General features: G+C 42.7%; 884 protein-coding genes, 1 tRNA gene, 2 other RNA genes, 13 pseudogenes, 9 riboswitches and 1 other annotated feature (1 of these 910 only partly in view). Of the genes and pseudogenes, 395 read left to right on the top strand and 505 right to left on the bottom strand.

The features are described 5' to 3' along the window. Nucleotides 1-50: 50 nt before the first annotated feature. Nucleotides 51-1,694, top strand: coding sequence for a M20/M25/M40 family metallo-hydrolase (locus tag MHB62_RS11730; protein ID WP_004398867.1), 1,644 nt, complete (start codon nucleotides 51-53; stop codon nucleotides 1,692-1,694). A gap of 40 nt (nucleotides 1,695-1,734) precedes the next feature. On the opposite strand, the gene proC (MHB62_RS11725) is transcribed toward MHB62_RS11730, so the two are convergent. Then, complete coding sequence (proC, locus tag MHB62_RS11725; protein WP_004398788.1) at nucleotides 1,735-2,571, bottom strand: pyrroline-5-carboxylate reductase; 837 nt, start codon at nucleotides 2,569-2,571, stop codon at nucleotides 1,735-1,737. Between the two features lie 404 nt (nucleotides 2,572-2,975). Between proC (MHB62_RS11725) and MHB62_RS11720 the strand changes: the two genes are divergently transcribed. The 5 genes from MHB62_RS11720 (at nucleotide 2,976) to MHB62_RS11700 (ending at nucleotide 7,564) form a co-directional block, all read left to right on the top strand. Continuing rightward, nucleotides 2,976-3,935 (top strand): MBL fold metallo-hydrolase, encoded by a 960-nt coding sequence (locus tag MHB62_RS11720; RefSeq protein WP_032722075.1) that lies wholly within the window; start codon nucleotides 2,976-2,978, stop codon nucleotides 3,933-3,935. Nucleotides 3,936-3,940: 5 nt separating this feature from the next. Next, entirely contained in the window at nucleotides 3,941-4,720 is a 780-nt protein-coding gene (locus tag MHB62_RS11715; protein WP_032722073.1) for an SDR family oxidoreductase, read from the top strand. Nucleotides 4,721-4,795: 75 nt separating this feature from the next. Next, nucleotides 4,796-6,142, top strand: a complete 1,347-nt coding sequence (gene dsdA / locus MHB62_RS11710; RefSeq protein ID WP_032722071.1) for a D-serine ammonia-lyase — start codon at nucleotides 4,796-4,798, stop codon at nucleotides 6,140-6,142. Between the two features lie 71 nt (nucleotides 6,143-6,213). Further along, a complete protein-coding gene (coaA, locus tag MHB62_RS11705; RefSeq protein WP_014480189.1) occupies nucleotides 6,214-7,173 on the top strand; it encodes a type I pantothenate kinase in 960 nt (319 codons plus the stop codon). Nucleotides 7,174-7,177: 4 nt separating this feature from the next. Further along, nucleotides 7,178-7,564: a VOC family protein gene (locus tag MHB62_RS11700; RefSeq protein ID WP_080287617.1), complete on the top strand. Its 387-nt coding sequence runs from the start codon at nucleotides 7,178-7,180 to the stop codon at nucleotides 7,562-7,564. Here the strand turns inward: MHB62_RS11700 and MHB62_RS11695 are convergent. From MHB62_RS11695 to MHB62_RS11685, 3 genes are all read right to left on the bottom strand, one after another. Next, nucleotides 7,561-7,719 (bottom strand): hypothetical protein, encoded by a 159-nt coding sequence (locus MHB62_RS11695; RefSeq protein WP_014477259.1) that lies wholly within the window; start codon nucleotides 7,717-7,719, stop codon nucleotides 7,561-7,563. The two genes, MHB62_RS11700 and MHB62_RS11695, sit on opposite strands and share 4 nt — an antisense overlap. A gap of 29 nt (nucleotides 7,720-7,748) precedes the next feature. Continuing rightward, on the bottom strand, nucleotides 7,749-9,002 hold the full coding sequence (locus MHB62_RS11690; protein ID WP_032722067.1) for an MFS transporter: 1,254 nt from the start codon (nucleotides 9,000-9,002) through the stop codon (nucleotides 7,749-7,751). A gap of 562 nt (nucleotides 9,003-9,564) precedes the next feature. Then, entirely contained in the window at nucleotides 9,565-9,771 is a 207-nt protein-coding gene (locus MHB62_RS11685) for a YqzH family protein (protein ID WP_004398642.1), read from the bottom strand. A gap of 165 nt (nucleotides 9,772-9,936) precedes the next feature. Between MHB62_RS11685 and MHB62_RS11680 the strand changes: the two genes are divergently transcribed. From MHB62_RS11680 to MHB62_RS11650, 7 genes are all read left to right on the top strand, one after another. Then, nucleotides 9,937-11,175, top strand: coding sequence for a DNA polymerase IV (locus MHB62_RS11680; protein ID WP_010886562.1), 1,239 nt, complete (start codon nucleotides 9,937-9,939; stop codon nucleotides 11,173-11,175). Beyond that, on the top strand, nucleotides 11,172-11,510 hold the full coding sequence (locus MHB62_RS11675) for a YolD-like family protein (RefSeq protein WP_017695939.1): 339 nt from the start codon (nucleotides 11,172-11,174) through the stop codon (nucleotides 11,508-11,510). The genes MHB62_RS11680 and MHB62_RS11675 overlap by 4 nt, the downstream gene beginning before the upstream one ends. Nucleotides 11,511-11,695: 185 nt before the next feature. Continuing rightward, nucleotides 11,696-12,166, top strand: a complete 471-nt coding sequence (locus tag MHB62_RS11670) for a GNAT family N-acetyltransferase (RefSeq protein ID WP_015251768.1) — start codon at nucleotides 11,696-11,698, stop codon at nucleotides 12,164-12,166. A 9-nt stretch (nucleotides 12,167-12,175) separates the two neighbouring features. Further along, nucleotides 12,176-12,520, top strand: a complete 345-nt coding sequence (locus MHB62_RS11665; protein WP_220562389.1) for an antibiotic biosynthesis monooxygenase — start codon at nucleotides 12,176-12,178, stop codon at nucleotides 12,518-12,520. Continuing rightward, complete coding sequence (locus MHB62_RS11660; protein WP_220562247.1) at nucleotides 12,513-13,544, top strand: bifunctional GNAT family N-acetyltransferase/GrpB family protein; 1,032 nt, start codon at nucleotides 12,513-12,515, stop codon at nucleotides 13,542-13,544. Before MHB62_RS11665 ends, MHB62_RS11660 begins: the two co-directional genes overlap by 8 nt. Next, nucleotides 13,541-13,864: an iron-sulfur cluster biosynthesis family protein gene (locus MHB62_RS11655; RefSeq protein ID WP_003226552.1), complete on the top strand. Its 324-nt coding sequence runs from the start codon at nucleotides 13,541-13,543 to the stop codon at nucleotides 13,862-13,864. The genes MHB62_RS11660 and MHB62_RS11655 overlap by 4 nt, the downstream gene beginning before the upstream one ends. A gap of 12 nt (nucleotides 13,865-13,876) precedes the next feature. Continuing rightward, entirely contained in the window at nucleotides 13,877-14,116 is a 240-nt protein-coding gene (locus tag MHB62_RS11650; protein WP_003230411.1) for a YqkC family protein, read from the top strand. A gap of 39 nt (nucleotides 14,117-14,155) precedes the next feature. On the opposite strand, the gene MHB62_RS11645 is transcribed toward MHB62_RS11650, so the two are convergent. Continuing rightward, nucleotides 14,156-15,073, bottom strand: a complete 918-nt coding sequence (locus MHB62_RS11645) for an alpha/beta hydrolase (protein WP_003230413.1) — start codon at nucleotides 15,071-15,073, stop codon at nucleotides 14,156-14,158. Nucleotides 15,074-15,232: 159 nt separating this feature from the next. Between MHB62_RS11645 and MHB62_RS11640 the strand changes: the two genes are divergently transcribed. Beyond that, nucleotides 15,233-15,457 carry a YqkE family protein gene (locus MHB62_RS11640; RefSeq protein ID WP_003230416.1) on the top strand — a complete coding sequence of 75 codons (225 nt, stop codon included), beginning with the start codon at nucleotides 15,233-15,235 and terminating at the stop codon, nucleotides 15,455-15,457. 31 nt (nucleotides 15,458-15,488) lie between these two features. Here the strand turns inward: MHB62_RS11640 and MHB62_RS11635 are convergent, their stop codons facing one another. Next, complete coding sequence (locus MHB62_RS11635) at nucleotides 15,489-16,409, bottom strand: aldo/keto reductase (protein ID WP_032722062.1); 921 nt, start codon at nucleotides 16,407-16,409, stop codon at nucleotides 15,489-15,491. 62 nt (nucleotides 16,410-16,471) lie between these two features. Then, the gene (gene mciZ, locus MHB62_RS11630) at nucleotides 16,472-16,594 is read right to left on the bottom strand and encodes a Z-ring formation inhibitor MciZ (RefSeq protein WP_015714212.1); all 123 of its coding nucleotides are present in this window, start codon (nucleotides 16,592-16,594) and stop codon (nucleotides 16,472-16,474) included. Nucleotides 16,595-16,668: 74 nt separating this feature from the next. Here mciZ and nudF point away from each other — a divergent pair, with 74 nt between their 5' ends. Then, nucleotides 16,669-17,226: an ADP-ribose pyrophosphatase gene (gene nudF / locus MHB62_RS11625; RefSeq protein ID WP_004398600.1), complete on the top strand. Its 558-nt coding sequence runs from the start codon at nucleotides 16,669-16,671 to the stop codon at nucleotides 17,224-17,226. Continuing rightward, nucleotides 17,223-18,386 (top strand): TIGR00375 family protein, encoded by a 1,164-nt coding sequence (locus tag MHB62_RS11620; protein ID WP_015714211.1) that lies wholly within the window; start codon nucleotides 17,223-17,225, stop codon nucleotides 18,384-18,386. The genes nudF and MHB62_RS11620 overlap by 4 nt, the downstream gene beginning before the upstream one ends. Before the next feature lie 8 nt (nucleotides 18,387-18,394). On the opposite strand, the gene ansR is transcribed toward MHB62_RS11620, so the two are convergent. Continuing rightward, nucleotides 18,395-18,745, bottom strand: coding sequence for an HTH-type transcriptional regulator AnsR (gene ansR / locus MHB62_RS11615; protein ID WP_004399024.1), 351 nt, complete (start codon nucleotides 18,743-18,745; stop codon nucleotides 18,395-18,397). A 181-nt stretch (nucleotides 18,746-18,926) separates the two neighbouring features. Between ansR and ansA the strand changes: the two genes are divergently transcribed. The 23 genes from ansA to lysA all read left to right on the top strand — a co-directional run bounded on the left by ansA (nucleotide 18,927) and on the right by lysA (nucleotide 38,789). Continuing rightward, a complete protein-coding gene (gene ansA, locus MHB62_RS11610) occupies nucleotides 18,927-19,916 on the top strand; it encodes an asparaginase (RefSeq protein ID WP_015714210.1) in 990 nt (329 codons plus the stop codon). A 44-nt stretch (nucleotides 19,917-19,960) separates the two neighbouring features. Beyond that, nucleotides 19,961-21,388: an aspartate ammonia-lyase gene (gene aspA / locus MHB62_RS11605; protein ID WP_014477246.1), complete on the top strand. Its 1,428-nt coding sequence runs from the start codon at nucleotides 19,961-19,963 to the stop codon at nucleotides 21,386-21,388. A 140-nt stretch (nucleotides 21,389-21,528) separates the two neighbouring features. Next, nucleotides 21,529-22,935, top strand: a complete 1,407-nt coding sequence (gene mleN, locus MHB62_RS11600; RefSeq protein WP_003230432.1) for a malate-H+/Na+-lactate antiporter MleN — start codon at nucleotides 21,529-21,531, stop codon at nucleotides 22,933-22,935. 17 nt (nucleotides 22,936-22,952) lie between these two features. After that, nucleotides 22,953-24,272 (top strand): NAD-dependent malic enzyme, encoded by a 1,320-nt coding sequence (locus MHB62_RS11595; RefSeq protein ID WP_004398731.1) that lies wholly within the window; start codon nucleotides 22,953-22,955, stop codon nucleotides 24,270-24,272. A 99-nt stretch (nucleotides 24,273-24,371) separates the two neighbouring features. Then, nucleotides 24,372-24,587, top strand: a complete 216-nt coding sequence (locus MHB62_RS11590) for a hypothetical protein (RefSeq protein ID WP_015714209.1) — start codon at nucleotides 24,372-24,374, stop codon at nucleotides 24,585-24,587. Nucleotides 24,588-24,687: 100 nt separating this feature from the next. Further along, nucleotides 24,688-25,332, top strand: a complete 645-nt coding sequence (gene spoIIM, locus MHB62_RS11585) for a stage II sporulation protein M (protein ID WP_004398593.1) — start codon at nucleotides 24,688-24,690, stop codon at nucleotides 25,330-25,332. 112 nt (nucleotides 25,333-25,444) lie between these two features. Continuing rightward, complete coding sequence (gene fur, locus MHB62_RS11580) at nucleotides 25,445-25,894, top strand: ferric iron uptake transcriptional regulator (RefSeq protein ID WP_003223972.1); 450 nt, start codon at nucleotides 25,445-25,447, stop codon at nucleotides 25,892-25,894. Between the two features lie 124 nt (nucleotides 25,895-26,018). Next, nucleotides 26,019-26,246, top strand: a complete 228-nt coding sequence (locus MHB62_RS11575) for a YqzK family protein (RefSeq protein ID WP_014477240.1) — start codon at nucleotides 26,019-26,021, stop codon at nucleotides 26,244-26,246. A gap of 7 nt (nucleotides 26,247-26,253) precedes the next feature. Next, nucleotides 26,254-27,144, top strand: a complete 891-nt coding sequence (xerD, locus tag MHB62_RS11570; protein WP_032722060.1) for a site-specific tyrosine recombinase XerD — start codon at nucleotides 26,254-26,256, stop codon at nucleotides 27,142-27,144. A gap of 160 nt (nucleotides 27,145-27,304) precedes the next feature. After that, nucleotides 27,305-28,489, top strand: a complete 1,185-nt coding sequence (gene deoB, locus MHB62_RS11565) for a phosphopentomutase (protein WP_032722059.1) — start codon at nucleotides 27,305-27,307, stop codon at nucleotides 28,487-28,489. Nucleotides 28,490-28,501: 12 nt separating this feature from the next. Further along, nucleotides 28,502-29,317, top strand: coding sequence for a purine nucleoside phosphorylase I, inosine and guanosine-specific (locus MHB62_RS11560; protein WP_003230447.1), 816 nt, complete (start codon nucleotides 28,502-28,504; stop codon nucleotides 29,315-29,317). A gap of 153 nt (nucleotides 29,318-29,470) precedes the next feature. Continuing rightward, nucleotides 29,471-30,640 (top strand): D-alanyl-D-alanine carboxypeptidase DacF, encoded by a 1,170-nt coding sequence (gene dacF / locus MHB62_RS11555; protein WP_004398637.1) that lies wholly within the window; start codon nucleotides 29,471-29,473, stop codon nucleotides 30,638-30,640. Nucleotides 30,641-30,735: 95 nt separating this feature from the next. Further along, nucleotides 30,736-31,089: an anti-sigma F factor antagonist gene (gene spoIIAA / locus MHB62_RS11550; RefSeq protein WP_004398633.1), complete on the top strand. Its 354-nt coding sequence runs from the start codon at nucleotides 30,736-30,738 to the stop codon at nucleotides 31,087-31,089. Continuing rightward, on the top strand, nucleotides 31,086-31,526 hold the full coding sequence (spoIIAB, locus tag MHB62_RS11545; protein ID WP_032722056.1) for an anti-sigma F factor: 441 nt from the start codon (nucleotides 31,086-31,088) through the stop codon (nucleotides 31,524-31,526). Before spoIIAA ends, spoIIAB begins: the two co-directional genes overlap by 4 nt. Nucleotides 31,527-31,537: 11 nt before the next feature. Further along, the gene (sigF, locus tag MHB62_RS11540) at nucleotides 31,538-32,305 is read left to right on the top strand and encodes an RNA polymerase sporulation sigma factor SigF (RefSeq protein WP_003230458.1); all 768 of its coding nucleotides are present in this window, start codon (nucleotides 31,538-31,540) and stop codon (nucleotides 32,303-32,305) included. 126 nt (nucleotides 32,306-32,431) lie between these two features. Then, complete coding sequence (gene spoVAA, locus MHB62_RS11535) at nucleotides 32,432-33,052, top strand: stage V sporulation protein SpoVAA (RefSeq protein ID WP_015714205.1); 621 nt, start codon at nucleotides 32,432-32,434, stop codon at nucleotides 33,050-33,052. Next, nucleotides 33,042-33,467, top strand: coding sequence for a stage V sporulation protein SpoVAB (gene spoVAB, locus MHB62_RS11530; protein ID WP_003230463.1), 426 nt, complete (start codon nucleotides 33,042-33,044; stop codon nucleotides 33,465-33,467). Before spoVAA ends, spoVAB begins: the two co-directional genes overlap by 11 nt. A gap of 12 nt (nucleotides 33,468-33,479) precedes the next feature. Next, on the top strand, nucleotides 33,480-33,932 hold the full coding sequence (gene spoVAC, locus MHB62_RS11525) for a stage V sporulation protein AC (protein ID WP_003223947.1): 453 nt from the start codon (nucleotides 33,480-33,482) through the stop codon (nucleotides 33,930-33,932). Between the two features lie 12 nt (nucleotides 33,933-33,944). After that, nucleotides 33,945-34,961 (top strand): stage V sporulation protein AD, encoded by a 1,017-nt coding sequence (spoVAD, locus tag MHB62_RS11520; RefSeq protein ID WP_003230465.1) that lies wholly within the window; start codon nucleotides 33,945-33,947, stop codon nucleotides 34,959-34,961. A 1-nt stretch (nucleotide 34,962) separates the two neighbouring features. Beyond that, entirely contained in the window at nucleotides 34,963-35,313 is a 351-nt protein-coding gene (gene spoVAE, locus MHB62_RS11515) for a stage V sporulation protein AE (protein WP_003230467.1), read from the top strand. A 7-nt stretch (nucleotides 35,314-35,320) separates the two neighbouring features. Then, nucleotides 35,321-35,932, top strand: coding sequence for a stage V sporulation protein SpoVABEA (spoVAEA, locus tag MHB62_RS11510; RefSeq protein WP_003230469.1), 612 nt, complete (start codon nucleotides 35,321-35,323; stop codon nucleotides 35,930-35,932). Further along, nucleotides 35,883-37,364, top strand: coding sequence for a spore germination protein SpoVAF (gene spoVAF, locus MHB62_RS11505; protein ID WP_003230471.1), 1,482 nt, complete (start codon nucleotides 35,883-35,885; stop codon nucleotides 37,362-37,364). The genes spoVAEA and spoVAF overlap by 50 nt, the downstream gene beginning before the upstream one ends. Before the next feature lie 105 nt (nucleotides 37,365-37,469). Next, nucleotides 37,470-38,789 (top strand): diaminopimelate decarboxylase, encoded by a 1,320-nt coding sequence (lysA, locus tag MHB62_RS11500; RefSeq protein ID WP_004398851.1) that lies wholly within the window; start codon nucleotides 37,470-37,472, stop codon nucleotides 38,787-38,789. 29 nt (nucleotides 38,790-38,818) lie between these two features. On the opposite strand, the gene MHB62_RS11495 is transcribed toward lysA, so the two are convergent. Next, nucleotides 38,819-39,691, bottom strand: coding sequence for a DUF1002 domain-containing protein (locus MHB62_RS11495; RefSeq protein ID WP_009967658.1), 873 nt, complete (start codon nucleotides 39,689-39,691; stop codon nucleotides 38,819-38,821). Between the two features lie 253 nt (nucleotides 39,692-39,944). On the opposite strand from MHB62_RS11495, the gene MHB62_RS11490 reads away from it, so the two are divergent. Beyond that, the gene (locus MHB62_RS11490) at nucleotides 39,945-40,376 is read left to right on the top strand and encodes a peptidylprolyl isomerase (RefSeq protein ID WP_003223931.1); all 432 of its coding nucleotides are present in this window, start codon (nucleotides 39,945-39,947) and stop codon (nucleotides 40,374-40,376) included. Between the two features lie 135 nt (nucleotides 40,377-40,511). On the opposite strand, the gene MHB62_RS11485 is transcribed toward MHB62_RS11490, so the two are convergent. Beyond that, nucleotides 40,512-40,724: a spore germination protein gene (locus tag MHB62_RS11485; protein WP_003230479.1), complete on the bottom strand. Its 213-nt coding sequence runs from the start codon at nucleotides 40,722-40,724 to the stop codon at nucleotides 40,512-40,514. Between the two features lie 665 nt (nucleotides 40,725-41,389). Between MHB62_RS11485 and MHB62_RS11480 the strand changes: the two genes are divergently transcribed. Together MHB62_RS11480 and MHB62_RS11475 are read left to right on the top strand one after the other, a co-directional pair. Beyond that, complete coding sequence (locus MHB62_RS11480) at nucleotides 41,390-41,593, top strand: hypothetical protein (RefSeq protein ID WP_004398590.1); 204 nt, start codon at nucleotides 41,390-41,392, stop codon at nucleotides 41,591-41,593. 620 nt (nucleotides 41,594-42,213) lie between these two features. Beyond that, entirely contained in the window at nucleotides 42,214-42,420 is a 207-nt protein-coding gene (locus MHB62_RS11475) for a zinc ribbon domain-containing protein (RefSeq protein WP_003223929.1), read from the top strand. Here MHB62_RS11475 and MHB62_RS11470 read toward each other — a convergent pair. Continuing rightward, a complete protein-coding gene (locus MHB62_RS11470; protein ID WP_010886560.1) occupies nucleotides 42,363-42,599 on the bottom strand; it encodes a hypothetical protein in 237 nt (78 codons plus the stop codon). The two genes, MHB62_RS11475 and MHB62_RS11470, sit on opposite strands and share 58 nt — an antisense overlap. A gap of 266 nt (nucleotides 42,600-42,865) precedes the next feature. On the opposite strand from MHB62_RS11470, the gene sipS reads away from it, so the two are divergent. The 7 genes from sipS to ribT all read left to right on the top strand — a co-directional run bounded on the left by sipS (nucleotide 42,866) and on the right by ribT (nucleotide 48,329). Beyond that, complete coding sequence (gene sipS / locus MHB62_RS11465) at nucleotides 42,866-43,420, top strand: signal peptidase I sipS (RefSeq protein ID WP_003246166.1); 555 nt, start codon at nucleotides 42,866-42,868, stop codon at nucleotides 43,418-43,420. Between the two features lie 232 nt (nucleotides 43,421-43,652). After that, on the top strand, nucleotides 43,653-43,997 hold the full coding sequence (locus tag MHB62_RS11460) for a hypothetical protein (RefSeq protein WP_032722053.1): 345 nt from the start codon (nucleotides 43,653-43,655) through the stop codon (nucleotides 43,995-43,997). A gap of 119 nt (nucleotides 43,998-44,116) precedes the next feature. After that, nucleotides 44,117-44,261: riboswitch (FMN riboswitch) on the top strand. A 129-nt stretch (nucleotides 44,262-44,390) separates the two neighbouring features. Beyond that, nucleotides 44,391-45,476, top strand: coding sequence for a bifunctional diaminohydroxyphosphoribosylaminopyrimidine deaminase/5-amino-6-(5-phosphoribosylamino)uracil reductase RibD (gene ribD / locus MHB62_RS11455; RefSeq protein WP_032722052.1), 1,086 nt, complete (start codon nucleotides 44,391-44,393; stop codon nucleotides 45,474-45,476). Between the two features lie 10 nt (nucleotides 45,477-45,486). After that, nucleotides 45,487-46,134 carry a riboflavin synthase subunit alpha gene (gene ribE, locus MHB62_RS11450; protein ID WP_004398505.1) on the top strand — a complete coding sequence of 216 codons (648 nt, stop codon included), beginning with the start codon at nucleotides 45,487-45,489 and terminating at the stop codon, nucleotides 46,132-46,134. Between the two features lie 14 nt (nucleotides 46,135-46,148). Next, on the top strand, nucleotides 46,149-47,345 hold the full coding sequence (locus tag MHB62_RS11445; protein WP_003230496.1) for a bifunctional 3,4-dihydroxy-2-butanone-4-phosphate synthase/GTP cyclohydrolase II: 1,197 nt from the start codon (nucleotides 46,149-46,151) through the stop codon (nucleotides 47,343-47,345). Between the two features lie 32 nt (nucleotides 47,346-47,377). After that, on the top strand, nucleotides 47,378-47,842 hold the full coding sequence (gene ribH, locus MHB62_RS11440) for a 6,7-dimethyl-8-ribityllumazine synthase (RefSeq protein WP_003223915.1): 465 nt from the start codon (nucleotides 47,378-47,380) through the stop codon (nucleotides 47,840-47,842). 112 nt (nucleotides 47,843-47,954) lie between these two features. Next, the gene (ribT, locus tag MHB62_RS11435) at nucleotides 47,955-48,329 is read left to right on the top strand and encodes a GNAT family N-acetyltransferase RibT (protein ID WP_003223910.1); all 375 of its coding nucleotides are present in this window, start codon (nucleotides 47,955-47,957) and stop codon (nucleotides 48,327-48,329) included. Nucleotides 48,330-48,342: 13 nt separating this feature from the next. On the opposite strand, the gene MHB62_RS11430 is transcribed toward ribT, so the two are convergent. Next, nucleotides 48,343-48,867 (bottom strand): DUF309 domain-containing protein, encoded by a 525-nt coding sequence (locus tag MHB62_RS11430; protein ID WP_032722049.1) that lies wholly within the window; start codon nucleotides 48,865-48,867, stop codon nucleotides 48,343-48,345. Between the two features lie 280 nt (nucleotides 48,868-49,147). Here MHB62_RS11430 and scpA point away from each other — a divergent pair, with 280 nt between their 5' ends. From scpA to aroD, 15 genes are all read left to right on the top strand, one after another. Next, complete coding sequence (scpA, locus tag MHB62_RS11425; protein WP_003246108.1) at nucleotides 49,148-49,903, top strand: segregation/condensation protein A; 756 nt, start codon at nucleotides 49,148-49,150, stop codon at nucleotides 49,901-49,903. After that, nucleotides 49,893-50,486, top strand: coding sequence for an SMC-Scp complex subunit ScpB (scpB, locus tag MHB62_RS11420; RefSeq protein WP_003223904.1), 594 nt, complete (start codon nucleotides 49,893-49,895; stop codon nucleotides 50,484-50,486). Before scpA ends, scpB begins: the two co-directional genes overlap by 11 nt. Nucleotides 50,487-50,540: 54 nt before the next feature. Then, entirely contained in the window at nucleotides 50,541-51,080 is a 540-nt protein-coding gene (locus MHB62_RS11415; protein WP_004399065.1) for a YpuI family protein, read from the top strand. A gap of 122 nt (nucleotides 51,081-51,202) precedes the next feature. Then, nucleotides 51,203-52,351: a D-alanyl-D-alanine carboxypeptidase DacB gene (gene dacB / locus MHB62_RS11410; protein WP_003230505.1), complete on the top strand. Its 1,149-nt coding sequence runs from the start codon at nucleotides 51,203-51,205 to the stop codon at nucleotides 52,349-52,351. Beyond that, nucleotides 52,339-52,929 carry a spore maturation protein SpmA gene (spmA, locus tag MHB62_RS11405; RefSeq protein ID WP_004398980.1) on the top strand — a complete coding sequence of 197 codons (591 nt, stop codon included), beginning with the start codon at nucleotides 52,339-52,341 and terminating at the stop codon, nucleotides 52,927-52,929. The genes dacB (MHB62_RS11410) and spmA overlap by 13 nt, the downstream gene beginning before the upstream one ends. Before the next feature lie 4 nt (nucleotides 52,930-52,933). Further along, nucleotides 52,934-53,470: a spore maturation protein SpmB gene (spmB, locus tag MHB62_RS11400; RefSeq protein WP_003230509.1), complete on the top strand. Its 537-nt coding sequence runs from the start codon at nucleotides 52,934-52,936 to the stop codon at nucleotides 53,468-53,470. A 91-nt stretch (nucleotides 53,471-53,561) separates the two neighbouring features. Continuing rightward, the gene (gene rluB / locus MHB62_RS11395) at nucleotides 53,562-54,296 is read left to right on the top strand and encodes a 23S rRNA pseudouridine(2605) synthase RluB (protein ID WP_004398815.1); all 735 of its coding nucleotides are present in this window, start codon (nucleotides 53,562-53,564) and stop codon (nucleotides 54,294-54,296) included. 94 nt (nucleotides 54,297-54,390) lie between these two features. Then, nucleotides 54,391-54,930, top strand: coding sequence for a thiol-disulfide oxidoreductase ResA (resA, locus tag MHB62_RS11390; protein ID WP_003230513.1), 540 nt, complete (start codon nucleotides 54,391-54,393; stop codon nucleotides 54,928-54,930). Next, the gene (gene resB, locus MHB62_RS11385; RefSeq protein WP_003230515.1) at nucleotides 54,927-56,555 is read left to right on the top strand and encodes a cytochrome c biogenesis protein ResB; all 1,629 of its coding nucleotides are present in this window, start codon (nucleotides 54,927-54,929) and stop codon (nucleotides 56,553-56,555) included. Before resA ends, resB begins: the two co-directional genes overlap by 4 nt. A gap of 19 nt (nucleotides 56,556-56,574) precedes the next feature. Then, nucleotides 56,575-57,750, top strand: coding sequence for a cytochrome c biogenesis protein ResC (resC, locus tag MHB62_RS11380; protein ID WP_004398799.1), 1,176 nt, complete (start codon nucleotides 56,575-56,577; stop codon nucleotides 57,748-57,750). Between the two features lie 80 nt (nucleotides 57,751-57,830). Beyond that, a complete protein-coding gene (resD, locus tag MHB62_RS11375; protein ID WP_003246107.1) occupies nucleotides 57,831-58,553 on the top strand; it encodes a DNA-binding response regulator ResD in 723 nt (240 codons plus the stop codon). Then, entirely contained in the window at nucleotides 58,550-60,319 is a 1,770-nt protein-coding gene (gene resE / locus MHB62_RS11370) for a sensor histidine kinase ResE (RefSeq protein ID WP_003230520.1), read from the top strand. The genes resD and resE overlap by 4 nt, the downstream gene beginning before the upstream one ends. Before the next feature lie 203 nt (nucleotides 60,320-60,522). After that, complete coding sequence (gene sigX / locus MHB62_RS11365) at nucleotides 60,523-61,107, top strand: RNA polymerase sigma factor SigX (RefSeq protein ID WP_003230521.1); 585 nt, start codon at nucleotides 60,523-60,525, stop codon at nucleotides 61,105-61,107. Then, nucleotides 61,043-62,149 carry an anti-sigma-X factor RsiX gene (gene rsiX / locus MHB62_RS11360; RefSeq protein ID WP_009967642.1) on the top strand — a complete coding sequence of 369 codons (1,107 nt, stop codon included), beginning with the start codon at nucleotides 61,043-61,045 and terminating at the stop codon, nucleotides 62,147-62,149. Before sigX ends, rsiX begins: the two co-directional genes overlap by 65 nt. A gap of 111 nt (nucleotides 62,150-62,260) precedes the next feature. Beyond that, complete coding sequence (gene aroD, locus MHB62_RS11355) at nucleotides 62,261-63,028, top strand: type I 3-dehydroquinate dehydratase (RefSeq protein WP_003230523.1); 768 nt, start codon at nucleotides 62,261-62,263, stop codon at nucleotides 63,026-63,028. A gap of 42 nt (nucleotides 63,029-63,070) precedes the next feature. Here aroD and serA read toward each other — a convergent pair whose 3' ends face one another. Then, nucleotides 63,071-64,648 (bottom strand): phosphoglycerate dehydrogenase, encoded by a 1,578-nt coding sequence (gene serA, locus MHB62_RS11350; protein WP_004398713.1) that lies wholly within the window; start codon nucleotides 64,646-64,648, stop codon nucleotides 63,071-63,073. A 208-nt stretch (nucleotides 64,649-64,856) separates the two neighbouring features. After that, nucleotides 64,857-64,991: riboswitch (FMN riboswitch) on the top strand. 153 nt (nucleotides 64,992-65,144) lie between these two features. Between serA and fmnP the strand changes: the two genes are divergently transcribed. Continuing rightward, nucleotides 65,145-65,717 (top strand): riboflavin transporter FmnP, encoded by a 573-nt coding sequence (gene fmnP, locus MHB62_RS11345; RefSeq protein ID WP_004399159.1) that lies wholly within the window; start codon nucleotides 65,145-65,147, stop codon nucleotides 65,715-65,717. Nucleotides 65,718-65,756: 39 nt separating this feature from the next. Here the strand turns inward: fmnP and MHB62_RS11340 are convergent, their stop codons facing one another. Further along, nucleotides 65,757-66,005, bottom strand: a complete 249-nt coding sequence (locus MHB62_RS11340; RefSeq protein ID WP_003225461.1) for a ferredoxin — start codon at nucleotides 66,003-66,005, stop codon at nucleotides 65,757-65,759. A 265-nt stretch (nucleotides 66,006-66,270) separates the two neighbouring features. Here MHB62_RS11340 and MHB62_RS11335 point away from each other — a divergent pair, with 265 nt between their 5' ends. From MHB62_RS11335 to fni, 17 genes are all read left to right on the top strand, one after another. After that, nucleotides 66,271-67,329 carry a helix-turn-helix domain-containing protein gene (locus MHB62_RS11335; protein ID WP_004398594.1) on the top strand — a complete coding sequence of 353 codons (1,059 nt, stop codon included), beginning with the start codon at nucleotides 66,271-66,273 and terminating at the stop codon, nucleotides 67,327-67,329. Then, entirely contained in the window at nucleotides 67,322-68,812 is a 1,491-nt protein-coding gene (locus MHB62_RS11330; protein ID WP_003230528.1) for an ATP-dependent DNA helicase RecQ, read from the top strand. The genes MHB62_RS11335 and MHB62_RS11330 overlap by 8 nt, the downstream gene beginning before the upstream one ends. A gap of 26 nt (nucleotides 68,813-68,838) precedes the next feature. Further along, nucleotides 68,839-69,441 (top strand): CPBP family intramembrane glutamic endopeptidase, encoded by a 603-nt coding sequence (locus MHB62_RS11325; RefSeq protein WP_003230529.1) that lies wholly within the window; start codon nucleotides 68,839-68,841, stop codon nucleotides 69,439-69,441. Beyond that, complete coding sequence (locus MHB62_RS11320) at nucleotides 69,392-70,114, top strand: LysM peptidoglycan-binding domain-containing protein (RefSeq protein WP_004398603.1); 723 nt, start codon at nucleotides 69,392-69,394, stop codon at nucleotides 70,112-70,114. Before MHB62_RS11325 ends, MHB62_RS11320 begins: the two co-directional genes overlap by 50 nt. Nucleotides 70,115-70,176: 62 nt before the next feature. Continuing rightward, a complete protein-coding gene (locus MHB62_RS11315) occupies nucleotides 70,177-70,620 on the top strand; it encodes a YpbF family protein (RefSeq protein ID WP_003230531.1) in 444 nt (147 codons plus the stop codon). A gap of 86 nt (nucleotides 70,621-70,706) precedes the next feature. Next, nucleotides 70,707-71,486 carry a metallophosphoesterase gene (locus MHB62_RS11310; RefSeq protein ID WP_003230532.1) on the top strand — a complete coding sequence of 260 codons (780 nt, stop codon included), beginning with the start codon at nucleotides 70,707-70,709 and terminating at the stop codon, nucleotides 71,484-71,486. A 158-nt stretch (nucleotides 71,487-71,644) separates the two neighbouring features. Then, the gene (locus MHB62_RS11305; protein ID WP_003230533.1) at nucleotides 71,645-72,229 is read left to right on the top strand and encodes a genetic competence negative regulator; all 585 of its coding nucleotides are present in this window, start codon (nucleotides 71,645-71,647) and stop codon (nucleotides 72,227-72,229) included. A gap of 155 nt (nucleotides 72,230-72,384) precedes the next feature. Beyond that, nucleotides 72,385-73,659, top strand: coding sequence for an NAD-specific glutamate dehydrogenase (gene gudB / locus MHB62_RS11300; RefSeq protein WP_003230536.1), 1,275 nt, complete (start codon nucleotides 72,385-72,387; stop codon nucleotides 73,657-73,659). 108 nt (nucleotides 73,660-73,767) lie between these two features. Next, nucleotides 73,768-74,742 carry a YpdA family putative bacillithiol disulfide reductase gene (locus MHB62_RS11295; RefSeq protein WP_015714182.1) on the top strand — a complete coding sequence of 325 codons (975 nt, stop codon included), beginning with the start codon at nucleotides 73,768-73,770 and terminating at the stop codon, nucleotides 74,740-74,742. Nucleotides 74,743-74,861: 119 nt separating this feature from the next. Next, nucleotides 74,862-75,518, top strand: a complete 657-nt coding sequence (gene prsW / locus MHB62_RS11290) for a glutamic-type intramembrane protease PrsW (protein WP_032722047.1) — start codon at nucleotides 74,862-74,864, stop codon at nucleotides 75,516-75,518. 138 nt (nucleotides 75,519-75,656) lie between these two features. Next, nucleotides 75,657-76,574: a spore cortex-lytic enzyme gene (gene sleB, locus MHB62_RS11285; protein ID WP_004398523.1), complete on the top strand. Its 918-nt coding sequence runs from the start codon at nucleotides 75,657-75,659 to the stop codon at nucleotides 76,572-76,574. Between the two features lie 34 nt (nucleotides 76,575-76,608). Continuing rightward, entirely contained in the window at nucleotides 76,609-77,961 is a 1,353-nt protein-coding gene (gene ypeB / locus MHB62_RS11280) for a germination protein YpeB (RefSeq protein ID WP_003230547.1), read from the top strand. A 92-nt stretch (nucleotides 77,962-78,053) separates the two neighbouring features. Beyond that, complete coding sequence (gene dgrA / locus MHB62_RS11275) at nucleotides 78,054-78,707, top strand: cyclic di-GMP receptor DgrA (RefSeq protein WP_032722045.1); 654 nt, start codon at nucleotides 78,054-78,056, stop codon at nucleotides 78,705-78,707. 44 nt (nucleotides 78,708-78,751) lie between these two features. Then, nucleotides 78,752-78,928 (top strand): YpfB family protein, encoded by a 177-nt coding sequence (locus tag MHB62_RS11270; RefSeq protein WP_003230553.1) that lies wholly within the window; start codon nucleotides 78,752-78,754, stop codon nucleotides 78,926-78,928. A gap of 78 nt (nucleotides 78,929-79,006) precedes the next feature. Next, the gene (cmk, locus tag MHB62_RS11265) at nucleotides 79,007-79,681 is read left to right on the top strand and encodes a (d)CMP kinase (protein ID WP_003230555.1); all 675 of its coding nucleotides are present in this window, start codon (nucleotides 79,007-79,009) and stop codon (nucleotides 79,679-79,681) included. A 232-nt stretch (nucleotides 79,682-79,913) separates the two neighbouring features. Beyond that, complete coding sequence (rpsA, locus tag MHB62_RS11260) at nucleotides 79,914-81,062, top strand: 30S ribosomal protein S1 (protein ID WP_003230556.1); 1,149 nt, start codon at nucleotides 79,914-79,916, stop codon at nucleotides 81,060-81,062. A gap of 12 nt (nucleotides 81,063-81,074) precedes the next feature. Beyond that, complete coding sequence (fni, locus tag MHB62_RS11255; protein ID WP_032722383.1) at nucleotides 81,075-82,124, top strand: type 2 isopentenyl-diphosphate Delta-isomerase; 1,050 nt, start codon at nucleotides 81,075-81,077, stop codon at nucleotides 82,122-82,124. Between the two features lie 42 nt (nucleotides 82,125-82,166). Here fni and MHB62_RS11250 read toward each other — a convergent pair whose 3' ends face one another. Beyond that, the gene (locus MHB62_RS11250) at nucleotides 82,167-82,298 is read right to left on the bottom strand and encodes a YpzI family protein (RefSeq protein WP_003225499.1); all 132 of its coding nucleotides are present in this window, start codon (nucleotides 82,296-82,298) and stop codon (nucleotides 82,167-82,169) included. 77 nt (nucleotides 82,299-82,375) lie between these two features. Between MHB62_RS11250 and MHB62_RS11245 the strand changes: the two genes are divergently transcribed. The 36 genes from MHB62_RS11245 (at nucleotide 82,376) to ypjB (ending at nucleotide 114,186) form a co-directional block, all read left to right on the top strand. After that, on the top strand, nucleotides 82,376-82,975 hold the full coding sequence (locus tag MHB62_RS11245; RefSeq protein ID WP_003230560.1) for a hypothetical protein: 600 nt from the start codon (nucleotides 82,376-82,378) through the stop codon (nucleotides 82,973-82,975). Then, nucleotides 82,972-83,865, top strand: a complete 894-nt coding sequence (locus tag MHB62_RS11240; RefSeq protein ID WP_003230562.1) for a YIEGIA family protein — start codon at nucleotides 82,972-82,974, stop codon at nucleotides 83,863-83,865. The genes MHB62_RS11245 and MHB62_RS11240 overlap by 4 nt, the downstream gene beginning before the upstream one ends. Next, nucleotides 83,862-84,056, top strand: a complete 195-nt coding sequence (locus MHB62_RS11235; protein WP_003230563.1) for a capping complex subunit for YIEGIA — start codon at nucleotides 83,862-83,864, stop codon at nucleotides 84,054-84,056. The genes MHB62_RS11240 and MHB62_RS11235 overlap by 4 nt, the downstream gene beginning before the upstream one ends. A gap of 153 nt (nucleotides 84,057-84,209) precedes the next feature. After that, on the top strand, nucleotides 84,210-85,520 hold the full coding sequence (gene engA / locus MHB62_RS11230; protein WP_003230565.1) for a ribosome-associated GTPase EngA: 1,311 nt from the start codon (nucleotides 84,210-84,212) through the stop codon (nucleotides 85,518-85,520). Nucleotides 85,521-85,537: 17 nt separating this feature from the next. Further along, nucleotides 85,538-86,575, top strand: coding sequence for an NAD(P)H-dependent glycerol-3-phosphate dehydrogenase (locus tag MHB62_RS11225; RefSeq protein WP_003230566.1), 1,038 nt, complete (start codon nucleotides 85,538-85,540; stop codon nucleotides 86,573-86,575). 337 nt (nucleotides 86,576-86,912) lie between these two features. Further along, entirely contained in the window at nucleotides 86,913-87,116 is a 204-nt protein-coding gene (locus tag MHB62_RS11220) for a DUF2768 domain-containing protein (protein WP_004399143.1), read from the top strand. 21 nt (nucleotides 87,117-87,137) lie between these two features. Next, on the top strand, nucleotides 87,138-87,872 hold the full coding sequence (locus MHB62_RS11215) for a hypothetical protein (protein ID WP_032722044.1): 735 nt from the start codon (nucleotides 87,138-87,140) through the stop codon (nucleotides 87,870-87,872). Between the two features lie 180 nt (nucleotides 87,873-88,052). Next, entirely contained in the window at nucleotides 88,053-89,531 is a 1,479-nt protein-coding gene (gene spoIVA, locus MHB62_RS11210; protein WP_003230572.1) for a stage IV sporulation protein A, read from the top strand. Between the two features lie 373 nt (nucleotides 89,532-89,904). After that, complete coding sequence (gene hbs / locus MHB62_RS11205; RefSeq protein WP_003153447.1) at nucleotides 89,905-90,183, top strand: non-specific DNA-binding protein Hbs; 279 nt, start codon at nucleotides 89,905-89,907, stop codon at nucleotides 90,181-90,183. A 187-nt stretch (nucleotides 90,184-90,370) separates the two neighbouring features. Next, nucleotides 90,371-90,943, top strand: a complete 573-nt coding sequence (folE, locus tag MHB62_RS11200; RefSeq protein ID WP_003225516.1) for a GTP cyclohydrolase I FolE — start codon at nucleotides 90,371-90,373, stop codon at nucleotides 90,941-90,943. 21 nt (nucleotides 90,944-90,964) lie between these two features. Beyond that, complete coding sequence (gene mtrB, locus MHB62_RS11195) at nucleotides 90,965-91,192, top strand: trp RNA-binding attenuation protein MtrB (RefSeq protein ID WP_003230576.1); 228 nt, start codon at nucleotides 90,965-90,967, stop codon at nucleotides 91,190-91,192. Between the two features lie 163 nt (nucleotides 91,193-91,355). Beyond that, complete coding sequence (gene hepS / locus MHB62_RS11190) at nucleotides 91,356-92,111, top strand: heptaprenyl diphosphate synthase component 1 (RefSeq protein WP_004398550.1); 756 nt, start codon at nucleotides 91,356-91,358, stop codon at nucleotides 92,109-92,111. A gap of 6 nt (nucleotides 92,112-92,117) precedes the next feature. Next, on the top strand, nucleotides 92,118-92,819 hold the full coding sequence (menG, locus tag MHB62_RS11185; protein ID WP_014480129.1) for a demethylmenaquinone methyltransferase: 702 nt from the start codon (nucleotides 92,118-92,120) through the stop codon (nucleotides 92,817-92,819). A 25-nt stretch (nucleotides 92,820-92,844) separates the two neighbouring features. After that, entirely contained in the window at nucleotides 92,845-93,807 is a 963-nt protein-coding gene (hepT, locus tag MHB62_RS11180; RefSeq protein ID WP_003246013.1) for a heptaprenyl diphosphate synthase component II, read from the top strand. 117 nt (nucleotides 93,808-93,924) lie between these two features. Next, nucleotides 93,925-94,374: a nucleoside-diphosphate kinase gene (gene ndk / locus MHB62_RS11175; RefSeq protein WP_010886554.1), complete on the top strand. Its 450-nt coding sequence runs from the start codon at nucleotides 93,925-93,927 to the stop codon at nucleotides 94,372-94,374. Nucleotides 94,375-94,610: 236 nt separating this feature from the next. Further along, on the top strand, nucleotides 94,611-95,381 hold the full coding sequence (gene cheR / locus MHB62_RS11170; protein WP_003230589.1) for a protein-glutamate O-methyltransferase CheR: 771 nt from the start codon (nucleotides 94,611-94,613) through the stop codon (nucleotides 95,379-95,381). Nucleotides 95,382-95,455: 74 nt separating this feature from the next. After that, nucleotides 95,456-96,628, top strand: coding sequence for a chorismate synthase (gene aroC, locus MHB62_RS11165; protein ID WP_004398727.1), 1,173 nt, complete (start codon nucleotides 95,456-95,458; stop codon nucleotides 96,626-96,628). Continuing rightward, a complete protein-coding gene (aroB, locus tag MHB62_RS11160; protein WP_014480126.1) occupies nucleotides 96,628-97,716 on the top strand; it encodes a 3-dehydroquinate synthase in 1,089 nt (362 codons plus the stop codon). The genes aroC and aroB overlap by 1 nt, the downstream gene beginning before the upstream one ends. Continuing rightward, a complete protein-coding gene (aroH, locus tag MHB62_RS11155) occupies nucleotides 97,713-98,096 on the top strand; it encodes a chorismate mutase (protein WP_032722042.1) in 384 nt (127 codons plus the stop codon). The genes aroB and aroH overlap by 4 nt, the downstream gene beginning before the upstream one ends. Nucleotides 98,097-98,311: 215 nt before the next feature. Then, nucleotides 98,312-99,859, top strand: coding sequence for an anthranilate synthase component I (trpE, locus tag MHB62_RS11150; protein WP_032722040.1), 1,548 nt, complete (start codon nucleotides 98,312-98,314; stop codon nucleotides 99,857-99,859). Further along, nucleotides 99,831-100,847: an anthranilate phosphoribosyltransferase gene (gene trpD, locus MHB62_RS11145; protein WP_003245959.1), complete on the top strand. Its 1,017-nt coding sequence runs from the start codon at nucleotides 99,831-99,833 to the stop codon at nucleotides 100,845-100,847. The genes trpE and trpD overlap by 29 nt, the downstream gene beginning before the upstream one ends. Next, complete coding sequence (trpC, locus tag MHB62_RS11140; protein ID WP_032722039.1) at nucleotides 100,840-101,592, top strand: indole-3-glycerol phosphate synthase TrpC; 753 nt, start codon at nucleotides 100,840-100,842, stop codon at nucleotides 101,590-101,592. The genes trpD and trpC overlap by 8 nt, the downstream gene beginning before the upstream one ends. 4 nt (nucleotides 101,593-101,596) lie before the next feature. Then, nucleotides 101,597-102,244 (top strand): phosphoribosylanthranilate isomerase, encoded by a 648-nt coding sequence (locus tag MHB62_RS11135; RefSeq protein ID WP_015714169.1) that lies wholly within the window; start codon nucleotides 101,597-101,599, stop codon nucleotides 102,242-102,244. Then, on the top strand, nucleotides 102,225-103,427 hold the full coding sequence (gene trpB / locus MHB62_RS11130; RefSeq protein WP_032722038.1) for a tryptophan synthase subunit beta: 1,203 nt from the start codon (nucleotides 102,225-102,227) through the stop codon (nucleotides 103,425-103,427). The genes MHB62_RS11135 and trpB overlap by 20 nt, the downstream gene beginning before the upstream one ends. Then, nucleotides 103,420-104,223: a tryptophan synthase subunit alpha gene (gene trpA, locus MHB62_RS11125; RefSeq protein ID WP_003230608.1), complete on the top strand. Its 804-nt coding sequence runs from the start codon at nucleotides 103,420-103,422 to the stop codon at nucleotides 104,221-104,223. The genes trpB and trpA overlap by 8 nt, the downstream gene beginning before the upstream one ends. A gap of 10 nt (nucleotides 104,224-104,233) precedes the next feature. Then, entirely contained in the window at nucleotides 104,234-105,316 is a 1,083-nt protein-coding gene (gene hisC, locus MHB62_RS11120; protein WP_004399129.1) for a histidinol-phosphate transaminase, read from the top strand. A gap of 48 nt (nucleotides 105,317-105,364) precedes the next feature. Then, the gene (locus MHB62_RS11115) at nucleotides 105,365-106,480 is read left to right on the top strand and encodes a prephenate dehydrogenase (RefSeq protein WP_014480118.1); all 1,116 of its coding nucleotides are present in this window, start codon (nucleotides 105,365-105,367) and stop codon (nucleotides 106,478-106,480) included. A 10-nt stretch (nucleotides 106,481-106,490) separates the two neighbouring features. Next, entirely contained in the window at nucleotides 106,491-107,777 is a 1,287-nt protein-coding gene (gene aroA, locus MHB62_RS11110; RefSeq protein ID WP_032722382.1) for a 3-phosphoshikimate 1-carboxyvinyltransferase, read from the top strand. A 334-nt stretch (nucleotides 107,778-108,111) separates the two neighbouring features. Further along, on the top strand, nucleotides 108,112-109,383 hold the full coding sequence (locus tag MHB62_RS11105; RefSeq protein WP_003230620.1) for a tetratricopeptide repeat protein: 1,272 nt from the start codon (nucleotides 108,112-108,114) through the stop codon (nucleotides 109,381-109,383). Nucleotides 109,384-109,454: 71 nt separating this feature from the next. After that, a complete protein-coding gene (locus MHB62_RS11100) occupies nucleotides 109,455-109,994 on the top strand; it encodes a ReoY family proteolytic degradation factor (RefSeq protein ID WP_004399171.1) in 540 nt (179 codons plus the stop codon). 54 nt (nucleotides 109,995-110,048) lie between these two features. Then, on the top strand, nucleotides 110,049-110,495 hold the full coding sequence (locus tag MHB62_RS11095) for a YpiF family protein (protein WP_003246201.1): 447 nt from the start codon (nucleotides 110,049-110,051) through the stop codon (nucleotides 110,493-110,495). 142 nt (nucleotides 110,496-110,637) lie between these two features. Beyond that, on the top strand, nucleotides 110,638-111,141 hold the full coding sequence (locus MHB62_RS11090) for a ubiquinol-cytochrome c reductase iron-sulfur subunit (protein ID WP_003230627.1): 504 nt from the start codon (nucleotides 110,638-110,640) through the stop codon (nucleotides 111,139-111,141). 1 nt (nucleotide 111,142) lies between these two features. Then, nucleotides 111,143-111,817 carry a menaquinol-cytochrome c reductase cytochrome b subunit gene (qcrB, locus tag MHB62_RS11085; RefSeq protein ID WP_003225560.1) on the top strand — a complete coding sequence of 225 codons (675 nt, stop codon included), beginning with the start codon at nucleotides 111,143-111,145 and terminating at the stop codon, nucleotides 111,815-111,817. A gap of 34 nt (nucleotides 111,818-111,851) precedes the next feature. Beyond that, nucleotides 111,852-112,619, top strand: coding sequence for a menaquinol-cytochrome c reductase cytochrome b/c subunit (locus tag MHB62_RS11080; RefSeq protein ID WP_003225562.1), 768 nt, complete (start codon nucleotides 111,852-111,854; stop codon nucleotides 112,617-112,619). 110 nt (nucleotides 112,620-112,729) lie between these two features. After that, nucleotides 112,730-113,323 carry a DUF1405 domain-containing protein gene (locus tag MHB62_RS11075; RefSeq protein ID WP_003230630.1) on the top strand — a complete coding sequence of 198 codons (594 nt, stop codon included), beginning with the start codon at nucleotides 112,730-112,732 and terminating at the stop codon, nucleotides 113,321-113,323. Between the two features lie 68 nt (nucleotides 113,324-113,391). After that, the gene (ypjB, locus tag MHB62_RS11070) at nucleotides 113,392-114,186 is read left to right on the top strand and encodes a sporulation protein YpjB (protein WP_003230633.1); all 795 of its coding nucleotides are present in this window, start codon (nucleotides 113,392-113,394) and stop codon (nucleotides 114,184-114,186) included. 41 nt (nucleotides 114,187-114,227) lie between these two features. Here ypjB and MHB62_RS11065 read toward each other — a convergent pair whose 3' ends face one another. Further along, complete coding sequence (locus MHB62_RS11065) at nucleotides 114,228-115,100, bottom strand: YitT family protein (RefSeq protein ID WP_003230635.1); 873 nt, start codon at nucleotides 115,098-115,100, stop codon at nucleotides 114,228-114,230. Between the two features lie 139 nt (nucleotides 115,101-115,239). Here MHB62_RS11065 and MHB62_RS11060 point away from each other — a divergent pair, with 139 nt between their 5' ends. From MHB62_RS11060 to MHB62_RS10975, 18 genes are all read left to right on the top strand, one after another. Further along, on the top strand, nucleotides 115,240-115,575 hold the full coding sequence (locus MHB62_RS11060) for a nucleotide pyrophosphohydrolase (protein WP_004398044.1): 336 nt from the start codon (nucleotides 115,240-115,242) through the stop codon (nucleotides 115,573-115,575). 11 nt (nucleotides 115,576-115,586) lie between these two features. Next, nucleotides 115,587-116,390: a 4-hydroxy-tetrahydrodipicolinate reductase gene (dapB, locus tag MHB62_RS11055; protein WP_003230638.1), complete on the top strand. Its 804-nt coding sequence runs from the start codon at nucleotides 115,587-115,589 to the stop codon at nucleotides 116,388-116,390. Nucleotides 116,391-116,405: 15 nt separating this feature from the next. Then, nucleotides 116,406-116,819 (top strand): methylglyoxal synthase, encoded by a 414-nt coding sequence (gene mgsA, locus MHB62_RS11050; protein WP_003230640.1) that lies wholly within the window; start codon nucleotides 116,406-116,408, stop codon nucleotides 116,817-116,819. Further along, a complete protein-coding gene (bshB1, locus tag MHB62_RS11045) occupies nucleotides 116,812-117,522 on the top strand; it encodes a bacillithiol biosynthesis deacetylase BshB1 (protein ID WP_003230642.1) in 711 nt (236 codons plus the stop codon). Before mgsA ends, bshB1 begins: the two co-directional genes overlap by 8 nt. Further along, nucleotides 117,519-118,652, top strand: coding sequence for an N-acetyl-alpha-D-glucosaminyl L-malate synthase BshA (gene bshA, locus MHB62_RS11040; protein WP_032722035.1), 1,134 nt, complete (start codon nucleotides 117,519-117,521; stop codon nucleotides 118,650-118,652). The genes bshB1 and bshA overlap by 4 nt, the downstream gene beginning before the upstream one ends. Nucleotides 118,653-118,656: 4 nt before the next feature. Then, a complete protein-coding gene (locus tag MHB62_RS11035; protein WP_003230647.1) occupies nucleotides 118,657-119,850 on the top strand; it encodes a CCA tRNA nucleotidyltransferase in 1,194 nt (397 codons plus the stop codon). Beyond that, nucleotides 119,835-120,812 carry a bifunctional biotin--[acetyl-CoA-carboxylase] synthetase/biotin operon repressor gene (locus MHB62_RS11030; protein WP_003230650.1) on the top strand — a complete coding sequence of 326 codons (978 nt, stop codon included), beginning with the start codon at nucleotides 119,835-119,837 and terminating at the stop codon, nucleotides 120,810-120,812. The genes MHB62_RS11035 and MHB62_RS11030 overlap by 16 nt, the downstream gene beginning before the upstream one ends. 245 nt (nucleotides 120,813-121,057) lie before the next feature. After that, nucleotides 121,058-121,891: a 3-methyl-2-oxobutanoate hydroxymethyltransferase gene (gene panB / locus MHB62_RS11025; protein WP_003230652.1), complete on the top strand. Its 834-nt coding sequence runs from the start codon at nucleotides 121,058-121,060 to the stop codon at nucleotides 121,889-121,891. A 1-nt stretch (nucleotide 121,892) separates the two neighbouring features. Then, entirely contained in the window at nucleotides 121,893-122,753 is an 861-nt protein-coding gene (gene panC, locus MHB62_RS11020) for a pantoate--beta-alanine ligase (protein WP_003230656.1), read from the top strand. Between the two features lies 1 nt (nucleotide 122,754). Next, nucleotides 122,755-123,138, top strand: coding sequence for an aspartate 1-decarboxylase (panD, locus tag MHB62_RS11015; protein ID WP_003225586.1), 384 nt, complete (start codon nucleotides 122,755-122,757; stop codon nucleotides 123,136-123,138). Nucleotides 123,139-123,263: 125 nt separating this feature from the next. Continuing rightward, nucleotides 123,264-126,059, top strand: coding sequence for an ATP-dependent DNA helicase DinG (gene dinG / locus MHB62_RS11010; RefSeq protein ID WP_004398920.1), 2,796 nt, complete (start codon nucleotides 123,264-123,266; stop codon nucleotides 126,057-126,059). Between the two features lie 142 nt (nucleotides 126,060-126,201). Further along, the gene (locus MHB62_RS11005) at nucleotides 126,202-126,372 is read left to right on the top strand and encodes a YpmA family protein (protein ID WP_003225588.1); all 171 of its coding nucleotides are present in this window, start codon (nucleotides 126,202-126,204) and stop codon (nucleotides 126,370-126,372) included. Between the two features lie 8 nt (nucleotides 126,373-126,380). Beyond that, a complete protein-coding gene (gene tseB / locus MHB62_RS11000; RefSeq protein ID WP_003230665.1) occupies nucleotides 126,381-126,866 on the top strand; it encodes a cell wall elongation/penicillin-binding protein regulator TseB in 486 nt (161 codons plus the stop codon). Between the two features lie 22 nt (nucleotides 126,867-126,888). Beyond that, complete coding sequence (aspB, locus tag MHB62_RS10995) at nucleotides 126,889-128,070, top strand: aspartate transaminase AspB (RefSeq protein WP_004398489.1); 1,182 nt, start codon at nucleotides 126,889-126,891, stop codon at nucleotides 128,068-128,070. Between the two features lie 143 nt (nucleotides 128,071-128,213). Then, the gene (asnS, locus tag MHB62_RS10990) at nucleotides 128,214-129,506 is read left to right on the top strand and encodes an asparagine--tRNA ligase (protein ID WP_004398777.1); all 1,293 of its coding nucleotides are present in this window, start codon (nucleotides 128,214-128,216) and stop codon (nucleotides 129,504-129,506) included. 92 nt (nucleotides 129,507-129,598) lie between these two features. Continuing rightward, complete coding sequence (gene dnaD, locus MHB62_RS10985; RefSeq protein WP_004398499.1) at nucleotides 129,599-130,297, top strand: DNA replication protein DnaD; 699 nt, start codon at nucleotides 129,599-129,601, stop codon at nucleotides 130,295-130,297. An 18-nt stretch (nucleotides 130,298-130,315) separates the two neighbouring features. Then, nucleotides 130,316-130,975 (top strand): endonuclease III, encoded by a 660-nt coding sequence (gene nth, locus MHB62_RS10980; protein ID WP_009967580.1) that lies wholly within the window; start codon nucleotides 130,316-130,318, stop codon nucleotides 130,973-130,975. Beyond that, on the top strand, nucleotides 130,972-131,466 hold the full coding sequence (locus tag MHB62_RS10975; protein WP_009967579.1) for a YpoC family protein: 495 nt from the start codon (nucleotides 130,972-130,974) through the stop codon (nucleotides 131,464-131,466). The genes nth and MHB62_RS10975 overlap by 4 nt, the downstream gene beginning before the upstream one ends. A 75-nt stretch (nucleotides 131,467-131,541) precedes the next feature. Here MHB62_RS10975 and MHB62_RS10970 read toward each other — a convergent pair whose 3' ends face one another. Both MHB62_RS10970 and recU read right to left on the bottom strand, forming a co-directional pair. Next, entirely contained in the window at nucleotides 131,542-134,286 is a 2,745-nt protein-coding gene (locus MHB62_RS10970) for a transglycosylase domain-containing protein (protein WP_004398589.1), read from the bottom strand. Nucleotides 134,287-134,307: 21 nt separating this feature from the next. Further along, entirely contained in the window at nucleotides 134,308-134,928 is a 621-nt protein-coding gene (gene recU, locus MHB62_RS10965) for a Holliday junction resolvase RecU (protein ID WP_004399067.1), read from the bottom strand. Between the two features lie 40 nt (nucleotides 134,929-134,968). On the opposite strand from recU, the gene MHB62_RS10960 reads away from it, so the two are divergent. Further along, nucleotides 134,969-135,931, top strand: coding sequence for a DUF2515 domain-containing protein (locus MHB62_RS10960; RefSeq protein ID WP_004398707.1), 963 nt, complete (start codon nucleotides 134,969-134,971; stop codon nucleotides 135,929-135,931). A 24-nt stretch (nucleotides 135,932-135,955) separates the two neighbouring features. Here MHB62_RS10960 and sspM read toward each other — a convergent pair whose 3' ends face one another. Further along, the gene (sspM, locus tag MHB62_RS10955) at nucleotides 135,956-136,060 is read right to left on the bottom strand and encodes an acid-soluble spore protein SspM (protein ID WP_003225606.1); all 105 of its coding nucleotides are present in this window, start codon (nucleotides 136,058-136,060) and stop codon (nucleotides 135,956-135,958) included. 198 nt (nucleotides 136,061-136,258) lie between these two features. Between sspM and MHB62_RS10950 the strand changes: the two genes are divergently transcribed. Both MHB62_RS10950 and MHB62_RS10945 read left to right on the top strand, forming a co-directional pair. Then, complete coding sequence (locus MHB62_RS10950; protein WP_032722030.1) at nucleotides 136,259-136,504, top strand: YppD family protein; 246 nt, start codon at nucleotides 136,259-136,261, stop codon at nucleotides 136,502-136,504. Nucleotides 136,505-136,549: 45 nt separating this feature from the next. Continuing rightward, complete coding sequence (locus MHB62_RS10945) at nucleotides 136,550-136,921, top strand: YppE family protein (protein WP_003246080.1); 372 nt, start codon at nucleotides 136,550-136,552, stop codon at nucleotides 136,919-136,921. Nucleotides 136,922-136,959: 38 nt separating this feature from the next. On the opposite strand, the gene MHB62_RS10940 is transcribed toward MHB62_RS10945, so the two are convergent. Then, nucleotides 136,960-137,148 (bottom strand): YppF family protein, encoded by a 189-nt coding sequence (locus MHB62_RS10940; protein ID WP_003230690.1) that lies wholly within the window; start codon nucleotides 137,146-137,148, stop codon nucleotides 136,960-136,962. A 187-nt stretch (nucleotides 137,149-137,335) separates the two neighbouring features. Between MHB62_RS10940 and MHB62_RS10935 the strand changes: the two genes are divergently transcribed. Continuing rightward, nucleotides 137,336-137,713, top strand: a complete 378-nt coding sequence (locus MHB62_RS10935) for a YppG family protein (RefSeq protein WP_004398696.1) — start codon at nucleotides 137,336-137,338, stop codon at nucleotides 137,711-137,713. A gap of 20 nt (nucleotides 137,714-137,733) precedes the next feature. Here the strand turns inward: MHB62_RS10935 and MHB62_RS10930 are convergent, their stop codons facing one another. Further along, a complete protein-coding gene (locus tag MHB62_RS10930; RefSeq protein WP_004398640.1) occupies nucleotides 137,734-138,153 on the bottom strand; it encodes an Hsp20/alpha crystallin family protein in 420 nt (139 codons plus the stop codon). A gap of 137 nt (nucleotides 138,154-138,290) precedes the next feature. Between MHB62_RS10930 and MHB62_RS10925 the strand changes: the two genes are divergently transcribed. The 9 genes from MHB62_RS10925 (at nucleotide 138,291) to MHB62_RS10885 (ending at nucleotide 145,656) form a co-directional block, all read left to right on the top strand. Next, a complete protein-coding gene (locus MHB62_RS10925; RefSeq protein ID WP_026009842.1) occupies nucleotides 138,291-138,797 on the top strand; it encodes a PTS glucose transporter subunit IIA in 507 nt (168 codons plus the stop codon). Nucleotides 138,798-138,899: 102 nt separating this feature from the next. Further along, on the top strand, nucleotides 138,900-141,149 hold the full coding sequence (mrfA, locus tag MHB62_RS10920) for an ATP-dependent helicase MrfA (RefSeq protein ID WP_029726789.1): 2,250 nt from the start codon (nucleotides 138,900-138,902) through the stop codon (nucleotides 141,147-141,149). A gap of 15 nt (nucleotides 141,150-141,164) precedes the next feature. Continuing rightward, nucleotides 141,165-142,406, top strand: a complete 1,242-nt coding sequence (mrfB, locus tag MHB62_RS10915) for a metal-dependent exonucleaseMrfB (protein WP_029726790.1) — start codon at nucleotides 141,165-141,167, stop codon at nucleotides 142,404-142,406. 99 nt (nucleotides 142,407-142,505) lie between these two features. Next, nucleotides 142,506-142,634, top strand: coding sequence for a hypothetical protein (locus MHB62_RS10910; protein WP_003230707.1), 129 nt, complete (start codon nucleotides 142,506-142,508; stop codon nucleotides 142,632-142,634). 83 nt (nucleotides 142,635-142,717) lie between these two features. Beyond that, on the top strand, nucleotides 142,718-142,945 hold the full coding sequence (cotD, locus tag MHB62_RS10905) for a spore coat protein CotD (protein ID WP_010886551.1): 228 nt from the start codon (nucleotides 142,718-142,720) through the stop codon (nucleotides 142,943-142,945). Nucleotides 142,946-143,033: 88 nt separating this feature from the next. Continuing rightward, nucleotides 143,034-143,579, top strand: a complete 546-nt coding sequence (locus MHB62_RS10900; RefSeq protein ID WP_032722380.1) for a DUF1273 domain-containing protein — start codon at nucleotides 143,034-143,036, stop codon at nucleotides 143,577-143,579. A gap of 75 nt (nucleotides 143,580-143,654) precedes the next feature. Beyond that, nucleotides 143,655-143,951: a cell division regulator GpsB gene (gene gpsB, locus MHB62_RS10895; protein WP_003225629.1), complete on the top strand. Its 297-nt coding sequence runs from the start codon at nucleotides 143,655-143,657 to the stop codon at nucleotides 143,949-143,951. 65 nt (nucleotides 143,952-144,016) lie between these two features. After that, nucleotides 144,017-144,398: RNase P RNA component class B (rnpB, locus tag MHB62_RS10890), an RNA gene on the top strand. Between the two features lie 100 nt (nucleotides 144,399-144,498). Further along, entirely contained in the window at nucleotides 144,499-145,656 is a 1,158-nt protein-coding gene (locus MHB62_RS10885; protein WP_009967571.1) for a class I SAM-dependent RNA methyltransferase, read from the top strand. A 52-nt stretch (nucleotides 145,657-145,708) separates the two neighbouring features. Here the strand turns inward: MHB62_RS10885 and MHB62_RS10880 are convergent, their stop codons facing one another. After that, entirely contained in the window at nucleotides 145,709-145,861 is a 153-nt protein-coding gene (locus MHB62_RS10880; RefSeq protein ID WP_010327933.1) for a YpzG family protein, read from the bottom strand. 163 nt (nucleotides 145,862-146,024) lie between these two features. Here MHB62_RS10880 and MHB62_RS10875 point away from each other — a divergent pair, with 163 nt between their 5' ends. After that, on the top strand, nucleotides 146,025-146,216 hold the full coding sequence (locus MHB62_RS10875) for a hypothetical protein (protein ID WP_003246090.1): 192 nt from the start codon (nucleotides 146,025-146,027) through the stop codon (nucleotides 146,214-146,216). Between the two features lie 102 nt (nucleotides 146,217-146,318). After that, nucleotides 146,319-148,244 carry an ATP-dependent DNA helicase gene (locus MHB62_RS10870; RefSeq protein WP_032722026.1) on the top strand — a complete coding sequence of 642 codons (1,926 nt, stop codon included), beginning with the start codon at nucleotides 146,319-146,321 and terminating at the stop codon, nucleotides 148,242-148,244. Between the two features lie 40 nt (nucleotides 148,245-148,284). Here the strand turns inward: MHB62_RS10870 and kduD are convergent, their stop codons facing one another. Then, a complete protein-coding gene (kduD, locus tag MHB62_RS10865; RefSeq protein ID WP_029726792.1) occupies nucleotides 148,285-149,049 on the bottom strand; it encodes a 2-dehydro-3-deoxy-D-gluconate 5-dehydrogenase KduD in 765 nt (254 codons plus the stop codon). Nucleotide 149,050: 1 nt separating this feature from the next. Next, a complete protein-coding gene (gene kduI / locus MHB62_RS10860; protein WP_029726793.1) occupies nucleotides 149,051-149,878 on the bottom strand; it encodes a 5-dehydro-4-deoxy-D-glucuronate isomerase in 828 nt (275 codons plus the stop codon). Between the two features lie 220 nt (nucleotides 149,879-150,098). Here kduI and kdgR point away from each other — a divergent pair, with 220 nt between their 5' ends. The 14 genes from kdgR (at nucleotide 150,099) to exnP (ending at nucleotide 164,733) form a co-directional block, all read left to right on the top strand. After that, nucleotides 150,099-151,115 carry a pectin utilization transcriptional regulator KdgR gene (gene kdgR / locus MHB62_RS10855; protein WP_029726794.1) on the top strand — a complete coding sequence of 339 codons (1,017 nt, stop codon included), beginning with the start codon at nucleotides 150,099-150,101 and terminating at the stop codon, nucleotides 151,113-151,115. Nucleotides 151,116-151,152: 37 nt separating this feature from the next. Further along, nucleotides 151,153-152,127, top strand: a complete 975-nt coding sequence (gene kdgK / locus MHB62_RS10850; protein WP_015251846.1) for a 2-dehydro-3-deoxygluconokinase — start codon at nucleotides 151,153-151,155, stop codon at nucleotides 152,125-152,127. Nucleotide 152,128: 1 nt separating this feature from the next. Then, nucleotides 152,129-152,719 (top strand): bifunctional 4-hydroxy-2-oxoglutarate aldolase/2-dehydro-3-deoxy-phosphogluconate aldolase, encoded by a 591-nt coding sequence (gene eda, locus MHB62_RS10845; RefSeq protein ID WP_029726795.1) that lies wholly within the window; start codon nucleotides 152,129-152,131, stop codon nucleotides 152,717-152,719. 44 nt (nucleotides 152,720-152,763) lie between these two features. Then, nucleotides 152,764-153,756 carry a 2-keto-3-deoxygluconate transporter gene (gene kdgT / locus MHB62_RS10840; RefSeq protein ID WP_015714144.1) on the top strand — a complete coding sequence of 331 codons (993 nt, stop codon included), beginning with the start codon at nucleotides 152,764-152,766 and terminating at the stop codon, nucleotides 153,754-153,756. 111 nt (nucleotides 153,757-153,867) lie between these two features. Further along, nucleotides 153,868-155,373, top strand: a complete 1,506-nt coding sequence (gene ypwA, locus MHB62_RS10835; RefSeq protein WP_029726796.1) for a carboxypeptidase — start codon at nucleotides 153,868-153,870, stop codon at nucleotides 155,371-155,373. A 141-nt stretch (nucleotides 155,374-155,514) separates the two neighbouring features. Continuing rightward, nucleotides 155,515-155,614: riboswitch (purine riboswitch) on the top strand. Nucleotides 155,615-155,704: 90 nt separating this feature from the next. After that, nucleotides 155,705-156,289, top strand: a complete 585-nt coding sequence (gene xpt, locus MHB62_RS10830; protein WP_015714142.1) for a xanthine phosphoribosyltransferase — start codon at nucleotides 155,705-155,707, stop codon at nucleotides 156,287-156,289. Next, nucleotides 156,286-157,602 carry a xanthine permease PbuX gene (pbuX, locus tag MHB62_RS10825; RefSeq protein ID WP_015714141.1) on the top strand — a complete coding sequence of 439 codons (1,317 nt, stop codon included), beginning with the start codon at nucleotides 156,286-156,288 and terminating at the stop codon, nucleotides 157,600-157,602. The genes xpt and pbuX overlap by 4 nt, the downstream gene beginning before the upstream one ends. 72 nt (nucleotides 157,603-157,674) lie before the next feature. After that, on the top strand, nucleotides 157,675-158,772 hold the full coding sequence (gene bpsA, locus MHB62_RS10820; protein WP_029726798.1) for a type III polyketide synthase BpsA: 1,098 nt from the start codon (nucleotides 157,675-157,677) through the stop codon (nucleotides 158,770-158,772). Between the two features lie 3 nt (nucleotides 158,773-158,775). Then, nucleotides 158,776-159,282: an alkylpyrone methyltransferase gene (bpsB, locus tag MHB62_RS10815; protein WP_004398552.1), complete on the top strand. Its 507-nt coding sequence runs from the start codon at nucleotides 158,776-158,778 to the stop codon at nucleotides 159,280-159,282. A gap of 70 nt (nucleotides 159,283-159,352) precedes the next feature. Continuing rightward, nucleotides 159,353-159,442, top strand: a complete 90-nt coding sequence (fbpC, locus tag MHB62_RS10810; RefSeq protein WP_100069434.1) for a Fur-regulated basic protein FbpC — start codon at nucleotides 159,353-159,355, stop codon at nucleotides 159,440-159,442. Nucleotides 159,443-159,617: 175 nt separating this feature from the next. Further along, complete coding sequence (dynA, locus tag MHB62_RS10805; RefSeq protein WP_032722024.1) at nucleotides 159,618-163,199, top strand: dynamin GTPase; 3,582 nt, start codon at nucleotides 159,618-159,620, stop codon at nucleotides 163,197-163,199. 64 nt (nucleotides 163,200-163,263) lie between these two features. Beyond that, nucleotides 163,264-163,521: a YpbS family protein gene (locus MHB62_RS10800; RefSeq protein WP_003230757.1), complete on the top strand. Its 258-nt coding sequence runs from the start codon at nucleotides 163,264-163,266 to the stop codon at nucleotides 163,519-163,521. Between the two features lie 74 nt (nucleotides 163,522-163,595). Further along, nucleotides 163,596-163,742, top strand: a complete 147-nt coding sequence (locus MHB62_RS10795; protein ID WP_003230761.1) for a hypothetical protein — start codon at nucleotides 163,596-163,598, stop codon at nucleotides 163,740-163,742. Between the two features lie 100 nt (nucleotides 163,743-163,842). After that, entirely contained in the window at nucleotides 163,843-164,733 is an 891-nt protein-coding gene (gene exnP, locus MHB62_RS10790) for a 5'-3' exonuclease ExnP (protein WP_003230763.1), read from the top strand. Between the two features lie 7 nt (nucleotides 164,734-164,740). Here the strand turns inward: exnP and sspL are convergent, their stop codons facing one another. From sspL to MHB62_RS10775, 3 genes are read right to left on the bottom strand one after another with little or no spacing between them, the layout of a single operon-like run. Further along, entirely contained in the window at nucleotides 164,741-164,869 is a 129-nt protein-coding gene (sspL, locus tag MHB62_RS10785) for a small, acid-soluble spore protein L (protein ID WP_003218255.1), read from the bottom strand. A gap of 41 nt (nucleotides 164,870-164,910) precedes the next feature. Next, complete coding sequence (locus MHB62_RS10780; RefSeq protein WP_003230765.1) at nucleotides 164,911-165,309, bottom strand: reverse transcriptase-like protein; 399 nt, start codon at nucleotides 165,307-165,309, stop codon at nucleotides 164,911-164,913. Further along, nucleotides 165,309-165,998, bottom strand: coding sequence for a queuosine precursor transporter (locus tag MHB62_RS10775; protein ID WP_003230767.1), 690 nt, complete (start codon nucleotides 165,996-165,998; stop codon nucleotides 165,309-165,311). The genes MHB62_RS10780 and MHB62_RS10775 overlap by 1 nt, the downstream gene beginning before the upstream one ends. A gap of 82 nt (nucleotides 165,999-166,080) precedes the next feature. Between MHB62_RS10775 and MHB62_RS10770 the strand changes: the two genes are divergently transcribed. Then, nucleotides 166,081-166,761, top strand: a complete 681-nt coding sequence (locus tag MHB62_RS10770) for a ribonuclease H family protein (protein WP_003230769.1) — start codon at nucleotides 166,081-166,083, stop codon at nucleotides 166,759-166,761. After that, a complete protein-coding gene (locus tag MHB62_RS10765; RefSeq protein ID WP_004399003.1) occupies nucleotides 166,754-166,936 on the top strand; it encodes a zinc-finger domain-containing protein in 183 nt (60 codons plus the stop codon). The genes MHB62_RS10770 and MHB62_RS10765 overlap by 8 nt, the downstream gene beginning before the upstream one ends. Before the next feature lie 27 nt (nucleotides 166,937-166,963). Here the strand turns inward: MHB62_RS10765 and MHB62_RS10760 are convergent, their stop codons facing one another. After that, nucleotides 166,964-167,233 carry a DUF2564 family protein gene (locus MHB62_RS10760; protein ID WP_004398863.1) on the bottom strand — a complete coding sequence of 90 codons (270 nt, stop codon included), beginning with the start codon at nucleotides 167,231-167,233 and terminating at the stop codon, nucleotides 166,964-166,966. A 155-nt stretch (nucleotides 167,234-167,388) separates the two neighbouring features. Between MHB62_RS10760 and degR the strand changes: the two genes are divergently transcribed. After that, a complete protein-coding gene (gene degR, locus MHB62_RS10755) occupies nucleotides 167,389-167,571 on the top strand; it encodes a transcriptional regulator DegR (RefSeq protein WP_003230774.1) in 183 nt (60 codons plus the stop codon). 51 nt (nucleotides 167,572-167,622) lie between these two features. Here the strand turns inward: degR and cspD are convergent, their stop codons facing one another. The 4 genes from cspD to metA form a co-directional block, all read right to left on the bottom strand. Then, a complete protein-coding gene (gene cspD / locus MHB62_RS10750; RefSeq protein WP_003230776.1) occupies nucleotides 167,623-167,823 on the bottom strand; it encodes a cold-shock protein CspD in 201 nt (66 codons plus the stop codon). A gap of 30 nt (nucleotides 167,824-167,853) precedes the next feature. Then, nucleotides 167,854-167,985 carry a hypothetical protein gene (locus tag MHB62_RS10745; RefSeq protein ID WP_120363447.1) on the bottom strand — a complete coding sequence of 44 codons (132 nt, stop codon included), beginning with the start codon at nucleotides 167,983-167,985 and terminating at the stop codon, nucleotides 167,854-167,856. An 80-nt stretch (nucleotides 167,986-168,065) separates the two neighbouring features. Then, the gene (locus MHB62_RS10740) at nucleotides 168,066-169,214 is read right to left on the bottom strand and encodes a diglucosyl diacylglycerol synthase (protein ID WP_003246153.1); all 1,149 of its coding nucleotides are present in this window, start codon (nucleotides 169,212-169,214) and stop codon (nucleotides 168,066-168,068) included. Between the two features lie 230 nt (nucleotides 169,215-169,444). After that, nucleotides 169,445-170,350 (bottom strand): homoserine O-succinyltransferase, encoded by a 906-nt coding sequence (metA, locus tag MHB62_RS10735; RefSeq protein WP_015714134.1) that lies wholly within the window; start codon nucleotides 170,348-170,350, stop codon nucleotides 169,445-169,447. A 342-nt stretch (nucleotides 170,351-170,692) separates the two neighbouring features. Here metA and MHB62_RS10730 point away from each other — a divergent pair, with 342 nt between their 5' ends. From MHB62_RS10730 to MHB62_RS10680, 11 genes are all read left to right on the top strand, one after another. Continuing rightward, nucleotides 170,693-171,175, top strand: a complete 483-nt coding sequence (locus MHB62_RS10730; RefSeq protein WP_032722023.1) for a glutathione peroxidase — start codon at nucleotides 170,693-170,695, stop codon at nucleotides 171,173-171,175. 15 nt (nucleotides 171,176-171,190) lie between these two features. Next, nucleotides 171,191-171,808, top strand: a complete 618-nt coding sequence (hdhQ, locus tag MHB62_RS10725; protein ID WP_032722022.1) for an Mn(2+)-dependent (deoxy)ribonucleoside pyrophosphohydrolase — start codon at nucleotides 171,191-171,193, stop codon at nucleotides 171,806-171,808. A gap of 59 nt (nucleotides 171,809-171,867) precedes the next feature. Beyond that, complete coding sequence (locus MHB62_RS10720) at nucleotides 171,868-173,001, top strand: conserved virulence factor C family protein (RefSeq protein WP_032722021.1); 1,134 nt, start codon at nucleotides 171,868-171,870, stop codon at nucleotides 172,999-173,001. A 290-nt stretch (nucleotides 173,002-173,291) separates the two neighbouring features. Then, nucleotides 173,292-174,968: a dihydroxy-acid dehydratase gene (ilvD, locus tag MHB62_RS10715; RefSeq protein WP_009967560.1), complete on the top strand. Its 1,677-nt coding sequence runs from the start codon at nucleotides 173,292-173,294 to the stop codon at nucleotides 174,966-174,968. A gap of 108 nt (nucleotides 174,969-175,076) precedes the next feature. Beyond that, the gene (gene brxA / locus MHB62_RS10710; protein ID WP_003230794.1) at nucleotides 175,077-175,511 is read left to right on the top strand and encodes a bacilliredoxin BrxA; all 435 of its coding nucleotides are present in this window, start codon (nucleotides 175,077-175,079) and stop codon (nucleotides 175,509-175,511) included. 41 nt (nucleotides 175,512-175,552) lie between these two features. Further along, the gene (locus MHB62_RS10705) at nucleotides 175,553-176,326 is read left to right on the top strand and encodes a class I SAM-dependent methyltransferase (protein WP_029318014.1); all 774 of its coding nucleotides are present in this window, start codon (nucleotides 175,553-175,555) and stop codon (nucleotides 176,324-176,326) included. A 259-nt stretch (nucleotides 176,327-176,585) separates the two neighbouring features. Beyond that, nucleotides 176,586-177,197, top strand: coding sequence for a YpjP family protein (locus MHB62_RS10700; protein ID WP_015714130.1), 612 nt, complete (start codon nucleotides 176,586-176,588; stop codon nucleotides 177,195-177,197). 17 nt (nucleotides 177,198-177,214) lie between these two features. Continuing rightward, complete coding sequence (locus MHB62_RS10695; protein ID WP_003230797.1) at nucleotides 177,215-177,748, top strand: phosphatidylglycerophosphatase A; 534 nt, start codon at nucleotides 177,215-177,217, stop codon at nucleotides 177,746-177,748. Between the two features lie 83 nt (nucleotides 177,749-177,831). Next, nucleotides 177,832-178,626 carry a thymidylate synthase gene (locus MHB62_RS10690; protein ID WP_029318015.1) on the top strand — a complete coding sequence of 265 codons (795 nt, stop codon included), beginning with the start codon at nucleotides 177,832-177,834 and terminating at the stop codon, nucleotides 178,624-178,626. Then, entirely contained in the window at nucleotides 178,623-179,129 is a 507-nt protein-coding gene (gene dfrA, locus MHB62_RS10685; protein WP_015251863.1) for a dihydrofolate reductase DfrA, read from the top strand. Before MHB62_RS10690 ends, dfrA begins: the two co-directional genes overlap by 4 nt. Beyond that, complete coding sequence (locus MHB62_RS10680; protein WP_015251864.1) at nucleotides 179,130-179,750, top strand: hypothetical protein; 621 nt, start codon at nucleotides 179,130-179,132, stop codon at nucleotides 179,748-179,750. It abuts the gene before it with no gap. Nucleotides 179,751-179,789: 39 nt separating this feature from the next. Here MHB62_RS10680 and MHB62_RS10675 read toward each other — a convergent pair whose 3' ends face one another. Then, the gene (locus tag MHB62_RS10675) at nucleotides 179,790-180,431 is read right to left on the bottom strand and encodes a hemolysin III family protein (protein ID WP_004398522.1); all 642 of its coding nucleotides are present in this window, start codon (nucleotides 180,429-180,431) and stop codon (nucleotides 179,790-179,792) included. A 20-nt stretch (nucleotides 180,432-180,451) separates the two neighbouring features. Further along, complete coding sequence (locus MHB62_RS10670) at nucleotides 180,452-181,447, bottom strand: sigma 54-interacting transcriptional regulator (protein WP_004399025.1); 996 nt, start codon at nucleotides 181,445-181,447, stop codon at nucleotides 180,452-180,454. A gap of 248 nt (nucleotides 181,448-181,695) precedes the next feature. Here MHB62_RS10670 and ilvA point away from each other — a divergent pair, with 248 nt between their 5' ends. From ilvA to MHB62_RS10635, 7 genes are all read left to right on the top strand, one after another. Beyond that, a complete protein-coding gene (gene ilvA, locus MHB62_RS10665; RefSeq protein ID WP_019712861.1) occupies nucleotides 181,696-182,964 on the top strand; it encodes a threonine ammonia-lyase IlvA in 1,269 nt (422 codons plus the stop codon). An 85-nt stretch (nucleotides 182,965-183,049) separates the two neighbouring features. Continuing rightward, complete coding sequence (locus MHB62_RS10660) at nucleotides 183,050-183,301, top strand: YpmP family protein (protein WP_004399020.1); 252 nt, start codon at nucleotides 183,050-183,052, stop codon at nucleotides 183,299-183,301. 147 nt (nucleotides 183,302-183,448) lie between these two features. Continuing rightward, a complete protein-coding gene (scuA, locus tag MHB62_RS10655) occupies nucleotides 183,449-184,030 on the top strand; it encodes a cytochrome c oxidase assembly accessory protein ScuA (RefSeq protein WP_014477121.1) in 582 nt (193 codons plus the stop codon). Between the two features lie 77 nt (nucleotides 184,031-184,107). Beyond that, on the top strand, nucleotides 184,108-184,875 hold the full coding sequence (locus MHB62_RS10650; protein ID WP_019712862.1) for an SGNH/GDSL hydrolase family protein: 768 nt from the start codon (nucleotides 184,108-184,110) through the stop codon (nucleotides 184,873-184,875). Between the two features lie 9 nt (nucleotides 184,876-184,884). Then, a complete protein-coding gene (locus MHB62_RS10645) occupies nucleotides 184,885-185,448 on the top strand; it encodes a YpmS family protein (protein WP_003230807.1) in 564 nt (187 codons plus the stop codon). Between the two features lie 12 nt (nucleotides 185,449-185,460). Beyond that, a complete protein-coding gene (gene ypmT, locus MHB62_RS10640) occupies nucleotides 185,461-185,655 on the top strand; it encodes a protein YpmT (RefSeq protein ID WP_003230808.1) in 195 nt (64 codons plus the stop codon). Between the two features lie 71 nt (nucleotides 185,656-185,726). Further along, nucleotides 185,727-187,064, top strand: a complete 1,338-nt coding sequence (locus MHB62_RS10635; protein WP_019712863.1) for an MATE family efflux transporter — start codon at nucleotides 185,727-185,729, stop codon at nucleotides 187,062-187,064. Nucleotides 187,065-187,113: 49 nt separating this feature from the next. Here the strand turns inward: MHB62_RS10635 and MHB62_RS10630 are convergent, their stop codons facing one another. Next, on the bottom strand, nucleotides 187,114-187,539 hold the full coding sequence (locus tag MHB62_RS10630; protein ID WP_004398634.1) for a MarR family transcriptional regulator: 426 nt from the start codon (nucleotides 187,537-187,539) through the stop codon (nucleotides 187,114-187,116). A 131-nt stretch (nucleotides 187,540-187,670) separates the two neighbouring features. On the opposite strand from MHB62_RS10630, the gene msrA reads away from it, so the two are divergent. Beyond that, complete coding sequence (gene msrA / locus MHB62_RS10625) at nucleotides 187,671-188,204, top strand: peptide-methionine (S)-S-oxide reductase MsrA (RefSeq protein ID WP_003230812.1); 534 nt, start codon at nucleotides 187,671-187,673, stop codon at nucleotides 188,202-188,204. Continuing rightward, complete coding sequence (gene msrB / locus MHB62_RS10620; RefSeq protein ID WP_014480061.1) at nucleotides 188,205-188,639, top strand: peptide-methionine (R)-S-oxide reductase MsrB; 435 nt, start codon at nucleotides 188,205-188,207, stop codon at nucleotides 188,637-188,639. A gap of 43 nt (nucleotides 188,640-188,682) precedes the next feature. On the opposite strand, the gene MHB62_RS10615 is transcribed toward msrB, so the two are convergent. Beyond that, the gene (locus MHB62_RS10615) at nucleotides 188,683-189,708 is read right to left on the bottom strand and encodes an SDR family NAD(P)-dependent oxidoreductase (protein ID WP_032722019.1); all 1,026 of its coding nucleotides are present in this window, start codon (nucleotides 189,706-189,708) and stop codon (nucleotides 188,683-188,685) included. A gap of 369 nt (nucleotides 189,709-190,077) precedes the next feature. On the opposite strand from MHB62_RS10615, the gene MHB62_RS10610 reads away from it, so the two are divergent. Continuing rightward, nucleotides 190,078-191,226 (top strand): phytase, encoded by a 1,149-nt coding sequence (locus tag MHB62_RS10610; RefSeq protein WP_003230820.1) that lies wholly within the window; start codon nucleotides 190,078-190,080, stop codon nucleotides 191,224-191,226. 70 nt (nucleotides 191,227-191,296) lie between these two features. Here the strand turns inward: MHB62_RS10610 and cgeB are convergent, their stop codons facing one another. Together cgeB and cgeA are read right to left on the bottom strand one after the other, a co-directional pair. Continuing rightward, a complete protein-coding gene (cgeB, locus tag MHB62_RS10605) occupies nucleotides 191,297-192,250 on the bottom strand; it encodes a spore maturation protein CgeB (protein WP_032722018.1) in 954 nt (317 codons plus the stop codon). Between the two features lie 6 nt (nucleotides 192,251-192,256). Beyond that, nucleotides 192,257-192,658 (bottom strand): spore crust protein CgeA, encoded by a 402-nt coding sequence (gene cgeA / locus MHB62_RS10600; protein ID WP_015251873.1) that lies wholly within the window; start codon nucleotides 192,656-192,658, stop codon nucleotides 192,257-192,259. Between the two features lie 204 nt (nucleotides 192,659-192,862). Here cgeA and cgeC point away from each other — a divergent pair, with 204 nt between their 5' ends. The 14 genes from cgeC (at nucleotide 192,863) to MHB62_RS10530 (ending at nucleotide 203,294) form a co-directional block, all read left to right on the top strand. Continuing rightward, entirely contained in the window at nucleotides 192,863-193,168 is a 306-nt protein-coding gene (cgeC, locus tag MHB62_RS10595; protein ID WP_003230826.1) for a spore maturation protein CgeC, read from the top strand. 64 nt (nucleotides 193,169-193,232) lie between these two features. Then, nucleotides 193,233-194,513, top strand: coding sequence for a spore maturation glycosyltransferase CgeD (cgeD, locus tag MHB62_RS10590; RefSeq protein ID WP_032722017.1), 1,281 nt, complete (start codon nucleotides 193,233-193,235; stop codon nucleotides 194,511-194,513). 28 nt (nucleotides 194,514-194,541) lie between these two features. Continuing rightward, on the top strand, nucleotides 194,542-195,321 hold the full coding sequence (cgeE, locus tag MHB62_RS10585; RefSeq protein ID WP_015383898.1) for a spore maturation N-acetyltransferase CgeE: 780 nt from the start codon (nucleotides 194,542-194,544) through the stop codon (nucleotides 195,319-195,321). 43 nt (nucleotides 195,322-195,364) lie between these two features. Beyond that, a complete protein-coding gene (locus MHB62_RS10580) occupies nucleotides 195,365-195,514 on the top strand; it encodes a YjcZ family sporulation protein (RefSeq protein ID WP_015251877.1) in 150 nt (49 codons plus the stop codon). Next, complete coding sequence (locus tag MHB62_RS10575) at nucleotides 195,508-195,663, top strand: hypothetical protein (RefSeq protein ID WP_015714119.1); 156 nt, start codon at nucleotides 195,508-195,510, stop codon at nucleotides 195,661-195,663. The genes MHB62_RS10580 and MHB62_RS10575 overlap by 7 nt, the downstream gene beginning before the upstream one ends. Next, nucleotides 195,644-196,978, top strand: coding sequence for an aspartate aminotransferase family protein (locus MHB62_RS10570; protein WP_032722016.1), 1,335 nt, complete (start codon nucleotides 195,644-195,646; stop codon nucleotides 196,976-196,978). The genes MHB62_RS10575 and MHB62_RS10570 overlap by 20 nt, the downstream gene beginning before the upstream one ends. Nucleotides 196,979-196,984: 6 nt before the next feature. Continuing rightward, nucleotides 196,985-197,674, top strand: a complete 690-nt coding sequence (locus MHB62_RS10565) for a CoA transferase subunit A (RefSeq protein WP_032722015.1) — start codon at nucleotides 196,985-196,987, stop codon at nucleotides 197,672-197,674. Beyond that, nucleotides 197,659-198,312 carry a 3-oxoacid CoA-transferase subunit B gene (locus MHB62_RS10560; protein WP_015383895.1) on the top strand — a complete coding sequence of 218 codons (654 nt, stop codon included), beginning with the start codon at nucleotides 197,659-197,661 and terminating at the stop codon, nucleotides 198,310-198,312. The genes MHB62_RS10565 and MHB62_RS10560 overlap by 16 nt, the downstream gene beginning before the upstream one ends. Before the next feature lie 8 nt (nucleotides 198,313-198,320). Beyond that, a complete protein-coding gene (locus tag MHB62_RS10555) occupies nucleotides 198,321-199,631 on the top strand; it encodes a peptidase (protein WP_072692686.1) in 1,311 nt (436 codons plus the stop codon). Continuing rightward, the gene (ablB, locus tag MHB62_RS10550) at nucleotides 199,609-200,436 is read left to right on the top strand and encodes a putative beta-lysine N-acetyltransferase (protein ID WP_032722013.1); all 828 of its coding nucleotides are present in this window, start codon (nucleotides 199,609-199,611) and stop codon (nucleotides 200,434-200,436) included. Before MHB62_RS10555 ends, ablB begins: the two co-directional genes overlap by 23 nt. 28 nt (nucleotides 200,437-200,464) lie before the next feature. Beyond that, nucleotides 200,465-201,880, top strand: a complete 1,416-nt coding sequence (gene ablA / locus MHB62_RS10545; protein ID WP_015714115.1) for a lysine 2,3-aminomutase — start codon at nucleotides 200,465-200,467, stop codon at nucleotides 201,878-201,880. Continuing rightward, on the top strand, nucleotides 201,877-202,155 hold the full coding sequence (locus tag MHB62_RS10540) for a YokU family protein (protein WP_032722011.1): 279 nt from the start codon (nucleotides 201,877-201,879) through the stop codon (nucleotides 202,153-202,155). Before ablA ends, MHB62_RS10540 begins: the two co-directional genes overlap by 4 nt. Before the next feature lie 86 nt (nucleotides 202,156-202,241). Then, nucleotides 202,242-202,466: a YozE family protein gene (locus MHB62_RS10535; RefSeq protein WP_003231160.1), complete on the top strand. Its 225-nt coding sequence runs from the start codon at nucleotides 202,242-202,244 to the stop codon at nucleotides 202,464-202,466. Nucleotides 202,467-202,613: 147 nt separating this feature from the next. Then, complete coding sequence (locus tag MHB62_RS10530) at nucleotides 202,614-203,294, top strand: hypothetical protein (RefSeq protein WP_014480050.1); 681 nt, start codon at nucleotides 202,614-202,616, stop codon at nucleotides 203,292-203,294. On the opposite strand, the gene MHB62_RS10525 is transcribed toward MHB62_RS10530, so the two are convergent. Further along, complete coding sequence (locus tag MHB62_RS10525) at nucleotides 203,291-203,434, bottom strand: hypothetical protein (protein WP_003231164.1); 144 nt, start codon at nucleotides 203,432-203,434, stop codon at nucleotides 203,291-203,293. The genes MHB62_RS10530 and MHB62_RS10525 overlap by 4 nt on opposite strands. Before the next feature lie 118 nt (nucleotides 203,435-203,552). On the opposite strand from MHB62_RS10525, the gene MHB62_RS10520 reads away from it, so the two are divergent. From MHB62_RS10520 to yodL, 3 genes are all read left to right on the top strand, one after another. Continuing rightward, on the top strand, nucleotides 203,553-203,729 hold the full coding sequence (locus tag MHB62_RS10520) for a YozD family protein (protein WP_003231166.1): 177 nt from the start codon (nucleotides 203,553-203,555) through the stop codon (nucleotides 203,727-203,729). Between the two features lie 76 nt (nucleotides 203,730-203,805). Beyond that, nucleotides 203,806-204,417: a phosphatidylglycerophosphatase PgpB gene (gene pgpB, locus MHB62_RS10515; RefSeq protein WP_015251881.1), complete on the top strand. Its 612-nt coding sequence runs from the start codon at nucleotides 203,806-203,808 to the stop codon at nucleotides 204,415-204,417. Between the two features lie 60 nt (nucleotides 204,418-204,477). Continuing rightward, nucleotides 204,478-204,792, top strand: a complete 315-nt coding sequence (gene yodL / locus MHB62_RS10510; RefSeq protein WP_004399431.1) for a shape determination protein YodL — start codon at nucleotides 204,478-204,480, stop codon at nucleotides 204,790-204,792. Nucleotides 204,793-204,831: 39 nt separating this feature from the next. On the opposite strand, the gene MHB62_RS10505 is transcribed toward yodL, so the two are convergent. Next, a complete protein-coding gene (locus MHB62_RS10505; protein WP_003231174.1) occupies nucleotides 204,832-204,957 on the bottom strand; it encodes a hypothetical protein in 126 nt (41 codons plus the stop codon). A gap of 201 nt (nucleotides 204,958-205,158) precedes the next feature. Between MHB62_RS10505 and deoD the strand changes: the two genes are divergently transcribed. Together deoD and ldcB are read left to right on the top strand one after the other, a co-directional pair. Further along, nucleotides 205,159-205,860, top strand: coding sequence for a purine-nucleoside phosphorylase (deoD, locus tag MHB62_RS10500; RefSeq protein ID WP_003241589.1), 702 nt, complete (start codon nucleotides 205,159-205,161; stop codon nucleotides 205,858-205,860). Nucleotides 205,861-205,942: 82 nt separating this feature from the next. Continuing rightward, entirely contained in the window at nucleotides 205,943-206,764 is an 822-nt protein-coding gene (gene ldcB, locus MHB62_RS10495) for an LD-carboxypeptidase LdcB (RefSeq protein WP_014480046.1), read from the top strand. Between the two features lie 70 nt (nucleotides 206,765-206,834). On the opposite strand, the gene MHB62_RS10490 is transcribed toward ldcB, so the two are convergent. Both MHB62_RS10490 and MHB62_RS10485 read right to left on the bottom strand, forming a co-directional pair. After that, the gene (locus MHB62_RS10490; protein WP_003231182.1) at nucleotides 206,835-207,086 is read right to left on the bottom strand and encodes a hypothetical protein; all 252 of its coding nucleotides are present in this window, start codon (nucleotides 207,084-207,086) and stop codon (nucleotides 206,835-206,837) included. Between the two features lie 87 nt (nucleotides 207,087-207,173). Continuing rightward, a complete protein-coding gene (locus MHB62_RS10485) occupies nucleotides 207,174-207,875 on the bottom strand; it encodes a class I SAM-dependent methyltransferase (protein WP_015251882.1) in 702 nt (233 codons plus the stop codon). A gap of 152 nt (nucleotides 207,876-208,027) precedes the next feature. On the opposite strand from MHB62_RS10485, the gene ctpA reads away from it, so the two are divergent. Beyond that, nucleotides 208,028-209,428: a carboxy-terminal processing protease CtpA gene (ctpA, locus tag MHB62_RS10480; RefSeq protein ID WP_003231186.1), complete on the top strand. Its 1,401-nt coding sequence runs from the start codon at nucleotides 208,028-208,030 to the stop codon at nucleotides 209,426-209,428. A gap of 34 nt (nucleotides 209,429-209,462) precedes the next feature. Here ctpA and MHB62_RS10475 read toward each other — a convergent pair whose 3' ends face one another. Both MHB62_RS10475 and MHB62_RS10470 read right to left on the bottom strand, forming a co-directional pair. Next, nucleotides 209,463-210,953 carry a sodium:solute symporter gene (locus MHB62_RS10475; RefSeq protein WP_004399269.1) on the bottom strand — a complete coding sequence of 497 codons (1,491 nt, stop codon included), beginning with the start codon at nucleotides 210,951-210,953 and terminating at the stop codon, nucleotides 209,463-209,465. After that, nucleotides 210,953-211,153, bottom strand: coding sequence for a DUF3311 domain-containing protein (locus MHB62_RS10470; protein WP_003231189.1), 201 nt, complete (start codon nucleotides 211,151-211,153; stop codon nucleotides 210,953-210,955). The genes MHB62_RS10475 and MHB62_RS10470 overlap by 1 nt, the downstream gene beginning before the upstream one ends. Nucleotides 211,154-211,336: 183 nt before the next feature. On the opposite strand from MHB62_RS10470, the gene MHB62_RS10465 reads away from it, so the two are divergent. Beyond that, nucleotides 211,337-212,248, top strand: coding sequence for a ring-cleaving dioxygenase (locus tag MHB62_RS10465; protein ID WP_003231191.1), 912 nt, complete (start codon nucleotides 211,337-211,339; stop codon nucleotides 212,246-212,248). A 15-nt stretch (nucleotides 212,249-212,263) separates the two neighbouring features. Beyond that, nucleotides 212,264-212,866, top strand: coding sequence for an alpha/beta hydrolase (locus tag MHB62_RS10460; RefSeq protein WP_003231194.1), 603 nt, complete (start codon nucleotides 212,264-212,266; stop codon nucleotides 212,864-212,866). Nucleotides 212,867-212,908: 42 nt separating this feature from the next. Here the strand turns inward: MHB62_RS10460 and MHB62_RS10455 are convergent, their stop codons facing one another. Beyond that, on the bottom strand, nucleotides 212,909-213,517 hold the full coding sequence (locus MHB62_RS10455; RefSeq protein WP_003231196.1) for a nitroreductase family protein: 609 nt from the start codon (nucleotides 213,515-213,517) through the stop codon (nucleotides 212,909-212,911). 129 nt (nucleotides 213,518-213,646) lie between these two features. Here MHB62_RS10455 and yodB point away from each other — a divergent pair, with 129 nt between their 5' ends. Next, the gene (yodB, locus tag MHB62_RS10450) at nucleotides 213,647-213,985 is read left to right on the top strand and encodes a transcriptional regulator YodB (RefSeq protein ID WP_004399427.1); all 339 of its coding nucleotides are present in this window, start codon (nucleotides 213,647-213,649) and stop codon (nucleotides 213,983-213,985) included. Nucleotides 213,986-214,391: 406 nt separating this feature from the next. On the opposite strand, the gene MHB62_RS10445 is transcribed toward yodB, so the two are convergent. Continuing rightward, nucleotides 214,392-214,781 carry a tautomerase family protein gene (locus MHB62_RS10445; RefSeq protein WP_003231200.1) on the bottom strand — a complete coding sequence of 130 codons (390 nt, stop codon included), beginning with the start codon at nucleotides 214,779-214,781 and terminating at the stop codon, nucleotides 214,392-214,394. A gap of 364 nt (nucleotides 214,782-215,145) precedes the next feature. On the opposite strand from MHB62_RS10445, the gene MHB62_RS10440 reads away from it, so the two are divergent. Both MHB62_RS10440 and MHB62_RS10435 read left to right on the top strand, forming a co-directional pair. Then, complete coding sequence (locus tag MHB62_RS10440) at nucleotides 215,146-216,480, top strand: gluconate:H+ symporter (protein ID WP_003231203.1); 1,335 nt, start codon at nucleotides 215,146-215,148, stop codon at nucleotides 216,478-216,480. Nucleotides 216,481-216,564: 84 nt separating this feature from the next. Further along, the gene (locus MHB62_RS10435) at nucleotides 216,565-216,801 is read left to right on the top strand and encodes a hypothetical protein (protein WP_004399366.1); all 237 of its coding nucleotides are present in this window, start codon (nucleotides 216,565-216,567) and stop codon (nucleotides 216,799-216,801) included. A 34-nt stretch (nucleotides 216,802-216,835) separates the two neighbouring features. Here MHB62_RS10435 and gerT read toward each other — a convergent pair whose 3' ends face one another. Beyond that, the gene (gene gerT / locus MHB62_RS10430; RefSeq protein ID WP_003231207.1) at nucleotides 216,836-217,309 is read right to left on the bottom strand and encodes a spore germination protein GerT; all 474 of its coding nucleotides are present in this window, start codon (nucleotides 217,307-217,309) and stop codon (nucleotides 216,836-216,838) included. Between the two features lie 98 nt (nucleotides 217,310-217,407). On the opposite strand from gerT, the gene rarD reads away from it, so the two are divergent. The 4 genes from rarD to bshB2 all read left to right on the top strand — a co-directional run bounded on the left by rarD (nucleotide 217,408) and on the right by bshB2 (nucleotide 219,689). Next, on the top strand, nucleotides 217,408-218,304 hold the full coding sequence (rarD, locus tag MHB62_RS10425) for an EamA family transporter RarD (RefSeq protein ID WP_015383877.1): 897 nt from the start codon (nucleotides 217,408-217,410) through the stop codon (nucleotides 218,302-218,304). Between the two features lie 75 nt (nucleotides 218,305-218,379). Continuing rightward, nucleotides 218,380-218,658, top strand: a complete 279-nt coding sequence (locus MHB62_RS10420; protein ID WP_003231211.1) for a hypothetical protein — start codon at nucleotides 218,380-218,382, stop codon at nucleotides 218,656-218,658. Beyond that, nucleotides 218,655-219,005, top strand: a complete 351-nt coding sequence (locus MHB62_RS10415) for a YojF family protein (protein ID WP_003231213.1) — start codon at nucleotides 218,655-218,657, stop codon at nucleotides 219,003-219,005. The genes MHB62_RS10420 and MHB62_RS10415 overlap by 4 nt, the downstream gene beginning before the upstream one ends. An 18-nt stretch (nucleotides 219,006-219,023) precedes the next feature. Continuing rightward, nucleotides 219,024-219,689: a bacillithiol biosynthesis deacetylase BshB2 gene (bshB2, locus tag MHB62_RS10410; RefSeq protein WP_003231215.1), complete on the top strand. Its 666-nt coding sequence runs from the start codon at nucleotides 219,024-219,026 to the stop codon at nucleotides 219,687-219,689. Between the two features lie 25 nt (nucleotides 219,690-219,714). On the opposite strand, the gene rsbRC is transcribed toward bshB2, so the two are convergent. Both rsbRC and MHB62_RS10400 read right to left on the bottom strand, forming a co-directional pair. Beyond that, nucleotides 219,715-220,563 (bottom strand): RsbT co-antagonist RsbRC, encoded by an 849-nt coding sequence (gene rsbRC, locus MHB62_RS10405; protein WP_003231216.1) that lies wholly within the window; start codon nucleotides 220,561-220,563, stop codon nucleotides 219,715-219,717. A 15-nt stretch (nucleotides 220,564-220,578) separates the two neighbouring features. Continuing rightward, complete coding sequence (locus tag MHB62_RS10400) at nucleotides 220,579-221,937, bottom strand: MATE family efflux transporter (protein WP_003231218.1); 1,359 nt, start codon at nucleotides 221,935-221,937, stop codon at nucleotides 220,579-220,581. A 265-nt stretch (nucleotides 221,938-222,202) separates the two neighbouring features. Between MHB62_RS10400 and cdaS the strand changes: the two genes are divergently transcribed. The 8 genes from cdaS (at nucleotide 222,203) to odhB (ending at nucleotide 233,811) form a co-directional block, all read left to right on the top strand. Continuing rightward, nucleotides 222,203-222,826, top strand: coding sequence for a cyclic di-AMP synthase CdaS (gene cdaS, locus MHB62_RS10395; RefSeq protein WP_010886531.1), 624 nt, complete (start codon nucleotides 222,203-222,205; stop codon nucleotides 222,824-222,826). A 235-nt stretch (nucleotides 222,827-223,061) separates the two neighbouring features. Further along, nucleotides 223,062-224,279 carry a macrolide family glycosyltransferase gene (locus MHB62_RS10390; protein ID WP_003231222.1) on the top strand — a complete coding sequence of 406 codons (1,218 nt, stop codon included), beginning with the start codon at nucleotides 223,062-223,064 and terminating at the stop codon, nucleotides 224,277-224,279. Nucleotides 224,280-224,647: 368 nt separating this feature from the next. Further along, the gene (cwlS, locus tag MHB62_RS10385; protein WP_029318035.1) at nucleotides 224,648-225,892 is read left to right on the top strand and encodes a D-gamma-glutamyl-meso-diaminopimelic acid endopeptidase CwlS; all 1,245 of its coding nucleotides are present in this window, start codon (nucleotides 224,648-224,650) and stop codon (nucleotides 225,890-225,892) included. A gap of 92 nt (nucleotides 225,893-225,984) precedes the next feature. Then, nucleotides 225,985-226,575: a superoxide dismutase family protein gene (locus MHB62_RS10380; RefSeq protein ID WP_015251895.1), complete on the top strand. Its 591-nt coding sequence runs from the start codon at nucleotides 225,985-225,987 to the stop codon at nucleotides 226,573-226,575. 62 nt (nucleotides 226,576-226,637) lie between these two features. Next, nucleotides 226,638-227,552 carry a MoxR family ATPase gene (locus MHB62_RS10375; RefSeq protein WP_010886530.1) on the top strand — a complete coding sequence of 305 codons (915 nt, stop codon included), beginning with the start codon at nucleotides 226,638-226,640 and terminating at the stop codon, nucleotides 227,550-227,552. 10 nt (nucleotides 227,553-227,562) lie between these two features. Continuing rightward, a complete protein-coding gene (locus tag MHB62_RS10370) occupies nucleotides 227,563-229,479 on the top strand; it encodes a nitric oxide reductase activation protein NorD (RefSeq protein WP_032722004.1) in 1,917 nt (638 codons plus the stop codon). Between the two features lie 228 nt (nucleotides 229,480-229,707). Then, complete coding sequence (sucA, locus tag MHB62_RS10365) at nucleotides 229,708-232,542, top strand: 2-oxoglutarate dehydrogenase E1 component (protein WP_015483337.1); 2,835 nt, start codon at nucleotides 229,708-229,710, stop codon at nucleotides 232,540-232,542. A 15-nt stretch (nucleotides 232,543-232,557) separates the two neighbouring features. Then, nucleotides 232,558-233,811: a 2-oxoglutarate dehydrogenase complex dihydrolipoyllysine-residue succinyltransferase gene (odhB, locus tag MHB62_RS10360; protein WP_003231234.1), complete on the top strand. Its 1,254-nt coding sequence runs from the start codon at nucleotides 232,558-232,560 to the stop codon at nucleotides 233,809-233,811. A gap of 49 nt (nucleotides 233,812-233,860) precedes the next feature. On the opposite strand, the gene MHB62_RS10355 is transcribed toward odhB, so the two are convergent. After that, a complete protein-coding gene (locus MHB62_RS10355; RefSeq protein WP_019712212.1) occupies nucleotides 233,861-234,826 on the bottom strand; it encodes a bile acid:sodium symporter family protein in 966 nt (321 codons plus the stop codon). A 218-nt stretch (nucleotides 234,827-235,044) separates the two neighbouring features. Between MHB62_RS10355 and MHB62_RS10350 the strand changes: the two genes are divergently transcribed. Further along, on the top strand, nucleotides 235,045-236,382 hold the full coding sequence (locus MHB62_RS10350; RefSeq protein ID WP_019712211.1) for a sodium-dependent transporter: 1,338 nt from the start codon (nucleotides 235,045-235,047) through the stop codon (nucleotides 236,380-236,382). A gap of 32 nt (nucleotides 236,383-236,414) precedes the next feature. On the opposite strand, the gene MHB62_RS10345 is transcribed toward MHB62_RS10350, so the two are convergent. From MHB62_RS10345 to dhaS, 3 genes are all read right to left on the bottom strand, one after another. Further along, nucleotides 236,415-237,260 carry a superoxide dismutase gene (locus MHB62_RS10345; protein ID WP_019712210.1) on the bottom strand — a complete coding sequence of 282 codons (846 nt, stop codon included), beginning with the start codon at nucleotides 237,258-237,260 and terminating at the stop codon, nucleotides 236,415-236,417. Beyond that, on the bottom strand, nucleotides 237,250-239,148 hold the full coding sequence (gene sqhC / locus MHB62_RS10340; RefSeq protein ID WP_019712209.1) for a sporulenol synthase: 1,899 nt from the start codon (nucleotides 239,146-239,148) through the stop codon (nucleotides 237,250-237,252). Before sqhC ends, MHB62_RS10345 begins: the two co-directional genes overlap by 11 nt. Before the next feature lie 100 nt (nucleotides 239,149-239,248). Then, on the bottom strand, nucleotides 239,249-240,736 hold the full coding sequence (gene dhaS, locus MHB62_RS10335) for an aldehyde dehydrogenase DhaS (RefSeq protein ID WP_004399332.1): 1,488 nt from the start codon (nucleotides 240,734-240,736) through the stop codon (nucleotides 239,249-239,251). Between the two features lie 229 nt (nucleotides 240,737-240,965). Here dhaS and MHB62_RS10330 point away from each other — a divergent pair, with 229 nt between their 5' ends. After that, on the top strand, nucleotides 240,966-241,169 hold the full coding sequence (locus tag MHB62_RS10330; RefSeq protein ID WP_003231245.1) for a DUF6501 family protein: 204 nt from the start codon (nucleotides 240,966-240,968) through the stop codon (nucleotides 241,167-241,169). 356 nt (nucleotides 241,170-241,525) lie between these two features. Beyond that, a complete protein-coding gene (locus MHB62_RS10325) occupies nucleotides 241,526-241,870 on the top strand; it encodes a PH domain-containing protein (RefSeq protein WP_003220141.1) in 345 nt (114 codons plus the stop codon). Between the two features lie 85 nt (nucleotides 241,871-241,955). Here the strand turns inward: MHB62_RS10325 and MHB62_RS10320 are convergent, their stop codons facing one another. Next, nucleotides 241,956-242,189 carry a hypothetical protein gene (locus tag MHB62_RS10320; protein ID WP_003231251.1) on the bottom strand — a complete coding sequence of 78 codons (234 nt, stop codon included), beginning with the start codon at nucleotides 242,187-242,189 and terminating at the stop codon, nucleotides 241,956-241,958. Between the two features lie 4 nt (nucleotides 242,190-242,193). Further along, a complete protein-coding gene (locus MHB62_RS10315; protein WP_004399338.1) occupies nucleotides 242,194-242,457 on the bottom strand; it encodes a hypothetical protein in 264 nt (87 codons plus the stop codon). Nucleotides 242,458-242,523: 66 nt separating this feature from the next. Between MHB62_RS10315 and yocM the strand changes: the two genes are divergently transcribed. Continuing rightward, nucleotides 242,524-243,000, top strand: coding sequence for a salt stress-responsive protein YocM (yocM, locus tag MHB62_RS10310; protein ID WP_003231255.1), 477 nt, complete (start codon nucleotides 242,524-242,526; stop codon nucleotides 242,998-243,000). On the opposite strand, the gene MHB62_RS10305 is transcribed toward yocM, so the two are convergent. Then, complete coding sequence (locus MHB62_RS10305; RefSeq protein WP_004399329.1) at nucleotides 242,987-243,214, bottom strand: hypothetical protein; 228 nt, start codon at nucleotides 243,212-243,214, stop codon at nucleotides 242,987-242,989. The two genes, yocM and MHB62_RS10305, sit on opposite strands and share 14 nt — an antisense overlap. A 77-nt stretch (nucleotides 243,215-243,291) precedes the next feature. Here MHB62_RS10305 and MHB62_RS10300 point away from each other — a divergent pair, with 77 nt between their 5' ends. The 6 genes from MHB62_RS10300 to MHB62_RS10275 all read left to right on the top strand — a co-directional run bounded on the left by MHB62_RS10300 (nucleotide 243,292) and on the right by MHB62_RS10275 (nucleotide 248,417). Further along, nucleotides 243,292-243,624 carry a hypothetical protein gene (locus MHB62_RS10300; protein WP_003231257.1) on the top strand — a complete coding sequence of 111 codons (333 nt, stop codon included), beginning with the start codon at nucleotides 243,292-243,294 and terminating at the stop codon, nucleotides 243,622-243,624. 74 nt (nucleotides 243,625-243,698) lie between these two features. Continuing rightward, entirely contained in the window at nucleotides 243,699-244,190 is a 492-nt protein-coding gene (locus MHB62_RS10295; RefSeq protein WP_003231259.1) for a TraR/DksA family transcriptional regulator, read from the top strand. 150 nt (nucleotides 244,191-244,340) lie between these two features. After that, a complete protein-coding gene (azoJ, locus tag MHB62_RS10290; protein WP_003231260.1) occupies nucleotides 244,341-244,967 on the top strand; it encodes an FMN-dependent NADH-azoreductase AzoJ in 627 nt (208 codons plus the stop codon). Nucleotides 244,968-245,202: 235 nt separating this feature from the next. After that, nucleotides 245,203-245,389, top strand: a non-coding RNA gene (gene ssrS / locus MHB62_RS10285) — 6S RNA. A 141-nt stretch (nucleotides 245,390-245,530) separates the two neighbouring features. After that, nucleotides 245,531-247,306: a DNA helicase RecQ gene (gene recQ / locus MHB62_RS10280; RefSeq protein WP_032722003.1), complete on the top strand. Its 1,776-nt coding sequence runs from the start codon at nucleotides 245,531-245,533 to the stop codon at nucleotides 247,304-247,306. A gap of 247 nt (nucleotides 247,307-247,553) precedes the next feature. Next, nucleotides 247,554-248,417 carry a LysM peptidoglycan-binding and 3D domain-containing protein gene (locus MHB62_RS10275; protein ID WP_003231267.1) on the top strand — a complete coding sequence of 288 codons (864 nt, stop codon included), beginning with the start codon at nucleotides 247,554-247,556 and terminating at the stop codon, nucleotides 248,415-248,417. Nucleotides 248,418-249,011: 594 nt separating this feature from the next. Here MHB62_RS10275 and desR read toward each other — a convergent pair. From desR to MHB62_RS10250, 5 genes are all read right to left on the bottom strand, one after another. Continuing rightward, a complete protein-coding gene (desR, locus tag MHB62_RS10270) occupies nucleotides 249,012-249,611 on the bottom strand; it encodes a two-component system response regulator DesR (protein WP_004399356.1) in 600 nt (199 codons plus the stop codon). An 18-nt stretch (nucleotides 249,612-249,629) separates the two neighbouring features. After that, nucleotides 249,630-250,742 (bottom strand): two-component sensor histidine kinase DesK, encoded by a 1,113-nt coding sequence (gene desK / locus MHB62_RS10265; RefSeq protein ID WP_003231271.1) that lies wholly within the window; start codon nucleotides 250,740-250,742, stop codon nucleotides 249,630-249,632. 119 nt (nucleotides 250,743-250,861) lie between these two features. Continuing rightward, nucleotides 250,862-251,920 carry a fatty acid desaturase DesE gene (desE, locus tag MHB62_RS10260; RefSeq protein WP_004399588.1) on the bottom strand — a complete coding sequence of 353 codons (1,059 nt, stop codon included), beginning with the start codon at nucleotides 251,918-251,920 and terminating at the stop codon, nucleotides 250,862-250,864. A 161-nt stretch (nucleotides 251,921-252,081) separates the two neighbouring features. Next, the gene (locus tag MHB62_RS10255; protein WP_004399250.1) at nucleotides 252,082-253,059 is read right to left on the bottom strand and encodes a S66 peptidase family protein; all 978 of its coding nucleotides are present in this window, start codon (nucleotides 253,057-253,059) and stop codon (nucleotides 252,082-252,084) included. Nucleotides 253,060-253,122: 63 nt separating this feature from the next. Next, complete coding sequence (locus tag MHB62_RS10250) at nucleotides 253,123-253,620, bottom strand: GNAT family N-acetyltransferase (protein ID WP_004399390.1); 498 nt, start codon at nucleotides 253,618-253,620, stop codon at nucleotides 253,123-253,125. Between the two features lie 170 nt (nucleotides 253,621-253,790). On the opposite strand from MHB62_RS10250, the gene MHB62_RS10245 reads away from it, so the two are divergent. Both MHB62_RS10245 and MHB62_RS10240 read left to right on the top strand, forming a co-directional pair. Continuing rightward, on the top strand, nucleotides 253,791-254,573 hold the full coding sequence (locus MHB62_RS10245; RefSeq protein ID WP_004399450.1) for a VLRF1 family aeRF1-type release factor: 783 nt from the start codon (nucleotides 253,791-253,793) through the stop codon (nucleotides 254,571-254,573). A gap of 136 nt (nucleotides 254,574-254,709) precedes the next feature. Beyond that, entirely contained in the window at nucleotides 254,710-255,246 is a 537-nt protein-coding gene (locus tag MHB62_RS10240; RefSeq protein ID WP_003231280.1) for a DUF420 domain-containing protein, read from the top strand. Nucleotides 255,247-255,335: 89 nt separating this feature from the next. Here the strand turns inward: MHB62_RS10240 and MHB62_RS10235 are convergent, their stop codons facing one another. Beyond that, nucleotides 255,336-256,013 (bottom strand): lysozyme family protein, encoded by a 678-nt coding sequence (locus MHB62_RS10235; protein WP_003231283.1) that lies wholly within the window; start codon nucleotides 256,011-256,013, stop codon nucleotides 255,336-255,338. A gap of 193 nt (nucleotides 256,014-256,206) precedes the next feature. Between MHB62_RS10235 and czrA the strand changes: the two genes are divergently transcribed. Then, nucleotides 256,207-256,530: a Zn(II)-responsive metalloregulatory transcriptional repressor CzrA gene (gene czrA, locus MHB62_RS10230; protein ID WP_003231284.1), complete on the top strand. Its 324-nt coding sequence runs from the start codon at nucleotides 256,207-256,209 to the stop codon at nucleotides 256,528-256,530. A 26-nt stretch (nucleotides 256,531-256,556) separates the two neighbouring features. Here the strand turns inward: czrA and csk22 are convergent, their stop codons facing one another. After that, a complete protein-coding gene (gene csk22 / locus MHB62_RS10225; RefSeq protein WP_004399253.1) occupies nucleotides 256,557-257,102 on the bottom strand; it encodes a mother cell-specific sporulation protein Csk22 in 546 nt (181 codons plus the stop codon). Between the two features lie 205 nt (nucleotides 257,103-257,307). On the opposite strand from csk22, the gene MHB62_RS10220 reads away from it, so the two are divergent. The 7 genes from MHB62_RS10220 to csaA all read left to right on the top strand — a co-directional run bounded on the left by MHB62_RS10220 (nucleotide 257,308) and on the right by csaA (nucleotide 262,102). Continuing rightward, entirely contained in the window at nucleotides 257,308-258,249 is a 942-nt protein-coding gene (locus MHB62_RS10220) for a YafY family protein (RefSeq protein ID WP_003231290.1), read from the top strand. A 53-nt stretch (nucleotides 258,250-258,302) separates the two neighbouring features. Further along, nucleotides 258,303-258,785 (top strand): GyrI-like domain-containing protein, encoded by a 483-nt coding sequence (locus MHB62_RS10215; protein ID WP_003231292.1) that lies wholly within the window; start codon nucleotides 258,303-258,305, stop codon nucleotides 258,783-258,785. Nucleotides 258,786-258,861: 76 nt separating this feature from the next. Beyond that, nucleotides 258,862-259,563 (top strand): MBL fold metallo-hydrolase, encoded by a 702-nt coding sequence (locus MHB62_RS10210; RefSeq protein ID WP_003231294.1) that lies wholly within the window; start codon nucleotides 258,862-258,864, stop codon nucleotides 259,561-259,563. Between the two features lie 5 nt (nucleotides 259,564-259,568). Further along, complete coding sequence (locus tag MHB62_RS10205; RefSeq protein WP_004399277.1) at nucleotides 259,569-260,144, top strand: TetR/AcrR family transcriptional regulator; 576 nt, start codon at nucleotides 259,569-259,571, stop codon at nucleotides 260,142-260,144. Between the two features lie 77 nt (nucleotides 260,145-260,221). Further along, on the top strand, nucleotides 260,222-260,965 hold the full coding sequence (locus MHB62_RS10200; RefSeq protein ID WP_003231298.1) for an N-acetyltransferase: 744 nt from the start codon (nucleotides 260,222-260,224) through the stop codon (nucleotides 260,963-260,965). Nucleotides 260,966-260,979: 14 nt separating this feature from the next. Continuing rightward, entirely contained in the window at nucleotides 260,980-261,705 is a 726-nt protein-coding gene (locus MHB62_RS10195; protein ID WP_010886529.1) for a helix-turn-helix domain-containing protein, read from the top strand. A gap of 64 nt (nucleotides 261,706-261,769) precedes the next feature. Further along, nucleotides 261,770-262,102 carry a chaperone CsaA gene (gene csaA, locus MHB62_RS10190; protein ID WP_004399582.1) on the top strand — a complete coding sequence of 111 codons (333 nt, stop codon included), beginning with the start codon at nucleotides 261,770-261,772 and terminating at the stop codon, nucleotides 262,100-262,102. Nucleotides 262,103-262,689: 587 nt separating this feature from the next. Here the strand turns inward: csaA and MHB62_RS10185 are convergent. Continuing rightward, the gene (locus tag MHB62_RS10185) at nucleotides 262,690-265,110 is read right to left on the bottom strand and encodes a peptidase G2 autoproteolytic cleavage domain-containing protein (protein ID WP_004399426.1); all 2,421 of its coding nucleotides are present in this window, start codon (nucleotides 265,108-265,110) and stop codon (nucleotides 262,690-262,692) included. A gap of 426 nt (nucleotides 265,111-265,536) precedes the next feature. Further along, a complete protein-coding gene (locus tag MHB62_RS10180) occupies nucleotides 265,537-266,973 on the bottom strand; it encodes a flavin monoamine oxidase family protein (RefSeq protein WP_152550851.1) in 1,437 nt (478 codons plus the stop codon). Nucleotides 266,974-267,100: 127 nt separating this feature from the next. Between MHB62_RS10180 and MHB62_RS10175 the strand changes: the two genes are divergently transcribed. The 4 genes from MHB62_RS10175 (at nucleotide 267,101) to MHB62_RS10160 (ending at nucleotide 271,072) form a co-directional block, all read left to right on the top strand. Continuing rightward, the gene (locus tag MHB62_RS10175) at nucleotides 267,101-267,658 is read left to right on the top strand and encodes an SMI1/KNR4 family protein (RefSeq protein WP_004399321.1); all 558 of its coding nucleotides are present in this window, start codon (nucleotides 267,101-267,103) and stop codon (nucleotides 267,656-267,658) included. Between the two features lie 101 nt (nucleotides 267,659-267,759). Beyond that, nucleotides 267,760-269,562, top strand: a complete 1,803-nt coding sequence (gene yobL / locus MHB62_RS10170; RefSeq protein WP_004399481.1) for an LXG family T7SS effector ribonuclease toxin YobL — start codon at nucleotides 267,760-267,762, stop codon at nucleotides 269,560-269,562. A gap of 9 nt (nucleotides 269,563-269,571) precedes the next feature. After that, nucleotides 269,572-270,030: a type VII secretion system immunity protein YobK gene (yobK, locus tag MHB62_RS10165; protein ID WP_003231326.1), complete on the top strand. Its 459-nt coding sequence runs from the start codon at nucleotides 269,572-269,574 to the stop codon at nucleotides 270,028-270,030. 199 nt (nucleotides 270,031-270,229) lie between these two features. Then, nucleotides 270,230-271,072 (top strand): hypothetical protein, encoded by an 843-nt coding sequence (locus MHB62_RS10160; RefSeq protein ID WP_003231327.1) that lies wholly within the window; start codon nucleotides 270,230-270,232, stop codon nucleotides 271,070-271,072. A 268-nt stretch (nucleotides 271,073-271,340) separates the two neighbouring features. Here the strand turns inward: MHB62_RS10160 and bsrE are convergent, their stop codons facing one another. Beyond that, entirely contained in the window at nucleotides 271,341-271,433 is a 93-nt protein-coding gene (gene bsrE, locus MHB62_RS10155; RefSeq protein WP_109789044.1) for a type I toxin-antitoxin system toxin BsrE, read from the bottom strand. 288 nt (nucleotides 271,434-271,721) lie between these two features. Here bsrE and MHB62_RS10150 point away from each other — a divergent pair, with 288 nt between their 5' ends. Continuing rightward, nucleotides 271,722-272,054 carry a hypothetical protein gene (locus MHB62_RS10150; RefSeq protein WP_026009814.1) on the top strand — a complete coding sequence of 111 codons (333 nt, stop codon included), beginning with the start codon at nucleotides 271,722-271,724 and terminating at the stop codon, nucleotides 272,052-272,054. A 232-nt stretch (nucleotides 272,055-272,286) separates the two neighbouring features. Next, the gene (locus MHB62_RS10145) at nucleotides 272,287-275,892 is read left to right on the top strand and encodes a P-loop NTPase fold protein (protein WP_032721999.1); all 3,606 of its coding nucleotides are present in this window, start codon (nucleotides 272,287-272,289) and stop codon (nucleotides 275,890-275,892) included. Nucleotides 275,893-275,938: 46 nt separating this feature from the next. Here the strand turns inward: MHB62_RS10145 and MHB62_RS10140 are convergent, their stop codons facing one another. Continuing rightward, nucleotides 275,939-276,274, bottom strand: coding sequence for a hypothetical protein (locus tag MHB62_RS10140; protein WP_009967409.1), 336 nt, complete (start codon nucleotides 276,272-276,274; stop codon nucleotides 275,939-275,941). Between the two features lie 208 nt (nucleotides 276,275-276,482). On the opposite strand from MHB62_RS10140, the gene MHB62_RS10135 reads away from it, so the two are divergent. Together MHB62_RS10135 and MHB62_RS10130 are read left to right on the top strand one after the other, a co-directional pair. After that, nucleotides 276,483-276,776, top strand: a complete 294-nt coding sequence (locus tag MHB62_RS10135) for a YolD-like family protein (protein ID WP_003231333.1) — start codon at nucleotides 276,483-276,485, stop codon at nucleotides 276,774-276,776. After that, nucleotides 276,769-277,877, top strand: a pseudogene (locus MHB62_RS10130) (Y-family DNA polymerase). Before MHB62_RS10135 ends, MHB62_RS10130 begins: the two are co-directional and overlap by 8 nt. Nucleotides 277,878-277,931: 54 nt before the next feature. On the opposite strand, the gene phrK reads toward MHB62_RS10130, so the two are convergent. The 4 genes from phrK to MHB62_RS10110 all read right to left on the bottom strand — a co-directional run bounded on the left by phrK (nucleotide 277,932) and on the right by MHB62_RS10110 (nucleotide 280,499). Then, on the bottom strand, nucleotides 277,932-278,054 hold the full coding sequence (gene phrK, locus MHB62_RS10125) for a phosphatase RapK inhibitor PhrK (RefSeq protein ID WP_004399440.1): 123 nt from the start codon (nucleotides 278,052-278,054) through the stop codon (nucleotides 277,932-277,934). After that, a complete protein-coding gene (gene rapK / locus MHB62_RS10120) occupies nucleotides 278,051-279,166 on the bottom strand; it encodes a response regulator aspartate phosphatase RapK (protein ID WP_003231340.1) in 1,116 nt (371 codons plus the stop codon). Before rapK ends, phrK begins: the two co-directional genes overlap by 4 nt. Nucleotides 279,167-279,320: 154 nt before the next feature. Beyond that, a complete protein-coding gene (locus tag MHB62_RS10115; RefSeq protein WP_003231343.1) occupies nucleotides 279,321-279,461 on the bottom strand; it encodes a phage holin in 141 nt (46 codons plus the stop codon). A gap of 777 nt (nucleotides 279,462-280,238) precedes the next feature. After that, on the bottom strand, nucleotides 280,239-280,499 hold the full coding sequence (locus MHB62_RS10110; protein WP_010886526.1) for a hypothetical protein: 261 nt from the start codon (nucleotides 280,497-280,499) through the stop codon (nucleotides 280,239-280,241). Nucleotides 280,500-280,623: 124 nt separating this feature from the next. Here MHB62_RS10110 and MHB62_RS10105 point away from each other — a divergent pair, with 124 nt between their 5' ends. Beyond that, the gene (locus MHB62_RS10105; protein ID WP_003231345.1) at nucleotides 280,624-281,079 is read left to right on the top strand and encodes a hypothetical protein; all 456 of its coding nucleotides are present in this window, start codon (nucleotides 280,624-280,626) and stop codon (nucleotides 281,077-281,079) included. A 3-nt stretch (nucleotides 281,080-281,082) separates the two neighbouring features. Here MHB62_RS10105 and MHB62_RS10100 read toward each other — a convergent pair whose 3' ends face one another. Then, nucleotides 281,083-281,307, bottom strand: coding sequence for a hypothetical protein (locus tag MHB62_RS10100; protein WP_009967407.1), 225 nt, complete (start codon nucleotides 281,305-281,307; stop codon nucleotides 281,083-281,085). Nucleotides 281,308-281,451: 144 nt separating this feature from the next. Between MHB62_RS10100 and MHB62_RS10095 the strand changes: the two genes are divergently transcribed. Next, nucleotides 281,452-281,625, top strand: a complete 174-nt coding sequence (locus MHB62_RS10095) for a hypothetical protein (RefSeq protein WP_003231348.1) — start codon at nucleotides 281,452-281,454, stop codon at nucleotides 281,623-281,625. A gap of 52 nt (nucleotides 281,626-281,677) precedes the next feature. Next, nucleotides 281,678-282,601 (top strand): hypothetical protein, encoded by a 924-nt coding sequence (locus MHB62_RS10090; protein ID WP_003231350.1) that lies wholly within the window; start codon nucleotides 281,678-281,680, stop codon nucleotides 282,599-282,601. A 92-nt stretch (nucleotides 282,602-282,693) separates the two neighbouring features. Here MHB62_RS10090 and MHB62_RS10085 read toward each other — a convergent pair. From MHB62_RS10085 to MHB62_RS10070, 4 genes and pseudogenes are all read right to left on the bottom strand, one after another. Then, nucleotides 282,694-282,786: pseudogene (locus MHB62_RS10085) on the bottom strand (ATP-dependent DNA ligase); the annotation flags it as partial. A 69-nt stretch (nucleotides 282,787-282,855) separates the two neighbouring features. Next, complete coding sequence (locus MHB62_RS10080) at nucleotides 282,856-283,515, bottom strand: SOS response-associated peptidase (RefSeq protein ID WP_004399318.1); 660 nt, start codon at nucleotides 283,513-283,515, stop codon at nucleotides 282,856-282,858. Between the two features lie 221 nt (nucleotides 283,516-283,736). Next, the gene (locus tag MHB62_RS10075; protein WP_003231354.1) at nucleotides 283,737-284,102 is read right to left on the bottom strand and encodes a hypothetical protein; all 366 of its coding nucleotides are present in this window, start codon (nucleotides 284,100-284,102) and stop codon (nucleotides 283,737-283,739) included. Between the two features lie 29 nt (nucleotides 284,103-284,131). Next, nucleotides 284,132-284,251: pseudogene (locus MHB62_RS10070) on the bottom strand (SAR2788 family putative toxin); the annotation flags it as partial. Nucleotides 284,252-284,297: 46 nt separating this feature from the next. Between MHB62_RS10070 and MHB62_RS10065 the strand changes: the two are divergent. Further along, on the top strand, nucleotides 284,298-284,654 hold the full coding sequence (locus MHB62_RS10065) for a hypothetical protein (protein WP_004399488.1): 357 nt from the start codon (nucleotides 284,298-284,300) through the stop codon (nucleotides 284,652-284,654). A 33-nt stretch (nucleotides 284,655-284,687) separates the two neighbouring features. On the opposite strand, the gene MHB62_RS10060 is transcribed toward MHB62_RS10065, so the two are convergent. After that, entirely contained in the window at nucleotides 284,688-285,026 is a 339-nt protein-coding gene (locus tag MHB62_RS10060; RefSeq protein WP_009967401.1) for a helix-turn-helix domain-containing protein, read from the bottom strand. 170 nt (nucleotides 285,027-285,196) lie between these two features. Between MHB62_RS10060 and MHB62_RS10055 the strand changes: the two genes are divergently transcribed. From MHB62_RS10055 to ppsA (MHB62_RS10045), 3 genes are all read left to right on the top strand, one after another. Next, entirely contained in the window at nucleotides 285,197-285,436 is a 240-nt protein-coding gene (locus tag MHB62_RS10055) for a TM2 domain-containing protein (protein WP_003231362.1), read from the top strand. A 627-nt stretch (nucleotides 285,437-286,063) separates the two neighbouring features. Then, nucleotides 286,064-286,705: an endo-1,4-beta-xylanase XynA gene (gene xynA / locus MHB62_RS10050; RefSeq protein WP_003231377.1), complete on the top strand. Its 642-nt coding sequence runs from the start codon at nucleotides 286,064-286,066 to the stop codon at nucleotides 286,703-286,705. A gap of 669 nt (nucleotides 286,706-287,374) precedes the next feature. Beyond that, nucleotides 287,375-289,975, top strand: a complete 2,601-nt coding sequence (ppsA, locus tag MHB62_RS10045; protein WP_003231379.1) for a phosphoenolpyruvate synthase — start codon at nucleotides 287,375-287,377, stop codon at nucleotides 289,973-289,975. 376 nt (nucleotides 289,976-290,351) lie between these two features. Here the strand turns inward: ppsA (MHB62_RS10045) and MHB62_RS10040 are convergent, their stop codons facing one another. After that, nucleotides 290,352-290,615, bottom strand: coding sequence for a hypothetical protein (locus MHB62_RS10040; protein WP_009967400.1), 264 nt, complete (start codon nucleotides 290,613-290,615; stop codon nucleotides 290,352-290,354). A gap of 376 nt (nucleotides 290,616-290,991) precedes the next feature. Between MHB62_RS10040 and MHB62_RS10035 the strand changes: the two genes are divergently transcribed. Both MHB62_RS10035 and MHB62_RS10030 read left to right on the top strand, forming a co-directional pair. Then, nucleotides 290,992-291,354, top strand: coding sequence for a DUF3221 domain-containing protein (locus tag MHB62_RS10035; protein WP_032721996.1), 363 nt, complete (start codon nucleotides 290,992-290,994; stop codon nucleotides 291,352-291,354). 107 nt (nucleotides 291,355-291,461) lie between these two features. Continuing rightward, a pseudogene (locus tag MHB62_RS10030) lies at nucleotides 291,462-291,551 on the top strand (SMI1/KNR4 family protein); the annotation flags it as partial. 262 nt (nucleotides 291,552-291,813) lie between these two features. On the opposite strand, the gene bla reads toward MHB62_RS10030, so the two are convergent. Next, nucleotides 291,814-292,734, bottom strand: coding sequence for a class A beta-lactamase (gene bla, locus MHB62_RS10025; protein ID WP_032721994.1), 921 nt, complete (start codon nucleotides 292,732-292,734; stop codon nucleotides 291,814-291,816). A 225-nt stretch (nucleotides 292,735-292,959) separates the two neighbouring features. Here bla and MHB62_RS10020 point away from each other — a divergent pair, with 225 nt between their 5' ends. Both MHB62_RS10020 and MHB62_RS10015 read left to right on the top strand, forming a co-directional pair. After that, nucleotides 292,960-293,592 carry a type 1 glutamine amidotransferase family protein gene (locus tag MHB62_RS10020; protein WP_003231388.1) on the top strand — a complete coding sequence of 211 codons (633 nt, stop codon included), beginning with the start codon at nucleotides 292,960-292,962 and terminating at the stop codon, nucleotides 293,590-293,592. 263 nt (nucleotides 293,593-293,855) lie between these two features. Further along, entirely contained in the window at nucleotides 293,856-294,287 is a 432-nt protein-coding gene (locus tag MHB62_RS10015; protein ID WP_004399438.1) for a hypothetical protein, read from the top strand. A gap of 172 nt (nucleotides 294,288-294,459) precedes the next feature. On the opposite strand, the gene MHB62_RS10010 is transcribed toward MHB62_RS10015, so the two are convergent. Next, on the bottom strand, nucleotides 294,460-295,338 hold the full coding sequence (locus MHB62_RS10010; protein ID WP_004399570.1) for a DMT family transporter: 879 nt from the start codon (nucleotides 295,336-295,338) through the stop codon (nucleotides 294,460-294,462). A gap of 100 nt (nucleotides 295,339-295,438) precedes the next feature. Here MHB62_RS10010 and MHB62_RS10005 point away from each other — a divergent pair, with 100 nt between their 5' ends. Beyond that, entirely contained in the window at nucleotides 295,439-296,311 is an 873-nt protein-coding gene (locus MHB62_RS10005; protein WP_004399248.1) for a LysR family transcriptional regulator, read from the top strand. Nucleotides 296,312-296,434: 123 nt separating this feature from the next. On the opposite strand, the gene MHB62_RS10000 is transcribed toward MHB62_RS10005, so the two are convergent. The 3 genes and pseudogenes from MHB62_RS10000 to MHB62_RS09990 all read right to left on the bottom strand — a co-directional run bounded on the left by MHB62_RS10000 (nucleotide 296,435) and on the right by MHB62_RS09990 (nucleotide 298,079). Beyond that, the gene (locus MHB62_RS10000) at nucleotides 296,435-297,229 is read right to left on the bottom strand and encodes a DUF817 domain-containing protein (RefSeq protein ID WP_032721992.1); all 795 of its coding nucleotides are present in this window, start codon (nucleotides 297,227-297,229) and stop codon (nucleotides 296,435-296,437) included. Nucleotides 297,230-297,334: 105 nt separating this feature from the next. Beyond that, nucleotides 297,335-297,587 (bottom strand): annotated as a pseudogene (locus MHB62_RS09995) (helix-turn-helix domain-containing protein). Between the two features lie 9 nt (nucleotides 297,588-297,596). Beyond that, nucleotides 297,597-298,079 (bottom strand): DUF2975 domain-containing protein, encoded by a 483-nt coding sequence (locus MHB62_RS09990; protein WP_015251949.1) that lies wholly within the window; start codon nucleotides 298,077-298,079, stop codon nucleotides 297,597-297,599. Between the two features lie 346 nt (nucleotides 298,080-298,425). On the opposite strand from MHB62_RS09990, the gene MHB62_RS09985 reads away from it, so the two are divergent. The 8 genes and pseudogenes from MHB62_RS09985 (at nucleotide 298,426) to MHB62_RS09950 (ending at nucleotide 302,934) form a co-directional block, all read left to right on the top strand. Continuing rightward, a complete protein-coding gene (locus tag MHB62_RS09985; protein WP_015714063.1) occupies nucleotides 298,426-299,337 on the top strand; it encodes a VanW family protein in 912 nt (303 codons plus the stop codon). Between the two features lie 101 nt (nucleotides 299,338-299,438). After that, nucleotides 299,439-299,936: a hypothetical protein gene (locus tag MHB62_RS09980; RefSeq protein ID WP_015714062.1), complete on the top strand. Its 498-nt coding sequence runs from the start codon at nucleotides 299,439-299,441 to the stop codon at nucleotides 299,934-299,936. A gap of 104 nt (nucleotides 299,937-300,040) precedes the next feature. Continuing rightward, nucleotides 300,041-300,276, top strand: a pseudogene (locus MHB62_RS09975) (hypothetical protein); the annotation flags it as partial. Next, nucleotides 300,271-300,423, top strand: a pseudogene (locus MHB62_RS09970) (YoaP domain-containing protein); the annotation flags it as partial. The pseudogenes MHB62_RS09975 and MHB62_RS09970, both read left to right, overlap by 6 nt. 58 nt (nucleotides 300,424-300,481) lie before the next feature. Beyond that, nucleotides 300,482-300,605: pseudogene (locus MHB62_RS09965) on the top strand (hypothetical protein). Nucleotides 300,606-300,629: 24 nt separating this feature from the next. After that, nucleotides 300,630-301,112, top strand: coding sequence for a DUF4944 domain-containing protein (locus MHB62_RS09960; protein WP_015714060.1), 483 nt, complete (start codon nucleotides 300,630-300,632; stop codon nucleotides 301,110-301,112). 122 nt (nucleotides 301,113-301,234) lie between these two features. Continuing rightward, a complete protein-coding gene (gene oxdD / locus MHB62_RS09955) occupies nucleotides 301,235-302,413 on the top strand; it encodes an oxalate decarboxylase (protein ID WP_032721987.1) in 1,179 nt (392 codons plus the stop codon). Between the two features lie 215 nt (nucleotides 302,414-302,628). Beyond that, nucleotides 302,629-302,934 (top strand): membrane protein, encoded by a 306-nt coding sequence (locus MHB62_RS09950; RefSeq protein ID WP_004399414.1) that lies wholly within the window; start codon nucleotides 302,629-302,631, stop codon nucleotides 302,932-302,934. Nucleotides 302,935-303,269: 335 nt separating this feature from the next. On the opposite strand, the gene MHB62_RS09945 is transcribed toward MHB62_RS09950, so the two are convergent. Together MHB62_RS09945 and MHB62_RS09940 are read right to left on the bottom strand one after the other, a co-directional pair. Next, entirely contained in the window at nucleotides 303,270-303,953 is a 684-nt protein-coding gene (locus MHB62_RS09945) for an SOS response-associated peptidase (RefSeq protein WP_015714057.1), read from the bottom strand. A 256-nt stretch (nucleotides 303,954-304,209) separates the two neighbouring features. Further along, nucleotides 304,210-305,247, bottom strand: coding sequence for a polysaccharide lyase family 1 protein (locus tag MHB62_RS09940; protein WP_015714056.1), 1,038 nt, complete (start codon nucleotides 305,245-305,247; stop codon nucleotides 304,210-304,212). 172 nt (nucleotides 305,248-305,419) lie between these two features. On the opposite strand from MHB62_RS09940, the gene MHB62_RS09935 reads away from it, so the two are divergent. Beyond that, entirely contained in the window at nucleotides 305,420-306,097 is a 678-nt protein-coding gene (locus MHB62_RS09935; protein WP_004399503.1) for a YoaK family protein, read from the top strand. 269 nt (nucleotides 306,098-306,366) lie between these two features. Beyond that, nucleotides 306,367-307,065 (top strand): expansin ExlX, encoded by a 699-nt coding sequence (gene exlX / locus MHB62_RS09930; protein ID WP_003231419.1) that lies wholly within the window; start codon nucleotides 306,367-306,369, stop codon nucleotides 307,063-307,065. Nucleotides 307,066-307,101: 36 nt separating this feature from the next. On the opposite strand, the gene hpaB is transcribed toward exlX, so the two are convergent. Then, nucleotides 307,102-308,553 (bottom strand): 4-hydroxyphenylacetate 3-monooxygenase, oxygenase component, encoded by a 1,452-nt coding sequence (hpaB, locus tag MHB62_RS09925; RefSeq protein ID WP_003231423.1) that lies wholly within the window; start codon nucleotides 308,551-308,553, stop codon nucleotides 307,102-307,104. A 324-nt stretch (nucleotides 308,554-308,877) separates the two neighbouring features. Between hpaB and MHB62_RS09920 the strand changes: the two genes are divergently transcribed. Next, on the top strand, nucleotides 308,878-310,563 hold the full coding sequence (locus tag MHB62_RS09920) for a methyl-accepting chemotaxis protein (RefSeq protein WP_032721985.1): 1,686 nt from the start codon (nucleotides 308,878-308,880) through the stop codon (nucleotides 310,561-310,563). 115 nt (nucleotides 310,564-310,678) lie between these two features. On the opposite strand, the gene MHB62_RS09915 is transcribed toward MHB62_RS09920, so the two are convergent. Further along, nucleotides 310,679-310,972, bottom strand: coding sequence for a YozQ family protein (locus MHB62_RS09915; protein WP_003231427.1), 294 nt, complete (start codon nucleotides 310,970-310,972; stop codon nucleotides 310,679-310,681). A gap of 43 nt (nucleotides 310,973-311,015) precedes the next feature. Beyond that, nucleotides 311,016-311,138, bottom strand: a complete 123-nt coding sequence (locus tag MHB62_RS09910) for a hypothetical protein (protein WP_003241887.1) — start codon at nucleotides 311,136-311,138, stop codon at nucleotides 311,016-311,018. Nucleotides 311,139-311,207: 69 nt separating this feature from the next. On the opposite strand from MHB62_RS09910, the gene MHB62_RS09905 reads away from it, so the two are divergent. Both MHB62_RS09905 and MHB62_RS09900 read left to right on the top strand, forming a co-directional pair. Further along, nucleotides 311,208-311,327 carry a hypothetical protein gene (locus tag MHB62_RS09905; protein WP_119123062.1) on the top strand — a complete coding sequence of 40 codons (120 nt, stop codon included), beginning with the start codon at nucleotides 311,208-311,210 and terminating at the stop codon, nucleotides 311,325-311,327. An 85-nt stretch (nucleotides 311,328-311,412) separates the two neighbouring features. Next, entirely contained in the window at nucleotides 311,413-311,817 is a 405-nt protein-coding gene (locus MHB62_RS09900; protein ID WP_004399396.1) for a UPF0715 family protein, read from the top strand. Between the two features lie 377 nt (nucleotides 311,818-312,194). Here MHB62_RS09900 and MHB62_RS09895 read toward each other — a convergent pair whose 3' ends face one another. Then, nucleotides 312,195-312,488, bottom strand: a complete 294-nt coding sequence (locus MHB62_RS09895) for a hypothetical protein (protein ID WP_003231432.1) — start codon at nucleotides 312,486-312,488, stop codon at nucleotides 312,195-312,197. A gap of 66 nt (nucleotides 312,489-312,554) precedes the next feature. Next, nucleotides 312,555-314,597, bottom strand: coding sequence for a molybdopterin oxidoreductase family protein (locus tag MHB62_RS09890; RefSeq protein WP_032721982.1), 2,043 nt, complete (start codon nucleotides 314,595-314,597; stop codon nucleotides 312,555-312,557). Nucleotides 314,598-314,745: 148 nt separating this feature from the next. Beyond that, a riboswitch (SAM riboswitch) is annotated at nucleotides 314,746-314,837 on the top strand. A gap of 83 nt (nucleotides 314,838-314,920) precedes the next feature. Between MHB62_RS09890 and MHB62_RS09885 the strand changes: the two genes are divergently transcribed. The 3 genes from MHB62_RS09885 to MHB62_RS09875 all read left to right on the top strand — a co-directional run bounded on the left by MHB62_RS09885 (nucleotide 314,921) and on the right by MHB62_RS09875 (nucleotide 318,774). After that, nucleotides 314,921-315,955: a 2-hydroxyacid dehydrogenase gene (locus MHB62_RS09885; protein WP_032721981.1), complete on the top strand. Its 1,035-nt coding sequence runs from the start codon at nucleotides 314,921-314,923 to the stop codon at nucleotides 315,953-315,955. Nucleotides 315,956-315,972: 17 nt separating this feature from the next. Then, nucleotides 315,973-317,436 (top strand): FGGY-family carbohydrate kinase, encoded by a 1,464-nt coding sequence (locus MHB62_RS09880; RefSeq protein WP_032721980.1) that lies wholly within the window; start codon nucleotides 315,973-315,975, stop codon nucleotides 317,434-317,436. Between the two features lie 93 nt (nucleotides 317,437-317,529). Further along, complete coding sequence (locus MHB62_RS09875) at nucleotides 317,530-318,774, top strand: MFS transporter (RefSeq protein WP_003231439.1); 1,245 nt, start codon at nucleotides 317,530-317,532, stop codon at nucleotides 318,772-318,774. 78 nt (nucleotides 318,775-318,852) lie between these two features. Here MHB62_RS09875 and MHB62_RS09870 read toward each other — a convergent pair whose 3' ends face one another. The 3 genes and pseudogenes from MHB62_RS09870 to MHB62_RS09860 form a co-directional block, all read right to left on the bottom strand. Further along, on the bottom strand, nucleotides 318,853-319,386 hold the full coding sequence (locus tag MHB62_RS09870) for a GNAT family N-acetyltransferase (RefSeq protein WP_032721977.1): 534 nt from the start codon (nucleotides 319,384-319,386) through the stop codon (nucleotides 318,853-318,855). 41 nt (nucleotides 319,387-319,427) lie between these two features. After that, nucleotides 319,428-320,200 (bottom strand): annotated as a pseudogene (locus MHB62_RS09865) (hypothetical protein). A gap of 70 nt (nucleotides 320,201-320,270) precedes the next feature. Continuing rightward, nucleotides 320,271-320,576, bottom strand: a complete 306-nt coding sequence (locus MHB62_RS09860; protein ID WP_032721975.1) for a DUF948 domain-containing protein — start codon at nucleotides 320,574-320,576, stop codon at nucleotides 320,271-320,273. 152 nt (nucleotides 320,577-320,728) lie between these two features. On the opposite strand from MHB62_RS09860, the gene MHB62_RS09855 reads away from it, so the two are divergent. The 4 genes from MHB62_RS09855 to proB all read left to right on the top strand — a co-directional run bounded on the left by MHB62_RS09855 (nucleotide 320,729) and on the right by proB (nucleotide 324,274). Continuing rightward, nucleotides 320,729-321,445: a 3-ketoacyl-ACP reductase gene (locus tag MHB62_RS09855; protein ID WP_032721974.1), complete on the top strand. Its 717-nt coding sequence runs from the start codon at nucleotides 320,729-320,731 to the stop codon at nucleotides 321,443-321,445. Nucleotides 321,446-321,752: 307 nt separating this feature from the next. Next, the gene (gene rtp / locus MHB62_RS09850; protein WP_003220337.1) at nucleotides 321,753-322,121 is read left to right on the top strand and encodes a replication termination protein; all 369 of its coding nucleotides are present in this window, start codon (nucleotides 321,753-321,755) and stop codon (nucleotides 322,119-322,121) included. A 147-nt stretch (nucleotides 322,122-322,268) separates the two neighbouring features. Beyond that, nucleotides 322,269-323,162, top strand: coding sequence for a pyrroline-5-carboxylate reductase (proC, locus tag MHB62_RS09845; RefSeq protein WP_080287616.1), 894 nt, complete (start codon nucleotides 322,269-322,271; stop codon nucleotides 323,160-323,162). Further along, on the top strand, nucleotides 323,159-324,274 hold the full coding sequence (proB, locus tag MHB62_RS09840; RefSeq protein ID WP_015714042.1) for a glutamate 5-kinase: 1,116 nt from the start codon (nucleotides 323,159-323,161) through the stop codon (nucleotides 324,272-324,274). Before proC (MHB62_RS09845) ends, proB begins: the two co-directional genes overlap by 4 nt. A 51-nt stretch (nucleotides 324,275-324,325) precedes the next feature. Here proB and gltC read toward each other — a convergent pair whose 3' ends face one another. Then, nucleotides 324,326-325,228, bottom strand: a complete 903-nt coding sequence (gene gltC / locus MHB62_RS09835) for a glutamate biosynthesis transcriptional regulator GltC (protein ID WP_004399246.1) — start codon at nucleotides 325,226-325,228, stop codon at nucleotides 324,326-324,328. Between the two features lie 146 nt (nucleotides 325,229-325,374). On the opposite strand from gltC, the gene gltB reads away from it, so the two are divergent. Further along, a complete protein-coding gene (gene gltB / locus MHB62_RS09830) occupies nucleotides 325,375-329,937 on the top strand; it encodes a glutamate synthase large subunit (RefSeq protein WP_032721972.1) in 4,563 nt (1,520 codons plus the stop codon). A gap of 16 nt (nucleotides 329,938-329,953) precedes the next feature. Next, on the top strand, nucleotides 329,954-331,435 hold the full coding sequence (gltD, locus tag MHB62_RS09825) for a glutamate synthase small subunit (protein ID WP_032721970.1): 1,482 nt from the start codon (nucleotides 329,954-329,956) through the stop codon (nucleotides 331,433-331,435). 56 nt (nucleotides 331,436-331,491) lie between these two features. Here gltD and MHB62_RS09820 read toward each other — a convergent pair whose 3' ends face one another. Beyond that, nucleotides 331,492-332,481, bottom strand: coding sequence for a zinc-binding dehydrogenase (locus MHB62_RS09820; protein WP_032721969.1), 990 nt, complete (start codon nucleotides 332,479-332,481; stop codon nucleotides 331,492-331,494). A 128-nt stretch (nucleotides 332,482-332,609) separates the two neighbouring features. On the opposite strand from MHB62_RS09820, the gene yofA reads away from it, so the two are divergent. Further along, complete coding sequence (gene yofA, locus MHB62_RS09815) at nucleotides 332,610-333,467, top strand: LysR family transcriptional regulator YofA (RefSeq protein ID WP_032721968.1); 858 nt, start codon at nucleotides 332,610-332,612, stop codon at nucleotides 333,465-333,467. A gap of 162 nt (nucleotides 333,468-333,629) precedes the next feature. On the opposite strand, the gene ggt is transcribed toward yofA, so the two are convergent. Next, the gene (gene ggt, locus MHB62_RS09810) at nucleotides 333,630-335,393 is read right to left on the bottom strand and encodes a gamma-glutamyltransferase (RefSeq protein WP_032721967.1); all 1,764 of its coding nucleotides are present in this window, start codon (nucleotides 335,391-335,393) and stop codon (nucleotides 333,630-333,632) included. 184 nt (nucleotides 335,394-335,577) lie between these two features. Here ggt and MHB62_RS09805 point away from each other — a divergent pair, with 184 nt between their 5' ends. The 3 genes from MHB62_RS09805 (at nucleotide 335,578) to MHB62_RS09795 (ending at nucleotide 336,794) form a co-directional block, all read left to right on the top strand. Then, a complete protein-coding gene (locus MHB62_RS09805) occupies nucleotides 335,578-335,808 on the top strand; it encodes an excisionase family DNA-binding protein (RefSeq protein WP_032721965.1) in 231 nt (76 codons plus the stop codon). A gap of 315 nt (nucleotides 335,809-336,123) precedes the next feature. Further along, nucleotides 336,124-336,669, top strand: a complete 546-nt coding sequence (locus MHB62_RS09800; protein WP_003231473.1) for a site-specific integrase — start codon at nucleotides 336,124-336,126, stop codon at nucleotides 336,667-336,669. 52 nt (nucleotides 336,670-336,721) lie between these two features. Beyond that, nucleotides 336,722-336,794 (top strand) — tRNA-Arg (locus tag MHB62_RS09795). 92 nt (nucleotides 336,795-336,886) lie between these two features. On the opposite strand, the gene iseA is transcribed toward MHB62_RS09795, so the two are convergent. Beyond that, nucleotides 336,887-337,432 carry a DL-endopeptidase inhibitor IseA gene (gene iseA, locus MHB62_RS09790; RefSeq protein WP_029727238.1) on the bottom strand — a complete coding sequence of 182 codons (546 nt, stop codon included), beginning with the start codon at nucleotides 337,430-337,432 and terminating at the stop codon, nucleotides 336,887-336,889. A 285-nt stretch (nucleotides 337,433-337,717) separates the two neighbouring features. Here iseA and MHB62_RS09785 point away from each other — a divergent pair, with 285 nt between their 5' ends. From MHB62_RS09785 to nrnB, 20 genes are all read left to right on the top strand, one after another. Beyond that, the gene (locus MHB62_RS09785) at nucleotides 337,718-339,109 is read left to right on the top strand and encodes an MATE family efflux transporter (RefSeq protein ID WP_029727239.1); all 1,392 of its coding nucleotides are present in this window, start codon (nucleotides 337,718-337,720) and stop codon (nucleotides 339,107-339,109) included. A 133-nt stretch (nucleotides 339,110-339,242) separates the two neighbouring features. Further along, nucleotides 339,243-340,220 carry an aldose 1-epimerase gene (gene galM, locus MHB62_RS09780; protein ID WP_029727240.1) on the top strand — a complete coding sequence of 326 codons (978 nt, stop codon included), beginning with the start codon at nucleotides 339,243-339,245 and terminating at the stop codon, nucleotides 340,218-340,220. A gap of 33 nt (nucleotides 340,221-340,253) precedes the next feature. Continuing rightward, nucleotides 340,254-341,729 (top strand): D-alanyl-D-alanine carboxypeptidase/D-alanyl-D-alanine-endopeptidase, encoded by a 1,476-nt coding sequence (dacB, locus tag MHB62_RS09775; RefSeq protein WP_032721961.1) that lies wholly within the window; start codon nucleotides 340,254-340,256, stop codon nucleotides 341,727-341,729. A gap of 371 nt (nucleotides 341,730-342,100) precedes the next feature. Further along, complete coding sequence (gene ppsA, locus MHB62_RS09770) at nucleotides 342,101-349,786, top strand: plipastatin non-ribosomal peptide synthetase PpsA (RefSeq protein WP_160214989.1); 7,686 nt, start codon at nucleotides 342,101-342,103, stop codon at nucleotides 349,784-349,786. A gap of 24 nt (nucleotides 349,787-349,810) precedes the next feature. Beyond that, nucleotides 349,811-357,493, top strand: a complete 7,683-nt coding sequence (ppsB, locus tag MHB62_RS09765; protein WP_032723105.1) for a plipastatin non-ribosomal peptide synthetase PpsB — start codon at nucleotides 349,811-349,813, stop codon at nucleotides 357,491-357,493. Between the two features lie 16 nt (nucleotides 357,494-357,509). Further along, the gene (gene ppsC / locus MHB62_RS09760) at nucleotides 357,510-365,177 is read left to right on the top strand and encodes a plipastatin non-ribosomal peptide synthetase PpsC (protein ID WP_089172562.1); all 7,668 of its coding nucleotides are present in this window, start codon (nucleotides 357,510-357,512) and stop codon (nucleotides 365,175-365,177) included. Between the two features lie 24 nt (nucleotides 365,178-365,201). Next, nucleotides 365,202-376,016 (top strand): plipastatin non-ribosomal peptide synthetase PpsD, encoded by a 10,815-nt coding sequence (gene ppsD, locus MHB62_RS09755; protein ID WP_404978349.1) that lies wholly within the window; start codon nucleotides 365,202-365,204, stop codon nucleotides 376,014-376,016. A 7-nt stretch (nucleotides 376,017-376,023) separates the two neighbouring features. Beyond that, a complete protein-coding gene (gene ppsE, locus MHB62_RS09750) occupies nucleotides 376,024-379,863 on the top strand; it encodes a plipastatin non-ribosomal peptide synthetase PpsE (RefSeq protein ID WP_080015512.1) in 3,840 nt (1,279 codons plus the stop codon). A gap of 110 nt (nucleotides 379,864-379,973) precedes the next feature. Next, a complete protein-coding gene (locus MHB62_RS09745; RefSeq protein WP_003231518.1) occupies nucleotides 379,974-380,366 on the top strand; it encodes a DUF1360 domain-containing protein in 393 nt (130 codons plus the stop codon). A gap of 135 nt (nucleotides 380,367-380,501) precedes the next feature. After that, nucleotides 380,502-382,034, top strand: a complete 1,533-nt coding sequence (locus MHB62_RS09740) for a glycoside hydrolase family 10 protein (protein WP_003231519.1) — start codon at nucleotides 380,502-380,504, stop codon at nucleotides 382,032-382,034. Between the two features lie 107 nt (nucleotides 382,035-382,141). Continuing rightward, nucleotides 382,142-382,315: a hypothetical protein gene (locus MHB62_RS09735; protein WP_009967352.1), complete on the top strand. Its 174-nt coding sequence runs from the start codon at nucleotides 382,142-382,144 to the stop codon at nucleotides 382,313-382,315. Then, nucleotides 382,305-382,610 (top strand): DUF5367 family protein, encoded by a 306-nt coding sequence (locus MHB62_RS09730; RefSeq protein ID WP_003245257.1) that lies wholly within the window; start codon nucleotides 382,305-382,307, stop codon nucleotides 382,608-382,610. The genes MHB62_RS09735 and MHB62_RS09730 overlap by 11 nt, the downstream gene beginning before the upstream one ends. 90 nt (nucleotides 382,611-382,700) lie before the next feature. Next, the gene (locus tag MHB62_RS09725) at nucleotides 382,701-383,843 is read left to right on the top strand and encodes an acyl-CoA dehydrogenase (RefSeq protein ID WP_003245114.1); all 1,143 of its coding nucleotides are present in this window, start codon (nucleotides 382,701-382,703) and stop codon (nucleotides 383,841-383,843) included. 43 nt (nucleotides 383,844-383,886) lie between these two features. Then, nucleotides 383,887-385,536, top strand: coding sequence for an AMP-binding protein (locus tag MHB62_RS09720; protein ID WP_003244755.1), 1,650 nt, complete (start codon nucleotides 383,887-383,889; stop codon nucleotides 385,534-385,536). Between the two features lie 9 nt (nucleotides 385,537-385,545). Continuing rightward, complete coding sequence (locus MHB62_RS09715; RefSeq protein WP_003231523.1) at nucleotides 385,546-386,880, top strand: acetyl-CoA carboxylase biotin carboxylase subunit; 1,335 nt, start codon at nucleotides 385,546-385,548, stop codon at nucleotides 386,878-386,880. A 14-nt stretch (nucleotides 386,881-386,894) separates the two neighbouring features. Beyond that, nucleotides 386,895-387,116 (top strand): acetyl-CoA carboxylase biotin carboxyl carrier protein subunit, encoded by a 222-nt coding sequence (locus MHB62_RS09710; protein WP_003245519.1) that lies wholly within the window; start codon nucleotides 386,895-386,897, stop codon nucleotides 387,114-387,116. 14 nt (nucleotides 387,117-387,130) lie between these two features. Then, on the top strand, nucleotides 387,131-388,030 hold the full coding sequence (gene ldeG / locus MHB62_RS09705) for a hydroxymethylglutaryl-CoA lyase (RefSeq protein ID WP_003231525.1): 900 nt from the start codon (nucleotides 387,131-387,133) through the stop codon (nucleotides 388,028-388,030). A 20-nt stretch (nucleotides 388,031-388,050) separates the two neighbouring features. After that, nucleotides 388,051-388,833, top strand: a complete 783-nt coding sequence (locus tag MHB62_RS09700; RefSeq protein ID WP_003231526.1) for an enoyl-CoA hydratase — start codon at nucleotides 388,051-388,053, stop codon at nucleotides 388,831-388,833. A gap of 10 nt (nucleotides 388,834-388,843) precedes the next feature. After that, nucleotides 388,844-390,379, top strand: a complete 1,536-nt coding sequence (locus tag MHB62_RS09695) for an acyl-CoA carboxylase subunit beta (protein ID WP_003231527.1) — start codon at nucleotides 388,844-388,846, stop codon at nucleotides 390,377-390,379. 169 nt (nucleotides 390,380-390,548) lie between these two features. Further along, a complete protein-coding gene (gene nrnB, locus MHB62_RS09690; RefSeq protein ID WP_003245472.1) occupies nucleotides 390,549-391,748 on the top strand; it encodes an oligoribonuclease NrnB in 1,200 nt (399 codons plus the stop codon). Between the two features lie 48 nt (nucleotides 391,749-391,796). Here the strand turns inward: nrnB and MHB62_RS09685 are convergent, their stop codons facing one another. The 3 genes from MHB62_RS09685 to MHB62_RS09675 all read right to left on the bottom strand — a co-directional run bounded on the left by MHB62_RS09685 (nucleotide 391,797) and on the right by MHB62_RS09675 (nucleotide 393,812). Continuing rightward, nucleotides 391,797-392,393, bottom strand: a complete 597-nt coding sequence (locus MHB62_RS09685) for a DedA family protein (RefSeq protein ID WP_003231529.1) — start codon at nucleotides 392,391-392,393, stop codon at nucleotides 391,797-391,799. Between the two features lie 72 nt (nucleotides 392,394-392,465). Continuing rightward, nucleotides 392,466-393,359 (bottom strand): UTP--glucose-1-phosphate uridylyltransferase GalU, encoded by an 894-nt coding sequence (gene galU, locus MHB62_RS09680; RefSeq protein ID WP_003245127.1) that lies wholly within the window; start codon nucleotides 393,357-393,359, stop codon nucleotides 392,466-392,468. A 6-nt stretch (nucleotides 393,360-393,365) separates the two neighbouring features. Then, complete coding sequence (locus tag MHB62_RS09675) at nucleotides 393,366-393,812, bottom strand: GtrA family protein (protein ID WP_003231531.1); 447 nt, start codon at nucleotides 393,810-393,812, stop codon at nucleotides 393,366-393,368. A 594-nt stretch (nucleotides 393,813-394,406) separates the two neighbouring features. On the opposite strand from MHB62_RS09675, the gene xynD reads away from it, so the two are divergent. Continuing rightward, a complete protein-coding gene (xynD, locus tag MHB62_RS09670; RefSeq protein ID WP_003245027.1) occupies nucleotides 394,407-395,948 on the top strand; it encodes an alpha-L-arabinofuranosidase in 1,542 nt (513 codons plus the stop codon). Between the two features lie 130 nt (nucleotides 395,949-396,078). Next, nucleotides 396,079-397,347 carry a glucuronoarabinoxylan endo-1,4-beta-xylanase XynC gene (gene xynC / locus MHB62_RS09665; RefSeq protein ID WP_003231534.1) on the top strand — a complete coding sequence of 423 codons (1,269 nt, stop codon included), beginning with the start codon at nucleotides 396,079-396,081 and terminating at the stop codon, nucleotides 397,345-397,347. Between the two features lie 258 nt (nucleotides 397,348-397,605). Here xynC and MHB62_RS09660 read toward each other — a convergent pair whose 3' ends face one another. The 3 genes from MHB62_RS09660 to MHB62_RS09650 all read right to left on the bottom strand — a co-directional run bounded on the left by MHB62_RS09660 (nucleotide 397,606) and on the right by MHB62_RS09650 (nucleotide 401,136). Next, on the bottom strand, nucleotides 397,606-397,869 hold the full coding sequence (locus MHB62_RS09660) for a YnfE family protein (RefSeq protein WP_003231535.1): 264 nt from the start codon (nucleotides 397,867-397,869) through the stop codon (nucleotides 397,606-397,608). 67 nt (nucleotides 397,870-397,936) lie between these two features. After that, on the bottom strand, nucleotides 397,937-399,436 hold the full coding sequence (gene eglS, locus MHB62_RS09655; RefSeq protein ID WP_003231540.1) for an endo-1,4-beta-glucanase EglS: 1,500 nt from the start codon (nucleotides 399,434-399,436) through the stop codon (nucleotides 397,937-397,939). 302 nt (nucleotides 399,437-399,738) lie between these two features. Then, nucleotides 399,739-401,136, bottom strand: coding sequence for a sodium:alanine symporter family protein (locus MHB62_RS09650; protein ID WP_003231542.1), 1,398 nt, complete (start codon nucleotides 401,134-401,136; stop codon nucleotides 399,739-399,741). Between the two features lie 505 nt (nucleotides 401,137-401,641). Here MHB62_RS09650 and MHB62_RS09645 point away from each other — a divergent pair. Then, the gene (locus tag MHB62_RS09645; protein ID WP_003245190.1) at nucleotides 401,642-401,995 is read left to right on the top strand and encodes a hypothetical protein; all 354 of its coding nucleotides are present in this window, start codon (nucleotides 401,642-401,644) and stop codon (nucleotides 401,993-401,995) included. A gap of 25 nt (nucleotides 401,996-402,020) precedes the next feature. Then, nucleotides 402,021-402,146: a hypothetical protein gene (locus MHB62_RS09640; protein ID WP_003231548.1), complete on the top strand. Its 126-nt coding sequence runs from the start codon at nucleotides 402,021-402,023 to the stop codon at nucleotides 402,144-402,146. A 46-nt stretch (nucleotides 402,147-402,192) separates the two neighbouring features. Here the strand turns inward: MHB62_RS09640 and parC are convergent, their stop codons facing one another. The 3 genes from parC to MHB62_RS09625 all read right to left on the bottom strand — a co-directional run bounded on the left by parC (nucleotide 402,193) and on the right by MHB62_RS09625 (nucleotide 407,390). Further along, nucleotides 402,193-404,613 (bottom strand): DNA topoisomerase IV subunit A, encoded by a 2,421-nt coding sequence (gene parC, locus MHB62_RS09635; RefSeq protein WP_003231550.1) that lies wholly within the window; start codon nucleotides 404,611-404,613, stop codon nucleotides 402,193-402,195. Between the two features lie 3 nt (nucleotides 404,614-404,616). Then, entirely contained in the window at nucleotides 404,617-406,584 is a 1,968-nt protein-coding gene (gene parE, locus MHB62_RS09630) for a DNA topoisomerase IV subunit B (protein WP_003231552.1), read from the bottom strand. A gap of 398 nt (nucleotides 406,585-406,982) precedes the next feature. Then, on the bottom strand, nucleotides 406,983-407,390 hold the full coding sequence (locus MHB62_RS09625) for a CoA-binding protein (protein ID WP_003245606.1): 408 nt from the start codon (nucleotides 407,388-407,390) through the stop codon (nucleotides 406,983-406,985). Nucleotides 407,391-407,559: 169 nt separating this feature from the next. Between MHB62_RS09625 and plsY the strand changes: the two genes are divergently transcribed. Continuing rightward, a complete protein-coding gene (gene plsY / locus MHB62_RS09620; protein ID WP_003231560.1) occupies nucleotides 407,560-408,141 on the top strand; it encodes a glycerol-3-phosphate 1-O-acyltransferase PlsY in 582 nt (193 codons plus the stop codon). Nucleotides 408,142-408,228: 87 nt separating this feature from the next. Next, complete coding sequence (locus MHB62_RS09615; RefSeq protein WP_003231562.1) at nucleotides 408,229-408,516, top strand: HesB/YadR/YfhF family protein; 288 nt, start codon at nucleotides 408,229-408,231, stop codon at nucleotides 408,514-408,516. A 30-nt stretch (nucleotides 408,517-408,546) separates the two neighbouring features. Here MHB62_RS09615 and MHB62_RS09610 read toward each other — a convergent pair whose 3' ends face one another. From MHB62_RS09610 to acnA, 7 genes are all read right to left on the bottom strand, one after another. Then, nucleotides 408,547-408,846, bottom strand: a complete 300-nt coding sequence (locus MHB62_RS09610; RefSeq protein ID WP_003231564.1) for a hypothetical protein — start codon at nucleotides 408,844-408,846, stop codon at nucleotides 408,547-408,549. Nucleotides 408,847-408,861: 15 nt separating this feature from the next. After that, on the bottom strand, nucleotides 408,862-409,278 hold the full coding sequence (locus tag MHB62_RS09605) for a YbgC/FadM family acyl-CoA thioesterase (RefSeq protein WP_003231566.1): 417 nt from the start codon (nucleotides 409,276-409,278) through the stop codon (nucleotides 408,862-408,864). 84 nt (nucleotides 409,279-409,362) lie between these two features. Further along, nucleotides 409,363-409,614 (bottom strand): small acid-soluble spore protein Tlp, encoded by a 252-nt coding sequence (tlp, locus tag MHB62_RS09600; RefSeq protein WP_003231568.1) that lies wholly within the window; start codon nucleotides 409,612-409,614, stop codon nucleotides 409,363-409,365. A 36-nt stretch (nucleotides 409,615-409,650) separates the two neighbouring features. After that, on the bottom strand, nucleotides 409,651-409,797 hold the full coding sequence (gene sspN / locus MHB62_RS09595; protein WP_003231569.1) for an acid-soluble spore protein SspN: 147 nt from the start codon (nucleotides 409,795-409,797) through the stop codon (nucleotides 409,651-409,653). Between the two features lie 64 nt (nucleotides 409,798-409,861). Beyond that, nucleotides 409,862-409,987 (bottom strand): FbpB family small basic protein, encoded by a 126-nt coding sequence (locus MHB62_RS09590; protein ID WP_003244964.1) that lies wholly within the window; start codon nucleotides 409,985-409,987, stop codon nucleotides 409,862-409,864. Between the two features lie 80 nt (nucleotides 409,988-410,067). After that, the gene (locus tag MHB62_RS09585) at nucleotides 410,068-410,580 is read right to left on the bottom strand and encodes a redoxin domain-containing protein (RefSeq protein WP_003244797.1); all 513 of its coding nucleotides are present in this window, start codon (nucleotides 410,578-410,580) and stop codon (nucleotides 410,068-410,070) included. Between the two features lie 71 nt (nucleotides 410,581-410,651). Further along, the gene (gene acnA / locus MHB62_RS09580; RefSeq protein WP_003245728.1) at nucleotides 410,652-413,381 is read right to left on the bottom strand and encodes an aconitate hydratase AcnA; all 2,730 of its coding nucleotides are present in this window, start codon (nucleotides 413,379-413,381) and stop codon (nucleotides 410,652-410,654) included. A 227-nt stretch (nucleotides 413,382-413,608) separates the two neighbouring features. Here acnA and sspO point away from each other — a divergent pair, with 227 nt between their 5' ends. From sspO to yneK, 4 genes are all read left to right on the top strand, one after another. Further along, nucleotides 413,609-413,755 (top strand): acid-soluble spore protein SspO, encoded by a 147-nt coding sequence (sspO, locus tag MHB62_RS09575; protein ID WP_003244839.1) that lies wholly within the window; start codon nucleotides 413,609-413,611, stop codon nucleotides 413,753-413,755. 31 nt (nucleotides 413,756-413,786) lie between these two features. Continuing rightward, a complete protein-coding gene (locus MHB62_RS09570) occupies nucleotides 413,787-413,933 on the top strand; it encodes a small acid-soluble spore protein P (RefSeq protein ID WP_003221237.1) in 147 nt (48 codons plus the stop codon). Nucleotides 413,934-414,013: 80 nt separating this feature from the next. Next, the gene (cotM, locus tag MHB62_RS09565) at nucleotides 414,014-414,406 is read left to right on the top strand and encodes an outer spore coat protein CotM (RefSeq protein ID WP_010886520.1); all 393 of its coding nucleotides are present in this window, start codon (nucleotides 414,014-414,016) and stop codon (nucleotides 414,404-414,406) included. Nucleotides 414,407-414,639: 233 nt separating this feature from the next. Further along, complete coding sequence (gene yneK, locus MHB62_RS09560) at nucleotides 414,640-415,068, top strand: DynA interaction protein YneK (RefSeq protein ID WP_003231580.1); 429 nt, start codon at nucleotides 414,640-414,642, stop codon at nucleotides 415,066-415,068. Between the two features lie 30 nt (nucleotides 415,069-415,098). Here yneK and MHB62_RS09555 read toward each other — a convergent pair whose 3' ends face one another. The 3 genes from MHB62_RS09555 to ccdA form a co-directional block, all read right to left on the bottom strand. After that, nucleotides 415,099-415,590, bottom strand: a complete 492-nt coding sequence (locus MHB62_RS09555) for a CcdC family protein (protein ID WP_010886519.1) — start codon at nucleotides 415,588-415,590, stop codon at nucleotides 415,099-415,101. A 78-nt stretch (nucleotides 415,591-415,668) separates the two neighbouring features. Beyond that, nucleotides 415,669-416,031: a response regulator gene (locus MHB62_RS09550; protein ID WP_003245707.1), complete on the bottom strand. Its 363-nt coding sequence runs from the start codon at nucleotides 416,029-416,031 to the stop codon at nucleotides 415,669-415,671. Nucleotides 416,032-416,119: 88 nt separating this feature from the next. Then, nucleotides 416,120-416,827 carry a cytochrome c-type biogenesis protein CcdA gene (gene ccdA, locus MHB62_RS09545; RefSeq protein WP_003231585.1) on the bottom strand — a complete coding sequence of 236 codons (708 nt, stop codon included), beginning with the start codon at nucleotides 416,825-416,827 and terminating at the stop codon, nucleotides 416,120-416,122. Between the two features lie 219 nt (nucleotides 416,828-417,046). Between ccdA and ynzD the strand changes: the two genes are divergently transcribed. Beyond that, complete coding sequence (ynzD, locus tag MHB62_RS09540; RefSeq protein ID WP_010886518.1) at nucleotides 417,047-417,220, top strand: aspartyl-phosphate phosphatase YnzD; 174 nt, start codon at nucleotides 417,047-417,049, stop codon at nucleotides 417,218-417,220. A 73-nt stretch (nucleotides 417,221-417,293) separates the two neighbouring features. On the opposite strand, the gene MHB62_RS09535 is transcribed toward ynzD, so the two are convergent. The 6 genes from MHB62_RS09535 to yneA all read right to left on the bottom strand — a co-directional run bounded on the left by MHB62_RS09535 (nucleotide 417,294) and on the right by yneA (nucleotide 421,655). Next, entirely contained in the window at nucleotides 417,294-417,512 is a 219-nt protein-coding gene (locus MHB62_RS09535; RefSeq protein WP_003221221.1) for a YneF family protein, read from the bottom strand. An 85-nt stretch (nucleotides 417,513-417,597) separates the two neighbouring features. Continuing rightward, on the bottom strand, nucleotides 417,598-418,044 hold the full coding sequence (sirA, locus tag MHB62_RS09530) for a sporulation inhibitor of replication protein SirA (RefSeq protein ID WP_003231591.1): 447 nt from the start codon (nucleotides 418,042-418,044) through the stop codon (nucleotides 417,598-417,600). A gap of 152 nt (nucleotides 418,045-418,196) precedes the next feature. Further along, nucleotides 418,197-420,200, bottom strand: coding sequence for a transketolase (gene tkt / locus MHB62_RS09525; RefSeq protein ID WP_003231593.1), 2,004 nt, complete (start codon nucleotides 420,198-420,200; stop codon nucleotides 418,197-418,199). A 168-nt stretch (nucleotides 420,201-420,368) separates the two neighbouring features. Further along, nucleotides 420,369-420,602 (bottom strand): DUF896 domain-containing protein, encoded by a 234-nt coding sequence (locus tag MHB62_RS09520; protein ID WP_003231595.1) that lies wholly within the window; start codon nucleotides 420,600-420,602, stop codon nucleotides 420,369-420,371. A gap of 63 nt (nucleotides 420,603-420,665) precedes the next feature. After that, nucleotides 420,666-421,319: a recombinase family protein gene (locus tag MHB62_RS09515; RefSeq protein WP_003231596.1), complete on the bottom strand. Its 654-nt coding sequence runs from the start codon at nucleotides 421,317-421,319 to the stop codon at nucleotides 420,666-420,668. A gap of 18 nt (nucleotides 421,320-421,337) precedes the next feature. Continuing rightward, on the bottom strand, nucleotides 421,338-421,655 hold the full coding sequence (gene yneA / locus MHB62_RS09510) for a cell division suppressor protein YneA (RefSeq protein ID WP_003231598.1): 318 nt from the start codon (nucleotides 421,653-421,655) through the stop codon (nucleotides 421,338-421,340). A 149-nt stretch (nucleotides 421,656-421,804) separates the two neighbouring features. On the opposite strand from yneA, the gene lexA reads away from it, so the two are divergent. Next, a complete protein-coding gene (gene lexA, locus MHB62_RS09505; protein ID WP_003238209.1) occupies nucleotides 421,805-422,422 on the top strand; it encodes a transcriptional repressor LexA in 618 nt (205 codons plus the stop codon). A 336-nt stretch (nucleotides 422,423-422,758) separates the two neighbouring features. On the opposite strand, the gene MHB62_RS09500 is transcribed toward lexA, so the two are convergent. Further along, nucleotides 422,759-423,055, bottom strand: a complete 297-nt coding sequence (locus MHB62_RS09500) for a hypothetical protein (protein ID WP_223257629.1) — start codon at nucleotides 423,053-423,055, stop codon at nucleotides 422,759-422,761. Continuing rightward, a complete protein-coding gene (gene fosM, locus MHB62_RS09495; RefSeq protein WP_003231604.1) occupies nucleotides 422,964-423,398 on the bottom strand; it encodes a FosM family fosfomycin resistance protein in 435 nt (144 codons plus the stop codon). The genes MHB62_RS09500 and fosM overlap by 92 nt, the downstream gene beginning before the upstream one ends. Nucleotides 423,399-423,605: 207 nt before the next feature. Between fosM and MHB62_RS09490 the strand changes: the two genes are divergently transcribed. After that, complete coding sequence (locus MHB62_RS09490; RefSeq protein WP_003245454.1) at nucleotides 423,606-424,055, top strand: YndM family protein; 450 nt, start codon at nucleotides 423,606-423,608, stop codon at nucleotides 424,053-424,055. A 26-nt stretch (nucleotides 424,056-424,081) separates the two neighbouring features. On the opposite strand, the gene pghL is transcribed toward MHB62_RS09490, so the two are convergent. The 9 genes from pghL to MHB62_RS09445 form a co-directional block, all read right to left on the bottom strand. Beyond that, the gene (pghL, locus tag MHB62_RS09485; protein ID WP_003245793.1) at nucleotides 424,082-424,840 is read right to left on the bottom strand and encodes a gamma-polyglutamate hydrolase PghL; all 759 of its coding nucleotides are present in this window, start codon (nucleotides 424,838-424,840) and stop codon (nucleotides 424,082-424,084) included. Between the two features lie 225 nt (nucleotides 424,841-425,065). Next, nucleotides 425,066-425,380, bottom strand: a complete 315-nt coding sequence (locus MHB62_RS09480) for a hypothetical protein (protein ID WP_003245621.1) — start codon at nucleotides 425,378-425,380, stop codon at nucleotides 425,066-425,068. Nucleotides 425,381-425,467: 87 nt separating this feature from the next. After that, on the bottom strand, nucleotides 425,468-427,108 hold the full coding sequence (locus MHB62_RS09475; RefSeq protein ID WP_003231612.1) for a YndJ family protein: 1,641 nt from the start codon (nucleotides 427,106-427,108) through the stop codon (nucleotides 425,468-425,470). After that, complete coding sequence (locus tag MHB62_RS09470) at nucleotides 427,105-427,722, bottom strand: DUF4166 domain-containing protein (RefSeq protein ID WP_003244960.1); 618 nt, start codon at nucleotides 427,720-427,722, stop codon at nucleotides 427,105-427,107. The genes MHB62_RS09475 and MHB62_RS09470 overlap by 4 nt, the downstream gene beginning before the upstream one ends. A 4-nt stretch (nucleotides 427,723-427,726) precedes the next feature. After that, on the bottom strand, nucleotides 427,727-428,533 hold the full coding sequence (locus MHB62_RS09465) for a hypothetical protein (protein WP_003231618.1): 807 nt from the start codon (nucleotides 428,531-428,533) through the stop codon (nucleotides 427,727-427,729). 146 nt (nucleotides 428,534-428,679) lie between these two features. Continuing rightward, nucleotides 428,680-429,894: a Ger(x)C family spore germination protein gene (locus MHB62_RS09460; RefSeq protein ID WP_003245832.1), complete on the bottom strand. Its 1,215-nt coding sequence runs from the start codon at nucleotides 429,892-429,894 to the stop codon at nucleotides 428,680-428,682. Next, nucleotides 429,884-430,975, bottom strand: coding sequence for a spore germination protein (locus MHB62_RS09455; RefSeq protein WP_003231622.1), 1,092 nt, complete (start codon nucleotides 430,973-430,975; stop codon nucleotides 429,884-429,886). Before MHB62_RS09455 ends, MHB62_RS09460 begins: the two co-directional genes overlap by 11 nt. Nucleotides 430,976-431,004: 29 nt before the next feature. Beyond that, entirely contained in the window at nucleotides 431,005-432,567 is a 1,563-nt protein-coding gene (locus MHB62_RS09450) for a spore germination protein (protein WP_003231624.1), read from the bottom strand. Between the two features lie 292 nt (nucleotides 432,568-432,859). Continuing rightward, entirely contained in the window at nucleotides 432,860-433,048 is a 189-nt protein-coding gene (locus tag MHB62_RS09445) for a hypothetical protein (RefSeq protein ID WP_003231626.1), read from the bottom strand. 306 nt (nucleotides 433,049-433,354) lie between these two features. Between MHB62_RS09445 and MHB62_RS09440 the strand changes: the two genes are divergently transcribed. After that, nucleotides 433,355-433,789 carry an SRPBCC domain-containing protein gene (locus MHB62_RS09440; RefSeq protein WP_003231627.1) on the top strand — a complete coding sequence of 145 codons (435 nt, stop codon included), beginning with the start codon at nucleotides 433,355-433,357 and terminating at the stop codon, nucleotides 433,787-433,789. A 64-nt stretch (nucleotides 433,790-433,853) separates the two neighbouring features. Here the strand turns inward: MHB62_RS09440 and MHB62_RS09435 are convergent, their stop codons facing one another. Further along, the gene (locus MHB62_RS09435) at nucleotides 433,854-434,252 is read right to left on the bottom strand and encodes a hypothetical protein (protein ID WP_009967329.1); all 399 of its coding nucleotides are present in this window, start codon (nucleotides 434,250-434,252) and stop codon (nucleotides 433,854-433,856) included. Nucleotides 434,253-434,286: 34 nt separating this feature from the next. Then, the gene (locus MHB62_RS09430; RefSeq protein WP_003231629.1) at nucleotides 434,287-434,424 is read right to left on the bottom strand and encodes a hypothetical protein; all 138 of its coding nucleotides are present in this window, start codon (nucleotides 434,422-434,424) and stop codon (nucleotides 434,287-434,289) included. A gap of 78 nt (nucleotides 434,425-434,502) precedes the next feature. Here MHB62_RS09430 and tatAC point away from each other — a divergent pair, with 78 nt between their 5' ends. From tatAC to MHB62_RS09405, 5 genes are all read left to right on the top strand, one after another. Beyond that, nucleotides 434,503-434,691 carry a twin-arginine translocase TatAC gene (tatAC, locus tag MHB62_RS09425; RefSeq protein WP_003231634.1) on the top strand — a complete coding sequence of 63 codons (189 nt, stop codon included), beginning with the start codon at nucleotides 434,503-434,505 and terminating at the stop codon, nucleotides 434,689-434,691. Nucleotides 434,692-434,865: 174 nt separating this feature from the next. After that, nucleotides 434,866-435,066, top strand: a complete 201-nt coding sequence (locus tag MHB62_RS09420; RefSeq protein ID WP_003231636.1) for a spore coat protein CotC — start codon at nucleotides 434,866-434,868, stop codon at nucleotides 435,064-435,066. Nucleotides 435,067-435,311: 245 nt separating this feature from the next. Then, on the top strand, nucleotides 435,312-435,668 hold the full coding sequence (locus tag MHB62_RS09415) for a YoqO family protein (RefSeq protein WP_003245181.1): 357 nt from the start codon (nucleotides 435,312-435,314) through the stop codon (nucleotides 435,666-435,668). Between the two features lie 159 nt (nucleotides 435,669-435,827). Next, nucleotides 435,828-436,550 (top strand): YrpD family protein, encoded by a 723-nt coding sequence (locus MHB62_RS09410; protein ID WP_023592782.1) that lies wholly within the window; start codon nucleotides 435,828-435,830, stop codon nucleotides 436,548-436,550. A gap of 42 nt (nucleotides 436,551-436,592) precedes the next feature. Then, on the top strand, nucleotides 436,593-436,880 hold the full coding sequence (locus tag MHB62_RS09405) for a hypothetical protein (protein ID WP_119123060.1): 288 nt from the start codon (nucleotides 436,593-436,595) through the stop codon (nucleotides 436,878-436,880). Nucleotides 436,881-437,002: 122 nt separating this feature from the next. Here the strand turns inward: MHB62_RS09405 and MHB62_RS09400 are convergent, their stop codons facing one another. After that, nucleotides 437,003-437,842 carry a thymidylate synthase gene (locus tag MHB62_RS09400; RefSeq protein WP_003231641.1) on the bottom strand — a complete coding sequence of 280 codons (840 nt, stop codon included), beginning with the start codon at nucleotides 437,840-437,842 and terminating at the stop codon, nucleotides 437,003-437,005. A 274-nt stretch (nucleotides 437,843-438,116) separates the two neighbouring features. Further along, the gene (locus tag MHB62_RS09395) at nucleotides 438,117-438,281 is read right to left on the bottom strand and encodes a hypothetical protein (protein ID WP_003231643.1); all 165 of its coding nucleotides are present in this window, start codon (nucleotides 438,279-438,281) and stop codon (nucleotides 438,117-438,119) included. Nucleotides 438,282-438,682: 401 nt separating this feature from the next. Here MHB62_RS09395 and cotU point away from each other — a divergent pair, with 401 nt between their 5' ends. Then, nucleotides 438,683-438,943, top strand: coding sequence for a spore coat protein CotU (gene cotU, locus MHB62_RS09390; RefSeq protein ID WP_003231648.1), 261 nt, complete (start codon nucleotides 438,683-438,685; stop codon nucleotides 438,941-438,943). A gap of 601 nt (nucleotides 438,944-439,544) precedes the next feature. Here cotU and dutA read toward each other — a convergent pair. Beyond that, the gene (dutA, locus tag MHB62_RS09385) at nucleotides 439,545-439,973 is read right to left on the bottom strand and encodes a dUTP diphosphatase DutA (protein WP_003231650.1); all 429 of its coding nucleotides are present in this window, start codon (nucleotides 439,971-439,973) and stop codon (nucleotides 439,545-439,547) included. Between the two features lie 35 nt (nucleotides 439,974-440,008). After that, nucleotides 440,009-440,470: a DUF2691 family protein gene (locus tag MHB62_RS09380; protein ID WP_003231652.1), complete on the bottom strand. Its 462-nt coding sequence runs from the start codon at nucleotides 440,468-440,470 to the stop codon at nucleotides 440,009-440,011. Between the two features lie 462 nt (nucleotides 440,471-440,932). Between MHB62_RS09380 and alr the strand changes: the two genes are divergently transcribed. Then, complete coding sequence (gene alr, locus MHB62_RS09375) at nucleotides 440,933-442,117, top strand: alanine racemase (RefSeq protein ID WP_003231653.1); 1,185 nt, start codon at nucleotides 440,933-440,935, stop codon at nucleotides 442,115-442,117. Between the two features lie 101 nt (nucleotides 442,118-442,218). On the opposite strand, the gene MHB62_RS09370 is transcribed toward alr, so the two are convergent. Further along, complete coding sequence (locus tag MHB62_RS09370) at nucleotides 442,219-443,634, bottom strand: sugar porter family MFS transporter (RefSeq protein ID WP_003231656.1); 1,416 nt, start codon at nucleotides 443,632-443,634, stop codon at nucleotides 442,219-442,221. Between the two features lie 412 nt (nucleotides 443,635-444,046). Here MHB62_RS09370 and yncB point away from each other — a divergent pair, with 412 nt between their 5' ends. Beyond that, nucleotides 444,047-444,682, top strand: coding sequence for an endonuclease YncB (gene yncB, locus MHB62_RS09365; RefSeq protein WP_003231658.1), 636 nt, complete (start codon nucleotides 444,047-444,049; stop codon nucleotides 444,680-444,682). 213 nt (nucleotides 444,683-444,895) lie between these two features. Here the strand turns inward: yncB and MHB62_RS09360 are convergent. The 3 genes and pseudogenes from MHB62_RS09360 to xylA form a co-directional block, all read right to left on the bottom strand. Further along, nucleotides 444,896-445,061: pseudogene (locus tag MHB62_RS09360) on the bottom strand (glycoside hydrolase family 11 protein); the annotation flags it as partial. Nucleotides 445,062-445,165: 104 nt separating this feature from the next. Next, nucleotides 445,166-446,665, bottom strand: coding sequence for a xylulokinase (gene xylB, locus MHB62_RS09355; protein WP_032721900.1), 1,500 nt, complete (start codon nucleotides 446,663-446,665; stop codon nucleotides 445,166-445,168). 150 nt (nucleotides 446,666-446,815) lie between these two features. Further along, nucleotides 446,816-448,153: a xylose isomerase gene (xylA, locus tag MHB62_RS09350; protein WP_015383743.1), complete on the bottom strand. Its 1,338-nt coding sequence runs from the start codon at nucleotides 448,151-448,153 to the stop codon at nucleotides 446,816-446,818. A 248-nt stretch (nucleotides 448,154-448,401) separates the two neighbouring features. Here xylA and MHB62_RS09345 point away from each other — a divergent pair, with 248 nt between their 5' ends. After that, nucleotides 448,402-449,556, top strand: coding sequence for a xylose repressor (locus MHB62_RS09345; RefSeq protein ID WP_032721896.1), 1,155 nt, complete (start codon nucleotides 448,402-448,404; stop codon nucleotides 449,554-449,556). A 136-nt stretch (nucleotides 449,557-449,692) separates the two neighbouring features. Here the strand turns inward: MHB62_RS09345 and xynB are convergent, their stop codons facing one another. The 7 genes from xynB to MHB62_RS09310 form a co-directional block, all read right to left on the bottom strand. Further along, on the bottom strand, nucleotides 449,693-451,294 hold the full coding sequence (gene xynB / locus MHB62_RS09340; RefSeq protein ID WP_032721894.1) for a xylan 1,4-beta-xylosidase: 1,602 nt from the start codon (nucleotides 451,292-451,294) through the stop codon (nucleotides 449,693-449,695). A gap of 30 nt (nucleotides 451,295-451,324) precedes the next feature. After that, nucleotides 451,325-452,716 (bottom strand): MFS transporter, encoded by a 1,392-nt coding sequence (locus MHB62_RS09335; RefSeq protein ID WP_032721891.1) that lies wholly within the window; start codon nucleotides 452,714-452,716, stop codon nucleotides 451,325-451,327. 824 nt (nucleotides 452,717-453,540) lie between these two features. Further along, nucleotides 453,541-454,011: a hypothetical protein gene (locus MHB62_RS09330; RefSeq protein ID WP_003245403.1), complete on the bottom strand. Its 471-nt coding sequence runs from the start codon at nucleotides 454,009-454,011 to the stop codon at nucleotides 453,541-453,543. A 139-nt stretch (nucleotides 454,012-454,150) separates the two neighbouring features. Further along, entirely contained in the window at nucleotides 454,151-454,315 is a 165-nt protein-coding gene (locus MHB62_RS09325) for a hypothetical protein (RefSeq protein WP_003245467.1), read from the bottom strand. 112 nt (nucleotides 454,316-454,427) lie between these two features. Continuing rightward, nucleotides 454,428-454,703: a hypothetical protein gene (locus MHB62_RS09320; RefSeq protein ID WP_003245005.1), complete on the bottom strand. Its 276-nt coding sequence runs from the start codon at nucleotides 454,701-454,703 to the stop codon at nucleotides 454,428-454,430. A gap of 43 nt (nucleotides 454,704-454,746) precedes the next feature. Further along, complete coding sequence (locus MHB62_RS09315) at nucleotides 454,747-455,100, bottom strand: hypothetical protein (RefSeq protein WP_003245740.1); 354 nt, start codon at nucleotides 455,098-455,100, stop codon at nucleotides 454,747-454,749. Between the two features lie 88 nt (nucleotides 455,101-455,188). Then, on the bottom strand, nucleotides 455,189-455,830 hold the full coding sequence (locus MHB62_RS09310) for a DUF3885 domain-containing protein (protein ID WP_003245299.1): 642 nt from the start codon (nucleotides 455,828-455,830) through the stop codon (nucleotides 455,189-455,191). Nucleotides 455,831-455,983: 153 nt separating this feature from the next. Here MHB62_RS09310 and MHB62_RS09305 point away from each other — a divergent pair. Beyond that, nucleotides 455,984-456,214: pseudogene (locus MHB62_RS09305) on the top strand (SOS response-associated peptidase family protein); the annotation flags it as partial. A gap of 175 nt (nucleotides 456,215-456,389) precedes the next feature. Here the strand turns inward: MHB62_RS09305 and MHB62_RS09300 are convergent. From MHB62_RS09300 to spoVK, 11 genes are all read right to left on the bottom strand, one after another. Then, nucleotides 456,390-456,902, bottom strand: coding sequence for a GNAT family N-acetyltransferase (locus tag MHB62_RS09300; protein ID WP_003245754.1), 513 nt, complete (start codon nucleotides 456,900-456,902; stop codon nucleotides 456,390-456,392). Nucleotides 456,903-457,236: 334 nt separating this feature from the next. Next, the gene (locus MHB62_RS09295) at nucleotides 457,237-458,028 is read right to left on the bottom strand and encodes a DUF6998 domain-containing protein (RefSeq protein ID WP_003245212.1); all 792 of its coding nucleotides are present in this window, start codon (nucleotides 458,026-458,028) and stop codon (nucleotides 457,237-457,239) included. Between the two features lie 69 nt (nucleotides 458,029-458,097). Further along, nucleotides 458,098-458,532: an SMI1/KNR4 family protein gene (locus MHB62_RS09290; RefSeq protein WP_003245860.1), complete on the bottom strand. Its 435-nt coding sequence runs from the start codon at nucleotides 458,530-458,532 to the stop codon at nucleotides 458,098-458,100. Nucleotides 458,533-458,718: 186 nt separating this feature from the next. After that, nucleotides 458,719-458,970 (bottom strand): hypothetical protein, encoded by a 252-nt coding sequence (locus MHB62_RS09285; protein ID WP_003245594.1) that lies wholly within the window; start codon nucleotides 458,968-458,970, stop codon nucleotides 458,719-458,721. Nucleotides 458,971-459,100: 130 nt separating this feature from the next. After that, nucleotides 459,101-459,445, bottom strand: coding sequence for a hypothetical protein (locus MHB62_RS09280; protein ID WP_003244759.1), 345 nt, complete (start codon nucleotides 459,443-459,445; stop codon nucleotides 459,101-459,103). Between the two features lie 245 nt (nucleotides 459,446-459,690). Continuing rightward, on the bottom strand, nucleotides 459,691-459,981 hold the full coding sequence (locus MHB62_RS09275) for a membrane protein (protein WP_009967315.1): 291 nt from the start codon (nucleotides 459,979-459,981) through the stop codon (nucleotides 459,691-459,693). 327 nt (nucleotides 459,982-460,308) lie between these two features. Next, nucleotides 460,309-461,643 carry a type I glutamate--ammonia ligase gene (glnA, locus tag MHB62_RS09270; RefSeq protein WP_003231737.1) on the bottom strand — a complete coding sequence of 445 codons (1,335 nt, stop codon included), beginning with the start codon at nucleotides 461,641-461,643 and terminating at the stop codon, nucleotides 460,309-460,311. 58 nt (nucleotides 461,644-461,701) lie between these two features. Continuing rightward, nucleotides 461,702-462,109 carry a transcriptional repressor GlnR gene (gene glnR, locus MHB62_RS09265; RefSeq protein ID WP_003238341.1) on the bottom strand — a complete coding sequence of 136 codons (408 nt, stop codon included), beginning with the start codon at nucleotides 462,107-462,109 and terminating at the stop codon, nucleotides 461,702-461,704. A 109-nt stretch (nucleotides 462,110-462,218) separates the two neighbouring features. Next, nucleotides 462,219-463,484: an aminotransferase class I/II-fold pyridoxal phosphate-dependent enzyme gene (locus MHB62_RS09260; RefSeq protein WP_003245218.1), complete on the bottom strand. Its 1,266-nt coding sequence runs from the start codon at nucleotides 463,482-463,484 to the stop codon at nucleotides 462,219-462,221. A gap of 17 nt (nucleotides 463,485-463,501) precedes the next feature. Further along, on the bottom strand, nucleotides 463,502-464,764 hold the full coding sequence (gene hflX / locus MHB62_RS09255; protein WP_003245432.1) for a GTPase HflX: 1,263 nt from the start codon (nucleotides 464,762-464,764) through the stop codon (nucleotides 463,502-463,504). A gap of 132 nt (nucleotides 464,765-464,896) precedes the next feature. Beyond that, nucleotides 464,897-465,865 (bottom strand): stage V sporulation protein K, encoded by a 969-nt coding sequence (gene spoVK, locus MHB62_RS09250; protein ID WP_003231746.1) that lies wholly within the window; start codon nucleotides 465,863-465,865, stop codon nucleotides 464,897-464,899. Between the two features lie 623 nt (nucleotides 465,866-466,488). Here spoVK and cwlC point away from each other — a divergent pair. Next, complete coding sequence (cwlC, locus tag MHB62_RS09245; RefSeq protein ID WP_003244862.1) at nucleotides 466,489-467,256, top strand: sporulation-specific N-acetylmuramoyl-L-alanine amidase; 768 nt, start codon at nucleotides 466,489-466,491, stop codon at nucleotides 467,254-467,256. Nucleotides 467,257-467,319: 63 nt separating this feature from the next. Here the strand turns inward: cwlC and MHB62_RS09240 are convergent, their stop codons facing one another. The 9 genes from MHB62_RS09240 to MHB62_RS09200 form a co-directional block, all read right to left on the bottom strand. Beyond that, the gene (locus MHB62_RS09240) at nucleotides 467,320-467,940 is read right to left on the bottom strand and encodes a hypothetical protein (protein ID WP_003245105.1); all 621 of its coding nucleotides are present in this window, start codon (nucleotides 467,938-467,940) and stop codon (nucleotides 467,320-467,322) included. 49 nt (nucleotides 467,941-467,989) lie between these two features. Beyond that, nucleotides 467,990-468,979 (bottom strand): class 1b ribonucleoside-diphosphate reductase subunit beta, encoded by a 990-nt coding sequence (gene nrdF / locus MHB62_RS09235; protein ID WP_003231754.1) that lies wholly within the window; start codon nucleotides 468,977-468,979, stop codon nucleotides 467,990-467,992. A gap of 17 nt (nucleotides 468,980-468,996) precedes the next feature. Beyond that, nucleotides 468,997-471,099: a class 1b ribonucleoside-diphosphate reductase subunit alpha gene (nrdE, locus tag MHB62_RS09230; RefSeq protein WP_014479842.1), complete on the bottom strand. Its 2,103-nt coding sequence runs from the start codon at nucleotides 471,097-471,099 to the stop codon at nucleotides 468,997-468,999. After that, entirely contained in the window at nucleotides 471,059-471,451 is a 393-nt protein-coding gene (gene nrdI, locus MHB62_RS09225; protein WP_003231758.1) for a class Ib ribonucleoside-diphosphate reductase assembly flavoprotein NrdI, read from the bottom strand. The genes nrdE and nrdI overlap by 41 nt, the downstream gene beginning before the upstream one ends. Nucleotides 471,452-471,694: 243 nt before the next feature. Continuing rightward, a complete protein-coding gene (locus tag MHB62_RS09220; protein WP_003245262.1) occupies nucleotides 471,695-471,925 on the bottom strand; it encodes a hypothetical protein in 231 nt (76 codons plus the stop codon). 81 nt (nucleotides 471,926-472,006) lie between these two features. Further along, entirely contained in the window at nucleotides 472,007-472,279 is a 273-nt protein-coding gene (locus MHB62_RS09215) for a YmzC family protein (RefSeq protein ID WP_014479841.1), read from the bottom strand. A 196-nt stretch (nucleotides 472,280-472,475) separates the two neighbouring features. Next, nucleotides 472,476-472,697 carry an RNA chaperone Hfq gene (gene hfq, locus MHB62_RS09210; protein WP_003221097.1) on the bottom strand — a complete coding sequence of 74 codons (222 nt, stop codon included), beginning with the start codon at nucleotides 472,695-472,697 and terminating at the stop codon, nucleotides 472,476-472,478. 39 nt (nucleotides 472,698-472,736) lie between these two features. Beyond that, nucleotides 472,737-473,681, bottom strand: coding sequence for a tRNA (adenosine(37)-N6)-dimethylallyltransferase MiaA (miaA, locus tag MHB62_RS09205; protein WP_003245569.1), 945 nt, complete (start codon nucleotides 473,679-473,681; stop codon nucleotides 472,737-472,739). A 99-nt stretch (nucleotides 473,682-473,780) separates the two neighbouring features. Continuing rightward, on the bottom strand, nucleotides 473,781-474,194 hold the full coding sequence (locus MHB62_RS09200) for a YmaF family protein (RefSeq protein ID WP_003231769.1): 414 nt from the start codon (nucleotides 474,192-474,194) through the stop codon (nucleotides 473,781-473,783). 88 nt (nucleotides 474,195-474,282) lie between these two features. On the opposite strand from MHB62_RS09200, the gene MHB62_RS09195 reads away from it, so the two are divergent. The 3 genes from MHB62_RS09195 to ebrB all read left to right on the top strand — a co-directional run bounded on the left by MHB62_RS09195 (nucleotide 474,283) and on the right by ebrB (nucleotide 475,383). Next, nucleotides 474,283-474,564, top strand: a complete 282-nt coding sequence (locus MHB62_RS09195; protein ID WP_015715926.1) for a hypothetical protein — start codon at nucleotides 474,283-474,285, stop codon at nucleotides 474,562-474,564. Between the two features lie 134 nt (nucleotides 474,565-474,698). Then, nucleotides 474,699-475,016 carry a multidrug efflux SMR transporter subunit EbrA gene (gene ebrA / locus MHB62_RS09190; protein WP_015715925.1) on the top strand — a complete coding sequence of 106 codons (318 nt, stop codon included), beginning with the start codon at nucleotides 474,699-474,701 and terminating at the stop codon, nucleotides 475,014-475,016. Nucleotides 475,017-475,029: 13 nt separating this feature from the next. After that, the gene (ebrB, locus tag MHB62_RS09185; protein WP_014476870.1) at nucleotides 475,030-475,383 is read left to right on the top strand and encodes a multidrug efflux SMR transporter subunit EbrB; all 354 of its coding nucleotides are present in this window, start codon (nucleotides 475,030-475,032) and stop codon (nucleotides 475,381-475,383) included. 13 nt (nucleotides 475,384-475,396) lie between these two features. Here the strand turns inward: ebrB and MHB62_RS09180 are convergent, their stop codons facing one another. The 3 genes from MHB62_RS09180 to MHB62_RS09170 all read right to left on the bottom strand — a co-directional run bounded on the left by MHB62_RS09180 (nucleotide 475,397) and on the right by MHB62_RS09170 (nucleotide 477,139). After that, nucleotides 475,397-475,849 (bottom strand): OsmC family protein, encoded by a 453-nt coding sequence (locus MHB62_RS09180; protein WP_003231775.1) that lies wholly within the window; start codon nucleotides 475,847-475,849, stop codon nucleotides 475,397-475,399. A gap of 69 nt (nucleotides 475,850-475,918) precedes the next feature. Then, nucleotides 475,919-476,626, bottom strand: a complete 708-nt coding sequence (locus MHB62_RS09175; protein ID WP_003245758.1) for a poly-gamma-glutamate hydrolase family protein — start codon at nucleotides 476,624-476,626, stop codon at nucleotides 475,919-475,921. Between the two features lie 279 nt (nucleotides 476,627-476,905). Beyond that, entirely contained in the window at nucleotides 476,906-477,139 is a 234-nt protein-coding gene (locus MHB62_RS09170; RefSeq protein WP_014476869.1) for a hypothetical protein, read from the bottom strand. A 224-nt stretch (nucleotides 477,140-477,363) separates the two neighbouring features. Here MHB62_RS09170 and aprX point away from each other — a divergent pair, with 224 nt between their 5' ends. The 4 genes from aprX (at nucleotide 477,364) to MHB62_RS09150 (ending at nucleotide 481,509) form a co-directional block, all read left to right on the top strand. Next, nucleotides 477,364-478,692 (top strand): serine protease AprX, encoded by a 1,329-nt coding sequence (gene aprX / locus MHB62_RS09165; protein ID WP_032721588.1) that lies wholly within the window; start codon nucleotides 477,364-477,366, stop codon nucleotides 478,690-478,692. Between the two features lie 109 nt (nucleotides 478,693-478,801). Next, a complete protein-coding gene (locus MHB62_RS09160; RefSeq protein ID WP_080287606.1) occupies nucleotides 478,802-479,626 on the top strand; it encodes an MBL fold metallo-hydrolase in 825 nt (274 codons plus the stop codon). Nucleotides 479,627-479,704: 78 nt separating this feature from the next. Continuing rightward, a complete protein-coding gene (locus tag MHB62_RS09155; RefSeq protein ID WP_003231786.1) occupies nucleotides 479,705-480,061 on the top strand; it encodes a hypothetical protein in 357 nt (118 codons plus the stop codon). Nucleotides 480,062-480,291: 230 nt separating this feature from the next. After that, nucleotides 480,292-481,509, top strand: coding sequence for a cytochrome P450 (locus MHB62_RS09150; RefSeq protein WP_032721582.1), 1,218 nt, complete (start codon nucleotides 480,292-480,294; stop codon nucleotides 481,507-481,509). A 44-nt stretch (nucleotides 481,510-481,553) separates the two neighbouring features. Here the strand turns inward: MHB62_RS09150 and MHB62_RS09145 are convergent, their stop codons facing one another. The 16 genes from MHB62_RS09145 to MHB62_RS09070 form a co-directional block, all read right to left on the bottom strand. Continuing rightward, on the bottom strand, nucleotides 481,554-489,185 hold the full coding sequence (locus MHB62_RS09145; RefSeq protein ID WP_032721580.1) for a beta-ketoacyl synthase N-terminal-like domain-containing protein: 7,632 nt from the start codon (nucleotides 489,183-489,185) through the stop codon (nucleotides 481,554-481,556). 14 nt (nucleotides 489,186-489,199) lie between these two features. Next, nucleotides 489,200-505,666, bottom strand: a complete 16,467-nt coding sequence (locus MHB62_RS09140; RefSeq protein WP_080287613.1) for a non-ribosomal peptide synthetase — start codon at nucleotides 505,664-505,666, stop codon at nucleotides 489,200-489,202. Between the two features lie 67 nt (nucleotides 505,667-505,733). Continuing rightward, complete coding sequence (pksM, locus tag MHB62_RS09135; protein ID WP_032721577.1) at nucleotides 505,734-518,522, bottom strand: polyketide synthase PksM; 12,789 nt, start codon at nucleotides 518,520-518,522, stop codon at nucleotides 505,734-505,736. 15 nt (nucleotides 518,523-518,537) lie between these two features. Beyond that, nucleotides 518,538-532,154, bottom strand: a complete 13,617-nt coding sequence (pksL, locus tag MHB62_RS09130) for a polyketide synthase PksL (RefSeq protein ID WP_080287605.1) — start codon at nucleotides 532,152-532,154, stop codon at nucleotides 518,538-518,540. Further along, nucleotides 532,138-547,269 (bottom strand): polyketide synthase PksJ, encoded by a 15,132-nt coding sequence (pksJ, locus tag MHB62_RS09125; protein ID WP_032677315.1) that lies wholly within the window; start codon nucleotides 547,267-547,269, stop codon nucleotides 532,138-532,140. The genes pksL and pksJ overlap by 17 nt, the downstream gene beginning before the upstream one ends. Nucleotides 547,270-547,313: 44 nt before the next feature. After that, complete coding sequence (locus tag MHB62_RS09120) at nucleotides 547,314-548,063, bottom strand: polyketide synthase (RefSeq protein WP_003231800.1); 750 nt, start codon at nucleotides 548,061-548,063, stop codon at nucleotides 547,314-547,316. 39 nt (nucleotides 548,064-548,102) lie between these two features. Next, on the bottom strand, nucleotides 548,103-548,882 hold the full coding sequence (locus tag MHB62_RS09115; RefSeq protein WP_010886512.1) for an enoyl-CoA hydratase/isomerase: 780 nt from the start codon (nucleotides 548,880-548,882) through the stop codon (nucleotides 548,103-548,105). Further along, nucleotides 548,870-550,132, bottom strand: a complete 1,263-nt coding sequence (pksG, locus tag MHB62_RS09110; RefSeq protein ID WP_003231805.1) for a polyketide biosynthesis 3-hydroxy-3-methylglutaryl-ACP synthase PksG — start codon at nucleotides 550,130-550,132, stop codon at nucleotides 548,870-548,872. Before pksG ends, MHB62_RS09115 begins: the two co-directional genes overlap by 13 nt. After that, nucleotides 550,133-551,380, bottom strand: coding sequence for a polyketide biosynthesis malonyl-ACP decarboxylase PksF (gene pksF, locus MHB62_RS09105; RefSeq protein ID WP_003245287.1), 1,248 nt, complete (start codon nucleotides 551,378-551,380; stop codon nucleotides 550,133-550,135). Next, on the bottom strand, nucleotides 551,358-551,606 hold the full coding sequence (locus MHB62_RS09100; protein WP_003231809.1) for an acyl carrier protein: 249 nt from the start codon (nucleotides 551,604-551,606) through the stop codon (nucleotides 551,358-551,360). The genes pksF and MHB62_RS09100 overlap by 23 nt, the downstream gene beginning before the upstream one ends. 61 nt (nucleotides 551,607-551,667) lie before the next feature. Then, the gene (fabD, locus tag MHB62_RS09095) at nucleotides 551,668-553,971 is read right to left on the bottom strand and encodes an ACP S-malonyltransferase (RefSeq protein ID WP_003231811.1); all 2,304 of its coding nucleotides are present in this window, start codon (nucleotides 553,969-553,971) and stop codon (nucleotides 551,668-551,670) included. Further along, nucleotides 553,968-554,942 carry an acyltransferase domain-containing protein gene (locus MHB62_RS09090; protein ID WP_003231814.1) on the bottom strand — a complete coding sequence of 325 codons (975 nt, stop codon included), beginning with the start codon at nucleotides 554,940-554,942 and terminating at the stop codon, nucleotides 553,968-553,970. The genes fabD (MHB62_RS09095) and MHB62_RS09090 overlap by 4 nt, the downstream gene beginning before the upstream one ends. A 503-nt stretch (nucleotides 554,943-555,445) precedes the next feature. Then, nucleotides 555,446-556,312, bottom strand: a complete 867-nt coding sequence (gene fabD, locus MHB62_RS09085) for an ACP S-malonyltransferase (protein ID WP_003231821.1) — start codon at nucleotides 556,310-556,312, stop codon at nucleotides 555,446-555,448. Next, a complete protein-coding gene (locus MHB62_RS09080) occupies nucleotides 556,309-556,575 on the bottom strand; it encodes a hypothetical protein (RefSeq protein ID WP_019712693.1) in 267 nt (88 codons plus the stop codon). The genes fabD (MHB62_RS09085) and MHB62_RS09080 overlap by 4 nt, the downstream gene beginning before the upstream one ends. Before the next feature lie 109 nt (nucleotides 556,576-556,684). Next, the gene (locus tag MHB62_RS09075; protein WP_003231824.1) at nucleotides 556,685-557,362 is read right to left on the bottom strand and encodes an MBL fold metallo-hydrolase; all 678 of its coding nucleotides are present in this window, start codon (nucleotides 557,360-557,362) and stop codon (nucleotides 556,685-556,687) included. 189 nt (nucleotides 557,363-557,551) lie between these two features. Continuing rightward, nucleotides 557,552-558,169 (bottom strand): TetR/AcrR family transcriptional regulator, encoded by a 618-nt coding sequence (locus MHB62_RS09070; protein WP_003231827.1) that lies wholly within the window; start codon nucleotides 558,167-558,169, stop codon nucleotides 557,552-557,554. A gap of 120 nt (nucleotides 558,170-558,289) precedes the next feature. Between MHB62_RS09070 and MHB62_RS09065 the strand changes: the two genes are divergently transcribed. Further along, complete coding sequence (locus MHB62_RS09065; RefSeq protein ID WP_003245720.1) at nucleotides 558,290-558,847, top strand: hypothetical protein; 558 nt, start codon at nucleotides 558,290-558,292, stop codon at nucleotides 558,845-558,847. A gap of 154 nt (nucleotides 558,848-559,001) precedes the next feature. Next, entirely contained in the window at nucleotides 559,002-559,457 is a 456-nt protein-coding gene (locus MHB62_RS09060) for a regulatory YrvL family protein (protein ID WP_003231830.1), read from the top strand. A gap of 397 nt (nucleotides 559,458-559,854) precedes the next feature. On the opposite strand, the gene mutL is transcribed toward MHB62_RS09060, so the two are convergent. The 108 genes from mutL to MHB62_RS08520 form a co-directional block, all read right to left on the bottom strand. Then, nucleotides 559,855-561,738, bottom strand: a complete 1,884-nt coding sequence (gene mutL / locus MHB62_RS09055; protein WP_003245099.1) for a DNA mismatch repair endonuclease MutL — start codon at nucleotides 561,736-561,738, stop codon at nucleotides 559,855-559,857. Between the two features lie 15 nt (nucleotides 561,739-561,753). Continuing rightward, the gene (gene mutS, locus MHB62_RS09050; protein WP_003244841.1) at nucleotides 561,754-564,330 is read right to left on the bottom strand and encodes a DNA mismatch repair protein MutS; all 2,577 of its coding nucleotides are present in this window, start codon (nucleotides 564,328-564,330) and stop codon (nucleotides 561,754-561,756) included. 132 nt (nucleotides 564,331-564,462) lie between these two features. Next, complete coding sequence (gene cotE / locus MHB62_RS09045; protein ID WP_003231833.1) at nucleotides 564,463-565,008, bottom strand: outer spore coat protein CotE; 546 nt, start codon at nucleotides 565,006-565,008, stop codon at nucleotides 564,463-564,465. A 261-nt stretch (nucleotides 565,009-565,269) separates the two neighbouring features. Beyond that, entirely contained in the window at nucleotides 565,270-565,701 is a 432-nt protein-coding gene (gene ricA / locus MHB62_RS09040) for a regulatory iron-sulfur-containing complex subunit RicA (protein WP_003231834.1), read from the bottom strand. A gap of 1 nt (nucleotide 565,702) precedes the next feature. Next, nucleotides 565,703-567,232, bottom strand: a complete 1,530-nt coding sequence (gene miaB, locus MHB62_RS09035; RefSeq protein WP_003244831.1) for a tRNA (N6-isopentenyl adenosine(37)-C2)-methylthiotransferase MiaB — start codon at nucleotides 567,230-567,232, stop codon at nucleotides 565,703-565,705. 147 nt (nucleotides 567,233-567,379) lie between these two features. Next, entirely contained in the window at nucleotides 567,380-568,558 is a 1,179-nt protein-coding gene (locus MHB62_RS09030) for a glycine C-acetyltransferase (protein ID WP_003231837.1), read from the bottom strand. Between the two features lie 12 nt (nucleotides 568,559-568,570). Then, entirely contained in the window at nucleotides 568,571-569,614 is a 1,044-nt protein-coding gene (gene tdh, locus MHB62_RS09025; RefSeq protein WP_003244880.1) for an L-threonine 3-dehydrogenase, read from the bottom strand. Between the two features lie 265 nt (nucleotides 569,615-569,879). Continuing rightward, nucleotides 569,880-570,140 carry a stage V sporulation protein SpoVS gene (gene spoVS / locus MHB62_RS09020; protein ID WP_003154135.1) on the bottom strand — a complete coding sequence of 87 codons (261 nt, stop codon included), beginning with the start codon at nucleotides 570,138-570,140 and terminating at the stop codon, nucleotides 569,880-569,882. A gap of 199 nt (nucleotides 570,141-570,339) precedes the next feature. Continuing rightward, the gene (gene ymdB / locus MHB62_RS09015; RefSeq protein WP_003245138.1) at nucleotides 570,340-571,134 is read right to left on the bottom strand and encodes a 2',3'-cyclic-nucleotide 2'-phosphodiesterase; all 795 of its coding nucleotides are present in this window, start codon (nucleotides 571,132-571,134) and stop codon (nucleotides 570,340-570,342) included. A 68-nt stretch (nucleotides 571,135-571,202) separates the two neighbouring features. Next, nucleotides 571,203-572,765 carry a ribonuclease Y gene (rny, locus tag MHB62_RS09010; RefSeq protein WP_003221010.1) on the bottom strand — a complete coding sequence of 521 codons (1,563 nt, stop codon included), beginning with the start codon at nucleotides 572,763-572,765 and terminating at the stop codon, nucleotides 571,203-571,205. 275 nt (nucleotides 572,766-573,040) lie between these two features. Beyond that, entirely contained in the window at nucleotides 573,041-574,216 is a 1,176-nt protein-coding gene (locus MHB62_RS09005; RefSeq protein ID WP_032721572.1) for a serine hydrolase, read from the bottom strand. 167 nt (nucleotides 574,217-574,383) lie between these two features. Then, nucleotides 574,384-575,430, bottom strand: a complete 1,047-nt coding sequence (gene recA, locus MHB62_RS09000; protein ID WP_003245789.1) for a recombinase RecA — start codon at nucleotides 575,428-575,430, stop codon at nucleotides 574,384-574,386. Between the two features lie 172 nt (nucleotides 575,431-575,602). After that, on the bottom strand, nucleotides 575,603-576,853 hold the full coding sequence (locus MHB62_RS08995) for a competence/damage-inducible protein A (protein WP_003231847.1): 1,251 nt from the start codon (nucleotides 576,851-576,853) through the stop codon (nucleotides 575,603-575,605). A gap of 17 nt (nucleotides 576,854-576,870) precedes the next feature. After that, complete coding sequence (pgsA, locus tag MHB62_RS08990; protein ID WP_003244753.1) at nucleotides 576,871-577,452, bottom strand: CDP-diacylglycerol--glycerol-3-phosphate 3-phosphatidyltransferase; 582 nt, start codon at nucleotides 577,450-577,452, stop codon at nucleotides 576,871-576,873. Between the two features lie 49 nt (nucleotides 577,453-577,501). After that, entirely contained in the window at nucleotides 577,502-578,368 is an 867-nt protein-coding gene (rodZ, locus tag MHB62_RS08985; RefSeq protein WP_010886511.1) for a cell shape determination protein RodZ, read from the bottom strand. Nucleotides 578,369-578,434: 66 nt separating this feature from the next. Then, nucleotides 578,435-579,226: a YmfK family protein gene (locus tag MHB62_RS08980; protein ID WP_003220998.1), complete on the bottom strand. Its 792-nt coding sequence runs from the start codon at nucleotides 579,224-579,226 to the stop codon at nucleotides 578,435-578,437. A 129-nt stretch (nucleotides 579,227-579,355) separates the two neighbouring features. Further along, on the bottom strand, nucleotides 579,356-579,613 hold the full coding sequence (locus MHB62_RS08975) for a DUF3243 domain-containing protein (RefSeq protein WP_003245199.1): 258 nt from the start codon (nucleotides 579,611-579,613) through the stop codon (nucleotides 579,356-579,358). A gap of 80 nt (nucleotides 579,614-579,693) precedes the next feature. Beyond that, nucleotides 579,694-580,422 carry an elongation factor P 5-aminopentanone reductase gene (ymfI, locus tag MHB62_RS08970; RefSeq protein ID WP_003244676.1) on the bottom strand — a complete coding sequence of 243 codons (729 nt, stop codon included), beginning with the start codon at nucleotides 580,420-580,422 and terminating at the stop codon, nucleotides 579,694-579,696. Between the two features lie 54 nt (nucleotides 580,423-580,476). Further along, nucleotides 580,477-581,763 carry an EF-P 5-aminopentanol modification-associated protein YfmH gene (yfmH, locus tag MHB62_RS08965; protein WP_003244823.1) on the bottom strand — a complete coding sequence of 429 codons (1,287 nt, stop codon included), beginning with the start codon at nucleotides 581,761-581,763 and terminating at the stop codon, nucleotides 580,477-580,479. Further along, complete coding sequence (gene yfmF, locus MHB62_RS08960) at nucleotides 581,760-583,040, bottom strand: EF-P 5-aminopentanol modification-associated protein YfmF (protein WP_003245064.1); 1,281 nt, start codon at nucleotides 583,038-583,040, stop codon at nucleotides 581,760-581,762. The genes yfmH and yfmF overlap by 4 nt, the downstream gene beginning before the upstream one ends. Nucleotides 583,041-583,219: 179 nt before the next feature. Further along, nucleotides 583,220-584,428, bottom strand: a complete 1,209-nt coding sequence (bcbE, locus tag MHB62_RS08955; RefSeq protein WP_010886509.1) for a bacillibactin exporter BcbE — start codon at nucleotides 584,426-584,428, stop codon at nucleotides 583,220-583,222. 138 nt (nucleotides 584,429-584,566) lie between these two features. Beyond that, on the bottom strand, nucleotides 584,567-585,292 hold the full coding sequence (locus tag MHB62_RS08950; RefSeq protein ID WP_003245732.1) for a GntR family transcriptional regulator: 726 nt from the start codon (nucleotides 585,290-585,292) through the stop codon (nucleotides 584,567-584,569). A gap of 143 nt (nucleotides 585,293-585,435) precedes the next feature. Continuing rightward, on the bottom strand, nucleotides 585,436-587,799 hold the full coding sequence (gene spoIIIE, locus MHB62_RS08945; protein WP_015252077.1) for a DNA translocase SpoIIIE: 2,364 nt from the start codon (nucleotides 587,797-587,799) through the stop codon (nucleotides 585,436-585,438). Between the two features lie 130 nt (nucleotides 587,800-587,929). Beyond that, nucleotides 587,930-588,142: a TepA modulator TepJ gene (tepJ, locus tag MHB62_RS08940; protein WP_032721570.1), complete on the bottom strand. Its 213-nt coding sequence runs from the start codon at nucleotides 588,140-588,142 to the stop codon at nucleotides 587,930-587,932. Continuing rightward, the gene (tepA, locus tag MHB62_RS08935) at nucleotides 588,139-588,876 is read right to left on the bottom strand and encodes a translocation-enhancing protein TepA (protein WP_003245712.1); all 738 of its coding nucleotides are present in this window, start codon (nucleotides 588,874-588,876) and stop codon (nucleotides 588,139-588,141) included. The genes tepJ and tepA overlap by 4 nt, the downstream gene beginning before the upstream one ends. A 115-nt stretch (nucleotides 588,877-588,991) precedes the next feature. After that, nucleotides 588,992-590,659: a ribonuclease J2 gene (gene rnjB, locus MHB62_RS08930; RefSeq protein WP_003231875.1), complete on the bottom strand. Its 1,668-nt coding sequence runs from the start codon at nucleotides 590,657-590,659 to the stop codon at nucleotides 588,992-588,994. A gap of 177 nt (nucleotides 590,660-590,836) precedes the next feature. Next, nucleotides 590,837-591,709 carry a 4-hydroxy-tetrahydrodipicolinate synthase gene (dapA, locus tag MHB62_RS08925; protein ID WP_003245816.1) on the bottom strand — a complete coding sequence of 291 codons (873 nt, stop codon included), beginning with the start codon at nucleotides 591,707-591,709 and terminating at the stop codon, nucleotides 590,837-590,839. A 30-nt stretch (nucleotides 591,710-591,739) separates the two neighbouring features. Beyond that, complete coding sequence (gene dapG / locus MHB62_RS08920) at nucleotides 591,740-592,954, bottom strand: aspartate kinase (protein WP_015483233.1); 1,215 nt, start codon at nucleotides 592,952-592,954, stop codon at nucleotides 591,740-591,742. Between the two features lie 91 nt (nucleotides 592,955-593,045). Further along, nucleotides 593,046-594,086 (bottom strand): aspartate-semialdehyde dehydrogenase, encoded by a 1,041-nt coding sequence (asd, locus tag MHB62_RS08915; RefSeq protein ID WP_032721567.1) that lies wholly within the window; start codon nucleotides 594,084-594,086, stop codon nucleotides 593,046-593,048. Between the two features lie 125 nt (nucleotides 594,087-594,211). Continuing rightward, nucleotides 594,212-594,814: a dipicolinate synthase subunit B gene (gene dpaB, locus MHB62_RS08910; RefSeq protein ID WP_003231884.1), complete on the bottom strand. Its 603-nt coding sequence runs from the start codon at nucleotides 594,812-594,814 to the stop codon at nucleotides 594,212-594,214. A 2-nt stretch (nucleotides 594,815-594,816) separates the two neighbouring features. Next, on the bottom strand, nucleotides 594,817-595,710 hold the full coding sequence (gene dpaA, locus MHB62_RS08905) for a dipicolinic acid synthetase subunit A (RefSeq protein WP_003231888.1): 894 nt from the start codon (nucleotides 595,708-595,710) through the stop codon (nucleotides 594,817-594,819). A gap of 185 nt (nucleotides 595,711-595,895) precedes the next feature. Continuing rightward, nucleotides 595,896-596,153 (bottom strand): YlmC/YmxH family sporulation protein, encoded by a 258-nt coding sequence (locus tag MHB62_RS08900; RefSeq protein ID WP_003231890.1) that lies wholly within the window; start codon nucleotides 596,151-596,153, stop codon nucleotides 595,896-595,898. Between the two features lie 77 nt (nucleotides 596,154-596,230). Continuing rightward, complete coding sequence (locus MHB62_RS08895; protein WP_003245717.1) at nucleotides 596,231-597,460, bottom strand: pitrilysin family protein; 1,230 nt, start codon at nucleotides 597,458-597,460, stop codon at nucleotides 596,231-596,233. Between the two features lie 39 nt (nucleotides 597,461-597,499). Continuing rightward, on the bottom strand, nucleotides 597,500-598,459 hold the full coding sequence (locus MHB62_RS08890) for a polysaccharide deacetylase family protein (RefSeq protein WP_032721565.1): 960 nt from the start codon (nucleotides 598,457-598,459) through the stop codon (nucleotides 597,500-597,502). A 116-nt stretch (nucleotides 598,460-598,575) separates the two neighbouring features. Continuing rightward, on the bottom strand, nucleotides 598,576-600,693 hold the full coding sequence (gene pnp, locus MHB62_RS08885; RefSeq protein WP_003231897.1) for a polyribonucleotide nucleotidyltransferase: 2,118 nt from the start codon (nucleotides 600,691-600,693) through the stop codon (nucleotides 598,576-598,578). Nucleotides 600,694-600,865: 172 nt separating this feature from the next. Further along, nucleotides 600,866-601,135 (bottom strand): 30S ribosomal protein S15, encoded by a 270-nt coding sequence (gene rpsO / locus MHB62_RS08880; RefSeq protein ID WP_003220957.1) that lies wholly within the window; start codon nucleotides 601,133-601,135, stop codon nucleotides 600,866-600,868. 156 nt (nucleotides 601,136-601,291) lie between these two features. Continuing rightward, nucleotides 601,292-602,242, bottom strand: a complete 951-nt coding sequence (ribF, locus tag MHB62_RS08875; RefSeq protein ID WP_003245551.1) for a bifunctional riboflavin kinase/FAD synthetase — start codon at nucleotides 602,240-602,242, stop codon at nucleotides 601,292-601,294. 18 nt (nucleotides 602,243-602,260) lie between these two features. Beyond that, nucleotides 602,261-603,190, bottom strand: coding sequence for a tRNA pseudouridine(55) synthase TruB (gene truB, locus MHB62_RS08870; RefSeq protein WP_003244678.1), 930 nt, complete (start codon nucleotides 603,188-603,190; stop codon nucleotides 602,261-602,263). 81 nt (nucleotides 603,191-603,271) lie between these two features. After that, complete coding sequence (gene rbfA / locus MHB62_RS08865; protein WP_009967251.1) at nucleotides 603,272-603,625, bottom strand: 30S ribosome-binding factor RbfA; 354 nt, start codon at nucleotides 603,623-603,625, stop codon at nucleotides 603,272-603,274. Nucleotides 603,626-603,641: 16 nt separating this feature from the next. Further along, on the bottom strand, nucleotides 603,642-603,920 hold the full coding sequence (locus tag MHB62_RS08860; RefSeq protein ID WP_003220950.1) for a DUF503 domain-containing protein: 279 nt from the start codon (nucleotides 603,918-603,920) through the stop codon (nucleotides 603,642-603,644). Further along, entirely contained in the window at nucleotides 603,917-606,067 is a 2,151-nt protein-coding gene (gene infB / locus MHB62_RS08855) for a translation initiation factor IF-2 (protein ID WP_003231906.1), read from the bottom strand. Before infB ends, MHB62_RS08860 begins: the two co-directional genes overlap by 4 nt. Nucleotides 606,068-606,086: 19 nt before the next feature. Then, nucleotides 606,087-606,389, bottom strand: a complete 303-nt coding sequence (locus MHB62_RS08850; protein WP_003220946.1) for a YlxQ family RNA-binding protein — start codon at nucleotides 606,387-606,389, stop codon at nucleotides 606,087-606,089. 1 nt (nucleotide 606,390) lies between these two features. After that, nucleotides 606,391-606,666: a glucose-induced regulator RulR gene (rulR, locus tag MHB62_RS08845; RefSeq protein ID WP_009967250.1), complete on the bottom strand. Its 276-nt coding sequence runs from the start codon at nucleotides 606,664-606,666 to the stop codon at nucleotides 606,391-606,393. Nucleotides 606,667-606,679: 13 nt separating this feature from the next. Next, complete coding sequence (gene nusA / locus MHB62_RS08840) at nucleotides 606,680-607,795, bottom strand: transcription termination factor NusA (protein WP_003231912.1); 1,116 nt, start codon at nucleotides 607,793-607,795, stop codon at nucleotides 606,680-606,682. Nucleotides 607,796-607,829: 34 nt separating this feature from the next. After that, entirely contained in the window at nucleotides 607,830-608,300 is a 471-nt protein-coding gene (gene rimP, locus MHB62_RS08835) for a ribosome maturation factor RimP (protein WP_003231915.1), read from the bottom strand. A gap of 329 nt (nucleotides 608,301-608,629) precedes the next feature. Further along, nucleotides 608,630-612,943, bottom strand: a complete 4,314-nt coding sequence (locus tag MHB62_RS08830) for a PolC-type DNA polymerase III (protein WP_003245843.1) — start codon at nucleotides 612,941-612,943, stop codon at nucleotides 608,630-608,632. 108 nt (nucleotides 612,944-613,051) lie between these two features. Beyond that, nucleotides 613,052-614,746: a proline--tRNA ligase gene (proS, locus tag MHB62_RS08825; protein WP_003231918.1), complete on the bottom strand. Its 1,695-nt coding sequence runs from the start codon at nucleotides 614,744-614,746 to the stop codon at nucleotides 613,052-613,054. Between the two features lie 32 nt (nucleotides 614,747-614,778). Further along, complete coding sequence (gene rseP, locus MHB62_RS08820) at nucleotides 614,779-616,047, bottom strand: RIP metalloprotease RseP (RefSeq protein ID WP_010886508.1); 1,269 nt, start codon at nucleotides 616,045-616,047, stop codon at nucleotides 614,779-614,781. 6 nt (nucleotides 616,048-616,053) lie between these two features. Beyond that, nucleotides 616,054-617,205, bottom strand: a complete 1,152-nt coding sequence (gene dxr, locus MHB62_RS08815; protein WP_003245155.1) for a 1-deoxy-D-xylulose-5-phosphate reductoisomerase — start codon at nucleotides 617,203-617,205, stop codon at nucleotides 616,054-616,056. A gap of 61 nt (nucleotides 617,206-617,266) precedes the next feature. Continuing rightward, a complete protein-coding gene (gene cdsA / locus MHB62_RS08810) occupies nucleotides 617,267-618,076 on the bottom strand; it encodes a phosphatidate cytidylyltransferase (protein WP_003231924.1) in 810 nt (269 codons plus the stop codon). Between the two features lie 3 nt (nucleotides 618,077-618,079). Then, entirely contained in the window at nucleotides 618,080-618,862 is a 783-nt protein-coding gene (locus MHB62_RS08805; RefSeq protein WP_003231925.1) for an isoprenyl transferase, read from the bottom strand. 130 nt (nucleotides 618,863-618,992) lie between these two features. Beyond that, a complete protein-coding gene (gene frr, locus MHB62_RS08800) occupies nucleotides 618,993-619,550 on the bottom strand; it encodes a ribosome recycling factor (protein WP_003231927.1) in 558 nt (185 codons plus the stop codon). A gap of 1 nt (nucleotide 619,551) precedes the next feature. Beyond that, nucleotides 619,552-620,274: a UMP kinase gene (gene pyrH, locus MHB62_RS08795; protein WP_003220923.1), complete on the bottom strand. Its 723-nt coding sequence runs from the start codon at nucleotides 620,272-620,274 to the stop codon at nucleotides 619,552-619,554. A 145-nt stretch (nucleotides 620,275-620,419) separates the two neighbouring features. Beyond that, nucleotides 620,420-621,301: a translation elongation factor Ts gene (tsf, locus tag MHB62_RS08790; RefSeq protein WP_003231929.1), complete on the bottom strand. Its 882-nt coding sequence runs from the start codon at nucleotides 621,299-621,301 to the stop codon at nucleotides 620,420-620,422. 101 nt (nucleotides 621,302-621,402) lie between these two features. Next, nucleotides 621,403-622,143: a 30S ribosomal protein S2 gene (rpsB, locus tag MHB62_RS08785; RefSeq protein WP_003220918.1), complete on the bottom strand. Its 741-nt coding sequence runs from the start codon at nucleotides 622,141-622,143 to the stop codon at nucleotides 621,403-621,405. Nucleotides 622,144-622,286: 143 nt separating this feature from the next. Continuing rightward, complete coding sequence (swrB, locus tag MHB62_RS08780) at nucleotides 622,287-622,790, bottom strand: swarming motility protein SwrB (RefSeq protein WP_009967248.1); 504 nt, start codon at nucleotides 622,788-622,790, stop codon at nucleotides 622,287-622,289. Between the two features lie 28 nt (nucleotides 622,791-622,818). Further along, on the bottom strand, nucleotides 622,819-623,583 hold the full coding sequence (sigD, locus tag MHB62_RS08775) for an RNA polymerase sigma-28 factor SigD (RefSeq protein WP_003220911.1): 765 nt from the start codon (nucleotides 623,581-623,583) through the stop codon (nucleotides 622,819-622,821). 22 nt (nucleotides 623,584-623,605) lie between these two features. Beyond that, nucleotides 623,606-624,106 (bottom strand): chemoreceptor glutamine deamidase CheD, encoded by a 501-nt coding sequence (gene cheD, locus MHB62_RS08770; protein ID WP_003244852.1) that lies wholly within the window; start codon nucleotides 624,104-624,106, stop codon nucleotides 623,606-623,608. Continuing rightward, nucleotides 624,103-624,732 (bottom strand): CheY-P phosphatase CheC, encoded by a 630-nt coding sequence (cheC, locus tag MHB62_RS08765; protein WP_003231935.1) that lies wholly within the window; start codon nucleotides 624,730-624,732, stop codon nucleotides 624,103-624,105. Before cheC ends, cheD begins: the two co-directional genes overlap by 4 nt. Before the next feature lie 18 nt (nucleotides 624,733-624,750). Then, complete coding sequence (gene cheW, locus MHB62_RS08760) at nucleotides 624,751-625,221, bottom strand: chemotaxis protein CheW (RefSeq protein ID WP_003231938.1); 471 nt, start codon at nucleotides 625,219-625,221, stop codon at nucleotides 624,751-624,753. Between the two features lie 21 nt (nucleotides 625,222-625,242). Beyond that, complete coding sequence (gene cheA / locus MHB62_RS08755) at nucleotides 625,243-627,261, bottom strand: chemotaxis protein CheA (protein WP_014476817.1); 2,019 nt, start codon at nucleotides 627,259-627,261, stop codon at nucleotides 625,243-625,245. Nucleotides 627,262-627,266: 5 nt separating this feature from the next. Beyond that, nucleotides 627,267-628,340: a protein-glutamate O-methylesterase CheB gene (gene cheB / locus MHB62_RS08750; RefSeq protein ID WP_032721561.1), complete on the bottom strand. Its 1,074-nt coding sequence runs from the start codon at nucleotides 628,338-628,340 to the stop codon at nucleotides 627,267-627,269. A gap of 1 nt (nucleotide 628,341) precedes the next feature. Further along, nucleotides 628,342-629,238, bottom strand: coding sequence for a flagellum location/number ATPase FlhG (gene flhG / locus MHB62_RS08745; protein ID WP_010886507.1), 897 nt, complete (start codon nucleotides 629,236-629,238; stop codon nucleotides 628,342-628,344). Further along, nucleotides 629,229-630,329, bottom strand: coding sequence for a flagellar biosynthesis protein FlhF (gene flhF / locus MHB62_RS08740; protein WP_029317798.1), 1,101 nt, complete (start codon nucleotides 630,327-630,329; stop codon nucleotides 629,229-629,231). The genes flhG and flhF overlap by 10 nt, the downstream gene beginning before the upstream one ends. Continuing rightward, a complete protein-coding gene (flhA, locus tag MHB62_RS08735; protein WP_003231947.1) occupies nucleotides 630,329-632,362 on the bottom strand; it encodes a flagellar biosynthesis protein FlhA in 2,034 nt (677 codons plus the stop codon). Before flhA ends, flhF begins: the two co-directional genes overlap by 1 nt. Before the next feature lie 32 nt (nucleotides 632,363-632,394). Then, complete coding sequence (gene flhB, locus MHB62_RS08730; protein ID WP_014479790.1) at nucleotides 632,395-633,477, bottom strand: flagellar biosynthesis protein FlhB; 1,083 nt, start codon at nucleotides 633,475-633,477, stop codon at nucleotides 632,395-632,397. Then, nucleotides 633,477-634,256: a flagellar biosynthetic protein FliR gene (gene fliR / locus MHB62_RS08725; protein WP_003245510.1), complete on the bottom strand. Its 780-nt coding sequence runs from the start codon at nucleotides 634,254-634,256 to the stop codon at nucleotides 633,477-633,479. Before fliR ends, flhB begins: the two co-directional genes overlap by 1 nt. A 7-nt stretch (nucleotides 634,257-634,263) precedes the next feature. Continuing rightward, nucleotides 634,264-634,533 (bottom strand): flagellar biosynthesis protein FliQ, encoded by a 270-nt coding sequence (fliQ, locus tag MHB62_RS08720; RefSeq protein ID WP_003220888.1) that lies wholly within the window; start codon nucleotides 634,531-634,533, stop codon nucleotides 634,264-634,266. A 14-nt stretch (nucleotides 634,534-634,547) separates the two neighbouring features. Further along, nucleotides 634,548-635,213, bottom strand: a complete 666-nt coding sequence (gene fliP / locus MHB62_RS08715; RefSeq protein ID WP_003245692.1) for a flagellar type III secretion system pore protein FliP — start codon at nucleotides 635,211-635,213, stop codon at nucleotides 634,548-634,550. Continuing rightward, nucleotides 635,206-635,865, bottom strand: coding sequence for a flagella biosynthesis regulatory protein FliZ (fliZ, locus tag MHB62_RS08710; protein ID WP_014479789.1), 660 nt, complete (start codon nucleotides 635,863-635,865; stop codon nucleotides 635,206-635,208). The genes fliP and fliZ overlap by 8 nt, the downstream gene beginning before the upstream one ends. A 14-nt stretch (nucleotides 635,866-635,879) precedes the next feature. Beyond that, on the bottom strand, nucleotides 635,880-636,242 hold the full coding sequence (gene cheY, locus MHB62_RS08705; protein WP_014476812.1) for a chemotaxis protein CheY: 363 nt from the start codon (nucleotides 636,240-636,242) through the stop codon (nucleotides 635,880-635,882). Nucleotides 636,243-636,267: 25 nt separating this feature from the next. Further along, complete coding sequence (gene fliY / locus MHB62_RS08700; RefSeq protein WP_032721557.1) at nucleotides 636,268-637,401, bottom strand: flagellar motor switch phosphatase FliY; 1,134 nt, start codon at nucleotides 637,399-637,401, stop codon at nucleotides 636,268-636,270. Further along, nucleotides 637,391-638,389 (bottom strand): flagellar motor switch protein FliM, encoded by a 999-nt coding sequence (fliM, locus tag MHB62_RS08695; protein WP_003220879.1) that lies wholly within the window; start codon nucleotides 638,387-638,389, stop codon nucleotides 637,391-637,393. Before fliM ends, fliY begins: the two co-directional genes overlap by 11 nt. Nucleotides 638,390-638,422: 33 nt before the next feature. Further along, nucleotides 638,423-638,845, bottom strand: coding sequence for a flagellar basal body-associated protein FliL (fliL, locus tag MHB62_RS08690; protein WP_003231964.1), 423 nt, complete (start codon nucleotides 638,843-638,845; stop codon nucleotides 638,423-638,425). Then, nucleotides 638,842-639,057: a swarming motility protein SwrD gene (gene swrD, locus MHB62_RS08685; RefSeq protein ID WP_003231966.1), complete on the bottom strand. Its 216-nt coding sequence runs from the start codon at nucleotides 639,055-639,057 to the stop codon at nucleotides 638,842-638,844. The genes fliL and swrD overlap by 4 nt, the downstream gene beginning before the upstream one ends. A 39-nt stretch (nucleotides 639,058-639,096) precedes the next feature. Further along, nucleotides 639,097-639,891, bottom strand: coding sequence for a flagellar basal body rod protein FlgG (gene flgG, locus MHB62_RS08680; protein ID WP_003231968.1), 795 nt, complete (start codon nucleotides 639,889-639,891; stop codon nucleotides 639,097-639,099). A gap of 21 nt (nucleotides 639,892-639,912) precedes the next feature. Further along, on the bottom strand, nucleotides 639,913-640,335 hold the full coding sequence (gene flgD / locus MHB62_RS08675; protein ID WP_003231970.1) for a flagellar hook assembly protein FlgD: 423 nt from the start codon (nucleotides 640,333-640,335) through the stop codon (nucleotides 639,913-639,915). Beyond that, nucleotides 640,332-641,795, bottom strand: coding sequence for a flagellar hook-length control protein FliK (locus MHB62_RS08670; RefSeq protein ID WP_089172545.1), 1,464 nt, complete (start codon nucleotides 641,793-641,795; stop codon nucleotides 640,332-640,334). The genes flgD and MHB62_RS08670 overlap by 4 nt, the downstream gene beginning before the upstream one ends. Before the next feature lie 12 nt (nucleotides 641,796-641,807). After that, a complete protein-coding gene (locus MHB62_RS08665; protein WP_003231975.1) occupies nucleotides 641,808-642,422 on the bottom strand; it encodes a MotE family protein in 615 nt (204 codons plus the stop codon). Between the two features lie 11 nt (nucleotides 642,423-642,433). Beyond that, entirely contained in the window at nucleotides 642,434-642,877 is a 444-nt protein-coding gene (gene fliJ / locus MHB62_RS08660) for a flagellar export protein FliJ (RefSeq protein WP_003231977.1), read from the bottom strand. A gap of 2 nt (nucleotides 642,878-642,879) precedes the next feature. Further along, a complete protein-coding gene (fliI, locus tag MHB62_RS08655) occupies nucleotides 642,880-644,196 on the bottom strand; it encodes a flagellar protein export ATPase FliI (RefSeq protein ID WP_032721554.1) in 1,317 nt (438 codons plus the stop codon). Next, on the bottom strand, nucleotides 644,193-644,945 hold the full coding sequence (gene fliH / locus MHB62_RS08650) for a flagellar assembly protein FliH (RefSeq protein WP_003244804.1): 753 nt from the start codon (nucleotides 644,943-644,945) through the stop codon (nucleotides 644,193-644,195). Before fliH ends, fliI begins: the two co-directional genes overlap by 4 nt. After that, nucleotides 644,938-645,954, bottom strand: a complete 1,017-nt coding sequence (fliG, locus tag MHB62_RS08645) for a flagellar motor switch protein FliG (protein ID WP_003231981.1) — start codon at nucleotides 645,952-645,954, stop codon at nucleotides 644,938-644,940. The genes fliH and fliG overlap by 8 nt, the downstream gene beginning before the upstream one ends. A 12-nt stretch (nucleotides 645,955-645,966) precedes the next feature. After that, nucleotides 645,967-647,577, bottom strand: coding sequence for a flagellar basal-body MS-ring/collar protein FliF (gene fliF / locus MHB62_RS08640; protein WP_051388163.1), 1,611 nt, complete (start codon nucleotides 647,575-647,577; stop codon nucleotides 645,967-645,969). A gap of 45 nt (nucleotides 647,578-647,622) precedes the next feature. Further along, nucleotides 647,623-647,943 (bottom strand): flagellar hook-basal body complex protein FliE, encoded by a 321-nt coding sequence (fliE, locus tag MHB62_RS08635; protein WP_003238544.1) that lies wholly within the window; start codon nucleotides 647,941-647,943, stop codon nucleotides 647,623-647,625. A 10-nt stretch (nucleotides 647,944-647,953) separates the two neighbouring features. Continuing rightward, complete coding sequence (gene flgC, locus MHB62_RS08630; protein WP_003245521.1) at nucleotides 647,954-648,406, bottom strand: flagellar basal body rod protein FlgC; 453 nt, start codon at nucleotides 648,404-648,406, stop codon at nucleotides 647,954-647,956. Continuing rightward, on the bottom strand, nucleotides 648,406-648,795 hold the full coding sequence (gene flgB, locus MHB62_RS08625; protein WP_003245656.1) for a flagellar basal body rod protein FlgB: 390 nt from the start codon (nucleotides 648,793-648,795) through the stop codon (nucleotides 648,406-648,408). The genes flgC and flgB overlap by 1 nt, the downstream gene beginning before the upstream one ends. A 379-nt stretch (nucleotides 648,796-649,174) precedes the next feature. Continuing rightward, nucleotides 649,175-649,954, bottom strand: coding sequence for a GTP-sensing pleiotropic transcriptional regulator CodY (gene codY, locus MHB62_RS08620; RefSeq protein WP_003220850.1), 780 nt, complete (start codon nucleotides 649,952-649,954; stop codon nucleotides 649,175-649,177). 39 nt (nucleotides 649,955-649,993) lie between these two features. Continuing rightward, nucleotides 649,994-651,397, bottom strand: a complete 1,404-nt coding sequence (hslU, locus tag MHB62_RS08615) for an HslU--HslV peptidase ATPase subunit (RefSeq protein ID WP_003245556.1) — start codon at nucleotides 651,395-651,397, stop codon at nucleotides 649,994-649,996. Nucleotides 651,398-651,413: 16 nt separating this feature from the next. Further along, on the bottom strand, nucleotides 651,414-651,959 hold the full coding sequence (clpQ, locus tag MHB62_RS08610) for an ATP-dependent protease subunit ClpQ (RefSeq protein ID WP_003238555.1): 546 nt from the start codon (nucleotides 651,957-651,959) through the stop codon (nucleotides 651,414-651,416). A gap of 12 nt (nucleotides 651,960-651,971) precedes the next feature. Next, on the bottom strand, nucleotides 651,972-652,886 hold the full coding sequence (gene xerC / locus MHB62_RS08605) for a tyrosine recombinase XerC (RefSeq protein ID WP_003231988.1): 915 nt from the start codon (nucleotides 652,884-652,886) through the stop codon (nucleotides 651,972-651,974). Nucleotides 652,887-652,953: 67 nt separating this feature from the next. Continuing rightward, a complete protein-coding gene (trmFO, locus tag MHB62_RS08600) occupies nucleotides 652,954-654,261 on the bottom strand; it encodes an FADH(2)-oxidizing methylenetetrahydrofolate--tRNA-(uracil(54)-C(5))-methyltransferase TrmFO (protein WP_003244725.1) in 1,308 nt (435 codons plus the stop codon). Between the two features lie 75 nt (nucleotides 654,262-654,336). After that, on the bottom strand, nucleotides 654,337-656,412 hold the full coding sequence (topA, locus tag MHB62_RS08595) for a type I DNA topoisomerase (protein WP_003245599.1): 2,076 nt from the start codon (nucleotides 656,410-656,412) through the stop codon (nucleotides 654,337-654,339). Nucleotides 656,413-656,599: 187 nt separating this feature from the next. Beyond that, entirely contained in the window at nucleotides 656,600-657,493 is an 894-nt protein-coding gene (gene dprA / locus MHB62_RS08590; RefSeq protein ID WP_003245871.1) for a DNA-processing protein DprA, read from the bottom strand. Nucleotides 657,494-657,553: 60 nt separating this feature from the next. Beyond that, nucleotides 657,554-658,456: a succinate--CoA ligase subunit alpha gene (gene sucD / locus MHB62_RS08585; protein WP_003238566.1), complete on the bottom strand. Its 903-nt coding sequence runs from the start codon at nucleotides 658,454-658,456 to the stop codon at nucleotides 657,554-657,556. Between the two features lie 28 nt (nucleotides 658,457-658,484). Further along, nucleotides 658,485-659,642: an ADP-forming succinate--CoA ligase subunit beta gene (gene sucC, locus MHB62_RS08580; RefSeq protein WP_003244732.1), complete on the bottom strand. Its 1,158-nt coding sequence runs from the start codon at nucleotides 659,640-659,642 to the stop codon at nucleotides 658,485-658,487. Between the two features lie 172 nt (nucleotides 659,643-659,814). After that, a complete protein-coding gene (locus MHB62_RS08575) occupies nucleotides 659,815-660,096 on the bottom strand; it encodes a FlhB-like flagellar biosynthesis protein (protein WP_003232001.1) in 282 nt (93 codons plus the stop codon). Next, the gene (locus MHB62_RS08570; RefSeq protein ID WP_032721552.1) at nucleotides 660,093-661,823 is read right to left on the bottom strand and encodes a hypothetical protein; all 1,731 of its coding nucleotides are present in this window, start codon (nucleotides 661,821-661,823) and stop codon (nucleotides 660,093-660,095) included. The genes MHB62_RS08575 and MHB62_RS08570 overlap by 4 nt, the downstream gene beginning before the upstream one ends. Nucleotides 661,824-661,854: 31 nt before the next feature. Next, nucleotides 661,855-662,622 (bottom strand): ribonuclease HII, encoded by a 768-nt coding sequence (rnhB, locus tag MHB62_RS08565; protein WP_029317794.1) that lies wholly within the window; start codon nucleotides 662,620-662,622, stop codon nucleotides 661,855-661,857. Between the two features lie 70 nt (nucleotides 662,623-662,692). Next, nucleotides 662,693-663,541 (bottom strand): ribosome biogenesis GTPase YlqF, encoded by an 849-nt coding sequence (gene ylqF / locus MHB62_RS08560; protein WP_032721550.1) that lies wholly within the window; start codon nucleotides 663,539-663,541, stop codon nucleotides 662,693-662,695. Nucleotides 663,542-663,683: 142 nt separating this feature from the next. Further along, nucleotides 663,684-664,031 (bottom strand): 50S ribosomal protein L19, encoded by a 348-nt coding sequence (gene rplS, locus MHB62_RS08555; RefSeq protein ID WP_003220825.1) that lies wholly within the window; start codon nucleotides 664,029-664,031, stop codon nucleotides 663,684-663,686. Between the two features lie 139 nt (nucleotides 664,032-664,170). After that, nucleotides 664,171-664,902 carry a tRNA (guanosine(37)-N1)-methyltransferase TrmD gene (trmD, locus tag MHB62_RS08550; RefSeq protein ID WP_003232011.1) on the bottom strand — a complete coding sequence of 244 codons (732 nt, stop codon included), beginning with the start codon at nucleotides 664,900-664,902 and terminating at the stop codon, nucleotides 664,171-664,173. Beyond that, nucleotides 664,899-665,423: a ribosome maturation factor RimM gene (gene rimM / locus MHB62_RS08545; RefSeq protein ID WP_024572420.1), complete on the bottom strand. Its 525-nt coding sequence runs from the start codon at nucleotides 665,421-665,423 to the stop codon at nucleotides 664,899-664,901. Before rimM ends, trmD begins: the two co-directional genes overlap by 4 nt. A gap of 4 nt (nucleotides 665,424-665,427) precedes the next feature. Next, a complete protein-coding gene (locus MHB62_RS08540; RefSeq protein WP_032721548.1) occupies nucleotides 665,428-665,814 on the bottom strand; it encodes a YlqD family protein in 387 nt (128 codons plus the stop codon). A 121-nt stretch (nucleotides 665,815-665,935) separates the two neighbouring features. After that, nucleotides 665,936-666,181 (bottom strand): KH domain-containing protein, encoded by a 246-nt coding sequence (locus MHB62_RS08535; RefSeq protein WP_014476792.1) that lies wholly within the window; start codon nucleotides 666,179-666,181, stop codon nucleotides 665,936-665,938. Beyond that, nucleotides 666,181-666,453, bottom strand: a complete 273-nt coding sequence (gene rpsP, locus MHB62_RS08530; protein ID WP_003220815.1) for a 30S ribosomal protein S16 — start codon at nucleotides 666,451-666,453, stop codon at nucleotides 666,181-666,183. Before rpsP ends, MHB62_RS08535 begins: the two co-directional genes overlap by 1 nt. Nucleotides 666,454-666,558: 105 nt before the next feature. After that, nucleotides 666,559-667,899, bottom strand: a complete 1,341-nt coding sequence (gene ffh / locus MHB62_RS08525) for a signal recognition particle protein (protein ID WP_014113771.1) — start codon at nucleotides 667,897-667,899, stop codon at nucleotides 666,559-666,561. Nucleotides 667,900-667,912: 13 nt separating this feature from the next. Continuing rightward, entirely contained in the window at nucleotides 667,913-668,245 is a 333-nt protein-coding gene (locus MHB62_RS08520; protein ID WP_003238590.1) for a putative DNA-binding protein, read from the bottom strand. A 176-nt stretch (nucleotides 668,246-668,421) separates the two neighbouring features. On the opposite strand from MHB62_RS08520, the gene MHB62_RS08515 reads away from it, so the two are divergent. Further along, on the top strand, nucleotides 668,422-668,907 hold the full coding sequence (locus MHB62_RS08515) for an Ig-like domain-containing protein (RefSeq protein WP_003245834.1): 486 nt from the start codon (nucleotides 668,422-668,424) through the stop codon (nucleotides 668,905-668,907). Nucleotides 668,908-668,943: 36 nt separating this feature from the next. On the opposite strand, the gene ftsY is transcribed toward MHB62_RS08515, so the two are convergent. The 13 genes from ftsY to MHB62_RS08450 all read right to left on the bottom strand — a co-directional run bounded on the left by ftsY (nucleotide 668,944) and on the right by MHB62_RS08450 (nucleotide 684,009). Next, a complete protein-coding gene (gene ftsY / locus MHB62_RS08510; protein WP_003232026.1) occupies nucleotides 668,944-669,933 on the bottom strand; it encodes a signal recognition particle-docking protein FtsY in 990 nt (329 codons plus the stop codon). Between the two features lie 19 nt (nucleotides 669,934-669,952). After that, nucleotides 669,953-673,513 (bottom strand): chromosome segregation protein SMC, encoded by a 3,561-nt coding sequence (gene smc / locus MHB62_RS08505; RefSeq protein WP_032721538.1) that lies wholly within the window; start codon nucleotides 673,511-673,513, stop codon nucleotides 669,953-669,955. 100 nt (nucleotides 673,514-673,613) lie between these two features. Next, entirely contained in the window at nucleotides 673,614-674,363 is a 750-nt protein-coding gene (rncS, locus tag MHB62_RS08500) for a ribonuclease III (protein ID WP_003232030.1), read from the bottom strand. A 139-nt stretch (nucleotides 674,364-674,502) separates the two neighbouring features. Further along, a complete protein-coding gene (gene acpP, locus MHB62_RS08495) occupies nucleotides 674,503-674,736 on the bottom strand; it encodes an acyl carrier protein (RefSeq protein WP_003154310.1) in 234 nt (77 codons plus the stop codon). An 83-nt stretch (nucleotides 674,737-674,819) separates the two neighbouring features. Continuing rightward, on the bottom strand, nucleotides 674,820-675,560 hold the full coding sequence (gene fabG, locus MHB62_RS08490; RefSeq protein WP_003232035.1) for a 3-oxoacyl-[acyl-carrier-protein] reductase: 741 nt from the start codon (nucleotides 675,558-675,560) through the stop codon (nucleotides 674,820-674,822). Then, nucleotides 675,553-676,506, bottom strand: a complete 954-nt coding sequence (fabD, locus tag MHB62_RS08485; RefSeq protein ID WP_032721536.1) for an ACP S-malonyltransferase — start codon at nucleotides 676,504-676,506, stop codon at nucleotides 675,553-675,555. The genes fabG and fabD (MHB62_RS08485) overlap by 8 nt, the downstream gene beginning before the upstream one ends. 18 nt (nucleotides 676,507-676,524) lie before the next feature. Then, nucleotides 676,525-677,526 (bottom strand): phosphate acyltransferase PlsX, encoded by a 1,002-nt coding sequence (gene plsX / locus MHB62_RS08480; protein ID WP_003232041.1) that lies wholly within the window; start codon nucleotides 677,524-677,526, stop codon nucleotides 676,525-676,527. Nucleotides 677,527-677,539: 13 nt separating this feature from the next. Continuing rightward, nucleotides 677,540-678,106 (bottom strand): transcription factor FapR, encoded by a 567-nt coding sequence (fapR, locus tag MHB62_RS08475; protein WP_003232044.1) that lies wholly within the window; start codon nucleotides 678,104-678,106, stop codon nucleotides 677,540-677,542. 108 nt (nucleotides 678,107-678,214) lie between these two features. After that, nucleotides 678,215-680,263: an ATP-dependent DNA helicase RecG gene (gene recG, locus MHB62_RS08470; RefSeq protein ID WP_032721534.1), complete on the bottom strand. Its 2,049-nt coding sequence runs from the start codon at nucleotides 680,261-680,263 to the stop codon at nucleotides 678,215-678,217. Next, nucleotides 680,241-681,143 (bottom strand): L-serine ammonia-lyase, iron-sulfur-dependent, subunit alpha, encoded by a 903-nt coding sequence (gene sdaAA, locus MHB62_RS08465; protein ID WP_003232049.1) that lies wholly within the window; start codon nucleotides 681,141-681,143, stop codon nucleotides 680,241-680,243. The genes recG and sdaAA overlap by 23 nt, the downstream gene beginning before the upstream one ends. 25 nt (nucleotides 681,144-681,168) lie before the next feature. Next, on the bottom strand, nucleotides 681,169-681,831 hold the full coding sequence (gene sdaAB, locus MHB62_RS08460; protein ID WP_019712516.1) for an L-serine ammonia-lyase, iron-sulfur-dependent subunit beta: 663 nt from the start codon (nucleotides 681,829-681,831) through the stop codon (nucleotides 681,169-681,171). 138 nt (nucleotides 681,832-681,969) lie between these two features. Continuing rightward, the gene (locus tag MHB62_RS08455) at nucleotides 681,970-683,631 is read right to left on the bottom strand and encodes a DAK2 domain-containing protein (protein ID WP_003232052.1); all 1,662 of its coding nucleotides are present in this window, start codon (nucleotides 683,629-683,631) and stop codon (nucleotides 681,970-681,972) included. A gap of 15 nt (nucleotides 683,632-683,646) precedes the next feature. Then, complete coding sequence (locus MHB62_RS08450) at nucleotides 683,647-684,009, bottom strand: Asp23/Gls24 family envelope stress response protein (RefSeq protein ID WP_003232054.1); 363 nt, start codon at nucleotides 684,007-684,009, stop codon at nucleotides 683,647-683,649. 276 nt (nucleotides 684,010-684,285) lie between these two features. Between MHB62_RS08450 and rpmB the strand changes: the two genes are divergently transcribed. Further along, nucleotides 684,286-684,474 (top strand): 50S ribosomal protein L28, encoded by a 189-nt coding sequence (rpmB, locus tag MHB62_RS08445; protein WP_003221548.1) that lies wholly within the window; start codon nucleotides 684,286-684,288, stop codon nucleotides 684,472-684,474. A gap of 72 nt (nucleotides 684,475-684,546) precedes the next feature. On the opposite strand, the gene spoVM is transcribed toward rpmB, so the two are convergent. The 17 genes from spoVM to MHB62_RS08360 form a co-directional block, all read right to left on the bottom strand. Further along, a complete protein-coding gene (gene spoVM, locus MHB62_RS08440) occupies nucleotides 684,547-684,627 on the bottom strand; it encodes a stage V sporulation protein SpoVM (protein WP_003221545.1) in 81 nt (26 codons plus the stop codon). 71 nt (nucleotides 684,628-684,698) lie between these two features. Then, the gene (locus MHB62_RS08435; RefSeq protein ID WP_003245470.1) at nucleotides 684,699-685,343 is read right to left on the bottom strand and encodes a thiamine diphosphokinase; all 645 of its coding nucleotides are present in this window, start codon (nucleotides 685,341-685,343) and stop codon (nucleotides 684,699-684,701) included. A 72-nt stretch (nucleotides 685,344-685,415) separates the two neighbouring features. Continuing rightward, nucleotides 685,416-686,069, bottom strand: coding sequence for a ribulose-phosphate 3-epimerase (rpe, locus tag MHB62_RS08430; RefSeq protein ID WP_003232058.1), 654 nt, complete (start codon nucleotides 686,067-686,069; stop codon nucleotides 685,416-685,418). Nucleotides 686,070-686,073: 4 nt separating this feature from the next. Continuing rightward, nucleotides 686,074-686,970, bottom strand: coding sequence for a ribosome small subunit-dependent GTPase A (gene rsgA, locus MHB62_RS08425; protein WP_003232060.1), 897 nt, complete (start codon nucleotides 686,968-686,970; stop codon nucleotides 686,074-686,076). Between the two features lie 14 nt (nucleotides 686,971-686,984). After that, nucleotides 686,985-688,931, bottom strand: coding sequence for a serine/threonine protein kinase PrkC (gene prkC / locus MHB62_RS08420; protein ID WP_003232062.1), 1,947 nt, complete (start codon nucleotides 688,929-688,931; stop codon nucleotides 686,985-686,987). Then, nucleotides 688,925-689,689: a protein-serine/threonine phosphatase PrpC gene (prpC, locus tag MHB62_RS08415; RefSeq protein ID WP_003232064.1), complete on the bottom strand. Its 765-nt coding sequence runs from the start codon at nucleotides 689,687-689,689 to the stop codon at nucleotides 688,925-688,927. The genes prkC and prpC overlap by 7 nt, the downstream gene beginning before the upstream one ends. A gap of 6 nt (nucleotides 689,690-689,695) precedes the next feature. Next, entirely contained in the window at nucleotides 689,696-690,787 is a 1,092-nt protein-coding gene (gene rlmN, locus MHB62_RS08410) for a 23S rRNA (adenine(2503)-C(2))-methyltransferase RlmN (RefSeq protein WP_003232066.1), read from the bottom strand. 3 nt (nucleotides 690,788-690,790) lie between these two features. Continuing rightward, on the bottom strand, nucleotides 690,791-692,134 hold the full coding sequence (rsmB, locus tag MHB62_RS08405) for a 16S rRNA (cytosine(967)-C(5))-methyltransferase RsmB (RefSeq protein WP_003232068.1): 1,344 nt from the start codon (nucleotides 692,132-692,134) through the stop codon (nucleotides 690,791-690,793). Continuing rightward, nucleotides 692,121-693,074 (bottom strand): methionyl-tRNA formyltransferase, encoded by a 954-nt coding sequence (gene fmt, locus MHB62_RS08400; protein ID WP_003232070.1) that lies wholly within the window; start codon nucleotides 693,072-693,074, stop codon nucleotides 692,121-692,123. The genes rsmB and fmt overlap by 14 nt, the downstream gene beginning before the upstream one ends. 4 nt (nucleotides 693,075-693,078) lie before the next feature. Next, on the bottom strand, nucleotides 693,079-693,561 hold the full coding sequence (gene def, locus MHB62_RS08395) for a peptide deformylase (RefSeq protein WP_003232077.1): 483 nt from the start codon (nucleotides 693,559-693,561) through the stop codon (nucleotides 693,079-693,081). A 26-nt stretch (nucleotides 693,562-693,587) separates the two neighbouring features. Continuing rightward, a complete protein-coding gene (gene priA / locus MHB62_RS08390) occupies nucleotides 693,588-696,005 on the bottom strand; it encodes a primosomal protein N' (protein WP_003232079.1) in 2,418 nt (805 codons plus the stop codon). Beyond that, nucleotides 696,002-697,222: a bifunctional phosphopantothenoylcysteine decarboxylase/phosphopantothenate--cysteine ligase CoaBC gene (gene coaBC, locus MHB62_RS08385; protein ID WP_032721529.1), complete on the bottom strand. Its 1,221-nt coding sequence runs from the start codon at nucleotides 697,220-697,222 to the stop codon at nucleotides 696,002-696,004. The genes priA and coaBC overlap by 4 nt, the downstream gene beginning before the upstream one ends. Nucleotides 697,223-697,302: 80 nt before the next feature. Continuing rightward, nucleotides 697,303-697,506: a DNA-directed RNA polymerase subunit omega gene (gene rpoZ / locus MHB62_RS08380; protein WP_003221520.1), complete on the bottom strand. Its 204-nt coding sequence runs from the start codon at nucleotides 697,504-697,506 to the stop codon at nucleotides 697,303-697,305. 3 nt (nucleotides 697,507-697,509) lie between these two features. Further along, the gene (gene gmk, locus MHB62_RS08375; protein ID WP_003232083.1) at nucleotides 697,510-698,124 is read right to left on the bottom strand and encodes a guanylate kinase; all 615 of its coding nucleotides are present in this window, start codon (nucleotides 698,122-698,124) and stop codon (nucleotides 697,510-697,512) included. 7 nt (nucleotides 698,125-698,131) lie between these two features. Beyond that, nucleotides 698,132-698,401 (bottom strand): extracellular matrix/biofilm regulator RemA, encoded by a 270-nt coding sequence (remA, locus tag MHB62_RS08370; RefSeq protein ID WP_003154355.1) that lies wholly within the window; start codon nucleotides 698,399-698,401, stop codon nucleotides 698,132-698,134. A gap of 76 nt (nucleotides 698,402-698,477) precedes the next feature. Beyond that, nucleotides 698,478-699,353 carry a YicC/YloC family endoribonuclease gene (locus tag MHB62_RS08365; RefSeq protein ID WP_009967215.1) on the bottom strand — a complete coding sequence of 292 codons (876 nt, stop codon included), beginning with the start codon at nucleotides 699,351-699,353 and terminating at the stop codon, nucleotides 698,478-698,480. Nucleotides 699,354-699,435: 82 nt separating this feature from the next. Then, entirely contained in the window at nucleotides 699,436-702,108 is a 2,673-nt protein-coding gene (locus MHB62_RS08360; protein WP_003232087.1) for a calcium-translocating P-type ATPase, SERCA-type, read from the bottom strand. Nucleotides 702,109-702,229: 121 nt separating this feature from the next. Here MHB62_RS08360 and rqcH point away from each other — a divergent pair, with 121 nt between their 5' ends. Beyond that, nucleotides 702,230-703,942: a tRNA modification protein RqcH gene (rqcH, locus tag MHB62_RS08355; RefSeq protein ID WP_003232089.1), complete on the top strand. Its 1,713-nt coding sequence runs from the start codon at nucleotides 702,230-702,232 to the stop codon at nucleotides 703,940-703,942. A 39-nt stretch (nucleotides 703,943-703,981) separates the two neighbouring features. Here rqcH and sirC read toward each other — a convergent pair whose 3' ends face one another. The 53 genes from sirC to MHB62_RS08090 form a co-directional block, all read right to left on the bottom strand. Continuing rightward, the gene (gene sirC / locus MHB62_RS08350) at nucleotides 703,982-704,470 is read right to left on the bottom strand and encodes a precorrin-2 dehydrogenase (protein ID WP_003232091.1); all 489 of its coding nucleotides are present in this window, start codon (nucleotides 704,468-704,470) and stop codon (nucleotides 703,982-703,984) included. Continuing rightward, nucleotides 704,451-705,236, bottom strand: a complete 786-nt coding sequence (sirB, locus tag MHB62_RS08345) for a sirohydrochlorin chelatase (RefSeq protein ID WP_003232093.1) — start codon at nucleotides 705,234-705,236, stop codon at nucleotides 704,451-704,453. The genes sirC and sirB overlap by 20 nt, the downstream gene beginning before the upstream one ends. Before the next feature lie 2 nt (nucleotides 705,237-705,238). Continuing rightward, on the bottom strand, nucleotides 705,239-706,012 hold the full coding sequence (cobA, locus tag MHB62_RS08340) for a uroporphyrinogen-III C-methyltransferase (RefSeq protein ID WP_003232095.1): 774 nt from the start codon (nucleotides 706,010-706,012) through the stop codon (nucleotides 705,239-705,241). Nucleotides 706,013-706,110: 98 nt separating this feature from the next. Next, nucleotides 706,111-706,704, bottom strand: coding sequence for an adenylyl-sulfate kinase (cysC, locus tag MHB62_RS08335; protein ID WP_003232097.1), 594 nt, complete (start codon nucleotides 706,702-706,704; stop codon nucleotides 706,111-706,113). Nucleotides 706,705-706,716: 12 nt separating this feature from the next. Continuing rightward, entirely contained in the window at nucleotides 706,717-707,865 is a 1,149-nt protein-coding gene (gene sat, locus MHB62_RS08330; RefSeq protein WP_003245745.1) for a sulfate adenylyltransferase, read from the bottom strand. Between the two features lie 48 nt (nucleotides 707,866-707,913). Next, on the bottom strand, nucleotides 707,914-708,978 hold the full coding sequence (gene cysP / locus MHB62_RS08325) for a sulfate permease (RefSeq protein WP_003232101.1): 1,065 nt from the start codon (nucleotides 708,976-708,978) through the stop codon (nucleotides 707,914-707,916). Nucleotides 708,979-708,989: 11 nt separating this feature from the next. Continuing rightward, a complete protein-coding gene (locus MHB62_RS08320) occupies nucleotides 708,990-709,691 on the bottom strand; it encodes a phosphoadenylyl-sulfate reductase (protein ID WP_003232103.1) in 702 nt (233 codons plus the stop codon). Nucleotides 709,692-709,852: 161 nt separating this feature from the next. Continuing rightward, nucleotides 709,853-709,958: riboswitch (SAM riboswitch) on the bottom strand. A gap of 144 nt (nucleotides 709,959-710,102) precedes the next feature. Then, nucleotides 710,103-710,735, bottom strand: a complete 633-nt coding sequence (pyrE, locus tag MHB62_RS08315; protein WP_003245090.1) for an orotate phosphoribosyltransferase — start codon at nucleotides 710,733-710,735, stop codon at nucleotides 710,103-710,105. Further along, nucleotides 710,732-711,451: an orotidine-5'-phosphate decarboxylase gene (pyrF, locus tag MHB62_RS08310; RefSeq protein ID WP_003232107.1), complete on the bottom strand. Its 720-nt coding sequence runs from the start codon at nucleotides 711,449-711,451 to the stop codon at nucleotides 710,732-710,734. Before pyrF ends, pyrE begins: the two co-directional genes overlap by 4 nt. Beyond that, the gene (locus MHB62_RS08305; protein WP_003245610.1) at nucleotides 711,420-712,355 is read right to left on the bottom strand and encodes a dihydroorotate dehydrogenase; all 936 of its coding nucleotides are present in this window, start codon (nucleotides 712,353-712,355) and stop codon (nucleotides 711,420-711,422) included. The genes pyrF and MHB62_RS08305 overlap by 32 nt, the downstream gene beginning before the upstream one ends. Continuing rightward, nucleotides 712,355-713,125 (bottom strand): dihydroorotate oxidase B electron transfer subunit, encoded by a 771-nt coding sequence (gene pyrK / locus MHB62_RS08300; protein WP_003232111.1) that lies wholly within the window; start codon nucleotides 713,123-713,125, stop codon nucleotides 712,355-712,357. The genes MHB62_RS08305 and pyrK overlap by 1 nt, the downstream gene beginning before the upstream one ends. Then, nucleotides 713,122-716,337, bottom strand: coding sequence for a carbamoyl-phosphate synthase (glutamine-hydrolyzing) large subunit (carB, locus tag MHB62_RS08295; protein ID WP_003232113.1), 3,216 nt, complete (start codon nucleotides 716,335-716,337; stop codon nucleotides 713,122-713,124). The genes pyrK and carB overlap by 4 nt, the downstream gene beginning before the upstream one ends. Beyond that, nucleotides 716,322-717,416 carry a carbamoyl phosphate synthase small subunit gene (locus tag MHB62_RS08290; protein ID WP_003232115.1) on the bottom strand — a complete coding sequence of 365 codons (1,095 nt, stop codon included), beginning with the start codon at nucleotides 717,414-717,416 and terminating at the stop codon, nucleotides 716,322-716,324. The genes carB and MHB62_RS08290 overlap by 16 nt, the downstream gene beginning before the upstream one ends. Continuing rightward, the gene (locus MHB62_RS08285; protein ID WP_015252125.1) at nucleotides 717,413-718,699 is read right to left on the bottom strand and encodes a dihydroorotase; all 1,287 of its coding nucleotides are present in this window, start codon (nucleotides 718,697-718,699) and stop codon (nucleotides 717,413-717,415) included. The genes MHB62_RS08290 and MHB62_RS08285 overlap by 4 nt, the downstream gene beginning before the upstream one ends. Then, entirely contained in the window at nucleotides 718,683-719,597 is a 915-nt protein-coding gene (locus MHB62_RS08280) for an aspartate carbamoyltransferase catalytic subunit (RefSeq protein WP_015252126.1), read from the bottom strand. Before MHB62_RS08280 ends, MHB62_RS08285 begins: the two co-directional genes overlap by 17 nt. A gap of 144 nt (nucleotides 719,598-719,741) precedes the next feature. Beyond that, nucleotides 719,742-721,049 (bottom strand): uracil permease PyrP, encoded by a 1,308-nt coding sequence (pyrP, locus tag MHB62_RS08275; RefSeq protein ID WP_032721520.1) that lies wholly within the window; start codon nucleotides 721,047-721,049, stop codon nucleotides 719,742-719,744. 173 nt (nucleotides 721,050-721,222) lie between these two features. Next, complete coding sequence (gene pyrR, locus MHB62_RS08270) at nucleotides 721,223-721,768, bottom strand: bifunctional pyrimidine operon transcriptional regulator/uracil phosphoribosyltransferase (RefSeq protein ID WP_003232127.1); 546 nt, start codon at nucleotides 721,766-721,768, stop codon at nucleotides 721,223-721,225. A gap of 182 nt (nucleotides 721,769-721,950) precedes the next feature. Next, on the bottom strand, nucleotides 721,951-722,862 hold the full coding sequence (locus tag MHB62_RS08265; protein ID WP_024572186.1) for an RluA family pseudouridine synthase: 912 nt from the start codon (nucleotides 722,860-722,862) through the stop codon (nucleotides 721,951-721,953). Nucleotide 722,863: 1 nt separating this feature from the next. Next, nucleotides 722,864-723,328, bottom strand: a complete 465-nt coding sequence (gene lspA / locus MHB62_RS08260; RefSeq protein ID WP_003245047.1) for a signal peptidase II — start codon at nucleotides 723,326-723,328, stop codon at nucleotides 722,864-722,866. 102 nt (nucleotides 723,329-723,430) lie between these two features. Then, on the bottom strand, nucleotides 723,431-723,805 hold the full coding sequence (gene ylyA, locus MHB62_RS08255; RefSeq protein WP_003245479.1) for a sporulation-related RNA polymerase-binding protein YlyA: 375 nt from the start codon (nucleotides 723,803-723,805) through the stop codon (nucleotides 723,431-723,433). 144 nt (nucleotides 723,806-723,949) lie between these two features. Then, entirely contained in the window at nucleotides 723,950-726,715 is a 2,766-nt protein-coding gene (gene ileS / locus MHB62_RS08250; protein WP_032721517.1) for an isoleucine--tRNA ligase, read from the bottom strand. Between the two features lie 52 nt (nucleotides 726,716-726,767). Further along, nucleotides 726,768-726,994: a binding site (T-box leader), on the bottom strand. 62 nt (nucleotides 726,995-727,056) lie between these two features. Next, on the bottom strand, nucleotides 727,057-727,551 hold the full coding sequence (divIVA, locus tag MHB62_RS08245; RefSeq protein ID WP_003221468.1) for a septum site-determining protein DivIVA: 495 nt from the start codon (nucleotides 727,549-727,551) through the stop codon (nucleotides 727,057-727,059). Nucleotides 727,552-727,644: 93 nt separating this feature from the next. Then, nucleotides 727,645-728,418 (bottom strand): RNA-binding protein, encoded by a 774-nt coding sequence (locus tag MHB62_RS08240; RefSeq protein WP_032721515.1) that lies wholly within the window; start codon nucleotides 728,416-728,418, stop codon nucleotides 727,645-727,647. A gap of 60 nt (nucleotides 728,419-728,478) precedes the next feature. Beyond that, complete coding sequence (locus MHB62_RS08235) at nucleotides 728,479-728,751, bottom strand: YggT family protein (RefSeq protein WP_003221463.1); 273 nt, start codon at nucleotides 728,749-728,751, stop codon at nucleotides 728,479-728,481. Nucleotides 728,752-728,757: 6 nt separating this feature from the next. After that, nucleotides 728,758-729,213, bottom strand: a complete 456-nt coding sequence (sepF, locus tag MHB62_RS08230; protein WP_003244791.1) for a cell division protein SepF — start codon at nucleotides 729,211-729,213, stop codon at nucleotides 728,758-728,760. After that, complete coding sequence (locus tag MHB62_RS08225) at nucleotides 729,210-729,902, bottom strand: YggS family pyridoxal phosphate-dependent enzyme (RefSeq protein WP_003245324.1); 693 nt, start codon at nucleotides 729,900-729,902, stop codon at nucleotides 729,210-729,212. The genes sepF and MHB62_RS08225 overlap by 4 nt, the downstream gene beginning before the upstream one ends. Nucleotides 729,903-729,908: 6 nt before the next feature. Continuing rightward, nucleotides 729,909-730,745: a peptidoglycan editing factor PgeF gene (gene pgeF / locus MHB62_RS08220; protein ID WP_015252131.1), complete on the bottom strand. Its 837-nt coding sequence runs from the start codon at nucleotides 730,743-730,745 to the stop codon at nucleotides 729,909-729,911. A gap of 162 nt (nucleotides 730,746-730,907) precedes the next feature. After that, entirely contained in the window at nucleotides 730,908-731,153 is a 246-nt protein-coding gene (locus MHB62_RS08215; RefSeq protein WP_003232153.1) for a YlmC/YmxH family sporulation protein, read from the bottom strand. An 82-nt stretch (nucleotides 731,154-731,235) separates the two neighbouring features. After that, on the bottom strand, nucleotides 731,236-732,516 hold the full coding sequence (gene ylmB, locus MHB62_RS08210; RefSeq protein WP_032721934.1) for an N-formyl-4-amino-5-aminomethyl-2-methylpyrimidine deformylase: 1,281 nt from the start codon (nucleotides 732,514-732,516) through the stop codon (nucleotides 731,236-731,238). An 87-nt stretch (nucleotides 732,517-732,603) separates the two neighbouring features. Continuing rightward, a riboswitch (TPP riboswitch) is annotated at nucleotides 732,604-732,705 on the bottom strand. A gap of 12 nt (nucleotides 732,706-732,717) precedes the next feature. Then, nucleotides 732,718-733,512, bottom strand: coding sequence for an ABC transporter ATP-binding protein (locus tag MHB62_RS08205; RefSeq protein ID WP_003232156.1), 795 nt, complete (start codon nucleotides 733,510-733,512; stop codon nucleotides 732,718-732,720). 147 nt (nucleotides 733,513-733,659) lie between these two features. After that, on the bottom strand, nucleotides 733,660-734,442 hold the full coding sequence (gene sigG, locus MHB62_RS08200) for an RNA polymerase sporulation sigma factor SigG (protein WP_009967190.1): 783 nt from the start codon (nucleotides 734,440-734,442) through the stop codon (nucleotides 733,660-733,662). A gap of 139 nt (nucleotides 734,443-734,581) precedes the next feature. After that, nucleotides 734,582-735,301, bottom strand: a complete 720-nt coding sequence (gene sigE / locus MHB62_RS08195) for an RNA polymerase sporulation sigma factor SigE (RefSeq protein ID WP_003221446.1) — start codon at nucleotides 735,299-735,301, stop codon at nucleotides 734,582-734,584. 62 nt (nucleotides 735,302-735,363) lie between these two features. Then, complete coding sequence (gene spoIIGA / locus MHB62_RS08190; RefSeq protein ID WP_003232163.1) at nucleotides 735,364-736,293, bottom strand: sigma-E processing peptidase SpoIIGA; 930 nt, start codon at nucleotides 736,291-736,293, stop codon at nucleotides 735,364-735,366. A gap of 194 nt (nucleotides 736,294-736,487) precedes the next feature. After that, a complete protein-coding gene (locus MHB62_RS08185) occupies nucleotides 736,488-740,789 on the bottom strand; it encodes a bacillopeptidase F (RefSeq protein ID WP_019712167.1) in 4,302 nt (1,433 codons plus the stop codon). Nucleotides 740,790-741,091: 302 nt separating this feature from the next. Continuing rightward, entirely contained in the window at nucleotides 741,092-742,240 is a 1,149-nt protein-coding gene (gene ftsZ / locus MHB62_RS08180; RefSeq protein ID WP_003232167.1) for a cell division protein FtsZ, read from the bottom strand. Between the two features lie 35 nt (nucleotides 742,241-742,275). Beyond that, on the bottom strand, nucleotides 742,276-743,598 hold the full coding sequence (gene ftsA, locus MHB62_RS08175) for a cell division protein FtsA (RefSeq protein ID WP_003232169.1): 1,323 nt from the start codon (nucleotides 743,596-743,598) through the stop codon (nucleotides 742,276-742,278). Nucleotides 743,599-743,771: 173 nt separating this feature from the next. Continuing rightward, nucleotides 743,772-744,137, bottom strand: coding sequence for a small basic family protein (locus MHB62_RS08170; protein ID WP_003238683.1), 366 nt, complete (start codon nucleotides 744,135-744,137; stop codon nucleotides 743,772-743,774). 17 nt (nucleotides 744,138-744,154) lie between these two features. Then, nucleotides 744,155-744,862: a DUF881 domain-containing protein gene (locus tag MHB62_RS08165; RefSeq protein ID WP_032721511.1), complete on the bottom strand. Its 708-nt coding sequence runs from the start codon at nucleotides 744,860-744,862 to the stop codon at nucleotides 744,155-744,157. A 22-nt stretch (nucleotides 744,863-744,884) separates the two neighbouring features. Further along, nucleotides 744,885-745,580 carry a DUF881 domain-containing protein gene (locus MHB62_RS08160; RefSeq protein WP_014476745.1) on the bottom strand — a complete coding sequence of 232 codons (696 nt, stop codon included), beginning with the start codon at nucleotides 745,578-745,580 and terminating at the stop codon, nucleotides 744,885-744,887. Next, nucleotides 745,577-746,368 carry a cell division protein DivIB gene (gene divIB, locus MHB62_RS08155; protein ID WP_003232178.1) on the bottom strand — a complete coding sequence of 264 codons (792 nt, stop codon included), beginning with the start codon at nucleotides 746,366-746,368 and terminating at the stop codon, nucleotides 745,577-745,579. The genes MHB62_RS08160 and divIB overlap by 4 nt, the downstream gene beginning before the upstream one ends. A 129-nt stretch (nucleotides 746,369-746,497) precedes the next feature. Continuing rightward, on the bottom strand, nucleotides 746,498-747,409 hold the full coding sequence (gene murB, locus MHB62_RS08150) for a UDP-N-acetylmuramate dehydrogenase (RefSeq protein WP_003232182.1): 912 nt from the start codon (nucleotides 747,407-747,409) through the stop codon (nucleotides 746,498-746,500). A gap of 31 nt (nucleotides 747,410-747,440) precedes the next feature. Further along, a complete protein-coding gene (murG, locus tag MHB62_RS08145) occupies nucleotides 747,441-748,532 on the bottom strand; it encodes an undecaprenyldiphospho-muramoylpentapeptide beta-N-acetylglucosaminyltransferase (protein ID WP_029726510.1) in 1,092 nt (363 codons plus the stop codon). A 122-nt stretch (nucleotides 748,533-748,654) separates the two neighbouring features. Further along, nucleotides 748,655-749,755, bottom strand: coding sequence for a stage V sporulation protein E (spoVE, locus tag MHB62_RS08140; RefSeq protein ID WP_003244810.1), 1,101 nt, complete (start codon nucleotides 749,753-749,755; stop codon nucleotides 748,655-748,657). A gap of 60 nt (nucleotides 749,756-749,815) precedes the next feature. Next, entirely contained in the window at nucleotides 749,816-751,171 is a 1,356-nt protein-coding gene (gene murD / locus MHB62_RS08135) for a UDP-N-acetylmuramoyl-L-alanine--D-glutamate ligase (RefSeq protein ID WP_003232189.1), read from the bottom strand. Continuing rightward, nucleotides 751,172-752,146, bottom strand: coding sequence for a phospho-N-acetylmuramoyl-pentapeptide-transferase (mraY, locus tag MHB62_RS08130; RefSeq protein WP_003232192.1), 975 nt, complete (start codon nucleotides 752,144-752,146; stop codon nucleotides 751,172-751,174). Nucleotides 752,147-752,257: 111 nt separating this feature from the next. Continuing rightward, nucleotides 752,258-753,742, bottom strand: a complete 1,485-nt coding sequence (locus tag MHB62_RS08125) for a UDP-N-acetylmuramoyl-L-alanyl-D-glutamate--2,6-diaminopimelate ligase (protein ID WP_003245326.1) — start codon at nucleotides 753,740-753,742, stop codon at nucleotides 752,258-752,260. Between the two features lie 175 nt (nucleotides 753,743-753,917). Then, nucleotides 753,918-755,858: a stage V sporulation protein D gene (locus MHB62_RS08120; RefSeq protein WP_003245048.1), complete on the bottom strand. Its 1,941-nt coding sequence runs from the start codon at nucleotides 755,856-755,858 to the stop codon at nucleotides 753,918-753,920. A 116-nt stretch (nucleotides 755,859-755,974) separates the two neighbouring features. Then, nucleotides 755,975-758,125, bottom strand: a complete 2,151-nt coding sequence (pbpB, locus tag MHB62_RS08115; protein WP_009968930.1) for a penicillin-binding protein 2B — start codon at nucleotides 758,123-758,125, stop codon at nucleotides 755,975-755,977. Next, nucleotides 758,122-758,475 (bottom strand): cell division protein FtsL, encoded by a 354-nt coding sequence (gene ftsL / locus MHB62_RS08110; RefSeq protein ID WP_003232200.1) that lies wholly within the window; start codon nucleotides 758,473-758,475, stop codon nucleotides 758,122-758,124. Before ftsL ends, pbpB begins: the two co-directional genes overlap by 4 nt. Before the next feature lie 39 nt (nucleotides 758,476-758,514). Continuing rightward, nucleotides 758,515-759,450 carry a 16S rRNA (cytosine(1402)-N(4))-methyltransferase RsmH gene (gene rsmH / locus MHB62_RS08105; RefSeq protein WP_003245724.1) on the bottom strand — a complete coding sequence of 312 codons (936 nt, stop codon included), beginning with the start codon at nucleotides 759,448-759,450 and terminating at the stop codon, nucleotides 758,515-758,517. Nucleotides 759,451-759,519: 69 nt separating this feature from the next. Further along, nucleotides 759,520-759,951: a division/cell wall cluster transcriptional repressor MraZ gene (gene mraZ, locus MHB62_RS08100; RefSeq protein WP_003221402.1), complete on the bottom strand. Its 432-nt coding sequence runs from the start codon at nucleotides 759,949-759,951 to the stop codon at nucleotides 759,520-759,522. A gap of 125 nt (nucleotides 759,952-760,076) precedes the next feature. Beyond that, complete coding sequence (bshC, locus tag MHB62_RS08095) at nucleotides 760,077-761,696, bottom strand: bacillithiol biosynthesis cysteine-adding enzyme BshC (RefSeq protein ID WP_003245571.1); 1,620 nt, start codon at nucleotides 761,694-761,696, stop codon at nucleotides 760,077-760,079. A 70-nt stretch (nucleotides 761,697-761,766) separates the two neighbouring features. Continuing rightward, nucleotides 761,767-762,663 carry a 2-dehydropantoate 2-reductase gene (locus tag MHB62_RS08090; protein WP_003232206.1) on the bottom strand — a complete coding sequence of 299 codons (897 nt, stop codon included), beginning with the start codon at nucleotides 762,661-762,663 and terminating at the stop codon, nucleotides 761,767-761,769. 159 nt (nucleotides 762,664-762,822) lie between these two features. Between MHB62_RS08090 and MHB62_RS08085 the strand changes: the two genes are divergently transcribed. After that, nucleotides 762,823-763,305 (top strand): N-acetyltransferase, encoded by a 483-nt coding sequence (locus MHB62_RS08085; protein WP_003244940.1) that lies wholly within the window; start codon nucleotides 762,823-762,825, stop codon nucleotides 763,303-763,305. 56 nt (nucleotides 763,306-763,361) lie between these two features. Here MHB62_RS08085 and gerR read toward each other — a convergent pair whose 3' ends face one another. The 3 genes from gerR to MHB62_RS08070 all read right to left on the bottom strand — a co-directional run bounded on the left by gerR (nucleotide 763,362) and on the right by MHB62_RS08070 (nucleotide 764,808). After that, entirely contained in the window at nucleotides 763,362-763,943 is a 582-nt protein-coding gene (gene gerR, locus MHB62_RS08080; protein ID WP_003232210.1) for a sporulation specific transcriptional regulator GerR, read from the bottom strand. Nucleotides 763,944-764,088: 145 nt separating this feature from the next. After that, complete coding sequence (gene rpmF, locus MHB62_RS08075) at nucleotides 764,089-764,268, bottom strand: 50S ribosomal protein L32 (protein WP_003154457.1); 180 nt, start codon at nucleotides 764,266-764,268, stop codon at nucleotides 764,089-764,091. Nucleotides 764,269-764,289: 21 nt separating this feature from the next. After that, nucleotides 764,290-764,808: a DUF177 domain-containing protein gene (locus MHB62_RS08070; RefSeq protein ID WP_003232214.1), complete on the bottom strand. Its 519-nt coding sequence runs from the start codon at nucleotides 764,806-764,808 to the stop codon at nucleotides 764,290-764,292. Between the two features lie 27 nt (nucleotides 764,809-764,835). Here MHB62_RS08070 and MHB62_RS08065 point away from each other — a divergent pair, with 27 nt between their 5' ends. Beyond that, nucleotides 764,836-765,021 (top strand): hypothetical protein, encoded by a 186-nt coding sequence (locus tag MHB62_RS08065; RefSeq protein WP_003232215.1) that lies wholly within the window; start codon nucleotides 764,836-764,838, stop codon nucleotides 765,019-765,021. Next, nucleotides 765,018-766,265, top strand: coding sequence for a nucleotidyltransferase (locus MHB62_RS08060; RefSeq protein WP_003244707.1), 1,248 nt, complete (start codon nucleotides 765,018-765,020; stop codon nucleotides 766,263-766,265). The genes MHB62_RS08065 and MHB62_RS08060 overlap by 4 nt, the downstream gene beginning before the upstream one ends. 16 nt (nucleotides 766,266-766,281) lie before the next feature. Here the strand turns inward: MHB62_RS08060 and ddcP are convergent, their stop codons facing one another. Together ddcP and MHB62_RS08050 are read right to left on the bottom strand one after the other, a co-directional pair. Beyond that, entirely contained in the window at nucleotides 766,282-767,307 is a 1,026-nt protein-coding gene (gene ddcP, locus MHB62_RS08055) for a protease DdcP (protein ID WP_003245451.1), read from the bottom strand. A 1-nt stretch (nucleotide 767,308) separates the two neighbouring features. Next, nucleotides 767,309-768,091, bottom strand: coding sequence for a patatin family protein (locus tag MHB62_RS08050; RefSeq protein ID WP_003232221.1), 783 nt, complete (start codon nucleotides 768,089-768,091; stop codon nucleotides 767,309-767,311). Nucleotides 768,092-768,271: 180 nt separating this feature from the next. On the opposite strand from MHB62_RS08050, the gene spoVV reads away from it, so the two are divergent. Then, nucleotides 768,272-769,498, top strand: a complete 1,227-nt coding sequence (spoVV, locus tag MHB62_RS08045; RefSeq protein WP_003245492.1) for a dipicolinic acid transporter SpoVV — start codon at nucleotides 768,272-768,274, stop codon at nucleotides 769,496-769,498. Nucleotides 769,499-769,508: 10 nt separating this feature from the next. Here the strand turns inward: spoVV and coaD are convergent, their stop codons facing one another. The 8 genes from coaD to MHB62_RS08005 all read right to left on the bottom strand — a co-directional run bounded on the left by coaD (nucleotide 769,509) and on the right by MHB62_RS08005 (nucleotide 774,221). Next, on the bottom strand, nucleotides 769,509-769,994 hold the full coding sequence (gene coaD / locus MHB62_RS08040) for a pantetheine-phosphate adenylyltransferase (protein ID WP_003245283.1): 486 nt from the start codon (nucleotides 769,992-769,994) through the stop codon (nucleotides 769,509-769,511). 4 nt (nucleotides 769,995-769,998) lie between these two features. After that, complete coding sequence (rsmD, locus tag MHB62_RS08035) at nucleotides 769,999-770,553, bottom strand: 16S rRNA (guanine(966)-N(2))-methyltransferase RsmD (protein ID WP_003232227.1); 555 nt, start codon at nucleotides 770,551-770,553, stop codon at nucleotides 769,999-770,001. A 322-nt stretch (nucleotides 770,554-770,875) separates the two neighbouring features. Continuing rightward, the gene (locus MHB62_RS08030; RefSeq protein ID WP_009967171.1) at nucleotides 770,876-771,148 is read right to left on the bottom strand and encodes a YlbG family protein; all 273 of its coding nucleotides are present in this window, start codon (nucleotides 771,146-771,148) and stop codon (nucleotides 770,876-770,878) included. Between the two features lie 54 nt (nucleotides 771,149-771,202). Continuing rightward, nucleotides 771,203-771,652 (bottom strand): regulatory iron-sulfur-containing complex subunit RicF, encoded by a 450-nt coding sequence (gene ricF, locus MHB62_RS08025; RefSeq protein ID WP_003221370.1) that lies wholly within the window; start codon nucleotides 771,650-771,652, stop codon nucleotides 771,203-771,205. Between the two features lie 115 nt (nucleotides 771,653-771,767). Further along, complete coding sequence (locus MHB62_RS08020; RefSeq protein WP_003232231.1) at nucleotides 771,768-772,007, bottom strand: YlbE-like family protein; 240 nt, start codon at nucleotides 772,005-772,007, stop codon at nucleotides 771,768-771,770. Between the two features lie 15 nt (nucleotides 772,008-772,022). Further along, nucleotides 772,023-772,421: a YlbD family protein gene (locus tag MHB62_RS08015; RefSeq protein ID WP_003232233.1), complete on the bottom strand. Its 399-nt coding sequence runs from the start codon at nucleotides 772,419-772,421 to the stop codon at nucleotides 772,023-772,025. 229 nt (nucleotides 772,422-772,650) lie between these two features. Then, nucleotides 772,651-773,691: a CAP domain-containing protein gene (locus tag MHB62_RS08010; protein ID WP_032721504.1), complete on the bottom strand. Its 1,041-nt coding sequence runs from the start codon at nucleotides 773,689-773,691 to the stop codon at nucleotides 772,651-772,653. A gap of 83 nt (nucleotides 773,692-773,774) precedes the next feature. Next, a complete protein-coding gene (locus MHB62_RS08005) occupies nucleotides 773,775-774,221 on the bottom strand; it encodes a CBS domain-containing protein (protein ID WP_003221362.1) in 447 nt (148 codons plus the stop codon). Nucleotides 774,222-774,360: 139 nt separating this feature from the next. On the opposite strand from MHB62_RS08005, the gene MHB62_RS08000 reads away from it, so the two are divergent. Further along, the gene (locus tag MHB62_RS08000; protein ID WP_003232238.1) at nucleotides 774,361-774,723 is read left to right on the top strand and encodes a YugN family protein; all 363 of its coding nucleotides are present in this window, start codon (nucleotides 774,361-774,363) and stop codon (nucleotides 774,721-774,723) included. 31 nt (nucleotides 774,724-774,754) lie between these two features. On the opposite strand, the gene ctaG is transcribed toward MHB62_RS08000, so the two are convergent. The 6 genes from ctaG to cyoE all read right to left on the bottom strand — a co-directional run bounded on the left by ctaG (nucleotide 774,755) and on the right by cyoE (nucleotide 780,761). Then, nucleotides 774,755-775,648 (bottom strand): cytochrome c oxidase assembly factor CtaG, encoded by an 894-nt coding sequence (gene ctaG / locus MHB62_RS07995; protein WP_003244967.1) that lies wholly within the window; start codon nucleotides 775,646-775,648, stop codon nucleotides 774,755-774,757. 26 nt (nucleotides 775,649-775,674) lie between these two features. Further along, nucleotides 775,675-776,007 carry a cytochrome c oxidase subunit IVB gene (gene ctaF / locus MHB62_RS07990; protein ID WP_003232242.1) on the bottom strand — a complete coding sequence of 111 codons (333 nt, stop codon included), beginning with the start codon at nucleotides 776,005-776,007 and terminating at the stop codon, nucleotides 775,675-775,677. A gap of 2 nt (nucleotides 776,008-776,009) precedes the next feature. Continuing rightward, a complete protein-coding gene (ctaE, locus tag MHB62_RS07985) occupies nucleotides 776,010-776,633 on the bottom strand; it encodes a cytochrome c oxidase subunit III (protein ID WP_003232244.1) in 624 nt (207 codons plus the stop codon). Then, nucleotides 776,633-778,501, bottom strand: a complete 1,869-nt coding sequence (gene ctaD / locus MHB62_RS07980) for a cytochrome c oxidase subunit I (protein ID WP_003232245.1) — start codon at nucleotides 778,499-778,501, stop codon at nucleotides 776,633-776,635. The genes ctaE and ctaD overlap by 1 nt, the downstream gene beginning before the upstream one ends. A gap of 32 nt (nucleotides 778,502-778,533) precedes the next feature. Continuing rightward, a complete protein-coding gene (gene coxB / locus MHB62_RS07975; RefSeq protein ID WP_003232248.1) occupies nucleotides 778,534-779,604 on the bottom strand; it encodes a cytochrome c oxidase subunit II in 1,071 nt (356 codons plus the stop codon). 239 nt (nucleotides 779,605-779,843) lie between these two features. After that, entirely contained in the window at nucleotides 779,844-780,761 is a 918-nt protein-coding gene (gene cyoE, locus MHB62_RS07970) for a heme o synthase (RefSeq protein ID WP_003232250.1), read from the bottom strand. Between the two features lie 354 nt (nucleotides 780,762-781,115). On the opposite strand from cyoE, the gene ctaA reads away from it, so the two are divergent. Further along, complete coding sequence (gene ctaA, locus MHB62_RS07965) at nucleotides 781,116-782,036, top strand: heme A synthase CtaA (protein WP_003232254.1); 921 nt, start codon at nucleotides 781,116-781,118, stop codon at nucleotides 782,034-782,036. Nucleotides 782,037-782,438: 402 nt separating this feature from the next. Here ctaA and pyc read toward each other — a convergent pair whose 3' ends face one another. The 4 genes from pyc to glsA form a co-directional block, all read right to left on the bottom strand. After that, on the bottom strand, nucleotides 782,439-785,885 hold the full coding sequence (pyc, locus tag MHB62_RS07960) for a pyruvate carboxylase (RefSeq protein WP_019712514.1): 3,447 nt from the start codon (nucleotides 785,883-785,885) through the stop codon (nucleotides 782,439-782,441). Between the two features lie 74 nt (nucleotides 785,886-785,959). After that, entirely contained in the window at nucleotides 785,960-787,171 is a 1,212-nt protein-coding gene (gene ftsW, locus MHB62_RS07955; RefSeq protein ID WP_009967159.1) for a cell division protein FtsW, read from the bottom strand. 205 nt (nucleotides 787,172-787,376) lie between these two features. Beyond that, nucleotides 787,377-787,658: a YlaN family protein gene (locus MHB62_RS07950; RefSeq protein WP_003245286.1), complete on the bottom strand. Its 282-nt coding sequence runs from the start codon at nucleotides 787,656-787,658 to the stop codon at nucleotides 787,377-787,379. Between the two features lie 97 nt (nucleotides 787,659-787,755). Continuing rightward, on the bottom strand, nucleotides 787,756-788,685 hold the full coding sequence (gene glsA, locus MHB62_RS07945; RefSeq protein ID WP_003245206.1) for a glutaminase A: 930 nt from the start codon (nucleotides 788,683-788,685) through the stop codon (nucleotides 787,756-787,758). Nucleotides 788,686-788,787: 102 nt separating this feature from the next. Here glsA and MHB62_RS07940 point away from each other — a divergent pair, with 102 nt between their 5' ends. Then, nucleotides 788,788-789,273 carry a hypothetical protein gene (locus MHB62_RS07940; protein WP_003245279.1) on the top strand — a complete coding sequence of 162 codons (486 nt, stop codon included), beginning with the start codon at nucleotides 788,788-788,790 and terminating at the stop codon, nucleotides 789,271-789,273. Between the two features lie 3 nt (nucleotides 789,274-789,276). On the opposite strand, the gene MHB62_RS07935 is transcribed toward MHB62_RS07940, so the two are convergent. Further along, nucleotides 789,277-790,605, bottom strand: coding sequence for a PhoH family protein (locus tag MHB62_RS07935; RefSeq protein WP_003245272.1), 1,329 nt, complete (start codon nucleotides 790,603-790,605; stop codon nucleotides 789,277-789,279). Between the two features lie 154 nt (nucleotides 790,606-790,759). Here MHB62_RS07935 and MHB62_RS07930 point away from each other — a divergent pair, with 154 nt between their 5' ends. Together MHB62_RS07930 and MHB62_RS07925 are read left to right on the top strand one after the other, a co-directional pair. After that, a complete protein-coding gene (locus MHB62_RS07930; protein WP_032721501.1) occupies nucleotides 790,760-791,389 on the top strand; it encodes a YhcN/YlaJ family sporulation lipoprotein in 630 nt (209 codons plus the stop codon). A gap of 82 nt (nucleotides 791,390-791,471) precedes the next feature. After that, nucleotides 791,472-791,681 carry a YlaI family protein gene (locus MHB62_RS07925; RefSeq protein ID WP_003232271.1) on the top strand — a complete coding sequence of 70 codons (210 nt, stop codon included), beginning with the start codon at nucleotides 791,472-791,474 and terminating at the stop codon, nucleotides 791,679-791,681. Nucleotides 791,682-791,736: 55 nt separating this feature from the next. Here MHB62_RS07925 and MHB62_RS07920 read toward each other — a convergent pair whose 3' ends face one another. Then, on the bottom strand, nucleotides 791,737-792,054 hold the full coding sequence (locus tag MHB62_RS07920; RefSeq protein ID WP_003232274.1) for a YlaH-like family protein: 318 nt from the start codon (nucleotides 792,052-792,054) through the stop codon (nucleotides 791,737-791,739). 56 nt (nucleotides 792,055-792,110) lie between these two features. Then, complete coding sequence (typA, locus tag MHB62_RS07915) at nucleotides 792,111-793,949, bottom strand: translational GTPase TypA (RefSeq protein ID WP_003232278.1); 1,839 nt, start codon at nucleotides 793,947-793,949, stop codon at nucleotides 792,111-792,113. A gap of 112 nt (nucleotides 793,950-794,061) precedes the next feature. On the opposite strand from typA, the gene MHB62_RS07910 reads away from it, so the two are divergent. Both MHB62_RS07910 and MHB62_RS07905 read left to right on the top strand, forming a co-directional pair. After that, nucleotides 794,062-794,250: a YlaF family protein gene (locus MHB62_RS07910; RefSeq protein WP_003245500.1), complete on the top strand. Its 189-nt coding sequence runs from the start codon at nucleotides 794,062-794,064 to the stop codon at nucleotides 794,248-794,250. Between the two features lie 271 nt (nucleotides 794,251-794,521). Next, the gene (locus MHB62_RS07905) at nucleotides 794,522-795,133 is read left to right on the top strand and encodes a hypothetical protein (RefSeq protein WP_003232282.1); all 612 of its coding nucleotides are present in this window, start codon (nucleotides 794,522-794,524) and stop codon (nucleotides 795,131-795,133) included. Nucleotides 795,134-795,172: 39 nt separating this feature from the next. Here MHB62_RS07905 and sigQ read toward each other — a convergent pair whose 3' ends face one another. The 4 genes and pseudogenes from sigQ to MHB62_RS07885 form a co-directional block, all read right to left on the bottom strand. Further along, nucleotides 795,173-795,466: an anti-SigP sigma factor SigQ gene (gene sigQ / locus MHB62_RS07900; protein ID WP_032721500.1), complete on the bottom strand. Its 294-nt coding sequence runs from the start codon at nucleotides 795,464-795,466 to the stop codon at nucleotides 795,173-795,175. Beyond that, nucleotides 795,463-795,983, bottom strand: a pseudogene (gene ylaC / locus MHB62_RS07895) (RNA polymerase sigma factor YlaC). The gene sigQ and the pseudogene ylaC overlap by 4 nt, the downstream one beginning before the upstream one ends. Next, nucleotides 795,983-796,252: a hypothetical protein gene (locus MHB62_RS07890; RefSeq protein ID WP_003232287.1), complete on the bottom strand. Its 270-nt coding sequence runs from the start codon at nucleotides 796,250-796,252 to the stop codon at nucleotides 795,983-795,985. Before MHB62_RS07890 ends, ylaC begins: the two are co-directional and overlap by 1 nt. Continuing rightward, on the bottom strand, nucleotides 796,242-798,182 hold the full coding sequence (locus MHB62_RS07885) for a hypothetical protein (RefSeq protein WP_080276610.1): 1,941 nt from the start codon (nucleotides 798,180-798,182) through the stop codon (nucleotides 796,242-796,244). The genes MHB62_RS07890 and MHB62_RS07885 overlap by 11 nt, the downstream gene beginning before the upstream one ends. Nucleotides 798,183-798,466: 284 nt before the next feature. Between MHB62_RS07885 and nprE the strand changes: the two genes are divergently transcribed. Both nprE and MHB62_RS07875 read left to right on the top strand, forming a co-directional pair. Next, entirely contained in the window at nucleotides 798,467-800,032 is a 1,566-nt protein-coding gene (gene nprE / locus MHB62_RS07880; RefSeq protein ID WP_003245026.1) for a neutral metalloprotease NprE, read from the top strand. 351 nt (nucleotides 800,033-800,383) lie between these two features. After that, nucleotides 800,384-801,298 (top strand): class I SAM-dependent methyltransferase, encoded by a 915-nt coding sequence (locus MHB62_RS07875; protein ID WP_003245561.1) that lies wholly within the window; start codon nucleotides 800,384-800,386, stop codon nucleotides 801,296-801,298. Nucleotides 801,299-801,375: 77 nt separating this feature from the next. On the opposite strand, the gene MHB62_RS07870 is transcribed toward MHB62_RS07875, so the two are convergent. The 3 genes from MHB62_RS07870 to MHB62_RS07860 form a co-directional block, all read right to left on the bottom strand. Then, nucleotides 801,376-801,804, bottom strand: coding sequence for a GNAT family N-acetyltransferase (locus tag MHB62_RS07870; RefSeq protein ID WP_003232296.1), 429 nt, complete (start codon nucleotides 801,802-801,804; stop codon nucleotides 801,376-801,378). Nucleotides 801,805-801,829: 25 nt separating this feature from the next. Then, nucleotides 801,830-802,627 carry an inositol-1-monophosphatase gene (gene suhB, locus MHB62_RS07865; protein ID WP_003232297.1) on the bottom strand — a complete coding sequence of 266 codons (798 nt, stop codon included), beginning with the start codon at nucleotides 802,625-802,627 and terminating at the stop codon, nucleotides 801,830-801,832. A gap of 139 nt (nucleotides 802,628-802,766) precedes the next feature. After that, on the bottom strand, nucleotides 802,767-802,955 hold the full coding sequence (locus tag MHB62_RS07860) for a hypothetical protein (protein ID WP_009967148.1): 189 nt from the start codon (nucleotides 802,953-802,955) through the stop codon (nucleotides 802,767-802,769). Between the two features lie 239 nt (nucleotides 802,956-803,194). Here MHB62_RS07860 and MHB62_RS07855 point away from each other — a divergent pair, with 239 nt between their 5' ends. Further along, complete coding sequence (locus MHB62_RS07855; protein ID WP_003232300.1) at nucleotides 803,195-803,833, top strand: YktB family protein; 639 nt, start codon at nucleotides 803,195-803,197, stop codon at nucleotides 803,831-803,833. A gap of 32 nt (nucleotides 803,834-803,865) precedes the next feature. Here MHB62_RS07855 and MHB62_RS07850 read toward each other — a convergent pair whose 3' ends face one another. After that, nucleotides 803,866-804,132 carry a UPF0223 family protein gene (locus MHB62_RS07850; protein ID WP_003245382.1) on the bottom strand — a complete coding sequence of 89 codons (267 nt, stop codon included), beginning with the start codon at nucleotides 804,130-804,132 and terminating at the stop codon, nucleotides 803,866-803,868. Between the two features lie 184 nt (nucleotides 804,133-804,316). On the opposite strand from MHB62_RS07850, the gene speA reads away from it, so the two are divergent. Next, a complete protein-coding gene (gene speA, locus MHB62_RS07845; protein ID WP_003244780.1) occupies nucleotides 804,317-805,789 on the top strand; it encodes an arginine decarboxylase in 1,473 nt (490 codons plus the stop codon). 39 nt (nucleotides 805,790-805,828) lie between these two features. On the opposite strand, the gene MHB62_RS07840 is transcribed toward speA, so the two are convergent. Then, the gene (locus MHB62_RS07840; RefSeq protein ID WP_003232305.1) at nucleotides 805,829-805,948 is read right to left on the bottom strand and encodes a GapA-binding peptide SR1P; all 120 of its coding nucleotides are present in this window, start codon (nucleotides 805,946-805,948) and stop codon (nucleotides 805,829-805,831) included. 418 nt (nucleotides 805,949-806,366) lie between these two features. On the opposite strand from MHB62_RS07840, the gene slp reads away from it, so the two are divergent. Continuing rightward, entirely contained in the window at nucleotides 806,367-806,741 is a 375-nt protein-coding gene (gene slp, locus MHB62_RS07835) for a peptidoglycan-associated lipoprotein Slp (RefSeq protein ID WP_003245672.1), read from the top strand. Between the two features lie 44 nt (nucleotides 806,742-806,785). On the opposite strand, the gene lpdA is transcribed toward slp, so the two are convergent. The 5 genes from lpdA to MHB62_RS07810 all read right to left on the bottom strand — a co-directional run bounded on the left by lpdA (nucleotide 806,786) and on the right by MHB62_RS07810 (nucleotide 812,837). After that, nucleotides 806,786-808,198 carry a dihydrolipoyl dehydrogenase gene (gene lpdA / locus MHB62_RS07830; RefSeq protein WP_003232309.1) on the bottom strand — a complete coding sequence of 471 codons (1,413 nt, stop codon included), beginning with the start codon at nucleotides 808,196-808,198 and terminating at the stop codon, nucleotides 806,786-806,788. Nucleotides 808,199-808,202: 4 nt separating this feature from the next. Next, nucleotides 808,203-809,531, bottom strand: coding sequence for a pyruvate dehydrogenase complex dihydrolipoyllysine-residue acetyltransferase (gene pdhC / locus MHB62_RS07825; protein WP_003232311.1), 1,329 nt, complete (start codon nucleotides 809,529-809,531; stop codon nucleotides 808,203-808,205). Between the two features lie 114 nt (nucleotides 809,532-809,645). Then, nucleotides 809,646-810,623, bottom strand: a complete 978-nt coding sequence (gene pdhB / locus MHB62_RS07820; RefSeq protein WP_003232313.1) for a pyruvate dehydrogenase complex E1 component subunit beta — start codon at nucleotides 810,621-810,623, stop codon at nucleotides 809,646-809,648. A 3-nt stretch (nucleotides 810,624-810,626) separates the two neighbouring features. After that, the gene (gene pdhA, locus MHB62_RS07815) at nucleotides 810,627-811,742 is read right to left on the bottom strand and encodes a pyruvate dehydrogenase (acetyl-transferring) E1 component subunit alpha (RefSeq protein ID WP_003222294.1); all 1,116 of its coding nucleotides are present in this window, start codon (nucleotides 811,740-811,742) and stop codon (nucleotides 810,627-810,629) included. Nucleotides 811,743-812,165: 423 nt separating this feature from the next. Continuing rightward, on the bottom strand, nucleotides 812,166-812,837 hold the full coding sequence (locus MHB62_RS07810) for a YkyA family protein (RefSeq protein WP_009967146.1): 672 nt from the start codon (nucleotides 812,835-812,837) through the stop codon (nucleotides 812,166-812,168). 213 nt (nucleotides 812,838-813,050) lie between these two features. On the opposite strand from MHB62_RS07810, the gene MHB62_RS07805 reads away from it, so the two are divergent. Continuing rightward, nucleotides 813,051-813,209 carry a YjcZ family sporulation protein gene (locus tag MHB62_RS07805; RefSeq protein WP_003232317.1) on the top strand — a complete coding sequence of 53 codons (159 nt, stop codon included), beginning with the start codon at nucleotides 813,051-813,053 and terminating at the stop codon, nucleotides 813,207-813,209. Between the two features lie 109 nt (nucleotides 813,210-813,318). After that, nucleotides 813,319-813,873, top strand: a complete 555-nt coding sequence (gene def, locus MHB62_RS07800) for a peptide deformylase (RefSeq protein WP_029726528.1) — start codon at nucleotides 813,319-813,321, stop codon at nucleotides 813,871-813,873. 35 nt (nucleotides 813,874-813,908) lie between these two features. On the opposite strand, the gene MHB62_RS07795 is transcribed toward def (MHB62_RS07800), so the two are convergent. After that, nucleotides 813,909-814,682, bottom strand: coding sequence for a Cof-type HAD-IIB family hydrolase (locus MHB62_RS07795; RefSeq protein ID WP_015715823.1), 774 nt, complete (start codon nucleotides 814,680-814,682; stop codon nucleotides 813,909-813,911). A gap of 385 nt (nucleotides 814,683-815,067) precedes the next feature. On the opposite strand from MHB62_RS07795, the gene rnpZA reads away from it, so the two are divergent. Together rnpZA and rnjA are read left to right on the top strand one after the other, a co-directional pair. Continuing rightward, nucleotides 815,068-815,277, top strand: a complete 210-nt coding sequence (gene rnpZA, locus MHB62_RS07790; protein ID WP_003222303.1) for an RNA polymerase subunit omega 1 — start codon at nucleotides 815,068-815,070, stop codon at nucleotides 815,275-815,277. A 5-nt stretch (nucleotides 815,278-815,282) separates the two neighbouring features. Then, a complete protein-coding gene (gene rnjA / locus MHB62_RS07785; protein ID WP_003245660.1) occupies nucleotides 815,283-816,950 on the top strand; it encodes a ribonuclease J1 in 1,668 nt (555 codons plus the stop codon). A 33-nt stretch (nucleotides 816,951-816,983) separates the two neighbouring features. On the opposite strand, the gene ade is transcribed toward rnjA, so the two are convergent. The 5 genes from ade to abhA all read right to left on the bottom strand — a co-directional run bounded on the left by ade (nucleotide 816,984) and on the right by abhA (nucleotide 822,198). Next, nucleotides 816,984-818,717, bottom strand: a complete 1,734-nt coding sequence (gene ade, locus MHB62_RS07780; RefSeq protein ID WP_032721495.1) for an adenine deaminase — start codon at nucleotides 818,715-818,717, stop codon at nucleotides 816,984-816,986. 155 nt (nucleotides 818,718-818,872) lie between these two features. Continuing rightward, a complete protein-coding gene (ktrC, locus tag MHB62_RS07775) occupies nucleotides 818,873-819,538 on the bottom strand; it encodes a Ktr system potassium transporter KtrC (RefSeq protein ID WP_003222311.1) in 666 nt (221 codons plus the stop codon). Between the two features lie 62 nt (nucleotides 819,539-819,600). Then, complete coding sequence (locus MHB62_RS07770) at nucleotides 819,601-820,428, bottom strand: gamma-glutamylcyclotransferase (RefSeq protein WP_003232330.1); 828 nt, start codon at nucleotides 820,426-820,428, stop codon at nucleotides 819,601-819,603. 15 nt (nucleotides 820,429-820,443) lie between these two features. Beyond that, a complete protein-coding gene (gene kinC, locus MHB62_RS07765; protein ID WP_003232333.1) occupies nucleotides 820,444-821,730 on the bottom strand; it encodes a two-component sensor histidine kinase KinC in 1,287 nt (428 codons plus the stop codon). Nucleotides 821,731-821,919: 189 nt separating this feature from the next. Beyond that, on the bottom strand, nucleotides 821,920-822,198 hold the full coding sequence (abhA, locus tag MHB62_RS07760) for a transcriptional regulator AbhA (RefSeq protein WP_003244728.1): 279 nt from the start codon (nucleotides 822,196-822,198) through the stop codon (nucleotides 821,920-821,922). Nucleotides 822,199-822,481: 283 nt separating this feature from the next. On the opposite strand from abhA, the gene mreBH reads away from it, so the two are divergent. From mreBH to MHB62_RS07745, 3 genes are all read left to right on the top strand, one after another. Continuing rightward, nucleotides 822,482-823,489 carry a cell shape-determining protein MreBH gene (mreBH, locus tag MHB62_RS07755; protein WP_003245743.1) on the top strand — a complete coding sequence of 336 codons (1,008 nt, stop codon included), beginning with the start codon at nucleotides 822,482-822,484 and terminating at the stop codon, nucleotides 823,487-823,489. Nucleotides 823,490-823,589: 100 nt separating this feature from the next. After that, nucleotides 823,590-823,724, top strand: coding sequence for a protein YkpC (locus tag MHB62_RS07750; RefSeq protein WP_003238865.1), 135 nt, complete (start codon nucleotides 823,590-823,592; stop codon nucleotides 823,722-823,724). Between the two features lie 109 nt (nucleotides 823,725-823,833). Continuing rightward, nucleotides 823,834-825,066 carry an aminopeptidase gene (locus MHB62_RS07745; RefSeq protein WP_003232341.1) on the top strand — a complete coding sequence of 411 codons (1,233 nt, stop codon included), beginning with the start codon at nucleotides 823,834-823,836 and terminating at the stop codon, nucleotides 825,064-825,066. Nucleotides 825,067-825,099: 33 nt separating this feature from the next. Here MHB62_RS07745 and MHB62_RS07740 read toward each other — a convergent pair whose 3' ends face one another. Then, a complete protein-coding gene (locus tag MHB62_RS07740; protein ID WP_032721491.1) occupies nucleotides 825,100-826,011 on the bottom strand; it encodes a ketopantoate reductase family protein in 912 nt (303 codons plus the stop codon). Nucleotides 826,012-826,067: 56 nt separating this feature from the next. Next, entirely contained in the window at nucleotides 826,068-827,690 is a 1,623-nt protein-coding gene (locus MHB62_RS07735) for an ABC-F family ATP-binding cassette domain-containing protein (RefSeq protein WP_003232344.1), read from the bottom strand. Nucleotides 827,691-827,871: 181 nt separating this feature from the next. Here MHB62_RS07735 and MHB62_RS07730 point away from each other — a divergent pair, with 181 nt between their 5' ends. After that, complete coding sequence (locus MHB62_RS07730) at nucleotides 827,872-828,141, top strand: hypothetical protein (protein ID WP_003232345.1); 270 nt, start codon at nucleotides 827,872-827,874, stop codon at nucleotides 828,139-828,141. A gap of 33 nt (nucleotides 828,142-828,174) precedes the next feature. Here MHB62_RS07730 and sipT read toward each other — a convergent pair whose 3' ends face one another. The 16 genes from sipT to MHB62_RS07650 form a co-directional block, all read right to left on the bottom strand. Further along, complete coding sequence (sipT, locus tag MHB62_RS07725; RefSeq protein WP_003232348.1) at nucleotides 828,175-828,756, bottom strand: signal peptidase I sipT; 582 nt, start codon at nucleotides 828,754-828,756, stop codon at nucleotides 828,175-828,177. A gap of 145 nt (nucleotides 828,757-828,901) precedes the next feature. Continuing rightward, nucleotides 828,902-830,806: a PTS fructose transporter subunit IIABC gene (locus tag MHB62_RS07720; RefSeq protein WP_029317743.1), complete on the bottom strand. Its 1,905-nt coding sequence runs from the start codon at nucleotides 830,804-830,806 to the stop codon at nucleotides 828,902-828,904. A 14-nt stretch (nucleotides 830,807-830,820) separates the two neighbouring features. Continuing rightward, entirely contained in the window at nucleotides 830,821-831,732 is a 912-nt protein-coding gene (pfkB, locus tag MHB62_RS07715; protein WP_032721490.1) for a 1-phosphofructokinase, read from the bottom strand. Then, nucleotides 831,729-832,484 (bottom strand): DeoR/GlpR family DNA-binding transcription regulator, encoded by a 756-nt coding sequence (locus MHB62_RS07710; protein ID WP_014476685.1) that lies wholly within the window; start codon nucleotides 832,482-832,484, stop codon nucleotides 831,729-831,731. Before MHB62_RS07710 ends, pfkB begins: the two co-directional genes overlap by 4 nt. A gap of 279 nt (nucleotides 832,485-832,763) precedes the next feature. Continuing rightward, a complete protein-coding gene (gene skiZ / locus MHB62_RS07705) occupies nucleotides 832,764-833,957 on the bottom strand; it encodes a sporulation-delaying-protein transporter subunit SkiZ (RefSeq protein WP_029317741.1) in 1,194 nt (397 codons plus the stop codon). After that, entirely contained in the window at nucleotides 833,954-834,646 is a 693-nt protein-coding gene (gene yknY, locus MHB62_RS07700; RefSeq protein ID WP_015715816.1) for an ABC transporter ATP-binding protein YknY, read from the bottom strand. The genes skiZ and yknY overlap by 4 nt, the downstream gene beginning before the upstream one ends. After that, the gene (locus MHB62_RS07695) at nucleotides 834,647-835,780 is read right to left on the bottom strand and encodes an efflux RND transporter periplasmic adaptor subunit (protein ID WP_032721488.1); all 1,134 of its coding nucleotides are present in this window, start codon (nucleotides 835,778-835,780) and stop codon (nucleotides 834,647-834,649) included. Nucleotides 835,781-835,784: 4 nt separating this feature from the next. Next, on the bottom strand, nucleotides 835,785-836,480 hold the full coding sequence (gene yknW / locus MHB62_RS07690; RefSeq protein ID WP_014479677.1) for a toxin SDP protection protein YknW: 696 nt from the start codon (nucleotides 836,478-836,480) through the stop codon (nucleotides 835,785-835,787). A 109-nt stretch (nucleotides 836,481-836,589) separates the two neighbouring features. Further along, nucleotides 836,590-838,404 (bottom strand): ABC transporter ATP-binding protein, encoded by a 1,815-nt coding sequence (locus MHB62_RS07685; protein ID WP_032721487.1) that lies wholly within the window; start codon nucleotides 838,402-838,404, stop codon nucleotides 836,590-836,592. Nucleotides 838,405-838,415: 11 nt separating this feature from the next. After that, on the bottom strand, nucleotides 838,416-840,173 hold the full coding sequence (locus tag MHB62_RS07680) for an ABC transporter ATP-binding protein (protein ID WP_032721485.1): 1,758 nt from the start codon (nucleotides 840,171-840,173) through the stop codon (nucleotides 838,416-838,418). 222 nt (nucleotides 840,174-840,395) lie between these two features. Continuing rightward, on the bottom strand, nucleotides 840,396-840,629 hold the full coding sequence (moaD, locus tag MHB62_RS07675) for a molybdopterin converting factor subunit 1 (protein ID WP_014476678.1): 234 nt from the start codon (nucleotides 840,627-840,629) through the stop codon (nucleotides 840,396-840,398). Next, complete coding sequence (locus MHB62_RS07670; RefSeq protein ID WP_032721483.1) at nucleotides 840,622-841,095, bottom strand: molybdenum cofactor biosynthesis protein MoaE; 474 nt, start codon at nucleotides 841,093-841,095, stop codon at nucleotides 840,622-840,624. Before MHB62_RS07670 ends, moaD begins: the two co-directional genes overlap by 8 nt. Next, the gene (gene mobB / locus MHB62_RS07665) at nucleotides 841,095-841,616 is read right to left on the bottom strand and encodes a molybdopterin-guanine dinucleotide biosynthesis protein B (protein ID WP_003232370.1); all 522 of its coding nucleotides are present in this window, start codon (nucleotides 841,614-841,616) and stop codon (nucleotides 841,095-841,097) included. The genes MHB62_RS07670 and mobB overlap by 1 nt, the downstream gene beginning before the upstream one ends. Then, nucleotides 841,577-842,869 carry a gephyrin-like molybdotransferase Glp gene (glp, locus tag MHB62_RS07660; protein ID WP_029317736.1) on the bottom strand — a complete coding sequence of 431 codons (1,293 nt, stop codon included), beginning with the start codon at nucleotides 842,867-842,869 and terminating at the stop codon, nucleotides 841,577-841,579. Before glp ends, mobB begins: the two co-directional genes overlap by 40 nt. Nucleotides 842,870-842,886: 17 nt before the next feature. Then, nucleotides 842,887-843,906 (bottom strand): molybdopterin-synthase adenylyltransferase MoeB, encoded by a 1,020-nt coding sequence (locus MHB62_RS07655; protein ID WP_032721477.1) that lies wholly within the window; start codon nucleotides 843,904-843,906, stop codon nucleotides 842,887-842,889. 50 nt (nucleotides 843,907-843,956) lie between these two features. After that, entirely contained in the window at nucleotides 843,957-844,556 is a 600-nt protein-coding gene (locus MHB62_RS07650) for a molybdenum cofactor guanylyltransferase (RefSeq protein ID WP_014479670.1), read from the bottom strand. Nucleotides 844,557-844,692: 136 nt separating this feature from the next. On the opposite strand from MHB62_RS07650, the gene cse15 reads away from it, so the two are divergent. Next, nucleotides 844,693-845,658: a spore protein Cse15 gene (gene cse15 / locus MHB62_RS07645; RefSeq protein WP_032721476.1), complete on the top strand. Its 966-nt coding sequence runs from the start codon at nucleotides 844,693-844,695 to the stop codon at nucleotides 845,656-845,658. Nucleotides 845,659-845,698: 40 nt separating this feature from the next. Here cse15 and rok read toward each other — a convergent pair whose 3' ends face one another. From rok to ahpA, 3 genes are all read right to left on the bottom strand, one after another. Continuing rightward, nucleotides 845,699-846,274, bottom strand: coding sequence for a transcriptional regulator Rok (gene rok, locus MHB62_RS07640; protein ID WP_003232378.1), 576 nt, complete (start codon nucleotides 846,272-846,274; stop codon nucleotides 845,699-845,701). 465 nt (nucleotides 846,275-846,739) lie between these two features. Next, nucleotides 846,740-847,186 carry a thiol-disulfide oxidoreductase YkuV gene (gene ykuV / locus MHB62_RS07635; protein WP_015252187.1) on the bottom strand — a complete coding sequence of 149 codons (447 nt, stop codon included), beginning with the start codon at nucleotides 847,184-847,186 and terminating at the stop codon, nucleotides 846,740-846,742. Nucleotides 847,187-847,257: 71 nt separating this feature from the next. Further along, complete coding sequence (gene ahpA, locus MHB62_RS07630; RefSeq protein WP_003245371.1) at nucleotides 847,258-847,800, bottom strand: biofilm-specific peroxidase AhpA; 543 nt, start codon at nucleotides 847,798-847,800, stop codon at nucleotides 847,258-847,260. A 236-nt stretch (nucleotides 847,801-848,036) separates the two neighbouring features. Here ahpA and mscT point away from each other — a divergent pair, with 236 nt between their 5' ends. Then, nucleotides 848,037-848,840 carry a small-conductance mechanosensitive channel protein MscT gene (gene mscT / locus MHB62_RS07625; protein WP_003244994.1) on the top strand — a complete coding sequence of 268 codons (804 nt, stop codon included), beginning with the start codon at nucleotides 848,037-848,039 and terminating at the stop codon, nucleotides 848,838-848,840. Between the two features lie 36 nt (nucleotides 848,841-848,876). Here mscT and MHB62_RS07620 read toward each other — a convergent pair whose 3' ends face one another. From MHB62_RS07620 to fadH, 16 genes and pseudogenes are all read right to left on the bottom strand, one after another. Then, nucleotides 848,877-849,122, bottom strand: coding sequence for a YkuS family protein (locus tag MHB62_RS07620; RefSeq protein WP_003232382.1), 246 nt, complete (start codon nucleotides 849,120-849,122; stop codon nucleotides 848,877-848,879). A gap of 61 nt (nucleotides 849,123-849,183) precedes the next feature. Next, complete coding sequence (locus MHB62_RS07615) at nucleotides 849,184-850,308, bottom strand: N-acetyldiaminopimelate deacetylase (RefSeq protein WP_032721474.1); 1,125 nt, start codon at nucleotides 850,306-850,308, stop codon at nucleotides 849,184-849,186. A gap of 69 nt (nucleotides 850,309-850,377) precedes the next feature. After that, the gene (gene dapD / locus MHB62_RS07610; RefSeq protein ID WP_003218680.1) at nucleotides 850,378-851,088 is read right to left on the bottom strand and encodes a 2,3,4,5-tetrahydropyridine-2,6-dicarboxylate N-acetyltransferase; all 711 of its coding nucleotides are present in this window, start codon (nucleotides 851,086-851,088) and stop codon (nucleotides 850,378-850,380) included. Nucleotides 851,089-851,192: 104 nt separating this feature from the next. Then, a complete protein-coding gene (locus MHB62_RS07605) occupies nucleotides 851,193-851,648 on the bottom strand; it encodes a flavodoxin (RefSeq protein ID WP_032721472.1) in 456 nt (151 codons plus the stop codon). Nucleotides 851,649-851,663: 15 nt separating this feature from the next. Continuing rightward, the gene (locus tag MHB62_RS07600; protein ID WP_032721471.1) at nucleotides 851,664-852,557 is read right to left on the bottom strand and encodes a hypothetical protein; all 894 of its coding nucleotides are present in this window, start codon (nucleotides 852,555-852,557) and stop codon (nucleotides 851,664-851,666) included. Then, the gene (locus MHB62_RS07595) at nucleotides 852,547-853,023 is read right to left on the bottom strand and encodes a flavodoxin (protein WP_032721469.1); all 477 of its coding nucleotides are present in this window, start codon (nucleotides 853,021-853,023) and stop codon (nucleotides 852,547-852,549) included. Before MHB62_RS07595 ends, MHB62_RS07600 begins: the two co-directional genes overlap by 11 nt. Before the next feature lie 110 nt (nucleotides 853,024-853,133). Next, complete coding sequence (ccpC, locus tag MHB62_RS07590) at nucleotides 853,134-854,015, bottom strand: transcriptional regulator CcpC (protein WP_003232387.1); 882 nt, start codon at nucleotides 854,013-854,015, stop codon at nucleotides 853,134-853,136. A 146-nt stretch (nucleotides 854,016-854,161) separates the two neighbouring features. After that, nucleotides 854,162-854,605, bottom strand: a complete 444-nt coding sequence (cbpB, locus tag MHB62_RS07585; protein WP_003218674.1) for a cyclic-di-AMP-binding protein CbpB — start codon at nucleotides 854,603-854,605, stop codon at nucleotides 854,162-854,164. Nucleotides 854,606-854,742: 137 nt separating this feature from the next. Next, complete coding sequence (abbA, locus tag MHB62_RS07580; protein ID WP_010886502.1) at nucleotides 854,743-854,940, bottom strand: AbrB antirepressor AbbA; 198 nt, start codon at nucleotides 854,938-854,940, stop codon at nucleotides 854,743-854,745. A 133-nt stretch (nucleotides 854,941-855,073) separates the two neighbouring features. Next, nucleotides 855,074-855,592: a ribonuclease H-like YkuK family protein gene (locus MHB62_RS07575; protein WP_003232389.1), complete on the bottom strand. Its 519-nt coding sequence runs from the start codon at nucleotides 855,590-855,592 to the stop codon at nucleotides 855,074-855,076. 110 nt (nucleotides 855,593-855,702) lie between these two features. Continuing rightward, nucleotides 855,703-855,942: a YkuJ family protein gene (locus MHB62_RS07570; protein WP_003218671.1), complete on the bottom strand. Its 240-nt coding sequence runs from the start codon at nucleotides 855,940-855,942 to the stop codon at nucleotides 855,703-855,705. A gap of 648 nt (nucleotides 855,943-856,590) precedes the next feature. Next, nucleotides 856,591-857,814 (bottom strand): EAL-associated domain-containing protein, encoded by a 1,224-nt coding sequence (locus MHB62_RS07565; RefSeq protein WP_003232391.1) that lies wholly within the window; start codon nucleotides 857,812-857,814, stop codon nucleotides 856,591-856,593. 152 nt (nucleotides 857,815-857,966) lie between these two features. Next, on the bottom strand, nucleotides 857,967-858,515 hold the full coding sequence (locus MHB62_RS07560) for a hypothetical protein (RefSeq protein ID WP_032721465.1): 549 nt from the start codon (nucleotides 858,513-858,515) through the stop codon (nucleotides 857,967-857,969). Between the two features lie 95 nt (nucleotides 858,516-858,610). Beyond that, nucleotides 858,611-859,129, bottom strand: coding sequence for a hypothetical protein (locus MHB62_RS07555; RefSeq protein ID WP_250540596.1), 519 nt, complete (start codon nucleotides 859,127-859,129; stop codon nucleotides 858,611-858,613). 72 nt (nucleotides 859,130-859,201) lie between these two features. After that, nucleotides 859,202-860,926, bottom strand: a pseudogene (locus MHB62_RS07550) (glycoside hydrolase domain-containing protein); the annotation flags it as partial. 300 nt (nucleotides 860,927-861,226) lie between these two features. Continuing rightward, a complete protein-coding gene (gene fadH / locus MHB62_RS07545) occupies nucleotides 861,227-861,991 on the bottom strand; it encodes a 2,4-dienoyl-CoA reductase (RefSeq protein WP_003232398.1) in 765 nt (254 codons plus the stop codon). 142 nt (nucleotides 861,992-862,133) lie between these two features. On the opposite strand from fadH, the gene MHB62_RS07540 reads away from it, so the two are divergent. The 4 genes from MHB62_RS07540 to MHB62_RS07525 all read left to right on the top strand — a co-directional run bounded on the left by MHB62_RS07540 (nucleotide 862,134) and on the right by MHB62_RS07525 (nucleotide 865,503). Then, the gene (locus tag MHB62_RS07540) at nucleotides 862,134-862,994 is read left to right on the top strand and encodes a metallophosphoesterase (RefSeq protein WP_032721462.1); all 861 of its coding nucleotides are present in this window, start codon (nucleotides 862,134-862,136) and stop codon (nucleotides 862,992-862,994) included. Between the two features lie 56 nt (nucleotides 862,995-863,050). Then, the gene (locus tag MHB62_RS07535; protein WP_072557193.1) at nucleotides 863,051-863,545 is read left to right on the top strand and encodes a L,D-transpeptidase family protein; all 495 of its coding nucleotides are present in this window, start codon (nucleotides 863,051-863,053) and stop codon (nucleotides 863,543-863,545) included. Nucleotides 863,546-863,620: 75 nt separating this feature from the next. Continuing rightward, the gene (locus MHB62_RS07530; protein WP_017697269.1) at nucleotides 863,621-864,913 is read left to right on the top strand and encodes an MFS transporter; all 1,293 of its coding nucleotides are present in this window, start codon (nucleotides 863,621-863,623) and stop codon (nucleotides 864,911-864,913) included. A 125-nt stretch (nucleotides 864,914-865,038) separates the two neighbouring features. After that, a complete protein-coding gene (locus tag MHB62_RS07525; RefSeq protein WP_003232406.1) occupies nucleotides 865,039-865,503 on the top strand; it encodes a YkyB family protein in 465 nt (154 codons plus the stop codon). Nucleotides 865,504-865,546: 43 nt separating this feature from the next. Here MHB62_RS07525 and cheV read toward each other — a convergent pair whose 3' ends face one another. Next, the gene (gene cheV, locus MHB62_RS07520; RefSeq protein WP_014476655.1) at nucleotides 865,547-866,458 is read right to left on the bottom strand and encodes a chemotaxis protein CheV; all 912 of its coding nucleotides are present in this window, start codon (nucleotides 866,456-866,458) and stop codon (nucleotides 865,547-865,549) included. A 203-nt stretch (nucleotides 866,459-866,661) separates the two neighbouring features. On the opposite strand from cheV, the gene MHB62_RS07515 reads away from it, so the two are divergent. Both MHB62_RS07515 and MHB62_RS07510 read left to right on the top strand, forming a co-directional pair. Beyond that, nucleotides 866,662-866,823: a hypothetical protein gene (locus tag MHB62_RS07515; RefSeq protein ID WP_003245246.1), complete on the top strand. Its 162-nt coding sequence runs from the start codon at nucleotides 866,662-866,664 to the stop codon at nucleotides 866,821-866,823. A 201-nt stretch (nucleotides 866,824-867,024) separates the two neighbouring features. Beyond that, entirely contained in the window at nucleotides 867,025-868,206 is a 1,182-nt protein-coding gene (locus tag MHB62_RS07510; protein ID WP_015252196.1) for an aminotransferase A, read from the top strand. A gap of 9 nt (nucleotides 868,207-868,215) precedes the next feature. Here the strand turns inward: MHB62_RS07510 and kinA are convergent, their stop codons facing one another. Together kinA and MHB62_RS07500 are read right to left on the bottom strand one after the other, a co-directional pair. After that, nucleotides 868,216-870,036 (bottom strand): sporulation histidine kinase KinA, encoded by a 1,821-nt coding sequence (kinA, locus tag MHB62_RS07505; protein ID WP_015252197.1) that lies wholly within the window; start codon nucleotides 870,034-870,036, stop codon nucleotides 868,216-868,218. Between the two features lie 163 nt (nucleotides 870,037-870,199). Continuing rightward, entirely contained in the window at nucleotides 870,200-872,314 is a 2,115-nt protein-coding gene (locus MHB62_RS07500) for a penicillin-binding protein 2 (RefSeq protein ID WP_032721457.1), read from the bottom strand. Nucleotides 872,315-872,650: 336 nt separating this feature from the next. Between MHB62_RS07500 and MHB62_RS07495 the strand changes: the two genes are divergently transcribed. Further along, nucleotides 872,651-873,424, top strand: coding sequence for a CAP domain-containing protein (locus MHB62_RS07495; protein ID WP_003244693.1), 774 nt, complete (start codon nucleotides 872,651-872,653; stop codon nucleotides 873,422-873,424). A 39-nt stretch (nucleotides 873,425-873,463) separates the two neighbouring features. Here MHB62_RS07495 and MHB62_RS07490 read toward each other — a convergent pair whose 3' ends face one another. After that, nucleotides 873,464-874,330 (bottom strand): NAD(P)-dependent oxidoreductase, encoded by an 867-nt coding sequence (locus MHB62_RS07490; RefSeq protein ID WP_003245029.1) that lies wholly within the window; start codon nucleotides 874,328-874,330, stop codon nucleotides 873,464-873,466. Between the two features lie 137 nt (nucleotides 874,331-874,467). Further along, the gene (mcpC, locus tag MHB62_RS07485; RefSeq protein ID WP_032721455.1) at nucleotides 874,468-876,435 is read right to left on the bottom strand and encodes a methyl-accepting chemotaxis protein McpC; all 1,968 of its coding nucleotides are present in this window, start codon (nucleotides 876,433-876,435) and stop codon (nucleotides 874,468-874,470) included. Nucleotides 876,436-876,569: 134 nt separating this feature from the next. On the opposite strand from mcpC, the gene MHB62_RS07480 reads away from it, so the two are divergent. Next, nucleotides 876,570-877,271 (top strand): GNAT family N-acetyltransferase, encoded by a 702-nt coding sequence (locus MHB62_RS07480; RefSeq protein ID WP_032721454.1) that lies wholly within the window; start codon nucleotides 876,570-876,572, stop codon nucleotides 877,269-877,271. Here the strand turns inward: MHB62_RS07480 and splB are convergent. The 8 genes from splB to papB all read right to left on the bottom strand — a co-directional run bounded on the left by splB (nucleotide 877,264) and on the right by papB (nucleotide 886,374). After that, nucleotides 877,264-878,292 (bottom strand): spore photoproduct lyase, encoded by a 1,029-nt coding sequence (gene splB / locus MHB62_RS07475; RefSeq protein WP_021479398.1) that lies wholly within the window; start codon nucleotides 878,290-878,292, stop codon nucleotides 877,264-877,266. The genes MHB62_RS07480 and splB overlap by 8 nt on opposite strands. Before the next feature lie 77 nt (nucleotides 878,293-878,369). Continuing rightward, nucleotides 878,370-878,609 (bottom strand): splAB operon transcriptional regulator SplA, encoded by a 240-nt coding sequence (gene splA, locus MHB62_RS07470; protein WP_003218644.1) that lies wholly within the window; start codon nucleotides 878,607-878,609, stop codon nucleotides 878,370-878,372. 90 nt (nucleotides 878,610-878,699) lie between these two features. Next, complete coding sequence (gene ptsP / locus MHB62_RS07465) at nucleotides 878,700-880,412, bottom strand: phosphoenolpyruvate--protein phosphotransferase (protein WP_015715799.1); 1,713 nt, start codon at nucleotides 880,410-880,412, stop codon at nucleotides 878,700-878,702. After that, nucleotides 880,412-880,678, bottom strand: a complete 267-nt coding sequence (locus MHB62_RS07460; protein ID WP_003154654.1) for a phosphocarrier protein HPr — start codon at nucleotides 880,676-880,678, stop codon at nucleotides 880,412-880,414. Before MHB62_RS07460 ends, ptsP begins: the two co-directional genes overlap by 1 nt. 97 nt (nucleotides 880,679-880,775) lie before the next feature. Continuing rightward, nucleotides 880,776-882,875 (bottom strand): PTS glucose transporter subunit IIABC, encoded by a 2,100-nt coding sequence (gene ptsG / locus MHB62_RS07455; protein ID WP_003244661.1) that lies wholly within the window; start codon nucleotides 882,873-882,875, stop codon nucleotides 880,776-880,778. Nucleotides 882,876-883,103: 228 nt separating this feature from the next. Next, complete coding sequence (glcT, locus tag MHB62_RS07450) at nucleotides 883,104-883,970, bottom strand: glucose PTS transporter transcription antiterminator GlcT (RefSeq protein WP_024571340.1); 867 nt, start codon at nucleotides 883,968-883,970, stop codon at nucleotides 883,104-883,106. A 62-nt stretch (nucleotides 883,971-884,032) separates the two neighbouring features. Continuing rightward, nucleotides 884,033-884,998 carry a LacI family DNA-binding transcriptional regulator gene (locus MHB62_RS07445; protein ID WP_032721451.1) on the bottom strand — a complete coding sequence of 322 codons (966 nt, stop codon included), beginning with the start codon at nucleotides 884,996-884,998 and terminating at the stop codon, nucleotides 884,033-884,035. Between the two features lie 281 nt (nucleotides 884,999-885,279). Next, complete coding sequence (gene papB, locus MHB62_RS07440; protein ID WP_032721447.1) at nucleotides 885,280-886,374, bottom strand: di/tri-peptidase; 1,095 nt, start codon at nucleotides 886,372-886,374, stop codon at nucleotides 885,280-885,282. Nucleotides 886,375-886,540: 166 nt separating this feature from the next. On the opposite strand from papB, the gene MHB62_RS07435 reads away from it, so the two are divergent. Beyond that, on the top strand, nucleotides 886,541-886,744 hold the full coding sequence (locus MHB62_RS07435; protein ID WP_032721445.1) for a hypothetical protein: 204 nt from the start codon (nucleotides 886,541-886,543) through the stop codon (nucleotides 886,742-886,744). A 38-nt stretch (nucleotides 886,745-886,782) separates the two neighbouring features. On the opposite strand, the gene pfeT is transcribed toward MHB62_RS07435, so the two are convergent. The 5 genes from pfeT to MHB62_RS07410 form a co-directional block, all read right to left on the bottom strand. Further along, the gene (gene pfeT, locus MHB62_RS07430; protein WP_032721444.1) at nucleotides 886,783-888,696 is read right to left on the bottom strand and encodes a metal-transporting ATPase PfeT; all 1,914 of its coding nucleotides are present in this window, start codon (nucleotides 888,694-888,696) and stop codon (nucleotides 886,783-886,785) included. Between the two features lie 235 nt (nucleotides 888,697-888,931). Further along, the gene (stoA, locus tag MHB62_RS07425) at nucleotides 888,932-889,429 is read right to left on the bottom strand and encodes a sporulation thiol-disulfide oxidoreductase StoA (RefSeq protein ID WP_029726997.1); all 498 of its coding nucleotides are present in this window, start codon (nucleotides 889,427-889,429) and stop codon (nucleotides 888,932-888,934) included. 50 nt (nucleotides 889,430-889,479) lie between these two features. Further along, nucleotides 889,480-890,817, bottom strand: a complete 1,338-nt coding sequence (ykvU, locus tag MHB62_RS07420) for a sporulation protein YkvU (RefSeq protein ID WP_014476640.1) — start codon at nucleotides 890,815-890,817, stop codon at nucleotides 889,480-889,482. Nucleotides 890,818-890,934: 117 nt separating this feature from the next. Then, nucleotides 890,935-891,561 carry a cell wall hydrolase gene (locus MHB62_RS07415; RefSeq protein ID WP_032721442.1) on the bottom strand — a complete coding sequence of 209 codons (627 nt, stop codon included), beginning with the start codon at nucleotides 891,559-891,561 and terminating at the stop codon, nucleotides 890,935-890,937. A gap of 298 nt (nucleotides 891,562-891,859) precedes the next feature. Next, the gene (locus MHB62_RS07410) at nucleotides 891,860-892,054 is read right to left on the bottom strand and encodes a hypothetical protein (protein WP_003218622.1); all 195 of its coding nucleotides are present in this window, start codon (nucleotides 892,052-892,054) and stop codon (nucleotides 891,860-891,862) included. A gap of 164 nt (nucleotides 892,055-892,218) precedes the next feature. Here MHB62_RS07410 and MHB62_RS07405 point away from each other — a divergent pair, with 164 nt between their 5' ends. Beyond that, entirely contained in the window at nucleotides 892,219-892,404 is a 186-nt protein-coding gene (locus MHB62_RS07405) for a YkvS family protein (RefSeq protein ID WP_003232446.1), read from the top strand. Between the two features lie 120 nt (nucleotides 892,405-892,524). Here MHB62_RS07405 and MHB62_RS07400 read toward each other — a convergent pair whose 3' ends face one another. The 5 genes from MHB62_RS07400 to MHB62_RS07380 all read right to left on the bottom strand — a co-directional run bounded on the left by MHB62_RS07400 (nucleotide 892,525) and on the right by MHB62_RS07380 (nucleotide 897,251). After that, nucleotides 892,525-892,815 carry a YkvR family protein gene (locus MHB62_RS07400; protein WP_032721440.1) on the bottom strand — a complete coding sequence of 97 codons (291 nt, stop codon included), beginning with the start codon at nucleotides 892,813-892,815 and terminating at the stop codon, nucleotides 892,525-892,527. Between the two features lie 734 nt (nucleotides 892,816-893,549). Further along, the gene (locus MHB62_RS07395) at nucleotides 893,550-894,485 is read right to left on the bottom strand and encodes a glycosyl hydrolase family 18 protein (RefSeq protein ID WP_032721439.1); all 936 of its coding nucleotides are present in this window, start codon (nucleotides 894,483-894,485) and stop codon (nucleotides 893,550-893,552) included. Nucleotides 894,486-894,581: 96 nt separating this feature from the next. Next, nucleotides 894,582-894,809 carry a LysM peptidoglycan-binding domain-containing protein gene (locus tag MHB62_RS07390; protein ID WP_017695061.1) on the bottom strand — a complete coding sequence of 76 codons (228 nt, stop codon included), beginning with the start codon at nucleotides 894,807-894,809 and terminating at the stop codon, nucleotides 894,582-894,584. Nucleotides 894,810-894,824: 15 nt separating this feature from the next. Then, a complete protein-coding gene (ykvP, locus tag MHB62_RS07385) occupies nucleotides 894,825-896,024 on the bottom strand; it encodes a spore protein YkvP (protein WP_032721438.1) in 1,200 nt (399 codons plus the stop codon). Between the two features lie 480 nt (nucleotides 896,025-896,504). Continuing rightward, on the bottom strand, nucleotides 896,505-897,251 hold the full coding sequence (locus tag MHB62_RS07380; protein ID WP_032721437.1) for an SDR family NAD(P)-dependent oxidoreductase: 747 nt from the start codon (nucleotides 897,249-897,251) through the stop codon (nucleotides 896,505-896,507). A 168-nt stretch (nucleotides 897,252-897,419) separates the two neighbouring features. Here MHB62_RS07380 and MHB62_RS07375 point away from each other — a divergent pair, with 168 nt between their 5' ends. Then, complete coding sequence (locus MHB62_RS07375) at nucleotides 897,420-897,776, top strand: winged helix-turn-helix transcriptional regulator (RefSeq protein WP_014417586.1); 357 nt, start codon at nucleotides 897,420-897,422, stop codon at nucleotides 897,774-897,776. Nucleotides 897,777-898,357: 581 nt separating this feature from the next. On the opposite strand, the gene queF is transcribed toward MHB62_RS07375, so the two are convergent. From queF to MHB62_RS07350, 5 genes are all read right to left on the bottom strand, one after another. Continuing rightward, nucleotides 898,358-898,855: a preQ(1) synthase gene (queF, locus tag MHB62_RS07370; protein WP_003218613.1), complete on the bottom strand. Its 498-nt coding sequence runs from the start codon at nucleotides 898,853-898,855 to the stop codon at nucleotides 898,358-898,360. 17 nt (nucleotides 898,856-898,872) lie between these two features. Then, nucleotides 898,873-899,604: a 7-carboxy-7-deazaguanine synthase QueE gene (queE, locus tag MHB62_RS07365; RefSeq protein ID WP_032721432.1), complete on the bottom strand. Its 732-nt coding sequence runs from the start codon at nucleotides 899,602-899,604 to the stop codon at nucleotides 898,873-898,875. Beyond that, a complete protein-coding gene (gene queD, locus MHB62_RS07360; protein WP_003232462.1) occupies nucleotides 899,597-900,046 on the bottom strand; it encodes a 6-carboxytetrahydropterin synthase QueD in 450 nt (149 codons plus the stop codon). The genes queE and queD overlap by 8 nt, the downstream gene beginning before the upstream one ends. Further along, nucleotides 900,039-900,698: a 7-cyano-7-deazaguanine synthase QueC gene (gene queC / locus MHB62_RS07355; RefSeq protein WP_003245417.1), complete on the bottom strand. Its 660-nt coding sequence runs from the start codon at nucleotides 900,696-900,698 to the stop codon at nucleotides 900,039-900,041. Before queC ends, queD begins: the two co-directional genes overlap by 8 nt. Before the next feature lie 129 nt (nucleotides 900,699-900,827). After that, nucleotides 900,828-900,872, bottom strand: a riboswitch (PreQ1 riboswitch). 138 nt (nucleotides 900,873-901,010) lie between these two features. After that, complete coding sequence (locus MHB62_RS07350; protein ID WP_032721430.1) at nucleotides 901,011-902,054, bottom strand: membrane protein; 1,044 nt, start codon at nucleotides 902,052-902,054, stop codon at nucleotides 901,011-901,013. A 365-nt stretch (nucleotides 902,055-902,419) separates the two neighbouring features. Here MHB62_RS07350 and clpE point away from each other — a divergent pair, with 365 nt between their 5' ends. The 3 genes from clpE to motB all read left to right on the top strand — a co-directional run bounded on the left by clpE (nucleotide 902,420) and on the right by motB (nucleotide 906,472). Next, nucleotides 902,420-904,519 carry an ATP-dependent protease ATP-binding subunit ClpE gene (gene clpE / locus MHB62_RS07345; RefSeq protein WP_029317717.1) on the top strand — a complete coding sequence of 700 codons (2,100 nt, stop codon included), beginning with the start codon at nucleotides 902,420-902,422 and terminating at the stop codon, nucleotides 904,517-904,519. Between the two features lie 383 nt (nucleotides 904,520-904,902). Next, on the top strand, nucleotides 904,903-905,715 hold the full coding sequence (gene motA, locus MHB62_RS07340; RefSeq protein WP_003238984.1) for a flagellar motor stator protein MotA: 813 nt from the start codon (nucleotides 904,903-904,905) through the stop codon (nucleotides 905,713-905,715). Continuing rightward, the gene (gene motB / locus MHB62_RS07335) at nucleotides 905,687-906,472 is read left to right on the top strand and encodes a flagellar motor protein MotB (RefSeq protein ID WP_003232473.1); all 786 of its coding nucleotides are present in this window, start codon (nucleotides 905,687-905,689) and stop codon (nucleotides 906,470-906,472) included. The genes motA and motB overlap by 29 nt, the downstream gene beginning before the upstream one ends. A 39-nt stretch (nucleotides 906,473-906,511) precedes the next feature. Here motB and mhqR read toward each other — a convergent pair whose 3' ends face one another. Continuing rightward, nucleotides 906,512-906,949 (bottom strand): MarR family transcriptional regulator MhqR, encoded by a 438-nt coding sequence (gene mhqR / locus MHB62_RS07330; protein ID WP_003232475.1) that lies wholly within the window; start codon nucleotides 906,947-906,949, stop codon nucleotides 906,512-906,514. A gap of 192 nt (nucleotides 906,950-907,141) precedes the next feature. On the opposite strand from mhqR, the gene kinD reads away from it, so the two are divergent. Further along, on the top strand, nucleotides 907,142-908,662 hold the full coding sequence (kinD, locus tag MHB62_RS07325; RefSeq protein ID WP_080287604.1) for a sporulation kinase KinD: 1,521 nt from the start codon (nucleotides 907,142-907,144) through the stop codon (nucleotides 908,660-908,662). 27 nt (nucleotides 908,663-908,689) lie between these two features. Here the strand turns inward: kinD and MHB62_RS07320 are convergent, their stop codons facing one another. Next, nucleotides 908,690-909,121 (bottom strand): hypothetical protein, encoded by a 432-nt coding sequence (locus MHB62_RS07320; protein ID WP_003245685.1) that lies wholly within the window; start codon nucleotides 909,119-909,121, stop codon nucleotides 908,690-908,692. 85 nt (nucleotides 909,122-909,206) lie between these two features. Then, nucleotides 909,207-909,464, bottom strand: coding sequence for an aspartyl-phosphate phosphatase Spo0E (gene spo0E / locus MHB62_RS07315; protein WP_003218598.1), 258 nt, complete (start codon nucleotides 909,462-909,464; stop codon nucleotides 909,207-909,209). A gap of 202 nt (nucleotides 909,465-909,666) precedes the next feature. Here spo0E and MHB62_RS07310 point away from each other — a divergent pair, with 202 nt between their 5' ends. Beyond that, complete coding sequence (locus MHB62_RS07310) at nucleotides 909,667-909,987, top strand: YkvA family protein (protein WP_032721424.1); 321 nt, start codon at nucleotides 909,667-909,669, stop codon at nucleotides 909,985-909,987. A 40-nt stretch (nucleotides 909,988-910,027) separates the two neighbouring features. Here MHB62_RS07310 and mtnD read toward each other — a convergent pair whose 3' ends face one another. The 5 genes from mtnD to mtnE form a co-directional block, all read right to left on the bottom strand. Continuing rightward, the gene (gene mtnD / locus MHB62_RS07305) at nucleotides 910,028-910,564 is read right to left on the bottom strand and encodes an acireductone dioxygenase (protein ID WP_003232483.1); all 537 of its coding nucleotides are present in this window, start codon (nucleotides 910,562-910,564) and stop codon (nucleotides 910,028-910,030) included. Nucleotides 910,565-910,578: 14 nt separating this feature from the next. Then, a complete protein-coding gene (locus MHB62_RS07300) occupies nucleotides 910,579-911,208 on the bottom strand; it encodes a methylthioribulose 1-phosphate dehydratase (protein ID WP_003232485.1) in 630 nt (209 codons plus the stop codon). Next, the gene (gene mtnX / locus MHB62_RS07295) at nucleotides 911,166-911,873 is read right to left on the bottom strand and encodes a 2-hydroxy-3-keto-5-methylthiopentenyl-1-phosphate phosphatase (RefSeq protein WP_017695070.1); all 708 of its coding nucleotides are present in this window, start codon (nucleotides 911,871-911,873) and stop codon (nucleotides 911,166-911,168) included. The genes MHB62_RS07300 and mtnX overlap by 43 nt, the downstream gene beginning before the upstream one ends. Further along, complete coding sequence (mtnW, locus tag MHB62_RS07290) at nucleotides 911,870-913,087, bottom strand: 2,3-diketo-5-methylthiopentyl-1-phosphate enolase (RefSeq protein WP_032721931.1); 1,218 nt, start codon at nucleotides 913,085-913,087, stop codon at nucleotides 911,870-911,872. Before mtnW ends, mtnX begins: the two co-directional genes overlap by 4 nt. An 84-nt stretch (nucleotides 913,088-913,171) precedes the next feature. Beyond that, nucleotides 913,172-913,272: riboswitch (SAM riboswitch) on the bottom strand. 38 nt (nucleotides 913,273-913,310) lie between these two features. Next, nucleotides 913,311-914,507 (bottom strand): methionine-glutamine aminotransferase, encoded by a 1,197-nt coding sequence (gene mtnE / locus MHB62_RS07285; protein WP_032721421.1) that lies wholly within the window; start codon nucleotides 914,505-914,507, stop codon nucleotides 913,311-913,313. 94 nt (nucleotides 914,508-914,601) lie between these two features. Between mtnE and MHB62_RS07280 the strand changes: the two genes are divergently transcribed. The 3 genes from MHB62_RS07280 to mtnA all read left to right on the top strand — a co-directional run bounded on the left by MHB62_RS07280 (nucleotide 914,602) and on the right by mtnA (nucleotide 917,976). Next, complete coding sequence (locus tag MHB62_RS07280; RefSeq protein WP_032721418.1) at nucleotides 914,602-915,381, top strand: carbon-nitrogen family hydrolase; 780 nt, start codon at nucleotides 914,602-914,604, stop codon at nucleotides 915,379-915,381. An 83-nt stretch (nucleotides 915,382-915,464) separates the two neighbouring features. Further along, nucleotides 915,465-915,621: riboswitch (SAM riboswitch) on the top strand. A 92-nt stretch (nucleotides 915,622-915,713) separates the two neighbouring features. Next, nucleotides 915,714-916,907 (top strand): S-methyl-5-thioribose kinase, encoded by a 1,194-nt coding sequence (gene mtnK, locus MHB62_RS07275; RefSeq protein WP_032721417.1) that lies wholly within the window; start codon nucleotides 915,714-915,716, stop codon nucleotides 916,905-916,907. 7 nt (nucleotides 916,908-916,914) lie between these two features. Next, nucleotides 916,915-917,976, top strand: a complete 1,062-nt coding sequence (gene mtnA / locus MHB62_RS07270; protein WP_032721416.1) for an S-methyl-5-thioribose-1-phosphate isomerase — start codon at nucleotides 916,915-916,917, stop codon at nucleotides 917,974-917,976. 33 nt (nucleotides 917,977-918,009) lie between these two features. Here mtnA and MHB62_RS07265 read toward each other — a convergent pair whose 3' ends face one another. The 3 genes from MHB62_RS07265 to kinE form a co-directional block, all read right to left on the bottom strand. Next, nucleotides 918,010-918,135: a hypothetical protein gene (locus MHB62_RS07265; protein WP_003232500.1), complete on the bottom strand. Its 126-nt coding sequence runs from the start codon at nucleotides 918,133-918,135 to the stop codon at nucleotides 918,010-918,012. Nucleotides 918,136-918,224: 89 nt separating this feature from the next. Next, on the bottom strand, nucleotides 918,225-918,722 hold the full coding sequence (gene ogt, locus MHB62_RS07260) for a methylated-DNA--protein-cysteine methyltransferase (protein ID WP_032721415.1): 498 nt from the start codon (nucleotides 918,720-918,722) through the stop codon (nucleotides 918,225-918,227). Next, nucleotides 918,719-920,935: a sporulation two-component system sensor histidine kinase KinE gene (gene kinE / locus MHB62_RS07255; RefSeq protein WP_003232504.1), complete on the bottom strand. Its 2,217-nt coding sequence runs from the start codon at nucleotides 920,933-920,935 to the stop codon at nucleotides 918,719-918,721. Before kinE ends, ogt begins: the two co-directional genes overlap by 4 nt. Nucleotides 920,936-921,187: 252 nt before the next feature. Here kinE and MHB62_RS07250 point away from each other — a divergent pair, with 252 nt between their 5' ends. Beyond that, nucleotides 921,188-922,210 carry an acyltransferase family protein gene (locus tag MHB62_RS07250; protein WP_003245573.1) on the top strand — a complete coding sequence of 341 codons (1,023 nt, stop codon included), beginning with the start codon at nucleotides 921,188-921,190 and terminating at the stop codon, nucleotides 922,208-922,210. Between the two features lie 41 nt (nucleotides 922,211-922,251). Here MHB62_RS07250 and MHB62_RS07245 read toward each other — a convergent pair whose 3' ends face one another. From MHB62_RS07245 to ktrD, 3 genes are all read right to left on the bottom strand, one after another. Next, nucleotides 922,252-922,434, bottom strand: a complete 183-nt coding sequence (locus MHB62_RS07245) for a hypothetical protein (protein WP_015715779.1) — start codon at nucleotides 922,432-922,434, stop codon at nucleotides 922,252-922,254. A 2-nt stretch (nucleotides 922,435-922,436) separates the two neighbouring features. Further along, nucleotides 922,437-922,592 (bottom strand): hypothetical protein, encoded by a 156-nt coding sequence (locus tag MHB62_RS07240; protein WP_003232510.1) that lies wholly within the window; start codon nucleotides 922,590-922,592, stop codon nucleotides 922,437-922,439. A gap of 144 nt (nucleotides 922,593-922,736) precedes the next feature. Continuing rightward, on the bottom strand, nucleotides 922,737-922,746 hold the end of the coding sequence (gene ktrD / locus MHB62_RS07235) for a Ktr system potassium transporter KtrD (RefSeq protein ID WP_003244672.1). Its footprint extends 1,340 nt past the window's final position; only the last 10 of its 1,350 coding nucleotides appear in the window; its start codon lies beyond the right edge, outside the window; its stop codon occupies nucleotides 922,737-922,739.

Genomic DNA, 922,746 nt, shown 5'->3' with positions numbered 1-922,746 from the left:
GTTTATTTTTCAGTATAGAAGCATTTTTATTCATAGGAGGGGCGGAATCAATGAATTGGCAGACGAAGGACGAATTGCTGGCACTTTTAACTTCTCTTGTGCAATACGAAAGCATCACCGGTTCAAAGGGCGAGGTAGCGCTTGCAGAGTATCTTTATTTTATTTTGAAGGACAAGCCCTATTTTCAAAAGCACCCTGATGATGTAACACTTCATCCGATGGACGATGGCAGATCTTTTCTTACGGCTCTAGTCAAAAAGAAGAATGTCAAAAAGACAGTGCTTCTGCTGAGTCATTTTGATGTCGTTGACATAGAAGATTACGGCGAATTTAAACATATGGCTTGCAAGCCTGCTGAGCTTTTGAGCTCCTTTTTAGAGAAAAAAGAGCTGCTCCCGGAACGTGTGAGAAGAGATGCCGAAAGCGGAGACTGGCTGTTCGGAAGAGGGACGATGGATATGAAAGCGGGGCTTTGTATTCAACTGTCGATGCTGGAGAGGGCAATGAACGGGCATTTTGAGGGCAATCTGCTGTTGATAACGGTTCCGGACGAGGAAGTGAATTCAAGAGGCATGATTGAAGCGGTTCCTGCATTGAAGGAGATGGAGAAAAAGCATGATATCACATTAACCGCTTGCCTGAATGCCGAACCGATGTTTGAAAAATTTCCCGGCGATCAGCAGCAATATTTTTATACAGGAAGCATTGGCAAGGTGCTTGCGGGTTTTTTCTGCAAGGGGATTGAGACACATGTTGGAGAGCCGTTTTCAGGTCTAAACGCAAATTTAATGGTATCTGAGATTAACCGTTTGCTTGAACTGAATGCTGATTATTGCGAAAAGGTTGATGGCGAGGTCACTCCGCCGCCGGTAAACTTAATGCAAAAGGACTTGAAAGAGGCATATTCAGTCCAGACACCGCATACAGCCGTCACATTATTTAATGTGCTGTCAATGAAACGCTCAGCTAGTGAGCTGCATCAGATGCTGCTTAAAACAGCAGAACAGGCGGCGGAGGAAATCATGTCGAACGTTCGGAAGAAAACACAGGATTTTCAACAATTTGAGCCATTTCAGCCGATTGAGCGGGACGTCACTGTTTTGACATTTGATGAGCTGGTCTCGCGTGCAAAAAAGCGTGCGGGGATCTCGGAAACAGAGCGGGCTCTAAATTATGCCTTTGCTAACAGGGGGGAGCTTGGAGACAGGGATTTTTCGACGAAAATTGTTTCTGAGCTTGCTTCGCTTTGTAAGGAGGATGCGCCGCTCATCGTTCTGTTTTATAGTCCGCCGCTTTATCCAGCTGTTTCTTCAAAGGATGATCAATTGATCAGAAATACAGCAGATCAGATAAAGCATTATGCGGCTGAGCGATACGGCATTGCATTACGGGAGGTTCAGTACTTCCCCGGACTTTCGGACTTGAGTTATCTTCAGCTGGAAAAACAGGAGGTTGATGCATACACAAGCAATATGCCGCTCTTTAACAGAGGGTATTCATTGCCAAGCGGTAAAAATCAGGCTTTATATGTCCCAGTTTTAAATGTCGGTCCGGCTGGTAAAGACCCGCATAAATGGACGGAAAGATTGTATATGCCTTATTCCTTTGAAGTGCTTCCCGATTTGCTTTCATTTACGATCTCCGCGCTATTAAAGCAATCAGAATCTGCCGGCCAGCTGCTGCGGGAAAAATAAAAAACAGAAGGCACTGTGCCTTCTGTTTTTGTCCTTACATCTAAGAATGTCTCTCTAAGGCGGCACCGGCAAACTGTTCTTTGATTTCTGCGCTCCGTTTAGCTGTTTCTTCAATACAGTGAATAATTGCTTCTTCAAAGCGGGAGTCCTGTAAAGCGCGAAGACCTGCCTCTGTAGTGCCCCCAGGACTGGTGATTTCTTTACGCAGCTTTTCCGGCTGTTTGCCGCTTTGGAGGAGCATATCTGTTGCCCCTGCCATTGTCTGCAAAATGAGTGCTTTTGCCGTTTCTTTATCTAATCCTACTTTTTGTGCTGCTTTTTCCATCGCCTCAATATAACGATACACATAGGCCGGGCCGCTGCCTGCGATTGCAGTGACAGCGTCAAGATGCCGCTCCTCAACCAGTGTTGCATCACCGATTGTTTCCAATAGAGCTTTTGCGGCAATAATATCATTCTTGCTTGCTTCCGTGCTTACGGAAAATCCGGTTGCTGATTTTCTGATTGCCGCTGATGTATTAGGCATGACGCGAATGACCGCGAGCTTTCTGCCAAAATAATGCTGAATGGTTTCGATGGTAAGGCCTGCAAGTACTGAAATGACAAGCTGGTCCTTGATATACGGCCGGATGCTGTCGATGCTTTCCGCCGCGTCTTTCGGTTTGAAAGCGAGGATAATGATATCGGTGTGAGTGAAAAACTCATTTTTATCTCTGCATGGACGCACGCTGTACGTTTCCTTTAATTCAATCAGACGCTCGTCATTTGAGCGATTTGTAATATAGATATGTTCTGGTTTTGTGATGCCGCTTTGCAAAATGCCGTTGATCATTGCTTCTGCCATTGACCCGGCGCCGACAAATCCTATCTTTTTCATTGATATCCTCCTTCTATTAGAACAACAAAAAACCTTTTCATCACGTAAAGGACGAAAAGGTTCGCGGTACCACCCTCATTAGCACAAATTGTGCTCAGCTCAAATCCCCGTAACGCGGGAAACGTTTAGGTTTTCCTAACCGCGACTTGAGGGCAGGTTCTACAAACAAGCGGGCCGCAACACCTTTCAGCCGGGGGTATCGCTCTCTTAGGCCATTGCCTTGTATACTATTCCTCGTCATAGCGTTCCAATGGTTCTCGTTTTAGTTTGTTGTTCATTATGCAATGGCGGACAAGCTAATGTCAATAGCTTTTTCAAAAAGGTTTGTTCTCATTCTGCAATAATGACACAAGACCGAGAAAAAGCTAAAATATGAATAATGAATGAAGACAAGGAGCGAAAGGATGACAACTGAAGATGTAATTGCGATCCGCGTCCCGACACCGTTTGCTGTCGGCGATGTTATCGTTTACCTCGTAAAAGGTGATGCGCTGACACTTATCGATGCCGGGCCGAATACAAAAGAGGCTGCCAGAGCCTTACAAGAGCAGCTTGCCGCTGTAAATGTGAAATTGTCAGATATCGAGCAGGTTGTACTGACTCACCATCATGCTGATCATGCAGGCTTGCTTGATGTCTTTTCAGATGAAATCGAAGTGATTGGGCATACATTCAACGAACCTTATATCAGCCAAAATCAAGCCTTTATGGATTGGCAAAAACGTTTTTTTCAAAAGCTGCTGCCTGAATTAGGCGTTCCATTTGATACGGGGAAGGCGGAAAAGCTGATTCGATCAGCGTACGCATTTTCCTGTACGAGATCTCTGACAAAATCAATCAGAGAAGGTATGGGCATAGATGGGCTTGAGGGCTGGTCTGTGTTGGAGATGCCTGGACATGCTGAATCGCATATCGTTCTGTTCCATGAAAAAAGCGGAAGGATGCTTGGCGGCGATCTACTGCTGGCAAACAGCTCGTCTAATCCGATTTTGGAAGCGCCGAAAGCGGGAGACGTTAGGTCAAAGCCTTTAGTGGATTATCAGCGGTCATTGCGAAGGCTGTCTCAACTTGATCCAACAATCGTATTTCCTGGTCACGGCGAGCCTATCACCAGTGTACAAGCGCTGATTGAGAAGCGTTTTGACAAGCAGAGGAACAGGACGGAGGATGTGCGTCGCATGCTGGATGAAAAGCCGATGACCGCTTTTCAGGTCTGTCAGCAGCTTTTTCCTGCTGTATATGAAAAGGAATTGTTTTTAACGATGTCAGAAACGGCAGGTCACCTTGATGTGTTGGAGGCTGAAGAAGCCATCACGTCATATTGGGAAGGAAATACCGCATACTTTAAAACAATGAAGAGGTGAAATGGGTGAAACATATAGCGGGAAAAAGGATTTGGATAACCGGCGCTTCAGGAGGGCTTGGAGAAAGAATCGCATACTTATGCGCGGCTGAAGGAGCCCATGTCCTGCTGTCTGCTAGACGCGAGGATCGTTTGATAGAAATCAAAAGGAAAATAACCGAGGAATGGAGCGGACAGTGTGAGATTTTTCCTCTGGATGTCGGCCGCCTAGAGGATATCGCCCGGGTCCGCGATCAGATCGGCTCGATTGATGTACTGATTAACAATGCAGGCTTCGGTATATTTGAAACGGTTTTAGACTCTACATTGGATGACATGAAAGCGATGTTTGATGTGAATGTCTTCGGCCTGATCGCCTGTACAAAAGCGGTGCTTCCGCAAATGCTTGAGCAAAAAAAGGGCCATATCATCAATATCGCCTCTCAAGCGGGGAAAATCGCAACACCGAAGTCGAGCCTGTATTCCGCGACCAAGCATGCCGTGTTAGGTTACTCAAACGCTTTGCGGATGGAGCTTTCGGGAACCGGCATTTATGTGACAACAGTCAACCCGGGACCGATTCAGACGGACTTTTTTTCCATTGCTGATAAAGGCGGGGACTACGCCAAAAATGTCGGCCGCTGGATGCTTGATCCTGATGACGTAGCAGCTCAAATTACAGCTGCAATTTTTACGAACAAGCGGGAGATCAATCTTCCGCGTTTAATGAATGCCGGCACTAAGCTGTATCAGCTGTTTCCAGCTCTTGTAGAAAAGCTGGCAGGACGCGCGCTCATGAAAAAATAATGATGGAACTGCCTGTAGTGGAGTGGCTTGTTTCTCACGGGGCAGTTTTTGATAGTGGAAGGGAGAGATTGTTGAATGTCAGTTCATTCAGAAGTCCTTCATGCTCTGCTTAAAGATCCGTTTATTCAGAAACTGATTGATGCAGAGCCTGTATTCTGGGCAAATTCAGGCAAGAAAGAGGGGCCATTACCCCGTGCAGATGAGTGGACAACCGAGATAGCGGAAGCGGAAAAAAGAATGCGGCGGTTTGCACCTTACATTGCCGAGGTGTTTCCTGAGACGAAAGGCGCTAAAGGAATCATCGAGTCTCCGCTTTTTGAGGTTCAGCATATGAAGGAAAAGCTGGAAGCGGCATATCAGCAGCCATTTCCGGGAAGATGGCTTTTAAAGTGCGACCATGAGCTTCCGATTTCAGGATCGATTAAAGCGAGGGGCGGGATTTATGAAGTGTTAAAGCATGCTGAAAATCTCGCGCTTCAAGAAGGAATGCTTCGGGAAACCGATGATTACCGCATCTTACAGGAAGAGCGGTTTACCGGGTTTTTCTCCCGCTATTCGATTGCTGTCGGTTCGACAGGAAATCTGGGTTTAAGCATCGGCATCATCGGCGCGGCACTCGGGTTTCGCGTGACAGTGCATATGTCCGCCGATGCTAAGCAGTGGAAAAAGGATCTCCTCCGCCAAAAGGGAGTCACTGTTATGGAGTACGAAACAGATTACAGCGAAGCGGTCAACGAAGGGAGACGGCAGGCGGAACAAGATCCATTCTGTTATTTTATTGATGATGAACATTCTCGTCAGCTGTTCTTAGGATATGCTGTTGCTGCAAGCCGATTAAAAACACAACTTGACTGTATGAATATAAAGCCAAGTCTTGAGAAGCCTTTGTTTGTGTATCTGCCGTGCGGAGTCGGCGGAGGACCGGGCGGTGTAGCATTTGGGCTGAAGCTTTTATACGGAGATGATGTTCATGTGTTTTTCGCAGAACCAACTCATTCACCTTGTATGCTGTTAGGGCTTTATTCAGGACTTCACCAGAAGATCTCCGTCCAGGATATCGGCCTGGATAATCAGACTGCTGCTGACGGACTTGCCGTAGGGAGGCCGTCAGGATTTGTCGGCAAGCTGATTGAACCGCTTCTGAGCGGCTGTTATACGGTAGAGGACAATACGCTTTATACTTTGCTTCATATGCTGGCTGTATCTGAAGATAAATATTTAGAGCCCTCTGCTCTTGCGGGCATGTTCGGGCCGGTTCAGCTTTTTTCGACAGAAGAGGGAAGGCGCTATGGTCAGAAATATAAGATGGAACATGCCGTACATGTCGTCTGGGGAACGGGAGGAAGCATGGTTCCAAAAGATGAAATGGCTGCGTATAACCGAATTGGTGCTGATTTGCTAAAAAAACGAAATGAAAAATAAGCAGACAGTGAAAAGGTTTTCCGTTACAATCTTTGTAAGGGTTTTAACCTACAGAGAGTCAGGTGTAAACAGTGAAAAATAAAGAACTTAACCTACATACTTTATATACACAGCACAATCGGGCGTCTTGGTCTGGTTTTGGGGGGCATTTGTCGATTGCTGTATCTGAAGAAGAGGCAAAAGCTGTGGAAGGATTGAATGATTATTTATCTGTTGAAGAAGTGGAAACAATCTATATTCCGCTTGTTCGCTTGCTTCATTTGCATGTCAAGTCTGCGGCTGAACGCAATAAGCATGTCAATGTTTTTTTGAAGCACCCACATTCAGCCAAAATTCCGTTTATTATCGGCATTGCCGGCAGTGTCGCAGTCGGAAAAAGCACGACGGCGCGGATCTTGCAGAAGCTGCTTTCGCGTTTGCCTGACCGTCCAAAAGTGAGCCTTATCACGACAGATGGTTTTTTATTTCCTACTGCCGAGCTGAAAAAGAAAAATATGATGTCTAGAAAAGGGTTTCCTGAAAGCTATGATGTAAAGGCGCTGCTCGAATTTTTGAATGACTTAAAATCAGGAAAGGACAGCGTAAAGGCCCCGGTGTATTCCCATCTAACCTATGACCGCGAGGAAGGTGTGTTCGAGGTTGTAGAACAGGCGGATATTGTGATTATTGAAGGCATTAATGTTCTTCAGTCGCCCACCTTGGAGGATGACCGGGAAAACCCGCGTATTTTTGTTTCCGATTTCTTTGATTTTTCGATTTATGTGGATGCGGAGGAAAGCCGGATTTTCACTTGGTATTTAGAGCGTTTTCGCCTGCTTCGGGAAACAGCTTTTCAAAATCCTGATTCATATTTTCATAAATTCAAAGACTTGTCTGATCAGGAGGCTGACGAGATGGCAGCCTCGATTTGGGAGAGTGTCAACCGGCCGAATTTATATGAAAATATTTTGCCGACTAAATTCAGGTCAGATCTCATTTTGCGTAAGGGAGACGGGCATAAGGTCGAGGAAGTGCTGGTAAGGAGGGTATGAAATTGTGCATCATATTGAACTGTATGTCTCTGATTTGGAGGCGTCTAGGCGGTTTTGGGGCTGGTTCTTAAAAGAACTTGGCTATAAAGAGTATCAAAAATGGAGCTCAGGCATCAGCTGGAAGAAAGATCGTTTTTACCTAGTGATTGTGCAGGCGAAAGAGCCATTTCTAGAGCCGGAATACCATAGATGCCGAGTCGGTCTGAACCATCTCGCATTTCATGCTGAATCCAAGCTTCAAGTCGATCAGATGACTGAAAAATTGACGGCAAAAGGTTATCGTGTGTTGTACCGAGACAGGCATCCTTTTGCCGGAGGAGACGGGCATTATGCAGTCTATTGTGAGGATCCGGACCGGATTAAGGTAGAGCTCGTTGCCCCAAGCTGTTAATCGTGATCTTCGGACAGGCTGTTCAGCTTTTTCTCAATGCGATCCAGCTGCGCTTTTCGGTTTTTCGCATACTTGAAGCCTGTAACAGCCGCAAAGATGACAGCGGCAAATATAATAAATACAAACAGCTGAAACATCACATCACCTATATTCATGTTCTTCACCTCATGTTTGCGGGAGAGTTTCATTCTCTTCCGTTTTTTATGTAAAGCGGCTTTTCCAGACGGGAACGGTGTTTTGTGGTCTCTGTTTTCATTTGCCGATAGGCGAACCCTAAAAATGGCAGGCCGAGCAGGGTAATGCCGCTCAGGACAGAAAAAATATAAATCGGCCGGCCAGCGCCAAACAAGTCTATACATATCCCCCCGACCCAAGGGCCGATGACGTTTCCGAGCTGTGAAAAACCGATTGCCCCGAAATAAGTGCCTTTTAATCCTGGTTTTGCAATCTGGTCTACATACAAATCCATCATAGAGAATAAAAGAACTTCGCCGATTGTAAATGTGATGACAATCATCACAATTGATGGAACACCGTGCGATACGGTGAAAATGGCCATGCTGATACTAACCATCACATTACCGAGCATCAGAGAACAAAGCGGCGAAAACCGTTTTGCAAAATGGACAATGGGAAATTGCGTCGCCAACACAACGATTGCGTTTAATGTCAGCATCAGCCCATACAGCTTCGTTCCATTGCCGATCAAGGGGCTCTGCGCCATATACTGAGGGAATGTGGAACTCAATTGTGAGTAGCCGAAGGTGCATAGCGTAATGCCGACCAAAGCAATGGTAAAAAGATAATCCTTTTGCGTGACCATAAACGCTTCCCGCACGCTCATATTTCGGGATTGGGCTGGTGCTGATAAGGATGGATGTTTTTTAAATTGGAGGGCAAGCACAATTCCGTATAGTCCGTAAATGACTGCAGGCACCAAAAAGGACGTAGTCGATTGCGATGAGCCGAAATATAGGCCAAGCACAGGTCCGAAGACAACGCCGATATTAATAGCTGCATAGCGTAAATTAAAAACTAGCAGTCTCGTTTTTTCTTCTGTCATATCAGACAGCAAGGCCTTTGAAGCGGGCTCAAACAGTGATTTGCAAAGACCGTTTAATGCGTTAACTACAAAAAACACCCAGAGATGAGATGCCGCCGCAAAGCCTGCAAATACCAGCATCCATCCGAAAATCGATACAAGCATCATGTTTTTTCTGCCGAATTTATCTGAGATATATCCGCCGTAAAAGCTTGCGAGGATGCCGACTGATGAGCTCGCGGCAATGACCAGCCCTGCATAGGAAGCTGATGCGCCTTGGACGGCTGTCAAATAAATCGCTAAAAAAGGAATGCTCATCGATGTTGCCATTCTGCCGAAAATGGTTCCGATTATAATTGTCCAGCTGATCGGGTGGATATCTTTCCATTTCTTCATGAATTATATTCTCTCCTGTATGTAAGATCTTCCTCTATCATATATGAAAAAATTTCCTTCTCCAATAGATCATTCAAAATATTTCGTTTTTGACATGTAGTATGCCTGATTGTATGGATGGCAATATACTATGCGTTGAGGATGCGTGTGGCTGACGGAGTTTACATTTTGAAATTGAAGGTGATGACAGAAGGAAAATGACGGGATGTCCGATGAAAAGCAAAGCGATTGGTCAGTGAGGGTGTGTTAGTTTAAGCCGCCAGAACGTGGATCATATCGGCAGTGAAACCGGCTATGAGATCAAGATGTACGCTGAAAACCGGCATGGGCCGCATGACAGAACAAGAGAGCACATCTCTTCGAAAAAGTGTATACGCGTGATCATGGACAGCTTATTCCGTTTTGCGCGAGCACTGAGGGGAATTTTATGCCAGGCCATATGAATCTATGGAGCGTGAGAAAATCCTGCTTTTTTCTGTGAGCCTGAAACTGTTTATTTGTTTCGGGCGGTGTTTTCAAAGGGAAGCCGCATCAGCGGCTGAACGAACTGACAGTCATGCGTTTAAGAGAACAGGCCTTGGTTTGTGACATAGTCATAAATGATATCTTCTATATGCGCATGCAGATCCTCATCCGGTTCTTCATTCCGTCTCTCTTGTAGAGCCGCTTTCAGGCTTTGTTTTTCATACGGGCTTAACGGATCTATAGCAACGTTTCTGCCGTATTGACGCAATGCCTGTCCCAGCATTTTTTCGACAAATTTCTCCATCATGACTCTCCTATCCTTATGCTTCGCTTTTATTCTACTAAATGTTTTTCTTCTCTCAAACCCTTGGATCATATTTTCTGTCAGACAAGAATCATTTACCAGTATAAAACGAACATACTTTCGCATATAATGAAAAACGAACATAAGTTCTTTTTAGAGGTGTGTATGATGAAAGAAAAAGTGATTTTTCTCGTTGACATGCAATCGTTTTATGCATCTGTAGAGAAAGCGGAAAATCCACATTTGAAAAATAGGCCCGTCATTGTTTCGGGTGACCCTGAAAAAAGGGGCGGAGTCGTATTGGCTGCCTGCCCGCTGGCGAAACAAAAGGGTGTGGTGAATGCTTCACGGCTGTGGGAGGCGCAGGAAAAGTGTCCTGAGGCTGTTGTGCTCCGGCCGCGTATGCAGCGGTATATTGATGTATCACTGCAAATTACGGCCATTCTAGAGGAGTATACAGACCTTGTGGAGCCGTATTCTATCGATGAACAGTTCATGGACATTACAGGCAGCCAGAAGCTGTTTGGGACGCCGATGGAGATCGCGAAAAGCATTCAGGGCAGAATCATGCGGGAGATCGGCGTTTATGCACGGGTCGGAATCGGCCCTAACAAAGCGCTGGCCAAAATTGCGTGTGACAATTTTGCCAAAAAGAATAAGAACGGTATTTTTACCTTAACGAAAGAAAATATGAAAACCGAAATGTGGCCGCTCCCGGTGGGCAGCATGTTTGGCGTCGGGAGCCGCATGAAGCATCATTTAAATCGGATGGGCATCAGCACGATCGGCGGGCTCGCGGCTTTTCCGCTCGATCTTTTAAAAAAGAAATGGGGCATTAACGGCCACGTGCTGTGGATGACGGCAAACGGAATCGACTATTCCCCTGTGTCAACTTCGTCTCTGGACGGGCAAAAGGCGATAGGCCATGGAATGACTCTCCCGAGAGACTACGAACACTTTGACAAAGAAATCAAGGTCGTATTGCTTGAGCTGAGTGAAGAAGTGTGCAGGCGAAGCCGAAACGCCGGGGTCATGGGGCAGACGGTGTCAGTGAGCTGCCGGGGTGCTGATTTTGATTGGCCGACGGGCTTCAACCGGCAAGTGAAGCTGGCAGAGCCGACTAATTCTACTCAGGATGTATATGAGGCTGTACGCCGGCTGTTTCTTACATTTTGGGACGGGAAACCTGTCCGCCGCCTCGGTGTCAATCTGTCTCAGCTCTCATCTGATGACATATGGCAGCTCAATTTATTTCAGGATTATGCAAAGAAAATGAGCCTAGGCTATGTGATGGACGGCATTAAAAATCGATTCGGCGACACAGCAATCATCAGGGCGGCGTCACTGACAGCGGCAGGCCAGGCATTTGAACGCGCGGCTAAAATAGGGGGGCACTATAAATGAACGACCATTTAAAAAGGGGCAACCTGCTGTGGGAAGGGAGCAGGATGTTTCTGCCGGAACATAAGCAAAGCCTGCTGGAGAGAAAGCGCCTTAAACAGAAGCTGCAAAAGCCGATCCTTGACCCCGATAAGCTGGAAGAGATGAATCAAACGCTTTGCGCCGCGATGGAGTTCGCTCAGGATATCACTGTCAGCTGCTTTCAGGACGGTGAGATTGTCTGCTGCACCGGGAAGATCTGCCGGTATGAAGAGTTTGAAAAAGCAGTATGGATAAAAGGAGACGAGGATCATCTTTATAAGCTGAAACTTGATCAAGTGCTTGATATTGTGCTGTAAAGTCTTTCCTCCTGCTTGGGGGAGAAATAGGCGTAAAATGATCAAACATTGTTCCCTCGGCAGTCTGGAAACGTATGATAAAGGAAAGAAGGCATTTACAATTCCAGCCAGGCAAAATATAATTTTTATATTGTGAGAAAAAGAGCTGACATTCGTTTTGCCAGACGGAGGGAGATCAAATCGTAATGGATATTCGAACAATCATGTCTTCAGATTATGAAATGGTAACGTCTGTACTGAATGAATGGTGGGGCGGCAGACAGCTGAAAGAAAAATTGCCGAGACTATTTTTTGAGCATTTTCAGGACACAAGCTTTATTACATCCGAACATAACAGCATGACCGGATTTTTAATCGGATTTCAATCGCAATCGGATCCTGAAACGGCGTACATTCATTTTTCCGGTGTGCATCCAGATTTCAGAAAAATGCAAATTGGGAAACAATTGTATGATGTATTTATCGAAACAGTAAAACAAAGAGGCTGCACCCGGGTGAAGTGCGTCACTTCACCTGTGAATAAGGTATCAATCGCATATCACACAAAATTGGGGTTTGATATTGAAAAGGGCACCAAGACGGTAAATGGCATCTCAGTGTTTGCAAACTATGATGGCCCGGGCCAAGACAGGGTACTGTTTGTCAAAAACATATGAGGGGGAAATATAATGGATTTTTTATCAAAAACACCTGAGCCTCCTTACTATGCAGTCATTTTTTCTTCTGTCAAAAGCGAAAATGACACAGGATATGGAGAAACAGCGGAGCGGATGGTATCGCTTGCGGCGGAACAGCCTGGATTTTTAGGCGTGGAAAGCGTACGTGAAGCGGATGGAAGGGGCATCACAGTTTCCTATTGGGACAGTATGGACGCAATTAACCATTGGAAGCATCACACTGAACATCAAGCAGCAAAAGAAAAAGGAAAAAGCGTTTGGTACGAGTCGTATGCAGTCCGCGTCGCAAAAATCGAAAGACAGCGGCTGTTTCAGGAGAACACGAATGATTGAATTTCTCCAGCATAAGGAAGACACTATAGCGCGTGAGATTTTAGCCGTACAGATCCCCGCCTACATAAAGGAAACAGAGATTATCGGTTTTGACGGTATTCCCGCTTTACAAGAGAAGGTGAAGGATATTCAAGCATCCCATGAGCGGTTTGCGGGATATCGGAAAAACGGCAAGCTGATCGGTGTCATTTCATATGAGAAAAACATGCATCATCTCACCATTTGCAGGCTTGTTGTGCATCCTGACGGTTTCAGAAAAGGAATTGGACGAGCGCTTCTGCAATTTGTCATTGATCATAATGAAGACGCTGAGAAAATCGAAGTAGTCACAGCCGAGAACAATACCCCGGCCGTGTCACTCTATACACAGGCTGGATTCCAAAAGGCAGAAACCGTCAAAGCAGCGCAGGGTCTATTGCTGTCGGTCTTTCATTTGTATCCGAAAAGAAAAGTTGAGGTCATTCTCTACAACGAAAAATGGGCAGAATGTTTCGATGAAGAAAAAGAACGGCTGAAACTTGTGTTCGGGCCGGAGATTATCGCTGTTCATCACATCGGAAGCACATCGATACCGAACATGGCAGCGAAGCCAATCATTGATATGTTAATTGAAGTCAGAAGCATTGAAGCCGTGAGCCAATTTGATGAACAAATGAAGGCTAACGGCTATATACCAAAAGGTGAGAACGGCATAGCGGGCAGGCGTTATTTCCAAAAGGGCGGAAATAAACGCACTCATCATGTCCATATGTACGAACAGGGAAACCCTGCTATTGAAAGGCATCTGTTATTCAGAGATTATCTCAGAGCTCATCCAAACATAGCGAAAGAATACGCCGTTCTCAAAAAACAGCTGGCGGCCCAGCACCCTGACAGCATCAATCAGTACATACAAGGGAAAGATGAGTGGATCAAGACTGCAGAAGAAAATGCGAAGCGGTGGAAAAAAGGCAGAAACAATGCGAATGGCAGTGTTGTATGCTACAAAAGCGAAAATGATGAAAACGGGGGTTTCACCTTATGAACATACATGTGACAGATGCAGCAAAACAGGCACTGCAGCAGGCGTTTGACGCCAACCCGGGGAAAAAAGCCCAGCTTCGTTACGATGCAGAAGGATGCGGCTGCGCGGTAAGCGGTGTCCCGACAATCTGGCTGGCAGAAGAATTAACGGGACAGTGCGAGCAGCTGGAAACGAACGGCATTCCGCTGTATATCCAATCGTCACAAAAAGTGTTTTTTGACGATCAAATGACGATCGATTACAATGAAAAAGCCAAAACATTGGCGCTGAAAAGCCCGGCTGAAATGCTCAGCCCCAGAATGAGCATATTAGTAAAGTAGGAGACGCGAAACGTGGAACAAAAGCTGAAGGCAATGAAGAACACAGCACAAAATAAAACGTGGGTATCCTTCCTGAATCAAAACCATCCCTATACCTTGCTTCACTGGTCAATTGGAGGAGCAGAGTCCATCAAGAAAGATGTCTGGCTATTGCAGGATGAAATGACCTTCGAGACGCAGGAGTTTACAACGATAGATCTTGCGATTGAATGGATCAGAGAAAATATGGATGGCATTACCGACGTTCTGTAACATAAAAAAGCGAAAGAGCCGAAGAGGCCTTTCGCTTTTTTATTCTGTTGAATCATTCATGTTGTCTAAAAACTCCTGCACTGTTTTTCGGTACGTATCCCGATTTTTGGTATATGACATGGCGTGTTCACCGTTCTCGGCAATGTACAGCGCTTTCGGCCCGCGTTTCTTTTCATAAAGCCGCTCGGTTGAAGAAACAGGAATGTAGTCATCATCCTTACTGTGAATAAAGAGGACCGGCTTTTCGATTTTATCAATGACAGCAAGCGGAGATACTTCACGTGCGCGATAGCCGCCTCTCAGCTTCAAAAAGAAGTCGGCGATAGGAAGCAGGGGCCAAGACGGGAGCCTGTATTCCGCTCTCAGCCGGTAGGCAAGCTGTTCATCAAAACATGCGAACGGACAATCGGCAATATAAAAATCAGCGCCATCGCTGCAGTGTGCACCAGCGTAAAGCAGGGCGGTCACAGCTCCCATCGACTCACCGTGAATTCCGATCAATCCGCGATGATTTGTTTTGTTTTTGAGCCAGCTGACAACCTTATTGAGATCATCCTTTTCGTAAAACCCGTAGCTGGTCGTCTTTCCGCCGCTTTGGCCATGTCGGCGGTGGTCATAAATGAGCACATTCCAGCCGAGATCAAGAAATAAATGCATATACTTAAGAGAATTCAGCACATTCATGGTTACCCCGTGGCAGATGATGATGGTATTTGGTGTGTCATGCGGTGCGACATGGTATCCTTTTATGTCGTACCCGTAAGCGGAGGGTATCACAAAAGCGGTTTTCTCCATTTGCTCAAATGATTCAAACACATCATGTCCGTTGTCTGTCTCTCTTTTGATAATGTCTTCATCCGTTTTTTTCTTGATGAATAGAATCATATTTGAAAAAACAATTCCGATTGCGATGACAGCTGTTACGAGAGCGCCAATGGCCAAAAGGATTTTCTTCAAAAGTCACAGCACCTTTCAACTAAATATAGGTAATTCGTGTTTAAAATCATTATACCTAAACACTGCTCCGCTGAGAAAGTGATCAGAAGAGAGTCTGCTTGTTCAGTGTATATGCTCCGTGATAAACTGTCTTCAAAACAAAACATGGGGGAAGTCTGAATGAAAAAACAAAAATCCGCTGACAAACACCAGCTAAAAGACGGCCTTCAATCCGATATCAAAGCAAAGCTTATGGAGATGAAGAGCCAATTGAAGGAAGAGGATGAAAAGAGGCAGGAAAGAGAAAAAGCAGAACAGATTAGAAAGAAAAAAGAGATCGAAAAAAATAAGAGCTTTGAAGAACTCCTAAATGAAAGCCAAATGGATTGGCATCAATATAAATAAACCAGCACCCGTACAGGTGCTGGTTTTTCTGCTATGAGCGATGAGCTTTGTAAATGTCTTGTTTCGTATGAGATTGGAGCGCTTTGATTTCCTCTTCGGTTAAACGCCGTGCATTTGCTGCCTGAATATTTTCCCGTAACTGCTCAATCTTACTGGCGCCTGTAATCACTGAAGCGACAGCCGGCTGTGCTAGCAGATACTGCAGCGACTTTTCTGTCATGGAAAGATCGGGAGCCACTTCCTCCATTGCCTTGCGTGCATTTGTCAGTTCCTCGAATGAATAGGACAAGTACCCGTTTTGTTTCATACTGTCTGAAGCTTGATCAAGCGGTTTTTCAGTTAAGAGCCCTTTGGCAACAGGACCTCTGGCGACTACGCTGATTTGATGTTCCTCTAAAAGCGGGAGCCATTCCTCAGGGCGTCTGTCAAACAGGCTGAATTGCATCATAATGCTGACGATGTTTGATTTTTTTACATATTCTTTAATCACATTCGGGCGGATGGAAGAAATGCCGTAGTAGCGGATGACACCTTCTTGTTTTAATTCCTCAAACGCTTCAATCGTTTCATCAATGTTGTCCTCTATCGTGCCGCCGTGAAGCTGATAAAGGTCGATATAATCTGTTTTCAGCCGTTTAAGGCTCTTTTTTACCGCCTCTTTTATGTAAGCTTTTGAAGGGTCCCAATACCAGCCCTCGCTTCCGTCATCCCAACGGTTTCCCGCTTTTGTTGCCAGAATAATATCCTGGCGTCTGTTTTGGATCGCATCACCGACAATTTCTTCATTGCGTCCTCGGTCATACAAATCCGCTGTGTCCAAATAGTTGATGCCAAGCTCGATCGCTTCATCCAGAATGGACAATGCTTTGTTTTTTTCAGTTCCAAGAGACATACAGCCGAGTCCGACTTCGCTAATGTCTAAATCAGATGTACCCAATTTGCGCTTTCTCATGTGCACACTCCTTTTTTAGGCTTTGTATTGACCGTAATATAAAGGAGCTAAAGTTTCAACTTTTATGGCTTTGAGATCCAATCTTTCACATATTGAAATGTGCGTCCATACTCTTTTAACTTCGCCCGAATTTTCCATGCTTTTCCGACTAAGACAACACCTTTTGGCATGCGATGCACTTTCACGAAGAAGCCCCCTTTTGCTCTAGTATGATAAAATGTATGGGGCATCATATAGAGACAGAACGGGAGATGAAGAAATGAAATCATTAGAAGAAAAAACAATTGCCAAAGAACAGATCTTTTCGGGTAAAGTCATTGATCTTTATGTCGAGGATGTAGAGCTGCCAAACGGCAAAGCCAGTAAACGTGAAATTGTGAAACACCCTGGAGCTGTAGCGGTACTAGCCGTCACAGATGAAGGGAAAATCATCATGGTCAAACAATTCCGTAAGCCGCTTGAGCGGACGATCGTTGAAATTCCGGCCGGTAAGCTTGAAAAAGGTGAGGAGCCGGAGTATACGGCACTTCGGGAACTTGAAGAGGAAACCGGTTATACAGCAAAAAAACTGACAAAAATAACTGCGTTTTATACATCACCCGGATTTGCAGATGAGATCGTTCACGTTTTTCTTGCTGAGGAGCTTTCTGTGCTTGAAGAAAAACGGGAGCTTGATGAGGACGAGTTTGTTGAAGTGATGGAGGTGACGCTTGAAGATGCGCTAAAGCTGGTTGAATCGCGTGAAGTATATGATGCTAAAACAGCCTACGCGATTCAGTATCTTCAACTGAAAGAAGCGCTCCAAGCACAAAAATGAAAAAGATTTACGCGGATTTGCACATTCATATCGGCCGGACCTTTACAGGAAGGGCTGTCAAAATAACAGGCGCCAAAACATTAACGCTGGACAGAATTTTGGTTGAAGCCAGTGAACATAAAGGAATTGAACTCCTCGGCATTATCGACTGTCATTCTCCGGAAGTCATTCTAGAGCTTGAGGAAGGCATTTCATCTGGAAAATATCGCGAGCTTGACGGGGGAGGAATCCGTTATCGCAGCACGACTCTTTTATTGGGGAGCGAGCTGGAGATTTATGATGAAGCCTGCAGCGGACCGATCCATGTGCTCGTATTTATGCCGACGCTGGCTGATATGAAACAGTTTTCAAACTGGCTGTCAGCCCGGCTGAAAAATATTCATTTAAGCTCGCAGCGGATTTATGAAACGGGCTTAAACCTGCAAAAAAAAGTGCAGGATATGGGCGGCCTGTTTATCCCCGCCCATATCTTTACGCCGCATAAAAGCTTATATGGAAAAGGGGTTAAATCAAGCTTAACTGAGGTTTTTGATCCATCTATGATAGACGCGGTGGAGCTTGGATTAAGCTGTGATACAGACATGGCATCACACGTATCGCAATTGAATCCGTATCCTTTTTTAACAAATTCTGATGCGCATTCGTTGGGGAAAATCGGCAGAGAATATAATGAACTATATGTGCAGTCAGCTGATTTTACTGAATTTGCTCTTGCATTAAAGGGACAAGATGACAGGAAAATTATCGCAAATTACGGCTTGGACCCGTTATTGGGGAAATATTATCAGACGGCTTGCGAAGCGTGCGGAGAGCCTGCTGTAAGCGGGGAAACAGCGTGCGCGAATTGCGGAAATTCCAGATTTACCAAGGGAGTCAGCGAAAGATTGCATGAATTGAGTAATCAGCTTGAAGTTCGCGTCCCGCGTCCGCGATATGTACATCAGATCCCGCTGCAATTTGTTCCGGGTGTAGGCCCGAAAACGCTGGACAAACTAAAAAAAGCCTTCGGAACAGAAATGGCTGTTCTTCACGAGGCTGCAGAAGAAGATTTGGCTCGCGTTGTCCCGCCGAAAACCGCGGCGCTTATCGTAAAAGCGAGATCCGGAAAACTGGAATTGAAAGCCGGAGGAGGAGGAACCTACGGTAAAATTAAACCGTGAGCTAAAGATTAACTCAGTTCCTCCTGTACTTTTCTTTTTGTGCGTATAAAGGTAATCAGCTGGATGATTTCATCTTCACTCAGCGGCTGGCCATCAACAGAAATGGTAAAGTCAAGGCTGCTCCACGTGGCCAATTCTATGGCCTGAGGAGCAGTCTGCTTTTGTTTCTCGCGGCCTAAAAGTTCATCGCAGGTTGTGTCAAAGAGGTCAGCCAGCATGGCAAGCGCTTCAAGTGAAGGCCGTCGGTAGCCTGACTCGTAGCCGGCATATGTGCTTTTTGCGATACCGAGAAGGTCAGCTGTATATTGAAGCGACCAATTTTTCTTTTTTCTCAATTCTGTTAAACGATCTAGATTCATGAACTTCCGCTCCTTTTTCACCTTGAGCTGATTATATCATATAGGTATTAGGAAGTGTACGCGAATTGAATAATAATGTCTTGCGTATTTTATTTTCCGTGTCTATAATTGCATTAAAAGTATGCGAAAAGCGAATACCTTCTCGCAACCCATCTTTAGATACAGTGAAGAGGTGCATGGTATGAAAAAATTATTGATGTTGACAACTGGGGGAACGATTGCTTCAGTTGAAGGGGAAAATGGGCTGGCTCCCGGAGTCAAGGCTGATGAATTATTAAGTTACGTATCAACACTTGATAACGATTACACAATGGAAACTCAGTCGCTTATGAATATAGACAGCACCAATATGCAGCCTGAATACTGGGTGGAAATAGCGGAAGCCGTTAAGGAAAATTATGATGCCTATGACGGGTTTGTTATTACTCACGGTACAGATACAATGGCCTATACATCTGCCGCACTATCGTATATGCTGCAGCATGCCAAAAAGCCGATTGTCATCACCGGCTCGCAGATTCCGATCACGTTCCAAAAAACCGATGCCAAAAAAAATATTACAGATGCCATTCGATTTGCCTGTGAAGGCGTGGGCGGCGTTTATGTTGTGTTTGACGGCAGAGTCATTCAGGGAACGCGTGCGATCAAATTAAGAACGAAAAGCTACGACGCATTTGAAAGCATCAATTACCCATATATCGCTTTTATCAATGAAGACGGGATCGAATACAACAAACAAGTAACGGAACCTGAGAACGACACCTTCACAGTTGACACTTCACTATGTACAGATGTATGTCTGCTGAAGCTGCATCCAGGCTTAAAGCCCGAAATGTTTGATGCCCTGAAAAGCATGTACAAAGGAATTGTCATTGAGAGTTATGGCAGCGGAGGGGTGCCGTTTGAAGGCAGAGACATTTTGTCAAAAGTGAATGAGCTGATCGAAAGCGGCATTGTCGTGGTCATTACGACTCAATGTCTTGAAGAAGGCGAAGACATGAGCATTTACGAAGTTGGCCGCAGAGTCAACCAAGACTTAATTATCCGATCAAGAAATATGAACACAGAAGCAATTGTGCCAAAATTGATGTGGGCACTAGGTCAGTCTTCGGATCTTCCTGTCGTCAAGAGAATTATGGAAACGCCGATAGCTGATGACGTTGTCCTGTAAAATGTAAAAACGATAACCAGCAAAGAGAAAGAAGGTTAAAGATTATGTTAAACGGCCAAAAAGAATATCGCGTGGAAAAAGACTTCCTTGGGGAAAAACAAATTGAAGCAGATGTTTATTACGGAATTCAGACGCTCCGTGCTTCTGAAAATTTCCCGATCACAGGATACAAAATCCATGAGGAAATGATTAACGCACTGGCGATTGTGAAAAAAGCTGCGGCTCTTGCCAACATGGACGTGAAACGGCTGTATGAAGGAATTGGCCAAGCTATCGTACAAGCCGCTGACGAGATTCTCGAAGGCAAGTGGCACGATCAGTTTATCGTCGATCCGATTCAGGGCGGTGCCGGAACTTCTATGAACATGAACGCGAATGAGGTTATCGGAAACCGGGCGCTTGAAATCATGGGACATAAAAAGGGAGATTACATTCATTTAAGTCCAAACACACATGTGAACATGTCACAGTCTACGAACGATGTGTTTCCGACTGCTATTCATATTTCCACATTGAAGCTCTTAGAAAAACTGCTGAAAACAATGGAAGATATGCATAGCGTTTTTAAGCAAAAAGCACAGGAGTTTGACTCTGTTATTAAAATGGGCCGGACACACCTTCAAGATGCGGTTCCGATCCGTCTTGGCCAGGAATTCGAAGCTTATAGCCGTGTTCTCGAGCGTGATATCAAACGAATCAAGCAATCGCGCCAGCACCTATATGAAGTCAACATGGGCGCAACTGCTGTTGGTACAGGGCTGAACGCTGATCCTGAATATATCAAACAGGTAGTAAAGCACCTTGCTGATATTAGCGGGCTTCCTCTTGTCGGCGCTGACCATCTTGTTGATGCGACACAAAATACAGATGCCTATACAGAGGTATCAGCTTCATTAAAAGTCTGCATGATGAACATGTCGAAGATCGCAAACGACCTGCGCTTAATGGCGTCGGGACCGCGCGCCGGACTTGCGGAAATTTCTCTGCCTGCACGTCAGCCGGGTTCATCTATTATGCCGGGGAAAGTCAATCCGGTTATGGCGGAGCTGATCAACCAAATTGCGTTCCAGGTTATCGGAAACGACAATACAATCTGCCTTGCTTCAGAAGCCGGCCAGCTTGAGTTGAACGTCATGGAGCCCGTGCTTGTCTTTAATTTGCTTCAATCCATCAGCATCATGAACAACGGCTTCCGTTCGTTCACTGACAACTGCTTAAAGGGCATTGAAGCCAACGAAAAGCGGTTGAAGCAATACGTAGAAAAAAGCGCAGGCGTGATCACAGCTGTCAATCCGCATCTTGGATATGAAGCGGCTGCCAGAATTGCCAGGGAAGCGATTATGACAGGCCAATCAGTCCGTGACCTTTGCCTGCAGCATGATGTGCTGACAGAAGAAGAATTGGATATTATTTTAAACCCATATGAGATGACCAAACCAGGTATCGCAGGGAAAGAACTATTAGAAAAATAAAATTTGTATAAAATACAGCTTATTCATCTCCGAATAGTCGGATGAATAAGCTGTTTACAACATAGGGATGAGGAAGTATAGTATACGTGTTGCACTATATATTGAAAGCGTTTTAGCTTTTACATGAAGGGGGACTTCTTTTGAAGGATGTAAGATTGCCAACACTATTTGAAATTATTATTGTACTAGGAGTATTTTTAGCACTTGTTCTATCGTTTACAGTCTTTCTCGACTTGCCGATACAGCTGGCGCTTTTTGTTTCATGGTTTATTGCAATGCTTTTAGGTATAAGACTCGGTTATTCTTATAAAGATTTACAAAATGCGATTGTACATGGGATATCAAATGGCCTTGAAGCCGTACTGATTCTCGTTTCAGTTGGGGCGCTCATCGGAACATGGATTGCCGGAGGCGTTGTGCCGACTTTGATTTATTACGGACTGGAATTTATTCACCCAAGTATCTTTTTACTGGCAACGTTAATTATTTGTTCCATTATGTCTGTGGCAACAGGAACGTCATGGGGAACAGTCGGAACTGCCGGCATTGCCATGATCGCAATTGGAGAGGGTTTAGGCATTCCGCTTCCTCTAGTAGCGGGAGCTATTCTTTCAGGTGCTTATTTTGGGGACAAGCTGTCTCCGCTGTCTGACAGTACAGTTCTAGCTTCTTCACTATCAAAAGTCGATGTATTGGCTCACGTGAGAGCAATGCTTTATTTATCAATACCTGCTTATGTCATTACAGCTATACTCTTTACAGTTGTTGGATTTATGTACGGCGGGAAAAATATTGATCTTGATAAAGTTGAATTCTTAAAATCATCTTTGCAAAACACGTTTGACATTCATATTTGGATGCTGATCCCGGCAGTTCTCGTCATAGTCTTATTGGCGATGAAAAAGCCATCTATGCCGGTTATCGTAATTGGCGCTTTACTCGGTGCAATCTGGGCTGTTGTTTTCCAAGGAATGGATATTGCCCATGCGATTGCAACTGCGTACAACGGCTTTTCTATTAAAACGGATGTTGAATTTTTGAACGGCTTGTTAAACCGCGGTGGAATTGTCGGTATGCTTGATTCTCTCGTCGTCATCATCTTTGGCCTTGGTTTTGGCGGTCTGCTTGAGAAACTCGGCGTGTTAAAAGTCATTGTTTCAACGTTTGAAAAGAAATTAACTTCAGCCGGCAATGTCACATTGTCTACACTGATCGTAGCGTTTTTAGCAAACATCTTCGGCTGTGCGATGTATGTATCTCTTATTTTGACTCCGAAAATTATGGAAGACAGCTATGATCGCTTACATCTGGACAGAAGAGTGTTATCACGTAACTCAGAGGTCGGGGGAACATTGACTTCGGGGATGGTTCCTTGGTCTGATAATGGGATTTACATGGCTGGTATTTTAGGTGTTTCTACCTTCTCTTATCTGCCGTTTATGTGGCTCAGTTTTGTAGCAATAGGTCTTGCAATTATCTATGGTTATACAGGAAAATTTATATGGTATACGAAAAACAATACAGTTAAAGCCGAAAAACTAGGCTAATAGGGGAGGATCACTGAATGATAGCGAAACACATGATTCGGACACTGATGATCGAAACGCCTTCGGTTCCCGGAAATCTTGGAAGGGTGGCTACGGCCATCGGCCTTCTGGGCGGGGATATTGGTGAAGTGGAGACGGTAAAAGTCGGACCCAATTACACAATGCGGAATATTACCGTTCAAGTGGAGAATGAAGAACAGCTTCAGGAAGTGATCGCGGCTGTACAGGCCCTCGGAGAAGGGATCAGGCTTCACACCGTATCTGATGAAGTCCTGTCCGCACATGAAGGCGGAAAAATCCAAATGAAAAGCAAAATGCCGATCCGTTCACTGGCAGAGCTGGGACGTGTCTACACACCAGGTGTTGCGGACGTGTGCCGACTGATCGAAAAAGAACCTGAAAAAGCTTCTATTTATACAACGATCAGCAATTCTGTTGCAATTGTAACGGATGGAACCGCAATTTTAGGCCTTGGGAATATCGGCTCTGTGGCTGGCATGCCTGTCATGGAAGGAAAGGCTGCTTTGTTTGATCAGCTGGCGGGTATTAGCGGCATTCCGATACTGCTTGATACGAGTGATCCTGAAGAAATCATCAAAACAGTAAAACATATTTCTCCGGGCTTTAGCGGCATCCTTCTTGAGGATATCGGTTCGCCGCATTGTTTTGAAATCGAGGATCGCCTAAAAGAGGAGCTGAACATCCCTGTTATGCACGATGACCAGCATGGTACAGCTGTAGTGACGCTGGCAGCTGCCATTTCGGCATGCAGGAGTGCGGGGGTTGACCTGAAGGAAGCGAAAGTGGGGCAAATCGGCCTTGGCGCAGCAGGCGTGGCCATCTGCCGGATGTTCATGGCTTATGGTGTGAATGCTGTATACGGAACAGACAAATCAGAGTCAGCAATGAACCGTCTCGAACAATACGGCGGACAGGCAGTTTCCAGTATTGAGGAGCTTATGGAAACATGTGATATTGTCATTGCTACAACGGGCGTTCCGGGTTTAATAAAACCGGCATTTGTACGTTCTGGTCAAGTGATTCTGGCTTTATCGAATCCGAAGCCGGAAATTGAGCCGGAGGCCGCACTGCAGGCTGGCGCCGCATATGCAGCTGACGGGCGTTCTGTTAATAATGTACTCGGTTTTCCGGGGATTTTTAGAGGAGCGCTTAACGCAAAAAGCACGGAGATTAATCATGATATGCTTGTCGCAGCAGCAGAGGCCATCGCAGCCTGCACTAAACAAGGTGATGTTGTCCCTCAGCCGCTTGATTCAAAAGTCCATCATGCGGTAGCAGCAGCTGTCGAGCATGCAGCTCTTACAGCAGTGAAATAAATGTAGCTAAACAGCACCTGTCGTAGCAGGTGCTGTTTTTTTCTTATCATTGTTCAATTTTGTTATCATTACTATGAAAATAAAAAAGGGAGTGATCACATGGCAAAAAGCCAAGCGAAAAAGAAGCGGGGGCATCGATTGAGAAACGGCGGACGTGACGTCTTATTATCAAGAGGCAGCACACCATCTTTCAGCACACATGAAAGAATGACAAAAAGCAAAAAAGAGATTTTGAATAAACGGAAGCATAAGAATCCTTATGATCATACAGCAGTTGATGATAAGGATTTTTTTGTGCCCCAAAAAGCCGCCTAGCATTCATCTCTATCGTTTCTTTTTGAAAAAGGGCATGTTTTTCCGTTTCTTTCATACAATCTATTAAATCAAATCACTAGAACGGGCGGGAGGAAACGGTATGCGAAAAATCTCTTATAAGGACATGTTTCTCAGGCATGTCAAAGATCATCTCTCTCTTTATATATTTGTGTCAGTGCTGTTTTTCATGGGTGTCATCTTTGGCGCGATTATTGTCAACAGTATGACCATCAGCCAGAAAGAAGATTTATACTACTACTTAAGTCAATTTTTTGGACAGCTTTCGGATGGAAAACAGGCAAGTTCAGCTGATATGTTTGGGCAAAGTATCTTTCATAATGCAAAGTATTTAGGCCTGATGTGGATACTGGGAATTTCCGTCATTGGGATGCCGATTATTTTCATTATGATCTTTCTGAAAGGGATCGTCGTCGGCTTTACTGTCGGGTTCCTAGTCAATCAGATGGGAGTAAGCGGGTTTTTCCTATCATTTGTTTCCGTTTTGCCGCAAAATGTGCTGCTGATTCCGGCTTATCTCATTATGGGCACATGTGCAATTGCGTTTTCTTTAAAGTTAATCAGACAGCTGTTCGTGAAACGAAGCCTGCATGACGCGCCGATTCAATGGTTCGGGCGGTATGCCTTTGTGCTGCTGGTCATTCTGTTTTTAGCGCTGATTTCATCTCTCTTTGAAGCATACTTATCTCCTGTTTTAATGGAAAAGCTTACATCTAGACTTTTTTAAAATCATTATTAAAAGAAAACCGTTTTATTTATCAGTTTATAATAATTATAGTTGGAACTCTGCGCGTATTTTGTTATAATGAGTCATGGAATGCGGCGTAGGAGGGAAAGACATGGAAAACCGTATTGATCGTATTAAGAAACAACTGCACTCATCCAGCTATAAACTTACGCCACAGCGTGAAGCGACAGTAAGAGTGCTGCTTGAAAACGAAGAAGACCATTTAAGCGCAGAAGATGTATACCTCCTCGTAAAAGAGAAATCTCCTGAGATCGGTCTCGCTACAGTATACCGTACGCTTGAATTATTAACTGAATTAAAAGTCGTAGATAAAATTAACTTTGGAGACGGTGTGTCCCGTTACGACCTTCGGAAAGAGGGCGCAGCTCACTTTCATCACCACTTGGTGTGCATGGAGTGCGGAGCCGTTGATGAAATTGAAGAAGATTTGCTTGAAGACGTGGAAGAAATCATTGAACGTGATTGGAAATTTAAGATTAAAGATCATAGATTGACGTTTCACGGCATTTGCCACCGCTGTAACGGAAAAGAAACTGAATAGACGGTGCCGAGCGCGAACCTTTTCTCATGGGGAAAGGGTTTTTTGCTGTTTCTATGTATAAAACCTTTCTGATTTGGCATATGGTTTATATAACTGGAACCATAGGGAAAGGATCGATTAGGACATGGGAAGATTCCTGAAAACAGCTGTCGATGCATTGAAAGTTTTCATCCTGTTTACCGGTTTTACCGCTTTGTTCTATTATGCTATGATATGGGTGAATCAAGAGTATGAAAACTATCATCGGTATGATAAACCGGAAGGCTCCGCTGTAAAAGTTGTTGAAATGGATCAGGATGAAAAAGGCGGATGGCTCGACCGGTTGATCTTTTTTTACCAAAACGGGGAGTAGATCAAGAGTGAAAGATCAAATAAGGGATTTCATCCACTACGTCATGGTAGAGAGAGGGCTCTCTCAAAATACGATCGTATCCTATGAACGTGACTTGAAAAGCTATTCTCTCTACTTAACAGAAACCCTTCATGTGACGGATTGGAATCACGTTACCCGCATACATATTATCCAATACTTAAAGCATTTGAAGGACTCGGGGAAATCCGGCAAGACATCGGCGCGGCATTTGGCATCCATTCGCTCTTTTCATCAATTTCTGCTCAGGGAAAAAGTAACGGATAAGGACCCTTCCGTTCATATCGAAACACAAAAGACGGAACGGGCGCTTCCGAAGGTGCTCGCGCTCAATGAGGTCGAGCGGTTATTGGACACGCCTAAGCTGACGAGCCCATTCGGATACCGGGATAAAGCGATGCTGGAGCTGCTTTATGCGACAGGCATACGAGTCAGTGAAATGATTGAATTGAAAACGGCTGATGTTCATTTATCTATGGGGTTTATCCGATGCTTCGGCAAAGGAAGAAAAGAACGGATTGTGCCAATCGGTGAAGCCGCTGCTTCCGCCATTGAGGAATATATGACAAAAGCCAGGGGAAAACTGTTAAAAAATAATGTATCTGACGCCCTCTTTTTAAATCATCACGGCAAACAGATCAGCCGCCAGGGATTTTGGAAGAACCTGAAAAAAATCGCGTTGGAAGCCGGCATTAAGAAAGAGCTGACTCCGCATACACTCAGGCATTCCTTTGCGACGCATCTGCTTGAGAACGGGGCAGATTTAAGAGCGGTGCAGGAAATGCTCGGTCATGCGGATATATCCACGACGCAAATTTATACGCATGTGACGAAAACAAGGCTGAAGGATGTGTACAAGCAGTTTCATCCGCGAGCATAGCCGCAGGTGGCTGCGGCTTTTTTGTTTAGAGCGACAGAAAATATTGAAGTTTCTCATTATTTCCAAATACATTGTCAACGGGAATGAAAACGGTTTATACTTGAGTTGTCAGACCTCTTAGCGATACAATAGACGTATAGAAAAAAAGGAGGCTTTCAAGATGCCTGCATACAAATATAATCGTGTGTTTTTAATTGTGATGGACTCAGTCGGAATCGGCGAAGCGCCGGATGCCGCTGACTTTAATGACGAAGGCGCTCATACGCTCGGTCATATTGCCGAGCATATGAACGGATTACATATGCCGAATATGGAAAAGCTCGGCCTTGGTCTTATCGAAGATATCAAAGGTGTAGAAAAAACAGAACATCCGCTTGCCTATTATGGAAAAATGCAAGAAGCGTCAAACGGAAAAGATACGATGACCGGCCATTGGGAGATTATGGGTTTATACATTGATAAACCATTTAAAGTGTTCCCGGAAGGCTTTCCTGATGAATTGCTTCAAGAGCTGGAAAAGAGATCTGGCCGCAAAATTATTGGAAACAAGCCGGCTTCCGGCACAGCGATTTTGGATGAGCTTGGTCAGGAGCACATGGAGACAGGGGCTTTAATTGTTTACACGTCTGCTGACTCTGTTCTGCAAATTGCCGCTCACGAAGAGGTTGTGCCGCTTGAGGAGCTGTATCGCATTTGCGAAACGGCGAGAGAGCTGACGCTTGATCCGAAATATATGGTTGGCCGCATTATTGCACGGCCGTTCGTCGGAGAGCCGGGTCAATTCAAACGGACGCCAAACCGCCATGACTATGCCCTTAAACCGTTTGATCGCACTGTCATGAATGAATTGAAAGACAGCGGCTTAGATGTGATTTCAATCGGTAAAATCTCTGATATTTACGACGGAGAAGGCATTACTTCTTCACGCAGAACGGTTTCCAATATGGACGGAATGGACAAGGTGATCGATACGCTGGGAGAAGACTTTACGGGTCTGAGCTTTGCGAACCTTGTTGATTTTGACGCGTTATTCGGACACCGCCGTGACCCTGAAGGCTACGGACGCGCGCTTGAAGAATTTGATGCGCGGCTTCCGGAAGTGTTTGAAAAAATGAGAGAAGACGATCTGTTAATTATTACAGCCGACCATGGCAATGATCCGATTCATCATGGGACTGACCATACACGCGAGTATGTGCCGATTCTCGCTTACAGCAAAAAACATAAGAAAGCGCAAATGCTGCCGCTTGCAGATACATTTGCTGATATCGGCGCAACGATCGCTGATAATTTCCAAACGAATAAACCGAAATACGGGAAAAGCTTTTTATCTTTATTACAATAGGGGGACTGTTTCTTGAAGGACAGAATTGAACGCGCAGCCGCTTTTATTAAACAAAACCTGCCGGAATCTCCGAAGATCGGCCTTATTTTAGGCTCAGGTCTTGGCATTTTGGCGGACGAAATTGAAAATCCGGTCAAGCTGAAATATGAAGATATACCTGAATTCCCGGTATCTACTGTTGAAGGGCATGCCGGACAGCTTGTGCTTGGCACTCTTGAAGGAGTTTCCGTCATTGCAATGCAGGGCCGCTTTCATTTTTATGAAGGCTACTCAATGGAGAAAGTCACATTCCCTGTACGCGTGATGAAAGCGCTCGGTGTGGAAGCGTTGATCGTGACAAATGCCGCAGGCGGTGTCAACACTGAATTCCGTGCGGGAGACTTAATGATTATTACCGATCATATCAACTTTATGGGAACAAACCCGTTAATCGGGCCAAACGAAGCAGATTTCGGCGCCAGATTTCCAGATATGTCTTCAGCCTATGACAAAGATCTGTCCAGCCTGGCTGAAAAGATTGCGAAAGACCTTAATATCCCAATTCAAAAAGGCGTGTACACTGCTGTGACAGGACCTTCTTACGAAACACCGGCAGAAGTCCGTTTCTTAAGAACGATGGGCTCTGATGCAGTCGGCATGTCTACTGTTCCGGAAGTCATTGTAGCGAATCATGCGGGAATGCGGGTTCTTGGCATTTCCTGCATCTCTAACGCGGCAGCCGGAATTCTGGATCAGCCTTTAAGTCACGATGAAGTGATGGAAGTGACCGAAAAAGTAAAAGCTGGATTCTTAAAGCTTGTTAAAGCGATCGTCGCTCAGTACGAATAAAAATGAATCAATGCAGGACCAAAAGACAGCTGTGTCTGATATCACACAGCTGTCTTTTTTATGCCCAAAATTCGAAACATTTTCCATCAGTGGCGTATAAAACCATCCCGCTTGGAAAAAATAAAAAGGATTATGAAATGGAGGGCTTTTGAGATGAAACGTCTTTTATCCACTTTGTTGATTGGTATAATGCTGCTTACATTTGCACCGTCTGCATTTGCAAAACAAGACGGAAAACGTACATCGGAGCTTGCTCATGAAGCGAAGTCTGCGGTGCTGATAGAACGTGACACGGGAAAAGTGCTTTACAACAAGAACAGCAATGAGAGACTGGCGCCTGCAAGCATGACGAAAATTATGACGATGCTTTTGATTATGGAAGCTTTAGATAAAGGCAAAATCAAAATGAGTGATAAAGTCCGTACAAGCGAGCATGCGGCGTCAATGGGCGGCTCACAGATCTTCCTTGAGCCCGGCGAAGAAATGACTGTCAAAGAAATGCTGAAAGGCATCGCAATCGCTTCGGGAAATGACGCTTCCGTCGCCATGGCTGAATTTATTTCCGGCTCTGAAGAAGAATTTGTGAAGAAAATGAATAAAAAAGCAAAAGAGCTGGGATTGAAAAATACATCCTTTAAAAACCCAACAGGACTGACCGAGGAAGGACACTACAGCTCTGCTTATGACATGGCAATCATGGCTAAGGAATTATTGAAATACGAATCAATTACGAAGTTTACCGGCACGTATGAAGATTATCTGCGTGAAAATACAGATAAAAAGTTTTGGCTTGTAAATACAAATCGCCTTATCAAATTTTATCCTGGTGTAGACGGCGTAAAAACAGGCTATACAGGCGAAGCGAAATATTGTCTGACTGCTTCGGCTAAAAAAGGAAACATGCGGGCCATAGCGGTTGTATTCGGAGCGAGCACGCCTAAAGAAAGAAACGCGCAAGTGACAAAAATGCTTGACTTCGCCTTTAGCCAATATGAAACGCATCCTTTATATAAACGAAATCAAACAGTAGCAAAAGTAAAGGTCAAAAAAGGGAAACAAAAATTTATCGAACTCACTACATCTGAGCCGATTTCAATATTGACGAAAAAAGGCGAGGATATGAACGATGTGAAAAAAGAAATCAAGATGAAGGACAATATTAGTGCTCCGATTCAAAAAGGCCAAGAGCTTGGCACTCTTGTTCTGAAAAAGGATGGAGAAGTACTCGCTGAAAGTCCTGTTGCTGCAAAAGAAGATATGAAGAAAGCCGGGTTTATCACATTCTTAAAGCGGACGATGGGAGACTGGACAAAATTTAAGTAATTATGCCGAATGACCACTAGTTTTGTCACGGTGAAGGAATTCATTCCGTCGAAATCGAAACACTCATTATCCGATCATATCAAGGAGGAATGAGCATGAGCCTTGGAATTGACATGAATGTCAAAGAATCTGTGCTTTGTATTCGATTAACAGGCGAACTCGATCACCATACGGCTGAAACCCTGAAGCAAAAAGTGACTCAATCATTGGAGAAGGATGATATTCGCCATATCGTGCTGAACTTGGAGGACCTCTCCTTTATGGACAGCTCGGGGCTTGGCGTTATTTTAGGAAGATACAAGCAAATTAAGCAAATTGGCGGGGAAATGGTCGTTTGCGCTATCTCTCCTGCGGTGAAGCGATTGTTTGATATGTCGGGTCTGTTTAAAATTATCCGATTTGAACAATCTGAACAGCAGGCGCTCCTGACACTGGGGGTGGCATCATGAAAAATGAAATGCACATTGAGTTTTCTGCCCTCAGTCAGAATGAATCGTTCGCCCGTGTGACAGTTGCATCATTTATAGCTCAGCTGGACCCGACAATGGATGAACTGACTGAAATCAAAACAGTCGTGTCAGAGGCTGTCACGAATGCGATTATCCATGGATATGAAGAGAACTGTGAAGGAAAAGTTTACATTTCAGTGACGCTGGAAGATCATGTCGTATATATTACTATTCGTGATGAAGGCTTAGGCATTACAGATCTTGAAGAAGCCCGTCAGCCTCTATTTACGACTAAGCCTGAGCTTGAGCGCTCTGGAATGGGCTTTACCATTATGGAAAATTTCATGGATGATGTCAGTATCGATTCATCGCCTGAAATGGGAACAACGATTCGCTTAACAAAGCACTTATCAAAAAGCAAAGCGCTTTGTAATTAAGGAGATTTGTTATGGATGTGGAGGTTAAGAAAAACGGCAAAAACGCTCAGCTGAAGGATCATGAAGTAAAGGAATTAATCAAACAAAGCCAAAATGGCGACCAGCAGGCAAGAGACCTCCTCATAGAAAAAAACATGCGTCTTGTTTGGTCTGTCGTACAGCGGTTTTTAAACAGAGGATATGAGCCTGACGATCTCTTCCAGATCGGCTGCATCGGGCTGTTAAAATCTGTTGACAAATTTGATTTAACCTATGATGTGCGTTTTTCAACGTATGCAGTGCCGATGATTATCGGAGAAATCCAACGATTTATCCGTGATGACGGAACCGTAAAGGTATCAAGGTCATTAAAAGAGCTTGGAAACAAAATCCGGCGCGCAAAGGATGAGCTTTCGAAAACACTGGGCAGAGTGCCGACGGTGCAGGAGATCGCTGACCATTTGGAGATTGAAGCTGAGGATGTTGTACTGGCCCAAGAGGCGGTAAGGGCTCCATCTTCGATTCACGAAACCGTTTATGAAAATGACGGAGATCCGATTACCCTGCTTGATCAAATCGCTGACAACTCAGAAGAAAAATGGTTTGACAAAATTGCGCTGAAAGAAGCAATCAGCGATTTGGAGGAAAGGGAAAAACTAATCGTCTATCTCAGATATTATAAAGACCAGACACAGTCCGAGGTGGCTGAGCGGCTCGGGATCTCTCAGGTGCAGGTTTCCAGGCTTGAAAAGAAAATATTAAAACAGATCAAGGTTCAAATGGATCATACGGATGGCTAGTCTGCAGTGCAGGCTAGCTTTTTTGTGTGCAAAAGCGTGGTAATTTATGGTCTTTTCGAGCGGATGAATGAGAACAAAATCGAACCACATACTACATATATAACCACCGAAAGATGGTGATCAATGATGGAACGACGAATATTTATCCGGCTTCGCCACCGGGTGCTGGCACATCCAGGGGATATTATTACCGTTGGAGATGCCGCGCAAATAGAAGGGCAGCTTCAGCTGAAAAAGAAACTTTCGGCTATGCCGCTTTATCAGGTGAGCGAAAAAGATAAAAATATCGTAATTCTGGATATCATACAAGTCCTCAGAGCCATTCATTTACAAGATCCGACACTTGATGTTCAAACCGTAGGCGGAGCAGAAACCATTGTTGAAATTCAATATCGAAAGCGAAATTTATCAACGGTTCTATTTATCGGTGTCTGGCTGCTTCTGTTTATTGGATCGTGTCTTGCCATCATGAACTTTCATGAGGATGTAAGCATGAGAGATGTTCATATCGCACTATATGAAATCATAACCGGAGAGAGGAATGACTATCCATATTTGCTTCAAATCCCATACAGCATCGGTTTGGGACTGGGGATGATCGTGTTTTTTAACCACATATTTAAAAAGCGCCTAAATGAAGAGCCCAGCCCGCTGGAGGTTGAGATGTTTAACTATCAGCTTGATCTCGATCAATATGTGGCCATGCATGAGAATCAAGAAACCATAAAGGATCTGCATGATCGTTAGTGTATTGTTCATTATTTTTGTCGGGCTCGGCGGAGGCATAACGGTGGGGGCGGGTTTCGTTGCTTTTTTAACCGTAATGGGAATCATTCCGCGGCTGATGCAGCTCACCAAAACAATGAGATTTGTTCAGGCTTATGAAGCGGCTGTTATTCTTGGCGCGGTTTGCGGGGGATGGGAGACGCTTCATATGAATCATCTTTATCTAACAAAATGGATAGCTGTGCCGGTCGGGCTTCTGGCAGGTTTGTTCGTCGGGATGCTAGCTGCTGCTCTTACAGAGGTTTTAAATGTCCTGCCGATTTTGGCAAAACGAATCGGGCTCAGAAGTAAAATCATTATTTTATTAATGGCCATCGTGATTGGGAAAATCGCGGGATCTTTATTTCACTGGCTGTACTTTATTGACCATTCATAAGGAGGTTTCAAGATGACAAACATAAAAGAAAATTACAAATCAAAAGTGAAAACATATCAGCCTAAGCCCCCTTACGTCTGGAACTGTGTAAAAGCCTTTTTAGTGGGCGGACTGATTTGTGCAATCGGGCAAGGTCTGCAAAATTTTTATATCCATTTTTTTGATTTCAATGAAAAAACTGCGGGGAATCCAACAGCTGCAACGCTGATATTAATTTCTGCCCTGCTTACAGGGTTTGGAATCTATGACAGAATCGGACAATTCGCAGGCGCAGGTTCAGCCGTACCTGTCACAGGTTTTGCCAACAGTATGGCAAGCGCGGCTCTTGAATATAAAAGCGAAGGATTAGTGCTTGGAGTAGCGACAAATATGTTTAAACTGGCAGGAAATGTTATTGTTTTCGGAGTTGTAGCTGCATACATCGTTGGAATGATTCGGTTTGCTTTTGAGAAACTGATGTCATAGGAGGAGAAGAAAATGAAATTAACAGGAAAGCAAACCTGGGTATTTGAACATCCCATATTTGTCAACTCAGCGGGAACGGCAGCAGGACCAAAGGAAAAAGACGGACCGCTCGGCTCTTTATTTGATAAAACCTATGACGAAATGCATTGTAATCAAAAAAGCTGGGAAATGGCGGAACGGCAGCTGATGGAAGACGCTGTTAATGTTGCGCTTCAAAAAAACAATCTGACAAAAGATGATATTGACCTATTGCTGGCAGGCGACTTGCTGAACCAAAACGTGACGGCTAACTATGTCGCAAGACACTTGAAAATCCCATTTCTTTGTATGTTTGGCGCCTGTTCAACATCAATGGAAACAGTGGCTGTCGCATCAGCCTTAGTTGATGGCGGGTTTGCCAAAAGGGCACTCGCTGCCACCAGCAGTCACAATGCAACTGCGGAAAGACAGTTTCGCTATCCGACAGAATACGGAGGCCAAAAACCGGACACTGCTACCTCCACTGTAACCGGAAGCGGTGCAGTTGTCATCAGTCAGACACCGGGTGATATCCAAATCACAAGTGCGACTGTCGGGAAGGTTTCTGATTTAGGAATTACAGATCCTTTTGATATGGGATCGGCTATGGCTCCGGCTGCAGCTGATACGATTAAGCAGCACTTTAAAGATCTCAACCGGACAGCGGATGACTATGATCTAATCCTGACAGGTGACCTGTCAGGCGTCGGTTCTCCAATCGTAAAAGACATTTTAAAAGAAGATGGATATCCAGTCGGCACAAAGCATGATGATTGCGGGCTTCTGATTTACACTCCGGATCAGCAGGTCTTTGCCGGGGGGAGCGGCTGTGCTTGTTCAGCGGTTGTCACCTACTCTCATATTTTTAAGCAGCTGAGAGAAGGAAAACTAAACCGTGTATTTGTCGTGGCGACCGGGGCGCTATTAAGCCCGACGATGATCCAGCAAAAAGAAACCATCCCGACTATCGCCCACGGGGTTGTATTTGAGCGTGCAGGAGGTGCATCTTAACATGGACTACCTTTTGGCTTTTGTCTGCGGCGGGGCCATTTGTATCGTCGGCCAGCTGCTCTTGGATATTTTTAAATTGACGCCAGCTCATGTCATGACATCATTTGTTGTAATCGGTGCAATATTAGATGGTTTCGGCATTTACGATAAATTTATTGAATTTGCCGGAGGAGGCGCCACCGTTCCGATCGTCAGCTTCGGTCACAGTCTTCTGCACGGCGCCATGCATCAGGCGCATATACACGGATTTATCGGAATCGGCATGGGGATTTTTGAGCTGACCTCGGCCGGTATCTCAGCCGCTATTCTTTTCGCCTTTATCGTAGCTGTTATTTTCAAACCGAAAGGATAATGCCGACATGACGACAAAACGCAAGGTCATACTGGTAACAGACGGGGATGTTTATGCCGCTAAAACAATTGAATACGCCGCAAGCAAAGTGGGAGGCCGATGCATTTCACAATCAAAAGGGAATCCTTCCACCCGCAGCGGCGCCGAGCTTGTCAAGCTGATCGCCTCAGCACCGTATGATCCTGTATTTGTCATGTTTGACGACTCCGGCCTTCAAGGAGAGGGTCCAGGAGAAGCCGCTCTAACCTATGTCGCAACCCATCCGTCTATTGAAGTGCTCGGTGTGATTGCGGTCGCGTCAAAAACACATCAGGCTGAATGGACCAGGGTCGATGTAAGCATTGACCGCAATGGAGAAATAACTGAATACGGCGTCGATAAAGTCGGGGAAAGGGAATTTGATGACCACAGAATGAGTGGAGATACAGTCTATTGCCTTGATAAACTTGATCTCCCGCTTATTGTCGGTATCGGGGATATCGGCAAAATGGGCAGAAAAGACGATATCTCAAAAGGGTCGCCAATCACCATGAAAGCGGTCGAGTTTATTTTAGAAAGGAGCGGGTATCATGCCGGACCACAAGGAAGAGAAAATTCGGGTTTATCGGAATCCAGCTAAAAATGAAGAGTATTTCAAAAACCGTGTTGGGATGGGGACGAGCTATGATGTAGGTGTTCGCAAGCTCACGATTTTAGATAAAGAGATCCAGCTTTACTATCTAAATGGATTATGCGATACAGCCTATATTATTCATTTAATGAGAGAGCTTGTTGCCATTAACAATCGGAAAGAAGACCCTGATGAGCTGGTCGACATCGTCGAAAACAGGCTGCTTAACGCCCAGGTCGAAAAAGTAAAAACCTTGGATGAAACCACCGACCAAGTGCTGTCCGGGCTCGTCGCTGTCATTGTTGAAGGTGCAGGCTTCGCATTTATAATTGACGTCAGAAGCTATCCGGGCAGAAACCCGGAAGAACCTGATACGGAAAAGGTAGTCAGGGGAGCCAGAGACGGATTTGTTGAAAATATCGTCGTCAATACGGCCCTTCTCAGAAGGCGGATCAGAGACGAACGCCTTCGAGTCAAGATGACTAAAGTTGGTGAGCGGTCAAAGACGGATTTAAGCATTTGTTATATAGAAGATATAGCTGATCCGGATCTGGTTGAGATCGTAGAAAAAGAAATTGCATCCATTGATGTCGATGGATTAACAATGGCAGACAAAACTGTCGAGGAATTCATTGTTAATCAAAGCTATAATCCTTTTCCGCTCGTGCGCTATACAGAAAGACCGGATGTGGCCGCAAATCATGTTCTAGAAGGCCATGTTATCATTATAGTGGACACATCGCCGAGTGTGATCATTACCCCGACGACTTTATTTCACCATGTGCAGCATGCTGAAGAATATAGGCAGGCGCCTTCAGTCGGGACCTTTTTAAGATGGGTAAGATTTTTCGGTATTCTTGCTTCTACTTTATTTCTTCCGATCTGGTTTCTCTTTGTGCTTCAGCCTGATCTGCTCCCGGACAACATGAAATTTATCGGTTTAAATAAAGATACGCATATCCCGATCATCCTGCAGATATTTTTAGCTGACTTAGGAATCGAGTTTCTCAGAATGGCTGCCATTCACACACCGACGGCTTTATCGACAGCAATGGGTTTAATTGCCGCTGTTCTGATCGGGCAGATTGCGATTGAGGTCGGCCTTTTTTCTCCTGAGGTGATTCTGTACGTCTCACTTGCGGCGATTGGAACCTTTACGACGCCTAGTTATGAATTAAGCTTGGCAAACAAAATGAGCCGTCTTGTCCTCATGATACTCGTTGCTTTATTTCATATAAAAGGGCTCGTCATCGGATTTACAGTGCTAATTATTGCCATGGCAAGCATCAAATCCCTTCAGACACCGTACTTATGGCCGCTGATTCCCTTTAACGGAAAGGCGCTGTGGCAGGTTCTTGTCCGCACAGCGAAACCTGGCGCAAAAGTAAGACCCAGCATCGTTCACCCCAAAAATCGCTTAAGGCAGCCTACCAATTCATAATCGCATTGAAACTGACTGAAGAGTATGATAATGTATGTCTTAATTATGAAGGGACAGTCCATAAAACTGTCCTTTCATCCATAAGCGGAGAAAGAGGGAATGACATTGTTCTTACACGGCACAAGCAGACAAAATCAACATGGTCATTTAGAAATCGGAGGTGTGGATGCTCTCTATTTAGCGGAGAAATATGGTACACCTCTTTACGTATATGATGTGGCTTTAATACGTGAGCGTGCTAAAAGCTTTAAGCAGGCGTTTATTTCTGCAGGGCTGAAAGCACAGGTGGCATATGCGAGCAAAGCATTCTCATCAGTCGCAATGATTCAGCTCGCTGAGGAAGAGGGACTTTCTTTAGATGTCGTATCCGGAGGAGAGCTTTATACGGCTGTTGCGGCAGGCTTTCCGGCAGAACGCATCCACTTTCATGGAAACAATAAGAGCAGGGAAGAACTGCGCATGGCGCTTGAGCACCGCATCGGCTGCATTGTGGTGGATAATTTCTATGAAATTGCGCTTCTTGAAGACCTATGTAAAGAAACGGGTCACTCCATCGATGTTCTTCTTCGGATCACGCCCGGAGTAGAAGCGCATACGCATGACTACATTACAACGGGCCAGGAAGATTCAAAGTTTGGTTTCGATCTTCATAACGGACAAACTGAACGGGCCATTGAACAAGTATTACAATCGGAACACATTCAGCTGCTGGGTGTCCATTGCCATATCGGCTCGCAAATCTTTGATACGGCCGGTTTTGTGTTGGCAGCGGAAAAAATCTTCAAAAAACTAGACGAATGGAGAGATTCATATTCATTTGTATCCAAGGTGCTGAATCTTGGAGGAGGTTTCGGCATTCGTTATACGGAAGATGATGAACCGCTTCATGCCACTGAATACGTTGAAAAAATTATCGAAGCTGTGAAAGAAAATGCTTCCCGTTACGGTTTTGACATTCCGGAAATTTGGATCGAACCGGGCCGTTCTCTCGTGGGAGACGCAGGCACAACTCTTTATACGGTTGGCTCTCAAAAAGAAGTGCCGGGTGTCCGCCAATATGTGGCTGTAGACGGAGGCATGAACGACAATATTCGTCCTGCGCTTTACCAAGCTAAATATGAAGCTGCGGCAGCCAACAGGATCGGAGAAGCGCATGACAAAACGGTATCAATTGCCGGAAAGTGCTGTGAAAGCGGAGATATGCTGATTTGGGATATTGACCTGCCGGAAGTAAAAGAAGGCGATCTTCTTGCCGTTTTTTGTACAGGCGCTTATGGATACAGCATGGCCAACAATTATAACCGTATTCCGAGACCCGCCGTTGTATTTGTCGAAAACGGTGAGGCTCATTTAGTCGTGAAGCGAGAAACATACGAAGATATTGTAAAACTTGATCTGCCATTTAAAACGGGTGTAAAGCAATAAAAGAAAGCGCCGATTTTTCGGCGCTTTTCCTATTTGAATATAGATACAATCGCATTCCAGATAGATACGAAGAAATCAATGACTTTCTGGATGAAGTTTTTGCCTTCATCTGATTCTATGAATTTCGTAATCTTATCTTTCGCTTTATCTAGCTGGTCACTGACCTGTCCCCAGTCAATGTCAGCGTTTTTCATCTTATTGAATAGGGAGACAAGCTGATTCTTTTGGCTGTCTGTAAGTGTGACGTTTAAATCAGAAGCTGCGTCATCCACTTGTTTTTCGATGTCAGCTTTATTATCAGGCACCCCGTTTTTAGCAAACTCTTCTTTGATTTTTGCAATCAGGGCTGCCGCATTTTCGTTACCGATTTTGTCTCCAAGCTCTGATGTCGTGACAAGCTCTTGGTTGGCGACTTGCTTAACATCCTCCGAGATCGCTTCGTCAGAAGAAACTTCATACGCCTTAATCAATCCAGTTAAAGCGGCAGTCCCGGATACTTCAAACGGTGCTGTAACATACACCTTCGCATCTTTAACACCGGCTGTCATCAGTGCATTCAGGTACATTTCATCTGTGATGCCGCTGATATTATGGGTCTCAACATTCAATCCGGAGCCTTTTTTGGCAATGGTGATTGACGATGAAGAAATCGCTCTCGATCCGATTTGCGCGTTCGATATATATTTTCCTAAATATTCATGTTCTTCCTTATTGGTCACGGTTACCGTTGTGGCATTATCAGGGACATTCATTTCATCAAGCACTTTTTGTTTGTCAGATTCTGACAAATCAGCACCCAGTGTTACAATGACATCTCCAACTGCGGCATCCGCGAGACTGACCTTCGGAACCATCAGCAGCAAAACGGCCGCTGCCAGCATTCCAATCCAAATTTTCTTCAAAGCAGTTTGACCTCCTTCAATTTCACAAGCAGCTGGATAGTGCTGCTTTGTGAGGACCTGAATCATGAAAAATACAGTTCCGTTAGGTTAGACGGAGATAAAGAGATTCAGGTTTCATTTTTATTTTTTAGTAAAGCTCGGGAGATTCGTTTTCCCCCGAAAGGTGTGGTATAATAGCCGCGACAAGGAGAGACAGGCTATAACCTATACATAATCTCCTTTGAAAATTAAAATAAAGAAAGTAGGCATACAATTGAAAACAGGTTACTTTTTATTAGAAGACGGGAACAAAATTGAATTTGAACTTTATCCTGAAGCTGCACCTGGAACTGTTGCAAACTTTGAAAAGCTTGCGAACGAAGGCTTTTATGACGGGCTTACATTCCACCGAGTGATCCCTGGCTTCGTCAGCCAAGGCGGATGCCCGCACGGAACTGGTACAGGCGGTCCGGGATACACAATCAAATGTGAAACAGAAGGCAACCCGCATACACATGAGGCGGGCGCACTTTCTATGGCACATGCCGGAAAAGACACTGGCGGCAGCCAATTTTTCATCGTTCATGAGCCACAGCCTCATTTGAACGGTGTTCACACTGTATTTGGTAAAGTAACAAGCGGATTAGAATTCGCGAAAAACATGTCTAATGGCGATGTCATGAAAGAAGTTCGTGTAGAAGGCTAATCGGCAGGCAAAAGGCTTCCTCTTAGAGAGGAAGCTTTTTTTATTGGCCAAAAATGTTCAATAAAAAACCGCCGAATGCTGATGGCGGTTGGCAAAACCAGGTGTTTAGTTAGTGACCCCCGTGTATTGAATACATTAAAAAGTTTTGGTGACGTTTTGATCAGTAAATTGATGATTAATCATTTTAGCTTTGCTTACAAAGTTATTTTCAAAGACAATTCCTGTGTTTAAACCTCCGGAGCCAAACACAGATTTGGACAAAGTTAAAGGCCTGATCATAAAAGCGCCGCCTACGTTAATTACACTGTTCCCGGAAACGTTGTTTATATTAATAGGATAATCAATCATACTATCAAGTCTCCTTTCATATCATTCTATTTTTTATATGTATTAGTGCTAGAGTTGATTAGCGTAAACTTATCGGCAAAAATATTTAGGAGATGCCTGTTTTTATTGATTTATAAAAATGCTCGAAAAAAGAGCCTCCTTTAAAGCTTCCGGAAGCCCAGATATCTGTCTATTCTTTTAACTACTCTGAATGCGGCAGCTGCTTTTCTGGCGAATGTAATAGGATCATCCTGTGCTGACTCAAAGTGCATATACATTGCTCACGGCTCACTAAATAACCAGTGGTTATGCAATGTAGAAATCGCCATACGCCGCTATCCTAGTTCGGTGAGCAAAGAATTTACCTCTTCATGTAAGAAACTAAGTGAAATACTTTACCATTTCGAACCTCAAACGGGAAAAATGGGGAATTGACAAGGGATGAGGTGGGCAAACAAACACCTGACTCGGTGGCAGAACGAACTGCCCAAAATTTTGGCAAACTCCCTGCGTATCTTTTGTTTCCTCCCATTTCATGCTATTGCTCCTCCTATGTCAAAAAAGAATGTATGAGAGAAGATCCCGCCATAGACAATGTTGTTGGACGACTGAAGATAAAATTGTGCTGATTATACAAAAAGTGGATTGGGAATGATAAAAGAACAAAAAAGTTTAAGGAGAATCACATGCAAGTTTTGACGGGGTTGCTCGAACAGTACGGATATGCCGTCTTGTTTATTGTCTTGATGTTAGAGCTTCTAGCTTTACTTGGACCGGGAGAGTTTGCCGGTGTTCTCGTGTTTCAAGAAAAGTTAAACTGGGTGCTAAGCATGTTAGCGGCCGGATTGGGGAGCTGTGGGAGTGAGCATGTCGTATTGGATCGGGTATAGACTGGGCCCAGCTGCAATTCAGAAAGCTTTTGCGTCGAGAGGTGTTCTGTTAGCCGTTATTGTTCTAACTTTTTTTTGGACAGTATTCAGAGGGCAAGATCGGAAAATCGAACTCTCTTTCTTATTTTTCCTAGTCATTGGTGGGGAGCTTTATGAAGAGGGAATCAGACGGCTCTTTCATTCCCTTCATCCTGTTCACGCTCCTTTGGAAAGTCATGTATTATATCCATTCCCGAGCGAACAGACTTTAACGGCATTTGTCATTTTTGGTTTTTGTGCTTATCTTTTTGTTCGTCATTCTCACAAGACGCGTCTGCAAACTGTTGCATTTTTTTGTTTATTATCGTTTTATTCCTCATCGGGCTGAGCCGTGTGTACTTTATGAGCAGTATCCGAGTGATGTTGCTGCGGGTTACGCCTTCGGCGGTGTTTGGCTGAGTTTGAATGTTTTGGTCATGGAGCTTTTCCGTTTCTCCAGAAGATTTACCAAGCTGAGAAACGAACCCAATTAGTATGTAATCAAAATTAAGTAAACTTTAAAGTAGTACGGGTCATTGGGATTGATATTTTGTAGTAAAATAAATCAAACAAACGTGATGTAATGAAAAGGAGATCGCGATATGAACAACAAAGGCTGTATAAAATGCGGTAGTACTGAAGCCGGACAAAAAGAAATAGCTACAACCGGCACGGGATTATCAAAGCTGTTTGACGTGCAGCATAACCGATTTCTAGTGGTTTACTGTAAGAACTGCGGATATTCAGAGTTTTATAATAAAGAGTCTTCAACTGCCGGGAATATATTGGATTTATTTTTTGGAGGCTGATCCATGTTTTCGAGCTTGAATGATTTTAAACATATTATGAAAGCAAAAAACGGGGTGCGGTTATCACCTGTGAAATAGGTTGCCGCAAACATTCCAGTAACCTTCATGACGTTAATTGTTTTGTCAAGTGCCATGGGTATCATGGACTGGGAGATCAATGGAATGCAGTAAATGAACAAACTGCCCGTAACCTCATGCTTTATATACGATCTAAAGATTTTGCATATGAGAACTCTCTTTCTTCTGAGTCCATCGCTTCTGAATTATGCGATTCATTTCTTTCAATATTTTCAGGCCTAGTTATGATCGACAAGAAAAAATAGGCATGATGTGGGTAGAAGATGAAGATTAACAGTTTGTAAAATCACTTCAATGGTCCTAATGGGATTTTTTTTCGATTCGTGATAACATAAATTGAAGACCGTTGTTTATTGGAGGAAATCAGTTGAAATCAGAAAATGTTTCGAAGAAAAAGTCAATATTAGAATGGGCAAAAGCAATTGTGATTGCTGTCGTTCTTGCTTTGCTCATCCGCAACTTTATTTTTGCGCCGTATGTCGTTGATGGTGACTCTATGTATCCTACACTTCACAACCGTGAAAGGGTTTTTGTTAATATGACAGTCAAATACATCGGCGAGTTTGATAGAGGAGACATCGTCGTGTTAAACGGAGATGATGTTCACTATGTCAAACGTATTATCGGCCTTCCCGGCGATACGGTTGAGATGAAAAATGACCAGCTCTATATCAACGGGAAAAAGGTGGACGAACCTTATTTGGCGGCTAATAAAAAGAGAGCGAAACAGGACGGTTTTGACCATTTGACCGATGATTTCGGCCCGGTTAAAGTGCCTGATAACAAGTATTTTGTGATGGGTGACAATCGTCGCAATTCCATGGACAGCCGTAACGGCCTTGGCCTCTTCACGAAAAAACAAATTGCGGGTACGTCAAAGTTTGTTTTCTACCCGTTTAACGAAATGCGCAAAACAAATTAGGATCAAGCAGCTTCCCGAGAGGCTGCTTTTTTATATCTTTTTTGCGGTCATCCCCTTAAAACAGAACATAAATTCGTATATCTATAGAAAAGAAATTTTTGCAGAAATGTGAAACATATTCCCGTTATGCATCGTTATATTAATAATTTACGAGAATTTACGGTTTTTTATTCATGAAAAAAAGGAATAACTCATATGAATGAATAGATTCATATTGGCTGGAGGTTTAGAAATGGGAAGAATAAAAACCAAGATTACCATTCTGTTAGTGCTTTTGCTTTTACTTGCAGGCGGTTATATGTACATAAATGATGTTGAGCTGAAGGATGTTCCGACAGCAATTGGACAAACCTTGTCCTCGGAAGAAGAGGAATACACCATCCAGGAATATAAAGTGACGAGAATTGAGGGCTCAGAGTATCATGGAGTAGCAGAAAACGGAACGAAAATCATCTTCAACGGAAAAAAATTAAATCAGGATTTATCTGATATAAAAGAAGGTGACAAGATTAAGGCATACTTCAGCAAATCAAAGCGGATCGACGGATTAATCAAGGTTGCAAAAGTGAATGATTAAAAAACATCACCTTTCGGATCGAAGGGTGATGTTTTGTTTTTCTCAAATTGTAAGTTTATTTCATTGCGTACTTTAAAAAGGATCGCTATAATAGCCAATAAGGACAAATGAATAAAGATTGTATCCTTCGGGGCAGGGTGGAAATCCCGACCGGCGGTAGTAAAGCACATTTGCTTTAGAGCCCGTGACCCGTGTGCATAAGCACGCGGTGGATTCAGTTTAAGCTGAAGCCGACAGTGAAAGTCTGGATGGGAGAAGGATGATGAACCGCTATGCAAATGGTTCAAAAATGCATAGTGTTATTTCCTATTGCGTAAAATACCTAAAGCCCCGAATTTTTTATAAATTCGGGGCTTTTTTGACGGTAAATAACAAAAGAGGGGAGGGAAACAAATGGAAGAGTATTATATGAAGCTGGCCTTAGATCTTGCGAAGCAGGGCGAAGGACAGACCGAATCCAATCCGCTCGTCGGCGCTGTTGTCGTAAAGGACGGACAAATTGTCGGAATGGGCGCCCATTTAAAATATGGTGAAGCTCATGCAGAAGTTCATGCCATCCATATGGCTGGAGCACATGCAGAGGGTGCCGACATTTACGTTACACTCGAACCGTGCAGCCATTACGGAAAAACACCGCCATGTGCAGAATTGATTATCAACTCTGGCATCAAAAGAGTGTTCGTGGCGATGAGAGATCCTAATCCGCTTGTGGCTGGAAGAGGGATCAGCATGATGAAAGAAGCCGGCATTGAGGTAAGGGAAGGCATCCTGGCAGACCAGGCGGAGAGGCTGAATGAAAAATTTCTGCACTTTATGAGGACAGGCCTTCCGTACGTCACGCTAAAAGCGGCTGCCAGCCTTGACGGCAAGATAGCTACCAGCACGGGTGACAGCAAATGGATCACGTCAGAGGCTGCAAGACAGGATGCTCAGCAATACAGGAAAACACACCAAAGCATTTTAGTCGGAGTTGGCACAGTGAAAGCCGACAATCCGAGCTTAACCTGCAGACTGCCGAATGTAACAAAACAGCCGGTTCGGGTCATACTTGATACCGTGCTCTCGATTCCTGAGGACGCTAAAGTGATTTGCGATCAAATAGCGCCGACATGGATTTTTACGACGGCACGCGCAGAAGAGGAAAAGAAAAAACGGCTTTCAGCTTTCGGAGTGAACATATTTACACTTGAAACCGAGCGCATTCAAATTCCCGATGTTTTGAAGATCCTAGCGGAAGAAGGCATCATGTCGGTGTATGTGGAAGGCGGTTCAGCTGTTCACGGAAGCTTTGTCAAAGAAGGCTGTTTTCAAGAAATCATCTTCTATTTTGCCCCTAAACTAATCGGAGGAACGCATGCTCCCAGCTTAATCTCCGGTGAAGGTTTTCAATCAATGAAAGATGTCCCCTTATTACAATTCACTGATATAACCCAAATCGGCCGTGATATCAAACTGACGGCAAAACCGACAAAGGAATAGGATGGTGACCATGTTTACAGGAATTATCGAAGAAACAGGCACAATCGAATCCATGAAAAAAGCAGGGCATGCAATGGCCTTAACTATTAAATGCTCAAAGATTTTAGAGGATGTTCATCTTGGCGACAGCATTGCAGTGAACGGCATTTGTCTGACTGTCACTGATTTTACAAAAAATCAATTCACAGTGGATGTTATGCCTGAAACAGTCAAAGCTACGTCACTGAATGATTTAACAAAAGGAAGCAAAGTAAATCTGGAAAGAGCGATGGCGGCAAACGGCCGTTTCGGAGGCCATTTCGTCTCAGGCCATGTCGACGGAACTGCGGAAATCACACGAATTGAAGAGAAAAGCAACGCAGTTTACTATGATTTAAAAATGGACCCGTCATTAACAAAAACATTGGTTTTAAAGGGATCAATTACTGTGGATGGCGTGAGCTTAACCATATTCGGCCTGACAGAAGACACAGTGACGATCTCCTTAATACCGCATACGATCAGCGAAACGATCTTTTCAGAAAAAACGATCGGCTCTAAAGTGAATATCGAATGCGATATGATCGGAAAATATATGTATCGATTTTTGCATAAAGCCAATGAAAATAAGACCCAACAAACCATTACAAAAGCCTTCTTAAGCGAAAACGGCTTTTAGAGAGGAAGATTTGCATGTTTCATCCGATAGAAGAAGCACTGGACGCTTTAAAAAAAGGCGAAGTCATCATCGTTGTAGATGATGAAGACAGAGAAAATGAAGGAGACTTTGTGGCTCTTGCCGAGCATGCAACGCCGGAAGTCATTAACTTTATGGCGACACATGGGAGAGGACTGATCTGCACGCCGCTCAGTGAGGAAATCGCAGACAGGCTTGATCTTCACCCTATGGTTGAGCATAATACAGACTCTCACCACACTGCATTTACCGTAAGCATAGACCATCGTGAAACGAAGACAGGTATCAGCGCTCAAGAAAGATCTTTTACCGTTCAAGCATTGCTGGACAGCAAATCCGTGCCATCTGATTTTCAGCGTCCGGGGCACATTTTTCCACTGATTGCGAAAAAAGGAGGTGTCCTGAAAAGAGCGGGCCATACAGAAGCTGCTGTTGATCTTGCTGAAGCTTGCGGATCTCCAGGAGCCGGCGTCATTTGTGAAATTATGAATGAAGACGGAACGATGGCGAGAGTGCCTGAGCTCATTGAAATTGCGAAAAAGCATCAATTAAAAATGATCACCATTAAGGATTTGATTCAATACCGTTACAATCTGACAACACTTGTCGAGCGTGAAGTTGACATTACGCTGCCTACTGATTTTGGGACATTTAAGGTTTATGGATACACAAATGAGGTAGATGGAAAAGAGCATGTCGCATTTGTGATGGGAGAGGTGCCGTTCGGAGAAGAACCGGTATTGGTCCGGGTGCATTCAGAATGTCTCACAGGTGACGTGTTTGGGTCTCATCGCTGTGACTGTGGACCGCAGCTGCACGCCGCGCTGAACCAAATTGCCGCAGAAGGCCGTGGAGTGCTTCTGTACTTGCGCCAAGAAGGACGAGGCATCGGTTTAATCAATAAATTAAAAGCTTATAAGCTTCAGGAACAAGGTTATGACACCGTAGAAGCCAATGAGGCGCTTGGATTCTTGCCGGATCTTCGCAACTATGGCATCGGAGCACAAATTTTACGCGACCTCGGTGTCCGGAATATGAAGCTTTTGACGAATAATCCGCGAAAAATCGCAGGCCTTGAAGGCTACGGACTCAGTATTTCAGAAAGAGTGCCGCTTCAAATGGAGGCGAAAGAACACAATAAAAAATATTTGCAAACCAAAATGAACAAGCTAGGTCATTTACTTCATTTCTAATCACAAATATCACAAAAAAGGATGGGAATCATATGAATATCATACAAGGAAATTTAGTTGGTACAGGTCTTAAAATCGGAATCGTAGTAGGAAGATTTAATGATTTTATTACGAGCAAGCTGCTGAGCGGAGCAGAAGATGCGCTGCTCAGACATGGCGTAGACACAAATGACATTGATGTGGCTTGGGTTCCAGGCGCATTTGAAATACCGTTTGCTGCGAAAAAAATGGCGGAAACAAAAAAATATGATGCTATTATCACATTGGGCACTGTCATCAGAGGCGCGACGACACATTACGATTATGTCTGCAATGAAGCTGCAAAAGGCATCGCGCAAGCAGCAAACACTACTGGTGTACCTGTCATCTTTGGAATTGTAACAACTGAAAACATCGAACAGGCTATCGAGCGTGCCGGCACAAAAGCGGGCAACAAAGGTGTAGATTGTGCTGTTTCTGCCATTGAAATGGCAAATTTAAACCGCTCATTTGAATAATTTGCTGAAAACAGTTTAAAAATATGGCGAAAATGATATAATGTGAGAAAACGGATCACCTATTCGTATCCGTTAATAGCAGACTGGACATTTTGGATATAGAGGGGTTTTTATGTTAATTCGTTATAAAAAATCGTTTGAAAAGATTGCGATGGGGCTTCTTTCGTTTATGCCGAATGAAAAAGACCTTAAGCAGCTTCAGCAGACAATTAAGGACTACGAAACGGATACAGACCGCCAGCTCTTTCTTTGGAAAGAGGACGAGGATATCGTCGGAGCAATCGGAGTCGAAAAAAAGGATTCTGAGGTTGAGATCCGGCATATCAGTGTGAATCCTTCTCATCGCCATCAAGGAATCGGAAAACAGATGATGGATGCTTTAAAGCATTTATTCAAAACGCAAGTACTGGTTCCAAATGAATTAACGCAGAGCTTTTTCGAACGTTGTCAAGGTCAGCAGGATCAAGACATTTCATACAATAATTAAGCAGAGGCTGTCATCAGCCTCTGCTTTTTTTTCTGCGTTCTATTTCTCTTTCACGTTCACGGATGACGTCAGTCCGATCCCGCAAACGGTGTTTGTCGATCAGAAATATGTTCCTGAGTGCACTGGGCTGCCCCCATGTATACTTTTTTTTCCTGCATTCGATCCTGCATGCTTCCTCCAGTTTCTCATCTTTGATTGGCAGCATAATGCTTTTATAGGCAGAGCCGGTTTCGATTTGTTCGTAAACCGATTGCATAAGTTCGAGCAAACGGCCATGATCGAGCCCTAAGTCTTCGACTGCCCGGTGTTCTGCTTGAAGAATCCGGATGCTGTTCGCCATCAGTCTTTTTGCCCCGGCTGTATTCTGCCTTCTGTGATGATATAAAGCAACTGCAAGCTGAATAAAGCCGACCCAATAGCGTTTTCGTTTCTTTGGCGGATCTTCCTTCCAATATTCTTCTAATATTTCATGGCATTCAAAATAATCCCGTGTCGCATGAAACTCAACGAGATAATCTATATAAGCTTTCGGATACAAGGTGCTTCCTCCTTTAATGTGCTTTTAGTGTACCATAGAAGGGATAAAAGGAAAAAAGAACGCCCGGCCTCTAGTGCTTCTTAGAAAGGAAAACCAGAAGCAAAGGCTTTTTCTCCCGCTTCTGCGCTCCGAGCAAACACCTCTTGTGTTTTGAATATTCTGTACAAACTCCTTCAAAACAGGATATGAAATAGTATTGGACGAGAGCTTTTTGGTGGCTTATACTATAGGGTAGCCAGTTTTTCCGGCAATGAGAGTGATACTTGAAAATGGTGAGATGATGGAAGAATATCAAGTGAAAATTGATACGTTTGAGGGCCCATTGGACCTGCTGCTTCATTTAATCAATCGTCTTGAAATTGACATATATGATATACCTGTGGCGAAGATCACTGAACAATATTTATTATATGTACATACGATGCGCGTGCTTGAGCTCGACATTGCCAGCGAGTATTTGGTTATGGCTGCCACGCTGCTCAGCATTAAAAGCAGAATGCTGCTCCCGAAGCAAGAGGAGGAGCTTTTTGAAGATGAATTACTTGAAGAAGAAGATCCGCGGGAGGAACTGATTGAAAAGCTGATTGAGTACCGAAAATATAAAGATGCGGCGAAGGATTTAAAAGAACGGGAAGAAGAAAGACAAAAATCGTTCACGAAACCGCCGAGTGATTTGAGTGAATATGCAAAAGAAGTAAAACAGTCTGAGCAAAAGCTCTCTGTCACGGTCTATGATATGATCGGAGCTTTTCAAAAAGTGCTGAAACGCAAAAAAATAAACAGGCCGATGGAAACAACAATTACAAGACAGGACATACCAATCGAAGCCAGAATGAACGAAATCGTGCACAGCTTGAAATCTAGAGGAACGAGAATTAACTTTATGGATCTGTTTCCATATGAGCAAAAAGAACATTTAGTAGTGACCTTTCTAGCTGTTCTTGAGCTGATGAAAAATCAGCTGGTCCTCATTGAACAGGAGCACAATTTTTCAGATATTTACATTACGGGGAGTGAATCCATTCATGGGGCTTGATATCGTGAATTGGAAAGCTATTGTGGAAGCCCTTCTTTATGCGGCAGGCGATGAAGGGCTTACAAAAAAGCAGCTGTTAACAGTGCTTGAAATCGAAGAGCCTGAACTGAACACGATCATGGCGGATGTGGCGGACGAATACCGCGGAGATACACGAGGGATTGAACTTATTGAGTATGCAGATACGTACATGCTCTCTACCAAAAAAGACTTTGCGCCTTACTTGAAAAAACTGATTGAAGTGCCGTCAAAGGGCCTTTCTCAAGCATCTTTAGAAGTACTGGCCATTGTTTCATACAAACAGCCAATTACGAGAGCAGAAATTGAAGAAATCAGAGGAGTAAAATCAGAGCGGATTTTACACAGTCTTGTCGCGAAGGCGCTATTGTGTGAAGTAGGGCGTGCCGATGGTCCGGGGCGGGCCATTTTATACGGTACTACGCCGACTTTTCTTGAACAATTCGGTCTGAAAACGCTGGACGAGCTTCCGCCGCTGCCTGAAAATGCGGAAGAAGACGTTCTTCAAGAAGAAGCAGATTTATTTTTTGAAAACTTTAACCAAACCTTCGAAGATATAAAATAGAAGTTTAATGAATCGCGCTTTTTCATCATCATAAGATATAAGGAAGAAGCTATCATGAAAGAAGCAAAATGTGAGAGACAAATACATGAGGGGAAGATACCAAACGAAATGGGACATTCGATTGTGCGAGCGCAGACTCAAAAAACAGGCGAATTCTTATCAATGGTTGTCAATACCGTGAACGATTACCTAAATCAAACGACGCTTGAGTCCTTACAGGCTGAATTGCCTATTGAAAAAGGATACTGCTGTGATGTGCTTAGCACTCTGAGAAGAATGGCAGTATTTTGTGAAGGAGGCGCAGAAGCGTGCCGTCGTCTCCTGATGCAGGAGCCTTTTCAGGAAGCCAGAGCGGAAAAAACACTTTATAATGTGTATCACCAATGCATTGAAGAGTTCTTTATGCCGAAAAAAGACACGTGGTGTGAAAATAGCCGGGCGTCTTATACCGGGGTCAGCGCAATTGAGTTTTATCATGCTGTTCCTGCGTCGCTTGAGCAATTATTATTGCCGTTGAGCGCGGCCTTTCTGAAGATGAGGGAAGAGCTGGCTCATTACGAAGCGTCCGGATCAAGCATGGCGCCAATCAGATAACGTTTACTCTCCCTTTTTCAGGGAGAGTTTTTTTATGTTTGCTTCCAGAAATATAATTGTTATTCATAACTGATGGACATGCGCATAAACTTGTACAAACCACCACAAGGACGTGAGCAAACATGCGCATTTTCAAAAAAGCAGTATTCGTGATCATGATTTCTTTTCTTATTGCAACCGTAAATGTGAATACAGCACATGCTGCTATAGATGTCAGTGCAAAAAGCGCGATCATTATTGACGGTGCGTCAGGCAGAGTGTTATATGCCAAGGATGAGCATCAAAAAAGGCGGATCGCGAGCATCACAAAAATTATGACCGCCGTCCTCGCCATCGAATCCGGCAAAATGGATCAAACAGTGACGGTTTCGGCAAATGCTGTCAGAACAGAAGGCTCCGCCATTTATTTAACAGAAGGTCAAAAAGTGAAGCTGAAAGATCTTGTGTATGGCCTGATGCTAAGATCAGGAAACGATGCCGCTGTCGCGATTGCTGAGCATGTCGGTGGGAGCCTCGATGGGTTTGTTTATATGATGAATCAAAAAGCCGAGCAGCTTGGTATGAAAAACACCCGTTTTCAAAACCCGCACGGATTGGACGACCATGAAAATCATTATTCAACAGCCTATGACATGGCCATTTTAACTAAGTATGCTATGAAGCTGAAAGACTATCAAAAGATTTCAGGCACAAAAATATACAAAGCGGAAACGATGGAAAGCGTATGGAAAAACAAAAACAAACTGCTGACCATGCTTTATCCGTACAGCACAGGAGGAAAAACAGGCTATACAAAACTTGCAAAACGGACACTGGTCTCTACGGCTTCAAAGGACGGCATTGACCTGATAGCCGTCACCATTAATGACCCTAATGATTGGGATGACCATATGAAGATGTTTAACTATGTGTTTGAGCATTATCAAACCTATTTAATTGCAAAAAAAGGGGATATTCCAAAGCTGAAAGGCACATTTTATGAATCGAAGGCTTTTATCAAACGTGATATCACCTATTTGCTGACCGAAGAGGAAAAAGAAAATGTAAAAATTAATACCACACTGCTCAAGCCGAAAAAAGCATGGGAAAAAGATGCCTCGAAAATCCCTGACATCGTAGGGCACATGGAGATCATGTTCAACGATGCAACCATCGCAAAAGTGCCGATCTATTATGAAAATGAGCGGCATCAAAAACCGAAGAAACAATTTTTTGAAACGTTTAAATCAATCTTTCTGAATGCGGCAGGCGGAGCAAAATGGTCAATATAATTTGGGTCAGTTTAACCGTGATCGGACTCGTTTTTGCGATGTGCAACGGAACTCTGCAAGATGTAAATGAAGCCGTGTTTAAGGGTGCGAAAGAAGCGATTACGATCTCATTTGGATTGATGAGCGTGCTTGTTTTCTGGCTTGGCTTAATGAAAATCGCCGAGCAGTCAGGGCTTTTGGATATTTTCAGCCGGATGTGCAGACCTTTTATATCTAAACTGTTCCCTGATATACCGCCGGATCACCCGGCGATGGGCTATATTTTATCTAATCTTATGGCGAATTTCTTCGGCCTCGGAAATGCAGCAACTCCGCTTGGCATTAAAGCAATGGAACAAATGAAAAAGCTGAACGGAAACCGATCGGAAGCAAGCCGGTCGATGATTACTTTTTTAGCTGTTAATACGTCCTGCATCACACTCATCCCGACAACGGTGATCGCTGTCCGAATGGCTTATTCCTCCAAAACGCCGACAGATATCGTCGGGCCAAGCATTTTGGCAACGCTTATTTCCGGAATCGGTGCCATTATCATTGATCGGTATTTTTATTACCGCCGCAAAAAGAAGGGAAGGTGAGCGGATGGAAATCATCAACTGGCTGTCTTTAGCCATGATTCCAATCATTATTGCCGGAATTCTTCTTTATGGAACGATCAAAAAGGTTCCGACATATGAATCGTTTGTCGAAGGCGGGAAAGAGGGGATAGAAATTGCCTTTTCCATTATCCCCTATTTAGTCGGAATGCTTGTCGCTATAACTGTTTTCAGATCATCAGGCGCGCTTGATTTTATAATGGATCTTTTAAAACCGGCTTTCTCCGCTATCGGCATCCCTGCTGAAGTAGTGCCGCTTGCTCTGATCCGCCCGATCTCCGGTACGGCCGCACTTGGAATGACGACCGATTTAATTGCAGTATACGGGCCCGATTCCTTTATCGGCAGGCTGGCTTCCGTCATGCAGGGATCTACAGATACAACGCTTTACGTACTGACTGTGTATTTCGGAGCAGTCGGCATTAAAAAAATGGGTGATGCATTAAAGGTGGGACTTCTTGCAGATTTAATCGGCGTAGTTGCATCTATCATCATCGTTACGTTATTATTTGGGAGCGCCTGAAAACGGCGTTTTTTTTAGATTTGGCATAGGAATTTGAAAAAGCTTGTTTGTTAAGGTTGAAAAAAGTAAGATAATACTTGAGGTGAAAGACATGGAAAGACTGCAAAAAGTGATTGCTCATGCCGGAGTTGCGTCGCGCAGAAAGGCAGAAGAGCTGATTAAAGAAGGAAAAGTAAAGGTGAATGGCAAAGTAGTAACAGAGCTAGGTGTTAAGGTCACCGGTTCTGATCAGATTGAGGTAAACGGGTTAAAGGTTGAACGCGAAGAGCCGGTTTACTTTCTCTTATATAAACCAAGAGGCGTTATTTCCGCAGCGCAAGATGATAAAGGACGCAAAGTGGTGACGGACTTTTTTAAAAATATTCCGCAGCGCATTTATCCGATTGGGCGTCTGGACTATGATACGAGCGGTCTTTTGCTTTTAACCAATGACGGCGAATTCGCCAATAAGCTAATGCATCCTAAGTATGAAATAGACAAAACATACGTGGCGAAGGTGAAAGGAATCCCGCCTAAAGAGCTGCTCAGAAAGCTGGAGCGCGGAATTAGGCTGGAGGAAGGCAAAACAGCGCCTGCTAAAGCGAAGCTGCTGTCTTTGGATAAGAAAAAGCAGACAAGCATTATTCAGCTGACGATCCATGAGGGACGCAACAGACAGGTGCGCCGCATGTTTGAAGCGATCGGACATGAGGTAATCAAGCTGAAGCGTGAGGAATACGCGTTTTTAAACCTGCGAGGCCTGCACACGGGCGATGCCAGAGAGCTTACGCCTCACGAAGTAAAAAGGCTCAGAGCACTGGCGGATCACGGTAAAAACGCTTTCTAAATTTCACATAACCTTCAAAAAGTAAGAAATGTGAAATGAACGTGCAATGATATAATTGAATGGATCTGCAATAGGGGGAAGGGGGCAGTGGACAATGAAGAAAAAAAGGCGTTTATTCATTCGGACCGGCATCCTTCTCGTTTTAATCTGCGCACTCGGCTATACCATTTACAACGCTGTATTTGCCGGCAAAGAGAGTATATCCGAAGGGTCCGACGCACCGAATTTTGTCCTAGAGGATACGAATGGGAAACGTATCGAGCTCAGTGACTTAAAAGGGAAAGGTGTTTTTTTGAATTTCTGGGGTACATGGTGTGAACCGTGCAAAAAAGAGTTTCCTTATATGGCAAACCAATATAAGCATTTTAAAAGCCAAGGTGTTGAAATTGTCGCTGTAAATGTTGGGGAGTCAAAGATAGCAGTACATAATTTTATGAAATCCTACGGAGTCAATTTCCCGGTTGTTCTGGATACAGATCGCCAAGTGCTTGATGCCTATGACGTATCTCCGCTTCCGACAACCTTTTTGATCAATCCGGAAGGAAAAGTTGTCAAGGTGGTGACCGGCACTATGACAGAAAGCATGATACACGATTATATGAATCTCATAAAACCCGGAGAGACTTCGGGATGAAGCAAGTCAAATGTGAATGCGGACATATAAACCCGGTCGGAACCGTTTTATGCGAATCGTGCGGAAGAGCTCTTCAGGAAACTCAACCTCCGCTCGCTGATATGAGATATGACGGAAGCGCAAGACGTTCGCAAACCTATAACAAAACGATCATCGACAAAATTTGGAATTTCTTTTCCTCGGTTAAGGTGGGAATATGGCTTATCGTCATAACCCTTGCCGCATCAGCGTTCGGCACCATTTTTCCCCAGGAAGCCTATCTGCCTCCGGGCGCACAGGCTGATACTTATTACAAGGAGCAGTACGGCACGTTTGGCCAGCTTTATTATTTGCTCGGGTTTCATCATTTATATGGTTCTTGGTGGTATTTGCTGCTCATTGCCTCGATCGGCATTTCACTCGTGATTTGCAGCCTTGATCGGGTCATTCCGTTGTATAGAGCGTTAAAAAACCAAGGTGTCAGAAGGAGCCCGGCCTTTTTAAGAAGGCAGCGCTTGTTCAGTGAAACAGTTACTGTACTGAACGGGGAATCGAAAGAAAAGATAGTTACTCTATTAAAGAAAAAACATTATAGAATCAGAGAAAAAGAGGGCAGCATTCTTGCTGAAAAAGGACGCTTTTCCCGCTGGGGCCCGTATGTCAACCACATTGGATTGATCATCTTTCTGATTGGTGCGATGCTGAGATTTGTGCCTGGCATGTACGTCGATGAGACGCTTTGGGTCAGAGAAGGCGAAACCGCAGCAATTCCGGGTACAGACGGAAAATATTATTTGAAAAACAATCAATTCAGCGTAGAGACCTATAACAGCAAAACGGAAAAAAAGGTATTTGCAGATGCCATTGACAGAGTCGGGGACGGTAGAGTGGCAAAGAACTTTCAAACTGATGCCGTACTCTACAAGAGAGAAGGAAAAATTGTTTATGGCGAGAAGCCGAAGCTGGAAAAAGTAACAGAAGAAGACATCCGTGTCAATCAGCCGCTGCGTTTTGATTCTTTTTCCGTTTACCAGGTGGATTACAAAGAGAATCAGCTTGACCAAATGGTGTTCCAGCTGATTGATAAAAAAACAAAAAAATCCTTTGGGAGCCTGAAGATCAACCTTCTGGATCCAGATTCAGTCTATGATCTTGGTAACGGTTACAAGGTGGAAATCGCCAGCTACCTGCCTGACTTCTATTTTAATCAGGACGGAGAGCCGAGCACAAAAACAAAGATCCCTAACAATCCGGCTTTTGTCTTTAATATCATAACGCCGGACAAACCGAAAGGCGAAAAGAGCTTTGTCGCCATCCAAGAAACCATCGAAGGATCAGGCAATAATAAATACAAGCTGAAATTTGACCATGTCGAAACGAAAAACATTACTGGACTTACAGTCAGAAAGGATCTGACACTCTGGGTGCTTGCTGTCGGCGGAGCCATTTTTATGATCGGTGTCATTCAAGGTATGTACTGGCAGCATCGAAGAATTTGGCTGCACTCACAGGACGGTGCAGTTATGGTAGCAGGGCATACCAATAAAAACTGGTTTGGCCTGAAGAAGGATTTAGCATTTATATTGGCTGATTCCGGACTGACTGAACCGGTGGACCAAAAAGAATTAATCAAAACACAGAAATAGGCGAAAAGGGAGTGATGTCATGGCAGAGCTGAGCGGAAATTTTCTTTATGCGGCCTTTCTTGTGTATTTAATCGCTGTCCCAATCTTCGGCGGGGCCATACGCGGGAATAAAGATAAAAAGGGCAGGCCAAACCGATGGGCCAACATTGGAATCACCCTTTCTATTGTCGGTTTTTTCTGCCACCTAGGATATTTCATCACAAGGTGGGCTGCAAGCGGCCATGCGCCTGTCAGCAATATGTTTGAATTCACCACCGCTTTTGGCATGATGCTTGTTTTGGCGTTTATCATTCTTTATTTTCTCTATAGATTGCCTTCATTAGGCCTGTTTACGCTGTCAATTGCTTTATTGCTGATTGCCTACGCCAGCATGTTTCCGACAGATATCTCGCCTTTAATTCCTTCGCTCCAAAGTAACTGGCTGTATATTCACGTAACAACGGCCGCGCTTGGGCAAGCTATACTTGCCATCAGCTTTGTCGCTGGTGTCATCTTTCTTTTGAAGCATGTAGACCAGACAAAGCCAAGCAAAAAGACCTTCTGGCTTGAAGCGATTATGTTTATCCTGGTCACAACCGTCGCCTTTATTGCAATCACATCGGCATTTCGTCTTGCAGGCTATGAAGCGGAGTTTAACTGGGTGGACAAAAGTAAAGAAAAAAGCGTGATGGTGTACGAAATGCCCGCGCTTGTCGGTCCGCATCAGGGAGAGCTTTTGACCGAAGGAAGAATGGAACCGCTTGTTGATCTTCCCGCGCTTTTCTCAGGCAGAAAAGTGAACACTGTCATTTGGTCATTTGGAGCAGGTCTTGTGTTGTATGGGGCTCTCCGTCTGATCATCAGAAAAAGAATCAGCGCTCTATTACATCCGCTGGTGAAAAACGTCAATCTTGATCTGGTGGATGAGGTTGGGTACAGGGCCGTATCAATCGGATTTCCGATCTTTACACTCGGCGCGCTGATCTTTGCAATGATTTGGGCTCAGCTCGCGTGGACCAGATTTTGGGGCTGGGACCCTAAGGAAGTATGGGCGCTGATCACATTTTTGTTCTATGCCGCTTACTTGCATTTAAGACTGTCAAGAGGCTGGCACGGTGAGAAGTCAGCATGGCTGGCCGTAATCGGTTTTGCTATTATTATGTTTAATTTAATATTCGTAAATCTTGTGCTTGCCGGACTTCATTCTTATGCATAGTCCTTTGAAAGCGACACAGTTCTCAAACTTTCTCACGATTTGATAAAATGAAAGTAACAGAAGGAAAGCAGGGGGAAAACATGGACCAAACGAACGAAACAAAAATATTAGTAGTTGATGACGAAGCCAGAATTCGCCGCCTTTTAAGAATGTATCTTGAACGTGAAAATTATGCTATAGATGAAGCTGAAAATGGTGATGAAGCCATTGCCAAAGGGCTTGAAGCCAATTATGACTTAATTTTGCTTGATCTGATGATGCCGGGGACTGATGGAATTGAAGTGTGCCGGCAAATTCGTGAAAAAAAAGCGACACCCATTATTATGCTGACCGCAAAAGGAGAAGAAGCAAACCGGGTGCAGGGGTTTGAAGCGGGAACAGATGATTATATTGTTAAGCCGTTCAGCCCGAGAGAAGTCGTGCTGCGTGTAAAGGCCCTTTTGAGAAGAGCATCCCAAACCTCTTATTTCAATGCCAATACACCGACGAAAAATGTGCTCGTGTTTTCACATCTGTCAATAGACCATGATGCTCACCGCGTAACAGCTGATGGAACAGAAGTGAGCCTGACGCCAAAAGAGTATGAGCTTCTATATTTCTTAGCGAAAACGCCTGACAAGGTGTATGATCGGGAAAAGCTTCTGAAAGAAGTGTGGCAATATGAGTTTTTTGGTGATTTACGGACAGTGGACACTCACGTCAAACGCTTGAGAGAGAAGCTGAACAAGGTATCTCCGGAAGCTGCGAAAAAAATTGTCACCGTATGGGGTGTAGGTTATAAATTTGAGGTCGGCGCTGAATGAAATTTTGGAAAAGCGTAGTAGGCAAGCTGTGGTTTACGATCCTTTCACTCGTCTTGATCGTATTGTTCATTTTAACGGTTCTTTTGCTGGAGTTTATTGAAAACTACCATGTGGAAGAAGCTGAGAATGATTTAACACAGCTTGCGAATAAAGTTGCTGTCATCCTAGAAAATCACGAGGACCAGGCACTGGCAAGGTCAATCACTTGGGAACTCGCTGATAACTTAACAAGCATTGCCATCATCCAGGATGAGAAGAACCACTGGTATTCTCCGAATGATAAAAATCGCCTGTCGTCTATTACGGTTGAGCAAATACAGCATGACAAAGACTTAAATAAAGCTCTCAAAGACCATAAAAAAGTAAGCAAACGGACGGGACTGAGCGATACAGACACGGATAATGAACGCCTGATTGTAGGTGTCCCGTATGAAAAAGACGGAAAGAAAGGCATGGTCTTTTTATCCCAGTCTTTGCTTGCCGTTAAAGATACAACAAAACATACGACCCGCTATATTTTTCTTGCCGCTGGAATTGCGATTGTGCTGACCACATTTTTCGCATTCTTTTTATCAAGCAGGGTCACGTACCCTCTCCGAAAAATGAGAGAAGGCGCGCAGGATTTGGCGAAGGGCAAGTTCGATACAAAAATCCCGATTTTAACTCAGGATGAAATCGGTGAACTGGCGACCGCTTTTAATCAAATGGGCCGGCAGCTTAACTTTCATATCAATGCGCTCAATCAAGAAAAAGAGCAGCTTTCTAACATTTTGAGCAGTATGGCTGACGGGGTTATTACCATTAATATTGACGGTACGATTCTTGTGACCAACCCGCCGGCTGAACGTTTTCTTCAGGCTTGGTATTATGAACAGAACATGAATATCAAAGAAGGCGACAATCTTCCGCCTGAAGCAAAAGAGCTGTTTCAAAACGCTGTCAGCACTGAAAAAGAACAAATGATTGAGATGACGCTTCAAGGCAGATCATGGGTGCTTTTGATGTCGCCGCTTTATGCGGAATCGCACGTCAGAGGAGCGGTTGCCGTACTGCGTGACATGACAGAAGAACGCCGCCTTGATAAGCTGCGGGAGGACTTTATCGCAAATGTCAGTCATGAGCTGAGAACACCGATCTCCATGCTTCAGGGATACAGTGAAGCAATTGTCGATGACATTGCAAGCTCTGAAGAAGACCGGAAAGAAATTGCCCAAATCATTTATGACGAATCGCTCCGAATGGGCCGTTTAGTTAATGATTTGCTTGATTTAGCCCGAATGGAATCAGGCCATACAGGCTTACATTATGAAAAAATCAATGTGAATGAGTTTTTAGAAAAGATCATTCGGAAGTTTTCCGGTGTTGCGAAAGAAAAAAATATTGCTTTAGATCATGACATTTCTCTCACAGAAGAGGAATTTATGTTTGATGAAGACAAGATGGAGCAGGTATTTACCAATTTGATTGATAACGCGCTGCGGCATACTTCAGCCGGCGGCAGTGTCTCCATTTCAGTCCATTCTGTGAAGGATGGATTGAAAATTGATATCAAAGACTCCGGGTCTGGCATACCGGAAGAAGATCTGCCATTTATCTTTGAGCGGTTTTATAAGGCAGATAAAGCGCGGACAAGGGGCAGAGCAGGAACCGGGTTAGGGCTGGCTATCGTTAAAAATATCGTGGAAGCCCACAACGGATCAATTACTGTGCACAGCCGAATAGATAAAGGAACAACATTTTCTTTTTATATTCCGACAAAACGGTAAAATCGAGTCTGAATTTGCCGAAGAATCTTGTTCCATAAGAAACACCCGCTGACTGAGCGGGTGTTTTTTTAATAGCCAACATTAATAAAATTTAAGGATATGTTAATATAAATTCCCTTCCAAATTCCAGTTACTCGTAATATAGTTGTAATGTAACTTTTCAAGCTATTCATACGACAAAAAAGTGAACGGAGGGGTTTCAAATGGAAGAAACCTTTCAATTATTATATGATACATATCATCAAGATTTGTACCAATTTTTATTTTATATGGTAAAGGATAAAAACCAGACAGAAGACCTTCTTCAAGAGGTTTATATCCGGGTATTAAATTCTTATCATACGTTTGAAGGAAGAAGCAGTGAAAAAACATGGCTTTTGTCTATCGCACGCCATGTTGCGATAGACTGGTTCCGTAAACAGCAAACAATCAGACAGCGTATACTCGGTACATTTGACTGGGATACACAGGATGTCAGGGATCAGCAATTGCTGCCGGACGAACTTGCGGTTCAACATGAAAATGTCCGGGAAATTTATGCTGCGCTTGATCAATGTACAATCGATCAAAGAGCTGTGATTATCTTGCGGTTTATTCAGGGATATTCAATACAGGAAACAGCCAAGGCTCTGCGCTTCTCGGAAAGCAAAGTAAAAACGACCCAACACAGAGGGCTCAAAGTACTTCGGAAACATATGGAGCTTTTGAGGGAGGAGCTAATGGATGATGAAGTCAGAATGGAACGAAGAACAGATAAAGGAGTTGTTAAGTCAACTTCCGGCAGTTAAAGACCATCGTTCGCCTCAGGATATTTACAAGCGGCTGACGATGGCAAAGCGTAAAAATAAGCCCGCTGTCAGGTGGATTGGCCCCGCGTGTGCCGCTGCAATTGCGGTTTATATCGCCTTCATTATTTCTCCTCATTTCTTTGATCAGGCACAGCCTCAACAAAAAGAAGCGTCCCAAGAGAACGCAGTAACGAAAACTGAGACAGAAGACAGCCCAAAAGCTGCATCGTCCTTGGATCAGACATCGTTTGTCGTTCCTGAAAAGGAACAAGACAATTACATCACTGTAGCGGTTGCTGATGCCGATACATCTGCAATCATACCCGTCAGCATTCAAAAAACAAATGCAGACCAAACGATCCAGGATATGCTGTTTGAAAGTAGTGAATTGGGCATCCTTGATCATGCCATTACAATTCCAACCTTCATAGATGAAGTAGAAATAAAGGAAAAACCAAAGCAGAAGGAATTAAGTATACGAGTCCATCAGCCAGCTACGGCATTTTCTATAAAAGATGATACACTGTTAAAAAAATTGCTTAAAGAATCCTTAAAATGGAGTCCTTATGAAAAAGTCAAATTTTTATCGGATCAAAATGAGACTGGGGTTCGGATTGGCTCATATGGCACTTTTACGGAAATTTCGATTCCCAAACAGTCAAAACGATCCTACTACTTGTACCAAAATAAACAAGGACAAGACTTTCTCGTTCCGTCAAATCATTCTTTTGATACAGTAAAAGAAGCGATTAAGGAAATGGAATCGAGCAGCCAAGAAGATACGACACCTCTTATTCAAGCGGGTGCTGTCCAATCTGTAACGAAGAAACAGAAACACTTATATATCCGCTTTTCAAAGGAGTCAGAAGTTGATGATTCTATTGCCGGTATTTTAATGATTGAGGGACTACTTTTGACTGCAAAAGAGTTTGGCTTCACAGAAGTGACCTTTACGGAAACCAGAACGAAAAAAATCGGCAAATATGACATATCAGATGCAATTCCGGTGCCAGCTGCTCCAAATCCGATTTCCTTAAACTAAAAAGAGCCCTTTAAGGCTCTTTTTTAGTTGCTATTCATATAATAGAAATTTTCAAAAAAAAGTTGTACGTGTATAATAAAACAAGGTAAAGATTGAAAGGATTTGAGACGAGTGAACGTGTTAACGATTAAAGGAGTTTCCATCGGGGAAGGAATGCCGAAAATCATCATTCCGCTGATGGGAAAGACGGAAAAACAAATTCTGAATGAAGCAGAGGCAGTAAAATTACTGAATCCGGACATTGTTGAATGGAGAGTCGACGTATTTGAAAAAGCGAATGACAGAGAAGCGGTCACAAAGCTCATTTCTAAGCTTCGTAAATCTTTAGAAGACAAGCTATTTCTATTTACATTCAGAACCCACAAAGAGGGCGGGAGCATGGAGATGGACGAAAGCTCCTATCTTGCTTTGCTGGAATCGGCAATCCAAACAAAAGACATCGATCTGATAGACATCGAATTATTTTCAGGAGATGCAAATGTAAAAGCGTTAGTATCGCTGGCGGAAGAAAACAACGTCTATGTGGTGATGTCAAATCACGACTTTGAAAAAACACCTGTAAAAGATGAAATTATTTCCAGACTTCGAAAAATGCAGGACTTAGGCGCGCATATTCCAAAAATGGCTGTCATGCCGAATGATACTGGAGATCTCCTAACACTGCTTGATGCGACGTATACAATGAAAACAATATATGCAGACCGCCCCATTATTACAATGTCAATGGCTGCAACAGGGCTCATCAGCAGGCTGAGCGGTGAGGTTTTTGGATCGGCTTGTACTTTTGGAGCTGGAGAAGAGGCGTCCGCACCAGGCCAAATTCCTGTTTCTGAGCTAAGGAGTGTCTTAGATATTTTGCATAAAAACACACGGGGATAGAACAATAAAAAAACTCAAGCTATATAGCTTGAGTTTTTTTAATTATGGCAGATCAATGAGCTTCACAGACACAATATCAGGGACATTTGTTAGTTCTTTCACAATTTTATCTTCCAGATGTCTGTCAAAGGAAAGCATCATGATGGCTTCTCCGCCTTTTTCCTTACGGCCAACCTGCATAGTTGCAATGTTAATATCATTATCTCCGAGAATACGTCCTACTCGGCCGATGACACCTGTTGTATCTTGATGCTGGATATACACCAAGTGACCAGTCGGATAAAAATCAATATTAAATCCATTGATCTCGACAATTCGTTCTCCGAAATGAGGAATATACGTAGCCGTTACAGTAAAGGTGCTGCGGTCTCCTGTCACTTTTACGCTGATGCAGTTATCGTATCCAGATTCAGAAGAGGAAATTTTTTCACTGAAGCTAATGCCGCGTTCTTTTGCGACACCCCCGGCATTGACCTCATTAACAGTAGAGTCTACGCGCGGTTTTAAAAAGCCTGACAGAAGGGCTTTTGTAATGAACGATGTTTCAAGTTTAGCAATTGTGCCTTCATATTGAATGGCAACATCCTGTACTGGTTCTTTCATGCACTGTGATACAAGGCTGCCAATTTTTCCTGCAATTTGATGGTAAGGCTTAATTTTAGCAAATTCATCTTTTGTCATGGCAGGCAGGTTGATAGCTGACATGACAGGCAGGCCTTTTGCGAACTGCAGAACTTCTTCTGACACTTGGGCGGCGACATTGAGCTGTGCTTCTTTCGTTGATGCTCCCAAGTGAGGAGTGGCAATGACTAATGGATGATCAACAAGTTTGTTGTCAACTGGCGGTTCGACTTCGAAAACGTCAAGCGCTGCTCCCGCAACATGCCCGTTTTCCAAAGCTTCGAGAAGTGCTGCTTCATCGATAATTCCGCCTCGCGCACAGTTAATTAAGCGAACGCCTTTTTTCGTTTTTGCAATCGTTTCTTTATTCAATAAGCCTTTTGTTTCTTTTGTTAAAGGCGTGTGAACGGTAATGATATCCGCACTTTCAAGCACTTCTTCAAATGTACGGCTGTTTACGCCGATTTTTTTCGCTCTTTCTTCCGTTAAGAAAGGATCAAAAACGTGCACAGTCATACCGAACGCTCTCGCACGCTGTGCAATTTCACTTCCGATTCGGCCTAATCCTACAATACCAAGCGTTTTTCCATAAAGCTCTGAACCGACATAAGCTGTGCGGTTCCACTCTCTGGATTTCACTGAGATATTAGCCTGCGGAATGTGTCTCATTAAAGAAGAGATCATTGCAAATGTATGCTCAGCTGTCGAAATGGTGTTGCCGTTCGGAGCATTGATCACGATTACCCCGTGTTTCGTAGCCTCATCAATATCGATATTATCGACACCGACACCGGCTCTTCCGACAATTTTTAAAGAAGTCATTTTGTTGAAAAGGTCTTCTGTTACTTTTGTCGCGCTTCGCACCAAAAGAGCATCAAAAGTATGTAATTCATCTTCTGCATCTGCTACGTTTTTTTGAACGATTTCAATAAAGTCTGATTCAATAAGTGGCTGTAAACCGTCGTTGCTCATTTTGTCTGAGACCAATACTCGAAACATCGTTAGATTTCCTCCTAAATTGACAAACTAAATATCTGATAATTTAACATATTCTCAAAAGAGTGTCAACGTGTATTGACGCAGTAAAGGATAAAAGTAAAGCCTAATAAATCAATGATCTGACAGCTTGCAGGTAATATATTTAATTTGAAGCAATTCTCTATACAGCCAACCAGTTATCGTTTATAATGTAATTAAATTTCATATGATCAATCTTCGGGGCAGGGTGAAATTCCCTACCGGCGGTGATGAGCCAATGGCTCTAAGCCCGCGAGCTGTCTTTACAGCAGGATTCGGTGAGATTCCGGAGCCGACAGTACAGTCTGGATGGGAGAAGATGGAGGTTCATAAGCGTTTTGAAATTGAATTTTTCAAACGTTTCTTTGCCTAGCCTAATTTTCGAAACCCCGCTTTTATATATGAAGCGGTTTTTTTATTGGCTGGAAAAGAACCTTTCCGTTTTCGAGTAAGATGTGATCGAAAAGGAGAGAATGAAGTGAAAGTAAAAAAATTAGTTGTGGTCAGCATGCTGAGCAGCATTGCATTTGTTTTGATGCTGTTAAATTTCCCGTTTCCGGGTCTTCCGGATTATTTAAAAATCGATTTTAGCGACGTTCCCGCAATTATTGCCATTCTGATTTACGGACCTTTGGCGGGTATTGCCGTAGAAGCGATAAAAAATGTTCTTCAGTATATCATTCAGGGAAGCATGGCCGGAGTTCCTGTAGGGCAAGTTGCGAATTTTATTGCAGGAACACTCTTTATATTACCGACTGCTTTCTTATTTAAAAAACTCAACTCAGCAAAGGGCTTGGCTGTCAGCCTGCTTTTGGGAACTGCAGCGATGACCATTTTAATGAGTATTTTAAATTATGTTCTGATTCTTCCGGCATACACGTGGTTTTTACATTCACCGGCATTATCCGACAGCGCGCTAAAAACAGCAGTCGTCGCAGGTATCCTGCCGTTTAACATGATAAAAGGTATTGTAATTACGGTTGTATTCTCACTAATTTTTATCAAGCTTAAGCCATGGATTGAGCAGCAGCGAAGTGCACATATCCATTAAATAAAAAAGCTCCCGTTCGGGAGCTTTTTTTAGTTACTTCTATTCAAATTTAAGCGGGTCGCCTTCAAATGGCTCATCCGCCACTTTGATGGAATCAGTAGGGCATCCTTCAAATGCGTCAATCATATCTTCTTCCAGTACCTCAGGAACTTCGACAACACCTTTGTTTTCATCAAGCGTTACGAACGCGATGCCTTCATCATCGTAATCGTAAATGTCTGGTGCAGCAGCTCCGCAAGCGCCGCATGCAATACATGTATCTTTGTCTACGATTGTGTACTTTGCCATGAATAAAACCTCCCAGATTGTTCTTGGTGGAACAAATGGATCAATCTTTATATTTAATCAATTTAACACCTATTCCTCTTACTTATTGTAATGATGTTGCTGCCACATTTCAACAGAAAAATGATTGAGAATGCTTATCACATAAGGGGTTATCTACATAACATCCCCCTTAATGATGACTTTAAACGTCGATTTCTGTTTGAAATCTGTTAAAATAAAAAGAGCAAATCAACGATTTTTGTCAGGAAGAATGTAGGTGGATAGGTTGTCATTAAATTACTTCGATATTATGGTTCTCGATTGTCTTTGCAAAATAAACGGGGAACGGTCGGGAAGCGCTGTTTTTCACCTATTCAAAGGCAAGAGATCGTCACAGACCATTCAAGATGCCGGCTTATTTCAGACTGCAAAATACTTTGGAATGGCGGCAAAATGTTCGAGAAGCGATATTTCTGCGTCGCTTGACAAGCTTGAAAAGCATTCATATCTCGCGCCAATGTCTGAATCAGATACATACAAAGTGACAGCCAGCGGCGCAGCAGTTTTGAGACATGCCCTTAGCGAGCGGCCTTGGCCCGTTCATTGTCACGGCGCTCATTATCAGCAGGCTGCCGGCGTGCTTTGGAAAAGGCTTTCGCTGCTTGTGCAGGTCCTATCCCATAAACAGCAAGGGAGCAGGCAGTATATCCCTGTCACAAAGGATCATAAGACACTTCACTGGGTAAAGAAATACCTGTCCCGGCATACGGATCATATAGAGATGGCAAAAAGCCTTTTTGCCATGCTTGAGGCGCATTTGAAAAAGATTGAAAACAAAGCAGCGCAAATTTTTGTCTACTCCTTAACCTCGCACCATCGGATCGGTTATACGAGCAGGCAGCTTGCTGATACGCTGAAAGAAGACGAATGGTATGTCTATATCATGTTTTGGGCTTCGGTACATTATTTTATTCATTCTCTTCCGGAGTGTGAAGATGCTTTGTTAAAGGATCTCCTTTCTGATGTGCACTTAGATAATGCCCTGACAGAGTCGACGAGGAAAACATGGCAGATGGTCAAACAAGGGTTTCCGATACAGCGAATTGCTGAAATCAGAAAGCTGAAAACAGCGACGATTGAAGACCACATTGTCGAGATTTCTCTCCATGAGCCTGCGTTTATGATTAATGACTATGTATCAGCAGAAGACCAGCTTCAAATCGCAGAGTTTGCCAAACGGATGCGGACGAATAAAATCAAACAAATTCGCGACGGGCTGGAACAGCGGTTCAGCTACTTTCAAATCAGACTGGCATTGACAAAGCAGGTGCAGCAATATGACTAAATTACAGCAAACGTTATATCAGTTTTTTGGTTTTACTTCCTTTAAAAAAGGGCAGCAGGACATTATTGAAAGCATACTCAGCGGGAAGGATACCATTGCAATGCTCCCGACTGGGGGAGGGAAATCGCTTTGCTACCAGCTGCCTGGTTATATGCTTGATGGCATGGTATTAATCGTTTCTCCACTGCTTTCTTTAATGGAGGATCAGGTGCAGCAGCTCAAAGCCCGGGGGGAAAAGCGTGCTGCAGCTTTGAACAGCATGCTTAACAGGCAGGAAAGACAATTTGTTTTAGAACATATTCATCGATATAAATTTTTGTACTTGTCTCCTGAAGCTTTACAGTCTCCATATGTATTGGAAAAATTGAAAAGCGTTCCGATTAGCCTATTTGTTATTGACGAAGCGCATTGTATTTCTGAATGGGGACACGACTTCAGGCCTGATTATTCAAAGCTCGGACAGCTGAGAAAAAAACTTGGACACCCACCCGTTCTGGCATTGACCGCCACGGCTACAAAGGAAACGCTGCAAGATGTCATGAACCTGCTGGAGCTGCAGCATGCTGTACGCCATCTCAACTCAGTCAACCGCCCAAACATCGCACTGAGGGTTGAAAATGCGGCGGATACTGCCGAAAAAATAGATAGGGTCATTCAGCTGGTTGAAAACCTGCAAGGTCCGGGAATTGTTTATTGTCCAACACGGAAATGGGCTAAGGAATTAGCGGGTGAAATTAAAAGCAAAACGAGCAGCAGAGCCGACTTTTACCATGGCGGTTTGGAGTCAGGGGACAGGATTTTAATTCAGCAGCAGTTTATTCATAACCAGCTTGATGTGATATGTTGTACGAATGCGTTTGGAATGGGTGTCGATAAACCTGATATCAGATATGTGATTCATTTTCATCTCCCGCAGACGGCAGAAGCTTTTATGCAGGAAATCGGCAGAGCGGGACGCGACGGAAAGCCGAGTGTCAGCATTTTGCTGCGGGCGCCAGGGGATTTTGAATTGCAGGAACAAATTATCCAGATGGAGAGTGTCACAGCTGAAGAAATCGCCGACGTAATCCGTGTGCTAGAGAAGACGGAGGAGCGGGATGAGAGAAGGCTGCGTGACGTATTACTTCAGTATGGCGTCGGAGAGACACAGGCCCGTATGATGATTCATCTCTTTATGCAGGGAAAAACATCAGTTGAACTGATGAAGAAAGAAATTTCATATCGCATGGAGCTGAAGCTGGAAAAAATGCACCGTGTATCATTTTTGCTTCAGCGTGACGGCTGTTTAAGGCAGGCACTGTTAACCTACTTTGATGAATCATACGAGCCTGATGACGGAAACCTCCCGTGCTGTTCACATTGCGGTTTTGATTTATCCTTGTATGAACAAAAAGGGGAACGGAGTAAAATGGCGCCATTAGACAGCTGGAGTTCGGAATTGCACCGGATATTCAGCTTGCAGACTGTAGGTGAGCTGAACTGAAACAGCAAAAAGATTATATTCAGCATATGACTGACCATGATATGCTGAAGCAGTTATATTTGACGCAGCTACTCATCATCTTTGCCGCTGCTGCAGCAGGACTGTTCTTTTTTGAGGATGTACGGGACGTATTAAAGCTCTGGGACATTCGCGATATGCGAATCATCTGGTATGGTGTTTCTATAGCTGTTATTGTTATTTTAGCCGATATGGCAGTAATGAAATGGTTTCCGTCTCATTTATATGATGACGGCGGAATCAATAAAAAAATATTCAGTAAGAGGTCAATCCCTCATATTATATTTTTAACGCTTCTGATTGCTTTCGCGGAAGAAATGTTATTCAGAGGAGTGCTGCAGACTCATATCGGTTTATGGACGGCCAGCCTTATATTTGCCGCTCTGCACTTTCGGTATTTGTCAAAATGGCTGTTATTTATTATGGTGACAGCAATCAGCTTTTTGCTCGGTCTGATGTATGAATGGACCGGCAACTTATTTGTTCCGATGACGGCGCATTTTATCATTGATGCCGTGTTTGCCTGTCAGATTCGTTTTGAACATGTGAGGAGGGATAAACATGACGAACATGTCGAGAGTAGAGAGAAGAAAAGCCCAGAATCTTTATGAAGATCAAAACGCCGCATTGGCGGACGATTATGTCGATGATGGAGAAAGCCTTCCGACAAGACAATCTGTAAAAAATCAAAGAGAACAGAAAAAAAAGCAAGGCAAAACAAAAACGCCATTATTCACAGTACTCGCAGTAATATTTGTATTTGTGCCGGTTATCGTTTTAGTCACCTTATTTTATCTAAAGAGCCACCCGGATAATCATGACGATTATGAAGATGTTTTTATTGACAGCAGCCAAAGCAAATATGAGGTTGTCCCGAAATCAGAGGACAAAAACGATACCGCAGACACTAAAGAAACCGCACTGCAGAAGGAGTCAAAAAAAGAGCCAGAAGATTCCAAGCCAAAAGAGCAAACAGCTGCTGATAAGAAACAGACTGCTGTAGCGGAAAAAGAAGACTCGCCAAATAAGGAGGAAGCAACCGCCGCGGCTGCTTCCTCTTCCCAATCAACAGTACAACAGCAAGAACAGCCAGCTGAGCCAGTTCAAAATGTGCCGAATCGCGTTGTCAAGCACACCGTCCAAAAGAAAGAAACGCTATACCGCATTTCCATGAAGTATTATAAAAGCCGGACAGGAGAAGAAAAAATTCGAGCATATAATCATCTGAATGGAAATGATGTTTACACCGGACAAGTTTTGGACATCCCTTTAATGGATGAATAGGGTATTATTTTTATTTTACGTTCATATATTGTAGCAATGAAAATGGACAAGGTGTGAAGCGTATGGAATCCTTATGGAATCAGCTGGATCAGTTTACAGACGCGCCGACCAAACAGATGCTCCAAGCGCTGGTAAAACGAAAACAAAAATTCGAAAATTATGCAGCACAATGCCGCAGATGGCGATGGGCTTCACTTATCTGCCTAGGCTTATTATGTGTTATGATCATGATCAAAAGCCCGGAGCCTCAGCTTATACTTCAAGAAATACTTAGCCATACCTTTTATTTATTTTGGATGCTGGCAACCGCTTTTGCCTACTGCACTTCATATTATTTCAAGAAAAAGGAAGAAAAATCCGAGACTGATTTCCATAAACTGAGATGTGAAATTATTCAGAAAAGCACTGATCTCTGGCCGCAGCCCGATAAATGGAAGGCGAGAGAGTCTGTTTTTCATATGATGAAGCACAAATATGACATTAATCTATATTTTGAAAGTAAATAAAATGGGGCGTTTTCTCAAACGATAGAAACGTCTTTTTTTTATTGTCCGTCTTATTGATAAGTTCTAAAAAGAATGGAGAGTTTTTTATGAAGCTATCAGTGAAAATTGCCGGTGTACTAACTGTTGCGGCAGCGGCAATGACGGCAAAAATGTATGCAACAGCAAAAGGCAATCATTTGAAGACACATACGTTTCCTTTATCAAAGATGAAGGGCAAGCCGCCTCTGACAATCTTTTTTATTTCAGACATTCACAAACGTCTCATCGATCAAGACCTTTTAGAAAAAGCGCGAAGCCATGCCCCCCACTTGGTTATAATCGGCGGTGATTTAGCTGAGGGCGGGGTGCCCAGTGCGAGAATCGAGGAAAACATCAAAAGGCTCGTACATTTCGGGGTCCCTATCGTGTTTGTGTGGGGGAATAATGATTATGAAGTCAGGCAGCATAAGCTGTATTCCATATTTAAAGCGCACGGCGTCATCACTCTGAGAAATGAGTCAGTCCCGTTTTCATACAATGGGCATACGATTGCGATTGCGGGGGTTGATGATATCAGGATGGAGATGGATCATTATGAGGAAGCCATCAAAGAACTTGATGAAAGCCAGCTGAATATTCTGGTTTGCCATAATCCGGAGATTCATGAACAAATCAATGAAGATGACGGTATTGATGTGATACTCAGCGGGCATACCCATGGAGGCCAGATCAGGTTTGGAAAATTCGGCCCTTATGAACTGGGGAAAACAGGTATTGTTAAAAACGCGGCATATCTGATCAGCAACGGCTACGGCACGACAAAAGTGCCTCTTCGTTTAGGTGCTGAGCCTGAAACTCACATTGTGACTCTTTGCGGGCCAGAATAACTTCTAAAAAGCAAAAATCCGTATGGCAATAAAAACTGCATTGTGCTTGTCTTACTAGTGAACTCAGTGTAAACTGATAACAATTAAGAACCTATGACTCATCATCTCATATAATGTGTTATATGATTTGTGTGCAAGTAGAGGCAGGAGGGAACGTTATGCGGCTTGAGCGTCTGAATTATAATAAGATCAAAATCTTTTTAACCCTCGATGATTTGACAGACCGGGGATTGACAAAAGAAGACCTCTGGAAGGACTCATTTAAAGTCCACCAGTTATTTAAAGATATGATGAATGAAGCAAATACAGAGCTCGGCTTTGAAGCGAATGGACCGATTGCAGTGGAAGTGTATTCTCTCCAAGCACAAGGGATGGTCGTGATTGTAACAAAGAACCAAGACGCCGATTCAGAAGACGATGAGTATGATGATGATTACATCGAAATGCAAGTCAAGCTTGATGAAAGCGCGGACATCATATATCAATTCCATTCCTTTGAAGATATCATTCAGCTTTCAGAAAGCTTACAGCGAATCGGTATCACAGGGGGAACTGTCTACCACTATGACGGGCAGTACTTTTTAAGCCTTGAAGATCTAGGGTCACATACGGCTGAAGGGGTTGTGGCGGTTCTGGCTGAATACGGCAATCCGACAACTTTAACGATTTATCGCCTGCAAGAGTATGGTAAGCTCATTATGGACGGTAATGCCGTAGAAACGATACAAACTCATTTTTCATAAGAATGCAACGGAAAACTGCTGATTTCAGCAGTTTTTTTTCGTTAAAAAACATGGAAAAACATAACGTTTATTCTATGCACAGATCATATGAAGGTGTATACTATTCTCTGAAAGGGAGCATGTGAGAAACAGAAGATTCTAGGAGGTTAACTCAAATGGCAGCCGATCGAAACACCGGTCATACAGAAGAGGACAAACTTGATGTATTAAAATCAACCCAAACCGTAATACATAAGGCTCTGGAAAAATTGGGATATCCCGAAGAGGTATACGAATTGTTAAAAGAGCCGATGAGATTATTAACGGTAAAAATACCTGTTCGTATGGACGACGGTTCAGTAAAGATTTTCACAGGATATCGTGCGCAGCACAATGACTCTGTCGGTCCAACGAAAGGCGGGATACGTTTTCACCCGAACGTAACAGAAAAAGAGGTGAAGGCGCTTTCAATTTGGATGAGTTTAAAATGCGGCATAATTGATCTTCCATATGGCGGTGGTAAAGGCGGAATTGTTTGTGATCCAAGGGATATGTCGTTTAGAGAGCTGGAGCGTCTGAGCAGAGGGTATGTCAGAGCGATCAGCCAAATTGTCGGCCCGACAAAAGACGTGCCGGCACCGGATGTATTTACAAACTCACAAATCATGGCTTGGATGATGGATGAGTATTCAAGAATTGATGAATTTAATTCGCCTGGATTTATTACAGGCAAACCGCTTGTGCTTGGCGGATCTCACGGGAGAGAATCTGCGACAGCAAAAGGTGTTACCATCTGTATTAAAGAAGCGGCTAAGAAGAGAGGCATCGATATTAAAGGTGCGCGTGTCGTTGTCCAAGGCTTCGGAAACGCGGGAAGCTATTTGGCAAAATTTATGCATGATGCGGGGGCAAAAGTTGTCGGCATCTCAGATGCGTATGGCGGACTTTATGATCCGGAAGGCCTTGATATCGATTATTTACTCGACCGACGCGACAGCTTCGGTACCGTAACAAAGCTTTTCAACGATACCATTACCAACCAAGAGCTGCTGGAGCTGGATTGTGATATTCTCGTTCCTGCTGCGATTGAAAATCAAATTACAGAAGAAAATGCCCATAATATCCGGGCTAAAATTGTCGTTGAAGCAGCGAACGGACCAACAACGCTTGAAGGAACAAAAATTCTTTCAGACCGGGACATTCTGCTTGTACCAGACGTGCTGGCAAGTGCCGGTGGCGTAACAGTTTCTTATTTTGAATGGGTTCAGAATAACCAAGGCTTCTACTGGAGTGAAGAAGAGGTAGAAGAAAAATTAGAAAAAATGATGGTCAAATCATTTAACAATATTTACGAAATGGCTAACAACCGAAGAATTGACATGAGGCTCGCTGCATATATGGTCGGCGTTCGCAAAATGGCTGAAGCTTCGCGTTTTAGAGGCTGGATATAAGTTGATGATTTGCATAAAAATAAAAAATCTCCTATGATAAAATAGGAGATTTTTTTATTCGGAAATAGAAAATATGAAGTGAAATGCCAATCGCAGGAGTTGACAGAAATGATTCAAGAAAAAGCAATTATTATAGGCGGAGGACCTTGTGGACTATCTGCTGCCATTCACCTAAAACAAATTGGCATTGATGCCCTCGTCATCGAAAAAGGCAATGTCGTTAACAGTATTTACAATTATCCGACGCATCAAACCTTTTTCAGCTCAAGTGAAAAGCTCGAAATCGGAGATGTGGCATTTATTACAGAGAACAGGAAGCCTGTCAGAATTCAGGCTTTATCGTATTACCGTGAAGTCGTCAAACGGAAAAACATCCGTGTTAATGCGTTTGAAATGGTGCGTAAAGTGACGAAAACGCAAAATAACACATTCGTTATTGAGACGTCAAAAGAGACCTACACGACGCCATATTGTATCATCGCCACAGGCTATTATGATCATCCAAACTATATGGGCGTACCCGGTGAGGATTTGCCGAAAGTATTTCATTATTTTAAAGAAGGCCACCCGTATTTTGATAAAGATGTTGTTGTCATCGGCGGGAAAAATTCAAGCGTGGACGCCGCCCTTGAACTCGTGAAATCTGGGGCGCGTGTCACAGTTTTATATAGGGGCAATGAGTATTCTCCAAGCATTAAGCCGTGGATTCTGCCAGAATTTGAAGCCCTCGTCAGAAACGGTACAATCCGTATGGAATTTGGCGCTTGTGTCGAAAAAATCACCGAGGATGAAGTTGTGTTTCGCTCCGGAGAGAAAGAACTCATTACCATTAAAAATGATTTTGTATTTGCCATGACAGGCTATCATCCCGATCATCAATTTCTTGAAAAAATTGGTGTTGAAATTGATAAAGAAACAGGGCGTCCATATTTCAACGAAGAAACGATGGAAACGAACGTTGAAGGTGTCTTTATTGCCGGGGTTATTGCTGCGGGAAATAATGCAAATGAAATATTTATTGAAAACGGCAGGTTTCACGGGGGGCATATCGCAGCGGAAATCGCCAAAAGAGAAAACCATTAAAGATGAGGAGCATATGATGCATTCGTATGCTCTTTTTGTTTTTTTAAGTGCAGACAGATGTAAAATTTTAAACAACATGGTAGGATAGACGTAGGAATATAAAGGAAAGAGGTTGCCTGATGTTTGCAATCATCTCTGCAGGAATTGCCCCCGGCATCGCGTTATTAAGTTATTTTTATTTAAAAGATCAGTATGATAATGAACCTGTACATATGGTGCTACGGTCGTTTTTTCTCGGGGTTGTTCTTGTATTTCCCATCATGTTTATCCAGTATGTACTTGAAAAAGAGAATGTAGGAGACGGAAGCTTTTTCGTTTCTTTTTTATCTTCGGGGTTTTTGGAGGAATCATTAAAATGGTTTATACTGATGATCAGTGTCTACCCGCACGCCCACTTTGATGAGCATTATGACGGGATTGTGTACGGTACAAGTGTATCACTCGGTTTTGCAACCCTCGAAAATATTCTTTATTTAATTGGCCACGGCGTGGAGCATGCGTTTGTCAGGGCGCTGCTGCCTGTTTCATGCCATGCCTTGATTGGCGTTATAATGGGATTTTACCTTGGAAAAGCCCGTTTTTCCGCTGATAAGGCGCGTGTAAAGTGGCTTACTCTTTCTTTAGTTGTCCCATCCCTTTTGCATGGATCATATGATTTTATCCTAACAGCGCTTAGCAATTGGATTTATTATATGCTTCCATTTATGGTATTTTTATGGTGGTTTGGTTTGCGTAAAGCGAAAAAAGCCCGTTCCGTTAATATGATGCAAGTATAGAAGCCGCACAGCAACCGTGCGGCTTTTTTGTGTGCAGTTTTTATGTTCTGAGGGATAACAAGGAAAGAGTGTATAAAAATAACCTCGTTACAGAAAATACGATTACACTTAAAAATTTGCAGTAGGAGGCTTGAAAAGATGAAGTCCAAAGGATCGATTATGGCATGTCTCATCCTTTTTTCCTTTACAATAACGACGTTTATTAATACTGAAACGATCTCTGCCTTTTCGAATCAGGTCATTCAAAGAGGGGCAACAGGGGATGATGTGGTCGAGCTTCAGGCGCGTCTTCAATACAACGGATATTATAACGGAAAAATTGACGGGGTTTATGGATGGGGGACGTACTGGGCAGTTCGAAATTTTCAGGATCAATTCGGGTTAAAAGAGGTTGACGGCCTTGTAGGAGCTAAAACAAAGCAAACCTTAATATGTAAATCAAAATACTATCGTGAATATGTCATGGAACAGCTCAATAAAGGGAATACATTCACGCATTACGGAAAAATTCCGCTAAAGTATCAGACGAAACCATCAAAAGCAGCAACACAAAAGGCAAGACAACAAGCAGAAGCACGGCAGAAACAGCCTGCGGAAAAAACAACGCAGAAGCCTAAAGCGAATGCGAATAAACAGCAAAACAATACACCAGCAAAAGCAAGAAAACAGGATGCGGTAGCAGCGAACATGCCTGGTGGATTTTCCAACAACGATATCAGGCTGCTTGCTCAAGCGGTTTATGGCGAAGCCCGGGGCGAGCCGTACGAGGGGCAGGTTGCTATTGCAGCAGTCATTTTAAACCGTTTGAACAGCCCGTTATTTCCAAATTCAGTAGCGGGGGTTATTTTTGAGCCGCTTGCCTTCACAGCAGTAGCCGACGGACAAATTTACATGCAGCCGAATGAAACGGCACGAGAAGCAGTGCTGGATGCCATCAATGGCTGGGACCCATCAGAGGAAGCACTTTACTACTTTAATCCGGATACGGCTACAAGTCCGTGGATTTGGGGGCGTCCGCAGATTAAAAGAATCGGTAAACACATTTTCTGTGAGTAGCAGATATGAGAAAGCATAAAAAGAGGTGTGATAAATGATCAGAGGAATTTTAATCGCCGTGCTTGGTATTGCAATAGTCGGTACAGGCTACTGGGGATACAAAGAACACCAGGAAAAAGACGCAGTTCTTCTTCATGCTGAAAATAACTATCAGCGGGCGTTTCATGAGCTTACCTATCAGGTGGATCAGCTTCATGATAAAATCGGAACAACACTTGCCATGAACAGCCAAAAATCACTGTCGCCTGCATTGATCGATGTGTGGAGGATTACATCAGAAGCTCATAACAGCGTCAGTCAGCTGCCGCTTACATTAATGCCGTTTAATAAAACTGAAGAGCTATTATCAAAGATCGGCGATTTCAGCTATAAAACGTCAGTCAGAGATTTGGACCAAAAGCCGCTTGATAAAAACGAGTATACATCACTAAATAAGCTATATCAGCAGTCCGAAGATATACAAAATGAATTGCGTCATGTTCAGCACCTTGTCATGAGCAAAAACCTTCGCTGGATGGACGTAGAAATGGCTCTGGCTTCTGACGAAAAACAAAGTGATAATACGATTATCAACAGCTTTAAAACAGTCGAAAAAAATGTTGGTGCATTCTCCACTGGCACTGATCTTGGCCCGAGTTTCACCAGTACGAAAAAAGAAGAGAAAGGCTTCAGCCATCTGAAGGGAAAACAAATTTCCGAACAGGAAGCAAAACAAATTGCTGAGCGCTTTGCCCCAGATGACAATTATTCAATTAAAGTGGTAAAGAGCGGAAAAAAAACAAATCGCGATGTATATAGCATCAGCATGAAAGACCCAGACCATAAAGCAGTGATTTATATGGATATTACGAAGAAGGGCGGGCATCCGGTATACTTGATCCAAAACAGAGAAGTGAAAGATCAGAAAATCAGTTTAAATGACGGATCGAACCGAGCGCTTGCATTTTTAAAGAAAAACGGATTTGAAACAGATGATTTGGAAATTGATGAAAGTGCCCAATATGATAAAATCGGTGTATTTTCATATGTTCCTGTTGAAAATAAAGTCCGGATGTACCCCGAGGCAATTCGTATGAAAGTGGCCTTGGATGACGGTGAGGTTGTCGGCTTTTCAGCAAGAGACTTCCTCACATCTCACAGAAAAAGAACCATACCTAAGCCTGCAATTACTGAAGCAGAGGCAAAGTCTAAATTAAATAAAAATGTACAAGTGAGAGAAACAAGGCTCGCTTTGATTACAAATGAACTAGGTCAAGAAGTGTTATGCTACGAAATGCTTGGGACAATTGAAAATGACACATTCAGAATGTATATCAATGCCAAAGACGGATCGGAAGAAAAGGTTGAAAAACTAAAAAATGCAGAACCTATATATAAAGACCTATAAAAACAGGAGGAAAGGACTAAATGTCTTTTCCTTTTTTTCATTACGTGCTTTAATAAAAACGTGAGTATATTGAATGCGAAAGAGTGAAGTCAATGATAGAGATTGGAGAAAATGTACTTTTAGAATATATAGAAGAAAATGAATTGAAAAAGGCAAAAAGCAAGGCGGTCAGCATCGAAAACAATGAACTTTTGATCGCGTATCCTGTTGATGTAGTTACAGGGCGAACTGTGATTTTACATAACGATATGGAAGTAACGGTAGAGTTTGTGGGAAAAGACGAAGTTCCTTATCGCTTTATAAGCCGTATAAAAGGTAAAGTGAAGGACAAACTTCAAATGATCTGTCTTGAAATGCCTCCCCGTGAAAAAATGAAAAGAATCCAGCGCCGCCAATATGTAAGAACTGATGCGGTATTAGATGTGCAAATTCAGCCGGGAAATGAAGAAGAGATCCGCACACTATCCTATAACATCAGTGCAGGCGGCATCGCCGTGGTTTTAGCTGATGGCCTTTCTTTTCAATCGGGGGAATCATTGCGCCTGATCATCCTTCTTCCTGAAGAGGAGCACACACGTCAAATAGAAACAGAAGCAGTTGTCAGACGAATCTTTAATGACCCCAAGTCAGAAAAACGAAAAATGACTTTAGAGTATTCAGAAATTGCAGCAGGTGACCAGCAGGCTTTGCTTCAATACTGCATCAGGCGCCAGTTAAATAAGAGAAGAAAGGCCCGAATGGAATAAACATCGGCAAACACTTCCATACTATTTGTAATGGAGGTGCTCCAATGAAAACATTTGAACGGCTGCTGATCAAATTATTGTTCATTCAGGCCATCATTTTACTTGGTGTCCAATTTCTTTTTCACTATCAGCATATTGAACCATACGTATCAAAAGTGATTCAATATGAAGGGGTGGATAAAATGGAGGAAAACAATAGGATTGAAACCTTCAAACATTAATTATTCATCAATTTTTCACCCTTTTTCATAAAGTTCGTGATACAATCCTTAGAGGAGAAAAGAGCAAGGAGAGGAATTATGGAAAAGAAATTATCGATTGCAATCGACGGCCCGGCAGCTGCGGGGAAAAGCACCGTTGCCAAAATTGTGGCTGAGAAAAAATCGTACATATATATTGATACAGGAGCGATGTATCGGGCGATTACGTACGCGGCTTTACAGGAAAACGTTGATCTGACAGATGAAGAAAAACTGGCTGAGCTGCTAAAGCGGACAGACATTGAGCTGATTACAACAAAAGATGGACAAAAAGTGTTTGTAAACGGCACCGATGTAACTGAGGCGATCAGAACAGATGAAATCAGCAACCAAGTTTCAATTGCGGCCAAGCACAGAAGTGTCAGAGAAGAAATGGTGAAACGCCAGCAGCAGCTTGGGGAAAAAGGCGGCGTCGTCATGGATGGTCGTGACATCGGGACGCATGTGCTGCCAAATGCAGAAGTAAAAATCTTTCTTTTGGCATCTGTGGAAGAGAGAGCGAAACGCCGTTATGAAGAAAATGTGAAAAAAGGCTTTGATGTCAACTACGAAACATTAATTGAGGAAATTGCAAGAAGAGACAAGCTTGATTCAGAGCGCGAAGTATCTCCGCTGCGTAAAGCAGAAGACGCTCTTGAAATCGACACGACATCGCTTTCCATTCAAGAGGTAGCTGATAAAATCCTCGAGGCTGTGGAGCAAAAGTCCCGCTGAGGATGGCAAATGCCACTTTTTTTGAATTTTTCAACGAAGATAGAATGTTATTGCTTGACAAACCTGTCCTTTTATTAGAAGTTAATACTAATAAAACTTTTTATTGATCATTCAAAAAACTTTTTTGGATGATTCTTTAATACATATTCGGCTAAAAGCGGGCATGTTATATGTTCAGCTTTCAAACCGTTTTAATTAAGCTGTGTAGGTTTGGACCAAGGAGGTTATTCAAATGACAGAGGAAATGAATCAAATTGATGTTCAAGTGCCAGAGGTTGGAGATGTAGTTAAAGGGATTGTGACAAAGGTAGAAGACAAACATGTAGATGTAGAAATTATCAATGTCAAACAATCCGGTATTATTCCAATCAGTGAATTATCAAGTCTTCATGTAGAGAAAGCATCGGATGTTGTTAAAGTAGACGACGAGCTTGACCTGAAAGTAACAAAAGTGGAAGACGATGCTTTGATTTTATCTAAACGTGCTGTTGATGCAGACCGCGCTTGGGAAGACCTTGAGAAAAAATTTGAAACAAAAGAAGTGTTTGAAGCTGAAGTGAAAGATGTCGTGAAAGGCGGCCTTGTCGTTGATATCGGCGTTCGCGGTTTTATTCCGGCATCACTTGTTGAAGCACATTTCGTTGAAGACTTCACTGACTATAAAGGAAAAACACTGTCACTGCTCGTTGTAGAGCTTGACCGTGATAAAAACCGCGTGATCCTTTCACACCGTGCTGTTGTTGAAAGTGAACAAGCGAATAAAAAACAAGAACTTCTTCAGTCTCTTGAAGTTGGAAGTGTACTTGATGGCAAAGTACAGCGCCTGACTGACTTTGGCGCGTTTGTTGATATTGGCGGCATCGACGGACTTGTACACATTTCACAGCTTTCCCACTCTCATGTAGAGAAGCCGTCTGACGTTGTTGAAGAGGGACAAGAAGTAAAAGTGAAAGTGTTATCGGTTGACCGTGATAATGAACGTATTTCTTTATCGATCAAAGATACACTGCCTGGACCTTGGAACCAAATCGGCGAAAAAGTGAAGCCTGGCGATGTGCTTGAAGGAACTGTACAGCGTCTTGTAAGCTTCGGTGCCTTTGTTGAAATCCTTCCAGGTGTTGAAGGTCTCGTTCATATTTCTCAAATTTCCAATAAACACATCGGCACGCCGCATGAAGTCCTTGAAGAAGGACAGACTGTAAAAGTGAAGGTTCTTGATGTGAATGAAAATGAGGAGCGCATTTCATTAAGCATGCGTGAACTTGAAGAAACGCCTAAAGCTGACCAGGAAGATTACCGTCAATATCAAGCGAAGGAAGAAACAAGCACTGGCTTCCAGCTTGGAGATCTGATCGGAGATAAGCTGAATAAACTAAAATAATTGGTGATAAACGTGACTCGAGCAGAACGAAAAAGACAACACATCAATCATGCCTTGTCCACCGGCCAGAAGCGGGAAACAGGTCTTGATGATATTACGTTTGTTCACGTCAGTCTGCCCGATCTTGCATTAGAACAAGTAGATATTTCCACAAAAATCGGCGAACTTTCAAGCAGTTCGCCGATTTTTATCAATGCAATGACTGGCGGCGGCGGAAAACTTACATATGAGATTAATAAATCGCTTGCGCGAGCGGCTTCTCAGGCTGGAATTCCCCTTGCTGTGGGATCGCAAATGTCAGCATTAAAAGATCCATCAGAGCGTCTTTCCTATGAAATTGTTCGAAAGGAAAACCCAAACGGGCTGATTTTTGCCAACCTGGGAAGCGAGGCAACGGCTGCTCAGGCAAAGGAAGCCGTTGAGATGATTGGAGCAAACGCACTGCAGATCCACCTCAATGTGATTCAGGAAATTGTGATGCCTGAAGGGGACAGAAGCTTTAGCGGCGCATTGAAACGCATTGAACAAATTTGCAGCCGGGTCAGTGTACCGGTCATTGTGAAAGAAGTCGGCTTCGGTATGAGCAAAGCATCAGCAGGAAAGCTGTATGAAGCTGGTGCTGCAGCTGTTGACATTGGCGGTTACGGGGGAACAAATTTCTCGAAAATCGAAAATCTCCGAAGACAGCGGCAAATCTCCTTTTTTAATTCGTGGGGCATTTCGACAGCTGCAAGTTTGGCGGAAATCCGCTCTGAGTTTCCTGCAAGCACCATGATCGCCTCTGGCGGTCTGCAAGATGCGCTTGACGTGGCAAAGGCAATTGCGCTGGGGGCCTCTTGCACCGGAATGGCAGGGCATTTTTTAAAAGCGCTGACTGACAGCGGTGAGGAAGGACTGCTTGAGGAGATTCAGCTGATCCTTGAGGAATTAAAGTTGATTATGACCGTGCTGGGTGCCAGAACAATTGCCGATTTACAAAAGGCGCCCCTTGTGATCAAAGGTGAAACCCATCATTGGCTCACAGAGAGAGGGGTCAATACATCAAGCTATAGTGTGCGATAAATGATAAAAGCCCAAAACCATATGTGGTTTGGGCTTTTTGTATTATGATTTTCGCTTTTTGAATCTTCCGTTTTGTTCAAGGCTTGTCGCTCCGTCATAGTGAATGGACTGGTCGCGATCTGATTCGACTCTGCCTGAAGCTTTGAGTTTTTTCTCTTGTCTGTCTTTTCCCATGATCATACTCCTTAATGTGAGATCGATTGTTTAAAAAATGTGCTTGAACTCCATACTGGGAATATGGAGGAAGTAAAATGGAACAATTTTATTACTATTGGTCAATGTGGTTTCTGTGGGTTCTGACAACATTTATTTTTGAAAAGACGAAAAGACGAATTGCCGTCTCTGTCTTTATTTTAACTAATATTATTCTAAGCATACATGACATCGCTTTATATTTTTCCCTGAATGCTGCATATTTGATGTTTTTCGTTTGCGGATGTGTCTATGCCGGGTATTTGGGAATGTATCGTTTTCGTTACATCATGGTCTATCTGACGCTTGTTGCCGCGTATGCGTTTGTTTATCTTTTTGCATTATATGACCCGGTTTGGTTCATCATAAAACCTGAGTGGGCTGCTGTTATATTAATAGTGCTTTTAACAGCTTCTGTTGAAAGGAATTTTGAGAAGCAGCTTGTCTTATTTGTCCTAGGGATGTGCCAAGGCGAACTGGTGTATTCATTTGTGATCCAGAAGTTGGCCGGGGCTATGGCTGTCGGCGGCTTTCAATGGCTGAATGCGTGTTCTGCGGGGATGATATTGCTGTTTGGCATATCTAAATACGAACACCTCGCAAGCCAGATTGGTCAGAAAAGCAAAAGATCAAACAAAGGAGCTACCAAAATGTCATGAGTGATTACATCTATCCGATTATTGCTGGGGTCATTGCCGGAATTGCGACAAGGCTTTATATGCTGAAAACGGATTACCGCCAGTATCCGACCTATGTTCATGGGAAAGTGATTCACATCGCACTGGGGTTGATAGCGGCTGGTTTAGGTGCAATTATTATGCCGGCGCTTTTGCAGGAGGAATTTACGGCCATCACATTTTTAACATTGGCAGCGACGCAATTTAGAGATGTCCGAAACATGGAGCGGAACACATTGACGCAAATGGATTCGTATGAACTTGTCTCAAGGGGAAGCACATATATTGAGGGGATTGCCATTGCGTTTGAAAGCAGAAATTATATTGTGATCTTTACAGCGCTTTTGACAACCTCTGCGTATGTGTTTTTATCCATCTGGGCTGCAGTCATAGCGGCTGTCGTTTGTTTTTTACTGGCCATGAAGTTTATGTCGGGCAGTGTGTTGAAGGATATTGTAGATATCGAGTACATAAAGCCGCGCTTTGACGGTCCGGGACTGTTTGTTGATAATATTTATATGATGAATATCGGGCTTCCAGAGAAACAGGAACTGATTTTAAAGCATGGCATGGGCTTTATTTTGACGCCGAAAAACTTTAATTCAGCAGCGACGATAGCAAATTTAGGGCAGCGTCAGGCCATTTTATTTGATGTTTCCAATGTGCTCGGGGTTTATCGGGATTCAGGAGAGCCATCTTTGACACCAATTGCAAAACGGGATTTAAATGATGGGAGAGTGGCAGTATTTGTTCTCCCGCAAATTCACCATCCCGAAACGGCTGTTCAAATTATTAGCAATGTTCCAACCCTGGAAAATGCGATTAGAATGCCGACTGAATTTATCAAGAATCAGGATAAGGTGATAGGATGAGTGAATCTCTTACGAAAGTGATTTTGTCTGTAATCACGACAAATCGAAATCGGGTTGCAGGGGGAGCACCTGTCTTTTTTTGCAATGACCAAAAGGAGATGGAGCTTTTCGCTAAAAATCTTGAGGCGATCCTTGATGGAATAGCTCACAGAATCGGAGATGACGTGTATTTGATCGTGAAACATTTTTAAGAATAGTTGTGATCCCAGTAAAAACTGATATAATAAATGAGTTAAGCCCTTCCTCTGAAGGGTTTCTTTTCATAAAAGTGAATGAAATGATTTTAATAACCGGTTGAAAATTTATGTAAAAATGAAAGCGGCTGGATTGAAAGGAAGGGTACTATGGGTAAACCTGTCGTAGCCATTGTCGGGAGACCAAATGTAGGAAAATCCACAATCTTTAACCGGATTGCGGGAGAAAGAATTTCAATAGTAGAAGATACCCCTGGCGTGACAAGGGATCGGATATACAGCTCGGCTGAATGGCTGAATTATGATTTTAATTTGATTGATACGGGCGGTATTGATATCGGTGATGAGCCGTTTTTAGCGCAGATTCGCCAGCAAGCTGAAATCGCCATGGATGAAGCGGACGTGATTATTTTTATGGTGAACGGCCGTGAAGGCGTGACAGCTGCTGATGAAGAAGTGGCGAAAATTTTGTACCGCACAAAAAAGCCTGTTGTTTTAGCGGTTAATAAACTGGATAACACAGAAATGAGAGCGAATATTTATGATTTTTATTCGCTAGGCTTTGGCGAGCCGTATCCAATTTCGGGAACACACGGACTCGGACTGGGTGATTTACTGGATGCCGTTGCAGAGCATTTTAAAAACATTCCTGAAACGAAATACAATGAAGAAGTTATTCAATTCTGTCTGATCGGACGTCCAAATGTCGGAAAGTCTTCACTTGTGAATGCGATGCTCGGCGAAGAACGCGTTATTGTCAGCAACGTGGCTGGAACGACAAGAGATGCTGTTGATACGTCATTTACTTACAACCAGCAGGAGTTTGTCATTGTCGATACTGCAGGTATGCGAAAAAAAGGGAAAGTCTATGAAACGACTGAGAAGTATAGTGTACTGCGGGCGCTAAAAGCGATTGACCGCTCAGAAGTCGTGGCGGTTGTGCTGGATGGCGAAGAAGGCATTATTGAACAGGACAAGCGTATCGCCGGTTATGCACACGAAGCGGGCAAGGCCGTCGTCATCGTCGTAAACAAATGGGATGCTGTTGACAAAGATGAGAGCACGATGAAAGAATTTGAAGAAAATATTCGCGATCATTTTCAATTTCTGGATTATGCGCCAATCCTATTTATGTCTGCCTTAACGAAAAAACGGATCCATACTCTGATGCCTGCGATTATCAAAGCTAGTGAAAATCATTCACTTCGAGTTCAAACAAACGTCTTAAATGATGTCATCATGGACGCTGTGGCAATGAATCCGACACCGACTCATAACGGTTCTCGTTTGAAAATTTACTATGCGACTCAAGTGTCGGTAAAGCCGCCAAGCTTCGTTGTGTTTGTAAACGATCCGGAATTGATGCATTTTTCATACGAACGGTTTTTAGAAAACCGAATCAGAGACGCGTTCGGTTTTGAGGGGACACCAATCAAAATATTTGCAAGAGCTAGAAAATAAAAAGGTGTGAATCAAACATGAAAAAAGTCACAATGCTTGGAGCGGGGAGTTGGGGAACAGCACTGGCTTTAGTTCTAACTGATAATGGAAATGAAGTGTGTGTGTGGGCTCACCGTGCAGATTTAATTCATCAAATTAATGAGTTGCATGAAAACAAAGATTATTTGCCGAATGTTAAGCTGTCTACATCCATTAAAGGAACAACAGATATGAAAGAGGCTGTTTCAGACGCAGATGTCATTATCGTTGCGGTCCCGACAAAAGCAATTCGGGAAGTGCTGAGACAGGCTGTCCCTTTTATAACGAAAAAGGCAGTCTTTGTTCATGTCAGCAAGGGTATTGAGCCAGATTCACTTCTGCGCATTTCTGAAATTATGGAAATTGAGCTCCCGAGTGATGTCAGAAAAGATATCGTTGTCCTTTCCGGCCCGAGTCATGCGGAAGAAGTAGGGCTGCGGCACCCCACAACTGTTACTGCATCTTCAAAGAGCATGAGGGCAGCAGAAGAGGTGCAGGATCTATTTATTAATCACAATTTTCGGGTGTACACAAATCCTGACATTATCGGAGTTGAAATCGGAGGGGCTTTAAAAAATATTATTGCCCTTGCTGCAGGAATTACAGATGGTTTAGGGTACGGTGACAATGCCAAAGCTGCTTTGATTACACGCGGACTTGCCGAAATCGCGAGACTCGGAACGAAAATGGGCGGAAATCCCTTGACGTTCTCTGGATTGACAGGAGTAGGCGATCTGATTGTGACGTGCACAAGTGTTCATTCCAGAAACTGGCGTGCGGGCAATTTGCTCGGAAAAGGGTACAAGCTTGAAGATGTTCTTGAAGAGATGGGAATGGTAGTCGAAGGCGTCCGCACGACGAAAGCGGCTTATCAGCTTTCGAAGAAATATGATGTTAAAATGCCGATTACAGAAGCTCTCCATCAGGTCCTATTCAACGGACAAAAAGTGGAAACCGCTGTTGAATCTTTAATGGCGAGAGGGAAAACCCACGAGATGGAGGATTTGGTAAATACGTTTGAAAATCAAGTGAAGTAAAAGTGTCAATCAAATGGTGAATCGCATATCTTAATTGAACGAAAGCCCGAAAAACAGAAGAACACCCAAGTCTTGGGATCTCCTGAAACATTTTGCCGATTTAGGCAATAGAGGATGCATCTGTATGCCAAGTCGCATACTATAGCATCGAAGTCCAAGAGAGTGTTTCTTAAACGTGCAGGTGAATATAGTCAAGTTGACTGAAGCGAAGGTCCCCCTCTTTGCTTCAGTTTTTTTGTTCTATCAATGGATGGAAAATCTGGTTGATCTTTTCCGGCGCTGTATATTAAAATATAATATAACTCTTACATCTTACATATCGGGGAGGCGCACGTCATTGAATCTGGCATTGATGAAAATGTGGTTTGCTCTAGGGTCCATGGGTCTGATGTTTCTGGCTGTAGCTTCCATCTATTTAAGCCGCTTTAAGTGCCAAAACCGTTTTTTGAAGATTGCGATTTCATCATTCGCATACATGTGTATGCTCATATCTGGAATTATTGTGTTTGTCGTGGTTTTTAGCGGCCCTGTCAATGAATAAAGCTGTAAAAGGAAGTGCTGTATGGGTAAACTGAAGTGCGCAATCATTTTTGCGGCAGTCGTGTTTTTATCCGGATGTTTATATCCAAATGAACGGAAAAGCAGTGTGCATGCCATTCCTTATCAAGACCAGCTAAAGCAGGTTCAATCTGCTGTTGATGAATTTCAAAAGGCAAATGGAGGGCTGCTTCCTATTCAAACCAAAGATATGTCGACACCGCTATATCAAAAATATCCGATAGACTTTAACCGGTTAGCGCCAAGATACATAGCTGAACCTCCAAGTACGGCATTTGAAAGCGGGGGAGACTATCAATACGTGCTTGTTGACGTAGAGAACGATCCGACTGTTAAATTAATTGATCTAAAGATGGCAGAAAAAATTCGCGATGTGAAATTGCGCATCCAAATGTATCGTCAGGAGCATCAATATCCGCCTTACAAGGATGTGCTATCTCGTGATTTATTTACACTCGATGAGAAGAAGCTTGGGGATGGCAGCTCTCTTACAGTGACAAGCCCAATCTCAGGGAATTCCTTGCCGCTTATGATTGACGGAGACGGAGAAATATATGCCGATTACCGGACTGAGCTGGCTTCTTGCCTCAAAAAAAGCAAAAAAACGTTTAAACCCGGGACTGAAATCCAGGATATGATTTGGCATGAAACCCCCTTTGTCCCCGTGTTTTCTGTAAAATATACGGTAAATGACAAACAGGAACCTGTTTTTTTAGAAAATGATATGAAAAAGGAATGAACCTTTCTCCCTTGCATACAAATAGGGAGAAAGGTTTTTTTATATTAATAGATTGAGGATGAGAAATTTTCTAAAGATGTCATATTCAAATAGGACAACGTCATACACATATAGTGTCCTGTGTTTGATTGAAAGAGCTTAATAAAATTGAAAAGGATAGGAAGTCCGGGAGGGGATCACTTGGAAAAGGTCGATATTTTCAAGGATATCGCTGAACGAACAGGAGGCGATATATACTTAGGAGTCGTAGGTGCTGTCCGTACAGGAAAATCCACGTTCATTAAAAAATTTATGGAGCTTGTGGTGCTCCCGAATATCAGTAACGAAGCAGACCGGGCCCGAGCGCAGGATGAACTGCCGCAGAGCGCAGCCGGCAAAACCATTATGACTACAGAGCCTAAATTTGTTCCGAATCAGGCGATGTCTGTTCATGTGTCAGACGGACTCGATGTGAATATAAGATTAGTAGATTGTGTAGGTTACACAGTGCCCGGCGCTAAAGGATACGAAGATGAAAACGGGCCGCGGATGATCAATACGCCTTGGTACGAAGAACCGATCCCATTTCATGAGGCTGCTGAAATCGGCACTCGAAAAGTCATTCAAGAACACTCGACCATCGGAGTTGTCATTACGACAGACGGCACCATTGGAGATATCGCCAGAAGTGACTATATAGAGGCTGAAGAAAGAGTCATTGAAGAGCTGAAAGAGGTTGGCAAACCTTTTATTATGGTCATCAACTCAGTCAGGCCGTATCACCCGGAAACGGAAGCCATGCGCCAGGATTTAAGCGAAAAATATGATATCCCGGTATTGGCAATGAGTGTAGAGAGCATGCGGGAATCAGATGTGCTGAGTGTGCTCAGAGAGGCCCTCTACGAGTTTCCGGTGCTAGAAGTGAATGTCAATCTCCCAAGCTGGGTAATGGTGCTGAAAGAAAACCATTGGCTGCGTGAAAGCTATCAGGAGTCCGTGAAGGAAACGGTTAAGGATATTAAACGGCTCCGGGACGTAGACAGGGTTGTCGGCCAATTCAGCGAGTTTGAATTCATTGAAAGTGCCGGATTAGCCGGAATTGAGCTGGGCCAAGGGGTGGCAGAAATTGATTTGTACGCGCCTGATCATCTATATGATCAAATCCTAAAAGAAGTTGTGGGCGTCGAAATCAGAGGAAGAGACCATCTGCTTGAGCTCATGCAAGACTTCGCCCATGCGAAAACAGAATATGATCAAGTGTCTGATGCCTTAAAAATGGTCAAACAGACGGGATACGGCATTGCAGCGCCTGCTTTAGCTGATATGAGTCTCGATGAGCCGGAAATTATAAGGCAGGGCTCGCGATTCGGTGTGAGGCTGAAAGCTGTCGCTCCGTCGATCCATATGATCAAAGTAGATGTCGAAAGCGAATTCGCCCCGATTATCGGAACGGAAAAACAAAGTGAAGAGCTTGTACGCTATTTAATGCAGGACTTTGAGGATGATCCGCTCTCCATCTGGAATTCCGATATCTTCGGAAGGTCGCTGAGCTCAATTGTGAGAGAAGGGATTCAGGCAAAGCTGTCATTGATGCCTGAAAACGCACGGTATAAATTAAAAGAAACATTAGAAAGAATCATAAACGAAGGCTCTGGCGGCTTAATCGCCATCATCCTGTAATACCGGTAGACCTCTTTATAGAATGGGAGGTCTTTTTTCTTTGCTCTTAATAATGGAAAAGGATCAAGGAATAGGATGAAAAAAGGAAAAAAAGGAATATTCGTTCGGTAAATCACCTTAAATCCTTGACGAGCAAGGGATTGACGCTTTAAAATGCTTGATATGGCTTTTTATATGTGTTACTCTACATACAGAAATTCTTCACTTTGTTGGACAAACATTCCTCAGAGTGCAGTTTTTCTTAAAAAGCCGTTTAATTGTCTTTCTCTTACTTGCTCTCATTTTTTTCTGAGACAGGTTTAGAATCAGACTGAACTGTGAAGAAATGATAATAAACGAACTGAATGTATCCTTTTGGGAGGAGGTGAAAGGCATGAACAAAACAGAACTTATCAATGCGGTTGCAGAAGCAAGCGAATTGTCTAAAAAAGACGCTACAAAAGCAGTTGACTCTGTTTTTGATACGATCTTAGATGCACTTAAAAACGGTGATAAAATCCAACTGATCGGTTTTGGTAACTTCGAGGTGCGTGAACGTTCTGCACGTAAAGGGCGCAACCCTCAAACAGGTGAAGAAATCGAAATTCCAGCAAGCAAAGTACCTGCTTTCAAACCAGGTAAAGCGCTTAAAGACGCAGTTGCCGGAAAATAATTGTGAATATAGATCGTGTATGCATCTAGCTTACATACACTTTATTTCTTCACAGAAAAGCCCCTTTCTAAGGGGCTTTTCATATTTCAAGAGCATGGGCTTCCTGACAGGGCATTCACTTTGCTTTTAGCGGGGCATATGTGCTAGAATCGAAATTAAATGTATTCATTGGTGGAGGACATAGAACATGAAAGAAGTTAATAAAGAGCAAATCGAACAAGCTGTTCGTCAAATTTTAGAAGCGATCGGAGAAGACCCGAATAGAGAAGGGCTTCTTGATACTCCGAAAAGAGTCGCAAAGATGTATGCCGAAGTATTCTCCGGCTTGAATGAAGATCCAAAAGAACATTTCCAGACTATCTTCGGTGAAAACCATGAGGAGCTTGTTCTTGTAAAAGATATCGCATTTCATTCTATGTGTGAGCATCACCTTGTTCCCTTTTATGGAAAAGCACATGTTGCATATATCCCGCGAGGCGGAAAGGTCACAGGGCTCAGCAAACTGGCACGTGCCGTTGAAGCCGTTGCAAAGCGCCCGCAGCTTCAGGAACGCATCACTTCTACAATTGCAGAAAGCATCGTAGAAACGCTTGATCCGCATGGCGTAATGGTAGTGGTTGAAGCGGAACACATGTGCATGACGATGCGCGGTGTAAGAAAACCGGGTGCGAAAACTGTGACTTCAGCAGTCAGAGGTGTTTTTAAAGATGATGCCGCTGCCCGTGCAGAAGTATTGGAACATATTAAACGCCAGGACTAATAAAGATAGAGGGTGCTATAAATGAACCAAAAGCATTCAAGTGATTTTGTCGTCATTAAAGCCGTTGAGGACGGAGTGAATGTGATCGGCCTGACAAGAGGAACAGACACAAAGTTTCACCATTCCGAAAAACTCGACAAGGGAGAAGTGATCATCGCTCAGTTTACAGAGCATACTTCTGCCATTAAAGTCAGAGGAGAGGCACTGATTCAAACCGCGTACGGAGAAATGAAAAGCGAAAAAAAATAAGCTGGCTGTCCCCGCTGTTAAAAGCAAATGCTCGCAAACAGCGGGAGGATACAGCCAATTTCTTTTTTTTATGCTATAATGATACCTGCGTAAGCGAATGAAAAGATAAAACTCATACATAGATTAAGAAATAAATGTGAATTTGGGGACAAGGGTGATATTTTTGCAAGACATCTACGGAACTTTAGCCAATCTGAACACGAAATTAAAACAAAAGCTGTCTCATCCTTATTTAGCGAAGCATATTTCTGCGCCGAAAATTGATGAGGATAAGCTTCTTCTTTTTCATGCTTTATTTGAAGAAGCCGACATAAAAAACAACGACAGAGAAAATTATATTGTAACAGCGATGCTTGTACAAAGCGCCCTTGATACCCATGATGAAGTGACGACAGCTAGAGTCATAAAACGAGACGAAAACAAAAACCGCCAATTGACTGTTCTCGCGGGCGATTATTTCAGCGGGCTGTACTACTCTTTACTATCTGAAATGAAGGATATCTACATGATTCGGACGCTTGCTACAGCCATTAAAGAAATCAACGAACATAAAATTCGTCTGTATGACCGTTCTTTCAAGGACGAAAACGATTTTTTCGAAAGTGTCGGCATCGTTGAATCAGCTTTATTCCATCGTGTGGCGGAACACTTCAACCTTCCGCGCTGGAAAAAGCTGTCGAGTGATTTTTTTGTATTTAAGCGGCTTATGAACGGAAATGATGCATTTCTGGATGTGATCGGCAGTTTTATACAGCTGGGAAAAACAAAAGAAGAGATATTAGAAGATTGTTTTAAAAAAGCGAAAAACAGCATTGAGTCACTTCTGCCTCTAAATTCACCTATTCAGAACATTTTAATAAACCGTCTGAAGACAATCAGCCAAGATCAAACCTATCATCAGAAAGTGGAAGAAGGGTAAACCATTATGCAGGACTCAAAAGAACAGCGCGTACACGGAGTATTTGAAAAAATATATAAAAACTATGACCAAATGAACTCTGTCATCAGTTTTCAGCAGCATAAAAAATGGCGCGACAAAACGATGCGCATCATGAATGTAAAAGAAGGCGCAAAAGCACTTGATGTCTGCTGCGGAACGGCTGACTGGACGATCGCTCTTGCAAAAGCGGCCGGCAAAAGCGGCGAGATCAAGGGCTTGGATTTCAGTGAAAATATGCTGAGTGTCGGCGAGCAGAAAGTAAAAGACGGCGGATTCAGCCAAATTGAACTGCTGCACGGAAATGCGATGGAGCTTCCTTTTGATGATGATACATTTGATTATGTCACCATTGGCTTCGGACTCCGCAATGTCCCTGATTACTTGACTGTACTGAAAGAGATGAGACGTGTAGTGAAGCCGGGCGGGCAGGTGGTATGTCTGGAAACGTCCCAGCCGGAAATGATCGGATTCAGACAGGCTTACTTTATGTACTTTAAGTATATTATGCCGTTTTTCGGGAAACTGTTTGCGAAGAGCTATAAAGAATATTCTTGGCTTCAAGAATCAGCCAGAGATTTCCCTGGAATGAAGGAACTGGCAGGCCTGTTTGAAGAGGCGGGCCTGAAAAATGTTAAATATCATTCGTTTACTGGCGGAGTCGCTGCCACGCATATCGGATGGAAATGAAAACACAGATGTTTGGGTGAATGATATGAAATTTAAAATGGCCTACTCTTTTTTAAATGACGATATTGATGTAATCGAAAGAGAACTTGAACAAACCGTACGTTCCGATTACCCGCTTTTAAGCGAGGCAGGTCTTCACCTGCTGCAGGCCGGAGGGAAACGTATTCGGCCTGTTTTCGTGCTGCTTTCTGGCATGTTTGGCGATTACGATATTAATAAGATTAAATATGTCGCCGTCACTCTGGAAATGATTCACATGGCATCTTTGGTTCATGATGATGTCATTGATGATGCGGAGCTTCGCCGAGGAAAACCGACAATCAAAGCAAAGTGGGACAATCGTATTGCGATGTACACAGGCGATTATATGCTTGCGGGATCTCTTGAAATGATGACGAGAATTAACGAACCGAAAGCCCATAGGATTTTGTCACAGACGATCGTTGAAGTTTGTCTAGGGGAAATTGAGCAGATCAAAGACAAATACAACATGGAACAAAATCTCAGAACGTATCTCCGCCGTATCAAAAGAAAAACGGCTCTCTTGATCGCGGTCAGCTGCCAGCTTGGTGCTATTGCGTCTGGAGCTGATGAGAAGATTCATAAGGCATTGTACTGGTTTGGGTATTACGTCGGCATGTCTTATCAGATTATTGATGATATTCTTGATTTTACTTCAACTGAAGAAGAGCTGGGTAAACCCGTTGGAGGAGATTTGCTTCAAGGAAACGTCACATTGCCAGTGCTGTATGCCCTGAAAAATCCTGCATTAAAAAACCAGCTTAAATTGATTAACAGTGAGACAACGCAGGAACAGCTTGAACCAATCATTGAAGAAATCAAAAAAACAGATGCAATTGAAGCATCTATGGCAGTAAGCGAAATGTATCTGCAGAAAGCTTTTCAGAAATTAAACACGCTTCCTCGAGGGCGCGCACGCTCATCTCTTGCAGCCATCGCAAAATATATCGGTAAAAGAAAATTTTAATTTTTTTGTAGATATTAAGAAATTTCTCCGCCCCGGATTGATTAATTATCAGAAAGATGTTACGATTTCGGTGTGCAGTGTGAAAGCCTATACATACATAATGATGGGGTGGAGAATATGATGGAAAAGACTTTTATCATGGTGAAACCAGACGGTGTCCAACGTCAGCTCATTGGGGACATTTTATCTAGATTCGAACGTAAGGGCTTACAATTAGCTGGCGCCAAGTTAATGAGAGTGACTGAACAAATGGCTGAGAAACACTACGCCGAACATCAAGGAAAGCCTTTCTTCGGAGAGCTCGTTGAGTTTATTACTTCAGGACCTGTATTCGCAATGGTGTGGGAAGGCGAAAATGTCATTGAAGTGACGAGACAGCTGATCGGAAAAACAAACCCTAAAGAAGCTTTACCTGGTACGATTCGTGGGGATTATGGCATGTTTGTCGGAAAAAACATCATCCACGGCTCTGATTCTCTCGAAAGTGCAGAACGCGAGATTAACATTTTCTTTAAGAATGAAGAATTAGTATCATATCAGCAGCTTATGGCAGGCTGGATCTATTAATCATTGTGAAAATAAGCAACAGAGCCGGCATCATATAACGCCGCCGGTTTTTGATCTGTTTTGTAAAGGTTTACATTAAAGTGAATAAAGTGTTGATTGGCAGTGTGCATCAGACCTCTGCCTTTCCCAACGATCTAAAATCAGCTGAAAAGCTGATTTTTTTATTGAAACAATACAATTTCCTGATAAAACAAGCTATACTAGGACAAAAAGACAGCGAGACTGGGAGAGTAGAGATGGATACATACAGCGTATTTACAACGAAATGGAAACAATTAACCGGAGTCGATTTGACACTATATAAAGAAGCACAAATGAAGAGAAGGCTAACGTCACTTTATGAGAAAAAGGGGTTCCAAAGCTTTAAGGACTTTGCTGCGGCATTGGAAAAGGATCAAGCTCTCTTAAATGAAACATTGGACAGAATGACGATCAATGTTTCAGAATTTTATCGTAATTATAAAAGATGGGAAGTTCTTGAGACTGCAATTCTGCCGTTAATCAAGACCTCTAGGCCTTTAAAAATTTGGAGTGCCGCCTGCTCAACGGGGGAGGAGCCATACACGCTTGCCATGCTTTTGGACCAGCAAAAAGGTCTTCCGGGCTATCAGATTTTAGCGACGGATATTGATGAAAAAGCATTGGAAAAAGCGAAAAAAGGCGTTTATCAGGAGCGGTCTTTACAGGAAGTGCCGCTATCTGTGAAAGATCGTTATTTTACGCAAAACGCAAATAGAAGTTATGAAGTGAAAACGGAAATCAAAAAGAATATTACATTCAAAAAGCACAATTTGCTGGCGGATCGTTATGAACAAGACTTTGACTTAATCGTGTGCCGCAATGTATTTATTTATTTTACAGAAAGCGCGAAGGAAGAGCTGTATTTAAAAATGGCACATAGCTTGAAGAAGAATGGAGTTCTTTTTGTCGGCAGCACCGAGCAAATCTTCAATCCCGAGAAGTTTGGCCTAGTCCCAGCCGATACATTCTTTTATCAAAAAAGATAGACTGACTTTTTGCTGAAAAATATGTTATAGTAGTCTTACTTAAAAGCGTTAATGCGATGAAGGGAGAAGAAGTCATGAGATATTTAACAGCCGGAGAATCACACGGCCCCCAACTGACAACCATTATTGAGGGTGTACCTGCCGGGCTTTACATAACGGAGGAAGATATCAATTTTGAGCTTGCCAGACGCCAAAAAGGACACGGCCGCGGCCGCCGCATGCAGATCGAAAAAGACCAGGCCAAAATTATGAGCGGGGTGCGCCATGCACGTACACTCGGTTCACCAATTGCTCTCGTAGTTGAAAATAACGATTGGAAGCATTGGACAAAAATCATGGGCGCCGCCCCGATTACAGAAGATGAAGAAAAGGAAATGAAGCGCCAGATTTCCAGACCTAGACCTGGGCACGCTGACTTAAACGGTGCAATTAAATATAATCATCGTGATATGAGAAATGTGCTTGAGCGTTCTTCAGCAAGGGAAACAACTGTCAGAGTGGCGGCAGGGGCTGTAGCTAAAAAGATTCTTTCTGAGCTTGGCATTAAGGTGGCGGGCCACGTGTTGCAAATTGGCGCTGTTAAAGCTGAAAAAACAGAATATACGTCAATTGAAGACCTGCAGCGCGTAACGGAAGAGTCTCCTGTCAGATGCTACGATGAAGAGGCAGGCAAAAAAATGATGGCTGCCATTGATGAAGCAAAGGCAAACGGAGATTCCATCGGCGGAATAGTAGAAGTCATTGTCGAGGGAATGCCGGTAGGCGTGGGCAGCTATGTCCATTATGACCGCAAACTGGATAGCAAGCTTGCTGCCGCTGTACTGTCAATTAATGCATTTAAAGGTGTGGAATTCGGGATCGGATTTGAGGCGGCAGGCCGAAATGGAAGCGAAGTCCATGACGAGATCATTTGGGACGAGGAAAAAGGATACACCCGTGCTACTAACAGACTTGGCGGACTGGAAGGCGGCATGACGACAGGGATGCCAATCGTTGTCCGCGGAGTCATGAAGCCGATTCCGACTTTGTATAAACCGCTGAAAAGTGTCGATATTGAAACGAAAGAACCGTTTTCCGCCAGCATTGAACGTTCAGACAGCTGTGCTGTTCCTGCGGCAAGTGTAGTCGCTGAAGCGGCTGTCGCTTGGGAAATTGCGAACGCAGTCGTTGAACAATTCGGATTAGATCAAATTGACCGCATTAGAGAAAATGTGGAGAATATGAGAAAACTGTCGAGGGAATTTTAATGAAGACACTGCATGTTCAAACTGCTTCCTCGTCATATCCTGTTTTTATCGGACAAGGTATCAGAAAAAAGGCTTGCGAACTATTAACCTCTTTAAACAGGCCTTTAACAAGGATTATGCTTGTCACGGATGAAGAAGTGGACCGCCTGTATGGTGATGAAATGCTCCATTTGCTGCAAGATAAATGGCCTGTGAAAAAAGTGACGGTACCGAGTGGAGAGCAGGCAAAATCCATGGACATGTACACAAAATTGCAGAGTGAAGCGATTCGTTTTCATTTGGATCGCTCCTCATGCATCATCGCATTCGGTGGCGGTGTTGTAGGGGATCTTGCCGGTTTTGTGGCTGCCACTTTTATGCGCGGCATTGATTTCATCCAAATGCCTACGACGCTCTTGGCGCATGACAGCGCAGTCGGAGGAAAAGTAGCCGTGAACCATCCGCTTGGAAAAAATCTAATCGGTGCGTTTTATCAGCCGAAAGCCGTGCTCTATGATACAGATTTCCTGCGTTCTCTGCCTGAAAAAGAGCTTAGGTCCGGAATGGCAGAAGTGATTAAACACGCTTTTATCTATGACAGAGCGTTTCTGGAGGAGCTGCTGAATATCCACTCACTGCGTGATATCACTAATGATCAGCTGAATGACATGATTTTTAAAGGCATTTCAATTAAAGCGTCTGTCGTTCAGCAGGATGAAAAAGAAGAGGGGATAAGAGCTTACTTAAACTTCGGGCATACGCTCGGTCATGCCGTTGAGGCGGAATATGGATACGGGCAGATCACTCACGGTGATGCCGTAGCCCTCGGAATGCAGTTTGCTTTATATATAAGCGAAAAGACTGTAGGCTGTGAAATGGACAGAAAACGTTTGGTCAGCTGGCTAAAAAGCCTGGGTTATCCAAGTCAAATCAGAAAAGAGACGGAAACTTCGGTTCTCTTGGACCGTATGATGAATGATAAGAAAACCCGTGGCGGGAAGATTCAGTTTATTGTGCTCAATGAATTAGGGAAAGTTGCTGATCATACATTTTCCAGAAATGAACTTGAGAGCTGGCTGAACAAATGGCGATTGGAGGAGACATCATGATAATTCGCGGAATTCGCGGAGCAACTACAGTTGAACGGGATACTGAAGAAGAAATTTTACAAAAAACAAAACAGCTGTTAGAGAAAATCATAGAAGAAAATCATACAAAACCGGAAGATGTTGTTCAAATGCTTCTGTCGGCTACACCTGATTTGCACGCTGTTTTCCCGGCAAAAGCTGTTCGCGAGCTTTCAGGATGGCAGTATGTACCGGTAACATGTATGCAGGAAATGGACGTAACAGGCGGTCTGAAAAAGTGCATAAGAGTCATGATGACGGTCCAGACAGATGTCCCTCAGGATCAGATCAGACATGTATATTTAGAAAAAGCCGTCGTATTGAGGCCCGATTTATCATTGACAAAAAATACTGAATTGTAATACGATAAGAACAGCTTAGAAATACACAAGAGTGTGTATAAAGCAATTAGAATGAGTTGAGTTAGAGAATAGGGTAGCAGAGAATGAGTTTAGTTGAGCTGAGACATTATGTTTATTCTACCCAAAAGAAGTCTTTCTTTTGGGTTTATTTGTTATATAGTATTTTATCCTCTCATGCCATCTTCTCATTCTCCTTGCCATAAGGAGTGAGAGCAATGAATTTCCAATCAAACATTTCCGCATTTTTAGAGGACAGCTTGTCCCACCACACGATACCGATTGTGGAGACCTTCACAGTCGATACACTGACACCCATTCAAATGATAGAGAAGCTTGACAGGGAGATTACGTATCTTCTTGAAAGCAAGGACGATACATCCACTTGGTCCAGATATTCATTTATCGGCCTGAATCCATTTCTCACAATTAAAGAAGAGCAGGGCCGTTTTTCGGCCGCTGATCAGGACAGCAAATCTCTTTACACAGGAAATGAACTAAAAGAAGTGCTGAACTGGATGAATACCACATACAAAATCAAAACACCTCAGCTTGGCATTCCTTTTGTCGGCGGAGCTGTCGGGTACTTAAGCTATGATATGATCCCGCTGATTGAGCCTTCTGTTCCTTCGCATACAAAAGAAACAGACATGGAAAAGTGCATGCTGTTTGTTTGCCGGACATTAATTGCGTATGATCATGAAACCAAAAACGTCCACTTTATCCAATATGCAAGGCTCACTGGAGAGGAAACAGAAAACGAAAAAATGGATGTATTCCATCAAAATCATCTGGAGCTCCAAAATCTCATCGAAAAAATGATGGACCAAAAAAACATAAAAGAGCTGTTTCTCTCTGCTGATTCATACAAGACACCCAGCTTTGAGACGGTATCTTCTAATTATGAAAAATCGGCTTTTATGGCTGATGTAGAAAAAATCAAAAGCTATATAAAAGCAGGAGATATCTTCCAGGGTGTTTTATCACAAAAATTTGAGGTGCCGATAAAAGCAGATGCTTTTGAGTTATACCGAGTGCTTAGGATCGTCAATCCTTCGCCGTATATGTATTATATGAAACTGCTAGACAGAGAAATAGTCGGCAGCTCTCCGGAACGGTTAATACACGTTCAAGACGGGCACTTAGAAATCCATCCGATTGCCGGTACGAGAAAACGCGGCGCAGACAAAGCTGAAGATGAGAGACTGAAGGTTGAGCTGATGAAGGATGAAAAAGAAAAGGCGGAGCATTACATGCTCGTTGATCTTGCCCGAAACGATATCGGCAGAGTAGCAGAGTATGGTTCTGTTTCTGTGCCGGAGTTCACAAAAATTGTTTCCTTTTCACATGTCATGCACATTATCTCGGTGGTTACAGGCCGATTGAAAAAAGGGGTTCATCCTGTCGATGCACTGATGTCTGCTTTCCCGGCGGGGACTTTAACAGGCGCACCCAAAATCCGTGCCATGCAGCTTTTGCAAGAACTCGAGCCAACACCGAGAGAGACATACGGCGGGTGTATTGCCTACATTGGGTTTGACGGGAATATCGACTCTTGTATTACGATTCGCACGATGAGTGTAAAGAACGGTGTTGCATCGATACAGGCAGGTGCTGGCATTGTTGCTGATTCTGTTCCGGAAGCCGAATACGAAGAAAGCTGTAATAAAGCCGGTGCGCTGCTGAAAACGATTCATATTGCAGAAGACATGTTTCATAGCAAGGAGGATAAAGCTGATGAACAGATTTCTACAATTGTGCGTTGATGGAAAAACCCTTACTGCCGGTGAGGCTGAAACGCTGATGAATATGATGATGGCAGCGGAAATGACTCCTTCTGAAATGGGTGGTATATTGTCTATTCTTGCTCATCGGGGGGAGACGCCAGAAGAGCTTGCGGGTTTTGTGAAGGCAATGCGGGCACACGCTCTTACAGTCGATGGACTTCCTGATATTGTTGATACATGCGGAACAGGGGGAGACGGTATTTCCACTTTTAATATCTCAACGGCCTCGGCAATTGTTGCCTCGGCAGCTGGCGCGAAAATCGCTAAGCATGGCAATCGCTCTGTCTCTTCTAAAAGCGGAAGCGCTGATGTTTTAGAGGAGCTAGAGGTTTCTATTCAAACCACTCCCGAAAAGGTCAAAAGCAGCATTGAAACAAACAACATGGGATTTCTTTTTGCGCCGCTTTACCATTCGTCTATGAAACATGTAGCAGGTACTAGAAAAGAGCTAGGTTTCAGAACGGTATTTAATCTGCTTGGGCCGCTCAGCAATCCTTTACAGGCGAAGCGTCAGGTGATTGGGGTCTATTCTGTTGAAAAAGCTGGACTGATGGCAAGCGCACTGGAGACGTTTCAGCCGAAGCACGTCATGTTTGTATCAAGCCGTGACGGTTTAGATGAGCTTTCAATTACAGCACCGACCGACGTGATTGAATTAAAGGACGGAGAGCGCCGGGAATATACCGTTTCACCCGAAGATTTCGGTTTCACAAATGGCAGACTTGAAGATTTACAGGTGCAGTCACCGAAAGAGAGCGCCTATCTCATTCAGAATATTTTTGAAAATAAAAGCAGCAGTTCCGCTTTATCTATTACGGCTTTTAATGCGGGAGCTGCGATTTACACGGCGGGAATTACCGCCTCACTGAAGGAAGGAACGGAGCTGGCGTTAGAGACGATTACAAGCGGAGGCGCTGCCGCGCAGCTTGAACGACTAAAGCAGAAAGAGGAAGAGATCTATGCTTGAAAAAATCATCAAACAAAAGAAAGAAGAAGTGAAAACACTGGTTCTGCCGGTAGAGCAGCCTTTCAAGAAACGTTCATTTAAGGAGGCGCTGGCAAGCCCGAATCGGTTTATCGGGTTGATTGCCGAAGTGAAGAAAGCATCGCCGTCAAAAGGGCTTATTAAAGAGAATTTTGTGCCTGTGCAGATTGCAAAAGACTATGAGGCTGCGAAGGCAGATGCGATTTCCGTTTTAACAGACACCCCGTTTTTTCAAGGGGAAAACAGCTATTTATCAGACGTAAAGCGTGCTGTTTCGATTCCTGTACTTAGAAAAGATTTTATTATTGATTCTCTTCAAGTAGAGGAATCAAGAAGAATCGGAGCGGATGCCATATTGTTAATCGGCGAGGTGCTTGATCCCTTACACCTTCATGAATTATATCTTGAAGCAGGTGAAAAGGGGATGGACGTGTTAGTGGAGGTTCATGATGCATCAACGCTAGAACAAATATTGAAAGTGTTCACACCCGACATTCTCGGCGTAAATAATCGAAACCTAAAAACGTTTGAAACATCTGTAAAGCAGACAGAACAAATCGCATCTCTCGTTCCGAAAGAATCCTTGCTTGTCAGCGAAAGCGGAATCGGTTCTTTAGAACATTTAACATTTGTCAATGAACATGGGGCGCGATCTGTACTTATCGGTGAATCATTGATGAGACAAACTTCTCAGCGTAAAGCAATCCATGCTTTGTTTAGGGAGTGAGGTTGTGAAGAAACCGGCATTAAAATATTGCGGTATTCGGTCACTAAAGGATTTGCAGCTTGCGGCGGAATCACAGGCTGATTACCTAGGATTTATTTTTGCTGAAAGCAAACGAAAAGTATCTCCGCAAGATGTGAAAAAATGGCTGAACCAAGCTCGTGTCGAAAAACAGGTTGCAGGTGTTTTTGTTAATGAATCAATAGAGACGATGTCACGTATTGCCAAGAGCTTGAAGCTCGACGTCATTCAGCTTCACGGTGATGAAAAACCGGCGGATGCTGCTGCTCTTCGCAAGCTGACAGGCTGTGAAATATGGAAGGCGCTTCACCATCAAGGTAACACAACTCAAGAAATAGCCCGCTTTAAAGATAATGTTGACGGCTTTGTGATTGATTCATCTGTAAAAGGGTCTAGAGGCGGAACTGGTGTTGCATTTTCTTGGGAATGTGTGCCGGAATATCAGCAGGCGGCTATTGGTAAACGCTGCTTTATCGCTGGCGGCGTGAATCCGGATAGCATCACCAGCCTATTGAAATGGCAGCCAGAAGGAATTGACCTTGCCAGCGGAATTGAAAAAAACGGACAAAAAGATCAGAATCTGATGAGTCTTTTAGAAGAAAGGATGAACCGATATGTATCCATATCCGAATGAAATAGGCAGATACGGTGATTTTGGCGGAAAGTTTGTTCCGGAAACACTCATGCAGCCGTTAGATGAAATAGAAACAGCATTTAAACAAATCAAGGATGATCCCGCTTTTCGTGAAGAGTATTATAAGCTGTTAAAGGACTATTCCGGACGGCCGACTGCATTAACATACGCTGATCGAGTCACTGAATACTTAGACGGCGCGAAAATCTATTTGAAACGAGAAGATTTAAACCATACAGGTTCTCATAAAATCAATAATGCGCTAGGTCAAGCGCTGCTTGCTAAAAAAATGGGCAAAACGAAAATCATTGCTGAAACCGGTGCCGGCCAGCATGGCGTTGCCGCTGCAACAGTTGCAGCCAAATTCGGCTTTTCCTGTACTGTGTTTATGGGTGAAGAGGATGTTGCCCGCCAGTCTCTGAACGTTTTCCGCATGAAGCTTCTTGGAGCGGAGGTAGTGCCTGTAACAAGCGGAAACGGAACATTGAAGGATGCCACAAATGAGGCGATCCGGTACTGGGTTCAGCATTGTGAGGATCACTTTTATATGATTGGATCAGTTGTCGGCCCGCATCCTTATCCGCAAGTGGTCCGTGAATTTCAAAAAATGATCGGAGAGGAAGCGAAGGATCAGTTGAAACGTATTGAAGGCACTCTGCCTGATAAAGTAGTGGCATGTGTAGGCGGAGGAAGCAATGCGATGGGTATGTTTCAGGCATTTTTAAATGAAGATGTTGAACTGATCGGCGCTGAAGCAGCAGGAAAAGGAATTGATACACCTCTTCATGCCGCCACTATTTCGAAAGGAACCGTAGGGGTTATTCACGGTTCATTGACTTATCTCATTCAGGATGAGTTCGGGCAAATTATTGAGCCCTACTCTATTTCAGCCGGTCTCGACTATCCTGGAATCGGTCCGGAGCATGCATATTTGCATAAAAGCGGCCGTGTCACTTATGACAGTATCACTGATGAAGAAGCGGTGGATGCATTAAAGCTTTTGTCAGAAAAAGAGGGGATTTTGCCGGCAATCGAATCTGCCCATGCGTTAGCGAAAGCATTCAAACTCGCCAAAGGAATGGATCGCGGTCAACTCATTCTCGTCTGTTTATCAGGCCGGGGAGACAAGGATGTCAACACATTAATGAATGTATTGGAAGAAGAGGTGAAAGCCCATGTTTAAATTGGATCTTCAACCATCAGAAAAATTGTTTATCCCGTTTATTACGGCGGGCGATCCAGTTCCTGAGGTTTCGATTGAACTGGCGAAGTCACTCCAAAAAGCAGGCGCCACAGCATTGGAGCTTGGTGTTGCATACTCTGACCCGCTTGCAGACGGTCCGGTGATCCAGCGGGCTTCAAAGCGGGCGCTTGATCAAGGAATGAATATCGTAAAGGCAATCGAATTAGGCGGAGAAATGAAAAAAAACGGAGTGAATATTCCGATTATCCTCTTTACGTATTATAATCCTGTGTTACAATTGAACAAAGAATACTTTTTCGCTTTACTGCGGGAAAATCATATTGACGGTCTGCTTGTTCCGGATCTGCCATTAGAAGAAAGCAACAGCCTTCAAGAGGAATGTAAAAGCCATGAGGTGACGTATATTTCTTTGGTTGCGCCGACAAGCGAAAGCCGTTTGAAAACCATTATTGAACAAGCCGAGGGGTTCGTCTACTGTGTATCTTCTCTGGGTGTGACCGGTGTCCGCAATGAGTTCAATTCATCCGTGTACCCGTTCATTCGTACTGTGAAGAATCTCAGCACTGTTCCGGTTGCTGTAGGGTTCGGTATATCAAACCGTGAACAGGTCATAAAGATGAATGAAATTAGTGACGGTGTCGTAGTGGGAAGTGCGCTCGTCAGAAAAATAGAAGAATTAAAGGACCGGCTCATCAGCGCTGAAACGAGAAATCAGGCGCTGCAGGAGTTTGAGGATTATGCAATGGCGTTTAGCGGCTTGTACAGTTTAAAATGAGGTGACTGATTTGCGTATCAAAGAACATTTAAAACAGCTGAAGCCTTATCAGCCTGGAAAGCCGATTGAAGCAGTGAAATCAGAATATGGCTTGGATAAAGTTGTGAAGCTTGCTTCAAACGAGAATCCTTACGGCTGTTCAGAGGCTGCAAAAGAGGCGCTTCATCATGAGATTCAACAGCTAGCCCTTTACCCGGACGGGTATAGCGCCGCTTTGCGGACAAGGCTCAGTAAGCACCTCAATGTCAGCGAAACATCACTTATTTTCGGCAACGGTTCTGATGAAATCATACAGATCATCTGCCGGGCATTTTTAAACGATAAAACAAACACGGTTACTGCTGCCCCCACTTTTCCGCAATATAAACATAATGCGGTTATTGAAGGTGCTGAAGTACGTGAAATTGCACTTCGTCCCGACGGCTCACATGATTTAGACGCCATGTTAGAAGCCATCGACGAACAGACACAAGTCGTTTGGATATGCAGCCCGAATAATCCGACTGGCACTTATACATCTGAAGGAGAATTACTCGCATTTCTGGAGCGCGTTCCTTCTCGTGTCCTTGTCGTTCTTGACGAAGCATATTATGAATATGTAACAGCAGAGGATTACCCGGAAACCGTGCCGCTCTTAAGCAAGTATTCCAATTTGATGATTTTGCGCACATTTTCAAAGGCATACGGTCTGGCAGCGCTCAGAGTCGGATACGGAATTGCTGACGAGAACCTGATTCGCCAGATTGAGCCGGCGAGAGAGCCGTTTAATACCAGCCGTCTGGGCCAGGCTGCGGCGATTGCAGCACTTGATGATCAAGCGTTTATTGCTTCCTGTGTCGAGCAAAATAATGCAGGCCTTCAGCAGTATTATGATTTTGCGAAAACTCATGGTTTAAAGTGCTACCCTTCACAGACAAATTTTGTGTTAATTGACTTTAAACGTCCTGCTGATGAACTGTTTCAGGCTCTGCTGGAAAAAGGCTATATCGTCCGGTCAGGAAACGCATTAGGTTTCCCGACATCACTCCGGATTACGATCGGAACAAAAGAGCAAAATGAAGAAATACTTGCCATTTTAGCTGAAATTTTATAAGAGGTGATCAAATATCACCTCTTTAGTCTATAAACCAGGTGATGACGTATGAATCAAATGAAAGATACAATATTGCTCGCCGGTCTCGGATTGATAGGCGGTTCGATTGCCCTAGCCATCAAAAAAAATCATCCCGGCAAACGGATTATCGGAATCGACATCTCTGATGAACAGGCGGTAGCGGCATTAAAATTAGGCGTGATAGACGATCGTGCTGATTCGTTTATTAGCGGTGCGAAAGAGGCAGCTACAGTAATCATTGCGACACCTGTCGAACAAACACTGGTTATGCTTGAAGAGCTGGCTCATTCAGGAATTGAACATGAGCTTTTGATTACGGATGTAGGAAGCACAAAGCAAAAAGTGGTTGATTACGCTGATCAAGTGCTGCCTAGCCGCTATCAATTTGTCGGAGGGCATCCGATGGCGGGTTCACATAAATCAGGAGTGGCCGCTGCGAAGGAGTTCCTGTTTGAAAATGCATTTTATATTTTAACGCCAGGCCAGAAAACGGACAAACAAGCTGTGGAACAGTTAAAAAACCTGCTGAAGGGGACGAATGCCCATTTTGTGGAAATGTCGCCAGAGGAGCATGATGGTGTTACAAGTGTAATCAGTCATTTTCCGCATATTGTAGCAGCTAGTCTTGTTCACCAAACCCATCATTCGGAAAACCTGTATCCGCTTGTTAAACGTTTTGCTGCCGGCGGGTTCAGAGATATTACAAGGATTGCATCAAGCAGCCCGGCAATGTGGCGGGATATTTTATTACATAATAAAGATAAAATCTTAGACCGTTTTGATGAGTGGATTCGTGAAATTGACAAGATCCGTACATATGTAGAACAAGAAGATGCGGAAAATCTATTTCGTTATTTTAAAACCGCCAAGGATTATCGCGACGGGCTGCCGCTTCGGCAGAAGGGAGCGATACCTGCATTTTATGATTTATATGTGGATGTACCCGATCATCCGGGTGTGATATCCGAGATAACAGCGATTTTAGCTGCGGAACGCATCAGTATCACGAATATCCGCATTATTGAAACACGAGAAGATATTAACGGAATTTTAAGGATCAGTTTTCAGTCTGATGACGACCGCAAAAGGGCAGAACAATGCATTGAAGCCCGGGCGGAATATGAAACTTTTTATGCTGATTGAGGTGGAAAAAATGAAACGAGAAAAGGTGCAGACCTTACATGGAGAAATACATATTCCCGGTGATAAATCCATTTCTCACCGCTCTGTTATGTTTGGCGCGCTAGCGGCAGGCACAACAACAGTTAAAAACTTTCTGCCGGGAGCAGATTGTCTGAGCACGATCGATTGCTTTAGAAAAATGGGTGTTCACATTGAGCAAAGCGGCAGCGATGTCGTGATTCACGGAAAAGGAATCGATGCCCTGAAAGAGCCAGAAAGCCTTTTAGATGTCGGAAATTCAGGTACAACCATTCGCCTGATGCTCGGAATATTGGCGGGCCGTCCTTTTTACAGCGCGGTAGCCGGAGATGAGAGCATTGCGAAGCGCCCAATGAAGCGTGTGACTGAGCCTTTGAAAAAAATGGGGGCTAAAATCGACGGCAGAGCCGGCGGAGAGTTTACACCGCTGTCAGTGAGCGGCGCTTCATTAAAAGGAATTGATTATGTATCACCTGTTGCAAGCGCGCAAATTAAATCTGCTGTTTTGCTGGCCGGATTACAGGCTGAGGGCACAACAACTGTAACAGAGCCCCATAAATCTCGGGACCACACTGAGCGGATGCTTTCTGCTTTTGGCGTTAAGCTTTCTGAAGATCAAACGAGTGTTTCCATTGCTGGTGGCCAGAAACTGACAGCTGCTGATATTTTTGTTCCTGGAGACATTTCTTCAGCCGCGTTTTTCCTTGCTGCTGGCGCGATGGTTCCAAACAGCAGAATTGTATTGAAAAACGTAGGTTTAAATCCGACTCGGACAGGTATTATTGATGTCCTTCAAAACATGGGGGCAAAACTTGAAATCAAACCATCTGCTGATAGCGGTGCAGAGCCTTATGGAGATTTGATTATAGAAACGTCATCTCTAAAGGCAGTTGAAATCGGAGGAGATATCATTCCGCGTTTAATTGATGAGATCCCTATCATCGCGCTTCTTGCGACTCAGGCGGAAGGAACCACCGTTATTAAGGACGCGGCAGAGCTAAAAGTGAAAGAAACAAACCGTATTGATACTGTTGTTTCTGAGCTTCGCAAGCTGGGTGCTGAAATTGAACCGACAGCAGATGGAATGAAGGTTTATGGCAAACAAACGTTGAAAGGCGGCGCTGCAGTGTCCAGCCACGGAGATCATCGAATCGGAATGATGCTTGGTATTGCTTCCTGTATAACGGAGGAGCCGATTGAAATCGAGCACACGGATGCCATTCACGTTTCTTATCCAACCTTCTTCGAGCATTTAAATAAGCTTTCGAAAAAATCCTGAAGTTTTACTTCAGGATTTTTTATGCAGATCATAATTCGAGGCGAAAAAACATAGCTTGTCTTATAGAACGGATAGAAAAACGAAAAGGGGGGATGTGCTTTACTTACAAGCCGGCAGGTCAAAGAGCTGCTTTACTGTACAGAGGGCGATCTTCCTTTTTTCATTTTCTATCTCAAGATCTTTTGGTAAACTAATAAGACTCAATAATTCCCTTCCGTACAGAAGCATCTTATTTGCCGGGGGCATTCGTCTGAATTATGATAAGATTAACCCGAACAAATAAAGCTTTTTTGTATGGTTGATGTTGTATAGGAAAAGAAAGGACCGGTCCGATTTGAATACATTGATTCAAGAAGCCATAAAATTAGTTGAAGCAGGTGAAACAGAAAAAGGCCTCAACACGCTCTCGAAGGCTGAAAAACAGCTGCATGATGAAGATAAAGCCATTGCAGCCCAGCTTTATTACGAGTGGGGCGATGTAGAAAAAGCCATTTCACTGATTAGTGATCTACATGATTTATATCCAAATGAAACAGAACTGACGAATTTCTACGCTGAACTTTTAATAGATATTGACGAAGAAGAAAAAGCCCTCGCTGTGCTGGAGACTATTCCGGAAACAGATCCATCATATCCGGAAAGTTTGCTGCTTATGGCGGATCTTTATCAGATGCAGGGGTTATTCGAAGTCAGTGAACAAAAGCTTTTCCAGGCAAAGTCCATTCTGGACAATGAACCTGTTATTGATTTTGCACTGGGAGAACTTTACTTTGCTCAGGGAGCCTATGCAAAAGCGGTTCAATATTTTAAAACAACGGCTGAGGAGCAGAGTGAGATCGGGGGCGTTAATGTCCATCAAAGACTGGCAGAATCGTTAAGTGCCTCAGGTGAATTTGAGGATGCCATTCCATGGTATGAGAAAGCTGTCGATGAGAATCCTGATCCTAATACGATTTTCGGCTATGGTTTTACAGCCTTACAGGCGGGGCTTGTGAAAACAGCTATTAAGCAGCTGTCTGATTTAAAGGAGCTTGATCCATCTTATACTTCACTTTATATGCCGCTCTCGAAAAGCTATGAAGCTGAAGGAATGTATGAAGAGGCATTAAAAACGGCAAAAGAGGGGATCAGATATGATGAATATAACAAAGAACTTTTCCTTTATGCCGCCAAAATGGCCTTGAAAATCGGGAAGTCAGAAGAGGGGAAGAAGCTGCTTCAGGAGGCGCTTGCGCTTGATCCGGGCTTTGTCGAGGCCCTTCATACACTTCTTGCCGTGTATCACAAAGAAGAGGATTATGATCAGATCATTGATCTTATTCAAGAGGTTCGAAGCTACGGTGAAGAAGATCCTAAATACAATTGGTATCTTGCAAGCGCATATACTGAATTAGAGCAATACGAGGAAGCAAAACAATCCTTTGAGGCTGCCTATCTTCATTACCGGGAGGATAGAGATTTCTTATATGAATACGCAAGCTTCCTATTAGAAGAAGGCCTTCAAAAAGAAGCGCTGCCGCTTTTGAAAAAGGTTCTTGAAATGGACGGAGCCAATGAAGAGCTTGAAGAAACGATTTTGCGAATCGAGGATGAATTTTCTAGATAAGCAGGAATATTAACCATTCATGTGGAACATATAAGTATATAGATTATACGAACGATAGAGGAGGGAATTACATGCAGACCCCTGTTTCTGTCAATGAGAAAAAAGATTTTATCCGTTGGTTTTTAAACCATTATCAGTTAAAGCGCCGAGAGTGCGTTTGGATCTTGAACTACTTAATGAGCCATGATTCTCTCATGGAGAAGGTTCATTTTGTGGAGCAGGCTGAATTTTGCCCGAGAGGCATTATAATGTCAACACATTGTGTTGAAGAAGTTCCGTTCCGGTTCTATAAAGAGAATGTCATGACTACCGACGCGGAAAAATCTTTTCATGATATTAGATTAAATAAACAGCAGGATTTGTTTATCCAGCTTAATTTCCGTTCGGCTTACAGCTCACCTGAATATGCGGCGGTGCTGGAGTCCAACCCGCATATTCCGAAAAACCTTTTTGAGAATAAAAAAGATCAGGGATTGGCGGAACAGATTTTAGAGCACGCTATTTCCACATTCCAAAGAGAAAAATTATTAAAAGACATTGACGACGCGTTAGATCGTCATGATAAAGAGGCATTTGAACAATTATCGCGCCAATTAAATCAGCTCACATAATATGACCAGCCTTGCAGTGAATTGCAAGGCTTGTTGCCGTAAAGGGGGAGAACGATGAGGTGGAGAATCACTGATGCCAAGGACTATTTACAAGCTAAGGATTACATTGATACCGCTGTCATACCATTAATTAACATAAGGGTTAATAACCATTTTAAAATGGCGGCGGAGAAAGGCGAGTTTACGCAGCTTCTCTCAGAAGAACTTGAAAGGCAGTTAAAGGGACGGGTATATTTACTTCCGCCTTATACATATGTTGATAGAAATGAAATAACCGTTCAAGGGCTTAAGGATTTGCGGGAAGAGCTGATAACGGAATTTCCGCATGTTGTCCTGCTCACATCTGACGAAAGTTGGAGAGCTGAGGATGCGTTAGGCAAAATGATTGTTACATCGTCTGTTCCATTAGAGCATTTAAATGACTCTTTAAAAAGAAAAATATTGGATGAACGCACTGCTGAAATTTTGAACGTTTTGTTACAGTTATGGAGCACTTTATAAAAACACTTACATTTCCTTATAAACAATATTTTGGCTATATTGACCTTGCTGAGAGATTCATATATTATGAGGGTGTCTAGAGTTATTGCAATATTTTCTATTTTAGTCAGTTTGCAGGGGTGACTTAGAGGGGGGAGAAGAGATGGGCGGAAAACATGATATATCCAGACGTCAATTTTTGAATTATACGCTCACAGGCGTAGGAGGTTTTATGGCGGCTAGTATGCTCATGCCTATGGTTCGCTTCGCACTCGACCCGGTATTAAAATCGACAGGGAAGCAGGATATGGTTCAGGTTGTCAGCGTTGATGAGTTGACAAAAGAGCCGCAGCGCTTTGATTTTAAAATTAATCAAGTCGATGCCTGGTATGAGTCAGAAGAGTCAAGATCAGCCTGGGTCTTCAAAAACGGGGATGAAATTGTAGCACTTTCGCCAATTTGTAAGCATTTAGGGTGTACGGTGAACTGGAATAGTGATCCTAAAAACCCGAATAAATTCTTTTGTCCATGCCATTACGGACTCTATGAAAAGGACGGCACCAATGTCCCTGGCACGCCGCCGCTTGCGCCTCTTGATCATTATGAGCAAGAAGTAAAAGACGGCTTCCTGTATCTTGGAAAAGCAAAGCCTAAGGGGGAAGGGTGACATGCTGAACAAAATTTATGACTGGGTAGACGAGCGGCTTGATATTACACCGATGTGGAGGGATATTGCCGATCACGAAGTACCGGAACATGTGAATCCCGCCCATCATTTCTCTGCGTTTGTGTATTGCTTTGGGGGACTGACGTTTTTTGTAACCGTTATCCAAGTATTATCTGGAATGTTTTTAACGATGTATTATGTGCCTGATATCAAAAATGCCTGGGAATCGGTATATTATTTGCAAAATGAAGTGGCATTCGGCCAGATTGTCAGGGGGATGCACCACTGGGGTGCGAGCCTGGTCATTGTGATGATGTTTTTACATACGCTGAGGGTCTTTTTCCAAGGCGCGTATAAAAAACCGCGCGAGCTGAACTGGATTGTCGGTGTGCTGATCTTTTTTGTTATGCTCGGTCTTGGCTTTACAGGCTACTTGCTTCCTTGGGATATGAAGGCTCTGTTTGCAACAAAAGTCGGACTGCAGATCGCCGAAGCCACGCCTTTGATCGGAACGCAAGTTAAAACGCTCCTTGCAGGGCATCCGGATATTGTAGGCGCCCAAACGCTGACTAGGTTTTTTGCGATCCATGTATTTTTTCTTCCTGCCGCATTGTTCGGGCTGATGGCTGCACATTTTATTATGATCCGGAAGCAGGGGATTTCAGGACCGCTTTAAACTCTTGATCTGCGAATAAAAGGGAGGGGATGACATGCACCGGGGCAAAGGGATGAAATTTGTAGGCGACTCAAGGATACCGGCTGAAAAAAAGCCGAATATACCGAAGGATTATTCGGAGTATCCGGGTAAAACAGAGGCTTTCTGGCCAAATTTCTTGTTAAAGGAATGGATGGTTGGAGCTGTCTTTCTCATCGGTTTTCTCGTTTTGACGATTGTGCATCAGCCGCCTTTAGAGCGGATGGCGGACCCGACTGATACTGGTTATATTCCGCTGCCGGATTGGTATTTTCTTTTCTTATACCAGCTGTTGAAGTATGAATACGCCGCCGGAAGCTTTACAGTGGTCGGCGCCATGATTATGCCAGGTCTCGCTTTTGGGGCCCTGCTTTTGGCTCCATTCCTAGACAGAGGGACAGAAAGAAGGCCGTGGAAGCGTCCGGTCGCTGTCGGTATGATGCTTCTGGCCATTTCCGCTGCTGTATTTTTGACGTGGCAGTCAGTTGCTACTCATGACTGGGCCAAGGCAGAAGAACAGGGGAAAATTACAAAAGAAGCCGACATTGACACCAATGCAGAAGGATATAAGGTTTTTAAGGAACAGGGCTGTATTTCTTGCCATGGGGATAACCTTCAGGGAGGAGCGGCCGGGCCTTCATTGGTTGACAGCGGGCTGAAACCGGATGAAATCAAAAAAATCGCTGTAGAAGGGAAAGGCAAAATGCCGGCGGGTGTGTTCAAAGGAAATGATAAGCAGCTCGAAGAACTTGCAAAATTTATTTCTGAAACAACCGCAAAATAACGTATTGTGAATTGTCAAATGGAAGGATATACTTTTATTATCAAAAGCTGACCCGGCGTCAGCTTTTTTATTTGGACATATTATTTTTACAGACTGAGAGTTGATTCGATGTGAAATGGTTTCAATATGTATTAGGGCAGCGGCCGATGCTTATTCTTGTCTTAGCCATTAATTTTCTGGGAACGGTTTACGGCTACTATTGGTACTTGCCGCAGCTTTTGGAGACACCGGCACGTTTCCTGATTTTTGTTCCGGACAGTCCGACAGCAACGTTTTTCTTTCTGTTTGTGCTGCTTGCCTTTCTCATGAAACGGAATGCTCCGTTCTTTGAGGCGCTTGCGCTAGTTACCCTCGTAAAGTATGGCCTATGGGCGGTGGCTATGAATTTTCTTGTGCTTGCAGTAACTGGTGACTTGCCGTGGGAGGGCTACATGCTAATTGCTTCGCATTTTGCAATGGCAGTTCAAGGCGTATTATACAGTCCGTATTTTCGTTTTTCATTTTGGCATCTTGCAATTGCTGCAGTCTGGACACTGCATAACGATGTCATTGACTACTTGTTTGATATGATGCCGCAATACTCTATGCTTTCTGATTATATGACTGAAATAGGATACGGAACATTTTGGCTAAGTATCTTTTCAATCGCGCTTGCTTACTTTCTTGTGGTCTCAAAAAAGCAAACGAAGCTTGAGCTGATGTAAAGACAATGTTGGTCTATCCTTGTCCCTTTCTTCATATTCTGTAAGGAGAGAGAGTGGGAGGGACCTGCATGAAACGAAAGCTGACGATCTGTTTGTTGATTGCACTTATTTTTTATAATGGAAATGCCAAGGCTGCAGAGCGGGGAAGCCTCGAGGAATTGAATGATTTATCCGATACAGTCTTTCAAATGACCCGACAGGCGAAATATGAAGAGGCGCTTCAAGTCTTGGAGTATTTTGAAAAAACATTAAAATCCGCTGAGAAAAAACAGCAAGACCCCATGCTAACGGGAGCCCAAATTCGTCAAATCACATTGGGCTATAATGATATGGTTCGGAGTTTAAAGCAAGCTGATACATCAGACACACAAAAACTCAGAGCAGCCGCGCAGTTCAGAATGCTGATGGATGCGGTTGACAATCGGTCTGACCCGCTTTGGGGCTCACTGGAAAAACCGATTATGGAAGCTTTTACTGAACTGAAGCGAGATGTCCAAAAGAATGGAAGCACAAGCTTTCATGAAAAATGGAATGAATTTATCAGTTTATATGACTTGATTTACCCCAGTCTTACAATCGATGTATCAGAGGATCAGCTTGAAACAGTCGGAAAACATATAGATGTTATTGAGCAAGAGGAATTTCAGCAAATGACAGAGAGCACGAAGCTTGAACGGCTTTCCCTTCTTCAGCATGACCTGAAAAATGTGTTTGACAGGGTGGAGGAGGATGATGCCGATCCGTCTTTACTCTGGGTGATCATTACAACCGGCAGTATCATCATTACTGCTCTTACCTATGTCGGTTACAGAAAGTACAAGGCGGAAAAAAACAAGCTGAAAAAAAGGGACTACCCTAAATAAGGATGAGGGGCGGCGGTCAGCCGCCTTTTTTCTATTACATGTCAGCGCGGAAGCGGATTTTTATTTTCATCAAGCGTAAATCCTTCTCCGAGCACATCGTGAACATCGCTTACCGCTACAAAGGCATGGGGATCAATGGAGTTAATCACGCTTTTCAGCATCACCAATTCGTTTTTCGGCACCACACAATAAAGTACATCTATATCCTCTTTTGTGTAGGAGCCTTGTCCTTTCAAAATGGTGACGCCCCGTTCCATTTCTTCAAGAATCTTTTTCTGAATCAGGTCGTTTTTCGAAGAGATGATCGTAGCGCCTTTAGCAGCGTATCCGCCTTCCTGAATAAAATCGATTAATCTTGCCGCTACAAATACAGCTACCAGCGTATACATCGCTTCTTTATAGGAGAGATAAGTAAGCAAAGACAAAATGATGACGCAGGCATCGAAAGCAAACATCGTTCTGCCCATCGGGATCCCAAAATACTTATTCACTAAACGTGCGATGATATCAACACCGCCTGTCGTACCGCCGAACTTGAAAATAATACCCAGTCCGGCTCCGATGAATACGCCGGCAAATAAAGCGGCGAGCGCTAAGTCGTGCTGAAGGGGCATATGGATTTCATATCGCTGAAAGATGCTGAGGAACAAAGACAAGGCTACAGTGCCGACAAGGGTATAAACAAACATTGTCCTGCCGAGCAAACGCCAGCCAATAAAAAAAATCGGAATGTTCAACACCAGGTTCGAGATAGAGGGGCTGATGTGGAAAAGGGCATAAAGCAAAAGTGTAATACCTGTAAAACCGCCCTCAGCCAGATTGTTCTGCATATTGAAATGAACCAAGCCAAATGAAAAAATTGCCGCTCCGATTAAAATAAAAAATATGTTTTTTAATCTAATTTCTCCAAGCATCACACAAAACCCCTTTTCCTTCCATTAGATAGCGTTTATATTATAGTGGATGAAAAAGAAAACAGCAAACGTGCTTAAACATTTGTCAAACGTATCTGAATTAGCTAACATGTAAGAGGATGATAGGAGGTTTCGTTCAGTGAGTGATAAAACAATGAAAGACATACAGGCTGAAGTAGACCGTTACATCGGCCAATTTAAAGAAGGATATTTCAGCCCGCTGGCCATGATGGCGAGGCTGACTGAAGAACTGGGCGAGCTTGCCAGAGAAGTGAATCACCGTTATGGAGAAAAACCAAAAAAAGCGACTGAAGATGATAAAAGCATGGAAGAGGAAATGGGCGATGTGCTATTTGTATTGGTTTGTTTAGCCAACTCCCTTGATATCTCTTTAGAGGAAGCCCACGACCGAGTCATGCATAAATTTAATACAAGAGATAAAGATCGCTGGACCAGAAAAGAAGAAGGAAAGTAGAGGAGATCAAGATGTCAAACGAAACAATTAAAGTAGTCATTGCGGGACCGCGCGGAAGAATGGGGCAGGAAGCTGTTAAATTGGCAGAACGAACACCTCATTTTGACCTTGTCGGGGCCATAGACCATACATACGATCAGCAAAAATTATCTGATGTGATGCCTGTTGAGTCAGATGCTTTCATTTACACAGATATCCATGCCTGCTTTACAGAAACACAACCGGATGTCTTGATTGATTTAACAACGCCCGAAATCGGAAAAGTACATACAAAAATTGCATTAGAGCACGGAGTCCGTCCAGTTGTCGGAACAACCGGTTTCTCAGAAGCTGATTTAAAAGAGCTCACGTCTTTAACAGAAGAAAAAGGGATCGGAGCCATCATCGCGCCAAATTTTGCGCTCGGTGCGATACTGATGATGAAATTTTCAAAAATGGCTGCCAACTATTTTGAGGATGTTGAGATTATTGAGCTTCATCATGACCAGAAGCTTGACGCACCAAGCGGAACTGCGCTTAAAACAGCGGAAATGATTTCAGAAGTCCGTAAAGAAAAGCAGCAAGGACATCCGGATGAAAAAGAAATTCTCCCAGGAGCAAGAGGAGCGGAGCAAAACGGTATTCGCTTGCACAGCGTCCGTCTTCCGGGACTGATCGCGCATCAGGAGGTCATGTTCGGCATGGATGGCCAAACGCTTCAGATACGCCATGATTCTTATAACCGTGCTTCTTTCATGTCAGGCGTTAAACTGTCAGTCGAACAAGTCATGAAGATTGATCAGCTTGTGTACGGTTTAGAAAATATCATTGATTAGACGGGGGGATAAACAATGAAAATTGCTTTGATCGCGCATGACAAGAAAAAACAGGACATGGTTCAATTTACGACTGCCTATCGGGATATTTTAAAGAATCATGATCTATACGCAACCGGAACCACAGGGTTGAAAATTCATGAGGCGACAGGTCTTCAAATTGAACGTTTTCAATCCGGCCCTTTAGGGGGAGACCAGCAAATCGGTGCACTGATCGCTGCCAATGCACTCGATCTTGTCATTTTTTTGCGCGACCCGCTGACCGCGCAGCCGCATGAACCGGATGTCTCGGCATTAATCCGTTTATGTGATGTGTATTCCATTCCGCTCGCCACAAATATGGGTACTGCGGAAATTCTTGTGCGCACACTTGATGAAGGTGTTTTCGAATTCCGTGACCTTCTTCGGGGAGAAGAGCCGAATGTATAATGCTGACGTTCTTGCTTTTGGCGCCCACAGTGATGATGTCGAGATCGGAATGGGCGGCACAATAGCGAAGTTTGTCAAACAGGAAAAAAAAGTAATGATATGCGATTTGACAGAAGCGGAACTCTCTTCTAACGGTACGGTCAGTTTGCGTAAAGAAGAAGCAGCTGAAGCAGCCCGCATATTAGGCGCAGATAAAAGAATTCAGCTAACGCTTCCAGACCGCGGCCTAATAATGAGTGATCAGGCAATTCGGTCAATTGTCACTGTCATCAGAATCTGTCGGCCAAAAGCGGTTTTTATGCCGTATAAAAAGGATCGCCATCCGGATCACGGCAATGCGGCTGCACTGGTGGAAGAAGCGATCTTTTCCGCCGGAATCCATAAATATAAAGACGAAAAAAGCCTTCCGGCGCATAAAGTCAGCAAGGTTTACTATTATATGATAAATGGTTTTCATCAGCCGGATTTTGTTATTGATATCTCGGATACAATAGAGGCAAAGAAACAAAGCCTCAACGCCTACAAAAGCCAGTTTATCCCGTCAAAGGATTCCGTTTCTACTCCTCTGACGAATGGGTATATTGAAATCGTTGAAGCGAGAGAAAAGCTTTACGGTAAAGAAGCGGGCGTGGAGTATGCCGAAGGTTTCTTTTCCAAACGGATGCTGATGCTTGATCATGATGTGCTTGGGGGCGAACAATGAGAAAACTAAAAATAGGAATCACATGCTATCCGAGCGTTGGAGGCTCAGGTATCATTGCGACAGAACTGGGGAAGCAGCTTGCTGAAAAGGGACATGAAATCCATTTCATCACATCAAGCATTCCGTTTAGACTGAATACATATCATCCCAATATTCATTTTCATGAAGTTGAGGTTAATCAATATGCTGTTTTTAAGTATCCTCCGTATGATTTGACATTGGCAAGCAAAATCGCTGAGGTGGCGGAACGGGAGAATTTAGACATTATCCATGCTCACTATGCTCTCCCGCATGCCGTTTGCGCCTATCTTGCAAAACAAATGCTGAAACGCAATATCGGCATTGTTACCACTTTGCATGGCACGGATATCACGGTGTTAGGTTATGATCCGTCTCTAAAAGATCTGATCCGTTTTGCTATTGAGTCATCAGACAGGGTGACGGCCGTCTCCTCAGCGCTTGCGGCTGAAACATACGATTTAATTAAACCGGAGAAAAAAATTGAAACGATTTATAACTTTATAGACGAGCGCGTGTATCTGAAGAAAAACACAGCGGCAATTAAAGAGAAACATGGAATTTTACCAGATGAAAAAGTCGTCATCCATGTGTCCAACTTCAGAAAAGTTAAACGCGTGCAGGATGTCATCCGTGTGTTCCGCAATATCGCTGGCAAAACGAAAGCGAAGCTGCTTTTAGTCGGAGACGGTCCGGAGAAATCGACAGCCTGCGAGCTTATCAGAAAATATGGCTTGGAAGACCAAGTCTTAATGCTTGGAAATCAAGACCGTGTTGAAGATCTTTATTCTATTAGCAATTTGAAGCTGCTGCTATCTGAAAAAGAAAGCTTTGGCCTTGTCCTGCTTGAAGCGATGGCTTGCGGAGTGCCTTGTATTGGAACAAACATTGGCGGTATCCCTGAGGTTATAAAAAACAATGTGAGCGGATTTTTGGTGGATGTCGGTGATGTTACGGCCGCAACAGCCCGCGCGATGAGCATTTTAGAAGATGAACAGCTAAGCAATCGTTTTACAAAGGCGGCAATAGAGATGCTTGAAAATGAATTTTCTTCTAAAAAAATTGTCAGCCAGTATGAACAGATTTATGCCGATTTAGCAGAACCGGAGTGATCACATGGAAAAAGTTTTTATCAAAGCACTTCCCGTGCTCCGCATCTTAATCGAAGCGGGCCATCAGGCTTATTTTGTCGGGGGCGCAGTTCGTGACAGCTATATGAAACGAACGATCGGAGATGTCGATATCGCGACAGATGCGGCACCTGATCAAGTAGAACGGCTGTTTCAGCGGACTGTTGATGTAGGCAAAGAGCACGGGACCATTATTGTGCTCTGGGAGGATGAAACCTATGAAGTCACGACATTCCGGACTGAATCTGATTATGTTGATTTCAGAAGACCGTCAGAAGTGCAATTTATCTCATCATTAGAAGAGGATCTAAAACGCAGAGATTTAACGATCAATGCGATGGCCATGACAGCGGACGGGAAGGTGCTTGATTATTTTGGCGGCAAGAAAGATATTGATCAGAAAGTGATTCGAACCGTTGGAAAGCCTGAGGATAGATTTCAAGAGGATGCGCTTCGTATGCTGAGAGCCGTACGCTTTATGAGCCAGCTTGGCTTTACGCTTTCACCGGAAACAGAAGAAGCCATTGCGAAAGAAAAATCACTCCTCTCCCATGTTTCAGTCGAACGAAAAACTATAGAGTTCGAGAAATTGCTGCAGGGAAGAGCTTCTCGCCAGGCGCTTCAAACACTCATTCAAACGAGATTGTATGAAGAGCTTCCTGGTTTTTATCATAAACGAGAAAACCTGATTTCAACGAGTGAGTTTCCATTCTTCTCTTTAACATCCCGTGAGGAGCTTTGGGCTGCTCTTTTAATTAACCTTGGCATAGTTTTGAAAGACGCGCCCCTTTTCCTGAAAGCCTGGAAGCTCCCGGGAAAAGTGATCAAGGAAGCCATTCACATTGCCGATACGTTTGGCCAGAGCCTTGACGCAATGACAATGTACAGAGCTGGGAAAAAAGCACTGCTCTCAGCGGCCAAAATATCGCAGCTTCGGCAAAACGAAAAACTGGATGAAAAGAAACTGAAGGACATTCAGTACGCTTATCAAAACCTGCCGATCAAAAGCCTTAAGGATCTTGATATCACGGGTAAGGACTTGCTTGCGCTTCGAAACCGGCCGGCCGGAAAATGGGTGTCAGAAGAATTACAGTGGATCGAGCAGGCTGTTGTGACAGGGAAGCTCTCCAATCAAAAGAAACACATAGAGGAGTGGCTGAAGACATGCGGTCAACATTAAGAAAAGACCTTATTGAATTATTTTCTCAGGCCGGCAATGAATTTATTTCCGGCCAAAAAATCAGTGATGCTCTCGGCTGTTCAAGAACTGCTGTGTGGAAGCATATTGAAGAGCTTCGGAAAGAGGGTTATGAAGTAGAAGCCGTTAGAAGAAAAGGATATCGGCTCATCAAAAAACCCGGAAAACTCAGTGAAAGCGAAATTCGTTTTGGATTAAAAACGGAAGTGATGGGCCAGCATCTTATTTACCATGACGTTCTTTCAAGCACGCAAAAAACGGCTCATGAGCTCGCGAATAATAACGCACCGGAAGGCACCCTTGTGGTGGCTGACAAACAAACAGCCGGAAGGGGCCGAATGTCTAGGGTATGGCATTCTCAAGAAGGAAACGGTGTTTGGATGAGCCTGATTTTGCGGCCTGACATTCCGCTCCAAAAAACACCGCAGCTGACTCTGCTTGCTGCAGTAGCTGTTGTGCAGGGAATAGAAGAGGCAGCAGGCATCCAAACGGATATTAAATGGCCAAATGATATTTTGATTAACGGAAAAAAAACAGTCGGTATCCTAACGGAAATGCAGGCTGAAGAAGACCGCGTACGTTCAGTGATCATTGGGATCGGCATTAACGTTAACCAGCAGCCTAATGATTTTCCAGATGAATTGAAGGACATCGCGACAAGCCTCAGCCAAGCTGCTGGGGAAAAAATTGATCGGGCCGGCGTCATCCAGCATATTTTACTATGCTTTGAGAAACGGTACCGGGATTATATGACGCACGGATTTACGCCGATTAAGCTTTTATGGGAAAGCTATGCGCTCGGTATTGGCACTAATATGAGAGCCAGAACGTTAAACGGAACCTTTTACGGTAAGGCGTTAGGTATAGATGATGAAGGCGTTCTGCTTTTAGAAACGAACGAAGGCATTAAAAAAATCTATTCTGCCGATATCGAATTGGGCTAATGTGTTGGTACAAGCCCGTTGATTTTGGTATACTTCCATTGGGCAGTATCGCCTGCGAACTGCACCTATTATTAAAATAGATAGACATTGCAGCAGTCTGCCTTGATCCAAAAAAGGACTGGGACAGAGGGATGAAACTCGCCGAACTTTAGAAAGTGAAGAATCCTTCTCGTTGTAACGGAAGGTTTTTTGGCTTGCAGAAGAAAACGGCAGATCATCTCCTCTAAACATGAGGAGGAGAAAACATGAAAACAAAACTGGATTTTCTAAAAATGAAGGAGTCTGAAGAACCGATTGTCATGCTGACCGCTTATGATTATCCGGCAGCTAAACTTGCTGAACAAGCGGGAGTTGACATGATTTTAGTCGGTGATTCACTTGGAATGGTCGTCCTCGGCCTTGATTCAACTGTCGGTGTGACAGTTGCGGACATGATCCATCATACAAAAGCCGTTAAAAGGGGTGCGCCGAATACCTTTATTGTGACAGATATGCCGTTTATGTCTTATCACCTGTCTAAGGAAGATACGCTGAAAAATGCAGCGGCTATCGTTCAGGAAAGCGGAGCTGACGCACTGAAGCTTGAGGGCGGAGAAGGCGTGTTTGAATCCATTCGCGCATTGACGCTTGGAGGCATTCCAGTAGTCAGTCACTTAGGTTTGACACCGCAGTCAGTCGGCGTACTGGGCGGCTATAAAGTACAGGGCAAAGACGAACAAAGCGCCAAAAAATTAATAGAAGACAGTATAAAATGCGAAGAAGCAGGAGCTATGATGCTTGTGCTGGAATGTGTGCCGGCAGAACTCACAGCCAAAATTGCCGAGACGCTAAGCATACCGGTCATTGGAATCGGGGCTGGTGTGAAAGCGGACGGACAAGTTCTCGTTTATCATGATATTATCGGCCACGGTGTTGAGAGAACACCTAAATTTGTAAAGCAATATACGCGCATTGATGAAACCATCGAAACAGCAATCAGCGGATATGTTCAGGATGTAAGACATCGTGCTTTCCCTGAACAAAAGCATTCCTTTCAAATGAACCAGACAGTGCTTGACGGCTTGTACGGGGGAAAATAAGATGAGACAGATTACTGATATTTCACAGCTGAAAGAAGCCATAAAACAATACCATTCAGAGGGCAAGTCAATCGGATTTGTTCCGACGATGGGGTTTCTGCATGAGGGGCATTTAACCTTAGCAGACAAAGCAAGACAAGAAAACGACGCCGTTATTATGAGTATTTTTGTGAATCCTGCACAATTCGGCCCTAATGAAGATTTTGAAGCATATCCGCGCGATATTGAGCGGGATGCAGCTCTTGCAGAAAACGCCGGAGTCGATATTCTTTTTACGCCAGATGCTCATGATATGTATCCCGGTGAAAAGAATGTCACGATTCATGTAGAAAGACGCACAGACGTGTTATGCGGGCGCTCAAGAGAAGGACATTTTGACGGGGTCGCGATCGTACTGACGAAGCTTTTCAATCTAGTCAAGCCGACTCGTGCCTATTTCGGTTTAAAAGATGCGCAGCAGGTAGCTGTTGTTGATGGGTTAATCAGCGACTTCTTCATGGATATTGAATTGGTTCCTGTCGATACGGTCAGAGAGGAAGACGGCTTAGCCAAAAGCTCTCGCAATGTATACTTAACAGCTGAGGAAAGAAAAGAAGCGCCTAAGCTGTATCGGGCCCTTCAAACAAGTGCGGAACTTGTCCAAGCCGGTGAAAGAGATCCTGAAGCGGTGATAAAAGCTGCAAAAGATATCATTGAAACGACTAGCGGAACCATAGACTATGTAGAGCTTTATTCCTATCCGGAACTCGAGCCTGTGAATGAAATTGCTGGAAAGATGATTCTCGCTGTTGCAGTTGCTTTTTCAAAAGCGCGTTTAATAGATAATATCATTATTGATATTCGAGAAATGGAGAGAATATAATATGTATCGAACAATGATGAGCGGCAAACTTCACAGGGCAACTGTTACGGAAGCAAACCTGAACTATGTGGGAAGCATTACAATTGATGAAGATCTCATTGATGCTGTGGGAATGCTTCCTAATGAAAAAGTACAAATTGTGAATAATAATAATGGAGCACGTCTTGAAACGTATATTATTCCTGGTAAACGGGGAAGCGGCGTCATATGCTTAAACGGTGCAGCCGCACGCCTTGTGCAGGAAGGAGATAAGGTCATTATTATTTCCTACAAAATGATGTCTGATCAAGAAGCGGCAAGCCATGAGCCGAAAGTGGCTGTTCTGAATGATCAAAACAAAATTGAACAAATGCTGGGGAACGAACCAGCCCGTACAATTTTGTAGAAGAAAAGCCCCCTTTATCGGGGGTTTTCTTTTAAGATTTTGAGAGTAAAACGGTTTTGCCGCTCCATTTCCGTACAAAACGTGTTACACTTTTGTCGTATGCAAGAATTGAGGTGTCCATTTTAATGAATAAGCAACGGTTCGTTGTTATAGATGTAGAGACAACAGGGAATTCGCCGAAGAAAGGCGATAAAATCATACAAATCGCAGCGGTTGTAATCGAAAATGGACAAATTACTGAGCGGTTTTCAAAATACATTAATCCAAATAAATCAATCCCTGCTTTTATTGAGCAGCTTACTGGAATCTCTAATCAAATGGTCGAGAATGAACAGCCATTTGAAGCAGTTGCTGAAGAAGTATTCCAATTGCTTGACGGCGCTTATTTTGTCGCCCACAATATCCATTTTGACCTTGGATTTGTCAAGTATGAGCTACATAAGGCGGGCTTTCAGCTCCCAGATTGTGAAGTGCTTGATACTGTCGAGCTCTCACGCATTGTTTTTCCGGGATTTGAAGGGTATAAGCTGACGGAATTAAGCGAGGAGCTTCAGCTGCGGCATGATCAGCCGCACCGGGCTGACAGCGATGCTGAAGTGACAGGGCTTATTTTTTTGGAAATCCTTGAAAAGCTGCGGCAGCTTCCTTATCCGACATTAAAGCAGTTAAGAAGGCTTTCGCAGCATTTCATCAGTGATCTGACGCATTTGTTGGATATGTTCATTAATGAAAACAGACATACCGAGATACCGGGCTATACGCGCTTTTCTTCGTTTTCTGTCAGAGAACCTGAAGCTATCGATGTTCGTATAAATGAGGACGAGAACTTCTCATTTGAGATCGAAAGCTGGGAAGCGGGAAATGAAAAAGCGCTGTCAGAGTTAATGCCTGGGTATGAAAAAAGAGACGGCCAAATGATGATGATGAGAGAGGTGGCTGATGCGTTTGCCAATCGTGAGCATGCGCTGATTGAAGCTCCTCCAGGCATCGGAAAAACGATTGGCTATCTTATTCCGGCTGCGCTTTTTGCCAAGAAATCAAAAAAGCCGGTCATAATCAGCACGTATTCGACGCTTTTACAGCAGCAGATTCTCACAAAGGATTTGCCGATTGTCCAAGATCTGTTTCCATTTCCGGTAACAGCGGCGATTTTAAAAGGGCAATCGCATTATTTATGCCTGTATAAATTTGAGCAGGTGCTTCATGAAGAAGATGATAATTATGATGCCGTACTGACAAAGGCACAGCTTCTTGTTTGGCTGACAGAGACAAATACAGGAGATGTAGCGGAACTGAATTTGCCTTCAGGCGGAAAATTGCTGTGGGACAGATTGGCTTATGACGATGACTCCTATAAAAGAAGTCGCAGTGAGCATGTGATCGGTTTTTACGAGCGGGCCAAACAGATTGCTATGCGTTCCGATTTGGTGATCACCAATCATTCTCTTTTGCTGACCGATGAAGGCAGCCATAAAAAAAGGCTTCCCGAAAGCGGCACATTTATTATTGATGAAGCACACCATTTTGAACGTGCGGCAAGCGAACATTTAGGGAAAAGAGCCACGTACATAGAATTGCATACGAAATTGAGCAGAATCGGCACTCTGAAGGAGCAGGGACTTCTAAAAAAGATGAGACAGCTATTCCAGCGAAACAGCCTGCCGGTTGATTCATTTTTCGAATTGGAAGAGTGGCTTCAGCACGTTCAAGCAGAAAGTGATGCTTTCTTTAGCTCTGTACATTCTTTTGTCAAACGAAGAAAACCTAAAGAAGACTTAAACCGTCTAGTGTTTAAGGTGAACAAAGAAAGCCAGGATAAAAGCTGGTCGATCTTAACAGATGGTGCGGAGAGGCTTTGTTCCATGCTGACACATTTGCAGCAGCTTTTTGAGGCGCAGTCATCCCTTATGGAAAAACATTTGAAGGGCATGAAGAGCAAAACCGTCTTTTTAGCCGATGAATACCAAAGAAGCATGAAAGGCTTGCAGCATTACTGTCAGACGTTGCAGAAGCTCTTCTTTGGCTCTGATGACGATGAAGCGGTTTGGATTGAAATAGATGCAAAGGGTGCGAAAAATGCAGTGGCCATTTACGCACAGCCTCTTGAACCTGGTGAACTTCTGGCTGATCAGTTTTTCGCGCGCAAAAATAGTGTGGTGCTGACATCTGCAACTCTTACAGTCGAAGGTTCTTTTCAATTTATGATTGAACGACTGGGACTGAGTGACTTTTTCCCGCGGACAATGAGAATTGAGTCACCCTTTTCTTACGATGAGCGTATGCAGGTGATGATTCCAAAAGAAATGAAATCAATTCAGGATACAGGGCAACCTGAATTTATACAGGATACAGCCCGTTATATCGAACTGATGGCAAAGGAAAAACAGCCTAAAATCCTTGTGCTGTTTACATCCCATGATATGCTGAAAAAGGTTCACCAGGAGCTTAAGCATAACATGAGTGCTTCCGGCATTCAGCTCTTGGCACAAGGGATTACAGGCGGAAGTCCCGGCAAACTGATGAAGACTTTTAAAACATCCAATCAGGCGATCCTGCTCGGAACAAATCATTTTTGGGAAGGCGTTGATTTCCCTGGTGATGAGCTGACGACAGTAATGATCGTGAGGCTCCCATTCCGGTCCCCTGATCACCCGCTTCATGCTGCAAAATGTGAGCTTGCCCGCAAAAAAGGAAAGAATCCGTTTCAAACAGTGTCATTACCGGAAGCTGTGCTGACCTTCAGGCAAGGAATCGGACGCTTGCTGCGTTCTGCGGGAGACAAGGGAACGATTATTATATTGGACAGACGGATTAAAACCGCTGGTTACGGCCGGCTGTTTCTTGATGCCTTGCCGACAACCTCAGTATCCGAAATGACTGACAGCGAGCTTGAAGCTTATGTTGCAGGGGAAAAAGAATAAAAGCCGCATAAAGCGGCTTTTGCGGTGTGGGAGTAGGATGGTGTTTTATTTAAAAGCGGATTTCCCGCTCTGTGATACTAGTATGGCGTGTCCTGAAATGGAGTATGACTAACAATATTTGTTCAAACTGGAGGATGAAAAAATGGAAAGTAAAATCGAAATTCTTTCAACAATTAATGTAGAGCATTCTGATGATCTGTATAAAATTGTGGACACATTGAATCGTACACTGAAAAGAGACAATCTGATGTTCGGCCTTGCGCTGGATGAAGAAAACAAAAACCAAGCCGTTTTTACCATTTATCGTACGTAGGTGAGAAGATGAGAAAAAAAGCATTAATATTTACCGTCATTTTTGGTATTATTTTTTTAGCAGTACTTCTTGTCTCGGCAAGCATTTATAAATCAGCCATGGCACAAAAGGAAGAGGGGCACGAAGCAGCAGCTGCTGAAGCTAAAAAAGAAACCGATCTCGCCCATGTTGATCAAGTCGAAACATTTGTCGGAAAAGAAAAATATTATGTTGTAAAGGGAACGGATAAAAAAGGCACTGCATTATATGTCTGGGTTCCTGCTGATAAAAAAGCAAAAATTCTCTCAAAAGAAGCGAAAGAGGGAATCTCTGAAGACAAAGCGGCGAAAATCATAAAGGATGAAGGGCTGGTTTCAAAGCAAAAAGAGGTTCATCTGGCAAGAGAAGGAAACGTCCTGCTTTGGGAAGTGACGTACTTAGACAAAGAAGGGCAATACAGTTTAAGTTATGTGGACTTTACAACTGGAAAGATTCTCAAAAATATCACGCCTTAAGACGAATTAGGGGGAGTTCAAGTTGAAACTGGCAAAAAGAGTATCCGCATTAACACCATCAACCACACTGGCAATCACAGCGAAAGCGAAAGAACTGAAAGCCGCAGGCCATGATGTCATCGGCTTAGGAGCAGGCGAGCCTGACTTCAATACACCGCAGCATATTATTGATGCCGCTGTGCGTTCGATGAACGAGGGCCATACGAAATACACGCCTTCCGGTGGTTTGGCTGAACTGAAAAACAGCATTGCAGAGAAATTTAAACGCGACCAGAATATTGAATACAAACCGTCTCAAATTATTGTCTGCACTGGTGCCAAACATGCTCTGTATACCCTTTTCCAAGTGATTTTGGATGAAGAAGATGAAGTTATTATTCCAACGCCTTACTGGGTAAGCTACCCGGAGCAGGTGAAACTCGCTGGCGGAAAGCCTGTTTATGTAGAAGGGCTTGAGGAAAATCACTTCAAAATTTCGCCTGAGCAGCTGAAAAATGCAATTACGGAAAAAACAAAAGCAATCGTTATTAACTCTCCAAGCAACCCGACTGGTGTCATGTATACGGAAGAAGAACTATCTGCGCTCGGTGAAGTGTGCCTTGAACATGATATCTTGATTGTGTCAGATGAAATTTATGAAAAACTTACATACGGCGGAAAGAAACATGTTTCCATTGCACAGCTGTCAGACAGACTGAAAGAGCAAACGGTCATTATAAACGGCGTATCGAAGTCCCACAGCATGACAGGCTGGAGAATCGGTTATGCGGCAGGCTCTGAAGACATTATTAAAGCGATGACGAACCTTGCAAGCCACAGCACGTCAAACCCGACATCAATCGCACAATACGGAGCGATTGCTGCTTATAACGGGCCTTCTGAGCCATTGGAAGAAATGAGAGAAGCATTTGAACATAGATTAAATACGATCTATGCAAAGCTCATAGAAATCCCAGGGTTCAGCTGCGTGAAGCCGGAAGGTGCTTTTTACTTGTTCCCAAATGCAAAAGAGGCAGCTCAATCTTGCGGTTTCAAAGATGTAGATGAATTTGTTAAAGCGCTTCTCGAGGAGGAAAAAGTTGCGATTGTTCCAGGATCCGGATTTGGCTCTCCTGAGAATGTCCGTCTTTCTTATGCAACATCGTTAGATCTTCTTGAAGAAGCCATTGAAAGAATCAAGCGTTTTGTAGAAAAACATAGCTAACAGATCAAAAAGCGGCTGACAGAAAAGCCGCTTTTTATCTGCATTGACCCGGTTAGTTAAGAGCGGGTATAATAAAGTGATGATAAAAGAGTTCGCGGGGCAATGAGCTTCCGAATGTCTTTCTTGTTTTGGAGGGAAATATGTTGAAAACAACAATCAACCAAGTGTACAAGCACGTAGGTGAGGAAGTAACGATCGGAGCTTGGGTCGCTAATAAGCGTTCAAGCGGGAAAATTGCGTTTTTACAGCTTCGGGACGGTACCGGTTTTATTCAGGGTGTCGTAGTAAAAGCGGAAGTGGAAGAAAGCATTTTCCAAACAGCTAAATCAGTGACGCAGGAAACGTCGCTCTATATAAAAGGGATTGTCAAAGAGGACGAGCGTTCTCCGCTTGGATATGAACTTGCTGTGACAGATATTGAAGTCATTCACGAAGCGACCGATTATCCAATTACACCAAAAGAACACGGAACGGAATTTTTGATGGATCACAGACATTTATGGCTGCGTTCAAAGCGCCAGCATGCGATCATGAAAATCCGTAATGAAATCATTCGCGCGACTTACGAATTCTTTAATAACGAAGGCTTCGTAAAAGTGGATCCGCCGATTTTGACTGGAAGCGCACCTGAAGGAACAACAGAACTCTTTGCGACAAAGTACTTTGATGAAGATGCATATCTGTCTCAAAGCGGACAGCTCTACATGGAAGCTGCGGCAATGGCTTTAGGAAAAGTATTCTCTTTCGGACCGACATTCAGAGCGGAAAAGTCTAAAACAAAGCGTCACTTAATCGAATTCTGGATGATCGAACCGGAAATGGCGTTTGTAGAATTTGAAGAAAACCTTCAAGTACAGGAAAATTACGTTTCTTTCATCGTGCAATCAGTTCTTAAAAATTGCAAAATTGAACTAAACACATTGGGAAGAGACACGTCAAAACTTGAGCAAATCAAAGCCCCGTTCCCAAGAATTACGTATGATGAAGCGATTGAATTTCTGAAAGAAAAAGGCTTTGACGATATCGAGTGGGGAGATGATTTCGGAGCGCCTCATGAAACAGCGATTGCTGAACATTATGACAAACCGGTATTCATCACTCGCTATCCGACGTCCTTAAAACCGTTCTATATGCAGCCGGCTTCTGACCGTGAGGACGTTGTGCTTTGCGCTGACTTGATTGCGCCGGAAGGCTATGGAGAAATCATCGGCGGGTCTGAACGGATTCACGATATGGAACTTTTGGAATCGCGTCTTAAAGAACATGGACTGGATTCTGACGCTTATAAATGGTATGCTGAACTTAGAAAATATGGATCAGTTCCTCATTCCGGCTTCGGCCTTGGATTAGAGCGGACAGTAGCTTGGATCAGCGGAGCGCCTCACGTTCGTGAAACGATTCCGTTCCCAAGACTGTTAAACCGTCTGTATCCGTAATACATTCAAATGAAACAAAAAAGAGTCTCCTGCAAGGGAGACTTTTTACAGTAAAGGGGCAATCACAATCCTTTACAGTAAGAGGTGTGACGATGAAAAAACAGCAATTTATTGATATGCAGGAGCAGGGAACATCAACCATCCCCAATCTTCTGCTCACGCATTATAAACAGCTTGGGCTTAATGAAACAGAACTTATTCTGCTGTTAAAAATTAAAATGCATTTAGAAAAAGGATCATATTTTCCTACACCGAATCAGCTGCAGGAAGGTATGTCAATTTCTGTTGAAGAATGTACAAACAGATTGCGGATGTTTATTCAAAAAGGCTTTCTGTTTATTGAAGAATGCGAGGATCAAAACGGCATCAAATTTGAGAAATATTCTCTTCAGCCTTTATGGGGCAAGCTGTACGAGTATATTCAGCTTGCACAGAATCAAACACAGGAAAGAAAAGCAGAAGGGGAACAAAAAAGCCTTTATACCATTTTTGAGGAAGAGTTCGCAAGACCGTTATCGCCTTTGGAGTGTGAAACGCTGGCGATCTGGCAGGACCAGGATCAGCATGACGCACAACTGATCAAACACGCGTTAAAAGAGGCTGTACTATCAGGAAAACTCAGTTTCCGCTACATTGACCGGATTTTGTTTGAATGGAAGAAAAATGGGCTTAAAACTGTGGAGCAGGCAAAAATACACAGCCAAAAATTCCGGCGTGTACAAGCAAAGCAGAATGAACCGCAAAAAGAGTATAAAAGGCAGGTTCCTTTTTACAATTGGCTTGAACAATAAAGTGAAAAGGTGACAATCGTGTTAAATCTAAAACAAATTGAATTCTGTTTAGACAAGATAGGTGACATGTTTCCTCATGCGGAGTGTGAACTGGTTCATTCCAATCCTTTTGAATTAGTGGTGGCTGTTGCTTTATCTGCGCAATGTACAGATGCACTTGTAAACAGAGTGACCAAAACATTATTCCAAAAATATAAACGGCCGGAAGACTATTTGGCTGTTCCGCTGGAAGAGCTTCAGCAGGATATTAAATCAATCGGTTTATATCGTAATAAAGCGAAAAATATTCAAAAGCTGAGTAAAATGATTATTGAAGATTACGGCGGAGAAGTGCCGAGAGACCGCGATGAGCTTGTCAAACTGCCAGGGGTCGGGAGAAAGACCGCAAACGTAGTGGTATCCGTTGCGTTTGGCGTGCCGGCCATAGCCGTAGATACCCATGTGGAGAGAGTCAGCAAACGATTGGGCATTTGCCGGTGGAAGGACTCGGTTCTGGAAGTTGAAAAGACGCTGATGCGCAAGGTTCCCAAAGAAGATTGGTCCGTTACGCATCACCGGCTTATTTTCTTCGGCAGATATCACTGTAAAGCCCAATCTCCGCGCTGTGCGGAGTGTCCGCTGCTTTCTTTGTGCAGAGAAGGGCAGAAGAGGGATAAAAAAGGACTGGTGAAACGATGACGCAAGCAAAAGAAGTGTTGGCTTCCTATGAGCAATACTTGCGCAGTCTTGGCCAGAAGAGTTCCTCGGATATGAAGAAAACCTTGCAGACCAATCCCGTGTATTTTGATTTCTGCACGGAATTACAAGGCGATTTGCCATGGGAGGACAGCGGGAAATACGTTCCGCTTTTATTTGAAGTGTGGGATGACATCAAAGCATCACTTCTCCCAGTCTTTCAAACACGAAAATCGAGATGTGACCAAAACGAAATGTTAAAGGGCATTGTGTGTTTGCTGGCTTCGTTACATTGGACAGCAGGTGAGCCGGTGAAATCGCTCGATTGGCAAGAACTGAGGGAGAAATCATATCCCGCAAAGCCGATTAATTGGGCTGAACGAGTGGAATTTATTCTTCTTAAGCCGACCCAATACCATTGCTTTATTCAGCTTGATGAGCTGATTACCGAAATGAAAAAGCATTTTTATAAATATCATGCGATGAATCGATAAAACCTCCTGTTAAAACGGGAGGTTTTTTATTGTGTACCAAAAAAGCCATCACCCCAAAGGTGACGGCTTTTTTGTTTAATTTGTTTTTTCAATGGATGATGAGTTTGTTTGTGTTTTATTAGATGTGTCTGTTTTATTTTTATTCGTGTCAGAACCTGTTGAATCATTCTTACCAGAGTTCGAATCACCATCCGACGTATCCTGGTTGTTACTGTTGTCGTTATCATTATCGTTTGATTGGTCTTGGTTATTGTTGTCGGACGGATTGGTGTTCGTATTGTCTTGTTTTTTGTCTTGATCGTTTGTTGAATCATCTGTCTGATCTTGATCCGTCTGACCGTCATCTTTTTGAGAATCATCAGTTTGTGTATCATCCTGAGTCTTCTCATCATCTTGTTTTTCATCATCCGTTTGTTGCTGGTCTTTTTTATCTTCATCGTCTTCAGCTTTTGGCACCTCATAAGATGTGGAAGCTGTACTTTTGCCATCATCACTGACGGCTGTTACTTCGAATTTGTATACAGATCCTGGCTGCACACCCGAAATAACTGCCTCTTTTGCAGAGCTGTTTTGAATTTCCGAGTAGCTGCCGCCGTCAACAGATTGCTTAACAGCAAAGGTCGCATCTCCGTCGTAATTCCAGCTTAACGTTAAAGATTGATTGTCTTTATCGTATTTCACGTTTAAACCAGACAGTTTAGCTGTTTCCTCTTTTTCTTCTTTCTCATATGTTTTAGAAACAGTAGAAGGAGCTGTGCCTTTAACAAAGTACTCTGTGAGCTTCTTATCGCTTGGCGTATTTGGCCCTGCCAGTTTTGCCGGATTAGAACCTTTTTCTACGGTGGCTTCCACTACGCTGTCAGGCTTCTCAAATGATCCGCTTCCGTCATCGACATCGGCGATGAGCTGGGCGAAGATGCGCTTTGCAACTTTTTGCTCTTCAGCTGAAAGTGATTTCTTTCCAGCCTCGTTTTCTCCCATTCCCGTCCAGACGGCAGCTGTATATTGCGGTGTGTAGCCAACGAACCAAGAATCTCGGGCGCCACCGCTAGCGATATTGTACCTTTTGACTTCATTATCATCAAAGTTAGTCGTTCCTGTTTTTCCTGCAACTTCTACACCAGGTACTTGTGCAAGCTGTCCAGTACCTGTCTTCACAGCTGTTTTCAGCATATCTGTAATCATAAACGCAGTATAATCACTCATGGCTGATTTTGATTTTGGTGTTAAGTCAAGCTTCGTGCCATCGTTAAATTCGATAGATTTTACAAAATGCGGTTCATTATACGTTCCGTTATTTCCAAACGCGCTGTATGCACCTGCCATTGTCAGAGGAGAAACACCATCGTTCCCACCGAAACCGCCAATAGAATAGGCCTCTGTTACATTATCTTTTGTTAAACCAAGCCCGAGTCCATTTGCAAAGTCTACAGCAGTATCTTTACCGACTGCCTGGAATGCTTTTAAAGCAGGTATATTTCTTGATTGGGCCAGAGCGTAACGCATTGAGATAGGCCCTAGATATTTGCGGTCCCAATCACGAATCGGTTTTCCGTTAGAATACGTATAAGCTGAGTCATCAATTTGTTCGTATGTGGACCATTTCTTATTTTCAATAACTGGTCCGTAGTCCAAAATCGGTTTTATGGTCGAACCAGGCTGTGCCTTAGTTTGAGTAGCATAGTTAAAGCCTCCGACAGGCTGATTGCGTCCCGCACCAATCGCTCGGACTTCTCCGTTTTTGGTATCGAGAAGCGTCACACCGCCCTGCATGCCTTCAGTAAATCCGACGGTGTCTCCGTCCATTAATTCATCTAGTTTATCTTGTGCTTTTGTATCTAATGTCGTATAGATCTTTAATCCGTCAGCAGATGGATCGACATCAGATTTTTCATCAATTTCCTTCATAACCTCTTCAACAAATGCGCTGTATTTGTTTGTACTTGCTTTTTCATATTCCTTCTGTGACACGACGCCTTCGTCTTTCACTGCCACTTTTTTCGCTTTGTTATATTGAGAATCAGAAATAAATCCTTGCTTTTTCATCAGACTGAGTACGATGTTCCGTCGTTTTTCCGCTTTATCCGGGTTTTTGACCGGGTTGTACGCTGTTGGGCTCTGCGGCATTCCTGCAAGCGTCGCAGCCTGTTCGACAGTCAATTTGCTTAAATCAGTAACGCCGAAAAATTCTTCCGCCGCTTTTCCGATTCCGTATGCTCTAGGAGAAAAATAAATCCGGTTTAAATACATTTCTAAAATTTCATCTTTAGAGTAATTGCGCTCCAGCTGAATCGAAAGCCATACTTCCTGCACCTTCCGTTTCAACGTCTTCTGATGTGAAAGAAGGGAGTTTTTGACGACCTGCTGGGTGATCGTACTTCCGCCTTCAGCCCCGAAGCCGTCTTTAAAGTTGGCAACTAATGCACCGCCGATACGGACAGGGTCAATCCCGTGGTGCTCATAAAAACGAGCGTCTTCTGTCGCGATAAAGGCTTCTTTTACAACATCGGGAATTTCATCTATCGAGACGTAGGTCCGTTTTTCGGCGCCGACTTCGGCGATCTCTTTTCCATTTTTATCATAAATCGTTGATGAATAAGGCGTCTTCAATTTGCTTTCATCAAGGGACGGCGCATCAGAAACCATGACGGCAAATGTAACAGCACCGCCGACTACGCCTAAAACAAACAGAATGAGTAAAGTGAAAAGGGTCTTTTTAAACAATCCGCCCTTTTTTCGTTTCTTGCCTTTTTTCGGTGAAGGACTCGATTTGCTGTTCGCTTTTCGTCGAGCTTCACGGCTGTTAAATTGATCTGACATAACATCTCAACCTTTCGTTAATCAACCTTTCGCACCAGATGATGGCGAAAAATAAAGCTGTTCAATAATACTAATATAATCAATTCTGGGTGCGTATCCAAGAGAAATCGGATAAGCTGTTTCTTCCAACTCATCTTTTCGAATTGATTTTCTGCCGTTTTTTTCTTTTCTGTCCCAGAAATAAAACAGCTTATCGGCTTCCAAAAAATAAACCTGGTCGAAAGCGGATATAATAACAAAACAAATACCGTCTTGAGCCTTTACCTGCTTCATATGCTCGATTTGATGGTCATGAAAATTCTGCAGGGGGAAAGAGGTCTTGTTTTTCGTTTCTTTCGCCTCAAAATCAATATACCGCCCTTTGTAAATCCCATTGTAGTCTGTTGTCGATGATTGTTTAAAGTAAGCTTCTTTAATCACTGCGGCACTTCTTTTTGGATAATGGACATTTACAATTTGAACAGGTGTCGGCTTTTTGTGTATAACGGCAATTTGGTTTGTCAGATAATACTTATTCGTTTCGTTTAAGTCATCTTCGAGGGTCATTCCGCGATTACTGTAAGACGGGGCCCTTTTCTGACTGTTTTGGGATGAAACCGAATGTTTCGGCTGAAATGTTTTTCCATTAGGATACCGAATCACTTTCTCATCCTCCTTATTAAACTAATCATGACGGAAGTGAATGAACGTGCAAGAACAACAGGCCATCAGAAAGCTTCTGAGCCGGATTGAGCGGCAGACAAAAATGAAAAACGCGGATAACATTTCAAGAACAAATGCTTATAAAGCATTTTACGACCGTCATCCGGAAATCAAATGGTCGCTTTTGGCTTCTTTCGTTTCTCGTAATGCCGGCTGGTCAATGACTGACTTAAAAGGCAGTCTGTTTCAGCTTGGACTCCGTGAGAGACAGCAAAAATGGTTCTTTTTAGCCTATGAAAGAGCGAACTGGCTTATTTTTTCGGATGCCTATCCGCAGCTTCTTTTATACCACTGGTCAAAAAGAGTTGGGAAACCGCTGTTTCATCTGCTGCATGTGTTTGGCGTCTCACAATTTATGTCGGAAGAATGGACCCGTTTTTGGCATGAGCGAAATACGGAGCGGCTAATGTATGCCCTCATTATAAATGAACAAAACACTATCCAAACACCTATTATACAAAATCCTTCGTTTAAAAAGAATGTTTTTGACACGATTCCTTTTTATTTAAGTGACTGGTTTCATTTTAACACCGTTATTTTTCCTTCCTCAAATGGGTTTTTTTACGGCATTTCAGTGAAACGCTTTTCAAAGGCGGAGGAAAGGATAAGGCTGGGAAAGCAGCTGTCTCAATTGCTGTTCAAGCCAGAATTGTTCTCCTCTTTTTATCACTTTTTGCACACAGTGCCGCACACAGGTTCCCGTTTTGATATGGAAAAGATGATCGGGATTACAAAAAGAACATCTCCTATGCTAAGGACATGCTACCCTGAGTTAATCCACTCATTAGACGGAACGAAAACAGATTGGTTTCATGGAAAGATAAAGAAAACGTTCTTTAGGCGCGAGGAATTGCCGAAGCAGATTGAATTGACAGACTGGTATTTACATAAAAAGCGCCAGCTTCATGCGCTTTTTGCGGTGGAGCAGTGGCTGAAAAAATAAAGAAGCAAGGAAATTCCTTGCTTCTTACGTAGAAGGGCGGTTCGGGCCGCCTAATTTTTTATCTAAAGAATCGATTGCCTTTGATTCAGTCTTTTTTTGCTGGCCGGCTTTTTTCGGTCTTGTTTTCATACGGCACCTCCTCACAAGTATCGTTTGCATTAATGAGGAGGATCATACAATTTTTGCGGGTGTTTTTGTCGAAAACTTCAGCTTTTCGTGGAATACCTGTTTGTTTGGCGATTTGCTTCTAGTTTTGTCATGAGGAAGGAAAGAGCCTTGAGAGCAAAGAATGTTAACCGGGAGAGACAAGGAAAGGGAGGTACACGAATGTCCGGTTATGTATGCAAGACAGATATTCTCCGTATGCTTTCTGATATAGAAGATGAATTAACGCGAGCTGAGCAAAGCCTGAATCATTCTGTAAATGCATTAGAGGCTGAGATGCAGGAAACGGAGAACGATCGCCTAAGTGTGCTCGAAGAAGAAATCATAGATCTTCATATTTGTATAAATGAGCTGTATCAATCGCCTGAACACAGGTATGCGTTTGAGAAGGTATACCGCATCGGCTGAATTTGTGAGTGAAATTTGGTACGATAGGCATTGAGGTGAAAGATATTGCTATCACAAACTTTGCTGGAAATGACCGAGCAAATGATTGAAGTTGCTGAAAAAGGCGCTGATCGGTATCAGGAAGGAAAAAACAGTAATCATTCTTATGATTTTTTTGAGACGATAAAGCCTGCAGTTGAAGAGAATGATGAACTGGCTGCTCGCTGGGCAGAGGGTGCTCTTGAATTGATAAAAGTCCGCCGGCCAAAATATGTGCATAAAGAGCAAATTGAGGCCGTAAAGGATAATTTCCTGGAATTGGTCCTTCAATCTTATGTTCATCATATTCATAAAAAACGATTCAAGGACATCACTGAGTCAGTCCTTTATACATTGCACGCAGTAAAGGATGAAATTGCAAGAGAAGACAGCCGGTAAAAGGCTGTCTTCTTTTCGTTTTTATAGGGGGCCGGACGTTAATTCATCTCATATGCCGGGCTTTCTGCTCCATTTGCTTCGAGAACCTTCATACTGTTACGAAACTCAGTTATGCTGAGATGTCCTTGAATATAGAGGAACTTGGCAAAGTCCATCAGTTTATTCATACAGTCTGTTTCATATTTCTTCATTTCTGCAAAACGTTTGCTTAAGTATGATACGTTCATTATGGTGCATCCCCTCTCATCTGTATTGAAAATATGGTACCATAATGATTCGACTTTTTTCTGTTTTTAAAAAATTTAAACTTTCGACACAATTTGACAAATGCTAATCATCACTTGTGACACAAACAATAGAAGTCATTCATACATATATAGAAGAGAAATATGTTGTGTTTAGGGGGGAATCGCAATGAACGGGAGCTCTCGAAGCTATCCTCGGCAAATGGGCTATTATTATCCTCAGCATATGCAAGGATATTATCAGCAGGCTGCACCCGGTTATTTAGAGCAACAACTGCCTCAGCAGCATTATGGACAGCAGGATTATTATCAGCCTTATGCTCCGATCCAGCCTATGCCTATGCAGCCGCCTGTATTTTCTAACCCTTATCCTATCCCAAGGCCTAATCAACAGCAGCCTTCACAATTTCAAAGCATTATGTCGCAGTTCAAAAAAGCCAATGGGCAATTTGATTTTAATAAAATGATGGATACGACAGGTCAAGTAATGAGTGCAATGAATCAGGTCGGATCTTTAATAAAGGGATTTACCAGCTTTTTTAAATGATAGAAGCATGAATGAATCGTTCATTCATGCTTATTTTTTGGAAAGAAAAGTGTCATTGTCTGCTCGTTCCAAGACGTTTCCATATCTTCTTGGCGAACTTCATAAGGCAGCTGAACCGTTCTTGTCATGCTTGTAAAGGTAGCCTCATTTTGGTGTTTCTGTTTTTCTTGGAGTGTTACATGGAGATACCTCGATTTAACATCAACGACGATCTCGCCATCTCGAAACGTCGCCGGAATGGTAATATCGATATACAGCCCAGTATCTCTTTCTCTGACATGTATGGTCGTCTGCACATCCTTTAAACTCGAGTTGATTAGGTTCTGAAATCCGTTTATAAGGTTGCCGAACGCTGAGGATTGAAAAAGAGTGTCGATTGCCTCCGTTATGATTTCTTCTTTCTTTTGCAGTTCGTTCTTTTTGTCATCATGGAATTCCAATATCGCCACCGCCTTTTTTAACCAGATTATGCGTCTATGCCAGATGTTGTTATAAATTGAAGCAAAATTGAAAGTGTGGTTAAATAGTGGTGAATGAAGGGATAACGGTTGAAGTGAATGAGAAGGGAGAAAATACATTGCTGAAAAAATTATTCGGAATGGGCAAAATTCAGGAAAAGGTGACAGAAGAGGTTATTTATTCTCCGGCAGACGGTACAGTAATGGACCTGTCAGATGTACCGGACCCTGTTTTTTCACAGAAAATGATGGGAGAAGGAATAGCGGTGGAACCTTCTAGCGGTGAAATCGTTTCTCCCGCTGAAGGTGAAGTCATTCAGATTTTCCACACCAAACACGCCGTTGGCATTCGGACTCGCTCGGGAATTGAGCTGTTAATTCATGTCGGGCTGGAGACAGTCAATATGAACGGAGAAGGATTTACTGCCCACATTAAAGAAGGGGATAAAGTGAAGGTCGGTGACCCGCTGATTACATGTGATTTGGAATTAATAAAAGAAAAAGCGAGCAGCACAGTCATCCCAATCGTTATAATGAATGGTGAGGCTGTAGGATCAATGGTATTGGCAGGCGAAAAGGCTGCTCGTAAAGGCGAATCAAAGCTCTTTACAATAAAAGCGAAATAAGCAGGGCGTATGCCTTGCTTTTTTTATTCAACTGTATAAAATTTGCACCTAGCCATGCAAACAAATATTCGGTAAACTGTACTTGACAAAGAGGTGTAAAGAATGAAAAAGAAATCACTGACTGAACTCATTTCTGATTTAAAAGGAAATGAAAACGTTGTGAATTGGCATGAAATTGAGCCTCGGGAAGCAAAAACAAGGCCTATGCCCGAAAGTATAGACGAGAGAATCAAAGCGGCCCTTTCGAAAAGGGGCATTGATGAACTATATACTCACCAATATTCCGCTTTTCAATATGTGCAAAAAGGAGAGAGCATCGTTACCGTAACGCCAACAGCATCAGGAAAAACGTTATGCTACAACCTCCCAGTCCTGCAGTCCATCGCCCAAGATGAAACAAACCGGGCGTTATATTTATTTCCGACTAAAGCGCTGGCACAAGACCAAAAGAGCGAGCTAAATGAAATTATTGATGAAATGGGCATTGATATTAAAAGCTTTACATATGACGGGGATACGTCTCCGGCAATCAGACAAAAGGTGAGAAAAGCAGGTCATATTGTCATTACAAACCCCGATATGCTGCATTCTGCCATTCTACCGCATCATACGAAATGGGTCAGTTTGTTTGAAAACCTTAAGTATATCGTCATCGATGAGCTTCATACGTATCGAGGTGTGTTCGGCAGCCATGTGGCAAATGTGATCCGGCGGCTAAAGCGGATCTGCCGGTTTTATGGAAGTGATCCGGTTTTTATTTGTACTTCCGCAACAATTGCCAACCCAAAGGAATTGGGAGAGCAGCTGACAGGCAAACCGATGCGGCTGGTCGATGACAACGGCGCACCGAGCGGACGCAAGCATTTTGTGTTTTACAATCCGCCAATTGTGAACAAACCGCTGAATATTAGAAGGAGCGCAACCGTAGAAGTGAATGAACTGGCGAAAGAGTTCCTTAAAAACAAAGTGCAGACCATTGTTTTTGCCAGAAGCAGAGTTCGGGTGGAAATTATTTTAAGCCATATTCAGGAGCTTGTGAAAAAAGAGATTGGAACAAAATCAATCAGAGGCTATCGGGGAGGCTATCTGCCGAAAGAGCGAAGAGAAATCGAAAAAGGCCTGAGAGAAGGCGACATTTTAGGAGTGGTCAGTACGAATGCCTTAGAGCTTGGTGTTGATATCGGACAGCTGCAAGTGTGTGTAATGACGGGGTATCCCGGAAGTGTTGCAAGTGCTTGGCAGCAGGCCGGACGAGCAGGCAGAAGACACGGTGAATCTTTGATTATCATGGTAGCCAATTCAACACCGATTGACCAATATATTGTGCGGCATCCTGAATATTTCTTTAATCGTTCGCCTGAATCTGCAAGAATCAATCCGGAGAATTTGATTATTTTAGTAGACCACTTAAAGTGTGCGGCTTATGAGCTTCCTTTTAGAGCTGATGAAGAATTTGGACCCATGGAAGTCAGTGATATTCTTGAGTATCTTGAGGAAGAGGCTGTTCTTCACCGCAACGGCGAACGGTACCATTGGGCAAGTGAGTCGTTCCCTGCTTCAAACATCAGTTTGCGTTCCGCCTCCCAGGAAAATGTCGTTATAGTTGATCAGTCGGATATTGCAAATGTAAGGATTATCGGTGAAATGGACCGTTTTAGTGCGATGACGCTTTTGCATGATGAAGCGATTTATTTGCATGAAGGCGTTCAGTATCAAGTTGAGAAGCTCGATTGGGACCATAAAAAGGCGTATGTCAGAAAAGTCGATGTCGAATATTATACGGATGCAAACCTGGCAGTTCAGCTGAAGGTATTAGAAATCGATAAAACGAAAGAAAAAAGCCGTACGTCATTGCACTACGGAGACGTCACTGTCAATGCCCTGCCGACCATTTTTAAAAAAATAAAAATGACCACTTTTGAAAATATTGGGTCTGGACCTATTCATTTGCCGGAAGAAGAACTGCATACAAGTGCAGCTTGGCTCGAAATCAAAACAGCGGATGAAGACATCGGGGAAAAGACACTGGAACAGCTGCTTCTTGGCATCTCGAATGTGCTGCAGCATATTGTCCCTGTGTATATCATGTGTGATCGAAATGATGTTCATGTTGTTTCTCAAATTAAAGCAGCCCATACCGGATTGCCAACCATATTTTTATATGATCATTATCCGGGCGGTATCGGTTTGGCGGAGGAAGTCTTTAAACGTTTTTCAGACATTAATGAAGCGGCGAAACAACTGATTACACATTGTCCTTGTCATGACGGCTGTCCGTCTTGTATAGGTACGGAAATAGAAGGGATAAAAGCAAAGGAAAGAATTTTGCAGCTGTTGGATCAAATGTCGTAAGGAGGGAGGCCGGATATGTCATTAAAAGGGAAACTCCAACGGATGAAAAAGCACATGGCGCTCGACGAAGGAGAACAAAAAATAGAAGCAGGCAAACAAGAAAACCACTTTGATGACATCCCGTTTTTAGAAGAGTGGGAGGCTTTTGGCATGAAGCCTTTCATCTTCGAAGATGAATATTGCCTCATCAGAGAAGTAGAATATTCGCTTTCTCACCGCCATGGGTTATACAGCTTTTCTGAGCTTGAGGAAGTGATCACACTGTGGAATCAAAGCGGCCTGTCGCATACATTGTCAGCAAAAGGGTATAACAAAAACAACCTCTTTTTCTTTGATACAGAAACAACCGGTCTTGGGGGTGGAGCTGGGAATACCATTTTTTTGCTTGGGCATGCGAGAGTATATGAAGACCGAGTGACAGTCAAACAGCATCTTTTGCCCAAACCGGGGAACGAAGTCGCCTTGTACCAAAGCTTTTTAAGCGAGGTTGACATTACATCACTTGTGACCTACAACGGCAAAGCCTTTGATTGGCCGCAGGTGAAAACAAGGCACACCTTGATCCGTGACAGACTTCCGAAGCTTCCGGAGTTTGGCCACTTTGATCTTTTGCATGGAGCTAGACGCCTGTGGAAACACAAAATGGACCGTGTATCTCTTGGCACGGTTGAAAAAGAGGAGCTCGGCATCCGCAGGCTAGAAGACACACCGGGCTACTTGGCGCCAATGCTTTACTTTCATTTTATCAAGGCGCAAGAGCCGGATCTTTTAAAAGGTGTCCTGCATCATAATGAAATGGATGTGTTATCACTCATTTCATTGTACATCCATATGTCTAAAAAAATCCTTTCAGAATCACATGCGCCAAAAGAACACAGTGAAGCCTATGCTATGGCGAAATGGTTTATGGCTCATAAAGAAACGGACCAAGCGATCAAGCAGTTGGAAAGGCTTATAGAAAAATCGTTTGAGGACCAGGACAGTGCACGGCTGGATTTATCGCTCCTGTACAAAAAACAAAACCGCTTGGAAGAAGCAGTGCCGCTTTGGGAAAAGCTGTCTCGCTCGCAAAACCAGAAGTGCAGATACGCTGCTGTAATAGAGCTCGCGAAATATTTTGAGCATAAGAAAAAAGAATTCGGAAAAGCATTGCAAGTAGCAGAGCAATTGCTTAGCGATGCGGCATGCTTATCAGAGAAAGAAACTGAAAAACTGCATGTGAGAATTGCCCGGCTGAAGAGGAAATATTCCTCTTAAATATTCCCCGGGAAAGCGCAAAAGACGACTTGTTTCGCCATGAATTTTTTTGCTGAATTCACATTGATTTTGTTGTAGAATAGCGGCGAATCCTGTAAAATGACGTTAGTTATTTTTAAAGGGAGAGTTGGTATGTATAAGGGTGTTTTTTACTTGTTCTTTGTTGTGGTATTTTTGATTGCTTTTGTGTTTTCAAACTTTAAAGACAGCTTAATTGCACACTTTTAAAATAGGTCTTTGCATCAGAACATGTACCCCTTATTTTTCATAGCTTAGTATTGTAATAAAGTTTATGGAAAGGGGATTTTATCATGCATCACTGCAGACCGCATATGATGGCGCCAATTGTCCATCCTACTCATTGCTGTGAACACCATACGTTTTCGAAGACTATCGTGCCGCACATTCACCCACAGCATACAACAAACGTAAACCACCAGCATTTTCAGCACGTTCACTACTTTCCACACACTTTCTCAAATGTTGACCCGGCTACGCATCAGCATTTTCAAGCAGGAAAACCTTGCTGCGACTACTAGTATGGAAAACGTGCAGCTTGATGGTGTAAACAATGTAGCACAACAAATGGGGCCCACGGGAGCCCCATTTTTTAAAGCAGGTGAAATGATGAAAGTATTGGCAATAACGGGCTATAAACCGTTTGAACTGGGGATATTTAAGCAGGATGACAAGGCGCTGTATTACATAAAAAAAGCCATCAAGAACCGGCTGATTGCTTTTTTGGATGAAGGATTAGAATGGATTTTAATTTCGGGCCAGCTTGGAGTTGAGCTGTGGGCGGCAGAAGTTGCATATGATTTGCAGGAGGAATACCCTGACTTAAAGGTAGCTGTCATCACACCATTTTACGAGCAGGAAAAGAACTGGAAAGAACCGAATAAGGAACAGTATGAAGCAGTTCTGGCTCAGGCAGACTATGAAGCAAGCCTAACTCACCGTCCTTATGAAAGCCCGCTTCAATTCAAACAAAAAAATCAGTTCTTCATTGATAAGTCCGACGGGCTTCTGCTTTTATATGACCCGGAAAAGGAAGGCTCCCCTAAGTATATGCTTGGGACAGCGGAAAAAAGGCGCGAACAGAATGGCTATCCCATCTACTTTATTACAATGGATGACTTGAGAGTGACAGTAGAGGAAGACAGCTACTCATAGCAATAAGAGAAATTTGACAACCGTACAGATTTCTGAAAAAATATATGTGATGATTCACGATACGAGGTGAAAAAGATGCTTGCTGATAAAGTAAAGCTTTCTGCGAAAGAAATTTTGGAAAAAGAATTTAAAACAGGCGTTAGAGGCTACAAGCAAGAAGACGTTGACAAATTTTTAGATATGATTATTAAGGATTATGAAACCTTCCATCAAGAAATTGAAGAACTGCAGCAGGAAAATCTGCAGCTGAAAAAACAGCTTGAAGAAGCCAGCAAAAAACAGCCTGTGCAATCTAACACAACAAACTTTGATATTTTAAAACGGCTGTCTAACTTAGAAAAACACGTTTTTGGCAGCAAGCTTTATGATTGATCACGCTTGAAAAAAATGGCGCTTGTAAATTGTAATCAGTTGTTATATAATAATTCATGTTCTTAACGTTCGGGTAATCGCTGCAGATCTTGAATCTGTAGAGGAAAGTCCATGCTCGCACGGTGCTGAGATGCCCGTAGTGTTCGTGCCTAGCGAAGTCATAAGCTAGGGCAGTCTTTAGAGGCTGACGGCAGGAAAAAAGCCTACGTCCTTCGGATATGGCTGAGTATCCTTGAAAGTGCCACAGTGACGAAGTCTCACTAGAAATGGTGAGAGTGGAACGCGGTAAACCCCTCGAGCGAGAAACCCAAATTTTGGTAGGGGAACCTTCTTAACGGAATTCAACGGAGAGAAGGACAGAATGCTTTCTGTAGATAGATGATTGCCGCCTGAGTACGAGGTGATGAGCCGTTTGCAGTACGATGGAACAAAACATGGCTTACAGAACGTTAGACCACTTACATTTAAAATGATGAAAACAAGCTCTCCCGTATAAGGAGAGCTTTTATCTTGAAAAGAGAAAAGTTTTAAAAGACAGGGTGATACGATGAAGAAGTATACACTAATTGCAACGGCGCCGATGGGCATTGAAGCTGTTGTCGCAAAGGAAGTACGAGATTTAGGATACGAATGCAAGGTTGATAACGGGAAAGTTATTTTTGAAGGTGATGCACTTGCCATCTGCCGTGCGAACCTTTGGCTTAGAACAGCCGACCGCATAAAGGTTCAGGTTGCTTCTTTTAAAGCGAAAACATTTGATGAACTGTTTGAAAAAACGAAAGCGATTAACTGGCGCTCATTTATACCTGAAAACGGGAAATTCCCTGTCATCGGAAAATCGGTAAAATCAACACTTGCAAGCGTTCCCGACTGTCAGCGGATCGTCAAAAAAGCAATTGTCGAAAAGCTCAAGCTGCAGTCCGGCAAAGCCAATGATTGGATTGAAGAAACAGGTGCCGAGTATAAAGTCGAAATTTCTTTATTGAAAGATCAGGCTTTGATTACACTGGACTCATCAGGGACAGGCCTTCACAAACGAGGATACCGTGTCGATCAGGGCGGTGCGCCGATTAAAGAAACACTTGCTGCCGCTTTGGTGCAATTAACCAATTGGACGCCAGACCGCCCGTTTGTTGATCCTTTCTGCGGCTCCGGAACAATCGCGATAGAAGCGGCGCTAATCGGCCAAAACATCGCCCCGGGATTCAATCGCGATTTTGTTTCAGAGGATTGGGAATGGATCGGTAAAGATCTGTGGAACAAAGCGCGGCTTGAAGTCGAAGAAAAGGCAAATTATGATCAGCCGCTTACAATTTTCGCTAGCGACATAGACCACCGCATGGTTCAAATCGCAAAAGAAAATGCAGAGGAAGCAGGATTGGGAGATCTAATCCAGTTCAAACAGATGCAGGTCAAAGACTTTACCACAAATCTGGAGTTTGGCGTAATTGTCGGCAACCCGCCATATGGAGAGCGTCTCGGCGAGAAAAAAGCCGTTGAACAGATGTACAAAGAAATGGGGCAGGCGTTCGAGCCGCTTGATACTTGGTCTGTGTATATGCTGACATCAAATGAAAACTTTGAGGAAGCATATGGCAGAAAAGCAACGAAGAAACGAAAACTCTTTAACGGGTTTATTAAAACGGATTATTATCAATACTGGTCAAAAGTAAGACCGCAGCGCAAGAAAACAGAAAACGCATAAAAAGAAGACGCTCTGCATGCGTCTTCTTTCATCTTTCAGCCCTATTCTATCGTTACCAACGGTGAGCTTTCGCGTTGCTTCTCAATATAATGTTGGTTTGGGACATTTCAGTGTGACCGTTTACTTGAGACTTAGAACGTTTAGGCCGCGTCCAATTGTGATGAAACAGTTCAGAATGCTGATCTAATCGGTTTCTATAACTCATGTCAACATCACTCCCTGATAGAATATTGTTGATAAGACGGATAATCCGGAGACGGAATATCAAGTGTAGTTTGTGCATGTTTCGGTGATAACATGCGGTAAAGCATGTATATAAAATGAAAAGTTCGCATACAATGATGATTATTTCCATCAGAGGTGATCTCATGCTGAACAGCGAACATTTTAATCTTATTCAAAGGGCGCTTGACGCAACAGCAAACGAGCTGAAGGAGCTCGGGACTGATTCGTCTCCGTCTGTGATTTCGCATGCGCAAACTGATTTAGAAAAAGCGGTAGAACATATTTATTCAACAGACCATCCTTTTTTATCGTCGCATGTGATCAATCGTAAGTAAACTGCAAAAAACTTGGCATTGCCAAGTTTTTTTATTGTATTCATCAGCGGAAAATGATATTATTGGTGGTCTGAATGTCGAATAGTTGGGGGTTGGAACTAGGTGACAACATCACGTTTGCCTTTTTCTTTAACGAAAACAAAGAATTTTTATGAAGAATTGAACAATTGGATTGGTGACGTGTTTTACGATATCCTTCCCGAAAAAGGGTTTGATCTTCGGGACGAGCAAGTATTTATGGCTTTTCAGCTGGAGCGGGCGTTTAAAGAGAAAAAAGTCATGTTCGCCGAAGCTGGAGTGGGAACGGGGAAAACGCTGGTATATCTTCTTTTTGCAATCAGCTATGCAAGGTATGTCGGCAAACCCGCCATCATCGCTTGTGCAGATGAAACATTAATTGAACAGCTAGTGAAAAAAGAGGGCGATATTTCTAAGCTGGCTGAGCATCTTGATCTGAAAATTGATACAAGGCTGTCAAAATCACATGAGCAATATTTATGCTTGAAGAAGCTTGAAAAAACAATGCAGCGTTCTGATGATGATAAATGGCTGGATCTTTATGAGTCGTTACCGTCATTTGTCCACGAGTCACAGGCGATGCAGCGCTTTTATCCGTATGGCGACCGTAAGCAGTACGCAAATCTATCGAATGAAGAGTGGTCTGACGTAAGCTACGACTCGTTTCAGGACTGTCTGACTTGTGATATGAGACACAGATGCGGTCTGACACTTTCCAGAGATTACTACCGCAAGTCAACGGACTTAATCATATGTTCCCATGATTTTTATATGGAGCATGTGTGGACGGAAGAATCACGCAAACGAGAGGGCCAGCTGCCGCTCTTGCCTGATCATAGTGCAGTTGTATTTGATGAGGGGCATTTGTTAGAGTTTGCTGCGCAAAAAGCGCTAACCTATAGAGTGAAGCAGTCTACTCTTGAATTGTTTTTAGAACGATTGCTGCAAAATGACATCAGAGAAGAGTTTGCAGAATTGATTGAAGATGCGCTTCTCGCAAACGACGAATTTTTCTATGTTCTTTCTGAAGAATCAAAGGAAGTAGCCGGTTCACACCGTTTAGAAATAAAAAATGACCATCGTGTCAAAAAGGCGGCGGACGAGCTTTGCCGTTTACTTGATAAAATCGGTGAGGCACTTGTATTTGAGTCTGAAATGTATACGATTGATAAATACGAGCTGTCAGTAGTGGAAGAATATGTTGAACAAATGGCGTATTCATTATCTCTATATCAAAAGGATGCGATCAGCTGGCTGGAGAAAAAGGAAGCAGAATCAACCTTTGTCGTGATGCCGAGAACGGTAGCAGAAGTACTTGGCGAAAAAGTGTTTTCTAAGAAAATTCCTTATATCTTCTCTTCTGCTACGCTGTCAGAAGGCGGTTCGTTTGATTATATTGCCGACAGTCTTGGGATTCATGATTATTTGTCATTAACTGTTGATTCCCCTTATGATTATGACGAGCAAATGAGTATTAATCTATACGCAAAAACAGATATGGCCGCTGAACAAAAAACGGCTGAAACGATTGAAACAATCAAACGTTACAAAGGAAGAACGCTGGTGCTTTTCCCTTCTTTTGAAGAATTAAACGAGTTTAAAGAGCTGTCGGCGGCATGGGAACTGCCGTATCCAATTTTCTTTGAAGGTGATGAGGAAATCAGCAGCTTAGTAGAGAAATTCCAAGAGGAAGAAGAAACAGTACTTTGTTCAGTTCACTTATGGGAAGGACTCGACATTCCCGGTGACGCATTGAAGAATGTTACCATTTGGTCATTACCGTTCCCGCCACACGATCCTGTATTTACAGCGAAGCGCAACGGAGCGAAAAAAGATCCGTTCGAAGAAGTTGATCTGCCATATATGTTGTTACGTGTACGGCAGGGCATCGGGCGCCTGATTCGCTCGAATCAAGACAGCGGCTCGATTCACATTTACGCTGGCGGAGAAAATGAACGCATCATTGATGAGGTCAAAAAGGTCTTGCCTGTTGAACCGCACATGATGTAATGGAAAAAAGCTGACGATCGTTCGTCAGCTTTTTTATTTGTCAGCGGGATAGCCAGCCGCCATCAACTGCTAAAATATGTCCATTTACATAATCTGAAGCACGTGATGCCAAAAAGACTGCAGTCCCCCCGATATCATCCGCTTGGCCCCAGCGGCCGGCAGGAATTCTCTTTAAAATGTCCTCATTTCGCTTTTCGTCATCCCGAATAGGCTTTGTATTCGCAGTAGAAATATAGCCTGGGGCGATTGCGTTGACCTGAATACCTGACGCTGCCCACTCATTTGCAAATGATTTTGTCAAACCGGCAACAGCGTGTTTGCTCGCGGTGTAAGCCGGAACGAGGATGCCGCCTTGAAAAGACAGGAGAGAGGCAATATTAATAATCTTTCCATGACCTCTTTTCAGCATGTGCCTGCCAGCAAGCTGTGTCAGAATAAACAGGCTGTTTAGATTGACATTCAGTACGTGCTGCCAGTTCTCTTCTGAAAAATCTTCCGCTTTTTCCCGATGAATAATGCCGGCATTATTGACAAGGATGTGGATCTGCCTGTTTTCAAACAGCTCAGCTGCAGAATCCTTTATCGCTTCCGGCTTGCTCATGTCCAATGTAAAAGATGTAAATATCCGGCCTTCCTGTTCCACAAGCTGCTGTGTTTCAGACAGGCTGCTTTTATGTGATGTGCCGATAATATCAGCGCCAGCCCCGGCTAGGGCTTTGGCAATTCCTTGACCGATCCCTGTTCCAGGGCCTGTCACCAGCGCTGTTTTTCCTTCTAATGAAAAGGCGTCATGTAGATAACCCATCTTATTTCAGCCCATCCATCGGAACGAGATCCATGTCCGTAAATGTGTAATTTTCTCCAGCCATCGCCCACACAAAGCTATAGTTTGATGTTCCTGCGCCAGAATGAATAGACCAGGCGGGAGAAAGGACAGCCTGCTCATTTCCAACAACAAGATGGCGTGTTTCGTCCGGCTGGCCCATGAAATGAAATACCTTTGAATCCTTTTCAAGATCCAGATAAAGATAAGCCTCCATCCGACGGTCATGAACGTGTGCTGGCATGGTATTCCAGTTGTTGTTTTGATCTAACATCGTTATTCCCATCATCAGCTGACAGCTTTTAATGCCATCCTGATGAATAACTTTGTACAGACTTCTGACATTAGACGCTGCATCATCACCAAGGCGGTCCGGTGTCAGTTCAGCTAGGGCGGCTTTTTGTGTTGGATAGCTTTTGTGGGCGCAAGCGGAGACGAAGTAAAACTTCGCTTTTTCACCGTTCAGGCTTGAAAATGATACATCCTGATTACCCATTCCGATATAGAGAAAATCCTTTGTTTGAAGCACATATTCATCATCGCCGACTCTAACGGCACCAGGCTGGCTGACATTAATAATCCCGATTTCACGCCGTTCCAAAAAGAAGTCTGTTTTTAGAAAATCACCTGCATCAAGCTTCAGTTCACTTTGCCCTGGAGCCGCTCCGCCGATGACAACCCGGTCTTCATGTGAGTAATACATCGAAAGTTTGTTTTCTGTAAATAAAGGATCCATTAAGAAATGACTGCGAAGCTCCTCTGTTGTAAAGCGTTTTACTTGTTCAGGATGTACAGAATAACGATTTTCCATTATATTTCCCCCTTGGTTAGGATTTCAGCATCACTTGAATGAAAATATTTTGGTAACGGTTTCAAAGAAAATTTTAGGATAAATAGTGAAAAGAGTCAACGGAAAATAATGAATTGACACATTATTAAAAAAACTCTTTCCAAATTTTAAAATTATGGTATTCTTTTGTTGTAACGGTTTTGAAATCGGTTTCAAATATATGAGATACAGGAGCACTTGAATGAAAAAGAAAACAACAGGCCATACAACCATCAAAGATGTAGCTGAATGTGCAGGAGTTTCGAAATCGACAGTTTCCCGCTATATTAACGGAAAAATTGACGCGATTTCTCCTGAAAAAGTGAAAAACATTAAAAAGGCAATCGCAGAATTGAATTATCGGCCGAGTAAAATGGCACAAGGTTTGAAAATAAAAAAAAGCAAGTTAATCGGATTTGTTGTAGCTGACATTACAAATCCTTTTTCGGTCGCTGCTTTCAGGGGAGTCGAAGAGGTTTGTGATCAATATGGTTACAGCATTATGGTGTGCAACACAGATAACAGTCCTGAAAAAGAGCGGGAAATGCTCTTAAAGCTAGAAGCCCATTCGGTTGAGGGCTTGATTTTAAACGCAACAGGGGAAAACAAGGATGTACTCCGCGCTTTTGCTGAACAGCAAATTCCAACAATCTTAATTGACCGGAAACTGCCGGATCTGAAACTGGATACCGTAACGACTGACAACAGATGGATCACAAAAGAGATTCTTCAGAAGGTGTACAGCAAAGGGTATACTGATGTCGCGCTGTTTACCGAACCGATTTCCTCTATCAGCCCTCGTGCAGAAAGAGCAGCTGTGTATCAGGAAATGGCTTCGGTTCATAATGTGAACGGGGTCAGATTGCATGAAATTGACGTAAAGGACAAGGAGCAGCTTAAGGCGGCGCTTCGTTCTTTTCACAAGGAAATGCCGGAGCAAAAAAAAGCGATTCTGGCTTTGAATGGCTTGATTATGCTGAAAATCATCAGCTGTATGGAAGAGCTTGGCCTGCGCATCCCTCAAGATATAGGGATTGCAGGATTCGATGATACGGAATGGTATAAACTGATCGGTCCAGGTATTACAACGATCGCCCAGCCGTCACATGATATGGGCAGGACGGCGATGGAACGTGTATTAAAAAGGATTGAAGGTGACAAAGGAGCGCCTCAAACCATTGAATTAGAGGCAAAAGTCATCATGAGAAAGTCACTTTAATCCTAGGTGCCCTCAACTAAGAGGAGGTTGGGAAGAGATGAAGCTTGATGCGGTGACATTCGGGGAATCAATGGCCATGTTTTATGCAAATGAGTATGGAGGCCTTCATGAAGTATCCACTTTTTCTAAAGGGCTTGCCGGAGCAGAAAGCAATGTCGCCTGCGGCCTTGCCAGACTCGGATTTCGAATGGGATGGATGAGCAAGGTCGGCAATGATCAGCTCGGAACGTTTATTTTACAAGAGCTTAAAAAAGAGGGAGTGGATGTGTCCCGCGTGATCCGCTCGCAGGACGAAAATCCCACCGGGCTGCTGCTGAAGTCAAAAGTGAAAGAAGGCGACCCGCAAGTTACCTACTATAGGAAAAACTCAGCTGCAAGCACATTAACTTCAGCTGAATATCCGAGAGATTATTTTCAATGCGCAGGCCATTTGCATGTGACAGGCATTCCGCCTGCCTTGTCAGCCGAGATGAAAGACTTCACGTATCATGTCATGAACGACATGAGAAACGCAGGGAAGACCATTTCATTCGACCCTAATGTAAGACCTTCGCTTTGGCCTGATCAAGCAACAATGGTACACACAATCAATGATCTGGCTGGGCTTGCAGACTGGTTTTTCCCGGGTATCGCAGAGGGAGAGCTATTGACCGGAGAAAAAACACCTGAAGGCATTGCCGACTATTATTTGAAAAAAGGTGCCAGCTTTGTTGCTATTAAACTTGGAAAAGAAGGCGCTTACTTTAAAACGGGGACAAGTGAAGGATTTCTAGAAGGCTGCCGGGTCGACCGGGTGGTTGATACGGTCGGCGCCGGAGACGGATTTGCAGTCGGTGTAATCAGCGGTATCCTAGACGGTTTGTCGTACAAGGATGCGGTGCAAAGGGGAAATGCGATTGGCGCTTTGCAAGTGCAGGCACCGGGGGATATGGACGGTTTGCCGACCAGGGAGAAATTAGCTTCTTTTTTATCTGCTCAAAGAACGGTTCACCAAAAGAAAGGGGATTATTAATATGGAGTCCAAAGTCGTTGAAAACCGTCTGAAAGAAGCAAAGCTGATTGCAGTCATTCGTTCAAAGGATAAGCAGGAGGCCTGTCAGCAGATTGAGAGTTTATTAGATAAAGGGATTCGTGCAGTTGAAGTGACGTATACGACCCCCGGGGCATCAGATATTATCGAATCCTTCCGTAATAGGGAAGATATTTTAATTGGCGCGGGCACGGTCATCAGCGCGCAGCAAGCTGGGGAAGCTGCTGAGGCTGGCGCGCAGTTTATTGTCAGTCCGGGTTTTTCAGCTGATCTTGCTGAACATCTATCTTTTGTAAAGACACATTATATCCCCGGCGTCTTGACTCCGAGCGAAATTATGGAAGCGTTGACATTCGGGTTCACGACATTAAAGCTGTTCCCAAGCGGTGTGTTTGGCATTCCGTTTATGAAAAATTTAGCGGGTCCTTTCCCGCAGGTGACCTTTATTCCGACAGGCGGGATACATCCGTCTGAAGTGCCTGATTGGCTTAGAGCCGGAGCTGGCGCCGTCGGAGTCGGCAGCCAGTTGGGCAGCTGTTCAAAAGAGGATTTGCAGGCTGTTTTCCAAGTGTAAGTGGAATTGTTTTTTCATAACCGGAGGATGGGAGAATCCACAATATGAAAATCAAGGCGACAATTGAACGGGTACCTGGCGGAATGATGATTATTCCGCTATTTCTTGGAGCGGCGCTCAACACGTTTGCGCCTGGAACAGCGGAGTTCTTTGGAGGGTTTACGGGTGCTTTGATTACCGGAACGCTGCCGATACTGGGTGTTTTTATCTTTTGCGTAGGAGCAACGATTGATTTTCGTTCTTCAGGCTATATCGCAAGAAAAGGAATCACGTTATTATTGGGGAAGATCGGATTTGCGGCGCTGCTCGGCGTGATTGCAGCGCAATTTATACCTGACGAAGGCATACAATCCGGCTTTTTTGCAGGCCTTTCTGTTTTAGCAATTGTCGCGGTAATGAATGAAACGAACGGCGGACTGTATTTGGCGCTCATGAATCACATGGGAAGAAAAGAGGATGCGGGCGCTTTCGCCTTTATCAGTACAGAATCTGGTCCTTTTATGACCATGGTGACGTTTGGTGTGACGGGACTTGCCGCATTCCCATGGGAAACGCTGGCAGCGACAGTCATCCCGTTTTTACTTGGATGTATACTTGGAAATCTGGATCATGATCTCAGAGACTTATTCAGCAAGGTTGTGCCGGCGATCATTCCATTTTTCGCCTTTTCGCTCGGCAATACCTTGAATTTTGGAATGCTGATCCAATCAGGGCTGCTCGGCATTTTTATCGGAGTTTCTGTCGTCATTTTATCGGGCAGTTCTTTGTTTTTGCTTGATCGTTTTATTGCGCGGGGAGATGGTGTCGCGGGAGTGGCCGCTTCTTCTACGGCAGGGGCGGCTGTAGCCGTGCCATATGCATTAGCGGAAGCGAATGCCTCATTTGCGCCAGTTGCTGAGTCGGCAACTGCAATTATCGCGACAAGCGTTATTGTCACCTCGCTCTTAACCCCGCTGGCAACAGTGTGGGTAGATAAAAAAATCAAGCAGAAAAAGCGGAGAACACCTCCGCCAAAAAATCAAATGACGATCAACTGAATAAAAAGGCTGCCACAAAACATACCGGCAGCCTTTTATACAAACAATTTGACTTTCATACCCCCTTCCATTAGCCTGTAATGGAACGGCTAGAATAGGGAGGGAATGGATATGGAGATACATACATATGAAAAAGAATTTTTTGATCTTTTAAAAAGAATCTCACATTACAGCGAAGCAGTTGCGTTAATGCACTGGGACTCCAGAACAGGCGCGCCGAAAAACGGCTCAGAGGATCGTGCCGAAAGTATCGGCCAGCTTTCAACAGATATATTCAATATCCAAACATCAGATCGAATGAAGGAGCTTATCGATGTCCTGTATGAACGATTTGATGACTTGTCGGAAGATACGAAAAAAGCAGTGGAACTGGCGAAAAAAGAGTATGAAGAGAATAAGAAAATCCCTGAGGCTGAATACAAAGAATACGTGATTCTCTGTTCAAAGGCAGAAACAGCGTGGGAGGAAGCGAAAGGAAAATCTGATTTCAGCTTGTTTTCTCCTTATTTAGAACAGCTGATTGAATTCAATAAACGTTTTATTACGTATTGGGGATATCAAGAGCATCCTTATGATGCATTGCTTGATTTGTTTGAGCCCGGCGTCACGGTAAAGGTGCTTGATCAGCTGTTTGCTGAGCTGAAGGAAGCGATTATCCCTCTTGTTAAACAGGTGACAGCTTCCGGAAATAAACCAGATACAAGCTTTCTTACAAAAGCGTTCCCGAAAGAAAAGCAAAAAGAGCTCAGTCTGTATTTTTTACAGGAGCTTGGCTACGATTTTGATGGCGGAAGACTTGATGAAACCGTTCATCCGTTTGCAACTACGCTGAATCGGGGAGACGTTCGGGTCACGACGAGATATGATGAAAAAGATTTCCGGACGGCGATCTTTGGCACCATTCATGAGTGCGGGCACGCGATATACGAGCAAAATATTGATGAAGCACTCAGTGGCACGAATTTGTCAGACGGCGCATCAATGGGAATTCATGAATCGCAATCATTATTTTACGAGAATTTTATCGGCCGCAACAAGCATTTTTGGACACCGTACTATCAGAAGATTCAAGAAGCATCACCTGAACAGTTCAAGGACATCTCCCTGGATGATTTTGTCCGGGCAATCAATGAATCAAAACCTTCATTTATCAGGGTCGAAGCGGATGAATTAACGTATCCTCTTCATATCATCATCCGTTATGAAATTGAAAAAGCGATTTTCAGCAATGAAGTGTCTGTGGAAGATCTGCCGTCGCTTTGGAATCAAAAATACCAGGATTATTTAGGGATTACACCGCAGACCGACGCAGAGGGGATTTTACAGGACGTCCATTGGGCAGGTGGAGATTTCGGCTACTTCCCATCCTATGCGCTCGGCTACATGTATGCGGCTCAGCTGAAACAAAAAATGCTTGAGGATCTCCCTGAATTTGACGCTCTCTTGGAAAGAGGAGAGTTCCATCCGATAAAGCAATGGCTGACGGAAAAGGTGCACATTCACGGAAAACGGAAAAAGCCGTTAGACATTATTAAAGATGCAACAGGAGAAGAGCTGAATGTTCGCTATTTAATTGATTATTTATCAAACAAATATTCAAATCTCTATCTGTCATAATCAAAAGCCTGGCGGCGCGGTCGTCAGGCTCTTTTATATCGAATCCCCTTGAAATACGAATGATATCTAAAAAAACAAAAATAAAGTTCGGGAATTTTTATTTTCAGCCTATGCAAGAGATTAGAATCTTGATATAATTTATTACAATATAATAGGAACACTCATATAATCGCGTGGATATGGCACGCAAGTTTCTACCGGGCACCGTAAATGTCCGACTATGGGTGAGCAATGGAACCGCACGTGTACGGTTTTTTGTGATATCAGCATTGCTTGCTCTTTATTTGAGCGGGCAATGCTTTTTTTATTCTCATAACGGAGGTAAGACAAGATGGAAGCACTGAAACGGAAAATAGAGGAAGAAGGCGTCGTATTATCTGATCAGGTATTGAAAGTGGATTCTTTTTTGAATCACCAAATTGATCCGCTGCTTATGCAGAGAGTTGGTGACGAATTTGCGTCCAGGTTTGCAAAAGACGGTATTACCAAAATTGTGACAATCGAATCATCAGGTATCGCTCCCGCTGTAATGACGGGCTTGAAGCTGGGTGTGCCAGTTGTCTTCGCGAGAAAGCATAAATCGTTAACACTCACCGACAATTTGCTGACAGCGTCTGTTTATTCCTTTACGAAACAAACAGAAAGCCAAATCGCAGTGTCTGGGACCCACCTGTCGGATCAGGATCATGTGCTGATTATCGATGATTTTTTGGCAAATGGACAGGCAGCGCACGGGCTTGTGTCGATTGTGAAGCAAGCGGGAGCTTCTATTGCGGGAATTGGCATTGTTATTGAAAAGTCATTTCAGCCGGGAAGAGATGAACTTGTGAAACTGGGCTACCGAGTGGAATCTTTGGCAAGAATTCAGTCTTTAGAAGAAGGGAAAGTGTCCTTCGTACAGGAGGTTCATTCATGAGAAATGGATTCGGCAAAACGCTGTCTTTAGGGATTCAGCATGTTCTTGCCATGTATGCCGGCGCTATTGTTGTTCCTCTGATTGTTGGAAAAGCAATGGGACTGACTGTCGAGCAGCTGACTTACTTAGTATCGATTGATATTTTTATGTGCGGTGTGGCTACCCTTCTGCAAGTGTGGAGCAACCGATTTTTTGGGATCGGGCTTCCGGTAGTGCTTGGATGTACCTTTACAGCTGTATCGCCAATGATTGCGATTGGATCTGAATATGGGGTTTCAACAGTTTACGGCAGCATTATCGCTTCAGGCATTCTTGTCATTTTTATTTCATTTTTCTTTGGAAAGCTCGTATCGTTTTTTCCGCCGGTCGTGACAGGCTCTGTTGTTACGATTATCGGTATTACATTGATGCCGGTTGCCATGAATAACATGGCCGGCGGAGAAGGAAGTGCAGATTTCGGAGATCTCTCCAACCTTGCTCTTGCTTTTACCGTGTTGAGTATCATTGTGCTTCTGTACCGTTTTACAAAAGGCTTTATCAAGTCCGTCTCGATTTTGATCGGTATTTTGATTGGCACCTTCATCGCTTATTTTATGGGGAAAGTTCAATTTGATAATGTTTCGGATGCGGCAGTTGTTCAAATGATTCAGCCATTTTACTTCGGCGCGCCGTCTTTTCATGCAGCGCCTATCATTACGATGTCCATCGTTGCAATTGTCAGCCTTGTGGAGTCAACTGGTGTTTACTTTGCTTTAGGTGACCTGACAAACCGCCGTTTGACAGAGAAAGATTTGTCTAAAGGCTATCGAGCTGAAGGACTGGCTGTGCTTCTGGGCGGTATTTTTAACGCTTTTCCTTATACGGCATTCTCTCAAAATGTCGGGCTTGTTCAGCTCACAGGGATCAAAAAAAATGCCGTCATTGTGGTCACAGGTGTGATACTAATGGCATTTGGGCTGTTTCCAAAGATCGCTGCTTTTACGACCATTATTCCATCCGCTGTTTTGGGCGGTGCAATGGTGGCGATGTTTGGAATGGTGATCGCTTACGGAATTAAAATGCTCAGCCGCATTGATTTTGCGAAACAGGAAAATCTGCTGATTGTTGCCTGCTCAGTGGGATTGGGGCTCGGTGTGACCGTTGTGCCGGATATTTTCAAACAGCTTCCGAGTGCCTTAACGCTGCTTACAACGAATGGCATTGTGGCGGGCAGCTTTACTGCAGTCGTCTTAAATATTGTATATAACGTTTTTTCTAAAGCTAAAAAAACAGAACAAGAAGCTGACCTCGCTGAACAAAAAACAGCAGTCTAACTCCGCCGCGGCGGAGTTTTTTTGCATATAAAAAAGATTGTTGCGGCACAATGTATGCAAAGAGGTGATCGCATGGCGTTTATTTTATCCATTGGAACAAGTCTTCCTGCGTATAATGTAAACCAAGAGAAAGCGGCCGAGTTCGCCCGCTATATGTTTCAGCATTCTTTTAAGGATATTGACCGGCTGTTATCCTCCTTTAAAAACGGGCAAATCTATTCGAGACAGTTTGTTAAGCCGATTGAATGGTATAAAGAGGGGCACAGCTTTGAAGAAAAAAATCAAATATACATAGAAGAAACACTGAAACACAGCAGAGCGGCTGTTCGTGAGTGCCTCTCTCATCCGGAATTTTTTCAAGAAGCCATTCCTTATGAGAAAGTGGAAGCTGTTTTTTTCGTCTCCAGTACAGGTCTTTCCACACCGAGTATCGAGGCGCGGCTTATGAATGAACTTCCGTTTTCTCCATATACGAAGCGGATTCCGATTTGGGGGCTTGGCTGTGCAGGAGGAGCCAGCGGACTTGCGCGTGCAGCCGAATACTGCAAAGCGTATCCTGAGGCTTTTGTGCTTGTCATTGCTGCCGAGCTGTGCAGCCTGACATTCCAGCCGGAAGATAAAACGAAAAGCAATCTGATTGGCACCTCGCTTTTTGGTGACGGCATTGCCGCAGCTTTATTATGCGGAGAGAAGGCGGACCGCAGGATGTCAAAGCTGAAGCTTGCGCCGAAGATAATGGACGCCCAATCTGTTTTGATGAAACAATCAGAAGATGTCATGGGCTGGGACTTTACCGATCAAGGATTCAAAGTCATTTTCTCACGAGACATTCCGACCTTGGTGGAAAAATGGCTCAAAACAAATGTACAGATTTTTTTGGACAAACATAAGCTGTCATTCCATGATATCAGTGTTTTTTTGGCGCATCCAGGCGGAAAAAAAGTGATCGATGCATACATCAAAAGTCTCGGGCTGTCGTCAGAAAAGCTTTCATCTGCGCAAAGCATTTTGCAAAAGCACGGAAATATGTCTTCAGCTACAATCTTGTATGTGATCAAAGACCATCTGCAGAACGGACATAAAAAGGAAGCTGAACGAGGAATGATTGGCGCATTAGGGCCGGGTTTCTCATCAGAGTTGCTATTATTCAGCTGGGAAAAGGAGGCCTGACTCATGTTTTGGTTGTTGATCGCCATTCTCATTGTTCAAAGAGCAGCAGAAATGGCAGTGGCCAGGCAAAACGAACAAAAGGTAAAGAAGCAAGGAGCAATTGAATTTGGCGAGAGCCACTATCCGTATATCATTACGATGCATATCCTTTTTTTCCTGTCCTTAATTGCCGAGGTGCTGCTGATGAATAAACAGCCGTCCAGCTGGTGGCTCGGTATCGCTGCAGTGATTTTAAGCGTACAGATCGTACGGTATTGGGCGCTTTGTTCCTTAGGGGCATATTGGAATACGAAAATCCTTGTTGTTCCAGGTGTAGAGCTTGTAAAAAAAGGTCCATATAAATGGATGAAACATCCAAACTATGCCGTTGTTATACTTGAAATTTTGCTGATTCCGCTGCTTTATCAAGCATACGTCACCATGTGTCTGTTTTCCATTTTCAATGCCGTGTTGTTAAGCGTCAGAATTCGCGCAGAAGACAAAGCATTACAGGAATACAGCGTAAAATAGCGATTGAAAATCATTCTCAACCATGTTAAAATGAATTTGAAAAAGATTCTCAATCAGGATGGTGAAGCAAATGACTATGCTGTTTTTGCTTGGAGCGGTTTGTACATATAGTGTATTAATTGGTTTTGTATTAAAAGGAATCTCTAATAAATCTGTTTGATGAATCTGGAACTTGTAAAAGTTGCAGATTTTCTTTTATAGAAGCTGCCGTAATGGCGGCTTTTTTCTATTCTCCTAAAGAAATTTGGTTTATTCTTGTGTAAAATGAAAAGGGAATGAATTCAGATCTTTCGAAAAAGGTTCACAATTGAAACGGCACAAAGGGGTTTAGACTTATGACAGATCAAAACAGAAAAGAGCTTTTGCATAAAACCGGGGAACTTTATAAGCAATTTATTGAGAATCAAGATGAACAAAGGGCTGCTAAACTGGCTGCGGTCATGAAAAAAGCGGCTGATGAAGAGGTTTATATCGCGTTTACCGGGCATTATTCAGCGGGGAAATCGTCACTGCTGAACTGCCTGTTAATGGAGAATATTTTGCCGACAAGCCCGATTCCGACAAGCGCTAACCTTGTTGTGATCAGAAACGGGGAAAAGCGAGTTCGGCTTCATACAACAGACGGAGCGTGTGCTGAGCTGGAAGGGACTTACCAGAAAGACAAGGTGCAGCAATATTGTAAAGACGGGGAACAGATTGAAAGCGTCGAAATTTTTGACAGGTATACTGAGATCGATTCCGGGGTTGCGTATATTGATACTCCAGGGATAGATTCAACAGATGATGCTCATTTTCTATCGGCTGCTTCTATTCTTCACCAAGCGGATGCGCTGTTTTACGTCGTTCACTATAATCACGTGCACTCTGAGGAAAATGTAAAGTTTCTCAGATCAATAAAAGAAAGCATTCCGAATGTGTATTTTATCGTCAATCAAATTGACCGCTATGATGAGACGGAGACGAAATTTGGAGACTATCAAGCGCAGGTAGAGGAGATGCTTTGCAATGAAGGGATTTCAAGGGAAGCGCTCTATTTTACATCAGTAACAGAACCGGATCACCCGTTCAATCAGATGGGGGCCCTGAGAGAAGAGTTAAGCAGAATAGAACAGCAATCAAAAAGCAATATGCAGGCTTTAACCGAACAAAAAGTCCGTAATCTGCTAAAGGAACATACGGAAATGCTGAAGAAAGACGAAGCAGGCGCTCCGAGTTTCGCTGAACAGCTTAATATCCATACTGGACTGGTCCAATCGCTGCGTGATCAATTGGATGAGGCCGAAAAACAAATGACTGAGGCAGAGAAGAGGATGCAGGAAGAAATCAATCGTATTTTAAAAAACGCCAACCTGACGCCTTTTGAAATGCGTGAATTGGCGGCTGCATTTTTAGAATCACAAGAGCCTTCCTTTAAAACCGGCTTTTTCTTTTCTAAAGCGAAAACTGCACAGGAAAGAGATAAAAGGCGGAATGCTTTTTTCTCTGATGTGGCAAAACGAACAGAGGCCGAAGCGGATTGGCATATGATAGACACGCTTCATAAACTCGCCAAGGTATTTGATGTCTATACCGCTGAAAGTGAAAAGCTGATTCAGGCCTATCGCACACCGCTTGATATAAGCATCATTGAACACGCGGTCAAGCATGGTGCAGCCTTTTCCTCTGAATATGTATTGCAATATACAAAAGACTTGGCAGAGCTCATCCGGAAAGAGGCGAAAAGAGAAGCCGCAGACATCATAAAGGTGCTCTCCGCTATGGTGAAAGAGCGTGTTTCCAAAGATGTGCAAACAATTAACGACCGGCTCGTCCAAGAATCAGAAAAACTTGTCTTTCTTCAAGAACAGGCACGTTTAGAGAATAATGCCCGAGAGAAAACCGATCGCCTGTGGGCCATTTGGGAAGAAGAGTCCGCATGCCCAATGCATATAGACACAGAATGGTTTAAATCGAAGAAAACAAGAGTGGCGGCTCCAGAGCAGAAACAAGGCCGAAGCCAGCTGACGGCGCAGCCGATGCCGAAATCAGAAATCAAAATGGAACAAGAAATGCCGCTTCAAGACCAAATCAAACGCTTTTACACTTTGTCTGACATTTTAGGCGAATGCAGCATGTTGTTAAAGCAAACTTCAGCGTTTCGTGAAAGGGTGAAAAGGCTTGAGGAACGGAAATTTACACTCGCTCTTTTTGGAGGCTTTAGCTCGGGGAAATCATCATTTGCCAATGCGCTTGTCGGCGAAAGAGTGCTGCCATCCTCACCAACGCCAACCACAGCGACAATTAACAAGATCACAAAGCCAATCAATGGCAACTTAAACAAAACAGCGAATGTAGTGTTTAAGACAGAGGATGACTTAACGGCTGAAATTTTGCAGCTCACCGGAATACCAAAGGAGCCGGCAGGCCGTTCCTTCACAGAGAAGTGGGAAAAGGCAGTCAAAAAAAACAGGCTGCAGGAAGAACACGTGAAATTGATCAGCAATTTCCTGCTTGCATACGAGAAGTATCAGCAGTATATACAGGAACAGAAGAAATTAACGATTCCGCTCTCTGAATTAAAGCCGTATGTAGCAGAGGAAACAACGGCCTGTGCTGTGAAAGAGGTAACGGTCTACTATACATGCCCGCTCACTGAAAAAGGGATTACGATCGTTGATACACCCGGCGCGAGCAGCATGAATAAACGGCATACAGAACTGGCATTCCAATATATCAAAGATGCTGATGCATTTTTTTATATGACTTATTATCAGCACTCTTTTTCAAAAGGAGACCGTTCATTTTTGCGAAAGCTTGGACTTGTGAAAGAATCGCTCAGCATGGATAAAATGTTTTTTATTATTAATGCTGCAGACCTTGCAAAAGATAAAACAGAGCTCGAAACAGTGACCGATTATGTCAGCGCAGAGCTTGTAAAAGAAGGGGTTTATGAGCCGCAGCTCTTTACCGTATCAAGTAAGGAGGAACTGGTGGGAAAACCGGAGTCATTTTATAATCAGTTCTCGAAAGTAAGAAAACACTTAGACCGGTTTATCGAAGTGGATGTAAAAAAAGCGTCAGCAGCGCAGCTCAGTTCGGAGGCAGACAAACTATGCGAAACTGTTTTTCAGCTTCACCAATCCCAGCATCAGTCCCGAGAAGAGAAGGAAGCGCAGAAACAGTGCCTTATGCTGTCATTTGAGCGGACAGCGGCCGATATCGAGAAACGGCGGAACTCAAAAACCATCATTGAAAAAGTAAAAAAAGATACAAGAGAGCAGCTATATCACATTGCACAGCGATTATCATATTTTGCAAATGATTTATTAAAATCGGCATTTCATCCCGGGCTGCAAAACGGGGATTGGAAAAAGAACGTCAGTAAAGCGATGACAACAGCCTTACATGAATATCTATTTGAATATATTCAGGAAATCAAAACGCTTGATGTTCGCATGAGCGGTTTCATCGAACGGCATATCAATGAAGAATGGCTGGATCATTTTCAAAAAACATTAAACGAGGACGGTTATTTTTCCGTTTATGCGGGTGATCAGCATTCGAACGGCATACAGTTGAAGGAAGTTGAACCGGAAATAGAAGAACGTGCTTTTGAGCAGGAACTAAAAGAGATCAAATCACCGAAGCAGTTTTTTGAGCAGAAAGGAAAAGCGACCTTTATCGAAGCTGTACGGATGAAACTTACGAAAATCACAGAGGCATGGATAAAAAATGAAGAAGAAAGCCTGATATCTCATTACACTGCTCACCTCAGACGCTTACAGGAAGATATGGGTGAAAAAGCAATCGCGCAAATAACGGATCAAAAAGAGACATATTTAAGAGGATATGCGGAAGGGGAACATGCGAAAGAGATTGAAATGGCGTATCAGGCGTGCATCTCCTGGAAAAATTCAGACAATACAATAAAAATGTAAAATTCAGTTGGCTTGTATTTCAAGTCATGATAGACTAAATAGAAAAAAGCGAGATGAACGATTAATGTCAGAGGTACATAAAGCAATTTCAGCACATTCATCAAAACAGCACGAGCATATCAAAGCATTTATGCGTCTTGAAAATATGCGTGAATTGGCGATTGAAGAAGCTGTTGCTAAATGCAGAAACGATGAGCCTTATACTACAGATGCAATTAATGAAATTACCGAGCAAATGAATCAGCTCGCTAAAAAAGGCATCGTCCCGACAAGACGGCTTGTATCAAAAGAAATGGTCAGAGAATACGTAAGCCGCATGTAAGCTGGATGATCCTGTCGCGAGTGAACCTCCTGCCGGAAGCATATACTATATGCATCCGACGTAAGGGGGGATTCATGTTGGGCAGAACAAAGCTCGGAAACAGAAATGCACAGGCGAATAACAACGCCAAAAAGAAAAACGGATTTCAAACCCATTTTGACTCTTACGCAGGACGCGAAGCTGAAAAGCTGATCGCCAGCAACAAAAGACACAACGATTGATAAATATTCAAACAGTATCTCTAATTAAAGAGATACTGTTTTTTATTTTTGGGCTGCTTTATGATAAAATAGAAGGAATGAAAGAAAAGGGAGTTATTTGATGAATAATAATAAACTATTGCTGGTTGACGGCATGGCTCTTTTATTCCGGGCCTTTTTTGCCACGGCCGTACATCGCAACTTTATGATAAATGACAGCGGGGTGCCGACGAACGGCGTCAACGGCTTTTTAAAGCATTTGATTACAGCTGTGGAAACATTCCAGCCGACACACGTCGTCTGCTGCTGGGACATGGGGAGCAAAACGTACCGAAATGACTTGTTCCAAGATTATAAGGCCAACCGCAGCGCGCCGCCTGTGGAGCTGATTCCGCAGTTTGATTTGGCAAAGGAAGCAGCCGCAGAGCTTGGAATCATGAATATTGGCTTTGCCGGCTATGAAGCGGATGACTGTATCGGTACTCTTGCCGATTTATTTGCGAATGAAGCGGACATTACGGTGGTAACAGGGGACAGAGATTTACTTCAGCTGTTAACGGATAAAGTAAGCGTTGCTTTGCTTCAAAAAGGAATCGGAAATTATAAAGTCTATACAAAAGAGACTTTTTATGAAGAAACAGGCGTAATGCCGAAGGCTTTGATTGATATTAAAGCGCTTATGGGTGATTCCAGTGATAACTATCCCGGAGTCAAAGGCATTGGAGAAAAAACAGCCTACAAACTGATTCGTGAATACGAAACGATTGACCGTTTATTGGAAAATCTTTCTCTTCTTCCAAAAGGACAGCAGGGAAAAATTCAGCAAGGTTTAAGCGATTTGGAGATGTCGAGGAAGCTTGCGGAAATCCATTGCTCAGTGCCGCTGGCCTGCACACTGAAAGACGCTTTATTTACTTTGCAAATGGAGCAGGCGGCTGACATGCTTCGCCGCCACCAAATTAAAGGAATTGAGCGTATGCTTGAAAAGCTGAACGCTAGAGAGATCGTTTAGATCCTCTCTAGCGTTTTGTATTGCTTTTTTTTGCTCTCTCCTCAAGCTCTGTTTTAGGGTCATTATGTGTATTGCCTTCCAGGTCGCCTTGCGGAGTAACACCGCCGGTCAGCCGGCCTTTATCTTTCTTTTTCATGTTAGTTCACCTCGCCATTAGGATGAACCAATGATCAAGATTTAATTCTTTTCATTCAGCCGAATCGCTTCTTTTGCCAGAAGATCGGCTTTTTGGTTTTGCTTGCCCGGTATCCATTTGATGAAAAAAAGAGGGAATGCCGCTTTTAATCGGATGATCTCTTCTACAAACGGTTGAAACGTTATATTTTTAACCATTTCAAGCTCAGTGGCGCGTTCCACAATATCTGAATCGGTTCGAAAGGAAACTGATTGATACCCGCGCGTTGCACATAGCTTCATCCCTTCAATTAATGCAAGAAATTCCGCTTCCTGGTTTGTATGCACTCCGATTGGAATAGAGAAAGATTCTGCTTTTCCCTCATGTTTGATAAAAATGCCGATACCGGAAGGCCCTGGATTACCGGCGCTTGCGCCGTCTACATATATTTCTGTAGGCATTATGAACTCCTTTCATCATTAGGTATCATTTTTTTGGCTGCATAGGCATAAGGCAATGAAATTAAAGATACCGCAAACTTAATCAAATATGTAGAAATAAAAATATGAAGCCACACGTCTGCCGGATAAATGCCGAGAAAGGCGACTGCAGTGAATATGAATGTATCAAACAACTGGCTGACTGCTGTACTGCCGCCGTTTCTGAGCCATAAAAGCCGATCAGAAGGAAATATCCTTCTAATTGCCGAATATACATAAACATCCAGCGTTTGGCTGAAGATAAAGGCAAGCAGACTTCCTAACGCAACTCGCGGAAGGAATCCGAAGATCGTTTCCAGCGCTGTTTGTGATATGTCGCTGGAAGCCGGTTCGAAAAGCAGCACGCCCTGCATGACAAATGTCAGCGTCAGGAGCGTTGAGAATCCGAGCCATACCGCTTTTCTGGCTTCAGCTGGTCCGTATTTTTCATTCAGCACATCTGTCGCAAAAAAGATTGTGCCATACATCACATTCCCGAGTGTCGCTGTTAAGCCAAACAGTTCGACTGTTTTGACGACTTGGAGGTTGGCGCAGACTGTCGCAAAACCGATCCAAACAAACAGTCCCATTTTGCCAAATCCTTTATAAAATAAAAGAACAATGATAAAATGAATGATCGCAAAAAAGATCCAAAACGAATTATTAAACAAGATGAAAAAGCTTCCTTTCCGGGGTAAGATTGGTTTGATTATAGCATAAGCCCGGCAACTAATGAATGGTAAGGTGATTGTAATGAAGCTCAGACCGCATTTGAAAATAGAAGCAAAAGGAACGGGATCCGTCTCATTTTTTAGCGAAGACTGGCTGACAGCACAGCAGGCACGTACGTTCGCCAGAGAACTTGGCCGTTTTCCATACATGAAGGAGCTAGAGTTCGAAGACGAGAAAGGCGGCAGCTGGACGCTGAAGGAATTGGAAAAGCTGACAGAGGAGCTTGCTCAAGAGCCTGATGACATTACTGTTTATTTTGACGGCAGTTTCGATAAAGAGAGCGAACTGGCCGGTCTCGGGATCGTCATCTATTATTCATTGGGAGGAACCCGGCATCGCTTGAGAAAAAATAAAAGCTTCCGGCTGAAAACCAATAATGAAGCTGAATACGCAGCGCTTTATGAAGCAATAAGAGAAGTAAGAGAGCTTGGGGCAAGCAGAAATTCAATTACAATCAAAGGGGACTCGCTTGTTGTGCTGAATCAGCTTGACGGCAGCTGGCCTTGTTATGATCCATCTCATAATGAATGGCTGGACAAAATAGAAGCACTCCTTGAATCGCTGAAGCTTACTCCAACCTACGAAACAATACAACGAAAAGACAATCAGGAAGCTGACGGCCTCGCTAAAAAAATTCTATCCCATCAATTCGTAGAAAGCCACACGAAATTAGACCGTAACGGAGATGACGATATTGGATAAGAAAATGATCTTTAAAGAACTGACAGAACTGCACGATGAATATTGCAAGGACTGTTTTATTAAGAAGCAGTTTCGCAAAGAATTTGGCAAAACTTATGCGCATTCATTTTGTATCAATAAATGTACGGTTGGTGAAAAGTTGAAACAATACGGAGATGTCTTAACCAATCACTAAAAATAAAAACCGCAGAAGCTGCGGTTTTTATTCTTTGAATTCATCCAGCTGATGCTCGCTGTCATCTAGCAGCTGCTGTTGCTGCTTTACAAATTCAGGATCATCGAGAGCTGCCAGCTCTTCAGATTGTGACAGTTCTCTAGCATCCTCAATGGCTTGGTATGCAGAGTCGACTAATGTTTTGCTTTGGCCTCTCGTCGCGGCTCCTGTTGTTTTCTGCGCTGTTTCCACCGCTAGTTCCAGCTGCCGCTTATCCGTAAAGCCGGTCTGATCCTCATTATGAAATTCTGAAGTCACAAAAAACACCTCCGCCATTATTTTGCAGAGTTTTTTTGAAATTTATGTACCAAAATAGAAAAGAAAATAAAAATAAGCCGATATAACTATTGAACCAGAATAAATAGGACCGTTTTACTATTTGAGGTATCTTGATAGAGAAGGGGAACGCAGCTATGGATGATAAAGACTTGAAGTTGATCCTTCACAAAACATTTATAGAAATATACAGTGATTTAGAAGAACTGGCCGATATCGCGAAAAAAGGAAAACCATCAATGGAAAAGTATGTTGAAGAGATTGAACAGAGGTGTAAACAAAACATTTTGGCGATTGAAATCCAGATGAAAATCAAATAGGAGAGGCGAATGCCTCTCCTCTATTTGTCATCTCATCATCATGTATTGAGTTTAGAGTTTTACAACATTAGAAGCTTGAGGTCCACGATTACCTTCGACAATTTCAAAAGAAACTTCTTGTCCTTCTTCTAATGATTTGTATCCATCTCCTTCGATAGCTGTGAAGTGAACAAATACATCGTCTCCGCCTTCAACTTCAATGAAGCCGAATCCTTTTTCGTTGTTGAACCATTTTACTTTACCGTTTTGCATATTGCTTAATTCCTCCTAGTACTGTAGCACTCATGTGCTAAAAAAAATTTTGTCATCATCTAACTTTGATTCATTGTTAAATGATGGTTCAACTATACACCATCTGGGAGCACCCGTCAAGTTTCGAAACGGCTTATTTTTCAAAAGAAGGGCAAGTTTCATAAAAAAATGTAACCGCTTTTATTAATGGCTGAATATAAATAAAAAGAGCACACGATCTTCGTATGCTCTCAAGTACGCCATTACGATAGCACTTTGGCTTTTTGTTTGGCAGTCATCATTTCTGATTCCTTCAGGATATCCTCTAAAATCACTTCAGAGGAGTTTGCTAAATGAAGGTCCTTAATGTTTTTCTTCATGCGATGCAAGGTATCTTCATCTGCAAGAAGGGAAGTGACTGATTCGAGAATCTCTTCATGACGGTTCACAACGATGGCAGCTCCGCGGTCTTCAAAGAAGTTTGCATTTTCTTTTTCCTGGCCAGGCACGGGTTTGTACAGAATGACAGGCACTCCAATGGCTGTGGCTTCTGTCAAAGTAATGCCGCCGGGCTTGGTAATCATGCAATCTGTGATCCGAAATAGCTCATCAATACGCTCCACATAGCCCAGAACTTTTAATTTGTCACCATTTTCCGCTTCAAGCGCACTCAAAGATTCTTTTAAAGCCGTATTTTTCCCGCACACGACAACTACTTGCACTTGGTCATCCTTGACAAGGTTTTCGCACAGCTCTTTTACGTTCTTTAATACACCGTGAGCACCTGCCATGATCAGAAGCACTTTTTTGTTTGGTGAAAGATTGTACTTTTTATATATCGGGCCAACCGGCATGGATTCTTCAAATTGCGGCCTGATTGGAATTCCTGTGATTTTTACGTTGCTTGGATGAGTGCCGATCTCCAGCAGTTTTTCCTTCACGTAATCTGTCGCCACATAATATTTATCCACGTTTTCGTGAACCCAAATTTTATGAAGACAAAAATCAGTCATAACGTTGAAGGTAGGAATGACTCTTCCAGTTCGGCGTCTGTATTCCGGCACGACGATCATCGGAAATGTATTAATAATAATATCGGGCTGATGTTCATCGACAAGTTCGCCCAATCTTTTATTACCCATTTTAAAGTAAATATTGAATTTACGTTTATTATAGATTTTGTCAACTCCGTAATAAAACAAACGATAAAACTGTTTCCCGATTGAGAAGCTTTTTAAATAAAGGTATTGAGTTACCTCTGAAACAATCGGATTTGACTCTTGGTACAAATTAGAAACTGTTACATGCTGAAAGCCGAGCCGTACACATTGTTCATAAAGTGTTTTGGCTACCTGCACATGTCCATTTCCGTAATTTGCAGTCAAAATTAATACTCTTTTATTGGTATTCAAGTAAATTCACCTCAATGTAATCAACAACAAGCAAGCTTCATGCATCGTAAGGAGTTATTGTCTATACATAAACATAACACAAATACATAATCGAATTATTAATGCAGTGAAAAAGTTAAGCTAATTTTAAATGATTTGGATTCCAGTATTTTAAATTTTTGTTATACGCAGACTGAATCAGATGTATTTTATCATATTTTTTGCTCAGCGTATCACTAAAAAAAGAAAAATTAGTCCCATTCATAAGGAGTTTCTTGGTAAACGTAATAATTCAGCCAATTCATAAACAATAATGTGGCATGCGCTTTCCAGCGATTCACTGGCTCGTTGCTGCCTTTTGCAAAATAATGTTTAGGCTCCTCGACAGTAGAAAGGTTTCGTTCCAAATCTCTTTCATACTCTTGAAGAAGCGTATTTGTATCATATTCAGGGTGCCCTGTCAAAAAGACTTGTTTTTCGTCTTTGGACACAATTAAGCACACCCCGGCTTCCTTTGATGCGGTAAGAATGTTTAACTCGGGCACTGCTTGAAGCTGTTCCATATTTATATCTGTATGCCGGGAATGCGGCACGTAGTATAGCTCGTCAAAACCTCTTACCAATCTTTCGTGTTTTGAAAGAACGGTATGTTCGAACACACCGAAGATTTTTTTCGGCATTTGAATTTTTTCCACACCGTAATGGTAGTACAAACCTGCTTGAGCACCCCAGCAAATATGCAAGGTTGAAGTGACATTTGTTTTGCTCCACTCCATGATTTCCTTGAGCTCTTCCCAATATGAAACCTCTTCAAACGCCAAATGCTCGATCGGCGCACCGGTGATAATCATGCCGTCAAACCTCTTGTGACGGATATTGGAAAAAGTCGTGTAAAATTCGTCAAGGTGTTCTCTCGCAGTATTTTTCGGCGTGTGTGTGCTTGGGATTAAAAATGTGAAATGAACCTGTAAAGGCGAATTTCCAAGCAATCTGAGAAGCTGAGTCTCTGTTTGGATTTTTTTCGGCATCAAATTTAATATAATAATTTTTTGCGGCCGGATATCCTGATGAAACGCTCTGCTTTCATCCATTACAAATATATGTTCACTTTCAAGCACCTGTTTTGCCGGCAGGTGTGTTGGTATATTAATAGGCAACGTGCCACCTCCATTATTTCCCCGTTTAATTTTCTTCATTATAGGAATTTTCACGCCAATTTTCAATCTATCTATACGTGTTGAGGGGGAAACAACAGAAAACTCTTTAAATAAAACGCACTGACACGCCTTTTGGTTTCACAGTAAAATGATTTTCCATGATGTCAGAGGGAATTGTAATGTTTTATAGAATGATAAGATAAAAAATGAGCCATATGAATTGATAATGAACGGACGCTTATATCGTTAGGTTTCTTATGAGTTCTTAATTGATGTTTACATTTTGAATTGCGATTTAAAAAAGGTAAAATAATCAGCACCAGGGACATAGGAGGGACTTACATGTCTATTTATCATATGAAGGTACGTACAATCACAGGGAAAGACATGACACTTCAGCCTTTCGCGGGAAAGGTACTGATGATCGTGAATACAGCAAGTAAGTGCGGTTTTACTCCCCAATTAAAGCAGCTGCAGGAATTATATGATACATATCAGCAGGAGGGGCTGGAGATCTTAGGGTTCCCCTGCAATCAATTCATGAACCAAGAGCCTGGCGAAGAGGCTGACATACAGGAATTTTGTGAAACAAATTACGGTGTTACATTTCCTATGTTTTCAAAAGTGGATGTAAACGGGAAAAACGCCCACCCGCTGTTTGTGTATTTGACAGAACATGCGAAAGGGATGCTGGGAACTAAGGCGATCAAGTGGAATTTCACGAAATTTATAGTGGATAGAAATGGAGAAATCGTTGGCCGTTATTCACCAAATACAAATCCGAAAGAGCTGGAAGACACTATCGTGAAGCTATTAGAGCACTAAAAAGAGGGTGTTTTTGTGAAGGAATTGAAGCAGGCAGAGCAAATCAGGGCATGGGTTCAATCTATCCTGACTGACGAAAGCTCTGGACATGACTGGCATCATGTATCAAGAGTAGCAGATCTTGCAGCTTATATTGGAGAAAAGGAAAAAGCGGATTTGTTCATTGTTGAAATGGCGGCTTTGGTTCATGATTTAATTGATGTGAAGCTGCCTGACACGGTCAGGCTTTCTGTGAACGAAGTATATGATCAGCTCGTTTTTTTCGGAGTAGGAAAAGAGAATGCTGACAGGGTGATTCATATTATAACAAGGATGTCCTTTCGAGACAGGGAAAAGCTGGCGAAGGAGCCGCTCTCAATTGAGGGAAAAGCCGTACAGGATGCTGACAGACTTGATGCGATTGGTGCTGTCGGGATTGCGAGAGCTTTCATGTTTGCGGGCGCAAACGGGCATGGCCTTTATGGAGATGATCAAAGCGCCTACGCTCATTTTTTTTATAAGCTGCTGCGGCTGAAAGATATGATGAATACAGACACTGCACGGGAACTGGCAGAAGAAAGACACAATTTTATGCTTCAATTTGTCCGCCAATTAGAAAAAGACATACCCGGGATTGATGCCGAAACGTCGTAATAGAAGGCTTGGAGCGACTATGATAGAATAAGTCACAGATATGCTATAGGAGGACGATCATGAAGATAAAATCAATTGAACCTACACCAAGCCCGAATACAATGAAAGTCATCTTAACGGAAGAGCTTCCGGCGGGCAAAAGCAATAACTATAAACCTGAGCAAGCAGAAGGCGCACCGCCTGTTATAGCGGAAATCCTTAAAATAGATGGAGTTAAAGGGGTATATCACGTCGCAGATTTTCTTGCTGTTGAACGGAATGCAAGATACGACTGGAAAGACATATTACCGCAAGTCCGCACTGCATTTGGGATGGAAAGTGCTGAAAGCGGAGAAGAAAATCGTTCTGATCAAGAATCTTTTGGAGAGGTAAAAGTTTTTGTGCAGATGTTCAGTGGCATTCCTATGCAAGTTAAATTAACCGATGGAGAGCGGGAAGAACGCTTCGGCTTACCTGAACGCTTTCAGCAGGCGATCTTAAAACTTAGATCTGAAGCTTCCAATGTTGTGTTTGAGCGGGCTTGGAAAGAACAAGGTGTCAGATTCGGTGACTTTGATGAAATCGGCCATGATGTGACAGAAGAGCTTCAGGCGGCATACAGTGATGAACGGCTGAAACGACTGACTGAAGCAGCCGCTCAAGGAAAGGGCGAAGCAAAACAAGCTGTACAGCGCAAAGCGTATAAAGTAACGCTTGACATGCTAGATGATGAGGACTGGAAAAAGCGTTATGCACACTTGGAACAGATGGATCCGAAAGAAGAGGATATCCCGGTTTTACAGAAGGCATTGGATGATCCAAAGGTGTCCATCAGAAGACAGGCTGTTGTGTACTTAGGGATGATTGAAACACCTGATGTTCTTCCTCTATTGTATAAAGCACTTGAGGACAAAGCTGTATCAGTCAGAAGAACGGCCGGAGACTGCCTGTCTGATATCGGCGATCCTCAAGCCATTCCCGCTATGATCAAGTCGTTAAGCGACTCCAGCAAGCTTGTTCGCTGGCGTGCGGCCATGTTCCTGTACGAAGTCGGCGATGAAAGTGCAATTGAAGCTTTGCGCGCTGCCGAAGATGACCCCGAATTTGAGGTCAGCCTTCAAGTCAAAATGGCGCTTGAACGTATTGAGCATGGAGAAGAAGCAAAAGGTTCTGTTTGGAAACAAATGACGGAAAGCAGAAAAAAAGGCGAATAGAGATAAAAAAGGTGCAGATCATGCACCTTTTTTTATGTGAATTCGCTTTTTATAAAAATTATTTCGAATATTGTTGAAAAATATCCGAAAACTATTTATAGTAAGTAACAATATTAATAGTTGGAGGGTTCAAATCGAAAGAAAAGCTATATAAATATAAAAACACGAAAGAACAAAACAAGGTGAGGGCGGCCTGAATTTATCTTATTTGCAAAAACAGCTCATAAATAAACTGAAAATTTTCAAAATAAAATCCAATCAAACAATTGAAAGAATTTAGGAGGATCACCATGGCAGAATTACGCAGTAATATGATCACACAAGGAATCGATAGAGCTCCGCACCGCAGTTTGCTTCGTGCAGCAGGAGTAAAAGAAGAGGATTTCGGCAAGCCGTTTATTGCGGTGTGTAATTCATACATTGATATCGTTCCCGGTCATGTTCACTTGCAGGAGTTTGGGAAAATCGTAAAAGAAGCAATCAGAGAAGCAGGGGGCGTGCCGTTTGAATTTAATACCATTGGGGTAGATGATGGCATCGCAATGGGGCATATCGGTATGAGATATTCGCTGCCAAGCCGTGAAATTATCGCAGACTCTGTGGAAACGGTTGTATCCGCACACTGGTTTGACGGAATGGTCTGTATTCCGAACTGCGACAAAATCACACCGGGAATGCTTATGGCGGCAATGCGCATCAACATTCCGACGATTTTTGTCAGCGGTGGACCGATGGCGGCAGGAAGAACAAGTGACGGGCGAAAAATCTCCCTTTCCTCAGTATTCGAAGGGGTAGGCGCCTACCAAGCAGGGAAAATCAACGAAAACGAGCTTCAAGAACTAGAGCAGTTCGGATGCCCAACGTGCGGATCTTGCTCAGGCATGTTTACGGCGAACTCAATGAACTGTCTGTCAGAAGCACTTGGTCTTGCTTTGCCGGGTAATGGAACCATTCTGGCGACATCTCCGGAACGCAAAGAGTTTGTAAGAAAATCGGCTGCGCAATTAATGGAAACGATTCGCAAAGATATCAAACCGCGTGATATCGTTACAGTAAAAGCGATTGATAACGCGTTTGCACTCGATATGGCGCTCGGAGGTTCTACAAATACCGTTCTTCATACCCTTGCCCTTGCAAACGAAGCCGGCGTTGAATACTCTTTAGAACGCATTAACGAAGTCGCTGAGCGCGTGCCGCACTTGGCCAAGCTGGCGCCTGCATCGGATGTGTTTATTGAAGATCTTCATGAAGCGGGCGGCGTGTCAGCGGCTCTGAATGAGCTTTCCAAGAAAGAAGGAGCGCTTCATTTAGACGCGCTGACTGTTACAGGAAAAACTCTTGGAGAAACCATTGCCGGACATGAAGTAAAGGATTATGACGTCATTCACCCGCTGGATCAACCATTCACTGAAAAGGGAGGCCTTGCTGTTTTATTCGGTAATCTAGCTCCGGACGGCGCTATCATTAAAACAGGCGGCGTACAGAATGGGATTACAAGACACGAAGGGCCGGCTGTCGTATTCGATTCTCAGGACGAGGCGCTTGACGGCATTATCAACCGAAAAGTAAAAGAAGGCGACGTTGTCATTATCAGATACGAAGGGCCAAAAGGCGGACCTGGCATGCCGGAAATGCTGGCGCCAACATCCCAAATCGTTGGAATGGGACTCGGACCAAAAGTGGCATTGATTACGGACGGACGTTTTTCCGGAGCCTCCCGTGGCCTCTCAATCGGCCACGTATCACCTGAGGCCGCTGAGGGCGGGCCACTTGCCTTTGTTGAAAACGGAGACCATATTATCGTTGATATTGAAAAACGTATCTTGGATGTACAAGTGCCAGAAGAAGAGTGGGAAAAACGAAAAGCGAACTGGAAAGGTTTTGAACCGAAAGTGAAAACCGGCTACCTGGCACGTTATTCTAAACTTGTGACAAGTGCCAACACCGGCGGTATTATGAAAATCTAGACAGCTGGGGACACTTACTTCTATATTTTAAGGCGTGAACATTTGAAATCCGGCCCTCTCTATAGTATCCTTTACTTCAGATGAAGGATACTAGAGGGGGCTTTTTTTATGTCAATGGCTTATGAAGAATACATGCGCCAGCTTGTCGTACCGATGCGCCGCGAGCTGACTGGAGCAGGTTTTGAAGAGTTAACAACAGCAGAAGAAGTAGAAAACTTTATGGAAAAGGCAGAGGGCACAACTCTTGTAGTCGTTAACTCTGTATGCGGCTGCGCGGCAGGCCTTGCGCGTCCTGCGGCTACACAGGCAGTCCTCCAGAATGACAAAACACCTGACAATACGGTGACTGTTTTTGCGGGCCAAGATAAAGAAGCTACTGCGAAAATGCGTGAGTATTTTACTGGCCAGGAGCCTTCTTCACCATCAATGGCTCTTTTGAAAGGCAAAGAAGTCGTACATTTTATTCCGCGTCATGAAATTGAAGGACACGATATGGAAGAAATCATGAAAAATCTGACTGCTGCCTTCGATGCGCACTGCTAAATGCCCGTTTTCCGGGCATTTTCTTTTTGGGAGTATAGAAGATGATAACAACAAGCTATAGACCGTCTGAACACACCATAAAAACCGCAAAGCAGCTTTCTAAAGAGCTAAATATGCCATACTGCGGCCGGAATAAACAAACGGTTGAACACCTGCTGAGGTCAGCTGAACGTGATTTGCTTGTGGTCGGCAAAGAGCGGTTTGAGCTGTATACGAAACAAGGTGCCAAATTCTTTTTTCATCCGAATACAGCGATGTTTAGAGCCAAACGCTTCTTACAGGGAGAGCAAGAGCCTATGCTTCGGGCTGCCGGATTATCTGAAGGGGATACGTTTTTAGATTGCACACTCGGGCTGGGGTCAGATGCCATTATCGCAAGTATGGCAGTAGGCGAAACGGGTTCTGTTGTTGGGATTGAAAAAAACCATCTTGTGTCTGTTTTAGTGAGGACGGGGCTGCATTCATGGGAAACGGGTATAGAAGAGCTTCAAGCTGCGATGAGAAGAATCCAGGTGAAGAATGGTGATTGCTTAGAATACATCAAACAGCTTCCTGACAACTCTGTTGATGTGGTTTATTTCGATCCAATGTTTCATGAACCTGTAGAGACCTCTGACGGCATCGCGCCTTTACGTGATTTGGCAGAGGATTCAGTTTTACACGAAGGATGTATCAATGAAGCGGTACGAGTCGCCAGAAAAAGCGTTGTGCTAAAAGACCACTGGAAAAGTCCGCGGTTTGAACAGTTTGGTTTTAACGTCATGAAAAGAAAAACAGCACTGTTCCATTATGGCGTCATTCAAACAAGCCCGTGATTCATATCACGGGCTTTCTGTTAATCGGTGACCTCCATGACGACAAAGTATAATAATGTTAAGAGTGAAACTGTGGCAAACAGAGCGTCAATCATGCGGAAAGCCTCCTTTCATGGAATATTGTAAGCGTTTTTACACAAAGTGCATAGCAACGAATCTCCTAATTTGCATATCAGTTTCATATAGTACATGACTTGCATGTTTTGGATGTGCTAAAATAAAAGAAACATGACAATAAAATAGAGAGGAATAAGCAGTCATGAAATTGTGGATGAGAAAGACCCTTGTGGTTTTATTTACCATTGTAACGTTCGGGCTCGTATCTCCTCCGGCTGCCCTTATGGCGGACAAGCCTTCCGGACAGCCGAGCAGTCTTGAGCAGAATGATTACACCGCTTTTTATGATGAGCATGACCTGTACGATGATGAGTCGGATGACAGGCAAAATCCTGAACTGCTTTTTCAATCGTACAAGGAACAGCTCCTTGACAGCGCTGAGGATCAGTCCTTTTTAAAATTCGGCAGCAGAATCGCTCCTGTCATTGAGGATGACTACCGGAAAGAGATCCTGCCAAAAATCGAAAATGTGATTAGTGATTATTTAGCGACATTGCAAGATGATGAGGCGTACCAAGATGTTGTGATCTCAAGCATGCCTTCAGCGGGCAAAACGGAAAAAATTTTCAACGTTTACAATCGGACAACTGGAGAAGATCTTCTCAGATTCCATGTGCGAAGAGACCACCCGCCTCATGACGGCTACTGGTTTAATTTTCATTATCATACAGCAGAAGATGGATTTCAATCACATCATGAGCTTGGGAGCATTTATTGGGACCGCAACACGCCTCCCAACTGGATGAGTGCCTAAAGGAGATGCCATTAGACATGAAAAAGTACACAATGAATGAAATGGTCGATATAACAAAGGATATGCTGAACAAACGGGGCGTTATGATAGAAGATATTGCACGGATTGTTCAAAAACTTCAGGAAAAATACAATCCAAATCTGCCGCTCAGTGTTTGCATGGAGAATGTAGAAAAAGTCCTGAACAAACGTGAAATTATTCATGCTGTTTTGACAGGCCTTGCACTCGATCAGCTTGCAGAACAGAAGCTTCTCCCCGAGCCGCTGCAGCACCTTGTTGAAACAGATGAACCGCTTTACGGCATAGATGAAATTATTCCGCTTTCAATCGTTAATGTGTACGGGTCGATCGGTTTGACCAATTTCGGTTATTTGGATAAAGAGAAGATTGGAATTATTAAGGAACTTGATGAAAGTCCAGACGGTATTCACACCTTTTTGGATGATATTGTGGCAGCTCTTGCTGCAGCAGCGGCGAGCAGAATTGCACATACGCATCAGGATCTGCAAGATGAAGAAAAAGAACAGGATGAAAAGCCTGTTGTCAGCTGACTATAAAAAAATCATTTCTGGGTTCAGAAATGATTTTTTATTGTGTTACACTACTAGAAGACTACTTTTAAAGGATGAAAAAAATGAAACAGTATAAGGATTTATGCAGACATGTTTTAGAGCATGGTGAGAAAAAGGAAGACCGGACAGGGACCGGAACAATCAGCACTTTCGGATATCAAATGAGATTTAATTTACGGGAAGGCTTTCCGATGCTCACCACTAAAAAACTCCACTTTAAATCAATTGCGCATGAACTGCTGTGGTTCTTAAAAGGAGATACGAATGTACGCTATCTGCAGGAAAACGGAGTGCGAATCTGGAATGAGTGGGCTGATGAAAACGGTGAACTTGGACCTGTATATGGCTCCCAATGGCGTTCTTGGCGGGGAGCTGATGGAGAAACCATTGATCAAATTTCCCGTCTTATTGAAGATATTAAGACAAATCCGAACTCCAGACGCTTAATCGTCAGCGCCTGGAATGTTGGTGAAATTGATAAAATGGCGTTGCCGCCGTGCCATTGCCTGTTCCAATTCTATGTGTCTGACGGCAAGCTGTCCTGTCAGTTGTATCAGCGCTCTGCCGATGTTTTCTTAGGTGTGCCGTTTAATATTGCATCTTATGCCCTGCTAACCATGATGATTGCTCATGTGACTGGGCTTGAATCGGGCGAGTTCATCCATACATTTGGTGATGTTCATATCTATCAAAATCATATTGAACAAGTCAATTTGCAGCTTGAAAGAGATGTTAGACCGCTTCCGCAGCTTCGTTTCGCCAGAAAGGTTGATTCTATTTTTAACTTTGCATTTGAGGACTTTATCATCGAGGATTATGATCCGCATCCTCATATAAAAGGGGCGGTAAGCGTATGATTTCATTCATTTTTGCGATGGATGCCAACAGGCTTATCGGCAAAGACAATGATTTGCCGTGGCATTTGCCCAATGATCTTGCATACTTTAAGAAAGTAACATCGGGCCATTCAATCATTATGGGCCGAAAAACATTTGAATCGATCGGACGTCCGCTTCCAAATCGGAAAAATATTGTCGTTACCTCAGCGCCGGCTTCAGAATTTCCGGGATGCACGGTTGTCGGTTCATTAAAGGATGTACTGGACATTTGTTCAGGCCCTGAAGAATGCTTTGTGATCGGAGGGGCTCAGCTCTATACGGACCTTTTCCCTTATGCGGACAGACTGTATATGACGAAAATTCATCACGAGTTTGAGGGTGACCGTCACTTCCCTGAATTTGATGAATCCAATTGGAAGTTGGTTTCTTCTGAGCAGGGGACCAAAGACGAAAAAAACCCGTATGATTACGAATTTCTAATGTATGAAAAAAAGAATTCTTCTAAAGCGGGAGGATTTTAATTGGTTCGCTACAGCCTTCTAGTGGTTTATATTGTGTATATGCTGTTAAAAAATATGAAACAATTATTTAATCAAACAATGCTCGATCCCCGTCTGTCATACAAAAAACAGATGACTCTTGTGTACGAACAGCCAAAGGCGTTTTTGGAAGGCTGTATCGGCATCTCCGGTTCAGTTGTGACGATCCATCAGCCAGAGCCAATACCACACGGTCCTGTTTTGTATGTGCATCCCCGTTTGCGTTTGGCTGAACTGGCCTTAATTGCTGGATATATTGAGGAACCGGCCGGCTTTATCGCCAACCCAAAAGTGTTCCGCTTGCCTTTTATCGGGCAATGGCTGGATCGGATGGATGTGATTTCAGACGGGGATTCAGAAAAGGTATATGAAGATGTGACAAAACAGCTGGAAAAGGGACAAAGCCTGATTCTTTCACTAGATGGTTCTATTGATCCTGTAGAACTTGCGGCCCGCTATCATCTTCCGTTGGTGATGGTGGAAACGAAAGGAACAGATAACATGCAAAAGGGCTCGTTTTTTAAACGCTTAAAACCGGCAGACATTGAATTGTCCTTTTCAAAAGCTTATATACCTGCCAATGAAAAACAATTACGTGCATAAAAAAAGCGCAGTCGTGAAGACTGCGCTTTTCTGTTACTGTTACGAAAGGAACGGCACCTTTACACAATAGAAGAGCACGCAGAAAAACATAGCAGCGCTCCCGCCCAATACAAAGCTGTGCCAAATGGCGTGGTGGAAGGGGATCTTTTTCCAAATGTAAAAGATGGTTCCGACAGAGTATAAAATGCCGCCGAGAAAAAGGAGGCTGAATCCCGCTCCGCTCAGTGAAGCATATAAAGGTTTAACTGCAATAATCATCAGCCACCCCATGACTAAATACACGAAGGTTGACAATAGGATAAACCGTTTCACAAAGAAAATTTTAAAAACGATTCCGCCTAGGGCAAGTGACCATACGATAACCAACAGGGTAAAGCCGAGTGTGCCTTTCAGCGGCCCAAGCAAAAAAGGCGTGTAGGTTCCGGCGATGAGTACGTAAATCGCGCTATGATCAATAATCTCCAAAATGTCCTTCGTTTTTTTATGTGTGATGCTGTGAAGCAGGGTGGAGCTCAAATATAACAGCAGCATAGAGACACCGAATATTGTAAAGCTGACAATGTCCCATGCAGACCCGTAATTAGCCGCAAATATGATTAGAAACACTAATGCTGGGATGGATAAGAGGACACCGATGCCGTGTGTAATCGCATTGGCGATCTCTTCTTTGATTGTAAACAAGTGCATTCTCCTTTCGATCGCTAGATCATTTGATTTTTTAACGTCTCTATAAAGCTCAAGCCCTCAAAGGTAATTTTTGTGCCTGCGCGTCCGCGGCTTTTGGTGACATAATCTTTTTTCTCCAAATAGTCGAGACGGCTTCTGACCTGCTGAGGAGTTAACGAGGTTTGAGTATTTTTGCTGTGTTCAGAAATGATCCGTCTGCTGGCAGGTTCTCCTTTTTCGTTCAATACTTTTATTGTTTCCAAAATAAACAAAAACTCAGCTTTTTCCATTAAAGTCAGCAGTTTCGCTTTTTTCTTCGACGTTTTTCCGTCTATCGTGCCTCTAATATACGGCGGCAGGTCATATGGCTGAATCGTTCCCCCGCTTGATACTGCCGCCATATAATCTGCAGCGTTTTTTAATTCCCTGACATTGCCTTCAAATGCATGCTTCTCAAGCACGGGAAAAACGGAGGGATCGATTAACAATTGCTGACCAGAATTTGAGAGAAAATGCTGTGTCAAAAGCGGAATATCGCTTTTTCGTTCCGATAATTCGGGCAGTGTGAGCGTTAAAATGTTCAGTCTGTAGAATAAGTCTTGCCTGAATGTATGTTCCACGGATCGGTCTGCAGAAGCACAGATCATTCGCGGTTTCTCCGTGTCTGAATCAAGCGCTTTTAACAGCTGAGCTTGTACAGAAGCAGGCATGCGCCATACATCATCAAGAAAAAGGGTTCCTCGTACCGCTTTTTGAAAAACACCTGTGTTTCCGTTAGGGCCAAAAAGCTCATGAATAAGGGTTTCTTCCGAATGGGTGCTGCAATTGACGCTTATAAACGGTTCATTGCTTCTCGAAGATTCCAAGTGTATGGCATGTGCGAAGTGATTTTTGCCTGTTCCGATTTTTCCTGTTATTAAGACAGGAAGCTCCGATAACGAGAACTGCTTGGCGATTCGCTTCGCTTCCAGAAAAGTTTGATGTTCTCCGATTAGATGTTGAAATGTATTGAGTTTTGGTGCACTATTCATCAGTTGGCTCCTTTTGGTTCTAATTGGTTTCATTATATCATGCCTTTTGGTTGAAAACACCCTTTATTTTACGATCATCTTTTTTCTTGGCTCTGCAGGATAATGGTTGAACAGAAGTTACCACAAGATGTGGTGGACATAGTCTGTATTTTTTTAATTATTAAATAAAAATAATTGTCTTATTTTTTGAATATTCATGTTATAATGGCATATTAAATAGGGATTTAAAACAAGAAAGGAATCTGTACATGAAACCGTTGCTTAAAGAAAACTCTCTCATCCAAGTGAAAGACATTTTGAAGGCTCACCAAAACGTAAAGGACGTTGTCATTCACACACCTTTGCAGAGGAATGACAGACTTTCTGAGAGATATGAATGCAATATCTATTTAAAACGCGAAGACTTGCAAGTTGTCAGATCTTTTAAGCTCAGAGGGGCTTATCATAAAATGAAACAGCTTTCCAGCGAGCAGACAGAGAACGGAGTTGTGTGTGCAAGTGCCGGAAACCACGCTCAAGGTGTGGCATTTTCGTGTAAACATCTTGGCATTCACGGGAAAATTTTTATGCCGTCTACTACACCGAGACAAAAAGTATCTCAAGTTGAACTATTCGGAAAAGGATTTATCGATATTATTTTGACAGGCGATACGTTTGACGATGCGTATAAAAGCGCTGTTGAATGCTGTGAGGCTGAATCTCGGACGTTTATCCATCCGTTCGATGATCCGGATGTGATGGCCGGACAGGGGACGCTCGCAGTCGAGATTTTAAACGACATTGATGCAGAACCGCATTTTCTTTTTGCAAGTGTCGGAGGCGGCGGCCTTCTTTCTGGGGTAGGTACATATTTGAAAAACGTGTCTCCTGATACAAAGGTAATTGCTGTTGAGCCGGCGGGAGCGGCATCCTACTTTGAATCAAACAAAGCTGGGCATGTCGTCACACTTGATAAAATTGATAAGTTTGTAGATGGTGCGGCTGTTAAAAAAATTGGCGAGGAAACCTTCCGGACGCTGGAAACTGTCGTTGATGACATTCTCCTTGTGCCTGAAGGAAAAGTATGTACATCCATTCTTGAATTATATAACGAATGTGCGGTTGTTGCTGAACCGGCTGGAGCTCTTTCTGTCGCAGCGCTTGATTTGTATAAGGATGAAATTAAAGGGAAAAACGTGGTGTGTGTGGTAAGCGGGGGCAATAACGATATCGGAAGAATGCAGGAAATGAAGGAGCGTTCCTTGATTTTTGAAGGTCTTCAGCATTATTTTATCGTCAACTTTCCGCAAAGAGCGGGGGCGCTCCGCGAATTTCTTGACGAAGTCCTCGGGCCGAATGATGACATTACAAGGTTTGAATATACGAAGAAAAATAATAAAAGCAATGGACCTGCTCTTGTCGGCATCGAGCTGCAGAACAAAGCCGATTATGGGCCGCTGATTGAACGGATGAACAAAAAACCGTTTCATTATGTAGAGGTGAACAAGGATGAGGACTTGTTCCATTTGCTAATCTAATTTTTTTACACAACCGCGCAAAATGACAGACAGCCCGGCTGGCATCATATATAATAGAAGAAAAACAAAAAAGAGGATTGATAGCTTGTTACTCAAAAGCCTAGAGTTCAAACGCGGTGACGGGATTCAGGTGAAAGTGACAGAAATACCTGTATTAAAGGAAGATGAGCACTATTTCTTTATGTTACATCACCATTTGCAATTCTACTTAAAAGAAGTGTTTTCATCAAACAGCAGGGCAAAAGTGTATTCTTTCCGACATTATATGAAGCGGCGGATGAAGTGGGCAGATTATCAGGCTGTATTTCATCAAGAGGTGTTAAAGCACAACGCGTAACATGCCGTTTTTTACCTGCATGCCCTCCTTTGTAATCGTTAATGGGGAGGCATGCAGGATTTTTTTTGCTCAGTATCGAATACAAACATGGGACAGTAAGGACGGTTTTAGAAAGCGTTTTTATGCTGGCTGGAAAGGATGGATGTCATGAAGGTTATCAAGGGGTTAACGGCTGGGCTGTTTTTTCTGTTTTTGTGTGCATGCGGAGGACAGCAGATTAAAAATCCGCTCAATTACGAGGTGGAGCCTTTTACATTTCAAAACCAAGACGGCAAGAACGTTTCTTTAGAGAGTTTAAAAGGAGAAGTATGGCTGGCGGATTTTATTTTTACCAATTGTGAAACTATATGTCCGCCAATGACCGCTCATATGACCGATCTGCAAAAAAAACTGAAAGCCGAAAATATAGATGTTCGCATCATATCATTTAGTGTTGACCCAGAAAACGATAAGCCGAAACAGCTGAAGAAATTTGCCGCAAATTATCCATTATCTTTTGATAACTGGGATTTTCTCACGGGATACAGCCAGAGTGAGATTGAGGAGTTCGCACTTAAGAGTTTTAAAGCGATCGTAAAGAAGCCGGAGGGAGAGGACCAAGTGATTCATCAATCTTCTTTTTATTTGGTAGGTCCGGACGGTAAGGTGCTGAAAGATTACAATGGAGTGGAGAATACACCGTACGATGATATCATTTCCGATGTGAAGTCAGCCAGTACACTCAAGTAAGCTAAGAGACTAGGCATTTGCAAATCTTCTAAAACATGATACACTTTCCACTAGTAGAATGGGAAGGAGCAACAAGATTGAAGCTGCGCATTTTTTCAATCATGGCCAGTTTGATTTTGCTTCTTACTGCGTGTACGAGCATACGTACATCATCTGAGGGAAAACAAAAAGCCCATGAAACGAAAACAAAAGAACACATTGTCATAGCGGCTGTCGGAGATTCGCTTACAGAAGGAGTCGGAGATCCCGACGGAAAGGGATATGTCGGCAAGGTGGCGGATTCTATCCGGTCAGATAAACAAGTCAAAACGGTCGACGTGAAAAATTATGCCGTAAAAGGGAACTGTTCGGATGATTTATTAGAAAAACTAAAAGATAAAAAGGTTCAAAAAGGCATAAAGGACGCAGATTATGTCTTTTTTACAATTGGCGGTAATGATTTGATGAAAATCCTTCGCCAAAACTTTCTGCAATTAACCGTTGAACCGTTTCAGGAAGCGGAAAAACCGTACGAAAAGCGCTTTGAAAAAATCATTTCTGAAATTCGCGAGCTGAATGATCACGCTGAGCTGATTTATGTCAGCATGTACAATCCGTTTACGTTTACATTATCAGAACTAAATGAAATAAATGGTGTCGTCACGGATTGGAACCATATTGCTGAAAAAGAGCTGAAAAAAGATAAACATGCAAAAATCGTTCATATCGAAGATTTGTTCAATCAAAAAAGTGACAGCAGCCGAATTTCTGAGGAGGATGATTTTCATCCTAATGGTACGGGTTATTCTCTTATCGCAAAGCGCGTCTATCAAGCCATTAAAAAAGAAGGATTACCGAAAGAGTAGGGTGACAGCATGAATAAGTGGAAGCGACTGTTTTTTATATTGCTTGCAATCAATTTTATCCTCGCCGCCGGGTTTGTGGCACTTGTTTTGCTTCCGGGGGAACAGGCTCAGGTGAAAGATGCATCTGAGAGCGAGTATGGATTTCAAGTGACAAGCACAAAAGAATCATTAGCTGCGTTTGTTAACTCATATTTAAACGACAAAGCATCAAACAAGCTTGATTATAAAGTAGAGATTGATGATGATGTTCATGTCGCAGGGAAAATCAAGGCATTTTCCACGTCTATTGATGCGTTTATCGCTTTTGAGCCGACCGTGAAAAAAAACGGTGATGTAGAGCTGAATGTCACGAAATTTTCGTTAGGGAAATTGAGTATACCAATTAGCTTTGTGTTAAATTATATGGACAGCTTTTATGAATTGCCGTCATTTGTCCATGTTCACCCCGGAGATAAAAGCATTGAAGTGCGTTTGTCAGAAATGCCTTTAACGAATGGAATGTATGTCAAAGCGGATAAGATAAATTTAGAAAAAGATGAAATTGAGTTTTCCTATTACCATCCTAAACAATAGAGGTGACTGAAAATGAAACGGATTTACCAGTATTTCAGTTTATTATCCTTTACATTTTCCCTGTACTTCGGCTGGCTTGCTTATCATCATCTGGCTGCTGAAGATATGGATCAAATGTATTTGAATGTTTCCTATTGTGCCTTGTTCCTAAGTGTGATGGTGTTTACATTCGGTATGCGAGACCGAAAAAAAACCGATAAGTCATGAAAAAAGAGACATGAAACAACGTCTCTTTTTTCGTGCGGTCCGAAGAAAATTTGAGAACACAAGGAGAAAAGATGAAAGCATACGATTTTACACAGGGGAACGTGCTGAAACAGCTTGTACTGTTTTCAATGCCTATTATGCTCGGAAACGCATTGCAGGTTTCCTTTCAATTTATAGACAGCTTGTGGATCGGCAATTTACTGGGGGCAAAGGCCCTTGGGGCAGCCGCGGTATCAAGCACGATTGTTTTGACCGTGCTGTCTTTTATTTTGGGCCTTAACAATGCGACGTTAACCATTTTATCTCAGCAAAAAGGAAAAGATGATATAAAAGGAATGGCGTCGTATATTAACGCTTTTGTTGTTTTATTAACAGGCCTAAGCATCGGATTCGGCGCGGCCGGTTTTTTTCTCTCAGAGCTTTTGCTGCGTCTTCTAAAAACGCCGGAGTCAATGATACCGCTTGCTGAGACGTATTTACAGATTCAATTTATCGGCATTTTATTTTTGTTTGGTTATAACTTTATCAGTACTGTGCTTCGTGCGCTGGGCGACAGCAAGACACCTCTCCGGTTTATTGCGTTTGCTGTTGTACTGAATACAGTGCTTGCGCCGCTCTTTATTTCTGTGTTCCGCATGGGAATAGCGGGAGCGGCTTATTCAACGATTTTGTCACAGGGCATTGCGTTTCTGTATGGGTTGTTTTATGTCGTCAAACACAAGCTTGTGCCATTCTCAATTCCGAGAATGCCCAAGTGGGAAGAGTCCGCGCTGATTTTGAAACTCGGGATTCCGGCAGGTCTGCAGATGATGGTGATTACAAGCGGTATGATGGCGATTATGAGTGTTGTTAACTCATACGGGGATCACGTGGTATCAGGCTTTGGCGCGGTGCAGCGGCTTGATAGCATCATCACGCTTCCAGCAATGGCTGCCGGTACGGCCGTCAACAGTATGGCAGGGCAAAATATTGGAATCGGAAACGAAAAAAGAGTGGGAACAATTGCAAGGCTGGGTGTGATGGCTGTTATTTCCTGCATGCTGGTGATTGCGGTTATGATTTGGGTATTTGGTAAATATCTCATAAGGTTATTTATCAGTGAGCCTGATGCGGTCGCATTTGGTGAACAATATTTGAAGTGGATCGCGTTTTTCTACCCTTTTATTGGGATTAATTTTGTGCTGAACGGAATCGTCAGGGCCGCGGGAGCGATGCTGCAGGTTCTGGTATTAAATTTAATCTCGTTTTGGGTGTTGAGATATCCTTTCACAGCTCTATTTTCAGCTTGGCTTGGACAAAAAGGAATCGGGCTTGGAATCGGAATGAGTTTTTTATTTAGCAGCTGCGCCGCATTTTTGTATTATAGATATGGCCGCTGGAAAGCAATGAAGCTGTTTACTGAAAAATAAGTGAAGCACTGCGAAAAGCACATACCTATATATCGGTATGTGCTTTTTTTCACCGTTTTTTATCAAGTTTGCTGAAGAGCTCGATTAACGTGGCAAGTTCAGCATCAGTGTAGCAGTCAAAGCGTTTAAAGAAATATTCCGTTTTTTTCTCGTTAAAGTGCTGAAGGACTTTTTCGCCCGCTTCAGTGATATGAATGCGGATGATGCGTCTGTCTTCCTTCGATCTGATTCTCGTAATCCATTCCTTTTCTACCAGCGCATCGGTCACAGCCGTAATGTGGCTTGCCGATACCTCTAAAATAGGCGCAAATTCAGTGACTTTTTTAGGCCCTTGTTCACTGAGGATCCGAAGAATGGTGAATTCATTCCTCGACAGCTCTTTATCTAAAATTTCATTGATTTCATTGCGTATTTGTTTAAAGACTTTACGGAGTAAAGTTTCCATATCGTACATCATCTGTGTTCTTACTTTCAAATTTGTGAACCTCCATTACATAAGCATATTGCTTAAAACCTATAGATTTTATTGAAAAGCAGAATCATTTTCATTCTATTTTTACATGCTATAATATAATAATACCACGTATTAACAAAGGAGGCACCAGTATGTCTGAAAAAAAAGAAATCGCCACATTTGCAGGAGGCTGTTTTTGGTGTATGGTTAAACCTTTTGACGAACAGCCGGGAATTGAAAAAGTGGTGTCCGGGTATACAGGCGGCCATACTGAAAACCCTACGTATGAAGAGGTGTGCAGTGAAACGACGGGACATCGTGAAGCCGTTCAAATCACGTTTCATCCTGATGTATTCCCTTATGAAAAACTGCTTGAATTATTTTGGCAGCAAATCGATCCGACAGATGCCGGAGGGCAATTTGCTGATCGCGGCAGTTCCTATCGCGCAGCCATTTTTTATCATAATGATAAACAAAAGGAGCTTGCGGAAGCTTCCAAGCAACGTCTGGCGGAAAGCGGCATCTTTAAAGATCCGATTGTAACGGACATTTTAAAAGCTGAACCTTTCTATGAAGCGGAAGGCTACCATCAGCATTTTTATAAAAAGAATCCAGCACATTATCAGCGCTACCGGACAGGTTCCGGACGAGCGGGATTTATCAGCGAGCATTGGGGGGCTAAATAAATGGCGTACAATAAAGAAGAAAAAATAAAGTCATTAAATCGCATGCAATATGAAGTAACGCAAAATAACGGCACGGAGCCGCCGTTTCAAAATGAATATTGGGATCATAAGGAAGAAGGGTTGTATGTAGACATTGTGTCAGGCAAGCCATTGTTTACATCCAAAGATAAATTTGATTCCCACTGCGGCTGGCCAAGCTTTACAAAGCCGATTGAAGAAGAAGAAGTGGAAGAAAAACTGGACACGAGCCACGGCATGATTCGCACAGAAGTAAGAAGCCGAACTGCTGATTCTCATCTTGGCCACGTATTTAATGACGGACCTGGTCCAAACGGACTTCGTTACTGCATAAATTCAGCAGCGCTGCGGTTTGTTCCGAAGCATAAGCTAAAAGAAGAAGGATACGAAAGCTATCTGCATCTCTTTAATAAATAAACTGTTAAAAACAGGCCTGCCTAATGGATAGACAGGCTTGTTTTTATGCCTTTTTCTCTTGATGCAATTCTTCAATAATCTGTGCAATTCTTTCTTTCGTAATGAGCGGGGCTTGATCTGATTGATACCCAGGCAGATTGACTTTGCGAAAGTCAGGATGTTTTTCCGGCTCTGGAAGGATCGCATAAAGGTTGCCCCATTCATACAGTGATTCAATTTCATGTGGAGATGTTAATTCTTCGTGAAGCTTTTCACCTGGACGCTTGCCCACTTCTACTGCAGCCGGCCGCGGGAGCCCGTGCTGCGATGCATATTCTTCAAACCCATGAATCAGTTCTTCAAGTTTCAGTGATTCCATTTTGAAAATAAAGGTTTCTCCGCCTTTTGTAATAGCAGCCGATTGTAATGTCAATGTAGCTGCATCGTCTATTGACATGAAAAATCTAGTCATGTTTTTGTCTGTGATGGTCAGAGGTTCACCCTCCATCATCTGTTCAAATAATATGGGGATGACCGAACCTCTGGAACCGAGAACATTTCCAAAGCGGACCGAACAAAACAAGGTTCCTTTGTTTTGGACGTGGCGGTTTGCTTGATGAAACAGCTTTTCAGATAACAGCTTGGTGGCACCCATTGTGTTCACAGGAGATACTGCTTTATCTGTACTGATATTAATGACATGCTGCACTCGGTGTGAAAGGGCAGCTTCCACCACATTTTGTCCGCCGATGAGATTGGTCTGGATCGCTTCAAATGGATGGTCCTCACATGTCGGAACCTGTTTCAGCGCAGCCGCGTGAAAGACGATATCGACGCCTTTCATCACCTGATTCACCCTTCTGTGATCGCGTATATCTCCAAGTACAAATAATAGCCGCTTATCCTCCGCATACTTTTGGCTCATGACATACTGTTTACTGTCGTCTTTGCTGAATACAATCACCTGTTTAGGTGTAAGCATCAAAAGGCGTTTGACAATTTGACTCCCGATTGAACCCGTTCCGCCAGTGACTAAAACTGTTTTGTTATGGAAAAATGGTTTTAGTTCTGCTGTTTGCTGTTTAGGCATGGCTTATCCTCCAACTCTCGTTTCTCTACCATGCATCATATGTTCAACTTTGTAATCGAATTAATGAAAGCAACCAATAAAACAAAATTTAGGGGAATGATCATGTCACAAAGTGTTCTTTTTTAATAGAAAATGGAAAAACGGACGTAACTAGGGAACAACAAAACTAAATAAACAATGTACTAAATATTCAACATATTTTTATTTCGCTCCGCAAAAGTAAATCTGGCAAAGTCATCTCACCACCTCTTTGGGGAATAAGTTGTTTATGAGTCAGAAACCCTATAAAAAAAGGTTCATTTTCCTCACGGTAATCACCTGTATATATTTTACAATAGTAGTGTTAGTGATAAAAGAGGAGGGTACCAAATGAAGGTTCCAAAAACAATGCTGCTAAGCACTGCCGCGGGTTTATTGCTTAGCCTGACAGCAACCTCGGTGTCGGCTCATTATGTGAATGAGGAACATCATTTCAAAGTGACTGCACACACGGAGACAGATCCGGTCGCATCTGGCGATGATGCAGCAGATGACCCGGCCATTTGGGTTCATGAAAAACACCCGGAAAAAAGCAAGTTGATTACAACAAATAAGAAGTCAGGGCTCGTTGTGTATGATTTAGACGGAAAACAGCTTCATTCTTATGAGTTTGGCAAGCTCAATAATGTCGATCTGCGCTATGATTTTCCATTGAACGGCGAAAAAATTGATATTGCTGCCGCATCCAACCGGTCCGAAGGAAAAAATACAATTGAAGTATATGCAATAGACGGGGATAAAGGAAAATTGAAAAGCATTACAGATCCGAACCATCCTATTTCCACCAATATTTCTGAGGTTTATGGATTCAGCTTGTATCACAGCCAGAAAACAGGAGCATTTTACGCATTAGTGACAGGCAAACAAGGGGAATTTGAGCAGTATGAAATTGTTGATGGTGGAAAGGGTTATGTAACAGGGAAAAAGGTGCGTGAATTTAAGTTGAATTCACAGACCGAAGGCCTTGTTGCGGATGATGAATACGGAAACCTATACATAGCAGAGGAAGATGAGGCCATCTGGAAATTTAACGCTGAGCCCGGCGGAGGGTCAAAGGGGCAGGTTGTTGACCGTGCGACAGGAGATCATTTGACAGCTGATATTGAAGGACTGACAATCTATTATGCACCAAATGGCAAAGGATATCTCATGGCTTCAAGTCAAGGAAATAACAGCTATGCAATGTATGAACGGCAGGGGAAAAATCGCTATGTAGCCAACTTTGAGATTACAGATGGCGAGAAGATAGACGGTACTAGTGACACGGATGGTATTGATGTTCTCGGTTTCGGACTTGGCCCAAAATATCCGTACGGGATTTTTGTGGCGCAGGACGGCGAAAATATTGATAACGGACAAGCCGTCAATCAAAATTTCAAAATTGTATCGTGGGAACAAATTGCACAGCATCTCGGCGAAATGCCTGATCTTCATAAACAGGTAAATCCGAGGAAGCTGAAAGACCGTTCTGACGGCTAGAATAGAAAGCAGCTTGTGCAGCTGCTTTTTTCTATGAATAAAAAAATCGTTCATAGCAATGAACGATTTTTCAAGAAAGCGCCAGATGAATCGCTTTTAGTTTTGCAGGAAGCTCATCAAACGTAAATGCGGGTACGGTCTCTTTATAATTGGCTGCTGCAGCTTTTTGCCGTTCTTCAGGGTGGTTGATATAGAAAGCGGCTTTTTCCTTAAAGTCGTTCATGCCGTGATAAGAAATAAAGGATGAAAAAGGATGCGCCGCGGGTAAATCTGTTAATTGAAATGCTTCGCATGCAGCGATATCAAACGTTCGGTTATTAAAACTGGCATTTTTGATGCGCATAGTATTTTGGTTGAAAGCAAAATGATAGGGACGATGCGCATTAATTACGATGTCTGCCCCATTATAATAATGAACGGCCTGTTCGGGTGGAACCCATGTGCTGACGACATCAATATGCGGCTGTTTGAGCACTTTTTTAGGCAGATATTTTCCCCATTCCTTGCCGATTACCCGAACCGTGAATGGCAGATGGACCGCTTCTTTCGTAAGCTGAACCCGATTAGGGTAAGGATAGCCGATGATTAACAGATTTGAATGATAGGAATGTTCGGTGCCCATTTTTTTAAACAGCCGATGGTTAACTGGTATCGGAACATAATAGACGTTCTGGTAGCCGAGCTCTTGATAGTAGAGAGCTGCATTTTGTTCTATCGTTAATATGGCGTCAGCAAGCTTAATTACCTGAAGGCTGATATCCATATAAAATGGGTCTTCGGTCAGCCAAACATACACGGGGATATCCTTACCCTTTAACCAGGTCAGCCAGTCGTGAGGAACGCGGTCTCCAACCATCATAAGTGTGAAGTCCGGCTGAAACGCTTCGATCTTCATCAAAGATTCTGCTTCAGGTTTATCTGCAATCATATACTCTGTATGAGTGTTCTGAAAACATTCTTCAGCCCAGCGATCAAAATAACTGTATATTCCTCCGTATCCCGACTGGATATACAAGACTTTCATCGGATGTTATGAAAAGAACGTAACGCTTTCTACTTTGTCTACATCAATTAATGTTGTAGCTTGGCCTGCCGGAGTGACGGAGCTTTCCTGTGTTACAAAGACGATACCGTGAACTTGATCGAAAGCAACGAAAACAACCGGTCCGATCATGTCACCTGAATCAGTCACAATGCTGATTGTAGTGCCTGGCGTAATTCTGGCAAAAATCCATCTTGCCGGAAGAGAAGGGTCTAAAAGAGATTCTGCCGTAACCGTTTCACTTTCATCTACTTTTTGATCGATGGCAGCATCAAGCAAGGCTTTAAGATTACTATCCATATTTTCTCCTCCTTCTGTTGCAGTTGGAAATAAAGGGCTTAAAACGGCTTTAATTAAATCCTTTTTTAACTGTGCATTTTCAGAGCTCATTACACACACCTCCTATTCGATAGTGAACTCACGTTATTCATATTCTTCCGGCTGTTATTTGGTATGAGTCGAACGCCGTACCTGATCTATTTTTCATCTATTTAAGGAAAATGCTGATTTTTTAATGGAGTGGACATAGCCTATACCATAAATCGAAGTCGCACATATTGTGAAACAGAGATAAGGATAAGGGAGAGGGATGATTTGGATTTAGAGAAACAAGTGGATCGAGAAGAAAACCAAGATGATCTGCATTTTATTTTGCTTTTGCTGATTCTGCTTATACGTCAATCGTCTTCTGAAGGAAATCCATCTGACCTCAGACGCCAGCTTGTTTTTGCAAAAGAGCTGGGCGTACCGGTTTCAAAAGTCAATTTGATCAACGGAGATACACTTCAAAATGTCATCGTAAAAGAAGTTCTGACTGATTTGGTTATTTTCCAAAACCCGTTAAATAACACGAGATCTCATGTTTCACTCTCAAGTGTTGTAAGCTGGGGTGCTTTTTAAATGATGACAGAGGCTCTGCTTGCTGCGGAGCCGTTTTTATGTTTGACGGAGGGAGGCGGTATAGATGGGAGAGAAAGTGTCTATTATTTTAACAAGTTACAACAAACCCGATTATTTGCAAAAAGCGATCGAAAGCGTGATACAGCAAACGCATGATCTTTGGGAGCTTTTTATCATGGATGATCATTCGAATGCAGAAACAACTGCGGTGATTCACAAGTATCTCCATGACCGGCGCATTCAATATCATAACAGTTTCGTGCATCCTGCAGATCGATTAAAAACCGCCCGTTATGCCACATTAATTAACAGTGCGCTCCCATTTGCAGACGGCGATTACATTTCCTATCTTACTGACGACACTGTTTATCATCCTGAGCGGCTGAGCCGTATGGTGCAAGAGTTTTCACATAAGCCTGAAGCGCAGGCGGTCTATTCAAAACAAAAAGTTGTACATGTAAACGAAAGGGGAGAGGAAATCTCACATTTCTACAGAAATGCCAATGCAGTGCTTGATCAGGCCGCTTTTCAAGTTGATCATTGCTCAGTTATGCATCGCCGTTCGTTACTTAATTTCATCCATCATAAATTTGGAGGCTACTGGGATGATGATATGAAGCATTGGAATCATGGCGACGCAATTTTTTGGGCGAGACTCAACAACTTTACCCCATTTCTGCCGATAAATGAAGTATTAGACACAACCTATAAAACCCCAGATTCATTTCAAAATGCATATCGGTTTCTGCCCGCCGATTTGATTGACGGCTCTTTTGTAAAAGGTTCAGATCAAAATGTGTATTTTTTTGATCAGGGTGTAAGGCATCCTGTTGGAGAAAAGTGGGGTTTTTTGTATCTAAATCGGACTGTCGCTGTTCCAGACCCATATTTATTCCAATATAAGATTGGCAAAATTTTAAACATTCCGAATTATATTTTAGTAAAGGAAGCTGACCATCCTGCAATATTTTATATCGAAGCCGGAAAAAAAAGGCGAATTGTGGACCAGTATGCGTTTCAATTTTATCAATTTCAAAGAAAAGACATAGTGACAATTGGAAAAGAAGAGATGGAGATGCTTCCGGAAGGGCCGCCGATTACGTGGAAACGATCTGAATTGATCAAAAATCCACCTGGCCGACGGGTGTTTTTCATCGAACGCGAGCCGTTTTTGTTTCTAAACGGCGTCTTTCACCCGATTAGTGAACAAGTAACAAGGAAATTTTTTTTACATCAGAAGCCAATCTCCGCTTCTTTCCGAAATATTCAGCAATTTCCAATTGGAAAGCCGTTTTATCCGGTGTACGATGAGATTATAAAGAAATTGAATATTGCAACAGAGTAAAGGTATAGGTCATAAAAAGGAGACGTTCATGACAGGACATTATTCAAAAACGGAACATCAATATATATTGTTAACGTCTGAATCGGCATCGTTTGATCATTACAGCGTATACAGAGATCCGCAGCTTCCGCAAATTTTTTCTCATAACTTTGTTCAGCTCCATGATACGTTTCCATTGGAGCGGTTACTTAACTTTTTACCCTCCGTACCAAAGCTGCTTGATGCGAATTATCTCCATTTAAAAGCGTCGCCGCAGCATGTTTTTCCGCTCGGCTTGAAGCAGTCGCTTGTAAAAAGCGGTTTTGTCGTCGAGGATGAGCTACTATATGACATGAAGCTTAGTGACTGGAAGGGGCAGATGGGACATCCTTTAACCGCATGGGGGACGGCGAAAAGTCTTAGCGACGGATCTTCTATTATGAAAATTTACGATTCCATTTATATTGGAGAAGCAATCGCTGAACAAAAATTAAAAAGAAAATATCCTTTCTATGAAGCAGGTATAATCATTCTTGTTGTTTGTTACAGCGACCAGGCACAGAAAGTTCCCATTGGGTGCGGCGAGCTGTTTATCGATCATCAAGAGAAAACGGCTAAAATCGAAGAAGTGGCAATTTTAGATCAGTTTCAAAGGAAGGGCTACGGCAGTATCTTAGTGAAAGAAATGCTGTCCATCGCCAAATCACTAGGAATGGAAGCAGCCTACTTAGTTGCTGCAAGCACTGACGGTGCAACTCAGTTTTACGAAAAGCTGACGTTTAAAAAATATGAGCGGGTGCATACTGTATTTCATTATTTCCTTACATGAAATAGGCGTTTGCACAAACCATTTGGGACTTGGCCCGCATAAAATGCCGTATATCGTGATAAGAAAGGATGAAAACAGCATGTATGGATACTCTGGGTACGGTTACGGATTTGGCTGCGGGACAAATACATTTGTGTTAATTGTTGTCTTGTTCATTTTATTAATTATTGTTGGAGCCGCTTTTATTTGCTAGATGCTGAAATTCCAAAAGAGCCTTCCCTATTAGGAAGGCTCTTTTTATGTGAAAAAGTTTTTGCGGGGAACGTCATGCCGCCATTTGGACACTCATACAATATGGTAAAAGGGGTTTTGAGGTGGGAGCATGAGCAGTTATTTGATTAAGCCAGAGCTTAGCTCGGCCTATCCGGTTGTCAGTTATGCGAAGGGTTCATATGTTTATGATCAGACCGGAAAAAAATATCTCGACGGCTCGTCAGGTGCGGTGACATGTAATATCGGCCACGGAGTTCGTGATGTGACTGAGAAGCTGAAAGAACAGCTTGATCAGGTGTCTTTTGCTTACCGCTCACAGTTTACGAGTGAGCCCGCCGAGCAATTAGCCGCTCTCTTGGCACAGGAGCTGCCCGGAGATGTGAATTGGTCTTTTTTTGTCAACAGCGGATCAGAAGCGATAGAAACAGCTATGAAAATCGCCATTCAGTATTGGCAGGAAAAAAAGCAAACACAAAAATCCATCTTTTTGTCTCGATGGAGCAGTTACCACGGAATAACTTTGGGAGCGCTTTCATTGTCTGGTTTTTATGAAAGGAGATACCGGTTCACCCATCTCATTGAGCGGTATCCAGCTATCTCAGCTCCACATATTTATCGGCTGAATCACGAGACAGAAGAAGACTTTGTTCAGACTGCAGCTGATGAACTGGACACTATGATCAAAAGAATCGGAAGCCAATTCATCGCCGGCTTTGTGGCTGAGCCTATTATTGGTGCTGCAGGAGCAGCGATTACTCCGCCTCCGGGATATTATGAGAGATTAAGTGAGGTATGCCGCTCACACGATGTGCTTTTTATTGCAGATGAAGTGATGACGGGGCTTGGGAGAACAGGAAGGATGCTCGCGACAGAGCATTGGGACACCGTACCTGATATTGCTGTACTGGGGAAGGGACTCGGTGCGGGGTATGCGCCTATTGCTGCTGCCGTCGTATCTGATTCTATTATTGAAACGATAAAACAAGGGTCAGGTGTGATTATGAGCGGTCACACATATAGTGCACATCCCTATTCAGCCAAAGCTGCTCTTGAAGTTTTGCGATATGTGTTAAAGCACGGCTTGATCAAACAATCAGAAAAAAAGGGCGCTGCGCTGAAGAAGAAGCTTGATGAGGCGGCATCTCAAAGCGGCATTATAGGTGATGTGCGCGGAAAAGGACTGCTATTAGGCATTGAATTTGTGGCAGACCAAAAAACGAAGAAAGTGTTTCCGCCAGAGCAGGCGATAACCCAGATTATTGTCAGCGAGGCGAAAAAACGCGGGCTGATTGTTTATCCTTCCAAAGCTGGAATAGACAGTGGAGAAGGAGATGCTGTCATTATTGCTCCTCCTTTTACCATTTCAGACGGTGAAATGGAAGAGCTTATCTCTATTTTTTCAGAAACAGTTGCAGCGGTCGAAAAAAACTTAAAAAAGGATTGACATTAAATGGCGCCATTTCAAAAAGCAATCAGCATTGACACAGCAATTGCAGATGTTCGGGATGGATCGGTTCTGATGTTTGGCGGTTTTGGGGGAGTCGGGTCGCCTCCTTCATTGATTGAAGCGATATTGGACAGCGGTGTAACGGATTTAACTGTGATTTGCAATGACGCCGGTTTCCCGGATATCGGGATCGGCCCGCTTATTGTTAATCAACGGGTCAAAACCCTGATCGCCTCGCATATCGGTTCCAATCCTGTAGCCGGAAAACAGATGACAGAGGGGACGTTAGAGGTTCAATTTTCACCTCAGGGAACGCTTGCGGAACGGATTCGCGCCGGCGGAGCGGGGCTTGGCGGTATTTTAACCGACGTGGGCATTGATAATCAAATGGTTTGCGAAAAAAAGGACATTGTAACAGTGGCGGGAAAACGATACTTGATTGAAGAGGCGCTGACGGCTGATTTTGCTTTCATCAATGCTTACATTGCAGATGAATTCGGCAATCTAACGTATGACAAAACCGCGCGCAATATGAACCCGCTTATGGCAATGGCCGCCAGGAGAACCTTTGCCGAATCTGAGCGTATCGTTCCGATGGGTGAGATTTCTGAAGAAATGATTGTCACACCGGGGGTTTTTGTTGAGGGAGTTGTACGAAGCGAGGGAGTGAAGTGGAAATGGGCTTGGGAGTAGCAGAAAGAGAACAGATTGCAAAACGGGCTGCTACTGAAATTAAGCAGGGCATGATTGTGAATCTCGGTATCGGTATCCCATCCTTGGTACCGAACTTTTTGCCGCCTGACATGCAGGTCATGTTTCAAGCGGAAAACGGTGTCCTTGGCATTGGAGAAAGTCCCGAAAAGGGAGAAGAGGATGCGCATTTATGCAACGCCGCGGGCTATCCTGTCCGCGCTGTAAAAGGGGCGTCTTATTTTGATACAACCATGTCTTTTGCGATGATCAGAAAAGGCAAAATTGATATTACGATTTTAGGCGCCCTGCAGGTGAGCCAATCAGGAGATTTGGCAAATTGGCTTGTTCCGGGAAAAAAGGTGCCTGGTATGGGCGGGGCGATGGAGCTTGCCCAAAAAGCGAAAAAAGTGGTTGTCGTCATGAGTCATACAGATCAAAAGGGAAGGCCTAAATTAACAGAAAGATGTACGCTGCCATTAACTGCTGCAGGCTGTGTAGATTTGATTATTACCGAAAAAGCGGTTCTTGAGGTCGATAGCCATCACTTCATTTTAAAAGAGCTGATGAATGGCTCGACAATCGATGAGGTGACGAGGCTGACAGAAGCTGAAATCAAAATAGATATGCCTTTTTCTTAAGAGGGGGAATGAGGATGCAAGACATTGAAAGAAAAGTAATCGGGTGGCTTGATCAGCATTCGGCCAAAGCCATTCGTCTTCTCAAAAGGCTGATTGGGGAAAAAAGCACATTGGGGTCAGAGTTTAACGCCCAAGCTGTTGTGCTTGAAAAGCTGCGGCAATTTCATATGGACATTGATGTATGGGAGCCAAGCATAAAGCAATTAAAACAGCATCCCTACTTTAAATCTAACCGATCCGATTTTCATGAGAGCCCGAATATCGTGGCTAAAAAAACGGGAGCCGGCGGAGGCAGGTCCCTGATTTTGAACGGCCATATCGATGTTGTGCCTGAAGGAAGCGTAAAGGATTGGAAGTATGAACCGTATCAAGCTGTCGAAGAAAACGGTAAAATATACGGCCGCGGCTCAACGGATATGAAGGGAGGCAATACAGCCCTTCTTTTTGCTTTAGAAGCCCTGCACGCCTGCAATGTCAAACTGAAGGGAGATGTATTGTTTCAGAGTGTTGTAGATGAAGAGTGCGGCGGCGCCGGTACACTTTCCGCCATCATGAGAGGCTATCGTGCTGACGGGGCGCTGATTCCTGAACCGACGAATATGAAACTATTTATTAAGCAGCAGGGTTCGATGTGGTTTCGGATCACTGTGAAGGGATTATCCGCACATGGGGGCACACGCTACGAAGGGGTAAGCGCGATTGAAAAAAGCATGCACGTTATCACAGCGATACAAGAGCTGGAGAAAGTCCGCAATGCGAGAATTTCAGATCCGCTGTATGACAATATCCCAATACCGGTACCGGTGAATATCGGCACCATCTCAGGCGGTGCCTGGCCATCTTCAGTTGCAGACCGTGTCGTCATAGAAGGGAGATGCGGAATTGCTCCCCATGAGAAACCAGAAGCTGTAAAACTTGAATTGGAAAACTGGCTGAAGGATTTAGAATACCATGACGAATGGTTTAAACGTCATCCCGTACAAGTAGAATGGTTTGGCGCTCAATGGCTACCGAATGATTTACCTGATGATCACCCTTTAATTTCTGTGCTGCAATCAGCCTATCAAAAAATGAAACAGAAAGAGCCGATTATTGAGGCTTCCCCGTGGGGAACGGATGGAGGGCTTTTGTACCATGCAGGAGATACACCAGTAATCGTTTTCGGGCCGGGGGAAACAAAAACGGCTCATCAGGCCAATGAATACATTGAGGTTGAAGCCATGATAGAATCTGCTAAAATTATTGCACTTTTTGTCATGGATTGGTGCGGGCTTCATACAGATGGGGAGGATGCGGATGCTCAAGTCAATAAAGAGTAGCGGTGTCACAGCAGTTTTGGACCATGACGGTTTTAATAAACGAATCAGAGTGGTCCGTTATGACGGAGCCATTGAGAAGGCCCTGCCGGATATCGTGGCAGCGGCAAAAGAAGAGAATGCAGAAAAAATCATCGTCTATGCGAAGCAGCATGATGAGCCAATGCTTGCCAAACAATTATTTGCGCCGGAGGGCTATCTAAAGGGCTATTATCTCGGCCATTCGGCTTGTGTCATGGTACGTTACCTTTCAGAAAGCCGGAGACAAACAGATTCTTATACAGAGGAACAGGAGATCATCGAAGCCATATATCGCACAGCGCCCCGTCTTCGCAACGACAGTACACCCGTTTTTACGATGAGAAAAGCAGAAACAAACGACATGTACCAGCTATCGATGCTGTATAAAAAAGTATTCCGCACGTACCCAACCCCGGTATTTGACCCCGCTTATATTGAAAAGACGATGAATACAAATACGGTGTATTATATCATGCTTGATCATGACCGCCTGATCAGCGCAGCAAGCGCAGAAATCAATCCAGAGCTTGGGCATGCAGAAATAACCGATTGCGCTGTGCTGCCGGAATATCGCGGCCATTCGTTAACAAGCTATTTAATCGAGGCGTTAGAAAAAGAAATGGCTGGAAAGGATATCTTTCATGTATTTTCTCTCGCCCGTGCTTCGTCTTTTGGGATGAATGCTGTGTTGTACCATTCAGGTTATCAGTATGGAGGAAGGCTGATCAATAATTGCTTTATAGCCGAAGGCCTTGAAAACATGAATATTTGGTGCAAGCAACTGTAAGTCAAAATATGCGCGAGGAGGAATTCGTTTGAAAAACAAATGGTATAAACCGAAACGGCATTGGAAGGAGATCGAGTTATGGAAGGACGTTCCGGAAGAGAAATGGAACGATTGGCTTTGGCAGCTGACACACACTGTAAGAACGTTAGATGATTTAAAGAAAGTCATCAATCTGACCGAGGATGAAGAGGAAGGCGTCAGAATTTCTACCAAAACGATCCCCTTAAATATTACACCTTACTATGCTTCTTTAATGGACCCCGACAATCCGAGATGCCCGGTACGCATGCAGTCTGTGCCGCTTTCTGAAGAAATGCACAAAACAAAATACGATCTGGAAGACCCGCTTCATGAGGATGAAGATTCACCGGTACCCGGTCTGACACACCGCTATCCCGACCGTGTGCTGTTTCTTGTCACGAATCAATGTTCCATGTACTGCCGCTACTGCACAAGAAGGCGCTTTTCCGGACAAATCGGAATGGGAGTCCCCAAAAAACAGCTTGATGCTGCAATTGCTTATATCCGGGAAACACCCGAAATCCGTGATTGTTTAATTTCAGGCGGTGATGGGCTGCTCATCAACGACCAAATTTTAGAATATATTTTAAAAGAGCTGCGCAGCATTCCGCATCTGGAAGTCATCAGAATCGGAACAAGAGCGCCCGTCGTCTTCCCGCAGCGCATTACCGATCATCTGTGCGAGATATTGAAAAAATATCATCCGGTCTGGCTGAACACCCATTTTAACACAAGCATCGAAATGACAGAAGAATCCGTTGAGGCATGTGAAAAGCTGGTGAACGCGGGAGTGCCGGTCGGAAATCAGGCTGTCGTATTAGCAGGTATTAATGATTCGGTTCCAATTATGAAAAAGCTCATGCATGACTTGGTAAAAATCAGAGTCCGTCCTTATTATATTTACCAATGTGATCTGTCAGAAGGAATTGGGCATTTCAGAGCTCCTGTTTCCAAAGGTTTGGAGATCATTGAAGGGCTGAGAGGTCATACCTCAGGCTATGCGGTTCCTACCTTTGTCGTTGACGCACCAGGCGGCGGCGGTAAAATCGCCCTGCAGCCAAACTATGTCCTGTCACAAAGTCCTGACAAAGTGATCTTAAGAAATTTTGAAGGTGTGATTACGTCATATCCGGAACCAGAGAATTATATCCCCAATCAGGCAGACGCCTATTTTGAGTCCGTTTTCCCTGAAACCGCTGACAAAAAGGAGCCGATCGGGCTGAGTGCCATTTTTGCTGACAAAGAGGTTTCGTTTACACCTGAAAATGTAGACAGAATCAAAAGGAGAGAGGCATACATCGCAAATCCGGAGCATGAAACATTAAAAAATCGGCGTGAGAAAAGAGATCAGCTCAAAGAAAAGAAATTTTTGGCGCAGCAGAAAAAACAGAAAGAGACTGAATGCGGAGGGGATTCTTCATGAAAACATGCGAATGGTGCGGCGAGCTTGAAGCGGTGCCCGGCAGGAACACGGTGTACTGGGAGCTCCCTGATGGATCGAGGGCTATAGAACTGACAGACACCCCTGCCATGGTATGTTCTTCCTGCGGTATGACCTATCAAGAGGAAAACACGGTTAAGGAGATTGAGGATCAGCTGCTTTTAATTCAAACAAAAAAACTGCCTGAAAGCCTGACATATCAGCAGCTCATGGAGACAGAAAGAATTTTGAAACGCAACTATTTTGACTTCTCCTGAGTCATGTTTCAGTATTCTTTTGTTGTAATTTTACACTTGAACTGTATAATAGAACAACAAAAGACAGACACCAGGAGGGGAAACCCATGAAATCCTTTTATCACTATTTATTGAAATACAGACACCCTAAGCCGAAGGACAGCATCAGTGAATTTGCCAATCAGGCGTATGAGGATCACAGCTTTCCAAAAACATCTACCGATTATCATGAAATCAGTTCATATTTGGAGCTGAATGCTGATTACCTTCACACGATGGCGACGTTTGATGAAGCTTGGGATCAATACGAGTCTGAAGTGCACGGCAGATAATAGCTGTTTCATCCGCAGATAACTGCGGATTTTTTTATGTCCCCCATACCATAATTGGATATTTCCTTTGGTTTTCATGCCCATGCGAATTGGCTTCACCCGGCATACGATAGCGTATGAGAAATGTTGCGGCGAGGGGGAGACACCATGAAGCAAAATAAACCGAAATTCCAAGTAGGGGATATCGTAGTCGTCATTATGTATGGAACAGTCGGCACCATCACAAAAGTACACCAAATTGATAAACACTATCTTTATGAAGTCAATCATAACGAAGTTTTATACTTTGAATCATCTATTCAGCTTTATAAAGATTATGAGGGTGTCATTGTCGACATGGAGAAGCTTGATATTGAGTATGAATTCCTTATTGGGGACGTTGTTTATGTAAAAGATTATGGAAAAGAACTCTTTCGCATTATCGGCCATAGAACAGAAATTTGGAGATATTTAGAAGATGGCTGGGAAGATATCATTTATGAGCTGACCCGTTTAAAGGATGGAGAGTGGCTTGAAACGGAGGAAGAGGATCTCACGCTGGTGCTTAGAAAATATGAAATGGACCAGTTTGTGCATCAGCTGTTGTTTGTCCATTATGTCGGAGAAACTGGCCATGAGATCGGCGAAGATATCGCATCGTCTGCTCTTCTTCAGTTTGAAGGCGATGATGAAGATCAAGATACCCTTCACATCCTTGCTGTGTCAATTGTTGATGAGCTTCTGGATATTTATAATGACTACAAAATTCTGTACGAAATGTTTCATGATGAAGAATATAAAGACATGATGATGTTTGTTTTGGAAAGTTTAAAAGAGCATTTCAGTTAGTTTGTGAACATACGGATCAAGACATATAAAAAATATGGCAGACAGCCCCAAATCATCACACGCGTCATTCCTTTGAGCGTTTTTTCCATTATGATATCAAATCTTTCTCCGTCCAGTGCTTCCATCATTTTAGCAATCATAGCGTCAGCCTCCCATGGCTCGTTTTTTATTCAATATATGACTGAAAGAATTGTTTAGAACACCGGGTATAATTCAGCCTGTTTTTTCATAAAACATAAAAAAGGAGGCGGTACGGAGATGAAAGAAATAGATCTTGTGATTGATACGGAAGAAATCGCTGAATTTTTTTACAGAGAGCTTGCAAGACGGGGCTACATACCGAGTGAGGATGAGCTGTTTGAAATCGCTGATATTACCTTTGATTATTTGATAGAAAAATGTATGATAGATGAAGAGCTGGATGAAGATGAGTGAGGCTTAAAACCGGAGCGGTCAGCTCCGGTTTTATTATTCATGTTCTATGACTTCTGTGAAAATTGAGGTGGTTAAATTGTACAAGCCCGTTAGCTTGTTTCTTTTCTTTCTCATTCTAGCTGCGGCCATTCATACAAATGCTGTTCAATCTGCAGATGAAGCAATAAGCAAGGCAGCTGTTTTGATCCGTCAGCCATGGCTTAATGAAGTCATGACGGGGATCACGCATCTTGGTGCTTCTTCTTTTCTGCTCCCTCTAATTGTCATCATTGGAGCAGGCATGTTTTTCTACAGAAAAACATGGGACGGCCTGTTGATGCTCTTAGTATTCGGCACAGATCGGCTGTTAAACAAAGTCTTAAAAGAATGGATCGAAAGAGTGAGGCCTGATTTTGCACCGCTGGTTCATGAATCATCCTTCAGTTTTCCGAGCGGCCATTCCATGAATGCTGCTTGTGTCTATCCTGTTATTGCTTACTTTTTAGTGAAACACCTCCCGTTTTTGTCCAAGCATAAAAAAATGGTATATATCATAGCCGGTGTAATTACTGTTTTGGTCGGCATAAGCAGAGTCTATCTGGGGGTTCATTTTTTGACGGATGTGTTAGGAGGCTTCAGTCTCGGCTTGCTTCTGTTTTTCCTAGTAAAAGGTTTTGACGAAAAGATTAAGCGGTTTCGACAAAAATAGAGAGAGGAAAACACAGCAAAAACGCCAATATGTTATAGAAATAAAAGGGAGGGGATCTTGATGATGTTATCCGTGTTTAAAAAGAAGTCTTGTTCCTATGACGTGACAATATTTCAGACACCCCGGTTTGGCGAAAAAAAGGGCTACAGAGCCGTCTATCGAACTGAACTGAACGGGAGCGATCATCAAGACGTGCTGAAAAGAGCATTCTCTTTGTTTAATGTATTCGACACTGTTCCGAGTGATTATGATGCAAGATTCATGGCCACAGGGGACGTGATCCTGATTGATGAAGGCAGAAAAGGGAAAACATATTATCAACTGCTTCCCGCCGGCTGGAGGAAAATCAATCGTCTGATTGTACAAACGACATAATGAAAAGAAAACTGCGGAAACCCGCAGTTTTCTGCAGTTTTAAGGCTTGCGTTTGGCAGCAGAATATTCTTTCCCGTGTGCTTCTTCAGCTGCAATGATATCTTTTTCAGGTATATGATTGTTCTTTTTTTGGCCGGTGATCCGGTTACGATGTTTTTTACCCATGTCCTACCCCTCCTTCCTGCGGTTAGGTTTTCAAATTAACACCCCGATTATCCGTTTTTCTGAGGAAGTGCCTAACAGATCCTCGAACATTTCTTTTTTCGACATATTCCTTTATAATCAATGCTGAAGTTTGTTTCATCATGACATTCGTTGTAAAATGGACGGGCTGGATGATAATTTAGATTTACAGGAGGATATGAGATGAGTGTACATATAGGTGCTGAAAAAGGACAAATTGCGGATACAGTGCTTTTGCCGGGAGATCCTCTCAGAGCAAAATTTATTGCAGAAACGTATCTTGAAAATGTAGAATGCTACAATGAAGTCAGAGGCATGTATGGATTTACGGGTACATATAAAGGTAAAAAAATCTCAGTACAAGGCACGGGAATGGGAGTTCCGTCTATTTCAATTTATGTGAATGAATTAATTCAAAGCTACGATGTGCAAAATCTAATAAGAGTTGGTTCCTGCGGCGCTATTCGTAAAGATGTCAAAGTGCGAGACGTCATTTTGGCGATGACCTCCTCAACTGATTCACAAATGAACAGAGTCGCTTTTGGAAGCATTGATTTTGCGCCTTGCGCAGATTTTGAGCTTTTAAAAAATGCCTATGATGCCGCAAAGGATAAAGGTGTGCCGGTGACTGTAGGAAGCGTATTTACAGCTGACCAGTTCTACAACGACGATTCGCAAATTGAAAAACTTGCAAAATACGGTGTGCTTGGCGTTGAAATGGAAACAACTGCATTGTATACATTAGCAGCGAAGCACGGAAGAAAAGCCCTGTCAATTCTCACCGTGAGTGATCACGTATTAACAGGAGAAGAAACGACAGCGGAAGAGCGTCAAACGACATTTCATGATATGATAGAAGTGGCTTTACATTCCGTATCACAATAAAATATATCAAGAGGCGTGCTGGGTGCCGGCAGCCTCTTCTTTATGAATGCGGAAACGATTGATAAAAGGAAGGTAATGTAATATGAAAAAGTCCGGTAAATGGTTCTCACTGGCTGCCGCTCTGAGTGTAACGGCAATAGTCGGAGCCGGCTGCAGCATGTCGAACGGAGATGCTCAAAAGGATACGAAAACCACAGCAGAAACAAAGCAAACAGAACAAAAAACAGCTGACAGCAAAAAATCAAACACTCAAAACAGTGAGTTTTCATTGGAAAGCCAGTATTTCAATGATATTAAAAAAGTCGATGGTCTGGAAACCATTCAAAATCCAGAAAATATACTCGCGCTTGTCAATAAACAATATGCACTGCCCGGAAACTATGAACCTAGCGATCTTGTCATACCTGATGTAGAGTTTTCTTTTGAAGAAAAGATTCAAAAACGTTACATCAGAAAAGAAGCGGCCGACGCATTAAAAACAATGTTCGATGCTGCCAAAAAGGAAGGCTATGAACTGGCAGCTGTCTCAGGGTACCGTTCGTATGACAGACAGAAAGTCATTTTTGACAATGAAGTAAGCCTAAAAGGGGAAAAGAAGGCAAAGGAAGCGGTTGCTTACCCGGGTGAAAGCGAGCACCAAACAGGCCTTGCGATGGACATTTCGAGCCGGAGCAATGGCTTTGAGCTAAATGAAGCGTTCGGAAGCACGGCAGACGGGAAATGGGTGCAGGACAATGCTTATAAATATGGCTTTATCATTCGCTATCCGAAAAATAAAGAAGATATCACGAAATATGAATATGAGCCATGGCATCTGCGCTATGTAGGCAAAAAAGCCGCAAAGGTCATCCAAGATAATGATTTAACGCTTGAAGAGTACTTTGAAAAAGTGAAGAAAATTTAAAATGAAAAGCCCGCTTACACTAGATAAGCGGGCTTCATTGTGTCTGGTGAATCTAGCATTTGTTCTATGCTTACCAGAAGAATAAACCAGCAAGAGCCACTCCTGCAATTAAACCGAGGGAAATCCCGTAAGCCGCTCCATATCCCCAATAACCGCCCCAATATCCGTAACCGAAACCTCTTGGCCCTCCGCCGACCGGAGCTATAAAAACTCTGTCTCTTGTTACACGGGTAATTCTGCCGACGTGAACTCTCCCGCCTCTCTCTGTAATTCTGACGACTTTACCTTGATGGTTTTTGCAAAGATGATAATATCTCTCCAATATTGTTCCCCTCCTATCCTGACTTTCTATCAGCATATGATAGATAGGAAAAAAAGGTTGGACGAAAACAGGGGGCGATACGCCGTTTTACTTGTACGCGATAAAAATACAATGACCCATGTACTCACTATATAACTGCATGAGCTGATAATGTGTTTGAAGCGTATCGTAATAGATGGGATCAATCGTTTGCGATAAATCCATTTCTGTGGTTGGTTCAAATTCCATGTCTTCCGGAAGAAGTGTCATCGCTTCTGTTTTTTGAAAGCCATAGGATCTTAGGAGTTTATGCCATTCGCTTTCTTCATGTAAGCAAGTAAATCCGTAAAAATCCATCATTTGCTTCTTTTCTGCAGGGGGCATCGGTTTTTTTAAAGCAGCTTCGATACCAATCAGCATCCCGCCGGGTTTTAAAACTCTTGAAATTTCTTGAAGAGAGGATGTCAGGCGTGAAAAACTGAGGACCGATTCTGACAGGACGCAGGAAAAGGACTCAGCAGAAAACGGGAGATGTTCCAGCTCCGCCTGATATGCAGGGATGGCAAGCCCTTCATTCGCAAATCTTTTTTTCGCTTTCTCAAGCATAATAGGATCTTTATCAACGACTGTTACAGGATACAGCAAATGTCCTAAATAAGCCGCCGTTTGCCCTGTTCCGCATCCGGCATCAAGAATCGGCTGATCCGGGGAGGGCGCAGCCTTTTGCAAGACCGCTTTTGAAAAAGCCAGCCCGCCTGGGTGCGCCCCTGCGACACCGAATAAGGACAGCATTTCTAAATATCGGCTCAATATCGAATCCTCCTTTTTCCTTATCATATGTCGTATAAAGACATAGGTTTATGAAAAGCAAAAGAAGGGCGTTTCTCTTTCATTTCTGCTCCGAGTTGACGAATAAGAATTCGTCCATGATAATAATGTAAGAAGAAAAAGGTGGTGTTTAATTGAAACGGCAATTAAAACTGTTTTTTATTGTGCTGATCACTGCAGTTGTCGCTTCGGCGCTTACTTTATTTATTACGGGCAATTCCAGTATCCTGGGCCAAAAATCAGCAAGCACAGGAGACAGCAAGTTCGACAAATTAAATAAAGCGTATGAGCAAATCAAAAGTGATTATTACCAAAAAACAGATGATGACAAATTAGTAGACGGAGCAATTAAAGGAATGATTCAATCACTGGATGATCCGTATTCTACATATATGGATCAAGAGCAAGCGAAATCATTCGACGAGACGATTTCAGCATCTTTTGAAGGAATCGGAGCCCAAGTAGAGGAGAAAGACGGAGAAATCCTTATTGTATCCCCAATTAAAGGTTCACCTGCTGAAAAAGCCGGTATCAAACCGAGGGACCAAATCATTAAGGTAAATGGAAAAAGCGTAAAAGGCATGAATGTAAATGAAGCCGTCGCTTTAATCCGAGGCAAAAAGGGCACAAAGGTGAAGCTTGAACTGAACAGAGCGGGAGTGGGGAATATCGATCTTTCCATTAAGCGCGATACCATTCCTGTAGAGACTGTCTATTCAGAGATGAAAGACAACAACATCGGAGAAATTCAAATCACTTCTTTCTCTGAAACAACAGCTAAAGAGCTGACAGATGCGATTGACAGTTTAGAGAAAAAAGGCGCCAAAGGCTATATTTTAGACTTGAGAGGCAACCCGGGCGGCTTAATGGAACAGGCGATTACGATGAGCAACCTGTTCATTGATAAAGGGAAAAACATCATGCAGGTTGAATACAAAAACGGTTCAAAAGAAGTCATGAAGGCCGAAAAAGAACGGAAAGTGACCAAGCCGACCGTCGTTTTAGTAAATGACGGTACAGCAAGCGCAGCCGAAATTATGGCCGCTGCCCTTCATGAATCGTCAAACGTACCGTTAATCGGCGAGACGACATTCGGCAAAGGTACAGTACAAACGGCAAAAGAATATGATGATGGCTCTACCGTCAAACTGACAGTTGCCAAATGGCTGACTGCTGATGGCGAATGGATTCACAAAAAAGGCATCAAGCCTCAAGTGAAAGCAGAGCTGCCTGATTACGCGAAGCTGCCGTATTTGGACGCAGATAAAACGTACAAATCAGGTGATACAGGCACAAACGTCAAAGTGGCTCAGAAAATGCTCAAAGCACTTGGTTACAAGGTAAAGGTTAACAGTATGTATGACCAGGATTTTGTATCTGTCGTCAAACAGTTCCAGAAAAAAGAGAAGCTGAATGAAACAGGCATACTGACTGGCGATACAACAACGAAATTAATGATAGAACTTCAAAAGAAGCTGTCTGATAATGATACGCAAATGGAAAAGGCAATTGAAACACTGAAAAAAGAAATGTAAAAAAAACCATACGCGGCTGCCGCGTATGGTTTTTTTATGCGCCCTTTTGATTTGGATTAGCGTCTTGTTTTTTGCCAAATAAACCTTCAATGACAGGATTGGATCCCGCGTTTTTAACGAACAGCGGATTCAGGATGACCACAGCGATCATGTTGGCGGCCAATCCCCAGAATCCTTCATAAATGCCATGTGCGGATTGAGTGATATACACAATAAACGTTACCGCTAGGCCGGCTAATAATCCGATAACCGTTGCTTCTTTCGTTTGGTTTTTCCAGAACAGGCTGACAGCAATCGCAGGGAAGATTTGCACCATACCGGATACACCTAATAGCTGAAGTGTCACTAAGGCAGTCGGGAACAGCATTCCAAACAGCAGCGCAAGACCGATGACAACAAACACCATTGAACGTGTGACAAGAGTCAGCTTGCTTTGCGACACATTCGGATGAATCAAATCCCGGTATAGGTTGTTGGCGAATAAATTCGATGCGCCGATTGCCATAATGGAACAAGGTATTAATGAAGCAAGAGCGATAGTGGCATATGCAAAGCCTTGTGCCACGCCGCCGTAAGATGTTTGAATCAAATGCAGCAGCGCCAGCCTTGGATTTGTATCTTCCGGCAGAACAAGAAAGGCGATAAAGCCAAGAAAAATAACCAAAATTAACACGATATTATAAAGCGGCAAAAACATGCTGTTTTTTCTTACTGCATCAGCGCTTTTCGCCGTGAAAACACCTGTAGCGGCATGTGCCCACATAAAAAGTGCCAGAGCGGAAACAATAGATGCTGTGATAAACCAAGGAATGCCTTTTGGCCCTTCTGACGGTATCGTCAGCATTTGCGGCGCTTCCTTCACTAACGTGTCAATCATTGGCGTCCAGCCGTTAAAATGAATGAGAGGGAGGGACACCACCATAAACAGCATAATGACCCATACTAAAATGTCCTTAATGATGGCTGTATATGTGGGCCCTTTAATCCCGCTGAAGAATGTGTAAAGAGCAACAAGAATAAATGAAATGATCACAACGAATTTTACGTTAATATAGCCAGTGCCGGCAACCTGAAGCGTGTCTTGAATGCCGCTCAGCTGAAGGCATATGTACGGAATAAGCATGAGTACCCCAACGATGGCAACGAGGCTTGCCAAAAGCTTACTGTTAAAACGTTCCCGGGCATAATCCGCGAGTGTTGTTAATTTATGAATTTTCGCAACTTTCCAAAGTTTTGGCAAGAAGAAGTAGGCGATAAAGTAGGCCAACACAGAATAAGGAATGGCGAAAAATGCAACACTTCCGCCTGTAAAAGCAGTACTGGTCAACCCTAAGAAAGTATAGGCCGTATAAAGGTCAGCGCCTACTAAAAACCAGACGAGAAGACCGCCGAAGCGTCTGCCGCCGACAGACCATTCTTCCACAGAAGTACGTGAGGATTTGTCTCTTCCGGCGAGAAAGCCGATACAGACAACGGTTAAAACAATAATAGCAGTAATGAGAAGTGCAGTCAGATTCCCTTGCATTATTCAAGTCCTCCATCTTTTTTTTGCATCTGATAAATGCCAAACGAGCATAACGGCGTAACAATAATCCACAGCAGCAGCCAAAAGTGGAAAAACGGCAGGCCGAACATAATCGGTTCTATTCGATTCACAAGCGGCAAAAGCGCGAGCTGAACGAATGGCAAAAGAATGAGAATAACAATAAGTGCTTTTTTAACCATTTACTTTCCTCCTGAAACATGATAATGCTCACTATAATAGCAGTTGTAAGAAAAGATCACAAGATAATTATTAGAAAAAAATGATTTTTTCAATTATTTAATCAAAACACATGGTTTGCATCCTTTTCAATAAAGGTTTAAAATAATAAATATCTTGAAATCGAGATAAATAGGAGTGAGAAAATGAAAACAGAAGGATTGCACCATGTCACAGCATTCGCCAGAGATCCGCAAGAAAACTTGCGATTTTATACAGAAGTGCTTGGGCTCAGGCTCGTTAAAAAAACAGTAAACTTTGATGATCCCGGAACGTATCATTTTTACTTTGGGAATCAAAACGGAGATCCCGGTACAATAATGACCTTTTTTCCGTTCCAAGGAAGCGGACAGGGAACGGTAGGAAAAGGCCAAGCGGGCCGGGTGTACTTTTCAGTTCCCTCAGGCTCCCTGTCTTTTTGGAAGGAACGTCTTGAGAAAAGCGGGCTGAGCCTAGAGGAAAAAACGTTGTTTGGTGAAAAAGGTCTTATTTTTGATGATACAGAAGACCTTCCGCTGGCGATCATGGAGGATGCGAAAAGCGGCAAAAGCGAGTGGACGCCTGACGGGATCACAACAAATGAAGCAATTACGGGAATGAAAGGTGTGCTGCTATATTCCTACGACCCGCAGGCGACCATACAATTGTTAACGGAAAGCTTTGGATACACCAAAGTGGCCGAAGAAGACCAGATTGTCAGACTGGCATCTTCAGCGGCGGTCGGCGGTGTCATTGATGTCCATTTACATCCTGAAAAAAGAGGAGTCGGAGGATATGGTACGGTACACCATGTAGCGTTTCGGACTAAGAAAAAGGAACAGGCGAAATGGCTGCCGATTATTGCTGAAAACCATCTGCCTTCGTCAGAAATTCTCGACAGGGAATACTTTACATCAGTTTATTTTAGGGAGAAAGGCGGTATCTTATTTGAAATTGCCACAGATGAACCGGGCTTTATGACAGATGAAACGTTTGCTGAGCTAGGGACTTCCTTAAAACTGCCTGAATGGCTGGAGAAACATAGACAACAAATTACAGACATTTTACCTGAACTTTAAAAGGGGGAATTTATAATGAAGCATATTTATGAGAAAGGAACATCTGACAACGTACTTTTGCTGTTGCATGGCACGGGTGGTAATGAACACGATCTGCTTTCATTGGGGCGGTTTATAGACCCTGATGCCCATTTGCTTGGTGTCAGAGGATCGGTGCTTGAAAATGGAATGCCGCGATTTTTCAAACGTCTGAGTGAAGGAGTTTTTGATGAAAAGGATCTTGTGGTGCGGACAAGAGAATTGAAAGATTTTATCGACGAGGCTGCAGAAACGCATCAGTTTAATCGCGGCCGAGTGATTGCAGTCGGTTATTCAAACGGCGCAAACATTGCGGCAAGCCTGCTTTTTCATTATAAAGATGTGTTAAAAGGGGCTATTCTGCATCATCCAATGGTTCCGATTCGGGGTATCGAGCTGCCTGATATGGCGGGGCTCCCTGTTTTTATCGGTGCCGGGAAATACGATCCTCTTTGCACGAAGGAAGAATCAGAAGAGCTTTACCGCTATTTGCGTGACAGCGGGGCATCAGCCTCCGTTTACTGGCAGGACGGGGGCCATCAGCTGACTCAGCATGAAGCTGAACAGGCTCGTGAATGGTACAAAGAGGCGATTGTATAAAAAAACCTTAGTCCGGATTTCGGACTAAGGTTTTTCATATCCTTACAGCCAAGTTGATACTTTTGAAAGCGGCAGACGGTTGCTTTGATGCGCAGGCTTCACTGCTTTGCCGATTGAAATAAGCATAACCGGAACATAGCGCTCACTGATATCAAATTGCTTTTGGAACTGCTCTTTGTTAAATCCGCCGATTGCGCAAGTGTCATAACCTTTTGCTTTTGCGGCAATCATAAGCTGCATAGCAGCTAAAGAAGCATTTAAGAAAGCGGAATCACGTGCGAATTGCTCGCTTTGGTAAGCACCGTTGATTTGGCCGAGCAATGTTTGTTTGATTTCATCCGTAATATAGCCTTGGCTTGCTAATTCAGCATAAACTTCTTCACCGTTTTCATTTGCCTTTAAATCGCCTAAAATGGCAACAACAGCAGAAGACTCAACGATTTGTTTTTGATTATACGCTACAGGAAGAAGCTCCGCTTTTGATTCATCGCTGTGGAATACTGTAAAATGCCAATGCTGAAGGTTCCAAGCAGAAGGCGCTTTAGTGGCAAGGTCTAATAGCTCAGTCAGCTCCTCCTTAGAGATCGGGGCATTTGTATCATATTCCTTTACAGATGCACGTGCTTTTAAAACATCCAGAGTATTCGTCATAGTGTTTCCTCCTTCGGATAAACGTGGTATGATAATAGAAAAGTTAGAAGCTTACTAAATGTAACTTGAAAGATTATTGTAATGGATCATTGAATACATGTCAATCAATAGATGAAGGGATGAAGACTTATGGGAAATACGATGTGCCCTAAAATGGAATCCGCATTCTCATTGCTGGGAAAACGATGGAACGGTCTGATCATCCATGTGCTAATGGATGGGCCGAAACGGTTTAAAGAGATAACGGAAACAATACCGATGATCAGCCAAAAAATGTTGGCAGAGCGCTTGAAGGAGCTTGAACAAAACGAGATTGTCGAACGGCAGGTTCTCCCTGAAACGCCGGTCAAAGTCATCTACACGCTGACTGAAAAAGGAACAGCGCTTCAAGCTGTATTTCAAGAAATGCAGGCATGGGCCGATCAATTTTGCGAGCCTGGTGACACAGTGTGTGAAGAAGAGAAATAAGGAAAGCGGCACCTGAAAAAGAGCCTTTGTTTCCATGGTGAGTCATGTAAGTACGGTTCACACCCGTTTACATGACTTTTTATATTTGTCAGACTGATATTTCCGGATTGGCAAAAATGTCATGTGCATATGAAGGGGATATATAAAATAGGAAATGATCAATAAGCTATAACATCCAACCTATTGTAAATGGGGATTATGATGTATCTTATTATGCAAATCAGCAAAATTTTATATTTTCAGCCAAAACCCAGTCAGCTTCCAATTGGCATTTAAACCGGATATAAAAGGAGATCCAGGTTTTTCGTATTGCTGGATGCTTCTATACTGATGACTTCCGCATTTATGAAAAAAGAGAGAGCTTCTTTGGAGCTCTCTCTTCTTTTTTTTGTGGGGAGACGAAATCTTATAGTTTTCCATTCAAAAATTGCGCCTCACCGAGACCGAAACTCCAGTCTGCGTCACCATTCTCAGTAATAGATACCATGAGGTCGTCAGGGGAAATTTCGCATTTTTTTTCTAGCCTTTCAGCAAGCAGAGCATACAATTTTTCCTTTTGGCTTTCGGTTCTTGCTTTGCTTGTCATGCTAATGATGACCATATCCTTGGTTCTCTGAAACCCTAATCCCGCATCCTGGATTATAAGCTCGTTTGCGGGATGCTGATGGACAATTTGATAACGGTCTCTTTCCGGAACACCAAATGCTTCAACCATCGCTTGGTGAGCAGTATCTAATAACAATTGCAGCGATTTTTCATCACGGCCCTCAATTACATCAAAACGCAATAATGGCATGTGTACTCCTCCTCTTATGAAGTTGTTATCCGTCTGTTCTCATATTGTCTCATTTGCTTCCAGACAATGGAGAGATATAATGATTGGCAGTCAACTTTAAAAAACATAACATATAACCAAAAGTTAATCAACATATAACTAATAAATCATTGGGTTAGGCGGTAGGTAATCGAGACAAGCTCATAAAAACGATTGACAGTCATTGATTAGGAGATTAGTATGAACATATTAGTTGATCAAAAGATAACAATCATATAACCAAGACGTTTTTAGTTATTAATGAAAGCGCTTTCTGTTCATCTAGGCATGAAAAGCGCCAAAACATTGTCGCGAGAATCATATAAAACACTTTTGGAGGGGTACCATGCCGATTTTAATTGTAGCTGTCGGAGTGCTGATTCTGTTATTTCTCATTATTAAAGTAAAATTAAATACCTTTGTCTCACTGATTGTCGTTTCATTTTTAGTAGCCATCGGACTTGGAATGGATATCAATAAAATTGTTCTTTCAATTGAGACTGGAATTGGCGGGCAGCTGGGGCATTTAGCTTTAGTGTTTGGACTTGGCGCGATGCTTGGGAGGCTTGTCTCAGATGCTGGGGGCGGCTACCGGATCGCCATTACGCTGATTGACAAATTCGGGAGGAAACGAATACAGGCGGCGGTTGTGGTTGCCTCTTTTATCATCGGGATTGCCCTATTTTTTGAAGTCGGTCTTGTTCTGTTGATACCGATTGTTTACGCGATTGCTAAAGAATTAAAAATGCCTTTTCTGTATCTGGGAATCCCGATGGCCGCCGCCTTAAATGTTACTCACGGATTTTTGCCCCCGCATCCTGCTCCAACTGCTATCTCAGTTGCATATGGTGCCCATATTGGCCAGGTGCTGCTTTTTGGAATCATCATCGCTGTTCCGACAACTGTGATTGCCGGGCCTTTATTTAATAAATTTGCGATGAAACGGTTTCCTGGTGCGTATCAAAAGCATGGAAACCTATCGGGGTTAGGACCAAGGAAAGAATTTCAGCTGGATGAAACACCGGGCTTTGCGATCAGTGCTGTCACGTCTTTATTCCCGGTTATCTTTATGGCAATGGCAACAATTTTTTCTTTATTATTGAGTGAACATTCAAAAGGAAAAGACATTATAGAATTTATCGGCACTCCGGGAACGGCAATGCTCATTTCGCTGTTGCTTGCACTCTATACGATGGGATATGCCCGTAAAATATCTATGCAGGAAATCGGCAGATCTATTTCAGAATCAATTTCGCAAATTGCGATGATGCTGCTCATCATAGGAGGGGGAGGAGCGTTTAAACAGGTGCTGATTGACGGCGGAGTCGGCGATTATGTCGCTGATTTTTTCCGTCAAACAAACATGTCGCCGCTATTCGTTGCATGGACCATCGCCGCGGTTCTGCGTCTGTGTCTAGGCTCTGCTACCGTGGCTGCGCTTACCACAGCGGGAATGGCAGCTCCGCTTATGGAGGCTGGCAGTGTAAACCCTGCGTTAATGGTGCTTGCAACAGGAGCCGGCAGTGTCATTGCGTGTCATGTAAATGATGCAGGATTTTGGATGGTAAAGGAATTTTTCGGCTTGAGCATGAAAGAAACATTTCAAACCTGGACGCTGCTTACAACAGTTCTTTCGGTTACAGGGCTCGGCTGTGTGTTATTGGCAGGGCTTGTGATGTAACAATCATAGACAGTCCGTAGCCCAATCGTTTTTCTTCCTTGCTGAATACTTTACGTATAGGCAGACATAAAGGAGGAAAAAATCATGTACCCTCATCATTCGTATTTACGCGGAATCCCAGGTCCAGCCGGATATCCGGCGCGTAGTCCTTTTTTGTTTGGCGCTCCTCTAGTCGGCGGTTTATTAGGCGGTTTTCTCGGGAGTGCGCTGTTTAACTATTCTCGTCCCTATGCCTATCCTCCTGGCCCTTATGGATATGGAGGCGGACCGTACGGTTTTGGTGCCGGCGTGCCATACGGGGGATATCCCGGCTTCTATTAATAAAAAACGGCCTGCATCGATTGCAGGCCGTTTTTTATCGGATGATTTCTACCTCGGACATATTGTAGTCTTGCTGCTTTTGAAACATGACTTCCAGAAGGCCATCCTTATAGACGGCTTTTGTTCCTTTGCGTTTGACTAAACAAGGAAGGTTTACTTTTTTCGGATGATCTGCTCTTGGGAGGTTTTCCAACCATAATTCGTGAGATGTGTGTTTGATTCTCACTTGTTCCAGCCATTCTTCGCTGATTGGCACCTTTACAAACACATGGTCTGCTGTTTCGAATATATCAATATCAGGTTTGACATCAGGTTTTGCATCAGGTTTGGCGGGATGTTCTTTTTGGGGGAGAGGATCGCGGAAAGGAAATTGAGCCGCATAATCACTGCCGAACACACTTTCCATCACACGATTGACATACGTTTCAACTTCTTTCGGATCAGCTTTTTTTAATGCTTCTTTAGAAAATTGATTGTGGAAAGGAAAGTACTTGTTCCACTCAAACATTGTCTTCACATCCTTTCTTCACGGACAAAATAGTATATGCCCACCAGATCTTTCACGTGATATAATATAAGATGCTCTAAAGAAAGGCAGGGATATAAATGCAATATTCAGAAACAAAAAAAGGCGTTATTTACACAGCCGTTTCATTTATCATGTGGGGCCTGTTTCCGCTCTATTGGAAGCTTCTCGAACAGCTGCCGGCTCTTGATATTTTGGCTCATCGTATTATATGGTCTTTTGTTTTTATGTGTATCGTACTTTTTTTCTTGCGGCAATGGAAAATAGGATGGCAGGAGTTGCGCTCTCTGAAAAAGAACGGAGGGATCCTCTCTTTATTTCTTGCTTCTATCCTGATTTCGATCAACTGGTTTGTATACATATGGGCTGTCAACCATGGCTTTTTGCTTGAGGCTAGTCTTGGCTATTACATTAATCCGCTTGTATCAGTGCTCCTTGGGATTTTATTTTTAAAGGAAAAACTGAATCGCCTGCAATTAGTGGCCGTTTCGATTGCGGCAGCCGGTGTCATCATCTCGGCGTTCCAATACGGCTCCATTCCTTATGTTGCGCTTCTGCTCGCATTCAGCTTTGGGCTGTACGGGTTAAGCAAAAAAAGAACAAGCCTGCCGAGCGCCATCGGTTTAACGCTGGAAACATTCATGATTATGCCCATTGCATTGGGGTATTTGCTGTTCAGCGGACATGTTCAGCCAGCGGGTGCAGAAAGCGGAGGGACGTGGCTGCTTCTCTTTTTGGCCGGTGTGTTTACGGCTTTGCCGCTCTTATTGTTTGCGGAAGGAGCGAAACGGCTGCCACTGTATCAAGTCGGTATCTTACAATATATTGCGCCGACCATTACCCTGCTGATCGGGCTGTTTGTTTACCATGAGCCATTTTCAAGCTCGAAGGCTTTTACATTCAGCTGTATATGGGCTGCGCTGCTCTTGTTTACGTTTTCACAAGTGAAGTGGAAACGGGCGTCAAAAAGCCATTGAGGCCTTTGGCTTTTCAGCTGATGCATATATTATGTATAATCATTTCATGTATGTAAGACATAAAGGAGCAAGACGATGGACAATGATAAAGAGATAGTGAAAGCCTATGCTTCACTTTGGAATAACCGATCTCTCGCACATGATGACGCAGAAGCGGTAGCAGAGGCGATTGATCTTGAGCTCTTGGATAAACGAACACATCCAAGACTCCGAAAACCGATGCTGGAAAAATATTTTGCCGCGATTCAGCGCATTGTGAATTCACAGCTCGAACCGGCTGTGAAATATCAGCTGGTCAAATTACATACAGAACGTGCAGAGTATTTAAAAGAAGAAAGAGGGGAGCAATCATGAAAGCGATCATAAAAGAAGATGTGCAAGCATCTTTAGAACGATATGCGGACCGCCCTGTATATATCCATTTAGAAACCACCACAGGTTCTTATTCAGCGCACTTAAATGAAAAGAACATGACGGTTGTTGCGTATATTCGCAATGCAAAAGTCACTTATCATCAGGCAAAAATCAAAGGCAACGGGCCTTACCGCGTTGGCTTGAAAACAGAAGAAGGCTGGATTTATGCTGAAGGCTTGACTGAATACACGGTAGATGAAGAAAACCGTTTATTAATGGCGGGACACCTGCCGGGCGGTAAACTGGCTATTTCTCTGCAAATCAGCGAAAAACCGTTCACAGTTTAAAGAAAAGGGTGAATAATAATGAAAGAACATGTACTAGTAATCCTGCCTCACCCTGATGATGAATCATATGGAGTGGCAGGCCTCATTGCCTTAAACAGAAAAAAAGACATTCCCGTTACGTATGCCTGCGCCACTTTAGGTGAAATGGGCAGAAATATGGGCGATCCATTTTTCGCGAATCGGGAAACGTTGCCGCTGCTAAGAAAACAAGAGCTCATCAACGCTTGCAAAGAAATGGATATCAATGACCTTCGGATGCTTGGACTCCGTGACAAAACGCTCGAATTTGAAGACGATGAGTATTTAGCTGATATCATGGAAGAGATCATAGATGATGTAAAACCAAGTTTAATTGTCACATTTTATCCCGGACACGGTGTGCACCCTGACCATGATGCATGCGGGGAAGCGGTTATCCGTGCATTATACCGCAAAAAGAAAGAAGACCGTCCGCGTACAATCTGCATGGCCATTACCCGCAACAGAGAAGAGGTTCTCGGCGAAGCTGATGTCGTACTTGATATCAAAGAAGTAGCTGATATTAAAATGAATGCGTTAAGAGCTCACCGCACACAAACAGAAGGCATGCTCAGAGAGCTTGAAGAGAAATTGAAAAATAATGAACCTGTTATGGCAACATGGTTTGAAGAAGAAATATATTGGACGTATCAATGGAATGATTAATCAAAAAGGTATAAGGCCTTAAGCCTTATACCTTTTTTAATTTTAAGTCCGATGCAATAGCTGAAGCGAGAGTGGATCTCAAGGAAATACCTTCGAAAGACAAACCTAGCTGAACCGCTGTTTGCGCGATTTCCGGACGGATTCCAGACAAAGTTGAAGAAACACCGATTAAACGAAGCGCCTCAATCAGACTGAACAGCTGATGGGCAACCATCGTATCAATCACAGCTACTCCTGACAAATCAATATACAGTTGTGTCACCTTTTTTTTCGCACATTGATGCAGTGTGTTTTCCATAATCAGCTTGGCGCGGACTGTATCAATATCTCCGATTAAAGGCAGCAGTCCGACGCTGTGAAACAGCACGATGACCGGAGCGCTCAATTCAGTAATCATATCTTTTTGGGCCTGAAGCTGAAGGCTTGTGTTTTTGTACATTTCTTCTATAAAAATATGAATCACAAGATCAAACGCTTTTATAAGGGCGTGATACAGGTCTTCGGCTTCTTCGCTTTTCACAGTATTCTGATTGAGATGGACAAATTCTTTCACATAAGAAACATATAAATCTCTCACTCTGACAAACTCCCGAATAATATAGTGGATAGGAGTTTTTAAATGCTCTTGATCCTGTGTGACTTCAAAGGCCCATTCTTTCAGTATAGGCAAGTATACGTCCTCATCATCTATAAAAATACGGTTTATTTTATAGTTAAAGGCAAGATTCTGGCTCTTTAAATTGTGAATGACAACAGGGTCTGTTGAGGCATAAATGGAATTGGGATCAGTCTCCTCGATTGTTTCATACCATGTTGAACTGATGGTTTCCGCATGCTGGGAAAGATACTCGAATAATTTTTTGTTTTTTGCCATGATTGATCACCTCTTTTAAATGTGTTGTTTTTGCGAATAACGTTTTTGCAGTTTTGCCAGCCTGAAAAACAGCCCAACTGCTCCGGCGGCGAGTCCCGCTATTAATCCAATCCAATAGCCGAATGCACCGAGGCTTGTAAACGTACCGACCATATAACCGACCGGAAGGCCAATGACCCAGTAAGAGACAAAAGCGGCCGCAAGCGTATAGTTCACATCTTTGTACCCTCTGAGTGCTCCCTGGATCGGTGCGGCAACAGCATCGGAAAGCTGAAAAAATAGCGCATAAATTAAAAAGTGCTGTGTCAGCCGGAGCACATCGGGGTCAGAAGTGTACATGCCCGCAATTTGCTCTCTGAATAAAAGGATACAGGCGGCAGTGAACAAAGAAAAGCCGATCGCCATCATGATGCCGATTAAGCTATATGAGCGTGCATCCTTAAAACGGGCTGCACCCGCTTCAAATCCGACAACAATTGTTAGAGCCATGGACACGCTAAGCGGCAGCATATATAAAAGAGACGCAAAATTCATGGCTGCCTGGTGGGACGCGATGGTCACTGTATGAAAATGGCTCATGAGAAGCGTGACAGCTGCGAAAATGCTCGTTTCAAAAAACACGGCGAACCCAATAGGCAGCCCGATTTTGAGCAAATTTTTGCATGCTTTCCAAGAGAACTTATACATGGTAAGAAAAATCCCGTATTCAGAAAACGGTGCGTTTTTATGAATAATGAAAAAACTGATGATGCATATACACCAGTAAGTTAACGCGGATGCCAGTCCCGCGCCTACACCTCCAAGTGCCGGCATTCCGAACTTCCCGAAGATAAATACATAATTCAATACAAAATTGATTGGAAGAGAACTGAGTGTAATCATCATGGTGACTCTCGTTTTTCCTAATGAGTCGATGAATGATCTCAACACGGTGTAAACAAATAAAGGGAAAATTCCCAGTGATAAAAAGCCTAAAAAGTGTTTAGCAATCTGATGCACGTGAATATCAAGGTTCAATCGGCCAAGAATAAGGTCAACTGCAGCATATCCAATCACTAAAACGGCGATGCTAAGAAGCGCGGCCACGTATACAGCTTGTAAAACAGTAAAGGGAATCTTCTGTTTTTTCTCTGCACCTAATAACTGAGCGACAATCGGGGTGACCGCCATTAATATACCTGCAAGTCCTGTGTAAACAGGGGTCCAAAGGCTTGAGCCAATGGCGACACCAGCTAAATCAGCGGGGCTGACTTTCCCTGACATCACAGTATCTAGAAAAGTGATCAGAGAAAGCCCCGCTTGGGTAATGAATATCGGTATTAAAATGTGCAAGAGCTGTTTGATTTTTTCCCGGGCGTTTTGAGTTTCTTTCATACATTGATCTCCGTTTCTTTTTCATAACGAGAGAAATTATAACATTTTATGTATAAAAAGCAATGAACGCCGGGCCTATTCTTTTTTTGTCGGTTTCGTTTTTCTAAACATTTGGGCATAAATAAAAGAAAGCGAAATCACGCCTAAAAAGGTGCAAATATACTGAATGATTCTTTCGATTTCCATTCTTTACATCCCTCCTTTACCAATAGAATGTGCATCAATAAGATAAGCATTCGTGAAAAGTTGGAAATTTAAACAGGAGATGAAGGCTATGCGCTATGAGCAGATATCAGAAAATGCGTTCAAGGGGAAAATACAGGTGTACTTAGAGCAAATATTAGGTGATGCATCTCTAATCTTGAAAACGCTTCACGAAAAAGACCAGTGTCTCCTTTGTGAATTAGATGATTTGGGGCACGTTTTTCAGGACATGCAGGGGATTGCATCCTCCTTTTATTTGCAATCATACATTGAGGAATTTACGCCGGCATTTATTGAGCTGGCCAAGGCGATTAAAGCCTTATCGGAACATAAGCATGGAGCTTTAATTGTGATTGAAAGAGCAGACCCGGTTGAACGTTTTATTCAAAAAGGCACCTCCCTACACGCCGAGATCAGCTCTTCATTAATTGAAAGCATCTTTTTTCCCGGAAACCCTCTTCATGACGGCGCTTTATTAGTGAGGGAAAACAAACTCGTGTCAGCAGCCAATGTGCTCCCGCTGACGACGAAGGAAGTGGATATCCATTTGGGAACCCGGCACCGGGCGGCTCTTGGTATGTCGGGCTATACGGATGCACTGGTGCTCGTGGTTTCAGAGGAAACAGGGAAGATGTCGTTTGCCAAAGACGGTGTATTATATCCGTTAATTTCACCAAGAACGTAAAAATAATAAAAAGGGCCTGATTAAGAATCCTATCATGAGACAAAATGACTGAATTCGTATCTTTATTAAAGCATTCGCTTCAAGCTGAATGCTTTTTGTCTTGAAGACAGGGAATATAAGCTGGTAGAAAAGTTATATGTAATGAATATTAATAAAGTGAAATACTTTACCTGTTTATGTATTTATAGTACCGTATAAAATATTATATAAATTTTCAAAGGAAGGGTGCTGCCGCATGGCAAATGTATTAATGATCGGTTTCCCCGGTGAAGGGCATATTAATCCCTCTATCGGTGTGATGAAGGAGCTGAAATCCCGGGGAGAAAACATTACGTACTACGCAGTGAAGGAATATAAAGAAAAAATCACAGCTCTTGATATAGAGTTTCGTGAGTATCATGATTTCAGGGGAGATTACTTCGGGAAAAACGCAACCGGCGATGAAGAAAGAGATTTCACAGAAATGCTCTGCGCTTTTTTGAAAGCCTGTAAGGATATCGCGACTCATATTTATGAGGAAGTCAAACATGAATCGTATGATTATGTCATATATGATCACCATCTTCTCGCGGGTAAAGTCATTGCCAACATGCTGAAGCTGCCAAGATTTTCATTGTGTACAACCTTTGCGATGAATGAGGAATTTGCGAAGGAAATGATGGGAGCGTACATGAAAGGATCACTTGAAGATTCGCCTCATTATGAATCATACCAGCAGCTTGCAGAAACGTTAAATGCTGATTTTCAAGCAGAGATCAAGAAGCCATTTGATGTTTTTTTAGCTGATGGTGACTTGACAATCGTCTTTACATCAAGGGGATTTCAGCCACTGGCTGAGCAATTTGGCGAGCGATATGTATTTGTCGGTCCTTCCATTACAGAAAGAGCCGGAAACAATGATTTCCCATTTGATCAGATTGACAATGAAAACGTGCTGTTTATTTCAATGGGAACCATTTTTAATAATCAAAAGCAGTTTTTTAATCAATGCCTTGAAGTGTGTAAGGACTTTGACGGTAAAGTTGTGCTTTCCATCGGCAAGCATATTAAAACAAGTGAGTTAAACGACATTCCGGAGAATTTCATTGTACGCCCGTATGTCCCTCAGCTAGAGATATTGAAAAGAGCCAGCTTATTTGTGACACACGGCGGAATGAACAGCACAAGTGAAGGTTTGTATTTTGAAACCCCGCTCGTTGTCATTCCGATGGGAGGCGACCAATTTGTTGTCGCAGATCAGGTGGAAAAAGTCGGCGCAGGAAAAGTGTTAAAAAAAGAAGAATTATCTGAAAGCCTTCTGAAAGAGACGATACAAGATGTAATGAATAATCGTTCGTATGCTGAAAAGGCAAAAGAAATTGGACAATCACTGAAAGCGGCAGGCGGCTCTAAAAAAGCGGCCGATAGCATTCTTGAAGCTGTAAAACAAAAAACTCAATCAGCAAATGCATAGTGTAAAAGCCTGTTCTTATCGAAAGAACAGGCTTTTTGCCATTTCATAAGAGGGATTTGACACGCCGATAGAGAATTGATTAGAAAAATAGACAAGAAAGGAGGAGAAACTGCTTCGTTCATCAATAGAAAACCATCATTTTTACCCTCACTTAAATAGTTCCTTAGACTTTCGAAAAACATATCGTGCTTATGTAAAATGTTAGATGTTTATTTGAAGGTTTAAAGGTCGAACGATGCTGAAAATGCTGCCAAATGTTTGAAAAGGGTTTAACTTGCTGAAAAATTGACGATAAAACAGTTGTGTGCCATTTTTGGAAACAAAACACTAGCTGTTTTTGCAAAAAAACAGTTTAGGAGGTTGAATGAATGAAAAAGAAGATTGTAGCCGGCTTGGCTGTTTCTGCAGTTGTTGGGTCGTCGATGGCCGCAGCACCCGCGGAAGCAAAAACGATAAAAGTAAAAAGCGGTGACTCTCTTTGGAAACTTTCCCGCCAGTATGATACGACAATATCAGCTCTGAAATCCGAAAACAAATTGAAATCAACGATGCTTTATGTCGGACAAAGTCTTAAGGTTCCTGAAACCAGCAAAAAAAGCACGACATCCCCATCTAATTCAAGCAAAACGTCAACATACACAGTTGCATATGGTGATTCCCTATGGATGATTGCTAAAAATCATAAAATGAGTGTTTCTGAGCTTAAAAGCTTAAACAGCCTGAGCAGTGACCTGATTCGTCCGGGGCAAAAGCTTAAGATCAAAGGGACAAGCCGTTCAAGCGGATCAAATGGATCAAAGAAAAACAGCGGTTCCAATTCTTCAGGTTCTTCAAAAAGTACATATACGGTTAAGCTTGGTGACTCACTGTGGAAAATCGCAAACAGCTTAAATATGACTGTAGCCGAATTAAAAACCTTAAATGGCTTAACATCAGATACACTTTACCCTAAACAGGTGCTCAAAATAAAAGGAAGCAGCTCACCGAAGAGCGGAAACAGCGGTTCAAAAAAGCCGTCAAACTCCAATCCCTCAAAAACAACGACGTACAAGGTAAAAGCAGGCGATTCGCTGTGGAAAATTGCAAATCGGCTCGGAGTCACTGTCCAAAGCATCCGTGATAAGAATAATTTATCATCTGATGTGCTGCAAATCGGGCAGGTTCTGACTATTTCGGGAGCATCAAAATCTAATCCTTCAAATCCGACAAAGCCAACAAAGCCAAAAGATAACTCAGGGTCAAACATTCAAATAGGCTCGAAGATTGACAGAATGATCACGGAAGCGAAAAAATATGTCGGAGTGCCTTACCGATGGGGCGGAAACACGCCTGCCGGTTTTGATTGCAGCGGCTTCATTTATTACCTCATTAATAATGTATCATCTATATCAAGATTGAGTACGGCAGGATATTGGAATGTCATGCAGAAGGTCAGCCAGCCGTCAGTAGGAGACTTTGTCTTCTTTACCACATATAAATCCGGCCCGTCTCACATGGGGATTTATCTAGGCGGCGGTGATTTTATTCATGCAAGCTCATCGGGCGTCGACATTTCCAATCTCAGCAATTCGTATTGGAAACAGCGGTACTTGGGCGCAAGAAGTTATTTTTAAAAATGAGTATGACAAAAAGCCTTTTATAGGCTTTTTTGTTTATACCAGACAATGATTGACCACACTGTTAGAAAAAACAAGGGGGAGACAGTATGTACCGTCTCTTGCTGTTGATGATGCTGACGGCACTGGGAGTTGCCGGATGCGGACAAAAAAAACCTCCAGACCCTCCTAACCGGGTGCCGGAAAAAAAAGTGGTTGAAACGTCAGCGTTTGGTCATCATGTCCAGTTGGTCAATCGTGAAGGGAAAGCAGTCGGCTTTATAGAGATCAAAGAATCAGATGATGAAGGCCTCGATATTCATATTTCCGCAAACAGCCTGCGTCCAGGTGCTTCTCTCGGTTTTCATATTTATGAGAAAGGTTCTTGTGTCAGGCCGGATTTTGAATCAGCGGGCGGTCCCTTTAATCCACTGAACAAAGAACACGGCTTCAATAATCCGATGGGGCATCATGCCGGAGATCTGCCGAACCTTGAAGTCGGTGCTGATGGAAAGGTAGATGTCATAATGAATGCGCCTGACACTTCACTGAAAAAAGGAAGTAAACTAAATATTCTCGACGAGGACGGAAGTGCATTTATTATTCATGAACAAGCGGACGATTATCTGACAAACCCAAGCGGCAATTCCGGTGCGCGTATTGTCTGCGGAGCCCTTTTGGGAAATAACGAGAAGCAGTAATATCATCCAAGCCCTTTTGTATTGAGCATACAGGGGCTTTTTTAGTATACTCGTTAAGGAATATGAATAGGAAAGGGAATCTGTCTATGACAACACAACTACAGCACTTAACATTGCCGGAAGATATACAACAAAAGCTTTTATCATATAAAGAGCAGCCTATTTCCCCAGAGTTTCAATCGCTTATAGGAACATCAGGCTATGAGGCGGAGGATGAAGCCATTTTATTTGACGCCATTATTGCATTAGCCATGGGGAAAAATGTCCTGCTGAAAGGGCCTACAGGTTCAGGAAAAACAAAGTTGGCAGAAACATTGTCCAGCTATTTTCATAAACCGATGCACAGCGTCAACTGTTCAGTCGACTTGGACGCTGAGGCATTGGTCGGTTATAAAACGATTGAAAATCAATCTGGCCAGGCGACAATCGAGTTTGTTTCAGGACCTGTTACAAAGGCAATGAAGGAAGGCCATTTTCTTTATATAGATGAAATCAATATGGCGAAGCCGGAAACACTGCCTATTTTAAACGGTGTATTAGATTACAGAAAAATGATGACAAATCCGTTTACAGGCGAGGTCATACGGGCTAAAAGCGGTTTCGGAGTCATTGCAGCCATCAATGAAGGCTATGTCGGAACTGTTCCTCTGAATGAAGCGTTGAAAAACCGTTTTGTCATCATTGATGTGCCTTATATTAAAGGCGAGCTGCTGAAACAAGTGCTCATGTCTCAGTCAGCCTTGAAAGACGAGAAATTGATTGACAGATTTATCACGCTTTCCTCTGACTTGATCGTTCAGGCCAATAACGGACAGGTGTCTGAAGAAGCGGCATCCATCAGAGCTTTAATCGATACATGTGATTTAGCTGCTTATATTCCGCCGCGTCGTGCCATTGAGCGGGGAATTGTAGAAAAGCTTGATGATGATCGGGAAAAAGCGGCTGTCCGAAATATTGCAGAAACTCTGTTTGAATGAGGGGGCTGCGATGAAATTTATCAAATTTAACGACAGCACGATTGATTCATTTTTATTTATGATGCTGACTGATTTGGCCAAAACACTCACCAAGAGTGAAGCGGTAGAAGTGGAGTATGGCGTTCAGTCCTATTACAATCCATTTGAAAAGAAAATCTATATGAGCCACTTTTGGAAAGACAGGGCAGCTCAGGACATGGAAGCGGGTCTGAAAAGCGACGTCTACCTGCGTTCAGTCGGAACAAGATATAGCTCGCTGCATGAGTTTGCGAACTTTTTGAATGATATCCATCGTCATCTTACCTTTAAAAGTTTTGCCAAGCAGCTCTTTATGCTGCTTGAAGACATTAGGATCGAAGAATGCATCAAACGTGAGCGTCCGGGTACGAAACATGTATTTGCGAAGCGAAAAGACATGTACAGAAAACATTTCTCAACCCAGCTGACCTTAAATTTGGAACGAAGCATTTTTACCGATGCGCTCTTTTGCGCGATCTATGTCAAGCTCACAGCGGAATCGCCGCTTGAGACTCTTCCGTCCATGCGTGAAGATATCGATCTGATGCGCCCGTTTATTGAGCAGCAGCTCTTGCGTGTGTATGAAGCAGATTCGACATGGCAGGTTCTGAAAATTGTTGAGGACCTCATGGACGGACTTGAAGAGGTGCTCGATAAAGACATGTTGAACACCTACTTCTTTTTGCCTGAGCTTGACTACGCAAAAGCTGCAGAACAGCCTTTATTTGAAGAAGAGAAAAAAGCGCCGAAGCTGAGTGATGACGTCACGCTTCCAAAACAATCAGACGGTGATGAGGATATCCATGAAGAAGAAATGCCGACATGGCACAGGGAAACAGAAGCACCGTCTAAAAGCTTCCTTCAATTTGATATTGAACACGGCGCAAAATCAGATTTAGGAAAAGATGCTTCAAGGGAAGGCGACGATGGAGATCAGGCCCTTGGCTCTGTTCAAGGATCAGCCAGACAAACGAAACGGAAAGACTATTCCAAGCTGGAAGCGCTGGAGTCTCAAAAAGACCAGCCGAACGGAGCGGGTATGGCTGACGGCAAAGAAAATAAATATGCATTTCCAATTTATAAAGAACCGCAGCCGGCAACCAGTGAAGAAGAGCTTTCTTATAAACAGCAGGCAAAAACGATTGAATCGTATCAAAAGCGTTTGAAACAAATGATTCAAAAAACGCTTGAACATAAAAAAACATTGCCGAGAACAGACCTTCATGCCGGGAGACTGAACAATAAGCTTCTTCGCTACTTCACTGAGCGAAATCCGCGCCTGTTCTACAAAAAGCAAGAACCATCTTCAGAAATCGATGCAGTTTTTACATTGCTGGTCGATTGTTCAGCCAGCATGTTCGACAAAATGGACGAAACAAAACGAGGAATCGTGTTGTTTCACGAAGCGCTGAAATCGGTAGCGGTTCCGCATCAGATTGTCGGGTTCTGGGAGGACACAAATGATGCAACCGAAACAAGCCAGCCAAACTATTTCAATACGGTTATTCCCTTCCAATCATCATTAAGACAAGAGTCTGGACCGGCCATTATGCAGCTTGAGCCAGAAGAAGATAACCGTGACGGGTACGCAATTAGGCAGATGACGAAAAAAATGCTGCATCGCAGCGAGGCGCAAAAGTTCTTAATTGTTTTCTCAGATGGAGAGCCGGCCGCATTTGGCTATGAACAAAATGGGATCGTCGATACAAGTGAGGCGGTTATCGAAGCCCGAAAAAGAGGAATAGAAGTGATAAATGTTTTTCTCTCCAACTCAGAAATAGAAGAATCGCAAATGAAGACGATCCAGGATATGTACGGAAAATTCAGAATATTTGTCCCGGATGTTGATCAGCTACCGGATGTTTTGTATCCGCTGCTGAAAAAACTGCTTCATAAAAGCATAGGATAGCCCTTAATCCTATGCTTTTTGGCGTTTGTTTTTTCGAATGATTAAATTTTTTGTTTTTTATAAAGGTTTTTTACTATTTTGTGAACAATCAAGGTAGAATCAAATTGCAAACAGTGGTAAAATATCGTTGGAAGCGTTTTTATTACATAATTTTGGACACAGCGTTCGAAAGTTATTTCAAGATAGTGAATCAATCACTTGATTATTTAAGTTGGGGGTAATATTCAAATGTTTCAAAATAGTATGAAACAACGAATGAATTGGGAAGATTTTTACGGTCCGAACCTCGGCTATGCGCTGGAGCTTTACGATCAGTATACCCAGGATCCGAACAGCATTGACCCGGATTTGAAGGAAATGTTCGACGAGCTCGGTGCTCCGCCAAGCGATATAAAAGAGGCCTCGGGAACAAAAGAAAAGGGACGTGTTACAGCCGATCTGATTCAAAAGATCGCATCCGCAGTCAGACTTGCAGAAGATATCCGAACCTATGGCCATTTGAACGCTTCCGTCAATCCGCTCAGAAAGGATGAGAAAAAGAGCGAACTTTTTCCATTATCCGATTACGGGCTAACAGAAGAGGAAATAAAAGCAATACCTGCGTCTGTCATCTGCAAAGACGCTCCTAAAAACATTACGAACGGTTTAGAAGCCATTCAGTATTTACGAAATACGTATAAAAGAACCATCTCTTTTGAATTTGACCATGTGCATGACTTCAAAGAGCGCGAGTGGCTGACAAGAAAGATTGAATCTGGCGAGCTGTTCCAGAAGAACTCAGCTGAAAAGCTGTCAGCTGTGCTGGAAAGATTGACAGAAGTAGAGGGCTTTGAGCAGTTTTTGCACCGCACATTCGTCGGGCAGAAGCGCTTTTCCATTGAGGGTCTGGACGCTCTTGTTCCAGTGCTTGATGACATTATTGCACAATCTGTCAAATCAGGCACGACAAGTGTCAACATCGGGATGGCGCACAGGGGACGCCTGAATGTCTTGGCACATGTGCTCGGCAAACCGTATGAAATCATCTTCTCTGAATTCCAGCATGCGCCGAATAAAGATCTTGTCCCGTCTGAGGGATCCATTGGAATCAGCTACGGATGGACAGGGGATGTCAAATACCATTTGGGGGCGAATCGGGAGCTTCAAGACGCTGAAACAAAATCAGCGCGCATTACGTTAGCGAACAACCCGAGCCACTTGGAATTTATCAATCCGATTGTTGAAGGCAGCACAAGAGCAGCACAGGAAACGCGAACACAAAGCGGATACCCGGTACAAGATGAAACAAAATCGCTGGCCATTTTAATCCATGGAGACGCTGCATTCCCTGGGGAAGGAATTGTAGCTGAAACATTGAATTTAAGCTCTTTAAAAGGGTATCAAGTAGGCGGTGCGATTCATATTATCGCCAATAACATGATCGGATTCACAACAGAAAGCGCTGAATCCAGATCGACAAAATATGCCAGCGACCTGGCCAAGGGTTATGAAATTCCGATTGTTCACGTGAATGCGGACGATCCTGAAGCTTGTCTCTCAGCTGTTAAGTTTGCGGTCGAATACCGAAAAACATTCAACAAGGATTTTCTGATTGATTTGATCGGGTATAGACGCTATGGACACAACGAAATGGATGAACCGTCAACCACTCAGCCAATGCTGTATGATGCTGTCAGAAAGCATCCGACCGTCAAACAAATTTTCGCTGAAAAGCTGGTAAAAGAAGGCGTGCTTACCGAGGAAGTCGTTCAAAACATCGAAAAATCGGTAACGAAGCGCATTGAGGATGCATATCAGAAAGTTCCGTCTAAAAAGGAACACACTGCTTGTGAAATTGAACTTCCAGAGCCTGTATCAAACGGTTTCCCAGATGTGGACACTTCGATTGATTTTGATGTGCTCCGCAAGTTGAATGGCGAATTGATCAACTGGCCGGAGTCATTTAATGTTTTCGGCAAGCTAAAGCGCATTTTAGAAAGACGCGCCAAGGCGTTCGATGATGACAGAAAAGTGGAATGGTCTTTGGCAGAATCACTCGCGTTTGCTTCAATTTTGAAAGACGGAACACCGATTCGTTTAACCGGACAGGATTCCGAGCGCGGAACGTTCGCCCAAAGAAACCTTGTGCTTCATGACAGTGAGACGGGCAAAGAATTTGTGCCGCTTCATCACTTATCTGACTGCAGCACATCATTTGCTGTTCATAACAGCCCGCTGTCTGAAGGATCGGTTCTCGGTTTTGAATACGGCTATAACGTGCATTCACCGGAAACGCTTGTTTTGTGGGAAGCACAGTACGGAGATTTTGCCAACGCTGCTCAAGTGTATTTTGACCAATTTATTTCTGCCGGACGCGCGAAATGGGGCCAAAAATCCGGATTAGTCATGCTGCTCCCGCACGGTTACGAGGGACAGGGGCCTGAGCACTCAAGCGGAAGAATCGAGCGATTCCTGCAGCTTGCAGCGGAAAACAACTGGACGGTTGCCAACCTGACAAGCGCGGCACAGTATTTCCATATTTTAAGAAGACAGGCTAAAATGCTGCTTCGTGAAGAAATCAGACCGCTCGTCATTATGACGCCGAAGAGCCTTCTTCGCAACCCAAATACGGTGTCGGAAGTGCAGGAGCTCAGCGAAAGCCGCTTCCAGCCTGTTTATGAACAGTCGGGACTTTCTCATGACTATGAAAAAGTAACCAGACTTGTATTATCCAGCGGTAAAGTGTCTATAGACATCAGTGATCATTTTAATAAGTTAGAAGACGGTAAAGAGTGGCTTCACATTGCGAGAATTGAACAGCTGTATCCATTCCCGGCAAAAGGAGTCAAAGAGTTATTTGCAAAACTTCCGAACCTGAAAGAAATCGTTTGGGTGCAGGAAGAGCCGCAGAACATGGGGGCTTGGGGTTATATCAGCCCGTATTTGACAGAGATTGCACCAGAGGGAGTAAGCGTTCAATATATTGGACGCAGAAGACGATCCAGCCCTGCAGAGGGAGATCCGACAGTTCATAAAAAAGAACAGGAACGTATTGTATCTGATAGCTTGACTCGCAAAAACTAAGGGGGAAATGAAAAAATGGCGGAAATTAAGGTACCTGAATTAGCAGAATCAATCTCAGAAGGAACAATAGCCCAATGGTTAAAGCAGCCTGGTGACTATGTAGAACAGGGTGAATATCTGCTTGAACTAGAAACGGATAAAGTGAATGTTGAATTGACAGCAGAAGAATCGGGTGTACTTCAAGAGGTATTGAAAGATTCGGGTGATACCGTCCAGGTCGGAGAAATTATCGGTACGATTTCAGAAGGCGCGGGTGAAAGTTCTGCCCCTGCTCCTACAGAGAAAGCAGAAAGCAAGGAAAGCGTAAAAGAAGAGAAACAGGCTGAACCAGCTGCACAAGAGGTGAGCGAGGAAGCACAATCTGAAGCAAAATCAAGAACGATCGCTTCTCCGTCGGCCCGTAAGCTGGCGAGAGAAAAAGGAATTGACCTGTCTCAAGTTCCAACTGGAGATCCGCTTGGAAGAGTGCGCAAGCAGGATGTCGAAGCGTACGAAAAACCGGCATCAAAACCGGCTCCTCAGCAAAAGCAGCAGCCTCAGGCTCCAAAAGCACAGCAAAGCTTTGATAAACCTGTCGAAGTGCAAAAAATGTCACGCCGCAGACAAACGATTGCAAAACGCCTTGTAGAGGTGCAGCAAACATCGGCGATGCTGACTACATTTAATGAAGTGGACATGACGGCTGTTATGAATCTCAGAAAACGCCGCAAAGATCAATTCTTTGAGCAAAACGAAGTGAAGCTCGGCTTTATGTCTTTCTTCACGAAAGCGGTCGTGGCTGCATTGAAAAAATATCCGCTGTTGAATGCGGAAATTCAGGGCGATGAGTTGATCGTTAAGAAATTCTATGATATCGGAATCGCTGTTGCTGCTGATGAAGGTCTTGTCGTTCCGGTTGTGCGGGATGCGGATCGCCTGACATTTGCAGGAATCGAAAAAGAGATCGGCGAGCTTGCGAAAAAAGCAAGAAACAATAAATTAACCCTTAGCGAGCTTCAGGGAGGCTCCTTCACGATTACAAACGGAGGGACTTTCGGTTCATTGATGTCAACTCCAATTTTAAACAGCCCGCAAGTCGGTATACTGGGCATGCATAAGATTCAGCTGCGCCCTGTAGCCATTGATGAAGAGCGTTTCGAAAACCGTCCGATGATGTATATCGCTTTATCTTATGATCACCGAATTGTAGACGGTAAAGAAGCGGTTGGTTTCCTCGTGACAATCAAAAAATTACTGGAAGATCCTGAACAGCTTTTATTAGAAGGATAATAAAAAAGGGTACATCACGATAAAGTGATGTACCTTTTTTGATGCATATTTAAAGTGATAGATTGGTGCTTTTGGATCCAGCTTGTTTCTTTTTCACTTTTTTTGACCAATATGTTGCAAGCATAGAACCTGAAAGGTTATGCCACACACTGAATATTGCGCTTGGTACGGCAGATAGCGGTGAGAAATGAGCCGTGGCAAGTGCAGCCCCAAGTCCGGAGTTTTGCATGCCGACTTCGATTGCGATCGCTTTTTGAGACGGGTAATCCATTTTTAAAAGCTTTGCACAAAGAAACCCAAGTAAATAACCGATACCGTTATGCAGGATAACAACTGAAAAAATGAGCAACCCCGATTGAAGCAGATTTTCCCGATTGCCGCTGACGACAGCTGAGACAATCGCAACGATGCCAATGACAGAAACAAGCGGAAGGGCATGTACGGCTTTTGCCACTTGTTTTCTGAAAAACATTTTGACAATCAGACCTGCAATGATCGGAAATAAAACCGCCTGTAAGATTGAGATAAACAAAGACCCCGGCGAGACAGGAAGCCATTCTTTGGCAAACAGCATAATCAACAACGGTGTTACAACAGGTGCCAATAAGGTAGAAATGGTTGTAACCGCAACAGAAAGGGCAGTATTTCCTTTTGCTAAGAATGTCATAACATTAGATGCAGTTCCCCCGGGACAGCAGCCGACAAGAATAACACCAACTGCGATTTCAGCTGGAAGATGCAGCCCAAATGCGAGGCCGAAAGCAACGAGCGGCATGATCGTATACTGAGCTATTACTCCAATAATAACTTGCCAAGGCTTTCTGACCAGCTCTTTGAAATCATCGGCTTGCAGTGTAAGGCCCATCCCAAACATGATAATGCCAAGAAAAATCGTAATATAAGAACTGATCCACGTAAATAAAGATGGGAAAGAAAATCCCAGCACTGCAAAAACAATGACCCATATGCCAAAGGTTTGTCCTGCAAAATGACTTATTTTTCTAATGATGTCCATAAAAACACTCCTAACACACTTATCAAGAACTTCAGCAGAAATTCTTACAAATTTCATAACATTCTCTTATTATAAATAATTTTCTGAATAATTCAATATTAGTTTTTGGCAGATGTCTATAGATATATGATGTAAACTAATCAAAATGTTCTTGACTATATAGGAAGATATTCTTACAATGAACCTTTATAATGGTTAGATCAAATAGGAGTGATACGGTGAAGGAATCAAATCAATGGTCTTCGAAGCTCGGCTTTATTTTAGCCGCGGCAGGATCAGCTATCGGGCTTGGTGCGATATGGAAATTCCCATATGTTGCCGGAACCAGCGGCGGAGGCGCATTTTTACTTATTTTTATTTTATTTACGGTTTTAATCGGACTGCCTTTATTGTTAGGTGAATTCATCATAGGCAGAAGAACACAGAAAGATGCCGTTCAGTCCTATAAAACACTTGCTCCAGGAACGAAGTGGCATTGGATCGGTTATTTAGGCATGGTGACGTGCTTTATTCTTCTATCTTTCTACAGTGTCGTAGGCGGATGGATTTTAATTTATATTATAAAAGGCTTCACTGGCGGTTTATCGCAAACATCTGGTTTTGATACGATATTTGCAAGTACCATTTCAAATCCTTATTTGGCTGTAGGAGGCCAGCTGCTCTTTATGGTGGTAACAATTTTAGTTGTTGCAAAAGGGGTAAGCAGCGGAATTGAAAAAGCAAGCCAAGTATTAATGCCAGCGCTTTTTCTATTATTCATCATTTTAATGGTGCGTTCGGTTACACTTGATGGCGCGATGGAAGGAATTAAATTTTTCCTGATGCCTGATTTAACTGCAATTGATGCCAATACCATTTTATATGCAATGGGACAATCCTTTTTCTTATTAAGTGTCGGTGTATCTGTCATGGTAACGTATAGCGCTTATTTAGAGAAACAGGAAAATCTGGTACAGTCCGCTGTATCTGTAACTGTTATGAACATGCTTGTTGCTGTAATGGCCGGAATTGCGATTTTTCCAGCTGTCTTTTCATTCGGCCTCAAACCAGACCAAGGCCCGGTTCTGTTATTTAACGTGCTGCCGACTGTGTTTAATCAAATGCCGTTCGGAATTATCTTTTTATTAGCATTTTTACTTCTATTTTTATTTGCTGCATTGACATCTGCTTTTTCAATGCTGGAAATTTTGGTCGCAGTACTTTCGAAAGGCGATGTCAATAAGAGAAAACGATTCGCTTGGTTAGGCGGAATTGCTATTTTTATTGTCGGTGTGCCGTCTGCATTATCATACGGTGTCTTAAGTGACGTCACTATATTTCATCTGTCTATTTTTGATGCGGCCGACTATCTTGTGAGCAATATTTTAATGCCGTTAGGTGCGTTACTGATTTCGATTTTTGTCCCGCTTAAAATACCGAAACAGGATTTGTTTGACGAGCTGAAAAGCGGTTCCAATCTCAAACGAAAGTGGTTTGCGGTTTGGCTGCTGCTCATTCGATATCTATCTCCTGTTGCCATCATCATCGTGTTTTTGCATGTGGTAGGGATTTTTTAAAACACGGAGCCCCCGGGGAAAGGGGGCTTTTTTTAATAGAGCTTCCAAACGACTTCTTTTGCCTGCTCAAAACGTTTTTCAGCCTCGCGCCAATCCACGACATTCCACCAGTGATCGACATAGCTGGCCCGGTCATTTTTGTATTGCAAATAGTAGGCATGCTCCCATACGTCAAGCGGTAAAAGGGGGATTACATCCCATTGGCTTAAGAGCTGGTGTTTTTCTGCCGTTAAAATCTCCAGCCGTCCTGATCGAGGTGCCCAGACCAGAATGGCCCAGCCGACGCCTTCCACTTTTTTAGCGGCTTGGGTAAAATGTTCTTTAAAAGCGGAATAGCTTCCAAATGAAAGGTCTATCATTTGGAACAATGCCCCTGTAGGACGCCGTTTTCCGTTTGGATGCATAGAAAACCAAAAAATACTATGCAAATAATGGCCTGCTCCATGGAACGCAAGCTCTCTTTCCCAATGAGTGATTAAGTCATAATTCTTTGTCGCTCTCGCTTTTTTAAGCTCTGATTCTGCTTTGTTCAGGCCATCGACATAGCTTTGATGATGTTTTGTATGATGAAGGACCATAATATCGCGTGAAATATAAGGTTCTAAGGCGGAGTATTTGTAGGGAAGCTTTGGCAGCACGTGTTTCCCTATAGGGACATAAGCGCGTCTTTCACTTGTATCATCTGATTCTGTTATATCCCGATAAAGGGCAGCGGCCTGTTTATACCAATCTTCTTCTGTTGTTTGGTCATCTTCCAGAGCCTCAATCATCTTGTCGATTTGATCTTCAAACTGGTCAAGCTGACCTCGCTTTTGAATCTGATCTTTCAGGGCTTCACACCAATTGAACATCTCCGCTTGATAAGATTCACGTTTCATTTGCTGTCTCCTTTTCAATAGAATCTAAATACTTCCCGACAGCCAGCAAAGAGAATACATATGGATAACTGTGATAGCGAATATAAAATTGCTTCGGCAATCCGATCCCTGCTGGATACGCGAGGCTATCGAAGCTATGCGAATTGCTGTCGGTAAGGTATTGCATGCCTTTCACAACTGACGGGTGTTCGGAATTTTCATATGTGAGCAAAGCGTCTAAAGCCCAGGCCGTTTGTACAATGGTTCCTCTATGAAGCGGTACATATGTTTTGATTTCGGCGCTTTTGCAGGATTCTCCCCAGCTTCCGTCATTATTTTGTATGGATTTGAGCCAACGCAGAGCCTTTTGTATACCGAGATGCTTTCGGTCAACCCCGCATGCATGCATACCAGTAAGAGCAGCCCAAGTGCCGTAAATGTAGCAAACACCCCATCTGCCGTACCAAGACCCATTTTGTTCCTGATGTTCGAAAAGCCACTTCACTGCGCGTTGAATATGTTGATGTTTTTCTGTGAAGCCAACTTTCTCGCCTAAAAAGTGCAGTACACGTCCGGTGAGGTCGGCGGTTGAAGGGTCAACTGCAGCGTCCTCGGCGGATTCAAGCGGCAGAAGGCGGATCAGTGGATGGTTCACATTTTTTTCGAAAGCAGAAAATCCGCCGTCATTGTTTTGCATCGATAAAAGCCAAGATACCCCCCGCTCCCATGCTGCAGGAGAATGATTGCGGGGAATCGCCTTTAAAACGGCTGTAGTGTCGTCACAGTCAGGGTTATTTGTATTAATGTTTGAAAACCCCCAGCCGCCAGGAACTGAATTTGGATTTTTGACAGACCAATCTGCTATTTTGGTATGCTGGCGTTCTAGCAAAAAGTCGGCTGCTTTTGTAACAGAGCCATCCGTTTCGGTCACACCATTTTTTTGAAGGGCATAGCTTATTAAAGCTGTATCCCAAACAGTTGAAGTAGAGTTTTCCAGATAAGGAATCCCGTTGCATTTAGTCACCAGTGATTTAATGCCGGTAATCGCCCTCCTGATAATAGGAGAATAGCGTGACACACCAAGTGACAGAAGGCTGTAAACCATATATATGGTTGCGCTCGCATAGCTGTATAATGTTCCATCTTTTTCAATCCGGTCCAGCATATACGTTTTAGCTGTCTGTAGGCCCAGCTGCTGAAAAGCAAATGGTGCATGAAAAACGCGTTTCCAATGTAACAAAATAGACGTGAGATCTCTTTCTTCGAAAGCATCAGACCGAAGCCAAGTGAAAGGATTTTTTGTCATGTGCGGATCGAGATGGTGAAGAGATGAAATATTGCGGTTAATAAGGACAAATCGCTGATTGAGTGTTACAGCCATAGGAGCAAAATGAATACGGGCATATGAGCTGAACTGATAGAAATGAATCGGCAATGTTGGGGGGAGCGCCATGAGTGATAATGGTAAATACAAAGCAGGCCAAGGATAAAGCCCGTTCGCGGCAAGCATCCATTTTGTCATAAAATGAACATGTCTCAAACCGCCATGTGAGATGATAAATTGTTCAGCTTTCTTCATGTGCGGCTCAGTTCTGTGAAAACATCCTGAAGCCAGCATCCCGACATATCCTTGGACGGTAGCCGTTAGATTTCCGCGCGTTTCATCGGGATAGTTGATAAATGTGCCGTCTGGCTGCTGTTTTGCATGAATGCCGGCTGCAAGGGATGATATCAGTTCTTTTTCATTTTCGCCTTCATCTAGTGAGGTAAGGAGCAAAATAAAAAAGGAATTTGTCATGATTGGTCCTTCAAAGCAAAATGTCCATGAACCATCAGCATTTTGCCTGTCTCTTAACTCGGTAATGGTTTTCTTTTGAAAACGCCTCACTTTCTCCTGAAGTGTGCCCATCACGCTCAACTCCTTCAGAAGCATATATATTCAGCGTCTTTTACTGCCATTACAGAAAGAAAAAAACTGCTGGCAGGCAGCAGTTTTTTAAACATACATGTTAGTCTTCAAGGTTTACCCATACACTTTTGACTTCTGTGTAATTATCCAAGGCATATGATCCCATTTCTCGTCCGAGTCCTGACTGTTTATAACCGCCAAATGGAGACGCCGCGTCAAACACATTATAGCAGTTGACCCAAACGGTTCCGGCTTGAAGTCGGTCCGCGATATAGTGAGCCTGCTTGACGTTCTCTGTCCATAGTCCGGCTGCAAGCCCATATTCTGAATGGTTTGCCCGTTCAATAACTTCATCGACTGTTTCGTACGGAATTGCAGTCAGCACGGGTCCGAAAATTTCTTCTTTTGCGATGGTCATTTCGTCTTCAACATTCGCAAACACAGTCGGTGCGACAAAATATCCTGCTTCAAAAGGACAGCTTCCGCCGGTCACTGCTTTTGCTCCTTCATCTTTTCCTTTTTGAATATAGGAAAGAACGCGCTCATGCTGTTCCTTGCTTACGAGAGGCCCGATTTGAGTATCTTTATGAAGTCCCGCTCCTTGGCGGAGTGACTCAGCATAGGATGCCATTTCATCAACAACTTCATCATATTGGTCTTTATGAATGAAGACACGTGAGCCCGCACAGCAGACTTGGCCCTGGTTAAACATCACACCGTTTAAAGCGCCCGGGATGGCTTTTTTTAAATTCGCATCCGGCAGAAGAATATTAGGCGATTTTCCGCCCAGCTCCAATGTCACACGCTTAATGCTTTTCGCTGCGGTGGACATGATTTTCTTTCCGATTTCAGTGGAACCGGTAAAGGCAATTTTATCAACCGCTTCGTGGTTCGTCAGCGCTTCTCCCGCATCTTCACCGAATCCTGGGATGATGTTGATTACACCGGCAGGGAAACCGGCTTGGTCAATTAATTCTGCCAAATAAAGAGCTGAAAGCGGTGTTTGTTCAGCCGGTTTGAGGACGATTGTACAGCCTGTTGCAAGTGCCGCGCCCATTTTCCACATCGCCATCAGGAGCGGGAAATTCCATGGAATGATCTGGCCGACGACACCGACAGGCTCATGACGCGTATAATTAAAATAAGCGCCGGAAACCGGAATCGTCTGTCCTGTTATTTTTGTACACCAGCCGGCGTAATAGCGCATATGCTCAATAGCCAGCGGAATATCTCCATTAGTCGTTTCATTGATCGGTTTCCCATTATCAAGTGTTTCAAGCTGAGCAAGCTCAGTTTTATGCTCTTCCATTAAGTCTGCCAGCTTATACATCAGTCTGCTTCTCGAAGCTGGAGACATTGTTCTCCATTCACCTTGGTCAAAGGCTTTCCGGGCAGCTTTAACAGCTTTGTCCACATCCGCAGCCTGGGCTTCATACAGCGTCATCAAGGTTTCGCCGGTCGCCGGGTTTGGAGTGTCAAAGGTTGCCCCTGAGGCACTCGGAACAAACTTTCCGTCAATATAAAGCTTCTTTGTTCCCTGTAAAAATGTCTCCAGCCTTTTCGTCACTTGCATCGTTAAAGAACTCATCCGTAACAAACCTCCAGTCATTTTTTATGGTCTGTTCTGAGATTCTTGGTGATAGCACATTGATTCCTGGATTGAATAGCAGAAATAAGCTGTGATAGTTGCTTCAAACGTAAGCGTATACAAACATTCTATAATAGAAATCAAGGCAAAATCAATGAATAACCGATATTGCAATTTACAAAAGAAAAAAGCTACAATAAGCTTATAGATAAGAAAAGGAGATTTCATCATGATTCATAAAAATTGGCTTGAAAAAGAAACCATTAAAAAAGTAAAGTGTGTGCAGACAAACGCAAAAAAATATATCGTAAACCGCGTTTTAACGCCGGGAAAAGAATATGAAGTAAAAAATGAAACAGAGGAGTTTCTCTTTGTGGTCGACAATACGAATAAAGTCGGCGGCTATTATAAAGAATACTTCGAAGAGATGTAATGCTTCCTTGAAGCATCAAACAGATTTTGTTAAAAGCAGTCGATACATAAAACCGCAGCTCAGCTGCGGTTTTTTTGTGGTTAAAACAGGAAATATAAAACAAAATTAAAAAAATCATTAAAAACCACTTTTTTATAAAAACATTGCTGAATATTGAAACTTTTTTCTCTATATGTGCGTATTACTTGATGACAACAGCTTAAAAGCCAAAAAACAAATCAAAAATTTGAAAAATGTAATCTGTTCGTAATGGTTTAAATGTCTTCTATGTCGTATTCTTATATAGGGATAAAGGACTTATTTTTATGTAGTGAATGATAAAACAAATAGATAAATGCAGAAAGAGGGGTTCTTCATTGGGTATTTTTTCTGTTAGCAGATCAACGGACGCAAAGAAGCTTGAGGCTTTGCTCGTTGAAGGGGAAAGAATAGAATCGATTTATAAGCTCCGAGTGGACCAAATTTGCTTTACAAATAAGCGGATCATTTTCTTTGACAATAAAATGTTTTCTAAAAAGAAGGTTCGTGTATTTCTTCCATATAAAACAATTGAAAGCTTTGCCATCCAAGAAGCGGGAATGTTTGATCCGGACACTGGGCTTTTATTGATGACAAGAAGCAAAACTTTCGAATTAGAATTTGCGAAAGACACCGATTTAAGCGAGGTTCAGGCGGTGCTGACAAAGCATTTGTGCAGCTGAATATTTGATGAGCCAGCCGTTCAAAAAATGGTTAGGCTTTTTTTATATATAAAAACAAGAACAGGGCATGTGCGCCCTGTTCTTATTACACCACACTGTTTTTCGCTGAGTTCGAATCAACAAGATCTGCATCTAATACATTTGAAATCGGCACGACAAGAGGAGTAAAGTCGCCATTTTCTTCTCCAAACCCTTGATTTATTTTAGCTGATAAAAAGTAATCGACCTGCTGATACGGACCGAGTGTTAAAGAGGAACCTCGATCCATCGTATTGATTTTAAATCCGCCGACATTTACGACGGAGGGTGAAAAGAACATCTCATCACTTCCTTTTGATTGAGGAGTTAACCGCTTCACTTTCAAAAGAGGCCGGAGAATCAATTTGGTCTCTGTCATCCACATGGCTTCTCGTGCCCATAAATCCGCTCGCATCTCCAAAATTCTGTCCGTAGCCTTGATTTTTTTTATCTGAATTTTGCCATTCTGCCAATAAATTTTGTCCTACGTTAACCGCTGAAGCATTTTCAAAGGAATTAATTTTCAGCATGAAAATATTAATATTGATATACGGAGTTGGTTGAACCACAGGCAAACCTCCTTTCTATAGTTGTATGCTGGCGGTTATAAAGTATGTTAAGACAGGGGGCTTCAAATGGATTTCGAAAAGATGAAGCAGTGGATGGAATTCGCACAGCAGATGTACGGCGGTGACTTTTGGAAACAGGTATTTGATGAAGACCAAAAAACCCCTTTTATGACAAATGGCCAATCTCCGTTTCCGTTTGCGCAGCAAGATCAGCGAGGGAAAGGAGATGCTTCATTTCCGAGCATGGATATTGTAGATACCGTTGCGGAAGTGCAGTTTTTAATTTATCTTCCAGGCTACCGTAAACAAGACGTTCACATATTATCGTACGGAGATTATTTAGTGGTGAAGGGGCAGCGCTTTTCCTATTTTAATGAACAGGACTTTCGCCAAAAAGAAGGGAAATACGGAAGTTTTGAAAAGAAAATTCCGCTTTCCGATCATCTTCATGGAAAGATGAATGCCATTTTTAAAGACGGAATCCTATACATCACTATTCAAAAAGACGAAGGTCAAGCGAAAACCATTGTTATTGATGATTGATTTTCATACTGAGTGCATCTGACACATCACGGTCATCAATTGATTCAATCGGAATGACCATAACAATACCATCTGCATTTTGTTCCCCAAAACCGTTATTTCTTTTGATAGCAGAGCACCTGTTCCTTAACTCCGCAGAACCAAAGGTAAGGGATGAGCCGGTGCCTATCGAGTTAGTCTTGAGATGAGAAATATTGATGTTAGTCGGAAGCATGAAAACCTCTCCTTTCTATGGGATATACCTCATTATATATGTAGACGAAAGAGGAGTATGCAAAGGGTCGTGATGTCATGAAAAAAATGTTCCGGTCGCTGATCAGGCATTGCTTGAAACCAGAACTTGACAAACTGCGTGAATGTGAAGAAAGACTCTCAGTGATTGAGAAACAAAAACAAAGCAGCAAACAAGAGTCTGAAGAAACCTATATACATATTGAAACGCTGAATGTCGAAAAAGTTGACTATCATCTTGAATTCGGCGAGCTGACCATTGATGAACTGAGCGGCAGATTAAATATAGGCGCAACCTATTATATACCGCCAGAAGAGAAGGACAAAAAGTGCCAACGAAAACCCGAAGCACCATCGACGCCAGCGGTCACGATCCGTTCAAAAAGGCAGTAGCTCATCTTTCCATCGATGTTTCCATGTTTGACAGAAGGCAAAACGGGAAACAGGATAGAAAGGAGAGGATATACATGGCACTGACAAAAGAACAAACACAGCATCTCTATCATAAATTGCTCGATATGCAAAAAGAATTGTCTGGCGAGAAAAAGGAAACAGAATCAATGACGGAAGAAGTGGGGGAGCTTTCCAATGGGGTTGACAACCATATGGCAGACCACGGGACGCTCGTCACAGACCGGATGACAGACCAAACAGTGAAAGAGATTGACCGGGAGCTGTTAGAGGAGGTCAACCGTGCATTACAAAAGATGAAAGACGGAACTTACGGCGTGTGTGAAAAAACCGGCCAAGAGATTCCTTACGAAAGACTTGAAGCTGTTCCTTATGCAAGAATGACAGTTGAGGCTCAAGCTGATGTGGAGGATGATCTGGAGACAGATGCTCCTTCTTATGAAAGAGAGTTTCATGAACAGGTAAAAGACTTATCCAACAAAGAAACAATTGATCAAAAAAGCTCGCAGACGTATGAAATCTTGGATCGTGAACAAGATTCGAAGTAAAAATGCCAAGCAAGTACACCGATATTAGATGTACTTGCTTTTTTTTGAAAAAAAATCTCATATTCAAAATAAAGTGATTGACTTCGCGTAAAAAAGAAAGTAACATACTATTTGTAAGTAAATATAAAAAGTTTACCGGGAGGAATACAAATGTCTACAGTTTTATTTGTAAAATCAAGCGACCGTACAGCTGAAGAAGGCGTTTCAACTAAACTTTACGAAGCTTTCTTAGCTGCTTATAAAGAAAACAACCCTAATGATGAAGTGGTTGAATTAGATCTTCATAAGGAAAACCTTCCTTACCTTGGCAGAGATATGATTAACGGAACATTTAAAGCAGGTCAAGGAATGGAAATGACAGAAGATGAGAAAAAACAAGCAGCAATTGCTGACAAATATCTGAACCAGTTTGTAAAAGCTGACAAAGTTGTTTTCGCATTCCCGCTTTGGAACTTCACAGTGCCAGCAGTGCTTCATACTTATGTTGATTATTTGTCTCGCGCAGGCGTTACATTCAAATACACACAAGAAGGACCAGTCGGTTTAATGGGCGGCAAAAAAGTTGCGCTTCTTAACGCTCGCGGCGGTGTCTACTCAGAAGGACCAATGGCTGCACTTGAAATGTCATTAAACTTCATGAAAACAGTTCTTGGTTTCTGGGGTGTTCAAGACTTGCACACAGTTGTCATCGAAGGACATAACGCAGCACCTGATCAAGCGCAAGAAATCGTTGAAAAAGGTTTACAAGAAGCAAAAGATCTTGCTGCAAAATTCTAATAAAGCCAAGACTCCTATCGTTACAAATAGGAGTCTTTTTGTATATACACATTAATATAGAAGAAAATAATCATTCGCTTTTAGCAATAAAGGCTATTTTTTTATTGTAATATATTTTTTGTTTGTCGAATTGTCAGGTATTTTGGAGAAAAAACAGTTTTATTCACTGGAAAAAGTTTTTCTAAACAATTGTTCAGACCTCTTGATTAAAACCGCCTGATGGTGTACTATATTAAAGAAGCTACTTTGTGCGTATTGTTAATTAAGTTTTAACCTTTAAGCTGTAATAGGGAGTTTTATATCGAAGCCGGAATGTCATGCCTCCATTGCAGAGGACGACAGGAACGTTTCTGCAAACACCCACTTTGAGGAGTGGTGGTTTAAAACTTTCTTACTTGCATACGGCAAGACGTAGCGAAAGCCATTTCCTTTTCGGAAATGGCTTTTTATTTTATCTAAAAAGGTTTGGTATAGTGAATATTCCATTTTTGTGTGAAAGAAATGAAGGCCGCTTTTTTATGATATGATGGGAGAAATTCAAGGAAAAGCGAGGTTTACACGTTATGTTACATAGAGCCCAATCCCTTCTGGCTCATTATTTTGGTTATGAGAAGTTTCGGAGCGGCCAAGATGAAGCGATCCGCTTGGTGACGGAAGCGAGGCAAAATACGGCCTGCATTATGCCGACGGGAGGCGGCAAATCGATTTGCTATCAGATTCCGGCATTAATGTTTGAAGGGACGACGATCGTCATTTCACCGTTGATTTCCTTGATGAAGGATCAAGTTGATGCGTTAGAAGAAGCGGGGATTAACGCCGCCTACATTAACAGCACACAATCCAATCAGGAAATATATGAGAGGCTGAACGGACTCAAAGAAGGAGCTTATAAGCTTTTTTACATTACACCAGAGCGACTAACGTCCACAGAGTTTATACGGATTTTGCAGGGCATAGATGTTCCTTTGGTCGCAATAGACGAGGCGCACTGTATTTCTCAATGGGGCCATGATTTCAGGCCAAGCTACAGGAATATTGAAATCTTGTTCCGTGAATTACACGACAAGCCTGTTATCATGGCGTTAACAGCAACAGCCACACCCGAGGTTCATGATGATATTTGCAAACAGCTGCATATTCAAAAAGAAAACACGGTATATACCGGATTTTCCCGAGAGAATTTAACCTTTAAAGTAGTAAAAGGAGAAAATAAAGATCGGTTTATAGACGAATATGTGCAAAACAACAGGCATGAAGCAGGAATTGTCTATACAGCGACCAGAAAAGAAGCTGATCGGATATATGAGAGATTGAAACGAAATCAGGTCAGGGCAGGCCGGTATCATGGAGGTATGGCTGATGATGAGAGAAAAGAGCAGCAGGAAAGGTTTCTTAATGATGAGCTTCAAGTGATGGTGGCAACCTCTGCTTTTGGAATGGGTATTGATAAATCAAATATCAGATTTGTTCTGCATGCACAAATTCCGAAAGATATGGAAAGCTATTATCAAGAGGCAGGAAGAGCTGGACGGGACGGTCTTGCCAGTGAATGTGTTCTCCTGTTTTCACCGCAGGATATTATGGTGCAGCGCTTCTTAATTGAGCAATCAGAACATGAAGAGAAACAAAAGCAGGATTTAAAAAAACTGAGACAAATGGTCGACTACTGTCATACGGAAGATTGTCTGCAGCGTTTTATCCTTATGTATTTCGGAGAAAAGGAGCCTGATGCGTGCGGACAGTGCGGAAACTGTACCGATACAAGGGCGGCCCATGACGTGACGCGGGAGGCGCAAATGGTCTTATCCTGTATCATTCGCATGAAAGAACGGTTTGGCAAGACGATGGTTGCACAGGTGCTTTCCGGCTCCAAAAATAAAAAAGTTCTTGAAAACGGCTTTTCCGACCTTTCAACATACGGGATATTAAAACACCAATCCGTTGGCGAAATCAGTGATTTTATCGAATTTCTTATTTCTGACGACTTCATCAGGATGTCAGACGGAACGTTTCCGACTCTTTTTGTCAGCAGTAAAGGAAGGAATGTGCTGAAAGGAGAATTATCAGTAGCGAGAAAAGAAGCGTTAAAAGCGGCAGCGATTACTGAAAATGACGAGCTATTTGAACGATTGCGCATGGTTCGGAAAGAAATTGCGGCTGAGCAGGGTGTTCCGCCATTTGTTGTTTTCTCTGACCAAACGTTAAAAGAAATGTCAGGAAAACAGCCCGTAAATGATGATGAACTTTTGTCTATAAAAGGAGTCGGAGAACAAAAAAGAGCAAAATACGGCCGGCTTTTTTTACAAGAAATACAAGCTTATGCAAGGATGACAGACTAAAAAAACAGAAAAACAATCTTTTTTTCTATAAAAAACACATTTTATTTTCTCTGTTTCGCCTCAAAATAAAAAGACCTGCGAAGCCTATTATATCAAGGGTTCAGCAAGTCTTTCCATCAGAGAGAAATCCTTCATGTAAAGGAACTGTAATCTAAATCATATCTTTTTGTTATTGATTTGACATTTACGTGTGTTACGATATCACCTGTTAGCCGCCAATAAAAAGCTAACAAGGGAGGATTTACTTATGAAGAAGACGATTATGTCCTTTGTGGCAGTTGCTGCACTTTCAACAACTGCATTCGGAGCTCACGCTTCTGCAAAAGAAATTACGGTGCAAAAGGGTGATACGCTCTGGGGAATCTCTCAGAAAAATGGAGTGAACCTAAAGGACTTAAAAGAATGGAACAAGTTAACTTCTGATAAAATCATTGCAGGAGAAAAACTGACCATTTCTTCAGAAGAAACAACCACGACTGGGCAATATACAATTAAAGCGGGAGATACGCTTTCTAAGATTGCTCAAAAATTCGGCACGACAGTCAACAACCTGAAAGTTTGGAATAACTTAAGCTCTGACATGATCTATGCTGGATCAACTCTTTCAGTAAAAGGTCAGGCAACAGCAGCAAACACAGCTACTGAGAATGCGCAAACAAACGCACCTCAAGCTGCGCCAAAACAAGAGGCTGTGCAAAAAGAGCAACCTAAACAAGAAGCTGTACAACAGCAACCTAAACAAGAAACAAAGGCTGAGGCAGAAACTTCTGTTAACACAGAGGAGAAGGCTGTTCAATCAAATACAAATAATCAAGAAGCTTCAAAAGAACTAACAGTTACTGCTACTGCTTACACTGCTAACGACGGCGGCATTTCCGGCGTTACAGCTACAGGCATTGACTTAAATAAGAACCCGAACGCGAAAGTTATTGCGGTTGATCCTAATGTAATTCCGCTAGGTTCTAAAGTCTATGTTGAAGGCTACGGGGAAGCAACAGCAGCAGACACTGGCGGCGCTATTAAAGGAAATAAAATCGACGTATTTGTACCAAGTAAAAGTGATGCTTCTAATTGGGGCGTCAAAACTGTAAGTGTTAAAGTCTTAAACTAATAATATAGATTGTGATAAAAGACATAAGCTTTTGGCTTGTGTCTTTTTTTGTTCTGCTTAGAGCTGTTTATATCATATGCTGATAAAAGAAAGTGGTCCCGTTTTTCTTTATGTGCGATTCAGGGGCTCTCGGGTTAAAAGATTGATTCCACATTACAGAGACATTCGGCATCATGACATTTATAGCTGGTTGTTACTATCTTTGATCAGCGAAACGAGCTGGTGTTTTTGGCAGATAATAAGCAGTTGGATGTAGCAGATACCATTTACGGAATCGGATTGATTTCAGACGGTTTTTTATTGTGATATTAGGCTCTTGCAGTTGGGCATGGCAGCTTCGGGAGCGAAGTGGCACAACTTTGTCATACTGAAAATACAATATAATCAATATCAGAAATTCTGCTGATGTGCAATGGCCGACCATTTTAACAGGGATATCATTCAATCCAGTCTTTTATTGGGCTGTTAACCAAACAATCGTTCAGCGGGCGTAGGAGCGAGGATATGGATCAATTTAATTCTGGTTGCGACGAGGTTCTCAAACGGGAATTTCAGGTTAACAAAAAGGATCCTGGCAGATGCCAAGATCCTTTTTTATTTAAACCAGCCTTTTTCTTTTGACCGGGTAATGGCTTCAATTCGATTTTTCACTTCAAGCTTTTCTAGAATCATTGAGATATAATTCCGCACCGTCCCGCTTTTGATGCTGAGTTCCTGAGCGATTTCTTTTGTGTTTTTACCGTCAGCCACAAGTTCGAGCACTTCTTTTTCTCTATCTGTAAGAGGGTTAGCTTCGCTGTATAAGTCCTCCATCAGTTCAGGTGCATAGATGCGTTTTCCGTTCATGACGCTACGGATGGCGTTGGCCAGCTCTTCACTCGGACTGTCTTTTAACAAATAGCCTTTAACGCCAGCTTTAATAGCTCTCTGAAAGTAACCGGGTCTGGCGAAGGTGGTTAAGATGATAATTTTGCAGCCTGTATCTTTTAGCTCCTCAGCAGCTTCAAGCCCTGTTTTTCCGGGCATTTCAATGTCCATAATACATACATCAGGCTGGCGTTTTTTGACAAAATCAACAGCATCTTGGCCGGTTGTACCTTTGCCTACGACTTCCATATCGTCTTCGAGGTTTAGAAGTGATCCTAAAGCGCCCAGCAGCATTTGCTGATCTTCTGCAATAAATATACTAATCATATAAGCCATCCTTTATGTTTATTTTGAATTATTAGGAATTGCCATGGTAAGCTTGGTCCCGTTTTCGGTATCGATGTGAAGGCTTCCGTTTGCAAACTCAAGCCGTTCTCTCATCCCGAGTAAGCCATGTCCTTTTGAAAAGGAATTTTCTTCTCCTTTGAATGTTCCATCGTCAGACACTGTAATCACAACTTCCTTCCAGAGCTGCTGAATGTCAACTCGGCAAGTTTTAGCCTGGCTGTGTTTGACGACATTTGTGACAGCTTCCTTTAAGCACATGCTCAAAATGTTTTCATTCAGCAATGAGATATTCTCGGGCCATTTCTCTTCTTCATAGATAAACATAATGTCAGCTGCTTCGAGAATTTGTTTGATGTTGATCAATTCATCCTTGAGCCGGATGCCCTTCATAGAGGAAACGATTTTTCTTACTTCATTTAAAGAAGTTCGCGCTGTTTGCTGAACACTTTTCAGTTCACGAGCTGCTTGTTCGGGATCTTTGTATATCAATTTTCTTGCTAAGTCGCTTTTTAAACCAATAAGAGAAAGCTTTTGCCCAAGCGTATCATGGAGATCGCGGGCAATTCGCTGACGTTCTTCTAATTTTACCAGTTCTGCAATCCGTTCATTTGCATCCTCGAGCTTTTCTTCAAGTCGTTCGCGCTCCTTGCGGCTTTTTATACTGAAGGGCAATAAAATTGCGCTGATGAGGGTAATAACGACAAAAGGAATTTGTGTCAGAAAGAATTCCTTTTTTAATACGAGACTGAAATTGGCTGCGACGGCCGCGCTTATTAAATGGACATAATATAAAATATGAAAAGGGACGCGTTCCTTAATGTTTCCAATAAAATAAGCAATAAAGAAAGCAAAATAAATATAACTGAACAGAGTAATGGAGGCGGTTGAAATGCCAATTAATAAAAATCCCCACAAATAAATGGTCCAGCCTTTTGAGACAAAAGCAAATCGATATACCGAAAAAAATAAAAGCGTCAAAATGATGCCGACAATAATAACAAATGTAGATGATGATTTCCATATAAAGTAGAAGGGGAGGATGAAAAATATCGTCCATATATAGGGCGTAATCCCGTTTAGTTTTTGAAATGTAAAATGATTTTTAATCATGATCTTACCTCATTTTCAGCTTTTCATCTTACTTGTAACTTTATCATTGTGAAAGCCAGAATGCACCCTCCAACAATAAAAAGGAAGCCTTCTAGTATATTAGAAGACCTCCTTTATCATCAGGCATTCTTCCGCAGCTTCTGTTTTTCTGGTGAATCAGGCGGAAGGCTTACAGGTATATGTTTTATAGCCCGAAATGACACAAACTGTTTGTTATCTTCATCCCATAGACGGAACGCAAGTGATTGCAGGCTTGTTTTTAAGGTGATTGTCGGTACGTTTTTTAATGGTTCGTGATGTTCATGAGCAACTTCAAGCTTATAGTTAGGCACCTTTGGACTCAAATGATGAACGTGGTGGTAACCAATATTGCCTGTTAGCCATTGAAGCAGTTTCGGGAGTTTATAAAATGAGCTGCCTTCAACAGCAGCCTGAACGTAGCTCCAGTTTTCATCCGCTTCAAAATAAGAATCTTCAAAGGTATGCTGCACATAAAACAGCCAAACACCGATTGAACCTGAAATCAGAAATATCGGGCCTTGCACCAGTAAAAACGATTGCCAGCCAAAGATCAGACAGCAAGCGGCAGCCAACGCGACAATTGCCAGATTCGTAAGGTATGTGTTTACACGTTCCTTGCGTCTTGCGCCTTTTTTGTTAAAACGGTTCGTGATCAGAAAAACATAAATCGGTCCGAGAATAAACATGATAAACGGGTTTCTATAAAGTCTGTATGCAAGCTTTGTTCGTCTGGATGCAGCTTTATATTCGTTTACTGTTAACATCCAGATGTCTCCTGTTCCGCGTTTATCCAGATTGCTGCTAGTTGCATGATGAATCGAATGGCTGTGCTGCCATTGAAGATACGGGAATAAAGTCAGGACACCTGTCAGAAAACCGAGAATGTGGTTATAGCGTTTTTGTTTGAAAAAAGATTGATGGCAGCAGTCATGGAAGATGATAAAAATTCTTGTCAGAAAACCTGCGGCAATCACCGTTAATGCTAACGTAAGAAGATAGGAGACATCGAGGCTGAGATAAGCAAGAAACCATAGGCCGAAGAATGGGATAAACGTGTTTAAAAGCTGAATCAGGCTGTTTTTTGTTTCAGGCTGAGCAAATGCAGCGACTTGCTTTGTCAGCTGTTTTTGTTTATGTGCAATGGTTTGTTCAGTCATAGTAAGTATCCTCTCATTGTGTGTCTCGGTTCAGTATACGCTAATGAGAGAAGTCTTTTGTAGTAGCACACATCATGCCTCCTATATGACATTTGTCATGTCTCGTGCGGCATGCATAGCCGATTGCGCTAAAAAAGCTTGTAAAAAAATTTACAAGCTGATTAATGTTTATCAATCCATATTCGTGATGTACCCGAAATAGCTTCAATCCTGCATGTTCCTCCTATAGGGAACGTGGCAATTGGCGAGGTATGTCCGGCATTTATATTTGCGATGATCGGGATGCCGGATAATTCTTTTTTTGTTTCGATCATGGCTTTTACAAGATCTATTGATACGTTTGATGCTTTCTGAAATCTGCCGATCAAAATCGCCTTTACATGTGAAAAAGCGGGGAGGTGGATGAGTGATTGCAGATCGCGGTCAAACATATGGATGTCTGACATATAATCATCTTCAATCAATAAAATAGTATGTTCTGTTTCGGGAAAATACTCCGTTCCCTGCAGCAAATTAAGCGTGCATAAGTTTCCGCCAATTAAAGTACCTTCCGCATAACCTTCTTGGATTACAACAGGGCCGTTATTAGGATAAAAACGCCTGTTTTCTTGATCCAAAAACCAGCGATCATCGCTCCACTCACTTGAGGGGTGAATTTCAAACGGATCGTCTGAAGCGCAGCAAGAAAGAAAATACTCCTCTGTATAATCGAGTCCTTTTTTCATTGCAAATGTTGAGAAGTGGGGACCTGAATACGTAACAAGACCCGTTTTTTGATAAATAGCGTTGCAAAGAGCGGTTATATCGGAATAACCGCACAGAATTTTTGGATGTCGTTTGATTTTCTCGTAATCAAGATAACGCAGCAGCTGATTTGAATTAAACCCTCCGAGTGTCGTTAAAATCGCTTTGACGCCTGGATCAAAAAAGGCAGCGTGCAGATCATGGACTCTTGACTCGATAGAGGATGAATCAAATTCGTTACATTCATTTGCGTGTTCAGCGATGGTTACCCGATAACCTAAGCGTTCTAACGCCGTTTTTGCTTGGATTTTTGCTTCATTTGATAATATAGACATGCTGGTCGCGGGAGACACGATCCGGATTTCGTCTCCCTTTTTCAGTTTTGAGGCGTACATAGAACCCTCCATCAATGGTTTTATACCATTACAGCATATCTTGGCTCTTTCTTCCAGACTTTTTTACAAATCAACCCACTTAATGCTGCCGGATTGGGTATCATGATCGATACATACTTTGAAGTGATGTTTTTCATAAAAGTGAATCAGCCGGTCTACATGATTCCAATCCCGTTTGGCGATGTCTCCGGTGACTTTCGGTATATTATGGTCTCTTGCAATATCTTTTAAATATTTCATGCAAATGGAGCCAAACCCGTGATTCGGAGGGCCTTTTATATCCCCTATATGAATGGCATCGTCCTTGTAAGACGCTACAAGTGAAAAACAGCCTTTTCCTCGGTATGCCGTTTTACAATCAGTTAGCATAATTTTGCATGTTTGGCCATCATCAATCGAGGAAACAATCATCCACTCATCATGTTTCGATTGATCAATACCAAGCACTTTGGCATCTTTAGATAAATCCTTCATATTCTCCTGCATGCGATAAATTTGAAATTCTAAATCATTTAGTTCTTCCTCAAGCTCTTGACGATTTTTTTCTTTAACAGTAAACAAGATCAAACTCCTTTCAAAAAACAGCTTAGAAACACAGTTACCAATTGTATTAGAAGAGAGGCGTATTGTAAACAACAATTCCATTATTACTAGAAATTAGCGGAAAGTCAGGTTTGATCGTTTTTAAGAGAGGAAAAAGAAAACTAACCTGTGAAAAAGGAGGAATCGGAATGGCGATTGATTCATTGATTAACAAATTACAGTATGTCCAATTGGAACCGCCGGATAAAATTCTCTCTCTGTATCTCAATACAGACATGAGAGATCCAGAGCAGCAGGGGGGAGAATGGAAGATTGCCCTAAAGTCAGGATTCAGCCGATTAAAAGAGTATTTGGCAGCTAGTGATCCAGAGGAGGAAAAGTGTCTGGATGGAATCAGGGCTAAAATGAATCAATACTTGAATGCAATGGGAAAAGACATGCCCCGCAGTCTCGTGTTTTTTGTTTCCGACAGCGGCATATGGGAACCTATTAAGCTTCAAGTCCCTGTAGATACAAGATTTTACTGGGAAGAAACAGCTGTCCTGGATCAGCTAAAGGGTTTGCGCCAGACATACCCAAGTACGGCGTTTATTTTAACTCAGCAGCATGAAGTGAAAATTATTGAAACTGTTTTAGGAAAAATTGAGGCGGTGGAGCGTTATGAGTATGATATGATCAATGAGTCTTGGAAGAATAGCCATTCCGCTGTAGACAAAGCGCCACCATTTGAAGAGAACCGGATGAGGGAACATGTAACAGAGAACCAATCGAGACTGTATAAGCGGCTGGCTGCCAGCCTTGATCAAAAAGCTGCCGCGAAAAGATGGGAACGAATGGTTATTGCCGGGGATAAAGAAACGGCCGATATCTTGGATCAGCATATGAATAAACCCATTCATTCGAAAATTCAAAAGAACCTGCTGAATGAAAATGAACATAAGGTCATTGAACATTTGATAAAAGAGGCGTAAACCTAACAGGCCGGGGCTAATAGCCTCCGGCCTTTGAAGTGTGTCTAATTTCTGACGAAGCAATCGAAACCGTTGACATCTTCTTTGAATTTGCATACGATTTGGATAGCCAGTACAAATTAGGAGAGGTCACCAAATGAACCAAACAGAAAATAAACCGAAAAATTACACGGGGATTGTCCTTACGCTGACAGTTCTGATTAACGGTTTAATCGCAGTGCTGTTTTTTATGCCTAAATTAGATCAGTTCAGCCATGCGAATATTCACATTTTGCCAATGCTGAATGCGATATTCAATAGCTTTACGTTTATCTTCTTATTGGCCGCGCTGATTATGATTAAACAGAAAAATATCAAAGCTCACAAACGCTTTATTTTGGCTGCGTTCACAACAACATTACTATTTTTGATTTGCTATGTGACGTACCACTCGATTGCGGAAAACACGCTCTATGGCGGAGAAGGTATTATGCGCCCGATTTATTTCTTTATTTTAATTACACATATCTGCCTTTCTGCAATTATTGTGCCGCTTGCGCTGTTTACGCTGATCAGAGGCTTCAGCATGCAGGTGGAGCGCCATAAAAAAATTGCGAGATGGACAATGCCTCTATGGCTGTATGTAAGCCTTACAGGCGTTATTGTATATTTGATGATTTCACCGTATTATTAAAAGCCATACTCAGTATGGCTTTTTTTACGTGTAAACATGGCAAAAGCCCAAATTCATTTTTGGGCTTTTGTCAGTAAATTGATAGACTCTTATTCATGAGCCTTGGATTCCATGGTTTCAAGTGTTGCAACCTGCAAAGATTCTTCAACAGTTTTTGTTTTTTCTTTTACTTTTTCTGCATACGTATAATCACCGTAGCAATACGGATAGCGGAAATTTTTCGCATTTCCCCCGCAAGTATACAGATCAGGATTTTTTTTGACTTGCTGCTCGGAGTATTGTTTTGCCAATTCCTCAGTATGCGTTCCTCCATGTTCAGCTACAAAATCAATGTAACCTGCCCCCATGTTGTAGCTTTGAATAATGGTATCCAAATCCACGCCTTTTTCCTTACCGGTCTTGTACATGAGGGTAAATTGCTTGATGCCTTGTTTAACACTGAGTTGAGGGTCTGTTATCTCATTGCGTTTTAACCCCAGAGATTCAGAGGACTGCATGGGATCATTGCCTTTTCCTTTTGACTCCTGATACATCATGCCTAATATGAGTGATGTATAATTAGAGAGTCCTTGGCTTTCAAGCTCTTCTTCCACCAAGGGTTTGTAATCGGTTAAACGTTCCAAAACAATCGTTTTCGTATCGATCGGAAGTTTTTTGATTAAATCCCGGTTGAAAAAAAGCAGGACCAATAAAAAAGAGGCGATGACAAAGACAAAAATCATCATAAAACCCGCAGCAGCGAAACAGCCTTTTCTCTTTTTCTTCACTGTGTTTCACCCTCAATGTTTGGAGCAGTATGACCTTTTTTATTATGACATAAGAGGGTATATCAGACCAAGTAAAAACCTGATTTGAAACATAAATTTAAACTATGAGATTGAAATGGAATACAAGCAGGCTGGTTTGCACTCAAGCGCATTTGTTATAAGATAAAACTATGAATAAAGAAAGGTGATACATATGACTGAATTTAGAGAAACGGAACAATCGGCTGCTGATCTGGACGAGGAGACGCTGTTTCTAGTCGCGCAAACATTCAAAGCGCTTTCAGATCCTACCCGAATCAGAATTCTCCATTTATTGTCCCAAGGTGAGCATGCAGTAAACGGAATTGCAGAAAAGCTGAATTTACTGCAATCCACTGTGTCCCACCAGCTTAGATTTTTAAAAAATCTCCGGCTTGTCAAATCGCGCAGAGAAGGAACATCGATTTATTACTCTCCGGAGGATGAACATGTTTTAGATGTTCTTCAGCAAATGATCCATCATACACAGCATGATTGAAAAAGACATCCTTGCTTAACTCGCTGTTAGCGGGCAAGGATGTCTTTTTCTTTATTGTATTCGTGCTGTTCAAGTTCGTTTCTGCTGAGCTTGATGATAAAAGAAGAAAAACCGATATAATAAACGGCTATCAGAAAACAGACGCCAATTGTCAGAGGGTCCGTTCCGATTGACTGACTGTATGATCCAAGGCGGTTTAGATCAGGTGAGGTAAGATAAAGCTCCGTCACTCGATACAGAAATCTTGATAGAAATAAAGTTAAGAGAATCACCTCTACCCAAATATGAGTCCGAAAATAGATCTTTCCTCTGCGTTTTTCAAAAGAGATGTTTTTCTTAGCGAAAAAGACAAGGAGCCATCCGCCAAGAATGCCCAAAATGAGATATCCATATAAAAAAGGGTGAATGGCGCTGAAGATTGAAAGTCCAAAAGCAAACAGCGAGAAAAGAATGATACGGGTGAACAGCCAGCGGGGCTTCAGCGGCTGGTATCCGATGGACCTTTTAATTTTTTTATACAGAAAAAAGATGATGATTATGGCAGGATAAACGCTCTGAAGTGTAAGATGCATGATGTGAAATCCCCTCCGTTGAGAAGTGTATGCTTATCCGGTCGGAAATAGTAGCTGAAATAAATACTGAACACAAAAAAGAAGGGGAAACCCCTGTTTTCATAGCATATGCGAGGTGTATTCCGCCGCATAATAGATATGCCCAAGCTTTATCAAAATGTTATGATTGTTTTGTTGGAAAATACAAGAAGAAAAGGTGCGCAGAATGAAACTGGAACGTTTGTTAGCGATGGTTGTGTTATTGATCAGCAAAAAACAAGTGCAGGCTGCAGAGCTTGCTGAGCTGTTTGAAGTATCTGTCAGAACAATTTACCGTGATATTGAGACGATCAATAGGGCTGGTATTCCGATTGTGACCTCACAGGGTTCCGGGGGCGGAATTGGCATCATGGAAACGTATCGGCTTGAAAGAGAGTGGCTGAAGGAGGAGGAATTGTTTGCAATTGCTTCCGCTTTGCAAAGCGTTTCATCTATGTATGAACCCGTTTCTCACAGCACAGCCTATCAAAAAATCAAACACCTTATACCTGAGCAATCTACTCAAGCATTTAAGCACCAAACAGAAAAATGGTTTATTGACATGACGGCTTGGGGCCATACTGAGGATCAAAAGACGCTGCGCGAGAAAATCAGCGCTGCCATCGATCGGTTGTTAACGATATCTTTTACATATACAAGCGCAAGCGGGGAAACACTACTTCGGGAAACTGAACCTTATACATTGGTTTGCAAGGCGGGGCACTGGTATTTATATGCCTACTGCCTGGTAAGAAATGATTTTCGCTTTTTTAAACTGAACCGGATGAAAGATCTGGCCATCTTACATCAGACATTTATCAGAAAAGACATTCAGCTGGACACTTTGCCATGGGATAAGAGTTGGTACCAAAAGGACCGTTTAACTGAATTGGTTATTCTTGTTCAGCCGTCAGCACGTCAGCGTATAGGTGAATGGTTCGGATATGATGTCCTTCACTGTTGTGAGGAAGATGAAATCTGCCAGGCGGTGATTTCACTTCCAGAAGATCAATGGCTGATCGGTTTTTTGCTCCAGTTCGGAAAGGATATTGAGGTTCTGCAGCCTCTTCATATAAGGGATAAAGTAAAAGAAACCATTCATCACATGCAAAAAATATATGAAACCTGACACACTGCTGTCAGGTTTCTTTGTCTATAATCTTAAAAAAAGGAGGAGATCGTATGGGCTTTTCACATATAACACACTTAGACCTGAAACGATTTGCCGGACTATCACAACGGACAAGCAACGCACTGGAAATGACGGAAGAAAGGAGGATTCCGGCACTGTGGGATCAATTATGGAAGCAGGATATGAGCGCTCTTTTATCACAGGCTGAAAAAGACAAGAGCATTATTGCCTTATATTCGAATTATGAACAAGAGACGAATGGGTTTTATACGTTTTCAGTCGGAACGTTTCAGGAATACGACGACATTCTTCCGGGACCATATGAAAATATTGATTTGCCGGCTTCCGCTTACGCCGTTTTCACTTCCAGAATCGGTCCTATTGAAGAGATTGTGCTTGAAACGTGGAAGGAAATTTGGACTTGGGATAAGCGGCATCTGCGCACGTTTACAGGTGACTTTGAGATGTATGATCAAAATGCCGCAGTGCCACAGCGAGCACAAGTTAACATTTATGTAGCGATAAAAAAATAATAAACTCTTGAAAAACTAATGGTGTTAGTTAATAATAAAACTAACACCATTAGTTTTTGTTAGGAGGAATAAAAAGATGAGAATTACTCAGTACCAAACGGTTTGGCAGCTGACTTTTTTTCCAGCATTGTTTCCGGTTAATTGCTATTTAGTAGAGGAAGAAAACGAAGTCACCCTTATTGATGCCGCACTGCCAGGCAGCTATAAAGGGATTATTCAAGCTGTGAATCAGCTTGGAAAACCGCTTCAGCATATTTTACTGACTCATGCACATGGGGACCATGTCGGATCACTGGATACATTGGCACAAACATTTCCGCATGCAAAGGTCATGATCTCGGAACGGGATTCATTCTTGCTCCAAGGTGACACATCTTTGCGGCAAGATGAGCCGCAGACGCCTATAAAAGGAGGTATTCCGAAACACATACAAACAAAGCCTCACCAACTGCTGACGGGCGGTGAAACAATTGGTTCTCTGCTTGCCATTCCAACACCGGGCCATACACCGGGCAGCATGTCATTTCTTGATACAAGAAACGGCACTTTAATAGCAGGAGATGCGTTTCAGTTGCGCGGAGGAATCGCTGTATCAGGTCAGATAAAATGGGCGTTTCCTTTTCCCGCTTTCGCCACATGGAATAAGGAGGAGGCCATCAAAAGTGCACAATTGCTCGCCGATAAGGCGCCTTCCTGTCTCGCTGTCGGACATGGAAAATTCCTGCGATCACCTTCAGAGCGGATGAGACAGGCGATCCAAAAAGCAAAGAAAGGATGATGAGCATGTCACCGAGAATAGGTTTGACCCAAAAAATGATTGTAGACGCTGCAGCAGAGATTGCCGATCAGGAAGGGGTAAATGGTGTCTCACTTGCTGCACTTTCTAAAAAAATGAATGTTCGCCCCCCGTCATTGTATAACCATATCAACGGGCTGCAAGCGATCAGAGCAGAACTTGCTGTCAGAGGACTGACAAAGCTTTTTGATCAAATGGCGGACTCCGTAACCGAACGAAAGGGAGATTCCGCGATGCTTTCTTTAGCTCATGCATATGTTGATTTTGCAATTGAAAATCCCGGATATTATGAAGCGGCTCTTCTTAAGGTTCACGACAAACGGACGGAAATCGTCTCTGACCAAATTGTCTGTCTTGTGACGAAGCTGCTCATTGAAAACGGCTATGCAAGTGAAAAGACTGCCATTCATGCGACAAGGGGGCTCAGAAGTCTGCTGCATGGCTTTACTGTTTTAATCGCAAAAGAAGCATTTGAACGTGAGGAGGACATTTTAGAAAGCCTGTCATTTTCAATTCGGACATTTTTGTCAGGATTATTAATAAACAATAAAAATATTATGTAAACAAATAAATGGATGTCTTATATTTCTGAATATTGTATAATATCAAGGGAGTATACATAGGGGAGAGGCATTATGCAATGGATGACATTCGCAAGATTGAACGATTAGCGGCAGCTTCATGGCCGGCTTATTTTCAAAAAAGCATAGGGAAATGGCTTCTCAGAGCGAATTTTGGCGTAACCAAAAGGGCAAATAGCGTATGGACGTCTGCGGATATGCCTGAAGGGGATTTTCAGCTAGAGGCCGAACTTTTTTATCAAAGTTTAGGCTTACCTGTTTGTTTTCATATTAGCAACGCATCACCGAAAGGGCTTGATGACGCATTGGCAGACAGCCGTTATGAAAAGGTAGACGAGTGCTTCCAGATGACAGCGTTGTGCCGGTCAATTATGAGCCGAACAAATGACAACAGCCGATTTACATACAAGTGGGAACAAGAGCCATCATCTGTTTGGATAGATGAATTTATTCAATTAGAAGGGTTTTCACCCGAGCGTCACAAAGGTTACAAACACATATTCGAACGCATGCCGCCGTGTAAAACTTTTTTCAAGATGTATGACAAAGAAAGCCTGACAGCGCTTGGCACGGTTTCTGTCATTGATGGTTATGGCGGACTTAGTAATATCGTTGTAGCTGAGGAGCACAGAGGAAAAGGGGCAGGAACCCAAGTGATCAGGGTGTTGACTGAATGGGCAAAAAACAACGGAGCGGAACGCATGTTTTTACAAGTGATGAAAGAAAATCTGGCGGCAGTTTCTTTATATGGAAAAATCGGCTTTTCGCCTATATCGGAACACCATTACCGGATTAAAAGATGACCAAAGGAAGGGGTTTGCTAATGGACTCGCTTCAAGAGATAATTTGCGAAAAACGGACATACACACGGCTATATCATTCACATAAGCACGCGTACAGCCAATTTCTTTTTCCGCTTGAAGGGAGTATTGATCTTGAGACTGAGGGGCGCCAGGTGAAATTAAATCCGGATCATTTTTTATATATTCCGCCGCAGTGCGAGCATCGCTTCCGTTCTATCGGAAGAAATGAATGTCTTGTACTGGATGTTCCGCTTCATGCAATGAAAATTGATGAGTATCGTGCAGGATCAGGAATTGAAGCTGCCCTCGATCCTTTCTGGTCTTCGATCAGGTACTTGCTGACAGAGGAAGCAAAGGCCGGAACAGCCAACTCGCTTCATATGCTAGTACAATACATAAAAGAAAAGCTTCAATCCCATAGCTATGCCTCAATTGCATACATTCACAGCCATTTATTTGAGCGGCTGACGATTAAGAAGCTGGCAGAAATCGAGCATTATCACCCAGCTTACTATTCAAGCTGGTTCAAAAAACAGACAGGGAAGTCCCCGCAGAACTATATTGCCGACCTTCGCCTTGAGGAAGCAAAAAGAATGCTGATGGAGAGAAATGAAACTCTTACCGTCGTGAGCGAGGCGCTGGGCTTTCAAAACCTTTCTTCTTTTACAAGATGGTTCACGAAAAGCACAGGAATGCCGCCCCGCCTGTATCGAAACACCTTATATTCGGATAAAAAATGATGGCTCTTTAGTTAAAAGAATATTGTATATCTCCTTTACAATAGGAGAAAAAGGAGTTATTGATATGGCAGTTATTGATGACTTTGAGAAATTGGATATCAGAACGGGAACAATTGTAAAAGCGGAAGAATTTCCTGAAGCAAGAGTACCGGCAATCAAGCTTGTGATAGATTTTGGGACTGAAATCGGCATAAAACAATCGAGCGCACAAATCACGAAGCGTTACAAGCCGGAAGGTCTCATCAACAAGCAAGTCATAGCAGTCGTGAACTTTCCGCCCCGCCGGATCGCCGGATTTAAATCGGAAGTCTTGGTCCTCGGCGGCATACCCGGCCAGGGCGACGTCGTCCTTTTGCAGCCGGATCAGCCTGTCCCAAACGGCACAAAAATCGGATAACGCAAAAAAAGACGTTTGCCTAAGGCAAACGTCTTTGCGTATTGAGGCGATGCACCACACGCCACATTCGTGTGTGCCGTAAAGGCATGTACATCGGCTTACACAATTCAGCTCATCGCTATATGAATATAGCATGGAGGGCGAAGGAATGCAAGGATTACTTTTAGTAACGGTGAAATGAATTTAGAATGGAAAGGGTTTTCATTTTATTTGTAAGAAAAAACTCAGTGAGATTTAGGTGTGATCTTAATGCAGTTTGTATCGACTTACAGATGATAAAAGAACAATACTTTTAATAAGCCTCATGAAACATTTTCAATTTGTAAATACTTAAAGGATATATATGGTGTATTTGCTATAGAAGTCTAATATGATATCCATTTACTCATTTCAATAGCAACTTTCATGAATAACGAGAAGGAACAGCTGTCAAAATTTTTTTGATTATAATATAAGTTAATTACGATAGTATATTAGGGGTATTTTGGTAGATATTGAAAATTGATAATAACATACAAGGAATAAAGAACCTAGAAAAGAGATCTAATTATTTGGATAAACATATATTGAACTGGTCGGCGTATCCACTATTTGATGACGGTTAGAGCGATACCATACCCTTTTTCTGATGTGTAAGCAGAGGTTATTTTCATTACTTTCCAGCTTCCTTCAGTGGCTTTTGTTCCTATTCCATTATGTGCCGTAAGATAATCTCCTTGATTGACAGTTTCGTCAATACGCACATAATGTTGGCCAACCAACCCTACAACGTGCCATTCGTCTCTTGCTGCCCGTGAATGATAATTTGCCTCCAGCGCTGTATCGTAGTCTGGATTTTGTTTGGGAACACGTATGAGTTCACCGCTTTCCTCATCAGTCACCGTTTCATAAATAAATCCGCCGAACTCATTTGTCAAATAACGGCCCTGCCAGACGAAACTGGAGGCTCCTGAAATGAAAGCTGAAGTTTCTGAAATAACGCCAAGCATATAATCTCCAACATTCGCGGGCACAATTTTTTCACCTCTTAAAGTCACGATTGTACCAGTATGGATTAACTGTCCAGTTGAACTCTCAAAATACTCTCCATATCCACCTAAAGAAGAACTGATTGCACCGGCAAACGTCCCGTTTCCCCGAACAGAGTCAAGAAGCCACTTTATTGATTGATGACCTCCTGCCACGGTGTATGGTTCCTCAAGTATAATATTTTCAGAAGACAGTATTGTTCTTGACGCTTGGTTTCCTCTAATATGTGCGTTATTTGAAGAAGCGATTAATGCGCGAGAGCCTTCAGTACTGGAGCCTCCAGAAGAGCTAATGACCGCATTTCTTTCTCCGCGGGCCGTAATGTCGCCGGTACCTGCTATAACTGCGCTTGTTTGGTTAACGGCAAAGCCAGAGGTCGTTGCAAGCTGTATGCCTCCTTTCAAATTGATTGGAACTTGTTGGTATGTTTGGCCTTTGATTGAGGCTGCCACACTATAACCTTCTGATTGTACACCGAGAATTGTGGCCTGATTATTGGGGGACTGAATTGCAACTGTCCCATTGTCAGTAATCATCGTTCCATTTAGAATATTGACATTGTAGAGGCCTCCACCGATTGAAATTCCTTTTGGAGCAGATTTATAAATATCAAAATTTGAAATTTTAATATAATCAGTTTTATTTGATCCGCCTGATAAATTAATATCAACACCGGCTTTTTTAAAACCGCGAATTTTAATACCATTAATGGTTATATTTTGGCTGCGATATTGCAAGGCTACGACAGGGTTTTCTTTATAATCATAGTCTGGATCACCAATCGCTGTGAATCCGCTTACATTAACGTTTTTATATGCCGAAATAACCAGCGCTCTTGGGGTCACAGCATCGTAAAGCGAGTTGAAAACTGGTTCAACTGCTGAACAATCAATGAGTGTGACATCGTATGCTGTTGTGCTTTCAGGATCTGTAATTTGATGGTGACCAATATGACGAAGATCAAATGCACGAACATCGCGATAAGAAATATGGCCTATGATATGGACGTTTTGAGAGGCTGGCCACAGTTCATGGGCTTTTACTTCAACTCCGCGGATGTTGCCGCTTGTAAAGTTATTCAAAAGCCACACATGCCTAGAGCCGTCGTCAATTTCTATTCCGTTGGAGTTTGAAACACCTTCAGCAAATTCTGTTCCCCGCGGATTTCCTGAATGGCAGTTTGAAATAAAGATGTATTCGCTATAATGGGTGGTAATGCCGTCGTCTCCTGAACCATATGTCACACAGTTATCGATCCAAATATATCTTGATCCGTCTTTTGTCCAATCGGTATCAGGCAAATGGTCATACGTTGGCGATGTAATATCAATACCATGAAGACCTGCGTTAATCGCTTCCACATCTTTGATCCACCCATATTCAACCTTAGCAAAAGTTAAACAACTGGAGAACTGTCCCCCTGGATTTCTCACACCGCATTGTCTACTTGGATTCCAGTCTAATGACATTCCTTGGACAAAAATATTGCGATTTCCATTTTGATAATCATCATTTGTAATCACCCATTCATGCGCTGGAGTGTCTTCATGCAATTTAATCACTGTGATCCCTTTACCTTGTCCAACAATTGTTGTCCAAGATGGAAGTTTAATCCCTTGAACGAGGTATTCTCCCGCTGGAACATGTACTTTGACTCGGCCATTCCCGATTGCTTTTCGAAAAGCTTCAGTATTGTCTCTTCCATCTGGAACAGCGCCGAAGTCAGCCACATTTACTTCCCGGGTGATTTTAGATAAAAGCCTATAATATTCCTTGTCGAGACGTTCTTTTAAAAGAGAGGTGACCTCTCCTTCGGCCGTCACCCTTGCGTCAGTAACTTCGATATTTTGGTCTGTAACCGAGTGCTTAATAAAGTTTTGCATTCTTGTCTTAATATGTTCTAATTCGGATGAAAATTCGGGGTGAGACTGAGAATTGGCGTTTAGAGAAGGATCAGGGCAGTTTTTAAAATGAACCATTCTAAAGACACCTCTTTCTTTTAATATAAGCGCAGTTTTGTCTTTGAGATAAGGAGTTAGCATTTCTTTTGGCGCTTCTCTTTCCAATTCTGTATTTGTTACAAAATTCCTTTAGGATTTATACTGGTTTTCAAGAAATGTAAGTCAATGAAAAAAAGAGAGGACAAGTAAAGGATAAAAAGCAACATTAAGAATCGTTATACAGTGAAAGAAAGTTCGCCCGATGGTTAATTAAAACGTTTCCTATGGTTGGGTATTTATTAATGATTATGGAAGAAAAGGGAGGTCCGCATTCAAAACGTGTATAAAGATAATAAAGAACCGAATGTTGAGACATCCCATATTTGAATTAATCTTTTAAACAAAGGAGTATAAATTCTTCACTTCTTTTTATATCAACCAGTTTTAACAAGATGTGAGCATGATCTAAGGTAAGCGATTGACCTCATAAGCAACACGTATTCCAGATTCAATCGCGCCTTGCATCCACGCATGAGTGAGTGAGGCGTGTTCTCCGGCGAAATGAACTCTGCCCTCAGGGACAGGAATATAGGGATACAGCTCTAATTCTTGTCCTGGTTCGAAAGCTGTAAAACCTCCCGCAGAATACGGGTACTGGCTCCAGCTAAAAGAAGTGCCAGACACAAATTCAGACCACACAATATCACCATAGATTTCAGATAAATTCAGTAAAGTATACTGGATTCGCTCTCCTTCTGAAAGACTGTCCCATATCAGTGCCTCATCGGCCCATGTATAGCTGGCCAGAATGACAGCATGTCCATTTGCTCCAATATTTCTGCTTGGATAATATGAAAAACGAATCGGAAGATCAGTAATAGATTTGCCGCCGTGCTGACCGGCTTTTTCCCAAAATCGGCTTTTAAACTCTATGCCGATTTTTGTTGCACTGATATAGTTTAGCTCACGGATGGCCCTCCGTTTATAGTAAGAGAATGAATGGTATGGTTCGACTTTTACAAATCGCAATGTTGAAAAAGGAATGGTTACAATAGCGAGATCAGCTGTGAATGATGTGAATTCTGCCGTTTGTTGATGCTGACAATGGATCGTAACACGATTTTCACCCTGAGACATTTTCATCATTTTTTGATGGTATAGAATGTTTGTTTTTAATTGAGGAAGAAACGCGTGAGGCAGCAGATCCATACCGCCAGTTATCTCATAGAAGTGAGCGGGGGATGAAAAAAAGATAGATTCCCGCAATACTTCAACAAGGGACATCCCCATATACGCTTCCATATCCAAAAGTACACCGATCATATCGATCGCGCCATATGAAAAATACGTGTTTAAAAAAGAGCTTAACGAATGATTTTTGTATTGTTCTTCGACAATCCGCCAATTTCTTGCTGGATTTTGATTGATAAAATTTAGAATAGGCTGCAGTAAAGAAAGCATCAGCTCTTCAGACGTTTTCCCTTGTTCATTTGGTGCAACTGGATATCTCAATATTCCAGGAGCTCGTTCAAAAACTTGGAGACGTGTTTTGATTCCATTTGCATAAATGATGTCCATCGGGGTTCTGTTGATAAATACATTTGTTGGCAATTTGAATTTTTTGATATATTCTAAGGTTAACGAATGGTTATTCGGTATGCGCATCGGGCCAGCGTTGAAATACAAATCATCACTAAAGGGAGATCTCAAAGTGCAGACACGGCCGCCCGCTCTGCCGCTCGCTTCGAGAATCGTTACTCTGTGACCGGTATTTTTCAACAAAGATGCTGATACAAGCCCGGACAATCCAGCTCCTATAACAAGAATGTGCTTTGGATGCTGCGATGCGCTAAGGCCATTTCTAATGATCTTTACCATGTCATCATTCATTAGAGAATTCAATTTTTGGAGGCACCTCTTTTTAGAATTTATTGCATTATATTCACTGAAAAGAGCACCTATCACGATCTGTTCACATCTTTTGGAATTTGAAAGGTTATTGTTAAAAGGAAATAAAGGGGTGATGTATGTGACTAACTTTGTTCATAAGACTGTAAATGGCTTGAAAAGTCTTTTAGACGAAAAAGGAGCCATTAAATTGTTTTGTTCAGAAGGTGATATCATGGAGTTCCTTGTTACTTTTTCACAGGACAAAGCAACCCTGAATGACATTCAAAGCTTTGAGGCTAAACACCAGCTTACCCTTCCACAGGATTATCAGAAGTTCATGACACTACATAACGGTGCGAAAATTTTTGAGATTCTTTCTGATGGGGAGAATATAGGTGGAGGACTTCAGCTATTTAGCCTTGAAGAGATTGAAGAGGAGTTAAAATATGAAGATTTGTTTGAAGATATCAATGGTATTCCAATTGGCTACTTATTGGAAGAATGCCATTTAATGATCGATAAAGATAAAGTGAACCAAGGTGATCCCAACTATCTCTATATATTTGAAAGTGGTTTAGAATATAATCCATTAAATTTAAACTTTGAAAAATTTTTAGACCGGTATATATTGGCCAATGGGGAACCTTTTTGGGATTGGCGCTACTATACCGCAGAAAATTATTATAGAACAAGATAGTGTGTGATGTATAAGACAGTCATTTTGGCTGTCTTTTTCTGTTATTCAATTAGATTACTGTGGTAAAATTTACATAGAAGTAGTCTAGGAAGGAGAATGATATGAAGGTATTTGAGGCTGATTCATTACTCTTTGAAGCGGATAAAAGAACCAAAGAGTATAAGGAACTAAGGTCGCAAATGGTGAAGCTCAAAAAAGCGTTTAAGGAAGTAGCTAACCTAGATGACAGTGAATTTTCAGGCAAGGGTGCTGACAACATTAAAGCATTTTATCATGGTCATGTCGGCGTAACAGACCAATGGATTGATCTTATCGATATGAAGATTGCTTTCTTAAGCAGCATGTCTGCAACACTTGAAGATGCGAAGATGTCTGATGCTTACATAGAAGAATCCTTTCTAGAACACGAGTTGGCTAACGCTTATGCAAAATCAAAATCCATTATGTCTGAACAGAAAAAAGCAATGAAAGACATATTAAACAACATCAATGATATCCTTCCCCTTGAAATATTCTCAACAGAAGACTTCAAAGACAAACTTTCTTCTGCAGATGACAAACGTGAAAAAACAATCGATAAGCTAAACAAGCTTGATGAGGATTTAAAAACAGAATACGCTGAAACAGAACCAAACGAACAATTTATTCAGCAAGACTTTAAAAAGCTGCAGGAATCAACAGGCAAAGGAAAAAACGCTACACCAATTCACTATAACGCTAAAGCGTACAGAGAAAGTGACATACATAAGAAAAAAGGCGATATTGAAAAGCATTCTGAAGCTTACTTAAGTGTGAAGAAAGAAGAAGCAAAGGAACGTGAAATCAAGGAATTAAAGAAAAAACTTAATGACGGTGTATCTGACCCTGATGAATATTTAGAGATTGCTAAGAAAGTAGGGTACGAGAATCTGGAGCCAACTCAAGTGCAGCTTGCAGTGCAAATTGAACAAGCGAAGCAGCTAGAAGGAGCAGGAGAAATCACCTGGGATATCGTAAAAGGTGTAGGAGTTGGTTTATACGATGTAGGAAAAGACACTGTAACCGGCATATGGGACTTCATCACCGATCCAGGAGAAACACTCTCAGCACTGGGTAATGCAGCTATGCATCCAGTGAAAACATACGATGCCATTTCAGCAGCAATAGAAGAGTCATATCAAAAGGATATGGTGAATGGAGATGCCTATTCTAGATCAAGATGGGTTACCTATGCTATTGGTTCAGTGGCTGTAGCTGTTGTTGGTACAAAAGGTGCAGGAGCCATTAACAAAGCAGATGCAGCGGGCAAGGTAATAAATAAAGCAAGTCAAGCAGGTAAGAAAATCAAGGACGTTAAGATTCCAGATTTGCTGCCTTACAACCCTAAGTATAAGCTTGCTCTAGCAGATAACGTGCCATACAATGTGGTTGATAGCCAAAACCTTAAGAATGAACTTTTGACTAATGCGAAGAAAATACCGGATGGAACAAGAAAACCGTTTACTGGCCAAAAGAAAAGCCCTCCTTGGCTAAATAAAGAAAAGTATGATGCATATGAAATAGAGGGGAAGGTAAAGGCGAAGGGGAAAGTTAAAGATGTAAGCCGTAGAGTGTATACTATGAAAGATATTGATATTAATCAAAAAACAGAATTCGGTGTTACAAATCTTCAGCTAATGAAAAACGGGAATGCCCCTTATGCAAAAGACGGTACACAGATTAATTTACATCACTTGATTCAAGAAGAACCTGGCCCAATGCTTGAAATCCCGAACAGCTTACATACAAAATATAGTGATGTCATTCATCAGCTTAAGTCTGATGGTGAAAGTTTTAGAAATGATAAGGTTTTAAAAGCACAATACGAGAGCTTTAGAAAGAGATATTGGAAATGGAGAGCGAAACAATTTGAAAATGAGAATTGAGGTGTTTATATGATTTATTCGAAGGTTGAGAACTTTATTAATGAAAATAAACAAAATGCTATATTTACAGAAGGTGCAAGTCATGAAAACATTGGTCGCATTGAAGAAAACCTCCAATGCGATCTCCCCAACAGTTATAAATGGTTTTTAGAAAAATACGGTGCTGGTGGTTTATTCGGCGTTTTGGTTTTAGGCTACAACTTTGATCATGCATCAGTTGTAAATAGAACTAATGAATATAAAGAACACTATGGCCTTACTGATGGACTTGTGGTTATTGAAGATGTTGATTACTTTGCTTACTGTCTAGATACAAATAAAATGAAAGACGGAGAATGCCCTGTAGTTGAATGGGATAGGGTAATTGGTTATCAAGATACTGTTGCAGACAGCTTTATTGAATTTTTTTATAATAAGATTCAGGAAGCGAAAGATGACTGGGATGAGGATGAAGACTGGGACGATTAAGCAAAAGTATTGCTATAGCGCAATAGAAGGCTTGAGTTGCACATCCTCAATCTAAATAAAATAAGCTCTCGCAATGAGAGCTTATTTTATTGGATTAAATAATTAAAGTGACAGAAGTTTTCTAGTCCCGTTTTATATGAAACCTTTTTTATTTTAGCCCGTATTAAAAGTAAATTCAGAGAGAAGGGGAGAAGCTTAATTGGAGTTATTAGATATTTGGAATTGGATACAACAAAATGGTATTCTTACTGCAGTAATTACGGGTATAGTTGCATTGCTATTCAATCAAAGACAAAAAAGTATAGAACGATTCTACTCTCAATCAGGTGAAACATTAGAAAAAATTTTAGAGCCTATGTATTATTCCCTAAAAGAAATAAAGAATGAAGAAGATGAAAACCATAAAATGGTCCTTATAGAAAAATTTTTCGAAGAATATAGTGGGAAAAAGGGGAAGCTATCAAAACTTAGAAACATCTTATTGATAGATCAAATTTTGAATACAGAAGATTGTTTCAGAGAGTATATTTTAAACAAGAACAGCGAGAATAGGAAAAAATTATTTTATAAAATGAGAATGTTAGATCAAGCAGTTAATAAAGAATATAGAAGTATATTTGTTACTCTAAACAAGAATTATAATTGGTATAAAGTTCTTTTTAGAACGAATTATATTTTAAGCGCTGTTTTTGTTTTTGTTAGATGGTTTAAAGAAACTCTAGCTTTTTTTGTCGGTGCTTCAGCATTTGCTTTTATACCCCTTCTATATGATAAATATTTAGGCGAACAAGTTTTAGGAAATTGGTTAGAGGTAAATAAACTTATTTTTGGACTTTCTTGTTCAGCTCTTTATATCTTTTGGATAATACATTATTTCCTTTTAAAAGATACAATGCAAAGGAAAGATGAAATATCTTTGTTTCAGGAATGGTTTGATAAAACTAAGCTAGGGAAATGGACTAACAAGAATGTCTGGGGAAAGATTGGGAATTGGAATGTTGAAAGACGAGCTAGAAGAGTAAGAAATGATGAAGATGTATAAAGGCTTGTGCGCTATTTTAGATCATTATAACGTTACAAGAAACAATAAAAAAGCTTTCCAAGTCTCTTGAGGTTTATTGTAATGCATTTCACGGAAAATGTGTTATAATCAGTTTTACAATACATTACAGTGCATTTCTTTAATGAGAAATGCATAAAATAAAAAAGACCGAGGTGCTACCAACACCCCGGCTCTGTACAAAAAGTTGCCCATCAAAGGGCTTGCTCGATGTGGTTCTAGGTAGGCCTATCCCTTCAGGTTCTGAGGCTCAAGGGAGGTCTATTTTTTCTATATACGTCAATAGGGCGATTATAAACGACCCGATTGCAAGCATTAGCATTAATGCCTGGAATGTTGACATAGCATCACCCCTTTCATTAGGGGATGAGCAAGACTCCCTCGAGTGAGCAAAACTTACTGTACAGGAAATATCATACTATACATAAATGCCCTTGTCGTTAAAAATTCACAATATATTGACAACGTGAAAGGAACTTGCAAAATGCAGGTTCTTTTTTGTATTCAATTATTAAATCATTTGAATGATTGTCGATATTTAATATGTGTAAAAATGGAAAAGGTGCTACAATTATAAAAAGCTTTGAGAGGATTGTGATTATCAGTGGTAAATGTAAACTGAAGCGATCTTATTTATGATCCAAAATTCTTAGCATTTTGCAGCTTGGCTACAGAAGGATACGGGGGAAATAACTCAGCTCCCAGTAGATCCATTGGTTTTAGTGAATTCTGTGAAACACTTGAGAAAAATGAAGTAGTTAAACCCGAGAACAAAAAAAGCTCACTTGACCTAAATAATTCTTTAGATTATTGGAAATCAAGATTTAATCCAGGCGGTAATCTTTCGGCGTTAGATTCTCAGGTATTAGATATTATCAAAAAAGCTTACAACTTAGGCATGGTTAACAAAGATAATATGCTGCTGCGAAATGAAGCAATTAATGCTTATAAAAATTCAATTTAAATATGAAACAGTCCTGTAATTGGGCGCTGTGTTGTTTATTGATCATCTTTTTTTCAGAAACTTTTAATGCCCTTTCATGTTACAATTAATAGTGAATTTCAACTGGCGATAAAGGACTATATTAGATGGAAGAGAAATGATTTGTCATTGCTACATACTCATTTATTTAGTTCTTTGCTCCAGTTTTATTAATTCGTATTACACCTGAAAGTTTAGAAAGGATTTGTTTTTTTTGGGGGAAATCAAAAAAAAATTTGTGCAGTGGTTAGAGAAACTTCTGATTAGACTAAAAGAACCTAATGTTAAGGAAGAAAGCCTTTTTGAAGATCTTTCTCCTAGCAATGATGTCGACACTGATGGAAAATATTCTAAAGCACTAAGTTGGGGGTTAGAAAATAAAAAAGTGAAAAATATCGCCCTAACTGGTCCCTACGGGTCTGGAAAAAGTAGCATATTAAATACCTTTCAAAAACAATACAGCAGGGAATATAGTTTCTTAAATATATCCTTAGCTACATTCAACACAGATACGGATGATATGGAGAATAAGTTAGAGAAAAGCATCTTGCAACAAATGATATACCGGGTACACGATAGAACCATTCCCTTTTCTAGGTTTAAAAGAATTAAGCATATAAGGACTAAGAGCATAATTATAAATTTGATTTTCTTTTTTGCATTTATTATAGTTGGCATCTACCTTTTTAAACCTGATGCACTTAAAGGAATATATGCTGAGACGTTAGTTTCAAGGAGTCTCGGTACTGAAGATCAGCAACAAATACGACTGACTATATTATTAGCACTGTTCTTTATAGTATATCCTCTACTCGCATATAAAAGAATTTATCATTTTGTCCGTGCCAACTTAAAATTGAATAAGGTTACAATTGCTAATACAACGTTAGAAAAAAATACAGGGGAAGAAAACTCTTCTATATTTGATAAATATTTAGATGAAATATTATATTTTTTTGAAGCCTCCAAGTATAATGTTGTAATATTTGAGGACTTAGATCGCTTTAATAATATAGGTATTTTTGAAAGATTAAGAGAATTAAATGAACTTATAAATAATTCAGAACAAATAGATAGACGTGTTGTTTTTATATATGCGATAAAAGATGATATTTTTGGAGATGCAGACACTGAAAAGTTAACTAGAGACCGCACAAAATTTTTTGATTTTATTATCCCAGTAATACCAATTATTAATGCATCTAATTCAGGAGACATACTTAAAAAGAAAATAAAACATTCACCATATTCTGATTTGATAAACACTCATTTCTTAGAGGATGTAACAATTTACATTGATGACATGAGAGTATTAAAGAATATTTTTAATGAATTTGTTATATACCAACAAAAACTAAGTGCAATTGATCTTGATCCTAACAAAATGTTAGCAATGATAATCTACAAAAATATTTATCCTGTGGATTTTTCTAAATTACAATATAACAAAGGGTTGGTATATGAAATCTTTCAAAAAAAACAACTTATAATTGAGGAACAAATAAAATTAATTAATGCTAAAATACAACAATTAGAGAGGAAATTAGCGAATATAGAAGTTGAGTCTTTAAAATCAATTGCTGAATTAAATTTTATATACTTGAGCGAATTAGAAATATCAAATTTGAATTCTAATTATGATATTAATATAGATGGCGAGGTATTTAGAGGCAATACATCTAATAAAGATCGGTTTTTTGAGAAGTTAAAAAATGCGGATACTATCTATTGTTATTTAAGAAATAGAAATGGTCCAGCGACAATTAAAGAAATTGCAACTGTTTTTGGTCGGAAACCGAACTACTTTGAAAGAGAAGATGCCATCAAGGCTATAGAGAAAAATGAAATCCAAAAATTCAAGAAAGAACTATTGGAATTAGAGAGAGAAAAGCAAGAAATAAGAGCGCAATCTTTACAAGTATTAATTACAAAAATGAATTCAAAGGATGTATTTTCTGATAAGCTTTACGAGAAAAAATTACTTGTTTACCTGCTACGTCATGGATATATTGATGAAATGTATAACCATTACATCACTTACTTCTATCCAGAAAGTTTAAGTCTTTCCGATATTAAATTTGTATTTAGTATTAAAAACCACGAGTCATTGCCTTACAGCTTTGAGCTGGATAATATCGGTAAAATAATGAGCAAATTAGTTGGTGCTGAATTTAAGCAAATAGAGGTACTTAATTTTCATCTCTTAAACTATATAATGGATCATTCTGAATACCGTAATTATTATGATAGCATAATTGAGCGACTTGCAAATGGAAGTAAAGAATCTGTTACATTCATAGATGGTTTTAAAGAAAGGGCAATAAATAAAGCTGCCTTTATCCAATCGATATCTAGTAAATGGGATGATTTTTGGAGTTTTATTGAACTTAGATCCAATTATACACAACAGAAAAAAGAGGAATACTTGTCAGATATACTTACATATGCTGATATAGCTGATATTATCCGAATGAATAAAGAGTCGGTCATGTCTTTCATATTATCCAAGTACTTAAATCTTCTCAGCTTAGTATCTGATGAGGAGAAAATAAAAGAACTACTATTAAAACTCCAAGTTAAATTTAAAAGTTTGGATCATTTGCTAAATTCTGAAACAATATATGACTTTGTTGTTCAACGAAATCTATACGAAATTAATATCAAAACTTTATCAGTTATTTTAAATGATGCTCCCAATATAACGTATGCTGCAGTTAAAAACTCTGATCAGCAGGCTGTTATCAATTACGTAAATGACAATATTGATATATTTGTTGAAAAAGTTTTACTTACTGAGGAGATTGAGGAACCAGAGGAAAGTTTTCTGGAGTTATTAAATCGGGAGGATTTAGATAAGAGAGTAAAGCATGCAATGATCATGAAAAAAACTTTTGCCATCTCGGATATTGGTGAATTGATTAAAGAGTTATGGCCAATTGTGATCCGTGAAAATAAAATGGTTGCATGCTGGTCAAACGTTATTACTTCTTATGTAGAATACAATAAAAAAATGCCTGATTTCTTAATAGCTTTCTTAAACAATCCTGTTAATAGAAAAGAGCTCTCTAAAAATAATATAGAGGCGTTTGATGATAAATTTGACGAAGCGATTTTAGAAGATATCTCAGAAGAAATCATTAATAGTCGGGATATTACAGACGAAACATTCGAAGTGTTAATTGCTAGTATTCAAAGTTGGATTTACTTTCCGCTCGGAAATGTTAGTGAAAAAAGAGCAAAATTATTGATTGATAATGATTTGTTATCTCTAACACCGGAAAATTTTAAAGAGTTAAAATTAAATTTTGATACACTTCATATCCAACTCGCTTTGAGAAACCCTGACGAGTTTATTGATAAACAAGGTGATTTTTCCCTTGATGCCAATGATATAAAGCAACTCATAGATAGCAACGAGCTCTCTCAATTTAACAAAGAAATATTTGTACAACATTTAAATTCTAACTGTTTGACAGATGGAAATAATGATATTCTTAAAGATACAATTTATTTTATTAATGAGCATAACCTGAAAATCACCAATGAACTACTAACCTTTTTGCTTGAATCACCTACAACATTGGATACTAGGTTATCGTTGCTAGCTGGACAAATAAAGCATATTGATAATGAATCAATTACTGAATTTTTAACTAAAATAGGGGAACCTTACTCTGAAATTGCTGAAAAAGGCAGACGAATAAAGATCTCAAATAATAGAACTAATAAAGCGTTGGTGACTGCATTAGAGTCTAAAAACTACATATCCTCTTTTAAAGAAGATAGAGAGAGATTACGTGTGAATACTAAAAAAAAATAAAGAATAACTAATGTTTTTTAACGTCCAGTTTTAATTGCTGGGCGTTTTACTTATTGAGATTATTTTCTTTCAAATATTCTTGATGCTCTTTCTCCAGCTTATCAGTATCATCCTTGAATATATAAATCTTATATTTTTCCTTGGCTTCTCTAGACAGATTATCTTTTAAATATTCACGGAGTTTTGCTTCACTTTTGGTTTGATCCATGCCTATTGTAATTGCCGGATCTGTTATTCCAATTTCAAAACTAAATAACCCAAATTCATCCCAAGCACTTTCTAAAACTTCTACAGGGGTCTTTTTGTTTGATTCGATTAAAGTTATACCCCACATAATCAAAGCAGGAACTAAGACCAAAAATCCAATTAACCTCTTCTTCATTCACCATCACACTCTCCCTCGTCGAAAAGAATCTCTCCTTTATTAATACTACGGATATCATTATTGACCTTTATATTTTATTACCAACATTTACATCGAACTTTTGTTCTGATCTATATTGAATAAGGAACGTTTGTTCTGTTGATATTAGATCAATCAAGGAGTGAGTCGATATGTTTAGGGATCGAGGAACTATCAATGGACATCAATGATGCTAGAACAATTAATACAGCTTAAACAAGATTTGATTGATGGATCAAAAGTTGAAAAGCCATCTTTAGATGACAAACAAATTGATGAGATGGATATTCTCGTTTCTGAGGCATTGGAATTTAATAAAGAGTTGAAATTCAAACTCTTTAACAAGGGATTTGTTGAAAATGTTACCGGCAGAGTACATTACATTAATTTTGAACAACAAAAGCTTCACGTAAAAGACCAGAACGACAATACAGTTTATATCAACATGAATAACATCATAAGAGTTATATACAATGACTGATTACTCACAATTTCCACGTGAGAATATACTCTGTGTCGATATGAAATCCTTTTATGCTTCTGTATCGGCTGTAGCAATGGGGCTTAATCCTTTAACATGTTATCTTGCCGTTGTAGGGAATACGGATAGACAGGGAAGTGTAGTGTTAGCTGCATCTCCTGCACTTAAAAAAGATTTTGGAATCAAAACAGGATCGAGACTATTTGAGATACCTGAAGATCCAAGAATATACATTGTAAATCCACAAATGAAGCTTTTCATCAGAGTTTCAACTGAGATTACAAAGCTGTTTTACAGATTTGTTCCTGAAAAATGTGTCCACACGTATTCAATTGATTAATCTTTTTTAGATGCAGGAAAAGAGAATCCTGAAGAAATGGCCAAAGCAATCCAAAGCAGCATGTGGAGAGAATTTGGTTTGATGTGCACAGTTGGAATTGGTGACAATATGTTGCTTAGTAAGCTTGCACTTGACCTGGAGAGTAAGAAAACAAAGAGTGGTATTGCACGTTGGAGATATGAAGATGTGCCAAATAGACTCTGGAAAGTTCGACCTTTGTCTAAAATGTGGGGGATAGGAGGGAGGATGGAAAGAAATCTGAATCGAATGGGTATATCAACTGTAGGTCAGTTAGCTAAATTTCCTTTAGAGCTGCTTGAAAAGAAGTTCGGAATAATGGGAAACCAGTTGTACTATCATGCTCACGGAATTGATTTATCTGAAATAGGAGCTCCATTGATGCAGGGGCAGATTAGTTTTGGTAAGAGTCAGATTTTGTTTAGGGATTATACAAAGAGAGAAGAGATTAAAGCTGTGCTCTTGGAGATTTGTGAGGAAGTCGCAAGAAGGGCACGTACATATAATAAAGTTGGTCGAACAATAAGTCTAGGAATTGGATACAGTAAAGATGAGCTTGGCGGTGGTTTTCATCGATCCAAAACAATTGATTTTCCCACAAATATCACGATGGATATTTATAAGTGTTGCTTGATGTTCTTTAATAAGTTTTACTCGGGCAAAAAACAGTGAGAAGTATCTCAGTTACGTTTGCAGGTACTGCGCTCCACAGAGCAGGGCTGACCGGTGGACATAAATCATAAAATAAAAGCCCACTCAAATGTTTGAGTAGGGCTAAATTAATTAATCAACCTTTTTTAACCTCCGACTGGCCTTTCAGCTACCTGGATGTTAGATGGTGAATCTGTACTCAATTGCGTTAAAGCTACTCCACTTAAAATCACAGCTAAAATAGATACGCAAAGCACAAGTTTTTTCATAAGATTCCCTCCACCTGATTCATTTTCTGTTCAGCCCAAATTTTCGCATTGAAAAAGCTCGTTGCTTCTTCAAAAGCACCTATTGATTCAAACCTTTTTGCAGCTATGTAGGACAATTCATCTACACTTTCAAGTTCATTTTGCTGTTTTAAAAACTCAATATTACTAATACAATTATTGAAATTATTTTTTAATTCCCCACAATAAAGGTTATACAGGATGCTGATTTTGGCTTCGTATACTTTATTCTCCATTAATATGAGTCTTTCCTGTGCTTTATTGTAAAAATTAATGGCTTTCATTTTTTCGTCAATTTTAAAGAGTTCTTTAATCATCATGAATAAAGAATTTATATAATAAATCGAATGTAACCAAGATTCATTTCCTATTGCTTTTTCAAGAGATTCAATGCATTTATCAGGTTTGTTCCAATCAGAATAAACGATACTAAGATTGTGAAATAATTGAGCTTTTAAAAATTCATCTTTTGTTTCTTTTGCAATATCAATTGCTTCTAAGTAATATTGTTCTGCTTCCTCAAATCGTTTCATATCAGCATAGTTTGCAGCTGCAATCATTGTTGATGTAGCTAGTTTGCATTTATAATCAGGGTGTCGCTTATATATTGAAATTGCATTTTTTATATAATGTTGTGCCACAATGCTTTGTTTAACAAGAGTATATAAGTAAGAGACTTTAGAGTAAAATTCAGCTGCTTCAATTTCATCTGGAATTTCTGCAAGCTTTTTCTCAGCTAATCCATATAGGTTAATTGCTCGATCATAGTTTTTGTTGTATGCCTCGTACATTGCTTCAAATAAATAAAAGTTGTATTCTAATTTATCATTTGTTTTTGTTATGAAGTTTTGATTGTCTTCAGTAAAATAGGTGTGCTTTTGTAAAGGCTCTCCTCGTGAAGAATGCAGCAACATTTTATGTCTTTCTTCTAATAGACTATAATACGCAAGAACTTCTTGATCTTCTTCCATTTCATCAAAAAGTTTCTTTATCTCTGAATAATATTTTATTGATTCATCAACCTTTTGTTTTTTTATAGCAATGTACCAGTCATTCAGTGTAGTAGCGACAACTTCAGAAGCGATCTTACTCATTTAAACCCCTCTTTCTGAAAATTTCAAAAATCTCTCGAAAACAATCATAACATAGTCATTGAAAAAATTGTAAAAGGATGTAAAGTTTTCTGCAATTTTTTCATTTGAAAAAACGAAAAAAATACCCTCCTCAATCAAGAGAAGGGTATGGGGTTTATCTCGGTGAATCATAATCCATTGCTTGTTCACTATCAGAAATACCTTGAGTTGTTGGATCAACAATAATGCCCAATGCAGTTAAAAAAGTCAGAAGAGCATTAAATTTCTCTGTTAAATCGTCACCAAATACAGTCAAGTCATATCCAAAAGCAAAGGCAATTGCTTATCGTAAAAATTTATAATGAGCTAAAAAGACAGTAAACATAAGAATTTTTGATACTTTAATTAGTAAATAGGGGGTAAACGATCGTAAAACATAAGCGGGAGTAGGGGAAAGTGGTTGTTTTGGGAAGATATTTATAAAAAAAGAAAATTTTAAGAAGGAAAAACGTTGATACTATAGGCTTTTACGATAGTGATTACGATGTGAAAAAGGGTGATTTTGATGTGGAATTAGGAAAATGAAAATTTGGATAGGGTGTGGAAATGGAAGTGCTATGGGTACATTTGTTCTTGCTTTTGAGTATTTGGATGTTAATACACCCCCAGATAATGGTAGTGTAATCCCTATATAATAACTCTTATACCTGCATTTCAGTTACATATAATGGTTATGATCGAATGCTTTATGGATGCATCTAAAAAAGGGAAAATCAAGAATATTTTTTTGAAAAAGCAGAATAACTTCTGTCTTAAAATGAGATAAATTATTTTGTTTTTGATCGTTATCGTAACAGGAAAAATTAATACGAACACTTATTATGTCCTTAATAAGCAAAATGTTCTGAGTAAAGTACTATATATTCAATGATCTCGACTGACTAAACCTTAGATGCAATATAAGATATGGACTCAGCGGTAACAGAAGAGAAGGAATTAGGGAAAGCGTTTGATTTCATACATAAAAGACCGCATAGAAAGAAATATCTTGCTTAAAAAGGTGAAAAAGGAGCTAAAAAAGCTCCCTATAAGTTTAAACAACTTTTGTATAAATAGCCGTATAAAACTGAATTGAGTAATCGAAATAATAACGTGTGAGAGTATAAGTATATCCATTGTATTCAATAGAAGGCTTGAAGTTTGGTAGGGGGCTAAGCTGATATATGGTGTCATAATCATATTCATCACTTTTTACTATCACTTCAGACGAAGAACTTGTTGCCAAGACAGGAGCAGCAGATACCAGCATACCTAATGATAAAGCAGAACTCAATAAAATTTTTCGAAGGTTCAAATATATCAACTCCATTTACATTTTATATATTAATTATGAGTTAAATGGAAGTTGCTTTGGAAGTGACTAATGGATCATAAATAGTTAAAATCGTGATTTTAAACAAATAAATTAGGAGGGAATTATGGCTGACAGATATGTATTAATTGAAGTGAATGAAGACGGAGAAGGAAGGTTAAAAGATGAAGCTGTTACTTGGATTGACTTCCGATTAAGCATTGTAGATTTTAATGCCAGTGAAGGACTAAATCAATTAATGGAGCAAATATCAAAAGATGTGAAAGATGAGTTAGTTTTGGTTCTTTTTAATTATCGTGTTAAGTCCTCTTATGATTCTTGGAGTGGAGCAACTGAATATGAAGACTTCTTTGATGTTGAATTTTTCAAAGTAATTAAAAAGAATTATAAGAAGTTTTACCAAGGATTAGTGACAGTAGAATTAGATGTCGGTATTAATGGTTTTGACAATATTGAATCTATGCCAACCGACTCTAACCAAAACTATTATAGAAACTTAATTGCTGAGTGGGAAGAGTTTTACAATGAAGATTTTATCCCATTAAGTCTAAATAAAAGATAGTTTTTAACTAAACATATAAGGATGGATCGTTATCGATAAAAGTACACGCATCGATAACGATCGCAGAAGGGGATGTAAATTTCTATAGCGGCGTATTTTCTCGAAATAGCCTGGATACTTATTCTGCTTTGATCTGGATTTAAATACAGACCAAATTACAGCAGCTAGTGTATAATCCAGGACTTTATCAAAAGTCCAATTTGTAAAAAGATCAAGAAGAAAATTCATTAGCTTTCACCTCCAAGACAAAATTGTCCTATCTCTCTTAGATGGCATGTGTATGACACGCCTCTATAATTAAAAGAGTGAAATCCAATATGAAAATCTAAAAAGAATTGAAAAAACATAAAAAAAATATAAAGGGTGCAGTAAATGACGGAAATTAAAGCGAACTCAACTGTAATGATTCACGTACTGGCTGACGAAACACTTAGCAGCATCAAGCGCGAATACGTAGAGGTCGATCGTAAAACGGAGATTGGCGAGAAGATCATTATTGTTGATAAAAATGATCCAGATGATGAATACGAGAACGGAGCAATTTAATATGGATTTTCAATTTTCAAAATTGTAAGGTTAACTTATCTACCCGGAGGTGATGTTAGTGTATATAGGAAATGGCCATTACTGTTATTCAAATTCAACTGCAATGTTTCTTTCATCAATAGGAGAAAATGTATCTCCTCAACTTGTAGAGATATTAACTGGTGTTGGGTTAGGTGCCATGATAGAATATGAAAAAAACCTTTATTTTAGTATGAGAGATCCTGATGATGGTATCAATTATGCTTTAAACATCCTTGGATTTACTGCAGAAGAACATCAGCAAGCTAGTGACTTAGATGACCCATTTCCGTTATTAAAACAGCAAATCAAACAAAACCCTGTCATTCTAGGCCCTTTAGATATGGGGGAGCTAACATACCATCCGAATCATAAAAATTTAAATGGTTCTGACCATTATGTTCTAGGGTACCAAATGGATAATGAAAATATTTATGTGCAAGATCCAGCAGGCTTTCCATTTGTTCCATTATCACTGGACCAATTTAAGAAGGCTTGGATGGCGGAAAGGATTCCGTATAGGAAAGGAATCAATAAATATTGGTCTACAGCAAAAAAGGTTGTCACATTAGACAATAACGAAATATACGAGAGAGCAATTGATTATTTTAAGAGAACTTATCGGAAATTCGAAAAAGTGGATATAGGGTTAATTGGAAGGGAAGCAATTTGTTTTTATGCTGATCAATTATTAAATGCCCCTATTACAGCTGATACTATAAGGCATACAACATTCTTCCTTTTCCAATTAAGTGCAAGAAGGGCCAACGATTATGCAATGTATTTTAAAGATAGGCATTCACATTTATCAGTGTTGAAGACTGAACAGGCTAAGGTGTTTGGGATATGTCATTCTATGTCTGTAAATAAAGATTGGAAAGGTATATCGGAGAAGTTAATGAAGCTAGCCGATTTAGAGGATAATTTTAGATTGGAACTTTTAAAAGTCGGCTATTAATTATAGAGATTTCCACTTTAACAAACGGGGCGTTTGTTCAATAAAGGTCTCAATACATATTATATATATCAACTATGTATGAGCCCTTATTTTAATTTTAGTCTTGATAATTTAAGCTCAGTGATATAGCTCTCGTCATCAAAAGGCTCTTTTATTGAATGCAATAGCATTGGAGATACAAACAAAATACCACCTCCTACTTAGAACATATTAGCTAAGAGGAGGTGGTATATAAAGCGATATGGCAGTGGTACTTAATGGGATTCAATGAGCTCAGGTGAATTCACTAATGAAGATACCTGATATGCTTCCATGTCATCAGCATCATAAGGCAGCAACAAGCTTTGTAGATAATCAGGATCAGTATTTTTAGGATTTAGCCATTCCTTTTTGTTCTCATCAGTTAGGATAACTGGCATCCGATCATGAATGTCTTCCATAAGCTCACTAGGCTTTATTGTGATGATTGTGCAAGTGTACAACAGATTGCCTTCTAGCGTGTTCCACTTTTCATATAAGCCGGCAAAAGCAAAGAGATTCGACGATTTAAGTTTAATCCGCATAGGAATCTTAGTCTTTGGATCAAGGCGTTTCCATTCATAAAAACTGTCAGCCGGTATGATACAACGTTTGCTTCCGAGCGGCTTTCGAAAGCTGGGTTTCTCGGCCAATGTTTCAGCACGAGCATTAATCATTTTATAACCGATCTTTTCGTCTTTAGCACAAGGAGGGATAAGACCCCATCTAAGTTTACCCAGACGGTTATTAGATCCATCGTTGATAATTGTCAGGATGTTTTGTGAAGGAGCGACATTATAGCTAGGGTGATATTCACCTTCAGGTAAGAATTGATCTATGTTGAATTGCTCAATGATGTCATCAAACTCAGAAAATAAAGTGAACTTGCCACACATGTTCATCATCCTTTAGGGTTTTTGAATATTGTACAGGCTTGATACACAAAAATCAAAAAGGAGGAATGTGATGCAGCAGCAAACAGTTGAGGGTTAAGGAAGTTGAATGGAGAAAGAAAAGGTCAGTGATATTTATACAATACATTAAATAGTTTTTCTATAAATAGTTCTGATAGACTGTACAATAATAAGAACGCCCCCATATGGGGGCTTGGATCTGCTTAATAACCATTAAATCCCTTGATTTCAAAGTTTTCAGTATCGAGATTTAGGCTATTCAATTGCTTTAACAACACCTCGAATTTTAAGCAGTCACCGTTTCTTAATTCTTCTGGAATATCTTCAGGATTTGCAGTTTTCATTCCATTCTCAATCCACTGTTTTCGGTATAACTGAATTGCAGCGTCAATTAAATAATCTGGAGTTACAATAAAACCTAAGCTTACGTCATGATCTTCACTGTAGCCGTATTCAAAATCACAGCAAGGGCAGATATCAAATGTTTTTTGATACTCACCATCATTGTTTAATGGGTTTTGAATTAATCCTTTATATCCGCAAATTAAACATGTATATAATTTTGGCATAGCAATCCCTCTTTATATATTTATAGTTCCTATTGATTTTTATAATAATTATAACCAGCCTTTTTATTTGGATGTTTTGGCTTAAAGTAAGTTATTATAGTGTCCTTATTACCTGAGCGTTCCACAGATGTCTTTTTATTATACTTATACAAAGGGATTGAGACAGTTGCAAGGAATGGTGAACCGTACACAGTTTTGAACGATTTGCTGTTTGCTGCAGGCAATTTACATATTGGTCTGGGGCACGATTATTTAAAGTGCATTGCCTTACTAATCAATGTCAAAAGATTTTTTAGTTTAACAGAGTCATATGGAAATATTTCAGATAAATTAGCTGTTGTTGCTATGAAAGGTGTGCAATTTGATCAGTTTGAAGAAGCTTACAAAGCTTATAAAGAAACAGTTGCAATAAATCAAAATAGCTTAGTGGACTTTTTAAGTGCTTTAATTACTCTGATAAAAGCAGGTGAGAAGCTACAAAAAGCTGGTGAAAGTTTAGCTATCATCATGAATAAACTTCTTGAAATGAGTCCAGAAAATTCAATGAAATAATTGTTTTATGCAAAAGCCCTTATGAGGGCTTTTTTAATTGTTGTTTGCAGTAACCAACTTCAAAATTTTCCGTATAGGATCTAATATCTCAGGGGTAAGTTTATATCCATCCCAGTGAATATCTGGTTTTTCTAAAAACTCTTTTAGATTTTTTCTTTCCACTTTAGGATCAGGATCATCTGTTAATCCAAGTATGTAATCAACTGAAACATCATATAGTCTAGCTAAAATAACCAACTTGTCCAATGGTGGTTTTTTGCTTTCAGCTTCATACCCGCCGTAACTTGATTTTGCAATTCCAATTTTCTCAGCTAACTGTTCCATTGTTAATTTGTGTGCCTTTCGTAATTGCCGTAATCTTTGGCAATACATTTTGAATAAATGCCTCCCAAAACCATCTAGTTCAATTATATGAGCTTTCATTTCTCAATAAAATAAAAAATCTCAAAAGAATTTCAAAATTTTCACGATTTCTGGCGGAAAATGCATTATAATGTGAAAGCATTACTTTAAAAATGGTAGCAATGAACTAGGAGGAAGTCATGGTAAGCAAGAAGAACAAAATTGTAGCGGCATTATTAGCATTTTTCTTCGGGGGTCTGGGAATACATAAGTTTTATTTGGGAAGAGTAGGACAAGGTATTCTATATATTTTGTTTTGCTGGACTGGTATCCCCTCTATTATCGCATTTATTGAATTCATTATTTTTCTTTGTGGTAGCGAAGAAGGGTTTGATCAAAAGTACAATTTTTATTACTTTCAGCAGCAATCTAAAGCTTAATTTTAAAGAGGGATATACAGTCCCTCTTTAAATAAAAAAAGAAAGTTAAAGATATTTATTTTGAATTGGAGGCTCGGTTACATCCCACAGTTACCCTGATTGTCAATTCTTTTTTTTCTTTTTCAGAGCCCTTTCAAATAAAAATCTTGCAACTTCTTTGTAAAACTGATCTAAGCTATCATCCTCAAATTTGGTCAATAATTCTAATTGAGCAGTTCTTTCTTAGTATAACCTTAATTGTTTTCTTCTTCAGTTCTTCATATTCTTCATAAATTTGCTTCCCTTCATTAGACAAGCGGCAGCTACAATAATTTCACAATCTCTAATGTATATCTCCTTTATTTGAAATGGTTCAATGGGAATTCATTGCAGATATTACTCCATCTGAATTAGAAACAAGAATTGTGATCCTGCGAAAAAAGGATCAGGATATGGTGGAAGAAGACCACTTATAATGTGTTTCTAGGTATTTGTAATTGAATTACAAATACTTTTAATATTTGCTCATGAATTCGTGGTATTATACTGAAGGGGACGATCAAAAGCTTTGGCGTTAGTAATTAAGAATGTTTTAAATGTATACGAGTGCTACCTCAAAGTCGGAAAAAATATTATAGGAGGTAACATATGTTTAAGTTTAAAAAGAATTTCTTAGTTGGATTATCGGCAGCTTTAATGAGTATTAGCTTGTTTTCGGCAACCGCCTCTGCAGCTAGCACAGACTACTGGCAAAATTGGACTGATGGGGGCGGTATAGTAAACGCTGTCAATGGGTCTGGCGGGAATTACAGTGTTAATTGGTCTAATACCGGAAATTTTGTTGTTGGTAAAGGTTGGACTACAGGTTCGCCATTTAGGACGATAAACTATAATGCCGGAGTTTGGGCGCCGAATGGCAATGGATATTTAACTTTATATGGTTGGACGAGATCACCTCTCATAGAATATTATGTAGTGGATTCATGGGGTACTTATAGACCTACTGGAACGTATAAAGGTACTGTAAAAAGTGATGGGGGTACATATGACATATATACAACTACACGTTATAACGCACCTTCCATTGATGGCGATCGCACTACTTTTACGCAGTACTGGAGTGTTCGCCAGTCGAAGAGACCAACCGGAAGCAACGCTACAATCACTTTCAGCAATCATGTGAACGCATGGAAGAGCCATGGAATGAATCTGGGCAGTAATTGGGCTTACCAAGTCATGGCGACAGAAGGATATCAAAGTAGTGGAAGTTCTAACGTAACAGTGTGGTAACAGATCATCCTTAATCAGGGGTAGCTAACGGGCTGCTGATCGTTCCTTGAGAAGTTTTATAATCAATGATTATTAAAATCGTTAGTAATGGTTAAAGGTTGTTTTCTACTAGGTGAACGGCCTTGGAATTGCTGGAGGTAGGGTATTCTCCATCTGGTTTTAAAACTTTCCCTATAGGTTAATAGAATGGTATTTAAATGAGAATGCTATCAATTTTTTGTAGTCAGCGCTTGCTCACAACAGACACCTTTACATAACCCTTCTTTATCAAACATAAGCCTTATTCAAAATAAAAATATCTAGTAGTTAACCAGATCCTCATAACTTTATACTAGTTAAAGGTGGGACTGTTAAGAACAAAAAGTCCAATTTATGAATGGGGACTCTACGAACAAAGCAAGTAAGTTCAAAAAGAACCCAACTTTAGGATTTCCTTAGAGGATTGAATCAGCTCAAACCAAGTTTTTTAATGCGACTAGCTATGGAAATTAAGAAAAGAACCTGGTGAAATTTCCCAGGTTCTTTTTATATTGCACAAAAACAGACACGGTGATATAATCACACTACGTGCGCTTTCTAGTTAAAAAGTTATAGATATCCATCTTATAATTTTATTATATCCTGCTAGGAAGCTCTTGTCAATATTTTTTTTTGAAGGGGAGATGTAGAATGAGTTCTTTGGTTCTCGGTTTACATGAAATTGAAAAAACACAGCTTTCGCTCGTTGGAGGAAAAGGGTTACATTTAGGGGAATTATCAAAAATTCAAGGTATACAAGTACCAGAAGGATTTTGTGTCACAACAGTAGGATATCAAAAAGCCATCGAACAAAACGAAACGTTACAAGTGTTGTTGGATCAATTGACCATGCTAAAAGTTGAGGACCGAGATCAGATTGGTAACATCAGCCGGAAGATTCGGCAAATCATTATGGAAGTAGACATTCCTTCCGATGTTGTGAAAGCAGTGGCTCAATATCTCTCCCAGTTTGGCGAGGAACATGCCTATGCCGTGCGTTCTAGTGCGACTGCTGAGGATTTACCACATGCTTCTTTTGCCGGTCAACAAGACACCTATTTAAATATTACCGGCGTCGATGCAATCTTGCAGCATATCAGTAAATGCTGGGCGTCCCTATTTACGGATCGCGCGGTTATTTACCGTATGCAAAATGGATTTGACCACAGCCAAGTCTATTTATCCGTTATCGTTCAAAGGATGGTTTTCCCTCAGGCTTCGGGGATTTTATTTACCGCTGATCCGATTACCTCCAACCGAAAGGTGTTATCCATCGATGCCGGTTTTGGACTTGGTGAAGCACTGGTTTCTGGCTTGGTATCTGCCGATTGTTTTAAAGTACAGGATGGGCAAATCATCGATAAGAGAATAGCAACTAAAAAAATGGCTATCTACGGACGAAAAGAAGGCGGAACAGAAACACAGCAGATCGATTCTGATCAGCAAAAGGCTCAAACACTGACTGATGAACAAATTTTACAGCTGGCACGCATTGGAAGACAGATCGAAGCTCATTTCGGCCAGCCGCAAGATATCGAATGGTGTTTGGCCCGCGATACTTTTTATATTGTACAGAGTCGTCCAATCACTACTTTATTCCCCATCCCTGAAGCGAGTGACCAAGAAAATCACGTCTATATTTCTGTTGGTCATCAACAAATGATGACGGATCCCATAAAACCACTGGGATTGTCTTTTTTTCTGTTGACGACTGTTGCACCCATGCGTAAAGCCGGTGGAAGGCTATTTGTTGATGTCACACATCATCTGGCATCCCCTGACAGCAGAGAAGTTTTCTTAAAAGGCATGGGGCAGCACGATCAGCTCTTAAAAGACGCACTTATGACCATAATAAAGCGACGAGATTTCATAAAGTCGATACCAAATGATAAAACAGCACCAAATCCCAGCAGAGGCAATGCAGATATGCCGGCTCAAGTTGAAAACGATCCGACAATCGTGTCTGATTTGATTGAGAGCAGTCAAACATCGATAGAAGAGTTAAAACAAAACATCCAAACGAAATCAGGATCAGATTTATTTCGTTTTATTCTGGAAGATATTCAGGAATTAAAGAAGATTTTATTTAACCCAAAAAGTTCGGTTCTAATTCGAACTGCTATGAATGCTTCATTATGGATTAACGAAAAAATGAACGAGTGGTTAGGTGAAAAAAACGCAGCAGATACGCTTTCTCAATCTGTACCCCATAATATTACTTCAGAAATGGGTCTTGCGCTATTAGACGTCGCAGATGTGATTCGTCCTTATCCAGAGGTAATTGATTACTTACAACATGTAAAAGATGATAACTTTTTGGATGAACTGGCTAAGTTTGATGGCGGAAGCAAAACCCGAGACGCGATCTATGATTATCTCAGCAAATACGGAATGCGATGTACCGGAGAGATTGATATCACAAGAACTCGATGGAGCGAAAAACCAACTACACTTGTCCCAATGATTCTTAATAATATTAAAAATTTTGAGCCTAATGTCGGCCATCGGAAATTTGAGCAAGGGCGACAGGAAGCTTTGAAGAAAGAACAAGAGTTATTAGATCGATTGAAGCAATTACCGGATGGTGAACAAAAAGCCAAAGAAACAAAACGAGCGATAGATATCATCCGGAATTTCAGCGGGTTTAGGGAATATCCAAAATACGGCATGGTTAATCGATACTTCGTTTATAAGCAGGCTTTACTGAAAGAAGCCGAACAACTCATAGAAGCGGGCGTTATTCATGAAAAAGAAGATATATACTATCTCACTTTTGAAGAACTTCACGAAGTCGTGCGCACACATAAACTGGATTATCAAATCATCAGTACACGAAAAGACGAGTACACATTATATGAAAAACTATCTCCACCACGTGTTATCACGTCTGATGGTGAAATCGTTACAGGTGAGTATAAACGAGAAAATCTCCCAGCCGGAGCGATTGTAGGTCTACCTGTTTCCTCCGGAGTTATAGAGGGGCGAGCGCGTGTCATTTTAAACATGGAAGATGCGGATTTAGAAGATGGAGATATATTAGTTACCTCCTTTACCGATCCAAGCTGGACACCATTGTTTGTATCCATAAAAGGCCTAGTCACCGAAGTTGGGGGGCTGATGACCCATGGAGCTGTTATAGCCCGTGAATATGGCTTACCTGCAGTTGTTGGCGTTGAAAATGCTGCCAAGCTGATAAAAGATGGGCAACGAATTCGCGTTCATGGTACAGAAGGCTACATTGAAATCTTCTAATGTCTGATGTGTGTAGAGAACCGTCAGATATTCCGCCATCAGCCCTAACTAGAAGTTGGGAGGCTGCATTTGTACCGAATGATAAAGTTCCCGTTGAACTAACGAAGATCGATAGCACATTAAGAAAAGCTGGAACCTCTTTGAGGAGGTCTGGCTTTTCAATATAAAATTGGCGTAGTGTACAAAAGTCGTATTTTGCGGGCGGCACTTCTTTAAAGTGAATTTTTTATTACCAGCATTTAAAACCAAACTTTAGATTTTGTTCGTGTCAAAGAGAACTGGAGAATGTTGATGTTGTATTTGATAGGGGACCACATAGAAAGAAATACCTTGCTTAAAACAAGAGAAAAAGGAGCTAAAAAGCTCCTTTATAAGTTTAAACAACTTTTGTATAAATAGCCGTGTAAAACCCGATTGAGTAATCAAAATAATGACGTGTAAGCGTATAAGTATAACCGTTGTATTCTATTGTTGGCTGGAAGTCCATTGGCAGAGGACTAATGCGGTATATAGTGTCATAATCATATTCTTCATTTTTTACTGCAACCTCAGACGAAGTGCCAGCAGCCAATGCGGGAACCGCGGATATTAGCATGCCAAAGGATAAAGCAGAACTCAATAAGATTTTCCTAATCTTCAATTACATCAACTCCATTTACAATTTATACATATATTATGTTGTAATTGGAAGTTATTTTGGAAGTGAATAATGGATCATAAAAAAAGTAAAAATCTCGATTTTAATGGAAGTTGCGATAGTAAACGACAGTAAGGATAAGTATATTTATGCTGGAATCCAGAAAGAAGCGGCCTTCAATAATATATTTGAAAGCGCAAAAATGAGTAAGCGGATAATATCGAGGGCTACCACATGCAAATATTTGAGAAAGAATAAGAAGAAGGTTGAGGAATTGGAGAATGAGTATGCTGCTGTTATGAATTGCAAAAAGAAGTAGATGGGTTGGGTGATATCCTGTTGTTTATTTTAAAGATGAGTTTAAAGAGGAGGAAGAAAGATGCCTAAAATCGGAGTAAGCTTGATAGTGCTCATTATGCTCATTATTTTCCTTGCAGGCTGCAATAAAAATGAACAAAACGGTGACGAAACAAAGATGCAGAGCCTAGTAGGCTATGTCGTGCTTAAAGACAATGAAAGAGCAATTCTCATTACCGATACAAAAGCTCCAGTAAAAGAAGATTACGATTTTTCTGAAGGACAACTTATGAACAATTTTAAAAATAACATAGTAATTGTAGGATTAAGTGAGATTGATAACACAGATGATCTCAAAAGAGGTGAAAAAATAAAAGTGTGGTTCCATACACTTAAAGAGTCAAATCCACCAAGTGCAACGATACAAAAATATGAATTATTATAAAAAAAATTGTTGAATTCTCATATAGATAACCTCTGAGACAACAAATGTTGTTCTATTGCATTGAAACTGCCAGTGACCAATATCAAGTTCAGTTATGTTAATTCAAGTGGTTTGATATGTTAGTGTCTTCGAACGAGACGAAATATTGGGAAGAGAGTCCGAATATCAATGAGTATTACAAATTGGTCACAGAATAAGAGACTTAAGAGAGTTGTCTGCATTGTATGTTTACTTGAAGGAGAAGAAAATGGATTTTAGGGTGCTTAATCTTAATTCTTGTCAGGTCAAACTTTACTTGTTCCATAGAATGAAAACTTGCCGTTAATTATAATAACGTTTAATTTTGTGGTGTTTAAATATATGATTCTAGAGGTCTTATGAAAGAACCGTTCATCAAAAAATGAACGGTAGGAGTTAAAAAAGTAATGTCTTTTCCTTTGTGGCAAAAGGCTAAACACTTTATTTGAGATCGTTAAGGACGACTTTTGCAGCCTCAGCGATAAGAGCATTATCATAATTAGCATCTTTCGTAAAGCGGTTTGACAGAATTGCCACAACAATAGGAGCTCTGTTTGGCGGCCAAACGATAGCAATGTCGTTTCGTGTCCCGTAACTTCCGGCTCCGGATTTATCGCCGACTTCCCACCCTATTGGAGTGCCTGCCCGAATCAGTTCGTCACCAGTAGCATTGCCTCGCATCCAATCGGTTAAGATCATGCGTTTGTCAGTCGTGAGAGTGTTATCTAAAGTGAAGGCTTTAAGATCGGTTGCCAGTGCTTTTGCGGTGCTGGTGTCACGAATATCACCAGGAATCGCAGAGTTTAGATCCGTCTCGAATCGTTTAGCTTTCGTTACATGATCCCCAATCTGTTTCAGTGACTTTTCAAAACCTTTAGGGCCGCCAAGCTGTTGCAACAAGATGTTCCCAGCGGTATTATCGCTGTAACGGATAGCCGCTTCCGAGATTTCTTTTAGGCTCATGCCTGTATCTAGGTGTTTCTCTGTGATTGGAGAATATGTAACAAGATCGTCCTTGCTGTAGTGGATGACTTCATTAAGTTTTTCAATTGAGTTTTTCTTCAGGACAGCAGCTGCGGCTAGAACTTTATAGGTTGATGCGTAAGCAAATCGTTCATTCGGCCGATAGGCGATTGTCTTGTTTGAACCTATATCAATTGCATAAACACCAAGCCTGGCATCAAATTTTTTCTCAAGTTGAACAAATTTTTTATTCGTTATACAGCTTGCCATGTTTGTGTCTTCTATGGATTTTGCTTCGGCATGTGTTGAGTTGAAAAAAGGTGTGAAACCAGTAATGCTTAAACATAAAAGCCCAACACATATTCCGAATTTTATTGACGCTTTAGTTTTCAACTTCATCAGGCCTCCTCATTCAAATGATTTTGTATTACCTTTGAAATGTTTCCCATGACAGTTAGTGTAACAAACCCCTTTGCGCTAGTAAACATAGAATCAATTGATCTTATATTTTTATAAGTTGGGAGAACAAGGGCATAAGAATAGAATCAACAAAAAAGCTGACAATGACTGTCAGCAAAGTCATCTATTAGAAAGCTTTATCAATTGTGATTGGAGTGTTATTGGATGCAAACGAGAAAAGTTTATCTCTACGTATTTCACACAATGTCAGACTGGGAATATGGATATTTAATTGCGGAACTAAACTCAGGGAGATACTTTAAACAAGATGCAGCATCTTTAAAAGTAGTTACAGTAGGGGTTAATAAAGAAATGATAACTACGTTGGGAGGATTAAGCATAAAACCAGATATTTCTCTTGACGAATGTACTCTTGGGAGTCAAGATCTTATCATTTTACCCGGAGGAAACACTTGGGGAGAAGATATTCATCAGCCGATCTTGAAAAAAGTTGGCGACGCTTTAAAGCTCGGCACGACTATTGCTGCAATTTGTGGGGCAACCTTGGGCCTCGCGAATGAAGGATACTTAAATTCGAGAAAGCACACAAGCAATGACCTCGACTATATGAATATGGTCTGCCCTAATTACAAAGGAGAAACATTCTATGAAAAGGGGCCTGCAGTATCTGATGAAAATTTGGTTACTGCATCAGGAATTGCTCCTCTGGAATTTGCGGTAGAAGTATTGAAAAAATTAGATGTATTTGCACCAGATACATTGCGTTCATGGTATAAGCTAAATAAGACTCAAAAGCCTGAATATTTCTTTGAGCTAATGAATACAATAAATCGATAGAAAACACTTTAGCAGTTTTTTGTAGTGCTCCTGAACTTATAGGAGCATTTTTTATATGTGTCTAGGAGCTAAATAAAGAAATGCAGAAACTTTTAAAAAGAATATAGATTGGTAAGCCTTATTTCGAATAGAGTTTGATTTGGGTTAAAACTGTTCTTATTAAGGCTCATTTCATGGTGCTAAAGATTCATTTGGAGAAGACTGTCTTGATCAGAAAAGACCCTTCCAATATATTGAAGTAAAAGATATCGGGAGGAACTCTTTTGAAAAAGATGTTGATGTTAGCTTTTACATTTCTTTTGGCTTTGACTATCCATGTAGGGGAAGCTTCGGCCGTTATCGTGAAAGATGAGGAGAAAGTGAGTTTTACAATGACAGAGAATGAAAAATGGTTTATGAAGTCTGATGACCTAAATTCAAACCATTGGACATCTCACTTTGGGTACAGATTCACCATTTTCGATACTGAAGGATGTACAATTAACGCAAGAATCATGCGAATGACTTTGTCAGGATATGAAATAACCGTTAGTGAAAAAAACTTCTCGGGGGATCATTTTGATTTTAGTGCAACTGATCGAGTTGAGACGATGCCTTATAAGACTCATTATTTGATTTTGACAAAAGATCCAGATTGCGGAGATGTTAAAGTAAAAGGTCTATACGGTTTTCAGTTTGATCAGCCAGAATGGTAATAAAAAAGTATCTGGATTCTCACCAGCCTAAACGCCAGCCAAGCTAATGTCTACATGCAGACATTAGCTTTTTTCATTGTTTAATAGGCTGTCGTCAGGATTCTAGAAGACTTTCTCGTAATAGTCTTCTCCTGTCACATGAAGCCCAAATGACAGGGGAAATGTATATCATTCACACTTTCCGTCGTGAAAATGTAAATGTATTCATAAAAATCCCGCAGCATATCAGCAGTGCGCCGAGGATAATATTGATGGTGATCTGTTCGTGCAATTGCAGCCATCCAAAGAATAGGGCCAATACGGGAACAAACATTAATGCCATGGATGCTTTTGACGCTTGGATTTGATTGAGCACCCAAAACCATACGACAAAGGTAAAGCCGGTGGAAAGCAAGCCATTAAACAGCAATGACCACACCGCCTGATATGTCCACTCGGCTGAAGGGACCGCCTCAAATATAAAGGAAAACACCAATAACATGACGGCTCCCATCATAAGGTGCCAGGCATTCATGTGAATAATATCGATATGCTTGAATTGTAGCTTGCTGAACACATTCGCGATTCCCCAGCTAAGCGCTGCCACAAGTACGCACAGCTCCCCAAATAAAGCGCTTTGATCGATATTGAGCATTTCCTTTCCAAATATAAATAACAGTCCGAAGAGGCCGCAGACCAGTCCCATCGTTTTATACACATTCATTTTCTCGTTTAATGAAAAATGGCTGATCACCGTAACAAATATAGGCATTGTATATACCAAAACAGAGGTTTTCCCTGAATCGACAAACTGCATTCCATACGTCAAAATCCCCATATAGCCCAGCCCCATCAACAGGCTCATGATGATATAGCTTTTGAGATGTTCTTTTTGAATTGAAAGCTTTTTTCTTTGGATGAAGAGAATGAGAAATAAAGGAACTGCTCCGATGAACAGGCGCAAACCCGAAAATAAAAGCGGGGGGATGTCATGAATTCCTACTTTCATCGCAACCCAAGTATAACCCCAAATAAGTGTGACAGATATGATTCCCAGCATAACTTTTACCATAATGAAGCCGCCTTTCTTGTTAAAATATCGTGCTGGTTTCTATCATATGTTACATTTATGTATAACTGAAATACATTTTTATTATTGGGGGTATAACCAAATGGTTATGAACATGAACCATCTTCACATATTTGTAAAAGTTGGGGAGAAATTAAATATTACAGAAGCGGCAAAAGAATTGTTCATCTCTCAGCCGGCGGTAAGTAAAGCGATAAAAAACCTGGAGAGCTCACTGCAGCTCAAATTATTGATCAGGGATAAACATCATGGTTTAATGCTGACTGACATCGGAAAAGAAATATTGCTGCTGGCGAGGCAAATGAAGGGAATTGAAAGCAAAATATATCAAGTAGCCAACCGGGAAAACAAGCTGTTAAACGGGAAGGTGAAAATTGGTTCATTTCCTGCAGTTTCAACAAATATCATGCCACAGGCGATTGCGGCATTCAGATCAAACTACCCGCTGATCCGCATAGAATTGATCGAAGGAACCTCTGACCAAATAAAAGGATGGGTTGAAGATCGGACGGTTGATATCGGGATCGCAGCATCTCCATTTGAACCGTTTGAAAATCAGCTATTGTGTAACGACTATATGGTGGCCGTCATCCCGCCGCAGCGTGACGAATTAAAACTTGAAAAGCATGTCGACCTTGAAACATATCAAGATGACCTCATTTTTTGTAAAGGCGGTCATGAAATCGCGATGTCAAACGCATTTTCGCAATACAACATCGAATTAAAGGAAAACTTAACTGTGCAAAATGCCGAAACCTTGATTAATATGGTCAAAAATAACTTGGGTATCGGCATCATTTCAAACTTTACACTTTCATCCGTCCCGCATCAATTGATTAAAAAGGACATCTTTCCTAGGGTCACACGCGATATTGGCGTCATCGCACATTCATTTGAAGAGATAACGCCGGCGGCGCATGAGTTTGTCAAAGTGTTGAAAGCAGTTGTAATCTGAATCAGTTATCGTGTTGCGATGAAATTTGAAGAAGATGAATACTCACCGGCAGAGTTACATAAAAGAAAAAAGCAACCATTTGAACGTTGCTTTTCACTCTATTTGGGAGCTTGTATGCGTATGCTAAGAAAAAGATTCATCCATCTCTGCCTTTGTGGGACTCTGCTCCTTAACTTGTTTTAATGATGCTACTATAAGAAAGCTAACAATCACTAGCAAGAGCCATGAACTTACCTTTCCAAGGTGTACGAGACTCCATGTATCGATTTGGTTTGGATATTTCCAAGCTCCAAAAAACGTAGCGATATTTTCCGCTATCCATATAAAAAATCCGATGAGTATAAAAGAAAGTGCGAGCGGCATACGGTAACGAGCTCCATTCACCTCGTATGTAACCCATGTTTGCCAAAAGACAATGATGACAAGCCCTGATAACCACCATCGAATGTCTATAGAAAAATGGTGGGTGAAAAAATTCAAATAAATCGCTGCGGCAAGCGGAACAACTGCAAAAAAAGACGGCCACTTAACCAGTTCAACCTTAAGCCTTCTCCATGCCTGGCACAAATAACTGGCTACACTTGCGTACATAAAGCCGCTATACAAAGGTACTCCAAATATTTTGGAGTATCCTTCTTCTGGATAAGACCAGGAGCCCATATGGACTTTAAAAAGTTCCAGAGCAAGCCCAATAAGGTGGAATAATGTGATCACTTTTAATTCATCCCGTGTTTCAAGACCGGAACGCACCATCCACAATTGCATGAGAACGCAGATAATGAGCAGCCAGTCATATCGCGGCAAGAAGGGCAGTGGGATGATTTGCGTAATAGCCAAAGAGGCAAAAATAACGGCAGGAAACAAACATGAAAGGGCTTGTTCCCAGCCAAAAAGAACGATTTGTTTTATTGCTCTCATGATGTATGCCTCCTCCATAGTTGTGTTCTTCGTGTATGGAAGGGACGCTTAGTATAGCAGCTAGATGGATATAAGTTTATGTCCATAAGCTCACCGCCAATCACTTTATTTTTCTGTTGATCTTACATATTTTTTACGAATCCTGTGTGTCTTCATCACTTCGGTATTCCAATATATCCCCGGGCTGACATTCTAAAGCCTTGCAAATCGCTTCTAAAGTTGATAATCGAATAGCCTTTGCTTTTCCGTTTTTCAATATCGAAAGATTAGCCATGGTGATGCCAACTCTCTCTGAAAGCTCTGTTACGCTCATTTTCCTCTTAGCAAGCATCACATCAATGTTGATAATAATCGCCATGTCATCACCTCAGACCGTTAAGTCATTTTCTGATTTTATATCTATCGCTTCTTTTAACAGTTTTTGAAGAACAGCAGCAAAGACCGCAATCACCATTGAAGCAAAAATAATAACCAATCCGATCACAATGATACCCGGGGCGTCGTCTATCTCGGCCATCAGATAAAAGACAGGCATGCCTGCTGCGTAAAAGATACTGATAGTGACTGCGCAGTATTTTATATTCTTCAAAGCTCTTACAGACAAACCCGAGAAAGCTTTGTTTTTGTCAATATAGCTTAAAAGTTTGAACGCTTGATAAAGAGCAAAGTAAAAAGGTATCGCCGTTACATACAAATAGATGAAAACGAGATATTTTATATAAGCGATATTTGGAAATAATTCTGCTGAATAGTTGGCTATCTTAGGCACTAAAAAAATGCATAAAGCAAGAATTGGAATTCCAATAAGAACCAAAGCTATCTTTAAAAAAATTGTCGACATTCGATTCATAACAAGCACCTCATTTATTTGTTGTCTAATTGAATGTAACAAAAAATTTATCGTTTCTCAATAAAAAAATATTGATATGGATTGATTTGTTGTTGTTATAGGAGACCCTTTTCATTTTTGACAAGACAAAAAAGCATCCCTCATCACTGGGAGATGCTGAACTACTTCAAACTTGCCGACTGAATGAACCGTTTGCCTCAGTGAGCTCAGGGATCGGTGTGAACATAAAGCTAAGCTCTTTTATGAAGGTTTTTATCAACGTCTAAAGATTCAAACAAACGATGGGAAGAAATACATCAAAGGATAAGCGGCTGTTCATACTAATGATCGGGAGGTAAACCGACTTATGATACAAATTTTGATCACTGGTCTTTTTTTATTGGCTCAGCCGAGTGAGCCGCAGGACAGTTTAACGGTCACACAGCAAGGACGGACGATTGCCACTGTTAACCGTGAAGACTTTACAATGCCTCTTCCCGGCACTCCAATGGTTGACTATGAAAAATACAGTAAATTCATCAAACAGCTTGATCAGAAAGTGTACCGTGAGCCGATAAATGCTGTCCTTAACGATCATGGAAGCATCGTCCCGGGCAGGGTTGGCTACAAACTGTATCAACAGGCGTTTATGGAAAAGTTTTATGCGTATTTTTATGGGCAAGGTCCCTCCAAGATAGAAGTGCCGGAAATGAACATTTATCCGAAAGTTGACAGCGAGCTGCTAGCTCACATCAGTACGCAGCAGCTTGGTCAGTACGTGACGTATTTTAACTCAAGCAATAAAAGCCGTTCACACAATATTTCTCTTTCTGCAAAAGCAATCGACAATCACGTTGTTTTCCCTAATGAGACGTTTTCGTTTAACCAAGTTGTGGGAATGAGAACTCGGAACAAAGGATATAAAAGTGCACCCATTATTGTAAAAGGGGAGTTGTCTGAAGGTGTAGGAGGAGGAATTTGTCAGGTGTCCTCAACTCTATTTAATGCCGTTGATCGTGCAGGACTGCAGATCGTTCAGCGCTATTCTCATACTAGAAGTGTACCATATGTACCGCCCGGACGGGATGCGACGGTAAGCTGGGGAGGTCCTGACTTTCGCTTTCAAAACCAATATAACCAACCAATCTTAATTCGGGCAAAAAGGTATGGGGGAAGTATGATTATTACGCTATACTCTTCTGATGTGATAAACAGCAAATTGAGAAAAATCCCCAAGGCTCCATCTCGGATACCGAAAGAAATAAATGCAGAGCAGTAAAAGACAAAACCTCAGGTAAGGTTTTGGTTAAGAGAGCTTGTAGATTGCTCAAAATCAATTCTTTAAGGAGCAGCCAGTGAAAGGAAGGAGGGATAAATGAAGTGAAAAGGGTATTATTTTCTGTAATTGTTTTTACAGCAGTTGGATTTACGTTTTGCCAATCAAAAGCGCATGCCCTGACTTTTACGGTGTTGCCTATTACACAAAAAACAGACCAGTGGTCAGTAAAAGTAAGTGAAGCAAAAAATGTAAAGGAATTTGCGAGACCTCAAAAAGGAGAATATCAAGTATATTCCTTGGAAGTCAAAAATATAGGGGAAAAAGCAGCTACAGTGGATGTGCAATTGTATAGAAATGACCCTGATTCAATCACAAGGTTTTCACTTTTTGGATGTCCCGATGAAAATTGTGTCAAACCAAAAGAAGATTCTAAAATGTTAGCTGAAAGTTTAAATGATGGCTCACCGCTGAAGTTCAATCATTTTATGCTGGCAGATAAGGCCTCTGAATTAGAGGTTGTCATTATTTGGACACAGAAGGGGCAAGAAGGACGCAATTTAAAACAGACCTTTAAATTCACTGAAGATGGCGTTAATTAGACGGTAAAGATGGAATGGCTTTGATGATTCGATCTCTTACTTTGCCTGAGGAAAAAACGAAAAATATTGTTGGAAAACCAATCATAGCTGAGTCAAATGTCAAAGTGACTGTGATTTATGACTATAGAGAAGAACCAGAGGAGGCTTTTTGGATACACTTATCCGATGGGAGTGAAATGTTTTCTCGATGATCACAAAGTCTTTATGGAATACGAATAGAGACTTTGTGACTGACTGCGCATTTCAGCGTAATATTTTACTGATAATGACAGTGACACCTAAACAAGTGCAGCCCGTTTCGTTATTAAAAATCTTTAATTTCGAAATTTTCACAGTTCAATTTCAGTCAATTCAGTTATCATCGAAAGAGGAACAAAAGTCACCAGCTATTTGGACAACTTTTAGCGTTTTTTTTGATGGGAGATTTGTGACTCACGAGATCATGAGTATAAATAAATTTGAAAAGTTACTTAATACACTAGCTTGATTTTTAATAATAAAAAGCCATTTTAAGGTTCTTGACTCAGTGAAACAAAAGAGCTGTTATACGTTTTAATCTTGTCTTTAGAGAGCGCTTTAATTTAAGTCAAAAGTTTAGACAGTCATCTGTTAGATCATTAGCTCTTTTATTTTCTTTTCAGTAACATTTTGATCATATTTTCCTACTAACGAGTTAGGGAAGTGGGGAAAAGCATGAGAAAAAAGAACAATATTAAGAAATGGCTATTGATCATTGCTGGATTCTTGATCATCTGCATCATCACATTATTTGTAATGGTATCAGGAAACAAAGTGAAATATGAGGGCAGCGGGAAAAGCGGACTGTGGATGTCTAACCTTGAAAAATCAGACAAAACTTCAATTGGACCTAATTATTTTCTAAATCTATATTGGCAGGGGAGCAAGAAGGACGAAAAGAGGACTGTCATAGAAAAAATCACCTTATACATAGATGGTAAAATGTATGATGACAGGGAAAATTATGATTTGTCAGAATACACAGGTGATGAAATGCCAGGTGGGGGACGCATGGAGGACCATATTGCCACCTTTGATTATATGCCTGAAGATGAAGTGATAGGACATGATGTATTAGTGAAAGTGGAGTGGAAGACAGGCCAGAAAAAACAGACAGAAGAAATCAAATTACATAAGAAGCCATGGTATAAAAAATAGCTTATTTGATATATTTGTGATCACATTGGTGGTCACTTTTTTATTTGCGGATTCCTAGGCACAGCAATCTAAGATTCTGCATAGGCTGAAATAAAATCTTGTTCATTTCTAAAACGAGGTGCATGCTGTTGGAACAACAACCAATCAATCATGAAGACAGAAACGTGCCGCAGCCTATTCGAAGTGATGGAGCTGGAGCTATTGATGCAGGCCCGCGAAATATAATACGGGATATTCAAAATCCGAATATACTTGTTCCGCCTGTTACAGATGAGGGTATGATTCCTAACTTGAGATTTTCATTCTCAGACGCTCCCATGAAATTAGATCACGGCGGCTGGTCAAGAGAAATCACCGTAAGACAGCTTCCGATTTCGACTGCGATTGCAGGTGTAAACATGAGCTTAACTGCGGGAGGCGTCCGTGAGCTTCATTGGCATAAGCAAGCGGAGTGGGCTTATATGCTTTTGGGACGGGCACGTATCACCGCTGTTGACCAAGACGGACGAAATTTCATTGCTGATGTTGGTCCCGGCGACCTTTGGTACTTCCCAGCAGGAATTCCGCATTCCATACAAGGATTGGAACACTGCGAGTTTCTGCTCGTATTCGATGATGGAAACTTTTCTGAGTTTTCAACGTTAACCATTTCAGATTGGCTTGCACACACACCAAAAGACGTTCTGTCTGCAAATTTCGGTGTCCCGGAGAATGCTTTCAACTCTCTTCCGTCTGAGCAAGTCTATATTTACCAAGGGAATGTGCCGGGATCAGTCGCCAGTGAAGACATTCAGTCACCATATGGAAAAGTCCCCATGACCTTTAAACACGAGCTGTTAAATCAATCCCCAATTCAAATGCCAGGGGGGAGTGTACGAGTTGTGGATTCTTCTAACTTCCCAATTTCAAAAACGATAGCCGCTGCACTTGTTCAGATTGAGCCTGGCGCGATGAGAGAGCTTCATTGGCATCCCAATAGCGATGAGTGGCAATATTATCTAACAGGACAGGGACGAATGACGGTATTTATCGGAAATGGGACTGCGCGCACATTTGATTATAGAGCAGGCGACGTTGGATACGTGCCTTCTAATGCTGGACACTATATACAAAACACTGGTACAGAAACATTATGGTTTTTAGAAATGTTCAAAAGTGACCGTTATGCAGATGTGTCACTCAATCAGTGGATGGCATTGACGCCTAAAGAATTAGTGCAAAGCAACTTGAATGCTGGATCAGTCATGCTTGATTCTCTGCGTAAGAAGAAAGTGCCTGTTGTGAAATATCCCGGTACGTAAAGACTGAACCGATCACACAGTGGTCTTAAAGTAACTAGAGCTGGGTGTTGGCCTGTGTTTTATTAAATCCCTATATATACGTTATGTAGGGTTTTTCTGCTTGAATCGTATTGTAATGAGCTTTAAAATGTTAATGTGGAAATGATAACCATTCGATAATGGGAATTCAATGGCCGATTTCTATCAGTTTGATTGGCTTTAAAGGAGGACAAGAAATGAAAGCACTCATATTTTTATCCAGTTTGACTGCCATTGGGAGCTCTATATTGGGGCGATGGTTAGGAATGCTGGATGATTCTTATGCTGTTGGCGATGCTTGGTTTATAGGTGTTTTAGCTGGATTGATTTCACTTCTAATATTGATTGATAGTCAAACGATGACAAAGAATTACATAGTAAGTTTAAGTACGATACTAGGCATTCTTGGAGTGGGATTTATATATTTTCCAGCTGCATTCATCAACATATTATTAAGTATTACACTGGATAAACAAAAGAAAGAAGACCTTCATGTAAGATGAAAGAAATTTCATTTAATTCTTAGGAGGGAAAGTGTATGGATTTACCTCTATGGGCTTATATCATATTTGCAATCACAGGTGCGGCAGGTTTCATAAGTTTAATGTGGTTCAGTTTTTTTACTGACAAAATAGAAAAGTGAAGCGATTTTATAAAAATGTAAACTATTTTATATGAAAGGGATAACATTGCTTATTTAAGTTTACATAATAAAATTATTTCAAACTGATGCTAAAATAACTAATTGATCTATGTACTAAATATTCATAATTACTAGAGGGATTGGCACCTAAGGAACAAAGCTATTTGACAAGTTCTTGCTAGAGAATTTCAATCACTACATATGATTTTCTGCATCAAGAAGCTCAGCTGAATTATTTTTGGGTGAATTTACTAATGATGAAACCTGGTATGCTTCCATGTCATCAGCATCATAAGGCAGCAGCAAACTTTGCAGATAATCAGGGCTTGTATTTTTGGGGTTAAGCCACTCCTTTTCATGATCATGGGCCAATATAACCGGCATTCGGTCGTGTATATCTTTCATGAACTCATTAGGCTCAGTTGTTATGATGGTGCAGGTATAAAGAGGATCTCCTTGATGTGTGCTCCACTTTTCATATAAGCCAGCAAACGCAAAAAGAGCAGATGATTTCAATTTGATCCGCATTGGGATTTTGGTTTTGGAATCAAGCCGTTTCCATTCATAAAAACTGTCTGCTGGTATGATGCAGCGTTTGCTGACAAGCGGTCTTCGAAAGGCCGGTTTCTCGGTAATTGTTTCGGCTCGAGCATTGATCATTTTATAACCGATCTTTTCATTTTTTGCCCAAGGTGGAATAAGTCCCCATCTAAGCTTGCCTAAGCGATTATTTGATCCATCATTGATGATTGCAAGGATGTTTTGTGATGGTGCGACATTATAGCTTGGCTGGTATTCACCTTTAGGAAAAAATTGATCGATGTCAAACTGGTCAATAATATCATCAAATGCAGAGTACAAAGTAAACCTGCCGCACATATCCATCATCCTTTTTAGGGGTTTTTGAATAGTTTGTGGGACGAACGTTCATTTAATACAGGTCCAGAACAATGATTTCTTTTCACTTGCGATAAACTGGTATAATAAGAAAGCCAGTTAAGAAGTTATTGTGGAAAAGAACATATGCTTTTTAGTTTGACCGACGCTGGATCTTGATGGAATTACAAGGATCGCTTAAAAATAGCCTATAGTATAAAAAGAGGCACAGCGTTTTTAACGCATGGCCTCTTTTATATCAGTAGCCAAATACCAGAGTTGTACTTTGTGATCCGGCATATTTCGTGACAAATTCTTTTGTATATTCCGGCGTTTGGACACGATAGCTATAGTTTGACCCGGGATTCCAAGAAGTCAGCGGAGAGGTTTGCTTGTTGAGTGATGGATAGCTGCCTATGTCTTTGAAATAACCAGTGCCCTTGTCGTCAAGGATGCCGCCTTTTTCACTGCCTTTCCCAAAGTAATTATATTCGGAATATATTTTTGCTTTTGTAGCAATTGTAATCGCCTGGTTAAAATTATTGCTGTAATTGTTTTTAACATGAAAGTAACCGTATCTCATCAGACCTGGGCCTCTAACATACAAGTTCTCAAAATAATTATTGGCGATTGTCATGTGGGGGTAGCCGTCATATTGATGCTGAGAATCATCCGGGTATCCTAAAATCAAACCGTATTTATGATTCGCAAATTTTGAGTTGCTGATCGTGATATAATCTGCGGATTTTCCGATATACACGAGTTTGTCCAAATCGCTTCCGCTTGCATTATAGCTATGACCTGAGAATGTGACGTGATCAATCCAATAGTTCATACCGGAATCTAAATAAAGCTGGATATCATTATTTCCGTTAATCTGCGGACTGTGTTCAAACGTTAAATTTTGAAAAATAACATTTCCAGAAGCTGATGAAGTTGTTAAATAAATATTTTTCAGCGTTTTTTTCGCGTAAGAGCCCACGAGTGTTTTATTTGAGCCAATGGTAACTGTTGTTTTCGCAGATGCGGAAAGATCATTTTGAAGCACTAAAATTTTCGGAGTGGATCCTCCTAGATGGGTTTTTAAATCATTTACGCTTTGAATGTAAACAATCTGCCCGTTTTTTCCACCCGTTGTGCCCGTTTTAGCGATGCCTTTTTCATTTTTGGCATTACCGGCAAAACCTAAAAGGCCATTTGTTGAGGTATTCGGAAAATCGACTGCACCTAATGCTTTTCCAGGCAAGAGAACCAAAAACAAGCTAAAGACGGTGAACCATAAAAAAAGTCGTTTCATCACAATATGCTTCCTTTCAATTTTAATTTCCTTGCGGGGATTATTATTACAGTTAATGGAAAGGAATGATAGGTTCTATCTTCCTAATTAATGTTGGGTTACTTAAAAAATAGAGATTGCGCCAAAAGAAGACATACTAACAATTGAAATAGAAGAAAGGATTGATACACCGTTGACTGCAGCAGCTTATCGAAACACCTTGCTATCACTTTTATGTTTAACAGCTGGAATCGTGGATGTAATCGGGTATTTAAGCCTGGGACATGTGTTCACAGCTAATATGACTGGAAACATTGTATTATTGGGGTTAGCTATCGGCAAATCCATTCAGGTCACTGTTTTTAATTCCTTGACTGCGCTAATCGGATTTATATGCGGCGTGATCATTGCTACATTGATGGTCGGAAAGGCGGAAAATACCCTTTGGCCTTCTGCTGTGACAAAAGCCCTCGCACTTGAAGCATTCATTTTGTTTGTCTTTGCTTGTCTTTCTTTTTACCGGGCATTTGTTCCTGTGCACATTCTGATTATACTCATGAGCATTTCTATGGGGATTCAAACTACAGCAGCAAAAAAACTGGGGATTGCAGGTATTTCTTCAACTGTGTTGACCGGCACTTTGGCTTCTCTTTTAGAGGATATATCCGGCCGTTTGTTTTTTAAGAAGCAAAAGAAGACTTTCTTAAGAGATACTGTGTTAAGAGCACTGGCTATTATTTTGTATTGTGTAGGGGCTATTATTGTTGCTCTGGCTGAGCCTGATTTTTATCACTTCATTATTTGGGTTCCGATTGTGCTGATCTTTGGCATCATGATGACAGCTAAGTTGAAACTGAGCGGGGAAAAATAGCTTTTCCTGTATAGCTGTTATCAGGCCAACAGCCTGTTTCATTTCGTTATTGAAATGCGAATTTTGAGAGGGAAAAATAAGACATTCGGCTGAAGTGCACATTCGTTCATTTGTATTGGCTTTTTCATAAGTACCTACATTTGATATATGAATGATAGTGAATTTGCCTTAAAATCAACTATGAATCTATTTCCTCTTTCAAACCAGATGGATTGAGTCTTATAATGATAATGATTCTCATTTGAAGTCTGGTTTGAGGAGGACCAAATATGAAAAAGATCATGAGTGCATTTGTTGGTATGGTTTTGTTGACGATCTTCTGTTTTTCCCCGCAAGCTTCGGCAGCATATGACGACCTGCATGAAGGTTATGCAACGTATACAGGGTCAGGTTATTCAGGAGGAGCTTTCCTGCTGGATCCCATTCCTTCCGATATGGAGATTACTGCAATAAATCCGGCGGATCTCAATTACGGAGGAGTAAAAGCGGCACTTGCCGGCTCTTATTTGGAAGTTGAAGGGCCAAAAGGGAAAACAACCGTATATGTTACTGATCTTTATCCCGAAGGCGCTCGGGGAGCTCTTGATCTGTCACCTAATGCCTTCCGTAAAATCGGCAATATGAAAGACGGAAAAATCAATATTAAATGGCGTGTTGTCAAAGCCCCAATCACCGGCAATTTCACGTACCGGATCAAAGAAGGCAGCAGCAGGTGGTGGGCAGCAATCCAAGTCAGAAATCACAAGTATCCTGTTATGAAAATGGAATATGAAAAGGATGGTAAGTGGATCAACATGGAGAAAATGGACTATAACCATTTTGTGAGTACGAATTTAGGTACTGGCTCTCTCAAAGTCAGAATGACTGACATCCGCGGAAAAGTTGTGAAAGACACCATTCCAAAGCTGCCTGAAAGCGGAACGTCCAAAGCCTATACAGTACCGGGCCATGTTCAGTTTCCTGAATAAAAAATACGAAACAGCGGATCTTTTCCCGCTGTTTTTTCAATGTTCTGTATCTGCATGTAAAAATGTTTTAATCATGTTCAACTGCTCCTGCTTTGGATAACTGGTATACAGCCTGCTTGAAATCCGAATAGGATCTCCGAAAAAATATCTTTCGTAGTGAGTTTGTCTAGTTCCGAATGAACTCATTGTTAAATCCCATGCCAAACGGAAAATTTTCACACGTTCTTCAGCATTTGTATTGGTTGCTTGAAGATATTGGTCAAGATCTTCCCGTATCTCTGAGTCAAATGCATTTTCGGTAGGCAGTGTCACCATTCCGCTAGCTCCAATTAATTGTATGATTTCAGTAAATCGAGGATATAGCTTAGGAATGATCGTACTGATGACTTGAAGAGGAATTAAACAGGGGCGCATATAGCCGAATTCATCTAACTGAGCATCATTTTCCGATTTGTCAATGAGGGCTTTGATTGTTTCCAATCCCACAATGATTTCTGAGAGCTTTTCTTGGATGTGCTGATATTCGGAAACATTAATGGTGTCGACAAGAAGCTGTGCAACACCTAATAGAAATTCAATTTTTATCATTTGCCTAATGACAACCTGGTGAAAGGTAAAGGCATGAAAAGAGCTTTTTGTCATAAAATCTTTAGCTGCTTCCACATTATCGTAAAAAAACACACGATTCCACGGCACTAACACATGATCAAAAACCACAATTGAATCCATTTCTTCATACCTTGAGCTTAAGGGATGATTAAAGGAAGAGTCGCTTAATACAAATGATTCTCTTGTGATGAATTTTACGCCTTTTGTATTAGAAGGGATTGAAAAAGCATAAGCTTCATCTGTTTCAAAGAAAAATTTAGGCGCTGAAAAAACCAAGATTTCATCGGTCAACCCGCCTTGTGTGGCAAGCAGTCGTGCGCCATGAATCATTAAACCTTTTTCGGTTCTATCAATGACTTTAGCAGATATCGGTTTTTCACTTAGCCCAAAATAGGACTGTGACCGGTTCACTTGCGGAGTAATGAATGTATGGGTAAAGGAAAGGTCATGCTTAGCAGCTTGTTCATACATATCTAGTATATGTTCAGGAAAGCAATTCTCTTTATCTTTTAGAAGCTCCGCTGACGAAGCAAAGCTCATCATAACCGTATTCATGTAATCCGGACTTCTCCCCATCATTCCATGAGTATGTCTAGCCCAATGTTCAATCATGGTCCTTCTTTTTTTCAAATCATTTTTTGTTTTAGGCTGGAGATAGGAAAGGCCGATTCGATTATGATCTCCAGGAAGGCAATAAGTCATTTCATGTATTAACTCATCCTTTGTTTGCAATTCATAAAGTGAGCTTTTTGTTTTGATTATTCCTTTAAATGCAGGATGCTCAGAAATGTTACCCTTTATTTTTTCGCCATCATACCATATTTCGTTTTCTAGTTTATTCAATCGGTCAATGAATTCTTTACCATTGATGATCCCCATTTAAGTTTCGCTCCTTCATATTATGCTGCGTATTGTATTATATTTTCGAGAAAACAGCCGGTTCAGCCAATTTGAGGTGGGAAAAGCCTTTTTTAGAAAAACGAATAAGAGTGACTTACATACCGCAAAAGACTGCAAATTTTACTTAAGGTTTTTCTGTAAGTTCAGAGACGTAAAGAATTTGCTTATTCATATAAGAATATCACTATAAAACTTGATAACACGTGTCGATATTATGGACATGAGCGTAAGCGAATTGGATTCAAACGCGCTTGAACATATTTTATTTCAGCCATTACATTGTGCGGAAAGGGAAAACGACACATGAAAGTGAAAACAAAATTGCTGGGGATTATATCAATATTAATTGTTTCAATTATTGGAATTGGAGGCTCCTCAGTATTTATGATTTCTTCTACTGTGAAAAAGAATGAAGAACTTAAAGACAAAATGGAATTCCAAAAAGAGATAAAACACATCCAATATGAATTGACCGGGTTATCAAATGATGAAAGAGGCTTCTTGATTACCAGAGACAAAGAATACGACGAGGGTATGAAGGGAAAAGCAGACGATGTCTTAAAGAGCCTTGACCGGGTTAATGACTTGATTGATGAAGAGAAGTATCAATCCAATATTGAAGACATTAAGACAAGTTTTACTCAGTATAGAGCTTTGAATCAGCAAGTAGTAACAGCCTACTCTTCAAATCCTAAAAAAGCAGAAACCATCCATTTTGGAGAAGAAAGAACAATAAGAAAAGAAGGCGTAGCTCCGGCTGTCAATAAGCTGTCTGATCGCCTGGATCAAGAGGTAGAGGATCTAAAGGATGAAATACAGGGCAATGGGAAAATGAGTCAATCGCTCATTATCATTGTCACAGGGATATCAGTAATATTAGGCATTGTTCTAAGCATAATGCTGTTAAAGTCCATTATGGTGCCACTAAGAAGCATAAATAAGCAGCTGGAGGAAATTGCACACGGCGAGGCTGATTTAACCAAAAAAGTCATTGTGAAAAATAAAGATGAATTTGGCCAGCTTGCCCAATCTTTTAATTCTTTTACTCATTCATTAACTCAAATTGTGAAGCAGATCAGCAGCTCATCTGAACAAGTCGCCGCTTCCTCTGAAGAATTATCGGCAAGCGCGGAAGAATCGAAATCAACATCTGAACATATTTCACGAGCCATGCAGATGGCTGCCGACAGCAATGTGAAGCAAAGCTCAATGACAGAAAAGAGCGCAGAATCCATCACTGAATTATTAGACAGTATATCATCAGTCGCTTCAAATACAGGGAACATAGCGGATCTTTCTTCTTCGATGAGAGACAAGGCTGAAATAGGCTCTAAGTCCGTCAACAAGATGTTAGACCAGATGAAATTCATTGATAAATCTGTAGATTCAGCCGGCAATGGATTGCAAACATTGGTAGCGAGCACAGCAGAAATCAGCGATATCTCTTCGCTTATCACGACGATTTCAGAGCAGACAAATTTGTTGGCACTAAATGCAGCGATCGAGGCGGCCAGAGCCGGAGAGCAAGGAAAAGGATTTGCTGTGGTGGCAGAAGAAGTTCGGAAGTTGGCGGATGAAACAAATAAATCTGCAAACCACATCCAATCGGTGGTAGCGACCATCCAAAACGAATCGATAGAAACGGTAAATAATATTAAAGTTGTTCAAGAAAATGTGAGCTCAGGTATTGTTCTTTCTCAAGAGACAACAGGAAATTTCAATGAAATACTGAACCTGGTGGAACAGGTCACTTCTCAAATACAAGAAGTTGCAGCAGCAACTCAACAGCTTACTTCAGGCGTTGAAGTGATTCAGCACACAGTTCATACATTGGCTGCTGGTACAAAAGAAACGTCAGCAAATACAGAAGCGGTTGCAAATTCATCACAGGAACAGCTTCATTCAATGGGGGAAATCTCCTATGCCGCAGAATCTCTATCTCAGTTGGCAGAAGAACTTCAAACCGTCATTAATCGTTTTAAATATTAAACAGGCTACTTACGTGCAACCCCCATCTTATTCGGTGGGGGTTGGCTACTTTTACTGTGGTTGTTTCTAAAAACAGAGTTAACTGACTTCTTTTAAGTTAGTTCCGTTTGTATGGCTAGTCCAAATTTTGATCGATTGTCCCTTCAAAATAGTCATCGCTGACCTGTTCATGAGTTTCAGCCAATCCTTTTTCTAATTGCGTGCTTCCTTTATAATCTGAGGGCTCAAAGTATTTCCCGGCAACATCTGTTGTGTCATTTTTGTTTTCTTTGTTATGAGTTTGTGTTTCAGTGTTTACACTTTCTGTCTCAGTATTGCTGCGTATAGATTGCTGAAAATCATATTCCTTGTCTAATGAAGAAAATCTTTTATAATCATCAGGTCTGTCTGCACCGTTTTTTTGAGTCACTTTACTTCCTCCAGATTATTGATATTTTAGTGGGGGTAAGAACTTATTTCGTTCTTTTAGGATCGGAACCGTGTTTTTTAGGATCATCTGCTTTAAAAGCTGTTTCAGTCTCATGGTCATTTCTTATTTGTTCAATACTTGAATTTTGAATACCTTTCTTACTCATTGGTTTCACCCCTTTACGAAAAGTGTTGAAATATCAACTCTTCTTATTCTGTCTGTTGGGCAGGTATTCATGCACTTTTTTCATTCGCGCTTTGGCCAATCAGGAGAGGCGTTTTCAGCCAGCGTATTATCTAATAAAAGAACGTCATTTTTGAAACCTTTTATTAGCGCATTGCGTATAGCACGTTAGGGAAGACATCTCGATAAAAGAAATACAAAGGTTGTGAATTTATACTAACAGCACTGTGAATAAATCAAACAAGGGGGGTGAAAAAATGAAAAAAATCGCATCATATTATTTAATGACATTAGGGCTATCCAGCCTTACATTTGGTTTGTTATTAGGGTTTTATTCTTTCGTTATGTATGGCGATATGATAATTGCATTGTTTACGGCAGCAATTGCTTTATTATACGGTTTTGTGGTGTATGGCCTTTTTGCTGTTCCGCTCCAAATGAAGTTGCAGAAAAAAGCGAGAACATTCAATGTCATGTACCTATTGATTTACAGTGTGGTTGCTTTTATCGCAGCTTTCCTGTTTTTTGTTATCAATGAACCTGCGTCAATAGCATGGACATTGCAATCGTACTTTTATTATATGTTAAGTATTGCGGCTGCAGTGATTTACTGGTTATGGGATTCTCTGATCCTTTATAAACGTACAGCTTCCGGTGTATAGGCTAATTTTTACCAATCGGAGAAATATGGAGGTTCAATAAAAATTCAGGATCTAAAAGCTTTAGGTTTCATATTTTTTTAAAAAAATCCTCCGCGGATAAAGGCGCAGTATGGGGGCATAATGAGAGCACACATTCAAACCGAATAGGTTTTCTAAGTGTTTTACGATACATACGTTCATCAAGAACATCACGTCATCAAAGGACTATAAAAACTATTGTTGTGGAACGGGCATCTTGAGTTGTTTGAGGAAAGAACATAGATGGTGGTTTATCGTTTTATCAGCGCTTATAGAACAAAGTTTTGGTGGCGGTCAATCCATACAGCTAAACAGAGGAGAGCGTCGTGACAATGAATCTCGCTCTCCTCAGATTTGTTTTATTCACCCTGATGTTTTTCAACTAATGTGAATGTCCAATCTTTTAACATATGTTTCTGGACATATTTTTTTCCGTTTATTTCGATGTAAGGCAGGTCTGCCATGTCTCCAGCTAACTGTTTTGCTTCAGTCGTTGTTATTCCTAAAAAAAGTCCAATGTAAAAGTAAATATCCCGTTCTTTTATTAGGAAGATATCATTTTGTTCATTACCTTTGGTTTGGTTCCTCTGCTTTAAGCCTTCACCGATAAAATATCCAGCCAAAGCAATACCAATTCCTAAAAAAACGTCCATGTGTATGCCTCCATTATGTCGATGTTATGTTATACGGGCTTGGCATACTCCGGGTTTCATTATTTTTCAAACCTTTTCAATCTGTACACGGCCTGAAAAAAAGGTGGCGCCGCCGCCCATATCGGACAAGCGATCTGGGGTTAGCGCGTTTACAAGCTGTTTTTTTCCTTGTTCATCCGCCCATAATCCTTGGCTGACAACGACACCTGGCAGCACTTGTTCTCCAACTGCAGCGGTCAGCTCGCATTCTCCCCGGCTGTTCCAAATTCGTACAGGTGCCCCATCAACGATTCCGTGTTTTTCAGCATCTTTTGTGTTGATAAAGAGCTTTGGCGTCTTCTCAAGCTTGATGTGTTTTTCATTATTGGAAAATGTTGAGTTTAAGAAATTATGGTTTGGCCCCGGAACATACATAAACGGATGTTCATTATCGGTTACAAGAGGTGTATATGTCGGTAAAGCCGGGAAGCCGTCTTGTTTCATTTTTTCTGAATATAATTCTATTTTTCCGCTTGGCGTTGGAAGTTCGCCCGGAAACAGCGGCTTTTCGCGTTTTGCTTTCATAAATGAATGCTTAGTGAGTGCATCGTAATCAATCTCTGCCAAATGCGGATTATCTGGATGGTCAAGCGCCTGGCGGATTAATTCTTCATCTGAATCTTTAAGCTCCTGATCTGTGAATCCCATTGCTTCAGCCAGTAATCGGAAAACCTCAGTGTTAGACTTGCTTTCCCCATATCTCTCAATCACCGGCTGCTGAAGCTGAATGTAATGGTGCCAGTAGGAGGTGTAAAAATCAGTATTTTCAAAAGCGGATGTTGCAGGCAGTACAATGTCCGCATATGCAGCCGTTTCCGTTAAAAACAAATCATGAACCACAGTAAACAAGTCTTCCCGCAGCAAGCCCTGTCTGACTTTGTTTGCTTCGGGCGCGACGACGGCAGGGTTCGTTCCGTAAATAAATAGAGAGCGAATAGGCGGGTCTGTTTCCAAAAGCACCTTGCCAAGCTGATTCATATTAAATGACCTCGGGGTGCGCCCTTTCAATAAGTCGGGCCGTTGCAAGGCATTTGTGTTATATTCTAAAATTCCGCTGTTATGCTTAATTGCGCCGCCCCCTGTGTGCAACCATTGGCCGGTGATCGCCGGAAGACAGGCAATCGTCCTTACAATCATCCCCCCGTTATCGTGATGCTGGGGTCCGTTTCCGATTCTGATAAAAGAAGGGGAGGTTTCCCCGTACATTTTTGCCAGTCGGTAAATATCTTCGGTACTGACACCGGTGATCGTCGATACCTTTTCAGGATCATATTGTTTCACGTGTTCACGGAGCTCTTCATAGCCAACCGTGTACTCGGACAGAAATGCTTCATCATGAAGGTTTTCTTTAAATAAAATGTGCATGATGCCAAGAGCAAGTGCACTGTCGGTTCCCGGTTTTATTGGGATAAACCAATCTGCAAGACGTCCTGTTTGATTTTTATGCACATCGATCACGACAATTTTGGCACCTTTTTTTCGCGCTTTTTGGGCGATCGTAATTTGGTGCATATTTGTGCTGACCGCGTTGATTCCCCAAAAAATAAATAGTTTTGTATGAACGGTTTCCTCAGGATCGATTCCCGCGCTTATGCCCATTGTATATTTATAGCCTTCAGATCCCGCTTTGCTGCAAATCGTCCGTTCAAGCTGGCTTGACCCCATGCGGTAAAAAAAGCGGCGGTCCATTCCTTCAGCTGTCAATTTCCCCATATTTCCGTAAAAGCTGTAAGGAAGTATGCTTTCAGCTCCCTCTGCATCAATCAGCTGTTTCCAGCGGGAGGTGATCGTATCGATTGCCTCTTCCCAAGAAATCGGTTCAAATATCGCTTGGCCTTTCGCACCTGTTCGTTTGAGCGGTGTAGTCAGCCGCTTTTTATCATATATGCGCTCCGTCATATTCCGGACTTTGTTGCATATGTTTCCGGCTGTGACAGGATGATCAGGGTCTCCTTGCACTTTTACGATTTTCCCGTCTTTTTTATGTATTAACAATCCGCACTGATCCGGGCAGTCCAGCGAGCAAACGGATTTGAAAATGCCGTTTTGTTGTGTGGCAAAAGATTTCATGGCCCAGTTCCTCTCTCTAGTTAGATATTTTGTAAGAATTATAACATTTCGGATCATAACGTCAATTCTGAAAAAAAGAGATTGACATCAATCTGAGACTTCTTTATGATAAACGTATTCTTTATTCTGAAAATTACATACTCAACATTTTCTATCCAGAGAGGTGGAGGGACTGGCCCTATGAAACCTCGGCAACATTATTGTGCCAATTCCAGCAAGCGTCAGCTTGAAAGATAGGAAAGCAAGGTTTATACCGGCGTCTGCCTGTAACAGAGCGCGCCTATATATGAATCTCTTTCCATCTTCGGAAAGAGATTTTTTTTATGAAAAATACGATGAAAAGGATGTTTTGCACCATGACGGTTTTGGTTACAGCACCGTACAACGAAGAAGGACGAAAAGAGCTAGAAAACTTGTTTGGCTCAGTTGCTTATCAATCTTGGAAGGAACAAGGCCGGGCATATCGGGAGGATGAACTCATTCAGCTGCTAAAAGCAACAAATTCGACAGGCTTGATTACTGAACTTGATCAGGTAACAGGCAGCGTATTTGCTTCTGTTCCCGAACTTTCATTTGTCGGTGTTTGCAGGGGAATGCCCTCCAATGTGGATGTGGCAGCTGCCTCAAAAAGAGGCATACCTGTTTTTTATACACCAGGGCGGAATGCACAAGCCGTTGCTGAAATGTTTATTGGAAATGTGATTTCCTTTCTGCGCCATACCAGCGTCTCGAATCAATGGCTGAAGGATGGAAAGTGGAACAGTGATTACCTGCAGGCATATGTCAAATTTAAAGGAAATGAATTAACAGGAAAAACGGTTGGCATGATTGGGTTCGGGGCGGTTGGCCAAAGGATTGCAAAACTGCTGACTGCGTTTGACTGTAAAATAAAGTATTACGATCCATTCATTCAAGACGATCATCCGCTGTATGAAAAAGTATCTCTTAAAACGGTGTTTTCAGACAGTGATATCGTTTCTGTCCATCTGCCTCGTACTGAGGAAACACTTGGACTTATTGATCGGAAGTATTTTGATCTGATGAAACAGAGTGCGATTTTCGTCAATACTTCAAGAGCAGTTGTTGTAAACCGTGAAGATCTTTTATCTGTATTAAAAGAACATAAAATCAGAGGTGCGATATTAGACGTTTTTTATCATGAACCTCCAGAGGAATCAGATTATGAATTGATTTCATTGCCTAATGTTCTGGCAACACCGCATCTCGCTGGAGCAACATTTGAAGTGGAGGATCATCACGTGACGATACTGAATAAAGCCCTCAAAAAGTGGAAGGGTGAAAAAACTCTTAATATTCCGACAATGTATAACAAGGACGAACTGAAAACAGGGGTATAAGAAAGGAGGCTAACAGAATGAAAAAACAAAAAGGCTATCTTGTTTTTGATATTGGCACAGGCAATGCGAGGGTAGCGGTCGTGAGTGTAACCGGCAGTGTTTTAACAGTTGAACGGGAGGACATCGTGTATTCCACAGAGACGCTTTACCCGGACAGCCGTTATTTTTCTCCTCAGGTGATGTGGAAGCAGGTGATGAATTTGGCAAAACGTGCGCTATCCCGTTCGTGTGATATTGACATCATTGGTTTGACATCGACGAGCCAAAGACAGGGGATTGTTTTGATTGATCAAAACGGCAATCCTTTTCTCGGGCTGCCGAACATCGATAATCGCGGCCGAGAGTGGGAGGCGGGCATTCCCGATCGGGAAGAGATATACAGCCGCACAGGCCGCCTGCCAACCGCACTTTTTTCTGCGCTCAAGCTTTATGGATTAAAACAGCGCCAGCCCTCTTTATGGGAAAAGACTGCAAGCTTTACAAGCATCAGTGATTGGGTGACGTACCAACTGAGCGGAAGATTAACATATGAACCATCACAGGCAACAGAAACCCTGCTGTTTGATGTGAAGCAAAACACTTGGTCAGAAGAGATGTGCGACATATTCGGCTTTTCTCCATCTATCCTTCCGCCTCTTGTAAGAGCGGGAACAGCAATTGGAACGATAGCAAATGAATATGCATCCGAATTAGGCCTTTCAATAAATGCTAAGGTTATAGCAGGGGGCGGGGATACACAGCTGGCTGTCAAAAGCACCGGAGCTGGACTTGAGGACATTGTCATTGTATCAGGGACAACAACGCCAATAACCAAAATTACTGAGGATCATGGCGACACAAAACATAAAGCCTGGCTGAACTGTCATGCAGATCAAGGGCATTGGCTTGTGGAAACGAATCCGGGAATTACCGGATTGAATTATCAAAAATTAAAACAGATTTTTTATCCGAATGAAACGTACGAAGTAATGGAGGAGGAGATTTCTGCACTTGCAAAAGAAGACCATGCATGTGTAGCGGCTCTCGGCTCTTATTTATCGGCTGAAAAGAATGCATTAACGAGAGGCGGTTTTCTTTTTGATGCCCCGCTGTCAGCACATTTAAAGAGGGCACATTTTGTACGTGCAGCGCTAGAAGAGATCGCATTTTCAATCAAATGGAACTTTGACATTTTAACAGAGGTTACTCCGTTTGAACGTGACTATGTTTGGGTGTGCGGAGGGGGATTCCAAAGTAAAGCGCTCACTCAATATATCGCGGATCTTCTTCAAAAAAAGGTCTATGTCCAAGAGGGATATCATCAGGCATCTGTGGTTGGTGCTGCAGTCATTTGCAATGAAACCTTTCAATTAACGGAGGAGATGTCAGCAAATGTCCGGGTGATCGAACCGAAGGACTGTCAGACAGAATTGGCTTTATATGAGAAATGGAAGCAAACACAGCGCTTTTTTTCAGGTTCAGAAAGCAAAGTATTAATTTAAGGCGGCATTTCTGCTGTTTTGAGGAATCATTTAATTTTCAACTTTAATAAGGTAATACGGTAATGAATAATAGCATCTAAGGAGGAGACAGATATGTTGGATAAAATAGGAATACCGAAGCGGCTTGCCTGGGGATTTTTAGGGGTTGTTTTGTTTATGATGGGAGATGGCCTTGAACAAGGCTGGCTCAGTCCTTTTTTGATCGAAAACGGGCTCACCGTTCAGCAGTCCGCTTCCATTTTTAGTATATACGGAATTGCGCTTGCCATAGCTTCCTGGTTTTCGGGTGTATGTCTCGAAGCATTTGGCGCAAAACGAACGATGTTTATGGGGCTGTTGTTTTATGTGATCGGTACAGCTGCTTTTATCGTATTTGGATTTGAACAGCTGAACCTGCCAGTGATGTATGTGACTTACTTCGTAAAAGGGTTAGGTTACCCGCTTTTTGCTTATTCTTTCTTGACATGGGTCATTTACAGAACACCGCAAAGCAAACTGAGCACTGCTGTCGGCTGGTTTTGGATTGCATATTGCCTCGGCATGTTTGTGTTCGGCGCTTGGTACTCAAGCTACGCGATCAAAGCGTTCGGTTATTTGAATACGCTTTGGAGCTCTATTTTCTGGGTATGTCTCGGTGCATTCTTTGCATTGTTTATCAATAAAGACCGTTTTGAAAAGAAGAAAAGAAAAAGATCAGAAACAGCCGAGGAGCTTTTAAAAGGGGTTACGATTCTATTTACAAATCCGCGCGTGCTTACAGGCGGAATCATCAGAATCATCAACAGCATTGGTACATATGGTTTTCCAGTCTTTTTGCCGATGCACATGGCCCAGCATGGAATTTCAACCAATGTGTGGCTGCAAATTTGGGGAACGATTTTCCTGGGGAACATTGTGTTTAACCTTATCTTCGGTATTGTCGGCGATAAATTCGGCTGGAAAAATACTGTTATTTGGTTCGGCGGAGTCGGCTGCGGCATTTTCACCGTCTTATTATACTACGCACCTGTTTTCTCCGGCGGAAGTTTAGCGGTTGTCAGCGTGATCGGCTTTATTTGGGGCGGTTTGCTGGCAGGCTATGTGCCGATTGGTGCAATTGTGCCGACGGTGGCAGGAAAAGATAAAGGGGCAGCCATGTCTGTATTGAATTTAGCTGCAGGTTTATCAGCGTTTGTCGGCCCTGCACTCGCTTGGCTGTTCATCGGTCTCGTCGGCGCGCAAGGTGTCGTCTGGATCTTTGCGGCCCTTTACCTTGCAAGTGCGGTCTTGACAAAATGTATTCATATACCTGAGGAAAAAGCAGTTAAGGAGGAAACATCTCCTCAATATGCATCTTAATTAGAAAGCGCCCTGTTTGAGGGTCGCTTTTTATCTTTTTAAAGGAAAAGGGATGTGGCACAGACCAAGAGAATACCGTCATTCTCTTGGTTTCACAATAGAGTACACATTTGTATCATTTGGAGTCCCATTTTGATACATGTACTGTCTTAAAACGCCTTCTTTTTGAAATCCCATTTTTATAAGCAGTCGATTTGATGCTTTATTTTGGATAAATACAACTGCGCCAATACGCGTCAGGCCAAGGGAAGTAAACCCGTAGGAGACAGCCTCTGAAATGGCTTCTGATGCAAAGCCGTTTCGCCAATGCGCTGGGATGATTTCATAACCGATCTCTGCACGCCTATGCTTTTGGGCCAGAGCGTGAAAGCCTATTGTTCCGATCAGTTCTTTAGTGTCCCGTCTTTCAATTCCCCACCGTATACCGCGTTTTTCTTGATAGAGGGCAGCAAACGTTTGAATCATTGAAATGGCCTGTTCTATAGATTCCAGGTTTTCAAGTCCGTAATAGCGTGTCACCTCATGGTTTGAGAAACAAGCAAAAATGGCTTCCGCGTCCTGATCTGTCATTTGTCTAAGTGTAAGCCGCTCCGTTTCTAAAACAGGAAACATTCAACCACTCCCCACGTTTGTTTCTGTTTATCATATCCCTTTTATTTCCTCTTTTCTATAGAAAATTCAAAACTGAGGAAGCAAAAGAATGAATTTGTCTTTCTAGTTGCTCTTTGTTTTTGGCGAATTGTTTTAAACGATGGCCGTTTGCGCCTGATGGGTGGGGAAAGCCGCTAAGGCAAATCAAATTCTGGAGTCTGTACTGTCTGATCAAGGTTTCACATACTGTTTCGGCGGCTTTTCCTAACGGAATAAGAAGAGCTGGCCCCACCACATGATTGAGCTCCGCAGGGAAGTGATCAAAAGCATAGGTGCTTAGGATAGGAGAGCGAGTGATGGCCGGTTTGTATCCGGTATAGTTTTTTTGCTGGATAAAGACAGGATATTTAATAACGGAAGTTGTATGGAGCATATGCCGTAAGTCACCAAAAAGCTGCGCGGCGCTTTGAATGCCGAAAGCCTGTGGCAGCCCGCATAAATCCAGCATGGTAATAAGGTTATGTCTCATCGATCCGGAGAAACCCGCTGCTATTTTTGTGTCTACTACCATTTGCTCAAGAGTCCCGCCTTGCCGCAGGCTTTCGGCGGCTGTTTCGTACGCTGTCTTCATCTGGGAAAAACCAGGCGTGATCCCGGCAATCACAAGCGAGGCATCCCGATTGATAAATTCATTATGAGGTGAATAGTAGATGCCAAGTTCGTTTTCTTGATGGAGACGAAATGGATCAGTAAGTAAATCGGACTTTGTAAGTGAAGAGGGAAGAGAATGTAGTTTTTCTGCGAACTCTTTTAAGCAGCTGCGGTTTATAATCATGTGTAAGCCTCCTCGAAAAATGAGATCCCATTTGTCCATTCTGATCGTAACAACGGGATCTCATTCATCCTTATCTGCTATTAAAATGTCCTGCCTGCCACACCTCTTTGACTGCTTGGGGAACTTCTTTCACTTCAGCTGCTGTCTGCTGAAACGCGTATTTTTTCATTTGGACATCATGCTGAATCTTCTTTTGTTTTTGCGTCAGCAGCTCTGCTTCTGTTTTTAATCCCTCGATTTGTTTTTGCATAGCCTGCGTAACAGAAGTGAGCTCCTTTAGTGCGGGGTCTATTTTTTTCTTGTTTTGGATCACATTAAACCCTAAAAATATGATAGAAATAGCCAATACTGCCAGGCTGATATAAACAATAACCATATGTTCACTCCTTTTTTCTTTTGTCATTACCCTGTTTCCGCTTTTTTAATCCAAAGAAATGATGATTGCACAGTTCGTTTGATTTGCGTATTGGATTTATTCTACTTATAATGTGATATCGTACATAGGTAAACAAAGAAAGGGTGCTTCAATTGCAAAGTTTACAAAATAAAACCGCTTTAATCACAGGCGGAGGCAGAGGGATCGGCCGTGCTACAGCTCTTGCTCTTGCGAAAGAAGGCGTAAATATTGGGTTAATCGGCCGGACTGCCGCAAATGTTGAAAAAGTGGCAGAAGAAGTCAAAGCGCTTGGTGTAAAAGCTGCATTTGCTGCTGCAGATGTAAAAGATGCCGAGCAGGTTAACCAAGCCGTCGCTCAAGTGAAAGAACAGCTTGGTGATATCGATATTCTCATTAATAACGCGGGAATCAGCAAATTTGGCGGTTTCTTAGATCTGTCAGCCGATGAATGGGAAAATATTATACAAGTCAACCTAATGGGTGTGTATCATGTGACTCGCGCGGTGCTTCCGGAAATGATCGAACGCAAAGCCGGAGATATCATTAATATTTCGTCTACAGCGGGCCAAAGAGGAGCTGCTGTAACAAGTGCTTATAGCGCTTCTAAATTTGCCGTTCTAGGGTTAACAGAGTCTCTTATGCAAGAAGTGAGAAAACATAATATCAGAGTCAGCGCGTTAACGCCGAGCACTGTCGCTAGTGATATGTCTATCGAATTGAACTTGACAGACGGTAATCCTGAAAAAGTGATGCAGCCTGAGGATCTTGCTGAATACATGGTGGCACAATTGAAATTAGATCCTCGTATTTTCATCAAAACAGCGGGATTATGGTCAACAAATCCGTAAAAATGAAAACCTGTCTTTCGACAGGTTTTTTTATTTGTTTATTTGAGTGAAATCCGTACCGGTAAAATGAGATATGTAAACCCTGGCAATCGTTTAAATTGAAGATAGCAGTGAATGCAGGCTATAATAGAACTAAGAAAACTATGTACCAAATGTTCAGTCGAAATTTATTTTTTCCGCTACACCTATAATCAGTAAACATGAAATGACTGGACTATCAGTCTTTAATATAAAAAAGGAAAACAATAAAAGAAAATTGAATATTTAGTACATAGTGTTGTCAGTGACAGAAGAAGGAGTGCATATGATGAAAGAAGAAAAAAGGAGTTCAACAGGCTTTTTAGTGAAACAGCGCGCATTTTTGAAGCTTTATATGATAACGATGACAGAGCAAGAGAGACTCTATGGGTTAAAGCTGCTTGAAGTACTTCGGTCTGAATTTAAAGAGATTGGTTTTAAACCAAATCATACAGAAGTATACCGGTCTTTGCATGAGCTTCTTGATGACGGGATACTAAAACAAATTAAAGTAAAAAAAGAAGGGGCTAAGCTCCAGGAAGTCGTCCTCTATCAATTTAAAGATTACGAAGCCGCCAAGCTATATAAAAAACAGCTGAAGGTAGAGCTGGATCGCTGTAAAAAACTGATTGAAAAAGCCCTCTCAGATAATTTTTAATAGAAACAAACACCCGGCGCAGCAGTGTCAACCGGGTGTTTTCTGCTTTTCATTATACATATTTGTCGAAAAGAAACAATACAAATCAATGATGACCTTCAAACTTGACATCATTTCCTCACGTGGTAACATTTTAAACGTGTGAAAATGCGAACAAAAAAGCGAACAAAGGAGATGTTACCGATCTTTGATCAAAAGAAAGTAGCCTTTATAGGAGCAGGATCTATGGCGGAAGGAATGATATCAGGTATCGTTCGTGCCAACAAAATCCCGAAACAAAACATCTGCGTTACAAACCGCAGCAATACAGAGCGATTAACTGAACTTGAACTTCAATATGGCATTAAAGGCGCCTTGCCGAACCAACTATGTATCGAAGACATGGATGTGCTCATTTTGGCAATGAAGCCAAAAGACGCCGAAAACGCTCTGTCATCACTAAAATCACGTATTCAACCCCATCAATTAATATTGTCGGTCCTTGCCGGCATAACTACCTCTTTTATTGAACAATCATTGCTTAATGAACAGCCGGTTGTCAGAGTGATGCCCAACACTTCCAGTATGATTGGCGCTTCTGCAACAGCTATTGCCCTTGGCAAATATGTGTCGGAAGACCTGAAGAAGCTGGCCGAAGCATTGCTCCGATGCATGGGCGAAGTCTATACAATCCAAGAAAATCAAATGGATATATTCACCGGAATTGCAGGCAGCGGACCCGCGTATTTTTATTATTTAATGGAATTCATTGAAAAGACAGGCGAGGAAGCGGGCCTCGATAAACAGTTATCTCGAAGCATCGGCGCACAGACACTTTTAGGTGCCGCAAAAATGCTCATGGAAACAGGAGAACATCCTGAGATCTTAAGAGATAATATCACGTCACCGAACGGAACGACAGCAGCGGGGCTGCAAGCCTTGAAAAAGAGCGGCGGCGGAGAAGCGATTTCTCAAGCAATAAAGCATGCTGCTAAGCGTTCAAAGGAAATCAGCGAAGATATCGAAAAAACTGCAGCGCCGCTATCAGGAGTGATAAAGTGACGCCTGATACAAGCATGAAAAGAGTCGTTGTGAAGATTGGAAGCAGTTCATTAACAAGCCTTCATGGAGAAATCAGCATTCGTAAATTAGAAGCGCTGGTCGACCAGGTCGTCAAACTCAAAGACGCCGGTTATGAAGTGATTTTGGTTTCCTCAGGCGCAGTGGCGGCGGGATATCGGAAGCTCGGATTTATCCAAAGGCCCGAGAAGCTTCCAGAAAAACAAGCATCAGCTTCAATCGGCCAGGGATTGCTGATGGAGGCTTATTCAAAGCTGTTTTTGGCACACGGCTATGTCGCATCCCAAATTTTAATTACGAGAAGCGATTTTTCTGATGAATATCGATACAACAATGTCAGGAATACAATGAATGTACTGCTCGAGCGCGGCATCATCCCGATCATAAACGAAAATGACACAGTTACCGTCAATCGGCTCAAGTTTGGCGACAATGATACGCTCGCAGCAAAAGTCGCAGGATTGATTGATGCAGATATGCTTGTGATTTTATCAGATATCGACGGATTATATGACGGCAATCCGCGCACAAATCCAGAAGCGAAAAGGATACAGCGGGTGAGTGAAATAACACCTGACATCGAAGCATGCGCAGGTGACACTGGAAGCATCGTTGGCACCGGCGGCATGCGCTCTAAGCTTGATGCGTTTAAAATCGTAATGGCGTCTGGCATTAAAGGTTTCCTAGGTCAGGCAGATGTCGGCGATATTTTATATCACGCCGTTCATGAACAGGCGGAAGGCACCTATTTTGAAGCAGAAGGAACGCTTCCGTTGAATCAAAAGGAGCAATGGATCGCTTTTAATTCCGGTCCGGAAGGTGAAATGATTTTATCAGATGATTGTTCACGAAAAATAACAAACGGCCAATCGAGTTTATACCTAGACGGTGTACAGAAGATTAAAGGGAAATTTAAAAGCGGTTCAGTTGTTCGGCTAATGGATTCAAAAGGGACGGAAATCGGCCTTGGAATCGTCAATTACTCTTCTGTACAGCTTCAAGAACCGGAAAAGAACAAGGAACTGACAAACAGAGCTCTAATTGATCAAGAAGCATTTGTTTGCCATGTGGATTTTTCTTTACCTGTAAATTAATTTGCAGAAAAAAACCCGAAGCTTCTATATAGAAGCTCGGGTTCATTTTTTTTATTGATACTGCTCCAGCTTAGAGAAAAATTGAATGACAAACTCATAAAAATCATTCGCGGAAGGCGCAAGCTCTCTATTTTTCGGTTTAATGATTCCGACAGTCCGTTTTACTTGAGGGAACTCAATTGGAATTTTCACAGTAAAACGAGGTGTTGTTTCAGCAAAAGTACTTTCAGGCAGAAGGGTAACGCCCATTCCTGCGGACACTAACCCTTTGATAGCATCCAAATCCTCACCCTCCGTGGAAACGAGAGGAGCAAAGCCTGCTTGTTTGCAAGTATCGATTGCCATCTCTCTAAGTACAAATCCTTCCGGGAACAATACAAATTGGTCGTTGCGCAAATCGATTAAATGAACCGTTTTTTGTTTAGCAAGCGGATGATTTAATGGAACAAGCGCGTAAATTTTTTCAGTAAATAATATTTTTCCCGTTATGTCAGAGAAATTCGTCGGCACCGGTCCTAATAAGGCAAGATCAATATCGCGGTTTCTGACAGCTTCAATCAGAAACTTATAGGAGCCTTGGCGCAGCAAAAATTCGACGTGCGGATATTCTTCTTTAAACGCTGAAATGACAGTCGGCAAAAGCTGGCTGGCGAGGCTTGTAGGAAAGCCGATCTTTACCGTTCCGCGATGCGGGTCAAGATACTCATCAATTTGCTCTTTCGCATAATCAATGGCTTTCATCGCCGTTTTCACATGAATCAAAAATTCTTTTCCGATTGGCGTGAGTTTGATATTTCTCCCTTCACGCTCAAATAAGGTCACATTTAATTCTTCTTCAAGATTGGCAATTTGTCTGCTGATTGCTGATTGGGCCACATGCAAATGATCAGCGGCTTCTGAAACGTGTTCTCTTTCAGCCACCTCCATGAAATAACGCAGTTGGCGCAGCTCCATGTTTGTCTCACATCCATCTATCTCATTTTGAGATTCTTTTGATCTAAATTATATATTGTTTATATCGTTTTGAAAACCTACAATGATTATAGAGTTGTTAGATTTTATGACCGGTATTATCGGAAATTGATCGGGGGAGAGAAATTATGACGTACAATCAAATGCCAAAAGCTCAAGGTCTCTACCGTCCTGAATTTGAACATGATGCATGCGGAATCGGCCTATATGCACACTTAAAGGGCAAGCAGACTCACGCCATTGTCAAACAAGGACTTAAGATGCTTTGCCAGCTAGACCATAGAGGAGGGCAAGGCAGTGATCCGGATACAGGAGACGGAGCCGGCTTACTGGTTCAAATCCCTGATGCTTTCTTTAGAAAAGAGTGCAAAGACATCAATCTGCCAGAAAAAGAACGTTACGGGGTAGGAATGGTCTTTTTCTCACAGAAAGAAGATGAAAGAAAAAAAATTGAAAAGCAAATCAATGCACTGATTGAACAAGAAGGCCAAGTCGTTCTTGGATGGAGAACTGTACCTGTAAATGTCGGAAAAATCGGAACAGTGGCGCAAAAAAGCTGTCCGTTTGTCCGTCAGGTATTTATCGGCGCAAATTCTGATCTAAAGGACAATTTATCTTTTGAACGAAAATTGTATGTCATTCGTAAACAGGCTGAAAATTGGGGAGTAACGGAAGGTCTTGATTTTTATTTTGCCAGTCTTTCAAGCCAGACCATTGTTTACAAAGGCCTTTTAACACCTGAACAGGTTGATGCATTTTATTCGGATCTGCAAGACGAAGCATTCGTTTCTGCTTTTGCGCTTGTTCATTCACGCTTCAGTACCAATACATTCCCTACATGGGAAAGAGCGCATCCTAACCGCTATTTGGTTCACAACGGTGAAATTAACACCCTTCGCGGAAATATCAACTGGATGAGAGCACGTGAGCAGCAATTTGTTTCTGAAAGCTTCGGTGAGGACTTAAACAAGATTTTGCCGATTCTCAATGCTGACGGCAGTGACTCTTCCATTTTGGATAACGCATTTGAGTTTTTTGTGATGGCTGGACGCAAACCGGCACATACGGCAATGATGCTCATTCCAGAGCCTTGGACGGAAAATACGCATATGTCCAAGGAAAAAAGGGCGTTCTACGAGTACCATAGCTCCCTGATGGAGCCTTGGGACGGACCGACAGCCATTTCATTTACTGACGGTAAACAAATCGGGGCGATCCTTGACCGGAATGGTCTCCGTCCGGCCCGTTATTATGTCACAAAAGATGATTATATTATTTTCTCATCTGAAGTAGGCGTTATTGAAGTTGAACAGGAGAACGTTTTATATAAAAACCGCCTTGAGCCTGGGAAAATGCTTTTAATCGACCTGGAAGAAGGCCGTATTATCTCCGATGAGGAAGTCAAAACACAAATTGCAACTGAGTATCCGTACCAAAAATGGCTTGAAGAAGAGCTTGTACAAGTAAATCCTGATCCGGAGTCAAGAGAAGAAGAACAATTTAGTGATCTTCTTACTCGCCAGAAGGCATTCGGATACACATATGAGGATATCCAAAAGTATCTAATTCCTGTTATTAAAGAAGGCAAAGATCCCCTTGGTTCAATGGGGAATGACGCTCCGCTTGCTGTACTATCTGACCGAGCGCAATCACTGTTTAACTACTTTAAACAGCTGTTTGCACAAGTAACGAACCCGCCAATCGACGCGATTCGTGAGCAGCTTGTCACTTCAACGATGACTTGGCTCGGTGCGGAAGGCGATCTTCTTCATCCAAGTGAACGAAATGTTCGCCGGATTAAACTGTATACACCTGTTTTATCCAATGAACAGTTTTACGCATTGAAAACGATTGTTCATCCAGATTTAAAAAGCCAAAAAATTGATGTGCTGTTTTCAGAGGATCTTGAACGCGGATTAAAGGACATGTTCACACAAGCAGAGAAAGCCATCAGCCAAGGCGTAAGTTTGTTAATTTTATCAGACAAAAAGATGAACGAACGACTGACACCAATTCCGCCGCTTCTGGCAGTAAGCGCGCTGCACCAGCACTTAATCCGCAAAGGGCTGCGTACGAAGGTCAGCATTATTGTGGAATCGGGAGAAGCACGTGAAGTGCATCACTTTGCAGCGTTAATCGGTTATGGCGCAGATGCGATTAACCCTTATCTCGCTTATGCGACCTACAAGCAGGAAATTGATGAAGGCCGTTTGGATATCAGCTATGAAGAAGCGGTCAGCAAATATGGAAAAAGCATTACTGAGGGCGTCGTAAAAGTGATGTCCAAGATGGGAATTTCAACTGTGCAAAGCTACAGAGGCGCCCAAATCTTTGAAGCGGTAGGAATCAGCCGCGATGTGATCGACCGCTATTTCACAGGTACTGCATCACAGCTAGGCGGCATCGATTTACAAACAATTGCAGAAGAGGCACAGCGCCGCCACCGGGAAGCGTATCAGGATGATTACAGCAAAACGCTTGAACCGGGAAGTGACTTCCAATGGAGAAATGGCGGAGAGCATCATGCCTTTAATCCGAAAACGATTCATACTTTGCAATGGGCGTGCCGCAGAAATGATTACAGTCTGTTTAAACAGTATACAAAAGCGGCTGATGAAGAACGCATCGGATTTTTGCGGAACTTGTTCGCATTTGACGGAAACCGCAAGCCTTTGAAGTTGGAGGAGGTTGAATCCGCTGAATCGATTGTCAAACGTTTTAAAACGGGTGCGATGTCATTCGGGTCCTTGAGTAAGGAAGCGCACGAAGCTTTAGCAATCGCAATGAACCGTCTTGGAGGAAAAAGCAACAGCGGTGAAGGCGGAGAAGATCCCAAACGCTTTGTTCCAGATGAGAACGGCGATGATAGAAGAAGTGCGATCAAACAAATTGCATCCGGACGGTTTGGTGTCAAAAGCCATTACCTCGTCAATGCTGATGAGCTGCAGATTAAAATGGCTCAAGGTGCTAAGCCGGGTGAAGGCGGTCAGCTTCCTGGCAACAAGGTATATCCATGGGTTGCCGATGTCCGCGGGTCAACGCCAGGTGTCGGATTAATCTCACCTCCGCCACACCATGACATTTATTCGATTGAGGATTTAGCCCAGCTGATCCACGATTTGAAAAATGCCAACCGTGACGCAAGAATCAGCGTAAAGCTGGTGTCAAAAGCAGGTGTAGGAACAATCGCTGCAGGTGTTGCCAAAGCGACTGCAGATGTCATTGTGATCAGCGGCTATGACGGAGGTACAGGCGCTTCTCCGAAAACCAGTATTAAACATACAGGGCTTCCGTGGGAGCTTGGCCTTGCAGAAGCACATCAAACACTAATGCTGAACGGACTTCGTGACCGTGTTGTATTAGAAACAGACGGAAAGCTCATGACGGGCCGCGACGTTGTGATGGCTGCCTTGCTCGGCGCCGAAGAATTTGGTTTCGCAACGGCTCCGTTAGTTGTACTCGGCTGTGTCATGATGCGTGCCTGCCATTTGGATACATGCCCTGTCGGTGTAGCGACACAAAACCCAGAGCTTCGCAAAAAGTTCATGGGGGATCCTGACCATATTGTGAACTATATGCTGTTCATTGCTGAAGAGGTTCGTGAGTACATGGCTACGTTAGGCTTCAAGACATTTGATGAAATGATCGGCCGCACTGATGTACTTCATGTAAGTGAACGGGCGAAGGGGCACTGGAAAGCAAGCCAGCTTGATTTGTCTACACTTCTTTATCAGCCTGAAGGGGTGCGGACGTTCCGATCGCCGCAAAATCATAAAATTGATCAATCGCTTGATATCACAACAATTCTCCCGGCTGTACAAGAAGCCATCGAATCTGGAAAAGAAGCTGATATTTCGATTGAAATCAATAATACAAATCGTGTAGCCGGAACGATAACCGGCAGTGAAATCTCAAAGCGTTACGGAGAAGAAGGTCTTCCTGAAGATACAATCAAGCTGCACTTTACCGGATCAGCCGGCCAAAGCTTTGGAGCTTTCGTTCCTAAAGGGATGACGCTTTATTTGGACGGAGACTCAAATGATTACGTCGGAAAAGGGCTTTCTGGCGGAAAAATCATCGTCAAGTCACCAGAAGGATTCAACTCTGCTTCGGATGACAATGTCATTATCGGCAACGTGGCTTTTTACGGTGCGACAAGCGGAGAAGCATATATTAACGGACGTGCTGGTGAACGCTTTGCCGTTCGAAACAGCGGTGTGAACGTAGTTGTAGAAGGTATTGGCGACCACGGCTGTGAATACATGACTGGCGGCAGCGTTGTCGTTCTCGGTGATGTAGGCAAAAACTTTGCGGCAGGTATGTCCGGCGGAATCGCTTATGTACTGGCCGAAGATGTCAAAGCGTTTAAACGCAAATGCAACCTTGAGATGATTTTATTTGAATCATTAGAGGACGAGAAAGAAATCCAGCAAATCAAAGCAATGCTTGAAAGACATACTGCATATACAAACAGCCAAAAAGCAGAAGATTTGCTTGATCAATGGGAAGACAGTGTGAAAAAATTCGTCAAAGTCATTCCGAAAAACTATAAACAAATGCTTGCAAGCATCCAAGAGCAAAAAGCTGCAGGTTTATCAGATGAAGAAGCCATCATGTTCGCTTTTGAGGCCAACACGAAGCCAAAGCAGAATACAGCAGCATCGGGACAAAAACAAGCGGTAGTACAGTAAGGAAGGGGAGAGGAACATGGGGAAACCAACTGGATTTATGGAGATCAAACGAGAAAAACCTTCGGAGCGGGACCCTCTCACTCGCTTAAAGGATTGGAAAGAATATTCTGCTCCTTTTTCAGAAGAAGCATCGAAACGGCAGGGGGCGCGGTGTATGGATTGCGGTACACCGTTTTGCCAGATCGGTGCGGACATTAACGGATTTACATCCGGCTGTCCGATTTACAACTTAATTCCTGAATGGAATGATCTTGTCTACCGGGGCAGATGGAAGGAAGCATTGGAACGTCTGTTGAAAACAAACAACTTTCCTGAATTCACAGGGCGGGTATGTCCCGCTCCTTGTGAAGGATCATGCACTTTAGCGATTTCAGACCCGGCCGTATCAATTAAAAACATCGAGCGGACCATTATCGATAAAGGATTTGAGAACGGCTGGATTCAACCTAGAATTCCAAAAAAACGAACAGGCAAAAAAGTTGCTATCGTCGGGTCGGGCCCAGCCGGACTGGCGAGTGCTGACCAGCTGAATCAAGCGGGGCATTCTGTCACTGTTTTTGAGCGCTCAGACAGAGCGGGCGGCCTTTTAACATACGGCATTCCAAACATGAAGCTTGAGAAGGGCATTGTAGAACGCCGAATTAAATTGCTGACGCAAGAGGGAATTGATTTTGTCACGAACACAGAAATCGGTGTTGACATTACAGCTGATGAGCTAAAGGAGCAATTTGATGCTGTGATCCTATGCACAGGCGCTCAAAAACAGCGGGACCTCTTAATTGAAGGACGCGATTCAAAAGGAGTCCATTACGCGATGGACTACCTGACACTTGCAACAAAAAGCTATTTAGATTCTAATTTTAAAGACAAGCAATTCATTGATGCCAAAGGGAAAGATGTCATCGTAATCGGAGGCGGAGATACAGGAGCTGACTGTGTGGCTACTGCTCTGCGTCAAAAAGCCAAAAGCGTGCACCAATTCGGCAAACACCCGAAACTTCCGCCAGCCCGCACGAATGACAATATGTGGCCTGAACAGCCACACGTCTTTACGCTTGAATATGCATACGAGGAAGCAGAAGCAAAATTCGGAAGAGATCCGAGAGAATACTCCATTCAAACGACAAAAATGGTTGCGGATAAAAACGGAAAGCTGAAAGAGCTTCATACCATCCAAATGGAAAAAGTGAAAAATGAGCATGGAAAATACGAGTTCCGCGAGCTGCCTGGAACGGAAAAAGTATGGCCTGCTCAGCTTGTCTTTATCGCTATCGGCTTTGAAGGCACAGAACAGCCGCTGTTGAAACAGTTTGGTGTTGATTCTGTAAATAACAAAATCAGTGCAGCATATGGGGATTATCAAACAAATATCGATGGTGTATTCGCCGCAGGGGATGCAAGAAGAGGCCAAAGCTTAATCGTATGGGCGATTAATGAAGGCCGTGAAGTGGCGCGTGAAGTGGATCGATATTTGATGGGGAGTTCAGTTCTTCCGTAAATAAAGGGGATTATCATATAAGAGAAACCGGTCTGGCTGCCAGCCGGTTTCTTTTTTTATTCCATTACGATCCCGATGTTTCCAAACTGTCTGCCTTCCTGCATTCTTTTATATGCTTCACATGCTTTTTCTAAAGGATATATCCGGTCAATTACAGGCCGCAGCTTATGTTTGTTAATGAAAGCGAGCATAGCTTGAAATTCCTCACCGCTTCCCATCGAGGTTCCCAAAACATTGACCTGAGGAAAGAATAGAGAACGCACCGGAAAACTGAGATTATCCCCTGAGCTTGCCCCAAAGCTGACAATACGGCCATTTGGTTTTACATGGCGGAAGTATTCCGAAAAGAGGGCAGGTCCTATGCTGTCAAGAACAACATCCGCCTTTTTTCCCTGCAACTGCTCATCCCAATTGCTGTAGCTGTCAAATGCGTAATCAGCACCTAATTGCAGCGCCTTTTTTCTTTTCTCCTCACTGCGGGAGGTCACGCTTACTGTTGCCCCAATCGCCTTAGCCATAAATAAAGCATAGGTTGCCACACCGCTGCCGATGCCGGGTATCAATAGATGCTCGCCTTTTTTTAATTGCCCCTTTGTAAACAGAGCCCGATATGCAGTTAAAGCGGATAAAGGTAAAACGCCCGCTTCTTCCCAAGATAAATAAGCAGGTTTTTTGATTGCATTTTGTGAAGGAATGATCACATATTCAGCAAGTGTTCCGTCCGAAGGACCTCCCAGAATCTCAGGTACAGGTGGTACATTCTCTGTTAAATCCCAGTTCAATGTCGGGAAAATGACTACTTCTGTCTGAACAGTAACATTTTTCACGCCTTCACCAATCTCTTCGATGATACCCGCGCCGTCAGAACCCAGTATCATGTGAGGATCTTGTTCCGATTTGTTTTTCATAAGAAACAAGTCACGATGATTCAGGCCCGCGGATTTTAATTTAACCTTTACCTCTCCGTATCCAGGCTTTGTTGATGGAACGTCCTCGACTGATAACCCCTGAAGGCCGGCTTTTCCGTTGTGAATTACAGCTTTCATGCTGTCTGCCTCCTCATTGAATTGTATTTTCATATCTTTACATATTTTACATAGCGGTTTTCTTCGAGTAAAATGAACAAATATGATAGCCAATATCACTTTTCATCATAGCAAGCAGGTGAGAGCGCGTGGAAAGCGGAGATTTAAAGATTTTTCAGGCTGTTGCTCGCGAAGGAAGCATAACGAAAGCAGCCCAAATGCTGAATTATGTTCAGTCGAATGTGACAGCCAGAGTGCATAACCTTGAGGAAGATTTGAATATCAGGCTTTTTCATCGAACGAATCGGGGGATGAAGCTGACTGCTGCAGGAGAAAATCTTTTACAATATGCAGATCAAGTATTATCGCTGTTAGACAAAGCTGAAAAATCGACCCGTATGAGCAGGCAACCAAAAGGGCCTTTGCGGATCGGATCACTGGAAACGACGGCGGTAACGCATCTGCCTGAGCATGCAGCATCCTTCCTCAGGCGTTTTCCTGAAGTGGATTTATCAGTGAACACAGCGGATACGCATCATTTGATTCAACAGGTTCTTGATCATAAAGTTGATGGCGCTTTTGTATATGGGCCGGTTGAACACGCTGCAGTTAGACAACTCCATGTTTCCCATGATGAATTAGTTTTGATTTCATCACGAGAAGGGACGGCAGAAGACATGCTTCAGCAGCCGATGCTCTTTTTTGGGGCTGGCTGTTCTCATCGTGACAGGGTCAAAAGATTACTAGAGGAAGCAGGCATAGACAATCAAAAAATCATAAAGTTTGGCACATTGGAGGCTATTATAAAAGGTGTTTCCGCCGGGATGGGTACGGCGCTGCTCCCAAAGTCCTCTGTTGACTGCTCCGAGCATCGTACAAATGTATGGATTCATCAATTGCCACCAGCATATCAAGACTTAGAGATCGTCTTTATATACAGGAAAGACTTTTTTATTACGAGTGCGTTTCAGACATTTCTTGATGAGATAAACGAAATGAAAAGATGAAGATAGACGTGCATTAGCAGAATAAAGATTTTGTCAAAGAAGCAGTCATCATTCTGTCATTTTGGATTGCAATCAGGGATACAGAGCATCAGCAATGCCCGTTGTTATTAAAGATCTGCATGAAAAAACTGTACTCATTTGAAGCGAGTACAGTTTTTTTATTTATTTACGTTTTAAATTAATGCCGATCGCCGCTCCGTTTCTGCTTGAATCAGCTACACCTTTAAAGGTGCCGTTTTCATGGTCGATCGATATGCTTTGCACGTTTCCGATATCCACTGGACTTGTGCCGAATTTGTGGCCCATGCCGTTTAGCTTGCTGAGGACATCTTTAGGAACTCCGTCTTCGTAACGGTAAGAGCTCATGCTGTTTGTGTAAATTCTCGGCTCTTCAACAGCTGCTTTTAATTCCATACCATATTCAATGTGGTAGAGAATGGTTTGCAAAACGGATGAAATAATTGTGGCCCCGCCAGGAGATCCAACAGTGAGGACAGGCTTGTCATCCTTAAATAAAATCGTCGGGGTCATGCTGCTTAAAGGCCGTTTGTTTGGCTGTACTTCGTTAGCTCCGCCTGGTATCGCATCAAAATCCGTTAATTCATTGTTTAAAATAACACCGTAATCAGGGACCATAATACCGGTTCCGAATAGCTGTTCGATTGTTGTTGTATAGGAAACGACATTTCCCCAACGGTCAGCAACTGTAAAGTGGGTTGTTTGGCCTTCTACTTTGTCTTTCGGCTGTTCAACTTGTTTATAGTTTGCTGATCCTTCTTGGTATTTCCAAGGGTCACCGGCTTTCGGTTTTTTATTCACTTGATCTAGGTTGATTAATTGCTGGCGTTCTTTAATATAATCGGGGTGAAGCAAGCCTTTGAGAGGAACATTTACAAATTCGGGATCACCTGCGTAAGACGCACGGTCGGCATAAGACAAATGCATCGTTTCAGCAAGCAGCTGATATTTTTCCCATGAGCGGACATCGTATTGTGAAAGGTTAAAATCATCAAGGATTTTCAGCATTTGCAATAAGAAAATACCGCCGGAGCTTGGAGGAGGAGTAGTAGCGATTTGATAGCCTTGATAGTCTCCCCAAATCGGTTCATCAATTGTAATGTCGTAATTTTCTAAATCTTTTTCTGTCATTGATCCGCCGAAATCCTGGACAGTGTCAGAAAGCGTCTTGGCGAATTTTCCTTTATAAAAAGCGTCAGTGCCTTTGGAGCGAATAAGCTTAAATGTTTTAGCCAAATTCTTTTGAATAAGGGTATCTCCTTCTTTAAGCGGTTCGCCATTTGGTAAAAATACATCTTTTGCGGCAGTCCGTGAAAGTTTTTCCTGATAATCAGAAATGGCATCTGCCAACACAGAATCAATCGGAAAGCCTTTTTCAGCGAGTTTAATAGAAGGGGTAATTAATTGCTTCATCGAACGGGTTCCCCATTTATCCAAGGCTTCTTCCAGCCCTTTCAGAGTGCCTGGAACACCAACGGCAGTACCTTTTGTTACACGTTCAGAGAAAGGTATTGCTTTTCCGTTTTCGTCCAGAAACATATCAGGAGTTGCGCCTGCTGGAGCACGCTCACGGCTGTCGATTATCGTTGTATCCTTCGTTTTTCCGTCATACACCATCATAAAACCGCCGCCGCCAATACCTGACATCATCGGCTCTGTTACATTGAGTGCAAATTGAATGGCAACCGCTGCGTCAATAGCATTTCCTCCTTTTTTCAGCACATCAGCACCGATTTCAGAAGCAAGAGGATGTGCGGTCGCAACCATGCCGTCTTTTCCAACATCTACTTGTTTGTACTCATCGTAGCTTTTGGGCGGTTTTTTAGCTTCCGCGTGAAAAGGGACACTTCCAGCGACTAACAGAACACTAAGCAGAGCTGTTAAACAGACGTTCCACGTTCTTTTCATGTTCTCCCTCCTATATGAAGCTGTATTGTTACAATCTTAGCGTAAAAAAATTACAGCGTTTTCACAAGTGACAAATGGTATATTATATAGTACATAAAGCCGTTTTTCTGTGCAAAATTGATTATATTGATATGAGCCATGTGCTATATTAGAATCAGCATACGGATTAAGAAGGGACTGCTATATGTATTTAACGATTGAAGAAACAGCAGAATATACAAATCTTTCAGAGGATTATATTAAAAGCTTGGTGCTCGAAGGGAAAATCAGAGCCGTTCATGACGGGGAGCAATTTTTGATTTATAAGGAACAGTTCAAAACGCATCTCGAACAGCTGGAGAATTACAAAGCACTGGTGCATGAAATATTAAATGAACCGATCCCGGAAGATATTGATGTAAAGGATGAGGATTAGGACACAATTTGAAATTGTGTCTTTTTTTGTATATTTTTGCGGAAGCTCCAGAAAATCGGGAGTGTCAGATTTCGTTTTAAGAGGTTTTTTGATGATTAGTAGGGGGATAAGTATCCAAGAGGTTAAAAGCTTTATAAGAGGCTTTAAAGCTTATTTTATAGGGTGAAGGTTGGAAGAAGCTTTTTTAAAAGCTTATGTAACACTATGTATATTATGTTACATAAATGCCGCCGCACTTTGACATTCAACGTTTTTCAGCTATAATAGTAACATAGACCTCAAAACGTTACATAACGGTTTTTAAGGAGTTTTTTGATGCATATTGTACAGCCGATTCGCAGTCTAGAAAAAATCCAAGAAGTCAAACAGTATTTGCTTAACAAAAACAAGCGGGATTATTTTCTGTTTATTTTCGGCATCAACAGCGCGCTCCGCATTTCTGATATTCTGCCGCTGCAAGTGAAGGACGTTCAAAATAAAGATCATTTATGGGCGACTGAAAGCAAAACGAAAAAGAAAAGAAAGATTCTTATTTTAGAATCGCTGAAACAGGAAATATACGAGTATACGAAAGACATGAAGGAAAACGAATATCTTTTTAAATCAGTGCGGACCAGGAAGCCGATTTCCCGCATTCAGGCCTACAGAATTTTAAGAGAGGCCGCTGCGGCGTGCGGACTTGAGGAGATAGGGACGCATACACTCCGGAAAACGTTTGGCTATCATTTTTATCAGCGAACGAAAGACATCGCCGAGCTGCAGAGAATACTGAATCATTCATCACCATCAATTACAATGCGGTATATTGGTATTGATGAAGATACAACAAGAGCCGCGTATAAGGTTTTTGGAGGGCTTTAATACAAATCGCTTGAAAATATTGATCATCAGAGCTACTATATAAATACCAAAAGCTCTAGTAGCACAGCGGATAGTGCAGCAGTTTCCTAAACTGCAGGTCGGGAGTTCGAATCTCTCCTAGAGCGTTATACACAAAAAGACAACAGGCACTTTTCGCCTGTTGTCTTTCTTTATGCAAACCAAATTAAAAAACGCCCGCTTATCCCGGGCGTTTTTCTTATATAACTGCGTCAAATTGATTGACTTTCCATTTTTTATTTTCTTTCACAAATGTCACTTTCCGTTTTGCAGAAGGGGATCCGTCTAATGCAGGGACGGTAAATTCGTATGTGATTGTGCTGCCTTTTTTAGAGATCAGTTTAGCAGTTGATTTTTTCCAATTCAAAAGATTGTCTCCGTCACCGATTGGAACAGCAAGTTTTCCTTTTGAAACAGTGAAATGATAATCTTTAAAGCCTTTTTCGATTGCTGTTTTTGTAAAAATAGGAGTTAAATAATTCACCGCTTTTGCTTTAGTGCCTAGATCACTGCACATGTATACATATTGAAGATTTTGATACTCGAATGTGCCTGATGGGCAAACTGCTTTTTTCACCTTCGGATTGTGGCCGCTCATGGTGTTCCAAAAATGTTCTCTAGCGGATAATGCCAACTGTAATGCTTGTTTTTGTGATAAATCGCCTGATGTATTTTTCGCAAATGCATTTGTGCTTAATGACAGAATAAGTGCAATGGTTGTTAGAAATAGAAGACATTTTTTCATTATCGCTCTCTCCTTCAAAATCTCTTTCTCTTATGTTACAAATGTTACAATAATTACTGATAGATTACAATACTTTTGCATAAATTATTTTTTATTCTTTTACTCACAAAAAATACGCCATTACTTGCTAGTTTATTCTTCATAAGCTAAAAAGATGTGTAAAATTAGAAGAATCGGGAAGGGTTTCATAAGTGCAGTGATGAATAATAACATGTTACATATCCTGTTTTTGTCAAAAAATGAGGGCATGTTTAAAAACGATTTCAAATAAAGGAGTCCTTTAATATGGAAACATCACAAGAACCTCTTGTAACTCAAAAGAAAAGCAAACCATCAGTTTGGCGGTCGATGTCACTCTTTTTAGTGCCGCTTCTGCTGAGCAATGTGCTGCAATCAGTCGGCCAGCTAGTCGGGATGATGGCTGTAGGCAGATGGCTAGGTGTTGATGCAGTGGCAGCTGTATCATCCTTTTTCCCGTTATTTTTTCTTTTAATCTCATTTACAATTGGGATCGGTTCAGGAAGTTCGATTCTGATCGGACAAGCTTACGGAGCGAAAAATGAGGAACGGCTAAAGGCTGTTGTCGGGACGACGCTCACCTTTACATTTTTATTAGGCGTTGTGTTAGCCGTCATCGGCAGTATTTTCACCCTGGATATCCTTCGTTTAATGGGAACACCTGAAAATGTCATTCATGTCAGCGCTAACTATGCACGTATTTTATTTTATGCTATGCCATTTATGTTTTTATATTTTGCATATACTACCTTTTTGCGCGGAACAGGAGATTCCAAGACACCGTTTTATACGCTGATTGTGAGCACGGTCATCAACATCGCGCTTTTGCCTGTTTTAATCCTTGGCATGTTTGGTTTTCCGAAACTGGGCATATACGGCTCGGCATATGCAACTGTCATTTCCACGATTGCGACTTTTCTCGTGTTAATAGTGTATTTACGAAAGCGAAAACACCCGCTGCAATTTGATAAAACAGTGCGTCGTTATTTGAAAATGGATAAGGAACTGCTGGTTCTCCTGCTGCGTCTTGGGGTCCCAGCAAGCATCAATATGATTCTTGTCTCATTATCAGAGATAGCGGTTATTTCATTCGTCAATCATTACGGCTCTAATGCAACAGCTGCATACGGAGTGGTCAACCAGGTGGCCAGCTATGTACAGATGCCGGCCGTCAGCCTTGGTATTGCGGTTTCTATTTTCGCTGCGCAATCGATCGGAGCAAACGAGTCTGACCGCTTAAAGCAGGTCATTCGCGTTGGGATTTGGCTGAATTATATCATTGGCGGCGTACTGATCATTCTGATCTATGTTTTTTCACATCAGATTTTATCGTTATTTTTAACCGAGCAAGAGACGCTTTACATTGCGCACCGTCTTTTGATGATTACATTGTGGAGCTATTTGCTGTTTGGAAATGCCCAAATTATTTCTGCAACGATGCGGGCAAGCGGAACGGTTTTATGGCCGACCGTCATCAGTATTTTTGCAATCTGGGGAGTAGAGGTGCCTGTCGCTTTCGTCCTTTCTCACTATACAAAGCTTGAAATACTCGGCGTCTGGGTTGGTTATCCAGCTGCGTTTGCCGTCAGCTTGCTGTTGATTTATGGGTATTATCAATTCGTCTGGAAAAAGAAACAAATCACACGTCTCATCCAATAGCCTCCGAATCACACCGTTCATAAGTTTGAACGGTGTTTTTTTATTTGATAGGGGAAAATATAAAATGGAGGAAATATGGCACAGTACATTGAATTCTTATACTAGCAATGAATCAAGGAGAGGTTGAGTAAACATGGCAAACTTTATTGAGAAAATCACGTATTTGGGAACGCCGGCCATCAAAGCGGGCAACGAACATCTAGAAATGATTGTTGTCCCTGAGTGGGGGAGCAACGTCATTTCTCTCGTGGACAAAACAACAAATGTCCAGCTTTTGCGTGAACCGGAAACAGTAGAAAGTTTTCACGACACACCAACATTGTATGGCATTCCAATCCTGTTCCCGCCTAACCGCATAAGTGACGGTACATTCAGTTTCCGGGGCAGAACGTATCATTTTGATATCAACGAGAAGGATAAACACAACCATCTTCATGGGTTTCTTTACCATGAAAAGTGGAATGTCGTGACCACGAAGAAAACTGATGAAGGAGTGATTGTTGAAACAGAAATTGATCTTTCTGAGCTTCCCCATGTGCAGAATCAATTTCCTCATCATGCCGTCGTTCGGATGACATACACGATCAAGGGGAATACCCTATTTAAACATGCGACGGTCATGAACAAAGGAAAGGAAGCGTTTCCTTGGGGAATTGGTTATCATACTACATTTGTGTTTCCGGCAGAAAGCTCGTTATTCTCCCTGACAGCAGATCAGCAATGGGAGTTGGATGAACGCCTGCTGCCGACCGGGAAACTGATGGATGTACCGAATAAAGAAGCTTTGCATGAAGGAATGGATTTGCGCCACAAGCAGCTGGATGATGTCTTTTTATCTTCTTATCAGAAGAGGGGCGGAGAAAACCAGGCAGTCATTTATCATCAGCATGCACATATCAGCATTATTTATAAGGCAGATGAACAGTTTAAACATTGGGTTGTATACAATGCGGACGGAAAACAAGGGTATTTATGCCCTGAGCCTTACACATGGGTGACAAACGCTGTGAATCTTGATTTACCTTCGTCACTCACTGGTTTACAAGTGCTGGAGCCGGGAGAAGAAACGACAGCTAAAAGCAGTATCACCATTGAACTGAATCATCAATAGCCAATGATGAAGCGCAGAGAGGCGGGGAAATTAATGAAAAAAAGCATAAAGCTTTATGTTGCTGTTTTACTGCTTTTCGTCGTTGCTTCGGTGCCTTATATGCATCAGGCTGCGCTTGCCGCTGAAAAACAAGATGCACTTTCCGGGCAGATCGATAAGATTTTAGCTGATCATCCTGCCCTCGAAGGCGCAATGGCCGGCATCACCGTTCGCTCTGCGGAAACAGGTGCTGTTCTATATGAACATTCAGGAGAAACCCGAATGAGGCCTGCCTCTTCTCTAAAGCTTTTGACAGCGGCCGCGGCACTTTCTGTCCTTGGCGAGAACTATTCTTTTACAACCGAGGTCCGGACGGATGGAACACTGAAAGGGAAAAAGCTGAATGGTAACCTTTATTTGAAAGGGAAAGGCGATCCGACACTTTTACCATCTGATTTTGACAAAATGGCTGAGAAATTGAAACATTCCGGCGTAAAAGTAATTAAAGGCAATCTGATCGGTGATGATACGTGGCATGATGACATGCGATTATCACCTGATATGCCTTGGAGCGATGAATACACATATTATGGCGCGCCAATCTCCGCTCTAACAGCGTCTCCGAATGAAGACTATGATGCAGGCACTGTGATTGTTGAGGTCACCCCAAATCAAAAAGAAGGGGAAGAGCCTGCCGTGTCTGTCTCTCCGAAAACCGATTATATAACGATAAAGAACGATGCTGAAACGACTGCTGCCGGTTCAGAGAAAGACCTCACAATCGAAAGAGAGCATGGAACAAACACGATTACAATTGAAGGGAGCGTACCGGTTGACGCAAACAAGACAAAGGAATGGATTTCTGTCTGGGAGCCTGCCGGATATGCCTTAGATTTATTTAAGCAGTCACTAAAAAAACAAGGTATTACGGTGAAAGGGGACATCAAGACGGGTGAAGCACCTAGTTCTTCAGATGTGCTGCTCTCTCATCGCTCAATGCCTTTATCGAAACTTTTTGTGCCGTTCATGAAATTAAGTAATAACGGACATGCCGAAGTGTTCGTAAAAGAGATGGGGAAAGTGAAAAAAGGAGAAGGGAGCTGGGAAAAGGGGCTCGAAGTGTTAAACAGTACGCTTCCGGAATTTGGTGTTGATTCTAAATCACTCGTCTTAAGGGACGGATCAGGAATCTCACATATTGATGCTGTATCCTCAGATCAACTTTCACAGCTGTTATATGACATTCAGGATCAGAGTTGGTTCGCGGCTTATCTAAATTCTTTACCTGTTGCGGGCAATCCTGACAGAATGGTGGGCGGAACGCTGAGAAACCGCATGAAAGACACTCCTGCACAAGGAAAAGTAAGAGCAAAAACCGGATCGCTCAGTACGGTAAGCTCTCTATCGGGGTACGCAGAAACAAAGAGCGGAAAAAAACTTGTTTTCTCTATTCTTCTAAATGGATTGATTGATGAAGAGGATGGAAAAGATATTGAGGATCAAATCGCTGTCATTTTGGCAAATCAATAATAGCGGCAGACCTGTTTTCCAAGAGAAAACAGGTTTTTTTATGTCTGTAATAACGCTTTGTCGAACCTTCCAACAATTAGAAGAATGATGCACAAAAGAAAATTAGTTCGATTAAAAAGTAGTGTATAAGACCTTATGTAAAACAATACTTTTATCACTTTATATCCGGAAATTTGATAAAAAAAGAAACGAAAAATAAAGAAATAATACTATATTCAAAAAAATGTTATAAAAATTTAATGTTTTTTATTGTACTTTAAAAAATATCCGTTAATATAGTGCATATATGGATTATATAGTCATATAATTTCTTTTATTGACATTTTTCTGCTTTTTCTTATCCTCTTATTATGAGAACTGGAGGGAATCCGTTGAGCGAACATACTTATTCTTTAACCCATGCCCAAAGGAGAGTGTGGTTTACCGAACTGCTGGAGCCAGATACCAGCATTTGCAATCTCACAGCCTGTGTGAAATTCAAAGGCAATATTAAGCTTGATACTCTGGAGGGAGCGCTGAATCATTCCATCTCCCGCAACGACGCCATTAGATTTCAGCTGTTAGAAGGAGAAGAGCTTGAGCCGCGATTGCACCTTACTGAATATAAATATTATCCACTTAGAATAATTGATTTTTCAAATGTTGAAATGATAGAAATAGAGCAATGGATTCAGGATCAAGCGAGCATTCCATTTAAACTGTTCAACTCGCCTCTTTATCAATTTTACCTCCTTAGAATTGACTCTCATGAAGTTTGGCTATTTGCGAAATTCCATCATATCATAATGGATGGAATCTCTTTAAATGTGATGGGAAATCAAATTATAGATCTTTATCAAAAAATGAAAAAGAAAGATCCTTTACCTGATCAGCCGGAACCTTCTTACTTGAGCTACATCGAAAAAGAGAGTCAATATCTACAATCTCCACGGTTTGCAAAGGACCGTTTATTTTGGACGCAAACCTTTGAGCACCCGTTGGAATACCACTCGTTAGCCGACCAGACGTCCTTACAAAAACAGAGCACATCTGCATCCAGAGACACCATCATTCTTTCACCTGATCTAGAGCAAACGATTCGAATCTTCTGCGAAGAACACAAGATCAATATCATTTCCTTATTTATGGCTTCATTTTACATATGCATCAGCCGAATCACTTCTAAAAAAGATCTTGCCATTGGCACCTACTATGGCAACAGAGGTTCAAAGGCTGAAAAAGAAATGCTCGGCATGTTCGTTAGTTCCCTTCCAATCAGAATAACGGTTGATCCTGACACAGATTTTCTTTCCTTTGTCCGCACAATAGGCAGGGAACAGCTTTCTGTTATGCGTCATCAACGGTTTCCTTATAATTTGCTTGTAAATGAATTAAGAAATGAACAGAAGGATTTACACAACCTTATCGGTATATCTATGCAGTATCAGCCACTTCAGTGGCACAATGCAGATGATTTTGACTATGAAACAGCGCTTTATTTCAGCGGATACACCGCGAACGAACTTTCAGTTCAAATACAAGAACGGATAGACAATGGAACCATTCAATTAAATTTCGACTATCAAAATACCTTGTTTTCTCTTGAGGATATTAAACGAATACAATCTCATCTGCTTACCATACTGGAAAACGCCCTTCAACATCCGCACAGCTTTATAAGAGAATTAGATATGACGAATACAAGAGAAAAGCAAAAATTGTTGTATGAGTTTAACAAGACGGAAGCTGTTTCGCCTAAAGCTTTCACCCTGCATGGGCTGTTTGAGCGACAGGCAGCTTTCACACCGGAGCGGCTGGCCATTCGCTTTTCAGGCGGTTCGCTGACATACGCTGAGCTTGATATGTACGCCAGCCGGCTGGCTGCGCACCTTGCGGCACGCGGCGTCACAAACGAAAGTATCGTCGGTGTCCTGTCTGAACGCTCACCTGACATGCTGATCGCTGTCCTTGCTGTATTGAAGGCCGGCGGGGCGTATTTGCCGCTTGATCCTGCGTATCCAAAGGAGCGGCTGAGCTACATGCTGAAAGACAGCGGGGCATCGCTCTTGCTGACACAGCCGGGATGCTCCGCACCAAACTTTTCTGGCGAAACGCTTGAAGTGGACATGACATCTCTTGCGAGCGAAAAAGCAGAAAACCATGAGTTTACTCCTGCTGACGGCGGATCTCTCGCCTATGTCATCTATACATCGGGCTCTACCGGGCAGCCGAAAGGAGTGGCCGTTGAGCACCGTCAGGCTGTTTCCTTTCTGACCGGCATGCAGCACCAGTTTCCGCTTTCGGAAGATGACATTGTCATGGTGAAAACCTCTTTTTCCTTTGATGCGTCTGTGTGGCAGCTGTTTTGGTGGTCGCTTTCCGGTGCTTCGGCGTATCTGCTTCCGCCCGGCTGGGAGAAAGATCCGGCATTGATCGTAAAAGCCATTCATCAGGAAAACGTGACAACGGCTCATTTTATTCCGGCTATGCTGAACAGCTTTCTCGATCAAGCGGAAATCGAAAGGCTGAGTGACAGGACAAGCCTGAAGCGTGTATTCGCCGGAGGTGAACCGCTTGCGCCGCGTACGGCAGCCCGTTTTGCTTCTGTATTGCCGCAGGTATCATTAATCCATGGTTACGGGCCGACAGAAGCAACGGTAGACGCGGCATTTTACGTATTGGATCCAGAACGGGACAGGGATCGTTTGCGGATTCCGATTGGGAAGCCCGTACCTGGTGCGCGTTTGTATGTTTTAGATCCGCATTTAGCCGTACAGCCTTCCGGTGTCGCCGGCGAACTGTACATTGCCGGAGCGGGTGTTGCCAGAGGTTATTTGAATCGGCCGGCATTAACGGAGGAGCGTTTTCTTGAAGACCCGTTTTACCCGGGGGAACGCATGTACAAAACCGGGGATGTGGCGCGCTGGCTCCCTGACGGGAATGTTGAATTCCTCGGGCGCACGGATGATCAGGTAAAAATCCGCGGCTACCGGATTGAGCCGGGAGAAATTGAAGCGGCACTAAGAAGCATAGAAGGCGTAAGAGAGGCGGCTGTTACCGTACGGACAGACAGCGGGGAGCCGGAATTATGCGCTTATGTAGAAGGGCTCCAAAGAAACGAAGTGCGTGCACAGCTTGAGAGACTGTTGCCGGGCTACATGGTCCCAGCCTATATGATAGAGATGGAACAGTGGCCGGTTACGCCAAGCGGAAAGCTCGACCGAAACGCCCTGCCAGCTCCTGGCGGAGCGGCAGATGCGGAGACCTACACGGCGCCGAGAAACGTGACTGAGATGAAGCTTTCTCAGCTGTGGGAGGACGTGCTGAAAAATGGCCCTGTCGGGATTCACGACAACTTTTTTGACCGCGGGGGACATTCCTTAAAAGCAACGGCGCTTGTCTCACGGATCGCCAAAGAATTCGATGTACAGGTGCCGCTAAAAGATGTGTTTGCCCATCCGACAGTAGAAGGACTGGCTACCGTTATCCGTGAAGGAACGGACAGTCCATATGAAGCGATTAAGCCCGCTGAAAAACAGGAAACCTATCCGGTTTCCTCTGCCCAAAAGCGGATTTATGTCCTTCAGCAGCTGGAGGACGGAGGGACAGGCTACAATATGCCGGCTGTGTTAGAGCTCGAAGGGAAGCTCAACCCTGAAAGGATGGAGAGAGCTTTCAAAGAGCTGATCAAGCGCCACGAGTCGCTTCGGACCTCCTTCGAACAGGACGCAGGAGGCGATCCGGTGCAGCGCATCCATGACGAGGTGCCGTTTACGTTACAGACTACAGTTCTCGGCGAACGAACCGAACAGGAGGCCGCAGCCGCATTTATCAAACCGTTTGATCTCAGCCAAGCGCCGCTGTTCCGTGCCCAAATCGTAAAGATATCAGATGAGCGGCACCTGTTGCTGGTTGATATGCATCACATCATTTCAGACGGTGTTTCCGTCAACATTCTGATTCGGGAATTCGGCGAGCTGTACAATAATCGGAATCTTCCGGCACTGCGCATTCAATATAAAGATTATGCCGTATGGCGAGAAGGATTCAAAACAGGAGACGCGTACAAAACGCAAGAGGCGTACTGGCTGAAGCAGCTCGAGGGCGAGCTGCCTGTGCTGGATCTTCCGGCTGATCATGCCCGCCCGCCGGTGCGAAGCTTCGCGGGTGACAAGGTCTCATTTACGCTGGATCAAGAGGTTGCATCAGGCCTTCACAAGCTGGCACGTGAAAACGGAAGCACACTGTACATGGTGCTTCTTGCGGCTTACACCGCGTTCTTGTCACGCTTAAGCGGACAGGAAGATATCATCGTCGGCTCGCCAATTGCCGGCCGGCCGCACAAGGATCTTGAGCCGATACTCGGCATGTTTGTGAACACGCTGGCGCTTCGGACGCGCCCGGAGGGCGGGAAGCCATTCGTACAGTATTTGCAGGAAGTGCGTGAGACAGCATTGGAAGCCTTTGAGCACCAGGATTACCCGTTCGAAGAGCTTGTCGATAAGCTTGAATTGACACGAGATATGAGCCGGAACCCAGTGTTTGATGCGATGTTTATCCTTCAAAATGTGGAAAAACAAGACATAGATCTGAGAGAAATAAAAGTCCGGCCTGCCAATTTCGCACATCACATTTCCTTATTTGATATCACATTAATAGCTACGGAAATAAGTGGATCTATTTGCTGCGAAATGGAATTTAGTACAGAAGTATTCCTGAAAGCTACGATTGAACGCTGGGCTGATCATTTTATCGAATTTCTGCATGAGGCACTTTCAACTCCTGAAACAAGCCTTGCACAAATAAACATACTTAGTGATAAAGAAAAACAAAAAATAGTCTTTGAATTTAACAAAACTCAAGTTGAATTTGCTCAAAAAGATGTTCCTTTTCATCGCATATTTGAAGCGAAAGCTGAAGAAATTCCAGAACATATAGCTGTTATTGATAACGAAACAGAGATTAGCTATCGGCTTCTAAATGAAAGAGCCAATCGTCTGGCACGAACATTGCAAAACAGAAAAGGACCGAAGCCAACTGTGGCTGTTTTAGCCAAGCGGTCCATTGATGCAATTGTTGGAGTGCTGGCAGTGATGAAAGCTGGCGGAGTGTATATCCCAATCGATTCACATTATCCAAAAGCCCGTATTGAATATATTCTTCGTGATAGCGGGGCAGATATTCTACTTTCACAGCAGGAATTGAAGCATTTGATTTCAAACTTGCCTGAATCTGAGATGTCTCATATCTGCCTTGACGATGAAAGCACTTATGAAGAAAGTAACTGCAACCTTAACTTATCTCCTGCTCCTGAAGAGCCGGTATATATCATTTATACGTCAGGAACGACGGGTGCGCCTAAAGGTGTTATTGTCACCTATCAGAACTTTACTCATGCTGCTCTTGCTTGGCGTCAAATTTATGAACTGGATCGGAAGCCTGTCAGACTGCTTCAAATCGCGAGCTTTTCATTCGATGTCTTCTCAGGAGATTTGGCGAGAACATTGACCAACGGCGGGACTCTAATCGTTTGCCCAGATGAAACACGGCTGGAACCTGCTGAAATATATAAAATCATGAACTCTCAGAGAATCACGGTGATGGAGTCGACACCGGCTCTCATTATCCCGGTGATGGAGTATGTATACCGTAACCAGTTCAAGCTTCCTGACTTAGACATGCTGATCCTTGGTTCCGACATGGTGAAAGCTCAAGATTTCAAAACATTGACAGATCGCTTTGGCCAAAGCATGCGCATCATTAATAGCTATGGTGTCACAGAGGCAACCATTGATTCGAGTTTCTATGAAACCAGTATGGGTGGAGAGTGTACGGGAGATAACGTACCAATCGGCAGCCCGCTGCCGAATGTACACATGTACGTACTCAGCCAGACTGATCAAATTCAGCCGATCGGTGTTGCCGGCGAGCTGTGCATCGGCGGGGCAGGTGTTGCGAAAGGCTATCATCATAAACCTGACTTAACGCAAATGAAATTTACAGAAAATCCATTTGTCTCTGGAGAAAGGCTGTACAGAACCGGTGATCGAGCATGCTGGCTTCCAAACGGAACGATCAGGCTTCTTGGCCGAATGGATTATCAAGTAAAGATAAATGGATACAGAATTGAAACAGAAGAAATTGAAAGTGTTCTGCTTCAAACGGGGCTTGTCAGAGAAGCTGCTGTTGCCGTTCAGCATGATAAAAATGGACAGGCTGGTTTGGCAGCATATATTGTGCCTTCAGACATCAATACGAATGCTCTCCGTGCTGCTTTAACAAAGGAGCTGCCAGCGTATATGATTCCTGCACATCTGATTCCTTTAGAAAACATGCCGCTGACCCTAAACGGAAAGCTGGACAGAAATGCCTTGCCGGCTCCAAATAATGTGTTATCGCGTCCATATACCGCACCAGTTAACGACATACAAAAAACGATGGCGTATATATGGGAAGATGTACTGAGCATGTCACGAGTCGGCATTCACGATTCCTTTTTTGAGCTTGGCGGAGACTCAATTAAAGCATTACAAGTGGCAGCACGTCTGGCAGCTGAAGGCTGGAGCATGACAATACGCGACTTATTCCGTTATTCAACGATTCAGGAACTATGCGGACATATCACACCATTGGCATCTCAAGCGGACCAGGGACCTGCGGAAGGTGAAGCTGAACTCACCCCGATTCAGCGAAGATTTTTCGGACAGGTACATGCTTTTCACTATCATTACAACCAGTCCGTCATGCTTTTCAGTGAAAAAGGATTCAATGCTAACGCGCTTCATCTAGCGCTGCGTAAAATAACCGAGCATCATGATGCCATTCGCATGATTTTCCAACGTGACCAAAACGGCCATGTCATTCAGTTTAATCGCGGAATCAATCACAAGGATCATGAACTGTTTGGCCTTTATATTTCAGATTGGACAAAAGCATCGCTGGAAAGGGCTCATCTTGATGAAAAACTTGCCGCTGAGGAAACCGTCATTCAAAGCAAAATGAATGTAGAAAAAGGGCCTTTGCTGCAAGCAGGTTTGTTTAAAACGGCAGAAGGGGATCATTTGCTGATTGCACTTCATCATCTTGTGATAGATGGCGTTTCTTGGAGAATTCTGCTTGAAGATTTAGCTGCAGCATATCAACAGGCTTTAGAAAAGAAAGAAATCCAATTACCGCCAAAAACGGATTCTTATTTATCCTACGCCGATGGTCTTACCCAAATAGCTGAAAGTAAACAATTGCTTTCAGAGAAAACGTATTGGCAAACGATTTTAGACGCTCACACTGCTTTTCTTCCTAAGGACATAGAAAATGTGCCGGACAGACTCCAAATGAACAGCGACGCAGCAGCGTTTGTACTATCCGGGGACTGGACTGAAAAATTGCTGTTTGAAACCCAGCAAGCCTATGGTACTGATGCCAACGAACTTTTGCTTATGGCTTTAGGAATGGCGCTTTCTGAATGGACTGGGCATGACCAAATCGTGATCAGCACTGAGGGACACGGCAGAGAAGGGCATGTGCCAAACATTGATATTTCAAGGACCGTTGGATGGTTTACCTCCATTTATCCTATTTTGCTAGACATGGTTATTCCCGAGCCTTTCGAGGATCAGCTCGCATACCGAATTAAGACGACAAAAGATATGCTGAGAAGAGTGCCGAACAAAGGAACTGGATACGGATTGTTAACACACATAGGAGAACTGCGGCATAAAGAGCCTGAGGTCAGCTTTAATTATCTCGGTCAATTTAGCGAAGAGAAAGAAGCTGATACGTTTCAATTATCATATTACCAGCCCCGTTACGAAATAGCGGGTGAGAGAGAACGAGAGTATGAGCTAGACATCAATGCTCTCATTACGGACGGACGGCTTCAAGTAAAAGCGGTATACACCCAGGCGTTCAGCAAACACTCAATTGAGTGCTTTATGGATCGTTTTCACAGGCATCTTATCGAGACGATTGAGCATTGTTCGCAGAAAAAAGCACGCGAAAAAACATTGAGCGATTTCAGCAATAAGGAATTAACGTTGTCTGCATTATCTAGCATCGAAGATCTCGTGAAAGATCTTTAACTTTTGAAAAGGTGTGTGGAATTGATGGCACAATCGGCACAAATTCAAGATATTTATCCGTTATCGCACATGCAGGAAGGAATGCTGTTTCATTCACTAATGGATTTCAGCTCGAAAGCATATATCGAACAGACCTCGTTTACGATCACAGGGAATCTATGCGTCGACTCGTTTCAAAAGAGCTTAAACCTTCTTGTTTCTAGATATGATATTTTCAGAACGATTTTCATTAAAGAAGTACCAGATCTTACAGGTCCGCAGCAGGTAGTCTTATCAAACCGGGAATTGACAGTATATAGAGAAGATATTTCTCGCCTGGCTGATCAAGAACAGCAGACGCTGATTGATGCTTTTATGACTAAGGATCGGGAAAAAGGATTTGATTTGCAAAAAGATCCTTTAATGCGTCTTGCCCTTTTTGATAGAGGAGACAGCCAATATACATGTGTCTGGACACATCACCATATCATCATGGATGGGTGGTGTCTCGGCATTATTCTTAAAGAGTTTTTCAGCATGTATGATTCGCTCAAAAATAACTCACCTGTACAGCTTGGCAGCACGGTGCCGTACAGCCGTTATATTGAATGGCTCGGAGAACAAGATCAAGAAGAGACCGCTGCCTACTGGAGCGAATATTTGAAGGAGTACGGCAATACTGCTTCTATTCCCCGAATAAAGCGCCGTACGGCAGACGGGGATTATAAAGCCGACCAGATCAGCTTTTCATTAGCGCAGGAAATGGTTGAGAAACTGACAGAGGCTGCCCAAAACTGGGGAGTGACATTAAACACGTTGTTTATGAGTATTTGGGGCGTGCTGCTCCATCGATATAATGCTGCAGATGATGCCGTTTTTGGGTCCGTCATTTCGGGACGCCCGTCAGCGATTGACGGGATTGAATCAATGGTCGGCTTGTTTATCAATACTGTTCCAGTGCGAATCCGATCTGCGGAAGGCATAACGTTTTCTTCGCTGGTCAAAGCCGTGCAGGAGGATATTTTATCATCTGAACAGCATGGGTATTATCCGCTTTATGAAATTCAAAACCATAGTCCATTGAAGCAAGGGTTGATCGATCATATTTTTGTTTTTGAAAATTACCCTGTACAGCTTCATCAGGCATTAAGCGTGGAGAGTGAAAATGACGAAGGCGCTCTGAAGCTGAGTGACATTTCAATGTCGGAACAAACCAATTACGACTTTAATATCGTTATCGTTCCGGGAGAATCATTTTATATCAAATTCAGCTACAACGCAGACGTTTACGAGCGGGAGGAGATGCTGAGGATTCAGGGGCATCTAAAGCAAGCACTGGATTGCATTTTGACAAATCCCGATGTTGCCGTCAGTGACATCAATATCGTGCCGCCGGAGGAGCAACAGGTTATCCAATCGTTTAACGAAACTGAGCGTCCTTATGTGAACAAAACGATACCCCAATTGTTCGAGGAACAAGCCCGCAAAACACCTGAAGCGGCTGCATTAAAAATGGGAGACGATTGCTGGACCTATCGCCAATTAAATATAAGAGCCAATCAGATTGCGCACGCCCTGATAGAAAAAGGCGTTAGATCTGGAGATATCGTGGCTGTGATGATGGGCCGGTCAATGGAAATGCCTGCAGCTTTGCTTGGGATTTGGAAAGCAGGCGGCGCTTATATGCCGCTTGATCCACATTTTCCAGCAGAACGTCTTTCTTTCCTGCTGAAGGACAGTCAAGCGGCTCAATTACTGATAGAAGAAGACCTTATTTCCTTGATCCCTCCGTCCTATGAAGGAAATACGATAACGATAGAACATACAGAAAGTTACCAAACAGAAGCGCCAAATATGCCCCCAGGTGATCTAGCCTACTTGATCTATACGTCGGGAACGACGGGGCGCCCTAAAGGGGTTTTAGTTGATCATCACGGTATTGCCAATACATTGCAATGGAGACGGGAAGAGTATAGCATGACCGAACAGGATATATCCCTCCATTTGTTTTCGTACGTGTTTGACGGCTGTGTAACGAGCTTATTTACCCCGCTTTTATCTGGTGCGTGCGTACTGCTGACAACAGATGACGAAGCGAAGGATGTGCTGGCCCTTAAGCGAAAAATAGCCCGTTATAAGGTCAGCCACATGATCATTGTTCCTTCCCTGTACAGGGTGTTATTGGAAGTGATGACTGCTGACGATGCAAAAAGTCTTCGTATTGTTACATTTGCGGGTGAAGCGGTCACGCCTGATCTGCTTGAGTTGAATCAAATAATTTGTCCTTCTGCTGAACTGGCAAATGAATACGGGCCCACAGAAAACAGTGTGGCAACAACAATATTGCGGCATCTGAATAAAAAAGAGAGGATCACGATCGGACACCCGATCAGAAACACAAAAGTATTTGTTTTGCACGGAAATCAAATGCAGCCGATCGGCGCGGCGGGTGAACTGTGTATTTCCGGCGCGGGTCTTGCGAGAGGATACTACAAACAGCAAGAGCTGACACAGAAAGCATTCTCCGATCATCCATTCCTTGAAGGGGAGCGTTTATACCGAACAGGTGATGCAGGCCGCTTTTTGCCTGATGGAACGATTGAATATATTGGACGTTTTGATGATCAAGTGAAAATTAGGGGTTATCGTATTGAACTGAGAGAGATTGAAACAGTTCTTCGACAAGCACCGGGGGTAAAAGAAGCAGCGGTACTGGCCCGTGATGTTTCTGCTGAGGAAAAGGAGCTCGTTGCTTATATCGTTCCGGAAAAGGGAAACAGCCTCCCAGATTTGTATCAGCATCTTGCCGGGACATTGCCGTCCTATATGATCCCAGCAAGTATTATCAACATCAGCCAGATGCCATTAACATCCAGCGGCAAGCTTGACAGGTTTGCGCTTCCTGAACCAGAAAACAATACGAGTGTCACATATATGGCGCCCCGAACCTTAATCGAAGCTGATCTCGCACATATTTGGGAAGATGTGCTGAATAAACAGCACATCGGCATTCGTGATGATTTCTTTCAGTTAGGCGGACAGTCCTTAAAAGCGGCCGCACTGGTATCAAGAATACATAAAAAGCTTAATGTCGAGCTGCCGCTCAGTGAGGTGTTTTCTTATCCGACGGTTGAAAGCATGGCGGTCAAATTGATGAGCTTAAAAGAACACGCTTTTACACAGATTGAACCTGCGGATCAAAGAGATGTCTATCCGCTGTCTTTCTCGCAAAAACGATTATATGCTCTTCATCAGCTGGCAGATGACAGCACAGGCTACAACATGCCAGCTGTACTTGAATTACGCGGAAATCTGAATCGCCAGCGGTTGAGAAGCGTTCTCACAGAACTTGTGAATCGGCATGAAGCATTACGGACTGTTTTTGTGCTTGACAGAGACGAGCCTGTGCAGATCATTTATCCAGAGATGGCTTTTGATCTAAAAGAGCTTGAAATGGAATCAGAACAAATGCTTGAGTCTGCAATCGAGACCTTTATCAAACCGTTTGATCTATCATCCGGTCCGCTTTTTAGAGCATGTGTCATTACAATGGGCAATAATCGCGGCTTTTTGCTGCTCGATATGCACCATATTATTGCCGACGGTGTCTCGATGAGCACTCTTGTCCAAGAATTTACTGACTTATATTGCGGAAAAGAGTTGCCAGCTTTAAACCTGCATTATAAGGATTTTGCTGTTTGGCAGCAAGAGAAGCACCCGAAAGAGCTATACAAAAAACAGGAGGCCTACTGGCTCGGTCAGCTTGGCGGGAGTCTTCCTACACTAGAATTACCGCTTGATAAAACAAGGCCGCGTCTCCCTGATTTCAGGGGTGGAACAATTGAAGTCAACATTGATAAAGACATGGCTGATGAACTGCACCGTTTAATGGCTGAAACGGGAACAACATTGTATATGATTCTTCTGGCTGTCTATTCTATTTTGTTATCTAAGCTAAGCGGGCAAGAGGATATTGTTGTCGGTTCGCCTGCTGCCGGAAGACCGCACGCTGATCTGGAGCGCGTCATCGGAATGTTCGTCAATACATTGGCGATGCGCAGCAAGCCCGAGGGCCACAAAACGTTCAGCTCCTATTTGCATGACATTCGCCACCTGGCTCTGACCGCTTACGAGCATCAGGATTATCCTTTTGAGGAGCTGGCAGATAAGCTCGATACAAATCGAGAGGTAAATCGCAACCCGCTGTTCGATGCGATGCTTGTGCTTCAAAGCAGTGAAGATTTCCGGTTCGAAGTGCCTGGTCTGTCGATTTCGTCTGTCACTCCTAAACATGATATATCTAAATTCGATTTAACATTACATGCTGAGGAGCATCTGAGTGGAATACGCTGCCGTTTTGAATACAGCACTGCTCTTTTTGAAGAAGAAACCATTACGCAGTGGGCATCCTATTTTATTGAATTGGTAAAAGGGGTAACGGCGGATACTGAGATGAGAATTTCGAACATGCAATTGCTTCCTGCTGCAGAGCGTAGGTTACTCCTTGAAAAAATGGGGCAGTATGCAGCTTATCCGAGAAATGAAAACATAGTAAGCTTATTTGAAAAGCAAGTAGCTCAGTATCCGGAGCATATCGCAGTGGTGTGCGGCCATTCTCAGCTTACGTATCGAGACCTGAATGAAAAAGCCGAGCGGGCAGCTGCTATGCTGATCAAACAAGGGGTCAGAACTGGCGATATCGTCGGTCTGATGCTCGATCGGTCACCTGATATGATCATTGGCGTTTTATCGATTTTAAAAGCTGGCGGGGCCTATTTGCCGATTGATCCTGAATATCCCAAGGAGCGTATTAGCTTTATGCTCAATGACAGCGGAGCAAAACTGCTGCTGACAGAGCGCGGTCTAAACAAACCTGCAGACTACACCGGGCATATTTTGTATATCGATGAATGTGAAAACAACTCAATTCCGGCTGATGTAAACATTGAAGAAATAGTAACGGATCAGCCCGCATACGTGATATACACATCTGGAACGACTGGTCAGCCAAAGGGAGTCATTGTCGAGCACCGCAATGTGATCAGTCTCTTGAAGCATCAAAACCTGCCTTTTGAATTTAACCATGAAGACGTCTGGACGTTATTTCATTCTTATTGCTTTGATTTCTCTGTATGGGAGATGTTCGGTGCGTTATTGAACGGAAGTACATTAGTCGTGGTCTCTAAAGAAACAGCCCGTGACCCCCAAGCATTCCGATTATTGTTAAAAAAAGAGCGCGTCACTGTACTCAATCAGACCCCGACTGCTTTTTACGGCTTGATGCTTGAAGACCAAAATCATACAGATCATTTAAACATCCGCTATGTGATTTTTGGCGGCGAAGCCTTACAGCCCGGATTGCTTCAAAGCTGGAATGAAAAATATCCTCATACTGATTTGATTAATATGTACGGTATTACAGAAACAACGGTCCATGTAACATTCAAAAAATTGTCCTCAGCTGACATTGCAAAAAATAAAAGCAATATCGGCCGGCCTCTTTCTACTCTGCAGGCTCATGTGATGGATGCCCATATGAACCTGCAGCCGACCGGAGTTCCAGGGGAGCTGTATATAGGCGGCGAAGGTGTGGCACGGGGATATCTCAACAGAGATGAGCTGACCGCTGACCGTTTTGTATCCAATCCTTATCTTCCGGGAGACAGATTATACCGAACAGGAGATCTTGCTAAGCGCCTGTCAAATGGCGAGCTGGAATACTTAGGCCGCATTGATGAGCAGGTGAAAGTCAGAGGGCACCGTATTGAGTTAGGCGAAATCCAAGCGGCACTTCTTCAGTATCCAATGATTAAAGAGGCGGCTGTCATTACCAGAGCAGACGAGCAAGGGCAAACAGCTATATATGCATATATGGTGATAAAAGATCAACAGGCTGCGAATATATCAGACATCCGAACTTACCTAAAAAACGCCTTGCCTGACTTTATGCTGCCTGCCCGTATGATACAAATTGACAGCATCCCGGTGACTGTTAATGGAAAGCTCGATCAGAAAGCCCTGCCAGAGCCTGAAAAACAAGCTTATACAGCTGATGATATCAGTCCTAGAAATGAGATTGAAACGGTGATGGCTGAAATTTGGGAAGAGCTTCTTAATGTAGATGAGCTGGGTGTAAGCGCCAATTTCTTTAAGCTTGGCGGAGACTCTATTAAAGCGCTGCAGGTTTGTGCCAGACTGAAGCAGCGCGGATTTGAAACGACAGTACGTGAGATGTTTGAACATCAGACTCTTGGTGAACTGTCCGCCCGGGTTCGAAAAGACGTACGCGCCATTGACCAAGGCCCGGTCGAAGGCGAGATTACTTGGACACCTATCCAGCAGTGGTTTTTCTCGCAATCTCTGGAAAGCCATCATTTTAACCAATCCGTTATGATCTACCGGGCTGAACGATTTGATGAGGCTGCGCTTAGAAAAGTACTAAAAAGCCTTGTGACTCATCATGATGCACTGAGAATCGTATGCCGGCATGAAGATGGCAGGCAAGTGCAGATAAACAGAGGGATAGATCTTTCAGATGAGGAGCTATATGCACTTGAACTGTTTGATGTAAAGGATAGCCTAACAGAAGCCCGGAACACGATTGAGGAAGCAGCCAGCCGGATGCAAGAACATATTCGTTTGGAAACCGGCCCCTTACTTCACGCTGGATTGTTTAGAACCGAGAATGGTGACCATTTATTTCTAACGATTCATCACTTAGTTGTTGATGCGGTTTCTTGGCGCATTTTGTTTGAGGATTTTTCAACAGCTTACAAACAGGCAGTCTCAGGAGAATCTATTAAACTGCCGCAAAAAACAGATTCATATTTAACGTATTCACAAAGAATAGCTGACTACTCTATAAGCCGCCAGGTGCAGCGCGAAGCAGCGTACTGGGATGAGTGCGAGAACCGTCACATCCAGCCTATTCCAAAAGACAATGACGCAGCATCTAACACATTCAAAGATACAGAAGTGATTGATTTTGAGCTATCTCGCCATCACACAGAATTACTATTAACGGCTGCACATAAAGCTTACAGCACGGAGATGAATGATATCCTTCTGACAGCTTTAGGTCTTGCTTTGCAGAAATGGACGGGAAATAACCAATTTAAAATCAGCATGGAGGGCCATGGAAGGGAATCATATCTTGAGGACATCGATATTAGCAGAACTGTTGGCTGGTTCACCTCCATTTATCCTGTGTGGCTTGATATGAGAGATTCCGATCATAAGGACAAAGAAGAGCGGCTGGGCCACCTTATTAAACAGACAAAAGATATGCTGCACCGTATACCGCATAAAGGCGCGGGCTACGGCGTGCTGAAATATATCAGCAAAAGATGGGGCTCTCAGAAAAACAGCCCAGAAATCAGCTTTAATTATTTAGGCCAGTTTGATCAGGATATTCAATCAAATGCCTTTGAGGTGTCTGACATCAAGCCAGGAAATGAGATCAGCCCGAACTGGGAGCGTCCTTATGCACTGGATATCAGCGGCGCCGTTTCTTCGGGGTGCCTGAACATGCACATCATCTATAACAGGTTTCAATTTGAGGAAAAAACAATCCAAACATTTTCCAGGCATTTTAAACAGACTCTGGAAAACATCATTGAGCATTGTACCGGCAAAGAAAACCAAGAGTGGAGCGCATCTGATTTCACTGATGAAGACTTAACGCTTGATGAATTGAGTGAGATCATGGGAGCCGTCAACAAACTATAGGAGAGGAGATTCACTGATGCCGCAGCAACCTGAAATACAGGATATATACCCTTTGTCATTTATGCAGGAAGGGATGCTTTTTCACTCACTGTATGATGAACAGTCGAGAGCTTATTTTGAACAGGCTTCTTTTACGATCCATGGACAGCTTGACTTGGAGCGTTTCCAAAAAAGTATGGATGCTGTTTTTGACAGGTACGATATCTTTCGAACAGCATTCATCTATAAAAATGTAGCCAAACCTCGTCAAGTCGTGCTCAAGCAACGTCATTGCCCTATTCATATTGAAGATATTTCCCATCTCAATGAAAGGGATAAAGAACATTGTACCGAGGCATTCAAAAAGCAGGACAAATCCAAAGGCTTTGATCTCCAAACGGATGTACTGATGAGAATATCTATTTTAAAATGGGCGCCTGATCATTATGTCTGTATCTGGAGCCACCATCATATTTTAATGGATGGCTGGTGTTTAGGCATCGTCATTAAAGACTTTCTCCATATTTATCAAGCGCTGGGTAAAGGCCAGCTTCCTGATTTGCCTCCCGTACAGCCGTACGGGACGTATATTAAATGGCTGATGCAGCAAGATCGTGAAGAAGCAGCTGAGTACTGGAAAAAGAGGCTTCAGCATTTCGAAAAATCTACACCCCTGCCGAAAAGAACAGATCAAATTCCGAATGGGACACTACAGCAGATCACGTTTGCCATTCCCGAAAAAGAAACCGCCGAATTACAGAAAATCGCAGCAGCTTCTGGTGCGACACTAAACACTGTTTTCCAAGCTTTATGGGGGATTATGCTTCAAAAGGTCAATCGCAGCAGCGATGCTGTGTTCGGTTCAGTTATATCAGGCAGACCTTCTGAGCTAAAAGATGTGGAAAACATGGTCGGGCTTTTTATCAATACCATTCCTATTCGAGCCCAAAGTGATTCTCTGTCTTTTTCTGACCTAGTCAGGAGAATGCAAAAGGACATGAATGAGGCAGAAGCCTATAGTTACTTTCCCTTGTATGATATTCAGGCGCAGAGTGCTCTAAAGCAAGAGTTGATCGATCATATTATCGTCTTTGAAAATACACCTACCCAGCAAGAGATCGAAGAGCTGAATCAAGCGGGGTCATTTGATTTCTCCGTCAAAGATTTTGAGATGGAAGAGGTGACCAATTATAGTTGCAGTGTCAAAGTGATCCCAGGCCGTACCTTGTACGTTCGGATTCATTTTCAGACCAGCGCTTATCAACCAAGCATGATGTCCGAAATAAAAGATTATTTGCTGCACATGGTCTCTGACGTCATCTCTGATCCATCTCTTCCTGTGTCAAAGATGACGTTGCTAGATGAGGACAAAACACGGAAAATCGTTTCTCAAAATAACAGGACAGTATCTGTTTCACCTGAAGCCCCAACCCTGCATGGGCTGTTTGAACGACAGGCGGCAGTCACACCGGAGCGGCTGGCCATTCGCTTTTCAGGCGGTTCGCTGACATACGCTGAGCTTGATATGTACGCCAGCCGGCTGGCTGCGCACCTTGCGGCACGCGGCGTCACAAACGAAAGTATCGTCGGTGTCCTGTCTGAACGCTCACCTGACATGCTGATCGCTGTCCTTGCTGTATTGAAGGCCGGAGGGGCGTATTTGCCGCTTGATCCTGCGTATCCAAAGGAGCGGCTGAGCTACATGCTGAAAGACAGCGGGGCATCGCTCTTGCTGACACAGCCGGGATGCTCCGCACCAAACTTTTCTGGCGAAACGCTTGAAGTGGACATGACATCTCTTGAGTGTGAAGAAGTAAAACGTCATGTGTCTGCTTCTGTTAGCGACGGATCTCTCGCCTATGTCATCTATACATCGGGCTCTACCGGGCAGCCGAAAGGAGTGGCCGTTGAGCACCGCCAGGCTGTTTCCTTTCTGACCGGCATGCAGCACCAGTTTCGGCTTTCGGAAGATGACATTGTCATGGTGAAAACCTCTTTTTCCTTTGATGCGTCTGTGTGGCAGCTGTTTTGGTGGGCTCTTTCCGGTGCTTCGGCGTATCTGCTTCCGCCCGGCTGGGAAAAAGACTCCGCATTGATCGTACAAGCCATTCATCAGGAAAACGTGACAACGGCTCATTTTATTCCGGCTATGCTGAACAGCTTTCTCGATCAAGCGGAAATCGAAAGGCTGAGTGACAGGACAAGCCTAAAGCGTGTATTCGCCGGAGGTGAACCGCTTGCGCCGCGTACGGCAGCCCGTTTTGCTTCTGTATTGCCGCAGGTATCATTAATCCATGGCTACGGGCCGACAGAAGCCACGGTAGACGCGGCATTTTACGTGTTAGATCCAGAACGGGACAGAGACCGTTTGCGGATTCCGATTGGGAAGCCCGTACCTGGTGCGCGTTTGTATGTTTTAGATCCGCATTTAGCCGTACAGCCTTCCGGTGTCGCCGGCGAACTATACATTGCCGGAGCGGGTGTTGCCAGAGGTTATTTGAATCGGCCGGCATTAACGGAGGAGCGTTTTCTTGAAGACCCGTTTTACCTGGGGGAACGCATGTACAAAACCGGGGATGTGGCGCGCTGGCTCCCTGACGGGAATGTTGAATTCCTCGGGCGCACGGATGATCAGGTGAAAATCCGCGGCTACCGGATTGAGCCGGGAGAGATTGAAGCGGCACTAAGAAGCATAGAAGGCGTAAGGGAGGCGGCCGTTACCGTACGGACAGACAGCGGCGAGCCGGAATTATGCGCTTATGTAGAAGGGCTCCAAAGAAACGAAGTGCGTGCACAGCTTCAGAGACTGTTGCCGGGCTACATGGTCCCAGCCTATATGATAGAAATGGAACAGTGGCCGGTTACACCAAGCGGAAAGCTCGACCGAAACGCCCTGCCAGCTCCTGGCGGAGCGGCAGATGCGGAGACCTACACGGCGCCGAGAAACGTGACTGAGATGAAGCTTTCTCAGCTGTGGGAGGACGTGCTGAAAAATGGCCCTGTCGGGATTCACGACAACTTTTTTGACCGCGGGGGACATTCCTTAAAAGCAACGGCGCTTGTCTCACGGATCGCCAAAGAATTCGATGTACAGGTGCCGCTAAAAGATGTGTTTGCCCATCCGACGGTAGAAGGACTGGCTACCGTTATCCGTGAAGGAACGGACAGTCCATATGAAGCGATTAAGCCCGCTGAAAAACAGGAAACCTATCCGGTTTCCTCTGCCCAAAAGCGGATTTATGTCCTTCAGCAGCTGGAGGACGGAGGGACAGGCTACAATATGCCGGCTGTGTTAGAGCTCGAAGGGAAGCTCAACCTTGAAAGGATGGACAGAGCTTTCAAAGAGCTGATCAAGCGCCACGAGTCGCTTCGGACCGCCTTCGAACAGGACGCAGGAGGCGACCCGGTGCAGCGCATCCATGACGAGGTGCCGTTTACGTTACAGACTACAGTTCTCGGCGCACGAACCGAAGAGGAGGCCGCAGCCGCATTTATCAAACCGTTTGATCTCAGCCAAGCGCCGCTGTTCCGTGCCCAAATCGTAAAGGTATCAGATGAGCGGCACCTGTTGCTGGTTGATATGCATCACATCATTTCAGACGGTGTTTCCGTCAACATTCTGATTCGGGAATTCGGCGAACTGTACAATAATCGGAAGCTTCCGGCACTGCGCATTCAATATAAAGATTATGCCGTATGGCAAGAAGGATTCAAAACAGGAGACGCGTACAAAACGCAGGGGGCGTACTGGCTGAAGCAGCTCGAGGGCGAGCTGCCTGTGCTGGATCTTCCGGCTGATCATGCCCGCCCGCCGATGCGAAGCTTCGCGGGTGACAAGGTCTCATTTACGCTGGATCAAGAGGTTACATCAGGCCTTTACAAGCTGGCACGAGAAAACGGAAGCACACTGTACATGGTGCTCCTTGCAGCTTACACCGCGTTCTTGTCACGCTTAAGCGGACAGGAAGATATCATCGTCGGCTCGCCAATTGCCGGCCGGCCGCACAAGGATCTTGAGCCGATACTCGGCATGTTTGTGAACACGCTGGCGCTTCGGACGCGCCCGGAGGGCGGGAAGCCGTTTGTACAGTACTTGCAGGAAGTGCGCGAGACAGCAATGGAAGCCTTTGAGCACCAAGATTACCCGTTCGAAGAGCTTGTTGATAAGCTTGAATTGACACGAGATATGAGCAGAAATCCGCTGTTTGACGTAATGTTTGTTCTTCAAAATATGGATCAGGAATCGTTGGAGCTGGATGAACTTTGTCTCAAACCTGCAGCAAACAATGGGCATCAAACGTCCAAATTTGATTTAACCCTATATGCCCAGGAACAGCCCCGCGGTTTGCTGACGTTCCAAATGGAGTTTAGTACTGACTTATATAAGAAAAAAACGATAGAAAAGTGGCTTCAATACTTCATCAATATGTTACTCTCCATCATCAAAGACAACAAAGCCGCTCTCGGAACAATAAATATCCTGAATGAGGATGAGACCCATTACCTTATCCACGAGCTCAATCGTACAAAAATAGATTATCCAAGAAATGAAACCATCAGCAGACTCTTTGAAATGCAGGCAGAACAAACGCCTAATGCTGTAGCAATTGTCAGCGACACCCAAGTATTCACTTACGAGGACCTGAACAGCTGGGCAAATCAAATTGCCTCAGTTCTACAGATAAAGGGCGTAGGGCCTGATAGTGTTGTAGCCTTGTTGACAGGCAGAACACCAGAACTCATTGCAGGAATGCTGGGCATTCTAAAAGCCGGGGGAGCTTATCTGCCTATTGCTTCTGATCTGCCTGTTGAACGAATAGCTTATATGCTGTCAGACAGCGGGGCGGCATTACTCCTTCAATCTGAAAAAACAGAAAAACAACTATTAGACATTGAATGTGAACAAATCATAATCGAAGATATTCAAAAGCAAGAAAAAACGAAGAACGTTGATTCTTCAGCAGGGCCACATTCACTCGCATATATCATTTATACCTCTGGATCAACCGGTAAACCAAAGGGTGTCATGATTGAGCAGCGAAGTGTAATTCGTCTTGTTAAAAACAGCAATTATATTACATTTACACCTGAAGACCGCCTTCTGATGACATCATCAATCGGTTTCGACGTTGGGTCATTTGAAATTTTCGGACCGCTGCTAAATGGTGCCGCTTTGCATCTGTCCGATCAACAAACATTTCTCGATTCCCATCAGCTTAAGAGGTACATAGAACATCAAGGAATCACAACGATTTGGCTGACATCTTCTCTATTCAATCATTTGACAGAACAAAATGAACAAACATTTTCACAGCTGAAACATTTGATTATTGGCGGAGAAGCTTTGTCGCCGAGCCACGTCAATCGAATCAGAAATGTCTGCCCTGAAGTATCTATATGGAATGGATATGGCCCTACCGAAAATACAACTTTTTCGACATGCCTTCACATTCAAAAAACATATGAACTTTCCATTCCGATCGGGCGGCCGGTTGGTAATTCCACCGCTTATATCTTAAATCAATGGGGAGTGCTGCAGCCGGTCGGAGCTGTCGGTGAACTTTGTGTCGGCGGAGATGGCGTCGCCAGAGGATATTTGGGCCGTCCTGATTTAACGAAAGAGAAATTTGTCCCACATCCATTTGCACCTGGCGATCGACTGTATCGCACAGGTGATCTGGCGCGCTGGCTTCCTGACGGCACAATTGAGTACGTTGGCCGTATTGATGATCAAGTAAAAGTCAGAGGCTATCGTGTGGAGCTGGGTGAGATCGAATCAGCACTTCGTCAAATAGACGGGGTCAAAGAAGCCGCAGTGTTAGCACGTACAGCCCAGACCGGGAGCAAAGAGCTGTTTGGCTATATCAGCGTAAAAGCAGGCACGAATGCTGAACAAGTGCGTTCACTTCTCGCGTGTTCACTGCCTAATTATATGATTCCGGCGTATATCATTGAAATGGAGAATCTTCCGCTCACATCGAACGGCAAATTGAACCGGAAAGCACTGCCTGAACCAGATTTCGCATCTAAACAAACATACATCCCGCCACGCAACGAACTTGAAGAGCAGCTGGCATTGATCTGGCAGGAGGTTCTAGGCATCCAGAGGATCGGAATAGAGGATTCGTTTTTTGAATTGGGCGGAGATTCAATCAAAGCCCTTCAAGTTTCTGCACGCCTTGGGCGCTATGGACTAAGCTTGCAGGTAAGTGATTTATTCCGTCATCCAAAGATAAAGGACTTATCACCATTTATCCGTAAGTCAGAGAGAATCATAGAGCAAGGACCCATTCAGGGTGACGTTCCTTGGACGCCTGTTCAGCAATGGTTTTTTTCACAAGATATTGAAGAAAGACACCATTTCAATCAGTCTGTCATGCTATTCCATTCTGGACGTTTGTCTGAAAACGCCCTTAGACCAGCCTTGAAAAAACTGGCGGAGCATCATGATGCGCTTCGGATGGTTTATCGCAACGATGACAAGCGATGGATTCAAATCAACCAAGGCATTCATGAGTCACAGCTATACAGCTTAAGAATCTCTGATCTTTCACAGTCAGAAAGCGGCTGGGAGACGAAAATCAAACAAGAAGTTGCCGATCTTCAGCAAAGCATCAATTTGCAGGAAGGACCATTGTTGCACGCCGCTTTGTTTAAAACACTGACCGGAGATTACTTGTTCCTTGCGATCCATCACCTTGTCGTTGATGGTGTCTCATGGCGGATTTTGCTGGAGGATTTGTCAGCCGGATATCAACAAGCTGCTGCAGGCCAGACGATCCAGCTTCCGCCTAAAACGGATTCCTACCAGGAATACGCAAGACGCATACAGGAATATGCCCAAAGCAGTAAGTTGATTCGCGAAGAGGCGTATTGGCGAAGTGTAGAAGAACAGCAAGCCGCAGAACTGCCCTATGAAATACCGCATCATGTGAACATCGACTTCAGCAAAAGGGACTCATTAAGCTTTTCACTGACTGAAGCAGACACCGCCGTCTTGCTGCAAAACGTCAATCACGCCTATGGCACAGATACACAAGATATTCTGTTAACCGCAGCATCCTTGGCGATTTGTGAATGGACAGGAGGAAGCAAGCTCCGTATCGCTATGGAAGGACACGGGAGAGAACACATTCTGCCAGAGTTAGATATAAGCAGGACGGTCGGCTGGTTTACATCCATGTACCCGGCCCTCATAAGCTTTGAAAATCATAGGGATGAGCTCGGAACCTCAGTAAAAACCGTTAAAGATACACTGGGCCGGATACCAAACAAAGGGGTAGGTTACGGTATGCTGAAATACCTTACACACCCTGAAAATAAAAGCATTACGTTTTCAAAAACACCTGAAATCAGCTTTAACTATTTGGGCCAGTTCAACGACATCGAAAGACAGGACACCTTCCGCCCATCAAGCCTTGGTAGCGGAAAGGATATCACTCATACATGGAAGCGCGAGCAAATCATCGAGATGAGTGCAATGGCAGCAGACAAAAAGCTCCATTTCAATCTTAGTTATCCGCCAGCCCGCTTTCACAGAAACACAATGGAACAGCTTATTAACAGGATTGAACACTTTTTGCTGGACATTATGAAACACTGCGCCGGTCAACAGAAAGCAGAAAAGACACTGAGCGATTTCAGCAGTCAATCATTAACGGCAGAGGACTTGGACAGCATAACCAGCTTGGTGGAAGAATTGTAGAAAATCGTGACAGGAGACATGAACATGACAAAAGCGAATTCAATTCAGGATATTTATCCGCTGTCTTACATGCAGGAAGGAATGCTTTTCCATTCCCTCCTGCAAAAAGATTCACAGGCGTATGTTGAGCAAGCTTCTTTTACAATAGAAGGAAAAGTCAACCCGCAGTTTTTTCAAAACAGCATCAACGCTCTTGTAGAAAGACATGATATTTTCAGAACGATTTTTATCAGCCAAAATGTTTCCTCCCCCCAGCAGGTTGTTCTGAGAGAACGAAATGTCATCGTACTGGAAGAAAACATTACTCATTTAAACGAGGCGGAGCAATCACAGTTTATCGAGCAATGGAAAGAAAAGGACCGGGACCGGGGGTTTCATTTGCAAAAGGATGTGCTCATGCGCATCGCTCTGATTCAAACAGGAGAGAGCCAGTACACTTGTATTTGGACCTTTCATCACATCATGATGGACGGTTGGTGCCTCAGCATTGTGCTAAAGGAGTTTCTGCATATTTACGCATCTTATGTAAATGCATCCCCTATAACATTGGAGCCGGTCCAGCCATACGGAAAGTATATCAAATGGCTGATGGAGCAAGACAAAGAGCAGGCGGTTTCTTATTGGGACCATTATCTTTCCGGCCACGAACAGCAAACCGTGCTCCCGAAGCAGAAAAAAACAAAGGGAAAAAGCAGGCAGGAACACGTTACATTTTCATTCTCTAAGGAAGAAAGCAGCAGGCTTTCAGAGCTTGCTGCAAGAGAAGAAGTGACACTCAGTACGATTTTTCATACCATTTGGGGCATTCTGCTACAAAAATATAATAATAACGATGACGCCGTATTCGGTTCTGTCATTTCAGGAAGACCCGCAGAAATCGAAGGCATTGAACATATGGTAGGTCTTTTCATTAATACGATGCCGGTTCGGGTGCAGGGGGCAAAAACGCCATTTCTTCAACTTATAAAAGATATGCAAAAAGACCGTCTTGCCGCTGAAGCGTACAGCTACCACCCTTTATATGAGATTCAATCCCGCTCAGCTGTTAAACAAGGGCTGATTGATCATATTCTCGTATTTGAAAACTATCCGGTGCAGCAAGAGATTCAAATGCTGAACAAACAGGAACATGCTTCTGATCTTTTTCAGATTCATAATTTCACTGTCGCAGATGAAACCAACTACAGCTTTTATCTTATGGTGGCGCCAGGGGAAGAAATTCATATCAAAATGAACTATGATGCGGAGCAGCACGATCGGTCTTTTGTGCTCTCTGTCAAAGAGCATCTTCTGAATGCTGTATCACAAATCTTAAATAATCCGAATCTTCCACCTGAAGAAATCGATATCACGACAGATACTGAAAAGCGGCAGCTGATTGGAGAAATCACAGATCAAACACCAGTTTACGAAACCATCCATGCCATGTTTGAAAAGCAAGCGGAAAAGACACCAGATGCTTATGCTGTAATTGATCAAGCCTGCTCATTAACATACAGAGAACTGAATAAAGCGGCTAACAGATTGGCACGGCATTTACGAATGAAAGGCGTTGTGAGACAGGAACCCGTTGCGATTATGATGGAACGCTCAGCGGCGTTTATCACAGGTGTTCTTGGTATCTTAAAGGCAGGCGGCGCCATTGTTCCGGTTGATCCGCATTACCCGGCTGACAGAATCCGTTATATTCTGCATGATTGCGGCTGTTCGCATGTTGTTTCACAAGCGCATCTTTCCTCATCGTTAGAAGACAATTACATTATCACTCATCCAGAAGATATCGAAAGCAAAGTAGACGGCAGTAACATAAAGTCAGTCAACAATGCTGACGATCTGCTGTATATGATTTATACATCAGGCACAACAGGTAAACCAAAGGGTGTTCAATTTGAGCATCGAAACATGGCTAACTTGCTGAAATTCGAATATACTCACTCCGGCATTGACTTTGAAGCAGATGTTCTGCAATTTGCGACGCCTTCCTTCGACGTCTGCTATCAAGAAATTTTTTCTGCGCTTCTGAAAGGCGGCACACTGCACATCGTGCCAGAAGCCATAAAAAGAGATGTGCCTCAGCTGTTTGCATTTATAAACAAGCATCAGACGAATATTGTGTTTCTCCCAACTGCTTTTATCAAAATGATTTTCAGCGAGCGAGAACTTGCGAACTCGTTTCCTGATGGCGTCAAACACCTGATCGCAGCCGGGGAACAATTAATGATTTCAGACCTTTTCCAAGATGTGTTGCGTAAACGCGGCATACACCTGCACAATCATTACGGACCTTCAGAAACTCATGTGGTATCTACGTATACCATTCATCCTGGAGACCCTATTCCTGAGCTTCCGCCAATCGGTAAACCGATAGGCTGTACTGATCTATATATTTTGAATCATCAAAAACAGCTTCAGCCATGCGGCGTACCAGGCGAACTCTATATTTCCGGCGCAAGTGTTGCCAGAGGATATGTCAATCACGATAAACTGACAAGCGACAAATTTTCATCCGATCCATTCAAGCCTGATGTGATCATGTACCGGACAGGTGATTTGGCCAGACGGCTTGAAGACGGCAACATCGAATATATCGGACGGGCAGACAATCAAGTGAAAATCAGAGGTTATCGAATTGAGCCGCAAGAAATCGAAGTCACGCTAATGAATCATCCGGACATTAGTGAGGCTGCCATTCTCATCTGGCAAGATCAAAACGGTGAACATGAATTATGCGCTTACTATTGCAGTGTACAAAAGCTGAACGCAATAGATTTACGCAGTTATATGGCTAGTGAGCTCCCAGAATACATGATTCCGGCGAAATGGATATGGGTTGACAGCATACCTCTTACCCCAAACGGAAAAGTAGATCGCGCAGCACTTCCGGAGCCAGATGCTTCAATCAGCGGAAACCCATATACCGCCCCTCGAAATCTGTTAGAGGCAAAGCTTTCACAACTATTTGAAGATGTACTGAATAATGGCCATATAGGCATCCAAGACAACTTTTTTGACCATGGCGGCCACTCGTTAAAAGCAACAGTGCTTATGTCACGGATCGCTAAGGAGTTTCATGTGCAAGTTCCGCTAAAGGACATCTTTGCCCATCCGACTGTTGAAGGATTAGCTTCAATCATTCGAGAGGCAGAACAAAATCCGTATGCAGCAATTGAACCAGCAGAAGAAAGGGATACATATCCTGTATCTTCGGCCCAAAAACGAATGTATGTGCTTCAACAGCTTGATGAGGGTGTCGCCTATAACATGCCTGCGGTCTTAGAACTGGAAGGTGCACTGGATGTCGCCAAACTGTCTGCTGTATGTAAAGAACTGATCAATCGGCATGAGCCGCTTCGAACTTCCTTTGTATCCGGAGCTGATGACGAGCCGGTTCAGCGTATCCACACCGAAGTGCCGTTTACGTTAAGTAAAGAGACCACTATCGAGGGATTTGTCCGTCCCTTTGATCTCAGCCAGGCGCCATTATTTAGAGCAGGCCTTATAGAAGTGTCAAACGAGAAGCATGTATTGCTGGTGGATATGCACCATATCATTTCAGATGGCGTATCCGTTCAGCTCCTAATCCGAGAATTTACCGATCTTTATGCAAACCGGCAGCTTAAGCCATTGCGGATCCAATATAAAGATTACGCCGTATGGCAACAGAAATTTAAAAAGGGAGACTCGTACCAAAAGCAGGAGACTTACTGGCAGCAGCAGTTTAGCGGGGACCTTCCTATACTGGAGCTTCCAACAGATAAACGACGTCCGGCAGAACGGCAATTCATAGGCGGGAAAGTAACCTTTCAATTGGACAAAGAGATCACGGCCCGCATAAAGCGGCTCGCCCATAAAAACAGAAGCACGCTTTATATGACGCTTCTCGCTTTGTATTCAGCCTTTTTGTCTCGGTTAAGCGGTCAGGATGATATCGTGATTGGTTCACCTATCGCCGGACGGCCCCATGCCGACCTTGAAGCTGTTCTTGGGATGTTCGTCAATACATTGGCTCTCCGCACACGCCCGGCGGGTAATAAGACATTTGAGGAATTTCTGAAAGAAGTCAGACAGACGGCACTAGAAGCGTATGAGCATCAGGATTACCCGTTTGAAGAGCTTGTGGACAAACTCGGTGTGCAGCGGGAAATGAGCCGGAATCCTTTGTTTGACACAACGCTAGTCCTTCAGAATATGGAACAGCAAAAGCTAAAAATGAATGATGTACAGCTTCAGTGGAACGACTTGGAGCACCCAATATCAAAATTTGATATTTCCCTATACGTTACAGAGCATGATTCCGAGCTTTTCTGTCAGTTTGAATACAGTACAGCTTTGTTTGAGAAAGAAACCATCCAAAGGTGGGCCAGCCTTTTCACCACGCTTGTGGAACATACAGCTGCCAGTCCTGAAACAGAATTGGACAATATTCCAATCTTAACAAAAGAAGAAGAGCGAGATTTCATTGAATCATGCCATCTGTTTGAGGAGACGGGCTATTCAATGAATCAAACGCTCCACTATGCACTCGAACAGCAGGCAGAAAAAACGCCTGATCAGGCGGCCGTTATCTTCGAAGATGGAGTGATGACCTATAAAGAATTGAACGAACAGGCTAACCGTATCGCCTGGGAGCTGATCGGACGGGGGGTAAAACCCGAAACGACTGTTGCCATTATAGGAAAGCGTTCACCTGAAATGCTGCTTGGCATTTATGGCATTCTTAAAGCTGGCGGCGCTTATCTGCCCATCGACCCGGATTATCCGGAAGAACGAATCAGCTTTCTGCTGGAGGACAGCGGTACAAACATTCTCCTGCTTCAGTCTGCCGGCCTTCATGTTCCGGAATTTACAGGAGAGATTGTCTATCTCAATCAGACAAATAGCGGACTGGCACATCGTTTGTCCAATCCGAATGTGGATGTTCTCCCGCAATCTTTAGCCTATGTCATCTATACATCCGGCTCTACCGGGATGCCTAAGGGTGTTGAAATTGAACATCGATCAGCGGTGAATTTTTTGAATTCCCTACAGTCCCGCTATCAGCTAAAGCATTCAGATATGATTATGCACAAAACATCATATTCATTCGATGCTTCAATATGGGAGCTGTTTTGGTGGCCTTATGCCGGAGCTTCTGTTTATCTGCTTCCTCAGGGAGGCGAAAAAGAACCTGAAGTGATCGCGAAGGCCATAGAAGAACAAAAGATCACAGCTATGCATTTTGTGCCTTCAATGCTCCATGCATTTTTAGAACATATAAAATATCGCTCTGTACCGATTAAGACAAACAGACTCAAGCGAGTGTTTTCTGGGGGAGAACAGCTGGGGACCCATCTTGTCTCCCGATTTTACGAGTTGCTTCCAAATGTTTCAATAACCAATTCCTATGGGCCAACGGAAGCAACCGTAGAAGCTGCATTCTTTGATTGTCCGCCGCATGAAAAACTTGAACGGATCCCAATTGGAAAACCTGTTCATCATGTCAGATTATATCTCCTGAATCAGAATCAGCGGATGCTGCCTGTTGGATGTATCGGCGAACTGTACATAGCCGGAGCGGGTGTTGCCAGAGGTTATTTGAATCGGCCGGCATTAACGGAGGAGCGTTTTCTTGAAGACCCGTTTTACCCGGGTGAACGCATGTACAAAACCGGGGATGTGGCGCGCTGGCTCCCTGACGGGAATGTTGAATTCCTCGGGCGCACGGATGATCAGGTGAAAATCCGCGGCTACCGGATTGAGCCGGGAGAAATTGAAGCGGCACTAAGAAGTATAGAAGGTGTAAGAGAGGCGGCCGTTACCGTACGGACAGACAGCGGGGAGCCGGAATTATGCGCTTATGTAGAAGGGCTCCAAAGAAACGAAGTCCGAGCGCAGCTTGAGAGACTGTTGCCGGGCTACATGGTCCCAGCCTATATGATAGAGATGGAACAGTGGCCGGTTACGCCAAGCGGAAAGCTCGACCGAAACGCCCTGCCAGCTCCTGGCGGAGCGGCAGATGCGGAGACCTACACAGCGCCGAGAAACGTGACTGAGATGAAGCTTTCTCAGCTGTGGGAGGACGTGCTGAAAAATGGCCCTGTCGGGATTCACGACAACTTTTTTGACCGCGGGGGACATTCCTTAAAAGCAACGGCGCTTGTCTCACGGATCACCAAAGAATTCGATGTACAGGTGCCGCTAAAAGATGTGTTTGCCCATCCGACGGTAGAAGGACTGGCTACCGTTATCCGTGAAGGAACGGACAGTCCATATGAAGCGATTAAGCCCGCTGAAAAACAGGAAACCTATCCGGTTTCCTCTGCCCAAAAGCGGATTTATGTCCTTCAGCAGCTGGAGGACGGAGGGACAGGCTACAATATGCCGGCTGTGTTAGAGCTCGAAGGGAAGCTCAACCCTGAAAGGATGGAGAGAGCTTTCAAAGAGCTGATCAAGCGCCACGAGTCGCTTCGGACCTCCTTCGAACAGGACGCAGGAGGCGATCCGGTGCAGCGCATCCATGACGAGGTGCCGTTTACGTTACAGACTACAGTTCTCGGCGAACGAACCGAACAGGAGGCCGCAGCCGCATTTATCAAACCGTTTGATCTCAGCCAAGCGCCGCTGTTCCGTGCCCAAATCGTAAAGGTATCAGATGAGCGGCACCTATTGCTGGTTGATATGCATCACATCATTTCAGACGGTGTTTCCGTCAACATTCTGATTCAAGAATTCGGCGAGCTGTACAATAATCGGAAGCTTCCGGCGCTGCGCATTCAATATAAAGATTATGCCGTATGGCAAGAAGGATTCAAAACAGGAGACGCGTACAAAATGCAGGAGGCGTACTGGCTGAAGCAGCTCGAGGGCGAGCTGCCTGTGCTGGATCTCCCCGCTGATCATGCCCGCCCGCCGGTGCGAAGCTTCGCGGGTGACAAGGTCTCATTTACGCTGGAACCAGAGGTTGCATCAGGCCTTCACAAGCTGGCACGAGAAAACGGAAGCACACTGTACATGGTGCTCCTTGCGGCTTACACCGCGTTCTTGTCACGCTTAAGCGGACAGGAAGATATCATCGTCGGCTCGCCAATCGCCGGCCGGCCGCACAAGGATCTTGAGCCGATACTCGGCATGTTTGTGAACACGCTGGCGCTTCGGACGCGCCCGGAGGGCGGGAAGCCATTCGTACAGTATTTGCAGGAAGTGCGTGAGACAGCATTGGAAGCCTTTGAGCACCAGAATTACCCGTTCGAAGAGCTTGTCGATAAGCTTGAATTGACACGAGATATGAGCCGGAACCCAGTGTTTGATGCGATGTTAGTTGTTCAAAATAATGATTACGAGCCATTGCATCTTCATGATTTGCAAATGAAGCCGGCACAAGTTTCTCATCTCGTTTCTAAATTCGATTTGACACTACAGGCATCTGAGGGCGACGGAAACATTCATTTCCTTTTTGAATATTCAACCGCATTGTTCGAGAAAACCACCATTGAACGCTGGGCATCGCATTTAACAAATGTACTTAGCATCATCGGCAAAAACCCGAAGGTGACACTCAACCATATCGACATCCTGACCCAAGAAGAGCGGCACCAGCTGCTTAATGAGTTTAACACCGGGCAAGCGAATCAATACGGAGTTCAAACAATCAGTCAATTGTTTGAGCAGCAAGCTGCACGAACACCAAAAGCTTCTGCACTTGTCAGCGGAGACAAAACACTCACTTATCAGGAGCTTGACGAGTGGTCCAATGGAATCGCACGTGCATTGCGCAGCCGAGGTGTTAAGCCGGACACACCAGTAGGCATCATGATGCATCGTTCGTTCAGTATGATAGCATCCATACTTGGTGTGTGGAAAGCCGGAGGCTGTTACGTTCCCATTGATCCTGAATACCCGAAAGAACGGAAACGCTATATCCTCAGCGACAGCGGAACGAAACTGCTGATGACAATAAATGAAGCGGATCTGGGAGTACTTGCTGACTTTGAAGGAGAGATCTTGACGATAGAAAGCGTAGAGGAAGACGACAAATCGCCGCTGCCGCAAATGTCGTCTGCCCATCATTTGGCTTATATCATTTATACTTCAGGAACGACGGGCCGTCCAAAAGGGGTAATGGTCGAGCATAAAGGGATTGCTAACACTCTTCAGTGGCGGCGAAACGCTTATGCATTCAACGAGACAGATACCATTCTGCAGCTCTTTTCTTTCTCATTTGACGGCTTTATAACTAGTATGTTTACACCGCTTTTGTCAGGTGCAAAAGCCGTTTTGCTTCATGAAGAGGAAGCGAAGGATATTCTGGCCATTAAGCATCAGCTGTCTCGTCAACGGATTACACATATGATTATTGTGCCTGTTTTATATCGAGCGCTTTTGGACGTAGTGCAGCCGGAAGATGTAAAGACGCTTAGAGTCGTCACACTGGCGGGAGAAGCGGCTGACCGCGAATTGATCGCCCGCAGCTTAGCTATATGTCCGCATACCGAACTCGCCAACGAATATGGACCGACAGAAAACAGCGTGGCGACTACCGTCATGAGACATATGGAAAAGCAGGCATACGTAAGCATCGGCCAGCCGATTGACGGAACTCAAGTGCTGATTTTAAATAGCAATCATCAGCTTCAGCCAATCGGTGTTGCGGGAGAGCTTTGTATAGCAGGAACAGGGCTTGCAAGAGGGTACGTTAATCTTCCAGAACTGACAGAGAGAGCATTCACGCAGAATCCATTTAAACCCGAAGCACGAATGTACCGAACAGGAGACGCCGCCAGATGGATGGCCGACGGTACACTCGAATATCTCGGAAGAATCGATGATCAAGTCAAAATCAGAGGATACCGTGTAGAAACGAAAGAAATTGAATCGGTCATCCGGTGTATAAAGGGTGTAAAAGACGCCGCAGTAGTTGCTCATGTAACAGCGTCAGGACAAACCGAATTAAGCGCTTATGTGGTGACAAAACCAGGGTTGAGCACAAATGCTGTACGCTCAGAATTACAAAACAAGCTGCCGGTGTTTATGCACCCTGCGTTTATTGAAAAACTGGACTCACTTCCATTGTCACCAAACGGCAAGCTGGATCGCGGAGCACTTCCAAAACCTGTATACAACCACGAAGGTGAACGTCCATTCCTCCCGCCATCCAGCAAAATGGAACAAATACTGGCAGATATATGGAAAGAAGTACTGGGGGCAGAAAAGATCGGAACAGCTGATTCGTTCTTTGAACTTGGCGGAGATTCAATCAAAGCGTTACAGGTATCTGCGCGGCTTCACCGGATAGGCAAGCAAATGGCAGTGAAAGATTTGTTTAGCCATCCGACCATTCAAGAATTGGCAGCTTATATCCGTGATTCAGATACAAGTTCCAGCCAAGCTGCGGTTGAGGGAGACGTACAATGGTCGCCTGTTCAAAAATGGTTTCTTTCTCAAGATATAAAAGAAAAACACCATTTTAATCAGTCCGTAATGCTGCATCGAAGCACCTCTGTACAAGAAGACGCACTGCGAAAAACGTTAAAAGCAATAACGTGTCATCATGATGCGCTGCGAATGGTGTTTACACAGAATGAACAAGGAAAGTGGGATCAATATAATCGGCCGCTCAGTCATTCGGACGACGCGTTGTACGGCCTTCAGATGATTGATTTGTCAGCTCCGGACGGCACTGATGGAAATAGAGCGTATGAGCCTATTATCAAACGCCATGTACTTGATATTCAGCAGAAAATGGATTTGAAGAATGGTCCGCTGCTGCAAGCCGGTCTTTTCCACACAATTGACGGTGATTTCTTATTTTTATCGGCTCATCACCTCGTCGTTGACGGCATCTCATGGCGGGTTCTGCTTGAAGATTTGGCTTTAGGGTATCGCCAAGCTGCAGGCGGCGGGAAAGAGATTCAGCTGCCTCCTAAAACAAGCTCATTTAAAGCGTACACGAAAAAGCTCTCTGACTACGCTGAAAGCCAGCAGCTCATGAAACAGCTCAAGTATTGGCGCGAGGCCGAAGAGTATCAAACAGAGGCATTGCCTTTTGATCACATTGATGGAACTAGAGCACACGAGGGACAACGGTCCACGATTTCGTTTACCTTAAACGAGAAAGAGACAGCAGCACTCTTAAAAGATGCCAACAGCGCATATAACACTGATACGCAGGACATGCTGCTCGCTTCTGTCATTCTTGCGCTGCGCCATTGGACCAATCAATCCGCCTTCAAACTATCATTAGAGGGCCACGGGCGAGAGGATGTATTAAAAGGAATAGATGTGAGCCGGACGATTGGATGGTTTACCGCCATTTATCCGTTATTGATTAAACTGAACGCAGACTTGCCAGATTCGGAAGAAAGCATGGTTCATGTGCTAAAAACAACAAAAGATACACTGAGACGTGTACCTGACAAAGGATTCGGCTACGGTGTCATCAAATATTTGACTCCGCCTGGCAAAAAAGACATCAATTTCACAGGTGCACCAGAAATCAGCTTTAATTATCTTGGTCAATTTGAAAGCGGCCGCACAGCTGAAGTACCTGAGGAGGACGCCTTCTCATTCTCTCCGCTGGGTGCCGGAGGTGATATCAGCACAACATGGAACCGTGAACAGTCGCTGGATATCAGCGCAATCGCTGCAGAAGGAAAATTGACTGTCAATATGACTTATGACAATGCCCGCTTTCAGCGCAAAACCATCGAACAGCTTAGCGAAACATGCCGTCAATTTTTATTACAGCTGATCGAACACTGCCAGAACAAAAGCGAAACAGAAAAGACGATCAGTGATTTTGATGATCAAGAACTGACCGAGGACGCCCTGCAAGAGATCGCTGATATGCTCAGTTTTCACTAATGAATCCGTGAAGAAAGGTGCAGACACTATGAATACCATTAAAAAAATCAAGAACATTTATCCTCTGAGTCATATGCAGGAAGGGATGCTGTTTCATTCCTTCCTCCGTAAAGAGGAGGGGGCGTATGTTGAGCAGTCGCTCTTCACCATTAAAGGAAGCCTCAGCTATGACTGGTTCCAGCGCAGCATTCAAGCCATTATCGACCGCCATGATATTTTCAGAACCGTGTTTTTGCCGCACGTCCCGCATTTGTCGGGACCTCGGCAAGTCGTGATGACAGAACGTGAATTCCATTTGAACAGCGAAGACATTTCTCATCTGCCGACAAACGACCAGAATGAGTATATTGAACGCTTTAAAGAGAAGGACAAGCAAAAAGGCTTTGATCTGCAAAAAGACATGCTGATGCGGATTTCTCTATTCAAAACAGCTAAAGATGAGCATGTCTGTATCTGGAGTCACCATCACATTTTAATGGACGGATGGTGCCTAGGTATCGTTATGCAGGAATTTATGCAAATTTATCAATCGATTCATGCAGGAAAACCGCTTTCATTAGACCCTGTCCGTCCGTACAGCACCTATATTTCATGGCTGACAAACCGAGACAAAGAAAAAGCAGCGGCCTACTGGGATACCTATTTAAAAAACTACAGCGCTCCATCACCTCTGCCTCGTGTGTCTGATAAAGAAACAAAAGAAGGTTATCACCGTGAAGATTTGATATTTTCATTAAATAAACCACTGACAGACAAGCTGAAAGAGACTGCCAAACAACACGGCGTCACGCTCGCTACCCTTATTCAGGCAGTCTGGGGTGTGATGCTGCAGCAATATAACCGCACAGACGACGTTGTGTTTGGCGCAGTTGTATCAGGAAGACCGTCAGAAATCCCAGGCGTGGAGCAAATGATAGGGTTGTTTATCAATACCATACCGATTCGAATTAAAACACACCAAGACGAAACGTTTCACGAGCTGCTCATACGCTGCCAGAAAGAAATGCTGGAAGCTGAGCCGTTTACCTGCCAGCCTTTATTTGATATTCAGGCAAACACCGCATTAAAACAGGAACTGATTGATCACATTATCGTCTTTGAAAACTATCCGTTACAGCAGAAAATCGCCGATTCCGCTGATCAAACCGATTCACCGCTGCAAATCGATCAAGTTCAAGTATCCGAGCAATCAGGATATAACTTTAATCTTGTCGTTGCTCCTGGCGAAGAGCTTGTCATCAAGTTCAGCTATAATGCATTCGTTTACGATGCTGCCTGGATCAGCTGTATCAAGAGGCAATTTACGCAAGCGCTTAGCACAGCTGCACAGCACCCTCATATGCCAATTGCTGATTTTTCTTTTCTTGATGCAACAGAAAAAGAGCAGATTGTCACACAGTTCAACAATACAAAAACGGAGTATCCAAAGAATCATACAATTATCGATTTATTTCGCGAACAAGCAGAAAAGACGCCAGACCATACCGCACTTGTGTATGGCAATATGTCTATTTCGTATAAAGAGCTTGATAAACGCTCTAATGCGCTCGCCAGAGAGTTAATTCAAAAGGGATTTCGGAAAAACGAGACAGCCGGAATATTGGCTGCACATTCTCCCGAATTCATGATCAGTGTGCTTGCCGTATTAAAAGCAGGGGGAGCATACCTCCCGCTTGATGCGGAGCTTCCGCCTGAACGAGTCAGCTTTATGCTTGAGGAAACGCAGGCAAAAATGCTGATTGTTCAAAAGGGATTGGAGCAAAACGCTGCGTTCTCAGGAACATGTATCATTTCAGATGCGCAGGGATTGATGGAAGAGAACGATATCCCTATTAATATCAGCTCCAGCCCGGATGATCTTGCGTACATCATGTATACCTCAGGATCAACAGGCCGGCCGAAAGGGGTCATGATCACGAATCGCAATGTCGTGTCCCTTGTCAGAAACAGCAATTACACGTCTGCGTCCGGTGATGACCGGTTTATTATGACTGGATCTATCAGCTTTGACGCCGTCACCTTTGAAATGTTCGGGGCACTTTTAAATGGCGCAAGCCTTCATATCATTGATAAATCGACAATGCTGACACCTGATCGGTTTGGAGCGTATTTGCTTGAAAATGACATTACAGTGCTATTTTTAACGACAGCTCTTTTTAATCAGCTGGCACAGGTACGAGCTGACATGTTTCGCGGACTCCATACGTTATATGTCGGAGGAGAAGCACTCTCTCCTGCCCTGATGAATGCCGTCAGACACGCCTGTCCAGATCTCGCGCTTCATAATATTTACGGGCCAACGGAAAACACGACTTTTTCAACCTTTTTTGAAATGAAGAGAGACTATGCGGGGCCGATTCCGATTGGAAAACCAATCAGTAATAGCACCGCTTACATCTTAGATACAAAAGGACGTCTTTTGCCAATAGGCGTTCCCGGCGAGCTTTGTGTTGGCGGTGATGGAGTCGCTAAAGGCTATTTGAACAGAGTAGATCTGACAAATGCTGTGTTTTCTCCTCATCCTTTCTTGCCTGGAGAAAGAATATACCGTACCGGTGATTTGGCGCGCTGGCTGCCTGATGGAAACTTAGAATACATCAGCAGAATTGACAGGCAAATGAAAATCCGCGGAAAACGAATTGAGCCTGCCGAAATAGAAGCGCGCCTGTTAGAAATGGAAGGCGTTCAAGAAGCAGCAGTGACATTGAGAGAAAAAGATGGAGAGGCGCAGCTGTACACTCATTACGTCGGTGATCACAAAAAAACAGATACGGATTTTCGCGCCGATTTGGCGCGTGTGCTTCCAGACTATATGATCCCGCAGCACTGGGTGCGTGTGGAGCGGATGCCGCTTACCGGAAACGGAAAAATAGACCGCAGCGCGCTGCCTATTCCAGAAAATAAGCCTGCCAAACGACAGAACATCATATTGCCAAGAAACTTGGTTGAAGAAGAATTGGCGAACATTTGGAAGCAAGTCCTCGGTGTTAACACAATCAGTATTGATGATGACTTCTTTGCTATTGGCGGACATTCACTAAAAGCACTGCAAGTCATACATACACTAAAACATCAGCAGAACATTGACATACCGATTGATTTCTTGTTCGAACATCCGACAATCGCTCAGCTTGCCGAAAAACTTTATTCTAAACAGCTGACAGCAGCAAATGAACAGCATGTGATCAAACTGAACCAGCACGGCGCGCAAAATCTTTTCTGCTTCCCGCCGATATCGGGATTTGGCATTTATTTTAAAGACCTTGCTTTATTGCTGAATGAGAAGGCAGCCGTATACGGGTTTCACTTTATTGAACAAGACACCCGCATTGAACAATATGTTAATTGCATGACGGACATACAGCCTGAGGGCCCATACGTTTTATTAGGCTACTCTGCAGGCGGAAACCTGGCTTTTGAAGTGGCACAGGCTATGGAGCGCAAAGGATTAGAAGTCAGCGACTTCATTATCGTGGACGCTTATCTAAAAGAACAGCCTTTGCCTATCGATACCGGTAATGACGAATCTGCAGCATATCTGCCTGAAGCAGTCAGAGAAAAGGTGATGAAGAAAAAAAGAAACTATCAGGAATATTGGGCACAATTGCTGAATGAAGGGCACATCAAAGCAAGCATTCATTTCATCGAAGCTGGAATCCATCCCGAAACCAGCAAGAATACAGGCTTAACGAAATGGGAAGGCGCCTGCGGAAACTATAGTGAGTACACGGGTTTTGGCGCTCATAAAGACATGCTGGAAGGAACATATGCTGAAAAGAATGCCGACATCATCCTCGACATTTTAGAAAAGATCACTTCAAATCAAGTAATACTGCACAAACGATAAAGCGGATTAGCGGACAGAGGCCATTCTCTGTCCGTCTTTCTTTTTGTATCAAGAATGGATAAGGGACACTTGGGAATGATAACATCATCCTTTTTCTTGGAGGCTTCTCAATGGACCGTCTTTCTTTTCTAACTTTTATCATGCTGATTCTAGCCAGTTACAGGCTGACACATTTGATTGTATTTGACAAAATCACAGAATTTATCCGAAAACCTTTTATGAAAAAGAAAAGGATTGTTGATCAAAACGGGCATGTAGATGAAAAAAGCGTGCCGGCTTCTAACTTTGGATACATGCTCAATTGCTACTGGTGTGCCGGTGTTTGGTGTGCCATCTTGATCGGACTTGGCTATCTTTTTTTGCCTCGTATTGCAATACCGCTGATCTTTATTTTAGCCATTGCCGGAGCACAAGCGATCCTTGAAACGGCTGTCGGTGTCGGCGTAAAACTTATTGATGTGTTAAAAAGTCTGCAAACCATGATGAATGATAAAAAGTCCTAAAAGCGGTTCACAACATGCTTTAGGACTTTTTTCGTTTATTTAGTGAGATAGACATTCTGTTAATCACCCTTTTATAGCCCGGGAATACCGTAATAGCGAATAGTGAAAGTGATGTAATGGGGGAGAAGAAACAGAATGAAGGTTTGCCAAAAGTCGATTGTCCGTTTCCTTGTCAGCTTGATCATCGGAACGTTTGTCATTTCCGTTCCGTTTATGGCCAATGCGCAGTCTGACAGGGAGCTGAGAGCCGTATGGATTGCTTCCGTATTAAATATTGATTGGCCGTCCAAAAAAGGGTTATCTGTGAAAGAGCAAAAACAGGAGTATATCAAACTGCTGGACGATGTGCAAAAAATGGGAATGAATGCCGTTATCGTTCAGATTAAACCGACGGCTGATGCCTTTTATCCGTCAGCTTACGGGCCTTGGTCGGAATACTTAACCGGTGTCCAAGGGAAGGACCCCGGCTATGATCCTCTTGCATTTATGATTGAAGAAACCCATAAACGAAATTTGGAATTTCACGCGTGGTTTAATCCTTACCGTATTACAATGAATCATACAGATCTTAATAAATTGTCTGAGGATCACCCGGCAAGAAAACATCCAGATTGGGTTGCCGCCTATGGAAACCAGCTGTATTATCATCCAGGCATTCCAGAAGCGAGAGATTTTATCGTCAAAGGCATTGAAGAAGTCGTAAAACATTATGATATCGATGCTGTTCATATGGATGATTATTTTTACCCTTATAAAATAGCGGGACAGGAATTTCCTGATCAAGCACAGTACGAACAATACGGAAAAGACGCTTTTTCTAATATCGATGACTGGCGGCGGGACAATGTGAACCAGCTTGTCAAACAAATCAACCAAACAATTAAAGCTGCAAAACCGTATGTCAAATTCGGCATCAGTCCCTTTGGAGTATGGAGAAACGCCGCAGATGACCCGACCGGATCGAATACAAAAGCAGGCGTCAGAAATTATGACGATCTATATGCAGACACAAGGCATTGGATCCAAGAAGGCGACATCGATTATATTGCTCCGCAAATTTATTGGAGTATCGGCTTTAACGCAGCGGCTTACGACGTGCTGGCTGATTGGTGGAGCAATGAAGTCAAAAATAGGCCTGTTCACTTATATATTGGCCAGGCAGCATATAAAATCAATAACAATTTTGATCCGCCTTGGTCCGATCCTGAGGAATATGTGCGGCAAATCACTTTGAACCGCCAGCTTGAACTGGTGAAAGGAAGCATGCATTTCAGCCTCAAGGACCTCAACAAAAATCCGCTTGGCATCAAAGACAGTCTCAGCACCGATCTTTACAGCAAGCCGGCACTGGTTCCGCAAATGCCTTGGCTTGACAATACCGCCCCAAAAAAACCGAAGCTTACGAAAGTCACCGAAGACAAAAACGGCAATCTTCTGCAGATTAAAGATCACCCATCAAATCAAAAAACGAAAGAAACAGCCTATTATGCGATATACAGAGCCGAAGGGAAAAAGCAGAGAACATTGCTGGCAACGCAAAGAAAAACACATGAGCAGCAAACCTTCTTAGATAACACGGCAGATCCCAACAAGAAATATACGTATTATGTCACTTCAGCAGACCGGCTTCATAACGAAAGCAAAGCTTCCAAACGAACAACAAAATAAGAAATGAGAAGGACGGCTTTCTAAGTCGTCTTTTTTTAAAAAGTGATTTTGGGACAGGAAACGATGGTAAACCGCTGAATTTTTTAAAAAACAAAGGTGAGATTCACATGAATATGGAGGCGGTGTTTGGACATTTACCATTATTGGAATCTGAGAAACTAGTACTAAATAAAAATAAAATCGAAGAGAAACACGTACAGGACGTGTTTTACGTTTTCATTTCTAGTCTGGTTAGGTGCCACATTATTTTTTGTGCTGTTCGGAGATGCTGTGTTGACTGATCCGGCTGAAGAAGCCTTTTTGCCGAACTTTCTTCTCTTGGGAGCGGGCACTGCTCTTGTTTTATGCCTTGTGTTCTTTCTCTATCAAAAACTCGATCAATCACAGTTCGCGGTGATCAAGCTAGGTATATGGGGATCAGCGGTCGGTTTATTGATGGATACGATTTCCCTTTGGAATCTTCCCCTCATCTTCCCGGCTTTATCAAAGGGCCAAGTTATTGCGTTTACGATATGGATGGTATGCGCCTACTGCATGTATTTGCTCATCCCGCTGATATTATCACATAAAAAATGATTCAGTTTTAATTTTCAGACTTTTCTTGTCAGGGAATGATTATAGAACTCGCCTAATAGGATGTTACAAAGATGTGAAGGAGGAAACGATGTGAATTTTGAGCTGACAAAAGAACAACAAATGGTGCGTGAAATGGTAAAAGATTTTGCGAAAAAAGAAATTGCTCCTCACGCTGAACATGTAGATCAAACAGGCGAGTTCCCGATGCAAACATTTAAAAAAATGGGTGAACTCGGTCTGATGGGTATTCCATTTCCAGAAGAATACGGCGGATCTGGCGGTGATACGATTTCATATGCCTTAGCGGTTGAAGAAGTCGGCAAAGCCTGCGGCAGTACTGGATTAAGCTATGCTGCAGCGGTCTCGCTAGGCGCAAGCCCTCTTTACTACTTCGGAACAGAAGAGCAAAAACAGACGCATTTGACGCCGCTGGCTTCAGGCACAGCACTCGGATCATTCGGCCTGACGGAGCCAAATGCCGGCTCAGATGCAGGAGGCACTCAAACAAAAGCGATTTCAAATGGTGACGAGTATGTAATCAACGGCGAAAAGTGCTGGATCACTAATGCAAGCTACGCACGCACAGTTATTGTAACCGCCGTAACAGGCAAAAACAAAGACGGAAAAAACATCATCTCCGCATTAATCGTGCCAACTGACACACCAGGACTTACGATTACGAGCCCGTACGATAAAATGGGCGTCCGCGGTTCGAATACAGCGGAAATCTTGCTTGAAGATGTAAGAGTGCCTGCGGCCAACTTACTTGGCGATCCAACAAAAGGGTTTAAACAGTTTCTATATACGCTGGATGGTGGTCGAATCTCCATCGCTGCTCTTGCAGTCGGCATTGCCCAAGCGGCCCTTGACGCATCATTGGCATATGCGAAAGAGCGAAAGCAGTTTGGACAGCCGATTTCTTCCTTTCAAGCGATTCAATTTAAGCTTGCTGACATGGCGATGGAAATTGATCTGGCACGGCAAATGGTGTTAAAAGCCGCCTGGCTGAAAGATCATAACCGCCCGTTCACCAAAGAAGCGGCGTACGCCAAGCTATTCGCATCTGAAATGGCGACAAGAGCTTGCAATCAAGCCATTCAAATCCATGGAGGTTCAGGCTATATGAAAGAGTATGGGGTGGAACGGATGCTGCGGGACGCAAAATTAATGGAAATCGGTGAAGGCACATCTGAAATTCAGCGTCTCGTGATCGCCAGACAGCTTTTAAAATAAAAATGTAAACGCTTTCCTATCATTAAGAAAGGAGGAACAATGAATGGCTGAACTCATCCATTCCACAATCGGCAGGCTGCTGGAACAAACAGCTGATGCGTATCCCGATCGAGATGCTGTTGTGTATCCAGACCGAAATATCCGCTATACGTACGCTCAATTTGACAGTCTGTGCCGTCAAACCGCTAAAGGTCTCATGCGGATGGGGATTGGAAAAGGAGACCACGTCGCCATATGGGCTTCTAATATCTCTGAATGGCTTGCCGTCCAGTTCGCAACTGCGAAGATCGGAGCCGTGCTCGTGACCGTCAATACCAATTATCAAGCACATGAGCTTGATTACTTGTTAAAGCAATCGGATGCCGCGGCGCTTATTATCATGGATTCATACAGGGGCACTTCTTATCCAGACATCGTGAACAGTTTAATTCCAGAACTGCAAGAAGCAAAGCCCGGCCAACTGAAATCTGAACGCTATCCCTTTTTAAAAACGCTGATCTATATTGGCAATAAACGATTGTCTGGCATGTATCATTGGGACGATACAGAGATATTGGCGAAAACAGTGACAGATGCTGAGCTTGAAGAGAGAATGAACAGCCTGGATAAAGACAATGTGATTAATATGCAATACACATCAGGAACGACAGGGTTTCCAAAAGGCGTGATGCTGACCCATTTCAATGTCATCAATAACGCTGCTAATATCGCTGAATGTATGGCTTTAACCTCTCAAGACCGCATGTGCATCCCTGTTCCGTTTTTTCACTGCTTTGGATGCGTCCTTGGGGTTTTGGCATGTGTATCCGTCGGGGCAGCCATGATACCCGTGCAAGAATTTGATCCCGTTACCGTCCTTAAAACGGTAGAAAAAGAGAAATGCACAGTGCTCCATGGTGTGCCTACCATGTTTATCGCCGAGCTGCATCATCCGGATTTTGATGCATATGATCTATCGACGCTCCGAACAGGAATCATGGCCGGCTCTCCCTGTCCAAGTGAAGTGATGAAAGCTGTGATTGAAAGGATGGGCATGAAAGACATTACGATCGCCTATGGACAAACCGAAGCCTCGCCAGTCATTACACAAACGAGAGCAAATGATTCCTTCATAAGAAGAGTCGAAACAACCGGCCGTGCCCTGCCACATACTGAGGTGAAAATTGTAGAACCCGGGACATGTCAAGAAGTTCAAAGAGGCATGCAGGGAGAACTGTGCACCCGTGGCTATCACGTCATGAAAGGCTATTATAAAGACAAAGATGCGACCAGAAAAGCAATCAATCATGACGGATGGCTGTTTACCGGAGATCTTGCTGTCATGGATGAAGACGGGTACTGCCGCATCACCGGAAGATTAAAAGATATGCTCATCAGAGGCGGCGAGAACATTTATCCGCGGGAAATTGAAGAATTTTTATACCAGCATCCCGCTGTTTTAGATGTACAGGTGGTTGGTGTGCCTGACGCCAAATTCGGGGAGGAAGCTGCAGCCTGGATTAAACTGAAAGACGGTAAAAGCGTTTCACCTGATGAGCTTAAAGCCTATTGCAAAGGGAAAATCGCCCGCCACAAAATTCCGCGTTATGTTATTTTTACGGATGACTATCCGATGACGGCCTCAGGCAAAATTCAAAAATATAAACTGCGAGAAAAAACGATTGAAATGTTCAACTTATCATCAAGTCAATGAGGTGAAATCATGTTTACAAAAGTACTGATCGCCAACCGCGGTGAAATTGCAATGAGAATTATCCGAACATGCAGCCGTCTCGGCATTAAAACGGTCGCTGTTTATTCAGAAGCAGACAAGGACGCGCCCCATACAAAAGCCGCTACAGAGGCATATTTGATCGGGGAATCGAGAGTCAGTGAAAGTTATTTAAATATAGAGAGAATCATAAAGACGGCGAAAAAAGCAAAAGCCGACGCGATCCACCCGGGATATGGATTGTTATCAGAAAACAGCCGGTTCGCTGAACGCTGCAAGCAAGAAAACATCGTGTTTATCGGACCTTCCCCTGATATCATCGCAAAGATGGGCAGCAAAATTGAAGCGCGAAAAGCAATGGAGGCTGCAGGTGTCCCTGTGGTGCCGGGCGTTTCTGAATCCCTCGGAGATATAGAGGCAGCCTGCCGCACCGCAAGTCAAATCGGCTATCCTGTCATGCTGAAAGCTTCAGCGGGCGGAGGCGGCATCGGAATGCAGCGTGTTGAAAATGAAGAAGCATTAAAAAAAGCGTACGAGGGAAACAAAAAGCGCGCAGCAGATTTTTTCGGTGACGGGTCTATGTATATAGAAAAAGTTATTGAACATGCGCGCCACATCGAGGTTCAGCTTTTGGCCGATCAACACGGCCATACAGTACATCTGTTTGAACGTGATTGCTCTGTTCAGAGGCGCCACCAAAAAGTCATTGAAGAAGCACCGTCTCCATTTGTAGACGATGAACTAAGAATGAAGATCGGTCAAACAGCGGTAAAAGCAGCGAAGGCAATCGGCTATACGAACGCAGGCACCATCGAATTTATAGTTGACCAGAAACAAAATTTTTATTTCCTCGAAATGAATACGAGACTGCAAGTTGAACACCCCGTGACTGAAGAAATAACAGGCCTGGACTTAGTTGAGCAGCAGCTGCGGATTGCTGCGGGCCATACACTCACATTCTCCCAAAAAGACATCCAACGGAACGGGCATGCGATAGAGGTTCGAATATACGCGGAAGATCCCAAGACCTTCTTCCCGTCACCAGGTACGATCACTGCGTTTTCACTTCCTGACCAAAAAGGAGTCAGACACGAATGTGCGGTAGCAAAAGACAGCACCGTTACCCCTTTTTATGACCCGATGATCGCTAAGATGATTGTCAAAGGCCAAACCAGAACAGAAGCAATTGAAAAACTAGAGACAGCGCTTCGCGACTATCGTGTAGAGGGAATCAAAACAAACCTTCCGCTCCTCATACAGGCTGCGGCAACAAAGGCATTTAAAGAAGGGGATGTCACGACTGACTTTTTGAAACAGCACCTATAAAGGAGGCAGTTGTCATGACGGTTAGCATACAAATGGCAGGAAACCTGTGGAAAGTCCACGTCAAAGCCGGCGACCAAATCGAAAAGGGCCAGGAGGTAGCCATTTTGGAATCGATGAAAATGGAAATCCCGATCGTTGCAGATAGAAGCGGAATCGTAAAAGAAGTCAAAAAAAAGGAAGGCGACTTTGTAAATGAAGGAGACGTACTGCTCGAACTGAGCAATTCCACTCAATAATTTGGAGGAAGACCATGCCATATCCTAAAAAAGTGACAATCAAAGAAGTCGGCCCGCGTGATGGCTTACAAAACGAGCCCGTTTGGATCGCAACAGAGGATAAAATAACCTGGATCAACCAGCTTTCCCGGACAGGGCTGTCGTATATTGAAATCACATCCTTCGTTCACCCGAAATGGATTCCGGCGCTTCGAGATGCTATCGATGTAGCAAAAGGCATCGACCGAGAAAAAGGGGTAACGTACGCGGCACTTGTCCCGAATCAAAGAGGACTGGAGAATGCACTTGAAGGAGGCATTAACGAGGCTTGCGTTTTTATGTCCGCCAGCGAGACGCACAACAGAAAAAACATCAATAAATCCACTTCTGAATCCCTCCATATACTCAAACAAGTAAACAACGACGCACAAAAAGCAAACCTCACAACAAGAGCCTACCTCTCGACTGTTTTCGGCTGTCCGTACGAAAAAGATGTCCCCATTGAACAAGTCATTCGCCTTTCAGAAGCTCTATTTGAATTTGGGATTTCTGAACTGTCGCTTGGAGATACGATTGGAGCAGCTAATCCCGCCCAAGTGGAAACTGTACTTGAAGCTCTTTTGGCACGATTCCCGGCTAATCAAATTGCCCTGCATTTTCATGATACGAGAGGAACCGCTCTGGCCAACATGGTCACAGCACTCCAAATGGGCATCACGGTGTTCGACGGCTCGGCAGGCGGGCTTGGGGGATGCCCATATGCGCCAGGTTCATCAGGAAACGCCGCAACTGAGGATATCGTGTACATGCTTGAACAGATGGATATCAAAACAAATGTAAAGCTAGAAAAACTGCTATCTGCGGCCAAATGGATTGAAGAAAAAATGGGCAAACCGCTGCCGAGCAGAAATTTACAGGTGTTTAAATCATCTTGATAAAAGGGAGGACGCATACAATGGGAGATTCTATTCTTTTTACTGTTAAAAATGAACATATGGCGTTGATCACCTTAAACAGGCCTCAGGCAGCAAATGCTCTTTCAGCGGAAATGCTTAGAAACCTGCAAATGATTATCCAGGAAATTGAATTTAACTCAAACATCCGTTGCGTCATCCTCACAGGCACCGGTGAAAAAGCGTTTTGTGCAGGGGCAGACCTGAAGGAACGGATAAAACTGAAAGAAGATCAGGTTCTGGAAAGTGTATCTCTCATTCAAAGAACGGCGGCTTTACTTGATGCCTTGCCGCAGCCGGTCATAGCTGCGATAAATGGAAGCGCATTAGGCGGCGGACTAGAATTGGCATTGGCATGCGACCTTCGAATCGCAACTGAAGCAGCTGTGCTGGGACTTCCGGAAACAGGGTTAGCTATTATCCCGGGCGCTGGAGGGACCCAAAGGCTGCCCCGGCTGATTGGCAGAGGAAAAGCAAAAGAATTCATTTATACAGGCAGACGCGTGACCGCACACGAAGCAAAAGAAATCGGCCTTGTAGAGCATGTCACGGCTCCTTGTGACCTTATGCCAAAAGCAGAGGAACTGGCCGCAGCCATTTCTGCCAACGGACCGATCGCTGTCCGTCAGGCTAAATTTGCAATCAATAAAGGATTGGAGACAGATCTTGCTACAGGCCTTGCGATTGAACAAAAAGCGTATGAACAAACCATCCCGACAAAAGACAGGAGAGAAGGGCTTCAGGCCTTTCAAGAAAAAAGACGGGCCGTATACAAGGGAATATAAAAGGGAGGCAATGCTGATGGATTATGAAAAGGAACGAACAGAACGGGCTGAACGGATTCGAAAAGGCGGAGCGGAAAAGTATCATCAAAGCAATCGGGAAAAAGGCAAGCTCTTTGTCAGAGAGCGGCTTTCCCTTCTCTTTGACGATGACATTGAGCTAGAAGACGCTTTTTTTGCGGAATGTATGTCAGACGGGCTTCCCGCTGACGGAGTTGTAACCGCTATCGGCAAAATCGGCGGCCAAACCGTTTGCGTCATGGCGAATGATTCAACAGTGAAAGCGGGGTCATGGGGAGCAAAAACAGTTGAAAAAATCATCAGAATTCAAGAAATCGCCGAAAAATTAAACTGTCCGCTCATTTATTTAGTCGATTCGGCAGGCGCCCGAATTACCGACCAAATCAATGTCTTTCCAGGGAGACGCGGTGCAGGAAGAATTTTTTACAATCAAGTCAAATTATCGGGACGCATTCCGCAAATCTGTCTGCTTTTCGGACCATCTGCGGCAGGAGGCGCTTATATTCCGGCCTTCTGTGATATCGTCGTTATGGTAGACGGTAACGCCTCCATGTATTTAGGTTCGCCAAGGATGGCGGAAATGGTTATTGGAGAAAAAGTGTCTCTCGAAGAAATGGGTGGCGCCCGTATGCATTGCTCAATCTCCGGCTGCGGAGATATTCTTGCAGAAACTGAAGAAGAAGCCATACAGCTGGTGCGGGCTTATTTGTCTTACTTTCCGGCAAATTTTCAAGAAAAAGCGCCCATTCATGAGAAACGCCCGCCAAAACACTTCGAAACTCCGCTTGCCGACGTCATTCCGCAAAATCAAAACGCACCTTTTGATATGCATGAGCTCATTGAGCGGGTCATAGATGAAGACTCATTTTTTGAGATCAAAGCCTTATTTGCACCGGAATTATTGACGGGCCTCGCACGAATCCACGGACAGCCTGTCGGCATTGTTGCAAACCAGCCGAAGGTAAAAGGAGGCGTCTTATTCCACGATTCAGCAGACAAAGCGGCTAAGTTTATTACCTTATGTGACGCTTTTCATATCCCATTGCTGTTCTTAGCCGATATCCCCGGTTTTATGATTGGCACAAAAGTAGAACAGGCTGGGATTATCAGACACGGAGCGAAAATGATTTCTGCGATGTCGGAGGCAACTGTTCCAAAACTCTCTGTCATTGTCCGAAAAGCTTACGGGGCGGGGTTGTATGCAATGGCAGGGCCGGCATTTGAACCGGATTGCTGTCTAGCGCTCCCAACCGCCCAAATCGCCGTCATGGGCCCTGAGGCCGCTGTAAACGCTGTCTACGCTAAAAAAATCGCCGAGCTGCCAGAAGAAGAGAGAGCCGCATTTATCAGCAGCAAACGGGAGGAATACAAAGAGGACATCAATATCTACCGTCTGGCTTCAGAAATGATCATTGATGCTGTTATCCCAGCCAATTCGCTGCGTGATGAGCTGGCCAAACGGCTCAAGGCATACATGACAAAGGAAATGACATTTACCAATCGAAAGCATCCGGTTTATCCGGTGTAAAAGCAAGAACTTAGGAGCGCAAAAAAAGCGCTCCTTTATATATTTACAATAACAACATTATGTCAACTAATTACCATTGCATAAAACGCTTGGTTTTTTAGAATAGTAAATAAAGGCTGCCGCACCTCTAGCGGCAATTGTCAGTTTATCATAAAAAGGGGCCTACATTATGTATCATTTATATTCACATAACGACTTGGACGGAGTAGGATGCGGAATCGTAGCAAAATTGGCGTTCGGAAAAGACGTAGAGATCCGGTATAACTCTGTCAACGGCTTAAACGCACAGGTGCAGTACTTTTTAGAAAAAGCGAAGGAGAGCAACAGACAGGACGCGTTATTCATCACCGATCTCGCCGTCAATGAAGAAAACGAAGAGAGATTGAATGAGTATGTTCATGCAGGGGGCAAAGTGAAGCTCATTGACCATCATAAAACAGCCCTTCATTTGAATGAGCATGAATGGGGATTTGTCCAGGTGGAATACGATGATGGAAGGCTCACATCCGCGACATCGCTTTTATATGGCTATCTCATTGAAAATGGCTTCATGAAACCGACAAACGCCTTAGATCAATTCACAGAGCTCGTCCGCCAATACGATACATGGGAGTGGGAGCGGTACGATCAAAAACAGGCGAAGCGGCTTAATGATCTTTTCTTTTTGCTGTCAATCGATGAATTTGAAGCAAAAATGATCCAGCGCCTTTCCACGCATGACGAATTTTTCTTCGATGATTTTGAAGAAAAACTGCTTGATTTAGAAGACGAAAAAATCGAGCGCTACCTCCGCAGAAAGAAAAGGGAAATGGTACAAACCTTTGTTCACGAACACTGTGTAGGCATCGTTCACGCTGAATCGTACCATTCAGAGCTGGGGAACAGGCTAGGGAAAGATAACCCGCACCTCGATTACATTGCGATTTTGAGCATGGGGTCAAAACGAGTCAGTCTCCGCACCATTCATGATTACATCGATGTGTCAGAAATCGCCGGCCGATATGGCGGCGGAGGGCATGCAAAAGCGTCCGGCTGTTCAATAACCGATGAAGTATACGAGTTGTTTGTAGCTGAAGCTTTCCGTATTGATCCTGTACGGCCGGATGCCTTCCGTAACATCTATAATCTAAAGGGATCTGCGAATGGATCATTATATGAAAATCGCGCACAAATGAGATTTTTTCTTTTCCCTTTAGACAACGAATGGAATATTCAAATTAACGGAGAAACCCAAGACGAAACATTCGCAGCGTTTGAAGAGGCAGAATGGTTTATTAAGAGAAATTATGCCGCATCGCTCGTGCGGGATGAAGTGTTTGTCGCATTTTTAGCGGAGAATCTGAAGCTGGCAAATCAACATCGCAAGTAAAAAAATATGCATAGGGGAGCGTCAGTCACCCCTATGCATATCCGCTAGCTATCGTTTAAATATGGCTGTACGTTTCTTAATCACAAAATAAAGGGCTATCACGACAACAGCCAATATCATAATCGGTGTTGTATAAGTGCCTGCTATATTCTCAACATCATCCCACTGGCTTCCTAGCTGTATGCCTAAATAAACAAACAGGATAGACCATGGAATGATAGCAAGCACAGTCAGTACCACAAATTTGAGAAAAGGCATTCTGGCAATACCTGCCGGAATGGATATGGCATGTCTGACAACCGGTATAAAACGAGCCGAGAAGACAACTCCGGCGCCGTATTTCTGAAACCAGTTTTCCGACATATCGATATGATGCTTTTTAATCAATAAATACTTCCCGTATTTGTCCAGAAATGGCCTGCCGCCATAGCGACCGATCCAGTAAATAAAGATCTGGGCAATGGTGCCCCCGATAACACCCGCAATAATTGCGCCAATAAATCCAATCGTGCCCTCCGATACCATATAGCCGCCATAAGCTAATACAATCTCACTCGGAATGATTTCAATCATTAACCCAATCGCAATACCCGCATATCCCATGTTCGTCAGCCATGTTAAAATTTCGCTTATCAAACTGCCCACATTCTTCACAACCTGTCCTAATCTTTTTCACTATTATATGACTGATTGACGAGCAAGATGGTTACAATTTTTTTACCGCAGCATTTCTTTCGTTTCCCGTTTGATCACATCTTCTAAATAGGCCAAAAGCTGAGATCTCATTTCGGGACGCATTAAGCCGATTTCGGTGCTCGCTTTAAAACAGCCCAGCTTATCGCCAATGTCATATCGATTTCCTTCCAGCAGCCGGGCATGGATCGGCTCCTTACGGCAAACCTCACGAAGCGCATCTGTCAGCTGAATTTCGTTGCCCGCGCCTCTGCCAATTGTCTTCAAAACGGAGAAGATCGAAGAATTCAGCACATAACGTCCCATTACTGCGATTTCCGAAGGTGCTTCTTCAGGAGAAGGCTTTTCCACTAAATCGTTCACTTCATATACATGCCCTTGAGACCCTGATGTATTTATAATACCATATTTGCTGACATCCTCAGGGAGAACTGACTGTACACCGACAACCTCTGTGCCATAAACGTCATATACATCCATTAATTGCCGAAGAGCCGGTGTTTCAGACACCATAATATCATCACCTAAGAGAACAGCAAAAGGCTCATCTCCGATAAAATGCTCCGCACACAGCACCGCATGGCCTAATCCGAGCGGTTCTTTCTGGCGGATGTAATGAATGTTGGCCAAATCGGCAATCTGCTGCATTTCCTTAAGTGTCTCCGTCTTGCCTTTTTCCCGGAGATTGAATTCCAATTCCGCCGACCGATCAAAATGATCTTCAATCGAGCGTTTGTTTCTCCCTGTAATAATCAGTATATCTTCAATTCCTGACTCTGCGGCCTCTTCTACAATATATTGGATTGCTGGTTTGTCGACGATTGGAAGCATTTCTTTAGGCTGCGCCTTTGTCGCCGGCAGAAATCTCGTTCCTAAACCCGCTGCGGGTATAACCGCTTTTCTCACTTTTTTTCTCATTCATCTTCACTCCTGATCCTGTATGTTTTTCAGCGAATCTCCAAATACCCAGATTCGGTTTCCGATAAAATTCATCATCATTCCGCCGATAGTGGCGGCGAGCTTACTCACCAAAAGCGAGCAGCCGCAATTTTGAAACAAATAAAGCAGCAAAAAGGTGATCCCTGACGCGGCAATATTAATCATGAGAAAACGCACGATCTCTTTCCCGTCAGCCTTACGTTTCACACAAAACGTCCAATTCCGGTTCCACACATAGCTGTTGACGATACCTGCAGTATAGGAGCAGATCTGCGCCGGCAGATAAGAGACATGACAAGCGGTAAGAAGAAAGAAGACACCAAAATCTATCAGCGTATTGCCGACGCCTACGGTGCAAAAACGGCCTAATGTCTTTATTTTTTCTTTCAGCGTAACGAACCTCCCTTCATAAAAGATGCGAGTGGCAGTCATATTTGTTGATATGGATTACTATAGCGGACAGTGTTGAATAAACAATTAATAAAATATGAACAAAACATGAAAAAGCGGGTATACCGCTCAATAGTCTTATACTCTTGAAAAAAACAGCCGCATTGAACGGCTGTTTTTTGTGTCTGAAAACATACAAATATAAACGGAGTGTTAGCCCCATCTTATCAATGAATAAATGTATCCAGTTCCTTTGTAGAATCGAACACTAACTCCTCCAAAAGTTTCTATACACAATTTTTTTAATGATGTAGGATGTTAGATAAAGGGATATCTTGGATAATGATGTAATCTCCGTTCAATGTGATTAGTGGGAGGCCATGAACAATCCTGTCTTTTTATTTTCTGGACAATGGTCGCTAGGAATGGGGAAGTTTTTTTGAACAATTTTGAAGGAGTGGTGCGATCTCCTCGAAGAAAAGAGAGAATGGAGACACATGAAGATGAGCTTTCAGAACAACTGGGAACATTGCTAAACAGCTTCCGGCTACTTTATGCGTGCAATCTTCGTGACCTGTTGTTATCAAATTCCAAAAGAAAATCCCCCATTTTAAGGAAAAAGGAGGATGTGAAGTGATGAGGAAAAAGTGTAGCGTATGTTTATGGATTCTAGTTTTATTATTGAGCTGCTTATCTGGGAAGTCTGCGTATGCTGCCACTAGTACTACAATTGCAAAACATATAGGGAATTCAAATCCGCTTATCGACCATCATTTGGGAGCGGATCCGGTTGCGCTGACCTATAACGGAAGAGTCTACATCTATATGTCAAGTGATGACTATGAATATAATAGCAACGGAACAATTAAAGATAATTCATTTGCCAATTTGAATAGAGTATTCGTCATATCTTCAGCGGATATGGTGAACTGGACAGACCACGGAGCCATTCCGGTAGCAGGTGCCAATGGAGCTAATGGAGGCCGTGGAATTGCAAAATGGGCAGGTGCGTCATGGGCACCGTCAATCGCAGTTAAAAAAATTAATGGCAAGGATAAATTCTTCCTTTATTTCGCAAACAGCGGCGGAGGTATCGGGGTTCTCACCGCAGACAGCCCGATTGGTCCATGGACCGACCCAATCGGAAAACCGCTCGTAACGCCAAGTACGCCAGGAATGTCTGGTGTTGTATGGCTTTTTGATCCGGCAGTATTTGTAGATGACGACGGAACCGGTTACCTGTATGCCGGCGGAGGCGTTCCTGGCGTTTCAAATCCAACGCAGGGACAATGGGCCAATCCTAAAACGGCTAGAGTCATAAAATTGGGGCCTGATATGACGAGTGTTGTTGGAAGTGCATCTACAATTGATGCGCCTTTCATGTTTGAAGATTCGGGATTGCACAAGTATAACGGAACATATTATTACTCCTATTGCATCAATTTCGGCGGCACGCACCCGGCCGATAAACCCCCGGGTGAGATCGGCTACATGACCAGTTCAAGTCCCATGGGTCCCTTTACATATAGAGGGCACTTCCTGAAAAATCCGGGTGCATTTTTCGGAGGTGGCGGAAACAACCATCATGCTGTTTTCAATTTTAAAAACGAGTGGTATGTGGTGTACCATGCGCAAACTGTCAGTTCCGCTCTGTTCGGGGCCGGCAAAGGATACCGCTCTCCCCATATTAATAAGCTGGTGCATAATGCAGATGGATCTATTCAAGAGGTAGCGGCAAATTATGCAGGTGTAACACAAATTTCCAATTTAAACCCATATAACCGGGTAGAAGCTGAAACGTTTGCTTGGAATGGACGCATTTTGACAGAGAAGTCCACAGCACCCGGCGGGCCAGTAAATAATCAGCATGTAACAAGCATTCAAAATGGAGACTGGATTGCTGTAGGAAATGCAGACTTCGGAGCGGGCGGTGCCAGGTCATTTAAAGCAAATGTAGCATCCACTTTAGGCGGGAAAATAGAAGTGCGCCTCGACAGTGCAGACGGTAAGCTTGTTGGAACTCTGAATGTGCCTTCAACAGGCGGAGCGCAAACGTGGAGGGAAATAGAAACTGCGGTAAGCGGGGCAACCGGTGTGCACAAAGTATTCTTTGTATTTACCGGAACAGGTACAGGAAACTTGTTTAATTTTGATTACTGGCAGTTTACGCAAAGATAGTACTCGTAATGGGACCGCTTAAAAACGAGGCGGGTGAAGTACGGGCCAGCACCGGAACAGCCCGCCATTATGGATATGCCATGCAGATTTTTTAATACCGTAAAAGACACATGACGAAGGAGAGGAATAAATGATTCCACGCATAAAAAAAACAATTTGTGTACTATTAGTATGTTTCACTATGCTGTCAGTCATGTTAGGGCCAGGCGCTACTGAAGTTTTGGCAGCAAGTGATGTAACAGTTAATGTATCTGCAGAGAAACAAGTGATTCGCGGTTTTGGAGGGATGAATCATCCGGCTTGGGCTGGGGATCTTACAGCAGCTCAAAGAGAAACTGCTTTTGGCAATGGACAGAACCAGTTAGGATTTTCAATCTTAAGAATTCATGTAGATGAAAATCGAAATAATTGGTATAAAGAGGTGGAGACTGCAAAGAGTGCGGTCAAACACGGAGCAATCGTTTTTGCTTCTCCTTGGAATCCTCCAAGTGATATGGTTGAGACCTTTAATCGGAATGGTGACACATCGGCTAAACGGCTGAAATACAACAAGTACGCAGCATACGCGCAGCATCTTAACGATTTTGTTACCTTCATGAAGAATAATGGTGTGAATCTTTACGCGATTTCGGTCCAAAACGAGCCTGATTACGCTCACGAGTGGACGTGGTGGACGCCGCAAGAAATACTTCGCTTTATGAGAGAAAACGCCGGCTCGATCAATGCCCGCGTCATTGCGCCTGAGTCATTTCAATACTTGAAGAATTTGTCGGACCCGATCTTGAACGATCCGCAGGCTCTTGCCAATATGGATATTCTCGGAACTCACCTGTACGGCACCCAGGTCAGCCAATTCCCTTATCCTCTTTTCAAACAAAAAGGAGCGGGGAAGGACCTTTGGATGACGGAAGTATACTATCCAAACAGTGATACCAACTCGGCGGATCGATGGCCTGAGGCATTGGATGTTTCACAGCATATTCACAATGCGATGGTAGAGGGGGACTTTCAAGCTTATGTATGGTGGTACATCCGAAGATCATATGGACCTATGAAAGAAGATGGTACGATCAGCAAACGCGGCTACAATATGGCTCATTTCTCAAAGTTTGTGCGTCCCGGCTATGTAAGGATTGATGCAACGAAAAACCCTAATGCGAACGTTTACGTGTCAGCCTATAAAGGTGACAACAAGGTCGTTATTGTTGCCATCAATAAAAGCAACACAGGAGTCAACCAAAACTTTGTTTTGCAGAATGGATCTGCTTCAAACGTATCTAGATGGATCACGAGCAGCAGCAGCAATCTACAACCTGGAACGAATCTCACTGTATCAGGCAATCATTTTTGGGCTCATCTTCCAGCTCAAAGCGTGACAACATTTGTTGTAAATCGTTAAGAGCACAAAGACACACATAAATAATAGAGTGTCTGAATTGGCGATTTTCCGATTGGGAAATCGCTTTTTTATTTTGTTGCTGAATTACAGGAAGAAGAAAGGATGTACATAAAAACAGCAAAGCTTTATTCTTCATCTTTTCTAGTTTACATAATATATATTCTAGGAAGTAAACAAAATAAATAAATTTCTGTCTCAATATCAAAGTATACTTAAGTTAGTGAGACAGAAATTGAAATTTTACTGCTGAATGACAAATCAAAAAAATGGTGTTGTCAATCCATAATAAACGGCTTCTAAATCTTCCAGCGTCATATCGCCATATGCGCATTTGATAACAGAATCAGCAAACACATCATAGTCATAATCTGTAGAAAATCCTTGCTGCAGCTGTTTTTCGTAAACTTCGATCTGATCTTTTTGATGCTGGATGTCTTTTTCCTTACCTGGATAGTCGGGACCATTTATCATATTACTCATTTTTTTATACAGCACCATATACTGTTTCAGTATTTCATCCACAACGCAAACCTCCTATTAGATGATAAAAACGGACATCGTTACTGATGTCCGCCAAAAAAAAGCTTAACTAATTTGGTTCTGTTCCCCAAATCAGTTTTCCTTGATCATATAATGTGATTTTTTTCGTTGTTTTAAACGTATTTGATTTGAAAAAGGAATAATCGCCGCTTTGTGCATAATTGCTCCAGTCATCATTGTGAAGACGGAGCTGAATATTCCCTGTGCTTGCTCCCGGTGCCAACGTTCCGTTTTTAAATCCAAGTTCCAGATAGGTATCTGCACCTTGCTTTGGTTTATGCAACGTCACAAACTTGTGTGTCACATTGCCGCATCCAATCTGCGCGTAGTCACAGTCAAAGTTTTGGCCTTTGTTTTTCGCTTTATACCAGTAACGGGCAGTGACATCTTTTAAATCAACCGTGGTATTGCCGTTATTTTTTATTTGAAGCTGCGGACGGATTTGGTTGCTGTTCATACTCCCATCCCCTGCTCTGTACTGTACAGAAATACCATTTTCCTGTGTGGGTTTATCTTTTGATGGCGTTTCAGGAATGTCCTTCGTCGAATCTTTGGTGCCGAGAATGTTTTCTCTAACGAATGTTCCTGAAGCAGATAAATCTGACAACCGCCAGCCGCCTGTTTTAGATGCCCCCGGCTTTAAAGCTGAGGATGATTCCTGCTTATCAGAAAGATTCCAGTTCACCCAGCTAATGGTCTTGCTGTCGAGATATTTCAGCCATTCCCTCGATTGATCAAGGAATACACCGCCATTGCCAGACGCGTCGCTTGTTCCCCACTCTGTCACAAAAATAGGTGCTCCTTTGCTGAGTGCATAGTTTGCTTTATCCCGTAAAAATTGGCCGTGTGTGCCGGCATAAAAATGAAGTGCGTACATAACGTTTGCATCTTTTAGCTGGTCATCGGCAGCATCATTCACATCCTGGCTCCATGTACCGGTTCCGACAATGATGATGTTGTCTGGATCATTTTTGCGGATAACTGAAATCACTTCTTCCGCATATGGTTTAATATCACGCTTCCAGTTCACATCACCGTTTGGTTCGTTTGCAATTTCATAAATGACGTTTGGCGTGTTTCCGTAAAGGCTTGACATTTCCTTGAAGAATTCTTTTGCCTTCTCTTTATTTTGGTTTGGATTACCGTCATTTAAGATATGCCAGTCAATGATGACATATATCCCAAGCTCTTTTGCCGCTTCAACCGCTTCTTTTACTTTATTTTTCACGGACGGGTTGTCAATATAACCGCCATCTGCCGTATACATCGCTGCACGGAAAACGGTGATACCCCAATCATCTCTCAGCCATTTTAAGCTGTCTTTATTGACATATTCTCCATACCATTGCAATCCGTGTGAACTGATCCCCTTCAGCTGTACCGCTTTACCGTCTCGGTTAACGAGCTGTGTACCTTTTATGCTAAGCTGGCCATTCTTGGCTACTGGCGTTTTTGTCCCTGCTGCTGATGCCGGCGAAGCTATCATGCCGCCCATTGTCAATAACGTAATCAATAAACACGTAATAAAAATAGAGATTGACCGTTTCATATCTGATCTTTTCCTCCTTCGCATCATTTTGGCTCTACACTTCTTATGAGCACGAACTCATTGTAAAAATCTTTCTCATGATTGTCTATCAACCTAATTTCTTGTTTTGGGGAGGTTTAAAAGCCTGTCAATTTGCTCTACCTCCAATGAATAAGACACACATGACACATATAGAACAAAGAAAACTGGACTGAATTGGGACTTTACACGTCATTTTTCATTCGAGTCGAAAAATTAAATTTATTTCCAATAATGAAAAAGCTGCATTCAACTATTGAATGCAGCTTTGTTTTATATTTATATTATGCTTCTTGTTTCTCATCTTCCCATGTTTCAGCGTTTTTCAGCCCTGGGATGTTTTTCGCTTTAAACACAGGATCAAGTCCTTGCTTACGCTGTTTCGCGTAATCTTTATACACTTTGTAAGCAACGTTTGACAGCAGCGCAATCACAATTAAGTTGATCAGCGCCATGATACCCATAAAGAGGTCCGCCATATCCCAAACGATTTGGAAGCCTGATAAAGATCCATACACAACCATAGCAATAACAGCGATACGGTAAATGTTCAGCCATGTTTTGCTTGTTTTAATAAATTCAATGTTTGTCTCGCCATAATAATAGTTGCCGACAACTGAACTGAATGCAAACAAGAACATTGCGACTGCGATGAAAGTCGGCGCCCAGCCTCCAATGTGATGGTTAAGAGCAGCCTGTGTGACTTGGATGCCGTCGCCTTTTGGCGTTACACTGTACAGCAAAATAATAAATGCTGTGGACGTACATATGATAAATGTATCGAAAAATACGCCTAATGTTTGAATAAAGCCTTGCTTTGCCGGATGGGATACATGAGCCGTCGCAGCCGCGTTTGGTGCGCTCCCCATTCCTGCTTCGTTTGAAAAAAGTCCGCGTTGCGCACCGATAACGATGATGCCGCCTATTCCGCCGCCGACGACTTGTTCAAAACCTAAAGCATTTTTAACAATTGTAGCGATAACGCCAGGGAAAGCCGTAATATTCGTGATGACAACAAATAAAGCGATAAGAATATAAATGCCTGCCATAACCGGCACAATTAGCTGTGAAACAGCGACAACACGTTTTAAACCGCCGAAAATGATAAACGCAGTTAAAACCGCCAGAACTATGGCTACAACTATTTTATTTACATGGAATGCGCCATCCAATGCTCCAGCAATTGTATTTGTTTGAACAGCGTTAAAAATCAAGCCGAATGAGACGGTAATTAAGATTGCAAAAACGATGCCAAGCCATCTGGCACCAAGACCCTTTTGAATATAGTAGGCCGGCCCTCCGCGGAAATCCTCCCCGTCTCTTACCTTATAAAGCTGTGCTAATGTACTTTCGACAAAGCTTGAAGCCATGCCTACTGCAGCCACTACCCACATCCAAAATACAGCGCCTGGTCCGCCTGTCGCAATTGCTAAGGCTACACCAGTCAAATTCCCTGTGCCGACTCGGGATGCGGCCGAAATAAAGAATGCCTGCATAGATGAAACACCTTTATTTCCTTCCGGCTTCTCCCCTACTATTCTGAACATTTCAATAAAATAACGGAATTGGATAAAACCAAAACGTATGGTAAAAAATAATCCAAGCCCTATTAAAATATAAAATAGGTATTTCCAGATGAAATCACTTGGAATATTAATCAAACTATTGAAAAAAGACTCCATATTTACCTCCCGTTTTCATCAATTCAATACGAATTCGATTTTGATGTTAGATTTTTTAACATAACGAGTTTTATTATATCACAATATGACGAATTAGGAAGTTTTTTCGAGAAGAATATTGTCATAGCCAGATGTTACTCTGTCGACCCCTTCTCTATTATTTTCCTACGAATAAAAACATTCCTTGCAAACTGGCTTTAAAAAAAGAGTACCCTATTAACAATGTAATCATTTCTTCCCATTCTCTTGCCTTTCTCTTTGATTTACACATAAATAAAGTAATAAATCCTAAACAACATATCATTTAAAATATGTTTTTATTCACACCATAAACCGGGTATACATACGCTAATAAAAGAAGTTTTCTCTTTCAAAAATAAGCAAAAAGATATATACTTAACAAAGTTAAATTTATTTTTAAATTTAATAAATCAGGTTTACTTTTAGGATGGATTGGGGTATTATTATAAAAATATTCAGTAATATTAAAGGAGGGGGAGATCATTTGAAAAAAGTAACGATATTGAAAGCATCCATCTTATTCTTGGCGATTGCCAGTTTTCATTTGTTCTCAATTCCCCACGCCTTTGATATCGGCCATCATTATAAAGCCGTAGCCGACCAGCAGGAAATGCATGAGATGAAAGCCGGCCAAAATGCTGATGATGAGAAGAAATCCATCACAGGGGCATTTACGCTGACCGCTTTATGGGCAATGGCTGTTCTGCTGCTGACCGCTGAAAGCAAAAGTACGGGATACTCCCGCAGACGTCAGCGGAAAAAAAGCTTTATACTGGCCAAATTTTATCAATCGTCTTATTTCGGCAAACTTCATGTTCAACATCACCCGATTATGTAACGAAAATATGAGGAGGCTGTTAAACATGTTGTTTATCTTAAGAATGGTGATTTTAGGCTTATTTTCTTTCACAGCGCTGAATTTATTTGTATGGCAGGGGATTGAAGTCATTCATGCTGTAACAGATCTATTCACCAACCATGAAAGCTGATAAAAAACAAACGAAACCCGCTCATATAGTATGAGCGGGTTTTTTATTATTGTTCTGTATGAAGGCGCCAAACAGCTGTAACCTTGCCTGATTCCTCTTCATCAAAAAAGAAAGAGCCATTGCTGTATCTGTCGTTTGTCCGCAACTCTTTTGTCTGCAGTTCTTTTCTGTCGCCTTTTTCTGTTTCTGCCATTAGTCGCTGTTCAAGACCGCAAGCGAACAGTGCTACAACACGGTGAGGATTCTTTTTCAGTTCCCTTAGCATTACGACACCGCGTTTTGCACGGGATGTCTTCTCGAACTCAGAAAGACTCATGCGTTTAACCGCTCCCCGCTGTGTGAACAAGACAATTGAATCAGATTGCTGAAGAATCTCACCGGAGACAACAAAGTCATCCTCTTTTAAGTTAATCCCTTTGACACCTGCCGCACGCGCGCCAACTACATTCACTTCGTCTTCTCCAAACCATAGACCATACCCTAAGTGAGTGGCCATAAAGATCTGGCTTTCCCCATTTGTTACATGTACATCAATCAGTTCATCTTCACCCTTCAGATTTAAGGCTACAAGTGCCTTAGAATAACGCTGTGCTTTATAATGAGTGAGCTCTGTCTTTTTCACCATACCGTTTTTCGTAAAGAATAGAAGATATGCCGACGGATCAAATTCTTTTATCGGTATAGCCTTTACAATCGTTTCATCACGGTCAATAGTGATTAGATTTGAAAAATGCTGGCCCATGTCCTTCCATCTGATATCAGGCAGCTGGTGAACAGGACAATAGATGTAGCTTCCTTTGTTCGTAAAGAGCAGCAGCACGTCTGTCGTATTCATTTCAAACTGATGCAGCATCCTGTCCGTATCTTTCATTCCGAAGTCCTGACCGTTGGAAGCGGCAAATGAGCGCTGGCTCGTCCGTTTTAGGTAACCATCCTTCGTAACGGTTACATATACATCCTCAGATGCAACCATGACTTCGAGATTGATTTTAATTTCTTCAATTTTTTCTTCAATCACGGAGCGTCTCGTATCTGCATATTTCTTTTTCAGTGCTTTTAAGCTGTTTGTAATCACTTTTAGCAGTTTTTTATCATTGCTCAGAATAGATTCGAGCTCTTCAATTTTTTTACCGAGCTCTTCTGCCTCTTCCTTAAGCGCTGTGATATCGGTATTGGTTAAACGATATAGCTGCAATGACACGATGGCTTCAGCCTGAGGCTCTGTAAATTCATATTTCGCGATCAAATTGTTTTTAGCGTCACGTTTATCGCTAGAAGAACGGATTGTTGCAATCACTTCATCCAAAATAGACAAAGCTTTCATGAGCCCTTCTACGATATGATGTCTGTCTTTTGCTTTTTGAAGCTCGTAAACGGACCGGTTTGTGACAACTTCCTTTTGGTGTCCGATATATGCATCCAAAATAGACGGCAGGCTCATCAGCATCGGACGGCGGTTATGGATAGCCACCATATTGAAGTTATATGTGATCTGCAAATCAGTATTTTTATATAAGAAATTCAAAATGCCTTTGGCATCAGCTTCTTTTTTCAGTTCAATGACCACTCTCAGCCCTGTTCGATCCGTTTCATCACGAACCTCTGAGATGCCTTCAACCTTTTTATCAATACGGAACTCGTCCATTTTTTTTACAAGGTTTGCTTTATTTACTTCAAATGGAATTTCAGTAATGACAATTTGTTCTCGTCCGCCTCTGATTGTTTCAATTTCAGCCTTTCCGCGGATAATGATTTTTCCTTTTCCGGTTTCGTAAGCTTTTCTTATCCCGTCAACGCCCTGAATAATACCGCCTGTCGGAAAATCAGGCCCTTTAATAACTTCCATGAGTTCGTCAACAGAGCAAGAAGGCATTTGAATACGCTTAATGACAGCATCAATGACTTCTCCCAGATGATGAGGGGGAATGTCGGTCGCGTATCCTGCTGAAATCCCGGTAGATCCGTTGACCAATAGGTTAGGAAACATCGCCGGGAGTACGACAGGCTCCTTGCTTGTATCATCGAAGTTCGGCACAAATTCAACCGTGTTTTTGTCAATATCCCGAAGAAGCTCAGATGCTATCGGAGATAATCGTGCCTCTGTATAACGCATGGCTGCCGGGGGATCTCCGTCGATGCTTCCATTGTTTCCATGCATTTCGATTAACACATTACGAACTTTCCAATCCTGGCTCATCCGCACCATTGCTTCATAAACCGAGCTGTCACCGTGCGGATGATAGTTACCGATGACGTTACCGACCGTTTTGGCCGCTTTTCTGAAGTTTTTATCAAACGTGTTTCCATCTGTATGCATTGCATACAGAATTCTGCGCTGTACCGGCTTTAATCCGTCTCTCGCATCGGGCAGCGCCCTGTCTTGAATAATATATTTACTGTAGCGTCCAAAACGGTCGCCGATCACCTCTTCTAATGGTAAATCATGAAATAATTCTGGCTGTGACAATCATTAAACCTCCTCAGCGACCGATAAGTTTTCATTTTCTAAAATATTGCTTTCTTCATCTAAGCCGAAAGCGACGTTTTTCTCAATCCACTTTCTGCGCGGCTCTACTTTGTCTCCCATTAACGTCGTCACACGTCTCTCTACACGTGCCGCATCGTCAATTTTGACCCTAACAAGTGTGCGGGACTCCGGATTCATCGTCGTTTCCCACAGCTGGTCTGCGTTCATCTCTCCAAGACCCTTATATCGTTGAATGGTATAGCCTTTGCCGACTTTTTTCAGGACATCCCCCATCTCTTCATCAGACCATGCATATTCAATGATTTCCTTTTTCCCGCTTCCTTTACTGACCTTATATAAAGGTGGCAGCGCAATGAACACCTTGCCATGCTCAATGAGCGGTTTCATATAGCGATAGAAAAAGGTAAGAAGCAGCACTTGAATATGGGCGCCGTCAGTATCGGCATCGGTCATAATGATGATTTTGTCGTAGTTGATGTCATCGATTGAGAAATCTGCCCCGACTCCCCCGCCGATCGCATGAATGATCGTATTGATCTCTTCATTTTTAAAGATATCAGCAAGCTTAGCTTTTTCTGTATTAATGACTTTACCGCGTAAAGGCAGAACCGCCTGGAATCTGCGGTCTCGTCCCTGCTTGGCTGACCCGCCTGCTGAATCTCCCTCAACGAGATACAATTCATTTTTTGCCGGGTTTCTTGAACCCGCAGGCGTCAGCTTTCCGCTTAAAGTCGCTTCTGATTTTTTTCGTTTTTTGCCGCTTCTTGCTTCTTCACGGGCTTTGCGTGCCGCTTCGCGCGCCTGGCTCGCCTTGATTGCTTTTTTGACAAGAAGCGTTGCGGTGTCCCGATTTTCCTCTAAAAAGTAAGCAAGCTGCTCTGAAACAATCGCATCCACCGCTGATCTTGCTTCACTGGTACCGAGCTTTCCTTTTGTTTGTCCCTCAAATTGAAGAAGCTCCTCAGGAATGCGGACAGAAATAATGGCTGAAAGCCCTTCCCTTATATCGGTGCCTTCAAGGTTCTTATCCTTTTCTTTCAGCAAAGCCACTTTTCGCGCATATTCATTAAAAGCACGCGTCATCGCAGTTTTTGCACCTGACTCATGCGTCCCGCCGTCTTTTGTTCTGACATTGTTGACAAACGACAAAATATTTTCAGAATAACCATCGTTAAACTGGAACGCAAAGTCCACTTCTATAGAATGATGCTCACCCTCAAACGAGACCACTTCAGACAAGACGTCTTTTTCTTCATTTAAGTAAGCAACAAACGCTTCTATGCCGTTTTCATAATAAAAGACCTCACGCTGGTCATTGCGTTCATCAATCAGCTCAATTTTCAGTCCTTTTAACAAAAACGCAGACTCTCTTAAGCGCTCAGAGAGCGTTTCAAAATTATAAGTGGTTGTGCTGAACATCGTTGGATCTGGCTTAAAGTGTGTAAGAGTTCCCGTCTTTTTTGTTTTGCCGATCTTTTCGAGAGATGTAACCGGTTTTCCTCCATTTTCAAATCGCTGCTGATAGACAAAACCGTCCCGCTCAATGGTAACCGTCAGCCATTCAGATAAAGCATTCACGACTGATGCACCAACTCCGTGGAGCCCGCCGCTTGTCTTATAGCCGCCTTGGCCGAATTTCCCTCCGGCATGAAGCACCGTTAAAATCACTTCAGGGGTTGGTTTGCCGAGCTTATGCATTCCGGTCGGCATGCCGCGGCCTCTATCCTGTACAGAAATACTATTGTCTTTATGTATTTTGACGATTATGTGATCTCCATGGCCGGCAAGCACCTCGTCGACAGAGTTATCTACAATTTCATAAACCAAGTGGTGCAAACCCCGCGCGTCAGTAGAGCCAATATACATACCCGGCCTTTTCCTGACAGCCTCAAGGCCTTCGAGCACCTGTATGGCATCTTCGTTGTAATCAAATTGCTGTTTTCTAGCCAAACGTACAAACCCCTTTCAAAAACTAACATTGTCTTTCTCTTTTCAGTGTTACACATCATTTGTATATAAGATATTTTTTATAAACCTCGCCTCGAGCCAGTACTGCCTTGGACTCCTCATTATAACCAATATGTTTGCAATCGCAACATAGAGCTAACGAATCAGTTCTTCTCAAAACATCGGCTAGTGCTGTTTTTACACTATGAGAACGTATGTTTGTTTATTATATATAAAGCAGCAGACCTTCGCAAATCGAACGGCCGAAACCCAGCTGGACAAGGTATTCAAAAAAAGCTGTTCAAGCTTTATTGTATCTGTTTCACCGTAATACGCAAACAATATCTTAAAATTAAAAAGCAAAAATCCTTGAATTTACAAGGATTTTTGCAGTTCTGCACCTATTTTGTTACAGCGTGTGCCACTTTTATGCACAGATCCATGATAACCGTTCTGCCTTTTTCTTTTAGCATCTGGTATGCTTCCTCATTAACTAGCCCTTGCTGTGCCCAAAATACTGGCGCATCTGTCTCTAAAAACTCTTCCGCCACTCCAGGAAGCTGTTCTGAGCGCCGGAATACATTTACGATGTCAATCGGACCGTCTATCTCTTTTAAAGATGAAACGGCTTTGACACCTAGCGCCTCATCAATTGTAGGGTTCACAGGGATAATTTCATAACCCGCGTCCTGCATTGCTTTTGAAACCATATGTGACGTTCTATCCGGACGGTCTGAAAGCCCTACTACCGCTATACGTTTGCTTCTTTGAAGAATCTCTTTAATTTCCGCTTTAGAAGGGTTTTGCATCGTGTGTCACTCCTTTTTCACTTATTTTACACGATCAAAACAGGAGAAATCAAAATATGATGCATGTTTGATTTGATTTGTAAGCAAACTTTACAAAAAAACTTATCATCAGATCATGACATCTCATGTTAAAATAAAAAGAAGGGAATTTGAAAAAGGAGAAATGTAGATGTTAATTGCTTTATTGATTATTTTGGCCTACTTGATAGGCAGCATTCCATCTGGCTTAATTGTGGGCAAGCTTGCCAAAGGAATTGATATTCGGGAGCACGGAAGCGGCAACTTAGGCGCTACCAATGCATTCCGTACATTGGGTGTAAAAGCTGGTTCGGTCGTCATAGCCGGAGATATTTTGAAAGGGACACTGGCAACTGCATTGCCTTTTCTCATGCATGTTGATATTCACCCGCTTCTTGCAGGAGTCTTTGCGGTTTTAGGCCACGTGTTTCCCATCTTCGCCAAATTTAAAGGCGGTAAAGCCGTGGCGACATCAGGAGGCGTTTTGCTATTTTACGCACCCCTGTTATTTATCACGATGGTTGCGGTATTCTTCATCTTTTTATACTTGACTAAATTTGTTTCTCTCTCATCGATGTTAACAGGGATCTATACTGTTATATATAGTTTCTTTGTCCATGATACGTATTTATTGATTGTCGTTACCCTGCTCACTATTTTTGTGATATACAGACACCGAGCGAACATTAAACGAATTATCAATAAAACAGAACCTAAAGTAAAATGGTTATAAGCTTAAAAAACTTCTCTTTTGACACAGAATAGCCTAATACGTTTATAATAGAGAAAATTCAAATGAAGAACAAAGGGGTGTTCTGTTATGAATATGACAATTAACGAAGACGCATTGAACTGGTATAAAGAAGAACTCGATTTGGAAAGCGGAGACCAGGTTCGCTTTTTCGTCCGCTATGGAGGCTGCAGCAACGTTCAAAAGGGTTTTTCTCTCGGTGTAGCGAAAGATGCCCCACAAGAGGCTGGAGTCACTGCAGAAGCTGATGGCATTACCTTCTTTATTGAAGAAAGTGATTTATGGTACTTTGATAACCACGACCTTCTCGTCAGCTATTCAGAAGACGCTGATGAACCGGTTTTTGAATACCAATAAAAAAGAACGCACTTCATGTGCGTTCTTTTTTTACAAATGAAATCGTATAAGATGATCGGTTAGGTTTTCTTGTTCCAAAATATATTTTTGTGTTTCCCCCAGCAGATCAAAGTGGGGAAATTCACTTTTCTTATGGATCCATTCTTTTTTTAACCCGTACGCCGCTCCCCACTGAACCAGCTTATCAATGTCTGCACAGCCGGCTTTTGTCACGGTCTTTGCTTCTGGAAATCGGTCATCCAGCCAGTAATGTGTTAAAAATGCGATTTCTCCTCTTTTCACTGCTTGTTTCCACCGGTTAAGTTCCTCCCGTTTCACACCAAACGCCATATCCCGTTCACTTCCCTATTTTTTGGCCTTTTCATATGCTGTGTGCCAATCAGGAAAAGCTTTGCGGAATTGAATTGGCTTAAAGCTTTCTTTATCCACACAAATATGAGATGAGGTGGCTTTGATGGAAAGCTCACCGGCCGGATTATAAATGTGGTAACCATAGACGGTTTTAAATCCGTTATAGTCCTCTATCCATGTATGTACAACCGCGGTTTCTCCGTAATGAAGCGGCTTTTTATAGGAAATATTGATATCAACGACTGGGGACAGAACGCCTTTTTTTTCCATATCACTATATAAAAAGCCTAAGTCCTTAATCAAGGCCGTTCTGCCGACCTCCATCCACACAAGATAATTTGCGTGATAGACAATCCCCATTTGATCTGTTTCTGCATAACGCACTTCTATTTCTTTTTTTGATACATGCAAGATTACTCTGCTCCCTTAACGTCAATTTAGCCCCATTTTACCATAATCAAATCAGAAAGAAAAAAACCAGGTTTCCCTGGTTTTTTAAGAACGGTATCCGTTTTGTCTCGCTGCAGATTCGTCCTGTATTTCATTACGAAACGCTTCAATGCTCTGTTCGCGCCTTGCATTTTTTTCTTTGATACGCTGTTTATCTTCTCCTGAAGCAAACTCCATTGATGCTTCTGCTTCTTCTATATTTTCAATTGTATTTTGAACCATATCCTGCAATTTTTCCACATTGTCAGAACGATCATCAGGATTAGGCTGCTGATATTGATTTTGGTTCTTTGTCATTCGGATGTACCTCCTAGAAATAAACTCGAATTTTCGCTACTCGCCTTTTGTCTGCATGATAATCGGCCGCTGTCCTGAAGTATCATGCATTTTTTCCCCTTTATTGGCTTTATATTTTACAGGCTTTGTACCCAAGTGGCTTGGAGCATATTGAGGCTGACCGTTTTTCTTGTTGTTTCCCATGTTTATCCCTCCTCAACAGATAGGTTTCTCAAAAGGAGGGGTAAACATGAATACAAATTAAAGGTTATTTTTGCTTAAATCGCTGTTCAAGCTTTTCCTCAAGCTGATTTAAATACTCTGTATTGGTCATCAGCTCTTTTTTGTTTTCCATGACGAGCTCATGAAAAGAACGTTTTCTCATCTTCTTCACGCTTCTCACCTCCGCATATTCTTTTATTTTTTCCAATTCTGAAAACTTGTAAGCATATTTGAGTATAAAAAAAACTGAATCTAATCAAGATCCAGTTTTTGTTCCATTTCTTTTTTTGTCATGGTGCCAACATGTATGTCTTGGATAACACCTTTTTCATCTAAGATATATGTCGTTGGATATGACATCACGTTATAGTCAGCATTGATCCCTTTTTTATCAATCAGAATGGGGAACGTTAAGTCATAAGTATCAGCAAACGCTCGGACCTGTTTCTCACTTTTCTCAGCTGAAGTGAAATTTACCGCAACAACCGCAAGTTTGTCGGCGTACTCTTTTTGCAGCTTTTCCATCGCAGGCATTTCCTGACGGCACGGCTTACACCAAGTTGCCCAAAAATTGAGCAGCACTTTTTTGCCTTTTGCATCCTGTAAAGAGCTTTTCTCTCCTGATAGCGTTTTCAAAGAAAAATCAGGTGCTTGTTGCCCCTCTTGAATTCCGACTTCTTTTTTGCTGTATGTTTGATATAAATTCCATCCCGTATAACCGACTAGCATGATAAGCAGGATCCCTGCGAGCCATTTTTTCAGCATATGCCACCTCCGCAGCACATTGTGTCATAAAAAGAAGAGAAAGCGAAATGCCTTCTCTTCCTATTGATTCATCAGGACTGCTTCATTTTTTCACGAAGCACCATTTGAAGGATGCCGCCATGGCGGTAGTAATCAATTTCAACTTCACTATCAAAGCGGACGACTGCTTCAAAAGTTGTTACATTGCCGTCTTCATTGATTGCTCTTACAGTCACAAGGTCACGAGGACGAACTGTTTCATCAACATCTACCTCGATGACTTCTTTACCCGTTAAGCCGAGTGTATCCGCATTTTCACCTTGTTTAAACTGAAGCGGCAGCACACCCATGAATACAAGATTGCTTCTGTGAATTCTTTCGAAGCTCTCTGCAATGACCGTTCTGATGCCGAGAAGGTTTGTTCCTTTTGCAGCCCAGTCACGTGAAGATCCCATACCATAGTCTTTTCCTGCTAATACGACAAGACCGGTTTTATCTTCTTTGTATTTCATGCATGCATCATAGATGGATGTTACTTCACCAGTCGGCCAGTACGTCGTAAATCCGCCTTCTGTACCCGGTGCGATTTGGTTTTTGATGCGAATGTTGGCAAATGTTCCTCTCATCATGACTTCATGGTTTCCACGGCGGGAGCCGTAGGAGTTAAAGTCACGAGGTGAAACACCTTTTTCTTGCAAATACTTTCCGGCAGGCGTATCTTTTCCGATTGCCCCCGCAGGAGAAATATGGTCAGTTGTGACTGAATCGCCGAATTTACCGACAACACGCAGTCCTTTTAATGGCTCAACCTTGCCTGGCTCAACAGACATCTCTTCAAAGAATGGTGGGTTTTGGATGTAAGTTGAATCGTTATCCCATTTATATAAAGCTTCATCTGTTGTTTCAATTTCGTTCCAGCGCTTGTTGTCATCAAATACTGTTTCATACTCTTTGCGGAATAGCTCTGGCGTAACAGTTTGCTTAACAAGTGCATTGATTTCGTCCATTGACGGCCAAATATCATTAAAGTATACGTTTTGACCATCCTTGCCCACACCGATTGGATCGGTTTTTAAGTTAATGTTTACCGTTCCAGCCAGCGCATATGCCACAACAAGCGGCGGTGAAGCAAGATAGTTGCCTTTAACAAGCGGGTGAATACGTCCTTCAAAGTTACGGTTTCCGGAAAGGACAGACGTAATCAGAAGATCATTTTTCGCAACCGCTTCTTCGATTTCCGGTGAAAGCGGACCTGAGTTCCCGATACATGTTGTACAGCCGTACCCAACGAGGTTAAAGCCAAGCTCTTTCATGTATGGAAGAAGGCCTGAATTCACAAGATATCCTGTAACAACTTTAGAACCCGGTGCAAGTGACGTTTTCACGTAATTAGGCACCTTAAGCCCTAACTCAACCGCTTTTTTCGCTACCAGTCCGGCGCCGATCAGCACGTATGGGTTTGATGTATTTGTACAGCTTGTAATCGCAGCAATGGCGATCGCACCCGTTTTCATAACTGTTTCTTCGCCGTTAAGGAGTTTAAACTTAATTTCTTTATTTTCTTCCTCAGCATTTAAACCGAATCCTTGGTTACCTGCAGGGCTGACTAATTGCTTTTTAAACGTTTCCTGCATAGCAGATAGCGGGATCAAATCCTGAGGACGCTTTGGACCCGATAAGTTTGCTTCAATTTGAGACAGGTCAATTTCAACCACATCAGTAAATTGAGGGTCTTCCGCATCTGGAGTGTAGAACAAGCCATTGCTTCTGCAGTATGCTTCAACAACATCAATATGTTCAGGATCACGGCCAGTCAGGCGCAGGTAGTTAAGCGCTTCTTCATCTACTGGGAAGAATCCGCATGTAGCACCGTATTCCGGAGCCATATTCGCAATTGTTGCGCGATCTGCAAGCGGCAGTTCAGCAATTCCCGGTCCGAAGAATTCAACAAATTTACCGACAACGCCTTTTTCACGCAGCACTTGTGTTACTTTTAACGCCAAGTCAGTAGCTGTTGTTCCGTTTGGAAGCTTGCCGACAAGTTTCGCGCCGATTACCTCTGGAACTGGGAAGTAAGAAGGCTGTCCAAGCATTCCCGCTTCAGCTTCAATTCCACCGACACCCCAGCCGAGAACACCGATACCGTTAATCATTGTTGTGTGTGAGTCTGTTCCGACAAGCGTATCAGGATACGTTACAAGCTCGCCGTCTTCTTCAATGGCATGGACAACACTTGCCAAGAACTCAAGGTTGACCTGGTGCACAATACCTGTTGCAGGCGGTACTGCCTGATAATTGTTAAACGCTTTCTTTGCCCAGCTTAAAAATTTGTAGCGCTCTGCATTTCTTTCGAATTCCAAGTCCATATTTACTGCTAATGCATCTTCTGTACCCGCTTTATCTACCTGTACAGAGTGATCGATAACGAGATCAACAGGAATTTCAGGGTTGATTTTATCAGGATCTCCGCCGACAGCTGCCATTGCTTTACGCAGTGAAGCCAGATCTACTACTGCCGGAACCCCTGTGAAGTCTTGTAAAATAACACGAGACGGTTTGAACGGAACGTCGATATCCTTTAATTCGGCAGTTCCCCATTTTGCCAAATTTTCCACGTGTTCTTTTTTGATAACGAAGCCGTCAACTTGACGCAATACTGATTCTAAAAGAACTTTGATGGAATAAGGAAGCTTCGAAACCTTTCCTATACCTGAATCTTCTAACGCTTTTAAAGAGTAGTAATGATATGTTTTCCCATTTGTAGTAAACGTTTTTCTCGCTTGGAAAACGTCTTTTGCTGCAGTTTTTTGCTCGTTTGCCATTCTCCAAAATCCCCCTTCAGATCAGATCATTCTCAGATGAACATTACATTCCATCACAATTTTCTCACAATTTCATATTAAAACAAAATCATACATAAGTAAATATCAATGTTTTTATTAAATACAATAAGTTCGACTTATGAGAAAAATGTACCGGTAATTTTTACTGTTTACGCTCTCTCATATAACACAATAAAAGAAGCCATATTATGATTGAGGTGATAATGATGGTCAAAAGAAAAGCGAATCACGTCATTAACGGAATGAATGACGCAAAAAGCCAAGGCAAAGGCGCCGGCTATATTGAAAACGACCAGCTTGTACTGACTGAAGCAGAACGCCAAAATAACAAAAAAAGAAAAACCAATCAATAACACCGAACTCTTTTAAGGAGGTTCTCATTTTATGACCAATAAGAATACAAGTAAAGATATGCATAAAAACGCCCCTAAAGGACACAATCCCGGCCAACCCGAGCCTCTAAGCGGAAGCAAAAAAGTAAAAAACCGAAACCATACAAGACAAAAGCACAACTCAAGCCATGATATGTAAGAAAAGCAGACCTTAGTGTCTGTTTTTTTATGCGTTCACCCATTTATAATCCACCGCATATGATGTAAAGCAAGGTTGATATGTGGAGGAATGCTTCCATGAACCATTCAAAACGCAACGATGCGAATGATTTCGATAGTATGGATGAATGGCTTCGGCAATTTTTTGAAGACCCCTTCGCCTGGTACGACGAAACATTGCCTATTGATTTATATGAAACAAGTCAGCAGTATATTATAGAAGCGGATCTGACTTTTTTACAGCCTACACAAGTAACAGTTACCCTTTCTGGATGCGAGTTCATCTTAACTGTCAAATCGTCAGGACAGACTTTTGAAAAACAAATGATGCTTCCTTTTTATTTTAATGACAAAAACATTCAAGTCGAATGCGAAAATCAAATACTCACAGTCGCCGTCAATAAAGAAACAGAAGATGGCTCTTCTTTTTCTCTTCAATTTCCTCTCAGCTAAACATAAAAAGTCACTTTCATCCCCTATTATGAAAGTGACTTTTTTTCCGTCCATTTATCGTCAAATACCCTCTAGTGACTCTCCCATGGCCAAATAGCAGATTCACTATACAATAGAATATGATCTACTATCTCTTTTGACTAGACGTCTATCACTTTTTTCTATTCTTTTTTTACTGTGTTCTTCTAATCTCTCTTCGTATACAATATGGTTAGAATAAGGGGGAATGATTGATGCTGGAAGGATGGTTTTTATGGTTTATTCTGTTTTGGGTAATCATGATGGTAGTCTTATTATCAATCGGCGGTTTTTTCATGTTTCGAAAGTTTTTAAAGCGTTTACCAAAAGAGGACGGCAGATCAGAGCTTGATTGGCAGGATTACTATATTGAAAACAGCAGACATTTATGGAACGATGAAAACAAACAGTTTCTAGATGAATTGACTGCGCCCGTGCCAGAGCTGTTCAGAGATGCAGCAAAAGCTAAAATCGCAGGCAAAATCGGTGAGCTTGCATTAAAAGAAAAGGTAGCAAAGATTGATCAGCAACTTATGATCAAAGGCTATATTCTCGCAACTCCTAAAAGAGACCATACCTTCTTAAAAAGGCATCTGCGGGACAAAAAAATCGATTTGGAACCTTATCAGACCCTTCTCAAATAAAAAACCTTTCCTGACAAGAGGAAAGGTTTTTTAATTCATTTGAATATTAGATGACTGCAGCTCGTTATGAAGTTTTCGATATGATAAATACATGGCGATTCTCCAAGGCACAATCATACCGAAAGCCAGAATCCAAAACATTCCGCTCAGTGCACCATAATCAATTGATGTGCTCAAGATCGATTTCATCACGATTCTGATCACCAAAAGACCGACTAATATAAAAACAAATGCTTTAGAGCGTTTCATGTAAATTTCATTATTTTTAATTTCGAACTTAGAAGTTTTGATTAGAAAAATAGAGAAAATCACACCTAAAGTGAATGCTTCCAAAAACTCTGCTCCAGTTACCCAAAATACCGGAAATAAAAACATTAACGCTCCCGTACTCATAAAAATCGGCGGAAGAATGATTTTTTTTGGTGAAACAGGCTTGTCAGAGGACTTTATTCTGACCACCATCACAGCTACAGCCATTAACACAGCAATAATTGATGAAACTATAATCATCATACTTATCATTCCTTTGTTTCTCGGAGTGTTGATACTATATACTATACTCCAAAACAATAAAAAAAACCATTTTGAAAAGAAATGACTTTAATGTCCCATAACGCGGCTTACAGCTTCCAGCACTTTTGTTTCCTCAAACGGCTTAACAATAAAATCCTTTGCCCCCAGCTCAATTGCTTCCGTTACAATTCTTTGCTGGCGCATGGCGGTGCACATGATGACCTTCGCTTTAGGATCAAAGGTTAAGATATCACGAAGCGCTTTTATGCCGTTTTTCACCGGCATTGTAATATCCATTGTCACAAGGTCCGGGCGCAGTTTTTTATACAGGTCAGCTGCTTGTTCACCGTCCGCCGCTTCGCCTGCGATTATGTAATTTGCCTCTTCCAAGATCTCTCTGATTTTCACTCTCATGAACTTGGCGTCGTCTACAACTAAAACTCTTGTCATATTCCCCTCCAACAATCGATTTCCACAGATAATAGTCTTATTGTACCAAAAACAAAAGGATTAGTAGTAGTACGAAAGTAATTTACCGTCAAAAACCAGTAAAGCCTCCAAAAAGATCTGACAGCAAAATAATGATCAGGCTCATCCAATTAAAGAATAACAGCACACCAATCACAATCATCAAAACGCCACCAGCTTTCATAATGAAAAGCTGGTTCTTCCTTATCCACTTCAGCTTTGTGATAAAAAAAGACAATAAAAGAAACGGTACCGCAAAACCGAGTACATATAACATCATGTATGGCACCGCTGAGCCCGGATTGGTGCCTGCAAGTGTGATAACAGCAGCTAATATCGGACCGGTACATGGTGTCCATCCAGCTGCAAATGCCATTCCGATTAAGACCGACCCTAAAAACCCGCTTGGTTTATGCTTAAAATGGATTCTCCGCTCTTTCATCATAGCCTCAGGCCGGAACACACCGAGTGTAATGAAACCGAACAAAATAATAAGCAACGCGCCAATTTGCCGAATCGCATCGTGATAATCCCTAAACAGGCTGCCAATAAAAGATGTTCCATAGCCTAAAGCAATAAAAATGACTGAAAAGCCAAGCAAAAAACACAAAGTATGAAACAAGCTTCTTTTCTGCAGCAGCAGCTTTTCAGTTTTTACATCGTCCATGCTGACCCCTGTAATATATGACAAAAAAGCTGGGTAAAGCGGCAGGCAGCAAGGCGAAATAAAGGATAAAAACCCCGCTCCGAATGTCAAAAAATAATTCACGTCTCCCATGTCATCATCCCTTCATGATTTGACATTCCTTCAAGTTATGACAAAATCATTTCATTTTTTTAACACTTTCACTTGAAGGATTTCTATTTTCAGAAAAAACTTATATAATTTAATTTGACATTGAGACATTATACTCCTTCTCATTTGAAAATTAGTATAAATATGGATATAATATAAACATTCACTTTGAAGATCTAATGTATGAAAGGATACATCCCTGTGATTAGAGAGCATCTATTAAAAGAAATTGAAAAAAAAAGAGCAGAGCTGCTGCAAATTGTCATGGCGAACGGAATGACATCTCATATTACGATAGAGCTCAGTCAGGAGCTTGACCATCTTCTCATACAATATCAAAAGCAGCGCCTTCGAGCAGTAGCGGGTGATGAATGATTGCAAAATAAAAAACCCGTATAAGGGTTTTTTATTTTATAACCATGTTTCTCTATATCATAATCTTTACGTATTATTTCGTTTGATTATTCATGGCTTTCATCATTTGATTGATTTTCTTTTGAGAAGGTTTCATTCCCATTTGCATCATCATCATGCGTAACATTTGTTCATTAATAGGCGGATTCTTTTTCAGGTAGCTCATCATATATTTACGAGCAATAAAAAACCCGAGTGCAACACCTATGAGCAATGCAACAACGCCCACTAGGATGCCAACCCATAAAGTCATTTTATTTCCTCCTTCATGTTGTCTAGTTTAAAGTGTACTAAACCAAAAGCTATTATACAACATTTACATCTCTTTTTCTTCGGTTTTAGACAAAATTTCTTTCTTTCACCGGATTTAGCCATCCGTAACGCTTCGAATTGAAATCCATTGCTAAAAAGCAAGGGCTTACTTTTCTTAACACTTCAAAGAATATCGTTTCTGCCTCGTAATCTCCCGAAGCCACAATTTCTATCATGTGCTCCTTCATCATAAACGTCGCGTGGCCTTTTGCTTTCGGCAAAGCTATTCTATAAATATAATCCAGCTGCCTGTAATCCGTCTTGTTTAAATTCATTTTTAACCGCTGATGCATATGTAAAATCGGGATTGGTTGTGTAATATATTGAATCTGTTTCTCTGTCATTTCATACTGCTGCTTTTCAAGGCTTGTCCAATGATAGTCTTGAAACAGCTCAAACATAACCGATTCCCGGCCGAAATAGTGATTGGCAAATTCCTCTTTGATCAGGTACGTATAGTAGTGACGTTCCATCTTTTCATCCCCTTTTCCAGCAGCATTTCATTTGCTCTCTATTATACAAAAGAAGAAAAGAAAGAATTGTCTATTACTGTTAAACAGCCAATACTATTTTTGTCGGATAAACAAGAAAAAGAGGATGATTTGACTCATCCTCTTTCAAAAGCTTACTTATTGATTAATGCCTTAACTCGATTCACTACGTTCGGAACTGAGAAGCCGTATTCGTTAATGATGGTTTCACCAGGAGCAGATGCACCGAATCGGTCTATGCCGAGAACGTCACCTTCAAGCCCCGTGTATTTGCCCCATCCAAATGATGAGCCCATTTCAATTGCAAGACGTTTTTTCACATCTGCAGGAAGGACTTCGTTTTTGTATTCATCAGATTGTTTCTCAAAACGGTCCATTGAAGGCATGCTGACAACAGAAACATCGATATTTTCTTTTGCCAATTCAGCCTGCGCTTCAATTGCAAGACCTACCTCTGATCCGGAAGCGATGAGAAGAGCGTCAGGTGTTTCGTTTTTAGATTTAGAAACGACATATGCACCTTTTTCTACTCCTGCCAATGCTTCTTCAGATGTTTGATCGATGGTAGGAAGGTTTTGACGTGTAAGCACTAGCGCTGTTGGGTGGTCAGTGCTTTGCACTGCAAGCTTCCATGCTGCTGCTGTCTCATTGCCGTCTGCTGGACGGATCAAAGAAAGGTTAGGCATCGCACGGAGTGAAGCAAGCTGTTCAACAGGCTCGTGCGTCGGACCGTCTTCACCAACCGCAATACTGTCATGTGTGAAGACATATGTCACAGGAAGGCCCATTAACGCTGCAAGGCGAATCGCAGGACGCAGGTAATCAGAGAAGACAAAGAAAGTTCCGCCGAATACACGAAGACCGCCATGAAGCGCCATACCGTTTAAGGCCGCACCCATCGCAAATTCACGTACACCAAACCAGAAGTTTTTGCCTGAGTAATCAACCGCTGTAAAATCACCGGCATTTTTAATAGTCGTTTTGTTCGATCCCGCTAGGTCAGCAGAACCTCCGACAAAGAAAGGAATTTTTTTCGCAAGTCCGTTGAGAACTTCACCGGAAGATGCACGGGATGCCAAACTGCTTCCTTTTTCATACACAGGAACCTCTTGATCCCAGTCCTTCGGAAGCTCTCCTTTGATTGCCAGTTCAAGCTGTTCAGCAAGTTCAGGATAAACTTCTTTATATTTAGCGAATTGAGCATTCCATTCTTGTTCTTTTTTCTCACCTGATTCTTTAACAGCTGCAGCGAAATGCTCATAAACTTCTGACGGAACGTAGAAGTCTTCTTCATATGTCCACGCGTAAGCTTCTTTTGTTAATTTGCTTTCTTCTTTACCAAGCGGCGCACCGTGAACACCGGATGTACCGGCACGGTTAGGTGAACCGAATCCGATTGTCGTTTTCACTTCAATTAATGTAGGTTTCTTTTCATTTTGGCGTGCTTTTTCGATAGCCGCTGTTAATTCTTCAATATTGTTTCCATCCTCAACATAAAGAACTTCCCAATTCATTGCTTCAAAACGCTGTTTCACGTTTTCAGAGAATGAACGGTCGAGGTCTCCATCAAGAGAGATGTCATTAGAATCGTATAGTACGATCAGACGGCCAAGCTGAAGATGGCCTGCGAGTGAAGCGGCTTCAGAAGAAATACCTTCCATTAAATCACCATCACCGCAAATACTGTATGTATAATGATCGACTACGTTAAATGAATCGCGGTTGTATGTTTCCGCTAAATGGCGTTCAGCAATTGCCATACCGACTGCCATGGCAATTCCTTGGCCAAGCGGACCTGTTGTAGCATCAACACCGGCAGTATGTCCGAATTCCGGATGTCCTGGTGTTTTGCTGCCCCACTGGCGGAATCCCTTAAGATCTTCAATACTAAGATCAAACCCGCTTAAATGAAGCATGCTGTATAATAGTGCTGACCCGTGTCCAGCAGATAAAACAAAACGGTCACGGTTAAACCAGCCAGGGTTTGCCGGACTTACGTTCATAAATTTTGTCCACAGCGTGTATGCCATTGGAGCGGCTCCCATCGGCATCCCTGGGTGACCAGAATTTGCTTTTTCAATAGCGTCTATTGACAGTGTGCGAATGGTAGCAACTGATTTCTTTTCAATTGTATCCATAAAAATCCCCTTCCTTATGTGTTGTACCCTTACATCATAAATGTCTGACGACTTTTTCTCAACTGTTTCAGCTTAAATTTGAGAGAAACTTGTTGAATTTTGTCACATAAGAGTTTTGATTATAGTATATGCAAAAGAGGAATACGATATTGCCGTATTCCTCTTATATTAGTGAAGTTTGTTATTTCTTTGTTCTCTTTTTAGCTTTTCTGGTGTAACATCATTGCCTTCTGGGTCAATGATTTTCACACTTTTTAACGTGTTCTTCATAGAAGAACGAAAACCTTTCAAGTACTCTTGACGGAGCTTTTGCTGTTCGGCTTTTTCTTCTTCTGTAATAACGCCAGCTTTAGCTTTGGCAGCAAGTTCATTAATTCTGGCAATTTTCGCGTTTGAAATCATGTTAAACTCCTTTATTGCATTTTGTCTATATAGTACTAGATCAAAAAAAGTTTTACAACTGATTCACTCTGCAGTCTCTTCATTCTCTATGTATTCCTGAAAACGCCGGTGAACGGTTGCTTTAGAGACATCATAGCCAAACCCTCTTAGGGTAGCCGCGATTTCAGCAAACGTCAGTTTATTCGCTCTCAGGCGGACGATCTCTGAGATTGGCACCTCTATTTTTTCTTTTCCACTGTTCCCATGTTGGTTTTTTAAGTTTTTTTGCGGTTTAAAACCGTTTTTTACTGCACGTTTCATTCCCCGTCTGATTTTCATGTTGTGAATCTTTCGCTGATACTCTTCCACAATGCTGACGATTTCCAAGACCATTGAGTCAGCCTCCGATAACTCCAGTTCACCTCTATGAGCCGTTGTATAGACTTTCACACCTTCTCTATAAATACAATGAAGCAGTGCGATTTTTGCGTTTCCCCGTCCGAGCCTTGTCTCATCCTGAACCAAAATGACATCAATATCAGCGTTCTTAATCTCATCGAGCAGCTCAAATACACCATCCCGATCCATTTCATATCCGCTGGCTTTTTCTGAAATCACTTTGACCACTTCCATGCCGTTCTCCGCTGCAATGGCCGTAAGCTCCTCCTCCTGCCGCTTTAATGACGTTTCCTGCTGTTCTTTATTTGTGCTTACACGGGCATAAATGAGTGCTTTCATTTTATCTCTCTTTCCTCTCTATCTTACAGTTGCTAATTCATATGCATCCTGATGCTTCTTTTTCAATGGGATCACTAACTCATCACCCGGCTGGATATCAGAGGTTTGAAGTTGATTTTTATCAGCTACCCATTCAATAAAATCATTTTTGTTTATCTTTTTTGTATCGGCTACCTGATCAGCAATTGACCAGAGTGTGTCGCCTTGCTGGACTTCTATTTTAACATACTGATTAAGCTCTTGGCCGCTGCTTGTATATGACAGCATAAGGATAACCGCGCTCAAAATCACTGTAAACAGACCGACAAAAATAATAGATTCTTTACTCATGATCATAACCTCCAACAGGAATGTTTGTTCGCATTTTTATAATTTCAGTATATACGAACAAACGTTTCTGTCAATTGTTTTTTCGAACCTATGTTTGTACTGTAAGGAAAATCATGCTATAATCTTCTTAAAATCGACGTTTTGAGGTGCGAAAAATGACGAAGCTATCAAAAAGGCAACTTGATATCCTCCGTTTTATTAAAGCAGAGGTTAAATCAAAAGGATATCCGCCTTCCGTGAGAGAGATCGGAGAGGCTGTCGGGCTTGCGTCCAGTTCTACTGTCCACGGCCATTTGGCCCGTTTGGAAACAAAAGGGCTGATCAGACGAGATCCGACAAAACCAAGAGCAATAGAAATTCTTGATGAAGAAGTAGACATTCCGCAAAGCCAGGTCGTTAATGTACCGGTCATCGGGAAAGTCACGGCGGGATCTCCTATTACAGCAGTAGAAAATATTGAAGAATATTTTCCGCTCCCTGACCGCATGGTTCCTCCAGACGAGCATGTATTTATGCTGGAGATTATGGGAGACAGTATGATAGATGCTGGTATTCTCGATAAGGACTATGTCATCGTTAAACAGCAAAACACAGCGAACAATGGGGAAATTGTAGTTGCGATGACAGAAGATGATGAAGCAACTGTAAAACGATTCTATAAAGAGGATACCCACATTCGCTTGCAGCCTGAGAACCCAACGATGGAACCTATCATTTTGCAGAATGTCAGCATTCTAGGGAAAGTGATTGGCGTGTTCAGAACCGTCCATTAATCTATTGATCTATCAGATGCATAAAATAACCCCCTCTTCCTTTACGGAGAGGGGGTTTGTTGTTCAAAAAAAGCAGGCTCGCCCTGACTTTTGGGTGCGAGCCCGAATAGGAGGAAAAAGAACATCATGTTTACACCATAATTATCCACCAAAAGATTGTTGAAGTCAAGAAATTTTCTTTCCTTTAGGAAACTTTTATCAAAATATGAACATTTAGAATATTAGACGCCATCTTCTTAAAAACGTTTCATTTTTTAGGTCGTGGAAGGATGCGGTTTTATATTTATTAAGGGGCAAAGCAATTGAAATATACTGAAAATTTAGTACATAGTTTAATTAGTTCAACATTTGATAAAACAGCTCGCTTTCTTCATATAAAATGTAATGTAATGTGTATTTCAATTTCACCTTCACCCAATCACTTGTGCAGTTCAAAAGATATGGCATCGTTGAACAAGTCGGGTAGAAACCTTCCCCAAACATAAAGTCTCCACCAACACCCTTCTTTAAATTTAACCTTATATGAAATATGGTTGTGCTATCAAAAGGCCGTTTCATCATAAAAGTGCATATGCGTTTTTTCTTGTTTGTAATATCGAAGCCTGTCTTGAAGGGTTCCGGTATGAAATTCAAATTTGTGGCCGTCAGGGTCGGTAAAATAAATTGATTTTCGATCGCGTTCATCTCGTTCTCTGCCAGGCAGAATATTGACATGAAGTCTTTTTAATTTAGCTGACATCTCCTCAAATTCATGATCTTCAATTGTAAAAGCAATATGGGTATAAGAAAGCTTAATGTCATTTCTCGGGATGTCTGGTTCTTCATTAAGCGCTAGCCAGATGCCGTTCATATCAAAATATGCAGTTGTTCTTCCCTTTACCAAAAGCTTTGCACCAAACACTTTTTGATAAAAATCAATCGATGTATCCAAATGCGAAACTGAAAATAGCAAGTGATTGATTCCTTTTATCTCCACAAATCATTCCCCCCTTGAAAGCTGATCATCCACATATACGACTTTTTTCATAAGAAAGTTTCATACAGCTGAAAAAAATACCAGTGTAAACAAAAACGGACTGTTTAAAATAGTAACATGACCATTATGAATGGTTTTGAATTGCATTATTTATCATTTGTTTACGCCCAAGAATTTTCTTCAAAAAATAACAATTTAGGTGGTCAAATGAAACATATCATTGCGCTTGCTTCAAAGATTGCTTTCACTCTCGCCCTTTTATATGTGATTTTGGACAGAGTCTATCACGCATCCTTTTTAAGTGTGATGTTTATTGCACTTTTCTTAGGTTTTGTTTCCTATCTTTCTGGTGACATGCTCGTCTTACCCAGAACAAACAATATTACAGCTTCATTGGCTGACTTTGGCCTTTCATTCGTTATTCTTTGGGTATTTGTTTTAACCCAAACAAGAAACGATTTCTCACCATTTGGAGCGGCTCTCCTTTCCGCTGCCTGTCTTACTGTTTTTGAATACTTTTTTCATCGGTATTTACTGAAAAATGTGCTTGATGAAAATTTCCGAAATGAACTGTCAGCGAGAGATAACACGTTGCAGTATCAAACGGAAGCCGCGGACGAGCTGTTTCCCGAAACGAAAGAGAAGCATAAGGAATAGGAGGCTGTCTTATCGCCTCCTATTTTTCAGTAGCTATTTTTGAGAAAACGGAACATCACTTCTGTAAACTCATAAAACCTCTCATTTTGAGTAACAGCTCTGCTTTTTAAAGAAAAGATGCCGAACAAAGACTTTCGAAACCCTGTGCTCATTTCTATCTGAATACTTAAACCTGTTTTTGATTTATTTGCAATGTTATTCGGACTAACGCCCGCATGCGGATGGTCCATATTGAGCAATACAGCAGGAAAACCGGCATGCTGCAATTTCTCAACTAAATCTGCCGCTCTTACGCGATCTGTACCGCCGACTTCGATCTGCTGATCTTCTTCTGCGTACCCGTGTAATGAAATGACATATTCATGATTTCCCGTCATTTTAAGGGCCCGAGGTTCATCAAAGTGTGTGCTCGTAATGTGCAGGACTGAGTTTCCTGCCGATTTTAAGCCTTCAAATAAATACATCGAGTACTCTTTGCTGAGCTCTCTCGCTACTTCACTTGTCCCGCCTTCAATACCTCCTCCGTGAATAGCTAAAACAAGAACAGGGCTTCCGGTTTCTTTCGTAACAACGCCATAATCAGAAGGATCTTCATTGTTTTTTAATTCCTCAAAATTCTGATATACATCTTCAGCATAAATTGAAGAAATCGGAGTAAACACCATAAAAATCATCAATAATTTTACAATTTTAATAGTTGATGGAAAACGTTTGGCTATGTTACAATCAACATGCTTCAAGGAATGGAGCAAACGGCGGAGCAGGGATACTTTGGCCGGTTTCATCTACTCCGCCTCTAAGTCCAAATCAACAGAATGTAGGTCTCTTTGAGGCTTTAGCACGAATTCTCTCGTCCTCCTTGTTAAATTTTTGTTAAATTCACAATATTATATACCATTAGCCCGGGCGCTGTTCTTCTCATTTTTGAATTTATGAAAAGTAAGCTGGCACCACCTCCCCCATTTTCCATACAAAACAAAAATGCACCTGCCCTTTGGCCTGTGCACTTTTTATTTTCTCTTCATTCTTCGTTTTTTTGCTTGATTTAATTTCATGATGTTTTTTTCAATTTTTCTTATGTTTCGCCTTTGCGGGATTGTTTTCATTTCATAATAAACAGAAATAAACCCGCTTACTGTCACTGCTGCAATATAAAGGACGCGCTGTTTGATCATCCGGTCAGCATGTCCATGATCATTCGCTTCTTTTTCCAGTCTTTCGATCACAGCTTTATCAAACAGCTGATCGACATACACTTGTTTCATTCCCACTGCAAACCCAGCAGCCAGCCAAAGAATCAGAAATAAACTGATATAAAACACCATAAACCCTTCCTTTCCTGTCTTGATGCGGTGCAGAATTTTAAAACAGTTCATCTCATTACAACTGGCAGACGAAGCTTCTTCTTTGTGTTAGGTTCTTTCAATAGGCTGGTTAATATGTGTAATGCTGTAATGAACAGTTAGAAATTTTATTCCAAACAGCCACATATGATGAACAGCGGTTAATTTGTTGTCATGTACAGCTTCTATCAGAAAGGTTTCAGATAAAGGAAGCGGACAAGTTCCCGCTCTTGTTTGCAGATAAATCCCCTCATCCCCCGCTCTGCTTTTTCTCCGCCTGCTTGTTAAAACCAGCTTCTCCTGATGATGATATGGTTTTAAAATACCTGTCATGCTGCTGAATGGAAGCGGTAAAGAAATATTCATATACCCCTCTCCATTTGAACGATACACTGAATAAAGAGCGGTAAAAATGGTTTCGTTTTTTTCATTTGTTCTAATCCAGGCACGTACTCTTTCCCTTCCGTCTTTTTTCGAATGAACACCTTTTATCTTGCTGTACATCCTATACCAGTCAGGGTTCGTCGAAAGATGTATTTGGCCGATTCTTCTGCTGAACCATTCGTAAATAATTGCAAGCGGCCGAAACCACGTGCTCCATGTTACTTTTGCTTTAATATTGTATTCGATGGTTTGTTCATAAAACGAAAGAATGAGCGGCGCCAGTTTTTCTGGTGAAAAATCTTTTGAACGCAGGCTGCCCATATCATCCACAAGTCCGCTGTACCGAGCGTTATTTTCAGCTTGAATGTTAGCTAAAAATTCTTCTCCAATCTTTCTTTTTCCGTAGATACGGCTGAATGTCTTTACACTGTCTGCATCAAAAGGTTTCGCATCCTCTATTCTCCACCCTATGAGAGCGGGCAAGATAACACCAAACGCGTTGACAAAACCGTGAATCCAAATCATCTGATTGATGGTCAATGTAACTTCTTGCCGAAAGACACCAAATGAATAAATCATCGAGAAAGCAATCGTTATCATTAAAACAGCGGAAGAAAGCCGAATAAGAAATGTCCCCGTCTTGGTGCGAAAAGCTGCCGTGAACACCAAAAATGCATGAAGATAAATCGCCGCCATATAAATGCTAACCGCAATGACATCAAGTGTTTTTGAATATGTGATGCCCAGTGCGATAAGAAGGGGCGAAAGCAAAATCACCCATGTTATCCAACTGTACAACATCCGATGTTTTCTAATGGTTCTGCCGAGTAAACCGTTGAAGATCGGGATCAGAAAAGCAGAATAGTGAAAGTGGACAGCAGTCAGCAAAATGATGAGAGGGCCAAATTGCATGATCTGCAAATGGGCAGCATAAGCAAAAAACCAAAATCCTCCTCCCGCCAAATAAATAAGACCGAACAAAACTGATGTCTCTTCGATTCTATGTATCTTTGTTTCCCAAAGGCGGAGGATCGCATACAATGCATTAAAAACTGTGTACATCCACCAGATAAGTGCGAAACCCCCAACCTCCGTCACTAGAGCCAGCACCGCAAAGAATGCGGCTACAGGATAGCACTGGATTAGCCCGTTTTCCATAAACTGAGCAGCACGAACCGGAGATTGACGAAAAACAAAAGGAAAAATTCCCGGCACGAAAAATAGAATGGATAACAAAACGAGTGCCTCTGCCACTGAAATATCCGGTGCTTCTGCTGCAAGAAATCCAATAAAACAAAGCGCACTGACTATGCCATTTCGTTTCATGATTCTCTCTCTTCCTCCTGAAACGTTCCCTTATAAAAGAAAAGAGTGCCAAGAATTGTATTTTGCACATGCACTTCAATGGTGAAACAATTCTTTTTTTCATCAAACGTTTCGCAAACTTCGGATGTACCGGTCAGCCATTTCGGCAGCGGGATTCTTTTTCCGCATATCAATAGCCATTGCTTTCCCGATGTGATCGTAAGAGAGCCGTCAAGAGATGCCTCGAACGTCAAAACAGACAGCAGCAGATGAGGTTTGCCGAAGAAATCAAGTATTCTATTTTCTTTCTCGTCATATATCATTAACGCATCAAAGAAACGTTTTTTGCCTTTAAAGAAAAATGTACGATTCCATTCTATTCCTGTATGTTGCGATTTCAAAAGACAAGTTCTATTTTGTATTGTAAATGGAATGTCTTTGCCTCTTTCTGAAAAGAAGCATCTGAAAAAAACACCCAGCTTTAACAGCATTCTAACCAGAAAAGAGCCTCCGCTTATTTCTGACATCGTTCCCGTCCCGCTGAATGTATGAGACCCGTCTAATTGGTACCGTTTCTGCAGCTTGGGATGCAGCAAATGATAGTTAATAATTGATTTTTCATAAATCGAACTCACAATGTCACTTCTTTCTCTTTCGTTTTGTGCGCCTGGCACTGGGGAGCTGCAGGCTAAGAGCGCCGCTTGCAGCGGAAAACACACTCAATAGAACCCACATGAATATTTCGGAACCTAGACAAGCAAACCCAGCAAAAATACAAGCCTGGACACCATGAATGATCCATTTTCTTTTTAAAGGAAGCAGCCACAAAATAGCTAAGCCTATCTCCGCTGTTCCTGTCAATATGCTTGTCTTAACACCTGCAAAGCCTTGATAGAACCAAAACAGGCTGAAAAACAGACACATGAACACATAGATGATAGCAGATCGAATGAAGCGCTTCGGATGTTTATTTTGCTCTACCCAAAGCCTTAATGCATCAAAGCTCCAGGCAGTCGCCCAGCCAAGCAGCGGCCGAAATAATAAACGATCAATCCATCTTCCCAGCAGTCCGTAGGCTGTTTTGTATTGGTACTGTGTTAAAAACGTCATTTTCCCATTTTCTCTCTGTATATACTTCCAGTAGCCGCTTCCATGCCGAATCAGAGATAATGGATGATCAGAGCCAAAAGCCAGTGAAGAAGACCTTTCAGATGAACATTTGTTGAAAACACCGACGGTTTCTCCTGTACCTGACACCTTTAATCCAAAGCCTACCCTTGTTTCGTAAAGAAACTTCTGTTTTTCGCATGGCTGACTATTCAAATACGTAATATTTGAAAACCGGAGATCCCATTCCTTATGCAGTGATGGGTTTTGTGTATATTCCCAGAGTGTATCCAGATCAGATTTCATTTCGATTTCTACATAAATCGGTTTCTGCCTCACAGCCCCTTCTCCCTTCTATTTCAAGCAATTCCTATATTAGCATATTGGTCGATTTGAAAAGTGTATATCTCTCCAAAAAAAGTATCTTTATCCTAATAAATGCATAAAAAAGAGAAGAGAGGTTTCCTTCTCTTCCTTGGGATTCATTACTGAGTTTTAACCGTGCCGAAATGAGTAATTGTGACGTTCACACTGTATGTGATGTCGGCTTTACTGAAGGTGTCATCCCAGTTATTTTTCACCCTTTTCCATAAGTGAGGATATGTAAGTCTAAAAGATTCATCAAAACCCGCAACATCTGCTTTATAATCATGCTGAATTTTTTTTAATACCTGACCAACTATTTTCTTTACCTCGTTTTCAATAGTCGTTTCGAGACGATCTATAAACTGGGTGTCCAACGCCTCTTTTGTGTTCCAGTTTTCAACCAAATCGCCTTCTGATTCAATATCGACATGGAATGAAATATCTTTCCCTTTTACGATTGGCTGAATTCTGCTTTTGATTTTATTGATATCGTACGCTAACGTCTGTTGGCTCTTTTTATCATGACTTTTGACAACTCCGCCTTTCCCTTCTCCTCTAATCCATGTAATCCCCTCAGTTTCATATTCATTTAAGGTGCCTATCATTTTTTTCGATTTTCCGTTGATTACAGCTGCTCCGGAATACTTGACCGCTCCATTCGCCGCAACCACATTTTGCAGTAAAAAGCTGCTGCCAGAATGCAGTTTTCCAATTAGTTTCGCGAGTGTCATAGGGGGAAGAATTCTGGAAACTTTATGTTCATTTTCACCTAATCCAATCAGCCGAAATGCCGGAATTTCTCCGTTCTCTTTCAGCTGGAGAGCGTCTCTTGCTTCCCCTTTAGCAGATAAAACAAGACAGCTCAGCCTGATTTCATTATCACGAAAAAATTGATCCAGCATTTCGTCGATAGGAAATGTGTGCAGCACATCTTCACTCATGACAACAACTTTTAAATGCGGGCTAAACACTTCTCGGTCCCGTCTTAATGCAACCTCACTTCCGATCTGCTGTAATGAATCCCCTGTTTCACTTATATTAATGTACGCTTTTTGCGCTCCTTGTCCGCTACCGCCTCCCCCGCTTGTGCCCGCGCCTGCCGCTTTTTCATTAACAAATTGATAGGTCAGCGTAATGTTGTCTTTTTTCGGATAGCTCCCGCCCTCTTCTTTTAACTCTTTTTCAGTGTTCGTTTCTTTTCCTTTATCAATTGCGATAGCGAATGTGAGACCCAGATCTTCTATTTCCCGACTGCTCCAGCATCCTGTTACGCAAATCATCAGCAGACATACTATGACCATAGCAGGCAATTGACGTTTTAGTTTACTTTTCACCTCTTTTCCTCCATTTCGAAATGACTAACAGCAAAATCGGCAAAGCGCCAAATATATACAAAGCGATATGACTGACCGTATCGCCCAATATAAAGACGTCATTTTCATTTTTCGGCATGCAAGAGAGGATATATATAACAGGAAGCAGCCCAAACATACATGAAAGGGGTTTCTTTTTAAAAACTTGTGAGACTCCCAGGGAAGCTGCATAAAAAGTGATAATAAACGTGGCAAAAAGCTGCATAATCCAAATCACAAGCAGAAATGATTCAAACCGTTCAAATATTAAACCAGGTATTTCAAAACTTCTCATCAGGTCAAGCCCCGGCCATGTTCTCGTCACAACTCCCTCAACTGATAGTGCACCGATGACCATAATCATCGTAATCATATAAAAACTGGTCACAACGCCTGTCCCGATCACAACTGCTTTCACCGCATTTTTCGGCTTTTTCATAAATGCTACTAAAATGAACATAATTTCTGAACATGTAAATGAAAGGTTCGTTGTCTTTACACCTCTAAGAACCGGCATGATTCCATCACCTAATACAGGGCGCAAATTGTTGATCTCAAATATGCCTAAACTCATGAGGGCTATCGTTAAAAAGATGATGACCGTAATCGGAAAAATCATTTCAAAAAGCCGTGCAATCGGATCTAGGCCTTGTGTAATTGAATAAAGCCCAATCCAAAGAACTGTCATAATGATGGCCCAAGAAGGTGTCCCTTCGAGGAGAAAAAAATCCACGATTTCGGACATGACTCTGACTTCAAATGCACCGAGTGCCAGAAAATAAGTAATAAAAACAATACTGATCAGATGCCCGAGCCATTTTCCTACAATATGTCGGGAGTATTCATAAAAGGTCTCCTTAGGATACTGCTGGCTTAATTTAGCTATAATCATCCCGGCTATTACCGCTAGGACCCCGCCTAATAAAACTGAAATCCATCCATCAGGAGATTGTGTTTGTTCTGTTACTGTCCGAGGGAGCGTAAGAACTCCGGCAGCAAGCATATAATTAATGATGATAATCGTTGCCTGAGCGGTTGTGATTTTACTGGTTGGGCTGAACATGAGACTTTATCACCATCCTGTCGAGTTCATCACTTCACCCGTTTTGTATTATCTGTATTCATCATTTTAGGCCGGCGCTTCATGACTAAAAGAGGCATTCTGATAACAAAGTCTTTCCAATCTTTTAAGTGATAGGGCACTGCCGGACTTGCGTATGGCACACCAAAGCTCTTTAGCTTTACGACATGGCTGCTTAGCAGCAGATAATACATAATGACTCCAAACAATCCAAACACCGCCGCACAAAACATCGCGCCAAACCGAAGCATCCGAAGTGCTATACCTGTGCTATAATGCGGGATGGCAAATGAAGAAATTGCTGTGAGCGCAACAACAATGACCATGATTGGACTGACAATCCCCGCCTGCACAGCTGCTTCCCCGATGATTAATCCGCCAACTATGCCTATTGCGGGTCCAATTGGTTTTGGCAAACGAAGCCCCGCCTCTCTTAAAATTTCAATCGCGACTTCCATAAATAAGGCTTCAATCAGAGATGGGAACGGAACACCTTGGCGCGTCCCGGAAATTGAAATCGCCAGCTTGGTCGGAATTAACCCAGGATGAAAAGAAATAAATGATATATATAAAGCGGGTGCGAATAACGTTATCATTGCTGCGATGAACCTCAGCAATCTGATGAGCGAGCTCGGGAACCACCGTTCATAATAATCTTCAGGCGATTGAAGCATCATGCTGAAAGTGACTGGAACAATCAAAGCAAACGGAGTGCCGTCAAGCAGAATAGCTACTCTTCCTTCCATTAATCCGCTTATGACGCGATCAGGACGTTCTGTACTCTGTACTTGCGGGAACGGGCTCAAATAATTATCCTCAATTAACTGTTCAACGTAGCCTGACTCCGGCAAATGATCGATCTCAATCCCTCTCACTCTTTTTCTTACTTCCTCGACTACTTTTGGATCTGCAATGTCATTCATATAAGCGATAATTAAATCCTTTTTTAATCGTGTTCCTATTTCAAATCTCTGCAATGTTAATTGATCATTTTTTCCTTGCTGTCTCAAAAGAGCTGTATTCGTACTCAACTCTTCTGTAAAGCCTGTGCGCGGCCCTCTGACAAGCGCTTCTGAAAGCGGCTCCTCGATACTTCGATTTTGTTTTTTTACAGTTCCCAGAAGAAAGGCCTGCGGTATTCCATCGATGAGAAGCGCTGTCGAACCCATGAAAACATTCAACACGATATCACTGATTTTCTCTGAATCTATGACATCACCGATTGATACGATTTGATTTTTTATCTGTTTCGAAGTTAAAATACCTTTGCCGGATTGAGAAATTTCATCGCTTACCTGATTAGGTTGATTCATGACTAACACTGATAGTCCTTTATTAATCAAGTCCTGATCAGACAGTCCTTCAACAAAGATCAATGCCGCTTTCACATGTAATTGAGTGATTTCAAGCTCACGGAAATGAACGTCCCCGTTATGTCCTATTTTTCTTTTTACATGTTCTAAGTCGTATCCGATGTTACCGGTTAACACATCCTGATCCTGCTTTTCAGCTGTCGAATAATCTGATTTATGCTGCTTCTGTGTTTTGTACTGATTGTTCCGCCACCTCATCATTGCACCTTCTTATACATGAATCCAAGTAAACACTTTATAGATTACATATGGAACGAGAAATACTACTAACGCTTGAAACCACACATTCCAGTCAGTAAGTGTTGATATCATGTTATCCATCTGTCAGTTCCCCTCTCTCTAATAGGATTATTTTTCCCGTATACCTATTTTTTATGTTCGTCTTTTTTCTCAATAAAAAAGCATGATGAACATTTCATCATGCTTTTAAAGAAATCAACCTGACCATTTTGCATAATTAACACAAAATGAGCCTTTTAGCAGTCTGGGAAAACTAAAATTCCAGCTTGAAGCTTTCTGCCTGATCTGAAACTTCCACAGGAATCCCCATTATCGTTTTCGGTTTGGAAACGTAAACAAAGCGCATTTCTTCCTCTAATTGCTGAAACGCTTTTTCACTAACTAAAATTCTGGCCGGCTTCCCTGGACTATTATCAATGGCTGCTTTGATTTTTCCAAGCATAAAAAACCTCCTGTTTTAGAAAATGGCTCATTTACTATTAAAACAAAAATCGCAAAATAAATTGGCTGAACAGGAATCCCAGTTCAAACATAACAGTTGCGGCTGCAAACAAGAATGAACGAAATGACAACATACACCTCTCTCTCTTTTTCGCGCATGCAGAATTCTCCCATTCACAGATCAGACTGGCGACTGACACGCTGTTCAACAGCAGCTCTAGCATAAATAATGCACGCTATGGACATGATCTTATTAGTTATTATATGATTGAATTGAAAAAACATCATATGTCAAGAGGTAAACGAAATGGCTCAAAACAACGAAAATGCATTACCGGATATTACAAAAAGCATTACTCTGGAGGCTCCCATTCAGAAAGTCTGGGAGACAGTCTCTACTTCAGAAGGCATTGCCAAGTGGTTTATGCCCAATGACTTTCAGCTCAAAGAAGGACAAGAATTTCACTTACAATCGCCGTTTGGGCCGTCCCCTTGTAAAGTTTTGGCTGTTCAAGCTCCAACTGAACTTTCTTTTGAATGGGATACAGAAGGATGGGTCGTTACCTTTCAATTAGAAGACTTGGGGGAAAAGACAGGGTTTACCCTTATTCACAGCGGCTGGAAAGAGCCGAATGAAGTGATCGGCAAAGCAAACGAGAAAAGCTCCGTCGTTCGCGGTAAGATGGATGGCGGCTGGACTGGCATTGTAAATGAACGGCTTCGTAAGGCTGTCGAAGAATAAAAAAGAGAGAGGTATCTCTCTTTTTTGTTTTTTTCCAAGGGTTATACTTCACAATTTGAGTCCATCAATCATAAAACGTAACAGTTTTAGATTTACCAGAGTAATCGGTAACAAAGAACTCGGCCTTGTTATTGCTCCCATCTACAAATTTTCCAATACTGCCAAAGGTGTGGCATTCTCCGGGTGAAAAATAGTTTGCCCCTACATAATCATCAGGATTGTCACCGGGATCATCCTCATATAAGTGCAGTGAAACAGAAAAAGGAGTGCTTCCTGAAAGGCACACTCTAAAATCTCCTCCGGTCGAGTATACCGTCGGACTTGAGTAAGTATATGTGTAAGTCCCCAACTTATCCCACTCTCCAGCCCCCGCAGTTCCGGCTTTTTCTGCTTGTGCCGTTAATGGAAAAACCGCAGCCAACCCTAAAACAGACAAAAATCCAACTACCTTAGTGAATCTCATCAGCTACACCACTCCTCTATGTCAATGATAGCCGCTACGTTTGTATCATTTCCGGCAGAGCTACATAATTGATCCAGCCTGCCTCCTGCTTCTTAGGCAGGTGGCATTGGACATTATATTCAGCAGCAGCCGTTTTATGAATCCGTCTTTGTGCTGGTTTTAAAATGTTCAAAATAAATGCATTCCCATTTGTACTGCTATCTCTTATAATTTGTTTAAAAGGTTGTACTTCAATCAGGGGGAAAAGGATATGGAATTAAGCTTCACAAAAATACTCGTTATTTTGTTTGTGGGTTTTTTAGTATTTGGGCCTGATAAACTGCCGGCGCTTGGCCGTGCAGCAGGAAAAGCCTTATCAGAATTTAAACAAGCAACAAGCGGACTGACTCAGGATATCAGAAAAAATGACTCAGAAAACAAAGAAGACAAACAAATGTAGGATAAATCGTTTGGGCCGATGAAAAATCGGCTCTTTATTTTGATTTGTTTTTGTGTCATCTGTCTTTTTCTATCATTTGGACAGCCCTTTTTTCCTTCTATGATTTTAACTGTCCAAGCCGCAAAATCTACTCGCCGTATAATAAAGCGTAGTAAAAATAAAGGAGGAGTATATATGGGTTATTACAAAAAATACAAAGAAGAGTATTATACGGTCAAAAAAACGTATTATAAGAAGTATTACGAATATGATAAAAAAGATTATGACTGTGATTACGACAAAAAATATGATGACTATGATAAAAAATATTATGATCACGATAAAAAAGACTATGATTATGTTGTAGAGTATAAAAAGCATAAAAAACACTACTAAACGCCATTAACATCTCCTCGTTTTTACTTTCCCCCGGCTATTGCCGGGTCTTTTTTGTTTGTGCACTATATGTATATTTCTGAAGCTTCCCTTTCTATGAAAACCTTGGTGACTGAATCTGAAAAAGAATAGTGAATATTTAGTACATAGTTTAGTTAGTTCATAAGTGAGCGCATTCAATTTATTGCAGTTACAAAGAAACTTTTATAAACTCTTTGAGGATCCTACATAAAAGGAGAGGTTTTTTGTATAGAAACATCGTATTTTATCTCATTTTACTTTGTCTATTTATATCAGTTGTCATGAAAAGCTTTGAGGTGATTAGAACAATAGCCAATGTTATCTGCTTTATTTTCGTATTGCTGTATTTTAAAGATGAAATGAAAACATACTCACGTAAAGCGTTAGCAATCCTAAGTATTTGTTTTCTTTTCTTAGTCGGTATCTGTGCTTTTATCATTTTACAAGGACAGACATTGATGAAACGTCACCTCTTTTTTACAGGCTTGGAAACGATAGCGGGCATTCTTTTAATAATCGTTTCTTTAAGCATTTGTACTTTTATTTTGAGGAAAATTTCAAATCGGTTAAAACGAATGTGATCTCATTCTTTCCTCTGATAAAGGTATATAGCTTTCAGATTGGCGAAGCGTTTCGACCTTACATCATTCAAAATGAAATATTTTGTCGATTTATATACGTAAATCCAGTTCCAAAATAAGGTATAATAAATGGCGAAACCACTATCAAAAGGGGGAATTTTGGTGAAAAAAGTATTGATTGCAGGTGCAGTAGGAACAGCAGTTCTTTTCGGAACCCTTTCATCAGGTATACCAGGTTTACCCGCGGCAGACGCTCAAGTCGCAAAAGCAGCATCCGAGCTGCCTAACGGAATCGGCGGCCGTGTCTACCTGAACAGTACGGGCGCCGTTTTTACAGCTAAAATCGTGCTTCCTGAAACTGTCAAAAACAACGACTCGGTCTCTACTCCCTATATTTATTCTGGCTTTAGGGCAACAAGCGGAACTGAAGCCGATATCGGGCTTCAGTACAGCAAACAATACAACGTCTGGAAGCCCCTCATGAAGGTTGGGTCCAAAAATGAAGAAACGTACATCGAAGGAAAAGACAAATTCACATACAATAAAGGCTTCCGCCCTGGAAGCACAGTCCAAATGACAATCTATAAAAATTTAAGCGGCAATACGCGCATGACCCTTTGGGGAACGAACAATGACGGCTACACCGGACGGATTATCACAGAAATTCAAGGAACCAACATCGGCACGATTTCAAAATGGAAAACACTTGCTACCGCGGCTGTTTCGTATGAAAGCCAGCGTGATGCGATCAAAGCAACCTTTTCGACCTCTTTTAACAACATCACTATCGACAATAAAGCCGTCACTCCTGTGGTAGATACACAGGATTTCGCAAAGGTTTCAGTTGCAGGAAATAACGTTACGATCTCTGTTAATAAATAAACGAAGCAGCAAAAAGCCGCCAGCATTGTCTGGCGGTTTTCCTTGGAGCATACTGGTCATAGTTCGTTTCTTCAGCTCTTTTGTTTAAACCTAACTTTAATAAGGGTGGAAATTGGTATGAAATATGAAAAAACAAGTCTTTTTGGAATGATTTTAGTTATTGTAGCACTTCTAATATCTATATATTTTATGTGTAATACAAATGCGTTGATACCTGCTGGATATGATCTAGCTATTCATGGAATTGTAATATCTAGAACTGTAATGATTGCTTTTACTTTGTATTTAGTTTCAAAGTTAGGATATTTTCTTCTGAATAAAAAAGATTAACTGTAGAGTTAATCTTTTTTATGTATTATACGTGTTTGTCCTTCAATTTTTATTCATCTTCCAGATTGCTTAATGAAATTAGGATACCTGCTATCTATTCACTGCACAATAAAAAGGCAGCATTAAACCGCTACCTCAAATAAAAGCTTGTCCCCATGTTTATAGTTGATTAACTTGAAATCATCAATGGTAAAGTTATAAAAATCTTTCACTTCAGGATTGATCCATAGTTCAGGTGCTTCAAACTGTTCTCTTTCCATTTGGATTTTCAAATTGTCTATATGACGTGTGTACACATGGCAATCCCCAATGTTAAAGATATATTCACCAAGCTCATAACCAGTCACTTGAGCAATCATGCGCTGCAACACATTATACTGGAATACATTGAATGGATTTCCCAATGCCATATCATTGCTCCGTGCTCTTACCTCGAGGTGGAGCTTACCTTGCTTAACGTACCATTGTGTCTCGTATACACATGGCGTTAAGGCCATTGCGTCTAATTCATCAGGATTCCACAGCATTGTAATGTGTCTGCGTGAAGATGGATTGTTCTTCAATTGATGAAGAAGATAGTCTACCTGATCCACTTTTTCTCCATTTAGACTTCTGTTTTTCTTCCCCAACTGAAATCCATATGCATGTCCGATGGTGCCGTCTTCTTGTTTCCATTGATCCCAAATATGTACGCTCATCTTGTTTAAATCATTAACATCATTAGATTTCAGCTGCCAAATCCAGAGCAACTCTTTAATGGCTGTTTTCCAGGCAACCTTTTTTGTCGTTAAAATCGGAACCTCTGAGTTGTCGAATCTCATTTGCTTACTGATTACACTTAGAGTATGTGCCGGTGTTCCATCTGAGTCCCACTTGGTTCTTACATCAAACTCTTCGTCTGAGATTCCATTATTGATAATATCCTTTATAATTGAATTGTATTGTTTATCGAATTGCGTCATGACTATTCATACCCTTCTTTCATTTTCAGTTGCTAAGCATAATTTATTACGAATGCAATATTATCGCAAATACTAAGCACTTGCAGATAAAGTGAGGATCTTATTCCACTCACTGTGTGTTTAAAGAGGAGTTAATCCCCCCTCTTTTACACCTGTATTTCTCCATAACATAGTCTGTCACATAGCTCATAGTTACCGCCAGTTTGGTACATACACCGTTGATAACATTGTTGAGGATTATAAGAAATGGCTTGATATTGCGGCACATAAAAATTCAAATAGTCAGGTGTTTGTGTATACCAAATTGGAAATTGTCTAAACACATTAAATCCTCCAATAGCTTTTTCTGATTTAATGCATTGTATTTTACCTCAATATCAATTGTCATTTGTCCATGTGCAATTGGGCTTTCTTTAAAATAAATTCTCTCTAATTTCATTCATTTGATCATTAACAACTTTTTTATGATATTTGGCAGCGTTTCATTCCTTATATGATCTGTTTCTAACCGATTTTGCTGCTTTTTGACGTCTAACTTTAAATCCTTCAGAAGCAGTGTGAAAAATCACATTATAGAGCTCTTGAATCTTAACCATAACGTTCAAATATTCTTCAAGGAGAAAGTCCCTTTTTACGTATACTAATCTTCTCTATACACTTTACTATTATTTTACAGTGATTGAGTGCTCTCTCTCGCTCTTATTTTCATAAACAGCTATCCGTTTTGTTTTTCAGAAAGTGTTTTAAACAGCCTCTTTTTACTATTCTTATTTCATTTGACCATACCATATCATTTAAACTTCATAAATTAAATTCGAATAACATAAAGGAGGAATTTAATTGGGTTATTATAAAAAATATAAAGAAGAGTATTACACTTGGAAAAAAACATATTACAAAAAGTATTACGACAATGATAAGAAGCATTATGATTGCGACAAGTATTATGATCATGATAAAAAACATTATGATTACGACAAAAAGTATGATGACCATGATAAAAAATATTACGATGATCACGATTATCATTACGAAAAAAAGTATTATGATGACGATGATCATTATTATGATTTTGTCGAATCATATAAAAAACATCACTAAATCTCTTAAACGTCTATTTATTCCCTGGCGACATACCGGGGGCTTTTTTATGATATTTATCGACGAACTCAGATTTTTTTGTGCTCATGGCTGCTGTAAAATTCAATTATTAATGAACACAAGTCATTTAACTTGGCTTATTATTAGTGGCATTACTAGTTTTTAGTTGCCTTCCCCTATTTATAAAAATTTAGATAAAAGTATTTCTTTATAGAGATGCTTGTTTCATCGACAACTCAATCCTAAAGTGGTAAAATCAATAAAAATGTAAAAACTGTAAATATAATAAAAGGAGCATCTATATGTATATAAGTATTATAATTTTAGCATCCATGCTTTTATGGGGGGCAGTTATCCACGAGCTAAGTAAACCTTCAAAAAAGCAAAGCACCAGAAAAATTGTTTCTTTGACATCTTTAGGTTCTTTATCGACTTTAGTTATTACTATTTCACTTTTTCAAAACTTCCCTTTTTAAAATTTGTTTTTAATTAAATCCTTCGTATTAAAATATTCATTTTATACATAATATTTATATGTACCTTGGCTGAAACCTCCATTGATCAATCACACAGCATGAAGACAGCCAAGGATTTATTTTGTTTACTTCGTACCTGTTGAACCGAGTCCTCCTCTATCCTCGTTTCCCAAATGCTCGACTTCAACCAATTCAACCGCCGGCATTTTCTTCATGATTCTAAACTGGCAGATACGATCACCCTTCTTAATTTCAGTATCACGCAATGCATAAGCAGGAAAGAACCAGAAATCGTTGTCTCCCTTATATGACTCATCGATAACACCCATTGAATTTGTTTGAATAACGCCAAAGTTCTTGTATGTACTTGAACGAGGGACGACATGTGCTTCGTAACCTTCAGGCAGCTCCATTGCAACACCTAATGGGACAAGCTTAAATTCATCTTTTTTGATTGTTACATCTTCAGCTGCCCGAAGATCAATCCAGTCTCCCTGCTCAATTTTGCTGATTCTTGTTTGTGTTTCATCTAGATACTTGATTTTAATTTGCATTGTTATGTACTAGCTCCTTTAATTTTTATTGACTATCATACAGTAAGGCTTGTTCTTGTGTCATTTTCATCAGTTATAAATTGAACGTCTTCAAAATCATTCTGTAAAGCATTGAAGTACAGTTTTTCAATGATTTTTTTGTTTTTACAGTAAATCGAAACGTAGCTATTATCTGCTATCAAAAGGACAAGTTCGCAATCACTGTCAGCAAACTCTTCATATATATTGACTTGATTAACCATTTTTCCATATGGAAATGCTTTCAGTTCAACGAAAATGGTATAGTACTGATTCGTTTTTAATTGTTGCTCAAAAACTGCCCCTTCAACAATTGCATAGTCATGAAAAAGCTCCTCATCATCGAGCTCTCCTTCTACAACAAAATAAGATTCCCCACTCGTTTGCCACCTATAATTAGCTATTTCTACCGGCTGCAGTATTCTCCATAGAAAATTTCCATATTCATTCGGTATTTGAAAACTAACTCCCCTATTCATGTATACCCCTTACTTAAACGATTTTTGTGAATACGAGTTTAATTATATACTCTGATGTTAGGTTTATGGAACAAGGAATCGACTGCCTTTTCAACCGATTATCTTTTACAGAATTTCCTCAGCCCTTCTCATTTAAAAGGTTCTTCCAATGTTCATAACAACGGTAAGTATTTCCTGATTAGATTTCTCGTTATCATCTACCCTTAGAAAAAAATGTCCCAAAACAAATAATCATTTTTGTAATCCTCGGTCGCCGTACCCATTAACACCCCACTTACAAGCCTCATGTATCCCGTACTTGCTATTATTCGAACATTGATAGGCACCTTCTCGTATCACATGGATTTGCTGTTGAATGATTTCAAATAAAGTTGAATAAAATAAGATCGAATCATCCAACAATTAACATTTACTTGCGGCAATAGGTGGTATTTATAATCCATAAGAAGGAAGGAAGCGTTGATGATAAAGCTTTGCCGAGAAGTTTGGATCGAAGTCAATCTTGATGCCGTTAAAAAGAATTTGCGAGCGATCCGCCGTCATATTCCACATAAGAGCAAAATTATGGCTGTCGTAAAAGCGAACGGTTATGGTCACGGGTCTATAGAAGTGGCACGCCATGCACTGGAACACGGGGCGAGTGAGCTCGCTGTTGCCAGTGTGGAGGAAGGAATCGTTTTACGAAAAGCTGGGATTACAGCACCTATCCTTGTGCTTGGTTTTACATCCCTTAGTTGTGTAAAGAAGTCAGCAGCTTGGAATATAACATTATCAGCATTCCAGGTTGATTGGATGAAAGAAGCAAGCGAGATATTGGAAAAAGAAGCGAGTGCTAACCGGCTGGCCATTCATATTAACGTGGATACCGGCATGGGACGATTAGGTGTACGCACAAAGGAAGAACTTTTAGAAGTAGTGAAAGCCTTAAAGGCAAGTAAATTCCTCAGATGGACAGGGATTTTCACACATTTTTCGACAGCTGATGAACCGGACACAACACTCACAAAGCTGCAGTACGAAAAATTCATCAGTTTTCTCAGCTTTTTAAAAAAACAGGGGATTGAGCTGCCCACCGTGCATATGTGCAACACGGCTGCAGCTATCGCATTTCCGGAATTTAGCGCTGATATGATCCGTTTAGGTATCGGCTTATATGGTTTATATCCTTCAGCCTATATTAAACAACTAAATCTCGTTAAGCTTGAACCTGCGTTAAGTTTAAAGGCACGCATCGCTTATGTGAAAACCATGCGGACAGAACCCCGAACCGTTAGCTATGGTGCTACATACGTCGCAGAACCTAATGAAGTAATTGCTACACTCCCGATCGGCTATGCTGACGGCTATTCTCGTGCCCTTTCCAATCGCGGATTTGTTCTTCATCGCGGAAAACGAGTGCCAGTGGCGGGAAGAGTAACAATGGATATGATCATGGTCAGTTTAGGAGAAAACGGTGAAGGTAAACAAGGAGACGAAGTCGTGATTTACGGTAAGCAAAAAGGAGCCGAGATTTCCGTTGATGAAGTGGCTGAAATGCTCAATACGATTAACTATGAAGTCGTGTCTACATTAAGCCGCCGCATCCCTCGTTTTTATATAAGAGATGGCGAGATTTTTAAAGTATCAACTCCAGTATTATACGTGTAGAACATCTTAAAATGCTGAATCAAAATCCCTCTACCAGAGGGATTTTGATTTTTCTGAAACTAAAAAAATTCCTCCTATAAGAAGAGAGATTTTCAACATATTTATACCTCAATAACTGATTGTTCAGGAGTATTATGATCGTGTTGAGAACGAAAATGCTCTTCTAATTCTTCAAGTGTACGCCCTTTTGTTTCCGGCATGAATTTGTATACAAAACCGATTGCCAATACACCTAAAGCCACAAATATAAAGAATGTAAAAGACAAACCTACAGAGCTAAGCAAGATCGGGAAAGCAAAACCGATCACAAAGTTTAATATCCAAAGGAAAAAAACACTTATCCCAGAACCAAGTCCTCTTAACCTTTGAGGGAATATTTCCGCTATGACAAGCCAAGTCACAGGTCCTACACACCCTTGCATAAAGGCAAGAAATAAAACGGTCAAAGAAAGCACTACATAAGGAAGTGCCATAGATCCATCAAGCACAATTGAGAAAATCGCAATCAATAGGAGCGCTGTAGTCGTCCCCGCCAAACCAATCAATAATATTGGACGCCGTCTCACTTTTCCGACCAGCCAAATCCCAAATATAACTGCAATAACTGATATCAGCCCATTTCCAATATTAGCGATTAAAGCCGCTTTTGTACCAAAACCAGATTCTTTAAGGATTTGTGTGCCATAATACATAATCGAGTTCACACCTGTAATTTGATTCACTATGGCAACACCGACTCCAATCCATAAAAGACGGCGCAGCCATGGTGTAGAAAAGTCCTTGAGTGATGCCTTTTCTAGTGCTGTATCTTTTTCTACCGCTTCTTGAATTTCTCTACATTCAGCTACTGCACGTTTATCTTCTCGAATTTGTTTAAGAACTCGCAACGCCTCACTGTTTTTGCCTTTGGAGATTAGCCATCGGGGGCTTTCTGGTACCTTAAGCATACTGGCAAATAACATGATAGCCGGTACAGCACAAATGACTAGCATGTATCTCCAAACATGTCCCGTATTTGCCATTGTTACACCGAGGATCGCATTAAAAACATATGCTAAAAATTGCCCGCCAACAATCATTAGTTCATTTTGGGTTACTATACGCCCTCTCTTTTCATGCGGTGCCATTTCTGCTAAAAAGGCCGGCACCATCGCCGAGGCTCCTCCAACAGCCAGCCCCAGTAAAAAACGAAAGGCCGCCATGATGAAAACATTAGGTGCTAACGCTGTTCCCAGTGATGCCAGGAAAAATAAAAAGGAAAGATTAAGGATCATTTTACGGCGGCCATATCGATCAGCCAATCTTCCGCATAACAACGCTCCAAACGCGGCACCTAATAATAGAATACTCGTAACAAGCCCTTCTGTAACCGGTGTTAAATCAAGCTGATCTGGCCTTGCCATAAAAGGTAAAGCTCCATTTATAACTCCGGTGTCATATCCAAAGAGAAGCCCTCCAAAAGTTGCTGAAATCATTATTAATTTCAACCTTCGATTTCGATGTTCATTCATATCCATTTCCCCTGCCTTTATTAAGAATACTTAATAAGCTCTTTCAGTGTGGATATTGAGTCAAAACTAAAGTCATCTCTATCTTAGATTTTCGCCTCTGGATTAGTAATCGTTTACATTTTTAGACAGTAGAATAAACCTAAGCTATTAGTTGTTATGTTGTAGTAATATTTTTGTCACATTATTGTCATTTCTCATATTATCATAATTCCAAAAGCATTTTCAATCAATATTATTTTCAGAATTATTTATTTCCGCTATGTGATGGTGATGTTTTGATCATCTTATTAGGATGTTAACTATTGGCAATTTGAGTGTTATAAGTTCCCTTGAAGTTTTCCATTCACAAAAAATGTCCATATCGTTATAATGATGATGTTTAATCGCGAAAAGAGAAAATGATAAAGAGGGAATCAATATGAAGAAGATTTTGATCAGTATGATCGCAATCGTTTTAAGTATTACTTTGGCAGCTTGCGGATCACATCACGCAGCCAAAAACCATTCAGATTCTAATGGGACGGAGCAAGTCTCTCAAGATACTCAATCTAATGAATATAATCAGACAGAACAAAAGGCTGGCATGCCTCATTCAAAAAATCAGAAGAAATTGATCGATGTTACATTAGATAGAGCAATAGATGGAGATACGATTAAGGTTATTTACAACGGAAAGAAAGACACAGTTCGCTACTTGCTCGTTGATACACCTGAGACGAAGAAACCAAATTCTTGTGTTCAACCATATGGTGAGGATGCGTCGAAACGAAATAAAGAATTGGTCAACAGCGGTAAGCTACAGCTGGAATTTGATAAAGGCGATCGCAGAGATAAGTATGGAAGACTGTTAGCATACGTTTATGTTGACGGCAAATCTGTTCAAGAGACATTATTGAAAGAGGGATTGGCCAGAGTAGCATATGTATATGAGCCTAACACAAAATACATAGACCAATTCAGACTAGATGAGCAAGAAGCAAAATCAGATAAACTGTCAATTTGGAGTAAGAGCGGTTATGTGACAAACAGAGGATTTAATGGCTGTGTGAAATAGAAAAACACTGTTCGTTAAAAAAAGCAGCAAACCTAGCAGAATGCAGTTTCCAAAGAATGAGAAAGAGATGATGGCGTGTCTAGTTTCCATTCTGCTTATCAAGCTAAAATCATCAACTAGCCTGTAAAATTTCCGCTGTATAGTAACAATAAAAAACACCCCTTCACGTCAATGTGAGGGGGTTATTTGTGTGTAAACATCCTTCCTATTTCATCATAAATCAAGAGATCCCTCTACCGTCGTTAGCGCGGTTTCATACATCTTACCCATTGGCATTCCTAAGCTTTCCCACTTCTTGAAGTGTTCGCTGACAGAATACGGTTCCGCTCGTTCGTTTTGTCTGCTGGACACTCCAATACTGTTTAAAGGTTGCCATACCTTATTCTCACCATCTTTTCAAAAGAAGGCAGCCATGTCATCAAAGGCCTTTAATGATGATTGATCATTAATTGTTCTTCGGTTGATCTCCAGACAATAACATCATTAGTTTTTTCGAAAGCTCTTCAAAGCTGTATTGAGATCCTTTGTGTGAGTGTAAATGTTCTTATATAAATCAAATAGTGTTTTATATTTTTGTACATTTTGTGCCTTTGGATAAAATGCAGCAGCCTCACGAATGAACTGCTCTGCACATTCTTCAAGGGATTCAAACCAACCGCTTCCAAAGGCAGCCAGCATTGCAGCCCCCATAGCTGGCCCTTGTTCATTTTCTAACTTAATTACCCTCGCATTGAAAATATCAGCTTGCATTTGCAGCCACGTATCATTTTTAGCTCCCCCACCAATAGAAACAACAGTATGAACTGATTTTCCCGCTTCGCGGAATAGCTCAATTGATTCATGTAAAGAGAATGTGATACCTTCCATTATTGCCCTCAAAAAGTGCTTTCTATTATGGGCTCCATCCATTCCGATCAAGCTTCCCCGAATAGAAGAATCAGCATGCGGCGTTCTTTCACCAACCAAATAAGGAGTGTATAGCAGTCCATTGGCTCCTATCGGAATAGCTTCCACCCCCTGCAATAATTGCTCAAACGATTCGTTTGGTGCAAACGTTCTTTTAAACCAGTCCAAGCTGTATCCTGCAGCGAGCGTGACGCCCATCGTATAAAAAGAATTCTTTTTTCCATGATTAAAAAAGTGGACTTTCCCTTTAAAGTCTCTTTCTTTTTCTTCTTCGTAGGAAAGTATGACCCCTGAGGTCCCAATACTGCATAAAGTTTTTCCGGAAGAAAGGATACCTGCTCCAATAGCGCCGCAAGCATTATCTGCTCCCCCAGCGTACACTTTTGTTTTTTCTAATAGCCCGGTCTTGGCGGCAACGTGCGGAAGCAGCGATCCTACACAATCATGAGATTCAACAAGCGGAGGACAAATATCTGCAGAAATACCAATTTGATTGCAAATATCATTGCTCCACTCCTTGCGAGTAATATGTAAAAGTAAAGTTCCTGCTGCATCGGAGTATTCGGTGTGAATGGCACCGGTCATACGGAATCGCACGTAGTCTTTCGGAAGCAAAAACACAGCAGTTTTTTTAAAAAGTTCAGGTTCATGTTCCTTTACCCATAACATTTTAGGTAATGTAAACCCTTCTAAAACACGGTTTTTTGTGATGTCAAGAAGATGATCGCCAAATTTCTCGGTCATCCTTATACATTGAGGCGTTGTTCTGGTATCATTCCAAAGAATTGCATTACGTAACACCTGACGATCTTGGTCAAGCAGTACTAATCCATGCATTTGTCCCGAATAGCTTATCCCGTCAATATCCTTGGCTTGAACATTGGATATAGAAACCAATTCAGCCAATGCTTCAATTGTTTGCTGCACCCAGTCTTCAGGATTTTGCTCACTATATCCCGCCTTCTCTTGGATGAGCGGATACCTTTTGGACGTTTCTGCACAAACCTTGCCGTTTTGGTTAACTAAAATGGTTTTAACAGCACTCGTTCCAAGATCTATTCCAATGACATACTTCATTTTTTCACTCCTTGCCCTTTTAAAAAACCATTCACTCTAAATAAATCCTAATTATAGAAGTTACCCGTCATAACAACAAGCAATAGGAAAGGAATCATGACGGGTAATTCAGTGACTTGGTATTGATAGCAGGATCTGGAGCTTATCCTGTTATACTTCTAAAATGTATTGGTTCAATATCGCTTTTAATTTCTCCTGTCTTCCAGATTCGTTTTTAATTGATTTATGATTTAGCGCATATTGCTCAAGTGTGTGGAAATTAGCTCTTCCTTCTATAATTTCAAGACCAATCCCTTCAGTAAAACTGCGGTAACGATGTTGAATCACATCTTCAAACACACGATCTTCGATTAATTTGTGGGCAACTTTCAATCCTCTTGCAAATGCATCCATCCCTGCAATATGGGCATATATTAGATCATCAGGCTCAAAAGAAGATCTTCTGACCTTCGCGTCAAAGTTTAATCCGCCGCTTCCTAGGCCGCCATTTTGCAGGATTTCGTACATTGCTAATGTCGTAGAATATAAATCCGTCGGAAATTCATCCGTATCCCAGCCTAAAAGAGGATGACCCTGGTTTGCGTCAACAGAGCCAAGCAGACCATGTACTCTTGCCATGCGCAATTCATGTTCGAATGTATGCCCAGCTAATGTGGCATGATTGGCTTCAAGATTTAATTTAAAATGATTGTCTAAGCCATATTGTTTCAAAAAGGCAATGGTTGTTGCTGCATCTGTATCGTATTGATGGGTGGTCGGCTCTTTTGGTTTTGGCTCAATCAAAAACTGCCCTGTGTACCCGATTTCCTTCGCATAATCCACTGCCATATGCATAAATCTAGCCAAATTATCAAGCTCAAATTTTAAATCGGTATTTAACAATGTTTCATATCCTTCACGGCCGCCCCAAAATACATAGTTCTCAGCGCCAAGCTCTTTTGCTGTTTCTAACCCTTTTTTCACTTGTGCTGCAGCATACGCAAACACATCTGCATTGCAAGAAGTCGCGGCACCATGGACGAAACGGGGATTCGTAAACATGTTTGCGGTATTCCATAATAGCTTAACGCCGCTATTTCTCATGTAATCTTTAATCATGCCCACGATCATATCTAAATTTTGGTTTGTCTCTTTTAGCGTACTGCCTTCTGGTGCAATATCCCGGTCATGAAAAGCAAAGAATGGTGCATCTAGTTTTTCAAACATCTCAAATGCTGCTTCTACTCTCATCTTCGCTAGATCCATGCCTTTATAGTGATCCCATGGTCTTTGCATCGTAGCTGCTCCAAAAACGTCTGTACCATCAGCAGTAAATGTATGCCAATAGGCAATAGAAAATCGCAAATGCTCTTTCATCGTTTTTCCGCCGATTACTTCTTGAGGATTATAATATTTAAATGCTAAAGGATTAGTCGAATCTTTCCCTTCGTAAACCACTTTGTTTGCGCTTCCAAAATAGTTAATTGAACTGGAATGAGATTGAGCCATGTGATTTCCCCCTTAAAAATAAATTCAAAACCTGATCATTCAAATACAAATGCATTTTATTTCATATTGTAAGTTACCTATTAGTTTGTTGTTTAAACAAACTAACTTATTTTCATCTTATATAACCTCATCAGTATTTTCAATATTTTTTTTAGTTTTTTATGAACACATTAGATATAATAAAGGGAAGATTCGCTATGTACTATGTTTATACTTAATTTAAAGATTAAACAAATGGAGTGGATGAAGTGGATATCGCTGATCAAACCTTTGTCAAAAAAGTAAATCAAAAGTTATTATTAAAAGAAATCCTTAAAAATTCACCTATTTCAAGAGCAAAATTATCTGAAATGACTGGATTAAATAAATCAACTGTTTCATCACAGGTAAACACGTTAATGAAAGAAAATCTGGTATTTGAAATAGGTCAAGGACAATCAAGTGGCGGAAGAAGACCTGTCATGCTTGTTTTTAATAAAAAGGCAGGATACTCCGTAGGAATAGATGTTGGTGTGGATTATATCAATGGCATTTTAACAGACCTTGAAGGATCGATCGTTCTTGATCAATACCGTCATTTGGAATCCAATTCTCCAGAAATAACGAAAGACATTTTAATTGATATGATTCATCACTTTATAACGCATATGCCCCAATCTCCGTACGGGCTTATTGGTATAGGTATTTGCGTGCCTGGACTCATTGATAAAGATCAAAAAATTGTTTTCACTCCGAACTCCAACTGGAGAGATATTGACTTAAAATCTTCGATACAAGAGAAGTACAATGTGCCTGTTTTTATTGAAAATGAGGCAAATGCTGGCGCATATGGAGAGAAAGTATTTGGAGCTGCAAAAAATCACGATAACATTATTTACGTAAGTATCAGCACAGGGATAGGGATCGGTGTTATTATCAACAATCATTTATATAGAGGAGTAAGCGGCTTCTCTGGAGAAATGGGACATATGACAATAGACTTTAATGGTCCTAAATGCAGTTGCGGAAACCGAGGCTGCTGGGAATTGTATGCTTCAGAGAAGGCTTTATTAAAATCTCTTCAGACTAAAGCGAAAAAACTGTCCTATCAAGATATCATAGACCTCGCCCATCTGAATGATATCGGAACCTTAAACGCATTACAGAATTTTGGATTCTATTTAGGAATAGGTCTTACCAATATTTTGAATACTTTCAACCCACAGGCCGTAATTTTAAGAAATAGCATAATTGAATCGCATCCTATGGTTTTAAATTCAATGAGAAGTGAAGTATCGTCAAGGGTTTATTCCCAATTAGGCAATAGCTATGAATTATTGCCATCTTCCTTAGGACAGAATGCGCCGGCATTAGGAATGTCCTCCATTGTGATTGATCATTTTCTGGACATGGTTACAATGTAATTTTTATGGAATGTACAGCTCATCTTTAAAGATGAGCTTTTTTATTCTAGGGGTATTTCTGAAGCAATAGTGACATAGGCACCTTCTCATATGAAAAAGGAGTTCTAAAATAGAAATCTCCTTTTTCATGTGCAAATTATTTTTCTTTATAACGAAAATATCTAAAGTCGGCCGGAATATGATTACCACTGGTATCTTGGCATTGCATCCCTACAAAGGCCCCTGTGAAGAATCCTCCCCCACGGATGTAATCATCTGATAATTTTTTCGATTCCAGTGCTATGTCAATTTTGTGCCAATCTTCTTTGTTAAAAGAATAGAAATAATAATATTTGTCTTTTTCAATATTTACTCTTAAATATACATACTTTACTTCACGAGGAATAACAATTTTATTATTTAATGGCTGTGAAAAAGAAAAGTTGTCACATATTGTTAATTCAAGAATGCGGCCAAGTTCTTCATCATGCGTGACTTGAAGAGCCGTCCAGTTCTCTGTATTGTAGTAATTCACCAATCCAGCGGCTTGTTGAAAATTTTCCGGATAAAACTCAACAGCAGTTTCGGCTTCAAAATGGAGACTTTGCCAGCGTCTGGCTACAAATGCCTGAGTAAATGTCGAGGTCAATGATTCATGACCGAATAATCGTAAATGATTTGGCGCTTGAGTCAATGAACCTAATTCATTCGTGAATGGAATCCTTAAAGTTTGAAAATTTATATTTAATGTTGAATCCTCAAATTCATCAACTTCCGGGTACGTTGCTTCAAATATTGTTTCGGGTATAGAAGGTGCATCTACCTCCAAGCTTCCTTCTTTTCCACCTACTACATAGGGCCATTCATCTTTCCAGTAAAGTTTTTGAATAGCTGATTCTCTGCCCAAAGGACAGTATCCTCTCTGCTGAAAAATTGAATCATCGTCAGGATGAATAGGACGTCCCGTTAAATGAGCTAAATACCACTCATCTGTATGTGTTTGAACAATGGATGCATGACCACATTTTTGCAATGGATTTCCTGGGTCATGCCATGACGTTAAGATTGGATTATCGGGATGAACTTCATATGGCCCCTCAATATTTGCAGAACGGGCAATTGTAGCAGCATGTTCGTACCGTGTTCCTCCTTCTGCAGTTAATAAATAATAATAGTTCCCGATATGATAAAGGTGCGGAGCTTCTGTCAGTTTTCTATCCGTTCCTTCAAATATAACTTTTGGTTTACCGATTAATTTTTGCTCTTTATCAGAATATTCCTGTATAACAATTCCTCCAAATGAGTGCCGATCAATACGGTGATCCCATAACATATTTAATAAATACTTTTTTCCATCCGTATCATGGAACAAAGAAGCATCAAATCCCGAGCTATTTAATGTAATCGGCTCACTCCAATCACCATTAATCGTTTCACAAGTAACTAAATAATTGTGACAATCTTTCCATGCGCCATCTACTACCTTAACATCCGTATAGATCAGCCAAAACTTCCCATCACTATAGCTTAAACATGGTGCCCAAACCCCACCTGAATTTGGATTTCCTTTCATGTCTAATTGTGAAACTCTCTGTAATGGATGTGCAACTAAGTGCCAATTTACTAAATCTTTTGAGTGGTGTATCTGGACTCCCGGGAACCACTCAAATGTAGATACCGCGATATAATAATCCTCTCCTGCCCTACAAATACTTGGATCGGGATTGAATCCTTTAAGTACGGGATTGATAATTTTCATATGGAATTCCTCCTCAGTTTATTTTCTTTTTTAAGCCTTGAAATCGTCAATATGATCCAAATAAACTTTGTCTCTATTCTCTAATTCTCGAACCATGTTTTTATATTTTTTCTCATCTAAGTTATAGAAATTAATATCAATTAAAGCTAGAACCAGCAAGAACACGGGAATAATGGTTGTTGTAATTAAAATCCCCGTTAATGCCGCCGGGGTTTGTGCCTGATTTGCCACATATCCAAACTTATCAAGAACCAGACCCGGAACAACTCCTCCTAAGGCCATACCAAACTTAAAGAAAAATCCGATTATAGCGTAAATGAGCCCACCCATTCTTTTTCCAGTCCTGTACTCTCCATATTCTATTGTTTCAGGAATAAGCGCCCACATATATCCCCCGGCAGTGAGACTTCCAGCAGCAGCGATTAATCGACAGAAAAGTATGAGGTAAACATTACTTGGCGGAACAAACAGTAAAGCTAAAAGGCCGATAATATTCAGTAATAATGCATAGTTTAGTAATTTCTTTTTCCCCAAAAATTGATGAAGCCTTGGAATAAACGGTAAAATGACCAAAGCGGGCAAACTTCCTATCAAACCGTACCACTTCACCAAATCCTCTCTTTCTACGTTATACGTTACGTAATAAATGCCAACCGAATTACTGATGGAATTCACTCCAAAAATAATAATAAAGAAAATACTTAATACAACAAGTGGACGATTAACACGAAACTGCTCAAATATATCCGTAAATTTAATTTTTTCTTCGGATTTTTGAAGAGTGACCCGCTCTTTTGTGCTTTTAAAACAAAAGATTAAAAGGCACCCGCCTATCATTCCCAAAATACCCATGGTTAGTTGCCAGCCAAGAGACTCGTTGCCGGAAGTATCGCTTAAATAAGCAGCCAGTAAGGGAACAAAAAATGCAACGACAAGTCCCCCAAGATTCGCAAATAACATGCGAACAGAAGTTATACTAACAACTTCTTGATTATTTCTAGTCATTGCAGAAGTTAACGCGCCATATGGAACGTTTATCGTTGTGTATGTAAGCGACAAGCCAACATAGGTTATATAGGCATATATTAATTTCCCCATATCCGTAAAGTCTGGTGTTGTAAAACAGAGTATTGCCAGTATGACAAATGGAAAAGCTCCGAATAAAAGATACGGTCTAAAGCGTCCAAATCTGCTGTTCGTTCTGTCAACTATTGTTCCGATAAAAGGATCGGCGAGAGCGTCGATTATTCTAACCACTAAAAACATAGTACCGGCTGCTGCTGCCGATAAACCAAAAACATCTGTATAGAAGAACAAAAGATACGTAGACACTGTTGCATAAATTAAATTACAAGCAAAATCTCCAGACGCATATCCAACTTTTTCAACCATGCTAATCTTCTTTACATTTTCACTGAGCATGATTTCTCCCCTTTTCGATCCTTTAATATGGAACAGTGTGAAACGGTATAACAATTTCTCGAATTTACGGTCAGTAAACTTTTATAAAAGCGCTTTCAAAATAGTGCGAAAAAATATGGTGATCAGCAAGCAAAAAATTCATCTTTTCTCGTCATACCTTATATACCTGGAAAAGGATAAAAGCCTCATTCTTTCGTTTCTTATATTGTTTAGCTCCATTAAATCGATCCTCTTATCCCCCTTCCATCCATATTAGTAAGATCTTATCTTGTGGATAATGAAAGTTCATTTCATTAGTTTGTTGATCAAACAAACTAACTTGACTTAATATTATAAAATCCTTTCGACTTTTTCAACATCTTTTTCAGAAAGTTTAAACAGAATGAATTAAATATTGATTTTTGACTGTTTTGTTATATTCAGTGTCTCAGTCCAAAACAGATTCTTGTGTAAACACATGACAAAGATGATCTATGCGAAATAAAGAATTGGTTAGTGGTAAGTTGCATTTAAGAGTTTGATAAAGGTGATCACAGGATGTATGGAGACTGTTAGCCTAGATTTATGCTGATGGCAAGCCCGGTCATGAATTGAAAGAACGGAATGGCCAGAATAGTTTATGTTATAAGTCCAACCCTACATACATATATCAATACAGGAAAGATAAATAAGAAGCAAAAATAGAGAAGCTTTCAACCGGAGTAGAAATGGCTATTTGACTGTCTGAGGATTAATGGCTGTGTTAAACACTATGATTTTTCCTTCAAACTTATTTTAATCTTAAAAATTTTAATTGAGACTGGAAACAAAAGGGAATACAGAAATTAATTCCGTATTAATTTATTCAATATGTTAATTTTACTTTGGTCTTTATGATTCTTCTTCCTTCTTCTATAACCATCTAATAAAGACTTTTTATAAATCTTGAGGTAATCATCAATCGTTAGCAAATGATATTTCGCTCCGCCATCTTCAAAAATCTCTAGGTTATTATAGTCTACATCTGCAAATGGTTTTAAATCCTCAATGTAAGAAATGCCTATTTTTGTATTAGTTTTCTTAAATTCATGCTCATGTAAATCAACCATTTTGTATCCATGCAGTTCCATCACTTTTTTTAGTTTTTCCCACTTTTCCTCTAAAAAAATTAAAGGAATAAGGAGATCAATATCTTCTGGGGAAAAGTCTAACCCAGTTACCTTTTCAAGACCTAAAGATCCATATAATAATGGAATTATGTCTAACTCTTTATTAAACGTTTTAGCTATATTGATAAATTCATTATACAACTTCATTTTACATCCCCATTATTTGGTGATTAATTATTAAGATTCAACTGGCTCTTGAATTTTCATAAGTCCTTCAATACTTTCATGCGGTATATATCTCAAAGGGTTATTTTTTCAAACATCCTGAAAGTCATCTGTACAATATCTAAAAAGCCTTGAAAACTGAATTAAAGAAAAACATCAAAATGATAATGGCTAGCACAACAACAATTTCAAAAGTATGTGAACTGCCATCTTCTTTTTCTCGTTCTTTCTTCTCCCTCATTTGTTCCCTATATTTTCTTTGTATTTCATCCTTTTTCCTATCCACCTTACTCGACCCCTTTCAACATAAAGTAAAGCCAAGCAATTCTGAAGTTTTTTTATTCCTTCTTTTGACAAGCTCGAAAATACCAATGTATAAGCGTAATGCCTAATGGATTTTAAACTCCAAATAACAAAGCCCCTCCGATAAACCAGAAAAAAGGAAATGGAAACATAATTGCATTTAAGACAATCCCATATACAGCACACCGTTTATTTGTCTTTATTGAAACGAACGCTAAAATGATTCCTATAGGAGAAAGTAATAATGGAAAAAACACCGGCATTCCTTGCCATGGAATTGACATAAATCCTGTAAAAAAATTAATAATTAAGATGGCTGAGATAATTGGAATAGTGATTGAAAAAACAGCTGCAGCTTTTTTAACATTCATATTGAAAGCAAGTCTCCGTTCTCTTTAAAAATAGTAGTTTTATTTAGTTTTGAGAAAGTTTGTCAAAATCTCTTTCTTTCATTTCAGGCAGAGTGATATCAATCCCTAACATTTTTATTAATTCTTGTACATAGCTTTTTATTGCAAGCATATTAAATGGGAAATCGAAATCAAGTTCCTCTTTAACGCTTAGAATATCCATTGCATACGAACAGTTATGCTCCATACCCAAAAGATCATCATTAAAGCTTAATACATCTTTATACGATTGATCAGATAACTCAAAGTGAGTAACTAAATAAACACTAATATGGTTTCCACCTTGAGAATCAAAATCCACTAATCTTTCATCAAGTACTAATAAAAATGCAGATCTCTCATCATCACATAATACCATCTTAGTTTCAATAACCGTTTACATCTTGTATGTAAGGCCCTCATAATCTAATTCTGCCTTTCCTGATAAATCGTTTTTAAAAAAAGTATTACATGCACTTATACTCTTCTACCCAGTCGTGATATTTTTCATAAAGTGGACGTATTCGTTTGAAATCATGAGCTATGACTTCGCATCCGCGGTCATCATAGATAAAGAAAATAATGTCTTTTGTAATGTTCACAAAGAAAACATCAGGGTAATCAATAGAGTAACCTCCGAATTTCGGTTTTTGTGGAAAATCCTCATTACTGGCTGCTTTAAGTAATTCAGTTACACGTAAGTCTCGAGGTTTGCATAACAGGGAAAATTGTTGCATCTCGTATTCTTCAGCTTTATTGATTTCGAAAGGATAGGGATATGTCTTCACCATAATTTGATTCAAATGATTTTTACATTTTAGAAACGGTTGATACACCTTTAATTTTCTTATACATTTCTCTTTCTTTTTGTGCTTATACATATTCGTCACAAGGAATATGTCATCATTTTGTTCAAATAATTCATTAAAAATGATTGAGGTTTGTTCATATACAATCCGAAACATCTTTAAATTCAATTCTTCATTTGCTTTGAGTTGATAGATATTTTCCCCAAGACAAAAATGGATTCCTGTGCCCCATTGATTATAGATGCTAGGAATTAATTCGAGGTTTTGAAACCTTTCCTCAATATACCCTATTAAATTCATTCACACATTCTCACTTTCGGTTAATCAGATGATTTTATGTAGATCTAAAAAAATTGTAATTCCTTCCTGTGATTGTAACTTTAGTATACCATTTTCACTCTGAGCGATCGATAGGAATACGGTCTTTTTGGAACCCCCTAAAAGATAATGAACATCTGTGGCAGGTTCACTTTATTCTCTGAGTTCAATGACATGTTAAGCAATTCAACATAGATCAATTTTTACCAGAAGGGAATAATCAACCACTATATAAAGATATTCCTTCACAAAAAATCCTGACAATCATCAACAACGGATCAAACAATCGTCTGGCAAACTTAAATAGGGTCTTATTCCCCCGTGGGCAAAAGTGAAAAGATCAGTTATAAAATGATTAACGCTCGAATGGTATGGCTGCGTATCAGGTATCATCCTTAGTGAACTCACCTAAAAACAATTCACCGGAGCTCATTGAATCCCATTTAATCACTGTCATATCACTTTATATATCACCTTCATTTAACTAATATGTTCTAAGTAGAGGGTGATAATTTGTTTGTATTGCCGCACTCAATAAAGTTCAATTCCACTCTTCCTCTAAAATAGCGTAATAATATTCATCCCACCATTCATTGCCTTTTGGAATACATTTTTTAAAAAAGCCTTCTCTTCTCATTCCAATCTTCTTCATAACTCGGTATGAGGGAATATTCTCAGGTTGACACGTAGCTATAATCCTATGTAAGTTCATTTCTTTAAATCCATATTCCAAGATAGCTTGGGCTGCCTCAGAAGCATACCCTTTATTTTGATAATTGGGATTAAACACCCACCCAATTTCATATGTATGTTCACCAAAATACTTATAAAAAACAATATGGCCTATAAGACAGTCTTCATCTCTTAGTATGACAGGGAATTTTTCAGCGTTATCACCTTTGTTTTTATTTACAAATGCCTTTGCATCTTCTTCAGTAAAAACCCCTTCAGGTATATACTTCATTACATTACTATCAGATGTATACTCATATACTGCTTGCCAATCTTTGAATTCAAATTCACGTATCAATAACCTTTTTGTTGTTATGTGCATTAAAGCAACTCCCCTCTAATATACTTAATCTTTATTTCAATATGAAGACAACAATAACCTCTTTAAAACTATTCTTATTCAACAATATTGCCTCTTGCTAGAACAACTCAAGGATTACTGACTGTGAACAAGCAATGGAATATGATTCTCCAAAATAATCCCCCTATCCTTCTCTGAGGGGTAATATGGGGAATTTATGACAAAACTAAAGACGAAGTAAGATCATTTACTGTGGATGCAACTCGTAAGCCAGATTGCAAAGATAAAATATGTAAGAATTAAACAAACATCCTCTTACAATAAGTAAGAGGATGTTTGTTACCAACAAGATTGTTTAATTTAATTGGTATTCCTTATTAAGCTTTTTAAGAAGTGAAATTTCAACTTCGTATTGGCTTCCATAAATTCTGCTTATTTTTTGCACTTCTTCCTTTGAGCCGAAGAAAATAACTTTAAAATCATCATTTACGTATTGAACTACAAAAAAATCATCAAAATCATAAAATGTATTTTTATTTATCGAAATAAAACCACTTGATTGAGCTGTTGTTTTTACACTAATCCGTCTGCCATCACTCACAACATCAAATCCATGCTGATTAGTTTGACGTGCCAGAGTGCCGTTGGTTTGGATTGCACAAATGAATTCACCGATTCTGCCAATTAAATGCCTCAATTCTGTAGGCTTACAGTTCAATACATTCATTTCATATCTCAGGATTTGGTTATATTCATTATAAAGGTTTACAAGTTGTTCTTTACTAATGATTTCGGCTTGATCATTTATTTGGTTATTAGTAACAGAAGCTTCTCGGAGTGATTTAACACCGTTTACCCATTCGCCTACGATAACTTCCTTATCTTCCCCTTTTGATTTTCTGAAAATAAGTCCTGTATAAAGAGAGTTTTCACCTAAGTATTTGTAAGAACTTCTATTCATATATTCAAAGAGGTGCTTATTAAAAGAAATCCCCTTATTATACCGGTTATAACAATAATCTGATAAAATAATGCTATCCGGATTAGTTCCGTATTTTTCTTGAAGGGTTTTCTTTACTTCTTGAGGTGAAACCAACTCATTGATCTTATTTTTCAAAGCATCCTTAATTTGCTCGTAAATTGTCATTATACTTCCCTCAAATTGCAGTTTCTTTGGTTGTTGAAATTAGTCATAATTTTTTCTTTTGCCGAAGTGTTATTCTGAAACCAGTTTATAATACTCTTGGAGATTCGGATTTACTTCCCAATATTTCGTTCCATTTAAAGACACTAGCATATCAAACCATATCTCGAAATTAGAATCTAAGTTAATCGCATCTTCAATATCATCAATTGAGTCTAGATATAGCATATAGCCTAATCCATTTTTTGATTTGTTTGTGTCTATGACATATCTTCCATCAAAATGATATCCAATTAAAACGTATCCCTCTGGGAAATCTTGAACCTCATTATATTCAATGATTCCCTCTAAGCTAAGTATTTCAATCCCATCAAACATTTCCATCCCATTGTGCTGTAACAAAAACTCTTTATAGTCATTAGGGAAAGTAACACCTAGCTTCTGTTCTATATCGCTAATTTCTTGAGGACTAGCAGGATCTTTGAAATGAAAAGTAGCATCTTCCATGACATATCCTCCATGATGAAACATAGGGAATGTACCATATTTAGAAACTGCTTTCTTAATACCATCTAGTGTCATGTGAACTAACTTTTATTTCTTCCATAAATGCTCCTCCTCCTTAAATCATCTCACTAAATTTTACCACACAGAACATTAATAGATAAATTTAAAAGGGACATAAACTGTTTATTAAGAAACAATTTTACTCATAATTAAAGCAGGATTAGTGGTGAACAAAATGTAAGTGTTACGTGCTGTTTTAATTACTACCCTATCTGTTGAGCCATAAGGAAACCCAATCCTTACTGCGCTTTTCTCCTCTCCCCCATAGTTTGGATCAAGAAATACATCATTGATTTCTTTGATTGGAATTTCAATTTTGGATAGCTGCCAATTGATAATTAAGTTTTCATTTGATTTTTCAACGTTGATTCCAAGCATAAAAACATTCCCCTTTTGACTATGAATTCAGTGAAACAAACACGCTTTAAAATTTATTAAATCCAAAAAGTAATACTTACGGGAAATATGACTATAAGCAAAAGAGCCCTTTCAGGCCCTTATTTTTCTTTTACCCTTGGTATGAATTTGTTACAAACTCTTTTGCTTTATTAGCAACAGCTTCCCAAGTGGCGGCAGCATGATCAAGATCCGCAGAAAGCTTATTGATATCCTCATTCTCAAACCCTTGGGCGAGTGAATAAAATTGATTTGCTATAGAATGCCAGATGCCTTCGATTTGTCCTATAAACTCCTTAGACTTTTCTGCTTGGGCTATTACATTAACCAGGTCTATATTGATACTGTGAAGCATCCCCAAAACTTTTACTTCTAATTCTGGAATCTGTATATAATCTTCATCGCTTGGACTTTGATTTTTCTGTTTCTTGAGTAATTGACTTAAAGCTTTCCACACAGTATTGTCCTCCTATGATAGCTTCTTTAGACGTGCCTCTATGGAAATGGTCATTTGGTGATCAGCTTCACGAAATGCCTCAGCAAATGTTTCAATTCCGGTATCCTAGAAACATGGCGTTAGATAATCATGCCCACCGATGCCCCCGCTGGTGGATTAGTTGCAAGCATAAACATTCTGCGATTTATCACCGACCTTGTCAAAGGGATGTTAAATAAAAAAAGAACCTTAATTTTCCCATTGGCTTATTGGCTTACTTTTGAAAATTTATAAATTATTATTATATTGAACAGTGTTGGTATGATGTATACAAGACCAGTTCCAAGTAGACCTATTACTGAACTAGCAATTAATAATATGCTGAAGACTGGTTTATTATTTGTCTGGATTGAAGCAAGCATGGTTATAATTCCCGCCAAAGCACCTAAAAACCATAAATTCCCCAAAGTGTAAGAGTCATCTATAACCGCAAACAGTTGAGCCAGTACAGAAAAAACCGCTCCTAATCCCCCGGAGAAGATAGTCAATTTTTTCATAGAAATCTCCTTTTTGAAAATTGATTTAGATTTCAACGTAATTATGGATTCATTTGGTTATGATGTCAATGATAAACATCTACCTTACTCATCTTATTATTGCTGGTAGAAGTATTGAACAATGGAATTATCACAGAATTTGTCGAATTATTTATGCGTATTGCTTCCTTAAGCGTGGAATTATTTCCCTAATTAAAAATTTAGTACATAGAATTATTAGTGACATAGACTAAAAGTGACCCTGCTTTTTAGCAGTGCCGCTCCATAATTTATTACCTATTAACATAAAAAATCCCCTGACACTTTTAGTGCCAAGGGATTGAGATATTAATACTGAGACATATACTGTTCGCGTTCCCAAGGATGTACTTGCGTGCGGAACATATCCCATTCGATTTCTTTTGCTTCGATGAAGTGTTCGAATAGGTGCTCGCCCAGCGCTTTGACCATGACTTCGTTTGATTTGAATTCTTCTAGTGCTTCCGCAAGTGTTGCTGGAAGGTCAACGATTCCGTTTTCCATGCGCTCTTCTTTGCTCATCACATAGATGTTGCGGTCGATTGGAGCCGGCGCTTCCAGTTTGTTTTTGATTCCGTCTAATCCTGCAGCAAGCAATACGCTAAGTGCAAGGTATGGGTTTGCAGCTGGGTCTACACTGCGTACTTCAACACGTGTGCTGATGCCGCGAGAAGCCGGGATACGGATAAGCGGGCTTCTGTTTTGCGCGCTCCATGCTACATAACAAGGTGCTTCATAGCCAGGAACAAGACGTTTGTAAGAGTTTACTGTCGGGTTTGTTACTGCTGTAAAGCTTGTTGCGTGCTTCACGATACCTGCAATGAAGTGCTTCGCTGTTTCACTTAACTGAAGATCTGCGTTTTCGTCAAAGAATGCGTTAACACCATTTTTGAAGAGTGATAGATTGCAGTGCATACCTGAACCGTTTACACCGAACAATGGTTTTGGCATAAATGTCGCATGCAGGCCGTGTTTACGGGCAATTGTTTTGACAACTAGTTTAAATGTTTGGATGTCATCACAAGAGCGGACTGCTCCAGCATATTTAAAGTCGATTTCGTGCTGACCAGGTGCTACTTCGTGGTGAGACGCTTCGATTTCAAAGCCCATCTCTTCAAGCTCAAGTACGATATCGCGGCGGCAGTTTTCTCCTAAATCAGTTGGAGCTAAGTCGAAATATCCGCCTTTGTCGTTTAGTTCAAGCGTCGGCTCGCCTTTTTCGTCCAATTTGAATAAGAAGAATTCAGGCTCAGGCCCAAGGTTAAAATCACTGAAGCCGAGGTCTTCCATTTCTTTCAGAATCCGTTTTAAGTTGTTTCGCGGGTCACCTTCAAAAGGTGTGCCATCCGGATTGTAAATATCACAGATGAAACGTGCTACTTTACCTTTTTCAGCTGTCCATGGGAAGATAACAAATGTATTTAGATCTGGATACAGGTACATGTCTGACTCTTCGATACGAACGAATCCCTCAATAGAAGAACCGTCAAACATGACTTTATTATCAAGCGCTTTTCCAAGCTGGCTTACAGGAATCTCAACATTCTTGATTGTTCCAAGAATGTCAGTAAATTGAAGGCGGATATACTTCACGTTTTCTTCTTTTACTAATTTTTCGATATCTTCTCTAGTGTACTTTGCCATTTGGTAAAATTCCTCCTCTTAAAAGGTAAATGTATATAGCAAAACAGTTGCTAACGGATTAATGAAAGAAGCGGGACATGTCGCCTTGACGGAATGTATTCCCTCTTTGAAAACGGCCGGCTTGCATGAGCTCGTTTTTCAGGAGCTGTCTCAGTTCGTCATCGGACAGATCATGTTTCATTGGTTTTTTCGTCTTCTCGTTTTGTTTTTGTTCTGGCTCGGCTTCGGCTTTCGCCAGAATCTGTTTAATTCCTGCCATGTTTACACCTTGTTCTATCAGGTGCTTGATTTCTAACAGTTTATCTACATCATGAAATGAAAATAATCGTCTATTTCCTTCACTTCTGGCTGGAAATATCAGTCCATTTTCCTCATAATATCGAATTTGTCTTGCTGATAACTCAGTTAACTGCATGACAATTCCTATTGGAAATAAAGGCATTGAGCGGCGAATATTATCACTCATCTCAATTTCCTCCTTTTCTTAACTTAGTTTCATTATAGGTGATGTTATATTATGTGTCAATACGATGTAAGGATTCTTAACATCAAATCCAGAGAAATTTTTAAAAAATTTAAATTAATTGCTTTTGCATCAATGAATCCACTGCACTGCATATGGCATTCTTCACATGCGAATAGGTTAATCCTCCCTGAACATACGCTACATACGGCGGGCGGATAGGGCCATCAGCTGATAATTCGATGCTTGCTCCTTGAATAAACGTCCCTGCTGCCATAATGACATCATCCTCGTATCCAGGCATGTAGGCTGGATAAGGCGTCACATGAGCATTGATTGGCGATGCAAATTGAATAGCCTGGCAAAAAGCAATCATCTTTTCTCTGTCAGAAAACTCAACGGATTGTATTAAATCCGTTCTTTTCGCATCCCATTTCGGGTTTGAAGTGAAGCCGAGTTTTTCAAGGAATCTCGCTGTAAACACCGCTCCCTTTAAACTTTGAGACACAACGTGAGGCGCCAAAAAGAAGCCTTGGTACATTTCTTGGAGCGAGTAAAGAGATGCCCCCGCTTCTCTGCCGATGCCGGGTGACGTCATACGGTATGAGCAAGCTTCAATCCATTTCGCTTTTCCGACGAGGTAGCCGCCTGTTTTCGCAAGGCCGCCGCCGGGATTTTTAATGAGAGATCCCGCCATCAGGTCGGCTCCGACATGGCAAGGCTCAAGCTCTTCCACAAATTCTCCGTAACAGTTGTCCACAAAGACGATCAGATTTTCATTGATTTCTTTTACAAAACGGATCATTTCTTTTATTTCACTAATTAAGAAAGAAGGGCGATTCGCATATCCTTTTGAGCGCTGAATGCCGATTACTTTTGTCTTCGGATTGATCGCAGCGGCGACTGCATCATAGTCTATCTTTCCGTCTTTCGTCAGATCAACCGCATTATAGCCGATTTGAAAATCCTTTAACGAACCAGCGTTTTCTCCACCCCTGACGCCCACAATTTCCTCTAGCGTATCATACGGCTTGCCCGTGATATAAAGGAGCTCGTCCCCCGGTCTGAGGACACCGAACAAAGCAATTGAGATGGCATGTGTGCCTGAAATGATTTGCGGCCTTACAAGCCCCGCTTCTCCGCCAAACACATCCGCATATATGCTTTCAAGCGTGTCTCTTCCGATATCATCATAGCCGTATCCAGTAGACGGCGTGAAATGAGTGTCGCTTACTTTGTGTTTTCTATAGCTTTGAAGCACTCTCCACTCATTTCGCTCGCTGATTTCTTCTATTTGTTTATGAATGCCGGCAATGTCCGCTTCCACTTCCATTGCCGTTTTCTTCAATAATTCTCCGTGTGTTAATGTGTCAAACATGTCTTTATATTTCCTTCCTACATATACTTCTTTAATTCACCGATGATACTTTGCTCTTCTTGGACATAGCCGGATATGTCATACTGTTCATTTTCTTCATTAAAATAGAAGCGGTCTACCATCGTTTCCGATTTGATTCTGGAAAGGAGCTTCCCTTCACTTGCCGGCACATGTGCTTCAAAAGACGTTAACAGTTCTTGGCGCAAATAGCGCTGAATCGCTTCTTTAAAGGCTGCAGCGTCGTCCTCAAATTTCGCACTGACCATAATGTGATCCCTTCCGGCGGTCGGTATAAAATCAGGCAGTTTTTGATCACGTTTATTGTAAGCCGTCAGCATCGGGATATCATCTGCTTCAAGCTCCTCAAGCAGCCGAAGCACTGTTTTTTCATGTCCCGCATAATCCTCATTTGAAGAATCAATTAAATGCAGAATTAAATCCGCTTCTTTTACTTCCTCAAGCGTTGAGCGGAATGCAGCAATCAATGTCGTCGGAAGATCCTGAATAAATCCTACTGTATCTGAAAGAAGAACACTGTAGCCGCTTGGCAGGACCATTTTTCTGGTCATCGGGTCCAGCGTGGCAAACAGGAGGTCTTCTTCATAGCTGTCAGCACTCGTCAGGCGGTTGAACCATGTTGATTTCCCTGCGTTTGTATAGCCGACAAGCGCAATTTGAAGCACACCGTTTTTCTTTCTTCTTTCACGGTATCGGCTTCTATGGCGAATGACAGTGGAAAGCTGTGTGTTGATTTCATGAATGCGATTTCTGATATGGCGGCGGTCGGTTTCCAGTTTCGTTTCCCCGGGACCTCTTGCCCCAATTCCTCCGCCTTGCCGGGAAAGGTTGATCCCTTGTCCCGTCAGACGCGGCAGTGCATATTGCAGCTGAGCCAGCTCAATTTGAAGTTTGCCTTCTCTCGTTCTCGCCCGCTTTGCAAAAATATCTAATATCAATTGCGTGCGGTCAATCATCTTCACTTCAATTGCTGTTGCCAATGACTTCAGCTGACTTGGCGACAGTTCATCATTAAAGATGAGGAGATCAGCTTCAAGCTCTTCCACGAGTGCCTTCAGCTCTTCTACCTTCCCTTTTCCTATATATGTAGCGGCGTCAGCCCTGTTCCGTTTTTGTGTGACGCTGGTCAGTACTTTTCCGTCTGCTGTTTTCGTCAGAGATGCTAGCTCTTCCATAGAATTTTCAAAATGCTCATCCGTGATATGCGGCAGCTGACATCCGACTAAAATGGCTTTCTCCTGAATCGTTTCTTGTTCGTTCAAATGGATGTTCCTTTCTTTTGCATATTGGGCAGTAGTATTATCATACCAAACCCTGCATGTGTATACCACAAATCGATTGCTTTGAAAAGCGGAAATACGAGCAAAAAACAGACCTCTCAAAAACTGAGAGGTCTATGCAGATCCAGATGCTTCTTCTTTAATGGAAAGATCTTGGCTTTTGATGGTCATCAAGTCGCTTTTTAAGTATTGGTCTCCCATTAAAAGCCTCATGGCTTGTGCTCTGATCGATTTTTCGATCACATTTCTGACAAAACGTCCATTGCTGAATTTAATGGGACTTGTCGTGCTTTTCACTGTCATTAAGTAATCTTTCAATTTCCATTCCGCTTCTTGACTGAGCTGGTATTCCCTTTCATCGATCATTCGTTTCGCAATCTCCATGAGCTGGGTCACAGAGTAATCCGGAAAATCAATGGAGATGGGAAATCTTGATTGGAGTCCGGGATTTAACGAGAGAAAATGATCCATTTCCCGTGAATATCCGGCGAGTATCAAAATAAACTCATGCTGTTTGTCTTCCATATGCTTTACAAGTGTGTCGATCGCTTCTTTCCCAAAGTCCTTTTCGCCGCCTCTTGCCAGCGAGTAGGCTTCGTCTATAAACAAAATGCCACCTAATGACTTTTTGATTAAATCTCTCGTCTTTTGGGCGGTGTGTCCGATATACTCCCCGACCAGGTCAGCCCGCTCCGCTTCTATTAAGTGGCCTTTTGACAGGACATTCATTTCAAAGAACAGCTTGCCGATGAGCCGTGCAACCGTCGTTTTTCCCGTTCCCGGATTTCCTTTAAACATCATGTGCAGCGCTTGCTTTCCAACCTTCAAGCCTTGCTCCGCGCGTTTTTGGTTCACAAAAATCCAGGCGTATATTTCCTTGATGTTGCGTTTCATTTCCTCCATCCCAACTAATGCGCTCATCTCTTTTTCGATTTCCTTCAAAATGCCGTGCTTTGCTTCGTTTTTTTGCAATGCAGCCTGATATTCCGCCTCTGCCTCAGCATTCGTCAGCACCTGCTTTTGCCCGTTCAGAATAATGTTGATCTGTCCGTTGTTTTTATAAGTCACAGCGCGCTCCAACATCTTCACCTCTCTGTTCTCTCTATATGATATTCAAGCGGATGCCGATTGTGACAAACGCCTATCATGTGTCGAAACAATTGCTTTTTTCGGGAACAATAAGGAATCCTGCGCTTTCCCGAGAAATACTTTATTTCTTATTGTATTCACGGACATGGGGTGGACAAACCATGAGATTTTGTTTTTAATCATTTTGTCAGAGTATTATAGTGAGCTTCTTTCTCATTATTTCTTTTTCATACAACGGGCTGATTTTTGTACGAAACGTATTACCCGCCCTAAGATACCTGAAGTGTTTTTCTTTTTTTCGATTTATAAAGCGGTGTCTTTAATGAAAGGAGCTTTCCTCATCAATTTACGTTTTAAATGCTTGATTTAATATGAACGCAAAGCTTAAAACCAGCAGGAATCAGTGCAGGTTAACCGAACCCATAGTACATACAAACATATGGCGTATGCACAGATTTCATGTCGGACCGTATCTGTTGTCGCTTCATGTTGAATTGTGCGCTTTCCCGAGAAATAATTTCTGGATGTGAAAGGGTTATTTCCTCATTTTTCAGTTGAATGATAATCGTACAAGCAGAAGCCGTGTTTTTTCATATCCTGTAATGAGGTGATGAAAAATGGTTAAAATTTTTATTGATCCTGGCCATGGCGGGTCTGATCCAGGCGCAACAGGTAATGGCCTTCAGGAGAAAACGTTAACCCTGCAAATCGCTTTAGCCTTACGTACGATATTAACTAATGAATATGAAGGCGTTTCTCTGCTGCTGAGCCGGACAAGCGACCAATATGTCAGCTTAAACGACCGGACAAATGCCGCAAATAACTGGGGAGCAGATTTCTTTTTGTCCATTCACGTTAATTCCGGGGGAGGCACAGGTTTTGAAAGCTATATTTATCCAGATGTAGGAGCCCCGACGACGACTTATCAATCGACAATTCACTCTGAAGTGATACAAGCTGTCGACTTTGCCGATCGCGGCAAAAAAACAGCGAACTTCCACGTCCTAAGGGAGTCGGCAATGCCTGCCCTCTTGACCGAGAACGGCTTCATTGATACCGTTTCCGATGCAAATAAGCTGAAAACGAGCAGTTTTATTCAAAGCTTAGCGAGAGGACATGCAAACGGGCTGGAGCAAGCCTTTAACCTTAAAAAGACTTCCAGCTCAGGGTTATATAAGGTTCAAATCGGCGCATTTAAAGTCAAAGCGAATGCCGACTCGCTCGCAAGTAATGCCGAAGCCAAAGGTTTTGACTCGATTGTCCTTTTAAAGGACGGATTATACAAAGTGCAGATTGGCGCATTTTCATCCAAAGACAATGCAGACACCCTCGCTGCCAGAGCGAAAAATGCCGGCTTTGACGCTATTGTGATCCTAGAATCATAGCCGAGACGGGGACGAGCGTCTCATAAAAAAACCCGGCTCCTCATCGCGAGAAACCGGGTTTTTTTATTCAAGAATATCAACAACAAACTGTGACCATGTTTCCAGACGGTTGTAGATATCATCCTGTTTTAATTCAGAAACTTTCATCCATTTACCCGCAATTTGTTCTTTCTCCTTCACTTCCACTTGTGCGCCAGGCTTTAATTGAAGCGCAGAAAGAATACCGATATGCACTTTGCCAACACTGTTTTCATCATCATTGATCAATCCCAGTGTGACAATCGCCTGTTTATCTTCTTCATTTATTTGCAGTTCTTCCTCAAGCTCACGGTCTGTGTTCAGCTTTAAGACTTCAGCAAATGAAGCTGCCCCTTCGATGGCGTTCATATGGCCGCCAAAACCGAGAGAAAGCTTGTTGTGCAGACGTGATTCACCGCCGCCAGCCAGCCGCTCGTAAAGAAAAACTTCATCTTCACGCTTAATGACGACATAAGGTATCGGCTGCTTGAAACGCGGATCTTCTTCTGCGTCCCCTCTTCTCATTTCACGATAGGCCGCTTCAATCTGAGCCATGATTTCTGCTACTCTGCTATCTTCACTGTACACGCCCTGGAAGGTTAAGCTTTCTTTTTTAAACACATCATCGCGCGGGGCAACTAAAATCATTTCGTCCATTTTTCCCATGGGTACTGCGTCCTCCTCATTTGAACCTTCAAGCCGAAAAGAGCAGATATTATATCTGCTCTTTTTCATCTTCAAAATAAAAGTCATCATCTTTGAGCGGCTCAACTGTCGCTTTTTTATAGCCATTCCCCTTCATAGAGAAGAAGTCATGCGATTTTGTTTTTGTGTTTAATCCGTTTAAAACGATCGGATTAATGTCTTCCTCTTCGAAGTATGGATCAAATCCAAGGTTCATCAGCGCTTTATTCGCATTATAGCGGATGAATTTCTTTACATCATGTGAGAGCCCGACTTGATCGTACAAGTCCTCTGTATACTCAAGCTCATTTTCATATAACTGATTCAGGAGGTCGATCGCAAATTCACGAAGCTCTGCTTTTTTCTCTTCTGTCTGTTTATTATAAATTTCCTGAGCAAGGAGACCGACATACACGCCGTGAATCGCTTCGTCACGAAGGATCAGGTTAATGATCTCACCGCTTTGCATCAGTTTTCCTTGTCCGTAGAAATATAACGGATAATAGAAACCGCTGTAGAAAAGGAAGCTTTCCAGATAGACGGAAGCAACCATCGCTTTGAACAGTGAAATTTCATCATCTTTTTGAATGGCTTTGTAAAGCCCGACAATCATTTGCGCTTTTTTCTGCAAATATTTATTTTGTTTAACCCATTCAAATACTTCATTGATCGTTTCAGTCGGTGCAAGGGTCATGAAAATATTAGAGTACGACTTCGCATGGACAGCGTTCTCCATCATCGCCATGAAGTTCAGCACCGCTTTCCGCTGGTGGCCATCTACGTGTTCAGCCACAATCGGCATCCCCGTATTCCCCTGCTCTGTATCAAGAAGCGTAAGTCCGGCCAGTACCTTCATATAAGTATCCTGCTCATTTTTTCCGAGGTACTTCCATGTGAGGAGATCGCCGTTTAAAGCAATCTCTTCCGGAAGCCAGAACTGTTTCACGTTTTGGTTATAGAACATTTGGGTAAAATCGTCTTCATGCTTTGACCAGTTTGCTGCGTCATAAATTTTTGTCACTATAAACTCTCCTTTAATCAAACAACACAAGAAAGGCAGCTGTCTTGCCCAGTATCTTTCGTTCTTGCATAGTAAATGGTTTTAATTCCTCTATGATGTGCATACAGATCGATTCGGTTTAAATCACGGGTCGTCATTGTGTCTTTTAAGAACAATGTAAAGCTGATTCCCTGATCAATGTGCTGCTGGATAGTGGCGATCATATCCACAACCTTGAACATGTCCATATCGTAGGCTTCTTTATAGAAGAACCAGTTATTAGATGCAAGCCCAGGCATTGGGTAGTACGTTTTTGAGTTGCCGTATGTTCGTTCTTCAATGCGTTCCATAATCGGCATAACAGACGCCGTACTTGATTGGACGTATGAGATAGAGCCTGTCGGCGCAATGCATAATCTGTAGCTGTGATACATACCGTGTTCAGCCACAAATGCTTTTAGCTTTTTCCAGTCCTCTGTCGTCGGGATATGCATACCCTCAAACAGATTAGCGATTTTTTCATATTTCGGTGAGAAATCAGTAGAAACGTATTTGTCAAAGTATTCACCTGTCGCATAGGTTGAGCCTTCATATTGATCAAACGTTTCACCCTTCTCTTTTGCGATTTCCGCAGAACGCTGGATGGAGTAGAAGTTCACCATCATAAAGAACGTGTTTGCAAAGTCACGCGCTTCCGGACTTTCATACGCAATGCCGTTTTGCGCAAGGTAGCCGTGAAGGTTCATAGCACCGAGGCCGATTGATTTCATCGCTTTGTTTGCCCGTCTTACAGCAGGCGCATTACGGATGTCAGTTGTTTCAGACACGTGTGTTAAAGAGTCTGTCGCAAGCTTGACTGTCTTTTCGATTGATTTATGCTCCATGACATTGAGAATGTTAAGCGAACCCAGGTTGCAGGAAATATCCAGACCGATTTCATCTTCTTCATCATAGTCTGTGTATGAAGAAACTTGAGATGCCTGCAGCACTTCAGAGCAAAGGTTAGAAAATTTGACCTTGGAAATATGGTTATTCGCATGCACTTTATTGACGTTATCTTGGAACATGATGTATGGATAGCCTGATTCAGAACGAAGCATCGCCAATTTTTCAAGCAGTTTCCGCGGGTTGATTTTTTCCTTTTTCACCCGAGGGTTGTCGACAAACTTGTCGTACATTTCGTTCATGTCCATCTCATCCATGTGCTGGCCGTACTCTTTATAAATCGTGTGCGGGTAGAATACATAAGCCGCTTTGTCCTCGCGTGCAAGCTCAACGAACTTATCCGGAATGACAACACCGATCGAAAGCGTTTTGACACGCACATCTTCATCCGCAGAAATCTTTTTCGTATCAAGAAAATCATTGATATCGCGGTGGAAAATGTTTAAATACGCCGCGCCGGACCCTTGTCTTTGTCCCATTTGGTCAGCGTAACGGAACGCGTTATCAAGAAGCTTCATGACGCCTACAACGCCTTTTGTCGCATTCTCAACATCTTTAATGGCTTCACCTTTCGCGCGAAGCTTGGACAGGTTAAGAGAAACCCCGCCGCCAAGCTTAGAAAGCTGCATGGAGATATCGATCGCTCTTGAAATGTCATTTAAGGAATCATTGACTTCCAGCAAGAAGCAGCTCACAAGTTCACCGCGGCGTTTTCTGCCGGCGTTCAAAAATGTCGGTGTGCTCGGCTGATATTCTTGATTGATCATCAGGTTTACATATTCTTTTGCTTTCTCAGTGTCGCCGTTAGCGAAGAACAGCGCAACAATTGAGATCCGGTCCTCATAACGCTCGAGGATTTTTTTCTTGTCATTCGTTTTCAAAGCATAGTCATTATAGAATTTAAACGCACTCATGAAGGAAGGAAAACGAAACTTCTTAGCGTAAGCTGTCTTAAACACTTCTTTAATGTCTTCAAAAGAATAAAGGCTTAAGAATTCCTCTTCGTAGTATTGGTTTTCAACCAAATAATCCAGCTTCTCTTTTAAATCGTGAAAGAAGACTGTGTTTTGATTGATATAATCTACAAAATAGCTATGTACAGCCTCTTTATCCTTATCAAACTGGAATTTTCCATCTTTTTGGATCATGATTTCGTTATTTAACTGGATCCATTTTGGCACTTGATTTTGTGACAACTCTTTCTACCTCCTGAGTAAACAATTCAACGTCTTTAGATGTGCCGCTGAGTTCAAATTTGTGCAAGATCGGCACCTGATATTGTCTTGAAATGGTATCGGCGCTTTTTGCAAAGTTATCGCCCCATACTTTGTTGCCGCTCGCAGCGACTCCTAATAAGAGATGGGCGTATTTTTCGAGAAATGATTGTGTTGATGCCGGTACCTGGCCGAAGTTTGTCGTGTAGGTGACCAAAACAAACGGAGTGTCCACGTGGTCCATTTCGTCCACCTTGCGTATCTGCTGAAAGCCTGTTTTATTCACAAACCGCTGAACATTCCCTGTTTTCGAATCAAATATGATTTGTACCACGTTTTATCACGACCTATCAAAAAATATGAATCTCTCATCACTAACACTATATATAGTATACTACCCTCTAGCAAAAACACAATATATAGATTCGTTTTTATGAAAAATTCATATTTTGATCAAATCAGGCAAATGGGCAGACTCATTAGGGCCCAAAAAAGAGAGCAGAACGAGAATCATCTCTCGTCCTACTCGGGGTGTCGTTTTTTAGCCGATGTTTATCATAACATGAAAAAAAACTGCTTAGTAGTCTAGATTTTTTTTTCTTAAGCTATCACAGCATTTTTCGCTCTCTACTGTTTCTTCTATTTCAACATCCGCGCCGATCTCTTCTAAAACCGCCTTCAAAGCAGTGATAATTGACGCTTCTCTGATTAATTCTTTTCCGTTCACAATGATACTTGTTCCGTATTCATAGCAAGAATCATCTTCGCAAATTTCTTCCCAATGATTCACGATCACTTTATGCTTCATGTTTTCACCCTCTGTTTGATCTGTGTCTGTATTTAGTTTAGCGGCTGGCATCCTCTTTGTAAATTCGAATGCTTGTGAATTTTATTCAAGCTCATCATCCGCGTATTCTTTCTTCAGCTTTACCTCATTGCGGGACTCATTATACTCATAAATTTTGATATAGCCGTCCTCCATAACGCCAAAATGGTTATGTTCAAGTGGAAACGAGGTAGGCTGAGGCGTTTCATAGTCTGAATTGCCGCTGTCTGTTTCAATAATGGTATCTTGATTCCCGCACGCCCCGAACAGTAAAAAGACAGCTATCCATACAAGTGCAATCCTGATTCGTCTCAGTTCTGCTTCACTTTCAAACAAGGTCGATCACCCCCAAATTCATTTTATACATAATATACCATTTTTACTTCCGTATGTTGTTCTCATAAAAAAAAGACCGTGCCTTGGCATGGTCAGCTTACACAAAAAGCTTGGAGCAAAAGTGGATTCATGTTAAAAATGGCCGCCGGGAACCCCCGGCAGCCTTTCCTCATGTCTTGACATGGCATTTTTTGATCTATTCGAGTTCAAGCTGGACGTTTTTTTGCGGCGCAAACGTTGAGATCGCATGTTTATATATAAGCTGCTGCTTACCTTCCGATTCCAACAATACGGTAAAGTTATCAAAGCCTTTCACCTGGCCCCGCAACTGAAAGCCGTTCAGCAAAAAAACAGTGACATACGTATTTTCTTTCCGGATTTGATTCAAAAACTGATCCTGAATATTAATCGGTTTCATGTTTCGTCCTCCTTGATTCTCTATATCATACAGTTTCGATTAAAGTTCGAGTTTTCCTGCTATATGTGTGAAAATTTCCTTTTTTTTCAGCTCCATATCAACAGGCGGTGTCATATCGAACCATGTGACCTGCATTTTGTTGCGAAACCACGTCAGCTGGCGTTTCGCATACCGCCTTGAGTTCTGCTTTAGCTGTTCGACAGCATCGGAAAGTGTCACAAAACCGTCAAAATATGCATACAGCTCTTTATAGCCTATCGCCTGTATTGATTGACAGTCTCTCACGTTCTTGTCGTATAAGCGTTTCACTTCGGGAAGAAGGCCTGACTGCATCATCAAATCGACCCGCTGATTAATTCTTTCGTAAAGCGTGTCTCTATCCATTGTCAGGCCAATTAACACTGCATTGTACAGAAGTTCTCGTTTTTGTTCCTTCAAATGCTGGGACATCGTTTTTCCGGACGTATGTAAAATTTCCAGTGCGCGAATGACTCTTCTTGTATTATTCGGATGAATCGCAGCTGCTGCCTCGGGATCTGCTGCAGCAAGTTTGGCATGAAGAAAGTCAGCGCCTTCCCGCTCAGCGGCCATTTGCATGCTCTCTCGAAACACGGGATCATTTGCCTCTTCCGTAAATGTATAATCGTAAAGCACAGATTGTATATAAAGCCCTGTACCGCCGACAATCATCGGAAGCTTTCCTCTATTTGCAATCTCGCTGATTTTATTTCTTACTAAGCTTTGATAATCGGCAGTAGAGAAAGAGTCTTGGGGATCTAAAATGTCAATCAGATGATGGGGCACTCCCTCCATCTCCTGTTCGGTAATTTTAGCTGTTCCAATATCCATCCCTTTATAAATCTGCATCGAATCTCCGCTGATAATTTCCGCGTTTAAGGATTTGGCTAGCTGAATACTTAAATTGGTTTTCCCCACTGCCGTCGGTCCGACTAAAATGACAACGGGCTGCTTCGTATTATTCAATATGTATCACTCTCTTTTATAAATCTCCCCCCATTATAGCATTCAACATGGACAACCACCTATCCATTTTGCCCTTTTTTTGCATCGGTAAACATCCTTCTACCAGCCGAGCGGCTCATTGCCGACAATTTCCCTTGTCTTTCCTTTCAGGGTATGACGATGCGTTTTTCTTCTGTCATCTCCGGGATCGTACACAACCCCTCCGTACTGGATCTCAATCGGCTCGTTATAGGCCAGATATGTCGTTTCTTCGATTTCATGATAATGTGTGCCATCTGCTAAGGGAATCGCCGGTCCTGAGATTCCGTAATACCGATGAAAATGGCCGTTTTCAAATGAAGTGATCCCTGTATAGTAATGTGTATGCTGATCGGTATTTGATCCGTTTGCCGGCTGAGTAAACCCTTCAATGAGATGATAATGGCCCTGTTCTCTCGTTGTTTTGACATGATAGGCATGTGCGTGGGGCGGTGCTTTTGACCAGTCAGACTGATACAGGCCCAATGTGTTCACATCCTCCTTTTTCTCGATTCGCCCAATCAAATCCGGGCAGGGTGAATACACTGCATCATCTACACTTTATTACAGGAGGAAAGAAAACATGAACGAGTTAGAGCATTTCAGCCCTGAAGATACAAGAATATTTGGAAGACCGTTCGGATTCGGGAGACCATTTGGGTTTGGAAGACCGTTCGGGTTCGGTTACGGGTTTGGAAGACCCGGATTTGGTTATGGATTTGGGTTTGGCCGGCCATTCGGATTTTTTGGAGGACCGTTTATCGGCGGCCTTGCAGGCGGGCTTATAGGAAGCGCTTTATTTAATCCTTATTTGTATGGCGGATACCCCTATTATCCGTATGCCCCGTTCCCTTATTATTATTAAACGCAAAAGACCCCTTAAAAAGGGGTCTTTTTATGTGTGTGAAAATGAATCTCTTGACTCATACATAGGCATACACTAATATTTTTCTAGCTGAAGTTTTTTCTAATCTAAAAATATAGTGAGGAGAATTCATGATGTTGATAGGATATATATTCCTCACGATTGCCATATGTTCGGAATCGATAGGAGCAGCCATGCTGAAGGTATCTGATGGCTTCAAAAAGTGGAAGCCAAGTGCTTTGGTCGTTATTGGCTATTCCCTCGCCTTTTATATGCTGTCCCTGACTTTAAACCATATTCCCCTGAGCCTCTCCTATGCGACTTGGAGCGGGGCGGGCACGGTGCTGACGACAGTGATCGGAGTAAAATGGTTCAAGGAAGATCTGAATGCCAAAGGGCTTCTCGGAATTCTTTTATTACTATCAGGAGTCGTGTTACTTAATTGGCAGTAAAGGAGTGATGAAGATGAGAGGATTGCTTTATTTGGCTCTCGCCATTGTATCTGAAGTGTTTGGGAGCACGATGCTGAAGCTTTCAGAAGGATTTACACAAGCCTGGCCCATTGCCGGAGTCATAGTCGGATTTCTTTCTGCTTTTACGTTTCTAAGCTTTTCTTTAAAAACAATTGACTTATCAAGCGCGTATGCAACATGGTCGGGCGTTGGTACCGCGCTTACAGCAATTGTCGGGTTTTTGCTTTTTGGCGAAACCATCAGTTTAAAAGGTGTATTCGGTCTCACGCTTGTCATTGCAGGCGTGGTCGTGCTAAATCAATCGAAAGCCCACGCTGAAGATAAAAAACAGACGGTCTGTGAGTGACCGTCTGTTTTCTTTATTCTCCACCCAGTTTCACAGAGGCTTCAAGCTGCAGTTCGACATTTCCTTGAATTGCACGCGAAATCATGCATGACGACTCCGCTTTTTTACAAAGCTTGTGCGCCAATGCGACGTCGTCTTGTGAAGCATCATGTTTAAGCACGACAGAGGGACGGTGAATGATCTTTTTGTATGTAAAGACTCCTTTTGTGACGTCGACAATGCCTTCTGACTCCATCTGTAAGTCTTCTTTTTCCAGCCCGCTTCTCTCCATCATCGCTGCAAGTGTAATAATGTAACAGGTCGCTGCCGCCCCGAGAAGCATTTCATCTGGGTTGGTCCCTTCTCCCGGGCCATCCATTTCTTTAGGAATGGAAATCGATGTGATCAGGTTTCCGCTTTCAATCGTACCGACATCATTGCGGTTACCCGGCCAATTCGCTTTTAAATAAAAATGATGATCTGCCATTGTTTCGCCTCCTTTTTTATCCTATTTCAGTCTACTGATCTTCTCTTATTTTGTCTTCTGATCTGCTTGTTACGAATACTCTTTTTCCAGGACACCTTTGATCGCACTGACATAAGCATAAAATTCACTGTTCTTTGTGTATTTTCTATTTTTATAATAAAAATCATCAAAAAATGCTTCTCTCTGCTCACGGCTGATTTCCAGCTGGATACTTAGCCCCGTTTCCCCTTGGTTATTAATGTTTTCGGCATTCAATCCAGCAAGACCGCTTTTAGACGACGCTAACTCAGCGGAAAACCCTCTCCGCTCAAGGGCTCTCACAATCATTTTCGCCCGCTTTCGGTCTGTTCCCCCTACAAGGGTATTCTTGTTCTCTCCTTTATATCCGTGAAAAGCCACCACATATTGATGCTCCTTGATTTTCTTTTTTGCCAATGGCTCATCAAAGTTGGTGCTTGTAATGTGCAGCGTTTGGTTATCGTGGGACTTCAACCCTTCAAACAGGTATGTAGAGTATTCATTATTGAAATAACGCACAAGCTCACTTACTCCGCCTTCAATTCTTCCGCCATGCGGAGACATAATTAAGACTTTGCTTCCTTTTTTCTCATTATATGAAATATCGTAATCGGCTGGGCTCTCATTCTCTGCCAAGCTGCTGAAATTTGAATATGTATCTGGCTGATTTGATGGTTCTGGTTCCAATGAGTAATGAACATATCTCAAGAACAAGACAATGGCTAAGACTAATATGACATTTAGTAAAAATCTTCTCATGTTTAACTCCTTTCATAAGAATGGCGCGGTTCATTATATGAGGTTTAGCCAATAGGTTTTATCTTACCATTGTATACACAATATCATCAGTGAAAAAGTTCCCGGTTTCAAAAAATCAATTGATTGTCACGGTTATTAGCGGTTCATTTCAAATAAGAGTGAAAAAAGGTTGAGAGGAAAGACAAAAAAGGTAGGAACAACCTCACTTGGCAAATAAATGTATATAGGTTTAAGGAGGGTTTTAGTAACAGGCTGCCCGGTTGCTGAGACGGACAGCTGTTACCGGCCTGCAGAATAGAGATTTTGCTTATTTGTTCTCACAAAATCACAGGAGAGGATAGAGTCCAATAAAAATGTTCTGATCTGTTGTTTCGAAAAACAAAATGCTTTGATTTTCGTTTTGCTTTTCTGTCTCACAATAATCGTTCTTTTACTAATCGTTCCGTCTTTCTTCATATATATAATGCTGATTGGCATTTGGCTTTCCAAAGATCGGTGCAAGTAGAAATTCATACGGTTGCTCTCCCCTTCCCAGTTTGATATGATCACATTATAATACGAACAAACGTTCTTTTTCAATCCCCAATGATTTCCTCAGCTTCTGAATCTATCGTATCTAATGCGAAAGATTCAGAAAAACAAACTCTTGTCTGTCTCTTACAGAGGACAAACAAACTTACCAAACCTATCATCTGTTCATAGAGTATACAGAGAACCTTATAATAGGAGGAAAATACATGTTTGGGTACTCTATGGTACAAATGGTGAGAGCAAATGCTCACAAGCTAGATTGGCCGTTACGGGAAACCTTATTGCAGCTTTACAAGCCCTTCAAATGGACTCCTTGCTTCTTGCATAAATTTTTCGAAACCAAATTGCAAAACAGAAAAAAAATGTCAGTCATTATCGAATTTGAGGAAGGCTGTCACGAGACCGGCCTTCAAATAGCTGGAGAGGTGCTGCAAAAAGAAAAACGCAGCAAGCTAAAAAGCCGCTTCAACAAAATCAACTGCTGCAGCGCCGAAGTTACTCCTTCAGCATTACATTCCCTTCTCTCTGAATGCAGCAATATCCGTAAAGTGTATTTAAACCGCGAAGTCAAAGCGCTTTTAGACACGGCAACCGAAGCAAGCCATGCGAAGGAAGTCGTCAGAAACGGGCAAACCCTGACAGGAAAAGGTGTTACTGTCGCTGTTGTCGATACAGGAATCTACCCGCATCCTGATCTAGAAGGAAGAATTATCGGATTCGCGGACATGGTCAATCAAAAAACAGAGCCGTACGATGATAATGGTCATGGCACACACTGTGCAGGTGATGTCGCAAGCAGCGGTGCATCCTCTTCCGGTCAATACCGCGGACCTGCACCGGAAGCCAATCTCATCGGCGTAAAGGTATTAAACAAGCAGGGTTCAGGAACGTTAGCAGATATTATAGAGGGTGTTGAGTGGTGTATTCAATACAATGAGGACAACCCCGATGAACCGATTGATATTATTAGCATGTCGCTCGGGGGCGATGCCCTTAGATATGATCATGAACAGGAAGATCCGTTAGTCAGAGCGGTTGAAGAAGCGTGGAACGCAGGGATTGTCGTCTGTGTCGCTGCCGGAAACTCAGGCCCTGATTCGCAGACCATTGCAAGCCCGGGCGTGAGCGAAAAGGTGATTACAGTAGGTGCGCTTGACGATAACAATACTGCAAGCAGCGATGATGATACTGTCGCTTCCTTCTCAAGCCGCGGCCCGACAGTATATGGGAAAGAAAAGCCCGATATTTTAGCGCCGGGTGTTAATATTATTTCCCTTCGCTCTCCGAATTCTTATATTGATAAGCTCCAAAAGTCAAGCCGTGTAGGGTCTCAGTACTTTACAATGTCAGGAACCTCAATGGCAACACCGATTTGCGCAGGAATCGCAGCTTTAATTCTTCAGCACAACCCGGATCTTACCCCTGATGAAGTAAAAGAGCTTTTGAAAAACGGCACGGACAAATGGAAAGATGAAGATCCGAATGTGTACGGAGCGGGCGCTGTCAACGCAGAAAATTCCGTTCCCGGCCAATAAACATCATCAAAAGCCGGCAATTCTCTCTCAGCAGAACTGCCGGTTTTTTGTTTGAATATTCATAATCATAAGGTAAAATAATGGAAAATAGATGAAGGAAGTGAAGAAAGTGCCATATTATATCTGCAACACATGCGGTGTGCAACATGCACAGACTGTAGATCCGCCCAACTCGTGTCTGATTTGCGAGGATGAAAGGCAGTATATTCATCCCGATGGACAAAGTTGGACAACCCTTGAAGACATGCGTGAGAAAGGAAACCTTCAAAACATCCTCAAAAAGGAAGAAGAGCATCTTTACAGCATAAAAACTGAACCAGAGTTTGCGATTGGACAAACAGCCCATCTTATCCAGCATAAGGGCTTCAATGTGCTGTGGGATTGCATGACATATCTTGACCAAAAGACAATTGACCAAATCAACGAATTAGGCGGTATTCAAGCCATCGCCTTGTCTCATCCACATTATTACTCTACTCAAGTTGAGTGGGCTGAAGCGTTTCAGGCGCCGATCTATATCCATGAGGATGATAAAGAATGGGTGACAAGGCCAAGCGATCACATTCACTTCTGGTCAGGGGAAACGCTCAACGTAAAGCCGGGACTGGACCTTTACCGACTGGGCGGACATTTTAAAGGCGGTGCTGTTTTGCATTGGAGCAAGGGCAATGAAGGGAAAGGCTGTCTATTGACCGGAGATATCATTACGGTTGCGGCGGACCGAAACTGGGTCAGCTTTATGTACAGCTACCCAAATCTCATTCCCCTTCCCGCCTCCAAAGTTGAAGAAATAGCAGCCAAAGTAAAACCGCTTCAATTCAACCGGCTTTACAATGCTTTTTCTAAAGTTGTCAAAGAAAATGCCGGCGAAGCGGTCCAGCGTTCTGCCGTACGCTATATCAAGGCTCTCAACAGCGAATTGTTTCATACATAAAGAGTGAGGCGGCTCTTTTCCGTGTAAAAGATGCAGCAATTGGGAATAGTATCGTGTAGATCAAAAGGAGGAATATTGATGGCACACACGAATACACAGCTTTCTCAATGGCTGGAATCAAAAGTCGGCCAGACGCTTGATATTAGAAAAGGTGAATTGACCCATGATGAAGAGATATCAGACTTGGATCAGATAGTTCTCCACCTTCAAAAAGTGGCTATACGCAGTACGAATCATCCTGATGATTATGTTGCGAAAGAAGAGCTTGTTTTAGAAGGCGAAGGAACAACATTCACTGAGGACGGAAACGTACCGCTTCCGCAAAATGCCTATGAGATTCCTTTATTAGGTGACATTCATATTCACCAAGAAAACGAAGGATTGAAGGTCGTAACAGATCGTGCAGTATATACAATTGATATCCAGCACAGCTGACAGCCACTTTCATCAAAATAATACAGCGTAGCGCCTTTGAGCTTTCGTTCAAAGGCGCTGCTTTATATCGAGCCGTTTTTTCACTTTTTTCGTTCTTCTCCCTATTGAATGACGCCTAAGATAGATATATAGTTTTAGAGACAGGATTACATTTCAAATCATTCTGTTTTTTGTAAACTAATTCAGCAATTTGATTCATCTATTTACCCTATTAGGCGAGGAGAATGCAAATGGAAAAATTGATGTTTCATCCGCATGGTAAAGAGTTTCATCACAATCCTTTTTCAGTTTTAGGACGATTTAGAGAGGAAGAGCCCATTCACCGATTTGAATTAAAACGGTTCGGAGCCACATATCCGGCCTGGTTAATTACCCGATACGATGATTGTATGGCCTTTTTAAAAGACAATCGAATTACAAGAGACGTAAAAAATGTGATGAACCAAGAACAAATCAAAATGCTCAACGTTAGTGAAGATATCGATTTTGTATCCGATCATATGCTGGCAAAAGACACACCTGACCATACCCGCCTGAGATCACTTGTTCATCAAGCATTTACTCCCCGAACCATTGAAAATCTGCGCGGCAGCATTGAACAAATTGCTGAACAGCTTTTAGATGAAATGGAAAAAGAAAATAAAGCGGATATCATGAAATCCTTCGCTTCCCCTTTGCCTTTTATTGTTATATCTGAATTGATGGGAATCCCAAAAGAAGATCGGTCACAGTTTCAAATCTGGACCAATGCGATGGTTGATACCTCTGAAGGTAATAGAGAGCTGACAAATCAGGCCCTTCGTGAATTTAAAGATTATATCGCTAAGCTGATCCATGACAGAAGAATAAAGCCAAAAGACGATTTAATCAGCAAACTTGTGCATGCTGAGGAAAACGGCAGCAAGTTAAGCGAAAAAGAGCTCTATTCGATGCTGTTCTTGCTCGTTGTAGCCGGCCTTGAGACGACTGTTAACTTACTCGGCTCAGGCACACTCGCATTGCTGCAGCACAAGAAGGAATGTGAGAAGCTCAAGCAGTATCCTGAAATGATCGCTACAGCGGTTGAAGAATTGCTGCGATACACCTCACCTGTCGTTATGATGGCAAATCGGTGGGCCATCGAAGACTTTACATATAAGGGGCATTCGATCAAAAGAGGAGACATGATTTTTATAGGCATCGGATCTGCCAATCGCGACCCGAATTTTTTCGAGAACCCCGAAATATTAAATATAAACCGGTCGCCTAACAGACATATTTCTTTCGGTTTTGGCATTCATTTCTGCTTAGGAGCGCCTCTTGCCAGGCTGGAAGGCCACATTGCATTTAACGCACTTTTGAAGAGATTTCCTGATATTGAACTTGCGGTTGCACCTGATGACATTCAATGGAGAAAAAATGTCTTTTTAAGAGGATTAGAAAGTCTCCCTGTTTCACTTTCAAAATAACATTCAAAACGCCCCCTTTTAAAAGAGGGGGCGTTTGTGTTTTCTCAGCGCTTCACCAATTCATCTGTTTCTTTTTCTTCCCTCGCTTCATGTTTCTTCCGGAAAGCCTTAAGGAAATTCGCATTCACTACTCCCCTGTTTGAATAGAGCTTTTCGCAAAATTCTAACAGGGCTGTTGACGCTTTCGGTTCGGTTAATATCATGAAGTGGTTGCTTGAATCGACATCCACCAGGTGGAAATGGGGAATTTGCCGCTCCCATTCCTCCCAATAGGCAGCTTGATCAAACGGTTCTTTTTCATTTGATAAAGTGAAATAAGTGTCTAAATCACCAAAGAAAGACCTGCTTTTGTTGCGGAAATAATAACATTTTACCGTCTCAGGATCAGGGAGAGGCTTAACAGTGTACGACTCCAAATCATAGGCGCGCTGTGTTTTCATCATTTGCTGAGCCTGCGCACGTATTTGCTTATCTGGTTTGTTTAGCCCTCGTTCTATTGCCAAGTCAATCAACTCAGACAGGAATTCTTCATCCTCTAAGCTTATGTCCACCTCTTCACGGCTGATGAGAACATCCGTAAACTTTTCCCGTTTCGCAATCGATGCCAGCATCGTATTAATTGTTTGCAGCATTGACGTTTTCATAGATGCCTCATTCTCTTTTGTCTCAGAACGATATGGGGAATCAATCATCACCATGCTTTTGACAGCAAGGCCTTGGCTTTGCAGCTGGCGAGTGACTTCATATGCAATCATCCCGCCTAAGGAATATCCGCCTACATCATAAGGACCTTCATGCTGTATGGATCGAATGATCTCTATATAATAGGAAGCCATTTGTTCAATTCCGTGCAAAGGAGCAGAATCAGTCATGAATCCTCTGGCTTGAATGCCGTAAAAAGGGCGCTGGCTCTTTTGTGCAAATTGCTGATAGATTTCAACTCCTCCTACTCCGCCATGGAACCAAAAGACAGGGCGCCCCCGCTTGCCGTCATTTAACGGTATCAATTCCGGAAACGTGCGAGCTTGATCATTTTGTAAGGATGTATCCTCCTTTTTCTTTGCGATCAAGTCCATCATGTCCTGAACAGTATGGCATGCTTGAAGCTCCGTTAAGGCAATGAGAGGGTCCACCTTTGATTGCAATTGCTGTAATAACTGTATGCAAGAAATTGAATCAAATCCATACTGCTGCAATGGCTTATGAGGCTGCAGTTCATCCGGATCCATCCCTAGTACATTTGCTAATATGTGATGATCGCTGCTGTTGTTGATACGCTCATCCTGTGAAACAGAAGGCGTATTCTCTACTGCTTGAAAACCATTCCAGCAGCTTCTCTTTTCAAATGGATAGGTTGGCAACGGTATTCTGCGGGCACCTTTTCCTTGATAAAGCTTCTCCCACGGGATTTGCACCCCTTTTGTCCAGCAAAACGCGATCTTTTCAAGGTTGTTTTCAGACAACAAAGTCTCGATCACCATTTCTCTTAATGGACCATCCAGCAAGGCTTCGAGATCTGACGAGCCATTTTCTGCATTTCCGCTAAAGACAGGTACAGAACTTTTCGGCTTATCGCCTTTTTCTGCTAAGCAGGCTTGCAAGCCGATTACCAGTTCTTCTTTACTGCGGACGACGAGCGCCAGGCGGTCTTCCATTTCCTCTCGGCCGGTTTGGAGTGTATAAGCATAATCTTGTAATGACAGTTCTTGTTGTTTATTCAGATAGTGAAGCTGCTGTTGAACAATTGCCTTTAGCCTGTCTTGATTCTTTGCAGAAAGAACCACAATGTGGGCACCATTCTCACTCATACTAACCGGTGGTTTTGGTAAAGGAATATATTCTTCTAAAATGACGTGCGCATTTACGCCTCCAAAGCTATAGCTGTTGATACTCGCTCTGCGCGGAATTTTTTTGCCTGCATCGTCACTTAAATCCCTCCATTGCTGATTCTCGGCAGTCACTCGTAAACGGGTGCCCTTTAATGACACCTGGTCATTCAAAGACGAAAATCCGGATATGCCTGGTATTGTTTGATGCTTCATCGCCATGCTGACCTTCATAAGAGCAGCCATGCCTGAGACGAGTTCACCGTGTCCGATGCTCGGCTTTAAGCTGCTGATATAACATGGCGGTTCCTCCCGTACTTCCTGTGGAAGTTCCAATTTGAGCTGACTGCAGCCTGACTTTAACGCCTCTATTTCTATCGCGTCTGCCAATGGAGAGGCGATCCCATGCGCTTCTATATAGGTCACCGTTTTGGGATCAATTTGTGCTCCTTGATAAGCCTTCAGCATTGCATCCTTCATGCCGGCCGGATTTGGCGCGTGAAGTGACATTCCCCTGCCGCCATGCGATACACCTGAACCTTTAATAACCGAATAAATATGATCAGAATCTTCAATGGCTTTTTGCAATGGTTTAATGATGAGAACTCCTGCTCCTTCACTTCTGACAAAGCCATTTGCATCTGCTTGAAAGGATTTGGCCTGTCCTTTCTCACTCAAATAGCCCATTGAGTCGAAGCCAATAAAGCCTTTTGGTGAAAGCAGCAAATTCACAGCCCCGACAATGGCTTGCTCACATTCGCCGTTTCGAATGGATTGTATAGCTCTGTGCAAAGCCACTAGAGCTGAGGAACAGGCAGTTTCATAATATTCACTTGGCCCTTTTACATCAAGTGCATAGGATATACGGTTTGGAATTAGGGAAGGAACCACAGCTGTATCCGTATTGCCGGCTGCGACAAATACTCCTGTCGGGCGGCTGGATACAACCTGCCCTGTTAAGCCTGCATCTTCCATCGCCTTCCATGCATGTATCAAGAGCAGAAACTCCTGTGGGTCCATATTCGCCGCTTCTTTAGGCGATATGCCAAAAAACAGGGGATCAAACTCACCTATTCCTTCTATAAAACCGCCCCATTGAAGGCTTGATTGCCCTTCCTTATCGGCTGCGGCATATTTGCGCCAGTCCCAGCGTTCTTTCGGCACTTCAGAGACACAGTTCTTTCCTTGGATAAGGTTATCCCAAAATTCCGTTACGCTGTTTGCCTTCGGAAACTGTCCCGACATGCCGATAATGGCTATGCCGTCTGCCGCGTGTTCGATTGTTTTATCCGTGTTCGTCTCGTATGCCGGAATCTGTTTCATTTGGTTTTCGATTTGAGCTGGGCGTTCTTCCTGCTGATGATCTTCACCAAACAGCTGAGCAAAAGATGCTTCATGTTTGTCCGCAAAAAAGTCGATTAGCTCTTGAATAGTCGGATACTCAAAAAACAGAGTCGGATTTAATTCGATCTTTGTCTCTGCTTCCATCTCCCTTGTCAGTGCAACCAATTGAGAAGAATCGATTCCAAAATCCATGATATGCGCTTTTGCAAGAGACAATTTTGACGGATCGGCCATGTTTACTGCCAGTTTATCTGTTACATAGCTTCTGATACGATCTTTCAGATTGCTGGCTTTGATGGCCTTATTTTGATTTCCTCTTTGATTCAAAATACGAAGCTGTTTAAGCGAGTAGCCCGAGTAGTGCAGCACTGTTTCCGACGACTCATTGACCACATCTACATCAAACAGCAGCATGTCACCTGTATTCTTAACCAATGTAATCAAAAGCCAGCAATCCCCTTTTATCGTTTGCTTTGTAAACTGGATATCATTGATTCCAAACGGCAGGAAGCCGCCTGTCATGTCAAACTGCTCTAAGAAACTGAGGATAGCCAAGTACGCGCTGTTTGTCATCAATGGGCTTACAATGTAATGGTGCCCGTTTGCCAGCCCGCTTTGGGGCAGGCGAATTTTTGCCAGTATAGACTTGTGATCTCTGTAGAGATGAGTAATTGTCTTAAATAACTCTCCCCATTCAGGACCGTTTCCAGTTTTATACATCTGATCGATGTGATGAAGCTTAGTTAATGAATGCTTAACGTTCTCGATATTGACTTTTTTTGGCTCAAAAGAACCGATTCCGCATTGTCCGATTGCGGCAGGCTTCCACAAACCAGAGGACGGCTCGCGATACATGATTTGCAGTTCTATGACTTGATCTTTTTGCAGCGGCTTTGCCTGAAGTTCAATGGTCTCGCCTTGTTTGATGACAATTGGACTGGTATAACTTAATTTGCTGATACGGCCGCTGTTTTCCTCAGGGAACAGGTTAAAAAATGCTTCAATGGCCAGACTGCCATATGTGGCACCGACAAGCACCCGTTCATTGTTGAAGACGTGTCCTTGAACGTAAGGCTCATCATAAGTGAATTGATCTTGAATGACCGGCTGATTGATATTGTCTTCAACATCTGACGATTTCTCATTGATAGACGATACATCGAAATGAAATGGTGTATTATGGTCAAATGCATAGTGAGGCAGATGAACCCAGCCTGATCGGTTCCCTATATCAGCTTCTTTAAAAGCAATCGATGCCCCTTGTGCCCATTGCTCTGCTGCGTTTATTTCTCTATCCCTAGATGCTGATTCCGCACATGGCTGTAAATCGAATGATGTATAGATGCCTTGCTGGAGTGAGCTTTCTCTTGATGTTCGGAACACCTTTAGTTTTTCGATCAGCTCTTGAGTCGATGTCACTGTAAATGCAGCCCTATGCTCTAAATTATGGTTTCTCCTGTGTAAAGCCTGTACAACGGGTTCAATATCCAGAGAAGCTTCCTTCTCTAAAAACAATTGCATATTTTCTAGATAGCTAAGCAGGCTCCATTTTGTTTTGGCTGAAAAAACGGCAGTGAATTCCTGCTGGCGGGGAGCGATATGTTCTTTCTCAGGAGGCATCTCCATATATTCTTCTATAATAAGATTGGCATAGGCTCCCCCCGCTCCGAAGGAATTGATCATGCTTCTGCGCGGCAATTGTTTTCCAGTTTCAGGATCATTCAAGCGATGCCATGGCTCTGTTTGTTCCTGAAGATAGAAAGCCGTGTGCTCCAGCTTAATATTTGGATTGACAGGCATCGCGTTAATTGTCGGCACCAGCGTCCCTTTCTTCATCTGCAGCAGCACTTTTGTCAGCTGAGAAATACCGGAAGCCGCCTCTAAATGCCCCAGATTGGATTTGACAGAGCCTATCGCACAAAACTGTTTCTTGTTTGTATATTGTTGAAACGCGTTTGTTAAGGCAATTACTTCAATAGGATCGCCCAGCGCCGAACCATTTGCCGCCGATTCAATATAGCCGATAGTCTCTGGATCAATGCCCGACTGCTGAATCGACTTGACAATTAACTTTGCTTGCTGCTTGGGGTCCGGAGCTGTATACATCTGTCTTCCGCCGCTATGGTTGGCAAAACTGCTTTTGATCACAGCGTAAATATGATCCTGATCTTCCATTGCCTTCGAAAGCGGTTTTAACAAGACAGCTCCAATGCCCTCCCCGGGAATAAGCCCGTTTCCTGTGCCAAAACTTTTGCTTTGATTGCCGCTTCCCAGCAGATTGGCACGCTCCAAAGAATCATATTTAGAGAGATCGAGTGTTAAATTGACACCCCCAGCAATCGCCATTGAGCAGTTTTTCAATTTCAGGCTTTCACACGCAAGATGTATGGCGTTTAATGAACTAGAGCATGCTGAGCTGACAGCGATACTCGGTCCGGTCAGGTTAAAAAAGTGGGAAACGCGATTTGCAATGTGCCAGTCTCCCCCATTTGAGCTGAGGACTGCCTGCTCTAAAGATGGGATATTCCAAAAATACTGGTTATACATATTCCCTATAAAAACACCTACTCCGTCATCATCCCGCAATTTATCCAGCCGGGTTCGCGTATAGCCGCCGTCCTCAAACGTTTCCCAGACGGTTTCTAAACATAAACGGAGTTCAGGTGTCATTTCCATCACCCGGTTTTGCTCCACCTCAAAAAGCTGATGGTCAAATGCCTCTATATCTTGTAAAAATCCGCCATAGCGTTTCTTATTTGCCGGCTTTTTTGGATCTTTTGATAATGTTTTCAATAAAGATGTGCGCCATCTGGATTCCGGTGCCTCTGTAATACAATTGTCTCCGGCGATTAAATGCCCCCAAAGCTCTTCTAAACTGTTAGACATCGGATAGCGCCCGCTTACCCCGATTATTGCGATATCTTCTGTACTAGAATCATTAAAATGTGTTCCTTGCAAATTACTTGTCTTTTCTATTTTTAGTGGTTCGGTATTTGCTAGCTGAGTTTCCGTGACTTCCTGCTCTGTAACAAAGCGGCGTGTATGAAAAGTAAATGGCTTATTAGGATCTGTACGCTCTGGTTGAAGTGGAGCTTCATTTTTTGCAGGCTTCGTTTTTTCCTTTAACAATGCTGTCCGGAGCTTATTTTCATGCCCCTTTACTAAATATTCGACGAGTTCTTTTGTGTTGTTATGTTCAAATAAAATGGTTTTTGGAAGCTCTCCCGTCACTTTTTCTAATTCACGAATGAAATTCACCTGCAAAATCGAATCAATTCCATACTTCTCAAATGTCGTATCTTCGTGAATACGTTCTGGTGATAGTTTGATTGATTTTGCCAGCGTATGCTTCACAAATTGTGCCGTTTGTTCGATGAGAGAATCGCTTTCATGTGAATGATCGATTTCAGCATTCATTTGTATATGGCTTGGATCTTCTTCTGCCCCCGTTCTCTTCTTTTGACGGACGACTCCGTTACTTTCAGCGGCAATGATCTGCTGGCCGAGCTGATGCGATTGTTCAGCCATAAAGGAAACATAGCGAAATCCTTCACTCTCAAGCACCGTTTTCCAAGTATCCGGATACAGGCCCGGGCAGCCCGGTATGCGGAGATCAGGATCCTCATACAGCCACCAGCCCTCTAAAAGGCCGAACGTCAAATGCGAATATATATTATGATCACTAATTTCATTTAAAAGGAGCAGCCCGTTTTTTTTCAAAACTGCTTTTGCATTTCGCAATGTCTGCCGGATATTTTTTGTGGCATGAAGCACATTTGCCGCGATGACCGCGTCGTAGCCTCCCGCATCAATATGCTGTTCAGACGCCGGCTCCTCGACATTAAATCGTTTATATGTCAAATATGGATTGTCAGGACCATACTTATTTTCTGCATGCATTAAAAAAGCTTTAGACATATCTGTATAACAATATTCTTTTATATGTGTCTGCCATGCTTTCAATTTTTGAAAAACAGCCGCGCTTGTCCCGCCGGTCCCAGCTCCGATTTCTAATATTCGAATCTTCGCCTCAGGCTCTTGCTTCAGGCGTTCTTGCAGATAGGCTGTTAACGTATCTGCAAGAACATCATTAAAATAGTCTGCGACTTGATTGTTTTTATAGACCCCTTCTACTAAATCCATAGATGAATTCGGAAACAGGATATCGGTGGCTGACGCCTTGCCGGTCAGAATCTCCGGCAAGGCTTTAAGTGCTGTCTCCACCAATGTCACCATGGCTTTCATATTATGATCTTGAAGCAGGTCAGATTTTTGTTCATTCCATTCTTTCCACAGCTCGCTCATGGTGCCTATTGAACGTGTTGGAACATATCCGTTCTCCGTTCGCTTGAGAAATTGATGCCGTTCTAAAATCGATTGGCTTTCTTCAAACCATCTGCCATAGAAATTCTCCAATACCGGCTGGGATTTACTTTCTGTGAAAAACCCTATGGACTGTAATTGTGCGAAAAGCATTTTACAGAGAATGTCTTCTGTGTTCAGCATTGGCGCTCCCCCTCCTATAACAGTTGTTGAATCTTTGTGCTGTCACCCGGGTGATAGCTTCGCAGCTTTTGAATGGCTGAGCCGTGAGTTTCCGGGTACACTTCAATCGTTTCTTCTGTCTGTTCCGCTTCATCATTCGTTTCGTTTGCCATTTTCATCATCACTAGCTGCTTCAGCGGTCCCCCGAGCAGCAATTCCAAAGCTTCCATTGCTTCAGGGGCTTCAATTGAGCCTATGCCTGCCTGAGCCATTCTCTTCTGGTAATCCGGTGATGAAACAACACCAATGCTTCCCCAATAACTCCAATTCATCACGGCTACTGTACAAGGCCATACTTGAGAAAGCCGTTGTGCAAAAGCATCCTTAAAACTGCAGCCCGCAGCGTAGTTGCTTTGTCCGGAAGCTCTTGCAAACGATTGTACGGAAGAGAAAAACAAAACAAAATCCAGTGGTTCATGCCGGAAAACTTGGGCCATTCGCACGCTTACATCAACTTTTGCAGCAAGAACGTTTCTGAAACATTCCTCACTCATATTCATCAGGCTTCGGTCTTGTAAGACAATCGCAGAATGAATGACACCGTTGATTTCTCGATGCGTTTGTTTCATTGTTTCATACGCGCGTTCAAATTCCTCTCGGTTAGCCGCATCTGCTTGAATGTAATACGGGGCTGGCCCTAGACGTGCAAGTCTGTCCAGCTTGCTTTGAATGGCTGCATCCTTTTTCCTTCTGCCAATCCAAACGATCTGCGCCTGATATGTTCTGATCATATATTCACTCCACGCCTCACCAATACCTCCAGCTCCGCCTATGACAACATAAACGCCTCCGTGCTTATACTTCGTGTGCACCGGTTGATTGTTGTGTACTGGAATTAGACGAAGCTTATGCCAGACCTTGTCTCGATAGGCCCACGTATTCCCTTCTTGATCGGCAGGCAAGGAAAGGAGTTGAGATAACGGCAGATCTTCGTATTTTTTAACATCGATCAGCTTTGTCTGCCAATTTGGATATTCTTTTGACATTGAACCGATCAGGCCGTGTACCCCGGCATCGACCGGGTCGACAATATCATGCTGATCAACATATTGTGTATTCACCGTCACGACCGTCCAGCTTATCTCCTTCTGTCCATAGCCTAAAGAGAGCATTGCCTTAATGAGCCTATACATTTGAATGACGCCTTGATCTTGGGCTTCAATCATTTCATCGCCGACTTCGCACTCTGTCACACGAGAAGGAGACATCCACACGATGTGGTCAAACGATCCGAGTGCTTCAAGCTGGCCTGCAATTCTATGAATTGATGCGTTCGGCTCAATGGACAGCTCCTTGGCAAACGGGATCTGCCTTTGAACAGCTTTTCTGCTGTTGTCATCCCCTCCGAGGATGACAACACGCTCATCAGCAGGCGAAATGATCCTCTTCTCCAGCTGCACTCGATCCCATATCGGCGCCATAAGAAGCGCTCCGTTAAGAGTTGCTTTGGAGTTTCCTAGTGATGTCGGCCCGTCTGGCGGTTGTATGCCTTCTTCCAGCAGCCTTGAGGTAATCCCCTTGATTCTTACACACACTCGGCCTTGTTCATCACACAAATCAATATCCAGTCTCTGTATTTTGTCCTCATTAGGACGAGATGTCACAGACACCCACATTTTATTTGTACACGGGCTGAATATTTCTAGCTCTTGCAGCGCAAAAGGCAGAGAAAGCTGCTCGTCACCGGAATTCAGCTTTAGCCCGATCGACGCTTGTAAAGCAGAATCGGCCATACTTGGATGAAGAACGAATTCATTCAGTGTGTGAGTTACACCAGCAGGCAGAGAAAGCTCTGCCAAGGCTTGATTGCGGCCGATGTAAAGCCGATCTATCCCTTGAAAACCAGGTCCGTAGTCAATGCCGATCGCCTTAAACAATTCATAACACTGGTCGTGTGAGAGTGTGCTTAAACTGCATTGATCTTGAAGCACGCTGATATCCTGGACTGGAATGTCTCCTGCCCCACGGATTGAAGCACTGCCTTGACAATGTATCTTTCGATCATTGTGTGCAGCCTCTGTATAGACGTTAAAAGCAATCTCGCCGTCCTGCTGGGGATTTAGACTGATATCCACTTGCACAGGCTGGCCGTCCGCCACAATCGGCTGCACCCACACAACATTTTTGATGTGAATAACAGATTGTTGATCTTCGGTTCTTCTCACTGCTCTTGTAACGGCAGCATGAACCATCTCAAGATATGCCACGCCCGGCATAACCGGTTTTCCCTTCACCTTATGATCGGCGAAAAAGAACTCAGCACCTGTAAAGGCCGAGCTGAAACGCTGCTCTGACAAATCAGATGTGTTGACATGTATCAATGGATGCAAAGCTGCTGATTCGACTGTTTTTAAAGCTGTTTGATGGGCGGCTGCCTCCTCTTTCGTATCCGTTATCCAGTAGCGTTCTTTCGCAAATGGATAGGTAGGGAGGCTGATGCGTTTCGGCTGTTTGCCGTCATACAGTTTACTCCAGCCTATTTCCATGCCTTTTACCCATAAATCAAGCAGTCTTTCATATATGTGAGGCTCCCAGCTATTGTTGAGCGTTTTCTGTACTTCGTCATCTGATCTCAATGTTTGTGCGATACCTTTTTCTGCTCTGCCTCTGTACATGTACTTCGCATTGGTGCCCCCTTCTATAAAGAGGTTCAGTTTTTCCAGCAAGTCCCCAGTCGAGACAGCGATGATCCCTAATCTCTCCTCCATTGCATCACGCCCCTCTTGGAGTGTATAAGCAATATCAGTGAGGTCACGAGCAGTGATAGATCGCTTGCTGATAAAGTCTGCTAATTGCCGGGCTTGGTCTTTCAGACGATCTTCATCCTTTGCCGACAAAATAAAGATGCCCGGGTGCTGTGCTGTCACAGCTGGTGCTGTTGCAGGATGGGTTGTTTCTTTCGGAATATATTCCTCAATGACCACGTGGGCATTGACGCCGCCTATCCCGAACGAACTGATGCCTGCGCGGCGCGGCAGCTCTCGGCCAGCTTCATCCCGAATCGCCTGCCACTCTCTCGATTCCTGCACAATATAAAACGGGCTGTCATCCAGTCTGATATATGGATTAACAGTTTCACTGTACAGACTTTTGACAAGCGTTTTATGCTTGAGCTGCAATAACACTTTAATGACACCCGCCACACCGGCCGCAAGCGATAAGTGACCGATGTTTGTTTTCGCTGACCCAAGTCCGCAATGGCTGCCATGGACAGCCGGGTCCCCCGTTTTTTCATACAGCTCTTTAAATGCCGCTTTTAAGCCGTTGATTTCTACTGGATCGCCCAGCTCGGTTCCAGTCCCATGCGCTTCAATATAAGTTACGGTTCTTGGATCAATTCCCGCTTTTTCATATGCTGTTTTTACGACATCCGCCTGAGCTTTCGGATTAGGAGTTGTTAGAGAATTTGCGCGGCCACCGTGGTTTACCGCACTTCCTTTAATGACACCGTAAATATGATCACCGTCTCGTTCAGCCGCTGTCAGCTTTTTCAGAAAGAGAATGCCGGCACCTTCACTGACTGCGAATCCATCGGCTTTGTCAGAAAATGTTTTGCATCTTCCTTCTTTGCTCAGCGCCCCGGCCTTATCATAGGCGATATGGCCTTGCGGAGTTACGACCGTGTTGACCCCTCCCGCAATCGCCATTTCACAGTTTCCATTTTCAATGGCGCAAACCGCATGATGAATGGCGACCAAAGAGCTTGAGCACGCAGTGTCGATCGGTTCACTCGGTCCATGAATGTTCAGGAAATAACTGACTCTATTCGGTCCTGCAGAAGGACTCATATTCGCAGCCGCTGAGCCTTCGATGTCTACATTTGACAGAAGTGAACTGTACCCTGTGTTTCCTGTCCCGATGAAGATGCCCGTTTTAGTTCCTGCCAGGCTTCTCGCTGAGTGTCCCGCTTCTTCTACCGCCTTCCACGCATAGGTCATTAACAGGCGCTGCTGAGGCTCCATCTGCTCAGCCTCCAGCGGAGATATGCCGAAGAACAATGGATCAAAGTCAGCTACTTCATCAATAAAACCGCCCCATTTGACGTTTGTTTTATTCGCTTCTTTCAGAGGGTCTCCGTAATACTCCTGCCAATCCCAGCGGTCTTTTGGAACCTCTGTAATACAATCTGTGCCCGATGACAGGTTCTTCCAATATTCCTCAACGTCTTTTGCCTTTGGGAAAACGCCGCTCATTCCCACAATCGCAATAGGCTCAGGCTTGTGATCAGCTTCCTTTTGCATTGGTGTTACCGAAGGTTTTACAAAGCGGTTTTCAGTCGAAAACGTCATATTTTTTATATTCTGTTCGACAGGCTGCATCAGCACCTCAGCTTTGGCAGGCGTTTGAGCTGTAAAAGCATTTGGATATTCTTCTGACAGATACCCTGCAAATGCATAAACAGTTGCGTGCTCGAAGAAGATCGTAGGCGTAAGATCCAGCTTGTACTTCTCATTCAGTGTATTTGCGAATTCAGTTAACGTAATCGAATCAAATCCATATTGATTAAACTCCATGTCCGGGTCAATCTCTTCAGGTTTGATTTTGAGCAATTGAGAGATTGTTTGCTTTAAAACTTCTTGAATGTGATCGAACATATTCCCTTGATCCATTCTTGCTTCAGATGTCACCGGTACTTGCACTGTTTTCATTGGTACATCATCAGAAGACGGCTTTTGAGTCAGCTTTTCCCTCATCATGTCTTTGAATCCTTCCATGACGATGACTTGATCTTTGCCAAATGCCAAACCTTTATACAGCGCTTGAATGCCGGTCTCGGTCCGCATTGGAGTCACACCTGTGTTTTTCAACGTCATGTTTTCAATTTCTTTATTCGCGCGCATGCCGCCTTCTTTCCAGAGCGGCCAATTGATTGACAACGTTTGTCCGTGCCTGTACATGGCGGTTACAAGCGCATTCCGATAAGCAGCATAACTGTCCATAAATGCATTAGCCATTGCATAATCGGCCTGTCCCGCGCTGCCGGCAACACTTGATATTGAAGAAAAGAGGATAAAGAAATCTAACGCAAGATGCTCGGTTGCCTCATCCACATTCACAAGCCCTTTCACCTTAGGAGCGAGAACTTGTGTCAGCTCTTCATTGGTTTTGCTCATAAGATAGTTATCTTTAATCAGCCCAGCGCTGTGAATGACACCATTCAAGTCTTCGTAATCAGACGTAATGCTTGTGATAAGCTCGGAGGCTGCTTCCGTTTGTGTCACGTCAACCTGCCTGTATTCTGCGCGAGCCCCTAATTGCTGAAGTTCGTTAAGCTCCGCCTGCTGATCCGCATTCAACGCGGATCTGCCTGTCAGAATGAGCACAGGCTGTTCGGCTTGGCGAGCAATCTCTTTTGCAAAAATAAACCCAAGTCCTCCTGCGCCGCCCGTGATGAGGTATACACCTTTATCTCTCCACGGCATGCTTATTTCCCGATCATCTATTTGCATTTCATCCAGATCATTGATGTACCGTTTGCCTTTTTCATATTTGATGTGCTGATCTTCTGTGTGCCTTTTATTCTCTTTCAGTTTTTCTATTACACTTTCAACATTTTCATGTGAATCGATTTCAATCGTCTGGCCGATTAGTTTTTTATTCTCCAGGCCGGCGGTTTTAAGGAGCGCCGATAGCCCTGAGAATGAGTACTGCTTTCTTTGTGCAGAGGTAAGCAGCTGGATCAGAACATTGCCCTGAGGTCTGCTTTTGAGAAGACCCTGGACCGTCTCAAGCGCTTGTTCGGCATAATCTTGGAACCTCTCTGCAAGTCCTTCGCGGAATGACTCCAAAACGATGCATTCCGCTCCTGTCAATCTTGATTCAATGCGATCTTTTGAGAGGCCATTCATGTCGCAAAGCATGACAATGTGCCGTTCGTAATGAGGCTCAGGACTTTCTTTTTTAAAATCCTTAGGCACCCATTTTTCTTCAAACATCAGGGTTTCCAGCGTTTGATCAGATTCCGCCGATCCAGAGCCGCCTTCCGCTGCTCTGAAAGATAATCCTTTCATCCGTACGCAAACATTGCCGCTCTCATCTAAAATATCAATATCGCGCTTTTGCACCTTATCAGTTGCCTTGCTGCCTTGGCTGTATCTTGCGTATACCCACATTTCTGACGAACATGCTCCGAAGACTTCAAGCTCCTGGACCGCAAAAGGCAGTGTCAGCTGGTTATCCCCGGCGCCTGTCAAAATGCTTGACGCCTGCAAAGCAGAATCCATCAGCCCAGGGTGCATTTTGTATTGGCTGAGCGTATCTGCAGCTGACGGATGCAATGACAATTTTGCCAAAACAAATTGTTCAGCTGTATAGATTTTTTTCACTCCGCGATAAGCAGGACCATATTCAAATCCAATCATTCGATAGGTGTCGTATACTTCGTTTACGCTGAAATGACTTTCCTGACACTGCTCCCGCAGAGATTGCAAATCAACCGTCGGCAGATTTTCAGCAGGATTCAATATCGCGCTGCCTTGACTGTAGACGATTGACTGTTCGCCAGTAACGTCTGAATGACCATAGATTTCATAAGAGATCTCACCATTTTCCCCCGGTAAAAGCCTAATGTGTACTTGCTGCGGCTGATCCTCTACAACAATAGGCCGCACCCACACCGCGTTCTTTAGCTTCATGGTGCGCGGTACACCTTGTACCTCTGCGGCCTGCTCAACAGCTGCCCGCGCCAATTCAAGATGAGCCACTCCCGGCAAAATCCGTTGGCCTTTCACAACATGATCAGCAAGGAAAAACTCTTCTCCGGTATAAATAGAGCTAAACCTTTGTTCCGAGAGATTCGATGTGTTTTGATGCATTAATGGATGCAGCATGGCTCCGCCAAGGCGGGAGGCTGCTTGATTTGCATCAATGCTGCCGCTTTTTTCAATATGATCAGAGATCCAATAACGGTCTTTTGCGAAAGGATACGTCGGCAAGCTGATGCGCTTTGGCAGATTCTCGCCATACAATTTCGTCCAGTCTACATCAAGCCCTTTTACCCATAATTCAAGCAATTTTGCATACTTTCCCCGTTCCATCCATTTCTCGACGGCTTCTTGAATCTCTTCGTCCTCTGTCAGCATTTGGAGTGTGCCTTTATCAATCCTGCCTTTAAATACATCCTCCACACCGCTTTTCTCCGCTGCAAAGTCTTTTAACTTTTTCTGTAAATCCTCAATGGAACCGGAAATAATCCCGAGACGTTCTTCCATCGCATCCCGTCCGGCTTGCAGTGTATAAGCGATTCGGGCGAGATTTACGTCACTATATGTTTGCTTATCAAGCGCATCTGCCAGCTGCTGTGCATGTTCTTTTAGCCGCGCTTCATTTTTAGCCGATAAAACGAAGATACCCGGATGTTCCGGCGCGATGGATGGTATATTCTCATCGGATGCTTCCGGAATATATTCCTCGATAATCACGTGGGCGTTTACTCCGCCGATTCCAAATGAACTGACACCTGCCCGTCGAGGAAGCTCTTCTCCCTGTTCATTTTTCAGCGCTTTCCATTCTTCCGTTTCCCGTACGATATAGAACGGACTGTTTTTCAGCTGAATGTATGGATTCACGTTTTCGCAATGCAGACTTTTCACTAAGGTTTTATGCTTAAGCTGCAATAATATTTTAATAACTCCTGCTGCACCGGCTGCCAGCGATAAGTGGCCGATGTTTGTCTTTACAGACCCTAATCCGCAGTAAGGATTGGCTGATGTGTCTCCTTCATTTACACCCAATGCTTTAAAAGCTGATTTCAAACCGTTAATTTCAACCGGGTCTCCAAGCTCCGTTCCGGTTCCGTGGGCTTCAATGTAGGTCACGGTTTTCGGGTCGATTCCCGCTTTTTGATATGCCGACTGAATAACATCTGCCTGCGCCTTCGGATTGGGAGTCGTTAAAGAGGCTGCACGGCCGCCGTGATTGATTGCACTGCCTTTTATGACTCCGTAAATATGGTCTCCCGCTTCTTCAGCCGCTTTTAATTTTTTCAGGAACAGTATGCCGGCACCTTCCCCATGTGCAAAACCATCGGCTTGATTTGAAAACGTCTTGCATTTTCCTTCTTTGCTCAGTGCTCCCGCCTTATCAAAGCTGATATACACCTCAGGAAGGATAATCGTATTTACACCGCCGGCTAATGCCATGTCACAAGTGCCTTCCTCAATTGAAGAGATGGCATGGTGGATCGCCACTAGTGAACTTGAGCACGCTGTATCAACCGGTTCGCTCGGCCCATGCAGATTAAGGAAATAACTGACCCGGTTCGGACCGACCGATGGGCTCGTATTGGCTGCCGCTGATCCTTCTATTGCCGAGTTCGCTTTAGATAGAAGAGAGCTGTATCCTGTATTTCCCGTTCCGATGAAGACGCCGGTTTTTGTGCCTGACAACCTTTTCGCCGAATATCCTGCATCTTCGATCGCTTTCCAGGCGTAAGTCAGCAGTAAGCGCTGCTGAGGTTCCATTTGTTCAGCTTCACGCGGGGAAATGCCAAAGAATAATGGATCAAAATCTGCAATACCGTCAATAAAACCGCCCCATTTCACGTTCGTTTTATTGACTTCCTTCGCCGGATCACCTTCATATTCACGCCAATCCCAGCGATCTTTCGGGATTTCCGTCATGCAGTCTTTGCCCTCTTTTAAGATGTTCCAGTACGCCTCAACGTCTTTCGCCATAGGGAAAATCCCGCTTATGCCCACAATGGCAATTGGCTCAGGCCCAGCATCACTCTGTATGGCGTTTGGCAGCATGACTTGCTGCTTTCTGCGTCTTTTAGCTTTGGCACGCACGGCTTGTTCCTGTTTCGCAGCAGGCTGAAGCTGAGCCGATACAGCGCGCACAGCAAATGTCTTCGCAAATACCGATTGATATTCTTCTGACAAATGCTTGCCAAACGCATGAATCGTCGGGTGGTCAAAAAATACGGTTGGCGTCAGCTCTAACTGATAGGCGCGATTGATATGGTTGGTGAATTCAGTCATGGAGATAGAATCAAAACCATACACCGTCATCTCTGCATGATCGTCAATCGTTTCAAGCTTGACCTTTAACAGCTTGGCGATCTCTCGCTTTAACATCGCCTTTACTTTATCCAGCAAACTGTCTGCATCAATGCTATTTATTTGTTCAGTCATGTGTTCTGCTTCCTTCTTTTCCATAGGTGCTGAGGCGTTTTTGGCCAGCATGTTTTGTTTTATTTTCTGCACATCGCCTTCGATCACCATTACTTGGTTTGCCTCTGAATGAAGTGCTTGATATAATGCCTGAATTCCTTTTTCCGCCCTCATAGGAACAATACCGGCAAGTTGCACAAGCCTTTTCTCAGTTTCTTGATCGACCTGCATGCCTCCATCTCTCCATAAAGGCCAGTTTACAGAAAGCGTCTGCCCATGCCGCTGGCTGAGGTCGGCAAGCCTATTTCGATAGCCTGCATACATATCCATAAATACATTGGCTGCCGCATAGTCAGACTGACCAATGCTCCCTAAACTTCCTGAAAGAGATGAAAAGAGAATAAAGAAGTCTAAAGGCAAATCCTTACTCGCTTCGTCTAGATAAACAAGCCCTTTTACTTTAGGCGCCAGTACATCGTGCAGATCTTTTGCCTGTTTATTAACCAGGTAGCTGTCCTTGATGATTCCGGCACTATGAAGAATACCGTTCAGACGGCCATATCTTTTTTGAATGTCGTCAATGAGCTGATAGACTTCAATTTTATTGGTAACATCTGTTTGCCGGTAGGTGATGTCAGCCCCCTTGCTATGAAGCTCTTTCAGCTTTTTGCTTTTGCTTTCGCTAAGAGGTGAGCGGACCGCCAGAATGACTGTCGCATTTTTCGTTTGTTCCGCAATTTCCTTTGCAAAAATATGACCTAGTCCGCCGGCACCTCCTGAAATGAGATAAACGCCATTGTCTTTCCACGGTTTGCTGCCGTCTCCTTTTGCCTGTTTGATTTCACGCCAATCAGCAATATACCGTGTCCCGTTTTGATATTTGACATATGAATCGCTGCTCATTTGATTTTCTAACAGTTTGCCAGCAATGCTTTCTCCACTTTCTTCACTGCTGACTTCAATCATTTGGCCGGTTAGTTTGGCATTTTCCTGACAAGCTGTTTTCAGCAGTCCTGTCAACCCTGAAAACAATTGCTGTTCTCCCTCGGCAGAGGTCACGATCTGAACGAGAATGCCGTCTTTCGGTTTCGTACGAATGATCTCTTGTACCTTTTTAAACACTTGTTCTGTATAAGAATGGAAACGCCCATCTACTGAAGAAGGCCTTGCTTCCAGGCTGTATACATGGACATCCTCGATGGCTGCTTCAATTTGTTTTCTCGTCTCATGATCATATTCACATAGGAATACGAGATGCTCTGCATATTTTTTTGCAGCTAAGCTGTTAGCAGCCTTTTGTTCTTGCCAAACGGGCTGAAGCAATAAAGTTTCAGCGTTGATTTTTGATGGTTCGGTTTGTATATCTGCCTCCATCACTCTCGTCGAAAATCCTTTCAGCCGCACACAGATCATGCCATGCTCATCACATAGGTGAATATCGACTTTCTGTATCAAATCTCCTGGTTTGTTTTTCGAGTTGAATTGAACATAAACCCACATGTCAGAAACGCACTGACGAAAAACCTCAAGTTCCTCCAGTGCAAATGGCAGTGCTGCCTTAAAGTCTTCAGTGTCTGAAAGTTCCGCTCTGACGACATTTTGCAAATATTCAGCCGCCTGTAACGCCCCGTCCATTACACTTGGATGAAGAACATAATCGCCCAACGTATGTGCAACAGATTCTGGCAGTGATAATTTGGCAAGCAGCTGGCCGTCGCCTTTATATACGGCCTCTACACTCTTGTAACCTGGACCGTAATCGGCGCCGATCATCCCTTCATAAAACGAGGCAGCATCCATTTTGCTTTGATCACATTGTTTCTTGATCTTAGAAAGATCCAGTGCTTTTTCTCGCTTTAACTGAATCAATTCCGCTTTACCTTGGTTATATACAACTGGTTCTGCATCAGCGGATTCCGGATCACCATACATCCGATAAGCAATATGTCCGCCATCTTCATCGTAAAGTCCGATATTTACCTGAACCGGCTCACTTCCTGCTACAACCGGGCGAACCCACACGACATTTTTCAGCCTGATTCCAGTTTCATGATCCTCCAATCCGCCAATTCCTTGTTCTATAGCGGCTCTTGCCATTTCAAGCGTGACCGCCGCCGGCAAAATCGCCATGCCTTTAATGATATGCTCGGCAATAAAATACTCTTGTCCTGTGAAAATGGAGCTGAAACGCTGCTCTGACAGAACCGATGTATTATGGTGCACCAAAGGATGCAAACGAGATGGTTCAATTGTTGTGATAGCGCCGGTGCTGCTTTCAGGCCAGTATCGTTCTTCGGCAAAAGGGTATGTCGGCAAGCTGATGCGGCGTGGCTTTATATTTGGATAGAGCCTGCGCCATTCAACGTGAAAGCCATTTGCCCACATCTCGGCAAGCTTTCTCAATTCTTCTTTTGATATCCGCGATGAAGCCATATCATCTGCTTCAGCATTTCCAAGCAGCTGTTCAGCGGATGTCATTCTCGTTTTTTCTCCTTGAATACAGCCTTCTGCGAGCGGCTTTCCAGTCACAAAAGCTTCCAGCTGATGTTTCCACTCTTCCAGATCGTTCACTATAAAAACGATCCTGTTATCCATTGCTTCACGGCCGACTTGGAAGGTATATGCAATATCTCTTAAAGAGAAATGCCTTTGCTCGTCTTGACTGATATAGGACAGCATTTCCTTCGCGTATACTTGGAGCCGTTCACTATTTTTTGCTGATATAGGAATGATGTAAGGCTGATTGCCTTCGTTTTCGGCACCTGCATCAGAAATGTTTTCATATTGCTCAAATATTGCATGGGCGTTAGTTCCGCCAAGGCCGAATGAGCTCAGAGCCGCCCGATGGACACCTGCGTGTTTCTCTAACGATTTTCGTTCACGGACAACATAAAAAGGAGAGCTTTCAAACTTTATATCCGGATTCGGCTCCGTACAGTTGATGGTCGGTGCAAGTTCATTATGGTATAAACTCATCGCAACTTTAATACATCCGGCTAACCCCGCAGCTGTATCCAAATGGCCGATATTCGTTTTCACTGAACCAATTCCGCAAAATTGTGTTTTGTCGGTGTATTGCTTGTACACTTTATTTAGAGCAGACATTTCAATAGGATCGCCTAATTTCGTTCCCGTCCCGTGCGCTTCAATATAACTGACCGTTTCAGGATGGATCTTGGTTGTATCCAATACATGCTGTATCACTTCTGTTTGGCCTTTTACACTTGGCGCATAGAAGCCTGCCTTCTCTGCCCCATCATTATTGATGCCTATTCCGCGCATAATGGCATAAATATGGTCTCCGTCTTTTACGGCATCCACAGCTTTTTTCAGCAGGATGACTGCTACGCCTTCACCTCCGGCCATTCCGTCCGCCGAAGCATCGAACGCCTTCACATGCCCGTCGCTTGAAAAATTCAACCCGTTTTGGTGCACGTAGCCGATCGCTGATTGTGCGTGCAATGTTGCGCCTCCGACAAGCGCATATTGTGATTCGCCCGATGTCAGGCTTTTGTATGCTTGATATAAACCGACTAGTGATGAAGAACAGTTAGAATGAACAAAATAGCTTGGCCCTTTTAATCCGAGCTTATGTGAGATCATTGTGGGAATGGTTCCGCTTTGGGCTAAAACCCAAGAGACATAGCCATCCGGTGATTCATGTCCTTCTGTTGTCTCCTTCGGCAATAACGTTCTATATGAATTGCTGCTTGCAGACATATATACACTTGTTGCCGGAATCTCCTTAGCCACATATCCTGCATCTTCAATCGCTTTCCAGGAGTGCAGCAATAAGAGGCGAAGCTGAGGGTCCATATACTCAGCATCTTTTGGCGAGATTTGAAAGAAACCGGGATCGAATAAGTCTTTCCCTTCGATCACAGATTGCACAGGCACATAGTCAGGATGCTGTATCAATTCTTCGGGAACTCCATTTGCGCGAAGCTCTTCTTCAGAAAAGAATCGTATGCTTTCTTTGCCTTCTTTGATGTGGTTCCAGAAGTCATGATGATTTTTCGCACCCGGGAACTGGCAAGATATCCCCACAATCGCAACACTGTCGTCAAAATAAGGGGGAATCTTCTGTTTCGGGTATTTTCCATCTTTTTTGTCATCATGATCATCTTCATTTTGTGTCCCGGCTAGATCTGAGTTTTTCATCTCCAAAATGTATTCACTGATTGCACGGATCGTGGAATACTCAAACAGCTCAGTAACATGAAACTCACAATCGAATTCTTTTTTGATTCGTTCAGCCACAGCTACAGCCAGAAGCGAATCGCCGCCCGCATCGAAAAATCCGTCTTCCGGCCCAAATCCGCTGACCTTGAGCGTTTCCTCCCAAATGCGCAGCACCTGATCCTCTATTTCCGTTAATTGCAAGTGATTTGGTTTCCTTCTGTTGAACACGATCTCGCGTTTTTCTAATTCTTTACGGTTCACTTTTCCGCTGGGCGATAATGGAAGCTCATCTAAGCGGATAAAGTGTGAAGGTATCATATATTCGGGCAGACTCGATTTTAGATGAAGGCGCAAATCTTTTGGATTGGCAGAGGCATGTCCGCTTTCCTCTGTATAATAAGCAGCGAGCTGTTGATGGCCCTCAAGCTGCTTCACCACTACCGCCTGATCTAAAATGCCCGGAAATTCACCCAGCTTTGTTTCTATTGCGCCCAGCTCGACGCGAAAACCGCGTATTTTGACTTGGCTGTCAATCCGTCCCAAGTATTCTATGTTGCCGTCAGGAAGCCACCTTGCTGAATCACCCGATTTATATAGCTTCGTCCCTGATTCAAAGGGATTATCAATAAATTTTTCAGCCGTAAGCCCCGGCTTTTTAAAGTAGCCTCTTGCTAAGCCGGCTCCAGCGATGCAAAGCTCACCTGGCTTTCCGATCGGGACAGGCTTCAAATGCTGGTCCACAATATAAATTTTCGTGTTGGAAACAGGCTTTCCAATCGGTGTATGGTGACTTGCGATATCTCCTTTTCCGCATCCGAAATACGCAGCGTAAATGGAGGCTTCCGTCGGTCCGTATATATTTTCAACACGGCAGTTTGTAAAGAGCGATACCGCCTTTTTCACTAATACTTTAGGGAAGGCTTCACCTGCAACCATCATATACTTCAGCGGACCGTCCTCTGTGAATCGCTTGTTGTCTTTCGCCATTTCTAAAAAAACATGCAGCATGGCCGGCACAAAATTAATGTGAGTCACTTTATATGTTTCAATATAATCCATGCAAAGCTGCGGTGATTTCTCCCCATTAGGCGGAAGAATCACAAGACGGCCGTCTCCAATAAACCATCCGAATAATTCTGAGATCGATACATCAAACACATAGTTCGTCTTCAATAAATATGCATCCTCAGCCGTTACAGGATAGTGAGATTCAAGAAAATTCAGGGTATTCATAATGCTCCGATGCTCTACCATAACCCCTTTAGGCTCTCCAGTGCTTCCCGATGTATAAATAATATAAGCGAGGTGTTCCGGTTTTACTTCCCGCTTTAAACCGCTGCTTTGCTGGTCTGTATAATCGTTTCGGCAAGCTAACTCGATATTGATCGCTTTTACATGGCTGCCAGTTAATCCGCTGATCCTATCATGAACGTTAGGTTGGGTGAGGACAATGGATGCCTGACTGTCTTTGAGCATGTACTCTAATCGTTCTTGCGGAAAACTTGGATCTAACGGCACATACGCTCCGCCAGCTTTCAGTATTCCTAAAATTCCGATGATCATATCAAACGAACGCTCTGCACAAATGCCAACGGGCTGTTCAGGTCCAACACCCTGATGTTGAAGGTAGACTGCAACAGATGTGCTTTTTTCATCTACTTCTTTATATGTAAGTGATCTGTCTTCAAACATCACAGCAACCGCATCGGGGGTTTGTTTCGCTTTTTCCTCAAACACCTCATGTATACACTTGTCATTTGCGATGTTTGTCCCTGTCGCATTCCATTGTTCCAGCAAACTAGTTTGTTCTTGATTTAATTGCAAAGAGTAGGCTTCAAGCGGCAAAGACGGGTCCTCCATCATGTGCTGCGCGAGCTTCATATAGTTCTCCATCATGCTTTCAATGGAGGACAGTTCGTACAAATCAGGGTTGTACAGAAGATGAAGCACTGTTTCATTTTCTTGCTCATATATTTCGAGCGCCAGCTCAAATTCACCCTCTTGCCGAATGTCTTCAATATATTCGATGCCAAGCGTTTGATACGGTTCAAGCACTTTTTGCAAGCCTGTTGCCTGAAAAAAGTTTTGGTACAGAAAAGCTGTTTGAAAAACCGGAGAATCCGCGGCCGAGCGGTCTACATTCAGCTCTCTTACCAATGCAGGGAACGGAAACGCCGCATGATCCAGGCCGTCAGCCACTGTCAGCTGCAGTTCCCAAATAAATGCTGTTAATGGCTGAGATCCGATATTCTTGCTCCGAACAGCCATCATATTGATAAAATAACCGATTAGGGTTTCAAATCTGTCTTCTTGCCGACCCATTGTCGGAACGCCAACAATGATATCCTTTTGTTTTGTATAATGATGCAGCAGTACTTTGTAAATGGAGAGAAACACAACCGATTCATTCACATGATTGGTGCGGGCAAACGATTTAATTTGATTTCTCAGGTGATGAGGGAGCAAGCTTTTATAAGCTTGCCCCTTAAATTTTCGTGCTGAAGACCGCGGACGGTCAGCAGGCAAATCAAGAACTGGCAGACTCCCAGACAACTGTTCTTTCCAGTAAGCGAGATGCTCTTCCCCTTCTCTGCCAGTCAGCATTCGATTTTCCCAATCGACAAAATCGTAATAATCAGCTGTTGATGGCTGCTGCAAGGGTTCAATCCCATTCAGCAATTGTTGATACGCTTCGAATAGCGCCGATATCAATGTCAGCATCGACACACCATCAAATATGATATGGTGAATTGTTATAAGAACAATGCATTCTTCTAACCGATGAAAAAGGTGTGTGCGCCATAACGGACCAGCATCCAACTGGAAAGGTTCTTTTGCTTTTTCTTTTAGAAAAGGAAAGATATCTGCTGATTTCATTGCTGATATATCCTCTTCCACAAAACAAAGATCCTTTGATAACTGAACCGATTGAAATGGAACGCCATTCTCTTCTTGAATCACACTGGCTAAGACCGGATATTGTTTCTGTACAAACAGAAGGGCTTTCTTGAACGTCTCTGCATGTATTGGTTTGCTGAAGCGAAAGCATAAAGGAATATGATATGCACTCATCCCAGGAGACATTTTTTGAAGCATCCACAGCCCTTTTTGCCCTTCTGAAAGCGGGCTTTTCAACTGCCGCTTCATGCCTTTAAGATGTTCTTCCACCTCAGAAATGGTTAATTCTCCTGATCTGAAGGCATCGAGAATTTCTTTATGATTCATACGATTTACTCCCTTCTATGATGTTTTGCACACTCTTAAAATCCAATTTCCCTAGCGCCACCTCTTGCATTAATCCGATGATTTGCTCGTCTGTATACGTGTCCTTTATTTGATGTGCTGCTGCGCTATGATTTTGTTTTTCCGCTTTTAAGGCCAAATGGTCAGATAGAGCTTGGACTGTCTGACATTCAAGGATTTCCCGACCGGCCATCTTCAGCTGCGTGGTTTTTTCGATATGCCGCATCAATTTTCGGCCAAGAATTGAATCCATCCCATAATCCAGGAAGTTTCTTTTGAAATTGATTCGCTCCTCAGATATGCCCAATTCTCGTGCTAAAAATTGAACAATGATCTTTTGAATGTGGGTTTTGCCATTCGGCTCGTCAATCTCTGTTTTCATATCTTGTGAATGCTGTTTAACGGCCTTTGATTGCTGAGTGCCTGACGAAATCCAATACCGCTCCCTTGCAAATGGATAACCAGGTAAAGAAACCATCCGAACGTGATCGCCATCATGAAGGAGTTCCCAAGGAATCTGATATCCTTTCACCCAGCATTCCGCGATGTTTTCCAAATTTCTTTCTTTTGCGAGAGCTTGCAGAACTGCTTCATCTTGTTCTTCTAAAATCCCTTCTGTATATCCTGTATAAAGGGATCTCTGTTGGCCTGATACCCCACCATTCTTCATTGCTTCCACATATTCCTTCAATTTTCGCACCAATTGCTTCTGATTGTTTGCAACGATCGCGAGCCTTGCTTCCATGGCTTTTCTCCCAACCTGAAGCGTATATGCCACATCAGGTAAAGAAAGGTTATGATTCTGCTCCAGATACGCAATCATGCGGCAGGCAGCATCCTGAAGCCGATCGTCATTTTGGGCTGAAAGCACGATGACCTGCGGTGACCCTTGATGCCGCTGTGTGGACGGCTGATCATCCGGAATGTATTCTTCAATGACTGCATGTGCATTGGTGCCGCTGATTCCAGTCGTGCTGATCGTTCCCATCCTCGGCTTCTGATTTTTCCTGATCCACGAACGGTTTTCTTTGCAAAGCACAAATGGGCTTTCTTTAAACGGAATATACGGGTTTTCCGATTCACAGTGATGAGTGGCCGGAATGATCTGGTTTTTCATAGCCATCAGCATACTGATTAAAGCAACCGTTCCTGACGCTGCAAATGTATGTCCGATTAAAGGTTTAATTGAGCTGATCATACAGAATTGCTTCTGCTTCGTATATTTGCTGAACACGCTCGTTAACGCTTGGACCTCAAGCGGATCACCAAGATTCGAGCCGGTACTGTGCGCCATCACATATTGAATATCGAGCGGATTGATTTCATTTTTTTCATAAATGTTTTCGATCAATTCTGCTTGGCTAAAAGGATTTGGCGCAGTAATGCCGTTGGTTTTGCCATCGTAATTCACGCCGCTGGCTTTGATGCAGCCATAAATATGATCTTTATCTTCAATTGCCTTTGATAATGGTTTCAAGAGAACAGCAGCCACCGCTTCACCTGGCACAAGACCATTGGCATCCTGGTCAAACACTTTGCATTGTCCGTTCGGAGACAGCATTTCGGCCCTTGTCAGCGCCTCAAAAGACATGTGAGAAATATTCAAGCTGACGCCGCCCGCTAAAGCCATTTCACAATCCCCCTGACGCAGAGCTGCACATGCCTGGTGAATCGCCACCAGTCCAGATGAACATGCTGCTGTCAAAGCCATATTAGGCCCTTTTAAATCCAATGCGTATGCGATTCTCGCAGACAATGTGGCGTTTTGTGTTCCGTTAATGTAATCCGAATCTCCGGTTAGGTGCGCATATTCCCCTTCTTCCACACCTACATAAACACCGCAGGATTTTCCTTTTATCCGATCTCCCATATAGCCGGCGTCTTCAAACGTGTGCCATGCTTCCTCTAGAAAAATGCGCTGGCGCGGATCCATGCTTTCGGCTTCTTTAGGCGATATTTGAAAAAACAGCGGATCAAACCGGTCTATGTCCTTCAAAAATGCACCCCACCTTGGCACTGCTTTTTCTGGATCTCTGTTAGCTCTCCCCCAGTCCCGGCGTTCGCCCGGGATGTCAGAGATACACGATTTACCGTTTTTCAGATTATCCCACAGCTCATGGACCGAATCAGCTTGAGGGAACCTGCCGCTCATGCCGATAATGGCAATAGGCTCATCGTGAACCTGCCGAATGCTTTTTTTACTGGCTTCTGGTTCTAAAGCTACAGGAATTGCTGCATAAGCTTCAGGGGACTTTTGCGCCTCTGATGCATCATCCCGGTAAAATGCTTCAATCAGCTCTTTATGATCGGTTAAGAAAAAGCCGATCAATTCTTGTAAAGTCGAATAGCCGAAAAATAAAGCCGGTGTCACTTCGATGTTGAAATGCTTTGATAACACGTTCGAGAATTTAGCCAAGTAGATTGAATCAAATCCGAAGTCGGCCCAATTTTTGTTCAAATTCAGCTTGTCCTTTGAAATCTTAAGCAATGTGTGAATATGCTCTTTCAAGTCGTGTTCTAAACGCTTTTCAACGCTTAATGTTTTTACCTCATCCTTGTTTTCTTGTGCTAGAGGGGCTTGAGTGGCCGGTTCTGGAATAGCTGGTTCAGTCATTCCTAAAAATCGGCTGACACGGCTGGGCTGACCGGCTATGACGAGATGCTGAGCATCCTGCTGAGCTAGGATGTGCTCAAACATATGGATGCCTTCCTCGGCTTCTAGGAAGCGTTGGCCGCTTGATTTCAGGTACATATCCGTTGTTTCCTCATCACCGATCTTCATTCCGCCATCCTTCCATACAGGCCAGTTGATGACAAACGTTTTACCGTTATGCAGCTCATTTCTGTATTGTGCGTAAGCCATCTGAAACCTGTTGCCAATCGCATAATCACAACATCCAAAATCCCCTAAAACCGCAGAAGAAGAAGAAAAATAACACATAAAATCAAGGACTTCATTTTTAAGCCATTCATCAAGCGCTATCGTGCCGTTGATTTTCGGTTCAATGATGCGCTGGAAGCTTTCGATCTTTTTGTCAAAAATAGCAGAGTCGCTTTCGATTCCGGCTGCATGAATGACACCGTTGATGGCACCGAATCGGTCTTTCCCTCTTTTTACGCAGTCTCCCATTGCGATAGGATCAGACACATCGGCTTCTGCATACATCGCTTCGCCGCCTAGATCATTTAATTCTTTTATTTGCTTTTGCTTCTCATCATTAAAAGGCGACCGCCCTGTCAAAATCAGGTTTGCGGCATAGTTTTTGGCCAAATGCTTGGCAAATAAATAACCAAGCCCTCCTACACCGCCTGTAATCAGGTAAGTACCGCCAGACTTCAATTTGCTGTCGTCCGGTTGTATCGTTGTCTGTTCAATGTGATTTACATATCGTTTCGCATTCTGATACAAAACCGTTTGTTCAGTTGAAGCCTGTAATTCTGCCCATATATTACGTGTCCAATCATCCATCGATCCTTGTTCCGCCGGCTGAAAGATTCCAGTCACTTTTGTGTGCGGAAGGACAAGCCCGAGTGAACGTTCGAAGCCAATCCATGATTCCAGATAGCTTCTGTCAAGACCATCTTCAAAACATCCTGCCAGCAGCAGCCGTGAAGGATGAAGCTTTGCTGCGGACATACCTTGTAATAGGTAAACAATACAGGAATGGTCCTTTATACAGCGCTTGTCTTCCATAGGCCACATATAGAGGAATGCTTCTGGCTCTCCAAGTTCTTCTTTAATGCTTTGGAAGGCCTTTTCAAAAGTAACGGGTTCTTGCCGCACAACCTGGTAGCTATATTCAGACTGTTTGCTGTACACTTCGCCCTGTGATATAAAAATGACCTTGGTGTCTTGATCAACGTTTTTCAGGACTGAAGCAAATGCGTTTTGCTTTTCTCTTTCAGTCAGAAAACAGATGAGCGTTTTGATACGTTTCGATGTGAGAGTCGCCGGCTCTTCTTTCCACACTTCTTGAAAAGTCATAACCTTGAAAGGTTCTTCTGTTTGCTGATCATGATCCTGTTCTATAGACGCCGGAGCCTTTGCCGCGCCTGGTGCCCAGTAACGTTCTTTTGCAAATGGATATGCCGGAAGACTGATCCGGACAGGCGTTTGGGTGCCGTACAGCATGCCCCAGTCGAAAGACAAGCCTTTCACCCAAAGATCCAGCAGTTTCGTGTATTTCCCTTTGCTTATCCATGCTTCTATGATTTTTTCCGTATCCTCATCCGCTGATAAGACTGCTAACGCTTTTTTGTTATCATCGATGCGATCCAGATACAGGCTGTCTGCTTTGTTTTCGATAAAATCGTTCAGCTTTCTCTCAAGATCCTCTAGTGATTCCGCTATAAAGGCCAGCCGTTCCTCCATTGCTTCACGGCCTGTTTGCAAGGTATAGGCAATCCTGATCAGGTCTGTTTCGCGGTACCTTTTTTGTTTGATGGCTGTAAGCAGCTGTTCCGCTTTTTCTTGCAAGCGTTCCATGTTTTTGGCCGACAGCACAATCAGCGCTGGAGGATGGTCTTTCGGCGTTTGCGCCCCCGTCCTTGGAATATATTCTTCCAGGATGATATGGGCATTGGACCCTCCGGCGCCAAAACTGCTCAAGCCAGCGCGCCTAGGCACCTCTTGCCCGCCAATCACCGGGCGTTTCCATTCACCAAGTTGCTGCTGAACGACAAATGGCGTATGGCTGAACTCGATGTTCGGATTCAACCGCTGAGCATGCAATGATGGTGCAATTTGGCCATATTTAAACTGAAAAAGTATTTTTGTCAGCCCTGCAATTCCGGCTGCACTTTCACAATGACCGATATTTGATTTGCTGGAGCCGATCGCACAAAACTGTTTCTCCTGCGTATCTTTCTCAAATGCTTTTGTTAACCCCGCTATCTCAATCGGATCTCCTAATGCAGTGCCTGTTCCATGCGCCTCTAAATAACTGATGGTTCGGGCAGGAATGTCGGCGCGCTCCATTGCTTCTTTAATTACCTGTGCCTGTACATGAGGATTTGGAACCGTGTATCCATTTGCTTTTCCTCCGCTATTAATGGCACTTGCCTTTATCACACCGTAAATATGGTCACCGTCTGCTATTGCTTGCTGCAGCGGCTTTAACACAATGGCGCCTACGCCTTCACCGTCGACAAATCCATCTGCATCATCGCCGAATGATTTACATGTATCACTAGCGGAGAGCATATTCATGACAGATAAATTCTGATAGTGAACCGGGTCGACAACTAAATTGACACCGCCGGCAATGGCACAATCACTCGATCCGCTATAAATGCTTTCCAGCGCTAAATGAATCGCTGTCAGGGAGGATGAGCAGGCTGTATCGACTGCAAGACTCGGACCTTGGAAATTCAGTAAATAGGATATTCTGTTGGCGATAGACCAATAGCCGTAGCCGGTCGAATAATTTTTGTTCATGACTCCGGCAAAGACGCCGATTTTTCTGCTTGAACAGAGCGAGTCAGGCGTGTATCCCGCGTCTTCAATACTTGCATAAGCGGTTTGCAGAAATAATCGCTCCTGAGGGTCCATTCTTTCTGCCTCAAGCGGAGAAATCTGAAAGAATAATGGGTCAAACTTGTCCATATCCTTGATAAATCCGCCCCATTTCGTATAAATTGATCCTTCTTTTCCTTTTTCTTTATCGTAATAAGCTTTCCAATCCCAGCGATCTTTCGGAATTTCCTCAATACAATTTCTTCCTTCTTTTAGGTTGTTCCAAAAGTCTTCTGCTGTTTCCGCCTGAGGATAGCGTCCAGAAATGCCGATAATGGCAACGTCACGGCTTGCAAGAGTGTTAGTCGGTGTTTCTTTCTCCCCGCTGAAGCCAAGCTTGCGATAGCGCCGTGTTCTTTTAGCGGCCTGATCAGGTTTCTGTGAGGATTGGGTTCTGCTTTCGGCCGGTGTCTGTTGTTGAACTTGACGGTCAAGACCTGTTAATTTCATCAGCGCTTCTGTTTTTGTTTTGATGAAATGATCCACTAATGCGTCAATGGTCTGGTACTCGAAAAATAAAGTGCTGCTTACATGGTCAAATTCTTTACGCAATGTATTTGTCAGCTGGACAACGACGATAGAATCAATCCCGTACTTTTCAAGCGGTTCAGATGACTCAATTTTGCTTGCAGGAATTTTCAACGTTTCCCCGATTAGTTTTTTCATATATTCTGTGCTTTTTTCTCTTAGGAGAGCATGTTTTGATTGTCCAGCTTCCTCTGAATCTATGGTATGAATGTAGGCTGGCTCCTGATTAGACGCTTGTAAAACAACCTTCTCCGGCAAGATCACATTTTTCATCATACGGCGAACCAGCCCGTTGCTTGAGGCTGCGACGATTTGGTGACTCAGATCATGTGCCGCCTCGGCCGGGAAAAAGACAGATTCAAAGCCTTCGCTTTCAAGTGCCGCTTTCCAGCTGTCAGGATGTAAGCCTGGACAGCCGGGAATCCGCACTGCAGGATCTTCATACAGCCACCAGCCTTCCAAAAGACCAAAGGTGATGTGAGGGAACAGGCTGTTTCCCGCCATTTCATTCAGCAGCAGCATTCCGTTGTTTTTCATTACCGCTTTTGTATGCCGCAGTGTTTGACGGATATTTTTTGTTGCGTGAAGGACATTAGCGGCAATGACGACATCATAGCCTCCCGCTTCAAATTCCTGCTGGTCAATCGGTTTTTCCACATCAAAAAGCTGATATGTCAGGTACGGATTTTCCGCCCCATATTCCTTTTCTGCATGCAGCAAAAATGCTTTAGACAGATCTGTATAGCAATATTCATTGATGTGCTTTTGATATGGTTTCAGTTTTTCAAAGATTCCGGCACTCGTGCCGCCTGTGCCTGCGCCTATTTCCATAATGCGAATCGATGCCTCAGGGTCGTGCTTCAGACGTTCATCCAGATAAGCTAATAATGTATCGGCAAGCACTTTATTAAAATAGTCTGCCACTTGGTTATGCTTATAAATGCCTTCCACCAGTTCCATCGAGGAATGCGGGAACATGATATCTGTTGCAGGGACTTTCCCTGTCAAAATATCCGGTAATGCTTTCAGCATGGCCTCTGCTAATACAACCATCGCCTTTGTCTCGCTGTCTTTAAGCCACTTTTCTTTTTTCGCATTCCATTCTTGCCAAAGCAGCTCGATATCCTCTGCTTGGTCCTTCCTCACCAATGAATCTCCAACTTTCTTAAGATAGCCATGCTGCAAGAGAAATTCGCTGCTTTGCCGAATCCATTTTCCATAAAATTCACGAGTCTTATATTGTTGAAGACGTTCAACCGATAATGTATAACCTTCAAACAGCCCGGCCGTTTGCAGCTGTCCTAACAACAGCCTGTAAAGAAGATCATCAAGCTCTTCATGTGTCACTCTTTGAAATCGTGCCGTAGTCGGCAGACGCTCCATCAGGCTCTCTGCATCTGCTGAAGGTTGCTCTGGATAAAGAGTGATGAATTCATTCTGATTCACGCCTTCGACTGCTACAGGCTTTGTCGTATGAATGAAAGCTGTTTGGCTGACTGGCCCAGAAAGCAGGGCTTCCAGCGCCTTCATAGCCTCCTCAGGCTCAATTAAACCTAAGCCGATTTGATTCATGAGCTGTACATAATGTTCATCCTCAGCCGCTTCACTATTCCCCCAATATCCCCAGTTCATGACTTTTACAGGGCATGCCCAGCTCTGAGAAAGCTGGTGAGCAAAAGCATCTGCAAATGTACAGCCAGAGGCATAATGGCTTTGCTTCACATTTTTGATATGGGCTACAAGCGAAGAGAAGAATAAAACAAAATCTACATTCTCCTGACGGAACACTTGGGCCATCCGCATACTGACATCGATCTTCGCCGCCAGTCCAGCGGTGAATTCTTCCGGCTTCATTTTTTCCAGGCTTTGCTCAAATAAAACCATCGCAGAGTGAACAATCCCGTGAATATGAGGATGACGTTTTTTCACTTGATCATAAGCCTGCTGCAATGAATGCTTATCGGCTGCATCGGCTGCAATGTAGAAAGGCTCAGGGCCAAGCGCCGAAAGTCGGTCTATTTTTGACTGGATGGCAGCATTAAGTTGACTTCGCCCAATCCAAACGATTTGCGCCTGGTAGCGGCGGATCATGTACTCACTCCACGCCTCTCCGATATACCCGGCTCCTCCGATGACCACATAGACTCCGCCTTTCCGATATAGCGTGTCGCCTGACAGTGAGGACCGATATGGGATCAATTGCTGCTGATGCCATTGCTGATTACGATAGGCCCAAGCATGGCCAAGGCGGTCAGCTGGGAGCGCAAACATGTGATTTACCGGCCATGTGCAGCCTTTTTCAAGATCGAGAAGACGGATTTTCCAGTGTGGATATTCCTTTGCCATTGTGCCGGCAAGCCCATGAATGCTTGCATGAGCGGGTTGTACTGCCTCATGTTGCGTAACCGGCTGCGCTTGGACGGTCACAAGAGACCATTCAAGTTGTTTCTCGCCATAGCCTAATTGCAGGCATGCTTTCACAAGCTTAAATAAGTGAAGAACAGCTTCTTCTTGTCCATCACTACCTATACTTCCCCGGTGTGACGGGGCAATCCACAATACATGGTCAATGCTTCCGTACGCTTGCAGTTTGTCCGCTATTGCCTCAATGTCATCTGCAGGGCGGATATCGACAAAGGAAATTTGCGGATAATGATGCTTTATGAAAGTCCGATCAGCTTCAGCAGCTCCGCATAAAACAGCTCTTTTACCAGCAAACGAAGCATTATCCTCCGCTTCTAGAGAGACTGGTTCCCAGACGGGAATCATCACCGTATGCCCGGTCAGCTGAGAATCAGTTAATAGTTGCGGCTTTGAATGCTGCTCTCCATCAAGTGCCCGCATCGAGGCACCCTTCATTCGCACACAAACACGTCCGTTCTCATCACATAAATCAATGTCATACTTTCTGACTTTGTTCTCCGCTTTACTGTCTGAACTGTATCGAATATAAGACCATATCTTCTCTGGACATGGGCTGAAAATATCAACCTCCTGTAACGCAAATGGAAGAGACAGCGTCTGAGCTTGTCCAGCGGCATTGACTGAGCTAACGATAAAACCGACTGTGGCATGGAACGCGGAATCCATCAAACTCGGGTGGAGCGCAAAATGCTGCTTGTCGTTTTTTAGAAAAGCGGGTAACGAGATTTTTGCAAGCAATTGATCTTTGCCGACATAGACTTTTTCAATCCCTTGATAGCCCTCGCCATAGTCAAGCCCAATCTTTCGAAACGCTGCATAGCATTGTTCTGACGTCACTGTGTCCAGGCTGCATTCTGTCTGTATTGATGAAAGGTTTAAAATGGAAGTCTCCGCTTCATCTGAAATGACAGCGCGACCTTGGCAGTGTATCGTCAGGGCTTCTTCTTTATGTTCAGAGCTGCTATAAATATCAAAGGAAATGTCCCCGTTATCCTCAGGAAAAAGGCCAATATGTATTTCTTTTGGTTCACTTTCTATCGTGATAGGACGCACCCACACAATGTCTTTAAGCGACACCACTCTTTGTTCGCCGTCCAGATCGCCTGCAGCTTTTTCCGCTGCTTCCCTTGCCATTTCTAAATAGGCAACGCCCGGCAAAATTTTCTGTCCCTGTACAACATGATCTGACAGGAAAAATTCCGTGCCTGTAAATACAGAGCTAAAGCGCTGCTCAGTAAAGTCTGATGTATTGCGGTGCACCAGCGGATGTAAGATATGATTCACAGTGCTGGTTTTCATTTCAGGAACCGAGATCCAGTAGCGCTCCCTTGCAAACGGATAGGTCGGAACACTGATCTTAAGCGGCTTGCGATCGCCGTATAGGTCGTCCCAGGTGACCCGCTTTCCTTGAACCCATGCTTTCGCCATTTCCATCATTTCACTGTCTCTTATCAAATTGTTATTCAGCGCATTTACCGATGCTAGCCCAGCCGCCTCCTGATTCTCCTTGGCTCGTCCGGTCCAGCAGCCCTCGATCTCTTCTTCGCCATTGGCAAACGCCCGAAGTTTAGCCGTTAAATCTTTTATGTCTTTTACAATGAAGGCCGCACGCTCCTCCATTTCAACCCGTCCTGCCTGCATGGTATAAGCTAACGCTAAAAGATTGACGTCCTCGCTAAGAAAATCAAGAAGTTTAAGAGCGTAAGCCTGCAGACGATCTTTGTTTCTCGCAGACAAAGGTATCACTATTTCTTCATTTTTCGTTAAAATCGTCTCTGAATGGCTCTCTGCCGGAATATATTCTTCCAAAATAAGATGCGCATTTGATCCTGAAGCGCCAAACGAACTTAAACCGGCACGGCGGGGATATGTGACGTCCACCCCGTTTTCTGTAAAAGATGGCTGCTCCCATTCCTTTGTTTCATGCTGGACAAAAAATGGGGTTTGATCAAGCTTCAAATAAGGATTCAGCTCTTCTGAATGTAATGACGGCACCAAGGTTTTATGATGCAGCTGCAGGACAGTCTTCGTTAAGCCGCTAATGCCGGCTGCAGCTTCAGCATGGCCAATATTTGATTTCACAGAACCGATTGAACAGAATTGCTTGTCCTGCGTATTGCGGCTGAAAGCTTTTACTAACCCCTGTACTTCAATCGGATCTCCCAATGAGGTGCCAGTGCCATGGGCTTCAACATAGCTGATGGTGCGCGGATCAATTCCTGTTTTTTCTAGACATGCTTCGATTACATCAGCTTGAGCTACCGGGCTCGGTACTGTAATTCCGCTTACTTTTCCTACATGATTTATCGCACTGCCTTTGATGACAGCATAGATTCGGTCACCGTCCTGTTCAGCTTTTCGCAGCGGTTTTAGCAATACTGTGCCGACACCTTCTCCAGATACGTAGCCATCCCCGCCTTTGCCGAAAGTATGGCAATAGCCGTCACTTGAGTGCATCCCTACACTGCCATAGCTGATATATTTAGCCGGATGCAGTGACAAATTGACGCCTCCGGCAAGCGCGGCCTCGCATTCTCCATTCCGGATGCTCTCTATTGCCAGATGAACCGCAGTTAATGAGGAAGAGCAGACCGTGTCCACCGCCATGCTTGGGCCGTGGAAATTACAATAGTAAGAGACCCTGTTGGCGATTTGCGCATAATTCAGCGATAAAGGAAATGGATTGTGTTCTGATAGAGCTTCAGCTCCTATAAGAGAATAGTCCTTATGCATAACGCCGGCAAACACACCGACATGCTGTCTTTTATTTTCTCCCTGCGGTGAAGCAATTGTCTCTGGTGTATAACCCGCATCTTCAATAGCTTCCCAGCACGTCTCTAAAAATAAGCGTTCCTGAGGGTCCATCATTTCCGCTTCACGCGGAGAGATTCTGAAAAATTGAGGATCAAAGCAATCAGCCTCCTCGATAAAGCCGCCCCATTTCGAGAGCGGCTTGCCTGCAGGTGAATCCAGTCCATCGCTTTCTTTCCATTCCCAGCGTGAGTTTGGAATCTCTGTGATGCAGTCGGTACCCGCTTTAAGCTGTTCCCAAAATTCCTGTATATTTTTCGCCTTAGGATAGCGTCCCGCCATTCCGATAATGGCTATGTCCTCCCCGATCTCTGGTGAAGAGGTAACACCATCAATTGGTGAAGGAGATTGGCGGACAGCATCGTCCGCCTCTCCAATTGAATAGTGATCAGCAAGATGAGCAGCTAGTTCTGCAATTGTTGTAAATTCAAACAGCAGTGTCGGAGCAAGATCCGCCCCAACCTTATCTCCAATTTCCTGAACCACGGTAAGCAATGACGAAGAATCCAGACCAAGCTCATAGTACCCAGCGTGGATATCCATTTGTTCTGCCGGCCTTTCAAGCTGCTTAGCAAGCAGCTGACGCAAATACATTTCAAATGCGGGATAGTCCCGACTGATGTTCTGAGAGACAGCAGCTCTTTCTTCTTGAATTTCTTTTGCAGAATGAAAGGCTGACATATTCCGTACAGACTTGCCTGCAAATTGTTTCAGCTCGGCCACTTTTTGTCCTGCTGAATTAAAATATTCAATCGTCATATAAGTGAGTTCTTTCTTTTGGCGCACAGATGAGGAGAGGATCCGTGCTGTACATCCTTTTTGCAATCGTTCTGAAGCAGAAAACGATTCATAATACAATGGCAGGTACATCGTTTGATCTGAGATCAGGCAGCTTGAACCTATGCCGCTGCCGTCAATAAGCGTCGGATGAAACAGAAAAGCATCAGAATGACGCAATGCTTCCTGTCCGACTGCTAAATCAATTACAGCCCCCTCTTTGGCTTCATAAATCTGTCCTTCCGCCTTCATCATGCCGGTATGCACTAACTCTTGAGATCGGCATTGTTCATAGATTTCATCTAAATTCAGAATCCTGTCAGCTGTACTTTTCCACTGATTAAGGTCTATTGATTCGGCAAAAGCGGTTTGCTCTTTACGATGCATGTCAGCAGTCACATATTGTCTCTTGTCAGATAGTGATTCTCCATGCTGTTTTTGTCCGTCGATGATGATGGACCATGTCCCTTCCTTTCTTTCAGACACGTGAATGGTCAGGGCAATGTCATATGACTCATCTGCGATCAAAGGGTAAAAAATGGTTAGGTTTTTTAATTCAAGCTCTTGGTATGCATAACCATGTTCCTGGAATACTTGGTAGATTAAATCTATATAAGCAAGGCCGGGTAATAACGCTTGTCCATATACCTTGTGGTTGGACATGATTGGATTATTTAATGAAATGTGCAGTTGTTCAGTTATCATTTTCCCACTCCTCTCTTATTTGAAAGTTTTCCAAAACATATCTTTAGAAGCCCCTGTGTCTGAATGCACTTTTTTCTGCACGTTTTGAGCTGATGGTTTGATTAAAACGGGCTGCCTATTTAATTCCGGCAAAGGCAGAGGTTTTCTTCTAATTGGACGCTCAGCCGAGTCTCTCCAACCTTCTATAATGAGATGGGCGTTCGTTCCGCCATCTGCAAAACAATTAATTGCCGCAGCCGGCGTTGTCTCCTTCCACTCGGCTTGCGATCTGCTGAAATACAAATCTGTTTTTTCTATATCAAAATACGGCATATTTTCATTACCTGACAGGAACGGAACCAATTGTCTATGCTTCAGCATTAAAGCTACTTTAATCAGGCTCGCAATTCCCTCTGCACATAATGGATGGCCGATGTTAGGTTTCACCGATCCCAGCCCTAACGGAGCCTTTGATTCAGAACGGTAAATGGACTGGATTGCCTTTAATTCAAGTAAATCTGTTACTGCCGACCCCGATCCGTTCGCTTCGAGATAGCTGATCTCTTCAGTCTTTTTGCCGCTTTTTTCAAGCGCTGACAGCATGACGTCCTTTTGTGCCTCGAGATTCGGAGATGATGGGCCTGCCGTTCTTCCGTCATTATTAATCGCAGCGGCTTTAATGACTGCATATATGGAATCTCCGTCTTCAACCGCTTGGTTGACGGTTTTGACGAGAACCATGCCCACGCCTTCTCCTAAAATGACACCGTCTGCCCGCTTATCAAAAATATGGAATGACGGTTTGTCACATAAAAGTCCGCGCTCATGAAACATTCGATGCGCATCAGCATCAAGCAAACTGACGCCGCCTACAACCGCTGCCTCAATATCTCCGCTTCGCAGAGCCTGAATGGCCATATTCAGCCCCACCAGTGCAGAGGAACAAGCGGTATCCAGGACAATACTCGGTCCCTTCAAGTCAAAAAATTGTGAGATGTTAGCCGCTAAATAGTTTTGTCCACCAGCGACTATCGGATTTTTTGCTTTTGAAAGACTGGCCGGATCAGGCTTGTGCTGGCTGCGGCCTCCTATATAAACACCAGCCCTCATGCCTTTCACTTCTTTCTCTGTATAACCCGCGTGATACCATAGCTTCAAGCTTTCCTCCAATACAGCCAAAGCTTGAGGGTCCATCGCTCTGACATCGCTTTCGGACATCATGAAGAAATCATGATCAAATCGGTTCATTTCATCAATGAGGCCCGCGTAATTCGAGCTGGAGTTCCCGAATCGTTCAGGCGGAACAGGCGCAATCGCAGACCGTCCATCACGTATTAAATCCCAGTATTCCTCTAGGGTTTCTGCTCCCGGGAACCTGCAACTAAGACCGATGATAGCGATGTCCTCAGCAAGAAGTGCCGTTTTTTCATGGCTTATCTGTTGCGGCCGCTGTTCTGGCACCAGCTTCTGTTTCATTGCTGATTGCGGCTTGAGAGGTGTCTGTTTCTCAGGAACAGATGGCTGTAAAACAGCTGATATGTCATATTTCGAAATGAGCCAGTGTGCAAAGGATTCTATTGTCGGGTATTCAAACAAGATTGACGGATCAATATCTCCATTTAATTGTTGGTTCATCTGCTGTACCAGCTGGGCCAATATAATCGAGTCGATTCCGTATTCTTGGAAAGGTTCATCCGTTTCAAAGTCTTCTGCAGCTATTTTCAGTTCATCTGAAAAAAGAGTTACGAGCCAGTCGACTGTTTCAGGGAACAGGTTGCGAGTGCTGGTTTGCTCTTTCGTCTCAGGATGCGAGAGAGCTTCGACAGGCAATGACGGCTGCATCAGCTTATCCGGCTTCCAAACGTTTGTATCTGGTACTGCCGGCAGCACGACAGCATACTGTCTGTCTGATAGAATCTGGTCAAGCAGCTGTAATCCCTCGTCGTTTGTCAAACTGATCAATCCAGTTTGTTCTAAAGCTTTGCTTCGAACCTCGCCTAAACCGGTCTCCTTCCAGTTAGGCCACTGAATGCTTACAATGGGACATTTATCTTGATGAGCCTCCGCAAAATAATCCATAAAAGCATTTGCCATCGCGTAATCAGCTTGTCCTGCTGCTAGTGCAGGGATGGCCGCTGATACTGATGAAAACAAGGTGAAAAACGCCAATGGTTCATCTTGAAGCAGGTCAAACAACGTTTGCAGACCTTCGACTTTCGGTTCAAGCACCTGTCCGATCTCTTCTAGTGATTTTCTGATAAAAGCCGGGTTTTGTTTGTTCACCATCCCGGCACAATAGATGACTCCGCCAATCGCCCCCATTGTTTCGTGTATTGTCTTCAGGCTCTGTTCGACAGCAACCCTGTCTGTGAGATCCAGAGACAGCACCTGAACTTGCGCACCCATGTCTTCTAGCTCTTGAACGGCTTTTATTTTCTCGGCAAGCGAGGAAATTTTTACCGAATTCCACTGGTCACGCGGCGGAAGCTCTTCACGGCCGATAAGGACCAGCCGCTTAACGCCGTATGTTTTCACAAAATGCCGCGCACACAGCAAGCCGAGACCTCTTGTCCCGCCTGTAATAAGCAGGACTTTGTCTGTTGAAAACGATACTTGCTTATGACTTAGAGCGGCTTCTGCTGGCTGCTCTGTCAAATATGCGCGATATCGCTGTCCGTTTCGATAACAGACTTCTGATTCTGTGCTCTTGGCATAATATTCAACTGCAATCAGTCTGGCCAGCTCCTCATGAGAGGCTTCGCATTCCATATCTGCATGTCTTGAAGTAAGATGGCTGTACTCACTTTGAAGCATGCGGTATAAACCGGCCCGTGAAGCACCAGACAAAAGAACACCCTCATTTGCGTAGGCCTCCAGCCCCTTTGTTACACCCAAGACCGTCAAATGATGCTTGCTTGCACGTCCTTGCTCGATCAGCTTTTGGAGCCAGTTTATCCAGCCCATAGAATGCTCATGGCTCGTTCCGCACCCGATCAGATCGATTGCTCCAGCAACGTGTTCATAGTCAGCAGCAGATACCCGATCCAGCTCTTGGCTGTCAAATATACGGTATGTCGAGAAATACGCCGAAAGCTCTTCCGCTAATGCCATTGTCTCCTCATTTGCCAAAATGGCGACGGTTTGATTCGTCATTTCTGCCGGTTCAATCGGACAAGGCTGCCACTGTTTACGCAGAAAGCAGCGCTTTGGCATCAGTTCGAATTGAGGCATTGCTGTAGCAATGGTTTCGGGTTCGCCTTCTTGAGTTGGCAGCCAGTAATACTCTTCCGCGAACGGATAAGCAGGCAGGCTGATTCGGCGAGGCGTGTATTCCCCATAAAGCTTGTTCCAATCTATCTGCAGCCCTTTCACCCATAGCTCTGCTACTTTCTCCAGCCTTTTTTTCTCTATCCATGTTTGCAGCAATGCTTTGGCATCATGATCCGTTTCAAACAGCTTGATTTCGCTCTTCTTCGTTTTCACGTGAGCAGCAAATATGCTGCCGTTCGGCATTTCAGCCAAATAATCATCTAAAGCTTTGATCAGCATTTCTCTCGAATCCGCCAAAAACGCCATGCGATAATCCATTGCTTCCCGGCCCGTCTGAAGTGTGTATGCCATATCCTCCAGATCGATATCTTCATTGGAAGTTACGAAATCTTTCATTGCTTCCGCATAGGCCTTCAATTGCTTCTCTTTTTTCGCTGAGAGTACAAATAATGCTGAGCGGTGCTGCTTTGTTAATCGATCGTTCCTCTTTTCAGGCTGATATTCCTCTATCACAATATGGGCATTCGTTCCGCTATATCCGAAGGAGCTCACACATGCTCTCCGCGGTTTTCCATCAGCCGTTTCCCAAGGCTTAAGCTCCGTATTTACGTATAAAGGAGAATGCTCAAATTCAAAATGCTCATTCGGTGTCGTGAAGTTCAATGTCGGCACAAGTGTTTTATGATTCATGCACAATAACACTTTTTGAACCCCGGCTACTCCTGCCGCCGCGGATGTATGGCCAATATTGCTTTTGACGGAACCGATTGCGCAAAACTGCTTTTTGTCTGTTTTTTCTTGAAATACGGTGGACAGAGCTTCTAATTCAATTGGATCGCCTTGTTTTGTTCCTGTGCCGTGCATCTCGACATAACTGATACTCTCAGGATGTATGCCGTATGTTTCATATATGTCTCTTTCCAGATCCATTTGGCTTTTCGCACTCGGTGCCGTGATTCCGTTTGTTTTCCCGTCCTGATTAATACCCGAGCCAATGATGATGCCATAAATATGGTCACGGTCCGCTTCCGCATCTTTCAGCCTTTTCAATACCAGCGCACCCGCACCCTCGCCGGGCACAAAACCATTCGCGCCATTGTCAAATGCTTTACATTGTCCATCAGGTGAAAGCATGCCGGCCTCACACATACTCATGTAAGATTCCGGCGTCAGGTATAAGCTGACCCCGCCGACCAGCGCCATATCAATTTCTTTGTTTATAAGTGCCTGGCGCGCTAAATGAGTGCCGACCAATGAAGATGAACATGCGGTATCAATAGGAATCGCTGGCCCTTTTAAATTTAGAAAATACGGAATACGCGCCGCTGCGATCGCAAAGCTGTTTCCGGTGGCATTTGCTCTTGACTGCCGATTCAGCATGACCCCGTATTCATTGCTCATAATGCCGAGATATACACCGCATTTTTTCTCATTTAAAGTTCGGGCGTTGTACCCAGCGTCCTCAAAGGCTTTATAGCCTTCCTGCAAAAAGATTCGATGCTGCGGGTCCATCAGTTCAGCTTCTGACGGCGGAATATTAAAAAACAACGGATCAAAATGTTCAATATCATCAAGCATCCCCATTGATTTGCAATAGACTTTCCCTTTTTTGTTGAGGACAGGATCATAGTATTTGTCAACATCCCACCGTGATGTTGGAATGTCCCGAATGGCATTTCTCGCATGAACCAGGTTATCCCAGTACTCTCTTACATTACGAGCGCCCGGGTATCTTCCCGACATCCCGACAATCGCTATCGCATCCTCCGGGCGGTCTTGAAGAACAGGAACCGTTTTCTTCTCATGTTCTTTCTTTATTGGATGTTGAACAGGCTGTAGTGGCCGTTCTGCCGGCTTTGGATGAGATGATGCTGCTGGCTTTTGCTGGGCTGCTTCGAAAGAGTCAGTATGCTCTATCTTTCTATCAAGATGAGTTCCAAGCTCGGACTTTAGCATTTCGGCAAAATCACGTATCGTTGGATAATCATATACTCTGGTTACCGTAAAAGACGTTCCGTATTGCTTGTTCACCGCTTTTATCCATTCGAGTCCGGTAATCGAGTCCATTCCGATATCTATGAACGCTTCGTCAATATCCACCTCGTATGGCTCCATGTATAACACGTCTGCTATGCTTTCCCTCAAGTTTTCATGCAGCGTTTCAATTGCTACAGTATATTGTCTTGATGCAGATATTTCTGCCGCTGCATATTGAATCGTTTCTTCAGCTTCCTCTTGCACTGGCTGATGATGTTCTAACGGCTGCAGAGATATATTAGCCGGTTTAGCAGCAGGTACCGCTGTTTTTTGTCTGATCGGCGTGTACGTCTCCGTTTGTTTTTTCTCCCCAGCTTGTGTGCTTAACTCGTGTGCTAAGTAAACAGCGAAATCACGTGTTGTCGGATAATCATATACCTTTGTGACATTTAGTGATGTGCCATACTGTTTATTTATTGCTTTTATCCATTCGAGCCCGGTAATCGAGTCCATACCGATATCTATGAATGCTTCGTCTGGATCAATCTCGTTTTGGTCCATGTACAGCACTTCCGCTAAGCCCGCTGTCAGTTCATCGCACAAGGCTTCCGCCGTGATCGTCTCTGTTTCTGTATCTGATGGAACACGCTCTAAACGATCCTGATTGGTCATTAAAGGCTGTAACGTAATATTGGCAGGCTTGCTGCTGGCTTCTCTGGTTACAGACGGCTTTGGAAGGACAGGCTGTACCGGAACGAATGGCTCCTCCGTTCTTTTTTCCTCAGCCATTGCATGTACGTCTATCCAATAGCGATCTCTTGCGAAAGGATAGACAGGTAAACTGATGCGCCGCGGTTTTTGATTCTGATATAGCGTGCTCCAGTCGATTCGCAAACCTCTTACCCACAGGTCTAAAACCTTCGCATATTTTCCTTTTTGCAGCCATGCCTCAATTGTTTTTGACATATCCTCATCAGCAGCAAAAGCAGCAATGGCCTCTTTGTTGCGCTTTACTTGTCCGCGATAGACATATTCACGATTTTCTGTTCCGGAGATACATTCATTCAGCTTTTCTTCAAGCTCCCGCATCGATTCCGCAACGAACGCCAGCCGTTCGTTCATCGCTTCCCGTCCGACTTGCAGTGTATAGGCAATTCGGTGTAAATCTGCTTCAGCATATGTTTGTTCACGAATGGCATGCAGCAATCGCTCCGCGCGTTTCTGAAGTCTTTCCTCATTTTTTGCTGAGAGCACAATGACAGCCGGCTGTTTCCTCGCTGGTAAACGCTCCTCCACAGGTTCCGGAGCATACTCTTCTATTAAAATATGGGCGTTCACACCTCCGGCACCAAATGAAGAGACTCCTGCGATTCTCGGTAATTCGATGTCTTTGCCATTGACACTGATGATCGGCCTCTTCCACTCTTCTAGCTCTTGCTGTACTTTAAACGGCGAGTTAAGGAAATCAATATTCGGGTTCAGCACGTTTGAATGCAGGGAAGGCGCAAGCTGCCTGTATTTCATTTGGAGCAATACCTTCGTTACTCCTGCGATACCTGCCGCACTCTCACAGTGCCCGATATTTGATTTGGCTGACCCTATTGCACAAAATTGTTTGTCATCGGTTTCTTGCGTAAACACTTTGGACAGCCCTGTGATTTCAATAGGATCACCGAGAGAGGTTCCCGTGCCGTGGGCTTCGATGTAACTGACTGTCCGCGGATCAACCTTCGCTTCCACAAACGCCTTTTTGATGACATCTGCTTGGGCATTCGGATTGGGAATTGAGTACCCGTTTGTTTTTCCCCCGTGGTTGATGGCTGTCCCCTTAATGATTCCATAAATGTGATCACCATCTTCAACTGCTTTAGACAATGGCTTCAAAAGCACTGCTCCAACGCCTTCCCCCGGCACATAGCCGTCTCCGCCCTGTCCGAAGCTTTCACATCGGCCTTTGCTGGACATAAATTTGTTCTGCCCGAGCATCAAATATTTATTTGGATGGATTGACACATTCACGCCGCCCGCGAATGCCGCCTCACACTCTCCGCGCTGCAGGCTTTGGCAGGCCAAGTGGATAGCCGTTAAAGAAGAAGAACACATGGTGTCTAAAGCAATACTCGGTCCGTGAAAATCAAAATAATAAGATACCCGGTTCGCGATGGATGATGGATTTCCCGTTAAAGCCAGAGACCTTCCCCGCACCTGCTCTTGTGCCCCGTACAGCTGATATTCTTCGTACATGACACCGACGTAAACACCGACGCTTCCGCCAAGCTCAGCATCACGCTTACGGCCGAGGTGCTCTCTTGTATAGCCTGCGTCTTCCATCGTTTCATACACGCACTGCAAAAATAAACGCTCTTGCGGGTCCATTAATTTTGCCTCACGCGGCGATATATGGAAAAACTGCGGATCAAACTTGTCTACATCCTTCAAGAAGCCTCCCCACTTGCTGTAGGTTTTTCCAGGCTTGTCTTTATCTTCATCATAATAAAGACTGTGATCCCAGCGGTCTGCAGGAATTTCAGTAATACAGTCTCGACCGTCTCTCAGGTTTTCCCACAATTCATCAATGTTGTCTGCCTGTGGATAGCGACCTGAGATACCGATGATCGCGATTTCTTCCGTTTCCTTCTCTCTTAACTGCTTCTGCTCTTTATCTCGCAAAGGAAGAAATCCAGACTTTCTTAGGGTAACTGGGATTTCTTGTTTTTCAGGTTCTGATTTTCTTTCAACAGAAGGTTTTCCTGTTTCAATTCCCAAGATGTCCAGCAGTTTTTCTCTGCGGGAACCAATAAAATACCGTGTTAATGAGCGAATATCCTGATATTCAAAGAACAACGTCTTGGACAAAGAACCGAATACTTTTTCTAATTGACCCGTTACATGCATGATCATGATAGAATCGATCCCGTAATCCTCGAGAGGAGCTTCAGCATCAATCTGGCCGGCTGGCAGCTTAATCACCGAAGAAAGCACCTGTTTAAAATAGTTCTCCGCTTTTTCTCTTAGTATCTCTTCATCAATTTCCCCGATCATGTCTGCTTTTTCTGCCTCCTGATTGAGACTGCTTTTTTTGATATCGTGAGATTGGCCTTTGCCATGTCCCGTTTCATGTAAAAATGCACGAATCCGATCAGTAACACCGGAAGCAACTAACACTTGCGGCTTTCCTGACGTCCAGCCATGATATAGCGCCTGAATCCCACGATCTGTTTCCATGGCCACCATGCCTGTTTCTCTTTTCAGCATCCTTGCAGTTTCCGCATCAATTTGCATGCCCCCGTCTTTCCACAGCGGCCAGCACACTGAAAGAGTTTTTCCGTAACGCTTGTGCAGCTCTGCTTGGCCATTGCGATATTCGCTGAATGCATTCATAAATGCATTGGCCATTGCGTAATCAGCCTGTCCCGCGCTTCCTACTGCTCCGGCACCTGAGGAAAAAAGGATAAAGAAATCGAGCGGAATATCTTTCGTTGCTTCGTCAAGGTGAATCAGTCCTGCTACCTTTGGAGCAAGAACGGTTTGAACCTCTTCTTTCTTTTTCTTTATAATGAAATTATCTTTTATTAAACCGGCGCTGTGAATGATGCCATCTAAGTCTCCATAAACGTTTTGGGTTTCTTTTAATAAGGCATCAACCGTTTGTTTGTCAGCCAGATCAGCTTGTCTGTAAATCGCTTGGATGCCAAGTTTCTGTAAGGCTTTAAGCTTCTTCTTCTTCCTTTCATCAAGCGGAGAGCGTCCTGTCAGGATCACAACCGCATCATTCGTTTGGTTTGCAATTTCAGTTGCAAAGATGAATCCAAGACCGCCCGCACCGCCTGTGATCAGATACACGCCTTTATCCTTCCATGGCATGTCAGCACTTAGGTGCTCACCAGACACTTCTTTCCACTTGCTTACAAATCGCTTCCCTTGCCAGTGGCGGATATGCGTGTCACGCGGATAGCGTCTGTTTTCCTCCAATATTTCGAATAGGTCACCAGCTGACATCCCGGTCTCTATTTCGATCAACTGTCCTGTCAGTTTTGGATTTTCCAGTTCAGCCGTTTTGAGCAATCCAGTTAAGCCGCTTAATAGCTGAGGCTCGTCCAACGCAGGCACCGCCACTTGAATGAATGTATGTCCCCCTGTTTTTGAGTGCATTAGCTGTTTGATTTCTTCAAATAACTGTATGGCATAACCTTCAAACCGTTCATCAATTGTCTCTGTATCATGCTGCAGAACTGTACAGTCAAGATGATTTTGGAGGCTTTCCATTTGTTCTCCAACATCACAGACAACGACTTTATGCGTGTCGTACTCTATGAGCTCTTGCCTCTCTGCAGCACGTTCTTCCCAAATATGTTCGAACAGTAGCGTGTCAGTCGCTTCAGAAGGACCTTCTTGACCTGTTTCTAACACTCTTGCAGAATAGCCCGTCAATCGCACGCAAACCTGCCCCTCTTCATTGCATAAATCGATATCAAGCTTCTGCATACGATCCCCAGCTGTACTACCCTCGCTATATGTGATCCGCGCCCACATAGATGCCTCGCAGCCTTTGAAGATTTGGACATCCTGTATGGCAAAAGGCAGCATTGCCTTTCTGTCTTCTAAACTCGTAGCTCCTCCCAGCCTCAAACCGATAGATGCTTGAAATGCCGAATCTATCATGCTCGGATGCAGAATATAACAGTCTTTTGTATCAGAGATTACAGGAGGCATCGTCAATTTCACTAGAACTCCGTTTTCGCCGGCATATAGGCTGTCGATCGCTCTGTGGCTGTCACCATAATGAATACCCATTTCTGTATAAGCCTCGTAGCAATCAAAAGGTGACAGCGTCCGGCCATTATAGCTTGCCTTCAATTCTTCAATGTTGATAACCGGATTTTCACCAGCCTCACAAAGCACTGCACTCCCTTGCCCATATACAATCGGCGACTCCTCTGCGCTTTCATGGTCCCGGCAGATTTCAAATGTAATCTCACCATTCTCCCCAGGATATAGACGTACATCTATATCTTTCTGCTGTTCTGTGACGGCGAACGGCCGGACCCAGACGATATTCCGGAGCCGGAATCCTGTCGGGAACTGATCCGCAGCTGCCCTTTCCACAGCTGCCCGAGCCATCTCCAATAAAGCTGCGCCAGGTAAAACGTGTTCGCCCTTTATGACATGATCCTTCAAGAAAAATTCACGCCCTGTAAACGCTGAACGGAAGCGGACACCCGATATGTCGGACACATTTTGATGCAGAAGAGGATGCAGGATGTGCCGCTCCTGTTTTGAACGATCAGTCTTTTTCTCCGCTTTCGGCACCCAATAACGCACCCTCTCAAATGGGTAAGTCGGCAGGCTGATCCGCTTTGGTTTGCTTCCCTCGTAAAGCAGCTTCCAGTCAACACCAGATCCGTTCGCCCACTGCTCCGCAATTTGATCGAGTTTTCTTTGCTCCAGCAATTTATGTACCGATTCGGCGGGACCCGATGGTTCGCTTCCTCTTGACACGCGGCCCTTCCAGCAATGCTGAATGGTTTTTCGTCCTTCTATAAAAGCCTTCAATTGGTCGCTTAATTCTTGAATTCCGGATGCTAAGAAAGTAACTCGTTCTTCCATCGGTTCACGGCCTACCTGCAATGTATACGCCAAATCTCTAATCTGAATCCCATCATGAAGAAAATCCAAGAGACGTTTTGCATATACACGGAGACGTTCTTGATTACGGGCAGAAAGCGGAATAACTGCGGATATGTCAGAATCTGAGGACAAAGAAACGTCCTGCTCCGCTGTTTGAGGAATATATTCCTCAAGGATAATATGTGCGTTTGAACCAGTTGCTCCGAAGGAACTGATACCCGCCCGCCGCGGATAAGGGACCTCTTCCCCATTCTCCTTGATAACAGGCTGCTTCCACGTTTCTGTTTCATGCTGTACATAAAATGGAGACTTTTCAAAATCAACGTACGGATTCAGTTCTTCCGAATGCAAAGAAGGCACAAGTTTTTGATGGTGAAGCTGAAGGGCAACCTTGCTTAAACCGCTGATCCCCGCGGCGGATTCGGCGTGCCCAATGTTCGACTTTACAGAACCGATTGAACAAAACTGCCGATCCTGCGTATATTGGCGGAACGCTTTCACTAATCCCTGTATTTCGATCGGATCTCCTAAGGACGTGCCGGTTCCATGGGCTTCCACATAACTGATCGTCCGCGGGTCGATTCCCGTTTTCTCCAAGCATGTCTCAATCAGATCAGCTTGAGAAACAGGGCTCGGCACTGAAATGCCGCTTACAGTGCCCACATGATTCACAGCACTTCCTTTAATAACCGCATAAATGCGATCTCCGTCTTCCTCCGCCTGGCGCAAAGGCTTTAATAAAACCGCGCCTATACCCTCGGCCGGCACATAACCGTCCCCATCCTTTCCAAACGTACGGCAGTGTCCGTCAGTGGAAAACATATCCCAGACCCCGTATGTCATATATTTATTCGGGTGCAAAGACAGGTTCACTCCGCCTGCTAACGCAACATCGCACTCACCGTGACGTATGCTTTCCAACGCCAAGTGCACTGCGGTCAAAGAGGATGAACATACCGTATCGACAGCCATACTCGGACCGTGGAAATTACAAAAGTAAGAAACACGGTTGGCGATTTGCGCATAGTTGAGCGAAAGAGGAAACACATTTTCTGCTGATGCTTCTTCAGCTCCGACTAATGTATAATCCTTGTGCATGACACCGGCAAAAACTCCTACATGCTGCCTTTTATTTCGTCCTTTAGGCTTGGCCAACGTCTTTGGTGTATAGCCCGCATCCTCAATCGTTTCCCAGCATGTTTCTAAAAACAGCCGCTCTTGAGGGTCCATTGTCTCCGCTTCTCTTGGCGTGATTCTGAAAAATTGAGGATCGAAGCAGTCGGGGTCATCAATAAATCCTCCCCATTTGGAAATGTCCTTACCCGAAGGAGATGTGATTCCTTCAAGTCGCTGCCAATCCCAGCGCGACTCAGGAATCTCGCTAACACAGTCCTTTCCCTCTTTCAGATTGTTCCAAAATTCATGAATATTGGCTGCCTTCGGATACCTGCCCGCCAAGCCGATAATCGCAATATCGCCTGCTGCCTCAATAGGTGCAGGACGAGAAGCTTCAACAGTCTTACGGTCGTTTATGCTGTCGGAAACGCGTGCTCTTTCATTCTGGCCAAGGGAGCCAGCGGCACTAAAATGCTCAGCATATTCCTCGGCAAGAAACGCTGACAGCTCCGCTATGGTGGTATGCTCAAACAGAAGAGTCGGCGAAAGGCTCTCACCGATCTTATCACTGATCGTTTCTACCACCTCAAGCAAGCCCGATGAATTCAGTCCCATTTGGTAATAACCGACCTGTTTTTCAACTTGTTCTACCGGCTTATTGATTTTCTCTGCGATTAATTGACTTACGAACTGTTCAGCCCCGCTATAGGAATTAACGGGAGAAGATACCATGTCAGCAGGTTTCTCACGCTCAGCAGTGTCCGCTCTTGTCATCTGTGTCTCCTGTGCATCTTGATGTTTTCCGCTAATCAGCTCCGCTTCTCGCACCAATTTGCTTGTAAAGTTTTTCAACTCAGCCACTTTTTCTCCCGACGCATTAAAAAATTCAAGTGTTACATAAATCAGCTCTTTTTCCCGCCGGACGGAGGAGCGCTTAATTCTCGTCATACAATCCGACTGCAAAAGTGCAGAAGCGGAAAAGGATTCATAGAACAGAGGCAAATACAGCCTCTGTTCTCCTTTAAGCAAAGATGTGAGCAAATGATTGGCACCCACCCCGCTCCCGTCTATGAGAGTCGGGTGAAACATAAAGCCTTCTGCGTGAAGCATGGCTTCCGAACCGAGAGAAAGCTCAAGAAGGACGCCATTTTCCTCTTCATAGATGCAGCCTTTTGCTTTCATATATTCGCTATGCACCAATTCCTGACGTCTGCATTGTTCATATACATCATCAAGCTGAACAACGTTCTGTGCAGATGCTTTGATTTGACTGAGATCCAGTGTTTCTTCAAATATGGCTGGGGAGTCTGCGTACATATCAGCCTTCATATAGAGCTTTTCTTCTGAAACTTCTTTCCCATCACGTTTTTCAATTCCCTTGGCTGTGATTTGCCACTGTCCTTCTTTTTTCTCCGCGCATTGGATATTCAGAACAATTACTGCATCCTGGTCCGCCGTCAATGGCTGATAGATGGATAAATTCCGCAGCTGAAGCTCTGAGCAGGAGAAGCCGTGTTCTCTGAATATCTGGTAGATTATATCGATATAAGCCAATCCCGGCAGGACATTTTGTCCGTAAACCACATGGTGATAAATAAACGGATTTTTTAACGATAATGTGAGTTGTTTCGTTATCTTTTTCACGTTAGACCTCCACCTCATAAGTATCCCATATGTTTGCCGCAGTCATTTTTGAAGTCTCCGCTTCCAGCTTTGGCTCGCCTGGCGAAAGCATTCGTTTCTTTAATTGAGGAGGCGATATTGGACTGCGCTTGGTGGCGTGTTTTTCATCTTTTTCCCACGCCTCTACGATGACATGGGCATTCGTCCCCCCATCGGCAAAGCAGTTAATAGCCGCAGTAGGCTGCGAATCTGTCCATTTTTCCAGGGCTCGGCTGAACGTGATGTTCGCTTTCTGTTGATCGAAATGCGCCATCTCTTTTTCACCTGATAAAAATGGGACAAAGCGGCGCTCTTTCAGCATCAGCACAACCTTAATGAAGCTGGCGATCCCTTCAGCACATAGCGGATGCCCGATGTTCGGCTTGATTGAGCCAAGAGAAAGAGGCGATGAGTGCCCAGAACGGTACACTGATTGGATCGCTTTTAGCTCAAGGAGATCGGTTACGATTGAACCTGACCCGTTTGCCTCAAGGTAGCTGATGTCCTCTGGTTTTTTTTCGCTTTTAAAAAGCGCATCTTTCATGACTTCCTTTTGCGCCTCAAGATTAGGTGTTGCAGGCCCCGCCGTTCTTCCGTCGTTATTGACAGAGGCCGCTTTGACGACAGCATATATGGTATCTCCGTCTTCCAGTGCCTGTTTTACGGTTTTTAGCATGACCATTCCGACGCCTTCACCTAACACAACTCCGTCAGCACGCTCATCAAACACATGGAAGGATGAATGCTTGCTTAAAATGCCGCGCCGGTCAAACAGCCTGTGAGAGGCATCTGAGCTCAGCAAGCTGACACCGCCGACTATGGCGGATTGAATATCTCCGCCACGCAGCGCCTGAATGGCCATATTCATGCCGACCAAAGCTGACGAGCATGCAGTGTCAACTACAACACTCGGGCCGCGGACATCAAAAAATTGTGAAAGATTAGCCGCTAAATAATTTTGGCCGACTGTCACGATCGGATTCTTGGCATGATCAAGGCTCTCTTCATCAGGTTTGTGCTGGCTTCTGCCTCCGATATAAACACCGACGGGCTTGCCCTTTATTTCCTCAGGTGTATAACCGGCGTGATACAAGAGCTTCAGACACTCTTCCAACACGAGCAGTGCTTGCGGATCCATCGCCCTTACGTCTTCTTCGTGAAGCAAAAAGAAATCAGGATCAAAATAGCTGACGCCATCAATCACGCCGGCATAATATGGCGTCTTACAGCCCCAACGCTCTGCCGGAATCGGGCCGATTGACGAACGCCCCTCGGATAGTAACGACCAATATGATTCCAATGTATCTGCCCCAGGGAATCGGCAAGAGAGTCCGACAACGGCAATACCTTCTGCATGAGAGTCCGGTGACAAAATCGCTGTCGCCTGAATCTGAGGTGTAAGAGCTCGATCCTCCGCAGGAACAGATGCCTCCGCCTCTATTTTGTTCTCCAAAGGTGCTGATGCATCCGATATCCTGCCTCCGAATAAAGCGGACAGCCTTTCGGAATAAGAACCGATCAGCCAATCTGCGAACCTTTGAATTGTCGGGTATTCATATAGAATCGATGGATCGAGCGCTGCCTCTAATTTGCGGTTTATACGCTGGAGCACCTGTGCCAAAATGATCGAATCCACGCCATAATCCTGAAACACCCCGTCAATCTCGAAGTCTTCACGATCTATTCTCAGCTCTTCGGTAAACAGATCAACAAGCCAGGACTGTGTTTCAGATAATAATCCATCACATTTGGAAACTTCATCGGCCTCTTCAAAGTCTCTGGCTGGCGGGCTCTGTAAAGCAGCTTCCTGCAAACCGCCCTCATGCGGTTTCCTCCTCTTCATCAGCAGTTCCGGCTCCCAGTTTGTTTGATTCGCCATTGCAGGGAGAACAACCGGTCCGAACATTTTCGATACAATTTGATCTAGAAAACGTAAGCCTTCTGAATTCGTAATGCTGAACAAGCCGCTTTCCCGATACGCTTGATTTGTCACTTCACCCATACCGGTTTCTTTCCAGTTCGGCCACTGAACACTGATGATCGGCACATGTTTCTGATGTGCTTCTGCAAAATAATCCATATAGCTATTGGCCATCGCATAGTCAGCTTGTCCCGCCGAAAGCTCCGGAATAATGGCTGAAACAGAAGAAAATAAGACAAAAAACTGTAAAGGCTCGTTACACACATGGCGATATAACGTTGTAAGACCTGACACCTTAGGTTCCATCACCCGCTGGATATCATCTGAAGTTTTTCGGATAAATGCCAGCGTATCCATATCCGTCAGACCTGCACAATGAATGACACCGCCAATCGGTCCTAATGTTCGCTTGATATGTTGCAGCGTTTGCTCAACCTGAGCATCATCAGATAACGTCAGCGACAGCATCTCCACCTGTACACCCTTCGCTTCCAGCTCCCTCACTGCCTGGATTTTCTCTGCCAATGATGTGTTTGATGTCTTAAAACGCGCCCACTCCTCTCGCGGAGGAAGCTGTTCTCGTCCGGTCAGCACCAGTTTTTTCACTCCATAGCACTCTGCAAAATGACGGGCGCATAATAGTCCGATGCCTCGTGTGCCGCCTGTAATGAGAAGTACATGATCTTTCGGGAAGACCGTGCTTTGTTCCGTGGCCTTACCTGTTTCCGGATGAGCTTTTAGAAAAGCTTGGTACCGTAAACCATCCCTGTAGCAAACCTCCGCATCATAAGATTCGGAATAAAACTCATCAGCGATCAACTTCGCGAGACGGGGATGATCAGTAACCTCCTCAGCATCCATATGCCTTGATATAAGATGGCTGTACTCGCATTGGAGCATTCGATACAACCCAGCCCGTGAGGCGCCAGCCATCCGGACAGATGTGTTTTGAAACGATTCGAGCCCCTTCGTCACACAAAGCAGCCTGAGCCCCTCTTTATGCCCGAATTCAACCAGTCTTTGCACCCATTCAATCCAATCCAGCCGGCCCTCATCATCCCTACCGCATCCGATGACATCCACTAGGCCGTCAAACTCTTTCCAATCAATGTCTGACTGATCATTTTCTATCCGGCTCACATCTAATAAGAGATGATTCGGAAAATACGAAGACAATTCTGCTGCTAAATCTGCTGTCTCTTGATTGCACAGGATGGCAACGGTTCTTGTCCCCGGCACTGCTGAGCCAATTGGACTCAAACTCCATTGTTTCGTCAAAAAGCATGCAGCCCGATCTTCAATCGCATTAACCAGTTCTTTTTTGTCTCTTTCTGAATGTTCCTTTGCCGGCACCCAATAGTAATCCTTCGCAAACGGATATGAAGGGAGGCTGATCAGGCGCGGTTTGGTCTCTCCGTATAATGTGTTCCACTGGATTGAGACCCCTTTGACCCATAAATCAGCAAGTTTGGCGTATTTTCTTTTTCTGATCCAAGCATCAAGTGCCAACGCCATATCTTCATCTGCTGTAAAAATAGTCTGGGTCTCTTTATTTCGATGAGACTGTCCCCGGAAAAATTCGTCTGTTTCTTCCTTACCGTCAACAAACGCCTGCAGTTTCTCTTCAAGCTCCTGCATTGTCCCCGCAACACACGCCAGACGCTCATCCATTTCTTCGCGCCCGACCTGCAGGGTGTAAGCGATGCGGTGCAAATCCTGATCTGTATATTTTTTATTGCGAATCACCTCAAGCAATTGCGAAGCACGATCTATCAGCCTGCTTTTATTTTTAGCCGACAGCACAATTACGTTTGGCTGTTCTGTAGCCGTGTGTTCTGAATTGGCTTTTGGCATATATTCTTCAATCACAATATGCGCGTTTACTCCGCCAATCCCAAACGAACTGATTCCGGCACGGCGCGGAAGCTCGTTTCCGTCACGATCTGTGACAGACTTCCATTCCTGTTTTTCCTGAACGATGTAAAACGGACTGTCAGTCAGCTGAAGATAAGGATTAAGCGTCTCGCAATGCAGGCTTTTCACTAACGTTTTATGCTTCATTTGCAAAAGCACCTTGATCAAACCGGAAATACCGGCTGCTAGCTCTAAATGACCGATATTGCTTTTAACTGAGCCGATGCCGCAACGGTGATCCGGAACATCCGGCTGGCTCTCGCCTCTCATATTGGATAGTTCCTTAAACGCGGCTTTCAGCCCATTTATTTCAATCGGATCGCCCAATTCCGTCCCTGTTCCATGTGCTTCGATATATGTGACAGTGCTTGGATCTATGCCTGCTTGGCGATATGCACGCACCAACAAATCAGCTTGTGCTTTCGGATTAGGCGATGTCAGGGTATTGGCTCTTCCGCCGTGATTTTCCGCCGTCCCCCGAATAACGCCGTAAATATGATTTCCGTCGCGCTCGGCATCTTCCAGCTTTTTCAGCATGACCATTCCGACCCCTTCGCCTCTGACATAGCCATTCGCATCGGCAGAGAAGGTTTTACACCTGCCGTCTTTGCTGAGCATCCCCGCCTTGCTGTAGCTAATATGCGCCTCCTCGGTTAAGATCGTATTCACGCCTCCAGCGATCGCCATCTCACAATCACCGTTTTGCATCGCAGTCACAGCACGGTGAATGGCTACAAGAGAACTGGAACAAGCCGTCTCTACTGGCTCGCTCGGACCATGAATATTTAAAAAATAACTCATTCTATTCGGGCCTACCGAAGGAATCATATGACCTGTAGCAGCATGGCCTTCAATTGGAAGATTCGCTCTATGGAATAGATCTTTATAACCGGTGTTTCCCGTACCGATAAAGATACCAGTCCCTGTACCCGAAAGGCTTTGCGGCGAGCAACCCGCATCTTCCAGTGCCTTCCACACGTATGTCATTAACAAGCGCTGCTGAGGGTCTACATAATCTGCTTCTCGCGGCGAAATACCAAAAAACAACGGATCAAACTCTGCGACACCATCAATAAACCCGCCCCATTTGATGTCGGTTTTATTGACGTCAGTGTCTGGGTTTCCATAATGCTCCCGCCAATCCCATCGATCTTTTGGAACTTCTGTGATGCTGTCTTTTCCTTCTTCTAGGTTTTTCCAAAATTCGTCTATATCCATAGCGCCAGGGAATCGGCCGCTGATGCCGACAATTGCAACCGGCTCAAAATCGGCAGCCTGCTTTTTGTTTCTTTCTGCTTTTGCAATAACAGGCTGTGTAAAGCGGCGCTTTCTACGTGATGTGATTTTCGGCGCTTCAGGGGATTTTGTTTGTAACTCTTCCTGCCTCTCTGGTTTTTCGCGCTCCTGAACCAGGGTGTCCTCATGTTCAGCAGTCAAATACTCAGCCAGGCTTTGGATACTTCCATATTCAAAGAAAATGGTCGGCGTTAGCTCCAACTGAAATTCTTCGTTAATCTTGTTTGTAAAGACCGTAAATGTAACGGAATCAAATCCGTATTCACTCAGCTCTGTATTGACATCAATATCTTCACTATTTACTTTTAAAATTGCACTGACCATGTTGCTTAATGATGCCTCCAGGCTGTTTAAACTGTGCAATGAGTTTGTTCTTTCATCTATGCCTTTAGCAGTAGCATCTTGATTCCATTCGCCCTGATACGCAGCAACTACATATTCAGCCAGGCTTTGGACGCTGCCATATTCAAAGAAAATGGTCGGTGTTAGCTCCAACTGAAATTTTTCGTTGATCTTGTTTGTAAAGACAGTGAATGTAACTGAGTCGAATCCGTACTCGCTCAGCTCTGTGTTGACATCGATATCGTCAGTGTTTACTTTCAAAATTGCGCCAACCATTTGGATTAAGGCTGCTTCCAATTTTCTAGTTTGTCCTTGATCCTGATCCGCCTTTCTCTGATCGTTCCTCTTGGCTTTCGATCCTGCGGAAAGCAGTTTTTGTTTCATTTTCTGAGGCTGTCCTTCCATCACAAAAACTTGCGGCTTATCAGATGCTATCCCTTGATAAAATGCTTTCAAGCCACTATCTGTCGGCATCGGGATCATTCCCGTTGTTTTCAGCATTCTCTTTTCATCTTCAGCACCGACTTGCATACCGCCTTCTTCCCATAACGGCCAATTGAAGGAAATGGTGGAGCCGAATCTCTTTTTTGATGCCGCAAGAGAACGGCGGTATTCAGCAAATGCATCCATAAACGAATTGGCTGCCGCATAATCGGCTTGTCCAGCGTTTCCTAAACATCCCGAAACAGATGAGAAGAAAATGAAAAAGTCCAATGGGAAATCCTTGCTGCATTCGTCTACATGTAACAACCCGCTCACTTTTGGCTGCAATACTTCTTGAAACTCTTCATTCGTTTTATGAATGATGAAGTGATCTTTAATGCTGCCTGCACCGTGAATAATTCCATTGAGAGTGCCATATCTTTCTTTGATTTCCTCCAAAAGATGACGAACCGCATGCTGATCACTTACATCAGCCTCCCGATAGACAACCTCCGCTCCGATGCTTCGAAGAGCCTCCAGTTCGTTTTCCTTATCCTCACTTAAAACAGATCGTCCCGTCAGCACAATAGTAGACCGGCCAGTTCGATTGGCAATTTCCTTTGCAAACAGAAGGCCTAAGCTTCCTGCTCCGCCTGTGATTAGATAAACGCCTTCGTCTCTCCACGGCATGTGAAGCGTATCAGCTGAAGGAAGCACCATTTCCCTCCAGCCTTTCACAAAACGGTGTCCAGCCTCATATCGAATCTGTTTGTCAAATGGTCTCTGGCTGTCGTCTTTCAGCTTGAGGTGAAGGTCTATCATCTCTTCAGGTTTCTCAATTTCGATGACCTGAGCAGTCAGTTTGCTGAACTCTATTTCTGCTGTTTTAAGCAGACCGGAAACGCCGGCAAACAATTGCTTCTCTTTTTCCAGTGGAACAATCGCTTGAATGATGATACGGCCTGCAGAAAGCTCACGGACCTTGCTTTGCAGGAGTTCAAAAATGTTCTGCATGTAACATTGATAACGTTCAGCAATATGTCCTACAGCTTCGTTTAGAGTAATCACACGGGCATCTTTCATGTGGGAGGCAATGCTGTCTGTGACACTTCGTTCAGTTTCGAAGAGAACAATGATATGCTCCGTGTACGAAAGATCTTCGTCCTCTCGTTCTTCATTCTGTTTTTCCCACACCGGTTCAAGCATTAAGCGTTCGTGCCGTGTTGAAGGCTTTGAAGTATGAACCTCCCCTTCTAATACTCTCGTTGAAAATCCTTTGATCCTGACACATACGCTTCCACTCTCGTCAATGACATCGATATCCGCTTTCTGAACAACCCCTCCGGAGTGATCGCTGTCACTTAAGCGAGCATAAGCCCACATAGAAGAAGAACACCCTTTGATCACTTCAAGCTCCTCAAGCGCAAATGGCAAAATCAGCTTTTGATCCGTCAATTCCTGCATGATACATATTGTTGCTGTCTGCAAAGCGGAATCCATGATACTTGGGTGCAGCACAAACTGTTCATTCGTTCCAGAAACGATTTCTGGAAGCTGCAGCTGCGCCAAAACCTCTCTGTTTCCTATATTCACATTCTTAATTCCTTGAAAGGCCGGACCATGGAACATTCCTCTGCTTCTGCCTTCTTCGTAAAATTGATCAGGCGACATCTTTCCTTTGCCGCAGCGGCGTGAAATTTCAGTGAGATCTGCGACTGGTGTTTCGGCGGCAGATGCCAGCTCCGCACTGCCTTGACTATGAATAACAGGGTCGTCCCCGTCTTCCTGTGTACTGTAAATGTCAAAGGTGATTTTTCCATCTTCTTCAGGAAAGAGACTGATATCCACTTGAGCTGAATGTCTGTCAACCACAACAGGCTGAACCCAGACTGTATGATTCAATCTGATTCTGACATCTTGGCCAATTTCACTTCCTGCCGCCTGGTTTATAGCCGCGTACGCCATTTCAAGGTACGCAACACCAGGAAGCACAGGCTTTCCTCTTACCACATGGTCTCTCAGGAAAAATTCGTCACCAGTGAAAACCGAACTGAATTTCTGTTCAGAAAAATCAGATGTATTCTGATGAAGCAATGGATGAATAGAGCCGATCCCTGTCTGATTTCCGGATATCTGCGCCACCGGTTTGCGGTCATCCTGCGACGGCCAGTATCGTTCCTTTGCAAATGGATAAGTCGGCAGACTCATTCTGTTTGGGCGCTCTCCCTTGTAAAGCTGCATCCAATCTATATGCGCTCCCTTGCTCCACATTTCTGCAAGCTTGTTTACTTTTCCTTTGGCCATCCACTTACGTATGAGTTCAGCGCTGTCCTCATCCTCCGTCAGCCATGAAACCTCTCTGGCATTGTGCTTACTTCCTTGAAAACAGCCTTCAATCGCTGTATTTCCATTGATAAAATCTGTGAGCCTCTGTTTTAACTCATTTACATGATCGGCAATAAAGACAACGCGATGCTCCATCGCTTCGCGCCCCACCTGAAGGGTATACGCAAAATCAGGCAGCTGGCTGTTCTCAAACCCTCTTCTTTCTAAATAGGCCAGAATGTCTTCTGCATACTCTTGCAGCCTCTCTTTATTTTTCGCCGAGATCGGGACGATGCAGGTTCCGTCTATCTTTCCCTTATCTGAATCCCTTTTGAATTGTTCAAAAATGGCATGGGTATTTGTCCCGCCAAGCCCGAACGAGCTAAGTGCAGCCCTGTGCGTTTTGATCTCACGGCTTAACGTTTTCTTTTGATCGACGACGTAAAAAGGAGAGCTGGCTAAGTCTGTATTTGGATTCGGCTCCTTATAATTGACACTCGGTGCAAGCTCTTGATGATAAAGACTCATCACAACCTTAATGCAGCCCGCAAGACCGGCGGCTGTATCTAAATGTCCGATATTGGTTTTCACCGACCCAATGCCGCAAAATTGCGTTTTATTTGTATATTGCCTGTAAACGTTTGTTAAAGCCGCCAGCTCGATCGGGTCCCCCAGCTTCGTTCCGGTCCCGTGTGCTTCTACATAGCAGATGGATTCAGGCTGTACCTTCGTTTGATTCATGACCTGTTGGACCACGTCAGCCTGGCCTTTAACGCTTGGAGCATAAAAGCCGACTTTGTCAGCGCCGTCGTTATTTACACCAATGCCTCTCAGCAAGGCATAGATATGATCCCCGTCCTTTACTGCATCAGCTGCTTTTTTCAGCAATACAACAGCAACGCCCTCACCGCCTATCATTCCGTCAGCTGAAGCGTCAAAAGCTTTAATATGTCCATCACTCGAAAAGTTCAGCCCAGGCTGATGCACATATCCGATATTTGACTCGGTATGCAGCGTTGCACCGCCAACTAAAGCATAATCAGATTCACCCGACAGGAGGCTCTTATAGGCAGAATGCAATCCAATCAGAGAGGATGAGCAGTTGGCATGGACAAAATAGCTTGGCCCTCTCAGCCCGAGCTTATGAGAAATCATTGTCGGAATCGTCCCGCTCTGTGCAAGCACCCACGAAACATAGCCGTCCGGCGTCTCCAGGCTCTCTGTTGTATCTGACGGCAGCAGCGCGCGATAAGAATTATTGCTTGCCGACATAAAAACACTGGTTTGCGGAATCTGCCTCGCAGCATAACCGGCATCTTCTATTGCTTTCCATGAATGAGTCAGCAGCATCCGAAGCTGAGGGTCCATAAATTCAGCGTCTTTAGGAGAGATTTGAAAGAAGCTTGGATCAAATCTGTCTTTCCCATCAATTGAAGCTTTAGCAGGGACATAGTCGGCATTCTCCGCTATCTCCTTTGAAATGCCAAAGCGCTGAAGCTCTTCTTTATTGAAAAACGCAATGCTTTCCTTGCCGTCTCTGAGGTTCTCCCAAAATTCATCATGATTTTTTGCCCCTGGAAATTCACACGATATGCCAATAATCGCCACACTATCGTCATAATAGTCCGGGAGATCACTCATCTCGGTAGACTGATCTTCTATATGAGCTGCCGGGTCTGTCGGCATATGGTCACTTGCATCGCCCATTCGCTGTTCAGTGATGTACTGGCTGATATTTTTAATCGTTGAATACTCAAACAGGTCTGTGACAGAAAACTCACAGGATAGTTCATGTTTGATACGATCAGCCACAGTGACCGCGAGAAGCGAATCCCCGCCCACATCGAAAAATCCGTCATCCCATTCAATGTCACTCGTTTTCAGCACTTCCTGCCAAATGGTAAAAACAGTATCCTGAATGTTCTTAGGAGAGGTCTGCCTTTGCTTTAGCTGCTCCCCTGATAAATCGATATTCTTAAGGCTGTTTCTATCTATCTTTCCGTTCGGAGTTAACGGCATATGATCAAGCTGAATAAAATAAGAAGGCACCATATAGGCAGGCAAAGCGTTTTTCACAAAATGACGCAGCTCTCTCGCTGTGAGAGAAGCATTTGCATGTTTAGCTGTATAATAGGCAGCTAGGTTATCCATATCTGCGACCACAACGCATTCCAGAATGCCGGGATGCTCACTAAGCCTGCTTTCAATATCACCAAGTTCAATACGGAATCCGCGGATTTTTACTTGATTATCGATGCGGCCTATATATTCAATTCGCCCTCCCGTAAGCCAACGGGCCATGTCTCCCGTTCTATAAAGCTTAGACCCAGGCTCAAAAGGGTTGTCAATGAATCTCGAATCCGTTAATTCTTCCTTTTTGTAGTAGCCCTTCGCCACACCGTCTCCTGCAATGCACAGCTCACCCGGAACACCTGCCGGCACTGGCGCGAGCTGAGAATCCGTAATATAGATTTGTGTATTGGCGATTGGCCTTCCTATCGTGGCATGAGAGCATTCAACGTTAATGCGCTGAACCGCTGACCAGATAGTTGTTTCGGTTGGCCCGAACATATTCCAGGCTTCGCTGCCCGTATCTAAGAAATATCGTTTTAATGTCTCAGGCAATGCTTCGCCACCGCATAAAATTTTCACGCTCTCTTCATTTTCCCAGCCTGAATAAAAGAGCATCTTCCACGTAGCGGGGGTTGCCTGCATCACTGTCGGTTTGATCGCGCGGATGTCCCGTTTCAGTTTTTCAACGTCTTTTGTATGCTCCGTTTGACAAATATAGCAGTGTGCGCCCTTTATTAAAGGCAAAAATAATTCCAGAGCTGCAATATCAAAACAGTAGGTTGTGACAGCAAGCATTTTATCCTCTGCCGTAAGACCTGGTGTTTCCCCCATCGAAACGAGAAAGTTTGTCAAAGCTTTATGTGGTATCATGACACCTTTTGGCTTTCCTGTGCTGCCGGATGTATAAATGACATATGCCAAGTTCTCTGGCGTGACAGTGCGTGTAAGCACTTTTCGATCAGAGGCTGTTTGAGCAATTTCATCCCAATCTTGATCTAAAAGGGCTGTTGTGACACCGTTCCAACTCAACGTATTTACTAATTCCGATGTCGTCAGTGTAATGAAAACTTCACTGTCCTCAAGCATGTATTCTAATCGTTCAGCCGGATAGGACGGGTCTAGCGGCACATACGCTCCCCCAGCCTTGAGGATCGCTAATAAACCCACTAGCATGTCCAGCGATCGATCCACATAGATCCCCGCCAGACGGTCAGGACCCACTCCATGCGCCTGCAAATAAATGGCCAGCTGTGTGCTTTTCTCATCAAGCTCCCGATACGTCAATGTTTGACCTTCATAGCTGACAGCCGCTCTATCAGGCGTCTTTTTCGCCTGCTGCTCAAACAACTCATGAAAAGTTATATATGGATACGTTTTTCCTGTGGCGTTCCATGTTTTGAGAATCATCTGCTTCTCTGCCTCAGGTAATAAAGAATACTCTTTTAAAGGCTGAGAAGGATTCAACATCGCCTGCTCTGTTACATAAACAAAATGGTCGAACATGGCGGATATAGAAGCCGCATCAAACAGCCCAGTATTGTACTTGATGTTCAGCTCCATTTTTTCTTCTGTTTCCCACAGTTCAAATACTAATTCGTATTCGCCCTCTTGGTGAATATACTCAACGAAATCGACAGAAAAGAAGTCAGCATAGCGGCTCAGCAAGCTTTGATAGCTTCCGGATTGAAGAAAATTCTGATAGAAAAAAGCGGTTTGAAATACCGGTGAACCTGCTTGACTGCGAGGAATATTCAGATCCCTCACCATTTTTGGAAAAGGATATGCTGCATGATCAAGCCCATCCAATATCGTTAATTGCAATTTTGATATAAAGCTAGAAAAAGTGTCTGCCGGGTTCAGCTCACTCCGAATCGGGAGCATATTGAGAAAATGTCCAATGGCATCATCAAATCTTTCTTCCGGCCTCACCATGGCCGGCATGCCGACGATCTGTTCTTTTTGGCCTGTGTAACGGCCAAGCAGCATCATATAGCAGCTTAAGAATACCGTCGTGACATTTACAGAATGCTCTTTCGCAAACGTTCTGACCTGATTCATGAAGCCGCTGGACAACCGCCTGGTGTATGTATCCTCTCTAAACTGAGAATCGACTGAACTTGCGCTGACATTAGGCAGCTGAAGATTCGGCAAAGTTCCCGATAGCTGTTTCTGCCAATATGTACGGTGCTTCACACCGTCTTTGCCGGCAAGCATGTTTTTCTCCCATGCCGCAAAATCATGATAAATGGCAGGAGAAACAGCTTTTTCCGGCTGCTGTCCTTTTAAAAGAAGCTGATAGGTATCAAACAGACTGCGTATAAATGTGACAGACGAAACTCCGTCAAAAATCAAATGGTGAATGACAACTAATAAAAAATGCTCTTGTTCAGATCTGGAAAAGCTCATGACACGCACTAACGGGCTGTTTTCCTTTACATACGGTTCCTTTACTTTCTTTCTAAGAAAAGCAGGAATATCAGACTCTTTCAAACTTGAGATATTTTCTGTCTTGATTTCAATTGAAAGTGCTGGCTCATTTTTAAGAAATGGCACTCCGTCTTTCTCTTGGATGACGTGCTTTAAGATTGGGTGCTGATTCAATACAAGGCCGAAAGCCTGCTGGAATGTTTCATGGTGAAGCCCTGACGAAAATTTAAAACAGAGAGGTACGTGATATGCACTTTTTTCGGGTGACATTTTTTGCAATGTCCATAATCCTTTTTGAACCTCAGAGAGAGGCTGAAAAGTTGCCTGACTCCTTTCCGGTTCGGTTTTATATGTGTCCGTGCCCTTTTTGTCAGCAGACAAGCTGCTGAGGTCTTCATGTTCTGATAGATAGCTGGCTAAGCGTTCAATTGTAGGATATTGATGTATCTCTCTGGCTGTTAGTTTGATATGATAGTTTTTCTCGATCGATCGAATGAGCTTCATCATCTTGATAGAATTCACACCAAGACTTTGGATATTTGCATTTGGCTCCACCCAATCGTGGGAAACGTGCAGCTCCTCAGTCAAACAGGTGAGCAGATGCTTCTGTATTTCTTCCCTTACTCTTTTCACCTGGTCTGCTTGCTGTATCCCCTCATCCTGGACTGCATCGTTCATCCGATTGGGTTTATGTAGCAAGTGGTCGAACTCTCCATTTTCAAATGAAGTTTTTAGCTGGGTGCGCTGGATCTTTCCGATAGCCGTTTTTGGAATCTCTTCTTTTTGTACAGGCAGCAAATATTCCGGGGTGACTCCGATCACCTGTGAGACATGGGTTTGTATGTTTCTAAGAAGCTGAGACATCTGCTCATCATTTAATTTTGCGGAAGTAACAAAGAAGATAGCCAGCTGATCTGTTGAATTCTGGCCCAGACGGACAGCGCAAGCAGCAGTATAAGAAGTTTCAATTTCAGGTAATTCTTCAACTGCAGACTCAATTGCATGACTGTAATAATTAATGCCGTTAATGATAATTGCATCTTTCGTACGGCCTGTTATGGTTAAGCGCCCGTTTCGCAAAAAGCCAAGATCTCCGGTTTCAAACCAGCCGTCTTCTGTAAACACACTCTCATTCAAATCAGGCCGCTGGTAATAACCGCTAGTAACAGAAAGACCCGAGACTTGAAAACGGCCGATCTCACCCTCTTCAACCAATTCATTATGGTCATTCACAATTCTCATAGAGAAGCCGGGGATTGGAGAGCCTATTTCAACAAAATGATCATCATCACTTGTTCCAGCCCGGGTAAATTCATGAGAAAAAATAACGCCCGATGAAGTTTCGGACATTCCCCAGGCAGGTCGGATGGCGTCAGCAGGCAGTCCATGTGGTTCTAAAAGCTCAAGTATTCTACGCCCTACCTTGGCTACCATTGCTTCACCGCCATTGAGCATGTATCGCATTGAAGACAGATCCCATTTCTTATCTTTTATTTCTTCTGCAAAATCAGTAACCAGACCAAACGCAAAATTCGGCGCCCACGTAACAGAAGCTCGGTAATGATCAATCCAATCCAGCCATTTCAACGGCTCCATTAAGATCGTTTCGCTTGAGACGTTAATTTCCTGACAGCCAAGATAAACATCCCGCAAATGCAGCATTCCGATCCCTCCGACATGGTCAAACGGCATCCAGTTAAACGTAATATCCTCTCTGGTGAAGCCTTGCATTTGAATAATCCCTTTCACCATGCTCATAATGTTACGATGATTAAGCATAACTGCTTTGGGCGTTCCCGTACTGCCTGAAGTCAGCAATAAAAGCGCTAAGTCTTCAGGACTGGATTGATGCCAATCTGTGTCCGCTTCAGCGCTGAGCAGATCCTCTACAATAATTGCCCTGAACCCTTCAAGCCCTTGTTCTTTTGCCCAATCGAGCATTTCCTGATGCATCCCCCGGTCCGTAATCACCGCTGGCTTATCAAGAAGCGTCCATGCGTCTTTCAGCTTTTGAGTGCCGCTGCTCGATTCAGCATACGTTGGCGGAACGGCTAATGGAGCCGGAACAACCCCTGTTAACACACACCCCCAGAACGCAGGGAGAAGCTGTGAATTGTCACCAAGCTGCAAAATCACGCTTTGTTTTGCTTTCAGGCCTGATTGGCGAAGCCCCTTCGCAATGCGCAATCCATCATCCCATAATCGTCTGTATGATTGGTAAACTTCAGTTCCATCCGGCTGCAAATAAATGATTCCCTTTGTATCCCCAAGCTCCGTCGCCGTTCTGTATAAAACTTCAGGTATTGTTGCCGGCTGCTTTTCAGATATATGTAAAGGCTCCCCATGACTGACAGAAGGATTAGTTAATATGCGGATATTATCATTATTTCTCATCACGCTGCCTCCATTTCACCTGCAAAATTTATATATATTTTCAGTTAATTACCATATAAACCTTTGATTCTACTTTTGACTTCTTCATGATGAAATGTTTTCTCATGCATCATCAATTCCTGTTCAATGACGCGCGGCAGCTGATCGCGAAGCGGGGCAACCAAATGATCTTTCAGTGTAACCAGTGAGTTTCTCGGCTTTTCCGCCAGTTCTTGCGCCAGCTCCACTGCATAATCTAACACTTCTGCACGGGGCAGCACCTTAAAAGGAACCCCTCTTTTTTCAAGATCAGCTCCGCGGTAGCTGCCCGCATTCAATAATATTTCCTGGGCCAGGCTGAAACCCAGTTTTTTAGGAACGATAAAGGTAGCGCCCATTCCAGGCGTAAATCCGTATTTCATAAAATTAGCCGTATACACGCTTTCTCTGCTCAGAATGACAATGTCAGCAAAGAGCCCCATGACAAAGCCGCCTCCAATTCCATGGCCCTGCATTGCCGCAATAACTGGAATCTCGCAATCCAGCGCCAGAGAATAAAGATTGTCATCAGTGAACTTGGTCAATCCCTGTTGAATTCGAAGCAGTCCTTCTTGCGTTCCTCCTGAAGCAAAATAATTATCATATCCTGTCAAAATGACCGCTTTGTATTTGGGATTCTGCCGTATGTATTCAAACGCTTGAATTAAATCGTCTGTAAGTTCTTGTGAAAACGCGTTTTTATGAGTGCGATCTTGCATCTTTACCTGAATAATGGCGGATTCAATTTCGATAAGCTCTACAACAGAATGCGTCATGATGTCCTCCTAACGGTTCTGATTGTCATTTTTAAACGGTTACTGATCCTCCCATGGGAATTGTCCTGTTTCAACATACCTGATGATTCCCATTTGGTTTTGAGGATCAGAAAACATGTCTTGATTTGCAGTTAAAGCGGTGGCTTTCGCACGACTGACTTGATGATCAAGTGAGCTCATAAACTGTTTATAATGTGCGATTCCTTTTTTATTCAGCCTCCGCAAACGCAATAAATGCTTTCTCAGCAGCACGTCACTTTCAGCATCAAAAGCATCTATTAACCCCCATTCACTGGCTTCCTGAACGGAAATCGGCTTTGTCATAAGCGTCATATAATGCGCTTTCTGCCGGCCGATACGGCGGATCAGAAACGGTAAAACACAAGCAGGGTACAGGCCGAATAGCAGCTCAGAGAGACTGAATGACGCCGTCTGATCAGCAATGGCAATATCTGTGGCAGATACAAATCCAAGACCGCCGGCATTCACTTTTCCCCTGACATGCGAAATCGTGACATAAGGGCCGGTCTGCAATTTCATCCACAAATCATAGAGAGGCTCTTGGGAGCTTGCCTGTTTTCTGCCCCTTTTCATTTCCTGATAGATTTCTTGAAAATCCGCTCCGAAACAAAACACCTCGGGAAGCCCCTCTAAAACGACAACCGTCACCGTTGATGTTTCACATTGGTTTAACACTTGCAAGCATTCTTCTATCAGCGTGTCATTAATCGTATTATTCGCTTCAGGACGGTGAAAGGTAATATAGCAAACCGATGCTTGAAAGCGGACCTTTATCGTTTGATAGGTCACGAGATCCACCTGTACTTCCGATGAAACTCAGAAATTTCTTCTAAAAACAAGCGCGGCTTCTCTTGAGTGGACTGCATGATGCCCGGTATCATCTCAAAGTCCAGCTTTACATTGCGCGTCCCAAACCGCACCATCCCGCTCCCCTTAAACAATAGCTCATACTCTTCCATGGAGAGCTGATACCGGCGATCCAAATGCTTCTCAATACCAAATGTTCGCTGACGCTCCTGGCCTTGCGGAGTTGTAATTCCGCTGTAAAATTCAGAACAGCAGCCGGATCCGTAGGAAAAACAGCCAATTCGTTTAGGCGTATCAAATCTCCCTTGGTCTATCGTGCTGGCCAATGCCAGAAACAAGGCTGCCCCCATAATATTTCCAACCCGTTGACAGTAGTTTAAACCTGGTTTTACCCGAGTTAAAAAATCCGTCTCAATCCCGGATGTTTTCACCTTCGCTACCTTACGCATCATTGTCCGGTGCGCACCTTTCACCATCCCGCCAAAGGGCGTATGGTAAGCAAGATATTGAAACGTGTCCTGATAATTGGCACCCGGTACACGCTTTTGATATTCCAGAAAAGTCTGTTCGCAGCAATCCAAATATGACATTAAAGACAGATCAGAATCTCCCGCTTCACTGTCGGGAATGGGGCGGCACGTGTCCATCACTTCATAGCCGTAATAACCATTTGCTCCGGGATCTATTTGAAACACCTCGGGATTTTCGCCAACTAAAACGGCCACCGCTCCCGCTCCGGCGCTCGGTTCCGCATAAGACCAATCTTCGCTTAAAGCGTCTCCGCCCTCAGCGATTAAAAAACGTGAAATATCACTGGCGATAACCAGTGCTTTGGCACCCGGAGAAGTCTGGGATAATATAAAATTCACCGCCATCTGAAATCCCGCTGTCCCTGAATAACACGCCTGTTTAACCTCAAACAAACGGCAGTTGCGGTTGAGACCTAAATATTCATGGATATATGTACTTAACGATTTCCCAAAGTCGATCCCGGATTCAGAGCAAGTGATCAGCAATTCAATCCGGTCCTTCTCTGCTTCAGATAAAGCATCAATAATCGGCTTAGCTGCATTGACTCCGAAGGTCACGGGATCTTCATAAGGCAGTGCTACCGCTTTTTCTTTCATTAATAAATTTTCAAATCTCGCAGTATCTAAGTGTCTGTATTTGGCCAGCTCCATGACATCAAGGTATGCCGTTCCGCCAAAGACATTCATCGCTTCTATTCCGGCTGAAACCATTTATGATTCGCCTCCACATTTCTCAATGTTTTGTATACAAACCGCGGTGTTCATTCCGCCAAACCCCATGCTTAAGCTCAGCGCATTTTTGATGCGGTATGAAATCGATTTCTCATTTACCCAATGAAAGGAATCATCGATTGGATGATCCAAATTCCTGCTCGGATGCAGGGCAGATTTTTTCATTTGCAGCAAAACAGAAATAATCTCTACGATGCCCGCCGCACTAAGCCCGTGTCCGGTTATCGATTTTGTTGCATTGATATAAGCATGGGAAAGCCGGCATGCACGGAGCGCCTTTAATTCTATTTCATCTCCAATAAAAGAGCCTGTTCCATGAGGATTAATATAATCAATATCTTCTGGTAAAAGCCTGGCACGCTCCAGTGCCTTCTGGATGACATGAATCTCTCCTTCTAATGAAGGATCAGGATTCCGGTTTCCGTCCAGTTTGATTGACCAGCCAGACAATGCTGCATAAGGTTTTAGACCTCTTCGTAAAGCCGTCTCCTTTCGTTCTATTACCAATGCACCGCACGATTCTCCATAGATAAACCCGTCTCTGTTTTGATCGAAGGGACGGCACGCATTTTCAGGTTCATCAGCATATTTGTCCGTCCCCATAGCGCCTAAAGCCCTTAGCGCCTCGCATTCCATATAAGAAAGATCCATTAAAGCACCAAGTGCTATGCAAGTATCAACTTCGCCTGACAGGACTTGCTGAATCGCATGAATGACTGCTAACTGGCCGCTGGCCGAAGCTCCTCCCACCGTATATGCTAATCCCGTGATGCCAAACTGATCTGTACATATCCCGCAAAGATCGCTGTCCATGAAAGACAGACCATACGCCGGAGAAATAAAACCGGAGCGGTCTTGATACCTTTCATAAACTTCAAAGTTTTCTCTCTGTTGAAAATTTGATCCGCCAACAACCAGTCCGATACGTGAGGAATCTGCATCGTCCAATTCAGCCTCCTCCCAAGCCTCTGTGAGAGTTACCAATGCAGCGCGGCTGGAGAATGATGCTTTTCGCAACATTTTTTTAGAGAGTCGGTCAGGATAAGACAATGACGCAATTTCGGCTCCGATAAACCGGCTGTCTTTTTGTCTGCCTGAACGCTTCATGACATCAAAGGCATGTCTGCCGGACAGCAGCGAGGAAGCAAAGTCCTCTTTCCCTTGACCGATAGAGGCCGTAACGCCTACACCGGTCACCACCACCTCAGGCAGATTGCACTTTGTCATAAAGCACCTCAGCTAATTCACCGATGTTTTTCACCCCGGATAGCTCAATGCGAGGGATTTTTAACGATAAATCCTCTAGCACCATCGTGATAATTTCAGCTCTGTCTACAGAGTCAGCTCCTAGCTCAACTAACTGATCTTCAGGCTCAAATCTGTGTCCGTCTAATTCAGGAAGCACCTCGCAAATATTGGTGATTAATACTTCAAAGATTCTCTGTTTATCCATAATGCGCTCTCTCCTTCAAGGGATTATTTTAATGATTTTTATAGGTATATTTTCATAATATTCAAACTTTTATTTTTATGTTGTCTGTTTCATGCGACGGCTGATACATCGATTGCATCCGTTCATGAAGCAATACTGCCGTTTCTGTCATTAATTTTTTCCCGATTTCATCCACATGGCGGTTTCGCCAATTTTCTAATTGCGACCCTTTAACCCATTGATTAAAGGCTCCCAGCGCGGGACCGCAGTGAATTTGATAATCGACCTTCGAATGTTCGCTTCCGCTGATTGCCAATTTTGAACTGTATCTGAAGTACCATCGGAAAATCAAAGCCATTTTATGCTTCGGGTTTTGTTCAGCCTTCTCAATGTCTGCCGCGGGATAATGCAATGCAATATCTTTATATATGTCTTCTATACTGCGTTTAAAGTATTTCTCCTCAAGCTGGGCCAGCATCTTTGCATCCAGCTCACGTATAGACCCATACCGCTGATACAGTTCATATAACTTGTTTGCCCGTGCGGGAAAGAACACGCCTTTCTTTAGCACCTGCACTTTACTGCCCGATTCAAACATATCACCTGCAGGCGCATAGGCTGTATCTTGTACATTCATCTGCTGAAGCAAATCCTTTACTTTATCACTTGTTGCCGCCTCAACCGTACATTGATTGATTGAGCCTGTTAGAATAAAATCAGCCCCTAGCATAAAAGCCGCCATCGCTGCCTCAGGTGTTCCAATTCCTCCAGCTGCACCAACTCTTATTTTTTTCCGGTATTGATATTTTTTCATCATTTCATCTCTTAAAGATGTCATCGCCGGCATCAGGCTGTATGCCACACCGCCATCTGTATGACCGCCTGAATCAGCTTCTACACAAATATCGTCAGCCATCGGAATGCACCGCAACAACTCAGCTTCGTTCATAGTGATTTTATTTTCTCCTAAAAGCTTTTGCAGCATATTCTCAGGCGCAGGACTCAGAAATGATTCTGCAACTTCCGGCCGTGATATTTTTGCTATGAGACGATTTGAGCATATAACGTCACCATTTTGATTTCGTTTCACTCCTTTTGCGCGATACCTTACTAATACAGGAGTGACACTTAAAAATGCTGAAGCCTCCACAATGCTCACTTGATTCCTCAATAAAAGATCGATCATTTTTTCTTCTGATTCAGTATGTTTCATATTGTGGACCAGATTGATGCCGTAGGCTTGTCCTTTTCCTAATTCACCTTGTATAGCATGGATCGCATCTTCAACCTCTTTCAGGCTCAGACCTCCTGTGCCAAAGAACCCCATCATTCCCGCTCTTGACAGCTTTACTACCATTTCTTTCGAAGCAATGCCGCGGTACATTCCTCCTGCAAGATAAGCATATGTAAGATGATAATCTTGTTTAAATTCAGCACTTCCTAAAGATTCTGCCGTAATCCCGGCTTGAACATTGCGTTGCTCCTTTAGATGCGCACTGATCGCGGGGTTCTTTTTCGGTATATATGTCAATGGTTCAGCTTCATTTTTAATCCGATGAATGAGACCGGTTAAAACAGTTCCAGGCCCAATCTCTGCAAACTCCATTTCTCCTCTTCCCATCAGAAAACGAATGCTGTCCGTCCATTTCACTGTGTTGTCCATTTGTTCAGATAATGTATCTTTTAATCTGTCTTGATGGTATGGCTCTGCGTAGACATTGGAGATAACCGGGATCGCCAAAGGTGCAAACTGGAATGAGTCAATATATTGCTTAAATACCTGTTTGGCTTCATTCATATATCTGGAATGAAAAGCTCCGCTCACATTTAATGGATGAAACAGCTTTACATCCTTGGTGTTTTCAAAAACAGCCCGAGCTTTTTCAATCTCTTTTTTCGGGCCAGAAATCACAATTTGCTGGGGCGTATTTTCATTTGCCACATCAATGTCATAAAGACGGTGCTCTTCTAAAACGGCTGTAACTTGTTCCTTACTCAGGCCGATCACAGCAGCCATTCCGCCCCCTGTAATTCGTCCCATCAATTCTCCTCTTTTTTTGACGAGCCTTAATCCGGTTTCAAAATCAAATGCACCGGCTGCCATCAGCGCATTGTATTCTCCTAAGCTGTGTCCTGCCGCAAAATCAGGTTTTCTGCCGGTCTCCTCCACTCTCTTCAAGTAACTGAGTGCATTAACAACATACAAAGCCGGCTGCGTGTATTCAGTATGATTTACATCCAGATATGATTTTTCGGTACATAGCTTCTCTATTGAATAGCCCAATATTTGATCTGCTTGATCTGTCAAATGCTGATACTGTTCAAATAGCCCTTGTCCCATCCCCTTTTGCTGGGAGCCTTGCCCTGGAAAGACATATGTAATCATCTTGTAAACTTCCTTTCTGGTGTACGGAAATACTCAACCGTATTCAGATTTTTCAGCTCCTGATGAAATGGTGTTATGATTGAGCAGCAACGGTCAGCTGAATCACCCGGAATCAGCTGTTTCACAAAAGCAGCTAAGGTGCCGGATGGCCCTAAATCGATAAACTTGCATGTATGCTGGCTTTCCAAATATCGAATCGCTTCACGAAACATCATTGGCTTTCTGACCGCATTCCAAAAGAAATTCTCGTCCATTACGTGAAGGCAGCTTCCCGTTAAGCTCGATACAATCGGTATTGACGGTTTTTGAAAAGATTTTGATCTTAAAAATTCTGCATAGGCACTCTCTGCCGGATCAATAAGCGAAGAATGAAAGGCATAGGACACAGGAAGCAGCTGGCAAAGAATCTGCTTCTCCTTTAAATCCTCCATAATCTTCCTTATATGATCTTCTTCACCAGAAATGACGAAGTGCGAATCATAATTGATAGAAATGAGTTCACTATTTCCAAACAGTTGCGGATGATCATTCAGCAATTGCGGTTTGTCAAGAATGGCCAGCATTTTTCCTTTATCGCAGGAATTCTGGATGATAATAGCCTGTTCAAGTATGCAATCCAGCATATCCTCTGCGTCTGACACACCAGAAACTGCCGCTGCTGCGAATTCTCCCAGACTTGATCCCAATACGTAATCAGGATAAATTCCCCTGTCTTCCAAAACCTTATATAAGGAATACTCAATCATAAAAATGGCGGGGTGGGAAAAAAGAATACTGTCAAACGGATCTGACACACGTTTACCTGGATGGTAGATTTCTTCAACAATGGATGTGCCGATTCGCCGTGCTGCAATGGCATCCATTTCAAGCATTGATTGGCGAAACACGGTATTTTCCTTAAATAGTTCTTTCCCCATGTGATAGTATTGGGAACCTTGCCCGGAAAACATAAAAACAAGCGGTTCATTCATGTGTATAACCTTCTTTTTTTATATTTATGACGGCTATTGGATTTCTCATTTCCATGCATGTTGTTAAAGCACATAGCAGCGATTGAAATGAAATTAATAAATGGAAAAGACATATGTGAAAAAGTAAAGGAGATTCAACTTGGAAGGATTGCTATTGGTGCTCTGGATGCGGTTCATTTATGACGTGATCGTAGATGTATGTTGATATCTCAAAATTGATGTAACATGATAACAGGATCAGCAAAGAACATCGACTCTATGATTGGTGGGTGCGGTTTAAAAATGGACCATCTAGATGTGGGAGCGATGGTTTGACAGACCGGCTGACATAGTTCAAATGTCTAACTTAATTTATCAGCCTCTTTATGTAACAGTATATAAAGTTATTCAATTAGAAACAGTGTCAATCGAACGATTGAATCTTTAAAACTTTATACCTTAAATGAAAGGAAATCTGTGTTTAGACCTGATTGATGAGATACATGGCCATAGGGGCAAATGCTTTAGCGGGGCATTGCTTCCGCATCTTTCTTTATGCGATGAATTAACCCAGTTAAAACATTTCCAGGCCCTACCTCCTCAAACTCCATATGGCCTTTTTTCATTAAGTAGCTTATGCTGTCAGTCCATTTCACTGAATGATTAATTTGATCAGCCAGCGTCTGTTTCATGAATTCGTATGTATACGGTTTGGCATACACATTAGAAATAACCGGGATAGACGGAGGCGAAAAATAAAAGGCATGAAGGAACTCCTCGAATTCTTCTTTTGCTTTATTCATGTATCTGGAATGAAACGCGCCGCTTACGTTTAAGGGGAGTACCATTGTAACTTCAGTCATCGTTTCAAAAAGAGATGCGGCTTTTTCAATCTCATCTTTTTTTCCTGAAATTACAATTTGATATGGGGCATTCACATTAGCGATATCAACATCATGTAAATGATATTCTTTCAGAGCCTTTGCAACCTGCTCTTCATTTAGTCCCATAACAGCTGCCATACCGCCGTTGCTTATCAGACTCATCAGCTCGCCTCTTTTTCTGACAAGCTGTAAACCTGTCTCAAAATCAAAGGCTTCAGCTGCAAATAACGCATTGTATTCACCCAAGCTGTGCCCGGCGACAAAGTCAGGTTTAACTTCTTCATCCCTGATTTTTTTCAGATAGCTTAGTGCGTTTACCACATATAATGCCGGCTGAGTAAATTGCGTTTTGTTTAAATTGGAATAAGGATTTTCCAGGCAAAGACGTTTGATAGAATATCCTAAGATCTCATCTGCCTGATCCGTCAGTTCTTTAAATTCATCGAATAGGCCGCTGCCCATTCCCTGTTTTTGTGAACCCTGACCTGGAAAAACATATGTGATCATTCTCTCAAAGCCACCCTTCCGATTAGTAGATGTGTTTCACTTCTGTATGATTTTATAATAGTGATGACCGGATAAATAGTAGCATGTTCATGTTGATGGTAACCTCTGTAAATATTATCCGTCAAGTTAATTTTTCCTACAGTTTGCTCCATTGTTTTTCTGCTTTTTTCCATTGAGGAATAAAGGATCAGGAGATATAACAGAACATAAGAAAAAAGACCCGGATTACATATAGGGCGCCATATCATGATAATGCGCTTCATTTTCTTTCAAATGAGTTTTCAAAATAAATAACACCTTCTATGTAATCATTTTCGAAAATAAAAATCATTTAGATATTCGAAGAAAAATAGGATAATAGATTCAGAAGGATTATTTAAAATCAAAAATACCTTTTTGGTTTTTACGAGTGCGAAATTTCACAAAATATTCTTTCTTATCAATTTGAAAGTAAATATTATGCTGATAAAGATCCTTTATCGAATGGCCGGGCGATTTGCCAAATGAGTGACCAGGATACACCCGTACATGGGGTGAAACCTCCGACTTTATTCTTTGAATGCTATCAAACATCTCTTCCGCAGAGCTGCCATCATCCTCACATATGCCGCACCCTTCTGTAAACACCGTATCTCCGGTAAAAATACTCTCAGAAAACAAATAACACATTCCGCCGGCTGTATGCCCCGGTGTGAGAAGGCACTGTGCTCTTGTGTTTCCTATGCTGATCGTCTGATGATCATCTAGGCTAATTAAATTTCTGCATCGGAATTGATAATAATCAATTTCTTTTTTCGACATATAAACTTGAGCGTTAAACATCTTCGTCAGCGGGTCTACCAGATTTACATGATCATAATGAGAGTGTGTCAATGCGACTGCCTTTAATTCCGCTTCGAGTTCGGAAAGTGTAGTGGTTATCTTACTCAATTCCCATGAGGGATCAACAACAATTGCAGATCTGCTTACAATATCTTCAATGATATAGCAATAATTCGTCCAGCCCTGATACCTTGTTTTAATTGGATGCACCTTGTAAGTAAGATTCATTTATACCATCCCTATCATGTAAAGTTCTTAAACGATGGACCAGTGTTCACCCCTCAGTCCGTCTTTCATTCCACTTTACCAAACAGCATGATTGTTTTCCATTTTTTTCAGAGATCCTTGTTCTTTGAAAATAAAAAAGCGACTCTTTTGGACGCATGCCCAACAAGAATCGCTTTTCGCACTAGTGCCTTAAGGATGTCGTTTTTGTGTCTCACGTGTATCTTCCACGCAAATTGACTCTACATGCTGCATAATGACCCGCTTGATTCGGTCTTTATTCACGCGCACAGGGTCAAGCATGGCATGTAAAGCCAAGCCGTCAACAAGCGCGTAAAGTCTCTCAGCTTCAATGTCTTTATCAGCATTCTGCTTCAGTAAATCGGATTCATCTAAATAGGCAATCAGATTCCGCATGCCGCTGAAAATCCCGTCATGACTCGCATCAAACATATCCTTTTTATGTCTGGCGTAAGCAGTAAAAGCAAACCAAACCTCCATCTCTCTAATCGTTTCTTCATTCGTTGGGACCATTTCAAGCAAAATTTGCAACACTTTTTCCTTAGGGAGCAAATCCCTCACTGCAATGTCCTTAATTCGGTCCGTTACCTTTTCTTGGACAAGTTTCATTGCAAAAGCAAGCAATTCATCCTGTGTAGAGAAATAATGGCGCAGCGCACCTAATGACAATCCTGCTTCCTTTGCAATATTTCTGGCTGATGCTCCCTCCATCCCTCGTTCTAAAATGACGCGCCACGTTGCTTCTGCAATTTGTTTTCTTCTTTTCTCATGGTCAATTTGTTTTGGCATAGCTTTATTGTAACAAGAAAAAAATGAGAGGGCAATTTTTATAATACAGTTGTGTTACAAAAACAAAGATGGTAACATATTATTTAAATAATACAACTGTATTGAAAAGAGGGGAATGGATTGAACGGTATCGCATGGATGATTGTTTTCTGTGAAATTGCGTTTTGGGTTGTCATTGTTTTGGGGCTTGCTGTACGCTACGTATTCAAACGACATACATTAGGACTGCTATTCCTTGCCTTAACTCCAGTTATCGATTTGATCTTGTTAGCGGCAACTGGTGTGGACCTTTACCGCGGAGCCTCAGCGACCGCAGCCCATGGGATTGCAGCTGTTTACATCGGTATATCGATCGCTTATGGGAAACAAATGATTCAATGGGCAGATGAAAAGTTTCAATATTATGTGACAAAAAAAGGAACAAAACCGCTGAAACGTTTTGGAATGGACCATGCCAAGCACGGTGCGAAAGGCTGGCTAAGACATGTGCTGGCCTACTTAATTGGTGCGGGACTATTGGCAGGGATGATCTATTTTATCAATGACTCTTCCCGAACCGAGGCGTTGAGCGGCATTCTTAAACTGTGGACTGTCATTATAGGCATTGACTTTCTCATTACAGCCAGCTATTTTATTTGGCCAAAAAAAGAGAAAGCTTCGGCGAATCTCAGGAGTTAACATGATGAAAAAGGCCCTTCCCCAGTGGAAAGGGCCTTTTTTGGTTTTGTTAAAATATGCTATACTATTTTCGTCAGAAAACAGACTTATAGATATTTTGGGCTGATTCAAGGGTGCTGTTTGTATGAGTAAGCAGGTGAAGGGAGTGTCATACATGAACCAAAAAGAACAGAACGAGCACTCTAAAGATTTTAACCTGAGATCAAAATTAATCGGAATTGTATCTATTACTTTTATCGCGGCCATCGCGCTTGCAGTCATCTTCGGCGGCTTTTTCTTCGGGATGAAAGGCTTATTCTCCATACTTGGCATCACATACGCTTCCAATCAAACATTAGCTTTATTTATTTTAGCCTGCTTTGCTGTAGGTTTAATCATAGACCCACTCACAAAGATTATCTCTATCATTTTGGCAAAATCACTTTCATTGAAAAAGACTGCACTTTTTGCTTTTATACTGTATTTTATCAGCAATCTTATAACGATCTGTTTTGCAGATTACTTTATGCAGTCTATTTATATTCCAGATGTCTTGCTTGTTGTGATATCAGCTTTCATGGCTATCATTGAACTTGCTTTTGATAACCAGCCTAATAGAGAAGCAGCTTAAAGCCGATGGCAGATATGGAAAATTCATAACACCCTATATTTGGACATCACCAGTTATATAAACGAAAAAATCTCCCTGTTCACACGAACAGGGAGCAAAACACAATGTTGTAATTTAAATTCTGCATTCTAAAATGATTCTCACATTTGGATCATCAAGTTCATCCAAAAAGATAATGATCTTCGGACCACATGCCATATGTTTCCACCCCCTCACCCAAAATATACATTAATCCCAATTGCCTGTAAATGGAAATTTTGTTATACGGAGGAACCATGAAGTATAATGCGTTAACACTGCTCACACGTTTACAACCGTTTCTTATAATCTGACACTCGAAGGAGTACAAAAAAAGCATTGATCCATTCAGAGAATGGATCAATGCCTACCACCCCCGCTACATCACGCGTTTGAACATCTTTTCCATCTCATATGTCGAGTGGTGAATGATGATCGGGCGGCCGTGCGGGCATGTAAATGGGTCTGATGTGCTTCGGAGGTCGTCCAGAAGCGCTTTGATTTCGTCGTTTCTGAGGTGGCGATTTGCTTTGATGGAGCCTTTGCAGCTCATCATAATCGCCGCTTCCTCGCGAAGTTTTTTAATATCTATATTTTTGGAGTCGAGCACCTGCTGAATGATTTCTTCTATAAGCTCTGCTTCTTCTCCCTTTGGAAACCAGGCTGGGTGGCAGCGGACGATGTAACTGTTAGAGCCGAATGACTCTAAAAAGACACCGACGCTTTCGAGCTCTTGTTTGTGCTGTTCAATAATCAAAGCCTCATTTGTGGAGTAGTGGAACGTCAGCGGTACAATCATCTCCTGCACCTCAGGCTCAACCTCCCCCACCTTTTCACGGAAGTACTCATATTTAATACGTTCTTGGGCGGCGTGCTGGTCGATAATATATAGGCCGTTTTCGTTTTGTGCCAATATATAAGTCCCGTGCATCTGGCCAATCGGGTACATAATTGGAACCCGATCAGACGCTGGCTGCGGCTGTTCCTCATGGCATTCCTGCTCAAATGTTTCAGGCTGTTCTGCTGAAACATCGGACACCTCAAGGGTTTGTTCCTGATCAACGATAGGAGGAGCATCAAATTGGAGAGGGGGCAATTTTTCCTCCGCATCAACCGGCTCTTTTACGACTGAGCTGAGCTTCATCGGTGAATAAGATGGCGCAGTCGATTTTTCCGGAACTTTTTTTTCCGGAGGCTTTTCATCAAAGGTTATAAACTGCTGCTCATTTTTGATGGCAGGTGCTGATTTTTTCGGGACCTGGGCACTAGGAATCAGCTGCTGCTGTTTAAACACATCTTTAATTCCGTCACGTATTAAGTCATGAAGCTCTGTTTCCTTGCTGAGCCGGACCTCAAGCTTCGATGGATGCACGTTGACATCGACTAAAATCGGGTCCATCGTAATTTCTATAAAAGTAATCGGATGGCGTCCGATCGGCAGAAGCGTATGATAGCCTTCATGAACCGCTTTGACGAGCGGGAAATTTTTAATGTAACGGCCATTGACCACAGACGACATATAGTTTCTCGACGCCCGTGTAATCTCTGGGAGGGCGATATATCCCTTTACTTCAAAATCCAAGGAGCTCACATGCAGCGGAAGCATTTTTTTGGCGACAGCCGTGCCGTAAATCGCTGCCAGTACATGGCGCACATCTCCGTTTCCGTTCGTTTGAAGCAGGTTTTTCCCATGATGGCGCAGGCGGATCGATACCTCTGGATGCGCCAGAGCAATACGGTTAACCACATCTGTAATGTTTCCAAGCTCTGTATGAACGGTTTTCATATATTTCAAACGGGCCGGTGTGTTAAAAAACAGGTTGGAAACGACAATTTCAGTTCCCTTCCTGCTTGAGGAACGCGATTCGGAAATGATGTTTCCTCCTTGGAGGACGAGCTTCGTCCCAGCTCCTTCACCAGTGCTTGTTGTAATCTCCAGATGAGAGACTGACGCGATACTCGGCAGGGCTTCTCCCCTGAAACCGAGCGTTCTCACCCTGAATAAATCATTTTCATCTTTTATTTTACTCGTTGCGTGGCGCCGGAAAGCTCGCTTGCAATCTTCATTCTCCATTCCTTCGCCGTTATCCAAGACCCGAATGGATGCAAGGCCTGCTTCCTCAATATCGATTTCAATGACTGTGCTGTCAGCGTCGATCGCATTTTCCACCAATTCTTTGACGACTGAGGCGGGCCGTTCCACAACCTCGCCCGCCGCTATTTTATTTGAAAGCTCATCTGACAGTTGGATGACTTTTGCCACATTCATCACCCCGTTTTAATGTAATTTCTTTTGCAGCTTGTACATTTCATTCATCGCTTCAAGCGGTGTCATATCCAGTATATTAAGTGATTTGAAAGCATCGATCACTTGCTTTTCTTTTTTTGAAAGCTTTGGTGTTTCAGCCGGCTTTTCCGCTTCGTCAAAAAAGGACAGCTGTGCCGGCTCTTCTTTCACCTGAGGTTTCTGCACCGGCACTTCCGGTTTGTTTCCTGAATGCTCAAGCTCTTTTAAAATATCTTGAGCGCGCGCAATCAGATCTCCCGGCAGTTCGGCAAGCTGAGCTACATGGATACCATAGCTTTTATCAGCCGCACCTTCTTTAATTTGATGAAGAAAGACAACCGTTCCGTTATATTCTTCAGCGCGAACATGAACGTTTTTCAGCTGGGGCAGCTTGTCCTCAAGAACGGTCAGCTCGTGATAGTGTGTGCTGAACAGCGTCTTGGCGCCGATATGATCGTGAACATATTCAATAATCGCCTGTGCCAGCGCCATGCCGTCATAAGTGGACGTTCCCCGCCCGATTTCATCAAACAGAATGAGGCTGTTTTTCGTCGCATTGACAATCGCATTTTTCGCTTCAAGCATTTCTACCATAAATGTACTTTGTCCGGAAATCAAATCATCTGCAGCGCCGATTCGCGTAAAAATTTGATCGAAAATCGGGAGCACCGCTTTTTTCGCGGGTACAAAGCAGCCGATTTGCGCCATAATGGAAATGAGCGCGATTTGTCTCATATACGTGCTTTTCCCTGACATGTTTGGACCTGTAATGAGAAGCATTTGTCTGTTATCGCCCATCATACAGTTGTTCGGGACATATTCCTGGCTGTCCATGACTTTTTCAACAACCGGGTGTCTGCCTTCAATCACTTCGACTTCATCTTTAGAGAACTCTGGTTTCGTGTAGTGGCGATTTTCACTGATTGTCGCAAAGCATTGCAGTGCGTCCAGCTCGCTCATCTGTTTTGCAAGCTGCTGCAGCCGCGGAATATACTGCTTCACTTTCTCGCGCAGCTCGGTAAACAGCTCGTACTCCAGCTCACAGATGTTATTTTCCGCCTCTAAAATGAGCGCTTCTTTTTCTTTTAATTCAGGTGTAATGTAGCGCTCTGCATTGGTTAACGTCTGCTTCCGCTCATAACGCCCTTCCTCAAGCAAATGCAAGTTTGCTTTTGTCACTTCAATGTAATAACCGAAAACTTTATTAAAGCCGACCTTTAAAGAGCGAATGCCTGTGTATTCCCGCTCCTGCTGTTCCAGGCGGGCAATCCAGTCTTTTCCGTTTCTGCTTGCATCACGATATTCATCAAGCTTTTGATTATAACCATCTTTAATCAGGTTCCCTTCTTTTACCGATAAAGGAGGGTTTTCGTACAGCGCTTCTTCCAGCAGTTCAAGTACATCCCCGCAAGGGTCAATGCGCTTTGCACGTTCCTTGGCCTTGTCATGAGCCAGTGAAGCAACCAGCTGTTTGATGCCAGGCACTTGCTTTAACGATTCCTTCAGCTGAATCAAATCCCGGGCATTGACATTTCCGAATGCAACGCGGCCGGCAAGGCGTTCTAAGTCATATACTTCTTTTAAACGTTCACGCAGATCTTCCCGTTCAAAGAAATGGGACATTAATGTTTCCACCATTTCTTGGCGCTCTTCGATTTGATTGACTCTGATAAGCGGCCGGTCAATCCACTGTTTAAGTAGCCGGCCTCCCATTGCCGTTTTTGTTTCATCCAGCAGCCACAAAAGGGAGCCTTTTTTATTTTTCGAACGAATCGTTTCGGTCAGCTCCAGATTACGCTTTGAGTACAAGTCAATTTTCATCGCTTCCTCAAGCTCATACACCTGCACGGGCTGAAGATGATCAAGGCTGCGCTTTTGGGTTCTTTTCAAATACGTATATAAGCGCAGAAATGTTTTTGTTATATCTTCATTATTTAAGTGCTCAATGATCGTTACGTGTTCGTCTGTTTCTCCGTCTTCAATTGAAATCGTTGCACCGCACCGCTCTCTCAGCTGTGCCACTGTATCGGCATCCAAGCTTCCTGAAACCACGATTTCCCGTGCGCCGACTGAATAAATTTCTGATATGACGTCTTCAAGCCGTTCAATCAAAACAGCCAAATTTTCTCCCGTTGTTAAATCAGACAGAGCAAGTCCGTATCCGTTCGAGCAGGCTGAAACAGATGCGATAAAATTATTTTCCGACTCATGGATGCCTTTGCCGTCCATTACAGTTCCGGGCGTAATCAGCTGAACTACTTCTCTTTTCACAACGCCCTTTGCGGCTTTCGGATCTTCCGTCTGTTCACAGATCGCCACTTTGTATCCTTTTTTAATAAGCTGTTCGATATACGCGGAAGCAGAATGATACGGCACACCGCACATCGGTATTTTTTCAGCCGCACCGCCGTCTCTGCTCGTTAACGTAATTTCCAGCTCTTGTGACGCTTTTTTGGCGTCCTCAAAAAACATTTCATAAAAATCACCCAGGCGAAAAAATAAAAAGGCATCCTGGTGCTCTGCCTTTATTTTTAAATATTGCTGTATCATAGGCGTATAACCGGCCATTGTTTAATCCCTCACTATGTATCAACGTTTCTATTTTCCAACCTTCATTATAACATAAACAAAAAGTGATAAAAGAATGATATATCAATATAAAAAAGAGACTTGGGGGTACTGTCTCCCCTAGTCCCTTTTTTATTCTTCAGGATCTCCCACTAAAAACTCCGGGTTGATGTCTTCAAGCTCTTCATCAAGCTCATCTTCCCAATCTTCCTCGTCATCCTCTTCCCAGTCAGGATTGACCTCAACAACTACCTTTGTTTCCCCTACCACTTCCGCCAAAAATTCTCTTTCTGCCTGCACAACGATTTTATTTCCATTCGGCGAAATGGTCACTTCAAGGCAGTTTGGCTGCTGAAGCACTTTGGCAATCACTTCATGCTCATCATCTAAGTAATTATTGTCTCTGTATCTGAGTTTAATGACATCTACATATTTTACCCGTTCTGTGACAACCTCTGTCTTTGTGTTGTCCGCGTAAGAGTACCATACGTTTATATCATAATACCCTTCAATTTCTACCGTTTTTCCAATTTTTTCAGCGTCATACTTGTGGTTAATAATCCAACCACCCAAAATGCTGCTCGGTTTTTTCTCAGGCGAGATGGTGTTGGTGCATTGGGTGAATTTTCGGCCTTTCGCTACTACTGCCTTCGTAATAATTTCCCTGTATTCAGACATTCCGGCATGCCTCCTTGTTCTTCTTCGTGTTATCTTATGCTGGGCATTTGTCTAGTGTGCATTTTTATAAATAAAATATAAAAATACAAAGTTTCTGTTCCATTGTATGCAGGGGTGCCTAGAAACTTTACTTATAAGTGCGATAAAGTTTATACGCGGCTGAGCACAGAAAAACCAATTGAACATTTGGTACATAGATTATTTAGTTCATTTTTAACCGCACAAATGATAAAAAAACACGGGCCTGTAAAGGCACCGTGTTTAGAGAGAACAGCTGTTATTTGAATGCTTCACCTTTGAACCGGTTTCCCCTTTCAGCAGGTCGCCTCCGGTTGATGTGATGATTTCATTTGTGACTTGGTTGGAAATGGTGTGTGCAACGAGCTGCAGTAGGTCATTTACTTCCATTTGCGAGTCTCTGAATTCCTGGATAACAGGAATCTCTTCAAGCTCTTCTTGCAGCGCGTCAATTTTTGCTTCTACTTGTTTGAGCGCTTCATGCTTTTCATAATGCTTCAGATTGACAGCCTGCTTTTGCAGGGCTTTAATCTGATTAACGATTGTGGACACTTTGTCATTCTCATTGATTTGCGCTTCAGCCCGTTTGAAAAAATCAACCTCTTCTGTTTCAGAAATCATTTTTGCAAGGTTTCGAGCCTGCTGCACAATGTCTTTTTTTGAGTAGAGCGTCATCTCATTTCACCTCGATTGCTTCTCCTACCATTTCTCCGTCAAGCGACCATGTTTTCGCTTGCTGGATTTTCACGCGGACGATTTTGCCGATGGCTTCCTTCGGCCCTTTGAAATTGACAAGCTTGCTTTTTTCAGTATAGCCAGCAAGAATATCAGGGTTATTTTTGCTTTCACCCTCAACTAATACTTCGACAACCTTGCCTTCGTATTCCTTCATTTTTTTAGCAGAAATTTCATTCACCAGTGCGTTTAGACGCTGCAGGCGTTCTTTTTTCACACGCATCGGTACATTATCTTTCATCTTAGCAGCCGGAGTGCCTTCACGCGGAGAGTAAATGAACGTATAGGCGCTGTCAAACTCCACTTCACGGTATAGAGAAAGCGTTTCTTCAAACTGTTCGTCCGTTTCATTTGGAAATCCGACGATAATGTCCGTTGTCAAAGAAGCGTTTGGCATTGCTTCTTTAATTTTTCGCACCAGCTCCATGTAACGCTCTCTGTCATATTTGCGGGCCATCAGCTTGAGAACTTCTGAGCTTCCTGATTGAACCGGAAGATGAATGTGATCAAGCAGATTTCCGCCTTTTGCCAGCACTTCAATGAGGCGGTCGTCAAAGTCGCGCGGATGACTCGTTGTAAAACGGATTCTCGGGATATCGATTTTTCTCAGTTCATCCATCAAATCACCAAGTCCGTACGTCATATCTTCAAAGTCTTTTCCATACGCGTTTACGTTTTGGCCTAACAGAGTAATTTCCTTATAGCCTTCACTTGCGAGCCTTCTCACTTCCTGAATGATATCCTCAGGGCGGCGGCTTCTTTCTTTTCCGCGTGTGTAAGGCACAATGCAATACGTACAGAATTTGTCACAGCCGTACATGATATTGACCCAGCCCTTAATTTTTCCATTTCGGACTTTTGGAAGGTTTTCAATAACGTCCCCTTCCTTAGACCAAACTTCTACAACCATTTCTTTTGAAAGGTATGCTTCTGACAAAAGCTCCGGCAGGCGATGAATGTTATGCGTTCCGAAAATCATATCGACAAACGGATGTTTTTTCAAAATACGGTTCACGACTGATTCCTCTTGGGACATACAGCCGCACACGCCTAAAATCAGATCGGGATTGTTTTTTTTCAGTGCTTTTAAGTGCCCGAGCTCACCAAACACCTTGTTTTCAGCATTTTCACGGATTGCACATGTATTTAACAAAATGACATTGGCATCGTCAACAGAGTTTGTCGCTTCGTAACCGAGCGCCATAAAGATCCCTGCCATAACCTCTGTATCGTGTTCATTCATTTGGCAGCCGTACGTACGGATATAGAACTTTCTTCCGTCTCCCAATCCTTTAAATTGTTCAGAAATTTTAAAGTCATTATGATAAGTAACGGCTTCCTTGCCTCGTTTTTTCGCGTCTTTTAAAGAAGGCGGAATGTAAACAGCTTCAAAGTACTTGCTGTAATCCTTCTCGGATTTTTTGTCCGATGGATGAACTTGTCCGCTCTCTAATTTTTGTTTTTCATTCATGTCATATTTTCTCCTTTCAAACCAAACTTCCACCCTTCAGTATAAAGGTTATTGAAGCTCTGCACAACTGGCAACCTATCATTGTACACTCATTGAGAATAATAATCAATAAGGAATCAAAAGAGGAAGAGTAAACTCTTCCTCTTGTTACAATAGCTGGAGCTCCTTTGCCGTCTTTTCGATGACATCAAGCGCCTGATCCAGTTCATCTTTGGTGTGCTCTGCTGTTATAATCGTGCGAATTCTGGCTTTTCCCTTTGCTACAGTCGGGAAAACGATACTTTGGGCAAAAACACCGCGAGAAAGGAGCTGATCTGAAAATTGCTTTGCCACACCTTCATCACCTATTAAAATAGGAAGAATCGGCGTTTCACTCTTCGTGAGAGTCAGACCCATTTTCACAAGCATTGCTTTAAAATAGGCAGTATTCTCCCACAAGCGCTCCATATGCTCCGGCTCTTCAAGCAAGACATCAATCGCTTCCATACAAGCTGCAGTGACTGCCGGCGGATGAGATGTGCTGAATAAAAATGGACGGCCTTTATGGCGCAAATAATCGATCAGCACCTTTGAACCTGCAGCGTAGCCGCCGAGCACTCCGATTGCCTTGCTTAATGTTCCGACCTGAATATGCACTCTGCCGTCAAGACCGAAGTGATTCACCGTTCCCCTGCCGTTTTCGCCAAGTACTCCGGATGCATGGGCGTCATCCACCATCACAAATGCGTCATATTTCTCAGCGAGCTCTACAATATCAGGCAGAGGAGCTATGTTGCCATCCATGGAAAATACGCCGTCTGTCACAATCAGACGCATCCGATAATTCATTGACTTTCTCAGCACCCGCTCTAAATCACTCATATTGACGTGCTGATACACCTTTTTATCCGCCTTTGTCAGTCGAATTCCGTCAATAATAGAGGCATGGTTCAATTCATCTGAGATGACAATGTCCTCTTTTGATAGAATACTTGAAAGTACGCCTTGGTTTGTTGTGAAGCCTGATTGGAATACAAGTGCCGCCTCCGTTTTTTTAAAGGCTGCCAGCTTTTTCTCAAGCTCTTGATGCATTGTAAATGTACCCGCAATCGTTCTCACTGATCCGGTGCCGGCTCCATACTGCTGAACGGCCTCCTGTGCGGCGTTGATGAGTCTAGGATGTGAAGTGAATCCGAGGTAATTATTAGAAGATAGCTGAATGACTTTTTGGTGATTCACTGTGACAGATGGGCCCTGCATAGATTCAAGCTGTTTTATGTCTTGCCATGTATGGTTTTCTTTCATACTATTAAGCTCTGCTTTTAAAAACTCAAATTCCTTCGTCATGTTTATCCCCCTTTATGGAATTAAAATTACTTTTCCGCACTGCCCGCTTCTCATCAGTTCGAAACCTTTTTCAAACTCCTCTAATGGAAACTGATGGGTAATAACAGGTGCAAGATCGATCATGTTTGAACTGATCAACTGAGACACCTGGCGCCATGTTGAAAACATTTTTCTTCCTGTGATTCCTTGGATGGTAAGCCCTTTAAATACCACTTTATTCGTCAAATCAATTGTCACCGGATGTTCCGGCAAGCTGAGAATATGAAATCTTCCGCCATTCGCAGCCATCGCAAGACCTTGGGCAATCGCTGAGGGATGGCCCGACATCTCACAAACAAGATCTGCTCCTTCTCCACTCGTTAAAGCGCTTACAATTTTGAGCGGGTCTTCTTTTTCAATAGAAACAGTACAAGTCGCTCCCATTTGTTTTGCAAGCCTCAGCCTGTATTCATTCTTATCAATCGCTATCACCTGAGAAGCTCCTGCTGCTTTTGCAACCGCAACAGCCATAAGACCAATCGGTCCGCATCCAATGACTGCAGTCGTTCCTCCTGCAGGCTGGCTCTCGAGTACGGTATGAACTGCATTTCCTAAAGGCTCTTGAATGGAAGCAATCGACGGGTCCATATCAGCGGGATTTCTCCAAATGTTATCAGCTGGAACTTTTACATACTCCGCAAAACAGCCTGCCGTGTCCACTCCGATTATAGCAGTATTGGTACACACATGAGATTTTCCTGTTAGGCAAGGGACACATTCACCACAGACAATGTGTGTTTCCGCAGACACATACTCTCCCACTTTTACACTGCTGACATTCTCTCCCACGCCCTCTACGATGCCGCTGAACTCATGGCCGAAAACATAGGGTGTTTTGATTCTCTGACGTGCCCATTGATCCCAATTATAAATGTGGACATCCGTGCCGCATATGGAAGCGGCTTTCACTTTTATGAGGACTTCATGTTTATCAATCTCAGGAATGGGAACTTCAGTCAGCACAGCACCGAACGCCCCGTCCTTTTTCATTAGAGCTTTCATCTTTCCACTCTGCATGTACAATCCTCCTTGAAAAATTCTTGTTATATTCGGATTGTACCATGATATGGAATAAGCGTAAACAGAACTGTCTTTTCCAGAAGGACAAAAGTATCTGTCTTGAAAAATGGGCGGAAATTTTTTTTGAAACGTTTTAGCTCATTTCTGATTTTGTATATTCGCTCATTTATGTGCTAAAAATACTATCGGGAGAAAATATCACAATAAATGAAAAACAACCTGTTTGCATTACGCAAACAGGTTGAGAATGCTTTATTTGTTTTTAGCGAGGCTCCACGATTAATTTAATCGCTGTTCTTTCTTCCCCATCGATTTGAATATCTGTAAAAGCCGGAATACAAATCAAATCAACGCCGCTTGGCGCCACAAATCCCCTGGCAATCGCCACAGCTTTTACAGCCTGGTTTAATGCACCCGCTCCGATCGCTTGAATCTCGGCGGCTCCTCGCTCTCTCAACACGCCTGCAAGCGCACCTGCCACTGAATTTGGACTCGATTTTGCTGAAACTTTTAAGATTTCCATTTCTGCTCCCCCTTAGTTTTACAATGGATAAGTGAGTGTTCATTAGAACAATCATTATTAGATGTTGCTATCCAAAAAGCCATCCCCACAATGCTTTTCAAAAATAGCGGGCTACCTTCCATTTTTACTATATTCACTAAGGAGTTGCTATATTCCTGCTTTTCTTTTTAATATTTTTATAAAATAACCATATGTTCAACTATTCAAAGAACATGTGATCATCGTTGATTAAAATACGCTCAATTTTCACGGCTTTTTTCGTTTGATCGTCAATGTCAATGACAACTCCGCTGAGCGTTGTTTTTCCTTCAGCGACAGTAAACCGGACTGGAAGGTTCGTTTTGAATCGCTTAATAATCGTCTCTCTGTCCATCCCCAGTATACCGTCATACGGGCCAGTCATTCCCACATCAGTAATATATGCCGTTCCCTTCGGCAAAATGCGGTTATCCGCTGTTTGCACGTGTGTATGAGTTCCTACTACAGCCGATGCCCGTCCATCCGTGTACCAGCCAAGTGCGAGCTTTTCACTTGTCGCTTCGGCATGAAAGTCAATAAAAATGTACGGTGTTCTTTTCGCAGCTTCTGCGATCAATTCATCCGCTTTTAAAAACGGGTCATCAAGCGGCGGCAAAAACGTACGTCCCTGCAAATTAATGACTGCTAGTTCTTTGCCGTTTGCTTTCACATATGTGATCCCTTTCCCCGGTGTTCCTTCAGGAAAGTTTGCCGGGCGAACCAAGTTCGGAACGTCATCTATAAAATCAAATATTTCTTTTTTGTCCCATGTGTGGTTCCCCATTGTGATTGCATCTGCGCCGGACTGGATTAAGCTGTGATAAATTTTTTCCGTCAGGCCTTTTCCATGTGCGGCGTTTTCACCATTAATAATGGTAAAGTGAGGCTTATATTTTGTTTTTAGCTTTGGTACATATTCTTTGACCATGTCACGGCCCGGTGAACCGACAACATCTCCGATAAATAAAATTCTCATTTTGTAAATCCTTTCTTCTTGAAAATTCCTTGCCGTCAAAAAAATAAAGTGATGCTTAGCGCATCACTTTATTTTGCATACTCTACGGCTCGAGTCTCTCTGATTACTGTCACCTTAATATGACCTGGATAATCGAGCTCGTCCTCAATTCGCTTGCGGATATCTCGCGCCAGTCGATGAGCCTCAAGATCATTAATTGAATCCGGCTTCACCATAATTCGCACTTCGCGTCCAGCCTGAATGGCAAATGATTTTTCAACACCTTCGTAGGACTCAGAAATTTCTTCGAGTTTTTCAAGTCTTCGAATATAATTCTCGAGCGTCTCACTTCTTGCGCCAGGTCTTGCAGCGGAAAGCGCATCTGCTGCAGCTACCAGTACAGCAATAATGGAAGTCGGCTCCTCGTCCCCGTGGTGTGATGCAATACTGTTAATCACGACTGGGTGCTCTTTATATTTGGTCGCAAGCTCTACCCCGATCTCAACGTGGCTTCCTTCTACTTCATGGTCAATTGCTTTCCCGATGTCGTGAAGAAGACCCGCACGTTTAGCAAGCTTTGCGTCTTCACCAAGCTCCGATGCCATTAGACCGGCCAAGAATGCGACTTCCATGGAATGCTTAAGCACATTTTGACCGTAGCTTGTACGGAACTTTAAGCGGCCGAGGATCTTGATGAGATCTGGGTGGAGGCCATGAACGCCAACCTCAAATGTCGTTTGCTCACCCATCTCACGAATATAGTCATCGACCTCGCGGCGAGATTTTTCAACCATTTCTTCAATCCGTGCCGGATGAATACGGCCATCCTGAACGAGTTTATCAAGAGCAATTCTGGCTGTCTCACGTCTGATCGGATCAAATCCGGAAAGAATGACAGCTTCAGGCGTATCATCAATAATCAGGTCAATTCCTGTCAGCGTTTCAAGCGTACGAATGTTACGCCCTTCCCGTCCGATGATACGTCCTTTCATCTCATCATTTGGAAGATTGACAACTGATACCGTTGTTTCGGCAACGTGGTCCGCTGCGCAGCGCTGTAAGGCGAGTGAAAGAATGTTTTTCGCTTTCTTATCCGCCTCTTCTTTCGCACGGTTTTCAGTTTCTTTTGTCATGATGGCGATGTCATGTGAAAGCTCGTTTTCAACCCGCTCAAGAATGATTTGTTTCGCTTCGTCACGAGTCAGACTCGAAATTCGTTCCAACTCAGACTGCTGCATACGAATCATCTCATCCACTTTGCTTTCCATCTCTTCAATATGTTGTTGTCGTTCATTCAGAGAATGATCTTTCTTCTCCAACATCGCTTCCCGTTTATCAATTCCCTCATGTTTGCGATCAAGGTTTTCCTCCTTTTGGAGTAAACGGTTTTCTTGTTTTTGAAGCTCATTTCGTCTTTCACGAACTTCCTGTTCAGCATCTATTCGAAGTTTGTGGATTTCATCCTTTGCTTCAAGCAGAGCTTCTTTTTTCAGTGCTTCAGCATCACGCTTCGCATCTTCAAGAATTTGCTCGGCTGCACCGCGTGCGCCCGCAATTTTCGCTTCGGCAATGGTTTTACGAACAAAGTAGCCAACAACTAAACCGAGTAGAATCAGCAAAATGGAGATGAGAACCATCATAATTGGGGTCATACTTTCACCTCCTCTTGCTATGAACTTGGTTGTTGCTTAAAAAGTGTCGGCATGTACATTGTCTAGTTTTCTCAACATACAGAACCTTCACAGGGAATGAGTGTGTTCATCGCCCTTGTCAAGTTTAAATGGTTTAACAATCATGTTAAAAAAACAAATGTTACAACTTCATTGTAAATGTGTCGGAAATACTTGTCAAGCTTGCCATCTTAACGTTTGCAGGCCAGTCTTCTTTTCACGTGCCGAATGCAATTCATCCAAAAGAAGATCGCCAATCATTCTTGATTTAGAAGCTGGTATATTTTATTGTTCACTTGGCCCAATTTAGCATTATTTTGAATGTTTGAGAACAAAATAACAATGGTTTGCCCAGATTTGCTAAAGCTGTTCAAGATATTGAAGCCCGGCATAACACCATGGTTTGAATAGCTTCCGGGAGCAACATAAAATCCCATGCCGTATGTGGAGCTGCTCCCTGGCGTAAACATCTTTTCATAGCTTTTTTGCGAATACAGTTTTCCGTCTATCAGCGCTTGGTCAAATTTGTACATATCTATAGCGCTCATATAAATATCACCCGCTCCATACAGCTGGGATAAATCAGGTATATACGGTGTAACTGTTTTGCTGCCCTCCATCTTATACCCGACGGCAGGATAAGGTTCTTTTTCATATGTTTTGTAAAAGCCTGCATGCGTCATTCCCGCAGGTTTAAAAATATGATTCTTTATGTACTGTTCATAGGGCTCACCGCTTACTTCAGCAATAATATAAGCAAGAACAGAATAGTTGGAATCCTTGTAGTCCCATACGCCCGGCTGACGTTTGATTCCCTGAAGTTCTATATCTTTTATTAAATCGTCCGGAGTAATGGCGCCGTTTCCTTCAATATGTCCGTTTATCCCCGATGTATGTGTAAGCAGATTCTTCAAAGTAATCGTTTGTCCGTTGGGAAAATGAGGTAAATATGTGCTTATCGGATCACTTGTCTGAAGTTTCCCCTTTTCCTCAAGCTGCAAAATAGCAGTTGCAATCAGCGCTTTTTGTGATGAACCGACATAAAAAGATGTCAATGGATTATTTTGAATGTAGTGTTTACGGTCAGCATAGCCAAAACCTTTATTTGTTACGATTTCTCCATTTCTGACAATCATGGCTGTTCCGCTGAAACCGATCTCTTTTAAATAATTGCTGATTTTTTGGTTTCGATCCACTGTTTTGATTTGTTCCTCTGATTTTTTGGCAGTTTTCTTTTTGACCTCTTTTTTCTGATCGGTATTTGAAACCGCTGCAGTTTCTTGAGATGGTTCGTTTTCTTCACTATTTCGATGAAGAGCATTCCAAATCGTAATGCAAACCATCACTGCTAAAAGACCAAACAACAGTTTTCCTCTTTTATTTAGTTTTCTCCGTCTGCGTTTCGCAGTTCTTCTGCGGGTTGGGCTTGTCATTCATTTTTTCCTCCCAAAATAAATTCCATTTTGCACACGTTTTGTTAGACGAATAAAGCCCTAAAAAAGTTGTCAAAAAAAGCAATATTTTTATCATTTTTTTGCAAAATACAAAAAAGCTGAGTTTTTCACTCAGCCTTTTGTATCATTTGAAACTTATTTTATTTTTATTCTTCAAATTCGAGTTCTTCTTGTGTCTCTTCAGCTTGCTGCTGCACTACTCCGTTATTATCCAAGCCGTAATGTTCGCGAATTTGCTCCTGGATCATCAGCATGATATCTTTATTTTCTTTCAGGAATTGTTTTGCATTTTCACGGCCTTGGCCAAGACGCTCTTCTTCATAAGAGTACCATGAACCGCTTTTTTGCACGATATCAAGTTCAGTTCCTAGATCAATGATTTCGCCTTCTTTTGAAATGCCTTCTCCGTACATAATGTCAACCTCGGCTGTACGGAACGGCGGAGCCACCTTGTTTTTCACGACTTTGATTTTCGTTTTGTTCCCCATTACGTCGTTGCCTTGTTTCAGCTGTTCAGCACGGCGCACTTCAAGACGCACGGAAGAATAGAATTTCAACGCACGGCCGCCAGGTGTTGTTTCCGGGTTCCCGAACATAACACCGACTTTTTCACGAATTTGGTTAATGAAAATCGCGATTGTCTTCGATTTGTTAATGGCCCCTGAAAGCTTACGAAGCGCTTGAGACATTAAGCGTGCTTGTAAACCGACATGCGAATCTCCCATGTCGCCTTCAATTTCCGCTTTCGGAACGAGAGCGGCTACAGAGTCGACAACGACAATGTCAACTGCCCCGCTTCGAACCAATGCTTCCGCAATTTCAAGCGCCTGCTCGCCTGTGTCAGGCTGAGACAGTAAAAGCTCTTCGATGTTAACACCGAGCTTTTGCGCGTATACCGGATCTAACGCATGCTCCGCATCGATAAACGCGGCTTGTCCGCCCTGCTGCTGAACTTCAGCAATCGCATGAAGCGCCACAGTTGTTTTACCTGAGCTTTCAGGACCGTATACTTCAATAATCCGTCCGCGAGGATATCCGCCAATTCCCAGTGCTGTATCAAGAGCGAGGGAGCCGCTTGGTACAGTAGAAATTCTTGTATCTGTCTTTTCTCCCAGTTTCATAATGGAACCTTTGCCGAACTGTTTTTCTATTTGTTTAAGAGCCATATCTAAGGCTGCCTGACGATCACTCATTCTATTTTTTCCTCCTTTATGTTACCACTACATATACTATACCCTGTTTGAAGGGATTTGCCAAGAAAAAAGCGAACGCATATTCGGATTTTTTCTTGGCGTGATTCCTATCAAAATATCATAATGTATCAGAGAAATCATGTTTTCTTAGGAGGATAATGTGCTGAAAATATTATTTTTGCTCTAAAAGCTTTAAGATTAAATGGCAGCCGTATTTAGCGCCGCGTTTTCTGATCCCCGTTCTGGAGCCCGCAAAGTGAAACTCGTGAACCTCTTCTTTACCATTTGCGGAAATGCCGATAAACACATGCCCAGGCTCATGCCCTTCTTGAGCATCAGGTCCTGCTACACCAGTAAAGCTAATGCCGATATCGCTGCCAGTGAGTTTTTGAACACCCTTAGCCAGTTCGGATGCGCACTCCTTGCTGACCGCCCCAAAACGATCTAATGTTTCCTTCTTGACACCAAGCACATTCTGCTTCACGTCGTTTGTATAGCAAACAACGCCCCCGGCAAATAATTTTGAGGCACCGCTATGATCCGTCAGCCATTCAGAAAACAGCCCTCCGGTAAAGCTTTCTGCCGCAGAAATTGTTATGCCTTTTTCCTTACACGCTATAGATAGCTCTTTTACAAGAGAAGTATCATCGTAACCATAGAAAAATTCACCGACACGCTCTAAGATAACGGCCTCTGTTTCTTTTAACAGACGCTCTGTTTCCTTTTCATCGGCGTGTTTGGCTGTCAGACGCAGCGTCACCTCTCCATCAGCCGCCAAAGGCGCAATTGTCGGATTGGTTTGTGCATCAATAATATCTTCCAAATCGGCTTCAAGCTGAGATTCACCGATACCGAAAAAGCGAAGAACAGTTGACACAATTTTTTCATTTGAACCCATCTTTTTCAGCAGAAGAGGCTTTGCCTCGTTTTCAAACATTGGACGCAATTCGCTCGGCGGTCCAGGAAGAAGCATATAATAGCGCGATTCATGCTCTGTGAGCATTCCCGGGGCCATTCCAAAGTGATTCGCCAGCACGTCAGAGCCTTCGATCACAAGCGCCTGTTTTCGGTTATTAGGTGACATCGTGCGTTTTGTTCGTTTGAAATAGTCCTCAATGGATTGGAATGCCTCATCATTTAACACAAGCGGACGTCCCAGCGTATTTGCAATCGTTTCTTTCGTCAGATCATCTTTTGTGGGTCCAAGCCCTCCTGAAAAAATAATGAAGTCAGAGCGTTCTTCAGCAATGCGGATGACCTGCTTCAGCCGCTCCGGGTTATCTCCGACCGCTGTATGATAAAATACGTTGACCCCGATTTCAGCGAGCTGTTTGCTGATAAATTGAGCATTTGTATTGGCGATTTGGCCAAGCAGCAGCTCTGAACCGACTGCAATTATTTCTGCTTTTTTTGGAAATTCCATGACGAAGTCCTTCTTTCTTAGTTAGATGTTTTTAACGCTTCCCAGTTTTTAGAGAAATATTCCCAGCCTGAAACGACAGTAAAGAAGACGGCTACCCACAGCGCCAAGTCCGCAAACGGGAATGACACAAGTTCAAATGGAAGATTATGAAGAAGCAATGCGGATACCGCAATAATCTGTGCCCAGGTTTTGATTTTACCAAGCATGTTAGCAGCTACGACTTCTCCTGTTCCGGCCAAAACAAGCCTTAAACCTGTCACGGCAAACTCCCTGCTGATAATCACAATGACCATCCAAGCTGGAGCGAGATCAAATTGAACAAGGATAATTAACGCTGCGGATACGAGCAGCTTGTCCGCAAGCGGATCAAGAAATTTCCCAAAGTTTGTTACGAGATTTAATTTTCGGGCATAATACCCGTCCACCCAGTCTGTTGTAGATGCAATAATAAATAGAATGGCCCCCGCCAAATGTGCGACCGGGATCGATTCGTCTCCAACTTCGAGCCTGCCCCAGTCAAACGGCGCCAGCATGATAATCATGAAGATTGGGATTAATGCGATTCTAGCTAGTGTGATTTTATTTGGTAAGTTAAACATAAAGCCCCTCCAATTTCATACTCGGACGTGAAGAAAAGTCATCTGATAATTAAGATGACTTTTCTTCCTTTTTATTTACAATCTTTATGGTTTGTGCCATCACTTTTTTCGGATCAAGTTCATATGAAAGAACCTTACCGTTGATTTTTATTTTCAGATTAGGTGCATATCCGGTGCGGATATCAACTTGTTTCTGATCAGTTATGTCTTTTTTATAGGTTTCGTCTTTTTTCAGCGTTCCTTCTTTTAAAGAGCTGCTGTTTTCATCGCGCACTCGAATCCAGGAGCTGTCTGATGCCTTCAGTTCCAGCTCGATTTTATCAGCGCCGGACACTTCATAAGTCGTTAACGATCCTTCAGTGCCAGCAGCTTTAATCTCCAGCTTCTCACTGTCATTTTCTTTTTTCTTATCTTCGTTTTCTTTCGTTTCTTTTTTAGTGTCTGTCTCTTTTTCAGAGCTGTTATTTTGATTCTCTTTCAGCGTTGAATCTTTAGGGATTTCGTACTTGCTCTCACTTTGCGTAATTGCTTTTTCTGATGCCGCATTGTGATCATCACTGTTTTTGTGATTGGCAAACTGAATGATCGCGTACACAATGGCAATCACGACAATCACGCCGAGAATAACAAGTATCGTTGGCAGCAGCTCCAGCGCCTTAGATGCTGGCTTTGGCATTTCCTTTTGAAGATTCATGCCGGAGATCTTTTCAGACACATCATCATGATACGTATTAGGGATATCTTTTTTATGCTCCTCAAACAGCTGATCCGCATCAAGCCCAACGGCTTCTGCATATTGCTTGATGAATGCCCGAACATAAAACTTCCCCGGAATAATGTCATAGTTTCCTTCCTCCAAGGCGGTTAAATACCTTTTTTGAATCTTTGTTGCCGCTTGGAGATCATCCAATGACATTGCTTTTTCCTCTCTGGCTTCTTTGAGCCGGATTCCTAGTTCAGTCACAACAAACACCTTCCAATTTTAAAAATCAAAGCTTGAAAACCCGGATTGATCAAACATTTGGGGTTCCTCGGCATGTTCATATGTAATAACCTCATCAGGGTCATTTCTCAGTTCAATAATATAATCAAAGTCATCTAGTGTATACTCTGTATTTTGAACGAATATGTCCGGATGCTCCACCACTTTTGTTGCAGGCAGCCGCATGATTTCTCGGACCAGCTGGAGATGGCGTTCTGACCCTCTTCGTGTTGACACAATTCCGTCAACGATAAAGACATTTTCAGTGCTGTATTCATCGGCAATCAGCTGGCTTCTTATCGTCTGCTTCAGCAAGGTTGATGACACAAACAGCCACCTTTTGCTCGCACACACACTAGAGGCTACAATCGATTCCGTTTTCCCGACACGCGGCATACCTCTGATTCCGATTAATTTATGGCCTTCTTTTTTGAACAATTCGGCCATAAAATCGACTAATAAGCCAAGCTCGTCCCGTTCAAAGCGGAACGTTTTCTTGTCATCGGCATCCCGTTGAATATAACGGCCGTGGCGTACGGCAAGACGGTCGCGAAGCCTCGGTTCTCTAAGCTTCGTTACTTTAATTGTTTCCATCGTTTTTAAGATTGATTCTAATCGTTTAATTTGATCTATATGGCGGCACCTGAGGAGCATTCCCCTTCTGGAAAGATCGACGCCGTTTATCGTTACGATGTTGATAGAAAGCATCCCAAGAAGAGATGAAATATCCCCGAGCAGTCCGGGGCGGTTCACTTGAATTTCATATTCAAAATACCATTCGAGCTTTGCCAAATGATATACCCCCTTCATTGTGGCAAAATTTTACCTTCCTTTATCATAAAGCATTTTTCTCTAATTAGAAAGAAGAATGTTGCTGTGATGAGGAAAACATAAAAAAGAGAGGAAAAATCCCCTCTCTTCCTAGTGAGTGCTGTTATTTTCAACAAGCTTAACCATCATATTGGCAATGGCGTGCTGTTCATCTTTTGATGCTACACTCCAAAGATCTGCCAGCACTTTTTCCTGCTCGTTCTTAGATTCCACTTCATTAGCCAAGTAGCTGCCGATTTCTGTCGCAAGATCTGTAATCGTATCCTGGCTCATACCTTTATCTTGCGCATAGTTCAGACGGTCGCCAAGGAAGTTTTTCCAGCTATCCCAGTTTTCTAATACTGACATGCTTGTTTCCTCCATTTCATGTGAAGTTACAAGATTATTGTGTCCTTCGCAAAAGAAACTATACACCGAATATTTTCGGATCAGCAGTGCCAGCCGCCATTCACCGACAGAATTTGGCCGGTGATATATGACGCTTTTTCAGACAGGAGAAAAGCTGTTGCATCCGCAATTTCTTGCGGCCGGGCCAGCCGGCCGATCGGAATCTCATCAGCGATCTCTTCTTTTTCAGCCGGGGTAAATTGATTCATCATATTTGTATCAACTGCACCCGGCGCTACGGCGTTTACTCTGATTCCGCTTGGCGCCAGCTCCTTAGCCAATCCTTTTACAAATGAATGCTGAGCTCCTTTTGCCATGCTGTACAACACTTCACAGGATGCTCCAGTCTCTCCCCAAATCGAGCTGACAGCCACAATCGCTCCCGATTTATTCCGAATCATGCCTGGCAGAAGGTTTCTCGTCAGCATATACGGACTCGCCACATGAAGCTGAACCATTTCCTGGACCGTTGCGTTATCTACATCCGTAATCAGCCCAAAATGGCTTCGTCCGCTGTTTAAAACAATCGCATCAATCGGCTGAACAATTGAACTTGTCAGCTTATCTGCTCCATCTTGCGCGGACAGGTCAGCTTGTAATATCTCCGCATTTACGCCAAACATCTGACTTAGTTTTTCAGCAAGCTCCGCTGCCGCGTTTTGATTTGTATTGTAATGCAGCAGCAGATTGTATCCTCTAGCTGCAAGGGTTTCGCTGATGCTTTTGCCAATGCCGCCGCTTGCTCCGGTGATTAGTGCTGTTTTGTTCATCCTCTTTCCTTCTTTCCGCAGAAAAACACCCCTCACACTGGAGGGATGTTTTGTTTATGATTTAGGAACAACCTTGCAGACAGTCAGTCTGTCTGCAGCGATTTCCTCTTGTATTACGTTCTGGACATCCTCGAGGGTAATCTGCTCGAGTACCGTTACAACATCAAACAGGCTCATATCCAAGAACGCATAACGGGTAAATTGATTGGCGATGTATTCAGGGGAATTCAGCGCTTTTAAGAATGTGCCGATCTTTTTCTTTCTGGCAAGTTCAATCTTTTCAGCAGTAATCAGTTCACCGGCGCGCAAAAGCATGCTTGAAATGTCTTCAGCCAATTGATCAGGCTCAGGCGTATCTCCGCCGATCGCCGCAAAACCGAACCCATATTCAGCAGTAAAATCAAAGCTGAACGTTTCGTCAATATATCCTTTTTCATAAAGTGATTCATACTGGGCAGAGCTTTTGCCAAAAAGAGCTTCAAGCAATAAGTTCATTGAAAGTTCATGCTTTAAGAGCTCTTTGCCTAATTTAAACGGATTTTTGGATTTCAGCCCAACAAGGCATTTCGGTCCCTGCACGTTCATTTTGATCTCTTTTTCTTTTCGGAAAACCGCTTCTTGCTCTTTCACTTCTTCTCGTTTGATCTCCGGCTGATCAGTATACGGCTTTTTCCCCTGGTTTTCTCTTACCTGAGAAATAATCGCTTCAGGATCTACAGGGCCGACAATGAAAAGGAGCATGTTACTCGGGTGATAAAACGTTTCATAGCATTCATAAAGAAGGTCTTTTGTAATATGTGAAATGCTTTCCACTGTTCCCGCTATGTCAATTCTGACAGGATGCTCTTTGTACATGTTTTCAATGACCCCGAAGTAAAGCCTCCAATCAGGGTTATCGTCGTACATATTAATCTCCTGCCCGATAATCCCTTTTTCCTTTTCAACCGTTTTTTCAGTAAAATATGGGTCCTGTACGAAATCGATAAGCGTCTCTAAATTGCGTTCAACATTTGATGTGCTTGAGAAAAGGTAAGCCGTTCTTGTAAATGACGTAAACGCATTGGCAGAAGCCCCCTGTTTGCTGAAATCTTGAAAAACGTCTCCGTCCGCTTTCTCAAACAGCTTGTGCTCAAGAAAGTGAGCAATCCCGTCCGGCACGTGAACCATCTCGTTTTTACCTAAAGGGACAAACCGGTTATCTATCGAGCCGTACTTTGTTGTAAAGACCGCATATGTCTTGTTGAAGCCTTTTTTCGGCAAAACGTAAACATCAAGGCCGTTGGACATTTTTTCATGATACAGCGTCTCCTGAAGCTGTTCATATTCGATTGGTTTGATCAAGATGCACCCTCCGTCCCTTTTAAGAAATAAGTCGTATCAAGCTGAATCTTTTCGCCGGCTTTAATGATATCCTCTTTTGTGACATTCTCAATATTGGCAAGAAAGTCTTCGATAGGAATCTCGACTTGAGCAGCGGCCTGCTGATATAAAAACTCAGATAAACCGTATGCTGTATCAATCGTTTCCAGCACTTGATTTCGAATAACGGCCTTTGTCTGTGCTATATCCTGCTCACTGAAATCGCCATTTTTCATTGCCTGGAATTGCTCAGCAATAATCGAAACCGCCTGTTCAAAATTTTTCACTTCAATGCCTGACATCACCATTAACAAGCCTTTAAAACTTTCTATACGCGAAGCCGCGTAGTAAGCAAGACTGGCTTTTTCCCGAACATTAATGAAAAGTTTAGAATGAGAGAATCCGCCGAACAATCCGTTAAACACTTGTAAAGCAGGATAATCCTGATCTGTATAAGTGATGCTGGTGCGGTAGCCGATATTCAGTTTTCCTTGCTTGACATCCTCTTCATCAATTACTTCTTTTGGCTGAACTTTTTCATCAGCGTGATTGTTTTCAATCATGCCAAGAGTGCGCTCTTCTGTTTTGAAATACTTATCAATTGCCGATTGTACCTGGTTACTGTCCACGTCGCCAACAACATATAGATCAAGCTGGTCTTTTTGGATAGCGCTTTGGTATGTTTCGTATAATTGCTCTGCCGTAATGTCATCGACATCGTCGATTTCACCATTGACATGAAGCGCGTAAGGATCATTTTTGCACATTTCCTGTATCAGCCTTAAATTCGAATAACGCATTTTATCATCATAGACGGCTTGGATTCTTTGCTTAAGCGTCCGTTTTTCTTGAGCCACATATTGTGACTGAAAAGCGTCTCCCTCCAAAGCAGGTGAAAAGACGAGTTCTGCGAGAAGCTGGAGCCCTTTCTCGAGAAGCGGCGTTTGGTCTTTTAAATATTTTTCATTCGGGATTTCAAGCCTGAACGTAATGACATGCCGCTCTCCTTTTTTCGTAAGATCAGCCGATACTGACGTGCCGTACAGCTCATCCAAGTATGAACGCAATTCTGCGGTTTTCGGATGGCTTTTCGTTCCGCGAAGAAGCACATGCGGGAGAAGCGCTCTTTTGGTGACTTGATCCTTTGTCAGCGGCGCAAGCATCTTAAAAATAAGCGAGACGGTTTTGAATTTTTCTGTTTTTACAATGTGTGCGGTTAAACCGCCGTGCTTTGATTTGAGTTCATTAACATATGACATATGGAACCTCCTTCGTTCATTTCTTAATTAGTATGTATTATGACCAATTTTCAGCATCCGCAGAAACACTCTTTCATGTAATTATAGCAACTGTAGGATTTATAAGGAAACAATAACCTCCGCATGCTGTATAGGTACAGTTGTAAACTGTGCAAGAAAGCGCAAAAAAAGACGGCTGGCTAGACCGTCCCTAAGTTTTTTTCTTCTTCACTTTTTTTAGCATCTACAGTAAAGAGCACTAAAAATAAAGAAACGATGCTGCAAAACGCCGAGAGTATGAAAATAATCCAGTTTGCATTAGACATTAATGCAGCAAAAACAGGTGGACCGAGAGCTACTCCTATAAAGCGCATGCTATTGTAAAAGGAGGAAATGGTTCCGCATTGTTCACTTTCAATCCCTTCGGTTATCAATGCATCTAAAGCAGGAAGAGCCATTCCAATCCCAATCCCGCCAAAGCTTAAAAAGACAAATAAAAAATAAAAACTGTGGTTCCACCACAAGGCAATAAACGAAAGGGTTAACAGAATCATTCCTGTAACAACGCAAAATTTCATTCGGCCTTTATCTTTACCGATCTTTTTGCCAGCTATAAAAGAACTGGTTGACAAAAACAAAAGTGGGATTGCCAGTAATCCGCCTTTAGCTACTCCGTCAATAGCATACTTGTTCTCCAGCGTATCTGATAAATAAAATAATACGCCAAATAACAAAAACATAATGACACACCCGATAATGAAGACCGTATAAAGCCAGCGACCATCCTGTTTAAAAATTTTCTTCACACTCTTAATAAACTCAGAAACAGCAGGCGCATCTTCATCTTCTTCAGGCTTGGCCACCAAAAACAATACGAGCAAAAAGCTGATCAAACAGAAAAACGGAATAAACCAAAACGGTACAAACCAATACCAAGAAGCCAGTAAGGCTCCAAGTATGGGACTCAGTACCTTCCCTGACGTGTTGGCGGTTTCAATATCGCCAAGACCCGCGCTGACCTTTTCATCGTCTCCTTTAAACAGGTCGCCGATAAACGGCATGACAATCGGAGCGGCACCTGCAGAACCAATGCCTTGAAGAACCCGCCCCGCCAAGATCATAGCATAAGGGTTTTTCATATAGGTCGAGGCAAAAGCAGCTACGGCTCCCCCCAATCCTGCAATGAGGAGGCATGGAAGCAATATTTTTTTTCTCCCGAAACGATCCGACAAATATCCGGCAATCGGAATGCAAATAATTGCTACTACTGAATATACAGTAATGATTAAAGATACTTGAAATGAAGTCACAGACAGCTTTTTCTCCATCATCGGAAGAACAGGAATCAGCATGGAGTTCCCGAGTGTCATCACAAGCGGGACAGAAGACAATGCAATAATATTTTTCATTCCATTTTTCTCTCTCAACATTTTCACCCATTCACTTTCTTGTCATCCCTTATATATTGCGTTAACCGGAATGAAAGTATGTACAAAGAAACATGAATCAGGGCAAATAAAAAAACAGACACATACAGGCGTCCGTTTTTAGAATCGTTTACGCAAAACATGAAATCTGAATTTATCTGCTCTAAAATAATTTAAAGAATAAAGCACCGGTTTATCGTGCTGATCGTAATGGGTTTGTTTTAACAGCAAAAGGGCTGTTTCCGGATCGCATTCAAGTACTGGAGAAATGGTATCGTGATAGCCGATCGGTTCTATATCAGTTACTGCATAGCTGATTACGGAGCCTGAATTTTTCTCAAGCAGGTCAAACATAGATTCTTGCTGATGAGAAAAAGAATTCGGCAAAATATTCATCGGAATTTTGTCTATACAATATACAATCGGCTGTCCGTCAGCTGTCCTGACTCGTTCAAGGTAAAAAAGTTCTTGCCCTTCTGCCAAATGAAATCTCTTCGTATCATCTTCAGACGGCATAAGTACTTGTGATGATAGAAAAATCGTGCCAGGGGTCATATTCGCCTGTTCTATCATCTTGGTTACACTGTTCAGCTGTTCAATGCCCGAAAGAAATAACGGCTTAGAATGGACAAAAGTGCCTACACCATGCCTTCTGATAATCACATGCTCTTCTTCCAGTATCCGCAAGGCTTCTCTTAGCGTCGCTCTGCTGACACCAAGCTTTTTGGAAAGCTCAAATTCAGAAGGCAGCTTTTCCTTCTCAGTGTAGATCCCATTTTTTATATCCTCTTTAATTCGTTCAATTACTTTCAAATACAAGTGCCGATTATCAGCTTTTGTAGACATGTTTCCCCTCCGTAAACCACTTTCGATAAAAATTATTGAACAATTGGGACAACTATATCATGTTTTGTCGAAAAAATAAATAGAAAGGTGACCAGTTTACATAATGCTATTATTGACGACTACAGAAAGCGGAACTCCCTTCATTAAGAAGAGAGCTCATCATATTTCTCTTTTGATAATAATACTTCCCTAGGTTTGCTGCCTTCATACGGTCCGACAACACCGCGTTCCTCCATTGCGTCAATCAGGCGCGCCGCTCTCGTATAGCCGATTCTGAATCTTCTTTGCAGCATTGAAACAGATGCCGTCTGCATGCCGACGATTAATTCAACAGCTTCATCATAAAGTTCATCAGTAACCTCGGAATGAGTTTCTGTTGTCTCCTCAGGAATCATTTCTTCTTGATATTGCGCTTTCTGCTGCGTAATCACATGGTCGACGACCTTCTCCACTTCGTCATCCGACAAAAATGCTCCCTGCACACGGACAGGTTTGTTAGCCCCTACAGGTAAAAACAGCATATCGCCGCGGCCAAGAAGCTTCTCAGCGCCACCCATGTCAAGAATGGTCCTTGAATCCGTCTGTGAAGATACGCTGAACGCGATTCGTGACGGAATGTTCGCTTTGATCACCCCTGTGATAACATCCACCGATGGCCGCTGTGTCGCAATAATAAGATGGATGCCGGCAGCCCGCGCCATTTGGGACAATCTCGTAATCGAATCTTCCACATCAGATGAAGCGACCATCATGAGATCGGCTAGCTCGTCCACAATGACAACAATATAAGGCAGCTCTGGCTGTTTCGCTCCTTCTTCATTGTTGGCGCGTTTTATATAATCATTGTATCCTTCAATATTTCTTGTACCCGTATGAGAAAATAATTCGTACCGCCGCTCCATTTCATTGACAACCTTTTTCAAAGCCTGCGACGCTTTTTTCGGATCGGTTACAACAGGAGCAAGCAAATGCGGAATCCCGTTGTAGACATTTAGCTCTACCATTTTAGGATCGATCATCATCATTTTCACTTCATGCGGTTTCGCCCGCATTAAAATACTTGTAATAATGCCGTTGACACAGACACTTTTCCCGCTACCGGTTGCGCCTGCGACCAAAAGGTGGGGCATCTTGTTTAACTCAGCCAATACAGCTTCACCTGAAATATTGCGGCCGAGTCCAATTAACAGCTTCGCATCCGGTCTGTCATTCAATTTAGACTCCAGCACTTCTTTCAGCGAAACCATTGCCACTTCTGCGTTTGGAACTTCAATTCCGATTGCTGATTTGCCTGGTATAGGCGCTTCGATCCTGATATCCTTCGCAGCAAGCGCAAGCGCTAAATCATCGCTTAAATTGACAATTTTGCTAACCTTCACTCCGACATCAGGATATACTTCATATTTTGTTACGGCCGGTCCGAGATGAACCTGTGTGACTTTCGCCTTTACGCCAAAGCTTTGGAATGTGCGTTCAAGCTTTCTCGCATTTTCATAAATATTCTTTTTATCAGCCTGCTGGCCGGTATGCTTCGGATCTGCCAGCAAATCCAGTGACGGCATCTCGTAATCCTTATTTTCGAGCTCTGTAAAGGTCATAGGAGGAGCAGAAACAGTTTCCTGATCACCTGTCTCCGGTTGGATGTCCTGAAGCGGCTTCGACACAGGTTCGGCGCGCTTTTCTATAACTGGAGACTCTTCCTCTTCATTACGATCAGAAAAGCTTGAGATAATCGGCTCTGAATGAATAAGAGGCGATACTGTTTCATAATCCCCCTCTTCATCAGGAGGCTCCGGTTCCATTTGCTGTTTTTTGCGGGCCGGTTTTTGTTTTTTGCTCGGCGCTTTCGTTTTTTTCGATGACTGCATATTTGATTTGAAGGATTTCATATCATCAATAAATGCTAACCATTGTTCTTTTATAAAACGTCCAATCGGGCTCATCCACTTTTTTAGCGTTTCTTGCAGCGAGCGTCCAGTTACTAAAATCATTCCGATCAAAATCATGACAATTGCCATGATCTGAGAACCAGTCGACGCAAACAAAAAGTGTGAAGCCGCAAACAGCAGCGCACCGATCATCCCTCCGCCTAAATCAGGTGAAGCAGAGCTGCCATTCATGTCCATTAAAAACAATTCCCACGTATTGCGCACCACGCTTGCGGACTCAATAGACCCTTTGTGCGTCAAATTTTTAAATAGCTGCACGTGAGAAAGCAGCAATATGCTTGCGATGATACAGTACAACCCGGCCTTTCGTCTCGTTAAAAGGCTTGGGGTTCTTTTCTTCCAAAACAGTGAGACTCCTAACACCAATAAACCTAACAAGCATAAAATAAACCACTCTCCAGCAAAAAAGCGGAACAAATAGATAAACGTTTGCCCGACTACCCCCAGCTGCAAGATTGCGATAATTGAAATGGCTATACACAGCAATCCGTTGAGCTCGTATTTTATATTGAGCTGTTTCGCCTGTTTTTTTCTTGATTTTCGTTTTTTCTTTGCCACACTCATCACCTTACTGCGTTAAAAAATGTAAGTTCATACATAATGAAGAAAGCAGCCGTTTACAGGCTGCGTTTTTTCTGTAGGATTCCCCTATTATAGCATATTTTGCCCTTAAAAAAGGGTTGGATTCTTATACGTTTAATTTCAGCTTTTGTCCCGGTGAAATGTCCGGATGCAGAAAATGCATTGGATTGGTGCTCATGATTTGAATGACTTGCGCTTCATTCCCTTTCATTTCGACTAGAAGCGGTACACCTTTATATTCAATTTGCTCATGTGCGCTTTTCTTTTGGTTCTGTTCTGCAAACACAATTTCCTGCGGCATCACGGTATAAAGAATCATTGAATCATCCGTCCTTCTTCTTTCCTTGCTTCATCGATGAGCTCATTCAGTTTATTGATTGCCTGTCCGACACCGCCTGCGTGATCGATCAATCCGTATTTAACTGCATCCTTACCGACCACATTTGTTCCGATATCGCGTGTTAAGTTTCCTTTTGAAAACATTAGCTCTTTAAACTTCTCTTCGGTTATATTGGAATGGCTTGTGACAAATTTAACAACTCTTTCTTGCATCTTATCCAGGTATTCAAACGTTTGCGGCACCCCGATGACCAGCCCGGTGAGCCTAACTGGATGAATCGTCATCGTTGCTGTTTCGGCGATATAGCTGTAATCACAGGATACAGCTATCGGAACGCCGATGGAATGTCCCCCGCCAAGCACGATAGAAACGGTCGGTTTCGATAAAGATGCAAGCATTTCCGCTATTGCAAGACCAGCTTCAACATCTCCTCCGACAGTATTTAATATGATCAGCAAGCCTTCAATTTTAGGATTTTGTTCAATTGCCACAATCTGCGGGATGACATGTTCATATTTTGTTGTTTTGTTTTGCGGAGGAAGCTGAACATGGCCTTCAATTTGTCCGATAATGGTCAGACAATGAATATTTGTATCTTGGGGCAGCTGTGGAAGCGTCGTTTCACCAAGCTGCTGTATTTTATTCATAATGCTGTCCTTCGCATCATTTTTTTCAGGACGCTCTTCTTCTGTGTTTTCCATACGATGATCCATCTCGCTTTCATCCTTTCCGAGTTTCTCTTTGTATTATGAACAAAGATACTTCATTCAATCCCGGCTTGAAGGACAAAAAATAAAGACCGGAGCAGCTCCGGTCTTTAGTCAGTCATTATACTTCCATAATAATTGGGATGATCATCGGTTTACGTTTCGTTTTTTCATAAAGGAATTGGTTCAAAGCATCCCGCATTGCCTGCTTCAACGTTGACCATTCGACATTTGATGTTTCAGTCGCTTCTGTCACGATGGACCGGACAAGCTCAGTAGCCTGTACGATAAGACCTTCAGACTCTCTTACATAAACAAAGCCGCGAGTGATAATTTCTGGTCCTGATACAAGATGTTTCTTTTGTTTATCAAGTGTAATGACAACGATTAAAATTCCGTCCTGTGAAAGCAAGCGACGGTCTCTCAATACGATATTGCCGATATCACCGACACCTAAACCATCAATTAAAATATTGCCATAAGGAACTTTATCCCCAATTTTTACGTTTTGGCCGCGGAATTCAACGACGTCGCCTTTTTCAATTAAGAAGATGTCACTGCGCTTCATGCCGGTTTCTTCAGCGATTTTTGAATGAGCTTTTTGCATTCTGTATTCGCCGTTTACAGGAATCAAATATTTTGGTTTAAGCAGGTTGATCATCAGCTTTAACTCTTCTTGTGAGCCGTGGCCTGATACATGAACACGCTTTTGGGCAAAGATGACTTGTGCACCGGCTCTCGCAAGAAGATCTACTGTTTTAGAGTAAATGAGTTCCTGCCCGGGAATCGGAGTTGACGCAATGACCACCGTATCCCCTTCTTCAATGTTCAGCTGTTTGTGAGCTTTGTTTGCCATTCTTGTCAAAGCAGCTAATGGTTCACCTTGGCTTCCGGCTGTAATAATGGCCACTTCGCGCTTCGGATATTTTTTGACATCCTGTACAGAAATAAACAATTCATCATCTGCTTCAATGTATCCTAACTTTCTCGCCAGCTGCAGGACAGATTGAAGATTTTTTCCGGCTACGGCAATCTTTCTGCCATTTTGAGCCGCTGCATGAATGACTTGCTGAATCCGGTTAATATTGGATGCGAAAACAGCAATAATCACCCGGTTCTGTGAATTATACAGCGCATCCGAAATTTCTCCGCTGACAGCCGCTTCCGAAGGGGTGTAACCCGGCCGTTCCGCATTTGCACTGTCAGAAAGCAGAGCGAGCACGCCGCTATTGCCGATCTTGGCGATCTCGCCAATGTCGCACGTCTGATTAAGTGCAGGTGTTTGGTCAAATTTGAAGTCTCCCGTGCATACAATAGATCCAAGTGATGTTTTAAAGCTCACACCTACAGAATCAGGAATGCTGTGAATCGTTCTAAAGAACGATACTTTTGTTGATTCAAATGTAATGACAGATTTTGAGTGAATTTCTCTTAAATCAGTTTTTCGGTTATGTCCGTATTGTTTTAATTTCTCTCTTAACAGTGCAAGCGTCAGTTTTGTTCCGTACACTGGAACGGACAGCTTGTTTAATAAGTAAAAAACGCCGCCGATATTTTCATCGTGCCCGTGCGTTAAAAAGATTGCCTTGACGCGGTCAGCCCGTTCAATCAAATATGATATGTCAGGAATCACTACATCAATACCGAGCATTTCGTTTTCTGGATGCATAAGGCCGGCATCAACCACAAATATGTCTGAGTCAATTTCAATGACATAAAGGTTCTTCCCAATCTCTCCGACACCGCCAAGGGCGATAATTCTAACGTTTTCTGTATTTTTCTTTTTCAAAATCTATATCCTCCTAGTCTCATACCCGTCCATCATCACTTGTTCCTATTATAACTGAAAGTAAATTTAGAAAACAAGATAAAGCAGAAGGTTTAGGGAAAACCAATATGTAAAAGAAACGGTCAAACTCAGCTGAATGTGAGAATGACCGCGTTTGTTTCACTGTATGAAATTTTCTTACAGTTCGCTGATCGTGCTGCTTAAGCTCAGACGTTCATCCTCAGTTAACGGGACTAGAGGCAGACGCACAGAACCGACATCAAGACCTCTCAGCTGAAGCGCTGTTTTGACTGGAGCAGGATTAGGCGCTTTAAACAGTTCCTTCATAATCGGCAGCAGTTTCTGATGAATCAGTGCCGCATTAGCTGTTTGCCCATTCGTATAATTTTTAATCATTTGCTGCATATCAGTGCCTGCAATATGGCTCGCCACTGACACAACTCCTCTTCCTCCAACTGAAAGAATTGGAAGCGTCAGAGCATCATCCCCTGAATAGACATAGAAGTCTTCAGGTGTTTCAGCAATAATTTTTGTAATCGCTTCGAGGTCTCCGCTCGCTTCTTTAATCGCAACCACATTCGGAATGTCTGCCGCCAAACGGATCGTCGTTTCAGGAGCAAGAGAAGCAACCGTACGGCCAGGAACATTATAGAGCATAACCGGTAGAGATGTCTCTGCCGCAATTGCTTTAAAATGCTGGTACATTCCTTCTTGAGAAGGTTTATTGTAATACGGGGTAACAAGCATAACAGCGTCCACGCCCGCTTCCTCAGCTTTTTTTGTCAGCTTAATGGAATCTTTCGTGTTGTTGCTTCCAGTACCAGCGATAACGGGCACCCGTCCGTTTACTTCTTTTACTGTATATTCAAAAAGCGCAATTTTTTCTTCAGTTGAAAGGGTCGGAGATTCTCCAGTTGTTCCCGCTACTACTAAAGAATCCGTTCCGTTTTTCAACAAGTAATCAATCAGTGTAGACAGTTTTTGAAAGTCTACGTTCCCTTTATTATCAAAGGGTGTAATCATCGCTGTAGACACATTTCCGAAATTCATTTTATTCACCTCATCATGATTCAATCACATTTACTTCGAAAGTTCAAACACTTCATGCAAAGCGTTTACAGCAGGAACCATATCCGCTTCATGGACGAGCACCCATATCGTCGTATGGCTGTCAGCCGACTGAAGGATCGGAATTTCTTTTTCTGAAAGAGCCGATACAATTTTGGACGTAACACCGGGAACACCCATAATGCCCGCGCCGACCGCCGATACCTTCGCGCAGTTTCTCGTCACCATTGGATCATAGCCCATATCCATTAAAATACGCTGAGCTGTTTCTGTTTTATTTCCGGCTACCGTATAGACGATTTCACTAGGTGTAATGTTAAAGAAATCGACACTGATTCCAGCATTTGCCATAGCCTTGAACACTTCAGTCTGAACGTTATACTGGCCGATTTTCGCAGGCACTTTGAACTGCGTGACATCTTTGACATGGGCGATTCCCGTAATCAGCCTTTCAAAAACATCACTGCCGACCTTGGAAGAGTGATGTGATGTCACCAATGTACCTTTATCATTCGAATAAGTCGAACGGACGCGGATCGGAACCTTGGCCTGCATTGCGATTTCCACAGCACGCGGATGAATGACCTTGGCCCCCTGATACGCCAGGTTGCAGATTTCTGTATACGTCACAACAGGAAGCGGTTTTGCATTTTCCACCACTCTTGGGTCAGCAGTCATCACGCCTTCTACATCGGTGAAAATATCGATGTATTCCGCATCAACAGCTGCTCCGAGTGCGGCTGCAGACGTATCGCTGCCCCCTCTGCCGATTGTTGTTGTATCACCCTTTTCAGTTGCGCCCTGGAAGCCTGCGACGACTACCGCATCATGATTGGCGAGCACACTGAATAAACGCTCCGGTTTCATTTCAATGATTTTTGCATTGGTATGCTGATCATTCGTTAAAAAGCCAGCCTGAGCCCCTGTCAGCGCAGCTGCTTTCACACCGTTATCAAGCAGCATGCTTGTAAAGACGACAGAGGAAATAGTCTCTCCGCAAGATAAAAGCAAATCCTGCTCCCTAGGAGAAATCGCTGACTGATCGCCGTAAAGCAGCCCGAGCAAAGAATCTGTTGCATACGGGTCTCCTTTTCGGCCCATCGCTGAAACGACAACGACAACCTTATATCCTTCACTGATTGCTTCTTTAATATGCCCTAAAGCCAGTTTGCGGCCTTTATCATCTTTTACTGATGTTCCGCCGAACTTTTGAACAATTATCTTCACTGTTTTCACTCCAAATTATTCGGACGTAACAGAAGAGAGCAGGCTGATAGCGCCTTACTCTCTTCTATTCGTCTTTAGAAAATTCTCTCTTTTATACGAGGTTTAGTTTTTTCAGGCTTTCTGCAATTTGAACAGAGTTCCATGCCGCGCCTTTTAATAGGTTATCAGAAACAACCCATAAATGAAAACCGTTTGCTCTGTCCAAGTCTTTGCGGATGCGGCCCACAAACACATCGTTTTTGCCGACAGCATCAGCAGGCATCGGATAAAGCTGCTGGCTTGGATCATCCTGTAGTGTCACGCCCGGAGCTTCTTTCAATAGATTTTTAATATCTTCAACTGTAGCGTCATCACGGTCTATTTCGATGTAGACGGACTCTGAGTGCCCAGTTTGGATTGGCAGTCTCACACATGTAGCAGCTACTTCAAGGTCAGGCATATGCATGATTTTTTTCGTTTCATTTATCATTTTCATTTCCTCAAACGTATAGCCGTTATCTTGGAATTTATCGATTTGCGGAATCGCGTTGAAGGCGATTTGATAGTGTTTTTTGTCACCTTTTACAGGCATGATCTCAGGCTCTATTTCTTCTTTATTTAAAATCGCCTGTGTTTGGCTGTAAAGCTCTTTTACAGCTTCATTACCCGCTCCTGATACTGCCTGGTAAGTTGATACGATGACCTTGTTTAAGCCATATGCTTTGCGGATCGGTTCAAGTGCCGCAACCATTTGGATTGTAGAGCAGTTTGGATTGGCAATAATGCCGTTGTGTTCATGCAAGTCTGCCTCATTCACTTCTGGCACAACAAGCGGTGTATTTTCATCCATGCGGAACGCGCTCGTATTATCTATAACAATAGCGCCGCGTTTTACAGCTTCTGGTGCCAATGCTTGTGATACGCTTCCGCCGGCGCTGAACAAAGCAATATTTACCCCTTCAAAGCTCTCAGGAGAAGCTTCCTGAACAGTCAGCTCTTGGCCTTTAAACGTGACTTTTGTCCCCGCAGAGCGTTTTGAAGATAGCAATGTAAGTGTGTCCATTTCAAAGTTTCTGTCTTCAAGTGTTTTAAGCATTTGTTGTCCCACAGCCCCTGTCGCTCCGACAACAGCTACGTGTAAACCTCTTCCCATCTGTAAAACTCCTTCCGCCAATCAGCTTCATTGAATTGATTTGACTATGATTTTACGTTTTATTTTACCATAGAATATGCGGGTGATGACCGAATTTTTTAGTTTGGGAAAGATTTTCTGTAAATTTAGTCATTTCCCTGATAATTCTCAACTAGAATCGGCTGAAGCTGCTGGTGCATGAGTGCCTTTTCAATCGTTTGCGGTAGCAGATCCATTTTGGCTACCATTGAATTCGGTTTTTTAAATGGATCGTCTTGCCCGAATGGAATAAAAAAGATATTTTTTGTTGACATGAGCCTCATTAAATTTGTTCCGTTTAAACCAAGAGCATCATTTGTCGAGATACCCAGAACGACAGGCCGATTGTTTCGGATTGTCGCTTTTGCCGCCATCAGCACCGGGCTGTCCGTCATGGCATTTGCCAGCTTGCTCATTGAATTGCCTGTTAAAGGCGCAATGACCATGCAGTCAAGGGGCAGCTTCGGCCCAAGAGGTTCTGCCTTTACAATCGAATCAATGGCCTCATATCCAGTCAGGTCTTCAATTTTTTTAACCCATTCTGCGCCCTCTCCAAATCGGGTATTTGTGGATTTCACATTAAATGTGACAACCGGACGGACTTCAGCTCCTTCGTTGACCAACGCCTCAATTTGCGGGAAAACCGCTTCATATGTGCAATGCGACCCGGTCAGCCCAAACCCGATTCTTTTTCCTTTTAATGACGACATCCTTATTTCCCCTCCTCAGCTTGTATTTCAGCCAAAAGCTTGCTCAAGACGTTTGCAAGGATTTGCCCAGCTGTTTTAGGAGCGACAATCCCTGGAAGCCCGGGAGCAAGAAGTGCTTTAATCCCTTGTTTCTCGGCATATTTAAAATCCGTTCCCCCGGGACGTGAGGCCAGATCCAATATTAAGGTTTTTGGTGTCATGCTAGAAAGTACCGTTTGATTTAAAATCATACTCGGTATGGTATTAATGCAAATATCTATATCTTTTACATGCTCTTTCAGCTCATCGGTATGAAAAGGAACGAGCCCCATTTCAGTGATACGTGCCAGATGCGCTGAACTTCTTGCCCCCACTTTTACATTCGCCCCGAGCGCGGCAAATGTACGGGCAATCGTCATCCCGGTGCGCCCCAGACCGAGAACGGCCACCTGTGATCCGTGTATCGTATAATCCGTGTGCTGAATAGCCAGCATGATCGTTCCTTCTACTGTCGGAATAGAGTTGTATATCGCAATGTCATCCCGCTCAAACAGTTTTACAAGTTTTCTTTTTGCCTGAGCTGCAATGTTTTCTAAATAGGCGTTAGAAATTCCTGAGAAAATGACACAATGTGCAGGCGTTCTGTCGAGATGGTCCTGTTTTAACACAACTTCTTCATTAGAAAATACAGTTGATACGACACCTTCTCCTGTTGTCGCGGATACTGGAAGAATGATGCTGTCTATTTGCTGAAAAGGAATTTCATCAATATTGCATTTTACTGCCCCGGTAAAACCGTGATCCAATTGGTCAAAACCGACAAGATAGATGTCAGCCTGCTGTTCAGTGAGCTTTCTTATAATTTCGAGCTGTCTTGCGTCACCGCCGATAACTGCAATTTTCAATCCGGTTAACATTCTAAACGTTCACCTTCTTTGTATATACTGGATCTCTAGTTGTTAAGCTCCCCTTCATCTTATGATCAAAAGGAAATACCGGTGAATATAAAAGATGCGCTTTTTCCATATAAAAAAACATCGGCTCCGGCAGCCGATGTTTCAGATGTTTTCTTTAGAGCCCGCTTCACAGGCAATTGGGCTATTTACTCTTGTCGAGGAGGCATTTCCTCAGGTACATCTAATATAATCATATCTGAACCGATCTTTTGAATATGGTGCCATGGGACACGAATGTCATGACCTTGCTTTCTCAAACCAAACCACTTAACTGTGGGAATGAGGAGTGCTGTAATCTGTCCATCCTGTTCATTGATTTCCAAATCGGTCTGGCCGAGCACTCCGAGCCGTTCAGCTCTTTTGATGTCTACAATTTCCTTTCCTGATAATTCACTGAGCCGCATGTCTGTCACCCCCTTGTACTATGTATGATGAAAGGGATTAAAAAATGCCTGCTCCATTATGGAGCAGGCTTTCCTTTTTAAGACGGCATATTGCCGGAAGGGCTGATAAGTGCTAATGCATAGTCTTCGGTAAACAATTGTCTGGCAAGGCCGTTAACACGCTCTAAGTTCACGGCGTTTAATTCATTGATGATTTCATCTAATGTTTTATGTTTGCCGAGCAGCAGTTCATTTTTTCCGTTTCGGCTCATTTTGCTGTTTGTGCTTTCTAAGCTCAGCATTAAGCTTCCCTTCATTTGCTCTTTGCTGTTTTCCAGTTCTTTCGAGGTAATGCCGTCACGTTTTAATGTGGCAAGGGTTTCTTGAATTGTTTCCGACAGCTGCTGAAGCTGATTTGCCCCCGTTCCGCCGTAAATCGTTAGCATTCCGCTGTCCTCATATGAGCTGTGATAGCTGTAAACAGAATAAGCAAGTCCTTTATCTTCACGCACATCTTGGAACAGCCGGCTGCTCATGCTGCCTCCGAGCACATTATTGAGGACGATTAAATCATAAATACGTTCATGGCCAACCTCTAAGCCTTTAAATCCAAGGCACAAATGAGCCTGCTCTGTTTCTTTTTTTCTCGTCAGTTTTTCCGTGTGGAACTCAGGCTTCTCAAGGCCTGTTGCTTTACCTTTCGCCTCGTATGACCCGAACCATTTTTCTACATCTTTGATAAAACTGTCAGATATATTGCCCGCTACCGAAATCACCACTCGGTCCGGCGTATAGTAATCATGCATGTATTGTCTGAGAGAGTCACCGTTAAAGGAAGCAAGCGTTTCTTCCGTGCCTAGAATTGGGTAGCCTAAAGAATGATTGCCGTAAGTGGCTTTGCTCAATAAATCATGTACAATGTCGTCCGGCGCATCTTCATACATTTTAATTTCTTCATATACTACATTTTTCTCTTTTTTCAGCTCGTTTTCATCAAACGTTGAATGAAAGAACATATCTGCTAATACGTCCAGCGCGTAATTCGCATGCTCGTCAAGCACCTTTGCATAGTAGCAGGTATATTCCTTTGAAGTAAACGCATTGACCTGGCCGCCAATACGATCAAAAGATTCTGCTATCTCGCGTGCAGATTTTGTGCTCGTCCCTTTAAAGAACATGTGCTCTAAAAAGTGAGAAATTCCGTTTATCTCCGGCGTTTCATGTCTCGACCCTGTGCCGATCCATACGCCGATCGCAACAGAACGGACTGTCGGATTATTTTCCAGCACAATTCTTACACCATTTTGACACGTATATCGTTTAATCAAATTTGTTCCTCCTATTCAAAGACAAGCTGCCTTCATCTGTTACTTCAATAGTCTTGTTTCATCCATTAGTTCAGTGACTGTTCCAAGCGCATATCCTTTGTCTTTTATCTTTGTAATCAGCGCTTCAAGACTTTCCGCCGTAGGGTCAGTCGGATGCATTAAAATCATGGCACCATTATGTATCTTGCTTAACACTCTCGTCTGAAGTACAGACGGAGCCGGCTTTTGCCAATCGATTGTATCAACTGTCCACATGACTGTTCCCATCTGTTTCTCAGCTGCAATGTCGATAACCGCTTTTCTGAAACTTCCGCTCGGCGGAGCGAACCACTTTGGCTTAACACCGATCGTTTGTTCTATTTGTTCATTAGTCTTGTCGAGCTGCTCGGAAATTCTTCCTGTAGTCAGTTTGCTCATATCCGGATGATTGTATGAATGATTTCCGATTTCATGTCCGTCTTTTGCAATCTTCTTAGCGAGCTGTTCATTTTTTCTCACCCAATTGCCTTCTAAAAAGAACGTAGCTTTAACCTGGTGCTTTTGCAGAATAGGGAGCATTTTTTCCAAATACTCATTTCCCCATGCCACATTGATTAAGAAAGCAACCATCGGCTTGTCAGGATTTCCTTTATAAATAGGCTCAGGCTGAAGTGACTCAAGATGAACACTTGGTTTTACTTGGCTGTACACCAGGTCTTTTTCCCGAAACTCGCCATTCTTTTTCATTTTTTTATATGATTGTTCAATATTGACCTTTAATCCATTGTAGCCTGGAATGCTTTTCCACACTTTATCAATTCTTGCATTCTGGGGCTTAACTTCGTACTCCGGCGCTTTTTGAAGCAATTCTTCATATAACGGGTCTTTTGACGCCGTGACAGTCACCGTATCTTTTTTCATTGCCCCTATATAATCAAGTGCATGCGGATTTTCCATCATCTCAAATGAGACAAAAAAAAGAAATAAAAAAACGGCAAACGGTACAAATTTTTTGTACATGTTCTGTCCCCCCTCACCTCACATTATGAAGGAGAAGGACAAGGTAGAACCCGCCTGCTTTTGAAAAGCTTCAAAATAAAGAAGCCGGGTCTCCCAGGCTCCTTTTATGTTTTCATTTAAGATTGTTGTTCTTCTTTTTCTTTCTCTTCACGGAGCACCGCTTTGCGGGATAAATTCACTCGTCCTTGTTTATCAATTTCAGTGACTTTGACAAGAATCTCGTCTCCGATTTTCACAACATCTTCAACTTTCCCTACGCGTTCAAGCGCAAGCTCTGAAATGTGCACCAAACCGTCTTTTCCGCTGAAAATTTCAACGAAAGCCCCGAATTTTTCAATCCGTTTCACTTTACCTAGGTAAAGTTGGCCGACTTCAACCTCTCTCACAAGGTCTTCGATGATTTTTTTCGCTTTTTGGTTGCCGCTTTCATCTGTAGAGGAAATAAAGATTGTGCCGTCCTGCTCAATATCAATTTTAACACCGGTTTCTTCGATGATCTTATTGATTTGTTTTCCGCTTGGTCCGATGACATCGCGGATTTTATCAGGATTAATGGTCATTGTTAAGATCTTAGGCGCATATCGAGAAAGCTCTTTTCTTGATTCGCTTAATGTTGCAAGCATGCTGTTGAGGATTTCCATTCTGCCCTTTTTCGCCTGCTGAAGCGCTTCTTCAAGAATCTCTCTGGAAAGGCCTTCAATTTTAATGTCCATTTGCAGGGCCGTTACGCCTTTTTCAGTTCCCGCTACTTTAAAGTCCATATCTCCCAGCGCGTCTTCCATGCCTTGGATGTCAGTCAAGACAGTGTAATGTTCGCCTGATTTGACAAGACCCATCGCAATACCAGCAACTGGCGCTTTAATCGGTACACCGGCATCCATCATTGCAAGTGTGCTTGCGCAAATGCTTGCTTGAGATGTAGAACCGTTTGATTCAAGCACTTCTGAAACAAGACGGACAGTATAAGGGAAGTCTTTTTCAGACGGAATAACTGGCTCAAGCGCACGCTCACCCAGTGCTCCGTGTCCGATTTCACGACGTCCCGGTCCGCGCATCGGTCCTGTTTCCCCAACGCTGAATTGCGGGAAGTTGTAATGATGCATAAACCGTTTCGACTCTTCGACACCTAAGCCGTCAAGGATTTGCACATCTCCCAGAGCACCTAGCGTACATACGCTGAGGGCCTGAGTTTGTCCCCTTGTAAATAGACCTGAACCGTGCGTTCTTGGCAAGAGGCCAACCTCTGAAGAGAGCGGGCGGATTTGATCGACACCGCGGCCATCCGGTCTTACTTTCTCTTCAGTAATCAGGCGGCGAACTTCATTTTTCACCAGCTTGGATAAAATCTGCTTCACTTGCTTGATTGTGTCTTCATCATGTTCTTCATCCTCGAATTTTGCCACAACTGCGTTCTTCACTTCGTTAATGGCATCTTCACGGGCATGCTTTTCATGAACTTGGATGGCTTTCAGCAGATCCTCTTCTGCCAAAGCTTTTACTTTTTCATTAAGCTCTTCATCAATTTCAAAGAGCTTAATTTCAGATTTCTCTTTGCCGACTGCTGCAACAATTTCTTCTTGGAATGCAATCAGGCGTTTAATCTCTTCATGGCCGAACATAATGGCCTCAAGCATGATTTCCTCAGGAACTTCGTCCGCTCCCGCTTCTACCATGTTAATCGCATCTTTCGTGCCGGCAACGACAAGATTGATATCGCTTTTTTCAAGCTGATCGACTGTCGGGTTAATGATAAATTGATCATCAATGCGTCCGACAGTAACCCCTGCAATCGGTCCTTCAAACGGAATATCCGATACAGAAAGTGCAAGAGATGAACCGAACATGGCAGCCATTTCTGAAGAGCAGTTTTGGTCAACACTCATGACAATGCTGATGACTTGAACTTCATTACGGAATCCATCGGCAAACAAAGGACGGATCGGACGGTCAATTAAACGGCTGGCAAGAACCGCTTTTTCACTTGGACGTCCTTCTCTTTTAATAAATCCGCCCGGAATTTTCCCTACCGCATATAATCTTTCTTCATAGTTTACAGTAAGAGGGAAGAAATCAAGCGGTTTAGGTTCTTTTGAAGCGGTTGCTGTACTAAGTACTGCTGTATCACCGTAGCGGATCATCACAGCACCATTTGCCTGTTTGGCAAGCTGGCCGGTTTCAACGGTAAGCGTTCTTCCGGCCCAATCTATGGTAAAGACATGTTTTTCTTGTCCCATACAATTACGAACTCCTCTCTTCGTTGTGTGAAATAATCAATTACTCCTATTATGAACGAAATGAATTGAACATATCAATGTCAAAGTAGTATGTAAAAGGATTTCAATGATTTGTTATAAGAAATTTCGCTTTAATACGATAAAAAAGCGGGAATCCTCCCGCTTTTTACGATTATCGACGTAAGCCTAGTTTGTTAATTAACTCACGGTAACGAGTTACGTCTTTATTACGCAGATACGTAAGAAGATTACGACGCTTACCTACCATTTTAAGAAGACCGCGACGTGAGTGGTGGTCTTTCTTGTGAGTACGTAAATGCTCGTTCAAGTTGTTAATTGAGTCAGTTAGGATAGCGATCTGAACTTCTGGAGATCCAGTATCAGATTCGTGTGTTTTGAACTCATTGATGAGTTGGTTTTTACGCTCTTGAGTAATTGCCATCCTGTTTCACCTCCAAATCATATTTAGCCCCAGTTACCTAGCAACCGTCGGTGACTTCGGATTGCCAAGCAATGGTTTTAAGACTACGAAAACTATCATACTAAAAATCGCGCCTATATGCAAATATTTTAGAATAAAATTTGTGTGCGTTGCAAGTTATTTCCGCAAATTGCTGAAATAACGGATGGCTTCCTGCTTATCTTTCTCAATTTGCTCAGTTAATTCTTTGATGCCATTGAATTTCCGCTCGCTCCGAATCCGTTTGTACCATTCGATTTTTATAGCGGCTCCATATACCTCTTGATTGAAATCAAACAGATTGACCTCGATGGAAGGCTGTTCAGGGCGCTTTTCATAAAACGTTGGCTTATAGCCAATATTGCAAACGCCATTGTAAACTTCGCCGTTCACTTCCGCTTTTACGGCATATACACCTGTGGGCGGAACGATATAGCTGTTATTTAAACCGACATTCGCTGTCGGAAACCCGATGGTCCGCCCTCTTTTATCACCATGAATGACAATTCCTTTAATAAAATAAGGTTGTCCAAGCAAGACATTCGCCAATTCAACATCTCCGTTTTGAAGCGCGGTACGGATATACGAAGAACTGATTTTTTTATCCTGCTCCGTTAATTTTTCTACCATTGTGCACCCAGCTTTTCCGTCTAAATCATCCGGCATGGTCTTCATTGTTCCCTTGCCGTATTTGCCGTACGTAAAGTCAAAGCCTGCCACTGCGTGCTGCACATTAAGGCCGATAATATACTGGTCTATAAACTGCTTAGGAGAAAGAGAAGCAAACACTTCATTAAATTTAACGACATACAGAACTTCTGTGCCTAATTGTTCAATTTGGTTTATTTTGTCTTCAAGAGGCGTAATCAGATCCTTTGGTTCCTTATCTCTGCCCAACACGTGAGAAGGATGGGGATGAAAGGTCATCACAGCTAATGTCAGACCTTTTTCTTCGGCTATTTGCTTCGCTGTGCCGATTACCTTTTGATGCCCGAGATGAACGCCGTCAAAATAACCTAACGCCATCACTGATTTTGCCTGCTCCTCTTTTATTAAATGATGAGGATGTGTAATATGTATCGTCTTCACAGAACGGTCACCTTTTTTCTATTGTTCGCTTTTTTGCATCAATACTTTTGCCGGCTTTAACAGCCCTTTTTTTGCAGGATGAGGGAAATAGATCGCCAAGCAGGTTCCGGATTCAGTAAAGACGGCAATACGGTCTCCACTTGTCATTTCAGAAAACTGCTCGGGCGTCTCAAGCAAAGCCCCATTTTCTACTTTCTTAGCTAATGTATCACTTATGATCCATTTCGGCAAATGATTGAGCGCACGTTCAATAGGAACTGTATGCTCTTCCACGGTTCCGGATTGGGCCTGTGCTTCGAGTTCATCAAAAGTAAAGCATTCGTCGAGAGAAAAATCTCCGGATGCCGTACGGATTAAATGAGACATATGGGCCGGATATCCGAGCTTTTCTCCGATCATGACCGCCAGCGTCCTTACATAGGTCCCTTTGGAGCAAGTCACTGTAAACCGGAAGCTTGCGGTTTCTCCATGATGTTTAATCTCTGTTGTCAGGGCAATGTCTTCAATGGTTATCATACGTTTCGGACGTTCTACTTCAATCCCTGCTCTTGCGTATTCGTATAATTTTTTGCCGTTTACTTTTACAGCGGAATACATGGGCGGAATTTGTTCTTGTTTCCCCTTTAAACTGTTTAAAACCTTTTCTACATCCGCTTTATCAATGTCGTGATTGACAGGCTTTGTTTCCACCGTTTCTCCGGTTTGATCCTCTGTTGTGGTTGAAAAGCCCAATGTTATTTCTGCATCATACGTTTTAGATTTTTCAGTTAAGTATTCGACTATTTTTGTCGCTCTTCCTACACAAATCGGAAGCACGCCTGATACTTCCGGATCGAGCGTTCCTGTATGTCCTACTTTTTTTGTTTTTAACAGCTTTCGGATCTTCATGACACAGTCGTGCGATGTCATGCCAACAGGTTTATGTAAAAGGAGAACTCCGTTAACCATTTGCCTTTCACTCCTTCTTTTGAGTTTTTTTCTTATAAACGAAGAAAGAGGACAGACGATATACGCCTATCCTCTCTTTTTTTATTCAGATGGTTTCTCTGAATGTAATTCGTGAATCAGTGTTTCGATCCGATTCCCGTAATCGATTGATTCATCGAACTCAAATTCAATTTCAGGCGTTTTTCGAAGTCTGATGCGGCTGCCGATTTCGGATCGGATAAATCCTTTCGCTTTTGCCAGCCCTTTCAGCGCTTCTTCCCGTTTTTTCTCGTCACCGAGAACCGAGATATACACCTTTGCAATTTGCAAATCACCTGATACACGTACATCCGTTACTGTCAGAAAACCAATTCTCGGGTCTTTCAGCTTGCGGCTGATAATATCACCGAGTTCTTTTTTCATTTGCTCGCCGACACGGTTTGCTCTCATACTCAATTCAATCACCTCTAAGTTAAAACCACTCTGTCCTAGTGATCGTCCGTTCAATTTCAGGAAAAGAATCGATAAACGCTAGGACGCGCTGCAGTTCTTTTTCTGTTTGAACGCGAGAGGAAGAAACAGCGGCGATTCCGAAGCTGGTTCTTTGCCAGGTGTCCTGATAGCCAATCTCCGAAATCGAAACATTGAACTTGTTTTGAACCCTGGTTAAAATCCGCTTCAGAACGGCACGCTTTTCTTTTAGCGATCCTGCATCATAAATGATGCATTCACACTCCGCAAATCCGATCACGTTCTTTCAATTTCTTGCATGACAAACGCTTCAAGGATGTCACCTTCACGAATGTCATTGTATTTCTTAATTGTAATACCACATTCATAGCCTTGTGAAACTTCTTTCACATCGTCTTTAAAGCGTTTCAGAACATCTACTTCGCCTTCAAAGATGACGACGCCGTCACGAATTAAACGGAGGCCGCTGTCGCGCGTAATGGTTCCTTCAGTAACATATCCGCCGGCAATTGTACCGATTTTAGATACTTTGAATGTTTGGCGTACTTCTACTTGACCAATTACTTTTTCTTCATATTCAGGATCAAGCATACCTTTCATGGCAGCTTCAATCTCGTCGATTACTTTGTAAATGATACGGTGAAGTCGAATATCTACATTTTCAGCTTCAGCCGTACTCTTAGCATTTCCGTCCGGTCTCACATTAAACCCGATAACAATTGCATTGGAAGCAGATGCCAAGATAATGTCTGATTCAGTAATCGCACCAACGCCTGTATGGATGATTTTCACTTTAACGCCTTCTACTTCAATTTTTTGAAGCGCAGCCGTTAAAGCTTCAGCAGATCCTTGAACGTCAGCTTTTACGATGAGGTTGATGTCTTTTACATCACCTTGCTTAATTTGCTCGAATAAATCATCAAGACTGAGCTTCGCTTTATCGCTGCGCTGCTCTTCAAGCTGTTTCGAAGCACGGGCTTCACCGACAGAACGAGCTGTTTTTTCATCCTTAAAGACAAGGAATTGGTCTCCCGCTTGAGGGACATCATTCAAACCGGTAATTTCAACCGGAGTTGACGGGCCGGCAGTTTTCACACGGCGGCCAATGTCGTTGACCATTGCACGGACACGGCCAAATGTATTGCCGACTACGATCGGATCACCGACATGCAGTGTTCCAGTCTGTACGAGCAACGTCGCGACTGACCCTCTGCCTTTATCGAGTTCAGCTTCAATAACCGTTCCTTTTGCCTGACGATTCGGATTCGCTTTCAGTTCCTCTACCTCACTGACAAGCAAAATCATTTCAACGAGCTCATCAATGCCTTTTCCAGTTAAAGCGGAAAGCGGCACAAAAATGGTTTCTCCGCCCCAAGCTTCAGGGACAAGTCCGTATTCCGTCAGTTCTTGCATTACACGGTCAGGGTTTGCGGATTCTTTATCTATTTTATTCACAGCAACGATGATTGGAACCTCTGCTGCTTTTGCATGGTTAATCGCTTCAACTGTTTGCGGCATGACACCGTCATCGGCAGCTACGACAAGAATCGTAATATCAGTTACTTCTGCACCGCGTGCGCGCATTGTTGTAAATGCGGCGTGGCCCGGTGTATCCAAGAACGTGATTTTCTTGCCGTTCTCTTCAATTTGATAAGCGCCGATATGCTGAGTGATTCCGCCTGCTTCCCCTTCAACAACCTTTGTTTTACGGATGCTGTCAAGAAGCGTTGTTTTCCCATGGTCAACGTGGCCCATGATTGTCACGACAGGAGGACGAATTTCAAGATCCTCTTCATTATCAGGCTCTTCGTATTTTTCCAGCTCTGTTTCTTCAAGCACAATGACCTCTTCTGTTTCAACACCATATTCTGATGCAATGAGTTCGATTGTGTCTTTATCAAGCTCTTGGTTAATGGTTGCCATTACGCCAAGAAGCATCAGCTTTTTAATGAGTTCTGAAGGCTCTTTGCCAAGCTCTTCAGCAAGTGCGCCAACTGTTAAAGTGCCAGAGAATGTAATTTTCTCAGGAAGCTCTTTTTTCGGCTTTACAGGCTTTTGCTGATGTTGGTTTTTATTATTGTTGTTGTTGCGTTTATTTTTTTTGTTGTTGTTATTCTTCTTGTTTTTGTTAAATTGATTATTCTGCACGTCATTCTTCTTTCCGTCTCGAATTTTATTTGGTTGATTTCCAGCTGATTGCTGATTAACCCCTTGTGGCTGTTTGTTTTTGTTCGTTTCTGCTGGCTTTTGAGATTTAGCAGCTGCGCCGCCTTTTTTATATTTGGCATCTAGCTTTTTAATGGCCTTTTCTTCAAGCATGGCCATGTGATTATTCACTTCTAAATCCATGTTCTTCAGTGCGGTCAAAATTTCCTTACTTGAAACATTTAACGCTTTTGCATATTCGTATACTCTCATTTTAGCCATTCGTTCACCCCCAAAAATATTAATCGAGCAAGCTGATCAGCTTATTCGCAAAACCTTGGTCAGTGACGGCGACAACGACACGGGCTTCTTTACCGATAGAGCGTCCAAGAACCGCGCGACTCTCGACTTTTTTATAAGGGACTTTATAATAATTGCACTTGTCAGTTACTTTTTTTGCTGTGTTAGATGATGCATCCTCTGTAAGCAGGACAAGCTTTGCACGCGCATTCCTGATTTCTTTTATTACCAAGTCTTCGCCTGACACGACCTTACGAGCTCGATTGGCCAGACCCAGCAAGGGAAACCATTCCATTCCAGACATTTTATTTTTTCACCTTTTCCGCCAGTTCCAGCAATTCATCGAAAATCTGGTCATCGATTTGTGATTGAAATTGATTTTGCAAAGTGTTTTTCTTTTTTGCTGCTAAGATGCACTCTTTATCCAGCGTTAAATAAGCACCCCGCCCATTCTTTTTTCCGGTCGGGTCTACTGAGATTTCGCCTTCTTTCGACCGTACAACTCGGATCAGTTCCTTTTTAGGCTTCATTTCACCAGTCACTACACATTTGCGTAATGGGATCTTTTTGTGTTTATTCACCTAAAGTCACCTCTTATTCATCCGATTCAGCAGTTTCAGGCTCCGTAAAGAGCGGCTCATCATCTTCTTCAAGTTCTCTCGGATAGATTCCAAGTTCTCTTGCGTCCGTTTCGCTCTTAATATCAATCTTCCAGCCTGTCAGTTTAGCAGCTAAGCGTGCGTTTTGTCCTCTTTTTCCAATTGCCAGAGACAGCTGGTAATCAGGAACAATAACAGTTGTCGCTTTTTCTTCTTCATTAACAATGACATCAAGCACTTTGGAAGGGCTGAGCGCATTCGCGACAAATTCTACAGGATCACTGGACCAGTTGACAATGTCAATTTTTTCACCTTTTAATTCATTGACGATTGCTTGCACACGCTGGCCTTTAGGCCCTACGCATGAACCGACAGGATCAACGTCAGGATCATCTGTGCGAACAGAAATTTTCGAACGGTCGCCGGCTTCTCTGGCAACAGATTTTAGCTCGACAGTTCCATCATAAATTTCAGGCACTTCAATTTCAAACAAACGCTTTAACAGGCCTGGATGTGTTCTTGACACATAAATCTGCGGACCCTTCGTTGTTTTTTCTACTTTTGTGATATATACCTTAATGCGGTCATGGGGCTTGTAGCTTTCATTCGGCATTTGCTCATTAACCGGCAGCAAGGCTTCTATTTTGCCTAAAGACACGTAGATAAATTTATTGTCCAGACGCTGGACGATCCCTGTCATGATGTCTTCTTCACGGTCGATAAATTCAGAATAAATCACACCGCGCTCAGCTTCGCGCACACGCTGTGTGACGACCTGCTTCGCTGTTTGAGCAGCTATGCGCCCGAAATCCTTAGGTGTAACTTCGATTTCGACGACATCGCCGACCATATATTCCGGATGGATGCCCTGTGCCTCTTCAATTGAGATTTCTAATCTCTGGTCGTATACTTCGTCAACGACATCTTTTCTTGCAAATACACGGATGGAGCCAGTTTCACGGTTTAGATCCACCCGTACATTTTGCGCTTGATTAAAATTCCGCTTATAAGCAGAAATTAACGCAGCTTCGATTGCTTCGATGATAATTTCTTTACTGATGCCTTTTTCTTTTTCAAGAATCGTGAGAGCATCTAATAATTCACTGCTCATTTAACGGTCTCCCCCCTTAAAACATTTGTATTCATTAGAATGTAACAGCTAATCTTGCATTAGCTATCTTTTCATACGGAATATTGATCCGTTTCTTTCTTGTTTTGATCGTGATCTCAACTGTCACTGTTTGTCCATCAAATTCAGCCAGTTCACCTTCAAACACTTTTACGCCGTCAATAGGCTCATACGTCTTAATGTATACGTTTTTTCCTAGTGATTTTTCGAAATCGGCTTTTTTCTTTAGCGGACGCTCAGCTCCTGGAGATGAGACTTCAAGAAAGTAATTTTGGCTGATTGGGTCTGCCTCATCAAGCTTTTCGCTTAAAGCTTCGCTTACTTTGGCACATTCCTCAATATCCACACCGTCATCGGAATCAATAAACACGCGAAGGAACCAGCTTTGGCCCTCTTTGACAAATTCAATGTCAACGAGTTCCAGCTGAAGGCTGTCTACGATTGGCTGAGCCATTTCTTGAACGGTGTCAGTCACTTTTTTGCTCATGTTCTTCCTCCTTGTGCTGTCGATCTCATATTCGTCTCGTCACTCTGCATAAAAACCCTGCTTCAAAAGAGCAGGGGCTAAAAAGTAAACGATGAACATGTCGAGACAAAATTCTCCTGTTCAATACAAAAGAGCGGGTTTCCCCACTCTTTGCCTCGGTAATCGTTAGCATTTCCAATAAAACTATACCATAACCATATTTTTATTGCAAATGGATATACGCTTACCTTCATACCTAAGCAAGTGACAGAAACTCTAATATTACGATGGCACTTTTTGCGCTTATGTATGCATAGAAGCAGAATTTCTGAGAAATTCTGCTTTCCATATTAGAACAGTGACAATTGGTTTTGATCAGGCAGTGACTCCAGACAGCCATGGCGATCTAAGTACTCTAAAATCGTTTTTGATACTTTCCCTCTCTTTTGCAAATCTTCTTTTGAGAGGAATTCGCCTTCTTCGCGAGCTTTTACAATGTTCAAAGCAGCGTTCGTCCCTAACCCTGGAATAGAGTTAAACGGCGGAATAAGACTGTTGCCGTCAATAATAAACTCTGTGGCGCTGGAGCGATATAAATCGACTTTTTGGAATGAATAGCCTCTCTCACACATCTCAAGCGCTAATTCTAAAACAGTCAGAAGGTTCTTTTCCTTCGGTGAAGCATCAAGTCCTTTAGCGTTTATATCCTCCATTACCGCTCTGATTGCTGTAGAGCCCTTGATCATTGTATCAATATCAAAGTCATCTGCACGAACGGTAAAATAAGCCGCATAATACAAAAGAGCATGATGCACTTTAAAGTAAGCAATGCGGACTGCCATTAAGACATATGCCGCGGCGTGGGCTTTCGGGAACATGTATTTAATCTTTTTACAGGAATCAATATACCAGTCTGGGACATTGTTATTTTTCATTTCTTCTTCCCATTCAGGCGTTAATCCTTTTCCTTTACGCACGAATTCCATGATTTTAAAGGCAAGGGACGGCTCAAGGCCTTGATAGATTAAATAAACCATAATGTCATCACGGCAGCCGATAACCTCACTCAGCTCACAAATATTATTGTGGATGAGCTCCTGTGCATTGCCAAGCCATACATCAGTTCCGTGAGACAAGCCTGAAATCTGAACGAGCTCAGAAAAAGTGGTCGGCTTTGTATCTTCAAGCATCTGCCGGACAAATCGGGTTCCGAATTCAGGAATTCCAAGAGTGCCCGTTTTACAGCCAATCTGTTCTTCAGTCACACCGAGTGATTCGGTTCCCTGGAAGATCTTCATCACTTCAGGATCATCCGTCGGAATTGTTTTCGGATCTATTCCGCTTAAGTCTTGAAGCATCCGAATAACAGTCGGGTCATCGTGTCCGAGAATATCAAGTTTTAACAGGTTGTCATGGATGGAGTGGAAATCAAAATGAGTCGTTTTCCACTCTGAACCTGTGGCATCTGCCGGGAACTGGATCGGTGAAAAATCATAAATATCCATATAATCCGGAACTACGATAATACCGCCAGGGTGCTGTCCAGTTGTACGTTTTACACCTGTGCATCCCTGTACGAGCCGATCTATTTCGGCACCGCGCATATGAAGATTGTTGTCTCCGGCATAGCCTTTTACATAACCGTAGGCTGTTTTTTCTGCCACCGTGCCTATTGTTCCCGCACGATATACATTGTCTTCTCCGAACAATACTTTTGTGTAATTGTGTGCTTGCGGCTGATATTCCCCTGAGAAGTTCAAATCGATATCAGGTACTTTGTCCCCTTTAAATCCTAAGAACGTTTCAAATGGAATATCATGGCCGTCTTTTTTCAAAGGCGTTCCGCAATGAGGGCATGTCTTGTCAGGCAGGTCAAAACCAGAACCGACAGAACCGTCATTAAAGAACTCAGAATGCTGGCACTCAGGACAAACATAGTGCGGCGGCAGCGGGTTTACCTCAGTAATCTCAGTAAGTGTCGCAACTAATGAAGATCCTACGGAACCACGGGAACCAACGAGATACCCGTCATCTAGTGAACGTTTTACAAGTTTGTGAGAGATCAAGTAAATAACAGCAAATCCGTGGCCAATAATACTCTTTAACTCTTTTTCAATCCGCGCTTCGACAATTTCAGGCAGCTCTTCCCCGTAAATGCTTCTTGCACGCTGATAGCTCATTTCTCTGATCTCTTCATCAGCGCCTTCGATTTTCGGCGTATATAAATCATCTTTAATCGGCTTGATGTCATCAACTAAAGAAGCAACCTTTTGGGTATTGGTGACTACGATCTCCTTCGCTTTTTCTTCACCTAAGAAAGAAAAAGCTTCAAGCATTTCGTCTGTCGTTCTGAAATGCACTTTCGGCAGTTCATGCCTATTCAGCGGATTTGCCCCGCCTTGTGAGGATATTAAAATCTTTCTGTAGATTTTATCCTCATCATTCAAGTAATGAACATTTCCCGTAGCAACAACCGGTTTATTAAGCTTTTCCCCCAGCTTCGTGATATTCGCAATAATTTCTTTCAGCGCTTTTTCATCACGGACCAGTTCAAGCTCCAGCAAGTGACGATACACTTCAGGCGGCTGAACCTCAAGGTAATCATAGAATGACGCGATATCTTCCACCTCTTCAGGCGATTTTTGCATCATTCCCTCAAAAACCTCTCCCCTGTCACAAGCAGAACCGATCAGAAGCCCTTCCCTGTATTTCTCAAGCTGAGATCTCGGAATACGCGGCACTCTGTAAAAATAATGAATATGAGAAAGTGACACAAGCTTAAATAAATTTTTAAGTCCCGTGCTGTTCACGGCAAGTAATGTTGCATGATACGGTCTTGATCTTTGATAAGCATTGGACTGACCCATATTTTCATTCAACTCATCATGGTACTGAATACCTTTTTCAGCTGCGTCTTTCAGCATTTTCAGAAGCAAATAAGCGGTTGCCTCAGTATCATAGATCGCACGGTGATGCTGTGTGAGCTCGATATCAAACTTTTTACAAAGTGTGTTCAACCGGTGGTTCTTAAATTCCGGATAGAGAAAACGTCCAAGTTCAAGCGTATCAATGACTGGGTTTTTAGCTTTTTCGACTTCAAGAAGTTTTTTATAGGCTACATTTAAGAATCCCATATCAAAGCTTGCATTATGAGCGACAAGAATATCATCGCCAATCCATTCTCTGAAATCTCTTATTACATCTACGACATCCGGAGCGTCTTGTAGCATATCATCTGTGATCCCTGTCAGCTCTATGATTGTGGCGGAAAGCGGACGATGCGGGTTCGCAAACGCCTCAAATTTATCAATAATTTCTCCGCCTTTTACTTTTACTGCAGCCAGCTCAATAATGGTATCGTATACAGCAGACAATCCTGTCGTCTCAACGTCAAAAACAACATATGTTTCTTCTTCGAGCAGACGATGTGCGGCATTATAAGCAATTGGCACGCCATCATCCACGAGATTCGCTTCCATCCCGTAAATCATTTTAATTCCATGCTTTTTGGCCGCAGAATACGCATCAGGGAAGGATTGAACGACAGCATGGTCGGTCAAAGCGATGGCCTCATGCCCCCATTTTTTCGCCTGTTCGACAAGCTTTCCGATACCCGTAACAGCATCCATTTGGCTCATTGGGGAATGAAGATGCAATTCCACTCTTTTTTCTCCTTCAGGTGCTGAATCTTCACGGGTTTTTGCTTTTATTTCGTTTACGTCATTTGCGATCATGACAAGGTCTCTGACAAATGTATCATTTTGAATGCTTCCGCGTGCTTTTACCCACATTCCTTTTTTCAGAGACTTCATCAGCGCCGCATCTTCTTTTTCACGTGCAAACATTTTGATCAAAATACTATTTGTATAGTCTGTAATTTTGAAGATACACAGCGTGCGCCCGCTCTTCAGCTCGCGCGTCTCCACATCAAACACATAACCTTGGACCGTAATTCTCCGTTCTTCGTCCATGATGCTGTCAAGTGTTCGGATTTCCTCGTTATCTTTAATTTGATAACCGATAACAAGAGGACCAGATGGTGCTTGGTCTTCATCACTTTCTTTATCTTTCTTCTCCATTTCAATCAAGGCCTGCATAGCCCGCTCTTGGTCTTCCGCAAGCTTTTGCTCCCGAAACTTTTGAACTTCTTGCTCGGATACAAATATTTCAGCATCAAGCTGAAGATCCGGAAAGCCAAATTGACGGTATTCTGCTTGAATCATGGAACTGTATTTGTTCTTTAGCGCAGCCGCTTCTGTATCTGTTTTGGTTTTGACAATCAGTTTATTGCCCTTCAGCTTCGGTTTTTGCTGGTTTAAAAGACTGATAATCGGCGGCGAAATGCCCTGCAGTTCTTCAATGCAGCGTGACCAGTAGTCTTGAACGATACTTTCACTGACCTCGGCATCCTGAACTTCAATTGAAGATGTCACTTTTGCTATGTGGGCAAACGATTGCGTCAGCCTCGTTGTTAATGTGTCATATATTTGAAAAGGCAGCAAAGATTTAAATTGAAAATGAAAATGCCAAGACTTAGAAGCTTTGTGAATTGTCAGCTTTTTAATCTCGCCATGTTCAAAGTATGTCATGAAGGTATCATCTGTCATATTAATCTGCTGCAGAAGAATTTGAAACTGCCTTCTGTTTACTGATAACTGTTCCATTAAGACAGTATCCCTCCCTAAAAACATCATAAGTGAAGGTACCTCAGGCAATGAGGTACCTTCTATTATTTCTATTTTAACATGTTTTTTGATAAATCGTTATGGTGATTACTGCTTGCTGATAAACGCAGATAATTCGTCTACTGAAATCTCAGTTGACTCACCAGTTTGACGAATTTTCACTTCGACGATTCCTTCGTCAGCTCGTTTTCCGACAGTGATGCGGATTGGAAGGCCGATTAAATCTGAATCAGCGAATTTTACGCCGGCACGCTCAGCACGGTCATCATAGAGCACTTCATAGCCTTCCGCTTTTAAATCGGCATACAGCTTTTCAGCAAGCTCTCTTTGCCCATCGTTTTTCATGTTCAAAGCAAGAATATGAAGATCGTACGGCGCAACGCTTTTTGGCCATATTAAGCCTTTTTCGTCGTGATGCTGTTCAGCAATAGCAGAAAGCGTTCTTGACACACCGATTCCGTAACAGCCCATCAGCATTGGCTGCGCGCGTCCGTTTTCATCTAAATATGTCGCATTCATCGCTTCTGAATAGCGTGTTCCGAGCTTAAAGACTTGTCCGACTTCGATTCCCTCAGCAAAACGGATCGTTCCCTTGCCGTCTGGTGAAGGATCACCTTCTTTAATAAAACGAAGATCAGCAAATTCTTTAATTTGCGCGTCACGATTCACATTGACATTTTTATAATGATGATCTCCTTCATTTGCCCCGGCAACAGCATTAACCATTGCTTTCACAGCTTGATCGGCATATACTTCCACATCCTGATGAATACCGACAGGGCCTACAAAGCCTGGCTCTGTTCCGAGCTGCTGAATGACCTCTTCATGTGTAGCAAGCTCTACAACTTCTGCATGAAGCAAGTTTTTCACTTTAATATCGTTAACTTCATGATCCCCTCTTACAAGCACTAAGACAAAACGGTCATCAGCTTTAAACAATACTGACTTAATGCACGCTTCAGCCGAAACCTGTAAGAACGCAGTCAGTTCTTCGATTGTTTTCACGTTAGGCGTATGAACCTTCTCTAGAGCTTTAGGCTCTTCATCTGAAGGAACTTCCTGGTGAAGAACTTCAGCCATCTCGATATTAGCCGCGTACTGTGATTCATCAGAATACGCAATCGTATCCTCTCCGATCGCAGAAAGTGCCATAAATTCGTGCGTATCCTTTCCTCCCATTGCGCCTGAATCAGCGATAACAGGTCTTACATTAATGCCGCAGCGGGCAAAAATATTAGAATAGGCCTCGTACATTTTTTGATACGTTTCATCCAGGCTCTCTGCAGATGCATGGAAAGAGTACGCATCCTTCATAATAAATTCGCGGCCTCTTAACAAACCGAAGCGAGGACGTTTTTCATCTCTGAACTTAGACTGAATTTGATAAAGAGTCAGAGGGAGACGCTTATAAGATTTAACCTCATCGCGAACAAGCGAAGTGATAACCTCTTCATGCGTTGCCCCTAAAGCAAATTCACGGCCATGACGGTCTTTTAGTCTCATCAGTTCGGGACCATACGTATACCATCTGCCTGATTCCTGCCATGTCTCTGCCTGCTGCAATGCGGGCATGAGCATTTCTACGGCATCAATTTTCTCCATTTCCTCTCGAACAATCTGCTGAATGTTTTGAATCACCTTATACGCAAGAGGCATATAGCTGTATACCCCGCTCGTATTCTGTCTGATAAATCCTGCTCTCAGAAGAAGCTGATGACTTTTTGCTTCGGCATCAGCTGGAACTTCACGGAGCGTAGGAATAAGCGTCAAGCTTTGTCTCATTTCTTCGCACCTCTGATTGATTTACTTTTCGTTTACAAAAACAGCCGCTGGATATCGTTCCATGTGACAACCAGCATAAGAAGCATTAAGAAAGCTACTCCGATAAACACAACAAATGCTTCTTTTTCCCTGTTAATCGGTTTGCCCCGAATCGCTTCAATAAATAGAAACAACAGTCTTCCTCCGTCAAGTGCCGGAATCGGAAGCAGGTTGACAATCCCAAGGTTAATGCTTAAAAACGCCGCAAACTGAAATAAGTTCACGATCCCTGTTTTCGCCACTTGGTCTGTCATGTCATATATGCCGACAGGACCTGACAGCATATCGAGTTTAAATTGGCCTGTTACTAATTTGCTCAGATTGGTTAAAATGGCTTTGGTGACATCAACTGTTGATGTCGCGCCGTAAGCAACCGCTGAGAGTACGCCTTTTTCAGTCGGCGCATAGGAACCGAAACGTCCGATTGTTTTTTTGTTCTCATCTTTAACAGCTTCCGGAGTCACCGAAATATGAAGCGTTTTGTTATCTCTTTTTACTGCAACGTCCATTTCTTTCTCCGGGTTTTCTTTTACAGCGGAGACAATGTCAGTCCAAGACCTCATTTTCTCTCCGTTAATGCTTTGGATATAATCCCCTTCTTTTAGCCCTGCTTCAGCCGCCCGTCCATTGTCTGTCAGCTGCCCGAGCATAGGTTCATTTGACGGTACGCCTTGAATCAGCCCAAGCATCACTAAAATGACGTAAGCTAAAATAAAGTTCATAATCGGCCCTGCAGCAATTGCTTTAATCCGCTGCCATACAGGTTTGGAACCAAATTGGCGATTATACGGCGCAATCTGCACTTCTTCTCCGTCTACAATAAAAAAGGATGTTTCGCTGACAGTAAAGCTGGAAAGTTCGTCCTCTTTCCCCTGTTCATAACCGGTGATCTTCATGTCATGCTCTAGATCCGCTGTTTCCACTTCAATGACTAAAGCATCCGGATATTTTTCCTTTTGATTGATGATGACTTTCTCAACTTGATCTTCCTTATTAAACAGAAGCCCGACCGTGTATCCGGGTTTCACCTCAATCATTTCCGGATCTTCGCCGGCCATACGAACAAATCCGCCGACCGGAAGCAGCCTGATCGTATAAACTGTTTCATTTTTTTTGAAAGAAAAAATCTTTGGACCGAAGCCGATCGCAAATTCACGGCAGAGAATTCCCGCTCTTTGGGCTAGCAATAAATGGCCCAGTTCATGGAAGAAAACGAGCGTTCCGAAAATAATGATAAACGCTATAACTGTATTCACGAACATACCACCTTATGTGAGTATTGAATTGACGTATCCCCGGGTATCTTTGTCCACTTCTTGAATGTCCGCCAGGCTCGGTTTTTTCAGTAATTGATGGCGGGTTAGTGCCTTTTCGATACAGTCTTCAATAGCCAAAAACGGTATCTTGCCAGCTAAAAAGGCAGCGACAGCTACTTCGTTTGCCGCATTTAGCACTGTCGGCATTGTTCCTCCTATTTTACCTGATTCAAAAGCAAATTGTAAGCATCGGAACCTGTCAAAATCAGCTTTCTCAAAATGAAGGCTGCCGATTTCCCATAATTCAAGCCTTTTCGCATCTGGTAATGGCAATCGGTCAGGATAAGTGAGCGCATATTGAATGGGGACTCTCATATCCGGAGTTCCGAGCTGTGCGATCACACTTTTATCATGGAACTCAACCATTGAATGGATGATGCTCTCCTTATGTAAAACCACATCAATTTGTTCATAAGGTATATCGAAAAGCCAGTGTGCCTCGATCACCTCTAATCCCTTATTCATCATTGTAGCCGAATCAATTGTAATTTTTGCACCCATTGACCAGTTTGGATGTTTTAATGCATCTTCAACCGTTACTGATTCGAGCTCCTCCCGCGTCTTGTCCCGAAAACTTCCGCCGGATGCCGTAATGATGAGGCGTTCAATGTTTTTAGCCTGTTCGCCTTGAAGAGCTTGAAAAATGGCTGAATGCTCACTGTCAACAGGCAGCAGCGGAACATCATATTTCTTAGCATGTTCTTTTACTATATGCCCTGCAGTGACAAGAGTTTCCTTATTTGCAAGCGCAATTGTTTTTTTCTGTTCAATTGCCTTTAATGTCGGGATAAGACCGACGCTTCCAAGCAAAGCGTTGACAACAATGTCAACCTCCTCCATCACTGCTGCTTCTATCAGTCCTTCTTCTCCCAGCCCGATTTGGCATTCAAAAGAAAAAGACATTTGTTTTAATTTATGATATGTATCCAGATCACCGACAGAGACAAACTTCGGCTGAAAGACCTCAATCATTGGAACGGCCTTATCAATATTTCTGCCAAACGACATAGATACCAGCTGAAATTGGTCTTGATGTGCACGCAGTACATCAAGAGTCTGTTCGCCGATTGATCCTGTTGCTCCTAAAAGACAAATATTTTTCAAAGTTGCCACTACTCCTATTCTTATTGCTGCATGATCAGTCTCATATTCATATTAGACTTTTTTATGAAAAAAGGGCAAGCAGAAAGTACAAGAAAGGCATGACAAACAAGAAACTGTCAAAACGGTCTAATATACCGCCATGCCCGGGAAGAATATTCCCAGAATCCTTTACATCGTAATGTCTTTTCAAGGCGGATTCCACTAAATCTCCCAGTTGTCCAAAAACAGACAAAAACAGCGTGATCAACAGCAGATAGATATACGGGATCGGAAGTTGTGCAACAAGCTGAAAAATCGTCGCCAATACAAGTGCGATGACAATTCCGCCTGCAAACCCTTCCACTGTTTTATTCGGACTGATTTCAGGCCACAGTTTCCGCTTCCCAAGCGATTTACCGACAAAATAGGCACCGGAATCGGTGGACCAAATGACAACACACGCATAAAAAATGTATGTTAATCCGTATTGGTCAAGATTTCTGATTTCGATAAAATAATGAAAACACATTCCGATGTAAATTGCTGCAAGCGTAATAAACCCGACTTCATCAAAAGTAAAGGTGTTCTTGACCAACACTGTGTAAGTCAGCAATAGCAGTACCGCAAATAAAGCGATTTCCATTTTGGAAATCCCGTCCGCTTCAAAAAACGAATACTGGCTTGGTAATAAGAACATCCACAATAATAAAAGACCGATCAAACCCGGCAGTGAAACCAGCTTCAGCTTTTTCATCCGTAAAAGTTCAAAAAGCGCCACACTGCCCATAGCATAAATTAATATGGTGAACGGCAATTTCCCGACAATAACCAAAAATAAAAATACAATTGCTGCCAGAACACCTGTCAAAATTCTTTGTTTCATGTCCACCATCCTCTAAATTCCGCCAAACCTCCGGCCTCTCTGCTGAAACTCTCCTAACGCCTGCAAGAAGTGATCTTCTTTAAAGTCAGGCCACAAGACGTCAGTAAAGACAAATTCACTGTAGGCAACCTGCCATAGCATAAAATTACTCAGCCTTATCTCGCCGCTCGTTCGAATTAAAAGTTCAGGATCCTGCAAAGATTCAGTCATCAAATAAGTAGAAAAAAGCGATTCATCAATGTCTTCAATATTCAAAGAGCCTTCCTTCACTTTTTCCGCGAGTGATTTTGCAGCACTGACAATTTCAGTACGGCCTCCATAGTTAAGAGCAAAATTAAGGATCATTCCGTCGTTTTGCGCCGTGTCCTGTACAGCTTTTTCAATCGCACGTAATGTGTGCGCCGGCAAAGCCGTTTCATCCCCAATGATCCGAACCTGTACATTTTCCTCAACAAGCTCTGGAAGATACGTATTCAAAAATTCTTCCGGAAGCTTCATTAAAAAATCGACCTCCATTTTCGGTCTTTTCCAGTTTTCTGTTGAAAATGCATACAATGTCAGTACTTTGACACCTAATTCGTTTGCGAGCTTCGTGGTCCTTTTTACCACCTTCATCCCTTCATGGTGGCCTGCAATTCTGGGAAGAGAGCGTTTTTTAGCCCAACGGCCATTTCCATCCATGATAATGGCGATGTGTTCGGGAATTTCTCCCTTAAGTATGTCTTCTTTTGTATAACGTTCTAAGTTGGAAGCCGCAGTTTGCTGATTCTTCCAATTTTTGAGTATGTTGAGCATGAGATTCCTCCGTCACCCAAAAAGGTTACATTCCCTGCTGATAATCAATGTAATCAACAGTATTAACAAAAAAACCCCCTGTAAACATGAGAGGGTCTTTTCACTATTATCTATTGTACATAGTTTTTCATTAAACTTCCATGATTTCTTTTTCTTTGTCTTTTGTGACACTGTCAATTTTTGACACATATTCATCTGTCAGTTTTTGAACGTCTTCAGTGGAAGCACGCAGTTCATCCTCAGTAATGTCTCCGTTTTTCTCAAGTTTTTTGAGATCATCGTTAGCATCACGGCGAACGTTACGAACAGCTACTTTTGCTTCTTCAGCATATTTTTTTACAACTTTCACTAATTCTTTCCGTCTCTCTTCTGTTAGTGCCGGAATTGCAATTCGAATCATATTGCCGTCACTTGTTGGTGTAAGACCTAAATCAGCTTTTAAAATCGCTTTTTCGATATCGCCGATTGCTGTTTTATCGTATGGTGTGATAACGAGCATACGAGCTTCAGGCACGTTAATAGAAGACAACTGATTTAAAGGTGTCTGCGCTCCGTAATATTCAACCGTTACTTTATCTAATAATGATGGATTTGCACGGCCTGCGCGTACAGTAGCCAATTCGCGCTGATAAGCAGCAATTGCTTTTTCCATTTTTTCTTTTGTTTGAGTTAATACTTCTTTTGACACGTTATTTCCCCCTCACGATCGTTCCGATTGATTCACCGATAACGGCACGTTTGATATTTCCTTCTTCCATAATAGAAAAGACGATAAGCGGAATGTCATTGTCCATGCATAAAGAGGAAGCTGTTGAATCCATGACTTCCAGGCCGTCTTTAAGAACGTCAAGATAAGAAAGTGATTCATACTTAACAGCTGATTCATCTTTTCTAGGATCAGCATTATACACACCGTCAACGTTATTTTTAGCCATTAAAATAACGTCTGCCTCAATTTCAGCAGCCCGCAGTGCAGCTGTCGTATCAGTTGAGAAATATGGGTTTCCTGTGCCCGCAGCGAAAATAACGACACGTTTTTTCTCTAAGTGGCGTATCGCTTTTCTTCTTATGTACGGTTCAGCAACTTGTCTCATTTCAATGGATGTTTGCACTCTGGACTGGATTCCGAGTGTTTCCAAGCTGTCTTGAAGAGCAAGCGAATTCATTACTGTCGCCAGCATTCCCATATAGTCAGCAGTCGCGCGGTCCATGCCCAGGTCACTTCCTGTTTTTCCGCGCCATAAGTTGCCGCCGCCTACAACAACAGCCACTTCGACTTCAAGCTCAGCGATTTCCTTCACTTGCTTTGCAATGGATTGAATGACAGTCGGGTTAATTCCATTTCCCTGTTCTCCTGCCAATGCTTCCCCGCTAAGCTTTAATACGATACGTTTGTATTTTGGTTTTTCCATGATAACCTCCAAGTGTAAACATTGCCGTTTTCTATTATGCAAGAGAAAAAAAGGTTTGTAAATATAGTTTTAAAAATAGGGAACACAAAATGTGTCCCCTATACTGCCTGAAAAGACGCGACTTAGCCGCGAAATCTTTTCACCATTATTTTTTCACTTGGTTCATTACTTCTTCAGCAAAGTTTTCTTGACGTTTTTCGATGCCTTCTCCAACTTCATAGCGGACAAAAGTTTGAACAGTAGCGTTTTTCGCTGCAATAACTTGTTTCACTTTTTCATCTGGGTTTTTAACGAACGCTTGGTCTAATAGACAAATTTCTTCGAAGAATTTGTTCAGACGGCCTTCAACCATTTTCGCTACGATGTTTTCAGGTTTGCCTTCTTGGAGGGCTTGCTGAGTTAAGATTTGACGCTCATGATTTGTTTCTTCTTCAGATACTTGATCACGAGAAATGTAACGAGGGTTAACTGCAGCAACGTGCATTGCGATATCTTTCGCAGTTTCTTCATCAGTTGTACCGTTGAGAACAGTTAATACACCGATGCGGCCGCCCATGTGAAGGTACGCACCGAATGCAGAGCTGTCGTCTTTTGTAAGAACTGTAAAGCGGCGAAGAGTGATTTTCTCACCGATTTTAGCAACTGCGCTTGTGATGTACTCTTCAACAGTTGAGCCATTTTCCATTTTTTGGCCCATTGCTTCTTCAACATCAGCTGGCGTGTTTGCAAGAAGGTGGTCAGCTAAAGTGTTAAGAAGCTCTTTAAAACCTTCGTTTTTCGCAACGAAATCAGTTTCAGAGTTTACTTCTAGGATAACGCCTTTGTTGCCGTCAGTTTTAATAAGAGTAGAACCTTCTGCTGCGATACGGTCAGCTTTTTTCGCTGCTTTTGCAATTCCTTTTTCTCTTAAAAGGTCAATTGCTTTGTCCATATCTCCGTCAGTTTCAGTTAACGCTTTTTTACAATCCATCATGCCCGCGCCAGTTTTTTCACGCAGTTCTTTTACTTGCTGTGCAGTAATTGCCATTTGTATTCCTCCTTATATGTTTAAACAAGAGTATGTATATTACACATTTTTCTTGAAAAAAGGTGATAAAAGGCAGTCCCTCTTATCACCTTTTGAATAGGTTACGCAGTTGTTGTTTCTGTTTCTGGTGCAGTTTCTTCAGCAACTTCCGCTTCTTCTTCGCCTTGCTTCGCTTCTAAGATTGCATCTGCCATTTTAGAAGTTAGAAGTTTAACAGCGCGGATAGCGTCATCGTTCGCTGGGATAACAACATCGATTTCATCTGGATCACAGTTAGTATCTACGATACCGATGATAGGGATGTTTAATTTGCGAGCTTCCGCAACAGCGATGCGCTCTTTGCGAGGATCGATGATGAATAATGCATCAGGAAGATCCTTCATATCTTTAATTCCGCCTAGGAATTTTTCAAGACGCTCTAATTCTTTTTTCAATTGAACGACTTCTTTTTTAGGAAGTACATCAAACGTACCGTTTTCTTGCATTTTTTCAATGTCTTTAAGACGTTTAATACGTTTTTGGATTGTTTCGAAGTTTGTTAATGTACCGCCCAACCAGCGTTGGTTGACATAGTACATGCCAGAGCGTTGAGCTTCTTCTTTAACAGAATCTTGAGCTTGTTTTTTTGTTCCGACGAAAAGGATTTTTCCGCCTTCAGCAGCAAGATTTTTAGTGAAGTTGTAAGCTTCCTCTACTTTTTTGACTGTTTTTTGAAGGTCAATGATGTAGATTCCGTTACGCTCCGTGAAAATGTAACGCTTCATTTTTGGGTTCCAACGGCGTGTTTGGTGACCGAAGTGAACACCAGCTTCAAGCAATTGCTTCATAGAAATGACTGACATGTTATTTCCTCCTAATATAATGGTTTTTTTCCTCCGCTTAGGTCATTTTTGTACAGAACTGCCGCCTGCAGCACCCTCTGCATAAATCGTTAAGCGTGTGTATTTAACACCAAGACATAATATAACACAGCTTTATCCGACAATCAAGAATCCTTTACACCTTTGGAGCGAAATTTTAAAAATAGCTCGATTTCTGTCTTTCCGCTCTTCATTTTCTGGGCAATTTGACTTGCCGAATATCCCTGTTCATATAATTCTATGACCTGGTCTTCAAATGATTGGACCTCACTGTTTACGAGCTCTTCCCGACGGTCAACCTCTGTAATCAGACCTTCAATATGTTCAGGAAGATTCTCTGCCTCTTGGACTGGATCCCGCTCTTGATATGTTTCAGAGGTCTGAAGGCCTGACTTTTGGGATTCTTCATCTGATTGACTTGCAGATGAAGCTTTATTTTCTATCAGTTTCTCATTTTCTTCTTTTAATTCAAGCAGAAATGCCGCCAAGGTGTTTTCCGTCTCTTCAAGTATCTGTTTTTGCTGTTTTTCTGTTTCTTTCACTGCAGCGAGCCTCGTATACAGGATAATGACAGCGTACAGAAGAACGCCGTGGAGCATAAAGCTTAAAAGCCATAATAGTGTTGACATGTTTTTCACTCGCTAACCATGAAATTCATTATTGTATCACTTTTTCCAGCAGATTCTTTAATTTAAATAATGCCTTTGAATGGATCTGAGATATGCGGGACGTAGAAAGATTTAATACTTGTCCGATTTCTGTCAGTGTCAACTCCTCTTTGTAGAACAAACTGACAACCAGCTGTTCTTTTTCAGAGAGTTCGTGAATTTTTTCCGCAAGCTGTGCAATCAGTTCATCCTTCATAATCTTTTCTTCAGGCGGAACATTTTTGTCATCTCTGATCATGACTTGAATGTTTTCCCCGTCATCTTGATCATGGAGCTTTTCATCAATTGACAGCAGATTTGCAAAAAAACCTTCATTCATTGTTGACACGACATCCTGTACCGTCATTCCGAGTTCCTCTGCAATTTCCGCGGGCGATACATTCCGAAGATACCGCTGTTCAAGCTTTTCAATTGCTGCTTCAACCTTTTTTGTTTTTTCGCGCGAGGTTCTGGGCAGCCAATCTTCTTTACGAAGCCCGTCTATGATTGCGCCGCGAATTCTAAACGAGGCGTAGGTATCAAATTTTAAGTCCCGGCTGGGGTCAAATTTTTCAAGGGCATCATATAAACCAAGCATACCAAGGCTCATAAGATCGTCTTTATGCACTGATTTCGGCAGTCCGACAGAAATTCTGCCTACATGATATGTGACAAGCGGCATGTAACGGCGCATTAAGTCGTCACCGGCTTTAGGATCTTTCCACTCTTTCCAGCGCGTCCAAAGCACCTGATCTTCATAATTCAAGGATTGCATTGTTATCCCCCTAATACCTTAATTAAATCGTTTTTTCACCTTGTTTAACAGTTCGAATATGCAGCATGCAGGACTTCGGTTCAAATTCTATCGTCCGGCCGCTTGAGCCGCCCGTATCTTCACTAATAATAGGAATATTAAATAAAGACAGCTGTTCTTTTATCGCTAATACATTTCTCGGTCCGATCTTCATCAAATCATTTGTCGATTTAAATTTAAACATCTCTGATCCGCCGGCCAGCTTTGCTTTTAATGCAAATTTCCGGCATCCCGCTTCTATCAGCATATCAATCGTGGTCTGTACGGCGGTGTCAGCGTACTTAGCCCGGTTGAGCTCGGCAGTTTTCGATAACGTCGAATCCGGAAGCATGACATGAACAAGACCCGCCGTTTGCTTTTCTTTATCATAAAGCACCAGCCCCACACATGAGCCCAAACCAGAGGTCCGGATGGTATCCGGGAAGCGGGCGATCTTCACGTCAGCAATCCCAACCTTTATAACAACAGCCTCAGTTGTACTCATAATGATGCACCTAAGGCGACAAAGAGCTTTTCAAATGAATCATAGTCCGGCAGCATAAACATATGCGCTTTCAGCTCCTGCTGATGGCTTTGGTCAAAAATTGACGTGTCGACAACAATGGCGTGTTCTCCAACCTGACTGAGCTCCATCAGCCCTTCGCTGATCACAGCTCCGAACATGTCCAATGAGACTTCAGGAACACTTGGATAGAGCTGGAGTTTCGTCAAATCCGCCAAAGCTGTTAAATATGACCCCGCTAAAATATTGCCCAGTTCATGCAAAGCGGATGAGCTCATGTGGTCTTCACCTAAGTCCTCTATGTCAAAATCGGGGTTTCCAATCAGCTCTCTGATAAACTGCTCCGCCTGAAAAAAAGGCATTATAAAGAACATTGAACCCGTTAAATCGCCTTCCATTCTTAAAAAGATGCTGGCAACCGGGACATCGGCGCCGCCGAAAAAATCAACAAGCTCATCAAAAGACAGCAGCTTTGCAAATGGGACTTCCATATCTATCTTTCTATTTAACAGCTGGGCCATTGCAGAGGCGGAGTGGCCGGCGCCTATATTGCCGACTTCCCGCAAAATGTCCATCTGCTCTTCTTTGATTCCATTAAAAATACTCATGTCATAACCCCTTTAAGATTAAGCTTGATCGGGCACAGCGGACTGAGATGATTCTTTATCCAAAACCGCGTTCGCATCAATAATATTTAAGAGTCTGTTCTCTTGTTTCACAATCTGTTCGATCGACACATCCGTATCTTTCTGAACGCCTTCTGGAGCAGATTCTATTTCACTTTCGTGTACGGTAATCACATCATTCGCTTCATCCACAATCCAGCCGACTTCAATATCACGATAAGCAATAATGATAATTCGTGTTTCATCTGTAATTTCATACTCTGGCAAATTCAGGCGTTTTCTTAAATCAATAACCGGAGTCACCACCCCGCGTAAATTGATTACCCCGCAAATATATGGTTCGACGCCAGGTACCCTCGTTGGCTTTTGCCATTTTTCAATTGATTTCACCTGAGTGACGGAAATGGCATATTCTTTGCCATTTACCATAAAGACTATCATTTTTTCGCCTGTTTTAATTTCTGCAGTCATGTGAGACACCTCCTCGAATGGTTAAATAATCAGTGCATTACAATCAATAATGAGCGCTACTTCTCCGTCTCCTAAAATAGTAGCTCCGGAAATTGCAAAGACGTTTGTTAAATAATCTCCGAGTGATTTCAGCACAACTTCCTGCTGGCCAATAAAGGAGTCCACCACAAATGCAGTAGGTTTGTCGCCTTTTTTCACGACAATGATATGGAGCTGTTCCGCATCTTTTCTTGTATCTTCTATTTTAAACTCTTCTTTTAAATAAACGACAGGGACAATATGCCCTCTAAAGTCAATCACTTCACGGTCATGCGTTTGCAAAATGTCTTTTCTGTCAATAACTGCTGTCTCAATGATTGAAGAAATCGGAATGGCAAATGTCTCTTCTTCCAACTTAATCAGCAGAACTGAAATAATAGACAAGGTAAGCGGCAGCTGGATGCTGAATAGAGAGCCTTGACCCTCGGCTGATTTCACACTGACTGAACCGCCAAGAGACTCCAGTTTGTTTTTTACAACGTCAAGTCCTACACCGCGGCCGGAAATATCAGAAATTTGGTCAGCAGTTGAGAACCCCGGAGCAAAAATCAATTCGTAAATTTGGTTGTCTTCTAAGGTTTCAGCTTCTTTTTCCGTTATGACCCCGCGCTCAAGCGCTTTTTCCAGAATTTTTTTTCGATTAAGGCCTGCGCCGTCATCCTCTACTTCGATAAAGACATGGTTGCCGCTGTGATAAGCTTTAAGCACAACTTTTCCTGATTCCGGTTTTCCCTTTTGCAAACGTGTTTCCGGCGCCTCGATACCATGGTCAATACTGTTTCTGATCAAGTGAACGAGTGGATCTCCGATTTCATCAATTACTGTACGATCCAGTTCAGTTTCCGCACCGATGATCGAGAGTTCAATTTTTTTATTCAGCTCTTTCTGAAGCTGGCGAATCATTCTCGGGAATCTGTTAAAAACAGTTTCAACCGGGACCATTCTCATATTCAGAATAATCGATTGCAAATCTCCGGAAATTCTCGTCATTCGTTCAACCGTTTCAGTCAGTTCATTATGCTCAAGCTCTTTCGCAATCTGCTCGAGACGCCCGCGGTCAATGACAAGCTCTTCAAATAAGTTCATTAAAGAATCAAGCCTGTCAATGTTGACACGAATTGTTTTAGATCCGCCGGCTGAATGCTTCGCCTGTTCATCGTTTTTAGCAGGCTGTTTTTGTTTCTCCTGCTTCGCAGGTACAGCTGCTGCTGGTGAATCTTCTTGCTTAGATTCTTCAGGCTTTTCAGCTGATGTTAAAGGAGCCCCTTGAATGACTTCAACATGCTCAATTTCCGACACGCCATTGATTAATTGTTCAATGTCTTCCGCTGATTGATGTGTTAAGAAACAAACTTGAAAGTCAGTTCCAAAATCTTCTGTTTCAAGCACTTCAGCACTTGGAATTGTTTTGGCTACTTCTCCGACTTCATTTAGTTTTTCAAACACCATATAGACACGAACTGCTTTTAACATACAGTTTTCGTTCAGAGAAATCTTGATTTCATATCGTTTGAAGCCTTGCTCCTCCGCTTCTTGTATAACTGTGCGTTCAAATTCATCATATTCCCAATCAGATGCTGAACTCTGTGCTTCTGCAGGTTCAGCGGAGGCAGCGGATTCAGCGTGCGCACCATTCACATCAAGCTTGGCACTCACTTCTGAGATATCTCTTTTACCATCCCCGCCATCAATAATAGACTGAACCATTGCTTCCAGGTGATCCAGAGCTTCAAACAAAATATCCAGCCAGTCTGAGGTGACTTCCATGTCTCCGTTTCGGATTGCATCCAGCACGTTTTCAAGCAGATGGGTAAGATGTGCTAAATCCGTGTAGCCCATCGTTGCGCTCATTCCTTTTAATGTATGGGCAGCCCTGAATATATCATGTACGAGCTGAAGATCAGTCGGGTCTTTCTCTAAAAGAAGAAGCTTTTCATTACATGTTTGTAAATGTTCTTTACTCTCATCAATAAAGACATCTAAATACTGATTCATATCCATTTGAATCACACCCTCTCTTTTTTCACACAGCTTGTGATGGATGCTGCGATATCTTCCACATGTTTAATCTCATGAATGAGACCCGCTTTAACAGCAGCTTTTGGCATCCCGTATACGACACAAGATTCTTCAGACTCCGCAATGGCTTTCACATTGCCGGCTGTTAGCATGTCCTTTAGTCCAGCAGTGCCGTCACTGCCCATTCCGGTCATGATAACCGCTACTTTTTCATAATCTGTCAGTTTCCCGACAGAACGGAATAAATAATCAGCAGATGGTTTATGACGGCTTGGTGTGTCATGGTTATCAAGCACAACCTGGAGTCCTTCGCTGTTTTTAATAACGGATATGTTTTTTCCGCCCGGTGCTATGTAAACACAGCCGTTAAGAGCTGCTTCACCATCTTTTGCTTCTTTTACCTGAATGTCAGATAAATGATTCAGCCGATCAGCCAAAGAAGCAGTAAACCCTTCAGGCATGTGCTGAACGACAACCACTGGTGCGTTCAAATCCTTAGGGAGCTTCGGTATCACCTTTTGTAACGCCCGTGGACCGCCTGTTGATGTGCCGATACACACAATTTGTCTGCCCGTGCGAGGTTTCGGTTTGCTTAATTCAGGCTTAACGACAGCACGCACAATAGGTTCGGGCCGAACTGTCTGGGAAACAGGACGTTTCCGCTTGCCGGAAAGTCCTGCCGCGACGACACGCTCAACTAGTTGTTCTTTAATTTTGTATAGATCCAGAGATATTGAGCCTGATGGCTTTGTGATAAAGTCAAAGGCACCGATCTCCAAACAATTAATTGTGCATTCTTTACCTTTCTCGGTCTGGCTAGACACCATAATGACCGGCAAGTTATAAATCTCAATAATTTTGCGGAGCGTATCTGTCCCATTCATGACCGGCATTTCAACATCAAGAGTAATAACATCCGGTTTTAATAATTCAATCTTCTTAAGCGCTTCTTCTCCGTTTCTCGCAGTTCCGATTACTTCTATCTGCTTTTCTTCGGTCAGAAAATCACTTATCATTTTTCTCATAAAAGCTGAATCATCAACTACAAGCACACGAATCAAATTAAGCCCTCCTCATTAAAAAAGAAGATAATTTCTCAATAAATGTCTGTTTGTCTTCTTTGTGTCTCGTTTCTTCTCTTTCAAACAAGGCGTCCGCTAAAATACGGACTGACCGGCTGGCTTTTGCCTGAGGGCTTTTTATGAAAAAAGGAACCTGTTCGACAACCGCTTTGCTCACGATCACATCGTCAGAAACGGAACCGGCAAACTGAACCTGAACATCCAAAAACATATGAATTGTACGGGAGAGGCGGGCAAAAGCGTCAAGCCCTTCCTTTTGGTCACGGCACCGATTGACAGCCACCTTCATTGAAAGCTTATTTTCTGTCAAAACCAAGTGCTTGACAGCGCTGTATGCGTCCATAATGGCCGTCGGCTCGGGAGTTGTAATAATCAAAATATCTTCTGCTGATAAAATAAAAGGCAGTTGATCTTTTGATAAGCCTGCTCCCATGTCAAACAGCACATAATCGAACTGGCTTAATGCATGAGAAAGTTCATTGGCAAAAAACGTCCATTTTCTCTGATCGAGCTGAAACATCACATCAAGACCGGTTCCCCCTGATATATACCGCAAACCCTTTGGGCCAACGGATAATGACTGCAGCAAAGGCTTACGATCGGTTAAAACATCGATTATCGTGGCAGACGATGAATTTCCTATTAATATATCAATGTTCCCCATCCCGATATCAAGGTCGATGAGCAGCACCTTCTTACCTTTATCCTGCAGCGCAAGTGCCATATTTAAGGTAATATTGGATTTTCCGACACCGCCCTTGCCGCTGATGACAGCAAGTGTCTTCGCTTTTTGTGAATAAACCATTGGCAGAACGCGCTCACGTTTTTCCATTTTCGCCCGTAAAGTTGCTGCTTGGTCATATCTGTTCATCTGCACAGCATCCTCACAAAACCAAGTGGAGATACAGTCTGTATATCCTCAGGCACATTCTGGCCGTTAGTCATAAACCCGACACCTATTTTTGATTCTGCCAGTATATTAAATACAGAACCTAAGGAAGTCGTTTCATCTATTTTCGTAAAAATATACTGATTGACAGGGACGGATGAAAACCGTTTGACAATATGCTTCATATCTTCATATTTTGCAGTCGCGGATAAAACAAGAAATGACTGAATGCTGCTCTCAAAAGGAATCGTTTCTTTCAGTTCATCAATGTATTGCGGGTCTTTGAAGTTTCTTCCAGCTGTATCAACAAACACATGATCATACTCAGAAAATAGCTCCTTCGCCTGCTGAAATTCTTCTTTTGTATAGCAAACTTCCAGAGGAGCCTGCAGCAGTTCAGCGTATGTTTTCAACTGTTCAACAGCTGCAATACGATACGTATCTGTTGTAATAAAAGCGATTTTTTTATGTTTTTCAAGCATAGATATGGCTGCGAGTTTAGCCAGTGTAGTTGTTTTACCAGCCCCTGTTGAACCAAAGAGAACGATATATTTTGAATGAATTGACTCCTGCCACTTGTCTGCTGAGGGCAGCATATCGCATAGTATTTCCTGAAGTTTGCCGACAACATTTTCTTCAGTCAAGCCGCCTGCTTCAACAGAGAAGCGAAGCAATTTTTTCAGAGTGTTCGTTTTCGTAGACTCTTTGATCCCTGTTTCTTGCAAAAGCTTTTCTGCTTTTCGCAGCGGCTCAGGAAGTACAGATTGATATGCTGAAAAATCACCTAGCTCCTGTTGCGCCGGAATTTGAGGGGGATATGTTCTCTCCTCTATTTTTGGACTGCTGACCGGAGTTTTTAATGTTTGTTTCGGTTCAGCTGCCTTCTGAGGCGTTTTTTTCTCAAGAAAGTCCTGATCCAATACGGCGATTACTTCAACAGCAGGCTTGTTGACGAGGCCAAACCATTTTCGCTTTTTAATTTTTTTCGAATTTAATATGACCGCTTCATTACCTAACTCTTTTCTGATGAGAAGTGCCGCTTCTTGCATTGAAGCAGCAGTAAATTTTTTTATTTTCATTAAATATCCACCACTCCAATGCTTTGTACCTCAACATTCGCCTCAAGTTCGTTATAAGAGAGTACCGGAAGATCAGGGAAGTACCGTTCCAGAAGCTGCTTCACATACATTCTGACAGGCGGCGAGCAAAGAAGAATCGCGGTTTCCTGACGTAATGAGAGCTGTTCAGCTTCTTTGGCGACAGAGCGCACTATACTTTCTGAAATATCTGGTTCAAGTGATAAATAGTTCCCGTGTTCCGTCTGCTGCACACCGTCTGCTATTGCTTTTTCTACACGGCCGGAACAAGTAACAACCTTCAACACTTCATTTTCTTTGGCAAACTGGGCTGTAATTTGTTTAGCAAGCGCTTGTCTTGTATACTCTGTCAAAAGATCAGAATCTGTTGTTAATTTCCCATAGTCAGCAAGTGTTTCAAAAATCGTTACTAAGTTTCGAATTGAAACTTTTTCTTTTAAAAGCTTAGCAAGCACTTTCTGAATATCACCGACAGACAATGGATTCGGCGTAACCTCTTCAACCAGGACTGGATACGATTCTTTCAAGTGATCGATCAGCTGTTTTGTCTCCTGCCTTCCGATCAATTCGTGGGCATGCTGCTTAATTTTCTCCGTAATATGCGTTGAAACGACTGATGCAGGATCAACTACTGTATAACCAAGCATGTCGGCTTCATCCTTTACCGCTTCGCTAATCCATTTAGCCGGCAGCCCGAATGAAGGCTCCACTGTTTCAATCCCTTCAATGAGATCGTCCTCAGGAGTAGGCGACATCGCTAAATAATGATCAAGCAACAGCTCGCCTTTTGCTACTTCGTTTCCTTTAATTTTCAATCGGTATTCATTAGGCTGCAACGCTATATTATCTCTGATTCGCACGACAGGAATGACAAGCCCGAGTTCCAAAGCCAACTGACGGCGTATCATAACAATTCGGTCTAATAAATCACCGCCTTGATTGGCATCAGCAAGCGGTATCAGGCCATATCCAAACTCAAATTCTATCGGATCTATATGCAGAAGCTGAACAACACTTTCAGGGCTTTTAAGCTCGTCCACCTCAGCCTCTTCCTCAAGAATCTCATCCACTTCTTCTTTTTCCTTACCTGATTTAGATAGTGTATATGCGCCAAAAGCAAGCAATCCCGCAAGCGGCCCCGTCAGAAGGATGCCGATCGGAGTGAAAATACCTAAAAGCATGATCGTAGCTGCTGCGACGTATAAAAGCTTTGGATACGCAAACAGCTGGCCTGTAATGTCATGCCCTAAGTTTCCTTCAGATGCAGCTCTTGTGACCACAATACCCGTAGCCGTAGAAATTAACAGTGCCGGGATTTGCGAGACAATTCCATCCCCTACAGTCAGCATCGTAAAGTGTGAAGCAGCCTCTTGAATGGACATGCCCTGCTGAAGCATTCCGATCACGATTCCGAAAATAATATTGATCATCACAATGATGATTCCGGCAATGGCGTCACCTTTTACAAATTTACTGGCACCGTCCATTGCTCCATAAAAGTCTGCTTCTCTTGCCACTTTTTCGCGGCGATGCTTCGCTTCCTGTTCGGTAATCATCCCTGCGTTTAAATCAGCATCAATACTCATCTGCTTCCCCGGCATTGCGTCCAGCGTAAACCTTGCTGCAACCTCGGAAACACGTTCAGCACCTTTTGTAATGACGATAAACTGAATAATAATAAGGATGATAAATACAACGAGTCCAACTAATACATTTCCGCCGACAACGAAATTTCCGAAAGTCTCGACGACTTTCCCTCCCTCACCGTGTGAAAGAATTGAACGGGTAGTTGAGACGTTCAAGCCCAAACGAAATAGGGTCAAAAGCAGCAACAGTGACGGAAAAATCGAAAACTGAAGCGCTTCCTGCATATTCATTGTGGTGAGAAGCACGATCAACGCAAGAGAAATATTAATAATGATCAAAATACTTAACAGCCATGGAGGAAATGGAATCACCAGCATCGCCACAATGAGGACAACACTTATTAAAACGGATAAATCTCTTGTTGACATGCTGTTTTTTCTCTCCTTTTAAATCGAAAAATTCAATATACTTTTTGTTTTGTTTTATATACGTAAGCCAGAATTTCTGCTAAAACTTTAAAAAATTCTTCCGGCACTGCCTGGTCAATTTCCACTTGATCATATAACGCACGGGCAAGCGGTCTGTTTTCTACCATCATGACATCATGCTCTTTAGCAATTTTCCTGATTTTTAACGCAAGGTGGTCGACGCCTTTTGCAACAATATAAGGTGCGTCCATTTTTTCTTCATCATATTTCAAAGCAATCGCATAGTGAGTCGGGTTTGTGATAATGACATCTGCTTTTGGAACTTCCTGCATCATCCGCCTCATCGCCATTTCCCGCTGTCTTTGTTTAATTTTAGACTTGATAATCGGGTCTCCTTCAGATTTTTTGTACTCATCTTTTATATCTTGTTTTGACATTTTGATATTTTTCTCATAGTCAAATCTCTGATATAAATAGTCGAGACCCGCAAGAATCAACAATGCACCTGCACCGCTTAGTCCCATCCACAAAGTGAGTTTTGAAACAAAAGAAAGTGCCTCTTCGGGTGTCAGGAGAGGAAGCCGGAGAATTTCTCCATAATGCAGCCAAAGCACAGCAAAAGCCGCAAAACCAACGACTACGATTTTCAAAATTGATTTAATCAGCTCCACAATCGCCCTCATACTGTATATTCGTTTAAAGCCTTTGATCGGATCCAGTTTTTCAAGCTTAGGCTGTATCACTTCAGCAGAAAATAAGAACCCAACCTGCATATAGTTGCTTACGACTCCTGCAACAAGAGCAACAAGCAAGATCGGTGCGAGTATTATGCCCATATCCTTTAATAAGCTGACAAACAATGTATGCACATTTGATTCTGAGAGCTTCATTGTGAGCGATTCGGTATAAAATGTTTCTATGAATGACAGCAGCCTGTCTCTCATATACGGACCAATTGCAATAAGCGAAAGGAATATTACCAGTAAAGAAACGGCGGTATTGACATCCGAGCTTTTGGCTACCTGCCCCTTTTTTCGCGTATCCTTCCGTTTTTTCGGAGTGGCTTTTTCTGTCTTCTCTCCCGCAAAAAACTGCAGGTCAACTCTAAGCTTCATTAAGAAACACCGACCAATGCTAAAAGATTCCGCATCGTTTCAATCGTTAAGCTGAAAACATTCCGGACAACGACGAAGATAACGGACATACATACAATGAGCATGATGAAACTGACAGCGATCTTTAAAGGCAGACCGACCACAAATACATTTAACTGCGGAACAGTTCGAGCCACGATACCTAATGCTAAATCAACTAGAAACAAGCTGGCCACAACCGGCGCTGACATTTGAAAAGCGATAATAAACATTGCATTAAAGCTTTTCGCAATAAAATAGGCAAACTTTTCATCGCCGAAATTCGGAAATGCCTGATCAACTGAAATATACTGAAAGCTGTAGTAAATACCATCCAGCAACAAATGGTGGGCATTGACACTCAGCATAAACAAAAGTGCCATCGTATAGATAAACTGGCCAATCAACGGACTTTGTGCACCGGTTTGCGGATCAATAACGTTTGCTATTGAAAATCCCATTTGAAAATCAATAAACGAGCCGGCAATCTGCACTGCGGCAATCATCATATAAGCAATTAAACCCAGACATAGGCCGACCAAAGCTTCTTTAAACGCCAAAAGCATATAGTGCTCATCTATCTCCAAAGAGGGCGGTTTATCAATGGTGCTGAAACAAATGACCGCAAGAAAAAAAGCAAAACCTATGCGATGAACAGCTGGCACATTTCGATGTCCAAATAGCGGAATCGTTACAAAAAAAGCAGAGATTCTAATAAAAACCAATAAAAAAGCAGGAAATAAGTCAATAATTGAATTCATCTCTACATTACCCTGCAAAACGATTTAAATTAGAAAACAGCTCTGTTGTAAATGAAAGAATCGTCGACAGCATCCACGGACCAAAAAAAATGAGAGCCAGGAGAACCGCCACGATTTTCGGAATAAACGCCAAAGTCTGTTCCTGGATTTGAGTTGTCGCCTGAAATATGCTGACAATTAAACCGACCAGTAAAGCAATAGCCAATAATGGCCCGCTGATCATCAGCGTTACGTATACGGCTTTTTCCGCCATAGAAATTACAAATTCTGAACTCACGTTTAGCACCTACCCTAAAAGCTCTGAAGCAAAGATTTCACAATTAAATACCAGCCGTCTACCAAAACAAAAAGTAATATTTTAAAGGGCAGAGAAATCATAACTGGAGGCAGCATCATCATTCCCATTGACATCAAGACGCTCGCCACTACCATATCTATAATTAAAAAAGGGATAAAAATCATAAAACCTATTTGAAATGCTGTTTTAAGCTCCGATATGGCAAAAGCCGGAACCATTGTTGTTAACGGAATATCCTTTAATGATTCAGGTTTATCCATTTTCGCGTAATTCATAAACAGCGCCAGATCCTTCTGCCTTGTGTGTTTACTCATAAATTCTTTAATCGGTTCCTCAGCTTTCGTATACGCTTCATCCAAGCTGATTTTGTTGTCCATTAATGGGGTCAGCGCTTCTTTATTAATTTCTGAAAAAGTAGGAGCCATAATAAAAAATGTTAAAAACAGCGCAAGCCCGATTAGAACCTGGTTTGGGGGCATAGATTGCGTCGCAAGTGAAGTTCTGACAAATGACAGAACAATGACGATGCGAGTAAAACAAGTCATAAGAATCAATATTCCAGGCGCCACTGAAAATACAGTTAACAATAATAGTAATTTAACAGTCGAACTTACGTTTTCCGGATCGCTTGAACTGAAAATATTTATAAACTCATTCATGATGACGTGGGCCTTTCTTCTTTCCTTCAGAACGGTTTTGTTTTAACTCTTCAAGTTGCTCTTTTAATGCTTTTGAAAATGAAGGCAGTTTTTGCTGCGGCTGATGTTCAGAACTCTTAAGCGGCTTCACAAACTTTTGCCACTCTATTTTGCTTGACATTGCCTCTTCATGCTGACTGAGAATGACTTCAATCTCTTTTTCATCCTCAATTTCTTTCAGCAGCTGGATCGTCTCTCCTACACCGACGACGAGCACACTTTTCCCGACCTTGATCAATTGTATGGATCTGTTCTGGCCGACCGATGTGCCGCCAATATTTTCAACATATTGAAAAGGCTTTAAGAGCCGATTTCTTTTGTTCATGAGCTTAACCAGCCCGTAAATCAGCGCGATAACAAACAGTAAAGCGAAAATCATCTTTACAAAATCAAAAGCTGAGACAGAAGGAGCAGCCGCTCCCTCCGTCTCATCAGCAGTTTTTGTTGTTTTTTCTTTCTTTTGCTCTGATTGATCTGCAGTTTTTTCATCTTTCTTTTGAAACCATTCGTTTACAGTTGAATTATCAGAGTCTGCCGCGGCAGCAGCAATCGGATGTACACTGAATAAAACGAAAAAACAAATAAAAACAATAAAATATTGACTCTTTTTCAACAGTCGTACACCCTTTAACTTAATGTTTTGTTGATTGCTTCAAGCACACGGTCAGCCTGGAAAGGTTTCACAATGAAATCCTTAGCGCCGGCCTGAATGGCATCAATAACCATTGATTGCTGTCCCATAGCAGAACACATGATGATTCTTGCCTGCGCATCAATTTGTTTAATTTCTTTTAATGCTGTAATACCATCCATTTCTGGCATCGTGATATCCATAGTAACAAGGTCAGGTGAATGCTCTTTATATTTCTCTACCGCTTGTGCTCCATTTTCAGCTTCCGCCACAACTTCAAAACCATTTTTAACTAAAATATCTTTAATCATCATTCGCATAAATGCTGCGTCATCTACAATTAAAATTCTATGTGCCATAATCTATCTCTCTCCTTGTGTTTCGTTATTTTAAATTATTAATGCGCTCTGCCTGGCTTAAAATGTCAGTGACTCTTACTCCGAAGTTTTCTTCAATGACAACGACCTCGCCTTTGGCAACGATACGCTGATTAACTAAAATATCTACAGGCTCACCGGCTAATTTATCAAGCTCGATAATACTTCCGGCAGAAAGCTCTAAAATCTCTTTTACGCTTCTCTTCGTTCTGCCAAGCTCAACAGTAATCGAAAGCGGGATATCCAAAAGCATATCCAGATTATGAATAGGGGCTTGTACAGCTTCGTTTGGATCAAACGCGGAAAATTCCACCGGTGAAACCTGAACTGGCGCTGCTTTTTTTGCTGTTCCCTGCCTTTTTGGCTGCTGCTGTTGCTTCGGTTCAATACGCGGCTCTGGCGTCACAGGCTCTTTCGGCTGTTCGTATGTAACTTCAGGCTGCACCGTTTCTTCTTCCTCTGCACTTTCTGAGTTCATAAGGCTTGAAATTAAATCTTTCGCAAATGTCAATGGGTAAAGTTGCATAATGCTGGAGTCTATTAATTCTCCCACCTTTAAGTTGAAAGAAACTTTCACCAGCATTTCATCATCAGGAATACGGTCTGTACCCTTTTCTTCAGTAACATCCAGCAATTCAACCCGAGGAGGTGAAATATCAATTTTTTTACTGAATACAGTAGACATTGATGTGGCAGCCGATCCCATCATTTGGTTCATTGCTTCTTGAACCGCACTTAAATGGATTTCATCCAGTGAAGGGTCCGCACCTTTTCCGTCTCCCCCGATCATTAAGTCCGCAATGATCGCCGCGTCACTTTGTTCCACGACTAACAGGTTGCTTCCGCTGAAGCCCTCCGTATAATTCACTTCAATCGCTACATACGGTTCAGGAAACGCATCGCTGATTTTACTTCTTGGAATGACCGTTACGCTTGGAGTCGTAATATCGACCTTTTGATTTAAAAGCGTTGACAGTGCTGTCGCAGAACTGCCGAATGAAATATTACCGATTTCACCGATCGCATCACGCTCCATTTCCGATAAGTCATCTACTTCCGGAATCTCTGGCTCATCAAGCGTGCTGCCAGTACCGTTAAGAAGCGCGTCAATCTCATCTTGAGATAATCTATTATTCTCCATCTTGTTCACCTCTTATGTCGTGATCTAAAATTTGCACTGCCTGTTTTCGATTCACCCGGCCGGCTTGTCCTAAAAATTTCGGCTTATCTCCGACCAATACAGTAAGAGGATCCGTGACTGATTTGTCCAAAGTTATGCAGTCTCCGACTTCTAAACTTAAAAACTCTTCTATCGTCAGTTCAGATGTGCCGAGCTCGGCCACGACAGGTATTTGTGCTGTCATGATACGTTTTTCAAGCGACTTTGTTTCCTCAGGCTTTGGCTCATTTCGGTCTGATTGCATCCAATAGTGGACTGAAAGCTTCGGTATGAGCGGCTCGAGTACAATATGCGGGATACAGAGATTAATGACACCGCTGATTTCACCAATTTGAGTATTGAGCGAGATCACCACGACTGTTTCATTAGGAGATACCATCTGAACAAATTGCGGATTCACTTCAAACTCAGTCATTTCCGGTTCAATATCAGCAATTGACTGCCAAGCTTCTTTATAATTACCCAGTGCATTTTCAAATAAATTAGAAATGATTTTTGTTTCAATTTCTGTCAAACTGTCAACCTTGTTATGACTGATTCCAATCCCGCCCATGACTCGATCCATCATCGTATAAGCTATCGTGGGGTTGACCTCCATCATAATTCTTCCTTCCATCGGATGAACATCAAATAGATTCAGAATCGTCATGTTTGGAATCGATCTGATAAATTCCTCATACGGAACCTGATCAACAGAACTGACAGATATGTGAATATAGGTTCTGAGCTGAGCAGAAAAATGAGTGGTAAGAAGTCTTGCAAAATTGTCATGAATTCTCGTTAAACTGCGGATCTGATCCTTAGAAAACCGCAGCGCACGTTTGAAATCATAAACCTTGACTTTCTTCTCTTTTTCTTCTTTTTTCAGCTCTTCAGCGTCCATTTCACCAGTTGATATTGCAGAGAGCAGTGCATCTATTTCATTTTGGGAGAGAACTTCTCCTGACATTTTCCTCACCTCCGTATTCTGTCAAATTATGCTTTATTGCAGATTAAAGGAGGTAATATACACTTTTTCTACTTTTCCTTCTTGGAGGTAGCTATTTATTTTATCTTTTAGTTCCTTCTTAAAGGTTTCTTTTCCCTTGTCTCCCTCAATCTGATCAGCATTCGTATCAGCCAGCAGTGATATAACAGCGTCTTTCACTTGGAAATCACGTTTCTCAAGTTCTTCTTTTGATTTATCAGAATCAGTTTCAAGTTTAATAGCAAGACGGATAATGTTATCAGACTTTAAATTTGTTGTGATCTCTTCTACATCAACAGAAGACGCAACGATTTCATCAATACTTTTTTTCGCTTCACTTTTTTCGGACTTTCCGCCTAAAACAAAATAAGCCGCCGCCCCGAGAGCACCAATTACGATAAGAATAATTAGTAATATGATCATTAACTTTTTCTTCATTCCGGTTCCTCTATTCCTTGATCCATTGCAAATATTTGTATTTTTCGGTAGAAAGCTGCGATCTTTTCCAGAACAGCTTCTTCATCTTCTTTTACTACAAACTTCTTACCATTTGACAGAGTAATTGTAGTATCCGGAAAACATTCAATCTGTTCAATAAATAGCGCATTCAGTGTAAAGGGCTGCCCGTTCAAACGGGTTACTTTAATCATAAAACAGCGGAGAAGCGATTACTCGCCTCCCCTCCCTCCTTAACGTTTAAGGTTAACCAGTTCTTGAAGGATTTCATCAGATGTTGTAATAATTTTTGAGTTTGATTGGAATCCGCGCTGGGCTACGATCATTTCAGTAAATTCGTCAGTTAAATCGACGTTAGACATTTCGAGAAATCCTGATTTAAGAGCACCAGTTCCGCCGTCACCAGGCTGGTTCGCTGCACTGGCCGTTCCAGAGTTTAAAGATTCACGGTATAGGTTGCTTCCGATTTTATCCAATCCATCACTGTTGGCAAAAGTAACAATCCCGATTTGTCCCCCGTCTTGTGTTTTCCCCTCAGCATCAACAATTGACACCTTTCCATCAGAACCAATGCTAAAGCTTTGAGCATCAGTAGGAATTTTAATTGTTCCGCCATTCATATTTAGTACATGGTAGCCATCACCTGTAACCAGTGTTCCAGTATTATCTAAATAGAAGTTCCCTGCTCTTGTATAAGCTGTCCCGTCACCTGTATCAATTCGGAAGTAACCGTCGCCGTCAATTGCTAAATCAAGTGTTCTTCCTGTGCTTTGTGTCGCGCTTGTTGAATGAATTGTATCAATTGTGCCAGATGATGAACCTAAACCGATTTGCTTAGAGTTTGTTCCGCCGATTGTTGCACCAGCAGCAGAACCGCCGGCAATGGTTTGGCTTACCATATCTTTAAAGGTCACACGGCTCTTTTTGAATCCTACTGTATTTACGTTGGCAATGTTGTTACCGATTACGTCAAGCTTTGTTTGAAAGTTCTTCATACCGCTGATTCCAGAATAAAGTGAACGTAACATAATATATTCCCCCAGATGTTTTTATTTAGATGATTGTCCCACAGACATGACATTCGCAGGACTGATCTCGGTCCCATCATCAAGAACGAGATAATAATTTCCTTTAAAATGTTTAACAGAGCTTACTGTGCCTGTTTTATCTGTTGCACTTTTACCATCAGTCCAAGATACTTCTTTTCCCATCCAATCAACATACGTTGTAAACGGATCTTGGTTTTCAACGAATTGAGTCATTGTCGTATTCAGATTCATCATTTGCTCCAAGCTTGAAAAAGTCGCCATCTGGCTGATAAATTCTTTATCGTCAATCGGGTTAAGCGGATCTTGGTTTTGAACTTGAGTCATTAATATTTTTAAAAACTCGTCTTTCCCCAAGCTGCTGTTGTTCGTCGACACAGTGTTCGTTTTTTCAGGCAGTTTATATTCTGAACTTATAGAAGTCATTCTTCTTCCTCCATTTCAACCATCGACACTTCATCGAGCAGATCGCCAAAATCATTTGATTGCTTTTTCTGTCTTTGCTGTCTCTGCCCCTCTTGCTGCTGTTTCTGTTCATCAGCAAGCTGGCCGTATATCGGCTGATCCCCGCTTTGGACCGGAAGAGTAAAACGGTCAATTTGGACGGCCATATTCGGCAATGATTGCTTCAGCTGAGGAAGATGCTGTTCAAGCAATTCTTTTGCTGATTGGCTAGATGCTATGATTTTACTCTGAAACATTCCATTTTCATTTGTCAGCTTGATTGTGACAAATCCTAAATGTTCAGGGTTCAGCCGAATAGTGAAACTTCCCGTCGATCTGCCGAAAGGCGTATATTTCATCTGCTTCCACGCATTAATCACTTGATCAGCCACCGTTTTTGTTTCGGCATTTGGTATATCAGATGACATCTGCTGCAGATCAAGTGTTTGAACTCCTCCTATGCTCCGATGCCCCGAAAACAGCATTTGGAGTCCTGATTTACTATCTACAGGCTGAATACTTCCAGAAACATCCGGTGCATTTTTGCTGGTTGAACTCTGCGAAAGCGGTGTGAGAACACGCTTCCCAAAGTCTTGTGATGATTCGGATGATTTCGATAACAAGAAGGCTTTCAGCTGGCTTTCAGCTAGACTCCATTCTTTGGTCCCTTTTTGAGGAAGCATAGACATTTGGTCCATTAAGCTTTGAAAACTTTTCAGCTCTGACGCTGTCATGGAGTAAAGTTTTGAACTTGACTCAGCTTTAGTGAATATTTGCTGTTTAAGATCCTGAATGAGTTGTTGAGATACACCCTTTTTTTCTAATGCAGATAGGAATTGATCTCCATTTTGGTAAATGGCATGAGCTTCATTGCCATTCCCGCGATCAGTCAGCTTATTCCCTTCTACGAGCTGGCTAATGAACATCTGGATATAGATAAGCTCTTTAGCAGGCTCGGATACTTCATTTTCCTTATTTGATTGCTCTGTATCAGACTTCAGTGCTCCATTAATGTCAGAAGCAGAATCATTGGCACTCAGAGCCGTTTTAGCTTTTGAAAAGATTTTCTCCGTTTCTGTGAGCAATTGATCCGTCCCGCCTGACATTTTTGATTCAACTGCTTGCAAAAGATTTTGCAACATTTGCAGAGCATTCGCATCCAATTGCTTCCCTGTCAGTTTGCTTAATGTTTGCAAAAGATCCGCATTTTGTTTGTCTTGATCTTCAGGACTAGCATTTAGCCATTCACCGATCTTTTTAAGCGCATCTGCTAAAAGCTGATCTTCAGAATTAGGAGTTCCCTTTCCTTGTTCTGAAAGTTCCTTCAATCCAGCCTCAGACATAAGCCAGTTTTGAAAAACTCCCTGGCTACTTTTCATGTTTTTAGCGGCAGAACCCGTTGTGGTTTGCAGCAAAGGTCCGGCTAATTCAAGCAGCTTCACCTTTCATTCCCCCTATTCTTGGCTGGCAGCAATTTTTTCTGTATAGGTTGCTGCTTGCTCAGGAGTCATTTTCGCCAATATGTCAGCAAGCTGCTTTTTGCTTAGGCCATTCAATATTTTCAGTGCTTCTTGCTCCTTTAATTGGGCAATAATTTTAGCAGCCTTTCCGCTGTCCATGCTTTTGTACACACTGATCACTTTGTCATTTTCAGAAGAAGCTTTCGAGTCTGCTGATCCTTCAGTATGATCTTCTGATGACTTTTTTTGATCCTCAGCCGTCTTTTCAAGTGAACGGATCTTTTGATTGAGCCTATCGATTTCTGATTTACTTGTTTCTAAATCTTTATTCAATATACTGATTTCACTTTTTTGATCCTTAATGGTCTTTTCCAGAGCTGCCGTATTACTGCTATCCTTACTTGATGCTGCGCCTTTTTTATTTTCGGTTTCAGGGACCAATTCTTTAAGAACCGGCGTTTTTGCCGCAGCATCCTGTATCGGCTTTAAGACATTGATACCAGCAGCCCAAAGAACAATCCCCCCTGCGATTAATAGAAACATCAGCGGGAGGATAATGATAAGCAAAACCGAACGGAACTTACCTGATTCTTTCTTTTTGCCGGACATTACATTCGCTCCTAATGGCCTTGAATCATAAACTGCTTAATCGAAATATCGTCCATTTCTTTCATTTCTGCAGCTTTATCTTCAAGAGCAAACATTTTAAACTGTTTTTCACGCATTTTTTCAAACTTTTTCACTTCAATGTTTTTCTCTGTCAAAATTTCTTGTTTTTGATTCATTTGATTTCTTTTCATAATGACAAGCTTTTGATAGTGATAGATCGTATTATCAAGATTTGAGACAAATTGTTGGTAGTGCCTCATTTCTTGTACACTCATGCCGCTTTTTAATTTCTTTTCCTTATTTTGTTCCAGCAATTCCTTTTTGCTCATATTCTCATATAATTTTTCAGCAACGTTTTCAAATTCAGAAACTGATTGCTGATATTCGGATAAGGATTGGTCTTTTTCATTTTCTTTTAGTTCCAGCAGCTTTTGGAATCTAAATTGATAAGCCACGTTTATTCCTCATTTCCTGTCAAACTAGTTAATGCAGCAACGCTTTCTTCCAATAAAGCCGGTTCGCCTGTTCCCTGCTTTAAAAATTGAATAAGCTGCGGATAAAATTGTATCGCTTCATCAATTTCTCTGGATGATCCTCTTTTGTAAGCTCCGATATTAATGAGATCTTCCGAATTTTGATATGTCGATAAAAGTTCACGGAATTTATTTGCCGCATCCAGATGCTGTTTTGTTGAAATGTTTGACATCACCCTGCTGATGCTTTTTAGTACGTTAACTGCAGGAAACTGGCCTTTATTGGCAAGCGCCCTGTCCAACACAATATGTCCGTCTAAAATTCCGCGTACAGTATCGGCAATCGGCTCATTCATGTCATCCCCGTCTACCAACACTGTATAAAATGCCGTAATGGTTCCATGCTCGTTTGCACCTGTTCGTTCTAGTAAACGAGGTAAAATAGCGAACACTGAAGGTGTATAACCTTTTGTCGTCGGAGGCTCTCCTGCAGCCAGTCCAATCTCTCGCTGCGCCATTGCCACCCTTGTAACAGAATCCATCATAAACATGACATTTTGGCCTTTATCTCGGAAATACTCGGCAATTGCAGTCGCTGTATATGCCGCTTTCAACCTCATTAATGCTGGCTGGTCTGAGGTGGCAACGACTACAATCGATCGTTTCAGCCCCTCTTTCCCCAGATCTTTTTCAATAAACTCCCGAACCTCTCGTCCGCGTTCTCCGACAAGTGCAATGACGTTTAAGTCAGCCTCTGTCTGCTTGGCGATCATCCCCATTAAGGTGCTTTTTCCGACACCGCTTCCTGCAAAAATTCCAATCCGCTGGCCTTTACCGACTGTCAGCAAGCTGTCAATTGATCTGACTCCAACACCCATCTTTTCACGGATAGGCGGCCGTTTCATCGGGTTGGGCGGTGATTGCTCCGTTGATACAGGCGAAAGCCCTTTAGGCAGAAGTTTTCCGTCAAGCGGTTCTCCAAAAGCATCGATGACTTGTCCAATCAGTCCGGTTCCAACTTTAACCCGAAGTGATTCTCCAGTAGCTTCTACAATGCTGCCAGGTGCAATGCTCGCAGCCTCTAAATAAGGCATAAGCAAAATATTTTCTTCCTGGAAGCCGACTACCTCAGCTTTAATGACTTTCCCAGATTGTCCTTTTGCATAAATCAGGCACACGTCGCCAATTGAGCTTGCTGGCCCTTTTGATTCAATCATCAGGCCGATTACCCGTTTGACTTTTCCGTACCGTTTATACGAGTCTGTCATTTCTATACAATCTATCAGACTCTGTGTCTTCATTCAGCTGCACCTGCTTCCAGCGCTGTCAGAAGTTTATCTTTCAATTGCATCAATTGTGTGTCAACACTCGCATCTACCCTGCCAAAAGGAGTTTCAATATAACAGGTTCCTTTTTGAGCTTTTTCATCAGCATATATGCCAAGCCGACATTCTTTATAAAGAAGCTGCTGGATTTCATCTTTTTGCTGAAAGATTGTCTCATAGTAATATGGATCAACATAAATTGATATATCGTCATATTCCTTCACTTCGTTTATAACCTGTTGTACAAGCAGGAGGAAAGCCTCTTTATCATCAGACTTTTGCTGCCAAACTTTTTTTGCTAGGGCAACGGCAAGCTCAACGATTTCTTCATTAGCGTCTTCAAGCTTGTCCTCAACAGCTTTTCTGGACATTTCAGTTATACTGTTTGCTTGGCCGATCAGTTCTGCATACTGTTTCATTGCCTCAGCTTTGCCCAGCGCTACTCCTTGTTCAAAGCCCTCGGCTTTTGCTTCTTCAATAAGCTTCTGTTTTTCAGCCGCCCAATCGTTTTTCTCCTGTTCAATTTGACGGCGAATATTTTCTATATGACTGTTTGCCTGCTCAGAAATCCGGTCAGCTTCCTCTTTCACTCGGGCCATAAGCGCCTCCGGGTTCTCTTCAGCCTGCAAAAGGTGAGAATGATCAATACGCACCTCTTGTATAGAAAGTTTTCTTTTTTCCTTTTGTGGAGAAATAGATGATTCTTGTTTAATGATATTAGACAATAATATCATCCCCTCCGCCTCTTGCTATTACAATTTCACCGGCTTCTTCAAGCTTTCTGACGATGCTTACAATTCTCGATTGAGCTTCTTCTACATCTTTCAAACGTACAGGGCCCATAAATTCCATTTCTTCTTTGAAGGTTTCAACCATACGCTGTGACATATTGTTGAACACAATTTCTTTGACTTCCTCGCTTGCAACCTTTAATGAAAGGAGCAAATCGTCGTTCTCAACATCGCGAATGACTCTCTGAATTGCACGGTTATCAAGTGTGACAATATCTTCGAAGACAAACATCCGCTTTTTAATCTCTTCAGCAAGATCGGGATCCTGAATTTCCAATGAATCCAAGATCGTCTTCTCTGTCCCTCTGTCTACCCCGTTTAACACTTCCACAACAGCTTCAATTCCGCCTGTTTGTGTATAATCCTGAGTAAATGCAGAAGATAATTTTTGTTCCAGAATCCGTTCTACCTCGTTAATTATTTCTGGAGACGTTCTATCCATGACCGCGATTCTTCTCGCAACCTCAGCCTGCACTTCAGGGTTCAGCTCGGATAAAATTTGCCCGGCCTGCACTGGATCTAAATAAGACAAGATTAACGCCATCGTCTGCGGATGCTCTTGCTGGATAAAATTCAAAATTTGTTCTGGCTCCGCTTTTCTGGCAAAATCAAATGGTTTAACCTGCAAAGAAGAAGTCAGCCTGTTTAGAATGTTCTCCGCCTTATCCTCTCCAAGCGCCTTTTCCAGAACTTGTCTTGCATAGCTTAAACCGCCTTGAGAAATATAATCTTGCGCAATGGCTATATTATGAAATTCTTCTATGATTTCATCCTTTTTTTGATGATCGACGCTTCGAACACCTGATATTTCCAGAGTAAGCCTTTCAATTTCTTCATCGGTTAAGTGCTTATAGACAGAAGCTGACACATCTAACCCCAAGGAAATCATGAGAATGGCTGCTTTTTGTTTTCCTGTAAGCTTATCTTGATCACGTCTCGCCATTTCTAATTCCTCCTAATCCTCGGCCAGCCAGCTTCTCAGCAGTTTTGCAAAATCTTCCGGCTTGTCTTTCGCCATCTTTTCAAGCTGTTTTCGTCTGACTGATTCCGCTGTTTCATTTTCCTCTTCGTTGATATCAGGCAAATTGATTGGTTCTTGAGGAACCTCATACTCATATTCCTCAAATTCATCCTCTTGCGCCCGTTTCTTTCTGATAAGCATAATGATCAGAACAATGATCGCTGCGATTAAAACACCGCCTACAATATATGCCCACAGCGGGATACCTGAGGATTTTTCCGTATTTGTATCCAAATTGACTTTTCCGTCGAATGGCTGTACGGAGACAACAATCTTATTATTGATATCAGCATCAGATAAATTCTGGTTTTGCGTTTCATCTTTATCCAAAGATGTTCTGACTACAGTTGAAAGGATTTTTTGTATATCATCTTGTCTTTCAGTTGATAGCGACGCTGTGTTTTTGGCATCAGGCGGCTCTACCATTACTTGAATCCCTAAATCTCTGACCTTATAAGGACTTTCAGCGATTTCTTTATGAATTCGGTTAACCTCGTAATTGATTTTGTTGCTGTTTTTTTCGTAGTTCCCGCTTTCGGTATTTTCACCGTCAGCCTTATAATTTGTTACATCTTCCTCGCCGGTTCCGGCAGTTCCGCCGTTGGCTGCACCGTCGCCCTGATATGTTTCAGATACCTTTTCAGCGCTGACTGCAATGCCTTCCATGTTTTCTTTATCCACAGGTTCGACAATGTCTTCTGTCCGATTTTCTTTTGTGAAATCAATGTCTGCTGTAACGGAGACAACGACTTTATCTTGGCCCATCATCGTACCAAGAAGTGACTGTACATGTTTTTGAATGTCTTTTTCAACTTGAGACTTAATTCCTTGCTGAGAAGAATAACTATCCGCGTAGGACCCTGCATCGCTGTCTGATTTGTCGTAGTATGTAGAATTTTGATCCATGATGACGATGTTATCTTCTTTTAGATTCGGCACGCTTTTAGATACCAGATGATATAATCCGTTGATCTGGCTTTGATCAAGTGTATAACCCGGTTGAATCTGCAAAACGATTGATGCAGATGCTGCAGATTGCTCTTCACCGACAAACACCGCGTCTTTCGGGAGATTAATCATTACTTTTGAACTTTTAATACCGTCCATTTCATTGATCAAGTTTGACAGTTCTGTCTGTGTAGCTTTTACTTTCACCATATCAAACTCATTGTCTGTCAAACCAAAGCCGGCATTCTGTCCAAAAAATGAATAATCAATTGATCCGGTTTTAGGAAGTCCTTCTGCAGCCATCTGCACTTTCAAAGAATCAACCTGATCCTCCGGAACACTAATCACTGTACCGCCATTCGAAAGTTCGTTTGGCACTTTTTTTGCATCCAATTCTTCTTTGATTTGTCCTGCTTCTTCGGCAGACAAATCTTTGTACAGTGGCGCCATTTTAGAATTTGAAGCAAAAACACTAATAATAATTCCAATAATAATAATTGCCGCTAAAGCACTAACCATTAAAATCTTTTGTAATTTAGATCTATTTTTCCAAAACTCACTCGTTTTGTTTTTCATTTGCATTAGAGTACGATTCATGTTAACCCCCGGTCATTCCACTCTTTCTCTAAATCGTCAGACCCCCTACATTTGCATTCTCATAATCTCCTGATAAGCTTCCACAGCTTTATTGCGGAACTCTGTTGCTGCAGTTAGAGAGATGCTGGCTTTTTGAGCAGCGATCATGACCTCATCAAGATTTACATCTTTTCCTGCAGCCAAGGCATTAGTCATGTTGTCAGAAGCTACTTGGGACTCATTTAACGAACTAATAGAGTTTTTTAAAAGCTCCGAAAAGCTTGTTTGATTTGAAGAATCTGTTTTTTGGCTATTGTTTACTTGATTTGTTGCATTTTGAGTGTTTTGAGTATTTTGAACCTGAAAAGGAGAAATTGCATTAATCACATTCATTCACCTACTTTCCGATTTCTAACGCCTTCATCAGCATTCCCTTTGTGGCATTCATCGCCGTGACATTCGCCTCGTATGATCTGGTGCTGCTGACAAGATCAACCATTTCCTTTAATGGATCAACATTAGGCTTTTGTACATATCCTTCAGCGTTTGCATCAGGGTCTGTCGGATCATAGACAAGATTAAAATCTGAATCATCCTCCGTAATTTTTGAAACCTTCACACCGTTTCCAGCATTCCCGCTTCCGCTCATTTGAGAATTGAGAATAGAAGAGAACGATTCACCTTTTGACTGAAGGGAAACCATTTTTCTTCTGTAAGGCACCCACTCTCCATTCACCTGCTTAGCTCTTGTCGTATCCATATTTGCTAAGTTAGATGATACAACGTCCATTCTGACTCGCTGAGCTGTTAAAGCCGATGCTGAAACATTTAAGCTATGAAAAGCTGTCATCATTTTCCTCCTGTTAATACGGTCTTCAGCGAATTAAATTTACCGTTCATTCTTTCAACCAAAGCTTGATAGTTGATTTGATTTTGCGCCAATTCTGTCATCTCTTTGTCAACATCAACATTGTTTCCGTTTTGCTGATACGATGTATCTCCGCTCGCAACAATTGAATAATTCGAATCAGTATCAGAAAAATCAACATGACGATAGTCTGTTTTTATCGCTTCAAGACGCGAGGATTCTTGATCTAATAAATTTTGGAAAGAGACTTTTTTTGCCTTATAGTTCGGTGTATCTATATTGGCGATATTATTAGTTATGACTTTTTGCTTAATATCCGCTCTACTCAAGGCATTTTCAAGATTTTGTATCGTTCCAGAAAATAAGCTCAAATCCACTTACCTCCATTTCAGTTTTTTTCACCCTCAATATCCTTGTCGAGAATTGTAAAACTATATGCTTATTGTAAGAAATAACAGGCATAAAGTCTATGAAGTTCGTGTAAAAAAATGTCCTCACAATTATCTATTTTGCAACTAGGTATAAAGTCCTAGATTGTTAGAACTACATTTCTCGCCTTGATATAAGCCTGAAAATAGCAGAATTTCTGTTTTTTCTCCTTTCTTTTCGGCATTTTTGAAACTTTTTGAAGAAAAATGCAAAATTTATTAAAATTATTACATAGAAAGACTTTCAACCCAGGAAATAAAGCTTATTGATTTCCTTTATTTGAAATAAAAAAAGAACCCTCAAAAAGGGTTCTTTTTGTGATTAATGAGATTTTAGATTTTCTAATTCAATTAGGAATTTGTTGTTTAGTACCTTGATATAAGTACCTTTCATTCCTAATGATCTAGACTCGATAACACCGGCGCTCTCCAGCTTTCTGAGTGCGTTCACAATAACAGAACGGGTAATGCCGACACGGTCAGCAATTTTACTTGCAACAAGAAGACCTTCATTTCCGTCAAGCTCCTCAAAAATGTGCTCAATTGCTTCAAGCTCACTGTAAGAAAGCGAGCTGATAGCCATTTGTACGACAGCTTTGCTTCTTGCTTCCTCTTCAATTTCTTCTGCTTTTTCTCTTAGGATTTCCATTCCGACAACTGTTGCGCCGTATTCAGCTAGAATTAAGTCATCGTCATTGAATTGATCTTGTAAACGCGAAAGAATAAGTGTTCCTAATCTTTCCCCGCCTCCGATGATCGGCACAATTGTTGTTAAACCAGCTTGAAACAGGTCTCTGTTCTCAACAGGGAAAGCAGTATATTCACTATTAATATCCAAGTTAGAAGATGTTTCAGGGACATTAAACAGATTTTTCGTATATTCTTCAGGGAATTGACGATCCTCAAGCATTTTTTTCATACGATCATTTTCAATTTGCTGGTTAATAGAATACCCAAGGAGTTTCCCTCTGCGGCTTACAACGAAAATATTGGAATCAATTACATCCCGCAGCGTCTCCGCCATTTCCTTGAAGTTTACCGGTTTCCCTGCCGCAGCTTGCAGCATGGAGTTAATAATTCTTGTTTTTTGTAATAAAGCCATGATAAATAATCCTCCTAAACATTCCTCATATTAAATTTTTCACAATATAAATTGACTTAAATCTTTGTTTTTGGCTATCGTTCCGAGCTTTTCTTCGACATACTGTGGTGTAATCGTTATTTTCTCCATCGTTACATCTGGAGCTTCAAACGACAAATCTTCTAATAGGCGTTCAAGTATTGTATGAAGGCGTCTCGCACCGATATTATCTGTGTCCTGGTTCACATGATAAGCAACTTCAGCAATCTTATGAATAGCTTCGTCAGAAAATTCAAGAGATATACCTTCTGTCTGCAATAATGCCTGATATTGTTTCAGCAGCGCATTATCCGGCTCAACCAAAATTCTCACGAAGTCGTCTACCGTGAGTTTGTTCAGTTCTACACGAATCGGGAAACGCCCCTGCAGCTCAGGAATCAAATCAGACGGTTTGGCCATATGAAACGCTCCTGCTGCAATAAATAATACATGGTCTGTTTTTACAGAACCATATTTTGTGACAACGGTAGAACCTTCAACAATCGGAAGGATATCCCGCTGAACGCCTTCTCTTGAAACATCGGCAGAAGAAGATGCACCGCCGTTCTTTGCGATTTTATCAATCTCATCGATAAAGATAATCCCGCTCTCTTCTGCTCTCTGAACAGCTTCCTGGCCGACTTCATCCATATCGATGAGTTTGCTTGCTTCTTCATTCGTCAGGACTTTTCTGGCTTCTCTGACTGTCATTTTGCGCCGCTTCTTTTTCTTTGGCATTAATCCGCTCAGCGCATCCTGCATGTTCATACCCATCTGCTCCATACCCGAGCCCTGCAGCATGTCAAACATAGAAGGCTGCTGCTCTTCGACTTCTACTGTTACATAGTAGTCTTCGAGCTCTCCTAAAGCCAGCTGATGCGCCATTCGTTTTCTTTTTTCTTCGATGTTTGCTTCTTCCTGGCTCTCCGCCTCATCTTCACCATTCGGCTGGCTGCCTCCAAAAAACATTTCAAACGGATTTTTAACGCCAGATTGTTTTTTCTTCCCAGGAACTAACAGACGAACAATGCGTTTGTTTGCATTTTCTTCTGCCTGTTCCTTTACTTCATTCATTTTCTCTTCTTTTATAAGCCGAACAGAAGTCTCCACAAGATCTCTGACCATTGATTCAACATCTCTGCCTACATAGCCGACTTCGGTAAATTTAGTAGCTTCAATTTTGATAAATGGCGCACCTGAAAGCTTAGCGATTCGTCTGGCAATTTCAGTTTTCCCGACGCCGGTAGGACCCATCATTAAAATGTTTTTCGGAACGACCTCGTCCTTCAGCTTTTCATCCAGAAGACTTCTTCTATAGCGGTTTCTTAATGCCACGGCGACAGCTTTTTTCGCATTTTGCTGACCGACAATATATTGGTCTAACCGATCTACAATCTGTCTAGGAGTTAACGGTTTTTTTTCCATGCGCCTCAAGTCCTTTCTATTCAAGCTCTTCCAGTATGATTTGATCGTTCGTGTAAACACAAATTTCGCCTGCTGTTTCTAACGCGGCTCTGGCAATCTCACTTGCAGACATGCTTTCACCGGCATGCTTTTTCAGTGCTCTTCCCGCTGCCAAAGCGTAATTGCCTCCTGATCCAATCGCGAGAATGCCGTCATCTGGTTCGATCACCTCGCCTGTTCCCGATACGAGAAGCAAAGTATCCTGATTCATAACAATCAGCATGGCTTCGAGCTTTCTTAGCACTTTATCACTGCGCCATTCCTTCGCAAGCTCAACAGCCGCCCGTTTTAAGTTGCCGTTATATTCTTCAAGCTTAGCTTCAAACTTTTCGAATAAAGTGAAAGCGTCTGCAACAGATCCCGCAAAACCAGCAAGAACTTTGCCGTTAAACAGTTTTCTCACTTTCCGTGCCGTGTGTTTCATGACAACAGCCTGACCAAATGTTACTTGGCCGTCTCCGGACATAGCGCTTCGTCCTTTATGCTGTACGGCAAATATTGTGGTCGCATGAAAAGATGACATAAAGGGCCTCCTTTAATTTTTCTTAAATGCTCTTGGATGGTGAGACATATATGTGTTTCTCAACATTTCCTTCGAAACGTGCGTGTATATCTGTGTAGAAGACAGATTGGAATGCCCGAGCAGTTCTTGAACGCTTCTCAAATCCGCTCCTTCATTTAACAGATGCGTGGCGAACGTATGTCGAAGCATATGCGGATGGATATGTAAAGTGCTTGACGCTTTTTGAACAAGCCCGCTTAAAATATGTCTGATGCCACGGGCTGTAAGCGGTCCGCCTCTTTGATTTACGAATAATAGATCATGAGGTTCTTTTGCCTTCATCAGCAAGCACTGTCTTCCGCTATTCATGTATACCTTCAACGCTTCGCGGGCATAAGACCCAAAGGGGATATAGCGCTGCTTCTTGCCTTTACCGTGAACAAGCACAGTGTCCATAAATAAATCAACATCGTTAATAGTTATGGAACAGCATTCACTGACCCTCATTCCAGTGGCATAGAGCAGCTCTAACAGCGCTTGATCCCTCATTCCGGCCGGCTGGCTTATATCTGAAACTTCAAACAGCTCCTCAAGCTCTTTTTGATATAGAAACTTCGGTATCCGTTTCTCCTGTTTTGGCAGATGAACAAGCTGAAACGGATTTTCTTCAATAAGCTTTTCCCGCATCAGAAACTTATAAAAGCTTCTTAATGCAGATATCTTTTTGCTTATTGTTCTTCTCGATAAACCTTTTTCATAGGCTTCTGTCAAAAAAATCCTAGTATCTTGATATGCAGCTTCTTCAAATCCATTTATACCTTGAACGCGCAGGAAAGTCTCGAATTCTTCAATTGAATCCACATAATTCACAATAGTATATTGTGAATAATTTTTTTCAATTTGTAAATATTCAACGAATAACTTTACGAAATTCTTAACATTCTCCATGCCTAATACCTCCCCAGGAAGGGCTTTTAAATGGTATCACAAATCGCGCTCAGGTTGCAATCAATACCTATATTGTTTTCGAAATTGTTTGAATTGTTTCAATCGCACGGTTCGCGTATTGTTCATTTCGTTCTTTTTTATTTTTAATTTTAACTGGCAATTCTTTCAAAAGCCCAAAGTTTGCATTCATCGGCTGGAAGTTCTTCTGGTTTGTTGTTGTAATATAATGCGCCATACTGCCAATTGCTGTTTCCTGAGGGAAGATCACAAGCTCTTCTCCCAATACAAGCTTCGCCGCATTAATGCCTGCTACAAGTCCTGAGGCAGCTGATTCCACATATCCTTCTACTCCCGTCATTTGGCCTGCAAAGAACAGATCACTGCGGTTTTTAAATTGATAAGTCGGCTTTAACAGGCTTGGAGAGTTAATAAATGTGTTTCTGTGCATCACGCCATATCTGACGATTTCTACATTTTCAAGTCCTGGAATCAACTTGAGAACTTCCTTTTGGTCTCCCCATTTTAAATGTGTCTGGAATCCTACAATATTATAAAGTGTTCCCGCAGCATCATCCTGTCTGAGCTGAACGACGGCATAAGGGCGTTTTCCTGTAACAGGATGCTCTAGACCAACTGGTTTCATCGGACCGAAAAGCATTGTTTTCTTACCCCGTTTTGCCATGACTTCAATCGGCATGCAGCCTTCAAAGAAAATCTCTTTTTCAAATTCTTTTAACGGCACTGTTTCTGCTGATGTTAATGCTTCATGAAAACGGTCAAACTCTTCTTCTGTCATCGGGCAGTTCAAATATGCTGCTTCACCTTTATCATAACGGGATTTCAGGTACACTTTATCCATATCAAGGCTGTCTTTTTCTACAATTGGCGCCGCTGCGTCATAAAAATATAAATAGTCCTCTCCAGTCAGCTCCTTCAGCTGGGCAGACAGCGATTCAGATGTTAACGGACCCGTTGCGATGATAGTAGGGCCTTCAGGAATTTCAGTCACTTCTTCATTAATAACGGTTACGTTTGGATGATTTTTCACCCGATTTGTCACACTTGCGGCAAATTCATGACGGTCTACTGCAAGAGCGCCCCCGGCAGGCACCGAACATTCGTCAGCCGCAGCGATAATGGCTGAATCAAGCGCACGCATTTCTTCCTTTAATACACCGACAGCGTTAGCAAGTGTATTAGAGCGAAGAGAGTTGCTGCAGACAAGCTCAGCAAATTTATCTGTATGATGCGCAGGCGTTTGTTTAACTGGCCGCATTTCATACAATTTGACTTGAATCCCACGTTTGGCAAGCTGCCATGCTGCTTCACTTCCTGCGAGTCCGGCTCCGATTACATTCACTGTTTGTTGGTTCATCTTTCACATCTCCTAGTTTATTATTCAAGGCCTTCTTTTAACACACAAAGAAGGTGAGCAAGACCCTGCTCACCGCTACTTCTGTGGTTCTTCCTTATAATCGCATTCCACGCATTGGACTTGTATACCTTTTTTGAGTTTTTTCTCGACGAGCATTTTTCCGCATTTCGGGCATTTTCGTTCAATTGGTTTGTCCCATGATACGAATTCACAGTCCGGATAACGGTCACAGCCGTAAAACACCCGTTTCTTTTTCGATTTTCGCTCAACAATGTTTCCTTCTCCGCAGCTCGGGCACTTCACACCGATTTGTTTCACAATCGGTTTCGTGTTCCGGCAGTCAGGGAAGTTGGAGCAAGCTAAGAATTTACCGTACCGTCCCATTTTATATACCATTGGAGAACTGCACAATTCACAATCCTCTCCAGCATACTCTGGTTCAATCTCAACTTCCTTCATTTCCGATTCGGCTTTTTTGACGCGTTTTTCAAAATCGGTGTAGAAATTATCGATAATCTTGACCCATTCGGTATTTCCTTCTTCAACATGATCAAGATCTCTCTCCATTTTAGCTGTAAACTCAACGTTAATGATCTCAGGGAAAAACTCCATGATCAAGTCAAGAACGATCTGACCTAATTCAGTCGGAACGAAACGTTTATTATCCAATGCCACGTAGCCGCGCCGCTGAATAGTATCAAGTGTCGGAGCATATGTGGATGGACGGCCGATACCGCGTTCTTCAAGGGTTTTAACAAGCCGGGCCTCAGTATATCGCGGAGGCGGCTGGGTAAAATGCTGCTCAGGTTCTATATCTTTTGATAATACCGTGTCGCCTTCTTGTAAGTCAGGCAGCATCCGGTCTTTTTCTTCCATTTGATCGTCTTTTCCTTCAACATACACCTTCATAAACCCGGAAAACTTGACTTTACTTCCATTTGCACGAAATGTCAAACCGTTGTTTGTCAGGTCGACACTCATTGTATCGAGAACAGCCGGTGCCATTTGGCTGGCAACAAAACGCTCCCAAATTAATTTATACAGTCTCATTTGGTCTCTGCCGAGGACTGCTTTTAATTCACTTGGTTTTCTAAGAACTGATGTCGGCCGAATTGCTTCGTGGGCATCCTGGGCATTTTCATTCTTTTTCGCAGGCTTCCGTTTTCCGCCTAGGAACTCTTTTCCATATGTCTGATCAATAAATGCAGCTGCTTCATCAACAGCCGTATTTGAAATACGGGTTGAATCCGTTCTCATATACGTGATCAGACCAACCGTTCCTTCTCTTCCTAAATCAATTCCTTCATATAATTGCTGTGCAATCATCATCGTTTTCTTCGCTCTGAAATTGAGCTTGCGAGCCGCTTCCTGCTGCAGGGTAGAAGTGGTAAAAGGCAAAGCAGGATTACGTTTGCGTTCCTTTTTGGTTACTTTTTCAACTGTATATTGATTCCCTTTGAGCTGAGAAAGAATCTCTTTTACATCAGCTTCACTATTTAAAGGAAGTTTTTTGCCGTTTTTCCCGAAAAAGCTCGCTTCAAAGGTTTCTTGACCTTTTAAGAACGTACCGTCAATTGTCCAATATTCCTCAGGCTTAAAGTCGTTAATCTCTTTTTCACGGTCAATAATCAAACGGAGGGCAACGGATTGCACGCGTCCTGCGCTAAGCCCTTTTTTGACTTTTTTCCATAAGATTGGACTGATTTTATATCCGACAAGCCTGTCTAAAATACGTCTCGCTTGCTGTGCATCCACTAAATCCATATTGATCATGCGGGGATGCTTAAACGATTCCTTAATAGCGTCTTTTGTAATTTCGTTAAACACCACACGGCAGTCTGAGTTGAGATCTAAATCAAGACTGTGTGCCAAATGCCATGCAATCGCTTCCCCTTCTCTGTCGGGGTCAGCTGCGAGATACACTTTTTTGGCTTTTTTCGCAGCCGTTTTCAGCTCTTTTAATACCGGGCCTTTACCTCGAATGGTAATATATTTCGGTTCAAAATTCTGTTCTATGTCAACTCCCATTTGACTTTTTGGAAGATCCCGGACATGTCCCATTGATGCTTTTACTTTATATTTTTTACCTAAGTAACGTTCAATCGTTTTCGCCTTAGCGGGCGATTCCACGATGACTAGATAATCAGACATTTTCATCCCCCTCAAGAGGTGTTCTCTCTCTTTTCAAGATATTTCAATTTTATTTTTGCAGCTGTCTTTATTTGGCTTTCAACATTTCATTCTTTATCATGAACGTCATTAATTAAATAGAAAACAATATGCAACTTTAAATCCTCACTATTATTAAATATTACAATACCGTTTGTCAAACGATAATTCAAAAGGGTTCCGTATATTGAACGTTTCTCTCAGGAAGTTCCTCGAAAATATCCTCTGCTGACCATATGGCTTTAGCCCCCTGCTGGATCAGTTTTATAGGACCTCCGGCGTAAGGGTCAAACAATGAACCGGGTACGGCAAATACCTCTCTCCCTTGTTCCAATGCTTGATAGGCAGTAATCAGCGAACCGCTTTTTTCTTTGCCCTGAACGACAATAACGCCTTCACTTAGTCCGCTGATAATACGGTTTCTCATAGGGAAATGCCATTTTTGGGGTTTAGTTTCAGGTGGGTGCTCTGACAGCAGGATATGGTGTTTAGCCATGTGATCTGCTAACTGAAGGTTTTCTCGGGGATAAATGTGTTGAAATCCGCCTGCAATGACGCCAATTGTCCGCCCCTTCGCCTTAATACTTGCAGCATGGGACATTCCGTCTATCCCAGACGCCAGTCCGCTGACAATCACCCAACCTTTACGACAGATCTCTTTTGTAAGATGATTGACAACTTGTTTCCCATAAGCTGTTGGATTTCTTGTGCCTACAATTCCAATTTTTCTCCCTTTCGAAAGAAGAGTCATATCACCTTTTGCAAACAGTACGGCAGGGGGATCATAAATGCTTTTAAGCCAGAAAGGATATTGCTTTGAAGAAATAGGGATGGTGTTAATGCCTTGCTCACGATAAGCAGCAAGTACACGCGGGAGCTTTGGATAAAATTGTTCTATTTCGTTTTTTAATGCAGCTGCTTTTATTTGATCACGAGTAACCGTTTGTAACACGGGTGATGTCAGCGACATAGACGGATCGGCTTTCCACCATTTTAATAGAAGGGATGGGGATAATAATTGATTGATTCTGCAAATCGTTAGGCAGACAGCGGCCTGATCCAATAGATTGACCTCCTTTTGTTAGAAAAAGCAGGAACAGCCTTGACGGCTGTCCCTTTTTTATTAATGCGTTTTACAAGTTTCGAACAAGTTCTTCTCTTTCAGCACCTTGATTAAGGTTTCACCCATGACAGAAGGTGTCTCTGCAACTTCGATTCCGCATGCATTAAGGGTTTTGATTTTTTCATCAGCTGTCCCTTTCCCGCCGGAAATAATGGCGCCTGCATGCCCCATGCGCTTCCCAGGAGGTGCTGTTTTACCGCCAATAAAACCGACTACCGGTTTTGTCATGTTGGCTTTTACCCACTCTGCCGCTTCCTCTTCGGCCGTACCGCCGATTTCGCCAATCATGATGACTGCGTGTGTGTCAGGATCTTCGTTAAACGCTTTTAAAACGTCAATAAAGTTTGTTCCATTTACAGGGTCGCCGCCGATTCCAACAGCTGTAGATTGCCCTACACCCGCTTCTGAGAGCTGGTGCACCGCTTCGTATGTTAATGTTCCTGAACGTGATACAACGCCTACATGACCCTTTTTATGGATGTATCCGGGCATAATGCCGATTTTACATTCTTCAGGCGTAATGACACCAGGACAGTTCGGCCCTATCAGTCTCGTTTTCTTGCCTTCCATGAAGCGTTTGACCTTCACCATATCCAAAACCGGGATATGTTCTGTGATACAAATCACGAGATCAAGCTCCGCATCTACCGCTTCCATAATCGCATCAGCTGCAAACGGTGCGGGCACATATATAACAGACGCGTTAGCGCCGGTTGTTTGAACTGCTTCAGCCACTGTATTAAATACAGGAACACCTTCCGCTTCTGTTCCGCCTTTTCCAGGTGTTACACCGCCAACGATATTTGTGCCGTATTCAAGCATCTGCTTCGTATGAAATAAAGCGGTAGAACCTGTAATCCCTTGCACAATAACTCTTGTATCTTTATTAATGAAAACACTCATTATTTGGTCCCCTGCCTTTCATTCTTTCTTAAACTAAGGATACGATTTTCTGCGCGCCGTCAGCCATTGATTCCGCAGATGTAATGTTTAATCCTGATTCACTAAGGATTTTCTTCCCTAGATCCACGTTTGTGCCTTCAAGACGGACGACAAGCGGCAATGTCAAACCAACTTGTCTAGTCGCTTCAACAACCCCTTCTGCGATGACATCACATTTCATAATGCCGCCGAAAATGTTGACAAAAATCCCTTTAACGTTTTGATCAGAAAGAATGATTTTAAATGCTTCCGTGACTTTTTCCGCGGTTGCACCGCCGCCCACATCAAGGAAGTTGGCCGGTTCTCCTCCATAATGCTTGATAATATCCATCGTAGACATTGCAAGTCCCGCGCCGTTTACCATACAGCCGATATTTCCATCAAGGGAAATGTAGCTTAGATCATATTTGGACGCTTCAATTTCTTTCGGATCTTCTTCATCCAAATCTCTGTATTCCATAATGTCCTTTTGTCGGTACAACGCATTGCTGTCAAAATTCAATTTTGCATCAAGCGCCATCACATTTCCGTCGCCAGTCACAACAAGCGGATTGATTTCGGCGATTGAGCAGTCTTTCTCAACAAACGCTTTATATAGTCCAAGCATAAATTTAGCAGCTTTTCCCACGAGCTCTTTTGGAATATTAATAGCGAATGCAATTTCTCTGGCTTGATAGCCTTGAAGGCCAACAGCTGGATCAATGACAGCTTTTTTGATTTTTTCTGGTGTTTTCTCCGCAACCTCTTCAATTTCCGTTCCGCCTTCTTCAGAAGCCATTAAAACGATTCTTGAAGTGGCGCGGTCAAGCACTAGACCGATGTAATATTCTTTTTTAATATCGCAGCCTTCTTCAATAAGTAAGCGTTTTATTACTTGGCCGTCCGGACCCGTCTGATGTGTAACTAGGGTCTTCCCTAATAGTTCTTCGGCATACGCTTTTACTTCGTCTAATGATTTTGCTATTTTTACCCCACCAGCTTTGCCTCGACCGCCAGCATGAATTTGAGCCTTTACGACATAAACCGAGCTGGATAAGCTCTTTGCACTCTCAACTGCTTCTTCTGCTGTAAAAGCCACTTTACCTTCAGGAACAGATACCCCATATTTTCTGAGGACTTCTTTTCCCTGGTACTCATGGATATTCATTTCCCATCCTCCTAACTTATGTAACAAAACTAAAATAGACTGCGCTTTCATTCTATAATAATACTGGAAGAATTGTCTACAGTTCGATGCAAAATCTTTTAATCCTTCTAAACATTCAAACTTTTACTTTATTAAAAACATAAATTTCAAAGAAGGATGGGGAATATTTTAGCTATTTTTTGTTTTTTACGCTTTCGTCCAATTTGTAAATGAATGAAAAAATCTCGGCTACCGTTTCATAAAGAGCTTCAGGAATTTGATCATCTACCGTCAAATGGCGCATTAATTCGACAAGGGTCCGATCTTCTTGAATCGGGACCCCTGCTTTTTTCGCTTCTTTTATAATGTTGTCAGCTACATGGCCCTTCCCTGTGGCAATCACTCTCGGCGCCTTGTCTTTTTGTTCGTCATAATGGAGAGCAACAGCTTTTCTGATCGGTGTCTGCTCTTTCATATTTTCACATCCACTTCCTGATCACTGATACTTGTTATATATTGATCGATTGAAGCCTTTTCTTCGGTGTGAACCCTTTTTTTAGCGTTTACCCCTGAAAGGCTGTACCCCATTTCCTTTAGCCCCTGTTTAAGCGCGGGCACCATCGGATCGATCGCAGCCTGCAGCTCGAAATCAGTCTCTATTGTAATGGTCATGACTTTTTGCTGTACCAAGCAATCAACGACGGTTTCTTTTAGTGTATCAAGCTGCAGCAAAAACAAAAGGCGGCAATGGGAAGGATCAAGCTTTCCATCCGCTTCTTTCTTTCCTTTAAACAGAACAGTCATGTCCTGAACCCCTGACTTCGAAAACATCGGAAATGACATTACAATTTGGCTGTATGATGGATGGTCCTGCTGCATGAAAAGCTGGCCATTTAATTTATGAAAAAGCTGATCGGCTTCTTGTTTGACTGGTTCGGCTACCTCATGCGATGCTCTTAAGGCAGAAAGAGCCAGCTTGATGGATTGCATTTCGCCAGATGTGACTGCGCTTCCTTGTTCAAACGCTTTAATGAACGCAACCTCGTCCCTTGCGCCGATTGCCGTTTTCACTTTGGATAAGAAAGAAAGAACATCTGCCTTATCCGCCAAATGGGGTGCTGTCTGCTGAACAGCCTTTAAAAAGACTTCGGCTTCCTGGTCTGTGACTTGTGCCGCTTGTAAAACAGCTGAAGCTGCAAGTGACTTACTATCACCCGATGAAGCAGCCGCTTTAATCCAATTTGCTGCTTCTTTCACAATTTGGAGACTGTTTTTTTCAGCAGATTCAGTCAGCTTCACGAGCAGCTGGCGGGCTTCTTTAATTGGAATGTCTGCTGCTGTTTTAACAGGCTCTTCTTGTATGCTTCTCTGTTCTGCTGTGTGATTTGCAATCGGCTGGCTTGCTTTTCCGGGGGAGCCAGCTGGTGTGCTAAGCTCCCTGCTTCCAGCAGTATTGGCCGGAGAAGGTGCTTTCGTATTGTCGGTTAAAGAAATAAGCTTATCTATCAGCCGTTCTGCATGGACATCGATTTCACTATTTAAAAGCGACGTAATTGCTTCCTTTAGCTTTGACATCATTTGGCTCTGCTGAGGGTTTTGGTCGGTTGCCTGAAGCAGCTGGGATACGTGCTGATGCAACGGAACAGGTGATTTCACCGCGTGAACACCATTCAAAACCTCGGAGTGAATGGGAAGATTACGCTTTAAAGCGAAGAGCACCGTTTCAACTGCTTTTTTTGTGTCTTGCGAAGGCAGCGTGTCCATCCAGCGGACAGCTGTTTTGATATCATTTTCTGTTACGGGTGTTTTGCTTTTCAACATCGCTCCTGTCATCATGAGAGCTGCGTTTGACGTCTTCACTGACATGGCATTTAAAAGCTTGCCAGCTGCATCCTGAATGGTTTTAGGATTTTGATCAAAGCTTTGAACGACCTGAAGACGGCCTGTTTGCTCTGCCGTTTTTTTTTCGTAGGAAAACCAATAGTATGCCTGAGGACGAAGCTGGGTTTCAAGTTTTCCCTGAACAGTTTGATTGCCGACTTGGATCAGGGCATGCTGATCTCCTAGTAAACGAAGCACTTTTCCTAAGAGGAGACGCTTCTCCCCGTTTAGCGCTTCGTTTACTTTTGATGTTTCCTGCGGGACGGCTGTACGCCCGAAAAGGTGCTGCAGCGCCTTTTGCACATCATTTCGTATGTTCATTTTAAAAAGGTGCCTCCTTGTCCATGGTGATTTATCTGAAAGATTGAACAGGAGCGAAAGTTTTGCGGTGCAATTCAGTTGGGCCGTATGCAGCGAGAGCTTCCAAATGTTCTTTTGTCCCATAGCCTTTATTTTTTTCAAAGCCGTACATGGGATACGTTTCGGCATAAGCGCTCATCATTCGGTCCCTCGTCACTTTTGCGATACACGCACCTGCCGCAATAGACACGCTTTTGGCATCGCCTTTTATAATTGACGCCTGAGCCGTGTCGAGCGGAAGTGTCATTGCGTCAACAAGCAAATAATCAGGTGTATCCGACAAATCCTGTATCGCTCTCACCATTGCCATTTTTGAAGCTTCATATATATTGATCTCATCAATCACAGTAGCTTCTACAATTCCTATCCCGACCGCCAGTGCTTCCTTCATAATAAGCTCGTAATATTCCTCGCGTTTTTTCTCTGAAAGCTTTTTGGAGTCTGTCAGCCCAAGTATTTCACATTCCTCTGGAAGGATGACTGCGCTGGCGACAACTGGTCCTGCCAATGGCCCCCGGCCGACCTCGTCAACACCCGCAATCAAGCGAAATCCTTTGTTTCTTGCCAGCCTTTCATAGGAAGTCATATTCACCCATTGTTCTTTCAGCGCTTTTTCTTTCGCTTGCTTTTTAAGCCATTGCTCTACAAGCGTTTGAACGCTTTTTCTCGGGTCGTTTTCGCATTGGGCAATAAATGGGTCTTGTGCATCCTTCACTTCCTGCAAACGGTCTTTAATGTCCTTTACGGTTAATGTATTCACTTTCTCTTCTCCCTTACTGTATGTATCGGTTCAGCCAAGAAAAAATAAAGACCCGCATTTCTGCGCGCCTTTACATCGTCGGCTGTTCAAATGACAGCCTGCCGAACTTTTCAGTGCGAATATCGCGAATGATGACTTCAGTCGTCTTATCGTAGTTAATGAGCCCACCGCTCATGAGACAGCCCCGCTTTTCACCTATTGCATCAAACAGCTCGGCAATGTCCTCTGGGATCTCATCAAGGCCATAACGCTCTTTAAGCCGTTCTGGGTAATGTTCTTCGAGAAAACGAAGACCAAACACGGCCACGTCCTGCAAATTGATAATCGAGTCTTTAATAGCCCCGGTGACTGCCAGTCTCAAACCGACAAGCTCATCCTCAAATTTAGGCCACAAAATTCCCGGTGTATCTAATAGCTCTAATTCTTTCCCAACTTTGACCCACTGTTGAGAAGTCGTAATACCAGGTCTGTCTCCCGTTTTTGCTATGTTTTTCTTTGCAAGCCGGTTGATGAGTGTTGATTTTCCGACGTTTGGAATGCCGATAATCAAAGCGCGAATCGCTCTCGGCTTCACACCTTTCGCACGCATTCGGTCAAATTTTTCTTGGAGGATCTCTTTTGATGCAGGCACAATTTGATTTAACCCTTGTCCATTTACAGAATTAATAGACAGAGAGCGGATCCCCTGGTTCTCAAAGTGCTCTTTCCACCGCTGTGTAACTGCCGCATCTGCTTTGTCAGCCTTGTTTAACAGCATAATTCGCGGCTTGTTTTTTAGAATATCTTCAATCATTGGGTTTCTTGATGACATTGGAATTCTGGCATCTACCAATTCATATACGATATCGATTAATTTTAATTTTTCGGTTACTTCCCTTCTTGCTTTTGCCATATGGCCCGGAAACCATTGAATTGTCATGTGACACGAACACCGCCTTTATCTTCAGTATGCATGATTCATTGTTGTCCTTTATGTATTTTACGATGCCTGTCCGGCATTTTCAAATTCTGTATAAAAAAAGAGCTTGTTACAGGTAACAAGCTCTTTTCGTTCGTTATCATTATCGTCTGATCTCTTTAATACGAGCCGCTTTTCCGCGAAGTTCACGCAGGTAGTAAAGTTTAGCACGGCGTACTTTACCGTAACGTACAACTTCGATTTTCGCGATTTTTGGTGTGTGTACTGGGAAAGTACGTTCAACGCCAACACCGTAAGAAATCTTACGAACTGTGAACGTTTCGCTGATTCCACCACCACGACGCTTAATCACAACACCTTCAAAGATCTGGATACGCTCACGGTTACCCTCAACAACTTTAACGTGTACACGTAAAGTGTCACCAGGACGGAACGCAGGAAGATCAGTACGAAGCTGTTCTTTTGTGATATCTTCAATTAGTTTTTGCATCGTTTTCAACTCCTTCCAACAGATGCTCTTGGCCACAAAAACCGGCACAGCGGAACATCGTTTTCAAGCTTGCAGCGGATAAGCCCGCTTAAGCCACAAGTAGTATCTTATCACAATTTCATAGCCTATGCAATAAAATCTATTCTTTTTCCCATTCAGAAATCCACTTTCTTTGCTGCTCTGTAAGCGGGTAGTCTTTCAACAGATCCGGACGTCTTAGGTAGGTCCTTCTGATCGATTCTTTATTCCGCCATTCTTCAATTTTTGCATGGTTTCCTGACAAGAGTGTTTCAGGCACTTTTAAACCTTTGTAATCTGCCGGTCTTGTATAATGCGGGTGCTCTAAAAGTCCGGTGCTGAAGGAATCCTCAATATGGGAAGCCTCTTTACCCAGTACACCCGGAAGCAGTCTGACCACACTGTCTGCGATCATCATTGCAGGGAGCTCACCGCCCGTCAGAACAAAGTCGCCAATTGATATTTCATCCGTTACCAAGTGCTCGCGAATGCGTTCATCATAGCCTTCATAGTGGCCGCAAATGAACAGCAAATGCTCTTCCTTAGCTAATTGCTCGGCTTTTTTTTGGGTAAAACGCTCACCTTGCGGGCATACGAGGATAATACGCGGAGCAGCGGCTGCCTTTGATGTCAGGTCCTCGACCGCGTCAAAAACAGGCTGGGGCTTGAGAACCATGCCTGCCCCGCCGCCATAAGGATAATCATCAACAGTATTGTGCTTGTTATCAGAGTACTCTCGGAAATTTACGACTTGAAACTGCACCGCATCTTTTTCCTGGGCTTTTTGAAGAATCGATGAGCCGAGCACGCCTTCAAACATTTCGGGAAACAGCGTCAAAAAGTCGATTTTCATTCGTCTATTAACCCTTCCATGAGTTCAATCTCAATTTTCTTTTCCTTGACATCGATATGTTTGACCACTGATTCAATGTAAGGAATGAGTGCGTCTTTTTTTCCTTTTCGTCCGATGACCCAAACGTCATTGGCTCCAGGCGTCAAAATTTCTTTGACCTTTCCGATGAGTTCGCCTTCTTCAGTAAATACTTCACACCCAATAATTTCGTGGAAATAAAATTCACCCTCATTCAGCTCTCCTAATTCTTCTTCAGGAACTTTAATGATTGCGTTTTTCAGCTCTTCTACTTCATTTAGATTTTGTCTTTCTTTAAACTGCAGGAGATGAAATTGCTTATGCAGTCTATGTGTGTTTACCGTTACCTCCACTGGTTCGTTACGGCCGTCCATAAACAAATACAGCGTGTTTCCCGGCTTGTATCGTTCTTCGGCAAAATCTGTTTTTGAAATCACCCGCACTTCGCCTTTGATTCCGTGGGTATTTACGATTTTGCCTACATTAAACCATCGCTTTGTCATATGATCACCTCTGGCGAATTTCAATTACTTTTCCGTCTTTTATGACGATGGTGTTCGCTGCTGTTTTCTCATGCCAGTCATCCCCGGCTTCAATCGTCAGCAGCGCATCGACTTCCTTTTCTTTCAGCTCACTGCCAAGCGGCAATGTATGTACTTGAGCAATTTGAAAATCGATGATTTTTATATCATCTTTTCGCTTTTCTATTGCCTTTTTAAATTGTTCAATCATATCAGGGTTTTGCTGTTCTTTCTCATGTTTTCTAAGCTGAAAATAGAGCTGGCTGCATTCTCGTTCAAGCATTTGTTTCTTCTCGGCAAAAGAAGCTAAAAGCTTTTCTTTGCTGCACTCGGTTAAGACTTGCATAACGGCTACACGGTGAATAATTTGCATCGCACCAAGCTCCCCGCTTTTAAAACTTTTACTCGCCCAGGCTTTTCTATTTTGCCTAAGCTTCTATCAGTTTACCCTTTTTTTGCGTGTAAAAAAAGGGGAGGTGCCGGCCCTCTCCCTTTTAGTCAAATATTTCAAATTGAACTTTCTTAGAAGACTGTGCGCCAGCTGCAAATACAGCTGTTCGAATCGCTTTTGCAGTCCGGCCTTGCTTTCCGATAACTTTACCGGTATCTGACTTATGGACAGATAAGCGCAGCGCAATCTTTTGATCGGTTTCTTCTCTTATGACGCGAATGTCATCTGGATGATCAACAAGCGGCGTCACAATGTGGACAATCAAATCTTCCAAGTGTTGATCAGTCATTACTTGCCTTGTTTAGCGTTGTGGAATTTTTCCATGATTCCTTGGCTAGAGAACAAGTTGCGAACTGTATCAGATGGTTTCGCTCCAGTTTGAAGCCATTTAAGAGCAAGCTCTTCGTCAATTTTTACTTCCGCTGGTTTTGCAACCGGGTTGTAAGTTCCGACTGTTTCGATGAAACGGCCGTCACGTGGTGAACGAGAATCTGCTACAACAATACGATAGAAAGGAGATTTTTTTGCTCCCATACGTTTTAAACGAATTTTTACTGCCATTTTACTAGCACCTCCGAAAATATTTCAACAAGATAGTATATTAACAATGATAAAAGTGTTTGTAAAGTGTTTTTTCTTAACAACGGTTTTATCATGTATAACCGATTACATAAAAGGTAGCTTAAACCCTTTTTTCTTGCCTTTTGACATGTTTGTCATCTGCTTCATCATTTTTTTCATTTCATCAAACTGCTTAAGCAGACGGTTGACTTCCTGTACGGATGTCCCGCTTCCTTTTGCAATCCGCTTCCGCCGGCTGGCATTGATGATATCCGGCTGTTCTTTTTCAAGAACAGTCATTGATTTAATGATTGCTTCCACATGATTCAGCTGTTTTTCATCAACTTGGATGTTTTTCAGGCCTTTCATTTTACCTGCACCCGGCATCATTTGCAGAAGCTCATCAAGCGGCCCCATGTTTCTGACTTGCCCGAGCTGCTCCAGAAAATCGTCCAATGTGAAGCTCATCGTTCTCATTTTTTGTTCCAGCTCTTTGGCTTTGTCTTCATCAACGCTGGCCTGTGCTTTTTCAATCAATGTCAGCACGTCGCCCATGCCGAGAATCCTTGATGCCATGCGTTCAGGATGGAACGGCTCTAACGCATCAAGCTTTTCGCCCAAACCTGCGAACTTAATTGGCGTGTTTGTGACAGCGCGAATAGAAAGCGCAGCCCCGCCGCGTGTGTCTCCATCCAGCTTAGTCAACACAACACCGGTTAAACCGAGCTGTTCATTAAAGCTTTTGGCAACATTCACAGCGTCCTGACCGGTCATTGAATCGACAACCAGGAAAATTTCTTCCGGATTCGCGATTTCTTTGACGTTGGTCAGTTCATCCATCAGTTCATGGTCGATATGCAAGCGCCCTGCCGTATCCAAAATGACGTAGTCATAATGTTCTTCCTTGGCTTTCTCAATAGCCTGTTTAGCTATTTCTACAGGACTGACCTGATCGCCAAGAGAGAAAACAGGCATATCAAGCTGTTTGCCGAGTGTTTCCAGCTGCTTAATTGCGGCTGGGCGGTAAATATCGGCAGCAACCAGCATCGGTTTGCGATTATGCTTTTTGCGCAGCAGATTCGCAAGCTTACCGCTTGTTGTCGTTTTACCGGCACCTTGGAGACCGACCATCATAATAACAGTCGGCGGCCTTTTTGCGACGGCGATTTTGCTCTCTTCGCCGCCCATCAGCTCAGTCAGTTCCTCTTTAACAACTTTAATGACCTGCTGGCCGGGCGTCAGACTTTTCATGACGTCTTGGCCTACAGCGCGTTCACTTACTTTTTTGACAAAATCTTTGACTACTTTAAAGTTAACGTCAGCCTCAAGCAGCGCAAGACGAACCTCACGCATCATATCTTTTACATCTTGTTCGCTGACTTTCCCTTTTCCGCGGATTTTAGAAATCGTCTGCTGCAGTCGGTCGGCTAATCCTTCAAATGCCATAGTTTGCCGCCTCCTAATCTAATTTCTCAAGCGCTTCAATCAGAGCTGTAATTTCTTCCTCTTCTTTTGAACCGGAAGCAAGCTCCTTCAGCTTATTAAACATCTCTTTACGCTCCTGAAACTTTTTCAAAAGGAGCAGCTTTTCTTCATATTGTTCAAGCATTGCTTCTGTTCGTTTGATGTTATCATAAACAGCTTGTCTTGAAACCTCATATTCTTCGGCTATTTCGCCTAGGGAGAAATCGTCCAAATAATAAAGCGACATATAGCTCTTCTGTTTTGACGTCAACAACGACTGATAAAAATCAAACAGATAATTCATTCTCGTTGTCTTTTCGAGTGACATTTGAGCTCTCCCCTTTGTTAAGTCAAATCCCTTTACGATAACTTAGTTTACACGGTTTTAATGACACTGTCAAGTTTTTATCTTGTCAAAGCGGCGATTAACTTTTCCAAAATACGCTAAATATCATCCAATTTATTCCGATATTGTATATGAACCCTATTTAAAGGAGGATTTTTATGAAAAAAATCGGTTTATTGTTTATGTTATGTCTGGCAGCCCTGTTTACAATAGGTTTTCCGGCACAGCAAGCAGACGCTGCTGAGGCACCTTATAAGGCCTCGATCACAAATATCAGCACAGATGGAGGGGTTTACGGTAAAATCAATTACGGACAAGGTCAATATTGGCGAGTCAAGTACAATATTACAGTAAGCGGCAAATTACTCGACCAAAACGGACAGCCAGTGCCAAACGCGCCCGTAAGATTTGAAGCGGACACGAAGGTCGGAAACACAACACAAACTGCTTCAGGAACCACTGATGCAAACGGAACATTTGAGGTTCCAATGTATTTGGGGCCAGCTGCTGGTTACTATACGTATTACACATCTGTTTCCGTTCATTACTATGACATCATCCCATTCAGAGTTTTTTCTGGTGAGTCAAGACTGGTATCCACTGATAACAGCCTTTATCATTTCGCCTATCAAGTAAGAAGATAAAAAAGAAAAAGGCCCCAAGATGTTGGGGCCTTTTTCTTAATCGTCGGCTTTTTCCACTAAATCTGAAAAGAGTCCGTACACATAGGATTCTGGATCAAATTCCTGAAGATCATCAACTTTTTCTCCTAAACCGACTAGTTTAACCGGGATGTGAAGCTCGTTGCGAATCGCAAGGACGATACCGCCCTTTGCCGTACCGTCAAGCTTCGTTAAGGCAATGCCGGTAACATTTGTTGCTTTAGAGAACTCTTTTGCCTGAGCCATTGCATTTTGGCCGGTCGTGGCATCAAGGGCAAGCAGCACCTCATGCGGAGCTTCAGGAACTTCTCTTTCGATAACACGTTTTACTTTTTCAAGCTCTTTCATGAGATTTACTTTGTTTTGGAGACGACCTGCCGTATCACAAATTAATACATCGGCATTTCTTGCTTTCGCAGCATGAACAGCATCGTAGATGACAGCTGCCGGATCGCTTCCGGCCGTCTGCTTAATGACAGGCACTCCTGTACGCTCTCCCCATACTTCCAGCTGTTCAATGGCTCCCGCTCTGAAAGTGTCTCCGGCGGCAAGTACGACAGATTTTCCTTCTTGTTTCATTTTATGAGCAAGCTTTCCGATCGTTGTTGTTTTCCCGACACCGTTTACACCTACCAGAAGGATTACGTTTAAACGCCCATCCTGGATGTTCAGTTCTGAAATTTGCTCATCTCCGCTGTTATAAATCTCGACCAGTTTCTCAGAAATCACTGACTGGACTTCCTTTGGATCTTGAATATTTCTGCGTTTGACTTCTTTTTTCAGCTCATCTATTAATTCCATAACGGTTGTAAAACCGACATCCGCGCTGATAAGAACCTCTTCAAGCTCTTCGAAGAAATCCTCATCCACTTTACGGTAACGGGATACAAGATCATTCACTTTGTTTTGAAAGGAGTTTCTTGTTTTTTCAAGGCCATCCTTAAACTTTTCAGATACGGAATCTGTCTGTTTTGTGATTTTCTCTTTTAATTTTTTAAAAAAGCTCATCTTTTAACCTCTTTCCTCGTTACTGAACGAATTCTTTTGTTTCTTCCAGCTTAACGGAGATTACCTTGGAAACACCGGATTCCTGCATGGTTACGCCATAAAGCACATCCGCTTCCTCCATCGTTCCTTTTCTGTGGGTAATCACAATAAACTGGGTATCACTGCTGTATTTTTTTAAATACTGCGCAAATCGGAACACATTCGCTTCGTCGAGCGCAGCCTCAACTTCGTCAAGGACGCAAAACGGCACTGGACGAACCTTTAGGATTGAGAATAAGAGCGCTATAGCAGTAAGCGCACGCTCTCCGCCTGACAGGAGATTTAAGTTTTGCAGCTTTTTCCCCGGCGGCTGAGCGATAATCTCGACTCCTGAATGAAGCAGATCGTTAGGATCGGTGAGCCTCAGTTCAGCTCGCCCTCCTCCGAATAAGGAGCGGAAAACTTGATCAAAGTGTGAGCGGATTTGGACGAATGTGTCGTTAAAGCGCTTCGTCATTTCTTCATCCATTTCTTCAATCACTTGAAACAAGGTATTTTTCGCTTCTGTTAAATCTTCTTTTTGTTCCGACAGAAACTTGTACCGTTCGTTGACCCTCTCAAACTCATCTATGCTTCCGAGGTTCACGGTACCCAGCTCTTCAATTGCGAGTTTAATCAGCTTCACGCGCTTTCTGGCTTCCTCTGGATCAGTTTCAAGCTGATATTTCTCTTTTGCCCCCTCAAAGGACAAGCTGTATTCCTCCCGTAAGTATTGGAGTAAATTATCAAGCTCGACTTCCATTCGTCCAAGTTTGACTTCTTCGTCTTTTAAGAGCGTTGTTTTTTGTTTATACAGGCGTTTCATTTCTTTCAGCTCACGCTCATACGTATCAAGCCCATGCTGAAGCTTGATGCGCTGATCGCGCCTTAATGCAATCAGTTCGATCGTTTTCGTTTTGTCATTCAATTTATGTTTTGCTGCTTCTTCCAGCTTTTCTTCGCCGCTGGTGCTAGATGACATCTCTGACGTTAAGAAGCTTAAGTCTTCTTTTGCTTCTTTTAACGCAAGCTCTGTTTCAGTGAGCTCTTTCTTTAATCTGGCAAGGTTGTCCTCTTCCCCCTTGCAAGCCTGCTCTTTTTTGGCCGCTGCGATCTTCAGCTCAGTCAGCTCGTTGGAGAGAGACTCTTTCGTTGAGGATTGCGTTTGTTTTTGTTTTGTCAGTCTGTCTATGTCCTCTTCAAGCTGTTTCATCTTTTCAGATACGGCAGAGAGCTCTTCTTCAAGCTTGCGTTTGCGCACTTTTCTCTCTTCATCGCTTTCTGACAGAGCAGATTTTTCTTGGTCATAGAGCTCTAAATGGGTATTGATATTTTTCTCGGCAACTTGAAGTTCGTACAGCTGGCCTTTCACATCCTGCTGCTTTAACCTTAAGCCTTCCCCGGTTTCTCTTAAGTCAGCCAGTTTTTTCTCCATATCCTGAATGGAGTGCTTAAGGGTTTTGACCTCTTGTTCAAGCAGTGCCGTTTTCTCTTCCATTTCAGCGAGCCGTTTCGTCACATCTTCTAGCTCCCGGCTTCTTCCAAGGAGGGAGTTATTTTTCTTTTTAACCGCGCCGCCCGTCATTGAACCACCGGGGTTCACAACATCTCCCTCAAGGGTTACGATGCGGTACCGGTGCCCGAGAAGCTTCGCAAGCTCGTTTGCACCCTTTAAGTCCTCTGTGATCAGAACGGTTCCAAGAAGATTCTGGATGACGCTTCGATACGCAGGATCAAATGTGACAAGTTCACTGGCAACCCCGAGAAATGATGAATGCCGGGCGGCTGTTTCCGCGTCACGGCTTTGAAGCTGGCGGTCTCTAATAACAGAAAGAGGCAGAAACGTCGCCCGGCCGAAGGAATTCTGCTTTAAATATTGAATCGCTTTGCGGGCAGATTGTTCATCGTCGGTCACGACGTGTTGAGCAGAAGCGCCGAGCGCTATTTCAATGGCCGTTTCATACTTCTGTTCTGTAGAAATCAGCTCAAGAACCGCTCCGCGAATTCCGCCAAGGCGCTCTTTCGCTTTCAGCACTTCTTTAACACCTTGATAAAAGCCGGAGAAATCGCCCTGCATCGTCTCAAGCATGTCCTTTTTTGATCTCGCTTGCTGAACGTATTGGTATGCCTGATACAGAGCGGATTCATTTTTTTCGTATTGGCGCTTTTTCTGCTCATATTTTGTCTGCATATCACGATATGCACCGACTTGATTGTGAATCTCCTGCTCAATTCGGGCAAATTCCGTTTCACATGCGGCTTTACGCGCAGAAATATCACGCCGTTCCTGCAGGTGCTTTTCATTGTTGTCCGCGAGTCTCTGCAATGTGACAGCGGATTGGGACATCTGGTCATCAAGAAGCTGGAGTTCGTTGCGTATCGAAGCCTGGCTGTTTAACAGCTCAAAATAATCACTTTTCAGCTGCTCGATTTTCTCTTCGACATTTTCATTGTGAAGACTGAGAGCCTGCTGTTTTTCTTTTACTTGCGCCCTTAACTGCTTCACCTCAGCCTGAAGCGTTTCGAAGACAGCTTCCTGCTTCGAAAGCTCTTCTTTCAGAACCGTTTCTTTTTGCTGAAACTGAACGATGGCTTCTTCAAGCTGTTCTTGGTTTTGCACAGCGTTTTTCTTTCGTTCTTTCAGGACTTCTTTACGGCCTTCAAGCTTTTCCAGCTCTTCACTTGTTACCAGTAAAACTTGCTGGAGCTCATCTACTGACTCATCAAGCGCTTGTATTTTGTCCCTTGTATCCTCAATCTTTGCTTCTTTCGCAGAAATAGCAGACGATTCAGCAAGCTCTTCTTCTTTTGCCATCTGCACTTTCTCTTTAAGAGTCGACCATTTACCATGCAGCTCTTCGATATCATAGGCAGTCAGCGCAATTTCAACATGCTCCAGCTCTTTCTTTTTCTCAAGGTAGTCTTTCGCTATTGAAGCTTGAATTTTAAGAGGTTCAACCTGCCCTTCAAGCTCATGTAATATATCTTCTACCCGATTTAGATTGTCCTGTGTCTCAAACAGTTTATTTTCTGCTTTTTTCTTTCTCGTTTTATATTTAAGCACCCCGGCCGCTTCTTCAAAGATACTGCGGCGATCCTCCGCTTTACTGCTCAGGATCTCTTCCACTTTCCCTTGGCTGATAATAGAAAATGCTTCTTTACCAAGCCCAGAGTCCATAAATAAATCAATAATATCTTTCAAGCGGCATGGCTGATTGTTAATCAGAAACTCACTCTCACCTGATCTGTACACACGTCTTGTGACACTCACTTCGTGGAAGTCAATTGGCAAGAAATGATCATCATTATCAAGAGTAAGCGTAACTTCAGCTAGATTTAATCGCTTTCTTGAATCACTCCCGGCAAAAATGATGTCTTCCATTTTTCCGCCGCGAAGAGAGCGTGCCGATTGTTCGCCGAGAACCCAGCGAATGGCATCCGTGATGTTGCTTTTTCCGCTTCCGTTCGGCCCGACAACTGCTGTCACGCCTTTAACGAAGTCTACGGAAATCCGTTCTGCAAATGATTTAAATCCTATAACGTCTAAACGTTTGAGGAACATAGCGATCCTCCTTATGTAATAAGTATTTCAATTCTATCATAAACATTGGTCAAATAAGACGGCATACATACTGAAATCCCCCTGAGTCATAAGGGGGATTTTATTGTTTCGTATGGTGTTTTTGCAATTTAGCTAAAGCTTCCTGAGCAGCGTGCTGTTCGGCTTCTTTCTTTGAACGGCCGTTTCCGACTCCGAGTGGTTCACCTTTTAGAGATACGATGGCTTCAAATTCACGGTTGTGCGCAGGTCCTTTTTCGTTGGAGATTTTATACTCCAGAGAGCCTTTGCCGTCCCGCTGCACGTATTCCTGCAGCTGGCTTTTGAAATCCATCACATGAGAAAAAGCACCATCGTTAATTTTAGGGAACACATAAACTTTTAAGAAACTTTCGACCGGCTCTAATCCTTGGTCAAGGTACAAGGCTCCGATAAATGCCTCAAAAACATCCGCCAATAGAGCAGGACGCTTTCTTCCGCCTGTCATTTCCTCGCCTTTACCCAACAGGACAAGATCGCCGAATGACAGCTCGTGAGCCAATGAAACGAGAGACGGTTCGCAAACAATTGCGGCTCTCAATTTCGTCAAATCTCCTTCACTCATAGCCGGGTATTTGGCAAATAAGAATCTGGAGATCGTCAGTTCCAAAACAGCGTCACCTAAAAATTCAAGCCTTTCATTATCTTCATACGGCTTTTTCCGATGCTCATTCACATAAGATGAATGTGTAAATGCTTGATACAAAAGCTTTTCATTTTGAAAGTGAACCGAAATCCGTTCTTGAAACTCTTTAAATTGTTCTACTTTTTTATAGAACTTTTTTTTATCTTTATAATGTGAGTGTTTTGACATAGTAACCTCCATAGGCACATCAGGTTCACCGCGCTTCTCTGACTAAACCGGATACAGCGCGCGTAAAAGCGGCATGCTGTAATAACTGCACGAATAAAGGGCTAAAGCCCCGCGTTTCGGCGGGACTTTTAGCATCAGCTTATTGCTGGTTTTGTATGTAGTTCACAGCGTCGCCGACTGTTGCAATCTTTTCAGCATCTTCGTCAGAAATCTCCATATCAAACTCGTCTTCAAGTTCCATAACAAGCTCAACTACATCTAGGGAATCAGCACCTAAGTCTTCCTTGAAAGAAGCTTCAAGTTTGACGTCTGCTTCATCAACGCCAAGGCGATCTACGATGATTTTCGTTACACGCTCTAATGTGTCTGCCATAGCAATTCACCTCCCCTCAAGTATTATAGTGGATTCGTTTTTAAAAAACTAGAGAAACTACGATGAAATTTTCGAGAAAAAACTTACATCACCATTCCGCCGTCAATATGAAGCGTTTGGCCTGTCATATAACGAGCTCCCTCTGAAGCTAGGAACGTGACAACACTGCTGACATCGCTAGGTTCACCAAAGCGCGCGAGCGGAATTTGTTTCAGCATTTCGTCTTGAACGTCTTTTGCAAGTTTATCTGTCATATCAGTTGAGATAAATCCTGGCGCTATTGCGTTTACCGTAATATTTCGGCTGGCGAGCTCTTTAGCAGAAGATTTGGTTAAACCGATGACGCCGGCTTTTGCAGCCACGTAGTTGGCTTGTCCAGGGTTTCCGCTGACGCCGACGATAGACGATACGTTAATAATGCGGCCTGAACGCTGTTTCATCATTTGTCTTGTAACAGCTTTTGTGCAGTTGAAAACACCCTTCAGGTTAATGTTAATGACGTCATCCCATTCGTCTTCTTTCATTCTCATGATGAGATTGTCTCTTGTAATTCCCGCATTATTAACCAGAATGTCAATCGTAGAAAAAACAGACAATGTTTCTTTTATCATGTTTTGTACATCTTCGGGATTTGATACATCCGCTTTGACAGCAATTGCTTTTCTGCCCATTGATTTAATTTCATCTACCACTTCATTTGCTTTCGCTTCATTGCCGGAGTAGTTCACGACAACATTTGCGCCGCTTTTTGCCAGGTCAAGGGCGATTGAGCGGCCGATTCCGCGGGATGCGCCAGTGACAATAGCCGTTTTATCATTAAGCATTATCATTCTCCTCCTTAAGCGTTTGAATTGCCAGCTCGATCGTTTCCGGATCTGATACAGCAATTGTTTTTAACCGTCTATTTACTTTTTTCACAAGGCCTGAAAGCACTTTTCCGGGACCGATTTCAATAAAAGTCGTAACACCCTCTGCGATCAGCTTGTTAATGCTTTCCTCAAAACGAACCGGAGAGTAAAGCTGCTCAATAAGTTTTTCTTTGATATCTGCTTTTTCAGTCATCACGTCAGCAGAAACATTTGAGATGACCGGAACGTCAGCGTCTTTTATGTCACAGGCGTCCAATACCTCTTTCAGCTTTTCAGCAGCCGGTTTCATCAGTTCAGAATGGAACGGACCGCTTACTTCAAGCGGAATTGCGCGTTTTGCACCGTTCTCTTTTGCCAGTTCAGATGCAAGCTCAACCCCTTTAGCTGTTCCGGAAATGACGATTTGGCCAGGACAGTTGAGATTCGCAAGCTGTACAAGGTTGCCTTCCTCTGTGACTTTATCGGTTACTCGCTTTAATGCTTCAGCATCCATGCCGAGAATCGCAGCCATTGCTCCTTCGCCAGCCGGCACCGCTTCATTCATAAACTCTCCGCGCTTTCTGACGGTATAAACAGCATCTTTGAAAGACAGAGCGCCAGCCGCAACCAGTGCAGAATATTCACCAAGGCTGTGTCCTGCTGTGAAATCAGGTGTAATGCCAGATTCTTTAAATTTCTCAAGAACAGCGATGCTTGTCGTAAGCAAAGCAGGCTGCGCATTGTATGTAAGTGTTAATTCTTCAGCAGCACCCTCAAAAATAAGCGAGCTGAGTTTTGTTTCTAATGTTTCATCGGCTTCATCAAACAGACGCTTTGCAGCAGGCACCTGCTCATAAAGCTCTTTTCCCATGCCGATAAATTGTGATCCCTGACCCGGGAACAAAAATGCAATCTTACTCATGATGTAAAAACCTCCAGACTACTCATCTGTTTTTTCTTCTTTCACTTCTTCCTGAATGAGCGCAGCCACATTTTGGCTGACCATCTCTCTTGCTTGCCGAATCGCATGGAATACAGCATTTGAATCTGAAGAGCCGTGCGCCTTGATCACAGGCGCTTTTAAGCCAAAAAGACTTGCTCCGCCATAATTCGAATACTCCATTTTCATTTTCATTTCTTTCAATTTTGGTTTCAGCACAGCTGCTGCAAGCTTGGATGTCAAAGTAGACGTCATTACGTCTCTCATCATTTTAAAAATTGACAACGCAGAGCCTTCCAGCGTTTTGAGTGTAACATTCCCGGTAAAGCCGTCTGTTACTACAACATCCGCCACATCATCTAAAAGGTCTCGCGCTTCCACGTTTCCGATAAAATTGATGTTTGCTGTTTCTTTTAAAATTTGAAACGTCTGCTTCGTCAGTTCGTTTCCTTTTTTATCTTCTGTTCCGACATTTAAAAGTCCGACTCTCGGTGAAGTGACACCGCGCACTTGCTGAGAATAAACAGAACCCATGATGGCATATTGAACGAGGTGCTCCGGTTTGGCATCGACATTGGCGCCGACATCAAGGAGAAGAAATCCGTCTCCCGAAACAGTCGGAAGTGTCGGGGCAAGCGCCGGACGGTCAATTCCTTTAATTCTTCCGACAATAAAGAGACCGGCTGTCATTAATGCACCGGTATTTCCTGCGGAAATGCAGGCGTCAGCTCTGTTTTCCGCAACCTCCTGCGCCATAAGAACCATAGATGAGTTCTTTTTTCTTCGCACGGCACGGACCGGTTCATCCGTAGGCTCAATCACTTCATCTGCGTGCAGCACCGTGATGCGATCTGATGTAGTTGTTAAATGTGATTCTATCGTTGTTTTGTCACCGACAAGTGTGATATGGAGATCATCAAATGCCTCTATACCTTTTATAACTCCGTCAATAACAGCTTTGGGAGCGTGGTCTCCTCCCATTGCATCTACAGCTATTCTCATGCATGCTCCACCTTTATGAATGTTTTGAACGATACATGTCAAAGCGTCCAGAAAAAACAATTTCTTCGCCAACGTAGCTGTTCACTTCGACAACCGTTCTTCCTTTTTCTTTTTCGACAGCCGTCACTTTCGCTTTTGCTACGACACGTTCACCCTGCTTTACCTGTCTTGTAAAGCGGATGTCTGCACTTGCAGTCAGCGCCAGCTCGTCATCAATGACTGCAACGGCCAAAGAATTCGCCTGTGCAAATAAATGGTGTCCTCTCGCAATCTGATTCCGGCTGAACACGTGCTCCTGTTTTATTTCTAAAATGGATATCGCCTGATCATCCAGCTCAAGGTCAATAATTTCTCCGATAACTTCATCAAGTGACAGAGACTTCACTTCGTCCTCAAGTGTTTTCTCTGCCACGTTCTTAATTCTTTCTCTCAGTTCAGGTATGGAAAGCTCTAAGCGGTCCAAACGTATCGTCTGGATGCTCACCCCGAATTTACCCGCTAATTCTTCATCTGTAATAAAGGGGGTTGCTTGAATCGTCTGCTGAAGTAATTCCTGGCGTTCTCTCTTATTTCTTCTCATATCTAAACACCATCCGGACAATTAAGACTAGGTACTAATAGTAGTATATAATTTCATAGATTGGAATGCAACGATTGTTTCTGGCTGAACACCAAAAACTTCTGATACTCAGCTTAATTTTTCCCCGTCCATTACTCCGCTCTTCAGCAATTCATCTCTTAACACAGCGTATTCCGGCTCCTTCCAGAACGCGTCAGAAGCCACAAGATTCGCAGCATCCTGCCTTGCCGTTTCAAGCGCTCTGTAATCATGAACCATGTCCGCCACTTTAAATTCCGGCATTCCGCTTTGTTTTTTTCCGAAGAAATCACCGGGACCTCTCAGTTCCAGATCCTTTTCAGACAGCTCGAAACCGTCATTGGTCTCCGACATGATCCTCATCCGTTCTTTCCCTGTTTCTGATTTTGGATCAGCCATCAGAATACAGAAAGATTGATGCTCACCCCGTCCAACACGGCCGCGCAGCTGGTGAAGCTGTGATAGCCCGAAACGGTCGGCGTCATAAATCACCATAATCGTTGCATTCGGAACATTCACGCCAACCTCCACAACAGTAGTTGATACGAGAATTTGACAGTGATTTGCGCTGAATTCTCTCATGACCTGGTCTTTTTCATCGGAATGCAGCTTTCCATGCATAAGGCCGACATTCCATTTTCCCCGAAAAATATCAGAAAGCATATTGTACACGTCAATGGCGTTTTGCACATCAAGCTTGTCTGATTCTTCAATCAGCGGACAGATGATATAAGCCTGCCTGCCTAGCTTTAATTCTTTTTCGACAAATGCCAAAATACGATCAAGCATGTCATGTTTTACCCAATAGGTTTCAATTCGCTTTCGTCCAGCCGGCATCTCATCAATGACAGATACATCCATTTCACCGAACACTGTGATCGCTAATGTTCTTGGGATTGGAGTGGCTGTCATAAAGAGAACATCGGGATCCTGGCCTTTGTTCCGAAGCTTTTTGCGCTGCTCAACTCCAAATCTGTGCTGTTCATCAGTAATAACGAGACTCAGCGCCTTAAACTCCACCTCGTCTTGGATTAAAGCGTGGGTTCCTACAAGAATATCAATCTCACCCGCCGCAAGACGCTCAAGCAGTTCTTTTCGCCGCTTCCCTTTAACAGAGCTTGTCAAAAGAGCAACGCTGACGTCCCATTTTTCAAATAGCGAAACGAGCGAATCAGCATGCTGCTCGGCCAGAATTTCTGTCGGCACCATGAGCGCTCCTTGGTATCCGGATAGGATCGCGGCATACAGTGCAATGGCGGCGACTGCCGTTTTTCCTGATCCAACGTCCCCTTGAAGTAGACGATTCATTCTGTATGGAGAAGACATGTCTGCTGTTATTTCGCGAAGAACGCGTGACTGGGCGTTTGTGAGGGGAAACGGGAGGCTTTTGATAAATCTCATAAGTTCTTCGTTTGAAAAACGTTGCCGTATCCCTTGTGTCTGCTCTCTTTCCGCCTTTCGGAACGCCTGCATTTTCAACTGAAACAACAAAAATTCTTCATAAACAAACCGCCGTCTGGCAAGCTTTAATGCTTCCCTTGTTTCAGGCTGGTGCATTGCTTTTAACGCCTGATAATAGTCAGGCAGTTTATAGCTTTTTCTTAGCTTTTCCGGAAGAGGATCAGGAAGTGAGTCTGCATATTGGGTCAGCGCCTGCTGAATAAAGCGCCTCATCATTTTGACGGTAACATTTTCTTTCACAGAATACACTGGTTCAATGCTTTTGTCTTCTTGATGCGGCCCGTTTTTCAACTCCTGAACAGAGATGGTTTGGCGGTGCTTGTCCCATTTACCTGAAACCGTCACCACAGAGCCGAGCGAAAGCTTCTTCTTCAAATAAGGCCGGTTAAAACATACGGCTGTAATTAAATAGTGGCCGACCAGAAGCCTGAATGTCAGCCTGTTTCGTTTTTTTCCGTAATAGGTAAGAGAAGGCTCTGAATGAACCTTCCCTTCGACTGTGACTCTTTCATCATGCTTTACTTCTTCTAAATCCCTCAGCTCGTAGTCATCATAGCGATAAGGGAAATAATTCAGAAGATCAGAAATGTCATAAATACCGAGTTCGTGTAATGTTTTTTCTGTTTCCGGCCCAATACCCTTAATGTTAGCTATACTAGTTTGCTGATGTTGTTTCACGTGAACCTAGCGCTCCTCCGAAAATTTTTTTCTCTAATTCTCTTCCTGTCGGTGTTGCCGCTAAACCGCCCTGGCCTGTTTCTCTAAGTGCAGTTGGCATCGTTTGGCCTATTTTATACATGGCATCGATAACCTCATCACATGGAATACGGCTTGTAATGCCCGCCAATGCCATATCAGCGGCAATCATCGCATTTGACGCGCCCATCGCATTCCGTTTCACGCAAGGCACCTCAACCAGCCCTGCAACAGGGTCGCACACGAGGCCTAGCATATTTTTTAATGTAATGGCCATGGCTTCCGCGCTTTGTTCGGGTGTTCCTCCTGCCATTTCAACAATGGCCGCAGCCGCCATGCCTGAAGCTGATCCAACCTCTGCCTGACATCCTCCGGCGGCGCCGGAAATGCTTGCGTTATTAGCCACGACAAATCCGAAAGCCCCGGCTGTAAACAAAAAGCGGATCATTTGTTCTCTTGTTGGATTCAGCTTTTCTTTTACAGCAAATAACGTACCGGGCACCACACCGGCAGAACCTGCAGTCGGTGTCGCACAGATGGTTCCCATTGCTGCATTTACTTCATTTGTTGCAACGGCTTTCGATACAGCATCTAAAATCAGCGGGCCAGACAGGCTTTTTCCTGATCGAATATAGGCCTGCAATTTAACGGCATCTCCGCCTGTTAAGCCCGTTTGGCTCGTAACTCCCTCGAGTCCTTTCTGAACCGCCGCTTCCATAACAGACAGGTTATGATCCATCTGCTGAAAAATGTCCTCTTTTGTTTTTTCTGTTACTTCCATCTCTTGAGCTATCATCACATCAGAGATCAATATTTGTTTTTCTTTAGTAATCTCAATTAATTCTTTTACATTACGAAACATAACTGGCTCCTCCTGACCCTTTTCGCTAGTCAGCAATCTTTGTCACTTGAATAATATTCGGCAGTTTCGACAGCTCGTCGAGAATGTGGTCGTCAATATTTTGGTCGACCTCTATTGTCATCAGCGCAAGCTGGCCGATATCTTTCCGGGCTACTTCCATATGTCCTACGTTGATTGAAAATTTCGCCAGAACATTGGCAACACCGGCAATTGTGCCAAACTTGTCATTATGAACAACTAATATGGCCGGATGATTTCCTGACAGCCGGAGCTCAAAACCATTCAATTCTGTGATTTCAATCTTTCCTCCGCCAATCGAAATACCCGTCAGTTCCAGCTCACCCTTTTCATCAGAAATGGTGATTTTTGCTGTGTTCGGATGGACCGGGACTGCGTCTTCTACCCGAAACTCTATATCAATTCCTTTAGCTTCTGCAATTTGTATAGCGGTTTTAATCCGTTCATCGAATGTATCAAAATCAAGCAATCCGCCGATAATCGCGACATCTGTGCCGTGGCCCTTATACGTTTCCGCAAACGAGCCGTAAAAAGATACAATGATGCGCTCAGGCTCTCTGCCAAATAAACTTCTGGCCACTCTCCCGATTCTAGCAGCTCCCGCTGTATGAGAGCTGGACGGACCGATCATAACCGGGCCGATAATATCAAAAATGCTTCTGTATTTCATGCTATTCCTCCTTATGAACCAGAGCTTATTAGCGCTTTGCTTCTAGACTAATTGATCAGATATAAAATGGCAAGCGGGCGCGTTACAGCGCTGCCGCACTTAAAAGCAGACATAAGAATAGAAGGGCAAATTGCCCTTCTATTCTGCAGAAACTATATACGAATACAGAGGCTGTTTCCCATTGTGGATCTCAACCTCAATCTCCTCGTACTTTTCACTGAGAAACGCTTCAAGCTGCTCAGCTTCTTCCTGAGACGCATCCTCACCATATAGAATGGTCACGATTTCATCATCTTCTCCGATCATTTCTGACAGCAGCATTTTCGCGGCTGACAGCTGATTTTCAGAAGTGCCGATAATCGTTCCATTCAGAATGCCCATAAAGTCGCCTTTTTTAATATCTTTACCGTCAATATGAGTATCTCTGACTGAGAACGTCACCTGTCCGCTTTTTACTTGCTGAATGGCGCTTAGCATATTGGCCTCGTTCGCTTCAGCTTCTTGATCCGGGTTAAAAGCCAGCAGGGCTGACATCCCTTGCGGAACCGTTTTAGCAGGAATGACAAAAACCTGTTCATCCACTACGCTGGCCGCTTGGTTAGCAGCCATGATAATGTTGGAGTTGTTAGGAAGGATAAATACCGTATCTGCATTTACAGACTTCACGGCATCAACAATATCCTCAGTGCTTGGGTTCATGGTCTGGCCGCCTTCGATCACAACAGAAGCGCCAATGCTTTTGAATAGGTCTGAAATTCCTTCTCCCATCGCCACAGTCACAATGCCATACGGCTGTTTTGCCGGCGGTATTTCGTTGTCTGCAGGTTTGCTTTCTTGACTGATGATAGAGGTATGCTGTTCTCTCATATTTTCTATTTTTATTTTGATCAATTCACCGTAATGCTGGGCGTAGTTTAACACGTTTCCCGGCTCTTCAGCATGAATATGAACCTTCGCCAGCGATTCATCCGCAATCACAAGCAGAGAATCTCCGAACTGGCTGAGGTCTTGCCTGAACGTACCTTCGTCGAACTCTCTTTTTGTCTGATCAAGCCTAACCATCACTTCGGTACAGAATCCAAATTCAATATCTTCGGTATTCATCATGCTTTGCGCGCTCTTGTGATGCTCCGCGCTGACCATGTCGTCAAGTGACGGAAGAACTGCTTTCTGAGGTACAGTTTCACCTTTTAATGAAGCAAGGAAACCTTCATACACACAAAGCAGGCCTTTGCCCCCGCTATCGACAACTCCTACTTCCTTTAGGACAGGTAGCAATTCAGGGGTGCGGTTTAAAGACGCCTCTGCTTCTTCTGTCACTGCAATCATCAGCGCAGTGATATCGGTTTCTTTTTCTGCTAAGATCATCGCTTTTTTTGCAGCGTCTTTTGCAACTGTTAAAATGGTGCCCTCTACAGGTTTCATGACAGCTTTATACGCCATGTCTACACCTGCTTGCAGCGCAGCGGCAAACTCAAGTGCATTAATTTCTTTTTTCGTTTCAATGCTTTTGCTAAATCCGCGGAACAATTGGGATAGGATAACTCCTGAATTTCCGCGTGCTCCCATGAGCAGCCCTTTAGATAACGCGGAACCCACCTTCCCGATATCATCCGTATCCATTTGTTCAACTTCTCTTGCTCCGGAAGTCATCGACAGGTTCATATTTGTTCCCGTATCACCGTCCGGCACCGGAAACACGTTCAGTGCATCAACTGCACTGGCGTTTTGAGACAGATTCTGCGCTCCCGCAAGAATCATCTCGGCAAAGGTTCTGCCGTTTAATGTTCTGATAGACAATCCTACTCCTCCTAACTACGGGTTCGTCACTCGTACGCCTTGGACATAAATATTGACAGAGTCCACTGCCAGTCCGATGGTTTGATTTACTGTGTACTTTACTTTTGTTTGGACATTATGTGCCACTTCAGAAATTTTCGTGCCGTAGCTGACAATGATATACATGTCGATATGTATCTGTTCTCCTTCTTGGCGAACTTGGACACCCCTGCTGAAATTCTCTTTCCGAAGGATTTCAGTCAGTCCGTCTTTAATCTGGTTTTTAGAGGCCATGCCGACAATGCCGTAACAGTCAACCGCCGCGCCTCCTGCAACCATCGCGATGACTTCATTAGATATATCAATCTGTCCGTACTTCGTTCTTAATTCAATGGACACACTAGTTCCTCCTTCGAATGCATAGAGTTACAGCTATTCTACTATATGGTTTCCATTATGAAAAGACCAGGCAATAATCGCTGGCCGTACCTCTACATATACTATAGCGCTGCTGTTTCCGCAAGATGTCAAGTGAATTTTCTTGAAAGATGATGAAACAATAGTTGCAAACGTTTTTTAGCTGTGGTAAATTATTTAAAGTATCCATATCGAAAGCATCTAAGATTATATGAATGTTAAAAAGTAGATGTTTTGTGCAAGTGAGGAGGGAAACAAATGGCACGTAAATGCGTTATCACAGGTAAAAAAACAACAGCTGGGAATAACCGTTCTCACGCAATGAACGCTTCTAAGCGCACTTGGGGCGCGAATCTTCAAAAGGTTCGTATCCTTGTGAACGGAAAACCTAAAAAAGTATATGTATCTGCTCGAGCTTTGAAATCCGGTAAAGTTGAGCGTGTATAACAAAATGAACGCCTGCCCCGATATGTGGCAGGCGTTTTTATGTGGTGAAAGAGGGCTTTGAACCCCTGGGCATTAATCTTTTCTAAATGAGCCCAGCATCGCCCGGACAATTCCTCCTAAAAACTTCGGCAATTTAATGGTGTAAAATTTCATTTTTGTCCCCTCCTATAACGTCCCGTAACCGCCTTGTTCATTGTTTTCAGCAATTGAATGAAAGCACATGCTTAATCCGTGCTTCTTATCATTATTAATATGCCTTTTGCAAACGAAAAAGTACCTCGTGAATGAATGAGTTCGTTACTAATACATAGTGTTGAACCGAGCGTAATATGACAATTATTTAGAGGATATTTAAAACCGGTCAGGGTCAGCTCATGTATGTCTTCGGAAAACGGTATGAAGGAGATATATCGCTTATTTTCATCCTTCTCAATATCATATTCACCAGGAGGGAACATTTGAATATGATTTTGTTTGTCTATCAGCCTAATTTTTATGTTCGTTTTTACACCTTTATACAGAAGCTGAATGTTTCCTAAAAAATGATCAGCTCTGCCGCCTGTAATGCCGAAAATCTGAATAATATCCGGCTGCTTTTCCAGCGCCCAATCAAGGGCGAGGTCTAAATCTGTTTGATCTTTTTCTGCTTGATACACATGAAGGGCGGGAGCGGCTTTTTCTATTCGCCGGCGTTCTTGCTCCGTTATGCTGTCAAAATCTCCGAAGGCTTCAACAGGAATGATCCCGGCATCTAAGAGAGTGACGGTGCCTTTGTCAACACCGATCCAAAGCGTGTGTTCATCCGTATAGCCGGTTAGATCGGGAATGAGATTTTTCGGGCCTCCCGCAACGATATTAATTGTTTTCATCTCTGATTCCTTTCTCTGCATACAGGAAAAAGAGCTTAGGCTATTGTATGCCCAGCTCTTTTCTAAAGCTGCTTATTTACTTCCTCTGATTTCAGAAATTGCTTTTTTGCGGTCAGACTGGCCATAAACAGCTGAACCGGCAACGAGTAAATTTGCGCCCGCTTCAATGACGAGCGGAGCGGTTTCTTTGTTGACGCCGCCGTCTACTTCAATTAACAGATCTTTTTTTCCTTTTTCATCCGCCATTCGCTTAACCTCTTTTATTTTAGGAAGGACTGAATGAATAAATTTCTGCCCGCCGAAGCCCGGGTTCACCGTCATTAAAAGAACAAGATCAAGATCGTCGAAAACATGTTCGATGACTTGTACAGGGGTATGCGGGTTTAGAACTACTCCGGCCTTCACTCCTTGCTCTTTAATGAGCTGGATGGTACGGTGCAGGTGCGGACATGCCTCAGCATGCACAGACAGGATATCTGCGCCTGCTTTCGCAAAAGCCGGGATATAACGATCCGGCTCTTCTATCATTAAATGGACATCAAGCGGCAGATCCGTTACCGGCCGGACCGCTTCTACAATCAGCGGACCGATTGTGATATTCGGGACAAAATGGCCGTCCATAACATCAATATGAATACAATCGGCTCCGCCTTTTTCTACATCTTTAATCTCATTGCCTAAAGCGGCAAAATCAGCGGAAAGAATAGATGGTGCAACCTTTATCATTATGCTAATACCTCGGCTTTCTGTCTTTAATCTCCGTCATAAATTCAACATAATGGTCATAGCGATACTGCTTTAATTCCCCGTCTTCAACAGCTTGTTTCACCGCACATTTCGGCTCTTTCAGATGTAAACAGCCTCTAAATTTGCATGAAGAGCTTTTTTCTCTGATATCAGGGAAGGTATAGCCCAGCTCTTCTTCCTCAATGTCTGTAAATTCAAGCGAGCTGAATCCCGGTGTATCTGCAACCAAACCTCCGGACGTGTGAATCAGCTCCACGTGGCGGGTTGTGTGTTTCCCGCGGCCCAAATGCTCGGAAATCTCGTTTGTTCTTAATCCGAGCTCCGGACTGATCGCGTTGAGAAGCGAGGATTTCCCAACACCGGACTGACCGGCAAATACCGTTGTTTTATCCTGAAAATGCGGGATGATGTCCGCTAAACTATCTTGGTCCTTAGAGGAGGTAAGGTATACGTCATAACCAATATTCCGATAGTCTTCTGCATAGGCTTGTATCGTATCTTCTGTATCTTGATCTTCAATCAGATCCATTTTAGTAATGCATATAATCGGCTGAATATCATTGGCCTCAACGAGAACCAGGAAGCGGTCGAGCAATGCCGTGCTGAAAGAAGGCTGAACCGCTGAGAAAACAAGGACCGCTTGATCAACGTTGCAAATTGGCGGCCTGATAAGCTCGTTGGTTCTTTCTTTAATTTCCATTAGATATCCTTCTTTGTCATTTTCAGCTTGATACACAACGTAATCACCGACAAGAGGGGTAATTTTGTTTTTTCTGAAAATGCCTCTTCCTCTGCATTGTATTACTTTATCTGAATCCTCTGATTCATCCAGTACATAGTAAAAGCCGCTTAGCGCCTTAATAATTTTGCCCTCAGGCATATTTTCCCTCCTTGTTATTCATCTTTCGGATACTCAATGGTTTTGTAGCTGACAACTTTATTGTTTACCATTACTTGATAGTACCCTTTTTGGCCTGGTTCAATCTTTAGTTCGATCGTTCGTTCAGTCGGCTCTTTTATCTTAAATTCTTCGTAAGTGTCAGAGATGCTGTGATCCGCATCGTCAACCGCGATTTGCACTTGAAGCTCGTCCCCTTCATTTTCTGGTTCGTAGGGGATCTTGACCTTTTCTTTCACTGTTTTCGCAGGTTTTTTCTCTGGTCCGAGAGAGAATGTCACTTCAACTTCGTTTCCCGGCTTTACTGCCGTACCTGCTGCTGGTTTTTGTTTGACAACCTGTCCTTCTGGAACATCATCTGAGTATGCTTCTTTTTCTACAAGCTTCAATCCGTTGTCTTCCAGATATCCAGACGCTGCTTCTTTACTGTAGGTTTTCAAGTCTCTAAGCGTAATGTCTTCGGGTCCGATACTGACTGTAAGTTTGACTTGATCTTCACTCGGGACCAGCTCAGTCCCTGCTGAAGGATTTTGGTCAATGACAGTGCCCGCATTTTTCTCGTCATTCACTTCATTTACTGTTACATGATTAAACCCTTGGTCCTTCAACGCTTTTTTTGCTTGGTCGACCGTTTGGCCTGTCACATCACCGATCTCCGTTTTTGCTTTTCCGGTGCTCTTATAAAGGGTGACCGTGGCGCCTTCTTTGACTGTGGTATCCGCTTTAGGATCCGTTTTTACCATCAGGCCCTCTTCAATTTTTTCATCTGAGATTTCCAACACCTCGGAATCAACCTGTAAACCTTCTTTTTCCAAGAGCCCTGCGGCTTTTTCGTATTCCATTCCGGAGACATCAGGTATTTTGACATCCTTAGGCATGAAAAGCGACGGAAAAACAGTGACAGCAAGAATTCCAGCTGTGATAAAAACGAGGCATATCGTGAGCAAAACCCACGGCCACTTTTTTCTTTTGCCGTTCTTCTTTGTTTTGTTTTCTTGTGCGGTTGTCACTTCAGCTTCTTTTTCGCCAGCAGCTTTAGCAAGTTCTTCATCTTTAATGATAGGTATCGCTTTTGTCATTTCTTCATCTTCTTGAATCGTAAATCTCTTTTCATTGAGTCTGTCGGCATCAAAAGCTGTTTTTATGTCTGCTTCCATGTCTTCAGCCGTTTCGTAGCGATGAAAAGGATCTTTGGCAGTTGCCTTGAGTATGATGTTTTCAACGCTTTGGGGGACCGATGGATTCCACCTTTTTGCCGAAGGAGTTTCCGCTTGAAGATGCTTCAAGGCGATGCTGACTGCTGACTCTCCATCAAACGGAATACGGCCGGTTAAAAGCTCAAATAGAACGATTCCAAGCGCATAAATATCCGATTTTTTTGTGGCTAAGCCGCCCCGGGCCTGTTCAGGTGATAAGTAATGGACCGAGCCCAGAACTGAATTGGTATGGGTGATTGTGGTCGAACTTAGTGCCGTCGCAATTCCAAAATCCGTTACTTTGATATTTCCCATATGATCAATCAAAATGTTATGCGGCTTGATGTCTCTGTGAACAATCTGGTTTTGATGGGCATGAGCGATGGCTGAGACAATTTGCTCCATGATGTTCAGCGCTTCTTTAGGGTGAAGCGGCCCATTTGCTGTTATGTATTCTTTAAGCGTCATGCCTTCAACGTATTCCATGACAATATAATAAATATCATCTTCCTCGCCCAAATCATAAATGCTGACAATATTCGGGTGATCGAGGCTTGATGCGGATTGGGCTTCTCTGCGGAAACGTCTGATAAATTCATTGTCATTTGCATAGTCAAACCGCAGGATTTTAATTGCGACTTCACGGTCTAGAATGATATCCTCAGCTAAATACACGTTGGCCATTCCCCCGCCGCCTATGACGCGGAGAATTTGGTAACGCCCGCTGATCCGCTTGCCGATTAGCACTGATCTTCACCCTCTTCAACTTGTAAAGCAAGCTCAAGCAAAACTGCTGTAATGTTGTCTTCTCCGCCATTCTGATTGGCTTTGTCCACAAGCAGGTTTACTTTTTCCTGAGGAGCTGAATCGCTTTGCAGGATGTCTTTTAACTCAGTGCCTTCCACTTTATTTGTCAGTCCGTCAGAACATAGAAGCAGTTTGTCTCCGGGTTCTATATCAAAGGAACGGGTGTCAATACTGACTAACTGGTCTGTTCCAAGCGCCTTCGTCAACACATTTTTTCGCGGATGATGTTCAGCGTCTTCTCTGGAAATCTCTCCAGTGCGAACCAGTTCATTTACAAGCGAATGGTCTTCTGTCACTTGAACGAAATCATCGTCCTGAAGCAAATAGCATCTGCTGTCTCCGATATGGGCAACAGAAACCGTTTTCCCCGTAAAAAGTGCACATACAATCGTCGTCCCCATGCCTTGGCATTCTTCGTGGGCTTGAGCGTGATCGTATATTTTGCTGTTTACCGATAGAATCTGTTCAATGAGCCATTTTTCACATTCCGAGGGCGCAGTTGGAATCGTCTCTGCTTCATTCCATTTCTCCCCCATGGCTTTCACAGCCATCTTGCTCGCAACATCTCCAGCAAGATGGCCGCCCATGCCATCAGCGACAACCGCTAATATAAATTCATCTTTCCCCTTGAATATCCCCGCATCATCTTCATTATGCTGGCGGATTTTTCCTGTATCTGTTTTTAAGGCTGTTAACAACCCTCATCACCTCGTCTCGTCTTGACGCTCCTTCGCGCGAAGCTGACCGCAGGCTGCGTCAATGTCATGTCCTTGCTCTCTTCGGATTGTGACATTTACTCCGCGGGATTTCAGCGTTTTTTCAAAAGCAAAAATCTGATCACGCGGTGTGCGCACATAGTCCCGTTCAGGCACGTAGTTTACCGGAATCAAGTTCACGTGGCATTTGACTCCTTCCAGCAAGTCGGCAAGCTCTTCGGCGTGTTCCACCTGGTCGTTTACGCCTCCGAACAGCCCGTATTCAAAGCTGATACGGCGTCCTGTTTTATTAATATAATATTTAACGGCTTCCATTAGATCAGGCAGTTTATATGCTCTGTTAATCGGCATCAAACGGCTTCTGATTTCTGTGTTCGGCGCGTGCAGAGAAATTGCAAAGTTAATCTGCATTTGCTGATCAGCAAATTCGTAAATTTTCGGGATGATTCCACTCGTAGAGACCGTAATATGGCGAGCACCGATATTCAGGCCCTTGTCATGGTTAATGATTTTCAAGAAAGCGAGCATTTCGTTAAAGTTATCAAAAGGTTCGCCGATTCCCATGATCACGACAGAGCTGACGCGTTCATCCGTTTCATCAAGAGCTTTTTGCACTTTGACTACTTGAGCGACAATTTCCCCTGCTTCAAGGTTTCGTTTTAAGCCTCCAAGCGTTGACGCGCAGAATGTGCAGCCAATACGGCAGCCGACTTGTGTCGTTACACATACAGAATTGCCATACTCGTGTCTCATTAAAACGGTTTCGATGGTATAACCGTCATGAAGCTCAAACAAAAACTTCATCGTACCGTCTTGAGAGGTTTGTTTAACAGCCGTTTTCAGCGTTGTTAACACAAAGCGAGTGTTTAATTTCTCACGCAGATCCTTTGAGAGGTTTGTCATATCTTCAAAAGAAGATACGCGTTTTTCATATAGCCATTCAAAGATCTGGGCTGCACGGAACGGTTTCTCTCCATTGTCTGTCAGCCATTGTTTGATTTCATCTAATTCAAAAGAATAAATAGACGGACGCTCTGTCCGCAATTCTTTTCTTACTTTTGTTTTATTAAGTTCTGCCATTGCTTATCCCTTCTTTCTCATGCTGCAAATAAAGAAACCATCTGTTCCGAAATAATGAGGAAGGATTTGAAGCCTTCCATCCCGAACAAAGGGTCTCACCTTTTCAGGCAGCCGCTTTTCAAGAGACAAATCGGGTTCAAAATCAGGATGTTCTTGTATAAACGCATGTATTACTTCATCATTTTCTGTCCGGTCCATTGTACACGTACTGTAGACAAGAGTGCCACCTTTTTTTACTAATGGTGCGATTTCCCTCAAGATCGACAGCTGGATTTCAGCTAGACGGGCGCTGTCGTCAGGTTTTTTCGTGTATTTCATGTCCGGCTTTCTTCTGATAACACCGAAACCTGAGCACGGGGCATCGACCAATATTCGGTCAAACTGTTCGTTTTCAAACGTTTCCCCCGCTTTTCTAGCATCCATTGTTTCCGCATGAATGATTGTCAGGCCAAGCCGATCTGCCGCTTCTTTGATCAGCTTCACTTTATGTTTGTGAAGATCAAGCGACGTAACGCTCCCCTTGTTCTTCATTAATTCTGCGATATGAGCCGACTTTCCGCCAGGCGCCGCACACGCGTCAAGCACTGTTTCATCTGACTTAGGATCAAGGGCGCGGGCGACGAGCATGGAGCTCTCATCCTGGATAGAAACTTCGCCGTTTTGGAAGAAATGAGTTCCGGCAATTGTTCCCTTTAAGAGCTTCACAGCATCTTCAGCGAGGTCGCCTTTTTCAACTTCGATTCCCTCAGCAGCCATTTGGTCAAGCAGCTCAGCTCTGTCTGCTTTCATTTGATTGACACGCAGCGTCTGTTTCGGCGGAATGAGATGGATGCGGCAAATCTTTTCCGCAGCTTCAAATCCATACGCATCCGCCCACTCTTTCACAAGCCATTCCGGATGGCTTGTTTCTGTCGCCAGCCGGCGGACAGGATCTTCGATCGCGTCAAAGGATGGAACACCTTCGCGCTGAATAGAACGGAGCACGCCGTTGACAAATGAAGCAATGCCTTTGTGTCCGCGGATTTTAGCAATCTCAACCGCTTCATGAATGGCTGCCCTGTCTGGAATCTTCTCCAAATACTCCATTTGATATAAGGATAGGCGAAGAAGCTGAATCACCCACGGCTTTACCTTTTGAGGCTTATTGATAAACGGTTTAAGCATATAATCAAGCGCGATCTTATTTTGTAATGTACCATAGACAAGTTCAGTCAAAAGCCCTCTGTTCTGATCACTCAGTTCATTTGATTTAATGACCGATTTCAGCAGCAGGTTGCTGTATGCCTGGTTTTGTTCTAATTTGATCAGCGCCTCAAGGGCGATGTCACGAACACTAGTTTTTTTCATTGTTTACTCCTAACACATCACCGGCTTCAACATGAGCGCCTCGCACAAAGTCTTCGCCTTTCATTCGTTTTTTGCCTGCCGGCTGGAGTTCGGTTAATAACAGAGCCGTCTCGTTACCTGTGGCAACGATAATTCCTTCCTTTTCAACTGCAACGACTGTGCCGGGCTCAGCTGTTGTTGGTGCCGCTATTTTTTTCGACGCCCATATTTTCAAGTTTTGTCCGTTTAGAGTCGTATAAGCAACAGGCCATGGATTTAAGCCGCGGATCTGGTTGTAAAGCTCTTCGCCCGTTCTGGACCAGTCGAGCAGCTCTTGCTCTCTTTTAATGTTAGGCGCGTACGTCGCTTTCTCTTCATCCTGCTTTTCAGGTGATATGCTGCCGGCAATAACGTTTGGAACCGTTTCAGACAATAGCTTCGCGCCAGCAACGCTTAATTTATCGTGCAGTGTTCCGACATTGTCGGTTTCTTCAATGTCCACTTCCACTTTTGAGATCATATCGCCCGCATCCAATTTTTCTACCATATACATAATGGTAATCCCGGTTTTCTTCTTTCCCTGCAGAATGGAATAATGGATCGGAGCACCGCCGCGCAGTTCCGGCAAAAGGGATGCGTGAACGTTAATGCAGCCGTATTTTGGACTGTCGAGAAGCTCTTTAGGCAAAATTTGTCCGAATGCCGCCGTTACAATCAGGTCAGGCTTTAATGCCAGCACTTTTTCAATTTCTTCTGTCAATCTGACTTTTTCCGGCTGAAGAACCGGGATGCCGTGGCGCAATGCCTCTTCCTTTACCGGAGGAGGTGTCAGTACTTTTTTTCTGCCCTTCGGACGGTCCGGCTGTGTGACGACCCCCACTACTTCATATCCGTCCTCTATCAGGGTTCTTAAAACAGGAACTGAAAAATCCGGCGTTCCCATAAATACGATTCTCGTCATCAAATCATCCTTCCATATCCGCTAGTTCATCTTCTGTATAGTATTTACTTATTTTAGATGTAAACAGCACACCGTCTAAGTGGTCCATTTCATGCTGCACGGCTCTTGCTAAAAAGCCTCGCGCTTCCAGAATGAACGGTTTTCCCTGACGGTTAAACGCACGCACTTTGACATAATCGGCACGTGTGACATCACCATAGACGTTAGGAAAGCTCAAGCATCCTTCAATTCCGGTTTGCTCGCCGCTTTTTTCTAAAATTTCAGGATTAACGAGATCAATTCTCCCTCTGTCATCCCCGATTTCTACGACGGCCGCTCTTTTTAAAATGCCGATTTGCGGCGCTGCCAGTCCGACACCATCCATTTCAAGCATGGTGTCGTACATATCATCAAGCAGTTTTTTTAGCTTTTTATCAAAAACAGTCACGGTTTCCGCAGGTGTTTCCAAAACCTCCGCAGGATGTGTGACGACCTTTTTTACTGCCAATTTGTTACCCTCCAAGACGTGAGATCTTACATCATCATATAAGGATTCATATCAATTGAAATCATTACATGTTTTTGTTCAATTTCGCGTTTATAATGTTCCAGTATCTTCTTCAATAAAGCGGATAACTGGGTTTCCTGTTTGTATTTTATCACGCATTGATAGCGATATCTATCTTTGATCCTGGCTATCGGCGACGCGCTTGGTCCGAGAATTTTCGTGTCAGCTCCGCAGTTTGCTTTCAAAAAATGAGCGATTTTTTCAGCTGTAACCGCTGCTTTCGCCACTTCCTCATGAGAAACAGTCACAAGAGCCAAATAGTAGTATGGCGGATAGGATTGCTCTCTCCTGTGCGCCATTTCATGCTGATAGAACGTTTCATAATCGTGTGTTTTCGTCAGCTGGATACTGTAATGAGACGGTGTATACGTTTGAATGATGACATGGCCGGGCTTTTCATGCCTGCCTGCCCGGCCGCTGACTTGCGTTAACAGCTGAAATGTTTTTTCAGCCGATCTGAAATCAGGAATATGAAGTGTTGTATCAGCACTTAACACTCCGACAAGCGTGACATTCGGAAAATCAAGCCCTTTCGCGATCATTTGCGTTCCGAGAAGAATATCCGCTTTTCCTTCTCCGAAAGCTGACAGTAATTTTTCATGGGCGCCTTTCCGTGATGTCGTGTCAACATCCATCCGAATCACTCTCGCACTTGGCAGCACTTTTGTCAGCTCTTCCTCCACTCGCTGTGTTCCCGTTCCGAAAAAGCGGATATGCTCGCTTGCGCATTCAGGACAAGTGTGCGGAACAGGCTCTTCATGTCCGCAATAATGGCATTTCAGCCTTTGGCCGTAACGATGATACGTCATGGAAATGTCGCAGTGCGGGCATTGCGGGACATAGCCGCAATCCCTGCACATCACAAAGGAAGAGTAGCCCCTCTTATTTAAAAACAGCACCGCCTGCTCACCCTTGGCAATCGTTTCTTCAAGCTTTTCCATCAATTCAACTGAAAACATCGAGCGATTGCCGTTTCTAAGCTCCTCTCTCATATCGACAAGCGAAACCTCGGGCATCACCCGATGGTTAACACGGTGCTTCAGTGAAAGAAGCTCGTATACGCCCTTTTGCGCTCTAGCATATGATTCTAATGTCGGCGTAGCACTCCCTAATACAACCGGGCAGCTGTGATGCTCAGCCCGCTTGATTGCCACCTCTTTCGCATGATAGCGCGGCATTTCTTCCTGTTTATAGGAAGACTCGTGCTCTTCATCGATGATTATCATTCCGAGATTTTCAAACGGAGCAAAAATGGCGGATCTGGCACCGACGACAAGCCGTACTTCCTTCCGGTGGATTTTACGCCACTCGTCATATTTTTCTCCTGTGGATAAACCGCTGTGCATGACTGCCACCTGGGAGCCGAAGCGGCCCTTGAAGCGGTTGACCATTTGCGGCGTCAGCGATATTTCCGGTACGAGGACGATGGCTTCTTTTCCTTTCGCCAGTACTTTTTCAATTGATTGCAGATAAATTTCGGTTTTTCCGCTTCCTGTCACGCCGTGAAGGAGGAACACTTTATGCTCATCGCTGTCCAATGTCTCGCGTATGGGCTCGAAGGCAGCCCTCTGTTCGTCTGTCAGCGGCAGGGGCTCTGTTTTTTTGAACATTTTGTCCTGATAGGGATCTCTGTAAACCTCTTCATAGCTTTCCTTCAAAAGCCCTTTTTGGATAAGGGTTTTGATGGTTGCAGAGCTCGTGTCCGTTTTTTTGCACAATTCCGCCGCAGGAATTTTCACACCTTCCGGCTCAGAGATGAGAAAGTGAAGAATCGCCTGCTGTTTTGCTGCTTGGCGGGACAATCCCTCAGCCTGCTTAGCAAGCTCTTCTTTACTCGCATTTGCCTGAATATGCCTGACCATTTTTTTATTGGTTTTTTGCGCGACTTTATACGTCACGTCAATGTCCCCTTTTTGAACATGCCTTTGAATCAGTTTCAGCGTCTCATGATCGGGTATATCTGAATACAGCAGCGTCTTTGTTTCAGAAAACAGCCGTTCCACTTGCGGCGGAAGATCGGCTCCGTGTGCAATTTTTAATTCTTTTTCATATTTCGCCTTTAAGGCGGCAGGCAGCATTGCTTGAAGCGCCGTTATTTTAAAAGACAGCGTTTTGTCTGACAGCCATGATGACAGAATCATAAGCTCCTCTGTCAGAACAGGTGTAAGATCTAATAAATCCTCTACTTCCTTGACAGATTTTCCCGATAGGTCAGATGCTTCTTTGACTGCTGTCACAAACCCTTGAATCTTACGGGGGCCAAACGGAACAATGACCCGCATCCCCGTTTTGATCATGCCCTTCAGATGGTCTGGGATTTTATAATCAAAAGGCCTGTCTATATTTTTGGTGCTGACATCAACGATGACTTCTGCAAAATTCATGAGCGCTCTCCGGTTTGTTTTGAGAGGGCTGCGATCTCCTGAAGGATTTCAAAAGAAACATCGAGCTTAGACATAATCGGGAGTTCGCGTTTATGCCCGTCTTTGAAAAAGATTGTCACGATATTCGTATCAGCACCAAAACCGGCCCCATTTGCTTTCACATCATTTGCCACAATCAAATCAAGGTTTTTAGTGGCGAGCTTTTTACGTGCATAGTGTTCAATGTCTTGTGTTTCGGCGGCAAATCCGACCAAAATCTGCTCTTTCTTTTTCTCGCCCAATTCTTTCAAAATATCGACTGTTCTTTTCAGTTCTAAGGTCATGCCGCCGTCTTGTTTTTTCATTTTATGGTCAAATACTGTTTTCGGCGTAAAATCGGCTACCGCAGCTGTTTTAATGACTATATCGCTTGCGTCATACACAGAGAGCACAGCTTCGCGCATATCCGCAGCCGATTGAACAGGGATAAACTCAGCAAGGCCTTTAGGCTGATCAAGTGAAACAGGCCCAGAAATTAAGGTTACCCGTGCGCCGAGCTGAACAGCAGCCTCCGCCAGTGCGTAGCCCATTTTGCCCGTCGATTTATTGGTAAAAAACCGGACAGGATCAATCGCTTCCCGCGTTGGGCCGGCTGTAATGACCACATGCTTGCCTTCTAAAGGAGCGGATGTTTCTTCAGCAAAATGTTTTTCGGCCAGCTTTACGATGTTTTCCGGCTCTTCCAATCTGCCTTTTCCTACGTAACCGCATGCTAAATAGCCCTCACTTGGCTCAATAAAACGATAACCGTCCTGATAAAGAACAGAAATGTTTCGTTTGACTGCCGGGTGGTCATACATATGAACGTTCATTGCCGGCGCGATCCAAACGGGAGCCGTTGCTGCCAACAATGTTGTCGTCAGCATATCATCAGCGATGCCGTTTGCCAGTTTTCCAATCACATTAGCCGTAGCCGGCGCTACGATAATCAAGTCGGCCCAGTCTGCGGCATCAATATGAGAAATGACGCTTGGATTTTGTTCTTTAAATGTATCTGTATAGACTTCGTGGCGGCTCAATGCCTGAAATGTCAGCGGTGAAACGAATCGGCAAGCGGATTCAGTCATAATCACTTTGACATTTGCTCCTGCCTGAACCAGCTTGCTCGTTAACGCACAGGCTTTATAAACAGCGATGCCTCCACTCACGCAAAGTAACACATTTCGATTGTTAAGCAATGAATTCTCCCCCTCTGCACTTTACAAAACCGCACGGAAAAAAATAACAACCTACATGATATAGGTTGCTACTTGTGCTACTATTCGCGGTCTTCCTTTTCAAACGAAAGCAGGCCTGCATCAATTTCTTCTAAAGCTTTGCCTACATATTTGTGTGAAATCGTATGTTCAATCATTTGGTCTTTTTTGATTTGCATTTCACGGGCACGTCTCGCAGAAACAGTCACCAGCGTATATTTTGAATCTAATTTATTCATTAAAGAATCAATTGACGGATCTAACATTGATTATTCAACCTCCAGCATTTTCTTATATCTTGGTGCAACGCGTTCACGCTTCAAATGTTCAGCAAGAACGATTGCTTTGATTTTATCGCAAGCCGTTTCGACATTATCGTTTTCAACGACATAGTCATAAGCATCCATCATTTCGATCTCAGCTTTTGCGGCTTTCATTCGATTTTCAATCAGAGCGTCTGTTTCTGTTCCTCGTGTCACGATTCTGTTTTTCAGTTCAGAAAGGCTTGGAGGCGCAAGGAAAATAAACAGGCCTTCCGGGAAAGCATTTCTCACTTGAAGAGCCCCTTGAACTTCAATTTCTAAAAAGACGTCTTTTCCATCTTGAAGCGTCTGTTCAACATAATCGACTGGCGTGCCGTAATAATTGCCGACATACTCTGCCCATTCAAGCAGCTTGTTGTCCGCAATCATTTGCTCGAATTCGTCTCTTGTTTTGAAAAAATAATCGACTCCGTTCACTTCGCCCTCTCTTGGACTTCTTGTGGTTACTGAAATCGAATATTCAAATTTTGTGTCTTCCTGCGAAAAGATCGCTTGTCGAACCGTTCCTTTACCAACTCCTGAGGGACCTGAGAGAACGATTAATAACCCTCTTTCTTTCATGCGGCAATTACCCCTGCCCTTCATCCATAATTTCTTCTTTAACAGAAAGTCTGTGTGCAACTGTCTCAGGCTGGACGGCAGATAAGATAATGTGATCACTATCCATGACGACAACTGCACGGGTTCTTCGTCCGTATGTAGCGTCAATTAGCATTCCGCGGTCTCTTGCATCCTGAATCATCCGTTTGATTGGCGCAGACTCCGGGCTGACAATCGAAATCATCCGATTGGCGGAGATGATATTGCCAAATCCGATATTAATCAGTTTAATCGTCATCTTCTACGTTCCCCCTGTAAAATAGACGTCTCTAGTTTAGCCTAGTAAGACCGTCTGTAAACAATACGCACAGTCACTATTCTATATTTTGCACTTGTTCTTTTATTTTTTCAATAGAACTTTTCATTTCAACGACAAGCTTTGTGATCTGATGATCATTTGCTTTTGAGCCGATCGTATTTGCTTCCCGATTGAGCTCCTGAACAAGAAAGTCGAGTTTGCGCCCGACAGCTCCGCCACTAGCTAATATATCACGAAACTGGGCGAAGTGGCTCTTCAGCCTTGTAATCTCTTCAGTGATATCAGAGCGGTCTGCAAAAATAGCGCATTCTGTTACAAGCCGGCTCTCGTCTAATACGTCTTCAGTCCATTCTTTGATTCTGGCATACAGCCGTTCCCGGTAACGAGATACGACATCTGCAGCCAGCAATTCAGTTTCTCTCACCAGCTCTTCAAGCTGATCAATATGCATCAGGCAGTCTTTCGCTAAGAGCAGCCCCTCTTTTTCACGCATTTCACAGAGACCTTTTACCGCTTCTTCTGCAGCATCGATGATCAACGCCTCCAGCTTGTCATTTTGCGTCTGTTCTTCATGAACCTGGACGACATGATCAAGCTTAAAGAAATCCATTACATCGGGCTCTGCAGACAATTGATACCGCTTCTTCATATCTCTCGCGGCTGCGACAAACTCATCGAGCAGCGGCCAATCAATTTCAAGCCTTTTCTCAACAAGCATATCGCTGTCAACGGATACGAAAAGCTCAATTCTTCCGCGCTGAATATGCTGCAGAATGGTCTGTTTCAGCTTATCTTCAAAATATAGCAAAGGCCTTGGCAAACGAGCGTTCACTTCTTTAAATCTGTAGTTCACAGATTTAAGTTCAACGCTTACAGAGAGATCGTCTTGTGTTTTGCTTGCACTGCCGAAGCCTGTCATACTTCGTATCATTTTAAAACACCCAATTCTTCCCTGTTCTCATAATAAAAGGGCAATAGACACGCTATTACCCCTAAGATTATATCATATGAATTTATTTTTTTCTTGTTAAAAGTGACCCCGCCAGCAAAAAAGTAGGGATGGCGGACATACCGATGACGAGCATCCAGTCCCCCGGCGTGATGGCTACAGTATGGAAAATCGGCTGAAGCGGCGGATAGTAGATTACTACAAGCATCAGCAAAATGGATGACAATACCGCGCCGATTAAATACAGGTTTTGAAACGGATTTCTAGAGAAAACAGAAGTTTCGCTGCGGCAGTCAAACACGTGAATAAGCTGAGCGAGCACCAATGTGGCAAACGCGATCGTCTGGGCATAAGCCAAGTTTTCCGGATTGCGGTGGTACACAATGATAAACGCTAAAATAGTGGCAACTCCGATTAAAAATCCTCTGGAAACGACCTTCCATCCTAGCTTGCGGGCAAATACCCCTTCTTTCGGATGACGGGGCTTGCGCTTCATGACGTCTCCTTCCGGCTGATCCATGCCGAGCGCCATTGCCGGCAATCCGTCCGTCACCAAGTTGACCCACAAAATCTGAATCGGAACCAGCGGTAAAGGAAGGGCAAGCAGCATCGCAAACAGCATGACAAGGATTTCTCCGACGTTAGACGCCAACAGGTATCTGATAAACTTCCTGATATTTTCGTAGATGTTCCTGCCTTCTTTTATCGCTGATTTAATCGTCGCAAAATTATCATCCACGAGAACAAGAGATGATGCTTCTTTGGCCACATCTGTCCCGGTAATGCCCATAGAGACGCCGATATCAGCCTGTTTAATGGCAGGAGCATCATTGACGCCGTCTCCCGTCATCGCCACAATATGCCCGTTCTCCTGATAGGCTTTTACGATTTTTAGTTTATGTTCAGGGGAAACGCGGGCAAATACATACACATCCTCCACCACATGAGAAAGCTCTTCTTGAGAAAGTTCATTCAGCATCTTGCCGTCCATGATTTTGCCGCTTTTCGGAAGGAGGCGCAAGTCTTTCGCTATCGCTTTAGCGGTTTCTACATGATCACCTGTAATCATGACGGTCTTAATTCCCGCTTCACGGCATTCTTTAATCGCCTGTCTGACTTCCGGCCGCGGGGGATCAATGATACCTGAAAGGCCAAGCATGGTCAGATCTTTTTCCGCCTGCTCCATTGACGGTGTTTCGCCTGCTTTTATCGGCCTGTAGGCGACCGCTATCGTTCTGAGCGCCTGTGATGCCAAATGTCTTAATACCGCCTCTGTTTCTGCTTTTCTTTCATTTGAAAAAAGAGCCGCTGAGCCATCATAATAAATACGGGAAGATCGCTGCATGAGTACATCCGGCGCACCTTTTGTAATGATATAGCGCTTTCTGTCTTGATTCTCTACGATGACAGTCATCATTTTCCGTGCGGAATCAAACGGAAATTCTTCAATCACTCTGTAATTAGATTCAACAAACTCCTTTGAAAAACCGCCTTTTCTTGCCGCGGTGAGCAGCGCTCCCTCTGTCGGATCTCCGTCAAGCACATATTCGCCGTCTCTTTTCTCAATATTGGAGTTGTTACAAAGCGCTCCGAACAGAAGCATCTGCTGAAGCGGCTTATGTTCATTGACACTGATCTCTTTTTCGTTTAGTGTGAAGCTTCCTTTCGGTTCATAGCCGGCCCCTGCCACTCTCCATGTTTTCCCTCCGGACCAGACATGCGTCACTGTCATTTTGTTTTGGGTCATTGTCCCTGTTTTATCTGAGCAAATGATAGACGCACACCCAAGCGTTTCAACAGCAGGAAGCTTTCTAACAATGGATTTTTGTTTAATCATCCTCTGTACACCAAGCGAAAGCGCCACTGTCACAATCGCCGGCAGCCCCTCCGGAATAGCGGCTACCGCTAACGAGACACCTGCTAAAAACATACTGTACAGATCATGACCCTGAATAACACCGACAGCAACGACAAGTACGGTCAGAAGCAATGCAACAACAATCAAAATCTTCCCGAGCTGCTCCAGTCTTCTTTGCAGCGGGGTTGACAATGTCCCTGCCGATTCAAGCATGTCGGCAATTTTCCCCATAGCCGTATTCATTCCTGTCCCGACGACAACCCCGACACCGCTGCCGCGGGTCACAATCGTACCCATAAATGCCATATTGGTAATATCGCCGAGTGAAACATCCGGTTTTTTCAATTTATCAGCATGCTTCACAACCGGGATTGATTCCCCGGTTAGCGCTGATTCTTCTATTTCAAGGCTTCTCGCTTCAACAATTCGAACGTCTGCGCCAATTCTGTCCCCGCTCGTAAATTTCACAATATCACCCGGCACCAGTTCCTTAGAAGGAATCTTTGTCCAGCTTCCTTCCCTGAGTGCCATGACGTGCGGTGTTGAAAGCTCTTTTAAAGCCTGAAGAGATTGCTCAGCACGCCTTTCTTGAAAGAAACCGAGTATGCCATTCACAAACACAATCGCAATAATCGCAACCGCATCTACATATTCACCAAGAAATCCTGAGATTAACGTTGCCGCCAGAAGCACAAGCACCATAAAATCTTTGAACTGCGCGAAAAACAAGAGAAGCGCTGAAGTTTTTTTCCCTTCTTGCAGCTCGTTTGGTCCATGCTTGTCAAGGCGTTTTTTTACCTCTTTTTCTGTTAATCCTTGTTTCATGGACGTATTGGTTGCCTCTAGTAAATCTGTTTGTCCCATTTCATGAAACTTCATTCCGCTCGTCCACTCCCCTGCTCTCTTATAGAGATATCACTCTATAAGCATGCTTATTCTGACTCGTCCCATTTCATGCTATAATTATCGAATGCAGGAAGAATGAGAGGGTGTATTGCATATGTCGTTTGATGGCATGTTTACATACGGAATGACACACGAACTTAACGAGAAAATAATGGGCGGACGAATTACAAAAATCCATCAGCCATATAAGCACGATGTGATTTTCCACATCCGTGCCAAGGGAAAAAACCAAAAACTATTATTATCGGCACATCCGAGCTATTCACGGGTGCATATCACGGCACAAGCTTATGAAAATCCAAGCGAACCGCCAATGTTTTGCATGTTGCTGAGAAAGCATATCGAAGGCGGATTCATTGAGAAAATTGAACAAGCGGGCTTAGACCGCATTATGATTTTTCATATCAAAAGCCGAAACGAAATTGGCGATGAAACCGTACGAAAGCTTTATGTAGAAATTATGGGCCGCCACAGCAATATCATTTTGACTGACGCAGCAGAAAATGTGATTATCGACGGACTTAAGCATTTATCACCGTCAATGAACAGCTACCGTACAGTACTGCCCGGCCAAGATTATAAGCTTCCGCCTGCTCAGGACAAAATATCGCCTCTTGAGGCGTCAGAAGATGATATTTTGCGTCACCTCAGCTTTCAAGAAGGAAGGCTTGATAAACAAATTGTCGACCACTTTTCAGGCGTGTCTCCGCTTTTCGCCAAAGAAGCGGTTCACAGAGCAGGCCTTGCCAACAAAGTCACACTGCCAAAAGCGTTGCTGGCACTGTTTGCCGAAGTGAAAGAGCACCGTTTCATTCCCAACATTACGACTGTAAACGGAAAGGAATATTTTTATCTGCTGGAGCTGACTCATCTAAAGGGCGAAGCGCGCCGTTTTGATTCATTAAGCGAACTGCTCGACCGTTTTTATTTCGGAAAAGCTGAACGAGACCGGGTTAAGCAACAGGCTCAGGATCTTGAGCGTTTTGTTGTGAACGAACGGAAGAAGAATGCCAACAAAATCAAAAAATTAGAGAAAACCCTGGAGTATTCGGAAAACGCGAAGGAATTTCAGCTTTACGGAGAGCTTTTAACCGCTAATTTATATATGCTGAAAAAAGGTGATAAACAGGCTGAGGTCATCAATTATTATGATGAAGAAAGCCCGACAATCACGATTCCTTTAAACCCGAACAAAACGCCTTCTGAAAACGCACAGGCCTATTTCACGAAGTATCAGAAAGCGAAAAATTCGGTCGCAGTTGTCGAGGAGCAAATCAGGCTGGCACAGGAAGAGATCGAATATTTTGATCAGCTGATTCAGCAGCTTTCGTCCGCTTCTCCCCGGGATATCAGCGAAATCAGGGAAGAGCTTGTTGAGGGCAAATATTTACGCCCTAAGCAGCAAAAAGGCCAGAAAAAGCAAAAACCGCACAATCCGGTGTTAGAAACATATGAATCCACCTCAGGGCTGACAATTTTAGTGGGTAAGAACAATCGTCAAAATGAATATTTAACGACAAGAGTGGCGGCCAGAGACGATATCTGGCTTCACACGAAGGACATTCCCGGCTCCCACGTTGTGATCAGAAGCAGCGAACCTGATGAGCAAACAATCATGGAAGCCGCGACAATTGCAGCTTATTTTTCAAAAGCTAAAGATTCAAGTTCAGTGCCTGTAGATTATACAAAAATCAGGCATGTCAAAAAACCAAACGGCGCGAAACCCGGTTTCGTCACTTATGACAGCCAGCATACCGTCTTTGTCACGCCTGATGCTGATACTGTCATCAAGCTCAAAAAAAGCTGAGCCGCATAAAGAAAAGCCAGAGCATTTGTATGCTCTGGCTTATTTCTTTCTTCTCATCTGATAAAGCCTGTTCACTTCAGCAACAAAATCGCCGTCAATCAGCTTATCCACGTTTTCAGCAAGCTCTTTCGTGTGCTTTGGACTGGCTCCGCTTGTAGAAACAGACACAGTGACATGCCCTCTTTTTACGATTTTCGGCATATATACATTGCCAAGCTCAGCGTCACTGACACAATTGACAAGCTGAAAAGGCGAAGCGGATTGGGCAATTTCTTTGTTCACTGCCGCATTATCCGTCGCAGCAATAATGAAGAAAGCATTGAGATAATCTTCTTTTTCAATTGTCCGTTTTTCCCATTTGATACGCCGCTCTTCTGCCATTTGCTTGATTTCCGGTTCCACATCCGGACTGACAAGCGTTATATCAGCTCCCTCAGAAATCACCGTTTTCAGCCTTCTGAGAGCGATGCTTCCGCCCCCCGCAATCACAACCTTCTTCTTTTCCAGGCTAATGTGCAGCGGAAGCATATGAACCTCCATCAAAATCAAATTGTCCCTCAGAATTTGCCGCAGTTTCTCTCACACGGTTCAAAAATGCGTTTTTCACATGAGGATGAAAACCGATATAGGAAGAGAGGTAGACGTTCGGATTATGGGCTTTTAATTTCTGAACCTCTCGTTCGATTTCATTCATCAGCATACCCGTAAAAAGCAAATATGGAACGATAAAGGTTGTTATGCCGTCATCTTTTTCAAGTTCTGAAAAAACCTCTTTGTAATTAGGGCCGCATGCTGTCAAAAAGCACGGAATGACTTCCTTCACTGGAACCATTTCCTGAAGAAGATTAGCAATTCCGGTTACGTCTCTTTTGACGTCTGGATCTGAACTTCCCCTTCCGATGAGCACCACTCTGGCATTTTCATACGGAACACCTATGTCTTTCATTCGGTGATATACAGCCTTGACTACTTCTTCGTCAATCCCGATCGGCTTTCCGTATGAAATACGGACTGATGGATATCGAGATGCAACACGGACAATTTCTTCCGGAATATCATGTTTTGCATGCGCAGCTGTTAAAAGAAGCAGAGGCACCACTGCGATATGAGTGGCACCTTGCTTCACACATGCTTCAAATCCTGTCTCAATTGTCGGCTCCTGAAGCTCTAAAAAGCTGATTTCTTGTACTGGCACAGAGATGTGGGCCTTGCATCCTTCCAAAAAGGCTGCGGCTTCTTGCTGCGCTTTTTTGACCCGGCTGCCGTGGCCGACATATAAAATTGCTTGTTTCATTTTTACAACGCCTCGCTTAAATCTTGTTTTTTTAGTTCAGATTCAAACCATTCCAGCTTATAGTGATAATTTACAACATTTCCAATGACAATTAAACTCGGATTTGTAATGTTTTCTTTTATCACCGTTTCTGAAAGGGTGTCAACTGTACAAAAAACAGATTTTTGCTTGTCCGTTGTCCCCCAATGAATAAAGGCTGCTGGCGTAGAACCGTCCCGGCCATTTTCAAGGAGTTTTCTTTCAATCTGCTGCACGTTTTTGATACCCATATAGATGACAAGTGTATCAATTCCTGTAGCCAGCGCTTTCCACTTTTCCTCAAAATCTTCTTCTTTTTTATAGTGACCCGTTACAAAAGCGACGTTAGAGCCCGCATCCCGATGGGTAACAGGAATCCCGGCATAAGCGGCTGCCGCGATTCCAGACGTAATGCCGGGAATGATTTCAAACGGAATTCCATTTTCAGAGAGGCATTCCGCTTCTTCCCCTCCTCTCCCGAACACAAAAGGGTCTCCGCCTTTCAGTCTGACAACCATTTTCCCTTTTTGCGCATACTTCACAAGAAATCGATTGATGGTTTCCTGCTTCATCGTATGAAAATCCGGAAGCTTCCCGCAGTAGATCAGGTCTGCTTGCTCTTTGGCATATTGTAAAATCTCTTTATTTACTAATCTGTCATATAAGATGACATCAGCTTTTTCAATGGCTTTCAGCGCTTTAATTGTCAGCAGATCAGGGTCACCGGGACCCGCTCCTACAATATATACTTTCCCCATCGTATTTCCCCCGATCTATTCGAGTTCTTCCAGAAGATTCGCTGTGATGATGTTCTCGCTTGCATTCCGGCATCTGAGAAGAACGCAGCAGATCATATTCAGCTCAATTTTTGTTTAACAAACTCGATCAGCTGATTTTTACACGCTTCACGGTCATGCTGTCCTGAATCAAGAACGAGCTCTGGAGCTTCCGGTTCTTCATAAGGAGAATCAATTCCTGTAAAGAACGGAATCTCGCCGTTTCTTGCTTTTTTGTAAAGCCCTTTCGGATCTCTTTGTTCACAAATATCAAGGTCGCATTTAATGTAGACTTCATTAAATTCGCCCGCTTCCACAAGCTCGCGAACCTGTTGTCTGTCCTCGCGGAAAGGAGAGATAAAAGCAGTAATCACAATGGTTCCCTGCTGAACAAAAAGCTTCGCCACCTCTCCGATCCGGCGGATGTTTTCTTTTCGGTCTTCATCAGAAAAACCAAGATCCCTATTTAGGCCGTGACGGATATTATCCCCGTCCAGCACAATGACTTGGTAGCCTTGCTCAAACAATTCTCTCGCAGCGGCGTTGGCAATGGTTGATTTGCCTGAGCCGCTTAACCCTGTCAGCCAGAGAATGGAGCTTTTATGCTTGTTTTTTTGCTGATACTCTTCTTTTGTGATAGAGGCTTCATGCCATACAATATCGCGATTTGTCACTGCCAGTCCTCCTTAAGATACGCCTACTTCTTCTTTTTTCTTCATCCCTTTGATTAACACTTCTACTACTTCTTTTCGACTGAATTCAGCAGGCGGCAGCACACCGTCTCTCAGCATACCTCTTACCTTAGTGCCTGATAAAATGACGTGATGCTCTCTGCCATGAGGGCAAGTTTTTGCTGTTCCCATATTTCCGCATTTTTTACAGAAGAAGCTGTGCTCAAATTTCAGCGGTGTAATTCCGAGTTCTTCAGGTTTAAATGTGTCAAACAGTTCCTGTGCTTCGTATGTTCCGTAATAGTCGCCTACACCTGCATGATCACGGCCGACGATGAAATGTGTGCAGCCGTAGTTCTTTCTGACAAGCGCGTGGAAAATTGCTTCTCTCGGGCCTGCATAACGCATCGCCGCTAAAAAGACACCAAGGAAAACACGATCTTTCGGGTAATAATGATCAAGAAGCACTTGGTAGCTTTCCATCCGTACATCAGCTGGAATGTCATCAGATTTTGTTTCACCTACTAACGGATTCAAGAACAAGCCGTCTACTGTTTCAAGAGCCGTTTTTTGAATGTATTCATGCGCTCTGTGAACAGGGTTTCTTGTTTGGAAACCGACAATGGTTTCCCAGCCTTTTTCCGCAAACTGGCGTCTCGTTTCTGACGGTTCAAATGTAAATTCAGGGAACTGTTTTGAAGCTTTTTTAATCAACGTAATCGGTCCGCCGACATATGTATTGCCGCGGCTGAACAGCTTTTTAACACCAGGATGCTCCTGTTCATCTGTTTTGTACACATTGACAGCTTCTTTTTGTTTGTCAGGCACGTACAGGTCTTCGATTTGGATAACGCCGTAAGTTTCTCCTTCATACGTTAACTTTACCGTTTCACCAAGTGACAGTTCCGCTGCTTTTTGCGCATCGACCGGAAGCGTGATTGGAAGAGACCAGACAACGCCGGAAGAAAGACGCATGTTTTCGACCACTGATACGTAATCTTTTTCATTAAAGAAACCTTCAATCGGGCTGTATGCACCGATACCGATCAATTCCAAATCCGCGAAAGAAATTAAATCAAGTTCAATTTCTTTTTGAATGCCGCTCACATCATATGATTCATCTACTCTGTTTACTAATGTTCCTCCGTGTGGTGCTAAGCTCATAATATCCATCTCCTCCTAGTTAACTTATAAAATTACTCAGATTAATGATCAGATTCCCCCGCCTTGTTCGTGGACTGAGCGTCTCTCTTTACGAATGGCCTTTGTCAGGCTGATGGCACCGCCCGCCGCTAAAAGCACACTTACCATGATAAAGATCGAATAATAATCTGCTTTTAAAAACAAGGATACAAGCAGATAAGAAATCGATAAAGATAAAAACGGCGATACGATCCATACCTTCAGCATCGTTTGAACAACTTGTTTATGGAACACGTTCGGACCGTTTTTCGCCATGCCTATTCCGATAATAGACGATGACGTGACTTGCGCCAAGGGCACCGGCATCCCAAATACAGAACTGATGATCACCAGTCCCGCTCCTGTACCGGATAAGAGAATGCCTTCCCCTTTGGAGAACCTCGTAATTTTCTTCCCGTTTGTTTCTAGCACTCGCCGGCCTAATAACAGTGCGCCAAGAGCAACAAAAGCTCCTCCATACAAGGTTCCTTTTCCGACATCAAGCACACCGGCAGCTACTAACGGGCCAACAGCATTCGCCACGTTATTCATGCCGGCAGAGAATGCTTCGAAAAATCCGGCAACTAACAAAACAATGCCGAGGATTTTTTGCTTTTTAGAAGATTTTACTTCAATCTTAAAATAACGAAACAGCTTAGATACGAAATAGGTGAAGCCGAAAGCGAACAGCGGGACAAAAACCCAAAATGACACAATGATCAGAAGATTGTTCACAAACAATACTTTATAAGCCACTCCCACGCCGACAACCGCGCCGACTGTTACTTCACTTGTCGACAAAGGAATGCCGAGCAGATTAGCAGTAAAGAGCGACAGGGCAGCAGCTCCAATAATGATGCAAACAATCGTCAGTGTAATCGTCTGCTCAGGAATAATGCCGGAGCTGATTGTTTTTACAACCTCGCCTCCGCCAATGACCGCCCCGGCAAAGACACCGACTGCGCATAGGATCAAAGCGTAAGTTTTCTTTTTGATGGCTCCGGAGCCGTAAGCAACCCCCATCGAAGCTGCAGCGCCGCTTGCACCAATATTCATCGCGAAAAACAAGCTAAATAAAATAGCGGCTAATTCCATTTTGCAGCTCCTTATTCATGCAGTCCGCATTCTGTTTTCGCCATACCATTCCATCTGCCTGAGCGCAAATCTTCTGCTGTAAAAGCGGGAGAAGTGCAAGGCGCACAGCCAATACTTGGATAGCCTTGGTCATGAAGCGGATTGTAGTCCAGTTCATTCCGGGATGTATATCTCCAAATGTCTTTCCAAGTCCAATGGATAAGCGGGCAAACTTTTACTGACTTGAATTTTTCATCTTTGTTTAAGAAATTCGTATTGGCACGGCTTGGCCCTTGATCACGGCGCAGGCCGGAAAGCCAGGCTGGATGTCCTGAAAGCGCCTCTCTTAAAGGAACGACCTTTCTAAGATAGCAGCACTGATTCGGCTCTCTTTCCCATAGTTTGTCACCATGTTCTTCGGCTTGTTCCTCAAGGGTGAGATCTGGTTTTTTCAGGATGATATTAAGACCCGGATAACGCTCTTTCACTCGTTCAATTGTTTCATAGGTTTCTTTAAAATGAAGTCCTGTATCAAGAAACACAATCTCTGCGTCTTTTTTCACTTTATAAATTAAGTCAATCAGAACGATTCCCTCAATTCCGAAACTGCAGGCATAAACAAGCTGATCGCCGTAATGGCCGTATGCCCATTTTAAAACTGACAGCGCTCCTTTATAAGGATCGTCTTCCGGAAATGTAATCGTTGGTTCTTCCCAATTATCATACGTTAACATTTCTTCTTTCCTCCTTTCGGAGACAAACAAACAGTAGCTTTCTGCCGGTTGTCTTTTCCCATGTAATGTGATTCGCGGCTGCTGATATACAGATAGCCTTTTTACCTCTTAAAATAAAAAACTTTCAATCCGGCGGAAAGAAAGACAGGAACAGCATGCAGCCCTTATCTTTCAAAATGGAATTCATTTTGCTGGAAGTAGCACCTTACAAACTATGCAGGTTGCCGGGCTTCATAGGTCCAGTCCCTCAGCCGCTCTTGATAAGTTTTTAGATTTGTAGTAAATTTTAGCACAATTCTAACATAAGTCAACCCGACTTTTTTTATAGGATTAATAAAAAAACAGGCCTCACAGCCTGTTTTCAAGTACAGAAAGGCTTTGAAGCCTCTTTACATCATTTGAATTTATTTTTTATTTTTTAAACCAATCTTTTGACTCGGGATTTCGTTTCCATGTTTGCAGCTTTTTTAGATCATCTGAATGAATATTTCCGTTTTCAAGCGCGACCTCTGTGAGCGTATCATAATCGGTTAATGAGTAGTATGGCAGTTCTGCCTTTGCGAAGGCTTCCTCCGCTTTAGGAAGTCCGTACGTAAAGATTGAGACGACACCAAGCACTTCACAGCCGGCCGCTTGTAAAGCTGCACAAGCTTCAAGCACGCTGCCTCCTGTGGAAATTAAGTCTTCAATGACGACTGTTTTTTGCCCTTCTTGCACAGCTCCCTCAATCTGATTGCCTTTTCCGTGCGCCTTCGGCTTGCTCCTCACATAACACATCGGAAGATTCAAATGGTCCGCCGCAAGAGCAGCATGAGGAATACCGGCAGTTGCTGTTCCCGCAATCATTTCAGCTTCAGGAAAATGCTCTTTAACAAGCTTGCTGATACCTGAAGCAACATCGTTTCTGACCTCTGGGAAAGATAGCGTAAGGCGGTTGTCACAGTAGATCGGTGATAAAATGCCGCTTGCCCATGTGAACGGCTCGTTCGGGCGTAAAAATACAGCTTGGATGTCTAATAGATGTTTTGCGATGATTTGTTTCAAGATTTGATTCCCTCCCATTCAAGTCTGACAGCCTTATAGGCTTTTACCGGGTCTTCCGCTTTTGTAATCGAGCGTCCTACTACAATCGCTGATGAACCTTTCTCTCTTGCTATGGCAGGCGTCGCTACGCGAACTTGGTCATTCGCAGCGTCCTCTGACATTCTGATCCCCGGAGTGACAGTCAGAAATGAAGGCGACACCGCTTGGTAAATGGCTTTTGCTTCATGAACAGAGCAGACCACTCCATCCAGTCCGCTTTCTTCCGCCTGTTTGCTGTAGTGCACAACCGTATCAATCAGAGACTTTTCGATCAGCAGTTCATCTTTCATGATTTGTTCAGATGTGCTTGTCAGCTGGGTTACCGCGATAAGTGACGGACGTTTTTTTCCAGCCGGCGTACCTTCTTCTAAGCCTTCGAGAGCTGCCTGCATCATTTTTTTGCCCCCGGCAGCATGAACATTGACGAGGTCTACTCCAAGACTGGCAAGGCGCTTCATCGCTTTGTTTACAGTAGTCGGGATGTCATGAAGCTTTAGATCTAAAAATAGCTCGCAGTTTCTTTCTTTTAGTTGTTTCACGATAGATGGCCCTTCTTGATAAAAAAGCTCCATCCCAACCTTTACAAATAACGGTTCTTGCTGAAAAGGCGCTAAGAACGCAAGTGTTTCTTCAGCTGACGCAAAATCAAGCGCGATGATGGGCAGGTTGTTTTTCATGATTCCAGCTCCTTCCGATGCATTCTTCAATTGATTGATAGCCGTATTGGAGCAAAACAGATGGGAGCTGTTCAATAATCTCTGGACATGCAAAAGGATTCACAAAGTTTGCTGTTCCGACAGCGACTGCGCTTGCTCCCGCGAGAAGAAATTCCAGGGCATCTTCAGCCGTTTGCACGCCTCCCATTCCGATAATCGGGATGTTGACCATCTGGCTGACTTCATACACCATGCGAATGGCAACCGGCTTCACAGCAGGGCCCGAAAGTCCCCCTGTTTTATTCGCTAATATCGGTTTGCCGGTTTTTAAATCGAGTCTCATGCCGATTAGTGTGTTGATCATCGTAAGACCGTCCGCTCCCGCTTCCTCGATCGCTAATGCAATTTCTGTGATATTAGCCACGTTCGGGGATAGCTTCACATAAACGGGTACATCCGAAACCTCTTTCACCGCTTTTGTCAAATCGGCAGCCATTTCAGGATTCGTGCCAAAAGCGATTCCGCCTGTTTTCACATTCGGGCAGGAAATATTCAATTCAAGAGCATGAACATTAGGCGCTTTGCTGATATGTTCTGCGACTTCAACATAATCATCGACTTGAGAACCTGCGACATTGGCAATGATCGGTGTATCAAACTGCTCAAGCCACGGCAGCTCATGATGCAACACACTATCCAGCCCCGGATTTTGGAGACCGATCGCATTGAGCATTCCAGCACCAGTCTCAGCTACCCGCGGCGTCGGATTCCCAAAGCGCGGCTCCTTTGTCGTAGCCTTAATCATGATAGCTCCAAGACAAGACAAATCATAAAAACGTGAAAATTCTTTTCCAAAACCGAAGCAGCCTGATGCAGGAATGATTGGGTTTTTCAAATCAAGTCCCGGCAATTTCACCTCTAGCATTACAGCGCCACCTCCTGAGCTTTAAATACAGGCCCGTCGAGACATACTTTTACATAGGATGTCTCACTTTCGTTTGTATGGCACACACACGCGAAGCATGCGCCGATTCCGCAGCCCATTCGTTCCTCCATGGACAGATATACTTCTTTATGGGCATATTCCTGTTTTAACGCCTTGAGCATCGGTGTCGGCCCGCAGCTGAGGAGGATATCAAACTCTAGCTTTTTCCGTTTAATCACATCTGTGACAAATCCGGTTTCCCCGTAGCTTCCGTCAGCTGTTGCCACATACGTGTCTCCGTACTGCCGGCATTCTTCCTCGTAAAAAACATCCTTTGCCGATTGGAATCCTAAAACGTGGATGACATTTACCCCTTTTTCAATCAAGCGTTTCGACAGCTCTTGGAGAGGCGGCACACCTACTCCGCCTCCTACCAGCAAAGCCGTCTTTCCGGGTTGAACTTCATTAACAGGAAAGCCATTTCCCAAAGGCCCGAGGACATCCACAAGTTCTCCCTGCTGCTTCAGTGACAAGAGTCTTGTCCCTTCCCCATCTACCCGATAAATGATGGTGACTTCATTTTTTTCAAAGTTGACGTCTGCGATGCTGATCGGCCTTCTCAAAAGAGGCGTAACCGCTTCGCTCACTTTAAGATGAAGGAACTGTCCAGGGGTTGTAAACCCTTGGACAAGCTCCCCTTTCAGAACCATTTGAAACACCCGGTCTGCAATTTGCTGGTTAGAACATACTGTCAAATACGCTTTTTTCATATAGTGACTGCCGCCTCCTGATTTGTGTTGACTGCCGGCATTTGATCAGCACGGAATGTCATGCTTTCCAGCACTCGCAATATCGCCTCTGCCGTATCTAAAGATGTTAGGCAGGCAACACCATTTTCTACTGATTCACGTCTGATTCTAAAACCGTCTCTTGCCGGCTGCTTTCCTTTTGTCAGCGTATTGATGACAAACTGCGCTTCTCCGTTTCTGATGACATCAAGCAAGTTCGGGCCATCCTGACCGATTTTTCCGACGACCTTCGCTGGAATGGAAGCTTCTTTCAGGTAGCCTGCCGTTCCTTCCGTCGCTAAAATGTTGTAGCCGATCGCGTGGAACCGCTTAGCAATGGCAAGCCCTTCTTCTTTGTCCTTATCAGCTACTGTTAAAAGCACGGAACCGTAGTTCGGGATTTGAATACCTGAAGCGATCAAGGCTTTGTAGAGCGCCTTTTCAAGTGTCGAATCTTTCCCCATGACTTCACCTGTTGATTTCATTTCAGGCCCTAACGTAATATCCACTCTTCTCAGCTTGGCAAAGGAGAAGACCGGCGCTTTTACAAATACACCTTGCTGTTCAGGCTGAAGGCCCTCTGTATAGCCAAACGCAGCCAGCTTTTGACCAAGAATGATTTTTGTTGCGAGATTCGCCATTGGGATACCCGTAATTTTGCTTAAAAACGGTACGGTTCTGCTTGATCTCGGATTCACTTCTAGCACGTACACCTCGCCTTGCGACAAGACGAATTGAATATTGAGCAAACCGACAATATTCAGCCCTTTAGCCAATGCGATCGTGTATTGTTCAATTTTTTTCTTAATGTCCTCTGTGAGAGACTGAGGCGGATAAACAGCGATTGAGTCTCCGGAGTGAACGCCCGCACGTTCAATGTGCTCCATAATTCCCGGAATGACGACTGTTTCACCGTCGGATACTGCATCGACTTCAATTTCTTTTCCGGTCAAGTATCTATCAATTAATACAGGGTGCTGTGGATTGATTTTGACTGCATTTTTCATGTAATGAAGCAGTTCCTCTTCATGGTAAACAATCTCCATCGCCCGGCCGCCAAGTACATAGGAAGGGCGTACCAGTACCGGATAACCGATATCACTTGCGATGCTTACCGCCTGATTAACTGATGTCGCTGTTTTGCCAAGCGGCTGAGGAACACCAAGTTCTCCAAGCGCTTGTTCAAATTTATCCCGGTCTTCGGCACGGTCTAAATCTTCTAATGAAGTTCCAAGGATTTTCACTCCGCGTGCAGAAAGCTCGTCAGCAAGGTTAATCGCAGTTTGTCCGCCAAATTGTACGACAACGCCCATTGGCTGTTCGAGGTCAATGATGTGCATGACATCTTCAATCGTAAGCGGTTCAAAATACAGCTTGTCTGAGATGCTGAAGTCTGTTGAAACGGTTTCCGGGTTGTTGTTGACAATAATGGCTTCATAGCCTGCTTGTTTAATTGCCCATACAGAGTGAACCGTCGCATAGTCGAACTCGACACCCTGACCGATTCGAATCGGACCCGAACCAAGCACCATCACACTTTTCTTATCTGTAACGACAGATTCATTTTCTTCTTCATATGTGCTATAGAAGTATGGCGTTTCTGACTCAAATTCCGCCGCGCATGTATCTACCATTTTGAATACCGGCGCAATCCCCGCTTGTTTTCTCAAGCTGTAAAGCTCAGATTCTTTCATTTTCCATTCACGGCTGATGTACTGATCAGAGAAGCCGAGTTCTTTTGCCCGTCTCAGCACATCTGTATCGCCCGCATTGGCCTTCAATTCTTTTTCAAACTGTACGATTCCGAACAGCTTATGCAAGAAGAAGACATCGATAGCGGAAAATTCATGGAGGTCTTCTACCGTGTAGCCTCTTCTGTACGCTTCAGCTAAGTAGAATAAGCGTTCATCACCGGCCTTTTTAATTCGCTTTTCAAGAAGCTCATCTGAAATGTCAGCGGCGTCCTTCAATTCAAGATGATACACATCCGCTTCCAGTGATCGCACTGCCTTCAGCAATGACTCTTCAAGCGTGCGGCCGATTGCCATGACCTCACCTGTCGCTTTCATTTGCGTGCCAAGCTTTCTGTTTGCTGATTCAAACTTATCAAACGGCCAGCGCGGAATTTTGGATACGACATAGTCAAGAGCAGGTTCAAATGCTGCATATGTTTTTCCTGTCACCGGGTTCATCATTTCATCTAATGAAAGTCCGACTGCAATTTTAGCAGCGAGCTTTGCAATCGGGTACCCCGTTGCTTTTGATGCAAGGGCAGATGAACGGCTGACACGCGGATTTACTTCAATAATGTAATATTGGAAGCTGTCTGGATCTAAGGCGAGCTGGACATTACATCCGCCTTCGATCCCAAGCGCGCGAATCAGTTTTAACGATACATTCCGCAAGAGCTGATATTCGCGATCGCTGAGCGTTTGGCTCGGCGCGACAACAATACTGTCTCCAGTATGGATTCCAACTGGATCAATGTTTTCCATGTTACAAACGACAATGGCGTGATCCTGGCTGTCTCTCATGACTTCATACTCGATTTCTTTATAGCCGGCGATGCTTTTTTCAAGCAGACATTGGTGTACCGGGCTTAATTTCAAGCCGTTCTCAACGATTTCTTTTAGCTCTGTTTCATTCGAGCAGATGCCTCCGCCTGTTCCGCCTAATGTATATGCCGGGCGGACAATGACAGGGAATCCAATTTGACTGACGAATTTTTCTGCTTCTTCAAGGGAGTGGATAATCTCACTTTCAGGCACCGGTTCATTCAGTTCATTCATTAATGTTCTGAACAAGTCACGGTCTTCAGCTTGCTGAATCGCAGACAGTTTCGTGCCAAGCACTTCGACGCCGCATTCTGCCAAAACGCCTCTTTCAGAAAGCTCAACCGCAAGATTCAAACCGGTTTGGCCTCCGAGTGTAGGAAGAATGGCATCCGGGCGCTCTTTTCTGATGATTCGTGTCAGGAATTCAGGTGTGAGCGGTTCGATGTAAACCCGGTCAGCCATTTCTGTATCTGTCATGATCGTTGCAGGGTTTGAGTTGACAAGGATGACTTCATAGCCTTCTTCTTTCAAAGCAAGACAGGCTTGTGTTCCCGCATAGTCAAATTCTGCTGCTTGGCCGATGATGATCGGTCCAGATCCGATTACTAAAATTTTGTTAATGTCTACGCGTTTTGGCATACCGCTTCCCCTTCTTTCTCTGTTGTTTCGATCATTTCGATGAATCTGTCAAATAGATGGTTGGCATCCTCAGGACCAGGTGAGGCTTCGGGATGATATTGAACCGTAAATGCCGGCAATGTTTTATGCTTCAGCCCTTCAATCGTATCGTCGTTAATTGCGATATGCGTCACTTCCAGTTCTGTTTTACTGATAGACGAAACTGTATATCCATGGTTTTGAGATGTTAAGGCAACTTTTCCTGTAGCCAGCTCTTTTACCGGGTGGTTTGAGCCCCTGTGGCCGAATTTCATTTTTTCAGTATTCGCCCCGCACGCCAGCGCGAATAATTGGTGGCCAAGACATATTCCGAATAATGGCACTTTTCCAAGAACACCTTTAATCATTTCAATCGCTTCAGGCACATCCTTCGGGTCTCCAGGTCCGTTAGAAAGCATGATACCGTCCGGTTTCAGCTGAAGCACCTCTTCCGCTGTAATGTTGTAAGGCACAACGATGACGTCACATTTCCGTTTGTTCAGCTCTCTTAGAATCCCGTGTTTCATGCCGAAGTCAACCAAGACAATGCGTTTGCCTCTTCCCGGGCTCGGATATGCTGTTTTTGCTGATACTTGGGATACTTGATTTCTTGGCAATTCCGTTTCGTTCAGTCTTTTCAGCACTGCTTCGATATCTTCATCAGATGAAGCGAATGTTCCTTTTAGCGCGCCTGCCGTGCGGATCATTCTTGTCAGCTTCCTTGTATCAATCCCCTGGAGTCCGGGAATGTTTTTCATTTTTAAATACTCGTCTAAGGTGTATGCTGAACGCCAGTTGGAAGGCAGCTCACATAATTCTTTGATGATCAGCCCTTTTACAAAAGGGGTAATGGATTCAAAATCATCACGGTTAATGCCGTAATTTCCGATAAGCGGGTATGTTAATGTTACGATCTGCCCGCAGTAAGAAGGGTCAGATAAAATTTCCTGATAGCCTGTCATCCCAGTATTAAAAACGACTTCTCCCATGTTGTGTTCTAAGCTTCCGAAGGCTTCTCCCTCGAATACCGCTCCGTTTTCCAGTACTAATCGTCTCTTCATTTGACAAGTCTCCCCTCTTCATAAGCAAGCTTCCCTGCCGCAATTGTAGCGACCGGCCAGCCGGTGCAGCTGATGCCGTTGAATGGTGTATTTTTTCCTTTTGATAAAAATGTCTCTTTGTCTATAACTGCTTCTTTTTCTAAATCGATTAACGTAATGTCCGCAGCTTGCCCCGTTTGTAATGTTCCATATGGGAGACCGAACGCTTCGCATGGCTTGATTGTCATGTAGTCAATCAACTGCTTCAGCGACCAGCTGCCATTTTTGACAAAGTGTGTGTAAAGAAGCGGGAATGCTGTTTCTAAGCCGACAATTCCGAATGGCGCCAGTTTCATTTCTGTGTTTTTCTCTTCTTCCGTATGCGGTGCATGGTCTGTTGCGATAAAATCAATTGTTCCGTCTAAAAGACCTTCAATTAAAGCAGCTCTGTCTTCTGCACTGCGGAGCGGCGGATTCATTTTATAGTTTGTGTCCAGCCCCGGGATGTCCTCATCACAAAGCAGCAAATGATGCGGCGACACTTCTGCTGTCACTCTGATTCCCGCTTTTTTCGCATCGCGTACAACTCTGACAGATTCTTTCGTGCTGATATGGCATACATGATAATGGCAGTTTGCCGCCTCAGCCAGCAGCACATCGCGGGCAATATGAACCGATTCACACACAGAAGGAATGCCGCTTAGCCCGTTCGCTTTGGAGAATGTCCCCTCATGTACGCTTCCTCCGTAAATTAAGGAGTTGTCCTCGCAATGTGCAACAATCGCTTTGTCAATTGCAGCTGCCCGTTTCATCGCTTCATACATCATACCTGCTGTCTGTATACCAACACCGTCATCTGTAAAAGCAAATGCCCCGGCTTCTTTTAATGCTTCAAAGTTTGTCATTTCATCGCCGATTTGTCTGATCGTAATGGATGCATATGGAAGAACTCTGACGCATGATGTTTCTTTAATTCTGTTTTGCACCCATTCCATCTGCTCCTTTGTATCAGGAACCGGCCGCGTATTCGGCATTGCTGCTACTGTAGTATAGCCGCCGCGTGCCGCCGCTTTGGCCCCGGTTTCAATAGTTTCTTTTTTCTCTCCGCCCGGCTCTCTGAAATGCACGTGGAGATCAACAAACCCAGGTGAAACGAGCAAACCTTTCGCATCAATTACCGTTTCATTATCCGTTGCATCAAGCTTGCCGATTGCGGTGATGGTTTCTCCAGTCACTCGGATATCCGCTTCTGTTTTTTCACCATTTTCGTTTAGTATCCAGCCGTTTTTAATGAGATATGACATATGCTGCTTCTCCTCTTTTCACATTGGTTTGTAAGGCACGCTGTATCACTGCCATTCTGATAAATACGCCATTTTGCATTTGCTTGAAGATTCTTGATTTTTTGCTTTCTACTAAGCTGTCATCAATCTCCACTCCTCTGTTTACCGGAGCAGGATGCATGATGATCGCATGCTGCTTCATACGCTCAGCCCGTTCTACGGTCAAGCCGTATTTGTTTAAATAGCCTTCCTGGCTGACAGCGGACTGATGTCGTTCATTTTGAATGCGCAGCAGCATGACGACATCGGAAGACTCAACTGCTTCATCCATTGAGACATACGTGCCGAATGTATTTTCTTCATCCTGCCATGCCGAAGGGCCGGAAAATAGGACCCGGGCACCCAATCTTGTCAACACTTCCGCATTTGACCTTGCCACTCTGCTATGCTTGATGTCACCGTGAATGGAGACGGTAAGCCCTTTGAACGTATTGAACTCTTCATAAATCGTCATTAAATCAAGCAGTGATTGTGTCGGATGCTGGCCGCATCCGTCTCCCGCATTCAGAATCGGAATGTTCACCTGGCTGACAAGCTCTTCATAATACTCATCCTCACTGTGCCTGATGACGCAGACGTCCACACCGATTGATTCGAGCGTCCGGATCGTGTCATATAAGGTTTCGCCTTTTTGCACGCTTGTGCTTGTTCCATCAAGGTTGAGCACATTCATGCCCAGCTTTTTTTCTGCGACCTCAAAGCTGAACCGCGTTCTCGTGCTCGGTTCGAAAAACAGGTTTGCGGCAAACTTTCCTGTAAGCTGATTGTCTGTTTTTCCGCTTTTGAGATCTTGTGCTGTTTGAAGCAAATCTTTGATTTCCTCAGTGCTGAGTTCACTCATCGTCGTTAAATGCTTCATGTTCTTTCCCCTCTCTTTTCAACTTAAGGCTGAAAAAAACCCCGGTCTAAGATAGACTCGGGGTATGGTTAAATAGAGGGCAGCATTGAAGCTTCCTTCTCTTCATAACCCTTCCAAGCCTCTCTGGACTTTCATTAAAAGGTTTTAGATATGATGTTGTTCAGATGTGTCTGTCTGCTCTTCCTTCGCATGCGGAAGAATCAGGTTTAAGATGACACCGACAATTGCGGCAAGCGCCATTCCTGACACTTGGAATCCGCCTTGAGACACTTGGATAAAAGCGCCTCCTACACCGATCACAAGGATAACTGATGTAATAATGAGGTTTCTGTTGTTTTCATAATCAATTTTGTTATCAATCAGCATTCTCAGGCCGCTTGAAGCAATGATTCCGAACAGCAGGAAGGAGACGCCTCCCATGACCGCTGACGGCACTGAACTGATCAGCGCTGAAATTTTGCCGATAAAGCCGAAGCAACAGGCAATCACTGCCGCTCCTCCGATGACAAAGACGCTGAATACTCTTGTGATGGCCAGCACGCCAATGTTTTCTCCGTAAGTCGTTGTCGGCGGACCGCCGATCAGGGAAGCGAGGATTGTCGCCACACTGTCACCCATAATAGAGCGATGAAGACCTGGCTTTTTAATGAAGTTTTGTCCAACAACCTTGCTCAGCACCATTTGGTGGCCGATATGCTCTGACATTGTGACAAATGCGACAGGAACCATTGCGGCTGCGATGCCGAGTGTAACTGACGGTGAATAATCTTTGAACGGAATGATAAATTCAGGCACTGCGAACCATTTCGCGTCAAGCACCGGCTGGAAGTTGACAATCCCTTGAGTAAGGGCAAACAGGTATCCGCCGATGATTCCGATCAGAACCGGAATCAGGCTTAAAAATCCTCGTAAGAAAATCGCACAAATAATCGTGATTGCCAGCGTAACTCCTGCGACACTAAAGTGCTTTAAGCTGTAGACCAACTCACTCGCGTTCGGATCAGCATACATCGCCATGTTTACCGCAGTGCTTGCCAGTCCCAGCCCGATGACGATAATAACAGGCCCTACGACTACAGGCGGGAGAATCTTCATCAGCCATCCTGTTCCAAGCTGCCTAATCAATAAGGCAATCAGCCCGTACACCAGCCCTGCAAGAAACGCCCCAACCATTGCCGCTCCCGGCCCGCCGGTCGCTTTTACCAGAATGATCGGAGAAATAAAGGCGAAGGATGAACCGAGATACGCCGGAATTTGTCCTTTCGTAATAAGAAGGTACGCCAGTGTTCCGATGCCGCTTGTCACCAACGCCACAGCAGGACTCATTCCGACGAGCTTCGGAACCAAAATGGTTGAGCCAAACATGGCAAACAAATGCTGAAGGCTGAATGAAACCCAAGAGAAAGGTGTCGGGACATCCCTGACCCCTAAATTTACTTTTTTCTTACTCATGATGATTTCCCCCTGATTGTTGACTTTCATTTTAGGATGACTCAATGACTGTATAAAAAAACCTCTTTGCTTTTTTACGCAAAGAGGCATACAAAGACCTGCCGAATGCTTTTTGGGCCTTTGTTGTGCACCTCTTTGCAACCTCTCTGGATTGCCCTTAAAAAGGTGATCTATTATTCGTTTTCATAAATGGCGACGAGATCGTTTTGGTCTACCTCATCAAGCTGAACCATAACCTTTTCAGACTTTGATGTCGGGATGTTTTTCCCGATATAATCCGCTCGGATCGGCAGCTCCCGGTGTCCTCTGTCCACAAGCACTGCAAGCTGAATGGAGGAAGGTCTGCCTACATCAACAAGCGCATCCATTCCTGCTCTGACTGTTCTTCCGGTATACAGAACATCATCAACGAGAATGACTTTTTGATCTGTAATATCTACCGGAATATCTGCACCTTTTACAAGCGGTTCATCGTTGCTCGTTTTTTTAGAAAGATCGTCTCTGTAAAGAGTAATATCAATTTCACCGACTGTAACAGGATTTCCCTCAATCTGTTCAATGCGTTCCGCAAGGCGTTTTGCCAGGTAAATCCCTCTTGTCTTAATACCGACAAGAATGCAGTTATTCATTCCTTTATTGCGTTCGATCATTTCGTGAGCAATCCTGGTCAGCGCCCGTCTGATTGCCTGTTCGTCGAGAATGACAGCTTTTTGATTCAATGTGTGACACCTCACAGTTCATATAGAAGAAAAAACCCCTCCTGCCAGAGCATAGAGGGGTTTTAGGACAAGGTGCGCGCCTGTACACGCATCCCGTCTATCCGTTATCCTTCTCAGCCTCTCTGGACTGTTTTAAAGAATCTATTCAGCTTCGTTTATTATTTCAGAAAAGAAACCCTCTGTCAACCGTTTTTTCTGAGGTTTTCGATTAATTCTGCCATATCCTCGGGAAGCGGCGCTTCAAATTCGACATATTCTCCTGTTCGTGGATGGTCAAAACCTAAAACTCCCGCGTGAAGCGCTTGGCCATTAAAGGCGATTGTTTTTCTTGGGCCGTATTTCGGATCGCCTGCTAATGGGAATCCGATATATTTCATATGAACACGAATTTGATGGGTTCTTCCTGTTTCAAGCTGGCATTCCACTAACGTAAAATCCTGAAAACGCTCAAGTACATGAAAATGAGTGACAGCGTTTTTGCCATCACGTGTCACAGTCATGCTTTGACGGTCTTTCTTATCTCGTCCGATCGGCGCATCAATTGTGCCGTCATCGTGAGAAATAAGCCCGTGGACAACGGCCGTATATTTTCGCGTGACCGTTTTGTTGACCAATTGGTTTACGAGTGACTCGTGTGCCATATCATTTTTCGCCACCATTAATAAACCGGACGTGTCCTTATCGATTCTGTGAACAATACCCGGACGCATCACGCCATTTATACCCGAAAGGTCTGTGCAATGAGCCATAAGGCCGTTTACAAGTGTGCCCGTAAGATGACCGGGTGCTGGGTGAACAACCATTCCGCGAGGTTTGTTGACGACCAGCACATCCTGGTCCTCATAATAAATATCGAGATCCATAGGCTCTGCCAGGACGTCGAGCGCTTCCGGTTCGGGTACAGTGACGGTCACCTGATCACCCGGCTGAATTTTGTAATTCGCTTTCACCGCGCTTCCGTTCACGACAACCTGTCCGTCTTTTACCCATTGCTGAACCTGGGTTCTTGACCAATCATTCTCAGTCGATGCCAAAAATTTATCAATCCGCTCACTTTTTTGTTCTTCTGAAGCGGTTATATCAATTTGATTCATGCTATTGCTCCTTTTTCTTTTTCCCGCTGTCCAACAGCATTTGTATAAATAAAAGCATTACGCCGACACATAGTGAAGAGTCCGCGATGTTAAATATCGGGTAATTGTAATTGACAATAATAACATGGATAAAATCCACAACTTCCTGTCTGACAGCCCGATCGATAAAGTTGCCGATGGCACCGCCAAGCATAAGTCCGAGGGCAACGCCAAGAAGCCTTTGTCCCTTTGTATAACGCTGTATGTAATAAACAATACCAATAATAACAGCGGTTGTTATGAGGTAGAAAAACCACATTTGACCCGCTAATATCCCCCATGCAGCACCCGTATTGCGATGGGAGGTGATATAGAATACCTGATCAATGATCGGAATGCTTTGGCCAAGTTCCATGTTCTTAACAACTAGCCATTTTGTCAATTGATCGGCTGCAATAATAAGTAGTGCAATCATATAATACAGCACAAACGTTCCTCCAGTTTACGGTTACTTTAATCCATTATGCATTTTATCAATAAAAAGCACTGGAGTAAAGAAATATCAGGCATATTAACCAGCCAGACACTGTTATTCATACAGTGCCTGACCATATTCGATATCCGTTGATTTCCATATCGGAAGCGTTTTTTTCTCAAATTGGACAGAATAAAGAAAATCGTTTGCTGTTCGGGCCGTCGGCAGCACTGCCAGCTTTGCAAGAGGAATGGGAGCCCCGGTTTCTTCACAGTATCCGAATGTGCCGTTTTCGATTTTGGACAATGCAAGGAGAACGTCTTGAAGTTCTTCTTTAATATGATAGATCAGAGTTGCTTTTTGTTTTTGATTGATTGCTGCTTGCGGGCTTGTAGAAACCTGAAAGCAAGAATACTCAAATAATCTGGACTGTAATTCTTCTTTCATCAGAAGAAGTTCCGTATAAATTGCGGTCAGTTGATCATTCATTCTTCACAACTCCTGCTCTTAACGTAGTATCTTTATTGTTGCCTGTGAATGATGATCTAAAGCCCATAAGATTTTTCCTGTCGTTCTAAAGGATGTCACTCTTGGCACAAAAAAAGCCCGGCTTTTACGCCGGGCTCTTTTGCATTATTTTTGATAGTATTTTTCAACGATTTCAGCGTTGCGTAATGAAAGTGTAGGATATTTCGGATTTGCCCCTACATCTTTTGAAATCACACGAGATCTCTCACACATTTCGCCTTCCGCTTTCTCGACAGCGATTTTACCCGTCGCAAAGCTTTGCGCATCGTTCGGCGCTTCATTTTCTTCGCTGATTGTCAGTTCAGACACAATAAACAGCTGAGAAAGGTTTTCTTTTATGGAAGCCAAGAGCTCCTTGTTTTCTTTGTTTGGATACAATTTCAGGTTTGCTTCCAAAGATTTACCGATAATTTTTTCATTTCTCGCAGTTTCTAATGCTTTCAACACGTCATCACGAAGAGCCATAAAGCGGTCAAATTTTTCTTCAGTCACTTCACTGTTTGGAACCGCGATTGTTTCCGGCATATCGGTCAGCTGAACGCTCTGCTCTTCAACAAATGTTAAATGAGACCACAATTCGTCTGCCGTATGTGGAAGGATAGGCGCTGAAAGCTTCACTAATGCAAGAAGCGTTTCGTAGAATACTGTCTGCATGCTGCGTCTATCCGGATGATCCGCATGCTCGATATAGACAATATCTTTTGCAAAATCAAGGTAGAATGAGCTCAATTCGATTGTGCAGAAATTATGAATGCTGTGATACACAACCGCAAATTCGTACTCATCATACGCTTTTTTCACTTTATCAATCAGCTTGTTCAGCTTTATCAGCATATACTGATCCACTTCACGAAGATCTTCGACAGCCACCGCATTTGTTTTTGGATCAAAATCGAAAAGGTTGCCGTGAAGGAAACGGAACGTGTTGCGGATTTTACGATATACTTCCGCAACTTGCTTCAGAATAGCGTCAGACACGCGAACGTCCGCCTGATAATCCACCGAAGATACCCATAATCTTAAGATGTCGGCACCAAGCTGTTTCATGACTTTAGCCGGAACAACAACGTTACCGATTGATTTACTCATCTTGCGGCCTTCTCCATCCAGTGCGAACCCATGGCTGAGCACACCTTTATACGGCGCTTTCCCTGTTACGGCTACTGCTGTAGAAAGAGAAGAGTTAAACCAGCCGCGATATTGGTCAGATCCCTCTAGGTATAAATCAGCCGGGCGAACGAGGTCATCACGTTCTTCAAGCACTGCTTGATGTGAAGAGCCTGAATCAAACCAAACATCCATGATATCCTGTTCTTTTGTAAATGTGCCGTTCGGGCTGCCAGGATGCGTAAAGCCTTCCGGAAGAAGATCCTTTGCTTCTTTTTCAAACCAAATGTTTGATCCGTGCTGTCTGAACAATTCAGAAACATGTTCAATGGTTTCATCTGTAATAATCGGTTCTCCGTTTTCAGCGTAAAATACCGGAATCGGCACACCCCACGCACGCTGTCTGGAAATACACCAGTCTCCGCGGTCCCGAACCATGTTGTGCAAACGCTGCTCGCCCCATTCAGGAACCCATTTGGTTTCTTTAATGGCATCCAGCAGGTCTGATCTGAAATCTTTAATAGACGCAAACCATTGCGCTGTCGCTCTGAAAATGGTTGGTTTTTTCGTTCTCCAATCATGCGGATAAGAGTGAGTAATGAATTCAAGCTTCACAAGTGCGCCTTTTTCATCAAGCTGCTGTGTGATCGCTTTGTTTGCATCATCATAGAACATGCCTTCAAAGCCAGGAGCTTCGCTTGTCATTACACCTTTTTCATCGACCGGGCAAAGCACATCTAAACCGTATTTTTGGCCGATGATAAAGTCATCTTCCCCATGTCCTGGCGCTGTATGAACACAGCCTGTTCCGGCATCAGTTGTTACGTGTTCACCAAGCATAACGAGAGAGTCTCTGCCATATAGCGGGTGTTCAGCGATAATGTTCTCAAGGTCTTTCCCTTTGACCGTTCTTGTCACTTCATACTGATCAAATCCGCATGCCGATGCAACATTTTCGACTAAGGCACTTGCTACGACAAAGCGGTCTTCACCTACTGCAATCACGCTGTACTCAAGATCAGGGTGCACTGAGATTCCGAGGTTCGCCGGAATTGTCCAAGGCGTTGTTGTCCAGATGATGATGCGCTCACCGTTTTCAAGAACGCCTTTTCCGTCTTTTACACCAAAAGCGACGTAAATAGATGCTGAACGTTTGTCTTGATATTCGATCTCGGCTTCAGCCAGAGCAGACTCACTTGAAGGTGACCAGTTAACCGGTTTAAGGCCTTTGTAAATGTAGCCTCGTTTTGCCATTTCACCAAATACGCGGATTTGCTGCGCTTCGTATTCCGGTTTTAATGTCACATATGGGTTTTCCCAGTCACCGCGGACACCAAGACGTTTGAATTGCTCACGCTGTCCCTCGATTTGCTTCCAAGCGTACTCTTCGCATAGTTTGCGGAATTCCGCTACTGACATTTCTTTGCGGTTGACCTTTTTGTTTTTTGTCAGAGCTGTTTCAATTGGCAATCCGTGTGTATCCCAGCCCGGCACATACGGTGCGTTGTAGCCGCTCATTGATTTATAGCGGACAATGAAGTCTTTCAAAATCTTGTTAAGTGCATGGCCCATATGGATGTCGCCGTTTGCATACGGAGGTCCGTCATGTAAAACAAATTTCGGGCGGTCTTTCGTCCGTTCCTGAACAAGACGATAGATATCCTCTTCCTCCCATTTTTTTTGAATGTCAGGCTCACGGTTTGGCAAATTTCCACGCATCGGGAAATCTGTTTTCGGCATTAAGAGCGTGTCTTTAAAATCCATTTTCATTCCTCCACTGCATTTTTTCAGAAAATAAAAAAAGCCCTCTCATCCCATAAGGGACGAGAAAGCTTATCTCGCGGTACCACCCTTTTAGAAAAAGCAAGCATACACTTTTTCCTCTTGAGCATCGTAACGTGATGAACGTCCTAACCTACTGTGAGTTCAGCAAGGAAACTAAAGGGCTGATCTACATGATTCCGGCCATCCCGGACTCTCACCATCTCCGGGTCGCTATGAAGGCCTGAAGGAAACATGACTGTCCCTTTCAACCGTTTTTTCATCTGAATTTATGAACGTATTATATTCGACAAGCTAAGAAAATGTCAAGATAATCAGAGAATTTATTCCTTTTCCTCAAATACAGCGTCGACTTCATACTCAAGGAGATGATCCCAATCGTCATTTTTCAGAAGATCAAGCTGAGCTTCAATCAGCATTTGGAAACGTGTTCTGAACACTTTAGACTGTTTTTTCAGCTCTTCAATTTCCATTGCAATTTTTCTTGATTTTGATAACGATTCGTTGATAATGCGATCAGCGTTTTTCTCCGCTTCCCGAACAATCAGCTTTGCCTCTTTTTGAGAATTGCGTTTTACGTCTTCAGCCGCTTCTTGAGCAACTAAAATTGATTTATTCAATGTTTCCTCAATATTGGCAAAGTGTCCGATTCTTTCATCAAGCTCATTGACTTTCGCTTCAAGCTCAGTTTTCTTGCGGAGAACAATTTCGTAATCTTTTCTGACTTGGGCTAGGAATTCATTTACTTCATCTTCATCATATCCGCGAAAACTTTTTGTAAACGTCTTGTTGTGAATATCATTTGGCGTTAATGGCATGATGCCACCTCCATTTTTACATTTCAGTACGGTTATCTAGTTCACATTATAAAACAAATTTCGCACAGATGGAGAAAAAAACTGAAAAACCGACTATTTTTGTCGTTCAAACGTAACTCTCCATTTGTCTTTTTTGGTTTTCCCTTCGATTTTTGTTAAGCTGCACCGGCCAAAACCTCTGATAGACAGCATGTCCCCTTCCGCGACTATGTATGAAGGATCTTCAACCACCTTCCAGTTCACTTTCACAAGGCCGTTTTTCACAAGCGTCTGTGATTTCTGGCGGGATTGCCTGCTCATAGAGGCGCAGACGGCGTCAAGCCTTAAAGAAGAAACCGTGTCATGTCTTATTTCGACATCAACTGCTGGAATGTTAAGGTCTGACAAGTCGATTTTCTCTAGGCTGACCGCCGCTTTGCCTGCTTGGGTCAGCTGTGCAGCCACAAAATCAGCGGTATCGGCTGAGACAATCAATTGCACTGCTGTCTCAGAAAACACGATGTCACCGAATTTTTGCCGCTTTAATCCTATGCCCATTAATGCACCAAGCAGAGAACGATGATCTACTGAGACAAACTTGTCAGCATAACGGACGTTAAACGCCTGCAGTTCAAAATCTGATTCTTCCGGAGTAATGTACTCTGGAAACAGAATCGCCCGTTTCCGCTCCGCTCTGTCATAGCCGCCGGAAAAGGCAAGCCCGACATCTGCCTGTCCCGTAACAGCAGAGAGGATGACCTGCTCTCGGGGATCTAAAAAGCCGGTCAGCTTCATCCGGTACTGCTCCTGGACAATTCTTTTCCATTCGAGCGCTTGATCAATAAAGGCCCGCTCGTCTTTTCTGAAGTGCTGATATATATCGCTCATCGTCTTTCCCTTCTATGTAAAGAGGCTTGGCTGCTGCCAAGCCCCTATCAAACTGTCACATTAAAACGCAATCATGCGATAAAGTCCCCACAAGCCGGTTGTCGCAAACCGAAGCACAAGTATTGCTACGATTGGTGAAATATCCAGCATTGCAATCGGAGGGATGATTTTTCTGAATGGTTCGAGATATGGTTCACAAATCGAAGCCAAAAAACGCCCGACTGCTGTTTCCCTCGTACTCGGCACCCATGACATAAAAATATATATGATCAGGGCAAATGAGTATATTGTGATTAATAAGCTTAAAACCGAAAAAACTTGATAAAGGATCATCTCGCTTTACCACCTCTGATGTTCGTCTTCAGATATGAGCTCAGAAATTGTGCCTGATACATCTACGTTGTCAGGCGTGCAGAGGAAAATATCTGAGCCGATTCTTTGAATATCGCCGCCAATGGCATAAACGGTTCCGCTTAAAAAGTCAACAATCCGCTTCGCCTGGTCATGCTGTATCCGCTGAAGATTGACGACAACTGCCCGCCGGTTCTTCAAATGGTCGGCTATTTCCTGCGCCTCCGCATAAACGCGCGGCTCACTCAACACCACTTTAGAGGATTTCTGAACACTTTGCAAGCTCACTACATTCTGTTTGCCCGCAGGTTTATTCCCGTTGTAAGCCGGCTTTTCTTTTTGCTCATGCTCCTCATGAGATTCCCGCTCTGTCTCAATATATTCATATTCGTATTCTTCATCTTCCATTGAGAAAAAGTTTTTCAGTTTATTTTTCATACTCATTGCTGTACACCCCCTGTTTCATTTCCGACTAACGATGAGCCGATTCTAATATAAGTAGCTCCTTCTTCAATTGCAATTTCAAAATCATTTGACATGCCCATCGACAGTTCAGTACACGGAGCGTTCGGCTGGTTCAGCTTCTGAACCTGGTCACGGAGTTCTCTCAGCGACCTGAAACAGCTTCTGATCTGATCTTGATCATCAGTCAGCGGAGCCATTGTCATCAGCCCGGCAACAAGGATATGTTCGAAACCGGAAAGCTCCTGTATGAATGGAATGACTTCTTCTTTTTTCATGCCGTGTTTAGAAGGCTCAAGAGAGGTATTGACCTGCACAAAGCATCGTACAGTACCTTCAGCCCGTTTTTCAATTTCTTTCGCTAATGAGAGCCGGTCTAGGGAATGGATATAGGAAACCGAATTGACGACAGATTTTGCTTTTCTTGATTGCAGACTGCCGATAAAATGCCATTCCGGATTCCCTTTCATCAATTCCTGTTTGCGGAGCAGTTCCGCATCCCGATTCTCTCCGAGGCAGGTGATGCCAGCATCTACTGCCTCCTGTGCTCTTTCAGGTGATACATATTTAGTGACTGCAATAACCGTAACTTCATCGGAGCTGCGGCCCGATCTGTTACATGCTTCGTTTATTCGTTCGTTTATATGTCGTAAATTATCAACAACACGCAAGATCTTTTATGCCTCCTTCATTCCGATAAAGGACATCATCCGTCCAGTTTTCCCCTGATCGCGGCGGTGAGAAAAGAAAAGAGACGGCTCGCTTTCCGTGCATAAACCGCTGACAGAAATTTGTTCACTTGCCAAACCGCTGTCCATCAGTATAAGACGGTTCAGCTCTTTCAGATCAAGCTGATATTGTGCCTTTGCCGTCTGATTAACGACAAGGTCTGCTGAAACCGGCAATGCGCGGACAGCATCCATGACGCGGTCGTCTACCGTATAGCATGCACCGCTGATAGACGGGCCAATAACAGCGTAAATATCTGAGGGATTTGAACCTTCCTTCTCAGTCCATTGCTTCACCATTTCTCTGCCAATCTGTTTGACGGTGCCTTTCCACCCGGCATGGGCGACTCCGACAAGCGACTTAACCGGATCATAAAAGAAAAGAGGCACACAATCAGCAAAGCATAATGCTAAAAATACATTTTTTTCATTTGTATAGAGCCCGTCCGTTGCTTTTAGAGCCGTGTGATACTCACGTGCGCCTTTTCCCCTATCCCTCTGCGTCACTTTCTGAACGCGATTATCATGTGTCTGATCAGCGAATACCCAAGACTGCAAATCAGTATTAAACATATCGGCAATATATTCACGATTTTTAACTACATCTGCATCTTTGTCATGAACGTGCAATCCTGTATTTAACGATTCAAAAGGCTTTTGGCTGACACCGCCGTTTTTTGTCGTAAATCCGGCAATGACCTCTTTGTTGTTTTGATTCGTTTGAGCCCAGTCTTGTATCATGAGTGTCGAGGGTGTGGTAAGACTGAATGGGTGATATGTATTCATGATGATCCAACCTTTCGACAAACATTTAAAAAAGCGGAATTTCCCACTTATTTTACCACATCTTACTGCATTCGTTGAGCGCCGATTTGCATATTTCTAAATGAAATGTGCCGGAAGAATCGAGACTTCCGGCATTTGCCAATCTGCGGCAGACAAGCAGGTTTATGCATGCGGTTCACTTAATCGGACTAAGATTACATCTTCCCCGATTTTTACTATATTTCGCCATGGAATGACCAATTCCTCTTCTTTTCCAAAAAATCCGAGAACTTTCCCATTTCCTCCGAGTATGATCGCCTGAATTTTTCCAGTGGTCACATTGATATCAATATCACCAATACTCCCCAGCTTTTTTCCGTTTGAGACATTGACGACATCCTTTACCTGAAATTCTGAAATGCTGATCATTCCATCACGTCCTTTTTCCGTCCTTTTGTTCAAGTATATGAACGGGCAGGCTGAACCTTGTCAGCAAGAAGAAATTTTCATGTCATTGTTCTTTTTTCCGGCTGCACCAGCTGATGATAATATCGAGTATAATTTTTGTATACTCTACTAGCTGCTCAATCGATACCTTCTCGTTCACAGAGTGTGCATTGTGCAGATCTCCAGGACCGTATATTACGCATGGAATACCGGCATCATACAGCCATCCGCCATCTGTAACTGATTGAGAAACGTCAATAATTGGACACTCCCGTTTCACTTTCTGATGAGAGGCAGTTAGCGCTAAGACGCCTGGGTGGCCAGGGTCAACTTCCAATGCCGGAAAAATTTCTCCCCTGTCTTCTATCATAGATGAGCCTCCCCACTTGAATACAGGGCGGTTTTCCCTAAGCCAAATATCACTGTCACTCAGCCGATTGACGTAATCTTCTATTTCCGCTGCCACTTGGTCATGGGTTTCATTCGGATAAAAATGGACTGTGATCCACAGCCGGCATTCGTCCGCTATAAAAGCCGCATGTCTGCCGCCTTCTATAACTGCCGGGTTAATCGTATTTGTGCCTGGTTTAAAACCGGGATAACTTTTCATAATAGACCAGTGGCGCTCAAGTTCACCGAGCCCCGCAATGATTTTTGCCATTTTTTCAATTGCGCTTGCTCCGAATGTTCCTCCGCCTGCATGAATCATATTCCGTCTCGTTCCATCATGAAATGTTTGACTGCTTTTGATTTCGATCCAGCCTGTAATGACACCGCCTTGGCCTTGAATATGCATATCGCTCGTATCCGCGACAATTGCAAAATCAGCGTGGTAGCCCCTCTTGCAGCATTCAAGTGTGCCGGCCTCTCCAACTTCCTCCCCAATAACCGATTGCAGAATCAGATCACCTGGAAGTTCAATGCTTGCTTCACGAATTAATTTGACAGCAAACAGCACACAAGCCATTCCGCCCTTCATATCGGAAGCGCCTCGCCCGATTAAGAGACCGTTTTTTTCAATGGGATGAAACGGATCGTGCTTCCATTCTTCATCCTCTTTTACCTCTGCCACATCTACATGGCCATTGATAATCAGGCTATAATAATCTGCTGAATCTGTTCCTTTTAGCTTCCCTACAACATTGGGATCTCCAGGGTACACATCCCATTTGTCGATCGAGAATCCCAATTCATTTAAATATCCCGCAATCCAAGACTGAATGCCCTCTGTATTTCTTGCAGGCGGAGCAGGTGTTTGATAAGAAATCAGCGTTTTCGCAAGCTGAATAAGCTCCTCCTTATGTTCTTCCACTTTTTTTTGCAAAGAGTATATTTGTTGATCCAATGTAAATCCGCTCCTATTCTTTAAAATCAAAAAAGCCGTTTCAAATGTGATGAAACGGCTTAATAAAAACAAACGGAGTCCGATGTACTCCGCTTTTCACCGCTTCCCTCCGCTGGCATGATCCAGATCAGGTCAAAAGGGTTGAGACAAAGTCTCTCTCAGCTTCGCAAAGCACCCCTAGGATGAATCTATATATATTTGTCAGGCATTCGTTATCGGCTCAGCTCTTGTTAAAAACGGCCGATCCTGATTCCATAATACATGGATTGGCGTATCAAAAAAAGCGGAAAGTATTTGATCAGTAAGCATTTCCTTTATTTCTCCGGATCCAAAAACCTCTCCCTGTTTTAATAAAAGGGCTTTATCAAAGACAGGCAAAATTTCTTCAGCATGATGAGTCACATAAAGGATAGATGGTGCATTTTCTTTGTTTGCAATGTATGTAATCGTATCTAACAGCTTTTCCCGGGCAATAAAATCCAGTCCTGTGACTGGTTCATCCAGTATCAGCAGCTCCGGATCGGCCATTAGTGCTCTAGCAATCAATGCTCTTTGTTTTTCCCCTTGAGAAAGGGTTTCATAGCGGCGATCGGCATATTCAATTGCTCCCAAGTCCTCTAACAAACCTATCGCTTTTTCCCTGGTTTCCTTACTTGGCGTTTCATATAACCCAATCGAAGCGTAAGCTCCGCTCAAAGCAATTTCAAAAGCTGAATCTGCCGGATACAATTTTTGCTGAAGAGCTGCTGAGACGAGGCCAATTTTACGTCTGAGCTTTTCCCCAAGCTCTGTTTTGCCAAATTCATGGCCGAGCACCTGCATCTCGCCTGATGTTGGAAAATAATATGAGCAAAGCATATTTAACAGCGCTGTCTTCCCGGCGCCATTTAGGCCGTAAAGCACCCAATTTTCCTTTTCTTCCACCTTCCAATGAATATCTTTCAGTATCCATTTCCCATTCCGTTTTAGTGAGACATTGTCAAGCTGCAAAATCATCGTGGTCCTCCTCTTTATTGCCTTTTATAATTGTTTTAATTTTCATAAAACTTTGTACGAACTAGGATACCTTACTTTTTCCAAAACGTAAACCATCCATAATCAATAGAAAAGCCTTTAAAACAACATCGTTTTAAAGGCTTTTCATTATTGATGAATATTTTTATTCATTTGTTTGATAGCCGCTTTTTCAAGTCTGGACACCTGCGCTTGAGAAATTCCGATTTCCTCGGCGACTTCCATTTGGGTTTTCCCTTGGAAGAATCGCTTTCTCAAAATCATTTTTTCCCTATCGTTCAGCCTTCTCATGCCCTCTTTTAAAGCCAGCTCTTCAATCCATTGTGAATCTGTATTACGCTCATCACTGATTTGGTCCATCACATAGATCGGGTCTCCGCCGTCGTTATAGATCGGTTCAAATAGAGAAACCGGATCCTGAATGGCATCAAGCGCAAATACAATTTCCTCATGCGGTACTTCAAGAACTTTTGCGATGTCTTCTGCAGTCGGCTCCTTGCTTGTCTCACTGATTAACCGCTCTCTTACCTGAAGCGCCTTGTAAGCGATGTCCCGGAGTGATCTTGAGACACGGATCGGGTTATTATCACGTAAATACCTGCGGATCTCTCCGATAATCATAGGTACAGCGTATGTTGAAAACTTAACATTGTGGCTTAGGTCAAAATTATCAATGGATTTCATTAGTCCGATGCAGCCGACTTGAAATAAGTCATCAACATACTCCCCTCTGTTATTAAATCGTTGAATGACACTTAAGACAAGACGCAAGTTCCCGTTTACAAGCTTTTCTCTTGCTGAATCATCGCCTTCATCCTGCAGCTGCCTAAACAGCTTTCTCATCTCTTCATTCTTGAGTACTGGTAATTTGGAGGTATCCACCCCGCAGATTTCGACTTTATTTCTCGACACTTTTTTCCCTCCCTACAGGAGCTGCTGTACAACGTTAAGTATCTCCTTGGGTGGGAAAAATATGCACTGCACTCAGACCGAAAAACTGTCGAAATCAGGAAATCCCTGTAAAATCAAGGGGTTCTAACCATAAAATTTTTTACACCATTTTGTTGAACTCTTTTCTCAACCTTTTTATAATTCTTTTCTCAAGCCGCGAAATATAAGACTGAGAAATCCCCATCATATCCGCTACATCCTTTTGGGTTTTTTCTTCTTCACCGACAAGCCCAAACCGCAGCTCCATGATTTGCTTTTCTCTCTCATTAAGCTGTTCAAGCGCTTTTTTCAAAAGCTTTTTATCGACGTTAGCTTCTATGTCTTTAGTGATGATGTCATCGTCAGTGCCGAGCACATCAGAAAGCAAAAGCTCATTGCCGTCCCAATCAATATTAAGCGGTTCATCAAAGGAAACCTCTGAACGGATTTTGTTATTTCTTCTTAAATACATCAGGATTTCATTTTCTATACACCGGGAGGCATAGGTAGCAAGCTTGATTTTCTTTTCTGGATTAAATGTATTAACAGCTTTGATTAGACCGATGGTACCGATGCTGATTAAATCCTCTATATTAATTCCCGTATTTTCAAATTTACGGGCGATATATACGACCAGACGCAAATTGCGTTCAATTAGAATGGCGCGCGCCGCCTGATCGCCGTTTGGGAGCTTCATTAACAAAACCTGCTCCTCATCTTTAGATAATGGAGGCGGCAGGGCTTCACTCCCGCCTATGTAATAGACTTCATCACTTTTCAGCCCAAGTTTCATCAGCAGCTTATACCAGAGGTGCGTCAACCGTAATTTCAGTTTTTTCATCTTCCTCTCCCTTCTAAATGTCACGCCGTTTGAGTATGATAAGTAACGGACATTTGCGAACATTATGAAACGTGTTTGACAGCCTTGCCCGAAAGCATTTTCGGATGAATAATCGCGTCAAACTCTCCATCTGCCGACAGCTTTGTTGTGCTGATACCGATTAAACATTTATCTGCAGAAATCATTTCTTCTTTTGTCATAATCGTTACGTGATCCGGTTTAACGCATAATAAAAATTGATTTTGCTGACCAACTCCCCTGTATGGAATCAACCTCATTTTATCTAAAAAGCGAAAGGAATCATCGAGCTGTTCGATGGCTTCCAATGGGTCTGTGTTTCGAATGATCATCGTTTCGGCTGTTCCGAAAATCGGCTCCAGTTTATCAATGTAAATGATCATTACCGGTGTTTTTGTAAGAGGATCGTACAGCTGGTTACCGGAATCAATCAGGCCTCTGACATGAAGTGTTTGGCTGCCCAAATCTGCCTGCACGCTGACTCGTTCCTCATATTGAATGTTTTTTGTTTCAATATCTTCAATTCTTCTTTTAGAAAAAAACCATAATGCTGGAAAGCCACCAACAATAAACAACCAGCTGATCGGGTCTCCAAACCCTGTTTGATTGGTAATCATGACACCGTTTTGAACAATAGAATTTGACTGCAGCAAAGAATGGGCTCCGATAATTCCTCCCCCCATTAAAAAAGTGGCAAAATAAAAGGAAAACAAATTTTGAAAGAAAAACCGAAATCTTTTAAAGCCAAATGTCACCACCACAATCACAACTGAAAAAGCTAGCTTCCCAGCCGGATGTTCAACAATCGGCGAAAAAGGAGTAAACATCAAAAGGACAATACTGGAACCGATGAACGCTCCGCCTACCAGTCTTCTTTTTTTTACATGCCGTTTTAAAATAAATGCCGTGAGCAAAAGCAAAAGTGCATCAAAACAAAAGTTTAACAGCCAAATGACATCTAAATAGATTTTCACATCTGACTCCTTTCTTTCTTGCCTCACGCTGTTCCCCTTCTTGCTTCATAAGTATAAAGCAAGCTCTGTGGGAAAGTCTGTCAATTAATGTTGAGAGGAAAATACAATTTTTCAGGGAAATCTGCTTAATTTGTCGAGGAAGTATAATGAGAGGATATAAAAAAAGCTGCCAATGACGGCAGCTTTTTTTCCACTTAATTTTCTGTGTTCATATTAAGTTTTCCATTCGCAGTTTTTCTTGTTTCATTTCCATAATCATCTCGGACGATCACTTCTACTTTTGCTCCTTTTGCTTTAATAGAAGAAGTGGCAGTCCAATAGCCTTCATATCTCCCCGGAGAGATTTCTCTTAACGGGAGTTCGGTGGCATTTTGCACACTCGCTCTTGCATTGGTCAGCGGCATACGAATGGTAAACGTTGCATCTAAATCCTCAGCGCTTGAGAAAGCGATTTTCACAGATTCACCGGCTTTTAAGTTTTTATCCTCTCCCGGAATTAAGCCGGAAATGACAGGCTTGTCAAAGTTCACATCAATGACTGTCTTTTTCGTCGTTTTGTTGCCTGCCAAGTCTGTAGCAATTACCTTGATTTCATTTCTTCCATTTTCCAAAAGAATACGGGCTGAGTATGAACCATCAGCTACTGTTGCTTTTTTGCCATTCACCTTGACGTCTTTCAGATTGTCATCGGATACAGCCCCTTTGACAGTCAGCGTTTCTTTATTTGTTTTCCCGCCATCCTTTGGATTGTCCAGTGTTAATTCAGGCTTTTCTTGATCAAGCGTGACCGTGATTGGGCTGGAGGCATCTGTTGTTCCGTTGTCAGTTGATGCAGTTGCCGTCAGCTCATTTTCACCCTTGTTGAGTATGATGCCTGCATGGAACGTGCCATCCGCAGCAGCTTTCGTTTCTCCTGCTTCTTTCTCTCCATTATAAATGTGTACCGTTGTGCCAGGAGAAGCGTTTCCTTTTACAGTGACGCTATCCTTATTTGTGTATGATTTGTCTGTCGGTGAAGTAATCTCAGGTACAGCAGCTTCATAATCAACTAATGCGCGAATCATATAGTTGCCATCCGCTTTGTCACCTGGCTGCCACTTTCCATCTATATACTGCCAGTTGCGGCCGGAATTCTGGCCGGTTTCATCCATTGCCAATCCAGGTGAATACGGATCAGGTTTCGACTGGATATATACGAGATAAAAATCTTTATCGACCATAATCCCTTTTGAACTGAGATCTACCTTAGTCCACTCGCCATTGCGAAGAGCTTCCGCGTTAAATGGCCCTGCAATTTTCTTGCCCGGTGCTCCGTCTTTTCCTGTGGCATCGTATACCTCAACCTTAAACTCTGTGCCGCCCGGATCAGGGAACTCTGTATCCCAGAATCTGAACAGCCCTCCTGTAAGCATGCCTTTGTCCTTGCCGTCAGCGAGCGTCATTTTTACCGCCCATCCGTTACCGGCAGCAAAATAGGAATTGGCATTCTCCGCTGTTCCGTCATCATATGCAATTTCACCCGGATAACCGACGAAAGGCTTCAATGCAGTTTCTTTTGTAACATCACCTTTTAACTCAACGGAAAATTCATCACTGTAATAACCCGGTGCAGCGACTTTAATCGTATAAGCGCCTTCATAGGCCTCCAGCATATATTCACCTTTGTCGTTTGTCATAGCCGGTTCCACCGCAGCATCCTCTACAACATAAACGGAAGCGCCTGTTACCGGCTCTCCTGTCGTTTTATTGATGACCGTGCCTTTTAATGTGCCCTTCTTCATCTCTTCTAACGTAAAATTAGCTTGTGTCGTCTGATCCGTCTTTAAAGATACTTTTTGTGTTTTCGACTGATAACCATATGCTTCTGCCATAAGCGTATAGTCTCCCGCTTTGTGCTTCAGCGTGTACTGCCCTGTGGATTGATCTGAATATGTTGATTTTCCTGTTTCCACTACACTGACTTGTGCCTTGAGCGGCAAAACTTGAGGCTGTATAGCCTTGTTCTGATGTTTTACCGCTGTGTTTGCAGATGGCTTAGCCTTTTTCGGATTTACTGGCTTTTTCTTTTGCTTTCCAGACGGCTTTTCGACGCCCAGCTTATTCTTTTTGACTGTTTTTCCGGCTGATTTGTCAGAAAGCACTACATCATCAATATACCAGCCCTCTTTTGCAATGCTTTCATCAGATTGAAGGTTAAACATCACTTGAATGTTTTGGCCTTTATAAGCCGATAAATCAATTTCTTCGTCCGTCCAGCTTGATGTCTTTCCGTTATAGACACCAGCCTGCTCCCAATTCTTTTCACCTTCCGGAAGAACAAAAACGTAGCCGTAATCAAAATCATCCTCTAAATTGTGCCAGCTTTTAAATTGAAGGAACAGACTTCCTGAATCAGGTGCTTTAATAGGAGGCATAACAAGGTTCATGTTTGCTGAGTTGGCATAATTTCCTGTCAAATTCGTTCCATATACTTTTTCTCCGGATGCTGCTGTATTTGGGCCAGTTGACGGAACTCCCCATTCCCAGTTATTATTTGTTCCGCTCGCAACCCAGCCGCCGGGTGCAGTTTCAAAGTCCTGCTTATATCCCGCCGTGATGCTTGGTTTCACTGTTACATCGTATACGTCAGACGAAACGACATGACCGCCAAAATCGTGAATCATCCACTTATAGCTTAGTTTAGTTCCTTTTATATCTGGGATCTCTGCCTGATACGTTCCTTTTAGATGATCACCGCTGATTCGTTTAGCCGTTATTTCTGTCCATTCACCTTGATCAAGCTTGTAGGACAGCTTTACAGATGTCACACTCACATTGTCTTCAGCTGTCAAAGTCAGTGGCAGGCTACCACCTTCATAAGCTTCAGTTACTTTCTCATGCTGATAGACAGGAGGCTCTTGGTCATCCCCCTCTACAGAAACTTGTCCTTCCGCTTTGCCTAAACCATCTGTAACAGCGGATACAGCATCAAAAGCATTCACCAGGCCATGGCCATATCCGTTATTCGGTGAATCAGGAAATGTTGAATCCGTGAGCGGTTCAGCCGTGCTGGTTAATATATCCTCCATCTCATCAACAGAAAGTGAGGCATTAGCCTGTTTCAGCAGTGCAGCAACAGCGGATACATGCGGCCCTGCCATTGATGTGCCGTCCCAACCATCCTCATATGCCTGACCGGGAACGGATGAACGAATATTAACGCCCGGTGCAGATATTTCCGGCTTTATTTCATCATATGGAGATGGCCCTTGAAGAGAAAAGTCAGCGAGCTTTTTATTGATATCAGTCGCACCAGTTGCAAACGATTCTGGATAGTTTGCCGGATTTGCGATAGAACCAGGCCCGCCGGGAATAAAGAGATCCGTATTCCCCGCTGAAAACTCAGGGAAAATATCGGCCGCACGCCAGGCATTGACCATGTCTCTGTACCATTCATCAAGTCCAGAGCCCCCTCCCCATGAGTTATTGACAACATCAGGAGCCATTTCCGGGTGGGGATTTCCTTCCGCGTCCTTTGGTGCTAAAACCCATTCACCAGCTTCCAAAATGTCAGCATCAGTGCCGCCATCTTCAGAGAACGCTTTAACAGCAATCCATTTTGCGCCAGGCGCTACACCGATTTGATTTGTTCCATCAGGTTCAGAGCCCACCATCGTGCCTGTCACATGGGTTCCATGAGCCAAATCATCATAAGGGCTTGCCTCTCCTGCTACGGCATCATACCAGTTCATTTCATTTTCAGGCTCATTAGGATTTTCCGGATTATATCCGCGATATTTCTCTTTTAATGCCGGATGATTCCATTCCACCCCGGTATCAATGGACGCAACAACCGTGCCAGTTCCATCATATCCAAGTGCCCAAGCTTTTGGGGCATCGATTTGGTCTACATTCCATTCCACACCGTCAGTTGCTTTAATAGCTTTCTGTGCTTTTTTCATATTAAATGGGGAGGATGACTTAAAAAGCTGCCGTTTCTCATTAGGAAGCACCTTTTCCACTTCGGGAAACTGCGCCACTTTTTCCATAACCTCTTTTGAGGCATGAACAGCGATCCCGTTCACCACATAATAAGAATGAATTTGGTCTGCATTTCCTTTATCTTTCTGGGTGTTCAAGTATTTTAGGACATCTTGCTGGGATTCATCGGCTGTGACTTTTAAAGATGACACAACAGCAGAACGCTTTTGATATTCCGTCTTAGCGGCAGACAGCTTCTTCGATTTCGCTTTTTTAACAGCCGCTTTTGCCGCTTTTTCTGTGTTAGCCTGATCTTTAAATTTAATCAGAAAAGTCGTTTTTTCTTTCTTTTTAAAGCTTTTCTTTAATGAACTCGAAATCTTGTTTTGAATGGATTCCGCAGATTGAAGCTCCTTTTTAACAGAAGGTGAGGTGACTTTACTGCTTGCCCCGGCTGCTCCCGGAAACAGCAGTGAACTGATGACAACTGTACTTAAAACAGAGCTGATGAGTCTGTTTTTCGTTTTTTTCTTCATTTTCATCCCCCTTTTTCAACATGCTTTTTAAAAAAAGTGTCGTCCCTCCTTTTAATAATGAATGGTTTGTCAGAACATCGCTGTATATTAACTGTAGACAATCTGAATTACAGATATTGTCGTTTCATGTCATTCAATTTCCAAATATATGAAAATGATAAAAATGTCACAAAAATAAATAGATCTAATTATCTGTTTTGTTACTAAGCGAAGGAAGCAATAGGGAAAAAGACTTTATAAGAAGGAAAGTGTGAAGAGAAAAACAAAAAAGGACAAAATCGAAAACGATTTTGTCCTTTACATTAGCCGCGTTTATTACGGTTTCTTAAGAATGTCGGGATGTCAAGCGTATCATCAGCCGGCTGTGAAGTATGACGGCTTACTGTGTTCTGCTGCTGAGGCTCCTCACGTTTTGGCTCACGCTTCGGAACACTTTGATTGTGTGTTTTGATGCTTTGATTTAAGCTTGGACGCTGAGGCTTCGTCACGTCCTTCTCTTGTTCGATAAAGCCGGTTGCAATCACTGTCACCACAATCTCATCTTTTAGATTTTCATTAATAACAGAACCGAAAATCATGTTTACGTCTTGATCAGACGCCGAAGCGACAATGTCTGCTGCTTCCTGAACCTCATATAGGCTGAGGTTTGTTCCTCCAGTGATGTTCATGAGGACGCCTTGCGCACCGTCAATGGCCGCTTCAAGAAGCGGGCTGGAAATTGCTTTTTTTGCTGCCTCTGCCGCGCGATTTTCCCCAGTAGCAATACCGATACCCATCAAAGCAGATCCTTTGTTTGACATGATTGTTTTCACATCAGCAAAGTCAAGGTTGATAAGACCAGGTGTAGCAATCAAGTCAGAAATACCTTGAACCCCTTGGCGAAGTACGTTATCCGCTTCACGGAATGCTTCAAGCATCGGTGTGTTTTTATCAACAATTTCAAGGATACGGTCGTTCGGGATCACGATCAGTGTATCCACCGCTTCTTTCATTGCCGAGATTCCGCCTGCAGCCTGAAGCTGTCTTTTGCGTCCTTCGAAGGTAAACGGTCTTGTCACAACGCCGACAGTTAATGCGCCTAAGTCTTTCGCGATTTGTGCGATAACCGGTGCGGCACCTGTTCCTGTTCCGCCGCCCATACCAGCTGTCACGAATACCATGTCAGCACCTTTAAGTGCTTCTTCAATCTGCTCTTTGCTTTCTTCAGCGGCTTTTTTCCCAACTTCCGGATTCGCACCTGCTCCCAATCCTCTAGTCAGCTTTGCGCCGATTTGCATTTTCACTTCTGCTTTTGACAGGTTAAGAGCTTGAGCGTCCGTGTTTACCGCGATATACTCTACTCCTTGCACTTCATTTTCAATCATTCGGTTAACGGCGTTGTTACCACCGCCTCCTACTCCGATTACTTTAATTGATGCTAAGCCGTCTATGTTTGTTTCGAACTCCAACATGCTAAATCCTCCTAATCTGCCGAATGACTATCTATCTATTCCCAAAACATGCTTAATAGTTTTTTCATTTTGCTCTGTTTATTATGTTCGGCTTGTGTTTTTTGTTTTCCTTTTGGCCGCTGCTGCACCTCATTTTGGTGATGATGCTGCTCTTGTTCCTCAGATGATGAGACTGCGATTTCCTGTATCGCTTCTTCAGGCATCTTAAAGCCTATTTTTCTGCCTTGGATTCTTGCATTCCGGCAGGCGAATTGGATCAGGCCCACTCCCGTCATATATTGAGGATCTCTTACACCGATATAATTCGGGCTTGCCACTCTGACATTGTTTTGCAGCACATCCTGTGCCAAAGACATGACACCCGGCATAGCTGCTTGTCCTCCTGTCAGCACGAAGCCTCCCGGCAGATCGGTAATTCCCATACTGCGAAGCTCTTCTGAAACAATTTCAAGAATTTCTTCTACTCTCGCTTCAATGATATTCGCTGCTTCTTGCTGTGTAAATGTTTGTTTTTGATTGGTGCCTATAACGGTTACCTCAAATATTTCATCTTCCGAGGCTTCGTCATAGTAGGCATGTCCAAATTGCTTTTTCACGCGTTCTGCTTCTTCTGTTGACGTTCTCAATCCGATGGAGATATCTTTGGTGATATTTTCGCCTCCGAGAGGAATGACACGGGTAGAAGTGAGATGTCCGTTCTGGAATACGGCAATGGTTGTTGACCCTCCCCCTATATCAATGAGAGCCACACCAAGGTTTTTCTCGTCCTTTGATAATGCAGCAGAACCGGCTGCCAGCGGCTGAAGGCAAATATCAGTTATTTCAATACCAGCTCTTTCAACGCAGCGGAGTAAGTTATGTAAGATTGTTTTTGAACCGGTGATCAAGGTGCCCTCTACTTCTAAACGCACACCCAGCATTTTTTTCGGGTCGGTGATTTCATCTCTTCCATCTACGATAAACTGTTTAGGAATGACGTCAACAATCAGCTGTTCGTGCGGTACTGAAACAACCTGTGCCGCCTCCATGACACGGCGTACATCTTCAACCTGAATTTCTTTATTTTCACTGGAAACTGCTACAACACCGTTTGTATCTTGAATATTGATATAATTTCCATTAACGCCGACAATAGCTTTTCTAAGCGGAAAACCTACCATTCTTTCAGCTTGGTCAAACGCTTTTCTTATAGAATGAACGGTCTCATCTATATCAACGATTGAGCCTTTTTTCAACCCTTCAGACGGTACATTTCCCACACCGATAATATTAAGGGAATCATCTGTCATTTCTCCGACGATCACTTTTGTATTGGACGTACCGATGTCAAGACTGACGTAAAGTTCATTGTTGTTCATTCTATGGCACCTCCTCACATTTCGATCATTTCTATTCTATTATTTGCGGAACAACAATACAATGAATGTGGCTTTACAAGTGTGTAACAAAAAATAACAACAGAATATTTTTATGTGCTTTTCACATTTTATGTTTATTGAAAATATTCGTTATATCCTATGTATATCCTCTTTTATATCACATTTTTTTTATTTTTTTTAGAAAGAGTCCACTTTGTTAGTAGATTTCTTCTGATAACGGCTATATTCTGAAATAATCTGACTCCAAATGCGAATATACCTGCTAAATACAAGTCTACACCAAGATGGACTCCCAGAAAAGCTAAACTTATTGCCAATATAATATTAAAAAAGAAACCGGAAACAAATACCATTTCATCATATGTACCTTGTAAATGCGCCCTGATTCCGCCGATTAATGTATCAAGTGCGGCAAGCACCGCAAGCGATAAATAGTTTGAGTATTCACTCGGTATCGTTAAGTTTGTCATTAGTCCAATCGCTATTCCGAGCACCAGTCCCAACACGGGCAGCCACATGACAATTCTCCTCCTTTTCAGTCTTTAAGCAGTTTCAGCTGTTGTACGTCCAGTGGTCTGTCATATGCTTTTAATGTTAGTTTGCTTTCAGATTTACCGGCTTTTAATGCTAAATTTTCAGATGCAAAAAGATCCTCAAGGCCTGACCCCTTCACTCTGCTGTGTAACATGTCCGGATCTTTGGCAAGCACTTTTACTGTTAAAGGATAATCGTCAAGGGCGTATCCGTCTATTTTTGTAGTGCCGTTTATATCTCTGATGACTGTATGATTCACAACTCTTCGCTCGTTAATCGAGATATGCTCTGCACCGTAGGAGTTGAGTTCATTAATCAGCTTTTTCAGCAAATCCGGAGGCGGATTTTCGATCGGCTCTCCTGTTAAGCTTTCAGAAAAAAGCGGGGAAATCGTAATGACAATTCCGCTACCTGTTATATCGGTCATGCCGGCTGTTTTTTTTAAGGATTGCAAGGTATTATTTAGCGCGGTTTCTTTTGTCATTTCTTTCGTTTGCGAATAGCTATTCAGCAGTTTGTCATATTTGTTTATTTCAGACAGCAGCTTTTCCTGCTTCTTCTGCTCTGATGTCAGCTCTTCCCTAATATCCCACATATCTCTTGTATCCCGGACTTTGGGGTGTTTTAACGAATTAAACTGAACAGATATCATCAGGCCGAAGATGACCATAAGCACACTGATGCTTATGAAGGAACGCTTTATTTTCAATCTATTTCACCCGCTTTTTCAGTCATTCCTTCGTTTTCAGAATCGGTTTCATTTGTACGTTTTTCTCTTTTTCTGCCGACACAGAAATATGATCCATTGACAGCTGATCAATTAGGCCTCCTGCGATATTTAACGAGGGCAGCAGGACATCTGGATCTCCAATAGCGGATACCGTAAACGGAGCGGGATGCTGCACCCCGTCTACCGTTACCACAGGACCATTGCATTTGATATACGAATCATGCGTCAAACGCTGTCCATTAACGGCGACAGCTGCCGCTCCTGAGATATACAGTTCGTTTACTACTTGGAAGATATGGCTTTCGTGAACGATGTAACTATTCACATTCTCCCCTTCCGGTATGTATGACGCATCTTCCAATGTCACCTCAACGCCTTCTCCCTGCACACCGACTTCCCCAATATACATCCTGTATTTTTCTGTATCTTCGAGGACATTATAGTATTCCGTCTTCTCTTTCTTCAGCTTATTTTCCGCCTGGCGGACTTTGTTTTGCTTTTGATATAATTCTTTTTCAAGCTTCTTATTTTCTTTCTCTTGTTTCAGAAGTTCATCTCTCAGCGCATATTCTTTTTTCCACTCTTCCGTCTCAGCCGCGCTTTTGTTGTTTTCTTTTGTCATTTGAAAAGAAAATGAAATCAAAAAGCCTGCGATAAGCATAATCAAGGAAAGAAGGACTGCTGATTTGCCCCTCAATTTTCATCTTCCTTTTTAGCAGCTTTATCGTTTTTTCCAAACTCTTCAAAATAGGTGGCAACTTCTAAATGAATGATTCCTTTTTTATTGCTGCTTAGCTGAGAAATGATAGAAGGATACGTCTTCATTCGGTCTGCAAACGTTTTAATAGATGCAGTGACAACATAACCGTCGTTCATGTACAACTTAATACGGTTTTCATCCATTTTTACAGGCGTATAATAAATCTCTGAAATCGACTGTTTTAACGAATTTGACAACGCATCGAGCTGCTTGGCCATTTGAGACCGCTTCTTCGCGTTTGTCCAATTCACTAAAATCGGTCCGGCATCATCCGGCGTTACTTCGTTTGGCAGAACTGAGCCGTTTTCAAGCACTTCATAGTACACATCGTCTTTTTCTAAATAAGCAATCGCTTTATATTCTTCGATTGCAATGTTGATTTTATTAGGCAGCGATTTGCTGATCTCCGCTTTTTTCACTAATTTATTTTGCTGAATCTTCTTTTCTGTTTTTTGCTTGTCCAAACTCCAAAACTCAGTATCTCCGCTGTTAATATCGGAAAGGTCGATAATTTCCTTTTTTGATACATTTTCATTCCCTGTAACAGAGATTGTTGATACTTTACTGATTGGTGTTTGCAGGTACACAATGATCAGCACCATAATAAAAAAGAGCATAATAAATGAAATGAGACGGCGGTTTGCCTTTTGTTTCCTCTGCTCTTTAATTTTAGGGATCCGCTCTTCAATGTTAACGATTTTTTCTCGGTCTTGACCCGGGTTCATTGCCTGTTCACCTCATTCAAATGAAACAGCTGTTAATAGTCTGTCTATTCCAAAACAAACGGCATACTATGATGCCGTTTGTCGTTTGCTTACAGTATATCATATGAACAGCTTCAGTCAGAACTTGAATCAGCGATTTCCGCCGATGATTTCAACCTCTGTGTGCATATCAATCTCGTATTTTTCACGGATTGTCTTTTTCACATGGTCAATGAGATCAAGCACATCTTTTGCTGATGCTCCTCCCGCATTGACGATGAAGTTTCCGTGCATCTCCGATATCTTTGCACCGCCGATTTGATATCCTTTCAAGCCTGCTTTTTCTACAAGGTTCCCGGCATGATTCGGAAGCGGATTTCTGAATATGCTTCCCGCACAAGGGCTTGAATACGGCTGTGTATTTTTTCTATAGTCTTTATTGCTTTGCATTTGCTGAACGATTGATTCCTTATCCTTCTGCTCCAGCTGCAACACAGCTTCAAGGCAAACGCCCGGGCGTTTCTTTTGCAGTACAGATGTCCTGTAGCTGAAATCCATCTGCTCATTTGTCAGCCACTCAATCGTTCCGTCTTCAAATAAAATATGCGCTTTGACGAGGATCTCGCTCATATCAGAACCGTGAGCGCCGGCATTCATATAAACCGCTCCGCCGACTGATCCTGGAATGCCGGCAGCAAATTCCAAACCGGACAGGCCTTTTTTGCTCAATGATGTAGCAAGGCGGACCACTGAATAACCGCCTCCGACTGTTACTTGCTCCCCTTCAAGCTCCAAATGGTCAAGACCCGCCCCCAGCTTGATTACTACGCCTCTAATTCCTTCATCTAAAACAAGAAGATTTGATCCGCGGCCGATGACTGTCCACTTCACATCATATTTTTTAATCACGTCCATGATGTCTTTAACAGCATCTACACTGCTTGGAATGACCAATACATCCGCAGGTCCGCCGATTTTCATCGTTGTATGATTCGCGAGCGGTTCATTTGCAAGAACCTTGCCGACTTCGCGTTCTTTTAATTCCTGTATCACTTTCTCCATCGTAAACCTCCGCATTCCATTTGCTTTTCTACTATTTTTTTAATTCCTCGAGTACGCTGTATAAACGGGCAGCCGCGTCAGGAACACCGAGTGACTTTGTTCGTTCGCTCATTTCCTTTAACGTTTGCTCATTCAGTACAATCCGGTCTAGCGCTTCAATCAGCTTCTCCCCGCTGAGCTCTGTTTCTTTCAGTACAATCGCCGCATTATGCTGGCCAAGAGATCTCGCATTGACCTCCTGGTGATTCGCTGTCACATATGGACTTGGGATCAGAACACTTGGGATTCCGAGAGCAGTAATTTCGGCAATCGTTGTCGCACCGGCTCTGGCCACAATGACATCAATGGCCTTTAAATACTCAGGCATTTGATGAAGAAACGGCTTTGTGACCATATTATCAGCGGCACCCTTGCTTTTCAGCTCATTCATTACTTTTTCATAGTGAACTTCACCGGTGATATACAGCACTTGATAGTCTCTTGTTTTCAGCGCATCCTGCATGTCAATGACAGCGCGGTTAATCGGTGCAGCGCCTCGGCTTCCGCCGAAAATTAAGACCGTTTTTTTGTCTTCAGAAAGCCCAAATTCAGCCAATGATCGTCCCGTCTTTATTGAGACGACTTCAGAGGCTCTCGGGTTTCCCGTAAATACAACTTTCTCGCTAGGAAAATGTGATTTCGCTTCTTCAAAACAAATCGCTACTTTATTAACATATTTTGAAAGAAACTTATTCGTGATGCCCGGCAGGCTGTTTTGTTCGTGGACAATAGTCGGAATTCCCATTTTCGCAGCGGCATAGACAACCGGCCCGCATACATAACCGCCCGTTCCAATTACGGCATCGGGCTTAAATTCCGCTAAATACGATTTACTCTTTTTGACGCCCTTCAGAAAACGCATCACAGTCTTGACATTTTCAAATGACAATTTTCTTTTAAATCCTGTAATTTCAATTGAACGAAACGGTATATTCTCCCGCTCAACAATTTTTTTCTCCAGCCCGTTTTCTGTTCCGATATATAAAAATTCCACATTAGGATGACGTCTTTGCACTTCTTTAATAAAAGCAAGAGCAGGATAAATATGTCCCCCTGTACCGCCTCCGCTTATTGCAATTCGCATTTCTTTTTTCCCCCAGTCTAAGTTTCTCTATAACATAACGATAACCCTGTTTTGTTGGACAGGGTTATCGCATCAATTGTTTCCAAGCTTCATGTTAGACAGGAGGCTTGGAAATACATTCGTTAATACCTCGAGTAGCGGCTTACATTCAGCAGCACACCAACTGCCATCAGCATTAGAGTCAATGAAGAGCCTCCGTAGCTCAGAAACGGGAGCGTGATGCCTGTTACAGGAATCAGGCCCGTGACTACGCCGATATTTATCATGACTTGAATGGCAATCATTGAAATAATGCCGACTGCGACAAAGCTTCCGTACAGATCAGGCGCACCAAGCGCAATTCTGATTCCTCTCCACAGCAGGACGCTGAAGAGGAGCAAAATAAGTGTTCCCCCGATAAAGCCCAGCTCCTCTGACAAGATGGCGAAAATAAAGTCTGTTTGCGGCTCAGGCAGATAAAAGAACTTCTGTCTGCTTTGTCCGAGCCCCATTCCGAACAACCCGCCGGGCCCCACTGCATAAAGCGATTGAATGATCTGAAATCCGCTTCCGAGCGGGTCTTCCCATGGATTTAAGTATGAGGTAATCCGCTTTATCCGATATGGAGCCGATAGTACGAGCCCGACAAATCCGCTGAGGCCGATCAGCCCGAGAAAGACGAAATGGGCGATCCGTGCGCCGGCTACAAAAATCATGACAATACAAGTTCCGACCATAACTGTCCCCGTTCCGAGGTCAGGCTGGCACATGATAATCAAAAATGCTGAAAACACGATGCCAAGTGCAGGGACGAACCCCCGTCTGAACGATGTGATGTTTTTTTGTTTTTCAGAGAGAAATTTAGCAAGGAATGCAATCATCGCAAGCTTCATAAACTCTGAAGGCTGTATGCTGAATGCTCCGACTCCGATCCAGCTTCTTGAACCGTTCCGCACCATTCCGACGCCCGGTATCAAAACAAGCACCAGAAGGAAAAAGCAGATAACCATCAGCAATTTGGACCATGTCCTCCAAGTCCAATAATCAACATTCATGATAAAAAACATAGCAATGACGCCGATTCCCGCAAACAAAAGCTGCCGTTTCGCGAAAAAGAATGAGTCGTCAAATTTATAATCCGCCCATACCGCACTCGCACTGTACACCATAATTAATCCGATTGTTAATAATAATAACGTAATGATGACCAATAACAAATCAGGCGATGTTTTTTTAGTAGTCAAAGCAATCGACACCCCAAGCTTAAAGTCATTAGGGCTGCCGATTTACTTCAAGACAAGCCCTTACTTAAGCATATGCACGGCATCTATAAACATGTCACCGCGTTCTTCAAATGTTTTGAATTGATCCCAGCTCGCACACGCGGGTGACAGCAGGATGACATCTCCTTCATTTGAGAGCGCAAACGCCGCAGATACTGCTTGTTCAACATTATCGACACGTTTGACATGTTGTATTCCCAGTTCATTGCCGAGTTTCTCGAGTTTTGGCGCCGTCTGGCCAAATGTAAGCACTGCTTTGACATGCTTCATATAAGGTTTCAAGTCATCAAAACCATTTCCGCGATCCAGTCCGCCCGCAAGCAGAATGACCGGCTTATCAAAAGCTGAAAGCGCCTTGCTTGTCGCCAGAATGTTTGTTGCTTTACTGTCGTTATAAAATTTGCGGCCATTCACAGTTGTGACATATTGGAGGCGGTGCTTCACACCAGTAAAGCTTGTCAGCACCTTTTTAACCGCCTCATTGGATGCTCCTGCCGTTTTCACAACTGCAATAGCTGCTAAAATGTTCTCCAGGTTATGAGCACCGGGCAGTACAACCTCTTCCAGAGGAAGAATGGCTTCGCCGTTAAACATAATCATACTGTCTTTTACATATGCGCCCTGTTCAAGCGTTTTGCTGACTGAAAATGGGACGATTTCGGCTTTTCCGGCTTCAGCAAGACGCACGACGGTTTCATCATCCTGGTTGACAATAGCTTTATCTGAAGCAGTCTGATGAAGGTACACTTTCTGTTTCGCTTTTTCATAGTTTTCGCGCGTATGGTGATAATCCAGATGGGCGTCAAATACATTTAAAATCAGGCTGATTTCCGGTCTGAAAGCGTGTGTTCCCATCAGCTGAAACGAAGACAGTTCGGTAACGATCCATTCATCTCCATCAGCATGATAGGCAACCTCACTTGCGACTGTGCCGATGTTTCCGGCAATCAGTGCTTTTTGCGAGTCAGCCTTGAGCATTTCGTAAATTAGCGTTGTCGTGGTCGTTTTACCGTTCGATCCGGTAATCCCGATAAACTTGGCGCTGGTCAGGTAGTAAGCGAGCTCAATTTCCGTCCAAACCGGAATACCTCGTTTCTCTGCTTCCTGAACCATGATATTTTCATAAGGAATTCCCGGGTTTTTGATCAGAATCGTGATTTGATGCTGATCGAACAGAGAAACTGGATGCTCTCCGCAAACAACTTCGATTCCTTTTTCAGAAAGCTTTTGTGCCGGTTCATTTTCTTCAAAAGGCTTTTGATCATTGACTGCAACATAAATGCCTTTTTCATGAAGAATGGAGGCCGCCGCATATCCGCTTTTCGCAAGCCCAAGGATTAAAAAATGCTGTTTCTGTAAAAATTGATCATTTTCCACTTATAACCACACCTCGATGTAAATTCCTAAAACGGCAAGCAAAAGTCCCGCAGCCCAAAACGTCACGACTACTCTCCATTCAGACCAGCCGACAAGCTCATAATGGTGATGAAGCGGACTCATTTTAAAGATTCGTTTACCTGTCGTTTTAAAGCTGATGACCTGCAAAATAACGGATAATGTCTCGATAACGAATACACCGCCGATGATAACCAGCAGGATCTCTAATTTCGTTAAAATGGCAATGGTAACGATGGCTCCTCCCAATGCAAGCGATCCCGTATCTCCCATAAAAACTTTGGCCGGATGAGCATTAAATACAAGGAAGCCCAGAACTGCACCGACAACGGCAACTGAGAAAATCGCTACGTCATATTGAGACTGATTCCATGCCAGAATGGCAAAGGCGCCAAAGGCAATCGCCGCAGTACCGGATAATAACCCGTCAAGGCCGTCAGTCAGGTTAACTGCGTTTGATCCGCCGACTAGCATAAAGAGCACAAGGATAAAGTAAGCCCAGCCAAGATCAAATGATAAGTCAGTTCCAGGAATGCGAATATCCGTCGCAAAATTGTAGTAATGATACACGGCGTAAAATACAACCGCAATAATAATTTGTCCGATCAGCTTTTGCTTTGATGTCAATCCAAGATTGCGCTTCATGACAACCTTGATGTAATCATCTAAAAAGCCAAGCAAACCGTAGCCTAGCGTAACAAACAGAAGCAGCACCATTTCGGGGCTTATTTCTGAAAACTTCTGTGTCATAACAATTGTTGTCACTATGATAGAAAGTATGATCATGACCCCGCCCATTGTCGGTGTCCCTGATTTTTTCTGATGTGATTTCGGTCCTTCTTCTCTAATACTCTGGCCGAATTTTAATCTTCTTAAAAACGGAATAAGAATCGGAGAGAGCAGAACACTAATTAAAAACCCCATTAAAATTGTAAACAGAATGACTTGCTCAAGCATTGTCCTTTTCTCCTCCTGTTTCTTTCAAACGACATACGTAGTTATCATATTCATGATTTTTTTCCATATGAAAAATCTTTTCAAGCTCCATTATTCAGTAACATCTCTTTCCTATGAATTCGTCTTATTCTTATTGAGTTCAACAATGGCTCTCGCCGCTACTTCAGCATCATCAAAATCGAAAGTTTCATTTCCGATCTGCTGATAGGTTTCATGTCCTTTTCCGGCAATGAGGACAACGTCGCCTTTTTTGGCATTGGCAATTGCGAAAAAGATCGCCTGCTCGCGGTTTGCAATACTGTGATAGTATGCGTTCTCTACTCCGGCTTCCATATCTCTTAAAATCGCGCGAGGATCTTCGCTTCTCGGGTTATCTGACGTGAAAATCGGCTCGTCAGCCAGCTCCACAGCAATTTTAGCCATTTTCGGGCGCTTCGTCTTATCTCTGTCTCCTCCGCAGCCGACAACGACAAATAGCTTTCCTTCCGTCATGTCTCTGCATGTCTCCAGCACATTTTCAAGGCTGTCCGGTGTGTGCGCGTAGTCTACAATGACAGGAAACTCCTGCTGCTGATTGACCAATTCAAAACGGCCTCTTACACCATGCAATTCTTCAACAGCCTCAGTGATGATTTCAAACGGTATGCCTGCTGCAATACATGTCGCAACAGCGGCCAGCACGTTATACACATTAAATTGTCCGACGAGAGACATCGTGATGTGCTTCGTGCCTTTGTTTGTCACGAGATCAAAGCTTGTGCCCTGTGCAGTGATACTGATGTTCTTCGCCATCACATCAGCATCGTTTTTAATTCCGTATGTAGAGATATGCGCAGCTGTTACCTTTTCAAAATAAGCGCTCGCCTCATCGTCAGCATTCAGGACGGCACGCTTTGGATGTTCATGGTTGAAAGCCCCGCCAAGTTGGGAAAAGAGCAAGCTTTTTGCATGCCGGTACTCATCCATCGTTTTATGATAGTCCAGATGGTCCTGTGTTAAATTCGTAAACACGGCAATATCATAATCACAGCCATGGACGCGTCCTAAAGACAAAGCGTGGGAAGAAACCTCCATGATTGCAGTGTCAACGTGCTTGTCATTCATTTTCTTAAACGTTTTCTGCAGCGTGACGCTTTCCGGAGTCGTGTTTTTAACAGGAAGTGTTTCGTCTCCGATTTTCATGTACATTGTACCGATCAAGCCTGTGCGTTTTCCCGCTTTTTTCAGAATCTCATCGACCATGTGGGTCGTTGATGTTTTGCCGTTTGTCCCTGTTATCCCAATCAGCTGAAGCTTCTTCGTCGGCTGTCCGTAAAACGCATCAGACAAAACGCTGAGCGCGCGAAGTGACTGCCGGACAATAATAACAGGAACATTCACATCGACCTCTCTTTCTGCCACAATAGCCGCTGCACCGTTTTCTACTGCTTTTTGCGCAAAATCGTGGCCATCCACCGTATACCCTTTTACACATACAAAAAGACTCCCTTTCTTTACTTCCCTGGAGTCCATCTCAATTGAAGTTATTTCAGGGTCTTGTGAGTCGTTTACAGAAGGTTCGGTTGTTAAGTATGTAAGCAGCTTTGTAAGTTTCATCGTATCAAACCTCTCAACATTCTAATTCGTTCTTTTTATCATTGAAGTCACATCAAATGATGTGGTAATGATTTTAAGCATACAGTTCATATTTTAGCGTAAATAAAAGGATACATCCAGCTAATCTTGAAAGATATCAGCATTTTTTCTGCAATAAAAGAATAGGCAGCCCGAATCAATCGGCTGCCTCCTTTTCATCTTCTTCAGTCAAATACACGCGTATCTTTGAGCCTTCTTTTACTTTCGTTCCGGCAGCTGGCGATTGTTTAACGATTTTGCTCCCTTTCCCGGAAGCATCCACATTGAGATTCACCAATAGTGACTCAAGATCTGAGACAGACATCCCTACAACATTCGGAACTTCTATTGTTTTTGTGTCGTTCCATTGGTATTTTTTCTCGATTTGATTTTTCCGGGGCTTCACACCAAGTTCCGGCAGACTGTCTCTCATAATATTTCCGACAATAGGCGCTGCCACCGTTCCGCCAAACTGAATCGTGCCTTTCGGGTTATCCACCGCAACGTAGACGACTAGACTCGGATCATCTGCTGGCGCGAAACCGATAAATGATACAATATGGTTGTTTTCAAGATATTTTCCATCTTTAACCTTTTGTGCAGTTCCCGTTTTTCCTCCGACACGATATCCTTCTACAAATGCATTGCGGCCGGTTCCTTCTGCGACGACGCTTTCTAGAGCATAGCGGATTTGTTTGGATGTTTCCTCAGAAATGACTTGTTTCTTTGCGATTGGTGATTGTTTTTTGACCGTTTTCTTCGTAACAGGATCGATCCATTCCTTTGCAATATAAGGTGTATAGAGCGTTCCTCCGTTTACAGCGGCGGATACTGCTGCAACCTGCTGAATCGGCGTGACGGATACTCCCTGTCCGAAAGCCGTAGTTGCTTGCTCCACCGGGCCCACTCTCTCAAGCGGGAATAAGATGCCTGTTCCCTCGCCTTGGAGATCAATCCCCGTTTTTTGTCCAAAACCAAAGTCTTTGATATATTTGAAAAGCTTTTCCTTTCCTAAGCGCTCGCCTAATTCAACAAACCCCGGGTTGCAGGAGTTCTGCACAACTTCCAGATACGTCTGCAGCCCGTGCCCGCCTCTTTTCCAGCACCGCAGTCTCGCTCCGTCCACTTCAGCATGCCCTTTATCATAAAATTGATCCCGTTTCAAATTTACTTTTTGCTCTTCAAGGGCTGCTGCAAGTGTAATAATTTTAAAGGTAGATCCCGGTTCATACGTGCTCCATACTGGCAGATTTCGATTGTAGACGGACGGATCAACAGATTGGTAATCAGCAGGGTCGAAGTCAGGCCTGCTAGACATCCCCAAAATTTCTCCGTTTTTCGGATTCATGGCTACGGCAATCATGCCGTCCGGATGATATTTGGCCTCAGCGTTATCAAGCTCTCTTTCCATTATCGTCTGAACCTTTGAATCAACTGTCAGCTTCATATCAAGCCCATCCTTAGGCGGCGTATAGTCATCCGCTTCATCAGGCATCTTCTTCCCCTTGGCATCTGTATAAAACTTAACAGAACCTTTTTCCCCTTTTAAATCATCGTCGTAATAGGCTTCAAGTCCAAGGAGCCCTTGGTTGTCAATTCCTGCAAATCCAAGCACATGAGATAAAAAGCTGCCGAACGGGTAATGACGGATACTGTCCTCCGCAACATACACACCTTTTAAATCAAGCGCTTTGATTTCTTTCGCCTTCTCATTTGAAATTTTTCTCCCTTCAGGAGTGATCTTTTCGATTGACGCTTTTTTTGTCACATGTTTATATACTTTTTCTTCTGACATATTGAGCACCGCCGCAAGCTGCTTGCTCGTTTTCATCGGATTCTGAACTTGGCGCGGCACGACGAATACGGTCGGCGCACTTTTATTTGTTGCGAGCTTCACACCATTCCGATCCAGAATCTCGCCTCTCTCCGGCTCAAACGGCAAGTTCCGGCTCCAGGAATCTTTCGCTAGCGAAGTCAGTTTTTCGCCCATCACAAACTGAACATACCCCAGCCTTGTATCAATGATCAGAAACACGATCACGCCAAAAAGCAAAACAAATAATAAACGTTTTCTAACCGTTACATTCGAGACGCGCAAGAGACCGTTCACTCCTTATTTAGGCTTGTTTCATTTTATGCCTGAATTTGGACAGGTAGAACGATGCTCCTCTGAAGGCATAAAAAAAGAAAGCCTGCATAACGACGGCTTTCTTTTTAATCAGGATTTTTAAACTTAACCTTGATTACGGTTTTGTCTTTGATTTCTTTGTCTTTCTTAACACTTTGGCTGACAGCGTAGCCTTGTCCGCTTACTTCAATATGAATTCCCGCGAGCTCGCCGTACTGCAGAACCTCTCTTCTCGACCAGCCTGTCATATCAGGCATTTTGATTTTGCCGCCCGTTTTCAGGAAGACCTTTTGATTGGTGAGAACTTCCTCATCCGCTTTCGGATACTGTTCTTTTACAGCGACATCACTGCCGATGACAATTGGTGTGAGATTCTCCTCTTTTGCTTTCTTTTGAGCAGCAGCTACCGTTTGATCTGTTAAATCAGGCATTGTCTGCGCTTTTGTTTCTTCCTTATCTGAGTCAGATTTTTCAGTTGGTTCGATGTTTAGGTAGTGCAGGCTATTTTTCATTGTTGGATTGAAGATTTCTGATACTGGATCTGAACTGCTTTGTCCTGCTTTTAGTTGCGGCTGCTGTACAGCAACATAAATTAAAAGCTCAGGATCATCTTTTGGCGCCATACCCATAAACGAAAAGATATAGTTATCTGTGCCGTCTAAATATCCGCCTTTACCGGCTATTTGCGCAGTACCTGTTTTCCCGGCAACATCAAAACCTTCGATTTTATAAGCTTGCCCTGTTCCGATCTTCGATGTAACGACTTCTCCTAATATATCCCGCACCTTTTTCGCAGTACTTGCAGAAATTGGAGTTCCGGCTGATTCCGGCTTATTTTGATAAATAGTTTTATCTTTATCAGGGTCAACGATATGGTCAATGACATAAGGTTTCATCATTTTACCGTCATTTGCAATTGCCGTTGCGGCCTGAATCTGCTGAATTGGTGTGACCGCAGACGCTTGGCCATATGCAGTTGACGCCTTATCAAATTCATATTTAAAGTTGATTTTGCTGGAGACTTCTCCTGGCAAATCAATACCTGTTTTCTGGTAAAAATTGAATTTGTGCAAATATTGATTGAGGCGGTCATATCCCAGCTTTTCTTTCGCCAGTTTCGCAAAAGCGACATTCGACGACCTTAGGACGCCGTCATGATATGTTGTCGGACCCCAGCCTACACCGTTATTGTGATCCTTAACAGGTGCTCCGCCAACTTCAAATGTCCCTGATTTATATTTTTCGTTCGCATTAAACACGTTTTCCTGCATCGCAGCAGCGAGTGTAAAGATCTTCATCGTGGACCCGGGTTCATACGCATATGAAATCAAATCATTATAGTAGTTTGTCACATCGCGCTTGTTCGGATCAAAGCTTGGGCGCTGTCCCATGGCAAGGACTTTGCCCGTTTTCGGATCAACGACTGCGGCCATGATTTTTTTCGGATTATACTTTTGCGCCACTTTTGTCATGCTGTCTTCCAAAAAGGTTTGAATTTTCTGGTCAATGGTTAAATATACATTGTCACCATTTTTTGGCGCTGTAATTTTATTTTTGCTGTTCGGGAGCTCCCAGCCGGATTTGTCGCTTTCATATGTCACATATCCGTCCCGCTCCTTCAAATACTTATCCAGCACTTTTTCTAATCCCATCGCGCCGGAAATTTCATTTGTTTCTTCATCAACCTCGGCATAGCCGATTAGATTAGATGCAAATACTCCGTTTGGATAGTAGCGTTTTGTATCCCGTAAAAATGAAATGCCCGGGAGTTTCATTTTTTCGATTTTTTGCTTTTGTGAATACGTAATATCCCGGCCAGCTGAGCCAAACTCGACTTGTTTTGCATCTTTATTTAAGATATCAAGGATGTCGGCCTTGTCCAAGTTTATCACTTTAGACAATGCTTCCGCCGTTTTTTCTTTGTTTACAACATGCTGAGGATGCTTGACATCAGTGGTCATTTTTTTATCGAGAATCGCAATCAGTTTATACGTCGCTGTGTCCTCTGCAATGACTTTTCCTTTTCGGTCTAAAATCGAGCCGCGGCTCGCTTCGATGGTCCGTTTCTTTTCATGCTGCTCTGTCGCTTTTGTCGCAAGCACTTCGCCGTTCGCTTTTCCGGTTATTTGAATATATGCCATTCTCCCCAGGATGACAAAGAAAAAGAGAGCGAAACAAATACTTAGAATCGCTGCTCCTCTATTCATAAATTTATTCTTTTTTGGCATTTGAATCATTCCTGTATGTTTTTCACTTTTTTATCTTTTAAATTCAAGCCGTTCTTTTTCGCAATGTCCATAATGCGCTGCGGTTTGCTTAAATCAGCAACGCTTTTTTCGAGGTCACCAATTTGCTTATTTTCGGATGAAATTTGCTCCTCAAGCTTTTGCACCTCAATATTGGTTTGATATGCCGCATACGCCTTCGATACGATCAAAAGCGATACGCTGAGCACCGCCGCAGCAAAGAGGACAAGAAGCACTTTTTCTCCGAGAGTAATGGAAGCCCTTTTCTTGACAATCACTTTTTTCTCAGGACTGATCGCATGCCGCTGCTGTTTCTCTGGTTGGTAAGCTAAATTGCTCATAGGCTGATGACCTCCTTTTAATTTTGCGTTCGCGTTTCGTTATTTTCTTTTTTCAGCAATCCGAAGCTTGGCAGAACGAGCCCGGTTGTTCTCTTCAAGCTCTTCTTGAGATGCCGTAATCGGTTTTCGTGTGATGAGCTTCAGCTCCGGTTCAAACTCTTCCGGTATAACAGGAAGTCCCGGAGGAAGTTCCGGAAGCGACGACTTTTCTTTAAAAGTGGTTTTGCAAATTCTGTCTTCTAGCGAGTGGAAGGTAATGACCGATACCCTGCCCCCTGGCTTCAGAACCTCAATTGCCTGCTCCAAAGCTTCTTCAAACACCCTAAGTTCATCGTTTACGGCAATTCTGATTGCCTGAAACACGCGTTTAGCGGGATGTCCCCCGCTCCTTCTCGCTGGAGCGGGAATCGCGTCTTTTATTAGATCGACCAGTTGGCCCGTAGTTTGAATAGGAGACTTCATTCTTGCCTCCTCAATTTTTCTGGCGATCTGTTTACTGAACTTCTCTTCTCCGTATTTAAAGAAAATACGGACGAGATCCTCATAGCGCCACTCATTAACGACTTCTTTCGCCGAAAGCGTAGCCGACTGGTCCATCCTCATGTCCAACGGTGCGTCATGATGGTAACTGAATCCGCGCTCCGGTGTATCCAGCTGCGGAGAGGACACCCCTAAATCAAATAAAATGCCGTCTACTTCTGTAACGCCTTGTTCATTCAAATATTCTTTTAAATACCTGAAATTGCTTTTAATCAGAATGAGCTGTCCTTTATAATCGGACAACACTTCTTTAGCATGCTGTAATGCCGTATCATCTTGGTCAAAAGCGATTAAACGCCCCTTCTCGGATAACTGCTGCAATAAGTATGTACTATGCCCAGCTCCGCCGAGTGTGCAGTCTACATATGTACCGTCTGGTTTAATATTAAGTCCGTCTACGGTTTCACGAAGAAGTACTGTCTTGTGTTGAAACATATTGTGTTGGTCCCACCTTTTATCAGGATGAATTGAAATTGTTTTTAGAGTGTTATACACGAAGAATCATTATATATCAAACCCAATCATGTTTTCAGCAATTTCAGCAAATGAATCTTCTTGCTCTTCTGTGTATTGTTCCCAAATTACTTTACTCCACAATTCAATTCGATTAGAAACCCCGATAACAACACATTCTTTTTCCAGTTTGGCGTAATTCAATAGAGATGATGCGATATTTACCCTGCCTTGCTTATCCAGTTCGCATTCAGTCGCCCCTGAAAAGAAGAAACGGGTAAACGCGCGGGCATCTTTCTTTGTGAGAGGAAGAGCTTTTAGTTTTTCTTCAATTTGTTTCCATTCGTGCATAGGGTAGCCGAAGAGACATTGGTCAAGTCCTCTAGTCAGCACAAATTGCTCACCTAGGCCTTCTCTGAATTTAGCGGGTACGATCATGCGGCCTTTCGCATCGATGGTATGCTGATATTCACCCATAAACATGATCTCTTGCCCCACTTTCTCTCCTTAACTCACCACTATTCACCACTTCGCTCCACAACTTCATTTTACACTGTTTACCCATAAAAAAAAACCCTGAACTAGTCAGGGTTCTTTAAAACTTTATTTCAAAGTTTGACAACTTGATGTTGATTTTGAAAAGAAAATGGCAGATTCTTGAATGTCGTGAAGAATTTTGGACCGTACCTGTTCAAATAATACATGATATTCCAAATCCGTTCTTGCGGCGCAAGAAGCGGCTTAATGCTATTTTGAATTCTTTCATAATCCTTCAAGACGTAGCCTTCTTTTTCTTCAATTCGCTTCATCACCGTGCGCTCTAAGAATTGAAGCTGATCCTGAATAAAAGCGGCATTTTTCAGAAGTAAAGGTTCCAAGCTTTGATCAACCTTTAACGCCTCCTGCCGGACCGTTTTGTGAATCGCTTCAATTTGGCTTTTCGCCTGATCCATCACCGCCGTAAACTCTTCCGGAATCTGGCGCTCGAAGTATGTCTCTCTTTGATTCTCCGTTCCGCGCTCAATCGCGTCTTGTAATGAGATATTCCGTTCAGCCAGTTTTTTCTCAATATGCCGCTCAAGTATCGTAATGTTCAGCCTTGGCATGACAGGAGGCATTTTGAAGCCCATCACCGCAAATGCCTGTTTGAGCTCGCCCCAATAATTGATTTCCCCAGGCCCTGCAATAAATGCTAAAGTCGGAATGAGAAATTCCTGCATTAACGGTCTCGTTACAACATTGTTGCTGAAACGCTCTGGATGTTCTTCCATATGTGTATGAAGTTCATCCCTCGTCCATCCTAGATCAAGCTCTTTGATGACAAATCGGCCGTTATCTTTTTCAATTAAAAAACGCTCATCTTCGTATTCATAAAACAGATTCGCCTGCTCTTTTCCGGACTCGATAATCGGTTTGTAGCCTGCTTGACGCATGAAGGCCTGCTGATCTGATACAGCCCGGGCGAGTTCATCATTTTCTCGAAGAATCTTTTGGAACATGGCCGTTTCCAGCTTTTTAATCCCCGGATCCCCAGAATTTAATAAAACTAAGCCCTCTTCTTGGAACAAATCCGCGATCAGCAGTTCAAAGAAGTCAGTAAACGTAACAGATTCCCTTAAACATCGTTTCACATTGTCGAGAAGTGTATTCGTATGGTCTGTTTCTTCAAAAGCGGCAAAAACATCATCTATCCACGCGGCACACTTTTCCTGATCAAGCGATGTACTCGCTGCTGATGATTTCTTCCAATAAGACTGAGGCAGCTTTTTTTTCACAGGCCCATTCTCTTCAGATGTGTGAACAAAATTAATCTCATCCAAATCGTGGTCTTCTCCAGCCACCCAGAAGATTGGTATGACAGGCACTTGCAGTTCCTTTTCTTGTTGCTTTGCTAAAACAATGATTGAAATGATTTTATGTATGGTGTAAAGCGGTCCTGTTAAAAGTCCTGCCTGCTGTCCGCCGACTACAGCGGCACTTGACGGGTCCTTCAGCTTCTCAATAGCAGACTGCATCGCACTTGAACCGAATTTATTATGGTAAGAGGTTAAGTACGCCGCCAATTCCTCTCTTGCGAAAAACCGGGAAGATAAGTCTTCCAGTCTTTCGCGCCACATGTCCTTATGATGAATACTGTAATCAAAAAAAGAAGACATTTCTTCTTTGCCATCTATATAGTGCTGTACAAACACATTCTGATTTTTGATGGAAAGTTCAGTTAGCTGCATCTTCTAGAACTTCCTTTCTCCAATAAATAGTTAGTGATCCGAAATGAGTATAGCATGTTACCGAAAAAGCTCAAAAGACTTTGTTTGTATTTCGCTCCAATGCTTTGATGCTGCCATATAAAAACTCTAGGTGGACGGCATCAAGACCTTGAAGACTTGCTTCCTTCAATAAGTATCCGATAATGGCGTCAGCTTCCGTCTGCCGGCCTCCAATGACGTCAACCAGCATTGATGAACGATTCTCTTTCGTTTGCCCACAAACGGCCTGAACCCGCTCCCAAGCCTTTTCTTCATTTTCAAGTTTTAAAATGCGGCATGCCTCCTGAAATACCAGCTTCATAAAAGCCAGATAAGCTGGCGTTGTCAGCAGTTCTCCATTTTTCACTTGCAATAACGCAGTTAAAGGATTAATACACGCATTTACAATCAGCTTGCCCGTCAGCAGACGGTACCAATCCGTCTCATAATAAATCGGAAAATCCGAATGGTTATGCTGAAACAAGATGTTCAGCCGGTCTGGTTCAGCATCGTCGAACGCGCTCCATTTTATCGCACCTAGGCCTGTATGATCAACAGCTGTATCCGATTTTCTTACAGCTCCGTGCTCAACGATTCCAACATAAATGGAATGGCCAACGTGCCAGTCTTTTAGGTCGTGGATATGCCCCATGCCGTTTTGCAAAAATAATATATTCGTCTTCCCGATTCGTTCAAGCGACGAAAAAACAGATTGAAGCTGATGCTGCTTCACTGTCACGACAAGCAGGTCAAAGTCCGAATTGATACTCGTGTCCGCACTGCAATCAGCCCTGAATTCCTCCCCGCCTTTATAAAGCCGGATTCCTTCAGACTGAATGGCCGCAGCCTGTTCTTGCCGCCTCGTCACAACAGTCACGTCGTGATAAAGTGACAAATAATAGGCGCATAAAAGACCAACGGAGCCTCCGCCGATAATTCCAATTTTCATGATGTCACACCCAATTTAGCATTTACGTATTATCATAGCAGAAGTAAGAAGAAATTACTTCTCAAAGATCCCATGTGCTTAAAATTAAAGTTTAAATATTTGGATTTTTTAAATAAAGCGTTTACAATATATGTAGAAACAACAAAGGGGGAGATTTGTTTGACAAAGGTAGAACGTCTGCTTATCAACTATAAAACGCTGGAAGAATTCAAGAAATTCAAAGAATACGGCATTCAGGAGCTTTCAATGCTTGAAGAACTTCAGGATAATATTATTGAAAATGACAGCACCTCGCCTTTTTACGGGATTTATTTTGGCGATAAACTTGTAGCACGAATGAGTCTGTATCAAGTTAACGGCAAATCGAATCCCTATTTTGACAACCGCCAGGATTATTTGGAGCTGTGGAAGCTTGAGGTTCTTCCGGGCTACCAGAACAGGGGATACGGGAGAGCCTTGGTTGAATTTGCAAAATCATTCAAAATGCCGATCCGGACAAATCCGAGAATGAAATCAGCGGAATTTTGGAACAAAATGAACTTTAAAACTGTTAAGTATGATATGGCGCGGGACAAAGGGGAAAACCCGCTCATCTGGCATCCTGATATGGATCGCGAAATGACACCGGGAGAGTCTGCATAGAAATCAAAACAACCGGCCTATTCTTACTATAGGGCCGGTTCATTTCAGGCGTTTCTTTACGTTTCTTGAGCCGCTTTTTTCATTCTTCCGTCTTCCTTCGAAACAACCATTTTTCTGGCCCGATCCATGATATCGATCAGTGCCTTGTAATCCTCTTCTGTCATCTCTAGCTGATTCCGCAATGTCTGATTTTCACTCCGCAAATCCTCAAGCTCTTTTTGCAGCGATTGGATTTGCTCCTTCAATTTTTCCCTTTCAAGCTGAAATTCTTGTGCAGACGGTGTTTCTTTGAATTGTTCGAGAAATTGAATGACATCCTGAATGGACAAATCTCGTTTTCCTTCTGACGATGCCGAGGCAGTCTGCTTCATGGAATTCGGCATATTGACCGAATGAACGCCGATTTGCTTTCTCAGTTCTTTCCTTTGCTTTTTTGCAAGCTCTATACCTGACTGGTATTGTTTTCTCACATACGAGTTCCACCTGAAACCACAGGCTGCCGCGGTTCTGGTCAGCGCCCTTCCAACCTCCTCAAAGGCTGAAAGCTGTGTTCCTCCCTCTCGAATATGACGAAGCACCACTTCTGCCAGCAGCAAATCCTCATCCTGAGTCCAAGCATCTTGTCTTGTAATGGTCAAATTCAATCTCCCTCCATGTCAGCTTATTTATCTCATACATATGCCGGTAATAGATTAGATAGACTATTTGCACTCACAAATTTTCCGCAAGCTGACAGGAAGAGAAAAAGAAAAAGCGCAGGGCTTTCACCCTGCGCTTTTCTCATTAGTTACTTTTTACATTTATGTCTTTGCCGTTGTATGATCCGCATGCTTTGCATACACGGTGAGACAACTTCATCTCTCCGCATGACGGACATTCTGTCATACCAGGTACATTAAGTTTGAAATGTGTACGGCGCAATCTTTTCTTCATTTTAGAAGTTCTTCTAAAAGGTACAGCCATTATTCCCACCTCCTTAAAGAGTTAAGATTCATCATCTTGTTTTAAGAGCTTTTCAAGGGCTGCAAGTCTCGGATCAACTTGATTCTTCTTGTCTTCTTCCGAAATGACTTGCCAATCCTTTCCTTCTTGAGGAGCAGCTCCTTTTTCTTGTTCAGATTCACAAAAGATTTGCATAGGGATTTCTAAAAGAATTTCTTCTTTCACGATCGGAGTTATGTCGATAGTATCGTCCTCAACAATGTGAACGTCATCATCTTCTATATCATCCGTGTGATGAAATATAAACAGTTCTTTTGTTGAAATTTCAAATGGATACGGAACATCAACGAGTGTTCTTGAGCATGGCAAAAGCATTTCGCCTGAAATTGTAAAATCAAACGAAACCTGTTTGGATTTGATATCCGCTCTGCCCTTCACCCGAACGGGAGAAATGCGGCGAATGTCAGAATTCAGCTTTGTCAGCTCATTTAACTCAACTGTTTCATCAAACTCAAAACTTTGTTTTGGCATTTGATGCAGCTGATAAATCGTCCATTTCATTTGTATCACCTCAGGAAAGCAACAAACATGATTATAGCTTTTAAGATTGTTTTTGTCAATATTTTTTCTTTACAGCATAATGCTGCCATTGAAGTATCGTTGACAGCGGAATATGCTATGCATACACTTAAAACAAAAATAAGGCGTAAGAGTTTTCATTTGCAAATGTACCATACGTTTTTAAACATAGCAAGAAAGGCGGAAAAAATATGAAAGCTGTCGGATTGGTGGTTGAATATAATCCCTTTCATAACGGTCACCTTTATCATGCCCAAACAGCAAAGCTGCAAACCGGATGTGACACGGCTGTCGCGGTCATGAGCGGACATTTTTTACAGCGCGGGGAACCCGCTGTTGTATCAAAATGGGCCCGAACAAAAATGGCGCTGCAAAGCGGAGTTGATCTTGTCATTGAGCTGCCTTATCTTTATGCCGTGCAAAAAGCAGACATTTTTGCACGCGGCAGTGTTTCCATCCTGAACGAACTTGAATGTGAGGCGCTGTTTTTCGGGAGTGAAAATGGGGATATCAAGCCTTTTTTAGAAACAGCACAGCTTATTGATGAGCATAAACATATATTGAATGACCGAATTAAAGAAGAACTTAAAAAGGGGGCCAGTTACCCAGCAGCGGCGGCTATCGCCTTCAGCTCCATTTTGCATACTGAAAGTGCACTTGACTTGTCAAAACCAAATAACATTTTGGGATACCAGTATGTGACCTCGATTCTAACCGGGGGATATCCTATGAAACCTTATACTACGGCACGAATCTCTTCGGACTATCATGATGCCGATCTCCCTGAAGGCGAAAACCATATAGCAAGTGCCACAAGCATTAGAAAAGCGATGATTGGCCAGAATCTCGAAGCCTGCCTTCGTTTTCTCCCTGCTGCATCTGCACGTGAATTAGCAGCTTACCGCAAATCTTTCGGATTGTGGCATACACCTGAAAGCTACTTTTCTTACTTAAAATACAGCCTTTCAACTGTAACGGCACGGGAATTACAGCAAGTATACGAGGTGGAGGAAGGTTTAGAGCACAGAATTATTCGTTCGATCAGAAAATCCAGCTCCTATCAGGAATTTATGGAACTGCTGAAAACAAAACGCTATACGTGGACAAGGCTCCAGCGGATGAATACACACATTTTAACCAGAACAAAAAAACAGGATATGCAAAAGCTGCTTGACAACGATAAGGCGCCGTATATCAGGCTTCTCGGCATGACGAAAAAAGGACAGGCTTATTTATCCGAAAAGAAAAAAGCACTGTCTGTTCCGCTTGTCAGCAAACTGTCCTCTTTCTCCCATCCAGCTCTCGATCTGGACGTAAAAGCAAGCAGGATTTACAGCCTGCCGATAGAAGAGCCGCTGAGAACTGAGTTTGACCTACAGGAATACGGACATGCACCGATTCGATATGACGAAGATGAACAACACTTTTTAAATGTATAGAAAAAGCACCTGAGAATCAGGTGCTTTTCGCTTTCAGCTTATTCAAATAATCAATCGCATCCTGCATGGTATCAACAGGCACAATCTTCATATTTGAATCAATATCTTTTGCTGTTTTTACTGCGTTCTTATAATCGGAATTGCTGGCGCCGTTTTGATTTGGCGCGAAGAAAATGTCTTTTCCGGCTTTGTCTGCGGCGACGACTTTTTGATCAATGCCGCCGATCGGGCCTACTTTTCCGTCAACATCAATCGTACCTGTTCCCGCAATATCGTAGCCTTTTGTTTCGTCTGGTTTTGTCAGCTGATTATAGATTTCAAGGGACATCATTAACCCTGCTGACGGGCCGCCAATATTTTCGATTTCAAAATCAATATCAGGCTCTACCTTCACGTTTCTGTCTGTATAAAGCGAAACTCCGATTCCTGCCCGATCCGGCTCATCAGGAAATTGTTTTAACGTAAGGGTGACACGCTTTTCTTTTTCTTCTCTTTCGATCTTTAACGTGACTTTATCTCCCGCTTTTTTGCTGCTGATATAATCAATCAGCTTTTCAGCAGACTGATAGTTTTTGCCGTCTGCGCTGATGATTTTATCACCGACTTCTATTTTCCCTTTTGCCGGCATGTTTTCTACAACTGAGCTTGCGTATATGCCGTTAAAGGAATAGCTGACTTTTTTTCCTGCCTTTTGATAGGCGGCTATAACCGCATTTTCTTGCGAGCTTTTCATCATTTGGAGCTGTCTTTTCATATACTCCTTATCTGATTCGCCTTCCTCCTTAATGCTCTCATCAGGAACAATTTCATAATAAGGGTGCATCTTTGCCCACACATATGTAAATGGATTAGCCGGTCCCACTTTAACAGTCATTAAGGACAGACTTCCTTTTTCCGGGTAGCCTCCCTCCACTTTTATCAATGAAGCAAGCTCTGTCGCTTCTCCCGGTTTTGTAATATAGTATGGAAGTTTTATAAATGATAAAACGGCGATCAGTATGAGGATGACGAGCATCCAGCTAAAATGTTTTTTACGTAGCAAATTATGAGCCCTCCCAATTCTCTATTTCTTTTCTTATCTTGCTGATCATTCGGTTTGTCGCCTCTTCGCCTGCCGATATCATTTCTTCAATATTGGCAAACGAGCTTGAGCTGTATGTTTCAAGGGAAGGGCGAATCATGATATCTGCGGCAATTGTTTGATGCCGCACTAATTCATTTTGCAGTATATCCATACTTTGCATAATCACATCAAAAATATGCACTGCTGTTTCAGTTTTTCGAACCCTGGAAACATCCGAAGCGATGATAATATCAGCTCCCATGTCTTTCACAACAGAAACCGGAATTCGATCGACGACCGCGCCGTCTACAAGAAGGCGTCCGTCCAGCCGCTGCGGAATAAAGATACCCGGGATGCTGATGCTGGCCCTCACTGCATCTGACACTGATCCTTTTCGGAACACAATCTTTTCTCCCGTCTGTAGATCACACGCAACAATGCCCAGCGGGATTTGGAGCTCTTCAATCGGTTTTCCGAATGTATAAGCATGCACAAGCTGTCTGACGCGGTCACCTTTTAAAAAACCGAGTTTCGGCACCGTATAATCAGCATAAAGCCTTCGTTTAAAGGCTTTGGCTACTTTTTTCATCGTTGCCACGTCATGTCCGGCGGCGTAAAAACTGCCCACCAAAGCGCCCATGCTGCTTCCTGCAATCATATCCACTTCAATTTGGTGCTTATGTAAACTGGAAAGCACACCGAGATGAGCAAGCCCTCTGGCCCCTCCCGATCCTAACGCTAACCCGATTTTAGGTTTGGCCAAAGCGTTAACCTCCTGCCTGAATTCCCTGTATACCGAATTCTATGGTCTAAACTGAACCCCTATGCTCGTATATTAGTACAAAGAATCAAGAGGACAGGTACTGCTTGGCCGTTTTACATCATACATTATTTTATCATGATATACATGTCATTGGGCATTTTTAGCATCGGGGAGGTAAGAATGAACTTGTCGAAGATTAATACACTTTTGATTGCCTCGTTTTTTCTTTTTTTAACAGCGACTGTCATCTCACATCCACAGGCCTCATTCGAAGCCTCTAAAACCGGGCTGTCTATGTGGTGGGAGGTTGTGTTTCCGTCATTGCTGCCATTTTTTATTCTGTCCGAACTCTTAATCGGCTTTGGCATTGTGCGGTTTGTCGGTGTTTTGCTTGAGCCTTTTATGCGGCCGATCTTTCGCGTGCCGGGTGTCGGCGGCTTCGTTCTTGCTATGGGAATGGCATCAGGAAACCCAGCGGGCGCAAAACTCACTGCCCGTCTGCGGCAGGAAAATCAGATTTCAAGAGTAGAGGCAGAACGGCTCGCGTCGTTTACCAATTCTTCAAACCCGCTCTTTATTTTCGGCGCTGTTGCCGTCGGTTTCTTTCAAAACGCATCACTAGGCATTTTATTAGCTTCTGCACACTATTTGGGGAATCTTGCCGTCGGTTTAACAATGCGCTCCTATGGCCGCAAGGAAGAGCAGCATCTCAGAAGAAAGAAAACGATACCTTTCCCTTCAGTCAAAGATGCTTTACACGCTCTTCATACCGCCAGACTTGCAGAAAAACGGCCCTTAGGTAAAATTTTAGGCGACGCCGTGACGTCTTCTGTTCAAACGCTTCTTATGGTAGGCGGCTTTATTATTTTATTTTCTGTCTTCAATCGGCTGTTGTCAGTGGTCCAGCTGACTGATGTTTTGTCTGTTTTCACAAAAGGAGCACTGACTTTGTTTCAGCTTCCGACTCAATTGGACATTCCGCTTTTATCAGGGATGTTTGAAATTACATTAGGCAGCAAGCTTGTCAGCGAGACAGATGTTTCTCTTCTGCAAAAAGCCATTATCGTCAGCTTTATTCTTGGGTTTAGCGGCTTTTCCGTACAAGCTCAGGTGGCAGGTATTTTATCGGAAACCGACATTAGATTTAAACCATTCTTTATCGCACGTTTGCTGCAGGGCGTTTATGCCGCTGTCTTCGTCATGCTTTTATGGAAACCTCTTTACACAGCATGGCATGATCCGTATCAGTATGTATTTAAATCTCTTAACAGCAGTGACATGTCAACTGCCTTTATAAACGGCTGGAATCTGCTTGTGCAGATCGGACCTGCTGTCACACTATGCGCGCTGTTTACGTACATTATCATTTTTTCTTACAGACTGACAAACGGAACAAAAAAAGGATGAGTCAAAACCCTCATCCTTGTCTGAATTTTTGCTGAAGCGCCAACTCTACTTCCGGCGGTACAAACTCTGATACCGAGCCGTTGTATCTTGCCACTTCTTTTACGATGCTTGAACTTAGAAACGAATATTGATTGTTTGTCATCATAAAAAACGTCTCAATAGATTCATCAAGCACCCGGTTTACTGATGTCCCCTGCATCTCGTATTCAAAATCAGATACAGCTCTCAAGCCTCTTAAAATCGCTTTCGCATTTTTTCTTTTTGCATAATCAATTAACAGGCCTTGCGATGTTTCAACTGTTATGTTCGGAATGTCTTTTGTGACTTCTCTCAGAAGCTCACACCGTTCTTCCACACTGAACAAAGGCTTTTTTGAAGAATTATTCAGCACACATACATACACTTGTTCAAAAATATGCGCCCCGCGTTTGATGATGTCCAGATGCCCGTAGGTCACAGGATCAAAACTGCCGGGACAGACAGCTATACTCGCCACCTCACTACCCCCTCTTTTTATAAATCGCTACACCTGTTAACCCATAGGTTTCTTTTCTTGTCATCACAAGATCTCCTACGGTTTCGGGAAGCTCGACCTCTCTGTCATGCTCAGCGACGATAAAGCCGTCTTCTTCCAGCATTTGATATTCGTCAATCAAAGTTAAAAGTGCTTTCAGCTTTTGTTCCTTATACGGCGGATCGAGAAAAATTCCGCGAAAGCCGGTTTCTCTTTTAGCAGCAGCGTGCAAAGCACGTTCCGCATCATTGCGGTATACCTGTGCATGTTTTGTAAGCTCCAGCGTTTTCAAATTAGATTTTACCGTTTGAATCGCTTTAAAATCACGGTCAACGAATATACAATGCTCAAACCCGCGTGAAAGCGCTTCGATTCCAAGACCTCCGCTCCCTGCGAATAAGTCAAGTCCCCTGCCCCCGTCAAAATAAGGGCCGATCATATTGAAAATGGATTCCTTCACTTTGTCGGTTGTCGGTCTTGTTGATGTTCCGGCTACAGCCTTTAGTGAACGGCCTTTTTTTGATCCAGAAATTACTCTCATGTTCCACACCACTTTTTCTAAAAGCTATTTTGTTTCTTTATTCGGCCGGACGCCGCTATGTACATAGAAAAAAATCAATCCTATCTTAACATAAAGCATTCTTCCAAACAATGAACGCTAATCTTGATAAACAGGTGTATAGGCAGCATGATCCTTGTCCATACTATAAGCAACAGCATCTAGAGGATGTTGTTGCCAACCGCGGAGAAGACTTACGTTTCCCCATAAGTTCTTCCTCCGGTTTCTCCTCTCCCTTTGCCTTCTCCTTAACATATTAAGGAATAGAAGGACCCCGCAGATGCCTGCGGGGATTTTTTTATAGCTATATGCCGATTTTATAATCGTATTCTTTTGCCTTATCAAGCTTTGACTCGAATTCCAATTTTAAAAACGGTTTATAAGAAGGCTCCACTTTTTTCACAAATGAGTAAGACGCAATCTTGTCCATTGTTTTTTCAATTTGGTCCATATCACAGTACAGTACGACATATTTTAATCGTTTTGATACATAGTGCACATTCCCGAACTTCCTCAGCATTTTGCTCTGCTTTAGGGAGTGCAGATACACAACCATGCCCTGGCGCCTATTCTCCAATACAATCACCTGCCTGTTTTCTCTTATATGTAAAAGACGAGACGGCCAGTCTCGTCAGGACACTTTACATCCGCAGCTTCCGCCTGAACCGCAACCGCCTCCGCATGAAGACAAACCGTCAAAATAAGGGTTCCCAGTCGGAACTTTCACATGCTCCGAAACAGCTGTCCCAATCTCAACGCTGACCTCATCAAGAATGGACTGGAGCTCATTTTCAGCTCTCTTGAAGTCAGCCACCTTATCGTTCAGGTCCAGCTCACGTTTGATCTCCCTCATTTTCCGGGATATTTCTCTATAGTCAGGATGATATTTGCCAAAACGCTGTACATCCTCATACTGCTCTTTTATTTTGATAAAAGAACGAATAATCCGACCTGCCTCTTCATCTTCCTGGAGACGCTTGTAACAATTGCGGTAGTTCTCAGCCGTCTCCGACTGCAGAATCATCTCGGCAAGCTGCTGAGCTTCACTTTGAAGCCGCACGGATTCCATCGTCGCATACATAACATGCACCTCCAGTTGTTAGTTTACCATGAAACCAGCCAATTGGAAAATGCTTAACCGCAGCCGTATACAAAACCTTATGTCCGCATGAAAAAAGACCCTTTTTCGGGGCCTTTTAATCTTTTGTCCGCATCGCTTGAAACATTTGCATCATCATTTGCGCCATTTGAATCCCGTTCGTAAACTGATTCACCCGATGCGGAATGGTTTTTTCATAAAAATTCATCATTTCAAGCTGAAAGGAGGACAGATCATCCGGTTTTCTTGAAAGCCTGCGGTACCATATCGGCTGTTCTCTGATGAATCGTTTCCGTTCTTCGTTTGCTAAAATATATTCCTGAACCTCTTTGCGCATATGAGCTCCCCTTTTTTAATCCTTTCGAAAAGAAAAAGGATGCTGTCCAGAGCCTGGCTGAGAATGCTTCTGTCCGCTTCCGGAAAATGTATTAAGAAGGCTTTGCAACGATGAGATCGACTGGCTCATTTTATTGATTTGTTCGTTCATTTGATTGACATCCATCTTTTTCACCGCTGTCACCATTTTCGAGACAAAATCATTTTTTTGCGGTGTTTCAGGCACAGCTTCAGAAGCTTCTTCCGGTTCCCGATACGGATCCCAAATCGGATCGCTCTCCCCGAAGAGGACCCAATTTTCATATACGTCCTGCCAGCTTCTTTGTTCTTTGCGCACTTCTTTTATCAGCTTGGGATGCTTTTTGACGAATTGTTTAAAGTCATTGATTGAATGATTGGCATGTTGATTCGCCACAATCCTCACCCCCTCCGAAAATCGTTACCTACTACAATGTATCGTTTTGTCGGGCATTGTGTTCGCCTATATTCATTCCCAAATGAATTTTTAGCGATATCCCTATACACTGGTGAAAAAGCCTGACTGAAGGAATTGGAAACGGCTTATCTGTAAGCTATCAGCACATTCATTCAGACCAGTTTGTATGGAAATAGAAAAAACCGGGACCATTCGTCCGCGGCTTTCATTACCATCGTTTAATAAAATTTTGGGTGTAATATTTTCGGTCTACTCCGACTCCAAGATGCGTATAATCTGAATTCAGAAGCGCTTTTCGATGGCCTTCGCTATTCAGCCAGCCTTCTACAGCGGCCGGACCGTCCACATAATTGTATGCGATATTTTCTCCCGCTTGCTGAAAGTCAACATGCCCTTCTTCTAAGCGGTCTTTCAGCGAGCCGTATTTTTTAGAGACATGGGAGAAATAATTATTTTCCTTCATATCCTCACTATGTCCAAATGCCACCTCCGCCGTTGGCTGATCCCATTCAAGCTTCGCAAGTCCATGTTTAACGCGTATGACATTCGTCAAATCAAGAATTTGCTTTTCACTCGTTGTTTGGATTTTTCTCCATTTCTCGTCTGAAACGGCTTTCGGTTTAATTAATTCTCCGCGGTACACTACCTCATAAGGTCTTTGCTTTACAAAGGTTTGCGCATCAAACGCCCTAATGCTGGATAGCTTCCCCTCAAATTTGTCCATATACAGCTGAACATACATCTTTCCTACCTTTACAGTCGGTCTTGTATTGATATCTTCTTCAGAAAATTCAAACCGATAGGAATTTCCTTTATACTCTACATTCACAAATGGTGCCACCTGGGTGGTCTTGAATACTTCGCCAGTTGATTCTCCAATTTTGAAAGGCTTGGCGTTAATATCATTACCCGACGCGAATAATGTGACCACTTTATTGTTTAATACCCCGATTTGGATATATTGATCCTTACCTTGATTGTATACCCACCAATCGTAATCATAAGCCGAAGGGTCAATACGTTCAGGTTCCCCAAGCTTTTTCGTTACTTCATCGGCGTGCTTGCCCATGAAGGACAATAACCCTGAAGTCGGCATATGTATTCGTTTGCCGCTTTGCGCTTCCTCATTCGACACCTGAGGCTCGCTGTCATTTGATTTCTTTTCAGGAACAGATCCATATTGAATAAACAGAACATAGGTTCCGCAGATAATCAAAAGGATAACCATTGCTCTCAATATATTTTTCAATCTATCACCCCCGTGGCGATTCACAATCTCTTGTTTACATCCCATTACAATACAGCCTATTTAACATGTCAAAGATTTATGTGTTAATGAAAAAAGCCTTCTTCTCTATTATCCCCTTCGGAAATATCCGATAAGGCGCTGCCGGCACGTTCATTCGTTTGCTCAGATAAAGAAAGATCACCAAGCGTGACAATTCCAGTCAGTTTTTTATTTTTTGTAACTGGTATCCTTCTGAGCTGATGCGATGCCATCAAATGAAGAACCTCATCGACTGAAGCATCTTCCTCCACACTGACAGGTTTTTCAGTCATCGCGTCAGTGATTTTTTGCGAGTTCGGTTTTTTGATGGCGATTCCTCTTAATACGAGATCGCGGTCGGTTACGATGCCGACCAATGTTTCCCCGTCCTCATCAACTACCGGTATCGCTCCTACATTTGCGTCCTTCATCTTTACTGCAGCTTCATATACATTATCTAATACCGTGCAATATTGCAAGTCGGCTGTCATCAGATCTTTTATTTTTGTCATCCGTTTAACCTCCTTTAGTCTAGTGCTATTGTCGTCAAAATTTAATTTTTGCATACTTTCAAAAGAAGAAGATTCATTGAAAGTTTAACGCTTTCATACTATGATTGTCAGGAAAGGTAATTTTTATAAGGAGGGGTCAGTGTTGAAGTTTACTGAAAGCGGACTTGAAGGGGTTAAGGCTGAGCTCAGCTGGCTAGACGACTTAATGGAAAGCAAAGGTCTTATCAGAGCGGGTCAATGGGATTACGAGAGAGTCACCTATGACAAGAAGTTTTCGACGATTGAGGGTACGTTTTACCTGCGGATACAAGGTATTGCGGCAGAAGGCGATGTCGGAAGCGGGCGCGCCGTGATTCAATTAATGTCCCCTCTCCTAGGAAAGCATTACTACCCTCATGGAGTAGAATATGGAGAAACGGAAGAGTTTCCCGTACAGGTTGTGACAAAAAGCAAGGCACTGATTCAGGACATAGCCAACATGTTAAAAACAGTTCAAATGTAACGAAAAGGTACAGCATATTTCGCTGTACCTTTTATGATATCGTCTGCTGAATATACGGCGGCTCCTCCTGCCCGTCCTTTTCCCTTTCTTTCTTCACCCATTGGAAAAAAATAACGGCCAAAAAAGTACCGTACACAATTTCCTGAATGATTTTCATCATGACTGCTCCGAGCTGCTGATCCTCTAACAAAGGCAGTGTATTCAACATCTCTGGCCCTGTTAATGGGACCTGCCCCATCATATCCGCTGGCACGCAAAGCCTCATTGCCTCAGCCCATAAAGCCGGATCTGTATAGGTGGCGTATAACGGTGCACCGCTGAACATGATCAAGGCGCAAGCAGGTGTGAGCAGCATACCGTCCGCCATAATATAACCCAGCTTCATCAAGCCGCTGAGCTGCCGTAGACGCTCAACCTTATGAACAAGCGGCCACCACATGAAGAACGCAAGCACAAAGATAAGCCAAGTGATTAATGTATGGTAAAACGGATCTGTTTTGACAGTATCAAATATAAGCGGTACATGATATAAAGAAAAAATGCCGTTAAACAAAAGCAAAGCAATTAAAGGCGTCGTAAAAAAGGAAAAAACCGGTTTGATTGAAGGCCTGAAAATGATTTTTTCCCAGAGCCATGCAGGAATCCCCGCGATTAACAGCGGCGGGACAACCAAATACAGGACGGCCATCTGCACCATATGCGCACTGAACATAATATGTCCGAGCAGATCAACCGGGCTTCCCTCGGCTGCATATAAAAACAGCATCGCCGACAGAAAGCACACCATCTCTTTACCAGTTATTCGATTCGGCTTTGAAGACATTCGCCTGTAAAAATAGAGATAAAGCGCCGTAATGCCTAACAGGATACAAAAAAGATAAGGGCTCCACATCGCGCGAAACCCAAATATCTCCAACTGATTCATTTCTTCACCTCCGGCGGCTGTTCAAATTACCACCATATAATTGTCACAAACGCAAGCACAGTGATAAACGCGACAAACACCCCTGAATACAAAAACAGTGCCGGCGCCTCATGCCCTTTCTGATTCATATGCATGAAATAATACAGCTGAAAAATGACTTGAATTGCAGCTAGCAAAATAATGAAAGGAATCGTAAACCAGCTGCCGACACCGTCCGTGGCCACAGTCAGAAATGCAACAATCGTAAGACCGATCATTAAACCAAAAGACAGGACTTGATATTTCATCTCCCGGGCATGCTTTTTTTTCTTAAATTCAAGGTCGCTATTGATATGCCCTCTGCTTTTTTTATCGACCATGTTTATCCCACCATCCCCATTAAATATACAACGGTAAAGATGAAGACCCACACGACATCAATAAAGTGCCAATAAAGGCTGGCAACGTAAAACTTAGGCGCCGTATACAGATTCAGCCCTCTCTTGGCATTGCGGATCATAAGCGTGCTGATCCACATAAGCCCAAATGCCACGTGGGCGCCGTGTGTACCGACAAGCGTGTAAAACGCAGAACCAAGGGCAGAGCTTGTGATGGTAAAGCCAAATTCATGGGTGTAATGCTTGAACTCATAGATTTCCAGTCCTAAAAAGCCCGCCCCCAATAAAATCGTAATTCCCAGCCAAAGCTGCATCTTGCCGAAGGAAAAGTTCTTCATGTGGTACATCGCGTACACACTCGTTAAACTGCTCGTTAATAGAAGCATTGTGGCAATGAATACAAGTGTCACATCGAACATTTCCGTCGTAGGCGGATCACCGGCATTTGAATTCCGAAGCGCAAGAAACGTGGCGAAGAGAGACGCAAACAGAACAGTCTCTCCGCCAAGAAAAAGCCAAAAGCCTAAAAATTTATTTTTCCCTTCCAGGGTTACTTTTTCAGGAGAAGCTGGAAAGGTTTCTGCGGTGAATTTTTCTTGAACTTGCATTATGCCTTCACCCCTTTATCATCGTTCGGCAGTTCCTCTTTATGAATATGATAGCCGTGATCATCAATTACTGAACGAAGCAGCATCGTAATAAATGTGATGCCGAGCCCGATAAAGATCACCGGCAGGCCCCAAGCGTAATCACTTCTGTACAGCAGCCCGAACGCTGCGACAAAAAGGCCGAAGGAAATGATGAGCGGCAGGATTGAGCCGTTTGGCATATGAATATCATCAACCGGTTCCGCCGGCGTCATTGATTTGTGCCCTGCCTGCTTCTCGATCCAAAGCGGATCAAGTCCTCTGACAAAAGGAAGCTGTTTAAAGTTATACTCCGGCGGCGGTGAAGAAACGGTCCATTCCAGCGTACGTCCGTCATGCCATGGATCAGCACCTACATATTCACCTTTTACCGATGTCCATATGACATTGACCAGCAGAAGAATAACAGCTGCCGCCATAAAAAACGCCCCGATTGTACTGATCAAGTTGCCGGTTTCCAGACCCTGTCCTGGCAAAAACGTATAAACCCGGCGCGGCATCCCCATTAAGCCGACAAAATGCTGAATGAAAAACGTGAGGTGAAAGCCGATAAAAAACAATACAAATGAAATTTTCCCCATCGTTTCATGCAGAATTTTACCGAACATTTTCGGCCACCAGAAATGAACACCGGCTAAAAGGCCGAATACAACGCCGCCAATAATGACGTAGTGGAAGTGCGCAACCACAAAATACGTATCATGAAACTGATAATCAGCCGCAGCAGCTGCCAGCATGACTCCCGTCACACCGCCGAGCACAAAGGATGGAATAAATGAGACAGCATACAGCATAGCGGTTGTATACTTCACATTTCCTCCCCAAATCGTCAACAGCCAGTTAAAAATCTTAATCCCGGTCGGAATCGCGATAGCCATTGTTGCAACCGCAAAAATCGCATTTGCAATCGGGCCGAGACCAGTCGTGAACATGTGGTGCACCCAAACCATAAAGCCCAGAAAGCCAATGAGCACGATTGCAAAAACCATTGAAGAATAGCCAAACAAACGCTTTCTGGCGAACACAGGGATGACCTCAGAAAAAATACCGAATGCAGGCAAAATTAGGATATAAACCTCCGGGTGGCCGAAGATCCAAAATAAATGTTCCCAAATGACCGTATTTCCGCCAAGCTCCGGATTAAAGAAATTGGTTCCGAACAGCCGATCCAGCATCATGAGAGCCAATCCAACCGTAAGCGGCGGAAACGCGAACAAAATCAATGCCGAGGCCACAAATGTCGTCCATGTAAACAAAGGCAGCCTCATATACGTCATGCCCGGAGCCCTCATGTTGATAATCGTGGCCAAAAAGTTAATCCCGGCTATCAGCGTCCCGAGCCCCGATATTTGGAGTCCGAGGACGAAAAAGTCTATGCCGTGCCCTTTAGAATGAAGCGAAAGTGAGGCATATGATGTCCAGCCCGCATCTGGCGCTCCGCCCAAAAACCAGCTTAGATTTAAGAAAATGCCCCCGAAAAAGAAGAGCCAAAAACCAAGCGCGTTTAAAAATGGAAACGAAACGTCCCGAGCCCCGATCTGCAAAGGCACAACCGCATTCATCAAGGCAAATAAGAGCGGCATCGCAGCCAGAAAGATCATCGTCGTTCCGTGCATAGTCATTACTTCATTGTACGCTTGAGCACTGAGAAACGCATTTTCCGGCTTTGCAAGCTGAATTCTGATAAACATCGCTTCAATTCCCCCGACAAGAAAGAAGAATCCCCCTGCCACTAAATAAAGAATCGCGATTTTTTTATGGTCCACCGTCGTCAAATAATCCCAAAGCATAGATCCGCGCGTCCGCTTTTCTGTAAGCGCATTCAACATATGTGACCTCCCCCAATATCTCCCTTTCTTCCCTACTTGCTTTCCGCTTTTAAGCCTTTTAAGTATTCATAAAGCGCATTTGTTTCGCTGTCTGAGAGCTTTGGATATGTGCCTGTCATTTTGTTCCCCGGCTTTATGCTGTCAGGGTCCTTCAGCCAAGCCTTCACATTTTCTTTGTTGGCCTCTTTCACCCCTGCCACTTTTGTCCTTTCACCGAAGGTCGCCAAGTTAGGTGCCGTTCTAGCGGCTTCTGCACGCTTATCATTCGGCTCTACCGCATGGCAGCTCAGGCAGTTTTTCTCTTTAAACAGTTCTTCACCCTGCTTAGCCAAATCGCTCTCTGCTGTAGACTTATAGTTCTTCATTTCTTTTGTCCAGCCCTGAAATTCTTTTGCAGACATCGTCTTCACCTTAAAATCCATCAGCGCATGTGAAGGGCCGCAAAGCTCTGCACACTTCCCAAAAAACATATCTCCTGCCTCTTTGCTTCGTTTTGAATCAAATGTCAGGAAGAACTTATTTTCATTATCCGTATTCGTATCAAGTTTTCCTCCAACTGAAGGAATCCAGAAGGAATGTTTTACATCAGAGGCTTTTAAATTAAAATATACACGCTGATCTGTCGGTACAATCAGCTCCTGGCTTGTGATAATGCCGTAATCAGGGTACTCAAACTCCCACCAGTATAAATTTGCCCTAACATTGACTACAAGAGCATCCTCAGCTTTGCGGCCTTTTTTATCCATTGGTGATGTGTCCGCTAGCTCCAGCGTATATAATACAACAGGAATCACAAGAATAATGAGCAGCAAAATCGGGATCACGGTCCATGTGATTTCTAAAAATTTATTCCCCTCTACCTGTTTCGGTATCGTGTTCTCACCGACCCGTGATCTTCTGAATCTCACAATCACATAAAAGAAGATAACAGATACTACTGCAACAACAACCACCATAATCAATGTGCTGAGCACTGTCAGGTCATACTGTTTATCAGCCACCTCGCCAGCAGGCTTGAGCGTGGATAAAAAAGGTTTTCCACATCCGCTTAATAGAAGCGGCACTAAGGCTAATAATAAAATAAGACGCCAATGCTTTACCATTTCACCCAACCCCTTTTCTGGTCAATACAAAGGCGGAAAGCGGATCGAAATCTATCGCCATCCAACCTATCACCAATAAAGCACTTACATTTCCTCTTCTCTTAAATTATGAGTTTTTTTACTCAAAATGCCATCTATGTATAAAAGTAAAGCCGCCTGATTAAACAAGAGGTCAAGGCGGCATTTACTAGTTGTCATCGTTTATTTTGAAGCGATAAAACAAGCATCATATCTATTTTTTAGAAAAGCGTCAAGACAACCATGGCAACGAAATAGATTGTCATGTAGTTAAGCGAGTAAACGAACATCTGCGTTGCCCACTTCATGATATTCTTGGAGCGGAATCCCATTAAGCCAAGAATCAGCCAGCCGATATTTAACAGCAAGCCGAGAATGACAATCGGAAGACCCAGGCTACCAAGGAAAAACGGAAGCGGCATCAGGCACGCAACCCACACAATAATTTGTCTTTTTGTCACTTCAAAACCGTATACGACAGGAAGCATCGGAATATTTGCAGCTCTGTAATCCTCAGTTTTCTTGATAGCCAATGCTAAGAAGTGAGGAATCTGCCAAATAAATAAAATCATGAATAACACCCATGCTACGACACCGATATTCCCTTCCACTGCCGTCCATCCAATAAGCGGCGGCACTGCACCGGAAACGCTTCCTACTACTGTGTTAATCGTATAGCGGCGTTTCGTCCACATTGTGTACAATACAACATACGTAAAGACTCCGATAAAACCGATAACAGCAGCCATGACAGTTGTCATCAGCAGCATGATCAATCCTAAAGCAACCAGCAAAATTCCAGACCATAACGCCTGACTCGGCTGAATTTTACCCGTAACCGTCGGTCTTACTTTCGTACGCTCCATAAGATGGTCAATGTCCCGGTCATACCAGTTATTGATCGCGCAGGAGCCCGCAATAATCAGTGAAGACCCGATTAACGTAAGAAGAACGGTGTTTATATTGCCTAAAAAACTCAAACCGGAAATATGCAGTGCAAGCCACATTCCAGTGAAAGTCGTGATGAGGTTAGAATTGACGATCCCTATTTTAATAAGGGACAGAAAATCTTTCCATGCCGTTGTTTCTTCAATTTGTCCGTCTATAGCTGTATCATTTAAGATTCTGGAGTTAGCCATAACGTAAACCTCCCTTACAAACCTAACGCAGGAGAATAAAATAACCTGCAACTCTATCATACAAGATAACATCTTGTAAAAAAACATCCTATTAAATATTAAACGACAAACAGGAATTTATTTGTGAACTTTTTATGAATTTTACCAAAGATGAAGGCAATCTCCAAATCGGCATTGCGTTTACCTTATTTCTATCAGACCCGGCATGAATAATCAAGTGTACATTTTCCAGAAGCCGTCATTCTATTATATTTTTGTGAACAAAAGGCTCTGGGAATTGCCACAAAACACATATTCGCTTACACTTGGAACGTATATAAAATTGCAGCAGTATGTTGAGAAGGTGAATATTGTATGAATAAAGCATTAAAAGCTCTCGGTGTTCTGACGACATTTGTCATGCTAATTGTTTTAATCGGGGGTGCCCTCGTTACAAAAACAGGTTCCGGCCAAGGATGCGGCAGACAGTGGCCGCTGTGTCACGGCCGTTTTTTCCCTGAACTGAATCCGGCTTCAATTATTGAATGGAGCCACCGATTCGCAAGCGGAATCTCTATTATCCTTGTGCTAAGCCTTGCGTTTTGGTCATGGAGAAAAATCACGCCGATTTTTCGTGAAACAACGTTTCTCGCGATCATGTCAATTATCTTTTTATTTCTTCAGGCATTGCTTGGCGCATTGGCTGTCGTATTCGGTTCGAACGCGCTGATTATGGCGCTTCACTTCGGCATCTCATTAATTTCTTTTGCTTCAGTGCTTATTTTGACATTGCTCATATTTGAAGCTGATAAATCAGTCAGAACACTGGTTAAGCCGCTTCAAATCGGCAAAAAGATGCAATTTCACATGATAGGAATTTTAATATATTCCTATATCGTTGTGTATACAGGCGCATATGTAAGACACACTGAATCAAGCCTGGCATGTCCTGATGTGCCGCTGTGCAGCCCGCTGAACAATGGACTTCCGACCCAATTCCATGAATGGGTGCAAATGGGCCACAGAGCAGCAGCCTTACTGTTATTTGTATGGATTATTGTTGCCGCTGTTCATGCTATTATCTCCTATAAAGATCAAAAACAGATCTTTTGGGGATGGATCTCATGTCTTATTTTCATTACATTACAGGCACTGTCCGGGATTATGATCGTATACTCTGAACTGGCTCTGGGCTTTGCACTTGCCCACTCGTTCTTTATTGCCTGTCTGTTTGGCGTTCTATGCTACTTCTTATTATTGATTGCTCGTTTCCGTTATGAATCTAGGCAATCATAAGGACTCAAGACCAAAGCCTTAGGCGGCTTTGGTCTTTTTTCATGTCTTGTTTTGGCGCTTTATTGTTTCAATGGCCAGCCTTTGCTGAATTTGATGATCAGTGAGCAGCTCACTTCGGTCTGTCCCCTTTCTTATCGTGATTATAGAAATTTCATATGGATCTATAGCCCGCGAACATAAGTATTAAAGCCTTTTAAATCAGATAGTGCTTAAAGAAATATGCACGGCATACTACAAAGCATCTAAAATATTGGCTGTATAAGCCTCTATTTATTTTGGGCTTGTGACAGTATTGTATAATCTCTGAAATCCCCTTATATCTCTTCTAACCATCTGTTTCACTCCACATTTTCTATATAAAAAAACAAGAGTGTATATCAAATGATATACACTCTTTGTTTATTATGCTTTTTCAATTTCAAGGAGCAGATCTCCCGTTTGGATCGGCTCACCATTTTTCACATGAACCTGCTTGATTGTTCCTGAGAAAGGCGCCTGAACCGTTGTTTCCATTTTCATCGCTTCATTAATCATCAAATGATCACCTTTATTGACTTTTGTGCCTGCTTCAGCCAATACCTTAATAACGGTTCCAGGCATAGAAGCTGCGATGTGGCTTGGATTTGTCCGGTCTGCTTTCAGCCTTTCCTGAACGGAAGACTTAATGCTTTCATCTTTAATGACTACTTCACGCGGCTGCCCGTTGAGTTCGAAATAAACGACGCGGGTGGCATCAGGCTGAGGCTCACCGATTGAAATCAGCTTAACGATCAGCGTTTTGCCGCGCTCAATTTCAACTTCTATCTCTTCACCTAATGTCATACCGTAGAAGAATGTCGGTGTATCTAATACCGAGATGTCTCCATAGCTTTCTGTCGTTTTCACATAATCAGTGAAGACTTTAGGATAAAGGGCATATGCCACAGCATCCTGATCTGAAATTTCCAAGTTATGCTGCTCTTTAAATTCCTGTTTGATCGCTTCAAATGACACCGGCTCAAGCAGTTCGCCCGGTCTGACTGTAATCGGCTCCTGCCCTTTTAAGATCAGCTTTTGCAGTTTTTCTGGGAATCCGCCATGAGGCTGGCCGATATTTCCTTTAAAAAGCTCCACGACAGAATCAGGGAAATCTAAAGATTCACCTTTTTCGTAAACGTCTTTTTCAGTCAGATTGTTTTGCACCATGTAGAGTGCCATATCTCCGACTACTTTTGAGGAAGGCGTTACCTTGACGATGTCACCGAACATATCGTTCACGCGTCTGTACATTTCCTTGACTTCGTTCCAGCGGTCGCCAAGGCCTACTCCCTTGGCTTGCTGCTGCAGGTTGCTGTATTGGCCCCCTGGCATTTCGTGTTCATAAATTTCAGTATGCGGAGACTTCATTCCGCTTTCAAATTCACTATAATATTTACGCACCGACTCCCAATATTGGGACAGCAATTCAACGCCTTGGACATTCATTTCCGGACGGCGGTCGTTGCCTTCCATCGCATGATAAAATCCGCTCGCGCTAGGCTGTGACGTTAATCCCGCCATTGAGCTGACCGCCACGTCTATGATATCAACGCCGGCTTCAACAGCTTTCGCATACATATAAATACCGTTTCCGCTCGTATCATGCGTATGAAGGTGAACCGGAATGTCGATCGTTTCTTTCAACGCAGAAACGAGCTCATATGCAGCCTGCGGTTTTAACAGCCCTGCCATATCTTTAATCCCGAGAATATGGGCTCCGGCCGCCTCAAGCTCCTTCGCCATCGATGTATAATATGCAAGGTCGTACTTCGTCCGGTTCTTGTCAAGGATATCTCCCGTATAACAAATCGCAGCTTCTGCCACTTTGCCGGTATCCCTAACAGCATCAATGGCTAACGTCATCCCTTTTACCCAGTTTAAGCTGTCGAAAATACGAAACACATCAATACCGGATTGAGCTGATTGCTTCACAAATTCTTTAATCACATTGTCCGGATAATTCGTATAGCCGACCGCATTTGATGAGCGAAGCAACATCTGGAATAAGGTATTCGGCACTTCTTTGCGAAGATCTTCCAAACGTTTCCACGGATCTTCTTTCAGGAATCGGTAGGCTACATCGAAGGTCGCGCCTCCCCACATTTCCATACTGAATAGTTCAGGCCATAACGCAGCCGTCGGATTTGCGATTTTTTTCAAATCATGCGATCTGATTCTAGTTGCCAATAACGATTGGTGGGCATCCCTGAATGTCGTATCAGTTAAAAGGACAGATTTCTGCTCCTTAACCCAATTTGCAAGCCCTTCTGCACCTTTTTCATCGAGAATTTGCTTTGTTCCTCTGGCAGGCTGCTGATCAACGTCTACCTTTACGCTTAACGGTTTGTCAAACGCCGGTTTTTCTTTTTTCCCGATTCCAGGGAAGCCGTTCACTGTCACATTGCCGATGTAAGTGAGCATTTTCGTTCCGCGGTCTTTTTGTTTAGGGAAATTAAATAATTCAGGCGTTGTATCAATGAAAGATGTATCATATTGCCCTGTCAGGAACTTCTCATGCTTTGCAACGTTCTCAAGGAACGGAATGTTCGTTTTTATGCCTCTGATTCTAAACTCCTGAAGGTTTCGCACCATTTTGGCAGCTGCCTGTTCAAACGTTAAAGCCCAAGTTGAAAGCTTAACGAGAAGTGAATCATAGTATGGTGTGATCACGGCGCCCTGGAAGCTGTTTCCGGTATCAAGACGGACACCAAAACCGCCGCCTGAGCGGTAAGCCATGATTTTTCCTGTATCAGGCATGAAATCATTTTGCGGATCCTCAGTCGTAACCCGTGACTGAATGGCATAGCCGATTGTAAAAATGTCCTTTTGCTCAGGAATATTTACTTTTTTGCTGTGAAGGCTGTGCCCTTGGGCAACAAGGATCTGAGTTTGAACAATATCGACACCAGTAATCATTTCTGTTATCGTGTGTTCAACTTGTACGCGAGGATTTACTTCAATAAAGTAGAACTCGTTGTTTGCAACAAGGAATTCGACCGTCCCCGCATTTATATAGTTTACATTTTTGGCAAGCGCAACTGCAGCCTCACAAATTTGGTCCCTTAATTCAGGTGACAGCGAGACACTCGGCGCCACTTCAATGACTTTTTGATGGCGTCTTTGAACGGAGCAATCCCTCTCAAAAAGATGGACGACATTGCCCTGCTTGTCTCCAATGACCTGAACCTCAATATGTTTCGGATTCTCAATTAATTTTTCTACATAAACTTCATCATTGCCAAAGGCTGCTTTCGCCTCTGATTTAGCACGCTCATATGCTTCTTTAACTTCACTTTCAGATCTGACAATCCGCATACCGCGGCCGCCGCCGCCAAGCGAGGCTTTAATGATGATCGGATAACCGTTAGCTTGTCCAAATTGTTCGACGGCTTCAAGCGTTTCGGCAGGACCGTCGCTTCCCGGAATCACGGGGATTCCCGCTTTTTCTGCCTGCTCACGCGCTTTTACCTTGTCACCAAACATATCGAGATGCTCGGATTTTGGCCCTATGAATACGATGCCTTCTTCTTCACATCGTCTCGCAAAATGAATATTTTCAGATAAGAAACCGTATCCCGGATGAATTGCATCGACTTTGTTTCTTTTCGCAATATCAATGATACCTTCAATATCCAGGTAAGCATCAATCGGTTTTTTCCCTTCACCGACCAAGTATGCTTCATCCGCTTTGTACCGATGGTAGGAACCGGAATCTTCTTTTGAATAGACCGCAACTGTACGAATATTCAACTCGGTACACGCCCGGAATATTCGGATTGCAATTTCTCCCCTGTTTGCTACTAATACTTTTTGTATCGATTGCTGAGACAAACTTTTCTCCCCCTTACCCGAATGGAATATAATCTATCATAGCGGAATATCCTTCCCCTGTACACACTTGTTTTTTACAGATAAACAGTTTTTTTGAGCTGTTTCTTTTTCATTCCCTTCGGCGCCAAGGGCTCTTTCTTTTTCTTATTCTCTGAATATTTCACAAACATGCTGATATTCGCTAATATCCCCATACTCCCCAGCAGCAGCACCAAAGAAGAGCCCCCGTAACTGATAAATGGCAGCGTAACCCCTGTAATCGGAATTAATCCGCTGACACCGCCAAGGTTAATAAACGACTGGATGGCAATCATGCTTGAAATGCCGATCGCCAGAAGACTTCCAAACGGGTCCTCGCATTTTCTGGCAATATAAAAACCTTTTATGACGACAAAACCCAATAAGAAAATCACAAACAATACCCCAAAAATGCCGAGCTCTTCAGCAATGACAGCCATAATAAAGTCAGTGTGTGATTCAGGCAGATATCCGTATTTTTGGATACTTTCACCGAGCCCCAGGCCGAAAATGCCGCCTGAGCTGATCGCATAATAAGAATTGATCACTTGCAAACCTGATGAATTTGCATACTTAAATGGGTCTTCAAGACTCTCAAAACGCGCTAAACGGCCTTCAGTTAAAATTTTGTCCTGATTCAAATAGATAATAGGGCTGACTAAAATGAAAACAATTCCGCCCAGTATCACAAGCCTCACCAGCGTCTTTCCGCTGAAGCCGGAGCACAAGATCATGCACGTCGCAATTAACCCTATAATCATGGCTGTACCGAAATCTGGCTGCATGGCAATTAACCCACAAATTATAAGCGTCATGACTACCGGAGGGGCTACTCCCGTTAACAGATGGTCGATATAACTTTGTTTTTTTGCATATACGGCTGCAAGGTATAAAATCACGACCAGTTTCACAAACTCCCCCGGCTGAATACTCATTCCGCCGATTTTAAACCAGCTCTGCGCGTTTCCGGCAACATGCCCGAAAACAAACAGTGAGATAAGCGCAAGAACAGATACAAGCAGTATCCCCTTCTGAAACTTTTGATGGGCCAGTGCTTTATAAGGAAACAACGCCATGAGAATAAATAGAGCGCCACCCGCAATTAAAGCAAACAGCTGCCGCATGAAGAAAAAATTACTGCTTACTCCATACCGGGAGACAGCCGTAATCATGCTTGAGCTGTATACCATCACTAAACCGAATCCGCATAATAAAACGATTGCGAATATCAGTGAGTAATCATAAGATTTTAGCATTTTTTTTAACATAACATCCTCTTCCCTGCTTCTAACTTCCATTATCTATGGTTTTTATGTATTTATCTTTTTTATTTTACTACAATTTATCAAACGAGACGAAGAATCTCTATACGATTCGGAAGGAATGTGTAAAAAAAGACCGTCTTTTATGAGATGAGAGAAAAATAGCGGTTATAAAAAAACCCAAACTGTTAATAAGTTTGAGTTTTATCATTTATTTAGCTGTAAACGCGTCATGCAAAGCAGACAATTCGCGCTCCAATGTGTATAAAAGGTCTTTACCGTCTTTTTCATCAACCAATCCCAGGCGGACAGCAAAATCGATTTCCCTCGAAAGCCCGAACATTTGAGTATCTAAAACCTCTTCATATAGAGGACATTGAGGCATCGTTAAGTTATCCATTTGTACTCGGATCAGCTTCAAAATCTTCTCAGCGTCCACTTTTAAGAGTTCAAAAGCTTTTTGCCGATGGTCAACTATCATCTCTGAAGCCAAAAGTATCCCTCCGTTCCCCAGGCGAGTACCTAATTCTTCTATTTATCATAAAGGGTATCAACAGAAAATGCAAGAGGATTTAAGCATATGACATAAATTAAAAAATACTCAGCCTGTACATCTCAGACATTATTTCCAAAAGCTTTACACCTGCAATGCTGTTCCCTTTTTCGTCTAATGCGGGGCCGAATATGCCGATCCCGAAATCGTAAGGCGAAATGCCCATTATCCCGCCGGATACGCCGCTTTTCGCAGGAATTCCGACCTTAATTGCGAATTCCCCGCTTGCATTGTACATTCCGCACGTCACCATAAACGTTTTGCAAATTCTAGCGACATCTTTTGAGATGACCTGCTCCCCAGTCTCTGGATGTCTGCCGTTCAATGCGAATACAGATCCGATTTTCGCTAAATCCAAGCTGTTCATCTCAATCGCGCATTGCTTCGTATATAAATCCATTACTGCCTCTACATCATCTTCAAAAATGCCGTACTGCTTCATATAATAACACATCGCCCGATTAATCATTGAAGTGCTGTATTCAGATTCAGCCACTTCCCGGCAGTATGTAATCTCTTGGTTGTTTGTCAGCCTTCTGATAAAAGAAAGCAAATAATCAAGTCTCTCTTTTACCGTTCTTCCCCTTATCAGACTTGTCACTACCAATGCCCCGGCATTAATCATAGGGTTTAACGGCTTGCTCGGATTCACTGTTTCGAGCTTGATAATTGAATTAAACGGATCACCGGTCGGCTCCTGTCCAACATAACTGAAGACCTTATCTTTGCCGTATTCCATTAACACCAAAGCAAGGGAAAGGACTTTCGATATACTTTGAAGCGTAAATGTTTTTTCTACGTCACCTGCTGACAGACAAACATTATTGGAATAATAAATCGCCACTGACAGGTCGTGTTTATCAGCTTTTGCCAAGGCGGGAATATAGCTGGCTACCTCCCCCTTGTCCGTTACTTTTTTCGCCTTTTTCACTAAGGCTTCAAGCTCATCATTATGCTGGCATACCATGCAAACACCCTCGTTCCCTCAGCATTTCAATACACATAATTTGTACACAAAGTGACAATTCATGCGAAAACTTTTATAATTTTGAGAGAAGGGGGTCATATCATGAGCGTTATCCAAGTAAAAGGCAATGTTACATATCCAATTACCATTGATCCAAGCGTATGGATTTTTGATGATCGCAAATTTTCGTTTGACCGCAAAGGGGACAGTCAAGACACATATTTACAATCAGCCGGGGATGAATCCGACCTTGATCCGGAACGCGTCATCAGAGAGGGGCGAATCGCGCCGCCTACATTAAAGACGGAAAAGCAATATGAGAAGCAAAAACTGATGAACGGCAGTTTCGCAATGAGACTTGGGACTGTCCTGAAAAATGCTGAGCCGAACAGCTCTGCGACACAATGTGTATTTGTCACAAGTTCGGGAAAGGCCGCCGTTTCTCTGGAAACCGCTCTGAACAGTATTGTCCATTTCAGTGAGGCAGGCAAGCCGATTCAAGAAGGCGGCCCCGTGCATATTTACTTTGAAGACCCGGTTCATCACAAACAGCCGATTACCGATGTAAAAGAGATCGAAATCATTTAAGTGTTACAGCAAATCAGCTGCAAGCTGGGCGAGACCTGATCTCTCACCTTTTAACAGCTTCACGCTGCCTGAGATGGGTTGTCCTTTAAACCGCTCAACCACATAGGCCAAACCATTGTTCAGACTGTCTAAATATGGGTGATCAATTTGTTCAGGGTCGCCCATTAAGACAATTTTACTGCCCTCACCGACTCTCGTCAGCAACGTTTTCACCTCATGCCTGGTCAAATTTTGCGCTTCATCAATGATAATAAATTGATCTGGAATGCTTCTCCCTCTGATATAAGTCAGCGCCTCTACCTGAATTGAGCCAATTCCCGCCAAAATAGCATCAAGCTCCCCTGGTTTTTTCGCATTAAACAGAAACTCTAAGTTGTCAAAAATCGGCTGCATCCAAGGCTTTAGCTTTTCCTCTTTTTCGCCTGGCAAATACCCGATGTCCTTGCCAACAGGAACAATCGGCCTTGCGACGACCAGCTTTTTATATATTCCCAAGTCTTCTGTCTGTAATAGCCCTGCCGCCAAAGCTAAGAGCGTTTTGCCGGTTCCCGCTTTGCCGATCAGGGTGACAAGCGGAATATCTTCCCGCAGCAAAAGCTCTAATGCCATTGTCTGCTGTACATTTTTCGGCCTGATTCCCCATATATGTTCATCATCAAATACGAGTCTTTTTAATACCGTTCCGGTTTTATCTGCAATTCCGACTGCCGAGGAGGATCCTCCTAGCTCATCCTTCATTAAAGCAAACTGATTCGGATAAAACGCATGCTGTTTCACATCGTTTACTGAAATTTGATTTTTTCCGTAAAAAGAGCTGAACAGCTGCTGGCTGATATATAAATCTTTATAGCCGCTGTACATTTCATCATTGTCCACAACCCGGTCATTCAAGAAATCTTCAGCAAGCAGTCCGATTGCGTCGGCTTTAACCCTGACCAGTACATCCTTACTGACGAGGATAACCGGCCTGCCATTTTCCTTGGTTTCTTCCTCGAGGCTTAAGTTTTTCGCAACGGCTAATATGCGATTATCGTTCGTCTTTTCAATAAAGATCTCTTGCAGCTGGTGAAACGAACGATGATTCAGTTCAATTCTCAGTGTGCCGCCGGTGTCAAGCGGTACATGCTCATGCAGCCTGCCCTTTTGTCTTAGCGCATCGATTAGCTTAGATACGTGCCTTGCATTCCTCCCAACTTCGTCCATATACCGTTTTTTTGAATCAACCTCTTCTAAAACGACAGCAGGGATGACAACCTCATTTTCTTCAAAAGAAAATATCGCGTTAGGATCCTGTAATAACACATTCGTATCTAACACATAAATTTTACTCAAGTCTCAGCCTCCTGATATAAGGGTCAAAGTTCTTCCTGCTTCTCTTTTGATGAAAAAGGTGAATGCCTGCTAAAATATATGTTTTTGTGCATAAAGATAGAAGGTTAATTCAACAATAAAATTAATGAAAGCATTTTAAGGAGGGAACCCGCAAGTGCGAATTCTTTTCATTATCATACAGCTGACACTTATCCTGTCCGCTTGTGCCTATCAACAAGGAAAACAGGGTCAGAATGTTGAAAAAGAATCAACAGGACAGCAGGAGACTAAACCGATTCACGTAAAGGACACAACTCAAGAAACAAAAGACAATGGAACAAGAACCGATATTGCCAAGCATCTTGTCAGCGTTGCTGAAAAAAACCCCGACGTCAAGGATGCAACAGCCGTTGTGCTGGGAGGTTATGCTGTTGTTGGGATTGATGTCGATGATACTTTGGACAGAAGCAAAGTGGAAACCATTAAATATTCTGTAGCTCAGGCGCTAAAGAATGATCGATATGGCGCTAACGCAGTGGTCATTGCTGATCCCGATACGGTCAGCCGCCTTCGTGAGATGAGCAGAGAAATCAGCGAAGGCCATCCGGTAACAGGCATACTGGATGAATTAGCTGCAATTGTCGGCCGAGTGCTTCCCGAAGTGCCTAACGATGTGATTGACAATGAAGACGAACCGCAAACAAAGCAGCAAAATGACCAATTAAATAGAAAACAGCAGCAGGAAATGGAGAAGGAGCAAAACGATCAATCTGATCATCATATGAAAAAGAACAACAATGACTAAGCTATAGCCTTGCGCTTTAGCTTTTTCTTATTTTGGACAGCTTCTGATCCATGCTATAATACATGTTAGTGAAAGAGGTGATATGATGAGGGTCAAATGTTCTATTTGCGATAAAATTGAAACAATTGATGATGATACCCTGATCGCGAAACGGCTTCGAAACCGCCCGATCCATACATATATGTGCCAGGAATGCCACGATCGGATTGCCAAAAAAACAGAGGAACGGCTGAAAACGGGAAAATTTACTTTTCACCCGGGACAGCAGAAAAAAGAAAAAGTCAAAAAATAAAGCGGCCGCTTAACCATACAGAACACAAAAAAGACTCAGCTTTCAGCTGAGTCTTTTATGATTTTGCAGACTGTCCTTTTTTCGACTGATACAGCCGGATTTTGTAAATGATTAAAATCAGCGCAGCGACGACCAATCCTTCTGCCACGGGCAAAAACACCCCTAAAAAAGTCAAAACAGTGCAGCCCAAAGCCAAAAATACATACACCACTGCAGATTTTAATACAGGAAGCCGTTTAGCAAATCCAAGCTTAAATACAATAACGGCCAACACAAAAATCGTGCCGTACAGCAGCCACATGCCTGCCGCAGGCTGCCGGTCTACTTGATATAGAGCGGCGAAGAACGACAGACGTTCGCTTACGTCATTCAAAAAGATTCCCTCCCCTGTAAACGTACGGGTTCTATCTTTTCAAATTCTGCACGAGATTAAGACAATCCTGCTGTTTTTTTCTTTTTAGCTGCTTTTTCACGTTCGTTCTTATTGAGGATCTTCTTTCTTAAACGGATGGATTCAGGTGTTACTTCACAATATTCATCTTCGTTTAAGTACTCTAGAGACTCCTCAAGAGACATGATGCGCGCTTTTTTAATTGTAGTTGTCTGATCCTTTGTCGCAGAACGGACGTTTGTTTGCTGTTTCATTTTGCTGACGTTAACAACAAGGTCATTGTCACGGTTATGCTCTCCAACGATCATTCCTTCGTATACTTCAGTACCCGGCTCAACGAAGATGACACCGCGGTCTTCAATTCCTTGAATACCGTATGATGTTGCTTTTCCGTTTTCCATTGACACAAGTACACCTTGACGGCGTCCGCCGACTTGGCCTGCCTGCATCGGCTGGTAGCTGTCAAACGTATGGTTCAAAATACCGAATCCGCGTGTTAATGATAGGAATTCTGTAGAGTAACCGATCAATCCGCGGGAAGGAACTGTAAAGATGAGACGGACTTGGCCGTTTCCGTTGTTGATCATATCAACCATTTCGCCTTTGCGGGCACCCATTGATTCCATGACAGAGCCAGTATGCTCTTCAGGAACATCAATTTGCACACGTTCAACAGGCTCACAGCGTACGCCGTCGATTTCTTTGATAATAACTTCAGGTTTTGACACTTGAAGCTCATAGCCCTCACGACGCATATTTTCAATTAAAATTGACAAGTGCAGCTCACCGCGTCCTGAAACAACCCAAGCATCAGGAGAAGCTGTTGGCTCAACACGCAAGCTCACATCCGTCTGAAGCTGTGATTGAAGACGCTCTTCGATTTTGCGGGCCGTTACATATTTGCCTTCACGGCCTGCAAACGGACTGTTATTCACGACAAATGTCATTTGAAGTGTCGGCTCATCAATGCGAAGCACCGGAAGCGGATCTTGATGGTCTACAGGACATACTGTTTCACCAACGTTGATATCTTCCATCCCGGAAACCGCAACGAGGTCTCCCGCTTTTGCTTCTTCAATTTCCACACGCTTTAAGCCTTGGAAACCAAAAATCTTTGTAACACGGAATGACTTTGCCGTTCCGTCAAGCTTCATAAGAGAAACCTGCTGTCCGACTTTCATTGTGCCGCGGAATACGCGTCCGATTCCGATACGTCCTACATAGTCGTTGTAGTCAAGAAGGGCAACTTGGAATTGAAGCGGCTCCTCTGCATTATCAACAGGTGCCGGAACATGCTTAATAATGGTTTCATATAAAGCTTCCATGTTTTCATCCTGTTGTTTCGGATCAAGACTCGCTGTTCCATTAATCGCGGAAGCATATACCACTGGGAACTCGAGCTGCTCTTCATTAGCATCAAGCTCAATGAACAGATCCAGAACTTCATCAATAACTTCCTCTGGACGAGCAAAGTCACGGTCAATTTTATTTACAACAACAACAGGGTTCAGGTTTTGCTCAAGAGCTTTTTTCAGAACAAAACGAGTTTGAGGCATACAGCCTTCATATGCGTCAACGACAAGCACTACGCCGTCAACCATTTTCATAATCCGTTCTACTTCTCCCCCAAAGTCTGCGTGTCCAGGGGTGTCCAAAATATTGATACGTGTATCTTTATAGTTAATCGCAGTATTTTTCGCCAATATTGTAATGCCGCGTTCGCGTTCAAGATCATTAGAGTCCATTGCGCGTTCAGCAACCTGTTCGTTGGCACGGAACGTACCAGCCTGATGTAAAAGCTGATCGACTAGAGTCGTTTTCCCATGGTCAACGTGGGCAATAATCGCGATGTTGCGAAGATCATTTCGAAGTTTCACTTTTTCATCTCCTAAAAAAATTAGATAACTTTCATATTATATCACACATCCTCTTTAAAAGCGTCACGTTTTTCTGTAAACTTAATATAAGACGTAAAAGGGGATGGAAATTATGAAAAAAATGAATTGGCTTTTACTATTATTTGCATTTGCAGCGGTTTTCAGCATTATGCTGATCGGCGTCTTTATCGCTGAAAAAAGCCCTGCAGGCATTATCGCCAGCATTGTACTTGTTTGCGCTGTCATGGGCGGCGGATTTACATTAAAAAAGAAAATGCGCGAACAAGGCTTGCTTGATTAAAAGCATTGCCCCGCCGGCGACATTGTAATCAAAAAACACCGCAAAGAAAGCGGTGTTTTTCATTTCTTAAGCCTTATCTCCCCTGTTTCTTAGTCAGGAAGATGCAAAACAGCCTTCATACATAGACAATCGTTCTAACGATCACACGTGCAGCCTTCAAAAAGTAGTTCGGCAACGATACACATAAAATACCATAGCGCCTATTCCTCCACCGGAAACTACTCCCTATAATGGAATTTGTAGCACAATTCATAAAAAGGAGAGAAGAAACATGAAGAAAACATTTGTAAAAAAAGCTATGTTAACGACTGCCGCAATGACCTCAGCTGCTCTATTAACGTTCGGTCCTGATGCAGCCAGCGCAAAAACACCGGTTGATAACACTGCTGTTCAACTCCAGCATCAGGCGAGCACTAACGAAGATCTCAATACATTCATTGATATATTAAATCAATGTATATACGAACAAGACGGTGTATATTATTTTGACAGCGAAAAAGCTGTCGAGTTAGGAATGACAAAAGAAGAGGCTCAGGTAATTGCTACACTCTGGGAATCGACATCAGAATTTTTCAGCATTGTTTCACAATGTGTGTATCTCGAGGATGGAAATTACAAATTTGATACAGAAAAAGCAGTTGAACTTGGCTTCACAGAAAAAGAAGCACTTGCACTTGAACAATTTTTCTCCGCTGTTTCTCTCAAGATTCACATTCTTCAAGCAGCCATTGTGCTACAAGATGATGTGTACAGCTATGATAAAGACGCAGCGCTACAAGCAGGTGCAACGCCACTGCAAGCTGACGTTTATGAAAAACTCTTCAGTGCCCTGTCACAAGAACAGCTTGCCGCTATTTACGATATGATTCATCCCCAGGCTTAATGTAAAAAAGCGCTTGCCGGAATCGGACAAGCGCTTTTTTTATATCAGCAGTTTGATGATCAGCATCATGGCAACCGCCGCTCCAAACCAGCAGGCAGCTTTCATGATCAGTAATCCATAGTACCTCTGTTTAAAACGCAGTTCTTCTTCCGGCAGATAAGCCTCCTCAACGGCCTGTTCGCTTTCCAATTCAAATGGCTCAGCCATCGTGTCATACATGTCTCTGCAGCTGCTGCACATTTTTAAATGCTCTTCTATAACGTGTTCCGTTTCTCTTTTACAATCACCTTCAAGATGCAGAGGAAGCAGGTCTCTTACTAGAAAGCAGGTCATATCCGCTCCTCCTCTCTACTTTTCGTCATGTTTTTCTTTAGCTCTAATCTAGCCCGGTGCAATGTGGTTTTCACCTTAGAAAGACTCCATCCTAATATCTCAGCGATTTCTTCATAAGAAAGCTCTTGGAATTCTCTTAAAATCAAAACGGATTGATGCTGATCTTTTAACTTCAGGAGCTCCTGCCGCAGTGTTTCGCTTTTCACCGTCCGTGACAGATACTGTTCAGGCTGGTCATAAGTTGTTTGCGTTAACCCTTCATTTTTGCTGATTTCAGTAAATTGGTATTGACATCCCTTCGGTACCAATTGATAAAGGTATGATGCGCAATGGTGTAGAGCCATGTTCTGATGGAAGAATGCCCCCTAAACGAAGCCAGACCGTTAAGAGCTTTTACAAACGTGTCCTGCGCTAAGTCCTTGGCTGTTTCAAGATGATGAGTCCTTCTGAATAAATAATTTAAAATTTCTTGATAATACTGCCGATACAAGTCCTCAATGGAATCCCTATGCTTCATTAAAAGTAAAACCACACCGTCATCCAAATGGCCAATAAAATGAAACAGATATACATGGAAGACAGGTATACTTTCATATATCTGATTTGGCTTTCTTCTTCAGCACCGGGACTTCTCTTTAAACAAGTTTTACTCTTTAAGTCTTCCGCATTCTTTTGAAATAGGGATTCATGCTGTTTCATCCATTCCATTGATTCATCCTCTAGCTCTCCTTCTTTATACAGGTCGTATAAGTCTACAAAAACAGACTCTTTTTCTTTATGATTCATAAAGCCTTTTCACCTCTTGTGTTTCTCCATCCACTACATAGGCATCATGGCGATTTGAACCAAACGGCTGAATAATGATCAGCCATGCATAATGCCGTTCATCCCCTCTTTGAACGATAATCGGACGCATACGCTTTTTGTAAATAACATCCTGATATAGAGAAGCTACCTTTTCGTAAGCCAATGTTCCATTACGATACGTATAAGGGAATGACTGATCAGGTGTATCGCTGTATACATAAACGTTTAGCTGACCTTGATCTTCAAAAAACTCATATGTTTTAGAAGAATCAGTATACATCACCATGTCACCCTGACTGCTTTTTTTCTTCTTTTCTGATCCACGAGCATCGAAGATCGATAATATCTGATGCTGCATCCGGCTGTTAGCCATTGAGATATTCTTTTTCATCGGAAGCGAAAGACTATGTAAACAACCTGATTCGCCCTCAAATTCCAAAACAATTCCACCTTTTGTTTCCACTCTCACCATGCTTCCGAGCAGGCTATTGCTTTCAATATCAGTGATCTGATAAGGCTGTTTTGAGATGTTCAGCGCTGTAAACATTTGTTCCACTTTGTCTTGAATGTCTTGTTCCGTTATATGAACATGCAGAAGAGAGTCAAGCTGGTAAATCGATGGATCTTCACTAAACCCCATTAAGGTTTCCTTTTCCCAATAAAATACCGCGCCATCATCAGCATGATCTTTTTTATGAAGTTGATTTTTCAGGTAAATACGTACGACTGTCTGGCCGTCTTCTTGAGATACCTTTGTTTCGATATGATCCTTATGTAACACACGTCCGTGTCGCTCAAGGAAAGCGATGGACTTTCGCTTGTACTCCTGATTCGTTAGCTTTTTCCCATGTGCTTTTTGTAAGTATTCATAATTACGAATTAGCTGCGATACTTCATCTACCTCAGCTTTGTAACCTTTGCTTTCAAATGAGTAGAAATAATGCACATCCATGTTTGTATCGTGCAAATAAAGTGTTTCATCCGTAGGAAAAAATGACTTTAGTATCTGTTCCGCTTTTTCTGATGAAATGTGCTCCCCGACAAAATTGAATGAATCATGGACATTTGCTGGCTTTGATACAGCGAAAGCAGCCGTTCCTATGTTATATATCGGATTTAACAGCAGGACAAAAAACACCATGACAGCCATCGTCACCCACTTATTCACACGCACATAAACCTTTCCTGACTTTTGGAACAGATGATAGCTCATCAAAAATCCCGCCATTGCCAAATAAATCGTATATGGCATTACTGCACCATAATCTTTTGAGATTTGATTGGGATATGGCGCAAGCAGCAAGACAAGCAGTCCGATAATCAGCGTATAAAATAAGCCTAGTAAGATCTTATCCGTTCTCCAATACAGCTTGAAAAACACTACATTCAACGCAATGGGAAGAGTGATGATGAAAAACAGAAACACGAATGCAATCGGCTCCATCCCATCCGGGTATTCCTTCCAATACGAAAAGAAACTAAAAATCATTTGTACGATCGGCAAACTGACAACAGCAAGGTCGAACGTATAAAACTTACCCTTTCCGCCATGATCACGCGGCATCAGCATATAGTGAAAAGCCGTCAGCAGCACATATCCGTATAACAAAAAATGCAGCAGCGGCAGCAGTTCTTTTCCGTCCTCTCTTAAGTAAGCGCTGGTGAAGTTTGTTGATTGCACCTGGTGAATAAGTTCAACAGACACTCCCGCCAGCAGCACAATCCGCAATATAACACCCGCCAAGAACATTGTGCGCTGCCGGTTTATTTTGGGATGATGCACCAAAAGATATAAGCCCGCCAGAACAACAATTGACCATTGAATCAGCAGGGTGCTTTGTCTGCTTAATATAAAATAACGTTCGAAATGCAATACATAATGACTGAATAACTCCAACACGAACAACAATCCTTTACTTCTTATTAAGGCCTCATTCGGTTAGACAGCGGACTTTTCAAAAAGTTTCAAGATGAAACAAAAATATCTCATCTTCCCCTTGATATGTAAAAAACATAACTCTTGAATGAACCACCACATGACACTTGACTCATCTTGATATTATTCAACAAAAACAAACACAGGACAATACTATCAATTTTGTCTAGTTATGTTAGTTTTTGTTGAGTATTCCAGAATGCTAGTTTAATATAACAATATAAAGTTTTCAGTATTTTCAAAAAGGGGGATTTATTGTGGGTTTAGGTAAGAAATTGTCTGTTGCTGTCGCTGCTTCGTTTATGAGTTTATCAATCAGCCTGCCAGGTGTTCAGGCTGCTGAAGGTCATCAGCTTAAAGAGAATCAAACAAATTTCCTCTCCAAAAACGCGATTGCGCAATCAGAACTCTCTGCACCAAATGACAAGGCTGTCAAGCAGTTTTTGAAAAAGAACAGCAACATTTTTAAAGGTGACCCTTCCAAAAGGCTGAAGCTTGTTGAAAGCACGACTGATGCCCTTGGATACAAGCACTTTCGATATGCGCCTGTCGTTAACGGAGTGCCAATTAAAGATTCGCAAGTGATCGTTCACGTCGATAAATCCGATAATGTCTATGCGGTCAATGGTGAATTACACAATCAATCTGCTGCAAAAACAGATAACAGCCAAAAAGTCTCTTCTGAAAAAGCGCTGGCACTCGCTTTCAAAGCTATCGGCAAATCACCAGACGCTGTTTCTAACGGAGCGGCCAAAAACAGCAATAAAGCCGAATTAAAAGCGATAGAAACAAAAGACGGCAGCTATCGTCTTGCTTACGACGTGACGATTCGCTATGTCGAGCCTGAACCTGCAAACTGGGAAGTCTTAGTTGACGCCGAAACAGGCAGCATTTTAAAACAGCAAAATAAAGTAGAACATGCCGCCGCCACTGGAAGCGGAACAACGCTAAAGGGCGCAACTGTTCCTTTGAACATCTCTTATGAAGGCGGAAAATATGTTCTAAGAGATCTTTCAAAACCAACAGGCACCCAAATCATCACATATGATTTGCAAAACAGACAAAGCCGCCTTCCGGGCACGCTTGTCTCAAGCACAACGAAAACATTTACATCTTCATCACAGCGGGCAGCCGTTGACGCACACTATAACCTCGGTAAAGTGTACGATTATTTTTATTCAAACTTTAAACGAAACAGCTATGATAACAAAGGCAGTAAAATCGTTTCTTCCGTTCACTACGGCACTCAATACAATAACGCTGCATGGACAGGAGACCAGATGATTTACGGTGATGGCGACGGTTCATTCTTCTCTCCGCTTTCCGGCTCATTAGATGTGACAGCGCATGAAATGACACATGGCGTCACCCAAGAAACAGCCAACTTGATTTATGAAAATCAGCCAGGTGCATTAAACGAGTCTTTCTCTGACGTATTCGGGTATTTTAACGATACAGAAGACTGGGACATCGGTGAAGACATTACGGTCAGCCAGCCTGCTCTTCGCAGCCTGTCCAACCCTACAAAATACAACCAGCCTGACAATTACGCCAATTACCGAAACCTTCCAAACACAGATGAAGGCGATTATGGCGGTGTACACACAAACAGCGGAATTCCAAACAAAGCCGCTTACAACACCATCACAAAACTTGGTGTATCTAAATCACAGCAAATCTATTACCGTGCGTTAACAACGTACCTCACGCCTTCTTCCACGTTCAAAGATGCCAAGGCAGCTCTCATTCAGTCTGCCCGTGACCTCTACGGCTCAACTGATGCCGCTAAAGTTGAAGCAGCCTGGAATGCTGTTGGATTGTAATATTAGGAAAAGCCTGAGATCCCTCAGGCTTTTATTGTTACATATCTTGATTTCTCTCTCAGCTGAAACGACGAAAAGATGCTGCCATGAGACAGAAAACCGCTCCTGATTTGCATAAAGAGGGATGCAGCCGCAAGTGCGCATTTTATAAAAGCTAATGATTCAGTCCACATAATTGATAGACGAATTCTGCTACAGGTCACGTGGCTATGTGAAGGATCGCGCGTCCAGTTAAGAGCAAAAACATTGACAAAAAAATTTATTTATGCTAAAATTTACTATTAATATATTTGTATGTATAATAAGATTCTCCTGGCCAGGGGAATCTTATTTTTTGTGGAGGATCATTTCATGAGGAAAAATGAGTCCAGCTTAACGTCTCTAATTTCAGCTTTTGCCCGTGCATATCACAGCCGATATGACACACCTCTTATTTTTGATGATTTTATCGCAAAAGATCTCATTAACGAAAAAGAGTTTATCGACATCAGTAAAAATATGATTCAAGAAATATCGTTTTTCAACAAAGAGATCGCCGAACGTCTTCAAAATGATCCTGAAAAAATATTAAAATGGGTTGCACAAATCCAGCTGTCTCCAACGCCCCTAGCACGTGCTTCTTATTGTGAAAAAGTCTTGCACAACGAATTAATCCTGGGGGCAAAACAGTATGTCATTCTTGGAGCGGGACTGGATACTTTCTGCTTTCGGCATCCAGAATTAGAAAACAGCTTACAGGTTTTCGAGGTTGATCATCCGGCCACACAGCAATTGAAAAAAAATAAGCTGAAGGATGCAAATCTGACAATTCCGGGTCATCTTCATTTTGTTCCTATGGATTTCACCAAAACGTTTTCGTATGATCCTCTCTTAGATGAAGGATTTAAAAACACAAAAACATTCTTCAGCCTTCTCGGAGTGTCTTATTATGTAACACGGGAAGAAAATGCAAGCTTGATCAGCAATTTATTTTCTCATGTCCCGCCTGGAAGCTCTATTGTTTTTGATTATGCGGACGAAACACTTTTTACAGCAAAAGGGACGTCGAATCGAGTTGAACATATGGTGAAGATGGCTGCCGCAAGCGGGGAACCGATGAAATCATGTTTCACTTATCAAGAGATTGAACATCTGTTAGAGTCATCTGGTTTACTGATCTATGAACATCTATCACCAGACGACATCAATGACCTTTTCTTTAGTAATCGAAAAGACAATTTGTCAGCGTTTGAAACGATTCATTATATTCATGCGGTAAAAAAATAATTTTCAAATCATCAGAAGCCTCTCAATGTTTGAGAGGCTTTTTATTGAACCCGCATGCAGCAAATAAGCTGCCATTATCATACGGCAGCTTCTGCTAAAGGCTTCACCAAGATCATAAATGATTTGCCTTTCTCATCTTTTTCCGTTTTCAGCTGTTCAAAGCCGCATTGGCTTAAAAACAGTATCCATTCCCTGCGCTCAATGGGAACTCCCGCAAACATCGCTTTATGTTTCGCTCTAAGCAATTTGCTGATCTGTTCAATGATCATCTTCGCATGTCCCTTTTTTTCTTCAGCCGGGTCAATCAGGACCGTTCCGAGCCACGGCTTACCGTTTGAAGGAGACCACTCAAGATGGTAGCTGACGGCAACAGGCATACCGTCTTTTTCCCATACAAGCCATGAACCGTTGTACATGGAGTAGGAAATGATATAGTCTTCTGCATCTTTATCTCCAAACTCCTCCTCTTTCCATACAGGATGAGCCTCCGCGAGCTTTTCTAACAAGCTGAGATCATCCTGCTCAAATGGCCTACTTCCGAGCATGAAGATACTCTTCAAATATCGTTTTATGTATAGATGGGTTTCCGGCTAGCACACTGTGGTTTTCTAAAAAGGTAAACGGCTCTCCTTCAATGGTCGTATAGGTGCCTCCTACTTCATTTAACAGCACACAGCCGGCTGCGTAGTCCCATGGCGCAAGCCGCATCGTGATGTAAGCATCTATTCTTCCTGCCGCGACATTTGCCAGCTCTAAAGCGGCAGAACCGTAGGAGCGTGTGCCTCTGACTCTTTTCACAAGTGGCGCTAACACACTTTGATCAATTCTTCTGTTTTCCGTTACCCATGTTGCATTAATGGCAAGAATCGCTTCTTCAATGACGGTTTCTTTTAATGGAGCCAGCTTCGTTTCATTCATATAAGCTCCTCTGCCGCTAAATGCGTGATACAACTCATCGTGCACCACATCATAAATTAAACCGATTTTACCTTCACCGTTTTCAAAAATCCCAATGGAAATCGCAAAATTTCTTTGCTGGTGCACAAAATTCATCGTCCCATCAATCGGATCAATAATCCATACGACTCCCTCAAGTGAGTGGATTTTGTCTCCTTGCCCCTCTTCACCGAGTATCCGATGTCCCGGAAATGTTTCTTGAATTCGATCAATGAAAAACTTTTCGGTTTCTTTGTCAATATTGGTGACTAAATCATTCGGATTTGATTTCGTTTCAATTGTCAGGCTTTCATGCATGGATTGTGTAATTCTCGCGCCTGCTTCTCTTATCCATTTCTTTGCAATCTCATCGATTTCCGTCCAATTTGTCATTCGTTCGTACCTCTCTTCTATGTAGACCTTTTATTTTATAGGATACTGATAACGGCAATGAAAAAGCAAGGAAAATGAAAAATATCCCTTCTCACGTAAAAACGAACCATTCATGCGGTTCGTTTTCACTATCGCTTTTTTACCCGTTAAGACGAATCCATTCTTTTCTAAGTCGCTCAAGTTTGTTTTTGCTTTGTTCAATCTGCTCTTCATTTTCTTTCTGCATTGCTTCATATAGGGTTGCCAATTCATAATCAACCTCTAGTCTCCAGACAGCAACACGATTGTTTTTCTCTTCCTTAAATCCCTCTTTTACAACTTGCCTCATTGTCTTTCGCCCCTTCCAGAGATCATTTGTTTGTAAAAAAGCATCCCATTTTGCCATTCAACAATGATTACTTCTTATATCGTATGATTGTTCTATTTACGCGCAACATGATTCTGAAAATTGTGTGTTTACCTACTCGTTTATTACCACATTTCTCCTTACTTCAAACGCGCTCAATCTTTTTGAAGCTCGTATGAACTGTGATAAAATATGTATACTTAGCATGAAGGAGGAAAATCATGACACAAATGCGTTTCACTGAAGAAGACTTTAACACATTTACAATAGAAGGCTTAGACGCGCGCATGGAAGTATTAAAAGAGACGGTCCGTCCGAAGCTTACAGCTCTAGGCGAACATTTTGCCCCAACTTTATCAGCTTTAACCGGAGATGAAATGTTTCCGCATGTGGCAAAGCACGCAAGAAGATCCGTCAATCCCCCGGCTGACAGCTGGGTGGCGTTCGCAAACAGCAAAAGAGGCTATAAAAAACTGCCGCATTTCCAAATTGGTTTATGGGAAAGCCACGTCTTTGTATGGTTCGCGATTATTTATGAATCCCCTATCAAAGAAGAATACGGCAAATTGCTTGAAGTGAACCAAGAAACCATTACGAAAAATATCCCTGACAGCTTCGTTTGGTCTGCAGATCACACAAAACCGGGAGTACATAAACAGTCTGAAATGGACAAGGAACAGCTGAAGACACTGTTTGAGCGTTTGCAGACTGTAAAGAAAGCCGAGCTGTTATGCGGCATCCAGCTCCAAAAAGAAGAAGTGCTGAATATGAATAACCAGGAATTCCTTCAGCGTATCGACGATGCCTTTAAACAGCTTGCTTTTCTGTACCGTCTCACCCAAAAAGTAACACAAGCATAAAAAAGAGCCGGGATATCCCCCGGCTCTTTTTCTTACATCTTAATCTTCGCGTGATCAGATTCTCTCGCCTGTTTGACCGTGCGATAAGGAGAATATGTACTTTGTTCCTCAAACTCGCCGCATAGCTTTTTTTCTTCGGCCTTCCCCGGTACAATTTCCTTGAAACGGCGGTAAGCTTTAAGCAGTTCTTCACGATCCGCCCCTTTTTCATATGCAAGCTCAACCTGCTGGAAAAATGCAATCACATCCACTGCTTCTTCGGTTGTCCAATCTTCATTCATCGGATATTGATACTCCATTTTCTTCACTCCTTGTAGATTTACTTCCCTTAAGAGAAAGCATCTTCATTTGATCATAAATTGTTCTTTACATTCTTTCAAGTTCATAATATAATTCATTTGTTTTACGTCTAAAAAACGGTTGAGAAACTGATTTTAATACACACTATTATGCATAGGTATGATTACAAAGGTGGGAAAACAATTGTCGCAACATGAAACACCCTTATACACAGGACTGAAAAAGCATGCAAGCAGACAGCCTGTTCAATTCCACATTCCCGGCCATAAAAAAGGGGCAGGAATGGACCCAGAATTCAGACAATTTATCGGTGAAAACGCGTTAAGCATAGATTTGATTAATATTGAACCATTAGACGATCTGCACGCGCCAAAAGGCATTATTAAACAAGCACAAGATCTGGCTGCTGAAGCATTTGGAGCGGATCATACATTTTTTTCTGTTCAAGGAACAAGCGGCGCCATTATGACAATGGTAATGGCTGTTTGCGGACCTGGTGATAAAATTATTATTCCAAGAAATGTTCATAAATCAATTATGACAGCTATTGTATTTTCCGGAGCGGTTCCAATTTTTATTCATCCTGAAATTGACAATGAATTGGGCATCTCCCACGGAATTACACTTGAATCTGCTAAACGGGCGCTTACCGAGCATCCGGATGCAAAAGGGCTTCTCGTCATCAACCCGACATATTTCGGTGTTGCAGCCGACTTAAAAAGCATCGTAGAACTCGCTCATTCGTTTGATGTGCCAGTGCTTGTGGATGAAGCACACGGCGTTCACATTCATTTTCACGACGAATTGCCGCTATCGGCTATGCAGGCAGGAGCGGACATAGCAGCGACAAGTGTACACAAGCTGGGCGGATCACTGACACAAAGCTCTATTTTAAACATGAGAGAAGGCCTTGTATCTAAAGACAGAGTGCAATCCATCCTGAGCATGCTGACAACTACGTCAACTTCTTACTTGCTTCTCGCTTCTTTGGATGTTGCCAGAAAACGCCTTGCAACAGAAGGCCGCCAGCTTGCTGAGGAAACACTCAAGCTTGCCAATCAGACGAGAGATCGCCTCAATCAGATTGAAGGCATTTATTGTGTCGGTTCTGAGATTCTTGGGTCGAAAGCAGCTTACAGCTATGATCCGACAAAATTGATTATCTCTGTGAAAAGTCTTGGCCTGACAGGACATGACGTGGAAAAATGGCTTCGTGAATCCTTTAATATTGAGGTGGAGCTTTCTGATCTGTACAATATTTTGTGTATTTTCACTCCTGGTGACAGCCAAAATGATGCAGACCGGCTTGTAGAGGCTTTAACTGAGATCGCACAGCAAATGTCAGAACAAGATGTAACACATCAGCAAACTGAGGTTCTGCTTCCAGAAATACCTTTATTGGCAATGACTCCGCGTGATGCTTTCTATGCAAATACGGAAGTCATCCCATTAAAAGAAGCATCCGGACGGATTATTGCTGAATTTGTCATGGTATATCCGCCTGGTATTCCAATCTTCATCCCAGGAGAAATTATTACAGAAGAAAACATCAGCTACATTTTTAAAAACCTTGACGCAGGCCTCCCTGTTCAAGGACCTGAGGACTCGACTTTACATATGATCCGGGTCATCAAAGAACAAAAAGCAATTCAATAAAAAATAAAAAGCATGCGGCTTTAAGCCGCATGCTTTTTTTTACTCTTCATCAACAGGACATTGACATTGTCCGCAGCAAGTTCCATATAATGTTGTCACTTTCTCATCTTCAAAGTAATGAATGGCTTCGTTGCAATCTTGGCAAACAATCGTACCCATCTCTTATTCCCCATTTCTTTGAAATTTGAAAACGCTTAATTTCTTTTGTTGTTATTATATTAATATGTCACATTTAAAATGTCAACAACAAACTGTATAACACATTTTATTTCATATCATCATATTCACCTTGTTTTTCCATTTTCCATCATACAATATCTTCTTCATACAGAAGCTTTACTCGATATATATGCCACAGCACATAATGTAATTGCACGTTTTCTTGAACTTTCATCCAAGAATGCAGCAAAAAATTCAATATACCCCAGGTTGCTATTTTAAACGATTGATATAATATGTAATCTCACTTTAAAAACGGTTTCAATTATATAACAATTAGGTAACAAGAAGCAGATTAAGCCGTCTCTCGTGATAAACTAAAGCTAGTTAACTACTGTTTATACAGAGGAGAAGATAGATGCGATATCGCGCGGTATTCCCCATGCTGATAATAGTATTTGCTTTATCGGGCTGTACGCTTTCCACCATCAATCCGATGAAAAAAAGCCGGATTGACAACATTCATCATACACAAATCCTGTTTTTTTCTGATGAGAACCAAATAGACCAGGAAGCGCCTTATTACGATGCACTGCTTGATTTAGAAAAAGATTATCCCGAGCAAATAGATAAAATGAAGGTCTATGATAAAAAAGAAGGCTGGGAAGATGAGATTGAAACTGTCCCTACCCTTATGGTTGTTGATCAGCGCCATGTCGTGGTGAAAATCGAGGGATGTGTGAAAAAGAAAGAAGACATCATTAAACCATTACAGCATGTGCTGTCAAAATAAAAAAACAGCCCTCGCTCAAAGCGGGGCTGTTTTTGATATGAAAATTATTTTACGATGTGAATCGGACTTCCGATTGCCACTTCAGCAGCTTCCATTGTGATTTCGCCCAATGTTGGGTGAGCGTGAATTGTCATTGCGATATCTTCAGCAGTCATGCCGCCTTCAATCGCTAAGCTTAATTCAGAAATCATATCAGAAGCACTTGCTCCGGCGATTTGCGCACCGATCACAAGACCGTCCTCTTTACGAGTGATCAGCTTCATGAAGCCGTCTGTTTCGTTAAGAGAAAGCGCGCGGCCGTTTGCTGCAAATGGGAATTTAGCAGCAACAATGTCAAGACCTTCTTCTTTCGCCTGTGCTTCAGTGTAACCAACTGATGCAAGTTCAGGCTCAGAGAAAACAACCGCAGGAATACCAAGGTAATCGATTTCTGCAGGCTCTCCAGCGATAGCTTCTGCAGCGATTTTACCTTCGTAAGATGCTTTATGAGCAAGCGGCGGTCCTTCGATGATATCACCGATTGCATAAATGTTAGGTACGTTTGTGCGGCACTGTTTGTCAGTTTTCACGATACCGCGGTCCGTCATTTCGATACCGACTTGCTCAAGACCAAGCTCATCAGTGTTTGGACGGCGTCCTACTGTAATCAATACGTAATCAGCATCAACAGTTTTTTCTTCGCCTTTTACTTCGAAAGTAACTGTTACGCCGTCTGGTCTTTCTTCAACGCCTTTAGCCATCGCGTTTGTATGGATTTCAACGTTGCCTTTTTTCTTCAGTCTGCGTGTAACGAGAGAACTCATTTGTTTTTCGAAGCCAGGAAGAATTTCATCTCCGCCTTCAAGAATAACAAGTTCAGTACCGAAGTTAGCATACGCAGTTCCAAGTTCAGTTCCGATGTATCCGCCGCCGATAACAACGAGCTTTTTAGGAATTTCTTTAAGAGCCAAAGCGCCAGTTGAATTCAGGACACGCTCACTATATTTGAAGTTTGGCAATTCGATAGGACGAGAACCAGTAGCAATGATTGCGTTTTTAAACGTGTATGTTTGAGCAGAGTTCTCATCCATAACACGAACTGAATTGCTGTCTACAAAGTAAGCTTCACCTTTTACAACATCTACTTTGTTGCCTTTAAGAAGACCTGCTACACCGCCAGTAAGCTTGTTGACAACAGAAGCTTTCCATTCTTGAACTTTTGTGAAATCAACTGTTACATTCTCAGCAGTGATTCCCATGTCATCAGAATGTTTTGCATTCTCATAACGGTGACCTGCATTGATCAGCGCTTTTGAAGGGATACATCCAACGTTCAGACAAACGCCTCCAAGAGTTGCTTTTTCAACGACTGTTACTTTTTGTCCAAGCTGTGCAGCGCGGATGGCAGCTACATAGCCGCCAGGTCCCGCACCAATTACAAGAGTATCTGTTTCAATAGGGAAATCTCCTACTACCATAACATTACGCCTCCATTAAAATTAATTGTGGATCGTTCAGTAAACGCTTGATGTGATTTAATGCATTTTGCGCAGTTGCTCCGTCGATCATACGGTGGTCGAAGCTGAGAGAAAGAGCTAAGACTGGAGCTGCTACGATTTCGCCATCACGAACAATCGCTTTTTCTGCAATGCGTCCGATACCAAGAATCGCAACTTCTGGATGGTTGATAACCGGAGTGAACCATTGTCCGCCGGCAGAACCGATGTTTGTAATTGTGCAAGATGCGCCTTTCATTTCAGCTGGAGCAAGCTTGCCTTCACGAGCTTTTGTTGCAAGGCCATTGATTTCATCAGAAATTTCAAAGACAGATTTACGATCTGCATTTTTCACAACCGGTACAAGCAAGCCTTTTTCAGTGTCAGCAGCGATACCGATGTTGAAGTAATGTTTTTGGATGACTTCATCTGTTTTATCGTCAATTGACGTGTTTAAAACAGGGAATTTTTTCAGTGCAGATGTAAGAGCTTTTACAACGTAAGGCAAGTAAGTCAGCTTGATTCCTTGATCAGCAGCAACCTGTTTGAACTGTTTACGATGTGCAACAAGGTTTGTTACGTCCACTTCGTCCATTAACGTTACGTGAGGAGCAGTGTGTTTAGAGTTAACCATCGCTTTTGCAATTGCTTTACGGATACCGCTCATTTTTTCGCGTGTTTCTGGGAATTCGCCCTCTGGAGCTGGTGCAGCAGCCGGTTTAGCAGCTGTTTCTTGTGGTGCAGCTGTTTCTTGCGGTGCAGCTTCTTGCGCTCCTCCGTTTACAAAGCTGTCGATATCTTCTTTTACAACACGTCCGTTGTTGCCTGAACCAGTAACCTTACGGATGTCTACACCTTTTTCACGTGCATATTTACGTACGGAAGGCATAGCGATCACGCGTTTGTTCGGGTCAACTTCAGCTTGATCCTGCTGTCCTGCGCCAGTAGCTTTTGCAGGCTCTTGAGCTTGCTCTTCTTTCGCAACGTCTTGTCCAGCTTCTGCAGTTGACTGAACTTGTGCTTCAGTTTTCGCATCGTCAGACTCGTCGCTGCCTTTAAATTGAAGATCTTCGTAACCAGGTGCATCAAACGTAATAATCGTTTGTCCAACAGTTGCAACCGTTCCCTCTTCAACTTTTAATTCTAATACTTTTCCTTTAACAGGTGAAGGAATTTCTACTACTGCTTTATCATTTTGGACTTCAGCCAGTACATCATCTTCGTCTACCTCGTCGTTAGGCTTGACAAACCATTTTACGATTTCGCCTTCGTGGATACCTTCCCCGATATCTGGAAGTTTAAATTCAAATGCCACAGTTCTCGACCTCCTAGTTTGATTAAGCAATTTTAAAGTTTACATCGTAAGCATTGAAAACAGATATATAATAGAGGGAAAACGTTCATCTTCCCTCTCGATTATGCAGTTTGATTAAAATTCAAGCACTTTTCTTGCTGTTTCAAGAACGTCTTTATGGTTTGGAAGCCATACGCTCTCCGCTTGAGAGAAAGGAAATACTGTATCTGGCGCTGCAACGCGAAGTACAGGTGCTTCCAAGCTCAGGATCGCACGGTCATTAATTTCTGCTACTACGTTTGCAGCAATACCGGCTTGTTTTTGTGCCTCTTGAACGACAATCGCGCGTCCTGTTTTTTCTACAGAGGCGATAATTGTATCGATATCAAGTGGGCTTACTGTACGAAGGTCGACAACTTCAGCAGAAATGCCGTCTTTTTCAAGCTCATCAGCAGCTTTTAATGATTCATGAACCATTGCGCCGTAAGTGATGATTGAAAGATCAGTACCTTCACGTTTCACGTCAGCTTTTCCAAGCTCAATTGTGTATTCTTCTTCAGGAACTTCCTGACGGAAAGAACGGTAAAGCTTCATATGCTCTAAGAAGACAACAGGATCATTGTCTCTGATCGCAGAAATTAAAAGTCCTTTGGCATCGTAAGGAGTTGATGGAATAACAACTTTGATACCAGGCTGTTGTGCAACAAGACCTTCCAAGCTGTCAGCGTGAAGTTCAGGAGTATGAACACCGCCGCCGAATGGAGAACGAATTGTTACAGGTGAAGTCCAGCGTCCGCCAGAACGGTAGCGCATACGAGCCATTTGGCCAGAAACTGAATCCATTACTTCATAAACAAATCCGAAGAATTGGATTTCCATTACCGGACGGAAGCCGTTTAAGCCTAAACCAAGGGCAAGACCGCCGATACCAGATTCAGCAAGTGGCGTGTCAAACACACGGTCTTCACCGAATTCTTTTTGCAATCCTTCTGTCGCACGGAATACGCCGCCGTTTACACCAACGTCTTCTCCGAAAACTAAGACATTTTCGTCATTTTTCAGTTCTGTGCGTAACGCATCCGTGATTGCTTGAATCATTGTCATTTGCGCCATGGCTTACTTCGACTCCTTCTGTGTATAAATTTCAAATTGCTCCTCAAGGTTGTGAGGCATTTTTTCGTACATGATTTTCATTAAATCAGTTACTTTTTGCTTCGGTTCAGCATCAGCTTTTTTGATCGCTTGCTTAATTTCTTCTTTCGCATCCTCAATCACTTTTGCTTCTTCTTCTTCAGACCATAAGCCTTTGTTTTCAAGGAACGCACGGAAACGTACAAGCGGATCTTTTTGTTCCCACTCATTTTCGATTTCTTTTGTACGATATTTAGTAGGATCGTCACCAGCCATTGTGTGCGGGCCATAACGGAATGTAAGTGTTTCAATTAGTGTTGGACCTTCGCCGTTGATTGCGCGCTCGCGTGCTTCAGCAGTTGCTGCGTATACAGCAAGCGGATCCATTCCGTCTACTTGTACGCCGACAATACCGGCAGCTACAGCTTTTTGTGCAATTGTTTCAGCTGCAGATTGTTTTTCAACAGGAGTTGAAATCGCGTAACGGTTGTTTTGCACCACGAAGATTGCAGGTGCTTTATAAGCTCCGGCAAAGTTAATTCCTTCGTAGAAGTCCCCTTGAGAAGCTCCGCCGTCACCAGTGTAAGTGATTGCGACAGCTTTCTTACCGCGTTTTTTAAGACCTAGCGCAACACCGGCAGTTTGAATGTATTGAGCACCGATAATGATTTGTGGAGAAAGGGCATTCACATCATCAGGCATTTGGTTTCCTCTGAAATGTCCGCGAGAGAAAAGAAACGCTTGATATAATGGAAGGCCGTGCCAAATTAACTGAGGCACATCACGGTATCCAGGAAGAACAAAGTCTTCTTTTTCAAGCGCGAAATGCGTTGCAATCTGAGAAGCTTCTTGACCCGCAGTAGGAGCGTAAAATCCGAGACGTCCTTGACGGTTTAATGAGATAGAGCGTTGGTCAAGCACACGCGTAAATACCATGCGGCGCATTAGCTCTTTTAATTGATCATCAGTTAAATCAGGCATCGCCGCTTCATTCACGACTTCTCCCTTTTCATTTAAAATTTGGAACGTTTCGAACTGCTTTTTAATGGCATCAAATTGCTTCTTACTGTCAACGATAGCTTTTTTCGTTTTTGCAGCCATACTAAGTCACCTCTTCCTTTCTTTTAAACAGTCATTAGACGTGCATTCCTTTTATACATACAAACTTAGGGTACCCTAAAGTATCAGCAGTAAGTCGTATTATATTTTAGCCGATCCCCAGTTTGCCAAAACCTTTTATGTAGGATAGTTACACTCTGCTTTGAACTGTATTATTTCGAAGTTGTAAAAAACTAATACAACACCGCTTAACATGGATTAGTTTACACCAAATAAAGAAGAACCGTCAATCGTTTTCATCGCTGATTTTCAATAAATGTATTCGCTTTACATTTTCATCAAAAAAACAGATGCCAACCGCACCCAAAACTGTACTAGTATACCTTACTATGCTGTACTACAATAGAAATGAAAATTTTGAACGAAATCCGAATCGCATTTCATTCAAAAAAAGAGCTGATCGAGTCAGCTCTTTTTCACACGATAGCCTGCAGCATCATATAAATCTTCCCGGGCTTTATTATATTTTTCGGTTTGTTCATTAAATTCTCCGCTATATTTAAGGATCTTTTCATAAGAAGCATTGACTTTATCGATCTGCTGATCCAGATCATCTCTTGTCAAATCTTTGTCTTTCAGCTGCATATACAGTTTTTTATTAAGCTCAAGCGCTTTTTTATACTCTTTATACATAGTGCCATATGATGTATATCTTTTCTCCATATGGTTTGCTGCGGCATCGGCCTTTTCTTTTATGTCTTTTTCCTTAATATGTTCCGCTGACGTTTTTGCTTCCTCAAATTCTGTTTCCGATTTTTTCATGCTGTCATTTTCAAGCTTTAGGTGTTCTTCGCGCTTGCTGACATTTTCAAGCGCCTTATTAGATAAAGCAACAATTTTTTTATAATCATCCATATTGAGCTTCATAACACTATCGTAAAGCTGATTTTCTTTGGCCTCTAATTCTTTGAGTGTGTTTTGTTCTTCTTGAAACGGCTTTTCCGATTCCGCGGCTTTTTCTAATGAATGATGAAGTGAATCAACCGGGTCCTGTCCCATGCATCCTGTTAATATCAGTGCCATGGCACAAAAAGCTCCGATCTTGATTCCAGGCCGCCGTTTTATAGCGTCTTTCACGTTAAATCCCCCAATCTTGACAATTTCTACTATAGAATCCATGGGGACATTTGGCAATAGCCGTGCTGTATAAATGCAATACTGAAATTAAATCAAAAAAGTGAAAAATCAGGACAGATGACCATACAACTTTTTTGTTTTTACATAGGTTATATTAGACGCTATGCCTACTTATAAAGGCTCTGGCGTAATTAAAAGAGGAGGTTATGTAATATGTATGGATATGGTTACGGCGGAGGCTGCTGCAGTTATGGTGGTTACGGATATGGTGGCTGCGGATATGGCTACGGCCGCACCTTTGCGCTAATCGTTGTTTTATTCATTCTGTTAATCATTGTCGGAGCTGCTTATTTAGGTGGAGGCTGTTGCTAACCACACAGCATGAAATTGACCAGCCATATACGGCTGGTCATTCGTTTCGTTGCACCTTTGTGAAGAAATCCGATATAATTTACATATTAAGCTTTAGGAGTGAAGTTTCTTGATTACCATGGAAAACATCGTACGTGACGGCCATCCAGCCCTCAGAGAGACTGCCGAACCTGTTGAGCTGCCTCCAACTGATGCAGAAAAACAGCAGCTGGCCGACATGATCGAATTTGTTAAAAACAGCCAAAATCCAGAATTAGCCGAAAAATACAAGCTGCGCCCTGGCGTAGGACTCGCAGCTCCTCAAATTAATATCAAAAAACGAATGATCGCCGTTCATGCGGAAGATGCTTCCGGTAAATTATACAGCTATGCTCTGTTTAATCCTAAGATCGTCAGCCATTCAGTTGAAAAAAGCTACTTAACAAGCGGCGAGGGCTGCCTCTCTGTGGATGAAGCGATTCCCGGTTATGTTCCCCGCTATTCTCGTATCAGAGTAAAAGGAACAACACTAGAAGGCGAAAATATTGATATTCGTTTAAAAGGATTTCCGGCTATTGTGTTTCAGCATGAGATCGATCATTTGAACGGCGTTATGTTCTATGATCATATTGATAAGGAAAATCCTTTCAAAGAACCTGAAAATGCACTCGCAATTGAGCGCTAATAGAAAAAGCGGCTGGCACAATGCCAGCCGTTTCTTTATTTTAAAAGGCCCAATTCTTTGACAGCGTATGCAATTCCATCCTCGTCCACCGGTTTTGTTACAAAGTCCGCGATTTCTTTCAGTTCGGGAACAGCATTTCCCATAGCAACGCCTGTCCCAACATATTCAATCATTTGCAGATCATTTAATCCGTCGCCGAAAGCATATGTATCGCCGATATCAAACGGAAGACGCTCAATCACTTTTTTGATTCCTTCTGCCTTCGAACCTCCGTGCGGCAGAACATCAGTCGATAGCTCATGCCAGCGAACTAGATCAAACTCAGGAAAAGCGGCATAAGCTTTTTCTTCTTCATCCTGACAAAATAAAAGAAGCTGAAAAATTTCTTTTCCTTCATAAAAAAGGTCATCGGTCTCTGGGTAATCGGTTTTAAGGCTGCCGATTCCCTCGAGAACATGAGGGTGATCCGCAACAGTCGCTTTCATCGTGTCCTCAGCCATAAACACAACAGGATGCTTGCCTTCATCCGCCTGCTTTAATAATCGCCTGATTGCATCTTTAGGCAGCGGATTTTTATAAATCACTTGATTTTCAAAGACAACAAACTGTCCATTGTAGGAAATAAATGAGTGGATGCCCAGCTCCTCCAAAATCGGCTTAACCAAAAATGGAGACCGGCCGCTGGCAATAAACACATGATGCCCTTGGCGCTGCAGCTCCGCCACGGTTTTTCTCGTACTTTCCGGTATATTCTTATCATGATCATATATTGTGCCGTCAATATCAAAAAAGATTAATTTAGAATCCATCGCAACTTCCCCTTTATCGTCTTGGTCTGCAATTCCCACCCTCATCATACAAAAAGATTGTCATTCAGCAAACAATTTCGTTCAAAAATCATATTAAATTCCATTAATAACCACGAAAAGTCTTCCTCAATCTCCGTATACTATTTGTATAAAAGAACTCTGGGACAAATTTTTCATTAAAGGAGGGACTGGCTAATGCTGCGTAAATTAAGAAAGAAACTCAGAAGACAATGGAACGGAATGCTCCGTAAGAAAGCAATTGCCTGACAAGGGATCTTTCACTTTTTGAGAGATCCTTATTTTGCTCAAGGCTTTCCTTATATTCCGTTTTCGAATATAATAGAATGAGCGAGTCTAACATACGGCATTTAAGGAGAGATTTGGAATGATTTATAAGGTATTTTATCAAGAGAAGGCTGACGAAGTACCTGTTCGGGAAAAGACAGATTCACTTTATATTGAAGGCGTATCTGAGCGTGACGTCAGAACAAAGCTGAAAGAAAAGAAATTTAATATTGAGTTTATTACACCTGTTGATGGTGCATTCTTAGAATATGAACAACAGAGCGAAAATTTTAAAGTATTGGAGTTATGAGCGGTATGAAATTTGTAAAAAATGATCAGACTGCTGTTTTCGCCCTCGGAGGTTTGGGCGAAATCGGTAAAAATACGTACGCGGTGCAATTCCAGGATGAAATTGTACTGATTGATGCGGGGATCAAGTTTCCCGAGGACGAACTGCTCGGAATTGACTACGTCATCCCTGATTATACGTATTTAGTCAAAAACGAAGATAAAATTAAAGGGCTTTTTATCACCCACGGGCACGAAGACCACATCGGCGGTATTCCATACCTGCTCAGACAAGTGAATATTCCTGTATACGGCGGAAAACTCGCGATCGGCTTACTTCGGAATAAACTTGAAGAGCATGGATTATTGAGACAGACGAAACTGAACATTATCGGCGAGGATGATATTGTAAAGTTCCGCAAAACGGCTGTGTCATTCTTCAGAACAACACACAGTATTCCGGATTCCTACGGCATTGTTGTAAAAACGCCGCCCGGAAACATTGTACATACTGGGGATTTCAAATTCGACTTTACTCCAGTCGGCGAGCCGGCAAACTTAACGAAAATGGCCGAAATCGGTAAAGAAGGCGTTTTGTGCCTTCTTTCAGACAGCACAAACAGTGAAAATCCGGAGTTTACCATGTCTGAGCGTCGTGTAGGAGAAAGCATTCATGACATTTTCCGCAAGGTGGACGGCCGAATTATCTTTGCTACATTTGCGTCGAATATTCACCGCTTGCAGCAGGTAATTGAAGCTGCTGTACAAAATGGAAGAAAAGTTGCCGTATTTGGACGCAGTATGGAATCGGCTATCGAAATTGGACAGACACTCGGTTATATTAACTGTCCTAAAAATACGTTTATTGAGCATAACGAAATCAATCGTATGCCTGCTAATAAAGTAACAATTTTATGTACAGGAAGCCAAGGGGAACCAATGGCGGCGTTATCAAGAATTGCAAACGGCACACACCGCCAAATTTCAATCAATCCTGGGGATACGGTCGTATTTTCTTCATCCCCTATCCCAGGCAACACAATCAGCGTGAGTCGAACAATCAACCAGCTGTATCGTGCGGGTGCTGAGGTTATTCACGGCCCTCTTAACGATATCCATACATCCGGTCACGGCGGACAGGAAGAACAGAAGCTGATGCTTCGTTTAATCAAGCCTAAATTCTTCATGCCGATTCACGGTGAGTACAGAATGCAAAAGATGCATGTCAAGCTTGCAACAGATTGTGGCATCCCAGAGGAAAACTGCTTTATCATGGATAATGGTGAAGTATTAGCGCTTAAAGGCGATGAGGCTTCAGTTGCAGGAAAAATCCCGTCCGGTTCAGTGTACATTGACGGAAGCGGTATCGGTGATATTGGCAATATCGTACTTCGTGATCGCAGAATTCTCTCTGAAGAAGGACTTGTCATCGTTGTTGTCAGCATTGACATGGACGACTTCAAGATTTCAGCGGGTCCAGATTTGATTTCCAGAGGATTTGTGTACATGAGAGAATCTGGCGACTTGATCAACGACGCTCAAGAGCTCATTTCAAATCACTTACAAAAAGTAATGGAACGAAAAACGACTCAATGGTCTGAAATCAAAAACGAGATTACAGACACTCTTGCGCCTTTCTTGTACGAAAAAACAAAGCGCCGTCCAATGATCCTGCCGATCATTATGGAGGTTTAAAAAAAGAGGCACTCCCTAAGGGAGTGCCTCTTTTTATTGCAGTGATATGTGTTGAAATGATTTTACATCGAATAATCCCGTAGTCGTCATTTTAATATCAGGAATGACAGGCAAAGCTAAAAACGACAATGTCAAAAATGGATTAAATCCGCCTGTGAAACCGATTAACGGCAATTTATCATGAAGCGTCAGCAAGCTTTGATTCACTTGCTCTGCAGATTGGTCGGATAATAACCCTGCAATCGGCAACGGTACTGAATGGAGCTCTTCCCCATTTTTTATAATCGTTAATCCTCCGCCAATTTCCTGCAGCTTATTAACTGCCGCCGCGATATCCTCATCATTCGTTCCGACAGCAATAATATTATGGGAGTCGTGTGAAATGGTTGTGGCAATCGCTCCGCTCTTGAATCCAAAACCTTTCACAACACCAAGTCCGGTTTCTTTTAATCCTTTATGCCGCTCGACAACTGCAATCTTTAACAAATCAAACTCAGTGTCAGGCTCAAATTCGCGGGCAACAGGAGCCGGAACTTGTACTAATCGTGTTTCAAGCTGATTTGGTATGATTTGAATGACATTGATTTGCTGCTCTGAATCGATTGGCATATGAAAATCCTGTTTGTTAAGAGGAGCAGCAAGCTTAACAGAATCAAGCAGTGCCTGATCTGGTGCTGCAGTTGAAGCATGATCCTGATAGACCGCTTTGCTGTCTTCAGCAACAGTCTGCCCTTTTACCATCGTCATTGTGACAGTGACATTTTCCAGATCAGATACAAAGAGCAAATCAGCGTCAAAACCCGGGGCAATCGCTCCCTTTGTATCTAATCCGTAGCATTCGGCCGCATTGAGGCTTCCTAATTGATAGGCTAAAAACGGATCAAGTCCGGCTTGAATCGCCATTTTCACCTGATGGTTTACACTTCCCTCTGACAATAAATCATCCACATGCTTATCATCCGTACAGAAAAAGAACCGGCGTGCGTTCTTTTCATTTACCGCCGGCAGCACATTGAGCGTGTTTTTGGCGACTGATCCTTCACGCATCATGACATACATGCCTCTTCTGATACGATCAAGGGCTTCTTCCTTCGATGTTACTTCATGGTCGTTTAAGACAAAGGCGGTTCTGTAAATGTTAATGAGGTCTGTTGATAAACCAGCTAAATGACCGTCTATCCGTTTTCCTGCCACACGGGCATCGAGCAGTTTCTGAACCATGTCTTCTTCAGCCTGCTGAACCGACACATAATCCATAACTTCAGCCAGCCCTAATACTTCTTCTTCTTCATAAAAAGGCTTGAGATCGGCAGCTTTGAGAATTGCGCCTGATCGCTCAAAACTTGCGGCAGGCACACTGGAAGGAAGCATAAAATGGATATTCAGCGGTGTATGCTGAGCTTGTTCAAGCATAAACACAATCCCTTTTTCACCAGACACATTCGCGATCTCATGCGGATCTGTAACAACCGTCGTCACGCCATGAGGCAACACTGCTTTAGCGAACTCAATCGGTGTAACCATTGACGACTCAATATGTACATGTCCATCAATAAAACCCGGAACAATCATTTGTCCCTCTGCATCAATGGTATTTTCACCTTCATACTCACCGAGGCCTACAATAACTCCATCTGTAATCGCAATATCTTCATATATCCATTCTTGATTATATACGTCCATGATTTTTCCGTTCCTAATGACGATATCAGCTTTTTGTCTTTTGGCTGAAGCATTCAGCCTATTGACTAGCGCTTCTTTATTCAAATAGGCCCCTCCTCTTTTTTATTATATGGTACAATATGCTATCGGAACGCCTGTGCTTAGTCAATGAAATTTTAAGAAATTGGCGCTCAGTTCATTAAAGTTGTTATATTCTGATAATACGAAAAACCGCCCTTTGAGGACGGCTTATTTGACTGCTATTTAGTATGAAGAACTCTTTTTTCAAAACGGGAGATGTCTGTAACTGATCCAATAACAATGAGTATATCTTCTTGGTGGATGACTTCGGTTGCAAGCGGTGATACGATGACTTCCTTGCCCCTTTTTATGGCTACGATATTAATACCGTATTTTGCGCGAATATCTAAATCGAGAAGTGTATTTCCAGCCAGGCGGCTGTTAGCTACGATTTCAACAAGACTATGCTCTTCAGACAGCTCCAAATAGTCAAGTACATTGTTGGACACGATATTATGCGCAATTCGTTTTGCCATATCGCGTTCTGGGTGGACGATGTGATCCGCGCCAATTTTAGACAGCACTTTTTCGTGATAATCGTTCTGCGCTTTAACTGTAATCGTATGGACGCCAAGTTCTTTCAGAATGAGTGTCGTTAAAATACTCGCTTGAATATTTTCCCCGATTGCTACAATAACGTGGTCAAAATTTCGCAGGCCTAAATTTTTCAGGACAGATTCGTCTGTCGAATCACCGATAACTGCGTGAGATGCAATCTTGGCATACTCGTTGACTTTATCTTCATCGATATCCATTGCCATAACCTCGACGCCTTCTTCGCTTAATGCTTTGCAAATACTGCCACCAAAACGGCCCAGCCCAATTACCGCAAATTCTTTTTTCATCGTGGTGCTCCTTTATATGACATGATATTGATCAAATTTTATCATATTCTTTTGTTACAGTGTTATCCTTTTGGCAGCGAATTCATATGCCGCTTGAGCTTTTCAGTAAACTCAGGCGACAAATACAGCTCCGCTCCGCGTTCGATTTCAATCTGATAGTGCTGAGGCGGGGCAATTTCCGCTTCTTTTTGGAGGACGAGAAAGGTTAAGCAGTCTTTGTAGTGCCTTCCGCCAGCTTCAACGTCTACAAATGCCGGCCGATACGTAAGAGATTCGACACCCTCCCTTTTATATAGATAGGAGAGAGCAGAATAAGGAATACGGTATAAAACGCCTTCTGTTGTTCCTCCGTCTTCCAACATGTCCGCTCTTGAACCGTCATCCCTTTTTAGCGTGAAGCGAGTTGTGTATCCTTTTAAAACACCTCTTCCTACTGGATCTTGAAAATAGTGATCGACTCCCGCTTTTTGAAAGCGGGCATTATCCATGCATGATCCGTAGGCAAAATAATAAATGGGATTTTTCGATTTGCTGATCATCTGATGTTCTTTCCAGTCGCCGCTGCTTATTTTCGTAAAACCGGCACACCCGTCTTTGTTCATAAAATAAATAAGCGCATTTTTAATCCCGACATCCGTTTCTACAAACACCGTTTGTTTATGATATCCTTGAAAAAATTGATCGAGCTTATGTATACACAATTCATCTGCTTCATATACTTCGCCGTATATATAGCCTTCACTATTTAAAACAGCTGTGGGCTCCTCTTTTGCAGCAAACAAACTTCCCTTTGTTCTCGCCTGCTCATTGATACATGCCGATTGTGCCAGCAAATGATGGTTTTTTTCATGCTTTCTTAATGTCCCGTATACAAACAGAAGCGAGTTCACTTTATTTTTCTCCTCTCAGCTGTCTGATTTTAAAGGCAAAACCACTTGAAAGACGCTGCCTTTTCCAGCTTCACTTTCGATTTTCAATTCCCCGTCATGTTCCTTCAGGATTCTCAAACAAATGGGAAGTCCCAGTCCAGTGCCCTTTTCTTTTGTTGAATAAAAAGGTTTGCCAATCTGCTTCAGCTTTTCCTGCGGCATGCCGTTTCCTTCATCCTTTACGCTTATCACTGCATGAGAGGCGGTTTTAGCAGTTGAAATGGTGACGACACCGCCCTTTGGCATTGCCTCAATTCCGTTTTTAATGATGTTGATAAAGACCTGCTTCAGCTGATTTTCGTCTCCATTAATCATACAGCCATCTGTCTCTTTGAAATTTTTCTCTATGACGATATTGGACAGAATGGCATTGGTATCAAGCAATGTCGTGACTTGTTTCAAGATCTCATTAAGCTGGTGTGTTTTAAATGTGATTGCCTGCGGTTTTGCAAGCAGCAGCAGCTCGCTGAGCACTAAATCGATTCTTTTAATCTCTGAAAAGATGATGTCAAAATAGTCTTTTCTGTCCGGATATTGTGTTTTCATAATCTGGAGGAAACCGCTGACAGATGTTAAAGGGTTTCTGACCTCATGAGCAATACCTGCGGCAAGTTCACTTGTGATTGATAGTTTCTGGGATTCCCTCGCCAGCCGTTCATTAATCTCAATGAGCTCATCTTCAGCCTCTTTCCGCTCAGTGATATCTGACATTGTACCCAGGCTGCCTGTAAATTGGTCATCCCGGTCATAGTAAAGTTTATAATGAACTTCTCCCCAAAAAATCGTGCCGTTCTTTGTCACGTATTTTGCCGTAAACATGCCAGAAGACGCTTTGTTTTGGATTTGGGTGTTAATGTGGTCGGCTACGTGCTTTTCTTTTATGAAGTAATCGTTATACATTGTTCCCATACATTCACTGATTGAAAACCCGGTTATAGATGCCCACGCTTGGTTTAAATATGTAATTTCGCCTTTTGCATTTGTTTGAAATACGATTTCCTGCAAATTATCCATGATGCGGTTTTTTTCTTCAGAAAGCTGTTTATACTTCCATTCGTTATCCTTCATTTTCTTAACCAGCTGCTGTTTCTCATCAATATAATAAGCCAACATCCAGACACTTACCAGCGTGACTGCAGTATACACAATATCAACAGGCCAATTAATCGGGTTTTTGCCTATAAAATAAAATAAATAATCCCAAAACATTATAAAAATCATTGCCAAAATGATGGAAATGATACGAGCTTGATATTTTCTCATATGACCACCTGCCGCTTGTGTTTCTCTACTTATTGTACCATTCTTCGACAAATAATTGAGTAAAATATGTAAAGTATCCCAAATCATTCATTACCAAATATCTTGATGTCTTATCTTAGGCGGCGGTAATCAAAAATTGGCACGCAAAAAAGGCGGAGATGATATCACTCCGCCTTTTTTAGCATAATTTTATTCTTTTAAAGCGGCTTGAATTTCTTCGAGAAGCAGCTGTGCACCCTCAGGGCTTAGCGTAATTTTACCGTTGCCGTATTCTTTATTTTCTGAAGTGATTTCTCCAGTCATTAAACAAACGCCATGAGGTTTGTACTTTTTCAAGATAATTTTATCTCCGTCAACAAAAAACTCAATGCTGTCTTTTATGGCAATATCCAATGCCCGTCTCAACTCAATCGGCATGACAATGCGGCCTAATTCATCTACTTTTCTCACAACACCTATTGATTTCATAAAAACCCTTCTTCCTTTAAATGTTTCTTTTCTCATGTAATGTTTTAAGGATGTACCTCAATATATCGTAGACGAATGAAACTTTGAAAAAGTTTCCCGCTTTCTATAAGAATTACAAGATATTTTTTCCATAAAACCGAAAAATGTATTACTTCTGTTACACAGTTCCTTGATTTTTTACAAAAACATTTCTTTACCGACGCACACCCCCAAAAATCGCAGTATTTCTGAGAAACTTTAAATGTAGAATCATATTAAATTAGGATAGAGATTGGGTGAAAACATGTTTCAATCAACTGAAATCGGGATTGACTTAGGAACAGCTAATATACTTGTTTACAGCAAAAATAAAGGGATTATCCTAAATGAACCATCTGTTGTCGCAGTGGATACGACGACAAAAGCAGTGCTTGCAATCGGAGCTGACGCGAAAAACATGATCGGTAAAACACCGGGAAAAATTGTCGCTGTCAGACCGATGAAAGATGGCGTGATCGCAGACTATGATATGACAACTGACCTGCTAAAGCACATTATGAAAAAAGCCGCAAAAAGCATCGGCATGTCGTTCAGAAAACCGAACGTAGTCGTTTGCACACCATCAGGCTCAACAGCAGTAGAACGCCGCGCCATCAGTGATGCGGTGAAAAATTGCGGCGCGAAAAACGTTCATTTAATCGAAGAGCCAGTTGCAGCCGCCATCGGAGCGGATTTACCGGTTGATGAGCCGGTTGCCAATGTGGTAGTAGATATCGGCGGAGGGACGACAGAGGTCGCTATTATTTCCTTCGGTGGCGTTGTTTCCTGCCATTCTATCAGGATCGGCGGAGACCAGCTTGATGAGGATATCGTTTCTTTCGTCCGTAAAAAATACAATTTGCTGATCGGCGAACGCACAGCTGAGCAGGTAAAAATGGAAATTGGCCATGCTCTGATTGAACATATACCAGAGGCAATGGAAATTCGGGGACGTGACCTCGTGACAGGTCTTCCAAAAACCATTATGCTTCAATCCAACGAAATTCAAGATGCAATGCGTGAATCCCTCCTGCATATTCTTGAAGCCATCAGAGCGACACTTGAGGACTGTCCGCCTGAATTGAGCGGAGATATTGTTGATCGCGGCGTTATTTTAACAGGCGGCGGCGCGCTCCTTAATGGAATTAAAGAATGGCTCACAGAAGAGATTGTCGTGCCTGTACACGTGGCGCAAAACCCGCTTGAATCTGTAGCAATCGGCACAGGCCGTTCTTTAGAAGTGATTGATAAGCTGCAAAAGGCAATTAAATAGTCTTTACCCGCAAAATTCTCACACGCGGCAAATTTCTTGCTTCTTTTTTCCTCACTTCCTTCATATTGTGGGAAATGGAGAAACGTTAAGGAGGAAACAGATGCTAAGAGATTTAGGAAGAAGAGTAGCGATCGCAGCCATTTTAAGCGGAATTATTCTTGGAGGCATGAGCATTTCTTTGGCAAATATGCCCCATTCGCCTGCAGGCGGCACTGTAAAACTGAATCATCCATAATATTGAAAAAACCCAAGACGTGTCGTTTTGGGTTTTTCACTTTGGGCTCCTTCTTTCCTTTATAGGATCATATTTGATATGATGAGAAAAAAGCTTGGAGGAATGATTCATGGATTCATTTTCACAGAAATTAAATACATATGCACAGCTGGCGGTAGAAGTCGGCGTTAATGTCCAAAAAGGCCAGTATGTAGTCGTAAATGCTTCAACAGACGTTCGGGATTTTGTCCGTTTAATTGTAAAACACGCATATGAAAAGGGCGCAAAAAACGTCACCGTGAATTGGCAGGATGACGAAGTCGCCAAATTAAAATACGAACTTGCGCCGTTTGAAGCATTTGAAGAATATCCTGAATGGGAAGCAAAAGGCAGAGAAGAGCTTGCCAAAAATGGAGCTGCTTTCATTTCTGTTGTGTCGTCGAACCCAGACTTGCTAAAAGGTATAGATTCCAAACGGATTGCGGCATTCCAAAAAGCAGCAGGCAAAGCATTACATACATACAGACAATATATTCAATCAGACAAAGTCAGCTGGACTGTCGTAGGTGCGGCATCAGCAGGCTGGGCTCACAAGGTGTTTCCTGGCAAATCAGAGGAGGAAGCGATCCACCTTCTGTGGGAAGAAATTTTTAAAGCGACGCGCGTAAATGAAGACAACCCGGTTCAGGCGTGGATCAATCATGACCAAAATCTTCATGAAAAAGTTGACCATTTGAACGAGAGACATTACGCTGCCTTACATTATCAAGCAGAAGGAACTGATCTAACAATTAAGCTGCCTAGGAAGCATGTTTGGGCAGGTGCGGGAAGCGTGAATGAAAGTGGCCATGAGTTTATGGCCAATATGCCGACAGAAGAAGTGTTCACGCTGCCGCAAAAAGACGGGGTTGACGGAGTGGTATCAAGCACAAAACCATTAAGCTACGGCGGAAATATTATTGAAAATTTCACCCTGACGTTTGAAAATGGCCGTATAGTCGACATTAAAGCTGAAAAAGGTGAGGATATTTTAAAAGAACTGGTGGAAACAGATGAAGGTTCTCACTATTTAGGTGAAGTGGCACTTGTTCCTTACGATTCGCCTATATCACAATCAAACATTCTTTTCTATAACACGCTGTTTGATGAAAACGCGTCAAATCATTTGGCGATCGGAAGCGCCTATGCCTTTAATATTGAAGGCGGAAAGCAGATGTCTCGTGAAGAGCTTGTCAAAGAAGGCCTAAATGAAAGCATTACACACGTGGACTTTATGATCGGTTCTAAGGATATGAATATTGACGGAATTACGGCAGACGGGAAAAGAGAGCCTATCTTCAGAAACGGAAATTGGGCTTTTTAAGTAAATAAAAGGAGGCTTTTCCGCCTCCTTTTTTTATTTTTCTGCTTCATACATTTGCAGATTCGCATAAACGGTTTCTAATACTGGTGCAGCGAGAGATAAACGTTTTGCTTTTTCAATCAAAAATCCATGCAGGTGGTCTCCTTCAGTCGTTTGGCCGTTTTCCATATCCCGAAGCATGGAGGACTTCATATGGTAAGACATGTTGGTCATCGTACGAAAGCTCTCTTCCTCAAGATCCGGATCAGCCGGAACGCCTTCTTTTCGTAAAACAGCGCAAATTTCCCCAATAAGAGTTTGGGCCGTGTGACGTCCGGCTTCTGTGGCGAGGATTGGGCCAAGCGGTCGTTGAAATAACGTTGTGATCCCCGCTTGCGCTGCAATAAAGAGATACTTTTTCCAAATGTCCTTCTCGATATGCCCGCTAATGATGACTTCAGCCTTCACACCTGAAAATGCCTCTTCAAGCGCTCTTATCCGCTCCGTACGCTCGCCGTTCCATTCTCCAAATACAAAACGATGCGATGCGCTCGTATGATGAATTTCTCCTTTGTTGTCTAAAGCACTTTCTATAAAACACAGGCCGCCCAGCACCTGTTCTTTTGAAAATGCCGCAAATAGCTGCTCATAGTGGCGGTACCCATTTAAAAAAGGGATAATGACAGATTCTTGATGGATAAATGGTTTGACATCTTCTATCACTTGACCAAGCGAGTATGCTTTAGAAGCAATGATAACGACATCAAATTGCCCTGTTTCTCCAGCACTGATTAGTTCTGGCTGAAATGATACATTCCCTTTTTCACTATGGATGACAAGCCCGGTTTCTTTCAGCTGCTCAGTTCTTTTTTGGCGCACAAGAAATGTCACATCATTTCCTTTCTCCGAAAGCCGTCCGCCAATATACCCACCTACTCCACCTGCTCCGACAACCAAAAATTTCATGTTGTGATCTCCTTTCATATTTAGGTATCAAAAAAAGCAGAGAAATCTCTGCTTTTTTATTCGGCGTATAGTTCAGTCAATTTTTTCTGCACATCAGCATTTTCAAGGAACTCGTCATAGCTCATTTGCTTATCGACGATGCCGTTAGGTGTAATTTCTATAATTCTGTTGGCAATGGTCTGCACAAACTGATGGTCATGGGAAGTAAACAGCATAGCGCCTTTAAAGCTGATTAAGCCGTTATTCAGCGCTGTAATGGACTCCAGGTCTAAATGGTTAGTCGGCTCATCCAAAATTAAAATATTGGCGCCAGAAAGCATCGCTTTCGACAGCATACAGCGGACCTTTTCTCCCCCGGAAAGTACATTTGCTTTTTTGTGGACTTCTTCTCCAGAGAACAGCATGCGTCCTAAGAAACCGCGTAAAAAGCTCTCACTTTGGTCGTGCGGAGAATATTGGCGAAGCCAGTCTACAAGGTTCAGATCACTGCCTTCGAAATATTCGCTGTTGTCTTTTGGAAAATACGCTTGAGATGTGGTAACACCCCATTTAAACGTTCCGCTGTCAGCTTCCATTTCCCCGGAAATGATTTTAAACAGCGTAGTAACAGCAAGTTCATTTCGGCCAGTGAAAGCAATTTTATCTTCTCGATTCATAATAAAGCTGACATTGTCAAGCACCTTTACGCCATCGATTGTTTTTGTTAAGCCTTCCACGCGAAGAACATCATTTCCGATTTCCCGTTCCGGCGTGAAGTTAACATAAGGATAGCGGCGGGAAGACGGTTTAATATCATCCAGCGTGATTTTTTCGAGAAGTTTCTTTCTTGATGTAGCCTGCTTAGATTTAGACGCATTGGCGCTGAATCTAGCGACAAACTCTTGAAGCTGTTTAATCTGCTCTTCTTTTTTCTTGTTCGCTTCTTGAGAAAGCTTTAACGCCAGTTGGCTTGACTCGTACCAGAAATCATAGTTTCCGACATAGATTTGAATTTTGTTAAAATCAAGGTCGGCAATGTGCGTACATACTTTATTTAAGAAGTGACGGTCATGGGATACGACAATAACTGTGTTTTCAAAGTTAATCAGAAACTCTTCAAGCCACTGGATTGCCTGAAGGTCCAAGTGGTTCGTCGGCTCATCGAGCAGCAGAACATCCGGCTTGCCGAATAATGCCTGCGCCAAGAGAACTTTTACCTTCTCCGAACCGCCGAGGTCTGCCATCTTTTTTGTGTGCAGATCTTCTGAGATACCAAGGCCTTTTAACAGGATCGCAGCTTCACTTTCCGCTTCCCAACCGTTCAGTTCCGCGAATTCACCTTCTAGCTCAGCAGCACGAATCCCATCCTCATCTGAGAAATCAGGCTTCATGTAAATAGCGTCTTTCTCCTGCATGACTTCATACAGGCGTTTGTGGCCCATAATGACCACTTTCAGCACTTCATACTCTTCGTACTCAAAATGGTTCTGCTTCAAGACGGCAAGACGCTCGCCAGGACTCATATGCACGTCACCTGTCTGAGGCTCGATTTCGCCTGACAGCACCTTTAGAAACGTTGATTTACCGGCACCGTTTGCACCAATTAACCCATAGCAGTTGCCTGGGGTAAATTTAATATTAACATCTTCAAATAACTTGCGATCCGCAAACCGCAAGCTTACATTATTTACAGCAATCATTTATTATCCTCCATCATGTCTATCATCAATAAAAGTATACCATGAATGCAGGGCAAGAGAAATGATTCCCTGATAAAACAGAGAGAAAACAACTTATACACCCAAACCAGCCAGCTGTGTTACAATTAAAGAGAGAGAATGCATCCGCTCGGAAAATTACACACTCTCATGGAGGAACACGTTGAGGCTTTTAACACTTACTGAATATTGCTTACTGATCTTTTTTACGGGCTTTTACCTTGCCGTAACAGGCTTTACCGCCAAAGATATCGGTTTATATATAGGCATAGCCCTTATTTACATATTTTCGCACATTTTTTCAAAACGGCTTTTAGAAAAGCGCGGAAAAGAGAACAAACAGGTTCACCTTTTCTTCAGTGTGCTGGCTATTATCGGTTCAGTGTTCATCACGGTTTTATGCATTGCATTGGTCGCTTCTTTTTCAAAATAAAAACGCCTGCTGTCCTAGGCCAGCAAGGCGTTTTTATTTTGTTTGACGCATTTCGTTAAACGGGAAAAAGACAAACTTCGATGTGCCGACAATTCGATCTTCCGCGATCAGTCCCAGCCCGTTTCGGCTGTCCATAGAATTCAGCCGGTTATCTCCCATGACAAAGTATTTGCCTTTCGGAACCTTAACCGGTCCAAAGTCTCCTGTCAGACTGACACCAAGTTTTTCTGCTTCCTTCTTGTTTTTAGACAAGTAAGGCTCGGCTACTTTTTTACCGTTTATATAAAGCGTGTCATCCTTCATTTGAACGGTTTCTCCAGGCTTTCCGATCAATCTTTTTACATAATGGATTTTAGAAGTTTCACCGTTAATAATAACGATATCTCCGCGCTTCAGCTCGCCGATATAGTTGACTGTTTTATTCACAAACAGCCTTTCTCCGTCATGTAATGTGGGATACATAGATGAACCTTCAACTAAATACGGTTCAAACAAAAAGTGACGGATCAGGAGAGCCAGCAGAACAGCGATGACAATCGCTTTACCCCATTCCAGGTACGTATTGGTTTTTTTCTTCGCCGTTTTCTCAGTATTCGTATTTTTTTCCTCGGTCAAAGTGTTTCCTCCTAGACAATTGCTATGTCAGTTGTTTCTCTTCTTTTACTTTATCATAAAAAAGAATAAAATACATAACTTAACCGCGCTCCCTGCCGGCCGGATAAGAAAAAGCGTCCTTTCGAACAAAAGGACGCTTTTTTTCTTATTTTTCTGTAACAGGTTTTTTGACGATACCGAGGATAATTGCCATCACGACAGCACCGATCACGATACTTAAAAGGTAAAGCATCGGATGGTTTGTAATGAAAGCTACGAATACTCCTCCATGAGGGGCCGGAAGCGTTACTCGGAAGAATTCAGTTAATCCGCCGGCAACAGCTGCACCGACTACAGCAGCTGGTATGACGCGAAGCGGATCAGCCGCAGCAAATGGGATCGCTCCCTCTGTTACGAAAGCAGCTCCCATGAAATAGCATGTAATACCAGCTTCACGGTCACGCTGAGTGAATTTGTTTCTGAAAATGGTTGTTGCAAGTGCGATACCAAGCGGAGGAACCATACCGCCGGCCATGATTGCTGCATGAGGCGCATAGTTGCCTGCATCGATCATGGCGATACCGAACGTAAAGGCTGCTTTATTAAGCGGGCCGCCCATATCGATCGCCATCATGCCGCCCAAGATAATACCCATTAACACAAGGTTTCCAGTACCAAGGCTTTCAAGCCAGTTTGTTAAGAAATTCATAAATGCCGCTACAGGTGTATTGACGACAAATTGCATTAATACGCCAGTGATAAAAATACCGAACAGCGGGTAAATCAAAACAGGTTTTAATCCATCAAGTGACTGAGGGATAAACGTAAATACTTTTTTCAGTAAAATCACGACATAACCGGCAAGGAATCCGGCAATTAAGCCGCCCAAGAATCCAGCATTCGCTTGAGTAGCCATAAAACCGCCGACCATACCAGGCGCAAAACCAGGACGATCTGCAATACTCATCGCAATGAAACCGGCCAGAACTGCAACAATCAGTTTTAATGCATTGTCGCCGCCGATAAAGTTTAATGCTGCTGCAAACGTGTTGTAGCTAGGATCATTCGGATCAGCAGAGTGAATTCCCCAGAAGAATGAAATCGCAACGAGAATACCGCCGCCGACTACGAACGGAAGCATGTTGCTGACACCGCTCATCAGGTGCTTATAAAACGTGTTTCCGATACCGCTTCCAGACTTGCCTTTCGCTTCTTCATCATCGTTTGAAGCTGCTGAACCGCCGCCGCTGCCTTGATAAATCGGCGCATCTTGATTCATCGCTTTTTCGATAAGCTCTTGCGGACGTCTGATACCCGCCGTTACAGGAACTTGAAGTACGCGCTTGCCTTTAAAACGTTCCATTTCAACCTGCTTGTCCGCTGCGACAATGATTGCAGGTGCATCTTCGATTTCTTGGGCAGTGAGCTTGTGCTTAATGCCGCTTGACCCATTTGTTTCGACCTTAATTTCCACTCCAAGCTCTTTCGCTTTTTCTTTAAGGGCATCCGCAGCCATGAATGTATGGGCAATACCTGTCGGACATGCAGTAACCGCTAAAATTTTTCCTTTTCCGGCAGGTGCTGGTGCCGCTTCTTCTTCTTCCTCTTCGTCATCATCTTTATCGTGCTGATTAATAATGTCGATGATGGCATCTTCAGACTCAGCTTCAAGGAGCTGCTTACGGATTTCTTCACGCATTAACAGCGTTGAAAGTCTTGACAATGCTTCAAGGTGAGTGTTGTTTGCGCCTTCAGTCGCCGCAATCATGAACACTAAGTGAGCCGGCTGGCCGTCTAATGATTCATAATCGACGCCGTCTTTTGAACGTCCGAACGCGATCGCCGGGTTGATAACGCTTGCCGTTTTCGCATGGGGGATAGCGATTCCTTCACCGATACCCGTGGAGCTTTGGCTTTCGCGATTTAAAATGGCTTCTTTATAGGCTTGTCGGTCATTTAACTTTCCAGCCTTATCAAGAACAGTGACCATTTCGTCAATAACATTTTCTTTTTCTTTGCTCTCAATATTAAGCTTTATCGTATGCTTCGTTAAAAGCTCAGTTATTTTCACTTGTGTTTCCTCCTCTATAGACGTGTGACCTTAACTTCAGGAAGAAGCTGCTGGACAAATTCTTCTGTTCCAAGTTCTTCAGAGAACGCGGTAGCACTGCCTGAAGTAACTCCTAAGCGGAATGCTTCTTCAAGCGGCAGCTGTTTGGAAATTCCGGCAAGGAAACCTGCAACAACGGAATCCCCTGCTCCGACTGAGTTTACCAATTTCCCCTTTGGCACGTTAGCAAAATAAACAGCTTCGTTCGTAAACAGAAGCGCTCCGTCTCCGGCCATTGATACAATTACATGTTCAGCTCCTTGTTCTACAAGCTTTTTCCCATAAGGAACGGCTTCCTCAACAGATGTAATGTCCGTGCCGAACATTTCTCCAAGCTCATGATGATTTGGCTTCATCAAAAATGGTTTCATTTCTGTTGCTTTCAAAAGAGCCTCGCCTGAGATATCCAGAACAACTCGTGCGTTCTGCTGTTTGCAGGCCTCTGCGATTTTTTCATAAGTATCGTGAGGGAGTGAAGATGGAATGCTTCCTGCAAGAACGACGATATCTCCCTCTTGCAAAGATTGGAACTGTTCTAAAAAGGCTTTGAAATCTTCATCCGAAATTGTCGGTCCCTGGCCGTTAATTTCAGTTTCATCACCAGTTTTCAGCTTTACATTGATACGGGTATCCCCTTTTACTTCAGAAAAAGCTGTTTCCAGGTTTTCTTCCCGTAAAAATGTTTTGATATATTCTCCGGTAAATCCGCCGACGAATCCGAGCGCTTTAGACGCCACATGGTGTCTTTTCAGCAGTCTCGATACGTTGATGCCTTTGCCCCCTGGATACTTGGTATCATACGAAGAACGGTTCAGGCCTCCTACAGTAAAATCTTCAACGTGAACAATATAATCGACAGATGGATTAAGTGTTACAGTGTAAATCATGGTTTCACTACCTTTACGACAGTTTTTTCTTGGTAATTATCGAATGTAAGCTCTTCAGCGTCAGTCGTAATGATTGTTGCGTCGCCTATTCCGGCGAATGCCGAAAATGAAATTTCTCCGAACTTCGAAGGGTCTGCTAAGACGTAAGCGTGTTTTGCCTGTTTGATCGCTTTCTGTTTTAAAAGGGCCTCATCAGGGTCCGGCGTTGTAAATCCAGCCTCTGTATGGACACCGTTTGTCCCCAGAAAACTCTTGTCAAATCTGTACTGGTCCATGGCAATCAATGAAGCGCCTCCAATAATCGCGCCCGTTCTGTGCTTTACGTATCCTCCAAGCAGATAAAAAGAAATTTCTTTCCTTATTAATGCATCGATATGCATTACCCCGTTTGTGACAACGACAATATCTTTGGTTTTATCCATAAAATCAATCATGTGCAATGTCGTCGTGCCTGCATCAAGGTAAATGCAATCCCCTTCTTCTAAAAGAGAAGCTGCTTTTTCAGCAATCTTCAATTTATCGTGAAGGTTTTTGGATGATTTTTCAAGCATATCGGGTTCAAGTCTGATATCAGAAAGCTTGGCCGCTCCACCATGAACGCGCTTTAAAAAACCGCGTTCTTCAAGTGTCGATAAATCTCTTCTGATTGTTGATTCAGAAGCATTAGTCAGATTTATAAGCTCTTGAATCTTTACCACATCATGCTTTTCTATTTGATCAATAATCAATTGATGCCGTTCAGGAGTTAGCATGCTTCACCTCCTAATGAAAACGTATTCATTTTGAATACAATTTCATTGTAAACGCTATTTTCGGTTTAGGCAACTAAAATCATTCAAATTCATTCAATAACTATCAAAATCTTTCACGTTTCTCCATATTAACGTATGTCTATAGGGTTTGTAAACTGTAAATTCGACAAAAATAAGGACAATTGTACGACATTTTCTTCTTATTTTAATGAAAAAAGTCTTTTATATTCATAGTAGAAATCACTAAACATAAAAAAACCTCATGCATGTTGCATGAGGCTATTCATAACGCAGCGCTTCAATGGGATCAAGCTTTGCGGCTTTATTTGCAGGAAGCATGCCGAAAATAACACCAATGAGCATACTGAACAGCACGCCCCCGCATACAACCTGCCAGGATATGAGTGACGGCCAGCCCGCAATGGCTGAAACAAGCGCGGCCCCTCCGTATCCAATACCAATCCCGACCAGACCGCCAATCAGCGTCAATACGACTGACTCAATTAAAAACTGAGTCAGAATCTGTCCCCTCGTCGCACCGAGGGATTTTCTGATTCCAATTTCCCGTGTCCGTTCTGTGACTGATACGAGCATGATATTCATGACACCGATTCCGCCGACCAAAAGGGAAATACCTGCAATTGAGCCGATAATCGTCGTCATAATTGCCGTTACCTTGCCAATTCCGGCCGCAATCTCCTCCATGTTCATCACTTGATACGAATCCTCTGTGCCATGATTGTCATTTACCAGCTGTGCTGCTTCTTTTCCTGCCGATTTTATGTCGTCTGCTGATTCGACCTGCAATGATACGTTACTGAAATCACTTGTGCCAAAAGAGGATTTCATCATATTAAATGGCACATACATTTCACTTAAACCGAAAGAAAGCAAGCCTGTTTCTTTTTTCAGCACACCGATAATTTCAACGGGCTGTCCGTTTATCCAGACAACTTCACCTAAAGGGGAGGTTTTATCGAACAGTTCTTCAGCCATCTTTTGAGAGATGATTCCGACTCTATTCCCCGCAAGAAAGTCATTGTCGGTAAATGTTCTGCCGCTTTCGATTTCTAAAGAATTGACATTCATGTATCCATCATTTATTCCGTTAACCGTAGCATCGGTTTCTTCTTCGTGATAACGCGCTTTCATACTTTCAGAAGTCGAAGCAACGACTTGTTTAATGCCTTCTATTCCTTTTAAACCTTTAATATCGTTTTCTGTAAACGTAGATTCAGCTGCGGCGTTCGGGTTGCTTGCAAGCTCCTCGTCGCTAGGCATATAGTACAGCTCCACAGTATTTCCCGGGCCGCTGATCGACTGCTTCAGCATTTGCTCGCCGCCCTGTCCTACCGCAACGACAACAATGACAGAGCCTACACCAATGATAATGCCGAGCATCGTTAAGATCGAACGCATTTTATGGGCAAGGACAGAGCTTAGAGCCATTCTGATGTTTTCCAACAGGCTCATTCTCCCACACTCCTTTGTCCGGAGCTGGCAGGAACAATGTTTCCGTCACGCACCATGATTATCCGATTCGTGCAATCTGCTACTTCAGGCTCGTGAGTAACCAGAACGATTGTCGTTCCCTCGGCATTTAATGCTGTAAACTGATCCATAATCGCCTCGCTTGTTTTCGTATCCAGCGCGCCGGTCGGTTCATCAGCTAAAATCAATTTCGGCTCATTCACGATCGCCCTCGCAATCGCCACCCGCTGCTTCTGCCCGCCCGACAGCTCGTTGGGCATGTGGAGCATTCGATCGGCTAACCCGACCTTTTCCAATGCTCTCTCAGCCCGCTCTTGACGTTCTTTTTTGCCTATCCCGGAGTAAATCATCGGCAGCTCGACATTTTTTTTTGCGTTCAGCCGCGGAAGAAGCTGAAATTGCTGAAATACAAAACCGATGGACCGGTTACGGACTGCCGCCAGTTCTTTATCTTTATATGAAGAAATGTCTTCGCCGTCCAATTGATATGTACCGGAAGTCGGCCGATCAAGACAGCCGATAATATTCATGATCGTCGATTTTCCTGATCCTGACGGCCCCATAATCGAGACATATTCACCTTGATGAATGTCCAAATCAATAGAATGGAGAACATCAAACGTTTCCTTTCCGATCTGGTAGCTTTTTCGCACATTAGAAAGCTGAATCATTTAAGATTTCACTTCCATTCCGTCAGTCACCTGATCAGATGGATTCAAAATGACTTGATCATCTTGGGTAAGCCCCTCTTTAATTTCTGTCAGGTCATCTGTCACTTCGCCGATTTTGACATCAACTCGCTTTGCTTTTCCGTCTTTTACTGTATACACATAATATTGGTCATCTTCTTTTTTGACTGCCTTTGAAGGAAGCGTATTTGCTTTCCGTTTAACTGTTTCAATATTCATGATAAATTTAAAGCCTGGCTTTCCTTCTGGAAGATTTCCTTTTATTTTCACTTGAAGCGGGTATTGGACCGCCTGTTCTGTTCCTTGTGCCGCAGCGCTCTCCTGCTGATCTGGAACAAGCCCGACTGCGGAAACCGTGCCTTTCCATGTTTTACCCTGTATTACATCTGAAGTGAGTGTGACCTTCTGGCCTTTTTTGACTTTCAATGTATCGTATTCAGACAATTTCCCTGAGACGACAAGGTCTTTTGGGTTGCCGATATGTATGACAGGCTCTTGAATATCTGACTTTTTGGATGCCGCCTCTTGGTTGACAGAAATAACGGTGCCTTCAATTTCGCTTTTCACTTCAAGATCTGATACCCGGTTGGCAAGTGACTGTCGCTGAAGCTCGGTTTGTTTTAATTCGATCTCCGCTGTTTTTTTCTGCATTTGAAGCTCTGTTCGTTCAGATTCGATTTGTTTTTCTGCTTCTTTCTTTCCTACCTGTTTTTCCAGTTCTCTTTCTTTGCTGTCTAAGGCTTTTAACTTTTCTTGAATTTGGTCAATTTGAAGCCGATTGGATTCAGACGTTAACTGGTTCTGTTCTTTTTCCAGGCTCAGCTGCTCATTTGTATAGGTGACTAAAGGCGTGCCCTTTTTAACTTTATCGCCTTCCTTTACTTTAATGTCTTCTAATGTCCCTTTATCAGCTTCATAAAAGACATACTGTTCATTTGAAAATTTTAGCGTGCCAGGAACCATAACCGTTGATGAGATTTCATTTTCTTCAACGCTCCCCGCCTGTATCTCCTTGCCGGCGCTGCCGCTTGTTGGAGCGGCAGACCGGTATATATTGATTCCAACAAAAAGAGCGACTATAACTGCGATTCCAATTCCGATCCAGACTTTTTTCATGAGCTTATGCACCCGCCACAGAATTGATTAAACCTGAAAAAAGCGAAAATACAACTAAAATTCCGAATAGAATGATTGCTGAAATCCACCCGGCTTTTTTGGAGATGCCTCCCGTTTTGTGAAGTCCGATTGCTAATAATACAAAGCTCCAGATGCTGAAAATTTCAAAGGTATTTAACACGCTGGCAAGAGCCCCGTCAGATGGGATAATCCCTGCCAGTGACGTCGTGCTGTAAAGAGGATTCACGTCAGTCGTAAAAGCAACGATTCCATTAACCAATAATCCGAGACTGCTAATTAAAGAGACAAACAGACCGAGAGAAAGCATTTTTTTATATGTCGTAACTCCGCCTGATATTTTTACACAGAGCCAATAAATAAGAGGGGCAATAAATAATGCTGCGATACCGCCGATAATAGCGCCTGCCATTCCGCCAAATTTGGTTATTGTTGCGACAGTTTCCATTTGTTCAGCAGATAGCCCTTGCGTATCCTGGCTTTTCAAAAGCTCACTATAATCCGTACCGAGTGATTGCAGCACGGCACCGACGATGATAATTGCTGCAACAATCAAAAGCGGTCCCCATACAGCCGGCCTTTCTCTTATTCTTTCAAATTGAACGGACGGACTTGTGATTACTCCGAAAAGTGAAGGCTTTTCAGTCGCCGTTCCGCTGTTTTTTTCTACATTCGTTTCCATTTCAAAACCTCCTTGAGAATATCTAACAAATAGTACGGGAAGGATATCAAAAAGTTTCATGTTTTTCTAATAAATTTCCAAAAACCTTCAATATTGAAGGCTTTTCATATTATTCTATCGCTGTGCTGTATTGCGCTTTCACAAGCCCGGCATAAATGCCTCCTTTAGCGAGCAGCTGATCATGGTTCCCTTCTTCTATTTTCCTGCCGTGATCAAGAACAATGATGCGGTCGGCGTCGCGGATCGTAGACAATCTGTGAGCGATCATCACTGCTGTACGCCCTTTCAGAAGCGTTTTTAACGCTTGCTGAATTTTTACTTCTGTCTCTGTATCAATGCTTGCCGTTGCTTCGTCAAGGATGATAATAGCCGGATCGGCGAGCAATGCTCTTGCAAATGAAATGAGCTGACGCTGACCGGCAGACAGTACGCTGCCCCTTTCCTCTACCTCTGTTGCGTATCCTTCCGCTAAATCGGAAATAAACTCATCCGCTCCGACCGCTTGGGACGCTTTCATCACCTCTTCATCCGAAGCATTTGGCCTTCCAAAACGAATATTTTCCATGATGGTCCCAGAGAAAATAAATGTATCTTGCAGGACAATGCTGATTTGAGAGCGCAGACTGGCAAGGGAAAGATCCTTAATCGGTATACCGTCTATTTTAATGGTGCCTCCGGTCGCATCATAAAAACGGCTGATTAAATTGGCAATCGTCGTCTTCCCGCTCCCTGTATGCCCGACAAGCGCAAGCGTCGAGCCCGCCGGAATAGAGAAAGAAATGGCGTAAAGGGCTTTTCGTTTTTCATCATACGAAAATTCAACCTCTTCAAAACTGATCTCCCCATTTATCTTTTCATTATGAATGGCATTCGGCTTCTCCTTGACATTTGGCTGTTCGTCCAGAAACTCAAAAATCCGTTCTGATGATGCCATCCCCATTAACAGCTGATTATAGACCTGACCCAGTCTCGAAATAGGTTCCCAAAACATTCCCAGATAGAAAGCAAAAGAAACGAAGACGCCAATCGTAATGGTTTCATTCATGATGAGTGTGGCTCCATACCAAATCAAGACAGCCGTCCCAATCGCATTCGTCATTTCTACCAGCGGACGGAACATGGCATTTTTTCTAGTTGCTTCCCGCCATGATTCGTAGTTCTCCTGATTGACACCGTCAAAATACGCCATGTTTTCTTCTTCCTGCGTAAATGCCTGTGTGACCCGGATGCCCTGAATGCTTTCGTTTAGATGAGAGTTGAGCTTCGATTGCTTCAGCCGTACCGTTTGCCAGGATCGGCGTATTTTTTTTCTGAGACTTGTTGAAATAAAAAACATAATCGGCAATGTCACCATGATGGCTATAGTCAGCTCAGGGCTCAGCGTAAACAAAATAATAATCACGCCGGCCAGAAGCAGCAAGTCGGTCAACAAATTGATGACTCCGCTTGTAAAGAGCTCCTGAAGAGAGTTAATATCATTCATGATCCTGACTAAGATCGATCCCGCCGACCGCTGATCAAAAAATCGATGGGATAAGCGCTGCACATGGGTAAATAAATGCTGTCGCAAATCGTAAATGACATGCTGGCCAAGCTGATTCATCCACCTGATTCTTAACACATTGGCGGCGTAATTGAGGACATATAAACCGCTAATAATAAAAATGAGCTGAATCAGCAGCTCCGAGTTTCTCCCTGTAATCGCTTGATCAAGAACATAAACGCCGATCAAAATGGGGATCACAAGCTTCACAGCAGTGCCAATCAATACAGTGAGAAAAGAAAGCGGCAAAATTGTTTTTCGATATGGTTTGACATAGCTCAGCAGCCGCCACATTTGAGCCCAGTTAAACGGCTTTTCAATGATTTCATCTGAAGAGTAATAGAAACGCTCTAAAACCCCCTGTTTTTTCGCTTGTTTCATTTGGCCCCTCCCTATCCGACCTCATGCGGCTCATTAATCATTTTGACATCACGGTATTGCAAATCGTAAATCTTTTTATAGTAGCCGCCTTTTTCAAGAAGCTCATGATGTGTTCCCCTTTCACGAATGCGTCCTTTATTAAAAACGAGAATTTCATCAGCGTGTTTCAGTGAAGAAATGCGGTGAGCGACGATAAAGGTTGTGCGGTTTTTCATGACTTCTTTTAAGGCAAGCTGTATGCTGTGCTCCGTTTGCATATCTACTGCGCTTGTGGCATCATCCAATATTAAAATGCTCGGGTTCAAGCAGATGGCTCTCGCAATGGCAATACGCTGTTTCTGCCCGCCGGAAAGCCCCATTCCCCTCTCTCCCAGCATGGTGTCATACCCATCAGGAAGCTCCATAATAAAGTTATGAGCCTGCGCCCTTTTTGCCGCTTCGATGACGTCTTCCATTGAGGCATCCGGCCGCCCATACGAAATATTTGATCTAATCGTAGATGAAAACAGGAAGGATTCTTGAAGTACGACCCCGATATTGGAGCGAAGGGTTTTTAACGAATAATCTGTGATGGGTTTGTGATCAATGGTAATCATTCCGCCAACAGGACTGTAAAATCTGGTGAGAAGCTGTGTCACTGAGCTTTTGCCTGAACCTGTCGGGCCCAACAGTCCGATTACCTTCCCGCTGTTTGCCTCAAAGCTTACATTGCACAGCGCGTTTGTTTGTTCTTTTCCGTATGCAAGAGAAACATTTTTGAAATGGACATCTCCGGTTAATTTTTGTTTATGCAAAGCATGAGGATGATCTGTAATGTCTTCTTCTTTTTCCAGAATGTCGAGCAGGCGTTCCCCTGACGCTTTTGCTTGAGAGAACATATTGATGACAAAACCTAAGTTCATAATGGGCCACATCATATAATTGACAAGGCTGAAGAAAGCAACAAACTCGCCGGGATTGAGCTGATTTTGCATAACCAAGTAACCGCCGTATGAGAGAAGAGCTACAATACAAATGTTACCAATGAACTCCATTAAAGGGAAATACGCAGACCAAATGGATGATGTTTGTAAATACTGCGCCCTGTATTCTGCATTGGCTTTATTGAAAGTGCTGATCTGAAAATCTTCCCTGGAAAGAGATTTAACCGTATTAATGCCGCTGATATTTTCCTGAACTTTTGTATTGAGTTTCGCAAACGATTTGCGGATGTCTCTGAAGGCGGGATGGACTCTTTTGTCAAACCGGTATACCGCAACCGCGAGAAATGGCAGAACAGCTATTGTCACAAGCGTGAGAGGAACAGAATAGTAAAACATAACCGACAGGCTGATGGCTACCAGCAGGCCGAAGCGAATGAGCTCAGCGAGACCGTATGATAAGAAAAAACGAAGCCCTTCAACATCAGCAGTCAGCCTGGACATCAAATCTCCTGTTTTCGCGTTATCATAGTAAGAAAAAGAAAGCCGCTGCAGTTTTTCATACAGACCATTTCTCAGCCGATAAACGGATTTGATCCCGAACATATCACCTAAATACTGATGAAAAAAGGTAGCCGTTCCTTTCAAAACCATTACCGCAATAAATCCTAAGCTGACCCACGCCGCAAGCTGATACTGCCGTCCCAACACGATCTCATCAATCGTTATTTGCAGGATAATCGGATAAATGACAGTAATTGCAGTCATCAAAAGCATGGCTAGAAGCGACCACATAAACACTTTTCTGTACGGCCAATAATACATTTTTAATCTTTTAAATGTCTCCATATCCAGCACCTTTCCAACATTTATCATCTTTACTATATCGATACCCGAAATAAATTTCTATTATTTTTCGAAATTTCAGTCTAATTATGGAGTGAGTCTCTTACTTTATAGGGAGTAACATATGTAGAATAAACGCTTACAGAAAATCATTGTATGCTGGGGATACTTGGGGATATGCCAATGAAATACAGAAAACCGGACGGCTGAAATGCCGTCCGGTTTTCATCCCCCGCTGACCGGCGGTATGATGGCTACCGTGTCACCCGAAGATACAGAGGTATTTTCTTTTACATAGCTTTCGTTAACGGCAATCATAGCCGTATCAATAGATTCAAGACCGTATTGTTCTTTTAGACTCGCTTTTATTTCATCTGTGGTTGCTTGTTCCACATCTATTTCTATCGCTTGTGTACCGGCCTGTTCAGCCAGTCCTGCAAATAAAAGAATTTTAATCATGCTGCTCTCCCTCGCTTAGGTCTGGTTTTCCGTTCGGATAAGCTGTTGTTTCTAGCTGGTCGCCGATCCATTGCTCACCGTCTTCCCAAATTTCTTTTTTCCAAATCGGCACAATCTGTTTAATGCGTTCAATCGCATACTCATTGGCTTCATATGCGGCTTTTCGATGGGGAGAAGATACAGCAATCACTACCGCTGCTTCACCGATATCGAGCACACCTATACGGTGCGTGATCGCAACAGAGGCACCTTCCCATTTTTCTTCGATTTCAGCGCCGATTTGAGCAAACATTTGCACGGCCATCGGTTCATACGCCTCGTATTCAAGCCGAACCGTTCTTTTTCCGTTTGTCCATTCCCGAACCGTACCAATAAATGTCGTAATGGCTCCTGCTTCCCGTTTCTCCACTTTTTTAATGATGTCTTCAGTATTAATGGGTGTTTTCGTAATCTCAAACCGTTCCATTATGCAGATTCCCCCTTCAGCTGTGAAAGCACAAAATCCACGGCAACCGGATCATCCGCATGAAAAACGGGTAATCCCTGATGCTCTGTCATATGCTCTTTTTTTCTATAGATGATGGCGATTATATTTACTGCTTGCAGCGCTTCCAGATCTTCCTTTTCACTTAGGATAACCACTTTAGGATAAGGGGCTTTTTTAAAGCCTTCAATCAGAAGACAGTCTGTTTCGAGAAATTGGTATAACTCGATCAGCCGTGCCAAATCCCAATTGCGGCGGGCAGTCAGCTGTAACACACCAGCACCTTCTACCGCTGTTACATCAGCACCTGCCGCCTTGTAACGGTCCGTGTCTTTTCCTTCCGTGAGCGTTTGCGGTTCACCGCCGTGACCATGGTGCTTCAGGCAGCCCAAATGGACTCCCTGTTCAGAGGCTTTTTCAAGAATGCGCTCAATAAACGTTGTTTTCCCGCTGTTTTGAAATCCTACAACTTGGACGATCGGGAAAGGACGGACCAAGGCCATTCACTTCCATTCTCTTCTCTGATGAGCAGCACTTGAACCGTTCTGCCAGATTCGTAGCCTCGCGTGCCGCCCGGCAGGATAATAAATGCATTGGCATCTGCAAGTGATGTGACAGAGCTCGACTTATCTAAGCCAACGGGTGTCGCCAACAGCTTCCCTTCCTGATGGTGCACGAGCGCACGAACAAATCGGGTAAATGGGTTCGGCTTCGGAAAATCCTTGGTCAAAACAGCTTCCGCACAAATTGAATGCGGTGTTTCATTGAGCAGCCATGTCTGGATTATCGGTTTGACAAACAGTTCAAAACCGACATAGCATGCCGACGGATTACCTGAAAGGCCAAACAGCAGCATATCGTTTGCATGCGCCACCGTTGTCACGCTGCCCGGGCGCATGGCAACTTTATTAAACAGCACGTCCGCTCCGAGTTTTTCATAGATCGCAGGCAAAAAGTCAAAGTCACCGACTGACACACCGCCAGTTGTGATCAGGAAATCCACTTTTTTCATCGCTTCTTTAACTGCAGCAAAGCTTTTATCCAGTTCATCAGAGATTTTCCCTAAATAAAGCGGTGTTGCGCCTGCTTCTATCGCTTGCGCATATACCATACTCGCATTGCTGTTGCGGATTTTTCCCGGTTCCAGCGGATCACTGACATTCAGCAATTCGGTACCGGTTGCGATAATCCCGACTACAGGCTTTCTCACGACAGGCACAGATGCGTATCCGAATGTTGCCAAAAGAGCCGTCACTCCTGGTGTCACCCGGGTGCCCTTTGTCAGTAAAACACTCCCTTTTTGAGCGTCCTCACCTGTTTTTGAAATATTATCCCCCGTCTGAAAGCGGCGTTTTAAAGACATAAATGACTTCCCATTCTCCTCAAAGGTTTGAGTCAATTCAATCATGACGACTGCATCTGCCCCTTCAGGGATTTGCGCGCCAGTCATAATCCGCACGGCCTGAAACGGGCCAAGTTCTTTTTCAGATACTGCTCCTGCTCCAATATGGTCAATAACTTCAAACCGAACTGGGTTTTCACGTGAAGCTTCTGCCGTATCGCACGCTCTGACAGCAAAACCATCGTATGGCGAACGGTCAAACGCAGGGACGTGGTGATCCGCAGTTATATCTTCGGCTAAAAACCGATGAAGGCTGTCTTCAAGCGCCACCCATTCTGTTTCACCTTGTTTTTGAAAATGGCAGACACGCCGAACTGCCTCGTCTACCGGTATCGGTGTTCTTTTCTCCAGCATTCTGACCCCTCCTGTTGTTACAGTCCAATCACTCTTGCCAACACGGAGTTGGCTTCTTTCACATCATTTGTTCCATGCACCAGTGCCCGTCCGTCATTGAAAATGACAATTCTGAAATCCTCGTAAAAAATATGCAGCAAAAACGCATTAGCCTCGACCTTGCCGATTGTTTTCAGCCGCTTAATGAGCTCCTGTTTCGGGATTCTTTTTAATGATTCTGACCTTACCTGCACTGTATCACGGCCGCATAGTACAGCAGCTTTTGGTGTGTTCCAATCCTGAAGATAAGGATATACCGCATTTGCTCCGCAAGATGGGCATTCCTCATGGCGTACATGATTAACGTTAATCTTCATATGCGAATTGTTCCAGACATCAAATGTCACAAAACCCCGCTGTATTGCTTCTATTTGGCCGGTTAACAGCTTAAATGCCTCAGCCTGCTGATATGCTGAAACGATATGCACAGCAGGCGGAATAATACCGGCAGTATCACACGTCGCCCCGCCAACAGGAATTTGCTCAAACAAACAAGACAGACAAGGGGTTTCTCCGGGAATGACAGTCATGAACATTCCCTGGCTGCTTACACAGGCGCCATAGACCCAAGGTGTCTTTGTTTTCTGGGCAAGATCGTTTATCAGCATGCGGGTTTCAAAATTATCTGTCGCGTCAATCACGACATCTGCTTTTTCAATCAGCGGCTCAAGCGTTTCGGCTGTTCCTTCGGTAACATACGCCTCAATATGTATCTCGCTGTTAATCGCTGATAGATGCTCTTTGGCAGCCATGGCTTTCGGCATGCGGAGTTTGGCATCGCTTTCTGTATAAAGCTGCTGCCTTTGAAGATTGCTCCACTCCACATAGTCACGGTCAATAATGGTAATAGTACCGACTCCCGCTCTCGAAAGCCCTTCAGCTCCTGCAGTGCCGAGCGCTCCCGCTCCGACAATCAGCACATGGCTGTCTGCCAGTCTTTTCTGGCCCTCTTCCCCAATTTGCTTAAATCTGATTTGCCGTGAATAACGTTCCTCCATCAAACCTGTTCTCCTTATCTTTTATGTCATCTTATCATGTTATTGCCCCGTCAGTCCCGCTTGAGGGAGTTCGATTTTTCTTCCAAACAGCTAAAATCATCACGTGTATTAATGTTGATAAACTCTGCCGGGTTTGCTCCGATATTTTCAGCCTGTACGTAACAAACCGAAATTCTGCCTAATAAATCTGATATTCTCAACCTCTTCTCAGAAAGCTGATCGTATAGAACTGGCATGATACGTTTGTGGTAAATCGCAATCAATGGCTGCACTTGTCCGTCTGAAATTGGGACTACCGCGTCCGCACCGGCAGTCATCAGACGTTTGAGCTCCAGCATCGTCCTTCTTTGTATCAGCGGTGTGTCACAGGAAAGAACAGTATAAAGATCACCGTCTGTCTTTTTAAAAGCGGTATATATACCAGCCAATGGCCCCATGCCTTGAAATGGCTCAGCATCTTGATACACTTCATTTTCACCGTTTTCTTGAAATCTATCAATAAATTCGGGACGGCTGATGATAACCGTTTGTTCTCCAAGTGCCTCTTTAGCGCATTCGTAAAGCATCCTGCCCTTCCATTTGACAAACGCCTTCGGTTCTCCAAATCGCCGCGAGGCTCCCCCTGCCAGCAGTACGTTTACATGCTTCATATCATCTCACCTCTAGTTTCGTTAAAAGCATAGCAAAAGCAAAGGCTCAACGCTACTGCTTGTCTGTTTATTAAAGAGGAATAGCTGTTCAGTATTTGCATATTGTAGTGTTAACATCATGAGGGAGATGGTTCGAATGAAAAGATCAGGTCCTTTTTTCCACGACGTGTCTCAGGAGAACCTTTATTTAAAATCCGAGCTTTCAAGGTGCCATAAGCTGATTGCTGAACTTGAAGCAAGCTACTTCCATCAGAAAAATAACAAACTGCTCAAAGAAAATACCGATATGAAAGAAAAACTCCAGCAGCTGTCTGCCGAATTAACACATATGTCAACAAAAGAAAAACATGCCTCCCACACCAGCCAAACCCTGCACCAAATAAGAGCGGAACTGCTTGATAAAATCGTTGTTTTGCAGGAGCTTCTATCTGCTGAAACCTATAAACGCAGAGCCGAAATCGAAGAAAAACATAAACTTCATATTGCTAAAGTCAAAATCGAAGAAGAAAATAAAAATCTTCATAAACGGATCAGCGAACTTCAAGCCTCGATTGAGCAGGAACAAAATGCACTGCTTCAGGCAAAACAGCAAGCCGAATTGATAAAAACCGAAAACGGGCGTCTAAAAGAGCAAATGGTAGAAAAAGAATATCAGCTAAAACATATTAAAATAGAAGTTGATCATATGAAAGATCGAATCATAGAAACGAAAGAAAGACTGCTAGACATAGAAAAAACGAAAGAAAAATTATTTCACGAAACTATTATATCGTATAAACGGCAGCTTGATGAAAGCGATGCCTGGATTGCTTCTCATTTTGCCGATATTGATGGCGGCACGAAACAAAAAGAAAAAACGGAAGAAGAAGCTCCAGCGGTCTACGCGCAGCCAAATCATGTAGAGACTATCCTTGAAGATGTCACCAAACAGATACATGTGCTTCAAAAACAGCTTGCCCACGCCCAATCATCAGACCAGGTCAAGAGCCATACAATCGAAGAGTTGAAAAACAGAGCCGCTGAAGAAAAGCCTTATCAAAAGTGGGTGTATAAGCTTAATCTTGAAAAAGAAAACAAACCTTCACAGAAAAAACCTCAATAAAAAAACTGCTTGAGCGATGCCAAGCAGTTTTTCTTTATATTTATTCATTTGCTGATTCTGCAGATTCGATTTCACCCTCTAAAATGTACTGCCCGCGATATGGCTTTTTCACTTCCGGGTACATTTTAATTAAGCTTTGCATAAATGTTGTCATATTAGGGATTTCAAGACCGCTTTCTTTTTCAATCTCTTTTTGAAGCTCCGAGCTCTTAATCGCCGCGTTGTGGCGTTTTAATGTTTTAATAGCAGCTTCACGCAGCTTAGCTGCTTTTGATCCCGGTCTTGCCGTTCCTCTTCTTCTTCGTGTTGTTCCGTCTGGTATACCGGCAGGAAGAGAGGAAATAGATTGAAGCTGAGGCTGAACAGACTGCTGCTGTGATTGCGGCTGATAGCTTCTGATTTCCTGAGCCGCAAGCTCAGCGAGAACCGGCAGAGAGTCAGGTTTTTTTTCAGAACGGAAATCCTTTTTGATTTCGGAAGGGCTTCCATTTCTGTCCAGCTCTCTTAATTTTGCGTATATTTTATCACGTTCAATTTGATATTCACGAATGACTTTCACTTCAGCTTCATTTAATTGTTCTAACCGCAAGCGCAAAGCTTCTCTTTCATTAAACATTCCTCAATGTACCCCCTATCAAAATTAACATCTTTAATTAAGATATTAGATTACAAAAGTAATTTTATCAACTATTATTTTAGCATTTTACTATTATATTTACTCTATGAAAAATTCCTTATTTTCTGAAAATGTTTTATTTTTCAAAAGAGTCCTTTATTCTCAAGGGATTAAGGGGCTTTCTAGTTTATTTGGTATAATGTTGAAAATATATATTTTACTTACTTCTTTAAAGAAATTTAGTGTAATATCTACAATTTTCGAGTTATGAGATATGAGATTTATCTAAAATTGAGGAAAAACATCAAAAATTAGCTGTGTTTTCTAGCGTATCAATCAAACAAACCATCAATTCCTATACCCAAATTTGGAAAAATAAGCTTCTTACTCTTCTTCCATTGCTTTTTGCACAAATAAAAAACCTGATGTGATCAGGTTTTTAGGAAATACTATTTAGTCAGATACCTATTCCGTTTCAGCCAGAACGCGGTTCACACGTTTTTCAAGCATTTTCATACCGCTCCCGCCGGCTTGGAAGTGACGGAGCTGTCCTGTTTTATCAAACACATAATACGCAGGTACGTATTCATTTTCAAATGCATCGGTTAAAGCATGGTCACTGTCAACAAAAATCGGCTGAGTGATATCGTGTTCAGCGGCTGTTTCTTTAATTTTACCAAGGTCAAGATCATCTTCGGAACGGGGCATATGCACAGCTACAACATTCAGTTGATCTTGATATTTATCACGAAATTCATTCACTTGCGGCATCGCTTCTTTGCACAAGTGGCAGCTGATGGACCAGAAATGAATAAGCGTCGGCTTTTCCCCAATCAATTGCTCTCTCGTCACTTCACCATTTAACCAAGCTTTTTCTCCCGTCAATTCCGGCATGGGCTGACGTAATTTCATTGCTTTTTCCCTCCTATTTTAAAAGAGAGGCCTAACGAATATGCTAGACCGCTTTTCGTTCTTGGAAAGAATTAAAGTGTTTTTTGGCCTGGTTTCCAGTTAGCCGGACAGAGTCCGCCAGTTTGCAGCGCCTGGAGAACACGAAGCGTTTCATCAACATCACGCCCAATGTTGTTATGGAAAACAGTTTGATATTGAAGCTCCCCTTCAGGATTAATAATAAACAATCCGCGCAAAGCCACACCTTCTTCTTCGATTAAAACGCCATATTCCCGGGATACCTCATGGTTTGTATCAGCAGCAAGCGGGTATTTCAGCTGGCCAAGACCGTTTTCTTTGCGGTCTGTATTGATCCAAGCTAAATGAGTATGGATGGTATCAGTTGAAACCCCGATGACTTCTGCATCAAGATCTTCGAACTCGTCATAGCGGTCAGACATTGCTGTAATTTCTGTCGGACAAACAAAAGTGAAGTCCATTGGATAGAAGAATAGCACTGTCCATTTGTCATTTTTCATGTTTTCCTCAAGACTTACTTTGCCGAATTCTTTGCTTGCAAGGACTGCTTCCATTTCAAAACGAGGAGCTTGTTTACCTACCATACGTTCTGCCATATGTATCCCTCCAATTTATTGTTTGGCTTTAAGGTCAAAATCGCATGAAAATAAAGGGTGATTAACCATTTTTAGTTATATTGCAATGCCATTATATAAAAGTAGATTTCCTGAGTCAATTTTTAACAAATCATGTATGTCTTTGGCTTCGACATTTTTAAATAAAACGTTTAACATGGTCATGTACAGGGTAACTAGCCTCAATGTGCAGCAATCAATTAGAAAAGGAGCTCAACATGGACTTTATTAAACAATATGATTGGGCGGGACTGATTACAAATGCCGGTGTTCTGCTCATTAAACTCGCCATTATGATATTGCTCTATTTTATCGTTCGATCATTAGGCATGAAAATCATTAAACATCTGTTTGCAAAATTCGAGGAGCAGAATAGCTTGTCTATCGGACGTGCACATACGCTCCGAAGCCTGACTCTTAACATATTTGCTTATACTTTGATTTTTATATTCTTCGTCATGGTTCTAGATTTGTTTCATTATGATCCAAGCGCTCTTTTAGCGGGGGCAGGAATCGTCGGCCTGGCTGTCGGATTTGGCGCCCAAGGGCTTGTCAGTGACATCGTGACAGGTTTTTTTATTTTGCTTGAGAAACAATTGGATGTCGGAGACTATATTACCGTTTCCACCTTTGACGGAATTGTCGAGCAGGTTGGCTTAAGAACAACTCAAATCCGCAGCTTTGACGGAACATTGCATTACATCCCCAACCGAAACATCACAAACGTGAGCAATCATTCTCGTGGTACCATGCAGGCTCTTGTTGACATTAAAGTGCCGGCTGAAAGAAATATTGATGAAATGATTCATATTTTACAGCAGGTTTGTGATGAGACGGCAGCGGCTCTTCCACAAATAAAAGAAGGCCCAAATGTCATCGGGATTCAAGAACTGGGGACTTCTGAAATTGTAATCAGGGTCATTGCCAAAACAGAAAATATGGAACAGTGGCGAGTCGAACGAGTGTTGAGAAAAGAAATAAAGAACGCGTTCGACCGCGCTTTCCCTAAAGAAACAGAATAAATAAAAGAACCGAAGCTTTTTGCTTCGGTTTTTATATTACTGAATTCTGCTTTCAACTTCGCTGCAAATTTCTTCAGCCGTCATCCCGGAAGCTGTAATGACAGGTGCTTGTGTTACCGTATCGGCTATCCCTTGCACATTATTATCAAGACCTGTTACGACACAGCAGTCACAGCCTTGAGCATCAGCAGGGCTTTTCATCATTACAACGTCATATCCTTTTTCTTTTAAAGCAGCTTCTACATCTGATAACGATTGTTCAATTCCAATTTTTTTAGCCATTTTTGAACACCTCCGTTTACTAGAGTGCTCATTTTATGGAATTTTATTCTTTCATTTGTGCTTAATTGGCATAAACAGAAAAATAACCTGTCATGACATGAACCGCTGTTTCTATCGCATTTTCATCGGGATTCAGCTTAGCATGATGAAGCCCATGTTCAGAATCAGCGCCGAGCCAGAACATGAAGCCGGGATATTTTTTCAGCATATAGCCAAAATCCTCCCCAGTCATTGCTTCTTTTGCTTCAATTACTGTCGCCAGTTGATGTTCAGCAACAAAAGACATAAACTCTTCTGTTAATCCGCTCGTATTGTAAACTTGGTGATATACAGACGGATATGTCACTTTTCCTTTGCAGCGGAATCCGATTTCGATTCCTTTCACCACATCTTCAATCCGTTCCTTTACTTGTTTCATCGATTCTTCAGAAAGCGTGCGGATCGTGCCTTCCAGGTGGGCCGTTTCCGCAATGATATTTTGTGCCGAGCCTCCGGTAATGGTACCAACTGTAATAACAGCACTGTCTAGCGGATCTGTGTTTCTAGAGATAATCGTTTGCAGCTGGGTGACAAGTGTACTTGCCGCTACAACCATATCCTCAGCCAAATGCGGATATGCCGCATGTCCCCCTTTGCCTTCCAGATCGATGACTAGCTCTGATGTATTCGCAAATAGAAGGCCGCTTTTTGTCGCAATGGTGCCTACCGGAAGCTCTGGAGCAATATGAAGCGCAGTGATGAAATCAGGCTGCCACTTTTTTAATACATCGCTCTCAAGCATTGGTCCCGCACCGCCAGGCCCTTCCTCTGCCGGCTGAAACAGAAAAAGCAAATCATGTTTGACTGGGTGGTGAACAAAATGATCAATAATGCCGAGTGCAATCGTCATATGCAAATCGTGACCGCAGGCGTGCATGTTGCCGTGATGCTCTGATGCGAATGGAAGACCAGTTTGCTCTTCTATAGAAAGCGCATCGATATCCGCTCTGTACGCCAGCATTTTTTCCGGCGCCGTCCCGTTCACTTTTACAAAAAGCCCTGTTCGCCATTTCTCAATTTCAATTCTGTCTTGCGGATATTGTTCCAAGACATTTAATAAATACTGCTGGGTTTTGAACTCCTGAAATCCAAGCTCCGGTATACGATGCAGATCTCTGCGAATTGCGATGAGCTCCTCTTTCTTCATTTCTATTCCTCCTGCCTATACGAATAAGGCGTGGATATATTATCCACGCCTTTTTTATCAAACTTTTCCTTACAGCTGGCGTAATTCCTGCTTGATTTCAGTTTTGCCTTTTGTTTTTTCATCAATGTCTTTGATTTTTTTAGCTGGTGTGCCTGCAACGACAGTGTATGGCTCAACGTCGTTTACCACGATCGCTCCCGCAGCAACAACAGCTCCTTTACCTACTGTTACACCTTCAAGCACAACAGCATTTGCGCCGATTACGACGTCGTCTTCAATCACAACCGGTTTAGCGGATGGCGGCTCAATAACGCCCGCAAGTACAGAACCCGCGCCGATATGGCAGTTTTTTCCGACAGTAGCTCGTCCGCCAAGCACAACGTTCATATCAATCATTGTGCCTTCGCCGATGACTGAACCGATATTAATAGAAGCACCCATCATGATGACTGCGTTATCACCGATTTCAACTTGGTCGCGGATGATCGCGCCCGGCTCGATACGCGCTTTGATGTTTTTTAGATCAAGCATTGGGATCGCAGAATTGCGGCGGTCATTTTCAACCACATAGTCTTCGATTTTGCTTTGGTTTTCTTCGATTGCTGTTTGGATTTCGCTCCACTCACCGAAAACGACACCAGTGTTTCCGTTGATAAAAGCTTTCGCAGATTCGCCGAAATTGATTCCTTCCAGCTCACCTTTCACGTAAACCTTTACAGGTGTTGATTTTGTACTATTTTGAATAAATGAAATAATTTCATTTGCGTCCATCATTTTCATATGTATAGTCCTCCTCCTGATTTTCTACCTCATTACTGTATCAAAGGAAAGATACAAAGACAAGAAAAAAAGGAACAGCCGTTTTAGCAGTTCCCAGTGAGTGATCAGACAGCGCACCCGCTTTTCTTTGCGAATTGTCTCCCGAAGTTTATTAATTCTTCCTCTTCTTCACCTTCTGGATTATTTTCGATTTTTACCGAAGGCAGCACAATGTCTCCACCGCGTTCTTTTATTTTTGCCTCTAGCGTATCAACCGCTCCGCAGAAAAATTCATATGCTGTATCACCGGAACCGAATACAGCGCATGTTTTGCCGGAAAAATCAATCTCATCCATGTCTTCAGCCAGATCTAAAAATTCATCAGGCAGATCTCCGTCTCCCCACGTATAGGTTCCCATTATGATATGGTCATAATCGGTAAACAGCTGGGCATCATCAATATCCATTGCTTCGAAACGGTCTACTTCTGCTTCCGCCTCCTGTAGCCCCTTTTCAATCAAATCTGCCATTGCTTCAGTGTTGCCTGACATTGTTGCATAAACGAGCAAAATCTTCGCCAATTCCTTGTTCCTCCTCTAATGAATCATTGCTGAAACTTCGTACGGCTGGACAAATTTACATTCATACAAGCCTGCGCAAAAGAAATTCTCTTTCTGATTGGCCACTCTCCATCCATGTCCCTTAATGGTATCGAACCATTTTAACGACCGGGCTTCGAGATCAGCCTGGTAAATTCTCGAAAAACCGTTTTCATCTTGTGTTGTAGTGACATATATAATGCCATCATCCTCTGAAAGATCAAGAAATGATTCTTCATTTCTGATCATACTGGATTGTATGATGAATTCTTCACCATTCAAAAGATTCCTTACAGTGACAGCACCGTGCTTTCCTTTCACAGAACCCATCGCCGCCACCAGCCAATTTTCATTGAACACGAGCATGGATGCCGTCATCCGGTTTTTTTCTTTTTTGACAACTTGGACAGTGTCACGCTTAATGTCGTAAGCCCAAATGCCGCCAAAATATTCGTGTATTTGCGTGCCGATAAAAAGATTGCCCCCGTGAAGGCATAAAGACCGGATAACAGGGGGATTATGAAATTCGGCAAAAGGTTTGGCTACGCGCCATGAGACACCAAAATCATCTGATACATAAATACAATGCTTACCGTGGGCGCAGACAAACCCGTTGTTTCTGCCGGTAATCGCCCACACTGTTGCATTTGTCGGAAAGCTCGACATCGTCCAGGTTTTCCCTTCATCAGCCGAACGAATGACTGTTCCCTTTTCACCAACGCCAAATAAGTAAGGCCCTATGTAGCTGATACAGTGTATCTTACTTTTCAAACGAAAAAGCTTTCTCCAGCCCTGCTCCAAAGAATAATGAAAAATGCCTTCTCCTTGTACCGCCACAAAATATCCAGAAAACGCCGATGCCGTAACAGCAGTTGCCCCTTTATGAAACATGGCTTTTTTCCTTGTTCATATAATCTGCCCATGCAAGAAAACCTCTCGCAAACGCTCGGCAGCTTTCCACATCTTCATCTGTTTCAGGCGCTAATTCAATTTTTAGTGTTTCCTGGTAAACAGCAGCTCCCGCCTCTTGCAGCATGGCATTGAACAAATTCACCGCTTCGCAAAACTTTGGATAAGAATAATCGCCAGACCCGAAGCAGGCTGTTTTTAAACCATTAAGCTGAAGCTGTTTGACCTCTTCGAAAAAATCCTCCGCTTCGTAGGGCAAATCGCCGTCCCCCCATGTATAGGTGCCAATCAGTACATAATCATAGGAGGTTAAACAAGACACATCCACATCATCTATCTCGACACAATCGATATCCAACTCATATTCCTGAAGCATATCTTTTATTATGAAGGCAATGTCTTCTGTATTTCCTGACATGCTGGCATATGTAATCAAGGCTTTAGCCATGTTATCACCCCATTAATTGATAATGATTTTCAATATCATATGTATCACTTTAAATGATAATGATTTTCATTGTCAACAGATAAATAAAAAAAGACAGCACCTCGCTGTCTTTAAAATGGATTTTCTTGATCCAGCATATCCTTTATCACTTGTACAAAAGCTTGGACTTGTTTCAGTTCAAAGGCAGGCTCATAGCCTAATAACCATGTATCCCGACCGATCGGATGCCCTTTCATGTCTAAAAGAGGCATTTTATTCACTTTATCTTCATTTTGAAGGGTAACAGACGGCAAAATGGCATACCCGATTCCGTGCAGCGCCATCTGTTTGCACGTTTCAATCTGATCAACCAATATCGTCTGTTTCGGTGACGTTTTAAATTTTTGATGCCACCAGTGCTGAATTTCCTGAAAATAAGTGCTGTCACTTTTAAACTGGATAAACGGCCGTTCTGTATGGGCAATATCTTCGATGCAGGAAATTTCAGTATCCACTAAATACAGATGATCTGTCATTAAGTAATCTTTGCGCCCCTTCCACTCAGGGTTGCCTCTTATAATGCCGATATGAACCTGATCCTCATACAAGCTTTTCAGCATTTCGCTGCTCCACCCGGTTATGAGCGAGATCTTTGCATTCGGATACTTTTCCACATACGTCTTCAGGACTTTAGGGAGCCAATGCTGACCGATTATGGAGGCGACGGCAAGCTTCAATGTGCCGTGAATTTCACCTTCAAGCTCGTCAATATTTTCTCTTATTCTTTCCTGCTCTAATGTCACATCATTCGCAAACTGAATGATTTTCTCACCGGCGGGCGTTACCGTTAATCCTTTTTGGGATCTTAAAAAGATTTTTGTTCCCCACGCCTTTTCAATGGTTTGTAAGCGCTGAGATAAAGCCGGCTGAGATACAAAAAGCCGTTCTGCCGCCTTTCTCATATTTAATTCCTCAGCTAAAACTACGAGCATATGAAGCTCTTGAAGCTGCATGTCGTCCTCCTTTTTGTTATCAATAAGTTTTTCTTATCTCCCATTCTAATAAAATCTTAGTTTCTTATTCAAGCCCTATTCTCGTTTAAATTATGTATGCGCTTTCTTTTTCACTCTGGCTATATAATAAAAATAGGCCGTACAGCCTACTTATTCAACGAGCGTATATGCTTATTCAATTCCTTTAAAACGACTCTTCTCGTAAAAATCCCTTCAAATACCTGCTCGTCATTTTCAACACAGACAAATCCGTTATTAATGACCATGCCGAATCCCTTCATAATCGGATCATTGATATGAAGGCGCGGAATGTCGGTCAGCATGACTTCCTCAACAGTGATTTGGTCAAGCTTTTCAAACTCAATTCGCTCAAGTCCAAAAATACTGTTCATGATCATATTTGTCCCGATTAAGCCATGTAAACGGTAGGAAGGATCCAGAACCGGGATGGCTGTGTATCCGGTTTTTGTCAATACTAATAATGCGTGCTCAAGGTTATTTCCGACTTGCACGTGCGCTACTTTGTCCGCCTCAATCATAAATTGTCCGACTGTTGCCTCAAGAAGTTGATCTGATTGTAAGCTTATCATGTTTTCGACCCCTTTTCATTTTCATCATCAATACATTCCCTATATTGCAATAATATAAACTTTATCAGTATTTGTCGAAAAGTTTCCTTTCAATAAAAAAGATACTCTTTGTGGAGTATCAATTATAGGGTGTCCCATTAATTTTCAAATCGAAATCGGTCGTATAGCGTTACAAGTTTTTTGTAGGTGGTTCCGTCAACGTTTTTGGTCCCTGTCTCTATATCGTTGATCTCACTGCTTAATAGCTCGATGGCATACTCATGGTTGATCAGGATATTCAGCAGAAGTTTTTGTTCTTCTTCTGTAAATCGTTCACCGATAAGACTCATTCGCAATCAGGCCCCCTGTTTTATACTGAATACCTCTGAAAGCAAGACAACTTACTTTCAGCTCTACCGCTAGAATAAGTAATCAGATAACAAACGTCAACCGCATAATTCGACATTTACCTTGACTTTTTCAGCCAAATTATTTTGTGAAACGATTTGCATAGCTGAAGGCAGTGTATGAATCCGGCTTTATTTTGGCCTCAATCCCCATGGAGGTAATACGTCCAGTCATTTCTTGGATCAGATCTTTTGTAAGCCCTTTTTTCCCAATATCCAAGTGAACTTCAAAGGTAAGATCCGCCCCCTCACCGGTAAAGGGCAGGAGCAGATCGGTAATATCCATTAAGTGTCCATCAAGAATATGAGCGGCCGTTTCTTGGCTGTACGCCGTTTCTAACGAAATCTTCTCCCGAAGGCTATGTATGGGTCTGTCGACTGTATGATTTTTCAAGCAGCCCCAAGCTCCCTTGCCTGTACGATGCAAATGCAATGCGGTAATAAACTTTGTGTAGTCGCGGTAAACCTGTGAATCGGTTCCGATCGATAACACATAAGAAGAACGGGGGTCCTTTTGAACAAAGGCTTTAAGCCGTTCCATCACATCTTGAAAGGTCATCTGTGCTTCTGAAAGATTATAAAACAGAAAAGAATCAGCCATCACGACACTCCTTTTCAAGGATTTACAACCATGAAACAAGTATGTTCCTTACCGTTTATTTCGATTACTTTTGCAAAGGTGGAAGCTTGTTTCCCCCTATTTCAGGAATCTTACTGAAGAAGTTCAAAGATTTCGATGGAAACCATGTCGATATTATCAAACGGATATGTGTTAGGTTTTTCACCTTTTTGGAAAACCGTCAGTTCAAACGTTTGATTTTTTTCGAAATATTTAACACTGCATATTTTCTCACCATTCACTTCGAAATAGCGCTGCATTGGCTCGTTAGCCGCTTCCGCTGTTTCTTGCAGACTTTGCAGCCGTGTGATGATACCCATTAATTGTGACATTCTAAAAAAAGACTCCTTTCAAAAAGCAACTTCAAATCAACAAGTATTTATTATAATACAAGTTCTATTGAGCATCATACCATAAAGTCGGACAGGATGGCATTTTCACTGCTGAATTTAAGTAAAGAAAAAAAGTGAAAAAAACTATTTTTCTTTAGTTTGAGGCTTTTTTTTTAATGTCATGCACACAATTATAATTTTTTTCGAATCTTTGGCAACATTAAGAATGCCTTTTTGCAACGTTGTCAAAACCTTCTTTTGAATTTTCTGGTGAAGTCCCGCGTGGCCATAATCAATGGGAGTCATGCTGGATAGAGGTAAACAACAGAACTGAAATAAACATTTCAGAACGAATTTTCCTCCTCACCCGTGCAGCAGTGTCAAGGGTGTTCGGCACTGAATGTTTCTCCCCGTGTTAAACGTTTACCACTAGTTAGGTTTATTGTTTCATTGGATTGTCCTATGCTTTGACAAATAAAAAACTTGGCGGGGGTAGCGCCAAGTTTTTTCGGATCTTGATCTGATAGAGGGGTTGGGGAACAGAGAGTAGCTTCTCTCTATAATTAAATGATAATGATTCTCAGTATCAATGTCAATCGTTTTTTGATATTTTTTTCAATTCATAAAAAAAAAACGGCCTTTCAGCCGTTAAATCAGTCCGTCCTGCTCATATAAATAAGAATAAGGCAAGTCTATAAATAAATACATCTGATCATCCATCGGATATGAAAACGTTCTGATCATTTCACCTGTTTCCAAATCACTGTACAGATCACTGAAAAAACCTTTTCTGAGATTTCTCATTCTCATAATGTTCTCCAGAAAATAAGGGCGCCAGCTCCAGTTCTTTTCCGCATATTCCGGCTGATAAATCCATTCTCCATCTTGCTTAAACACATTTCCCGTCAGCTGATCGCCTTCTTCATCACACATGTAAATCCTGAAGCTGCAATCTGTCAGCTCTTCCGCCAGCTTTTTAATAAAGTCATCATCAGAAGACAGGTTGTTTTTTCTCAAAGAGGTCACAGCCTGATGCACTCGTTTGTAAAACTGTTCAGAGTGCTCATAGACGGTCTCCAGTTTCTTTTTCTCATGTGTGATAAATTGGTGAAATTCAGTTTTAAGTCTTTGTTTCAATACATCTCTCTCTAGAAACGTTTCAGATGGAGACACCAAGTAATAGCCCTGAAAATAACGGCCTCCGTTTCTCCAGGCGTACTGTAGCTGGAAGTTCGCCTCAATGTCTTCATACAATAGCGCCGCACCGATTTTTCTTGCTAATAAAGATATGCTGTACAGCACATGCTCATATGACGGTGACGGCTGTGACACTTTCAGCGCCTGCAAATCGATTTTTAACAGATCTGGTGAGAGCAGCGCGATTCTGTCCAAGTTGCTGCTTTCTTTTCCGATGTTGTCAACTGCGATTTTAATTCCGTATGTACGATAGTATGCAAGCATATGGTAGAGCTGCTCAATATCCCCTTCAAAATTGTGCTCTGTAATTTCAAGAACAAAACGGTGGAGTTCGATTCCCTTCGCTTCATATTCTTTCAGAAGCTCCAGAAAGCTTTCACCATGATCCAGCATCAGCAGATTGGCATCCTGATTCATAAAAATCAGCAGATCAGAATCCGCCTCTAAAAAGCGGTCAAGAGCCTGGCGGATAATTCTGTTATCAACCTCTAGTTTATATTCTTCGGGTATCCCCGCATCTAAAAAGAAGGGCCCGAGACTTTGGATTTCTGAATCTGCCAAAATTCGTCCAAGCACCTCATATCCGACAACCTTCTGCTCCTCGGCACTAAAAATCGCCTGGTAATATGGAAGGACATCATCAATGTTCGTTAAAATATCAAGTGGATCCAACATGTTATCACCTGCTTCTCTATCTTTGTCTGATTATACGCACAATTATAACTACACCACAAATTTCAAAAAAATCATAGTATGGAAAAGTAGGTCGTATGGAGTATGTTAAAAGAAGAGGAAAATTTTTTTGAGATTATCAATCTACATACTGGTTAATTAAGAATTTTATTCATTTGTTTCACAATAACCAAGACAAATACAAAAATAACAGCATTATAACTAGCAGCTGTCCAAAAGTAAAGATTCCAGTCAGTGCCTTTATACATCCAATCATCATCATGTTTCATATTATAGAAAGTTCCTTTTTTATCGTAAGTGCCAAATGTAAGAGTTGTTAAACCGGCGACACTCTTTGAAACGTCAACTCCATACATTGAACCGACATTGTCAGTATAGTTTATTTTCATATACGTGTAATCAGATAAAACTTTTTCTACCCGCTTGGTTGGCAGAGACACATATAATACAGCTGACGTATCTCCTCCGGGCCCAGACAAATACTCTCTAGCTTTAATAAATTTTGTTTCATCAGGAAAATCTATGTGGTATAGTTTTTCAAATCTTATTATTTCATTAGAAGTAAGATTTGTATTTTGATAATACTCTGGGGAAAAAGCACAAATAATAAAGTACCAAACATTAAAGATGATAACTAAACTGCTTAAAAATAATACAACTAACTTTTTTAACAATTTCTTCAATGAATCACTCCTTAATCTTTAAAAATTATATCATAAATTTAAATAGAAAATAAAACAAGCGAACGACCAGTTTTAACGTTCGCTTGTTTTGCAGTTTATTCAGATATCATTTTTTTCTCAATAACATCTCTAAATGCTTGTGCTGTTATTTTTCCAATCTCTTCACTATAATCCTCAACATCAAAAGCACGTTTAAAGGCTAACCTAATTGGAACAACAACTGGGTCAAGGTTTGTATTTAAATAATACTCTGCTTCAGAGCAAATTTTGTCTAACGAACCATCAAATCTATTATTTACAAATTGAGTGAACCTATTCATACAGTCATTATTACTATAATAATCTCTAATTGCGATATTTAGAGGTTGTGCATTAGCACCAACTGATGTTTTATTCGCTAGATTAATTGCATCTACATCACTAAATAAATCATCTAGGCTAAATTGATACATATTACCTATTATTTTCATAGCCGCATCATAAGGCGAATTAAATTCTTGAGCGTGTAATTTCATGTCCTGTATTGTTGTTAATAGATCTCCAGTCCAACCAGCAAAATCTCGTAGTGTTTGAGAGTAACCACCACTATAAATAATGGCATTATAAGTTGCCATAAGATGCTGCGTTCCTATGACAGTTTTTGATATAGGATCAACAATTCCATTTACTAGGTCTTCCCCTAGCGCTTTATCTGCCCATTCACGATAAATAGGATCAATCTGGCCTGCGGTAGGGACCCACTTCCACCCTTTGTAGTCATCCTTTCTTAAATACTGGGCAACCAACTCATTAGCTAATTGTGTTTTTTCTACCCCATTATTTAAGTCGCTTTGCATTTGAGCATATTTTTCAGCAGTTTCATATAAAATATCAATTTGATCAAAGAACTTCTTATTCTCTGAAGACACTATATTTATGGTATTAACTCCATTATCCAAACCTGAACAAATATCATTATCAATTTCAATCATTCCAGAACCATTTCCAACAGTAATTGTTGAAATTTGGTCAAACGCCCAATTGTAAGGCAAAGGATATCCTAAGTTTCCGCTAAAGCCAGTAGACATACCACTTACAAAACTTGCAAATGCTAAACCTTTTTTAGAAACTATAGTACATACATTCCTAGGGGCATAAATACCAATTTTGTAAGTTGAACCTAAAAAACCGTTCATTATTTCATTTATACCTTCGAAGTGTGGAATAATATTGTTGTTTAAATCGTTACCATATGCATCATAATCTACTGCAAAGTATATTACAGTGTTATTTTTAAACCCGTATTCTTTTGCTGCTTTATAAGCAGCAAACGCATCTTTCTTTCCTTGTTCTTTATTAAAATAATTTGTTGCTCCCCCATAGGTTTGATAAATCGGAAAAACATTTAAACCTGATTTTAAGATTGTTTCTAATTCACCTGGTTGTATTTTTTTATTTAGTGTACTCCCCGGCGCATTTGTTAGATACCGCCCTACAATCTTATAACCTGCCCTCTTAAGGGACTCCGCCCTGTCCGATGTAATTTGAGTAATTGAGTCACAAGCAACTCCTTTTCGATTGGGGTCTCCAGTACTTACTAGAAGTGAAGCCCATGTTTGAAAGTCGGCAGTACCACTCTGTTGTAATTTTGCAAAAGACTGAAAAGCCTTTACTTTTGATCTTACAGATTCAGAGTATACTCCATCAAAAGGAACATTGTAGCCATTAAAGATTAGAGCAGCTTGAAATAAATGAATAAAACTGTTTTTTTCATCTGTTTCTCCAATTCTTAATACAGGAATCAATCTTTGAGTAGTTGGTCCAAAATTCCCATTAGCTATACTATCACTTAACCCTTCCTCGTACTGTATTGCATAAACAAGAGACTTTTGAGTATCCCTTGAATACAGGCCATCACAGGGCATAAAGTAGAAATTCTCTCTATTGTAATATTTATTATTTAGCCATTGCTGTATTGAACGAACTTTCTCTGACGCCCCATTTAAAAGGATATAAGAGTCCATGTTTAATAAAGCTTTAAACACCTTAGGCGTTACTACACCGTCTGTTTTAGAAAGCCCCATATGCAATTGCATTTCTGCTATCGCCTCTTTCGTTCCCTGACCAAATGTACCCGTTAATCCACCTGGACCATAACCTTTACAATAAAGAGCACCTTGAATAATTTTCACAATATTTTTTTTTGAATTAGTTGACGTAGAAATCGGGCCTAATTCTTTAAGCTTTCTTAAAGTTGTAGGACCAAAACTGTCGGAAGTCTGTGTAATTCCCAATTCTAGTTGTAATGCTCTAGTTAATGCATACATTGTTTTCCAGCCAGTTTTCCCATTTTCCTCAATGGAATTGTAGCCACTTTTTCCTTTGTACGTATCATTGAGCCATTCCTGAGTTAATAATACCATCTCGTCCATTATATTACCTTCCTCCCAATCTGATGTAACCTTGAAACCTTTCATTCTTATAATTTCTCTTTTTAGTTAACGAAGTAATTATATGAATGTTTTATTTGAAATCTAAGTTCTTCATATTTCGTCTCCCCTTTTAAAATATACCTTTCATATATTAGGTGGCTTACGTATGACACAACACCTCATAAACAAATAAAGCTCTATGTGTTATCAAATTGGATAGGAAGAAGGTTAATTGTGGAGGTATTACATTCGAACATAAAAGTTCTTAATAACTTAAATATTCACTTATAAATATTCAGATTAAAACGGATAAGGATTCAGCCATTGCCCTCCGTCCATTGTGATACAATCCCCGTTTATATAGGATGCTTCATCAGAAAGCAAAAACGCTGCCAAAGCGGCGATTTCCTCCGGTGTGCCCAATCGGCCGAGCGGCACACTGTTCATCGTGCGGGCCATCGCTTTTTCCGATTCAAATAGCTTCTCCGCACCGCCTGTTCGTTCAATCGGTCCGGGGGCTATCGCGTTTGTACGAATGCCGTATTTGCTCCCCCATTCAACGGCCAGCGTTCTTGTCAATGACAATACCCCCGCTTTGGCTGCAGCGGAATGAACGACCCCCGCTCCCGCTCCCCAAGCGTACGTGGCTGCCATATTTAAAATGACACCCTGCTGCTTCTGGTCAATCCAATGCCTTGCCGCTGCTTGGCTGCAAAAAAATGTGCCGTTTAAAACAATCTCAATAACGGCTTTCCATCCATTGGGCGTCAGCTTTTCTGCCGGACAAATAAAGTTTCCGGCCGCGTTGTTAATCAGCGCGTCAAGCCGGCCAAAGGCTTTTACCGCTTCTTTAATCATGTCTGAAGCGGCGGAATCGGAACGGACATCCATTTGAAAACAAGCGACCTGTCCCTCAAAGGTCTGAATTTCTTTTTTTGTTTCCTCAAGTGCCTCATGGTTCCTCCCTGTCACCATAACGTGCCACCCTAATTCAGCCTGTTTTTTTGCCATCGCTTTTCCCATGCCGCTTGACCCGCCGGTAATAATTACCGCCTTTTTTTCCATGTTTATCCCTCCAATTGTGAATGAGTATTCATTCAATAATATTCTATCATTATATCCCTGCCTCTGTCAGCACATGCTCATATGAGATTTTTATCAGATACAGATGATATAATAGAAAAACTCTATTAAAGGTTGGTTTGAAATGAAAAAGATGTCCAGAAGACAATTTCTAAAAGGAATGTTCGGCGCTCTTGCTGCCGGGGCTTTAACGGCCGGCGGGGGATATGGCTATGCCAGGTATCTCGAGCCGCATATGATCGAGACAACCGAACACACAATAAAAAGCTCTCTCATCCCGCACGGATTTGACGGTTTTAAAATCGTGCAGTTCAGCGATGCACACTTGAGTGATTACTTTACTCTCAAAGATTTAAAAACCGTCATTCTTACAATTAATGAATCTAAACCTGATCTCATTGTTTTTACAGGTGATATTATCGATAATCCTGATACGTACCAGCACCACCAGGCAGTCATTCCATTAATGAGAAAGCTTAATGCTCCCTTCGGCAAGCTTTGTATTTACGGCAATCATGATCACGGAGGCTATGGAACTGCCGTTTACAAAAGCCTGATGACGGCCGGAGGTTTCACGGTATATCGCAATGGCTATCAAACATTGTCACTCGCAGATGGCAGCAAAATCGAGATTGCTTCGCTTGATGACTTAATGCTGGGAAACCCAGATTATGAAGGCACCCTTTCAAGGCTGAGCGACAGACTTTTTTCCATTCTTCTCGTCCATGAACCTGATGCGGCCTTGAAAACAACAGATTATCCCGTGAACCTTCAGCTTTCCGGCCATACACACGGCGGCCAGATTCAGCTGCCTTTTTACGGACCGATTATTACGCCTCCATATGGAAAAGTCTACACAGAGGGAATGTATCAAACGGGCAGCACTCATATTTACGTAAACCGAGGCCTCGGGATGACCAGGCTGCCTTTGCGGTTTCTGGCCAAGCCTGAAATCACTGTCTTCACCTTAAAAAGCACAAATTAATGTAGCAGGATGGGCTCCTCATCAATACTTATAAGTAAAAAAGGAGGATGAGGAAACTGCTTACGTACCAGGTGAAGCAAGGTGATACACTGAACAGCATCGCGGCTGATTTCAGAATCAGCACGGCTGCATTACTCCAGGCTAATCCGTCACTGCAGGCAGGGCTCACCGCAGGACTGTCCATAGTCATCCCCGGACTGCCGGACCCTTATACAATTCCGTATCATATCGCAGTCTCAATCGGAGCGAAGACCCTTACGCTGTTCCTAAATAATCGGGTAATGAAAACCTATCCCATCGCCGTTGGTAAAATACTAACGCAAACGCCTACTGGCGAGTTTTACATTATTAACCGTCAGCGCAATCCCGGCGGCCCATTTGGCGCTTATTGGCTGAGCCTTTCAAAGCAGCACTACGGAATACATGGGACGAATAATCCCGCTTCGATTGGTAAGGCTGTTTCTAAAGGCTGCATTCGCATGCATAACAAAGACGTGATCGAACTTGCTTCAATTGTGCCAAACGGAACAAGAGTCACGATTAACCGGTAATGTTTTCTTATTTGTTTCAAAAACAGGCGGTTTATAATATGATAAAGTGGGACCTTTAGGGTAAGGAGCGTTTTTATGGATATATTTAAAAATCGTAATTTTGTTCGTCTATTTTTCGCAGCACTCGCTTCTCAAATGGGCACGACAGTAGGCAACATGGCCTTTGCTTTTTTTTTGCTGGACCGATTCAGCAGCCAGCCTTCATATACGACCTTGGCGGAGCTGATGTATTCTCTTCCGACCATATTTGTATTTCTGATCGTGGGAGTCGTCGCGGACCGGTTTGACAGAAAAAAGGTGGCAGAAAATTGTGATTGGATCAGAGCAGGCCTGACTGTCGTGCTTTTTTTCACTTTATTTACCGGCAATATTCCTCTTGTTTTTTGTATCTTATTTATCAGAAGCGCTGTAACAAAGTTTTTCTTTCCGGCAGAAAACAGTTTGGTACAAGCCATTCTGCCGAAGGAGCATTATTCGAAAGCGGCAGGGCTTAATCAGATGCTTTTTAGCATTTTTATGGTGTTTGGAGTCGGTATAGGCGCGTTTATGTACAACACAATCGGTATTGAAGGCGCCATTATTCTTGATTTTGTCAGCTTTATCATTTCCGGGCTGCTGATCCGCAGCTGCCGGATTCCAAAAGAAGCCCGACAGCCAAACGGTGCATTCAGCTGGAGAAAGACTTCTGTTAAGGATTCAATAAATGACTTTAGAGAAGGCATCCTCTATATTTTAAAAAACAAATTGCTGGCATCTCTTATTTTTGGCTTCTTCATTTTTGGATTTGTCAACGGAGGATTCGCCGTATTGCCTATGTTTACAATGAAATATGGATTGGCGCCTGACCGTTATGAGTGGCATACGTCTGTATTTACGATCGCACTCGGGTTTGGGCTTCTGGCAGGAAGCGTAATCGGCACGATCATCTCTAAAAAAGTGAAGCCGCACTTTTTAATGTCGATACCCATTTTCATTGCAGGTTTGCTGATCTTCGTCCTCGGCTACACCAATATTTTATGGGTGTATTACGCGGCAGCTTTTGCACTGGGAATGTGTATCGGACCGATCAACATTGCAATCGGAGGGTGGATGCCAAAAATTGTTCATCCAAAACTGATGGGACGTGTAAGCGGCATGCAGGACCCTTTTATGATGTTTGCACAGTCTTTGACACTTGGCTTAGTCGCGCTGTTATTCCCTAAGTTTGTTTCAAACATTGATTATCTTTATTACGGCATGGGTGTTATTATCCTGCTCGTTTTTATTTTTTATTTTATTGCACTGCCAAAATACAGTGCCCAGGCTGTGGAAGTGAATGTTCAGGAAGCATTTCAAGAACAGCCGAAAAAGAAGGCAAGATCTGTATAATGCAGGTTAAAAATGCGCTTTTTTTCTTAGAAAAAAGCGCATTTTTACATTCAATATTTGCATTTCAACTTTAAAAAAGTATAATCTAAACATATAGAAATTGATAAGAGCAAAGGAGAGAAATAATGGACGACCATGCATATACGAAAGATCTGCAGCCAACCGTAGAAAATCTTTCAAAAGCAGTTTACACTGTGAACCGCCATGCAAAAACCGCCCCCAACCCTAAATACCTATATCTGCTGAAAAAACGGGCTTTGCAAAAGCTTGTCAAAGAAGGTAAAGGAAAGAAAATAGGGCTTCATTTTTCAAAAAATCCAAGGTTCAGCCAACAGCAATCGGACGTGCTTATCTCAATCGGAGACTACTATTTTCACATGCCTCCAACTAAAGAAGACTTCGAACATCTTCCGCATTTAGGTACACTTAATCAATCGTACCGAAATCCTAAAGCTCAAATGTCTTTAACAAAAGCGAAACACCTATTGCAAGAATATGTCGGCATGAAAGAAAAGCCGCTAGTGCCAAATCGCCAGCAGCCAGCTTACCATAAGCCGGTCTTTAAAAAACTTGGCGAGAGTTACTTTTAAAATAAAAACAGCCGTGCCTCTTTCTGGCAACGGCTGTTTTTATTTATTCAATAACATACGTATCCACTTTTTTAATCAAATCACTGATCTCAGGCTTGCTGATTTGCTCATCTGCGCCTACAACTTCGCCGCGGTGACGCAGATCATCCGTAATTAACGATGAGAAAATCATAACCGGCACATCTGAGCTTTTCGGATTTTCCTTCAGCAGCTTTGTGAGCCTGTGTCCGTCCATTTTTGGCATTTCAATATCCGTGATGATCATATCAATCTGTTCTGATAAATCAGTTTCGTTTTCAGCAAGGTTCATAATGTATTCATATGCCTCTTTTCCATTTTCAAACGAAGCGATATTGTTGTACCCTGCTTCTTTTAATTCATCCTGCAAGAGGCGCATCAAAAGCGGTGAGTCCTCTACAATGATTAGCTTTTTATCAGTTCTTCTTTCATCGAAGCCCTCGGTATGCATATTATACGTGTCAACACCTGAATCTGATTCAATGTCATAAATAATTTTTTCATAGTCAGGCAAAAAGATCATCAGGTCTTCGAGCTTAATAATCCCGGTAAGGTGCCGCTCCATTCCTTGATTTAACGATGTCGGCTTTTCAATCGCTTCCCAGGATACTCTGTGAATTTGAGAAACAGAGCCGACATGAAAAACAATTTTCCGTTTATTAAATTCAGTCACGATATATTTCTCATCTTTTGATCCTTCAGGCTCTACTCCAAAAAATGAGAAGAGACTGATCACAGGGAGGATTTCTCCTCTGAGTTTAATCATTCCTTCTACATGCTGATGGGAGTGAGGCACTGATGTCACCTCGACAGGCTGAATAATTTCTCTTACCTTCATGACGTTAATTCCGAAAGCATTTTCACCCACGCCAAACTTCACAATTTCTAATTCATTTGTACCAGAATCCAATAAAATTTCGTATTGTTGTAACGACAATTCAATCCCTCGCTATTCGCATTCAGTATTGTACTGTATATATCGGCGTAATTTGTAAAAAGTGAATGGCAGCTCTTCAAAATCGAATTCCGAAGGCAACAAGCCGCGTTCCTCAAAAAAGAAACTTTTTTCCTAATAACTATTGACTTTCCAACTAACAGTGATAAAATAGTCAAGGGTTTTTCCAAAGAAGGGTGTAAATAATGGGTACCTTAGTAATATTTAAAGAAAACGAAATGACTGTTTTAGAGGATATCAGTGAAGAAACTTACCTGAATATGAAGAAAGAATCAGCTGACCTTCAAGAAGAGCATCCTCCGTATCTGATTTGGCACGAAGACCTTCATTTTGATTATGGCTATTAATGAAATTGGCACATATAAACAATAATAGAACATGATACAATAAAGACAATCAAATCGCTGGTTGTCTTCTTTTTTTCTGAAAAGAAAGGTATGTTTAGAAAAAAGGCGCATACAATCGAAATATATCAGTTAAAAAGGTGACAAATGATCAGCTAGTGGTAAAATAGGATAAACTCATTATATTTGTTAAGGTGATGAATTATGGAACATTTGCTGAATCCGAAAGCAAGAGAGATCGAAATTTCAGGAATACGCAAATTCTCGAATCTTGTAGCCCAACACGAAGACGTCATTTCACTTACAATCGGCCAGCCTGATTTTTTCACACCGCATCATGTGAAAGCTGCCGCAAAAAAAGCCATTGATGAAAACGTGACGTCATATACTCCGAATGCCGGCTACCTGGAGCTGAGACAAGCTGTGCAGCTTTATATGAAGAAAAAAGCGGATTTCAACTATGATGCTGAATCTGAAATTATCATCACAACAGGCGCAAGCCAAGCCATTGATGCTGCATTCCGGACGATTTTATCTCCCGGTGATGAAGTCATTATGCCAGGGCCTATTTATCCGGGCTATGAACCTATTATCAATTTGTGCGGGGCCAAGCCTGTCATTGTTGATACTACATCACACGGCTTTAAGCTTACCGCCCGGCTGATTGAAGATGCTCTGACACCCAACACCAAGTGTGTCGTGCTTCCTTATCCGTCAAATCCTACCGGCGTGACTTTATCTGAAGAAGAACTGAAAAGCATCGCAGCCCTTTTAAAAGGCAGAAATGTCTTCGTATTGTCCGATGAAATATACAGTGAATTAACATATGACAGACCGCATTACTCCATCGCAAACCATTTGCGGGATCAAACAATTGTCATTAACGGCTTGTCAAAATCACACAGCATGACCGGTTGGAGAATTGGATTTTTATTCGCACCGAAAGACATTGCAAAGCACATTTTAAAGGTTCATCAATACAATGTGTCGTGCGCCTCATCCATTTCTCAAAAAGCCGCGCTTGAAGCTGTCACAAACGGCTTTGACGACGCATTGATTATGAGAGAACAATACAAAAAACGTCTCGACTATGTTTATGACCGTCTTGTTTCCATGGGACTTGACGTAGTTAAACCGTCCGGTGCGTTTTATATCTTCCCTTCAATTAAATCATTTGGAATGACTTCGTTTGATTTTAGTATGGCTCTTTTGGAAGACGCTGGTGTGGCACTCGTGCCGGGTAGCTCGTTCTCATCATATGGTGAAGGATATGTAAGATTGTCTTTTGCGTACTCGCTGGACACACTGAGAGAAGGCCTGGACCGTTTAGAATTATTTGTATTAAAAAAACGTGAAGCAATGCAGACGATAAACAACGGCGTTTAAGCCGTTGTTTTATTTTTTTGGAAATGAAATTTTAAACGCTGTGCCTTTTTCAGGATGGCTGTCCACATGTATAACTCCCTGATGGTTTTCAATGATATTAAATGTCACCATTAATCCAAGCCCCGTACCTTTTTCTTTTGTTGTTAAAAATGGCTCTCCAATCCGGTTTAGTACCTTTTCAGGTATACCTTCCCCTTCGTCTTTGACAGTAACATGAACAGAATGCTCATCTTCGGTTATGATAATGTCTACTGTTCCCCCATCAGGCATTGATTCAACTGCATTTTTGATTAAATTAATGAATACCTGCTTTAATTGGTTTTGATCCCCGTTTATATAAATGCTGTCTTTTTCATAACTTGTTCTGATAAAAATGCCATTTAAATTCGCCTGCGTTTCTAACAGGGCTGAAACCTCACCAATTAATTTTTTCAAGTTCAAATATTCTTTGACAGCATTTTGCTGAGGTTTCGCCAGCATGAGCAGTTCACTGAGTATTAATTCAATACGGCTGAGTTCAGAAAACACAATATCAAAGTAATGTTCGTTGCCTTCCATTGTCGGTTTCATCAGCTGTAAAAATCCTTTGATCGCTGTAAGAGGGTTGCGGATCTCATGGGCGATTCCCGCCGCGAGCTGCCCTGCGATTGATAATTTTTCCGATTTCAGCATCAATTCTTCTGTTTGTTTTCTCTCTGAAATGTCCCGAAGAATGACCTGGACGGCCGCTTCACCAAAAAAGGTCGTCGGAATGCAGACCATCTCCGTATAAATGACCCTGTTCTGAAAGGTGAACCAGGATTGCTTGACAATTTCAGATTCTGTTTTTTGCTCGGCGATGTTTTGGATTCTCTCTTTTACATCCTCGTGATCACAAGGATGCAGCTGATCGTATATGTTTTTGCCAATTAAGTCCTCATAGGTAGCCGCTTCAAACAGGGAAATTCCCGATTCATTCATAAACACCCATTTTCCATTGTGAATCACCGCAATGGTATCAATGGAATTTTGAATCAGCAGCTGATATCGTTCACGGCTTTTTTGCAGGATGGTTTGGAATTTCTTCCTTGAAGAGATATCGATCAGCAGCAGCAGCTCAGCCTGCTGGTTTTTGTAGACGGTCGGGGATGCTTTCACTTCTAAATGAACAGGTGTGCCATCAAGCCTTTTCCACGTCTGTTCAATCATTCCGACTTCCATTCCTTTTTGCATTCGTATAATCCTGTTTTTCACGATATCATGATATTCTTCTTCAATAAATTCATAGGACCATTTACCAATAATAGCATCCTTGCTTTTTGCTCCCAGCATTGAGAGCATCGCGCTGTTTACATAGACGATCTTGCCTTTGACACTGATGCATAGCGGACTCGGGAGATTTTCAACCAACCGTTCATAATCATCCGTTATATATGTAGTCGATTCCGGGCTTGCAGGTTCGATTTCATGTTTTTCGCAGTTTAGGGATTGATGGCCTGTTTCTTCTTCAAGAACCTTCATTTTCAAAATGATTTCCCGTTCTGTCCGCTCAGCTCTTGTCGTAACAATTTCTACCGCAGCCTCCACCCACACAATCGTATGATCTTTTTTAATAAAACGAAAGGTGCACGGCATCAGATGATGTTCATTATAAAAATAGCTTTCAACCAAAAATTGGTCTTCCTCATGCAGAAACGTTTTGAGGAATGATCCGATCATCTCTCCTTGAAGATAGCCCAAATGCAGTTTGGAGTTGGCAGATATATAAATGATGCGTCCATTAGAGGCCAAGACTGCATGAATATCGGTTTTTGTTTGAAGTGGTTTAACATGCTGCGTATCCTGTTCCACAGAATCCCTCCTTTGCATGATCATCGTGTTTCGACATATACAGATTGACTTTTACCTAGTATGATTCGCTAGAAAATGAGTATTCTCCTTCTATTCTTATGGTGAACGTCAATTTTTGAATAAAAGAAAGGGCACACAATCTTTTCGTTGTGCACCCTGTTTTTTATTTTTTACTGTGTTTTTTTTCGAGCTCTGCGTAGGCGTGGATAGCTCTTTTGGCAATAATTTTATTGATCTTATCATCATCATCTACTGATGGAACAACAACACTAAAGGCCACTTTTGGTTTTTTCGACGGGTAATAGCCGACAAAAGTCAGATTGTATGTTTTTTTCCCCCACCAGTTGCGATTCGTGCCGTAGTAAAATGTTTCCGCTGTTCCCGTTTTCCCTGATACATCTTCTGTAAACGTATTTTTTGCTGTCCCTGAAGAAGTGACTAATTTCATGCCTGTTTGTACTTGTTTCAAATCGCTCTCTGAATTATTAATCTTATTGAGTACTTTAGGTTTCCTATGTTCAATCGCCTTACCCAGCTGGTCTTTTTTTCCTGGCTTATGAATACTTGTGACGATTCTAGGCTGAACACGATAGCCACCATTGGCGATTACTGAGATGTATTGAGCCATTTGAAGCGGTGTGTATGTATCGTATTGGCCAATTGCTAAGTCTAAAATTAATCCTCCTACAGTTTTAGGTGTGGTTTGCATTCCGGCTGATTCCTGCGGGAGATCAATACCTGTCTTTACTCCCAGACCAAACTGGCTGTAATAGTTTCTCATTTTCAGTAGATCGTTCTGATCAGCCGGGAGAGATCCATGCGGCTTGTATGTTACGCCTGCAATATGCATGGCAACATTGAACATATATACGTTTGAACTTTTTTGCAATGCGGTTAATTCATTGATGGTTCCCATATTAGTATAAGATTTTTTTATAAGATTCGTTCCTAAAAGCATTGGAGCATCGACATAATATTTATAATGCGGGATCCCGTCCTGATAGCCGGCTAGCACGGTGGCCCCCTTTACTGCTGATCCCATTTCATATTGGGTGGTAAATGCCCCTATCGCATAATCTTCAATTTTGTTGGTTTTTAAATCTATCTTTTTCCCTGCCATTGATAAAATATCGCCGTTATTCGGGTCCATCATTACGGCAAAGGCTCTGTCAAGCATGTAATTTCCGCGTGCACGGCTGTTTCTTACTTCTTCTTCAATGATCTTTTCTACCTTTGCCTGAAGCTCCATGTCAAAAGAAAGCTGAAGATCGTATCCCCTGCTGCCCTTATCAATGGTTTTTTGGCTGACGACATTTCCTTTATTATCTTCTACGTATTCCACTTTTTCTTTATGCGAATTTAAATATTCTTCATATTGATACTCTAAATAACTTTTTCCCACCCTGTCATTATTCGCATAGCCTCTTGTTAAGTAGAAATCTTTCCGGTCGCTCAGCAGGCCCTGATCAGGTGTCGTGACGCCCCCGAAAACAGAATAAAGGGTTTTGTCATAAGGATATTTTCGTGTCCAATCGTTTACGATATCGATTCCCGGAAGTTCTTCTAAATGCTCAGAAACAATGGAAATTTCATCATATGTTAAGTCATTTTTTGGTCTTTGCGAGGAGTTTTTCTTCTCATCAAGCAGCGCTCCGTTTTTTCCATTGCTATTGCTCTTATTTGGATTCATTGCCTTTACGATTTGAGGTTCGTAAGCATTTCCGCTTGAAAACCTTGTATATATCGCAGCAGTTTCCATTTCTGCGTCATCTTGCTGAATAACTTTTAATTCTTGATCCGGAACACGCTCTATTTGAAGCTTGTAAGCTTGGTCTCCTTTCAGATTGCTTTCTGATTCCTTAAGCAGAGCGGCGGCTTTTTTCGGATGAGCTGCGATCCAGTAATCACGAAGATCCCTTTCCTTCAAAAATTCGGTATCAATATGAATGAAAGAAGCAAGCCGCTTCGCTGTTTTGATTTTATCTTCTGTTTTTGTGCTAGATGTTGATACATACACAATTTCTGGAACGCTCTGGTTGTCGACAGCAACTTTCTGGTTTCTGTCGTACATCTTCCCGCGAGGCGCAGGATAGTAAGCTGTTTTTGCATTTGATTTCTCAGCGTCTTCTTCATGCTGTTCGCCTTCAACAATTTGAACAACCCCGAGCTTAAAAATTAATGCAGTGAATAGAACAAAGACAGCTAGGAAAAAAAGGTTCATTCTGATTGCTCTGTTTCCTTTGCTCTTTTTCTTTGGTTCACGTCCTATTTCAGTCACTTCTGGTTACCCCTCTCAAATCATTCAATATATTTACATATACTGAGATTAATTGTAACACCTTTGTAATAGTTGTTACAGCGAAAAGGAGTAAAAAAAGCTGTCAATATAAAAACACATTAAAATATAACTAACGGTTCAAAAAAAAGGAAGCTATGTAACGGTACGATAAAATCATATATACCGCTGATTCCCTTATTCTTAGTGATTCAACGGATTTACTTTACGAAAATGACAATCTCTATTTGTCAAAGGAAATTGCTGGAATCTTTATGACAAAAAAGCTATGTTATGATTTTTCTGTAGAAACAAACAACTCTAGGAGGTTACGAACTAATGAAGAAAGCATTTATTTTATCTGCTGCCGCTGCGGTTGGATTATTCACATTCGGGGGCGTACAGCAAGCATCAGCGAAAGAACTCTCCTGCCAGCCTGTGGTTACAGTAAAAACGGGGAACACAGTACAAAACATGTCACTTAACGATGCAGTGAAAAAACTGCATATTAACACAAATATCAAAACGTTAAACGCTGCAAACGAAAAAGAGATGAAGCAGCTTCTTCAAAAACATGCGAAGCAATCTAACGTGAAAGTTCAGGATGTTCAAAAGACAGAAACGGCCAAACCTGCACAAAAGACTACTGAAAAAGCAGCTGCTGATCAAAACACTGCTTCTAAAGCACCCGCAACTGCTGAAAAAACAAACACAACAACATCTGCACCTTCATCTGTAAGTGCATATGAGAAAAAAGTTGTTGAACTTACAAATGCAGAAAGACAAAAACAAGGATTAAAGCCGCTTCAAATTGATGAAACGTTAAGCAAATCCGCACGCGCAAAATCTCAGGATATGAAAGACAAAAACTACTTTGATCACCAAAGCCCAACATACGGCTCACCGTTTGATATGATGAAATCTTTCGGAATCAGCTACAAAACAGCAGGTGAAAACATTGCGAAGGGCCAAAAGACACCAGAAGAAGTAGTAAAAGCTTGGATGAACAGTGAAGGACACAGAAAAAACATTCTAAACCCTAACTTTACTCACATCGGTGTTGGCTACGTTGAGTCTGGAAGCATCTGGACACAACAATTCATCGGAAAATAATAAAAAAAAGATTGCCTGTTTCGTACAGGCAATCTTTTTTTATTTCACCCAAAGCTTATAGATACTCTGTGTTCCGCTGTTTTCTTCACCTTGAGCAGCTAGCTTGTCATATAAGGATTTTGCGAGCGACAAGCCTGGCATTTCTTCCCCCATTAATTCTGCTTCCTCTAGTGCGATTCCCATATCCTTAATAAAATGCTTCACATAAAATCCCGGTTCAAAGTTGCCTTGCAGCATACGGGGAGCAAGATTTGACAATGACCAGCTTCCGGCTGCGCCCGTTGTGATGCTTTTCAGAACATTTTCCGGCTCTAGGCCTGATTTTTGGGCATAAGCCATCGCTTCAGCAACACCGATCATACCGGCTGCAATTGCAATCTGATTGCACATCTTGGTATGCTGTCCGCTTCCAGCCGGTCCTTGATACTGAATATTCTCTCCCATTAAAGAGAAAATCGGCATGCAGGCTTCAAAAGCTTCTTTTTCTCCACCGACCATAATCGCGAGTGTTCCGTTTTGTGCACCGATGTCTCCACCGGAAACAGGAGCGTCTAAAGCGAACAATGCTTTTTCTTTGGCCGCTTCAGCAATCTTCTTCGCAAGCGAAGGCTTAGATGTCGTCATATCAATAAGATATGCCCCTTCTTTTGCGTTTTCAATAATTCCATTGCTTCCGAAATACACTTCTTCAACATCACTGGGATAGCCGACCATTGTGATGATAACATCCGCTTCTTTCGAAAGATCTTTGACCGTATCTTTCCAGATCGCGCCTTTTTGAAGTATGCTTTCTGCTTTTTCTTTTGTCCGGGTGTACACCAATACAGGATGGCCGTCATTGAGAATATGTGATGCCATGCTTTTTCCCATTACTCCAAGACCGATAAAACCAATTGTTTTTTTCAAGGTCATTCCTCCCAGATGTTTCGTTTAGATTTTAGTTAAAATTTATCATTTTTCCTTCATTTTCTAGACTACCATATCTATTCATCTTATAAAATAAAAAATCCCCAAAACAAATGATGTTTGGGGATGTAATTGGATTACAATGTGAATTTTGCAATTGTGTTCATAAGCTCTTGGCTTGCATGTTTTAGTGTTTCCGTTGAGTGTTTGACTTTCTCAAGGGTGACAAGCTGTTCATCGGTTGATGCGTTCACTTCCTCTGCTGCGGCAGCTGATTCCTGTGATATGGCTGAAATGCTTTGAATAGCTTCAGATATCGCAAGCTGTTCTTCACTCATTCTTTGAATTTCCGCGTAAATGTGATCAATACCTTGTACCAGTGACTGCATTTCTGCAGTTATCGTATTTAATACCTCTCCAGTTTCGTGAATGGCACTGTTTTGTTCATCATTCATTCTGCTTGCCTCAACCATCGCGTGAGAGGCCTCTTTTGTCTCAAGCTGGATAAGCTTCACAGTCTCGCTGATATGCTTTGTAGAAAGGGCTGATTGCTCAGCTAACTTCCGCACTTCATCGGCTACGACGGCAAAACCGCGCCCGCTTTCTCCGGCTCTGGCTGCCTCAATACTGGCATTTAAGGCAAGCAAGTTGGTTTGATCAGATATGTTTGAAATCGCTGTAACGACTTCTTCAATATTCTTAGTTTGATTTTCCAAATCCAGCAGCATCGTTTCAACCTTTTTCGTTTCCATATTGGCTTCGTTTGATTTCATCAGCAGCTGGCCGAGCGCATCAAGTCCTTTATAGCTTGCATCCTCGGACGATTTTGAGCGTTCTTTAATTCCGCCTGCCTCCTCAGCGATTTGCCTGATTTTCGTTGACAGGCTTTCCGATTTTTCATTAATGGTTTCAACTTCAGAAGCCTGTTCCGATGCCCCTGCGGCTACTTCTTCAATCGCTTTTGCAATTTGTCCGCTTGTTTCATTAGTTTCGGCAGCGACAGCCGTTAGTTGTTCAGAGGTGTCAGATACTTTCCCTGAAGAGAGTCTCACTTGCTCAACCATTTCCTTCATATTTTCAACCATCAGATTGAAATCTCTTGTTAAAATACCGACTTCATCCTTAGATTTTGATTCCGCGCGCACTGTTAAATCGCCTGCGGAAACAGCTTTCGTTTTTACGATCAGCTGCTGTATCGGACCGGTTATCGTTTTGGCCAGGAAGTAGCTGAGAATAATTGTTATGATAAGCGCAATCAATGATATCCAAAGATTTGCCCGATTCATTTTATCTGAAATCCACATTAATTGATCGGTATCAAACTGCGTTCCGACCTTCCAGCCCGTTTCGCCAATCGTTTGGTACACAACCATTTTCCCATTCACATCTTGTATCCCTTGTTTCTCGGATGCGATGGTTTGCAGTGTTTGATCCTTTGATATATTTTTTCCTTGATTTGACGGATGGGCTAAAAGATTGCCGCTCGCATCAGCTAAAAAGGCAAATCCTTTGTAAGGCACCTTTTGTTTATTGACCATACTCTGGATAGCAGAGAGTTTCAAGTCATAGCTGGCAACCCCTATCACTTTTTGCCCGTCTAAGATCGCTTTCGATGCAGTAACAATCATGTCTCCTGTCACGACATCTTTATAAGGTTCCGTCCAAACAACTTGATCCGGGGTTTCAGCTGCAAGCTTATACCATGGTCTTGATGTTGGATCGTAATCCTCAGCGAAATCCGCTTTTGGATATGTAAACATTTCTTTTTTTGCGGTGCCTATGTAAGCCATCGCAACATAATCATCGTTGTCTTTGATTTGCTTAATGTCATCGTGAAACAGCCGAGCAGCTTCTTTACTTGGTTTCGTTACAAATGTATGCGTTAATTCCCCATTAGCCAATCTTGATAACGAAATGGCATAACTCTTTAATTGCAATTCAATATTTTGTTCAAGTGACTGCGTCACGTTTTGAGTTGTATTTTTCCCATCCTCTGTAATCATCGGTTTTAGCGTCAAATAAGAAGACAGCATTAAAAGAACAACTGTGATGATTAACATAATCGAAACAAAAACAGCAATCTTCATGTGAAGTTTTTTAAACAAACCAATCCCCTCCTAATTTCTATATCGGCCCTTTCGTTTGAAAAATGAATAATCAAAAAATAAATTATAAGAAAATCGGAATATATTTACTGAAAATTCAATCTTCGTTATAATGAAACAACATAAGGAGAGTGATGATCATACTAAAACAAATGTATGTGCATGACGGCAGAAAATTTGAGGCTCTGACCATTAGAAACTACACTGAGACTGACATCGAGAGGCTGATTTCTCTTCAAGAAGAATGTTTCCCTCCTCCGTTTCCCCAGGAATTGCTGTGGTCAGAGGACCAGCTTGCCAGCCATATCAAAACCTTTCCGGAAGGCGCTTTATGCGCGCTCATCAATGGCAGAATTATCGGTTCCATGACTGCTCTTATTGTACAATTTGAGCCTGATTCTCCTGATCATACATGGGCACAAGCAACTGACAACGGATCGATTAAAAATCATGAACCTCATGGAAATACTTTATATGTAGTGGATATTTCTGTTTCTCCTCATTATCGAAAGCTTGGAATCGGAAAATGGCTGATGAATACGATGTATGAGCTGACTGTTGATAAAAGACTGGAACGCCTTCTCGGCGGCGGCCGCATTCCTTTGTATTATAAATACGCACACGAGATCAGCGCTGTTCAGTACGTTGAAGATGTGATGGAAGGCAGGAAAAACGACCCTGTGCTGTCCTTTCTCCTCCGTTGCGGGCGTTCACCTATTCGTGTAGTCAGCAATTATTTGGAGGATAAAGCATCATTGAATTACGGCGTTTTGATGGAATGGAAAAATCCTTTTTATAAAAAGAGAGCTGTTGATCACAACAGCCCGTTTAAGTGAAATATTCAATTTTCGCGTTAGGGAAAAAGGTATCAATATAGGATTCAAGTGCTTCTCGAAGTGTATGCTCTTCATCTTTCTGGTAAATATATTTTCCGATCCCGTAACGGCCCCATTTATAACGGCGCTTTTCTTCATCTAATTCGAGCTTCGTCTTCGGATAATTTTTCTCTATCACTCGTTTGGCCGGTTTTGTAAAACGGTGTTGAATTAATTCAAACGTTATGTCATGTCTAACATCCTGCGGCAAAGCAGCATCAAGCTTTTCAAACAGATGTCTGTATCCTTCTTCCCAGCCTTCATGAATATAAATCGGAGCAACAATAAAGCCTAACGGGTAGCCTGCTTTTGCAACTTTTACTGCCGCTTCTATCCGCTTATCAAGAGGTGAAGTTCCCGGCTCAAAGTTTTTAATCACATAGTCGGCATTAATACTGAATCTGAATCTCGTTTTCCCGTTATGCTTTGCGTCTAATAGGTGATCGACATGATGAAATTTCGTTACAAATCGGAGCTTTCCGAGATCACTTTGGCCAAAATGTTCAATGGCGCGCTTCAGCGTGTGTGTCAGATGATCAATTCCTACAATGTCTGACGTACATGATGCTTCGAACCTTGTGAACTCTGGTGCGCGCTCCTTCATATACTTATCTGCCTGATCTAAAATCTCTTCGACGTTTACATAAGTTCTGATATACGGCTTTGATCCCATGGTTGTTTGCAGGTAGCAGTAATGACAATGCCCCATACAGCCTGTTGCAAACGGAATGGCATATTCAGCCGAGGGTTTGGATGAATCAAACTTTAATGTTTTCCGGACACCGATAACTAAAGTTGATTTCGCATTGCGATATTGCTGAAGATGATTTTTCCCAGGAATATTACGCACCTGATTGTGGGATGTTGTTTCTCTGATTTCAATGCCCATATTCTCAAATTTTTCTTGTAATTCTTGGCCTAGCGGATATTCCAGTGCCCTCGGTTCTATATATACAAGCTGCGGAACAAATGGGTTCTGCATGATGCCACATCCTTTTCCTTTACTAACGTTACTTTTCTCACTAGGCGGAAAGGATATGAGTTGTAATGATTTCCTTGTTACTCATACGGATCAATATCAAAGAGTTCTTTGTAAAGCGATTTAGCTTCTTCATAGCTTGCAAACACAGCATCGTCCTCTGCGAACGGATGATAGGTTTCATAAATAAACAGGGAAAGCTCGCCTTCATGGTATGGATGGTGCACAATTTCGGCTTCCTTTATGTGAGCTACATTAGCAGCGTGCGGATTTCTGTAGATCACATAAACAGTATCTCCTGCGTTAAATTGGTTTGACATACTATCCCTCCTAGCCATGTTATTGTGTCCTTCTATGCCCTTACTTATGAAAAAAACCAGACAGGCCGGAGGCCGTCTGGTTTTTTTACATTACTTGAATGTTTCTTTTACGAACGCGACAACTTCTTCTGTCGTGCTCATAGATAAGATTTTCTCTTTGAATGACTCAGCTTCTTGTTTAGACAATTTGCTGATCTGTGTTCTTGCCGGAAGAATAGACGTTGCGCTCATTGAGAACTCATCTAAGCCTAAGCCGAGAAGGATTGGAATCGCAATCTCGTCTCCTGCCATTTCTCCGCACATGCCAACCCATTTTCCTTCTTTGTGTGCTGCTTCAATTACCAGTGTAATTAAGCGAAGGATTGCCGGGTTGTATGGCTGATACAGGTAAGATACACGTTCATTCATACGGTCAGCTGCCATTGTGTATTGGATCAAATCGTTTGTTCCGATACTGAAGAAATCAACCTCTTTAGCAAACTGATCAGCGATGACTGCAGTTGACGGAATCTCAACCATCATTCCGACTTCAATATCGTCAGATACAGCCTGTCCCGCTTTTACGAGCTTTTCTTTCTCTTCAAGAAGGATCGCTTTTGCTTCTTTGAATTCGTTAACTGTCGCAATCATAGGGAACATGATTTTCAAGTTTCCGTATGTACTTGCACGAAGCAGCGCGCGAAGCTGTGTTCTGAAGATTTCTTGCTCTTCAAGGCAAAGACGAATCGCTCTATATCCCAGGAACGGGTTCATTTCTTTAGGAAGCTGTAGGTAAGGAAGCTCTTTGTCTCCGCCGATATCAAGTGTCCGCACGACGACTGATTTTCCTTCCATACGCTCAAGAACCGTTTTGTAAGCATCAAACTGCTCATCTTCTGTAGGCAGCTGATCTCTTCCCATGTAAAGGAATTCTGTACGGTAAAGGCCAACTGCTTCTCCGCCGTTTTCAAGAACACCTTTTACATCATCAGGAGTACCGATGTTCGCTGCAAGCTCTACATGATGTCCATCTTTTGAGACAGTCGGTTCATTGACAAGCTTCGCCCACTCAGCTTTTTGAGCCAAATAAGCATTATGTTTTTCTTCATACTCTTTTACAGTATCCGCAGATGGGTCAATAATGACATCGCCATTGATACCGTCAACGATAACAGTCACGCCGTTTTGGATCGTGCCTGTAGCCGCTTTCGTTCCAACAACTGCTGGAATCTCAAGAGAACGTGCCATGATGGCAGAGTGAGATGTGCGTCCGCCGATATCAGTAGTGAATCCTTTTACGAACTCACGGTTTAATTGAGCTGTGTCAGACGGTGTTAAGTCTTCAGCTACAATAATAACCTCTTCTGAGATCATGCTTGGGTTTGGAATTTCGACGCCAAGCAGGTGTCCGGTTACGCGTTTTGTTACATCGCGGATATCTGCCGCACGCTCTTTCATATATTCGTTGTCCATAGATTCAAACATGGTAACGAACATAGAAGACGTTTCTTTTAAAGCGAATTCAGCGTTCACTGAATCAGTGCTGATTTTTTCTTTCACAGGGTTCAGAAGCTCAGGGTCACTGAGAACTAAAAGGTGAGCAGAAAAAATATCAGCTTTATCCTGACCCAGTTCTTTCAAAGCGTGCTCTTTGATTTTTTCGAGCTCTTCTTTTGAACGTGCAATCGCTTCATCAAAACGGCTTACTTCCGCTTCAGAATCAGAGATGTTTTTCTTTTCAACCGTTAAATCTGGCTCTTCAAGCCGGTATGCTTTTGCAATCGCGATGCCGGCTGAAGCACCAATCCCTTTTAATTCTTGCATTACTCGCCGAGTCCTTCGCTTTTCATTGTTTCTTCTAAAGCGTTAAGAGCATCGTTTTCGTCAGCTCCGGAAGCAGAGATTGTGATCTCAGCGCCTTTAGCGATACCTAAAGACATAACACCCATAATAGATTTAAGGTTAACTGTTTTGCCGTTATATTCTAAATTAACGTCAGCGTCGTATTTGCTAGCAGTTTGTACAAGAACTGTCGCAGGACGAGCATGGATTCCAGAATCTGCAGTTACTTTAAATGTTTTTTGTGCCATTTTTATCATTCTCCTTTTAACTTAAAGCTTTATTACTTCACAATATTATATCATACAACCGTACTTGTCATCTGACAAGCACGGCGTACTAACACCCTTATTTTTCAATCTTCACAATATCTTCTTGTTCTCTGTTGACTGAACCGCTTGCTTTAATGCTGACTGTTTCTCCTTCAGCAAGGTTTGTAAATACAATCGGTGTCATGAGAGATGGTACATTCGGTTTGACTGCATCCAGATCAACTTCAAGAAGTTTTTGTCCAGGCTCAACACGGTCTCCTTCTGATACGAAAGACGTAAATCCTTCGCCCTTCAGGCTGACGGTATCAATACCAAAGTGGATTAAAATTTCTCTTCCGCCGTCGGATTGCAGGCCGATCGCATGTTTCGTCGGGAACACATTTAGAATTTTTCCGCGAACCGGTGATACGACAATTCCTTCAGAAGGGAGAATCGCAAAACCGTCACCCATCATTTTCCCTGAGAAGACTTGGTCAGGAACATCCGTAATCGGGTGAATTTCCCCGGTAATCGGAGAAACGAAAACTTCCTCGCCGATTTCATTTTGCAGCGGTTCTGCAATCACTTCCTCAACCTGCTGGCCTACTTCCTCTTGAGCAGATGTTTTCGGTTCAGGTCTAGGCTTGCGTCCCGCAATAATGTCTTGCATTTGTGTTTTTAACCCGTCAGAACGCGGTCCGAAAATAGCCTGAATGTTGTTGCCGACTTCCAGCACTCCGGAAGCGCCAAGCTGTTTCAGACGGTCTTTATCAACCTTTTTCTGATCGTTTACAGTCACACGCAGACGAGTGATACAAGCATCAAGGTGTTTGATGTTTTCCTGGTCACCCATTGCCTGCAGAATCTCATAAGGAAGATCCCCTGCTTCACCTGTTTTCCCAGGTGCTGCTGTTTCTTCCGCAGCATCCTCGCGTCCAGGTGTTTTCAGATTAAATTTGCGGATGGCAAATCGGAATCCGAAGTAGTAAATGACCGCTAACCCTAAGCCGACAGGGATGACAAGCCACCATGCCGTCCGGTTCGGTAAAATACCGAATAGGAAGTAGTCAATTAAACCACCGGAGAATGTCATACCAATCTTAACATTCAACAGCTGCATGACCATGAATGAAAGTCCCGCAAACAAACAGTGAATCGCAAACAGGACTGGAGCAACGAATAAGAAAGAAAATTCCAATGGCTCTGTGATCCCCGTTAAGAAGGATGTCAAGGCCGCTGAACCCATAATACCTGCAACGAGTTTTTTGTTTTGCGGTTTTGCTTCATGATAAATGGCAAGCGCCGCAGCAGGCAGACCGAACATCATAAATGGATATTTACCTGTCATGAACGTACCTGCCGTTAACTGTACGCCGTCTTTAATCTGCGCCATAAAGATACGCTGATCCCCGCGGATGATTTCTCCTGCTGCACTCTTATAGCTGAAGAATTCATACCAGAACGGCGAATAGAAAATGTGGTGCAATCCGAATGGGATAAGCGAACGTTCAATCACCCCGAAGATAAATGCAGCAAGGGTTGGATTCGCTTCCACTAATCCTGTTGAAAAGGCATTCAATCCATGCTGGATCGGAGGCCAGATCACTAACATAATAAGACCCAGAATCAGTGCAGAAATTGACGTAACAATTGGAACGAAACGTTTACCCGCAAAGAAACCAAGGTATTGCGGCAGTTCAATTGTGTAAAATCTGTTAAACAATAATGCAGCTAACACACCGACGATAATACCGCCGAACACCCCTGTCGCCAGGGTAGGTATACCAAGCATGTTTACATATGCAGGATGGTTTTCCGTAAAGAACTTGGCTCTTTCAACTGAATCCGAAGGAATGGTTCCGTTTGCAAGAAGAACCGCACTCATGGATACATTCATTACAAGATAACCGATAATTGCTGCAATCCCTGCAACTCCATCACCGTTGGCAAGCCCGATGGCTACACCTACTGCGAAAAGAAGCGGAAGGTTATCGAAAACAATCTGCCCAGCGCTTTCCATCACACCTGCTACAAGCTGAACATTGTCATTGCTCAAGAAATGCAGGACCTGAATCATGTCCTTATTTTGCATCGCATTCCCGATCGCAAGCAAAATCCCCGCAGCCGGAAGGATCGCAACTGGAAGCATAAGCGCACGCCCAATTTTTTGAAGAACGCCGAATAATGCTTTAAACATAAGAATTGACCTCCTCTTTTTACTAGTCTGACCTTACAGCTAAAAATCATGACAACGAATTCACAGGCGTAAGTCTTCCAGTTTAACCGTTTACATTTGCCCTTTTACACAACAAAAAGGCATGAGCAAAATTGGGTGCGCAAAAGAACGAGAATGAACTTCCCGTTTTTTTCCCTCAATCACTCATGCCTGATCGAATCAGTAACACGTTATAAGGATAAACTGAATTTATGAAATTTTATTGGTTAATCGGTACAGATGAAGCGTCAGATAAACCGCTTCCGCCTCATGAACTGGTTTCTTCAATGTTTGCTGCAAGATTTTAATCAATTTCCAAGCTGTATTGTAGCATAGCGGATATTCATTTTTCAATAACAACATTAATTTTTCTGGTTCTTTAGTCGGTTCTTCTTTTTTAATTCTTTCTATTGTAAATCTGATATGTCGGATCAGCCGCAAATAGTTGACACTTTCCTTATTTACTTTCATTTGAAATGAGTCTTCAATCACCTCGACAAGCTGCGCCATGAGCTGAGAGTGCTGATTGACCTCGGACAGCGGACGGTTTGTCAACGCTGAATGGATATGCAGAGCGATAAAACCAATCTCCCCTTCTGGAAGGCAGATTCCCGCTTTTTCATTGATCATATCTATGACTTCTTTGGCAATTTGGTACTCCTCAGGATATAGTGACTGAGTCTCCATTAAAAATGGATTTTTCATATCAAATCCCTGCTGCTGCCTTTTGATCGCAAATGCGATATGGTCTGTCAACGCAATGTGAATATGTTCATTTAATGAGTGATTAGTCCTATTGCTTATGTGATAGATGACATCGTTTGAAATATCAACGAGGTTTTCATCAACATAGTCAAGGAGCTTTTTAAACTGTTTTTGTTCCTTCTCGTCTTTTAAAATGAACATTTTATCGTAGCCTTTATCTTCAATGACATCATCTTGTTTTTTTCCGAAACCAATACCTTTTCCGATTAAAACGACTTCGCTGTATTTATGATGAGAAGCAATTAATACGTTATTATTCAGTACCTTTTTCACTGTGAAGGACCCATTCACGATCCTCAGCTCCTTTGTCATTCAATACCTCATATCGTACATAACGAACAGAATGCACGTCAAACCTTTTTTCAATGCATTCACTAAACAGTCGATCTTTCGATGAGACGGTAATCCAGAACTTTCCTTTCAATCGGCTGTCCTTGAATTCTTTTTTCCAATATGGCAAATGCCTGCTTTCCCATTTCCCTTGTCTGAATATCGATCGTTGTGATTCCAAGCGCTTGGCTGATTTCGTGGTTATCAACGCTTAAGATTGCAAGCTCATCCGGTACTGACACCCGCTGGTTCTTTGCTTCAAGAAAAAGTCCTGCTGAGACTTGGTCATTGGCAACAAAAATAGCCGTCGGCTTTTCCTTCCACGTTTTCCATTTATGAAAAAGCGCCTTCCCATCATTGATTGTAATCGCTTTCTCAATTACCCAGTCTTCACGAAATACCTCGCCGATCTCTTCCAATGCCTCTTTGTAGGCTTTGATTCGAAAATGGCTGTTCATGCCTTTTTTTCTTGCCAAACAGATGGCTATTTTTTTGTGCCCTTTGGCAATTAAATAGTCCAAGCCGTTCCGAAATACTTCTTGGTGAGGAATGCTGATGGTTGGGAAGCGGGCATTATCTGAATTCTGGCAAAGCAAAATCGGGCCCTCCCATTCCATGAGTTTCTCATCAGCAAGCGCCTTTGAGCAAAAAATCAGGCCGTCAACCTGGCGCTGCTTTAATTGGGACAGCGCAAAGATTTCTTTTTGTACCTCATAGTTTGTTTGGAATAAAGAGAGGTGAACCCCGGATTCCGCGGCTGCGTCGGCTATTCCTGCAATCAGCTCTGCAAAATATGGCAGATTAACCGTCGGCAAGACAACACCAATCATGTTTGAAAATCCTTTCGACAAATGTACAGCGTGAATATTTCTCGTGTACTCCAATGATTCCATTGCCTCAAACACTCTTTTTCGTTTGTCTTCACTGACGTATGGATGATTGTTTATGACTCGGGAAACCGTTGTAACAAAGACACCGGCTTTTTCTGCAATGTCTTTAATATTAGCCATAGATTCCCTTCTTTCTAAATCCCCTTGATCTGGAATGCGTTTCATACAATATGATATGGACGTACCAGATATCTTTTTGTGTTTTAAGCTGAAAGGAGAAGATCACATGGGTTTCTTCATTTTAATTGGGTTATGTCTCACTGTTCTCGGTGGCAGCTGTCTTGCTGTAAAACCTCTCAACCAAAAACATGAAATTAAACCCTTTCGAACATTTGATGATTTTTTTATTTAATGCAGATAAAAAAGGACGATGTCGAGAACAAAGTCCTTTTTTATTTCTATTACGGCAGTATGATTAACTCCTTTGGATATTGGGTCAGAGCAACTGCTCCGTCCTTTGTTACGTGAACGTCATCCTCAATGCGCACGCCGCCGATCTCAGGCACATAAATCCCCGGTTCGATCGTGTAGACCATGCCTTCCTGCAGCAGTGTATCGTTGGCCTGGCTCATTGATGGATACTCATGGACAGAAATTCCGAGTCCATGCCCAAGCCGGTGAGGAAAATAATCACCATATCCCGCTTTTTCAATGATTCCGCGGGCAGTTAAATCCAGATCTCCGATTCTCACACCGGGTTTGCTTGCCTCAATCGCGGCTTTTTCCGCTTGAAGCACAGTCTCGTAAATGGCCTCCTGCTTCGAATTGATGGTTTTGTATGCAAACGTTCTTGTAATATCAGAGCAATAGCCATCAAGAATAACACCGAGATCAAATAAAACAAAATCACCTTTCTTCAACGTGGCTGTACCAGGATTTCCATGAGGCTGGCCAGATTTTTCTCCGAATAAAACCATTGTAGAGAAAGACATGCCCTGAATTCCTTTTTTCTTCAGCTCATACTCAATTTGAGCGAGCACTTCCACTTCACTGATGCCTTCACGCAAAGCGGCTGTGCCGACTTCAACACCGTAATCTGCAAGCTTTGCCGCCTCTTTCAGCAAACGAATCTCATTGTCATCTTTAATCAGGCGAAATTGATTGAGTGTTTCTTCTGCTGAAACAAATTGAGCCCCGCCAGTCGCATGCTTCAGCTGTTCTGCACGTGATAGCGAGATTGAATCCTTTTCTACCGCAAGCGTATGTATGCTGATATTTCGCTTTTTCAAGGCCTTCTCTATCAGCTCCCACGGATTTTCGTGATCCGCATAGCCAATGATTTCATGATTCCAGCCTGCGTTGCGGGCCTGTCCTGCTTCCATTCCTGGACAAACAAAGAAAGGCTCCTCTTCTTGAAAAATAAATAACCCCATTAATCTTTCATGCGGCTCTGTGTAAAAACCAGTTAAGTAAAAAACATTTTCTTTTGTATGAATAAATGCGGCAGTATGCCCCGCTTCCTTCAGCCATGAAGAGACGCGTTGTATTCTATTCACTTCTTGTTCCTCCCTGCCATTTGCAATGCATTGTTCTGTCTTCCATTGTAACAGGTTTTACCGGTGTTTGCCTTTCACGACGCCTTCATTTTCTAATGCATTTTATTTCCTGCTCCTCTTCCTGTATACTGACAGTAACGTTCAATCGCAGGGGGGGTTGTTCCGTTTGCTGATGAATTTTTTCAGACGAAAAGCAGTTATGCTCTTAACGGTTTTGGGAATTTCCGCTCCTTTTATCGGGATGAAGATGGTGGACTTTTATTATTACAGCTCTATCATAGGCTGTGCAGCGGGTTTCCTTTGCTGCATCCTCGCTCTCATCCTGGTTATGAAAAGATCTGAAAAAGACAAAAATGAAGGGAAAGCTTGATACATAAAAAGCCAGCAGCCTGATTAGGGCTGCTGGTTTTATTTTAGGAGTCTTAAACCGTTTAGTATGACCAAAATCGTGCTGCCCTCATGACCAATCACGCCAAATGGCAATTCCATCACCTGCAAAAAGTTTGCACAAATCAGCAGGCAGATTACAGCTAGAGAAAACACGATATTTTGTTTGATGATCTTGTTCATTTTCCGAGACAAGCGGCACATGTTTACGAGCTTTTTCAAATCGTTTTTCATGAGGACCATATCAGCGGTTTCAAGTGCTACATCTGTTCCGCCGCCCATCGCAATGCCGACATCCGCCGCTTTGAGTGCCGGCGCATCATTGATTCCGTCACCCACCATTGCAATCGTTCCGAATTCTTCTTTTAACCGTTTGATTTCATTCACTTTTTGGTCCGGCAGGCATTCTGCTACGACAGTTGTCATGCCGGCTTCCTTGGCAATCGCTTGAGCCGTGTCTTCGTGATCTCCTGTCAGCATGGCCGTTTTAATCCCAAGTCGGTTCAGTTCTTCCATGACCTCTTTTGCTTCAGGCCTGATTTGGTCCTTCAGTGCGATACAGCCTGCTATTTGATCATCCTTTTTCACAAATACAATTGTATGACCGCTTTGAATGACATCTGATGCTGTTTGTTTCAAAAATTGTGCTGCCATTTCCTCGCCGATAAAACCTGCTTTACCGACCTTCCATTTCGCACCCGACACTTCTGCCATAACGCCAAACCCTGAGGTTTCTTCTATAGATATGTAGCCGGACTGATTCACGCGACGGCTGTCAGCGTACGCCGTTATGGCTTGGGCGAGCGGATGGCTTGATTGCGTTTCGATGGCATAGACAGCCTCAAGAACTTCCGCTTCACTGAATCCTTCAGCTATTCTGATCGTCTCTACGGCAGGCTGGCCTTTTGTTACAGTGCCGGTTTTATCAAAGGCGATCATTTGCACTGAGCCCAGCTGTTCAAGAAAGACGCTTCCTTTCACAAGCATACCGTTGCGGGCGCCATTTGAAATCAGGGACAGCGCCGCTGGCATAATAGAGGCGACAAGCGCACAAGGTGATGCGACAACCATAAACACCATTGCGCGGTAGAAGGTTTCACTCCAGCTCCAGCCCAGCGCAAAGTGCGGGACGAATAAAAGGAGCGCCACCGCAATTAGCACACCTTTCACATAAGCATTTTCAAATCGTTCGATGAAAGCCTGCGCGGGTGAAACACTATTTTGCGCTGATTCAACCAGTTTGATAATTTTTCTGAATAACGAATCTTCATTTGCTTTCGTGACACGGACAGTCAAGGAGCCATTGCGATTCACCGTTCCTGTGAATACAGTGTCGCCTGTGTTTTTTTCTACAGGCATTGATTCACCTGTTAAAGCCGACTCGTCAAGACTTGTCGAGCCCGATTCAATGATACCGTCTGCCGCTACGCGTTCTCCAGGTTTGATCACGATCATATCACCGGCCTGCAAGTCTGAAACCGGAACTCTTTTGGTTTCACCATTGACCATCAATGTCGCTTCTTCAGGCTCAAGTTGCATTAAAGATGTTAAATCTCTGCTGCTTTTATTCATCGTGTATGTTTCTAAAGCTCCGCTTAAGGAAAAAATAAATATTAAAATAGCACCCTCTGCCCAGTATCCGATCAAGGCGGAACCAACGGCAGCGAAAATCATTAAAAGTTCTACATTCAGCGTTTTGGATTCGAGTGTTTCTTCGATTCCTTCCTTTGCTTTAGCAAATCCGCCGATCACAAAAGCCAGCAAGAAAAGTATTATGGATAATACCTGATATCCGGATAAGAGCCAGCCTGCCAAAATAAGAGCGCCTGATACAAGTGCTGCAATAAGCTCCGCGTGCTGTGCCCAGTTTTTTTCCCTCTTGTCTGTTTTCAATGGCTCATGCGGGTCGCGTTGAACGATAACTTGTTCATTCATATCGAATTCTCCTCTCTAATTGAGAACGTAAATCATCTTCATTTCTCTTATAAAAACAAAATCGCTGCCCAAAAGGCAGCTTTATCGTCAGTTATTTCTTGATGTCTTCCTTTATTATAGCACGCACGAAGAGAATTTCAATTATAATTATTTTAATTTCTTTTTGATAATAATTATCATTAATGTTTATTCACTTCTTCTCTATATGAAAAAAGCTGAGAGTCTATGCTCTCAGCTATTCTTCCGTCCATTCCTTCAGTTGTTCCGCAGTCATCGGGCCAATTTTTGTTTTTTCAATTTCTCCCTTTTCATTCAGCAAAAATGATGTTGGGATCGTAATGATATGATACTCCTTCATCAATTCCCCTTTTGAGTCAAGGACAATCGGGAACGTCAGCTTGTTTACTTTAATAAAATCTTCAACGACTTGTTGATTTTGTTCCGAATTCACTAAATTCACCGTTACCAGCTTTACACTGTCGGATGGATGGGCATCATAAAACGATTGAAACTGGGGAAGCTCCTTTTTGCAGGGCGGACACCATGACGTCCAAAAATGGAGAATTGTTTTTTGCCCTTTATTCGGAATCGAGATGTCCTCCCCTTCTATCGTTTTCATAAGAAAAACAGCGGGAACAGCAGGCTGTTTTTCCTCAGCTTGTGCCGCACATGGAAACCATGCAATCAACCCTAATAACATAATGTATATAGTAAGCAAGCGCTTCGTCAACATGGAATCTTCCTTTCATGCTTTTCAATTAGCTTGCCCCTGCAGTTCCTATATCATCCTTCAATTCGCGGCGTTCTGGTCCCTCCCGTAAGGAATACGGATACCTTCAATGCTTTGCAGATCGTGGCATAGTGCAGGCTCGTCAAAAGAATCATGCCAGTGTTCATTCCAAGGATAATCCCGAGCATTTGCAGATTCTCCATTGATCCCAGTACATACATCATACTTAGCGCAACGATATGGCTCCATACATTGTGATAAAAAGCCTCTTTCACAAAACCCATCCCGATTAAGCACGCCTGCAGCGGCATGACAAACAGATGAAAGAGAAAGTAAGGCCACAACAGCTGCAAGTAATACTGCGCTTCAGGAGAGTGAAAAAACAAATGCGTGAGAGGTCCCGCAAACTGGAACATGACCCAGACGGCAGGTATACCGTAACCTAATGTAATGAAAATCGACTGTTTCAGCCTTTTTAACACGATGTCATACTGAGAAAGTGCATAAGCTTCCGAAATACTCGGTATCATGACGACCATTAACGAATGGGCAATAAAAGCAGGGAACGACCCTATCGTCACAGCCACTCCTGCCAGCATTCCGTATTGATCGATCGCCGCTGTCCCGGCAACGCCCGCAGCCAAAAGAGCTCCTTTTACTAAAAAGGGTTCAATTGCATTGACAACCGCATGAAAAATGCGCAGTCCTGTTGTAGGAATTGAAACAGCAAGCAGTCTTTTCCTTACATCCTTTCCGCGCAAATGAATGTGCTGCTGGCCGGATAACGCCCGCCTTGCCATGATAAATTGTGAATATAAATAAACAAGCACGACCACATCACTCACGACTAGAACAAACAAGGAAATCAGCACAGCCATGTCCAATTCAAATGAGTACCATTGAAAAAAGAGGAATAAGCACAAGAGCTGGATGATTTTTTTCAGCACATTGGCAATTGCGATCTTCCCCATTTTCTGCACACCCATAAAGTAGCCCCTGGCGATTGAAGTAAAGGCGACAACAGGAATTAAGCCGATGACAATCCCTTTAATAAACGGGTGGTATGTATCAAATACCGGAATAAACGGAAGCGCAATACTAGCGGCGACAGTAGAAAAAGCAGTAAAAATGGCTGTCATTCTGAAAGCGTGCCTCAGCATGCTTTCATGAAGCTTAGGATTTGACTCGGCAATGAATTTAGAAATGGATATCGGCAGTTCCAGGCTCGCGATGACAATAATTAAAAAGATCGTGGGCAAAATACTCATGTAAAGCCCCATCCCATGCTCGCCAAGCTCCCGCGCCAAAATCATATTGACGACAAATTCAAGGCATTCAGCGAAAAAGGCGGCAATGGATAAAAGAATGATCCCTTTCACAAATCGATTCATGATGTCTCTCCTTGTCTCTTGTACTACCAACATCATATGAGACAAGTTCAAAAATTATTTTATTTTTACTCTTTATATGAAAAAAAGCACAGCTGAGACAAATTGTCTCTTCTATGCTTAGACGGCAAAAACGTGTCTGCCGATTTTTTCTACGATTTTTCTTGAACGAATCCAATTATCTGACGCTGTTTTCGGATTATAAAAGAATATGGCATCTGTTTCTCTATTTTTTGAGGACAGCGCTTCTTCGGCAGCTTCAATCGATTCTTTATCAGGCTTTTGGTTAATGCTCCCGTTTGCGACCGGTTCAAAGGCGTTTTTCTGATAAATAACTCCTCTTATCGTATCAGGAAAACCTTTTTTCTCCGTCCTGTTCAGTACAACGCTTGCTACAGCGACCTTGCCTTTATATGATTCTCCTTTGGCCTCTGCGTGAACGAGACGGGACAGCAACTCTTTTTCAGACTGTGTATATGTTTCTTTCTCATCATTTGTTTTGTTCGGTTTATCTTTCTCTTTCTTTTCAGTGTGTGCTGATAGCTTAATCGGTTTTATTTTCTTGTCTTTATCAGCAGACAGTGAAGGGAAAGATTCATTCGTATTTCGATCTATATGTGTAAGCCATTTCTCTTCTTCATGTTTTGTCTTCTTTGCGCTCAGTAGTGAAGCTTGTGTATGCTCAATTTTGGCTGCAGGCATGAAACAAAGAAGAAAAACAGCCAGAGCAGTGAATTTCGTTGTCATACAGTTTCCTCCTTAAAGTGCTCCAAAAAACACTTCATAACCTTAACAAGAGATCCATTCATTTTCACGGAAAAAGATTTTCCAACTCTCCCAAGGAGGTATCAGGATGGAATAAAGAGGATGACTCACTGCTTAATGGCAAAAAAACAGTCTGAAATTCTATAAATATTGTTAAATTAAAACATGTTTATCCATCTTTGGCACTTTACATTTTATTTACACCTGTTACAGACAGCTGTAATAAAAGGCTTGTATTCTGTCATATATGATAAAAAGGCTTCTCACGTATGAGAAACCTTCAGCTTCTTGGCTGTTCTAAGTATTGAAAGATAACATCTCCGCCTTGCTGGGCAATTCCTCGGAAATGTTTAAAATCATCTTGTTTAGATAACACGGCCCTGAAATCAAGAAAATGCTCTTTCTGGACTCTCAGTTCATTTATGGCGCCGGTGCGCAGCTGTTCAATCATTTCTGTTATTTCTTCGGGACGCAACAAAAATTCCCCCCTTTTCTTTCTATTGACGAAAATCAATATATCATCTTTATAGCGACAGAACAATTCATAAGGGAGATAAACTCCTTATCGCTTTACTTCTCAATGAAAATACTGCAAAATACTTTCAAAAGGCATTATTATGTTTAAAGGAGAGGAAGCTTGTGAAAATCGCTAAGGTTGGGAATGTCATTGAATTTAAAAACGGATTAACCGGTGTTGTTGAAAAAGTAAATGAGAATTCTGTTATCGTAGATGTGACGATCATGGATAACTATCGGGATCTTGAGTTAGATTCATTGACAGTTGTTAATCATAAAAATTATAAGATCATCAGAGACTCCTATTAAAACCTCCTTATTTCCACATTTATTCAAAAAACTGCAAGACGGACAATTTAACACCTTACATATGAAATTCGCTTTCTCAAAAGCTGCCGGCCGGCAGCTTTTTTACATAAAAAACATCGATCATGAACCGGCGTTTTTGTCTATTTCCGTTATTTCTATATAGAACTCGCTGACGGCCCCTGGTTCGTACAGGTTGGTCAATGATGTTGAATAATTTGTCATTTCCCCCCGGAAGGCAAGACCGCGTTCCGGAACCTCGACATTAAACGTTTTTTCATACAACAGGACAGCGATATCATGGTAAGTCTCACTCGTAACGTTTAAGGTAAATGCAATTTTTCGCTTCGGCTCGCTCTCCTCTTGATATGCAGCCATTTCTAACGTTACATTGTTTAACCGCAATGTCTTCACTTCATATCACTCCTTTATAGTCCATGCATCTTAGCATACCTTAGCGAATGTTTACAATGAATCTGTTCTTAACGGTTATATGAACCAATTCATTCGAAAAGACACCTTTACAAACATACGTTCGTTAAATTATAATAAAACAGACGAGCTGCCATCCAGCATCCCGTCTTTTCATTAGAAAGCGGCGAGTGGAATTCCCCCCGGATTCGCTCGTCTTTTTTATGTAAAAACCCCCTCATTTCTAAGGAGAAACTATATGGTCGATTATCAACAAGTCATGTTTCACCATGCGTACCTTGGCGCCTTGAATTTCTCCATCCTTTAATGAGAGCGGTCAATCAATTCTCATCATGTTTTTTTAGATAAACCAGCATCCATTCAGGAAGTATATGAGTGTATGTTTTTAAAGTTCTAGTTATTCGTGCGCTTCCATATCGATCCTGAACAATTCTGAATGAAATGCAATAATCCTGCTATCAAGGTAGCATGTGTATGACTTGAATCATGGAAGCAGAATAAATTCAACACATCCGTAATTACTTGAAATGCGTACTATAACATAAGTTTGAATGTGTATTTCAAGCCCAATGTAATGCCTCGTATAGAACATTTCGGGAGAAGGGCCTATGGAATGCCCTCACTGTTTTACCCGCACTCGTAATAAACTCCTTTCAGTATGTCCATTTAGAGATTCATTGCAATTATCTTCGAATTTTGTTCTGAACTATAAATCATTATATATTTTTAAACACTGTATTCCAGACTGACGCATCTTCTTGTCCAAGACTCCAGCTGCCAAGACCTTTCAATTTATATTTTTGAGCGAGTTTTATTTTTGCTCTGAGTGACTGTTCATTTTCAAACCATAATGTATATGTTCCCGAAGGCAACGGCCCCTTGTTATCGTGATTGACAGTAAAAATAGCTTTTGGAGATTGACTCTTGGTGTCAAAAATAATTGTCCCGCTATGCCTTTTTACTAATGAGTCAACAAGGTAAAGGGGAATGGCTTGAGAGGCAGATTGGCCTTCCATCCAGCAGCGGCCATAGAATGGCAATCCTAAAACTAGTTTTTGAGGAGAAATTTTTTGGGTCAGAACATATTGAATGGACTTTTCCACCCATCCTACACTTGCAGTAGGCCCAGCAAGGCGGCTTTCATCATAGGCCATAACCATAAGATAATCTGCATATTTAGCTAAATACTCGTAATCATATGATCCCTGCCAGCCCTTCGTCCAGCCAAAAGGATTTGCCGCCACTGCAACTGATACTTCTTTATGTCTAGGAATACTTTTTCTTACCAGTCTAACAAAATCTGTAAATAGATTCCGATCTTTTTCTGTAAGGTTTTCTATATCGATATTAACTCCGTCCAAATCCAGTTCTTCTATTGCATGAGAAATTTGTTTAGCTAAAAGAACTCGGTTCATTAATGCAAATCGTCCCAAATCCTGATCCCAATGATTGCTTAGAAAAGGAACTACTTTTAATTTTCTTCTATGAAGAGCTTTAATCACATCGGGATTAGCTGAACGGAGAAGTAATGATCCATCTTTTCTGATATAGAAAAAATCAGGAGACACAACATTTAATACTCCGTTCGTTTGATCAACGTGTTGAATAAAATCCCATCCTAATCCAGAATAGAAATAGCTCATTTGAAACATCTCATAACCCCTTCATCCCCAAAAATATCAAGTTCCCCACAAATAAAAAAATGAGGATTGTCATTTCAATTTGATTCGTTTCCGAAACCTCAAAGATTATCTTTCTCTTATCTTTATAATTTGTCCAGGATAAATTCTATCTGAAGAAAGCTTATTAAGATTCATAAGTTGTTGTACCGGAATTTTAAAGGATTTGGCAATCGTCCATAATGTATCGCCGGATTCCACATGATATACTTCGTATGTCACGGGAAATTCCATATAACGAGGCGTTCTTTTTACTTTATTCGCTTGATTTCTTATTTTAGGTATTTTCCCCTTCATTCATATTACTCTCCTTTAGAAAAATTTGTTATTAATATTTCTAAACCGTTTCTCTCTAATCTTAATGATTTGTCCAGCATATATTTGATCTGATTTGAAATGATTAAGCTCCATGAGTTGCTGCAGGGAAACATTATACTTCCTGGCAATTATTGATAATGTTTCACCGGGAGTAACATGATGGATCACGTATTTTTCTTTGAGAACATCTACATAATGAATGGTTTCCCCTAAGTTTCTTATGATTCCTCTGCTTTTTAGCACCTCAAGCATTCTCTCGGCTCTATGCCGATAGGAATCATTCTTTACAGCCTTTTTACCGTTTATCTGAATCTTTTTTCTCTCGCTATCATGATTCAAATAGTATTTAACCTTTTCCAAAGTTTCTTTTGGGGAGGAAGAAACGATGAGATCGCGGCCAGGTTTGAATTTACCTCGAACTGCTGGTGTATCCGATGTCAATAAAAACCCCCCGGAACCAAGAATCTCATAGGTGCGTTGCGTAAGTTGGCTTTCACAGTTTTGCAAACCGATAACGACTTTTGCTGAACTGTAAACTTTATATGCTTCAGTATAATCAAGGTATCCATGGATCCAATTGGGGGGAATTTCTCTTCCTATATATTTACTCATTTTTTCCCAGTTTCTCCCCCAAAAATCAATGCGAATACCTTTCCGTATAAGAGGACGAATAAGCGTTTTTAAAGAGGACGAACGGAACACTTCCGGATGTTCTTCAAGAAAATTAGGGTAAGCATTAGCCACCACTGCTATATCACAACTGTATTTCGCTAATGGTTTAATCTGGTGATGTATACTTTCGTGAAATGCAAAGTCTAAGTGAGCTGCTTTAATCCCCATGCTTTCATAAGTTTTACACAGAGAAGGCGTAACCGTGAAAACAAAATCCGGTTTCATCTTTTTAATTAACGGGATAGTAAAGTTTTGAGTGTGCAGCGGGTCTTCAGTTGCCCAATAAACGAGAGGGATATTCACCTTTTTAGTAGCGTTGCGAATCCAGGCCTGCTTTTCCCTTGAATGCTCTGGTGTCCATCCCATAGATACTATTAGATCTGGTTTAAATTCGTCTATCATTTCAGTTATATTTTCCCGACTTACAGGACCGGAAATCATTACGGTATGTCCTGCTTCCCTAAACCCATTCGGTAAACCATAGAGCCACATGGGATGACTCTCAAGGAAAAGAATTTTCACACATTTCCATCCTCTCTTTCACTTTTTAATGTCTACTTTATTGGTATGTATATGTAATATAACTTGTCGCGGTACTAGTCTATAAAAAACGTTCAGGTGTGAGATCACGAGATAGCTTGTGTGGGATGCCCCACAAAAAAAGAAAGCAACCTACAACATATTTTCCTATGTGGTTATTCAGGACATAAGGATTCCTTTAAATATTTTTAAAAGTATTAGAATACAAGGACAGGGATATTATTTTTTATTAAAAGTCAAGAGCCCCCGTTACTTTAAGTACATTTATTCACAGTGTAATCTTTTTTACAGGTCATTTAGTAGTAGCCCCAGGAAAATGCGAATTTACAACGTTAATCAAATTCAAATATAAAAAAGTCGAATTCCCTGTCCTTTAAGGAAAACGACTTTTTTATACGACTTCTTCAAGTAAATCCCCATTAACCTTTTTTGGGGACTATTTGTAATCTCTGCGCAGTGAAATTATACCTGTGCTAGCCCGCCATCTACGAACAATTCAACACCCGTCAAGTAACTGCTTTCGACTGAAGCAAGGAAAGATACAGCGTTTGCTACTTCTTCAGGTGTCCCAACTTTTCCAGCTGGAACAGTATTTCTGCTATTTTCCAGTACCTCTTCAAGTGCATCACCAAAAAGCTCATCGTAGGCAGGTGTAAGAATACCTCCTGGACTAACCACATTTACACGGATTTCAGTACCTTTTAGGTCAAGAATCCAGTTGCGAACCAGTGCTCTTAATGCTGCTTTAGATGCTCCATATACACTAAACGCTGGGTTGCCAATTGATCCAGCAGTAGAGCCCGTTACAATAATAGAACCTACTTTGTCCGGGAATAGTGATAACGCTTTTTGAACAGTAAAGATGGTTCCTTTAACGTTAATGTCGAACGTTCTATCAACCTGCTCTTCAGTAATTTCACCTAATGGAAGGAAGTTGCCGATGCCTGCATTAGCAAAAAGAATGTCCAACTTACCTTTTTCCTGCTTTATAATGTCATATAGTTTGTCTAAGTCTTCAAGCTTAGAAATATCACCTTGAACACCGGTTACGTTCTTGCCAATTTGGTTAACAGCTTTATCAAGTTCGTTTTGTCTACGTCCCGTGATATAAACATATGCACCTTCGTTTACAAATTTTTGTGCTGTAGCAAGACCAATCCCACTTGTTCCACCCGTTACAAGCGCTATTTTACCTTCAAATTTACCCATACTTAACACTCCTTTAGAATTAATATTATTTTATGTCTAGTACCTTTAAGTACTTGAAGAACAACTTACAAGATATAGTATCCTTCAGTAAGCACATTATCGGAAGTACCCACTTTTTTGTGATATAGTAACTAAAAAGTAATAAATGTGGAATGGAGAGCTTTAGACATGAAAAAATTTAGCTGTGGGTTTGAAGTGACAAAGGAAGTTATTGGAGGAAAATGGAAAGGCCTTGTATTATACTTTTTAATGAATGGACCAAAGAGAACGAGTGAATTAAAGCGCATTATCCCAAATATAACTCAGAAAATGCTGATTCAAACACTTAGAGAGCTTGAAGCCAGTGGACTTGTGAGCAGAAAGATGTATAATCAAGTACCGCCGAAGGTTGAATATTCATCCACTGAACTTGGAGAATCTCTTAAACCTATCTTGCAGGAGCTCTGTCAATGGGGAGGCCATTATGCGGAGCAAGAGTATGCAGAAGGTGAATATGAAATTGTACAACCAGAACAACTAAGTTAGGATTGATGTAGCTGCTGAAGTAAATGCTAAACAACTTCAATACCATCACCTAACAGATGAAGAACAGTCAGAAATAAATGAGATATTCAATTTTGAAAGTGAAGTTCTAATAAGAAGTGTCATCGACTATATTCAGGAGAACTTTGATGAAATTCAAAAAAGAGCTGTTTCAAATGTTAAAGAGAAGGTTCAGAAACTTAGCCAAAAAATAAATGAAGATATTGATAATAATATTTAATGCCTATGATCTCTAGATAGGCATATTTTCTTTCGGATAAAAAAGAAAAGACGTACAAATTGTACGCCTTAATCTGCTTCTGTACTATCAATTTTTCACTGCATAAAAGTCACAGTTCAGGTTGCACCTCAGGTCACACTTTTTAATACAATTCCCATGAGTAGAGCCATTTTCAGGTGTGACTTTTCCCACTTTTATTGAGCTTAGTGCGGGTCACACTCCGGTCACTTCGGGTCACACTTCGCTGTGACCAGGTCACATTTCCGCTGAAAATTAACGCTGAATGTTCGGATTTTACTGTGACTCCACTTCCTTTTACACTCCGTATCACACAACGGAATAATTAACGATTATCAATTGTCTCCGGATACAAATCATGGTTCATCATACGGTATTCGGCCATTTTCTCATACTTCGTGCCAGGCTTTCCGTAGTTTGTGTACGGGTCAATGGAAATTCCGCCTCTTGGCGTGAATTTGCCCCATACTTCAATGTAGCGCGGGTCCATTAATTCAATCAAGTCATTCATGATGATATTCATGCAGTCCTCGTGGAAGTCACCATGGTTTCTGAAGCTGAATAGATACAGCTTTAATGATTTGCTTTCAACCATTTTTTCATCAGGAATGTAGCTGATGTAGATTGTCGCAAAGTCAGGCTGGCCTGTTTTAGGACATAAAGATGTGAATTCCGGGCAATTGAATTTTACAAAGTAATCACGGTTTACATGTTTATTCGGGAAGGATTCCAGCACGTCCGGTGCATATTCGAACAAATAATTTGTACCTTGATTGCCTAGCAATGTTACACCTTCTAATTCTGATTCTTTTCTTGTCGTCATGTTCATCTTCCTTTCTATTATACTCCGCGTTTGTTGCCCCATAACAGGGTGTGCAGCTGCGGGAGCACTCTGACGAGATTCAGCTCCGCATCGACAGCTACCTTATCAACAAGCGCTTCATATTTTCCAAGCAAATGTGCAATCAGTGACTGATCATCTGTCGTATGCACGTCATCATTTCCGACTTGTAAATAAAACGGGATTCCCGGATACCGCTTGTGCACAGTTTTGGCAAATTCCAGATCTTCATCATTAAAGATGACAACCTTCAAGCTGACAGCATGCTGTCTATCATTCTCTTGAAGTGAAGTTAAAATGTGGTCAAGCTTTTGAAAGTTCGTTCCCATTTTTGAGCTTGGCGGTTTTGGAGAAATTGTCAGGTCATCAATCAGCGTAAACCAATCCTGATAAACGGTCCCTTGAGTTTCAAGCGCTGCACGGATGTTATTTTCCTTCAGCAGTTCAATAAAAGCATCCAGCTGTTTTAACAGAGCCGGGTTGCCGCCTGAGATCGTCACATGAGAAAACGCATCTCCCCCAATGTCCTTAAGCTCCGCAAAAATCTCCTCCGCCGTCATCCAGCGAATATCTTTTTTAGCAGACCCATCCCAAGTGAAAGCGGAGTCACACCAGCTGCAGGAATAATCGCAGCCGGCTGTCCGGACGAACATCGTTTTCTGTCCGATCACCATGCCTTCTCCTTGAATCGTCGGGCCGAAAATTTCTAATACAGGAATTCCTTTAGCCATTCAAACCACCCTTTTTCGGACGGTAGACACAGTAGCTTGTCGGTGTTTCACGGACAAACACCTGTACACAGGTCGGCTTATTCTCCAAAGTGTCTAAATAAGCCTGTACGTTGTCATAAATCGTTTTCGCCACGACTTCAGTTGTCGGCAACGAATACCGGTCGTCCTGAGAAAAATCTTCATGATCATTTAATAGCGTGTGATCATAGTTTCCGTGCACCAGTTTTTTGAGTACGCTGAAATTGACAAGAAAGCCTGAATCGTCAAGTTCGTCGCCGGCAACGGTTATATTTACGGTATACGTATGCCCGTGAACCCTGCTGCACGCTCCCGCACTTTCCCGAGGGATAAAATGAGCGGCTGAGATATGCATGTCCTTATTCAGTTCAAACGAATAAGGATGCTGGGCCTGCGGATAAATTTGAGATAACAATTTATGCACGCTCTCCTTTCATCACCATATATTCTTCATAACCTTTTGAACGAAGGTGACATGCCGGACATTCGCCGCAGCCGTCTGCGATGATGCCGTTATAGCATGTCAGCGTGTTGTTTTTCACAAAATCCAGCGCGCCAAGCTCATCTGCAAGCTTCCACGTTTCCGCCTTATTGAGCCACATGAGAGGCGTGTGGATCACAAACGGCTTCTCCATTGCCAGATTTACCGTGACATTGCAAGATTTCACGAATTCGTCACGGCAGTCAGGATAACCACTGAAGTCTGTCTCGCAAACTCCTGTAATAATGTGGCGCGCGCCAATTTGGTAAGCCAGGATAGACGCAAAGGATAAGAATACCAAATTGCGGCCTGGAACGAATGTGGATGGCAGTTCGCCGTCTTTTACTTCTATCTCAATATCATTTCTAGTCAGGGCATTCGGTGCAAGCTGATTTAAAAGTGACATATCAAGCAAATGATTTTTCACACCAAGCTTTTCCGCAATGGATTTTGCCACTTCAACTTCCTGCGAATGTCGCTGATTATAATGAAAAGTCACCGTTTCGACTTCTTCGAATTCTTTTAAGGCCCACAGTAAGCATGTTGTGCTGTCTTGACCGCCGCTAAATACGACAATTGCTTTTTCTTTTTTCATGATTCCTCTCCTTCTCCGCAATAAAAACGCCGGCGAGAGACATCGCTACAGCTAATTCACGCAAAAAAACACCTTTTTTCGGAAGGTGCTCTAGAAAAACATAAAAAAGGCCGTATCCAAGGATACAGCTCGTCCTTAGTTTTTTATAGAGGGTGTAGCTAGAACCTCTCCCGCATATCGCACGGATTTTCTTCAATTTTTTCACTTCTGCTATCTTACCATAATGATGTTTTTCTTGACAATAAAAAAGTCAGTCCCCGGTTCCTAGATCAATTATCGCTCTATAGTGACGGTTCGTTTCATTATATATATTTATAAACTGCGCCGCCGAGGAGCTTTTTTGCAAAGCAAAGCGCCTATGAAGGCCAGGCTCACATAGCCAAACAAGGGATAAATCGTTGAAATAAGCCTGCCGTACCCTATTTGGCTCGTAATATAAGCCGTGATCATAATGGCCGCAAAGATATATTTGCTTTTCACTGGAAGAAAGCTTTGCACTTGTTTTTCTAATCCATATAGATTACCGATAACTGATGTGAACACTTCTCCGAAAATAATGAGTAAATAAATCAAATGGACAGATCGTGCAAAGAGATAAACCACTTGTGCCATCGGTATATCATACAAAAATACATCCGGAAGAGTTGACAAAGACAGAAAACTCGCGGACAGCACAATCGTCAGCATCGTCCCTCCGATTAAAGCGCCTTTTTTGATCACTTTCTCCGAGGACATTTCATTCGCCAGCGGAACCAAAACTGCTTGGGCAAGCGATAAATTCAAAGCCCCGTAAGAAAAGGCTGATAACAGCCAATCCCAGCGATGCGGCCAGACCCACTGAGCTGCGTTTCGTGATTCGCTGAATATAAAAGAGTCCGCCACCACAATCATTGAAAAGATGATTAAAAGGGGAACAACAAACACATTGACACCGAAAATGCCTTTTACTCCTCTAGTCATCACAATTAAGCTCAGACCGATTGTAATAAGCATCCCAATCTGAGCGGACATCCCCAGCTGTTCCTCAAAAAGCGCCCCTGCCCCTGAAAGCATGACAGATGTAACTCCGAGGAGAACAAACAGCATAAATACATTGATAATCCGCCCAGCCGCCGCCCCGAACAAAAAGATGTTCATTTCTTGATATGACTTGGCATTGATTCGCTTTGAAATGATCATCAGCTTGGCGCCCAGAAACGTAAACATTCCACCGCTGACGAGAATGCCGAATAAACCGAACCAGCCGAACTTCAGAAAAAACTCAACAATTTCTCTGCCAGTCGCAAATCCAGCTCCGACTACTGTGCCGACATACACAAAAGCAAGCTGACTTGCAGACCCTTTTGATTGTTCCATTTCTCCCCTCCGAACGAACCGCAGTTTTGTCCATAGGTGCCTTTTTATAACCTATGAGACAAGTTCCTTGAAAAGACGAAGAAAACATGTTTTACTTTGTAACAAATCAAAAATTTTTTGTGCGTAAGACTTGAAAGTCAAAGATAGTCAGAGTATACTATTAATCAAAGTTGGTCAAACAAACCGGCCTTTTTTAAAAATCAATTGGTCAAAGATAGTCAAATATTCAGTCTGCTTTGAGCATATTGGTTTGAATGCCGTTAAGTTTGCCGTATACTAATAGTCAAAGAAGGTCAAATCCAATAGACCTTTTTATTCACTTTCATTGGTCAAAGAAGATCAAATTATTAAGGAGGTTTTGGCAAATGCGTTGTCAACATTGTCATCAAAACGAGGCGACGATTCGCCTTAACATGCAAATAAATTCCGTTCATAAACAGATGGTTCTTTGTGAAACTTGCTATAACGAACTGACCCGTAAACCTTCAATGAGTATGGGTCCTCAATCTTTCGGATTTCCGTTTGAACAGGCATTCCAGCCGAAAGAAAAGAGCGCAGCAAAACAAAGCGGAAAAAAAGGGTTGCTTGATGAGCTGGCTCAAAATATTACAAACGGTGCTAAAGCCGGTCTCATTGATCCCGTCATCGGCCGTGATGATGAAGTGGCGCGAGTGATCGAAATTCTAAACCGCCGCAACAAAAACAATCCGGTTCTTATTGGTGAGCCGGGTGTGGGGAAAACTGCCATCGCTGAAGGGCTCGCTTTAAAAATTGCTGAAGGTGATGTTCCAAACAAACTGAAAAACAAAGAGCTATATTTGCTTGATGTTGCATCCCTTGTTGCAAATACAGGGATCAGAGGCCAATTTGAGGAGAGAATGAAACAGCTGATCACTGAGCTGAAGGAACGAAAAAATGTCATTCTGTTCATTGATGAAATTCACCTTCTCGTCGGCGCAGGCTCTGCAGAAGGATCAATGGACGCCGGCAACATTCTCAAACCGGCCCTAGCCAGAGGCGAACTGCAAGTCATTGGCGCGACAACACTGAAAGAATATCGTCAAATCGAAAAAGATGCCGCGCTGGAAAGACGTTTTCAGCCTGTCATGGTGCAGGAGCCTTCAATTGAACAGGCTATCCTCATTCTGCAAGGGATTAAAGACAAATACGAGGCGTACCATGGCGTAACATTCAGTGATGAAGCAATCAAAGCGTGTGTCACTTTATCATCCCGCTACATTCAGGACAGACACCTGCCGGATAAAGCAATTGATTTATTAGATGAAGCAGGTTCAAAAGCCAACCTGTTAATTGATGAACTGAATGATGAGGATGCCGCTGAACGCTTAACTGCAATTGAAGCCGAAAAAACAAAAGCCCTGGAAGAAGAAAATTACGAACTGGCGGCAAAACTCCGTGATGAAGAACTCGCATTGGAGAAAAAACTGAACAGCTCCTCCGCTCATACCGCTGTCACTGTGGAAGCTGAGCACATTCAGGAAATTGTTGAACAAAAAACAGGCATCCCTGTCGGCAAACTGCAGGCAGACGAACAAACGAAAATGAAAGAACTCGAAGCAAAACTTCATGAACGCGTGATCGGACAAGAAGCCGCTGTTCAAAAAGTGGCAAAAGCGGTAAGACGAAGCCGCGCCGGATTAAAATCCAAAAACAGACCAGTCGGCTCCTTCCTCTTCGTCGGTCCTACCGGCGTAGGGAAAACAGAGCTTTCTAAAACACTGGCAGATGAATTATTCGGCACAAAAGACGCTATTATCCGACTCGATATGAGCGAATACATGGAGAAACACGCCGTATCTAAAATTATCGGTTCACCGCCTGGATATGTCGGCCATGAGGAAGCTGGACAATTAACTGAGAAAGTGCGCCGCAATCCTTACAGCATTGTGTTGCTGGATGAGATTGAAAAAGCACACCCAGACGTTCAGCATATGTTCCTGCAAATTATGGAAGATGGCCGTCTGACAGACAGCCAAGGCAGAACCGTAAGCTTCAAAGACACTGTGATCATCATGACAAGTAATGCGGGTGCTGGTGAGAAACAAACGAAAGTCGGTTTCCAATCAGATGACAGTGTCATCGAAGAACAAACATTAATTGATTCACTGAGCATGTTCTTTAAACCTGAGTTCCTCAACCGTTTTGACAGCATTATTGAGTTCCGCTCATTGGAAAAAGAACATCTTGTCAAAATCGTCAGCCTTCTTCTTGGAGAACTTGAAGAAACATTGGCGGAACGGGGCATTAGCTTGAATGTGACAGATGAAGCGAAAGAAAAAATCGCTGAGCTGGGCTACCACCCTTCATTCGGTGCACGTCCGCTTAGAAGAACCATCCAAGAATGGGTTGAGGATGAAATGACCGATCTGCTGCTTGATAATGGCGAGATCACAAGTTTTCACGTGATTTTAGAAGATGATAAAATCAAAGTGCGAGCGAAATAACAATCAGCGGTTTCCTTTTAGGAAGCCGCTTTTTTTATGCTTTCATACTCTTGACTTAGAAAATACCGTCCCTTCCCCTGAAGCGCTACTTCCCTTCATCCTTTACACTTTTTTTAAGGAGGGATGGAACATGTTTATATACAGTGAATATGTATTTCTACTATTATATGAATACCATCTGAAGGACAGCTTGCAAGAAAGCTGCTAATTTCAGTAGACACCCGGGCTTTTCAATTTTGGAGAGCCCGTTTTTGTTTATTTCTCCCTTCTATGCCTCTTCCTTGAATATTTCATGAACAAATTCACAATGTCCCTAAAGTTCCGGGCACCAAAACCGATATTAACCATAGACAAGATAGTAAAAAAGGATTTGGTGAAAAACTATGGATAAAACTTCGTTAATCGGTATTATTCTTGCTTTTGTGGCATTGAGCGTCGGGATGGTTCTGAAAGGCGTCAGTTTCAGCGCCCTTGCAAACCCCGCTGCCATTTTAATTATTATCGCCGGGACAATCTCAGCAGTCGTTATTGCGTTCCCAACAAAAGAAATTAAAAAAGTGCCTGCGCTGTTTCGAGTGTTATTTAAGGAAAATAAACAGCTCACAATAGAGGAACTCATTCCTATGTTCTCTGAATGGGCTCAGCTTGCACGCCGCGAAGGTCTGCTTGCTTTAGAAGCAAGCATTGAGGATGTAGATGATGCTTTCTTGAAAAACGGGCTCAGCATGGCTGTTGACGGGCAAAGCGCGGAATTTATAAGAGATATTATGACAGAGGAAGTCGAAGCAATGGAGGACAGGCACCAAGCCGGAGCCGCTATTTTTACACAAGCAGGAACGTACGCTCCGACACTTGGAGTACTCGGCGCTGTAATCGGGCTGATTGCCGCTCTCTCTCATATGGACAATACAGATGAGCTTGGACACGCCATCAGTGCCGCCTTTGTTGCCACACTTCTCGGTATCTTTACAGGGTATGTGTTATGGCATCCTTTCGCAAATAAATTAAAACGAAAATCAAAACAAGAAGTAAAACTGCGTGAGGTCATGATTGAAGGTGTTTTATCCGTTTTAGAAGGACAGGCACCGAAAGTCATCGAACAAAAGCTTTTAATGTATCTTCCTGCGAAGGACCGCTTGAAATTTGCAGAACAAGGAGAGGCGCAAAATGGCGAGAAAAAAGAAGAAGAAGCATGAGGACGAGCACGTTGATGAATCATGGCTCGTTCCTTACGCCGACATCCTTACTCTTCTCCTGGCATTGTTTATTGTGCTGTACGCGAGCAGCTCGATTGACGCAGCTAAGTTTCAAATGCTCTCAAAATCATTTAATGAAGTTTTTACAGGCGGAACCGGTGTACTGGACTACTCCAGTGTCACTCCTCCTGAAAACGAGTCAGACGGCATCGATGAAGTGAAAAAGGAAAAAGAAGAGAAAGAGAAAAACAAGAAAGAAAAAGAAAAAGCAGCTGATCAAGAAGAACTTGAAAATGTGAAGAGCCAGGTGGAAAAGTTCATCAAAGATAAAAAGCTGGAACATCAGCTGGAGACGAAGATGACTAGTGAAGGCCTTCTGATTACGATTAAAGACAGCATCTTCTTTGATTCTGGAAAAGCGACCATCCGTAAGGAAGATGTGCCGCTTGCAAAAGAGATTTCAAATCTTCTTGTGATTAACCCGCCAAGAAATATCATTATCAGCGGACATACTGATAATATGCCAATTAAAAATTCTGAATTCCAATCAAACTGGCATTTAAGCGTCATGAGAGCGGTAAACTTTATGGGGCTCCTGATTGAAAACCCCAAGCTCGATGCAAAAGTGTTCAGCGCCAAGGGTTATGGCGAGTATAAACCGGTGGCTTCCAACAAAACTGCGGAAGGCCGAAGCAAAAACCGGCGGGTTGAAGTTCTCATTTTGCCAAGAGGCGCAGCGGAAACAAATGAAAAATAGCAAAAAAGGAAGCCTTGTGACATATCAGGCTTCCTTTTTTTACTTATTATGAAACTGTTTTGCGTTTAATCCTACTCTTTTTAACATTTCGGTGCACATCTCTACCTCTTCTTCGCTTAATACGCTGATCATTTCATCAATTTCAGCAGCGTGATCAGGGAAAATATCGTTCAAAAGACCGATGCCTTTTTCAGTAATTTGCGCAAATGTCACTCGTCTGTCTGTAGGAGACGCTTTCCGAATGAGAAGTTCTTTTTGCTCCAGCTTATCTACAACGTATGTGATGCTCCCGCTAGCCAAGAGAATTTTATCTCCTATCTGCTGCAGCGGCTGATCGCCTTTATGGTACAAAAGCTCTAGCACAGCAAATTCAGTCGGATTCAGCCCATGCTTATGAATATGCTTATTCATATGATCGTTAATAGACCGATACGCGCGCGACAGCACGATAAATAACTTCAGTGATTTTTCTGTCATGTCTCAATCATCCTTTTAGAAACCGTTACAGAGAAACATTAATAAACAAAGACCAAAATGTCAATAAAAATCTTTCCAATATTTCTCTTCTTTTTTTAAATGTAAGCTTGCCAACACCTTTTTCTAATTTTTTTGGTTATTTTTTCTTATTAAAGAAGAAGAAACAATGATATAATACCTCTAATCAGGTGTATGTTGGAGCGATGCAAATTGAAAATACTAAAAGGCGCCTGCGGGAGAGTCAAACTTTATATCATACTGGTCGTGATTCCGGCAATCGTCATCAGCTTTTTCGTATATGAAAAAGAAAAAGATACAATAGCTGCAGAACATAAACAAGAAGCAAGTGTCCTGCTAAACCTTCACCGCAACAAAATCAATTATTTAATCGGAGAAACAATGGCGAGAATGACCTCCTTGTCCATCGCCATCGACAGACCGGTTGATATAAAGAAAATGCAGTCAATTTTGGAAAAGACCTTTGATTCAGAGCCGAGATTTTCCGGTCTCTATTTTCTCAATGCCAAAGGAGACGTCACCGCAAGCACAACCGAATTAAAAACGAAAGTAAACCTGGCCGACAGATCTTTTTTTACAAAAGCAAAGGAAACTAAAAAGACAGTCATTTCAGATAGTTATTCGAGCAGAATTACTGGTCAGCCAATTTTCACAATTTGTGTGCCTGTTTTGGACTCAAAACGAAATGTGACAGATTATCTTGTCGCAGCTATTCAAATTGATTATTTGAAAAATCTCATTAACTTGCTGAGCCCTGATGTTTATATTGAAGTTGTGAACCAAGACGGGAAAATGATTTTTGCGAGCGGACAAGCCTCTCATGCAGAGGATCAGAAACCTGTCAGCGGATATCTGGATGATATCAGCTGGAATATGAAAGTCTATCCGAACCCGGTCACAATAGAAGAACTGTCGAAAAGCCTTGTGCTTCCGCTTTCATGTATTATTGTTCTGCTGAATATCCTTTTTATTCTCGTGCTGTATTATTTGCTGAAGCGGCAGACCCAGCTGGAGCGCTCAGAAAACGAGGCGCAAAAATTAGAGCTGATCGGGACGCTTGCTGCCAGCACAGCCCATGAAATCCGTAACCCCCTCACCGGGATAAGCGGCTTTATTCAGCTGTTGCAAAAGAAATATAAAGGTGAGGAAGATCAGCTTTACTTCTCCATTATCGAACAGGAGATCAAACGCATCAATCAAATAGTGAGTGAGTTTCTCGTTCTCGGCAAGCCGACAGCTGAAAAATGGGAGCTGAACTCACTTCAGGACATTATCGGAGAAATTATGCCGATCATTTATTCTGAGGGCAATCTATACAATGTTGAAGTCGAATTACAGTATTTAACCGAGCAGCCCTTACTCGTAAAATGTACAAAAGATCATATTAAACAAGTGATTTTAAATGTAGCAAAAAATGGCCTCGAGTCAATGCCTGAAGGAGGCAAACTGACGATCTCCCTAGGAGCTTTAGATAAAAAAGCCATAATCAAAGTTGTGGATAACGGTGAAGGGATTTCTCAGGAAATGCTGGATCACATCTTCCTTCCCTTTGTTACTTCTAAAGAAAAAGGAACCGGTCTCGGCCTTGTTGTTTGTAAACGGATCGTGCTGATGTACGGAGGCTCTATTCATATTGAAAGTGAAGTGCGAAGAGGCACAGAGGTGACAATCGCCCTCCCCGTATCCGCATCATAGCCCCCCTGACCATGTCAGGAGGGTTTTTTATCTTCGTGATCGGGCATTGCCATTCGATTTGCTTGCTGGTCTTCCAGAAAAAAGGATTTTGATGAAACGCAACAGCATTTTCAAAAGCAAAAAAAACATAAAAAATACTAAAAAACCCTTTATACCTTCCGTGGCATCTAAAAACTCCATATTCCCTCTACCCGTCACCTTTTGCTGAATCTCAATCGCAAATACGATGACAATGATGACTGTAACAGTATAGATAAAGGACAAGGCTGTCATACTCCATTTAGAAAGCCATGTAAACACAGCGTGAGTGACGCCGAAAAAGAATATGCCAAAAATGCCGATCACCCAAAAATGCATTTCTTTGTCAGTTAAATGAATGCCAAATATTCCGCATAAGGAAATAAAAGCATCATGAAATTGATTGACCATTTCGGTAATGAGAATCGCCAGTTCCTTCATTAGTTCCCTCTTTCATATGAATTTTTTCCAGAAAAAAAGAGCGCTTCCGAAAAGCTCTCTCTTTATATATGCATCTGATAGGCCGCTATTTATTTGCATCATATGCTGGCATAACATCTCTGCGGGGCCACAAGCCTAATTTCTTTACAAGGCCTTGAATCCCTTGGGAATGTTCGTTTTCTTGCATAAGCTGATGATATTCATTTATTAAACAATCCAGCTCCTGACTGTGCCTGATCGTGTCATGCCCTGTAAATCCCTGCTTTCTAGCGGCATCTATCATTAACTTTCTTTTTTCATCAATAGACACCAACAATCTTTCTTGTTCAGAAGAACCGCCCATTCACTTCACCCCTCGCCGCTAAGAAATAGGAAACAAGTTTGATTGGGTTATTGTGCATTATTACAGATTATACTTTATTTGTAAACATATTTTCATTAAATAAGTTAATTTTTCAGGTATAATAGATATATTGATAGGATTAGAAGAACAATACCCAGGTGAAGAATATCTTAAACACGCCGCCAGGCAGGAGGTATGCCCAATGAAGAAAAAGAAAGCAATTATGCTCGGAGCGGCAGGCGGAAAAGCAATTTTGAAGAGGAAAAACCGAAAAAAATGTATCCAGCACATCACTACTTTTTTTCAGATGCTTCGCGATTGGCGAAATGGCGACTACCCTCGTTCACAGGTTAAAACACTTTTGCTGTTAACTGCCGCAATCCTGTATATCGTCATGCCGCTCGATATCATTCCAGACGTAATCCTCGGTCTTGGGTTCATTGACGATGCAGCTGTTTTAGGTTTGATTTGGACAATGATTAAAAAAGAACTGTCACAGTATGAAAAGTGGCGTTTGCAATAAATATAAAAAGCCCCGTTCGATGAACGGGGCTATCTCATGCTTATTGATTCACGCTGTCTTTTTCATAAATCGGAACCCAGCCTTCAGTTGTGACAAAAATTCTCACCGCGACAACTTTGCGGTCCTCCTGAAGCGTGAAGTAATGGCGGATATTCTCAGGCACGGAGATTAAATCTCCAGGGTTTAAACGGACATCAAAAAACGTGCCGTCCTTGCCTTGAATGACAAAAATACCGTGTCCGCTTACAATAAAACGAACCTCATCGTCTGTATGGTGATGCTCTCTTTTAAAGTTTTCAAGCAGTTCATCAAGTTTCGGATTGCTGTCTGACAATGAAATAACATCCTGTGCTTTATAGCCGCGGCGGGTTGAGATATCTTTAATTTCAGTTTCGAAGGTATCAAGAATTTGCTGTTTTTCTTCTTCTGTCAGGTCATATTTCTCTGAGAGATGTTCCGGAAGCTTCGTGATATCCCATTGCTCATAAATAACCTCTTGACTGTCCAGAAAGCTTGCCACTTCCTCTTGATTTTCAATCGTTGTATTTGCCTCATCATGAATTCGAATTGTAGCCATTTCAATTCCTCCTTTTATTTAACCAGCTGATGCTGGAGTGTTTTCAATTTCAAATGGTAGCTGAACAAAAATTCATACGCTTCAAGCACTCTTTTTGCCTCAAATGCTGTTTTCCCCCAAGCCGTAATACCATGATTTCGGATCAGAACAGCTCCTGAATCTTCTGAAATCTCTTCCGCAAACAGTGCCGCAAGCGTCGGGATATGTGCCGGATTTTCTATAATCGGAACGGTCACTTCTGCGTTCTCTTCCCACAAGCCGAGTGCTTTTATAATTTCCTGGCCTTTGAATGTGATTTTCTTTTGGTCTCCGTATAACTCTGAAATCACATTATTGTTTACCGTATGGACATGCAGGCAGCATCCGGCATTGGTTTTATTGTACAAATGTGTATGCAAAAGCGTTTCTGCTGACGGTTTCAGAGAATGCCCGCTTTCAGCAGGCTCTCCGTTTTGATCGACCAGCAGAAAATCTTCAACCGTCTCTTTGCGTTTATCTTTTCCGCTTGCAGTGACGAGAAATGTTAAAGGCTCATCTGTAACCTTAATTGACAAATTGCCGCTAGTCGCTGGAAACCAATCTCTCTCTGCCAATTCCCGTTTTACTTCAGCGAGCTCTCGCCAGCGTTCTTGTTTTGCAGCCATTCCTGTACCTCCTTTACATTCTCAATTTCCTTTCTGATCTCATAAAAATCTTGATACGGAAGATGATTGAGGTTCTGCTCCCGGCATTCGTTTAATAAATAATCCCTTGCAAAGCATAGGTCAGACAGCTTTGCTGCCTCCACATCTGTAACCGAATCACCGATCATGATGATATATTGGTTCGGTTCAGAAAGTTCATGGATGACCGACGGCTTACAGCACCCGCATTGATTGCTGCATGTGCCCTTGCAGGAATGAGGCCAGTCAATATGGATATAGTCATTGTCAAATGAAGCATGGTTGCAATAAATGCGGTCTTTCTCCACAATGCCTTCAAGCAAAGGATATACAAAGAAGTCCATTCCACCGCTTATGACATAAAACGGAATCTCGTGCTCATTGATAAATGCTACAAATTCCCGAAAGCCTTCCCTGATTTTTGCATCTTCCAATACAAAACTTGTAATCTCTTCTTTTAAACGGCTGGGCAGAAGGCCGAACATCCGCCCGACACCTTCCTTGATCGATAGCGTTTTGGAAAGTACGCCGTCTTTTAATGCCACCCACTCTGGGGGAGCAAATGTTTTCATGATATTTATAATGTTGTCGTTCATCGTGATTGTTCCGTCAAAATCACAAATAACAAAAGGTTTTCGAGTCGTCATACGGCTTCAACCTTTCCCCATTTATCTAGCGCAAGCTTAAGATCCTTGCATTGTTCGGCTTTTTCATCAATCGGCTGGGCCTCTAGGACCGCATCAATAATGGCTCTGAACGCTCGCCCCCCGCCTTGGGCACCGTTCGGATGTCCATGTACGCCTCCTCCGGCGTTAATAATGTGGTCTATGCCGAAATCACGCATTAATAGCGGAACCATGCCGGGATGAATGCCTGCTGACGGAACCGCAAATGTTTGGTTAAAAGCATCCTCTCTCACACATTCTTCATGGATCGCCAGTGCGTCTGCTCTTGGAAGCGCAACCGAACCATATGGAGACGGAAAGAGGCTGAAGTCAGCACCGCAATATCGATTTAATTTTCCGAGTAAAAGAGCGTGAGAAAAACCGTAAAACGGAGAAGACGTAAACGCTCCGCTCACTGCTGGATGCGCCATAATCGGAACTGGGATTTCAGGATCTTCTGCTAGGCCTTGCATAACGTCCAAGCCGTAAGCAAAGACATTAAACAAAAGCGCATCCGCTCCCAGCTCGGCGGCGCGTCTCGCTTTGTCTCTCAGATCAGCCGTACGTCCGGTCAAATTCACCGCATACAGCGTTTTATGTCCGGTTTGTTCATACGTTTCTTTCAATATTTGCTTTCCTTCTGCAATTCTTGTTTCAAAAGGCGCTAGACCAGTCTCAAAGAAAATTTCATCGTCTTTAATCAAGTCAACTCCGCCAAGCGCCTGCTGCCGGAGCTGTTCTTTAATATCACTCAGGTCCCTTCCGATTACGCCTTTAAATATGCTCATTAACAGCGGTCTCTCAAACTCTACCAGCAGCTTTCGGATGCCGTATACGCCAAACTTCGGTCCCGGCAGTGCACGCTTAAATGCTTCAGAGAAGTGAAGATCAATTAATTTGATTTTTCCGTCCAGGGACAGCTTGCCAAACACTGTTGTCAGCAAAGCCGGAATATCCTGAGAGAAATTGATTTCAGGATAGGCAATTGTGATGACCGCTTGTTTTTCTGATGCAGGAGTTCCCTCTCTCTCCTCAACTTTTATCACACGCCCCTTGTGCTTTTGCATTTGCTCCTGTTTTACAAGGGGCAGATCAGTCCAGGAGCCTACTGTCAATCCTGTTGCGATTTGTTCTGCTTTCTTCTCTGTATCGGCTCCCGGTTCGGTCAGGAGATATGTCGCTAATAACTCACTCATGCCAGAGCTCCTTTCATTTTCATCCATATCAAAAAACCTCTTCAAACTGCAATCGCGTCTAAAGAGGTTTCGTTTCTCGTCCGAATCTTATCTCTCAGCCGCTAGCTGCAAGAATTAGCACCGTGCTTTATAAGTCGGTTGCCGGGCTTCATCGGGCTCGTCCCTCTGCCTGCTCTTGATAAGAAAATATAGATTTTATAAATTATTTTGAATTATCCCATCGTTATAAGGTCTTGTCAATGCTTTTTTGGGTAAACAGGTTCAGTTTGCCAATTCGATAAGCGGCTTCCTTAAGTCTTTCTTCACTTGTTAAAAGTCCGACTCTGACGTAGCCCTCGCCATATTCACCGAAGCCGTTTCCAGCCGCAACTGCCACATTCGCTTTTTCCAGCAAAAGATCTGAGAACTGCTCTGAAGTATAGCCTTCAGGCACAGGCAGCCATGCAAAAAAAGAACCTGCGGGAGCTGTTACATCCCAGCCGATTTCCCGGCATGCCGTGATCCAAGCGTTTCTCCTGCTCTCATACCTGGCATTTTGCTCTGCCACACACGTCTGATCGGCTAACAGTGCCTCTGCTGCAGCCTCTTGAGTCGCTCTGAAAAGACTGACAAACATATGGTCTTGATAAAGATTGATCGCTTCAATGACCGAAGCGTTTCCGACGGCAAAGCCAACCCGCCATCCTGCCATATTATACGTTTTTGACAGCGTGTAAATTTCAATTCCGATATCCTTCGCACCTTCAGTCTGCAAAAAGCTTAAAGGCTTGCAGCCGTCAAATCCTACAGCGCCGTAAGCAAAATCGTGAACGACGCAGATTCCGTTTTCAGTCGCAAAACGCACGGTATCTTCAAAGAACTCAGAAGTAGCAACAGCTCCGGTCGGATTATTCGGATAATTCAAATACATCAATTTCGCCTGTTCCCTTACTTCAGCGGTTATGCTGCTGTAATCAGGGAGAAACGCCCTGTCCTTTACGAGCGGCATCATTTCCATCTTTGCTTTTGCAAGTGTGACACCCGACCAGTAATCTGGATAACCCGGATCGGGAACTAAGATCGTATCACCGGGATTCAACAAGCATTGCGGGAGCTCGACAAGACCGGCTTTTCCGCCGAATAATACAGCGACTTCGGTTTCCGGATCCAGATCAATGCCGTACTCTCTTTTGTAAAATGCAGCAGCCGCTGACTTCAGACTGTATGAGCCGCGAAAAGACGAATATTTATGATTCTCAGGATCAGCAACAGCTCGTTTCATCTCCTCGACAATATGTTCAGGAGTCGGCTGATCTGGATTTCCCTGTCCTAGATTGATAACGTCATGTCCTTCTGCGAGCTTTCGGTTCACTTTCTGCACCAGAGAAGCGAAGAATTGTTTAGGCAATTCCTTCAATACATGAGACTGTTCAAATTTCATCTATTCTCACCTTCTAAAAAAATCTTGAAATGATAGTCCATCATCATATATGGTTAAATGAAAAAAGTAAAGAAAAATTTGGGGTGTTAAAAAGATGAAATGGACGATATCTTGTCTTCAATTTGATATTTCATACGGCAAACCTTCGGAAAATATAAAAAAAGCTGAATTTTTCATCGAAAAAGAAAGCAAACATGCTGATGTTCTTGTTCTGCCTGAATTATGGACGACCGGATATGATCTGGCCAATCTTGATGAACTCGCTGATGAAGACGGCCGATCCGCTCAGAGCTGGCTGAAGAAAACGGCAAAAAAACATGGTGTTCATATTGTCGCCGGATCGGTCGCTGTCAGGAAGAATTCTGATGTTTATAATACAATGTACATCGCGGATAAGAAAGGGCAAATCATTAAAGAGTACAGAAAAGCCCATCTTTTTCAGCTGATGGATGAGCATCTGTATTTATCAGCCGGTTCCGAAGACGGATACTTTGAGCTTGACGGCGTCAAAAGCTCAGGATTGATCTGTTACGATATCCGTTTTCCGGAATGGATCAGAAAACATACGACAAAAGGCGCCAACGTGCTGTTTATTTCTGCGGAATGGCCTCTTCCCCGCCTTGATCATTGGAAAAGCCTGCTTATTGCGCGGGCCATTGAAAACCAATGCTTTGTCGCAGCCTGCAATTGTACCGGTTCAAATCCGGATAATGAATTTGCAGGACATAGCCTGATTATTGATCCATGGGGGCGTGTACTTGCTGAAGGCGGACGGGAAGAAGGCATAGTCCGAGCGGAAATCGACCTTCAAGAAAGCTCAGAAGTTCGGGAGAGCATTCCTGTTTTCGATGATATCAGAAAAGATTTATATTAAAAAATATATTGACAACTAACTAAATGACCTGTTACCATGTTCATCAACTGATAAATTAGAATTGTCAAACAAGTGAATATATTCTCTTATCGAGAGTTGGGCGAGGGATTTGGCCTTTTGACCCCAACAGCAACCGACCGTAATTCCATTGTGAAATGGGGCGCATCTTTTTCGCGCCGAGACGCTGGTCTCTTAAGGCACGGTGCTAATTCCATTCAGATCTGATCTGAGAGATAAGAGAGGCGGACATAGATGTTAAGCCTCCTTCTCTCTGAGAAGGAGGCTTTTTTACGGCCACATATTAAGTGATTACATAATTGGAGGTTATGATGATGGGAGTCACAAAAACACCTTTATACGAAACATTAAATGAAAGCTCCGCTGTGGCGTTGGCGGTGAAGCTTGGCCTATTTCCAAGCAAAAGCACGCTGACATGCCAGGAGATCGGAGACGGCAACTTAAATTACGTTTTTCATATTTATGATCAAGAACATGACAGAGCATTGATCATTAAACAGGCGGTTCCGTATGCAAAAGTGGTGGGAGAAAGCTGGCCGCTGACAATCGACCGTGCAAGAATCGAAAGCAGCGCTCTCATCCGTCAGGGCGAGCATGTGCCTCACCTGGTTCCAAGAGTGTTTTATTCTGATACGGAAATGGCGGTTACCGTCATGGAGGATCTCTCTCACCTCAAGATCGCAAGAAAAGGACTCATTGAGGGTGAAAACTATCCTCATCTGTCGCAGCACATCGGTGAATTTTTAGGAAAAACACTTTTCTACTCATCAGATTACGCGCTTGAACCTACGGTGAAAAAACAGCTTGTTAAACAGTTTACAAATCCAGAGCTATGCGACATTACGGAAAGACTTGTTTTTACAGATCCTTTCTTCGACCATGACACAAATGATTTTGAAGAAGAGCTTCGTCCTTTTGTCGAAAAGCTTTGGAATAATGACAGCGTTAAAATCGAAGCCGCTAAGCTGAAAAAGTCATTTTTAACGTCTGCAGAAACGTTGATTCATGGTGATTTGCATACAGGAAGCATTTTCGCAAGTGAGCACGAAACAAAGGTGATTGATCCTGAGTTTGCTTTTTACGGACCGATCGGCTTTGATGTAGGGCAATTTATCGCCAACTTATTTTTGAACGCACTCAGCCGTGACGGGGCTGACAGAGAGCCGTTATATGAACATGTCAACCAGGTCTGGGAAACGTTTGAAGAGACGTTTAGTGAATCCTGGCAGAAGGATAGTCTGGATGTTTACGCCAACATCGACGGTTACCTCACTGATACGCTCAGCCATATTTTTGAAGAAGCAATCGGATTTGCGGGCTGTGAGCTGATACGACGCACGATCGGCCTTGCCCATGTAGCTGACCTGGATACGATCGTGCCGTTTGATAAACGAATCGGCAGAAAACGCTTGGCGCTCGAAACCGGCACAGCCTTTATCGAAAAACGTTCGGAATTCAAAACGATAACAGATGTTATTGAATTATTTAAGTTACTTGTAAAGGAATGATCCATTCATGACCCATTCATTTGCTGTTCCACGTTCTGTTGAATGGAAAGAAACAGCTATTACCATTTTAAATCAGCAAAAGCTTCCTGATGAGACGGAATATTTGGAGCTGACGACGAAAGAGGATGTATTTGATGCGATTGTCACGCTCAAAGTAAGGGGCGCTCCGGCGATCGGCATTACGGCTGCCTTCGGACTGGCGCTTGCTGCCAAAAACATTGAAACAGATAATGTCACGGAATTCCGCCGCAGACTGGAAGACATCAAACAATATTTAAACAGCTCACGGCCTACCGCCATTAATTTGTCATGGGCGCTTGAGAGACTGAGTCATTCGGTCGAAAACGCGATTTCCGTAAATGAAGCAAAAACAAACCTTGTCCATGAAGCCATTCAGATTCAGGTCGAGGATGAGGAAACGTGCCGGTTGATCGGCCAAAACGCCCTGCAGCTTTTCAAAAAAGGCGACAGGATCATGACAATCTGCAATGCCGGCTCAATCGCGACAAGCCGCTATGGAACGGCGCTAGCTCCGTTTTACTTGGCCAAACAAAAAGATTTGGGATTGCACATTTATGCCTGTGAAACAAGGCCTGTCCTGCAAGGTTCACGCCTTACTGCTTGGGAGCTGATGCAGGGGGGCATTGATGTCACTCTGATCACAGACAGCATGGCCGCCCATACGATGAAGGAAAAACAAATTTCCGCTGTTATCGTCGGAGCCGACCGAATTGCAAAGAACGGTGATTCGGCAAATAAAATCGGCACATACGGTCTTGCTATTTTAGCAAACGCCTTTGATATTCCGTTTTTTGTCGCCGCACCTTTATCTACATTTGATACAAAGGTCAAATGCGGCGCTGATATCCCGATAGAGGAACGGGATCCCGAGGAAGTCAGGCAGATTTCCGGAGTTCGGACCGCTCCATCCAATGTGCCTGTCTTTAATCCCGCTTTCGACATTACACCTCATGATCTCATTTCAGGAATCATCACAGAAAAAGGGATTATGACCGGAAACTATGAAGAAGAGATTGAACAGCTGTTTAGAGGAGAAAAGGTGCATTAAAAAACCGCCGGACTTTGCTCATTTGGAGCCGAGTCAGCGGTTTTTTTGTTTCTTTTTGTTAACATTGATGATTTCATCTTTTTGAGCGCTTGATAAGATATGCAGTTTCACAAACAGTTCGGCAAAAACGGCAAGTTTCTCAGAGCGGCTCGGCTTCAATTGCTTTGTCCTCCTTTTTCATCAGACCAACTTTTTTAACTTAATAAAATGATATGTCGGCCGTGAAAAAAGGGAACGTGCCATATGTTTTATTTTTCTTTATAGGAGATTCGCTCGATGTTTAGCAAAAATGCTTTGATCTCCGTTTTGGTTCCGGCGTATCCTGTTAACGCACTGTTTTTGCCGATCACTCTGTGGCACGGGACAAAAATCGGCAGGTCGTTACGTTTATTAGCCTGTCCGACAGCGCGCACCGCTTTCGGACTGCCGACAGCAGCGGCAATATCCGCATAGCTTCGGGATTCGCCATATGGAATCCTCTCCAGCGCTTGCCACACTTTTTGCTGAAAAGGAGTGCCCTTTTGGCTGAGCGGCAGGGTGAATGTCTTCCTTTCGCCTGCGAAATATTCTTGAAGCTGTTGTTTCGCTTCTGCAAGATTAGGTGTTTCCATGTGCTCAGTATTCTGAACCGTTTCTTTCCAATCCACCCAATCTTCCTGACTGAGAAATAGACGAGTGATCCGGTCCTCCTCTTCGGCAATGATAAGTTCACCGAGCGGCGTTTCGGCTGTCGTATAGTAGTTCATTCATCATTCCTTCTTTCTTCAGCATTCTGTCTGACAGGAAGCGTAATATGGAAAACGGTGCCCTTCCCTTCTTCACTTTCTACCATAATCTCGCCTTGATGTTCTTCAATAATTTTATAGCTTACCATAAGCCCAAGTCCAGTTCCCCGTTCCTTTGTCGTATAAAATGGTTCACCAAGTCGCTTTAATTTATCTTCTGTCATTCCGATTCCCTCGTCTTTTAAAGAGATAAGAACATGATCTTGATCCAATGCCTTTATCGTTACAAAAATATTTCCGCCGTCAGGCATCACTTCGATGGCGTTTTTTAATATATTGATAAAAACCTGTTTCAGCTGATTCGGTTCACAGTAAATCGGGGGAATGTCGTCAATTAAATCAAGTTGCATTTGTACATTGCTGAGATTGGCTTGCGCATTTAGAAGGTCTATCGTGTCCCTCATAATTTGGGTAACATGTTTTTCCTCATACATAATGGCCTGGGGCTTGGCTAAAATCAAGAATTCGGTGATGATGGATTCGATGCGCTTTAGTTCTGAGGTGATCACGTTGAAGTAAAGGGCGTAGTCTCCCTCGACACTCCCTTTCAGAAGCTGAATGAAGCCTTTAAGAGCAGTCATCGGATTTCTGATTTCATGAGCAATGCCGGCTGCGAGTTCGCCGACAACATGAAGGGTATCTGATTTGCGCAGGCGCTCCTCCAATTCTTTTCGCTCTGTTACGTCTTTAAAGATAGCCAAGTTCATATTTTGAATAATATTCCGTTTAAATGAGAATTCGAGTTTTCTGTTATCACCGCTGCTCAGCAAAAATGGAATTTCGTTGTCCATTTCATCAAAATTAATCTGCCTTGCCGGTGATGCCAGATTTTCTATTTCATAAGCAGAAATAATATCTAACAGGCTGTGCTGTTTGATCTCTTCATGTGACAGTCCCAAAATATGGCTTGCTAACGGGTTGGCGTCAATGATCCTGTATTGATTGTCGAACAATACATTGCCGTCCATTGAGCCGTTGAACACTTTTCTGAATTTCAGCTCGCTTTCCCGAAGCTCCTTTTCCATCCGCTTTCTGTCGCTTACATTTCTTAAGATCGTCAAATGCTGATTTTCAAGGATTGTCCGTTTTGAAGTAAATTCAAGCTCTTTGAATTGCCCGTTCCCCATTTGAAACAGCAGCTCTTCTCTGATCTCTCCGTATTTTGCGTATTTCCTTTTCGTTATGCTGTATTTCTGCTGCGAGTCAACGAGAAAATCACACAGCTTTCTTTTCAACAGCAAATTCATCGGCAGCTCAAAAATTTTACAGGCTGATTGATTCGCTTTTACGATTCTTCCGTCATTCGACCAGATGATGATGGCGTCCATTGCATTTTCAAAGATTTCTCTGAAGCGCTCCTCACTTTTAAAGAGCTGTAGCTCCATAGACCGCTTCTCTGTGATATCCCTCATAATGGACATATAAAAACCGCTGATGATGTTTGATGTAATCGTGAATTCAAATAGTTTTTGAACTCCTGAACGAAGCTTGACAGGCAGCTCCCCCTTCGCTTTTCCCTTGCGGTTGAGCGCCTTCCAGATATTGTCGAAATCTTTTCGTGAGCCGCTGTCTATGAACTCATACAACGATAAATGAGACAGCTCATTATGATTGATTTCAAAGCTTTTACAAAAGGACAAATTGGCATCAATAAAACCGCCATCTTTATCAAACAGGACGATTCCGTCAACTGCTCTGTCAAACAAGTCCTTAAAAAGCTGTTCATTCATAGAGAATTCCCGCTCCAGAATCTTCTTAGAAGATATGTCCCTCATGACAACAAAAAAGAAATCCTCACCAATGCCTCTTTTGGCCAGAAACTCTATGTATTTTGTTGCCCCGCAATCAAGCCTGATCGGAACCTCCTTCCATAGAAAGCCTTTTTTAAAAAACTTCTTTACGGAAAGATTCAGTTCATCCTTTGGGATTGAAAACAAAAAATCCAAAACAGAACGCTTTTTCAAATCTTCCGAGTCAACTTGAAGCATCCTTTCTGTTGCTTCATTTGCCTGAACAATCCGCATTTCGTTATCACAAATAAAAATAGCATCGAGCGTATTGTTGACAATCACTTGATGCTGATTCAATTCCTTTTTCAGTCGCGCGTTTTCTTCTTTGAGGCGATTCAGTTCCTCTCGCAGCTCCGAGTTTGTCTGGACACCAAGAGTTTCCATGCATGTACACTCCTTCTTCAAAACCTATCCCTCAATATTTCTACAAAATGCGGGAACTTCCTTCATTTGCCCTATAAATTTCAGAAAATTTCAGCGCCATTACATTACGAAGACATTTTCTACGATCCTTACCATCACTTTACATCGACCTAACAATCAGCATTTTTTTAGATTCCTTTTTCATCTTTTATTTTAAAATATGTACCAGCAGGGAATAATCTCTTAGTGACTGATGAAAGAGAAGGTGATGCTATGAGTAAATCGCGGGACAGTTATTTCGATAACGCAAAATTTTTATTGATATTCCTTGTTGTATTCGGTCATATCCTTCGTTCCTTTATTAATGATAATCATTTTATGCTCTACCTCTACAAGTTCATTTACACATTCCATATGCCTGCATTTATTCTTGTATCCGGTTATTTCGCGAAAGGCTTTAAACGGGCGGGATATGTAAAAAAGCTGGCGGTCAAGCTGATTATTCCGTATTTGATTTTCCAAATCATTTATTCCGTCTTTTATTACATTATGCAAGATGAAAGCATGGCAAATGTGAACCCGATTGATCCGCAATGGTCGTTATGGTTTCTTGTAAGCTTATTCTTTTGGAACCTGCTCCTATATCCTTTTTCAAAGCTTTCAAAGCAGTGGGCGCTGTTTGTCAGCTGCGGAATCGCCGTGCTGATCGGTTATCTGGACTTTGTCAGCAGCACGCTGAGCTTGTCACGGACATTCGTATTCTTACCGATGTTCCTTGTCGGTTTTTATTTAAATAAACATCATTTTGATTTATTGAGATCAAAACGCGGCAAACAAATTGCGCTCGGAGTGCTTGCCGCAGTATTCGTCATCTGCTGGGGCATCGATTTTGACTATTCTTTTCTGTTTGGTTCAAAACCGTATTCTTCATTTGGAGACGTTACCCTGGTAAGCGGACTATCCCGAATCGGCTGGTATGTACTCGCCTTTGGGGCAACCTTCAGCTTTTTAGCGCTTGTTCCGCAAAAACGGTATTTCTTTACCAAATGGGGAACCCGGACATTTTACGTGTATCTGCTTCACGGGTTTATTATTAAGACATTACGGCAGGTCGGGCTTGAGGATTGGCTTACTGACTATCAAAGCTTAGTGATCCTCTTGCTTTTAACAGCAGCCCTGACATCAGTCCTCTCCAGCAACTTTGTTAAGACAGTCGCTCAGCCCTTCATTGAGCTGAGGATGACCAGCTTATTGCAATTTGTCAGAGGAACGGGCAAAAATGCTTATTTAAAATAGAAAAAGCACCTCTTAAGCGGACGCCGCCTAAGAGGTCTTTTTTATTTTTGTTTTTTATTTTTGTTTTTTTCTTTTTTCTTTTCAGGCTTGGTGACTTCCAGCGTTTCGATGATCTTCCCGGCATTGTAATCCCCAAGTTCACTTGAGAACTCTTCCTCCAGCACCTTTTTATTCATAGGCTTTTTATGATTTTGCATGTCTCTGCTATGACGGTTTTTCTTCACAACTACATGCCTCCCTGCTGGCCCTGTTTGGAATTGCGGTTTGCCCCTCTAAAATTGGGGTCGTCATGATATTGTGTCTTATATGAATTGGGGTCCATGCTCTCGGTAGGTGTATTGTTATTTTTAATGGCTTCATTCACTTCAGCTTTACGTTTCATACGAATCCTCCTCGCCAGTTTTCAGACATTTTAAGATGCAGGAGCGTAAATTGCACCTGTCGAAGTTAGGTTCTCCAACTGAACAGGAGGCACACATCTTTTTTTTGGCAATCAAAAAACACCGCAAAGTATGCGGTGTTTTGCCTATCCGATA

Source organism: Bacillus sp. FSL K6-0255, assembly GCF_045040725.1.
GTDB lineage: Bacteria > Bacillota > Bacilli > Bacillales > Bacillaceae > Bacillus > Bacillus subtilis.
The sequence above is the reverse complement of the archived record's forward strand: the minus strand, read 5'-3'. Positions and strand labels throughout refer to the sequence as shown.

Excerpts from the sequence above, each read along its gene's own strand:
- MHB62_RS11730 (WP_004398867.1), top strand. The coding sequence starts at position 51 with ATGAATTGGCAGACGAAGGACGAATTGCTGGCACTTTTAACTTCTCTT.
- proC (WP_004398788.1), bottom strand. The coding sequence starts at position 2,571 with ATGAAAAAGATAGGATTTGTCGGCGCCGGGTCAATGGCAGAAGCAATG.
- MHB62_RS11720 (WP_032722075.1), top strand. The coding sequence starts at position 2,976 with ATGACAACTGAAGATGTAATTGCGATCCGCGTCCCGACACCGTTTGCT.
- dsdA (WP_032722071.1), top strand. The coding sequence starts at position 4,796 with ATGTCAGTTCATTCAGAAGTCCTTCATGCTCTGCTTAAAGATCCGTTT.
- MHB62_RS11695 (WP_014477259.1), bottom strand. The coding sequence starts at position 7,719 with ATGAATATAGGTGATGTGATGTTTCAGCTGTTTGTATTTATTATATTT.
- MHB62_RS11690 (WP_032722067.1), bottom strand. The coding sequence starts at position 9,002 with ATGAAGAAATGGAAAGATATCCACCCGATCAGCTGGACAATTATAATC.
- MHB62_RS11685 (WP_004398642.1), bottom strand. The coding sequence starts at position 9,771 with ATGGAGAAATTTGTCGAAAAAATGCTGGGACAGGCATTGCGTCAATAC.
- MHB62_RS11680 (WP_010886562.1), top strand. The coding sequence starts at position 9,937 with ATGATGAAAGAAAAAGTGATTTTTCTCGTTGACATGCAATCGTTTTAT.
- MHB62_RS11675 (WP_017695939.1), top strand. The coding sequence starts at position 11,172 with ATGAACGACCATTTAAAAAGGGGCAACCTGCTGTGGGAAGGGAGCAGG.
- MHB62_RS11670 (WP_015251768.1), top strand. The coding sequence starts at position 11,696 with ATGGATATTCGAACAATCATGTCTTCAGATTATGAAATGGTAACGTCT.
- MHB62_RS11660 (WP_220562247.1), top strand. The coding sequence starts at position 12,513 with ATGATTGAATTTCTCCAGCATAAGGAAGACACTATAGCGCGTGAGATT.
- MHB62_RS11655 (WP_003226552.1), top strand. The coding sequence starts at position 13,541 with ATGAACATACATGTGACAGATGCAGCAAAACAGGCACTGCAGCAGGCG.
- MHB62_RS11640 (WP_003230416.1), top strand. The coding sequence starts at position 15,233 with ATGAAAAAACAAAAATCCGCTGACAAACACCAGCTAAAAGACGGCCTT.
- MHB62_RS11635 (WP_032722062.1), bottom strand. The coding sequence starts at position 16,409 with ATGAGAAAGCGCAAATTGGGTACATCTGATTTAGACATTAGCGAAGTC.
- nudF (WP_004398600.1), top strand. The coding sequence starts at position 16,669 with ATGAAATCATTAGAAGAAAAAACAATTGCCAAAGAACAGATCTTTTCG.
- MHB62_RS11620 (WP_015714211.1), top strand. The coding sequence starts at position 17,223 with ATGAAAAAGATTTACGCGGATTTGCACATTCATATCGGCCGGACCTTT.
- ansR (WP_004399024.1), bottom strand. The coding sequence starts at position 18,745 with ATGAATCTAGATCGTTTAACAGAATTGAGAAAAAAGAAAAATTGGTCG.
- ansA (WP_015714210.1), top strand. The coding sequence starts at position 18,927 with ATGAAAAAATTATTGATGTTGACAACTGGGGGAACGATTGCTTCAGTT.
- aspA (WP_014477246.1), top strand. The coding sequence starts at position 19,961 with ATGTTAAACGGCCAAAAAGAATATCGCGTGGAAAAAGACTTCCTTGGG.
- MHB62_RS11595 (WP_004398731.1), top strand. The coding sequence starts at position 22,953 with ATGATAGCGAAACACATGATTCGGACACTGATGATCGAAACGCCTTCG.
- MHB62_RS11590 (WP_015714209.1), top strand. The coding sequence starts at position 24,372 with ATGGCAAAAAGCCAAGCGAAAAAGAAGCGGGGGCATCGATTGAGAAAC.
- spoIIM (WP_004398593.1), top strand. The coding sequence starts at position 24,688 with ATGCGAAAAATCTCTTATAAGGACATGTTTCTCAGGCATGTCAAAGAT.
- fur (WP_003223972.1), top strand. The coding sequence starts at position 25,445 with ATGGAAAACCGTATTGATCGTATTAAGAAACAACTGCACTCATCCAGC.
- MHB62_RS11575 (WP_014477240.1), top strand. The coding sequence starts at position 26,019 with ATGGGAAGATTCCTGAAAACAGCTGTCGATGCATTGAAAGTTTTCATC.
- deoB (WP_032722059.1), top strand. The coding sequence starts at position 27,305 with ATGCCTGCATACAAATATAATCGTGTGTTTTTAATTGTGATGGACTCA.
- dacF (WP_004398637.1), top strand. The coding sequence starts at position 29,471 with ATGAAACGTCTTTTATCCACTTTGTTGATTGGTATAATGCTGCTTACA.
- spoIIAA (WP_004398633.1), top strand. The coding sequence starts at position 30,736 with ATGAGCCTTGGAATTGACATGAATGTCAAAGAATCTGTGCTTTGTATT.
- spoIIAB (WP_032722056.1), top strand. The coding sequence starts at position 31,086 with ATGAAAAATGAAATGCACATTGAGTTTTCTGCCCTCAGTCAGAATGAA.
- sigF (WP_003230458.1), top strand. The coding sequence starts at position 31,538 with ATGGATGTGGAGGTTAAGAAAAACGGCAAAAACGCTCAGCTGAAGGAT.
- spoVAA (WP_015714205.1), top strand. The coding sequence starts at position 32,432 with ATGGAACGACGAATATTTATCCGGCTTCGCCACCGGGTGCTGGCACAT.
- spoVAB (WP_003230463.1), top strand. The coding sequence starts at position 33,042 with ATGATCGTTAGTGTATTGTTCATTATTTTTGTCGGGCTCGGCGGAGGC.
- spoVAC (WP_003223947.1), top strand. The coding sequence starts at position 33,480 with ATGACAAACATAAAAGAAAATTACAAATCAAAAGTGAAAACATATCAG.
- spoVAD (WP_003230465.1), top strand. The coding sequence starts at position 33,945 with ATGAAATTAACAGGAAAGCAAACCTGGGTATTTGAACATCCCATATTT.
- spoVAE (WP_003230467.1), top strand. The coding sequence starts at position 34,963 with ATGGACTACCTTTTGGCTTTTGTCTGCGGCGGGGCCATTTGTATCGTC.
- spoVAEA (WP_003230469.1), top strand. The coding sequence starts at position 35,321 with ATGACGACAAAACGCAAGGTCATACTGGTAACAGACGGGGATGTTTAT.
- spoVAF (WP_003230471.1), top strand. The coding sequence starts at position 35,883 with ATGCCGGACCACAAGGAAGAGAAAATTCGGGTTTATCGGAATCCAGCT.
- MHB62_RS11485 (WP_003230479.1), bottom strand. The coding sequence starts at position 40,724 with ATGATTGATTATCCTATTAATATAAACAACGTTTCCGGGAACAGTGTA.
- MHB62_RS11480 (WP_004398590.1), top strand. The coding sequence starts at position 41,390 with ATGCAAGTTTTGACGGGGTTGCTCGAACAGTACGGATATGCCGTCTTG.
- MHB62_RS11475 (WP_003223929.1), top strand. The coding sequence starts at position 42,214 with ATGAACAACAAAGGCTGTATAAAATGCGGTAGTACTGAAGCCGGACAA.
- MHB62_RS11460 (WP_032722053.1), top strand. The coding sequence starts at position 43,653 with ATGGGAAGAATAAAAACCAAGATTACCATTCTGTTAGTGCTTTTGCTT.
- ribD (WP_032722052.1), top strand. The coding sequence starts at position 44,391 with ATGGAAGAGTATTATATGAAGCTGGCCTTAGATCTTGCGAAGCAGGGC.
- ribE (WP_004398505.1), top strand. The coding sequence starts at position 45,487 with ATGTTTACAGGAATTATCGAAGAAACAGGCACAATCGAATCCATGAAA.
- MHB62_RS11445 (WP_003230496.1), top strand. The coding sequence starts at position 46,149 with ATGTTTCATCCGATAGAAGAAGCACTGGACGCTTTAAAAAAAGGCGAA.
- ribH (WP_003223915.1), top strand. The coding sequence starts at position 47,378 with ATGAATATCATACAAGGAAATTTAGTTGGTACAGGTCTTAAAATCGGA.
- ribT (WP_003223910.1), top strand. The coding sequence starts at position 47,955 with ATGTTAATTCGTTATAAAAAATCGTTTGAAAAGATTGCGATGGGGCTT.
- scpA (WP_003246108.1), top strand. The coding sequence starts at position 49,148 with ATGGAAGAATATCAAGTGAAAATTGATACGTTTGAGGGCCCATTGGAC.
- scpB (WP_003223904.1), top strand. The coding sequence starts at position 49,893 with ATGGGGCTTGATATCGTGAATTGGAAAGCTATTGTGGAAGCCCTTCTT.
- MHB62_RS11415 (WP_004399065.1), top strand. The coding sequence starts at position 50,541 with ATGAAAGAAGCAAAATGTGAGAGACAAATACATGAGGGGAAGATACCA.
- dacB (WP_003230505.1), top strand. The coding sequence starts at position 51,203 with ATGCGCATTTTCAAAAAAGCAGTATTCGTGATCATGATTTCTTTTCTT.
- spmA (WP_004398980.1), top strand. The coding sequence starts at position 52,339 with ATGGTCAATATAATTTGGGTCAGTTTAACCGTGATCGGACTCGTTTTT.
- spmB (WP_003230509.1), top strand. The coding sequence starts at position 52,934 with ATGGAAATCATCAACTGGCTGTCTTTAGCCATGATTCCAATCATTATT.
- rluB (WP_004398815.1), top strand. The coding sequence starts at position 53,562 with ATGGAAAGACTGCAAAAAGTGATTGCTCATGCCGGAGTTGCGTCGCGC.
- resA (WP_003230513.1), top strand. The coding sequence starts at position 54,391 with ATGAAGAAAAAAAGGCGTTTATTCATTCGGACCGGCATCCTTCTCGTT.
- resB (WP_003230515.1), top strand. The coding sequence starts at position 54,927 with ATGAAGCAAGTCAAATGTGAATGCGGACATATAAACCCGGTCGGAACC.
- resC (WP_004398799.1), top strand. The coding sequence starts at position 56,575 with ATGGCAGAGCTGAGCGGAAATTTTCTTTATGCGGCCTTTCTTGTGTAT.
- resD (WP_003246107.1), top strand. The coding sequence starts at position 57,831 with ATGGACCAAACGAACGAAACAAAAATATTAGTAGTTGATGACGAAGCC.
- resE (WP_003230520.1), top strand. The coding sequence starts at position 58,550 with ATGAAATTTTGGAAAAGCGTAGTAGGCAAGCTGTGGTTTACGATCCTT.
- sigX (WP_003230521.1), top strand. The coding sequence starts at position 60,523 with ATGGAAGAAACCTTTCAATTATTATATGATACATATCATCAAGATTTG.
- rsiX (WP_009967642.1), top strand. The coding sequence starts at position 61,043 with ATGATGAAGTCAGAATGGAACGAAGAACAGATAAAGGAGTTGTTAAGT.
- serA (WP_004398713.1), bottom strand. The coding sequence starts at position 64,648 with ATGTTTCGAGTATTGGTCTCAGACAAAATGAGCAACGACGGTTTACAG.
- MHB62_RS11340 (WP_003225461.1), bottom strand. The coding sequence starts at position 66,005 with ATGGCAAAGTACACAATCGTAGACAAAGATACATGTATTGCATGCGGC.
- MHB62_RS11330 (WP_003230528.1), top strand. The coding sequence starts at position 67,322 with ATGACTAAATTACAGCAAACGTTATATCAGTTTTTTGGTTTTACTTCC.
- MHB62_RS11325 (WP_003230529.1), top strand. The coding sequence starts at position 68,839 with ATGACTGACCATGATATGCTGAAGCAGTTATATTTGACGCAGCTACTC.
- MHB62_RS11320 (WP_004398603.1), top strand. The coding sequence starts at position 69,392 with ATGACGAACATGTCGAGAGTAGAGAGAAGAAAAGCCCAGAATCTTTAT.
- MHB62_RS11315 (WP_003230531.1), top strand. The coding sequence starts at position 70,177 with ATGGAATCCTTATGGAATCAGCTGGATCAGTTTACAGACGCGCCGACC.
- MHB62_RS11310 (WP_003230532.1), top strand. The coding sequence starts at position 70,707 with ATGAAGCTATCAGTGAAAATTGCCGGTGTACTAACTGTTGCGGCAGCG.
- MHB62_RS11305 (WP_003230533.1), top strand. The coding sequence starts at position 71,645 with ATGCGGCTTGAGCGTCTGAATTATAATAAGATCAAAATCTTTTTAACC.
- gudB (WP_003230536.1), top strand. The coding sequence starts at position 72,385 with ATGGCAGCCGATCGAAACACCGGTCATACAGAAGAGGACAAACTTGAT.
- MHB62_RS11295 (WP_015714182.1), top strand. The coding sequence starts at position 73,768 with ATGATTCAAGAAAAAGCAATTATTATAGGCGGAGGACCTTGTGGACTA.
- prsW (WP_032722047.1), top strand. The coding sequence starts at position 74,862 with ATGTTTGCAATCATCTCTGCAGGAATTGCCCCCGGCATCGCGTTATTA.
- sleB (WP_004398523.1), top strand. The coding sequence starts at position 75,657 with ATGAAGTCCAAAGGATCGATTATGGCATGTCTCATCCTTTTTTCCTTT.
- ypeB (WP_003230547.1), top strand. The coding sequence starts at position 76,609 with ATGATCAGAGGAATTTTAATCGCCGTGCTTGGTATTGCAATAGTCGGT.
- dgrA (WP_032722045.1), top strand. The coding sequence starts at position 78,054 with ATGATAGAGATTGGAGAAAATGTACTTTTAGAATATATAGAAGAAAAT.
- MHB62_RS11270 (WP_003230553.1), top strand. The coding sequence starts at position 78,752 with ATGAAAACATTTGAACGGCTGCTGATCAAATTATTGTTCATTCAGGCC.
- cmk (WP_003230555.1), top strand. The coding sequence starts at position 79,007 with ATGGAAAAGAAATTATCGATTGCAATCGACGGCCCGGCAGCTGCGGGG.
- rpsA (WP_003230556.1), top strand. The coding sequence starts at position 79,914 with ATGACAGAGGAAATGAATCAAATTGATGTTCAAGTGCCAGAGGTTGGA.
- MHB62_RS11250 (WP_003225499.1), bottom strand. The coding sequence starts at position 82,298 with ATGGGAAAAGACAGACAAGAGAAAAAACTCAAAGCTTCAGGCAGAGTC.
- MHB62_RS11245 (WP_003230560.1), top strand. The coding sequence starts at position 82,376 with ATGGAACAATTTTATTACTATTGGTCAATGTGGTTTCTGTGGGTTCTG.
- MHB62_RS11240 (WP_003230562.1), top strand. The coding sequence starts at position 82,972 with ATGAGTGATTACATCTATCCGATTATTGCTGGGGTCATTGCCGGAATT.
- MHB62_RS11235 (WP_003230563.1), top strand. The coding sequence starts at position 83,862 with ATGAGTGAATCTCTTACGAAAGTGATTTTGTCTGTAATCACGACAAAT.
- engA (WP_003230565.1), top strand. The coding sequence starts at position 84,210 with ATGGGTAAACCTGTCGTAGCCATTGTCGGGAGACCAAATGTAGGAAAA.
- MHB62_RS11225 (WP_003230566.1), top strand. The coding sequence starts at position 85,538 with ATGAAAAAAGTCACAATGCTTGGAGCGGGGAGTTGGGGAACAGCACTG.
- MHB62_RS11215 (WP_032722044.1), top strand. The coding sequence starts at position 87,138 with ATGGGTAAACTGAAGTGCGCAATCATTTTTGCGGCAGTCGTGTTTTTA.
- hbs (WP_003153447.1), top strand. The coding sequence starts at position 89,905 with ATGAACAAAACAGAACTTATCAATGCGGTTGCAGAAGCAAGCGAATTG.
- folE (WP_003225516.1), top strand. The coding sequence starts at position 90,371 with ATGAAAGAAGTTAATAAAGAGCAAATCGAACAAGCTGTTCGTCAAATT.
- mtrB (WP_003230576.1), top strand. The coding sequence starts at position 90,965 with ATGAACCAAAAGCATTCAAGTGATTTTGTCGTCATTAAAGCCGTTGAG.
- menG (WP_014480129.1), top strand. The coding sequence starts at position 92,118 with ATGCAGGACTCAAAAGAACAGCGCGTACACGGAGTATTTGAAAAAATA.
- hepT (WP_003246013.1), top strand. The coding sequence starts at position 92,845 with ATGAAATTTAAAATGGCCTACTCTTTTTTAAATGACGATATTGATGTA.
- ndk (WP_010886554.1), top strand. The coding sequence starts at position 93,925 with ATGATGGAAAAGACTTTTATCATGGTGAAACCAGACGGTGTCCAACGT.
- cheR (WP_003230589.1), top strand. The coding sequence starts at position 94,611 with ATGGATACATACAGCGTATTTACAACGAAATGGAAACAATTAACCGGA.
- aroC (WP_004398727.1), top strand. The coding sequence starts at position 95,456 with ATGAGATATTTAACAGCCGGAGAATCACACGGCCCCCAACTGACAACC.
- aroB (WP_014480126.1), top strand. The coding sequence starts at position 96,628 with ATGAAGACACTGCATGTTCAAACTGCTTCCTCGTCATATCCTGTTTTT.
- aroH (WP_032722042.1), top strand. The coding sequence starts at position 97,713 with ATGATAATTCGCGGAATTCGCGGAGCAACTACAGTTGAACGGGATACT.
- trpE (WP_032722040.1), top strand. The coding sequence starts at position 98,312 with ATGAATTTCCAATCAAACATTTCCGCATTTTTAGAGGACAGCTTGTCC.
- trpD (WP_003245959.1), top strand. The coding sequence starts at position 99,831 with ATGAACAGATTTCTACAATTGTGCGTTGATGGAAAAACCCTTACTGCC.
- trpC (WP_032722039.1), top strand. The coding sequence starts at position 100,840 with ATGCTTGAAAAAATCATCAAACAAAAGAAAGAAGAAGTGAAAACACTG.
- trpB (WP_032722038.1), top strand. The coding sequence starts at position 102,225 with ATGTATCCATATCCGAATGAAATAGGCAGATACGGTGATTTTGGCGGA.
- trpA (WP_003230608.1), top strand. The coding sequence starts at position 103,420 with ATGTTTAAATTGGATCTTCAACCATCAGAAAAATTGTTTATCCCGTTT.
- MHB62_RS11115 (WP_014480118.1), top strand. The coding sequence starts at position 105,365 with ATGAATCAAATGAAAGATACAATATTGCTCGCCGGTCTCGGATTGATA.
- aroA (WP_032722382.1), top strand. The coding sequence starts at position 106,491 with ATGAAACGAGAAAAGGTGCAGACCTTACATGGAGAAATACATATTCCC.
- MHB62_RS11100 (WP_004399171.1), top strand. The coding sequence starts at position 109,455 with ATGCAGACCCCTGTTTCTGTCAATGAGAAAAAAGATTTTATCCGTTGG.
- MHB62_RS11095 (WP_003246201.1), top strand. The coding sequence starts at position 110,049 with ATGAGGTGGAGAATCACTGATGCCAAGGACTATTTACAAGCTAAGGAT.
- MHB62_RS11090 (WP_003230627.1), top strand. The coding sequence starts at position 110,638 with ATGGGCGGAAAACATGATATATCCAGACGTCAATTTTTGAATTATACG.
- qcrB (WP_003225560.1), top strand. The coding sequence starts at position 111,143 with ATGCTGAACAAAATTTATGACTGGGTAGACGAGCGGCTTGATATTACA.
- MHB62_RS11080 (WP_003225562.1), top strand. The coding sequence starts at position 111,852 with ATGCACCGGGGCAAAGGGATGAAATTTGTAGGCGACTCAAGGATACCG.
- ypjB (WP_003230633.1), top strand. The coding sequence starts at position 113,392 with ATGAAACGAAAGCTGACGATCTGTTTGTTGATTGCACTTATTTTTTAT.
- MHB62_RS11065 (WP_003230635.1), bottom strand. The coding sequence starts at position 115,100 with ATGCTTGGAGAAATTAGATTAAAAAACATATTTTTTATTTTAATCGGA.
- dapB (WP_003230638.1), top strand. The coding sequence starts at position 115,587 with ATGTCAAACGAAACAATTAAAGTAGTCATTGCGGGACCGCGCGGAAGA.
- mgsA (WP_003230640.1), top strand. The coding sequence starts at position 116,406 with ATGAAAATTGCTTTGATCGCGCATGACAAGAAAAAACAGGACATGGTT.
- bshB1 (WP_003230642.1), top strand. The coding sequence starts at position 116,812 with ATGTATAATGCTGACGTTCTTGCTTTTGGCGCCCACAGTGATGATGTC.
- bshA (WP_032722035.1), top strand. The coding sequence starts at position 117,519 with ATGAGAAAACTAAAAATAGGAATCACATGCTATCCGAGCGTTGGAGGC.
- MHB62_RS11035 (WP_003230647.1), top strand. The coding sequence starts at position 118,657 with ATGGAAAAAGTTTTTATCAAAGCACTTCCCGTGCTCCGCATCTTAATC.
- MHB62_RS11030 (WP_003230650.1), top strand. The coding sequence starts at position 119,835 with ATGCGGTCAACATTAAGAAAAGACCTTATTGAATTATTTTCTCAGGCC.
- panB (WP_003230652.1), top strand. The coding sequence starts at position 121,058 with ATGAAAACAAAACTGGATTTTCTAAAAATGAAGGAGTCTGAAGAACCG.
- panC (WP_003230656.1), top strand. The coding sequence starts at position 121,893 with ATGAGACAGATTACTGATATTTCACAGCTGAAAGAAGCCATAAAACAA.
- panD (WP_003225586.1), top strand. The coding sequence starts at position 122,755 with ATGTATCGAACAATGATGAGCGGCAAACTTCACAGGGCAACTGTTACG.
- dinG (WP_004398920.1), top strand. The coding sequence starts at position 123,264 with ATGAATAAGCAACGGTTCGTTGTTATAGATGTAGAGACAACAGGGAAT.
- MHB62_RS11005 (WP_003225588.1), top strand. The coding sequence starts at position 126,202 with ATGGAAAGTAAAATCGAAATTCTTTCAACAATTAATGTAGAGCATTCT.
- tseB (WP_003230665.1), top strand. The coding sequence starts at position 126,381 with ATGAGAAAAAAAGCATTAATATTTACCGTCATTTTTGGTATTATTTTT.
- dnaD (WP_004398499.1), top strand. The coding sequence starts at position 129,599 with ATGAAAAAACAGCAATTTATTGATATGCAGGAGCAGGGAACATCAACC.
- MHB62_RS10975 (WP_009967579.1), top strand. The coding sequence starts at position 130,972 with ATGACGCAAGCAAAAGAAGTGTTGGCTTCCTATGAGCAATACTTGCGC.
- MHB62_RS10970 (WP_004398589.1), bottom strand. The coding sequence starts at position 134,286 with ATGTCAGATCAATTTAACAGCCGTGAAGCTCGACGAAAAGCGAACAGC.
- MHB62_RS10960 (WP_004398707.1), top strand. The coding sequence starts at position 134,969 with ATGAACGTGCAAGAACAACAGGCCATCAGAAAGCTTCTGAGCCGGATT.
- sspM (WP_003225606.1), bottom strand. The coding sequence starts at position 136,060 with ATGAAAACAAGACCGAAAAAAGCCGGCCAGCAAAAAAAGACTGAATCA.
- MHB62_RS10950 (WP_032722030.1), top strand. The coding sequence starts at position 136,259 with ATGTCCGGTTATGTATGCAAGACAGATATTCTCCGTATGCTTTCTGAT.
- MHB62_RS10940 (WP_003230690.1), bottom strand. The coding sequence starts at position 137,148 with ATGAACGTATCATACTTAAGCAAACGTTTTGCAGAAATGAAGAAATAT.
- MHB62_RS10935 (WP_004398696.1), top strand. The coding sequence starts at position 137,336 with ATGAACGGGAGCTCTCGAAGCTATCCTCGGCAAATGGGCTATTATTAT.
- mrfA (WP_029726789.1), top strand. The coding sequence starts at position 138,900 with ATGAAAAAGAAATCACTGACTGAACTCATTTCTGATTTAAAAGGAAAT.
- mrfB (WP_029726790.1), top strand. The coding sequence starts at position 141,165 with ATGTCATTAAAAGGGAAACTCCAACGGATGAAAAAGCACATGGCGCTC.
- MHB62_RS10910 (WP_003230707.1), top strand. The coding sequence starts at position 142,506 with ATGACGTTAGTTATTTTTAAAGGGAGAGTTGGTATGTATAAGGGTGTT.
- cotD (WP_010886551.1), top strand. The coding sequence starts at position 142,718 with ATGCATCACTGCAGACCGCATATGATGGCGCCAATTGTCCATCCTACT.
- MHB62_RS10900 (WP_032722380.1), top strand. The coding sequence starts at position 143,034 with ATGAAAGTATTGGCAATAACGGGCTATAAACCGTTTGAACTGGGGATA.
- gpsB (WP_003225629.1), top strand. The coding sequence starts at position 143,655 with ATGCTTGCTGATAAAGTAAAGCTTTCTGCGAAAGAAATTTTGGAAAAA.
- MHB62_RS10885 (WP_009967571.1), top strand. The coding sequence starts at position 144,499 with ATGAAGAAGTATACACTAATTGCAACGGCGCCGATGGGCATTGAAGCT.
- MHB62_RS10880 (WP_010327933.1), bottom strand. The coding sequence starts at position 145,861 with ATGAGTTATAGAAACCGATTAGATCAGCATTCTGAACTGTTTCATCAC.
- MHB62_RS10875 (WP_003246090.1), top strand. The coding sequence starts at position 146,025 with ATGCTGAACAGCGAACATTTTAATCTTATTCAAAGGGCGCTTGACGCA.
- kduD (WP_029726792.1), bottom strand. The coding sequence starts at position 149,049 with ATGGGTTATCTACATGACGCCTTTTCATTAGAAGGAAAAACAGCGCTG.
- kduI (WP_029726793.1), bottom strand. The coding sequence starts at position 149,878 with ATGGAAAATCGTTATTCTGTACATCCTGAACAAGTAAAACGCTTTACA.
- kdgR (WP_029726794.1), top strand. The coding sequence starts at position 150,099 with ATGAAAAAGAAAACAACAGGCCATACAACCATCAAAGATGTAGCTGAA.
- kdgK (WP_015251846.1), top strand. The coding sequence starts at position 151,153 with ATGAAGCTTGATGCGGTGACATTCGGGGAATCAATGGCCATGTTTTAT.
- eda (WP_029726795.1), top strand. The coding sequence starts at position 152,129 with ATGGAGTCCAAAGTCGTTGAAAACCGTCTGAAAGAAGCAAAGCTGATT.
- kdgT (WP_015714144.1), top strand. The coding sequence starts at position 152,764 with ATGAAAATCAAGGCGACAATTGAACGGGTACCTGGCGGAATGATGATT.
- ypwA (WP_029726796.1), top strand. The coding sequence starts at position 153,868 with ATGGAGATACATACATATGAAAAAGAATTTTTTGATCTTTTAAAAAGA.
- xpt (WP_015714142.1), top strand. The coding sequence starts at position 155,705 with ATGGAAGCACTGAAACGGAAAATAGAGGAAGAAGGCGTCGTATTATCT.
- pbuX (WP_015714141.1), top strand. The coding sequence starts at position 156,286 with ATGAGAAATGGATTCGGCAAAACGCTGTCTTTAGGGATTCAGCATGTT.
- bpsA (WP_029726798.1), top strand. The coding sequence starts at position 157,675 with ATGGCGTTTATTTTATCCATTGGAACAAGTCTTCCTGCGTATAATGTA.
- bpsB (WP_004398552.1), top strand. The coding sequence starts at position 158,776 with ATGTTTTGGTTGTTGATCGCCATTCTCATTGTTCAAAGAGCAGCAGAA.
- fbpC (WP_100069434.1), top strand. The coding sequence starts at position 159,353 with ATGACTATGCTGTTTTTGCTTGGAGCGGTTTGTACATATAGTGTATTA.
- dynA (WP_032722024.1), top strand. The coding sequence starts at position 159,618 with ATGACAGATCAAAACAGAAAAGAGCTTTTGCATAAAACCGGGGAACTT.
- MHB62_RS10800 (WP_003230757.1), top strand. The coding sequence starts at position 163,264 with ATGTCAGAGGTACATAAAGCAATTTCAGCACATTCATCAAAACAGCAC.
- MHB62_RS10795 (WP_003230761.1), top strand. The coding sequence starts at position 163,596 with ATGTTGGGCAGAACAAAGCTCGGAAACAGAAATGCACAGGCGAATAAC.
- exnP (WP_003230763.1), top strand. The coding sequence starts at position 163,843 with ATGAATAATAATAAACTATTGCTGGTTGACGGCATGGCTCTTTTATTC.
- sspL (WP_003218255.1), bottom strand. The coding sequence starts at position 164,869 with ATGAAAAAGAAAGATAAAGGCCGGCTGACCGGCGGTGTTACTCCGCAA.
- MHB62_RS10780 (WP_003230765.1), bottom strand. The coding sequence starts at position 165,309 with ATGCCTACAGAAATATATGTAGACGGCGCAAGCGCCGGTAATCCAGGG.
- MHB62_RS10770 (WP_003230769.1), top strand. The coding sequence starts at position 166,081 with ATGAAGCTCAGACCGCATTTGAAAATAGAAGCAAAAGGAACGGGATCC.
- degR (WP_003230774.1), top strand. The coding sequence starts at position 167,389 with ATGGATGATAAAGACTTGAAGTTGATCCTTCACAAAACATTTATAGAA.
- cspD (WP_003230776.1), bottom strand. The coding sequence starts at position 167,823 with ATGCAAAACGGTAAAGTAAAATGGTTCAACAACGAAAAAGGATTCGGC.
- MHB62_RS10745 (WP_120363447.1), bottom strand. The coding sequence starts at position 167,985 with ATGAAACTTGCCCTTCTTTTGAAAAATAAGCCGTTTCGAAACTTGACG.
- MHB62_RS10730 (WP_032722023.1), top strand. The coding sequence starts at position 170,693 with ATGTCTATTTATCATATGAAGGTACGTACAATCACAGGGAAAGACATG.
- MHB62_RS10720 (WP_032722021.1), top strand. The coding sequence starts at position 171,868 with ATGAAGATAAAATCAATTGAACCTACACCAAGCCCGAATACAATGAAA.
- ilvD (WP_009967560.1), top strand. The coding sequence starts at position 173,292 with ATGGCAGAATTACGCAGTAATATGATCACACAAGGAATCGATAGAGCT.
- brxA (WP_003230794.1), top strand. The coding sequence starts at position 175,077 with ATGTCAATGGCTTATGAAGAATACATGCGCCAGCTTGTCGTACCGATG.
- MHB62_RS10705 (WP_029318014.1), top strand. The coding sequence starts at position 175,553 with ATGATAACAACAAGCTATAGACCGTCTGAACACACCATAAAAACCGCA.
- MHB62_RS10700 (WP_015714130.1), top strand. The coding sequence starts at position 176,586 with ATGAAATTGTGGATGAGAAAGACCCTTGTGGTTTTATTTACCATTGTA.
- MHB62_RS10695 (WP_003230797.1), top strand. The coding sequence starts at position 177,215 with ATGAAAAAGTACACAATGAATGAAATGGTCGATATAACAAAGGATATG.
- MHB62_RS10690 (WP_029318015.1), top strand. The coding sequence starts at position 177,832 with ATGAAACAGTATAAGGATTTATGCAGACATGTTTTAGAGCATGGTGAG.
- dfrA (WP_015251863.1), top strand. The coding sequence starts at position 178,623 with ATGATTTCATTCATTTTTGCGATGGATGCCAACAGGCTTATCGGCAAA.
- MHB62_RS10670 (WP_004399025.1), bottom strand. The coding sequence starts at position 181,447 with ATGAATAGTGCACCAAAACTCAATACATTTCAACATCTAATCGGAGAA.
- ilvA (WP_019712861.1), top strand. The coding sequence starts at position 181,696 with ATGAAACCGTTGCTTAAAGAAAACTCTCTCATCCAAGTGAAAGACATT.
- scuA (WP_014477121.1), top strand. The coding sequence starts at position 183,449 with ATGAAGGTTATCAAGGGGTTAACGGCTGGGCTGTTTTTTCTGTTTTTG.
- MHB62_RS10645 (WP_003230807.1), top strand. The coding sequence starts at position 184,885 with ATGAATAAGTGGAAGCGACTGTTTTTTATATTGCTTGCAATCAATTTT.
- ypmT (WP_003230808.1), top strand. The coding sequence starts at position 185,461 with ATGAAACGGATTTACCAGTATTTCAGTTTATTATCCTTTACATTTTCC.
- MHB62_RS10635 (WP_019712863.1), top strand. The coding sequence starts at position 185,727 with ATGAAAGCATACGATTTTACACAGGGGAACGTGCTGAAACAGCTTGTA.
- msrA (WP_003230812.1), top strand. The coding sequence starts at position 187,671 with ATGTCTGAAAAAAAAGAAATCGCCACATTTGCAGGAGGCTGTTTTTGG.
- msrB (WP_014480061.1), top strand. The coding sequence starts at position 188,205 with ATGGCGTACAATAAAGAAGAAAAAATAAAGTCATTAAATCGCATGCAA.
- MHB62_RS10615 (WP_032722019.1), bottom strand. The coding sequence starts at position 189,708 with ATGCCTAAACAGCAAACAGCAGAACTAAAACCATTTTTCCATAACAAA.
- MHB62_RS10610 (WP_003230820.1), top strand. The coding sequence starts at position 190,078 with ATGAAGGTTCCAAAAACAATGCTGCTAAGCACTGCCGCGGGTTTATTG.
- cgeB (WP_032722018.1), bottom strand. The coding sequence starts at position 192,250 with ATGAAAGTCTTGTATATCCAGTCGGGATACGGAGGAATATACAGTTAT.
- cgeA (WP_015251873.1), bottom strand. The coding sequence starts at position 192,658 with ATGAGCTCTGAAAATGCACAGTTAAAAAAGGATTTAATTAAAGCCGTT.
- cgeD (WP_032722017.1), top strand. The coding sequence starts at position 193,233 with ATGGGAGAGAAAGTGTCTATTATTTTAACAAGTTACAACAAACCCGAT.
- cgeE (WP_015383898.1), top strand. The coding sequence starts at position 194,542 with ATGACAGGACATTATTCAAAAACGGAACATCAATATATATTGTTAACG.
- MHB62_RS10580 (WP_015251877.1), top strand. The coding sequence starts at position 195,365 with ATGCCGTATATCGTGATAAGAAAGGATGAAAACAGCATGTATGGATAC.
- MHB62_RS10570 (WP_032722016.1), top strand. The coding sequence starts at position 195,644 with ATGAGCAGTTATTTGATTAAGCCAGAGCTTAGCTCGGCCTATCCGGTT.
- MHB62_RS10565 (WP_032722015.1), top strand. The coding sequence starts at position 196,985 with ATGGCGCCATTTCAAAAAGCAATCAGCATTGACACAGCAATTGCAGAT.
- MHB62_RS10560 (WP_015383895.1), top strand. The coding sequence starts at position 197,659 with ATGGGCTTGGGAGTAGCAGAAAGAGAACAGATTGCAAAACGGGCTGCT.
- MHB62_RS10555 (WP_072692686.1), top strand. The coding sequence starts at position 198,321 with ATGAGGATGCAAGACATTGAAAGAAAAGTAATCGGGTGGCTTGATCAG.
- ablB (WP_032722013.1), top strand. The coding sequence starts at position 199,609 with ATGCTCAAGTCAATAAAGAGTAGCGGTGTCACAGCAGTTTTGGACCAT.
- MHB62_RS10540 (WP_032722011.1), top strand. The coding sequence starts at position 201,877 with ATGAAAACATGCGAATGGTGCGGCGAGCTTGAAGCGGTGCCCGGCAGG.
- MHB62_RS10535 (WP_003231160.1), top strand. The coding sequence starts at position 202,242 with ATGAAATCCTTTTATCACTATTTATTGAAATACAGACACCCTAAGCCG.
- MHB62_RS10530 (WP_014480050.1), top strand. The coding sequence starts at position 202,614 with ATGAAGCAAAATAAACCGAAATTCCAAGTAGGGGATATCGTAGTCGTC.
- MHB62_RS10525 (WP_003231164.1), bottom strand. The coding sequence starts at position 203,434 with ATGATTGCTAAAATGATGGAAGCACTGGACGGAGAAAGATTTGATATC.
- MHB62_RS10520 (WP_003231166.1), top strand. The coding sequence starts at position 203,553 with ATGAAAGAAATAGATCTTGTGATTGATACGGAAGAAATCGCTGAATTT.
- yodL (WP_004399431.1), top strand. The coding sequence starts at position 204,478 with ATGATGTTATCCGTGTTTAAAAAGAAGTCTTGTTCCTATGACGTGACA.
- MHB62_RS10505 (WP_003231174.1), bottom strand. The coding sequence starts at position 204,957 with ATGGGTAAAAAACATCGTAACCGGATCACCGGCCAAAAAAAGAACAAT.
- deoD (WP_003241589.1), top strand. The coding sequence starts at position 205,159 with ATGAGTGTACATATAGGTGCTGAAAAAGGACAAATTGCGGATACAGTG.
- ldcB (WP_014480046.1), top strand. The coding sequence starts at position 205,943 with ATGAAAAAGTCCGGTAAATGGTTCTCACTGGCTGCCGCTCTGAGTGTA.
- MHB62_RS10475 (WP_004399269.1), bottom strand. The coding sequence starts at position 210,953 with ATGCAAGGGAATCTGACTGCACTTCTCATTACTGCTATTATTGTTTTA.
- MHB62_RS10470 (WP_003231189.1), bottom strand. The coding sequence starts at position 211,153 with ATGGTTAAAAAAGCACTTATTGTTATTCTCATTCTTTTGCCATTCGTT.
- MHB62_RS10465 (WP_003231191.1), top strand. The coding sequence starts at position 211,337 with ATGAAAACAGAAGGATTGCACCATGTCACAGCATTCGCCAGAGATCCG.
- MHB62_RS10460 (WP_003231194.1), top strand. The coding sequence starts at position 212,264 with ATGAAGCATATTTATGAGAAAGGAACATCTGACAACGTACTTTTGCTG.
- MHB62_RS10455 (WP_003231196.1), bottom strand. The coding sequence starts at position 213,517 with ATGACGAATACTCTGGATGTTTTAAAAGCACGTGCATCTGTAAAGGAA.
- yodB (WP_004399427.1), top strand. The coding sequence starts at position 213,647 with ATGGGAAATACGATGTGCCCTAAAATGGAATCCGCATTCTCATTGCTG.
- MHB62_RS10445 (WP_003231200.1), bottom strand. The coding sequence starts at position 214,781 with ATGCCATTATTGCGTTTTGATGTAATTGAGGGCCGTGATGAAAAATCG.
- MHB62_RS10440 (WP_003231203.1), top strand. The coding sequence starts at position 215,146 with ATGCCGATTTTAATTGTAGCTGTCGGAGTGCTGATTCTGTTATTTCTC.
- MHB62_RS10435 (WP_004399366.1), top strand. The coding sequence starts at position 216,565 with ATGTACCCTCATCATTCGTATTTACGCGGAATCCCAGGTCCAGCCGGA.
- gerT (WP_003231207.1), bottom strand. The coding sequence starts at position 217,309 with ATGTTTGAGTGGAACAAGTACTTTCCTTTCCACAATCAATTTTCTAAA.
- rarD (WP_015383877.1), top strand. The coding sequence starts at position 217,408 with ATGCAATATTCAGAAACAAAAAAAGGCGTTATTTACACAGCCGTTTCA.
- MHB62_RS10420 (WP_003231211.1), top strand. The coding sequence starts at position 218,380 with ATGGACAATGATAAAGAGATAGTGAAAGCCTATGCTTCACTTTGGAAT.
- MHB62_RS10415 (WP_003231213.1), top strand. The coding sequence starts at position 218,655 with ATGAAAGCGATCATAAAAGAAGATGTGCAAGCATCTTTAGAACGATAT.
- bshB2 (WP_003231215.1), top strand. The coding sequence starts at position 219,024 with ATGAAAGAACATGTACTAGTAATCCTGCCTCACCCTGATGATGAATCA.
- rsbRC (WP_003231216.1), bottom strand. The coding sequence starts at position 220,563 with ATGGCAAAAAACAAAAAATTATTCGAGTATCTTTCCCAGCATGCGGAA.
- MHB62_RS10400 (WP_003231218.1), bottom strand. The coding sequence starts at position 221,937 with ATGAAAGAAACTCAAAACGCCCGGGAAAAAATCAAACAGCTCTTGCAC.
- cdaS (WP_010886531.1), top strand. The coding sequence starts at position 222,203 with ATGAAGGCTATGCGCTATGAGCAGATATCAGAAAATGCGTTCAAGGGG.
- MHB62_RS10390 (WP_003231222.1), top strand. The coding sequence starts at position 223,062 with ATGGCAAATGTATTAATGATCGGTTTCCCCGGTGAAGGGCATATTAAT.
- cwlS (WP_029318035.1), top strand. The coding sequence starts at position 224,648 with ATGAAAAAGAAGATTGTAGCCGGCTTGGCTGTTTCTGCAGTTGTTGGG.
- MHB62_RS10380 (WP_015251895.1), top strand. The coding sequence starts at position 225,985 with ATGTACCGTCTCTTGCTGTTGATGATGCTGACGGCACTGGGAGTTGCC.
- MHB62_RS10375 (WP_010886530.1), top strand. The coding sequence starts at position 226,638 with ATGAATAGGAAAGGGAATCTGTCTATGACAACACAACTACAGCACTTA.
- MHB62_RS10370 (WP_032722004.1), top strand. The coding sequence starts at position 227,563 with ATGAAATTTATCAAATTTAACGACAGCACGATTGATTCATTTTTATTT.
- sucA (WP_015483337.1), top strand. The coding sequence starts at position 229,708 with ATGTTTCAAAATAGTATGAAACAACGAATGAATTGGGAAGATTTTTAC.
- odhB (WP_003231234.1), top strand. The coding sequence starts at position 232,558 with ATGGCGGAAATTAAGGTACCTGAATTAGCAGAATCAATCTCAGAAGGA.
- MHB62_RS10355 (WP_019712212.1), bottom strand. The coding sequence starts at position 234,826 with ATGGACATCATTAGAAAAATAAGTCATTTTGCAGGACAAACCTTTGGC.
- MHB62_RS10345 (WP_019712210.1), bottom strand. The coding sequence starts at position 237,260 with ATGAAACGTGAATCTTATCAAGCGGAGATGTTCAATTGGTGTGAAGCC.
- sqhC (WP_019712209.1), bottom strand. The coding sequence starts at position 239,148 with ATGGGCACACTTCAGGAGAAAGTGAGGCGTTTTCAAAAGAAAACCATT.
- dhaS (WP_004399332.1), bottom strand. The coding sequence starts at position 240,736 with ATGAGTTCTTTAACGATGCAAGTGACGAAAAGGCTGGAGACATTTTTA.
- MHB62_RS10330 (WP_003231245.1), top strand. The coding sequence starts at position 240,966 with ATGATTCATAAAAATTGGCTTGAAAAAGAAACCATTAAAAAAGTAAAG.
- MHB62_RS10320 (WP_003231251.1), bottom strand. The coding sequence starts at position 242,189 with ATGTTCTTTTCACCCTCCGTCGTAAATGTCGGCGGATTTAAAATCAAT.
- yocM (WP_003231255.1), top strand. The coding sequence starts at position 242,524 with ATGGATTTCGAAAAGATGAAGCAGTGGATGGAATTCGCACAGCAGATG.
- MHB62_RS10305 (WP_004399329.1), bottom strand. The coding sequence starts at position 243,214 with ATGCTTCCGACTAACATCAATATTTCTCATCTCAAGACTAACTCGATA.
- MHB62_RS10300 (WP_003231257.1), top strand. The coding sequence starts at position 243,292 with ATGAAAAAAATGTTCCGGTCGCTGATCAGGCATTGCTTGAAACCAGAA.
- MHB62_RS10295 (WP_003231259.1), top strand. The coding sequence starts at position 243,699 with ATGGCACTGACAAAAGAACAAACACAGCATCTCTATCATAAATTGCTC.
- azoJ (WP_003231260.1), top strand. The coding sequence starts at position 244,341 with ATGTCTACAGTTTTATTTGTAAAATCAAGCGACCGTACAGCTGAAGAA.
- recQ (WP_032722003.1), top strand. The coding sequence starts at position 245,531 with ATGTTACATAGAGCCCAATCCCTTCTGGCTCATTATTTTGGTTATGAG.
- MHB62_RS10275 (WP_003231267.1), top strand. The coding sequence starts at position 247,554 with ATGAAGAAGACGATTATGTCCTTTGTGGCAGTTGCTGCACTTTCAACA.
- desR (WP_004399356.1), bottom strand. The coding sequence starts at position 249,611 with ATGATTAGTATATTTATTGCAGAAGATCAGCAAATGCTGCTGGGCGCT.
- desK (WP_003231271.1), bottom strand. The coding sequence starts at position 250,742 with ATGATTAAAAATCATTTTACATTTCAAAAACTAAACGGGATTACGCCC.
- desE (WP_004399588.1), bottom strand. The coding sequence starts at position 251,920 with ATGACTGAACAAACCATTGCACATAAACAAAAACAGCTGACAAAGCAA.
- MHB62_RS10255 (WP_004399250.1), bottom strand. The coding sequence starts at position 253,059 with ATGTACGCCTCAAAACTGAAAAAGGGAGACGAAATCCGGATCGTGTCT.
- MHB62_RS10245 (WP_004399450.1), top strand. The coding sequence starts at position 253,791 with ATGGCGATTGATTCATTGATTAACAAATTACAGTATGTCCAATTGGAA.
- MHB62_RS10240 (WP_003231280.1), top strand. The coding sequence starts at position 254,710 with ATGAACCAAACAGAAAATAAACCGAAAAATTACACGGGGATTGTCCTT.
- czrA (WP_003231284.1), top strand. The coding sequence starts at position 256,207 with ATGACTGAATTTAGAGAAACGGAACAATCGGCTGCTGATCTGGACGAG.
- csk22 (WP_004399253.1), bottom strand. The coding sequence starts at position 257,102 with ATGCATCTTACACTTCAGAGCGTTTATCCTGCCATAATCATCATCTTT.
- MHB62_RS10220 (WP_003231290.1), top strand. The coding sequence starts at position 257,308 with ATGAAACTGGAACGTTTGTTAGCGATGGTTGTGTTATTGATCAGCAAA.
- MHB62_RS10215 (WP_003231292.1), top strand. The coding sequence starts at position 258,303 with ATGGGCTTTTCACATATAACACACTTAGACCTGAAACGATTTGCCGGA.
- MHB62_RS10210 (WP_003231294.1), top strand. The coding sequence starts at position 258,862 with ATGAGAATTACTCAGTACCAAACGGTTTGGCAGCTGACTTTTTTTCCA.
- MHB62_RS10205 (WP_004399277.1), top strand. The coding sequence starts at position 259,569 with ATGTCACCGAGAATAGGTTTGACCCAAAAAATGATTGTAGACGCTGCA.
- MHB62_RS10200 (WP_003231298.1), top strand. The coding sequence starts at position 260,222 with ATGGATGACATTCGCAAGATTGAACGATTAGCGGCAGCTTCATGGCCG.
- csaA (WP_004399582.1), top strand. The coding sequence starts at position 261,770 with ATGGCAGTTATTGATGACTTTGAGAAATTGGATATCAGAACGGGAACA.
- MHB62_RS10185 (WP_004399426.1), bottom strand. The coding sequence starts at position 265,110 with ATGGTTCATTTTAAAAACTGCCCTGATCCTTCTCTAAACGCCAATTCT.
- yobL (WP_004399481.1), top strand. The coding sequence starts at position 267,760 with ATGAAGGTATTTGAGGCTGATTCATTACTCTTTGAAGCGGATAAAAGA.
- yobK (WP_003231326.1), top strand. The coding sequence starts at position 269,572 with ATGATTTATTCGAAGGTTGAGAACTTTATTAATGAAAATAAACAAAAT.
- bsrE (WP_109789044.1), bottom strand. The coding sequence starts at position 271,433 with ATGTCAACATTCCAGGCATTAATGCTAATGCTTGCAATCGGGTCGTTT.
- MHB62_RS10140 (WP_009967409.1), bottom strand. The coding sequence starts at position 276,274 with ATGAAGAAGAGGTTAATTGGATTTTTGGTCTTAGTTCCTGCTTTGATT.
- MHB62_RS10135 (WP_003231333.1), top strand. The coding sequence starts at position 276,483 with ATGATGCTAGAACAATTAATACAGCTTAAACAAGATTTGATTGATGGA.
- phrK (WP_004399440.1), bottom strand. The coding sequence starts at position 278,054 with ATGAAAAAACTTGTGCTTTGCGTATCTATTTTAGCTGTGATTTTAAGT.
- rapK (WP_003231340.1), bottom strand. The coding sequence starts at position 279,166 with ATGAGTAAGATCGCTTCTGAAGTTGTCGCTACTACACTGAATGACTGG.
- MHB62_RS10105 (WP_003231345.1), top strand. The coding sequence starts at position 280,624 with ATGGCTGACAGATATGTATTAATTGAAGTGAATGAAGACGGAGAAGGA.
- MHB62_RS10100 (WP_009967407.1), bottom strand. The coding sequence starts at position 281,307 with ATGAATTTTCTTCTTGATCTTTTTACAAATTGGACTTTTGATAAAGTC.
- MHB62_RS10095 (WP_003231348.1), top strand. The coding sequence starts at position 281,452 with ATGACGGAAATTAAAGCGAACTCAACTGTAATGATTCACGTACTGGCT.
- MHB62_RS10090 (WP_003231350.1), top strand. The coding sequence starts at position 281,678 with ATGTTAGTGTATATAGGAAATGGCCATTACTGTTATTCAAATTCAACT.
- MHB62_RS10080 (WP_004399318.1), bottom strand. The coding sequence starts at position 283,515 with ATGTGTGGCAAGTTCACTTTATTTTCTGAGTTTGATGACATCATTGAG.
- MHB62_RS10075 (WP_003231354.1), bottom strand. The coding sequence starts at position 284,102 with ATGCCAAAATTATATACATGTTTAATTTGCGGATATAAAGGATTAATT.
- MHB62_RS10060 (WP_009967401.1), bottom strand. The coding sequence starts at position 285,026 with ATGTATTGCCAAAGATTACGGCAATTACGAAAGGCACACAAATTAACA.
- MHB62_RS10055 (WP_003231362.1), top strand. The coding sequence starts at position 285,197 with ATGGTAAGCAAGAAGAACAAAATTGTAGCGGCATTATTAGCATTTTTC.
- xynA (WP_003231377.1), top strand. The coding sequence starts at position 286,064 with ATGTTTAAGTTTAAAAAGAATTTCTTAGTTGGATTATCGGCAGCTTTA.
- ppsA (WP_003231379.1), top strand. The coding sequence starts at position 287,375 with ATGAGTTCTTTGGTTCTCGGTTTACATGAAATTGAAAAAACACAGCTT.
- MHB62_RS10035 (WP_032721996.1), top strand. The coding sequence starts at position 290,992 with ATGCCTAAAATCGGAGTAAGCTTGATAGTGCTCATTATGCTCATTATT.
- bla (WP_032721994.1), bottom strand. The coding sequence starts at position 292,734 with ATGAAGTTGAAAACTAAAGCGTCAATAAAATTCGGAATATGTGTTGGG.
- MHB62_RS10020 (WP_003231388.1), top strand. The coding sequence starts at position 292,960 with ATGCAAACGAGAAAAGTTTATCTCTACGTATTTCACACAATGTCAGAC.
- MHB62_RS10010 (WP_004399570.1), bottom strand. The coding sequence starts at position 295,338 with ATGGTAAAAGTTATGCTGGGAATCATATCTGTCACACTTATTTGGGGT.
- MHB62_RS10005 (WP_004399248.1), top strand. The coding sequence starts at position 295,439 with ATGGTTATGAACATGAACCATCTTCACATATTTGTAAAAGTTGGGGAG.
- MHB62_RS10000 (WP_032721992.1), bottom strand. The coding sequence starts at position 297,229 with ATGAGAGCAATAAAACAAATCGTTCTTTTTGGCTGGGAACAAGCCCTT.
- MHB62_RS09990 (WP_015251949.1), bottom strand. The coding sequence starts at position 298,079 with ATGAATCGAATGTCGACAATTTTTTTAAAGATAGCTTTGGTTCTTATT.
- MHB62_RS09985 (WP_015714063.1), top strand. The coding sequence starts at position 298,426 with ATGATACAAATTTTGATCACTGGTCTTTTTTTATTGGCTCAGCCGAGT.
- MHB62_RS09960 (WP_015714060.1), top strand. The coding sequence starts at position 300,630 with ATGAGAAAAAAGAACAATATTAAGAAATGGCTATTGATCATTGCTGGA.
- oxdD (WP_032721987.1), top strand. The coding sequence starts at position 301,235 with ATGCTGTTGGAACAACAACCAATCAATCATGAAGACAGAAACGTGCCG.
- MHB62_RS09950 (WP_004399414.1), top strand. The coding sequence starts at position 302,629 with ATGAAAGCACTCATATTTTTATCCAGTTTGACTGCCATTGGGAGCTCT.
- MHB62_RS09945 (WP_015714057.1), bottom strand. The coding sequence starts at position 303,953 with ATGTGCGGCAGGTTTACTTTGTACTCTGCATTTGATGATATTATTGAC.
- MHB62_RS09940 (WP_015714056.1), bottom strand. The coding sequence starts at position 305,247 with ATGAAACGACTTTTTTTATGGTTCACCGTCTTTAGCTTGTTTTTGGTT.
- exlX (WP_003231419.1), top strand. The coding sequence starts at position 306,367 with ATGAAAAAGATCATGAGTGCATTTGTTGGTATGGTTTTGTTGACGATC.
- hpaB (WP_003231423.1), bottom strand. The coding sequence starts at position 308,553 with ATGGGGATCATCAATGGTAAAGAATTCATTGACCGATTGAATAAACTA.
- MHB62_RS09920 (WP_032721985.1), top strand. The coding sequence starts at position 308,878 with ATGAAAGTGAAAACAAAATTGCTGGGGATTATATCAATATTAATTGTT.
- MHB62_RS09910 (WP_003241887.1), bottom strand. The coding sequence starts at position 311,138 with ATGAGTAAGAAAGGTATTCAAAATTCAAGTATTGAACAAATAAGAAAT.
- MHB62_RS09905 (WP_119123062.1), top strand. The coding sequence starts at position 311,208 with ATGCACTTTTTTCATTCGCGCTTTGGCCAATCAGGAGAGGCGTTTTCA.
- MHB62_RS09900 (WP_004399396.1), top strand. The coding sequence starts at position 311,413 with ATGAAAAAAATCGCATCATATTATTTAATGACATTAGGGCTATCCAGC.
- MHB62_RS09895 (WP_003231432.1), bottom strand. The coding sequence starts at position 312,488 with ATGGACGTTTTTTTAGGAATTGGTATTGCTTTGGCTGGATATTTTATC.
- MHB62_RS09890 (WP_032721982.1), bottom strand. The coding sequence starts at position 314,597 with ATGAAATCTTTTGCCACACAACAAAACGGCATTTTCAAATCCGTTTGC.
- MHB62_RS09885 (WP_032721981.1), top strand. The coding sequence starts at position 314,921 with ATGAAAAATACGATGAAAAGGATGTTTTGCACCATGACGGTTTTGGTT.
- MHB62_RS09880 (WP_032721980.1), top strand. The coding sequence starts at position 315,973 with ATGAAAAAACAAAAAGGCTATCTTGTTTTTGATATTGGCACAGGCAAT.
- MHB62_RS09875 (WP_003231439.1), top strand. The coding sequence starts at position 317,530 with ATGTTGGATAAAATAGGAATACCGAAGCGGCTTGCCTGGGGATTTTTA.
- MHB62_RS09870 (WP_032721977.1), bottom strand. The coding sequence starts at position 319,386 with ATGTTTCCTGTTTTAGAAACGGAGCGGCTTACACTTAGACAAATGACA.
- MHB62_RS09860 (WP_032721975.1), bottom strand. The coding sequence starts at position 320,576 with ATGGTTATTGTTTATATCAGCCTGGCAGTATTGGCTATTTCTATCATA.
- rtp (WP_003220337.1), top strand. The coding sequence starts at position 321,753 with ATGAAAGAAGAAAAAAGGAGTTCAACAGGCTTTTTAGTGAAACAGCGC.
- proC (WP_080287616.1), top strand. The coding sequence starts at position 322,269 with ATGCGAACAAAAAAGCGAACAAAGGAGATGTTACCGATCTTTGATCAA.
- gltC (WP_004399246.1), bottom strand. The coding sequence starts at position 325,228 with ATGGAGCTGCGCCAACTGCGTTATTTCATGGAGGTGGCTGAAAGAGAA.
- gltB (WP_032721972.1), top strand. The coding sequence starts at position 325,375 with ATGACGTACAATCAAATGCCAAAAGCTCAAGGTCTCTACCGTCCTGAA.
- gltD (WP_032721970.1), top strand. The coding sequence starts at position 329,954 with ATGGGGAAACCAACTGGATTTATGGAGATCAAACGAGAAAAACCTTCG.
- MHB62_RS09820 (WP_032721969.1), bottom strand. The coding sequence starts at position 332,481 with ATGAAAGCTGTAATTCACAACGGAAAAGCCGGCCTTCAGGGGTTATCA.
- ggt (WP_032721967.1), bottom strand. The coding sequence starts at position 335,393 with ATGAAAAGAACGTGGAACGTCTGTTTAACAGCTCTGCTTAGTGTTCTG.
- MHB62_RS09805 (WP_032721965.1), top strand. The coding sequence starts at position 335,578 with ATGTATTTAACGATTGAAGAAACAGCAGAATATACAAATCTTTCAGAG.
- MHB62_RS09800 (WP_003231473.1), top strand. The coding sequence starts at position 336,124 with ATGCATATTGTACAGCCGATTCGCAGTCTAGAAAAAATCCAAGAAGTC.
- iseA (WP_029727238.1), bottom strand. The coding sequence starts at position 337,432 with ATGAAAAAATGTCTTCTATTTCTAACAACCATTGCACTTATTCTGTCA.
- MHB62_RS09785 (WP_029727239.1), top strand. The coding sequence starts at position 337,718 with ATGGAAACATCACAAGAACCTCTTGTAACTCAAAAGAAAAGCAAACCA.
- galM (WP_029727240.1), top strand. The coding sequence starts at position 339,243 with ATGGCAAACTTTATTGAGAAAATCACGTATTTGGGAACGCCGGCCATC.
- dacB (WP_032721961.1), top strand. The coding sequence starts at position 340,254 with ATGAAAAAAAGCATAAAGCTTTATGTTGCTGTTTTACTGCTTTTCGTC.
- ppsB (WP_032723105.1), top strand. The coding sequence starts at position 349,811 with ATGGCACAATCGGCACAAATTCAAGATATTTATCCGTTATCGCACATG.
- ppsC (WP_089172562.1), top strand. The coding sequence starts at position 357,510 with ATGCCGCAGCAACCTGAAATACAGGATATATACCCTTTGTCATTTATG.
- ppsD (WP_404978349.1), top strand. The coding sequence starts at position 365,202 with ATGACAAAAGCGAATTCAATTCAGGATATTTATCCGCTGTCTTACATG.
- MHB62_RS09745 (WP_003231518.1), top strand. The coding sequence starts at position 379,974 with ATGGACCGTCTTTCTTTTCTAACTTTTATCATGCTGATTCTAGCCAGT.
- MHB62_RS09740 (WP_003231519.1), top strand. The coding sequence starts at position 380,502 with ATGAAGGTTTGCCAAAAGTCGATTGTCCGTTTCCTTGTCAGCTTGATC.
- MHB62_RS09735 (WP_009967352.1), top strand. The coding sequence starts at position 382,142 with ATGAATATGGAGGCGGTGTTTGGACATTTACCATTATTGGAATCTGAG.
- MHB62_RS09720 (WP_003244755.1), top strand. The coding sequence starts at position 383,887 with ATGGCTGAACTCATCCATTCCACAATCGGCAGGCTGCTGGAACAAACA.
- MHB62_RS09715 (WP_003231523.1), top strand. The coding sequence starts at position 385,546 with ATGTTTACAAAAGTACTGATCGCCAACCGCGGTGAAATTGCAATGAGA.
- MHB62_RS09710 (WP_003245519.1), top strand. The coding sequence starts at position 386,895 with ATGACGGTTAGCATACAAATGGCAGGAAACCTGTGGAAAGTCCACGTC.
- ldeG (WP_003231525.1), top strand. The coding sequence starts at position 387,131 with ATGCCATATCCTAAAAAAGTGACAATCAAAGAAGTCGGCCCGCGTGAT.
- MHB62_RS09700 (WP_003231526.1), top strand. The coding sequence starts at position 388,051 with ATGGGAGATTCTATTCTTTTTACTGTTAAAAATGAACATATGGCGTTG.
- MHB62_RS09695 (WP_003231527.1), top strand. The coding sequence starts at position 388,844 with ATGCTGATGGATTATGAAAAGGAACGAACAGAACGGGCTGAACGGATT.
- nrnB (WP_003245472.1), top strand. The coding sequence starts at position 390,549 with ATGTATCATTTATATTCACATAACGACTTGGACGGAGTAGGATGCGGA.
- galU (WP_003245127.1), bottom strand. The coding sequence starts at position 393,359 with ATGAGAAAAAAAGTGAGAAAAGCGGTTATACCCGCAGCGGGTTTAGGA.
- MHB62_RS09675 (WP_003231531.1), bottom strand. The coding sequence starts at position 393,812 with ATGACTGCCACTCGCATCTTTTATGAAGGGAGGTTCGTTACGCTGAAA.
- xynD (WP_003245027.1), top strand. The coding sequence starts at position 394,407 with ATGAGGAAAAAGTGTAGCGTATGTTTATGGATTCTAGTTTTATTATTG.
- xynC (WP_003231534.1), top strand. The coding sequence starts at position 396,079 with ATGATTCCACGCATAAAAAAAACAATTTGTGTACTATTAGTATGTTTC.
- eglS (WP_003231540.1), bottom strand. The coding sequence starts at position 399,436 with ATGAAACGGTCAATCTCTATTTTTATTACGTGTTTATTGATTACGTTA.
- MHB62_RS09650 (WP_003231542.1), bottom strand. The coding sequence starts at position 401,136 with ATGGAGTCTTTTTTCAATAGTTTGATTAATATTCCAAGTGATTTCATC.
- MHB62_RS09640 (WP_003231548.1), top strand. The coding sequence starts at position 402,021 with ATGTTGTTTATCTTAAGAATGGTGATTTTAGGCTTATTTTCTTTCACA.
- MHB62_RS09625 (WP_003245606.1), bottom strand. The coding sequence starts at position 407,390 with ATGCAAAACCCTTCTAAAGCGGAAATTAAAGAGATTCTTCAAAGAAGC.
- plsY (WP_003231560.1), top strand. The coding sequence starts at position 407,560 with ATGTTAATTGCTTTATTGATTATTTTGGCCTACTTGATAGGCAGCATT.
- MHB62_RS09615 (WP_003231562.1), top strand. The coding sequence starts at position 408,229 with ATGAATATGACAATTAACGAAGACGCATTGAACTGGTATAAAGAAGAA.
- MHB62_RS09610 (WP_003231564.1), bottom strand. The coding sequence starts at position 408,846 with ATGGCGTTTGGTGTGAAACGGGAGGAACTTAACCGGTGGAAACAAGCA.
- tlp (WP_003231568.1), bottom strand. The coding sequence starts at position 409,614 with ATGACAAAGAACCAAAATCAATATCAGCAGCCTAATCCTGATGATCGT.
- sspN (WP_003231569.1), bottom strand. The coding sequence starts at position 409,797 with ATGGGAAACAACAAGAAAAACGGTCAGCCTCAATATGCTCCAAGCCAC.
- MHB62_RS09585 (WP_003244797.1), bottom strand. The coding sequence starts at position 410,580 with ATGCTGAAAAAATGGCTCGCAGGGATCCTGCTTATCATGCTAGTCGGT.
- acnA (WP_003245728.1), bottom strand. The coding sequence starts at position 413,381 with ATGGCAAACGAGCAAAAAACTGCAGCAAAAGACGTTTTCCAAGCGAGA.
- sspO (WP_003244839.1), top strand. The coding sequence starts at position 413,609 with ATGGTCAAAAGAAAAGCGAATCACGTCATTAACGGAATGAATGACGCA.
- MHB62_RS09570 (WP_003221237.1), top strand. The coding sequence starts at position 413,787 with ATGACCAATAAGAATACAAGTAAAGATATGCATAAAAACGCCCCTAAA.
- cotM (WP_010886520.1), top strand. The coding sequence starts at position 414,014 with ATGTGGAGGAATGCTTCCATGAACCATTCAAAACGCAACGATGCGAAT.
- yneK (WP_003231580.1), top strand. The coding sequence starts at position 414,640 with ATGCTGGAAGGATGGTTTTTATGGTTTATTCTGTTTTGGGTAATCATG.
- MHB62_RS09555 (WP_010886519.1), bottom strand. The coding sequence starts at position 415,590 with ATGATAAGTATGATGATTATAGTTTCATCAATTATTGCTGTGTTAATG.
- MHB62_RS09550 (WP_003245707.1), bottom strand. The coding sequence starts at position 416,031 with ATGACAAGAGTTTTAGTTGTAGACGACGCCAAGTTCATGAGAGTGAAA.
- ccdA (WP_003231585.1), bottom strand. The coding sequence starts at position 416,827 with ATGGGAGACGTGAATTATTTTTTGACATTCGGAGCGGGGTTTTTATCC.
- MHB62_RS09535 (WP_003221221.1), bottom strand. The coding sequence starts at position 417,512 with ATGACTTTATGGGTTGGCATCCTAGTGGGCGTTGTTGCATTGCTCATA.
- sirA (WP_003231591.1), bottom strand. The coding sequence starts at position 418,044 with ATGGAACGTCACTACTATACGTACCTGATCAAAGAGGAATTTGCCAAT.
- tkt (WP_003231593.1), bottom strand. The coding sequence starts at position 420,200 with ATGGATACAATTGAAAAGAAATCAGTTGCTACCATTCGCACACTGTCA.
- MHB62_RS09520 (WP_003231595.1), bottom strand. The coding sequence starts at position 420,602 with ATGATTTCAAACGCGAAAATTGCCAGAATTAATGAACTTGCTGCCAAA.
- MHB62_RS09515 (WP_003231596.1), bottom strand. The coding sequence starts at position 421,319 with ATGAAAGCACTCATTTATGCCCGTGTAAGCACAAATAAAGAACAGCAG.
- yneA (WP_003231598.1), bottom strand. The coding sequence starts at position 421,655 with ATGATCATGAGTAAAGAATCTATTATTTTTGTCGGTCTGTTTACAGTG.
- lexA (WP_003238209.1), top strand. The coding sequence starts at position 421,805 with ATGACGAAGCTATCAAAAAGGCAACTTGATATCCTCCGTTTTATTAAA.
- MHB62_RS09490 (WP_003245454.1), top strand. The coding sequence starts at position 423,606 with ATGAAACATATCATTGCGCTTGCTTCAAAGATTGCTTTCACTCTCGCC.
- pghL (WP_003245793.1), bottom strand. The coding sequence starts at position 424,840 with ATGAAACCGGCCAAAGTATCCCTGCTCCGCCGTTTGCTCCATTCCTTG.
- MHB62_RS09480 (WP_003245621.1), bottom strand. The coding sequence starts at position 425,380 with ATGGTGTTTTATATCAGTTTATTTCTGATTCTTTGGCTGGCTGCTGGG.
- MHB62_RS09475 (WP_003231612.1), bottom strand. The coding sequence starts at position 427,108 with ATGAAACGAAATGGCATAGTCAGTGCGCTTTGTTTTATTGGATTTCTT.
- MHB62_RS09455 (WP_003231622.1), bottom strand. The coding sequence starts at position 430,975 with ATGTTCAGCCCAACCAGTAAAATCACAACCGCTCAGGCAACGATTATC.
- MHB62_RS09450 (WP_003231624.1), bottom strand. The coding sequence starts at position 432,567 with ATGATGAGGTGGCGGAACAATCAGTACAAAACACAGAAGCAGCATAAA.
- MHB62_RS09445 (WP_003231626.1), bottom strand. The coding sequence starts at position 433,048 with ATGCTTGGAAAAATCAAAGCAGCCATTGATAATAGTCCAGGGAAGCCG.
- MHB62_RS09440 (WP_003231627.1), top strand. The coding sequence starts at position 433,355 with ATGGCTCAAAACAACGAAAATGCATTACCGGATATTACAAAAAGCATT.
- MHB62_RS09435 (WP_009967329.1), bottom strand. The coding sequence starts at position 434,252 with ATGAGATTCACTAAGGTAGTTGGATTTTTGTCTGTTTTAGGGTTGGCT.
- tatAC (WP_003231634.1), top strand. The coding sequence starts at position 434,503 with ATGGAATTAAGCTTCACAAAAATACTCGTTATTTTGTTTGTGGGTTTT.
- MHB62_RS09420 (WP_003231636.1), top strand. The coding sequence starts at position 434,866 with ATGGGTTATTACAAAAAATACAAAGAAGAGTATTATACGGTCAAAAAA.
- MHB62_RS09400 (WP_003231641.1), bottom strand. The coding sequence starts at position 437,842 with ATGACGCAATTCGATAAACAATACAATTCAATTATAAAGGATATTATC.
- MHB62_RS09395 (WP_003231643.1), bottom strand. The coding sequence starts at position 438,281 with ATGAAATTAGAGAGAATTTATTTTAAAGAAAGCCCAATTGCACATGGA.
- dutA (WP_003231650.1), bottom strand. The coding sequence starts at position 439,973 with ATGCAAATTAAAATCAAGTATCTAGATGAAACACAAACAAGAATCAGC.
- MHB62_RS09380 (WP_003231652.1), bottom strand. The coding sequence starts at position 440,470 with ATGAATAGGGGAGTTAGTTTTCAAATACCGAATGAATATGGAAATTTT.
- alr (WP_003231653.1), top strand. The coding sequence starts at position 440,933 with ATGATAAAGCTTTGCCGAGAAGTTTGGATCGAAGTCAATCTTGATGCC.
- MHB62_RS09370 (WP_003231656.1), bottom strand. The coding sequence starts at position 443,634 with ATGGATATGAATGAACATCGAAATCGAAGGTTGAAATTAATAATGATT.
- yncB (WP_003231658.1), top strand. The coding sequence starts at position 444,047 with ATGAAGAAGATTTTGATCAGTATGATCGCAATCGTTTTAAGTATTACT.
- xylB (WP_032721900.1), bottom strand. The coding sequence starts at position 446,665 with ATGAAGTATGTCATTGGAATAGATCTTGGAACGAGTGCTGTTAAAACC.
- xylA (WP_015383743.1), bottom strand. The coding sequence starts at position 448,153 with ATGGCTCAATCTCATTCCAGTTCAATTAACTATTTTGGAAGCGCAAAC.
- xynB (WP_032721894.1), bottom strand. The coding sequence starts at position 451,294 with ATGAAAATTATCAATCCCGTACTTAAAGGATTCAATCCCGATCCAAGT.
- MHB62_RS09335 (WP_032721891.1), bottom strand. The coding sequence starts at position 452,716 with ATGCTCAGTGAAAATGTAAAGAAGATTAGCATGGTTGAAAAAGTTGGA.
- MHB62_RS09330 (WP_003245403.1), bottom strand. The coding sequence starts at position 454,011 with ATGAAGTTGTATAATGAATTTATCAATATAGCTAAAACGTTTAATAAA.
- MHB62_RS09320 (WP_003245005.1), bottom strand. The coding sequence starts at position 454,703 with ATGAATGTTAAAAAAGCTGCAGCTGTTTTTTCAATCACTATTCCAATT.
- MHB62_RS09315 (WP_003245740.1), bottom strand. The coding sequence starts at position 455,100 with ATGGTATTATGTGATGATGAGAGATCTGCATTTTTATTAGTACTTGAT.
- MHB62_RS09310 (WP_003245299.1), bottom strand. The coding sequence starts at position 455,830 with ATGAATTTAATAGGGTATATTGAGGAAAGGTTTCAAAACCTCGAATTA.
- MHB62_RS09300 (WP_003245754.1), bottom strand. The coding sequence starts at position 456,902 with ATGCACATAACAACAAAAAGGTTATTGATACGTGAATTTGAATTCAAA.
- MHB62_RS09295 (WP_003245212.1), bottom strand. The coding sequence starts at position 458,028 with ATGACAATTTACGAGCAAATTAAGGATGCTTTGAAAAATAAGATCAAT.
- MHB62_RS09290 (WP_003245860.1), bottom strand. The coding sequence starts at position 458,532 with ATGGAAGATGCTACTTTTCATTTCAAAGATCCTGCTAGTCCTCAAGAA.
- MHB62_RS09285 (WP_003245594.1), bottom strand. The coding sequence starts at position 458,970 with ATGCTTGGAATCAACGTTGAAAAATCAAATGAAAACTTAATTATCAAT.
- MHB62_RS09275 (WP_009967315.1), bottom strand. The coding sequence starts at position 459,981 with ATGAAAAAATTGACTATCTTCTCCGGGGGATTAGGAGCGGTTTTTTCT.
- glnA (WP_003231737.1), bottom strand. The coding sequence starts at position 461,643 with ATGGCAAAGTACACTAGAGAAGATATCGAAAAATTAGTAAAAGAAGAA.
- glnR (WP_003238341.1), bottom strand. The coding sequence starts at position 462,109 with ATGAGTGATAATATTCGCCGCTCAATGCCTTTATTTCCAATAGGAATT.
- MHB62_RS09260 (WP_003245218.1), bottom strand. The coding sequence starts at position 463,484 with ATGTTTGACACATTAACACACGGAGAATTATTGAAGAAAACGGCAATG.
- spoVK (WP_003231746.1), bottom strand. The coding sequence starts at position 465,865 with ATGTTGGAGCGCGCTGTGACTTATAAAAACAACGGACAGATCAACATT.
- cwlC (WP_003244862.1), top strand. The coding sequence starts at position 466,489 with ATGGTTAAAATTTTTATTGATCCTGGCCATGGCGGGTCTGATCCAGGC.
- MHB62_RS09240 (WP_003245105.1), bottom strand. The coding sequence starts at position 467,940 with ATGGGAAAAATGGACGAAATGATTTTAGTTGCCCCGCGCGATGATGTG.
- MHB62_RS09220 (WP_003245262.1), bottom strand. The coding sequence starts at position 471,925 with ATGAAGCATAAAGTGATCGTGAATCATTGGGAAGAAATTTGCGAAGAT.
- hfq (WP_003221097.1), bottom strand. The coding sequence starts at position 472,697 with ATGAAACCGATTAATATTCAGGATCAGTTTTTGAATCAAATCCGGAAA.
- MHB62_RS09195 (WP_015715926.1), top strand. The coding sequence starts at position 474,283 with ATGAACGAGTTAGAGCATTTCAGCCCTGAAGATACAAGAATATTTGGA.
- ebrA (WP_015715925.1), top strand. The coding sequence starts at position 474,699 with ATGTTGATAGGATATATATTCCTCACGATTGCCATATGTTCGGAATCG.
- ebrB (WP_014476870.1), top strand. The coding sequence starts at position 475,030 with ATGAGAGGATTGCTTTATTTGGCTCTCGCCATTGTATCTGAAGTGTTT.
- MHB62_RS09180 (WP_003231775.1), bottom strand. The coding sequence starts at position 475,849 with ATGGCAGATCATCATTTTTATTTAAAAGCGAATTGGCCGGGTAACCGC.
- MHB62_RS09175 (WP_003245758.1), bottom strand. The coding sequence starts at position 476,626 with ATGAGAAGATTTTTACTAAATGTCATATTAGTCTTAGCCATTGTCTTG.
- MHB62_RS09170 (WP_014476869.1), bottom strand. The coding sequence starts at position 477,139 with ATGAATTTCTACTTGCACCGATCTTTGGAAAGCCAAATGCCAATCAGC.
- aprX (WP_032721588.1), top strand. The coding sequence starts at position 477,364 with ATGTTTGGGTACTCTATGGTACAAATGGTGAGAGCAAATGCTCACAAG.
- MHB62_RS09155 (WP_003231786.1), top strand. The coding sequence starts at position 479,705 with ATGGCACACACGAATACACAGCTTTCTCAATGGCTGGAATCAAAAGTC.
- MHB62_RS09150 (WP_032721582.1), top strand. The coding sequence starts at position 480,292 with ATGGAAAAATTGATGTTTCATCCGCATGGTAAAGAGTTTCATCACAAT.
- MHB62_RS09145 (WP_032721580.1), bottom strand. The coding sequence starts at position 489,185 with ATGCTGAACACAGAAGACATTCTCTGTAAAATGCTTTTCGCACAATTA.
- MHB62_RS09140 (WP_080287613.1), bottom strand. The coding sequence starts at position 505,666 with ATGAAGCGGCAGTTGAAAAGCCCGCTTTCAGAAGGGCAAAAAGGGCTG.
- pksM (WP_032721577.1), bottom strand. The coding sequence starts at position 518,522 with ATGATAACTGAACAACTGCACATTTCATTAAATAATCCAATCATGTCC.
- pksL (WP_080287605.1), bottom strand. The coding sequence starts at position 532,154 with ATGAGGTGGAGGTCTAACGTGAAAAAGATAACGAAACAACTCACATTA.
- pksJ (WP_032677315.1), bottom strand. The coding sequence starts at position 547,269 with ATGAGAAATAATGATAATATCCGCATATTAACTAATCCTTCTGTCAGT.
- MHB62_RS09120 (WP_003231800.1), bottom strand. The coding sequence starts at position 548,063 with ATGACGCATTCTGTTGTAGAGCTTATCGAAATTGAATCCGCCATTATT.
- pksG (WP_003231805.1), bottom strand. The coding sequence starts at position 550,132 with ATGGTTTCAGCCGGAATAGAAGCGATGAATGTCTTTGGCGGAACGGCA.
- pksF (WP_003245287.1), bottom strand. The coding sequence starts at position 551,380 with ATGACAAAGTGCAATCTGCCTGAGGTGGTGGTGACCGGTGTAGGCGTT.
- MHB62_RS09100 (WP_003231809.1), bottom strand. The coding sequence starts at position 551,606 with ATGGATAAACAGAGAATCTTTGAAGTATTAATCACCAATATTTGCGAG.
- fabD (WP_003231811.1), bottom strand. The coding sequence starts at position 553,971 with ATGATTACATATGTCTTTCCAGGGCAAGGCTCCCAGCAAAAGGGGATG.
- MHB62_RS09090 (WP_003231814.1), bottom strand. The coding sequence starts at position 554,942 with ATGAATGAACCGCTTGTTTTTATGTTTTCCGGGCAAGGTTCCCAATAC.
- fabD (WP_003231821.1), bottom strand. The coding sequence starts at position 556,312 with ATGATCACATATGTTTTTCCAGGTCAGGGTTCACAAAAACAGGGAATG.
- MHB62_RS09080 (WP_019712693.1), bottom strand. The coding sequence starts at position 556,575 with ATGAAGCGCATTATCATGATATGGCGCCCTATATGTAATCCGGGTCTT.
- MHB62_RS09075 (WP_003231824.1), bottom strand. The coding sequence starts at position 557,362 with ATGAATCTTACTTACAAGGTGCATCCAATTAAAACAAGGTATCAGGGC.
- MHB62_RS09070 (WP_003231827.1), bottom strand. The coding sequence starts at position 558,169 with ATGCCAAAACAAATTGACCATGAGAAAAGAAGAAAACAAATTGCAGAA.
- MHB62_RS09060 (WP_003231830.1), top strand. The coding sequence starts at position 559,002 with ATGAACCAAAAAGAACAGAACGAGCACTCTAAAGATTTTAACCTGAGA.
- mutS (WP_003244841.1), bottom strand. The coding sequence starts at position 564,330 with ATGGCCGGTTATACGCCTATGATACAGCAATATTTAAAAATAAAGGCA.
- cotE (WP_003231833.1), bottom strand. The coding sequence starts at position 565,008 with ATGTCTGAATACAGGGAAATTATTACGAAGGCAGTAGTAGCGAAAGGC.
- ricA (WP_003231834.1), bottom strand. The coding sequence starts at position 565,701 with ATGACGCTCTACTCAAAAAAAGACATTGTGCAGCAGGCTCGAAACCTT.
- miaB (WP_003244831.1), bottom strand. The coding sequence starts at position 567,232 with ATGAATGAAAAACAAAAATTAGAGAGCGGACAAGTTCATCCATCGGAC.
- MHB62_RS09030 (WP_003231837.1), bottom strand. The coding sequence starts at position 568,558 with ATGACGAAGGAATTTGAGTTTTTAAAAGCAGAGCTTAATAGTATGAAA.
- tdh (WP_003244880.1), bottom strand. The coding sequence starts at position 569,614 with ATGCAGAGTGGAAAGATGAAAGCTCTAATGAAAAAGGACGGGGCGTTC.
- spoVS (WP_003154135.1), bottom strand. The coding sequence starts at position 570,140 with ATGGAAATCTTAAAAGTTTCAGCAAAATCGAGTCCAAATTCAGTGGCA.
- ymdB (WP_003245138.1), bottom strand. The coding sequence starts at position 571,134 with ATGAGAATTTTATTTATCGGAGATGTTGTCGGTTCACCGGGCCGTGAC.
- rny (WP_003221010.1), bottom strand. The coding sequence starts at position 572,765 with ATGACCCCAATTATGATGGTTCTCATCTCCATTTTGCTGATTCTACTC.
- MHB62_RS09005 (WP_032721572.1), bottom strand. The coding sequence starts at position 574,216 with ATGACAAGCCCAACCCGCAGAAGAACTGCGAAACGCAGACGGAGAAAA.
- recA (WP_003245789.1), bottom strand. The coding sequence starts at position 575,430 with ATGAGTGATCGTCAGGCAGCCTTAGATATGGCTCTTAAACAAATAGAA.
- MHB62_RS08995 (WP_003231847.1), bottom strand. The coding sequence starts at position 576,853 with ATGGAATTTCCAAAAAAAGCAGAAATAATTGCAGTCGGTTCAGAGCTG.
- pgsA (WP_003244753.1), bottom strand. The coding sequence starts at position 577,452 with ATGTTTAACTTACCAAATAAAATCACACTAGCTAGAATCGCATTAATC.
- rodZ (WP_010886511.1), bottom strand. The coding sequence starts at position 578,368 with ATGTCATTGGATGATCTCCAAGCGGCAACAAAGATTCAAAAAAGGTAT.
- MHB62_RS08975 (WP_003245199.1), bottom strand. The coding sequence starts at position 579,613 with ATGTCAGTATTAGAAAACTGGGATAGCTGGAAAAACTTCCTTGGCGAC.
- ymfI (WP_003244676.1), bottom strand. The coding sequence starts at position 580,422 with ATGAACAAAACAGCACTAATCACCGGAGCAAGCGGCGGCATTGGCAAA.
- yfmF (WP_003245064.1), bottom strand. The coding sequence starts at position 583,040 with ATGTCATATGTTAATGAACTCAAATCAAAGCACGGCGGTTTAACCGCA.
- bcbE (WP_010886509.1), bottom strand. The coding sequence starts at position 584,428 with ATGAAAAATATTATTGCATTGTCTTCTGTCCCGCTTGTGATGACACTC.
- MHB62_RS08950 (WP_003245732.1), bottom strand. The coding sequence starts at position 585,292 with ATGTCTACAAAAGCTGATAATCGGCACTTGTATTTGAAAGTAATTGAA.
- tepJ (WP_032721570.1), bottom strand. The coding sequence starts at position 588,142 with ATGATTCTTTATACCGTGATGCCGCAGGAAATTGTGTTTGCAGAACAG.
- tepA (WP_003245712.1), bottom strand. The coding sequence starts at position 588,876 with ATGGATCATCGTATGGAAAACACAGAAGAAGAGCGTCCTGAAAAAAAT.
- dapA (WP_003245816.1), bottom strand. The coding sequence starts at position 591,709 with ATGAATTTCGGAAATGTGTCTACAGCGATGATTACACCCTTTGATAAT.
- asd (WP_032721567.1), bottom strand. The coding sequence starts at position 594,086 with ATGGGAAGAGGTTTACACGTAGCTGTTGTCGGAGCGACAGGGGCTGTG.
- dpaB (WP_003231884.1), bottom strand. The coding sequence starts at position 594,814 with ATGTCGTCATTAAAAGGAAAAAGAATCGGGTTTGGGCTGACCGGGTCG.
- dpaA (WP_003231888.1), bottom strand. The coding sequence starts at position 595,710 with ATGTTAACCGGATTGAAAATTGCAGTTATCGGCGGTGACGCAAGACAG.
- MHB62_RS08900 (WP_003231890.1), bottom strand. The coding sequence starts at position 596,153 with ATGCGGCTCAGTGAATTATCAGGAAAGGAAATTGTAGACATCAAAAGA.
- MHB62_RS08890 (WP_032721565.1), bottom strand. The coding sequence starts at position 598,459 with ATGTACAAAAAATTTGTACCGTTTGCCGTTTTTTTATTTCTTTTTTTT.
- pnp (WP_003231897.1), bottom strand. The coding sequence starts at position 600,693 with ATGGGACAAGAAAAACATGTCTTTACCATAGATTGGGCCGGAAGAACG.
- rpsO (WP_003220957.1), bottom strand. The coding sequence starts at position 601,135 with ATGGCAATTACTCAAGAGCGTAAAAACCAACTCATCAATGAGTTCAAA.
- truB (WP_003244678.1), bottom strand. The coding sequence starts at position 603,190 with ATGGTTAACGGAGTTCTCCTTTTACATAAACCTGTTGGCATGACATCG.
- infB (WP_003231906.1), bottom strand. The coding sequence starts at position 606,067 with ATGGCTAAAATGAGAGTATACGAATATGCAAAAGCGTTAAATGTTTCA.
- MHB62_RS08850 (WP_003220946.1), bottom strand. The coding sequence starts at position 606,389 with ATGTCTGGAATGGAATGGTTTCCCTTGCTGGGTCTGGCCAATCGAGCT.
- nusA (WP_003231912.1), bottom strand. The coding sequence starts at position 607,795 with ATGAGCAGTGAATTATTAGATGCTCTCACGATTCTTGAAAAAGAAAAA.
- rimP (WP_003231915.1), bottom strand. The coding sequence starts at position 608,300 with ATGAGCAAAAAAGTGACTGACACCGTTCAAGAAATGGCTCAGCCAATC.
- MHB62_RS08830 (WP_003245843.1), bottom strand. The coding sequence starts at position 612,943 with ATGGAACAGTTATCAGTAAACAGAAGGCAGTTTCAAATTCTTCTGCAG.
- proS (WP_003231918.1), bottom strand. The coding sequence starts at position 614,746 with ATGAGACAAAGCTTGACGCTTATTCCTACGCTCCGTGAAGTTCCAGCT.
- rseP (WP_010886508.1), bottom strand. The coding sequence starts at position 616,047 with ATGTTCGTGAATACAGTTATAGCGTTTATCATTATTTTCGGAACGCTC.
- cdsA (WP_003231924.1), bottom strand. The coding sequence starts at position 618,076 with ATGGTGGACATGAAACAAAGAATTTTGACAGGTGTTCTGGCAGCAATT.
- MHB62_RS08805 (WP_003231925.1), bottom strand. The coding sequence starts at position 618,862 with ATGCTCAACATACTCAAAAATTGGAAGAATCAGCAAACTGCGGCTTCC.
- pyrH (WP_003220923.1), bottom strand. The coding sequence starts at position 620,274 with ATGGAAAAACCAAAATACAAACGTATCGTATTAAAGCTTAGCGGGGAA.
- tsf (WP_003231929.1), bottom strand. The coding sequence starts at position 621,301 with ATGGCAATTACTGCACAGCAAGTAAAAGAACTGCGTGAAAAAACTGGC.
- rpsB (WP_003220918.1), bottom strand. The coding sequence starts at position 622,143 with ATGTCAGTCATTTCTATGAAGCAATTGCTTGAAGCTGGTGTTCACTTC.
- swrB (WP_009967248.1), bottom strand. The coding sequence starts at position 622,790 with ATGTCAACACTATTATGGCTTTTAAGCTTTATGCTCCACGGCGTTCTT.
- sigD (WP_003220911.1), bottom strand. The coding sequence starts at position 623,583 with ATGCAATCCTTGAATTATGAAGATCAGGTGCTTTGGACGCGCTGGAAA.
- cheD (WP_003244852.1), bottom strand. The coding sequence starts at position 624,106 with ATGAGTACAACTGAGGCTGTTGTTATAAAGGTTGGGATTGCTGACGTG.
- cheC (WP_003231935.1), bottom strand. The coding sequence starts at position 624,732 with ATGAGTATTTTTAATGGAATCAAAGAAGAGCAGATGGACATTTTGCGG.
- cheW (WP_003231938.1), bottom strand. The coding sequence starts at position 625,221 with ATGACTGCAGAAATTAAAACAGGCGAAAAAATGATAGTCTTTATGGTA.
- cheA (WP_014476817.1), bottom strand. The coding sequence starts at position 627,261 with ATGGATATGAATCAGTATTTAGATGTCTTTATTGATGAGAGTAAAGAA.
- flhF (WP_029317798.1), bottom strand. The coding sequence starts at position 630,329 with ATGAAAATAAAAAAATTTACTGCTGCTTCAATGCAAGAAGCGGCACTT.
- flhA (WP_003231947.1), bottom strand. The coding sequence starts at position 632,362 with ATGTCAACAAGAGATTTATCCGTTTTAATAAGTGTTGTCCTCATTGTG.
- flhB (WP_014479790.1), bottom strand. The coding sequence starts at position 633,477 with ATGAAGCTTAGAGTTGACCTGCAGTTTTTTGCGGGAGAGAAGACAGAA.
- fliR (WP_003245510.1), bottom strand. The coding sequence starts at position 634,256 with ATGAATTCAATTATTGACTTATTTCCTGCTTTTTTATTGGTTTTTATT.
- fliP (WP_003245692.1), bottom strand. The coding sequence starts at position 635,213 with ATGAATGAGTTTATAAATATTTTCAGTTCAAGCGATCCGGAAAACGTA.
- cheY (WP_014476812.1), bottom strand. The coding sequence starts at position 636,242 with ATGGCACATAGAATTTTAATTGTAGATGACGCAGCATTTATGCGAATG.
- fliY (WP_032721557.1), bottom strand. The coding sequence starts at position 637,401 with ATGGAGAATAATAGATTATCTCAAGATGAGATTGACGCGCTTCTTAAC.
- fliM (WP_003220879.1), bottom strand. The coding sequence starts at position 638,389 with ATGTCAGGAGAAGTTCTCTCCCAAAATGAAATAGATGCACTGCTCTCT.
- fliL (WP_003231964.1), bottom strand. The coding sequence starts at position 638,845 with ATGAAGAAAAAGTTAATGATCATATTACTAATTATTCTTATCGTAATT.
- swrD (WP_003231966.1), bottom strand. The coding sequence starts at position 639,057 with ATGATTAAAGTAACCCGTTTGAACGGGCAGCCCTTTACACTGAATGCG.
- flgG (WP_003231968.1), bottom strand. The coding sequence starts at position 639,891 with ATGTTACGTTCACTTTATTCTGGAATCAGCGGTATGAAGAACTTTCAA.
- flgD (WP_003231970.1), bottom strand. The coding sequence starts at position 640,335 with ATGACTTCTATAAGTTCAGAATATAAACTGCCTGAAAAAACGAACACT.
- MHB62_RS08665 (WP_003231975.1), bottom strand. The coding sequence starts at position 642,422 with ATGTCCGGCAAAAAGAAAGAATCAGGTAAGTTCCGTTCGGTTTTGCTT.
- fliI (WP_032721554.1), bottom strand. The coding sequence starts at position 644,196 with ATGAAGACACAGAGTCTGATAGATTGTATAGAAATGACAGACTCGTAT.
- fliG (WP_003231981.1), bottom strand. The coding sequence starts at position 645,954 with ATGGCGAGACGTGATCAAGATAAGCTTACAGGAAAACAAAAAGCAGCC.
- fliF (WP_051388163.1), bottom strand. The coding sequence starts at position 647,577 with ATGAATCGTACTCTAATGCAAATGAAAAACAAAACGAGTGAGTTTTGG.
- flgC (WP_003245521.1), bottom strand. The coding sequence starts at position 648,406 with ATGACAGCTTTTCATAGCTTAAATGTTTCAGCATCGGCTTTAACAGCT.
- codY (WP_003220850.1), bottom strand. The coding sequence starts at position 649,954 with ATGGCTTTATTACAAAAAACAAGAATTATTAACTCCATGCTGCAAGCT.
- hslU (WP_003245556.1), bottom strand. The coding sequence starts at position 651,397 with ATGGAAAAAAAACCGTTAACTCCTAGACAGATTGTAGATCGGTTAGAC.
- clpQ (WP_003238555.1), bottom strand. The coding sequence starts at position 651,959 with ATGTCATCTTTTCATGCGACCACAATATTTGCCGTACAGCATAAAGGA.
- xerC (WP_003231988.1), bottom strand. The coding sequence starts at position 652,886 with ATGGAGAATGTTAAGAATTTCGTAAAGTTATTCGTTGAATATTTACAA.
- trmFO (WP_003244725.1), bottom strand. The coding sequence starts at position 654,261 with ATGAACCAACAAACAGTGAATGTAATCGGAGCCGGACTCGCAGGAAGT.
- topA (WP_003245599.1), bottom strand. The coding sequence starts at position 656,412 with ATGTCTGATTATCTAGTCATCGTGGAATCGCCCGCTAAGGCGAAAACG.
- sucD (WP_003238566.1), bottom strand. The coding sequence starts at position 658,456 with ATGAGTGTTTTCATTAATAAAGATACAAGAGTTATTGTGCAAGGGATT.
- sucC (WP_003244732.1), bottom strand. The coding sequence starts at position 659,642 with ATGAATATCCATGAGTACCAGGGAAAAGAAGTCCTCAGAAAATATGGG.
- MHB62_RS08575 (WP_003232001.1), bottom strand. The coding sequence starts at position 660,096 with ATGAAAGAGCAGACACCGATCAGAAAAGCTGTTGCTCTCCATTATGAC.
- MHB62_RS08570 (WP_032721552.1), bottom strand. The coding sequence starts at position 661,823 with ATGAACATACGAAATGATGTGCAAAAGGCGCTGCAGCACCTTTTCGGG.
- ylqF (WP_032721550.1), bottom strand. The coding sequence starts at position 663,541 with ATGACAATTCAATGGTTTCCGGGCCATATGGCAAAAGCAAGAAGGGAA.
- rplS (WP_003220825.1), bottom strand. The coding sequence starts at position 664,031 with ATGCAAAAACTAATTGAAGATATCACAAAAGAACAGCTTCGTACTGAT.
- trmD (WP_003232011.1), bottom strand. The coding sequence starts at position 664,902 with ATGAAAATCGACTTTTTGACGCTGTTTCCCGAAATGTTTGAAGGCGTG.
- rimM (WP_024572420.1), bottom strand. The coding sequence starts at position 665,423 with ATGACAAAGCGATGGTTTAATGTAGGCAAAATCGTAAATACCCACGGA.
- MHB62_RS08540 (WP_032721548.1), bottom strand. The coding sequence starts at position 665,814 with ATGCAAATTATTCACCGTGTAGCCGTTATGCAAGTCTTAACCGAGTGC.
- MHB62_RS08535 (WP_014476792.1), bottom strand. The coding sequence starts at position 666,181 with ATGACTGATCAACACTTGGAAGATTTGATTGTCCACATTGTGACGCCG.
- rpsP (WP_003220815.1), bottom strand. The coding sequence starts at position 666,453 with ATGGCAGTAAAAATTCGTTTAAAACGTATGGGAGCAAAAAAATCTCCT.
- ffh (WP_014113771.1), bottom strand. The coding sequence starts at position 667,899 with ATGGCATTTGAAGGATTAGCCGACCGACTGCAGCAGACGATTTCTAAA.
- MHB62_RS08520 (WP_003238590.1), bottom strand. The coding sequence starts at position 668,245 with ATGTCACTCGAAAAGACAACGAGAATGAATTATCTGTTTGATTTTTAT.
- MHB62_RS08515 (WP_003245834.1), top strand. The coding sequence starts at position 668,422 with ATGAAAAAAATCGGTTTATTGTTTATGTTATGTCTGGCAGCCCTGTTT.
- ftsY (WP_003232026.1), bottom strand. The coding sequence starts at position 669,933 with ATGAGCTTTTTTAAAAAATTAAAAGAGAAAATCACAAAACAGACAGAT.
- smc (WP_032721538.1), bottom strand. The coding sequence starts at position 673,513 with ATGTTCCTCAAACGTTTAGACGTTATAGGATTTAAATCATTTGCAGAA.
- rncS (WP_003232030.1), bottom strand. The coding sequence starts at position 674,363 with ATGTCAAAACACTCACATTATAAAGATAAAAAAAAGTTCTATAAAAAA.
- acpP (WP_003154310.1), bottom strand. The coding sequence starts at position 674,736 with ATGGCAGACACATTAGAGCGTGTAACGAAAATCATCGTAGATCGCCTT.
- fabG (WP_003232035.1), bottom strand. The coding sequence starts at position 675,560 with ATGCTTAATGATAAAACGGCTATTGTCACTGGCGCATCCCGCGGAATC.
- fabD (WP_032721536.1), bottom strand. The coding sequence starts at position 676,506 with ATGAGTAAGATTGCATTTTTGTTCCCGGGTCAGGGATCACAATTTATC.
- plsX (WP_003232041.1), bottom strand. The coding sequence starts at position 677,526 with ATGAGAATAGCTGTAGATGCAATGGGAGGAGACCACGCTCCCAAAGCT.
- fapR (WP_003232044.1), bottom strand. The coding sequence starts at position 678,106 with ATGAGAAGAAATAAGAGAGAACGCCAGGAATTACTTCAGCAGACGATT.
- sdaAA (WP_003232049.1), bottom strand. The coding sequence starts at position 681,143 with ATGTTTCGTAATGTAAAAGAATTAATTGAGATTACTAAAGAAAAACAA.
- sdaAB (WP_019712516.1), bottom strand. The coding sequence starts at position 681,831 with ATGAAATACAGAAGCATTTTTGATATTATCGGCCCGGTTATGATCGGT.
- rpmB (WP_003221548.1), top strand. The coding sequence starts at position 684,286 with ATGGCACGTAAATGCGTTATCACAGGTAAAAAAACAACAGCTGGGAAT.
- spoVM (WP_003221545.1), bottom strand. The coding sequence starts at position 684,627 with ATGAAATTTTACACCATTAAATTGCCGAAGTTTTTAGGAGGAATTGTC.
- MHB62_RS08435 (WP_003245470.1), bottom strand. The coding sequence starts at position 685,343 with ATGAAAACAATTAATATCGTTGCGGGAGGCCCGAAAAATCTCATTCCC.
- rpe (WP_003232058.1), bottom strand. The coding sequence starts at position 686,069 with ATGATAAAGGTTGCACCATCTATTCTTTCCGCTGATTTTGCCGCTTTA.
- rsgA (WP_003232060.1), bottom strand. The coding sequence starts at position 686,970 with ATGCCTGAGGGCAAAATTATTAAGGCGCTAAGCGGCTTTTACTATGTA.
- rlmN (WP_003232066.1), bottom strand. The coding sequence starts at position 690,787 with ATGGCAGAACTTAATAAAACAAAAGTAAGAAAAGAATTGCGGACAGAG.
- rsmB (WP_003232068.1), bottom strand. The coding sequence starts at position 692,134 with ATGAAAAAAACTAGTGTTCGTGACATCGCCCTTGAGGCGCTGATCAAA.
- fmt (WP_003232070.1), bottom strand. The coding sequence starts at position 693,074 with ATGACGAGAATCGTATTTATGGGAACGCCGGATTTTTCAGTTCCTGTT.
- priA (WP_003232079.1), bottom strand. The coding sequence starts at position 696,005 with ATGAATTTTGCAGAAGTCATCGTTGATGTCAGCACCAAAAATATAGAC.
- rpoZ (WP_003221520.1), bottom strand. The coding sequence starts at position 697,506 with ATGTTAGATCCGTCAATTGATTCTTTAATGAATAAATTAGATTCAAAA.
- gmk (WP_003232083.1), bottom strand. The coding sequence starts at position 698,124 with ATGAAAGAAAGAGGGTTATTAATCGTTCTCTCAGGTCCCTCAGGAGTT.
- remA (WP_003154355.1), bottom strand. The coding sequence starts at position 698,401 with ATGACGATTAAACTGATTAATATCGGATTTGGCAATATCATCTCCGCC.
- MHB62_RS08365 (WP_009967215.1), bottom strand. The coding sequence starts at position 699,353 with ATGATACGAAGTATGACAGGCTTCGGCAGTGCAAGCAAAACACAAGAC.
- MHB62_RS08360 (WP_003232087.1), bottom strand. The coding sequence starts at position 702,108 with ATGAAGTTTCATGAAATGGGACAAACAGATTTACTAGAGGCAACCAAT.
- rqcH (WP_003232089.1), top strand. The coding sequence starts at position 702,230 with ATGTCGTTTGATGGCATGTTTACATACGGAATGACACACGAACTTAAC.
- sirC (WP_003232091.1), bottom strand. The coding sequence starts at position 704,470 with ATGCTTCCGCTGCACATTAGCCTGGAAAAGAAGAAGGTTGTGATTGCG.
- sirB (WP_003232093.1), bottom strand. The coding sequence starts at position 705,236 with ATGAAACAAGCAATTTTATATGTCGGCCACGGCAGCCGGGTCAAAAAA.
- cobA (WP_003232095.1), bottom strand. The coding sequence starts at position 706,012 with ATGGGGAAAGTATATATTGTAGGAGCGGGTCCCGGTGACCCTGATCTG.
- sat (WP_003245745.1), bottom strand. The coding sequence starts at position 707,865 with ATGAGCTTAGCACCACACGGAGGAACATTAGTAAACAGAGTAGATGAA.
- cysP (WP_003232101.1), bottom strand. The coding sequence starts at position 708,978 with ATGGAATTAGCCGCTATTTTATTTAGCTTGTTTTTCGCGATGAATATT.
- MHB62_RS08320 (WP_003232103.1), bottom strand. The coding sequence starts at position 709,691 with ATGTTAACGTATGATAATTGGGAAGAACCAACGATTACATTTCCGGAA.
- pyrF (WP_003232107.1), bottom strand. The coding sequence starts at position 711,451 with ATGAAAAACAACCTGCCCATCATCGCGCTTGATTTTGCGTCAGCTGAA.
- MHB62_RS08305 (WP_003245610.1), bottom strand. The coding sequence starts at position 712,355 with ATGCTAGAGGTGAAATTGCCGGGACTTGATTTGAAAAACCCAATCATT.
- pyrK (WP_003232111.1), bottom strand. The coding sequence starts at position 713,125 with ATGAAAAAAGCGTATTTGACAGTATGTTCTAACCAGCAAATTGCAGAC.
- carB (WP_003232113.1), bottom strand. The coding sequence starts at position 716,337 with ATGCCAAAACGCGTAGACATTAACAAAATTTTAGTAATCGGATCTGGA.
- MHB62_RS08290 (WP_003232115.1), bottom strand. The coding sequence starts at position 717,416 with ATGAAGAGACGATTAGTACTGGAAAACGGAGCGGTATTCGAGGGAGAA.
- MHB62_RS08285 (WP_015252125.1), bottom strand. The coding sequence starts at position 718,699 with ATGTCATATCTCATTAAAAACGGCTGGATACTAAACGAAAATGGTGAA.
- MHB62_RS08280 (WP_015252126.1), bottom strand. The coding sequence starts at position 719,597 with ATGAAGCATTTAACGACGATGAGTGAACTCAGCACTGAGGAAATCAAA.
- pyrP (WP_032721520.1), bottom strand. The coding sequence starts at position 721,049 with ATGAGTAAGAAAAAAGTAAATTTAGGGGTCAGGGATGTCCCGACACCT.
- MHB62_RS08265 (WP_024572186.1), bottom strand. The coding sequence starts at position 722,862 with ATGAATCAAATTGATATAACCGCTTCAGAAGAACAAAAAAGTGAGCGG.
- ylyA (WP_003245479.1), bottom strand. The coding sequence starts at position 723,805 with ATGAATGATCAACTGACCGCAATTTATACGGAACTTCTTCTGATGAAA.
- ileS (WP_032721517.1), bottom strand. The coding sequence starts at position 726,715 with ATGGATTTTAAAGACACGCTCTTAATGCCGAAAACAGATTTCCCGATG.
- divIVA (WP_003221468.1), bottom strand. The coding sequence starts at position 727,551 with ATGCCATTAACGCCAAATGATATTCACAACAAGACGTTTACAAAAAGT.
- MHB62_RS08240 (WP_032721515.1), bottom strand. The coding sequence starts at position 728,418 with ATGAGCGATATATATCAGCACTTCAGAAAAGACGAGCGGGCCTTTATT.
- MHB62_RS08235 (WP_003221463.1), bottom strand. The coding sequence starts at position 728,751 with ATGATCCTTTATCAAGTTTTTTCGGTTTTAAGCTTATTAATCACAATA.
- sepF (WP_003244791.1), bottom strand. The coding sequence starts at position 729,213 with ATGAGTATGAAAAATAAACTGAAAAACTTTTTCTCAATGGAAGATGAA.
- pgeF (WP_015252131.1), bottom strand. The coding sequence starts at position 730,745 with ATGAATACATATCACCCATTCAGTCTTACCACACCCTCGACACTCATG.
- MHB62_RS08215 (WP_003232153.1), bottom strand. The coding sequence starts at position 731,153 with ATGATCAGCATTTCAGAATTTCAGGTAAAGGATGTCGTCAATGTCTCA.
- MHB62_RS08205 (WP_003232156.1), bottom strand. The coding sequence starts at position 733,512 with ATGATTTTGCAGCTTGACAATGTCTCACTAAAACGGAATGGGAAATGG.
- sigE (WP_003221446.1), bottom strand. The coding sequence starts at position 735,301 with ATGAAAAAACTGAAATTACGGTTGACGCACCTCTGGTATAAGCTGCTG.
- MHB62_RS08185 (WP_019712167.1), bottom strand. The coding sequence starts at position 740,789 with ATGAAGAAAAAAACGAAAAACAGACTCATCAGCTCTGTTTTAAGTACA.
- ftsZ (WP_003232167.1), bottom strand. The coding sequence starts at position 742,240 with ATGTTGGAGTTCGAAACAAACATAGACGGCTTAGCATCAATTAAAGTA.
- ftsA (WP_003232169.1), bottom strand. The coding sequence starts at position 743,598 with ATGAACAACAATGAACTTTACGTCAGTCTTGACATCGGTACGTCCAAT.
- MHB62_RS08170 (WP_003238683.1), bottom strand. The coding sequence starts at position 744,137 with ATGTGGCTGCCCGTGTTGGGACTGGTGCTCGGAATAGCGATTGGACTA.
- divIB (WP_003232178.1), bottom strand. The coding sequence starts at position 746,368 with ATGAACCCGGGTCAAGACCGAGAAAAAATCGTTAACATTGAAGAGCGG.
- murB (WP_003232182.1), bottom strand. The coding sequence starts at position 747,409 with ATGGAGAAAGTGATACAGGAATTAAAAGAACGCGAAGTCGGCAAGGTT.
- murG (WP_029726510.1), bottom strand. The coding sequence starts at position 748,532 with ATGCGAATTGCAATAAGCGGAGGCGGTACAGGGGGACATATTTATCCT.
- mraY (WP_003232192.1), bottom strand. The coding sequence starts at position 752,146 with ATGCTTGAGCAAGTCATTCTGTTTACAATTTTAATGGGGTTTTTAATT.
- MHB62_RS08125 (WP_003245326.1), bottom strand. The coding sequence starts at position 753,742 with ATGAAACTTACAAAGCTGCTTACATACTTAACAACCGAACCTTCTGTA.
- pbpB (WP_009968930.1), bottom strand. The coding sequence starts at position 758,125 with ATGATTCAAATGCCAAAAAAGAATAAATTTATGAATAGAGGAGCAGCG.
- ftsL (WP_003232200.1), bottom strand. The coding sequence starts at position 758,475 with ATGAGCAATTTAGCTTACCAACCAGAGAAACAGCAGCGGCATGCGATC.
- rsmH (WP_003245724.1), bottom strand. The coding sequence starts at position 759,450 with ATGTTTCAACACAAGACAGTACTTCTTCGTGAAACCGTAGACGGACTT.
- mraZ (WP_003221402.1), bottom strand. The coding sequence starts at position 759,951 with ATGTTTATGGGTGAATATCAGCATACCATCGATGCGAAAGGCCGCATG.
- bshC (WP_003245571.1), bottom strand. The coding sequence starts at position 761,696 with ATGCAGCTAACTGAACTTTCCATCAAAAATCAGAATGTGTTTGTACAG.
- MHB62_RS08090 (WP_003232206.1), bottom strand. The coding sequence starts at position 762,663 with ATGAAAATTGGAATTATCGGCGGAGGCTCCGTTGGTCTTTTATGCGCC.
- rpmF (WP_003154457.1), bottom strand. The coding sequence starts at position 764,268 with ATGGCTGTACCTTTTAGAAGAACTTCTAAAATGAAGAAAAGATTGCGC.
- MHB62_RS08070 (WP_003232214.1), bottom strand. The coding sequence starts at position 764,808 with ATGAAATGGACGATTTATCAGCTGCATCAAATGCCAAAACAAAGTTTT.
- MHB62_RS08065 (WP_003232215.1), top strand. The coding sequence starts at position 764,836 with ATGATTATAGCTTTTAAGATTGTTTTTGTCAATATTTTTTCTTTACAG.
- MHB62_RS08060 (WP_003244707.1), top strand. The coding sequence starts at position 765,018 with ATGAAAGCTGTCGGATTGGTGGTTGAATATAATCCCTTTCATAACGGT.
- spoVV (WP_003245492.1), top strand. The coding sequence starts at position 768,272 with ATGAACTTGTCGAAGATTAATACACTTTTGATTGCCTCGTTTTTTCTT.
- rsmD (WP_003232227.1), bottom strand. The coding sequence starts at position 770,553 with ATGAGAGTAATTTCTGGATCAAAAAAAGGCCGTTCACTAAAGGCTGTA.
- ricF (WP_003221370.1), bottom strand. The coding sequence starts at position 771,652 with ATGTATGCGACGATGGAATCCGTGCGGCTTCAAAGTGAAGCTCAGCAG.
- MHB62_RS08020 (WP_003232231.1), bottom strand. The coding sequence starts at position 772,007 with ATGCGCAAAGAGGTTCAGGAATATATTTTAGCAAACGAAGAACGGAAA.
- MHB62_RS08005 (WP_003221362.1), bottom strand. The coding sequence starts at position 774,221 with ATGACAAAAATAAAAGATCTGATGACAGCCGACTTGCAATATTGCACG.
- ctaG (WP_003244967.1), bottom strand. The coding sequence starts at position 775,648 with ATGAATCAGTTGGAGATATTTGGGTTTCGCGCGATGTGGAGCCCTTAT.
- ctaF (WP_003232242.1), bottom strand. The coding sequence starts at position 776,007 with ATGGTCGATAAAAAAAGCAGAGGGCATATCAATAGCGACCTTGAATTT.
- ctaE (WP_003232244.1), bottom strand. The coding sequence starts at position 776,633 with ATGCAAGTTCAAGAAAAATTCACCGCAGAAACCTTTCCAGCTTCTCCT.
- ctaD (WP_003232245.1), bottom strand. The coding sequence starts at position 778,501 with ATGTTGAATGCGCTTACAGAAAAGCGGACGCGCGGATCTATGCTTTGG.
- coxB (WP_003232248.1), bottom strand. The coding sequence starts at position 779,604 with ATGGTAAAGCATTGGCGTCTTATTTTATTATTAGCCTTAGTGCCGCTT.
- cyoE (WP_003232250.1), bottom strand. The coding sequence starts at position 780,761 with ATGGCTAACTCCAGAATCTTAAATGATACAGCTATAGACGGACAAATT.
- ctaA (WP_003232254.1), top strand. The coding sequence starts at position 781,116 with ATGAATAAAGCATTAAAAGCTCTCGGTGTTCTGACGACATTTGTCATG.
- ftsW (WP_009967159.1), bottom strand. The coding sequence starts at position 787,171 with ATGTTAAAAAAAATGCTAAAATCTTATGATTACTCACTGATATTCGCA.
- glsA (WP_003245206.1), bottom strand. The coding sequence starts at position 788,685 with ATGGTATGCCAGCATAATGATGAGCTTGAAGCCTTAGTGAAAAAGGCG.
- MHB62_RS07940 (WP_003245279.1), top strand. The coding sequence starts at position 788,788 with ATGAGCGTTATCCAAGTAAAAGGCAATGTTACATATCCAATTACCATT.
- MHB62_RS07925 (WP_003232271.1), top strand. The coding sequence starts at position 791,472 with ATGATGAGGGTCAAATGTTCTATTTGCGATAAAATTGAAACAATTGAT.
- MHB62_RS07910 (WP_003245500.1), top strand. The coding sequence starts at position 794,062 with ATGAAAAAAATGAATTGGCTTTTACTATTATTTGCATTTGCAGCGGTT.
- MHB62_RS07905 (WP_003232282.1), top strand. The coding sequence starts at position 794,522 with ATGAAGAAAACATTTGTAAAAAAAGCTATGTTAACGACTGCCGCAATG.
- sigQ (WP_032721500.1), bottom strand. The coding sequence starts at position 795,466 with ATGACCTGCTTTCTAGTAAGAGACCTGCTTCCTCTGCATCTTGAAGGT.
- MHB62_RS07890 (WP_003232287.1), bottom strand. The coding sequence starts at position 796,252 with ATGAATCATAAAGAAAAAGAGTCTGTTTTTGTAGACTTATACGACCTG.
- MHB62_RS07875 (WP_003245561.1), top strand. The coding sequence starts at position 800,384 with ATGAGGAAAAATGAGTCCAGCTTAACGTCTCTAATTTCAGCTTTTGCC.
- suhB (WP_003232297.1), bottom strand. The coding sequence starts at position 802,627 with ATGACAAATTGGACGGAAATCGATGAGATTGCAAAGAAATGGATAAGA.
- MHB62_RS07860 (WP_009967148.1), bottom strand. The coding sequence starts at position 802,955 with ATGAGGCAAGTTGTAAAAGAGGGATTTAAGGAAGAGAAAAACAATCGT.
- MHB62_RS07855 (WP_003232300.1), top strand. The coding sequence starts at position 803,195 with ATGACACAAATGCGTTTCACTGAAGAAGACTTTAACACATTTACAATA.
- MHB62_RS07850 (WP_003245382.1), bottom strand. The coding sequence starts at position 804,132 with ATGGAGTATCAATATCCGATGAATGAAGATTGGACAACCGAAGAAGCA.
- MHB62_RS07840 (WP_003232305.1), bottom strand. The coding sequence starts at position 805,948 with ATGGGTACGATTGTTTGCCAAGATTGCAACGAAGCCATTCATTACTTT.
- slp (WP_003245672.1), top strand. The coding sequence starts at position 806,367 with ATGCGATATCGCGCGGTATTCCCCATGCTGATAATAGTATTTGCTTTA.
- lpdA (WP_003232309.1), bottom strand. The coding sequence starts at position 808,198 with ATGGTAGTAGGAGATTTCCCTATTGAAACAGATACTCTTGTAATTGGT.
- pdhB (WP_003232313.1), bottom strand. The coding sequence starts at position 810,623 with ATGGCGCAAATGACAATGATTCAAGCAATCACGGATGCGTTACGCACA.
- pdhA (WP_003222294.1), bottom strand. The coding sequence starts at position 811,742 with ATGGCTGCAAAAACGAAAAAAGCTATCGTTGACAGTAAGAAGCAATTT.
- MHB62_RS07805 (WP_003232317.1), top strand. The coding sequence starts at position 813,051 with ATGTATGGATATGGTTACGGCGGAGGCTGCTGCAGTTATGGTGGTTAC.
- MHB62_RS07795 (WP_015715823.1), bottom strand. The coding sequence starts at position 814,682 with ATGGATTCTAAATTAATCTTTTTTGATATTGACGGCACAATATATGAT.
- rnpZA (WP_003222303.1), top strand. The coding sequence starts at position 815,068 with ATGATTTATAAGGTATTTTATCAAGAGAAGGCTGACGAAGTACCTGTT.
- rnjA (WP_003245660.1), top strand. The coding sequence starts at position 815,283 with ATGAAATTTGTAAAAAATGATCAGACTGCTGTTTTCGCCCTCGGAGGT.
- ktrC (WP_003222311.1), bottom strand. The coding sequence starts at position 819,538 with ATGAAAAAAGAATTTGCGGTAATTGGGCTGGGCCGTTTTGGTGGCAGT.
- kinC (WP_003232333.1), bottom strand. The coding sequence starts at position 821,730 with ATGAGAAAATATCAAGCTCGTATCATTTCCATCATTTTGGCAATGATT.
- abhA (WP_003244728.1), bottom strand. The coding sequence starts at position 822,198 with ATGAAATCAATAGGTGTTGTGAGAAAAGTAGATGAATTAGGCCGCATT.
- mreBH (WP_003245743.1), top strand. The coding sequence starts at position 822,482 with ATGTTTCAATCAACTGAAATCGGGATTGACTTAGGAACAGCTAATATA.
- MHB62_RS07750 (WP_003238865.1), top strand. The coding sequence starts at position 823,590 with ATGCTAAGAGATTTAGGAAGAAGAGTAGCGATCGCAGCCATTTTAAGC.
- MHB62_RS07745 (WP_003232341.1), top strand. The coding sequence starts at position 823,834 with ATGGATTCATTTTCACAGAAATTAAATACATATGCACAGCTGGCGGTA.
- MHB62_RS07740 (WP_032721491.1), bottom strand. The coding sequence starts at position 826,011 with ATGAAATTTTTGGTTGTCGGAGCAGGTGGAGTAGGTGGGTATATTGGC.
- MHB62_RS07735 (WP_003232344.1), bottom strand. The coding sequence starts at position 827,690 with ATGATTGCTGTAAATAATGTAAGCTTGCGGTTTGCGGATCGCAAGTTA.
- pfkB (WP_032721490.1), bottom strand. The coding sequence starts at position 831,732 with ATGATTTACACTGTAACACTTAATCCATCTGTCGATTATATTGTTCAC.
- MHB62_RS07710 (WP_014476685.1), bottom strand. The coding sequence starts at position 832,484 with ATGCTAACTCCTGAACGGCATCAATTGATTATTGATCAAATAGAAAAG.
- skiZ (WP_029317741.1), bottom strand. The coding sequence starts at position 833,957 with ATGAGCCTGTTGGAAAACATCAGAATGGCTCTAAGCTCTGTCCTTGCC.
- yknY (WP_015715816.1), bottom strand. The coding sequence starts at position 834,646 with ATGATTCAGCTTTCTAATGTGCGAAAAAGCTACCAGATCGGAAAGGAA.
- MHB62_RS07695 (WP_032721488.1), bottom strand. The coding sequence starts at position 835,780 with ATGAAAAAAGTCTGGATCGGAATTGGAATCGCAGTTATAGTCGCTCTT.
- yknW (WP_014479677.1), bottom strand. The coding sequence starts at position 836,480 with ATGGAAACGAATGTAGAAAAAAACAGCGGAACGGCGACTGAAAAGCCT.
- MHB62_RS07685 (WP_032721487.1), bottom strand. The coding sequence starts at position 838,404 with ATGAAACAAGCGAAAAAACAGGGGGTTTTAGAGCGTTTCTATTACTCT.
- MHB62_RS07680 (WP_032721485.1), bottom strand. The coding sequence starts at position 840,173 with ATGGAGACATTTAAAAGATTAAAAATGTATTATTGGCCGTACAGAAAA.
- moaD (WP_014476678.1), bottom strand. The coding sequence starts at position 840,629 with ATGATTAAAATTCTTTTATTTGCAGGACTGGCTGAACAGGCCGGTACA.
- MHB62_RS07670 (WP_032721483.1), bottom strand. The coding sequence starts at position 841,095 with ATGGAACGGTTTGAGATTACGAAAACACCCATTAATACTGAAGACATC.
- mobB (WP_003232370.1), bottom strand. The coding sequence starts at position 841,616 with ATGGCCTTGGTCCGTCCTTTCCCGATCGTCCAAGTTGTAGGATTTCAA.
- glp (WP_029317736.1), bottom strand. The coding sequence starts at position 842,869 with ATGCTGGAGAAAAGAACACCGATACCGGTAGACGAGGCAGTTCGGCGT.
- MHB62_RS07655 (WP_032721477.1), bottom strand. The coding sequence starts at position 843,906 with ATGGAGGAACGTTATTCACGGCAAATCAGATTTAAGCAAATTGGGGAA.
- MHB62_RS07650 (WP_014479670.1), bottom strand. The coding sequence starts at position 844,556 with ATGAAGCATGTAAACGTACTGCTGGCAGGGGGAGCCTCGCGGCGATTT.
- cse15 (WP_032721476.1), top strand. The coding sequence starts at position 844,693 with ATGAAAAGATCAGGTCCTTTTTTCCACGACGTGTCTCAGGAGAACCTT.
- rok (WP_003232378.1), bottom strand. The coding sequence starts at position 846,274 with ATGTTTAATGAAAGAGAAGCTTTGCGCTTGCGGTTAGAACAATTAAAT.
- ykuV (WP_015252187.1), bottom strand. The coding sequence starts at position 847,186 with ATGAAATTACGTCAGCCCATGCCGGAATTGACGGGAGAAAAAGCTTGG.
- ahpA (WP_003245371.1), bottom strand. The coding sequence starts at position 847,800 with ATGGCAGAACGTATGGTAGGTAAACAAGCTCCTCGTTTTGAAATGGAA.
- mscT (WP_003244994.1), top strand. The coding sequence starts at position 848,037 with ATGGACTTTATTAAACAATATGATTGGGCGGGACTGATTACAAATGCC.
- MHB62_RS07620 (WP_003232382.1), bottom strand. The coding sequence starts at position 849,122 with ATGGCTAAAAAAATTGGAATTGAACAATCGTTATCAGATGTAGAAGCT.
- MHB62_RS07615 (WP_032721474.1), bottom strand. The coding sequence starts at position 850,308 with ATGAAGAAAGAGGAGCTCATCGCAATTCGCAGAGATCTGCATCGTATA.
- dapD (WP_003218680.1), bottom strand. The coding sequence starts at position 851,088 with ATGAAAATGATGGACGCAAATGAAATTATTTCATTTATTCAAAATAGT.
- MHB62_RS07600 (WP_032721471.1), bottom strand. The coding sequence starts at position 852,557 with ATGTTTCATAAAGGGGCAACTGCTGTTACGGCATCGGCGTTTTCTGGA.
- MHB62_RS07595 (WP_032721469.1), bottom strand. The coding sequence starts at position 853,023 with ATGGCTAAAGCCTTGATTACATATGCCAGCATGTCAGGAAATACAGAA.
- ccpC (WP_003232387.1), bottom strand. The coding sequence starts at position 854,015 with ATGCAGCTTCAAGAGCTTCATATGCTCGTAGTTTTAGCTGAGGAATTA.
- cbpB (WP_003218674.1), bottom strand. The coding sequence starts at position 854,605 with ATGATAAGCTTACAATCAGATCAACTTCTTGAGGCAACAGTCGGACAA.
- MHB62_RS07575 (WP_003232389.1), bottom strand. The coding sequence starts at position 855,592 with ATGGCTGATTCTTTTCTGTTTTATAATCTTTCAGAAGCACAGATGACC.
- MHB62_RS07570 (WP_003218671.1), bottom strand. The coding sequence starts at position 855,942 with ATGTCACAATTAATGGGTATCATCACACGGCTGCAAAGTCTGCAAGAA.
- MHB62_RS07565 (WP_003232391.1), bottom strand. The coding sequence starts at position 857,814 with ATGTTGGATCCACTTGATATTTTAACGAACATTGATGATGTCCTTCCA.
- MHB62_RS07555 (WP_250540596.1), bottom strand. The coding sequence starts at position 859,129 with ATGGCAACTTATAATGCCATTATTTATAGTGGTGGTTACTCTCAAACA.
- fadH (WP_003232398.1), bottom strand. The coding sequence starts at position 861,991 with ATGGAAAAAAAGGCGGTAATTATTACCGGCGGGTCAAGCGGCATGGGA.
- MHB62_RS07540 (WP_032721462.1), top strand. The coding sequence starts at position 862,134 with ATGAAAAAGATGTCCAGAAGACAATTTCTAAAAGGAATGTTCGGCGCT.
- MHB62_RS07530 (WP_017697269.1), top strand. The coding sequence starts at position 863,621 with ATGGATATATTTAAAAATCGTAATTTTGTTCGTCTATTTTTCGCAGCA.
- MHB62_RS07525 (WP_003232406.1), top strand. The coding sequence starts at position 865,039 with ATGGACGACCATGCATATACGAAAGATCTGCAGCCAACCGTAGAAAAT.
- MHB62_RS07515 (WP_003245246.1), top strand. The coding sequence starts at position 866,662 with ATGGGTACCTTAGTAATATTTAAAGAAAACGAAATGACTGTTTTAGAG.
- MHB62_RS07510 (WP_015252196.1), top strand. The coding sequence starts at position 867,025 with ATGGAACATTTGCTGAATCCGAAAGCAAGAGAGATCGAAATTTCAGGA.
- MHB62_RS07495 (WP_003244693.1), top strand. The coding sequence starts at position 872,651 with ATGAAGAAAGCATTTATTTTATCTGCTGCCGCTGCGGTTGGATTATTC.
- MHB62_RS07480 (WP_032721454.1), top strand. The coding sequence starts at position 876,570 with ATGATCATACTAAAACAAATGTATGTGCATGACGGCAGAAAATTTGAG.
- splB (WP_021479398.1), bottom strand. The coding sequence starts at position 878,292 with ATGCAGAACCCATTTGTTCCGCAGCTTGTATATATAGAACCGAGGGCA.
- splA (WP_003218644.1), bottom strand. The coding sequence starts at position 878,609 with ATGTCAAACCAATTTAACGCAGGAGATACTGTTTATGTGATCTACAGA.
- ptsP (WP_015715799.1), bottom strand. The coding sequence starts at position 880,412 with ATGCAAGAATTAAAAGGGATTGGTGCTTCAGCCGGCATCGCGATTGCA.
- MHB62_RS07460 (WP_003154654.1), bottom strand. The coding sequence starts at position 880,678 with ATGGCACAAAAAACATTTAAAGTAACTGCAGATTCTGGAATCCATGCT.
- ptsG (WP_003244661.1), bottom strand. The coding sequence starts at position 882,875 with ATGTTTAAAGCATTATTCGGCGTTCTTCAAAAAATTGGGCGTGCGCTT.
- glcT (WP_024571340.1), bottom strand. The coding sequence starts at position 883,970 with ATGACAAAGGAGCTGAGGATCGTGAATGGGTCCTTCACAGTGAAAAAG.
- MHB62_RS07445 (WP_032721451.1), bottom strand. The coding sequence starts at position 884,998 with ATGGCTAATATTAAAGACATTGCAGAAAAAGCCGGTGTCTTTGTTACA.
- pfeT (WP_032721444.1), bottom strand. The coding sequence starts at position 888,696 with ATGAATGAACAAGTTATCGTTCAACGCGACCCGCATGAGCCATTGAAA.
- stoA (WP_029726997.1), bottom strand. The coding sequence starts at position 889,429 with ATGTTGACGAAGCGCTTGCTTACTATATACATTATGTTATTAGGGTTG.
- ykvU (WP_014476640.1), bottom strand. The coding sequence starts at position 890,817 with ATGAATCGATTTGTGAAAGGGATCATTCTTTTATCCATTGCCGCCTTT.
- MHB62_RS07415 (WP_032721442.1), bottom strand. The coding sequence starts at position 891,561 with ATGACAACGAAATTCACTGCTCTGGCTGTTTTTCTTCTTTGTTTCATG.
- MHB62_RS07395 (WP_032721439.1), bottom strand. The coding sequence starts at position 894,485 with ATGTTTCAAATGAGCTATTTCTATTCTGGATTAGGATGGGATTTTATT.
- MHB62_RS07390 (WP_017695061.1), bottom strand. The coding sequence starts at position 894,809 with ATGAAGGGGAAAATACCTAAAATAAGAAATCAAGCGAATAAAGTAAAA.
- MHB62_RS07380 (WP_032721437.1), bottom strand. The coding sequence starts at position 897,251 with ATGGGTAAATTTGAAGGTAAAATAGCGCTTGTAACGGGTGGAACAAGT.
- MHB62_RS07375 (WP_014417586.1), top strand. The coding sequence starts at position 897,420 with ATGAAAAAATTTAGCTGTGGGTTTGAAGTGACAAAGGAAGTTATTGGA.
- queF (WP_003218613.1), bottom strand. The coding sequence starts at position 898,855 with ATGACGACAAGAAAAGAATCAGAATTAGAAGGTGTAACATTGCTAGGC.
- queE (WP_032721432.1), bottom strand. The coding sequence starts at position 899,604 with ATGGCTAAAGGAATTCCTGTATTAGAAATTTTCGGCCCGACGATTCAA.
- queC (WP_003245417.1), bottom strand. The coding sequence starts at position 900,698 with ATGAAAAAAGAAAAAGCAATTGTCGTATTTAGCGGCGGTCAAGACAGC.
- MHB62_RS07350 (WP_032721430.1), bottom strand. The coding sequence starts at position 902,054 with ATGGAACAATCAAAAGGGTCTGCAAGTCAGCTTGCTTTTGTGTATGTC.
- clpE (WP_029317717.1), top strand. The coding sequence starts at position 902,420 with ATGCGTTGTCAACATTGTCATCAAAACGAGGCGACGATTCGCCTTAAC.
- motA (WP_003238984.1), top strand. The coding sequence starts at position 904,903 with ATGGATAAAACTTCGTTAATCGGTATTATTCTTGCTTTTGTGGCATTG.
- motB (WP_003232473.1), top strand. The coding sequence starts at position 905,687 with ATGGCGAGAAAAAAGAAGAAGAAGCATGAGGACGAGCACGTTGATGAA.
- mhqR (WP_003232475.1), bottom strand. The coding sequence starts at position 906,949 with ATGACAGAAAAATCACTGAAGTTATTTATCGTGCTGTCGCGCGCGTAT.
- kinD (WP_080287604.1), top strand. The coding sequence starts at position 907,142 with ATGTTGGAGCGATGCAAATTGAAAATACTAAAAGGCGCCTGCGGGAGA.
- MHB62_RS07320 (WP_003245685.1), bottom strand. The coding sequence starts at position 909,121 with ATGAAGGAACTGGCGATTCTCATTACCGAAATGGTCAATCAATTTCAT.
- spo0E (WP_003218598.1), bottom strand. The coding sequence starts at position 909,464 with ATGGGCGGTTCTTCTGAACAAGAAAGATTGTTGGTGTCTATTGATGAA.
- MHB62_RS07310 (WP_032721424.1), top strand. The coding sequence starts at position 909,667 with ATGAAGAAAAAGAAAGCAATTATGCTCGGAGCGGCAGGCGGAAAAGCA.
- mtnD (WP_003232483.1), bottom strand. The coding sequence starts at position 910,564 with ATGGCTACAATTCGAATTCATGATGAGGCAAATACAACGATTGAAAAT.
- MHB62_RS07300 (WP_003232485.1), bottom strand. The coding sequence starts at position 911,208 with ATGGCTGCAAAACAAGAACGCTGGCGAGAGCTCGCTGAAGTAAAACGG.
- mtnX (WP_017695070.1), bottom strand. The coding sequence starts at position 911,873 with ATGACGACTCGAAAACCTTTTGTTATTTGTGATTTTGACGGAACAATC.
- mtnW (WP_032721931.1), bottom strand. The coding sequence starts at position 913,087 with ATGAGTGAGTTATTAGCGACATATCTCCTGACCGAACCGGGAGCCGAT.
- mtnE (WP_032721421.1), bottom strand. The coding sequence starts at position 914,507 with ATGAAATTTGAACAGTCTCATGTATTGAAGGAATTGCCTAAACAATTC.
- MHB62_RS07280 (WP_032721418.1), top strand. The coding sequence starts at position 914,602 with ATGAAATGGACGATATCTTGTCTTCAATTTGATATTTCATACGGCAAA.
- mtnK (WP_032721417.1), top strand. The coding sequence starts at position 915,714 with ATGGGAGTCACAAAAACACCTTTATACGAAACATTAAATGAAAGCTCC.
- mtnA (WP_032721416.1), top strand. The coding sequence starts at position 916,915 with ATGACCCATTCATTTGCTGTTCCACGTTCTGTTGAATGGAAAGAAACA.
- ogt (WP_032721415.1), bottom strand. The coding sequence starts at position 918,722 with ATGAACTACTATACGACAGCCGAAACGCCGCTCGGTGAACTTATCATT.
- kinE (WP_003232504.1), bottom strand. The coding sequence starts at position 920,935 with ATGGAAACTCTTGGTGTCCAGACAAACTCGGAGCTGCGAGAGGAACTG.
- MHB62_RS07250 (WP_003245573.1), top strand. The coding sequence starts at position 921,188 with ATGAGTAAATCGCGGGACAGTTATTTCGATAACGCAAAATTTTTATTG.
- MHB62_RS07240 (WP_003232510.1), bottom strand. The coding sequence starts at position 922,592 with ATGAAACGTAAAGCTGAAGTGAATGAAGCCATTAAAAATAACAATACA.